This is a genomic window from Planomonospora sp. ID91781, assembly GCF_015711595.1.
GTDB classification, from domain to species: Bacteria; Actinomycetota; Actinomycetes; order Streptosporangiales; family Streptosporangiaceae; genus Planomonospora; species Planomonospora parontospora.
Genome location: NZ_JABTEY010000001.1, coordinates 620334 through 1530522, shown reverse-complemented (window position 1 = coordinate 1530522; position 910189 = coordinate 620334). Strand labels below are relative to the sequence as shown.

The 910189-nt window shown below is 72.2% G+C and carries 850 protein-coding genes, 17 tRNA genes, 1 other RNA gene, 5 pseudogenes and 4 riboswitches (1 of these 877 running past the window's edge); of the genes and pseudogenes, 426 read left to right on the top strand and 447 right to left on the bottom strand.

Features of this window, described 5'->3' with window-relative positions; translation table 11 throughout:
* Positions 1-288: the end of a hypothetical protein gene (locus HS048_RS07200; protein ID WP_196466515.1), read on the top strand. Its footprint begins 876 nt before the window's first position; the window shows 288 of its 1164 coding nt (coding positions 877-1164); the start codon falls outside the window, past its left edge; its stop codon occupies positions 286-288.
* Here the strand turns inward: HS048_RS07200 and HS048_RS07195 are convergent.
* From HS048_RS07195 to HS048_RS07155, 10 genes are all read right to left on the bottom strand, one after another.
* Complete coding sequence (locus HS048_RS07195) at positions 278-1603, bottom strand: hypothetical protein (RefSeq protein WP_196466514.1); 1326 nt, start codon at positions 1601-1603, stop codon at positions 278-280. The two genes, HS048_RS07200 and HS048_RS07195, sit on opposite strands and share 11 nt — an antisense overlap.
* 291 nt (positions 1604-1894) lie before the next feature.
* Positions 1895-2194 carry a DUF1416 domain-containing protein gene (locus HS048_RS07190; RefSeq protein ID WP_068896404.1) on the bottom strand — a complete coding sequence of 100 codons (300 nt, stop codon included), beginning with the start codon at positions 2192-2194 and terminating at the stop codon, positions 1895-1897.
* Positions 2191-3030 (bottom strand): sulfurtransferase, encoded by an 840-nt coding sequence (locus HS048_RS07185; protein ID WP_068896402.1) that lies wholly within the window; start codon positions 3028-3030, stop codon positions 2191-2193. Before HS048_RS07185 ends, HS048_RS07190 begins: the two co-directional genes overlap by 4 nt.
* 16 nt (positions 3031-3046) lie before the next feature.
* Positions 3047-3445, bottom strand: a complete 399-nt coding sequence (locus HS048_RS07180) for a DUF4395 domain-containing protein (protein WP_068896399.1) — start codon at positions 3443-3445, stop codon at positions 3047-3049.
* Positions 3446-3506: 61 nt separating this feature from the next.
* Positions 3507-3581 (bottom strand): Ms5788A family Cys-rich leader peptide, encoded by a 75-nt coding sequence (locus HS048_RS39095; RefSeq protein WP_369690507.1) that lies wholly within the window; start codon positions 3579-3581, stop codon positions 3507-3509.
* A gap of 100 nt (positions 3582-3681) precedes the next feature.
* Complete coding sequence (locus HS048_RS07175; protein WP_068896397.1) at positions 3682-4098, bottom strand: thioredoxin family protein; 417 nt, start codon at positions 4096-4098, stop codon at positions 3682-3684.
* Between the two features lie 201 nt (positions 4099-4299).
* Complete coding sequence (locus HS048_RS07170; protein WP_084008183.1) at positions 4300-5196, bottom strand: zf-HC2 domain-containing protein; 897 nt, start codon at positions 5194-5196, stop codon at positions 4300-4302.
* Positions 5193-5705, bottom strand: a complete 513-nt coding sequence (locus HS048_RS07165; RefSeq protein WP_068896393.1) for a sigma-70 family RNA polymerase sigma factor — start codon at positions 5703-5705, stop codon at positions 5193-5195. Before HS048_RS07165 ends, HS048_RS07170 begins: the two co-directional genes overlap by 4 nt.
* A gap of 176 nt (positions 5706-5881) precedes the next feature.
* Positions 5882-6562, bottom strand: coding sequence for a DUF2993 domain-containing protein (locus HS048_RS07160; protein WP_068896391.1), 681 nt, complete (start codon positions 6560-6562; stop codon positions 5882-5884).
* 279 nt (positions 6563-6841) lie between these two features.
* A complete protein-coding gene (locus HS048_RS07155; protein ID WP_068896389.1) occupies positions 6842-7093 on the bottom strand; it encodes a MoaD/ThiS family protein in 252 nt (83 codons plus the stop codon).
* 274 nt (positions 7094-7367) lie between these two features.
* Here HS048_RS07155 and HS048_RS07150 point away from each other — a divergent pair, with 274 nt between their 5' ends.
* A complete protein-coding gene (locus HS048_RS07150) occupies positions 7368-8081 on the top strand; it encodes a response regulator transcription factor (RefSeq protein WP_068896708.1) in 714 nt (237 codons plus the stop codon).
* Positions 8082-8315: 234 nt separating this feature from the next.
* On the opposite strand, the gene HS048_RS07145 is transcribed toward HS048_RS07150, so the two are convergent.
* The gene (locus HS048_RS07145; RefSeq protein ID WP_196466513.1) at positions 8316-10109 is read right to left on the bottom strand and encodes a bifunctional UDP-sugar hydrolase/5'-nucleotidase; all 1794 of its coding nucleotides are present in this window, start codon (positions 10107-10109) and stop codon (positions 8316-8318) included.
* A 131-nt stretch (positions 10110-10240) separates the two neighbouring features.
* On the opposite strand from HS048_RS07145, the gene mshD reads away from it, so the two are divergent.
* Positions 10241-11164 (top strand): mycothiol synthase, encoded by a 924-nt coding sequence (gene mshD, locus HS048_RS07140; protein ID WP_196466512.1) that lies wholly within the window; start codon positions 10241-10243, stop codon positions 11162-11164.
* A gap of 120 nt (positions 11165-11284) precedes the next feature.
* Here mshD and HS048_RS07135 read toward each other — a convergent pair whose 3' ends face one another.
* Both HS048_RS07135 and HS048_RS07130 read right to left on the bottom strand, forming a co-directional pair.
* The gene (locus HS048_RS07135) at positions 11285-12289 is read right to left on the bottom strand and encodes an inorganic phosphate transporter (protein WP_068896383.1); all 1005 of its coding nucleotides are present in this window, start codon (positions 12287-12289) and stop codon (positions 11285-11287) included.
* Positions 12290-12907, bottom strand: coding sequence for a DUF47 domain-containing protein (locus tag HS048_RS07130; protein ID WP_068896381.1), 618 nt, complete (start codon positions 12905-12907; stop codon positions 12290-12292). It abuts the gene before it with no gap.
* A 273-nt stretch (positions 12908-13180) separates the two neighbouring features.
* Here HS048_RS07130 and HS048_RS07125 point away from each other — a divergent pair, with 273 nt between their 5' ends.
* Positions 13181-14542, top strand: coding sequence for an MFS transporter (locus HS048_RS07125; RefSeq protein ID WP_196466511.1), 1362 nt, complete (start codon positions 13181-13183; stop codon positions 14540-14542).
* On the opposite strand, the gene dcd is transcribed toward HS048_RS07125, so the two are convergent.
* A complete protein-coding gene (gene dcd / locus HS048_RS07120; protein ID WP_068896379.1) occupies positions 14427-15002 on the bottom strand; it encodes a dCTP deaminase in 576 nt (191 codons plus the stop codon). The genes HS048_RS07125 and dcd overlap by 116 nt on opposite strands.
* A gap of 112 nt (positions 15003-15114) precedes the next feature.
* On the opposite strand from dcd, the gene HS048_RS07115 reads away from it, so the two are divergent.
* Positions 15115-15188 (top strand) — tRNA-Gly (locus HS048_RS07115).
* A 90-nt stretch (positions 15189-15278) separates the two neighbouring features.
* Here HS048_RS07115 and HS048_RS07110 read toward each other — a convergent pair.
* The 10 genes from HS048_RS07110 to HS048_RS07065 form a co-directional block, all read right to left on the bottom strand.
* A complete protein-coding gene (locus HS048_RS07110) occupies positions 15279-16607 on the bottom strand; it encodes a site-specific integrase (protein WP_196466510.1) in 1329 nt (442 codons plus the stop codon).
* Entirely contained in the window at positions 16607-16813 is a 207-nt protein-coding gene (locus HS048_RS07105; protein WP_196466509.1) for a helix-turn-helix domain-containing protein, read from the bottom strand. Before HS048_RS07105 ends, HS048_RS07110 begins: the two co-directional genes overlap by 1 nt.
* Positions 16814-16825: 12 nt before the next feature.
* On the bottom strand, positions 16826-18487 hold the full coding sequence (locus tag HS048_RS07100) for a replication initiator (RefSeq protein ID WP_196466508.1): 1662 nt from the start codon (positions 18485-18487) through the stop codon (positions 16826-16828).
* Complete coding sequence (locus tag HS048_RS07095; RefSeq protein ID WP_196466507.1) at positions 18484-18633, bottom strand: hypothetical protein; 150 nt, start codon at positions 18631-18633, stop codon at positions 18484-18486. The genes HS048_RS07100 and HS048_RS07095 overlap by 4 nt, the downstream gene beginning before the upstream one ends.
* Complete coding sequence (locus HS048_RS07090; protein ID WP_196466506.1) at positions 18630-20054, bottom strand: FtsK/SpoIIIE domain-containing protein; 1425 nt, start codon at positions 20052-20054, stop codon at positions 18630-18632. The genes HS048_RS07095 and HS048_RS07090 overlap by 4 nt, the downstream gene beginning before the upstream one ends.
* A gap of 82 nt (positions 20055-20136) precedes the next feature.
* Positions 20137-20409: a hypothetical protein gene (locus tag HS048_RS07085; RefSeq protein WP_196466505.1), complete on the bottom strand. Its 273-nt coding sequence runs from the start codon at positions 20407-20409 to the stop codon at positions 20137-20139.
* Positions 20409-20843, bottom strand: coding sequence for a plasmid replication, integration and excision activator (locus HS048_RS07080; protein ID WP_196466504.1), 435 nt, complete (start codon positions 20841-20843; stop codon positions 20409-20411). Before HS048_RS07080 ends, HS048_RS07085 begins: the two co-directional genes overlap by 1 nt.
* Before the next feature lie 113 nt (positions 20844-20956).
* Positions 20957-21412, bottom strand: a complete 456-nt coding sequence (locus HS048_RS07075; RefSeq protein WP_196466503.1) for a hypothetical protein — start codon at positions 21410-21412, stop codon at positions 20957-20959.
* Positions 21413-21460: 48 nt separating this feature from the next.
* The gene (locus HS048_RS07070) at positions 21461-22153 is read right to left on the bottom strand and encodes a GntR family transcriptional regulator (RefSeq protein ID WP_196466502.1); all 693 of its coding nucleotides are present in this window, start codon (positions 22151-22153) and stop codon (positions 21461-21463) included.
* A 303-nt stretch (positions 22154-22456) separates the two neighbouring features.
* Positions 22457-22747 carry a hypothetical protein gene (locus HS048_RS07065; protein ID WP_196466501.1) on the bottom strand — a complete coding sequence of 97 codons (291 nt, stop codon included), beginning with the start codon at positions 22745-22747 and terminating at the stop codon, positions 22457-22459.
* A gap of 346 nt (positions 22748-23093) precedes the next feature.
* Here HS048_RS07065 and HS048_RS07060 point away from each other — a divergent pair, with 346 nt between their 5' ends.
* Entirely contained in the window at positions 23094-24386 is a 1293-nt protein-coding gene (locus tag HS048_RS07060) for a hypothetical protein (protein ID WP_196466500.1), read from the top strand.
* Positions 24387-24499: 113 nt separating this feature from the next.
* Positions 24500-25153 carry a DUF5677 domain-containing protein gene (locus HS048_RS07055; RefSeq protein ID WP_196466499.1) on the top strand — a complete coding sequence of 218 codons (654 nt, stop codon included), beginning with the start codon at positions 24500-24502 and terminating at the stop codon, positions 25151-25153.
* Positions 25154-25239: 86 nt separating this feature from the next.
* Here HS048_RS07055 and HS048_RS07050 read toward each other — a convergent pair whose 3' ends face one another.
* Positions 25240-26259, bottom strand: a complete 1020-nt coding sequence (locus HS048_RS07050) for an IS630 family transposase (protein WP_196466498.1) — start codon at positions 26257-26259, stop codon at positions 25240-25242.
* A 262-nt stretch (positions 26260-26521) separates the two neighbouring features.
* Positions 26522-27169, bottom strand: a complete 648-nt coding sequence (locus HS048_RS07045) for a hypothetical protein (RefSeq protein ID WP_196466497.1) — start codon at positions 27167-27169, stop codon at positions 26522-26524.
* A gap of 296 nt (positions 27170-27465) precedes the next feature.
* On the opposite strand from HS048_RS07045, the gene HS048_RS07040 reads away from it, so the two are divergent.
* The 3 genes from HS048_RS07040 to HS048_RS07030 all read left to right on the top strand — a co-directional run bounded on the left by HS048_RS07040 (position 27466) and on the right by HS048_RS07030 (position 28651).
* Positions 27466-27762: a hypothetical protein gene (locus HS048_RS07040; RefSeq protein WP_196466496.1), complete on the top strand. Its 297-nt coding sequence runs from the start codon at positions 27466-27468 to the stop codon at positions 27760-27762.
* A gap of 310 nt (positions 27763-28072) precedes the next feature.
* Complete coding sequence (locus HS048_RS07035; RefSeq protein WP_196466495.1) at positions 28073-28405, top strand: DUF6247 family protein; 333 nt, start codon at positions 28073-28075, stop codon at positions 28403-28405.
* A complete protein-coding gene (locus HS048_RS07030) occupies positions 28406-28651 on the top strand; it encodes a hypothetical protein (protein ID WP_196466494.1) in 246 nt (81 codons plus the stop codon). It begins immediately after the preceding gene.
* A gap of 141 nt (positions 28652-28792) precedes the next feature.
* Here HS048_RS07030 and HS048_RS07025 read toward each other — a convergent pair whose 3' ends face one another.
* Together HS048_RS07025 and HS048_RS07020 are read right to left on the bottom strand one after the other, a co-directional pair.
* On the bottom strand, positions 28793-29398 hold the full coding sequence (locus HS048_RS07025) for a hypothetical protein (protein WP_196466493.1): 606 nt from the start codon (positions 29396-29398) through the stop codon (positions 28793-28795).
* Between the two features lie 157 nt (positions 29399-29555).
* Complete coding sequence (locus HS048_RS07020) at positions 29556-29930, bottom strand: hypothetical protein (protein WP_196466492.1); 375 nt, start codon at positions 29928-29930, stop codon at positions 29556-29558.
* Positions 29931-30077: 147 nt separating this feature from the next.
* Here HS048_RS07020 and HS048_RS07015 point away from each other — a divergent pair, with 147 nt between their 5' ends.
* Positions 30078-33188: a BTAD domain-containing putative transcriptional regulator gene (locus HS048_RS07015; RefSeq protein ID WP_196466491.1), complete on the top strand. Its 3111-nt coding sequence runs from the start codon at positions 30078-30080 to the stop codon at positions 33186-33188.
* 19 nt (positions 33189-33207) lie between these two features.
* Here the strand turns inward: HS048_RS07015 and HS048_RS07010 are convergent, their stop codons facing one another.
* From HS048_RS07010 to HS048_RS06990, 5 genes are all read right to left on the bottom strand, one after another.
* Complete coding sequence (locus tag HS048_RS07010; protein ID WP_196466490.1) at positions 33208-34086, bottom strand: ABC transporter permease; 879 nt, start codon at positions 34084-34086, stop codon at positions 33208-33210.
* Positions 34083-35126: an ATP-binding cassette domain-containing protein gene (locus HS048_RS07005; RefSeq protein WP_196466489.1), complete on the bottom strand. Its 1044-nt coding sequence runs from the start codon at positions 35124-35126 to the stop codon at positions 34083-34085. Before HS048_RS07005 ends, HS048_RS07010 begins: the two co-directional genes overlap by 4 nt.
* 187 nt (positions 35127-35313) lie before the next feature.
* Positions 35314-36036: a VOC family protein gene (locus tag HS048_RS07000; protein WP_196466488.1), complete on the bottom strand. Its 723-nt coding sequence runs from the start codon at positions 36034-36036 to the stop codon at positions 35314-35316.
* A gap of 171 nt (positions 36037-36207) precedes the next feature.
* The gene (locus HS048_RS06995) at positions 36208-36939 is read right to left on the bottom strand and encodes a phytanoyl-CoA dioxygenase family protein (RefSeq protein WP_196466487.1); all 732 of its coding nucleotides are present in this window, start codon (positions 36937-36939) and stop codon (positions 36208-36210) included.
* Between the two features lie 249 nt (positions 36940-37188).
* On the bottom strand, positions 37189-38028 hold the full coding sequence (locus tag HS048_RS06990; protein ID WP_068896358.1) for an alpha/beta fold hydrolase: 840 nt from the start codon (positions 38026-38028) through the stop codon (positions 37189-37191).
* 169 nt (positions 38029-38197) lie between these two features.
* On the opposite strand from HS048_RS06990, the gene HS048_RS06985 reads away from it, so the two are divergent.
* The 3 genes from HS048_RS06985 (at position 38198) to HS048_RS38040 (ending at position 39793) form a co-directional block, all read left to right on the top strand.
* Positions 38198-38374 (top strand): hypothetical protein, encoded by a 177-nt coding sequence (locus HS048_RS06985; protein WP_157237460.1) that lies wholly within the window; start codon positions 38198-38200, stop codon positions 38372-38374.
* A 151-nt stretch (positions 38375-38525) separates the two neighbouring features.
* Entirely contained in the window at positions 38526-39575 is a 1050-nt protein-coding gene (locus HS048_RS06980) for a LacI family DNA-binding transcriptional regulator (protein ID WP_196466486.1), read from the top strand.
* Positions 39576-39664: 89 nt separating this feature from the next.
* Positions 39665-39793 carry a hypothetical protein gene (locus HS048_RS38040; RefSeq protein ID WP_255529568.1) on the top strand — a complete coding sequence of 43 codons (129 nt, stop codon included), beginning with the start codon at positions 39665-39667 and terminating at the stop codon, positions 39791-39793.
* On the opposite strand, the gene HS048_RS06975 is transcribed toward HS048_RS38040, so the two are convergent.
* On the bottom strand, positions 39766-40857 hold the full coding sequence (locus HS048_RS06975) for a calcium:proton antiporter (RefSeq protein ID WP_196466485.1): 1092 nt from the start codon (positions 40855-40857) through the stop codon (positions 39766-39768). The genes HS048_RS38040 and HS048_RS06975 overlap by 28 nt on opposite strands.
* Positions 40858-41088: 231 nt before the next feature.
* On the opposite strand from HS048_RS06975, the gene HS048_RS06970 reads away from it, so the two are divergent.
* The 4 genes from HS048_RS06970 (at position 41089) to HS048_RS06955 (ending at position 44058) form a co-directional block, all read left to right on the top strand.
* Positions 41089-41772: a hypothetical protein gene (locus HS048_RS06970; protein WP_153054160.1), complete on the top strand. Its 684-nt coding sequence runs from the start codon at positions 41089-41091 to the stop codon at positions 41770-41772.
* On the top strand, positions 41772-42491 hold the full coding sequence (locus tag HS048_RS06965) for a thymidylate synthase (protein ID WP_068896349.1): 720 nt from the start codon (positions 41772-41774) through the stop codon (positions 42489-42491). Before HS048_RS06970 ends, HS048_RS06965 begins: the two co-directional genes overlap by 1 nt.
* Positions 42394-43164, top strand: coding sequence for an HAD-IA family hydrolase (locus tag HS048_RS06960; RefSeq protein WP_196466484.1), 771 nt, complete (start codon positions 42394-42396; stop codon positions 43162-43164). Before HS048_RS06965 ends, HS048_RS06960 begins: the two co-directional genes overlap by 98 nt.
* A 237-nt stretch (positions 43165-43401) precedes the next feature.
* Positions 43402-44058, top strand: a complete 657-nt coding sequence (locus tag HS048_RS06955; RefSeq protein WP_153054158.1) for a Pr6Pr family membrane protein — start codon at positions 43402-43404, stop codon at positions 44056-44058.
* 37 nt (positions 44059-44095) lie between these two features.
* On the opposite strand, the gene HS048_RS06950 is transcribed toward HS048_RS06955, so the two are convergent.
* From HS048_RS06950 to HS048_RS06915, 8 genes are all read right to left on the bottom strand, one after another.
* Positions 44096-44488: a DNA-binding protein gene (locus tag HS048_RS06950; protein ID WP_196467816.1), complete on the bottom strand. Its 393-nt coding sequence runs from the start codon at positions 44486-44488 to the stop codon at positions 44096-44098.
* Positions 44488-44751, bottom strand: a complete 264-nt coding sequence (locus tag HS048_RS06945; RefSeq protein WP_068896341.1) for a hypothetical protein — start codon at positions 44749-44751, stop codon at positions 44488-44490. Before HS048_RS06945 ends, HS048_RS06950 begins: the two co-directional genes overlap by 1 nt.
* Before the next feature lie 159 nt (positions 44752-44910).
* Complete coding sequence (locus HS048_RS06940) at positions 44911-47127, bottom strand: cation-translocating P-type ATPase (protein ID WP_196466483.1); 2217 nt, start codon at positions 47125-47127, stop codon at positions 44911-44913.
* A 118-nt stretch (positions 47128-47245) separates the two neighbouring features.
* Positions 47246-48334: a hypothetical protein gene (locus HS048_RS06935; protein WP_196466482.1), complete on the bottom strand. Its 1089-nt coding sequence runs from the start codon at positions 48332-48334 to the stop codon at positions 47246-47248.
* 105 nt (positions 48335-48439) lie between these two features.
* Positions 48440-50236 (bottom strand): PH domain-containing protein, encoded by a 1797-nt coding sequence (locus HS048_RS06930; protein ID WP_196466481.1) that lies wholly within the window; start codon positions 50234-50236, stop codon positions 48440-48442.
* Positions 50233-50688 carry a PH domain-containing protein gene (locus HS048_RS06925; RefSeq protein WP_068896706.1) on the bottom strand — a complete coding sequence of 152 codons (456 nt, stop codon included), beginning with the start codon at positions 50686-50688 and terminating at the stop codon, positions 50233-50235. The genes HS048_RS06930 and HS048_RS06925 overlap by 4 nt, the downstream gene beginning before the upstream one ends.
* A 176-nt stretch (positions 50689-50864) precedes the next feature.
* On the bottom strand, positions 50865-51491 hold the full coding sequence (locus HS048_RS06920; RefSeq protein ID WP_191893811.1) for a TetR/AcrR family transcriptional regulator: 627 nt from the start codon (positions 51489-51491) through the stop codon (positions 50865-50867).
* A gap of 51 nt (positions 51492-51542) precedes the next feature.
* The gene (locus HS048_RS06915; protein WP_196466479.1) at positions 51543-54062 is read right to left on the bottom strand and encodes an FAD-dependent oxidoreductase; all 2520 of its coding nucleotides are present in this window, start codon (positions 54060-54062) and stop codon (positions 51543-51545) included.
* 85 nt (positions 54063-54147) lie between these two features.
* On the opposite strand from HS048_RS06915, the gene HS048_RS06910 reads away from it, so the two are divergent.
* Together HS048_RS06910 and HS048_RS06905 are read left to right on the top strand one after the other, a co-directional pair.
* Positions 54148-55098, top strand: coding sequence for a phosphotransferase (locus tag HS048_RS06910; RefSeq protein ID WP_068896331.1), 951 nt, complete (start codon positions 54148-54150; stop codon positions 55096-55098).
* The gene (locus HS048_RS06905) at positions 55095-56639 is read left to right on the top strand and encodes an amino acid permease (protein WP_196466478.1); all 1545 of its coding nucleotides are present in this window, start codon (positions 55095-55097) and stop codon (positions 56637-56639) included. The genes HS048_RS06910 and HS048_RS06905 overlap by 4 nt, the downstream gene beginning before the upstream one ends.
* Before the next feature lie 82 nt (positions 56640-56721).
* Here the strand turns inward: HS048_RS06905 and lipB are convergent, their stop codons facing one another.
* The 3 genes from lipB to HS048_RS06890 form a co-directional block, all read right to left on the bottom strand.
* Entirely contained in the window at positions 56722-57357 is a 636-nt protein-coding gene (gene lipB / locus HS048_RS06900; protein ID WP_068896327.1) for a lipoyl(octanoyl) transferase LipB, read from the bottom strand.
* Between the two features lie 13 nt (positions 57358-57370).
* Positions 57371-57562, bottom strand: coding sequence for a PspC domain-containing protein (locus tag HS048_RS06895; RefSeq protein ID WP_068896325.1), 192 nt, complete (start codon positions 57560-57562; stop codon positions 57371-57373).
* 197 nt (positions 57563-57759) lie between these two features.
* Entirely contained in the window at positions 57760-59073 is a 1314-nt protein-coding gene (locus HS048_RS06890) for a transposase (protein WP_307832382.1), read from the bottom strand.
* A gap of 478 nt (positions 59074-59551) precedes the next feature.
* Here HS048_RS06890 and HS048_RS06885 point away from each other — a divergent pair, with 478 nt between their 5' ends.
* The gene (locus HS048_RS06885; protein ID WP_230880757.1) at positions 59552-61087 is read left to right on the top strand and encodes a M28 family peptidase; all 1536 of its coding nucleotides are present in this window, start codon (positions 59552-59554) and stop codon (positions 61085-61087) included.
* 213 nt (positions 61088-61300) lie between these two features.
* Positions 61301-62827, top strand: a complete 1527-nt coding sequence (locus HS048_RS06880) for a M28 family peptidase (protein WP_084008177.1) — start codon at positions 61301-61303, stop codon at positions 62825-62827.
* Between the two features lie 101 nt (positions 62828-62928).
* Here HS048_RS06880 and HS048_RS06875 read toward each other — a convergent pair whose 3' ends face one another.
* The gene (locus tag HS048_RS06875) at positions 62929-63081 is read right to left on the bottom strand and encodes a hypothetical protein (RefSeq protein WP_196466475.1); all 153 of its coding nucleotides are present in this window, start codon (positions 63079-63081) and stop codon (positions 62929-62931) included.
* 204 nt (positions 63082-63285) lie between these two features.
* Here HS048_RS06875 and HS048_RS06870 point away from each other — a divergent pair, with 204 nt between their 5' ends.
* From HS048_RS06870 to HS048_RS36885, 6 genes are all read left to right on the top strand, one after another.
* Positions 63286-63483 carry a hypothetical protein gene (locus HS048_RS06870; protein WP_068896321.1) on the top strand — a complete coding sequence of 66 codons (198 nt, stop codon included), beginning with the start codon at positions 63286-63288 and terminating at the stop codon, positions 63481-63483.
* 119 nt (positions 63484-63602) lie between these two features.
* Positions 63603-64019 (top strand): CBS domain-containing protein, encoded by a 417-nt coding sequence (locus HS048_RS06865; protein WP_068896319.1) that lies wholly within the window; start codon positions 63603-63605, stop codon positions 64017-64019.
* Between the two features lie 194 nt (positions 64020-64213).
* Positions 64214-64672, top strand: coding sequence for a DUF6098 family protein (locus tag HS048_RS06860; RefSeq protein WP_068896704.1), 459 nt, complete (start codon positions 64214-64216; stop codon positions 64670-64672).
* Between the two features lie 348 nt (positions 64673-65020).
* Positions 65021-65860, top strand: coding sequence for an undecaprenyl-diphosphate phosphatase (locus HS048_RS06855; protein WP_196466474.1), 840 nt, complete (start codon positions 65021-65023; stop codon positions 65858-65860).
* A gap of 109 nt (positions 65861-65969) precedes the next feature.
* Positions 65970-67439 (top strand): serine/threonine-protein kinase, encoded by a 1470-nt coding sequence (locus HS048_RS06850; protein ID WP_196466473.1) that lies wholly within the window; start codon positions 65970-65972, stop codon positions 67437-67439.
* A gap of 229 nt (positions 67440-67668) precedes the next feature.
* Positions 67669-70467 carry an ATP-dependent RNA helicase gene (locus tag HS048_RS36885; RefSeq protein ID WP_230881238.1) on the top strand — a complete coding sequence of 933 codons (2799 nt, stop codon included), beginning with the start codon at positions 67669-67671 and terminating at the stop codon, positions 70465-70467.
* A gap of 70 nt (positions 70468-70537) precedes the next feature.
* Here HS048_RS36885 and HS048_RS06835 read toward each other — a convergent pair whose 3' ends face one another.
* Entirely contained in the window at positions 70538-71239 is a 702-nt protein-coding gene (locus tag HS048_RS06835; RefSeq protein WP_196466472.1) for a hypothetical protein, read from the bottom strand.
* Between the two features lie 229 nt (positions 71240-71468).
* Here HS048_RS06835 and HS048_RS06830 point away from each other — a divergent pair, with 229 nt between their 5' ends.
* The 3 genes from HS048_RS06830 to HS048_RS06820 all read left to right on the top strand — a co-directional run bounded on the left by HS048_RS06830 (position 71469) and on the right by HS048_RS06820 (position 73972).
* Positions 71469-72332: an SPFH domain-containing protein gene (locus HS048_RS06830; RefSeq protein WP_068896305.1), complete on the top strand. Its 864-nt coding sequence runs from the start codon at positions 71469-71471 to the stop codon at positions 72330-72332.
* A gap of 2 nt (positions 72333-72334) precedes the next feature.
* On the top strand, positions 72335-72517 hold the full coding sequence (locus tag HS048_RS06825) for a hypothetical protein (RefSeq protein ID WP_068896303.1): 183 nt from the start codon (positions 72335-72337) through the stop codon (positions 72515-72517).
* Positions 72518-72607: 90 nt separating this feature from the next.
* The gene (locus HS048_RS06820; RefSeq protein ID WP_307832381.1) at positions 72608-73972 is read left to right on the top strand and encodes an amidase family protein; all 1365 of its coding nucleotides are present in this window, start codon (positions 72608-72610) and stop codon (positions 73970-73972) included.
* A gap of 25 nt (positions 73973-73997) precedes the next feature.
* Here the strand turns inward: HS048_RS06820 and HS048_RS06815 are convergent, their stop codons facing one another.
* The 3 genes from HS048_RS06815 to deoC form a co-directional block, all read right to left on the bottom strand.
* Entirely contained in the window at positions 73998-74837 is an 840-nt protein-coding gene (locus HS048_RS06815; RefSeq protein ID WP_196467815.1) for an aldehyde dehydrogenase family protein, read from the bottom strand.
* Between the two features lie 419 nt (positions 74838-75256).
* Positions 75257-76681, bottom strand: a complete 1425-nt coding sequence (locus HS048_RS06810; protein ID WP_068896300.1) for an aldehyde dehydrogenase family protein — start codon at positions 76679-76681, stop codon at positions 75257-75259.
* Between the two features lie 4 nt (positions 76682-76685).
* Entirely contained in the window at positions 76686-77642 is a 957-nt protein-coding gene (gene deoC, locus HS048_RS06805; RefSeq protein ID WP_068896298.1) for a deoxyribose-phosphate aldolase, read from the bottom strand.
* A 337-nt stretch (positions 77643-77979) separates the two neighbouring features.
* On the opposite strand from deoC, the gene HS048_RS06800 reads away from it, so the two are divergent.
* Complete coding sequence (locus tag HS048_RS06800; RefSeq protein ID WP_157237458.1) at positions 77980-78147, top strand: hypothetical protein; 168 nt, start codon at positions 77980-77982, stop codon at positions 78145-78147.
* A gap of 162 nt (positions 78148-78309) precedes the next feature.
* Positions 78310-81192 carry a helix-turn-helix transcriptional regulator gene (locus HS048_RS06795; protein ID WP_196466470.1) on the top strand — a complete coding sequence of 961 codons (2883 nt, stop codon included), beginning with the start codon at positions 78310-78312 and terminating at the stop codon, positions 81190-81192.
* A gap of 318 nt (positions 81193-81510) precedes the next feature.
* On the opposite strand, the gene HS048_RS06790 is transcribed toward HS048_RS06795, so the two are convergent.
* Complete coding sequence (locus HS048_RS06790; RefSeq protein WP_196466469.1) at positions 81511-83139, bottom strand: ABC-F family ATP-binding cassette domain-containing protein; 1629 nt, start codon at positions 83137-83139, stop codon at positions 81511-81513.
* A 104-nt stretch (positions 83140-83243) separates the two neighbouring features.
* Between HS048_RS06790 and HS048_RS06785 the strand changes: the two genes are divergently transcribed.
* Positions 83244-83981, top strand: coding sequence for a TetR/AcrR family transcriptional regulator (locus HS048_RS06785; RefSeq protein ID WP_196466468.1), 738 nt, complete (start codon positions 83244-83246; stop codon positions 83979-83981).
* 292 nt (positions 83982-84273) lie between these two features.
* On the opposite strand, the gene HS048_RS06780 is transcribed toward HS048_RS06785, so the two are convergent.
* Positions 84274-84765, bottom strand: coding sequence for a MarR family winged helix-turn-helix transcriptional regulator (locus tag HS048_RS06780; protein ID WP_196466467.1), 492 nt, complete (start codon positions 84763-84765; stop codon positions 84274-84276).
* A 90-nt stretch (positions 84766-84855) separates the two neighbouring features.
* Between HS048_RS06780 and HS048_RS06775 the strand changes: the two genes are divergently transcribed.
* The gene (locus HS048_RS06775) at positions 84856-85206 is read left to right on the top strand and encodes an HGxxPAAW family protein (RefSeq protein ID WP_196466466.1); all 351 of its coding nucleotides are present in this window, start codon (positions 84856-84858) and stop codon (positions 85204-85206) included.
* Here HS048_RS06775 and HS048_RS06770 read toward each other — a convergent pair.
* The 8 genes from HS048_RS06770 to HS048_RS06735 form a co-directional block, all read right to left on the bottom strand.
* Complete coding sequence (locus tag HS048_RS06770) at positions 85199-85768, bottom strand: TMEM165/GDT1 family protein (RefSeq protein WP_068896290.1); 570 nt, start codon at positions 85766-85768, stop codon at positions 85199-85201. The two genes, HS048_RS06775 and HS048_RS06770, sit on opposite strands and share 8 nt — an antisense overlap.
* A gap of 245 nt (positions 85769-86013) precedes the next feature.
* Positions 86014-87237, bottom strand: a complete 1224-nt coding sequence (locus HS048_RS06765; protein WP_196466465.1) for a UDP-N-acetylmuramate dehydrogenase — start codon at positions 87235-87237, stop codon at positions 86014-86016.
* 86 nt (positions 87238-87323) lie between these two features.
* Entirely contained in the window at positions 87324-87695 is a 372-nt protein-coding gene (locus HS048_RS06760; RefSeq protein WP_196466464.1) for a hypothetical protein, read from the bottom strand.
* A gap of 74 nt (positions 87696-87769) precedes the next feature.
* Positions 87770-88198 carry a MaoC family dehydratase gene (locus tag HS048_RS06755; protein WP_068896284.1) on the bottom strand — a complete coding sequence of 143 codons (429 nt, stop codon included), beginning with the start codon at positions 88196-88198 and terminating at the stop codon, positions 87770-87772.
* Positions 88198-88644, bottom strand: a complete 447-nt coding sequence (locus HS048_RS06750; RefSeq protein ID WP_068896282.1) for a MaoC family dehydratase N-terminal domain-containing protein — start codon at positions 88642-88644, stop codon at positions 88198-88200. Before HS048_RS06750 ends, HS048_RS06755 begins: the two co-directional genes overlap by 1 nt.
* A gap of 276 nt (positions 88645-88920) precedes the next feature.
* Positions 88921-89085, bottom strand: a complete 165-nt coding sequence (rpmG, locus tag HS048_RS06745) for a 50S ribosomal protein L33 (RefSeq protein ID WP_030921771.1) — start codon at positions 89083-89085, stop codon at positions 88921-88923.
* Between the two features lie 79 nt (positions 89086-89164).
* Positions 89165-89238 (bottom strand) — tRNA-Met (locus HS048_RS06740).
* A gap of 201 nt (positions 89239-89439) precedes the next feature.
* A tRNA-Thr gene (locus HS048_RS06735) sits at positions 89440-89515 on the bottom strand.
* A 145-nt stretch (positions 89516-89660) separates the two neighbouring features.
* Between HS048_RS06735 and HS048_RS06730 the strand changes: the two genes are divergently transcribed.
* From HS048_RS06730 to HS048_RS06720, 3 genes are all read left to right on the top strand, one after another.
* On the top strand, positions 89661-90077 hold the full coding sequence (locus tag HS048_RS06730) for a RidA family protein (RefSeq protein WP_068896281.1): 417 nt from the start codon (positions 89661-89663) through the stop codon (positions 90075-90077).
* 71 nt (positions 90078-90148) lie between these two features.
* Positions 90149-90457, top strand: a complete 309-nt coding sequence (locus HS048_RS06725) for a hypothetical protein (RefSeq protein WP_196466463.1) — start codon at positions 90149-90151, stop codon at positions 90455-90457.
* Positions 90458-90516: 59 nt separating this feature from the next.
* On the top strand, positions 90517-90936 hold the full coding sequence (locus tag HS048_RS06720; RefSeq protein ID WP_196466462.1) for an SgcJ/EcaC family oxidoreductase: 420 nt from the start codon (positions 90517-90519) through the stop codon (positions 90934-90936).
* Between the two features lie 117 nt (positions 90937-91053).
* Here the strand turns inward: HS048_RS06720 and HS048_RS06715 are convergent.
* Positions 91054-91138: transfer RNA gene (locus tag HS048_RS06715), tRNA-Tyr, on the bottom strand.
* A gap of 413 nt (positions 91139-91551) precedes the next feature.
* Here HS048_RS06715 and HS048_RS06710 point away from each other — a divergent pair.
* On the top strand, positions 91552-92046 hold the full coding sequence (locus HS048_RS06710; RefSeq protein WP_068896276.1) for a YajQ family cyclic di-GMP-binding protein: 495 nt from the start codon (positions 91552-91554) through the stop codon (positions 92044-92046).
* A 230-nt stretch (positions 92047-92276) separates the two neighbouring features.
* Here HS048_RS06710 and HS048_RS06705 read toward each other — a convergent pair whose 3' ends face one another.
* Positions 92277-92822 (bottom strand): helix-turn-helix domain-containing protein, encoded by a 546-nt coding sequence (locus tag HS048_RS06705; RefSeq protein WP_196466461.1) that lies wholly within the window; start codon positions 92820-92822, stop codon positions 92277-92279.
* Between the two features lie 43 nt (positions 92823-92865).
* Here HS048_RS06705 and HS048_RS06700 point away from each other — a divergent pair, with 43 nt between their 5' ends.
* Positions 92866-93276 (top strand): nuclear transport factor 2 family protein, encoded by a 411-nt coding sequence (locus HS048_RS06700; protein ID WP_196466460.1) that lies wholly within the window; start codon positions 92866-92868, stop codon positions 93274-93276.
* A gap of 176 nt (positions 93277-93452) precedes the next feature.
* Here HS048_RS06700 and HS048_RS06695 read toward each other — a convergent pair whose 3' ends face one another.
* A complete protein-coding gene (locus tag HS048_RS06695) occupies positions 93453-94055 on the bottom strand; it encodes a TetR/AcrR family transcriptional regulator (RefSeq protein WP_196466459.1) in 603 nt (200 codons plus the stop codon).
* A gap of 71 nt (positions 94056-94126) precedes the next feature.
* Between HS048_RS06695 and HS048_RS06690 the strand changes: the two genes are divergently transcribed.
* Positions 94127-94960, top strand: coding sequence for a class I SAM-dependent methyltransferase (locus tag HS048_RS06690; protein WP_196466458.1), 834 nt, complete (start codon positions 94127-94129; stop codon positions 94958-94960).
* Positions 94961-94997: 37 nt separating this feature from the next.
* The gene (locus HS048_RS06685; RefSeq protein ID WP_196466457.1) at positions 94998-95234 is read left to right on the top strand and encodes a hypothetical protein; all 237 of its coding nucleotides are present in this window, start codon (positions 94998-95000) and stop codon (positions 95232-95234) included.
* A gap of 7 nt (positions 95235-95241) precedes the next feature.
* Here the strand turns inward: HS048_RS06685 and HS048_RS06680 are convergent, their stop codons facing one another.
* Positions 95242-95595 carry a hypothetical protein gene (locus HS048_RS06680; RefSeq protein WP_196466456.1) on the bottom strand — a complete coding sequence of 118 codons (354 nt, stop codon included), beginning with the start codon at positions 95593-95595 and terminating at the stop codon, positions 95242-95244.
* A 200-nt stretch (positions 95596-95795) separates the two neighbouring features.
* On the bottom strand, positions 95796-97016 hold the full coding sequence (locus HS048_RS06675; protein WP_068896265.1) for a YncE family protein: 1221 nt from the start codon (positions 97014-97016) through the stop codon (positions 95796-95798).
* 244 nt (positions 97017-97260) lie between these two features.
* Here HS048_RS06675 and HS048_RS06670 point away from each other — a divergent pair, with 244 nt between their 5' ends.
* Together HS048_RS06670 and HS048_RS06665 are read left to right on the top strand one after the other, a co-directional pair.
* Complete coding sequence (locus HS048_RS06670) at positions 97261-98340, top strand: hypothetical protein (protein WP_196466455.1); 1080 nt, start codon at positions 97261-97263, stop codon at positions 98338-98340.
* A 20-nt stretch (positions 98341-98360) separates the two neighbouring features.
* The gene (locus tag HS048_RS06665; protein WP_068896261.1) at positions 98361-98936 is read left to right on the top strand and encodes a pyridoxamine 5'-phosphate oxidase family protein; all 576 of its coding nucleotides are present in this window, start codon (positions 98361-98363) and stop codon (positions 98934-98936) included.
* A gap of 101 nt (positions 98937-99037) precedes the next feature.
* Here HS048_RS06665 and htpX read toward each other — a convergent pair whose 3' ends face one another.
* The 7 genes and pseudogenes from htpX to HS048_RS38465 form a co-directional block, all read right to left on the bottom strand.
* Positions 99038-99889 carry a zinc metalloprotease HtpX gene (htpX, locus tag HS048_RS06660; protein ID WP_068896259.1) on the bottom strand — a complete coding sequence of 284 codons (852 nt, stop codon included), beginning with the start codon at positions 99887-99889 and terminating at the stop codon, positions 99038-99040.
* Positions 99890-99986: 97 nt separating this feature from the next.
* Positions 99987-101765, bottom strand: coding sequence for an NADH-quinone oxidoreductase subunit N (locus HS048_RS06655; protein WP_196466454.1), 1779 nt, complete (start codon positions 101763-101765; stop codon positions 99987-99989).
* Complete coding sequence (locus HS048_RS06650) at positions 101762-103501, bottom strand: NuoM family protein (protein ID WP_196466453.1); 1740 nt, start codon at positions 103499-103501, stop codon at positions 101762-101764. Before HS048_RS06650 ends, HS048_RS06655 begins: the two co-directional genes overlap by 4 nt.
* 91 nt (positions 103502-103592) lie before the next feature.
* Positions 103593-105554 (bottom strand): NADH-quinone oxidoreductase subunit L, encoded by a 1962-nt coding sequence (locus HS048_RS06645; protein WP_196466452.1) that lies wholly within the window; start codon positions 105552-105554, stop codon positions 103593-103595.
* A 197-nt stretch (positions 105555-105751) separates the two neighbouring features.
* Positions 105752-106048: pseudogene (nuoK, locus tag HS048_RS36880) on the bottom strand (NADH-quinone oxidoreductase subunit NuoK); the annotation flags it as partial.
* Position 106049: 1 nt separating this feature from the next.
* Entirely contained in the window at positions 106050-106589 is a 540-nt protein-coding gene (locus HS048_RS06635; protein WP_068896251.1) for an NADH-quinone oxidoreductase subunit J, read from the bottom strand.
* Positions 106586-107440 carry an NADH-quinone oxidoreductase subunit I gene (locus HS048_RS38465; protein ID WP_269435832.1) on the bottom strand — a complete coding sequence of 285 codons (855 nt, stop codon included), beginning with the start codon at positions 107438-107440 and terminating at the stop codon, positions 106586-106588. Before HS048_RS38465 ends, HS048_RS06635 begins: the two co-directional genes overlap by 4 nt.
* Positions 107441-107711: 271 nt before the next feature.
* Here HS048_RS38465 and HS048_RS06625 point away from each other — a divergent pair, with 271 nt between their 5' ends.
* Entirely contained in the window at positions 107712-109097 is a 1386-nt protein-coding gene (locus HS048_RS06625) for a serine/threonine-protein kinase (protein ID WP_196466450.1), read from the top strand.
* Positions 109098-109218: 121 nt separating this feature from the next.
* Here HS048_RS06625 and nuoH (HS048_RS06620) read toward each other — a convergent pair whose 3' ends face one another.
* The 4 genes from nuoH (HS048_RS06620) to HS048_RS06605 all read right to left on the bottom strand — a co-directional run bounded on the left by nuoH (HS048_RS06620) (position 109219) and on the right by HS048_RS06605 (position 111674).
* Positions 109219-110175 carry an NADH-quinone oxidoreductase subunit NuoH gene (gene nuoH, locus HS048_RS06620; RefSeq protein WP_068896247.1) on the bottom strand — a complete coding sequence of 319 codons (957 nt, stop codon included), beginning with the start codon at positions 110173-110175 and terminating at the stop codon, positions 109219-109221.
* On the bottom strand, positions 110175-110756 hold the full coding sequence (locus tag HS048_RS06615; RefSeq protein WP_196466449.1) for an NADH-quinone oxidoreductase subunit C: 582 nt from the start codon (positions 110754-110756) through the stop codon (positions 110175-110177). The genes nuoH (HS048_RS06620) and HS048_RS06615 overlap by 1 nt, the downstream gene beginning before the upstream one ends.
* Positions 110753-111211, bottom strand: coding sequence for an NADH-quinone oxidoreductase subunit B (locus HS048_RS06610; RefSeq protein ID WP_255529625.1), 459 nt, complete (start codon positions 111209-111211; stop codon positions 110753-110755). The genes HS048_RS06615 and HS048_RS06610 overlap by 4 nt, the downstream gene beginning before the upstream one ends.
* 91 nt (positions 111212-111302) lie before the next feature.
* Positions 111303-111674 carry an NADH-quinone oxidoreductase subunit A gene (locus HS048_RS06605; protein ID WP_196466448.1) on the bottom strand — a complete coding sequence of 124 codons (372 nt, stop codon included), beginning with the start codon at positions 111672-111674 and terminating at the stop codon, positions 111303-111305.
* 170 nt (positions 111675-111844) lie between these two features.
* On the opposite strand from HS048_RS06605, the gene HS048_RS06600 reads away from it, so the two are divergent.
* The 4 genes from HS048_RS06600 to HS048_RS06590 all read left to right on the top strand — a co-directional run bounded on the left by HS048_RS06600 (position 111845) and on the right by HS048_RS06590 (position 116643).
* Entirely contained in the window at positions 111845-113368 is a 1524-nt protein-coding gene (locus tag HS048_RS06600) for a polysaccharide deacetylase family protein (protein ID WP_196466447.1), read from the top strand.
* Between the two features lie 69 nt (positions 113369-113437).
* Positions 113438-113527 carry a putative leader peptide gene (locus HS048_RS39090; RefSeq protein WP_369690506.1) on the top strand — a complete coding sequence of 30 codons (90 nt, stop codon included), beginning with the start codon at positions 113438-113440 and terminating at the stop codon, positions 113525-113527.
* A 205-nt stretch (positions 113528-113732) separates the two neighbouring features.
* Positions 113733-115589, top strand: coding sequence for a 2-oxoacid:acceptor oxidoreductase subunit alpha (locus HS048_RS06595; RefSeq protein ID WP_068896237.1), 1857 nt, complete (start codon positions 113733-113735; stop codon positions 115587-115589).
* Entirely contained in the window at positions 115582-116643 is a 1062-nt protein-coding gene (locus tag HS048_RS06590; protein WP_196466446.1) for a 2-oxoacid:ferredoxin oxidoreductase subunit beta, read from the top strand. The genes HS048_RS06595 and HS048_RS06590 overlap by 8 nt, the downstream gene beginning before the upstream one ends.
* A 127-nt stretch (positions 116644-116770) precedes the next feature.
* On the opposite strand, the gene HS048_RS06585 is transcribed toward HS048_RS06590, so the two are convergent.
* Together HS048_RS06585 and HS048_RS38730 are read right to left on the bottom strand one after the other, a co-directional pair.
* A complete protein-coding gene (locus tag HS048_RS06585; protein ID WP_196466445.1) occupies positions 116771-119752 on the bottom strand; it encodes a PKD domain-containing protein in 2982 nt (993 codons plus the stop codon).
* Positions 119753-120026: 274 nt separating this feature from the next.
* Positions 120027-123077: a PKD domain-containing protein gene (locus HS048_RS38730; RefSeq protein WP_196466444.1), complete on the bottom strand. Its 3051-nt coding sequence runs from the start codon at positions 123075-123077 to the stop codon at positions 120027-120029.
* A 244-nt stretch (positions 123078-123321) separates the two neighbouring features.
* Between HS048_RS38730 and HS048_RS06575 the strand changes: the two genes are divergently transcribed.
* From HS048_RS06575 to HS048_RS06555, 5 genes are read left to right on the top strand one after another with little or no spacing between them, the layout of a single operon-like run.
* Positions 123322-124713 (top strand): hypothetical protein, encoded by a 1392-nt coding sequence (locus HS048_RS06575; protein ID WP_230880755.1) that lies wholly within the window; start codon positions 123322-123324, stop codon positions 124711-124713.
* Positions 124710-125912, top strand: coding sequence for a hypothetical protein (locus tag HS048_RS06570; protein WP_196466443.1), 1203 nt, complete (start codon positions 124710-124712; stop codon positions 125910-125912). Before HS048_RS06575 ends, HS048_RS06570 begins: the two co-directional genes overlap by 4 nt.
* Positions 125913-125923: 11 nt before the next feature.
* Complete coding sequence (locus HS048_RS06565) at positions 125924-126787, top strand: sulfotransferase domain-containing protein (RefSeq protein WP_068898302.1); 864 nt, start codon at positions 125924-125926, stop codon at positions 126785-126787.
* Positions 126784-127614 carry a Wzz/FepE/Etk N-terminal domain-containing protein gene (locus HS048_RS06560; RefSeq protein ID WP_196466442.1) on the top strand — a complete coding sequence of 277 codons (831 nt, stop codon included), beginning with the start codon at positions 126784-126786 and terminating at the stop codon, positions 127612-127614. Before HS048_RS06565 ends, HS048_RS06560 begins: the two co-directional genes overlap by 4 nt.
* Positions 127611-128540 (top strand): glycosyltransferase family A protein, encoded by a 930-nt coding sequence (locus HS048_RS06555; protein WP_068898298.1) that lies wholly within the window; start codon positions 127611-127613, stop codon positions 128538-128540. Before HS048_RS06560 ends, HS048_RS06555 begins: the two co-directional genes overlap by 4 nt.
* A 29-nt stretch (positions 128541-128569) precedes the next feature.
* Here HS048_RS06555 and HS048_RS06550 read toward each other — a convergent pair whose 3' ends face one another.
* Both HS048_RS06550 and pssD read right to left on the bottom strand, forming a co-directional pair.
* On the bottom strand, positions 128570-129118 hold the full coding sequence (locus tag HS048_RS06550; protein ID WP_068898297.1) for a glycosyltransferase: 549 nt from the start codon (positions 129116-129118) through the stop codon (positions 128570-128572).
* Complete coding sequence (pssD, locus tag HS048_RS06545; RefSeq protein ID WP_231647431.1) at positions 129115-129549, bottom strand: PssD/Cps14F family polysaccharide biosynthesis glycosyltransferase; 435 nt, start codon at positions 129547-129549, stop codon at positions 129115-129117. Before pssD ends, HS048_RS06550 begins: the two co-directional genes overlap by 4 nt.
* A gap of 191 nt (positions 129550-129740) precedes the next feature.
* Here pssD and HS048_RS06540 point away from each other — a divergent pair, with 191 nt between their 5' ends.
* The 5 genes from HS048_RS06540 to HS048_RS06520 are packed head-to-tail and all read left to right on the top strand — an operon-like array spanning position 129741 to position 136990.
* On the top strand, positions 129741-131528 hold the full coding sequence (locus tag HS048_RS06540; RefSeq protein WP_196466441.1) for a Wzz/FepE/Etk N-terminal domain-containing protein: 1788 nt from the start codon (positions 129741-129743) through the stop codon (positions 131526-131528).
* Entirely contained in the window at positions 131525-133066 is a 1542-nt protein-coding gene (locus HS048_RS06535) for a lipopolysaccharide biosynthesis protein (RefSeq protein WP_196466440.1), read from the top strand. Before HS048_RS06540 ends, HS048_RS06535 begins: the two co-directional genes overlap by 4 nt.
* Positions 133066-134367 (top strand): ParB N-terminal domain-containing protein, encoded by a 1302-nt coding sequence (locus HS048_RS06530; protein ID WP_196466439.1) that lies wholly within the window; start codon positions 133066-133068, stop codon positions 134365-134367. The genes HS048_RS06535 and HS048_RS06530 overlap by 1 nt, the downstream gene beginning before the upstream one ends.
* Entirely contained in the window at positions 134364-135677 is a 1314-nt protein-coding gene (locus HS048_RS06525) for a chromosome condensation regulator RCC1 (protein ID WP_196466438.1), read from the top strand. Before HS048_RS06530 ends, HS048_RS06525 begins: the two co-directional genes overlap by 4 nt.
* A gap of 14 nt (positions 135678-135691) precedes the next feature.
* A complete protein-coding gene (locus tag HS048_RS06520) occupies positions 135692-136990 on the top strand; it encodes a glycosyl hydrolase (protein ID WP_196466437.1) in 1299 nt (432 codons plus the stop codon).
* A 39-nt stretch (positions 136991-137029) separates the two neighbouring features.
* Here the strand turns inward: HS048_RS06520 and HS048_RS06515 are convergent, their stop codons facing one another.
* The 4 genes from HS048_RS06515 to HS048_RS06500 all read right to left on the bottom strand — a co-directional run bounded on the left by HS048_RS06515 (position 137030) and on the right by HS048_RS06500 (position 141060).
* Entirely contained in the window at positions 137030-138415 is a 1386-nt protein-coding gene (locus HS048_RS06515; protein ID WP_374058754.1) for a sugar transferase, read from the bottom strand.
* A 571-nt stretch (positions 138416-138986) separates the two neighbouring features.
* Positions 138987-139337 carry a hypothetical protein gene (locus HS048_RS06510; RefSeq protein WP_068898282.1) on the bottom strand — a complete coding sequence of 117 codons (351 nt, stop codon included), beginning with the start codon at positions 139335-139337 and terminating at the stop codon, positions 138987-138989.
* Between the two features lie 76 nt (positions 139338-139413).
* Entirely contained in the window at positions 139414-140046 is a 633-nt protein-coding gene (locus HS048_RS06505) for a GntR family transcriptional regulator (protein WP_068898280.1), read from the bottom strand.
* 9 nt (positions 140047-140055) lie between these two features.
* A complete protein-coding gene (locus HS048_RS06500; protein WP_196466435.1) occupies positions 140056-141060 on the bottom strand; it encodes a DMT family transporter in 1005 nt (334 codons plus the stop codon).
* A gap of 110 nt (positions 141061-141170) precedes the next feature.
* Here HS048_RS06500 and HS048_RS06495 point away from each other — a divergent pair, with 110 nt between their 5' ends.
* Positions 141171-141626, top strand: coding sequence for a barstar family protein (locus tag HS048_RS06495; protein ID WP_307832379.1), 456 nt, complete (start codon positions 141171-141173; stop codon positions 141624-141626).
* On the opposite strand, the gene HS048_RS06490 is transcribed toward HS048_RS06495, so the two are convergent.
* A complete protein-coding gene (locus HS048_RS06490) occupies positions 141536-141877 on the bottom strand; it encodes a hypothetical protein (RefSeq protein WP_196466434.1) in 342 nt (113 codons plus the stop codon). The two genes, HS048_RS06495 and HS048_RS06490, sit on opposite strands and share 91 nt — an antisense overlap.
* Before the next feature lie 174 nt (positions 141878-142051).
* On the opposite strand from HS048_RS06490, the gene HS048_RS06485 reads away from it, so the two are divergent.
* On the top strand, positions 142052-144259 hold the full coding sequence (locus HS048_RS06485) for a nitrate- and nitrite sensing domain-containing protein (RefSeq protein WP_196466433.1): 2208 nt from the start codon (positions 142052-142054) through the stop codon (positions 144257-144259).
* Positions 144256-144609, top strand: a complete 354-nt coding sequence (locus HS048_RS06480; RefSeq protein WP_196466432.1) for a DUF742 domain-containing protein — start codon at positions 144256-144258, stop codon at positions 144607-144609. The genes HS048_RS06485 and HS048_RS06480 overlap by 4 nt, the downstream gene beginning before the upstream one ends.
* Positions 144610-144711: 102 nt before the next feature.
* Here HS048_RS06480 and HS048_RS06475 read toward each other — a convergent pair whose 3' ends face one another.
* Entirely contained in the window at positions 144712-145203 is a 492-nt protein-coding gene (locus HS048_RS06475) for a GNAT family N-acetyltransferase (RefSeq protein WP_068898270.1), read from the bottom strand.
* 104 nt (positions 145204-145307) lie between these two features.
* Here HS048_RS06475 and HS048_RS06470 point away from each other — a divergent pair, with 104 nt between their 5' ends.
* On the top strand, positions 145308-145940 hold the full coding sequence (locus HS048_RS06470) for a GNAT family N-acetyltransferase (RefSeq protein ID WP_196466431.1): 633 nt from the start codon (positions 145308-145310) through the stop codon (positions 145938-145940).
* On the opposite strand, the gene HS048_RS06465 is transcribed toward HS048_RS06470, so the two are convergent.
* The 5 genes from HS048_RS06465 to HS048_RS06445 all read right to left on the bottom strand — a co-directional run bounded on the left by HS048_RS06465 (position 145885) and on the right by HS048_RS06445 (position 150337).
* Positions 145885-146559 (bottom strand): NUDIX domain-containing protein, encoded by a 675-nt coding sequence (locus HS048_RS06465; protein ID WP_196466430.1) that lies wholly within the window; start codon positions 146557-146559, stop codon positions 145885-145887. The two genes, HS048_RS06470 and HS048_RS06465, sit on opposite strands and share 56 nt — an antisense overlap.
* A 170-nt stretch (positions 146560-146729) precedes the next feature.
* Positions 146730-147302: a putative glycolipid-binding domain-containing protein gene (locus HS048_RS06460; protein ID WP_068898264.1), complete on the bottom strand. Its 573-nt coding sequence runs from the start codon at positions 147300-147302 to the stop codon at positions 146730-146732.
* A 94-nt stretch (positions 147303-147396) separates the two neighbouring features.
* A complete protein-coding gene (locus HS048_RS06455) occupies positions 147397-148269 on the bottom strand; it encodes a CPBP family intramembrane glutamic endopeptidase (RefSeq protein ID WP_196466429.1) in 873 nt (290 codons plus the stop codon).
* 140 nt (positions 148270-148409) lie between these two features.
* Complete coding sequence (locus HS048_RS38460) at positions 148410-149435, bottom strand: family 16 glycosylhydrolase (RefSeq protein WP_196466428.1); 1026 nt, start codon at positions 149433-149435, stop codon at positions 148410-148412.
* A gap of 332 nt (positions 149436-149767) precedes the next feature.
* On the bottom strand, positions 149768-150337 hold the full coding sequence (locus HS048_RS06445) for a PadR family transcriptional regulator (protein WP_230880754.1): 570 nt from the start codon (positions 150335-150337) through the stop codon (positions 149768-149770).
* A 52-nt stretch (positions 150338-150389) separates the two neighbouring features.
* On the opposite strand from HS048_RS06445, the gene HS048_RS06440 reads away from it, so the two are divergent.
* The gene (locus HS048_RS06440; protein WP_196466427.1) at positions 150390-151571 is read left to right on the top strand and encodes an NAD(P)/FAD-dependent oxidoreductase; all 1182 of its coding nucleotides are present in this window, start codon (positions 150390-150392) and stop codon (positions 151569-151571) included.
* 59 nt (positions 151572-151630) lie between these two features.
* Here HS048_RS06440 and HS048_RS06435 read toward each other — a convergent pair whose 3' ends face one another.
* A complete protein-coding gene (locus tag HS048_RS06435) occupies positions 151631-152479 on the bottom strand; it encodes a pentapeptide repeat-containing protein (RefSeq protein WP_196466426.1) in 849 nt (282 codons plus the stop codon).
* A gap of 374 nt (positions 152480-152853) precedes the next feature.
* Between HS048_RS06435 and HS048_RS06430 the strand changes: the two genes are divergently transcribed.
* From HS048_RS06430 to HS048_RS06420, 3 genes are all read left to right on the top strand, one after another.
* Complete coding sequence (locus HS048_RS06430; protein ID WP_196466425.1) at positions 152854-153186, top strand: SH3 domain-containing protein; 333 nt, start codon at positions 152854-152856, stop codon at positions 153184-153186.
* Between the two features lie 556 nt (positions 153187-153742).
* Positions 153743-154891 carry a sensor histidine kinase gene (locus tag HS048_RS06425; protein WP_307832378.1) on the top strand — a complete coding sequence of 383 codons (1149 nt, stop codon included), beginning with the start codon at positions 153743-153745 and terminating at the stop codon, positions 154889-154891.
* Complete coding sequence (locus tag HS048_RS06420) at positions 154888-155544, top strand: response regulator transcription factor (protein ID WP_196466424.1); 657 nt, start codon at positions 154888-154890, stop codon at positions 155542-155544. The genes HS048_RS06425 and HS048_RS06420 overlap by 4 nt, the downstream gene beginning before the upstream one ends.
* Before the next feature lie 47 nt (positions 155545-155591).
* Here HS048_RS06420 and HS048_RS06415 read toward each other — a convergent pair whose 3' ends face one another.
* On the bottom strand, positions 155592-156242 hold the full coding sequence (locus tag HS048_RS06415) for a DUF2306 domain-containing protein (protein ID WP_084008532.1): 651 nt from the start codon (positions 156240-156242) through the stop codon (positions 155592-155594).
* Between the two features lie 193 nt (positions 156243-156435).
* On the opposite strand from HS048_RS06415, the gene HS048_RS06410 reads away from it, so the two are divergent.
* A complete protein-coding gene (locus HS048_RS06410) occupies positions 156436-157422 on the top strand; it encodes an NAD(P)-dependent alcohol dehydrogenase (RefSeq protein WP_196466423.1) in 987 nt (328 codons plus the stop codon).
* An 88-nt stretch (positions 157423-157510) separates the two neighbouring features.
* On the opposite strand, the gene HS048_RS06405 is transcribed toward HS048_RS06410, so the two are convergent.
* Both HS048_RS06405 and HS048_RS06400 read right to left on the bottom strand, forming a co-directional pair.
* The gene (locus tag HS048_RS06405; RefSeq protein ID WP_068898246.1) at positions 157511-158389 is read right to left on the bottom strand and encodes an SDR family NAD(P)-dependent oxidoreductase; all 879 of its coding nucleotides are present in this window, start codon (positions 158387-158389) and stop codon (positions 157511-157513) included.
* Positions 158390-158698: 309 nt separating this feature from the next.
* The gene (locus HS048_RS06400) at positions 158699-159283 is read right to left on the bottom strand and encodes a TetR/AcrR family transcriptional regulator (RefSeq protein WP_068898400.1); all 585 of its coding nucleotides are present in this window, start codon (positions 159281-159283) and stop codon (positions 158699-158701) included.
* A 355-nt stretch (positions 159284-159638) separates the two neighbouring features.
* On the opposite strand from HS048_RS06400, the gene HS048_RS06395 reads away from it, so the two are divergent.
* From HS048_RS06395 to HS048_RS06385, 3 genes are all read left to right on the top strand, one after another.
* Positions 159639-159956: a hypothetical protein gene (locus HS048_RS06395; RefSeq protein WP_196466422.1), complete on the top strand. Its 318-nt coding sequence runs from the start codon at positions 159639-159641 to the stop codon at positions 159954-159956.
* An 85-nt stretch (positions 159957-160041) separates the two neighbouring features.
* A complete protein-coding gene (locus tag HS048_RS06390) occupies positions 160042-160959 on the top strand; it encodes a hypothetical protein (protein ID WP_196466421.1) in 918 nt (305 codons plus the stop codon).
* Positions 160960-161083: 124 nt separating this feature from the next.
* Complete coding sequence (locus HS048_RS06385; RefSeq protein WP_196466420.1) at positions 161084-161251, top strand: hypothetical protein; 168 nt, start codon at positions 161084-161086, stop codon at positions 161249-161251.
* Between the two features lie 20 nt (positions 161252-161271).
* Here the strand turns inward: HS048_RS06385 and HS048_RS06380 are convergent, their stop codons facing one another.
* Both HS048_RS06380 and HS048_RS38725 read right to left on the bottom strand, forming a co-directional pair.
* Positions 161272-161952 carry a response regulator transcription factor gene (locus HS048_RS06380; protein WP_196466419.1) on the bottom strand — a complete coding sequence of 227 codons (681 nt, stop codon included), beginning with the start codon at positions 161950-161952 and terminating at the stop codon, positions 161272-161274.
* Entirely contained in the window at positions 161949-163331 is a 1383-nt protein-coding gene (locus HS048_RS38725; RefSeq protein ID WP_307832377.1) for a histidine kinase, read from the bottom strand. Before HS048_RS38725 ends, HS048_RS06380 begins: the two co-directional genes overlap by 4 nt.
* A 239-nt stretch (positions 163332-163570) precedes the next feature.
* Here HS048_RS38725 and HS048_RS06370 point away from each other — a divergent pair, with 239 nt between their 5' ends.
* Together HS048_RS06370 and HS048_RS06365 are read left to right on the top strand one after the other, a co-directional pair.
* Positions 163571-164992 (top strand): alpha/beta hydrolase, encoded by a 1422-nt coding sequence (locus tag HS048_RS06370; protein WP_196466418.1) that lies wholly within the window; start codon positions 163571-163573, stop codon positions 164990-164992.
* 104 nt (positions 164993-165096) lie between these two features.
* The gene (locus tag HS048_RS06365; protein WP_196466417.1) at positions 165097-165888 is read left to right on the top strand and encodes a hypothetical protein; all 792 of its coding nucleotides are present in this window, start codon (positions 165097-165099) and stop codon (positions 165886-165888) included.
* 112 nt (positions 165889-166000) lie between these two features.
* Here HS048_RS06365 and HS048_RS06360 read toward each other — a convergent pair whose 3' ends face one another.
* The 4 genes from HS048_RS06360 to HS048_RS06345 form a co-directional block, all read right to left on the bottom strand.
* Positions 166001-166582, bottom strand: coding sequence for a dihydrofolate reductase family protein (locus tag HS048_RS06360; protein WP_196466416.1), 582 nt, complete (start codon positions 166580-166582; stop codon positions 166001-166003).
* A 65-nt stretch (positions 166583-166647) separates the two neighbouring features.
* Positions 166648-167487 carry a helix-turn-helix domain-containing protein gene (locus tag HS048_RS38720; protein WP_196466415.1) on the bottom strand — a complete coding sequence of 280 codons (840 nt, stop codon included), beginning with the start codon at positions 167485-167487 and terminating at the stop codon, positions 166648-166650.
* A gap of 446 nt (positions 167488-167933) precedes the next feature.
* The gene (locus HS048_RS06350) at positions 167934-168113 is read right to left on the bottom strand and encodes a hypothetical protein (RefSeq protein WP_196466414.1); all 180 of its coding nucleotides are present in this window, start codon (positions 168111-168113) and stop codon (positions 167934-167936) included.
* A gap of 152 nt (positions 168114-168265) precedes the next feature.
* Positions 168266-168496, bottom strand: a complete 231-nt coding sequence (locus HS048_RS06345) for a hypothetical protein (RefSeq protein ID WP_196466413.1) — start codon at positions 168494-168496, stop codon at positions 168266-168268.
* 87 nt (positions 168497-168583) lie between these two features.
* Between HS048_RS06345 and HS048_RS06340 the strand changes: the two genes are divergently transcribed.
* Positions 168584-168835, top strand: a complete 252-nt coding sequence (locus tag HS048_RS06340; protein WP_196466412.1) for a GntR family transcriptional regulator — start codon at positions 168584-168586, stop codon at positions 168833-168835.
* 176 nt (positions 168836-169011) lie between these two features.
* Here HS048_RS06340 and HS048_RS06335 read toward each other — a convergent pair whose 3' ends face one another.
* The gene (locus tag HS048_RS06335; RefSeq protein ID WP_196466411.1) at positions 169012-170088 is read right to left on the bottom strand and encodes a hypothetical protein; all 1077 of its coding nucleotides are present in this window, start codon (positions 170086-170088) and stop codon (positions 169012-169014) included.
* Positions 170089-170199: 111 nt separating this feature from the next.
* Entirely contained in the window at positions 170200-170886 is a 687-nt protein-coding gene (gene msrA, locus HS048_RS06330; RefSeq protein WP_196466410.1) for a peptide-methionine (S)-S-oxide reductase MsrA, read from the bottom strand.
* A 136-nt stretch (positions 170887-171022) separates the two neighbouring features.
* Between msrA and rarD the strand changes: the two genes are divergently transcribed.
* A complete protein-coding gene (rarD, locus tag HS048_RS06325) occupies positions 171023-171943 on the top strand; it encodes an EamA family transporter RarD (RefSeq protein ID WP_068898225.1) in 921 nt (306 codons plus the stop codon).
* 45 nt (positions 171944-171988) lie between these two features.
* Here rarD and HS048_RS06320 read toward each other — a convergent pair whose 3' ends face one another.
* From HS048_RS06320 to HS048_RS06235, 18 genes are all read right to left on the bottom strand, one after another.
* Positions 171989-172408, bottom strand: coding sequence for a MarR family winged helix-turn-helix transcriptional regulator (locus HS048_RS06320; protein ID WP_196466409.1), 420 nt, complete (start codon positions 172406-172408; stop codon positions 171989-171991).
* A 110-nt stretch (positions 172409-172518) separates the two neighbouring features.
* Positions 172519-173514 (bottom strand): polyprenyl synthetase family protein, encoded by a 996-nt coding sequence (locus HS048_RS06315; RefSeq protein ID WP_196466408.1) that lies wholly within the window; start codon positions 173512-173514, stop codon positions 172519-172521.
* A 15-nt stretch (positions 173515-173529) separates the two neighbouring features.
* Entirely contained in the window at positions 173530-175086 is a 1557-nt protein-coding gene (nuoN, locus tag HS048_RS06310) for an NADH-quinone oxidoreductase subunit NuoN (RefSeq protein WP_068898220.1), read from the bottom strand.
* Positions 175083-176636 (bottom strand): NADH-quinone oxidoreductase subunit M, encoded by a 1554-nt coding sequence (locus HS048_RS06305; RefSeq protein ID WP_196466407.1) that lies wholly within the window; start codon positions 176634-176636, stop codon positions 175083-175085. The genes nuoN and HS048_RS06305 overlap by 4 nt, the downstream gene beginning before the upstream one ends.
* The gene (gene nuoL / locus HS048_RS06300) at positions 176636-178486 is read right to left on the bottom strand and encodes an NADH-quinone oxidoreductase subunit L (RefSeq protein ID WP_068898388.1); all 1851 of its coding nucleotides are present in this window, start codon (positions 178484-178486) and stop codon (positions 176636-176638) included. Before nuoL ends, HS048_RS06305 begins: the two co-directional genes overlap by 1 nt.
* Before the next feature lie 70 nt (positions 178487-178556).
* Positions 178557-178853, bottom strand: a complete 297-nt coding sequence (gene nuoK, locus HS048_RS06295) for an NADH-quinone oxidoreductase subunit NuoK (protein WP_068898216.1) — start codon at positions 178851-178853, stop codon at positions 178557-178559.
* Positions 178850-179686, bottom strand: coding sequence for an NADH-quinone oxidoreductase subunit J (locus tag HS048_RS06290; RefSeq protein WP_196466406.1), 837 nt, complete (start codon positions 179684-179686; stop codon positions 178850-178852). The genes nuoK (HS048_RS06295) and HS048_RS06290 overlap by 4 nt, the downstream gene beginning before the upstream one ends.
* On the bottom strand, positions 179679-180194 hold the full coding sequence (nuoI, locus tag HS048_RS06285) for an NADH-quinone oxidoreductase subunit NuoI (RefSeq protein WP_084008490.1): 516 nt from the start codon (positions 180192-180194) through the stop codon (positions 179679-179681). Before nuoI ends, HS048_RS06290 begins: the two co-directional genes overlap by 8 nt.
* Positions 180181-181578 (bottom strand): NADH-quinone oxidoreductase subunit NuoH, encoded by a 1398-nt coding sequence (nuoH, locus tag HS048_RS06280; RefSeq protein WP_196466405.1) that lies wholly within the window; start codon positions 181576-181578, stop codon positions 180181-180183. The genes nuoI and nuoH (HS048_RS06280) overlap by 14 nt, the downstream gene beginning before the upstream one ends.
* 84 nt (positions 181579-181662) lie before the next feature.
* Positions 181663-184095: an NADH-quinone oxidoreductase subunit G gene (locus tag HS048_RS06275; protein ID WP_196466404.1), complete on the bottom strand. Its 2433-nt coding sequence runs from the start codon at positions 184093-184095 to the stop codon at positions 181663-181665.
* Between the two features lie 52 nt (positions 184096-184147).
* Positions 184148-185437 carry an NADH-quinone oxidoreductase subunit NuoF gene (gene nuoF / locus HS048_RS06270; protein WP_068898209.1) on the bottom strand — a complete coding sequence of 430 codons (1290 nt, stop codon included), beginning with the start codon at positions 185435-185437 and terminating at the stop codon, positions 184148-184150.
* Positions 185434-186090, bottom strand: a complete 657-nt coding sequence (gene nuoE / locus HS048_RS06265; RefSeq protein WP_068898207.1) for an NADH-quinone oxidoreductase subunit NuoE — start codon at positions 186088-186090, stop codon at positions 185434-185436. The genes nuoF and nuoE overlap by 4 nt, the downstream gene beginning before the upstream one ends.
* Entirely contained in the window at positions 186087-187412 is a 1326-nt protein-coding gene (locus HS048_RS06260; RefSeq protein ID WP_196466403.1) for an NADH-quinone oxidoreductase subunit D, read from the bottom strand. Before HS048_RS06260 ends, nuoE begins: the two co-directional genes overlap by 4 nt.
* A 55-nt stretch (positions 187413-187467) precedes the next feature.
* On the bottom strand, positions 187468-188145 hold the full coding sequence (locus HS048_RS06255) for an NADH-quinone oxidoreductase subunit C (RefSeq protein ID WP_068898205.1): 678 nt from the start codon (positions 188143-188145) through the stop codon (positions 187468-187470).
* Between the two features lie 83 nt (positions 188146-188228).
* Complete coding sequence (locus tag HS048_RS06250; protein WP_068898203.1) at positions 188229-188780, bottom strand: NADH-quinone oxidoreductase subunit B family protein; 552 nt, start codon at positions 188778-188780, stop codon at positions 188229-188231.
* A gap of 4 nt (positions 188781-188784) precedes the next feature.
* Entirely contained in the window at positions 188785-189144 is a 360-nt protein-coding gene (locus HS048_RS06245; protein WP_068898202.1) for an NADH-quinone oxidoreductase subunit A, read from the bottom strand.
* Between the two features lie 118 nt (positions 189145-189262).
* The gene (locus tag HS048_RS06240) at positions 189263-190540 is read right to left on the bottom strand and encodes a geranylgeranyl reductase family protein (protein WP_196466402.1); all 1278 of its coding nucleotides are present in this window, start codon (positions 190538-190540) and stop codon (positions 189263-189265) included.
* A 117-nt stretch (positions 190541-190657) separates the two neighbouring features.
* The gene (locus tag HS048_RS06235) at positions 190658-191416 is read right to left on the bottom strand and encodes a demethylmenaquinone methyltransferase (protein ID WP_196466401.1); all 759 of its coding nucleotides are present in this window, start codon (positions 191414-191416) and stop codon (positions 190658-190660) included.
* Positions 191417-191494: 78 nt separating this feature from the next.
* Here HS048_RS06235 and HS048_RS06230 point away from each other — a divergent pair, with 78 nt between their 5' ends.
* Positions 191495-192787 carry a delta-60 repeat domain-containing protein gene (locus HS048_RS06230; RefSeq protein WP_196466400.1) on the top strand — a complete coding sequence of 431 codons (1293 nt, stop codon included), beginning with the start codon at positions 191495-191497 and terminating at the stop codon, positions 192785-192787.
* Between the two features lie 12 nt (positions 192788-192799).
* On the opposite strand, the gene HS048_RS06225 is transcribed toward HS048_RS06230, so the two are convergent.
* Positions 192800-192994 carry a DUF4229 domain-containing protein gene (locus HS048_RS06225; RefSeq protein WP_068898196.1) on the bottom strand — a complete coding sequence of 65 codons (195 nt, stop codon included), beginning with the start codon at positions 192992-192994 and terminating at the stop codon, positions 192800-192802.
* A 303-nt stretch (positions 192995-193297) separates the two neighbouring features.
* Between HS048_RS06225 and HS048_RS06220 the strand changes: the two genes are divergently transcribed.
* Complete coding sequence (locus tag HS048_RS06220; protein WP_012887349.1) at positions 193298-193537, top strand: BldC family transcriptional regulator; 240 nt, start codon at positions 193298-193300, stop codon at positions 193535-193537.
* 105 nt (positions 193538-193642) lie between these two features.
* On the opposite strand, the gene HS048_RS06215 is transcribed toward HS048_RS06220, so the two are convergent.
* Both HS048_RS06215 and HS048_RS06210 read right to left on the bottom strand, forming a co-directional pair.
* Entirely contained in the window at positions 193643-193882 is a 240-nt protein-coding gene (locus tag HS048_RS06215; protein WP_068898194.1) for a hypothetical protein, read from the bottom strand.
* A 10-nt stretch (positions 193883-193892) separates the two neighbouring features.
* Complete coding sequence (locus HS048_RS06210; protein ID WP_196466399.1) at positions 193893-194720, bottom strand: hypothetical protein; 828 nt, start codon at positions 194718-194720, stop codon at positions 193893-193895.
* A 185-nt stretch (positions 194721-194905) separates the two neighbouring features.
* On the opposite strand from HS048_RS06210, the gene HS048_RS06205 reads away from it, so the two are divergent.
* Complete coding sequence (locus tag HS048_RS06205) at positions 194906-195214, top strand: PLDc N-terminal domain-containing protein (protein WP_230880753.1); 309 nt, start codon at positions 194906-194908, stop codon at positions 195212-195214.
* Between the two features lie 111 nt (positions 195215-195325).
* Here HS048_RS06205 and ccsA read toward each other — a convergent pair whose 3' ends face one another.
* The 6 genes from ccsA to HS048_RS06175 form a co-directional block, all read right to left on the bottom strand.
* Positions 195326-196417, bottom strand: coding sequence for a cytochrome c biogenesis protein CcsA (gene ccsA / locus HS048_RS06200; RefSeq protein WP_196466398.1), 1092 nt, complete (start codon positions 196415-196417; stop codon positions 195326-195328).
* Positions 196407-197972 carry a cytochrome c biogenesis protein ResB gene (locus tag HS048_RS06195; RefSeq protein WP_196466397.1) on the bottom strand — a complete coding sequence of 522 codons (1566 nt, stop codon included), beginning with the start codon at positions 197970-197972 and terminating at the stop codon, positions 196407-196409. Before HS048_RS06195 ends, ccsA begins: the two co-directional genes overlap by 11 nt.
* Positions 197972-198706, bottom strand: a complete 735-nt coding sequence (locus HS048_RS06190) for a cytochrome c biogenesis CcdA family protein (protein WP_068898184.1) — start codon at positions 198704-198706, stop codon at positions 197972-197974. The genes HS048_RS06195 and HS048_RS06190 overlap by 1 nt, the downstream gene beginning before the upstream one ends.
* 15 nt (positions 198707-198721) lie before the next feature.
* Entirely contained in the window at positions 198722-199294 is a 573-nt protein-coding gene (locus HS048_RS06185; protein WP_068898182.1) for a TlpA disulfide reductase family protein, read from the bottom strand.
* Between the two features lie 58 nt (positions 199295-199352).
* Positions 199353-199991, bottom strand: coding sequence for a histidine phosphatase family protein (locus tag HS048_RS06180; RefSeq protein WP_068898180.1), 639 nt, complete (start codon positions 199989-199991; stop codon positions 199353-199355).
* Positions 199992-200203: 212 nt separating this feature from the next.
* Positions 200204-201115 (bottom strand): LysR family transcriptional regulator, encoded by a 912-nt coding sequence (locus HS048_RS06175; protein ID WP_068898178.1) that lies wholly within the window; start codon positions 201113-201115, stop codon positions 200204-200206.
* A gap of 323 nt (positions 201116-201438) precedes the next feature.
* On the opposite strand from HS048_RS06175, the gene HS048_RS06170 reads away from it, so the two are divergent.
* Both HS048_RS06170 and HS048_RS06165 read left to right on the top strand, forming a co-directional pair.
* Complete coding sequence (locus HS048_RS06170) at positions 201439-203361, top strand: S8 family serine peptidase (protein ID WP_196466396.1); 1923 nt, start codon at positions 201439-201441, stop codon at positions 203359-203361.
* Between the two features lie 105 nt (positions 203362-203466).
* Entirely contained in the window at positions 203467-204072 is a 606-nt protein-coding gene (locus HS048_RS06165) for a Uma2 family endonuclease (RefSeq protein ID WP_231647426.1), read from the top strand.
* 22 nt (positions 204073-204094) lie between these two features.
* On the opposite strand, the gene hemL is transcribed toward HS048_RS06165, so the two are convergent.
* The 7 genes from hemL to HS048_RS06130 form a co-directional block, all read right to left on the bottom strand.
* Entirely contained in the window at positions 204095-205390 is a 1296-nt protein-coding gene (hemL, locus tag HS048_RS06160; protein ID WP_196466395.1) for a glutamate-1-semialdehyde 2,1-aminomutase, read from the bottom strand.
* A 163-nt stretch (positions 205391-205553) separates the two neighbouring features.
* Entirely contained in the window at positions 205554-206198 is a 645-nt protein-coding gene (locus HS048_RS06155) for a bifunctional DNA primase/polymerase (RefSeq protein ID WP_068898175.1), read from the bottom strand.
* A 215-nt stretch (positions 206199-206413) separates the two neighbouring features.
* The gene (gene hemB, locus HS048_RS06150; protein WP_068898173.1) at positions 206414-207400 is read right to left on the bottom strand and encodes a porphobilinogen synthase; all 987 of its coding nucleotides are present in this window, start codon (positions 207398-207400) and stop codon (positions 206414-206416) included.
* A gap of 168 nt (positions 207401-207568) precedes the next feature.
* Complete coding sequence (locus tag HS048_RS06145; RefSeq protein ID WP_068898171.1) at positions 207569-209146, bottom strand: uroporphyrinogen-III synthase; 1578 nt, start codon at positions 209144-209146, stop codon at positions 207569-207571.
* Entirely contained in the window at positions 209143-210054 is a 912-nt protein-coding gene (gene hemC, locus HS048_RS06140) for a hydroxymethylbilane synthase (protein ID WP_068898169.1), read from the bottom strand. Before hemC ends, HS048_RS06145 begins: the two co-directional genes overlap by 4 nt.
* Positions 210051-211355 carry a glutamyl-tRNA reductase gene (locus tag HS048_RS06135; protein ID WP_068898167.1) on the bottom strand — a complete coding sequence of 435 codons (1305 nt, stop codon included), beginning with the start codon at positions 211353-211355 and terminating at the stop codon, positions 210051-210053. The genes hemC and HS048_RS06135 overlap by 4 nt, the downstream gene beginning before the upstream one ends.
* Positions 211356-211455: 100 nt before the next feature.
* The gene (locus tag HS048_RS06130; RefSeq protein WP_068898165.1) at positions 211456-212163 is read right to left on the bottom strand and encodes a redox-sensing transcriptional repressor Rex; all 708 of its coding nucleotides are present in this window, start codon (positions 212161-212163) and stop codon (positions 211456-211458) included.
* Between the two features lie 194 nt (positions 212164-212357).
* On the opposite strand from HS048_RS06130, the gene HS048_RS06125 reads away from it, so the two are divergent.
* Entirely contained in the window at positions 212358-212606 is a 249-nt protein-coding gene (locus tag HS048_RS06125; RefSeq protein ID WP_068898163.1) for a glutaredoxin family protein, read from the top strand.
* Here HS048_RS06125 and HS048_RS06120 read toward each other — a convergent pair.
* Entirely contained in the window at positions 212596-214314 is a 1719-nt protein-coding gene (locus HS048_RS06120) for an antibiotic biosynthesis monooxygenase (RefSeq protein WP_196466394.1), read from the bottom strand. The two genes, HS048_RS06125 and HS048_RS06120, sit on opposite strands and share 11 nt — an antisense overlap.
* 254 nt (positions 214315-214568) lie before the next feature.
* Here HS048_RS06120 and HS048_RS06115 point away from each other — a divergent pair, with 254 nt between their 5' ends.
* The 3 genes from HS048_RS06115 (at position 214569) to HS048_RS06105 (ending at position 216911) form a co-directional block, all read left to right on the top strand.
* Positions 214569-215165, top strand: a complete 597-nt coding sequence (locus HS048_RS06115) for a sigma-70 family RNA polymerase sigma factor (protein ID WP_229798462.1) — start codon at positions 214569-214571, stop codon at positions 215163-215165.
* Positions 215166-215285: 120 nt separating this feature from the next.
* Positions 215286-215969, top strand: coding sequence for a DUF5667 domain-containing protein (locus HS048_RS06110; RefSeq protein WP_153054315.1), 684 nt, complete (start codon positions 215286-215288; stop codon positions 215967-215969).
* A 75-nt stretch (positions 215970-216044) separates the two neighbouring features.
* Positions 216045-216911 carry an HAD family phosphatase gene (locus tag HS048_RS06105; protein WP_068898155.1) on the top strand — a complete coding sequence of 289 codons (867 nt, stop codon included), beginning with the start codon at positions 216045-216047 and terminating at the stop codon, positions 216909-216911.
* 115 nt (positions 216912-217026) lie between these two features.
* Here the strand turns inward: HS048_RS06105 and HS048_RS06100 are convergent, their stop codons facing one another.
* From HS048_RS06100 to HS048_RS06070, 7 genes are all read right to left on the bottom strand, one after another.
* Positions 217027-218079 carry an alpha/beta fold hydrolase gene (locus tag HS048_RS06100; protein ID WP_068898153.1) on the bottom strand — a complete coding sequence of 351 codons (1053 nt, stop codon included), beginning with the start codon at positions 218077-218079 and terminating at the stop codon, positions 217027-217029.
* Positions 218080-218239: 160 nt separating this feature from the next.
* Positions 218240-219337, bottom strand: coding sequence for a lysophospholipid acyltransferase family protein (locus HS048_RS06095; RefSeq protein ID WP_230880752.1), 1098 nt, complete (start codon positions 219335-219337; stop codon positions 218240-218242).
* Positions 219334-220359: an NAD-dependent epimerase/dehydratase family protein gene (locus HS048_RS06090; protein WP_068898151.1), complete on the bottom strand. Its 1026-nt coding sequence runs from the start codon at positions 220357-220359 to the stop codon at positions 219334-219336. Before HS048_RS06090 ends, HS048_RS06095 begins: the two co-directional genes overlap by 4 nt.
* Positions 220360-220382: 23 nt before the next feature.
* A complete protein-coding gene (locus tag HS048_RS06085; protein ID WP_018654693.1) occupies positions 220383-220481 on the bottom strand; it encodes a 30S ribosomal protein bS22 in 99 nt (32 codons plus the stop codon).
* 287 nt (positions 220482-220768) lie between these two features.
* Positions 220769-220972 carry a helix-turn-helix domain-containing protein gene (locus HS048_RS06080; RefSeq protein WP_012887307.1) on the bottom strand — a complete coding sequence of 68 codons (204 nt, stop codon included), beginning with the start codon at positions 220970-220972 and terminating at the stop codon, positions 220769-220771.
* 323 nt (positions 220973-221295) lie between these two features.
* Positions 221296-222108, bottom strand: coding sequence for a phosphatase (locus HS048_RS06075; RefSeq protein WP_068898149.1), 813 nt, complete (start codon positions 222106-222108; stop codon positions 221296-221298).
* Positions 222105-223268: an acetoin utilization protein AcuC gene (locus HS048_RS06070; RefSeq protein ID WP_196466393.1), complete on the bottom strand. Its 1164-nt coding sequence runs from the start codon at positions 223266-223268 to the stop codon at positions 222105-222107. Before HS048_RS06070 ends, HS048_RS06075 begins: the two co-directional genes overlap by 4 nt.
* Positions 223269-223558: 290 nt before the next feature.
* Between HS048_RS06070 and HS048_RS06065 the strand changes: the two genes are divergently transcribed.
* The 4 genes from HS048_RS06065 to HS048_RS06050 all read left to right on the top strand — a co-directional run bounded on the left by HS048_RS06065 (position 223559) and on the right by HS048_RS06050 (position 227237).
* Positions 223559-224755, top strand: coding sequence for a sensor histidine kinase (locus HS048_RS06065; protein ID WP_196466392.1), 1197 nt, complete (start codon positions 223559-223561; stop codon positions 224753-224755).
* Entirely contained in the window at positions 224752-225417 is a 666-nt protein-coding gene (locus HS048_RS06060; protein WP_196466391.1) for a response regulator transcription factor, read from the top strand. The genes HS048_RS06065 and HS048_RS06060 overlap by 4 nt, the downstream gene beginning before the upstream one ends.
* A 102-nt stretch (positions 225418-225519) precedes the next feature.
* On the top strand, positions 225520-226494 hold the full coding sequence (locus HS048_RS06055; protein ID WP_196466390.1) for an ABC transporter ATP-binding protein: 975 nt from the start codon (positions 225520-225522) through the stop codon (positions 226492-226494).
* Complete coding sequence (locus HS048_RS06050; protein WP_196466389.1) at positions 226491-227237, top strand: ABC transporter permease; 747 nt, start codon at positions 226491-226493, stop codon at positions 227235-227237. Before HS048_RS06055 ends, HS048_RS06050 begins: the two co-directional genes overlap by 4 nt.
* Before the next feature lie 41 nt (positions 227238-227278).
* On the opposite strand, the gene proC is transcribed toward HS048_RS06050, so the two are convergent.
* Both proC and HS048_RS06040 read right to left on the bottom strand, forming a co-directional pair.
* Positions 227279-228073 (bottom strand): pyrroline-5-carboxylate reductase, encoded by a 795-nt coding sequence (gene proC / locus HS048_RS06045; protein ID WP_189238373.1) that lies wholly within the window; start codon positions 228071-228073, stop codon positions 227279-227281.
* Between the two features lie 250 nt (positions 228074-228323).
* Positions 228324-230396 (bottom strand): neutral/alkaline ceramidase, encoded by a 2073-nt coding sequence (locus HS048_RS06040; protein ID WP_196466388.1) that lies wholly within the window; start codon positions 230394-230396, stop codon positions 228324-228326.
* A 199-nt stretch (positions 230397-230595) separates the two neighbouring features.
* On the opposite strand from HS048_RS06040, the gene HS048_RS06035 reads away from it, so the two are divergent.
* The 7 genes and pseudogenes from HS048_RS06035 (at position 230596) to HS048_RS06005 (ending at position 239306) form a co-directional block, all read left to right on the top strand.
* On the top strand, positions 230596-231099 hold the full coding sequence (locus tag HS048_RS06035) for a hypothetical protein (protein WP_068898140.1): 504 nt from the start codon (positions 230596-230598) through the stop codon (positions 231097-231099).
* Between the two features lie 321 nt (positions 231100-231420).
* Positions 231421-233304, top strand: coding sequence for a molecular chaperone DnaK (gene dnaK / locus HS048_RS06030; protein WP_196466387.1), 1884 nt, complete (start codon positions 231421-231423; stop codon positions 233302-233304).
* A gap of 28 nt (positions 233305-233332) precedes the next feature.
* A complete protein-coding gene (gene grpE, locus HS048_RS06025; RefSeq protein WP_191896427.1) occupies positions 233333-233947 on the top strand; it encodes a nucleotide exchange factor GrpE in 615 nt (204 codons plus the stop codon).
* Between the two features lie 33 nt (positions 233948-233980).
* On the top strand, positions 233981-235165 hold the full coding sequence (gene dnaJ, locus HS048_RS06020) for a molecular chaperone DnaJ (protein WP_068898136.1): 1185 nt from the start codon (positions 233981-233983) through the stop codon (positions 235163-235165).
* 3 nt (positions 235166-235168) lie between these two features.
* Positions 235169-235421, top strand: a pseudogene (locus HS048_RS06015) (heat shock protein transcriptional repressor HspR); the annotation flags it as partial.
* 198 nt (positions 235422-235619) lie between these two features.
* The gene (clpB, locus tag HS048_RS06010; RefSeq protein ID WP_196466386.1) at positions 235620-238211 is read left to right on the top strand and encodes an ATP-dependent chaperone ClpB; all 2592 of its coding nucleotides are present in this window, start codon (positions 235620-235622) and stop codon (positions 238209-238211) included.
* 114 nt (positions 238212-238325) lie between these two features.
* The gene (locus tag HS048_RS06005) at positions 238326-239306 is read left to right on the top strand and encodes a hypothetical protein (RefSeq protein ID WP_196466385.1); all 981 of its coding nucleotides are present in this window, start codon (positions 238326-238328) and stop codon (positions 239304-239306) included.
* Positions 239307-239390: 84 nt separating this feature from the next.
* Here the strand turns inward: HS048_RS06005 and HS048_RS06000 are convergent, their stop codons facing one another.
* Entirely contained in the window at positions 239391-239927 is a 537-nt protein-coding gene (locus HS048_RS06000) for a hypothetical protein (protein WP_196466384.1), read from the bottom strand.
* A 169-nt stretch (positions 239928-240096) separates the two neighbouring features.
* Between HS048_RS06000 and HS048_RS05995 the strand changes: the two genes are divergently transcribed.
* The gene (locus tag HS048_RS05995; RefSeq protein ID WP_196466383.1) at positions 240097-240705 is read left to right on the top strand and encodes a hypothetical protein; all 609 of its coding nucleotides are present in this window, start codon (positions 240097-240099) and stop codon (positions 240703-240705) included.
* Positions 240706-240853: 148 nt separating this feature from the next.
* On the opposite strand, the gene HS048_RS05990 is transcribed toward HS048_RS05995, so the two are convergent.
* The 4 genes from HS048_RS05990 to HS048_RS38715 form a co-directional block, all read right to left on the bottom strand.
* Complete coding sequence (locus HS048_RS05990; RefSeq protein ID WP_068898127.1) at positions 240854-241507, bottom strand: TetR family transcriptional regulator; 654 nt, start codon at positions 241505-241507, stop codon at positions 240854-240856.
* Between the two features lie 46 nt (positions 241508-241553).
* Positions 241554-242666: a CapA family protein gene (locus HS048_RS05985; RefSeq protein WP_068898125.1), complete on the bottom strand. Its 1113-nt coding sequence runs from the start codon at positions 242664-242666 to the stop codon at positions 241554-241556.
* 132 nt (positions 242667-242798) lie between these two features.
* Positions 242799-243005: a DUF397 domain-containing protein gene (locus HS048_RS05980; protein WP_068898123.1), complete on the bottom strand. Its 207-nt coding sequence runs from the start codon at positions 243003-243005 to the stop codon at positions 242799-242801.
* Between the two features lie 71 nt (positions 243006-243076).
* Positions 243077-243937, bottom strand: coding sequence for a helix-turn-helix transcriptional regulator (locus HS048_RS38715; protein ID WP_068898121.1), 861 nt, complete (start codon positions 243935-243937; stop codon positions 243077-243079).
* Positions 243938-244569: 632 nt separating this feature from the next.
* Between HS048_RS38715 and HS048_RS05970 the strand changes: the two genes are divergently transcribed.
* The 5 genes from HS048_RS05970 (at position 244570) to HS048_RS05950 (ending at position 249320) form a co-directional block, all read left to right on the top strand.
* Complete coding sequence (locus HS048_RS05970) at positions 244570-244803, top strand: hypothetical protein (protein ID WP_068898118.1); 234 nt, start codon at positions 244570-244572, stop codon at positions 244801-244803.
* On the top strand, positions 244790-245443 hold the full coding sequence (locus HS048_RS05965) for a hypothetical protein (RefSeq protein ID WP_196466382.1): 654 nt from the start codon (positions 244790-244792) through the stop codon (positions 245441-245443). Before HS048_RS05970 ends, HS048_RS05965 begins: the two co-directional genes overlap by 14 nt.
* A 100-nt stretch (positions 245444-245543) precedes the next feature.
* Positions 245544-247709 carry a molybdopterin-dependent oxidoreductase gene (locus tag HS048_RS05960; RefSeq protein ID WP_196466381.1) on the top strand — a complete coding sequence of 722 codons (2166 nt, stop codon included), beginning with the start codon at positions 245544-245546 and terminating at the stop codon, positions 247707-247709.
* A gap of 101 nt (positions 247710-247810) precedes the next feature.
* Complete coding sequence (locus HS048_RS05955) at positions 247811-248365, top strand: HD family hydrolase (RefSeq protein ID WP_229798494.1); 555 nt, start codon at positions 247811-247813, stop codon at positions 248363-248365.
* Between the two features lie 43 nt (positions 248366-248408).
* Entirely contained in the window at positions 248409-249320 is a 912-nt protein-coding gene (locus HS048_RS05950; RefSeq protein ID WP_084008484.1) for a Rieske 2Fe-2S domain-containing protein, read from the top strand.
* An 85-nt stretch (positions 249321-249405) separates the two neighbouring features.
* Here HS048_RS05950 and HS048_RS05945 read toward each other — a convergent pair whose 3' ends face one another.
* The 4 genes from HS048_RS05945 to HS048_RS05930 all read right to left on the bottom strand — a co-directional run bounded on the left by HS048_RS05945 (position 249406) and on the right by HS048_RS05930 (position 252548).
* Positions 249406-249645 carry a hypothetical protein gene (locus tag HS048_RS05945; RefSeq protein ID WP_191896435.1) on the bottom strand — a complete coding sequence of 80 codons (240 nt, stop codon included), beginning with the start codon at positions 249643-249645 and terminating at the stop codon, positions 249406-249408.
* A gap of 29 nt (positions 249646-249674) precedes the next feature.
* Positions 249675-250430 (bottom strand): sulfite exporter TauE/SafE family protein, encoded by a 756-nt coding sequence (locus HS048_RS05940; RefSeq protein WP_068898108.1) that lies wholly within the window; start codon positions 250428-250430, stop codon positions 249675-249677.
* Between the two features lie 78 nt (positions 250431-250508).
* A complete protein-coding gene (locus HS048_RS05935) occupies positions 250509-251660 on the bottom strand; it encodes an SPFH domain-containing protein (RefSeq protein WP_230880751.1) in 1152 nt (383 codons plus the stop codon).
* 93 nt (positions 251661-251753) lie between these two features.
* Positions 251754-252548: an ABC transporter ATP-binding protein gene (locus HS048_RS05930; protein ID WP_068898106.1), complete on the bottom strand. Its 795-nt coding sequence runs from the start codon at positions 252546-252548 to the stop codon at positions 251754-251756.
* Between the two features lie 67 nt (positions 252549-252615).
* Here HS048_RS05930 and HS048_RS05925 point away from each other — a divergent pair, with 67 nt between their 5' ends.
* Positions 252616-253335 carry a hypothetical protein gene (locus tag HS048_RS05925; RefSeq protein ID WP_196466380.1) on the top strand — a complete coding sequence of 240 codons (720 nt, stop codon included), beginning with the start codon at positions 252616-252618 and terminating at the stop codon, positions 253333-253335.
* 77 nt (positions 253336-253412) lie between these two features.
* Here the strand turns inward: HS048_RS05925 and HS048_RS05920 are convergent, their stop codons facing one another.
* On the bottom strand, positions 253413-254054 hold the full coding sequence (locus HS048_RS05920; protein ID WP_230880750.1) for a winged helix-turn-helix transcriptional regulator: 642 nt from the start codon (positions 254052-254054) through the stop codon (positions 253413-253415).
* A gap of 146 nt (positions 254055-254200) precedes the next feature.
* Here HS048_RS05920 and HS048_RS05915 point away from each other — a divergent pair, with 146 nt between their 5' ends.
* The gene (locus tag HS048_RS05915) at positions 254201-254764 is read left to right on the top strand and encodes a dihydrofolate reductase family protein (RefSeq protein WP_191896439.1); all 564 of its coding nucleotides are present in this window, start codon (positions 254201-254203) and stop codon (positions 254762-254764) included.
* Between the two features lie 136 nt (positions 254765-254900).
* Here the strand turns inward: HS048_RS05915 and HS048_RS05910 are convergent, their stop codons facing one another.
* The gene (locus HS048_RS05910; protein WP_068898100.1) at positions 254901-255572 is read right to left on the bottom strand and encodes a response regulator transcription factor; all 672 of its coding nucleotides are present in this window, start codon (positions 255570-255572) and stop codon (positions 254901-254903) included.
* 97 nt (positions 255573-255669) lie between these two features.
* Positions 255670-256809 carry a GAF domain-containing sensor histidine kinase gene (locus HS048_RS05905; RefSeq protein ID WP_068898098.1) on the bottom strand — a complete coding sequence of 380 codons (1140 nt, stop codon included), beginning with the start codon at positions 256807-256809 and terminating at the stop codon, positions 255670-255672.
* A 176-nt stretch (positions 256810-256985) separates the two neighbouring features.
* Between HS048_RS05905 and HS048_RS05900 the strand changes: the two genes are divergently transcribed.
* The 3 genes from HS048_RS05900 to serB all read left to right on the top strand — a co-directional run bounded on the left by HS048_RS05900 (position 256986) and on the right by serB (position 259908).
* A complete protein-coding gene (locus tag HS048_RS05900; RefSeq protein WP_196466379.1) occupies positions 256986-257534 on the top strand; it encodes a hypothetical protein in 549 nt (182 codons plus the stop codon).
* A 228-nt stretch (positions 257535-257762) separates the two neighbouring features.
* Positions 257763-258461 carry a response regulator transcription factor gene (locus HS048_RS05895; RefSeq protein ID WP_068898093.1) on the top strand — a complete coding sequence of 233 codons (699 nt, stop codon included), beginning with the start codon at positions 257763-257765 and terminating at the stop codon, positions 258459-258461.
* A 223-nt stretch (positions 258462-258684) separates the two neighbouring features.
* Positions 258685-259908: a phosphoserine phosphatase SerB gene (serB, locus tag HS048_RS05890; RefSeq protein ID WP_196466378.1), complete on the top strand. Its 1224-nt coding sequence runs from the start codon at positions 258685-258687 to the stop codon at positions 259906-259908.
* Between the two features lie 85 nt (positions 259909-259993).
* Here the strand turns inward: serB and HS048_RS05885 are convergent, their stop codons facing one another.
* From HS048_RS05885 to HS048_RS05870, 4 genes are all read right to left on the bottom strand, one after another.
* Positions 259994-260467, bottom strand: a complete 474-nt coding sequence (locus HS048_RS05885) for a histidine phosphatase family protein (RefSeq protein ID WP_230880749.1) — start codon at positions 260465-260467, stop codon at positions 259994-259996.
* Positions 260468-260858: 391 nt separating this feature from the next.
* A complete protein-coding gene (locus tag HS048_RS05880) occupies positions 260859-263198 on the bottom strand; it encodes a sodium-translocating pyrophosphatase (protein WP_196466377.1) in 2340 nt (779 codons plus the stop codon).
* A gap of 665 nt (positions 263199-263863) precedes the next feature.
* On the bottom strand, positions 263864-264313 hold the full coding sequence (locus HS048_RS05875) for an ATP-binding protein (protein ID WP_068898087.1): 450 nt from the start codon (positions 264311-264313) through the stop codon (positions 263864-263866).
* Between the two features lie 2 nt (positions 264314-264315).
* A complete protein-coding gene (locus HS048_RS05870; protein WP_012887265.1) occupies positions 264316-264666 on the bottom strand; it encodes an STAS domain-containing protein in 351 nt (116 codons plus the stop codon).
* A gap of 213 nt (positions 264667-264879) precedes the next feature.
* Between HS048_RS05870 and HS048_RS05865 the strand changes: the two genes are divergently transcribed.
* Positions 264880-267204 (top strand): DEAD/DEAH box helicase, encoded by a 2325-nt coding sequence (locus tag HS048_RS05865; protein ID WP_230881201.1) that lies wholly within the window; start codon positions 264880-264882, stop codon positions 267202-267204.
* A gap of 224 nt (positions 267205-267428) precedes the next feature.
* Here HS048_RS05865 and HS048_RS05860 read toward each other — a convergent pair whose 3' ends face one another.
* On the bottom strand, positions 267429-267782 hold the full coding sequence (locus HS048_RS05860) for a hypothetical protein (RefSeq protein ID WP_196466375.1): 354 nt from the start codon (positions 267780-267782) through the stop codon (positions 267429-267431).
* A 1093-nt stretch (positions 267783-268875) separates the two neighbouring features.
* Between HS048_RS05860 and HS048_RS38030 the strand changes: the two genes are divergently transcribed.
* Complete coding sequence (locus tag HS048_RS38030) at positions 268876-269004, top strand: hypothetical protein (protein WP_255529566.1); 129 nt, start codon at positions 268876-268878, stop codon at positions 269002-269004.
* 619 nt (positions 269005-269623) lie between these two features.
* Here the strand turns inward: HS048_RS38030 and HS048_RS05855 are convergent.
* From HS048_RS05855 to HS048_RS05820, 8 genes are all read right to left on the bottom strand, one after another.
* Positions 269624-270016 carry an Rv3654c family TadE-like protein gene (locus tag HS048_RS05855; RefSeq protein ID WP_196466374.1) on the bottom strand — a complete coding sequence of 131 codons (393 nt, stop codon included), beginning with the start codon at positions 270014-270016 and terminating at the stop codon, positions 269624-269626.
* Complete coding sequence (locus HS048_RS05850) at positions 270016-270531, bottom strand: TadE family type IV pilus minor pilin (protein ID WP_196466373.1); 516 nt, start codon at positions 270529-270531, stop codon at positions 270016-270018. Before HS048_RS05850 ends, HS048_RS05855 begins: the two co-directional genes overlap by 1 nt.
* An 88-nt stretch (positions 270532-270619) precedes the next feature.
* Positions 270620-270868 carry a DUF4244 domain-containing protein gene (locus HS048_RS38710; RefSeq protein ID WP_068898081.1) on the bottom strand — a complete coding sequence of 83 codons (249 nt, stop codon included), beginning with the start codon at positions 270866-270868 and terminating at the stop codon, positions 270620-270622.
* A 141-nt stretch (positions 270869-271009) separates the two neighbouring features.
* Complete coding sequence (locus tag HS048_RS05840; protein WP_196466372.1) at positions 271010-271591, bottom strand: type II secretion system F family protein; 582 nt, start codon at positions 271589-271591, stop codon at positions 271010-271012.
* Positions 271592-271862: 271 nt separating this feature from the next.
* Entirely contained in the window at positions 271863-272597 is a 735-nt protein-coding gene (locus tag HS048_RS05835) for a type II secretion system F family protein (RefSeq protein ID WP_230880747.1), read from the bottom strand.
* Between the two features lie 8 nt (positions 272598-272605).
* Positions 272606-273796, bottom strand: a complete 1191-nt coding sequence (locus HS048_RS05830) for a TadA family conjugal transfer-associated ATPase (RefSeq protein ID WP_068898079.1) — start codon at positions 273794-273796, stop codon at positions 272606-272608.
* Entirely contained in the window at positions 273793-274863 is a 1071-nt protein-coding gene (gene ssd / locus HS048_RS05825) for a septum site-determining protein Ssd (protein ID WP_191896447.1), read from the bottom strand. Before ssd ends, HS048_RS05830 begins: the two co-directional genes overlap by 4 nt.
* A gap of 961 nt (positions 274864-275824) precedes the next feature.
* Positions 275825-276598 (bottom strand): Fic family protein, encoded by a 774-nt coding sequence (locus HS048_RS05820; RefSeq protein ID WP_196466371.1) that lies wholly within the window; start codon positions 276596-276598, stop codon positions 275825-275827.
* Between the two features lie 327 nt (positions 276599-276925).
* Here HS048_RS05820 and acs point away from each other — a divergent pair, with 327 nt between their 5' ends.
* The 4 genes from acs (at position 276926) to HS048_RS05800 (ending at position 281711) form a co-directional block, all read left to right on the top strand.
* The gene (gene acs / locus HS048_RS05815) at positions 276926-278911 is read left to right on the top strand and encodes an acetate--CoA ligase (RefSeq protein ID WP_068898074.1); all 1986 of its coding nucleotides are present in this window, start codon (positions 276926-276928) and stop codon (positions 278909-278911) included.
* 792 nt (positions 278912-279703) lie between these two features.
* Positions 279704-280198, top strand: coding sequence for a phage holin family protein (locus tag HS048_RS05810; protein WP_068898071.1), 495 nt, complete (start codon positions 279704-279706; stop codon positions 280196-280198).
* Complete coding sequence (locus tag HS048_RS05805; RefSeq protein WP_068898069.1) at positions 280195-281118, top strand: alpha/beta fold hydrolase; 924 nt, start codon at positions 280195-280197, stop codon at positions 281116-281118. The genes HS048_RS05810 and HS048_RS05805 overlap by 4 nt, the downstream gene beginning before the upstream one ends.
* Positions 281115-281711 (top strand): DUF309 domain-containing protein, encoded by a 597-nt coding sequence (locus HS048_RS05800; protein ID WP_307832376.1) that lies wholly within the window; start codon positions 281115-281117, stop codon positions 281709-281711. Before HS048_RS05805 ends, HS048_RS05800 begins: the two co-directional genes overlap by 4 nt.
* Positions 281712-281846: 135 nt before the next feature.
* On the opposite strand, the gene HS048_RS05795 is transcribed toward HS048_RS05800, so the two are convergent.
* Complete coding sequence (locus HS048_RS05795; RefSeq protein ID WP_068898067.1) at positions 281847-283046, bottom strand: MarP family serine protease; 1200 nt, start codon at positions 283044-283046, stop codon at positions 281847-281849.
* Positions 283047-283119: 73 nt separating this feature from the next.
* On the opposite strand from HS048_RS05795, the gene HS048_RS05790 reads away from it, so the two are divergent.
* Positions 283120-283638, top strand: coding sequence for a HEAT repeat domain-containing protein (locus HS048_RS05790; RefSeq protein WP_068898065.1), 519 nt, complete (start codon positions 283120-283122; stop codon positions 283636-283638).
* A gap of 160 nt (positions 283639-283798) precedes the next feature.
* On the opposite strand, the gene HS048_RS05785 is transcribed toward HS048_RS05790, so the two are convergent.
* Complete coding sequence (locus HS048_RS05785) at positions 283799-284443, bottom strand: CoA pyrophosphatase (protein ID WP_068898357.1); 645 nt, start codon at positions 284441-284443, stop codon at positions 283799-283801.
* An 88-nt stretch (positions 284444-284531) separates the two neighbouring features.
* The gene (gene nth, locus HS048_RS05780; RefSeq protein ID WP_068898062.1) at positions 284532-285251 is read right to left on the bottom strand and encodes an endonuclease III; all 720 of its coding nucleotides are present in this window, start codon (positions 285249-285251) and stop codon (positions 284532-284534) included.
* A 244-nt stretch (positions 285252-285495) separates the two neighbouring features.
* Here nth and HS048_RS05775 point away from each other — a divergent pair, with 244 nt between their 5' ends.
* Positions 285496-286176, top strand: a complete 681-nt coding sequence (locus HS048_RS05775) for a Crp/Fnr family transcriptional regulator (protein ID WP_068898060.1) — start codon at positions 285496-285498, stop codon at positions 286174-286176.
* A 92-nt stretch (positions 286177-286268) separates the two neighbouring features.
* Here the strand turns inward: HS048_RS05775 and HS048_RS05770 are convergent, their stop codons facing one another.
* From HS048_RS05770 to HS048_RS05755, 4 genes are all read right to left on the bottom strand, one after another.
* Positions 286269-287060, bottom strand: coding sequence for an MBL fold metallo-hydrolase (locus tag HS048_RS05770; RefSeq protein WP_196466370.1), 792 nt, complete (start codon positions 287058-287060; stop codon positions 286269-286271).
* Between the two features lie 106 nt (positions 287061-287166).
* Positions 287167-287994 (bottom strand): NUDIX hydrolase, encoded by an 828-nt coding sequence (locus HS048_RS05765; protein WP_196466369.1) that lies wholly within the window; start codon positions 287992-287994, stop codon positions 287167-287169.
* Between the two features lie 186 nt (positions 287995-288180).
* Positions 288181-288639 (bottom strand): RidA family protein, encoded by a 459-nt coding sequence (locus tag HS048_RS05760; RefSeq protein WP_196466368.1) that lies wholly within the window; start codon positions 288637-288639, stop codon positions 288181-288183.
* A gap of 5 nt (positions 288640-288644) precedes the next feature.
* A complete protein-coding gene (locus HS048_RS05755) occupies positions 288645-288800 on the bottom strand; it encodes a DUF4177 domain-containing protein (protein ID WP_141703503.1) in 156 nt (51 codons plus the stop codon).
* A gap of 141 nt (positions 288801-288941) precedes the next feature.
* Between HS048_RS05755 and HS048_RS05750 the strand changes: the two genes are divergently transcribed.
* Both HS048_RS05750 and HS048_RS05745 read left to right on the top strand, forming a co-directional pair.
* Positions 288942-289943, top strand: a complete 1002-nt coding sequence (locus HS048_RS05750) for an ArsA-related P-loop ATPase (protein ID WP_068898054.1) — start codon at positions 288942-288944, stop codon at positions 289941-289943.
* Complete coding sequence (locus tag HS048_RS05745; protein WP_068898051.1) at positions 289940-291103, top strand: ArsA family ATPase; 1164 nt, start codon at positions 289940-289942, stop codon at positions 291101-291103. Before HS048_RS05750 ends, HS048_RS05745 begins: the two co-directional genes overlap by 4 nt.
* Positions 291104-291184: 81 nt before the next feature.
* Here the strand turns inward: HS048_RS05745 and HS048_RS05740 are convergent, their stop codons facing one another.
* Positions 291185-291481: a WhiB family transcriptional regulator gene (locus HS048_RS05740; RefSeq protein ID WP_068898049.1), complete on the bottom strand. Its 297-nt coding sequence runs from the start codon at positions 291479-291481 to the stop codon at positions 291185-291187.
* A 299-nt stretch (positions 291482-291780) separates the two neighbouring features.
* On the opposite strand from HS048_RS05740, the gene HS048_RS05735 reads away from it, so the two are divergent.
* Positions 291781-293973 (top strand): transglycosylase domain-containing protein, encoded by a 2193-nt coding sequence (locus tag HS048_RS05735; RefSeq protein WP_307832375.1) that lies wholly within the window; start codon positions 291781-291783, stop codon positions 293971-293973.
* A gap of 109 nt (positions 293974-294082) precedes the next feature.
* Here the strand turns inward: HS048_RS05735 and HS048_RS05730 are convergent, their stop codons facing one another.
* A complete protein-coding gene (locus HS048_RS05730; protein ID WP_068898353.1) occupies positions 294083-294538 on the bottom strand; it encodes a GatB/YqeY domain-containing protein in 456 nt (151 codons plus the stop codon).
* Positions 294539-294630: 92 nt separating this feature from the next.
* On the opposite strand from HS048_RS05730, the gene HS048_RS05725 reads away from it, so the two are divergent.
* Positions 294631-295554, top strand: a complete 924-nt coding sequence (locus tag HS048_RS05725; RefSeq protein WP_068898045.1) for a metallophosphoesterase — start codon at positions 294631-294633, stop codon at positions 295552-295554.
* Positions 295555-295586: 32 nt separating this feature from the next.
* Positions 295587-295660, top strand: a tRNA-Pro gene (locus tag HS048_RS05720).
* A gap of 105 nt (positions 295661-295765) precedes the next feature.
* Here the strand turns inward: HS048_RS05720 and HS048_RS05715 are convergent.
* Together HS048_RS05715 and HS048_RS05710 are read right to left on the bottom strand one after the other, a co-directional pair.
* Positions 295766-297220, bottom strand: a complete 1455-nt coding sequence (locus tag HS048_RS05715) for an MBL fold metallo-hydrolase (RefSeq protein ID WP_196466367.1) — start codon at positions 297218-297220, stop codon at positions 295766-295768.
* A 51-nt stretch (positions 297221-297271) separates the two neighbouring features.
* On the bottom strand, positions 297272-297796 hold the full coding sequence (locus tag HS048_RS05710) for a DUF6789 family protein (protein WP_196466366.1): 525 nt from the start codon (positions 297794-297796) through the stop codon (positions 297272-297274).
* A 238-nt stretch (positions 297797-298034) separates the two neighbouring features.
* Between HS048_RS05710 and HS048_RS05705 the strand changes: the two genes are divergently transcribed.
* Positions 298035-299234 (top strand): cytochrome P450, encoded by a 1200-nt coding sequence (locus tag HS048_RS05705; protein WP_196466365.1) that lies wholly within the window; start codon positions 298035-298037, stop codon positions 299232-299234.
* 155 nt (positions 299235-299389) lie between these two features.
* On the opposite strand, the gene HS048_RS05700 is transcribed toward HS048_RS05705, so the two are convergent.
* The 6 genes from HS048_RS05700 to HS048_RS05675 form a co-directional block, all read right to left on the bottom strand.
* The gene (locus HS048_RS05700) at positions 299390-300100 is read right to left on the bottom strand and encodes a VOC family protein (protein ID WP_068898039.1); all 711 of its coding nucleotides are present in this window, start codon (positions 300098-300100) and stop codon (positions 299390-299392) included.
* Positions 300101-300232: 132 nt separating this feature from the next.
* The gene (locus HS048_RS05695; protein WP_068898037.1) at positions 300233-300691 is read right to left on the bottom strand and encodes a carboxymuconolactone decarboxylase family protein; all 459 of its coding nucleotides are present in this window, start codon (positions 300689-300691) and stop codon (positions 300233-300235) included.
* Positions 300688-301557, bottom strand: coding sequence for an RNA polymerase sigma factor SigJ (gene sigJ, locus HS048_RS05690; RefSeq protein ID WP_307832374.1), 870 nt, complete (start codon positions 301555-301557; stop codon positions 300688-300690). Before sigJ ends, HS048_RS05695 begins: the two co-directional genes overlap by 4 nt.
* 195 nt (positions 301558-301752) lie before the next feature.
* Positions 301753-302982 (bottom strand): helix-turn-helix domain-containing protein, encoded by a 1230-nt coding sequence (locus HS048_RS05685; RefSeq protein WP_307832373.1) that lies wholly within the window; start codon positions 302980-302982, stop codon positions 301753-301755.
* A gap of 120 nt (positions 302983-303102) precedes the next feature.
* Positions 303103-303948: a hypothetical protein gene (locus HS048_RS05680; RefSeq protein ID WP_196466363.1), complete on the bottom strand. Its 846-nt coding sequence runs from the start codon at positions 303946-303948 to the stop codon at positions 303103-303105.
* A gap of 132 nt (positions 303949-304080) precedes the next feature.
* Positions 304081-305346 (bottom strand): aminotransferase class I/II-fold pyridoxal phosphate-dependent enzyme, encoded by a 1266-nt coding sequence (locus tag HS048_RS05675; protein ID WP_230881189.1) that lies wholly within the window; start codon positions 305344-305346, stop codon positions 304081-304083.
* 194 nt (positions 305347-305540) lie between these two features.
* Here HS048_RS05675 and HS048_RS05670 point away from each other — a divergent pair, with 194 nt between their 5' ends.
* Positions 305541-306470 carry a DUF4429 domain-containing protein gene (locus HS048_RS05670; protein ID WP_068898028.1) on the top strand — a complete coding sequence of 310 codons (930 nt, stop codon included), beginning with the start codon at positions 305541-305543 and terminating at the stop codon, positions 306468-306470.
* Positions 306471-306585: 115 nt separating this feature from the next.
* Here HS048_RS05670 and HS048_RS05665 read toward each other — a convergent pair whose 3' ends face one another.
* From HS048_RS05665 to HS048_RS05655, 3 genes are all read right to left on the bottom strand, one after another.
* The gene (locus tag HS048_RS05665; RefSeq protein WP_196466362.1) at positions 306586-307317 is read right to left on the bottom strand and encodes an HNH endonuclease family protein; all 732 of its coding nucleotides are present in this window, start codon (positions 307315-307317) and stop codon (positions 306586-306588) included.
* Positions 307318-307592: 275 nt separating this feature from the next.
* Positions 307593-308561, bottom strand: a complete 969-nt coding sequence (locus tag HS048_RS05660) for a magnesium transporter CorA family protein (protein ID WP_153054310.1) — start codon at positions 308559-308561, stop codon at positions 307593-307595.
* A 70-nt stretch (positions 308562-308631) separates the two neighbouring features.
* A complete protein-coding gene (locus HS048_RS05655; protein WP_196466361.1) occupies positions 308632-309684 on the bottom strand; it encodes an NAD(P)-binding domain-containing protein in 1053 nt (350 codons plus the stop codon).
* Positions 309685-309775: 91 nt separating this feature from the next.
* Between HS048_RS05655 and HS048_RS05650 the strand changes: the two genes are divergently transcribed.
* Together HS048_RS05650 and HS048_RS05645 are read left to right on the top strand one after the other, a co-directional pair.
* The gene (locus HS048_RS05650; RefSeq protein WP_153054309.1) at positions 309776-310291 is read left to right on the top strand and encodes a hypothetical protein; all 516 of its coding nucleotides are present in this window, start codon (positions 309776-309778) and stop codon (positions 310289-310291) included.
* A gap of 405 nt (positions 310292-310696) precedes the next feature.
* Complete coding sequence (locus HS048_RS05645; protein WP_196466360.1) at positions 310697-313054, top strand: MMPL family transporter; 2358 nt, start codon at positions 310697-310699, stop codon at positions 313052-313054.
* On the opposite strand, the gene HS048_RS05640 is transcribed toward HS048_RS05645, so the two are convergent.
* Positions 313041-314261 carry a benzoate/H(+) symporter BenE family transporter gene (locus tag HS048_RS05640; protein WP_196466359.1) on the bottom strand — a complete coding sequence of 407 codons (1221 nt, stop codon included), beginning with the start codon at positions 314259-314261 and terminating at the stop codon, positions 313041-313043. The two genes, HS048_RS05645 and HS048_RS05640, sit on opposite strands and share 14 nt — an antisense overlap.
* Before the next feature lie 121 nt (positions 314262-314382).
* On the opposite strand from HS048_RS05640, the gene HS048_RS05635 reads away from it, so the two are divergent.
* Positions 314383-314943, top strand: coding sequence for a helix-turn-helix domain-containing protein (locus tag HS048_RS05635; protein ID WP_230880745.1), 561 nt, complete (start codon positions 314383-314385; stop codon positions 314941-314943).
* A 104-nt stretch (positions 314944-315047) separates the two neighbouring features.
* On the opposite strand, the gene HS048_RS05630 is transcribed toward HS048_RS05635, so the two are convergent.
* The gene (locus HS048_RS05630) at positions 315048-315884 is read right to left on the bottom strand and encodes a hypothetical protein (RefSeq protein WP_196466357.1); all 837 of its coding nucleotides are present in this window, start codon (positions 315882-315884) and stop codon (positions 315048-315050) included.
* Between the two features lie 243 nt (positions 315885-316127).
* Here HS048_RS05630 and HS048_RS05625 point away from each other — a divergent pair, with 243 nt between their 5' ends.
* Positions 316128-317345, top strand: a complete 1218-nt coding sequence (locus tag HS048_RS05625) for a nitrate/nitrite transporter (protein WP_068898014.1) — start codon at positions 316128-316130, stop codon at positions 317343-317345.
* Between the two features lie 149 nt (positions 317346-317494).
* On the opposite strand, the gene HS048_RS05620 is transcribed toward HS048_RS05625, so the two are convergent.
* The 3 genes from HS048_RS05620 to HS048_RS05610 all read right to left on the bottom strand — a co-directional run bounded on the left by HS048_RS05620 (position 317495) and on the right by HS048_RS05610 (position 320164).
* Positions 317495-318592, bottom strand: a complete 1098-nt coding sequence (locus HS048_RS05620) for a winged helix DNA-binding domain-containing protein (protein ID WP_196467803.1) — start codon at positions 318590-318592, stop codon at positions 317495-317497.
* A 216-nt stretch (positions 318593-318808) separates the two neighbouring features.
* Positions 318809-319552 carry an MBL fold metallo-hydrolase gene (locus HS048_RS05615; protein WP_068898011.1) on the bottom strand — a complete coding sequence of 248 codons (744 nt, stop codon included), beginning with the start codon at positions 319550-319552 and terminating at the stop codon, positions 318809-318811.
* A gap of 159 nt (positions 319553-319711) precedes the next feature.
* Positions 319712-320164 carry a hypothetical protein gene (locus HS048_RS05610; RefSeq protein ID WP_196466356.1) on the bottom strand — a complete coding sequence of 151 codons (453 nt, stop codon included), beginning with the start codon at positions 320162-320164 and terminating at the stop codon, positions 319712-319714.
* Between the two features lie 140 nt (positions 320165-320304).
* Here HS048_RS05610 and HS048_RS05605 point away from each other — a divergent pair, with 140 nt between their 5' ends.
* Positions 320305-321231 (top strand): putative RNA methyltransferase, encoded by a 927-nt coding sequence (locus HS048_RS05605; protein ID WP_196466355.1) that lies wholly within the window; start codon positions 320305-320307, stop codon positions 321229-321231.
* Positions 321232-321508: 277 nt separating this feature from the next.
* Here HS048_RS05605 and HS048_RS05600 read toward each other — a convergent pair whose 3' ends face one another.
* On the bottom strand, positions 321509-322615 hold the full coding sequence (locus tag HS048_RS05600; protein ID WP_196466354.1) for an RNA-guided endonuclease TnpB family protein: 1107 nt from the start codon (positions 322613-322615) through the stop codon (positions 321509-321511).
* Between the two features lie 148 nt (positions 322616-322763).
* Between HS048_RS05600 and HS048_RS05595 the strand changes: the two genes are divergently transcribed.
* Positions 322764-324530, top strand: a complete 1767-nt coding sequence (locus HS048_RS05595; RefSeq protein WP_196466353.1) for a prolyl oligopeptidase family serine peptidase — start codon at positions 322764-322766, stop codon at positions 324528-324530.
* A gap of 129 nt (positions 324531-324659) precedes the next feature.
* Here the strand turns inward: HS048_RS05595 and HS048_RS05590 are convergent, their stop codons facing one another.
* Positions 324660-326201, bottom strand: a complete 1542-nt coding sequence (locus HS048_RS05590) for a PP2C family protein-serine/threonine phosphatase (protein ID WP_230880744.1) — start codon at positions 326199-326201, stop codon at positions 324660-324662.
* Between the two features lie 121 nt (positions 326202-326322).
* Here HS048_RS05590 and HS048_RS05585 point away from each other — a divergent pair, with 121 nt between their 5' ends.
* The 3 genes from HS048_RS05585 to HS048_RS05575 all read left to right on the top strand — a co-directional run bounded on the left by HS048_RS05585 (position 326323) and on the right by HS048_RS05575 (position 333081).
* Positions 326323-330504: a HAMP domain-containing protein gene (locus HS048_RS05585; protein WP_196466352.1), complete on the top strand. Its 4182-nt coding sequence runs from the start codon at positions 326323-326325 to the stop codon at positions 330502-330504.
* Between the two features lie 3 nt (positions 330505-330507).
* The gene (locus HS048_RS05580; RefSeq protein WP_196466351.1) at positions 330508-331140 is read left to right on the top strand and encodes a two-component system response regulator; all 633 of its coding nucleotides are present in this window, start codon (positions 330508-330510) and stop codon (positions 331138-331140) included.
* Between the two features lie 249 nt (positions 331141-331389).
* Positions 331390-333081: an ABC-F family ATP-binding cassette domain-containing protein gene (locus HS048_RS05575; RefSeq protein WP_196466350.1), complete on the top strand. Its 1692-nt coding sequence runs from the start codon at positions 331390-331392 to the stop codon at positions 333079-333081.
* A 117-nt stretch (positions 333082-333198) separates the two neighbouring features.
* Here the strand turns inward: HS048_RS05575 and HS048_RS05570 are convergent, their stop codons facing one another.
* Both HS048_RS05570 and HS048_RS05565 read right to left on the bottom strand, forming a co-directional pair.
* On the bottom strand, positions 333199-334815 hold the full coding sequence (locus tag HS048_RS05570) for an NYN domain-containing protein (RefSeq protein WP_196466349.1): 1617 nt from the start codon (positions 334813-334815) through the stop codon (positions 333199-333201).
* 205 nt (positions 334816-335020) lie between these two features.
* Positions 335021-337591: a sigma-70 family RNA polymerase sigma factor gene (locus HS048_RS05565; RefSeq protein WP_196466348.1), complete on the bottom strand. Its 2571-nt coding sequence runs from the start codon at positions 337589-337591 to the stop codon at positions 335021-335023.
* A 131-nt stretch (positions 337592-337722) separates the two neighbouring features.
* On the opposite strand from HS048_RS05565, the gene pyrE reads away from it, so the two are divergent.
* The gene (pyrE, locus tag HS048_RS05560; RefSeq protein ID WP_068897986.1) at positions 337723-338259 is read left to right on the top strand and encodes an orotate phosphoribosyltransferase; all 537 of its coding nucleotides are present in this window, start codon (positions 337723-337725) and stop codon (positions 338257-338259) included.
* A gap of 110 nt (positions 338260-338369) precedes the next feature.
* Here pyrE and HS048_RS05555 read toward each other — a convergent pair whose 3' ends face one another.
* Positions 338370-338804, bottom strand: coding sequence for a hypothetical protein (locus HS048_RS05555; protein WP_196466347.1), 435 nt, complete (start codon positions 338802-338804; stop codon positions 338370-338372).
* A gap of 273 nt (positions 338805-339077) precedes the next feature.
* On the opposite strand from HS048_RS05555, the gene fbaA reads away from it, so the two are divergent.
* The 4 genes from fbaA (at position 339078) to HS048_RS05535 (ending at position 343371) form a co-directional block, all read left to right on the top strand.
* Positions 339078-340100, top strand: coding sequence for a class II fructose-bisphosphate aldolase (gene fbaA, locus HS048_RS05550; protein WP_196466346.1), 1023 nt, complete (start codon positions 339078-339080; stop codon positions 340098-340100).
* A gap of 140 nt (positions 340101-340240) precedes the next feature.
* The gene (locus HS048_RS05545; RefSeq protein ID WP_068897981.1) at positions 340241-340660 is read left to right on the top strand and encodes a DUF3151 domain-containing protein; all 420 of its coding nucleotides are present in this window, start codon (positions 340241-340243) and stop codon (positions 340658-340660) included.
* Positions 340661-340925: 265 nt separating this feature from the next.
* On the top strand, positions 340926-342209 hold the full coding sequence (locus HS048_RS05540) for an adenylosuccinate synthase (protein ID WP_068897979.1): 1284 nt from the start codon (positions 340926-340928) through the stop codon (positions 342207-342209).
* A gap of 202 nt (positions 342210-342411) precedes the next feature.
* Complete coding sequence (locus tag HS048_RS05535) at positions 342412-343371, top strand: glycerophosphodiester phosphodiesterase family protein (protein ID WP_196466345.1); 960 nt, start codon at positions 342412-342414, stop codon at positions 343369-343371.
* Between the two features lie 44 nt (positions 343372-343415).
* On the opposite strand, the gene corA is transcribed toward HS048_RS05535, so the two are convergent.
* Complete coding sequence (gene corA / locus HS048_RS05530; protein WP_068897975.1) at positions 343416-344534, bottom strand: magnesium/cobalt transporter CorA; 1119 nt, start codon at positions 344532-344534, stop codon at positions 343416-343418.
* 355 nt (positions 344535-344889) lie between these two features.
* Here corA and purD point away from each other — a divergent pair, with 355 nt between their 5' ends.
* The 6 genes from purD (at position 344890) to HS048_RS05500 (ending at position 352979) form a co-directional block, all read left to right on the top strand.
* Positions 344890-346125: a phosphoribosylamine--glycine ligase gene (gene purD, locus HS048_RS05525; protein WP_196466344.1), complete on the top strand. Its 1236-nt coding sequence runs from the start codon at positions 344890-344892 to the stop codon at positions 346123-346125.
* A 293-nt stretch (positions 346126-346418) separates the two neighbouring features.
* Positions 346419-348038, top strand: coding sequence for a DUF262 domain-containing protein (locus HS048_RS05520; RefSeq protein WP_196466343.1), 1620 nt, complete (start codon positions 346419-346421; stop codon positions 348036-348038).
* Positions 348035-349222: a type II toxin-antitoxin system HipA family toxin gene (locus HS048_RS05515; protein WP_196466342.1), complete on the top strand. Its 1188-nt coding sequence runs from the start codon at positions 348035-348037 to the stop codon at positions 349220-349222. Before HS048_RS05520 ends, HS048_RS05515 begins: the two co-directional genes overlap by 4 nt.
* 22 nt (positions 349223-349244) lie before the next feature.
* Complete coding sequence (locus HS048_RS05510) at positions 349245-350081, top strand: phosphoribosylaminoimidazolesuccinocarboxamide synthase (protein WP_068897971.1); 837 nt, start codon at positions 349245-349247, stop codon at positions 350079-350081.
* Between the two features lie 116 nt (positions 350082-350197).
* A complete protein-coding gene (murA, locus tag HS048_RS05505; protein ID WP_191896498.1) occupies positions 350198-351466 on the top strand; it encodes a UDP-N-acetylglucosamine 1-carboxyvinyltransferase in 1269 nt (422 codons plus the stop codon).
* A gap of 283 nt (positions 351467-351749) precedes the next feature.
* Positions 351750-352979, top strand: a complete 1230-nt coding sequence (locus HS048_RS05500; protein WP_068898347.1) for a GTP cyclohydrolase IIa — start codon at positions 351750-351752, stop codon at positions 352977-352979.
* 29 nt (positions 352980-353008) lie between these two features.
* On the opposite strand, the gene HS048_RS38705 is transcribed toward HS048_RS05500, so the two are convergent.
* Both HS048_RS38705 and HS048_RS05490 read right to left on the bottom strand, forming a co-directional pair.
* Entirely contained in the window at positions 353009-354982 is a 1974-nt protein-coding gene (locus HS048_RS38705) for a sigma-70 family RNA polymerase sigma factor (RefSeq protein ID WP_307832372.1), read from the bottom strand.
* A gap of 60 nt (positions 354983-355042) precedes the next feature.
* Complete coding sequence (locus HS048_RS05490) at positions 355043-355366, bottom strand: YciI family protein (RefSeq protein WP_068897964.1); 324 nt, start codon at positions 355364-355366, stop codon at positions 355043-355045.
* A gap of 134 nt (positions 355367-355500) precedes the next feature.
* Here HS048_RS05490 and HS048_RS05485 point away from each other — a divergent pair, with 134 nt between their 5' ends.
* Both HS048_RS05485 and HS048_RS05480 read left to right on the top strand, forming a co-directional pair.
* A complete protein-coding gene (locus HS048_RS05485; RefSeq protein ID WP_196466341.1) occupies positions 355501-356175 on the top strand; it encodes a DUF998 domain-containing protein in 675 nt (224 codons plus the stop codon).
* Between the two features lie 55 nt (positions 356176-356230).
* Positions 356231-357181, top strand: a complete 951-nt coding sequence (locus HS048_RS05480; RefSeq protein WP_068897959.1) for an EamA family transporter — start codon at positions 356231-356233, stop codon at positions 357179-357181.
* A gap of 176 nt (positions 357182-357357) precedes the next feature.
* Here the strand turns inward: HS048_RS05480 and hisC are convergent, their stop codons facing one another.
* The gene (gene hisC / locus HS048_RS05475; RefSeq protein WP_196466340.1) at positions 357358-358419 is read right to left on the bottom strand and encodes a histidinol-phosphate transaminase; all 1062 of its coding nucleotides are present in this window, start codon (positions 358417-358419) and stop codon (positions 357358-357360) included.
* Positions 358420-358501: 82 nt separating this feature from the next.
* On the opposite strand from hisC, the gene HS048_RS05470 reads away from it, so the two are divergent.
* The gene (locus tag HS048_RS05470) at positions 358502-358702 is read left to right on the top strand and encodes a hypothetical protein (protein WP_374058753.1); all 201 of its coding nucleotides are present in this window, start codon (positions 358502-358504) and stop codon (positions 358700-358702) included.
* Positions 358703-358755: 53 nt separating this feature from the next.
* Here HS048_RS05470 and HS048_RS05465 read toward each other — a convergent pair whose 3' ends face one another.
* The 5 genes from HS048_RS05465 to HS048_RS05445 all read right to left on the bottom strand — a co-directional run bounded on the left by HS048_RS05465 (position 358756) and on the right by HS048_RS05445 (position 365391).
* Complete coding sequence (locus HS048_RS05465; RefSeq protein WP_068898346.1) at positions 358756-359421, bottom strand: NUDIX domain-containing protein; 666 nt, start codon at positions 359419-359421, stop codon at positions 358756-358758.
* Between the two features lie 22 nt (positions 359422-359443).
* On the bottom strand, positions 359444-361312 hold the full coding sequence (locus HS048_RS05460; RefSeq protein ID WP_196466338.1) for a DUF4434 domain-containing protein: 1869 nt from the start codon (positions 361310-361312) through the stop codon (positions 359444-359446).
* 54 nt (positions 361313-361366) lie between these two features.
* The gene (locus HS048_RS05455) at positions 361367-362455 is read right to left on the bottom strand and encodes a glycosyltransferase (protein WP_084008468.1); all 1089 of its coding nucleotides are present in this window, start codon (positions 362453-362455) and stop codon (positions 361367-361369) included.
* A gap of 20 nt (positions 362456-362475) precedes the next feature.
* Positions 362476-363738: a nucleotide sugar dehydrogenase gene (locus tag HS048_RS05450; protein WP_068897951.1), complete on the bottom strand. Its 1263-nt coding sequence runs from the start codon at positions 363736-363738 to the stop codon at positions 362476-362478.
* 129 nt (positions 363739-363867) lie between these two features.
* Positions 363868-365391 carry a glycosyltransferase family 4 protein gene (locus HS048_RS05445; protein ID WP_231647419.1) on the bottom strand — a complete coding sequence of 508 codons (1524 nt, stop codon included), beginning with the start codon at positions 365389-365391 and terminating at the stop codon, positions 363868-363870.
* A 210-nt stretch (positions 365392-365601) separates the two neighbouring features.
* On the opposite strand from HS048_RS05445, the gene wecB reads away from it, so the two are divergent.
* The 3 genes from wecB (at position 365602) to HS048_RS38700 (ending at position 369268) form a co-directional block, all read left to right on the top strand.
* Positions 365602-366807 carry a non-hydrolyzing UDP-N-acetylglucosamine 2-epimerase gene (wecB, locus tag HS048_RS05440; protein ID WP_374058752.1) on the top strand — a complete coding sequence of 402 codons (1206 nt, stop codon included), beginning with the start codon at positions 365602-365604 and terminating at the stop codon, positions 366805-366807.
* A 62-nt stretch (positions 366808-366869) separates the two neighbouring features.
* Complete coding sequence (locus HS048_RS05435) at positions 366870-368945, top strand: glycosyltransferase (RefSeq protein ID WP_230880743.1); 2076 nt, start codon at positions 366870-366872, stop codon at positions 368943-368945.
* The gene (locus HS048_RS38700) at positions 368834-369268 is read left to right on the top strand and encodes a DUF559 domain-containing protein (protein ID WP_196467799.1); all 435 of its coding nucleotides are present in this window, start codon (positions 368834-368836) and stop codon (positions 369266-369268) included. The genes HS048_RS05435 and HS048_RS38700 overlap by 112 nt, the downstream gene beginning before the upstream one ends.
* A 256-nt stretch (positions 369269-369524) precedes the next feature.
* Here the strand turns inward: HS048_RS38700 and HS048_RS05425 are convergent, their stop codons facing one another.
* The gene (locus tag HS048_RS05425; protein ID WP_196466337.1) at positions 369525-370331 is read right to left on the bottom strand and encodes an SDR family NAD(P)-dependent oxidoreductase; all 807 of its coding nucleotides are present in this window, start codon (positions 370329-370331) and stop codon (positions 369525-369527) included.
* Between the two features lie 217 nt (positions 370332-370548).
* Between HS048_RS05425 and HS048_RS05420 the strand changes: the two genes are divergently transcribed.
* The gene (locus HS048_RS05420) at positions 370549-371448 is read left to right on the top strand and encodes a TIGR02452 family protein (protein ID WP_230880742.1); all 900 of its coding nucleotides are present in this window, start codon (positions 370549-370551) and stop codon (positions 371446-371448) included.
* A gap of 65 nt (positions 371449-371513) precedes the next feature.
* Here HS048_RS05420 and HS048_RS05415 read toward each other — a convergent pair whose 3' ends face one another.
* From HS048_RS05415 to HS048_RS05405, 3 genes are all read right to left on the bottom strand, one after another.
* Positions 371514-373019 carry a flotillin family protein gene (locus HS048_RS05415; RefSeq protein ID WP_068897943.1) on the bottom strand — a complete coding sequence of 502 codons (1506 nt, stop codon included), beginning with the start codon at positions 373017-373019 and terminating at the stop codon, positions 371514-371516.
* 53 nt (positions 373020-373072) lie between these two features.
* Entirely contained in the window at positions 373073-373273 is a 201-nt protein-coding gene (locus HS048_RS05410; protein ID WP_068897941.1) for a hypothetical protein, read from the bottom strand.
* A gap of 320 nt (positions 373274-373593) precedes the next feature.
* The gene (locus HS048_RS05405; protein ID WP_068897939.1) at positions 373594-374622 is read right to left on the bottom strand and encodes an acyltransferase family protein; all 1029 of its coding nucleotides are present in this window, start codon (positions 374620-374622) and stop codon (positions 373594-373596) included.
* A gap of 325 nt (positions 374623-374947) precedes the next feature.
* Here HS048_RS05405 and HS048_RS05400 point away from each other — a divergent pair, with 325 nt between their 5' ends.
* The 4 genes from HS048_RS05400 (at position 374948) to HS048_RS05385 (ending at position 378836) form a co-directional block, all read left to right on the top strand.
* Positions 374948-377464: a nitrate- and nitrite sensing domain-containing protein gene (locus HS048_RS05400; RefSeq protein WP_196466336.1), complete on the top strand. Its 2517-nt coding sequence runs from the start codon at positions 374948-374950 to the stop codon at positions 377462-377464.
* Between the two features lie 64 nt (positions 377465-377528).
* Positions 377529-377936, top strand: a complete 408-nt coding sequence (locus tag HS048_RS05395; RefSeq protein WP_068897935.1) for a roadblock/LC7 domain-containing protein — start codon at positions 377529-377531, stop codon at positions 377934-377936.
* Positions 377933-378280 (top strand): DUF742 domain-containing protein, encoded by a 348-nt coding sequence (locus HS048_RS05390; RefSeq protein ID WP_068897933.1) that lies wholly within the window; start codon positions 377933-377935, stop codon positions 378278-378280. The genes HS048_RS05395 and HS048_RS05390 overlap by 4 nt, the downstream gene beginning before the upstream one ends.
* Positions 378261-378836, top strand: a complete 576-nt coding sequence (locus tag HS048_RS05385) for an ATP/GTP-binding protein (RefSeq protein WP_068897931.1) — start codon at positions 378261-378263, stop codon at positions 378834-378836. Before HS048_RS05390 ends, HS048_RS05385 begins: the two co-directional genes overlap by 20 nt.
* A 202-nt stretch (positions 378837-379038) precedes the next feature.
* Here the strand turns inward: HS048_RS05385 and HS048_RS05380 are convergent, their stop codons facing one another.
* The 6 genes from HS048_RS05380 to xylA all read right to left on the bottom strand — a co-directional run bounded on the left by HS048_RS05380 (position 379039) and on the right by xylA (position 385751).
* The gene (locus HS048_RS05380; RefSeq protein ID WP_231647417.1) at positions 379039-379431 is read right to left on the bottom strand and encodes a DUF742 domain-containing protein; all 393 of its coding nucleotides are present in this window, start codon (positions 379429-379431) and stop codon (positions 379039-379041) included.
* Positions 379428-379817 carry a roadblock/LC7 domain-containing protein gene (locus HS048_RS05375; protein ID WP_153054328.1) on the bottom strand — a complete coding sequence of 130 codons (390 nt, stop codon included), beginning with the start codon at positions 379815-379817 and terminating at the stop codon, positions 379428-379430. The genes HS048_RS05380 and HS048_RS05375 overlap by 4 nt, the downstream gene beginning before the upstream one ends.
* 4 nt (positions 379818-379821) lie before the next feature.
* Positions 379822-382224, bottom strand: a complete 2403-nt coding sequence (locus tag HS048_RS05370) for a nitrate- and nitrite sensing domain-containing protein (RefSeq protein ID WP_196466335.1) — start codon at positions 382222-382224, stop codon at positions 379822-379824.
* A gap of 183 nt (positions 382225-382407) precedes the next feature.
* Complete coding sequence (locus tag HS048_RS05365) at positions 382408-383061, bottom strand: DUF998 domain-containing protein (protein ID WP_196466334.1); 654 nt, start codon at positions 383059-383061, stop codon at positions 382408-382410.
* A gap of 123 nt (positions 383062-383184) precedes the next feature.
* Entirely contained in the window at positions 383185-384603 is a 1419-nt protein-coding gene (gene xylB / locus HS048_RS05360; protein ID WP_068897926.1) for a xylulokinase, read from the bottom strand.
* Entirely contained in the window at positions 384600-385751 is a 1152-nt protein-coding gene (xylA, locus tag HS048_RS05355; RefSeq protein WP_068897925.1) for a xylose isomerase, read from the bottom strand. The genes xylB and xylA overlap by 4 nt, the downstream gene beginning before the upstream one ends.
* Before the next feature lie 79 nt (positions 385752-385830).
* Between xylA and HS048_RS05350 the strand changes: the two genes are divergently transcribed.
* Positions 385831-387057, top strand: a complete 1227-nt coding sequence (locus HS048_RS05350) for an ROK family transcriptional regulator (RefSeq protein ID WP_196466333.1) — start codon at positions 385831-385833, stop codon at positions 387055-387057.
* A 117-nt stretch (positions 387058-387174) separates the two neighbouring features.
* Here the strand turns inward: HS048_RS05350 and HS048_RS05345 are convergent, their stop codons facing one another.
* Positions 387175-387624: a MarR family winged helix-turn-helix transcriptional regulator gene (locus HS048_RS05345; protein WP_068897923.1), complete on the bottom strand. Its 450-nt coding sequence runs from the start codon at positions 387622-387624 to the stop codon at positions 387175-387177.
* A gap of 81 nt (positions 387625-387705) precedes the next feature.
* Here HS048_RS05345 and HS048_RS05340 point away from each other — a divergent pair, with 81 nt between their 5' ends.
* Positions 387706-388215 (top strand): VOC family protein, encoded by a 510-nt coding sequence (locus HS048_RS05340; RefSeq protein ID WP_068897922.1) that lies wholly within the window; start codon positions 387706-387708, stop codon positions 388213-388215.
* A 286-nt stretch (positions 388216-388501) separates the two neighbouring features.
* A complete protein-coding gene (locus tag HS048_RS05335; RefSeq protein WP_196466332.1) occupies positions 388502-388915 on the top strand; it encodes an STAS domain-containing protein in 414 nt (137 codons plus the stop codon).
* A 50-nt stretch (positions 388916-388965) separates the two neighbouring features.
* On the opposite strand, the gene HS048_RS05330 is transcribed toward HS048_RS05335, so the two are convergent.
* A complete protein-coding gene (locus HS048_RS05330) occupies positions 388966-389322 on the bottom strand; it encodes an STAS domain-containing protein (protein WP_239320792.1) in 357 nt (118 codons plus the stop codon).
* The gene (locus tag HS048_RS05325; RefSeq protein ID WP_196466331.1) at positions 389301-389603 is read right to left on the bottom strand and encodes a SpoIIE family protein phosphatase; all 303 of its coding nucleotides are present in this window, start codon (positions 389601-389603) and stop codon (positions 389301-389303) included. The genes HS048_RS05330 and HS048_RS05325 overlap by 22 nt, the downstream gene beginning before the upstream one ends.
* A gap of 257 nt (positions 389604-389860) precedes the next feature.
* Here HS048_RS05325 and HS048_RS05320 point away from each other — a divergent pair, with 257 nt between their 5' ends.
* Together HS048_RS05320 and HS048_RS05315 are read left to right on the top strand one after the other, a co-directional pair.
* Positions 389861-394039, top strand: a complete 4179-nt coding sequence (locus HS048_RS05320) for a SpoIIE family protein phosphatase (RefSeq protein ID WP_196466330.1) — start codon at positions 389861-389863, stop codon at positions 394037-394039.
* The gene (locus HS048_RS05315; RefSeq protein ID WP_196466329.1) at positions 394036-394365 is read left to right on the top strand and encodes an STAS domain-containing protein; all 330 of its coding nucleotides are present in this window, start codon (positions 394036-394038) and stop codon (positions 394363-394365) included. The genes HS048_RS05320 and HS048_RS05315 overlap by 4 nt, the downstream gene beginning before the upstream one ends.
* 617 nt (positions 394366-394982) lie before the next feature.
* On the opposite strand, the gene HS048_RS05310 is transcribed toward HS048_RS05315, so the two are convergent.
* Both HS048_RS05310 and HS048_RS05305 read right to left on the bottom strand, forming a co-directional pair.
* Positions 394983-395726, bottom strand: a complete 744-nt coding sequence (locus HS048_RS05310; RefSeq protein WP_230880741.1) for a response regulator transcription factor — start codon at positions 395724-395726, stop codon at positions 394983-394985.
* Position 395727: 1 nt separating this feature from the next.
* The gene (locus HS048_RS05305; RefSeq protein WP_196466328.1) at positions 395728-397014 is read right to left on the bottom strand and encodes a sensor histidine kinase; all 1287 of its coding nucleotides are present in this window, start codon (positions 397012-397014) and stop codon (positions 395728-395730) included.
* Between the two features lie 175 nt (positions 397015-397189).
* Between HS048_RS05305 and HS048_RS05300 the strand changes: the two genes are divergently transcribed.
* The 3 genes from HS048_RS05300 to HS048_RS05290 all read left to right on the top strand — a co-directional run bounded on the left by HS048_RS05300 (position 397190) and on the right by HS048_RS05290 (position 400350).
* Complete coding sequence (locus HS048_RS05300) at positions 397190-398104, top strand: ABC transporter ATP-binding protein (RefSeq protein WP_196466327.1); 915 nt, start codon at positions 397190-397192, stop codon at positions 398102-398104.
* Entirely contained in the window at positions 398101-398883 is a 783-nt protein-coding gene (locus HS048_RS05295; RefSeq protein WP_196466326.1) for an ABC transporter permease, read from the top strand. The genes HS048_RS05300 and HS048_RS05295 overlap by 4 nt, the downstream gene beginning before the upstream one ends.
* 438 nt (positions 398884-399321) lie before the next feature.
* Positions 399322-400350, top strand: coding sequence for a glycoside hydrolase family 11 protein (locus HS048_RS05290; protein WP_196466325.1), 1029 nt, complete (start codon positions 399322-399324; stop codon positions 400348-400350).
* A 174-nt stretch (positions 400351-400524) separates the two neighbouring features.
* Here HS048_RS05290 and HS048_RS05285 read toward each other — a convergent pair whose 3' ends face one another.
* From HS048_RS05285 to HS048_RS05270, 4 genes are all read right to left on the bottom strand, one after another.
* Positions 400525-401424: a LysR family transcriptional regulator gene (locus HS048_RS05285; protein WP_196466324.1), complete on the bottom strand. Its 900-nt coding sequence runs from the start codon at positions 401422-401424 to the stop codon at positions 400525-400527.
* A gap of 48 nt (positions 401425-401472) precedes the next feature.
* Positions 401473-402477 (bottom strand): sigma-70 family RNA polymerase sigma factor, encoded by a 1005-nt coding sequence (locus tag HS048_RS05280; protein WP_196466323.1) that lies wholly within the window; start codon positions 402475-402477, stop codon positions 401473-401475.
* Positions 402474-403481 (bottom strand): haloalkane dehalogenase, encoded by a 1008-nt coding sequence (locus tag HS048_RS05275; RefSeq protein WP_196466322.1) that lies wholly within the window; start codon positions 403479-403481, stop codon positions 402474-402476. The genes HS048_RS05280 and HS048_RS05275 overlap by 4 nt, the downstream gene beginning before the upstream one ends.
* A gap of 186 nt (positions 403482-403667) precedes the next feature.
* The gene (locus HS048_RS05270; protein WP_196466321.1) at positions 403668-404618 is read right to left on the bottom strand and encodes a DMT family transporter; all 951 of its coding nucleotides are present in this window, start codon (positions 404616-404618) and stop codon (positions 403668-403670) included.
* Between the two features lie 300 nt (positions 404619-404918).
* Here HS048_RS05270 and HS048_RS05265 point away from each other — a divergent pair, with 300 nt between their 5' ends.
* Complete coding sequence (locus HS048_RS05265) at positions 404919-405647, top strand: glyoxalase (RefSeq protein WP_196466320.1); 729 nt, start codon at positions 404919-404921, stop codon at positions 405645-405647.
* 46 nt (positions 405648-405693) lie between these two features.
* Here the strand turns inward: HS048_RS05265 and HS048_RS05260 are convergent, their stop codons facing one another.
* Both HS048_RS05260 and HS048_RS05255 read right to left on the bottom strand, forming a co-directional pair.
* The gene (locus HS048_RS05260; RefSeq protein ID WP_068897909.1) at positions 405694-406008 is read right to left on the bottom strand and encodes a hypothetical protein; all 315 of its coding nucleotides are present in this window, start codon (positions 406006-406008) and stop codon (positions 405694-405696) included.
* 272 nt (positions 406009-406280) lie between these two features.
* Complete coding sequence (locus tag HS048_RS05255) at positions 406281-406526, bottom strand: hypothetical protein (protein ID WP_068897908.1); 246 nt, start codon at positions 406524-406526, stop codon at positions 406281-406283.
* Positions 406527-406919: 393 nt separating this feature from the next.
* Between HS048_RS05255 and metE the strand changes: the two genes are divergently transcribed.
* The gene (gene metE / locus HS048_RS05250) at positions 406920-409214 is read left to right on the top strand and encodes a 5-methyltetrahydropteroyltriglutamate--homocysteine S-methyltransferase (protein WP_196466319.1); all 2295 of its coding nucleotides are present in this window, start codon (positions 406920-406922) and stop codon (positions 409212-409214) included.
* Between the two features lie 46 nt (positions 409215-409260).
* Here metE and HS048_RS05245 read toward each other — a convergent pair whose 3' ends face one another.
* Positions 409261-409767 (bottom strand): MarR family winged helix-turn-helix transcriptional regulator, encoded by a 507-nt coding sequence (locus HS048_RS05245; protein WP_196466318.1) that lies wholly within the window; start codon positions 409765-409767, stop codon positions 409261-409263.
* Between the two features lie 43 nt (positions 409768-409810).
* On the opposite strand from HS048_RS05245, the gene HS048_RS05240 reads away from it, so the two are divergent.
* Positions 409811-410809: an NADP-dependent oxidoreductase gene (locus HS048_RS05240; RefSeq protein WP_068897905.1), complete on the top strand. Its 999-nt coding sequence runs from the start codon at positions 409811-409813 to the stop codon at positions 410807-410809.
* A gap of 90 nt (positions 410810-410899) precedes the next feature.
* Here HS048_RS05240 and HS048_RS05235 read toward each other — a convergent pair whose 3' ends face one another.
* Entirely contained in the window at positions 410900-411496 is a 597-nt protein-coding gene (locus HS048_RS05235) for a TetR/AcrR family transcriptional regulator (protein ID WP_068897904.1), read from the bottom strand.
* 80 nt (positions 411497-411576) lie between these two features.
* On the opposite strand from HS048_RS05235, the gene HS048_RS05230 reads away from it, so the two are divergent.
* On the top strand, positions 411577-411999 hold the full coding sequence (locus tag HS048_RS05230) for a VOC family protein (RefSeq protein WP_068897903.1): 423 nt from the start codon (positions 411577-411579) through the stop codon (positions 411997-411999).
* A 130-nt stretch (positions 412000-412129) separates the two neighbouring features.
* Here HS048_RS05230 and HS048_RS05225 read toward each other — a convergent pair whose 3' ends face one another.
* Positions 412130-412471: a helix-turn-helix domain-containing protein gene (locus tag HS048_RS05225; protein WP_307832371.1), complete on the bottom strand. Its 342-nt coding sequence runs from the start codon at positions 412469-412471 to the stop codon at positions 412130-412132.
* A gap of 155 nt (positions 412472-412626) precedes the next feature.
* Here HS048_RS05225 and HS048_RS05220 point away from each other — a divergent pair, with 155 nt between their 5' ends.
* Together HS048_RS05220 and HS048_RS05215 are read left to right on the top strand one after the other, a co-directional pair.
* On the top strand, positions 412627-413505 hold the full coding sequence (locus HS048_RS05220) for an NAD(P)-dependent oxidoreductase (RefSeq protein WP_068897902.1): 879 nt from the start codon (positions 412627-412629) through the stop codon (positions 413503-413505).
* Between the two features lie 122 nt (positions 413506-413627).
* Positions 413628-414515 carry an NAD(P)-dependent oxidoreductase gene (locus HS048_RS05215; protein ID WP_196466316.1) on the top strand — a complete coding sequence of 296 codons (888 nt, stop codon included), beginning with the start codon at positions 413628-413630 and terminating at the stop codon, positions 414513-414515.
* 21 nt (positions 414516-414536) lie between these two features.
* Here HS048_RS05215 and HS048_RS36820 read toward each other — a convergent pair whose 3' ends face one another.
* A complete protein-coding gene (locus HS048_RS36820; protein WP_230880739.1) occupies positions 414537-415298 on the bottom strand; it encodes a DUF305 domain-containing protein in 762 nt (253 codons plus the stop codon).
* 126 nt (positions 415299-415424) lie between these two features.
* Positions 415425-416897, bottom strand: a complete 1473-nt coding sequence (locus HS048_RS36815; protein ID WP_230880738.1) for a DUF1996 domain-containing protein — start codon at positions 416895-416897, stop codon at positions 415425-415427.
* A 218-nt stretch (positions 416898-417115) separates the two neighbouring features.
* Here HS048_RS36815 and HS048_RS05195 point away from each other — a divergent pair, with 218 nt between their 5' ends.
* The gene (locus HS048_RS05195) at positions 417116-419011 is read left to right on the top strand and encodes a sigma-70 family RNA polymerase sigma factor (RefSeq protein WP_196466315.1); all 1896 of its coding nucleotides are present in this window, start codon (positions 417116-417118) and stop codon (positions 419009-419011) included.
* A gap of 81 nt (positions 419012-419092) precedes the next feature.
* Here the strand turns inward: HS048_RS05195 and HS048_RS05190 are convergent, their stop codons facing one another.
* The 3 genes from HS048_RS05190 to HS048_RS05180 form a co-directional block, all read right to left on the bottom strand.
* On the bottom strand, positions 419093-420289 hold the full coding sequence (locus HS048_RS05190; RefSeq protein WP_196466314.1) for an acyltransferase: 1197 nt from the start codon (positions 420287-420289) through the stop codon (positions 419093-419095).
* Between the two features lie 177 nt (positions 420290-420466).
* The gene (locus tag HS048_RS05185) at positions 420467-421093 is read right to left on the bottom strand and encodes a TetR/AcrR family transcriptional regulator (protein WP_084008457.1); all 627 of its coding nucleotides are present in this window, start codon (positions 421091-421093) and stop codon (positions 420467-420469) included.
* 137 nt (positions 421094-421230) lie between these two features.
* Entirely contained in the window at positions 421231-422172 is a 942-nt protein-coding gene (locus HS048_RS05180; protein WP_196466313.1) for an oxidoreductase, read from the bottom strand.
* A 233-nt stretch (positions 422173-422405) separates the two neighbouring features.
* Between HS048_RS05180 and HS048_RS05175 the strand changes: the two genes are divergently transcribed.
* From HS048_RS05175 to HS048_RS05130, 10 genes are all read left to right on the top strand, one after another.
* Positions 422406-422876 carry a hypothetical protein gene (locus HS048_RS05175; RefSeq protein ID WP_196466312.1) on the top strand — a complete coding sequence of 157 codons (471 nt, stop codon included), beginning with the start codon at positions 422406-422408 and terminating at the stop codon, positions 422874-422876.
* Positions 422869-423093: a helix-turn-helix transcriptional regulator gene (locus tag HS048_RS05170; protein ID WP_068897897.1), complete on the top strand. Its 225-nt coding sequence runs from the start codon at positions 422869-422871 to the stop codon at positions 423091-423093. Before HS048_RS05175 ends, HS048_RS05170 begins: the two co-directional genes overlap by 8 nt.
* A gap of 87 nt (positions 423094-423180) precedes the next feature.
* A complete protein-coding gene (locus HS048_RS05165; protein ID WP_196466311.1) occupies positions 423181-423948 on the top strand; it encodes a DUF4386 domain-containing protein in 768 nt (255 codons plus the stop codon).
* A 221-nt stretch (positions 423949-424169) separates the two neighbouring features.
* Complete coding sequence (locus tag HS048_RS05160; protein ID WP_196466310.1) at positions 424170-424382, top strand: hypothetical protein; 213 nt, start codon at positions 424170-424172, stop codon at positions 424380-424382.
* A gap of 48 nt (positions 424383-424430) precedes the next feature.
* Entirely contained in the window at positions 424431-424919 is a 489-nt protein-coding gene (locus tag HS048_RS05155) for a MarR family winged helix-turn-helix transcriptional regulator (protein WP_196466309.1), read from the top strand.
* An 85-nt stretch (positions 424920-425004) separates the two neighbouring features.
* Positions 425005-426495, top strand: a complete 1491-nt coding sequence (locus HS048_RS05150) for an MFS transporter (RefSeq protein WP_196466308.1) — start codon at positions 425005-425007, stop codon at positions 426493-426495.
* A gap of 46 nt (positions 426496-426541) precedes the next feature.
* Entirely contained in the window at positions 426542-428512 is a 1971-nt protein-coding gene (locus HS048_RS05145; RefSeq protein WP_230880737.1) for a cellulase family glycosylhydrolase, read from the top strand.
* A 226-nt stretch (positions 428513-428738) separates the two neighbouring features.
* Positions 428739-429557 (top strand): MerR family transcriptional regulator, encoded by an 819-nt coding sequence (locus tag HS048_RS05140; protein ID WP_196466307.1) that lies wholly within the window; start codon positions 428739-428741, stop codon positions 429555-429557.
* A gap of 236 nt (positions 429558-429793) precedes the next feature.
* Positions 429794-429982: a hypothetical protein gene (locus HS048_RS05135; RefSeq protein ID WP_196466306.1), complete on the top strand. Its 189-nt coding sequence runs from the start codon at positions 429794-429796 to the stop codon at positions 429980-429982.
* Between the two features lie 177 nt (positions 429983-430159).
* Positions 430160-430690: an SMI1/KNR4 family protein gene (locus HS048_RS05130; protein WP_196466305.1), complete on the top strand. Its 531-nt coding sequence runs from the start codon at positions 430160-430162 to the stop codon at positions 430688-430690.
* A gap of 408 nt (positions 430691-431098) precedes the next feature.
* Here the strand turns inward: HS048_RS05130 and HS048_RS05125 are convergent, their stop codons facing one another.
* On the bottom strand, positions 431099-431485 hold the full coding sequence (locus tag HS048_RS05125) for a hypothetical protein (RefSeq protein WP_196466304.1): 387 nt from the start codon (positions 431483-431485) through the stop codon (positions 431099-431101).
* Between the two features lie 426 nt (positions 431486-431911).
* Positions 431912-433018 (bottom strand): bifunctional NAD(P)H-dependent oxidoreductase/GNAT family N-acetyltransferase, encoded by a 1107-nt coding sequence (locus HS048_RS05120; RefSeq protein WP_196466303.1) that lies wholly within the window; start codon positions 433016-433018, stop codon positions 431912-431914.
* A gap of 30 nt (positions 433019-433048) precedes the next feature.
* On the opposite strand from HS048_RS05120, the gene HS048_RS05115 reads away from it, so the two are divergent.
* Complete coding sequence (locus HS048_RS05115) at positions 433049-433513, top strand: MarR family winged helix-turn-helix transcriptional regulator (RefSeq protein WP_230880736.1); 465 nt, start codon at positions 433049-433051, stop codon at positions 433511-433513.
* Positions 433514-433875: 362 nt separating this feature from the next.
* Here HS048_RS05115 and HS048_RS05110 read toward each other — a convergent pair whose 3' ends face one another.
* The 4 genes from HS048_RS05110 to HS048_RS05095 all read right to left on the bottom strand — a co-directional run bounded on the left by HS048_RS05110 (position 433876) and on the right by HS048_RS05095 (position 436577).
* The gene (locus tag HS048_RS05110; protein WP_196466302.1) at positions 433876-434136 is read right to left on the bottom strand and encodes a hypothetical protein; all 261 of its coding nucleotides are present in this window, start codon (positions 434134-434136) and stop codon (positions 433876-433878) included.
* 477 nt (positions 434137-434613) lie between these two features.
* The gene (locus tag HS048_RS05105; RefSeq protein WP_196466301.1) at positions 434614-435201 is read right to left on the bottom strand and encodes a M48 family metalloprotease; all 588 of its coding nucleotides are present in this window, start codon (positions 435199-435201) and stop codon (positions 434614-434616) included.
* Between the two features lie 525 nt (positions 435202-435726).
* Positions 435727-435799: transfer RNA gene (locus HS048_RS05100), tRNA-Arg, on the bottom strand.
* A gap of 145 nt (positions 435800-435944) precedes the next feature.
* The gene (locus HS048_RS05095; protein ID WP_196466300.1) at positions 435945-436577 is read right to left on the bottom strand and encodes a hypothetical protein; all 633 of its coding nucleotides are present in this window, start codon (positions 436575-436577) and stop codon (positions 435945-435947) included.
* A 133-nt stretch (positions 436578-436710) separates the two neighbouring features.
* Between HS048_RS05095 and HS048_RS05090 the strand changes: the two genes are divergently transcribed.
* On the top strand, positions 436711-436977 hold the full coding sequence (locus HS048_RS05090) for a hypothetical protein (protein ID WP_068897875.1): 267 nt from the start codon (positions 436711-436713) through the stop codon (positions 436975-436977).
* A 127-nt stretch (positions 436978-437104) separates the two neighbouring features.
* On the opposite strand, the gene HS048_RS05085 is transcribed toward HS048_RS05090, so the two are convergent.
* A complete protein-coding gene (locus HS048_RS05085; protein WP_068897874.1) occupies positions 437105-437653 on the bottom strand; it encodes a hypothetical protein in 549 nt (182 codons plus the stop codon).
* A gap of 131 nt (positions 437654-437784) precedes the next feature.
* Here HS048_RS05085 and HS048_RS05080 point away from each other — a divergent pair, with 131 nt between their 5' ends.
* Together HS048_RS05080 and HS048_RS05075 are read left to right on the top strand one after the other, a co-directional pair.
* A complete protein-coding gene (locus HS048_RS05080; protein WP_230880735.1) occupies positions 437785-438978 on the top strand; it encodes a sensor histidine kinase in 1194 nt (397 codons plus the stop codon).
* Positions 438975-439610, top strand: coding sequence for a response regulator transcription factor (locus HS048_RS05075; protein ID WP_068897873.1), 636 nt, complete (start codon positions 438975-438977; stop codon positions 439608-439610). Before HS048_RS05080 ends, HS048_RS05075 begins: the two co-directional genes overlap by 4 nt.
* A gap of 31 nt (positions 439611-439641) precedes the next feature.
* On the opposite strand, the gene HS048_RS05070 is transcribed toward HS048_RS05075, so the two are convergent.
* Positions 439642-440118, bottom strand: coding sequence for a MaoC family dehydratase (locus HS048_RS05070; RefSeq protein WP_196466299.1), 477 nt, complete (start codon positions 440116-440118; stop codon positions 439642-439644).
* Positions 440119-440460: 342 nt separating this feature from the next.
* Here HS048_RS05070 and HS048_RS05065 point away from each other — a divergent pair, with 342 nt between their 5' ends.
* Positions 440461-441699 (top strand): esterase-like activity of phytase family protein, encoded by a 1239-nt coding sequence (locus HS048_RS05065; RefSeq protein ID WP_196466298.1) that lies wholly within the window; start codon positions 440461-440463, stop codon positions 441697-441699.
* Between the two features lie 302 nt (positions 441700-442001).
* Here the strand turns inward: HS048_RS05065 and HS048_RS05060 are convergent, their stop codons facing one another.
* Positions 442002-442259 (bottom strand): hypothetical protein, encoded by a 258-nt coding sequence (locus HS048_RS05060; protein WP_196466297.1) that lies wholly within the window; start codon positions 442257-442259, stop codon positions 442002-442004.
* 111 nt (positions 442260-442370) lie between these two features.
* On the opposite strand from HS048_RS05060, the gene HS048_RS05055 reads away from it, so the two are divergent.
* From HS048_RS05055 to HS048_RS05040, 4 genes are all read left to right on the top strand, one after another.
* Positions 442371-443021, top strand: a complete 651-nt coding sequence (locus HS048_RS05055; protein WP_068897871.1) for a hypothetical protein — start codon at positions 442371-442373, stop codon at positions 443019-443021.
* A 40-nt stretch (positions 443022-443061) separates the two neighbouring features.
* Positions 443062-443478 (top strand): MarR family winged helix-turn-helix transcriptional regulator, encoded by a 417-nt coding sequence (locus HS048_RS05050; protein WP_196466296.1) that lies wholly within the window; start codon positions 443062-443064, stop codon positions 443476-443478.
* A gap of 59 nt (positions 443479-443537) precedes the next feature.
* Complete coding sequence (locus HS048_RS05045; RefSeq protein WP_196466295.1) at positions 443538-444287, top strand: SDR family NAD(P)-dependent oxidoreductase; 750 nt, start codon at positions 443538-443540, stop codon at positions 444285-444287.
* A 125-nt stretch (positions 444288-444412) separates the two neighbouring features.
* Positions 444413-444850 (top strand): GNAT family N-acetyltransferase, encoded by a 438-nt coding sequence (locus HS048_RS05040; protein ID WP_196466294.1) that lies wholly within the window; start codon positions 444413-444415, stop codon positions 444848-444850.
* Positions 444851-444962: 112 nt separating this feature from the next.
* Here HS048_RS05040 and HS048_RS05035 read toward each other — a convergent pair whose 3' ends face one another.
* On the bottom strand, positions 444963-445817 hold the full coding sequence (locus HS048_RS05035; RefSeq protein WP_230880734.1) for a helix-turn-helix transcriptional regulator: 855 nt from the start codon (positions 445815-445817) through the stop codon (positions 444963-444965).
* 198 nt (positions 445818-446015) lie between these two features.
* On the opposite strand from HS048_RS05035, the gene HS048_RS05030 reads away from it, so the two are divergent.
* From HS048_RS05030 to HS048_RS05020, 3 genes are all read left to right on the top strand, one after another.
* On the top strand, positions 446016-446885 hold the full coding sequence (locus HS048_RS05030) for an alpha/beta fold hydrolase (protein ID WP_196466293.1): 870 nt from the start codon (positions 446016-446018) through the stop codon (positions 446883-446885).
* A gap of 133 nt (positions 446886-447018) precedes the next feature.
* Positions 447019-447357 carry a MazG nucleotide pyrophosphohydrolase domain-containing protein gene (locus HS048_RS05025; protein WP_068897866.1) on the top strand — a complete coding sequence of 113 codons (339 nt, stop codon included), beginning with the start codon at positions 447019-447021 and terminating at the stop codon, positions 447355-447357.
* A 70-nt stretch (positions 447358-447427) separates the two neighbouring features.
* Positions 447428-448006, top strand: coding sequence for a nucleosidase (locus HS048_RS05020; protein ID WP_068897865.1), 579 nt, complete (start codon positions 447428-447430; stop codon positions 448004-448006).
* 144 nt (positions 448007-448150) lie between these two features.
* Here HS048_RS05020 and HS048_RS05015 read toward each other — a convergent pair whose 3' ends face one another.
* A complete protein-coding gene (locus HS048_RS05015; protein ID WP_196466292.1) occupies positions 448151-449380 on the bottom strand; it encodes a serine hydrolase in 1230 nt (409 codons plus the stop codon).
* A gap of 314 nt (positions 449381-449694) precedes the next feature.
* On the opposite strand from HS048_RS05015, the gene HS048_RS05010 reads away from it, so the two are divergent.
* Positions 449695-450240 (top strand): SMI1/KNR4 family protein, encoded by a 546-nt coding sequence (locus tag HS048_RS05010; protein ID WP_196466291.1) that lies wholly within the window; start codon positions 449695-449697, stop codon positions 450238-450240.
* A 1949-nt stretch (positions 450241-452189) separates the two neighbouring features.
* Here the strand turns inward: HS048_RS05010 and HS048_RS05005 are convergent.
* On the bottom strand, positions 452190-452894 hold the full coding sequence (locus tag HS048_RS05005; RefSeq protein WP_196466290.1) for an MAE_28990/MAE_18760 family HEPN-like nuclease: 705 nt from the start codon (positions 452892-452894) through the stop codon (positions 452190-452192).
* The gene (locus HS048_RS05000) at positions 452894-453994 is read right to left on the bottom strand and encodes a DUF262 domain-containing protein (RefSeq protein WP_196466289.1); all 1101 of its coding nucleotides are present in this window, start codon (positions 453992-453994) and stop codon (positions 452894-452896) included. Before HS048_RS05000 ends, HS048_RS05005 begins: the two co-directional genes overlap by 1 nt.
* Before the next feature lie 529 nt (positions 453995-454523).
* Between HS048_RS05000 and HS048_RS04995 the strand changes: the two genes are divergently transcribed.
* The 5 genes from HS048_RS04995 (at position 454524) to HS048_RS04975 (ending at position 457974) form a co-directional block, all read left to right on the top strand.
* A complete protein-coding gene (locus HS048_RS04995) occupies positions 454524-455366 on the top strand; it encodes a helix-turn-helix transcriptional regulator (protein WP_196466288.1) in 843 nt (280 codons plus the stop codon).
* A gap of 108 nt (positions 455367-455474) precedes the next feature.
* A complete protein-coding gene (locus HS048_RS04990; protein WP_196466287.1) occupies positions 455475-455879 on the top strand; it encodes an ATP-binding protein in 405 nt (134 codons plus the stop codon).
* 89 nt (positions 455880-455968) lie between these two features.
* The gene (locus HS048_RS04985) at positions 455969-456151 is read left to right on the top strand and encodes a hypothetical protein (RefSeq protein WP_196466286.1); all 183 of its coding nucleotides are present in this window, start codon (positions 455969-455971) and stop codon (positions 456149-456151) included.
* Between the two features lie 156 nt (positions 456152-456307).
* Positions 456308-457147, top strand: a complete 840-nt coding sequence (locus tag HS048_RS04980; RefSeq protein ID WP_196466285.1) for a sigma-70 family RNA polymerase sigma factor — start codon at positions 456308-456310, stop codon at positions 457145-457147.
* Positions 457148-457152: 5 nt separating this feature from the next.
* Positions 457153-457974 (top strand): protein phosphatase 2C domain-containing protein, encoded by an 822-nt coding sequence (locus HS048_RS04975; protein ID WP_196466284.1) that lies wholly within the window; start codon positions 457153-457155, stop codon positions 457972-457974.
* Positions 457975-458435: 461 nt separating this feature from the next.
* Here the strand turns inward: HS048_RS04975 and HS048_RS04970 are convergent.
* Both HS048_RS04970 and HS048_RS04965 read right to left on the bottom strand, forming a co-directional pair.
* Positions 458436-458525: transfer RNA gene (locus HS048_RS04970), tRNA-Ser, on the bottom strand.
* Positions 458526-458806: 281 nt separating this feature from the next.
* Positions 458807-459370 carry a YceI family protein gene (locus HS048_RS04965; RefSeq protein ID WP_196466283.1) on the bottom strand — a complete coding sequence of 188 codons (564 nt, stop codon included), beginning with the start codon at positions 459368-459370 and terminating at the stop codon, positions 458807-458809.
* Positions 459371-459471: 101 nt separating this feature from the next.
* On the opposite strand from HS048_RS04965, the gene HS048_RS04960 reads away from it, so the two are divergent.
* Complete coding sequence (locus tag HS048_RS04960; protein WP_307832370.1) at positions 459472-460020, top strand: MarR family winged helix-turn-helix transcriptional regulator; 549 nt, start codon at positions 459472-459474, stop codon at positions 460018-460020.
* Between the two features lie 37 nt (positions 460021-460057).
* Here HS048_RS04960 and HS048_RS04955 read toward each other — a convergent pair whose 3' ends face one another.
* Positions 460058-460588 carry a SigE family RNA polymerase sigma factor gene (locus HS048_RS04955; protein ID WP_230880733.1) on the bottom strand — a complete coding sequence of 177 codons (531 nt, stop codon included), beginning with the start codon at positions 460586-460588 and terminating at the stop codon, positions 460058-460060.
* A gap of 283 nt (positions 460589-460871) precedes the next feature.
* Here HS048_RS04955 and HS048_RS04950 point away from each other — a divergent pair, with 283 nt between their 5' ends.
* On the top strand, positions 460872-461822 hold the full coding sequence (locus HS048_RS04950; protein ID WP_196466281.1) for a hypothetical protein: 951 nt from the start codon (positions 460872-460874) through the stop codon (positions 461820-461822).
* A gap of 17 nt (positions 461823-461839) precedes the next feature.
* Entirely contained in the window at positions 461840-462727 is an 888-nt protein-coding gene (locus tag HS048_RS04945; RefSeq protein WP_196466280.1) for a MauE/DoxX family redox-associated membrane protein, read from the top strand.
* Positions 462728-462808: 81 nt separating this feature from the next.
* Here HS048_RS04945 and HS048_RS04940 read toward each other — a convergent pair whose 3' ends face one another.
* The 5 genes from HS048_RS04940 to HS048_RS04920 all read right to left on the bottom strand — a co-directional run bounded on the left by HS048_RS04940 (position 462809) and on the right by HS048_RS04920 (position 467810).
* The gene (locus HS048_RS04940; RefSeq protein ID WP_196466279.1) at positions 462809-463990 is read right to left on the bottom strand and encodes an ATP-binding protein; all 1182 of its coding nucleotides are present in this window, start codon (positions 463988-463990) and stop codon (positions 462809-462811) included.
* 505 nt (positions 463991-464495) lie between these two features.
* A complete protein-coding gene (locus tag HS048_RS36810) occupies positions 464496-464906 on the bottom strand; it encodes a hypothetical protein (RefSeq protein ID WP_230880732.1) in 411 nt (136 codons plus the stop codon).
* On the bottom strand, positions 464903-466504 hold the full coding sequence (locus HS048_RS04930) for a radical SAM protein (protein ID WP_307832369.1): 1602 nt from the start codon (positions 466502-466504) through the stop codon (positions 464903-464905). The genes HS048_RS36810 and HS048_RS04930 overlap by 4 nt, the downstream gene beginning before the upstream one ends.
* The gene (locus tag HS048_RS04925) at positions 466501-466773 is read right to left on the bottom strand and encodes a hypothetical protein (RefSeq protein ID WP_157237479.1); all 273 of its coding nucleotides are present in this window, start codon (positions 466771-466773) and stop codon (positions 466501-466503) included. Before HS048_RS04925 ends, HS048_RS04930 begins: the two co-directional genes overlap by 4 nt.
* Positions 466774-467024: 251 nt before the next feature.
* Entirely contained in the window at positions 467025-467810 is a 786-nt protein-coding gene (locus tag HS048_RS04920) for a prolipoprotein diacylglyceryl transferase (RefSeq protein ID WP_196466278.1), read from the bottom strand.
* Between the two features lie 255 nt (positions 467811-468065).
* On the opposite strand from HS048_RS04920, the gene HS048_RS04915 reads away from it, so the two are divergent.
* A complete protein-coding gene (locus HS048_RS04915; RefSeq protein ID WP_230880731.1) occupies positions 468066-468935 on the top strand; it encodes a M15 family metallopeptidase in 870 nt (289 codons plus the stop codon).
* Positions 468936-469536: 601 nt separating this feature from the next.
* Here HS048_RS04915 and HS048_RS04910 read toward each other — a convergent pair.
* Entirely contained in the window at positions 469537-470085 is a 549-nt protein-coding gene (locus HS048_RS04910) for a GNAT family N-acetyltransferase (RefSeq protein ID WP_068897853.1), read from the bottom strand.
* 298 nt (positions 470086-470383) lie between these two features.
* On the opposite strand from HS048_RS04910, the gene HS048_RS04905 reads away from it, so the two are divergent.
* A complete protein-coding gene (locus HS048_RS04905; RefSeq protein ID WP_196466277.1) occupies positions 470384-471247 on the top strand; it encodes an NUDIX hydrolase in 864 nt (287 codons plus the stop codon).
* A gap of 128 nt (positions 471248-471375) precedes the next feature.
* Here HS048_RS04905 and HS048_RS04900 read toward each other — a convergent pair whose 3' ends face one another.
* Together HS048_RS04900 and HS048_RS04895 are read right to left on the bottom strand one after the other, a co-directional pair.
* Positions 471376-472062, bottom strand: a complete 687-nt coding sequence (locus HS048_RS04900; RefSeq protein ID WP_196466276.1) for a response regulator transcription factor — start codon at positions 472060-472062, stop codon at positions 471376-471378.
* Positions 472059-473360: a sensor histidine kinase gene (locus HS048_RS04895; protein WP_196466275.1), complete on the bottom strand. Its 1302-nt coding sequence runs from the start codon at positions 473358-473360 to the stop codon at positions 472059-472061. Before HS048_RS04895 ends, HS048_RS04900 begins: the two co-directional genes overlap by 4 nt.
* Before the next feature lie 246 nt (positions 473361-473606).
* Here HS048_RS04895 and HS048_RS04890 point away from each other — a divergent pair, with 246 nt between their 5' ends.
* The 7 genes from HS048_RS04890 to HS048_RS04860 all read left to right on the top strand — a co-directional run bounded on the left by HS048_RS04890 (position 473607) and on the right by HS048_RS04860 (position 478985).
* Positions 473607-474209 (top strand): hypothetical protein, encoded by a 603-nt coding sequence (locus HS048_RS04890; RefSeq protein ID WP_196466274.1) that lies wholly within the window; start codon positions 473607-473609, stop codon positions 474207-474209.
* A 61-nt stretch (positions 474210-474270) separates the two neighbouring features.
* A complete protein-coding gene (locus tag HS048_RS04885; protein ID WP_196466273.1) occupies positions 474271-475302 on the top strand; it encodes a permease in 1032 nt (343 codons plus the stop codon).
* A gap of 118 nt (positions 475303-475420) precedes the next feature.
* Positions 475421-476290 (top strand): TIGR03943 family protein, encoded by an 870-nt coding sequence (locus tag HS048_RS04880; protein ID WP_196466272.1) that lies wholly within the window; start codon positions 475421-475423, stop codon positions 476288-476290.
* A 15-nt stretch (positions 476291-476305) separates the two neighbouring features.
* Entirely contained in the window at positions 476306-477208 is a 903-nt protein-coding gene (locus HS048_RS04875) for a TIGR03619 family F420-dependent LLM class oxidoreductase (RefSeq protein WP_196466271.1), read from the top strand.
* Between the two features lie 187 nt (positions 477209-477395).
* On the top strand, positions 477396-478067 hold the full coding sequence (locus tag HS048_RS04870) for a hypothetical protein (protein ID WP_196466270.1): 672 nt from the start codon (positions 477396-477398) through the stop codon (positions 478065-478067).
* A gap of 121 nt (positions 478068-478188) precedes the next feature.
* On the top strand, positions 478189-478596 hold the full coding sequence (locus HS048_RS04865) for a hypothetical protein (RefSeq protein WP_068897844.1): 408 nt from the start codon (positions 478189-478191) through the stop codon (positions 478594-478596).
* A 2-nt stretch (positions 478597-478598) separates the two neighbouring features.
* Entirely contained in the window at positions 478599-478985 is a 387-nt protein-coding gene (locus tag HS048_RS04860) for a hypothetical protein (protein WP_196466269.1), read from the top strand.
* 214 nt (positions 478986-479199) lie between these two features.
* Here the strand turns inward: HS048_RS04860 and HS048_RS04855 are convergent, their stop codons facing one another.
* Entirely contained in the window at positions 479200-479814 is a 615-nt protein-coding gene (locus HS048_RS04855; RefSeq protein ID WP_196466268.1) for a cadmium resistance transporter, read from the bottom strand.
* Positions 479815-479961: 147 nt separating this feature from the next.
* Entirely contained in the window at positions 479962-480840 is an 879-nt protein-coding gene (locus HS048_RS04850) for a hypothetical protein (RefSeq protein ID WP_196466267.1), read from the bottom strand.
* 268 nt (positions 480841-481108) lie between these two features.
* Here HS048_RS04850 and HS048_RS04845 point away from each other — a divergent pair, with 268 nt between their 5' ends.
* The 3 genes from HS048_RS04845 (at position 481109) to HS048_RS04835 (ending at position 484321) form a co-directional block, all read left to right on the top strand.
* Entirely contained in the window at positions 481109-481669 is a 561-nt protein-coding gene (locus tag HS048_RS04845; RefSeq protein ID WP_196466266.1) for a hypothetical protein, read from the top strand.
* 254 nt (positions 481670-481923) lie between these two features.
* A complete protein-coding gene (locus HS048_RS04840) occupies positions 481924-482586 on the top strand; it encodes a TetR family transcriptional regulator (RefSeq protein ID WP_196466265.1) in 663 nt (220 codons plus the stop codon).
* A 148-nt stretch (positions 482587-482734) separates the two neighbouring features.
* Positions 482735-484321 (top strand): MDR family MFS transporter, encoded by a 1587-nt coding sequence (locus HS048_RS04835; protein ID WP_196466264.1) that lies wholly within the window; start codon positions 482735-482737, stop codon positions 484319-484321.
* A 163-nt stretch (positions 484322-484484) separates the two neighbouring features.
* Here HS048_RS04835 and HS048_RS04830 read toward each other — a convergent pair whose 3' ends face one another.
* A complete protein-coding gene (locus HS048_RS04830; protein ID WP_196466263.1) occupies positions 484485-486923 on the bottom strand; it encodes a DUF4132 domain-containing protein in 2439 nt (812 codons plus the stop codon).
* Positions 486923-487315, bottom strand: a complete 393-nt coding sequence (locus tag HS048_RS04825) for a hypothetical protein (protein WP_068897835.1) — start codon at positions 487313-487315, stop codon at positions 486923-486925. Before HS048_RS04825 ends, HS048_RS04830 begins: the two co-directional genes overlap by 1 nt.
* 259 nt (positions 487316-487574) lie before the next feature.
* Here HS048_RS04825 and HS048_RS04820 point away from each other — a divergent pair, with 259 nt between their 5' ends.
* On the top strand, positions 487575-488279 hold the full coding sequence (locus HS048_RS04820) for a trans-aconitate 2-methyltransferase (RefSeq protein ID WP_068897834.1): 705 nt from the start codon (positions 487575-487577) through the stop codon (positions 488277-488279).
* Between the two features lie 104 nt (positions 488280-488383).
* Here HS048_RS04820 and HS048_RS04815 read toward each other — a convergent pair whose 3' ends face one another.
* The gene (locus HS048_RS04815) at positions 488384-488773 is read right to left on the bottom strand and encodes a hypothetical protein (RefSeq protein ID WP_068897833.1); all 390 of its coding nucleotides are present in this window, start codon (positions 488771-488773) and stop codon (positions 488384-488386) included.
* Between the two features lie 224 nt (positions 488774-488997).
* On the opposite strand from HS048_RS04815, the pseudogene HS048_RS38695 reads away from it, so the two are divergent.
* Positions 488998-490191 (top strand): annotated as a pseudogene (locus HS048_RS38695) (serine hydrolase domain-containing protein); the annotation flags it as partial.
* 453 nt (positions 490192-490644) lie between these two features.
* Here the strand turns inward: HS048_RS38695 and HS048_RS04810 are convergent.
* Positions 490645-491529: an AraC family transcriptional regulator gene (locus HS048_RS04810; protein ID WP_196466262.1), complete on the bottom strand. Its 885-nt coding sequence runs from the start codon at positions 491527-491529 to the stop codon at positions 490645-490647.
* A gap of 82 nt (positions 491530-491611) precedes the next feature.
* Between HS048_RS04810 and HS048_RS04805 the strand changes: the two genes are divergently transcribed.
* Positions 491612-492514: a zinc-binding dehydrogenase gene (locus HS048_RS04805; RefSeq protein ID WP_196466261.1), complete on the top strand. Its 903-nt coding sequence runs from the start codon at positions 491612-491614 to the stop codon at positions 492512-492514.
* 127 nt (positions 492515-492641) lie between these two features.
* Here HS048_RS04805 and HS048_RS04800 read toward each other — a convergent pair whose 3' ends face one another.
* The 3 genes from HS048_RS04800 to HS048_RS04790 are packed head-to-tail and all read right to left on the bottom strand — an operon-like array spanning position 492642 to position 494176.
* Positions 492642-493202, bottom strand: a complete 561-nt coding sequence (locus tag HS048_RS04800; protein WP_196466260.1) for a suppressor of fused domain protein — start codon at positions 493200-493202, stop codon at positions 492642-492644.
* A gap of 39 nt (positions 493203-493241) precedes the next feature.
* Positions 493242-493448 carry a hypothetical protein gene (locus tag HS048_RS04795; protein ID WP_196466259.1) on the bottom strand — a complete coding sequence of 69 codons (207 nt, stop codon included), beginning with the start codon at positions 493446-493448 and terminating at the stop codon, positions 493242-493244.
* A complete protein-coding gene (locus HS048_RS04790; protein ID WP_196466258.1) occupies positions 493445-494176 on the bottom strand; it encodes a hypothetical protein in 732 nt (243 codons plus the stop codon). Before HS048_RS04790 ends, HS048_RS04795 begins: the two co-directional genes overlap by 4 nt.
* Before the next feature lie 198 nt (positions 494177-494374).
* Here HS048_RS04790 and HS048_RS04785 point away from each other — a divergent pair, with 198 nt between their 5' ends.
* Positions 494375-495190, top strand: coding sequence for a GntR family transcriptional regulator (locus HS048_RS04785; protein WP_196466257.1), 816 nt, complete (start codon positions 494375-494377; stop codon positions 495188-495190).
* 86 nt (positions 495191-495276) lie between these two features.
* Here the strand turns inward: HS048_RS04785 and HS048_RS04780 are convergent, their stop codons facing one another.
* Positions 495277-495546 carry a hypothetical protein gene (locus HS048_RS04780; protein WP_196466256.1) on the bottom strand — a complete coding sequence of 90 codons (270 nt, stop codon included), beginning with the start codon at positions 495544-495546 and terminating at the stop codon, positions 495277-495279.
* A gap of 113 nt (positions 495547-495659) precedes the next feature.
* Between HS048_RS04780 and HS048_RS04775 the strand changes: the two genes are divergently transcribed.
* Complete coding sequence (locus HS048_RS04775) at positions 495660-496112, top strand: hypothetical protein (protein ID WP_196466255.1); 453 nt, start codon at positions 495660-495662, stop codon at positions 496110-496112.
* Here HS048_RS04775 and HS048_RS04770 read toward each other — a convergent pair.
* The 3 genes from HS048_RS04770 to HS048_RS04760 form a co-directional block, all read right to left on the bottom strand.
* A complete protein-coding gene (locus tag HS048_RS04770; RefSeq protein ID WP_196466254.1) occupies positions 496099-498138 on the bottom strand; it encodes a hypothetical protein in 2040 nt (679 codons plus the stop codon). The two genes, HS048_RS04775 and HS048_RS04770, sit on opposite strands and share 14 nt — an antisense overlap.
* A gap of 51 nt (positions 498139-498189) precedes the next feature.
* Positions 498190-498960 carry a methyltransferase domain-containing protein gene (locus tag HS048_RS04765; protein WP_196466253.1) on the bottom strand — a complete coding sequence of 257 codons (771 nt, stop codon included), beginning with the start codon at positions 498958-498960 and terminating at the stop codon, positions 498190-498192.
* Positions 498961-499097: 137 nt separating this feature from the next.
* A complete protein-coding gene (locus tag HS048_RS04760; protein ID WP_196466252.1) occupies positions 499098-500033 on the bottom strand; it encodes a LysR family transcriptional regulator in 936 nt (311 codons plus the stop codon).
* A gap of 136 nt (positions 500034-500169) precedes the next feature.
* On the opposite strand from HS048_RS04760, the gene HS048_RS04755 reads away from it, so the two are divergent.
* On the top strand, positions 500170-501438 hold the full coding sequence (locus tag HS048_RS04755) for an MFS transporter (RefSeq protein ID WP_196466251.1): 1269 nt from the start codon (positions 500170-500172) through the stop codon (positions 501436-501438).
* Here the strand turns inward: HS048_RS04755 and HS048_RS04750 are convergent.
* Positions 501435-501968 (bottom strand): helix-turn-helix domain-containing protein, encoded by a 534-nt coding sequence (locus tag HS048_RS04750; protein ID WP_196466250.1) that lies wholly within the window; start codon positions 501966-501968, stop codon positions 501435-501437. The two genes, HS048_RS04755 and HS048_RS04750, sit on opposite strands and share 4 nt — an antisense overlap.
* 132 nt (positions 501969-502100) lie before the next feature.
* Here HS048_RS04750 and HS048_RS04745 point away from each other — a divergent pair, with 132 nt between their 5' ends.
* The 5 genes from HS048_RS04745 to HS048_RS04725 all read left to right on the top strand — a co-directional run bounded on the left by HS048_RS04745 (position 502101) and on the right by HS048_RS04725 (position 506068).
* Positions 502101-502976, top strand: a complete 876-nt coding sequence (locus HS048_RS04745) for an aldo/keto reductase family oxidoreductase (protein WP_196466249.1) — start codon at positions 502101-502103, stop codon at positions 502974-502976.
* Between the two features lie 320 nt (positions 502977-503296).
* Complete coding sequence (locus tag HS048_RS04740) at positions 503297-503674, top strand: hypothetical protein (protein ID WP_196466248.1); 378 nt, start codon at positions 503297-503299, stop codon at positions 503672-503674.
* 588 nt (positions 503675-504262) lie between these two features.
* Positions 504263-505450, top strand: a complete 1188-nt coding sequence (locus tag HS048_RS04735; protein WP_307832368.1) for an IS701 family transposase — start codon at positions 504263-504265, stop codon at positions 505448-505450.
* A 150-nt stretch (positions 505451-505600) separates the two neighbouring features.
* Positions 505601-505819, top strand: a complete 219-nt coding sequence (locus HS048_RS04730) for a hypothetical protein (protein ID WP_196466247.1) — start codon at positions 505601-505603, stop codon at positions 505817-505819.
* Positions 505820-505825: 6 nt separating this feature from the next.
* The gene (locus HS048_RS04725; RefSeq protein ID WP_196466246.1) at positions 505826-506068 is read left to right on the top strand and encodes a hypothetical protein; all 243 of its coding nucleotides are present in this window, start codon (positions 505826-505828) and stop codon (positions 506066-506068) included.
* Between the two features lie 152 nt (positions 506069-506220).
* On the opposite strand, the gene HS048_RS04720 is transcribed toward HS048_RS04725, so the two are convergent.
* Positions 506221-506309, bottom strand: a tRNA-Ser gene (locus HS048_RS04720).
* Between the two features lie 138 nt (positions 506310-506447).
* Entirely contained in the window at positions 506448-508961 is a 2514-nt protein-coding gene (locus HS048_RS38690) for a MinD/ParA family protein (RefSeq protein WP_307832367.1), read from the bottom strand.
* Between the two features lie 114 nt (positions 508962-509075).
* Between HS048_RS38690 and HS048_RS04710 the strand changes: the two genes are divergently transcribed.
* Both HS048_RS04710 and HS048_RS04705 read left to right on the top strand, forming a co-directional pair.
* Positions 509076-510032, top strand: coding sequence for an NAD(P)H-quinone oxidoreductase (locus tag HS048_RS04710; protein WP_068900084.1), 957 nt, complete (start codon positions 509076-509078; stop codon positions 510030-510032).
* A 4-nt stretch (positions 510033-510036) separates the two neighbouring features.
* Positions 510037-510549, top strand: a complete 513-nt coding sequence (locus tag HS048_RS04705) for a bacterial proteasome activator family protein (protein WP_068900086.1) — start codon at positions 510037-510039, stop codon at positions 510547-510549.
* 106 nt (positions 510550-510655) lie between these two features.
* Here HS048_RS04705 and HS048_RS04700 read toward each other — a convergent pair whose 3' ends face one another.
* A complete protein-coding gene (locus tag HS048_RS04700) occupies positions 510656-511453 on the bottom strand; it encodes an HAD family hydrolase (protein ID WP_196466245.1) in 798 nt (265 codons plus the stop codon).
* A gap of 245 nt (positions 511454-511698) precedes the next feature.
* Here HS048_RS04700 and HS048_RS04695 point away from each other — a divergent pair, with 245 nt between their 5' ends.
* A complete protein-coding gene (locus HS048_RS04695) occupies positions 511699-511902 on the top strand; it encodes a cold-shock protein (RefSeq protein WP_043619750.1) in 204 nt (67 codons plus the stop codon).
* Positions 511903-512301: 399 nt separating this feature from the next.
* On the opposite strand, the gene serS is transcribed toward HS048_RS04695, so the two are convergent.
* The 3 genes from serS to HS048_RS04680 all read right to left on the bottom strand — a co-directional run bounded on the left by serS (position 512302) and on the right by HS048_RS04680 (position 515940).
* Positions 512302-513564 carry a serine--tRNA ligase gene (gene serS, locus HS048_RS04690; protein WP_068900093.1) on the bottom strand — a complete coding sequence of 421 codons (1263 nt, stop codon included), beginning with the start codon at positions 513562-513564 and terminating at the stop codon, positions 512302-512304.
* A 120-nt stretch (positions 513565-513684) separates the two neighbouring features.
* Positions 513685-514605 carry a prephenate dehydratase gene (gene pheA, locus HS048_RS04685; RefSeq protein ID WP_196466244.1) on the bottom strand — a complete coding sequence of 307 codons (921 nt, stop codon included), beginning with the start codon at positions 514603-514605 and terminating at the stop codon, positions 513685-513687.
* A 9-nt stretch (positions 514606-514614) separates the two neighbouring features.
* Positions 514615-515940, bottom strand: a complete 1326-nt coding sequence (locus HS048_RS04680; protein ID WP_307832366.1) for a glycosyltransferase 87 family protein — start codon at positions 515938-515940, stop codon at positions 514615-514617.
* A 65-nt stretch (positions 515941-516005) separates the two neighbouring features.
* On the opposite strand from HS048_RS04680, the gene HS048_RS04675 reads away from it, so the two are divergent.
* On the top strand, positions 516006-518528 hold the full coding sequence (locus HS048_RS04675) for a hypothetical protein (protein WP_196466243.1): 2523 nt from the start codon (positions 516006-516008) through the stop codon (positions 518526-518528).
* Here the strand turns inward: HS048_RS04675 and HS048_RS04670 are convergent.
* From HS048_RS04670 to HS048_RS04660, 3 genes are all read right to left on the bottom strand, one after another.
* Positions 518428-520035, bottom strand: coding sequence for a hypothetical protein (locus tag HS048_RS04670; RefSeq protein ID WP_196466242.1), 1608 nt, complete (start codon positions 520033-520035; stop codon positions 518428-518430). The genes HS048_RS04675 and HS048_RS04670 overlap by 101 nt on opposite strands.
* Positions 520036-520077: 42 nt before the next feature.
* Complete coding sequence (locus HS048_RS04665; protein WP_068900103.1) at positions 520078-520779, bottom strand: glycosyltransferase; 702 nt, start codon at positions 520777-520779, stop codon at positions 520078-520080.
* 79 nt (positions 520780-520858) lie between these two features.
* Positions 520859-521212, bottom strand: coding sequence for an STAS domain-containing protein (locus HS048_RS04660; RefSeq protein ID WP_191894560.1), 354 nt, complete (start codon positions 521210-521212; stop codon positions 520859-520861).
* 258 nt (positions 521213-521470) lie between these two features.
* Between HS048_RS04660 and HS048_RS04655 the strand changes: the two genes are divergently transcribed.
* Positions 521471-521998, top strand: coding sequence for a hypothetical protein (locus tag HS048_RS04655; protein ID WP_230880729.1), 528 nt, complete (start codon positions 521471-521473; stop codon positions 521996-521998).
* An 11-nt stretch (positions 521999-522009) separates the two neighbouring features.
* Here HS048_RS04655 and HS048_RS04650 read toward each other — a convergent pair whose 3' ends face one another.
* Both HS048_RS04650 and HS048_RS04645 read right to left on the bottom strand, forming a co-directional pair.
* A complete protein-coding gene (locus HS048_RS04650; RefSeq protein ID WP_196466241.1) occupies positions 522010-523137 on the bottom strand; it encodes a sensor histidine kinase KdpD in 1128 nt (375 codons plus the stop codon).
* Positions 523134-523829 (bottom strand): response regulator transcription factor, encoded by a 696-nt coding sequence (locus tag HS048_RS04645; RefSeq protein ID WP_196466240.1) that lies wholly within the window; start codon positions 523827-523829, stop codon positions 523134-523136. The genes HS048_RS04650 and HS048_RS04645 overlap by 4 nt, the downstream gene beginning before the upstream one ends.
* Positions 523830-523965: 136 nt before the next feature.
* On the opposite strand from HS048_RS04645, the gene HS048_RS04640 reads away from it, so the two are divergent.
* The 3 genes from HS048_RS04640 (at position 523966) to HS048_RS04630 (ending at position 525214) form a co-directional block, all read left to right on the top strand.
* Complete coding sequence (locus HS048_RS04640; RefSeq protein WP_157237496.1) at positions 523966-524130, top strand: hypothetical protein; 165 nt, start codon at positions 523966-523968, stop codon at positions 524128-524130.
* Positions 524131-524155: 25 nt separating this feature from the next.
* Complete coding sequence (locus HS048_RS04635; protein WP_068900112.1) at positions 524156-524419, top strand: DUF6412 domain-containing protein; 264 nt, start codon at positions 524156-524158, stop codon at positions 524417-524419.
* A gap of 90 nt (positions 524420-524509) precedes the next feature.
* Positions 524510-525214, top strand: coding sequence for a membrane protein insertase YidC (locus HS048_RS04630; protein WP_196466239.1), 705 nt, complete (start codon positions 524510-524512; stop codon positions 525212-525214).
* A gap of 1 nt (position 525215) precedes the next feature.
* On the opposite strand, the gene HS048_RS04625 is transcribed toward HS048_RS04630, so the two are convergent.
* Entirely contained in the window at positions 525216-525641 is a 426-nt protein-coding gene (locus tag HS048_RS04625) for an ATP-binding protein (protein WP_230880728.1), read from the bottom strand.
* Between the two features lie 289 nt (positions 525642-525930).
* Here HS048_RS04625 and HS048_RS04620 point away from each other — a divergent pair, with 289 nt between their 5' ends.
* Entirely contained in the window at positions 525931-526509 is a 579-nt protein-coding gene (locus tag HS048_RS04620; protein ID WP_196466238.1) for a methylated-DNA--[protein]-cysteine S-methyltransferase, read from the top strand.
* Between the two features lie 39 nt (positions 526510-526548).
* Here the strand turns inward: HS048_RS04620 and HS048_RS04615 are convergent, their stop codons facing one another.
* The 4 genes from HS048_RS04615 to HS048_RS04600 all read right to left on the bottom strand — a co-directional run bounded on the left by HS048_RS04615 (position 526549) and on the right by HS048_RS04600 (position 529980).
* Entirely contained in the window at positions 526549-527919 is a 1371-nt protein-coding gene (locus tag HS048_RS04615; RefSeq protein WP_196466237.1) for a cytosine permease, read from the bottom strand.
* A riboswitch (TPP riboswitch) is annotated at positions 527910-528050 on the bottom strand. It overlaps the preceding gene by 10 nt.
* Positions 528051-528239: 189 nt before the next feature.
* Entirely contained in the window at positions 528240-528563 is a 324-nt protein-coding gene (locus tag HS048_RS04610) for a rhodanese-like domain-containing protein (RefSeq protein ID WP_068900122.1), read from the bottom strand.
* A 63-nt stretch (positions 528564-528626) separates the two neighbouring features.
* Positions 528627-529232, bottom strand: a complete 606-nt coding sequence (locus HS048_RS04605; RefSeq protein ID WP_196466236.1) for a TenA family protein — start codon at positions 529230-529232, stop codon at positions 528627-528629.
* A gap of 172 nt (positions 529233-529404) precedes the next feature.
* The gene (locus HS048_RS04600) at positions 529405-529980 is read right to left on the bottom strand and encodes a DM13 domain-containing protein (protein WP_196466235.1); all 576 of its coding nucleotides are present in this window, start codon (positions 529978-529980) and stop codon (positions 529405-529407) included.
* A 180-nt stretch (positions 529981-530160) separates the two neighbouring features.
* On the opposite strand from HS048_RS04600, the gene HS048_RS04595 reads away from it, so the two are divergent.
* Entirely contained in the window at positions 530161-530802 is a 642-nt protein-coding gene (locus tag HS048_RS04595; RefSeq protein ID WP_230880727.1) for a GPP34 family phosphoprotein, read from the top strand.
* A gap of 147 nt (positions 530803-530949) precedes the next feature.
* On the opposite strand, the gene HS048_RS04590 is transcribed toward HS048_RS04595, so the two are convergent.
* Positions 530950-532197 (bottom strand): LCP family protein, encoded by a 1248-nt coding sequence (locus HS048_RS04590; protein ID WP_307832365.1) that lies wholly within the window; start codon positions 532195-532197, stop codon positions 530950-530952.
* Positions 532198-532526: 329 nt separating this feature from the next.
* Here HS048_RS04590 and HS048_RS04585 point away from each other — a divergent pair, with 329 nt between their 5' ends.
* Both HS048_RS04585 and HS048_RS04580 read left to right on the top strand, forming a co-directional pair.
* On the top strand, positions 532527-534035 hold the full coding sequence (locus HS048_RS04585; RefSeq protein ID WP_196466234.1) for a hemolysin family protein: 1509 nt from the start codon (positions 532527-532529) through the stop codon (positions 534033-534035).
* Positions 534032-535063, top strand: coding sequence for a hemolysin family protein (locus HS048_RS04580; RefSeq protein ID WP_068900130.1), 1032 nt, complete (start codon positions 534032-534034; stop codon positions 535061-535063). The genes HS048_RS04585 and HS048_RS04580 overlap by 4 nt, the downstream gene beginning before the upstream one ends.
* A gap of 454 nt (positions 535064-535517) precedes the next feature.
* Here the strand turns inward: HS048_RS04580 and HS048_RS04575 are convergent.
* Positions 535518-535600, bottom strand: a tRNA-Leu gene (locus HS048_RS04575).
* Between the two features lie 94 nt (positions 535601-535694).
* Between HS048_RS04575 and HS048_RS04570 the strand changes: the two genes are divergently transcribed.
* The 7 genes from HS048_RS04570 (at position 535695) to pknB (ending at position 544509) form a co-directional block, all read left to right on the top strand.
* The gene (locus tag HS048_RS04570; RefSeq protein ID WP_068900132.1) at positions 535695-536435 is read left to right on the top strand and encodes a DUF3662 and FHA domain-containing protein; all 741 of its coding nucleotides are present in this window, start codon (positions 535695-535697) and stop codon (positions 536433-536435) included.
* A gap of 17 nt (positions 536436-536452) precedes the next feature.
* The gene (locus HS048_RS04565) at positions 536453-536920 is read left to right on the top strand and encodes an FHA domain-containing protein (RefSeq protein WP_068900135.1); all 468 of its coding nucleotides are present in this window, start codon (positions 536453-536455) and stop codon (positions 536918-536920) included.
* A complete protein-coding gene (locus tag HS048_RS04560; protein ID WP_196466233.1) occupies positions 536917-538287 on the top strand; it encodes a Stp1/IreP family PP2C-type Ser/Thr phosphatase in 1371 nt (456 codons plus the stop codon). The genes HS048_RS04565 and HS048_RS04560 overlap by 4 nt, the downstream gene beginning before the upstream one ends.
* A 4-nt stretch (positions 538288-538291) precedes the next feature.
* Positions 538292-539674: an FtsW/RodA/SpoVE family cell cycle protein gene (locus HS048_RS04555; protein WP_068900139.1), complete on the top strand. Its 1383-nt coding sequence runs from the start codon at positions 538292-538294 to the stop codon at positions 539672-539674.
* Complete coding sequence (locus HS048_RS04550; RefSeq protein ID WP_196466232.1) at positions 539671-541128, top strand: penicillin-binding protein 2; 1458 nt, start codon at positions 539671-539673, stop codon at positions 541126-541128. The genes HS048_RS04555 and HS048_RS04550 overlap by 4 nt, the downstream gene beginning before the upstream one ends.
* Positions 541125-542552 carry a serine/threonine-protein kinase gene (locus tag HS048_RS04545; RefSeq protein ID WP_196466231.1) on the top strand — a complete coding sequence of 476 codons (1428 nt, stop codon included), beginning with the start codon at positions 541125-541127 and terminating at the stop codon, positions 542550-542552. Before HS048_RS04550 ends, HS048_RS04545 begins: the two co-directional genes overlap by 4 nt.
* A gap of 82 nt (positions 542553-542634) precedes the next feature.
* Positions 542635-544509, top strand: coding sequence for a Stk1 family PASTA domain-containing Ser/Thr kinase (gene pknB, locus HS048_RS04540; protein WP_196466230.1), 1875 nt, complete (start codon positions 542635-542637; stop codon positions 544507-544509).
* 245 nt (positions 544510-544754) lie between these two features.
* Here pknB and HS048_RS04535 read toward each other — a convergent pair whose 3' ends face one another.
* A complete protein-coding gene (locus HS048_RS04535; RefSeq protein WP_196466229.1) occupies positions 544755-545327 on the bottom strand; it encodes a gamma-glutamyl-gamma-aminobutyrate hydrolase family protein in 573 nt (190 codons plus the stop codon).
* 227 nt (positions 545328-545554) lie between these two features.
* On the opposite strand from HS048_RS04535, the gene HS048_RS04530 reads away from it, so the two are divergent.
* Positions 545555-545800 (top strand): cell division protein CrgA, encoded by a 246-nt coding sequence (locus HS048_RS04530; protein WP_068900149.1) that lies wholly within the window; start codon positions 545555-545557, stop codon positions 545798-545800.
* Positions 545801-545850: 50 nt separating this feature from the next.
* Here HS048_RS04530 and HS048_RS04525 read toward each other — a convergent pair whose 3' ends face one another.
* Together HS048_RS04525 and HS048_RS04520 are read right to left on the bottom strand one after the other, a co-directional pair.
* The gene (locus tag HS048_RS04525; protein WP_196466228.1) at positions 545851-546732 is read right to left on the bottom strand and encodes a rhomboid family intramembrane serine protease; all 882 of its coding nucleotides are present in this window, start codon (positions 546730-546732) and stop codon (positions 545851-545853) included.
* A 247-nt stretch (positions 546733-546979) separates the two neighbouring features.
* On the bottom strand, positions 546980-547516 hold the full coding sequence (locus HS048_RS04520; RefSeq protein WP_068900153.1) for a peptidylprolyl isomerase: 537 nt from the start codon (positions 547514-547516) through the stop codon (positions 546980-546982).
* Positions 547517-547695: 179 nt separating this feature from the next.
* Here HS048_RS04520 and HS048_RS04515 point away from each other — a divergent pair, with 179 nt between their 5' ends.
* Positions 547696-548319, top strand: a complete 624-nt coding sequence (locus HS048_RS04515) for a hypothetical protein (protein ID WP_196466227.1) — start codon at positions 547696-547698, stop codon at positions 548317-548319.
* A gap of 205 nt (positions 548320-548524) precedes the next feature.
* On the opposite strand, the gene HS048_RS04510 is transcribed toward HS048_RS04515, so the two are convergent.
* Positions 548525-549160 (bottom strand): hypothetical protein, encoded by a 636-nt coding sequence (locus tag HS048_RS04510; RefSeq protein WP_196466226.1) that lies wholly within the window; start codon positions 549158-549160, stop codon positions 548525-548527.
* 263 nt (positions 549161-549423) lie between these two features.
* Between HS048_RS04510 and HS048_RS04505 the strand changes: the two genes are divergently transcribed.
* Together HS048_RS04505 and HS048_RS04500 are read left to right on the top strand one after the other, a co-directional pair.
* Positions 549424-550092: a response regulator transcription factor gene (locus HS048_RS04505; RefSeq protein ID WP_068900160.1), complete on the top strand. Its 669-nt coding sequence runs from the start codon at positions 549424-549426 to the stop codon at positions 550090-550092.
* A 1-nt stretch (position 550093) separates the two neighbouring features.
* On the top strand, positions 550094-551416 hold the full coding sequence (locus HS048_RS04500) for a cell wall metabolism sensor histidine kinase WalK (RefSeq protein ID WP_068900162.1): 1323 nt from the start codon (positions 550094-550096) through the stop codon (positions 551414-551416).
* A 221-nt stretch (positions 551417-551637) separates the two neighbouring features.
* Here HS048_RS04500 and HS048_RS04495 read toward each other — a convergent pair whose 3' ends face one another.
* Positions 551638-552393: an MBL fold metallo-hydrolase gene (locus tag HS048_RS04495; protein ID WP_196466225.1), complete on the bottom strand. Its 756-nt coding sequence runs from the start codon at positions 552391-552393 to the stop codon at positions 551638-551640.
* Between the two features lie 70 nt (positions 552394-552463).
* Positions 552464-553636 (bottom strand): GH25 family lysozyme, encoded by a 1173-nt coding sequence (locus HS048_RS04490; RefSeq protein ID WP_307832364.1) that lies wholly within the window; start codon positions 553634-553636, stop codon positions 552464-552466.
* A 330-nt stretch (positions 553637-553966) separates the two neighbouring features.
* Here HS048_RS04490 and HS048_RS38685 point away from each other — a divergent pair, with 330 nt between their 5' ends.
* From HS048_RS38685 to HS048_RS04470, 4 genes are all read left to right on the top strand, one after another.
* Complete coding sequence (locus HS048_RS38685) at positions 553967-554836, top strand: GNAT family N-acetyltransferase (RefSeq protein ID WP_084008690.1); 870 nt, start codon at positions 553967-553969, stop codon at positions 554834-554836.
* A 172-nt stretch (positions 554837-555008) separates the two neighbouring features.
* The gene (locus tag HS048_RS04480; protein ID WP_068900167.1) at positions 555009-555521 is read left to right on the top strand and encodes a SigE family RNA polymerase sigma factor; all 513 of its coding nucleotides are present in this window, start codon (positions 555009-555011) and stop codon (positions 555519-555521) included.
* Complete coding sequence (mltG, locus tag HS048_RS04475; RefSeq protein WP_196466224.1) at positions 555518-556468, top strand: endolytic transglycosylase MltG; 951 nt, start codon at positions 555518-555520, stop codon at positions 556466-556468. Before HS048_RS04480 ends, mltG begins: the two co-directional genes overlap by 4 nt.
* Positions 556469-556542: 74 nt before the next feature.
* Positions 556543-557178, top strand: a complete 636-nt coding sequence (locus HS048_RS04470) for a LysE family translocator (protein ID WP_068900173.1) — start codon at positions 556543-556545, stop codon at positions 557176-557178.
* Positions 557179-557303: 125 nt separating this feature from the next.
* On the opposite strand, the gene HS048_RS04465 is transcribed toward HS048_RS04470, so the two are convergent.
* The 5 genes from HS048_RS04465 to HS048_RS38680 form a co-directional block, all read right to left on the bottom strand.
* Positions 557304-557870, bottom strand: a complete 567-nt coding sequence (locus HS048_RS04465; protein WP_068900175.1) for a DUF4291 domain-containing protein — start codon at positions 557868-557870, stop codon at positions 557304-557306.
* Positions 557871-557949: 79 nt separating this feature from the next.
* Entirely contained in the window at positions 557950-558801 is an 852-nt protein-coding gene (locus HS048_RS04460) for a DUF72 domain-containing protein (protein WP_230880725.1), read from the bottom strand.
* A 146-nt stretch (positions 558802-558947) separates the two neighbouring features.
* Positions 558948-559841, bottom strand: coding sequence for a 3-methyladenine DNA glycosylase (locus HS048_RS04455; RefSeq protein WP_307832363.1), 894 nt, complete (start codon positions 559839-559841; stop codon positions 558948-558950).
* 86 nt (positions 559842-559927) lie between these two features.
* Positions 559928-560644 carry a response regulator transcription factor gene (locus HS048_RS04450; protein WP_196466222.1) on the bottom strand — a complete coding sequence of 239 codons (717 nt, stop codon included), beginning with the start codon at positions 560642-560644 and terminating at the stop codon, positions 559928-559930.
* A complete protein-coding gene (locus tag HS048_RS38680; protein ID WP_196466221.1) occupies positions 560641-561810 on the bottom strand; it encodes a sensor histidine kinase in 1170 nt (389 codons plus the stop codon). Before HS048_RS38680 ends, HS048_RS04450 begins: the two co-directional genes overlap by 4 nt.
* Positions 561811-561944: 134 nt before the next feature.
* On the opposite strand from HS048_RS38680, the gene HS048_RS04440 reads away from it, so the two are divergent.
* Together HS048_RS04440 and HS048_RS04435 are read left to right on the top strand one after the other, a co-directional pair.
* Positions 561945-563168, top strand: a complete 1224-nt coding sequence (locus HS048_RS04440; protein WP_196466220.1) for a serine hydrolase — start codon at positions 561945-561947, stop codon at positions 563166-563168.
* A 295-nt stretch (positions 563169-563463) separates the two neighbouring features.
* Positions 563464-564414, top strand: coding sequence for a WD40 repeat domain-containing protein (locus HS048_RS04435; RefSeq protein WP_196466219.1), 951 nt, complete (start codon positions 563464-563466; stop codon positions 564412-564414).
* Here the strand turns inward: HS048_RS04435 and HS048_RS04430 are convergent.
* Positions 564411-564677 (bottom strand): hypothetical protein, encoded by a 267-nt coding sequence (locus tag HS048_RS04430; protein WP_196466218.1) that lies wholly within the window; start codon positions 564675-564677, stop codon positions 564411-564413. The two genes, HS048_RS04435 and HS048_RS04430, sit on opposite strands and share 4 nt — an antisense overlap.
* A gap of 246 nt (positions 564678-564923) precedes the next feature.
* On the opposite strand from HS048_RS04430, the pseudogene HS048_RS04425 reads away from it, so the two are divergent.
* The 4 genes and pseudogenes from HS048_RS04425 to HS048_RS04410 form a co-directional block, all read left to right on the top strand.
* Positions 564924-565162, top strand: a pseudogene (locus tag HS048_RS04425) (transposase); the annotation flags it as partial.
* Positions 565163-565516: 354 nt separating this feature from the next.
* Entirely contained in the window at positions 565517-565945 is a 429-nt protein-coding gene (locus HS048_RS04420; protein WP_196466217.1) for a hypothetical protein, read from the top strand.
* Between the two features lie 627 nt (positions 565946-566572).
* Positions 566573-566809 (top strand): hypothetical protein, encoded by a 237-nt coding sequence (locus HS048_RS04415; protein WP_196466216.1) that lies wholly within the window; start codon positions 566573-566575, stop codon positions 566807-566809.
* Between the two features lie 385 nt (positions 566810-567194).
* Positions 567195-568175, top strand: coding sequence for a PLP-dependent cysteine synthase family protein (locus HS048_RS04410; protein WP_196466215.1), 981 nt, complete (start codon positions 567195-567197; stop codon positions 568173-568175).
* A 426-nt stretch (positions 568176-568601) separates the two neighbouring features.
* On the opposite strand, the pseudogene HS048_RS39085 reads toward HS048_RS04410, so the two are convergent.
* Positions 568602-568919, bottom strand: a pseudogene (locus HS048_RS39085) (hypothetical protein); the annotation flags it as partial.
* A 131-nt stretch (positions 568920-569050) separates the two neighbouring features.
* Here HS048_RS39085 and HS048_RS04400 point away from each other — a divergent pair.
* The 4 genes from HS048_RS04400 to HS048_RS04385 all read left to right on the top strand — a co-directional run bounded on the left by HS048_RS04400 (position 569051) and on the right by HS048_RS04385 (position 572858).
* Positions 569051-569446 (top strand): MerR family transcriptional regulator, encoded by a 396-nt coding sequence (locus HS048_RS04400; protein ID WP_068900197.1) that lies wholly within the window; start codon positions 569051-569053, stop codon positions 569444-569446.
* Positions 569447-569552: 106 nt separating this feature from the next.
* Positions 569553-570476: an NADP-dependent oxidoreductase gene (locus tag HS048_RS04395; protein ID WP_196466214.1), complete on the top strand. Its 924-nt coding sequence runs from the start codon at positions 569553-569555 to the stop codon at positions 570474-570476.
* Between the two features lie 1027 nt (positions 570477-571503).
* On the top strand, positions 571504-572121 hold the full coding sequence (locus HS048_RS04390; protein WP_196466213.1) for a superoxide dismutase: 618 nt from the start codon (positions 571504-571506) through the stop codon (positions 572119-572121).
* Positions 572122-572285: 164 nt separating this feature from the next.
* On the top strand, positions 572286-572858 hold the full coding sequence (locus tag HS048_RS04385) for a GNAT family N-acetyltransferase (RefSeq protein ID WP_196466212.1): 573 nt from the start codon (positions 572286-572288) through the stop codon (positions 572856-572858).
* Positions 572859-573150: 292 nt separating this feature from the next.
* On the opposite strand, the gene HS048_RS04380 is transcribed toward HS048_RS04385, so the two are convergent.
* The 3 genes from HS048_RS04380 to HS048_RS04370 all read right to left on the bottom strand — a co-directional run bounded on the left by HS048_RS04380 (position 573151) and on the right by HS048_RS04370 (position 575397).
* On the bottom strand, positions 573151-573567 hold the full coding sequence (locus tag HS048_RS04380; protein WP_196466211.1) for a hypothetical protein: 417 nt from the start codon (positions 573565-573567) through the stop codon (positions 573151-573153).
* Between the two features lie 99 nt (positions 573568-573666).
* A complete protein-coding gene (locus HS048_RS04375; protein WP_230880723.1) occupies positions 573667-574140 on the bottom strand; it encodes an NUDIX hydrolase in 474 nt (157 codons plus the stop codon).
* Positions 574141-574182: 42 nt separating this feature from the next.
* Positions 574183-575397: a helix-turn-helix domain-containing protein gene (locus HS048_RS04370; protein ID WP_255529565.1), complete on the bottom strand. Its 1215-nt coding sequence runs from the start codon at positions 575395-575397 to the stop codon at positions 574183-574185.
* 308 nt (positions 575398-575705) lie between these two features.
* On the opposite strand from HS048_RS04370, the gene HS048_RS04365 reads away from it, so the two are divergent.
* The 9 genes from HS048_RS04365 (at position 575706) to HS048_RS04325 (ending at position 582685) form a co-directional block, all read left to right on the top strand.
* Positions 575706-576119 carry a hypothetical protein gene (locus tag HS048_RS04365; RefSeq protein WP_196466209.1) on the top strand — a complete coding sequence of 138 codons (414 nt, stop codon included), beginning with the start codon at positions 575706-575708 and terminating at the stop codon, positions 576117-576119.
* 5 nt (positions 576120-576124) lie between these two features.
* Positions 576125-576403, top strand: coding sequence for a hypothetical protein (locus tag HS048_RS04360; protein ID WP_196466208.1), 279 nt, complete (start codon positions 576125-576127; stop codon positions 576401-576403).
* Positions 576404-576586: 183 nt separating this feature from the next.
* Positions 576587-577321: a GntR family transcriptional regulator gene (locus HS048_RS04355; RefSeq protein ID WP_191894509.1), complete on the top strand. Its 735-nt coding sequence runs from the start codon at positions 576587-576589 to the stop codon at positions 577319-577321.
* Between the two features lie 126 nt (positions 577322-577447).
* Positions 577448-577873: a plasmid replication, integration and excision activator gene (locus HS048_RS04350; protein ID WP_196466207.1), complete on the top strand. Its 426-nt coding sequence runs from the start codon at positions 577448-577450 to the stop codon at positions 577871-577873.
* Between the two features lie 82 nt (positions 577874-577955).
* Positions 577956-579368, top strand: coding sequence for an FtsK/SpoIIIE domain-containing protein (locus HS048_RS04345; RefSeq protein WP_196466206.1), 1413 nt, complete (start codon positions 577956-577958; stop codon positions 579366-579368).
* Entirely contained in the window at positions 579365-579568 is a 204-nt protein-coding gene (locus HS048_RS04340; RefSeq protein WP_196466205.1) for a hypothetical protein, read from the top strand. Before HS048_RS04345 ends, HS048_RS04340 begins: the two co-directional genes overlap by 4 nt.
* A complete protein-coding gene (locus tag HS048_RS04335; RefSeq protein ID WP_196466204.1) occupies positions 579565-581235 on the top strand; it encodes a replication initiator in 1671 nt (556 codons plus the stop codon). The genes HS048_RS04340 and HS048_RS04335 overlap by 4 nt, the downstream gene beginning before the upstream one ends.
* The gene (locus HS048_RS04330; RefSeq protein WP_196466203.1) at positions 581232-581477 is read left to right on the top strand and encodes an excisionase family DNA-binding protein; all 246 of its coding nucleotides are present in this window, start codon (positions 581232-581234) and stop codon (positions 581475-581477) included. Before HS048_RS04335 ends, HS048_RS04330 begins: the two co-directional genes overlap by 4 nt.
* Entirely contained in the window at positions 581477-582685 is a 1209-nt protein-coding gene (locus HS048_RS04325; RefSeq protein ID WP_196466202.1) for a site-specific integrase, read from the top strand. Before HS048_RS04330 ends, HS048_RS04325 begins: the two co-directional genes overlap by 1 nt.
* 58 nt (positions 582686-582743) lie before the next feature.
* Here HS048_RS04325 and HS048_RS04320 read toward each other — a convergent pair.
* The 4 genes from HS048_RS04320 to HS048_RS04310 form a co-directional block, all read right to left on the bottom strand.
* Positions 582744-582819: transfer RNA gene (locus HS048_RS04320), tRNA-Ala, on the bottom strand.
* Positions 582820-583158: 339 nt separating this feature from the next.
* Complete coding sequence (locus HS048_RS04315; protein ID WP_196466201.1) at positions 583159-583881, bottom strand: HAD-IA family hydrolase; 723 nt, start codon at positions 583879-583881, stop codon at positions 583159-583161.
* 54 nt (positions 583882-583935) lie between these two features.
* Entirely contained in the window at positions 583936-584055 is a 120-nt protein-coding gene (locus tag HS048_RS36785; protein WP_218061633.1) for a DLW-39 family protein, read from the bottom strand.
* Positions 584056-584427: 372 nt separating this feature from the next.
* The gene (locus tag HS048_RS04310) at positions 584428-584712 is read right to left on the bottom strand and encodes a GNAT family N-acetyltransferase (protein ID WP_068900216.1); all 285 of its coding nucleotides are present in this window, start codon (positions 584710-584712) and stop codon (positions 584428-584430) included.
* A 219-nt stretch (positions 584713-584931) separates the two neighbouring features.
* Here HS048_RS04310 and HS048_RS04305 point away from each other — a divergent pair, with 219 nt between their 5' ends.
* Positions 584932-585807, top strand: a complete 876-nt coding sequence (locus tag HS048_RS04305; RefSeq protein WP_191894501.1) for an NAD(+)/NADH kinase — start codon at positions 584932-584934, stop codon at positions 585805-585807.
* Between the two features lie 664 nt (positions 585808-586471).
* On the opposite strand, the gene HS048_RS04300 is transcribed toward HS048_RS04305, so the two are convergent.
* From HS048_RS04300 to HS048_RS04290, 3 genes are all read right to left on the bottom strand, one after another.
* Complete coding sequence (locus HS048_RS04300) at positions 586472-589585, bottom strand: PAS domain S-box protein (protein ID WP_196466200.1); 3114 nt, start codon at positions 589583-589585, stop codon at positions 586472-586474.
* 146 nt (positions 589586-589731) lie between these two features.
* Positions 589732-591057: an MFS transporter gene (locus tag HS048_RS04295; RefSeq protein WP_196466199.1), complete on the bottom strand. Its 1326-nt coding sequence runs from the start codon at positions 591055-591057 to the stop codon at positions 589732-589734.
* A gap of 546 nt (positions 591058-591603) precedes the next feature.
* Positions 591604-594528, bottom strand: coding sequence for an EAL domain-containing protein (locus HS048_RS04290; RefSeq protein ID WP_196466198.1), 2925 nt, complete (start codon positions 594526-594528; stop codon positions 591604-591606).
* 287 nt (positions 594529-594815) lie between these two features.
* Between HS048_RS04290 and HS048_RS04285 the strand changes: the two genes are divergently transcribed.
* On the top strand, positions 594816-595484 hold the full coding sequence (locus HS048_RS04285; RefSeq protein WP_068900223.1) for a lytic polysaccharide monooxygenase: 669 nt from the start codon (positions 594816-594818) through the stop codon (positions 595482-595484).
* A 90-nt stretch (positions 595485-595574) separates the two neighbouring features.
* Here the strand turns inward: HS048_RS04285 and HS048_RS04280 are convergent, their stop codons facing one another.
* Entirely contained in the window at positions 595575-597902 is a 2328-nt protein-coding gene (locus HS048_RS04280; RefSeq protein ID WP_196466197.1) for a M28 family peptidase, read from the bottom strand.
* A 209-nt stretch (positions 597903-598111) separates the two neighbouring features.
* On the opposite strand from HS048_RS04280, the gene HS048_RS04275 reads away from it, so the two are divergent.
* Positions 598112-598702: a CGNR zinc finger domain-containing protein gene (locus HS048_RS04275; protein WP_196466196.1), complete on the top strand. Its 591-nt coding sequence runs from the start codon at positions 598112-598114 to the stop codon at positions 598700-598702.
* Between the two features lie 87 nt (positions 598703-598789).
* Complete coding sequence (locus HS048_RS04270; protein WP_196466195.1) at positions 598790-599290, top strand: protein-tyrosine phosphatase family protein; 501 nt, start codon at positions 598790-598792, stop codon at positions 599288-599290.
* Here the strand turns inward: HS048_RS04270 and HS048_RS04265 are convergent.
* Positions 599279-600466, bottom strand: coding sequence for a sensor histidine kinase (locus tag HS048_RS04265; RefSeq protein ID WP_230880721.1), 1188 nt, complete (start codon positions 600464-600466; stop codon positions 599279-599281). The two genes, HS048_RS04270 and HS048_RS04265, sit on opposite strands and share 12 nt — an antisense overlap.
* A 433-nt stretch (positions 600467-600899) precedes the next feature.
* Between HS048_RS04265 and HS048_RS04260 the strand changes: the two genes are divergently transcribed.
* Positions 600900-600970: transfer RNA gene (locus tag HS048_RS04260), tRNA-Ala, on the top strand.
* 122 nt (positions 600971-601092) lie between these two features.
* A tRNA-Leu gene (locus tag HS048_RS04255) sits at positions 601093-601166 on the top strand.
* Between the two features lie 59 nt (positions 601167-601225).
* Here HS048_RS04255 and HS048_RS04250 read toward each other — a convergent pair.
* From HS048_RS04250 to HS048_RS39080, 6 genes are all read right to left on the bottom strand, one after another.
* The gene (locus tag HS048_RS04250) at positions 601226-601465 is read right to left on the bottom strand and encodes a hypothetical protein (RefSeq protein WP_196466194.1); all 240 of its coding nucleotides are present in this window, start codon (positions 601463-601465) and stop codon (positions 601226-601228) included.
* A gap of 223 nt (positions 601466-601688) precedes the next feature.
* The gene (locus tag HS048_RS04245) at positions 601689-602669 is read right to left on the bottom strand and encodes a threonine/serine dehydratase (RefSeq protein ID WP_230880720.1); all 981 of its coding nucleotides are present in this window, start codon (positions 602667-602669) and stop codon (positions 601689-601691) included.
* Positions 602666-611113, bottom strand: a complete 8448-nt coding sequence (locus tag HS048_RS04240; RefSeq protein ID WP_196466193.1) for a non-ribosomal peptide synthetase/MFS transporter — start codon at positions 611111-611113, stop codon at positions 602666-602668. Before HS048_RS04240 ends, HS048_RS04245 begins: the two co-directional genes overlap by 4 nt.
* On the bottom strand, positions 611110-615903 hold the full coding sequence (locus tag HS048_RS04235) for a non-ribosomal peptide synthetase (protein ID WP_196466192.1): 4794 nt from the start codon (positions 615901-615903) through the stop codon (positions 611110-611112). Before HS048_RS04235 ends, HS048_RS04240 begins: the two co-directional genes overlap by 4 nt.
* A 719-nt stretch (positions 615904-616622) precedes the next feature.
* Positions 616623-616952, bottom strand: coding sequence for a hypothetical protein (locus HS048_RS04230; protein WP_068900240.1), 330 nt, complete (start codon positions 616950-616952; stop codon positions 616623-616625).
* A gap of 83 nt (positions 616953-617035) precedes the next feature.
* Entirely contained in the window at positions 617036-617770 is a 735-nt protein-coding gene (locus HS048_RS39080; RefSeq protein ID WP_196466191.1) for a helix-turn-helix domain-containing protein, read from the bottom strand.
* A 256-nt stretch (positions 617771-618026) separates the two neighbouring features.
* On the opposite strand from HS048_RS39080, the gene HS048_RS04220 reads away from it, so the two are divergent.
* Together HS048_RS04220 and HS048_RS04215 are read left to right on the top strand one after the other, a co-directional pair.
* The gene (locus HS048_RS04220) at positions 618027-618698 is read left to right on the top strand and encodes a DUF4097 family beta strand repeat-containing protein (RefSeq protein ID WP_068900243.1); all 672 of its coding nucleotides are present in this window, start codon (positions 618027-618029) and stop codon (positions 618696-618698) included.
* 101 nt (positions 618699-618799) lie between these two features.
* A complete protein-coding gene (locus tag HS048_RS04215; protein WP_196466190.1) occupies positions 618800-619930 on the top strand; it encodes a serine hydrolase in 1131 nt (376 codons plus the stop codon).
* 80 nt (positions 619931-620010) lie between these two features.
* Here the strand turns inward: HS048_RS04215 and HS048_RS04210 are convergent.
* The 9 genes from HS048_RS04210 to dnaA all read right to left on the bottom strand — a co-directional run bounded on the left by HS048_RS04210 (position 620011) and on the right by dnaA (position 633088).
* A tRNA-Ile gene (locus HS048_RS04210) sits at positions 620011-620084 on the bottom strand.
* Between the two features lie 134 nt (positions 620085-620218).
* The gene (locus HS048_RS36760; RefSeq protein WP_307832362.1) at positions 620219-621067 is read right to left on the bottom strand and encodes a DUF3566 domain-containing protein; all 849 of its coding nucleotides are present in this window, start codon (positions 621065-621067) and stop codon (positions 620219-620221) included.
* A gap of 66 nt (positions 621068-621133) precedes the next feature.
* Positions 621134-623644, bottom strand: coding sequence for a DNA gyrase subunit A (gene gyrA, locus HS048_RS04200; protein ID WP_068900254.1), 2511 nt, complete (start codon positions 623642-623644; stop codon positions 621134-621136).
* 48 nt (positions 623645-623692) lie between these two features.
* Entirely contained in the window at positions 623693-625639 is a 1947-nt protein-coding gene (gene gyrB, locus HS048_RS04195) for a DNA topoisomerase (ATP-hydrolyzing) subunit B (RefSeq protein WP_084008697.1), read from the bottom strand.
* Between the two features lie 511 nt (positions 625640-626150).
* On the bottom strand, positions 626151-626675 hold the full coding sequence (locus HS048_RS04190; RefSeq protein WP_231647496.1) for a DUF721 domain-containing protein: 525 nt from the start codon (positions 626673-626675) through the stop codon (positions 626151-626153).
* 61 nt (positions 626676-626736) lie between these two features.
* Positions 626737-628041: a DNA replication/repair protein RecF gene (recF, locus tag HS048_RS04185; RefSeq protein ID WP_068900261.1), complete on the bottom strand. Its 1305-nt coding sequence runs from the start codon at positions 628039-628041 to the stop codon at positions 626737-626739.
* Between the two features lie 211 nt (positions 628042-628252).
* Positions 628253-629197, bottom strand: coding sequence for a phosphogluconate dehydrogenase (NAD(+)-dependent, decarboxylating) (gene gnd / locus HS048_RS04180; RefSeq protein WP_068900263.1), 945 nt, complete (start codon positions 629195-629197; stop codon positions 628253-628255).
* A 351-nt stretch (positions 629198-629548) separates the two neighbouring features.
* Entirely contained in the window at positions 629549-630688 is a 1140-nt protein-coding gene (dnaN, locus tag HS048_RS04175; protein ID WP_068900265.1) for a DNA polymerase III subunit beta, read from the bottom strand.
* A 585-nt stretch (positions 630689-631273) separates the two neighbouring features.
* Complete coding sequence (gene dnaA / locus HS048_RS04170) at positions 631274-633088, bottom strand: chromosomal replication initiator protein DnaA (RefSeq protein WP_068900267.1); 1815 nt, start codon at positions 633086-633088, stop codon at positions 631274-631276.
* Between the two features lie 546 nt (positions 633089-633634).
* Here dnaA and rpmH point away from each other — a divergent pair.
* The 8 genes from rpmH (at position 633635) to HS048_RS04130 (ending at position 639194) form a co-directional block, all read left to right on the top strand.
* Positions 633635-633772, top strand: a complete 138-nt coding sequence (gene rpmH, locus HS048_RS04165; RefSeq protein WP_010849920.1) for a 50S ribosomal protein L34 — start codon at positions 633635-633637, stop codon at positions 633770-633772.
* A 114-nt stretch (positions 633773-633886) separates the two neighbouring features.
* A complete protein-coding gene (gene rnpA / locus HS048_RS04160; RefSeq protein ID WP_068900270.1) occupies positions 633887-634267 on the top strand; it encodes a ribonuclease P protein component in 381 nt (126 codons plus the stop codon).
* A gap of 2 nt (positions 634268-634269) precedes the next feature.
* A complete protein-coding gene (yidD, locus tag HS048_RS04155; protein ID WP_084008698.1) occupies positions 634270-634548 on the top strand; it encodes a membrane protein insertion efficiency factor YidD in 279 nt (92 codons plus the stop codon).
* Positions 634549-634552: 4 nt separating this feature from the next.
* Positions 634553-635500, top strand: coding sequence for a membrane protein insertase YidC (yidC, locus tag HS048_RS04150; protein ID WP_196466189.1), 948 nt, complete (start codon positions 634553-634555; stop codon positions 635498-635500).
* 82 nt (positions 635501-635582) lie between these two features.
* Positions 635583-636083, top strand: coding sequence for a R3H domain-containing nucleic acid-binding protein (locus HS048_RS04145; protein WP_068900275.1), 501 nt, complete (start codon positions 635583-635585; stop codon positions 636081-636083).
* A gap of 187 nt (positions 636084-636270) precedes the next feature.
* Complete coding sequence (rsmG, locus tag HS048_RS04140) at positions 636271-636981, top strand: 16S rRNA (guanine(527)-N(7))-methyltransferase RsmG (protein WP_084008700.1); 711 nt, start codon at positions 636271-636273, stop codon at positions 636979-636981.
* 391 nt (positions 636982-637372) lie between these two features.
* Positions 637373-638140, top strand: a complete 768-nt coding sequence (locus HS048_RS04135; RefSeq protein ID WP_068900548.1) for a ParA family protein — start codon at positions 637373-637375, stop codon at positions 638138-638140.
* 73 nt (positions 638141-638213) lie between these two features.
* Positions 638214-639194: a ParB/RepB/Spo0J family partition protein gene (locus HS048_RS04130; RefSeq protein ID WP_196466188.1), complete on the top strand. Its 981-nt coding sequence runs from the start codon at positions 638214-638216 to the stop codon at positions 639192-639194.
* A gap of 841 nt (positions 639195-640035) precedes the next feature.
* Here HS048_RS04130 and istB read toward each other — a convergent pair.
* Together istB and istA are read right to left on the bottom strand one after the other, a co-directional pair.
* A complete protein-coding gene (gene istB, locus HS048_RS04125) occupies positions 640036-640815 on the bottom strand; it encodes an IS21-like element helper ATPase IstB (RefSeq protein ID WP_196466187.1) in 780 nt (259 codons plus the stop codon).
* Between the two features lie 71 nt (positions 640816-640886).
* The gene (gene istA / locus HS048_RS04120; RefSeq protein WP_196467781.1) at positions 640887-642422 is read right to left on the bottom strand and encodes an IS21 family transposase; all 1536 of its coding nucleotides are present in this window, start codon (positions 642420-642422) and stop codon (positions 640887-640889) included.
* Between the two features lie 390 nt (positions 642423-642812).
* Between istA and HS048_RS04115 the strand changes: the two genes are divergently transcribed.
* Entirely contained in the window at positions 642813-643799 is a 987-nt protein-coding gene (locus HS048_RS04115) for a WD40 repeat domain-containing protein (protein ID WP_196466186.1), read from the top strand.
* 1016 nt (positions 643800-644815) lie between these two features.
* On the opposite strand, the gene HS048_RS04110 is transcribed toward HS048_RS04115, so the two are convergent.
* The 3 genes from HS048_RS04110 to HS048_RS04100 all read right to left on the bottom strand — a co-directional run bounded on the left by HS048_RS04110 (position 644816) and on the right by HS048_RS04100 (position 648348).
* Positions 644816-645868, bottom strand: a complete 1053-nt coding sequence (locus HS048_RS04110) for a low specificity L-threonine aldolase (protein ID WP_196466185.1) — start codon at positions 645866-645868, stop codon at positions 644816-644818.
* A 99-nt stretch (positions 645869-645967) separates the two neighbouring features.
* On the bottom strand, positions 645968-646924 hold the full coding sequence (locus tag HS048_RS04105; protein ID WP_068900289.1) for a D-alanine--D-alanine ligase: 957 nt from the start codon (positions 646922-646924) through the stop codon (positions 645968-645970).
* A gap of 191 nt (positions 646925-647115) precedes the next feature.
* Positions 647116-648348 (bottom strand): PLP-dependent aminotransferase family protein, encoded by a 1233-nt coding sequence (locus tag HS048_RS04100; RefSeq protein WP_230881095.1) that lies wholly within the window; start codon positions 648346-648348, stop codon positions 647116-647118.
* A 307-nt stretch (positions 648349-648655) separates the two neighbouring features.
* On the opposite strand from HS048_RS04100, the gene HS048_RS04095 reads away from it, so the two are divergent.
* The gene (locus tag HS048_RS04095; protein ID WP_068900294.1) at positions 648656-649276 is read left to right on the top strand and encodes a GCN5 family acetyltransferase; all 621 of its coding nucleotides are present in this window, start codon (positions 648656-648658) and stop codon (positions 649274-649276) included.
* A 177-nt stretch (positions 649277-649453) separates the two neighbouring features.
* On the opposite strand, the gene trxA (HS048_RS04090) is transcribed toward HS048_RS04095, so the two are convergent.
* The 8 genes from trxA (HS048_RS04090) to HS048_RS04055 form a co-directional block, all read right to left on the bottom strand.
* Positions 649454-649777, bottom strand: a complete 324-nt coding sequence (gene trxA / locus HS048_RS04090) for a thioredoxin (protein WP_068900295.1) — start codon at positions 649775-649777, stop codon at positions 649454-649456.
* 50 nt (positions 649778-649827) lie between these two features.
* On the bottom strand, positions 649828-650763 hold the full coding sequence (trxB, locus tag HS048_RS04085; protein ID WP_068900297.1) for a thioredoxin-disulfide reductase: 936 nt from the start codon (positions 650761-650763) through the stop codon (positions 649828-649830).
* Between the two features lie 125 nt (positions 650764-650888).
* Positions 650889-651800, bottom strand: coding sequence for an anti-sigma factor (locus HS048_RS04080; RefSeq protein WP_068900300.1), 912 nt, complete (start codon positions 651798-651800; stop codon positions 650889-650891).
* Complete coding sequence (gene sigM / locus HS048_RS04075) at positions 651790-652437, bottom strand: RNA polymerase sigma factor SigM (RefSeq protein ID WP_084008702.1); 648 nt, start codon at positions 652435-652437, stop codon at positions 651790-651792. The genes HS048_RS04080 and sigM overlap by 11 nt, the downstream gene beginning before the upstream one ends.
* Positions 652438-652571: 134 nt before the next feature.
* Positions 652572-654110, bottom strand: a complete 1539-nt coding sequence (locus HS048_RS04070) for a protein kinase family protein (protein ID WP_068900305.1) — start codon at positions 654108-654110, stop codon at positions 652572-652574.
* A gap of 194 nt (positions 654111-654304) precedes the next feature.
* On the bottom strand, positions 654305-655912 hold the full coding sequence (murJ, locus tag HS048_RS04065; RefSeq protein WP_196466184.1) for a murein biosynthesis integral membrane protein MurJ: 1608 nt from the start codon (positions 655910-655912) through the stop codon (positions 654305-654307).
* A gap of 73 nt (positions 655913-655985) precedes the next feature.
* Positions 655986-658178 (bottom strand): DUF6049 family protein, encoded by a 2193-nt coding sequence (locus HS048_RS04060; RefSeq protein ID WP_196466183.1) that lies wholly within the window; start codon positions 658176-658178, stop codon positions 655986-655988.
* 46 nt (positions 658179-658224) lie between these two features.
* Complete coding sequence (locus tag HS048_RS04055) at positions 658225-658746, bottom strand: aminoacyl-tRNA deacylase (RefSeq protein ID WP_068900312.1); 522 nt, start codon at positions 658744-658746, stop codon at positions 658225-658227.
* 160 nt (positions 658747-658906) lie between these two features.
* On the opposite strand from HS048_RS04055, the gene HS048_RS04050 reads away from it, so the two are divergent.
* Both HS048_RS04050 and HS048_RS04045 read left to right on the top strand, forming a co-directional pair.
* Positions 658907-660307 (top strand): CCA tRNA nucleotidyltransferase, encoded by a 1401-nt coding sequence (locus HS048_RS04050; protein WP_068900315.1) that lies wholly within the window; start codon positions 658907-658909, stop codon positions 660305-660307.
* A gap of 115 nt (positions 660308-660422) precedes the next feature.
* Entirely contained in the window at positions 660423-661670 is a 1248-nt protein-coding gene (locus tag HS048_RS04045; protein ID WP_307832360.1) for an adenosylmethionine--8-amino-7-oxononanoate transaminase, read from the top strand.
* 6 nt (positions 661671-661676) lie between these two features.
* On the opposite strand, the gene HS048_RS04040 is transcribed toward HS048_RS04045, so the two are convergent.
* A complete protein-coding gene (locus HS048_RS04040) occupies positions 661677-662966 on the bottom strand; it encodes an MFS transporter (RefSeq protein WP_196466182.1) in 1290 nt (429 codons plus the stop codon).
* Between the two features lie 144 nt (positions 662967-663110).
* Here HS048_RS04040 and idi point away from each other — a divergent pair, with 144 nt between their 5' ends.
* Both idi and HS048_RS04030 read left to right on the top strand, forming a co-directional pair.
* On the top strand, positions 663111-663704 hold the full coding sequence (gene idi / locus HS048_RS04035) for an isopentenyl-diphosphate Delta-isomerase (protein WP_374058751.1): 594 nt from the start codon (positions 663111-663113) through the stop codon (positions 663702-663704).
* A gap of 43 nt (positions 663705-663747) precedes the next feature.
* Positions 663748-663814, top strand: a riboswitch (guanidine-III (ykkC-III) riboswitch).
* Between the two features lie 19 nt (positions 663815-663833).
* Entirely contained in the window at positions 663834-664157 is a 324-nt protein-coding gene (locus HS048_RS04030; protein ID WP_068900323.1) for a multidrug efflux SMR transporter, read from the top strand.
* 202 nt (positions 664158-664359) lie between these two features.
* On the opposite strand, the gene HS048_RS04025 is transcribed toward HS048_RS04030, so the two are convergent.
* From HS048_RS04025 to HS048_RS04015, 3 genes are all read right to left on the bottom strand, one after another.
* Positions 664360-664635 (bottom strand): hypothetical protein, encoded by a 276-nt coding sequence (locus HS048_RS04025; RefSeq protein ID WP_196466180.1) that lies wholly within the window; start codon positions 664633-664635, stop codon positions 664360-664362.
* A gap of 170 nt (positions 664636-664805) precedes the next feature.
* Positions 664806-665885: an inositol-3-phosphate synthase gene (locus tag HS048_RS04020; protein WP_189238765.1), complete on the bottom strand. Its 1080-nt coding sequence runs from the start codon at positions 665883-665885 to the stop codon at positions 664806-664808.
* Positions 665886-665913: 28 nt separating this feature from the next.
* Positions 665914-666609, bottom strand: a complete 696-nt coding sequence (locus HS048_RS04015) for a PadR family transcriptional regulator (protein WP_196466179.1) — start codon at positions 666607-666609, stop codon at positions 665914-665916.
* 827 nt (positions 666610-667436) lie between these two features.
* On the opposite strand from HS048_RS04015, the gene HS048_RS04010 reads away from it, so the two are divergent.
* The 3 genes from HS048_RS04010 to HS048_RS04000 are packed head-to-tail and all read left to right on the top strand — an operon-like array spanning position 667437 to position 672606.
* Entirely contained in the window at positions 667437-669983 is a 2547-nt protein-coding gene (locus HS048_RS04010) for a transglycosylase domain-containing protein (RefSeq protein ID WP_196466178.1), read from the top strand.
* On the top strand, positions 669983-671308 hold the full coding sequence (locus tag HS048_RS04005; protein WP_068900341.1) for a glycosyltransferase family 87 protein: 1326 nt from the start codon (positions 669983-669985) through the stop codon (positions 671306-671308). Before HS048_RS04010 ends, HS048_RS04005 begins: the two co-directional genes overlap by 1 nt.
* A gap of 47 nt (positions 671309-671355) precedes the next feature.
* Complete coding sequence (locus tag HS048_RS04000) at positions 671356-672606, top strand: mannosyltransferase family protein (protein WP_307832359.1); 1251 nt, start codon at positions 671356-671358, stop codon at positions 672604-672606.
* Positions 672607-672684: 78 nt separating this feature from the next.
* Here the strand turns inward: HS048_RS04000 and HS048_RS03995 are convergent, their stop codons facing one another.
* Positions 672685-673443 (bottom strand): deoxyribonuclease IV, encoded by a 759-nt coding sequence (locus HS048_RS03995; protein ID WP_068900342.1) that lies wholly within the window; start codon positions 673441-673443, stop codon positions 672685-672687.
* 134 nt (positions 673444-673577) lie between these two features.
* Here HS048_RS03995 and HS048_RS03990 point away from each other — a divergent pair, with 134 nt between their 5' ends.
* The gene (locus HS048_RS03990; RefSeq protein WP_068900344.1) at positions 673578-673766 is read left to right on the top strand and encodes a hypothetical protein; all 189 of its coding nucleotides are present in this window, start codon (positions 673578-673580) and stop codon (positions 673764-673766) included.
* 178 nt (positions 673767-673944) lie between these two features.
* Here the strand turns inward: HS048_RS03990 and HS048_RS03985 are convergent, their stop codons facing one another.
* Entirely contained in the window at positions 673945-674265 is a 321-nt protein-coding gene (locus HS048_RS03985; protein ID WP_068900346.1) for a hypothetical protein, read from the bottom strand.
* Between the two features lie 226 nt (positions 674266-674491).
* On the opposite strand from HS048_RS03985, the gene rpsF reads away from it, so the two are divergent.
* From rpsF to HS048_RS03950, 7 genes are all read left to right on the top strand, one after another.
* Positions 674492-674782, top strand: a complete 291-nt coding sequence (rpsF, locus tag HS048_RS03980; RefSeq protein ID WP_068900348.1) for a 30S ribosomal protein S6 — start codon at positions 674492-674494, stop codon at positions 674780-674782.
* Between the two features lie 78 nt (positions 674783-674860).
* Positions 674861-675436 (top strand): single-stranded DNA-binding protein, encoded by a 576-nt coding sequence (locus tag HS048_RS03975; RefSeq protein WP_068900350.1) that lies wholly within the window; start codon positions 674861-674863, stop codon positions 675434-675436.
* Positions 675437-675546: 110 nt separating this feature from the next.
* On the top strand, positions 675547-675783 hold the full coding sequence (rpsR, locus tag HS048_RS03970; protein WP_012895699.1) for a 30S ribosomal protein S18: 237 nt from the start codon (positions 675547-675549) through the stop codon (positions 675781-675783).
* Between the two features lie 14 nt (positions 675784-675797).
* Positions 675798-676244 (top strand): 50S ribosomal protein L9, encoded by a 447-nt coding sequence (rplI, locus tag HS048_RS03965; protein ID WP_191894459.1) that lies wholly within the window; start codon positions 675798-675800, stop codon positions 676242-676244.
* Between the two features lie 143 nt (positions 676245-676387).
* Positions 676388-677266 (top strand): ABC transporter substrate-binding protein, encoded by an 879-nt coding sequence (locus HS048_RS03960; protein WP_068900353.1) that lies wholly within the window; start codon positions 676388-676390, stop codon positions 677264-677266.
* 85 nt (positions 677267-677351) lie between these two features.
* Positions 677352-678197 carry an amino acid ABC transporter permease gene (locus HS048_RS03955; protein ID WP_068900355.1) on the top strand — a complete coding sequence of 282 codons (846 nt, stop codon included), beginning with the start codon at positions 677352-677354 and terminating at the stop codon, positions 678195-678197.
* Complete coding sequence (locus tag HS048_RS03950; protein WP_068900357.1) at positions 678194-678937, top strand: amino acid ABC transporter ATP-binding protein; 744 nt, start codon at positions 678194-678196, stop codon at positions 678935-678937. The genes HS048_RS03955 and HS048_RS03950 overlap by 4 nt, the downstream gene beginning before the upstream one ends.
* A 155-nt stretch (positions 678938-679092) precedes the next feature.
* On the opposite strand, the gene HS048_RS03945 is transcribed toward HS048_RS03950, so the two are convergent.
* Positions 679093-680622 carry an APC family permease gene (locus HS048_RS03945; RefSeq protein WP_068900359.1) on the bottom strand — a complete coding sequence of 510 codons (1530 nt, stop codon included), beginning with the start codon at positions 680620-680622 and terminating at the stop codon, positions 679093-679095.
* A gap of 260 nt (positions 680623-680882) precedes the next feature.
* Positions 680883-682205 carry an MATE family efflux transporter gene (locus tag HS048_RS03940; RefSeq protein WP_196466177.1) on the bottom strand — a complete coding sequence of 441 codons (1323 nt, stop codon included), beginning with the start codon at positions 682203-682205 and terminating at the stop codon, positions 680883-680885.
* A gap of 331 nt (positions 682206-682536) precedes the next feature.
* Here HS048_RS03940 and dnaB point away from each other — a divergent pair, with 331 nt between their 5' ends.
* The gene (gene dnaB, locus HS048_RS03935; RefSeq protein ID WP_068900364.1) at positions 682537-683892 is read left to right on the top strand and encodes a replicative DNA helicase; all 1356 of its coding nucleotides are present in this window, start codon (positions 682537-682539) and stop codon (positions 683890-683892) included.
* A 116-nt stretch (positions 683893-684008) separates the two neighbouring features.
* On the opposite strand, the gene HS048_RS03930 is transcribed toward dnaB, so the two are convergent.
* The gene (locus HS048_RS03930; RefSeq protein WP_196466176.1) at positions 684009-684818 is read right to left on the bottom strand and encodes a metallophosphoesterase; all 810 of its coding nucleotides are present in this window, start codon (positions 684816-684818) and stop codon (positions 684009-684011) included.
* Positions 684819-684973: 155 nt separating this feature from the next.
* On the opposite strand from HS048_RS03930, the gene HS048_RS03925 reads away from it, so the two are divergent.
* Positions 684974-686293: a DUF5685 family protein gene (locus HS048_RS03925; RefSeq protein ID WP_307832358.1), complete on the top strand. Its 1320-nt coding sequence runs from the start codon at positions 684974-684976 to the stop codon at positions 686291-686293.
* 168 nt (positions 686294-686461) lie between these two features.
* Here the strand turns inward: HS048_RS03925 and HS048_RS03920 are convergent, their stop codons facing one another.
* Together HS048_RS03920 and HS048_RS03915 are read right to left on the bottom strand one after the other, a co-directional pair.
* Positions 686462-687199, bottom strand: a complete 738-nt coding sequence (locus HS048_RS03920) for an ABC transporter permease (RefSeq protein WP_068900370.1) — start codon at positions 687197-687199, stop codon at positions 686462-686464.
* Positions 687196-688107 (bottom strand): ABC transporter ATP-binding protein, encoded by a 912-nt coding sequence (locus HS048_RS03915; RefSeq protein ID WP_068900372.1) that lies wholly within the window; start codon positions 688105-688107, stop codon positions 687196-687198. The genes HS048_RS03920 and HS048_RS03915 overlap by 4 nt, the downstream gene beginning before the upstream one ends.
* A gap of 134 nt (positions 688108-688241) precedes the next feature.
* Between HS048_RS03915 and HS048_RS03910 the strand changes: the two genes are divergently transcribed.
* Together HS048_RS03910 and HS048_RS03905 are read left to right on the top strand one after the other, a co-directional pair.
* On the top strand, positions 688242-689783 hold the full coding sequence (locus HS048_RS03910) for a sensor histidine kinase (protein WP_230880714.1): 1542 nt from the start codon (positions 688242-688244) through the stop codon (positions 689781-689783).
* Between the two features lie 120 nt (positions 689784-689903).
* Positions 689904-690557, top strand: a complete 654-nt coding sequence (locus tag HS048_RS03905; protein WP_068900553.1) for a response regulator transcription factor — start codon at positions 689904-689906, stop codon at positions 690555-690557.
* A gap of 27 nt (positions 690558-690584) precedes the next feature.
* Here HS048_RS03905 and HS048_RS03900 read toward each other — a convergent pair whose 3' ends face one another.
* Positions 690585-692204, bottom strand: a complete 1620-nt coding sequence (locus HS048_RS03900) for a methyl-accepting chemotaxis protein (protein WP_196466175.1) — start codon at positions 692202-692204, stop codon at positions 690585-690587.
* Between the two features lie 220 nt (positions 692205-692424).
* Between HS048_RS03900 and dnaN (HS048_RS03895) the strand changes: the two genes are divergently transcribed.
* Complete coding sequence (gene dnaN / locus HS048_RS03895; protein WP_068900375.1) at positions 692425-693531, top strand: DNA polymerase III subunit beta; 1107 nt, start codon at positions 692425-692427, stop codon at positions 693529-693531.
* Positions 693532-693687: 156 nt separating this feature from the next.
* Here dnaN (HS048_RS03895) and HS048_RS03890 read toward each other — a convergent pair whose 3' ends face one another.
* The 6 genes from HS048_RS03890 to upp all read right to left on the bottom strand — a co-directional run bounded on the left by HS048_RS03890 (position 693688) and on the right by upp (position 697833).
* Complete coding sequence (locus HS048_RS03890) at positions 693688-694377, bottom strand: FadR/GntR family transcriptional regulator (RefSeq protein WP_068900376.1); 690 nt, start codon at positions 694375-694377, stop codon at positions 693688-693690.
* A gap of 108 nt (positions 694378-694485) precedes the next feature.
* Positions 694486-695844 (bottom strand): helix-turn-helix domain-containing protein, encoded by a 1359-nt coding sequence (locus HS048_RS03885; RefSeq protein WP_068900377.1) that lies wholly within the window; start codon positions 695842-695844, stop codon positions 694486-694488.
* A 133-nt stretch (positions 695845-695977) separates the two neighbouring features.
* Entirely contained in the window at positions 695978-696508 is a 531-nt protein-coding gene (locus HS048_RS03880) for a PH domain-containing protein (protein WP_196466174.1), read from the bottom strand.
* Positions 696505-696663, bottom strand: coding sequence for a hypothetical protein (locus tag HS048_RS03875; protein WP_189238786.1), 159 nt, complete (start codon positions 696661-696663; stop codon positions 696505-696507). Before HS048_RS03875 ends, HS048_RS03880 begins: the two co-directional genes overlap by 4 nt.
* A gap of 127 nt (positions 696664-696790) precedes the next feature.
* Positions 696791-697024, bottom strand: coding sequence for a hypothetical protein (locus HS048_RS03870; protein ID WP_068900379.1), 234 nt, complete (start codon positions 697022-697024; stop codon positions 696791-696793).
* A 170-nt stretch (positions 697025-697194) separates the two neighbouring features.
* Positions 697195-697833, bottom strand: a complete 639-nt coding sequence (gene upp, locus HS048_RS03865; RefSeq protein ID WP_068900380.1) for a uracil phosphoribosyltransferase — start codon at positions 697831-697833, stop codon at positions 697195-697197.
* Between the two features lie 162 nt (positions 697834-697995).
* Here upp and HS048_RS03860 point away from each other — a divergent pair, with 162 nt between their 5' ends.
* The 4 genes from HS048_RS03860 to HS048_RS03845 all read left to right on the top strand — a co-directional run bounded on the left by HS048_RS03860 (position 697996) and on the right by HS048_RS03845 (position 699614).
* The gene (locus HS048_RS03860; protein WP_373868848.1) at positions 697996-698505 is read left to right on the top strand and encodes a tRNA adenosine deaminase-associated protein; all 510 of its coding nucleotides are present in this window, start codon (positions 697996-697998) and stop codon (positions 698503-698505) included.
* A 15-nt stretch (positions 698506-698520) separates the two neighbouring features.
* Positions 698521-699012 carry a tRNA adenosine deaminase-associated protein gene (locus HS048_RS03855; protein WP_068900383.1) on the top strand — a complete coding sequence of 164 codons (492 nt, stop codon included), beginning with the start codon at positions 698521-698523 and terminating at the stop codon, positions 699010-699012.
* 44 nt (positions 699013-699056) lie between these two features.
* Positions 699057-699503: a tRNA adenosine(34) deaminase TadA gene (gene tadA / locus HS048_RS03850; protein WP_191894648.1), complete on the top strand. Its 447-nt coding sequence runs from the start codon at positions 699057-699059 to the stop codon at positions 699501-699503.
* A 21-nt stretch (positions 699504-699524) separates the two neighbouring features.
* Positions 699525-699614 (top strand) — tRNA-Ser (locus tag HS048_RS03845).
* Between the two features lie 149 nt (positions 699615-699763).
* Here the strand turns inward: HS048_RS03845 and HS048_RS03840 are convergent.
* Positions 699764-700066 carry a type II toxin-antitoxin system VapB family antitoxin gene (locus HS048_RS03840; protein WP_068900387.1) on the bottom strand — a complete coding sequence of 101 codons (303 nt, stop codon included), beginning with the start codon at positions 700064-700066 and terminating at the stop codon, positions 699764-699766.
* Positions 700067-700167: 101 nt separating this feature from the next.
* Positions 700168-701025, bottom strand: a complete 858-nt coding sequence (locus HS048_RS03835) for a neutral zinc metallopeptidase (RefSeq protein ID WP_196466173.1) — start codon at positions 701023-701025, stop codon at positions 700168-700170.
* Between the two features lie 597 nt (positions 701026-701622).
* Between HS048_RS03835 and HS048_RS03830 the strand changes: the two genes are divergently transcribed.
* On the top strand, positions 701623-702456 hold the full coding sequence (locus tag HS048_RS03830; RefSeq protein ID WP_196466172.1) for a hypothetical protein: 834 nt from the start codon (positions 701623-701625) through the stop codon (positions 702454-702456).
* Positions 702457-702513: 57 nt separating this feature from the next.
* On the opposite strand, the gene HS048_RS03825 is transcribed toward HS048_RS03830, so the two are convergent.
* Positions 702514-703179: a GntR family transcriptional regulator gene (locus HS048_RS03825; RefSeq protein ID WP_196466171.1), complete on the bottom strand. Its 666-nt coding sequence runs from the start codon at positions 703177-703179 to the stop codon at positions 702514-702516.
* A gap of 136 nt (positions 703180-703315) precedes the next feature.
* Between HS048_RS03825 and HS048_RS03820 the strand changes: the two genes are divergently transcribed.
* The 14 genes from HS048_RS03820 to HS048_RS03755 all read left to right on the top strand — a co-directional run bounded on the left by HS048_RS03820 (position 703316) and on the right by HS048_RS03755 (position 714051).
* Complete coding sequence (locus tag HS048_RS03820) at positions 703316-703486, top strand: hypothetical protein (RefSeq protein WP_196466170.1); 171 nt, start codon at positions 703316-703318, stop codon at positions 703484-703486.
* Positions 703487-703574: 88 nt separating this feature from the next.
* Entirely contained in the window at positions 703575-703715 is a 141-nt protein-coding gene (locus tag HS048_RS03815) for a hypothetical protein (protein ID WP_196466169.1), read from the top strand.
* 118 nt (positions 703716-703833) lie between these two features.
* Complete coding sequence (locus HS048_RS38455) at positions 703834-704232, top strand: WhiB family transcriptional regulator (protein ID WP_304609652.1); 399 nt, start codon at positions 703834-703836, stop codon at positions 704230-704232.
* A 322-nt stretch (positions 704233-704554) separates the two neighbouring features.
* Positions 704555-704794, top strand: coding sequence for a hypothetical protein (locus HS048_RS03805; RefSeq protein WP_196466168.1), 240 nt, complete (start codon positions 704555-704557; stop codon positions 704792-704794).
* Positions 704791-705540 (top strand): M48 family metalloprotease, encoded by a 750-nt coding sequence (locus HS048_RS03800; RefSeq protein ID WP_196466167.1) that lies wholly within the window; start codon positions 704791-704793, stop codon positions 705538-705540. The genes HS048_RS03805 and HS048_RS03800 overlap by 4 nt, the downstream gene beginning before the upstream one ends.
* Entirely contained in the window at positions 705537-706505 is a 969-nt protein-coding gene (locus HS048_RS03795; RefSeq protein WP_196466166.1) for a hypothetical protein, read from the top strand. Before HS048_RS03800 ends, HS048_RS03795 begins: the two co-directional genes overlap by 4 nt.
* Complete coding sequence (locus tag HS048_RS03790) at positions 706502-706750, top strand: hypothetical protein (protein WP_196466165.1); 249 nt, start codon at positions 706502-706504, stop codon at positions 706748-706750. The genes HS048_RS03795 and HS048_RS03790 overlap by 4 nt, the downstream gene beginning before the upstream one ends.
* Positions 706743-707132 (top strand): hypothetical protein, encoded by a 390-nt coding sequence (locus HS048_RS03785; protein ID WP_196466164.1) that lies wholly within the window; start codon positions 706743-706745, stop codon positions 707130-707132. Before HS048_RS03790 ends, HS048_RS03785 begins: the two co-directional genes overlap by 8 nt.
* The gene (locus tag HS048_RS03780) at positions 707132-709162 is read left to right on the top strand and encodes a hypothetical protein (protein ID WP_196466163.1); all 2031 of its coding nucleotides are present in this window, start codon (positions 707132-707134) and stop codon (positions 709160-709162) included. Before HS048_RS03785 ends, HS048_RS03780 begins: the two co-directional genes overlap by 1 nt.
* A 264-nt stretch (positions 709163-709426) precedes the next feature.
* Positions 709427-709777 (top strand): hypothetical protein, encoded by a 351-nt coding sequence (locus HS048_RS03775; RefSeq protein ID WP_196466162.1) that lies wholly within the window; start codon positions 709427-709429, stop codon positions 709775-709777.
* A 13-nt stretch (positions 709778-709790) separates the two neighbouring features.
* Entirely contained in the window at positions 709791-710690 is a 900-nt protein-coding gene (locus HS048_RS03770) for a bifunctional DNA primase/polymerase (protein ID WP_196466161.1), read from the top strand.
* Positions 710687-712249, top strand: a complete 1563-nt coding sequence (locus HS048_RS03765; protein ID WP_196466160.1) for a hypothetical protein — start codon at positions 710687-710689, stop codon at positions 712247-712249. Before HS048_RS03770 ends, HS048_RS03765 begins: the two co-directional genes overlap by 4 nt.
* A gap of 318 nt (positions 712250-712567) precedes the next feature.
* Positions 712568-712828, top strand: a complete 261-nt coding sequence (locus tag HS048_RS03760; RefSeq protein WP_196466159.1) for a helix-turn-helix domain-containing protein — start codon at positions 712568-712570, stop codon at positions 712826-712828.
* An 11-nt stretch (positions 712829-712839) separates the two neighbouring features.
* Positions 712840-714051, top strand: coding sequence for a tyrosine-type recombinase/integrase (locus tag HS048_RS03755; RefSeq protein ID WP_196466158.1), 1212 nt, complete (start codon positions 712840-712842; stop codon positions 714049-714051).
* 111 nt (positions 714052-714162) lie between these two features.
* Here HS048_RS03755 and HS048_RS03750 read toward each other — a convergent pair whose 3' ends face one another.
* The 3 genes from HS048_RS03750 to HS048_RS03740 all read right to left on the bottom strand — a co-directional run bounded on the left by HS048_RS03750 (position 714163) and on the right by HS048_RS03740 (position 715452).
* On the bottom strand, positions 714163-714876 hold the full coding sequence (locus HS048_RS03750; RefSeq protein WP_196466157.1) for a hypothetical protein: 714 nt from the start codon (positions 714874-714876) through the stop codon (positions 714163-714165).
* Entirely contained in the window at positions 714846-715157 is a 312-nt protein-coding gene (locus HS048_RS39075; RefSeq protein WP_196466156.1) for a PadR family transcriptional regulator, read from the bottom strand. The genes HS048_RS03750 and HS048_RS39075 overlap by 31 nt, the downstream gene beginning before the upstream one ends.
* 206 nt (positions 715158-715363) lie before the next feature.
* Positions 715364-715452: transfer RNA gene (locus tag HS048_RS03740), tRNA-Ser, on the bottom strand.
* Between the two features lie 93 nt (positions 715453-715545).
* Here HS048_RS03740 and ffs point away from each other — a divergent pair.
* From ffs to HS048_RS03705, 7 genes are all read left to right on the top strand, one after another.
* Positions 715546-715644, top strand: an RNA gene (gene ffs, locus HS048_RS03735) — signal recognition particle sRNA small type.
* Between the two features lie 30 nt (positions 715645-715674).
* Positions 715675-718032, top strand: coding sequence for a DNA polymerase III subunit gamma and tau (locus tag HS048_RS03730; RefSeq protein WP_196466155.1), 2358 nt, complete (start codon positions 715675-715677; stop codon positions 718030-718032).
* 229 nt (positions 718033-718261) lie between these two features.
* Positions 718262-718612 (top strand): YbaB/EbfC family nucleoid-associated protein, encoded by a 351-nt coding sequence (locus tag HS048_RS03725; RefSeq protein WP_068900554.1) that lies wholly within the window; start codon positions 718262-718264, stop codon positions 718610-718612.
* 3 nt (positions 718613-718615) lie between these two features.
* The gene (gene recR, locus HS048_RS03720; protein ID WP_068900394.1) at positions 718616-719215 is read left to right on the top strand and encodes a recombination mediator RecR; all 600 of its coding nucleotides are present in this window, start codon (positions 718616-718618) and stop codon (positions 719213-719215) included.
* The gene (locus tag HS048_RS03715) at positions 719208-719747 is read left to right on the top strand and encodes a DUF5063 domain-containing protein (protein ID WP_068900396.1); all 540 of its coding nucleotides are present in this window, start codon (positions 719208-719210) and stop codon (positions 719745-719747) included. Before recR ends, HS048_RS03715 begins: the two co-directional genes overlap by 8 nt.
* Before the next feature lie 91 nt (positions 719748-719838).
* The gene (locus HS048_RS03710) at positions 719839-721113 is read left to right on the top strand and encodes an aspartate kinase (RefSeq protein WP_068900398.1); all 1275 of its coding nucleotides are present in this window, start codon (positions 719839-719841) and stop codon (positions 721111-721113) included.
* A complete protein-coding gene (locus tag HS048_RS03705; protein ID WP_196466154.1) occupies positions 721110-722180 on the top strand; it encodes an aspartate-semialdehyde dehydrogenase in 1071 nt (356 codons plus the stop codon). Before HS048_RS03710 ends, HS048_RS03705 begins: the two co-directional genes overlap by 4 nt.
* Positions 722181-722337: 157 nt before the next feature.
* Here HS048_RS03705 and HS048_RS03700 read toward each other — a convergent pair whose 3' ends face one another.
* Positions 722338-722772: a hypothetical protein gene (locus tag HS048_RS03700; RefSeq protein ID WP_196466153.1), complete on the bottom strand. Its 435-nt coding sequence runs from the start codon at positions 722770-722772 to the stop codon at positions 722338-722340.
* 321 nt (positions 722773-723093) lie between these two features.
* Here HS048_RS03700 and HS048_RS03695 point away from each other — a divergent pair, with 321 nt between their 5' ends.
* The 3 genes from HS048_RS03695 to HS048_RS03685 all read left to right on the top strand — a co-directional run bounded on the left by HS048_RS03695 (position 723094) and on the right by HS048_RS03685 (position 725585).
* Complete coding sequence (locus tag HS048_RS03695) at positions 723094-723768, top strand: TetR/AcrR family transcriptional regulator (RefSeq protein WP_231647501.1); 675 nt, start codon at positions 723094-723096, stop codon at positions 723766-723768.
* A 208-nt stretch (positions 723769-723976) separates the two neighbouring features.
* Entirely contained in the window at positions 723977-724945 is a 969-nt protein-coding gene (locus HS048_RS03690; protein ID WP_068900555.1) for an LLM class F420-dependent oxidoreductase, read from the top strand.
* Positions 724946-725222: 277 nt separating this feature from the next.
* Positions 725223-725585, top strand: a complete 363-nt coding sequence (locus HS048_RS03685; RefSeq protein ID WP_196466152.1) for a YkvA family protein — start codon at positions 725223-725225, stop codon at positions 725583-725585.
* Here HS048_RS03685 and HS048_RS03680 read toward each other — a convergent pair.
* From HS048_RS03680 to HS048_RS03670, 3 genes are all read right to left on the bottom strand, one after another.
* Complete coding sequence (locus HS048_RS03680) at positions 725582-726778, bottom strand: amidohydrolase family protein (RefSeq protein WP_191894414.1); 1197 nt, start codon at positions 726776-726778, stop codon at positions 725582-725584. The two genes, HS048_RS03685 and HS048_RS03680, sit on opposite strands and share 4 nt — an antisense overlap.
* Before the next feature lie 66 nt (positions 726779-726844).
* Positions 726845-727630, bottom strand: coding sequence for an SURF1 family protein (locus HS048_RS03675; protein WP_196466151.1), 786 nt, complete (start codon positions 727628-727630; stop codon positions 726845-726847).
* A 49-nt stretch (positions 727631-727679) separates the two neighbouring features.
* Complete coding sequence (locus HS048_RS03670) at positions 727680-728327, bottom strand: helix-turn-helix domain-containing protein (RefSeq protein WP_196466150.1); 648 nt, start codon at positions 728325-728327, stop codon at positions 727680-727682.
* A 103-nt stretch (positions 728328-728430) separates the two neighbouring features.
* Here HS048_RS03670 and HS048_RS38010 point away from each other — a divergent pair, with 103 nt between their 5' ends.
* The gene (locus HS048_RS38010; protein WP_307832357.1) at positions 728431-729153 is read left to right on the top strand and encodes a GNAT family N-acetyltransferase; all 723 of its coding nucleotides are present in this window, start codon (positions 728431-728433) and stop codon (positions 729151-729153) included.
* Positions 729154-729335: 182 nt separating this feature from the next.
* A complete protein-coding gene (locus tag HS048_RS03660) occupies positions 729336-729932 on the top strand; it encodes a TetR/AcrR family transcriptional regulator (RefSeq protein WP_068900409.1) in 597 nt (198 codons plus the stop codon).
* A 111-nt stretch (positions 729933-730043) separates the two neighbouring features.
* Here the strand turns inward: HS048_RS03660 and HS048_RS03655 are convergent, their stop codons facing one another.
* Positions 730044-730358, bottom strand: coding sequence for a hypothetical protein (locus HS048_RS03655; RefSeq protein ID WP_230880713.1), 315 nt, complete (start codon positions 730356-730358; stop codon positions 730044-730046).
* Positions 730359-730497: 139 nt separating this feature from the next.
* Between HS048_RS03655 and HS048_RS03650 the strand changes: the two genes are divergently transcribed.
* Positions 730498-731949 carry a methyltransferase gene (locus tag HS048_RS03650; RefSeq protein WP_196466148.1) on the top strand — a complete coding sequence of 484 codons (1452 nt, stop codon included), beginning with the start codon at positions 730498-730500 and terminating at the stop codon, positions 731947-731949.
* Between the two features lie 520 nt (positions 731950-732469).
* Here HS048_RS03650 and HS048_RS03645 read toward each other — a convergent pair.
* From HS048_RS03645 to HS048_RS03635, 3 genes are all read right to left on the bottom strand, one after another.
* Positions 732470-735526 (bottom strand): BTAD domain-containing putative transcriptional regulator, encoded by a 3057-nt coding sequence (locus HS048_RS03645; protein ID WP_196466147.1) that lies wholly within the window; start codon positions 735524-735526, stop codon positions 732470-732472.
* Positions 735527-735965: 439 nt separating this feature from the next.
* Entirely contained in the window at positions 735966-736610 is a 645-nt protein-coding gene (locus HS048_RS03640) for a GNAT family N-acetyltransferase (protein WP_084008709.1), read from the bottom strand.
* A gap of 241 nt (positions 736611-736851) precedes the next feature.
* A complete protein-coding gene (locus HS048_RS03635; RefSeq protein ID WP_196466146.1) occupies positions 736852-738111 on the bottom strand; it encodes a pyridoxal phosphate-dependent aminotransferase in 1260 nt (419 codons plus the stop codon).
* Between the two features lie 96 nt (positions 738112-738207).
* Between HS048_RS03635 and HS048_RS03630 the strand changes: the two genes are divergently transcribed.
* The 5 genes from HS048_RS03630 to HS048_RS03610 all read left to right on the top strand — a co-directional run bounded on the left by HS048_RS03630 (position 738208) and on the right by HS048_RS03610 (position 745842).
* Positions 738208-739143, top strand: a complete 936-nt coding sequence (locus tag HS048_RS03630; protein ID WP_068900419.1) for a LysR family transcriptional regulator — start codon at positions 738208-738210, stop codon at positions 739141-739143.
* 144 nt (positions 739144-739287) lie between these two features.
* The gene (locus HS048_RS03625; protein WP_196466145.1) at positions 739288-740616 is read left to right on the top strand and encodes an SWIM zinc finger family protein; all 1329 of its coding nucleotides are present in this window, start codon (positions 739288-739290) and stop codon (positions 740614-740616) included.
* Complete coding sequence (locus tag HS048_RS03620) at positions 740613-743852, top strand: DUF6493 family protein (protein WP_196466144.1); 3240 nt, start codon at positions 740613-740615, stop codon at positions 743850-743852. Before HS048_RS03625 ends, HS048_RS03620 begins: the two co-directional genes overlap by 4 nt.
* 179 nt (positions 743853-744031) lie before the next feature.
* Positions 744032-744700 (top strand): ribonuclease HII, encoded by a 669-nt coding sequence (locus HS048_RS03615; protein ID WP_068900427.1) that lies wholly within the window; start codon positions 744032-744034, stop codon positions 744698-744700.
* A 26-nt stretch (positions 744701-744726) separates the two neighbouring features.
* Positions 744727-745842 carry an LLM class flavin-dependent oxidoreductase gene (locus HS048_RS03610; RefSeq protein WP_196467774.1) on the top strand — a complete coding sequence of 372 codons (1116 nt, stop codon included), beginning with the start codon at positions 744727-744729 and terminating at the stop codon, positions 745840-745842.
* Positions 745843-746054: 212 nt separating this feature from the next.
* Here the strand turns inward: HS048_RS03610 and HS048_RS03605 are convergent, their stop codons facing one another.
* Together HS048_RS03605 and HS048_RS03600 are read right to left on the bottom strand one after the other, a co-directional pair.
* Positions 746055-746441: an SCO5389 family protein gene (locus tag HS048_RS03605; RefSeq protein WP_068900432.1), complete on the bottom strand. Its 387-nt coding sequence runs from the start codon at positions 746439-746441 to the stop codon at positions 746055-746057.
* 64 nt (positions 746442-746505) lie between these two features.
* Positions 746506-747471, bottom strand: a complete 966-nt coding sequence (locus HS048_RS03600) for an ATP-binding protein (RefSeq protein WP_068900435.1) — start codon at positions 747469-747471, stop codon at positions 746506-746508.
* Between the two features lie 256 nt (positions 747472-747727).
* Between HS048_RS03600 and HS048_RS03595 the strand changes: the two genes are divergently transcribed.
* Positions 747728-748231: a DUF2867 domain-containing protein gene (locus HS048_RS03595; protein ID WP_196466143.1), complete on the top strand. Its 504-nt coding sequence runs from the start codon at positions 747728-747730 to the stop codon at positions 748229-748231.
* A gap of 30 nt (positions 748232-748261) precedes the next feature.
* On the opposite strand, the gene HS048_RS03590 is transcribed toward HS048_RS03595, so the two are convergent.
* The 6 genes from HS048_RS03590 to HS048_RS36745 form a co-directional block, all read right to left on the bottom strand.
* Complete coding sequence (locus HS048_RS03590) at positions 748262-749740, bottom strand: LCP family protein (protein ID WP_196466142.1); 1479 nt, start codon at positions 749738-749740, stop codon at positions 748262-748264.
* 122 nt (positions 749741-749862) lie between these two features.
* Positions 749863-750810, bottom strand: coding sequence for an NAD(P)-dependent oxidoreductase (locus tag HS048_RS03585; protein ID WP_068900442.1), 948 nt, complete (start codon positions 750808-750810; stop codon positions 749863-749865).
* Positions 750811-750895: 85 nt separating this feature from the next.
* A complete protein-coding gene (locus HS048_RS03580) occupies positions 750896-752389 on the bottom strand; it encodes a class I adenylate-forming enzyme family protein (protein WP_196466141.1) in 1494 nt (497 codons plus the stop codon).
* A 91-nt stretch (positions 752390-752480) separates the two neighbouring features.
* The gene (locus tag HS048_RS36750; RefSeq protein ID WP_230881055.1) at positions 752481-753839 is read right to left on the bottom strand and encodes a cytochrome P450; all 1359 of its coding nucleotides are present in this window, start codon (positions 753837-753839) and stop codon (positions 752481-752483) included.
* Between the two features lie 56 nt (positions 753840-753895).
* Positions 753896-754627: a glycosyltransferase family 2 protein gene (locus HS048_RS03560; RefSeq protein ID WP_068900447.1), complete on the bottom strand. Its 732-nt coding sequence runs from the start codon at positions 754625-754627 to the stop codon at positions 753896-753898.
* The gene (locus tag HS048_RS36745) at positions 754627-755781 is read right to left on the bottom strand and encodes a 3-oxoacyl-ACP synthase III family protein (RefSeq protein WP_230880712.1); all 1155 of its coding nucleotides are present in this window, start codon (positions 755779-755781) and stop codon (positions 754627-754629) included. Before HS048_RS36745 ends, HS048_RS03560 begins: the two co-directional genes overlap by 1 nt.
* 107 nt (positions 755782-755888) lie before the next feature.
* Between HS048_RS36745 and HS048_RS03550 the strand changes: the two genes are divergently transcribed.
* Entirely contained in the window at positions 755889-756143 is a 255-nt protein-coding gene (locus HS048_RS03550; protein ID WP_196466140.1) for a hypothetical protein, read from the top strand.
* Between the two features lie 44 nt (positions 756144-756187).
* Positions 756188-756556 (top strand): metalloregulator ArsR/SmtB family transcription factor, encoded by a 369-nt coding sequence (locus HS048_RS03545; RefSeq protein ID WP_068900451.1) that lies wholly within the window; start codon positions 756188-756190, stop codon positions 756554-756556.
* Between the two features lie 18 nt (positions 756557-756574).
* Here HS048_RS03545 and HS048_RS03540 read toward each other — a convergent pair whose 3' ends face one another.
* Positions 756575-757987 carry an LCP family protein gene (locus tag HS048_RS03540; protein WP_196466139.1) on the bottom strand — a complete coding sequence of 471 codons (1413 nt, stop codon included), beginning with the start codon at positions 757985-757987 and terminating at the stop codon, positions 756575-756577.
* Positions 757988-758246: 259 nt separating this feature from the next.
* On the opposite strand from HS048_RS03540, the gene HS048_RS03535 reads away from it, so the two are divergent.
* The gene (locus HS048_RS03535) at positions 758247-758696 is read left to right on the top strand and encodes a GNAT family N-acetyltransferase (RefSeq protein ID WP_307832356.1); all 450 of its coding nucleotides are present in this window, start codon (positions 758247-758249) and stop codon (positions 758694-758696) included.
* Between the two features lie 79 nt (positions 758697-758775).
* Here the strand turns inward: HS048_RS03535 and HS048_RS03530 are convergent, their stop codons facing one another.
* The 7 genes from HS048_RS03530 to HS048_RS03500 form a co-directional block, all read right to left on the bottom strand.
* Positions 758776-759552 (bottom strand): glycoside hydrolase family 16 protein, encoded by a 777-nt coding sequence (locus HS048_RS03530; protein WP_084008711.1) that lies wholly within the window; start codon positions 759550-759552, stop codon positions 758776-758778.
* Positions 759549-760955 carry a hypothetical protein gene (locus tag HS048_RS03525; protein ID WP_196466138.1) on the bottom strand — a complete coding sequence of 469 codons (1407 nt, stop codon included), beginning with the start codon at positions 760953-760955 and terminating at the stop codon, positions 759549-759551. The genes HS048_RS03530 and HS048_RS03525 overlap by 4 nt, the downstream gene beginning before the upstream one ends.
* Positions 760956-761076: 121 nt before the next feature.
* Positions 761077-761832, bottom strand: a complete 756-nt coding sequence (locus tag HS048_RS03520) for a hypothetical protein (RefSeq protein WP_068900458.1) — start codon at positions 761830-761832, stop codon at positions 761077-761079.
* Positions 761832-762824 carry a MinD/ParA family protein gene (locus HS048_RS03515; protein WP_068900460.1) on the bottom strand — a complete coding sequence of 331 codons (993 nt, stop codon included), beginning with the start codon at positions 762822-762824 and terminating at the stop codon, positions 761832-761834. Before HS048_RS03515 ends, HS048_RS03520 begins: the two co-directional genes overlap by 1 nt.
* A gap of 45 nt (positions 762825-762869) precedes the next feature.
* Positions 762870-764555, bottom strand: a complete 1686-nt coding sequence (locus tag HS048_RS03510; RefSeq protein WP_196466137.1) for a hypothetical protein — start codon at positions 764553-764555, stop codon at positions 762870-762872.
* Positions 764552-766552 (bottom strand): hypothetical protein, encoded by a 2001-nt coding sequence (locus HS048_RS03505; RefSeq protein WP_196466136.1) that lies wholly within the window; start codon positions 766550-766552, stop codon positions 764552-764554. The genes HS048_RS03510 and HS048_RS03505 overlap by 4 nt, the downstream gene beginning before the upstream one ends.
* A 28-nt stretch (positions 766553-766580) precedes the next feature.
* A complete protein-coding gene (locus HS048_RS03500) occupies positions 766581-767849 on the bottom strand; it encodes a hypothetical protein (protein WP_196466135.1) in 1269 nt (422 codons plus the stop codon).
* Between the two features lie 571 nt (positions 767850-768420).
* On the opposite strand from HS048_RS03500, the gene HS048_RS03495 reads away from it, so the two are divergent.
* Complete coding sequence (locus HS048_RS03495) at positions 768421-768870, top strand: GNAT family N-acetyltransferase (RefSeq protein ID WP_307832355.1); 450 nt, start codon at positions 768421-768423, stop codon at positions 768868-768870.
* Between the two features lie 51 nt (positions 768871-768921).
* Here HS048_RS03495 and HS048_RS03490 read toward each other — a convergent pair whose 3' ends face one another.
* Together HS048_RS03490 and HS048_RS03485 are read right to left on the bottom strand one after the other, a co-directional pair.
* Complete coding sequence (locus tag HS048_RS03490) at positions 768922-770382, bottom strand: DHA2 family efflux MFS transporter permease subunit (RefSeq protein WP_307832354.1); 1461 nt, start codon at positions 770380-770382, stop codon at positions 768922-768924.
* A 423-nt stretch (positions 770383-770805) separates the two neighbouring features.
* Positions 770806-770893, bottom strand: a tRNA-Leu gene (locus HS048_RS03485).
* Positions 770894-771057: 164 nt separating this feature from the next.
* Here HS048_RS03485 and HS048_RS03480 point away from each other — a divergent pair.
* From HS048_RS03480 to HS048_RS03470, 3 genes are all read left to right on the top strand, one after another.
* Entirely contained in the window at positions 771058-772365 is a 1308-nt protein-coding gene (locus HS048_RS03480) for a M20/M25/M40 family metallo-hydrolase (RefSeq protein WP_196466133.1), read from the top strand.
* 108 nt (positions 772366-772473) lie between these two features.
* Entirely contained in the window at positions 772474-773103 is a 630-nt protein-coding gene (locus HS048_RS03475; protein WP_068900472.1) for a hypothetical protein, read from the top strand.
* Positions 773104-773337: 234 nt separating this feature from the next.
* Complete coding sequence (locus HS048_RS03470) at positions 773338-774717, top strand: chaplin family protein (protein ID WP_196466132.1); 1380 nt, start codon at positions 773338-773340, stop codon at positions 774715-774717.
* A gap of 457 nt (positions 774718-775174) precedes the next feature.
* Here HS048_RS03470 and HS048_RS03465 read toward each other — a convergent pair whose 3' ends face one another.
* Positions 775175-775360 (bottom strand): DUF5703 family protein, encoded by a 186-nt coding sequence (locus HS048_RS03465; protein ID WP_068900476.1) that lies wholly within the window; start codon positions 775358-775360, stop codon positions 775175-775177.
* A 159-nt stretch (positions 775361-775519) separates the two neighbouring features.
* Between HS048_RS03465 and topA the strand changes: the two genes are divergently transcribed.
* The 10 genes from topA to HS048_RS03415 all read left to right on the top strand — a co-directional run bounded on the left by topA (position 775520) and on the right by HS048_RS03415 (position 789462).
* The gene (gene topA / locus HS048_RS03460; RefSeq protein ID WP_196466131.1) at positions 775520-778189 is read left to right on the top strand and encodes a type I DNA topoisomerase; all 2670 of its coding nucleotides are present in this window, start codon (positions 775520-775522) and stop codon (positions 778187-778189) included.
* A gap of 389 nt (positions 778190-778578) precedes the next feature.
* Complete coding sequence (locus HS048_RS03455; protein WP_230880710.1) at positions 778579-780126, top strand: metallophosphoesterase; 1548 nt, start codon at positions 778579-778581, stop codon at positions 780124-780126.
* 278 nt (positions 780127-780404) lie between these two features.
* Positions 780405-782465: a dTMP kinase gene (tmk, locus tag HS048_RS03450; RefSeq protein ID WP_196466129.1), complete on the top strand. Its 2061-nt coding sequence runs from the start codon at positions 780405-780407 to the stop codon at positions 782463-782465.
* Between the two features lie 196 nt (positions 782466-782661).
* Positions 782662-783843, top strand: a complete 1182-nt coding sequence (locus HS048_RS03445) for a DNA polymerase III subunit delta' (protein ID WP_196466128.1) — start codon at positions 782662-782664, stop codon at positions 783841-783843.
* Between the two features lie 246 nt (positions 783844-784089).
* A complete protein-coding gene (locus HS048_RS03440; RefSeq protein ID WP_196466127.1) occupies positions 784090-784836 on the top strand; it encodes a hypothetical protein in 747 nt (248 codons plus the stop codon).
* Positions 784833-785987 (top strand): glycosyltransferase family 4 protein, encoded by a 1155-nt coding sequence (locus HS048_RS03435; protein ID WP_068900485.1) that lies wholly within the window; start codon positions 784833-784835, stop codon positions 785985-785987. The genes HS048_RS03440 and HS048_RS03435 overlap by 4 nt, the downstream gene beginning before the upstream one ends.
* A 44-nt stretch (positions 785988-786031) precedes the next feature.
* Complete coding sequence (locus HS048_RS03430) at positions 786032-786586, top strand: SigE family RNA polymerase sigma factor (protein ID WP_196467772.1); 555 nt, start codon at positions 786032-786034, stop codon at positions 786584-786586.
* 152 nt (positions 786587-786738) lie between these two features.
* Entirely contained in the window at positions 786739-787407 is a 669-nt protein-coding gene (locus HS048_RS03425) for a permease-like cell division protein FtsX (protein WP_196466126.1), read from the top strand.
* Positions 787408-787690: 283 nt separating this feature from the next.
* A complete protein-coding gene (locus tag HS048_RS03420) occupies positions 787691-788542 on the top strand; it encodes a regulatory iron-sulfur-containing complex subunit RicT (RefSeq protein ID WP_068900566.1) in 852 nt (283 codons plus the stop codon).
* Between the two features lie 161 nt (positions 788543-788703).
* Complete coding sequence (locus tag HS048_RS03415; RefSeq protein ID WP_196466125.1) at positions 788704-789462, top strand: metallophosphoesterase; 759 nt, start codon at positions 788704-788706, stop codon at positions 789460-789462.
* Between the two features lie 93 nt (positions 789463-789555).
* On the opposite strand, the gene lepB is transcribed toward HS048_RS03415, so the two are convergent.
* Positions 789556-790092, bottom strand: coding sequence for a signal peptidase I (gene lepB, locus HS048_RS03410; protein WP_196466124.1), 537 nt, complete (start codon positions 790090-790092; stop codon positions 789556-789558).
* Positions 790093-790331: 239 nt separating this feature from the next.
* On the opposite strand from lepB, the gene HS048_RS03405 reads away from it, so the two are divergent.
* Positions 790332-790408, top strand: a tRNA-Thr gene (locus HS048_RS03405).
* 152 nt (positions 790409-790560) lie between these two features.
* Here HS048_RS03405 and HS048_RS03400 read toward each other — a convergent pair.
* A complete protein-coding gene (locus HS048_RS03400; RefSeq protein ID WP_068900492.1) occupies positions 790561-790947 on the bottom strand; it encodes a VOC family protein in 387 nt (128 codons plus the stop codon).
* A 63-nt stretch (positions 790948-791010) separates the two neighbouring features.
* Here HS048_RS03400 and HS048_RS03395 point away from each other — a divergent pair, with 63 nt between their 5' ends.
* Positions 791011-791979, top strand: a complete 969-nt coding sequence (locus HS048_RS03395) for a YafY family protein (protein WP_068900494.1) — start codon at positions 791011-791013, stop codon at positions 791977-791979.
* A 308-nt stretch (positions 791980-792287) separates the two neighbouring features.
* Here the strand turns inward: HS048_RS03395 and HS048_RS03390 are convergent, their stop codons facing one another.
* Positions 792288-792686, bottom strand: a complete 399-nt coding sequence (locus HS048_RS03390; protein ID WP_068900498.1) for a hypothetical protein — start codon at positions 792684-792686, stop codon at positions 792288-792290.
* 159 nt (positions 792687-792845) lie between these two features.
* Positions 792846-794216 (bottom strand): hypothetical protein, encoded by a 1371-nt coding sequence (locus tag HS048_RS03385; RefSeq protein ID WP_196466123.1) that lies wholly within the window; start codon positions 794214-794216, stop codon positions 792846-792848.
* Positions 794217-794414: 198 nt separating this feature from the next.
* On the opposite strand from HS048_RS03385, the gene HS048_RS03380 reads away from it, so the two are divergent.
* Entirely contained in the window at positions 794415-794957 is a 543-nt protein-coding gene (locus HS048_RS03380) for a DUF3995 domain-containing protein (RefSeq protein ID WP_307832353.1), read from the top strand.
* A gap of 10 nt (positions 794958-794967) precedes the next feature.
* Here the strand turns inward: HS048_RS03380 and HS048_RS03375 are convergent, their stop codons facing one another.
* Positions 794968-796005 carry an SMP-30/gluconolactonase/LRE family protein gene (locus HS048_RS03375; RefSeq protein ID WP_196466122.1) on the bottom strand — a complete coding sequence of 346 codons (1038 nt, stop codon included), beginning with the start codon at positions 796003-796005 and terminating at the stop codon, positions 794968-794970.
* A 132-nt stretch (positions 796006-796137) separates the two neighbouring features.
* Here HS048_RS03375 and HS048_RS03370 point away from each other — a divergent pair, with 132 nt between their 5' ends.
* The 8 genes from HS048_RS03370 to HS048_RS03335 all read left to right on the top strand — a co-directional run bounded on the left by HS048_RS03370 (position 796138) and on the right by HS048_RS03335 (position 807253).
* Positions 796138-796596: a MarR family winged helix-turn-helix transcriptional regulator gene (locus HS048_RS03370; RefSeq protein WP_068900502.1), complete on the top strand. Its 459-nt coding sequence runs from the start codon at positions 796138-796140 to the stop codon at positions 796594-796596.
* A 586-nt stretch (positions 796597-797182) separates the two neighbouring features.
* On the top strand, positions 797183-798601 hold the full coding sequence (locus HS048_RS03365) for a SulP family inorganic anion transporter (RefSeq protein ID WP_196467770.1): 1419 nt from the start codon (positions 797183-797185) through the stop codon (positions 798599-798601).
* A 126-nt stretch (positions 798602-798727) separates the two neighbouring features.
* The gene (locus tag HS048_RS03360) at positions 798728-799708 is read left to right on the top strand and encodes an alpha/beta fold hydrolase (RefSeq protein ID WP_230880709.1); all 981 of its coding nucleotides are present in this window, start codon (positions 798728-798730) and stop codon (positions 799706-799708) included.
* 12 nt (positions 799709-799720) lie between these two features.
* A complete protein-coding gene (locus HS048_RS38450; protein WP_196466121.1) occupies positions 799721-801337 on the top strand; it encodes a methyl-accepting chemotaxis protein in 1617 nt (538 codons plus the stop codon).
* An 82-nt stretch (positions 801338-801419) separates the two neighbouring features.
* Positions 801420-803030, top strand: a complete 1611-nt coding sequence (locus HS048_RS03350) for an ABC-F family ATP-binding cassette domain-containing protein (RefSeq protein ID WP_068902472.1) — start codon at positions 801420-801422, stop codon at positions 803028-803030.
* A 202-nt stretch (positions 803031-803232) separates the two neighbouring features.
* Entirely contained in the window at positions 803233-804060 is an 828-nt protein-coding gene (locus tag HS048_RS03345; protein ID WP_230881785.1) for a hypothetical protein, read from the top strand.
* 151 nt (positions 804061-804211) lie between these two features.
* Positions 804212-805729 carry a sigma-70 family RNA polymerase sigma factor gene (locus HS048_RS03340; RefSeq protein ID WP_196466120.1) on the top strand — a complete coding sequence of 506 codons (1518 nt, stop codon included), beginning with the start codon at positions 804212-804214 and terminating at the stop codon, positions 805727-805729.
* 258 nt (positions 805730-805987) lie between these two features.
* Positions 805988-807253 (top strand): C40 family peptidase, encoded by a 1266-nt coding sequence (locus tag HS048_RS03335; protein WP_230880708.1) that lies wholly within the window; start codon positions 805988-805990, stop codon positions 807251-807253.
* Between the two features lie 18 nt (positions 807254-807271).
* Here the strand turns inward: HS048_RS03335 and HS048_RS03330 are convergent, their stop codons facing one another.
* Positions 807272-807778, bottom strand: coding sequence for an inorganic diphosphatase (locus HS048_RS03330; protein ID WP_068902481.1), 507 nt, complete (start codon positions 807776-807778; stop codon positions 807272-807274).
* A gap of 117 nt (positions 807779-807895) precedes the next feature.
* On the opposite strand from HS048_RS03330, the gene dacB reads away from it, so the two are divergent.
* The 11 genes from dacB to HS048_RS03275 all read left to right on the top strand — a co-directional run bounded on the left by dacB (position 807896) and on the right by HS048_RS03275 (position 818106).
* The gene (gene dacB, locus HS048_RS03325; protein ID WP_307832352.1) at positions 807896-809269 is read left to right on the top strand and encodes a D-alanyl-D-alanine carboxypeptidase/D-alanyl-D-alanine-endopeptidase; all 1374 of its coding nucleotides are present in this window, start codon (positions 807896-807898) and stop codon (positions 809267-809269) included.
* 167 nt (positions 809270-809436) lie between these two features.
* Positions 809437-810528, top strand: coding sequence for a zinc-dependent metalloprotease (locus HS048_RS03320; protein WP_196466119.1), 1092 nt, complete (start codon positions 809437-809439; stop codon positions 810526-810528).
* A 229-nt stretch (positions 810529-810757) separates the two neighbouring features.
* Entirely contained in the window at positions 810758-811882 is a 1125-nt protein-coding gene (gene tilS, locus HS048_RS03315) for a tRNA lysidine(34) synthetase TilS (protein WP_196467765.1), read from the top strand.
* Between the two features lie 11 nt (positions 811883-811893).
* Entirely contained in the window at positions 811894-812451 is a 558-nt protein-coding gene (gene hpt / locus HS048_RS03310) for a hypoxanthine phosphoribosyltransferase (protein ID WP_068902488.1), read from the top strand.
* Positions 812452-812741: 290 nt separating this feature from the next.
* Entirely contained in the window at positions 812742-814736 is a 1995-nt protein-coding gene (gene ftsH / locus HS048_RS03305) for an ATP-dependent zinc metalloprotease FtsH (protein WP_196466118.1), read from the top strand.
* Entirely contained in the window at positions 814733-815323 is a 591-nt protein-coding gene (folE, locus tag HS048_RS03300; protein ID WP_191898259.1) for a GTP cyclohydrolase I FolE, read from the top strand. The genes ftsH and folE overlap by 4 nt, the downstream gene beginning before the upstream one ends.
* A 204-nt stretch (positions 815324-815527) precedes the next feature.
* Positions 815528-816328 carry a dihydropteroate synthase gene (gene folP, locus HS048_RS03295; protein ID WP_068902494.1) on the top strand — a complete coding sequence of 267 codons (801 nt, stop codon included), beginning with the start codon at positions 815528-815530 and terminating at the stop codon, positions 816326-816328.
* Complete coding sequence (locus tag HS048_RS03290; protein ID WP_068902496.1) at positions 816325-816768, top strand: nuclear transport factor 2 family protein; 444 nt, start codon at positions 816325-816327, stop codon at positions 816766-816768. Before folP ends, HS048_RS03290 begins: the two co-directional genes overlap by 4 nt.
* Positions 816765-817154, top strand: coding sequence for a dihydroneopterin aldolase (gene folB, locus HS048_RS03285; RefSeq protein ID WP_374058750.1), 390 nt, complete (start codon positions 816765-816767; stop codon positions 817152-817154). Before HS048_RS03290 ends, folB begins: the two co-directional genes overlap by 4 nt.
* Entirely contained in the window at positions 817151-817648 is a 498-nt protein-coding gene (gene folK / locus HS048_RS03280; protein WP_068902498.1) for a 2-amino-4-hydroxy-6-hydroxymethyldihydropteridine diphosphokinase, read from the top strand. Before folB ends, folK begins: the two co-directional genes overlap by 4 nt.
* Positions 817645-818106 carry a DUF3180 domain-containing protein gene (locus HS048_RS03275; RefSeq protein WP_068902499.1) on the top strand — a complete coding sequence of 154 codons (462 nt, stop codon included), beginning with the start codon at positions 817645-817647 and terminating at the stop codon, positions 818104-818106. Before folK ends, HS048_RS03275 begins: the two co-directional genes overlap by 4 nt.
* 27 nt (positions 818107-818133) lie before the next feature.
* Here HS048_RS03275 and HS048_RS03270 read toward each other — a convergent pair whose 3' ends face one another.
* Positions 818134-819321: an NADH-quinone oxidoreductase subunit D gene (locus tag HS048_RS03270; RefSeq protein ID WP_196466117.1), complete on the bottom strand. Its 1188-nt coding sequence runs from the start codon at positions 819319-819321 to the stop codon at positions 818134-818136.
* 18 nt (positions 819322-819339) lie between these two features.
* Positions 819340-820821, bottom strand: coding sequence for an aminotransferase class V-fold PLP-dependent enzyme (locus tag HS048_RS36730; protein WP_374058773.1), 1482 nt, complete (start codon positions 820819-820821; stop codon positions 819340-819342).
* Between the two features lie 147 nt (positions 820822-820968).
* A riboswitch (SAM riboswitch) is annotated at positions 820969-821084 on the bottom strand.
* A 270-nt stretch (positions 821085-821354) separates the two neighbouring features.
* Between HS048_RS36730 and HS048_RS03255 the strand changes: the two genes are divergently transcribed.
* Entirely contained in the window at positions 821355-822128 is a 774-nt protein-coding gene (locus HS048_RS03255; RefSeq protein ID WP_196466116.1) for a TerC family protein, read from the top strand.
* A gap of 70 nt (positions 822129-822198) precedes the next feature.
* Positions 822199-823398 (top strand): cytochrome P450, encoded by a 1200-nt coding sequence (locus tag HS048_RS03250; RefSeq protein WP_196466115.1) that lies wholly within the window; start codon positions 822199-822201, stop codon positions 823396-823398.
* Between the two features lie 144 nt (positions 823399-823542).
* Here the strand turns inward: HS048_RS03250 and HS048_RS03245 are convergent, their stop codons facing one another.
* On the bottom strand, positions 823543-824508 hold the full coding sequence (locus tag HS048_RS03245; protein ID WP_196466114.1) for an SAM-dependent methyltransferase: 966 nt from the start codon (positions 824506-824508) through the stop codon (positions 823543-823545).
* A 468-nt stretch (positions 824509-824976) separates the two neighbouring features.
* Here HS048_RS03245 and HS048_RS03240 point away from each other — a divergent pair, with 468 nt between their 5' ends.
* From HS048_RS03240 to HS048_RS03210, 7 genes are all read left to right on the top strand, one after another.
* A complete protein-coding gene (locus HS048_RS03240; protein WP_239320818.1) occupies positions 824977-825867 on the top strand; it encodes a Rossmann-like and DUF2520 domain-containing protein in 891 nt (296 codons plus the stop codon).
* Positions 825858-826724 carry a pantoate--beta-alanine ligase gene (gene panC, locus HS048_RS03235; protein ID WP_196466112.1) on the top strand — a complete coding sequence of 289 codons (867 nt, stop codon included), beginning with the start codon at positions 825858-825860 and terminating at the stop codon, positions 826722-826724. Before HS048_RS03240 ends, panC begins: the two co-directional genes overlap by 10 nt.
* 76 nt (positions 826725-826800) lie before the next feature.
* Positions 826801-827217 (top strand): aspartate 1-decarboxylase, encoded by a 417-nt coding sequence (gene panD, locus HS048_RS03230; protein ID WP_068902512.1) that lies wholly within the window; start codon positions 826801-826803, stop codon positions 827215-827217.
* 417 nt (positions 827218-827634) lie between these two features.
* A complete protein-coding gene (locus HS048_RS03225; RefSeq protein WP_068902514.1) occupies positions 827635-830148 on the top strand; it encodes an L-aspartate oxidase in 2514 nt (837 codons plus the stop codon).
* Complete coding sequence (locus HS048_RS03220; protein ID WP_068902518.1) at positions 830148-830930, top strand: type III pantothenate kinase; 783 nt, start codon at positions 830148-830150, stop codon at positions 830928-830930. Before HS048_RS03225 ends, HS048_RS03220 begins: the two co-directional genes overlap by 1 nt.
* A 58-nt stretch (positions 830931-830988) precedes the next feature.
* Positions 830989-832494: a bifunctional lysylphosphatidylglycerol synthetase/lysine--tRNA ligase LysX gene (lysX, locus tag HS048_RS03215; RefSeq protein ID WP_196466111.1), complete on the top strand. Its 1506-nt coding sequence runs from the start codon at positions 830989-830991 to the stop codon at positions 832492-832494.
* A gap of 651 nt (positions 832495-833145) precedes the next feature.
* A complete protein-coding gene (locus tag HS048_RS03210) occupies positions 833146-833346 on the top strand; it encodes a LuxR C-terminal-related transcriptional regulator (protein ID WP_307729044.1) in 201 nt (66 codons plus the stop codon).
* A 106-nt stretch (positions 833347-833452) separates the two neighbouring features.
* On the opposite strand, the gene HS048_RS03205 is transcribed toward HS048_RS03210, so the two are convergent.
* Positions 833453-834496: an NlpC/P60 family protein gene (locus HS048_RS03205; RefSeq protein WP_153054576.1), complete on the bottom strand. Its 1044-nt coding sequence runs from the start codon at positions 834494-834496 to the stop codon at positions 833453-833455.
* Between the two features lie 8 nt (positions 834497-834504).
* A riboswitch (cyclic di-AMP (ydaO/yuaA leader) is annotated at positions 834505-834658 on the bottom strand.
* A gap of 478 nt (positions 834659-835136) precedes the next feature.
* Between HS048_RS03205 and HS048_RS03200 the strand changes: the two genes are divergently transcribed.
* From HS048_RS03200 to HS048_RS03175, 6 genes are all read left to right on the top strand, one after another.
* A complete protein-coding gene (locus tag HS048_RS03200) occupies positions 835137-835712 on the top strand; it encodes an amino-acid N-acetyltransferase (RefSeq protein ID WP_196467764.1) in 576 nt (191 codons plus the stop codon).
* Positions 835713-835808: 96 nt separating this feature from the next.
* Positions 835809-837071 carry an RDD family protein gene (locus HS048_RS38675; protein WP_196466110.1) on the top strand — a complete coding sequence of 421 codons (1263 nt, stop codon included), beginning with the start codon at positions 835809-835811 and terminating at the stop codon, positions 837069-837071.
* Positions 837072-837206: 135 nt separating this feature from the next.
* On the top strand, positions 837207-837944 hold the full coding sequence (locus HS048_RS38000; protein ID WP_255529563.1) for an RDD family protein: 738 nt from the start codon (positions 837207-837209) through the stop codon (positions 837942-837944).
* 526 nt (positions 837945-838470) lie between these two features.
* A complete protein-coding gene (locus HS048_RS03185; RefSeq protein WP_191898235.1) occupies positions 838471-838803 on the top strand; it encodes an Lsr2 family protein in 333 nt (110 codons plus the stop codon).
* 370 nt (positions 838804-839173) lie between these two features.
* Positions 839174-841684 (top strand): ATP-dependent Clp protease ATP-binding subunit, encoded by a 2511-nt coding sequence (locus HS048_RS03180; protein ID WP_068902533.1) that lies wholly within the window; start codon positions 839174-839176, stop codon positions 841682-841684.
* 399 nt (positions 841685-842083) lie between these two features.
* Complete coding sequence (locus HS048_RS03175) at positions 842084-843052, top strand: TIM barrel protein (protein ID WP_196466109.1); 969 nt, start codon at positions 842084-842086, stop codon at positions 843050-843052.
* A 109-nt stretch (positions 843053-843161) separates the two neighbouring features.
* Here HS048_RS03175 and HS048_RS03170 read toward each other — a convergent pair whose 3' ends face one another.
* Positions 843162-844067 (bottom strand): A/G-specific adenine glycosylase, encoded by a 906-nt coding sequence (locus HS048_RS03170; protein ID WP_084008922.1) that lies wholly within the window; start codon positions 844065-844067, stop codon positions 843162-843164.
* A gap of 101 nt (positions 844068-844168) precedes the next feature.
* Here HS048_RS03170 and HS048_RS03165 point away from each other — a divergent pair, with 101 nt between their 5' ends.
* The 3 genes from HS048_RS03165 to HS048_RS38670 all read left to right on the top strand — a co-directional run bounded on the left by HS048_RS03165 (position 844169) and on the right by HS048_RS38670 (position 847211).
* Positions 844169-844843 (top strand): hypothetical protein, encoded by a 675-nt coding sequence (locus HS048_RS03165; RefSeq protein WP_196466108.1) that lies wholly within the window; start codon positions 844169-844171, stop codon positions 844841-844843.
* A gap of 644 nt (positions 844844-845487) precedes the next feature.
* Positions 845488-846258 (top strand): lytic polysaccharide monooxygenase, encoded by a 771-nt coding sequence (locus HS048_RS03160; protein ID WP_068902539.1) that lies wholly within the window; start codon positions 845488-845490, stop codon positions 846256-846258.
* A 149-nt stretch (positions 846259-846407) separates the two neighbouring features.
* Positions 846408-847211, top strand: coding sequence for a DUF305 domain-containing protein (locus tag HS048_RS38670; RefSeq protein WP_196466107.1), 804 nt, complete (start codon positions 846408-846410; stop codon positions 847209-847211).
* Between the two features lie 240 nt (positions 847212-847451).
* Here the strand turns inward: HS048_RS38670 and disA are convergent, their stop codons facing one another.
* From disA to HS048_RS03135, 4 genes are all read right to left on the bottom strand, one after another.
* Positions 847452-848537 carry a DNA integrity scanning diadenylate cyclase DisA gene (gene disA / locus HS048_RS03150; RefSeq protein ID WP_068902541.1) on the bottom strand — a complete coding sequence of 362 codons (1086 nt, stop codon included), beginning with the start codon at positions 848535-848537 and terminating at the stop codon, positions 847452-847454.
* Between the two features lie 98 nt (positions 848538-848635).
* The gene (gene radA, locus HS048_RS03145) at positions 848636-850036 is read right to left on the bottom strand and encodes a DNA repair protein RadA (RefSeq protein WP_068902543.1); all 1401 of its coding nucleotides are present in this window, start codon (positions 850034-850036) and stop codon (positions 848636-848638) included.
* A gap of 53 nt (positions 850037-850089) precedes the next feature.
* Complete coding sequence (trxA, locus tag HS048_RS03140) at positions 850090-850404, bottom strand: thioredoxin (protein ID WP_084008923.1); 315 nt, start codon at positions 850402-850404, stop codon at positions 850090-850092.
* Positions 850401-850781: a MerR family transcriptional regulator gene (locus HS048_RS03135; RefSeq protein ID WP_068902547.1), complete on the bottom strand. Its 381-nt coding sequence runs from the start codon at positions 850779-850781 to the stop codon at positions 850401-850403. The genes trxA (HS048_RS03140) and HS048_RS03135 overlap by 4 nt, the downstream gene beginning before the upstream one ends.
* Before the next feature lie 154 nt (positions 850782-850935).
* On the opposite strand from HS048_RS03135, the gene HS048_RS03130 reads away from it, so the two are divergent.
* Positions 850936-851481 carry a phosphatase PAP2 family protein gene (locus HS048_RS03130; protein WP_068902549.1) on the top strand — a complete coding sequence of 182 codons (546 nt, stop codon included), beginning with the start codon at positions 850936-850938 and terminating at the stop codon, positions 851479-851481.
* A gap of 15 nt (positions 851482-851496) precedes the next feature.
* Here the strand turns inward: HS048_RS03130 and HS048_RS03125 are convergent, their stop codons facing one another.
* Entirely contained in the window at positions 851497-852195 is a 699-nt protein-coding gene (locus tag HS048_RS03125) for a class I SAM-dependent methyltransferase (protein ID WP_068902551.1), read from the bottom strand.
* Positions 852196-852372: 177 nt separating this feature from the next.
* Here HS048_RS03125 and HS048_RS03120 point away from each other — a divergent pair, with 177 nt between their 5' ends.
* The 6 genes from HS048_RS03120 to HS048_RS03095 all read left to right on the top strand — a co-directional run bounded on the left by HS048_RS03120 (position 852373) and on the right by HS048_RS03095 (position 858480).
* The gene (locus tag HS048_RS03120; RefSeq protein ID WP_068902887.1) at positions 852373-853185 is read left to right on the top strand and encodes a sugar phosphate isomerase/epimerase; all 813 of its coding nucleotides are present in this window, start codon (positions 852373-852375) and stop codon (positions 853183-853185) included.
* A 2-nt stretch (positions 853186-853187) separates the two neighbouring features.
* Complete coding sequence (locus HS048_RS38445) at positions 853188-853787, top strand: TetR family transcriptional regulator (protein ID WP_196466106.1); 600 nt, start codon at positions 853188-853190, stop codon at positions 853785-853787.
* A 186-nt stretch (positions 853788-853973) separates the two neighbouring features.
* Positions 853974-856091: a (Fe-S)-binding protein gene (locus tag HS048_RS03110; protein ID WP_307832351.1), complete on the top strand. Its 2118-nt coding sequence runs from the start codon at positions 853974-853976 to the stop codon at positions 856089-856091.
* A gap of 182 nt (positions 856092-856273) precedes the next feature.
* Positions 856274-857068: a hypothetical protein gene (locus HS048_RS03105; RefSeq protein ID WP_196466105.1), complete on the top strand. Its 795-nt coding sequence runs from the start codon at positions 856274-856276 to the stop codon at positions 857066-857068.
* Positions 857065-858180, top strand: coding sequence for a glycosyltransferase (locus HS048_RS03100; RefSeq protein WP_196466104.1), 1116 nt, complete (start codon positions 857065-857067; stop codon positions 858178-858180). Before HS048_RS03105 ends, HS048_RS03100 begins: the two co-directional genes overlap by 4 nt.
* Before the next feature lie 18 nt (positions 858181-858198).
* Entirely contained in the window at positions 858199-858480 is a 282-nt protein-coding gene (locus tag HS048_RS03095) for a metal-sensitive transcriptional regulator (protein WP_068902560.1), read from the top strand.
* A 97-nt stretch (positions 858481-858577) separates the two neighbouring features.
* Here the strand turns inward: HS048_RS03095 and HS048_RS03090 are convergent, their stop codons facing one another.
* The 3 genes from HS048_RS03090 to HS048_RS03080 form a co-directional block, all read right to left on the bottom strand.
* A complete protein-coding gene (locus tag HS048_RS03090) occupies positions 858578-858739 on the bottom strand; it encodes a hypothetical protein (RefSeq protein ID WP_189237508.1) in 162 nt (53 codons plus the stop codon).
* 233 nt (positions 858740-858972) lie between these two features.
* On the bottom strand, positions 858973-860340 hold the full coding sequence (locus tag HS048_RS03085; RefSeq protein WP_230880705.1) for a hypothetical protein: 1368 nt from the start codon (positions 860338-860340) through the stop codon (positions 858973-858975).
* 143 nt (positions 860341-860483) lie between these two features.
* The gene (locus HS048_RS03080) at positions 860484-861059 is read right to left on the bottom strand and encodes a gamma carbonic anhydrase family protein (RefSeq protein ID WP_068902562.1); all 576 of its coding nucleotides are present in this window, start codon (positions 861057-861059) and stop codon (positions 860484-860486) included.
* Between the two features lie 136 nt (positions 861060-861195).
* On the opposite strand from HS048_RS03080, the gene HS048_RS03075 reads away from it, so the two are divergent.
* Positions 861196-862404, top strand: a complete 1209-nt coding sequence (locus HS048_RS03075) for a hypothetical protein (RefSeq protein ID WP_196466103.1) — start codon at positions 861196-861198, stop codon at positions 862402-862404.
* 281 nt (positions 862405-862685) lie between these two features.
* Here HS048_RS03075 and HS048_RS03070 read toward each other — a convergent pair whose 3' ends face one another.
* The 4 genes from HS048_RS03070 to HS048_RS03055 form a co-directional block, all read right to left on the bottom strand.
* Complete coding sequence (locus HS048_RS03070; RefSeq protein WP_191898401.1) at positions 862686-862904, bottom strand: hypothetical protein; 219 nt, start codon at positions 862902-862904, stop codon at positions 862686-862688.
* A 123-nt stretch (positions 862905-863027) separates the two neighbouring features.
* Positions 863028-863780 carry a GntR family transcriptional regulator gene (locus HS048_RS03065; RefSeq protein WP_196466102.1) on the bottom strand — a complete coding sequence of 251 codons (753 nt, stop codon included), beginning with the start codon at positions 863778-863780 and terminating at the stop codon, positions 863028-863030.
* A gap of 173 nt (positions 863781-863953) precedes the next feature.
* Positions 863954-864472, bottom strand: a complete 519-nt coding sequence (locus HS048_RS03060; RefSeq protein ID WP_191898399.1) for a VanZ family protein — start codon at positions 864470-864472, stop codon at positions 863954-863956.
* Between the two features lie 41 nt (positions 864473-864513).
* On the bottom strand, positions 864514-865218 hold the full coding sequence (locus HS048_RS03055; RefSeq protein ID WP_196466101.1) for a dienelactone hydrolase family protein: 705 nt from the start codon (positions 865216-865218) through the stop codon (positions 864514-864516).
* Between the two features lie 232 nt (positions 865219-865450).
* On the opposite strand from HS048_RS03055, the gene HS048_RS03050 reads away from it, so the two are divergent.
* The 4 genes from HS048_RS03050 to HS048_RS03035 all read left to right on the top strand — a co-directional run bounded on the left by HS048_RS03050 (position 865451) and on the right by HS048_RS03035 (position 870190).
* Positions 865451-866932, top strand: coding sequence for a DHA2 family efflux MFS transporter permease subunit (locus tag HS048_RS03050; protein WP_196466100.1), 1482 nt, complete (start codon positions 865451-865453; stop codon positions 866930-866932).
* Between the two features lie 37 nt (positions 866933-866969).
* Positions 866970-868205 carry a kynureninase gene (gene kynU / locus HS048_RS03045; protein ID WP_196466099.1) on the top strand — a complete coding sequence of 412 codons (1236 nt, stop codon included), beginning with the start codon at positions 866970-866972 and terminating at the stop codon, positions 868203-868205.
* A 246-nt stretch (positions 868206-868451) separates the two neighbouring features.
* Complete coding sequence (locus HS048_RS03040) at positions 868452-869075, top strand: LysE family translocator (RefSeq protein WP_196466098.1); 624 nt, start codon at positions 868452-868454, stop codon at positions 869073-869075.
* A gap of 191 nt (positions 869076-869266) precedes the next feature.
* Positions 869267-870190 carry a putative protein N(5)-glutamine methyltransferase gene (locus HS048_RS03035; RefSeq protein ID WP_196466097.1) on the top strand — a complete coding sequence of 308 codons (924 nt, stop codon included), beginning with the start codon at positions 869267-869269 and terminating at the stop codon, positions 870188-870190.
* Here HS048_RS03035 and HS048_RS03030 read toward each other — a convergent pair.
* The 3 genes from HS048_RS03030 to HS048_RS03020 all read right to left on the bottom strand — a co-directional run bounded on the left by HS048_RS03030 (position 870165) and on the right by HS048_RS03020 (position 873562).
* Positions 870165-871763, bottom strand: a complete 1599-nt coding sequence (locus HS048_RS03030) for a CocE/NonD family hydrolase (protein ID WP_196466096.1) — start codon at positions 871761-871763, stop codon at positions 870165-870167. The genes HS048_RS03035 and HS048_RS03030 overlap by 26 nt on opposite strands.
* Positions 871764-871819: 56 nt before the next feature.
* A complete protein-coding gene (locus HS048_RS03025; RefSeq protein ID WP_307832350.1) occupies positions 871820-872269 on the bottom strand; it encodes a DUF3237 domain-containing protein in 450 nt (149 codons plus the stop codon).
* A gap of 123 nt (positions 872270-872392) precedes the next feature.
* A complete protein-coding gene (locus HS048_RS03020) occupies positions 872393-873562 on the bottom strand; it encodes a flavin-dependent oxidoreductase (protein ID WP_068902585.1) in 1170 nt (389 codons plus the stop codon).
* Positions 873563-873654: 92 nt separating this feature from the next.
* Here HS048_RS03020 and HS048_RS03015 point away from each other — a divergent pair, with 92 nt between their 5' ends.
* Positions 873655-874227, top strand: coding sequence for a MarR family winged helix-turn-helix transcriptional regulator (locus tag HS048_RS03015; RefSeq protein WP_231647591.1), 573 nt, complete (start codon positions 873655-873657; stop codon positions 874225-874227).
* Positions 874228-874338: 111 nt separating this feature from the next.
* Here HS048_RS03015 and HS048_RS03010 read toward each other — a convergent pair whose 3' ends face one another.
* The 5 genes from HS048_RS03010 to HS048_RS02990 all read right to left on the bottom strand — a co-directional run bounded on the left by HS048_RS03010 (position 874339) and on the right by HS048_RS02990 (position 878441).
* The gene (locus HS048_RS03010) at positions 874339-874713 is read right to left on the bottom strand and encodes an MmcQ/YjbR family DNA-binding protein (RefSeq protein ID WP_196466093.1); all 375 of its coding nucleotides are present in this window, start codon (positions 874711-874713) and stop codon (positions 874339-874341) included.
* A 143-nt stretch (positions 874714-874856) separates the two neighbouring features.
* A complete protein-coding gene (locus HS048_RS03005; RefSeq protein WP_307832349.1) occupies positions 874857-875909 on the bottom strand; it encodes a DUF2293 domain-containing protein in 1053 nt (350 codons plus the stop codon).
* 77 nt (positions 875910-875986) lie between these two features.
* On the bottom strand, positions 875987-876877 hold the full coding sequence (locus HS048_RS03000) for a 1,4-dihydroxy-2-naphthoyl-CoA synthase (protein ID WP_196466092.1): 891 nt from the start codon (positions 876875-876877) through the stop codon (positions 875987-875989).
* Between the two features lie 46 nt (positions 876878-876923).
* The gene (locus tag HS048_RS02995) at positions 876924-877991 is read right to left on the bottom strand and encodes a polysaccharide deacetylase family protein (RefSeq protein ID WP_196466091.1); all 1068 of its coding nucleotides are present in this window, start codon (positions 877989-877991) and stop codon (positions 876924-876926) included.
* A gap of 81 nt (positions 877992-878072) precedes the next feature.
* Entirely contained in the window at positions 878073-878441 is a 369-nt protein-coding gene (locus HS048_RS02990) for an isoamylase early set domain-containing protein (RefSeq protein ID WP_196466090.1), read from the bottom strand.
* Between the two features lie 470 nt (positions 878442-878911).
* Between HS048_RS02990 and HS048_RS02985 the strand changes: the two genes are divergently transcribed.
* A complete protein-coding gene (locus HS048_RS02985) occupies positions 878912-879967 on the top strand; it encodes a phosphotransferase family protein (protein WP_230880704.1) in 1056 nt (351 codons plus the stop codon).
* A gap of 112 nt (positions 879968-880079) precedes the next feature.
* Here the strand turns inward: HS048_RS02985 and HS048_RS02980 are convergent, their stop codons facing one another.
* The 4 genes from HS048_RS02980 to HS048_RS02965 form a co-directional block, all read right to left on the bottom strand.
* Entirely contained in the window at positions 880080-880901 is an 822-nt protein-coding gene (locus tag HS048_RS02980) for a hypothetical protein (protein WP_196466088.1), read from the bottom strand.
* 213 nt (positions 880902-881114) lie between these two features.
* A complete protein-coding gene (locus HS048_RS02975; protein WP_196466087.1) occupies positions 881115-881660 on the bottom strand; it encodes a hypothetical protein in 546 nt (181 codons plus the stop codon).
* Entirely contained in the window at positions 881657-882754 is a 1098-nt protein-coding gene (locus HS048_RS02970; protein WP_196466086.1) for a helix-turn-helix domain-containing protein, read from the bottom strand. The genes HS048_RS02975 and HS048_RS02970 overlap by 4 nt, the downstream gene beginning before the upstream one ends.
* A gap of 181 nt (positions 882755-882935) precedes the next feature.
* Positions 882936-883352, bottom strand: a complete 417-nt coding sequence (locus HS048_RS02965) for a cupin domain-containing protein (protein ID WP_196466085.1) — start codon at positions 883350-883352, stop codon at positions 882936-882938.
* Between the two features lie 60 nt (positions 883353-883412).
* Between HS048_RS02965 and HS048_RS02960 the strand changes: the two genes are divergently transcribed.
* The 3 genes from HS048_RS02960 (at position 883413) to HS048_RS02950 (ending at position 885039) form a co-directional block, all read left to right on the top strand.
* Positions 883413-883883 carry a MarR family winged helix-turn-helix transcriptional regulator gene (locus HS048_RS02960; protein WP_196467760.1) on the top strand — a complete coding sequence of 157 codons (471 nt, stop codon included), beginning with the start codon at positions 883413-883415 and terminating at the stop codon, positions 883881-883883.
* A 275-nt stretch (positions 883884-884158) separates the two neighbouring features.
* Positions 884159-884521, top strand: a complete 363-nt coding sequence (locus tag HS048_RS02955) for a metalloregulator ArsR/SmtB family transcription factor (RefSeq protein WP_196466084.1) — start codon at positions 884159-884161, stop codon at positions 884519-884521.
* On the top strand, positions 884518-885039 hold the full coding sequence (locus tag HS048_RS02950) for an SRPBCC family protein (RefSeq protein WP_196466083.1): 522 nt from the start codon (positions 884518-884520) through the stop codon (positions 885037-885039). The genes HS048_RS02955 and HS048_RS02950 overlap by 4 nt, the downstream gene beginning before the upstream one ends.
* Before the next feature lie 99 nt (positions 885040-885138).
* Here the strand turns inward: HS048_RS02950 and HS048_RS02945 are convergent, their stop codons facing one another.
* From HS048_RS02945 to HS048_RS02930, 4 genes are read right to left on the bottom strand one after another with little or no spacing between them, the layout of a single operon-like run.
* The gene (locus HS048_RS02945; RefSeq protein WP_196466082.1) at positions 885139-886137 is read right to left on the bottom strand and encodes a LacI family DNA-binding transcriptional regulator; all 999 of its coding nucleotides are present in this window, start codon (positions 886135-886137) and stop codon (positions 885139-885141) included.
* Between the two features lie 39 nt (positions 886138-886176).
* Positions 886177-887070, bottom strand: coding sequence for a carbohydrate ABC transporter permease (locus HS048_RS02940; protein WP_196466081.1), 894 nt, complete (start codon positions 887068-887070; stop codon positions 886177-886179).
* Positions 887070-887969 carry a carbohydrate ABC transporter permease gene (locus HS048_RS02935; protein WP_196466080.1) on the bottom strand — a complete coding sequence of 300 codons (900 nt, stop codon included), beginning with the start codon at positions 887967-887969 and terminating at the stop codon, positions 887070-887072. Before HS048_RS02935 ends, HS048_RS02940 begins: the two co-directional genes overlap by 1 nt.
* The gene (locus HS048_RS02930) at positions 887966-889288 is read right to left on the bottom strand and encodes an ABC transporter substrate-binding protein (protein WP_196466079.1); all 1323 of its coding nucleotides are present in this window, start codon (positions 889286-889288) and stop codon (positions 887966-887968) included. The genes HS048_RS02935 and HS048_RS02930 overlap by 4 nt, the downstream gene beginning before the upstream one ends.
* Positions 889289-889499: 211 nt before the next feature.
* Here HS048_RS02930 and HS048_RS02925 point away from each other — a divergent pair, with 211 nt between their 5' ends.
* The gene (locus tag HS048_RS02925; protein WP_307832348.1) at positions 889500-891644 is read left to right on the top strand and encodes a beta-galactosidase; all 2145 of its coding nucleotides are present in this window, start codon (positions 889500-889502) and stop codon (positions 891642-891644) included.
* A 90-nt stretch (positions 891645-891734) separates the two neighbouring features.
* Entirely contained in the window at positions 891735-892910 is a 1176-nt protein-coding gene (locus HS048_RS02920) for an arabinogalactan endo-1,4-beta-galactosidase (protein ID WP_196466078.1), read from the top strand.
* Positions 892911-893060: 150 nt separating this feature from the next.
* Here the strand turns inward: HS048_RS02920 and HS048_RS02915 are convergent, their stop codons facing one another.
* From HS048_RS02915 to HS048_RS02900, 4 genes are all read right to left on the bottom strand, one after another.
* Positions 893061-894149: an epoxide hydrolase family protein gene (locus HS048_RS02915; protein ID WP_196466077.1), complete on the bottom strand. Its 1089-nt coding sequence runs from the start codon at positions 894147-894149 to the stop codon at positions 893061-893063.
* 162 nt (positions 894150-894311) lie between these two features.
* Positions 894312-894767 carry an STAS domain-containing protein gene (locus HS048_RS02910; RefSeq protein WP_196466076.1) on the bottom strand — a complete coding sequence of 152 codons (456 nt, stop codon included), beginning with the start codon at positions 894765-894767 and terminating at the stop codon, positions 894312-894314.
* Positions 894768-895070: 303 nt separating this feature from the next.
* A complete protein-coding gene (locus HS048_RS02905; protein WP_196466075.1) occupies positions 895071-896378 on the bottom strand; it encodes an endo-1,4-beta-xylanase in 1308 nt (435 codons plus the stop codon).
* 226 nt (positions 896379-896604) lie between these two features.
* Positions 896605-896772, bottom strand: a complete 168-nt coding sequence (locus HS048_RS02900; protein ID WP_196466074.1) for an Arc family DNA-binding protein — start codon at positions 896770-896772, stop codon at positions 896605-896607.
* Positions 896773-896822: 50 nt separating this feature from the next.
* Between HS048_RS02900 and HS048_RS02895 the strand changes: the two genes are divergently transcribed.
* On the top strand, positions 896823-898019 hold the full coding sequence (locus tag HS048_RS02895; RefSeq protein WP_196466073.1) for an RNA-guided endonuclease TnpB family protein: 1197 nt from the start codon (positions 896823-896825) through the stop codon (positions 898017-898019).
* Between the two features lie 57 nt (positions 898020-898076).
* Positions 898077-898487, top strand: a complete 411-nt coding sequence (locus tag HS048_RS36705) for a glycosyltransferase (protein WP_307832347.1) — start codon at positions 898077-898079, stop codon at positions 898485-898487.
* Here the strand turns inward: HS048_RS36705 and HS048_RS02885 are convergent.
* Entirely contained in the window at positions 898387-899049 is a 663-nt protein-coding gene (locus tag HS048_RS02885) for a response regulator transcription factor (RefSeq protein ID WP_191898488.1), read from the bottom strand. The two genes, HS048_RS36705 and HS048_RS02885, sit on opposite strands and share 101 nt — an antisense overlap.
* On the bottom strand, positions 899046-900455 hold the full coding sequence (locus tag HS048_RS02880) for a histidine kinase (RefSeq protein ID WP_307832346.1): 1410 nt from the start codon (positions 900453-900455) through the stop codon (positions 899046-899048). The genes HS048_RS02885 and HS048_RS02880 overlap by 4 nt, the downstream gene beginning before the upstream one ends.
* Before the next feature lie 374 nt (positions 900456-900829).
* Here HS048_RS02880 and HS048_RS02875 point away from each other — a divergent pair, with 374 nt between their 5' ends.
* On the top strand, positions 900830-902404 hold the full coding sequence (locus tag HS048_RS02875) for an alpha/beta hydrolase (RefSeq protein ID WP_196466071.1): 1575 nt from the start codon (positions 900830-900832) through the stop codon (positions 902402-902404).
* A 227-nt stretch (positions 902405-902631) separates the two neighbouring features.
* Complete coding sequence (locus tag HS048_RS02870) at positions 902632-903450, top strand: SDR family oxidoreductase (protein WP_196466070.1); 819 nt, start codon at positions 902632-902634, stop codon at positions 903448-903450.
* Positions 903451-903624: 174 nt separating this feature from the next.
* Here the strand turns inward: HS048_RS02870 and HS048_RS02865 are convergent, their stop codons facing one another.
* Positions 903625-904278 (bottom strand): response regulator transcription factor, encoded by a 654-nt coding sequence (locus HS048_RS02865; protein WP_084008928.1) that lies wholly within the window; start codon positions 904276-904278, stop codon positions 903625-903627.
* Complete coding sequence (locus HS048_RS02860; RefSeq protein WP_196466069.1) at positions 904275-905642, bottom strand: sensor histidine kinase; 1368 nt, start codon at positions 905640-905642, stop codon at positions 904275-904277. Before HS048_RS02860 ends, HS048_RS02865 begins: the two co-directional genes overlap by 4 nt.
* Before the next feature lie 260 nt (positions 905643-905902).
* Here HS048_RS02860 and HS048_RS02855 point away from each other — a divergent pair, with 260 nt between their 5' ends.
* The 3 genes from HS048_RS02855 (at position 905903) to HS048_RS02845 (ending at position 910151) form a co-directional block, all read left to right on the top strand.
* Positions 905903-907987, top strand: coding sequence for a serine hydrolase (locus HS048_RS02855; protein ID WP_196466068.1), 2085 nt, complete (start codon positions 905903-905905; stop codon positions 907985-907987).
* Between the two features lie 251 nt (positions 907988-908238).
* Positions 908239-908838 (top strand): hypothetical protein, encoded by a 600-nt coding sequence (locus HS048_RS02850; protein WP_084008929.1) that lies wholly within the window; start codon positions 908239-908241, stop codon positions 908836-908838.
* A 176-nt stretch (positions 908839-909014) separates the two neighbouring features.
* Positions 909015-910151, top strand: a complete 1137-nt coding sequence (locus HS048_RS02845; RefSeq protein ID WP_196466067.1) for a sensor histidine kinase — start codon at positions 909015-909017, stop codon at positions 910149-910151.
* Positions 910152-910189 lie beyond the last annotated feature (38 nt).

The following is a 910189-nucleotide window of genomic DNA, read 5'->3' as shown; positions in this document are numbered from 1 at the left end:
CGCGGCGATCCCACGATCAAGGCCGTGCATCCCGACGGCCGCAGCTGGCAGGTCCTGATCTCCGACAACGACCTCCCCCTGGAGGTCAAGGAGCACAAGATCGGCACCGCCTACCGATACAACGCGGTCAGCGTGGTGCCGCAGGAGGTCGCCGACGAGGTCGAGGTCCACGTCATCCCCAGCACGATCCGCGTCCCGCTGGAGGAGGAGAACGTGGATCAGCTGTTCAAGCGCGCCGGCACGGAGAAGACCGAACCCCAGGACCAGGTGCTGCTGTTCAGGCGGTGAGCGCCTGCCCGGCCTCGCGGCTGCGGGTGGCCGCGATGTCGAACGCGGCCGCCAGCAGGCAGGCCGTCAGCACTCCGGCGACCAGGTCCACGGCGAACTCCACCGGACTGCTGAACAGCGTCCAGAAGAAGGGGAAGTCGCTGCCGACCAGCGCCCGGATGCTCCGGTCCGCGTAGTCGGCGCCCACCTGGAGGGCGACGTAGCACAGACAGAACACACCGAACAGCGGAGCGCCGCCGCGGATGGCGAGCCGGAAGGCGTGGACCGGCGGGACCCAGCGGTCCCGGAACCCGATCGTCGCCCCGCTCATGGTCGTGCGGGTCAGGGCGTGCGTCCGCTCCACCCGGTCGGCGACCGTCTCCAGCCGGGTCCCCCGGACGACCGCGCGCGTGTCCTCGGCGAAGGCGCCGTAGACGAGCGCGGCCACGGCCAGCCAGGCGAGCGGCTCGATCAGCGCGTCCACGAGGAGCGGCCAGAGATCACCGACGCCCTCCCAGAACCCCTTCCACCATGGCAGGGTCTTCTCCAGGTCCTCGAACCAGCCCTTGACCGCGGCCACGGCGGCCCGCTCGTCCAGCCAGTCCGCCCGTGACGCGGCGAGGGCGAACAGCGCGTTGAGGCCGTAGAAGGCGAGGCCCAGCTCGAAGAATGCGGTCAGCACGCCGCCGCCGCGCACCCTGCCGTTCATGTGCAGCCAGGCGAACAGCGTCCTGAGGATGTAGGCCGCCACCGCGATCCCGGCGGAGATCCGCATGTCGAGCCCGAGCAGGATCGTGCCGGCCTCACTCTCGATCCCGGCCAACGATCCCTGGAGGTCCTGGTCGATCCGCTTCATGCTGTCCAGGGAGATGAACTCCTGGGCGTCCTCCCGGTGGAAGCTCCACGCCAGGTAGATCGTGGCGAAGAGCAGCGTGGTCCGGTTGAGCGCACCGAACAGACTCTCGTCCGCGCCCTCGTCCTCCGCCCTGCGCACCCGGATCTCACGGAGCGCGCCGCGCACCAAGTGCAGCATGCCGACCATGACGACGAGCTCGTTCAGCACGATCAGCGTGAAGATCAGCGTCGTGACGACGATCCGCACCTGCCGATAGTCGCCGTGCGCCAGCTCGGTGCCCGCCCACATCAGCGCCGCGCGGACCGCCCGCCCGGCGGAGAACCAGAGCACCAGTGAGAGCGCGCAGGCGCCGAAGACCCTGAAGGTGTGCAGGGGCAGCGAGTACGCCGTGAGCCGGGCGGGCGCCCGTCCGGCGGCCTGCGGCGGTGAGGCCGGCGGGGCGGACGGGGACGATGAGGACGCAGCAGACGTTCCGGGCACCCGACGAATCGTAGCGATCCACCGCCCCACACCACAGCCGAACACCGCTCACACCCGACCCCGCCCTGTGCCGGGGAAAGCGACGCCGACCCCGATCGAGGAGGCGGGGCAGGCGACCGCCGGAAAGGCGAAGGACCGGCGTCCCTCACCGAGGAGGGACGCCGGTCCTTCTCACGCGGAGCGGCCTGGACGGCCGCGCGGCTCAGATCGCTGTGCGGTCAGATCTGCGCGGTCAGGTCTGACCACACAGGTCTGACCGTGCAGATCTGCGCGGTCGGACCGCTGTACGGCTCAGACGGCCACGGCCAGCTGGGTGACCTCGCCCAGACGGGCCTGGGCGGGGACGTCCTTGGTGACGCCGCCGCCCGCGATGATGCGGACGGTCCAGTCACCGGGAGCGGCGAAGAAGCGGAAGACGCCCTCCTCCGAGACGACGACCTCGCCGGTGAACTCGCCGGAGTGGTCCAGCAGGCGGGCGTAGGCGGTGCCCGCACCCGTCACGACGCCCTGGATGACGGCCTGGGTCGACAGGTCGATCCCGGCGGGAAGAGCGGCGGTCTGCTCCGGTGCTGCGCAACCCTGGGTGCTCATCGGGCCTCTCCCAACTCGACCGGCACGCCCACGAGCGAGCCGTACTCGGTCCACGATCCGTCGTAGTTCTTGACGTTGGCCTGCTCGAGCAGCTCGTGCAGCACGAACCAGGTGTGCGCCGAGCGCTCGCCGATGCGGCAGTAGGCGATGGTGTCCTTGCTGAAGTCGACGCCGGCGCCCTCGTAGAGGGCCTTGAGCTCCTCGTCGGACTTGAAGGTGCCGTCGTCGTTCGCAGCCTTGGACCACGGGATGCTGCGGGCGGTCGGCACGTGGCCGGCGCGCTGCGCCTGCTCCTGCGGGAGGTGGGCCGGGGCGAGCAGCTTGCCGGTGAACTCGTCGGGCGAGCGCACGTCGACCAGGTTGAGCTTGCCGATCGCGGCGAGCACGTCGTCGCGGAAGGCGCGCAGGTTCTTGTCCTGCTCCTTGGCCTTGTACTGGGTGGCCGCGCGCTGCGGCACCTCGGTGACCAGCTCGCGGGAGTCGAGCTCCCACTTCTTGCGGCCGCCGTCGAGGAGCTTGACGTTCTCGTGGCCGTAGAGCTTGAAGTACCAGTAGGCGTAGGCGGCGAACCAGTTGTTGTTGCCGCCGTAGAGCACCACGGTGTCGTCGTTGGCGATGCCGCGGGCCGACAGCAGCGCCTCGAAGCCCTCGCGGTCCACGAAGTCGCGGCGGACCGGGTCCTGGAGGTCGTCCCTCCAGTCGATCTTCACGGCGCCACGGATGTGGCCCTTGTCGTAGGCGCTGGTGTCCTCGTCGACCTCGACGAGAACGACACCAGGGGTGTCGAGGTTGGCCTCGACCCAGTCGGCGTCCACCAGGGCGGCGGAACGGCTCATTGGGATTCCTCCGGGATTATCTTGCGGCGGGCAGTAGGCGGCGGATGATCAAATACGTCTCGCAGCCGAGGCAGAAGCCGAATGCGGCGTTGAGAAAGGCGGCGAACAGGGCCGCGGCGGTGGCGCCGAGGGCCAGTGGCGCGATCTGCGTTGCGTGTCCGACCAGGGCCGCCAGGGCGAAGGCGAGTCCGACCAACTGCGCGAAGCGCGGCGGCCGGGCGTCCTCCAGGTCCCTGGGAGGGCTCTTCACAATCCCCTTGAAAACCATCCCGTACGGCGAGGCGCCGACGGCACCCAGCGCGAACACCGCGGTCTGGGCCGCCAGCAGCCACACGCTGTCCGTGACGAGGACGAGCGCGAGGACGGCGGCGGTTACGGTCGCGGCGAAGCGAAGGGCTCTGGGATCAGCCTGCATCGTGCGATGCTCCTGAAGGGTCGTGCAGATCGGGTGCGGCCGGGGCCGCTTGGGATCGCCCTCAGGAAACGCGACAGAGCGCGGTGGCGACGCGGCAGAAGTCGACCGCGCGCCGCTTCGTCAGCAGCTCTGTCATGGGGTGCATGGCGATGACATTACCCCGGCGTCCCGCTATCTGTCACATCCCTGTCCAGTTTCTGAGACAGGGTGATCCGGAAGGCGATAAGGTGCTCCGCTCACTCACCGATGGCGAGGCCCAGCGCCCCGATGACGTCGGCCTTCCGTGGCTGGCCCGAGGCACGCTTCACCACATACCCCGACCGGTCGAGGATAAGCACGGTGGGGGTGCGCAGGATGTTCAGGGAACGGACCAGCTCCAGCCGGGACTCCGCGTCGATCTCCACGTGCGCCGTACCGGGCACCATCTCCGCCACCTCGGCGAGGATCCGGCGGGTGGCCCGGCACGGCTGGCAGAAGGCGCTGGAGAACTGCACCAGCGTGGCCCGCTCGCCCAGCTCCGCACCGAGGTCGTCCGGAGTCATCCGCTGCACGTCGCCCCTCACCTCGCGCGGCACGCCGCCGCGCCGCCGCAGCGCCACGCCCGCGAGCGCGGCCGCGGCGAGCGTCACCAGCAGCACCGTCAGACCGGTCATCGGGCACGACAACGCCCGCCCGCCGCGGGCCATTCCCAGTCCGGCGCAGGCCATTCCCAGTCCGGCGCAGGCCATTCCCAGTCCGGCGCAGGCCATTCCCGGTCCGGTCCGGTCCGGCCCGGACCGGGTCGGGTCCGATTCCGGACCGGGCCGGCCTCCGGTCCGGGGCGCGGGAGCCGGTCCGGGGCGCGGGAGCGCGGGTCAGCGGGCCGGGACGACGAGCAGCACCCGGCCGCCGACGGTGGCCAGCTCGAACCTGTCGACGCCGCCCGGCGGGATGGTGACCGAGCCGCGGAAGGGGCCCGACTCCTCGTAGGCGGCCCGGTCGACGGTCCAGCTCCCGGCCGTCTCGCGGTTCCCGGCGGCGTCGACCGCGTCCAGCCGGAACCGGGTGCCCTCGGCGACCCCGGAGACCACCACCTCGACGGCGGTCGCCCCCGCCCCGGGCACGGCGGTCACCCGGGCCCGGACGGCTCCCTTCTTCTCCTCCCTGACCAGCGGCTCCTGCGGGGCGTCCAGCATGATCTGCGGGCCGGCCGACTCGCTGGGCGCGGCCTGCGCGGCCGACTCGCTGGGTGCGGCCCGGACGGCCGCGTCCGGGGAGGGCCCGCGCTCCTTGCGGGAGACGTCGCCGTCGCGCGGGGCGCTCGCCGCGTCCTCGGAGGCGCCCTCCCCGAAGGCGCCGTACTGCGAAGCGCCGGGAGCGGCCGACGGGGCGGAGGCCCCGGAGTCGGGGGCCGAGGCCGCCGACATCTCCGGCGCGGACCGCTCCGCCGCCATCCAGACGGTCCCCCCGACGCCGGCCAGCACGACCGAGGCCGCCACCGCGAGCAGCGTCCGGGCCGTCCGGCGGCGCCGCCTGGTCCGGGCGTCGAGCAGCCGGTCGAGCACCGCGCGCGGCGGGCTGGCGACCTGGACCACGTCCTCCTGGGATACCCTGCCGAGGAATCCGGCGACCCCGGCCAGTTCCTCCGCTTCCGCCCGGCACTCCTCGCACCCGGCGAGATGCGCCTCCACCGCCGCGTGCTCCTCCGGGTCCAGCGCGCCCAGGGCGTGCACCCCGAGCGACATCCGCACCTCGTCGCAGTTCATCGTCATGGCGCGAGCCCCCGCTCCTCCAGCGCCAGCTTGAGCGCGCGCAGCGCGTAGTACGTGCGCGACTTCACCGTCCCGGCGGGGATGCCGAGCGCCTCGGCCGCCTCCTTGACCGACTTCCCCTGGTAGTAGACCTCGGTGAGCACCTCGCGGTGCTCGGGCCGGAGCGCGGCCAGCGCCTCGGCGACCGCCCAGGACTCCACGGCCCGCTCCAGCTCGTCCTCGGCGGGCACCACGGCCAGCGCCTCGTCGCCCGTCTCCGGCGGGCGGGCCCGGCGCGCCCGGTGCTGGTCGAAGACGAGGTTGCGGGCCACCGTGAACAGCCACGCGCGGATCGAGCGCCCGCCGAGCGCGTCGGGATGGCGCCAGGCCCGCAGCAGGGTCTCCTGCACGACGTCCTCCGCTCTCCCCGGGTCGCCCGTCAGTCTCAGCACGTAGCCGTACAGCGGCCCGCCGTGCTCGTCGAAGAGCGCTCTGACGAGCTGCTCGTCGGCGGTTCCGGCGTGGCTCACACCCTCACGACGTACGGCGGGCCGGATCGGTTCAGCCACGGCCGCCCGCCCCGGTCGGCGGCGGCCCGGCACGATCACCCGCCCCGGTCACCGGGGGCGGCCCGGCCGTCACCGGACATCCGCGACGGCGGTGCCGCCGCGGGCGGGGACGGGGGTCGCGGCCCGGCACGGGCCGCTCAGTCCTGCAGCGGGACGTCCGACGCCTCCGCCGTGATCCGCAGCCCTCCGGCCACGGGCGTCACCTCGGTGAACTTCATGCCGAAGGGCAGGTTGCCGATCGGGACCTCGTAGCGGAGGAACCGCTCGGGGTCGGGCACCGTGATGCCGCCGCCCAGGGTGACCTTCTCCGGGATGAGCCGCAGGCCCTTCTCGGTCAGCTCGATCTTCATCCTGGCCTTCGCGGGCACCTTCCGCCCGAGGAAGGTGATCTCTCCGCCGACGTCGAGGCCGGAGGGGGAGACGTCGACCTGCATCCCCTTGGGCGCCCGCTGGTTCAGCGTCGCCTCCGGGACCACCACGGTGCCCACCACGCGCTCGGCGCGCACCTCCACCTGGTCCGCGCGGAGCACCAGGTCGGACAGGGGGGCGGTCACGCCGTACAGGACGGCGTCCACGCCTGACAGCCGGACGCCCGCGGCGTTCAGCGCGCCGACCTTCACCTCGACCTCGTCGTAACGCCCGGCCACGGCCTGGGTCAGGAACGGCACGCCGTGGACGGTCACCTCCGGCGGGGCCGCCAGGTCGTAGCGCGCGGTGGCCCGCGTGGCGATCTCCTTCTCCACCCCGGCGACCGCGACCCTGTCCAGGATCGCGAGGAGAACGAGCAGCAGGATCAGAAAAGCGAGCAGCTTGCGCATCCGACTTCCCGTCGTTCGTTTCCGTGTCCGTTCCCAGATCCGGCCAGATTGCCACCGCGGCGCGTTCCCCGGCAATCTCACCCGAAACGTGAGCCCGGCTCTGCCACGTTTCCGCGGCAGGGCCGTGTCCCCGGCACGCCGACCGGCACCCCCGGACCGTGCCGGCCGTACATCCGAAACACGCCGGGCCGTACTCCGGGACCGTGCCGGCCGTACGCCCGGAGCGCGCCGGGCCGTGCCGGGCCGTACCCGAAGAGCGCCTGCCGCCCGGGCCGCCCGTCAGCCGCCGGCGAAGGGCGGCAGCACCTCGACCGTCGCGTCGTCCGGGAGCACGATCGTCTCGTGCGCCCGGGCGCCCACCGGGTTGCCGTCCACCAGGAAGGACGACCGGCGCACCACGACGGCCAGCGCCTCCCTCCCCGCTGTGACCTTCGCCACCAGCTCCGCCAGGTCCGCGGCCTCGAAGGACTCCTCCGCGACGCCCGCCGCGTCCTTCGCCGCCGCCCAGTAGCGGATCCTGCCCCTGGCCATCCGACGACCACCCCTTCCGGCATACGCTCGGTCAACACCTGATTACGGCGAATCCACCGGGGAAACACGTGTTCATCAGGTGGACGTCCGCTGGACGCCCGACCCTTCTCGGATATCCTCGCCTACTACGGGACCTGGGCGACGTAGCCCCCGGGTCCCTACGTGTTTTCGTACGGCTACCGCCGGCAAGACGCGGGAAGGAGGCGATCGTGGACGAGCCGGCCGAGCGCGCCCCGCACGAGAGCCTGCCAATGAGCCCGGCGAAGGAGTGCACGTGAGCAACCTCCTGCTTCTTACCAATGCCCTGCAGCCGTCGGCCGAGGTGCTTCCGGCCCTGGGTCTGCTGCTGCACTCGGTCCGGGTCGCGCCCGCCGAGGCGTCCGCGCTGCTCGACGCGGCGCCCGCCGACGCCGTGCTGGTGGACGCGCGCCGCGAGCTGGTCCAGGCCAAGAGCCTGTGCCGGCTGCTGCGCACCACCGGCCTCGACTGCCCCCTCCTGGTGATCGTCACCGAGGGCGGCCTGGCCGCGATGACCGCCGAGTGGGGAGCCGACGACGTCATCCTCGACAGCGCCGGGCCCGCCGAGGTCGAGGCCCGCCTCCGGATGGCCGTGGGCCGGATGAACCTGTCCGCCGCCGAGGAGGTCCCGGACGAGATCCGCAGCGGCGACCTCTCGATCGACGAGGCCACCTACACCGCCCGGCTCCGCGGCCGGGCGCTGGACCTGACCTTCAAGGAGTTCGAGCTCCTGAAGTACCTCGCGCAGCACCCCGGCCGGGTCTTCACCCGGGCACAGCTGCTCCAGGAGGTCTGGGGCTACGACTACTTCGGCGGCACCCGGACCGTGGACGTCCACGTCCGGCGGCTGCGCGCCAAGCTCGGCGCCGAGTACGAATCGCTGATCGGAACGGTCCGCAACGTCGGCTACCGGTTCGTCCCCGAGCGCGGCGGCGAGGCCTCCGAGGAGCGCGAGCCGGCCCACCACTGAGCCGGCGGTCCCTGCCGCGGGCCCCCGCCGCCGAGCCGGTCCCTGCCCCGGGCCTCGACCGTTGAGCCGGTCCCTGCCGCGGGCCCCCGCCGCGGAGTCCGCGAGGCCCGCCGTACCACCCCGGCCGCGCCGTACCACCCGTCCCGCACGACCCGGCCGCCGGAGGCGGACGCGGGAAGGGGCCCGCCGGACGGTCCGGCGGGCCCCTTCTCTCGTTCGGGCCGTCGCGCTCCCCTACGGCAGGACCGTGATGTGGTTCGGGGTCGGCGGCGCGATCACCGGGTTCGCCGCGAAGTAGGCGGCGAACGCGTCGATGTCGAGCGGGCCGCTCCACACGTCGGTGCCCTGTGTGAAGGCGGCGAAGGCGTCACCGCCGCCGACGAGGAAGTTGTTGGCGGCGACCCGGATCGTCTGGGCGTCCGTCACGGCGACCCCGTCGATCTTGATGTCGGAGACCTTCGAGCCCCACGCCGCGCTCGCGCTGTAGGAGTAGGTCAGGTTCGACGACGGCTGCAGGATCTTGGTGAAGGCCTGGTTGTTGGGGCCGCCGGGGAACTGCTGCTCCAGGAGCGTCTTGAGCTGGGCGCCGGTGAGGGTGACCACCTGCAGGAGGTTGTTGAACGGCTGGACCGTGAAGGCCTCTCCGTAGGTCACGACGCCGTCGCCCTCGCCCGCGGGGGAGCTCGGGTAGGTGAGGCTCGCCCGGACGCCGCCCGGGTTCATCAGCGCGATCTGGGCGTTGCCGCCGGTCCTCGCGGCGGCCAGCTGGCCGTCGGCGATGAGGTTGCCCAGCGGGGACTCGCCGGAGGGCGCGGCCGTGTTCGTGATGTCCGCGGTGATCTTGCCGATCGGCTTGTTCGCGACCGTGGCGACGCGGTCCTTCCAGGTCTGGACGAACGTGGCGATGTCATCGTCGGGGGTGATGGTCTGGGTCACGACCTGGTTGTCGGCGACCACGGAGGAGCGGACCACGTCACGGGTGCGGACGTCGACCCGGAAGTCGACCTTGGTGATCACCCGGCCGAACGAGCCGCCCTGGCTGTAGAGGCGCTGGTTGCCCTTCGGGTCGGCGACCGTGCACAGGTACGCCTGGTGCGAGTGGCCGCTGAGGATCATGTCGATCTCGGCGTCCACCTGGGTGGCGATGCGGTTGCCCGCGCCGGGCTGGGCGCTGCACGCGTCGGGCGACTGGCCCGCGGTGACCTGGTCGCCCTCGTGCACCAGCACGACCTGCGCCTTGACTCCGACCAGCTTGAGCAGCCTGGAGGCGACGTTCGCGGCCTTGACCTCGTCGACGAACTCCAGGTCCTTGATGCCCTCGGCGGTGACGATGTTCGGGGTGGTCTTGGTGACCAGGCCGATGAAGCCGATCGGCACGCCGTTCATCCAGCGGATGGAGACGGGGGGCAGCGCCGGGACGCCGTACTGCCGCAGCAGGCTGCGGAGCGAGGAGCTGTTCCCGCCGAGGGCGGCGAGCGCGTCCTTCTCGGCGCCGGCGCCGCTCCGCTTGAGGATCACGTTGGCGCCGATGTAGTCGTACGCAGCGCCCTTCCACTCGCCGGCGGGCGAGCAGCCGTCCACCGGGTGGCAGCCGCCCTTCATGATGCGCCGGAGCTCGGCGTAGCCCTCGTCGAACTCGTGGTTGCCCACGGCCGAGGTGGTGACGCCGATCTTGCCGAGGAACTCGACCGACGGCTCGTCGTGGAAGGCCGCGGAGATCAGCGGGGTGGCGCCGATCAGGTCGCCCTGGGCGACCTTCAGCGTGTTCTTGTCGGTGAGCTGCTCCATGTGGGCCGCGATGTAGGCGGCGCCGCCGGCGTAGACCGTGGCGCCGGTCTCGTCGACCATCCGGCCCGAGGACCCGGTCGGGGGCTCCAGGTGGCCGTGGAAGTCGTTGAGGGACAGGAGGCGGACCGGCACCGTCTTGGCGGGCTTGTTGCCCGCCTCGGCCGGTCCCGTCACGAGCACGAGGCCGGCGGAGGCGAGGACGCCGGCCATGGCCAACCGCTGGAAGGAACGGGACATCATGAAACACGACACTAGAGCCGTTATCTATGCATCGAATGTCCGCAAGGTAACGATTCATCTGGCCGGGAGATGGCGTCTTTTGCCAGTCCCGGGCGATCTCGGGGGCCCTGAGGGGTTCTAGAGTCCAGGACATGGACGTGCGTGTGGAACACCGGGAACGACTCGACGGGCGGGAGGTGGCCGCCGTGCTCGCGCTGGTCGTGGCCGCCACGGAGGCCGACGGGGTGAGCCCCCTCAACGAGCACGCGATGCTGCAGCTGCGCCGCGGCGGCGGCGAGCACGCGGAGGCCGCGCTCCTGTACGCCGGAGAGGACCTCGCGGGCTACGCGCACGTGGACCTGTCGGACCCCGCCGAGGGCCCGAGCGCCGAGCTGGTGGTCCATCCGGCCTTCCGGCGGCGGGGCCACGGCAGCAGCCTGTTCCGGTTCGTACAGGACCGGGACCGGAACAGGAAGGCGGTCCGGGTCTGGGCTCACGGCGGCCACCCGGGGGCCGAGGCGCTGGCGAGGTCGCTGGGCCTGGTGAAGGTCCGGTCGCTGTGGCAGATGCGGCGCCCGCTCTCCGGCCCGCACGCGGCCCCCCTCCCCGGTTTCACGCTCCCCGACGGCGTACGGCTGCGCACCTTCGACCCGGCGTCCGACGGCGAGGCCTGGGTGGCGCTGAACGCCCTGGCGTTCGCCCACCACCCGGAGCAGGGTTCCTGGACGCTGGACGACCTGAGGCTGCGCGAGCAGGAGCCGTGGTTCGACCCGGCGGGCTTCTTCCTCGCGGTGCGCGGCGAGCGGCTGGCCGGCTTCCACTGGACGAAGGTGCACGACACCGGCGGCGGGCGGGGCGACGAGCCGATCGGCGAGGTCTACGTGGTCGGGGTGGACCCGGCCGAGCAGGGCGCCGGGCTGGGCCGGTCGCTGACCCTGGCGGGCCTGGAGCACCTGCGCTCGCGCGGCCTGGCCGAGGTGCTGCTCTACGTCGACGAGGACAACGCCTGGGCGGTCCGCCTCTACCAGGGGCTGGGCTTCACCCGCTGGGACACCGACGTGATGTACCGGAGGTGACCGGCCGCGGAGTGGGCCCGGGAAACGGAGGGGTCGCAGGAAGCGGAGCGGGCCCGGCATGAGAAGGCGCCGGCCGCCCGGGGTCTCCCCCGGGCGGCCGGCGCCCCGCTCACCGGACGGCTACTCGACCATCCAGTGCAGCGCGTAGTACGACAGCGCGGCCACCAGCGCGGCGGCCGGGATCGTGAGGATCCAGGCGGTCACGATGTTGCCCGCCACGCCCCAGCGCACGGCCGACAGGCGCTTGGTCGCGCCCACGCCCATGATGGCGCTGGTGATGGTGTGGGTGGTGGAGATCGGCGCGCCGAAGCCGATCGCCGCGCCGTACAGGACGGTCGAGGCGGCCGCCTCGGCCGCGAACCCCTGCGGGGGGTCCAGGGCGATGATCCGGCGGCCCAGGGTGCGCATGATCCGCCAGCCGCCCGCGTAGGTGCCCAGCGAGATCGCCGTGGCGGCGGCCAGGATGACCCACTGCGGGATCGGGTCGTTCTCCTGGACGTGGCCGCCGACCACGAGCGCCAGGAAGATCACACCCATGGTCTTCTGCGCGTCCTGCAGGCCGTGGCCCAGGGCCATGGCCGCCGCCGAGAGCGTCTGGGCGTGCCGGAAGCCGCGGTTGGCCCTGCCCGGGTGGGCCCGCCGGAAGGCCCACAGGATCCCGATCATGATGGCGCCGGCCAGCGTGAAGCCGACCAGCGGGGAGAGGATCATCGGGATGACGACCTTCTCCACCACGCCGTCCCAGTGGATGACGCTGGTCGAGGCGAGCGCCGAACCGATCAGTCCGCCGATCAGCGCGTGGCTGCTGGAGGAGGGCAACCCGAAGTACCAGGTGACCATGTTCCAGGTGATCGCGCCGATCAGCCCGGCGCACACGATCACCAGGCCGTGCGACCCCTGGGGGGCGTCGATGATGCCCTTGCCGACGGTCGACGCCACCTGGGTGCCGAGGTGGGCGCCCAGGAAGTTCATCGCCGCGGCCATGAACAGTGCGGCCCTCGGGGTCAGCGCGCGGGTCGAGACCGAGGTCGCGATCGCGTTCGCGGCGTCGTGGAAGCCGTTGGTGTAGTCGAAGATCAGCGCCACGACCACCACCCCGATGACCAGGGCGAGCGAGAGGTCCACTTAGCTTTCCTTGACCGCGATCGACTCGATCGTGTTCGCCACGTGCTCGAAGGCGTCGGCGGCGCCCTCCAGCTGGTCGATGACTTCCTTCATCTTCATGACGGTGAGCGCGTCGTACTCACCGCTGAAGAGCTTGGCCAGCAGGCGGCGGTAGACCTGGTCGGCCTGGTTCTCCAGGCGGTTGACCTCGATCCAGTACTCGTTCAGGTTGCGCATCGAGCGCAGCCGCGGCATGGCCTCGGCGGTCAGCTCGGCGGCGCGCTCCAGGACCTCGACCTGCCCGACGACCTCCTTGGGAAGGTGGTCGATCTGGTAGAGGACGATGAGGTCCGCGGCGGCCTCCATGAAGTCCATCACGTCGTCCAGGTTGGCTGCGAGACGGTAGATGTCCTCGCGGTCGAAGGGCGTGATGAAGCTCTCGTTGAGGCGGTTCATGATCGCGTGGGTGCGCTCGTCACCCGCGTGCTCACACGCGCGCATCTTCTCGGCCAGGGCCTCCCTGTCCGATCCTTCACTAATGATCTCTACCAGCAGCCGGGACGCTGTGACGAGGTTGTTCGCCGAGTCGGCGAACAAGTCGTAGTAGCTGTCCTCACTAGGTGTGAGACGCAGGCGCACGTCGATCTCCAGATGTGCGGGGATGGTCCGCAGAGAAGAGTAAGGGTTACCAGCGGAAATGCGAACTTCACCCGCTAGAGGCCCACTCTTCTCCCTGTCGCTACCCCCTGTATGCGCAGCGACACGCGGATCGGTGAGCTTTGGCGGCATCTTTCCGCCGACCGTTTTGCTGGTCTTTGACCATCTTATGGCGAATACTGATAGCACATGGGGGCCCGCGACGTATGGCGAGAGCGCCCGTTTCGTCTGCTCTGGTGGAGTCTGACCGCTTCGGTGGCCTCGGACCACGTCTTCCCCATCGCCGTGGTGACCGCGCTCCTCGCCGGCGACCCGGACGGCTCGGCCGTCGGAGTGGTGCTCGCCGGGCGCCTGGTGGCCCTGGTGGCCTTCGCCGTCTTCGGCGGCGTCTGGGCCGACCGGCTGCCCCGCAAGTCCGTGATGGCGGTCTCCCAGTGCGTCCTGCTGCTGATCGTCGCCGCCGTGGCCCTCTGGCCCTCCCCCGCGCCCGCCGTGCTCGGCGCCGCCGTCTTCCTCGCCGGCGGCACCGAGGCCTTCTTCCGCCCCGCCTTCCAGGCCTGCCTCGCCTCCGTGCTCCCGACGGGCCTGCACCGCACCGGCGTCGGCCTGACCAGCGCGTCCTGGCGGATCGGCGCCGTCACCGGTTCCGTCGTCGGCGCCCTGACGGTCACCGTCCTGGGCCCGCGGGCGGCGCTCTGGTTCGCGGTGGCGGGCTTCGCGGCCAGCGCCCTGCTGCTCCGCCGGGTCCACGAACCCCCCGCCGCCCACGGGCTCCGGCTCCCGGTCTCCGTCGAGATCCGTGAAGGCGTCGCCGAGGTCTCCCGCCGCCCCTGGATGGCCGTCGTGATCTCCGTCACGGCACTGCACCAGACCTTCATCGTGGCCCCCGCCCAGGTGCTGCTCCCGGTCACCACCGCGTCGCCGTACCGGTCCCCGCTGGACGGGATGTACGGCCTCACCCTGGCGGCGCTCTCGCTCGGCGGCCTGATCGGCGCGGTCGCCGCCATGCGCCTGTCGCCCCGGCGCCCCGGCCTCGTCGCCATGGCCGGGCTCCTGCCGTACGGCCTCGTGCCCCTGGCCCTGATGGAGCCGATCGTGCCGGGCTGGGTGTTCGCCTGCTACCTGCTGGCCGGGATCGGCCTGGAGATCTCCGCCATCGAGTGGATCATCGGCATGCTGCGCACCGTCCGGTCCGACCGGCAGGCCCGCGTGGCGTCCCTGGAGTGGATGGCGGCGCTGAGCATGAGCCCGTTCGGTCTGGCGCTGGCGGTGCCGCTCTCGGAGTCGCTGGGCCCCGACCTCTTCCTGACCGCCAGCGCCGCCACCGCCCTCCTGCCGCTCCTCGCCCTGCTCGTCCCGGGGCTGCCCCTCTTCGACGGCGAGCGCGGCTCCGGCGGAGGCCGGTGCGGCCCCGGTGGCGGATCCCGGCGGGCGGTCGGGTCCGCCGGGGACGGTGAACCCGCCCCCGGCGGCGGGCCCGCTCCGGACGGCGAGGCCGGTGTCAGATCCGGGTCCGGTGGAAGTTCAGGTGGGAGCGGCTCGGAGTCGGGCCCCGCTGGCCCTGGTAGCGGGAACCGTACTTCTCGGAACCGTAGGGATGCATCGCCGGCGAGCTGAGCCGGAACATGCACAACTGGCCGATCTTCATCCCCGGCCAGAGCTTGATCGGCAGCGTCGCGACGTTGGACAGCTCCAGCGTCACGTGCCCGCTGAACCCCGGGTCGATGAAACCGGCCGTGGAGTGCGTGAGCAGGCCGAGCCTGCCCAGGGAACTCTTTCCCTCCAGCCGGGAGGCGATGTCGTCCGGCAGGGTGATGACCTCGTAGGTGCTGGCCAGGACGAACTCCCCCGGGTGCAGGATGAACGGTTCGTCCCCCTCGGGCTCGACCATGCGGGTCAGGTCGGACTGCTCCGCCGCGGGGTCGATGTGCGGGTAGCGGTGGTTCTCGAAGACCCTGAAGTAGCGGTCCAGCCGCACGTCGACGCTGGACGGCTGGACCATCTCCGGCTGGAAGGGATCGAGTCCGACCCGTCCGGACTCGATCTCGGCGAGGATGTCACGATCGGAAAGCAGCACGTGAGGCAACCTACCAACGCTCGCCCGGTCCGGATAAGCCGAGAAACTCGGGCCCGTGGAGGGTCCAGAGTGGCCGGAGTTTCCGCTACAGTGGTTGGCGCGGCACGCCGCTGCGGGTGTAGTTCAATGGCAGAACATCAGCTTCCCAAGCTGACAGCGCGGGTTCGATTCCCGTCACCCGCTCCACACACCGAGGCCCAGGTCAGGGAGAGAATCCCGACCCGAGCCTTGATCGTTTCTGGAGCTCTTTGATCTTCTCGGGCCATTGGCGGGCCATTAACCCGCCGGGACCAGCGCACCGGTCGGGCCGTCCTCGTCGTCATCGCGCCGGGTGATCTGGCGATCGATCGCATCGGTGATCGTCCGATCGGCACCCCTTACGGCGTGCTGATAGATCATCGCGGCCCGCACGTTGTCGTGACCCATCCGGGCCATCAGGTCCTTGAGCCCCGCGCCCGACTCGGCGGCGAGCATGTTGCCCGTGTGACGCAGATCATGGAGGTGCAGGCCGGGCAGGCCCATTTCCCGGACCACCTCCACCCAGCGTGTGCGGGTGTTGAAGCCGCTGCGGCGGAGCGGGCCGCCCTTGGCGCCGGGGAAGATGAGCGCGCCGGGGTCGGCCTGAACGTAGGTGTCCAGGTGTTCGCGGAGCGCCGGGACGATCCCCTGCGGGATGCCGACGACGCGCCGCCCGGCCTTGGACTTGGGCGGGCCGAGGACCAGCTCCCCCGTGGAGCGTTCGACGTAGGCCGCCCGGACCCGCACCGTCCCCGCGTCGAGGTCGAGGTCACTGCGGCGCAGCGCGCTCACCTCGCCCCAGCGCAGACTGGCGAAGGTGGCCAGAAGCACCAGGGCGCGGAAGCGCCGGTCATGGGTGCAGTCGGCCCGGCCGTCCATGCCCATCTTCCACAGCACCCGCTCGGCGGCGGCGCGGTTGCCGAAGACCTCGGGGTGGGTGCGCATCTCGCCGTGCCGCTGGAAGCGGAGCCGGTAGGCGTTCTCCTTGAGCTTGCGCACGTTGCCGACCGGTCGGCGGCCCACGAGATCGGCCAGCTCGAAGACCTGGGCCACGGTCAGGACCGGGCGTTCCTGGGCGTGCTCGTCGCCGGCCCCGCGGATCCGGCACGGGTTACGCGCGATGATGTGGTCCTCTTCGGCCGCCGTCATCAGTACGGCCCGCAGCAGGCGGTACGCCTTGGCCGCCACCGAGACCGAGACGCCGTTGCCGAGGAGGTCGGCCCGCCACTGCCGGATCATCGCGGTGGAGAGCTTCCCGATGGCCGCGTTGCCGAGATGCGGGGCGATGTGCTTCTTGAGGAGCCAGCGGTAGAGGTCGACCGTGCGAGGCCGGAGGCCGGGCCGCTGGGAGATCCACGTCTCGGCGTAGTCCTTGAGCTTGACCTTGCCGCGCTCCGGGTCGGTCCACTCACCCCTGATGATCTGCGCCTCGATCAGCGACAGTGCCCGTTCGGCGTCGCTCTTGCGTTCGTACGTCTCGGTGCCGCTGCGCATCTGCCCGTCCGGGCCGGGGTACCGGATCTGGTAGCGACCGGACTCACGCTTGCGGATGTTGCCGAAACGTCGGCGACCGTCTCTGTTGGCCATCAGGCAGCCCTCTCGGTGACGTCGGAAGCCGCCAGGGGTTCGACCGTCCCGGCGGCAATGAAGGCGAGCAGGGCCGATTCCCGGATGCGGACGTGTCGGCCGATCTTCACGAACTCGATCCGGCGTTCCGCGATCAGTCGGCGGACGAAACGCTCGGAGGTGTGGAGCAGTGCGGCGGCCTCATGGGCCTTGAGAAGTTCGTCCAATGGGTTCTCCCGTCAGGCGGCCAGTGGAGTTGCCGAAAGATCTTGCTGTCCCGTCGCTCTCGCCTCCGCCTGCTGCATGGCCCTGCGCCACCGCTGGCGTTCGGAGATCTGTCTGAGCAGGCGGCGGGCACGGGGCAGCAGATCGGGGTCACCGGCCACGACCGGCCGCCAGGCGTAGCGGTCGGCGGGCTGGTCGTCGGTGAGGCCGAGCGCTTCCATCACCCAGGCCCGCCGGTCGGCCTTGTGCTCGCGGAGGGTCTTGCCGGACCACTTGCGGGAGACCAGGACCCGGCGGCCCGCGTAGCCGAGGTGTTCGGGCTTGTGGGCCTTGGACCGGCAGGCACCGGGCCGCATGCCCGCCTTGGCGTTCTTGGGCTGCACGCCGTACCGGAGCCAGTTCGGGCAGGTCGGCGCGCACGGCTCGTAGCGCAGCACGTCGGCCAGGCGCTGCACGTGGCGCCGCTGGGCGTCGGTCTCCGGAGTGTGACACTCGCCGACCGACTTGGTCAGGTACTTGCCGAGGTAGCGGATGCACTGGTCGGCGTCCGGAGTTCCGGCGAGCACGCCCTGAACGTCCACCTGGACGCCGAAGCGCAGCACGTGGAACGGCTCCGCGTCCTCGTCGGCGTCGAGCCGGTCGAGGGCCTGGTCCCAGGTGGGCAGCAGCTCCCCCGTCACCGGGTCGAGGTAGTCGCCGGCCTGCCGGTCCGGGTACGGCTCCGCGCGCTCGGGCCGGTCCACCCAGACGGGCAGGTGGTCGCCCTCGAAGACGACCGTCCCGACGGAAGGCCACCACACCTGGTGGTAGGTCGCGGCGGCGATGGCCTTGACCTCCCTGCGCGGCAGGGTGCCCCGGACCGCCATGTGCAGGTGCGGGGCGAGCCGCCGCTGTGGTTCGACGGAGGAGAAGTACTGCACGTCATAGCCCGCCACGCGCCGGAGGTTCTGCACGAACCGGTCGACGAGCTTGGAGAAGTGCAGCGCGTCGCGGGCCGCCCGGACGTAGTCGTAGGTGTCCGGGTCGACGGGGGTGCCGTCCTGCCGGACCCGGCCGTAGCCGGGCAGGGTGAGCGTGACGAACAGCGACGGCCGGTAGGTCTTCCCGTCCGGAGCCGTGAAGGTCTGCCCCACGGTCCGCGCCTCACGGGTCCGCCTGGGCAGGTCGGGGGCGTCCTGCCGCCGCCGGGTCGAGCGGGTGCGCTTGGGCCTGTCGTCGGGCAGGACCTCACCGCGGACCCCGGCCGCTCTGATCTGGGCGTCCAGGTCGGAGATGACCGCGTCGAGGGCAGCGGTGGAGTCGTCGGCCTCTTCCGCCCGGTCCCGCGCCATCTGGAGATCCGCCCGCTGTTCGACGAGCCGCCGCTGTTCCTCGTCGGGATCGCTCTTGACGACGACCGGTTCATGGTCGAGGTGCCACCCCTCCCGGCACTGGGCCATGCGGAGCTGCCGGTTCCGCTTGGCGCAGGCCGGGCACTTGCCCTCCAGGGTCGCGCCGCACGGCACGTCGAGGATCTCGGCCCTGCCGGTCGCCAGGTCGATCCGCTTGAGCGGCACGGGCCGGATGCAGACACCGTTCTGTACGGCCACCGCCTCCAGGACCTCCAGGGCGGAGGGCAGGACGGTCTTCACCAGCCGGGCCGAGGACTCCGGGAGCGTGGTCTGCGCTTCGGTCATTCGCCCTCTCCGATCTCCGGGAAGGCGAGCGCCCGCTGTCCGCACTCCTGGCACTCGACCAGGCCCCGGACGGGGTCGAGCCAGAGCGCGTTGAGGGTGCCGCAGATCGAGCAGCGCAGGTTGTCGAGGAAGTGGGCCAGGGTCACGCGGCCTCACCCCTGACGAAGTCGCGGGCCATGGCGCGGATGTCGGCGTCGGAGACGTAGGCCGCGCGGACCCGGATCGGGTCGGGACTGGTTTCGAGCCGGACGAACCCGACGCCCGCGCCCTGCTCCGGGATCGGCGAGATGTGATCGGCCAGCGCGCCCCGGTCGCGGGCACCGTCGCCGAGGACCATGTCCACCTGTTCGGACTCGTCGAGCCGGAGCGCGATCTTGTCGGGGAAGAGGTTGCGGATGTTCATGACCTCCTTGCGCGGGTCCTGGAGAGCCGCCAGGACGCCGACGCCGACTGCCCGGCCCTGCGTGGTCAGGGTGGCGAGCGCGGCCGTGATGCGCTGCCGTAGTCCCTTGTCCGACTGGTAGGCGGTGAGGAACGCGACCTCGTCGACGATCACCAGGATGAACGGGTCGTCGACGGTCGGAACGTGGTTGCGCTGGACCCCGGCGAACCGGCTCGCCCGCTCCTGCATGACTGAGACCGCCTCGTCGAGCAGGTCGGCGCACTCCTTGGGAGAGGCCGCGTACCGGTCGCCGAAGACGGCCCGGCCGTAGGACAGCTCCATGAGCTTCGGGTCCAGCGCCCACAGCTCCACCAGCCCGGCCCGGACGGCGGGGAGGAGCCCGCGGACCGCCGACCAGATGACGGAGCCCTTGCCCGCCCCCGTGGCCCCGGCGACCAGGACGTGAGTCCCGTGGACCTTGAGCCGCCACGGCTGCCCGTTCTCCTGCTGGCCGACCTCCACCGGGCCGACTGACGGCGTCTCGGCGATGGGGACGGCCGGGAGCGGTACGGCCAGCGGATCGCACCGGGGGAAGGTGAGCAGCAACCGGCCGGCGCGGGCCACGGTGACCCGGCAGGAGACCGCTCCGAAGCCGTGCGCGAGGTGTTCGGTCCGGTCGGCCCAGTCCTTGACGGCCTGCCCGCTGAGCATCTTCACCGTGACCACGTCGGCCCACGAGGTGCAGGTGACCTTGAGCAGGCGGGGCAGACAGTCGCGGCCCCGGAGGTGACGGCCGAGCCCGGAGATCATCATCACCGGTTGCCAGTGCCGCCGGTAGACCCAGACCAGCCGCCACCAGGCGAGCAGCCGCCAGCCGATCCAGGCGTTGAAGGTCGGCCGGTCGAACAGCGCCCAGGGGACGAGGACGGAGAGGGGGACCGTGACCGCGACCAGGGCGACGCGCCAGCCGTACAGCCAGCCGAGGACGGCGGGGACGGTGAGCACGGCCAGGGCGATCGGGTGACGCCAGGTGAGCCGGACGAGGCCGACCAGAAGCCGCCAGGCGAAGATGACGATGGTGATGATGGCCGGGGTCTGGACGACGGCCGGGCGGAAGACGACGGCGGTGTCAGGGGTGGTGGAGACGAGGGTAGGGGCCTCGTCGCCGGGCAGTTTCTTGAACATTAGACTTCAGCTCTCTCTTGAATCGCATCTGGGGAGACCAGGGGCCGCCGGAAGGACCAGTTCCAGCGGCCCCGTTTCCATGTCAGGCCGCGATGCCCTTGCCGTCGGGCATGCCGTGGAAGGAGCGTTCGACCGAGCGGGCGAACGTCTGGGCCTCACGGGCGAGCTGGCGGGCGAACTCGACGTCAGCGGCGGTCACCCGGTCGCTGGCGGTGGTGGTGACCAGGACCGAGACGGCCCCGAAGTCGAGCGCCAGGACCGGTGTGCGGGCCGGGTAGGGGTGGCTGGTCGCGCGAGCGCCCCGGCCGGTGTTGAGGTTGATGATGCTGACGCGGTGGTTCCTACGACGGGTCATCAGGCGGCGTCCTTCGCGGTGGTGGCGGTGGCGGTGGCGGGCTTGGCGGGAGCGGTACCGGTGCGCGGGGCGCGCATCTCGCGGACCTTGATCGAGTAGGCGAGGCGTCCGGTGCCGTTGACGTACGGGGTGACGGTGACGTGGTCGAACTCGACCGGGGTGAAGGGCAGGCCCGGCATGGGAGCCGGGGGCACGGGCTGGACCGGGGCGAGGATCTTGACGGCGACGGTCTTCTGTCCGGGCTTGACGGCCGGGTCGGCGTCCATGACCGCGACCTGCCACACCAGCTCTCCGGTGGACTTGTCGCGGGCCTGGACGAACCGGCCGTTGGTCGAGGCGTCGAAGTCCTTGACCGCCTCGACCTCCCCGACGACGTAGCAGCCGTGCGGGAAGACCTGGGCGAAGGTGACGGGGATGGGGCCTTGCAGAGCCATGACGATTTCCTCCTGTCGAGTGATAGTCACTTAACCTATCAACTGATCTGAGAGTACGGCAGCTCGACTTGGTAGGTCAAGTGCCTAGGCGGGAAAGATGGAGCTCCAGACAGTCACTTGTCGGAGCACTCCGCATCAGTCCATGTGGCGGTCAGGTCCTTGCACGTCAAGACGATGGTGCCAGGTATCAGAGCGATCTCGTGGCTACAGCCGTCCGGGTGCGGAAGGATCTCGTCCAGGACCAGAACAGACCCCATGACCGCGTTCGCCGACACGGTGGATTCGTAGTGAGTCACACCGCTATAGCGGATCGTCAGGTCCTCCTCATGCTTCCAGCAGTTGTGCCGGAAGCCGAGTTCCATGAGGCCCCCGTCCTCGTCGAAGGCGATCCGTTCGAGAGCGAGATCTTTGACGCATCGCTGGCCATAGAAGTCGTAGTGGGCCGGGTCGGCAGCGAATGCACGAGCACCCGGCGGCAGCTTGGAGGCCAGCTCGGGGAGCACCTCCAGGTATGGCCTGGGGTCCAGCACATTGCCGACAGGACTGGTGCCGACCTTCACATACTCCATGATCCAGAGTGTTGCATTCGACGGCGCTCAAGGGCAGTGGGGAACGAGTCAGGTGATCGGGTAGGCGTCTTCCAGTTCATGCCGGTCGGCCGGAAGCAAGACCTCCGCCACGGCCAGCGCCGTACCCGAGGCGTCCCGGACCGCGCCGTAGACGGCCAGCAGCGGCGTGTTCTTCGGCATGCCGAGTCGCTTGGCCTCGTCGGTCGTGGGCATGCGGGCGGTGATCTGCTCCACCACGTGGTCGAAGCGCACGCCCTTGCGGGACTGGAGGTGTTCGCGGAGGCCCTGGGCCAGCGGTTCGGCACTGGTCAGGTCGGTGCCCTGGGACAGCTCGACCGGCAGCCACAGCGAGACCATCTCGGTCGGCTCACCGTCCCGGCTGACGAGTCGCCGGCGCAGGAACGCCTTGCTCTTCGCGGCGAGGCCGAGCAGGGAGGCGATGCGGTTGGGGGCGGTGATCGCCGCCGCCTCGATGATCTCGCCCTGCGACGCGCTCTCCGGAGCGATCAGGTACGCCTGTCCGGGCCGGGGCTGTTCGGCCGAGGCGAGGGCGGGGCGTCCGCGCACGAAACGGCCCTTGCCCTGCTGGGAGTCGATCCAGCCCTGTTCTCGCAGCATACGCAGGGCGGCGACCACGGTGGGCCGGGAGACGCCGAACTCCTGGATGAACTGGTTCTCGCTCGGGAGGAGCGAGCCGGGAGGATAGGTTCCCGCCTCGATCCGCCGTTGGAGCGTCTGCACGAGCTGTGCATACTTCGGCGGTACGGACTCAAGCGACATCATGACCATCCTGCACCCGACAGGTTGTTTTACCAAGTTTGAGCGTATCCCCACCCGGCCGTCCTGTCACCCCGGACCGGGAGAAGGGCGACCGACATGAGGAAGCCCCGGCAGGCAGCAGAGACGGGGGAAGCACGCACAGGGGGTGGGCTTGTGCGGCGAATGCTCTACTGCCTGCCGGGGAGCGGAGACACGACGGGGCAGGGGTGACGCTCATCGAGCACCCTCCATGCCGATGGGCTCGCTGCCCCGCCGTGCCCGTCTTCAGCGGCCGACGTACTCGGCCAGGACCTGGGCGGCCCCGTTCGGATCCCTCACCGGGTGGCGCTTCTCGGCGGACTGCCAGGAGTAGTAGGCCCCGCCGTACCCGACGAAGACCCACACCGGAAGGCCCGGCTCGGGGCGGTGGACCATGAGTGCGCTGTCGTTGTCGCGCAGTTCGGCGCGGACCTTGAGCTTCAGCAGCTCGTCGCGCAGGCGCATGAGGGCACGCGCGTCGTGCAGGTTGCGTTGGTGGTCGACGAAGGCCGCGGTGGCCTGCATGATCGGGTTCATCTGGCGTTCCCTTCGGCCCGGCCGCTTGCGAGGCAGTCGAGACATTCCTGTTCTCCGTACGTCTCGTGATCTGCGCTGCTCTCGCCGAGGAGAAGGGCACGGCGCGAGGCGCGCAGCTTGGTTCCACGTCCCCGGCACGCAGGGCAAGGGCGTGTCTCGCTGTTCTCGTCTGGCCGGGTCACCGTCGCCATCTCCTTGTTTGAACCGCGCTCCCTGCGGCGGAAGGCGGGCTGACGTACCGTGGTTGCTTGATGGCAAGTCCACCGGCAATTCCCGAATGGCAGGACCCCCGAATAACCCCCCTTCTTTCCCCCTCTTGAGCCCCCAGCCGTGAGGAAGACCCGAGATGCCCGACAACATCCCGAACGTCCAACTCCGAGCATGGCGTAATGAGCACCAGCTCACTCGCGCCGATATGGCCGACCGAATCAACGCCACTCCGGCCGGTATAAAAGAACGCCTGAACTGTGACGAGGAGCGAATCCGGCGGTGGGAGGCGGGTGAAGTCTCCTGGCCGCATACGTCCTACCGGGTCGCCCTCACCCAGTTGACCGGCTTGCAGCCCGAAGCCCTGGGGTTCCGCCAGAACCGGCGCGGTCAGAGCCGCCTGATCGAGGCCACCGTGATGCCTCCTGCGGACGCGCTCCGGGCCGAGGCCGACCTGTACGGCACGATGGAGCTCGCCCAGCAGCTCCAAGCCTCCGACGTCGGGAACGGCACGCTCGAAGCGCTCGCCGAGGCCGTCGACCTGCTGTGTCGCGCCTACCCTGTCGTTCCCGCCGCCACGTTGCGCGACCGGACACAGAAGCGCCTCGCCCAGATCACCCGGCTCCTGTCCGGCCGGGTCACCCTGGACCAGCACCGGGAACTCCTGGTCATCACCGGATGGCTGACCGCACTACTCGGGTGCGTCCATTACGACCTGGGCGAGCGGGAAGAGGCCGAGACCGCCCGCCGGGCCGCCTACGAGATGGGCCGCCAGGTCGGACACGGCGAACTCATGGGCTGGGCCTACGAGATGTCCGCGTGGTTCGCCCTGGTCGAAGGCCGCTACGAGGACGTGGTCACCTCCGCCCGCATGGGCCAGGCCGCCGCCGGCCAATCGAGTGCCATGATCCAACTCACCTTGCAGGAGGCCCGCGGACTGGCCCGCATCGGCGACCGCCGCGAGGCCGACAAGGCCCTCACCCGAGGCGCCGACATCCTGGGCAGGCTCCCGCTTCCGGACAACCCCGACCATCACTTCGTGTTCGACCACGCCAAGTGGGTCTTCTACGCCGCCACCGCCTACACCTGGCTGGAGGACAACGACCGGGCCGAAGAACACGCGCGGGAAACCATCCAGATGCACACCCGCCCGGACGGCACCTCCAACGCCCCCATGCGGGTCGCCGACGCCCATATTGACCTCGGCATTGTCCACGCCCGACGCGGCGACCTCGATGCCGCCGTGGAACAAGGCATGGCCGCATTCGACATCGAGCGCAAGTCCCTTACCGATCTCGTCAACCGTGCCGGAGACCTCGACCGCGTCATACGCCAGCGTTATCGACGTGAAACGCTCGCCAAAGAATTCCACGAACGTTACACCGTCGCCCGTCGCGCATTGAATGATCGCCGCCCCGATCTTTTAGATTAGAAAAATACAAAATCGAAAAATGCGATGTCCGAATTTATTCATATCGCACCCGTCGAGGCGAGTTCAAATGTAAATGCTGCACTTGACAGCATTCATAGCCTACAGGGAGAGCAATGAGTGTGCAGCCCGGACCAATCGGTGATCCCTACTCAACGCTATCAGGAGTGCGTTTTCTAGACGAAAAACTTGCGATTCTCCATGCTCGTATCCTCCAGCTTGGCGAGAGCGTCCGAAACGATGGCGACCTTACACGTCTACAAAAATCTTCACTTCAACTTATCCCCGCATCAAGCAGCATAGCAAAGAGCATAAGACAGCTAATCAAGGAAGGCTATCTTCTGTCAGCGATGGCACTCTTTCGCCCTCTGATAGAGAGAGTTGCGACTCTATCCTATCTAAGCAAGAATAGCGAAGCTGTTGATTTATGGGAAGCCGGCTGGCCGCACGGACAACGCCCCAGCCTACAAAAACGCCTTATCACTTTAATGCCGGGAGCAAGCGAAGAAATCCTTGCAGACTTTACGACCGCAGTCACTAAATATAATAGTCTAGTTCATGGAGATCCCCTCGCCGCCCAGCAAAGCTTGATGCAGACGTCAGAGCATGACGTTGCATATGCACCGGATCGCGACTATGCGACTCCCGGCCGCGCGAGCGGCATAGCCCTGGAGACAGCGATAGCAGTCGTATTCCTACTAGTGATTATCGATACTCTATTCCCAGGAAGCGATCCCCTGAGATCGCTAAACGAATACACGAACGATTAATTATCGAGCAGTGACTCGACACGCTCCGTGAACGTTGCCGAATTATTCTTGTAGGGATCTAACCAGTTCATAGGTTTCCGGACTCTTCAGAGGCATTCTCCGATGTAGGCCAGATGCGGATCGGCGAAGAAGGACCGCACCAGCGCGGGCAGCTTCTGCAAGCGCCGCAGCGCGCCCAGCGCCAGCGTCTTGAGCTCCTCCACGCTGCGCGCCGAGGCACGGGCGATCCGGTCGTGCTTGACGTTCTTCCACACCCACTCGTCCGGGTTCAGCTCAGGCGAGTACGGCGGCAGGAAGAACAGCGACAGCCGGCCCTGGCTGTCCTCGACGAACTGCTTGACCTTCTTGGCCCGGTGGACGCGGGAGTTGTCGACGATCAGGAACACCGGCCGGTCGGCATCGGCGAGCAGGCGCTTGCAGAACCCGATGAACGCATCAGCGTCCAAGCCCTGGTCGAACAGCTGGAAACGCAGCTCGCCGCGCGGGCTGACCGCCGAGATCATCATGACCGAGCGGCGGGCCCCGGTGGTGGCCACCACCGGCGTGCGGCCGATCGGCGCCCAGGTGGTGCCCGCGTGGTGGTCGGTGCGCACCGCGGCCTCATCGGCGAAGAACACCACCGCGCCCAGCCGCTTGGCCTCGGCGGCGATCGCGGGGAAGGTCTGCTGCTTCCATTCGGTCACCGCGGCCGGATTCTGCTGGTAGGCGCGATGCAGCGGGCGCTGCGGGGACATGCCGAGTCTGGCCAGGACGCGGCCGACGCTCACCGGCGACAGTTTCACCTTGAACTCGCGGCGGATCAGCTCGGCCACCATCGCCCGGGTCCACAGCGCGAATCCGAAGCTCAGCTGCCGGGGGTCGGTACCGACGATCAGCGCATGCAGGCGGGTGAGCTGGGTGTCGGTCAGCTTGGCCGCCGGCCCGCGGGTCTTCTTGGTGCGCAGCCCGTCGGGGCCGAGTGTGCGGTACTCGCGCAGCCATTCGAAGACGGTGGCGCGGCCGAAGCCGAGGATCTCGGCGACCAGATCCGGTGACGTGCCGCTTTCGATCAGCTGGCACGCCCGTAGGCGCTCTTCAAAGGTGGCCCGCCGCCCCAACTTCGCCATGCGTCAATCGTGGCATACAACACCGGCAAGAGTCCGGAAACCCATGAACGGATTAGATCAAGGCGGCGGCGCGGCGCGCCGCCGCACGGCCCAGCGTCGCGGACCCCGGCCGCGCATGCGGCCTGGGGGCCGGTCACGGCCGGGGCCGCACTCGGGCCGCGCACCGACCGCCGGCCCCACCGTACCGACCATCAGTCGCCGTACCCGAGCCGCCCCGCCAACCTAAGACGGATCACACGTCCGCTCACTGCCACGGCAGAGCTCAGCCATACAGACCCCAGCGGTTCAGGCCCATATAGACGAACGCGGTCCGGCACACAGGAGCAGACATGCACTCCGCCTCCCCTCTGTAGATCGCCACCAGCGAATCCGGTCCCCTCCACCAGGTATCCGCCAGCCCGGCGACCTCCTGCACCGGCTCATGACCTTCGAGCCGGATCGCTTCGACCTCATCTCCCGTAACCTTCACGATCTTCTTGGCGCACCCGGCCGCGTGATAGGCCAGGGCCACCGATTCCACCCAGCCCTCGACCGTCGCGTGCAGCGGCACCCAGCGGTAACCGTGAACGCCGAACTCACCACCAGGGCCGATCATGAAGGAATAAGGCACCGCGGTCCGCTGCACACCGGCCTCGAACCACCACCCCTCAGCCGGTGAACTTTCCGGGATATCCGGGCACAGGACCCGAGGACCGCCGTCGTAATACGGAGCCGGAGGAAGCACAAGCCCACCCCAGCGAGCCGCATACTCCGCGACCCAATCGATCTCAGATTCCGGGATACCCGAGGACAGCCAACCGTCCCGATACTGATTAACCTTCAGGGAATCCACCCGCAGGCCATGAACCTGGACAAAGCTGCGTGCCCTGCGAGTGAGCCCCGGAGGAACATCGGAGAGGTAGCGATCCACTCGGCGACGTTACAACGCCTCCGGCGGGGGCGCTCCGGCTCCGGGATGACCACCCCGGGCGTGCTCATCGCCGCCGGCCTGTCGGTGGCTGGGGTAGGGGCCTGATCATCCCGTCCGCCGTCGACCCGGGACAAGCCGAGCAGACCACGGGCCGGGGCGCCAGGTCGTTCGTCCAGTTGGGCGCTCCACCTGGCGCCCCGGCCCGCGCCCTGCTTCCCCTGCGGGCGGGTCGACGGCAGACGGGATGATCAGGCGGGTGGGGTGCATGAGGGTGCATTGACGTAGACACTCATCAAATGAGCGATCGTCCAGACGCGACCAGGCCCGTGACCGTCCGCATCCCCGCCTATGTTCCGGGCTCTGGAGTCACCAGGTCATGGCCTATAGATCATCCGTTGAGCGTCAGATCCTACGGGAATGAAGTCGTGATCGAAGGAGACAAGATCGCGCTCCGTGCTCTAGCCGAACTCCTTCTGACGCTTTCCGAACCCGATACACCCCTTAGCTTCCACTTCCACCTAGAGGCATCCCGGGGCGACCTGACGCCAGGCTCCGCGAACCTCGTGCTTGATCACGATGAGTGGGACGAGTGACTTCGGGCCATTGGCGGGCCATTAGCCAGGGTGAAGAGAGGTCAACCACGGTCACTCATGACCCGCCCGAGGCCCAGCTCAGCCGCTCTACGAGGCATGATCGATGCACTTCCCAAGCTGACAGCGCGGGTTCGATTCCCGTCACCCGCTCCACACACCGAGGCCCAGGTCAGGGAGACATTCCCGACCCGGGCCTTGATCGTTTCTGGAGCCTGCGAGCCCTCCCCGGAGATCCACCGCCAGCGCGGTGAATCCGGGAGTCTCTCCGTCTCTCCTCTGTAAGCTCATAGCCAGCGAGAGGAGCCGCCACATGATCGCGCAGCCACAGGACTTCCCCGCTTCCATCCCACCGGCACCGGAGAAGAACCTGCGTGCCATCCGCGCCGCTCTGGTCACGTCTCAAGACCGCGAAGCATTCGACGCCGGGCTCAGAGCCGTACTCGATGAAGTCCGGGTCAGCCTGGATCTCAGCGCGCTGAACGCCTTCGTCCACCGCTGGTGGATCTCCGCGTGCGACTCGGCGAAGGACCCCGAAGGACGCCGCCGGATGCACGCCAGGGCCGAGCAGATCATCGTCGGTGAACCATCCCGCCGGGGCAGATCGTGGCGTGAGGTTCTGACGGAGCGCGGAATCGAGCTGTAGGTGTACCACGTCCTGCTCGACCCGATCGCCGAGGAACAGATCGCCGAACTCCCCGAGGAAGCCCTGCGCCCGCTCGCGGAACTTCTCGCCCTCCTGGAGATCGCGTCGTGGAGCGGGCGACCGTACAATCCCGCCAACCCCAAGGCGAACATGCTCACCCACGCCTTCGGCGAACGGGGTCTCGCGACGTACATCGCGCTGGACGAACAACGCGAGGTCTACCTCATCCGAATCGAATGGCCGTAACGGCTTCACATCCGGGCTCGACCACCCCGCTCCCACCTCACAGGGTGAGCTTGCTCCGAACACCCTTTGCGGGAAATCCGGCGCCTCCGGCGGGGCGCTCGGGCGCCGAGGAGGTCGGCGGGCGAGTGCGTCACCGGACCGTCACGAATGGGGAAGTGACGCCCGCATCCTGTTCATGGCCCGCAACGCCTCGTCACGGTTCTTGGCCGACTTCAACCATTTCGGAAGTCGAGCCAGCATGCTCATCGAACCCGGCACCGCGCGTCGTTCCCTCAACCGGGCCGCGACGTAGGACTCCAGCAGATCAAGGTGCCGAACGTTGTAGGCCCACAGGACATGGCCGCGGCAGTCGGCCTGCAGCCACAGCGGAAGCCGGAAGAAGGGGTCGACCGGCCCGCCCATCAGGGACGCCGAGGTGAACTCGTCCTTGAACGACCCACATGCCCCGCACCGGAGCCGCCGACGGACCTCCAGCGCCCCGGAGCCGCTCTTCGGCGCGTGTTCAGGGTCACCGAGATTCCTCAGCACAACCGCGCAACCATCGCAAGCGGGGCAACGCACCAGGACGTCGTCCGCGAACCGGTCCACCCGGACGAGCGGATCCCGGAACCGGTCGCCGATCCTCACACTGCCGGTACTCACCCGATCATCATGCCGGAACGCCGGAACGCCGGATCGCCGTGCCATCAGCGTGCCGGCGCACAGGGTGACGAGGACCGGCCGAGCGGTCGGAAATCTCGCTTCCACCGGTGTCACCGAGGAGGCGAGCCCGGCCGTGGTCGGCGCCGAGGGTGACGGTGACGGTTTCCGTGGCGCCATGGGGATGCGTCACGGGCCGCGAACAGGGGTTTCCGGGCCGGCGGCTCAGTCGGCCGTTCTCCCCCCGGCCCCCGGCCCGTGCCGGTCACAACACGTCAGGACGGACCGGAAAAACGAAATCCACGCCCGGCGTGTCGCCCAGTGCGCTGCTCAGCTTCTCGACCGCACCGGGATCATCACTTTTGACATAGAGGCTCTCCTGATCAGCCGGGTCGGGACCGAACCCGCACAGCCGATCAGGGCAGTAGGAGGCCCGGACCTTCGTCGCGAAGGCACTGTCCTCGTAATGGATCTTCTCGGCGTCCACCACCTGGAGGATCTTCTCGACGACGGCCTCCCTGTCCTTCGCCGTCGCCACACGGGCTCCCTCCTTCTCCACCTCGAGAAGCGGGGAACCCGGGACGGTCAGCACGATCTGCACGTCCGCCTTGCCCGCCCAGAAGTTGACGGGCGCGCGCACCAGCTCACGTGCGATTCCGGCGGCCCGGACGCCGGTTCCGCCGTGGGCGCGGCTCGACCGCCGGCCGTTCGACGGTGATCGTCCTCGCCATGACGCCGGCATGCTCGCGGGCCGGGCGGACGGCTCGGCGGAGCCTAGACTTGGGCCATGCCGATCGCCCTGAGCCTGCTCGACGGTGTGCGGTGGCGGGGGCGGCCGGTGGTCGGCGACAGGGCTCAGGCGCTGCTCGCCGCCCTCGCCCTCTCCTGCCGGGCCGTGCACGCGGACCGGCTCGTGGCGGAGGTCTGGGGGGACGACGAGCCGGCCAATCCGGCGAAGGCGCTGCAGGTCCTGGTCTCCCGGGCCAGGTCGGTCGCGGGACCGGAGGCGCTGGTCACGGAAGGCGGCGGCTACCGGCTCGGAGTGCCGCCCGACCGGGTCGACGCCGCCCTGCTGCACGGTCTGGCGGGCCGGGCGCGGGCGCTGCTCGCCGAGGATCCGGCCGCGGCGGCCGCGGCGGCGGAGGAGGCGCTCGCGCTGGGCGCCGGAACGCTGCCCCCCGAGGGGGACGGCCCGCTGGCCGAGGTGCGCCGCCGCGCGGAACGCGACCTGGCGTCCGCGCGGGTCGTGCTCGCCCGGGCCCGGAGCCGGGGCGGCGACCACGGTTCCGCCCTGCCCGGACTCGAGGAGGCCGTGCGAGTCCGTCCCGAGGACGAGGGGCTGCTCGCCGACCTCCTGCGCAGCGAGGCGGCGGTGCGCGGGACGGGTGCCGCGCTGGACCGCTTCGAGCGCTACCGGTCGGACCTGCGCGACCGGATCGGCGCCGACGCCGGGCCGGAGCTGCGGCGGATCCACCGCGAGCTGCTGGCGCTCGACAGCCCCGTGCGCGCCGGCGTGCGGTTCGACACGACCCCGCTGCTCGGCCGCGACGACGACCTCCGGCGGGTGCGGGCGCTGCTCGGCGCGTCCCGGGTGGTCTCGATCCTCGGCCCGGGCGGGCTCGGCAAGACCCGCCTCGCCCATGCCGTCGCCCGCGAGGCACCGCAGCCCGTGGTGCACCTCGTCGAGCTGGTCGGCGTGACCGCGCCCGAGGACCTGGTCGGCGAGGTCGGGTCGGCGCTCGGCGTCCGCGACTCGGTGACCGGACGCCGCGCGCTCACCCCGCGGCAGCTCTCCGACGTCCGCGCCCGGATCGCCCGGCAGCTCGACCTGGCCCCCGCCCTGCTGGTGCTCGACAACTGCGAGCACCTGGTGGAGGCGGTCGCCGACCTGGTCGCCTATCTGGCCGCGACCACGCGGGAACTGCGCGTCCTCACCACGACCCGGGCACCGCTGGCGATCGCCGCCGAGCGCGTCTATCCGCTCCCCCAGCTGGGGACCGGTGACGCCGTCGAGCTGTTCGGCGACCGCGCGACCGCGGCCCGGCCCGGCGTGCGCCTCGGCGAGGACGACGTGCGCGCCGTCGTGACGCGCCTGGACGGCCTGCCGCTCGCGATCGAACTGGCCGCCGCGAAGGTGCGGGTGATGTCACCGGCGGAGATCGCCCGCCGGCTGGAGGACAGGTTCGCGCTGCTGCGCGGCGGTGACCGGAGCGCCCCCTCGCGGCACCAGACGCTGCTGGCGGTGATCGACTGGTCCTGGAACCTGCTCGGCGAGCGGGAGCGCCGGGCCCTGCGCCGCCTCTCGGCCTTCCCGGACGGCTTCGCCCTCGACGCGGCGGAGGAGGTGCTCGGCGACGGCGCTCTCGGCGACGTCACCGAGCTCGTGGAGCAGTCCCTGCTCACCGTCGTGGAGACGGCCGACGGCGTCCGGTACCGCATGCTGGAGACGGTGCGCGAGTTCGGCCGGATGCGGCTGGAGGAGGCCGGTGAGGCCGACGGGGCGCGGGCCGCCGTGCGCGCGTGGGCCGTCGGCTACGCCGACCGGCACGGCGTCCGGCTGTACTCGCCGGAGCAGATCGACGCGATGGACCGGCTGCGGGCGGAGGAGACGAACCTCGGCGACGTCCTGCGTGAGGCCCTCGCCGATTCCGATCCGGAAGCGGTGGTGGTGCTGTTCGCCGCACTGGGCGGCTACTGGACGATCCGCGGGGACCATCCGCGCAGCATCGTCCTCACCCCGGCCGTCGCCGCCGCCCTGACCGGCTGGACACCGCCGCCCCGGCTCCTCGACCGGACCCGGGTGGTCCTGAGCATCGCGCTGTTCAACACCGTCGTCTTCTCCTTCGAGGAGGCCGAGACGCTCGCGCGGATGCTGTCCGGGCTGGGCGCCGACTCGGCGAATCCGGCCGTCCGGGCGCTGGTGACGGTGATGCTCACCATGATGGCGGACCCCGGTGCGGGTATCGAAGGGCTGACCTGCGATCCCGACCCTCTGGTCCGCGGGATCGCGCTGCACTTCCTGAGCCACGGCCGGGAGAACGCCGGTGACCCGGCCGGCGCGATCGAAGCGACCCGGGCCGCCCTCGAACTCACCGATGAGGACGGCGGTCCCTGGAGCCGGGCGGCCCTGCACACCCAGCTGGCCGGCCTGCACGCGAACTCCGGCGACTTCGTCCCCGCCGCCCGGCACGCCGCCGAGGCGCTCCCGGTGCTCGAACGCCTCGGCGCGGTGGAGGACGCCGTCCAGATCCGCGCCGCCCTCGCCATGGCGGCGCTCGCCGAGGGCCGCCGCGACGAGGCCGCGCGGATGATCGACGACCTGGAGGCGCTCGCCTCCCGCAGCACCCACGGCGAGGTCCTGTCGGTCGCCGTGGCCAGAGCCCAGCTGGCCCTCGTCGACGGCGACATCACCGAAGGGCTGCGACTGCACCGCGAGGCCGCCGAGCTGCTCCGGGACCTGCGCGTCCCGCACGCCCCGAACGGTTTCACCCCCTGGGCCGTCGTGGGCGAGGCCTTCGCGATCTCGGCGTTCGCGCAGTACGGCGACGGCGACGACGGCGCGGACCTGTTCGAGTCGCTGCGGACCAAGGTCCTGATCGTGCTCGGCCCGGACCACACGTTCAGGGACTACCCGGTGGTGGGGATGGTGCTCGCCGGGCTGGGCGTCTGGGGCCTGCTGAAGGAGGCGGTGCCCGCCGGGGACGCGGTCCGGCTGCTGGTACTCGCCGACCGGTTCGCCTACAACCGGTTCACCCCGACGATGCAGTGGCCGGTGCTGTCCGCGCACGCCGAGCGCCTCGCCCCCGGCGTCATGTCCCGGATCGAGGCCGAGTACGGCGAGCGGCGCGGCCCCGACCTGCTGGCCGAGGCCCGCGCCGTCCTGGAGCGGGTGCTCTGACGCCGTCCGCGGCCCGCGGTCACATCTTGCGGGAGTACGAGCGGACCGCCAGCGGGGCGAAGACCGCGATGACGACCACGCAGCCGATGACCGCCCAGCCGACCTCGGCCGTCACGGCGCCGTCGTTGAACAGGTCGCGCACCGCGGAGACGACGTGCGAGACCGGGTTGACCTTAACGAACGCCTGCAGCCAGCCGGGCAGCGTCTCGGCGGGGACGAAGGCGTTGGACAGGAAGGTGAGCGGGAACATGATCATCATCGAGATGCCCTGGACGCTCTGCGCCGAGCGCGCCACCGTGCCCAGCCAGGTGAAGATCCATGCCAGCGACCAGCCCGCGAACACGGTGAGGGCGACGCCGCCGACGCAGCCGAGCACGCCGCCGCCGGGGCGGTAGCCGATGGCCAGGCCGGTGACGAGGGTCAGCACCGACGCGATGCCGTACCGGATCAGGTCGGCGACCATCGGGCCGGCCAGGGGGGCGATCCGGGCGATCGGCAGGGACTTGAACCGGTCGAAGACCCCCTTGTCCATGTCCTCGCGCAACTGCACGCCCGTCGCCATGCAGACGGTGAGGGCCGTCTGGGCGAGGATGCCGGGGATCAGCACCGGGAGGTAGTCCGCCACGCTGCCGGAGATCGCGCCGCCGAAGATGAACGCGAACATCGCGGTGAACAGCAGGGGCTGGATGAGGACGTCGAAGAACTGCTCGGGCTTGCGGCGCATCTTCTTCAGGGCGCGCCACGCCATCGCCATGGTCTGGACCCAGGTCTCCCGGAACGAGTTGTGGGGCGTGGTGCCGGTGACCGCGGCGGACGGGTCGATGCGCCGGGGGGCGGGGGCGGCCGGGGTCACCGGGCTCACCGGGCTCGTCGGGGTCACAGTGCTCGGGGTGGTCATCGGGCCGCCTCCATCCGGGATTCGTCGTCCGTCCGGGATCCGTCGTCCGTCCCGGGTTCGTCGTCGGCGCCGTGGCCGGTCAGCGCCAGGAAGACCTCGTCCAGCGTCGGCTTGGCCACGCTGACCGAGGAGATGCCGAGGCCCGCCTCCCGCAGGCCGATCAGGACGTCCGCGGCCCGGTCCGGGTCGGGGAGGGGGACGTTCATGCGTCCTGACTCCGGGGTCAGGACCGGGTCCTCGCCCAGCAGCCGCCGGACGACGTCCGCGGCCAGGGCGGTGTCGGAGCCGTCCGCGAGGCGGAGCTGCAGGGTCGAGTCGCCGACCTGGGTCTTCAGGGCGTCGGGGGTGTCCTCGGCGACCTTCCGGCCCCGGTCGATCACGGCCACGCGGTCGGCCAGCTGGTCGGCCTCGTCCAGGTACTGGGTGGTGAGGAGGATGGTGGAGCCGTCGGTGACCAGCTCGCGGATGGTGTCCCACATCTGGCCCCGGGTCCTCGGGTCGAGACCTGTCGTGGGCTCGTCCAGGAAGATCAGGGGTGGGCGGGTGATCAGGCTCGACGCGAGGTCCAGGCGGCGGCGCATGCCGCCGCTGAACTGGGACAGGGGACGGTCGGCCGCCTCCTGCAGGCCGAAGCGTTCGAGCAGGTCGCCGGCGACCGTCCTGGCCCGGGCACCGGCCAGGCCCTGCAGGCGGGCGAACAGCCAGAGGTTCTCCCGGGCGGTCAGGTCCTCGTCCACCGAGGCGTACTGGCCGGTGACGCCCACCAGCTGACGGATGCGGTGGGGGTCCCGCCGGACGTCGACGCCGAAGATCTCCGCGCGGCCGCCGTCGATCGGCAGCAGGGTGGCGAGCATCCGGAGCGTGGTGGTCTTGCCCGCTCCGTTGGGGCCCAGGACCCCGAAGATCTCGCCCTGCCGTACGTGGAGGTCGACTCCGTCCACGGCCCGGACGTCTCCGAAGACCTTGACCAGGCCGTCGGCCCGGACGGCGCTGAGGCCCTTGACCAGGTCGTCGGCCCGGACGGCGCTGGGGTCCGCCATGACGCGTCTCCTCTCTCCGCCGGGTATCTCCCGGCGTCCGAGGAGAGCCTCCACGCCATCGGCTTCGTCACGGCTTCACACCGGTTTCGCCCCCGGGCCCGCCGGTTTCGCCGGCTCCGGTGCCCTGCTCCGCCGCGGCGCCCCGTCCGGATCCGGGACGGGCCGGACGGACCGAGGGTCGTTCCCGCTATCGCGGGGTCAGCACGCAGAACTCGTTGCCGTCGGGATCGGCCATGACCACCCGGTCGGTCCCGCCCCGACCGGTGCCGGCGCGCGTCGCCCCCAGGGCGACGAGACGGTCGACCTCCGTTTCCCGGTCGCCGCCGGCGGGTGGAGCGAGGTCGAAGTGCAGCCGGTTCTTCCCGGTCTTCGGCATCAGCGGCGGACCGCCCCAAGTGATCTTCGGACCGCCGTACGGCGAGCGGATCGCGGTCTCCTGGTCCTGGTCCCAGACCAACGGCCAGCCCAGCGCCTCGCTCCAGAAGTATCCGACCTCCTGCGAACCGTCGCACGCGAGCGCTCCGACGAATCCGCAGTCGGCGAGGAAGGCGTTGCCCGGCCCGATGACGCAGAACTCGTTGCCTTCGGGGTCCGCGAGCACGACGTGCCCCTCCTCCGGACGCTGGCCGATGTCGATGTGCCTGGCGCCGAGCCCGAGCGACCTCGCCACCGTCCGCCGCTGGTCCTCCGGGGACGTGCTCGTCAGGTCGAAGTGCATCCGGTTCTGGCCGGCCTTCCGCTCCCGGGTCGGCAGGAACCGGATCCGGAACCCGGTGTCGTCGACCGGCAGGAGCGCGACGCCGTCCCGGAGGCCGCCCGCCGTCTTCCAGCCCAGGAGACGGGCCCAGAACCGCGCGAGACGGAGTGGATCGTGCGCGTCGACACAGAGTGCGACGAGGTGGCAGGTCATTCCGCTCCGGTCTCCGATCCATCGGTCCAAGGCCACGCGGGACCCCCGCGGAGGAACGGCAGGCGCCCGGCACCCGTCACGCGAGGAGGGGCTGCACCCGGTCATGTCGACCCGCGTCATCCGTACCGCGCACGGAGGCCCGGTTCAGGCACCGTCCGCGACGGCCCGGTTTCAGACATCATCGGAGATGGCCCGGGCCAGTGCGCTGCTCCCCTCCGGGGACACCGGCTCGGCCAGGAAGACGGGCGCCTGGGCCATGAACCTCGGCTCGTCGCCCCGGTGCTCGTCGGCGGCGTGGACGGTGAAGGGATGCACCAGGTACATGTCGCCCGGCCGGCCCGTCGCGTAGGCCGGCGGGCGGTGGGAACTGGCCGCGTCCACCAGCGGCCCGGCCTCGAACGGGTCGAGCACGCGGCTGGCCAGCACCGCGGCCGCGTCCCGGTGCGACCCGACGCGGATGCGGGTCGGCGCGTCGTCGGGACCGACGTCCGACAGCAGGGTCAGCAGCAGCATCGTCTCCGGCCTCCCGCTGCACAGGTAGGTGCCGTCCGGCTGGGCGGCGTTGGCGTCGATGTGCCATCCCCGGTCGTCGGCGGGATCCAGACGCGGGAACCGCACCGGCACCATGCCGAGCGCGCCGCGAGGCCCCCAGCCACCCGGCCCGCAGATCTCGTCCAGTGCCCCGGCGAGCCGCGCACTGCCCATGATCTCCCCGAAAGGCCCTTCGCCGGTGAGGTCCGAGGCCCACACCACCGGCTCTTTCCAGCCGGTGGGGTCGTGCGGCGACAGGCCGATCTGCTGCCACAGCAGCGCCCGGGCGGCGTCGGCGACCTCGCGGGGAGCGGCCGCCTCCAGCTTGACGAACCCGTCGGCGACGAACCGATCGACATCGACGATGGCCATACCCGACACGCTAACGACCGTGTCCACCCGTTTTTCCGCGAAGGCGCCACCCGGACCGGCCGGCCCGAGTCCTCCGATCGGGCGGCCCGAGTCCCCCTATCGGGCGGCCCGAGTCCCCCTATCGGGCGGTCGGGGTCACCCGATGCCACCCGGGCCGGGCAGCCGATGTCACCCATCGGCCGACCGGCGCCGCCCGGACCGGGCAGCCGGGTCACCGATCCCGGCCACCCGCCCGGCGCCGGCGGGCGTTCACCCCAGGAACCTCGCGACCGTCGCCACGAACCGGCCGGCGTCGTCGAGCCACGGGAAGTGGCCCGCCTCCGGTTGCACGACGAACTCGGCGTCCGGGAACAGCCCGGCGAACTCGGCCGCGACCCCTGGAGGCGTGTTCAGGTCGACCTCTCCGGCGAGCAGCAGCACCGGCGCGCCGAACGCGGCGAGCGCCGTGCGTGTGGCGTCCGGGTCGTACGCGCCCTCGGCGCCGAAGACCGCCGCCGCCTCCCTGTTCCGGCGGCCGTCCTGGGCCGCCTGGTGGGCCTGCGCCGCCGCGTCCCACCGCCCGTGGAAGAAGGGATCGATCGCTTTGCGGTCCGCTTCGGTGGCGTCCCCGGCCATGACGGCCTCAAGGGCCGCGAAGGCGGGCCCGAACCAGGGCTCGTCCCCGCGGAGCCGCGCGACCTCGAGCCGCGACTCCCCGGTGGCGGCGATGCCCACGGCGAAGGTGCTCGGAGTGATCAGAGCGAGCCTGCCGACGCGTTCGGGGTGCCGGGCGGCGTAGAGCACCGCGAGGTTCGCGCCGGCGGAGTGCGCGAGCAGGTCCAGCCGGTCGAGGCCGAGGTGCGCGCGCAGGGCCTCGACGTCGCCGACCAGCCGGTCGCATCGGTAGGAGGCGGCGTCCTCCGGCGTCGCGGACAGGCCGGTGCCCCGAGGATCCACCATGATCAGCCGGCGGTGCGCGGACAGGCCGCCGAGCTCGCCGAGGTAGGCGGAGTCCTGCATCGGGCCGCCCGGCAGGCAGACCACCGGGGTGCCCTCTCCGAACACGTGGTAGGCGAGATCGGTTCCGTCATATGCGGAGAAGACAGGCATGGCGAAGATCCTCTCAGCGCCGCGGTTCCACCACAACGAGGCCGGCGACGCCCAGGAGGCGACGGGCGGCCGCAGTGGATTCTGTACCGCTACAGAAAATCTCTTGACCGGTACAGAAGAAGCGCTTACTTTACCGGTATAGAGAAATCGGGAGAAGAGGGGAACCACCGTGGAGATGCCCGCCGCCTTCGTCCTCGCCGTCAACGGCGTCACCCACGAGTACGCCAGCGCCCTTCCCGGTGCGCCGGTCGTCCCGCACGTCGAGCGCCCGCGGCGCGTCCGGAGGGTCCGCAAGGCCCTGGCCGACGGTCTGATCCACGCCGCCCGGGTGATCGCGCCGACCTGACCCGCCTCCCCGCCTGTTAGCCTGGCGATGTCAATGGCCACCGGCGCCCCGCACCGCGGCCGGCGCCGGTCCCGGCCGGCGGTCGCGCTCGCGGCCGCCGGTGGCGAACGGCAACCGATCGGGCTGAATCGGCGGTGACATGGCGCCACGGGTGACGTTGCAGACGATCGCCGACCACCTCGGCGTGAGCCGGATGACGGTGTCGAACGCGTTCTCCAAGCCGGACCAGCTCTCCGCCGTGCTCCGCGAGCGGATCCTCGCCGCCGCGCGGGAACTCGGTTACGTCGGTCCGGACCCGGCGGCGCGGGCCCTGGCCAAGGGCACCACCGGAGCCGTCGGGGTCCTGCTGACCTCGTCGCTGCGCTTCGCCTTCACCGACCTGGTCGCCACCGGCTTCCTCGGCGCGATCGCCGAGGAGCTCGGGCCGACCGGACTGGCCATCACCCTGCTGACCTCGTCCGACCGCGGCGACGTCATCCCGGCTCGGGACGTCGCGATGGACGGCGCGCTGGTCTACTCCTGCGATCCGACGTCGGCGGCGGTCGAATACCTCTTCCGCCGCCGGCTGCCCCTGGTCTACGTCGACCAGGATCCCGTCGACGGCATCTCCAGCGTCAACGTGGACGACCGGTCCGGCGCCCGTGCCGCCGCCCGGCACCTCGTCGACCTGGGACACCGGGAGATCGGGCTGCTGATGTCCGGTCTGCACGGTCCGCACGGGATCGTCACCCCCGAGGACGTCGCGATCGACGGGCATGCGTCGAAGCAGCGGCTGCTCGGCTGGCTCGACGCGCTCGACGCCGCGGGCGTCAGGCCGCTGATCGCCCGGCAGACCGGGATCACCCTGGAGCAGGCGAAGGCGGGCGCCCGGCTGCTGCTGGACCGCCCGGACCGTCCCACCGCGATCCTCTGCTTCTCCGACGCGGTCGCCTACGGCGTCCTCCAGGTCGCCGCCGACCTGGGCATCCGCGTCCCGGAGGAGCTCTCGGTGGCCGGCTTCGACGACAACCCGCTGGCCGTCCAGGTCCGGCCGGCGCTGACCACCGTGCGCCAGGACGTCGAGGCGAAGGGCCGGGCCGCGGCCGCCGCGCTCACCGCGGCGATCGCTGCGGCCCGGACCGGCGAACCCGCCACGCCGCAGCGCGTCCTGCTCCCCACCGAACTGGTCGTGCGGGACAGCACCGCCCCTCCCCCGGCCTGACCACCGCTCGCTCGCGGCCGGTCCGCCGCCCGAAAGGCCGTCACGCGACCGATCGCCTCCGGCCGCACCGGTTGAGTAGCGTTGCGGGCATGGATCTCAAGCTCTCCCACACCTTCGTCCAGGTCCACGACCAGGACCAGGCCCTGGCCTTCTACCGCGACGGCACCGGGCACAGGCCGACGGTGCCGGGTCACGGACTGACGGCGAGGAACAGGTAGCAGGCGAGCAGGGCGAGGTGGACCCCGCCCTGCAGCAGGGTCGCCCGTCCGGGGACCACGGTGAGGGTCCCCACCGCGACCGTGAGGCCCAGCAGGACCATGTGCGTGGCGTCGAGACCGAGCAGCAGCGGCCCGTCGAGCCAGAACGACGCGACGGCGATGGTCGGGATGGTCAGCCCGATGCTGGCCATCGCCGAGCCCAGCGCGAGGTTGAGGCTGATCTGGACCCGGTCCCTGCGGGCGGCCCGCACCGCGGCGATGGTCTCGGGCAGCAGCACCAGCAGCGCGATCACGACGCCCACCACCGCCTGCGGCAACCGCGCGGCCGTGACCGCCGACTCGATCACCGGGGACTCCACCTTCGCCAGCCCGACGACGGCGACGAGGGCGACCATCAGCAGGCCGAGACTCGCCACGGCCTGCCGGGTCGTGGGCGGGGCGGCGTGCTGGTCGTCGGCGATGAGCGAGCCGTCGGCCGCGACCGGCAGGAAGTAGTCGCGGTGCCGGATCGTCTGCGTGACCACGAACAATCCGTACAGCCCGAGCGAGGCCACCGCGGCGAAGCCCAGCTGTGGCGCCGAGAAGACCGGTCCCGGCGTGCTCGTGGTGAACCTCGGCAGCACCAGGCTCAGCGCGGCGAGCGTCGCCACGGTGGCGAGCGCGCCGCCCGTGCCCTCGGCGTTGAACACCGCCACCTTCCGGCGCACCGCCGCGACCAGCAGCGACAGGCCGACGATGCCGTTGCAGGTGATCATCACCGCGGCGAAGACGGTGTCCCGGGCCAGGGAGGACGCCTCCGGGCCGCCGGACGCCATCAGGCTGACGATCAGCGCAACCTCGATCACCGTCACCGCCACCGCCAGGATGAGCGAGCCGAACGGCTCCCCCACCCGGTGCGCGATCACTTCGGCGTGGTGCACGGCCGCCAGCACCCCGCCCGCCAGGAAGACCCCGGTGACCACCGCCCCGAGGACCGACAGACCCCGGCCCCAGGTGAAGGCCAGGGTCACGACGGCGAACAGGGGCACGGCGACGGTCCAGTCGACGGCGGGCAGGCGGATCATGCGCCTTATCCTTCCCGGCCGGATGCGGTCCATGACGGATGCGCCCGTCCGAGAGGCCCCGGCCAGACCGGTTCTCCATAATTCCCGCCGCAAGCCGGTGACCTTGGCAAAGTTATTGGAGATAAATAGGTAAAAGGCGCGCACCCAGCTGACAAGTGCGTCAAAATTTCCTTACCGGGTCTGTTCACTGCGCTTGAAGCCGAGGTCCCGATGCGCAAGATGCTGCCGCGCATGAGCGCGGAATCCCTGCCCCAGAGCCTCGACGAGCTGCCCGTGGACGCCAAGGACTTCCTCCAGCTCGTCTCGGTGGATTTCACCGGGACTTATCACGTCTACCTGGCGGCGAAAGACGAACGCATCAAGATGACCCGGCTCTCCATGAGCCTGCTCTCCGCGCCCTTCGCCGCGGCGGTGGCGCTCGCGAGCGCGAAGGTCGTCAACCCGCTCGCGCTCACCTCCTGGGCCACCGTGCCGTGGTATCTGTTCGCGACCGTCACCGCCTTCGGGCTGCTGAGCGTGGTGCCCTTCCTCCGGCTGATCGAGGCGGTGAACGCCCACATGCGCACCGCACGGGCGATCAACAACTTCCGGCTGCTGTACGTCGTGCAGCTGAAGGACCACTTCTCCGGCCTCGGCTGGTCCCCCAACCTGCCGGTCGACCCGCGCTACCCGGAGACCTACGCCCCCCTGGCCTGGCCGGGCATCAACGTTATGATGCTGGCCCTGGTCAACTCCGCCTACATCGCGGTCGGCGCACTCGGCCTGGCCGGGGCCGAACCCACCCCGACCCTGCTGGTGCTGATCATCATGCTGCTCGCGCTGGTCCACTACCTCGTCTACTACGTGCGCTCCAACGTCTCCCGCCAGCGCCGGCTCCCGCAGAACCCCTTCCATTTCCCCAACGTGGAGACCTGATGGCAGACCTCCTCCGATTCGCGTCTTGTGGGGAGACCTGGCTGTGGCTGATGCGCCACGTATGGAACGAGGGCGGGCCCGCCGAGGACGACCGGGGCCCGATCATCGAAGCACCGGCCGTGCTGTTCGAGATCGCCGAGCTCGGCTGGGACGACCCGGTCCTGAGGTCGCACGGCGACCCCGGGAAGATCACCCTGTACTCCAGCAAGTTCAGCGAGGTCACGGTGGTGCCGCCGTTCAAGTACAGCTACGGCGGCAGGATCCGCGGCCTGCAGGGCGTGGACCAGCTCGGCTGGGTCACCGGGCTGCTGCGCGCGCGGCCGTACAGCAAGAGCGGGTGGATCTCGCTGACCGTGCCGGGCGAGCGGCCGGACGCCGTGCCCTGCCTGACCAGCCTGGCCTTCCGGATCCGGGAGGGGCGGCTGGCGATGACCGCGACGTTCCGGTCGCAGAACGCGCTCACCTGCTACCTGAACTACGTGCCCCTGCGTAGTATCCAGAACGAGGTCGCCGACGACCTCGGGGTGGGTCGTGGGTCAATGAGGGTCTTCGTCGACGTTCCTCACATCTATGTCGCCGACGCGGCGGCGGTCGAGGAGATCCTCGGGCGTTCGGAGCGCGATGGGCTCGGCGAGGGAGAGGCGTTACCAGGTCCTGCTGGTCGATCTGGACGGGACCGTGGTCGACTACGCCCGGACGGAGGACTGCGCACTCCGTGAGGTCCACCGCCGCTTCTTCCGCGGCGGCCCGGCCGATCCGAGCGGCCCGGCCAGTCGGAACGGTCCGCACGACGCGGACGGGCCGTGCAGTTCAGACGGCCCCTCACGTCCGGGCGACCTGCCGGACCTGCGGGACCTGCCGGCGTTCCTGCGTGCCTTCCACGCGGCCAACCAGCCCCTCTGGGCCGCCTACCGCGAGCGCCGGATGGACCTGTCCGAGCTGCGCCTGGAGCGCTGGGCCCGGCTGGGCGCCGGTCCCGGGGTGGCCGCCGCGTTCGAGGAGGCCCTCGGCCGCGGGACCGTGCTGTTCCCGGAGGCGTACGGTGCCCTGCGCCGACTGTCGCGGCGCTTCCGGCTGGCGCTGGTGACCGACGGCATCGCCCGCGTCCAGCGGGTCAAGCTCCGCCGTACCCGGATCGACCGGTTCTTCGAGCACGTGGTGATCGCGCCCGAGGTGGGCCTGCGCAAACCCGACGGCGCGCTGCTGCACCACGCGCTCTCCCTGCTGGAGGCCAAGCCCGACGAGGCTCTGATGGTCGGCGACTCCCCGGTGAGCGACGGCGGCTGCGCGCGGGAGGCGGGGGTGGACTTCTGCTGGGTCGACCGGACCGGCGCCGCACCCGTCCCGGGCGTCCCGGTGCGCCTGACCGTCCCGCACCTCGCCGCCTTGTGAATCTCGCCCCCTCCCGTGCCTCGCCACCCTGCGGACCCCGGCGTCTTCCGGACCCCGCCGCCCTGCGGACCCCGGCGTCTTCCGGACCGTGATACCCGCTGAAACCGCGGGGCCCGTGACATCGCCGGGCCCTCCCGCACGTCCGCCGCGCGGATGCCGGGTGTCCGGTCACGCGAGATAAGGCGGTTGATGCCCTTTCCGTCCAATAAGCCCACTACCTACCAGTATGGTGTGCTGGTGAACGGGACGAAGACCTACCGGATCGTGCTGGTCGCCGCGGGTCTGGCGGGACTGCTCTGCACCTGGCTGGCGGCGTCCGATCCGCTCAACCCGCCGGTCTACTTCACCGTGCAGAGCAACATCATGCTGGTGGCCTACCACGTCTGGCAGCTGTCGGGCCGGGGTGTGCCGTCGGCGTTCCTCAAGGGCGCGGTGACCCTGTTCATCTCCATCACCGGCCTGGTCGCCCACTTCATCCTGACCCACGGCGCGAGCCCCCTGGGGCTGCTCCCCGACGGCCGGGGGAACGACGTCCAGGACATGGGCAACCTGCTGCTGCACTACGTGACACCGATCATGGCCTTCGCCGACTGGCTGCTCTTCGACCGCGCCCTGCGCCCCAGGTGGACCAAGCCGCTCGTGTGGCTGGCCTACCCGGCCGCCTACCTCGTCTTCGCGCTGACCCGCGGCGCCCTGCTCGCGCCGGGCACCGAGCGACGCTACCCGTACCCCTTCCTCGACGTGGACCGGCTCGGCTACGACGGCGTCGCGCTCCAGGCGGTCTTCCTCACGGCCGGCTTCGCCGTCCTGGGCTACGTCCTCGTCGCCCTGCACCGCTTGACCTCCCGTACGGCGACGTCCCGACTCCCCGAGGAGACCGGCGCACTGCCGTGACGCCGCGGCGTCGCCGTGATGCCGCTGCCCGGCCGCCTCAGATCCCTACGACGCGCAGGCGCTTCTGCCCGATGACCGTGATGTCCTCGACGTCGGAGGTCAGCACGGTCACCGGCCCGGGCGACCGGAGCGCGGTGGCGCACACCATCGCGTCAATGGCGTACTTGTGCCCGTGCAGGCCGGCGGAGGCGAGCAGACGGGACGCCTCACGTGCGATCTCCCTGGTGACAGGCTCGACGATCAACCTGGAGACGGTCCATTCGTAGCGAGCGCGGTTCAGCCGGGGGTGCGACACCTCAACGAGGCTGGCGGCGCTGACGATGACACGGACGTCCTTCGTCTTGGCCGCCACCAGCCACTCGGTCATCTCCACGTCCTGAATGATCGCCTTGGACAGGCCCTCGCAGTCGAGGACGAGCGATCCCGGCATCACGCGGCCGAGGTGCGGTCGTCATCCCGCGCACCGGGATCCGTCTGCAGGAGAGCGCCCTTGGCCTCGACTCTGGCGGGATCCACGGGACCGTGCTGGGTTTCGGCCGCGGCGATGAGCTCACTCAGGTCGTCCCGCTCGACCTGCCGCATGAGCGCCTCGGAGACGTAAGCCGAGAAACTGCCCTTGCCGATCCGTTCCTGCACGGTCTCGGCGAGGTGCTCGGGGATCGTGACGCTGAATTTCTTGGTTCCACCACTCATGCTACCGACGGTAGCATCAGCCCTACCGAAAAGGCGATAAAGTCACCTCGATCATCTGGTGACCCGCCTCCGGATCACGGCATCGTCGCCCTGCACCGCCTGGCCTCCCGTACGGCGACGCCCCGGATCCCGTGAAGGATCCGGGGCGCCGGAGCGGGCTCAGCGGAAGCGGCGCAGGCGGAGGCTGTTGCTGACCACGAAGACCGAGGAGAACGCCATCGCGGCACCGGCGATCATCGGGGTGAGCAGGCCGAGCGCGGCCAGCGGCAGCGCGGCCACGTTGTAGGCGAAGGCCCAGAACAGGTTGCCCTTGATCGTGGCCAGGGTCCGGCGCGACAGGCGGATCGCGTCCGCGGCCACCCGCAGGTCGCCCCGGACCAGGGTCAGGTCGGAGGCCTCGATCGCCACGTCGGTGCCGGTGCCCATCGCCATGCCGAGGTCGGCCTGGGCCAGCGCCGCGGCGTCGTTGACGCCGTCGCCGACCATGGCGACCGTGCGGCCCTCGGCCTGGAGCCGCTTGACCACGTCCACCTTGTCGGCGGGGAGCACCTCGGCGATCACCTCGTCGATGCCGACCTCGGCGGCGACCCGGCGGGCCGCCGTCCCGTGGTCGCCGGTGAGCAGGACCGGGCGCAGGCCCAGCCCGCGCAGGGCGGCGACCGCCTCGGCCGAGGTGGGCTTGACCGCGTCGGCGACGGTGAGCACCGCGCGGGCCCGCCCGTCCCAGCCGACCGCGACCGCGGTCTCGCCCCGCTCCTGCGCCTCCTCCATCCGCCGCGCCAGGTCGGCGGGCAGGTGCTGGGACCACTCGGCCAGCAGCTGCGGGCGGCCGACGAGCACGGCGTGGCCGTCCACGACGCCCTGCACGCCCAGGCCCTCGATGTTGGCGAAGTCCTCGACCTTCGCGGTGGACTCCGCGGCGCGGGCGATCGCCTGGGCGATCGGGTGCTCCGAGGCGGACTCCAGGGCGCCGGCCAGCCGCAGGACCTCCTCGCGGCTCTCCCCCTCCGCGGTGAGGACGCCGGACAGGGTCATCTTCCCCGTGGTCACGGTGCCGGTCTTGTCCAGGACGACGGTGTCGATCCGCCGGGTGGACTCCAGCACCTCGGGGCCCTTGATCAGGATGCCGAGCTGGGCGCCCCGGCCGGTGCCGACCATCAGCGCGGTCGGGGTGGCCAGGCCCAGCGCGCACGGGCAGGCGATGATGAGCACCGCGACCGCGGCGGTGAAGGCGGCGGCCGTGCCGGTGCCGGTGCCCAGCCAGAAGCCCAGGGTGGCCAGCGAGAGGGCGATCACGATCGGCACGAAGACCCCGGAGATCCGGTCGGCCAGCCGCTGCACCTGCGCCTTGCCGTTCTGCGCGTCCTCCACCAGCCGCGCCATCCGGGCGAGCTGGGTCTCGGAGCCGACCCGGGTGGCCCGGACCACGAGCCGTCCGCCGGCGTTCACGGTCGCGCCGACCACGGCGTCGCCGGGGCGGACCTCCACCGGCACCGGCTCGCCGGTCAGCATCGAGGCGTCCACCGCCGAGGAGCCCTCCTCGACCACGCCGTCGGTGGCGATCTTCTCGCCGGGCCGTACCAGGAAGAGGTCGCCGACCGCCAGCCGCTCGGCCGGGACTCGCTCGCCCGAGGCGAGCGTGACCTCCTTGGCGCCCATCTCCAGCAGCGCGTGGAGCGCGGCGCCCGCCCGCCGCTTGGAGCGGGCCTCGAAGTAGCGGCCGGCCAGGATGAAGGCGATCACTCCGGCGGCGGCCTCGAAGTAGATGTTGCCCGACCCGTCGCCCCTGGCCAGGGTGAACTCGAAGCCGTGCCGCATGCCCGGCATGCCGGCCGTGCCGAAGAACAGGGCCCAGAGCGACCAGCCGAAGGCGGCGAGCGTGCCGAGGGAGACGAGGGTGTCCATGGTCGCCGTACCGTGGCGCAGGTTGGTCCAGGCCGCCCGGTGGAACGGCCAGCCGCCGTAGAGCACGACGGGTCCGGCCAGCGCCAGCGAGAGCCACTGCCAGTTGTCGAACTGCAGCGCCGGGACCATCGCCGTCGCGACGACCGGGACGGAGAGCACGGCCGAGATGACCAGCCGCTGGCGGAGCGGCGCGAGCTCGTCGCGCTCCCCCTCCCCCGGCTCCTCCCGTACGGCGGGCAGCTCGGCGGTGTAACCGGCCTTCTCCACCTCGGCGACCAGGTCCTCGGGGCTGACGCTCCCGGCGTAGACGACCTTCGCCTTCTCGGTGGCGTAGTTGACCGTGGCGCTCACGCCGTCCAGCTTGTTGAGCTTGCGCTCGATCCGGTTCGCGCAGGAGGCGCACGTCATACCGCCGATGGCGAGCTCGATCTCGCCGCCGCCGGCGGGCGGCCTGGTGGTGGTCGTGGACATGGCTTCTCCTCTTGCTCGTCGATCCATCGTGCGCGGCCCGGAGCCGCAGGCGGTAATCGGGGTGTCCGCCGCCCCTCCCATCCCGGAGAACACTTGACCCCCGGGGGGTGTTCCTCGGTCAGTGGCCGTGTCCGTCGGCGCCGTGCGGCGCCTCGGGCGACGGGGTGGCGTTCCCGCCCTCGTCCCCGCCCCGGCCCTTGCCGCCGTCCTTCGCCTCGCCTTCCTTCGCACCGCCGCCGGACCGGTCGCCGTCGTCTCCGGCCGGCGCCGGCGTGCCCGCGGTGACCGCGGTGAACTCGGCGGTCCGGACCTCGCCGCCGTGCTTGAAGTCGAGGAACAGGCGGTAGGCCCCCGCGCTGGGCACCTCGGCGTGGAAGGTGATGCCGGGCCCGGCCGCGGTCCTCCCGTCGCCGGGCTCGCCCCCGGGGTGGACGTGCAGGTAGGCCAGGTCTCCGTCGCGCAACGCGACGAGGTGGCCGTAGGCTCCCAGGTAGGGCTCCAGGTCGGTGACCGGCTCGCCGTCCCTGCTCACCGAGAGCATCAGCCCGCTCGACCGGCCGGGGACCAGGTCGCCGACGAGGGTGACCGTGTAGCCGTCCACGGTCGCGGTGCGCACGGGCTCACCGAGGGGCTCGGGCCGGTAGTCGCCGGGGGCCGACAGGTCCGTGCCGAGCGTCATGCCCTCCGCGCCCTCGGGGGCGAAGTCGGCGAACGCACGGTATTCCCCCGGTTCGGGGAGGGTCAGCGGGAGCGACCAGGTGCCGTCGGCCTCCCGGACGGGGTGGAGGTGCTGGAAGCCGGTCAGGTCCCGGCGGACCACGATGAAGTGCAGCTCCTTCTCGTGCTGCGGGGTGAACCGGGTCACCGGGCGGCCGTCGGGGCCGGTCACCGAGAAGCGGAAGTCCGTCTTCTCGCCCGGCTCGACCACGTCGGTCCTCGGCACCAGCGTGTATCCGCCCGCCGACACCTGGAGCCCGCCGGGCAGCCCGGCCGCCCCGGCGGTCCCGGTGGATCCGTCCTGCTTCTCCGCTCCCGCGTGCGCGTCGCCCGCGTGGCCCGCGCCGCCGGAGGCTCCGGCCGCCACGTGCCCGGCCGGCGCACCGCCGGTCTCCCCGACCGGCCCGGCGAGCTTTCCGACGCCGAACGCGCCGCCGAAGACGGCGGCCAGCCCGAGCACGTACGCCCCCACCTTGGTCGCGCCGTTCATCTCTCCCCCTCTCCGAATACCCCTATGGGGTATATCAACAGTCCCAGGATGCCATAGGAGATCACGGAAGGCAACCCAGGGGGGGTATATCCGACGTCGGCGGTGTCAGCGGACGAACGGCGCCAGCAGACCGGGGAGGGACTCCTCCGCGAAGGCCAGGCCCTCCGCGACGGAGACGTCCACGACCTTGTACGACCCTCCGCCCGCCGCCGTCGTCGCCGCCAGGGTGATCAGGCCCGCCCGGCGCTGGAAGGGCGACCGGCCGACCGTCCAGCCGATGATCGAGGTACGGCGCAGCGCCACGGTCCTGCGCCGGGCGGTGCCGTACCGCGTGACGAGGTAGGGGCCGTGGAGACCGTGGCCCAGGTTGCGGTAGGCGTCGAGGGCCAGGAGCAGGGCGGCGGGGAGCAGGGCGGGACCGGCCAGCCAGAGGAGGCCGGGGACCCAGCTCAGCCAGGCGGCGAGCCTGCCCAGGACCGCGGCGACGACCATCGGCGGCCAGAGCGCCCGGACGACCCTGCGGCGGAGCGCGGCACGGGGGTGGGCGGCCAGCGGCGCCAGGGTGGGCGACGCCTTCCCGGACACCTCTCCGACCGCCTCCACGGGCGGCTCCGTGGACGCCTTCTCCACAGGTGCCGCTGCGGGCGTCACAGCGGGCATCGCAGCGGGCGTCACAGCGGTGAGCACGGCCGCGGCGACCCGGTGCGCCTCGGCGCGCGGGGCGGGCGGCAGCAGGACGACCGACTCGTCCTCGCCGAGGCCGGTGGCCACGGCCTTCAGCCTGGCTCCGCCACCCCAGCGCAGCGGCAGCGGCTCGGCCAGCTCGACCCCGTACAGCCGGCGCTCCTCCAGCGTCACGGACCGGGTGGTCAGCAGGCCGCGCCGGATCGAGAACGCGCGGTCGGGCTCGCGGGTCAACCGGAAGTTCCACCACGACTCCACGTACAGCAGCAGGGCGCCGGACAGGCCGATGGAGAGCACGATCGCGACTGCGACGGCCGCGACCACGAACGGGTCCGTCGCGGTGACGCGGCTCCAGAGGTCGCCGAGGAAGCCGACCTCGGCCGGATCGACCCCGAAGGCGTCCAGCACCCGGAAGAACACCCCGAACGGGGCCAGGCCGATCAGCAGCGACCAGCTGCTCAGCAGGGCGTAGCGGATCCAGGCGGGACGCAGCTCCGCGATGACGGAGTCCGCCGGATCCGTACGGCCCAGCAGCTCCACCCGGAGCAGGCGGGCGGCGGCGCGGGACACCCCGTCGATGACGAGCCCCTTCCCGTCGTCCGTCCGGCCCGTGCCGATCGTGACCGTGGCCAGGCCGAAGAACCTCCGCAGCGGGTCGGCCTCGAGGTCGACGCTGCGCACCCGGTCGCGCGGGACCGAGCGACGCCTCCGGAAGACGAGCCCGGAGCGGAACTCCACCCGCTCGGCGGTGACCCGGTACCGGGTGGTCGCGTAGCGGACGAGGCCGGCCACCGCGATCGCGGCGAAGACCACGAGGATCACGCCGAGCGTGACGGCCGCCTGGAGGCCGAGCCCGTCACGGGCGAACGGTAGCGTCATCGCGACGGGCGCGGCCGGTCCGAGCGACCTGGCCAGGGTGAACCGGAGCAGCCGCGGGTCGAGCCGCGACCACCGCACCCTGGACCCCTCGTCCCCGGCGTCGGTGCCCCCGCTGTTCTCCGCGCTCTCCGCGCTCTCCGCGCTCTCCGCGCTCTCCGCGCTCTCCGCGGCTACGGCGCGCTCGGCGTGTCCGGCGTGTCCGGCGTGCTCGGCGTGTCCGGCGCTCTCCGCGGCTACGGCGCGCTCGGTGTTCCGGGCGTTCCCGGTGCCGCCGGCGGTCTCGGCGACCCCGGCGGCCGCGGTGGTTCCGGCACCGGCGGCGTACTCGTCCCGGCTCATGCGGCGTCCTCCGGAACGGCCTGTGTGCGGACGGTGAGGCGCTCGGCGAGCTCGGCGGCGAGGGCCCGGTCGATCCCGTTGATCTTGATCGCCCCGGCGGCCGAGGCCGTGGTCACGATCACCCCGGCCAGACCGAAGATCTGCTGGATCGGGCCCCTGACCGTGTCCACGGTCTGGATCCGGGACATCGGGGCGACCCGCCACTTGTGCCAGATCCATCCGGAGGCGGTGTAGACCGCGTCATCCGTGATCTCCCAGCGGTGCACGCGATGGCGCACCCGGGGCATCACCAGCGTGTAGACCAGGCCGGGCACGGCGAGGACCAGGGCCGGGAGCAGGAGCCAGAACCGGGCGGGCGGGATCAGCAGGCCGAGGAGGAGCAGGACCAGCACGGGCGGGGCGACCAGCACCAGCGCCTGGCCGGTCCACCAGCCGATCGCGCGGCCGTCCACCGGGTGGCGCGGAGGACGGAGGCCGGACGGCTCCCCGCCCGCGGGCGGGCCGGGCGGGGAGCCGGGCCCGGAAGCCGCCGGCCAGAAGGCGGGCCCGAGGGCGGGCGAGGAGACGGGCCGGGGGCCGGGCTCGGAGGCCGGCGAGGAGACGGGCCGGGGGCCGGGCTCGGGGGGCGTCATCGTTCCTTCCTGGTCGCGATGTCGAAGGTCGTGACGAGTTCGCGCGCGTAGGCGTCGAAGTCGAGATCGGGATGAGCCGCCAGCTGGATGAACACGCCGTCGACCGCCTGCTTGACCGTGACGGCCATCACCCGGGTGGAGAACTCACGGAACTCCCCCGCGAGCTGCCCGAACCGCAGGATCTCCTCGACGGACGACACCTCCGGCTCGTTGGCGCTCATGTCGAGCCTCGGCCTGCCGTCGGTGTGGCGGAAGGCCGACCAGATGTCCGACAGAGCGATCATGTGAGCCCGGTGGGTCCGGTAGAACTCGACGGTCGACTCGATGTAGGCGCCGAGCATGGCCGCGGCGGTGGTCTGGGCCTCGACCCGCGGGCGGGTGAAGGCGTCGCCGAGGGTGAACGCCTCGTCGACCACCTGCTGGATCAGCTCGTCCTTGCCCTTGAAGTGGTAGGAGATCACCCCCTTGCTGATCCCGGCCCGCTTGGCGATCAGCGCCAGCGACGCCTGCGCGTAACCCACCTCGGCGATCACCTCGATCGCACAGGCGACGATCTGCGCCCGCCGGGCCGTCTCGATGAAGGAACGCCCTTCCTGGCCGACTGGCTCATTTTCTGACCGCATGGCCAAAAAATAGCACATGCAGCCATATCATCCGGCTCGCCCGCGGGCCGGTCAGTCCGGCAGCCGCCTGATCCGCTCGGAGGCGGGGTCGTAGAGCGGCTCGGCGACCACGGACGCGTCCGCCCAGGTCCCGGTGACGCCCACCTGGACCCGGTCCCCCGGGGCCAGGCCGGCGGGCAGGTAGGCGTAGGCGATCGAGCGGTCCACCCGGTGGCCGTACCCGCCGCTCGTCACGCGGGAGGCCGGCTCGCCGCCGATCCGGACCGGCTCCCCGCCCAGGCAGACCTGCCGGGGGTCGTCGAGGACCAGGCAGCGCAGCCGCCGCGCGGGTCCGGCGTCCCGCAGCAGGGCCTCGCGGCCGAGGAAGTCCTTGTCCCGCGCGACCGCGAAGCCCAGACCCGCCTCCAGTGGAGTGGTCTCCGGGGTGATGTCCAGGCCCCAGACCCGGTAGCCCTTCTCCAGGCGCATCGAGTCGATCGCCCGGTACCCGCCGGGACGCAGGCCGTACGGCGCGCCGGCCCGCATCAGCGCGTCCCAGAGGGTGAGGCCGTACTCCGACGGGCAGTACAGCTCCCAGCCGAACTCGCCCACGAACGTGACCCGCTGGGCCAGCACCGGGACGTTCCCCACGCTGATCTCCCGAGCCCGCAGGTAGCCGAAGGCCAGGTCGTCGGGGCAGAGCGCGCCGAGGACGTCCAGCGCGCGCGGACCCCACAGGCAGTAGCAGGCGTGGGCGGAGGTGACGTCGCGCACCTCCAGCCCGTGCCCGCGCAGCCAGGCGGCGTCGTGCACGCCGAAGGCGGTCCCGGTGACCAGGCGGAAGCGGTCGGCGGCCAGGCGGGTGACGGTCAGGTCGGCCTCGATGCCGCCGCGGGCGTTGAGCAGCTGGGTGTAGACGACCGAGCCGACGGGCCGGTCCAGCTCCCCGGCGCAGGCCCGCTGGAGCCGTTCCAGCGCGTCGGACCCGGAGACCTCCAGCTTGGCGAACGACGTCTGGTCGAACAGCCCGGCCGCGTCCCGCGTGGCCAGGCACTCGGCGCGCACGGCCGGCGACCAGATCCGCCCGGCCCACCCCTCCGGCCGGCCGTCGTGCCCGTCCCCGGCGTTCGACTCGAACCAGTTGACCCGCTCCCAGCCCGCCTTCTCGCCGAACGCGGCGCCCAGCTCCGCGTGCCGCACCCAGGCGGGGGAGCGGCGCAGCGGACGGGCGGCGGTGCGCTCCTCGCCCGGGTAGACGATGTCGTAGTACATCGAGTAGGCGTCCAGGGCCCTGGACCGCGCCCAGGCGGCCGACCGGGCGTGGCCGCCGAAGCGGCGCAGGTCCATGCCGAACAGGTCGTACTCAGGCGTGCCGTCCGTGATCCACTCGGCCATGACCTTGCCCACGCCGCCCGCCGCGGCCAGCCCGTGCACGCAGAACCCGGCCGCCGCCCACAGGCCGCGCACCGGGGTCGGGCCGAGCAGGAACTCGCCGTCCGGCGTGAACGCCTCGGGCCCGTGCACCACCTTCACGATCTCCGTACGGCCCAGCGCCGGGACCCTCCGGACCGCCGACTCCCACGACTCCTGGAACTTCGGCAGGTCGGCGGGGAACAGCGTCCGGGGCTCGGCCAGCGGCGCGGGCGTGTCCCAGACCTCGGGGGTGCGGATGTACCCCCCGACGAGGATCCCCCCGGCCTCCTCCCGGAAATACACGATGTTGTCCGGGTCCCGGACCGTGGGAATGGAGGAGGAGACCCCGAAAGGCTCGGTGACGACGTACTGGTGCTTGATCGGCACGACCGGGATGTCCACCCCCGCCAGCCGCCCCAGCCGCCCGCTGGCCGCCCCGGCGGCGATGACGACCGTCCCGGTCCGGACGGACCACTCCTCGGTCCCGGCACCCGCCCCCGGCGCCGCCTCCGCGTCCGCCCCGGCACCGGCGCCGGTCCGCGCACCGGCAGCGGCCCCCGCGCTCACGTCCGTCCCCGCACCCGCGCCCGGCCGCGCGGCCCGGGCCAGCCGCACCCCGGTGACCTCGCCGTTCTCGATGTCGAAACCGGTCACCTCGGTCCCGGTGAGGATGCGCGCGCCCAGCTTCTCCGCCCCGGCGGCCAGTGCCCGGGCCAGCAGCGCCGGGTCGAGCCGGCCGTCGCCCGGCAGCCAGAGCGCGGCCCGCACGTCCGCCGTCTCCAGCAGCGGCAGCCGCTCCCCCGCCTCCGCCCCGGACAGCACCGCGACGTCCAGCCCGTAGGTCTCCGCGGCCCCGGCCAGGCGCAGCGACTCCTCCACCCGCTCCGGCGTGGTCGCCAGCCGGAGCCCGCCCACCCCGCGCCAGCCGGGGTCCAGCCCGGTGAGCTCGGCGAGCTCGGGATAGAGGCCGGCCGAATACATGATCATCTTCGTCTGGGTGACCGTGGAGCGGAGCTGGCCCACGAAACCGGCCGAGTGCCAGGTGGTCCCCTCGGTGAGCCCGTGCCGCTCCACCAGGAGGACCTCGGTCCAGCCGAGCCTCGCCAGGTGGTAGGCCACGCTGCAACCGGCCACGCCGCCGCCGATCACGACGGCCCTCGCGGAGTCGGGATGTCTCATGTCCGGAACCCCCTGTGACTGGCTCTGTAACGACTCGTCCGCAGAATCGGATCAATGGTCTGAAGGTAGGCCAAAGGAGTGCGGCATGCCAGACGCTCTCGCGCGCGTCCGCGAATGGGCGGGACAACCCGTCACCGAGACGCCGCTGGCGGGCGGCCTCAGCCACCGGGTCGCCCGGGTGGACGCCGCCGACGGGCGGCGCTGGCTGCTGCGGGTCCTCGACCCCCGCGTCTCGGCCGCCGGCCTCGGCATCCCGCTCGACGACGAGATCGCCAACACCCTCCGGGCGGCCGAGGCCGGAGTCGGCCCGCGGGTCCTGCACCGCATGCCCGGCGCCCTGCTGCTGGAGTACCTCGACGGCGTCACGCTGGACGCGCGGGCCGTACGGGCCCTGCCCGGGCCGATCGCGGCGGCCTGCCGCCGCCTGCACGCCGGGCCCCCGTTCGTCGGCGGCTTCTCGGTCTTCCGCAAGCTGGAGGAGTTCCTCGCCCTGTGCCGCAGGCACGGCCTGCGCACCCCCGGCGGCTACGAGGACGCGCTCCCGGCCGTCGCCGAGATCGAGCGCGCGCTGGCCGCGCGCCCGCTGCCGGCCGTGCCCTGCCACAACGACCTGCTCCCGGCGAACTTCATCCTCTGCGACGGCGAGGTGCGGATCGTCGACTACCAGCTCTCCGGGAACGGCGACCCGGCCTTCGAACTGGGTGACATCGCGGCCGAGGCGGAGTACGACCCGGACCTCACCCGTCGGCTGGCCCGGGAGTACTTCGGCGAGGACAGCCCGCGGCTCGCCGCCCGGGTCCGGCTCAACCTGATCATGTCGAACATCACCTGGACCCTCTGGTTCTCCGTGCACCACGGGCTGCTGCGCGAGCAGGCCGCCGCCGCCGGCTTCGACTACGAGGCCGAGGCGGCCGGGAAGTTCGCGCGGGCCGTACGGGACCTCGGCGACCCGGGGTTCGGGCGGCTGATCGACGACGTCCGGGGCGCGGGCCCCGGATCCCCCCACCCCCCGCACGAAGCAAGGAGGCCCGAATGACCGAGCCGGCCCCGGTGGACGAGGACGCGAGACGACTCGCCGAACTCGGCTACAAGCAGGAGCTCTCCAGGACCTGGAGCGGTTTCTCCAACTTCGCCATCTCCTTCTCGATCATCTCCATCCTCGCCGGCTGCTTCACCACCTTCGGCCAGGCCTGGAACAACGGCGGCCCGATCGCCATCTCCTGGGGCTGGCCGCTGATCTCGGTCTTCATCCTGATCATCGGCCTGTGCATGTCCGAGCTGGTCTCGGCCTACCCGACCGCCGGCGGCATCTACTGGTGGGCGGCGAAGATGGGCCGGCCGGTGCACGGCTGGTTCACCGGGTGGTTCAACCTCATCGGCCTGATCGCGGTCACCGCCTCGGTCGACTACGGCTGCGCGACGTTCATGAACATCACGGTCAACCGGTTCGCGCCGGGGTTCGAGGTCTCGCTCGGCAACACCTTCATCCTGTTCGCGGTCGTCCTGGTGCTGCACGCGCTGATCAACGTCTACAGCCACCGGCTGATCTCGGTGCTGCAGAACGTCTCGGTGTGGTGGCACGTGTTCGGCGCCGCCGCCGTCGTGCTGATCCTGGTCTTCGGGCCCGACTCGCACCAGTCGATGTCGTTCGTCTTCACCGAGACGATCAACAACTCCGGTTTCTCCGACACGTCCTACTGGTTCTACGTGCTCCCGCTCGGCTTCCTGCTGACCCAGTACACGATCACCGGCTTCGACGCGTGCGCGCACGTGTCGGAGGAGACCCAGGGCGCGTCCACGGCCGCCGCCCGGGGCCTGTGGCAGTCGATCTTCTACTCGGCGATCGGCGGCTGGATCGTGCTGCTCGCCTTCCTGTTCGCGGCCACCGACGTGCAGGCGGTCAACGAGGCGGGCGGCTTCGTGGGCGCCATCTTCGACTCGGCGCTCCCCGGCAACCTGGCCACCGCGATCTTCGCGATCTCCACCGTCGGCCAGTTCTTCTGCGGCATGAGCTGCGTGACCTCGATGTCCCGGATGACCTACGCCTTCTCCCGGGACGGCGCGATCCCCGGCTGGCGGCTCTGGTCGAGGGTCGACGCCAACCGGACCCCGGTCAACGCGATCGTCTTCGGCTGCGTGCTGGCCCTGGTCCTCACCCTGCCCGCGCTCTACGAGGCCCCGAACGGCCTGCCGCTCGCGTTCTACGCGGTCGTCTCGGTCGCGGTCATCGGGCTCTACCTCGCGTTCCTGATCCCGATCTGGCTCCGGCTGCGGATGGGCGACCGCTTCGAGCCCGGCCCGTGGACGCTGGGACGCAGGTACAAGGTGATGTGCTGGATCGCGATCGTCGAGATCGCGGTCGTCTCGGTCTACTTCGTCATGCCGCTGGTCCCGGAGGCGGTGCCGTTCAGCGAGGACTTCACCTGGACCGCGGTGAACTACGCCCCCATCGTGGTGGGCGTCATGGTGCTGAGCGTGGGGCTGTGGTGGGCGCTGTCGGCCCGGCACTGGTTCACCGGGCCGCGCCGTACGGTCGACGACGACGCCGCCACCGGCGAGCCCGAGCCCGTCCCCTGATCCGGCCCGGGCGCTCCGGGCCCGCCGGGTCCCTCCCCCGGCCCGCCGGACCCGGAGCGCCCCGGCCCCTCCCACCGCGGGGTCAGCGCGCCTCGAAGGCCGCCGCCACCGCGTCGCGGACGCCGTCCATGGCGGCCGCGACGCCCTCGTTGGCCAGCGAGGTCATCTCCACCTCCGGCATGCCGCAGGGCACCGCCCAGTTCCACGGGGTCAGGTCGCCGTCGACGTTGAGGGCGAACCCGTGGCTGGTGACGCCCCGGCTCTGGCGCATGCCGATCGAGACGATCTTCCGTCCGGTCGCGCGCGTCCAGACGCCGGTGAGCAGTTCGGAGCCGGGCGGGGTGTCCCGCCGCTCGGCCGGGACTCCCAGGGCGTCCAGCGCGCCGACGAGCCGGAGCTCGACCTCGCGCACGTAGTCGACGATCCCCTCCCCCTCGCCGAGCTTGACGATGAGGTAGCCGACCAGCTGGCCGGGGCCGTGGTAGGTGAGCTGGCCGCCGCGCCCGGTGCTCACGACGGGGATGCCGCGGGACGGGTCGGGCAGGTGCTGCTCCGGTGTGCGCCTGCCGACGGTGTAGACGGGATGGTGGCTGAGCAGCCAGAGCGTGTCCGGCCGCTCGTCGCGCTGCCGCTCGCCGACCAGCTCGGCCATCCGGTCCATGGCCTTCTCGTAGTCGACCAGGTCGTCCTGGATCAGTGACAGGGGGCGTCGCCTCATGCCCCGAGTCTATTCAGCGCCCGTAGACGGTCTCCGGCGCCTTCGGCATGAGGATCCACAGGGCCACGTAGGCGATCCAGAGCGGCCCCGGGATGAGCGAGAGCACCAGCCAGAGCACCCGGACGAGCGTGGGCGGCAGGCCGAGGCTGTCGGCGATCCCGCCGCAGACGCCGGCGATGATCTTGTGCTTTCTCGAACGGTGCATGGTCTCTCCCCGGTTCGTCGGTCTTCATCTGTCAGAACGAGCGACGGAGAGACCCCCGTTCCCCGGACGTCCCTGAGAAAACCCTGACAGGGTCGGCGGTCCCGGCACCGCCGGACATCCATGACACTTCGGCCCCGCGTCGACCGGATTCTTTGACCTGCTTCCCGCCCTGAAGGGGGCGGGGATTCCCGTGCCGCTCACGCGGCAGCGCGCGGCGCGCCGCGCGCTGTGGAACGGGTGCTTGACGCTTCACCGACCCGGGCACCCCCGAGGTCTCCACGTCCTGAGACGACCGGCCCGGCCGCCTGTCCTTTGATTTTGATGCATTTCGCCGCGTTCACATCGGCGTGCTCGACCTGCCCGCAGGCGGTGCAACGGAAGACCGCTTGGCTCTCGCGGCTCTTCGCATCCACCCGCCCGCAGGCCGGAGCCGAGCACGTCTGGGACGTGTACGCGGCCGGAACCTTGTCGATGACGCTGCCGGTGTAGCGCGCCTTGGCGCGCAGCGCGACCTCCAGCCCGTACCAGCCCTTGTCCAATATCGCCCGGTTCAGGCCGGACTTCTGCGCCACCCGCGCACCCGGCGCCGCGGCCGTGCCCGACGCCGACGCGGTCATCCCGCGCACGTTCAGGTCCTCCAGCACGATGTGCGCGTAATCACGGGTCAGCCGGTGCGCGGCCTGAGCGTTGAAGTCCGCCCGCCGCCGCCGGACCCGCCCCATGACCACCCCCAGAGCACGCACCACCCGCCTACGCCGGGCCGAGCCCTTCCGGGCGCGGGCCAGACGGCGTTGCAGGCGCAGATACCGCTCGGCCTCGCCGGGTGACAGGTAGCCCCGATCGGGCGCCCGGTCGGCCGTGCCGGTCTCCGGCGGTTCGAAGGAGGACACGCCGCAGGCGGTGGCGTGGCGGCGGTCGAAGAACTCCCCGTCACTGGTGACGGCGGCCGTCACCACGCCCCGGTCCACCCCGACCGCCGTCTCGGGCCGGGCATGCGCGTCCGGGGTGGACTGCCCGTCCTCGACGAGGAACGCGATGAACCAGTGGGCGCCGTCACGCGAGACGGTAGCCGAGCGCGCCGCCCCGCCCAGCGGCCGCGATAGCCGGAAGCGCACCCAGCCGAATTTCGGCAGGAACACCCGTGCCCACCGGCGGTTGATCGTCTGGACCGGGATCTGCTTGGGGGTGGGGAACCGGAACGACGGCCGCCACCGGGTCCGGGTCTTCCAGCGGACCTTGCAGGTGCCGTGCCGCCGGCACGCCGCGTCCAGGTCCTTGAGCGTCTGCTGCAGCGCCTGCGCCGGGGCCTCGGCCAGCCAGGGGAAGTCCTTTTTGGCCTCGGCGAGTTGCCGACACTGCTCGGCGTAGCCGATGAACGCGCTCCGGCGGCGGTAGGCGCGGCGCTGCTCCAGGGCGGTGTTCCACACCGACCGGCACACGGCGGCGATCCGCTCGGCCGACAGCCTCTGCCCGGCGTCGAACTCCAGCCGGTACCTGCGTCCGGTCAGCACGCGAAACACCTCCCCCATCCCATCGATCACCCTCGCTTGCATGTGCGGACTCGAACACGTTAGCGGCCGGTCCATGATCGGGGAGGGTGAACACCGGCACGGCGGGCACCGGGATTCCCGCGCTGCCCGCTCCTCGGGTCGCGGTAACCGCATAGGGGAGGAACGTCGCCGATGCCGCGAGGCCGTACCGCCCGGCCTGGCGCCTGCAGGTCCCGTGTTTCACGCTCCGGGATGTCCCGCCGGGCGGCGGGTCATCCCCTGACGGGGACCGCATTCATCCCCGGCCTGAAGGCCAGGGCTTTCTGCGGACCTTCGGTAACTATTCGCGCAACTCCGCGTCAGCTCCTCTATGCGTTGGCGATTGATCACGGTACGTTCCGCTCTAGTACGGAATGGGGACCCCCCAAGCAGACTCCCGAGGAGCGTTATGCGCCTGAAATTCCGACGCGGAGCGGCCCGTGGCCTCACAGTGGCCACCATGGCCACGGCCCTCGCCCTTCCCCTCGCCCTCACCACTCCGGCGAGCGCGTCCACGGTCGACGTCCCCGACGTCCTCGCCACCGCCATGACCTACCAGGTCAAGGGCAAGAACGTGCACAAGCACCTGGAGAAGTTCCAGGAGATCGCCACCGCCAACGGCGGCAACCGCGCCGCGGGCAGCCCCGGCTACGACGCCTCCCTCGCCTACGTGCAGGACAAGCTGCGCCGCGCCGGGTACACGACCTCGACCACCGACGTCGAGTTCCCGCTCAGCTGGGAGGAGTTCTCCCCCGCGGTCCTGCAGCAGACCGCCCCCGAGGCCAAGACCTACACGGTCGGCACCGACTTCGTGACCGTGCACTCCTCCGGTGGCGGGGACGTCACGGCGGAGGTCCAGGTGGTCGACGCGGTCATCCCGACCCCGGAGACCCCCAACACCTCCACCGCGGGCTGCGAGGACGCCGACTTCGCCGGGTTCGTCCCCGGCCGGATCGCGCTGCTCCAGCGCGGCACCTGCCCGTTCGTCGACAAGGCCACCAACGCCAAGGAGGCGGGCGCGGCCGGTGTGATCTTCTTCAACGAGGGCCAGCCGGGCCGTACCGACCCGCTGGAGTTCGACATCGTCGAGTGGCGCTTCGGCTTCCCGATCGTGATGGCGAGCACCGCGGTCGGCCTCGACCTGGCCGACAGCCCCGGCACCACCGTGCGCCTGAAGGTCGACGCCGCCACCACGGTGGGCAGGACCAAGAACCTCATCGCCGACTCGCGGTGGGGCAAGAAGGGCGAGATCGTCATGGTCGGCGCCCACCTGGACAGCGTGCCCGAGGGCGCCGGCATCAACGACAACGGCTCCGGTAGCGCCGCCATCCTGGAGACCGCGCTGAAGCTGGCCAAGGTGCCCACCAAGCACAAGCTGCGCTTCGCCTTCTGGGGCGCCGAGGAGCTCGGGCTGCTCGGCTCCGAGCAGTACGTCGCGGGCCTGTCCCAGGCGGAGAAGGACAAGATCCGGCTCTACCTGAACTTCGACATGGTCGCCTCCCCGAACGACGTCACCTTCCTCTACGACGGTGACGACTCCGACGCCGAGGGCGCGGGCGCGGGCCCGGCGGGCTCCGCCGAGATCGAGAAGCTCTTCGAGAAGTACTACGCCAAGCGCAGCCTGGGCTTCGAGGGCACCGACTTCGACGGCCGCTCCGACTACGGCCCGTTCATCGCCGACGGCATCCCCTCCGGCGGCATCTTCACCGGCGCCGAAGGCATCAAGACCGAGGAGCAGGCGGCGAAGTTCGGCGGCACCGCCGGCGCGCCGTACGACCCCTGCTACCACGCGGCCTGCGACGGCATCACCAACATCAACGCCGCCGCGCTGGAGCGCAACTCCAAGGCCATCGCCTACGCGACCACCTTCTACGCCTACGACCTGTCCACCATCCCCGACCGGAACGCCGCCGCCCGGGCGAAGTCGGCCGCCGCTCCCGCCGCCCACGCGCACGCGCACGGCAAGGACGGCAAGCACGCCGAGCCCGCCAAGTAGCCACCCGGTAACCCACTCAGTGGCCCGCCGGAGCGGTCCCCGGCCGGCGCCGGGGCCGTGAACCGGCCCGGGTGACCGGCCGGGGCCGTCGACCGGCCGGGGCGGGACGCACCGCGCCCCGCGAAGCGCACCACCATGCTGTACGGCGCGCACCCCCACCCAGGGGTGCGCGCCGCTCGGGGGAACCCTTCCACCTCCGACCCGAGGAGCACGATGCGCACCCTGCGAACCATCGGCCGATCCATCGGGATGGCGGCGATCCTGGCCGTCCCGCTGGCACTCACCCCCCTGATGATCCCCACCGCGTCGGCGGCCGCCCCGCCCGACATCCCCCTCGCGGCCGTGAAGGCCCACCTGTCCCAGTTCCAGTCCATCGCCACCGCCAACGGCGGCAACCGCGCCCACGGCCGTCCCGGCTACCGGGCCTCGGCCGACTACGTCAAGGGCCTGCTGGACGGCGCCGGATTCACCACCACCCTGCAGTCGTTCACCTACGGCGGCGCGACCGGCTACAACGTCATCGCCGACTGGCCTGGCGGCGACCCGAACGACGTCCTCATGGTCGGCGCGCACCTCGACAGCGTGACCTCGGGCCCCGGCATCAACGACAACGGCTCCGGCAGCGCCGCCATCCTGGAGACCGCCCTGGAGGTGGCCCGCCAGGGCCTCACCCCGGCCAAGCACCTGCGCTTCGCCTGGTGGGGCGCCGAGGAGCTGGGCCTGCGCGGCTCGCAGTACTACGTGAACAACCTCCCGTCCGCCGAGCGCGCGAAGATCAAGGGCTATCTGAACTTCGACATGGTCGGCTCGCCCAACGCCGGCTACTTCGTCTACGACGGCGACAACTCCGACGGCACCGGCTCGGGCCCCGGCCCGGCGGGCTCCGCCCAGCTGGAGCGGACCCTCCAGGACTACTTCACCTCGATCGGCGTGCCGACCCGGGGCACCGACTTCGACGGCCGCTCCGACTACGGCCCGTTCATCGCCGTCGGCATCCCGGCCGGGGGCACGTTCACCGGCGCGGAGGGCACCAAGACCAGCGCCCAGGCCACCCTGTGGGGCGGTACGGCGGGGCGGGCGTTCGACCCGTGCTACCACCGGTCCTGCGACACGACCGCCAACATCAGCGACACCGCGCTGGACCGCAACGCCGACGCGATCGCCTACGCCGTGTGGACGATCGCCACGGCCGTCCCGCCGCAGGCCGTCTGGCAGGACACGTTCGAGACGGCGACCGGCTGGACGGCGAACCCGTCCGGCACCGACACCGCCACCTCCGGCCAGTGGGAGCGCGGTGACCCGGAGGCCACCTCCTCCAGCGGGACCAAGCAGCTCGGCACCACGGTCAGCGGCGCCAACGACCTGGTCACCGGCCGCCTGGCGGGCTCCTCGGCCGGCGCCTACGACATCGACGGCGGCGTCACGAGCATCCGCTCACCGGAGATCGCCCTGCCGGCGGGCGGAGCGCTCAGGCTCCGCTTCTCCTGGTACCTGGCGCACGGCTCCAACTCCTCCAGCGCCGACTACCTGAGGGTGAAGGTCGTCGGCCCGTCCGGGACGACCCAGGTGTTCCAGCAGCTCGGCGCGGCCACCGACCGCGACGGCGCCTGGAGCTCAGCGGAGGCCGACGTCTCGGCCTTCGCCGGGCAGACCGTGCGGATCCTCGTCGAGGCGGCCGACGCCTCGGGGGCCTCCCTGGTGGAGGCCGGGGTGGACGACGTGTCGGTCATCCGGCCGTAGGGGATCCCGCCGGTGTGCGACACCGCCGCCGGGCGGCGGGGCGGAGACCGCCCGCGCCGTCCGGCGGCCGTCGCGCACCGGCGGGCAGCACCGGGCCGCGGTCAGCCGCCGCGGCCCTCGTCGCCGGTCCCGCCGGTCGCAGCCTCCCCGCCGCCGTTCCCGGACCGCTCCTCATCCCGCCCCTCTTCGGCGACGGACTCCAGCAGAGGGTCGTTATCGGCAGTCTTGGGCTGGTTCTCCTCTGGCATCGTCATAATCCCCACATGCCCTAATTGCCGGACATAACACCAAATAGCCCATACGTTAAGGTTCGTCCCTCCCGCTTCCGGGCAGCCTCCAGACGAGGAGGGGCGGGGCCCTCCGGCGACCGGCCGGCGCGCCGGGCGCGGGTCCGCCCCGGCGGGACATCGTCCCCCTCATCGGGAAGACAGACCCTCTCCAACGGCGAGGAGAAGACCATGACCCAGCCACAGCAACCGGAGCTCCGCAGATCCGGCGGGGCACCGACCAACGACGAGAACCTCGACGTCATGCCCGAGACGCCCAGCGGCACCGCGGCCTCCGGAGGCCGTCCGCACGGCACGGACAAGGGCAACAAGGGCGGCGGGGAGGGCGGCGGGGTGCCACCGGACCAGCGGCCGCCGTACCCTGCGTGACCGTGCGCCGCGAGCCGGTGCCCACCTGAGGGATGGGCACCGGCTCGCGCGTTAAATATCCCTGTTTGTCCGTTTCGTGAGGGGTAGGAAATCCGGCAAGCGCGAGCAGAGGAGGACCCATGAGCAAGACGGTGGCCGATGTGATGACGGCCGATCCGGCGACCCTCGACGCGAGCCAGCCCGTATCCGTCGCGGCTCAGCTGATGGTCAGCGAGGACACCGGCGCGGTGATCCTCACCGACGACGGCCATGTCAGCGGGATCGTGACCGACCGCGACATCGCCGTCCGCGTCGTGGCCCAGGACAAGGGCCCCGACACCCCGGTCCGCGAGGCGTGCAGCGAGGAGCTCACGACGGTCGGGCCCGACACCAGCATCGAGCAGGTCGTGCAGCTGATGCGCGACAAGGCGGTGCGGCGGGTGCCCGTAGTCGAGAACGACCACGCCGTCGGCATCGTGAGCATCGGGGACCTGGCGATCGACCGCGACTCCGACTCGGCTCTGGCCGACATCTCCGCGGCGAAGGGGAACCGCTGACGACGCGCCGGCCGGGGCCGCCGCCCGGCGGCCCCGGCCGTGCCGTACCCGGCGGGGTGGGCGTGCCGTACCGGTGAGGTGGGCGCGCCGTGCCGTACCCGGCGGCGTGGATGTGCCGGCCGCCCGCACGATCCGGGCATGAGGCGGGCGTACGGGGGAACCGTCGATCAGCACGGGGAGACGAGGTGAACGCCATGGTGTCGCGACCATCCACCATCACCAGCCTGTCGGAGCTGACGGCACTGCTGGACGAGCGGCGGGGTCTGTTCATCCGGTGGTCCAGGGACCTGGAGAGGGACGAGGCCAGCGGGTGCAGCCGGGACTCCCTCACCGGGGCCGCGCTGCCGGGCCTGTCCGCCAATCCCCTGGACGTCGAGGACTGGTGGGGGAACCGACCGGTCCGGCTGTGGGCGGCCCGCCGCCTGCACGACTACTCCCACCTGCGCCGCGAACGGGGACCCGGGGTCAGGGCGTGGGTCCTGTCCGGCCGGGAGGTGGGCCGGGGGCCCGACAACGAGCCCCTCATCGAGTGCCACGAGGCCGTGGCCACCGTCGACGACGCCGTCATGGAGGAGGCCGAGCAGCTGATCGGCAGCCAGGGCGCCGACGCGTGGGGGCCCCTCGACCGGGAGTCCGGCTCACGCGCCGGTTGACCCCGGCCCCGTTCCCGTTCCGGCCACCGGTCCTGCCCGTCTCACTCCGGCCCCGGTTCCACCCGGCCCCGCTCCCCGATTCCGGCCGAGCGGGACCGAACCGAGCAGGACGGAGCCCTCAGCCTTGTGACTCCTCCGCTCCCTGAAGGGCGCGGCTTCTCGCTTTCCTCTGCTGAGGTAGGCGACGGACAAGCCCTGCCCGTTTCAAGCAAAGAAACTGTAACAGGGAAGCGATTCCCCTGCCGGGTGAACCCGGCAGTTCCCTCGCTAGATGGCCGAGTCACGGCCGCCCCATGCCTCCGCTAACCTCGCCTAGGTCACGCAGGCGCGGCAGGGAAGGCATCCACGTTGATCGGCTGGTTCGAAGCGGTGGTCCTCGGACTCCTTCAGGGACTGACGGAGTTCCTGCCCATCTCCTCCAGCGCCCACATCCGGGTCGTCTCCGCCTTCCTCGGCTGGCCGGATCCGGGCGCCGCCTTCACCGCGGTGATCCAGCTCGGCACCGAGGCCGCGGTGCTCATCTACTTCCGCAAGGAGATCTGGGAGATCATCTCCACCTGGACCCGGGCCCTGTGGACGCCCGCGCTGCGCGCGCACCACGCCGCCCGCATGGGCTGGTACGTGATCGTCGGCACGCTCCCGATCCTCGTCCTGGGCCTGCTGTTCGAGGAGAAGATCGACACGATCTTCCGGGACCTGCGCCTGATCGGCACCACGCTGATCGTCTTCGGCCTGATCCTCTGGCTCGCCGACCGGAAGGCCCGCGACAAGCTCACGCTGGAACGGCATCTCAGCTTCACCCACTCCGTCGTCTACGGCCTCGCCCAGTCCCTCGCCCTGATCCCGGGCGTCTCCCGCTCCGGCGGCACGATCACCGCGGGCCTGCTGCTCGACTACCGCCGCGAGGAGGCCGCGAAGTACTCCTTCCTGCTGGCCATCCCCGCCGTGCTGGGCGCGGGCGTGCTGAAGCTGTTCGACATCGGCGAGGAGCAGGCGCCCGCCTGGGGGCCGACCATCCTGGCGACCGTGATCTCGTTCGCGGTCGGCTACGCGGCGGTCTCCTGGTTCCTGAAGTACATCAGCACCCACCGCTTCACCGGCTTCGTGATCTACCGGGTGGTCCTCGGCGTGGTGATCATCGCCCTGGTGAGCTTCGGCGTCCTGGACCCCTCCGCGGGCCAGGGGTGACCCGGGCGGGACCGGTCCCCGCCCGGAGCCCGTCATGGTCGGTTTCAGTAACGGCACAGTGATCAGAAATGCCTGACATGTCCGGCCGCGCCGGGCAAGATTGCCGGTGATGAACAGGCAGCCGCCTCCGGACCCCGGCGTCCCGCCGCACCGCATCGGGGTCTACACCCCGGTCCGCCGCCTCGGCGAGGGCGGCATGGGCATCGTCCACCTGGCGCGCGACCCCGCGGGCCGGCAGGTGGCGCTCAAGGTCATGCGTCCTCAGCTCGCCGCGCAGGAGGAGTTCCGCCGGCGCTTCCGCAAGGAGGCGGAGGCCGCGCAGAAGGTCGCGCGCTTCTGCACGGCGGCGGTGCTCGACGTGGGCATGGAGGACGGTCGGGCCTATCTCGTCACCGAGTACGTCGAGGGCCCGGACCTCGCGACCGTCATCGAGGAGCAGGGGCCCGTCACCGGGTCCAACCTGGACGCCCTGGCCGTCGGGGTGGCCACGGCCCTGTCGGCCATCCACCGGGCGGGGGTCGTCCACCGGGACCTCAAGCCGTCGAACATCCTGCTCAGCCCGGTCGGGCCGCGCGTCATCGACTTCGGCATCGCCCAGCTCGCGGAGGCGGCGAGCGGGGACACCGGCGTGGTGATCGGCACCCCTTCGTACATGTCCCCCGAGCAGGTCAACGGCGAGCGCGTCACGGCGGCGGCCGACATCTTCGCGTGGGGCTGCGTGGTCGCCTACGCCGCCACCGGCCGCCCCCCGTTCGGCGGCGGGGCCGCTCCGTCGGTCCTCTACCGGGTCGCCCACCACGCACCGCACCTCGACGGGCTCGACGAACGGCTGCGCCCCCTCGTCGAGCGGGCGCTCGACAAGGACCCCGCCCGCCGGCCCACCGCCCAGCAGCTCATCGACCGGCTCCTCGGCCAGGAGGAGGTGGCGGCCGAGGCCGCGACCAAGGCGGTCAGCGACAGCTGGACCCCGGCCCGGCCCCGGGTCCCCACCCGGATCGCGTCCGGCCCCGGCTCGCCGGTCGACGGCTCTTCGATCGCCGGCTCTCCGGCCGACGGCTCCCGGAGCCGGTGGACGGTGCCGGTGCTCGCCGCGGTCACCGCGCTCGCGGTCGCGGCGGCCGTGCTCTCCTTCGTCCTCCGGCCGGACGCAGGCGGGCGGGAGCCGTCCGGGAACGGCCTGCCGGTCGGCCGGGACCTCCGGATCGACGGGATCCCCCTGCACGTCGAGATCGCCTCACTCACCCGCAAGGGGCAGGGGGTGACCCTGCAGTGGTCGGTCCGCAACGCCGGCACCGACGACTGGAACCCGTGGACCGCGTTCGGGTCGCAGTCGGCGACGGCCCCGTTCTACTACAACAGCACCGCGGGCGTGATGCTGGTGGACCCCTCCAGCGGCAGGAAGTACGGTCCCACGACCGACGGGGACACCTGCTCGTGCAGCCCCACCACGGGGACCCTCGCACCGGGGGACACCGAGTCGTACTACTCCGTCTTCACCGGGGTGCCCGAGTCCGCGGAGGAACTGGGCGTCCAGATCCCCAGTGTCGGGCTGTTCGCGAACGTGCCGATCTCCTCGTAGCGCTCCTCGTTCCGGCCGGCCGGATCCGGCGGGTTGAATGGGGGTCGTGACGGCGAACGGACAGGACCACAGCGGACGGCCGCCGGACGGACCGGGCCACGGCGGACGGACCGGGGACAGGCCGGGCCGCAGCAGACGGGCCACGGACGGACCGGGCCACGGTGGACGGACCGCGAACGGACCGGGCCATGGCAGACGGGCCGCCGACGGGCCGGGGAGCACCGGGCGCCTGCGCTCCGAGTGGTCGGGCCTGCCCGTCCGGCACGCCCTGCCCGAGCTGCTCGCCGCCCTGGACGCATGCGGCACCGCCGTGCTCGTCGCGCCTCCCGGCACCGGCAAGACCACCCTCGTCCCGCTCGCCCTCGCCGGGCTCCTCGACGGCTCGGCCCGCGGCAGGGTGGTCGTGGCCGAGCCGCGCCGGATGGCGGTGCGGGCCGCGGCCCGGCGCATGGCCTGGCTGCTGGGCTCGGAGGTCGGCGCCGAGGTGGGCTTCTCGGTCAGGGGCGAGCGCCGGGCCGGACCGGGCACCGTCGTCAAGGTCGTCACCACCGGCGTCCTCCTCCAGCGCCTCCAGCGCGACCCCGAGCTGGACGGCGTGCACACGGTCCTGCTCGACGAGTGCCACGAGCGCCACCTGGACGCCGACACCGCCCTCGCCTTCCTCCTCGACGTCCGCGCGACCCTCCGCCCCGACCTGCGGATCCTCGCCGCCTCGGCCACCGCCGACGCCGGCCCCTGGGCCCGCCTGCTCGCCACCGGAACCCCCGGTGACACCGCCTCCTCCACGGATCGGGAGACCACCGCCGGCCTCTCCTCCGGACCGGGAACCGCCACCGGACCGGGAACCGCGCCCGGACCGGGAACCGCGCCCGGCCCCGGCACGCCGGAGCCCGCGGCGCCGATCGTCAGCGCCTCCGGCGCCATGCACCCCGTCACCCCGGTCTGGGCCCCGCCCACCCGGCCCGTCACCCCGCCGCACGGCCTGCGCGTCGACCCCGCCTTCCTGGCCCACGTCGCCGACGTCGTGCGGCGGGCGCTCGCCGAGCACGACGGGGACGTGCTCTGCTTCCTGCCGGGGGTCGGCGAGATCGGCCGCGTCGCCGGAATGCTCGCCGACCTCGAGCGCTCCGGCGGTCCGGAGGGAGACGGCCGTGCGGGCCGTCTCGGCGAACCGCAGGGCGGCGGCCGCACGGACCGCCCCGGCGAACCGCAGGGCGGGCGCCCGGCCCGCCCCGGCGGGCTGCGGATCCTCCAGGTCCACGGCCAGGCCCCGGCCCGCGTCCAGGACGAGGTCCTCTCCCCCGACCCCGGCGGCGCCCGGCGGGTGGTCCTGGCGACCTCTGTCGCCGAGTCGAGCCTCACCGTGCCCGGCGTCCGGATCGTGGTCGACTCCGGCCTGGCCCGCGAGCCCCGCACCGACCACGCCCGCGGCCTGGGCTCCCTCACCACGGTCCGCGTCTCCCGCGCCTCCGCCGACCAGCGCGCCGGACGGGCGGGGCGGGAGGGCCCCGGCGTCGTCTACCGGTGCTGGTCCCCGGCCGAGCACGACCGGCTTCCCGAACACGGCCGCCCCGAGATCGCCCTCGCCGACCTGACCGGTTTCGCCCTCCAGGCCGCCTGCTGGGGCGACCCGGCCGCGCAGGGCCTGGCCCTGCTCGACCCGCCGCCGCCCGCCGCACTGGAGGCCGCACACCGTACGTTGCGCGCCCTCGGCGCCCTCGTGACCCCGGGCACGGCAGACGGCGCGGACGACGCGGGAGTGGAGGGCGCTCCCGCCCTCTCCAGGGCCCGGGTCACCGGCCGAGGCCGCCGGATGGCCGCGGCCGGCGTCCACCCGCGCCTGGCCAGAGCCCTCGTCGACGCCGGCGGACGGGCCGCCGAGGTCGTCGCGCTGCTGTCGGAGCAGCTCCCCCGTGACGCGGGCGACGATCTGGTCGCGGTCTGGCGTACGGCCCGCCGAGGCGGCGACGGGTTCTCCGCCCGCTGGCGTCAGGAGGCCGGGCGTCTGGCCCGTGCCGTACCGGGGGAGAACGGCCGCGGAAGCGGAGCCGGTGCCGGGGAGCGGAGCGATGACGCGATCGCCGGGCTGGTGGTGGCGCTGGCCTACCCGGAACGGGTGGCCAGGCGGCGGGGCGGAGCCTACCTGATGGCCTCGGGAACCGCCGCGGAGTTGCCCGCGGGCTCCCGGCTCGGCTCCGCGGAATGGCTCGCGGTCGCGGTCGCGGACCGGCCCGCGGGCTCGGCGGCGGCCCGGATCAGGCAGGCCGTCGTGATCGACGAGGAGACCGCGAGATCGGCCGCCGCACCCCTGTACTCCGTCGCGGACGAGGTCGCCTGGCGCGTCCCGCCGGGAGAGCGGCGGGGGGACGTCACGGCCCGCCGGGTCGAGCGCCTCGGCGCCGTCGAACTCTCCTCGGTCCCCCTCAGCGACGCCGACGTCCGGCCCGCCCTGCTGGACGGCCTGCGCGCCGAGGGCCCGTCGATCCTGCGCTGGACCCCCGAGGCCGCCGCCCTGCGCGAGCGCCTGGCGTTCTGCCGGCGCGCGCTCGGCGATCCCTGGCCGGCCGTGGACGACGCCGCCCTGGTCGAGGCCGCCGACCTCTGGCTGGAGCCCGAGCTGTCCCGCGCCCGCCGCCGCGCCGACCTGGAGCGCCTCGACGCGGCCGCGGCCCTGCGCCGGCTGGTCCCGTGGAGCGCCCGCCTGGACGAGACGGCCCCCGAGCGGATCGAGGTGCCGAGCGGGTCACGGATCAGGATCGACTACTCCGGCGAGCGGCCGGTCCTCGCCGCCAAGCTGCAGGAGCTGTTCGGCTGGGACGACGCCCCGCGGATCGCCGGGGTGCCCCTGGTCGTGCACCTGCTCTCCCCGGCGGGCCGCCCGGCCGCGGTCACCTCGGACCTGGCGTCCTTCTGGCGCGAGGGCTACCGCGCGGTCCGCGCCGAGCTGCGGGGCCGCTACCCCCGGCACCCCTGGCCCGAGGACCCCCTGTCCGCCGTCGCCACCCGCCGCGCCAACCCGCGCCGCTGAGCCCGCCCCCGGACCGTCAGGCGCTCCCGGACCGTCAGACGGTCCCAGGCCGTCAGACGGTCCCAGGCCGTCAGACGGGCAGGCGGTCCCGGGTGGGGACGATGTCCTCGAACCGGGTGACGGGCATGTCCCTGGAGCGGATGGTGCCGCCGAGGGCCGCGGCGAGGGCCACGGCGGCCTGGTAGAGGCGTTCCAGCTCCGGGTCGTCCGGGCCGTCGGGGCGGAGCTCCAGGTCGACCAGGTGGTCGGTGCCGTCCGTCCAGCCGGGCTCCGGATGGCTGTAGTGCACCTGGAGGCGCTCGTCCTCGCCGCCGACCCGGCACAGGCCCAGGTCGTGGTCGTGCTCGACGGCCCGCTCGCCGAGGACCGGGCGCACCAGATGGGCCACCTCCTCGCAGTCGAGCGCGGCGCGCCCGCCCAGGTTCACCTCGACGTCCACCTGGTCGTCGTGCTCCTCCGGCGGGTACAGCGCCCCGCCCATCCGGCTGGCCAGGCCGTTCAGCAGGAAGGTCCCCGCGGTCCGGTGCCCGCCGCCGCAGGCGATGATCGCCCCGCGCCGGTCCGCGGGCACGCGCGCCCTGGCGGCGAGGCCCTCGGTGAGCTCGGCCCAGCGGACCCGGGTCCCCCGCACGACGAACCAGTCCCCCGACGACGTCAGGTCGGGGTCGTACTGGCGGAGCAGGCCCTCCAGCCGGGCCGGCTCCGGGGGCCGGTAGGTGAGCAGAGCGGGATGACGTCGTAGCTGGCGTGCCGTGCGATCGAGGAACCACATGCCTCCCAGTGTGCGGGGGCGCACTTGGGACTCACTTGCAGGCCCGTGCCCGGCCGGGGAGGCCGCCCGCCGCACCGCTCGCGCGCCCCGCCCGCCGTACGGCTCACGCACCGCCACCCCTCGTACCGCTCGCCCACCCCGCCCGCCGTACGGCTTGCGCGCACCGCCGCCCCATGGGCTATCGTAGTGATATCACTTCGATAGACCCCCGATAGCAGAGGTGGGATTCATGGAACGACGTGCATTCCGGGTCAACGGCTTCATCGTCCTGATCGGCCTGCTGGTGCTGGGCGCGGCGCTGGCGGCGGTCGTGGTGTCGGCCGGCTGGACCGACTCGGTCGTGGCGCTGCTCGGCACCGTGGGCCCGTGGGGCCTCGCCGCGCTCGTCCTGCTCAGCGGGTTCACCGTGGTCAACCCCAACGAGGCGAAGGTCGTGCAGTTCCTCGGCCGCTACGTCGGCACGGTGAAGGAGACGGGCTTCCAGTGGGTCCTGCCGTTCACCACCAAGCAGCACGTCACCCTGAGGGTGCGCAACTTCGAGACGGCCAAGCTCAAGGTCAACGACGCCGACGGCAACCCGGTCGAGATCGCCGCGGTCGTCGTCTACAAGGTCACCGACACCGCCAAGGCCGCCTTCTCCGTCGACGACTACGAGGAGTACGTCGCGATCCAGTCCGAGGCGGCCGTCCGCCACCTGGCCACCAGCCACCCCTACGACGCCCACGAGGAGGGCCGGACCAGCCTGCGCGACGGCGCCGAGGTCGCCGGGGAGCTCACCGCCGAACTGCGCGAGCGCACCGAGCTCGCCGGTGTCGAGGTCCTGGAGGCGCGGATCACCCATCTCGCCTATGCTCCGGAGATCGCCCAGGCGATGCTGGTCCGCCAGCAGGCCGCCCAGGTCGTCGCGGCCCGCACGCACATCGTGGCCGGCGCCGTGGGCATGGTCCGGCTGGCGCTGGACAGGCTGGCCGAGGAGGGCGTGGTGGATCTGGACGAGGAGCGGAAGGCGCAGATGGTCTCCAACCTCCTGGTCGTCCTGTGCGGCGACCGGGCGACCCAGCCGGTGGTCAACGCCGGCAGTCTCTACTCCTGACCATGCCGGAGCGCAAGAAGCTCCTGCTCCGGCTCGATCCGGCCGTCTACGAGGCGATCGCCAGGTGGGCGGCCGACGACCTGCGCAGCATCAACGCCCAGATCGAGTACGCCCTGCGCCGGGCGCTCAAGGAGGCGGGCCGCGAGCCGCGCAGGTCGCCGGAGGACGACAAGTCACCCGATTGAGACATAGGGCGCTTCCCCTCGGAGTGCCCGCAGGACCACACTCGGTATATGTCGTGGGTGGGGAGATCCGCAGCGGAGATCGCGGAAGCCGTGCGGCAGGGAAAGGCCACGGCTCCGCGGGTCGTCGAAGAGCACCTCGGCGCGATCGCCGAACGCGACGGGCGCATCGGGGCGTTCCGCACGGTCCGCGCCGAGGCCGCGCTCGCCGAGGCGCACGCCGTACAGGAGCGCGAGGACCTCGCGGAGCTGCCGCTCGCCGGGGTGCCCGTGGCGGTCAAGGACAACGTCGCGGTCCGCGGTGAGACGCTCCGCAACGGCTCGGCCGCCACCTCCGGCGCCCCCGAGCCCGAGGACCACCCCGTGGTGGCCAGGCTCCGCGCGGCGGGCGCGGTGGTCGTCGGGATCACCAACGTGCCGGAGCTCTGCCTGGCCGGGTTCTCCGACAGCGTGTACGGCACGGCGCGCAACCCCTGGGACCCCGCCCGCACCCCCGGCGGTTCGTCCGGCGGGAGCGCCGCGGCCGTGGCGGCGGGGATGGTCCCGCTGGCCCACGGCAACGACGGGCTCGGCTCGCTGCGCATCCCGGCCGCCTGCTGCGGCCTCGTCACGATCAAGCCCGGCCACGGGCTGGTCCCGCCGCCGGAGCACGACTGGCACGCCATGTCGGAGAACGGCCCGCTCGCCACGACGGTGACCGACCTGGCCCTCGCCCTCGCCGTGATGGCCGGCGACATGTCCCTGGCCACGCCGGACCGGATCGAGTCCCTGCGGGTGGGGGAGACGATCGACGACTATCCGGGCGGGCTGCTCCCGTCCGAGCCGGTGCGGCTCCGGGTCGCCGTCGCGCCGCTGCCGCTCCCGCCGGGGTTCGCGGTGGACGAGGAGTTCCAGCGGGCGGTGACCGACGCCGCGCGCACCCTCGGCGAGGCCGGGCACACGGTCGTGGAGCACGGCGCCCGGCTGCCCGTCTGGCTCGGCTCCGCCGCGGTGGCCGCCTGGTTCGCGTGCGCCCGCGAGGACGTCGCGGGCCTCGACCGCCGCAGGCTGGAACGGCGGACGAAGGCCCTGGCCCGCGCAGGGAGGCTCCTCGGCCGGTTCGGCCTGGACGGGGCCAGGGGTCGCGACCGCTGGCGGGCCCACGGCGCCGACCAGTGGTTCGGCAACGCCGACGTGCTCGTCACCCCGGCGCTCGCCGCGCTCCCGCCGCCCGCCGCCCGCTGGGGCGAGCGCGGCCTGCTGGCCAACGTCCGCGTCAACCTGGCCTACGCCCCCGCCACCGCCGCCTGGAACCTGGCCGGCTGGCCCGCCATGACCGTCCCGTACGGCAGGCACTCCACCGGCGTGCCCATCGGCGTCCAGCTCGTCGCCGCTCCCGGCGGCGAGGCCCAGCTGCTCACCCTGGCGGCCCGGATCGAGGCCGCCCGCCCCTGGCCCCGCCACGCCCCGCCCCTCTGAACGGGCAGGACGCGGCGGGAAAGGGTCAGACGCCCGTCGGGTGCCAGACCGTCTTGGTCTCCAGGAAGGCCGTCATCCGGCGGACGCCGGGGTCGGCCGACCAGTCCGGGTCGGACGGGCGGAGCACCCGCTTGAGGTTCTCCGCCGCGGCCTGCTCGCACGCCACCGCCAGCTCCGCGTCGGCCACGCCGGTGAGGTCGATCGCGTTGACGTCCATGTGCGCGGCCAGCCACGGGGCGAGCTCCCTCACCGAGCCGGTGAGGACGTTCACCACGCCGCCGGGCAGGTCCGAGGTGGCGAGCACCTCGGCCAGCGTGATCGCCGGGAGCGGCGCCCGCTCACTGGCGACCACCACGCACGTGTTGCCGGTGACGATCACCGGGGCGATCACCGAGACCAGCCCCAGCAGCGGCTCGTCCGGCGCGACCACCGCGACCACGCCGGTCGGCTCCGGCGAGGAGAGGTTGAAGTACGGCCCGGCGACCGGGTTGGCCGCCCCCGCCACCGAGGTGATCTTGTCCGACCACCCGGCGTACCAGACCAGCCGGTCGACCGCCGCGTCCACGGCCTCGCCGGGCCGCCCGGCGCCGGTGTCGGCCAGCTCGGCGGCGAACTGCGCCCGGCGGCCCTCCAGCATCTCGGCGATCCGGTAGAGGATCTGCCCCCGGTTGTAGGCCGTCGCGCCCGACCAGCCGCCGAAGGCCTTGCGGGCCGCGACGACCGCGTCGCGGGCGTCCTTGCGGGAGGCCTTCGAGGCGTTGGCCAGGAACTCGCCTTCAGAGGAGGCCACGGGGTAGGACCTTCCGCTCTCCGACCGCGGGAACGCCCCGCCGATGTACAGCTTGTACGTCTTGCGCACGGCCAGCCGGGCGGACTCCCGCGAGTTCCCGCCCTCGCCGGACGCCGACCCGCTGGACGCCGACTCGCCGGAGTCCGCGACGCCGGGCCTCCCCGCGCCGGACCTCCCGGCGCCCGGCTTCCCCGCCCGGCCCGGCGCGCCGGATCGGCGCCCGTCCGGCGCCTCGTCCGCCCGCGCCCTGCCCGGCTGGTCCCTGCCCGGCAGGTCCTTGCCCGGCTGCTCCGCCTCAGTCATTTCCGCGCCCTCTCCACGTGCTCTGCTGCTGTGCCAGCCGTACCGGCACGAAGACCTGGCCGCAGCGGCTCACCCCGCACCGGTGGGCGAACCAGCCCCGCAGCGCCGGGCGACCGGCGCGGGCGAAACCGTGGCCCCGGGTGCTCTGGGACCGGCGGGCCCTGGAGCCGCCGGGTCCCGACCTCCGGTATTCACACATCGAGATACGCCTCCAGCCCGTGCCGTCCGCCCTCCCGGCCGTAGCCGGACTCCTTGTAGCCGCCGAACGGCGAGGTGGGGTCGAACTTGTTGAAGGTGTTGGCCCACACCACGCCCGCGCGGAGCCGGTCGGCCATCCACAGGATGCGCGAGCCCTTCTCCGTCCAGACGCCGGCCGACAGGCCGTACGGGGTGTTGTTGGCCTTCTCCACGGCCTCGGCCGGGGTGCGGAAGGTCAGCATGGCCAGGACCGGGCCGAAGACCTCGTCGCGGGCGATCCGGTGCGACTGGGCGACCCCGGTGAAGATCGTCGGCGGGAACCAGAAGCCCCGGCCCGGGAGCTCGCACGCCGGGGACCAGCGCTCGGCGCCCTCGGCCTCGCCGATGTCGGACAGTTCGCGGACCCGGGCGAGCTGCTCCGCGGAGTTGATCGCGCCGATGTCGGTGTTCTTGTCCAGCGGGTCGCCGAGCCGGAGCCTGCTCAGACGGCGCTTGAGCGCCTCCAGCAGCTCGTCAGCGACCGACTCCTGGACCAGCAGCCGGGAGCCCGCGCAGCAGACGTGGCCCTGGTTGAAGAAGATGCCGTCGACGATGCCCTCGACGGCCTGGTCGATCGCGGCGTCGTCGAAGACGATGTTGGCGGCCTTGCCGCCCAGCTCCAGGGTGACCTTCTTGCCGGAACCGGCGACGCTGCGCGCGATCAGGCGGCCGACCTCGGTGGAACCGGTGAAGGCGACCTTGTTCACGTCCGGGTGGTTCACCACGGCCGCGCCGGTCTCCCCCGCGCCGGTGACGATGTTCACCACGCCGGGCGGGAGGTCGGCCTGCCGGCAGATCTCCGCGAAGAGCAGTGCGGTCAGCGGCGTCGTCTCGGCGGGCTTGAGCACCACCGTGTTGCCGCAGGCCAGCGCCGGGGCGACCTTCCAGGCCAGCATGAGCAGCGGGAAGTTCCACGGGATGACCTGGCCGGCCACGCCCAGCGGCTTCGGGTCCGGGCCGTAGCCGGCGTGGCCGAGCTTGTCGGCCCAGCCCGCGTAGTAGAAGAAGTGCGCGGCGACCAGCGGCAGGTCCACGTCGCGCGCCTCGCGGATCGGCTTGCCGTTGTCCAGCGTCTCCAGCACCGCCAGCTCGCGCGAGCGCTCCTGGATGATGCGGGCGATCCGGAACAGGTACTTGGCCCGCTCGGAGCCGGGCATCGCCGACCAGGTGCCGAACGCCCTGCGTGCGGCCCGGACGGCGCGGTCCACGTCGGCCTCGGAGGCCGCGGCCACCTCGGCCAGGGTCTCCTCGGTCGCGGGGTTGATCGTCTTGAAGGCGGCGCCCGCCCCGTCGGTGAACTCGCCGTCGATGAACAGGCCGTAGGACGACTTGACGTCGACGACGTCGCGGGACTCGGGTGCCGGTGCGTACTCGAACATCGCCTCAGTCCAGGGTGAAGTAGTCGGGGCCCGCGTACCGGCCGGTCGCCATCTTCTGGCGCTGCATCAGCAGGTCGTTGAGCAGGGTGGAGGCGCCCAGGCGGAACCAGTCGGGGTCCAGCCAGCCCTCGCCGACGGTCTCGTTTACCAGGACGAGCATCTTGATCGCGTCCTTGGTGGTCCGGATGCCGCCCGCGGGCTTCACCCCGACCTTGCGGCCGGTCGCCGCCAGGAAGTCCCGGACCGCCTCCAGCATGATCAGCGTCACCGGGAGCGTCGCGGCGGGCTGGACCTTGCCCGTGGAGGTCTTGATGAAGTCGGCGCCGGCCAGCATCGCCAGCCAGGACGCACGCCGTACGTTGTCGTAGGTCGCGAGCTCGCCGGTCTCCAGGATCACCTTGAGGTGCGCGTCGTGCCCGCCTCCGGGGCGGGCGCAGGCGGCCTTGATCGCGGCGATCTCCTCGAAGACCTTCGAGTAGCCGCCCGACAGGAACGCGCCCCGGTCGATGACCATGTCGATCTCGTCGGCGCCGGCGGCCACCGCGAGCGCGGTGTCGGCGACCTTGACGTCCAGCGACGAGCGCCCGCTCGGGAACGCGGTGGCGACGCTGGCCACCTTCACGCCGGAGCCCGCGAGCGCGTCCACCGCCAGGGCGACCAGGTCGGGATAGACGCAGACCGCGGCCACCTTGGGCACGGACGGGTCGCTCGGATCGGGGTGGACGGCCTTGGCGCACATCGCGCGGACCTTGCCGGGCGTGTCCGCGCCCTCCAGGGTCGTCAGGTCCACCATGCGGATGGCCAGGTCGATCGCCTCCGCCTTGGCGGTCGTCTTGATCGACCGGGTACCGAGCATCGCGGCTCGCTGGTCCGCGCCCACCCGGTCGACACCGGGCAGGCCGTGCAGGAAGGCTCGCAGCGTGGCGTCGGACGAGGCCACGTCAGCGAGCGGAGTAGTCATGGTTGACACCACTCCAGCATGCCGACTCGTGTGTTCAGTTCCAAACTGGACATGGCCGAGACCGGTAACGGGTTTTCGTGAACATTCGCCGAGTTCAGCGACGGAACGGACCGCACACGGTCACGGCGCGCCCTGGACGCCCGCGGGGGCGGCGGGTCCCTCCACTGCTCCCGCCCGGCGGCCCTAGGCCCGTCCTAGGCGTCCGGGCGGACGTCCTAGGCCGTGGGTGAGGTGATCTCCGCCCCTAGATAAGGCATCCGTCCGATGTGGGACCGGGGGCCTTAGGGCGAATCTTGAGTGTGTAAGGAAATCGCACCGCTTCAAGGAGGAGCCCGACATGGGTCCCGAGATTCACTTCCAGGTAATGATCAGCCGCAACGCCGAGCTCCGCGAGGAGGCGGCCGCGCACCGCCGGGCGCGCGAGGTCCAGGCCGCCCGCAAGGTCCGCTCCGAGGGCGGTCTCCGCCGGGGGCTGCGCTTCTTCGGCAAGACCAGCGCCGCATGAGGTCCGTACGAGAGCCCGGCCGCACGCCTCTGCCCGGCCGGGCATCTCTGCCTCCGTAGGGGTTCTTCCGCCGCAGGCCGTTCGCGCCCGCACCTACGGACGCGGTCCTCCGGTCAGAGCGGCCCTCCGATTAAACGGAGGAATCACGACAGAAGACATGACATGCTGGAAAACATGATGGGTCGGGCGGTGAGCCCCGTCTTCGTGGGGCGGGAGTCGGAGCTCGCGGATCTGGCCGAGGCCTTCGAGCAGGCGCGGAAGAAGAACGCCGCCGCGGTGCTGCTCGGCGGCGAGGCGGGGGTCGGCAAGAGCCGCCTGGTCACGTGCTTCGCCGAGCGGTCCGCGCTCGACGGCGCGCGGGTGCTGGCCGGCGGCTGCGTGGAGCTGTCCACCGAGGGCCTCGCCTACGCGCCCTTCACCGCCGCGATCCGCCAGCTGGTCCGCGAGCGGGGAGCCGACGAGGTGGCGGCGCTGCTGCCGGACGGCGCGGCCCGCGACCTGGCCCGGCTGCTGCCCGAGTTCGGCGAGCCCGGCGGCGACACCGAGAGCGAGACCGCGCGGGCCCGGCTCTTCGAGCAGATCCTGACCCTGCTGGAGCGCCTGGCCGAGCAGCGCCCCGTCGTCCTCGTCATAGAGGACATCCACTGGGCCGACCGGTCCAGCCGCGACCTGATCGCCTTCCTCAGCCGCAACCTGCGCACCGCGCCGGTCCTGATGGTCCTCACCTACCGCTCCGACGACCTGCACCGCCAGCATCCGCTCCGGCCGGTGCTCGCCGAGCTCGGCCGGGTGGACGGGGTCCTGCGGATGGACCTGCCCCGGCTCACCCAGGACGAGGTGGCCGCGCAGATGGCGGGCATCCTCGGCACGGTCCCGGAGTTCGCCCGGGTCGGCGAGGTCTACCGGCGCAGCGAGGGCATCCCGCTGTTCGTCGAGGCGCTGACGGAGTGCGGCGACGGCTGCTCCTTCCCCGACTCCCTGCACGACCTGATCATCGGTTCGGTCGAGCGGCTGCCGGACGAGACCCAGCGCGTGCTGCGCGTCGCCGCCGCGGGCGGCATCCGGGTCGGCCACGATCTGCTCGCCGCCGTCAGCGGCCTGTCCGACCTGGAACTGGAGGACGCGATCCGGCCCGCCGTCGCGGCCAACGTCATCCAGGTCGCCGACGGCCGCGCGTACGCCTTCCGGCACGCGCTCATCCGCGAGGCCGTGCACGACGAGCTGCTGCCCGGCGAGCACGTACGGCTGCACGCCCGCTTCGCCGAGGAGATCGAGCGGGACCGCACGCTGGTCCCGCCGGGCCGCGCCGCCATCGAGATCGCCCACCACTGGTACTCCGCCCGCGACGACCTGTGGGCCCTCGTCTCGGCCTGGGAGGCCGCGCAGAAGGCCGCGCGAACCTTCGCCTACAACGAGAAGGTGCAGTTGCTGGAGCGGGTCCTCGCGCTGTGGAGCAAGGTCCCCGACGCCTCGGCACGGATCGGCGCGGACCACACCACGGTCCTGGAGCAGGCTTCGGAGGCCGCCTACGCCTGCGGGGAGCTCGACCGCGGCACGAAGTTCGTCAAGGCCGCCCTGGCCGAGCTGGACGAGAAGACGGAGCCCGAGCGGGTGGCCGAGCTGGTCGTACGGCTCTCGCAGTTCAAGCTGGCCAAGCGGAAGCCTGGAGCGCTCGCCGACCTCCGCTACGCCGAGCGGCTGGTGCCCGAGCCGGGCCTGGCCCGCGCCCACGTGCTGGCCAGGCTCGGCTCCTACCTGATGTTCCGCAGCGAGGTGGACGAGGGGACCGCGCTCACCGAGGAGGCGCTGGCCATCTCCCGCGCCCACGGCGACGAGTGCCTGGAGGCCGACCTGCTGCTCAACCTGGGGGTGGGCCACTCGATCGCGGGCCGGCTCCATCTCCTGGTCGAGGCCAACGAGACCGCCATGGAGATCGGCAGACGCCTCGGCTCGGGCCGGATCGTGCTGCGCGCCCTGGCCAACAGCGTGGACGCGCTCAACAACCTGGGCCGCTCGGCCGAGGCCGTCGAGCTCGCGCTGGAGGGCGAGAGGCTGGCCCGCAAGTACGGCCGCTACCGCGCCCACGGCGCCTTCATCGCCAACAACCGGGCCGAGGTGCTGGAGGCGCTGGGCCGCCTCGACGAGGCGGCCGAGCTGGCCGAGCGGGAGCTCGCCAGGGACCCCTCCACCCGCGACCGGCATCACCTGAACCGGACCCGCGCGGCGGTGGCCGCCGCGCGCGGTGAGACCGAGGTGCTCAGGGCCGTCCTGGCCGAGCTGGCGCTCTCCCCCGAGCAGGCGGAGTTCACCCAGGAGGCGGTGGTCAACGCCTGCCTGGCGATGCGGCTGCACCTGCTGGAGGGCGAGCCGGCGACCGCCCTCGACGTGGCCGAGAAGGTCACACTGGAGGCCCGCATCCTGAGCAAGCCCGAGCTCGGCTGGCGGCTGGTCGCCCAGATCGCCGTGGTGTGCGACGCCGCCGGCCTCATCGCGCCCGAGCGGGCGGCGGCGCTGCGCGACCGGATCGAGGCGACCGCCGCCGCGATGACCGTGGACGGCCCGGTCGCCGAGGCCTACCGGTTCTGCCTCACCGGCGACCACGACGCCGCGGCCTCCGCCTGGGAGCGGCTGGACCGGCCGTTCCTGCGCGCCTCGTCGCTGCTCCAGGCGGCACGCGCCGCCGCCGCGGCGGGTGACCGCGAGGGCGCCGCCGTACGGCTCCGCGCGGCCCATCCGGTCGCGGAGGCGCTGTCGGCCCGGCCGCTGATCGCCGAGATCGAGTCCCTGGCCCGCCGGGTCGGCGCCGCGCTCGCACCGGAGGCCCGGCAGGCGGAGGGGACCGCGGAAGCCGTCTCGCTCACCCCGCGCGAGCAGGAGGTGCTCCGGCTCGTCGCGCAGGGGCGCTCCAACCGGGACATCGCCGCGGAGCTGTTCATCTCGGCCAAGACGGTGAGCGTGCACGTCTCGAACATCCTGGGCAAGCTCGGCGTCTCGACCCGGGGCGAGGCCGCGGCGGCCGCCCACCGCCTGGCCCTGATCGGCTGAGGCGCCCGCGGACGCCGTCCGCGCACGGACGGGCCGGTTGACGAGGTCCTGTCCGTTCGGATCAACGGCGGGATCTCGTGGGTTTCTGGATCGGTGAGGTCACCGGAAAGCTCGTCCGAGCGTGCGCGGCGTTCGCGGAGAAGGGCGCGGACGGTTCCCGGCCACTGTGGCGCCCGGCGACATGATCGGCTCCCCTGCGGCCGGGAATCCGCAGGACCTTCTTGAGATACGGGGCAGCCGGATCCGAACAGCGCCGGAGGGGCGCGGGCAGCACTTCGGTCTTCGGTGATCCCGGCTACCGCCCACCGGCCTGCGCCATCAGCGCGTGCGCTCGACCCGGCCCTCGTGCCAGACCGGCTCGTCGCTGTCGTAGACGGCTCCGTCAGAGGCGAAGACCAGGAAGCGATCGAAGTCGGCGGCGAACCAGCGGTCGTGGGTGACGGCCAGCACGGTGCCGGAGAAGGACGCCAGGCCCTGCTGCAGCGCTTCGGCGCTGGCCAGGTCCAGGTTGTCGGTGGGCTCGTCCAGCAGCAGCAGGGTGGCGCCGGACAGCTCCAGCAGCAGGATCTGCAACCGGGCCTGCTGACCGCCCGACAGGGTCTCGAACCGCTGGCCGCCGGCGGGAGCGAGCTCGTAGCGGGCCAGAGCGGCCATCGCCTCGTTCAAGGTGAGGGCGTGGCCGGTCGTGACCAGCTCGGTCGGCGTGCGGCCGTGCAGGTCCGGGCGGGCGTGGGTCTGCACGAACCGGCCCGGGGCCACCCGCGACCCCAACCGGACCGAACCGCTGTGCGGCACGGTGGGCACCGCGCCGTCGGCGGCCTGCTCCAGCAGATGCAGGAAGGTGGACTTGCCCGACCCGTTGGAGCCGAGGACCCCGACGCGTTCGCCGTACCAGATCTCGGCGTCGAACGGCCGCATCAGACCGGTGAGCTCCAGTTTCTCGCAGACGACGGCGCGTTTGCCGGTGCGACCGCCGCGCAGCCGGATCCGCACGTTCTGCGCCTTGGGCGGGCGCTGGGGCGGGCCGGTCTCCTCGAAGCGGCTCAGCCGGGTGCGCGCCGCCCGGTAGGCCGAGGACAGCGCATCGTTGCCGGCCGAGCCCTGTTGCAGGGTGTGCACCAGCTGCCTGAGCTTGGCGTGTTCGTCGTTCCAGCGGCGGCGGCGCTCCTCCAGGCGGCTGATGCGCTCCTGGCGGGCCTGGGCGTAGGTGGCGAAGCCTCCGCCGTGGATCCAGACCCCGCGGTCTTCCACGGTCACGATCCGGTCGGCGGCCTCCGCCAGGAGCCGGCGGTCGTGGGAGACCAACAGCACGGTCTTGTCCGTGGCCCGCAGCCGGCCCTCCAGCCACTGCTTGGCGGGCACGTCGAGGTAGTTGTCCGGCTCGTCCAGCAGCAAGACCTCGTCCGGACCGCGCAGCAGGGCCTCCAGGACGAGGCGTTTCTGCTCGCCTCCCGACAGCGAGGCCACCGGGCGGTGCCGGACCGCGTCGTAGGGCAGGCCCATGGACTCGGTGGCGCACACGTCCCAGACGACCTCCATGTCGTAACCGCCGGCGTCGGCGTAGTCGGCGACCGCTTGGGCGTAGGCCAGTTGCGTCTCCTCCTCGTCGCGGGCCGCGATCGCCGCCTCCGCCCCCGCCAGGGCCTGGGCCGCGGCGCGGACCCGGTCCGGTGCCACCGACAGCAGCAGGTCGTGCACGCTCCGGTCGTCGCGGATGCCGCCGATGAACTGCCGCATCACTCCCAGTCCTCCGGAGGAGATCACGCGGCCGTCGTCCGGTCGCAGATCCCCGGCGATCAGCCGCAGCAGGGTGGTCTTGCCCGCGCCATTCGGCCCCACCAGGGCGGCCTTGACCCCGTCACCGACGCGGAACGACACCTCGTGCAGGAGCAGCCGCCCGTCCGGCAGCACGTAGGTCAGCCGATCCGCCTCGACATGTCCTGCCACGACACCTCCCTGATGCGGGCTCGGGCTCCTCGTCACTTCCGGATCGGTGTTCCAGTGACTAGACCAACGATCCAGTACTCGATCCCCATACTAGACTCATGTCCATGGACACGGGCAAGGCAGGATCGGGAGCACGCCGCACGGGAGCGGCAGGGGAGGTCTGGCTGCGGCCGTCCGCGCGAAAGGGGCGCGGCGCACCGCCGCTCAGCCGGGACCGGATCGTCGAAGAGGCCGTGGCCCTCCTGGACGCCGAAGGCACCGACCTGCTGACCATGCGGCGCCTGGCCGAACGGCTCGGCACCGGCTCCACCACGCTGTACTGGCATGTGAAGACCAAGGACGACGTCCTCGATCTGGCCCTGGACGCCATCTTCGCCGAGGTCGAGATCCCACCGAAGAGCGACGAAGGGTGGCGGGCCGACATCACCGCGCTGATCAACGGATGGCGCGCGGTCCTGCTGAGGCACCCCTGGTCGGCGGCGCTGCTGAGCCGCCCGATGCTGGGCCCCAACGTGCTGGCCCGCAGCGAGTTCCTGTACGCCACCCTCCTGGACGCCGGAGTGACCGAGCCCCACCTCACCGCCGCAGCGTACGGTCTGTCCAACTACGTCATCGGCTCGGGGCTGATGCAGGCCACCTGGCCGGCCGACGCGGAGCAGGAAGTGCAGCGGGCCGCGCGGGAACACCTCCGGTCCAACCGGGAGCGCTACCCGGCCCTGGCCGCCTACGGACCGCTCGTCGCGGAAGGCGACTGGGACACCGGCTTCGCCCTGGGCCTGGGCTGGCTCCTCGATGGCATCCAGGCCGGTATCACCGACGCCGGTGGCGCGGCGCGAACGTGAAGCGGCCGCACCGCGAGGAAACGATCTCTATCGGCATGACGTCACGCTGACGCCACCCCTCGTCCTCCTTCCAAAGCGGACGGCCGTCGCCCGGCAAGGCATGCAGGTCGCTGTGACTTCTGCACCGGCGGAGAGGAGGGAGGCGAGACGCCCAGGCGGCGCTGTCGGCCCTCATCGACATTTCAGGACCCGCTGATCAGCGACTGCTGTCCGATCGCATCAACATCCGGTGTCCGCTCCCGCCTACGGAACCACACGGATCACGCACGGCCAGGACGAGGTCGGGTCGCGGTCAGGACGCGGTCCGGGAGTCCATCCCGCGGATCTCCTCCAGAGAGAGGCGCATCACGTCGGCGGCACGGGTGAACCAGTCGGCCAGCACGGCGACCTCGTCGGGCGAGTAGTCGGCGAACAACTCGGAGAGCCGGTCGTAGAAGGGCTGGTAGACCACGGCGACCCGGGCCGCGGCGGACGCGTCCGCGACGATCCGCACCCGCCTGCGGTCCGCGGGATCGGCCTGACGGCGGGCATAACCGGCCCGTTCGAGGCGGTTGACGACCCCGGTGATCGCACCGGTGGTCAGGTTGGCCTTCTCCGCCAGGTCGCCCGCGGTCGGGGGCTCGTCTCCGAAGTCCCAGATGTGAGCCAGACACGTGAGATCGGTGACGTTCAGACCCAGCCGCTGGGCGATGTCGTGCTGCCCGACGATGCTCAGCGCGATGAGCCGGTCCATGCCGGCCAGCGCCTGGGCGCTCGACGCCTCAGGCCGGGGCTTGCCTTCCACGACCACTCTCCTTAGCATCTAAGATATTTAGTACGTAAGATAAGCGATCTCCACTCTACGCCGGAGATCGGAGCCTCGCCAAGGAGAGCCATGAGCGGAATGCACGGCGACTACGACCTGGGCCACACGGTCGCGGGCTGGACCGGGTGCGGTGTCGCCCTCGCCGGGGCCGCGACCATCGGGGTGTCCGTGTGCGCGGCTTGGCTCCCCGGCGTCTGGCTGGGGACGGGGACCCTCGCGGCCGCCGGACTGATCACGTGGGCGCTGCACCTGATGGGCTGGGGCAAGCCCAGCGGCCCCCGGCCGGCGGACCAGTGGGACTGGAGGCTGCGGGACCCGATGACGGCCCACGCCGACTGCCTCGCCTGCCGCCTGGCCGGAGGACCGGTGGGGGCCGCCCGCCGGCGCGTCCCCCAGCCGGTGACCATGCCGATCAGGTGAGCACCGGCTCGACCAGCAGGAGCACGCCGAAGACCGCGAAGGCGGCGGCGGCGCCGTACCGGATGACCTTCTCCGGCAGGTTCTTGCCGAGCAGGCGGCCGACCACGATGGCCAGCGCGTCGGCGGCGACCATGCCGACCGTCGAGCCGATCCAGGTGCCGACCCAGTCGTGCTGGGTGGCCAGGGTGATGGTGGCGAGCATGGTCTTGTCGCCGAGTTCGGCCAGGAAGAACGCCACGGTCACCGCGATGATCGCCGACCGGGTGGTCCGCTTGGCCCTGGCCGCCTCCTCCTCGGTCAGTTCGTCGCCCCGGAGCGTCCACAGGGCGAAGCCGAGGAAGGCGATGCCCGCCACGATCGTGATGGCGGTGGTGGGCAGGAAGTCGCCGACCAGCCCGCCGAGGCCGACGCTGACGAGGTGGACCACCGCGGTGGCCAGGGTGATGCCGGCCAGGACCGGCCACGGCTTGAACCGGGTGGCGAAGGTCATCGCCATGAGCTGGCTCTTGTCGCCGAGCTCGGCGACGAAGATCACAGCGAGACTGATCCAGAACGCTTCCAACGGGGTCGCCCTTCACGCGCATGCGACCGGGCCGGAAGGGGGCACCCGGGGAGTCTCGGGCGCGCTTCGGCCCGGCGGCATGAATTTCGGTATGCCTGCCAGGCCGAAGGTCTCGTCCGCCTGTGCCTGCCAGGCCCGCGCGACCGGGCGCCCTGGGGCGCCAGTATGTCGATCACGCGATTGGGACTACTCCCCTTCGGGTGTTTCCACCCGACTTTAACACCCGGCGCCCGGGACTCATTCCGCTACAGGCGTGTGCCGGCCATCACAGGCTCGTTGACGAGCGTCACCCCGAACTTCTCCCGCACGCCGTCACGGACCTCCCTGGCCAGGGCGAGCAGGTCCTCGGTGGTCGCCGCCAGCTCCGGATTGGTCAGGGCGAGGGTGTGCTTGGTGGAGATCGCGGCCGGGCCGCGCCGGTAACCCTTGGGGAAGCCGGCGTTCTCGATCAGCCAGGCCGCGGGGACCTTCACGGCCCCGCCGGGCACGTCCCAGCGGGGGAAGCCGGGCGCGCGCAGCTCCAGCTCGGCCGCCTCGTCCGCGGTCAGCACCGGGTTGGTGAAGAACGAGCCCGCGCTCCGGGTGTCCGGGTCGGTGGGGTCGAGGACCATGCCCTTGCCCGCGCGCAGCGCCAGGACCGCCCGCCGTACCTCCGCCAGCGGCGCCCGCTCGCCGAGGCCGACGCCCAGCCGGGCGGCGAGCTCCTTGTAGGCGATCGGGGCGGACAGGCCGCCGTTCCCGACGTCCCGCGGGAGCGCGTAGGTGACCGCGAGCACGAGGTGCCGTCCGGGCTCCTGCTTGAAAGCGCTGTGCCGGTAGGCGAATCCGCACTCGGCCGCGGTCAGGTCCCGCACCTCGCCCGCCACCCGGTCGTAGACCCGGACCGCGGTTATCGTCTGCGAGACGTCCTGCCCGTAGGCTCCGACGTTCTGGATCGGGGTGGAGCCGACCAGCCCGGGGATGCCCGACAGGCACTCGATCCCCGGTCTCCCCTCGGCCACGGCCCGCTCGACCAGCGCGTCCCAGTCCTCCCCGGCCTGCACGGTGATCCTGTCCCCGCCGTTCCAGCCGACGTCACCGGCACCGGAGCCCCCGCTCCCGCCGTTCCGGCCGTCGCCGCCTGCGCCAGGGTCCTCGCTCCCGCTCCCGCCGTTCCGGCCGGTCTCTGCGGCACCGGAGCCCCCGCTCCCGCCGTTCCGGCCGGTCTCTGCGGCACCGGAGTCCCCGTTCCCGGCGACCTCGATCCCCCGCGACGCGACGCGTACGACCAGACCGTCGAACCCCTCGTCGGCCACGACCAGGTTGCTGCCACCGCCGAGCACGAGCACCGGCTCACCCGCCCGGTCCGCCTCCGCGACCAGCCCGACGAGTTCCTCCGCCGACCTCGCCTCCACGAACGCCCGAGCCGGTCCGCCCAGCCCCAACGTCGTGTACGGCGCCAGCCGTACCCCTGCAACCCGCTCAGCCATGCCCCATCCCCAGCAGACCCGACAAAATTCGCGACCAGCCTATGTGGCCTCGAACGCCCGGGACACAGACGGTCTCGAAGGGGCGGTCAGGTGGCCGCGCCGTCGCGCCGGGACGGCCCGGGAGAACCCGCGGGATCCTCGTCCTGGCCCTGCGGCATGGTCTCGTCCAGCCGCGACACCGACAGGCTCCCGTCCCAGAGGCGCTGCGAGGAGACCGCCCGTTCGGGGTCGCCCTCCAGCTCGTTGCCACCCTCCCGGCCGACGAGCTCGGACCCCTCGGGCACCTGTTCCGGCGCCGCCTCCTCGTCGGCGAGCAGCTTGGCGCCGGGCGGGTCCGCCCTCTCGGGGGAACCGCCCCGCCTCGCGGTCTCGGCGGCCTCCTGCAGGGGCCGGTCATGGACCCTCTCGCCGGCCCGCTCCTCGGCTCGCTCACTGACGTGACGTGGTGTTTCGCTCATGCCCGGACGCCTACCCACGGACCGGGGGAAGATTCTCGCCCCGATCCGCAGCAGCCCCGGCCTCCGGCGATCCGTCAGGAGAGCTGGACGACCGCGCGGGCCTTGGAGAGCACCCGCGAGCCGTCGCACCTGGCGGTCAGGGCGACCACCACGCGCTTGTCCTCGAGCTTCTCCTCGACCACGCCGCTCACCGTGATGACGGCGCCCTTCTCATCGTCCGGGACGACCACCATGGACGAGAACCGCACGCCGTAGTCGACGACCGCGGCCGGGTCCCCCGCCCAGTCGGTGACGAAGCGCCCTCCCTGGGCCATGGTGAACATGCCGTGGGCGATGACGTCGGGCAGCCCCACGGTCTTGGCGAAGCGCTCGTTCCAGTGGATGGGGTTGAAGTCGCCCGAGGCGCCGGCGTACATCACCAGGCTCGCGCGGCGGACCGGATAGTCCGCGGCCGGGATCTCCTGGCCCACCTCGATGTCGTCGTACTTGACCGTCGCGGCCATCAGCCCGCTCCTCCACGCTCGACGATGGTGTTGTAGGTCGTGCAGACGGGCTCGCCCCCGACGGTCGTCACATCGCTTCGCACGGTGATGAACTCGTTGCGGCCGACGCTGCGGATGTCGGTCACGGTCGAGACGCTGACCAGCTCGTCACCGGCGTAGATGGGCCGCTGGTACTGGAAGCGCTGCTCCCCGTGGACGACCATCGCGAAGTTCAGGCCGAGCTCGGGGTCGGCCAGGATCGCCCCTCCGGCCAGGCTGAACACGATGGGGAAGGTCGGCGGGGCCACGACGTCCGGATGACCGGCGGCCCGCGCGGCCTCCCTGTCCCGGTAGATCGGGTTGTTGTCCCCGATCGCCGTCGCGAACTCTTTGATCTTCACGCGACTGACCTCGTAGGGCGAGGAGGGCGCGGACGCCCGCCCGACGAAATCGCGGTTCAGAGCCATCGTGCTCCTTTACGGAATCCGAGCCGGTGAGGCCGACATTAACAGAACAACGTTCGGGAGAGCAGTCTCCCGACGGCCACCAGGAAACCGTAGCCCGGCCGGGGGGCCGTCCGGGTGTGGAGCACGGTCAACACCCGGACGGGAAAGCTGTCCGGAAACGACAAACCGGCGCCCCAGGAGAGGACGCCGGTCGTCGAATGAATATGTGAATGCCGCAGAACTGTAGATCTGCAGAAGCGCTCATCCTCCGCCACGAGGCGGAGGGCCGCGCGGAGACTAACGGGTCTCGCGGTGCGCCTGGTGCGTCTTGCAGTTGGGGCAGTACTTCTTGAGCTCAAGCCGGTCCGGGTCGTTACGCCGGTTCTTCCGCGTGATGTAGTTGCGGTGCTTGCACTCCTGGCAGGCCAGCGTGATCTTGGGCCTAACGTCGGTGGCAGCCACGTGGGAGTGCCTTTCTACGTTCGGGACTGGGACAACCCACGCCAGGGCTCCTTCTAGGGAAGGGAGCCCGGGAGGGTAGTAGCGGAGGCCGGACTTGAACCGGCGACACAACGATTATGAGCCGTTTGCTCTGCCTGACTGAGCTACTCCGCCTTGAGGCCGACGAAATCGACCGGCCTCCGCAAGGATACCCGACTCGCGGAGCGACCGCGTACCTGTGCAGGTCGGAGCCACTATCAGGGACTTGCCCCGATATGCCCGCCCACGCGTCGGGAACCTTGAGCATTTCCAGGTGGCTGCATCGAGTCCACCCAAGCCAAAAGCCCCAACCATAAGGCCAGGGCGTTCAGGCTGTGGAGCCCCCAAACGGAATCGAACCGTTGACCTTCTCCTTACCATGGAGACGCTCTGCCGACTGAGCTATAGGGGCCTGTCCGTTGTCGCTCTCGCGCTGCGGACAGGTGTAACCATACACGCCCGGCGCACGCGATGTGAAATCAGATCGCGCGCCCCGTTCCGGTACGGTCCCGCCTGAGCCGGGCACCGCAAGCCCGGCCGCGCACGAAGGAGGACGCATGACGCACATCGAGTTCGGCACCCCGCCGACGCTGCCCCCGACCAACGGCTACAGCCACGTCGCGAGCGTTGCGCCGGGCAGCCGGCTCGTCTGGACCTCGGGTCAGGTCCCGATCGCCGCGGACGGCACACCCGCCGCCGCCGGTGACTGGGAGGCCCAGACCCGCCTGGTCATGCAGAACGTCGGTGCCGCCCTCGAGGCGGCCGGAGCGGCCTGGGAGCACGTGTTCAAGCTGACGATCTTCGTTGTCGACACCTCGGCGCTGCCCGTCGTGCGGGCCGTACGCGATGAGTTCATCGATCTGGAGCGGCCGCCCACGAGCTCGCTCGTCCAGGTCGCAGGGCTGTTCCGGCCCGACATCCTGATCGAGATCGAGGCGGTCGCCGCGGTCCCGGCCGGTCCCCCGTCTCCCTGATGATGAGGAGAGGAGGCCCGGGCCGGGGCCCGCCCGCTCTCCTACCGATTTCCCGCCGATGAGGAGGACCAGTGCAGGACCAGCGCAGGCAGGCGATCCGGGCCCTCGACGAGAGCGACCGCCCCCACCTTTACTGGCACGGGGTCGACGCCACCGGCCACGTGTGGCTGTTCGAGACGGTCCTCGACGACGGAGGCGAGTACTGGCCGGTCAGGCACGCCGAACTCGGCGCCGACGGCCTCGCCCGCCAGTACTCGTGGCACCGTATGGAGGACGAGCACGGCTTCCTGGCCGAAGGACCGCTCTACCCGGACGACTTCGGGCTGAGCCCGCTGACCGCCGAGGAGTTCGCCACCCTGTGGGCCGCGCTCAGCCGGTGACGGGCGCCACGCGCGCTCCCCTTGACCTCTACTTCGGTCGAGGTACCAGGCTGGTCCCCATGAACACGACAGCGCTCGACGAGCGGACGCGTGAAACCGAGATCGAGGCGATCAAGCAGGTGGTCGCCGCGGTCGAGCACTCCCAGCGGAACGAACTCCCGGACGCGTTCGCCGACCTCTTCCGGCCCGACGCGATCTGGACCACGGGGCACGGCAGGCGCCTGTTCGGCCGCGAGGAGATCGCGGCGTTCACCCGCCGGGTGCTCCCCGGCGCCATGAAGGACATGACGCCCGTCTACGAGGTGGTGCACGTGCTGTTCATCCGCCCCGACGTCGCCGCCGTCAAGGTGCGCCAGCGGTATCTGACCCTCGACGGCCGACCCGTCGGGGACGAGGGGAGCCCGCTGTACGTCATGTCCAAGGAGGACGGCCACTGGCGCCTGACCGCCTGCCAGAACACCCAGGTGCTCGACTCCTGACCGACGACCACGGGGTATCACCCCGGGACGGGGCCGTGGCGTCGGCTGGTCACCCGGGACCGCATGTCCCGGGAAAGCAAAAGAGGCCCCGGAGGGCCTCTGAGCTGCCAGTTCGGCTGGTGGCAGGTGCAGGACTTGAACCTGCGTAGGCTGAGCCGACGGTTTTACAGACCGCTCCCTTTGACCACTCGGGCAACCTGCCGCATCATCCGCTCGAGGCGGCGACATGAAGAAGAATAGCGGACTTCCGGACGTGACGTGACATCGGCGGCGGCTCCCGCCGTCGGCCTGTCGCGCCGGAGTCCGCGGACCCGCCCCCACGGTCCGACCACGACGTCCGCGGACCCGCCCCCACGGTCCGACCACGACGTCCGCGGGCCCGGGACCCACGCTCCTACCACGGCATCCGCAGACCCGGGACCCGGTCGGCGGACCCGTGCCGGGCGGCCTCCTCCACCTGCCCCTGATCCCTTTCCCGCGCATTGCTCCCGCGCCCTACCGCCCGGACCGGCTCGCTGCCGGAAGGGGGCACCATGATGTCGACGATCACCTTCACCATGGGCTGACAGGCAAAGCGCTAGGGTCGTCGAGAGAGCTAGAGAGGACAGTCGACGCATGGCCGACAGCAGTTTCGACATCGTCAGCAAGATCGACCATCAGGAGGCCGACAACGCGCTGAACCAGACGGTCAAGGAGATCGGGCACCGGTTCGACTTCAAGGGCACCGGCGCGAGCATCGCGTGGTCCGGCGGCCAGAAGGCCGTCGAGATCAAGGCCAACAGCGAGGAGCGCGCCAACGCCGTCCTTGACGTGTTCAAGGAGAAGCTGATCAAGCGAGGCCTGTCTCTCAAGATCCTTGACGCGGGCGAGCCCAAGTTGTCCGGCAAGGACTACCGCCTCGTGGTCACCCTCAAGGAGGGCATCGACCAGGAGAACGCCAAGAAGATCTCGAAGATCATCCGGGACGAGGGCCCCAAGGGCGTCAAGGCGCAGATCCAGGGTGACGAACTGCGGGTGAGCTCCAAGAAGCGGGACGAGCTCCAGGAGGTCATCGCCCTCCTCAAGGGCAAGGACCTGGACCTCGCCCTCCAGTTCACGAACTACCGTTAACCAGGCGGGTAATCAACGTCTTGACCTGGGGTTCGTGATCCTCGCCCTTGATCAGGACACATCCAGGGCACACGGCCGGGGCCGGAGATCTCCCGGGCCCCGGCCGCTCCCCGCTCGAAGCAGCCCGGTCGTCCGGCGCCACGAGAACTTCCCCAGAACTACAGAAAGGCCTCGATCTCGTAATCCTGCTCATCCTGCGGAAGCCGGCATCCGGATCCGGTGGACGACGTCTACGCGGCCAGGCCGGCGAAGATGACGGCGAGTGTCCGTTCCTGCAGCTCCAGGTCCCAGCCGCCCTGCAGGGCGCCTTGGCAGACGCTCACCAGCAGCGCCATCACCTCGGGCCGGCCGACATCACCGCGTACCGTGCCCGCGGCCTGCGCCTGGCGCAACAGTTCGCCCACCGCCTCGCCCAGCTGACCCACCGCCCCCGGAACGCTGACACCGGCCAGGTCGACCACCGTGCGCTTGGCCGCCGCCTGCTCGACCAGCCGACGGAAGAAGACGTGCAGGCCGCCCGCCCCGCCGAGCGTGGCCGCGTCCTCCGCCAGCCGCGCCAGCAGGCGTTTCAGGATCTCCGCCAGCAGGTCGTCCTTGGTCGGGAAGTGCCGGAAGACCGTGCCGATCGCCACGCCGGCCAGCCGGGCCACCTCCTCGGTGGACGCCGACGTGCCGCGGTGCGCGAACACCTCCTCGGCCGCGTCGAGGATGCGTTCTCGATTTCGCTGCGCGTCCGCCCGCACGCCGACCCCCTTGGAAAATGAGTCTCGACTCATTATCTTAAGTCGAGTCGCCACTCATCTTATTCCGGAGGCAGGCATGACCCCACGCGAGGTCTTCGACCGCATGCGCGAGCACTGGATCGCCAACGTGACCGTCTTCGACGACGAATCGCTCACCGAGGACGTCGTCCTGGAAATGCCGTTCGCCGCACCCGGACGGCCCAGCCGGGTCGAAGGCCGAGCCGCGGTCCTGGCCTTCATCCGCGCCGGGCACGCCGACCTGCCCTTCCGCTTCGACGACTGCCGCGCGCTGGCCGTACACGACACCACCGACCCCCACACCATCGTCGTCGAGTACGAGCTGACCGCGACGATGACCGCGACGGGAGCGTCCGCCACGGCCCCGTTCGTCGGCGTGCTGACCGTCCGAGAGGGACGGATCGCCCGCTGGCGGGAGTACCAGAATCCACTCGCGGTCGCCTCCGCGCTGCAGACCGCGGCATCCTGAGCGCCGGCGCCCGCGGACGACCGCGGCGGGGCAGCCGCCGCGCTCAGGTCCCGGACCACGGCCTCGCGCCCGGCCTCGGCCTCCAGAACTCAGAAGCCGGACCCCTGAGACCTGTTCTCGGCCTGAATCTTCAGGTGGGCCGAAGGCTTCGGACCGGAAGGTCGCTGCCGAGGAGCTTAGAGCAGTCGTCTTTGCACGACGTCGGCGATGACCGCGGTCACGACCTTGCCGACGGCTCCGGCGTCCGGCGGGCCGCCCTCCCTCTCGGCGAACAGCAGGTGCCCGGCCCCGATCAGCGAGAGCGCGAGCGCGTCGGCGTCGGTGTCGACCGCGATGCGGCCCAGCTCGCACTCGTCGTCGAGGTAAGAGGCGATCATGGCCGCGGCCTCCGCAAGGACCGGGATCCCACGGCCCGGCCGAGTTTGGCGCAGTCGGACGCGCAGCTCGTCTCGGAAGACGACGAGACCGACGATCGCCACCGCGACGAGGTCGAACAGGTCCATCAGCGCGCCGGTGAGGTTGCCGGCGACGGTGCCGGTCCCGGCGGCCTCGCGCAAGGCCGCGGCCTGATCGTCGATCCGGGCGATGCGCTCCTGCACGAGATCGACGAGGAAGGCGTCGAAGTCGGCGAAGTGCCGATGCAGGACGCCCTTGGCGACGCCCGCCTCGGCGGCGACCGCGCGGCTGGTCAACGCGTTCGGCCCGTCCCGGAACAGGATCCGCTCGGCCGCGTCGAACAGATGCCGGCGGGCGTCGCGGATGTGCACCCCGGTCGGCATCGCGCCCTCCTCATGTCCACCGTGAGTCACCGCCCCTTGCCGAGTGGGCGAGCGCCCACTATGGTGGGCGCATGCCCACTATACCGCAGGGGCAATCACGCCCTTCTCGGAACGAGCCCCACCGGGCCAGACAGGTAGCGCAGTCGTTCGGGGTGGACGCCGAACGCTACGACCGGGCCCGCCCCCCTTATCCCGATTCCCTGGTCCAGCGGATCGTCGCGGCCAGCCCTGGACCCGACGTCCTGGACGTCGGCTGCGGTACCGGCATAGAGGCCCGGCAGTTCCAGGCGGCCGGCTGCACGGTGCTGGGCGTCGACCCCGATGAGCGGATGATCGAGTTCGCTCGGCGCAGCGGCGTCGAGTCCGAGGTGGCGACGTTCGAGGAATGGGATCCGGCCGGCCGAACGTTCGACGCGGTCGTCGCAGGTCAGGCCTGGCACTGGGTGGACCCGGTCGCGGGCGCCGTGAAAGCGGCCCGGGTCCTGCGACCCGGCGGCCTGCTGGCGGTGTTCGCGCACGCCTTCGAGCCTCCCCCGGCCATTGCGGAAGCCTTCGCGGCGGTCTACCGGCAGGTGGTGCCCGACTCTCCGTTCAACGGCCGGCCGCCGCAGCAGACCCTGGACCTCTACCGGACGATGTTCACCACGTTCGCCGGCGGAATCCGGGAGACGGGCGAGTTCAGCGACCCGGAGCAGTGGCGGTTCGACTGGGAGCGGTCCTACACCCGCGACGAATGGCTGGATCTGCTGCCCACGACCGGTGGCCTCACCTGGCTCCCGGAGGACAAGCAAGTCGAAGTGCTGGCAGGCGTCGGAGCCGCCGTCGACGCGATCGGAGGCGGCTTCACGATGCCTTACACCACGATGGCGGTCACCGCGGCGCGAACCGGCGCTCTCCGGCGGTGACGTCATGGCCGCCCGCGTGCGAAACGCCCTCACACTCTTGCGGCCGCTTCGAGATGCCGACGGGATCGAGGTCCGGCCACACCGCACGGTGCTCCACAACTCGATCCACCGCGTCGACGATGACCTCATGGTCGACCTGCACGCCTACGGCACCCGAGCCCCCGACGCCCCGGTCATCTACCTGGCCCGCACCGAGGCCGACGACGCCGCGGTGACCTACCTCGGCTGCTTCGAACGTGTCCGGGGTGGCGCCGAACAGCCCGGTCTGCAGTAGGCACCGGTCATGCCGGCAGATCGACAGCGCTGATCACGGAGCAGCCGAAGGTCTCCGAGAGCACCTCGCGCTGATGGTCCGTCAACGGGTTGAGGAAGACGACCGCCTCCGCCCCGGTCCTTTCGCAGGCCGACGCGATCTCTCGCACTTTGCCCCCGCTCACCAGCGTGCGGGACGAGTAGGGGCGGTCCATCGTCCTGACACCGCCGTCGGAGACGCCCCGGCGCTGCACGAAGCGGCCCACCACCCGGGCGCCGAGAGTCTCGACCGCAGCGGCCAGTTCGTCCATGAGCACGGTGTACCGCTTCTGCTTGGCGGAGAAGTATCCGACGAGGAGAGCGTCCTTGCCGGCCAGGACCACGGGCGGGAGACGCGGCGCCCTTCCCGCAGTCCGGGTCTTCCGCGGACGACGGTCCCGTTGCAGACGCCGATGCGGCTTCACGACCGACACGCTACCGAGCAGATGATCGATGTTCGGCCTGTCGAGCCGGGCATCGACCCGGATCGAGGCTCCGATCAAGCCGCTGAGAAGCCCGCCCCGCCTGATCGGTCGATCGGCCGTCAGCCGGTGGCTAGCGAGTCCAGCACGTCCTGGGGTGCGGCGCCGAGGCGCTCCCGCTGGGGGAAGCGCCCCACCGGGATGCGGGCCACCTCTTCGGCGGTGGCGTAGTCGATCACGGAGACGACGTCCTGGTTGCTGAGGGAGACGAAGCAGTGCCGGCCGTCCACGCTGGTGGCGGTCCAGTACGGCAGGCTGTCGGCGGCGTAGTGCCGGTATCCGGCCACGGACAGCGAGGGCCGGTCGACGATAGCCACGTAGTCGTCGATCGTGCCCGCCATGCAGAGCTTCCGTTCGTCCCCGGAGAGCGCCATGCCGTGGTGGGCGGAGTTCTGCGGGTAGGCGTCCGGGGACATGGCCCGGGCCCTGTCGCTGAACGGCATGGTGACCGTGCGGACGGTCCTCCCGGCGTTCAGGTCGTACTCGATGAACCCGTTGAGGTAGGACAGCTGGGCGTACATGTACCTGTTGTCGGCGGTGAACACCGAGGGCCGCACGCCGTAGGCGAACCGGTGGGTCCGCAGGACCCGGTGCGTCCGGGCGTCGACCACCGTCACCCGTTTGTCCCCCTTGAGCACGTTCAACGCCCTGGGCAGCGAGGTGACGCCGATGCTCTGGTTGTACAGCAGCGTCCCGTCCGGGGAGTAGTCGTTGCCGTGCGGATAGGTCCCGGTCGGGAAGGAGGTGACGGGCCGTCCGTCGGCCGTGTCCAGGACCACCGCCTTGGCGGCGGTCAGCGCGGAGACGACGAACCGGGTGCCGTCCGGGGAGAGCGCGGCGTGGTCGGCCTTGAACCCCTCGATCTTGTGGCGCCACAGGATCGTGCGGGCCTTGACGTCGAAGGCGACGACGTCGGCGAGGTTGCCGCGGGAGACGTAGAGCGTCCGGCCGTCCGGCGAGAGCGCCATGTCGTCGACGAACTTCCGGTAGCCCTGCGCGGCGTTGACCGCCTCGTATCCGGCCCTCTCCACCGGGTTCATCGCCGCGAGCCGCTCCTCCAGGTCGGGGATCGCGTCGAGCGAGCCCAGGTTCTGGAAGGTACGGCCGTCGATGAAGCTGACCGTGCCCGCCTGAGCGTTGCCGACCAGCAGCACGTCCCGCAACGGCTCGGTGCGCGCCGCGCCCCAGGCCGCGTTCGTGCCGGCGAGGGTGACGGCGGCGGCGCTCAGCGATACGGCCAGTCGGCGCAGGGTCCTGCGGAGAGCGCTGCGGGAACGAACCATCTCCGATCCTTTCGACGGCCCCCCGACACCCGACATGATCGGCAATTCTGTGTGATGCGCATCACACTTCCTAGGCACTCCGGAGCCAAACTCCGGCCGTCGGGCTGTCATCCCGCGACAAGCCGGACTCCCGTAAGGAGTCCCCGCGCTTTCCCGGAGCCGGGAGAACCGACGCCGTGGCCGACTCGTGACACAACCTTTCGCGGCCCGGCCGCATCTATCCGGGTGACGAAAGGAGTCCTCGATGGGCCCGATCTCCCCCTCACGCGCGCTCGCCGCGCTCACCCTCGCCGCCGCAGCGGCCACGACCACGATCACCGCCCCGGCGCAGGCGAACACGGGAGCCGCCTCCGCCACCCGCTCCGCCCCGGCCTCGACGGCCGCGACGGCCTCCACCGACACCGACGCCGACGCCGACGCCGACGCCGTACGGTACGCCTGGCTGAAGAGCTGCACGAAGAAGAAGGACGTCGCGGTCCCCTGTGGCGCATGGACGCTGAGCCTGCGCAGCGGGAGGACCGTCCGGCTGCCCGACGCCCGGGTCCACCCGGTGTACGCCGGCGGCAAGAGCGACATGAGTGCCGGAGCCCTTTTCACGGTCAGCGGTGACGGCCGCGTCGTGAACTACTTCAAGGGGGACCGGCTCGTGGTCCGGGACGTGTCGAGCGGGAAGGTCCGCCCCCTGCCGGGCAGAGCCGCCTCCCTGCCCAGAGGACTGGACATGAGCGAGGTGGACATCGAGATCTCCCCCGACGGCTCGATCGTCGCGGTCGACTACCTCGACACCGCCGCGAGACTGCCCACCCTGATCGCCGACGTGGAGAGCGGCAGGGTCGCCGAGTTGCCGCCGGACGGCACCGTGCTGGGTTTCAGCCCGGACGGCCGGCACCTGCTCACCAGCCGGTTCACCGACGACAACACCACCGAGTTCACGGTCTTCGACACCGGCGGGCGCAGGACCGCGAGCCAGGTGGTCCCGCAGATCGTCTCCAACAACTCGCCGGTCGCCCTGGCCGACGACGCCACCACGGTGGCGTTGATCGTCACCGGCGCCTCGGGCGGCTCGCGGCTGCGCACCTACGACCTGGCCTCCGACGCCGTCTCCGACGCGGTCGCGCTCGGCATCCCCAAGGGAGAGACCCCGCAGCGGCTCTTCTGGGACCCGGCCGGGGCTCTGACGCTCTGGACCTCGCGCGGGGACGCGGAGGGCGACATCACCTCCGCCGTGCAGCGGACGGTCGGCGCGGCGACCGGCGCCACCCGCAGGCTGGACTCCTTCAAGATCAAGTCCGGTCTCTGGACGTGGTGGTTGCCGGGCGAGTGAGCTCGGTTATCTTCCCTTTCATGGGGAAAATCCACGACAGGATCGACGACCGGCTGCGCGCGTTCATCGGAGCGCAGCCGGTCTACTTCGTCGCGACCGCTCCCGAGCAGGGCGGTCACGTCAACGTCTCCCCCAAGGGATACTCCGACACCTTCACCGTCATCAACGACTCCACGGTGGCCTACCTCGATCTCGACGGCAGCGGCGTGGAGACCATCGCCCACCTCCGCCAGAACGGCCGCATAACGATCATGTTCTGCGCCTTCTCCGGCCCACCCAACATCGTGCGCCTGTACGGCACGGGCCGCGTCGTCGTGCCGGAGGACCCCGGCTTCCCCGAACTGCTCGCGAGGTTCGGCCCGCACCCGGGGGTGAGATCGATCATCGTCGTCGACTGCGACCGCATCGCCGACTCCTGCGGCTTCTCCGTCCCCTTCATGTCCTACGACCAGGACCGCACGCTGCTGGACGAATGGGCCCAGCGCAAGGACTCCAAGGCCAAGCGCGCCTACCGGGCCAAGAACAACCGCGAGAGCATCGACGGCATCCCCGGCCTCTCACCAGGGGAGACCGACCCCGCCGTCCTGCACTCCTAGGACCGCCGGTACGGGTCCCGGTATCGGCCCCGGTACGGGGCCGCCTCAGCCGACTCCCGGTACAGGCGCTCGCGGACTCCCGGTACGGCGCTGTACGGCGCTCAGCGGCGGTAGCCCGCCATGCGCTCCAGACGGGCGACCCGCTCGGCGGTGGGCGGATGGGTGGAGAACATCCGGCCGATCCCGGCGCCCCGGAAGGGATTGGCGATCATGAGGTGCGAGGTCGAGGCGAGGCGGCCGTTCTCCGGGAGCGGGAGCCGCCTCGCACCCATCTCGATCTTCCGCAGCGCCGAGGCGAGGGCCAGCGGGTCACCGGTCAGCCGGGCGCCCGACTCGTCCGCCTGGTACTCCCGGGAGCGGGAGATCGCCATCTGGATCATGCCGGCCGCCACCGGGCCGAGCACCATCATCAGCAGCGCACCGAGGAAGCCCGGTCCCTCGTCGTCGTCTCCGCCGCCGAAGAACATGCCGACGTAGCCGAGATAGGTGATCATCGTGGCGAGCGCTCCGGCCACCGAGGAGATCAGGATGTCCCGGTTGTAGACGTGCGACAGCTCGTGGCCGATGACCCCGCGCAGCTCGCGCTCGTCGAGGAGCTGCGTGATGCCATAGGTCACGCAGACCGCGGCGTTGCGCGGGTTGCGCCCGGTGGCGAAGGCGTTGGGCTGCATGGTCGGGGAGACATAGAGCCTCGGCATGGGCTGGCGGGCCTCGGTGGAGAGCTCGCGCACGATCCGGTAGAGGACCGGCTGCTCGACCTCGCCCACCGGCCGGGCGCGCATCGCGGACAGGGCGATCCGGTCGGAGAGGAAGTAGGAGACACCGTTGCCCAGCAGGGCGATCACGAGCGCGATCTGCACGCCGACGCCGCCTCCCAGCCACGCCCCCACCGTGATGATCACCGCGGACAGCGCACCCAGAAGGATCGCGGTGCGCAGACCGTTGTGCCGCACGACGTCTCCTCCCGGTCGATGCTGGTTCCTGCAGTGGCGTTGACGCTGGTTCTGCAGTGACAACGTCTCCGGCCCGGCCCAGCGTTCCCCGGGACGCTCAGCGCGAGGCGATCAGGAACCCCGGCACCAGGTCGAGCACCGCCTGCGGAGCCGCCGAGAAGGCCACCGCGGCGATGCCGGACAGGGCGATCGCCACGCCCACGGGCAGCCATCCGGCGGCTGAGCCGGGTCCTCCGCGAGCCGCACCGGACGCCGCGCGGGCCGCACCCGGTGCCCCGGTGGCGGCATCCTCGGTGACGACACCCTCGGTGGCGGTATCGGCGGTATCGGCGGTATCGGCGGTCCCGCCGGCGGCCGGTGCGCGTGCCGGGACCGGGGCCGGGGTGAGGATCCGGGCAGCCCAGGTGGCGTAGTAGTAGAGGCCGATCACGGTGTTGACCGCCATCACGGTGACCAGCCACGCCCCGCCACCGTCGACGATCTCCCGGAACACCACGATCTTGGCGAACAACCCGGCCAGCCCCGGCGGCAGACCGGCCAGGCAGATCAGGAAGAACACCAGCGACAGGCCCGCCGCGGGACTGCGGAAGGCCAGCCCCCGGTAGCCGTCGATCCCCTCCTGCCCGTCCCGCCTCGACACGAGCATGACCACGGCGAACGCTCCCAGGTTCATCGCGGCGTAGAACACCAGGTAGGCGATCGAGGCGTTCGCCGCCTCACGGGTCTGGACGCCGAGGGGCGCGAGGATGTAGCCGGACTGGGCCACCGACGACCACGCGAGCAGGCGGACCGCGTGGCGCTGCCGGAGGGCCAGGAGGTTTCCGGCGGTCATGGTCAGCGCCGCCACGATCGCGATGATCGGAACCCAGAGTGCCGCCTGGGCTGGCAGGGCCGCGACCAGGATGAGGATCAGACCCGCGAACCCCGCGGCCTTGGAGACCACCGAGAGCAGCGCGGCGACCGGGACCGGCGCCCCCTGGTAGACGTCCGCGGCCCAGGCGTGGAACGGCACCGCCGCGACCTTGAAGGCGAATCCCGCCAGGACCAGCACCATGGCCACGGTCAGCACGGGCGGCAGGTCGTGGGAGATCTGCAGCGAGGAGGCGTAGGCCTGCGGGCTCTCCGCCGGCGGAACGGGATCCACGCCGGACCACGGTGTGTACTGCCGCAGGGCCTGCGCCAGCCGGTCGAGGTGGACGGTCCCGGTCACGCCGTAGAGCAGGGAGACGCCGAAGAGCATCACCGCCGTGGAGACCACCGAGACGAGGAAGAGCTTGACCGCCGCCTCCGAGGCGCGGCCGTCGTAGCGTCTCAGCGCGGTGAGCGCGAAGACCGGCAGGGACACCAGCTCCAGGGCGACCACCAGCGTGATCAGGTCGCGGGCCGCGGGCAGGACCACCGCGCCGGTCAGCACGCAGAGCAGCAGGAAGTGCCACTCCCCGGCGGGGACGTCGGCTCCGGAGGAGATCTCCGCCATCGACAGCAGCACCACCACGATCCCGGCCGCCAGCGCGAGCCCCGCGAAGACGAGTGTGAAGCCGTCCACCACGAACGAGCACGAGGGGCCCGCCGCGATGGCGGGCAGGTCTCCCGCCGGAGGTCCGCCGCTCATCGCCCCGGACGGGATGAGACCGGGCCGTGAGGACCCCGCCAGGCCTTCGGGCACGCAGAAGGTCCGCAGCGGGGCGCCGGTGCGCAGAGCCTGCGCCACGACCGCGCCCAGTGCTCCAAGCACCCCGGCCAGCGTCACCCCGCCCAGCAGCGGCCGGGAGTACGGTCTGCGGGGCAGGAAGGCGTCCAGGAGCAGCACGAGACCCGCGGCCAGCGCGAGGATCAGCGGCGGCGCGATCGCGTAGAGGTCGATCGACTGGATCACGGGGCCCCCACGAAGGTTCGGACCACCGGGTCGGTGATGAGCAGCAGTGCCTTCGGCCAGAGGCCGAACAGCAGGATCAGCCCGACCAGGGGCGCCCAGGCGGCCACCTCGTAGGCCCTGACGTCCCGGAGTCCTCCCCTGCTTCCAGGTCCGGCCCCTCCGCCTCCGGGTCCGGCCCCTCCGCCGGTGCGCACGCTCGCCGTTCCGGTGTCCACGGCGTCGGCGCTCACCCTGCCGGCGCCTTCCGGCACGGCGTCACCGGGGCCGGTAACGGCTTCCGCCGCGGTGTCACCGGGGCCGACGCCGGCTTTCACGCCGGCGAGCAGCGGGGCGTGGACGGTCTCGGTGGGACGGCCGTGTGTGACGCGGGAGAGCATGACCAGGAAGTAGGCGGCGGTCAGCACGGTGCCGAGGCCACCGACGGCCATGAAGGTCAGGAAGAGCGGGCGGGACAGGCCGGGAGCGGGCTCGAAGGCGCCGAGGAGGGCGAGCATCTCCCCCCAGAAGCCGGCCAGGCCGGGCAGCCCGAGGGAGGCGACGCAGGCGAAGGTCAGCACGGACCCGAGGTGCGGCAGCCGTACCAGCATGCCTCCGCCGAGCGTGGGCATGTCGGCGGTGCCGTACCGCTCCTTGACGGCCCCGGCGACGAAGAACAGCAGGCCGGTGATCAGACCGTGTGCGATGTTGCCGAACAGGGCGGCGTTGACCCCGACCGGGGTGAGCGTGGCGAAGCCGAGCAGCACGAAGCCCATGTGGCCGATCGAGGAGTAGGCGATCATCCGCTTGAGGTCGCGCTGGGCCAGGCACGCGAGCGAGCCGTAGACGATGCCGACCACCGCGAGGGCGCCGAGCCAGGGGGCGACGGCGGCGGCCCCGTCGGGCAGGATCGGGATCGCGATGCGGGCGAAGCCGTAGGTGCCCATCTTGAGCAGCACGCCGGCGAGCAGCACGGAGCCGACCGTGGGCGCCTCGGTGTGGGCGTCCGGCAGCCAGGTGTGCAGCGGCCACATCGGGGTCTTGACCGCCAGCCCGATGCCGATCGCCAGGAAGGCGATGATCTGCACCGCCCGGGGCATCCCGGTGCCCTGCGCCCCCGCGAGGGCGACCATGTCCAGGGTGCCGGTCTGCGCCCAGACGAGCAGCAGGCCGACCAGGAGCGCGACCGAGCCGAGCAGCGTGTAGAGGATGAACTTGGTCGCCGCCGCGCGCCGGGCCCGGCCGCCCCAGACGGCGATCACGAAGTACATCGGGATGAGGACGATCTCGAAGAAGACGAAGAAGAGCAGCAGGTCGAGCGCGAGGAACGCGCCGATCATGCCGACTTCGAGGACCAGCAGGGTGAACACCAGGGCCCGGGGGCGGTTGCCGCCCGGCCGGGGCCGCAGTAGCTGCCCGGGGCCGTCGGAGCGGCCCCAGCACAGGTAGACGAAGCAGAGGAAGGTCAGCAGCGTGGTCAGCACGACCAGCGGGAGCGAGATCCCGTCGACGCCGAGGTGGAACCGGAGGTCCAGTCCGGGGATCCAGGCGAGGTCCGTCGTGAACTGCACCCGTGCGGGGTCTGCGTGGTCGAACCCCGCCGCCAGCACCACCGCCAGCAGGAACGTGATCCCGGAGACGGCCAGCCCGTGCAGTCTCAGCAGCCGTCCCCTGGCCGGCGCGTCCGCCGGGAGCGGCGCCAGCAGCACGGCGGATCCGGCGAGCGGCACCGCGAGAAGCGCGATCGGCAACCAGTTCATCGGCACGTCACCTCCCGGCGGATCGGGGACAGCCCCGCCCGGTGGATCGGGAGCGGGCCCGCCGCGCCCGTCTCCTGTGACAGGAGGGAACTCATCCGAACACCACCGCCCCGACCGCGATGAGCAGCACGCCCGCGAGCAGGCCCGTCAGGTAGAGCTGCAGGTTGCCGTTCTGCGCCGACCGCATCAGGCCGGACAGCCCCAGAGCCGCCCGGCCGGAACCGCGCACCGCGCCGTCCACCGCCCGGTCGTCGGTGCGGACGACCAGCCCGGCGAGGGCGAGGACCGGGGCGACGAACAGCGCCCGGTAGGCGGAGTCGACGTAGAAGGCCCGCTCGCAGAGGAGTCGGAAGGGACCGAGCATGCGGGCGGGGTCGCTCCGCGGGTCGCTCCGCCACACGGCGTAGACCGCTCCGGCGCCCAGCAGCGCCACCGTGACGCTCAGTGCGGCGGTGCCCCAGTGCACGCCGGCGGCACCGGCGAAGCCCAGCAGCAGGGCGGGCACCGCGAGCACCAGGATCGGCCGGCGCATGGCGGCCGGAGCCTCGTGGACGTCGATCACGTGGGCCGTGCCGGGGGCCGGCTCCGGAAGGGCGACCGCGGGACGCTCGCCGAAGAAGGTGCGCAGCCAGGCGCGGGTGGCGTAGGCGCCGGTCACCGCGACCGTGGCCAGGGCGCTGCCGTACAGCAGCAGGGCGGCGGCGTCGGCGAGCGGCCCGTGTGAGACGGCCCGCTCGACGGCGACCAGGACCTCGTCCTTGCTGAAGAACCCGCTGGTCGGCGGGAGGCCCATCAGGGCGGCGAAACCGATCGTCATCGCCGCGAAGGTGACGGGCAGCTCCCGGCGCAGGCCCCCCATCGCGCTCATCAGGTTGGAGCCGACGGCGTGGATGACCGCTCCGGCGCAGAGGAAGAGCAGGGCCTTGAACGCGCCGTGGGTGATCAGGTGGAAGACCGCGGCGCCGTCGGAGCCCGCGGCCAGCGCCGCCGCCATGTAGGCGAGCTGGCTGATCGTGGAGTAGGCCAGGACCCGTTTGAGGTCGTCCTGGGCGAGGGCCGCGAGGGCGGCGCCGAGCATGCCGAGAGCGGCCAGGACGGCGAGGACGTTCAGGGTGAGGTCCGCGAGGACGAAGAGCGTGTGGAGCCGGACGACGACGAAGATCCCGGCGGCGACCATGGTGGCCGCGTGGATGAGCGCGCTGATGGGGGTGGGACCGGCCATCGCGTCGGGAAGCCAGGTGTGCAGCGGGGCCTGGGCGCTCTTGCCCGCCACCCCGGCGAGGATCAGCAGCGTCGCGACGGTCAGCGTGCTGACGGGCATCGACGTTCCTGCGGCCGTCGCGCCGACGGGTGAGATGTTCATGGCCGCGGCGAGGATGTCGTCGATCCTGAAACTGCCGGCGGCCGTGCCGAGCACGAAGACGCCGAACAGGAAGCCGACGTCGCCTATGCGGGTGACCAGGAACGCCTTGACCGCCGCCCGGGAGTTGGCGCGCTCCTCCCACCAGTGGCCGATCAGCAGGTAGGAACAGAGGCCCATGACCTCCCAGCCCACGTAGAGGACGAGGAGGTCGGCGGCGTAGACGACCAGCAGCATCGCGGCGGTGAACAGGCTGATGAACGCGCTGTAGGACGGGTAGCGGCGGTCGCCGCGCAGATAGCCGATCGAGTAGACCTGCACGGCGAGCGCGACGACGGTGACCAGGACCGCGATGGCCGTGGACAGGCCGTCCAGCTGGAGGCCGAGTGAGATCGGCACCGATCCCGTGTCCACGACGGTGAGCGTCCCGGTGACGGAGGGGACGTCGGATGCGTCCGCGAAGGGGAACGGCGCTCCCCCCTCGTCGCCGAACCGCGTCCAGTGGGTGTAGGCCAGCCAGGCCGCGAGGGCGGTGGAGGCGGCGGTGGGGACGACGGCGATCCAGGCGGCCCGGCGGTTCGCGGCCGTGTCGGCGGGTCCGCCTCGGGCGTGCCCCGGCCAGCGCGATCCCAGCAGCGCCACGGCCGCGGACAGGAACGGCAGTGCGACGGCGAGCGCGGCGAGGGCGATCACGGCGTCACCGTCCCGGAAGTCGTGCCGTCGCGGCCCGATGCGCCGGCATCGGCGCCGGGGACGGTGACGGGAGAGGTGTCGGCGGCGAGGAGCTCGGGGCGGGGCGCCCCGGCCGAGGAGGTGTCGGGCGCGGGACCGTCTCCGGAGTCGTCGTCCGGGCCGGAGGCATCACCCGGGCCGGAGGCGCCGGGTTCGGCCAGGGCGCGCAGGCGGTCGAGGTCGACGGTCCGGCGGTTGCGGTAGAGCGCGAGGATGATGGCGAGGCCGAGGCCGACCTCGGCGGCGGCGATCACGATGACGAAGAGCGTGAGGACCTGGCCGCCGTGGAGCCGGTCGCGCAGCCAGACGTCGAAGGCGACCAGGTTGAGGTTGACCGCGTTGAGCATGAGCTCGACGGACATCAGGACGAGGATGGTGTTGCGGCGGGCGAGCACGCCGTACACGCCGATGGAGAACAGCAGCGCCGAGACGACCGCCGGGTAGACGACGTGCACGTCACTCCCTCCCGCGGATGTCGGTGCGGGAGATGACGATGGCGCCGATCAGGGCGGCCAGCAGCAGGACCGAGAGCGCTTCGAAGGGGAGCACCCAGGTGCGGAAGATGCTGGAACCGAGCTCGCCCGCCGAACCGCGGCCCGGCTCCAGGGGGGCGTAGGCCGCATGGAAGCCGTCGACGACCACGGTGACCAGGACGGCGGCCGTCGCGAGGGCGACGACCGCGGCCGCGACCCGGTTGCCGCTGTCGAGGTCGGCGGCCCTCCCGATCGGGGCACGGGTGAGCATGATGCCGAACAGGAGCAGGACGACCACGGCCCCGACGTAGATCAGCACCTGGACCCACGCCACGAACTCGGCCGTCAGGACCAGGTAGCACCCGGCGAGCGCACCGAAGCAGACGACCAGCCAGAGCGCGGCGTGGACGAGCTGCCGGGTGGTCACGACCAGCAGCGCCGAACCGACGGCCAGCACCCCCAGGAGGAGGAAGACGATCTCCTGCCCGGTCGGCGACAGGTAGGACGGCACCGCTTCGGTCATGACTCCTCCTCACCGCCGCCCGGGTCCGTGGTGGAAGCATCCCCCGGTCCGCCCTTCGCCGGAGGCCCGCCGCTCCCGCCTGTGGACGGATCGCCGCCGGACGGACTTCCTGTGGACGAACCCCCCGGAGGTTGCCCCTCGGACGGGCCGTCCTTCTTCGGGAGCGCCCCCGGCGGTCTGATCGCCCGGACGCTGGCATGCCTGGCCGATGCCCTGCGCCTCGGCCGCCCCGTTTCCTCCTGCGCGGGACCGGACGCGGCAGGGGGTTCCGCGGCGGGACCGGGTTCGACGGGGGGTTGGGCAGGGGGTTCCGCTGAGGACTCGGCCGGAGGCCGGGGCCTGGCGGTCGCGGCGGACCGGGCCGGGGCCGCGGGACGGGCGGGGCGGGAGGCCGCCGCGAGCTCCTTGGGCGGGTCGGCGTTGGGCTCGTGGGCGGGGGGCGGGGGGACGGTCTGCACCCAGGCGGCCAGCCGGTCCCGCTCGTGGACGAGGTTGCGGATGTCGCCGTCGGCGTACTCGAACTCCGGGGACCAGAACAGCGCGTCGAAGGGGCAGACCTCGATGCAGATCCCGCAGTACATGCAGAGGGAGAAGTCGATGGCGAAGCGGTCGAGCACGTTGCGGGCGCGCGGGCGCCCGCCCTCGGGCGCGGGCAGGGTCTCCTTGTGGGAGTCGATGTAGATGCACCAGTCGGGGCACTCGCGCGCGCAGAGCATGCACACCGTGCAGTTCTCCTCGACGAGCGCGATCACCCCCCGGCTCCGCGCCGGCAGATCCGGCCTGACCTCGGGGTACTGCTGTGTCACCGACCGGCTCAGCATGTGCCGGAGGGTGACGGACAGCCCCTTCACCAGTCCTACTCCCGGTATTCGCGCCACTTGGACATCATGACGCACCGGGGGTCCCGCGGGAATGCGACGGCCCCGCAGAAGACGCAGAAGACCGCGAAAGACACGGAAGACCGCGGAAGTCTGCGGAAGTCCGCGGAAGACCTCGTCCACAACTCCCACCGGTTATCCACAGCCGTTGTCCACAGACTGTGTGTTCGAGTTATCAGGCCCTGAGGGAGATCAACCGGGAGAGGGACTGCGAGCGCCCCCGGATGTACGTATTGTTCCGGCCATGTCCCAGCAGTACGGCTCCGCCTGGCACCCGTCGCAGAAACCCGCCCCGTCCACCACCGGATTGAGCGTGGTGTGGGCGCTGGTACCCCTGTTCACCTGCGGTCTCGGCACCCCGTTCATCATGGGGTACGCTGCCCGGCGGCTCCGGAGCGTCCCGCTCGTCCTCGCCACCGTCCTCTACGCCCTCGGGATGGGCGTGTTCCTCATCGAGGTGCAGATCTACGAGGACACCGACCTGGCCCCGGCCTGGCTGGACGCCCTGACGACGGTCGGCCTGCTCGGCTCGTGGTTCGGCGGGCTCGGCCACGCGCTGATCATCCGCGGCTCGGTCTTCCGGGAGCGGCCCTCCTTCTCCGGGGCGCCCTACCACCCCCCGGCCGCCCCCGCGCCGCACCCGCACACCGTGGGCCCAGTGGCCCCAGTGGCCCCGCCGTACGACCGGCCCGCCCACCCGCAGCACACCGCGCCGCCGCTCCACCACGGCCCCGGACCCGGACCGTACACGCCGGTCCCGCCGCCCGGCCCTCGGCACGCGCCGCACACGCAGCACACGCTGTACAGCCCGCAGTCCTCGGACGCGAACGTTAACAGGACCTTCGCGCGGTCCGACCGGTCCGCCGAGTGGATCGGGCCGTACCGGGTGATCGACACCCTGGGCCGGGGCGGGCAGGGGACGGTCCACCTCGCGCTCAGCCCGCAGGGGCAGAAGGTGGCGATCAAGGTCCTGCACGAGCGGTTCACCGGCAACCAGGCGGCCCGGGACCGGTTCCTGCGGGAGGTGGAGGCGACGCGCCGGGTGGCGACCTTCTCCACCGCCCGGGTGCTGGACGTGAACATCAACGACGACCAGGCCTACGTCGTCAGCGAGTACGTGGACGGGATGTCGCTGGAGCAGCTCGTCCGCGACCAGGGGCCGCGCGGCGAGGACGGGCTGACCCGGCTCGCCCTGGCCACCGCGGGCGCGCTGGCCGCGATCCACAAGGCGGGCGTGGTGCACCGGGACTTCAAGCCGGCCAACGTGCTGATCGGCGCCGACGGCCCCCGAGTGATCGACTTCGGCATCGCCCGCGCCCTCGACCAGGTCACGGTGACCTCCAGCGTCATGGGCACCCCCGCCTACATGTCCCCCGAGCAGCTCGCCGGCGGGCACGTCGGCCCGGAGACCGACGTCTTCAGCTGGGCGTCCACGATGATCTACGCCGCCTCCGGCCGCACCGCCTTCGGCTCGGACACCATCCCCGCGATCCTCAACCGGGTGATCAACCACCAGCCGGACCTGTCGGTCCTGCCCGCCTCCCTGCGCCCGCTGGCCGCCGCCTGCCTGGAGAAGAACCCCGCCAACCGGCCCACCGCCGCCGACATCATGCTGCGCATCGTGCAGTGACCGTGCAGTGACCGTGCAGTGACCGTCCCGCCCGCGGTCCCCGGGCGGGGCGGTCACCCGGCCGCGACCCCGGCGACGGCGTGGTCCCCTGGCTCCAGCCGTACCCCGACGGACGGGGCGGTCATCCGGCCGCGACCCTGACGACCCCGGTGAGCAGGAGCTGGACCAGCGCCAGCGGCACCAGGCCGGTCCAGGCGAGCCGCTGCAGCTGGTCCTCGCGCAGCCGGGGGTAGCTCACCCGGACCCAGATCACCACGAACACCAGGGCGAACACCTTCAGCAGCATCCACACCGGACCGGGCAGCAGCGGGCCGTGCCAGCCGCCCAGGAAGAGCACGCTCGTGAGCGCCGAGAGCACGATGATCCCGGCGTACTCGGCCAGCATGAACAGGGCGAAGCGGATGCCGGTGTACTCCGTCATCGGGCCCATGATGATCTCCGACTCGGCGATCGGCATGTCGAACGGCGGGCGGCGCAGCTCGGCGAGTCCCGCGACGAAGAACACCACGCCGCCGACCGCCTGCCAGGGCAGCCACCACCACTGCCAGGCCTCCACGATGCCCGGCAGGGAGAGCGTGCCCGCCGCCATCGCGACGCTGGACGCGGCCAGCACCAGCGGCAGCTCGTAGGACATCAGCTGCGCGGCCGAGCGCATCCCGCCCATCAGGGAGTACTTGTTCCCCGACGACCAGCCGGCCATGATCGAGCCGAGCACGCCGATCCCCATCACGGCCAGCACGAAGAACAGCCCCGCGTCCAGGTCCACCCCGACCAGACCGGGCCCGACCGGGATCACGACCATCACCACGAGGTACGGCACCAGCGCCACGGCCGGGGCCACGGCGAAGACCCGGCGGTCGGCGGCGGCCGGGATCACGTCCTCCTTCTGCAGGAACTTCACCCCGTCGGCGATCAGCTGGGCCCAGCCGTGGAAGCCCCCGGCGTACATCGGCCCGAGCCGGGCCTGCATGTGCGCCATGACCTTGTGCTCCATCTGGCCGGCGACCAGCGGCAGCACGAGGAAGACCGCGACGATCGCGACCAGCCGGACGGCGGCGTCGAGCACCTCGGTGAGCATCACGCCTCCGTCTCGGAACGCCCCTCGGCCCCGCCGTCGCGCGCCCAGTCCGCGGGCACGCCGGGCGGGAGGGTCTTGCGGCGGCTCGGGGAGCCGTGATCCGACTCGCCCGGTTCCTTCGCCCCCGGCCAGGCCTTGGCGACCCGGGATGCCAGCACGAAGTCCTTGCGCAGCGGGAAGCCCTCGAAGCCGTCCGGCAGCAGCAGCGGGACGAGGTTCGGGTGTCCCTCGAAGACCACGCCGAACATCTCGAAGGTCTCGCGCTCGTGCCAGTTCGCGCCCCGGAACACGCCGGTCGCGGTGGGCAGCCGGGGGTCCTCGCGCGGCACCCGGGTGCGCAGCAGCAGGCGCGAGCGGGCGTCCGGGTCGTAGACGCAGGCGACGACCGCGAAGCCCTCCGGCGGTTCGTCGACGCCGGTCAGCCAGTCGAGGAACACGTGGCCCCCGTCGCGGGCCGCCTCCAGCAGGCCGGTCCAGTCGCCGGGCTCGACGTCCGCCGTGGTCTCGCCGAACGACTCCGACACCCGGACGCGGGAGCCGTACCGCTCCTCGATCGCGGAGACGTCGGCCCGCCCGCTCATCCGCGCCCGCCCTCGGGGGCGTAGCGGTCGCCCAGGTGCTCGGCGGCGATCTTCTCCTGGAGCTTCATGATGCCGTGCAGCAGCGCCTCCGGCCGGGGCGGGCAGCCGGGGACGTAGACGTCCACCGGGATGATCTGGTCGACGCCCTTGGTCACGCAGTAGGAGTCCCAGTAGGGGCCGCCGGTGTTGGAGCAGGCGCCGAAGGAGATGACGTACTTGGGGTCGGGCATCTGCTCGTACAGCCGCTTGACGGCCGGGGCCATCTTGTCGGTGACGGTGCCGGAGACGATCATCAGGTCGGCCTGCCGGGGGCCGTTGGCGAACGGGATCACCCCGAACCTGATGAAGTCGTGCCGGCTCATCGAGGTGGCGATGAACTCGATCGCGCAGCAGGCGAGACCGAAGTTGAACGCCCAGAGCGAGTAGCGCCTCCCCCAGTTGAGGACGAAGCGCATGGGCTTGGGGGCCAGTCGCGAGACCGGCCCCACCGCCGGCCGTACGGTGGGCATCGGGAGATCCGCCATGGGTCCATTCTCCTCCCGCGGGTCACGTCCAGGCGAGCACCCTCTTGCGCCAGGCGTAGAGGATGCCGAGCGCGATGAAGCCGAGGAAGACGAGCATCTCCACCAGAGTGGTCGTGCCGAAGCCGGGGGCGGCGAAGACCGTCGCCCAGGGGAAGAGGAAGACCGCGTCCACCGCGAACACCACGTACAGGTAGGTGAAGACGTAGTAGCGCACCTGGGACTGGGCCCAGTCCCCGCCGACGGGGTCGACGCCGCACTCGTAGGTGGTCAGCTTCTCGGCCGTCGGCCGGTGCGGGCGGAGCAGCCGGTTGGCCAGGAGCCCCCCGGCGAAGATCGCCACCCCGATCGCGAGCAGCGCGAAGACCACCGCGTAGGAACCGAAGTAGCCGTCCAACGGACCTCCTCTCGGGGACCCGTCCCGCGGAGGTCGCGGGTCCCGGCCGCTAACGGATCCGACATGCATCGTCACCGAGTGGAGCGGTTAAACCTGAATCAGCCAAAGCCTGCTTACCGGTCGTACCAAGAAAAGGTAAACGACGCCATTCCCGCCCTACGGTGACATCCATGCACAGAATGCGATTCGTCGGCGGGGTGGCGCTACTCACAGTAGCCATGATCGGCTGCGGCTCCACCGCGACCTCCCTCGCGGCGGACGGCCTGATCCCCTCCGAACCCACGCTCGTCGAGTACGCGGACCCCTCCCGGGTCGAGGGCCTGACCACGGCCACCATCACCGACGGCGACTCCGGCGAACGCAGAGTGCACATCGTCTACCCGGTCCTGGCCGACGCGCCCGGCCTCACCGAACGGCTCCGCGCCGTGGTGACCGAGCGGCTCGACCGGTTCACCGCGACCGCCGTCCGCCCGGCCGGCCGGGACGGGAGCGCCCGCCCCGAGCTCAACGTGGACTGGCTGCTGCCCGCCGCGACCGAGCAGGTCGTCGGGGTGCGGCTGGGCGTCGGCGAGCTCACCCAGTCCGGCTGGCGCGAGTCCAGGACCACCGTCTGGTACGACCGGGTGGAGAGGCGGGCCGTGGACTCCGCCGGCCTGCTCTCCGGCGGTCCCGCGCTGGCCTCGCTGGCCGGCCTGGTCAGGGCGGAGCTGGCCGGCCGGGGGCCCGGCGTGGACGCCTCGGCCGTCCGGGCGGACGCGCGGCTCTTCGACTCCGTCGGCTTCAACCGGCACGGCGACCTCGTCGTGGAGTTCGACGACTACCAGGTGGCCGCCGGTTCGCTCGGCCGGGTGGCGGTCGCGGTGCCGGCGGGCAGGACCGAGGGCCTGCTCTCCCCCACCGGCCTGCGGGCCCGGGCCGCGGCCGTGCGCGCCGGACGGCTGCCGGTCTCGACGCCCACCGCCGAGTCCATCAAGGCGTCCATCAAGGCGGCGGCCGCCGGCAAGCCCCCGGCGCGGAGCACCCGGGCGGGCACGGTGGACTGCGCGGCGGTCAGGTGCGTCGCGCTGACCTTCGACGACGGGCCCGGCCCGGCCACCGGCGAGCTGCTGGACGCCCTGGCCGCCCGCGGCGCCAGGGCCACCTTCTTCGTCACCGGCTCGAACGCGGTCGCCCGCCCCGACCTGCTCGGCCGGATGAGCCGGGAGGGGCATCTGGTGGCCAACCACACCTGGTCCCACCGCGACCTCGCCTCGCTGCCCCCGGGCAGGGCCGCCCACCAGCTGACCCGGGCCCAGGAGGCGATCGGCCAGGCGATCGGCCAGGCCCCCACCCTGGTGCGCCCGCCGTACGGCTCGGCCGGCGCCGGGGTCGCCGAGGCCGCGCGCGGGCTGGGCCTGGCGGTGGTCGGCTGGGACGTCGACGCGCTGGACGCGCGCGACCGCGACCCGCGGGCCGTCGCGCGCCGGGTCGTCGCCGGAGTGCGGCCGGGGTCGATCGTGCTGATGCACGACGTCCACCGCCCGGCCGTCGAGGCGGTCCCCGAGATCCTGCGGCGGCTGTCGGCGGAGGGCTACGCCTTCGTCACCGTGCCCGAGCTGTTCGGCTCCGCGGGGACGCGCCCGGGCCAGACGTACCGCTCCGGCCCGGCCGCCCCGGCCGCCCCGGGCGGCCCGGCCGCCTCCGCACGGTCATAGCCGGCGGCTATGACCCCATAGCCGGAAGAGATGGGGACCCCGCCCGGGAAGGACATATAGTTGGCGATCGTGACCCCTACTGTCCTCTTCGGCCGCCTGCACGTTGACCTGTGCCGGCTCGCCGCCGGGCTGTGTCGGGACGACCGTTCGCGATCGTGATCCGCGCGGCCTCCCCCCGAGCCGCGGGCGCGACGCCCGAGCCCCCCACGCTCCACCACCGCGGCACGCCGGGGACTGCGACATGCGTCACACTCCCACGCCGTGCGGAACGCGAAAGACTACGCGTGACCCCCGAGGGATCTAGCATGGAAGTAAACATGGTGGCAACAGCAACGGCGCCCTTCGCGTCGAGGAGGACTGAGCTGTGACCAAGCAGGTTCAGCAACTCGACCGCGTGATCATCCGCTTCGCCGGCGACTCCGGCGACGGCATGCAGCTGACGGGTGATCGCTTCACCGCGGGCACGGCGGAGTTCGGCAACGACCTGTCGACGCTCCCCAACTTCCCCGCCGAGATCCGCGCCCCCGCAGGGACCCTGCCCGGCGTTTCGAGCTTCCAGCTGCACTTCGCCGACCACGACATCCTCACCCCGGGTGACGCGCCGAACGTCCTGGTCGCGATGAACCCGGCGGCGCTCAAGGCCAACCTCGGCGACCTGCCGCGCGGGGCCGACATCATCGCCAACACCGACGAGTTCACCAAGCGCAACCTGCAGAAGGTGGGCTACGCCGCCAGCCCGCTGGAGGACGACTCGCTCGCCGAGTGGCGCGTCCACCCGGTGCCGCTGACCTCACTGACGGTCAAGGCCCTGGAGGGCTTCGACCTGTCGAAGAAGGACGCCGAGCGCTCCAAGAACATGTTCGCCCTGGGCCTGCTCAGCTGGCTCTACCACCGGCCGACCGAGGCGACGATCTCGTTTCTGGAGAACAAGTTCGCCAAGAAGCCCGAGATCGCCAAGGCCAACATCGCGGCCTTCCAGGCGGGCTGGAACTACGGCGAGACCACCGAGTCCTTCTCGGTCTCCTACGAGGTCAAGCCGGCCCCGCTGGCCCCCGGCGTCTACCGCAACATCTCCGGCAACCAGGCGCTCGCCTACGGCCTGATCGCCGCTTCCGTCCGGTCGGGGCTCCCGCTCTTCCTCGGGTCCTACCCGATCACGCCGGCCAGCGACATCCTGCACGAGCTCTCCCGGCACAAGCACTTCGGCATCCGCACCTTCCAGGCCGAGGACGAGATCGCGGGCGTCGGCGCGGCGCTCGGCGCGGCCTTCGGCGGCGCGCTGGGCGTCACCACGACCTCCGGTCCGGGCGTGGCGCTGAAGGCCGAGACGGTCGGCCTGGCCGTCATGACCGAGCTGCCGCTGATCGTGGTGGACGTGCAGCGCTCGGGCCCGTCGACCGGCATGCCGACCAAGACCGAGCAGACCGACCTGCTGATGGCGATGTACGGCCGCAACGGCGAGTCGCCGCTGCCGGTCGTCGCGCCGATGTCGCCGAGCGACTGCTTCGACGCGGCCGTCGAGGCCGCCCGCCTCGCGGTGAAGTACCGCACGCCGGTCATGCTGCTCTCCGACGGCTACCTCGCCAACGGCTCGGAGCCGTGGCGGGTGCCGGCCGCGGCCGACCTGCCGGACATCTCCACCGCGTTCGCCGCCGCGCCGGCCGAGGGCGAGGAGTTCCTGCCCTACCTGCGCGACCCCGAGACCCTCGCCCGGCCGTGGGCCGTCCCGGGCACCGCGGGCCTGGAGCACCGGATCGGCGGCATCGAGAAGGCCGACCGCACCGGCAACATCTCCTACGACCCCGACAACCACGACCGCATGGTCCGGATCCGGCAGGCCAAGATCGACGGGATCGCCAAGGACATCCCGCCGCTGGAGGTGGACGACCCCCACGGTCCCGACGGCGGGACCCGGGTGCTGGTGCTGGGCTGGGGCTCCACCTACGGCCCGATCGCCGCGGCCGTACGGCGCATCCGCAAGTCCGGGGGGAAGGTGGCGCAGGCGCACCTGCGGCACCTCAGCCCGCTGCCCGCCAACACCGGCGAGGTGCTGAAGTCCTACGACAAGGTGCTGCTCCCGGAGATCAACCTCGGCCAGCTCGCGATGCTGCTCCGCGCCCGCTTCCTGGTCGACATCATCAGCTACAACCGCGTGCGGGGGCTCCCGTTCAAGGCCGAGGAGCTGGCCGACGTGATCCAGGATGTGATCGACAGTGAGTGAGCTTCTGAGCGGCCCCGGCCTCAACGGCAGGGGCCTGGCGCTGGTCCCCAAGTCCGACGCCAAGCAGTCCATGAAGGAGTACAAGTCCGACCAGGAGGTCCGGTGGTGCCCGGGCTGCGGCGACTACGCCATCCTGGCCGCCGTCCAGTCCTTCGTCCCGGAGCTCGGCCTCAAGCGCGAGAACATGGTGTTCGTCTCGGGCATCGGCTGCTCCTCCCGGTTCCCGTACTACATGAACACCTACGGGTTCCACTCGATCCACGGCCGCGCGCCCGCGATCGCCACCGGTCTGGCCGCCTCCCGGCCCGACCTGAGCGTCTGGGTGATCACCGGTGACGGCGACTCGCTCTCCATCGGCGGCAACCACCTGATCCACGCGCTGCGCCGCAACGTCAACCTCAACATCCTGCTGTTCAACAACAGGATCTACGGTCTGACCAAGGGCCAGTACTCCCCCACCTCCGAGGTCGGCAAGATCACGAAGTCCACCCCGATGGGCTCGCTGGACAAGCCGTTCAACCCGATCTCGCTGGCGATCGGCGCCGAGGCCTCCTTCGTGGCCAGGACCATCGACTCCGACCGCAAGCACCTGCAGTCGGTGCTGCGCGAGGCCGCCGAGCACAAGGGCACCTCGCTGGTGGAGATCTACCAGAACTGCAACATCTTCAACGACGGCGCCTTCGACCAGCTGAAGGACCCGGAGCAGCGCGACGACATCACGCTGCGCCTGGAGCACGGGCAGCCCATCGCCAGCGCCTCCAAGGCCGTACGGCGGGCGGCCGACGGCGGCATCGAGGTCGTGCCCCGGGCAGAGGTGGCCGAGAGCGAGATCCTCGTCCACGACGCCCACCGCGCCGACCCGTCGCTGGCCTTCGCGCTCTCCCGGCTGGACGAGCCGGCCTTCGAGCACGTCCCGATCGGCGTCTTCCGCAGCGTCGACCGCCCCTCCTACGACGAGCTGATGTCCGCGCAGCTGGAGGAGGCCGTCGCGCAGCGCGGTCCCGGCGGCCTGGACGACCTGCTCCTGTCGGGGGACACCTGGCGCATCGGATAGCGCGCCGTACGGCGCGGGACCGAGGCGCCGTACACACCGGAATTGAGAGGGCCCTGCGCGGAGACTCCGCGCAGGGCCCTCTTCTCTCGTCCGGCCGCACGCCCGGCCGTGCCGGGCGTGCGGCGCGTCACCCGGCGGGTGCCAGCACCAGGCTCCACATGGTGGCCCGCACGCTCGCCGAGTCCGCCGTGGCCGTGACCCCGTCCCGGACGCCGGCCGGGACCTGCGCGCCGCCGTCGGTCAGCAGGCTGGTGATCCGGCCGCTACCGGTGCCGGCCTGGGTGGAGCGCACCGTCTGGCCCTGCGGAGCCGTCCACGCCGTGGTCGCCGAGGACTTCTCCCCCCAGTACGACACCACCCAGCCACCGCCGGCCGGCACCTGCACCTCCGGCGTGGTGTGCTCCGCCCGCGTCACCGTCTCCGACGCGCTCGCCTGCGCCGCGACCACCCCGAGATCCACACCCCGGTAGGCCGCCAGCGTCAGATCCGCCTTCGCCTGCCCCGACAGCGTCACCGAGAGCACGTCACCGCCGTCGTCGGGCGCCGCCGACTTCTTCCACACCTTCGTGACCACCCCGCCGTTGTCGCGGGTGCCCACCAGCGCCCAGCCGGTCACCCCGGCCGGATCCGGCACCGTCACGGTCGAGGAGTTGACCGTCATGAACAGCAGCAGCCCGTCACCACCGGCCACCTGCCCCGGCACCGTCACCGAGTGCACGGCCGCGTTGGCGTTGGCGGCCGCGCTCCCCACGAACTCGATCTTCGCCGACTGCGGGGCGACCGTGAACTGCTTGGTGACGCTGTGCTTGCCGCCGCGGTCGTCCGTGACGGTCAGCGTGACCGGGTAGGTGCCCGCCGCGGCGTAGGTGTGCGACGCGGTCACCCCGGTGGCGGTGGCGCCGTCACCGAACTGCCACGCGTAAGCGGTGATCGACCCGTCCTCGTCACCGGACGGGTTGGCGTCGAAGGTGCACTCCAGTTCCGCGCAGCTGGCCGCGAAGTCCGCCACCGGCGGCTGGTTGGCGCCCTGCACCGTCACGTTGGCCGTCGCCGAGGCCGTCGCGCCCCGGTCGTCGGTCACCGTCACCGTCACCGGATACGTGCCTCCGCGCGGGAAGGCGTGCGTCACGGCCGCGCCGGAGGCGCTTCCGCCCCCGCCGAACGACCACGTCGTGGAGACCAGCACCCCGTCCGGGTCGTGCGAGCCGGTGTTGCGGAAGGTGCAGACCAGTTCCTCGCACTCCGACACCAGCTCGGCGACGGGCTTGGCGTTGGGGGTCTGGGAGCCCTCGCCGGAGTAGAGGAACAGGGCGCGCTGGCGCCAGTCGCGGCCGTCGGCGCCGGTGCCGCTCAGGGTCTCCGCGGTGCCCGCCACGGGCTTGCCGCCGGCGAAGCCGATCCGCTTGAGCTGGTTGCCGAGCCGGTCGGTGAAGTAGAGCTTGTCCCCGGACAGGAACATGCCGCCGACCCGGCTGAAGTCGATGCCGGTCACGTTGCCGGACACCGTCGTGCGCATGGCTCCGACGATCTCGCTCTCCGGGTTGAACCCGCGGGAGTAGAGCGAGGACTGACCGCTGCGGGTGAAGTAGAGCCGGTTGCCGTGGAAGAACACGCCGGTCATGTTCTGCATGTCGGCGGCGAAGTCGGTCAGGCCGTTCAGGGGGACCTCGGCGGGCGCCCCGAACGTGGTGCCGTCGAAGGTCCGCCGGTAGAGCTTCCCGTCCGACCACGGGGTGTAGAGCCGCCCGCTGAGCATGAAGGCGCCCCGCGCCCCCGACCAGGCCGTCCCTCCGGCGCCGACGGACTCGTCCGCGCCGAGCGCGGTCCCGTCGTAGGAGCGGCGCTGCACCAGGTTGTTGGCGATCAGGCCGTACCCGAGCCGGTAGACGTCGGCGGGCAGGCTGCCCGCCGAGACGGGCGCCGGAGCGCTCGCCCCCGCGACGGGGAGCATGGCCAGGCGGCCGTGGTACTCCGAGTTGCCGATGCGGTCGGTGTCGCTGCCGACCCACAGCCCCTGCGCGGTCGCGGTCAGGTCGAACACGCCGACCCCGAGCGTCCGGGTCGGGTTCCAGGAGAACGGCACGCCGGTGAGCGGGTCCAGAGCCGCCAGGCCCGGCCGGGAGACCGCTCCCTGGCCCGCCTTGTCCGAGGCGTAGGGGTTGTTGGCCCAGCGGAAGTGGCCGCCGACGTAGACCGCGTGGGAGGTGACGCCGACGGCGTAGGTCGTGTCGCCGCCGGTGTAGTTGACCCAGGTGGGGTCGAGGTTGGAACCGGTCGCCGCGGTCTCCCACCGCGCCTGGGTGTCGCAGAGCTTGGGCGGGCCGCCCGCGTAGGCGCCCGTCGTCGTCACCACGAAGAACCGGCCGTCCGGCGAGTAGTCCACGTCGCGCATGTAGCTGTCGAAGGAGCTGGAGCAGACGGCCTCGTAGCGGGCGGTGTGCCAGTCCGCCGGCTCGGCGCTCTGCCCGGTCAGGTCGAGCTGGACGATCTGCCGGCGGCTCTGCCCGCCGACGGTGGCGAAGTTGCCCACCGCCACCAGGCGCGACTCGTCCGGCGTGACGTCCATCTTCAGCACGGCCGTGGTGCCGCCGTTCTGCGTCCCGGCGAAGGCGAGATCCACGAACGGGTCGCGCGCGCCGGTGTCCGGGTCGACGGTCGCCAGGGCGGCCTGCGGCGTGCCGCTCACCGTCTCGAAGGCGCCGCCGACGTACAGCCGGCCCCCCGCCAGCCGCAGGTCGTTGACCCGGGCGCTCACCGACGGGGTGAAGCCGGGCAGCGCCTGCCCGTCGGTGACGTTCAGCCGGGTGAGTCTCCGGTTGGTGGCCCCGTTGACCTGCCCGAAGGCGCCGCCGACGTAGATCGACTTACCGTCGGGAGCCGGCAGCAGCGCTTTCACCTCGCCTTCGACGTCCGGGGTGAACACGGGGTCGACGGCGCCCGTGGTGGCGTTGAAGGCGAACAGGCTCTTGCGCGGGAGAACGGTCGTGGAGTCGTCCTCCCGGATCTGGGTGAACTCGCCTCCGACATAGATCTTGCCGCCGATCTGCACGACGGCGTTGACCTTCCCGTCCAGGACGTGGGGCGTCCAGTTGACGGGGTTGTCGGACACGACGCGGTCCTGCGGGTGTTGCACAGCGGATGCTGGACCGCTCCAAAGCAGGGCGAGCGCTGTCACCAGCGCTCCGCCCAGAACGGAGACATGTCTGCGTCCCCCCATGGTGACCCCTTTCAAGGGTGGTGGAAAAGACCCCCGGGCCATCAGGCGATGGCGCATCACACGCATCAGACGCCACAGGGATAGAACGGGTTCACACGGCTTTCATTACGAAAAGGCCATGGCGGCCGGGTACGGCCGGCAGCCGCCGGCCGTACCCGGGTCGATCTCATCCGGCGGGTGCCAGTACCAGGCTCCACATGGTGGCCCGCAGGCTCGCCGCGTCCGCGGTCGCGGTCACCCCGGGACTCGTTCCGGCGGGCACCGGTCCGCCGCCGTCGGTCAGCAGGCTGGTGATCCGGCCGCTACCGGTGCCGGCCTGGGTGGAGCGCACCGTCTGGCCCTCCGGAGCCGTCCACGCCGTGGTCGCCGAGGACTTCTCCCCCCAGTACGACACCACCCAGCCACCGCCGGCCGGCACCTGCACCTCCGGCGTGGTGTGCTCCGCCCGCGTCACCGTCTCCGACGCGCTCGCCTGCGCCGCGACCACCCCGAGATCCACACCCCGGTAGGCCGCCAGCGTCAGATCCGCCTTCGCCTGCCCCGACAGCGTCACCGAGAGCACGTCACCGCCGTCGTCGGGCGCCGCCGACTTCTTCCACACCTTCGTGACCACCCCGCCGTTGTCGCGGGTGCCCACCAGCGCCCAGCCGGTCACCCCGGCCGGATCCGGCACCGTCACGGTCGAGGAGTTGACCGTCATGAACAGCAGCAGCCCGTCACCACCGGCCACCTGCCCCGGCACCGTCACCGAGTGCGTCGTCACGTTGGCGTTGGACGCCGCCGATCCGACGAACTCGACCTCGGTGGACGGCTGCACGACCGAGATGTTCTTGGTGACCGAGACGGTCACCCCGCGGTCGTCGGTCACCGAGAGCTTGACCGGGTAGGCGCCCGCGGCGGCGTAGGCGTGCGACGCGGTCACCCCGGTGGCGGTGGCGCCGTCACCGAACTCCCACGCGTACGCGGTGACCGATCCGTCGGGGTCGCTCGACGGGTTGGCGTCGAAGGTGCAGGCCAGCTGGTCGCAGGTAGCCGCGAAGTCCGCCACCGGCGGCTGGTTGGCCCCCTGCACCGTCACGTTGGCCGTCGCCGAGGCCGTCGCGCCCCGGTCGTCGGTCACCGTCACCGTCACCGGATACGTGCCGCTGCCCGGGAACGCGTGCCTCACCACGGCGCCCGACGCACCGCCGCCGCCGCCGAACGTCCAGCTCGTCGCGACCACCGTGCCGTCGGGGTCCCGCGAACCCGTGTTGCGGAAGGTGCAGGTCAGCTCCTCGCACTCCGGCACCAGCTCCGCCACCGGAGCGGCGTTCGGCGCCGCGGTCCCGGCCCCGGCGAACATGAACAGGGCGCGCTGGCGCCAGTCGGCGCCGTCCACGGCCGGGCCGCTGAGGACGGTGGCCGTGCCGGCCACCGGGGCGCCGTTCACGAAGTCGGCCCGGAGCAGGCGGCCGTCGAGGCGGTCGGTGAAGTAGAGCTTGTCCCCGGACAGGAACATGCCGCCCACCCGGCTGAAGTCGACGCCGGCCACGTTGCCGCTCGCGGTGAAGCGCTGGGCCCCGACGATCTCGCTCTCGGCCGTGAAGCCCCGGTAGTAGAGCGAGGACTGGCCGCTGCGGGTGAAGTAGAGCCGGCCGTGGGCGTAGAACACGCCGGTCATGTTCTGCATGTCGGCGGCGAAGTCGGTCAGGCCGTTCAGGGGGACCTCGGCGGGCGCCCCGAACGTGGTGCCGTCGAAGGTCCGCCGGTAGAGCTTCCCGTCCGACCACGGGGTGTAGAGCCGCCCGCTGAGCATGAAGGCGCCCCGCGCCCCCGACCAGGCCGTCCCTCCGGCGCCCACGGGCTGGACGGCGCCGAGCGCGGTCCCGTCGTAGGAGCGGCGCTGGACGGTGTCCGTGGGGGTCGCGCCCGCCCCGAGCTGGTACAGGTCCGCCGGCAGGACGCCGGCGAACGGCGGCTGCACGACCGCGCCGCCCGACAGCGGGAACATGGCCAGTCTGGCGTGGTACTCCCAGTTGCCGATGCGGTCGGTGTCGCTGCCGACCCACAGCCCCTGCGCGGTCGCGGTCAGGTCGAACACGCCGACCCCGAGCGTCCGGGTCGGGTTCCAGGTCAGCGGGACGCCGTTGACCGGGTCGAGGGCCGCGAGGCCCGGCCGGGAGACGGCCCCGGGACCGGCGGCGTCGCCCCGGAACGGGTTGTTGGCCCAGCGGAAGTGGCCGCCGACGTAGACCGCCTGCGGGGTCACGGACACCGCGTAGCTGGTGTCGCCGCCGGTGTAGTTGACCCAGGTCGGGTTGAGGTTCGAGCCCGAGGCGTAGGTCTCCCACCTCGCGTGGGTGTCGCAGAGTCTGGGCGGGCCGCCGGCGTAGGCGCCCGTCGTCGTCACCACGAAGAACCGGCCGTCCGGCGAGTAGTCCACGTCGCGCATGTAGGTGTTGAAGGAGCTGGAGCAGGCCGCCTCGTAGCGGGCGGTGTGCCAGTCCGCCGGCTCGGCGCTCTCGCCGGTCAGGTCGAGCTGGACGATCTGCCGGCGGCTCTGCCCGCCGACGGTGGCGAAGTTGCCCACCGCCACCAGGCGCGACTCGTCCGGCGTGACGTCGAGCTTGAGGATCTGCGTGGTGCCGCCGTTCTGCGTCCCGGCGAAGGCCAGGTCCACGAACGGGTCGCGCGCGCCGGTGTCGGGGTCGAGGGTCGCCAGGGCGGCCTGCGGCGTGCCGCTCACGGTCGCGAAGGCGCCCCCGACGTACAGCCGGCCCCCCGCCAGCCGCATGTCGAGCACCCGCGCGCTGAGCGACGGGGTGAAGCCCGGCAGCACCTGCCCGTTCGCCACGTCGAGCCGGGTCAGCACCCGGTTGGTGGCCCCGTTGACCTGCCCGAAGGCGCCGCCGACGTAGATCGACTCACCGTCGGGAGCCGGCAGCAGCGCCTCGACCTCACCGCTCATGTTCGGCGCGAAGGCCGCGTCCAGGCGGCCCGTCGAGGCGTTGAAGGAGAAGAGCCTGTTGCGGGTCTGCACGGTCTGGTCGTCCCACTCGCGGACCTGGGTGAAGCTGCCGCCCACGAAGATCCGGTCGCCGATCTGGACGACGGCGTTGACCCTGCCGTCCAGGGCGTGCGGCGTGAAGTTCGCCGGGTCCGCGGAGACGACGCGGTCCTGCGGGTGCTGCACGGCCAGCGCTGGACCGCTCCATACGAGAAGTAAGATTGCCGACACCGCGATCCATGCTGCGGAGGCGTGTCTACGTCCCCTCATTGCCCCTCCAGGGTAAAGAACACATAAGCCCCCGACCGTCGGCAGATTATGACATGTCCCATGCCCGTCCACAGCGCCTGAGCCATACTGCTCTCCCAGGTCAGCGGCGAGGCAGGCGGCTGGCACGAAAGCTTCGCATCGGCTTCAATATGGACACGCTCCCGTGAACGGGTTCACCGCCGCGCCTGGAAGGATCTGGTCACGCATGTCAGGCACGGCCGGGTCCTCGTCGTCCTCCGGGGCTCTCGCCGGCCTGTCGCCCCCCTCCCCGTCGGCGGTGGAGGGCCGTCAGCCGCGCAGGCCGGGGCCGGGCTGGCCGCTCAGCGTGATCTTCCTGGGCTTCCCCCTGTGGTGGGTGACCGGTTTCAGCGCGTTCATCTTCCTGATCATGAGCGTGCCGATGGTCCTGGAGCTGTGGCGCCGCGGGACCGTCAGGGTCCCGCGCGGTTTCGCGATGTGGCTGCTCTTCCTGGTGTGGATGCTGCTCGGCGCCCTCATGCTCTTCGTCGACGCGCCGTACGGGGTGCCCGGCGCCGAACCGAACCGGATCCTGGTCTTCGCCTACCGCGCCGCCTGGTACTTCTCGATCACGGTCGTCCTGCTCTACGTCGGCAACCTCACGGAGGAGGAGCTGCCGACCGAGCGGGTCGTCCGGCTGCTGAGCTTCATGTTCGTGGTGACGGTGGGCGGCGGCCTGCTCGGCGTCCTGCTGCCGCACCTCGAGTTCCCCTCCCTGCTGGAACTGGTGCTCCCCAAGTCGCTCTCGCGCAACGACCTGGTGGCCAGCCTCATCCATCCGAAGGCGGCGACCAGCACCACGTTCCTCGGGTACGAGGAGTCCCGTCCCATCGCGCCGTTCGCCTACGCCAACTCCTGGGGGGCCAACCTCGCGCTGTTCCTGCCCTTCTTCCTCCTCGCGCACAGCCGCGGCGGCCGCTGGCGCCGCCTCCTCCTGCCGGCCGTACTGCTCCTGTGCCTGTGGCCGGTGATCTACTCGCTCAACCGGGGTCTGTGGGGCGTGCTGGGGCTGGGTGCCGCGTACATGACCTTCCGCTTCGCCCGGAAGGGCAACAAGTGGGCGCTGCGGCTGGCCGTGGGCGGCGCGGTGGCCCTGCTGCTCGTGTTCGCCGGCTCCCCGCTCAAGGCGCTGTTCGAGCAGCGGCTGGACACGCCGCACAGCAACGAGAGGCGCGGCCAGCTCTACGAGGTGACCGTGGTCAGCACCCTGATCGGATCACCGGTGGTGGGCTTCGGCTCCACCCGCGACCTGCAGGGCAGTTTCGCCTCCGTGGGCGGCGGGGAACGGCCCGGCTGCAAGGGCTGCGGCGTCCCGCCCCTCGGCACCCAGGGCAGCCTCTGGTTTCTGATCTTCTCCCACGGGACGGTCGGGGCGGGGCTGTTCCTGGGGTTCATGGTCCGGCGTTTCGCCGCGCACTGGCGCGATCCCGACCGCGTCGCCATCGCGGGGTGCTGCGTGCTGCTCAGTTTCGCGGTGTTCCTGCTCATCTACGATCTACTCGACGTTCCGCTGTATACCGTCATGATCGCCCTTGCTCTGATGTGGCGACGCGAGCGAATGGAGGTGGCGGGAGGGTGAGCGAATCCGCCTGGATCGAAGCGGTCTCCAGGCTCTGGCCCGAGGCCGAGGTCAGCCGCTCGCCCCGCGGACGGCGACCGGGCCCGGCCACCGCCGGTGACGAGGTGCGGGAGTTCGTCTACCTTCCCGACGCCCGGCGGGCGCGCCTGCTCCTCCCCCTCGGCACGCCCCGCGCCGCCGGTACGGCCCTCCGCCGCTACAGCCACGACCTGGGCGTCAGGGCCCGGCTCGGGCGCGGGCTGCTCTCCGCGGCGGTCCGGACCGGGCTGCCGCAGCGGTTCCTCCCCGACCGCATGCGCGTCCGCGCGTCCCACCCCGCGGGAGAGTCGGTCGAGCACCGGTTGTCGGAGATCCTCGGGCGGCGCGTGGTGGTCAGCGTCAGCATCGGGAACGCGCGCGCCAACCGCAAGCCCGTCCTCCAGGCGATCACCCCGTCCGGCGAGTCCCTCGCGTTCGTGAAGGTGGGCGACACGGACGTGGCCCGCGAGCTGATCAGAGCCGAGGCGGCGGCGCTGGAGGAGCTCGCCGTCCTCCGGCCGCCCGGGATCCGCGTGCCGCGGATGATCCGCCATGAGAGCTGGCGCGGGCTGGAGCTGCTCGTGATGTCGGCGCTGCCCACGGGGGTGCGCCGCCTGCGGCCGTCCGGCGCGGTGCCCGTCGCCGCGATGTCCGGGCTCTCCGCCGTCGCCGCCGAGGTCCGCACGCTCGCCGGGAGCCCCTTCCTGGACCGCCTCCGGCGCGTGCCGGCGGAGATCGGCGACCCCTCCGCCGCCGCGCGGCTGGAGGCTCTGCTCGACCACTTGACGGAGCGCTACGGGGACCTGGAGCTGCGCTTCGGCGCCTGGCACGGCGACTGGACCCCGTGGAACATGGCCTGGCGGCGCGACGCGGTCAACCTGTGGGACTGGGAGCGCTTCGCCCGGGACGTGCCCGCCGGTTTCGACCTGCTGCACTACACCCTCCAGCAGTTCCGGCCCACCACCTCGTGGACGGCCGACCTGGTCTGGTCGGACGGCGTCCTGGCGGCCCTGGAGCCGTTCGGCGTCGGGGAGCGGGCGGCCCGGGCCACTCTCGCCCTCTACCTGACCGAGCTGTACGCCCGGTACGTCATCGCCGGCCAGGGGAGCATCGGCGAGCCGCTGCGGCCCCAGGCCGACGCCCTGCTCGACCTCCTCGACCGCAGCCGCCCCCGGATGTAAGGAAGGACGCCATGCTCTCACGCCAGTCCGCGCCCCCCGTCGTCAAGCAGGCCGGGCGGGCGGTGACCCGCCAGGTGGGACGGCTCACCAGCGGGATGCGCATGCTGCCCGACTTCCTGCTCGTGGGCACGCAGCGAGGCGGCACCACGTCCCTGTGGCGGGCCCTGATCGCGCACCCCTGCATCGTGCCGCCGCTGTTCCACAAGGGCGTGCACTACTTCGACGTCGCCTACCCGCGCGGGATGGGCTGGTACCGCGGGCACTTCCCGATCCGCTCGCTGGCGCACCGCCAGGCCCAGGGCGCGCCCGTCGTCACGGGCGAGTCCGCCGGCTACTACATGCACCACCCGCTGTCCGCCGGGCGGATCGCCGCCGACCTGCCCGGCGTCAAGCTCCTCGCCGTGCTGCGGGACCCGGTGGAGCGCGCCTACTCCGCGCACAGGCACGAGCTCTCGCGCGGTTTCGAGACGGAGCCGTTCGAGCGCGCGATCGAGCTGGAGGAGAGCCGCCTGGAGGGCGAGGTGGCGCGGATCCTGGCGGACCCCGCCTACGTGAGCCACAGCCACCGGCACCACTCCTACGTCGACAGGGGACGGTACGCCGACCAGGTCGACCGGTTGTTCGGGCTGTTCGGCAGGGAGCGCGTCCACATCCTGTTCGCCGAGGACTTCTTCTCCGACCCGGAGACCGAGTACGCCCGCATCCTGGACTTCCTCGGCCTGCCCCGGTGGTCCCCGGAGGCGTTCGAGCGGCACAACGCCCGGCCGCGGTCTCCGATGCCCGAATCCCTCCGCACCGAGCTCGCCGACCGGTTCGCCCCCCACGACGAGCGTCTCGCCGGACTGCTCGGGGTCACCCCACCATGGCGGAGATGAGCGGCCGGCCGGATCCGGTCCTGTCGGACTATTTCAGGTTCGCGCGCCGCAACCTCCTGGTCATCGGGGTCATGACCGTGCTGGGGCTGGCCGCCGGCGTGGTGCAGGCCCTGCTGGCACCCGACACCTACACCGCCTCGGCCCAGGTGTTCGCTCCCGCGACGCCCGTGCATCCGGGGCTCGAGCGCAAATCCGGCCAGCGGCTCCCCCGCGAGGTGACGGTGGACACCGAGACGCAGATCCTGCGCTCCAGCTCCGTGATCGGACGGGTCGCCACCGCCCTCGGCGTCAGCCCGGAGACCGCCGCGGAGCGACTGGTCGTCACCGTGCCGACGAACACCCGCGTGCTGACCGTCTCGGTGAGCGGCTCCACCCCCGACAGGGCCCTCAACGGCGTCGGCGTGGCCACGGACGCCTACCTCGTCCTGCGGGCGCAGATCGTCGCGGGCGTCCGGCAGCGGCACCTGGAGGCGCTGCAGTCGCGCATCGGCGTGCTGGAGTCCAGGCTGGCCTCGACGACGCAGGGTACGGTTGTCCGCAACACCAGGGCCCGCACCCACCGCCAGGCCCTCATCCGTCAGATCAACGAGATGGAGAGGCAGGTCTCCGCGCTGCAGAAGCAGGACACGAGCAGCGGCGAGATCGTCCGGACGGCCGTCCGCCCCCGGCGGCCCGACCGGAACAACAGCGAGGTGCCGCCGGTCTCCTACGCGGCGATCGGCCTGCTCGCCGGCATCGGCCTCGGCGTCCGCCGGGACCGGAGGGCGGGCCGCACCCGGCACGACGCGACACCACCGCAGCCCAGACCCAGGAGAACCCCGGTATGACCGACACCCCCCCGAGCGCGTTGCCGACCGTCTCCGTGGTCGTCGCCACCCGCGACCGCCCGCTGCTGCTCGCCAAGGCGATCGAGTCCATCATGGGCCAGAGCTACGAGGGCGACATCGAGTGCGTGGTCGTCTACGACCAGGTCCCGCCGGACACCTCGATGGAACGTTCTGATCCGCACCGCTCGGTGGTGGTCGTCGGCAACGACCGCTCTCCGGGGCTGGCGGGCGCGCGCAACAGCGGTGCGCTGCGGAGCCGCGGCGAGCTCCTGGCGTTCTGCGACGACGACGACGAGTGGCTGCCCGGCAAGCTCTCCGCCCAGGTCTCCCTCCTGGAGTCCCGCCGTGCGGACGTCGCGGTCTCGGGCATCTACGTGCTCTTCGACGGCAGGTCCACCGCCCGGGTCGCGGACGAGTCCTCGCTCACCGTCCTGCAGCTCGCCCGCCGCCGGGTGATGGAGGCCCACCCGTCCACGGTGCTGGTCCGCCGGGAGGCGTTCTTCGACCGGATCGGGCTGGTCGACGAGGAGATCCCCGGAAGCTACGGCGAGGACTACGACTGGATGCTCCGTGCCGCGGCGGCCGGCCCGATCGCCGCCGTGGAGGAGCCCCTGGTCCGCGTCCTGTGGGGCTCCCAGTCCTTCTTCCAGCGCGACTGGCGCATGGTCGTCGACGGGCTGGAGTATCTCGCCGGCAAGCACGAGATCCTGCGCGCGGACCCGCGCGCCTCGGCCAAGATCACCGGCCGCCAGGCGTTCGCGTTCGCCGCGCTCGGCGACCGGAGGCAGGCCCTCAGACTGGCCTGGCGGACCTTCCGCAGCAACTGGCGGCAGCCCCGCTCCTATCTGGTGCTGATGATGACGGCGGGCCTGCTCCGCCCCGACTTCATGCTCCGCACGGCCCACTCGAGGGGACGCGGGATCTGACCCCGGAGCGGGACGCCGGGGCCCGGCGTTCAGGAGGAGGGCCGGGTCCGGCCGGGCCTGGCCGCCAGCAGTTCGTCGACCAGGGTGCCGAACCGGCGGACGGTCGCGGCGATCGAGTCCGTCGCGGCCTCCGCGCGGAAGGCCCCGGGGTCGTCCAGCGCCCTGTCGATCCGGTCCCTCAGTCCGGCCTCGTCCCGGGCGAGCGCGATGAGGCCGGAGGCGGACAGGCGGGCGCAGAACCGCTCCTGGTGGTCGTCCACGTGCTCGCCCAGGCCCGGTGAGCGCGGGACGACGACGGGGAGCAGCCCGCGGCGGCGGCTCTCCGCGATGGTCGTCGGCCCTCCGTGGCAGACGATCACCGAGGCCCGCGCCATGAGGGAGGTGAGCTCGTCGTGGCCGAGGTAGGCGTGCCCCTCCGCGACGCGGGGAGCGGGCGACCTGCCGTACTGCACGACGCATCTGACGTCGCGACCCCGGGCGTCCGCCGCCCAGGCGTCCGCCCACTCGACCAGCCTGGCGAAGGGGTGGTGGTCGGTCCCCACGGAGACGAAGACGAGCCGGCTCTCCCGGTCGGTCACAGAAGCCCTCCGATGACCGTGGCCCCCGGATAGAACCGGCGCTGTTCCTCCCACTGCACGAGGAAGAGGGTCGTGAAGGGACGGCAGAGCCGGCCCGTCAGCGTCGGGCTGTCAAGCCGGTCGTACACCTCGATGTAGACAGTGGGAATACGTAGGATCTTCGCAAGAACGAAAAAAGGGAATGCGAGCGCGGCTCCGGTCGAAACGATCAGATCGGGGCGCTTCCGCCGGAGCAGTCGCCAGGCGAGGACGAAGTTCTTCAGCAGGTTCGGGACATTGCGGGTCGTGGGATGGTGTCCCCAGGTGATCCGCTCACCGCTGAGCCGCGAAGACGCATCGTCGGTCCGGAAGGTGACCCAGGTCCGGTCCCACTCGCGCCACCACGGCTCGAGCGCGTCCAACTGGGCCAGGTGGCCTCCGCTGGACGCCACCAGCAGGACACTTCTCGCTGCCGTCACCCTGGCCCGATCTACACCGTGAGATTGATGTTCGTTCAAGCAAGAGTAGAACATCAGCCATATTCCGGTAAACTTCGAGCGAGCTTTTGGCTTGAAGGTTCATCTGGGGTCGAACCAGCGTGCGGGGCTCACCCAGCCGGCACAGATCGATTAGGGGGACCCGCGTGGCGGGAGGTCAGGCCACTCCGTTCCGTTCCCAGCTTCTCGTGCAGGCGCTCCGCTACCGCAAGCCTCTGATCACCGTCTGCGTGCTGCTCGGCACCCTCCTCGGCGTGGGAGCGGCCCAGCTGATGCCGCAGAGCTACAAGGCCTCCACGACCGTGCTCATCATCCCGCTCAGCGGCAACCCCTACTCCCCCGAGGGCAGGGGCGACGACCTGATCAACCTCGCGAGCGAGACCCAGCTGGTCACCGCCGACACGGTGATGAACCGGGTGGCGAGCACCCTCGGCGGCAGCGTCGACCGGGCCTCCATCCCCGACCGGGTGACGGTCGAGGTCCCCGCCAACACCCAGACCCTCCTGATCACCTTCACCGCGGGCGACCCCGACACCGCGAGCAAGGGCGCGGCCGCGTTCGCCAACAGCTACCTCACGTATCGCAGGAACCGCTCAGAGTCGATCATCGACGGCAAGATCAAGCAGGTGGAGGAGCAGTCGGCCAAGGTCGACGCCAGCCTCCGGAAGGCCACCAACGACCTGTCCTCCGGCAAGCTCTCCTCGGCCCGGCGCACCTACCTGACGCAGCGGGTGACGCAGTTCACCAACCAGCTCGCCGTCCTCGAGGAGCAGGCCAACGACCTCGCCAGCACCCCGATCTTCCCCGGGCAGGTCATCTCCTCCGCCCCCGCCTCCAGCGGATCGAGCCTGCTCGGCACGCCCGAGCTCGGGGTCGCCGGCCTGCTCGCCGGCCTGCTCGGCGGCCTGGGGCTGGGCATGCTGCGGGAGTACGGCGACGACCGCCTGCGCGACGCCGAGTCCGTGGAGCGGTACGGCGTGCCGGTCCTGGCCGTCAGGAGCATGCCCGTGCAGCCCTACGAGCCGCTGACGACGCCGGACTCGCAGGACGACGAGGAGCTCCGCAAACTCCGGGTGGCGGTGCTGACCAGGATCACCGACATGCCCGCCTCGATGCTCGTCGCAGGCGTCTCCGGAAACGACCACGCCGCGCGGCTGAGCGCCGACCTGGCCCTCGCCCTGGGCGCGGGCGGGACCGAGACGATCCTCATCGACGCCGACCACACCGCGACGCCCAGCGCGTCCGCACTGCTCGGGGCGACCATCCAGCGCGGGCTGACCGACGTCCTGCTCGACCACGACGACCCCCAGGCCCTGCTGCGCGAGGCCGGCCCCCAGACCCAGCTCCTGCCGCAGGGCACGGACCTCAAGAACGCCTCCAGCCACTTCCTCGGCCGCGGGCTCTTCCAGACGGTGAACGTGTTCCGGCACGGCGCCGACCTCGTCATCGTCACCGGCCCTCCGCTCGACGACCCCGACGGCCAGGCGCTGAACATGGTCTCGTACGCCACCCTGCTCGTGATCACCGCCGGCGTCACGCGGCGGCGGGAGGTGCGGGCCGCCTACGCCCAGGCCGAGCAGGCCGAAGCGAAGATCATCGGCGCGGTCGTGCTGACTCCGCCGAGCCGGCGCGAGCTGCGCGCGGCGGCCGCCCGTGAGGCCTCGCGGGCCACCGCCGAACCGATCCTGGTGGAGTCCTCGGTCATGTCCGCGATCAGCGCGGCGGAGCCCCGGGACCGGGCCGACGAGGCCGAGGTCGTCATAGAGGACCCGGAGGTCGTCGACGAGGACGCCGTCGTGGAGGAGCCGGAGATCGTGGTGCTCGACCTGCCCGACCCCGACGACGAGCCCAGGCCGATGACCGACGAGGCTCCGACCATGGCCTTCCCCCGGATCAACAACGACACGCCCGCCAAGACCGGCCGCTCGAAATGAGCCAGCCGGGCAACCTGGCCTCGATGGCCAGAGGCGGCTCAGTCAACCTCGTCGGCGCCGCGGTGACCGGAATATCCCAGTTCGCTCTCGTGCTGCTGGTCGCCACCCTGTACTCCGCGGAGCTCAGCGGCGCGTTCTTCGCCGCCACCTCGGTCTTCCTCATCCTGGGCGCGCTGTGCGAGCTGGGTTGCGACGTGGGGCTGCTGCGCTGGGTGCCCCGCCATCTCGCGCTCGGCCGTACCCGCGACGCGGCCCGCTGCGTCGACGCGGCGCTCATCCCGGTGGCGGGCGTCTCGGTCCTCGTCGCGGCGGGCCTGTTCGCCGCCGCCCCCTTCCTCGCCGCCGTGCTCGACGGCGCCCGGACCGGCCAGACCACGTCCATGCTGCGGGCGCTGGCGGTCTTCCTGCCCGTCATGGCGGCGGCGAACGTGCTGCTGGCGGCCACCCGCGCCCACGGGAAGATGCGGCCCACCGTGCTGATCGACCGGATCGGGCGGCCGGTGGCGCAGATCGGCGGCGTCGCGCTGACCCTCGTCCTCGGTGACGAGCCGGCGCTGCTCACCCTCATGTGGGCCCTGCCGTACCTCCCCGCGCTCGCGGCCGCCGCGTGGTGGTACCGCGGCCTGCGCCGGACGAGCCCGCCCCAGGCCGAGCCCCCGGCGGCGATCCGGACGCTGGCCGCCGAATACTGGCGCTTCACCGCGCTGCGGGCGCTGGCCAGGGTCTGCCAGACCGCGCTCCAGCGGGCCGACATCGTGATGGTCGCCGCTCTCAGCTCGCCCCGCGACGCGGCGGTCTACACGGTCGCCAGCCGCTTCGTGGTCTTCGGCCAGCTCGGCACCCAGGCCGTGCAGCAGGTCATGCAGCCCGTCGTGAGCCGTCAGCTGGCGCTGGACGACCGCGCGGGAGCCCACCAGACGTTCTCCGTGGCCACCGTGTGGACCGTTCTACTGACGTGGCCCGTCTACGTGACGACCGCCACCGCCGCGTCCCTGTACCTCTCGCTCTTCGCCGAGGAGTACCACGCCGCGGGGGTCCTGCCGGTGCTCGTCCTCTCCCTGGCGATGATGTTCGCCACGGCCGCGGGTCCCGTCGACACGATGCTGCTGATGAGCGGCCGGAGCGGCCTGAGCCTGCTGAACACCGCCGCCGCGCTCGTGATCGACGTGGCCCTCGGGCTGGTGCTCATCCCGCGGTTCGGCGTCCTCGGCGCCGCCGTCAACTGGGCGGTCTCCATCGTGGTCCGCAACGTGCTCTCGTTCGTCCAGGTCAGGGCGGCGACGGAGATGACGCCGCTCAGCCGCGGCCTCGCCTGGGCGACCGGCGCGACGGTCCTCTCTTTCGGAGGACCGCTGCTCCTGCTGCGCCTTCTCGGCGCTTCGACACCCGTGCTCTTCGCCGGCTTGGTAGCGTGCGCTGCGATTTATGTAATCCTGCTGTGGAAAATCCGTGAACGCGTCTCCCTCACCGCGCTGTCCGCCCTGCTCCGGCGGCGCACGCGCAGGGTCGCCGCGGCTCCGGTGATCGAGGAGGTCTGATGTCGGCTCTGGCCAACCTTCGTGCGGTGCGGCGGCGCTCACGCGTCGTGCTCCGCCGGCTGACGGGGCCGTCGCCTTCGCACGCGCTCATGTCCGCGGCGAAGTCCCTGCCGATCCCGGCGAAGGTGCGGGTCCAGCTGTCCACGGCCCTCCTCCGCCAGCGCGGCTCGGTCACCGTCCCCATCGACCGGCTGCTGCTCGGCGCGCAGAACGGGTGGACCGCCACCGAGTTCAGCACCGGGACCGGGGACATGCTCTGGGGCTCCACCCCCGTGTCCGAAGGCCCCCACGTCGCACTGCTGCGTCTCGCCGACGGCCGCGAGCCGTCCGACGAGGAGATCCTCGACAGCCCGTACGGCACGCTCGCCCGCCGCGCCGTCGCCACCGGCGGCCGATACTTCTGGGCGACGGACGACGCGGGCATCGTGGAGACGGCCCGGGCCTTCATCGACCGGCACCGCGGAGGCGCGCCGCAGGCGCCCCGGACCTACCAGAGCGGGCCGGACGACCCCATCCTCGTCGCCCCGGTCAAGTGGTCCGGTTACTACCAGGTCCTGGACGGGCACCACCGGCTGGCGAGCGCCGTGCAGCGGGGCGAGCGCAGCGCCGAGGTGACCGTCAAGCGGTTCCCGGTGACGACCCCGCTCCAGGACCACCTGCTCCGGATGAGCTGGCTCGACGGCACGCGGGAGCTGTACCAGCCCATCGACGCCCCCGAGCTGGCCGAGAGCTGGCCGACCGTGCGCAAGTGCACCGACCGGCGCGACAAGATGCGCGAGTTCCTGGGAGACCCGGCGGGCCTGAGCTACCTGGACGTGGCGAGCTGCTACGGCTGGTTCGTCTCCGAGATGGGCAGGCTCGGCATGGACGCCCACGGGGTCGAGCGCGACCCGCTGGCCGTGCCCCTCGGGCAGGCGGTCTACGGCCTGCCCGCCGGGGCGATCGAGACCGGTGACTGCGTGGAGATCCTGGGCACGGCCGACCGTACCTGGGACGTGGTCTCCTGCTTCAGCCTCCTGCACCACTTCGTGCTCGGCCGCGCCTCGGTCGGCCCGGAGGAGCTGCTCAGACTGCTCGACCGGGTCACCGGCCGGGTGCTGTTCCTCGACACCGGCCAGGAGAACGAGGCCTGGTTCAGGACCTCCCTGGCCGGTTGGAACCCCTCCATGATCGCCGACTTCCTCCGGCGCAACACCACCTTCTCGAAGATCGTCGACCTGGGGCCGGACGACGACGCCGTGCCTCCGTACGCCGACAACTACCGGCGCCACCTGTTCGCCTGCGTCCGGGAGGACCGATGACAGCGCGCCGCAGCCTGTTCGGCGGGGCCGCAGCCCTCCTCCTGCTGCTGTCGGCCTCCTGCGCCACCTCCGAGGCCACGCGTCCCGCGTCCTCGGAGAGTTCCGAGACCCCGGCGTCCACGGTGGCGGGCGGTGTCTGGGCCACCGGCTGGAACGCCGACGGACAGCTCGGCCATCCCACCGAGGAGATCGCGACCGCGCTCGGCCAGGTCCGGGGCGTCGACGGCGGGTCCGCGCTCGACCGGGTCACCGCGGTGGCCGCCGGCGGGCGGCACTCCCTCGCGCTCCTCGACGACGGCTCCGTGGTCGCCTGGGGGGCCAACGACTTCGGCCAGCTCGGCGACGGCACCACCACCGACCGCTCGGAGCCGGTGGCCGTACGCGCCCCGGACGGGCGGGACGGCGAGCTGAAGAAGGTCGTCGCGCTCTCCGCCAACAGTGACTTCTCCATGGCGCTGCTCGCCGACGGGAAGGTCGTCACCTGGGGGAAGGGCGACGCGGGGCAGCGCGGCATCGGCAGCGAGACCGCACCGCCCACGCCCACCACCGTGCTCGCCCCGGACGGTTCGGGTCCGCTGACCGGGGTCACCGCGATCGCCGCGGACGGGCGGACCGAGCTGGTGCTGCTCGAAGACGGCTCGCTGCTGTCCTGGGGCGCGAACAAGTACGGCATGGTCGGTGACGGCACCACCGAGGACCGCTCGCTCCCCGTCCCCGTGCGCGGACTGGACGGCGCCGAGCAGCTGACCGGCGTGACGGCCATCACCATCGGCGGGCAGCACGGGCTGGCGCTCCTCCAGGACGGCTCGGTCGCCGCCTGGGGCTACAACGACATGGGCCAGCTCGGCACCGGCGACTACAAGACGCGCATGACCCCGGAGCTGGTCTCCGGCCCCGGCGGCCGCGCCCCGCTGCGGGGGGTCATCGCCGTCTCCTCCGCGGAGAAGCACAACTTCGCCATACTGAGGGACCACACCGTCGTCTCGTGGGGCAACAACACCGCGGGCCAGCTCGGTGACAACACCCTGGAACGCCGCACGACACCCGTCCAGGTCGTCGGCGCCAACGGGGAGGTGCTCCGCGCGGTCCGCAGCGTCTTCGCCGGTGAGGCGTACGGCGCCGCGATCCTCGACGACGACACGGTCCGGACGTGGGGCGCGAACGGCAAGGGCCAGCTCGGCTCCGGGGACCGGAACCCCCGCAGCCGCTCGGGCCCGATCGTCCTGGCCGGCGGGGAGCAGCCGGGCAGGGCCGTCACCGCCGCGGCGGGCGAGCGCCATCTGCTCCTGGTGTTGCAGCAGGCCTACTGACAGAAGGGCTGAGGATGAGACGTACCGGGTTCGTCGCACTGGCCACGATGGTCGCGATCGCATTCTCCGCCTTCCCCTCCGCCGCGGAACCCGTCCCGGGGTGGGAGGCCGTCCCCGAGGCCACGGCGCCCGTTCCGGGGTGGGGACCCGATCCCGAATGGGAATCCGGGGCCGCGGAGCCCGCCGTGGAGCCGGAGGCCGCGGAGCCCGGGACCGCGGAGCCTGAGACCGTGGAACCCACCGCGGAGCCCGGGACCGCGGAGCCCGTTCCGGGACCGGAGTCCTCCCCGGAGACCGCGGGGTCCGCCCCGGAGCCGTTCCGCGTCCAGGGGCGGAAGCTCATGTTCGGCGCGGTCGGGCAGTACCGCGAGGAGATCCTCGGCCGCGAGCAGGAGCTGGGGCAGCCGCTGGAGGCGGTCCGGGTCTTCAAGCGCTGGGACGAGCCCGTCTTCAACGAGCACCAGGTCTGGGCGCGCGACACCGGTCACACGATCTTCGTCTCCGTCAAGTCGCGCCGCAAGGACGGCAGCGACATCCGCTGGCGGGACATCGCCGACGCGCAACCCGGCAGTGAGCTGCACTCGGACATCGTGCGCCAGGCACAAGAGCTGCGGGACTTCGGCGCGGTGGTCTACTTCACCTTCAACCACGAGCCGGAGGCGAAGGGCTCCCGCGCCATGGGCGAGGGGGCGGACTTCGTCGACGCCTGGCGGAAGATCGTCGATGTCCACTGGGCGCAGGGCGTCCGTCTGGCCCGCTATGTCTGGACGGTCACCCCGGTGGCCTTCGACCGTACCGATCACACCTCCGCCGAGCTGTTCTACCCGGGCGACGACTACGTCGACCACATCGCCGCGGACGCCTACAACTTCTACAACTGCAGCAACCCCGAGGGAAAGTGGCTCAGCCTCGCCGAGGTCATCGAGGGCCACCGCCGGTTCGGCCTGCGCCACCCCGACAAGGGACTCATGCTCCTGGAGTGGGGCTCCGTGGAGGACCCGGCGCAGCCCGGCCGGCGGGCCGAGTGGCTCGCCGACGCGACCCGGACGCTGCTGAGCCCCGGCTACGAGCAGTACCGCGCGGTCCTCGCCTGGGACGCGCGCAACCTGGACGAGGAGTGGGCCTGCGACTTCGACTACGCCTCGACCTCCGACGCCCTCGCGGCGTGGCGGGAGATGGGGAGCCACTCCGCCTTCGGTGCCGAGGGCCCGTGCGAGATCGGCGACTGCGTACGCATGACGGACTTCTTCGCTCCCTCCCGCCAGGCCATGCGGAGCCGTCCCGTACGCCGCGGGGGCCGGCGGGCGCGCTGAACGGCGCATCCACCGGCCCCCGCGACGGGAACCGCCCGCTCAGTAGGCTCCGACGCCGCGGGTGACCGCGGACCAGGTCTTCCACAGGATCTGCAGGTCGAGCACGAGGGACCAGTTCTCGACGTACCTGAGGTCCAGCCTCACCGACTCCTCCCAGGTCAGGTCGGAGCGGCCGCTCACCTGCCACAGGCCGGTCATGCCGGGCTTGACGAGCAGGCGCCGGCGCACGTCGTCGCCGTACTGGGCCACCTCCTCCGGAAGCGGCGGACGCGGTCCGACCAGGGACATGTCGCCCCGCAGCACGTTCACCAGCTGCGGCAGCTCGTCGAGCGAGTAGCGGCGCAGCCAGGCGCCCACGGGCGTGACCCTTGGATCGTTCCTAATCTTGAAGAGTACGCCGTCACCCTCGTTGAACGCGGCCAGCCCGATCTTGATCTGCTCGGCCTCCGGGATCATGGTCCGGAACTTCAGCACCGTGAACTCCCGGCCGCCCTTGCCGACCCTGGCCTGCCGGAACAGGACGGGACCGCGGCCGGACACCTTGATGAGGGCCGCCACGACGAGGAGGAGGGGCAGCAGCACCAGCAGCGCCAGCGCCGCGCCGATCCTGTCGAAGCCCCCCTTGACCAGCTGGCGGATGCCGTCGAGGTCGGGGTGGGCGACGTGGAGCAGTGGGAGCCCCGCGACGGGGCGGATGTTGATGCGCGGGCCGGCGACCTCCATGAGCGCGGAGGCGACGTAGAGGTCGGTGCCGTCCTCCTCCAGCCGCCACGCCAGCCGCCGGAGGGCGGTCCCGTCGAACTCGGGGCAGGAGAGGACCGCGACCGTGTCCGCACGGACCTCCCGGACGGTCTCGGGCACCGTGGAGAAGTCTCCGAGCACGGGGAAGCCGTCGAACTGCCGGGGCCGGTCGGAGTCCTTCGAGGGCACGCACGCCGCGACGATCTTCATGCCGTGGTGCGGCTTGCGGCTCAGCTGCGTGTGGAGTTCGAGGACCGGCGTCCAGTGCCCGACCACCACGACCCGGCGCATGCAGGACCCCTCGTAACGGCGGCGGTGCAGCCGCTGGCGCAGGCCGTACCGGAGGAGGGCGTCCAGGAAGCCTGCGAGCGGGATCCCGATCATCACATAGCCGCGGGCGATCGGGGTCTGCGTCGCGTAGGCGATGATGGCCACCGCCGAGGCGACGCCCAGCGCGGCCCGCAGCACCTTGTGGTACTCCTCGGGACCCTCTCCGAGGTAACGCTCGTCGTAGCCGCCCACCGCGGCCATGACCAGAGGCCAGACGACGACGAGCACGCCCGCCAGGACGATCTCCAGGAAGCTGAGATAGCCCAGGAACCACCGCACCACGACGACGCCCGCGAGCGACACGACCACGCAGGCGACGTCGGCGAGCGCCGCCGTCAGCACATACGACCGCACCCACTCCGCAGGACCCGTGCTCGGACGTGAAGCATCGACTTTTTCACCAGCAACAACGCTCATACACCCTCGCCGCGCACTTGATCCACACCATGCACAACAGACGCCGCTGCAGGTGCCGTGGTTCACACCTTACTCAGCCTTGTCATCCATATGCTTAATGATAGGAAGAGCAGGTTTTAAGATGAACTCCACCTGCTTGTCCACATCTGGTCACCCATCTGTGAACATCTCCTGTAGACGGAGGACCACGGACGTTAAGGAGAGGTCGCGCCGTCTCCCGGCGGTCGGCGTGACGTCCCGTGAGACAAGGGGATGCAGTTCCGGGATGTGCGGCTCCTGCGGCTGAGGGCACAGGGCTTCTTGTCAGCTCTTGCCGTTGACGGCCCGCCCCGGGATCGTTCCATACGAGCGCGCCTGCGTTCGCGCTCCGGCGCGAGCGGACGGAACGTGGAGGACGGCGTCAGGTTCCGGCGGAGCCGGTCGCCCGGCCCGGCGGCTCGGACCGGCTCGACTCGACGGCTCGGACCGGCTCGACTCGACGGCTCAGCCCGGTTCGCGGGCACGCGTCTCAGTCGTACTCCAGATCCGGGAGGGCCGACGGCGGCTCGGGACTGCGCCAGACGACGACCGCGGAGTCGTCCGCGGAGTCCACCGCCGCGCTGAGCCGGTCGACGTCGAAGTCCGGAAGGTAGCGGAGCCTCGTGAGGAAGGCGGCGTCCGTCGCCGACCGGGGCACGACGCAGCCCTGGCCGTCCCGGTCGAGCAGGATGTACAGGATCTCCGCGTCGCTCTCGCCGGCGATCCGCACCTCGACGACGTCCTCCCACGCGAGGGCGTCGACGCTGCCGTCCGCGTAGTGGCGGGTCACGCCTTCTTCGGTGACGTAGACGTAGGTATCCGGCACTGAGTTGCCGTGCATGGCCGCGATTGTGACGACTCCGGGGCTCTCCACGCAATAGAGCCGCGCGAGCCGGACGGTCACCGCCGCTTGCGGATCACTCCCCGGGGGGCGCGCCCCAGCCGTGGTCGAGGTGCGCGGCGACCGCCCGCCGGGCGGCCTCCTGCGATCCCGCGCCGATCGCGTCGAGCAGGTCCCGGTGCTCGGCCACCAGCACGTCCCGGTCGGCGTAGGAGTCGCGCAGCCGGACCAGGCCCAGCCGGGTCTCGGCCGCCAGTGCGGCGTAGAGCCGTTCCAGCCGGGGACTGCCCACGGCGACGATCAGGGCCTGGTGCAGCGCCATGTGCTCGGCCACCACGTCGGACCAGGGCGCGTCGCCCGGCAGCGCGGCCATCCGTTCCAGCGCCCCGTCCGCCTCGGCCACCCGCCGTCCGGCCAGCGAGGCGGCCATCAGGTCCTCCAGCGGGCGCCGGACGAACATCAGATCGTCCAGGTCCTCCCCCGTCACCTCGGCCACCTGGGCGCTGCGGTGCCTCTCCCTGCGGAGCAGGCCCTCGTGGACCAGGGCGGCCAGCGCCTCGCGGACGGTCGGCCGGGCCACCCCGTAAGCGGCCGAGAGCTCCTGCTCGGGCAGGGCCGTGCCCGGCGGGATCTCCCCGGAGAGCACCCGGCGGCGCAACTCCTCGGTGAGCGCGGTGACGGCGGAGACGGGGCGCAGGGGGACGGTCACACGGGAAGCCTATTGCCGGGACCCCGGCCCGGCGGTCCGCACGTCGTCGGCGAGCGCGCCGCCGGGAACGGAGGCGACGGCCGCGCCGTCGGAGGCGGGGACGACGGTCGCATCGCCGGAAGCGGAGGCGACGGCCGCACCGCCGGGACGTACCGGCGCGCGCCGTTCGGGGAGGGCCGCGGCGACCAGGCCGGCTCCCAACAGCAGCAGGCCGGCGGCCGAGACCGGGGTGAACCTCTCGCCGAGGACGGCGACACCGAGCAGGGCGGCGACGGCGGGCTCGGCGAGGGCCAGGGTCGCCGCGGTCGCCACCGGGGTGGTGCGCAGGCCTCTGCCGTACAGGACGTAGGCCAGGGCGGTGGTGGCGCAGCCGAGGTAGAGGGCGGCGAGCAGGCCGCGCGGCTCGGCGAGCCAGCCGGCGCCCGTCCAGAGCAGGACCGGGAGCATGACCAGGCCCGCCCCGCCGAAGAGCGCGCCCATGACCGTGTCCGAGGAGACGCCGGAACCGATCACCCGGGCCGCCGCCACCGCGTAGAACGCGTAGAGCAGCCCGCCGAGGAGCGCGAGCAGGACGCCGTCCGCGCGGACCTGCCCTCCCCCGCCGGTGAGTACGGCGCAACCCGCGACCGCCGCCGCGGTCGCCCCGGCCCAGCGCCGGGTGGGGGCGACACGGTCCAGCGCCCAGGAGAGCAGACCGGTGAAGACCGGCCCGCTGCCGATGGCGACCACGGTGCCGACGGCCACACCGGTCCGGCTGATCGCGGCGAAGTAGCAGAGCTGGTAGGCGGCCACCCCCAGCGCGGCTGCCAGGAGCAGGCCCCGGCGAGCCGGCACCCGTACGGCGGGCCCATCCGCGGTGACGGCCGCAGTGGCGACCGCGGTGGCGACCAGCACCAGGCCGCCCACCACCAGGCGGGCGGCCGCCACGGAGATCGGGTCCACCCCGGAGACGAGCAGTCCGGCGGTCCCCGCGGTGCCCCAGAGCACGGCGGCGCCGAGAACGGCGAGCTTCATGGAAGCATTGTCAGACAACCAGACAATCAAAGTCCAATTGTTTGTGACCTGGCCGAAGACGGCCGGTCCACCATCGTTTCCTCCGAGTACGAGCGGGTAGCTTCCCCCGCGTGGGATTCCGGGGCACCGGCGCCGGGGACCACGACGCTCCCGCCGGCGACCTCGTCACCGGTCCTTCGTCATCGACACCCGCGGAGGTGGCCTCGTTGTCCAGGGGAACGTTCGAGGAAGGCGCCGAGGCCGCCTTCCGGCAGAGGATCGGCACCGCCACGCCGCACCGGCTGGACGGCTCGGAGATCACCACCTCGGCCGAGGCCATGACGGCCATCGCCGAGGCGCTGTCGTTCCCCGACACCTTCGGCAACAACCTCGACGCGCTGTACGACTGCCTGACCGACCTGTCCTGGTTGCCGCCCGGCGAGCACGCGCTCGTCTGGACGAAGACCGCGGTCCTCAGGGACGTCGACCGCCCCGCCTACGACGCGATCCGGACCGCGCTCTCGGAGGCCGTGACCGACGACACGCCGGAGAAGGCCTTCCTCTCCGTCTTCCTCCTGACCGACTGAGCCGTCGCCGCACAGTGGGCGCAGAACGCGCCCTCCCGGCCCTCGCGGCACGTGCAGGACCACCGCAGCACCCCGTCGGCCACCTGGAGGTCCACGCACGCGGCGGAGTCGTCCACCTCGGCGATCACCCGCAGCGGGCCGAACCTGACCAGCTGCACGGCCCCCGACTGCTCGAGCTCGTCGCCCCTGGTCAGCACGGCCTGCGCCGCGCGGGCCAGCTCTGCTCCGGCCAGCTCCGCCATCCCTGTCATGGACGCCTCCCCTAATCCTCAGGAAAGACGTGCCCGGAGTGCCCGCGGTTCCGCATTACCTCGGGGACACAGAACTTTTCTCCCCAGGGGCGTCGCGGAAGGGGGTCGCGCGTCCCTGGCCGCGCGTGCTCCGCGTTGCTACAGTTTCGCCACCGTTAACCGCGCATATCCACGATGCGAGGTATTGTGACCCGCCGCACATATTCGATCAAGACCAAGATCTTCACTCTGCTCCTGGTCCCCCTCGTCTCCCTCGTGACGATCTGGGGTTTTGCGGCGGCGATCACCCTGCGGAGCGGCCAGGAGCTTCTCGTCGTCCGCACGGTCCACGAGCACGTGACCGTCCCGACCCGCGCGTTCGCCACCGCCCTGCAGCACGAGCGGCTGCTGTCCCTGACCTTCCTGGGCGACCCGGCGGCCTCCCGTTCCGCGCTGGACGCCCAGCGGTCCAGGACCAACACCGCGCGCGCGGAGCTCGACCGGATGTCCGCGGAGGGCCGGACGGACATCCCCGGCCCCCTGTGGGAGCGGATCGTCCGGCTGCTGACCGCGGCGGACCGGCTCACCGAGGCCCGCAGCGGGGTGGACACCCGCTCCGCCGGGCGGCTGCAGACCCTCGACGCCTACAGCGAGATCGTCCAGCTGGCCTTCGACGTCTACGAGAAGCTCCGGATCTCCGCCGACATCGACCTGATCGACCAGGTCCGGGCAGCCACCGTGGTCGGGCGGAGCCGCGAGATGCTGAGCCGGCAGGCCGCGATCGTCTCCGGGGTCGTCTCCGCCCGTGCCATCGGCGCGCAGGAGCGCGCGCGGTTCGCCGAGCTGACCACCAGCCGCAGGCTGCTCCACTCGATCGGCGTCAAGCAGCTCGACGAGGAGTTCCAGGCGTCCTACGCGCGCCTGGCGACCTCGCCGGCCCACTCCGCCTTCGAACGCGTCGAGAACACCTTCACCACCGCGGCCCGGCCCGAAGCCTCCTGGGCGACGGCCGCCATCGCCCTCTCCGACACCCTAGACCGGCTCGCCGGCGACATCAGCCAGCGCATCGCCGACCGCGCCGAGCCGATGGCCGCCGGAACCCTGATCCAGATCGGCGTCGCCGGCGGGCTCGGCCTGGTCGCGGTCGCAGCCTCGATCTTCGTCTCGGTGCGTTTCGGCCGCCGGATCGGCTCCGAGCTCGTCGGCCTCCAGCAGGCGGCCCTCGACCTGGCGAACCGGCGCCTGCCCGACGTGGTCGCGCGGTTGCGCAGGGGCGAGGACGTCTGCCCGGTCTCGGAGTCCCCCGCGCTGAACCACGGCACCACCGCCGAGATCGTGAGCGTCGGCGAGGCGTTCTCCTCGGTGCAGCGGACGGCCGTCGAGGCCGCCGTCGGCCAGGCCGAGATGCGCAAGGGCGTGGGCAAGGTCTTCGTCAACCTGGCCAGGCGCAGCCAGTCCCTCCTGCACCGGCAGCTCGCCATGCTGGAGACGATGGAGCGGCGGGCCACCGACCCGGAGACCCTGGAGAACCTGTTCGCCCTGGACCACCTGACCACCCGCATGCGGCGGCACTCCGAAGGACTGATCATCCTGTCCGGCTCGGTGCCCGGCCGCGGCTGGCGGACCCCGGTCGCGATCTACGACGTGGTCCGCGCCGCCGTCGAGGAGGTCGAGGACTACCGCCGCGTCACGGTCGAGGTGCCGCACGGCCCGGCGCTCGCCGGCACGGTCGTCACCGACGTCGTCCACCTGGTCGCCGAACTGGTGGAGAATGCCGCGATCTTCTCGCCCCCGAACACCCCGGTGCTCGTGCAGGGCGAGCCCGCCGCCCGGGGGTACGCGATCGAGGTCGAGGACCGCGGCCTCGGGATGAGCCCGGAGGAGATGGCCCAGTTCAACGAACGCCTGGCGCACCCGCCGGAGTTCGACCTGGCCGACAGCGACCGGCTCGGCCTGTTCGTCGTCGGCAGACTCGCCGCCCGCCACGGCATCCGCGTCTCCCTGCGGCCGTCACCGTTCGGCGGCACCACCGCGATCGTGCTCATCCCGGACGAGCTGGTCGCCGAGACACCGGAGCCGCCCGCCGAGCGGCCGGTCCAGGTCGAGCGGGCCGAAGGGACCGAACCGGTCGAACAGGCCGAGCGGCCCGAACCGATCCGGGCCGAACCGATCCGGGCCGAGCCGGTCCGATCCGAGCGGGCCGCCGCCACGGGCGGCGGCCTGCCCAGGCGTGTCCGGCGTACCGTGCCCGGGCAGGCCCCCCCGCGGCAGGCCGTACCCGGCGGCATGCCGCAGCGGTCACGGCACCCGGACGGCGAAGAGCCGCCCCCCGTGCCGAGCCGCGTCCTGGCGTCGTTCCGTGAGGGATGGCGCCGTGCCGAGCAGGAGGGTGATGGGAAATGACGGAGCGCTGGCTCGACCAGGACGCCGGACCGATCATCCGCCCCTACACGGTCACCAGGGGACGGACCCGGCCGACCGGCGCCCGGTTCGACCTGATCGCCACGGTCTCGGCGACCGGGTCCGCGGCCCCCGGCCTCTCGCCGGAGCACCGCAGGGTCCTGGCGGCCTGCCGGCGGCCGATCTCGGTGGCCGAGCTGGCATCCGGCACCGGCTTGGCCGTCGGGGTCGTCGGCGTCCTCCTGGGGGACCTGCGCGACGCCGGGCTGGTGACCGTACGGACGTCATCGGGCGGGGCGGAGCCCCGGGTGGACCTCCTCCGCGACGTCCTGGCCGGGCTGAGGACCCTCTGACCCGCTCCCGCGGCGGCCCGTGACCGCCGGAACCGGCCCCTCGACCCTCAGAACCGGTCGGCCCTCAGAACCGGTGGGCCCCTAGAACCGGCCCTTCGGCTCTCAGTCCGTGGCCAGCCGGGCGTGCCGCTCCACGTCGTGACGTTCGTCCCCGTACTTCAGCTTGGCCCGCTCGATCCCCTCGGCCGTGAACCCCGCCCGCACCGCCACCGCGCACGAGGCGGGATTGTCCAGCCGGTGTCCCAGTTCGAGACGGAACAACCCGCGCTCCCTGAAGGCCCACTCGGCCAGCGCGGCCGCCGCCGCCGTCGCGACACCCCTGCCCCGGGCGTGCGGCGAGGTCCAGTAGGAGACCCACCCCGTGTCGTGGGCGTCGATGTTGCTCACCGCCACGTTCCCGACGACCTCGCCGTTCACCGTGACGGCGAAGGCCTGCGCGTCGTCCCGGAAACCCCAGAAGCCCATCCACTCCAGCGCGGCCTCGGGCGTGTCGATCGGCCCGGCCGCCTGCCGGGCCATGTCCGGCACGGCGAAGGCCGCGAGCACGGCGGGCACGTCACCGGGGTGCCAGCCCCTCAACCTCACCTCGACCACGCGAACACCCTACCGATCGCCGCCGGAGCGGAACGACGCCGGATTCGATCTTCCCGCACCCGCGCCTCTTGTGAGAGCGCTCCCAGAGGGAGCATCATGGCCCCATGACGATCGTCCGGCCGTACCGCGCCACCGACCGCGCCGCGCTCTACGACATCTGCGTGCGCACCGCCCACGAGGGCGGCGACTCCCGGCACATCTACCCCGATCTGGAGTTGATGCCGAGCATTTTCGCAGCTCCCTACGCCGAACTGGAGCCCGACCTGACCTTCGTCCTCGATGACGGGGAGCGTGCCGTCGGCTATGTCCTGGGCACCGCCGACACCCCCGCCTTCGTCGAGGCCTACCGGGCGTCCTGGCTGCCCCGAATGAGAGAGCGCTTCCCCGCTCTGGACGGGCCACCGTCCACGCCGAGCGAGGTGATGATCGATCTCATGTACCGCCCGGAGCGCATGATCGTTCCCGAGCTGGCCGGATACCCCGCGCACCTCCACATCGACCTGCTCCCGGACCACCAGCGCAAGGGCCACGGGCGCGCGCTCATGAACGCCTTCCTCGACGCGCTGCACCGCAAGGGCGTCGAGTACGTCCACCTCGGCATGGTCACCGCCAACACCGCGGCCCGCGCCTTCTACGACCGGCTCGGCTTCCACGAGATCCCCGTCGCCGACGCGGGACCGCTCACCTATCTCGGCCGGAGAACGGACCGGACAGCGCCGCCCACTGCAGAAGCATGATCGTCTTGGCGTCGGAGATCTCCCCGGTGGAGATCATGTCCAGCGCCTTGGCGAAGGGCAGCTCCACCACCTCGATGTCCTCGCCCTCCCCGGCCACCCCGCCGCCGCCGGAGGTCCTGTGCGCGGTGCTGTACGGCGCGGCGAAGAAGTGCACGCGCTCGGTGACGGAGCCGGGGCTCATGTAGACGTCGAAGACGTGCCGGACCTCGCCGATCTCGCAGCCCGTCTCCTCGGCGGCCTCGCGCCGGATCGCGGTCTCCGGGTCGTCGTCGTCGAGCAGTCCCGCGGCGGTCTCCAGCAGCATGCCGTCGGGGTGCCCGTTGACGTAGACCGGGTAGCGGAACTGCCGGGTCAGCAGGACCGTTCCGCGCCCGGCGTCGTAGAGCAGCACGGTGGCGCCGTTGCCCCGGTCGTAGGTCTCGCGCTCCTGGGTGTCCCAGGAGCCGTCCGCCCGCAGGTAGTCGAACGTGGTCCTGCGCAGGACGTACCAGCTCGACGAGAGGAGCTCCACCTCCCGCACCCGGACCCCGGGGTTGCCGGTCAGGTCCAGTCCCTCCCGGTCCAGCCCGGTACGGCCCCGCCGGTCGGGGACGTCGATCCCCGGCACCCCACCCGACACGTTTCTCCCCCTCGGTCCCGCCCCGCCCCGGCCCGGCCTCACCGCGCGGCCGGGTGATTCCGACTCCGCACTGTACATGAGCACAATGCGCCCGAAGCCGGGCGACGGTCAGGCCGGCGGACCGCCGGCGGCAGGTCGGCGGGCCGCGGGCCGGCGAGGCGGAGGACGGGTCAGCGGACCGCCAGCCTCGCCAGGCCCGGGTAGTCGGTGACGATGCCGTCGCCGTCGCAGACGAGGTCGGCGCTGAAGCCCTCGCTCTCGAAGCGCACGGAGTCCGGCCCGAGGTGCGTGTAGCTCTGCGGGTGGTGGACCACGTGCAGGTGGGGCACCTGGACCAGGGCCATCACGAAGCCCATCCGCCCCTGGCTCCGCAGCAGGCCGTGGCGGAGCACCGGCATCGTGTTGGTCAGCGGGGACAGGGCGAGGTCGCAGTCGAGCGCGTCGTTGAGGCCCATCATGTCCCCGCCGGGCTCCGGCCCTTCGAGCCCGCCCTCGCACTTGGTCTCGCACGACCAGATGCCGTCGGTGCCGCGCCGCAGGTCGAGCGCGCGCGCCCAGCCCGCCCCGTGCGCCCGCACGGTCAGCAGCTCGGTCACGTACTCGGCCGAGGTGCGCAGGGAGTACTCCAGGCGGTAGGGCACCGGATCCGTCCCGATCGCCACCCCGACCGCCGTCAGCCCCGACGAGAGGTCCACCTCGGCGTACTCGGCCCCCTCGTCCTTCATCCACACGAGCCCGCGCATCGCGCCCTCCTTCCCGCAGAACCCTCCAGCTCCTCCGTGCCCCGGAGAACCGGGGTGAACCACGCACCGGCGGAAGGCCGCACGGGCCGCCCCGTCACACGGCGGAACCGGCCAGCGGCCGCTCCTCGGCCGCCGGAGCGGCCGGGACGGTCCGGGCGGCCGGGGCCGCGGGCCTCGCCCGCCAGTCGAGGGGTGCACGGCGCTGCCGCCGGCGCAGGGTGAGCACGGCGGCGGCGGTCAGGACCGCGACCAGGCAGATCAGGTTGACGGAGTAGAGACCCTCGCCGGGAGCGATCAGCCGCTCGTTCAGCATGTCGTACCCGGCGTGGAAGCCGACGGCGAGCCAGAGCTCCCCGGTGGCCATCCGGCAGGCGACGAGCACGAACCCGAACGCCGTCGCCTGCGCCACGTAGAGCAGCTTCTCCTGGAGGGAGCCGGCCCCGCTCTGGGAGATGATGTGCAGGGCGCCGAAGAGGACCGAGGTGACGGCCACCGTCACCCACGGCGGCAGCGATTCGCTGAGGTGCCGGAACAGATAGCCCCGGAACCACAGCTCCTCCGGTACGGCCTGCACCAGCAGGGCCGCCGGCACGGTGACCGTGAGCCAGGCCGGGACGCTCGCCAGGGAGGCGTCCGGGGCCCAGTCGGCGGCGCCGAGAGCGACGCACAGGGCGTTCGCCGCGCAGACCGCGGCGGCTCCCGCGGCCGTCCCGAGCAGTGCCCTGGCGGCCGCCCGGCGGGAGACGGCCAGCCCGAGCTCGGTCCAGGGGCGGCCCTCGACGACGCGCTGCACGCACCAGGTCAGGCCGATCGCGCAGGCGGTCACCCCGGCCCCGGCCACCAGGTAGAAGGCGTCCGCCGACATTCCGGGGATCAACGAGACGAACAGGACGGTGAAAATGGACGCGAAGAGGCCCGCCACGGTCAGAGCGGACCGCCAGACGGGTTCGAGACGATCGGAGCGCATGCGCCAAAGCTAGGAACGGCGACCCTCCGGACGCATGAGGCGTGGGCATTCCGCACCGTGGCTTGGACCATGTCTGGCCTCGCCCATACCGTCCCGTGGTCCGCCTTGGCGATCCCCTGACGCGCGGACGGACCGGTCCGTCACCCGCCCACCCGCACGTAGTCCACGGTCATGGTGCTGTCCAGGTCCGCCGCCGGACGGCCCGCCTGCGACCCGACCGCGATGTTCAGGATGACCTCGGCGGGCGAGCCGGACGGCACGCGGTACGGGAGGACCCGCACGAGCCTGCCGTCGATGCGGAACCACACCCGGCCGGACGGGCCCGTGGTCCACCTGACCTCGTACACGTGCCAGCGGGTGGCGTCGACGCCGTACGCCCCTCCGGCGCCGGAACCGGCACCGGAGGTGTGCACGTGGTACTCCGGATCCCAGGCGGCCCCGTTGAGACCGTTCTCCATCAGGTCGATCTCGCCGTAGTGCGGCGTCTTGGCCGCCGGCGTGCCGAGCAGCCAGATCGCCGGCCACGCTCCGGCCTGCCGGCGCGACAGTTTCGCCCGGACCCGGAGGGTCCCGCCCGCCCGGGCGACCCTGGAGACGAGCCGCGCCGAGGTGTACCTCCGCGCCACCCCGTCCGCGCCGACGTACTTCTCCCGCCGGGCGTTGATCACGAGGTGGCCGGCGCCGTCGAGTCGCGCGTTGCGGCCACCGGCGGTGTAGCACTGCTTCTCGGCCCCGCGCCCCCACATGCATCCGGTGAGCTGCTTCCACTTCGACGCCGAGGGCGCGCTCCCGGCGGGGCCGGTGAACTCGTCCCGGAAGGAACGGACCCCCGCAGCCGAGGCGTCCACGTCCCCCGGCGCCTCCGCCCCGGACGGCTGACCCACCGCGTCATCGGGCGCCTCCGCCCCGGGCAGCCCGCCCGCCGCCTCCCCGGGCGTCCCCATCCCGGGCAGCCCACCCGCGATCTCCCCCGCCCCCGGCAAGGGCACCGTGCCGACTCCGGGCGTCCCCGGCAGGGGCACCGTGCCGGTTCCGGGCGTCCCCGGCCAAGGCGGATCGTCCACCCCGGCCCCGGCCTGCACCGGCGTCCCCGCCCCCAGGAGCAGGGCGGCCGCCGCGGTGACCGCGGCCCGCCCACCGGCTCCCCTGAGCCCGCGGACCGTCATCGGACGCGCTCCCGGCGGGGAAGCCGGGGCCGCCTGCAGCCCGGCAGGACATCGGACCACCCCCGTGGCGGGCGGTGCGGACGAAGCCGCGTCCTCTTCTCCGGTCCCCGTTCCTCACCCACGACGTCCCCATCTGCAGCACCGTCACCGACAGCAGCAGTTATGTCGCAGATAGTCATCACACAAACACTAAGAGTGCCCAAGTCAGGACATCCAGGGAGAATGGATAGATCACCCAGAAGGCAGAGGAGCGTCCCAGCCGGTCCGCGAGCCCCACCGGCCCACGAGCCGGGCCGGTCCGCCCCACAACCCGCGAGCCCTACCGGCCCGTCCTACAGCCGGTAGTCCCAGTCGACCCGGCCCTCGCGGAGGTCGGCGACGAGACTCCGGACGTAGTCCAGCTCGGCCCGCACCGCCGCCCGCTGGTATTCGGACTCCACGAGGAAGACCCGGGGCAGGAAGGCCGCCCCTTCGGCCAGGTCGGCGTCCAACGCCGACAGCCGCCCCTCCAGGGAGGTCAGCCGCTCCTCCAGCGCCTCCCTGACCTCGTCGGGCCGGAGCACCGGCAGGAAGGCGAGCGCCGCCGGGAACTCGGGGAACTCTCGGGCGGGAGTGGAGAGCATCGTCCGCATCCAGTGCCGCAGCGTCTCCCGGCCCGCGTCGGTCGGCTCGTAGACGGTCCGCTCCGGGCGGTTCTCCTCGCGCAGGGTCTCCCGGACCGCGATCAGTCCGTCGCGGAGCAGCCGGTCGATGGTCTGGTAGACGCTGTTGCGCTGCGCGACGTTGACCACGTCGCCCTTGCGCCGCTCCTTGATCAGCTGCTGCATCCGGTACGCGTGCATGGGCTCTTCGGCGACCAGGGAGAGCAGCGCCATCGCGAGAGGGGACCGTCGTGAGGACATGGCGCCATCGTAGGGCTGGCCAAATGTTAGTCATATTATGTATAGTCATCTCATGACTAAGAGAGCAATGATCATCGGTGGCGGGATCGCCGGCCCGGTGACGGCGATGGCCCTGCGACAGGCCGGCATCGACAGCGACGTCTACGAGGCGTACGACCGCGGCGCCGACGGCGTCGGCGCCTTCCTCACCCTCGCGGTCAACGGGCTGGAGGCCCTGCGCCTGCTCGGCCTGCACGACCTGGTCTGCGAGCTGGGCGTGGACACCCCGCGGATGGAGATGAGCAACGGACGCGGCAGGCTCCTGGCCTCCTTCCGGCAGCCCGGCCGGACGCTGAAGCGCGCCGACCTCTACCGGGCCCTGCGCGACGAGGCCGTACGGCGCGGCGTGCGCGTCCACTACGGCAAGCGCCTCACCGACGCCGAGACCACCGTGGACGGGGTGCGCGCGGTCTTCACCGACGGGAGCACGGCCGAGGGCGACCTGCTCGTCGGCGCCGACGGGCTGCGCTCGCGCACCCGCACGCTGATCGACCCCGGAGCGCCGCGCGCCCGGCACGTCGGCCTGCTGAACACCGGCGGTTTCGCACGGGGCGTCACGGTGCCGGGCCGGCCCGGGACGAACCACTTCATCTTCGGCCGGAGGTGCTTCTTCGGTTACCTGGTCCACCCCGACGGCGAGGTGTGGTGGTTCGCCAACCCGCCGAGCCGCCGGGAGCCGACCCCGGAGGAACTGGCCGCGATCACCCCGGCGCAGTGGCGCGCCCGGCTGGTGGAGCTGTTCCGGGACGACACCGGGCCGATGCTCGACATCATCGGCGCGACCGAGCACATCCTGCCCGGCTGGAACACCTACGACTTCCCGACCGTGCCCAAGTGGTCCGGCGGGCGCATGGTCATCATCGGCGACGCCGCGCACGCCACCTCGCCCTCCTCCGGCCAGGGCGCGTCCATGGCGATCGAGGACGCGGTGGTGCTGGCCAAGTGCCTGCGCGACGTCCCCGGCACCCGCGACGCGTTCGCCGCCTTCGAGCGGCTGCGGCGCACACGGGTGGAGCGGGTCGTGGCGCAGGGCAGGCGCAACGGGAGCGGCAAGGCCCCCGGTCCCTTCGGCGCCCTCTTCCGCGACCTCACCCTGCCCCTGTTCGTCCGGCAGATGGACAGGAGGAACGCCCTGGCCTGGATGCACGACCACCGGATCTCCTGGGACGACCGGGTGACCGCGGCCTCCGGCTGAACCGGCCGGAGCGGCGGCCCTCCGGCCGGGAGACCCGCGTCACCCGGGCGGGCGTCGTCTCACCAGTGGGCGGGGCGGGTCAGCGACGGCGGGATCCTCGTGGCGGTGTCGCCCCTCGCCGCGTCGAGCTGCGCCTGGACGAGGAAGATGCTCCCGGTGAGGTCGGCGCCCCGCAGGTCGGCGTCCCGGAGGTCGGCCCCGATCAGGTCGGCCGTCCGCAGGTCGGCGCCGCGCAGGTCGGCCCCGATCAGATAGGCCCCCCTCAGGCTGGCGCCCCGCAGATCCGCGCCCTTCAGCTTGGCCCCGATGAGGTCCGCGCCCCGCCGGTCCTTCCTCCGCCCCCCGACCCCGGCCCGCACGAGCTCGCTCGCGCGCAGCAGCAGGGCGTTGACCTGCCGCCACCGCGCCGCCGCGTCCAGCCTCAGCAGGGAGTCCGGGTCCCCCTGGGTCAGGCCCTCGATCTCGTCGAACGCGGCGCGGAGCTCGGCGCGGATCGGGCGGGCCGCCTCCAGCGTCAGCGCCTCGGCGAGGTACCTGAGCAGCTCGTGCAGGTCCCGCATGACCGGGAAGACCTCGAACATCTGCTTCGCGGTCCCCGGGTTCCGCCGCCAGTCCCGCCCCCCGAAGGTGACCTGGGAGACCTTCTGCCCCGCGCCGAAGCAGTCGTAGACGGTGCAGCCCGTGAAACCCTCCGGCCTCAGCCGGTCGTGGATGCCGCAGCGGAAGTCCTGCCGCAGGTTCGGGCAGGCCCGCCCGGCGGGCTTGTCGATCGCGAAGTCCGCCGAGGCCGCGAAGGCGGGCACCACGCAGCACAGTCCGAAGCAGTTACCGCAGTCGGCCCGCAGCGCGGAGCCGTCCCCGCCCGCGATGGGTTCCTGATGGTCGCGCGTCTCGGATGCCGCAGACATCCCGGACATCTCAGAGGACAACGTGCGTGGTCTCCTGTCGCGTCGTGCACCGCCCCGGCCGGAAGGCGGCGTTCTCCGGCCGGCCCCGCCCAGCCGACCGGCTGCGCGCTCCAGTGAAAGGTACCGTCTCCGCGCCCGTGCCCGCGCGGCGCCGGGCGTCCGCAGGCTCCTGCCCGCGCGGAATCGAGAACGCACGCGCGGCCCCATGCCCCGGCCCGTCACCGGCGGGAACGGCGGTGCACCCGGTTCATCGACGGGTCAAAGACAGGCCGGGAAGCACCCATATATGGAGCATGCTGCGAGGCCGCCGTTTTCAACCTGTGAATCCGGACATAAGGGACATGTCGCAATGTCAACGTACCGAGGAGGGACGAATGATATTCAAGCGACTCGCCGGCACTTTCACGGCGGCCGCCATCGCCAGTGGTGGCTTCGTGGCACTCGGCACCGCCGCCGCGACCCCGGCCCACGCCGAAACGGTATGCGCCTACAAGGTGCGCAACGTCCCCAGCGGCAATTACCTCAACGTCCGCCGGAAGCCGAAGAAGACCTCCAAGGTGGTCGATCAGATCGACCCGCGCTACGCGGTCCTGGGCCAGTGCAAGCTCGCCACCGCGAACTGGCGTGCGGTCCAGGGGCACAAGACGATAACCACGGGCTACGTCCACAAGCGCTACCTGAAGAAGGTCCTGAAGATCACCCGCTAGGTCTCCCCTCCGGCAGGTCGTCACGTGTCGTGGGGCCGACCGGTCCCACGACACGGCCGTCCTCCCGGGACGGGCGGCCGGATTCGCAGAGGAAGGCCGACGGAACGCCCGGCTCCGCATCCGCCGGCGCACCTCTCATTTCTCCCGTTCGGCCGGAATTCGTTTCCCCGTTATCGTCCCCGGATGAGGGAAATGAGATCGGACGGATTACCATCCGCCCGTACGGGTTCATCACCGGTTGTTCACGGAGGCCGCGGGCCGGCGCCGCCACCGCGGTCACCGCGTTTTCCGCAACGGATCCGATTCCGCCTTCCATCCCGCCGAGCCGCCCCAACGGCACCCCGGAAGGACCCCATGGCAGGGCCAAGTCCGATCGCGGCGGCCTCGGACCGGCGCCGGTCGCCCCCATCCCGCCGCCTCGCCGGGTGTGTCACCGCCCCCGGCCCCTCCCCGGGAACCGGCGTGGCGGCCGGGTGAATGCACGCCGTACCGGCGGAACGCACATCTCGTACTTCGGGCCGGTCCGCGGCGGCACGGGCTCTCGTACGATGACGAGGTGCTCGCCGCTCTCCGTTCCCTGTGGAACGAGCCCCGTCCCCCCGATCCTCCGCCGTGGACGTGGCGCGACCTGGTGCTCGTGGGGGTGCTCGTCCCGGCCGCCGTGCTCGAGGGGTTCCTGCGTCCGGACCTTCCGTGGCGGGTCGTCTCGGTGGCCGTCGCCGCCGGCCTGGTGCCCACGCTGCTGTGGCGCCGGACCCGGCCGCTGCTCATGATCGTGATCTGCTTCGCCGTCACGGGCCTGGCCCCGCTGCTGATGGGCGAGCCCTCCTCGGAGATGTACACGATGGCGTACCAGCTGATCCTGCCGTACGCGTTGTTCCGGTGGGGATCAGGACGCGAGGCCGCGACCGGACTCGCGATCATGATCGTCTCGGCCTCCCTGTCGGCGGTCACCGGCCGCACCGCCGGCCCCGATGTGATCGGCGCGTTCACAGCCCTGTCCGCGACCGCCGCCCTGGGCGGCGCGTTCCGGTACCGGTCCCGGGCGAGATCGCGCGAGCTCGACCAGGTCAAGCTGCTCGAACGCGAGCAACTGGCCCGCGACCTGCACGACACCGTCGCCCACCACGTCTCGGCGATGGCGGTGCGCGCCCAGGCGGGCCTCGCCACCGCGGAGTCACGGCCGGAGGCCGCGACCGAGGCGCTCCGCGTGATCGAGGCCGAGGCGGCGCGCGCGCTCGACGAGATGCACGCCCTGGTCCGCGTCCTCCGCCGGGACCGGCCGGACGAGCCGGCGGACCTGGCGCCCGGGCGGCGCATCACCGACATCGAGCGGCTCGCGGGCCGGAGCCGCTCCGGCCCGGCCATCGACGTGGAGATCTCGGGTGACCTCGGCGACCTCCCTCCGTCGGTCGAGGCCGCGGTCTACCGCCTCGCCCAGGAGTCCGTCACCAACGCCGTGCGGCACGCGCGCCGCGCCACCCGCGTCGAGGTCCGCGTCACCGCCGACGACACCTCGGTGCGCCTGCGCGTGAGCGACGACGGCGACGGCGGTCTCGTCCGCCCGGCCGCCTCACCCGGATACGGGATCATCGGCATGATCGAGCGCGCCCACCTGCTCCGCGGCACCTGCACGGCCGGACCCGGCCCCGACCGGGGCTGGACCGTGAGCGCCGTGCTGCCCCGGACCGGGGCGGCGACGTGAGCATCCGGGTGGTCGTCGCCGACGACCAGGAGATCGTCCGCACCGGGCTCACGATGATCCTCGACGCCCAGCCGGACATCGAGGTCGTCGGCGAGGCCGCGGACGGGCGGCGGGCCGTCGAGCTGGCGCGGCGGCTCCGGCCCGACGTGTGCCTGTTCGACATCCGCATGCCCGGCCTCGACGGCATCGCGGCCACCCGCGCCCTCGCCGGGCCCGACGTCGCAGACCCCCTCGCCGTCGTCGTCATCACCACGTTCGACCTCGACGAGTACGTCTACGCCGCGCTGCGAGCCGGCGCCCGGGGTTTCCTGCTCAAGAACGCCGGCGCGGCCCTGCTCTCCCAGGCCGTCCACGCCGCCGCCGGGGGCGAGGCGCTCATCGCCCCGAGCGTAACCGCGCGCCTGCTCGGAGCCTTCGCCCGCACTGGGTCCGGATCGGCCCCGGTGCAGCCCATCGAGGCGCTCACCGGTCGCGAGGAGCAGATCCTCGCCGCCGTGGCACGCGGGCGGACCAACGGCGAGATCGCCGACGAGCTCTACATCTCCCTCAGCACCGTCAAGTCCCACATCGCCAGCCTGATGGCCAAGCTCGGCGCCCGCAACCGCGTCGAGATCGCCATCTGGGCCTACGAGACCGGCCGCGTCAGGCACTGAACCGGACGGCCCGGGTCACCGGCCGCCGGACGGCCCCCTCGGCCGTGTCAGGAGCCGAGCCGGACGGCCCGGACCGCCGGCCGCCTGCGGACGGCCCACTCGGCCACGGCCACGTTGATCACCCAGCCGGCGGCCATGAGCAGTGCGGTGGCGACCTCGCCGGGCGCTCCGAAGACCAGGACCCAGGGCAGGTGGGTCAGCACCTGCGTGCCCGCCCCCAGGCCGATCGCGTAACCCCGGATCATCCAGGCGCGGTGCCGTACGACGTCCCGCCGCCGGATCGCGGCGAAGCCGAGGACGATGGCCAGGGCCATGGCCGTGCCGAACACGAGCCGGATACCGGAAAGGAGATCGCTGCCGCCGACGGGATAGGGGTAGAAGACCGTCATCCACAGCCCCGTGAGCGCCGCGACGAGTCCTGACGGGACCAGGACCCGCCCGGCGGCACGGTGCCAGCCGGGCCTCCGGCGGCGGAATCCGGGGGCGAACTGGAAGGCTCCGAGAACGCTGTAGACGCTGACGCTGACGATGTGCAGCACCACGGGCAGCGGCACCGCGAAGAACCGCGCGTTCTCCGGCGTGATCTCCGCGCCACCGGTCAGCTCTGTCAGGCGGACGGCTCCCGCGACCACGGGCACGGCACTGAGCAGGATCAGCATGGCGGGCACGAACCGGCCTGTCGGCCTCTCATCGGTCATGACCCGATCGTGGCCGCCGGCGCGGTGTCGGATCATCACCGGAACGGCCTGGTCCGACCTGGCCGATCGTCCGCCGATCAGGCGTACTTTCGGCTGATGAGTCCTCTGCACAGGATTTCTACGCTGGCCTCCACGGCTCGGGACGTGCCCGTCACCCTGCGGCGCCCGGGCCCGCCGTGGAGGAGGGAATCCCATGAAGGCGTTCGTCCTGCGTTCGTACGGCTCACCCGACGCACTGCAGCTCACCGAGATCGACAAGCCCGTGCCCGCCGCCGACGAGGTGCTGGTCCGGGTGCGCGCCACCTCCGTCCAGCCCTACGACTGGCACCTCATGAGAGGGGAGCCGTACCTCGCACGCCTGATGGGCGGCGGTCCCGGCCTGTTCGGGCCGAAGATCCGCGTCCTGGGCGCCGACATCGCCGGGCAGGTCGAGGCGGTCGGCCGGGACGTGACGGAGTTCCGCCCCGGCGACGAGGTGTACGGCATGCCCAAGCAGGGCGGCTTCGCCGAGTACGCCTGCGTCCGGGCCGGAGAGCTGGTGCCGAAGCCGAAGAACCTGTCGTTCGAGCAGGCGGCGGCGGTACCGATGGCGGCCGGCACCGCCCTGCTGGGCCTGCGCGACGACGGGCGGATCCAGCCGGGGCAGGACGTCCTCGTCAACGGGGCCTCGGGAGGCGTGGGCACGTTCGCCGTACAGCTCGCCAAGGCGTTCGGCGCGCGGGTCACCGCCGTCTGCGGCACCCGGAACGTGGAACTGGTCCGGTCGCTCGGCGCGGACGAGGTCGTCGACTACACCGCGGAGGACTTCACCCGGCGCGGGCGGCGCTACGACCTGCTGCTGGACTGCGCGGGAAGCCACCCGGCCTCGGCGTACCGGCGGGCGCTCACCCCCAAGGGGGCCCACGTCATCGTCGGAGGGCCGGGCGGCCGGTGGCTGCAGCCCATGGGCCGCATCATCTCGGCGCTCGCGGCGTCGCCTTTCGTGTCGCAGCGGACGGCCCTGACGGACGTGGTCCGGTGCACGGAGAACAAACGGAACCTGACGACGCTGGCCGGGCTCATCGAGGACGGGCGCCTCACCCCGGTCATCGACCGGAGCTACCCGTTCGAGGAGATCCCGGCGGCCATCGTCTACCAGGAGCAGGGACACGCCACGGGGAAGGTCGTCGTCACGGTCTGAGACCCGGGACCCCCGCATGCACGACGGACCCGGCCACGTCCCCGTCGGAGGGACCGGCCCGCAGGCGCCGCCTCCCGCCCTCCGGAGATCAGGCGGGGACGAGCGGAGCCGACCGCCGGCTGAGCCGGAGAACGGCCTCGGCCGTCCGGGGATCGGTGGCGGGGCGGAAGGGCATGACGGGGCGGGCATCGGGTCCGATGACCAGGCCGGTCCGCCCGTCCAGGGAGGCGTCGGCCGCGGCGAAGACCGACGACCGCGCGGCCGCCGACGCGGAGCCGGACGTCGCGCGCTCGAAGGTACGGCGGACCAGCGGCCAGAGCAGCCGCAGTCCCGGCGAGACGATCCGGGGCGACCGCATGGTGCCGTCTGTCATCTCGGTCGCCGCACCACCGGGGTCCGCGGCGAAGACCGAGACGCCCGTGCCTCGCAGCCGCTCCGCCAGATCCAGCGTGTAGGCGAGGTTGGCCAGCTTCGCCCGGCCGTACCAGTGGAAGCCGTAGTAGCCGCCCGGCGGCTCGACCGCGTCGAAGGAACGCTTGGCGGTCCGGACCGCGCCCGAGGTGACGTTCACGATCCGGCTCGGCCCTCCGGCCCGGAGCGGTTCCAGCAGCAGTTCCGTCAGCAGGTACGGGGAGAGGTGGTTGACGGCGAACGACGCCTCGATCCCGTCCACCGTCCGTTGCCGGTCCGCGAACATCGCCCCGACGTTGTTGACCAGGATGTCCAGCGGTCCCTCTCCGGCGAGCCGGGCGGCGAGCCCCCGGACCGCGTCGAGCGAGGCGAGGTCGGCCGCGACGAACCTCGCCCGCGGTCCGGTCGCCACCGCGCCGATCCGCTCGACCGCGAGGGCACCCCGCTCGGCGTTCCGGCCGACCACGGTCACCGCATGGCCACGCGCCGCCAGCCCCATCGCGGTCTCCAGTCCGATCCCCCCGGTCCCCGCCGTCACCACAGCCCGTCCGCCCATGATCCACCCCTCGCCGGCCGCCCATTACCGGATAGTCATCCGTTTCGTGATCCACACCGTAACACAAATGGATGGCTATCCGTTTAATGGAGGCGGACGTACGGCGACGGCCCCCGAGCCGTGGGCTCCGAGCTGTGGATTACGGACCGCCGGGTCTGTGGATTCCGGATCGCCGTGTCCGGACACGGGGCAGGACCACCGGGTCTGTGGATTCCGGATCGCCGCGTCCGGACACGGGGCAGGACCGCCGGGTCCGGACACGGCAGGAGCGAACCATCGAGTCCGGACCCGGCGGGGGGCGAACCGCCGTCAGCGCGGGGGGCGCAAGCCCTCCAGCAGGACGTCGAGGTAGGTCTCGGCGTGCGCGGCGTCGTCACCGCCGGAGCGGACCGCGTGCCCGATGCCGCAGAGCAGGCGGCGGACGTCGTCCGCCTCGATGCCGTACCGGATGGCACCCGCACGGCGGGCGCGGTCGAGCAGCTCCGCCAGCGCGCCGTCCAGATCGGCCCTCAGCGCCGAGGTCTGCGCATCGGCGCCGCCGGCGGATTCGAGCACCGCCGCGAACCCGGCGTCGTCGAGCATGCGCCCGAGGGTGAACCGCAGCAGGCGGCGCAGACTCGCGGGAGCGTCCTCCTCGGCACCGGCCGCCGCGGCCCGCGCCTCGTCGACGAGCTGCTGGAAACGTTCCGCCATAAGCGCTTCCAGCAGCGCGTGCCGGTTGGGGAAATGCCGGTAAACGGTCCCGACGCCCACCCCCGCGAGCCGGGCGATGGTGTTCAGCATGAGCGAGTCGTCACCCATGGCCAGCTGCTCACGGGCGACCTGCAGCACCCGTGCGCGGTTGCGCGCGGCGTCCGCACGCAACGCCGTCCCCCGCTCCGCACCGGATGTCACGGGCACAGCCTAACGGCCCGCCGGCCGGGCACCGCGAAACGCCGGGTCCACCCGTCCGCGGGCGCGACGCCGACCGGACAGGCGACGCCGGTCCCGCCGAGACCGCAGCGGCCCGGACCGACCGGTTCCGGCGGACCGGTCGGTTCCGGGGCCCGCCCTCCGGCTGATGGGCAACGGGCGCGGACTGACGACGACAAACAGGCGCAGGCCAGATATGACGGGTGATATAGATTGGTCGCCACGCGGAATGATCACGGCTCGCGCCCGCCCGCCCGGCCCGTTGCGACTCGGTGACGTCAGGTGTCACGTCGGCGGAAGAGAACGGCATGACCATGGAGTTTGGGACCGACTGACGATGAGCCCGGAAGAGGATTTCAAGCAGGTCGGCGCCGAGCTGGCCGACCTGGGTGTGCGGATCTCCACGATGATGGGGAGGCCCGCGCTCAAAGATCAGGCCGGGAAGGTGTTCGCGAGCCTGCAGCGTGACGGCGCGATGGTGTTCAGGCTGGTCAGGGACACCCCCGAACACACAGCCGCACTCCGACTGGCCGGGGCGTCCCTGTTCGACCCCTCGGGGCAGGGCCGGACGGTGAAGGACTGGGTGGTCGTGCCCCACTCCTCTGTCGGAGAATGGACGGATCTGGCCGAGACCGCCCTCAGCCGCCCACGCTGACCGGCAGGCCGCATCGACGGTGCGGCGGGTGCCCGATAGGGCGGACCGAGGACGGATGACCGCGCCCTGTGCCAGGGTGGCCGACATGTTCGCAATCACCGTACGGACCGAGGACGGCCGCCGACATGTCCGGGTGGACGCCGGGGGACTCGCCGGGCTGATCGGCCGGCTCGGCGGCCGGAACGACAGGTTCCTGGTCGTCCAGCGGATTCCCGACCTGCCCGAGGTCTTCGTCCAGGTATGGCACGAGAACGGCGGCGACTATGTGCTGGAACACCGTGACGGAGCTCCCGACCGGCACTTCCAGACGGTGCTCGACGATCCCGGACCGGTGATCGCGGCCATGACCCGCTGGGCGCGGCCGGAGGAAGACTGGGACTCCGGGCTGGACTGGACCTCTCTGGACCTGGGTCCCTCCGAGCCCCCGCCTCCGCTCGAGCTCGACCAGGACGAACGTGAGCGGCTCGACGCGCGCGTCCGCGAAGTGATCGTGGGCGGTTACGCGACGCGGGCGCAACTGGCCGAGCTCGCGCAGGAATACCTCGTTTCAGACGACCGCCACCCGGTCTCCCCCGAACAGGCGCGTCTACTGGCGGACCGGATGTGGCTGGAGCGCGTCGAGGAGCAGGCCTCCTGGCAGGGGGAGACGGACCCGGAACGGCTCAGCCGGGCCTTCGCCGCCCTGGAGGCCTCGGGCATCACCGCGAGGGAGCACTTCGCCTGCTGCCGCTCCTGCGGTCAGGCGGAGATCTGGTCGGCGGGTGCACCGGACGCCCGCGGCTACGTCTACTTCCACAGCCAGTGCACGGACTCGGCCGCGAGGGGGCACGGGCTGGCGCTCCTGTACGGCGGATTCGACGGCTCATCGGCCACCGCGGCGTCCATCGGCCGGGAGGTCGTGGCCGCGCTCGAGAAGACCGGTCTTCCGGTGGAGTGGAACGGTGATCCCTCGCAGAGCATCACCGTCACCCCCCTCGACTGGCGCAAACGCCTCATCGGTTGAGGGAGCGCATCCCTCCGGGAATCGATCACCAAACCGGCGTCACACCTACTTTGTGCATCTTTAACAGGCCATATGGGGAGGTGGTCAGCGGGTCTCGGGTACGTGAGGCAGGACCTGGGGGCGTGTGGTCGGGATCCTCCTCGCCTCCGTCCAGGCGCTCGTCAACTTCGCCTGGCTCCCGGCCTACCCGTTCTGGTCGGTGATCGTCATCGCCTTCGACGTCCTCGTCATCTACGCGCTCGCCGTCCACGGCCGGGAGACGAAGGCCTTCGGCGGAGGCGACATCCTGTAGACCTCGCCCGGCGGGGCCGGTCAACCGGTGGCCGATGGGCCGCCCGGGGAGATCAGTCCGGTTTCGTAGGCGAGCACGACGGCCTGGACGCGGTCGCGGAGGCCGAGTTTGGACAGGATGCGGGCGACGTGGGTCTTCACCGTCGTCGCGCTGAGAGTCAGCCGGTCGGCGAGTTCGGCGTTGCTCAGGCCGGTGGCGAGCAGGCGCAGCACTTCCAGTTCCCGTGGCGTCAGTCCGGACAGATCCCGGTGGAGACCGGCCTTCGCCTCGTCCCGGGGTGCGAAACGCTCGACGAGGCGGCGTGTGATGGTGGGTGAGAGCAGGGCGTCGCCGGAACGCACCAGACGTACCGCGGCCACCAGGTGCTCGGGGCTGACGTCTTTGAGCAGGAAGCCGCTGGCGCCGGCGGTGAGGGCGGCGTAGACGTAGTGGTCGAGATCGTAAGTGGTCAGGATGATGACGCGGGTCTCGTCCGCTCCGCCGCTCATGATCTGGCGGGTGGCTTCGATGCCGTCCATCCGCGGCATCCGGATGTCCATGAGCACGACGTCCGGCCTGGTGCTCCGTACGGCGGCGACCGCTTCGACCCCGTCGGCCGCCTCCGCCGCCACCTCGATGCCGTCGGCGGAGAGGATCATCCGGAACCCGGTACGGACCAGCGCCTGGTCGTCGGCGATGACCGCGCGCACCGGCTCGCTCATGCGGCGGTCCACGGAATACGGGCCATGATCCGATAACCGCCCCCCGCCACGGGCCCGGCGGCCAGGGTGCCGCCGTAGACGGCCAGCCGCTCACGTAAGCCGATCAACCCGCGGCCGTTGCCGGTCCGCGCCTGGGGGCCCGGCGCGCCGCCGGCGTCGGTGACCTCGATCTCCAGCCAGCCGCCGTTGCGGCCGATCGCGACGGACGCCGTCGCGCCGGCCGCGTGCTTCATCGTGTTGGTCAGGCCCTCCTGCACGACGCGGTAAACAGTGAGGCCGACCCCGTCGGGCAAGGGGTCCAGCGGCGAGAGCGCGACATCCACCGGCACCCCCGCGGCGCGTACCCGCTCGACGAGGCCGCCGAGCTGGTCGAGGCCGGGTTGTGGTTCGAGCCCGTCGCCCCGGCCGTCCACGCGGCCGTCCTCCGGTCCTGCGAGCAGGTCCATGACGTTGCGCAGCTCGGCCATGGCGGCTCGGCCGCTGCTTTCGATCGCGAGCAGGGCCTGCTTGGACAGTTCCGGCTCGGCGTCCATCACTTTGCGCGCCGCACCCGCCTGGATCACCATCACACTCACATTGTGGGTCACCACGTCATGCAGCTCGGCGGCGATCCGGGAGCGCTCGGCCTCGACCGCCCTCCGCATGGCGTCCTCCTGCGCCCGCTGGAGTTCGGTGAGCCGGTCCCGGCTCCGCCGCAGGAACCGGACGACGCTCGCCCCGGCCCCGGCGCTCAGCAGGACCACGTAGGGCCCCAGCCAACCGGGGAGACCGGGGAGACCGGACGCGACGTCCCGGTCCACGACGCCGGCGAGCACGGCCGCCAGCAGGAGACCGGCCGCCGCGGGCACCCGGTTGCGGCTGTGGGCGACGGCGCTGTAGCCGGCGATGAAGCAGGCCAGGACGGTGACCCACGTCTCACCGCCGTCCATGGCCAGCACCGCGGACGCCACCACCCAGAAGGTCGCGAGCGGATACCTGCGCCGGGCCGCCAGCGGCAGGGCGGTCAGCGCCACCAGGAGCACGGGCGGCTCGTGCTCCTCGGGGACGGCGCCGGACGGCGGATGGATCCGTTCCGGGGCGGCCGACTGGACGCCGATGCCCCCGTCCGGTAACGCCGGAGGAGACGGAACCGCCGGGAGGGACGGAGCCGCCGGAGGCTGCGGCAGCCGCAGCAACTCGATCAGAGGACGCGGTTGCACGTCGACGCGATGGACCGGACCCTGCAGCCCCTCCGCCGCCATCAGCGCGACGACGGTCAAGAAGATCGCGAGCAGCCCGTCGGCGACGAGAGCCCTTCGAGACGGACGGGCGGTTCGCGGTTCCGGCCGCAGTACGTCCTGCACGTACTGCCGCCAGAGCCGTCGTTCGTCTGCTGCCACCGACATATTTTCGCGTTCGCGCGATGCGCCGCACATCGTCTTCGGTGCCCACGGCGGTGTCCGCCGGGAGTACATCGCGAGGATGACACCGCGGGCGGATCATCCCCCGGAGGTGTCCGATACCGGTACGACGGCCGACGCGCGCGGGCGTCGGCCGCTTCTAGCCTTGTCCCCGCCATCGGCCCCGCAGGACTTCTCCGGCGAGGCGGCCGTTTCAACCGGAAGGACGGGACACGTTCATGGGTCATGTGACGGAGACGGCGGACACGGACGGGCGGTACGGCGGCGCGGGCACACCGGCACGCACCGCAGGGGGAGACGCGGCCGCCACCGGCCGGGGCTCCTCTCGAAGCGGAAGGGGCCGGAGCCTGTGCTTCGGTGTGATCGCCGCCGGGCTGCTCGCATCCGTGGCGACCACGCCGGCCGTGTCCGCCCGGTCCGAGGCCGCCTCGTACACGTCCGCCCGGTCCGAGGCCGCCTCGTACACGTCCGCCCGGTCCGAGGCCGCCTCGTACACGTCCGCCCGGTCCGAGGCCGCCTCGTACGCGTCCGCGCCTGCCACAACCGGCCTTTCACCGGCGTCGAGCAGCACGCTCCGCCTGCCCGAACCGACCGGTGCGCATCCGGTCGGCACCACGTCCCTATACCTGAAAGACACCTCCCGCCCCGACCCCTGGGTTCCCTCGGTGAAGGCCCGGGAGCTCATGGCCACCCTGTGGTACCCCGCCGAGTCACCAGGCCGCGAGCGGGCCCCGTACATGACGCCCAAGGAGTCCGAACTGCTTCTGAAGAGCGGAGGGATCACCGGCGTTCCGGCCGACACACTGAGCAGGACGCGGACCAACGCCTTCACCGACGCCGGCCCGGCAGGCCGCAGGCGCGGTCTGCCCCTCGTCGTGCTCTCCCCCGGCCACACCAAACCCCGGAGCGAACTCACTGCGCTGGCCGAGGATCTGGCCAGCCGAGGCTACGTGGTGGCCGCGATCGACCACACCTACGAGAACGTCGCCACCACCTTCCCCGACGGGCGGGTGGCCACCTGCGTGACCTGTGGGATCGAGAAGGATCCGGCGTGGTGGGGGAAGCTGGCGAAGAGCCGGGCGGCCGACGTCTCCTTCGTGCTCGACCGGCTGACCGGGGCCCAGCCGAGGTGGAAGGGCGCCCGCCTGATCGACCCGTCCAGGATCGCGATGGCGGGTCACTCCGTCGGAGGAGCGAGCACCATCGCGGCCATGCTCGGGGACTCCCGGATACGCGCCGGTGCGGACGTCGACGGCACCACGGAGGTCCGGATCCCGGCCAGGGGGCTGGCACGGCCGTTCCTGTTCCTGGGCAGGTCGGCCGCCTACACCCCGGGCGGGGGAGACGCGGCCGCCACCTGGGAGCGCGACTGGAAGCAGCTGACCGGCTGGAAGCGCTGGCTCCTGGTGACCGGGGCGGAGCACACGTCCTTCACCGACCTGGGCGTGCTGGCCGACCAGCTCGGCATCGACACCGGCGCCGACATACCCGGTGCCCGCGCCATGGACATCACCCGCAGATACGTCGCGACCTTCTTCGACCTGCACCTGCGCAAGAGATCCCAGCCCCTGCTGGACAAGCCGTCACCCCGTTATCCCGAGGTCGAGCACTGCTCTCCCGAGACGAAGGCGTGCCGGTAGGACGCCTTATGGCACCGCGTCGGATCCTGCCACCGCCATGACCTGCCGAGCCGGTCGGCGAACGGGATAAGTTGATCTTCTATACGGAGAAACGGAGACGGTGGATGGGCGCCTGGGGTCCCGCGCTGTTCTCGGACGACCTCGCCTGCGACGTCCGGGACGGCTACCGCGAACTCATCGAGGACGGAACGACCGACGAGGACGCCCAACGCCACGTCCTGGACTCCTACGCCGAAGTGCTGGACGACCCCGACGAGGGCCCCGTGGTCTGGCTGGCGCTCGCCGTCGCCCAATCGAAGATCGGCCGATTGGACACAACGGTACGTGACAGAGCACTGGGCATCATCGAGCGAGGCGAGGGGTTGTCGCGCTGGGCGGAGGAGGGGGCCAAGGCTCTCGCCGGTCGGCAAGCCGTTCTCCAGAAGGTCCAGGTCCGGCTCACCGGCCCGCAGCCGGAACGCAAGCGCCTGCGTCGTCCCTGGCGCCATGTCACCGACCTGACGCCTGGGACAGTGCTGGCATACCGGGTGCTCTCCGGCAAGGTCGTCCTCCTGCGCGTCGCCCGCATCGACGATGACCGGACGGGCTGCGCACCGGTCCTTTCCCTGATGAACCGTCTAGGGGATGGGATTCCCTCCCGGCAGGAACTCGACGGGATAACGAACGCGGTGGACCGCTCCTGCCCGTTAGGCATCCCCGTCGACGCGGCGATGAAGATGACGGTCTTCCGTGTGGCGGTGCGCAGAAGGAAGGATCCTGACTACCGCGCCCTCGGTTTCGAGCCTCTGACGGGCCTGGTCCGGTCACGCCCCCAGGATGAGGTGCTCGATCCTGAGGCGTACACGCACTGGGAAGGGCTCGCCGAAACCATGCAGTGGTTCGCGGGCTGCCGTTGACGGCGATCGTCTTCGGCAGGATCGATACGACCCACCGGAAAGATCTCCCGGCCCGAGCGCTCCCCCAGCGGGACATCACCCCTGACATGAGCAACGATCCCGCTCAGATCGATCACCGGCGCACCCGATAGCGCAGGTGGAGCACCCGGTCGCCCTGGATCACCGCATCAGGGTCCTCCAACAGGTGCTGCGCGTCGACCGGCCCGAAGTAGCGCTTGCCGGACCCGAACACAACGGGTACGACGTCCATGCGCACCTCGTCGACGAGCCCCGCGGCCAGCATCTGGCCACCGACGTCACCGGCGGCGACCTCGACCGTACGGTCGCCCGCGAGCTCCTGCGCCCTGGCCATCGCCGCCTCGACACCGTCGACGAAGTGGAACGGCGCCTCGGGGTCCCAGCCCTCAGGCATCGGCCGGTGCGTCACGACGACCACGTGGTCGATCCCGCCCGGCGGCTTCCCGTCCCAGCCGTCCGTCAGGTCGAAGACGTGGCGGCCGACAATCGTGACCCCGATCCGGTCCCAGTACGCCCGGGTGTAGTCGTAGGAGGTCTGCGACACCTTCAGCTCACCGCTCCCGTCCAACGGGACGTCACCGCCGGACAACCAGTCGAACAGCGGTCCGGGCCGGTCGTTCTCGTCCGCGATGAAGCCGTCCACCGACACCGAGCCGTACATGACCACCTTGCCCACGGGGCTCTCCTCTGCTTCGGGGTGCCCCAAACTAGCGTGGCGTGCGCTGTCGGTCTTGTAAGAAATCAATCGGCCGGCAGCGGCCAGCCGTCCAGCGCGTGGCCCGGGTGTTCGAGCAGGAACCGCCGCCGGACCTCGACGTACCGTGTCGGCGTGAGCCCGGTGAACGCCCGGAACTCGTGGCCGAAGTGGGCCTGGTCGAAGTAGCCTGCGTCACCGGCGAGGTCGCCCCAGTCGACCGGTCCGGCGGGATCGATCGCGAACACGGTGGCGGCGAAGCGGTGGGTGCGGGCCAGCCGCTTCGGCGTGACGCCGATGATCTCCTTGAACCGCTGTGCCAGATGAGTGCTGCTGACACCGGCTGCCGCGCTCAGGTCTCCGATCGCCACCGACCCGCCGGTCGCCGCGATGACGCTGCTCGTACGGCGGACCAGCCCCAGGCCGGCGGTCTCGCGCAACCGCCGCATCAGCTCCTGCTCGAGCAGCGTCAGCATCTCGTGCGGTCCGTCCGCCGTGGCCAGCCGGTCTCGCAGCTCAGCGATGGCGGGCCGGCCCCAGACCTGCTCCACCGTCACCGGCCGGTCGCACAGCTCGGCCGCGGGCATCGGCAGGAACGGCGCCGGCCCCCACGGCTTGAAGTGCACCCCGACGGACCGGGTCCCCGGCGGGTAGCCGAACTCGAAGGCGCGGGTGGGCATGGTGACCACGCAGCCGTCGGCGTACTCGGCCGTCTCGATGTCGGTGCCGGCCCGAATGCGGAACGGCGCCCCGAGGTTGACGATGAGCAACGCCGCCGGCATCGGCGGCAGCGTCAGCCGGGCGTACGGCGGCGCGCCCTCCAGGTAGTAGAGGTCGTCGACCAGCCCGTCCAGCGGCGGTCGCGGCACTCTGGACACGTACTCCACACGTCACAGCATCCCCGATGCCCAGGCGGACCGCCAGGTCGCCGTAGGCCGTCGATCGCAGACGATGTCATACGAGAAGGCTTGTCCGTCAGGCCTCGCCGGAGGTCAGGCCGACCGGGCACGAGACGCCGGTCCGCCGATGCCGCAGTAACCGCCGGGATTCTTGTACAGGTACCGCTGGTGGTGGCGCTCCCCTCAGGCAACAACTCACCCACGTAGGCAACCGGTCTTCGGGGATGCCACGCCGGCAACCGCCTCCGACTGGTTGTTCGGGAAATCTCAGTTTTCCGCCTTCGACGGAGTTAGGATTTTTCCCGAACCCCGAGGGACTGGAGAGCAGCAATGGAGGCCAGGCCGCAACCCGTACGCCGCCGGTCGGCATCTGCCGCCTGAGCAGGAGGACGGACGGTTCACGTCGTGACCGGCTCCCGTTTGCAATCAGGCGTTCATCGGGCAGCGCCGGTGAGGATCTGCATCCACCACACGGAGGCATGCGGCCTACTCCAGCCACCCGTGTAGAGGTGTTCCGGTGGGTCGGACTGGATCACCTTGTGGACTTGGTAGATGCCGCCGATACCGATCAGTTCGTAGTAGACCGCCTGACAGCAGCAGGTGTAGTCGATCACCCGGTACGGCCCTCGCGCCTGTGGGTGCCAGGACAGAGTGGCGCGGTTGGGTAACGCGCGTCCGGGATGGAGAACGGCGATGCCCGGACAGCTCGACTCTGAAAGGTCGGCGACATCACCGCACCAGGCGAGCAGTGCCGGATCCCGCACTGTCATCGTGACGGCGTTGCGATGGCCTGGCGATCGGCCTGCTCGGTGAGGACGCGGCCGAGTGCTTCCAGGGTTGTGGCGGTCACCGTCATGCAGACACCGGCGTCGATCTCGGCCTGGCTGATCCGATAGGCCCGCCGCGTCGCGTACCAGTCGCCGGCCCCGCTGTCGGTCCGACTGCGCCAGATCGCCCAACCGGGGAAGCGGAGTGCCAGTTCCTCGAGCGTCGTCATACGTAAAACGCTACCGGCCCTATATATGCCTGTCTATAGCTAGGAGCTTCTATGGTTAGCCGTACGCGGCTACCTACAGTTGCTCGCATGATCGACTACGACCCGACGCGACCCAAGTGGGTACAGATCTACGAGGTCGTACGCGCGCGCATCGAATCGGGTGAGTACCCGCCCCAGTCCCTCATCTCCGAGGTGAAGCTCGAAGCCGAGTTCAGCGTCGCCCGCGTGACCATCCGCAAGGTGACCGCCAAGCTCCGCGAGGACCGCCTCATCGTCACCACGCCCGGCATGGGATCCTTCGTCGCCCCGAAAACGAACGAGACCCCCGAACAGCCCTGAGGCCGCACGAGGAGGTCTCCTCACCTGCTGTGCCCACTGCTTCGAACTCGTCAGGCCCATCGGACAGGGCGACTCGGAGAGGTCATCCGGCCTGACGTCGGTACCGCCGTGGCCGCCAGAGCTTGCGGCCACCTACGGCTGGTACAGGGGAGCCCTTCGCGTCACGATCAATCGGATCAAGTACATGCGGCCTCTTTCCCGGCGGACGGATCCGGCAGCGCGAACACGGTGTAACGATCGCCGGGAACCTTCCAGTACATGAGGATTCCCGAAGAGTCTTCTCCGTTACGGATCACGTTCGGATATCTACGAGACCGCGCGTCCTGAACCTCCGGTTCCGAAGGTTCTGGAGGTTCTGGAGCGTCGAGCAGCCCGGTCTTCCCCGTGCAGCGGTCGTAGACGACCACCGCGTCTCCCCAGATGCCCCCCGGGTCGATCATCGACTGGTCACGGGCGGCTTCCGGCGCGTCGAACACCCCGTAGCGCTCGCCGACGAAGAGCCCGCCGTACATGATCTTTCCGGGGACGCGCCGACGATCCGAGCCGTCCAGGCGCTGCACCACCACTTCTTGGCTCTCGTACCTGGAATCCTTACTTGCACTGACACACCACTCAGGCCCGCAGCGGACATCGTGACCGTAACCCACCGCCTGCGTGTCACGCTTCTCACCGGTGACCAGGTTGACGACGCCGTCCTCGCCCCGATGCCCCCACGGCCACCGGCTGATGTAGTCGAGTTCCTGGTGGTGGCTGCCCCTGGGCTCACCGCCGGAGAGCGGCACCTCGCGGCTGGTTCCGTTGTATTTCCACCACACGACCTTCCCACCGTCGGCGACCATTCCTGCGACCATCCCGGGTTCGGGGATGCTCGCGGCGAGGAGCCTCGCGGACCCGCCCGCCCGCGGTATCGACCACAGGGCCGAGATCTCCGCGTCTCCCTCCATCAAGACGACCTCGCGGTCCCCGACGACGGCACTCAACACCTCACCGAAGAGCCCATCCGCAGGCGGCTCGGCCGGAATCCGATGCCGCCTGTTCCTGCGGTCGTAGGCCAGCATCGCCGTACGGCTCCGCAGCAGGACCTCGCGAGCGCCGAGCATGGCGACGGGCGTCACGTCACCGAAGCCCTTGATCTCCTGCGGGACCTCGAAGAACGCCCCGGGCCACACCTGCCCGGCGGGCTCAGGGACCGGCAGGGGGTCAGGCTGCGAACACCCGCACAAGCCGCTCACCAGGGCGATGACCACGGCCATTGATCGACGGAACCGCACCTGACCCCCACCTGACCGGAAAACGCTAGGTCGTCCATTTGATCAGGCGAACCGGACGGAAGGAAGATCAGCTCTTACGGCCCGGAGTCGCGCCTACTCATCCGCCGGCATCAGGCCCGTCGGGCAGGACCACTCGGACGGGTCACCCAGCTTGACGTTGGTGCCGCCGATCCCGCAGTAACCGCCGGGGTTCTTGAAAAGGTACTGCTGGTGATATTCCTCCGCGAAGTAGTACTCACCGGACAGGGCGATCTCCGTGGTGATCGGGCCGTGGCCGGCCTCGGCGAGGACCTTCTGGTAGGCGTCGCGGGAGGCGAGGGCGGACTTCTCCTGCTCCGGGGAGTGGAAGTAGACCGCCGAGCGGTACTGCGTGCCGACGTCGTTGCCCTGGCGCATGCCCTGGGTGGGGTCGTGGTTCTCCCAGAATACCCGCAGCAGCTCCTCGTACGACACCTCGGCCGGGTCGAAGACGACCCGGACCACCTCGGTGTGGCCGGTGAGCCCGCTGCAGACCTCCTCGTAGGTCGGGTTGGGGGTGTGGCCGCCCGCGTAGCCCACCGAGGTGGACACGACGCCGGGGGTCTGCCAGAACTTGCGCTCGGCCCCCCAGAAGCAGCCGAGACCGAAGTCGGCGATCTCGACGTCGCCGGGGTACGGCGGGGCCAGCGGGGCGTCGAGGACCATGTGCCGCGCGGGCACCGGCATGCGCTCGTCCCGTCCGGGAAGTGCGTTCTCCGGGGACACCATGGACGTCTTCTCCCTGCCGAAGAGCCAGCCCATCGGAACCTCCTCCTGTCGCCTTACTCCGCTCTGCTCAACCGCGCCGGACCGCCCGATGTTCCCATAAGCAACGCTTAACAATCGAATCAGAACTGCTAATTTGTGTTAAAAATGGTAAGCAGTCAAAATGAGTGACATGCCTGAATCCCGCCGCGGAGTCCTGTACGGCATCGCCGCCTACAGCATGTGGGGCCTGTTCCCGCTCTACTGGCCGCTGCTCAAGCCCTCCAGCGCCCTGGAGATCCTGGCCCACCGCATGGCGTGGTCGCTCGTCGCGGTCGTCGCCATCCTCGCGGTACGACGGCACTGGTCGTGGATCCGGGAGATCGCCCGCACCCCCCGCAAGATCGGCCTCCTGGCCCTCGCCGCGCTGATCATCACGGTCAACTGGGGCGTCTACATCTACGCGGTGAACACCGGGCACGTCGTCGAGAGCGCCCTAGGCTACTTCATCAACCCGCTGGTCAGCGTGCTCTTCGGCGTCTTCCTGCTCAAGGAGCGGCTGCGCCCGCTGCAGTGGGCGGCGGTCGGGCTCGGCGCCGCGGCCGTCGTCGTGCTCACCCTGGACTACGGCCGGCTGCCCTGGATCGCGATGGTCCTGGCCGCCAGCTTCGGCACCTACGGCCTGGTCAAGAAGACCGCCCAGGTCGGCGCGGCGGAGAGCATGGCGGTCGAGACGCTCGTCCTGCTGCTGCCCGCCCTGGGCTACCTGGGCTATCTCACGCAGCAGGGCACCGGCACCTTCGGGAGCGCGGGCGCGGGGCACGCGCTGCTGCTCGCCGGGGCGGGCGTGATCACCGCCGTCCCGCTCATCTGCTTCTCCGCGGCCGCGATCCGCGTCCCGCTCACCACGATCGGCCTGCTGCAGTACATCGCCCCGGTCCTGCAGTTCCTCTGCGGCGTGTTCGTCGCCCACGAGGTGATGCCGCCGAGCCGCTGGGCCGGGTTCGCCATCGTCTGGCTGGCCCTGTCGGTCTTCACCTACGACAGCCTCCGCACCGCCCGCGCCGCCCAGGCGGCCCGCCGCGCCGAGCGGCTGGAGCCCGCGACGGCCTGACCCGCCGAACCACCCGGACATCCGGGCCTGCCGTACCGGCCCGGCCTAGCGCCCGGCTGCGGCCCCGAGGCCCCGGACGGCGGCCACCAGCGGCTGCAGTTCCGGTTCGGTGCCGGCGCGGTCCAGGGCGGTCTCCAGGGAGCGTTCGTAGGTGGGCGAGGCCTCGCCCAGCCGGGCCCGCCCCTCACCCGTGATCACCGAGTAGACGCCGCGGCGGTCGGCCGCGCACAGGTCGCGGCGGGTCAGCCCCGCCTCCTCCAGCCGGGCGATGAGGCGGGTCACCGAGCTCTGGTTCAGCCCGACCGCCTCGGCCAGCTCCTGCATCCGCAGCTCGCCGTCCGGAGCGGCGGCGAGCCGCTTGAGCGCGCGGTACTCCGACAGGCCCAGGCCGTGGCCGCGCTGGAGCGCCTTGGCCAGTTCGGTCTCCACGCGCGCGTACAGCAGGGCGAAACGGTCCCACGTCATTGTGAGCCCTCCTTACCTCTGAGCACCTGGCAGCGAGCCTACCTGCTCATGCAACAGATGCACACGCAAGGAAATGCCGCCGAACAGAGCCGGACGGGGCCGGCCGGATATCAGCCGGAGCGCTCGACGACGTAGTCGCAGAGGGCGAGGTAGGCGGCGCGGGCCGGGATGTCGGGCAGGCCCGCCAGGTCCGCGCGGGCGCGGTCGGCCCAGGCGACCAGCTCGGCGCGGGCCCGGTCCATGGCCGGGTTGGCCCGCAGCAGCGCCAGGGTCTCCTCGACGTCGTCCTCGGCCACCGGTCCGGACAGCAGCTCCCGCAGCCGGGCGTCGGCGGGGTCGTCGCCGGACAGGACGTAGAGCACCGGGAGCGTCCGGATGCCCTCGCGCAGGTCGGTGCCGGGCGTCTTGCCGGACTGGGTGGACTCGGAGGCGACGTCCAGCAGGTCGTCGCTGAGCTGCCAGGCGACGCCGATGGCCTCGCAGGCGCTCGCCAGGCGCTCGACCACGTCGGGCGCGGCGCCGCTCAGCAGGGCGCCGAAGCGGCCGGAGGTGGCGATCAGCGAGCCGGTCTTGTCGGCCAGCACCTCGATGTAGTGCCGGACCGGATCGTCCCCGTCGCGGGGGCCGATGGTCTCGCGGATCTGGCCGCGGACCAGCCGGGAGAAGGTCTGGGCCTGGATGCGGATGATGTCCGGGCCGAGGTCGGCGAGGATCTCCGAGGCCTGGGCGAACAGGTAGTCGCCGGTCAGGATGGCCACGGTGTTGTTCCACCGGGCGTTGGCCGACTCCGAGCCCCGGCGGACCGGGGCCTCGTCCATGACGTCGTCGTGGTAGAGCGTGGCCAGGTGGGTCAGCTCGATGACCACGGCCCCGGGGACCACCCCGGGGGCGTCCTGCGTGCCGAACTGCGCGGCGAGCAGCACGAGCATGGCCCGGAACCGCTTGCCGCCGGCCTCGATGAGGTGCCTGGACGCCTCCGTGACGAAGGCGTCCTCGCTCTCCACCGAGGACCGCAGCAGCTTCTCCACCTCGGCCAGGCCCGCGGCCAGGTCCTGCGCCAGCCGCTCGTCGACGAGCGGGAGATCGACAACCGGTGGCGCAGCCATGGGTTCCTACACTTCCTAGCGAATGAACAGGGCCGAAGCCGCCTCGCCGGCCAGGTCCAGGACCGGCTGCGGGAAGACTCCGAGGACTACGGTAGCCGCTGCCGCGAGGGCGACCACAGCCGAGGTGCCGATGGTGGGCGTCGCGATGGTCGGCCCGTCGGCCGCCGGCTCGCTGAAGAACATCAGCACGATCACGCGGACGTAGAAGAACGCCGCGATGGCCGAGGTCACCACGCCCACGACGACCAGGGGCAGCGCGTCGCCCGCGACCGCGGCGGAGAACACCGCGTACTTCCCGAAGAACCCGCTGGTCAGCGGGATGCCGGCGAAGGCCAGCAGGAAGAACGCGAAGATGCCCGCCAGGATCGGGGCCCGCTTGCCGAGGCCGGCCCACCGGGACAGGTGCCCGGCCTCGCCGCCCGCGTCGCGGACCATCGTCACCACGGCGAAGGCGCCGACCGTGGTGAAGCCGTACGCCGCCAGGTAGAACAGGATCGCCGAGAGCGCGCCCTGGTTCTGCTCGAAGGCGCCCGTCGCGATCACGCCGGTCAGGATGAAGCCCGAGTGCGCGATCGACGAGTAGGCCAGCATGCGCTTGATGTCGGTCTGGGTGATGGCCAGGATCGCACCGACGACCATGGTCAGGATCGCGACGCCCCACATCACCGGGCGCCAGTCCCAGTCCAGGTTGCCCAGGGCGACCCAGAAGACCCGCAGCAGCGCGCCGAAGGCCGACACCAGGACGGTGGAGGCCATCAGGGCGGTGACCGCGGTGGGCGCGCCCTGGTAGACGTCGGGCTTCCAGGCCTGGAACGGCGCCGCGCCGAGCTTGAAGAGCAGGCCGACGCCGAGCATCGCGGTGCCGGCCAGCAGCAGCGTGTTCTGGCCGCTGACCGTGCCCAGCGCGGCGCTGATGGCCTTCAGGTCGAGCGAGCCGGCGTAGCCGTACATCAGGGCCATGCCGTACAGGAAGAAGGCCGAGGAGAACGCGCCGAGCAGGAAGTACTTGACCGAGGCCTCCTGCGAGAGCAGGCGGCGCCGGCGGGCCAGGCCGCAGAGCAGGTACAGCGGCAGGGAGAGCACTTCCAGGGCGACGAACATGATCAGCAGGTCGTTGGAGGCCGGGAAGAGCATCATGCCGCCGACGGAGAACAGCAGCAGCGGGTAGACCTCGGTCTGGGCGTACCCGCTGCGGACCGCCTCCTCCTCGTCGGCGCTGCCCGGTACGGCCGCGGCCTGCGCGACGAACTGGTCCTCGTCGTTGATGAGGAGCGTGCTGACGATCGCCAGGACCAGGATGAGGCCCCAGATGAACAGGGCGGGCCCGTCCACCGCGACCGCGCCCATGGCGGACGGCGTGGTCGGCACGCCCTCCCTGACCACCTGGAGGACCGTCATCAGGAAGGCCCCCGCCAGCGCCAGCAGCGTCAGCGGCACGTGGACCGACTTGCGCAGGTAGCGCGGGAAGAACGCCTCGACCAGCACGCCGACGATCGCCGCGCCGAAGACGATCAGCATCGGCGCGAGCAGGGCGTATTCGATCGTCGGCGCCGGAATGGTGGTGCCGTTCACTGGCCGGCCCCCTTCTTCTCAGCGGCGGTGGAGGCCGGCTGCTTGTCCAGCACCTGGGCGCTGTCCAGCGTCTTGTCCACCGCGGGGTTGATCACGTCGAGCACCGGCTTGGGAAAGAAGCCGAGCGCGATGATCGCCGCGATCAGCGGGGCCACCACCCACTTCTCCCGGCCGTTGAGGTCGGTGAAGCCCTTGACCGAGTCGGCCGTGGGCCCGTTCATCATGCGCTGGTACATCCACAGGATGTAGATGGCCGCCAGGATCACGCCGAGCGCGCCGATGATCGCCGGGACCGCGTAGCGCTCGTAGGTGCCGATGAGGACCATGAACTCGCTGACGAACGAGGACAGGCCCGGCAGGGCGAGACCGGACAGGCCGGCGATCAGGAAGGCGCCCGCGAGCAGCGGGGCGACCTTCTGCACGCCGCCGTAGTCGGCGATCTGGGCCGAGCCGCGGCGGTGGATCAGGAACCCGGCGATCAGGAACAGCGCGCCGGTGGAGAAGCCGTGGTTGACCATGTAGAGCGTGGCGCCGGCCTGCGCGTTCTGCGTCATCGCGAAGACGCCCAGCGCGATGAAGCCGAAGTGCGAGATCGAGGTGTAGGCGATCAGGCGCTTCATGTCGGTCTGGCCGATGGCCACGATGGCGCCGTAGATGATGCCGACCACCGAGAGCACGATCACCAGCGGGGTGAAGAACTTCGACGCGTCGGGGAACAGCTCCAGGCAGAAGCGGAGCATGCCGTACGTGCCCACCTTGTCCAGCACGCCCACCAGCAGCACGGCCGCGCCGGCCGGGGCCTGCGCGGCGGCGTCGGGCAGCCAGGTGTGGAACGGCCAGAGCGGCGCCTTGACCGCGAACGCGATGAAGAAGCCGGCGAACAGCCACTTCTGCGTGGTCGGGTCCTGGACGGCGCCGATCAGCTCGGGGAACATGAAGGTGTTCTTCTCGGCGACCACGTACAGCGCGATCACCGCGACCAGCATGAGCAGGCCGCCGAAGAGCGAGTAGAGCAGGAACTTCACGGCCGCGTAGGACCGCTGCACCCCGCCGTACGACCCGATCATGAAGTACATCGGGATCAGCATGGCCTCGAAGAACACGTAGAACAGGAAGATGTCGGTCGCCGCGAAGACGCCGATCATCATCGCCTCCAGCACCAGCAGCAGCGCGAAGTAGGTCTTCGCGGAGCGCTTGGGCGCCGGGGCGTCGTCCCTGCCGTCGGGCGCGGGCCCGTCGGTGTCGTGCCAGGAGGCCAGGATCACGATCGGCACGAGGACCGCCGACAGGGCGATCAGCACCAGGGCGATGCCGTCCACGCCGAGGCCGTAGTTCACCCCGAAGGCCGGGATCCAGCTGTGGGTCTCGGTGAACTGGAAGCGCTGCCCGTTCGGGCTGAACTGGACCGCCATCGCGACGGTCAGGCCGAGCACCACCAGCGAGACCAGCAGCGCGAGCTGCTTGGCGGGCTTGTGGCTGCCCTTGGGGAGGCACGCCACCCCGACCGCGCCCAGTACGGGCACGGCCATCAGTATCGAGAGCCAGGGCATCACATGTTCCCTACGTAGAGCAGCGCTCCGACGACCACTGCGGCACCGAAGAAGATGGACAACGCGTACGAGCGGACGTAACCGGTCTGCACGCGGCGCAGCCGCCCGGAGGTCCCGCCGATGCCCGCGGCCAGGCCGTTGACCAGGCCGTCGATGCCCCGGTTGTCGAAGAACACCGACAGGCGGGTCAGCCACTGGCCGGGCCGCATGAACAGCGACTCGTTGAGGGCGTCGCCGTACAGGTCGCGGCGGGCGAAGGTGGTGAGGAAGGAGCCGCGCGGGGCGGTGACGGGCACCTCGGCGGCGCCGTACCGCATCCACGCGAAGGCGGCGCCGGCCGCGACCAGCGCGAGCGTGGCCAGGGCCGCGGGGCCGACCCCGAAGACGTGCGGCTCGGGCATCTCCGCCGGCGCGCCGACGGCCGGGGCGAGGAAGGTCGCGAACCGGTTGCCCAGGACCAGGAAGGCGCCCAGGCCGATCGAGCCGATCGACAGGATGATCAGCGGCACGGTCATCACCGCGGGCGACTCGTGCGGGTGCGCGTCGTCGGCCCAGCGCTTCTTGCCGAAGAAGGTCATGAAGACCATCCGCGACATGTAGAAGCCGGTCAGGCCGGCGCCCAGCACGGCGAGCCAGCCGAGGACCGGGTTGTGGTGCATCGCCGTCTCGATGATGCCCTCCTTGGTGTAGTAACCGGAGAGCAGCGGGAAGCCGATGATGGCCAGGTAGCCGATGACGAACGTGACCGCGGTGATCTTCATGACCGGGAACAGCGCGCCGTAGCGGCGCATGTCGACCTCGTCGTTCATGGCGTGCATCACGGAGCCGGCGCCGAGGAACATGTTGGCCTTGAAGAAGCCGTGCGTGATCAGGTGGCCGATCGCGAAGGCGTAGCCGGCCGGGCCGAGGCCCGCGCCGAGCATCATGTAGCCGATCTGCGACATCGTCGAACCGGCCAGGCCCTTCTTGATGTCGTCCTTCGCACAACCGATGATCGCACCGGCGAGCAGCGTGGCGACGCCGACGATGGTGACGACCAGCTGCGCGGTCGGGGCGGCCTCGAAGAAGGCGCCGGAGCGCACGACGAGGTAGACGCCGGCGGTGACCATGGTCGCGGCGTGGATGAGGGCCGAGACCGGGGTCGGGCCCTCCATCGCGTCCAGCAGCCAGGCCTGCAGCGGCAGCTGGGCCGACTTTCCGCAGGCGCCGACGAGCAGCAGCAGGCCGATCGCGGTCAGCGTGCCCTCGGAGGCCTGGGTGGCCACGTCGGCGCCGAGGTCGCGGAAGGCCAGCGAGCCGAACGTCGTCCAGATCGTGAAGATGCCGATCAGCAGGCCGAAGTCGCCGACGCGGTTGATGACGAAGGCCTTCTTGGCCGCGGTGGCCGCGCTGGGCTTGAACTGCCAGAAGCCGATCAGCAGGTAGGAGGCCAGGCCCACGCCCTCCCAGCCGATGAACAGGCCGAGGTAGTTGTCCGACAGCACCAGCAGGAGCATGGCGGCGACGAACAGGTTCAGGTAGGCGAAGAAGCGGCGGCGGTCGTGGTCGTGCGACATGTAGCCGATCGAGTAGATGTGGATCAGCGATCCCACACCGGTGATCAGCAGCGCGAAGCTGATCGACAGCGGGTCGATCAGCACGCCCAGGTCCGCCATGCCGGGGATGAACTCGAACAGCTCGATGCCGCGGCGGCGCTCGCCCGGGTTCAGGGCGAGCAGCTGGACGAAGGAGGCGACGGCCACCGCGAAGGCGCCCAGCGACATCGCGACGCCCAGGAGATGGCCCCACCGGTCGGTACGGCGTCCGCCCAGCAGGAGGATCGCGGCGCCGAGCAGCGGCAGCGCGATCATCAGCCAGGAGTAGCCGATCGCCCCACCGGTGTGCTGGACGATCTCAACAGGAGATTCCACCGGCCACCTCTTAGTACTTCAGCAGGTTGGCGTCGTCCACGGACGCCGACCTGCGGGTTCGGAAGATCATCACAATGATGGCGAGGCCGATCACGACCTCCGCCGCGGCCACCACCATCACGAAGAACGCGATGAGCTGGCCGTCCAGGTTGCCGTGCTGCCGGGCGAAGGTGACGAACGCCAGGTTGCAGGCGTTGAGCATGAGCTCCACGCACATGAACACCACGATCGCGTTGCGCCGCAGCAGCACGCCGACGGCCCCGATCGCGAACAGCAGCGCGGAGAGCACCAGGTAGTGGGTGGTCACTGGCCGTCCTCCTTGATGACCGCGTCCTTGGCCTGGATCGGCTGCTCGGCCTCGACGCCGTGCTCCCGCTCCTCGGCCTCGCCCTTGGCCAGGGCCTCCCTGATCATGGCGGCCTTCTCCGGGTCGGTCGGCCTGAAGTCGTCCTCCAGCTCGTGCCGGGCGAGGACCCGGTTGATCGACTTGGCCGAGACCGAGCCGTCCGGCAGCAGGGCCGGCATGTCGATGGCGTTGTGCAGGGCGTAGGTGCCCGGGCCGGGCAGCGGCGAGGGCTGCGGGCCGGAGAAGCGGGCGCGGGCCAGGTCGCGCTGGGTGGCCTTGGGCCGGACCCGCTCGCGGTGGGCCAGCACCATCGCGCCGAGCGCCGCGGTGATCAGCAGCGCCGAGGTGACCTCGAAGGCGAAGACGTGCCTGGTGAAGATCATCTCTGCCAGGGCGGGGATGTTGCCGCCCTTGGCCTGCGTCACCTGGCCGACGCCTGCCGCCGGGGTGAACACCACGTTGCCGATCGCGAGGGCCAGCAGCGCGGCGAAGCCCAGGCCCGCGACGATCGCCCAGAAGCGCTGGCCCCTGATCGTCTCCACCAGGGAGTCGGAGGAGTCCACGCCGACGAGCATCAGCACGAACAGGAAGAGCATCATGACCGCGCCGGTGTAGACGATGATCTGCACCGCGGCGAGGAAGGGCGCGTCCTGGACGGCGTAGAGCACGGCCAGCGAGAGCATGACCACGCCCAGCATGAGCGCCGAGTAGACCGCCTTGCGGCTGAAGACGAGCCCGAGCGCGGCGGCCACGGAAACGACCGCCAGCACCCAGAACGTGATGGTCTCACCCATTGGTACGTCCCAGCCGGTAGTAGTCCTCTTCGGTCTCGCCGAGGCGCATGGCGTGGGGCGGGGCCTCCATGCCGGGGCCGAGCGGCGCCAGGAGCATCTCCTTGGTGTAGATGAGCCCCTCGCGCGTCGAGTCGGCGAGTTCGTACTCGTTGGTCATCGTCAGGGCGCGCGTCGGGCACGCCTCGATGCACAGACCGCAGAGGATGCACCGCAGGTAGTTGATCTGGTAGGTGCGCCCGTAGCGCTCCCCCGGGGAGAAGCGCTCGGACTCGGTGTTGTCGGCGCCCTCCACGAAGATCGCGTCGGCCGGGCACGCCCAGGCGCACAGCTCGCAGCCGACGCACTTCTCCAGGCCGTCGGGCCAGCGGTTGAGCTGGTGCCGGCCGTGGAAGCGCGGAGCCGTGGGCCGCTTCTCCTCGGGGTAGTTGACCGTCTCGACCTTCTTGAACATCGTGTGGAAGGTCACGCCGAACCCCTTGATGGGGTTCAGCCAATCAGTTGCTCCCACTGGGAACCTCCGCAGTCTTGTCAGCGCGTGTCTCCAGCGCGGCCGCTGCCCCGTGGTAGTGCGGCAGGTCGAGCGGCGGTACGGGGAACCCGCCGGCGTGCGGGTCCTCCTGGAGCTGCCGGTACTCCGCCTCGACCTGGGCCGCCCTGGCCTCCTTGCGCTTCTGCAGGACGTTGTCGAAGCGCAGCCAGATGGCGAAGCCCCCGACGACCACGACCGAGGCGATGATCATGACGACGGTCCGGTCGGTGCCCTGCAGCTGCATGGCGCGGACGGTGGCGACCAGCATGATCCAGCCGAGGTTGATCGGGATGAGGATCTTCCAGCCCAGCGCCATCAGCTGGTCGTAGCGGACCCGCGGCAGCGAGGCGCGGCACCAGATGAAGAAGGCGAACAGCAGCACCATCTTCAGGAAGAACCAGAGCAGCGGCCACCAGCCGGTGTTGGCCTCCGGCCAGAACGTGCTGATCGGGAACGGGGCCCGCCAGCCGCCCATGAACAGGGTGATCGACACGGCCGAGACCACGAAGACGTTGACGTACTCGGCGAGCATGATGACGGCGAACTTCAGCGAGTTGGAGTACTCGGTCTGGAAGCCGCCGACCAGCTCGCCCTCGCCCTCGGGCAGGTCGAAGGGGACCCGGTTGGTCTCGCCCAGCATGGTGACGATGTAGATCAGGAAGGACGGGATGAGCAGGATCATGTACCACGAGGGCATCGGGATCGACAGCCCGCCCAGCGTGACCGTGTTGCCCTCCGCCTGCGCGGCGACGATCTCCGAGGTGGAGAGCGTGCCCGCGTAGAGGAACACGCCGACGAACGACAGGCCCATCGCGATCTCGTAGGAGACCACCTGGGCGCTGGCCCGCAGGCCGCCCAGCATCGCGTACGGCGAGCGGGAGCCCCACCCGGCGAGCACGATGCCGTAGACGCCGATTGAGGCCATGGCCAGCACCAGCAGCACCGCGACCGGCAGGTCGGTCAGCTGCAGCGGAGTGACCGTGCCGAAGATCGAGACCTTCGGGCCCATCGGGATGACCGAGAAGGCGATGAAGGCCGGAGTGGCCAGCACGACCGGGGCGATGAAGTAGATCACCTTGTCCACGGTCCGCGGCATCAGGTCTTCCTTCAGACCCATCTTCAGGCCGTCGGCCACCGACTGGAGCAGGCCGAACTTGCCCGCCCGGTTGGGGCCGTACCGGTTCTGCATGCGGGAGATGAGCTTGCGCTCGAACCACACGCCGAACAGCACGCCCAGCATCAGGACGACGAAGATGACCGCGCCCTTGAGGATCATGATCCCGACCGGGTCCTTGCCGAAGTCGGCGAGGCCCGGCATGTTCGGGTCGGCAGCCGGTGCCGCGAGAAGAAGAGATGTGTTCACAGGTAGCTCACCGCTCCTCGTTCGCTACGCGGGCCGCTCGCACCTCGCGGACCGCTTCGCTCACTGCGTCGGGCCGTATCCCGCTCATGAGGCACTTCCGATCTTGACGATGTCGCCGGCCGCGGCGCGCAGGTCGCGGATCACCGAGCGGCCGCCCGAGTTGGCCGGCAGCCACACCACCCGGTCGGGCAGGCCGGCGATCCGCACCGGCAGGCTCAGCGAGCCCTTGCCGGTGGTGACGGTGATCTTGTCACCGTCGGCGACGCCCGCCTCGGCCGCGGTGGCCGCCGACAGCAGCGCCTCGGCCACCGGAGCGGTACCCGCCAGGAACGGCTCCCCAACCTGGAGGCGGCCGTCGTCGAGCAGCTGGTGCCAGGTGGACAGGACGGCCTCGCCGGCCTGCGGGGCGGCGGTCGTGCCGGCGGGCACGGCCGGGGCCGCGGCCCGCGCGCCCCGCCACGCGCCGAGCGAGGCGAGCTCGCGCCGGGCGGCGGCCGGGTCCGGCAGGCCCAGGTGCACGTCCATGTGGTCGGCGATCGCGGAGATGATCCGCAGGTCGCTCATCACCCCGGGGACCGGCAGGGCCTCGGCGAAGGTCCGGCCGCGGCCCTCCCAGTTGACGAACGTGCCGGACTTCTCGACCACCGTGGCGACCGGCAGCACCACGTCGGCGCGGTCGGTGACCGCGCTGGCGCGCTGCTCCAGGCTCACGATGAACGGGGTGTTCTCCAGGGCCGCCAGGGCGGTCTCCGGGTCGGGCAGGTCGTAGGGGTCGACACCGGCGACGACGAGGGCGTCGAGCTCCTCGCCGAGCGCCGCCGCCAGCATGGCGGAGGTGTCGCGGCCCGGGGTGTCGGGCAGCGAGGCGACGTCCCAGGCCCTGGCCACCTCGGCGCGGGCCTCGGCGTCGTCGGCCGGGCGGCCGATCGGGAGCAGGCCCGGCAGCGCCCCGGCCTCCAGCGCGCCGCGCTCGCCGGCGCGCCGCGGGACCCAGGCCAGCCGGGCGCCGCTCGCCTCGGCGAGATTCAGCAGGGCCGTCAGCGCGCCGGGGACGGTCGCCAGGCGCTCACCGGCCAGGATGACCGCGCCGGGCTTCCGGACCGCCTCGGCGGCCTCGGCGAGCGCCGGGGCGGAGGAGACCAGGTCCGCGAGGACCTTCGCCTCGGTGCCGGGGACGGCCTCCACGAGCGTGCCGCTCATCTTGGCCAGGCCGGGGGTGGCGAACGGCGCGACGGAGAAGACCTTCAGGCCCTTCTTCCGCCAGGCCTTGCGCAGCCGCAGGAAGACGATCGGCGACTCCTCGTCGGGCTCGAAGCCCACCAGGAACACCGCCGGGGCGTTCTCCAGGTCGCGGTAGCGGATCTCGATGCCCTTGCCCGCGACGGCGTGCGCCAGGAAGCGCGCCTCCTCCTCGGAGTGCGGCCGGGCCCGGAAGTCGACGTCGTTGGTGCCGAGGGCGATCCGGGCGAACTTCGCGTAGCCGTACGCCTCCTCGACGGTGACGCGGCCGCCGACCAGCACGCCCGCGCGCCCGCGGGCGGCGGCCAGGCCCTTGGCCGCGGCGGCGAACGCCTCGGGCCAGGAGGCCGGGACCAGGTGGCCCTCCTCGTCACGGACGAGGGGGGTCTTCAGCCGGTCGGGCTGGTTGGTGTAGGCGAAGGCGAAGCGGCCCTTGTCGCAGTTCCACTCCTCGTTGACCTCCGGGTCGTTGCCGGCCAGGCGCCGGGTGACCTTGCCGCGGCGGTGGTCGGTCCGCAGCGAGCAGCCGCTGGCGCAGTGCTCGCACGCGGTGGGGGTGGAGACCAGGTCGAAGGGGCGGGCCTGGAAGCGGTAGGCGGCGCTGGTCAGCGCGCCCACCGGGCAGATCTGGATGGTGTTGCCGGAGAAGGAGGACTGGAACGGCCTGCCGTCGGCCGTGCCGACCTGCTCCTTGGCCCCGCGCTCGAAGAACTCGATGAGCGGGTCGCCGGCGATCTCGTCGGAGAAGCGCAGGCAGCGCGCGCACTGCACGCAGCGCTCGCGGTCCAGCAGCACCTGGGTGGAGAGCGGGACGGGCTTCTCGAACACGCGCTTGTGCTCGTGGAAGCGGGACTCGCCCTGGCCGTTGGACATGGCCTGGTTCTGCAGCGGGCACTCGCCGCCCTTGTCGCAGACCGGGCAGTCCAGCGGGTGGTTCATGAGCAGCAGCTCCATGACACCGCGCTGCGCCTTCTCCGCGACCGGGGAGGTGAGCTGGGTCTGCACGACCATGTTCGGCGCGACCTCGATGGCGCAGGAGGGCTGCGGCTTGGGGAAGCCGCGGCCGTTGCCCGCGTCCGTGATCTCCACCAGGCACTGGCGGCAGTTGGCCGCCGGGTCCAGCAGCGGGTGGTCGCAGAAGCGCGGGATCTGGATGCCGATCAACTCGGCCGCCCGGATGATCATCGTCCCCTTCGGGACGCTCACCTGGAACCCGTCGATCGTCAGGGTCACCAGCTCCGCCGGCTGCTGCGCCGGGGTGGTGGGTTCGACGCTCATGGTGCCTCCTCCGTCGGCCCCATGACCGAAACGGTGCCGCGGCTGCAGTCGCTCACTTGGCCCCCCACACCGTGGACGGGGCGTGGTCGAACGGGCAGCCGCCGATCTCGAAGTGCTTGAGGTACTCGTCGCGGAAGTGCTTCACCGACGAGTGGATGGGGCTGGTCGCGCCGTCCCCCAGGGCGCAGAAGGAGCGGCCCAGGATGTTGTCGGCGATGTCCGTGATCGTGGTCAGGTCCTCCTCGGTGCCCTGACCCTTCTCCAGCCGCTTGAGCACCTGCTTGAGCCAGTAGGTGCCCTCCCGGCAGGGGGTGCACTTGCCGCAGGACTCGTGCGCGTAGAACTCGGTCCACCGCATGACGGCGCGGACCACGCAGGTCGTCTCGTCGAAGATCTGCAGGGCCCGGGTGCCGAGCATGGAGCCCTTGGCGCCGACCGACTCGAAGTCGAGCGGCACGTCCAGGTGTTCGTCGGTGAAGATCGGGGTGCTCGACCCGCCGGGCGTCCAGAACTTCAGCCGGTGCCCCGCGCGGATGCCGCCCGCCATGTCGAGGAGCTCGCGCAGCGTGATGCCGAGCGGCGCCTCGTACTGGCCGGGCCGGGTGACGTGGCCGGACAGCGAGAAGATGCCGAAGCCGGCCGACTTCTCGGTGCCCATGCCGGCGAACCACTCGGCGCCGTTGGCGATGATCGAGGGAACACTCGCGATGGACTCGACGTTGTTGATCACAGTGGGGCAGGCGTACAGGCCCGCCACCGCCGGGAACGGAGGCTTGAGACGGGGTTGGCCGCGATATCCCTCGAGCGAGTCGAGCAGCGCCGTCTCCTCGCCGCAGATGTAGGCGCCCGCGCCGGAGTGCACGACCAGCTCCAGGTCGTAGCCGGAGCCGAGGATGTCCTTGCCGAGGAAGCCGGCCTCGTAGGCCTCGCGCACGGCCGCGTGCAGGCGGCGGATGACGTGCAGGACCTCGCCGCGCACGTAGATGAAGGCCTGGTTGGCGCGGATGGCGTAGGACGCGATGATCACGCCTTCCACCAGCGCGTGCGGGTTGGCCATCATCGTCGGGATGTCCTTGCACGTGCCCGGCTCGGACTCGTCGGCGTTGACCACCAGGTAGTGCGGCTTGCCGTCGCCCTGCGGGATGAAGCCCCACTTCATGCCGGTGGGGAAGCCCGCGCCGCCGCGGCCGCGCAGACCGGAGTCCTTGACCGCCTGGATGACGGCGTCGGGCTCCATGCCCAGCGCCTTCCTGGCCGCCTTGTAGTCCCCGCCGTAGCCGGGCAGGGTGAAGGAGTCGGGCCGGTCCCAGTTCGCGGTGAGGACCGGGGTGAGAGTCGTCATGCCTCGGGGGCCTTCCATCCGTTGGCCTTGGCGACCTTCAGGCCCTCCAGGGAGGGGCCCGCCGCCGAGGGGCCGTCGCCGGCCAGGTCGTCGGGGAGTCCCGACAGGACCCGCGACGCCTCCTTGAAGGTGCAGAGCTTCTTCGGGCCGCGGGTCGGGGAGACGTCCTTGCCGTCCCGCAGGTCGTCGACGAGCTGCTTGGCCGAGCCGGGCGTCTGGTTGTCGAAGAACTCCCAGTTGACCATCATCACCGGGGCGAAGTCGCAGGCGGCGTTGCACTCCAGCCGCTCCAGCGAGATCTTCCCGTCCGGGGTCGCCTCGTCGTGCCCGACGCCGACGTGCTCGGAGAGCTCGTCCCAGATCTGGTCGCCGCCCATGACGGCGCAGAGCGTGTTGACGCACACGCCGACGTGGTAGTCGCCCATCGGCTTGCGCTTGTACATCGTGTAGAACGTGGACACGCCCACGACCTCGGCCTTGCTCAGGCCGAGCATCTCGGCGCAGAACTCGTGGCCGTCGTCGGAGACGTAGCCGTCCACCGACTGCACCAGGTGCAGCAGCGGCAGCAGGGCCGACCGCGTCCTGGGATAGCGGCCGATGATCTCCTTGGCGTCCCGTTCCAGACGCTCGCGGACTTCCGGCGAATACGTCACCGGTCCACACCCCCCATAACCGGGTCGATCGAGGCCACCGCCGAGATGACGTCGGCGACCATGCCGCCCTCGCACGTCGCCGGTACGGCCTGCAGGTTCGTGAACGACGGGTCGCGGAAGTGCACCCGGTAGGGCCGGGTCCCGCCGTCGCTGACCACGTGGGCGCCGAGCTCCCCGCGGGGGCCCTCCACGCTCGCGTAGGCCTGGCCCGCGGGGACCCGGAAGCCCTCGGTCACCAGCTTGAAGTGGTGGATCAGGGCCTCCATCGAGCCGCCCATGATGTGCGCGATGTGATCGGGCGAGTTGCCGTAGCCGTCGGGGCCCAGCGCGAGCTGCGAGGGCCAGCCGATCTTCTTGTCGTCCACCATCACGCGCTGGCCCTTGAGCGGGCCGCCCAGCCGGTCGAGGGCCTGCTCGACGATCTTGAGCGACTCCTCCATCTCGGCCACCCGGACGAGGTAGCGGCCGTAGACGTCGGCGGTCCTCTCCACCGGGACCTCGAAGTCATAGGTCTCGTAGCCGCAGTAGGGCTGCGACTTGCGCAGGTCCCACGGCAGGCCCGCGGCCTTGAGCATCGGGCCGGTGATGCCCAGCGCCATGCAGCCGGTGAGGTCGAGGTAGGCGACGTCCTTGGTCCGCGCGAGGTAGACCGGGTTGGCGTCCAGCAGCTTGCGCAGGTCCTTGATGCGCTTCGGCATGATCTTGAGGAACTCGCCGATCTTGTCCACCGCGCCGGCCGGCAGGTCGACGGAGACGCCGCCCGGCCGGACGTAGGCCATGTTCATCCGCAGGCCCGTGATGTACTCCATCAGGTCGAGCACCATCTCGCGCTCGCGGGTCCCGAAGAGGAACGGCGTGGTCGCGCCCAGCTCCATGCCGAAGGTGCCGATGGCCACCATGTGCGAGGAGATGCGGGTGAGCTCCATCGTCAGCACCCGCAGGGCCTGGGCCCGCTCCGGGATCTGCTCGGTGATGCCCAGCAGCTTCTCGACGGCCATGCAGTACGCCGTCTCGTTGAAGATCGGCGACAGGTAGTCCATCCGGGTGACGAGCGTGACCCCCTGGGTCCACGTCCGGTACTCGGCGGTCTTCTCGATGCCGGTGTGCAGGTAGCCGATGGCCGTGCGGGCCTCGGTGACCGTCTCGCCGTCGAGGTTGAGGATGAGGCGGAGCACGCCGTGCGTGGACGGGTGCTGGGGGCCCATGTTGATGACGAGCTGCTCGTCCTGCTGGCCGCTGAGCGTGCTGACCAGCTCGGTCCAGTCGTTGCCCGAGACCGTGTAGACCTTGCCCTCGGTCGCCTCTTCGTAGGAAGCGCTCACGAGTCCTCCTCCGTCGCGCTCGTCCGCGAACTGCTGCGCTCCATGGCTCGCTCGCTCACTTGTAGGACCTCCTCTGGTCCGGCGGCGGGATCTGCGCACCGCGGTAGTCGACCGGGATGCCGCCGAGCGGGTAGTCCTTCCGCTGGGGGTGGCCGTCCCAGTCGTCGGGCATCATGATGCGGGTCAGCGCCGGGTGCCCGTCGAAGACGATCCCGAAGAAGTCCCAGGTCTCCCGCTCGTGCCAGTCGTGCGTCGGGTAGATCGACACGCTGGACGGGATGTGCGGGTCGGCGTCGGGGCAGGACACCTCGACGCGCAGGCGCCGGTTGTGCGTGATCGAGCACAGGTGGATGACCGCGTGCAGCTCCTCACCCTCCAGGTGGGGGTAGTGCACGCCGGAGACGCCCAGCGAGAGCTCGAAGCGGAGCGCGGGGTCGTCGCGCAGGTGCCGCAGGACGTCCAGCAGCCGCTCGCGCCTGACGTGGAAGGTCAGCTCGCCCCGGTCCACGACCACGCGCTCGACCGCGTCGGCCAGGTCTCCGCCGAGCGCGCGCTCCAGCTCGTCGGCGACCGCGTCGAAGTATCCGCCGTAGGGGCGGGGGGTCGACAGCCGGGGCGCCCGGCGCACGACGAGACCGCCGAAGCCGGAGGTGTCACCGGCGTCCCGGGCCCCGAACATGCCCAGGTGGGCGACCGGCTCCTCCGGCACGCCGGGGAGGTTGTCAGTGCTCATGGTCGCTCACCGCTCCTCGTTCGCGGCGCGGGCCGCTCGTACCTCGCGGACCACGCCGCGGACTCCGGGGCGCTCGCTCCGAGTCATTTGCCCGTCCCCTGGTCGATCAACGGCAGCGTCCGGAGCGCCCGCAGTTCGAGCTCGTCGATCTGCTTGGCGCGGTGGGCGCCGAACTTCGTGTTCTGGATCTTGTCGTGCAGCTTCACGATCGAGTCGATGAGCATCTCCGGCCGCGGCGGGCAGCCGGGCAGGTAGATGTCGACGGGGACGACGTGGTCCACGCCCTGCACGATGGCGTAGTTGTTGAACATGCCCCCGCTGGAGGCGCAGACACCCATGGCGATGACCCACTTGGGCTCGGCCATCTGGTCGTAGATCTGACGCAGGACCGGGGCCATCTTCTGGGACAGCCGGCCCGCGACGATCATCAGGTCGGCCTGGCGGGGAGACGCCGAGGCGCGCTCCATGCCGAAGCGCGCCAGGTCGTGCTTGGGACCGCCGGTCGACATCAGCTCGATCGCGCAGCAGGCCAGGCCGAAGGTGGCCGGCCAGACGGAGTTCTTGCGCGCCCAGCCGGCCACCTGCTCGACCGTGCTCAGCAGGAAGCCGCTGGGGAGTTTCTCTTCAAGTCCCATAGTCCTAATCCCAGTCCAGACCCTTGCGGCGCCACACGTACGCGTAGGCGACGAGCACGGTGACGATGAACAGCAGCATCTCGACCAGTCCGAACAGCCCGAGCTGGTCGAACGCGACCGCCCACGGGTAGAGGAAGATGATCTCGATGTCGAAGACGATGAAGAGCATCGCCGTGATCATGTACTTCAGCGGGAAGCGGCCGCCGCCGACCGGCTGGGGGGTGGGCTCGATGCCGCACTCGTAAGCGTCGAGCTTCGCGCGGTTCCAGCGTTTGGGACCGGTGAAGGGCGCGATCGTCACCGAAAAGATCGCGAAGCCCGCTCCCAGAACGGCGAGCACCAGGATGGGTGCGTACAGCTCCATCGCTACGCCTCCTCTCCCATCTCCACGCGCGCCGGCGCGTAGCTCACGTTGTCATGACGCATAAGTCTAGGCGGGGGCATGATTACCATTCGTCCCGGCTTCCGGATGTTTTGTGAGGTCATGCCGGTGGTGCGACCTTCGACAGGGCATTGATGATCCGGTCGGACGCGTCGCCTCGCCGGTCGGTGAGATTAGCAAGGAGTTTGAGCGCGAAGCGCATCAGGCGGGGGTGCGGGAGCGCGTGCCGGGTCGCGAAGTTCATCACGCCGCGCCGGCTGATCAGCTCGACGAAGCCCCTGCCGAGCGTGAAGTAGCCGCCGTAGGCGTCCTTCAGCACCTGCGGGTAGGCCCGCAGGACCCGCTCGCGCTGGGCGGCGGTGTCACGGCCCAGCGCCTGGACGACGGTCTCGGCCGCGATCCGGCCGGTCTCCATCGCGTACGCGATGCCCTCGCCGTTGAACGGGTTGATCATCCCGCCCGCGTCGCCCACCAGCACCAGGCCCCGCGTGTAGTGCGGCTGGCGGTTGAACGCCATCGGCAGCGCGGCGCCCCTGATCGGGGTGGTCATGTTCTCTTCGGTGTAGCCCCACTCGGGGGGCATGTTCCTGGTCCAACGCCTCAGGAGGTCGCGGTAATCCATGCCCTTGAAGGACTCGCTGGTGTTCAGCAGCCCCAGGCCCACGTTGGAGGTGCCGTCGCCGACCCCGAAGATCCAGCCGTAGCCGGGCAGCAGCTGGTCGCCGTCCCACAGCTCCAGCCACGTCTCCAGGTAGTCGTCGTCGTGGCGGGGGCTGGTGAAGTACGTCCGCACCGCGACGCCCATCGGGCGGTCCTCGCGCTTGTGCAGCCCCATCGCCAGGGAGATGCGGGTCGAGTTGCCGTCGGCCGCGACCACGAGCCGGGAGCGGTACGCGACCTCCTCGCCGTCCTTCTTCGCGGTCACGCCCACGATGTGGCCGCTGCGGTCGTCGAGGATCGGGCCGGTGACGTTGACGCCCTGCAGCAGGCGCGCCCCGCCGCGCACCGCGTTGGCGGCCAGGATCTCGTCGAAGTCCTGCCGGGTGCGGACCAGGCCGAAGTCGGGGTAGCTGGACAGCTCGGGCCAGTCGAGCTCGAAGCGCAGGCCGCCGCCGACGACGCGCAGCCCCTTGTTCCTGACCCAGCCGGGGGCGTCGATGTCGATCCCCATGGCGATGAGCTGCTTGACGGCGCGGGGCGTCAGCCCGTCGCCGCAGACCTTCTCCCGGGGGAACGCGGTCTTCTCCAGCAGCAGGACGTCCAGTCCGGCCTGGGCGAGATGGAATGCGGTTGTCGAACCGGCGGGCCCGGCGCCGACGACGATGACGTCGGCGTCGGCCTCAGCGACACTCCGATGTGGGGCGGCTGGCACGGTCACGGGACCTGTCCTGTCCTACACGCTTAGACGGCCTCGGGGTGAGGGGCCTTTCGTTCCTTTGTGAAGGTCTTCACAAACTTGTCGGGCGGCAGTCTAACGCTTTCCTGGGGAGAAGTGTCAGGCGGGTACGGCGGGCGATTCACCATTTTCCGGACCGGGCTTGTAAGCCCGGTGCAGCGCGACGATGCCGAGCGAGAGGTTGCGCCAGGCGACCCGCTCCCAGCCGGCCCGCCGGATGGTCCGCGCGAACTCCGCCTGGTCCGGCCAGGCCCTGATCGACTCGGCGAGGTACTCGTAGGAATCGGGGTTGGAGCTGACCGCCCTGGCCACGATCGGCAGCATCCGGATGAGGTACTGCGTGTAGACCAGGTCGAAGGACCTGGCCGTCGGCCGGGAGAACTCGCAGACGACCAGGCGGGCGCCGGGCCTGGCCACCCGGAGCATCTCGCGCAGCGCCTGCTCGGTGTCCGCGACGTTGCGGATGGCGAAGGAGATCGTCACCGCGTCGAAGCTGTCGTCGGCGAACGGCAGGCTGAGCGCGTCGCCGGCCACGAACGTCACCCCGCGCACCCCGCCGCCGGAGATGCCGGACCCGCCGCGCCGCGCGACGCCGGTGCGGAGCATGCCGAAGGAGAAGTCGGAGGCGATGGCCCGAGCCCCGAGGGAGGTGAAGGCGTCGGTCGAGGTGCCGGTGCCGGCGCCCAGGTCGAGCACGAGCTCGCCGGGGCCCGCGTCGACCGCGGCCGCGGTGGCCCTGCGCCACAGCCGGTCCTGCCCGAGGGAGAGGACGTCGTTCATCAGGTCGTAGCGCCGGGCCGTGCGATCGAACATCGAGGCGACCTCGTGCGGTTGCTTGTCCAGCGAAGCGCGCGTCATGACAGCAAGCCTAGGGCCGCGCGCACAATCCACGGAAAGTAGCGACATCATGACCAAGGGTCTGTTAGAACTTGGCGAATGCTTGCCAGAACCGCCAGAACCGCCAGAACCGCCTCCCTCCTGACGGCCGCCCTGGCCCTGACCACCGCGGGGGTCAACGGGGGGGTCACCGGGGCGTCCGCCTCCGCCGGCACCGTGGAGCACCGCGGGGTCGTCTCCGCCGACCCCGTGGACACCACCCCGCACGTGCTCGACGGGATCGTCAACGCCATCGCCCTGGTGGGCGGCACGGTGGTGGTCGGCGGCTCGTTCAGCGAGGTGCGCGACGCGGGGGGCACGCGGATCCTGGAACGCGCCAACATCTTCGCCTACGACCTGGCCAGCGGGCGGATCCTGCCGGACTTCGCCCCCGACCTCGACGGCCCGGTCAACGCCCTGGCCGCCGGGACCTCCGGCACCGTCTACGCCGGAGGCGCGTTCGCCGAGACCGGCGACGTCGCCACCCCCAGGCTGGTCCGGCTCCGGCTCGCGGACGGCGCCCCGGTGACGTCCTTCCGCGCCCGGGCCTCCGGCGGCAAGGTCACCAGCCTCCTGCGGCACGGCTCCCGGCTCTACGTGGGCGGGGACTTCACCCACGTCACCGGCGTCCGCCGTACGGCCCTGGCCCGGGTGCACGCCGCCACCGGCGCCGTCGACCCCGCCTTCACGATCACGCCGGGCGCGCCCCGGGGGCCGCGGGTCAAGGTGTACGCCATGGCCCTGGCCAAGGACCGGCTCGCGGTCGACGGCAGCTTCGGCACCCTCGACGGGCTCTCCCGGCCCCAGCTCGGCCTCATCGACGTCGGGGCCTCCCCGGCGAAGGTCGCCCCCTGGCGGACGGACGCCTACGCCGCCGAGTGCAAGCCGACCTTCCCCAGCTACGTCAGGGGACTGGACTTCGCCCCCGACGGCAGCTACTTCGTGGTCGTCACGAGCGGCGGCTGGGGCGGGTCCCGGAAGCTGTGCGACAGCGCCGCCCGCTTCGAGACCCGCGCGCGCGGCGAGACGGACCCGACCTGGGTGAACCACACCGGCGGCGACACGCTCTACTCGGTGGCGGTGACCGGGGCCGCGGTCTACGTGGGCGGCCACCAGCGCTGGCTCGACAACCCGCACGGCCGCGACTCGGCGGGCCCGGGGGCCGTCGCCCGGCCGGGGATCGGGGCGATCCATCCGGTCACGGGCAAGGCGCTGCGCTGGAATCCCACCCGGACCCTCGGAATCGGCGTCAAGGCGTTTCTCGCCCACCGGGGAGGGCTACTCGTCGGTAGTGACACGACCCGGCTCGGCCGCGAGTACCATGCCCGGATCGGCATGTTCCCGCTGCCGTGACATTCTCCGTTTTCAGCGATTCTTGGTGATTCGCGCGCTGAGCGCGTCGCGCTGCTTGGACAGCAGGACGTAGCTGGCCACGCCGCTGACGAGGAATGACGCGACCAGCAGCAGGAAAGGATCGCGAAGCCCGAGAAGGTAGAGCACGCCGGCGGTCACGGCCAGCACTCCGATCCGGGACGCGGTGTAGGCGAAAGCGGGATGCACGGCATCGAGGCTACGTCACTCCTGGCATGCCGGTGCGAGCGGGCGCGCGAACGGCGCGGCAAAGGCCTTCCCGGCCATGTCGCGGGCACGAAGCGAACGCTCTTCGCATCTGACGCGACCACTGCTAGTGTTCCCAACAGATCAGTTACGTAAAGAAACACCCACGAGAGTCCCAAAGAGGCTCTATCATATAACAATCGGGCAGTCAGTCGATAACAACCCGTGATCTTTGTCCGAAAGCACGGATAAATCAGGCTTCGCTCGGCACACTGGTTACCTGTCCGCCCGCTGGCAGGAAGCGGGATGCGAGGGGGAGAGATTGTGGAGAGTAGCAGCGAGCGTCTGCTGACGCCCGGAGAGGTTGCCGCCCTCTTCCGGGTCGACCCAAAGACGGTTACGCGCTGGGCCGCGGCAGGCCGCATCAGCAGCATCCGTACCCCCGGAGGGCACCGGCGGTTCCGCGAGTCGGAAGTGCACGCCCTTCTGCGCGGTGAGGACGTCCTGACGGCCGAACGGCCGGCGGGTGAGTCCCCCCGCGTCTGACGCCGTATGACGTCGCACCATCGGTGATCCTGCGCGCCTTACCCGGAAGCCGCAGGGTCACCGTGGAGTCACTCCGCGGTCACCGGATCGTTCCCCCGCCGGACCTCACCCGTCCTGCTCGGCCTTGAAGGCCAGGAACTCCTTCTCCAGCTCGTCGTTCTCCGCGAGCCACCGTCTCCGCCGCTCCGCCACCTCCTCCTCGGTGAGCGACTCGGGCAGCCAGCGGTCGTACTCCGGATCCCCCGGTGAGAGCTCCACGTACGCGTTGCCGATCAGACGCCCGTCATCGCTGGACAGGCTCTGCGGCACGCGCAGGGTCCCGTCAGCGAGCCGGATGACGTACATCCCAGACCACCTAGATTCCGTAGCGCCGGTTGAAGAACAACATGACATTGAGCGCCATCCGCGTGTCCCCGCCCAGCATGTCCACCAGGGCGGGGCGCTGCCGGGACGCGATGGCGGCGAAGGCGTCGGCGAAGAACTCCCTGCGGCCCAGGGTCCCCGGCTGCAGGTGGAACCCCGAGGCCAGGACCGGGACGCACTGCTCGTAGAGGGCGGCGAACTCGGGGGAGTCCGACACCCAGTCTCCATGGGGCGCGTCCACGTCGTCCAGGGCGTGCCCGATCTCGTGCATCATCACGTCGGGGGTGGGCGAGGGCCTGTCCCCCACCACCACTTTGCGGTCGCCGTACGCGCCGGCGCAGATGTCCCACGTGGCCCTGCCCGACGGCAGCGGCGCGCCCCGCAGGTAGCCCATGTCGTCCAGGTCGGGCACGCCGCCCGCGCCGACGTAGATGCCCTCCAGCCCTTCGGCCAGCTTGGCCTTGAGGCCGTCGGGCAGTCGCGCGAGGCTCTCCACCGCGCCCACGACCTCCGGGGGCGGCGGCCCCTCGCGGATGTCCCACTGCCGGTGCAGCACGCGCTCCAGGGCCCCGCAGTGCCGCAGGCCGTCGCCCATGCCGGGGGTGTCGGGGGTGTTGGGCCGGGCCCGGGGGCGCTCGTCCTCCAGCTCGAAGTCCCGCCAGGTGTACTGCGGGCGGTCGGCGGGGGCCGGCTGCGCGATGCGCGCCTCCGGCTCGCGCGGGACCTCCCTGGGCGCCTCGCGGACGGCGGCCTCACCGCCCCGGCGGGACGTCTCACGCTGCCACCACCGCCGTCGATGACGGCCCCTGTCCGTGTTCACCCTGCCCGCCCGCTTGAATGCGCCACCACGCGCTCCCGTCGGAGAACGGCAACAGGTCCCACCGTACGGCGTGGATCTTCCCGCGTCACCCTGAACCGGCACCCCGTCCCGCCCGGTTCCCGGTCCGTCCCCGTTCCGTTCCCGGCCTGGCCCCACCCGCCTGCGGGATGGCTTACAGTTCGGGCATGTCCGTGCTTCTCGGTCTGGCGCTGCTCGCCTTCTGGCTCTACTGCCTGTTCGACGTCATCACCACGCCGGACGAGGAGGTCAGGAACCTCCCCAAGATCCTGTGGGTGCTCATCGTGGTGCTGCTGGCCCTGGTCGGCGGCCTGTTCTGGCTGCTGCTCGGCCGCCCTCTCGGCCCCCGCCCCCCGCGGATCCTCCTGCCCCCCGAGGGCACGCCCCGCGAGCCCCGCCCGCAGGCCCCCCGCGGCCCGGACGACGACCCCGACTTCCTGCGCGACCTCGACCGGCGCCTGCGCGACGAGGACTGACCGTACGGCCGGCGCCCGCACGGCGGAACCGGCCGCCGCGGCCCGCGTCCGTACGGCGGGCGGCGGCTACGGCGGGTGTCTGCGGAACGGTGTCCGTACGGCGGGCGGCGGCTACGGCACTTCGGCGTAGGAGTGCAGGCCGCCGATGAAGATGTTCACCCCGATGAGGTTGAAGAGCAGGCAGGCGAAGGCGACCAGCTGCACGATCATCGCCGCCCTGCCCTTCCAGCCGGCGGTCGCCCGGGCGTGCAGGTAGCCGGCGTAGACGATCCAGGTGATGAACGCCCAGATCTCCTTGGGGTCCCAGCCCCAGTAGCGGCCCCAGGCCTTGTCCGCCCAGAGCGCGCCGGCGACGACGGCGAAGGTCCAGATCGGGAAGCCGATCACGATGGCCCGGTGCGCGACCCGCTCCAGCTCCTGCCGGGACGGCAGGTGGTCGGCGGCGTCGTGCCGGATCAGGAAGATGACGCCGCAGGCCCCGGCCACGATGAACAGGCCGCTGGCGATGATCGCGGCCGAGACGTGGATGGCGATCCAGTAGGAGTTCAGCGCGACCATCGCGGGAGCGGCGTCCACGTGCAGGGAGTGCACCGCGTAGCCGAGGCCGAGCGCGACGGCGGCCGAGACGAAGGCGCCGAGGAAGCGGACGGGGTGGCGCAGCTGCATCAGCAGGAACGCGCCCATGGCCGCCAGGCACATGGCGACCACGAACTCGTACATGTTGCCCCAGGGCCACCGGCCCGCGGCCAGTCCCCGGGTGAGCAGCGACCCGAGGTTCAGGGCGAAGCCGAGCCAGCTCAACGCGACCGCGGCCGGGCCGGCCCGCAGCACCCAGCCGGACGGGACCCCGTCCGCGCCGCTCGCCGCCCCGGAGCCTGCGGCGGCGTCCCGCGTCGCCGTCCCGGCCGCCGTGCCGTCCCCCGCCGCCGTCGCAGCCGCGGCGCCGTCCCGCACGTCCTCCGGGGCAGCCCCGGAGGCGGCCTCTGAGGCGGCCGCAGCCGCTTCCCCGGCGTCCGCGGGACCGCCGACCGCGGCGAGCGCGGGTTCCGCCTCAGCCCCCGCCTCGGCCGGGGAGGCCTCCGCGGTGCGAGCGAAGGCGAGATCCAGCGCGTAGCCGATCATCGCGACGGCGTAGCACAGCACCGCCACCAGGACGAGCTGATCGCTCAGCGCGGCCAGACCGGGGTGGACCTCAGCGGGCATCCTTCACTCCAGGGGTAGAGCCTTGATTCAGGACGGCGACGATGCCGGCGAACTCCTCGCCGAAGTCACCGCCTTCGGTGCGGGTGAGGCCGCCCGCCTCGGCGGGCCCGCCCCCGGCCCCGGTCCGCACCCACACGCGACGGCGGCGGACGGTCAGGGAGAACACCAGCGCCGCGGTGGCCAGGGCCGCCGAGAGCAGCGCGGGCAGCCGGCCGGGGTCGTGGGTGATCTGGAGGGCGACCCACTCCCTGACGCCGGTGAACTCGATCGTGCCGGCCCCGCCCGGCAGTTCGAGCTTCTCGCCCTTCGCCAGCGGGTCGGCCTTCATGACCAGCGGCTTCATCTTCTTCAGGATCTCCGGCGGGATCTCGTAGACCGACTGGGGACGGCCGTTCCCCATGCCGAGGTCGCCGGCGAAGGCACCGTACACCTGCGCGGTCGGGTTCGCGGCGCCGGGGAAGACCGACACCCACTCGCCGCCCTCGGCCGGGACCGTGGTGGGCAGGAAGGCCACCATGAGGCCGAGCTGCTCGGGCAGTGCGTCGGGCACCTTGATGACGCACTCGGAGGTGAACGTCGCCGGCTGCACGACCAGGCACGGCACCGATCCCTCGAAGGCGACCTGCCCCTGGCCGTCGGTGATCCTGAAGGTGGGCGCGTAGCCGTGGTCGATCAGGTAGGTCAGGGTGCCGTTCACGTCGAGCGGCTCGTTGACCTTCAGCTCGTAGTCCCGCTCCGGCGCCCCCGGCGCGTCGCTCACCGCGAGCCTCGCCGAGTAGTCCAGCGCCTGGCCCCGCTTGGGACCCTGCGCGATGTAGGTGGCCTGGAAGTCCTCCAGCGTGAACGAGAACGGCTCCAGCGACTCGGCGTTCACCTGCTGGCCGGGCATGTAGCGGTCGTAGGCCGCGACGGTGTTGGCGAACCCGTCGCCCTCCACGACCAGCACGTTGCCGCGGTAGCCGTACAGCGCGCCGGCGCCGACCGCGAGCAGCAGGCCGAGCAGCGCGACGTGGAACAGCAGGTTGCCGGTCTCCTTGAGGTAGCCCTTCTCCGCCGCGACCCAGTCGGGCCCGGTGGTCACCCGGAACCGGAGCCTGCGCAGCCGCCGCGCCGCCTCCTCCACGGTCAGGTCGCCGCCGAGTACGGCGTGCTGGGGCAACCGAGCCAGGTTGCGTGGCGCCGCGGGCGGCTTGCGGCGCAGTTCGCGCAGGTGGGCCGCGGTGCGCGGGAGCACGCAGCCGATCAGCGAGACGAACAGCAGCAGGTAGATCGCCGCGAACCACGGCGCCTTGAACACGTCGAAGAGCCAGAGCCGGTCCAGCCACTCGGCCAGCGCGGGGCTGTCGTCGTAGTACTGCGCGACCTTGGCGTCCGAGACGCCGCGCTGCGGCCAGACCGATCCCGGGATCGAGGCCAGCGCGAACAGGAACAGCAGGATCAGCGCGGTCCGCATCGAGGTGAGGGTGCGCCAGAACCAGCGCGCCCAGCCCGCCGCGCCCAGCCCCACGGGGCGGGACTCGGCCTTCTCCTCGGGCCTGCCGTCGGTAAGGGTCATCAGATCACCGGCTGGAATCCGCCGATCCACACCTGCATCGCCGCGACGAGCTCCCCCCAGAGCCCGGTGACGAGCAGCAGGCCGACGGTGACCAGCATGGCCCCGCCCACCCGTGTGATCAGCTGCGAGTGGCGGCGGACCGCCTTGAACGTGTGCAGCGCCCTGCGGTAGGCCAGCCCGGCCGCCACGAACGGCAGGCCGAGGCCGAGCGCGTAGCCGAAGGCGAGGAGCGCGCCGCGCCCCGCGCTGCCCTCGGTCACGCCGAGGGTGAGCACGACCCCGAGCGTGGGGCCGATGCAGGGGGTCCAGCCGAGGCCGAACACCACCCCGAGCAGCGGCGCACCGGCGAGCCCGGCGGCCGGGAGCCGGTGGACGCGGACCTCGCGCTGCAAGCCCGGGACGAATCCCATGAAGGCGAGCCCGAGCACGATCGTCAGGGCCCCGAGCACCCGGGTGATGCCGTCGGCGTTGCCGAACAGCGCCGCTCCCAGGCCGCCGAGGAGCGCGCCCTGCGCCACGAACACGACGGCGAAGCCGAGCACGAACAGCACGATGCCCAGCGTCATCCGGCCCCGCCGTGGGTCGGCGCTCATCCCGGTCACATAGGACAGGTAGCCGGGGACCAGCGGCAGCACGCACGGCGACAGGAAGGACACCAGCCCCGCGGCGACCGCGATCGGCAGGGCCAGCGCGAGGGAGCCGCTCGCCACCGTGCTCGCCAGGTCGGCGTTCACCGGGGACGTCCCGGGTTACTTCTCATCGGCGATCCTGGTGACGGCGGCGAGGAGGTCGCTGTACTTGACCGCGCCCAGGGCCCGGGCGGCGATCCGGCCCTGCCGGTCGATGATCAGCGTCGACGGGATGGCCGCCGGGGGGACCGTGCCCTGGAAGGCGAGCGCGACCCTGCCGGGCTGGTCGAAGATGCTCGGGTAGCCGGGCTGCTCGGTGCGTTCGAAGGCGAGCGCCCTGGCCTTGTCGTCCTTGAAGTCGACGCCGAGGAACTCCACGCCGTCGGTTCTGGTCTTGGCCGCGATGTCCTTGAGCACCGGGGCCTCGGCGCGGCAGGGCGCGCACCAGGAGGCCCAGAAGTTGAGCACCACGACCTTGCCCCGGTGCGCGGCGAGCGAGGCGGTGCCGTCCTGCAGGGTCGTCCCCTCGACCGCGGGGGCCGCCTTGCGGCCGTCCGCCTCGAAGACGGTGACCTTGCCGTCTCCGGCGATGAACCGGGTGTCCCCCGCCTGTGGCTGGGACGCCTGGCTTCCGGCGCATCCGGCCGCCGCGACGGCGAGCAGCAGGGCGGCGGCGAGCGGTCTGGCGCGCATCGAAGGACGGTCTCCCTGTACTACTACAAGCGGTAGAGCAATCACTCTACCGGCGGGGTCACGCGCCCGGCACAGTGGGGCGCCGGACGAGCGCGGCCGCCGGCTCGGCGTATCCCACGCTGGCGAGCCGGTCGCCCTCGAAGCAGAAACTGGTGACGCTGGCGAGCCCGCACTGCCTGCGGCGCGGGTCGTGCGGGAGCGGCCTGCGCTCGGCCGCGAGCCGGATGACCCAGATGGGGAGCTGGTGGCTGACCAGCACCGCCTCGTGGCCCCGCGCCGCCCTGCGGGCGGCCAGGATCGCCTCCCGCATCCGGCCGACCACCTCGCTGTAGCGCTCCCCCCAGGAGGGGCGGAGCGGGTTCCACAGGTGGCGGTAGTAGCGGGGGTTGCGGAAGACGCCGTCGCCGTTGCCGACGGAGACGCCCTCGAAGGCGTTCGCCGCCTCGATCAGCCGGTCGTCGAGCCCGACCTCCAGGCCGAAGGTCTCGGCGAGCGGGACGGCGGTCTCCTGGGCCCGCTCCATCGGAGAGGAGAACAGGGCGACGACGTCGCGCCCGGCCAGCGACTTGGCCGCCGTCTCGGCCATCAGCCTGCCGTTCTCCGACAGGTGGTAGCCCGGCAGCCGGCCGTACAGGACGTTGGCGGGGTTGTGCACCTCGCCGTGGCGCAGGAGGTGGATGACGGTGGTCTCAGCCATGGTGCCGTCAGCCTACCCACTGGTAGGGACGGATGGCACGGACGGGTCCGCCCGCGCCGCCCGGCGCCGGGCGTACGGCCCGCCGTCCGCACCGCCCGGTTCCGGGGCGTACGGCCCGCCACCCGGCCGTCCCGCGGCGGAGCCCCGGCTCACACCGTCGCTCCCAGGACCCCAGGGGGCGCGGCTCACGCCACGGCCTCAGGAGGCGCGGCTCACACCACCGCGCCGAGGCCTTCGGAGGCGGCCCGGAGCGCGTCGACGGCGGCGCGGATGGCCGGACGGCGGGCCGCGTCGCTCCGCCAGACCGCGTAGATCCGGCGGATGGGACGCGGCCGGATCGGGACGGCCCGGACCCCCGGCGGCAGGAGGTCGCGGCCGAGCCGGGGGACGATCGCGCAGCCCTGCCCGACGGCGGTGAGCGCCAGCTGGGTCGGGTACTCGTCGGCCATGCAGGTGATCTCCGGTTCCAGCTCGGCCGCGCGGAGCGTGTAGACCAGCCAGTCGTGGCAGACCGTCCCGGGCGAGCCGCTGATCCACCGCTCCCCGGACAGCTCGGACAGCTCGATCTCGGCACGCCCGGCCAGCGGATGGCCGACGGGCAGGACCACGTCGGCGATGTCGTCGAAGAGCGTGGCCCGCGACAGCCCGTCGGGCACGGCCAGCGGCCGGTTCATCCAGTCCTGGATCACCGCCAGGTCGAGCTCGCCCCGGGACACCTCGCGGACCATCCGCTCGGGCTCGCGCTCGTGCAGCCGGAGCGTGAGGTCGGGGTGGCGCTCGCGCAGGCGGACCAGCGCCTGCGGGAGCAGCCCCCGGGCCGCCGTGGGGAAGGCGCCGATGCCCAGCCGCCCCACGACCTCGCCGCGCAGCGCCTCGAAGTCGGCCTCGGCGGTCTCCACCAGGGCGAGGATGCGCTCGGCGTGGTCGGCCAGGAGCCCGGCCGCGTCGGTGAGCCGCACCCCGCGCCCGCTCCGCTCCAGCAGGGTCGCGCCGGTCTCCCGCTCCAGCTTGGCGAGCTGCTGCGAGACCGCCGACGGGGTCACCATGAGCGCCTCGGCCGCCGCGCCCACCGACCCGTACACGGAGACGGCGTGCAGCGCCTTCAACCGGTTGAGATCCAACATATAAGCAACCCTAAACCATGGATTCCCTTGCGTCTCGCTTTTACTGAATGATCCATTGGTTTGTGCGCGTTCCCCGTCCGCCCGTGGACGTTCCCGCCCGTGAACGTTTTCCCTCCGCCGACGCCCCGTCCCGACCCGGATGCGCGGGCGCGCCGTCACTCCCTCGCCGGGATCCTCCGCCTGCCTGACTGGCGGAATCACCGCCCATCAGAACTTTGCCCGGAAATTTCGCAGGACTTCCGGACCACGGCCGAGGAGGTGTACACGCCCGTCGACCGATCCGGTGTGACCACGCACCGCACCGACGGACCCGGAGGCCCGCCATGCCAGTCACCACCCAGGCCCTGGGCACGATCACCGTGCTCGCCCTGGCCGTCGGCCTCACCACGTCCCCCGTCGCGGCGGACGCCCGGCCGGCCACCGTACCGGCGCCCGCCGCGAGCGCCGTGCCCGTGGACGCCGCACCCGCCGGAAGCGCCGTGCCCGACCCCGAGGACTGGAAGCCGAGCGAGCCCGTCGGCCTGACCGGCCCGGTCTCCGAGGTCCTCGACGACGCGCCCGAACGCGGACCGGTCCGCGTCGTCACCCTGACCGCCGACTCCGCCGGGCGGCCGGAGATCAGCGTCACCGTCGCCGAGAACCGGGGGGACGCCGCCGACGCGGTGGAGGACGCCCGCGCCGTCCCCGACACGCTCGCCGTCGTCGTCGACGCGAAGGTCTCCCTCGCGGACACCCCCCGCCCGGTCACCGCCGGGGATCCGGCGGCCGCCGCCTCGGACGCCGGTCCGGTCTCGGGCACGGCCGCCCTGTCCAACGACGCGTACCGCAGGCTGCAGTGGCCGCTGAACCGGCTGTACGGGGAGAGCGTGTGGGCGTCGGGAACCGGCGCGGGGCAGGTCGTCGCCGTCGTCGACGGCGGTGTGGACGCCTCCCACCCCGACCTGGCCGGGGCGGTCCTGCCCGGCACCGACCTGGTCGCGGGCAGCGGTGACGGGCGCTCCGACCCTGACGGGCACGGCACCCACGTCGCCGGCGTCATCGCCGCGCAGGCGGGCAACGGCCTCGGAATCGCCGGTCTCGCGCACGGTGCGAAGATCCTGCCGGTCCGCGTGCTGGATGCGAACGGGGAGGGCTGGTACTCCGACATCGCCGCCGGCATCGTCTACGCCGCCGACCACGGCGCGACCGTCATCAACCTCTCCCTGGGCGGTACCAGCACCGACCCGGTGATGCAGTCCGCGGTCGACTACGCCCTCGCCAAGGACGTCGCCGTGGTCGCCGCCGCCGGCAACGCCGGTCAGAGCTGCGCGGAGCTGCGTTATCCGAAGCCGGGCCTGAACTGCGGCAACCCGGTGAGCTACCCGGCCGCCTTCCCCGGCGTCGTCGGGGTCGCGGCCACCGACAGCACCGACGTGCGCGCGGCGTTCTCCCAGTACGGGTCCTACGTCGACGTGGCGGCCCCCGGCGTGTCCGTCTACTCCACCTACCCCTCGGGGAGGTACGTCTACATGGACGGCACCTCGATGGCCTCGCCGTACGCCGCCGCCGCCGTGGCGCTGATCCGGGCGAAGTTCCCCGCGATGTCGGGGCCCGAGGCGACCGCCCGGCTCACCGGCACCGCCTACGACCTCGGCGCGGCCGACCGGGACTCCCTCTACGGCGCCGGCCTGGTCCAGCCGCTCGCCGCGGTCTCCGGCAGCGTGCCGCCCCCGGCGGCGAGCACCGTCACCGGGCTGGGCGTCTCCTTCACCGCCGTGACCGCCGGGCAGTCCGTCCTGGCCACCACGACCGTACGGACGTCCTACGGTACGAAGGTCAACGGAACCGCCCGGCTGTGCAGCCGGAGGATCACCGTCCGCGCCTACACGTGCGCGAGCGTGGCCGTCCGCGACGGCGTCGCCGCCAAGGCGCTGCGCGTGGACGCCGGGACCTACGTGTACGCGCAGTTCACCGGAACCGCCGCCGCGAAGGCCGGCACCAGCCGGACGGTGCGGATCTACGCGCGGCCGAGGGTGACGGTGGCGGGCGGGAGCGGGAAGCTGACCTTCCGGGTCTACCAGCCGCGCGGGCAGCGGGTCTCGGTGCAGCTGTACTCCCGCGGCGCGTGGCGGACGGTGAAGACCTCGGCCGCCTCCTCCACGGCCTCCCGCACCGTCAGCGGGCTCTCCCGCGGCACCTACCGGGTCGTGGTGGCCGCCTCCGCCGACCTGCTCACGGTGACCTCCGGGAAGACCGCCGTGCGCTGACCCTCCGGCGTGCGCCCCTTCCCCCACAATGGGCGGAGGAGGAGCATGGAGAAGGCGACGGAAGCGGGCCGAATGAACACACACGGTGACGGAGACGATGTTACGGTGACCGACGTGACCAGCGCGCTCGACTACTGGCCGGCTCCGCCTCCGTGGGGATGGACCGCCGACGACCTCGATCGTCTGCCGCCGGAGGGACCGAACGGCGAGCCCGACTTCTTCAAGCACGTCGAACTGATCGATGGAGCCCTCGTCTTCATGTCCCCCCAGAAGCGCTTCCACCAGCGCATGATCCGCAACCTCACCGAAGCCCTCGGCGACCAGGCTCCTGCGCAGGTGACGGCGGTGGACCAGATGGACGTCAAACTCGGCCACCGGATGCGGCCCTGCCCGGACGTGCTCGTCGTCGACACGGCCGCCGCCGACGACGACGACCGGACGTACTACACGCCCGACGAGGTGCACCTCGTGGTCGAGGTCGTCTCGCCCGAGTCGGAGGAGCGCGACCGCAAGACCAAGCCGGCCCGCTACGCCGAGGCCGGGATCGCCCACCTGTGGCGGGTCGAGAACAACGACGGCAAGCCCGTCGTCTACACCTACGAACTCGACCCGGCCACCCGCGCCTACGCCCTCACCGGCATCCACCACGGCCGGTTGACCGTCCCGGTCCCCTTCCCCGTCGACGTCGACCTGGACGGGCTGCCCCGGTAGGGGACCGCGCGGGTGTTCCCCGTCAGGACGCCTGGGCCGCAGCCTTCGCGGCGACGGGCAGGGCCTCGGCGATGCGGGTGAGGGCCTCGTCGTCGTGGGCGGCCGACAGGAACCACGCCTCGTACGCCGACGGCGGCAGGTAGACGCCCCGGTCGAGCATCGCGTGGAAGAAGGCCCGGTAGGCGGCGGTGTTCTGCCGCTGCGCCCCGGCGAAGTCGGCAACCCGCTCGTCGGTGAAGAAGATCGAGAACAGGCTGCCCGCCCGCTGGAGGCGGTGCGGCACGCCGGCGGCGGCCAGCGCGTCGGCGGCGGCGCGGCCGACGACCAGCGCGGCGGCGTCGACCCGGTCGTAGACGTCGTCGTCGCAGGCCCGCAGTGTGGCCAGGCCCGCGGCGCAGGCAAGCGGGTTACCGGACAGCGTGCCGGCCTGGTAGACCGGGCCCTCCGGGGCGAGATGGGCCATCACGTCGGCGCGGCCGCCGAACGCCGCCGCGGGCAGGCCGCCGCCCATGACCTTGCCGAAGGTCATCAGGTCGGCGTCCACCGGGTCGAGGCCGTACCACCCGGCCCCCGACACGCGGAAGCCGGTGAGCACCTCGTCCACGATGAGCAGCGCGCCGTGCGCGGTGCACAACTCGCGGAGCCGGGCGTTGAACCCGTCCAGCGGCGGGACGACCCCCATGTTCGCCGGGCAGGCCTCGGTGATCACACAGGCGATCTCGTCGCCGAACGCGGCGAACGCCTCGGCCACCGCCTCGGCGGAGTTGTACGGCAGCACCACGGTGTCGGCGGCCGAGGCCCCGGTCACGCCGGGGGTGTCGGGCAGCCCGAAGGTGACCAGGCCGGAACCGGCAGAGGCGAGCAGGGCGTCCACGTGGCCGTGGTAGCAACCGGCGAACTTCACGATCTTGGAGCGGCCGGTGAAGCCGCGCGCCAGCCGTACGGCCGACATCGTGGCCTCGGTGCCCGAACTGACCAGCCGGACCTTCTCCACGGGCGCGATCCGGGCGACGATCTCCTCGGCGAGCTCGACCTCGCCGGGGGTGGCCGTGCCGAACGAGGTGCCGGCCGCGAGGGCCTCCTGCAGGGCCTCGACCACGGCCGGGTGGCGGTGCCCGAGGATCATCGGGCCCCAGGAGCAGACCAGGTCGACGTAGCGGTTGCCGTCGACGTCGGTGATGTACGGCCCCTGGCCGGAGGCCATGAAGCGCGGCGTGCCGCCGACGGCGCCGAAGGCGCGGACCGGGGAGTTGACACCTCCCGGGACGATCTCGCGGGCGCGGGCGAACAGGTCCTCGGAGTTCTCAGTACGGCTCACCGTCCCAGCCTAAGGGCCCGTGGAGCCGGGTCCCGAGCCGAGCCGGGTTCCATGCCGGGTCCCGAGCCGGATACGCAACCGGGTCCCGAACCGGGCCGGTGCCCTCGTCCGGCTTCCACGCCGGGGCGCGGGCGGGACGCCGTTCCCGTTCACCGGGACGCTACTACTCGCAGGCGTCGGCGAGCCGGTCGAGGACGCGGAGCGGGTCGGGCAGCGGTCCGCCGTCCGGGGCGCGCAGCCAGGACGCGCAGCCGCCGGAGGGCAGGGTGGAGGGCGGGGCGACGACGTAGCTGTCGCGGCAGTGCCAGCGCAGGCCGGGCATCTCCTCGATGGTCGAGGGCCCGTAGTCGAGGGGGCAGGACCACCACTCGTCCTCGTCCTCGGAGAGGTTGCGGGTGGCCACATAGAACAGCACCCGGTCGCCGTTCTCGGCGACCGGGCCCGGTACGGATCCTGCGGCGTCCATGGCGGCGAGGGTGGTCAGGCCCGCCTCGCGCGGTACGTCGAACACGTCGAAGACGCGACCCGTGGGCAGGATGATGTTGGCCTCGGGGTCGGCGCTCCACCAGTGGGTCAGCAACGCGGGATCGGTGGTGGCCTGCATCTGCCAGGCGCGCGAGAGCGGGTGGCTACCGGGGTCCGGGCAGCCGATGCGGTCGCAGGAACAGGCACGCGACCCGCCCTGGAGCGGACGGGCGCCCGTACAGCTCGCCCAGCCCAGCGCGGCGTACTCCAGCGCGGATTTGACCATCTGCTGCTTCGGATGACTCCGCCGCTTACCGCGCCGCGCCAGTGATACCCCCACCATGGTGTCCTCCGTTGTCCGCGAGCCCCGCGCCATACCCGGATGCGACGACATATCCACATTCTGGTTTACAAGAAAGGCATTCAGCAGGGTCTACGCCACCTGGGACACATCCGCACCGGTTCTCGAACTCTAACGCACGGTTCTCACCGCTCAGCGGCAAACCCCCAGTTCTGGGCATGTGCGAAGCATCTCAACACAACGCGCAGCGTCACCGTTCAACGCAACCGGCGGGCCGCCTCGGTCGCCCAGTAGGTGAGGATCATGTCGGCCCCGGCCCGGCGGATCGCGACCAGCGACTCCATGATCGCCCGGTCCCGGTCGATCCAGCCGTTCGCCGCCGCGGCCTCGATCATGGCGTACTCACCGCTGATCTGGTAGGCCGCCACCGGGACGTCCACCTCGTCGCGCACCTGGCGCAGGATGTCGAGGTAGAGCAGGGCGGGCTTGACCATCACCGCGTCGGCACCCTCGGCCAGGTCCAGCCGGACCTCCCGCAGCGCCTCGCCGACCGGGCCCGCGGGGTCCTGCTGGTAGGCGTTGCGGTCGCCGAACTGCGGCGCGCACTCGGCCGCCTCCCGGAACGGGCCGTAGAACGCCGAGGCGTACTTCGCGGAGTAGGCCAGGATCGGGACCTGCTCGAAGCCCTCGGCGTCCAGCGCGGCGCGGATGGCGGCGACCTGGCCGTCCATCATCCCGCTCGGCGCGATGACCTGCGAGCCGGCCCGCGCCTGGGCCACCGCGACGGCCGCGTAGCGCTCCAGGGTCGCGTCGTTGTCGACCTCGCCGCCGGCCGTCAGCACGCCGCAGTGCCCGTGGTCGGTGAACTCGTCCAAGCAGGTGTCCGTCATCACGACCATCGCGTCGCCGACCTCGGCGACCAGGTCGGCCACCCCCTGCTGGACGATCCCGTCCGGGTCGTCGCCCGCCGAGCCGCGGGCGTCCTTCACCGCGGGGATGCCGAACAGGATCAGCCCGCCGACCCCCGCCTCGGCCGCCTCGTGGGCGGCCTTGCGCAGCGAGTCGCGGGTGTGCTGGAACACCCCGGGCATCGAGCCGATCGGGTTCGGCTCGTCGATGCCCTCCTTCACGAACATCGGCAGGACCAGCTCGGCCGGGTGCAGCCTGGTCCCGGCCACCATCCGGCGCATCGGCGACGTACGGCGGAGCCTGCGCGGACGCGCGGCGGGGAACTGGGCGGTCATGGTCTCTCCCTCCCCCGGCCGGGGGGTGTCATCGGCCGGAGGACCGTTTCGGGTCTGCTCACTGTTCGGTCGTCCCGCCGGGACGGCGGCCGCGCCGCGGACGCCGCACCTCCGGCGCCCACGGCGTTTCCTTCAGGCTACGCGGTCGGTCCGGGGCTCGCCCGGGACTCACTTGGGACGCCGCCGGGCTCCCCGCCGGGTCTGGGAGGGCCTGCGCGGGACCTCCCCGGCCGCGAGAGCGGCCTGACGGAGCTTCGCACCGTACTCCGCCAGCCCCGACGCCAGGGCCGAGGCCGAAGCCGTGTCGGCCATGACGTCGACCCGGAGACCGAACTCCTCCGCCGTCTTGGCGGTCTGCGGACCGATCGCGGCGATCACCGTGACGTTGTGCGGCTTGCCGGCGATGCCCACCAGGTTGCGCACCGTGCTGGAGGAGGTGAACAGCACCGCGTCGAACCCGCCGCCCTTGATGGCCTCCCGGATCGGGGCGGGCGGCGGCGCCGCCCGCACGGTCCGGTAGGCGGTGACGTCGTCGCACTCCCAGCCCAGCTCGGTCAGGCCCGCGACCAGCGTCTCGGTGGCGATGTCGGCCCGCGGCAGCAGGACCCGGTTGATCGGGTCGAGCATCGAGTCGTACGGCGGCCACTCGTCCACCAGGCCCTCCGAGGACTGCTCGCCGGTCGGCGTCAGGTCGGGCTTCACCCCGAACTCCACCAGGGCCCGCGCGGTGGCCTCGCCCACCGCGGCGACCTTCAGCCCGGCGAAGGCGCGGGCGTCCAGGCCGTACTCCTCGAACTTCTCGCGCACCGCCTTGACCGCGTTCGCGCTGGTGAACGCCACCCACTCGTAACGTCCGGTGACCAGGCCCTTGATCGCCCGGTCCATCTGCTGCGGGGTGCGGGGCGGCTCGACGGAGATCGTGGGCACCTCCTCGGGCACCGCGCCGTAGGAGCGCAGCTGCTCGACCAGGCCGGCGGACTGCTCCTTGGTCCGGGGGACGAGCACCCGCCAGCCGAACAGCGGCTTGGTCTCGAACCACGAGAGCCGGTCGCGCATGCCGACCGCCTCACCGACCACGATCAGCGCGGGCTCGGTCATCCCGGCGTGCTTGAGGTCCGGCCCGATCCGCCCGAGGCTGGTCACCACGGTGTACTGCTCGGTGGTGGTGCCCGCGCTGCTGATCGCGACCGGCGTCGAGTCCGGGCGGCCGGCGGCGATCAGCGCCTTGCCGATCGCCACGGCCTCGGAGATCCCGTTGTAGATCACCAGCGTGCCGGCGCCCGCCGCATGCGCGGCCCAGTCGCCGACCATGGTCGCGTCCACGACGCGGAACTCGGGCACCGACACCGCGGCGGGGATGCCCGCGTAGGCGAGCACCGCCGTCGCCGGGGGGACGCCCGGCACGATCTCGAACTCCACCTCCGCCGCCGCGCAGGCCGCGACCTCGTCGGTGATCGAGGAGAAGAACATCGGGTCGCCCCCGCAGAGCCGGACGACGCCCCGCCCGGCCTTGGCCGCGGCGACGGCCTTGGCGGGCGCGCCTTCCTCGGCGGCGTCGACGACCTCGACGCCCTCCCGGCAGTGGCGCAGGAGCGGGCCGTACGCCTCCTGGTCGAGCACGACGGCGTCGGCCCGGGAGAGCAGGTCCGCCCCGCGCAACGTGAGCAGGCCCTCGTCGCCGGGCCCGGCGCCCACGAAGGCGACGAAACCGGCCGGGTGCTCGAAGGTGGTGCTTCCGGAGCTCACTGCTGCTGCTCCCCCATCAACGTGCCGGCCCCTTCGGCGATCATCTCGGTCGCGAGGGCGCGACCGAGATCCATGGCCGTCGAAGAGGAACCGGCGGTGGACTTGCGGACCGCGCGGCCGCCATCGATGGCGATGACGGCCGCGGTCAGGTTCAGATCCTGCCCGGTGACGACCGAATGCGCACCCACCGGAGCGGCGCACCCCGCCTCCAGGGCGTTCAGCACGGCCCGCTCGGCGGTCACGGCGGCGCGCGTGGCGGCGTCGTCGAGCACGCCCAGCAGCTCGACCAGGTCGGCCCGGTCGGCCCGGGCCTCCACGGCCAGCGCGCCCTGCCCGGGGGCGGGGAGCATCTCGTCGACCTCGAAGATCTGCGCGATCTCGGCCTCCCGGCCCAGCCTGCGGAGTCCCGCCGCGGCCAGCACGACGCCCTGCAGCTCACCGGAGGCGACCTTGCCGATCCGGGTGTCGGCGTTGCCGCGGATCGAGACGTACTCCAGGTCGGGGCGGAGCGCCCGGAGCTGGGCGATCCGGCGCGGCGAGCCGGTCCCGACCTTCGAGCCCGGCGGCAGGTCCGCCAGCTTCGCCCCGGCGACCAGCGCGTCGCGGTGGTCGTCGCGCGGCGGGATCGCGGCCAGGGCGATGCGCGGGTCGGGGGTCGTGGGCAGGTCCTTCAGCGAGTGCACCGCGAAGTCGACCTCGCCGTCGATCAGCTTGTCGCGCAGCGCGCTGACGAAGACCCCGGTCCCGCCCATCTGGGCCAGGTCGCCCTTGGTCACGTCGCCGTAGGTGGTCACGCCGACGAGCTCCACGGCGCGGCCGGTCAACTCGGTCAGCCGTGCGGCCACCAGTCCGGACTGCGTCGTCGCCATGAGGCTCCGACGCGTCCCCAGTCTCAGGGGGCCCGTCATCGGTCCACCTCCATGTCGATCGTCTCGACGCGTCTCACCGCGTCGGGCACCTTCGGGTCCAGGTTGAACAGCTCGCGCAACGCTTCCGCATAATGATCGCCCGCCGACGACGCCGCGAGCTGTTTGACACGCACGGTGGGCTCGTGGAGCAGTTTGTCGACCACGCGCCTGACCGTCTGCGCGACCTCGTCGCGGACCCGGCCCTCGATCTCCGGCACCCGGGAGGCGAGCCGCCCGAGCTCCGCCTCGACCACGTCGGCCGCCTTGCTCCGCAGCGCGACCACGGTCGGGGTCACGCGCGCGGCCCGCTCGGCGCTCAGGTAGGCTGCGACCTCCTCGGCGACGATCGCGCGCACCGCGGCGACCGCCTCGGTCCGGCCGTCGTCGTCGACGCCGGCGATCTCGCCGTTCTGCATGGACTCCAGGTCGACGAGCGTGACACCGGGCAGCCGCCGCACGGCGGGGTCCACGTCGTGCGGGAGCGCGAGGTCCAGCAGGAACATCCGCCGGGGGGTCACCATGTCCGCGGTGACGACCACGTCGGTGGCCCCGGTGCAGGAGACGACCAGGTCGGCCGCGGCGAGCTCGGCGGCCAGGCCGGCGAACTCCGCGGCCCGGCCGCCGACCGTCTGCGCCAGCCGTACGGCGCGCTCGTGGGTCCGGTTGACCACCACGATGTCGGTGACGCCCGCCCGCTGGAGGGTCGCGGCGGACAGGGCGCTCATCGAGCCGGCGCCGACCACCAGGGCGCGCAGGCCCTGGATCGGGCCGAGCGCGCGCTCGGCGAGGCGCAGTCCCACGCCGACGAGGGACGCGCCCGCGCGGTCGATGCCCGTCTCCGCGTGCGACCGCTTGCCCACCCGCAGCGCCTGCTGGACGAGCTCGTTGAGCGTCGGGCCGAGCGTCCCCTCGTCCTGGGCGAGCCTGAGCGCCTGGCGGACCTGGCCGAGGATCTGCCCCTCGCCGACCACCATCGAGTCCAGACCCGCGGCGACCGAGAACAGGTGCTCGACGGCCCGGTCCTCGTAGTGCACGTACAGATGGGGGACGAGCTGCTCCACGGGCACGCCGGAGTGCACGGCCAGCAGCGCGGTGACCTCGCTCACCACCGCGTGGAACCGGTCCACGACGGCGTAGACCTCGACCCGGTTGCAGGTCGAGACAATCATGGCCTCCGCGACGCATTCGCTCCGCTGGACGTCGTGGAGCAGCTTGGCCAGCGCGTCCCCCGAGACGGAGACCCGCTCCAGGAGCGCCACGGGCGCCGTCCGGTGGCTCAGGCCGACGACGAGGATGCTCATGAGCGCCTCCCCCGCGGCGACGGACGGTCCGCGTCCGCGGGCAGGCCGTACCGGCCGGTCAGGTCCCGCCCGCGGCGGCACTCTCTCGTCCTCTGTGAAGTCACAGGTCCACCGCCTCGGGCCATTCGTCGGCCATCGCGGGCCCCCCAGTCATCCGATCCATCTTGCGCTGCTCGTGGAACGCGAGGATCTGCAGTTCGATCGACAGGTCGACCTTACGGATATCGACCCCTTCAGGCACGGAAAGCACGACGGGGGCGAAGTTCAAGATGCTGGTCACCCCCGCGGCGACGACCCTGTCGGCCACCTGCTGGGCCGCCGCGGCAGGCGTCGCGAGCACCACGATCGACACTCCCCGCAGCCTTATCACGGTTTCCAGCTCGTCGATGTGCTCCACATTCAACCCCGCGATGTGGTCGCCCACCACTTCGGGGTCGGCGTCCAGGAGCGCGGCGACCCGGAATCCGCGGGAGACGAAACCCCCGTAGTTGGCGAGCGCCCGGCCGAGGTTGCCGACCCCGACGATGGCGACGGCCCAGTCCTGGGTCAGGCCCAGCTCGCGGGAGATCTGGTAGATGAGGTATTCGACGTCGTAGCCGACCCCGCGCGTGCCGTAGGAGCCCAGGTGCGACAGGTCCTTGCGGAGCTTCGCCGAGTTCACCCCGGCGGCGGCGGCCAGGTCCTCCGAGCTCACGGTCGCCAGTCCCCGCTCGGCCATGCCGTTGAGCGCCCGCAGGTAGAGCGGCAGCCGGGCGACGGTCGCCTCGGGTATGCCACGCTCACGAGGTTGGGACGGACGGCGGATCACGTGCCGGAGCTCCAGGGGACAGGCGGCCGGCGCGGCCCGGACGCGACGGATGACGAGGTGAGGCCACTGTCATCCAGGTTAGTCCCTTTGTGAACCGATGCACAAAGTGAGAGCGTCCGGTGTGGCCAAGCCGACAGTCACATGGCGACGCCGCGCGTCGCGGCTCGGGGGCCGCGATCGGTTAGCGTGATCGCATGGCACCGCAGGATCACCGCATCACGCTGCTCGGCAAGCCCGGATGTCACCTGTGCGACGACGCGCGGGCCGTCATCGAGCGGGTCGCCGGGGAGCTGGGCGTTCCCTGGGAGGAGCGCGACATCACGGCCTCCGCGGAGGACCACGCGAAATACTGGGAGATGATCCCGGTCACCCTGGTCGACGGCGTCCAGCACGATTTCTGGCGCGTCGACGAGGACCGCCTGCGCGCCGCGCTCAGATCCTGAAGGCGGTCGGGAGCGGGATCACCTTCGCGGCGTTCACGTTGAGCTCGATGACGTTGGTGGCGAGCACCATGGCCTGCCGCTCGGCGACGAACCGCTCCACGTGGGGCTGGCTCTGGTGCTCCCGGTAGGCCACCTCGTCGCGGTAGAGCTCGTAGACGATGCGCTGGAGCGGGGCGGACTTCACCGAGTGGCAGGCGTAGATCAGGGTGTCGGGCTCGCTCCCGCGCACGATCTCCACGGTCTCCTCGGCCAGCCGGTCGAACGCCTCGCCGGTGCCGTCGATCAGCGTGAACACGGTGAGCAGGCCGAAGATGCTCGGCGAGACGCGGACGCGGTCGTCCGGGAGCGGGGGCGTCCCCGGAGCCGCGCCCGAGCGGGCCGGGCCGGGCGCGCCGACCGGGGCGGCCGGGGCGCCGAACGCCTCCTCCGCGGACATCGGGCTGCGGGCGCCGAACGCCTCCTCCGCGGGCATCGGGCGCGAGGCCCTGTCCTGCACCCCGTGGGAGGGCGCGTGCCCGCCGAACTCGTTGAGGGGGATGCTGTACTCGCCCGTCGCCGGACCGGCGGCCGGCGGCATGCCGAACTCGCCCGTCGTCGGACCGGTGGCCGGAGGCATGCCGAACTGGCCGGTCCTGGGGGGCGGCTGGGTGTAGTCGTGGTCGGCCGGCGGCTGGCCCGTGAGCGGCATGCCGTACTCGCCGGCCATGAAGGTGCCGGTGGCGGGGCCGCCGAACGGATCGTCGTGGGCCTGGCCGGGCTGGCCGGGCTGACGCATCCGGGCCGCGTAGTCCACGTCCTGCTCGCCCGCGCGGTACTCCGCGACGAGGTCGCCGAGACCCGACCGGCGCGAGGGCTGACCGGACGCGGCGCCGGGAGCGGGAGCGGGAGCGGCGCCGGGCAGCTGGACCGGCGCCGCGCCGGTCGGCTGCCCGGGGGCCGTACGGCGGCCCGCGACCTGGACGTCCCGGGGAGGCGCGAGCCTCGGGCGCCGGTCCTCCCAGTCGTCCTCCTCGAAGTCGTCGTCGTCCTCGTCGTCGTACGGCGCGAGCGGGCGGAGCACGGCGTACCAGACGGCCGCGGCGGCCAGCAGGTGCAGCAGCACGATGAGCGTCCCCGGTGCCCCGAAGGCGCATGCCCCGACGAGGGCCAGCCCGGTGGGGGCGAGGACGCCGAGCGCGTGCATGTTGTCGGTGTCGTAGTCGTCGCCGTTGCGCCAGCGCAGGACCGCGACCACCAGACCGGCCAGCAGGACCACCGCCACGAAGGCCTGGACGGCCATGAGCAGGTAGGAGGGCGGGGGGTTCCAGTGGACGGCCGTGACCGGGAGGGTCTTGGCGAAGTCCTTCTCGTTCCGGACGGGGTCCACCAGCAGGATCACCAGCCCGACGGCGGTGAGCCCGGCTCCCGGCAGCCAGGAGCCGAACTTCGCGGCGGGCTTGCGGGCCAGGAGCTGGATGACGCCGACGGCCAGCCACAGCGGCGCCAGCAGCGACCCCGTCAGCTGGTAGACGCGGAACGTGAGCGCCCCGAACCCCAGGAGGTGGCCTGCGGCCATCACTCCCAGTGACACGCACAGCGCCGCCGTGGCGACGCTCCAGGCGATCAGCCATCCGGCGGGCTCGGTGCGGAGCCGGTTGGCGAGGGCGCCCGTGGCGATGGCGGCGAGCAGGGCTCCGGCGAGCGCGATGACAGCGACGAGGACTTCCATGGTGTCTCCAATGCTGCCGGACATTACCCTTCGACCGGTAGCCGGGCCCGTGCCCGGCTACCTGGACCGGTCCTGCGAGGAAGACCGGCCCCACACCGTATACGGCGATTACCGCCAGTCACGACGGTACGAAGTGGATTGTGGAATTTCCTGATGATTCCTAGAGTGGGCGGGCACGCCGCACCCTTCCTCCCCAGGGATACCGGATGCCAGACACGTGGCCATTAGCCGGGCCCCTCCCGACCGTCACCGGGGTGGCCCAGCCTGTCCGCAACAACGATCCCGCCGTACGCGAGGACGCCTCCGAGGAACTGAGAAGACTCGTCCTGCGCGCCAAGACAGGAGACACGGAGGCGTTCGGCACGCTCTACGACCGCTATCTTGACCTGGTCTACCGCTATATCTATCTCCGGGTCGGATCCCACCCGCTCGCCGAGGATCTCACGAGCGAGACCTTCCTCCGCGCGCTTCGCCGAATCGCCGACTTCACTTGGCAAGGACGTGACTTCGGGGCCTGGCTCGTGACCATCGCCAGAAACCTCGTCACCGATCATTTCAAGTCGGGCCGCTACCGGCTCGAGGTCACCACGGCCGACGTGTTCGAGACCCCGCTCGACGGCCCGCACATCCCGGAGAACGCCGTCGTCACCGCGATGGTCAACGACCGGGTGCTCCGCGCCGTCCGCGCGCTCCGGCCCGAGCAGCAGGAATGCGTGGTCCTGCGGTTCCTGCACGGCATGTCCCTGGCCGAGACCGCCCTGATCATGGGCAAGAAGAGCGGCGCCATCAAGGCCCTGCAGTTCCGTGCGATCCGGGCGCTCGCCCGGGCGCTCCCCGCGGACCTCGGCTGAGGACGCCCGTGACGGCGGACCCGTCGACGCCCGTCCCGGGACGCCGCGTAACCCGCCCCGCCAGGCCGTCGTTAGGCAGATGAGCGATGGGTCATCTTCCGGGGGCGGCAGGGAGCGTTCATGGGTAAGTGGCTGCCCGGGATCTCACGGAGATCCCGGGCGCGCGCCCGGCACCGCGTGTCGGGGCTCGGCACCCGGATTGGGGGCGCCTCCCCCCGGCCGGAGTTCAGGGCCGAGCTCCGCGACCGGCTCGTGCACGCCTCCCCCGGCCGGGATCCCCTCCCCGAGCCGGTCCCGGTACGGCGCGCCCGGCGGGCGCCGCGCGTCCGGCTGCTCCCGCAGCTGCTGAGCGCCGCGCTGGCCGTGGGCATGGTGACCACCGGCCTGACCACCTACGGGTCGGTGCCCGGCGACACGCTCTACCCGCTCAAGCGCGCCGCCGAGAACACCCTCCTCCGGCTGAGCACCGACGACGCCGAACGGGCCGACCGCGGTCTGCAGTCCGCCTCGACCCGCGCCGACGAGGTCGAGGCGCTGCTCGGCTCCGCGGCCCAGGGAGGGGAGAACCTGGTCGGGCAGACCCTCCAGGCGATGGAGGACACCACCCGCTCGGCGGTCACCTCCCTGACCCGGGTACGGCGCCGCGACGCGGAGGACGCCGAGGAGGTCACCGGCGACCTCGAACGCTTCGTCCGCAAGCAGCGCGACCAGATCGAGGGGATGCTCCCCAAGATGGACGAGGAGGACCAGCGCAGGGCCAACGGCTACCTGAACTACATCGAAGGCCTGGCACCGCCCGGGTGACCGGCCGGTGAAACGCCGCCGTCCGGCCCGGCGTAGCCGGGCCGCACCGGTGTGCTGCGGTTAAGCTGAGTTGCTATGAAGCGGCTGATACGACGGCGGAGCGCGGCGGAGACGGCCGGAGAGGTGGCGGCCGCGGCGGCCGTCGCCCTGCCGATGGCCGAGCCGGATCCGACCGCCGCCGCCTTCTTCGACGTCGACAACACCATGATGCGCGGCGCCTCGATCTACCACTTCGCCCGGGGCCTGGCCTCGCGCGGGCTGTTCACGACCAAGGACCTGGTGAGGTTCGCGCTCGGGCAGGCGGTGTTCCGCGTCCGCGGCGACGAGAACCCCGAGCACATCGCCGAGGCCCGGGAGACCGCGCTGGCGTTCGTCGCGGGCAGCAGGGTGGAGGACATCGTCCGCCTCGGCGAGGAGATCTACGACGAGGCGATGGCCGACCGCATCTGGCCCGGCACCCGCGCCCTCGCGCAGAGCCACCTGGACGCCGGCCAGCGCGTCTGGCTGGTGACCGCCACCCCGATCGAGCTCGCCCGGGTCATCGCCCAGCGCCTCGGCCTCACCGGCGCTCTCGGCACCGTCTCCGAGACCGTGGACGGCGTCTACACCGGCCGGCTGGTCGGCGACCTGCTGCACGGTCCCGCCAAGGCGGAGGCCGTACGGGCCCTGGCCCGCAGGGAGGGCCTCGACCTGAGCCGCTGTTTCGCCTACAGCGACTCGGCCAACGACCTGCCGCTGCTCTCCCTGGTCGGCCACGCCGTCGCGATCAACCCCGACGGGGAGCTCCGTGACCACGCCCGGGAGAACGAATGGGACATCAAGGACTTCCGTACCGGGCGTAGGGCCACGATGATCGGCCTGCCCATCGCCGCCGGGGCCGGTGCGGTGGCGGGCGGCGTGGCCGCCGCCATCGCCCTGCGCCGCCACTACCGCTCGTCCTGACGCCCTCCCGCGCTCGCGGAGCGTCGCGTCGGCCCAAGGCCTCAGGACGCATGTCAACCCACAGCCCCGCAGGACTCGCGTCGGCCCGTGACCCCGGAACGCACCGCGCCCGGGGTCAGCCCGTACCCGCCTCGTCCCGGGCCCGGCCCGCCGCGCGGCGCAGGGCCCGGTCGAACAGGCCCGACAGGGCCGCGTTCACGACCTCGGGCCGCTCCAGCCCGATCATGTGGCCGGCGCCGGGGACGATCTGGAGCCGGGCCCCCGGCACGGCCTCGGCGATGCGGTGGCTGTGCACCTTCGGCGTCAGGCGGTCGCGCGCGCCGACCATGACGAGGGTCTCCACCGAGCCGAGCGCGGCCAGCGCCCCGCTCTTGTCGTGGACGAGGAAGTCGTTGAAGAAGCCGACCATGACCTCGGTCGGCGTGGTGGCGACCATCTCGGTGACGAACCGCACGTGGTCGCGGCGCGCACCGGGGCCGAACGCGACGTAGCGGGTCACCGGCAGGTTGGTGCGCGTCCTGAGGGCGACGCTGCGGTCGATGAGCTCCGCGCGGGCGCGCAGGCGGTCGAACACGATCGGGGTGACGACGGGGGCGAGCCGGCCGACCGGGCCGGGCAGCCCGAACGTGCTCTCCCGCAGCCGCCCCGACGAGGTGCTGAGCAGCGCCACCCCCGCCACCCGCGAGGCGAGCAGCCCGGGGTGCCGCTCCGCGAAGGCCATGATCGTCATACCGCCCATGGAGTGCCCGACCAGCACCACCGGCAGCCCCTCGGGGACGGCCCGCTCGATCACCGCGGCCAGGTCGTCGCCGAGCCGGTCGATCGTGCAGGCGCCGGGCGCCCCGGCCGCGGAGCCGCCGTGGCCCCGCTGGTCGTAGAAGACCAGGGTGCCCCGGCCCTTGAAGGCCTCCCGCTGGAAGTGCCAGCAGTGCCGGTTCATGGTCCAGCCGTGCGCGAACACCACGGCGAACTCCGGGGACCCGGCCTCCTCGATGTCGACCGCGAGCTGGACGCCGTCGTCGACGGTGACGGTGACCGGCCGTCCGCGGTGCCCGCCGAGCGCCGCCTCGGACCGTTCCCGGCTCCGGCGCCGCCCGGCCGCGCCCAGCGCCACCCCCACGGCCAGCCCGGCGAGTGCGGCCCTCGTCGCGGTACGGCGTGCGGCCATGGCCCCTCCCAACGTCCAGGGTTCTCTGCTGAGCACACCATATCGGTCGAAAGCACCCGTTGTTAGACGCCATGCCTAATAAAAATCACGGCTCGTTCCGCCCGCGGAGGCGCAGGCGGGGGCCGGACGTCCTCCCCGCCGGAGCGCGCGGGCGGACCGGTCAGAGGAAGGGGGGGAAGGCGTGGCCCCGCCGGAGGCGGAGCTCGTTCAGCTGCTGCTGGACGACCTCGCGCACCTGGTCGGTGAGGTTGAAGACCAGCATCGGGTCGTCGGCGTCGCCGGGGGCGTACTCGTCGGTCCGGATGGGCTCACCGAAGCCGATCAGCCACTTGGACGGGAGCGGGACCAGGCCCAGCGGCCCGAACCAGGGGAACAGCGGGGTGATCGGCAGGTACGGCAGGCCGAGCGCCCTGGCCAGGAAGCGCAGGTCGCCGATCTTCGGATAGATCTCCTCGGCCCCCACGATCGCGCAGGGCACGATCGGGACCCCGGCCCGGATCGCCGAGGCGACGAACCCGCCCCGGCCGAAGCGCTGGAGCCGGTAGCGCTCGGAGAACGGCTTGCCGACGCCCTTGAAGCCCTCCGGGAAGACCCCCACGAGCTCGCCCTTGCGCAGGAGCCGGTCGGCGTCCTCGCGGCAGGCCAGCGTGTGACCGGTCTTGCGAGACAGGTGCCCGAGCAGCGGGAGCCGGTAGACCAGGTCCGCACCGAGCAGGCGGATCGCCCGCCGGTCGGGGTGGTCGTCGTGCAGGGCCACCTGGAGCATGAGCGCGTCGACCGGGATCGTGCCCGAGTGGTTGGCGACCACGAGCGCGCCCGAGTCGCCTGGAACGTTCTCGGCGCCGACCGTCTCGACGCGGAACCAGTGGCGGTAGAGCGGGCGGATCAGCTCCAGCAGCACCTTGTCGGTCAGCTCGGCGTCGAAGCCGAACTCGTCGACCTCGTACTGCCCGGTGAGGCGGCGCCGCAGGAACGCCAGCAGCTCGGCCAGGCGCCGGTCCCCGTCGTCCCCGCCGTCGCCCCACAGGCCGCGGTCGTCACCGGAGGCGTACGGCCCGCCGCCGGGATCCCGCCGCGGCCCGTGATCGGAGCGGTCCCGAGGCGGCTCGCGATCGGGGTGATCCCGAGGCGGCTCGCGATCGGGGTGATCCCGAGGCGGCTCGTGATCGGAGCGGGAGCGGCCCCGGGAGATGGGGATGACCTGCGCCTCGTGCGGCTCGCCGTGCGGTCCGCCGGTCCTGCCCGCCGTCTCGCTCATCTCGCCACCATACGGGAGAGCACGTCCATGGCGGCGGCGGGGAGCCCGCCACCCGGGCGCCGGGTGCGCAGGAAGTCCTCGAAGGCGGCGCCCGTGGAGAACTTGGGCCGCCACCCGAGTGTCGCGGCCAGCCTCGCACCGTCCACCGCGCGGCCGTGGCACATGAGCCGGAGCTGTTCGGGGGAGAAGTTCACCAGCCCCGCGCTCCTGGCGAGGTCGCCGAGCAGGCCGAAGGCCGGGGGCGGGACCGGCACCGAGAGCAGCCCGGCCCGCCGCAGGCACTGCGACAGGAGCAGCACCCCGTCTCCGGCGGCGTTGAACGTGCCGGGGTGGTCCTCCGTCGCCATCCGGCGCAGCACCTCGACCGCGTCGTCCTCGTGGACGAACTGCAGCCGCGGGTCGAAGCCCAGCACGGTCGGCAGCACCGGCTGAGAGAAGTAGCGGGTCAGCGGCGAGTCGACGCCCGGACCCATGAAGTTGGCGAACCTGAGCATCGACACGGTCACGTCCCGGCGCCGCCTGGCGAAGCCGCGGACGTATCCCTCGACCTCGACGGCGTCCTTGGCGTACCCGTGGACGGGCGGCTCGGCCGGCTCGGCGTCCTCGGTGAAGACGGCCGGGTCCCGGGGCGACGAGCCGTACACGGCCGTGGTCGAGCGCACGACGACTCGACGGACCGTCGCGGACCGCTGACAGGCACCGAGCAGTTGCATGGTGCCGATGACGTTGTGCTCCTTCATGAGCGCACGGCCGCCGCTCCTCGGGGGAGAGCTCACCAGGCCCACGTGGACGACGGTGTCGATGTCGGCGGCCGCGATCACCTGGGCGATGTCGGGGCTGCGCAGATCGACGCGGACGAACTCCGTCCGGCCGAGAGGTACGCCGCCATCACGTGAGAGCGAAGGCGGCGGCACCGTGTCTACTCCGATGACCCGGTCGATGTCCGGGTCAGCCGCGAGAACGCTCGCCACTCGGGCGCCGATGTGGCGCGAGACCCCGGTGACAAGCACGGTGTGGGTCATCGACGCCTCGCAGGTCCGCGTTGCTACTTCTTGTTACGCCGCTGGATACGGGTCTTCTTGAGAAGCTTGCGGTGCTTCTTCTTCGCCATGCGCTTACGACGCTTCTTGATGACAGAGCCCACGGGACCCCCAGGTAGCTGGTAGCCGAATTGCAAACCGGCGTGCGGGCGCACACCGGGTCAACAGACTACCGGCGATCGGCGGTGGATCGCCCGCAGGCCCGGGGTCCCGGGCGCCGGAACCCGCGGCGCGGCCCTCGCACCGCCGTGTCACGGCCGTCGCCCCGGGGTCGCGGGACCGGGGATCCCGGCCCCGGCCGGCCTTCCGGACCGCGCCCGGGACGCATCCGGGGAGGCGCGGGCCCGCCCCTCCACCGGGTTCACCCGGGGGGCACGGGCCCACGGTCGCTTCAACCGGCCTCGATGTACGCGTCCCGGAGATAGTCGTGCACCGCCTGCTCCGGCACTCTGAAGGACCGGCCGACCCGGATGGCCGGCAGCTCACCCGAGTGCACGAGCCGGTACACCGTCATCTTGGACACCCTCATGACCGTGGCCACCTCGGCCACCGTCAGGAACTTCACCTCGCTGAGAGGTCTTTCGCCTGCACCCATCGGACGCCTCTTCCGCACGTGTTTCCGGGTTATCCCCACTGGTGCCATCGCTCACGCACGTCTACTGCCGTCAGCGTAAGTCGGGACTCCGAACACGCAAACCCCCTATTTTCCCAACGTTCGCAGTCCCACGTCAGCGGAATGGAGAAACTCGCTGGCCAGCAGCCGGACCCTACCCTCAGATCCGATCTTGGAACGGGCCAGCCGTCTCTCATAAGAGTCGCCCACCGTCGCCGAAAAGTTGGCAAAGGATCGGCGAGCCCCATGGAATGCAGGCGCGAAAAGCCGGTATAAGGACGGCCGGATCCGGCGTCACGCCCGCCTCAGAGGGCGCTCGTGACCCTCGCGACCAGATGCGCGGTCAGCGGAGCGTAGTGCCTCGGCAGCACGTTGTCATCGAGCGGCACGGTGACCGCGATCTTGCCCTCCGCCTCGCCGACGAAGAGCGCCGGGTCGTTGCTGTCGGCGAATCCCACCGTCGGGATCCCCGCCTCCCCCGCGGCACCGGCCCACCCGTGGTCGGCGATCACCAGGTCGGGGAGCTCCTGCCCCATCTCCTCGATCATCGCCTCCATCGGCGCCGGGTCGTGGGTGTGCACGAAGGCCCCCCTGTCGTCCAGCATGGCGACGTCGTCGAGATAGCGGATCTTGCGCCTGCGCCCGAAGCGGGGGCCGGTGTAGGACCAGTCCTCGGCGGGGGTCAGCAGCGTCGCCCCGCACCCCCGCGCCAGCCTGGCCAGCGCCAGGTGGACGGTGAGCAGGCCGGTGGGGTGGCCGGTGGCCACCAGGATCCGCGCCCCGGCGTTCCGGAGCACCCCGGCGATCACGTCGCCCATCGCCTCGACGGCGTCGATCGTGCGGTCCGGGTCGATGGTGTCCAGGCCCTCCCGGTGGGCCGGATCGGCCACGACCCCGGCCGACTTGGCCATCAGGTCCAGGACGTCCCGGTACGACCAGCCCTCGCCCAGGGTGAGCCCGAACATGTGGTGCGGGTCCCGGTTGGCCAGCGACCGGTAGTGGTCGAGGTTGTTCTCCCGGCTGGTCGCCACGTCGCCGGCGATCCGGGTGCGGACGAGGTGCTCGCGGAGGTCGTCCCGCGATCCGGGGTTCGGGGTCGGTTCGGAGTGCAGGGTCACGGGATCGGGTCCAGTCCGTGGAAGGGGAACACGGCGTTCCTGGTCGCCAGGATCGCCCGGTCGACCGGGTCTGCCGGGTCATAACCGGCGGACAGGTCGATGAATTCCGGTTTCCTGCCGTCGGTCATGGACAGCGGCGGCGTCTCGCCGGTCCGCTCCCGCACCAGCTGCCGCCAGCCCTGGGGGGTGGCGGTGGCCGGGTCGAGCGGGTGGCCGGACACCTCGGCCAGCAGGTGGGTCCACGCCCGGGGCACCACCTGGACCAGTTCGTACCCGCCGCCGCCGGTCACGATCCACCGGCCGCCCGCGGTCTCGTGGGCCAGCTCGTGCAGCGCCGCGTAGGCGGTCCGCTGACCGTCCAGGCTGAGTATCAGGTGGGCCAGCGGGTCCAGCGCGTGGCTGTCGCAGCCGTGCTGGGTGACCAGGACCTCCGGGGCGAACTCCCGCAGCAGCGGCGGGACCACCGCGTGGAAGGCGCGCAGCCAGCCGCCGTCGCCGCAGCCGGCCGGCAGCGCCACGTTGACCGCGGTGCCCTCCGCCCCGATCTCGTGCGGGAAGCCCGTGCCCGGGAAGAGGGTCCGGGGGCTCTCGTGCAGGCTGACGGTGAGCACCCTGGGGTCGTCGTGGAACATCGCCTGGACGCCGTCCCCGTGGTGCACGTCCACGTCCACGTAGGCGACCCTGGAGGCGCCCTGGGACAGCAGCCAGCCGATGGCCACCGCCGGGTCGTTGTAGACGCAGAAGCCGCTCGCCGTGCCCGGCATCGCGTGGTGCAGCCCGCCCGCGACGTTCGCCGCGTGCTCGGCCTCCCCCGTCCACACCGCGCGGGCCGCGGCCAGCGTGGCCCCGGCGATGAGCGCGGAGGCCTCGTGCACCCCGGCGAAGGCGGGGTTGTCCTCGGTGCCCAGCCCGGCGGCGCGGTCGGGCCGCCCGGTCGCCGAGACCCGCCGGACCGCCTCGATGTAGTCGCGCCGGTGGACCAGGGCCAGCTCGTCGTCGGTGGCGGGCGCGCAGCCGACCAGCTCGACCGCGTCGAGCACGCCCAGCTCCCGGGCCAGCGCCATGGTCAGCTCGACCCGGACCGGCGCGAGCGGGTGCCCGGGGCCGAAGTCGTAGGCGGTGAGCGCGTCCTCCCAGACGACCCGCACGGACCGGCTCATCCGCATCCTCCTCGGCTCGTTCCCCGGGCGTCGGCGCCGGCTGTGCCGTCGGCGCCGTCGGCGATGGGGGCGACGTTACCGCACGGCCGCCGTCCCGCCGCCCTCGCGGGGCGGGCCGCCTCCGACGCGCTCCCGGTCCTCCCGGGCCGCCCCGATCCTCCCGGGCCGCCCCGATCCTCCTGGCCGTCCCGGTCCTCCTGGCCGTCCCGGTCCTCCTGGCCGTCCCGGTCCTCCTGGCCGTCCCGACCGGGATCATTCGTCCGTATCGTGACATGCCGTACTGTCGTGCCATGCGTTTGCGGGGTGTGCGGGAGGTATGGCGGACCCTGGGACGCTCCCGGATATTCGACGGCCTGCTGGCGGCCGGCGTGTGCGCGGCCGACGTGACCGCGACCCTGGCCCTCTTCCCCGCGGGCGGCCCCGGCCGGGCCCCCGCCCTCGCGATCTCCGTCGTCGGCGCCGCCCTCCTCCTCCTGCGACGCGGCCGCCCGATCGCGGTCGCCCTCGCCACTCTCGCCCTCGACCTGCTCTACGTCCTGCTCGGCCTGGGCGATCCCGCCACCCTGCCCAGCACGATCGGCCTCTACGGCCTGGGCCGCTACGCGGCGGGCAGAGCGGCCTGGGGCATCTCCGCGGCCACCGTGCTCATGTACGCGCTGCTGGCCCTGAAGACGATGCCGGGGCCGCTCTACCACTCCTCCGTCCCGGTGCTCCTGCCCCTGCTGTTCACCGGCACGGGCGCGTTCTTCCGGCTCCGGAGCGAGCTGCGCGAGCGCCGGCAGCAGCAGGTGGCCGAGTCCGCGGTGCGCGCCGAGCGCCGCCGCATCGCCCGGGAGCTGCACGACGTCGTCGCCCACCACATCACCACGATCAACGTGCTGGTCGGCGCCGGCCGCACCACCATGGCCTCCGACCCCGAACGCGCCCAGGAGGTGCTGGTCACGGCCGAGCGCACGGCCCGCGAGGCGATGGCGGAGATGCGGCAGCTCCTGCACGTGCTCCGGGTCGAGGACGACGGCGAGCCGGAGGACCACTCGGGGACCGGCGCCGCCGCGCTGCCCGCCCTGGTCGAACAGGTGCGCACCGCGGGACTGCCGGTCGGCATGGAGGTGGCGGGGGAGGCCGTCCCGCTGCCCACGGCGGTGGACCACGCCGTCTACCGGATCGTGCAGGAGGCCCTCACCAACGCGCGCAAGCACGCGCCCGGCGCCCGTGTCAGCGTCCGGCTCGCCTACCTGCCCGGCGTCGTCGAGGTCGAGGTCCTCGACGACGGCCTCGGCCGGCGCGCCGGCGGGCAGCAGGGCGGCGGCTTCGGGCTGGGCGGCATGGCCGAGCGGGTGGCGCTGTGCGGAGGGCGGCTGCAGACCGGCCCCCGCCCTTCGGGAGGCTTCCAGGTCCACGCCCGCATCCCGGTCCCGGAGTCCCGGGAGCCGGCGGTCCGGGTCTCCGCGCTCTGGAGCCGCGAATCACCGAAGGAGAACCCGTGATCACGATCCTGGTGGCCGACGACCACGCCGTGGTACGCACCGGCTTCCGCATGATTCTCGGTTTCCAGTCCGACATGTCCGTCGTCGGAGAGGCCGCCGACGGGGCGCAGGCCGTACGGCTCAGCCGCGACCTGCGGCCCGAGGTGGTGCTGATGGACGTGCACATGCCCGGGACCGACGGCGTCGCGGCCACCAGGGAGATCACGGAGGCCCTTCCGGGGACGCGCGTGCTGGGGCTGAGCACGTTCGACCTGGACGAGTACGTGGTGGCGATGCTGCGCGCCGGGGCGTCGGGGTTCCTGCCCAAGGACGTCTCGCCGGAGGAGCTGGTCGAGGGCGTGCGGACCGTGCACCGGGGGGAAGCCGCCGTGGCGCCCCGGCTGCTCACCCGCCTGATCGGCACGTTCGTGCGCGCCCCCCGCCCCCGCCCGCTGCCCGCGACCGCGCCCGGCGCGCTCGCCTCGCTCACCGACCGCGAGCGGGAGGTGCTCGTGCTCATCGCCGGCGGGTACGCCAACGGTGAGATCGCCGAACGGCTGGCCGTCTCGCCGTCCACGGTGAAGAACCACGTCACGAGCCTCTTCGCCAAGATCGGCGCGCGGGACCGCGCCCAGGCCGTGATCGCCGCCTACGAGGCGGGCCTGGTCACCCCCGGGCGGTAGGAGCAGGGTCCTACCCGAGAGGGCCGGTCGTACCGCGCTCCCAGTCCGCGGACCGTCCTCCGGCACGATGACCCGGGGCCGGGCGGGCGGGAGGCTGAAGACATGATCAACGTCAGATCGCTCACCAAGCGGTACGGCTCGACCGTCGCCGTGGACGGGCTCTCGTTCAAGGTACGGCGCGGCCGGGTGACCGGCTTCCTCGGGCCCAACGGCGCCGGCAAGTCGACCACCATGCGCATGATCCTCGGCCTGGACCGGCCGAGCGAGGGCACCGCCCTCGTCGACGGCACGCCGTACGGCGAACTGAGGAACCCGCTGCGCAAGGTCGGCGCACTGCTGGACGCCAAGGCGGTCCACGGCGGGCGCAGCGCGCGCGACCACCTGCTCTGCCTGGCGCAGAGCAACGGCATCCCGGCCTCCCGGGTGGCGGAGGCGCTGGCCCTCACCGGTCTGACCGCGGTGGCGCGCCGCCGTGTCGGCGGCTTCTCGCTGGGCATGTCGCAACGGCTGGGCATCGCCGCGGCGCTCCTCGGCGACCCGGAGATCCTGATGTTCGACGAGCCGGTCAACGGGCTCGATCCGGAGGGCATCCTGTGGATCCGCACCCTGATGCGCGACCTCGCCGCCGAGGGCCGCGCGGTGTTCGTCTCCAGCCACCTGATGAGCGAGATGGCGCAGACGGCCGACCACCTGGTCGTCATCGGCAGGGGCCGCCTCATCGCCGACACGGGCGTGCAGGAGTTCATCGGCCGCAGCTCCCAGGCCTACGTCCGGGTGCGCGCGCCGCGCCTGCCGGAGCTCGCACGGGTGCTCGGCGGGGCCGGGGGCGCGACGGATCCGGCGGACGCGGCCAAGCGGGCGGAAGCACCGTATCCGGCGGAAGCGGCGGGACGGGTGGAGGTGGCGCTGCACGGCGACCACCTGCGGGTGACGGGCCTGGGTGCCGAGGCCGTCGGCGAGGCCGCGGCGGGGGCCGGGCTCGCGCTGCACGAGCTGACCCCGGTCTCGCCGTCCCTGGAGGCGGCGTACATGGAACTGACCCAGGAGAGCACCGAGTACGCGGGAGCGCGGGCATGACGGGCGTGTTGCGATCGGAATGGACCAAGCTCCGCTCGGTGCGGTCCACCCTGTGGACCCTGCTGGCGGCCGTGGCGCTGATGGTCGGGTTCGGGGTGCTGCTCACCGCCGTCTCCGGCGACCTGGGCGAGGAGGTCGGGCCCGCCGACGCCCTCATGTTCAGCCTCTCGGGCTCCCCGTTCGCCTCGCTGGCGGTGGCCTCGCTCGGCGTCCTGGTCATCAGCGGCGAGTACCGCACCGGCATGATCCGCACCACCCTGCTCGCCGTGCCCGGCCGCCTGCGGATGCTGACCGCCAAGGTCGCGGTCTTCACGGCGGTGGCCCTCACCGTCTCGCTGGTCGCGTCGTTCGCCGCGTTCCTCGTCGGGCAGGCCGTGCTCGGGGACGCCGGGATCGCGCTCGGCGACCCCGGCGTGCTGCGGGCGGTCACCGGCTCCGCGCTGCTCATCACGGCGAGCGGGATCTTCGGCCTGGCGCTCGGCGCGCTGATCCGGCACACCCCCGGCGCGATCGTCGCGGTGATCGCCCTGGTCTTCGTCCTGCCGCAGATGACCAACATGCTGCCCGGCGGGTGGGGCGCGGCGGTGCGCGACCACTTCACCACCAACGCCGGCGACCAGATCACCCACATCGAGATCATGGACGGGCAGCTCGGTCCCTGGGCCGGCTTCGGGGTCTACTGCGCCTGGGTCGCGGTCGCCCTGGTCGCCGCGGCGGTACTGCTGCGGCGCCGGGACGCCTGAACGACGGGCGGACCGCCCTCGCCGGGCACCCGGCGGCCGGGTCAGCCGGCGGCGAGCTCGCGGCCCCGGTCCCGGGCCGCCTCGATGGCGGCCAGGAAGGCGGCCCGGACGCTGTGGCGCTCCAGCTCGGCGATGGCCGCGATGGTGGTCCCGCCCGGGGAGGTGACGGCCTCGCGCAGGATGACGGGGTGCTCGCCCGAGTCGCGGAGCATGATCGCGGCGCCGACGATCGACTGGGTGACCATGTCGAGCGCGGCGGCCCGGGGCATGCCGAGCAGGATGCCCGCGTCGACCATGGCCTCGACCAGGTAGAAGAAGTAGGCGGGACCGCTGCCGGAGAGCGCGGTCGCGGCGTCCTGCTGGGACTCGGGGATGCGCAGCACCTTGCCGACCGGCCGCAGCAGGTCCTCGGCCCGCCTGAGGTGCTCCTCGGCGGCGTGGGCGCCCCCCGAGATCACGCTCATCGCCTCGTCCACCAGAACCGGCGTGTTGGACATCACCCGGACCACCGGGACCTCCCCGCCGAGCCGGGTCTCCACGAACGCGGTCGTGATGCCCGCCGCCGCCGAGATCACCAGGCGGTCGGCGGGGACGCAGGGTGCGATCTCCGCCAGCAGCGTCCCCATGTCCTGCGGCTTGACCGCCAGGATGAGGGTGTCGGCGTGCTTGGCGGCCTCGGGGTTGGACAGCACCCGCACGCCGTACCGCTCCCGGAGCGCCTCGGCCCGCTCGGCGCGCCGGGCGGTCGCGATCACGTCGCCCGGCTTGAACCCCGCCCGGAGCAGCCCGGACAGCAGCGCCTCGCCCATCTTGCCGGTCCCGAGAATCGCGATCATGCCAGCGCACCTTGCCTAGGGGGTCAGGGACGACCAGCTTACGAGGTACGGCCCGGCCGGAGTGCGGCGAGCCCGGCCCGAACGCACCCCGCCGGGCCCCCGCCCGGGGCGGCGGAGGTACGGGGAACGCGGCCCGCAACCGCCCCTGCCGGGTTCCCGGCCCGGAGGAGGCGCCCCCTGCCGGGTCCCCGCCCGGGGCGGCCGGCGGGGACGCGGAGGGAGGCCGGCAAGGGGCGCGCGGGGGCCGCGGTCAGGACACCGTGAACGCCCGGGAGACGCCGGTGAACGGCGTGACCCTGCCGAGCAGGTTCCGCCGGTCCCCGAAGTGCACGATGCGGTAGGTGCCGGGCGGGGTGTCCGCGGCGACGTCCCAGGTGACGGTGGCCTTGGACGTGCCGGTGACGGCATTGAGGCGGGTCCAGCGGAACTTCGTGTGCCAGTCGCCGTCGTCCAGGTGGCGCCGCCACGTCCCGTCCACCAGGCGCTGCACCTCCAGGTAGGTCCCGTTGCGGTGCAGGTCGTTCTTCGGGTGCCCGGTGACGAACTCGGCCGTCACGGTCTCCCCGCGCCGGTGGGCGGCGGCGGGCTCGGTGAGCACCTGCCCGAACGAGGTGGACGGCGGCGCGCTGTCGAGGACCACGCCCGTCTGGAGGGTGAACTGCGCACCGGACAGGTCGGGCGGAGCCGTGCCCGGATCGACCGGGGCGCCGTCCCGCAGCGCGGCGGCGAGCCGGGCGAACTCCTGCTGGTGGGCGGGCAGGGTGTGCGGGCCGTACAGCGTCGAGCCGCCCTCGTACTGCTGCAGCGCGTACTCCTCCGGCGTGGTCACGTACTGGCTGTAGGCGTTGGCGTAGCCCTGCAGCAGCACGTTCTCCGGCGGCACGCCCAGCTCCGCCGCGACCGACCGCCGGATCCGCAGGCCGGAGACGATCGTGTACTCGGCGGGGCCCGCCACCAGGTACAGCTGCCCGATCCTGAGGATCTGCAGCGGCAGGACGTTCGGCGTCGCCCGCACCGGCTCGGTGATCAGGCCGGTCGGCACCAGGTTCGCCTTGGGCGCCTGGCAGGCCAGCAGCGAGGCCGGCGGAGGGACGTCGAGCGAGGCCAGGATCCGGCCGATGGGGCCCGTCATGCCCTCCCGGAAGCCCGGGATCGCCGGGCCGTCCTCGGTGCTGCCCGCGAGCGTGGACGCGCCGACCATGGCGGTGCAGGTGCGGCCGGGCCTGCCGTCCGGGGTGTATCTCCCGTCGACGGCGACGTTCTCCATGTCGACGAAGCGCATCCGGGAGTCGACCCCGCCGGTGACCGGGGTCGTCGCGCCGTCGTAGATCTGCCGGGCCTTCGCGAACTGGCGCTCGCCGATGATCCGGGTGTTGGCGAACTCGTCCTCGGTCGGCCCCGATCCGGGCCTCAGGTTCAGGTTGGGCGACATGTCGCCGGCGTTGGTGTTGGGGAACGCCGCGACGAAACCCGGCCCCGGGTCCAGGTAGCGCACCCCGGCGTGGTCGTGCTCCCAGCGGTAGGCCGCGTACCCCTTGTTGTCCGGGCTGACCAGGGTGTTGGCGTTGGTCAGGGAGGTGTTGTGGGTGGCGAACCAGCTGATCGCGCCGACGTCGGCGCCTCCCTGCCGGAAGCGCAGGACGGTCATCGCCGGGTCGATGCCGCCGGGGAAGGCCGCCCTGTCCTGCGCGGGGTTGCGGTCGAAGGCGGCGCGGGACCGGTTCACGCTGGCGTCGGTGAGCTCTCCCCTGCCCAGGGTGACGGTGCCCGGCCGCAGGTCGTCGTGCGCCTCCGCGACCGACTCGACGATGCCGTCCACGATCGCCCCGTAGGTGCCCTTCTGGAAGCCCAGGCTCGCCAGGTTGTACGCCAGGTGGTGGGAGAAGCCGCCCGGCCCGGCGTGCGTGTGCGTCGCCGACAGCAGCACGTTCTGCTCGGTGTACAGCGTGCCGTACCGCTGCTTCAGCCTGGCGATCACCTGCTGCCGGACCGCCTCGAAGATCATGGCGAGGTCGGCGTTGACGTACGCGACCCGCCTGCCGGTGGCCCGGTCGACGACGACGAACGCGCGTGAGCGCTGGCGCTGGTGCAGCCCCGAGGCCTTCTGCTCGAAGCTGGAGTAGCCCATCATGCCGACCTCGGCGATCTCTCCGGTGACGTCGGAGATTCCCCGGCCGACCAGGTAGCCGGGCGGCTCTGCGGTCGCGGCGGTCCCCGCCGGGCCGGTGCCCGCCGCGACGGGCGGGGCCGGCGGGACCGCGACGCCGAGCGCCGCGGTCAGCAGCAGGGTCAGTGTTCGGGTTCTCGGACGTGCGAGCCGCATGCGTTTTCTCCCGGGGGTGGGCCGGTCCGCGGGGACCGGTGGGGGTGGGCCGGAACCGTCGTGCGGTGGAGCGGTCGTCGGCGGACCGGTGCCGCTCCGAGAGAACATGAGTTCTGTTCATGTTGATTCGGGCGCGGAAGGCTGTCAAGGGTCCGGTAAGGGTGCTGAACCGCCCGTCCCGCCGGGCCGTCATAGGGGCATGCGTAGGATCACGATCCCGCTCGCGGCGGGAACCCTGCTTCTGTCCATGGGGTGCGGCACCGAGACGGTGACCGGCTCCCCGGCCCCCTCCGCGGCGACCGCCTCCTCGCCCGGAGGCTCCGCGGCGACCGGCACCGCCCCCTCCCAGCCGGTGGCGGGCACCGTCGCCCCCAAGGTCGAGCCCACCCACGGCCCCAGGCCGGTCAAGCCGACGGGCGACGCCGACGACCCCCGCCGGGTCCCCTGGCTGAAGGCCCGGCCGTACAAGAACGGCCGGACACTGCGGGTCGTCTGGTGGTCCGGGGTGGAGCCCTGCAACGTGCTCGACCGGGTGACCGTGAAGGAGACCTCCAAGCGGGTGACCGTCACCCTGTGGGAGGGCCCGAGCAGCAAGGCGCAGAACGTCGCCTGCATCGAGATCGCCATCCAGAAGTCGACCACGGTCAAGCTCAGGAAGCCCCTGGGCAAGCGGAAGGTCGTCGACGGCGCCCGAACCCGCTGAACGCCCCGGGGCCCGGGAGGGTCCCGCACCGCCTCCGGCCCGGAGGGGCCCGCACCGCCTCCGGCCGCGTCTCCTCCGGGCGTCCGGAGGTCCCGCGCCTCCCCTCCGCCCCCTCCCGTGCGGGCCGTACGGTGGACCCCGGGAACGTCGACCCGCCGCCACCCGTCGAAAGGAGAGGAATCACCCGGTTTTTCCCGGGTAACCAGGAATGCCATCACGCTCTTGTAGGTTGAGCCACATAGACTCAAGTCGTTTGACAAACGCGGTGCGTTGCCCGACTATGAGTCAGACCGACTCAACTTTGACTACAAGGACGTACTCATGGCACGTGCGGTAGGTATCGACCTGGGGACGACCAACTCCGTCGTCTCGATCCTCGAGGGCGGCGAGCCGACCGTCATCGCCAACGCGCAGGGGTCGCGGACCACGCCGTCCGTGGTCGCGTTCGCGAAGAACGGCGAGGTCCTGGTGGGTGAGGTCGCCAAGCGGCAGGCCGTCACCAACGTGGACCGGACGATCCGCTCGGTCAAGCGCGAGATGGGCACCGACTGGTCCCAGGAGATCGACGGCAAGAAGTTCTCCCCGCAGCAGATCAGCGCCTTCGTCCTGCAGAAGCTCAAGCAGGACGCCGAGGCCTACCTGGGCGAGAAGATCACCGACGCGGTGATCACCGTCCCGGCGTACTTCAACGACGCCCAGCGGCAGGCCACCAAGGAGGCCGGCACCATCGCGGGCCTCAACGTCCTGCGCATCATCAACGAGCCGACGGCCGCGGCGCTCGCCTACGGCCTCGACAAGGACAAGGACCAGACGATCCTGGTCTTCGACCTCGGCGGCGGCACCTTCGACGTGTCCCTGCTCGACGTCGGCCAGGAGGACGGCCACGGCTTCGTCGAGGTCAAGGCCACCAGCGGCGACAACCACCTCGGCGGCGACGACTGGGACCAGCGCGTCGTCGACGAGCTCGTCAACCGGTTCAAGAACGGCCACGGCGTCGACCTGTCCAAGGACAAGATGGCCCTGCAGCGCCTGCGCGAGGCGGCGGAGAAGGCCAAGATCGAACTGTCCAGCCAGTCCGAGACCAACATCAACCTGCCCTACATCACGGCCTCCGCCGAGGGCCCGCTCCACCTGGACGAGAAGCTCACCCGCGCCGAGTTCCAGCGGCTCACCGCCGACCTGCTCGAGCGCTGCAAGGGCCCGTTCCACCAGGTGATCAAGGACGCCGGGATCAAGGTCTCCGACATCGCGCACGTCGTGCTCGTCGGCGGCTCGACCCGCATGCCCGCCGTCACCGAGCTCGTCAAGGAGCTGACCGGCGGCCAGGAGCCCAACAAGGGCGTGAACCCGGACGAGGTCGTCGCCATCGGCGCCGCCCTGCAGGCCGGTGTGCTCAAGGGCGAGGTCAAGGACGTCCTGCTGCTCGACGTGACCCCGCTCTCGCTGGGCATCGAGACCAAGGGCGGCATCTTCACCAAGATCATCGAGCGCAACACCACGATCCCGACCAAGCGCTCCGAGGTCTTCACCACGGCCGAGGACAACCAGCCGTCGGTGCAGATCCAGGTCTACCAGGGCGAGCGCGAGATCGCGGCCTACAACAAGAAGCTGGCCACCTTCGAGCTGACCGGCATCGCCCCGGCGCCGCGCGGCATCCCGCAGATCGAGGTCACCTTCGACATCGACGCCAACGGCATCGTCAACGTCTCCGCCAAGGACCTGGGCACCGGCAAGGAGCAGACGATGACGATCACCGGCGGCTCCGCGCTGCCGAAGGACGACATCGAGCGCATGATGCGCGAGGCCGAGTCCTACGCCGAGGAGGACAAGCGCCGCCGCGAGGAGGCCGAGACCCGCAACAACGCCGACTCCCTCGTCTACCAGACGGAGAAGTTCCTCAGCGACAACGCCGACAAGGTCCCGGACGACATCAAGTCCGAGGTCGGCGAGGCCGTCTCCGACCTGAAGAAGACGCTGGAGGGCACCGACACGGCCGCCATCCGCGCCGCCGCGGAGAAGCTCGCCACGGTCAGCCAGAAGATGGGCTCGGCGATCTACGCCCAGGCGCAGGGCTCCGAGGCCCCGGCCGGCGCCCCGGGCGCCGAGGGCGCCGGAGGCGCCGCCGGCGAGCAGAAGGCCGACGACGACGTGGTCGAGGCCGAGATCGTGGACGACGAGCCGAAGCGCGAGAACGACGCCAAGTGACGGCCGGTAAGCCGAGGGGAGCACGACCGTGAACACGCGTGAGAACGGTTCCGGGGAGGAGCCGGTGATCCGCGACAACCGGAAGATCGACCCGGAGACCGGGCAGCCGCGCGAGACGGACGGCGAGCGGTCCGGCAAGGCCGAGCAGGCCGAGCCGACCGCCCCGTCCGGGCAGGCCGGCTCCGGGCCCGACCTGGCCTCGACCGAGCTGGCCGTCCAGCTCGCCGAGCGCACGGCGGACCTCCAGCGACTCCAGGCCGAATACTCCAACTACCGCAAGCGGGTCGAGCGGGACCGGATCGCGGTCAAGGAGCAGGCGGTGGCCGGTGCGCTGACCGAGCTGCTCCCGGTCCTCGACGACATCGGCCGGGCCCGTGACCACGGGGAGCTCACCGGCGGTTTCGCGAAGGTGGCCGAGTCGCTGGAGGCGGCCGTCGGGAAGCTGGGGCTGGGCTCCTTCGGCGCCAAGGGCGAGCCCTTCGACCCGACGGTGCACGAGGCGCTGATGCACAGCTACTCGCCCGACGTCACCGAGCCGACCTGCGTGGAGATCCTGCAGCCCGGTTACCGGATCGGCGAGCGCGTGCTGCGCCCCGCGCGCGTCGCGGTCGCCGAGCCCGGCGAATCCGACGCGACCGAATAACCGATCCACCCCATATCTGGAGAAGGAAGACAGATGAGCACCAAGGACTACCTGGAGAAGGACTACTACGCCGTCCTTGGTGTGCCCAAGTCCGCCACCGCCGAAGAGATCAAGAAGGCGTACCGGAAGCTGGCCAGGCAGTACCACCCGGACACCAACCAGGGCAGCACCGAGACCGAGGCGAAGTTCAAGGAGGTCTCGGAGGCCTACGACGTCCTGTCCGACGCCAAGCGCCGCAAGGAGTACGACGAGGCGCGCGCGCTGTTCGGATCGGGCCTCGGCGGTTACGCGGGGGCGGGAGGGGGCACGCGCGCAGGCGGGTTCCCCTTCGACCTGGGCGACCTGTTCGGCGGCACCGCCCAGCAGCCGGGCGCCGGAGAGCGCATCGGCGACATCTTCGGCGGCCTGTTCAACCGGGGCGGCGCCACCCGCCCCGGCGGGACGACCACCAGGGCCCGCCGCGGCCAGGACATCGAGTCGGAGGTCACGCTCTCCTTCACCGAGGCGGTGGAGGGCACCACGGTGTCGCTCCGGCTCACCAGCTCCTCCTCCTGCGCGGCGTGCGCCGGCACCGGCGCCAAGGCCGGGACCACCCCGCGGGTCTGCCCGACCTGCGAGGGCACCGGCGCGGCCAGCCGCAACCTGGGCAACTTCGCCTTCTCCGAGCCGTGCCGCGACTGCAAGGGCCGCGGCCTGCTGGTCGACGACCCGTGCCCGGTGTGCGACGGGAGCGGGCGGGGCAAGAGCACCCGCACCATCCAGGCGCGCATCCCGGCCGGGGTCGGCGACGGCCAGCGCATCAAGCTCAAGGGCAAGGGCGCCCCCGGCGAGAACGGCGGCCCCGCCGGCGACCTGTACGTCCAGATCCACGTCAAGCCGCACGCGGTCTTCGGCCGCTCCGGCGAGAACCTGACGATCACCGTGCCGGTCACCTTCACCGAGGCGGCCCTCGGCGCCGAGATCAAGGTGCCGATCCTCAAGGGCATGCCGGTCACCCTGCGCATCCCCCCGGGCACCCCGAACGGCCGCACCTTCCGGGTGCGCGGCCGGGGTGTGACCCGTAAGGACGGCACCAAGGGCGACCTGCTCGCCACGGTCGAGGTCCTGGTGCCGCAGCAGCTGGACGACAAGGCGCGCGGCGTCCTGGAGGAGTTCCGCGACGCCGTCGCCGCAGGCGACCCGCGCGCCGAGCTGATCCAACAGGCCAGAAGCGAGTAGCCCATGGAAGCCAACTACTTCGATCTGTCGGATGACACTCCCGTCTATGTGATCTCGGTCGCCGCCCAGCTGTCGGGGCTGCACCCGCAGACCCTGCGGCAGTACGACCGCCTCGGCCTGGTCAGCCCGGGCCGTACGGCGGGCCGGGGGCGGCTCTACTCCACCCGCGACATCATGATGCTCCGCGAGGTCCAGCGGCTCTCCCAGGAGGAGGGCATCAACCTCGCGGGCATCAAGCGGATCCTCACCCTCGAGAACGAGGCCATGCGCCTGCGCGACGAGAACCACCGCCTGCGCGCCGAGGTGGCGACGATCCGCGCCCTGATCCAGTACCAACTGCCACCCGCCTGACGACAGCCGCACCACCTGCCCCGGGGGACTTCCCGCGCGGGGGCGCCGCTGTCCGCCGAGGAAGCGCGCAGCCCTCCGCCGCCGAACGAAGTGAGGCATAGCCATGGACTACAAGCTCACGCAGAAGAGCCAGGAGGCGGTCTCCTCCGCCATCCGGCGCGCCGCCGCCGAGGGCAACCCCGAGGTCGCCCCGGTCCACCTGTTCACCTCGCTGCTCGCCCAGACCGGCGGCACCGCCGTACCCCTGCTGGAGGCCGTCGGCGCCGACTGGAAGAAGCTGCGCACCGAGGCCGAGACGCAGCTGGCGGCGCTGCCGAAGGCGCAGGGCTCGACGGTCGGCGCCCCGTCCAGCTCCCGGCAGCTGCTCGCCGTGCTGCACACCGCCGCCGAGCGGGCCCGCCGCCTGGAGGACGAGTACGTCTCGACCGAGCACCTGCTGGTCGGTCTGGCCACCGACGGCGGGCCGGTCGCCGAGCTGCTGAGGTCGAACGGGGCCTCTCCGGACGCGCTGCTGGAGGCCTTCGAGAAGGTGCGCGGGCACGCCAAGGTGACCAGCGCGACCCCCGAGGACACCTACCAGGCGCTGGAGAAGTACGGCGTCGACCTGACCGAGCGGGCCCGGGCGGGCAAGCTGGACCCGGTGATCGGCCGGGACACGGAGATCCGCCGGGTCGTGCAGGTGCTCAGCCGCCGCACCAAGAACAACCCCGTGCTCATCGGCGAGCCCGGCGTGGGCAAGACCGCCGTGGTGGAGGGCCTGGCCCAGCGGATCGTCGCCGGCGACGTGCCCTCCAGCCTCCGGGACAAGCGCCTGATCGCGCTGGACCTGAGCGCGATGGTCGCGGGCGCCAAGTTCCGCGGCGAGTTCGAGGAGCGGCTCAAGGCCGTGCTCAACGAGATCAAGCAGAGCGAGGGGCAGGTCGTCACCTTCATCGACGAGCTGCACACCATGGTCGGCGCGGGCGCCGGCGAGGGCGCCATGGACGCGGGCAACATGCTCAAGCCCATGCTGGCCCGCGGCGAGCTGCGGATGATCGGCGCGACCACGCTCGACGAGTACCGCGAGCGCATCGAGAAGGACCCCGCGCTGGAGCGCCGCTTCCAGCAGGTCTACGTGGGCGAGCCCTCGGTCGAGGACACCATCGCGATCCTGCGCGGCCTCAAGGGCCGCTACGAGGCCCACCACCAGGTGCAGATCTCCGACGGCGCGCTGGTGGCAGCCGCCGCGCTCTCCGACCGCTACATCACCTCCCGGTTCCTGCCGGACAAGGCGATCGACCTCATCGACGAGGCCGCGTCCCGGCTCCGCATGGAGATCGACTCCCGCCCCGTGGAGATCGACCAGCTCCAGCGGAACGTCGACCGGATGATGATGGAGGAGCTCGCGCTGGCCAAGGAGACCGACGAGAGCAGCCGGCAGCGGCTGGAGCGGCTCCGCGCCGAGCTCGCCGACCGCAAGGAGGAGCTCAGCGGCCTGGTGGCCCGCTGGGAGCGGGAGAAGGCCGGGCTCAACCGGGTCGGCGACCTGAAGAAGCAGCTCGACGAGGCCCGCGGCGCCGCCGAGCGCGCCCAGCGCGACGGCGACTTCGAGGCCGCCTCCCGGTTGATGTACGGCGAGGTGCCCCGGCTGGAGGCCGAGCTCGCCGAGGCCAGCACCGCCGCCCAGCCGGAGCACGCCATGGTCAAGGAGGAGGTCGGCCCCGACGACATCGCCGAGGTCATCGCCTCGTGGACCGGCATCCCGGCGGGCCGCCTGCTGGAGGGCGAGACCGCCAAGCTGCTGCGCATGGAGGAGGAGATCGGCGCCCGGCTGATCGGCCAGCGCGACGCCGTCCGGGCCGTCTCCGACGCCGTCCGGCGCGCCCGCGCGGGCATCGCCGACCCCGACCGGCCGACCGGCGGCTTCCTGTTCCTCGGCCCCACCGGCGTCGGCAAGACCGAGCTGGCCAAGGCGCTGGCGGACTTCCTGTTCGACGACGAGCGGGCCATGGTCCGCATCGACATGAGCGAATACTCGGAGAAGCACAGCGTCGCCCGCCTCGTCGGCGCCCCGCCCGGCTACGTGGGCTACGAGGAGGGCGGCCAGCTCACCGAGGCCGTGCGGCGCAGGCCGTACACCGTGGTGCTGCTGGACGAGGTCGAGAAGGCCCACCCGGAGGTCTTCGACATCCTGCTCCAGGTCCTCGACGACGGACGGCTCACCGACGGGCAGGGCCGCACGGTCGACTTCCGCAACACGATCCTGATCCTCACCTCCAACCTCGGCTCGCAGTTCCTGGTCGATCCGACGATGGAGAACGGCGCCAAGCGCGAGGCCGTGATGAACACGGTCAGGGGCAGGTTCAAGCCGGAGTTCCTGAACCGGCTCGACGACGTGATCCTGTTCGACGCGCTCGGCAGCGAGGAGCTGTCCAGGATCGTCGACCTGCAGGTGGCGCACCTCGCCAGGCGGCTGGCCGACCGGCGGCTCACGCTCACCGTCTGCCCCGCCGCCCGCGACTGGCTGGCCCTGACCGGCTACGACCCCATGTACGGCGCGCGCCCGCTGCGCCGGCTGGTCCAGTCGGCCATCGGTGACACGCTGGCCCGCAAGGTGCTCTCCGGCGAGATCCAGGACGGTGACGAGGTGCTCGTGGACCTCGACGCCGACCGCGACTCCCTCACGGTCGACGTGGCGGTCCCGGAGCCCTCCTGACCCGGTAAGGGATTGGTCGGCATTCGGTCAAGCCCGCTCCCCGGAAGATCCCCGCTGGGTACGTTCGGCATTCGTCGGACCACGGAGCACGGCGGGAACCGCAGGGGGGCGGGCGTGTCGAACGCATCACGGAACGCTCGGGCGGTCCTGGCCGCGGTGCTCACGGCGGCCTGCGCGGGATGGACGGCGGCGGCCCCGGCACCGGCCTCCGCCGCGCCCTGCGAGGAGCGGCGCACGGCCGGATCCCAGGGGGACGCCTGCGCCCGGGGGAACGGGCCGGCCCGCCGGACCTGGACGCCGGCCGACCCCGCCCGCTCCCGGGACTCAGCCGATCCCGCGCGTTCCCGGAATGCGTCCGGTCCCGCCCGCCCCCGGGACCCGGCCGGCCGTACGGCTCCGCCCCGCGACCCCGAACGGCCGCACCGCCCCGCGGCCCGCGCCTCCGGAGCGCCGGGCCGCACGGCCGCGTCCGGCGGCACCGCCCCGCCGTACCGGCCCGCGGCCCGTGTGCCGGGGCCGCCCGTGTCCCTGCCCGCCCTGGAGCTGCTCGCCCGGAACGCCGGTCTGCCCGGGCTCTCCCGCGCCTCCGCGATCCTCAGCGTCGCCGATGCGGGCGGTGTCGCCGCCGGGGTCGGTTTCCCCGGGCTCCCCTTCGGCATGCCCGGGTACGCCGGTCTGGTCTGGGTGGAGTTCCTGTCGCCCACCCCGGACCTGCCCGGCCTGCCGAGCGCGCCGTCGGCCGTCGCCGGTCCGCCTCCGGCGGTGCCCTCGGTGCCGTCGTTCGCGAACGCCGCCGGTGTGCTGTCGGGCGGTACCGCGCTGGCCCTGCCGGCCCCGATGCCGCTGCCCCGCCGGGCCGGCGGGAAGATCGTCACGGGCAGGCCGCCCGCCACGGCCGCGCGGGAGGCCGAGGTCGTGCCGACCGGCCCGCGCACCGGCGGTGCACCGCCCCGGGCCGGGGACGGGGCCGGAGGCGGTCGCGGTGGCGGTGAGGCCCGGCGGCTGCCGATCCTGGACGGATTCCTGTCGGACCTGCCGCTGAGCCGGAGCGGACGCCGCAGCGAGCACCAGGGCGCGGTGCCCGGGCTCCGGTGATCCGGCGACGTACGCCGGATCACCGTCCGGAAGCCTGAGGTCCCGGGGCCTGAGCCGGAGCGCGCCCCGGGTCCCGGGGCGCGCTCAGTGCGAGGTGTCGAGCAGCGCGTCCAGCTCGTCCTCCGGCAGCCCGAGATCCACCCGGATGCGGTAGCGGACGCGCAGGAGCGCGGCGTGTTCCGCCCCGCCCGGAACCGCGTCGCCGAGGCCCCAGGTGGCCCAGGCGTGGGCCTCCTGCGGTTCGCCGTACGCGGCGAGGGTCTCCGCGACCGTCAGCGCGGTCGCCGGGGAGACGCCGCCGGTCCGGATCTCCTCGATCACCTTCCGCGCCTCGTCCGGCTGTTCGAGCTCGAAGAGGGTGTCGGCGATCCCCGCCCTCGGATCGGCCCCCGCGTCGCCGCCCTCGTCCACGGCCAGTTGGAAGCAGCGGAGGGCGCGGACGGGCTTGCCCGCCTGCCGCCACTCCTCCGCGGCGAGCACGAGGACCGCCGCCCGCGATATGTCGCCGGACACGTACGCCTCCGCCAGCTCTTCGAGCCGCCGGGCGAGGTTTTCGTGATCATCGGCCATAAGTGCCTGCTCAAGCAGCCTGTCCAGCTGCCCACGTGTCACATGCGCCACACCGCGAGCGTACCGAGCGCGGCTCTGTTCCGTCCGCTCAATGCCAGGTATGGGTTGTGCAACTACATGCACCCAATTGCTCACGCTGAGCTTTTTTCCGTAGGAAGCGGGCATATGACGGACGCCTCCTGCTCCAGGAGCGGTGCCTTTCGAAGGAGGTGCGATGGGCATGTCCAGGCAGCTGACCCTCACCCTGACGTGCGCGGCGCTTCTCTCCGTGGTCGTTCCCGGATGCGCCGGATACCTCTCGGCGAAGCTCGACGCCGTCGACGAGGCGCGCCGCAGGCTCGCCTCCGCGGAGGACAGATGGCGAGAGTCGCGCCTGGCCACCCAGGCGGTCGCGACGCCCGCCCGCCCGCTCTGCTCCGCCTCGGGCCGTTCCCCGGCCAGGCGGCGCGAGGCCTCCGTGCCAGCCGCCTTCGCCCCCGTGCCGGCGGACGTCCGGGAGAGCCGGAGCAGGGCGGCGGAGCGCGGGGACCGGCGGGACCGGCGGGACTGGCGGGAGCGGGCGGGATCCGGCTCCGCGGGAGCCGACGCACCACCCGCCGTCTCGCGGGGCCCTGCGGCCGATCACCCCAGGCCGCGGTCCGGCGGCCGGGAGAGGGACTCCCGGGAGACCTGGCGGCCCGACGAGGTGAGGGAGGCGGGTATGTGGCCTCCGGACTTCCTTCCGGCCGAGGACCCCTGGCTGCCCACCGTCCCCCACATCGGCAAGGTCCGGCCCTTCGGCGACCAGCCGGTCCTCCCCCGCCACGCGCGGGGACCCGGACACGGCTGACCGCGCCGCGCACGGCGGCCCGGTCACCGCGGCCCCGCCGCGCACGGCGGCCCGGTCACCGCGGCCCGGTCACCGCGGCCCGCGCACCCGTACGGGAGACCGTCCCGCGAGGCGGCCCGCGCCGCGCACGGCGGACGGCGGGCACCTCCTAGGACGCCGACGCCCTGGCGAACTGACGGTTCAGGTAGCCCCGGATCAACCGCTTGGCCTCGGCGATGACCGCCGGGTCGCCGTCGGCGTCGCGCCGGAAGGCGAGCTTCAGCACCGCGTCACCCGCCTCGACCGCGATGAGGATGGCCAGGTCGAACTCCTCGCTGTCGGCCAGGCCGTACTCCTGCAGGAGCAGCCCGCGCAGCCGCCCGGCGATGACCGTGTTGTTGTCGGCCACCGGGTCGAGCATGTTGAGGTCGACCACGTCGCCGAAGTGCAGGGAGCGGAAGCCCGGGACGGTCCGGTTCATCTCGACGTACTCGTCGATGATCGCGTCGACCGCGTCCCACCAGCCGCCGTAGTCCTCGGCGAGGAAGCGCGCCCCGATCCGGGAGACGAAGCCCTCCACGTGGCGGCGGGTCACCGCCTGGGCGACGGCCCGCTTGTCCGGGAAGAACTGGTAGACGGAACCGATCGCGACCCCGGCCCGCTCGGCGATCCGGGTGGTGGACAGCGCCTCGTAACCGATCTCGTCCAGCAGTTCGGCGCACGCGTCGAGCATCCTCTCGACGCGCCGTGCGCTCCGTCGCTGGGTGGGCTGGCGCCGCAGCGGAGTCTCACCGCACTCCTCGGCGGGCAGGATGGTCGACATCCCTCCATCTTGCCCGTCGGATCCCGTCAGGTCAGGTGCTATCGGGTCAATCGCTGGATTGTCCGGGTCTGGCCGCCAGGCCCGTGCACCCGCGCAGCGCCTTCCAGCTCGTCAGGGCCTGCCGCCGGGCGGACCCGGTGAGCGGGACCGGCACGCCGCCCTGGATCACGGCCGGGGTCCACTGGTCCTTGAGGACCCTGCGGCCGTCGATCGTCAGCGTGAGCACCCCGGTCCGGCCGGTCTCCGGCCCCCAGTTGTAGAAGACGAAGTTGCCCATGCCGTAGTTGACGTAGGCGTTCCGCAGGTAGCCGCCGCCGAGCAGGATGTGCGCGTGGCCGCCGACCACCACGTCGGCCCCGGCCGCGACCAGCTTGGGGGCCAGGCCCCGCTGCGCCTCGTTCGGGCATTTCTGCAGCTCGGTGCCCCAGTGCAGGTGGACGATGACGGTGTCGGAGTTTCTGCGCGCCCGGCGCACCTCCTGGATGAGCCGCGCCTCGTTCTTGGCGGAGGCGAGCCCGCCCTTGCTCCCCTTCGCCGTCCAGGCGGTGATGAACTCCGAGTCCAGCACCTGGGTCGCACCGATGATCGCCACCCGGTTGCCGTTGACGGTCGTCCGCCACGGGCGGTACGCCTGGGCCTCGTTCGCACCCACCCCGACCATGGGGAACTTCGCGCGCCTGACCGCGGCCAGCGAGTCGGCCAGCCCGCTCTCCATGTAGTCCATGCCGTGGTTGTTGGCCATGGACGCCACGTCCACTCCGGCCGCCTTCAGCGCGGTCAGCGCGCTGGCCGGGGCCCGGAAGGTGTACTGCTTGCCGGGGGCCGGGGTGCCGCCGGTGGTGATCGCGGTCTCCAGGTTCACCATGGCCAGGTCCGCCTTGCGGAGCACCTTGGCGATCGGCCCCAGCGCGGTGCGCGGGTTCGCGTTCAGCCGGGTCCGCAGGACCCCCTCGAAGTGCACGTCTCCCCCGAAGGAGATCGTGTACGGCCGGCGTTCGGGGGTGGGCGTGGCCTCGGCCGGCTCGGCGGGCCTGTCGGCGGGCTTGCCGGCGGCCGAGTCCGGGGCGGCGGACTCCGCGGCGGTGCAGGCCGCGGCGAGCAGGGTGGACACGACTGCGGCGGCGGCCACACCGAGGCGGCGGCGGGTATAGGTGTTCATCGCCCTCCGAGCATGCCATCCCGGCCGCGGTGAGCGGAACGACTCGCCCTTCGGATGCCTCTTCCTGACCTTTCTCCCACCGGGTACGGCCTGTGCCCCGCCTGCGGGATTGCAGGCCGTACCCGTCCGCGTCTACAGGTCGAACTCGCCGTCCTTGACGCCCCCGACGAACGCGTCCCACTCACCCGGGGTGAAGACGAGGACCGGGCCCTGCCGGTTCTTGCTGTCGCGGACGCCGACGCGCCCGCCCGGCAGCTGGGCGACCTCCACGCAGTTGCCGTTGGCCGCGCTGCGGACGCTCTTCCTCCAGGCCGCGCCCGAAAGGTCGGCTTCGTACATGTGCATATCTCCTTTACGGGAAACGCCCTCGGTTCCCGCTGGGGCAGCTGCTCAGGACCTGAGGAGACTGCCTATCTCCAACGCTCCTCGATGATCTTCTCGATGAGTTCCCGAGAGCCGTCGACTCCATATGCCTCCGACTGCAGGTGGCCGAAGGCGATCTCATAGCCGTACACCATCTCCTCGTCCTCCACGAAGCGTGCGCTGTAGAGCGACTCCAGGTACACGACGTCGTGGAATTCGGGGAACTTGAGGTGGAAGAAGGAGCCGGTGTTCACCGGGTGCTCCCCGCCCAGGGGCAGGATCTGCACCCGCACGTTCGGCAGCCGCGAGATCTCGACCAGGCGCTCGAGCTGCCCGCGCATCACCGCCGCGCCTCCGAAGCGGCGCAGCAGCACCGACTCGTCCAGGACCACCCAGAGCCGGAGCGGGTCGGTGCTCCGGGTGACGAGGTCCTGCCGGGCCATGCGGGCGTTGACCCGGCTGCGGAACTCTCCCGGCGGAATCCGAGTGATCGGCTGCGTGGCGCGAATGACCTCGCGCGCGTAGTCCTCGGTCTGCAGCAGGCCCGGCACCAGCTGGGGTTCCCAGTTCAGCGCCGAGACGGCCTCCGCCTCCAGCCCCAGCAGAGTGGTGAGCTCCTGGGGCAGGGAGTCCGAATAGTTCTCCCACCAGCCCTTGCGGGCCGCGTCCCGATGGAGGTCGAGCAGCTCGCGCCGCCGATCCCCATCCACTTCATACAGCTCGGTGAGGGCCTCGACGTCGCTCCGGCGCGGCATGGTCTTGGCGTTCTCGATGCGGCTGACCTTCGAAGCCGACCAGGTCAGCCTCGTGGCGACGTCCTCACCGCTCAGACCGCAGCCCTCCCGCAACCGGCGGAGCTCCTGGCCGAGCCTGCGCCGGCGAACGGTTGGACTGCCGCGCTCGGCCACCGTCCGACCCCCCCATCGATATGAAGGTGTATCGCTACTGGACTGTTTAAGGCCCCAAGATTCAGGGCCTCGCGCTCATCGTACACTGCAATTTGCACGTAGGCCTGCGAGCCTTCTCTCCATATTCCCGCCATGAGAGCTTGCCGCAACCCTTCCTCCGGCAACGGGTTGCCTATAGGGGTTTCCTTCGTCCATGGCGGCGGATGGCAATGATTTTCGGAGAATCCGACCCTCTCCGGTCACACGGGGCCCGTCCCGCCCCCGGCGTTTCCGACCCATTCCCGGTCACCTCTCCTCGTGCAACTTGCACGGAGAGATGCAGCGGAGATTCCATGAAAATTTCTCGATATTTCTGGCACCAGAGTATTGCAGCATTTGACACCCGGGGGGAGCATCTGGTTACGGGGAGGATCCGCCCGCTCGGAGGACCGGCGGCGGCGCCGCCTCGGACGCGCCGCCGACGGTTTCCAGGGAGGCAGACGGGCCACGGGAACGAGAGGGACGAGCAGGCGACGGCTCACGGTCGCACGCATCAGAGAAAGCCTTGAAAGGCGAAAATGCATCAGGCCGGCGGCCACCGGCCTGGATGCCGTTCACAAGAGCTCCGCATCACGCCACGAAAGGAGCCTCCCATGTACGTCCAAAGTATCAACGGGATCTCCGGAATCAAGACCCGGCTCGCCCGGTTGATCGACCGCGCCGACGACGAACTCTGCATGGACCAGGACGAGTGGGCCTACCGCCTCGGCTGGACCGTGGAGCGGACCGGCTTCGGCGCCCGGCGCTACCGCAACCCCCTGTTCGATCTGCAGAAGGCCGAGCGCATCTACGCCGGCGGGGACGTGGGCGAGAATGTCGCCGCGTAACGCGCGCAACGACCGCCACCGCCCGCCGGAGGCCCCGTGGCCGCCCCGCCGGGCGCCGCTCCCCGTCCGGCTCTGGCGATGGCGGACGGAGATCGTGCTGGCGGCCGTCGTCGCCACCGTCGCGGCGCTGGCGGCCGCCGGTCTGCGCGAGGACCGGTGGTGGCCGTTCCTCGCCCTCACCAGCGCCGTCTGGTTCCCCGCCGCGACCCGTTCCGGCCGCGAGTGGGCCCTGTCCCGGCTGCACTGCCTGACCACCCGGCACCGCCTCCACCGGGTGTGCACGGAGACCCCGCTGCACACCAGGTCGGGCCGGCTGCCCCTGATCATGCGGATCACCCCCACCGCCGTCGGCGAGCGGGTCGTGGTCATGACCAGAGCCGGGATCTGCGCGGCGGACTTCCGGGCGCACGCCGAAGAGATCGCGGCGGCCTGCTTCGCCCGCCGGGTCGTCGTCACCCGGCACCCCCGCCGGTCCAACCTGGTCGTCCTGGAGGTCGTCCGCCGGGAGGCGCACACCCCCGACGGGCTCTCCCCGGGGTTCGAGCGCGTCTACGGCGAGACCGGATGGGCTCCCGGCAGGCCCCCCGGACGCGGATCCGGCGGGCCGCCCGAGCCGGACCGCCTGCCACGGGCCGCCTGAGCACTCGCGGAGCGGCGGCCGTGCGCGGAACCCCGGTTCCGGGGCTTTCCCTCGCGGCGGCGGGCAATGATGGGTTCGTTCATCGAACCCAGGAGTGCCGATGCGAACCGCCCACCGGACCTGTCCCCTCTGCGAGGCCGTCTGCGGCCTGCGGCTCACGCTCGACGACGCCGGGCACGTCACCTCCGTGAAGGGCGATCCGGACGACCCGTTCTCCCGGGGCTTCATCTGCCCCAAGGGCGCGAGCCTCGGCCGCCTCGACTCCGACCCCGACCGGTTGCGCACCCCGATGATCCGCACCGGTGGCGAGTGGCGCGAGGCCACCTGGCCGGAGGCCTTCCGCGCCGTCGAACGGGGCCTGACCGGCGTGGCCGGGGCCCGCGGGCGCCAGGCCCTGGCCGTCTACCTCGGCAACCCGAACGCCCACACCATGGCCGGAGCCCTGTACGGCGGGCCGCTGATCCGCGCGCTCGGCACCCGCAACGTCTTCTCCGCCAGTACCGCCGACCAGATGCCCAAGCACGTCTCCTGCGGCCTGATGTTCGGCGACCCGATGGCCGTCCCGGTGCCCGACCTGGACCGCACCGACCACCTGCTGATGCTCGGCGCCAACCCGCTGGAGTCCAACGGCTCGCTCTGCACCGCCCCCGACTTCCCCGGCCGGCTGAAGGCGCTGCGCGCGCGGGGCGGCCGGCTCGTGGTCGTCGACCCGCGCCGCACCCGGACCGCCGCCCTCGCCGACGAGCACCTGTTCGTCCGGCCCGGCACCGACGCCCACCTGCTGTTCGGCATCGTCCACACGCTCTTCGCCGAGGACCTCACCTCGGTGGGCGTCGAGGTCGAGGGCCTGGCGGAGCTGCGCGCCCTGGCCGAGGGCTTCTCCCCCAAGGCCGTGGCGGAGACCTGCGGCGTGCCCGCCGACGTCATCACCCGGCTCGCCCGCGAGCTGGCCGCGGCCCCCACCGCCGCCGTCTACGCCCGCATCGGCACGTGCACCGCCGAGTTCGGCACCCTCGCGCAGTGGCTGGTCGACGCGGTCAACGTGCTGACCGGCAACCTCGACCGCCCCGGCGGGGTCATGTTCGCCACCCCCGCCACGGAGACCGGGCGCAGGAGCAAGCCGTACGCCACGGGCCGCTGGCGCAGCCGCGTCCGGGGCCTGCCGGAGGCGAACGGCGAGCTGCCGGTGGCCACGCTCGCCGACGAGATCGAGACCCCCGGCGAGGGGCAGGTCAGGGCGCTGGTCGTGGTGGCGGGCAACCCGGTGCTCTCCGCGCCGGACGGGCCCCGGCTGGAGGAGGCGCTGCGCGGCCTGGAGTTCATGGTCTGCGTCGACCCCTACCTGAACGAGACGACCCGGCACGCGGACGTCGTCCTCCCGCCGCCCCCGGTGCTGCACTCGCCGCACTACGACTTCTCCCTGCTGGCGTTCGCGGTGCGCGACTACGCCAGGTTCTCCCCTCCGGTGCTGCCGCCGGAGCCGGGGCGGCCATCCGAAGCGGAGATCCTCGCCCGGCTGACGCTGATCGCCTCCGGGCAGGGGGCGGACGCCGACCCGGCCCTGCTCGACGAGCTGATCCTGGAGCGGCTGCTGCGCCGGGCCGTCGAGACGCCCGGTTCGCCGGTCGAGGGACGGGACCCGGCCGAGCTGCGCGCCGGGCTCGAAGGCGGGACCGGGGCGGAGCTGCGGCTGGACGCCATGCTCAAGCTCGGTCCGCACGGGCTGTCCCTGGCCGAACTGCGGGCCAACCCGCACGGGATCGACCTCGGCCCGCTGCGGCCCCGGCTGGGCGAGGTGCTGCGCACGGCCTCGGGGAAGGTGGAGCTGGCCCCGGCCGAGCTGGTGGCGGACGTCGCGCGGCTGCGTGAACGGGCGTCCGCGCCGCCGCCGGAGATGGTCCTGATCGGGCGGCGGCACCTGCGCTCCAACAACAGCTGGCTGCACAACGTGGAGCCCCTGGTCGGCGGGAGCAACCGCTGCACGCTGCAGATCAACCCGGACGACGTGCGCCGGCTCGGCCTGGACGGGCACGCCGTCGTGCGCAGCGCCGTCGGAGAGCTGACCGTGCCGCTGGAGCCGACCGACTCGATCATGCCCGGGGTGGTGAGCCTGCCGCACGGCTGGGGTCACCGGGGGACCTCGCAGCGGGTCGCGGCCGAGCACGCGGGGGTCAGCGCGAACGTGCTGACGGACTCCTCCGCGCTCGACGTCCCCTCGGGGAACGCCGTGTTCAACGGGGTTCCGGTGACCGTCAGCCGCGCGTGAGCCCGTGGGCGGGCGGGAGAGGACCTCACGCGCGCACTAGGCTTGCGCGCGTGACCACCCCTCCAGCACAGGATCGTCTGCACGCCCAGCTCGCCTTCGCCATGGAGATCGACAAGCTCCGGCGCGTCGTCCGCCGCAACACCCTGATGGACGGGTCGCGGCGGGAGAACGACGCCGAGCACTCGTGGTACGTGGGGATGCTGGCCATGGTCATGGCCGAGCACGCGCCTCCGGGGACCGACATGGACAGGGTCGTCGCGATGCTGCTCGTCCACGACATCGTCGAGATCGACGCCGGTGACACCTTCATCTACGACTCCCCGGCGGTGGAGGCCCAGCTCGGCATCGAGCGCAAGGCGGCCGACCGCATCTTCGGGCTGCTCCCGGAGGACCAGGCGGTACGGCTGCGCGAGCTCTGGGACGAGTTCGAGGAGCGCAGGACCCCCGAGGCCAGGTTCGCCAAGGCCCTGGACCGCATCGCGCCCATCATGGCCAACCACCACAACGAGGGCGGGACCTGGTCGCTCTACAAGGTGACGGCGGAGCAGGTGCTGGAGAAAGTGAAGATCATCGAGGAGGGCTCGCCGACCCTCGGCGCCTACGCCACCGAGATCATCGAACTCTCCGTCCGCCGGGGACATCTGGCGCGTGCATAACGCGGTTCCCGGGTAGGTCCCTAATGGTCGAGAGGGGGCGGGAGTGAAGGAATCAGTCCAGACCGGGCGTCGGAGCCTCAAGGATCTGGCATCGACGATCAACATCGTCGGCCCGATCGAGCGGTCGTCGAGGTTGGACCGGCCGATCCGCGGCCTGGCCAAGGCGGTGCGCCGCAGGATCGGGCCGGGGCGCCTGCGCGACCTGCTCCACGGCGTCCCCACCGGCAAGCCCCTGCACCCGCCGCTGGCCACCTTCGTCGTGGGCGCCTGGGCGGCGACCTCGGTGATCGACCTGACCGGGACCGGCTCCCGGGCCGCGCGGACGGTGCTCACCGCCGGGCTCGGCGCCGCGCTCCCCACGGTGGCCGCCGGCGTCACGGACTGGTCGGTCATCCACCGCGAGCAGCAGCGGGTCGGGTTCGTGCACGCGGTCACCAACCTGACCGCCTTCGGCCTGTACGCGGCCTCGCTGGCACTGCGGGTCGGCGGGCGCGAGCGGGCCGGCCGCATGGTGGGGTACGCCGGGCTGGGCGCGGCGAGCCTGGGCGGCTTCCTCGGCGGCCACCTGGCCTACCGGCAGGCCGTCGGGGCCAACCACGCCGACTCCGTCACCCATCTGGTCCCGCTCGGCTGGTACGACCTGTGCTCCCTCAACGACCTGCCGGACGGCCGGCCGGTGGCCCGGCGGCTGGGCTACATCGACCTGTTCGTCCTGCGGGTCGACGGCGAGGTCACCGTGCTCGCCGACCACTGCTCGCACCTGGCCGGTCCGCTGCACCAGGGGAGGCTGGTCGCCGAGGGCGGAGCCGCCTGCGTGGTCTGCCCCTGGCACGGGAGCACGTTCCGGCTCTCGGACGGGGCCGTCGTGCACGGCCCGGGGACCGCGCCCCAGCCGTCGTTCGAGACCCGGATCCGCCGCGACGGCGTCATCCAGGTCCGCCCGGCGCAGAACTGACGGTCCCGCCCACTCCGCCCGGCGCGGAACCGGCGGCCCCGCCTACGACCCGCCCGCGGGCGGGTCCGGCGGCCCCGCCGCGGCCTCAGTCGTCGGGGCCGCCGTCGGCACCGTCGGCCGGGTGCTCCACCAGGGCGAGGACCCGGCTGGACATGAACCTGGCGGTGCGCACCGCCGTACCGCTCCGGGTGACCTCGCTCACCTCGACGACGCCGCCGCGGCGGTTGGAGATCTCCACGCGGCGGCCCGCCCGCGTCGCGGCGACCTCGTAGGTCCGTGAGGTGTCTCCGGCATCGATGACGATCTCTACTCTGTCGCCCTTCATGTCGGATTCATACCCATACTGGGTAGGTTTTATCCGTACACCAGTTTGACTATCGCGGCGACGCCGACGCAGACGATGAAGACCCGCAGCACCGGGGCGGGCAGTTTCCGGCCCACCTTCGCGCCCAGGAACCCGCCGATCGCCGCGCCCGCCGCCACCAGCGCCACGGCCCGCCAGTCCACCTCCGCCACCAGCACGAACAGCACCGCCGCGGTCGTGTTGACCAGCAGGGAGAGCACGTTCTTGGCGGCGTTCACCCGCTGCAGGCCGTCGTCGAGGAAGATGCCGAGCAGGCCGATGAGCAGCACCCCCTGGGCCGCCCCGAAGTAGCCGCCGTAGACCCCCGCCGCGAGGACGCCGAACCAGAGCCAGGGACCGCCGTGCGGATGGGCGCGCTCGCGCCGGGCGTTCAGCCACGTGCTGAGCCTCGGCTGGACCATCACCAGCACGCACGCCAGGCCGATCAGGATCGGCACCACCACGTCGAAGGTGCTCGCCGGGAGGTAGAGCAGCAGCACCCCGCCGATGAGCGAACCCGCCACCGAGCCGGCGCCCAGCCGCACCAGCCGGTCGCGCTGCCCCTTCAGCTCCGGGCGGTAGCCGAGCGCCCCGGTCAGCGACCCGGGCACCAGCCCGATGTTGTTGGAGACGTTGGCCACGATCGGCGGCAGGCCCACCGCCACCATCGTGGGGAACGTGATCAGCGATCCGGAGCCGACGACGGCGTTGACGCCCCCGGCCCCGATCCCGGCCGCGAAGATCGCGACCGCCTCCCACGGCGTCATGAACGCCCTCCTCACTCGTACGGCTCGCGCCCGCAGACGGTGCACGGCACTCACCGCACCCTAGGAGGAGCCCGGACGTCATCCGGGAGCGGGGGTGCCCTTCCGCGTCCCGCCCGGTCCGGGCGGGGTCCCCTCCCCGGCCGGAGCCGGGGGTCCCGCCGCGGGTCCCGCCCCCGGGCCGGGCTCCACGGCGCCGGGCCCCGCGGCCGCGGCGTTCGCACCCGCGGCCTCGGCGCCCCACCCGCCCGCTCCCCCGGCGCCCGCGCCCGGTCCTCCGGCGTCCCACCCGCCCGCTCCCCCGACACCTGCGCCCGGTCCTCCGGCGCCCGCGGCGTTCGCGAACAGGCCGCCCAGCCCTTCCAGGGCCCGGCCCATCTCCGAGGGCACGATCCACACCTTGTTGGCGTCGCCCCGGGCGATCTGCGGGAGCGTCTGCAGGTACTGGTAGGCCAGGAGCGCCTGGTCGGGCTTTCCCTCGTGGATGGCCCGGAACACCATCGCGATCGCGTCGGCCTCGCCCTTGGCCCGCATCGCCTTCGCCTCCGCGTCGGCCTGGGCCCGCAGCACCACGGCCTCCGCCTCGCCCCGCGCCTTGAGGACCGCCGCCTGCTTCTGCCCCTCGGCCGTGAGGATGGCGGCCTGCTTCTGCCCTTCGGCCGTGAGCACGGCGGCACGCTTGTCGCGGTCGGCGCGCATCTGCTTCTCCATCGAGTCCTGGATGGAGGCCGGCGGGTCGATCGCCTTGAGCTCGACCCGGTTGACCCGGATGCCCCACTTCCCGGTGGCGTCGTCGAGGACGCCGCGCAGCTCGCTGTTGATCTCCTCGCGGGAGGTGAGCGCGCGCTCCAGGTCCATGCCGCCGACCACGTTGCGCAGCGTGGTCACGGTGAGCTGCTCGACACCGACCAGGAAGTTGGCGATCTCGTAGGTGGCCGCCCGGGGGTCGACCACCTGGAAGTAGATCACCGTGTCGATGGAGACCACGAGGTTGTCGGAGGTGATGACCGGCTGCGGGGGGAACGAGACGACCTGCTCGCGCAGGTCGATCGTCTCCTTGATCCGGTCGAGGAAGGGGACCACCAGGTTGAGCCCCGGCAGGAGGGTGCGGTGGTATCTCCCGAGCCGCTCCACGATCCCGGCGGTGGCCTGGGGCACGATCCGGACCGTCCGGACCAGCGCGAACCCTGCGACGGCCACCACGATGAGGGCGGCGATGAACGACGGTCCCATTGGCCACTCCGGGCGGTCGAGTCAAATGGAGCTCTCGTCCCCGAAATGATATTTCGTTTTACTTTTTCTCAGTGGCGTAAGTCACACATGGAATCAGAACTGTTGCGCTCGGGCGTACCAGCGCCCGTCGAGGCCGCGCTCCAGGGTGAGGGGGAGGCCGAAGGTGCGCGAGAGGTTGTCGGCGTTCATCACGTGGTCGATCGGACCCTCCTCGACCACCGCCCCGTGCCGAAGCAGCAGCGCGTGGGTGAACCCGCTGGGGATCTCCTCCACATGGTGGGTGACCAGGACCATGGTGGGGGCCTTGGGGTCGTGCGCCAGGGCCGAGAGCCTGCGGACCAGGTCCTCCCTGCCGCCCAGGTCCAGCCCGGCGGCGGGCTCGTCCAGCAGGAGCAGCTCCGGGTCCGGCATCAGCGCCCGGGCGATCTGCACCCGCTTGCGCTCGCCCTCCGACAGCGTGCCGAACCGGCGGCGGATCAGGTGGGCGCAGCCCATCTGATCGATCAGCTCGACCGCCCGGGTGACGTCCGCGGAGTCGTACTCCTCCTTCCAGCGGCCGAGGATCGCGTACGAGCCGGTGAGCACCAGGTCGATGACCTTCTCGTCCGCCGGCACCCGCTCCGCCAGCGCCGCGCTCGCCAGCCCGATGCGCGGGCGCAGGTCGAACACGTTGGTCTGGCCCATCCGCTCGCCCAGGACCTCCACGACGCCCTCGGTCGGGAAGAGCATGGCCCCGGCGGCCTGGAGCAGCGTCGTCTTGCCCGCGCCGTTGGGACCGATCACGACCCACCGCTCGTCCTCGTGGACGGTCCATTCGATGTTCCGCAACAGGACCGCGCCGTCCCTGCGGACGGTGACGTCCTGCAACCGAAGCACCTGACCGCCCATGCGCCACGCCTCCTCATCAATCGCTCGGATCAAAACCTATTGCAGGGCGAGCGCATATCGTGGACCGGTGCACCCTGATTCACCGATCTCGGCCACGCTGGTCTGCTGGGGCAACGCCTGGCTCGCCGGGCAGACGGGGCTGGACCAGGCCGCCGACCGGGTGGAGCGGCAGGCCGGGCCCCAGCTCGTCGCCACCGCCTCCGGCGACGTCCCGCTCCGGAACGTCCTCGCCGACCTGCGGGGCGACGGCCTGGCGGCGCTGCGCCTGGCCCTTCCCGCGGCGGGCGACCCGCTCGGCCTCACCGGTCCGCCCGCCTTCACCTCCGCCGCCGTCGACGCCGGGCAGGCGGTCACCGCCGTGCTCCCCGGCAGGTGCCTCGGGCTGGTCCCGGCGCCGGACCGCCGCGGGTCGTCGTACTCCGGAGTCCGCTGGAGCGTGTTCGAGGCCTCCGCCGCGGTCCCGGACGTGCCCTCCCTGGCCGAGGCCGAGCACGCCCTCACTCTCGCGATGCGCGCGGCCACCGACGCCCTGCTCGGCGTGGAGGGCCCGGCCCAGGGCCACCGCCGGGCGCAGCCCCCGGACGAGGGCCTGGCCCCCGGCTATCCCGCCCGCGCCCACCGGGTCGCGGCCCTGGCCGCCCGCCTCGCCGCGGCGCTCCGCATCGCCGACGACCGCGGGCTCACCTCGGGCCAGATCGCCACCCGCGCCCAGGCCCTGCGCGACCTCGACCGCGCGGTGCGGCGCGCGCGCGTGGCCGCCCACCACGCCATCACCGAGCTGGTCTGACCCGCCGGCCCGGTTCCGGCGGAGGACCGGCCAGGATCGGGCCGGGACCAAGCCGGGGACGGCGGACGGACCGCCGGTCAGATGGCGAAGACCTCGGCGAAGCGCTCCAGCAGCGCGGGGTCGCCCTTGATGCGCACGGCGCCGGTGGCGACGGCCTCGTCCGGGGTGATCTCCTTCGCCATCAGGGCCTTGATCGCCATTCCGGTCTCGATGACGAGGTCGGCGTCCGGCAGCGGGCCCTCGCCGGCGCTCAGCGCGCCGTCGGCGAGGCGCAGGTGGAAGACGGTCTCGCCCATGCGCACCTCGTAGCGGACGGTCAGGCCGGCGGCCGCCCCGGGGCGGAAGGTGTTGCGCATCGCCAGGACCATCGAGGCCGGGGTGACGATCTCGCCGGGGCGGGGCTCGCCCAGCGACCTGGCGCCCCACCGGCTCAGATGCATGACCGCCTCCTCCAGGTCGCGGCCGTACTCGGTCAGCTCGTAGACCACCGAGCCGTCGGGGCGGGGCAGGACACGGCGGTGCACCACGCCGGCGGCCTCCATCTCCTTGAGCCGGGCCGACAGGATGTTGGTCGGGATCTTCGGCAGCCCCTTGCGCAGGTCGGTGTAACGCCGGGGACCGACCAGGAGATCACGGATGATGAGCAACGCCCAGCGCTCGCCGACGATCTCCACCGCGCGGGCGAGCCCGCAGTACTGTCCGAACTCACGCTTCGCCATGCTTCAGATTTTATGCCACACACCCGTTGACATAGCTAGCTTGTTTTTAGCAAGCTTGCTTCAGCAAGACGGCGGGACACTCCGGCCGGACCCTGAGAACGCAGGACGCGACAGCGCGTCCGACGACCCCTCGGAAGGACGCCCTCATGCGCAAGCTCAAGCTCCAGGTCCAGACCACCGCCGACGGCTACATGGGCGGCCCGAACGGCGAGATGGACTGGATGCACTTCCCCTGGTCCGACGACCTCAACGCCTACCTCGACGCGCTGACCAAGCCGGTCGACACCATCGTGCTGGGCCGTAAGCTCGCCGAGGGCTTCATCCCCTCCTGGGAGGCCCGTCCCGAAGGCGAGTCCCAGGAGACCATCGACTGGATGAACGACACCCCCAAGGTCGTCGTCTCCGGCTCGCTCACCGAGTCTCCCTGGAAGAACGCCACCGTCGTCGGCGGCGACCTCGCCGAGGCGATCGGCGAGCTCAAGGCCCGGCCCGGCGGCGACATCATCACCTACGGCGGCTCCACCCTCGCGCAGAGCCTCATCGCCGCCGGTCTGGTCGACGAGCTCCACCTGATCGTCAACCCGACCGCGATCGGCACCGGCCTGCCCGTCTTCCCCACCACCGGCGCCGTCCAGCGCTTCCAGCGCGTCGACGTCCAGCCGTTCGAGTGCGGCATCACCGCGCTCTGCTACGCCCCGGCCCGCTCCTGACACCGCCCGCCGGGGCGGGTGCGAGGGGATCGACACGGCCCGTCCGAGGCCGGCGGGGTCCACGCCGGCCTCGGGCGTCGTGTGCCCGTCCATGCGCCCGCGCGGTGGACCTGGACCGCCACCCGGCCGCCGGGCCTCAGGCCAGGCCGTGCCGTACGGCGTAGAGCGCGGCCTGGGTCCTGTCCTGCACGCCCAGCTTCATCAGCACGTTGGAGACGTGGGTCTTGACCGTCTTCTCCGCCACCGCCAGCTCCCGGGCGATCTCCCGGTTGGAGCGGCCCGAGGCGATCAGCGCGAGCACCTCGCGCTCCCGGTCGGTCAGCGGGACCACCGGTCCCGCCGGAGCCGCGTTCCCGGACGCGGGCGGGAGGGCGGCCCCGGCCAGCATCGCCTCGGCGGCCTCGGGGGCCAGCAGCACCTGCCCGCCGTGGACCGCGCGGATGGCCTGGACCAGCGCCGCGGGCTCGACGTCCTTGTAGAGGAAGCCAGCCGCCCCGGCCCGCATGGCCGGGGCCACGTCGCCGCGGTCGGAGACCGAGGTCAGCACCAGCACGCGCGGCGTCAGCCCGAGTTCCGCGAGCCGGGCCAGCGCGCCGGGACCGTCGAGGACCGGCATCCTCAGGTCGAGCAGGAGCACGTCCGGCGCGAGCGACCCGGTCAGCTCCACCGCCTCGGCGCCGTCCCGCGCCTCCCCCACCACCTCCAGGTCGTCCTGCAGGTCCAGGAACGTGCGCAGGCCCTGCCGGACCACCGGGTGGTCGTCCGCGATCAGCACCCGGATCGTCCGGCCCCGTTCACCGCCGCTCACCCGCGCGCCACCGTCCTCCCGCCTCCGTCCACCGCACGCCGTACCCGTCCCGCCCGCCGTACCCGTCCCGCCCGCCGTCCCGGTGCCGTGCGGGCGCTCACCGGGGCACCTCCATCCGCACCAGCGTGCCGCCGCCCGGCTCCGAGGACACCCGCACGCTCCCGCCCAGGGCCTGCGCCCGGTCGCCCATCGACGCGATGCCCAGCCCGCGGCCGGAGGCCGCAGCCGCGTCGAACCCGGCCCCGTCGTCGCGCACCTCCAGCACCACCCGGCCCCCCTCGCAGCCCAGCCGTACGGTGACCGCCTCCGCGGCGGCGTGCCGGGCGGCGTTGTGCAGGGCCTCCTGGGCGACCCGCAGGACGGCCGCCTCCGTCTCCGGCGCCAGCCCGCACAGCGCCTCCCCTTCGCCCCCGTCCCCCAGCCGGAACGTGAACGACGCCGGATGGAGCCGGTCCAGCAGCCGGACGTGCTTGCGGAGCGTCTCGGCCAGGCCGTGGCGGTCGAGCTCGGCCGGGCGCAGCTCCACGATCACCGCACGGAGCTCGGCCAGCGCCTCCCCGGCCAGCCGCTCCACCCGCTCCAGCTCGCGCACCGCCCGGTCGGGGTCACGGGTGACCAGCGAGGCCGCCGCCTGGGCGGTGAGCCGGAGCGAGAACAGCTTCTGGGTCACCGCGTCGTGCAGCTCGCGGGCCATCCGGGTGCGCTCCTCCACCAGCGCCAGCTCCCGGCCGCGCTCGTAGAGGCGGGCGTTGGTGAGGGCGATCGCGGCGTGCGCGGCGAACATCGTCAGCAGCCGCTGGTCGTCCTCGGTGAACCCGCCGGGGGCCCGCTTGTTGGACAGGAAGACGATGCCGAGCACCTGCTCGCCGTCGCGGATCGGCACCCCGAGGAAGTCCTTCAGCACCGGATGCGCGCGCGGCCAGGAGTCGAACCGCGGGTCCCGGCGGACGTCCGGCAGCCGGACCGGGGCGCCCTCGCGCAGCATCGCGCCGAGCAGCCCGTGCTGGCGGGGCGTCGGGCCGATGGACGCCCACTCCTCGTCGGAGATGCCCTCGGCGACGAACTCGGCGAACGCCCCCTCGTCGTCGGGCACGCCCAGCGCCGCGTAACGGGCGTCCAGCAGCCGCTGCGCCGAGCGGACGATCACCTGGAGCACCTCGCGGACCGACAGATGCCTGGTCACCGCGAGCACGGCGGAACTCACCGCGTGCAGGACGGCGTCCCGGTCTCCGTTCACGCGGAGAACTCTAGGCGCACACCCCGGATGCCACGGCTCCGCAGCCGGGCTCCGCCTCGGCGGAGCGGACGGCATGCCGGGTCCGGCCGTCGCCTGCCCGGCCAGTCAGCCGCAAGAGGATTCCAAGTCGATCTCCGCATGCTGGTCGCAACGATCGCCTCCCCATTGGAGTGACCATGCGCCGGCCCCTGACCGCCCTCGCCGCCATCACCGTGGCGGGTGGCATGCTGCTCGTCCCCCAGACCGCGAACGCCCAGACCTTCCAGCACCGGGCCGCGAACGCTCCGGTGACGGCACAGCAGGCTCCCCCGCTGTCACCGCTGAAGCTGACCGCCTACTACCCCCGCAGGGCGTACGCGGGCCGCACGATCACCTACACGCTCAAGACCAAGAACGTCGGGGACTGGTACACCGACATCGCCTACATCGGTGGCTACGTCCCCAAGCAGGCCTACAAGGTCCGGATCACCGGCCCCTCCGGCTCGTACTGCGAGGCCGACGGGCGCGAGGTCGGCTGCCTGCTCGACCGGCTGAACCCCGGCAGGACCGCCACCGTCAAGGTCAAGGTCTGGCTCCGGGGCAGTGCCCAGGGCACCGCGGCCGCCGAGTTCGCCACGGCCTCGATCGACGTCCCCGCGGGCGGCCTCGACACCCTCGACATCCACGGTCTCGACACCGGCGTGGACCTGAAGTACGTGAAGGTCAGGACCCGGATCCTCCGCTAGCCGTACCCCGTCCGCGCACCGGAGCCCCGCCCCGTCCCCGCTGCGGGGGGCGGGGCCGGGGTCGCCGCACCGGACGTGCGGTCCGCGTGTACGGCGCGCCGTACGGTCCGGGTGAGGACCCGGGCGTGCGGCGTGTGCCGTAGGTCCGGGTGGGGGCCCGGGCGTGCGGCGCGTACCGTGCGGACAGCCTCATATGCGACCGGGCCGCCCAGCGGGCATGATCTCCCCATGACCACTCCGGCTACGCTCAGGGTCGTCCTGGCCGAGGACCACTACCTGGTGCGCGAGGGCACCCGCCGGCTCCTGGAGTCCACCGGGGAGATCTCCGTGGTGGCCGCCGTGGGCACCGCCGGTGAGCTGCTCGACGCCGCCCGGCGGCTCCGGCCCGACGTGGTCGTAACCGACATCCGGATGCCGAGCCCCGCCGACCCGGTACGCCCGGGCATGGAGGGCGTCGACGCCGCCCACCGCATCCGGGCGGCCGCGCGGGACCTCGGGGTCATCGGCGTCGTGGTGCTCTCCCAGTTCTCCGACGCGGTGTTCGCCCTCGACCTGTTCCGGGACGGCACCGAGGGACGGGCCTACCTGCTGAAGGACCGGGTCGGGGACATCGACGAGCTGCTCGGCGCGATCCGGTCGGTGGCCGCGGGCGGGTCGGTGATCGACCCCAAGGTGGTGGAGGGCCTGCTGGCCAAGCGCGGCGTGCGCGGCGGCCCGCCGCCGACCGACCTCACCCCCCGGGAACTGGACGTGCTGCGCGAGATGGCGCACGGCCTGTCCAACGGCGGCATCGCCCGGGCCCTGCACCTGTCGGTCTCCGCGATCGAGAAGCACGTGAACTCGATCTTCATGAAGCTGGCGCTGGAGAACAGCCCCGACACCCACCGCCGGGTGGCCGCCGTCATCGCCTATCTCGGCTCGGGCTAGGCCACCGCCCGAGCCGAAGCCCGAGCCGGAACCGAAGCCGGGGCCCGAGCCGAAGCCTGGGGCGGAACCGAAGCCGGGGGCGGAACCGAAGCCGGAACCGGGCGGGACGGGACCCGGGCCGGGAACCGCGGAGACGCCGGAACCGGGCGGGCCGCGAACACCGGGCGTCCGGATGATGAACCACTTACCCGGGTGTTTCCCGGGGCAAGTAGCGTAGGCATCGATGAACCAGCGCACGCTCCTGATCACGTTGACCGGTCCCGACCGTCCGGGCGTCACGTCCCGGCTCTTCGCCGTCCTGGCCGGTTTCCCCGTCGCCGTCGCCGACGTCGAGCAGGTCGTCATCCGCGGCCGGCTCACCCTCGGCGTCCTCGTCGCCTACACCGGCGACACGCCGACCGGAACCGGCGGCACCCTCGGCGCGCTGTGGACCGCCGTCGAGCGCACCGCGGAGGACCTGGGCCTGGAGGTGGAGCTGTCCACCGGCTCCGACACCAAGGAGAAGCGCAGACGCGGCCGACTGCACGTCACCGTGCTCGGCGCGCCCCTGCATCCCGCCGCGATGGCGGGCATCTCGGGGCGGATCGCCGCCTCCGGGGCCAACATCGACCGGATCGAGCGGCTGTCGAGCTATCCGGTGACCTGCATCGAGCTCGCCGTCTCCGGCGCCGACCCGGACGCGCTCCGGGCCGAGCTGGCCGTCGAGGCGCACGCCCAGCAGGTGGACGTGGCCGTGCAGCGGACCGGTCTGTACCGCAGGGCCAAGCGGCTGATCGTGATGGACGTGGACTCCACGCTCATCCAGGCCGAGGTGATCGAGCTGCTGGCCGCGCACGCCGGTTGCCTGGACGAGGTCGCCCGGGTCACCGAGGAGGCGATGCGCGGCGAGCTCGACTTCGCCGAGTCCCTCCGCCGCCGCGTGGCACTACTCGAAGGCCTCCCGGAGGAGATCTTCGAGAAGGTCCGCAAGGAGATCGTGCTCACTCCCGGCGCCCGCACGCTGGTGCGGACGCTCAAGCGGCTCGACTACCGGTTCGCGATCGTCAGCGGCGGCTTCACCCAGCTGACCGACGGCCTCGTGCACGACCTCGGGATCGACTACTCCGCCGCCAACACCCTGGAGGTGGTGGACGGCGTGCTCACCGGACGGGTGATCGGTGAGATCGTGGACCGGGCCGGGAAGGCGCGGGCCCTGGAGCGCTTCGCCCGTGAGGCGGGCATCCCGCTCAGCCAGACCGTGGCGATCGGCGACGGCGCCAACGACCTGGACATGATCGCCACCGCGGGTCTGGGCATCGCGTTCAACGCCAAGCCGGTGGTCCGCCAGGCCGCCGACGCCGCGGTCAGCGTGCCGTACCTCGACTCGATCCTCTACCTGCTCGGCATCTCCCGGGCCGAGGTGGAGGCCGCCGACGCCGAGGACGGGCTGCCCGCCGCGGACCGCTGAGCCGGAAGCGGCCTGCCCGCCACGGGCCCCGGAGCGTACGGCCCGCCCGTCCGCGGCCGGACGCGAGAGGCCGGACCGGCCGGGGTCAGCGGTCCTTCGGGCTCCACCGGGTGACCGCGCGTCCGCTCTCCAGCTCCGCCCACGCGTCGGCGGTCTCGATGACGGCGAACGCACCGGGCGGGAACCCGGGATCGCCGTCACGCGTGGTGAGCTCCATGACCAGTTCGTGGACTCCGGGGTTGTGCCCCACCAGCAGCAGCGTGCCCACGTCGGGGCCGGTCCGCCGGAGCAGCGCGAGCAGGTCGTCGGCGTAGGCCTCGTAGACGTCCCGCTCGAACTCGACGGACGCGCCGGGCAGTGCCAGTTCGGCGGTCCGCCGGGTCCGCGCGGCCGGAGAGCAGAGCACCAGGTCCGGCCGGAGCCCCAGCTCGGCGAGGACCTCGCCGACCCTGCGGGCGTCGTGCTCGCCCCTCTCGGTGAGAGGACGCTCCCAGTCGGCGAGACCGGGCCGGTGGGCGGCCTTGGCGTGCCGCAGCACGATCAGCGTGCGCATCGTCATCTCGCCGCCCACATGGCGATCCCGGCGAGCACCGCGAACACCGCGGCCATCGCCAGCAGGATCATGATGAGCGTCTTTCCCCCGGAAGGCTGCTGTTCCATCGGGTTCCCGGCACTCCCGGCTGGGGCGTGCCGTCCCTCCTCTTGAGATGTCGTCGTGTCGTCCCGGCGGCCGGGACCCGGCCGCCTCCGGCCGCCCCGGCGGAGGGAGACGGGATCCGCCTCCCCGGGGAGCGGAGGAGTCACCGCTCAGTTTCCCACCGGGACCGCCCGCCCACGCGGAAGGGGTGCGCGGTCGCCCGCGCACCCCTTCGACGGTGCCCCCGCGGTGCCCTCGTTGTACGGTGCCCTCGTTGTACGGGCCCCGTACAGGGGATCGACCGTACGGGGACTCAGCCGGCGATCGGCTCGGGCTCCGGCTCACGGTCGGGGCTGTTGTTCCCGGCCGCCGAGTCGTCGTCCGCCGAGCGGCGCTTGGAGACGACCACCGCGGCGATCACCACGATCACGGCGACCGCCGCGATGCCGACCCGCAGCGCCACGTTGTCGGCGTAGACCACGACGGCCGGGGCGATCAGCAGCGCCACCAGGTTCATCACCTTGATGAGCGGGTTGATGGCCGGTCCCGCGGTGTCCTTGAACGGGTCGCCGACCGTGTCGCCGATGACCGTCGCGGCGTGGGCCTCGGAGCCCTTGCCGCCGTGGTGCCCGTCCTCGACCAGCTTCTTGGCGTTGTCCCAGGCGCCGCCCGAGTTGGCCAGGAACACCGCCATGAGCGTGCCGCAGGCGATGGCGCCGGCCAGGAAGGCGCCGAGCGGCGCGTATCCGAGCGCGAAGCCCACGGCGATCGGCGTCATCACCGCGAGCAGGCCGGGCGTGGCCAGCTCACGGAGCGAGTCGCGGGTGCAGATGTCCACGACCCGGCCGTACTCCGGCAGTTCGGTGCCGGCCATGATGCCCGGCTTGGTACGGAACTGCTCGCGCACCTCGAAGACGACGCGCATGGCCGCCCGGCCGACCGCCATGATCGCCAGGCCGGAGAACATGAACACGACCGCGGCCCCGATGACCAGTCCGACGAGCACGTTCGGTGAGTCGACGCCGAGGCTGAACGTGGCGAAGGACCCCAGCGCGTCCTTCACCCCCTGCGTGGCCCCGGTCAGCTCGGTCTCCACCGCCGTCCGGAAGGCGCCGAACAGCGCCGTCGCGGCGAGCACGGCCGTGGCGATCGCGATGCCCTTGGTGATGGCCTTGGTGGTGTTGCCGACGGCGTCCAGCGAGGTGAGCACCGCGGCGCCCTCGCCCTCGACGTCGCCGGACATCTCGGCGATGCCCTGCGCGTTGTCGGAGACCGGGCCGAAGGTGTCCATGGACACGATCACGCCCACCGTGGTCAGCAGGCCGGTGCCGGCCAGCGCCACGGCGAACAGGGCGACGGTGACGTTGCCGAAGCCGAGCAGGAACGCACCGTAGACCGCGCCGCCGATGAGCAGCGCCGAGTAGACCGCCGACTCCAGGCCGACGCTGATGCCCGCCAGGATGACCGTGGCGGGCCCGGTGACGGAGCTCTCCCCGATCTCCCGTACGGGGCGCCGGTTGGTCTCGGTGAAGTAGCCGGTGAGGATCTGGATGGCGCTGGCCAGGATCAGGCCGATCAGCACCGCGCCGATCGCGATGAGCCTGGGGTCGGAGTCGACGGCCGCGATCGCCTGGCTCACCCCGTTCAGCTCGGCGAAGCTGGCCGGCAGGTAGAGGAAGGCGGCCGCCGCGACCAGCACCGCGGAGATCGCCGCGGAGATGAAGAAGCCGCGGTTGATGGCCGCCATGCCGTTGCGGTCACCGCTGCGCGGAGAGGTGACGAAGATGCCGATGATCGCGGTGAGCACGCCCACCATCGGCACGATCAGCGGGAACACCAGACCCTCGGTGCCGAAGGCGACCTTGCCCAGGATGAGGCTGGCGACCAGCATGACCGCGTACGACTCGAACAGGTCGGCCGCCATGCCCGCGCAGTCGCCGACGTTGTCGCCCACGTTGTCGGCGATGGTGGCGGCGTTGCGCGGGTCGTCCTCGGGGATGCCCTGCTCGACCTTGCCGACCAGGTCGGCGCCGACGTCGGCCGCCTTGGTGAAGATGCCGCCGCCGACCCTCATGAACATCGCGAGCAGGGCGGCGCCGAAGCCGAAGCCCTCCAGTACGGCGGGGGCGTCGCCCTTGTAGACGAACACCACGATGGCTGCGCCGAGCAGGCCCAGGCCGACGGTGAACATGCCCGCCACACCGCCGGTGCGGAAGGCGATGCGCATCGCCGTCTTCTCCCCGGCGGTGCGGGCGGCGGCGGCGACGCGGACGTTTCCCCGGACCGCCAGCCACATTCCCATGAATCCGGTCAGTGCGGAGAAAACCGCGCCGATCACGAAAAATACTGAACGGCCGATCCTCACTTCCGTCGAAACCGCCGGAAGCAGATACAGCAGGAAGGGAATGGCGATGACGAATACGGCGAGCGTGCGGAACTGCCGCCCCAGATAGGCGGCGGCTCCTTCCTGCACGGCCCTTGAGATGTTCTGCATGCGCTCGGTGCCCTGATCGGCGGCGAGCACCTCGCGGACGAGGCCGCCGGCGACGGCGAGCGCGAGCAGGGCTACGGCGGCGACCACGACCACGATGGTCAGGTGGGAGCCGCTCAGGGATACCGCTGTCTCATCGACGGCGGCGAGATGGACAGACATCCGACTCTCCTCGGCAAGACGGGAACACGTCCTGCCCGGAGTGCGTCGCGATGAGTGGAGCGGTGGGTCGGCGGCGCACGTCCGGGCGATTGGCAGTGCCGCTTCCGGTTGCGTCCACAGACCTTCTTTCGGCGCGGAACCCGACAAGAGTCCCGTCCGAAGGACAAACCTTGGCCGGTGCGGGGAGTCTACGCAGCAAGGACGCGGATATGAAGCCTCTGCACACCGTCAATCGGCGACGTGTCCAACAGTGCCCGCGAACCCGTGCGCCCATACCACCGTTTACGCTGCTAGACGCCTTTTATGCCAATGTTTTCGCGACATTTCGGCCTACACATTTAACCGGTTAAAGAAGACCGAAAATCTGCGGAGCTCACGGGCGGAGACACCGGCTCCAGGGGAGGACAGGGCACCGGGCCCGGGGAGGACCGGGACACCGATTCCAGGGGAGGACGGATCCGGCGGCCCTCGGGACAGGGCAAGGACACCGGCCCATGGGATGGAGGGACACCCGGCCCGAGGCGTGGAGAGACACCGGGCCCGGGAGGACGGATCCGGCGGGCCCGGGCTTCCGGGCCCGGGCATGATGACGACCGGGCGTGCCCGTGTGGGCGCGCCCGGTCGCGGGAGAAGCGGTCGCCCGGAGGCCGCGGGCCGGCCCCGGGTCAGACCGGGGACAGGCCGTTCGGCGCGGCGGGCCAGCTCATGCGGATGCGCATGCCCTTCGGACTCGGGAAGACCTCGACGTCGTCGGCCAGTCCCGCGATGACCGCGATGCCGAATCCGGACATCAGCGTGTCGGGGATCTTCCCGAGGAAGTCTTCGAGAGAGGGCGTGGTGCGCTCCTGCCGTTCCAGCTCATCACTCGGGGCCGCGTCGGTGACGATCACCTCGAACCGCCCCGAGTCGTCGCACAGCTCGATGCGGATCGGCTCCCCCGGGCAGTGGAGGCGGTGCGCCTCGACCGCCCGGGAGCAGGCCTCACCGACGGCGAGCCGTACCTCGTCCAGCAGTGACTCCTCCACCCCGGTACGGCGCGCGATCGCGGTGGCGACCAGACGTGCCGTACGCACGTGGGCGGGAAGGGCGCTGAACGTCAGCTCGACGGTGGCCATGGCTACTTGTCTCGGCCGTGGGCTTCCTTGGCCTCCTCGACCGAGGCGTAGATGCCGAAGACCTTGGTCAGGCCGGTGATCCGGAAGATCTTCAAGATGCGCTCCTGGGTGCAGACGAGCTCCAGGGAGCCGTCGTGCGCCCGAACGCGCTTGAGCCCGCCGACCAGGACGCCGAGACCCGTGGAGTCGAGGAAGTCGACCTTCTCCATGTTGACCAGGAGGTGGAAGTTCCCCTTGTTGACCAGGTCGATGAGGAGCTCACGCAATCTGGGCGCGGTGTAGACATCGATCTCACCCTCGACCTCGACGATAGTGAGACGGTCCTCGGAATGGTGGTCCAACTTCAGATCCACAGATCCTCCAGCGCCTTGCCTGCGAAAATACGATTCAGGCGTGACTTCTGGGACCTGGAGGTCCCTAGACGACAAGCCCCGACGCGCGGCATTCAACCATGCGTACGCTCAGTGTCTATACGAAATCACGATTCCCGGCGACTCTGCCCACAGATGCGAGACTGAAAACCAGTGAGCCCGTCTTCTTCCTCACCGTCGCGAGCAGACCCTCTCCTGTCCCGTCTGCTCGGCGTTCCCGCACGTCGGGGGCGCGTCACCCATGTGGAGCATGTTCCAGCACGTCAGGCGGGTCAAGCCCGATGGCCGGATTGGGTCAGCGAGACGCTGGTTACGCGCTGGGCGAACCAGGGTATTTTCGGTCTTTGGCCACATCAGGCGGAGGCCGCCGAGCTCGCCCACCGTGGCCGAAACGTGATCATCGCCACCGGCACCGCCTCGGGCAAGTCCCTCGCCTACCAGGTCCCCGCGCTCAGCTCCGTGCTGGACGGGGGCACCGCCCTCTATCTGACGCCCACCAAGGCCCTGGCCGCCGACCAACTCCGCGCCCTGGAGGCACTCGACGTGCCCGGCCTGCGCGCCGCCGCCTACGACGGCGACACGCCTTACGAGGAACGGGCCTGGATCCGGCGGCACGCCAACTACGTGCTCACCAACCCGGACATGCTTCACCGCGGCCTGCTGCCGGGCCACGCCCGGTGGTCGGGCTTCTGGCGGCGGCTGCGGACGGTGGTGGTGGACGAGTGCCACGGCTACCGGGGCGTCTTCGGCTCCCACGTGGCGCAGATCCTGCGCCGCCTGCGCCGGGTCTGCACCCGGTACGGCTCGTCCCCGGTCTTCGTCCTCGCCTCCGCCACGGCCAGCGACCCCGGGGCCTTCGCGACGCGCCTGACGGGCCTCCAGACGGCCGAGGTGACCACGGACGCCTCTCCCCGGGGTTCGATCACCTTCGCCCTCTGGGAGCCGCCCCTGACCGATCTGCGGGGCGAGGGCGGCGCACCGGTCCGGCGGCCCGCCGCCGCGGAGACCGCCGATCTCCTCGCCGACCTCGTCCTCGACGGGACCCGCACCCTCGCCTTCGTCCGCTCGCGGCGCGCCGCCGAGTCCGTGGCCCTGTCCGCCCGGGCCAGGCTCTCCGACCTGGCCTCGGGCATGATCTCCCGGCCTTCTCCCGGCATGGCCGCCCCGGCATCCCTCACGAGCCTCGCGGACCTGCCCGGCAGGATCGCCGCCTACCGGGCCGGATACCTCGCGGAGGAGCGCCGGGGCCTGGAGCGGGCGCTGCGGTCGGGGGACCTCCTCGGGCTGGCCACGACCAACGCCCTGGAACTCGGTGTCGACGTGTCGGGGCTGGACGCCGTCCTCATCGCGGGATGGCCGGGCACCCGGGCGTCGCTGTGGCAGCAGGCCGGACGGGCGGGCCGCGCGGGCCAGGACGCGCTGGCCGTGCTGATCGCCAGGGACGACCCGCTCGACACCTACCTGGTCCACCATCCGGAGGCCCTGTTCGGGCGGCCGGTGGAGGCGATCGTGCTCGATCCCGGCAACCCCTACGTCCTGGGCCCGCACCTGTGCGCGGCGGCCGCGGAGATCCCCCTCACCGAGGATGACCTGGAGATCTTCGGTCCGACCTCGAAGGAGGTGCTCGCCTCGCTGGTCGGTGACGGCCTGCTCCGGCGGCGGTCGTCGGGGTGGTTCTGGACCAGGCGGGAACGGGCGACCGACCTCGCCGACATCCGGGGCTCCGGCGGGGCGCCCGTCCAGGTCGTGGAGCTGTCCACCGGATGCCTCCTGGGGACCGTGGACGAGTCGTCGGCCCACACGACCGTGCACACCGGAGCCGTCTACGTGCACCAGGGCGAGACGTTCCTCGTCACCGAGCTCGACCTGGAGGCGGGCGTCGCACTGGTCGAGGCGGGAACCCCCGACTACACGACCTTCGCCAGAGACGTCACCGAGATCTCCGTCCTGGAGTCGTTCCGCTCCCATCCGCTCGGTCCGGGGGAACTGCACTTCGGCTCGGTGGAGGTCACCCGCCAGGTCGTCTCCTACCTCAAGCGCCGTCTGCAGAGCGGCGAGCCCCTCGGTGACGAGGCGCTCGACCTGCCTCCGCGAACGCTGCGCACCCGCGCGGTCTGGTGGACGCTGCCCGCCTCGGCGATCTCACCCCTGGCCGAGGCCGGGCTGGATCTGGGAGGAGCGGCGCACGCCGCCGAACACGCCTCCATCGGCATGCTCCCGCTCTTCGCGACCTGCGACCGGTGGGACATCGGCGGCGTCTCCACCGAGCTCCACGCCGACACCGGCATGCTCACCGTCTTCGTCTACGACGGCCATGAGGGCGGCGCGGGCTTCGCCGAACGGGGGTTCTCCCGCGCCCTCGAATGGCTCACCGCGACCAGGGAGGCCATCGCCTCCTGCGAGTGCGAGCGCGGCTGCCCCTCCTGCATCCAGTCCCCCAAATGCGGAAACGGCAACGAGCCCCTGGACAAGGCCGGCGCCCTGCGTCTCCTGGCCGTCCTCCTCTCGATGAACGGATGACGGGGGCGGCTCAGGACCCGGCCCGCAGGGTGAGTCCGCGGCGGCCCCACGGGGATCCGGCGGGGATCCACTGGAGGGGTCCCCGAGACGGATCCCCGGATTCGGAACCGGGGTCCCGGTGCCGTCCCGGGACGGCCACACGGCGGCGCCGTTCAAGACCGCGCTCCGCCACCGTCAGGGCCGAGGCCCGTGGCCGTCCCGGGACGGCCACACGGCGGCGCCGTTCAGGACCGCGCTCCGCCTCTGGAGCGGAGCCTGCCGGAACGGGACCCGCCGGGCGCACCTGAGTCGTGCTCGTCCTCCTCCCGGTCCTCCGCCCAGAAGTCCTTCGCTCCGGGTTGGGGCCGTTCCCAGAACCCGCTGTCCTCGATCGACCGGGGTGCGGGCGGCAGGTAGCCGTCCCACCGGCCTCCGCCGCTCCGGACCGCCACAGCGGTGACGCTGCCGATCTCGGGAGCCGGCGCCGCCGCGGGCAGGGTGGAGCCCGTCGATTCGAAACGGGAGTGCGGGGTCTCCGCCGCCGTGCCGCTCTCCTCCGGCCGGGCCGCATGTCCGGTCCGGCCGGCTTCAGCGGACATCGCCTGCCCGGCTTCCACGGGCACGCCCGGCCGCACCCCGGAGGAACCGTCCTCGCCCGGCCGCACTCCGAAGGAACCGTCATCACCGGGTGATGCCGTATCCGGTGTCCTACCGCCTTCTCCCGTGAAGGACCGGGTCACGGGGCATGCGGCTGCGGGGCTCCCGGCCGGTCGCCGGGAGTAAGGCATCCGGACCACCGCGAGGATGACCGCGGGGCGACGGGGTGGTCCCGGCGCCTTTCCGGCGGCCGGGCGCCGAGCCTCCCCGGCGCCGTCGCTGCGGAGGGCGGCACCGCCGCGCGTGTCGGTGCTCCCCCAAACGGATCCGCCCCGCGAGGTGTCGCCTCCATCCGGCACGGTGCCACCACGCGAAGCGGCACCACCGGTGGCACCACGCGAAACGCCGTCCCGGCCCGGAACGGCACCTGCGTTCAGGACCGTGGAGGTCATGCCTTCCCCGGATCCACCGGTCGCACGTCCACCGGCCCGGCCGGTCAGCCACCTGCGGCGAACCCACGCACCGCCGTGTGCGCCGAGGAGTAGCAGGAGCATTCCGCCGGCGATGAGAAGCCCCAGGCCGGCCGTTCCGCCCGTCGTCGGCTCGGGCCGACCGGTGACGTCCGCGCTGCCGCCGGACGTGGTCTCCGCCGCCTCCGAACCGGCCCTTCCCGTCCCGCCCCCTTCTCCCTCCTTCCCCGCTGTGCCGGGGCCGGCCGCTCCGGAACCGGCCGCCTCGGAGGCCGTGTCCGACCCCGTACCGCTCCCTGCCCCACCGTCACCGGCGCCCGGCCCCGTGTCGTCCCCGCCCTCCTGGGACCCGGATCCCCCGCCGGGGACGGCCTCCGCAGGCCGGGCCCGGCTCGTCGGCGTGTCCTTCTGCGGCAGCCGGGGAAGGCTCTCGACACCGGACCGGAGATCGTCATCTCCGCGGTTCCGGCCCTCCTGCCGGGCGCCCGCGTCATGCGGGTGCCCTTCGTCTCCTGCGGAGCGGGCGCGTTCCCGGGCCCTGGGGACGGGGACGCGCACCGCCGCGACGGCCGACCGGCCCGAGACGAGGGTGCCGCCTCTGCCGTCACTCCGGATCGCCCGCACCGTGAACCCGATCCGCTTGCCCGCGGCCTTGGCGGGAAGCACCAGGGTCACCCTGCACGAGCCCCCGCGGCACGCACCGCTCGCCCCCACGGCGCCGACCCTGCCGGTCCGGCTGCTGAAGATCTCGTAGCCTCGGAGATCGGGCTCGACCCCCCGACTCCAGGTGAGCACGGCCCGGTCGCCCCGCAGCCGGACGCCCACCCCGCCGGGTGAGCGCGGAGGAACGGACTGGGTCAGCGTCCGGGACGTCTCGTCCCATCTCCCGCCCAACAGCTTGCCTCGTTCGACGAGCCTGATGGCGTAGCGGCCGTTCGGGCGCCTGCGGGGATCCCAGGCGTAGGAGACACGCCGGTCTCCCTTCGCGACCTGCCTGCCGTTGACGTAGAGCACGGCGTCGAAGACCAGGTCGACCCGGCCCGAGATCGTCACCTTCCGGTCCGAGGTGACCCGTGACGGCATGTCCAGGCTCGCCTTGGCATGGGCGGGGCCCGCCGTGGCGAGCATCGCGGAGACGGACACGATCGGAGCGATCACCGCCGCGGTGACCAGGCTGCGAACCGTCGTCACGACGTTTCCCTTCGTCGGGGGCCGTACCGCGGCCGCCCTTTGCGGAGCTGGACGCGAGACGGCATGGACGTGAGGTAAGTAGAACGTTACGTGAGCTTTCCGGCTTTTGGACGATGAGTCCAAGAAGTTGTGATTCGATCGCGACTTCACCGAGCCCCGGACCTGCGTTTCAGCGTCAGGCCTCACCCGGCCTGGTCGGTGATGTGCACGGGGCCGGCGCGCGCTCTGGCCGAGGCCTTCCGGCCTCCTGCAACCGGAAGCGAGAACCCCACCGCGACCTGGACGTCCGCGATGCCGTCGGCGCGGGTGGAGCACCGCAGGAGCCTGGCCCCGTTCGCCGCCGCCAGGGAAGCCGCCTCAGCACACCCCCGGCCGGGCTCGGTGAAGGCGAACCGCGCGGCGGCGAGCGCTCCGAGATCGGCCGCGGTCTGCGCACGGTGCCGCGCCACCCTGGCCGTCCCGATGAGCACCACCGTCACCGCCAGCGTGAAGATCACCGCCATGACCGCGACGGTCCAGACCGTCGCCGAACCGCGCTCCCGTGGATCCGCCGCCCGCGGCACGGCCCTCCCCATCAACCGCCTCCGATGCCGCGGCTCCGGTTTCCGGGCGGGAAGGCATCCGGCCCGTCTCCCGCAGGCGGCCCCGGCCATCCCGCGGATGGACCCCGTCCCGCGAACGGGTCAGCCCGTCCCGTCCCGGACTCGGCGGTGGAGGCCTCGGTCCCCGCCCCCGGCTCGGTCGCGGAGACCGCGATCGCGCGAACGGTCACCTCCGGCAGAGAGAGCCCCCACCGGGGCCTCACACCGGCCCGCACCTCCACTCGCACGCGCTCGGCGTCGCGGGTCACCTCCGCCCGCGCCCCGTCCGGGGCGGCCGACAGAACGCCGCTCCGCACCTGCTCGATCGTTTCGCCCCTGGAGGCGGCCCGTGCCCCCGCCCGGGCCGCGTCCACGCACTCCAACTGGGCTCCGATCACGGCGATCGCCCACAGCCCTGCGGCGAGGACCACCATCAGGGCCGGCAGCGCCGCCGCGGTCTCCGCCGTCACCGACCCCCGCGAGGAACGCAGGGCACCTGGGCGGCCCACCGGGATCACCGGTCGCCTCCGGCGCGGAGACCCGGACCCTCGGACCGGAGCCTTCGCCCGGTCGCCTCCGATCCGGATGATCCGGCCCTCAAGCCTGAGCCCCCTGTCCCGTGGTGTTCAGCGCCCGGTCGATGAGGGCCCTGATCATCTCCTGCACCTCCGGACTCGTCACGACCTTGAAGAGAAGGGCTGCGAACGCGCAGGCGGCGATGGTGCCGACGGCGTATTCGGCGGTGGACATGCCGCGCTCCCCGCCCGGGCCGGTGATCAGCGAGGAGCGGCGCTCCCACCACCTCACCAACGCGTGCCGGAGACCATCGGTGCTCGATCCGGTCATCGTTTCCTCCTGAGGATGTGAAGCCGTGCCTTCCATCGCGGCATCGGTCACCCCAGGTTCCGCGATATTCACATCACCCTGTGGACAAGAGCGGAGTTCTGTGGAAAAGCACTCCGCGAGCACGTCATCCCTGTGGATAACTCAGGGGATGACGATCTCGCCGGCGAGACCGGCGACGACCGGGACGATGCCGAGAAGCACGAAGGCGGGCAGGAAGCAGAGGCCCAGCGGCGCGACCACCTGGATCCCCACCCGACGCGCGGCGGCCGACGACGCCGCCCGGGCCGCGTGTCTGGAGTCGTCGGCGGCCCGCGTCAGCACGTCGGCCACCGGGGCGCCGCTGAGCGCCGCCCGGCTTATGGTCCGGGCGAGTGGAGCGAGCGCGCGATCGGCCGCCAGGGCGAGCCAGGCATGCTCCGGTGCGGCTCCCAGCCTCAGCCGGCCGCTCACCCGTGCCAGACGGTCCCCGAGCGGCCCGCCGACCGCCTGCACGGTCACATCGAGAGCACCGGTGATGGGCTGGCCCGCACGCAGGCAGGCCACCATGAGATCGGCCGCGAACGGCAGGTCGGCCGTGATCCGGTCCCGCTCCCGGCACTGCGCCGGCCCCTCCCGTCTCCGCAGGACCAGCAGCACGGCCACGGCACCCGCACCTCCCGCCACGGCCCCCGGCACGCCCCCCAAAACCAGGAAGACCACCAACGCGACGGCGACCGCGATCACGGTCTCACCTCGGCTCGACGGCTTCCCTCCGGTGCTCTCCGCCGCTGCCCCGGACCGCCCGGCACCCCCGGGTCCGTCCCCGGGAAGACGGAGCACGCCCCCGGGGGCGTGCTCCGGGAGCGAGGGGCCCGGACGTGCCCGCCGGAGCCGGCGGACCGGATCAGCGGGCGACGTCCACATCCAGACCGCGGCTCCGGTGAGCACGGCGGTCAGCATCCCCACCGGCAGAGCGTTCATGTGTTCCCCTCCCTTTCCTGCCCGCAGCGGAGGCTCAGGCGCGTTCGGCGCGGGTGACGAGACGGCGGGTCCACCACAGACCGCAGCCGTCGAGAGCGATGCCGACCACCAGGCAGGCCGCTCCCGCCGGACCGCCGAACAGGAAGTCGAGAGGACGCATGCCCAGACCCGCCGCCATCGACAGGCCCAGGACCGGGAGTCCGGCGAGCAGCCGGGCCGTCGCCCGCGGACCGGCGAGCTGGGCCGCGACGTCCTGGCGATGGGCTTCGGCCTCTCTCAGGGAGACCGCCACCCGGTCGACGAGGACGACGAGCCCTCCGCCGACGTCCACCCCCGCCCGCCAGCAGGCGGCCAGTCTCCTGAGCCCTTCGCCTCCCCGCTCCGGCGCGGCGGCCAGCAGGGCCTCCGGAACGTCACCGCCGTCCCGCGCCGCCGCGATCAGGGAGCGGAGCGCCATCGGATCGGGGAACTCCACGGCCGCCCCCGCCCGGATCAGCGCTTCGTGCGCGGTTCGGCCGGCGGCGAGTTCGGCGGCCAGTCCCTGGCAGAGTTCCAGAGACGCCGCCCGCCAGGCCGCCGCTCTCCGGGACGGCCGGGAGCGGCGGGCCGGCCACCTCGGGGACGAGCCGGGCCCGGCCGGGCCGTACCGCCGTGGGCCCGGTGGACACCGTAGACGCCGTAACCGGGCGGCCGCCGGATCCGGACCCGTCCACAACCAGGCGGCCGCCCCTGCGAGGAGCAGAGCGGCGGCGGTCAGGACGGCCGTCATGTCCGCGCTCACCGCCGGAGGAGGACGCCGGGGACACGGGCCGTCAGGGCGGACAGCCCCGGACCGTGGACCACCCGGCCGCCGGGAGTGAAGGTGAGCGCCGGTTCGGCCTGGACCAGGCCCGACGGATGACGCGTCATCATGCATATCTCCGCCACCCGGCGGCGGCCGCCGGCACGGTCGCGGACAAGGTGGACGACGGCGTCCAGCGCCGCGGCGATCTGGCTGTGGACCGCCTCTCTGCTGAGACCCGCCGCGCAGGCGAGGGCCTCCAGCCGGGAGGGCACGTCGGCCGCCGTGTTGGCGTGCAGCGTGCCGCAGCCTCCTTCGTGACCGGTGTTCAGCGCGGCCAGGAGGTCGACGACCTCCGCCCCGCGCACCTCGCCGACGACGAGGCGGTCGGGGCGCATCCGCAGCGCCTGGCGGACCAGGTCACGCAGGCCGACGCCCCCGGCGCCCTCGATGTTGGGCGGACGCGACTCCAGGCGCACGACGTGGGGGTGCGCGGGCCGCAGCTCCGCGGAGTCCTCGACCAGGAGCAGGCGGTCACCGTGGTCCGCCAGGGAGAGCAGCGCGGACAGCAAGGTCGTCTTCCCCGTGCCCGTGCCGCCCGAGACCAGGAAGGCGAGCCGGGACTCGATCATCGCGGTGAGCACCGGGACCGCATCGGGCCCGATCGTCCCGGCCTCGAGGAGGTCGGAGAGGGTGAACGTGCGTCGCGGCGGGAGCCTCAGGGACAGGCAGGTGCCGCCTGGGGCCACCGGAGGCAGCACGGCGTGGAGCCGGACTCCGCCGGCCAGCCTGGCGTCCGCGTAGGGGCAGGCGTCGTCGAGGCGGCGGCCCGCGGCCGACGCCAGCCGTTGCGCGAGCCTGCGGACCGCCTCCTCGTCGGGGAAGGCGACCTGGGTCCGGCGCAGGCCGCCGCCGTCGTCGATCCACACCTCGCGCGGGCCGTTCACCAGCACGTCGGTCACCTCCGGCTCGGCCAGCAGCGGCTCCAGCGGACCGGCTCCGATCAGGTCCGCGCAGAGGGCCCTGGCCACCGCCAGGATCTCGGCGTCGCCCAGTGTCGCCCGTTCGGCCCGGAGCGCGGCGGTGACGTGCGCGGCGCTGGGCTCGACACCGGTCCGGGCCAGGCGTATCCGGACCGCCTCGACCAGTTCGGGTGAGGCGGCGGTGGTGAGCGGGGCCCGGCTCACGTCCCGGCTCCGGCCGTACGGGCCCCGGCCAGGGCGTCCAGCGAGTCCAGGAACGTCCGGCAGAACCGGCCGAGGGCGGTCCGCCGGCCGATCGGCGGGGTGTCCCCCCGGTTCAGCGCGGTCATGAGCCGGGGCTGGTCCGGCAGGCTCCCGGCGCACGGCGTGCCGAGGGAGGTGGTGACCACCTCGTCCTCCAGGACCCCGCTCCGGACGACCGCCCGGATCTCCCCGGTGTGCCCGCGGATCCCCGAGAGCACCTGGGCCGCGGCGAGGACGCCGCGCACGTCCGCGGTGACGACCAGCAGCGCGGTGACCGCCCGGCTCAGGGCCTCCACTGCGGCCGGATCGGGGGCGCGCGGGAGATCGACGACCACGAGGTCGAATCCGCGCTGACCCGCGTCGAGGACCGAGCGCATCGCCTCGGCCGGGATGGGCTCGGCCTCGCCCCGATGGAAGGAGAGCAGGGTCAGATCGGAGAAGGTGGGCAGGGCCGCCTGGAGGGCGGTGAAGCTGACCCTGCCCTCTCTGGCGACCAGGTCGGACCAGCGGGCGCCCTCGGCCTCCTCCTGTCCGAGCAGGAGGTCGAGCCCGCCGCCGAGGGGGTCGGCGTCGACGAGGAGGGTCCGTCGGCGCCTGCGGGCCGAGGTCAGGGCGAGTCCGGCGGCGAGCACGCTGGCTCCGGCCCCGCCGCGCCCGCCGATGACGCAGACGACCTGCCCGGCTCTCGTGGCGGGCTCCGCGACGTCGGCGAACTCGTCGGCCAGCCGCCGCTCGGCCGCGGGGAGTTCCAGCACGGCCTGGGCGCCCACCGCGACGCACTTGCGCCAGGTGTCGGGATCTCCGGGATCGCGCGTGACCAGCATGACCCGGTGCCGGGACGGCGGCCCGGTCGCCGCCATGGCGTCGGCCACGTCGCTGCCGACGACGACCATCGGGGCGCGGCTCCAGTAGGGCCGGGCGTGCGCGGGCACGTGCGCGACGTCGAGCTCCGCTCCGGCGGCCGCGGCGACGCGCAGCAGGTCGTCGAGCAGGTCGTGGTCCTCGGTGATGACCAGCGGGCGGTCCAAGATGCCTCCCTGGAAGGTGGGAGACCCACCTTCCAGGGGAACCCGCTCCTCCCGAGCTCCCGGACCCCGCTCTGTGGACGACGGTCCGGCACCCGTCATCGCCTGTGGAGAACGCCCCGGAACCGTGGAGAACGCGCCGGAAAAGGGGCGACCCCCGCCGGGGGGATGGCGGGGGTCGCCGAGCGGTCCGGCTCTGGGGGGGTAGAGCCGGTCCCGTTTCGGGGGAAAGCTTTCAGCAGCCGACCTGTCCTGGCAAGGGCGCCGCAGAGCCGATCACACGTATCGCTCCGGCCCAGAGGGAGACAACCGTATCGTGCCCCATGCCCTCCGGCCCCGTCGAGGAGAAAACTTCGGTTTTCTCCGACCGCCCCCGCATGGACGACCCGAGGGCGAGGCCGGAAGCGATGGAGCCCTTCCTCGCCGACCACTCGGCGGCCGTTCGGTGATCACGGAGAGTGATCATCAGTGGAGCGCCGATCCTCTTTCAGGGCAGGGCCCCTCCCCCGCCCCGCGCTCCTCCGAAGTATTCAGGATGGTTCGTCCCGGACATTCCAGAATCCGTAAAGGTCTTGGTCCCAGGGGTTCCCATCAGCCGGAATTCGTCATACAAAGGTTTCACGGACCCAGTGTCCGCGCACGGCCACCAGGTACCCACGCGCGACCAGCCGCGGGAGGCGCGTCGACCCGGGCTTGCCCCGTTTCGACGAATACAGGTGCACGCTTGGTAACCAGGTGAGACGTGCCGGCGACGGCGCCCCCGCAAAGGGGCGCCGTCCGCTTTTCACCGCTCATGTCCGCGATCTCGGCGACCGGGCCTCTCCGCACCGCTCGCCCGCACCGATCCGCAGCCCGTCCACCGCGTCGGCCCCGCGGCGGATCCGGCACCCGTCCCGCCGCGTCGGCACCGTGTCAGTCCCGCGGCGGATCCGGCACCCGTTCCACCGCGCCGGGCCCGTCCGGATCAGCCCCGCTGCATGGCCTCGCAGATCGCCGTGGCCTCGCGCACCCCGAGCGTGACCGCCGCGGCGCAGTGCCGTACCCAGGCCGTGATCCCTTCGGGGGTGCCGGTCAGGTAGGCCCGCAGGCCCTCCCCGTAGGCGGGCCCGAGTTCCAGGTGGCCCAGCTCCACCGCCGCCAGCGACTTGGGGTCCAGCCCGAACTCCACCAGCGTCAGCCGCTCCGCCGCCCGCGCGACGATCCCGTCCGCCGTGCCGAACGGCCGCAGCACGGCCAGCTCCGCGTGCACGATGGCGGCCAGCACCAGGGCCGGCGCCTTGGAGTCGGCGGTCACCAGGCCGACCAGCCCGTCCACCCGGGCCACCGTCGCCTCGGCCCCCGGCGCGGCGCCCACCCCGAGCGGGTCCGGCGCGGCCTCGGCGGTCCTGGGCCGGCCGAGGTCCTCGGTGAGGCCTGCCGCGGCCAGGGTGTGCAGCCTGGCCAGCACCTGCCGCGGCGCCGTGCGCCAGGTACGGCCGAGCCCGCCGAGCTCGGCCGAGACGCGCAGCGCGCCCTGGACGACGGGGTCGGTCGTCTCCGGGATCGCCTCCAGGGGGATGTCCGCCCCCTCCAGCGCGGCGGACGCGCGGGCTCCGCGCAAGGCCGACCGGGCCGACACCTCCGGGCTCTTGCGCCGCAGCACGCGGTGCCCGTAGAGCCGGTCCACGGCCTTGCGCACGTCGGCCACGGCCTCGGACACTCCCGGCAGCTCGGCGATGACAGCCAATGGGTCGCTCACGGTTCCCGACCCTACCGGCCGGTCAACAAGCCGCCGACCCCGCCATGCGCCCGCCGCCGGGAAGCGGTGCCGGACCGTTCACCGAACATATGGCGCCATCCGGCGCAGCACCCCGGCGGAGCCCGTGGAACGCCGCGCCCTCCGTTCCTAGGGTCGGGATCGACCGCTTCCACGGACCCTCTTATCCACCCCTGAGCCCATATGAACCAGGATGGCCCCTGCATCCGCTTGGTACAGACCTGTCTAGACCTCTTGTGGCGGATGGCTCCACCCTGGTGAAGTGGGACACACCCGAAGCCGATGAGCAGTACGAGTAAGGAGTGCGTAGTGGCCCCGGAGACCCCTGGTTCCGAACCGCGTGAGCCCCAGGAGACGCTGTCGAACCTGCTGAGCGAGACCCGGCGGTTCGCTCCTCCCGCCGGACTGGCCGCGGCCGCGAACGTGACCGAGCAGGCCTACACCGAGGCGGAGGCCGACCGGCTGGCGTTCTGGGAGAAGCAGGCCGAGCGGCTGAGCTGGTCCAAGCGCTGGGACACCGCCCTGGAGTGGAACCCGCCCTTCGCCAAGTGGTTCGTCGGCGGTGAGCTGAACGTCGCCTACAACTGCGTCGACCGCCACGTCGAGGCGGGGCGCGGCGACAAGATCGCCTACCACTGGGAGGGCGAGCCCGAGGGCGACACCCGCACGATCACTTACGCCGACCTCCAGCGGGAGGTCGGCAAGGCGGCGAACGCCCTGACCGAGCTGGGCGTCGGCAAGGGCGACCGGGTCGCGATCTACATGCCGATGATCCCCGAGCTGCCGATCACGATGCTCGCCTGCGCCCGCATCGGCGCGATCCACTCCGTCGTCTTCGGCGGCTTCTCCGCCACCGCGCTCAGCGGCCGGATCAAGGACGCCGACGCCAAGGTCGTGGTCACCGCCGACGGCGGCTACCGCCGCGGCGCGCCCAGCGCACTCAAGCCGACCGTGGACGAGGCGGTCAAGGAGTGCCCCGGCATCGAGCACGTGCTCGTGGTCCGCCGGACCGGCCAGGAGGTGGACTGGACCGGCAAGGACGTCTGGTGGCACGACCTGGTGGAGCGCCAGAGCACCGAGCACGCCCCGGTCCCGCACGACTCCGAGCACCCGCTCTACATCCTCTACACCAGCGGCACGACCGGCCGGCCGAAGGGCATCCTGCACACCACCGGCGGCTACCTGACCCAGACCGCCTACACCCACCACGCGGTCTTCGACCTCAAGCCCGAGACCGACGTCTACTGGTGCACCGCCGACATCGGCTGGGTGACCGGGCACTCCTACATCGTGTACGGACCGCTCGCCAACGGTGCCACCAGCGTCATCTACGAGGGCACCCCGGACACCCCGCACCGCGGCCGCTTCTGGGAGATCGTGCAGAAGTACGGGGTCACGATCCTCTACACCGCCCCGACCGCGATCCGCACGTTCATGAAGTGGGGCGACGACATCCCCGCCAAGTACGACATGTCGTCCCTGCGGATCCTGGGCAGCGTCGGCGAGCCGATCAACCCCGAGGCCTACGTCTGGTACCGCGAGCACATCGGCGGCAACCGCACCCCGGTCGTGGACACCTGGTGGCAGACCGAGACCGGCGCCATCATGATCAGTCCGCTGCCCGGCGTGACCAGCGGCAAGCCCGGCGCCGCCATGCGCCCGCTGCCCGGCATCACCGCCGAGGTGGTCGACGACCAGGGCAACGGCGTCGGCAACGGCGGCGGCGGATACCTCGCCATCCGCGACCCGTGGCCGTCGATGCTCCGCACCATCTGGGGCGACGACCAGCGCTACATCGACACCTACTGGTCCCGCTTCGAGGGCGTGTACTTCGCGGGCGACGGCGCCAAGAAGGACGAGGACGGCGACATCTGGCTGCTGGGCCGCGTCGACGACGTCATGCTCGTCTCGGGCCACAACATCTCCACCACCGAGGTGGAGTCGGCCCTGGTCTCCCACCCGAAGGTCGCCGAGGCGGCCGTGGTGGGCGCGACCGACCCGGTGACCGGCCAGGCCATCGTCTCGTTCGTGATCCTGCGCGGCGGCGCCGAGGAGGGCGAGGACATCGCGGCCGAGCTCCGCGCCCACGTGGCCAGGACCCTCGGCCCGATCGCCAAGCCCCGGCAGATCCTGGTCGTCCCCGAGCTGCCGAAGACCCGCTCGGGCAAGATCATGCGGCGCCTGCTCCGCGACGTGGCGGAGAACCGCAGCGTGGGCGACGTCACCACCCTGGCCGACAGCACGGTGATGAACCTCATCTCCGAGAAGCTGCCCAGCGCCAAGAGCGAGGACTGACCCGGCCGGGACGGGTCCCCGCCGCGCCGGGGACCCGTCCCGGCCCGGCGGGCGCGGGCCTCCGGGACCCCGCTCGCCGCGCCATACCCGATTGTCACTAAATATCCGGTTAATCGACTCCGTATAGGCTGGTGTCCAGGAGTGCCGGGAAGTCTGGTCGGCCGGGGAGGGAACAGGCCCTCCGCGAACACGCTTCCCGAAAGACTTATGTGCCGCACCGCCGAGATCCCGCCGCTCCGGCCCGCCGTCCACCGCGCCCGGCGCGCCCGGTGCACCCGCCGGCCGACCGGAGCCCTCGGGGACGAGGCCCTCGGAGCCGGGACCGCCGACGACGCGATCCGCGACGTCCACGCGACCACCGAAGACACGACCTGCGACGTTCACACGACCGCCGCCGGGGTAGCGCGCGATCCGATGACCCGTGTGCACCCCTTACCCGACCGGGACAGCTCCCCCGCCGGACCCGCCGGCCGGCCGCCGGAGGGTTCCTCCGCGTCTTCGGCGGGGCGCGGCCGCCCGTGCGATCCGGATCGCCCGGACCCTCCGACGAGCCGCACCGGCGGGACGGGGCCGCGGCGCCGGCACCGACCGGGATCGGCTTCACCGTGTCGCTGCCCATCGCAGGCCCCGCCTTCGGCGATGATCCGGAGAGGTCGAACACGGTGACCGCGGACGTGCCCGCGACGGATCGCACCGCCGTGCCGCCGACGGCGGCTCTGCCCGAGTCGCGCGTGCGCGCACACCCCAACGCGCAGGATGATGTTGGCATCGGCGCTCGATAGGAGATCGTTCATGACGCACAATCCGGCCGCGGAGCCGCAGGAGGAGTCCCTGGGCTCGCTGGTCGCCGCGGCCAGCAGCCACATCTCCACCCTGGTCCGAGCCGAGATCGAACTGGCCAAGGCCGAGCTGAGGTTCGACGCCAAGCGCGTCGGCCTGGCGGCGGGACTGTTCGCCGCCGCGGCGTTCATGGCCCACCTGTGCCTGATCCTCGCCTCCTTCGCCATCGCCTACGCCCTGGTGGGCGTGTTCGACTGGGCGGAAGGCTGGGCCTTCGCGACCGTCACCCTCTTCTACCTGATCGTGGCGGGCCTGCTGGTCTTCGTCGGTGTCCGGCGGCTCAAGGGCCTGACCGGGATGAAGCGGACACTCCGTTCGCTCAAGACCATCAAGAGCGGCGAGAGCGAGCTCTCCGGCTCCTCCGTCGCCCCCGTCCCCTCTTCCGCCCCCTCCCCCTCCGCCGGGAAGCCCGGCGTTCCACGAGAGTCGGTGAAACCGGACCAGTGAGCCGACCAGACGAGTCCGCGGTCCTCATCGAGGGCCCCTGGACCCATCGCTCCGTGCACGCCCGCGGCACCCGCTTCCACATCGTGGAGGCCGGTGAGGGCCCCCTGGTGCTGCTGCTGCACGGGTTCCCCCAGTTCTGGTGGAGCTGGCGCCACCAGCTCGTCTCCCTGCCCGCGGCGGGCTACCGCGCCGTCGCGGTGGACCTGCGCGGCTACGGCGCCAGCGACAAGCCGCCGCGCGGCTACGACCTGCCGGCCCTGGCCGCCGACGCGACCGGCCTGATCCGCGCGCTGGGCGAGACCGGTGCGATCGTCGTCGGCCACGACTGGGGCGGCCTGGTCGCCTGGACGATGGCCGCGCTCGACCCGAAGACGGTCCGGCGGCTGGTGGCGGTCTCGGCGCCGCACCCGCTGCGGCTCCGCTCCGCGCTGCGCTCCGACCCCTTCGGCCAGTTGCGGGCGAGCGCCCACGCGTTCGGCTTCCAGCTGCCGTTCCTGCCCGAGCGGCGGCTGACCGCCCGCGGCGCGGCCCTGGTGGGCAGGCTGCTGGACGAGTGGTCGGGACCCGCCTGGCCGGAGGAGGAGGCGACCCGGACCTACCGGGAGGCCTTCGGCATCCTCAACGTCGCCCACTGCGCGCTGGAGTACCACCGCTGGTTCGCCCGCTCCCAGCTCCGCCCGGACGGGCTGCGGTACGCCAGGAGCATGCGGACCGGGATCGAGACGCCCACGCTGCAGCTGCACGGCGCGCTCGACCGGCGGATGCTGCCGCGCACCGCCCAGGGCTCCGGCCGCCACGTGGTCGCCCCCTACCGGTGGCGCCTGGTGGAGGGAGCCGGGCACTTCCCGCACGAGGAGCGGCCCGGCGAGTTCGACACCGAGCTGATCGACTGGCTGGCCGACCCGGAGCCCGACCGGTGACCGCCCGCCACCGCGCCCCCGACGCCCCCGGCCCCGATCCCGGCCCCGATCCCGGCCCCGGCCCGGTGGGTCCCCGCGATCCCGAACCTCCGGTTCCCCACGGCGGTTCTGGACCGGAGACCCCCCACGACGGTTCTGGACCGGAGATCCCCCGCGACCGCGACCCGGACGGCCGGGCGCGCAACCAGCGGCCCCGCGACGCGTTCGGCCGCCCGCTGCCGCGCGGGGCCGAAGGCGTGGAGCGCGTCCCCGACGACTACGCGCCGGACGCGGCCGAAGCCCTCGCCGAGGCACGCCGCCTGCTCGCCGAGAACCGGCCCTTCCACGCCCACGAGGTACTGGAGGCCCGCTGGAAGACCGGCCCGGCGGACGAGCGCGAGCTCTGGCAGGGGCTGGCGCAGATCTGCGTCGGCCTCACCCACCTCCAGCGGGGCAACCGGCGCGGGGCCTCGGCGCTGCTCGAACGCGGCGCCGCCCGGGTCTCCGGGTACGGCCCGCCGTACCCGGAGATCGCCCGGGCCGCCCGGAAGCTGGCGGGATCGGCGGAAGCCGACCCGGCGGAGGCGATCGCCGGGATCAGAGCCCTGCTGTGAGGAACCCGGCGGGGATCAGGAGGACCGGGAGGGCTCCCGCTCCGCGGTGAGGCAGGGGCGGGGGACCGCAGGGACCGTCGGCCGCCGGGCCGGGGACCACAGGGACCGGACCGGTCACAGGGCCGGGGCACGGGGTCAGTGGTCGCACTCCTGGGTGTCCACCCGGTTGAGCAGCCGGGAGCCGTCCTCGGCGTCCGGGGCCACCTCGCCGGCGGTCAGGACGTAGCCCGTCTCCTGCTGGTCGAGGGCGGCGGCGAACACGACGCCGTAGACCCGGCCGTCCGGGGTGAGCAGCGGCCCGCCGGAGTTGCCCTGGCGGACCAGGCCGCGGATCGCGTAGACGTCGCGGACGACGCTGTTGCGCTCGTAGATGTCGGTGCCCTTGGCCTTGTGCCGCACCCGGATGCGGGCCTCGTTGGGGGTGAAGCCCTGCCCGTGCGGGAAGCCCGCGATGATCGCGTCGTCGCCCGTCTCGACCTCTCCGGCGTAGAAGCGCAGGATCGGCAGGTCGAGCCCGGGGACGTGCAGGACCGCGATGTCCCTGTCGGGGTTGTAGAGCACGACCCTGGCCGGACGCGAGTCGCCGCGGTGGTCGATGATCTGCAGGTCCTGGTCGACGCCGGCGACCACGTGGGCGTTGGTCATGATCTTGTTCTGGGCGTAGACGAACCCGGTGCCCTCGATGTGCTTGCGGCAGCTCGAGGCGACGCCCTGGACCTTGACGATGCTCCTGCGGGCCCGCTCCAGCCGCGGATTGCCCTTCAGCACGCCCTGGTCGGGCGGGGCCACCTCGACGAGGCGCCCGCCCCCGATGCCGTCGAACACCTTGGGGAAGCCCGACTTGTCGATGAAGTCCTTGATCGGGTCCTGGATGTCCTTGGCCGCCTGCGGCATCGCGTCGTCGACGGTGCCCAGCAGCAGCGACTTGTGCACCTGCTCACTGATCATGGTGAACTGGGACGAGGCGACCAGGCTGCCGATGAACCAGGTGCCGATCAGCACCGCCAGCGCGCTGGCGAACGTGCCGCCGACCGCGTCGACCACCTTGGCGGGCTCCCAGGTGACGTGGCTGCGGATCACCGCACCGATCGTCGACGACGCGAACTGGCCGATGATGGCCGTGAGGAAGACGATCACGATGGCGAGCAGCGCCTGCTCGGTGTCGCCGTCGACCACGGCGCCGGCGATCGGCGGGGCGATGAAGACGCCGAGCAGCAGCCCGCCGACGAACCCCACGAAGCTCATGGCCCCGATGATGAACCCCTGCCGGTATCCCGACACCGCGAAGGCCACCATGAGGGCGATCAGGACAAGGTCGAGGAGATCGCCGTTCACCCCTTTACGGTATCCAGCCGCCGCCCCGCGCGCGTAGCCCTTCTCCGAGCTCCGTTGTGGCTATCGTTGCACTATGGCAACGATCGGGGGGCCGGTGTCCGTCACGTCACTGATCGAGACGGCGCTGGGAGATCCGGACCATGACGGTGCGATCCGCTGGCAGGCGATCGCCCAGCTGCAGGAACGGGGCGATCTGGAGACCTTCACCGCGGCCCGGCGGCTGTGCGGGGGAGCCACCACGGCCGAGCGCATGCTCGGTGTCGACATCCTCGGGCGGCTGGGCTTCACCGACCGGAGCCTGCCGGTCCTGCGCTTCCTCGCCGCCGGCGAGGACGACCCGATGGTGCTCTACTCGGTGCTGATCGCCTTCGGCCACCTGCGCGACCGCCGCGCGCTGCCCTCGGTGATCGAGCTGGCCGGGCACTCCGACGCCGGCGTCCGGTACGGCGCCGCCTACGCCCTGCCGAACATCGTCGGCAGCCCGCCCGACCCCGCCGGGCTCGCCGCGCTGCGCCGCCTGGCCCACGACTCCGACGAGGACGTGGCCGACTGGGCCTGCCTGGGGATGACCCTGGTGGGCGGCGGCGCCTAGGCGGTTCGCGGCCCGACACACGGACGATCGAGGCACGGGCGGCCGGCGCACGGACACGGGCGGGCGCGGACGATCGAGGCACGAACGGCCGACGCACGGGCGGCCGGCGCACGGACACGGGCGGGCGCGGACGGCACCGCCCACCGGACCCGGGAACGCCTCAGCCCCGGGAGGCCAGGGCCAGGACCTCGGGGGGCACGTCCTCGACCCGTGAGCGGTCCCACGGTCGCTCGAAGCCCGAGACGGAGAGCACCCCGTCGAGCACGCCCGCGGTGAACCCCCAGACCAGCAGCCCCCGCACCCGGAACGCCGGGCTGGCGTACCCGCTCGGGTGGCTCAGGACGAGCCGGTTGGCCGGATCGACCAGCTCGGCGACCGGCACCCGCTCCACCGACTCCACCTCGTCGGGCGAGGCCGCGTGCACGGCGCTGGGCGTGTGCCACCAGCCGATCACCGGGGTCACCCGGTTGTCGCTGCGCCAGATGTACAGCTCGGGCATCGTCCCGACCACGTGCACGCCCGACGGGTCCAGGCCGGTCTCCTCCTCGGCCTCGCGCAGCGCGGCGGCGACCGGGCCGCCGTCCTCCGGGTCGACGCCGCCGCCGGGGAAGGCCGGCTGCCCCGCGTGCCGCCGCCCGCGCGAGCTGCGCTGGATCAGCAGCACGTCGGGCCCGAGCGGCCCCTCGCCGAACAGCAGCAGCACCGCGGCCGGGCGCCCTCCCGACCTCGGCGGGCGCAGCGCCGGCGGCACCGGCCTCTCCGCGGCCCGCTCCGCAAGCGTCTCCAACCACTCGGGCACTTCCACCGCCACACCTCCGGTCTTCTGCAACACGTCGCCCCCGCCCGCGCTTCCCCGCCACCGGACCCGGCATTCCCGGCCCGCGGCGGGACCGCTACGAGGAGGGGCCGGGGCGCACCAGTTTCGCGGCCTGCGCAGGGTCCGTGGGGCCGGTGCCGTACGAGGGGCACAGGGCGGTCAGCGGGCACGCGCCGCAGGCGGGCCTGCGGGCGTGGCAGATGCGGCGGCCGTGCCAGATCAGCCGGTGGGAGGCCATCGTCCAGTCGCGCTTCGGCAGGAGCTCCGCGACGACGTGCTCGATCTTGACCGGGTCGGTCTCCGCGGTCCAGCCGAACCGGTGGACGAGCCGCTGGAAGTGGGTGTCGACGGTCAAGCCCGGGACTCCGAAGGCGTTTCCCAGCACCACGTTGGCGGTCTTGCGCCCGACGCCGGGCAGCGCGACCAGATCCTTCAGCCTGCCGGGGACCTCGCCGCCGTGCCGCTCGCACAGGGCCTGGGCCATGCCCATGATGCTGGCGGTCTTGGCCCGGAAGAACCCGGTGGACCGGATGATCTCCTCCAGCTCGGCCCGGTCCGCCCCGGCATAGTCCTCCGCCGTCCGGTATTTGGCGAAAAGCGTTGGGGTGACGAGGTTGACTCTCTTGTCGGTGCACTGGGCGGACAGGATCGTCGCGACCAGCAGCTCCAGCGGATCGGTGAAGTCGAGCTCGCAGTGGGCGTCGGGGTAGGTCTCCGCCAGGATCCGGTCCGTCCGCCGGGCACGGCGGACCAGCGCGAGCCTGGACTCGCCCGCCGGGGGGTCTTCGCGAAGCACCCCGACAGCTTATGCGTCCGGGTCCCCGCCGAGCCCAGTGGTGTGATGAGTCACAATGGCTGTTGCGGACGCCGGGGACCGGTCACGGGCGCCCGCGCCGACGACACCACATCAACGCAGAGCCAAACGCAGAGCCAGAGGACGACGTGCGGACACGAGGACGAGGGACGGGCCGTCCGCCGGCGGCGTCACGCGAGCGCGGCAGGCCCGAGGACGAAGCGTGAAACCTCAACAAGGAGGCACCGTGAACACCGACGACGTGCTGGGCAGGGCCCCCCTGTTCTCCGCGCTCGACCGCGAGGGCGCCGCCGCCCTGCGCACCAGCGTCTCGGAGGTCCAGCTGTCCAAGGGCCAGACCCTCTTCAACGAGAACGAGACGGGTGACCGGCTCTACGTCGTCCTCGAAGGCAAGATCAAGCTGTCCAGGACCGCTCCCGACGGCCGGGAGAACCTGCTCAGCGTGCTCGGCCCGAGCGAGATGTTCGGCGAGCTGTCGCTGTTCGACCCCCGCCCCCGTACGGCCTCCGCCATCGCGCTGACCGACGTCCGCCTGGCCGGGCTCGGCCACGACGACCTGCGTCCCTGGCTGACCGGCCGCCCCGAGGTCGCCCTGCACCTGCTGCGCGCCCTGGCCCAGCGGTTGCGCCGGACCAACGACGTCCTGGCCGACCTGGTCTTCACGGACGTGCCCGGCCGGGTCGCCAAGGCCCTGCTCGACCTCGCCGACCGCTTCGGCCAGAAGGTCGACGACGGGGTCCGGGTCCACCACGACCTCACCCAGGAGGAGCTGGCCCAGCTGGTCGGCGCCTCGCGGGAGACCGTGAACAAGGCCCTGGCCGACTTCGCCCAGCGCGGCTGGCTGCGCATCGAGGCCAAGGCCGTGGTCATCATGGACATCGAGCGCCTGCACAACCGCTCACGCTAGACGCCGCCGCGCGCCCGGCGCCGCCCGAGCGCCGGGACGTCGCCGGGCACGTGGGGGCACCGCCGTACGGCACGGCTAGCCGTACGGCACGGCTAGGCGTCGCCGAGATAGTCCAGCTGGGCCCGGACCGACATCTCGGCCGCGGGCCGGAGCGAACGGTCCACGTCCGCGTAGACGATCGCGACGATCTCCGCGGGCGTGGCCGCGCCGCCCTCCCGCGCGGCCCGGATCTGGTCCAGGCGCCGCCTCCGGTGCGCGATGTAGCCGTCCAGCGCGCCGATCGGGTCCGGCAGCACCGGACCGTGCCCGGGGAGCAGCGCCTCGGCCCCGACCTGCTCGGCGGTGGCGCGCAGCCGGTCCAGGGAGCGGAGATAGTCGGCCAGGTCGCCGTCGGGGGCGATCACGGTCGTCCCCCGGCCGAGCACGGTGTCCCCGGTCAGCACCGCCCGGTCCGCCGGCAGCCAGAAGCAGAGCGAGTCCGCGGAGTGGCCGGGCGTGCCCAGCACGCGCAGCTCCAGGTCGCCCACGCCGACCACGTCGCCGTCCCCGAGCCCTTCGTCGCCCAGCCGGTGCCGGGGGTCCAGCGCCCGCACCGGAGCCCCTGTCAGCTCGGCGAAGGCGCGCGCGCCGCCGCTGTGGTCGTGGTGCCCGTGGGTGAGCAGGATCGCGGTCACCCTGCGGTCCCGCAGGTGCGCCGCCACCCGGGCGAGATGCGCCTCGTCGTCCGGCCCCGGATCGACGACCAGCACCTCCTCCCCCAGGCCGACCACCCAGGTGTTGGTCCCGTCCAGGGTCATGGGGGACGGGTTGGGGGCCAGCAGGTTGAGCGCGTGCTCCGTGCCCGCCCCGTCGGGCCCCTCCAGCGGTATCCGCAGACCGCTCATGCGGTCTCCCCGCCCGGCGACCCGGAACCCGCATGCGCGCACGCCCCGCGCCCTCCGGCCCGCCCGCTCACGCGACCCGCCCGCTCACGCCGCTCGTCCCGCCCGCTCACGCCGCACCGAACCGGTAGCCGTCGTCGAGCACGATCTGCATCTCGCCGTCCACCTCAGCGATCCGCGGCATGAAGGTGACGATCTCCCGCTCGGCCGCGAGCACGTCGGCGACCTTCTCGTAGGCGGTCAGCTCGCTCAGCGTGCGGTGGGTGGGCGGCATCAGGAAGATCTCCCCCCTCGCCCCCTGCCCGATCGCGTCGCCGGGCCGTACCCAGGCGACCTGGTCGGCCTCGCCGCCGACGTCGCGGGTGCGCTGGCCGGGCGGGAGCGCGGCGACGAAGAAGCGGGTGTCGTAACGCCTGCTCTCGACCTCCGGCGTGATCCAGTGCGCCCAGGGGCGGAGCAGGTCGGACCGGAGGACCAGGCCGCGCCTGCCGAGGAAGTCGGCGAAGGACAGGGTCCGGTCGATCAGCGCGAGCCGGTCGGCCTCCCAGTCGTCCCCGGTGGTGTCGTCCACGACGGAGGTCGGCGACGAGCCGGCCAGCAGCACGCCCGACTCCTCGAAGGTCTCCCGGACCGCGGCGCAGACGAGGCCCCGCGCGGTCCCCTCGTCCGCGCGGAAGACCTCGCCCCACGCGGCGGGCGAGGGCCCGGACCAGGCGACCGCCTGGTCGGCGTCGCGCGGGTCCACCGAACCGCCGGGGAAGACGTAGGCCCCGGCGGCGAAGGCCATGCTCGCCTTCCGCCGGAGCAGGTAGACCTCGGGGCCCTCGCGGAGGAGGACCACGGTGGCCGCGTCCCGGGCCGGGACGGGCTCGGCCCGCCCGGCCAGGATGTCGCGCGCGCGCTCGCCCAGCTCCCCGGGAAGCGGAATCCCACCCATGCCTGAACCTTTCACCCGAATCCGCCCGAACATTGCTCGGTTTTCGGGTTCATCATGTGGTACGGCCCGCTCCCGGGCAATCACCGGCCTCCTGGGCGATCACCGGCCTCGTGCACGATCACCGGTCTCCCGGGTGAGCGCCGGCCTCCCGGGTGAGTACCGGCGGACCTCCGTCCCGCGCGATCGTCAGCGGACCTCGGCGATCAGTTCGACCTCGACCGGCGCGTCCAGCGGGAGGACCGTGACGCCGACCGCGCTGCGGGCGTGCACCCCGGCCTCGCCGAAGACCTCGCCGAGCAGCTCGCTGGCGCCGTTGACCACCTGCGGCTGGCCGGTGAAGTCCGGGGCGCTGGCCACGAACCCGACGACCTTCACGATCCGCACCACGTTCGACAGGCCGCCGACCGCCGACGCGACCGCCGCCAGGGCGTTGAGCGCGCAGATCCGGGCCATCTCCCGGCCCTCCTCCGCGCTCACCTCGGCGCCGACCTTGCCGGTCGCCGCCAGCTTGCCGTCCACCATCGGGACCTGGCCCGAGGTGTAGACGTGGTCGCCCGACCTGACGGCCGGGACGTAGGCCGCCAGCGGGGGCACGACCTCGGGCAGCTCCAGGCCGAGTTCGGCCAGCTTCTCCTCAGGGGACACCGCGCCTACTCCTTCGGGCGCTTGAGGTAGGCCACCAGCTGCTCGGGGTTCGGCCCCGGCACGACCTGGACGAGCTCCCAGCCGTCCTGGCCCCAGTTGTCGAGAATCTGCTTGGTCGCGTGGACCAGCAGAGGCACAGTCGAGTACTCCCACTTCGTCATGCGAGACACACTAGCGAGACCTCCCCCCGCCGGACGCCCCGGCGCGGCCCGCACGGCCCGGCCGCCGCGCGAGGGTGTGAATCGCGTCCCAAACAACGGCCCGAGCGAGTCGCCAAGCAACCGTTGGGTAGCCTTCGAACTGTGAAAGCGCGCGACACCGACTGGGATGGGGTACGGCTTCACGTCGTCACCGGCAAGGGCGGCACCGGGAAGACCACGGTCGCCGCCGCGCTCGCCCTCGCGCTCGCCGCGGGCGGACGGAAGGTCCTGCTGGTCGAGGTCGAGGGGCGCCAGGGGATCGCGCAGATCTTCGACCTGCCGCCGCTGCCGTACGAGGAACGGAAGATCGCCGTCGCGCCGGGGGGCGGCGACGTCCACGCGCTGGCCGTCGATCCCGAAGAGGCCATGCTCGACTACCTCGAGATGTTCTACGGCATGCGCCGGGCGGGCCGGGCGCTGAGCAAGCTGGGCATCGTCGACTTCGCCACCACCATCGCCCCCGGCTTCCGCGACGTCCTCGTCACCGGCAAGACGACCGAGGCGGTCCGGCGCAGGAGCAAGGAGGGCCGGCGGGTCTACGACGCGGTGGTGCTGGACGCCCCGCCGACCGGCCGGATCGTCCGCTTCCTGAACGTCACCAACGAGGTCGCGGGACTGGCCAGGATGGGCCCGATCAAGAACCACGCCGACCTGGTGAACGGCGTCGTCGCCTCACCCGAGACCGCGGTGCACTTCGTCACCCTCCTGGAGGAGATGCCCGTCCAGGAGACCCTCGACGGGCTGGCCGAGCTGCGGGCGGCGGGCCTGCCGCCCGGCGGCGTCTTCACCAACATGGTCAGGACCTCGCTGCTGCCCGCGGAGGCCGTCGAGGCGGCCGCGGCCGGCCGCTTCGACCCGGACGAGCTGGCGCTGGGCCTCAAGGCGGCCGGGCTGGCCGACGGGGCCGACGCCGCCGCCGTGGCCTCGGCCCTCACCGAGGAGATCGTCGAGCACGCCCGCCGCACCGAGCTGGAACGCCAGGAGCGGGCCTCGCTCGACGCCGCCGGGCGGCCCCGCTACGAGCTGCCGCTGCTGCCGGACGGCGTGGACCTCGCCGGGCTGTACGAGCTGGCCGAATCGATCCGCACCCAGGGAGCAGCATGAACGAGCGGACCGGAGGGCACCGCACCGCCCCCCTGCTCGACCTCGACGCGATCATCGACGACCGCAACACCCGGATCATCGTCTGCTGCGGCTCCGGGGGCGTGGGCAAGACCACCACCGCGGCCGCCCTGGGGCTGCGCGCCGCCGAGCGCGGGCGCAGCGCCGTGGTCCTCACCGTGGACCCGGCGCGGCGGCTGGCCCAGTCGATGGGCCTGACCGAGCTCGACAACACGCCCCGACCCGTCGCGGGCGTGACGGGCGAGGGCGAGCTGCACGCCATGATGCTCGACATGAAGCGGACCTTCGACGAGATCATCGAGGCGCACGCCGATCCGGAGCGGGCCCGGCAGATCCTGACGAACCCCTTCTACCAGTCCCTGTCGTCCAGCTTCTCCGGCACCCAGGAGTACATGGCGATGGAGAAGCTCGGCCAGCTCCGCCGGTCGGGCGACTGGGACCTGATCATCGTGGACACCCCGCCCTCCCGGTCCGCCCTGGACTTCCTGGACGCGCCGGAACGGCTCGGCCGCTTCCTCGACGGGCGGCTCATCCGCCTGCTGACCGCCCCGGCGAAGGTGGGCGGGCGCAGCGCCTTCAAGCTGTTCAACGCCGGCTTCGGGTTCGTCGCCGGGACCCTGACCAAGCTGCTGGGCGCCCAGGTGCTCAAGGACCTGCAGACGTTCGTGTCCGCCCTGGACGCCGTCTTCGGCGGGTTCCGGGCGCGCGCCGACCAGACCTACCGGCTGCTGCAGGCCCCCGGGACCGCGTTCGTGGTCGTCGCGGCCCCCGAGCGGGACGCGATGCGCGAGGCCTCGTACTTCGTGGAGCGGCTGGCCGAGGAGCGCATGCCGCTGGCCGGGCTCGTGGTCAACCGGGTCCACCGCTCGCCCGTCTCCGGGCTGTCGGCGGCCCGCAGCAGCGCGGCGGCCGAGGACCTGGAGGCGCGGGGTGAGCACGAGCTGACCTCCGCGGTGCTGCGGTTGCACGCCGATCGCATGCAGCTGGCCGCCCGGGAGCACCGCGAGCAGGAGCACTTCGTCTCCGCCCACCCCACGGTGCCGATCGTCCAGGTCGCCGCGATGCCCACGGACGTGCACGACCTGGAGGGTCTGCGCGAGGTGGGAGAGCTCCTGGCCGGGCGGTGGCGCCCGGCGGCCTGACCCGGCTCGGACGACATGGGTACGGCCGGCGGGCGGCGCCGGCCGTACGGGGTCGGAATCATGCCGGGGCGGCTCGCGGGCTCAGCCGGCGATCAGCTCGTTCGTCCGCTCGTACTCTTCCTTGGCCAGTTCCAGCAGGTCCCGCCAGGAGTCGACATCGGGTCGCCGGCGCAGCAGCGCCCGGCGTTCCCGCTCGGTCATCCCGCCCCACACCCCGAACTCGATGCGGTTGTCCAGCGCGTCGGCGAGGCACTCGGTTCGGACCGGGCACCCTCGGCAGATGAGCTTCGCTCGGTTCTGGGCAGCGCCCTGGACGAACAGCGCGTCAGGATCCGCACCCTTGCAGGCCGCGCTGGACGTCCAATCCGTGATCCACATTCGACCCCACTCCCCTTAGGTGGTCAGTCGTGACTTGGAGCCGACGGGCGCGGTCGTCGGGCTTCCGTATTCAGTTGCCGCAGAAAGAGAACGTACGCAATCAGACGTTCGGGCGGACAGACCCCGGCGGGACCAATTTCTTGCATGGTCATGGGCGGCCATGTGGCCGGGAATGACTAGTTACCTGTCCTTGATTCAAGGGAACGCCAAGCGCGAACGGTGTTCCGTTACCGTTCGAGCCGTCCACCCGACGTACTCTTGTTCTCGTGCAAGCTCAAGGCAAAGATCAGAAGTCGGCAGTGGGGAACATCCTGCGGCTCGTCACCGCGGGCGCCGCCGCGGGGGTGTTGGTCGCTGCCATCGCGCTTCCGGCGATGGGTGGTGCGGGCGTGACGGTGAAGTCCGCCATCCAGGAGCTGCACCTGCAGCCGGAGGAGCTCAAGGAGCCCCCGCTGCCCGAGCGGACCGTCCTGCTGGACGCCGACGGCAAGCAGTTCGCCCAGTTCTACTACGAGAACCGCGAGTCGGTGAGACTCGACCAGATCGCCGACGTCATGAAGACCGCGATCGTCGCGATCGAGGACTACCGGTTCTACGAGCACGGGGCGCTCGACCTGGAGGGCACGGCCCGCGCCGCGGTGAAGAACTTCACCGGCGGCGGCGTCGTGCAGGGCGGCTCGTCGATCACCCAGCAGTACGTCAAGCTCGTCCTGGTCAACAGCGCCGAGACCAAGGAGGAGCAGGCCGCCGCCCAGGCGCCCACCCTCGAACGCAAGCTCAACGAGCTGCGCTACGCGCTGGCCATCGAGGAGAAGTACACCAAGTCGGAGATCCTCGAGCGCTACCTCAACATCTCCTACTTCGGCGCGGGCGCGCACGGCATCCAGGCCGCCTCCAAGCGGTTCTTCGGCAAGCCGGCCTCCAAGCTGACCCTGTGGGAGGCCGCCACGCTGGCCGGGGCCGTGCAGAACCCCAGCGTGACCGACCCCAACACCGGCAAGGCCGCCCGCGCCCGGCTGCTGGAGCGGCGCAACACGGTGCTGAACCGGATGGCCGAACTCGGCAAGATCACCAAGGTGGAGGCCGAGGAGGCCAAGGCCAAGAAGCTCGGCTACAAGGACGTCCCGGTCCCCGGCGGCTGCGACGAGAGCCCCTATCCCTACTTCTGCCTCTACGTCCAGCACGAGATCCTCAACAACGAGGACTTCGGCAAGACCGCCGAGGCGCGTGAGAAGTTCCTCCAGCGCGGCGGCCTGACGATCAAGACGACGCTCGACACGCAGGCGCAGAAGGCCTCCGAGAAGGCCATCAAGGCCTACGTCAAGACCACCGACAAGCCGGTCGCCTCGCAGGCCATGGTCGTGCCGGGCACCGGCGCCATCAAGGCGATGGCCGCCAGCCGCAAGTTCGGCCAGAACAAGAAGAAGAACGAGATCAGCTACAACCTCGCCGCCGACGTGCTGCACGGCGGCGGCGCCGGGTTCCAGGCGGGCTCCACCTTCAAGCCCATCACCCTGCTCGCGGCCCTGGAGAAGGGCATGAAGCTGAACGACGGCTTCAGCACCGGTTCCACCTACCACGCGCCGAGCAGCAGCGCCTTCCGCGACTGCAAGGGCAACCGGGTCGGCGAGCCCTCGCATCCGGTCCACAACTCCAGCGAGGGCGGCGGCGGCTTCAAGACGCTGACCACCGGCACCCTCGGCTCGGTGAACACCTTCTTCATGAAGCTGGAGGAGGTCGTCGGGCTCTGCGAGACCGTCAAGACGGCCCAGAAGCTCGGCATCAAGCGCGCCGACGGGCAGCCGCTGAAGGAGTTCGAGACCTTCACGCTCGGCATCAACGAGATGGACCCGGTGACGGTCTCCGCCGCCTACGCGACGATCGGCGCCCGCGGGGCCTACTGCAAGCCGATGGCCATCACCGAGATCCGCGACCGGAACAACAAGGCCACCTCCTACAAGCCGAAGTGCAAGCAGGTCCTGGACGAGGAGGTCGCCGACGCGGCCTCGCACATCATGTCCGGGGTGTTCACCAAGGGCACGATGAGCGGCGTCGGCGGCATCGGCCGCCCCGCGGCGGGCAAGACCGGCACCACCGACGCCTACACCGCGGCCTGGTTCGCCGGCTTCACCCCCGACCTGGCCTCCGCGGTCAGCATCGGCGACCCGCGCGGCGCCTTCCAGCACGACCTGGTCGGCGTGACCATCGGCGGGCGCTACTACTCCTACGTGTACGGCGCCTCGATCGCCGGACCGATCTGGAAGCAGTCGATGATCGGCGCGTTGAAGGGCGTGGAGGCGACGCCGTTCACCCCGGTGAACATGGAGCGCTTCGGCGGCTGCTCGGCCGGCCGGTGCGCCCCACCGCCCAAGAAGCCCGCCAAGGTCGACGGTGACGGCGGCGGCCGTGGCGGCGACGGCGACGGCGGCAACGACGTGGAGTCCCCGGCGGACTGGGGCGGCGTGAACGGCGGCGCCCCGATCATTCCCTGACCGTCCGCGGCGGTGCCGCGAAGACGGGAAGAGAGCCCTCCTCGAGGCCGGTGAACGGCCGGGGAGGGCTCTCTCTTCACGTCGCGGCCCGAAGGCGCCTCCGGGGCGCTCAGCCCGCCAGGCGGGCCCGTACGGCCTGGGCCACCCGGCCGCCCTCGGCGCGCCCGGCGACCTTGGGGTTGAGAACCTTCATGACCTGCCCCATCGCCTGCGGCCCGGCCGCTCCGCTCTCCGCCACGGCCTCCTCCACGAGCGCGGCGAGCTCGGAGTCGGAGAGCTGGGCCGGGAGGTACTCCTCCAGGATGGCCTGCTCGTCCATCTCGGCCTTCGCCTGCTCGGTGCGGCCGGCCCCGCCGAAGGCCTCGGCCGCCTCGCGGCGCTTCTTGGCCTCCTTCGTCAGCACCTTGACGATCTCGTCGTCGGTCAGCTCGCGGGAGGTCTTGCCCGAGACCTCCTCGACGTTCACGGCCGCCAGGGCCATCCGGATCGTCCGGGTGCGGATCTCGTCCCTGCTCTTCATCGAGGCCGTCAGATCGGCCTTCAGCTTGTCCTTCAATGCGCTCATGCGGTCCATCTTGCCGCCTCACCAGCCCGGTTGTATTCCGGGTTTCCGTCCGGCGGGCCGGATCGGCGGCCCGGCTCGGGCATGATGGAGGGGTGAGGAAAGCAGCCGCAGTGCCCCTGTCCCTGCTCGGCGCCGGCCTGGCCGGTCTGGCCTACGCCTCGGTCATCGAGCGCAACGCGTTCCGGCTGCGGCGTTTCGACGTGCCGGTGCTGGAGCCCGGACGGCGTCCGGTGCGCGTCCTCCACCTCTCCGACCTGCACCTCACCCCCGGCCGCCGGCTGCTCATCGAGTGGGTCCGCTCCCTGGGCGACCTCCGGCCCGATCTGGTGGTGAACACCGGCGACTCGATCGCCCACCCCGAGGCGGTCCCCGCCCTGCTGCACGCCCTGGAACCCCTGCTGCGGCGCCCCGGCCTGTTCGTGTACGGCTCCAACGACCTCTACTCCCCGCGCCCCAAGAACCCCGCGCGCTACCTGTGGCGGACCTCCAAGGGCGACAACCGCCGCAACACGCCCGACCTGCCCTGGGAGGAGCTCGGCGCCGGGATGGCGGCCGAGGGCTGGCTCGACATGAACAACACCACCGCCCGGATCAAGGTCGCCGACCTCGACGTGGCCGTGGGCGGCATCCACGACTCCCACATCGACCACGACCGCTACGACCGGATCGCCGGTCCCGCCCCCGCGGACGCCGATCTCCGCCTGGGCGTGATGCACTCTCCCGAGCCCCGCAACATGACCCGCTTCGCCGCCGACGGCTACCAGCTCCTGCTGGCCGGGCACACCCACGGCGGCCAGCTCTGCGTCCCGTTCTACGGCGCGCTCGTCACCAACTGCGGCATCGACCGGGCCCGCGTCAAGGGCCTGAGCCGCCACGACGCCGCCTACCTCCACGTCTCCGCGGGCCTCGGCACCAGCCCGTACTCCCCGGTCCGCTTCGCCTGCTTCCCGGAGGCATCGCTCCTCACGCTCGTGCCGCGCCGCCGGGGTGGCACAAGCATCCACGAAGTCCGCTAGACTTTCCCAAGCACGAGCAAGACGGCGTGCACCGGGGTGTAGCGCAGCTTGGTAGCGCGCTTCGTTCGGGACGAAGAGGTCGCAGGTTCAAATCCTGTCACCCCGACGTTGCAGTGATTTCCCGAGGCCGAGGGCCCGGCCGCCGGAGACGGCGACCGGGCCCTCGGTCGTTTCCCGCGGTGTTTTCCACGGTGCCTCCCTCCGCGGACCGTCAGGCGGCGCGGTGCGCGGCATGGGCGGCGATCACGTCGGGAATCCCGGCGCCGGTCAGCACGACGGGCCGGTGGCCCTCCCCGGCCAGCAGGGTCGCGGCGATGGAGGCCCGGCGGCCCGAACCGCAGGCGACCAGCACGGGACGGTCCCGGTCGAGGGCCGCCGGGACGCCCTCGGTCACCAGGTCCGGCAGGAAGCGTTCCACCGCGCCGTCCAGCCGCGCCGCCTTCCGCTCGGCGGGCATCCGCACGTCGAGCACCTGCGCGCCGGGCAGGGCGAGATGCCGGAGGAAGGCGGGCAGGTCCACGAGCGTGAAGGTCTGCGTGGCCGCCGGGCCGAGGTCGCGGACGACGCCGCGGACCTCGTCCATCCCGATCCGCGCGAGCTGGACGACCTCCTCGGTGACGTCCTGGTCCCGCTCCGCGACCAGCACGATCGGCGTCCGGTACGGCAACAGCCACCCGGCCCAGCTGCCGAAGTCGTCGCCCGGCTCGATCCCGACGGATCCGGGAAGGGCCCCCTGGGCCTGCGCCCTCCGCGGGCGGACGTCGACCACCCGCGCCTCCGCGGGCACGGCGGTGGCGGTGAGCTCGGGAACCCTCGGCAGAGGCATCGGCGGCACGCCGAGGGTGTTGGCTCTGCCCATGTGCCGGTAGAACGCCGGGATCGGCATCGGCTCGGCGAGCAGCGCGTCGGCGAAGGCCTCCGCGGCGTCGGCGGTGTCGGCGGCGCCCGTGGAGACTCCGGACTCCGCGGCGCCCGTGGAGACTCCGGACTCCGCGGCGCCCGTGGAGGCCCCGGGCGCCGTGGAGGCCGTGCCGCCGGTGGCGAGGGCCAGCAGCGGGTTGCCGGTGAGCTCCGCCCCGATGGTGGAGGTGTGCCGACCCGCACCGGAGGACGTGCAGAACGAGCCCTCGCCGTGGGTGGGGAACAGGCCGGTCCGCGGGGGCAGGGCCGCCAGCCGGCGCAGCGAACCGTACTGCAGGCGGGCCAGGGTGCGGGCCCGCTCGGGGCCCAGCAGGTCGGGGCGGCCGGCCGAGGCCACCAGCAGACTGCCGCCGGAGAAGAGCGCCGCCGACTCGCCGTCGGCCAGCACCAGGTAGCTGGTGTGCTCGGGGGTGTGGCCCGGAGTGTGGATCGGGCGGACCAGCAGGCCCCGCCCGCCGGTGAGGTCCTCCAGGTGGAAGGCGGGGGTGTACCGGTAGGCGGCCGCGGCGGCGGCGGGCAGCACCAGTTCGGCCCCGGTGCGCAGGGCGGCCTGCTCTGCGCCCGAGACGTAGTCGTTGTGCAGGTGGGTCTCCAGCACGAACCGCAGTTCCACGTCCCGCTCGGCGACGACCCGCAGGAACCGGTCGACGTCGCGCTGGGGGTCGACCAGCACTCCCACGCCCTCGTGGACCAGCAGGTGGCTCTGGTCGCCCAGGCCCGGGGTGCGGAACGACACGATCTCCATTTCCCCGCCTCCGCTCGGTCGGCGCACGGCCCCGGACGGGGCCCTACGGGTTCATACCCGGGAAAGGCCGGGAGGACCTGCGGAAACGGCGGCCTGCGGGGCCGTTCCGGGCCCGTCGTCCCCGCCCCCGGCACGGTCCCCGCCGTTCATCCGGTTCAGCGCGAGAGCGAGTGCCGCGCCGTACACCGCATGGGCCGTGCCCATCACCAGGGGGCGCCCCGGCCGGTCGCGCGGGATCGAGGGCAGGATCCCCAGGCGGGGCACCCAGCCCGCGTAGCTGCCGACCCAGATCCCCAGGGCGTAGACGACGCCCAGCGGCGGAGCGATCCGCCGCCCGCGGGAGAGCAGGCCGTACACCGCCCCCGCGCCTGCGCCGAACCCGAAGTGGGCGATCGCGCCCAGGACCCCCTCGCCGGGCTTGGGCCGGTGCCGGTGCCCGGGCAGGGCGGCGCGGACGATGCGCTTGGGCGGCTGGTCGCCCATCAGCCCGGCCTTCTCCCCGGCGACCATCACCACGCTCATCACCGCGGTGGCGAGCACTCCTCCTGCGGCTCCTCTGACCAGGTTGCGCATCATGACGGGCGAATGCCCCCGTCCCGGCGGGGGAAACCGGCGCACGCGCGCCGCCCCGGGCCCGGCGGCTCCGTCCGATGACCGATGCCGTCTCGCAACCGGCGGCTCCCCCGGTGACCGATGCCGCCCCGGGGCCGGTGCCGCCGCCTGACCGGGAACCGGCGGATCCGGGGACGGGTCTCGGCCGGGAGGTCCGGGAAGGCTCCTTTCCGGCCGGGGGTTCCGTTGATACGGTCGATTGATGTCGGACGCCGCGCAGTTCCCGTTCGCCCCCGGGCCGCACCAGGGCCCTCCCACCGAGTACGGCCGCCGCCACCGCGAGGAGCCCCTCGGACCGGTCGAGATGCCCAGCGGGGACCGCGCCCTGCTGGCCGTACGGTACGACGACGTCGCCACGGTCCTGAGCGACCCGCGCTTCTCCCGGGAGCTCGACTATCCCGGGGCGCCGCGCTTCCTCCCCGGGTTCGACATCGCCGACGCGCCCGGCAGCATCATCTCCATGGATCCGCCGCGCCACACTCGGCTGCGACGCCTGCTGTCCGGGACCTTCACCCCCCGGCAGATCGCGGCGTGGCGGCCCCGGGTGCGCACGGTCGCGCACCGGCTGGTCGACGGGATGCTGGAGCAGGACGGCCCGGTCGACTTCGTCTCCGGCTTCGCCTTCCCGCTGCCGGTCCAGGTGATCTGCGACGTCATGGGCGTCGAGGACCTCGACGTCGAGCGGGTCCGGGAGTGGTCCGACGCCGCGCTCTCCACCTCGGCGCTCACCCCCGACGAGCAGATCGCCGCGATGATCGAGTTCGGGGCCTACATCGCCGAGCTCATCGCCGCGCACCGCCTCGCCCCCGGCGACGGGCTGCTCACCGCGCTCATCGAGGCCCACGACGAAGGCGACAAGCTCGACGAGGAGGAGCTGATCCGCATCACGCTCGGGCTCTTCCTCGCCGGTCACGAGACGACGGCCTCGGTGCTGTCCCGCGCCCTGCTCCGGCTGCTGGGCCCCGGCGGCGAGTACGCCCGCCTGGTGGACTCCCCCGAGCTGGTCGCGCCCGCCGTCGAGGAGCTGCTCCGCATGGAGGAGCCCGGGGACGTCGGCCTGCTCCGCGTCGCCACCGAGGACGTCGAGCTCTCCTGCGGCCGCGTACGGCGGGGCGAGGCCGTCATGGCCCCGCCCTGCGCGGCCAACCACGACCCCGCGGTCTTCCCCGAGCCCGACCGCTTCGTCATCGGCCGCGACGGTCCGGGGCACCTGGCGTTCGGCCGCGGCGCCCACTACTGCCTCGGCGCGAACCTGGCCCGCCTGGAGCTGGTCGAGGCGCTCGCCGTGCTGACCGAGCGGCTCCCCGGCCTCGCCCTGGCCGAACCGGCGGACGCCGTGCCGTGGACCACCGGGCACATCGTCCGGCGTCCGGAGCGGCTCCCGGTCATCCCGAAGAGGTGACCGTCCGGCCGGACGGCGCCTCCGCCGGACCGGCCGGACCGCAGGATCGGGATCGGGATCGGGCGCATCCCCGCCGACGGGCCGGTACCGGGCGGGTCCCCCGGCGGCCGGGACCGGACCGGGCGGGTTCCCACCGACGGGCCGGGGCCCCGCCCTCAGTCCCTGCCCTGCCAGGTCGTCACGCAGGCCTCGTTGCCCTCCGCGTCCGCCAGCACCCAGAAGGACGGGGCGCGCCCGTCGGACAGGAGCACGCCGCCGGCGGCCAGGGCCGCCTCGATCCGGCGGGGCGCCTCGTCGTGCGGCACGGACACGTCCAGGTGGATGCGGTTGCGCTGCGGGCGGGCCTCGTCCATCTGCTGGAACCAGATCGCCGGGCCGTGGCGGAACGGGTCGACGAGCGGGTCCTCCGGGCCGTCCGCGCCGGCCTCGTCGACGTAGCCCATCACCGCCTTCCAGAAGGGGCGGATCCGGGCGATGTCCAGCGCGTCGATCGCGATCTCGACCAGCTGCACCGAGCGCGGCTCCGGATCGTCGACCCCCGGTGAGAGCCGCAGGCCGAGTCCCCGCACGACCGCGGAGATCCGGCCGGCGAGCTCCACCTCCGCGGAGGTCACCGTCGCCGCGGCGAGCGACTGCAGCGTGAGCACCAGCCGGTCGCCGCGCACGTCCATCCAGAGGCCGCCGTCGGCCCCGTCGCCGGCCGCCTCCGCCACGCGCGCGGCGACGTCGACCGCCCGGCGCAGCGAGGGCACCCGTACCGTCGTCTGCAGGGCGCCCAGCACGTACCGCCACCCCGCCTCGCCGACGGCCTCGGAGATCTCCCGCCTGCTCGGCCTCGCGGCCGTGTTCCCACCGTTCTCCGTCATCCCGGCATGATCGCAGAGATGGTCGCCGTCCGGGAGGCCGTGCGGAGGGGCGACGGGGCGGTCGGTGCGCCGTCCGGGAGGCCGTGCGGAGGGCGGCGGGCCGCCGGTCCACACGGGGTGGTCGGTGCGCCGTCAGCCCTGCCGGTACGAGCCCGCGATCTGCCGGGTGGTCACGCAGATGCGGTTCCACGCGTTGATCGTGGCGATCGCCACGACCAGCGCGGCGAGCGTCTTCTCGTCGTGGTGCCGGGCCGCCTCCTCCCAGACCGCGTCGGGTACGGCCTCGCCGCGGTCGGCCAGCCGGGTGGCCTCCTCGGCCAGCGCGAGCGCCGCCCGCTCGGCGTCGGTGAAGTACGGCGCCTCCCGCCAGGCCGCCACCGAGAAGAGCCTCTCGTCGCTCTCCCCGGCCTTCTTCGCCTCGTGGGCGTGCATGTCCACGCAGAACCCGCAGCCGTTGATCTGGCTGGCGCGCAGCTTCACCAGTTCCAGCGTGGCGTGCGGCAGCGTGCTGGTGCGCAGGAACCCCTCCAGGCCCAGCATCGCCTTGTACGCCTCCGGAGCCAGTTCCCCGACGTTCATCCGTGCCTTCATCGGACTCTCCTCAGTTTCTCGGGATTCATCACGGTGTCGATCTCGGTGATCCGGCCGTCCGCCACGGTCAGCCCCATCACCCCGATGAGGTCCTTCCCCTGGAAGCGGAGCAGACCCGGCCGCCCGTTGACCGTGGACGGCCGCAGGCGGTGGCCCGCGCCGAAACGCTCGGCCACGCCGAGCACGAAGCGGGCCACCCGGTCCGCGCCGAGGATCGGCCGCCGGGCGGCTCTGACCACCCCGCCGCCGTCGCTGCGGAGCACCACGTCCGGGTCGAGCAGCGCCAGCAGGGCGCCGAGGTCCCGGCCCGCCGACGCCGCGGCGAAGGCCTCCACCACCCTGCGGTGCTCGGCGGTGTCCACGTCGAACCTGGGCGCTCGGGCCGAGACGTGCCGCCGCGCGCGGGCCGCCAGCTGGCGGCAGGCCGCGGGCGTGCGCCCGACCGCCTGGCCCACCTCGTCGAACGACAGCCCGAACACGTCGTGCAGCACGAACGCGGTGCGCTCGGCCGGGCTGAGCGACTCCAGCACGACCAGCATCGCCAGGCTCATCGACTCGTCCAGCGTCACCCGCTCGGCCGGGTCGGCCTCCTCCACCACGGGTTCGGGCAGCCACGGCCCCACGTACTCCTCCCGGCGCACGCGCGCCGAGCGGAGCACGTCCAGCGCCAGCCGGGAGACCGTCACCACCAGCCAGCCGGTGACGTCCCGGATCTCCGTCCGGTCGGCCCGGACCAGCCGCAGCCACGCGTCCTGCACCACGTCGTCGGCCTCGTCCACGGTGCCGAGCAGCCCGTAGGCCACCCCCACCAGCCGGGGCCGGATCGCGTGGAACTCCGCCGCGAGCCCGTCGAGATCGTTCTTCACGTCATGAGGACGGGGCAGCCCCCGATCGTGTGACATCCGAAACCCGCCTCCCGATCCCGTGCCGGATCCGATGCTCGCATCCGCGGCGCTCCCGGCGGTCCGGGCGGTCCGGGCGGTCCGGGCGGTCCGGGCGGTCCGGGCGGTCCGGGCGGGAGGGCGACGGGTCCGGACGGGACCGGGCGCGGCCGGAGACAATCAGGTGCGGCCGGGAAGGGGCCTGGCGCGATCACCGCGCTTCCCGGCGCGCAGCGCCCAGGCCCGCAGGACGGCCTCCAGCTCGAACCGGCCGTCCGGGTCCTTGAGCTGGTCGGCGAAGAGTTCCACGGCCTGTCGCAGCCGGTAGCGCACGGTCTGCGGATGGATGTGCAGCCGTACCGCGGCCTCGTTGGCGTTGTAGCCGCTCTGCAGCCAGGCCAGCAGCGTCTCGGCGAGCCGGTCGCGCTGGCCGGGCTTGAGCCCGCGCAGCGGGGCGAGCCGCGTCCGCTCCATCAGCTGGATCAGCGTCTCGTCCCGGAAGATCATGATCGCCGACATGTGGTCGGACACCCTGATCACCGCGTCGGAGGCGAGCACGCCCCGGCGCGCCAGGTCCAGCGCCCGTACGGCCAGCCGCAGCGAGAGCGCGCCCTCGCCCGTCCTGACCGCGGGACCGGCGGCCACGGTCCAGTCGGAGAGCAGGGGACGCAGGAGAGCCTGCCGGCCCGGGCCGTCCGGGTCGGGCACCACCAGGCAGGGGTCGGAACGGTCGAGGTCGGCGAGCACGTCGGGCGGGAGGCCGGGCCTGGCCAGCTCGCCCGGCCTGCGCGGGGCCAGCGCCACACAGGCCAGCGTGCGCGGCGGCGTCCAGCCGACCGACCGGGACAGGTCCTCCACCGCCCGCGCGTCGGGCGGCGGGTCGGCCACCAGCAGGTTGAGCAGCCTGCGGCGGCGCAGTTCGAGCTCGCCCGCCGCCCTCGCCTGCGCCTCCGCGTAGCCCTCGGCCGCCGCCGCGGCGATCTCGTCCAGGTAGACCAGGATCGCCTCCCCGATGTCGCACATGCGCTGCCGGGAGAGGTCCAGCCGCTCGGACTCGGTGGCCAGCCTCCGCCAGGCGACCCGGGCGCAGATGCGCAGCGCGGACTGCAGGGAGTCCAGCGGGCGGCCCTCGCTCGCCTCACCGCCGCCGATCCCCCGGTAGACCTCCAGCAGCCGGGTCCGGCTCACCCTCCGGTCCCCGACCCGGTTCACGAACCCGGCGAGCGCCTCCTCCACGGCCCGCCGCACGATGCGCGCGTAGGCGCCGCTCGGCCGGGAGTACTCCGGCACGCTCGCCCGGATCTCCCCGATCATCTCGTCGGCCAGGTCGTCCAGGTAGGGCCGGAACACCTCGGCGAACTCGCGGGGGATGTCGGCCGGCGGGCGTTCGACGTCATGGACAGCGGACACGGATGCCTCCCGGCTTCGGACGTTACCCCGGAGTCAGGAGGGCGTCTCCTGGCGCCGGCGCACATTCCGCCCGGCGGCATCGCTCACATCCGTGACAACTTCTCCGGCCGGCGGCGTCCCTCAGGCCTGGACGGGCGCGGCGGGATCGGCGGATCCCCCGGGGCCGGGGGATCCGGGAGGCCGGGCGGACCCGGAGGTCCGGGCCGCGCCGTCGAGCGGTGCGCCGGACTGCCAGGCGTGCTCGAACTGCTGGAGCCAGTAGGCGTACCAGCGGGGGCTGTTCTCCCTGGTGAGCTCCAGGTGCATGCGGGAGGCGGTCGAGGTGTCGCGGAACCCGTGCGTCTCGACGATCACCTTTCCGTGCGCGGTGTCCGGGTCCAGCGCGATGAGGCTGAATCCGGGGCTGTAGGGCAGCAGCCGCGCCCCGAAGTCGCCCTTCACCTGCCAGCGGCCCATGGTCCGCAGATGGCCGACGGTGGTCCGCACCGCGTCGGGCAGCCGCTGCACGGGCACGTCGACGGAGTCGTCGAGCTGGGCCGAGGCGATCCCGACCGCCGCGGTCTCGGCGGGATCGAGGACGAGCACCCGCAGCGTGCCGTCCGCTCGGGACAGCACGGTGCTCCGCAGCAGCTCGCAGGTCTGCGGCGAGAGGAGGTTCACCGCCGAGGGTGCGAGGATCCGCACGTCCCGCGCCTGGCGGAAGCGGACGTGCAGCGGGACGTGCTCGTAGGCCGAGCGGTCGCCCAGGAGGTCGTCCTGCCTCTGCGCGGGCTCGGGAGGCACCGCGACCCGGTAGACGAGCAGGCCGATCCCGGCCAGGACGACGGTCCACTTGAGGTCGTCGGGCAGCACGTCGCCGATCGTCGACAGGACCGCGAAGACCACGGTGACGGCGGCCACGGCGTACACGTCCAGATTGCGGCGCGCCTTGATGTCCCCGGCGACTTTGCGGAACCCGACGGCCATAGTCCCGTCCCTCCGGCTCGAACCACCCGTGACCCCTTGATCCAAGGATGTCCCATGGATCACCGCTGCGCCGCGGCGTTCCCGCCTCTCCGTCGGAGCAACCGGTGGAGCAGTCGGCGGAGCGGCCGCGCGTCAGCCGGCCGCCTCCAGCAGCTTCTCGGTGGCGACGAGCCGCACGCACACGGTCAGGCCGGCGATGGCGAGCTCCAGCTCCTCCGGTTCGGGGTAGCTGGGCGCGATGCGGATGGTGCTGTCACGGGGGTCCTTCCCGTACGGGTGGGTCGCCCCGGCGGGCGTCAGGGCGATGCCCGCCTCGGTCGCGCGGCGCACCACCTCGCGCGCGCAGCCCTCCAGCACGTCGAGGCTGACGAAGTAGCCGCCCGCCGGGCGCGACCAGGTGGCCAGGCCCGTGCCGCCCAGCTCCTTGCTCAGGATCGCCTCCACCGCGTCGAACTTCGGCCGCAGCAGCTCGCGGTGGCGCTCCATGTGCGCGAGCACGCCGTCGGCGTCGCGGAGGAACTCCGCGTGGCGGAGCTGGTTGATCTTGTCCGGGCCGATGGTGCCCTTGCCCAGGTTGCCGATCAGCCAGGCCACGTTGTCCGGGGAGGAGCCGAAGAAGGCGACCCCGGCACCGGCGAAGGTGATCTTCGAGGTGGAGCCGAAGACGAAGGCCCGGTCGGGGTTGCCGCTCTCGGCGCAGAGCGCCAGCAGGTCGGCGATCTCCACGCGCTCGTCGGTCAGGTGGTGGACGGCGTAGGCGTTGTCCCAGAAGATCCGGAAGTCCGGGGCCGCGGCCGGCATGGACGCCAGGCGGCGCACGGTCTCGTCGCTGTAGCAGGCGCCGTCGGGGTTGCTGTACTTGGGCACGCACCAGATGCCCTTGATCTGGGCGTCCTCGCGGACCAGGCCCTCCACGACGTCCATGTCGGGACCGTCGGCGGTCATCGGCACCGGGATCAGCTCGATGCCGAACCGCTCGCACAGGGCGAAGTGCCGGTCGTATCCGGGCACCGGGCACAGGAAGGCGATCCTGGGCTCGTCCGCCCACCGGCGCTCGGCGCCCGGCAGGCGGCTGAGCAGCGCGTGCACGACGGAGTCGTGCATCAGCGTGAGGCTGGAGTTGCCCGCCGCCACCAGCTGCGCCGCCGGGACCTGCAGGAGGCCGCTGAAGATCTCCCTGAGCTCCGGCAGGCCCTGCAGACCGCCGTAGTTGCGGGTGTCGGTCCCGTCGGCGGCGCGGTGGCCGCCCGAGGGCAGCGTCAGCAGCGCCTCGGCGAGGTCGAGCTGGCGCGGCGACGGCTTGCCCCGCGTGAGGTCGAGGGAGAGGCCGCGCCGGACCAGCTCCTCGTAGTCGCGCCGGGCGCGGTCGCGCTCGGCGGTCAGCTCCGCGGCGTTCAGAGCCGGGGAGGGGGAAGAGGCCGAGGAGGTCACCGAGGAGGTCACGAGGGTTCCTTCGCCTGCCGGATCGGGAGTGGAATGGAATTGAAAGGATAGAAGACCCGCCGTCGCGCCGGGGTGCCGGGTTCGGCGGCGATCGCCTCCCCGGGCCCGGGCCCGGCCCGAGAAGTCCGCTTCTGCATAAGATCAGGCATATGGCGGAGGTCATGGGGCGGGACGGGACGTGGACGTTCGACGGGGAGATCCTGCGGATCGTGCCTGGCCGCGACCGGGGGGTGCACAAGCTGCGGCAGCTGCTCGGTGAGGTGACCGTGCCGCTGGAGGCGGTGGCCGGCGTCTCCCACGAGCCCGGCAAGAAGGGCGGGCGGCTCCGGCTGCGCCTGCGTGAGGGCGCCGACCCGTTCAACCAGGCCGCGCGCGGCCGCATCCCGGACTCGGCCGACCCCTACCAGTTGGCCGTCGAGCCCGACCGCACCGGCGTCGCCGACTACTTCGTGGACGAGGTGCGCAACGCCCTGGTGATCGACCAGGTGCCGGACGGGCCGGTCTCCCGCTACCTGATGCCCGGCCCGAGCGTGCCGCTGACGGCGTCGGCGGGGGACGGGACCGCGACGTTCGACGGCGAGTCGGTCCGCCTGGAGTGGAGCTGGGCGGTGGAGTCGACCAAGAAGTCCGCCGGTTCGCAGCGGATCGCCCTGTCCGAGCTGACCGGCGTGGAGTGGATCCCGGCCGCCGGCCTGGAGAACGGGCACGTCCGCTTCCACGTCCGGGGCTCTGTGCACCGGCTCGCCCCCAAGTACGACCCGCACTGCCTGGTGCTGTGGGGCATGGACAAGGAGACCCGGACGATCGCGCTGCTCGTCGCGGCCGTGCTCGCCCGGCTGCCGCACCCGTCGGCCCCCGCCGAGCCGCCCGCCGCGGAGCAGGCCGCCCTGACCGCGGGGACCGCCCCCGCCGGAACCGGGGGAGGCCCGGCGGGGGAGGCCGGAAACGAGGGCGAGCGGCCGGACGACCACGACGCGCTCCTGCGGCGGCTGCGCGAGCTGGGCGGCCTCCACCGGGACGGCGTGCTCACCGACGAGGAGTTCGCCCAGGCCAAGCAGGCGATCCTCCGGCGCTTCTGATCCCGCCGACTCCCGGTCCACCGGCCCGGCCCCTCGACTCCCGGTCCACCGGCCCCGGCCCCTCATGCCTCGCCCCGGTCCCCCACGCCTCCTTCGCGGCGCCTCCGCTCCGCGCTCAGCGGCACTGGGCGAGCATGGCGGCCTTGTCGGCCCGCGTCACCGGGAGGCCGTACTTCAGTGCGACCTGGGCGAACCGGACGACGTAGGCGCAGCGGACCGTCCGCCGGGGCGGGAGCCAGGCGGCCGGGCCGGACCCGCCCTTGGCCTCGTTGGCGTCGCCGTACACGGGCATGAGGTTGAGCGGGTCGTTGGCGATCCGTTCCCGCTTGGCCCTGGACCAGCGCGAGGCGCCCATCCGCCACTCGTAGGAGAGCGGGACGACGTGGTCGACCTGGATCTCGTCCGCGCGGCGCTTGCTCCAGCGGATGACTCTGCCGGTGTAGGGGTCGCGCAGGTCCAGCTCGACCACTTCGCACCGCGATCCCCTGCGGTAGCGCACGTTCTCGCCGTCGCGGGCGAGCAGGTCGTCGCGGGTCCGGCAACCGTTGCGCGCGTACGGCACGCCCGCGGCGGTGTCGGCCCAGTTCGCCCCGAACCGGGCCCGCGAGTAACCGGCCTTCGACCCCATCGGCGCGGTCCTCAGCCGCTTGATCAGCCGCACCGCCCTGGCCCTGTCGCCGCCGGTGACCGGCGCCAGACCCGGCCTGACGCCGTCGGGGTTCTGCAGGGGCGCGGCCCGCACCGCACCGCCGGAGGGCGCGGTCGCCGCCCCGGTGTCCTGCCGCGCCACCACCGCGAACATCACCGCGCCGGCCAGGAAGGCGGTGACCACTCCCCGCGTGCTCACCCATGCCCTCCGAAGACCGTACGCCGACCGGCACTTCACCGATTCCCGGATCCGGCGCCGCCGACACGGCGGCGGCCGGGAACTGCCACCGGCACACGGCCCGCCGGAGCCGCCGGGTGCCCTGCGGATCGTACCTCCGGCGCGCCCTGCGGATCATCGGAGCCGCCCGCGTTCCCGGCACGTCCCACGGACCACCGGGGCCGCCCGCGCTCCCGGCACGCCCGGCGGCCGTCCCGCCGGGGCCTGCGGCGCTCCCCGGAGCGCCCCGGCGGCCGTCAGAGCCAGTCGCGTCTTCTGAACGCCCGGTAGAGCAGGGCCGTGCCCGTGACGATCAGGGCCGTCGAGACCCAGAATCCCACCGGTTCGCCCGAGCCGGGGTAGGGCACGTTCTGCCCGTAGAAGCCGGTGATCAGGGTGGGCACCGCGATGATCGCGGCCCAGCTGGTGACCTTCTTCATGATCTCGTTGAGCTTGAAGCCCTGCTGGTTCTGGTGGGCCTCGCGGATGTTGCCCACCAGCTCCCGCAGGGAGTCGGTCCACTCGGCGGCGCGCAGGATGTGGTCGTAGACGTCCTGGTAGTACGGGATCAGCACCGGGTCCACCGTCTCCGGGCCCCGGCGGAGCAGGGTGCCGACGACCTCCCGCATCGGCATCGCCAGCCGCCGGAACTGCACCAGGGTCTTGCGGAGCTCGAACGTCTGGCGGTGGCGGACGCGCAGGTCGCCGTCCACCCCGTCGAAGAGCTCGTCCTCCAGCTCCTCGATCCGGTCGTCCAGCGGCTGCAGCACCTCGAAGTAGCCGTCCACGATGTGGTCGAGCAGACCGTGCAGCAGGTAGGCCACGCCGTACCTGGCCATCGCGGCGTTGGCGTCCCAGCGCCGGAGCACGCCCTCGATGTCGAAGCCGGCCCCGTCCCGCACCGTGACCAGGGCGTTCTCCGTCACGAAGACCGACAGCTCGGTGAGCTCGATCCGCCCCTCCACCAGCCGCGCCGCGTAGACGGTGATGAACAGGTGGCTGTCGTAGGTGTCGAGCTTCGGGCGCTGGCGGTCGTGGAGCGCGTCCTCGACGGCCAGCTCGTGCAGGCCGAGCTCCTCGCTGATCTTCGCCAGGTCCGCGGCCGTGGGCGCGCAGAGGTCGAACCACACGACGGCGCCGGGCTCGGCGACGCACTCCGACACGTCGTCGATCGGGAAGTTCTCCCGCACCAGGACACCGTCGCGGTACAGGCGGGTGCGATCCATCACGCCAGCCTAGCCAGCCGGAAAGTCCCGGATGCCCGGTCGGCCCGACCGGGTCAGGCGGCCCGACCGGTCAGGCGGCCAGCGGTCCGGCGAGGAGCCGGCGGACGTGCCGGGCGACCGTACGGCCGGCACGGTTGGCCCCGATGGTGCTGGCGGACGGGCCGTAGCCGGCGAGCAGGACGCGGGGGTCGCGGACCGCCACGGTGTCCTCGACCCTGATGCCGCCGCCCGGCTCGCGCAGCCCCAGCGGAGCCAGATGACCGATGGCCGGCCGGAAGCCCGTGGCCCAGAGGATCACGTCGGCCCCGGCGGACCGGCCGTCGTCCCAGACGACGCCCTCGGGCACGATCCGGTCGAACATCGGGAGCCGGTCCAGGACCCCGGCCGCCATGGCCGCCCGCACCCGCGGGGTCACCGGGTAGCCGGTCGCCCCCACCACGCTTCCCGGCGGGAGCCCGGCCCGCACCCGGGCGTCCACCCGGGCGACGGCCGTACGGCCCGCCTCCTCGTCGAACGGCCCTTCGCGGAAGACCGGGGGACGGCGGCTGACCCAGGTGGTCCCCGCGGCCACCTCCGCGATCTCCATCAGCAGCTGGACCGCCGAGGCCCCCGCCCCGACCACGACGACCCGCTCGCCCGCGAACTCCTCCGCGCGGGTGTAGCCGACGGTGTGCAGCTGCCGTCCCCGGAACGTCTCCTGCCCGGGGTAGCGGGGCCAGAAGGGCCGGTCCCAGGTGCCGGTGGCGTTGACCAGGGCCCGCGCGGACCAGTCGCCCGCCGCCGTCTCCACCGCCAGCCGCCCGCCCGCGCCCTCGCGGACCGCCCGCACCTCCACCGGCCGCCGCACCGGCAGGCCGAAGGTCCGCTCGTAGGCGGCGAAGTACTCGGAGACGACCTCCGACGACGGCCGGGCCGTGTCGGCGACGCCCAGCGGCAGCCCGGGGAGGTCGTGCACGCGGTGCGCGGCGCCCAGGGTCAGCGACGGCCAGCGGAACTGCCAGGCGCCGCCGGGCCGCGGGGAGCGGTCGAGCACCACGTGGTCGATCCCGGCCCTGGTCAGGAAGTAGGAACTCGACAGACCGGCCTGACCGGCTCCGACCACGACGACGTCGATGTCCACCATGTCCGGGTAAAACGCGGAGGGGCAGGCGAATAATCCGGCGCCCCCCGGGCAGCAGAGATCTCGCAACATCCGCAGCCGAGATGAGGTCACGATGATAGTGCTGGGACTTCTCCTGATCGTGCTCGCGGGTGCGGCCGTGATCGCGGTCTCCTGGGACGAGGCCGCCACATCCACCGCCACCGCGTCGTTCACGGTCTTCGACCGCACGTTCCAGCTCTCGCAGCTGGAGTTCTTCTTCGCCGGGGTCGTCACCGGCGCCGTCCTGCTGCTCGGCATCGCGCTGATGCTGGCCGGCATGCGCCACGCCGCCGCGCGCCGCCGCCGGCTGCGCGACTCCCGGATGGAGGCGCGTGACCGCGTCGCCCGTCTGGAGGAGGAGAAGCGCGAGCTGGAGCGCAAGCTCCAGGAGAGCCCCGACCCCGCCGCCACCGCCCCGGCCACCGCTCGGGCCACCGCGCCCGCGAGCCGGGACCGCGACCGTGACGGCGTGGACGACCGGGACGAGCCCACGGCCCCCCACCCGAGGGTCGACGTCCCCCGCCAGTCCGGCCACTCCACCGACCAGCTGGTCGCCGGCCGCCACGAGCGCACCTCGCACCACCGGTAGGCGCCGGAGGCGAGGGCGCGCCGGTCCACGACCAGCACCCGCCGCAGCGGACGCACCGGTCCGCGGCGGCACCGCCACCGCGGGCGCGTCGATCCGCCCGTCCGCCCGCAGACGACTCCGCCGGTACGGCTCCGCGCCCCGTACCGGCGGAGTCGTCTGCGCGACGCCCCGTACCGGCGGAGTCGTCCGCGAGACCCTGAGGTCCGGCGCCTCCGACCCTGATCTTCCCCCGTCCCCGGGCCGGGGTTGTCCCCTAGCCCCGCGGGTGGACCCGCCCGGCCCTCCTACCCACGGAGGACGACCCCGGAGACGGTCTGCACGGCCGATGCCCGGCCCCCTTCCCGCTCCTAGTTTCGATCTCGGAAGAGAACGAGCAGGGGAGCCGGAATGGCACGCCGTAGGAACATGGCAGCGTCGATAGGCGGATGGAGCGCGCGTCACCGATGGGCCGCGCTGCTGATCTGGGTGGGGTTCGTGGTGACGGCGACCCTGGTGGGCAACGCCGTCGGAACGCAGAAGATGGAGCCCTGGGAGGGCGACAGCGGGGATTCCCGCAAGGCCGCGACGGTGCTGGCGGCGGCCGGGTTCCCGGACGCCGCCGGGGAGAGCGTGCTGATCCAGGCCCGCGGCTCCGCGGTTCCGGCCGACTTCCGTCAGGCGGCCGGGGACGTCCGGGAGGCGGTGCTCGCCACCGGCCGGGTGGAGAATGTGCGCACGCCGTACGACCCCGAGGCCCCCGCGCCGGTCAGCGCCGACGGGCGCTCCGCGCTGGTGACGTTCGACATGAAGGGCGAGCGTGCGACGGCCAAGGACCGGGTGAAACCCGTGATCGACGCCGTGGCGCAGGTCCAGAAGGCCCATCCGGACCTGCGGATCGACCAGGCGGGCGACGCGAGCTCCGGTCTGATGATCGGTGACGCGCTCGCCGACGACCTGGTCCGCGCGGAGCTGCTGTCGGTCCCGCTGACCTTCGGCATCCTGCTCGCCGCCTTCGGCGCGCTGCTGGCCGCCGTCGTGCCGCTGGTCGTGGCGTTCACCGCCTACCTCGGCTCGGTCGGCCTGCTCGCGCTGACCAGCCAGTTCCTGCACGTCGACTCGGCCACCACCAACCTCATGCTGCTGATCGGCCTGGCCGTCGGCGTGGACTACTCGCTGTTCTACATCCGCCGGGAGCGCGAGGAGCGGGCCAAGGGCCGGGGCCGGGAGCGGGCGCTGGAGATCGCCGCCGCGACCTCGGGACGCGCGGTGCTCATCTCCGGCGTCACCGTGATCGTCGCCATGGCGGGCATGTTCCTGACCGGCAACGGCGTCTTCATGGGCTTCGCCCAGGGCACGATCCTGGTGGTCCTGACCGCGATGATCGGCTCGGTCACCGTGCTCCCCGCGATCCTGTCCCTCATCGGCGACAAGATCGAGGCCCGGGTCGTGCACGGCGCGGTCCGCAAGGTCACCGGCCGCACCTGGCGGCGCAGGCTCGGCGGGCGCGAGGGGGGCGGGCGCGTCTGGAACGCGGTCCTCACCGGGGTGCTGCGCCGCCCGGTCGTCTCGGTGCTGCTGGCCGGCGCCGTCCTGGTCGGTCTCTCGGTCCCGGCGTTCGACCTGCGCACCGGCGAGGCGGGCCTGGCGGACCTGCAGGGCGACTACCCGGTCGTCGACACGCTGCGCCGCATCGGCACCGCCTTCCCCGGCGGCCAGGCGCCCGCCGTCGTCGTGCTCAAGGCCCGCGACGTGACCGCGCCCGAGGTGCAGCGGGAGATCCAGCGCTTCAAGGAGCGCGCCTTCGCCACCGGTGAGGCCGTCGAGCCCTTCGGCGTCAACGTCAACCCGGACAGGACGGTGGCCGCGGTCTCCGTCGGCCTGGCGGGTTCCGGCGCGTCCGACGAGGTCTCCGAGCACGCGGTGCGCACGCTGCGGGAGCGGGTCGTGCCCGAGACCGTCGGGCGGGTCGCCGAGGCGTACGTCCACGGCGCCGTGGCCGGGGTGATGGACTTCAACGCCCAGCTCGGCCGTACCGTGCCGCTGGTCTTCACCTTCGTCCTGCTGCTGGCGTTCCTGCTGCTGCTGGCGTCCTTCCGGTCGCTGGTCGCGGCGGTGACGGCCATCGTGCTGAACCTGCTCTCGGTGGCCGCGGCCTACGGCGTGCTGGTCGCCGTCTTCCAGTACGGCTGGGGCGAGGACCTGCTGAACTTCGAGTCCACCGGTTCGATCGTGAGCTGGCTGCCGCTGTTCCTGTTCGTGATCCTCTTCGGGCTCTCGATGGACTACCACGTGTTCATCCTGAGCCGGATCCGCGAGGCGTTCGACCGGGGCATGCCCACCGAGCAGGCGGTGACCCACGGGATCAGGACGACCGCCGGGGTGGTGAGCAGCGCGGCGTTCATCATGGTCGGCGTGTTCGCCATCTTCGGCACGATGTCGATGCTGAGCTTCAAGGAGATGGGCATCGGCCTGGCCGCGGCCATCCTGATCGACGCCACGATCGTCCGGGCGGTGCTGCTGCCCGCGACGATGAAGCTGCTCGGCGACGCGAACTGGTACCTGCCGCGCTGGCTGAACTGGCTGCCCGTGCTGGAGCACGAGCCCGAGGACGGCGACACCGACGGGACCGGCGGAACCGGTGGGCCCGGCCGTCCCGGTCAGGGCGGCGGTTCGGACGGTGACCGGGACGGCGGCCCGGACGGCGGCCCGAACGGTGGCCCGGACGGTGGCCCGGACGAGCCCGACCCCCGCCCCGGGCGGCACCTGCCGGTCACCGTCGGCTGATCTCTTCGGCCGATTCTTCGGACGGCTCCCCGGACGGCTCCTCCGGTACGGCCCCGGGAGCCGTCCGGCGGTGGTGCAGCAGGGTCGTCAGCCCGCCCGCGACCAGACCCCAGAAGGCCGCGCCCACCCCGAGCAGCGTCAGCCCCGACGCGGTGACCACGAAGGTGACCACCGCCGCCTGGACGCGGTCGGGGTCGGCGACGGCCGCGGTGATCGCGGAGGCGAGGGCGCCGAGCAGGGCGAGCCCGGCGACGGCCTCGACGAGCACCGGCGGGGAGAGCAGGACGAGGGCCGTCGCCAGGCCGGCTCCGACGCCCAGGACGACCATCGAGACCCCGGCCGTGACGGAGGCGATCCACCGGCGGCCGGGGTCGGGGCCCGCGTCGGGTCCGGCGGCCAGGGCCGCGGTGATCGCGGCCAGGTTCACCGCGTGGCCGCCGAAGGGGGCGGCCAGGGCGCTCGCCGCACCGGTGCCGGCCAGGACGGTGCGCAGCGGCGGACGGTAGCCGTACCCGGCGAGGACCGCCATGCCCGGCACGTTCTGCGCGGCCATGGTGACCAGGAAGAGCGGGAGCGCGATGCCGACCATCGCCGAGGCGCTCCAGGACGGCGCGGTCAGCTCGACCACCGGGCGCGCGTCCACCGCGCCGAGGCCCGGGCCGGTCAGCGCGATGGCCGCGACGGCGGCCAGCAGGGCCCCCGGCACCGCCCAGATCCGCGCGAACCGGCTGAGCAGCGCCCAGACCAGGACCACGGGACCGGCCACCGCGGGCACCTCGACGAGCGCCCGGACCGGCGCCACGCACAGGTTCAGCAGGACCCCGGCCAGCATCGCGCCGGCGATCGGGGCGGGGATGGACGCGATCGAGCGGCCGAGGGAAGGGAAGAGGCCGGCGACGGTGAGGAGCACCCCGCAGACGGCGAAAGCGCCGACCGCCGCCGGGAAACCGCCCTCGACCGCGCCGGTTGAGACCAGCAGCGCCGCACCCGGCGTGGACCAGGCGACACTGACCGGGATGCGCAGCCGCAGGCCGAACCAGATCGCGGTGGCGCCGGCGGCGACGCAGAGCGCGAGCAGGCCGGAGGCCGCCTGAGTCTGGTCGGCGCCCACCGCCCGGAGCCCGGCCAGGACGACGGCGAAGGAACTGGCGAAGCCGACCAGGGCGGTCACCACCCCGGCCAGCACGGGCTGCAGCAGGCGGTTCATCTGGTCCCCTCACGTCCCCGCGGCGTCCCCGGGGACGCTCCCACGGCGCTTCCGGCGTGTTCCGTCGGCGCCTCCAGATCGTTCCGTAAACGGAACGGCCGTCATGCTGCACGATAGCCCTATGAGGTCCGACGCGCCAAACTCCCAGCCCGGGGCGGACACCCCCACTACCGACATGCCGGACGTCGGGCGGCGGATCCGCGGGCTGCGGGAGGAGCGCGGCCTGTCCCTCTCGGAGCTCGCCCGGCGTGCCGGGATCGGCAAGGCGACGCTCTCCGGCCTGGAGAACGGCACCCGCAACCCGACCCTGGAGACCCTGTGGGCGGTCACCGCCCAGCTGGGCGTCCCCCTGGCCGCCGCCGTCGGCACCGGTCCCGTCGCCCACGGCGCGGCCGTACGGGGCGTGCTGCTGGAGGTCTTCGAGGAGGAGGGCGCCACCTACGAGCTCTACCGGCTCGTCGTGCCGGCGGGCACGTCGCAGACCTCGCCCGCCCACCCGGAGGGCGTCACCGAGCATCTCACCGTCTTCACCGGGACGCTGCGCGCCGGACCGGCCGACGCTCCCCTGCTGGCCGGGCCCGGCGAGCACGTCTCCTGGCGTTCCGACGTCCCGCACACCTACGCCGCCGGGGACCAGGACGTCCACGCGGGCCTCCTGATCCGCTATCCCCGGCGGCCTTGACACCGGCCGCCGAGGAGCCGACCCGACCGCCGGGCCTCATCCGCCGAGGAGCCGCCCCGACCGCCGAGTCCCATCCGCCGAGGACCCGCCCCGGCCGCCGCGCCTCAGCCCTCGAGGACCTGCTTCAGCACGGTCACGCGCTCGCGCCAGAAGGCCTTCATCGCGGCGGCCGACCCGGCGTCGGGGAGCTTGCCGTGCTGGAGGCTGATCTGAGTCCGGTCCGGCCCCTTCGCCACGAGATGCACCGTGACGGCGGCCCGGCCCTCCCAGTCGGCGGTGACGGACCGGCCGGGCCGCGCGGTCCGTACCCGGAAGGGGGCCTCCGGCAGCCATCGGGCCCGCAGGGCCTCGTCGGTGAACGCCGCGGTAACCCGTTCGGCCGGGACGGCGACGGTCTTGCTCGCGCCGACCGAGAAGTCCCCGCCCCGCCGCTGTCCCGGCAGTCTGAGACCCCGCGCCTGCTCGTAGGCGACGGTGACGCTCTGCGCCCACCAGCCGGCCACCCCGTGCTCCTCGACCAGCCACCGGGCGATCTCCCCGTGCGAACGGTTCACCGCGCCCCAGCCGTCCAGCAGCGCGAACCAGTCGCCGCGCGAGCGGCCGGTCGCGGCCGCCATCGCGTCCCCGGAGACCGTCTCCTCGTGGGAGGCGGCCGCGGCCTCCTCCGCGGGCCCCGCCGGGGGGACCGCCGCCGCGGCGGCCTCGCCCGCGAGGTCCGCCGGCACGCCGGCCGCGGGAACAGCGGCCTCGCCTGCGAGCCTCCCCGGCTCCCCGCTCGCGGAAACGGCGGCCGACACGCCGGGATCGGTCTCGGCAGCGGCGGCCGGCACGCCGGGCGCACCGGAGCGGGGGACGAGGTTGCGGCGGGCCGCGGAGTAGCTCTCACCGGTCTTGGCCATGCGGGTGCGGACGCGGCTCTTGAAGGACTTGTTGCTGGTCATCCCATGCTCCCTGGACACGGCGTCGCGCCGGGACCCGCGCTCCCGCCGCCCCGCCGGATCTGGGGCACGTGCAACCGGCGTCCCGAGAACTCCAGGGTCCCCTCTACCCCCGCGAGCCGGCGGCGTGGGCACCGGTGAAGGGGGTCGGGCGCGGGACCGCGCCTCCTCCGAATGTACCCACCGACGCCGCCCGCGGCGACCCCCCGACCGCACCATAAAGTTCGCAAAAGTAATATTCAGGTCATGACGCCACGATCCAAAGCGATGCTCTTCTGGGTCACCGGCGTCATCGCCTACGTCATCGCCGTCTTCCACCGCCAGTCCCTCGGCGTCGCGAGCCTGGAGGCCGCCGCCCGGCTGGGGATCGGCCCGTCCGGGCTCTCCCTGCTCGCCATGCTGCAGCTCCTGTTCTACGCGGGGATGCAGGTGCCCGTCGGCGTCCTGGTCGACCGCCTCGGGTCCAAGCGCATGCTGATCATCGGGGCCGCGGTGATGACCTGCGGCGAGCTCGTCTTCGCCTTCTCGTCCGGTCTGCTCCCGGGCGCCGCCGGACGGGCGCTGATCGGCTGCGGCGACGCGATGACGTTCATCAGCGTGATCCGCCTGGTCAGCCTCCACTTCCCGGCCCGGCGCAACCCGGTGATGGTCCAGCTCACCGGCATCATCGGTCAGCTCGGCGCACTCGCCTCCGCGGTCCCGCTGATCCACTCCCTGAACGCGTACGGCTGGACGCCCACCTTCCTGGGCGCGGCCGGGCTCGGCGTGGCGGCCGTGGTCCTGCTCCTGGCGGTGCTGCGCGACTCCCGCCCCGCCGGAGCGGCCGGGCAGGCACCGGGGCTGCGGGCGGCCTGGGCCGAACCCGGCACCCGCCTGGGCATGTGGACGCACGCGGCCACCCAGTGCTCGGCCGCCGCGTTCCTGCTGCTGTGGGGATATCCGTTCCTGGTCCAGGCACAGGGGCTGGACCCGTCCACGGCGGGCGTGCTGCTGTCCGCGCTGACCCTGTGCGGCATGGCCTGCGGGCCGGTGCTCGGTTACCTCGCCGGGCGGTTCCCGTTCCACCGCTCGTGGCTGGTCCTCACCGTGATCGGCACCACCGCCGGGGCGTGGACCGCGGTGCTGGCCTGGCCGGGACGGGCCCCCCTCTGGCTGCTCGCCGTACTCGTGGTGGCGCTCTCCGCCAACGGCCCCGGCTCGATGATCGGCTTCGACTACGCCAGGACCTTCAACCCCGCCGACCGGATCGGCGCGGCGAGCGGCATCGTGAACGGCGGCGGCTTCGTCGCCTCCATGTCGGTGATCGCCCTCGTCGGCGTCGCACTCGACCTGCACGGCGGGACCGGGCTCGACGCCTTCCGCTGGGCGTTCGCCGTGCAGTATCCGTTCTGGCTGCTCGGCGTGGTGCAGGTGCTGCGCTACCGGACGATCACCCGCCGCCTGCTCGCCGCCCGCGCCTCCTAGACGGGCGAGTCCGGAGTCCGGGCAGAGGCCGGGGGGAGACAAGTGCCCCCACCGGATGGACCGTGCGCTCCGATCGACGCCGTCACCGCAGGCCACGGCCTGTGTCTCCACGCTCCACCTCGGTTCAGTGGACCACCGGTGGCCGGAACTCAGGGAGACGCGTCGATCTGTACACGGTCACCGTCGTCGTCGGACAGGAACGACGCCAGCGACCGTCCTTCCTCGGCGACGGCGGCGTGGTCGGATCGGGAGAGGCGGCGCAGCGGGGTGACGATCACGACGTCCGCCTCGGTGGTCCAGGTGGCGGCGACCCGGCCGTCCACCAGCACCACGCGGGCCCCGGCGACCGACAGGCCGCGGTGGGCGTCGTCGACGATCCGGGTGCGGTCGTGGTAGCCGAGGAGCGCGTTGTCGAACGCCGGCAGGAACCGTACCGGGGCGGGTGTGTCGGGGTCGGGACGCGGCGCGTCGGGAAGGTCCAGCAGCTCGCGGCCGCGCTCGTCCCGGAAGGTGACGAGTTCCCCCCGCATCGCGGACACGGCGGCCGGCAGTCCCGCCAGGCCGCACCAGGCACGCAGGTCCGCCGAGGCCGCGGGGCCGAACGCGGCCAGGTAGCGCCGTACCAGCGCCTGGCCGACCGGGTCGGAACCGTCCGCGGCCGGCGGGTCGATCTCGCGCCCCAGCCAGGACGAGAGCAGGACGTTGCGCACACCCGCCCTCGTACGCCACAGCCCACGCGGCGGCAGCTGCGCCATCGGGAGGAGCGCGGCGACCAGCATCTCCCCCAGCGCCCGCCGTCCCGGTGCCGGCCAGCGATCGGCGAGCGCCCCGGCGAGCTCACCCATCGAGCGGGGCTCGCCGTCGGCCATGACCGCCCGGCCCGCCGCCGCGAGCTCGTCGAGGTCCACCCCGTCGAGCTCGCGGCGGTACGTCCCGAGCACCCGCTGGCGCAGCATGGCGCCGTGGCGGGCCCGCCAGGCGAGCGCGTCCTCTGCGGTGAGGAGGTGGACGGTGCGGCGCATGAGGTGGGTGCGCACCACGCTCCGCCCGACGAGCAGGTCCGAGAGAACCGCCGGGTCGAACGCGCGCAGCCGGGTCCAGAGCCCGACGAACGGCTCCTGCGGTTCCTGCGCCTGCAGCCCGCCGAGGTGCGCGACGGCGTCGTGCACCGGCATGTCGGCGCGATCGAGCAGGAGCTGCCGGGCCAGCGTCGCGCGGTTGAGCGCCCGGGTGCCGAGCACGGTCATCGGTTTCATTCTCGATCCCCTCGGACTCGCCTCACGGTGGCGCCTCTCCTCCTCGGCTCGGCTTCCGGCCCAGGCGTCCACGATGTTCCGGGCCTTCCTGGAGCCGCGGTCATCCGGGGACGACTGTCGCAGGAGTAGCGGCCAGTCATTGTCCGCTACTCCGGGCGGGCGATCGTCAAGACCGTTCAGGACAGAACCGCTCAGGGACGGCGGCGGTCAGGGCAGAGAGGTGAAGGGCTCCGCGAAGTGGGCGGTGGCGATCAGCCCGCCCTCCGCTCTGACCCGGTCCAGCACCTCGGCGCGGGTCCGCGCGGCGAGTTCCGGGTCGTCGTCGTAGAGGTAGGGCACCCCGGGGTCGGCGAGCTGGACGGGATGCAGCACCAGGTCGCCGGTGAGGACCAGGCCGCCCACCCGGACGATCTGGTGGCCGGGGGTGTGCCCCGGCGCGTGGACCACCCGGACGCCGGAGGACAGGTCCGCGTCCCCGTCGACCACCCGGACCTGTTCGCCCAGTGGGCGGACCACGTGGTCGAGGACCGCCTCGGAGGCGGCGGCGATCTCGGCGCGCTGGAGCACGTACCCGGCGTTCGGGAAGACCGGCGCCCCGCCCGCCACCGCCCCGCCGGCGTGGTCGCTGTGCAGGTGCGTGATGACCACGGTGTCCACCTCCTGCGGCGCGGTCCCCACCCGGGCGAGCTCGGCCGCCAGCGCCCCCGGGACCGGGGCCCAGCTCGCCGCCGGCCCGTCCTGCGGCCCGATCCCGGTGTCCACCAGGACGGTCCGGCCCGCCGGGCCGCGCAGCAGGTAGCAGTGGAAGTGCAGGGTCCACTCCCCGTCGTGGTGGCAGCCGCCGGGGAACATCTCCGGCAGCGGCCGCCGGATCGCCTCCCCCATCGGGCCGACGGCGTCGCACAGCGGGATCACCTCGACGCCCGCGACGGTCATGGGCTGGTGCGGCATCCTGTCTCTTCTCCGGAACGGGCCGGCGGTGTCACCGCGGCGGCGGGTGTGACGCACCGCCGGCCGGGCCGCGTGCGGACGATCGGTTCCTTCTACCGCATCGACGCACCGTTCCACCACCTCGGGGCGCGGCGGCCCGGGACCGCGAACGGCGCCCGACTACTGCGGCCAGTTCGCGACGGTGGAGGCCTTGATCACGTCGGTGTGGCAGTTGTGGAGCGTGTTGCGCTTGCGGTTCAGGACGCAGACCCGCACGTCCACCCGGTCGACCTCGCCGTCGGAGGACAGCCTGAAGGTGCCGCCCCGGGAGGAGCAGGTGTAGCGCCCCTGGGCCCAGCCGGTGCCGCCGCTGACGTAGTGGAAGCGGGCGCGGACGTAGCCGCAGTGGCCGCTGTGCCGGTCGCGGTCGTAGAGGGTGCCGGAGACGGTGAACCGCTCGGAGTCGAAGTCGCTCAGCCAGACGTCGGCCTTGGCGTATCCGCCGTGACCGGCCGTGGACTGCACGGGACCCCAGTGGTGGACGGGGGCCGCGGCGGCGTTCGCCGTTCCGGCCGAGCCCCCGGCGAGCACGAGCGCGAACAGACCGGCACCGATGACAGTTCTCTTCTTCATGGGTCACATGTGTACCGGTCGTCGCTTGAAACCCTCTTGCACGCCACTTGTCACTTATCGACCGGACAGTCCATGACGAGGAACCGCTCGGCCGCAGGAGCAGGGACCGGCCGTGCCGCCGGGGGCGGGATGATGGAGGGATGCTGGCCGACATCGTGGAGTTCCTCGTCTGCCCGGTCTGCGCGGACCGGATGGCCCTCGGGGAGCGGGCGCTGCGCTGCCCGGCCGGGCACGCGTTCGACGTCGCCCGGCAGGGATACGTCAGCCTGCTGACCGGCTCGCAGGTCCCCGGGACGGCCGACAGCCCCGCCATGGTGGCGGCCAGGGACGCCTTCCTCGGGGCCGGGCACTTCGACCCGCTCGCCGAGGCGGTCGCGGACGCCTGCCGTACGGCGGTGGCGGGTGCGGGACCGGCGGCCGCGGGCACGACGGCGGAGGCGAGGACGGGAGACGCCTGCGCGGACGCGGGGACGACCGGCGGGGACGCCGCGGGACCGGTGGTCGCGGACGCGGGGGCGGGGACGGGTCACTACCTGGCCCGGGCGCTGGACCGGCTGCCCGGCGCCGCCGGGATCGCGCTGGACGTCTCCAAGCACGCCGTCCGGCGGGCCGCTCGGGCCCATCCCCGGCTGGGCGCGGTGGTGGCCGACGTGTGGCGGCCGCTGCCGGTCGCGAGCGGCGCGGTGGACGTGCTCCTCAACGTCTTCGCGCCGCGCAACGGCGCGGAGTTCGCGCGGATCCTGCGCCCCGGCGGCGTGCTCGTCGTCGTGACCCCCACCGTCCGGCATCTGGAACCGCTGGTGGACCGGCTGGGCCTGCTCTCGGTGGACGAGTCGAAGGAGCGCCGGACGGCCGAGAGCCTCGGCGGCCGGTTCACCTTGAGCGGCCGGAGCGTCCACGAGTTCTCCGTGCGTCTGCGGCACGCCGACGTCGAGGCCGTGGTGGGCATGGGCCCGAGCGCCTGGCACGTCGACGCGGAAGTCCTGCAGAGACAAATCACAGAACTACCGGATACAAGTACGGTGACCGCTTCTTTTCATATTTCTACCTTTAAGTCACACCCATGATCAAGAGCGTTACTTGACAGCCACCTTCGTATCACATGTAACTGAAGTGGCATTTAGTCCGAAATTACACACGTTCATCAAGCAAACTACTGCCGGAGGCTACATACTGGACGGCAACCCGGCGGGCCCGCGCCCATGTCCGCGCGAGCCGATGCCTTGACGGAGGGACACGCCACTTGACTGCTCCCCTCCCTGAAGGGAGGGGATTCCTGCTTCACCGCCGACCGCCCGCCGAGGAGGACTCCTCTTGAGGTCTTACACCGGCTCCACAGGCGTTTCACCTCTCCGCCAGCCCGACGGCGAGGATGTTCTTCGCGGCGTTGACGTCCCGGTCGTGGACCGCCCCGCACGCGCAGGTCCACCCCCGCACGCCCAGCGGCATCGTCTCCTGCAACGCACCGCAGGCCGAGCACAACCTGCTGGAGGGGAACCAGCGGTCGACCACCACCAGGTCCCGCCCGTACCAGGCGGTCTTGTACTCCAGCATCGAGCGCAGTTCCCGCCAGGAGGCATCCGAGATCGCGCGGGCCAGATTGTGGTTCTTGACCAGGTTGCGGACGGTGAGGTCCTCGATCACGACCGTTTGGTTCTCACGGACGAGCCGGGTGGTGAGCTTGTGCAGGAAGTCGCGGCGGCGGTCGGTGATCCGGGCGTGGGCGCGGGCGACCTTGAGTCGCGCCTCGGCCCGGTTGTTACTGCCCTTGGCCTTGCGGGACAGGTTGCGCTGGGCCTTGGCCAGGCGTCGCCGGTCGCGGCGTTCATGCTTCGGGTTGGTGATCTTCTCGCCGGTCGACAGGGTGACCAGGGAGGTGATCCCGGCGTCCACCCCCACCGAGGCGTCCACCGGCTCCAGCGGCCGGATCGTCTCTTCCACGAGGATCGAGACGAACCAGCGCCCGGCCGCGTCGCGCGACACGGTGACCGTGGACGGCTCCGCGCCCTCCGGCAACGGCCGGGACCACACGATGTCCAGCGGCGTGTCCATCTTCGCCAGGGTGAGCGTGCCGTCGCGCCAGCGGAACGCCGAACGGGTGTACTCGGCGGACGCCCGGGACTTCTTGCGGGACTTGAACACCGGGTACTTCGCCCGCTTGGCGAAGAAGTTCGCGAACGCCGCCTGCAGGTGCCGCAGCGCCTGCTGCAGCGGCACGGAGGAGACCTCCGACAGGAACTCCAGCCCTTCGGTGCGTTTCCACGCCGTCAGCGTCGCCGACGTCTCCACGTAGGAGACCTTGCGGCCCTCGATCGTGTAGGCGCGGGAGCGCATCTCCAGGGCCTTGTTGTAGACGTAGCGGACGCAGCCGAACGTCCGGGCGAGCTCGAAAACCTGCTCGGGGGTCGGGTGGAAGCGGTACTTGTAGGCCCGCTTCACGATCTGCGCCACGCCTCACACCGTATCGCGTGTTCGGTTAAGGAGCGCATGGTTGTTCGATATGGCGGTTCGCCTGGCGGCGAATCACCTGCTCCTGCCTGCTCCGCAGGTGTCCGATTCCTCCCCCGCCTGAAGGCGGGGGTTTCCTCGGAGGTATCAGATGAAGGCGGAGGAACGCTGGCAGACCAGGTTCCGGGCGCCACGCGTGACACTGCCCGTCTGGGCGCGGCATGCCCCCGCCCGCGCCGTGTACCGCAGCAACGCCTCCGGCGCCTGGGAGGTCTACGCCTGGGACCGCGCGGAGGGCGTCGTGCGCCAGGTGACCGCGCGCCCCAAGGGCACCTCGCACGGGACCGTCGACCCCACCGGCCAGTGGATCTGGTGGTTCGCCGACACCGACGGCGACGAGTGGGGCGGCTGGATGCGCCAGCCCTTCACCGGCGGCCCCGACGAGCCGGTCGACCTCGGTCCCGGCCACCCCGCCGGGATCGCCCTGGCCGCGACGGGTGACGCGGTGATCGGCCTGGCCCGGCCCGGCCAGGGCTTCACCGTCCACGTCGTACGGCCCGGCTCCCCCGCCCGGGTGGTCTACGAGCACACCGAGGCCGCCTCCGTGGCCGCGGTCTCCCTGGACGGCTCACTGATCGCGATCAACCACAGCGAGCACGGCGACACCAGGCACCCCTCGCTCCGGGTCCTGCGGCAGTCCGGCGAGACCGTGGGCGAGCTGGGCGACGGCCCCGGCAGGGGCGTCGTCGGCCTGCGCTTCGCCCCCGTCTCCGGCGACCGGCGGCTGCTCGCCCTGCACGAGCGCCGGGGCCGCCGGGAGCCGCTGGTCTGGGACCCGGTGAGCGGCGAGCAGCGGGAGATCTGGCTGCCCGACCCCGGCGAGATCACCGCCGACTGGTACGCCGACGGCCGGTCCCTGCTCGTCGTCCGGGCCAACCGCGGCCGCACCCACCTGCACCGCTACGACCTGGCCGGAGGCGTGCTGGCCCCGATCGAGACCAAGCACGGCGTGATCGACGCCGCCGCGCCCCGGCCCGACGGCTCGGTGGAGTACTCCTGGTCCAGCGGCGCCCACCCGCCGGTGATCCGGTCGAGCAACGGCCAGGTGGTGATGAACCACGGCGGGCCGTCCTCGCCGCCCTCCGTCCCGGTCGAGGACGTGGACGTGGACGGGCCCGGCGGACGCGTGCACGCCCTGGTCTCCCGGCCCGAACGCGGCGCCGGGCCGTACCCGACCGTCTTCCTGCTGCACGGCGGGCCCACCTCGCAGGACGACGACTCCTTCCTCCCGCAGGTGGCGGCCTGGGTGGACTTCGGCTTCGCGGTCGTGCGGGTCAACTACCGGGGCTCCACCGGGTACGGCTCCGCCTGGCGGGACGCGCTGGCGGGCGACGTCGGCCACATCGAGCTGGCCGACGTGACCGCCGTGCGCGAGGCGATGGTGGCGCGCGGCCTGGCCGACCCGGAACGCCTGGTGCTGGCCGGGTCGTCCTGGGGCGGCTACCTCACGCTGCTCGGGCTGGGGACGCAGCCCGGGACGTGGGCGGCGGGCGTCGCGACGGTGCCGATCGCCGACCACCTGGCGGCCTACGAGGACGAGCCCGAATCGCTCCGGGCCTACCACCGCGCGCTGCTCGGCGGCTCGCCCGCCGAGCAGCCGGAGCGCTACGCGCACTGCTCGCCCATCACCTACGTCGACCGGGTCGAGGCGCCGGTGCTGATCCTGGCCGGCGAGAACGACCCGCGCTGCCCGATCCGCCAGATCGAGGCCTACGTGTCCCGGCTCGCCGCGCGCGGGCACGAGCACGAGGTCTACCGGTACGGCGCGGGCCACGGCTCGCTGGTCGTCGCCGAGCGCATCGCCCAGATGGCCGCCCAGCTGGACTTCGTCCGCAGGCACGTGAAGACGGACGCCTGACCTCCCGCCCGGCCGCCCGGACGGCCATCCGGGCTCCCGGACACCCGCCGGACCTCCCGGCCGACCGCCCGTCCGGAGCCCGGCCGGACTCCGGACGGACCCCGGGACCGGAGGGCGCGGGCGGCCTGCTCAGCGGGCGCGCAGGACCACGATCGCCATGTCGTCCGCGCTCGGCTCGGTGGTGAACTCCTGCACCGCCCGGCGGATCCGCGCCGCCACGGCCCCCGCGGACAGGCCCACGCACTCGGCGAGCAGCTTGGCCAGGCCCCCGTCGTCGTCGAGCAGCCGCTCGCCCTGGCGCCGCTCGGTCACCCCGTCGGTCACCGCGAGCAGCACGTCGCCGTGGTCGAGGTGGACCAGGTCCGCCTCGAAGTCCACCTCGGGGAAGACCCCCAGCAGCGACTGGGAGGTCACCACCGGCTCCACGACGCCGCTCGGCTTGAGCCGCAGCGCCTCCGGGTGCCCGGCGGAGACGAGCCGCAGCTCCAGACCCGTCGGCACGGGCCGGATCTCCCCGTGGAGCAGGGTGAGGAACCGCGCCCGGTCGCCCTCCTCCAGGATCGCCTGGTTGAGGCGGCCCAGGACGGCGGCGACGCCGTACCCCTCGCGGGCGAGCAGGCGCAGCGTGTGGCGGGCCAGGCCGGTGACCGCGGCGGCCACCGGGCCGGTCCCGCAGACGTCGCCGACCGCGAACCGCCAGGATCCGTCGCCGGCCGCGAACAGGTCGTAGAAGTCGCCGCCGACCTCGTTGGTCTCCCCCGCGGGTTCGTAGACCACCGCGTGGTCGAGTCCGGGGATCTCTCCGGGGTCGTCGGGCGGGAGCAGGCTGCGCTGCAGGGCCCGGTTGGCCGCGGCCTGCTGGGCGTAGAGCAGGGAGTTGTCCAGCGCGAGGGCGGCGCGGCGGCCGATGTCCTCGGCGTACTGCATGACGTCGTCGGCGAAGCGGTCGGGGCGGCCCAGGCACATCGCGCCGAGCGAGCGTCCCCGCGCCAGGAGCGGGACGGTCAGCACGTGGGAGTCGCCGAGCTGCGTCGAACCGCCGTCCTCGGGGACGCGGCTCCCGGCGAGCACCTCGCGCAGCTCGTCGATGCGACCCTCGTCGGCGTGCCACAGGTAGGCCGGGCGCTGCGGCCCGCCGCCGTCGGCCCAGATGAAGACCGCGCACCAGGTGGCCAGCCGGGGCACCGCGATCTGCGCGATGATCGCGGGCACCATGTCCGGGTCGAGCGTCCCGGCCAGCAGGTCGCTGGCGTCGGCCAGGAAGCGCAGCCAGACCGGCCCCCGCCCGGAGTCGTCCTCCTCGGCCCACTCGGTGGTCACCTGGTCGCGGGAGCCGGGCAGCGGCAGCCGGGCCCAGTGGGTGCGGTGCTCCGGGCCGAAGGTGACGCCCCACTCCTCCACCGGCACGACGGGGGCGCCGGGATGCGTCTCCGAGGCGCTCTTCTGCCGCACCTCCACCTGCACCCGGTCGCCGAGGTGGGTCCACACGACCTCGAACGGCACGTCGGCGACCTGCGCGGCCAGCTCTCCGGACAGCTGCTCGGCCATGGCCAGGACGGACGCGGCGGCCCAGGCGGTCATCACCTCTCGGGTGAACCGCCTGACCTCGGAGACGGCGGCGTCTCCCGGGGTGAATGACGCGGCCAGGAGCGCGCGTGGAGCGGTGGTCATTGTTCCCTGATTACCACACTCCATGGTGACGTGGGGTAAAACGAAGGCGGGACCGGGGCTTGCGCATCGTGACAGACTGGGATGACCCGAGGCTGCCCCCCTCGGGATTCAAGGAGGTCTCATGACCACGGCCGACACGATGCCCGACGCCGAGGAGCGCCACTACAGCGAGTCCGACCTGCGACCGCTCCTGGAGACGCTCTTCGCCTGGCGCGACGGCGACTTCCGGCGCCGCGTGCCCTACGCCCCCGACGGGATCCTCAGCGAGATCCGCCTGCTGCTCAACGAGGTCGCCGACCGCCGCGAGCACCTGGCCAACGAGCTGATGCGGGTCCGCCGCGAGGTGGTCAAGGAGGGCCGCTTCGGCGAGCGGCTGACCCCGGGGCCCGGCGTGGGCGCCTGGGCCGAGAGCGTGCACTCGGTCAACGACCTCATCGAGGCCCTGTCCGGTCCGGTCAGCGGGGCGGCCGACGTGATCGACGCCGTGGCCAAGGGCGACCTGTCCCGCCGGATCGACCTGGACCGCGGCGCCCGGGGCGAGGTGCGGCGCCTCGGCAAGGCGATCAACGGCATGGTGGACCAGCTGTCCCTGTTCACCTCCGAGGTCACGCAGGTGGCGCGCGAGGTCGGCACCGAGGGCCGGCTGGGCGGCCAGGCGCAGCTCCGGGGCATGTCGGGCAGCTGGCGCGACCTGACCGAGGCGGTGAACGCCATGTCCACCCGCGTCTCGGCCCAGGTCCGCGACATCGCGCTGGTCACCACCGCGGTGGCCAGGGGCGACCTGAGCCGCAAGGTCACCGTCGACGCGGTCGGCGAGATGCTCGAGCTGAAGAACACCGTGAACACCATGGTCGACCAGCTCTCCGCCTTCGCCGAGGAGGTCACCCGGGTGGCCCGCGAGGTCGGCACCGAGGGCCAGCTCGGCGGCCAGGCGCAGGTCCGGGGCGTCTCCGGCGTCTGGAAGGACCTCACCGACAACGTCAACGTCATGGCGGGCAACCTGACCACCCAGGTGCGGGCCATCGCCGCGGTCTCCACGGCCGTCGCCCAGGGCGACCTGTCGAAGAAGATCACCGCCGACGCGCAGGGCGAGATCCTCCAGCTCAAGGACACCCTGAACACGATGGTCGACCAGCTGTCGATGTTCGCCGACGAGGTCACCCGCGTGGCCCGCGAGGTCGGCACCGAGGGCCAGCTCGGCGGCCAGGCCCGCGTCCGCGGCGTCTCCGGCGTCTGGAAGGACCTCACCGACAACGTCAACTCGATGGCCAACAACCTGACCTACCAGGTGCGCAACATCGCCGAGGTCACCACCGCCGTCGCCAACGGCGACCTGACCCGCAAGATCGACGTCAACGCCCAGGGCGAGATCCTCGCCCTCAAGACCACCATCAACACGATGGTCGACCAGCTGTCGTCCTTCGCCTCCGAGGTCACCCGGGTGGCCCGCGAGGTCGGCTCCGAGGGCCGGCTGGGCGGCCAGGCGCAGGTGCAGGGCGTCTCCGGCACCTGGAAGGACCTCACCGACAACGTCAACGTCATGGCGAACAACCTGACCACCCAGGTCCGCCAGATCGCCGCGGTCTCCACGGCCGTCGCCCAGGGAAACCTGTCGAAGAAGATCACCGCCGACGCGCAGGGCGAGATCCTCCAGCTCAAGGACACCCTGAACACGATGGTCGACCAGCTGTCGATGTTCGCCGACGAGGTCACCCGCGTGGCCCGCGAGGTCGGCACCGAGGGCCAGCTCGGCGGCCAGGCCCGCGTCCGCGGCGTCTCCGGCGTCTGGAAGGACCTCACCGACAACGTCAACTCGATGGCCAACAACCTGACCTACCAGGTGCGCAACATCGCCGAGGTCACCACCGCCGTCGCCCGGGGCAACCTGACCCGCAAGATCGACGTCAACGCCCAGGGCGAGATCCTCGCCCTCAAGACCACCATCAACACGATGGTCGACCAGCTGTCGTCCTTCGCCTCCGAGGTCACCCGGGTGGCCCGCGAGGTCGGCTCCGAGGGCAACCTCGGCGTCCAGGCCCAGGTCGAGGGCGCCGAGGGCATCTGGAAGCGCCTCACCGAGAGCGTGAACGACCTCGCCGGCCGCCTCACCACCCAGGTCCGCGCGATCGCCGAGGTCACCACCGCCGTCGCCCAGGGCGACCTGACGCGTTCGATCACCGTCGACGCCGAGGGCGAGATCGGCGAGCTCAAGGACAACATCAACACGATGGTGTCCGTGCTGCGCTCCACCACGACCGCCAACCAGGAGCAGGACTGGCTCAAGTCCAACCTGGCCCGCATCTCCCGGCTCATGCAGGGCCACCGCGACCTCATGGAGGTCGCCAAGCTGATCATGAGCGAGCTGACCCCGCTGGTCTCCGCCCAGTACGGCGCCTTCTACCTCGCCGAGCCCGCGGGCGACCACGACCTGCACCTCATCGCCGGGTACGGCACCCGCCCGGGCTCCGGCCCGCGGCAGCGCTTCGCCACCGGCGAGGGGATCGTCGGCCAGGCCGCGCTGGAGGGCAAGCGGATCATCCTGCGCGACGTGCCGGACCGCTACCTCACCGTGGGCAGCGGCCTCGGCCGGTCGGCGCCCGCGCAGATCGTGGTGCTCCCGGTCCTGTTCGAGAACCAGGTCCTCGGCGTGCTGGAGCTGGCCTCGCTCTACGAGTTCAGCGAGGTCCACCACGACTTCCTGGTCCAGCTCGTGGAGACCATCGGCGTCACGATGAACACCATCATCGCCAACTCCCGGACCGAGGACCTGCTCACCGAGTCCCAGCGCCTCACCACCGAGCTGCGGGAGCGCTCCGACGAGCTCCAGCGCCAGCAGGAGGAGCTGCGCCGCTCCAACGCCGAACTGGAGGACAAGGCCGCGCTGCTCGCCAAGCAGAACCGCGCCATCGAGATCCAGAACTTCCAGATCGAGCAGGCCCGCCGCACGCTGGAGGAGCGCGCCGAGCAGCTCGCGGTCTCCTCGCGCTACAAGTCCGAGTTCCTCGCCAACATGTCCCACGAGCTGCGCACCCCGCTGAACAGCCTGCTGGTGCTGGCCAAGCTGCTCACCGAGAACGCCGAGGGCAACCTCACGCCCCAGCAGGTGGAGTTCGCCAAGACCATCCACGGGGCCGGGTCCGCGCTGCTCCAGCTCATCAACGACATCCTCGACCTGTCCAAGGTCGAGGCCGGGCGCATGGACATCCACCCGCAGCAGATCTCGCTGCCCAAGCTCGTCGACTACTTCGAGGCCACCTTCACGCCGCTGGCCCAGGACAAGGGCCTGTCGTTCGCGGTCGAGGTCGAGCCGTCGGTCCCGCAGGAGCTCCGCACCGACGAGCAGCGCCTCCAGCAGGTGCTGCGCAACCTGCTCTCCAACGCGATCAAGTTCACCCCCAAGGGCGAGGTACGGCTCCGCGTGCTCTGCGCACCGCACGGCGTCGCCTTCGTGGACGAGACGCTGCGCGGTGTCGACGGCATCCTGGCCTTCGAGGTCGTGGACACCGGCATCGGCATCGCCGCCGACAAGCTGGAGGTCATCTTCGAGGCGTTCCGGCAGGCCGACGGCACCACCAGCCGCAAGTACGGCGGGACCGGCCTGGGCCTGTCCATCTGCCGCGAGATCGCCCGGCTGCTCGGCGGTGAGATCCACGTGATGAGCGAGGTGGGCCGGGGCAGTTCCTTCACCCTGTACCTCCCGCCCGCCTACGCGGGCCCGCTGGCCTCGCGCGACGGCGGGGCGGCGACGCCGAGCGCCGTCCAGCAGCCGCCGATGGTCATCCCCGGCCAGCTGGAGCGCGCTCCCGAGCTGCCGGAGGCCCCGGCCGAGGAGAGCCCGGCCGTCCCGGACTACCCCCCGGCGGACGGGCCGGTGTGGACGGGCGGCGAGGACCCGCTCGCCGGCGCCAAGATCCTCATCGTGGACGACGACATCCGCAACGTCTTCGCGCTGACCAGCGTGCTGGAGCGGTACGGCTCCACGGTGGTCTACGCCGAGAACGGACGGGAGGGCATCGAGCAGCTGGAGCGCAACGAGGACGTCGCCCTGGTCCTGATGGACATCATGATGCCGGAGATGGACGGCTGGGCGACCACGTCGGCGATCCGCCGGATGCCGCAGTTCGCCGATCTGCCGATCATCGCGCTTACCGCTAAGGTCATGCAGGGGGACCGGGAGAAGAGCATCTCGTCCGGTGCCTCCGACTACATCCCCAAGCCCGTCGACGTCGACCGCCTGCTGGAGCGCCTGCGCGGCTGGCTCACCCGCGGGCGGGCGGCCGACGACCTCCGTGAAGGTGCATGATCGATGCCGGACCGCGCCAAGATCCTCCTGGTCGACGACCGGGAGGAGAACCTGATCGCCCTCGAGGCCATCCTCAGCTCACTCGACCTGGTCCCCGTCCGGGCCAAGTCGGGTGAGGAGGCGCTGAAGGCGCTGCTCAGCACGGAGTTCGCGCTGATCCTGCTGGACGTCCGGATGCCCGGCATGGACGGGTTCGAGACCGCCTCCCACATCAAGCGGCGCGAACGCACCCGGAACATCCCGATCATCTTCCTGACCGTGGTCGACAGCGCCCCGGACTACGCCTTCCGCAGCTACGCCGCCGGGGCGGTCGACTACCTCACCAAGCCGTTCGACCCGTGGGTGCTCCGGGCCAAGGTGGCGGTGTTCGTCGAGCTCTACAACATGAACCGCCGCCTGACCGAGCAGGCCTCCATGCTCCGCGAGCGGCTCAGCGACGAGCTCCCGGCGGGCCGGAACGGTGACCAGGCCGCCGTGCTCCCCGAGCTCTCCCGCCGCCTCACCGCCGTCGAGGACGAGCTCATCCGGGTTCGCGAGGCCGCCCGCAAGACCGACGACCCCGCCCTGGCCGGGCCCCTGTCCGACCTGACGGACCGCCTCAAGCACCTGCGCGCGGGCCTCGACGCCCTGTCCTGAGCCTCGGCCGGGTCCCTTCCGGGTGGGGGTCCGGATAAGCGGTCGATTCACGGACGTCGGCTTGTTAGCCTGGGGCCGTGCAATATCTGTTCTTCCTCTGACGGGGACCCGTCCAGCCCGCCCTCCGCGCCCGTAGGCCGAGGCGACGGGCTGTTCGCCGTTTCCATCGGCCGATCGGCCGCCCGTCAGTGACCGAGAGCGTCTCCGTCCACCCGTCCGGGAGACGAGTGCGCCTCCGCAGGAAGAGACATGACCAGCACCGTAACCCTGCCCGCGCGTGCCCACGCGCAGCTCATGGCATCCGAGATCCACATCAGCCGCGGCGGCCGCAAGGTCCTCGAAGGCGTCGACCTGACGGTCTCCCCCGGTTCCCGCTGGGGCGTCGTCGGCGAGAACGGCCGGGGCAAGTCCACACTGCTCCACATCCTCGCCGGGACCCTGCCGCCGGACTCCGGGAGGGTCCATCGGGTCGGCACGCTCGGGACCGCCGAGCAGGAGATGGCCGTCGGCGGCGGCCGTACCGTCGGCGACCTCGTCGACTCCGAGCTCGCCGACGTCCGCGCGGCACTGCGCGCCCTCGACCGCGGCGCTGCGCACCTGGCCGAAGAGCGGCCCGGCGCCGCCGAGGAGTACGCCGTCGCGCTCGCCGCCGCCGAGACGCTCGACGCGTGGGACGCCGACCGCCGGGTCGACGTCGCGCTCGAAGCGCTCGGCGCCGTCACCGACCGCTCCCGGCCGCTCGACGAGATGTCGGTGGGCCAGCGCTACCGGGTACGGCTGGCGTGCCTGCTCGGCGCGGAGCGCGACTTCCTGCTGCTCGACGAGCCGACGAACCACCTCGACCAGGACGGCCTCGAGTACCTCACCGCACGGTTGCGCGGCATGTCCGGCGGGGTCGTGCTGGTCAGTCACGACCGGGCGCTGCTGTCCGACGTCGCCACGGCGGTGCTCGACCTCGATCCGAGCCGTGACGGGCGGCCCCGCGTCTACGGCGGCGGATACGCGGGATACCAGGAGGGCCGGCGGGCCGAGCGGGACAGGTGGGAGGAGGAGTACGAACGGCAGCGGGCCGAGCACTCCCGCCTCACCGAGGACCTGGCCAGGGCGCAGAACCGGCTCGTGACCGGCTGGCGCCCCGACAAGGGCACCGGCAGACACCAGCGCGCCACCCGCGCACCGGGCCTCGTCCGGTCCGTCAACCGGCGCCGCGACGAGCTGGAGGAGCACGCGGTCACGATGCCCGAACCCCCGCTACGGCTGCGGGTGCCCGACCTGCCCGGACGCCCCGGCGCCCCCCTGCTCCAGGCCGCCGGGATCACCGTCGCCGGGCGTCTCGACCGGCCCGCCACGCTCTTCCTCGGCTCAGGGGCGCGGCTGGTCGTCAGCGGGCCCAACGGCTCGGGCAAGTCGACGCTGCTCTCCGTACTGGCCCGCCGGCGGGAACCGTCGACCGGGACGCTGCACGTCGGCCGGGACGTGCGCGTGGAGCTGCTGGCCCAGGAGTCGTCGCCGCCGGCCGGGAGGCGGGCCCGCGATGTCTACGAGGTCCGACTCGGACGGCTCGTCGGCCGGGGAGTCCTGCGGGATGCCGATGCCGTCCCGCTGGAGTCGCTCGGCATCCTCGCCCCGGCGGACCTGGACAGACCCGTGGGGGAGCTCTCGATGGGGCAGCGGCGCCGCCTCGACTTGGCCATGGCGCTCGCCGCCCGCCCGCACGTCCTCCTGCTGGACGAGCCGACCAACCACCTCTCGATCGCGCTCGTCGACGAGTTGACGCAGGCTCTCGAGGCGACGGGTGCCGCGGTCGTGGTCGCGACCCACGACCGACAGCTCCGCCGCGATGTCGCACAATGGCCCGTCCTGGCCCTGGGCGGCGCACCACCGCGGTCCGCCGCCCAGGATCTCCGAGGGGCCCGCTCCAGCGGACCCGGCCCGGCGTAACCCGGTGGACGTCGTCGATATGGCTCTGTCGGGCCCGCACGGCCGTATCGACGACATCGGCCGGAGGTCCGGTGCTCCCGGCAGGACACCCTGCGGCGATCGGCCGCATGGCCGCGGTCAGTGGCGAGCGCGCTCCAGGGCGTCCCAGAAACCGCGGCGCAGGGCGTGCCGGACCTCGTCGTGCAGGAGGAAGTCGATCGGCAGCGAGGAGCCCTGCAGGAGGCGGGCCTCCAGGTCGGAGGGCATGCGGGGTTTGCGGGCCAGGACGGCTTCGAGCCACAGGGCCGGGGCGTCCTTGGCCACGGACTCGCCGAAGTCGTGGCCCTCCTTGTGCGCCGCCTTCACCGCGTCGGCCAGCGTGGTCGTACCGCCGGCCGCCGCGTTGACCGGCACGGGGGCGGCCTGCGGGCCGGTGTAGGGCCCGATGGGCTGCGGTTGCGCCTGCGGCTGGGACTGGGAGGCCGTGGGCTGCGGTCCCGTGTAGGGGGTGGGCAGCTGGTAGCCCGGCGCCCCGCCCGTGCCGCCGGCGTTACCGGAACCGTACGGCGGGACGGCGGGCATCGAACCGGTCGAGCCGTGGTGCGGTCCCGGCTGCGATCCCGAGGAGGCGGCGGAGACGGCCGGAGCCGGAGAGGTGGGCGGGGACTCCTGGGCGTAGCCCGGGTAGGCGGGCTGCGACGGGCTCCCATGGGAAGGCCGGTTCTGCGGCGCGGCGCCGTCCGGGGAGACGCCTCCGGACGGGGTCCCGCCGGCCGGGGGGACCCCGTTGCCCGCGTCATGGCCGGGCCCGCCACCGTGCCCGCCACTGTGCCCACCACCAGACCCGCCACCGTGCCCACCACTGTGCCCGCCGCCATGGCCGGCGCCGTTGCCGGACGGCATGCCCCGGTGCGACGGCACTCCGTTGCTCGGCGTGGCCCCGCCGTAGTTCAGCGGCGCGGAACCGTCCGGCGACGTCCCGTTCCCGGAGGAGACCCCGTTCCCGGAGGAGGCGGCCCCGTTCGCGGCGGCGGACCCGTTGCCCGCCACCGCCTCGTAGCCGGGCCGGACGCCGTTCCCGGTGGACATCCCGTAACCGGAGCCGGGGGAGATCTCATAACCGGCGCGGGATCCGTTGCCCGGGGGGACCGCGTGGCTCAGCACCACGGCGGCGCCCGCGGCGCCCAGGACCCCCTGGGCGGAGGAGGCCTCACCGGCCCCGGAGAGCAGGCTGACGTACGGCCGCAGGTGTCCGCCGCCGATCTCGATCAGGTCGTCGCACTCCTGGCGGAGCGAGCGGGACACGCCCCAGCCCCCGTCGGCGGCGATGTGCACCAGCGTCACCCGGATCCCCAGGTCCTGCGCGTCGCAGACGACCTGGGTGAGGTCCTCGTCCCCGCTGATCACGACCGCGTCGCAGATCGCGTTGTTGCGGGCGAGCGTCATCAGGTCGCGGTGGACCTGCGCGTCGACGCCCTCCCGGCGGCCGGGCCGGATGCGCGAGAGCCGGAGCTTCAGGCCCGGGATGTCGCCCAGGGTGTCGTGCTCGGGGGTGTGGCGGCCCTCGACGGTCGCCTCGTACCAGTAGCAGCGGAGCAGCGGCAGGCCGGTGCGCTCCCGGCACAGCTCGTTGAGCAGCCGGAGCAGGCCGGTGTAGTCCCACGAGACGGCCTCGCGATGCCGGGTCCCGTGCGCGGCCATCGCTCCGTCTGCCAGCAGGTAGCCAGCGTCCACGAACAGCGCGCAGCGATCCACGCGACACCGCCCTTCCTACGTCGCCCGGCCCTACGGCTCGGACACGCTTGAAAACGCCCCGAAAGGCCGGACAGGTGGGCCTTCTCCAGGGTAGTAAAGCAACGGAGCCGCTGAGGGCGAATCCCCACGATTCCACCCGCAACCGACCACCCGCCGGAGCGTTCACGCCGACCGTACCAGTTTGTCCCTTTATAGAGGCCGTTCATCACGAACGGGTCTGCACCGTCACGGCCGCCGCCCCGAACAGGACCGAGTCCCGGCGGGTGCTCAGCCTGAGCACCGGATTCCGCCCCAGGACGGCGTGGAAGCGGTCGACGTCCACCCCCGGCGTGAGGTCGACCCCCACCGACCCCGTGGACGAGCCGTCGAAGGGGTTGTCGGGGTTCCGGTCGCCGCCCTCGGGCCGGAGCGGGCCCGCCCCCGCGCTCACCCGGTCGCCGCGGAGATCGGCGTCGCCCTCCCAGGCCACCACGTCCAGCTGCGCGGGCCCGGCCCCGCGGGCCAGCCCGTCGAGCGGCAGGCGCACCGGCGTGCCCGCCCCGACCAGGACCGCCGTGTCGACGACCACGGCCTGGCCGTACGGCCGGCGCGGGTCGGCCGCGACGACCACCAGACTCCAGCCGGCGTGCCGCGAGACGCCCGCCCGGAGGGGGACGTCGGCCACCCAGTACTTGCCCCGGAGCCTGCGCACCAGCCCGGTCACGTCGGCGAACGCCTGATATGCCCGGCCGGACGGCAGCACCCGCTCGACCACGTTCGTGGCGCTCACCTGCGTGTAGCCGGTGCTCCCCGGGGCCCTGAACTTGACCCGCCCGGCGGCGGGCGCGCTCGCCGACCAGTAGAGCCCGGCCCAGACGACCCTGCCGCGGCCGGGCAGGTCCAGCCGGGCGGCGCTGGAGCTCTTCGTCGACGGGTCCCTGTCCCGGTCGAAGAGCCGCATGGGCGCCTGGTCGTTGTCGCGCTCGTCGCCGTCCCGCGACCGCACCGCCCGGCACATGCGGCCGGTGGGCGCCCGGGTCAGGAGGGTGTTGCCGATCGCGGCGGTGACCACCCTGCCCTCGGCGGCGAAGCGGGCCGGGGCCCCGAAGGCCCGCACCCCGCTCTCCGACTCCGCGCTCACCGGCTCGCCCCCGCCGCCGACCCGGAGCGAGAGCGGCACGTCCAGGGCCGCCGTCGGCGCGGCCTTCACCCGGAGGAAGACCGAGGTCGCCTGACCGGGGGCCAGCGGGCCGCGGGCGCAGCGCACGTGCCGGCCCGTGGGCCGGCAGGACCACCCGTCCACCGTGCCGACGGCACCGCCCGCGGCGGGCCTCGCCCGGCTCCCGCCCGTCAGCATCGTCACCCCGTCCGGCAGGCCGATCCGGGCCACCACTTCGCGGCTCCCACCCAGGCCCGCGTTGCGCAGCCGTACGGCCACCATGCCCGGCTGGGCCCTGACCAGCGCGCCGAGCACCTCGATCCCGGCGACCAGGCGCGGCACGGCCGCCCCGATCCTCCCCCGCTGGTGCGCGGGGCTCGGCGCCTCGCGGGGCGCGACCCGCACCGGCCGGGCGGGCCGGGCGGGTGCCGGAGCCCCGGTCCGCGCGCTCCCGGAGGGCGGCGCGGCCACGGGCGGCCGCGGGCTCCCTGGGTCGCGGGAGGTCGCGGGAGCGCGCGACGGCTCCGCCGGGGGCGCCGTGGAGGGCCGCGGCGGCACCGGCGTGCTCCCCTGCGAGGCCGCCGAGGGCTCCGGCCCGGCGGGGAGGGGCTCGGGCTGCGCGATGATCGGTGGCGGCGGTGTCGGCACCGGGACGGATCCCGGGGCCGGCCGGAGGAGCGCCGGGTCGCCGGAGGTCACCAGCACGAGCGCCGTCGCCGTGCCGAGCGCGATGACGGCCGCGCTCGCCGCGACGGCCTGCTGCCGCCCGCGAGAGGCGCGCCGCGCCCAGCCCGCCGCGCCGCCGAGGGCGCCGAGGCCGGTGACGAGGCCGCACCCGGGCGCGCCGCCCGACTTGCCCAGCGCCGTGAGGTATCCGTCCAGGACCGGTCCGGCGATGAGGGGGCCGACGATGACGCGCAGGCCCCGGTCGACGTCGGTCAGCTCCATGAACACGGCCCGGCAGTCGGTGCAGTCGTCCATGTGCCGGTCGATGAGCCTGGTCTCCCGCTTGACCAGGCCGCCCCGGACGTAGGCGCCCATCTTCGACAAGGACGGGCGACACCCCTTCCGCGGCGTTCCGGACAGGTGCACCTTCAGGCACGCCTGGCGCAGCCCCTCCTTCGCCCTGCCGACGAGCTCGGCCACCTCGTCGGCGGGGAGCCCGATCAGCGGGGCGACGTCGGTGGGCCCGGACTTCTCCACCTCGACGTGCCAGAGCAGCGCCTGCCAGCGCTCGGGCAGCGACAGGAAGGCCCGGGCGACCAGCGAGCGCTCCAGGCCGATCAGCGCCGGGTCGACGAAGGGCACCCCGGGGTCGAACAGCTCCGCCTCCCCCTTGGGCACCTCGCCGCTCGCAGTGCGGCGCCGCTCCCGGTCGTAGACCGTACGGCGGACCGCGGTGAGCAGGTGCACCCGGAAGGCCTCCTTGGGGCCGCCGCCCCGCCGGGTCAGGTCCAGGATCCTGGTGAACGTCTCCGCCACGACGTCCTCGGCCTCGGCCGCGCTCCGGACGAGCTGCCGGGCCAGGGCGCGCGCCGCCGGCGCGTGCCGTTCGTAGAGGCCGCCGTAGGCCGCCGCGTTCCCGTTCCGGGTCGCGGCGAGCAACTCGGCGTCGCCTTGAGACGATTCAACACTCATTGTGACCTCGCGATTACCTACAGTTGTCGCGCCCATACATTCCGCAGTCCGCACGACGGTTAAACCGAAGTCGCGGCTTTACCTGCGACCGGGTCGGAGGCACCGCCGGGGGCGGCCCTAACCTTGGTGCCATGAGCGATCGTGAGAACCTGCTGGCCGAGATCAAGAGCAAGGGCGTCGTGCACGGCCGCGTCGTGCTGTCCTCCGGCAAGGAGGCGGACTTCTACGTGGATCTGCGCCGGGTGACCCTCGACGGGAGGGCGGCTCCGCTGGTCGGCCGGGTCATGCTGGATCTCACCGCCGACCTCGACTACGACGCCGTGGGCGGACTCACCCTGGGCGCGGACCCGGTGGCGACGGCCATGCTGCACGCGGCGGCGGCACGGGGCCGCGCCCTCGACGCGTTCGTGGTCCGCAAGGCGGCCAAGGCGCACGGGATGCAGCGCCGGATCGAGGGACCGGACGTCGCCGGGCGGCGGGTGCTGGCGGTGGAGGACACCTCCACGACCGGCGGGTCGCCGCTGACCGCCGTGGAGGCGCTCCGCGAGGCCGGCGCCGAGGTCGTGGCGGTCGCCACGATCGTGGACCGGGGGGCGGCCTCCGCCATCGCCGGGGCCGGCCTGCCGTACCGCACCGCCTACACGCTGGAGGACCTGGGCCTGTCCTGACCCGCCCCGAGACCTCGGGATCCCAGGGTTCCGTGGTCTCGGGATCGCGGCATCGCGGCATCGCGGCATTCCGAGGTTCCGGGATCGCGGAAGCCGGGAGAGCAGCGCGCCTACTCCCGGACGGCCGTGAACTCCTGCCGCTCCCCGGCCCCGCCCGGGGGGCGCACGACGCCGTTCACCCGGACGCGGACCGTGGACGCGTCGGTCAGCACGACGTCCACCTTGTCGTCGAAGGCCTGCGCCTGCTCGCCGCGGGCCATCTCCCGGTTGAGCAGCACGTCGCCGCCCGCCACCTTCAGGAAGACCGTGGGGCAGCGCTCCTCGACGCACTCGACGAGCACCGTGGGGACCCGGGCGGGCGTGGCGGAGGGGGCTCCGGTCGCGGGGGCGGGCGCGGAGGCCGAGGCGGAGGACGCGGGTTCGGAGCCGAGCGCGCCGATCAGCGACCTGCCGCCCAGCGCGATCAGGAACAGCAGGGCCAGCACCGCGAGCCCGGCGAGGGCGAGGCGGGCGATGCCCATCGGGTCGGACCTGTGGCGTCCCACACAGTGGAGGGTAGCGGCAGGAGCGGCGGTCCCACGAGCGGTCCCACGAGCGGCACCGTCGCCCGGGGGCGCGGACCCCGCCCCGGAGACCGCGGGCCCCGCCGCCGGAGGCGGGCGGCCCGGCGTCCGGGCGGACGGATCCGCCGGGATCAAGGAGTGGCGAAGCTACCGGGGCGGGGCGTAAACAGGAATACTGGCCGTCGGGCCGTGTCCCGCGAGGGTCCCGCCAGGCCCGGCCGATCCGCGCTTGCCGTCTTCCAGGGAGTTGAACCGATGCCTATCGCGACCCCAGATGTCTACGCCGAGATGCTCGACCGCGCCAAGGCCGGCGGTTTCGCCTATCCGGCGATCAACGTGACCTCGTCCCAGACCCTGAACGCCGCGCTCCGCGGTTTCGCCGAGGCCGAGAGCGACGGCATCGTCCAGGTCTCCACGGGCGGCGCCGAGTTCCTGTCCGGCACCACCGTCAAGGACATGGTGACGGGTGCGACGGCGCTGGCGGAGTACGCCCGCGTCGTCGCGGCGAAATACCCCGTGACGATCGCGCTGCACACCGACCACTGTCCCAAGGACAAGCTGGACGGCTTCATGCGGCCGTTGATCGACGTCTCCCTGGAGCGGGTGGCCAGGGGCCAGGACCCCCTCTTCCAGTCCCACATGTGGGACGGCTCCGCCGTACCCCTGGAGGAGAACCTGGAGATCGCCAAGGAGCTCCTCGACAAGTGCCGCCGCGCGAACATCATCATGGAGATGGAGATCGGCGTCGTCGGCGGTGAGGAGGACGGCGTCGTCGGCGAGATCAACGAGAAGCTCTACACCACCGCCGAGGACGCGATCGCGACCGCCGAGGCGGTGGGCGTCGGCGAGCAGGGCCGCTACATGCTCGCCGCGACCTTCGGCAACGTGCACGGCGTCTACAAGCCGGGCCACGTCAAGCTCCGCCCGAGCGTCCTGAAGGACATCCAGGAGGCCGTCGGCGCCAAGTTCGGCAAGGACAAGCCGTTCGACCTGGTCTTCCACGGCGGCTCCGGCTCGCTGCTGGAGGAGATCCACGAGGCGATCTCCTACGGCGTGGTCAAGATGAACATCGACACCGACACGCAGTACGCCTTCACCCGCCCGATCGCCGCGCACATGTTCACCAACTACGACGGCGTGCTCAAGGTGGACGGCGAGGTCGGCAACAAGAAGGCCTACGACCCCCGCGCGTACGGCAAGGCCGCCGAGGCCTCCATGGCGGCGCGCGTCGCCGAGGCCTGCCGGCACCTGAAGTCCGCCGGCACCAAGCTCACCTGATCCACCCCACCCCCTCGGCCCGGCGGCGGGCGGGCGCCCCCCGGCGCCCGCCCGCCGCTCCGGGCTGACGAGACCTCGAAGAGGAGGGACGGCGCGTCCCGCCCCGCTCACCGGGCGGGCCGGACGCGCCGGAGAAACCAATGGAATCCCACGAGAACCTTCTCGCCGGTCCCCCGCCCACCCTGCTGCCGGACCTGCCCGAGGCCCGGGAGGCCCTGGCCTCGGGCGCCAAGGCGTCCGACGTCGCCGCGAGCTTCCCCGCCCATCCGGCGGCCTGGGCCGCCCTGGCCGAGGAGTACTTCGCGTCGGGGCACGCGGTGACCTCCTACGCGTTCGCCCGCACCGGCTACCACCGCGGGCTCGACCAGCTGCGCCGCGCCGGGTGGAAGGGCCACGGCCCGATCCCCTGGGAGCACGAGCCCAACCGCGGGTTCCTGCGCTGCCTGTACGCCCTGGCCCGGGCCGCGCAGAGCATCGGGGAGAAGGACGAGGCCGAGCGCTGCATGACCTTCCTGAAGGACTCCAGCGCCGAGGCGCACGCCGCGCTGACCGGCCGCTGAGGGCCCGGCCTGCTCCTGGTCCGGCCCCGCCCGCTCCGGCGCCCGGCCCGGACCCGGTGCGGCACCCGGCGCGACCTGGTGCGGCGCCCGATCCGAACGGGGTCCGCGCCCGATCCGAACGGGGTCCGCGCCCGGTCCGGACGCGGGGGATCCCCCTCCGGCGGGAGGGGAGATCCCCCTTCCGCGGCCCGTCGGGTATTCTCTCCTCGCAAGAGCCCCTGTCGCGATTGCGCCAGGGGTTTCGTTTTGTGGTGGGAGACTAACGATGCCGGCTGTCGTTCTCTTCGGCGCCCAGTGGGGCGACGAAGGCAAGGGTAAGGCCACCGACCTGCTCGGCGACAAGGTTGACTACGTCGTCAGATATCAGGGCGGGAACAACGCGGGCCACACGGTCGTCATCGGCGACCAGAAGTACGCCCTGCACCTACTGCCGACGGGGGTGCTGTCGCCGAACGTCGTCCCGGTGATCGGCAACGGCGTCGTCATCGACCCGGGCGTGCTGCTGAGCGAGATCGAGGGCCTGGAGGCCCGCGGGGTCTCCTCCGAGCGCCTGCTGATCTCCGCCAACGCGCACCTGATCATGCCCCACCACAAGGCCCTCGACAAGGTCTCCGAGCGCTACCTCGGCAAGGCCCGGATCGGCACGACCGGCCGCGGCATCGGCCCGGCCTACGGCGACAAGATCTACCGGATGGGCATCCGGGTCCAGGACCTGCTCGACCCGGGCATCCTGCAGAAGAAGATCGAGGTCGCCCTCGGCGAGAAGAACCAGATCCTCACCAAGATCTACAACCGCCGGTCGCTCGAACCGGCCAAGGTCCTGGAGGAGTACCTCGGCTACGCCGAGCGCCTCAAGCCGCACATCGCCGACACCTCGCTGATCCTGAGCCGGGCGCTGGACGACGACAAGGTCGTGCTGCTGGAGGGCGGGCAGGGCAACCTGCTCGACATCGACCACGGCACCTACCCGTTCGTCACCTCCTCCTCGCCGACCTCGGGCGGCGCCTGCGCGGGCGCGGGCATCCCGCCGACCCGCATCACCCGGGTGATCGGCATCCTGAAGGCCTACACCACCCGGGTCGGCTCCGGCCCGTTCCCGACCGAGCTCACCGACGAGATGGGCGACTGGCTGCGCACCACCGGCGGCGAGTACGGCGTGACCACCGGCCGCAACCGCCGCTGCGGCTGGTTCGACGCGGTGATCGCCCGCTACGCCACCCGGATCAACGGCGTCACCGACTTCTTCCTCACCAAGCTGGACGTGCTCTCGGGCCTGGAGAAGATCCCGGTCTGCGTGGCCTACGAGGTGGACGGCGTGCGCCACGACGAGATCCCGATGACCCAGACGGACTTCCACCACGCCAAGCCGGTCTACGAGGAGTTCCCCGGCTGGCAGGAGGACATCACGGGCGCCAAGTCCTTCGACGACCTGCCCGCCAACGCCCGGGCCTACGTCAGGGCCCTGGAGGAGATGAGCGGCGCCCCGATCTCCGCCATCGGCGTCGGCCCCGGCCGCACCGAGACCCTCCAGCTCCGCCCGCTGATCTGACCCGTCCCGTACGGCTCCGCCCGCCGATCCGGCCCCGCGCCCCGTACGGCTCCGCCCGCCGGCCCGGACCCGTCCCCGTACGGCTCCGCGCCCCGGGCGGAGCCGTACGGCCGCCGCGGGAGGGGCGGCCGGGGCGGAGCCGCAGGGAAGAACGGACCCCGGCGGGGAGCCATCCGGGCGCCCCGCTCGGTAGGGTCCCGGTGTGCATGCCGAGATCCACGGCCACCGCGGGGCCCGAGGGCTCCGCCCGGAGAACACGCTGCCCGGGCTCGCCCACGCTCTGGAGCTGGGCGTCGACGCGCTGGAGTTCGACGTCGCGCTGACGGCCGACCGGCGGCTGGTGCTCACCCACGACCTCACAGTCTCCCCGGTGACCAGCGCCGACACCGGCCCGGCCCGGGCGGGCGACCCGCTCTTCCCCTACGTGGGCAGGCCCGTCGGCGCGCTGACGCTGGCGCAGCTGCGCACCCTCGAATGCGGCGTACGGCTGCCGCTCCGCCCCGACGACCGCTTCGCCGCGACGCAGGTCCCGGTGCCGCACACCCGGATGCCGACACTGGGGGCGGTGCTCGGCCTGGTGGACGCCTACGGCGCCGACGGGGTGCGGCTGCACGTGGAGCTCAAGTCCGACCCGACCCGGCCGGACCTCACCCCCGATCCGCGTGAGTTCACCGAGCTGGTGGTCGCCGAGCTCGACCGGCACGACAGGCTCGACGGCGCGGCGATCCTCAGCTTCGACTGGCGCATCCTGCGGATCGCGCGGGAGCTGGCCCCGGCGGCGCGGCGCTACGCCCTGATCGAGCTGGACACCCTGGAGAGCGTCTGGCTGGACGGCCTGCTCCTTTCGGACTTCGGCGGCGACGTCCCAGCCGCCGCCGCGGCGGCCGGGGGCACCGCGGTCTCGCCCGAGCACGTGATGGTGGACGAGGAGTTCATGCGGCGGGCGGCCGCCGCCGGACTGCCGGTGGTCCCGTGGACCGTCAACGAGCCGGACCGGGCCGCGGCCCTGCTCGACCTCGGCGCGGCCGGGCTCGTCACCGACTACCCCGACCGGATGCGCGCCCTGTGGGCCGGGCGCGGGCTCCCCCTGCCCGCCCCGGTCACCGCGTGCCGCGCCGTCCGGGAGCCGCGCGGAGGACCGTCCCCGGCCCGGACGGCCTGAAGGCCGTCCGGGCCGGGAGCGGTGCGGCGGGACCCCGCCCGGGACTACATCCAGCCGTTGCGGCGGAAACCCCGGTAGAGCAGCGTGCAGGCGATCACCATGACGCCGAGCACGACCGGGTAGCCGAAGACGGAGTCGAGCTCGGGCATGTGATCGAAGTTCATGCCGTAGATCCCGGCGATCATCGTGGGGACGGCCATGATGGCGACCCAGGCGGAGATCTTGCGCATGTCCTCGTTGGCGAGGGCGTTGGAGCGGGCGAGCGCCGCCTGCAGCACCGAGTTGCAGAGCTCGTTGGACGACTCGACCTGCTCGCAGACCCGGGCGAGGTGGTCGACGACGTCGCGGAAGTACTCGCGCATCTCGGAGGGGATCATCCGGCGCTGGGCCAGCGTGGACATCGGCGACTGGAGCGGGGTGACCGCCCGCTTGAGCTCGATCATCTCGCGCTTGAGGTTGTAGATCCGGCTGATGTCCCGGGCGCTGACGTCGGCGAAGACCATGGCCTCCACCTCCTCCAGCTCGGCCTGCATGTCGTCGGCCACGTGCAGGTAGCGGTCCACGACGTGGTCGGCGATGGCGTGCAGCACACCGGTCGGGCCGCGGCCGAGCAGCTTGGGCTTGGCCTCCAGCCGCTCGCGGACCTCCGCCAGCGGGCAGTAGCGGCCGTGCCGCACGGTCACCACGAAGTCGGGGCCGACGAAGGCCATGATCTCGCCGGTGCCGATGATCTCGCTGGTCGCGGTCAGCTCCGGATGCTCCAGGTAGGCGACGGTCTTGAGCACCACGAAGAGCGAGTCGTCGTAGCGCTCGACCTTGGGCCGCTGGTGAGCCTTGACGGCGTCCTCGACGGCGAGGGGATGGAGGTCGAAGACCTCGGCCAGCCACTCGACCTCGGGGGCGTCGGGCTCGTGCAGCCCGACCCAGACGAAGGCGTCGGCCTTCTCCTGGGCGGCGTTGTGCGCGCGGACGAGCTCCAGGGCGTCCGGGATGCCGAGGGCCTCGATCCGCCGGCCGCCGACGTAGGCGGCGTATTCGACGAGGGAGTCGCTCGGCGGGACGCAGGTGCCGTTCAAGCGGTCACGGACCGGGACGGAGGGAGCGTGGGGCGCACGGACCGTGCGTACGTGCCGAATGCGGGGAAAAAGGAGCGAAGAACGCATGACATGCCTTTCCCGCCCAACCTGACACCATCCACGCGCGAAGCGATGTCACCTCAGTTCAAACGAAATGCGCGCGAGGCAGATCGGGCACCGATTGAAGAAATGGTCGAGATTGCGCACGGCCACGTGCGCGAGCACGTACTGCTGGGATCGCCAGAGGACATCCCGAACCACCTCCAATCGGTAAGAGACATGCAAAGCCGCCCAAATCTACCACAGGACGGGGGAACGACCTCCACCCTACCCCCGCCCTCACGGACGATCAGGCGCGACCCGGGAATCCCCGCCGCCCGCGCCGCTCCGTCCACAGCCTGTGGACGGAGTGACGGGCACCGGGGCCGATAGGCTCTCGCGCGTGCGCGTTCTTGTGATTGGATCCGGCGGGCGTGAGCATGCCCTGTGCCGGTCGTTGACAGCAGACCCCCAGGTCGCCGAGGTCCACTGTGCTCCCGGAAACGCGGGCATCGCGCAGGTCGCGACCCTGCACCCGGTGGCGCCGGCCGACCCGGCCGCCGTCGCCGGGCTGGCGGTGGAACTGGGGGCGGACCTGGTCGTGGTCGGCCCCGAGGCCCCGCTGGTCGCCGGCGTCGCCGACGCTGTACGGCAGGCGGGCATCCCCTGCTTCGGCCCGTCGGCGCAGGCCGCGCGGATCGAGGGCTCCAAGGCCTTCGCCAAGGAGGTCATGGCCGCCGCGGGCGTGCCCACCGCCCGCTCCCGCACCTGCACGACCCCCGAGGAGGCCGCCGCGGCCCTCGCGGAGTTCGGCGCGCCGTACGTGGTCAAGGACGACGGGCTGGCCGCCGGCAAGGGCGTGGTGGTCACCGGCGACCTCGACGAGGCGCTCCGGCACGCCGCCGCCTGCGGGCGGGTCGTCATCGAGGAGTTCCTCGACGGCCCCGAGGTCTCGCTCTTCGCGCTCTGCGACGGAGCCACGGCCGTGCCGCTGATGCCCGCCCAGGACCACAAGCGGGCCTACGACGGCGACGCCGGTCCCAACACCGGCGGCATGGGCGCCTACACGCCGCTGCCGTGGGCCCCGCAGGACCTGGCCGAGCGGGTCATGGCCGAGACGGTCATCCCGACGGTGACCGAGCTGGCCCGGCGCGGCACGCCGTACACCGGGGTGCTCTTCGTCGGCCTGGCGCTGACCGCCGGCGGCCCGAAGGTGATCGAGTTCAACGCGCGGTTCGGCGATCCGGAGACCCAGGTCGTGCTGGACCGGCTGGAGACGCCGCTCGCCGGGCTGCTGCTCGCCTGCGCGACCGGCACGCTGGAGGCGTTCGGCCCCCTGTCCTACCGCGGCGGCGCGGCGGTGACCGTGGTGGTCGCAGCGGAGGGCTACCCGGCCGACCCGGTCAAGGGCGACGTGATCGAGGGCCTCGACGAGAAGGTCGGGGGCGCCTACGTGCTGCACGCCGGCACGGCCGCCGGCGCCGGGGGCCGGACCGTCTCGTCCGGCGGGCGCGTGCTCAGCGTGGTCGGCACCGGCCCCGACGTCGCCGCGGCCCGCGCCGCCGCCTACGAGCTGGTCGGCCGCATCCGGCTGCGCGGCTCCCACCACCGCACCGACATCGCCGCCCAGGCCCTCTGAACGGCCCTGTGACGCTCCGCAGCGACCGCTCAGGGCGCTGCGGGGCCGGGGTGCGGCCGGGGGCCACGCCTCACTAGCGCACCGGCTCCCGTCCACGGCTCCGGCGGACCGGCGACAGTGATCCGGGGTTCATCTGCCCCCTCGGCGATCGGAGTGCACAACGGCTCCTTGAGGCCGAACCCACCGCTCCGGCTCCTGTCCTCAGCGTCCCGTTCATCACTCTCATCGTCGCGAAGGCCGGATAGGCGCGCGTTTCCGGCCTAGCATTGACCAGATCAGCGGGAGGTGCGGACATGGCCGTAGTCATGCGGGCCGGGTCGTGGGAGATGACTCCACGCGAGCTCTCCCACCGGGTCCTGCACGGCGACATCCGCCTCCCCTCGTTCCCGCGTTCCTATCGCTGGGAGCGCCGTGACGTGGAGGAGCTCTTCGACAGCGTCCTGCGGGGCTACCCCATCGGCAGCCTGCTCATGTGGCGGCGACCCGCCGGAGCCGGAACCGTCACCGTGGGACCGCTGACCGCCGATGTGGACGCCACCCCGGACGCGCTCTGGGTGATCGACGGCATTCAACGCGTCACCAGCCTGGTCGGGGCGCTGAACGCCGCAGAGGAGACGGTCGATCCACGGTTCCGGATCTTCTACGACCCCCGGCTGGACGAGTTCGTCTCCGCCGACCGCCGCGACCACGTACCCGAGCACTGGTTTCCGATGTCATCGGCTTCGGACACCGCCCGCCTGTTGCACTGGCAGCGAAAAGCCCGGCTCGACGACGCTCAGCTCGAGCGGTGCCACAACGTCGTACGGGCCGTGGACAACTACCGCCTTGCCGTACAGGTCGTGGACTCCGGTGACGAGGCGGAACTTCAGGAGGTCTTCCGGCGGATCAGCAGGCCCGGCCGTCTCGTCCGGCCCGATGAGGTGTTCGGCGCCATCCGGACGACGTCTGGCCGGGTGGAATCCGTCGACCTCCCCGTACTGGCCTCCCGTGTCGCGAGATGGGGCTTCGGCGAGATCCCCGAGACTGCACTCGCGCGTTCGGTTCTCGCCACGAGAGAGGACCAGCTCGACCGGGAGTTCATCGACGAACTCGGAAGCGATGCGGAGCGGCGCGAAGCCTTCTCCCTTGCTGAACGGGCGCTGGGAGCGACGGTCGACTTTCTCCGGCACGATGTGGGCATTCCGCACGCCCGCTTAGTTCCCTACATGCTTGCCTTTCCGGTTCTCACACGATTCACCGTCCTCTTCGGCCCCCCTGAGGGACGAGCCGCCGAACTTCTACGGCGCTGGATCTGGCGCGGCGCGGCGCTCGGCATGACACCGCGCGGCGAGGCCAGGGCACTGCGCGAATACGGCCGGGCCGTCGAGGGCGATCCCGTATCCAGCGCAGACCGGCTGCTCAAGCTGCTTCCGCCGTATGAAGCATGGGAACCTGACCTGAACGCCGTCCACCTCGACCAGGTGCAGGCAAAGGTCAATCTCCTCGGCCTGCTCTCCCTCCGTCCTCGGATCATTGGCCGTACCAGCGAGTTCGATGACCGGGCCGGCACGGTGACGGATCCGAACGGACTCATGGAACGGGAGCGGGACCCGCTGGTCAGGATCACGTCCATCCCCAGGGAGTTTCCCCGTGGCTTCCTGGCCAACCGGGTGATCCATCCCCGGACGGTGTCCGGCGAGGACATCCGCGGGGCGCTGCTTCGGGGAGAACCCGATCCCGACGTCCTGGAGAGCCACCTCATCGACGCCGAGGGCCTGGGCCTGCTGCGGGCGGGCATGGACCACGAGTTCGTCGCGCACCGAGCCGGGCTCGTCCGTGCGGCCATCGCCGAGCATGTGCAGGAGAACGCCCTGTTCGGCTTCCCCGACGGTCCCGACCTCACGAGCCTGATCACCCCTGGAGACGCCGGATGAGCGGCCGGACGAGCGCCCAGGTCCTGATCGGTGACCGGGTCGTCGGCGTGCTGGAGCAGCGGGCCGGAAAGGTCTCCTTCCGTTACCTGGACCGCGCGCCGGACCGGCCCGTGCTGGGTCTGCACTACGAGTACAACCCGCGGAAGGTCGAGAACCCTCCGGGCGGTCAGCTGCCGTCGTGGTTCTCCAACCTCCTGCCAGAGCGGGAATCCGGGCTGCGCCGACTGGTCACGGCCCAGCTCGGGCTCAAGTCCGTCAGCGACTTCGCCCTGCTCGTCCACCTCGGACAGGACCTGCCCGGGGCCGTCCGGGTGATCGGTGAGGACGTCGATCCCGAAGGTCCGGCGGAGGACGCGGCAGCGCGTTCCGGCGCGCAGAAGATGAGCTTCTCCCTGGCCGGCATGCAGGTGAAGCTCTCAATGGCCCGGACGCCCGCGGGGTTCCGGTACGTCGGGGTCGGCGGTGACTGGATCGTGAAGTTCCCGAGCCGGAGCCACGACCTCCTCCCCGAGAACGAGCACGCCATGATGACCTGGGCCGCGCTCGCCGGGATCGAGGTGCCCGACCACCTCCTGGTCCCGGTCGGCGACCTGGAGAACATCCCCCCCGAGCTGACGACCGTCGGCGGGACGGCCTTCGCCATCCGGCGCTTCGACCGGTCCGGTGGCGGGCGCGTCCATCAGGAGGACTTCGCCCAAGTCTTCGGCCTGCTGCCGTACCAGAAGGATCGCGGCCAGGCCGAGGACGTGGGCCGGGTCATCCACCGCGAGTGCCCGAGCGACCTCGACCAGTATGTCCGACGCCTGGCCGCCTGCATGGTGATGGGGAACACCGACGAGCACCTCAAGAACTGGTCACTGCAGTATCCCGGCGGACGGGTCCGACGGCTCTCCCCGGCCTACGATTTCGTCTCCGTCATGTCATACGAGGGCTTCCGGCGGGACATCCTGACGCTTCCCCTGGCAGGCCAGCCCGACACCCGGTACATCACGCTGGAGCACTTCCGGGGCTTCGCAGGAACCGTCGGTGCAGACCCGGACGCGGTGGCAGCCGCCGTACAGGATGTCGTCGGCGCGATGGCCGACTCATGGCCAGCGGTCAGGGAACGCTGTCCCGTACCGGATTTCGTCGCCGCTCACATCGAGGAACGGCTGCGAAGCCTTCCCCTCGTCAAGGAGGCTTGAGCCCTCCTGGCAGACTTGGGCCGTGAAGCACCTGCACTCCGGCAAGGTCCGCGACCTCTACCAGACCGAAGAGGGTCTGCTGCTGATGGTCGCCTCGGACCGCATCTCGGCCTTCGACCACGTCCTGACCCCCGACATCCCGGACAAGGGCACGATCCTCACCCGGATGTCGCTGTGGTGGTTCGAGCAACTCGCCGACGTCGTGCCGAACCACGTCGTCGCCCCCGGCCCCGACGGGCGGAGCGTGCTGTGCCGGCCGCTGCGCATGGTGCCGGTGGAGTGCGTCGCGCGGGGCTACCTGACCGGCTCGGGCCTGATCGACTACCGGCGCGACGGCGAGGTCTCCGGGATCCGGCTGGAGCCCGGCCTGGTGGACGGGTCCCGGCTCCCCGAGCCGATCTTCACCCCCTCCACCAAGGCGCCCGTCGGCGAGCACGACGAGCCGATCAGCTTCGAGCGGGTCGTCGCCGAGGTCGGCGCGGACGTGGCCGCCGAACTGCGCCGGATCACGCTGGAGGTCTACCGGCGCGGCGCGGAGATCGCCCTGGAGCGCGGCATCATCCTGGCCGACACGAAGATCGAGCTCGGCTGGGACGCCGACGGCGTGCTGACCCTCGGCGACGAGGTCCTGACCCCCGACTCCTCCCGCTTCTGGCCCCTCGACCAGTGGGAGCCCGGCCGCTCGCAGCCGTCCTTCGACAAGCAGTACGTCCGCGACTGGCTCACCTCCCCGGCCTCCGGCTGGGACCGCGCCTCCGGCGAGGCCCCGCCGCCGCTCCCGGAGGAGGTGGTCGAGCGGACCCGTGCCCGTTACGTGGAGGCTTACGAGAAACTGACTGGCCGACCTTTCACGGGGTAGTGCCTCGGCGAAGTGACCGGGCAAGGAGTGGCCACCGGCTACTGTTGGGCCGACACTCCGGCTGCCGTCCCCCCGGCGCACGAGTCACACCTCCCCACCTGCAAGGAGCAAGACGCATGGTCCGTTACCGTGTGCGCGGTGGCAACGCGCTGCGTGGAACCGCATTCATCCAGGGCGCGAAGAACGCCGTTCTGCCGATGATCGGCGCGGCACTGCTCGCGGCCAAGGGCCGCACGGTGCTGCGCAACGTCCCCATCATCGAAGACGTCCGCCGGGCGGTGGAGCTGGCCGAGGCCATCGGCGCCAAGGTCGAGCTGCACGAGGCCGAGCGCACGCTGGTGATCGACGCCTCCCGGCTGACCAGCCCGGTGCTGCCCGCGGAGATCGCCCGGCGCTTCCGCGGCTCGGTGCTGTTCGTCCCCGCGCTGCTGCACCGCCTCGGCGAGGCGGTCATCGAGGGCGTGGGCGGCTGCAACCTGGGCAGCCGCAACCTCGACTTCCACTACCTGGGCTACAAGCGCCTGGGTGCGGCCGTGGAGGAGGAGGACACCGTCATCCGCGTCAAGAGCGGCGGGTTCACCGGCGCCAAGCTGTATCTCGACACCCCCTCGCACACCGGCACCGAGAACCTCATCATGGCGGCCGCCCTCGGGCGCGGCACCACCGTGATCGAGAACGCCGCGCTGGAGCCCGAGGTCCTCGACGTCATCGAGATGCTGACCCGGATGGGCGCGAAGATCAGCGGCGGCGGCACCGGTTTCATCACCGTGGAGGGCGTGGAGGAGCTCCAGGCCGTCGAGCACACCGTGATGCCCGACCGGCTCGACGCGGGCGTGTTCGCCATGGCCGCGGCCATCACCGGCGGCGAGGTCAACCTCGTCGGCGCCGACCTGGACCACCTCGGCGTGGTCCGCTACAAGCTGGAGCAGATGGGGGTGGAGTTCGCCGACCACGGTGCGGTGCTCCACGTGCGCCGGGACCGCCCGCTGCGCCCGATCAACGTGATCACCGACACCTACCCCGGGTTCGCCACCGACCTGCAGTCGCCGATCATGACGGTCGCCTGCCTCGCCGACGGCGCCAGCTACATCCACGAGCGCATCTTCGACGGCCGGTTCGCGCTGGCCAGCGAGCTCAACAAGATGGGCGCGGACATCGAGGTGACGGAGAACCGCGCCGTCGTGCACGGCGCCACCCCGCTGAAGGGCACGCAGGTGACCGCGCACGACCTCCGCTCGGGAATCGCGCTCGTTCTCGCCGGTCTCGCCGCCGAGGGGGAAACGGTCATCGAGTCCGGCTATCTCATCGACCGCGGCCACTCATATCTGGCCGAGCGCATGCAGGCCCTGGGCGCGGATGTGGTGCAGGAGATTTCACCGTCATAATCGGCGGGTTTCAACCGCTCTATAACCATCTTGACCTGTACGAATAGGACGAGTTAAGGCTTTAGCACCACGGGTTGTCCTCAGGCGGACACTAAATCGGGCGTGACATTACGGTCCCGACGAGCGATCGTTCCAAAAGAGAGCCGAAAACAAACGGACGGCATGATGGGAACGAACATTGGTCGAGCGGGCCGAAGAAGCTCCACGAGTGTCACGCACGGGTGCCCTGACACCGGATCTCACCATCGGTGTGGTGGGCCCCCACGACCTCGTCGAACGAGTGATGTTGATGGGCCACGCGGCGGCTCCCCTGCCCTGCCGCCTCGTGGCCGCCGCCTACCGGGACGAGCAGGAGGCGCCTGACAAGGTCACCCGTCTGGGGGCCGGGGTGGACGCCTGCCTGTTCGCCAGCCCGATCCCCTACGACCTGGCCCGGCGGTCGGGAGCGCTGACGATGCCGGCGACGTACGTCCAGCTCGGCGGGGCCGCGCTGATCGCCGCGCTGGGCCGGGCCGTGATGGACGAGCGGATCGACCCGCGCCGGATCAGCGTGGACGTGCTGAGCCGGGCGGACGTCGAGGAGGCCTACGCCGATCTGGGCCTGCCCAGCGGCGGGGTGCAGAGCCGCGACGAGCCGGGCGCCACGGGCACGATCGCGGCCTTCCACGAGCGCCTGGCGCGACAGGGGAGCACCACCGGGGCGCTGACCTGCCTGCCGGCCGTCGCCGAGCGCCTGCAGGCGGCGGACGTCCCGGTGGTCCGGGTCCGCCCGACCTCCGCCGCCGTCCGGACGGCGCTGCACACCGCGGCGCTGCTCGGCGCCCACCACCGGCTGGAGGAGTCGCAGCTGACCGTGGTCCTGGTCGAGGTCCCCACCCTCCGCGAGCCGGTACGGCGGGCCGCGCCCCGCCACTGGCGCGACGAACTGCGCCTGTCGCTCCACCGGCTGCTGGTGCAGGAGGCCAACCGGATCAACGCGACGGTGACGGCGATCGACGACCACAGCTACATGGTCACCGCGACCCGCGGTTCGGTGTCCGCCGCCACCGAGGGCTTCCGGGTGCTCCCGTTCGCCGCGCGGGTCCGCGACGAGCTCGGGCTGGCCGTGGAGGTCGGCGTCGGCATGGGCCGTACGACCCACGACGCCGAGGCCCACGCCCGGGCGGCGCTGGCCCGCACCCAGACGGGCAAGCAGGTCCAGGGCTTCGCGGTGGACCGCGAGGGCCGGGCGCTGGTCCCCGCCCCCAGGACGCCCCTGCACGGCGGCACGGCCAAACCCAAGGGCGTGGAGGTGCTGGCCCGGCTGGCCGCCAAGCTGGAGAACGGGGACACGGTGGTGGACGCCGAGGGCGCGGGCAAGATGCTCGGCGTCACCTCGCGTACGGCACGGCGGTTGCTGCGCACGCTGGTGGACGAGGGACTCGCGTGGCCGCTCCCGCCGAACCGCACCCCGCAGCCGGGACGGCCCCGCCAGCTCTACCGCCTGATCGTGGAGAAGCTCGGCGCCCGTTAGGAGACCCCCGGGCGACGGCTCCCTGCGGATCAGGTGGGATACCTGAGCCGCCGGAGGGTGTAGCCGTCGCCCGCCGGGTCCAGAGACCTGGTGGCCTGCTTGAAGAGATACTCGGCCCGCTCGTAGGACAGGCGGCGGCGGCCCGTCTCCGGGCACAGGTCGGCCTGCGCCGGCACCCGGGACGGCCCGGGCCGCCGGTCGGTGAGGAAGAGGGGGCCCCGGGTCCGGCCCGCCACCAGATCGGGGAGGAGCCGGGCGGTCCCGGACCGCCAGCTCACCCAGGAGCCGCCCGCGCGGGCCCGGCGGTCGTCCAGGTCCAGGTCTTCGACGTTCAGGGACAGAACGGCCGTCACCCCGGCCGCGGACTCGTGCAGGAGCCGCCACAGGGTCCGTTCGCGCAGCGGCAGATCGGGGCGGTTCCAGAGCGCTTCCAGCTGTGCCGGGCCGATGCCCCGCGTCCGGGGGCGGGTCTCGGCACGCCGGTCGAGGCCAGCGGCGAGATGCTCCATGGACGCCCAGGCGCCGAACGACCGGACCGCCGACCGGTGCCGGTTCCACGTCGCGGCCGCCGCCTCGCCCCAGGCCGCGGTGAACGCCCGCGCCACGTGGTCGGCGGTCAGGGAGGCCAGGGGCGTCCGGTCGCCCACGGCCAGGCGGAGGCGCCGCAGCGTCTGCCCGTACGAGCGGACCGTCCCGGCGTCCAGCCCACCGCGTTCCAGGAACTCCCGGGCGGCCTGCCCGAGAGTGGGCCCGGGGGCGGCGGGAACGGGGATCTCCGCCGCCCGGCGGTGCAGGAAGGCGTGCTCGGCGACGTTCCCGGCGAGGGACGCGGCCCGCTCGAACTCCAGTCTCGCCTCCTCGAGCCGCCCCAGCCGGGCCAGGAGGTCGCCCCGGACGCTCGGCAGCAGGTGGTAGTCCCGCAGCGCGGGATCACCGGTCAGGGAGTCGACCAGGGCGAGCCCCGCCGCCGGCCCGTGCGCCATCCCGAGCGCCACGGCCCGGTTGAGCTGCACGACCGGCGTCGGCAGCAGCCGCGCCAGCGCTCCGTACAGAGCCGCGATCCGCGCCCAGTCGGTCTCCTCGGCGCTCCGCGCCTGCGCGTGGCACACGGCGATCGCCGCCTGCAGCACGTACGGACCTGGCGGGCCGCCGATCTCCCGCGCGCGCAGCATCGCGGTGAAGCCGCGGCGGATGAGCAGCCGGTCCCAGCGCCCCCGGTTCTGCTCGTGGAGCAGGACGGGTTCGCCCGAGGGTCCGGTCCGCGCGGCGGAGCGGGACGCCTGGAGCTCCATGAGCGCGACCAGCCCGTGCACCTCCGCCTCGTGCGGCGCCAGCCCCGCCAGCAGCCGGCCCAGCCTCAGCGCCTCCAGGCAGAGCTCCGGCCGGGTCAGATCGTCCCCGGACGTCGCCGAGTATCCCTCGTTGAAGATGAGGTAGACGACCTCGAGCACCGACGACAGGCGCGCGGCCAGTTCCGGGCCGCCGGGCAGCTCGAACGGCACCCGCTCCTCGGCCAGCGTCCGCTTCGCCGCGGCGATGCGCCGGGCGATCTGCGACTCTCCGACGAGGAACGCCCGGGCGATCTCCCCGGTCGTCAGGCCGCCGAGGAGCCTGAGCGTCAGCGCGACCCGTGCCTCGGTCGGCAGGACCGGGTGGCAGGAGACGAACATCAGCCGCAGGACGTCGTCCTGCTCGGTGTCCCCTCCGGAGCCGTGCTCCCGGTCCTGCCGTTCCAGCTCGTGGGCGAGCCGCCCCTGCCCGTGCTCGAGCCGCCGGGAGCGCCGGATGTGGTCGACGGCGCGGCGTTTGGCGACGGCCGTCAGCCAGGCGCCGGGGTTGTCCGGAACACCCGACGCGGGCCACTGCTCGAGAGCGGAGACGAGCGCGTCCTGGGCCAGTTCCTCGGCGAGGCCGACATCGTGCACCATCCGCGTGAGCCCGGCGATGATCCTGGCCGCCTGGAGCTTCCAGACCGCGTCGATCGTGCGATGGACGTCCGTCACGGCACGATGACAGCACCGCCCCGGTCCCGTCCGCAAGCCGGGGCCGCGCGGTCCGGCCGGTCAGGAGCCGAAGACCTGCTGGATCACGCTCTCCCCGTCGCCGACGATCCTGCGGAAGCGGCGGGCCACCTCGATCGCCTCCTCCCTGGAGCGGACCTCGACCAGCGCGAAGCCCGCCACGGCCTCCTTGGCCTCGGCGAACGGCCCGTCGGTCACGGTGATCCCGTCGCCGGAGGACGTCACGCGGATGCCGCCCGGCTCCAGGCCGCCGGTGGCCAGCAGGACGCCCGCCGTGGTCAGTTCCTCGACGAACTCGGCCATCGCGGCGTACAGCTTCTCGTCGGGAGCGGTGTCGGACGCCTTGGTGGTCATCAGATAGCGCATGGCTCTTCCTTCTCTTCCGTTGCCGTGCCCATGCGTCGATCTCGCGATGTGACACGGAACGGATGCATTCCCTGTCACATCGCGAGATCGACGCATGGTCGAGAACCGAAGAAGGATCCCGGAAAGGCACGACCATGACCACCGTCCAGTTCCCGGCCGCCCCGGCCGCCACCGCCTCCGCCACCTCTGCCGCCACCCGCTCCCTGCTCGCCTGCGCGATCGCCGCCGCTCCCCTGTGGACGGTCGTCTCCCTGGCCCAGGCCGCCACCCGCGAGGGCTTCGACCTGACCCGCCACCCGCTGAGCGCGCTGAGCAACGGCTCCCTGGGCTGGTTGCAGATCCTCAACTTCCTGGTCGCCGGCGCACTGACCGTCGCCGGGGCGAGCGGCCTGCGCCGGGCCATGCGCGGCGCCCCCGGAGGCACGTGGGCGCCGCGGCTGGTCCGGATCAACGGATTCGGCATGATCGCAGCGGGGATCTTCGTCATGGACCCGGGTGGCGGCTTCCCCGCCGGCGCCCCCCACGGGATGCCCGCGACGCTCACCTGGCACGGCTACGGCCACCTGGCCGCCGGCTCGGTCGCCTTCACCGCCCTGATCGCCGCCTGCTACGTCCTGGGCCGCCACTTCGGCCGTGCCGGGCACCGCGGCCACGCCGTCGCCTCCCGCATCGCCGGCACCGCCCTGCTGGTCGGCAACGGCTGGTCGATGAGCGGCGGCACGGCCGGGTCCCTGACCCTGGCCGTCGGAGCCGTCACCGCGATGCTCTGGGTCTCCGCGGTCGCCGCCCGGTACCGCCGCGTCCTCTGATCCCGTCCGGCCGCCACGAGCGTTCTGTCGCCCGCTACCGGTATCGTCATGTGCCATGAGTCCCGACGCTGCTGACAAGCGCACATCACTTCTCGTCTGGGGCGCGCTGGCGATCGTCTACGTCGTCTGGGGCTCCACCTACCTGGCCATCATGATCGTCATCGAGACGATCCCCCCGCTGCTCAGCGGCGCCATGCGGTTCACCGTGGCCGCGCTGGTCCTGGCCACCGCGATCCTGGCCCTGCGCGGCCGGGAGGCCTTCCGGATGACCGCCCGCGAGGCGGGCGGCGCGGCGCTCGTCGGGTTCCTCCTGCTGACCGGCGGGAACGGCATGGTGGCGCTGGCCGAGCAGCACATCTCCAGCGGGCTGGCGGCCCTGCTGGTGGCCTCGGTCCCGCTCTGGCTGGTGGTCCTGCGGATCATCGCCCGGGACCGGCCGCGGGTGCTCACGCTGACCGGCGTGCTCATCGGGTTCGGCGGGGTCGCCGGGCTCTCCCTGGCCGGCGGGGACGCCGCCTCGGACGGCGCGGGCATCGTGATCATCCTGCTCGCGTCCGTCTCGTGGTCGGTCGGGTCGTTCCTGTCCGCCCGGATCCCGATGCCCGCCAACCCCTTCTCCGCGAGCGCGGTCGAGATGGCGGCGGGCGGCGCCGGGCTGCTGCTGACCGGCCTGACGCTGGGCGAGCGCCTGGACCCGGCCGCCGTCTCCGGACGGTCCTGGACCGCGCTGGCCTACCTGGTCGTGATGGGGTCGCTGGTCGCCTTCACGTCGTACGTGTGGCTGCTGGGCAACGCGCCCATCTCCCTGGTCTCCACCTACGCCTACGTCAACCCGGTCGTGGCGGTCGCCCTGGGCGCGCTGGTGCTGAGCGAGCCGGTGACCGGTTCGATGGTCGCCGCCGGCCTGGTGATCGTCGTCGGCGTCGCGCTGGTCGTCTCCACCGAGCGGCGCGGCAGGCGGGCCGTCCCGGAGCAGGAGGCCGAGCCGGAGCCCGCGACCGCGTAGGCCTTCGGGCGGACGGATCCGAGGGGCGGACGGGTCCTGGTCACGGCGCGAAGCCGGTCCGAGGCCACCCGCCCCGGTCACGGCGGGAAGCCGGTCCGGGAACGGCCCCTCCCGGCCAGGTCGGGCGCCGGGCCCGGAGGCGGCGGCGTCGCCGCCGCGCCGGGCCCGGGACGCCGTCAGGCGTTCCTGAAGGCCGCGGCGGCGGCCAGGAAGGTGTCGTTGGCCTCGGGCGTGCCGATGGAGATCCGCGCCCCCTCACCCGCGAAGGGACGCACGGCCACCCCCTCGGCCGCGCACGCCTGCGCGAAGTCGAGCGTGCGCTCGCCCAGCCGGAGCCAGACGAAGTTGGCCTCGGTGACGGGCACCGTCCAGCCCTGCGCGAGGAGCTCCTCGCGGACGCGGGTGCGCTCCTTCACCACCGCGTCGACCCGCTCCAGCAGCTCGTCCTCGGCCGCGAGGGACGCGACGGCGGCGGCCTGGGCGAGGTGGTTGACCGCGAAGGGCACCATCGTCTTGCGCACGGCCGCCGCCACCGGCTCGTTCGCGATCAGGTAGCCCACCCGCAGGCCCGCCAGGCCGTACGCCTTGGAGAAGGTGCGCAGCACGGCCACGTTGGGCCGCTCGCGGTAGACCGTGAGGCCGTCGGTCACGTCGGCGTCCCTGACGTACTCCCGGTAGGCCTCGTCCAGCACGACCAGCACGTCCTCCGGCACCCGGTCCAGGAACGCCGCCAGCTCGCCCGAGCGCACGACCGTGCCGGTGGGGTTGTTCGGGTTGCAGACGAAGACCATGCGGGTGGCGGGGGTGATCGCCTCGGCCATCGCCTCCAGGTGGTGGGTCTCATCGGCCAGCGGGACCCGGACCGAGGTCGCCCCGGCCAGGTCGGCCAGGAGCGGGTAGGCCTCGAACGAGCGCCAGGCGTAGACCACCTCGGCGCCCGGCTCGCTCACCGTCTCGAAGAGCTGCTGGGCCACGGTGACCGAGCCCGCGCCGAGCGCGACGTGCTCGGGCGGCACGCCGTACCGCTCGGCGAGCGCCTCGGTGAGGGCGGTCGCCGCGGGGTCGGGATAGCGGTGGATCTCCGCCGCGGCCCGTGCGACCGCCTCGACCACCGAGGGCAGCGGGTCGTAGGGGGATTCGTTGGACGAGAGCTTGAAGGACCGGCCGTCGGGGGAGACCACGGCCTTGCCCGGCTTGTAGGCGGGCATCGTGTCCAGGATCGCGCGGAAACGAGGCATGGCCTTACCTTATGAGGAGCGGACGGATGGGGCATCACCCTGGGAGACTGGAGGCACGAGCATGCCCGGCCGGGAGGACGACATGAGCGCCGCACCGCTGTCCGAGACCGAGCTCCGCCCGGAGCCGTCGGTGTGGGACCCGCTGCCCGACTGGGTCCTCCCGCCGCGGGGCGGCTTCACCGCCGACGACCTGGACCGGCTTCCCGGGATCCCCCCGCACACCGAGCTCATCGACGGCACTCTCGTCATCGACGTCGACCTGACGGAGATCGACCGGTTCTGACCCCGGCGGCGTCCGGGTGCGGCCACGGAAGCCGCCCGCCCTCGGGCCCCGGGTCAGTCCTTGAGCGAGCGGAGCATCGGCGGGTGGAGGTTCTCCGCCGGGCCCCGGCGGTAGAGCTTGGCGGGGCGTCCGCCGTCGCGGGTGGTGGTCCGGCCGGTGGGGATCAGGAAGCCCTCGGCCTTGGTGACCTTGCGGTGGAAGTTGCGCGGGTCCAGCGGCCGGCCCCAGACGATCTCGTAGACCCGGCGCAGGTCCGCGACCGTGAACTCCGGCGGGCAGAAGGCCGCCCCCAGCGAGCTGTACTCCAGCTTGGCGCGGGCCCGCTCGACGCCGTCGACCATGATGCGCCGGTGGTCGAAGGCCATCGAGGTCAGCGCGGCGACCGGCTGCCAGCTCATGTGCGCCTCGGTGGAGGCGGGCAGGTCGGGGGCGAGCCCGAGGTAGGCGACGCTCAGCACCCGCTGGCGGGGGTCGCGGTCGGGGTAGCCGTAGGTCTGCAGCTGCTCCAGGTGGACCGGGGCGCCCGGCAGGCCGGCCCGTTCGGCGAGGACGCGGGCCGCGGCGGCGGGCAGGTCCTCGTCGAGCTGGATGAAGCCGCCCGACAGCGCCCAGTGTCCCTCGTACGGCGGCCGGTCCCGCCGCCAGACGAGCGCGCTCAGCGCCTGGCAGCGCACCGTGAGCACGACCAGGTCCACGCTGACGGGAATGCGGGGCACCACCACGGCAGGCACGTTACACCGCTCAGACGTCGATGCGGACGTGCAGCGGCTCGGCCGCCGTGCGCCCGTCGGGAGCGGCCACCTCGATCCGCACCCACGTGCCGGCGGGCACCTGCGTCCAGTCGAAGGGGACCCAGGCGGTCATCAGCCTGTCGGGGGTGTCGGGGGGCGGCTCCGCCAGGTTCACCCCGGCGACCTCGGCGGTCCTGGGCGCTTCCTGCCCCTCCCAGGTGATCGTCACCTTGCCGCCCAGCTGCAGATCGTAGCCGCGGAGCTCGATGCCGTCGCGGATGTCGTGCCCCGCGCGCACGGCCTCCACCGGGATCGGCCGGCCCGCGTCACCGGCCATCTCCTCCGACAGCGACGGGGAGCCGCAGGTGAAGAAGTCGCTCCACATGTAGGAGACGACCTTGGACACGTAGCGGCCGACCTGCGTGACGGCCTGGTCCAGGCGGTCCTTGTCGGTGCGTCCCCGGTTGCCGGTCCTGGTGCCGCACGCCTCGGTCCCGGACGGCTCGAACGCCTCCACGTTGGCCCAGAGCTGCACGTCGTGGCCCTGTTCGACCATCCGCGTCCGCGCCGCGGCCATCTCCCGGTAGTAGTCGCGGGTCGAGCCGTGGTAGGCCTCTCCGTTGGTCGTCTCGCCGACCACCGGGCGGAGCCGCTCGTCCACCGGTTCGTCCCGCTCGTCCGGCCAGAACAGCCCGACCTTGCCGGTCCCCCGGCTGTCCTGCGGCGCGATGATCCCGACGCCGGTCCTGGCCATGGCCTCGAAGCCCGCCGCCACCTCCTTGGGCGTGGCGCTGAACCCCTTCTCCTTGCGCGCCTCCAGGTAGGGGCTGACCAGGACGGGCTTGTCCGGCATCACCTGCTCCACGATCCGGTGCTGGGAGGCGTAGACCCTGAGCGTCGGGTGGTCCTTCTCCGCCTGCTCCGTGCCCTCCGGCGCACCCGTGTAGACCATGTCCCTCATCTGGAGCTCGAACGGCTGGTAGAAGCCGCCGAGCGAGGCCCGGCCGGCGAAGCGGTCACCGTAGTCCAGCAGGATGCGCCGGGTCAGCGTGGTGAGCGTGTCGATGCCCCGCTCCGAGGCCCGGGTGGCCTGCGCCGGGTCCCGGGGGGCGAGCGGCAGCGCGGGGAAGACCTTCACGCCGAACCGGTCCCCCAGGTCGAGCAGTTCGGCGAGGCTGTCCTGGCGCGCCGCGGCGACCAGGATCACGTGGTAACCGCGTCCCCGGGCGGAGAGGTTCGTGCAGTCGCCGTCGTCGCTGCCGTCCTCGGGCGCGACGATCCGGTAGAAGACCCGCCCGTCCACCTCGATCTTCTTCTCGACCTCGGGGCAGCGGAACAGCTTCGGCCCGAACGCCTCGTCGGTCCGGTAGACGAACGTCCAGCTCACCCGGTTGCCCGGGTTCAGCGCCTGCAGGTCGCGCTCGGCCGCGGCCACGCACGACAGCCCGTCCTCCCGGCACCGCTCGTAGCGGGGATCGGCCGCCTCCCCCCCGGAGTCCAGGATCCGGCCGTCCTCGTCGGTCGCGCGGGCCTGCAGGCCCCAGCCGATCCGGATCACGGTGTCGCCGCCGACCCCGTGGATGGCGGCGAGCTGGCTGCGCCAGGTGCAGTGGTCGGCCGTCGGGATGAGCCAGTACCCGGTCACCGCGTACGGCGCGCGCATCGCGGTGTCGAACGTTCCACACGGGTCGGTGAAGGGGAGGGAGGAGGGAGTCGGGGAGGCGGACGGCACGGACGGCGCGGCCGCGGACGACGTCGCCGAGGCGGCCTGCGATCGGTCTGCGGCCGGGCCGCCGGGGTCGCCGGAACGCAGGACGATCACGACCGCCGCCACCGCCGCGAGGATCGCCACGCCGAGGAGAGCCGTGAGCCAGCGCACGTTCAGGACACTACCGTTCTCGTGATCAAGCGGGCATAAACGGCGCCGGAGATCTCAGTCCTTGACTCCCGCCCAGGCTTCCAGCTGGGCGACGAAACGGCGGGCCGAGTTCGGCCAGTGGTGGTTCGCACGGGCCGCCGCATACCCCCGGGCGCCCTGGGCATGCCGCTCGGCGACGTCGTCCCGGAGCATGAGGACCGCCTGCGCCACCGCCTTGGGGTCCTGCCAGGGCACGACCATGCCGCTGTTGTAGCGTTCTACCAGCTCCACCGCGCGCGGCGACGGAGTCGTGATCACCGGGATCCCGTGGGCCATGTACTCCACGATCTTCGTGGGCATGGAGTGCCGGTAGTTGGGCTCGTCCCGCAGCAGCGAGAGGCCGGCCAGCGCGCCGTCGAGCCGCTTGAGCGCCTCGTCGTTCGGCATGAAGTCGCGCCACTCCAGCAGGCCCTCGGTCACGGCCTGGTTCAGCACCGGCCGCGACTGCGGGTCGGCGTAGCCGATCAGCTCGACCGCCACCCGGTACGGCTGGAGCAGCCGGGCCACCTCGACGGCCTCCTTCACGCCCCGCGCCTCCGACAGCCAGCCGAGGTAGACGATCCGGTCGTCGCCCGGCGGGGTCACGTCGTCCGGCACCCACGTCTCGTTCGGCACCACCAGGTGGGCCCGGCTGAACCGCCCGGCGTAGGCCGACTCGGCGAGGAGCAGGTGCAGGTGGCGCTCGGCCGTGCCCTCCAGGAGGCGGGCCAGGAAGCGCACCGGCGGCCGCAGGAACGCCGGCAGCCAGGGCTTGAGCGACAGGGTCGCCGGGGTGTCCTCGTGGACGTCCCAGACCACCGGCGGGCGCCCGCGGACCCCCGCGACCGCGAGCAGCAGCTCGGGGTCGTGGATGACGGCCAGGTCGACCTGGCCGCGCATGCGCTTGAACACCTTGCGGGCGGCGCGCACCGCGGACAGCCGCCGGCGCTCCGCCGCCCGGGGGAGGTCGACGCCGTTCACCCAGGACCGGGCCATGACCCCGCGGGCGGTGTACGGCGCGGCATACGTGACCTCATGACCGGCGTCCACGAGCGCCCGGATCTGCCGGTGCAGGATCCGGGCGTCCTCGGGGTGATGTACCACCGTCATGACGAGCACGTGCACTGCGCGCAGCCCCTTCGTGCCTAGAGCCGCTCGACGCGTTCACCCTCGGCGAGCACGCCTCGGGTGTCGAGCACGAGCTTGCCGTGGTCCTCGACGATCGCCAGGTCGAAGGCGCCGTGCTGCTGCAGCAGCAGCGTCACGTCGGCTTCGGCGACCGCCTTCGCGAGGTTCTCCTCGCGGGGCACCGCAGTGCCGTCGACCTGCCACTGCTTGACGTGCGGGTCGACGAAGACCAGCTCGGCGCCCAGTTCCAGCAGGCCGCGCGCGACCGGCAGGGCCGGGGTCTCGCGCTCGTCGGCGATGTCGGGCTTGTAGGTGACGCCGAGCAGCGCGACCCTGGAGCCGTTCACCGCCTTCTTGTGGCGGTTGAGCAGCCGCTGCACGCGGGTGACCACGTAGGACGGCATCCGCTCGTTGATCTCCTGGGCCAGCTCCACGAACCGGAACGGGTAGCCCAGCTTGCGCACGGTGTAGGACAGGTAGGACGGGTCCACCGGGATGCAGTGGCCGCCGACGCCCGGTCCGGGCAGGAACTTCTGGAAGCCGAACGGCTTGGTCGCCGCCGCCTCGATGGACTCCCAGAGGTTGATGCCGAGCTCGTCGCAGAAGATCGCCATCTCGTTGACGAGGGCGATGTTGACGTGCCGGTAGGTGTTCTCCAGGAGCTTGGCCATCTCGGCCTCGCGGGTGCCGCTGACCGGCACCACCTGCTCGATGAACTGCGCGTAGAACGCGGCCGCCACGTCGCGGCAGGCGTCGGTGTAGCCGCCGACGACCTTCGGCGTGTTGCGCAGGCCGAACTTGGGGTTGCCCGGGTCGATGCGCTCGGGCGAGAAGGCGAGGTGGAAGTCGCGGCCCGCGACGAGCCCGGAGGACTCCAGCAGGGGGCGGGCCACCTCGTCGGTCGTGCCGGGCCACGTGGTGGACTCCAGCACCACCAGGGAGCCGGCGGTGAGGTTCTTGGCGACCGTCGCGGTGGCGCCCTCCACCGCGGACAGGTCGGGACGGTGGTCGTCGTCCAGGGGAGTGGGGACGCAGATGACGATGGTGCGGCTCTGGGCCAGCACGCTCTCGTCCAGCGTCGCTCGGAAGCCGCCGGCCAGCATGTGCTCGAGGTCGGCGTCGGTCAGGTCGTCGATGTAGGACCGCCCGCCGTTGAGGGCGTCCACCTTGCGGGGGTCGACCTCGTAACCGACGACGCGCAGCCCTGCTGCCGTGGCCTCCTTGGCCAGCGGCATGCCGACGTAACCCAGACCGATCACGGCCAGGTCGTAGCCGGTCACTGGGAGACCCTGGGGAGCCGGAAACAACACTTCATGGTCGCAAAGGTTATCTCAACTCCGCACACCCCACGCCTGATGCGATTAAACGCATCACAAATGCGGTGGCCACGGGTTATCTCCATCGGATCATCAACCGCTGATCGTCCGGTAGAGGTCGCGGTAGGTCTCCGCGACCCGGCTCCAGGTGCGCTTCGCCGCCACCTCGGCCCGTCCGGCCTCGCCCATCAGGGCCCGCCGCGCCGGGTCTTCGCGCAGTCCGGCGACGGCGTCGGCGAACGCCTCGGGGTCGCCCGGGGGGACCAGGAGACCGGCGCCCTCCGAGCCCACGAGCTCCGACAGGGCGGGCAGATCGCTGAGCACGACGGGCTTGCCGAGGGCCATCGCCTCGACGGGTTTCAATGGCGTAACAAGTCGGCAAACCCGCAGGTCCTCACGGGGGCAGGCGAAGATGTCGATGGCCGCCTGGGCCTGCAGCGCCTCGTCCGGGCCGACCCGGCCGGGCAGGATCGCGAGGTCTCCGAGACCGAGCTCCTCGACCTGCTCCAGCAGCGCGGGGCGCTCGGCTCCGTCGCCCACGAGCAGCACCCTGACCGGGGTCCCCCGGTCGCGCAGCAGCGCCGCGGCGCTGATCATGGTCCGGAAGCCCTCGTAGGCCACGATGCTGGAGACCGATCCCATGACGATCTCGTCGTCGGCGATGCCGTGGGCCGCGCGGAAGGCCGCCCCGTCGTACTCGGCGGTCAGCAGCGAGTCGTCCACCGCGTTGGGCGCCAGGTAGATCTTCTCCCGGGGCACCCCTCGCTCGACGATCTCGGCGGCCATGGTCTCGGCGAGGGTCACCACGGCGTCGGCCGAGCGCATGATGAACGCCTCGCGGTCGCGCTGGAGCACGTGCCGCTGGCTGCCGATCCGCTTGGGGTCGCGCGAGGCCCAGGTCTCCTCCAGGAACCCCCGGACCTCGTAGACCATCGGCGTGCCGGTCCGCTCCCGCACGGCCAGCGCGACCGACCCGTTGCGGTGGTCGGTGGCGGCGTGGAGCACCTGCGGCCGGAGCGTCCTGACCAGCTCGGTCACCTCGCCGGCCCCGCGGATCATCCGCCCGCGGCTCTCGAACGGCACCTCGCCGCTCGGCAGCAGCCGGTGGTAGGGGATGCCGTCGATCTCCTCGTACGGCGTCGCGTCGGCGTGGCCCTGCATCATCGGCCAGCCCCAGCTGGTGACGACGTGCGGGTCGAGGCCCGCCTCCTTCTGCGCCGTGACGATCCGGTGCGTGCGCACGGTGTAGCCGGCCTGGGTGTACGGCAGGGCGTTGGTGACGCAGTGCAGCACCCGGCCCGCGACCCGCTCGCCCACGATCACCTTGGACTTGGGCGGGATGGGGTTCGGCTGGATGGCGGCCAGCTCGCCGGCGTAGTAGGCGGCCCTGCGCTTGATGAAGGGGTACTTCGCGTGGCCCTCCAGCACCGCGACGGCCTCGGTCATCCGGCCCGCGTCGAAGTGCTCCTTCGCCTCGTTCCAGGGTCCCCGGACCACGCGCATGCCGAACTTGCGCACGGCGACCCGGGCGCGCCGGGCCAGCGGCCAGGCGACCCGGCCCACGACGGGGCGCAGGCTCGGCGGGAGGGTCTCCGCGGCGGCCTGGGCGACGCGCACGGGGTCACTCTTGACCTTGGTCGCGACGACTCGGGAAACGATGATCGGATGCTGGGCGAAACCCTTGAGAAGTCCGCGCAGGCCGGCACGCGCCGACTTCGCGGAAACCGTCGAGGGCGCCGAGGACTCCGGCCGACTGGCGTCAGGTACCACGGTCGTGACCGTACCATAGGCAACGTTTGCCCCACTCCCACATGAAAGGCGAGGTCAATGAGGGACTCCGCCCCTTCGCCGGCGGCTCCGGCCGGCGAGCAGGCCCCCGGGAAGGCCTCCGAGAAGGCTCCCGGCGACCCCCTCGTCCTGCACGTGCTGGGCGCCCGCCCCAACTTCGTGAAGGCCGCCCCCGTCGTGCGCGCGCTGGACGCGCTGGGAGTGCGCCAGGGCATCGTCCACACCGGTCAGCACTACGACGCGCTGATGTCCGACGTGTTCTTCGCCGACCTGGGGCTGCCCGAGCCGGTCGCGAACCTGGGCGTCGGATCCGGCTCGCACGCCCGCCAGACGGCGGCCCTGCTCACCGGTCTGGAGGAGGTCGTGCTGGAGCACGGCCCCGCGCTGGTCGTCGTCTACGGCGACGTGAACTCCACGCTGGCCGCGATCCTGGTCTGCGCCAAGCTGCAGATCCCGACCGCGCACGTCGAGGCGGGCCTGCGCTCCTTCGACCGCGGCATGCCCGAGGAGGTCAACCGGGTCGTCACCGACGCCCTGTCCGACATCCTCTTCGCCACCTCGCCGGACGCGCTGTCGCACCTGTCGAACGAGGGCGTGGACCCGTCCCGCGTCCACCTCGTCGGCAACCCGATGATCGACAGCCTCTTCTCCGCGCTGGACCGCCTCGACCCGGCGCCGGTCCGCACGCGGCTCGGCCTGCCCGAGCGGTACGGCGTGGCCACCCTGCACCGGCCCGCCAACGTCGACGACCCGGCCGCCGCCAAGGAGCTGGTCGACGCCGTCCTGCAGGTGAGCGAGCGGCTGCCGATCGTGGTCCCGATCCACCCGCGCGGGCGCGAGCGCCTGGCCGCGGCGGGGCTGGTGACCGGCGGGAACCTGCTGATCGTCGACCCGCTGGGCTACGTGGACTTCCTCTCCCTGGTCCGGGGCGCGTCCCTGGTCGTCACCGACTCGGGCGGCGTGCAGGAGGAGACGACCATGCTCGGCGTGCCCTGCCTGACCGTCCGGCCCAACACCGAGCGGCCGGTCACCGTCACCCACGGCACCAACCGCCTGGTCACCCCGGACCTGCTCCCCGCCGCCGCCGACAAGGCCCTGGCCGACGGCGCGGCGACGCCCTCGGGCGAGCTGCCCCCGCTCTGGGACGGCAAGGCTGGCCCCCGCATCGCCCGGGTGATCGTCTCCTGGCTGAAGGGGGAGAACCTCTCCCCGGCCTCGCAGGCCGTACCGCCCAAATCCCTCTAAAAGCACCGTTCCGGTACGGCGAAAGCCGTACTCTGGCACGACCCCGGACGAAGGCGACTCCCATGAGCTCCACCTCCCCCCTGAGTGACGAGACCCCCGAAGAGCCGAGGTTCCAGCGGCTGGGACCGGTCAACTGGCTGCCCGAGGAGCGCAAGGTCGTCGAGCGCTTCGAGGAGCGGGTGCGGGACCTGGAGCGGCGCCTGGCCATCGCGGAGGCGCGCGCGGACTACGCCCAGTGGAAGCTGGAGTCGACCCGGGTCCAGCGGCCGTACCGGGTGGCCGAGGCGCTCACCGGGGCCAAGGGGCCGGGGGTGGTACGGCTGCCGGGCAAGCTCCGCATGGCGCTCAAGCCGCGCAAGGGGCCCACCGCGCCGCGCCCGGTGGCCGAGGTGGTCGCCGAGCTGGACGAGCGCGGGCCGTCGGTGGACGTGCCGGTGGTGAAGTGGCCCGCCGGGCCGGTCGTCCGGCCGGACCTGAGGGTCGCGGTCATCCTGGACGACTTCTCCCGGATGGCGTTCAAATACGAGTGGGACCAGATCGAGTTCGGGCTGCGCGACTGGCCGGAGGTCTTCGCCGGGAAGCGGCCCGAGATCCTGTTCGTGGAGTCGGCCTGGCACGGCAACCAGGGGCGCTGGCGCTACCAGATGACCGGGACGAACGCCCCCAAGCCGGAGCTGCGCGCGCTGATCGACTGGTGCCGTGAGGAAGGGATCCCGACGGTCTTCTGGAACAAGGAGGACCCGCCGAACTTCGACTTCTTCATCGACACGGCCAAGCTGTTCGACTACGTGTTCACCTGCGACGGCGACATGGTGCCGAAATATCGCGAGATCCTGGGACACGACCGGGTGGACGTGCTGCAGTTCGCGGCGCAGCCCCGGGTGCACAACCCGATCCAGGAGAAGCAGGGCCGCGTCCACGACGTCGTCTTCGCCGGCATGTACTTCCGGGACAAGCACCCCGAGCGCCGCGAGCAGATGGAGACCGTGCTCGACCCGATCCGCGAGCTGGGCCTGCACATCTTCGCCCGGAACGGGACCGTGGACGAGAAGTACGCCTGGCCGGAGAAGTACGTCCCGCACATCGTGGGCGAGCTGCCGTACGACCGGATGCTGGCCGCGTACAAGATGTACAAGGTCTTCCTCAACGTGAACTCGGTGCTCGACTCGCCGACCATGTGCGCCCGCCGGGTCTTCGAGCTGTCCGCCTGCTCCACGCCGGTGGTGACCGGCTGGTCCCGGGCGATCGAGGAGACGTTCGGCTCCCTGGTGCCGATCGCCCGCGACCAGCTGGAGTCCTACAACACGGTCCTGCACCTGCTCAACAGCCCGGAGCTGCGCGCCCGCCAGGGCCACCTGGCCATGCGCGAGGTCTTCGACAAGCACCTGTTCTCGCACCGCGTGGACCAGATCCTGGGCTTCCTCGGCCGGCCCGTCGAGCCCCGGACCCGCTCGGTCTCCGTGGTGCTGCCGACCAACCGCGCCGCCCAGATCGAGCACGCCATCTCCTCGGTGGCCAAGCAGGTCCACCGCCCGCTCCAGCTGGTGATGGTCCTGCACGGCCTGGACATCGACCCGGTGGTCGTCGCCGACAAGGCCAGGATGGCCGGGATCACCGACGTCGTGGTGCTGGCCGCCGACCCGTCGATGTCGCTGGGCGCCTGCATGAACACGGGCATCGCCGCGGCCGAGGGCGAGCTGGTCGCCAAGATGGACGACGACAACCTGTACGGCGAGCACTACCTGTCGGACCTGGTCCGCGCCTTCGACTACTCCGACGCCGAACTGGTCGGCAAGGGCGCGCACTACGCCTACTTCGAGTCCACCAACACCACGATGCTCCGCATGCCGGGTCTGGAGCACCGCTACGCCTGGCTGGTGCAGGGCGGCACCTTCCTCGGCAAGACCGACATGTTCCGCCACTACGCCTTCGAGGACGTCACCCGGGGCGAGGACACCCGGCTGGTCAAGCGGCTGCGCGAGGACCGGGTCAAGATCTACTCCGCCGACCGGTTCAACTTCGTCTACTGGCGCAGCGGCGACCCGGCCATGCACACCTGGCAGCCCGACGACCACAAGCTCACCCGCGGCGCCCAGTTCTCCTTCGTCGGCCGCCCCGACGACCACGTCATGATCTGACCTCTCCGCCCGGCCGGGTCCCGTGGTCGTGCGGGTCCCGTTCACGCGCGGGCCTGCCCCGGCCCGTCTCCCAGTTCGAGATCTGCGAGGAGGCCGGCCTGCGCCTGGCCCGCGTCGACCTGGCCTACCCCGACGCGAAACTCGCCATCGAGTACGACGGCGACAACCACAACGGGCGGTGGATGAAGGACGTCCTGCGCCAGAACCAGATCTTCAGCGAGGGCTGGCGGTTGCGCCGCTACACCAAGCAGGCGATGTACGGCGCACCCGAACTGATCGTCCAGGAGGTCGCCCGTCTTCTGGCGGATCCCCGTTCCCCCTGACCCCGGCATCCCGTCGTCCGCTCCGGTCCGCCTCCTGGCACGGCCGCTCCGGCGAAGCCGGCCGGTTTCCCGAATCCCGCGCGGAGGTCACTCGGCGGTGACGGGCCGACCCAGTGGTGACGGGCCGGCAGAGCATGTCCGACGGAGTTCCGACGGCGGGCCGTCGAGACCCCGCCGCGGGAATCGGCCCGGGACTCATACGACGGAGTTCCGACGGCGGACCGCCGAGACCCCGTCGCGGGAATCGGCCCGGGACTCAGACCGCCTTGAGGAAGCCGCCGTCGACGGCGAACTCCGTGCCGGTGGTGCTGCCCGACCTCGGGGAGGCCAGCAGGGCGACCACGTCGGCGACCTCCTGCGGGTCCACCAGGCGCCCGGTGGTCAGGTCCATCATCTGCGGCGCCACGGTCGTGATCACACTCTCGCGGTCGGTGCCCGCCTGGCCGGCGATGATGTCGGCGGCGCCGCCCTCCTCGGTCCACCACGCGGTGAGGACGGGCCCCGGCGAGACCGTGTTCACCCGGATGCACTGCGGGCCGTACTCCTCCGACAGCGCCTTGGTGAGGGTGTTCAGCCCGGCCTTGGCCGCGTTGTAGTCGACGTTCATCGGGGCGGGCTGCCGGGCGAGCACCGAGGAGACGTTGACGATCGCCCCGCCGCCGCGCCCGAGCATCACCGGGACGGCCGCCCGGATCGCGCGGACGGCGGAGAAGAGGTTGAACTCGAACATCTCCCGCCAGTCGGCGTCGGTGGGGGTCAGGAACCCGAAGCGCGGCAGCTTCGCGCCGGGGGGCGGGCCTCCGGCGTTGTTCACCAGGACGTCCAGCCCGCCGAACTCCTCCACCGCGCGCGCCACGACCTGACCGGGGGCCTCGGGGTCCGTCAGGTCGACCGGGACGTGCACCAGGTCCGCTCCGGCCAGTGCGTCCAGCTCGGCGCTGCTCTTGCGGGAGGCCGCCACCACGCGCGCGCCCTCCTCCAGGAAGGTGCGCACGACGGCCAGCCCGATGCCCTTGGACGCCCCCGTGACGACGGCGACACGACCGGAAAGTTGCAGATCCATGAGGTTCTCCTCCGCTCGACTCCTGGCCCCGGCGGGGGCCACGGCCATGAAGGTAGTTCGATCACCGGACCGGCCACCGGCGGCGATCGGACGTGCAACTCCAGCGGAATCCGGACATCACAGCAGGTCAGCCACGATCCCGTTTTTATCTGATTGAGAATGTCTCTCTATGAGATTAACCTCCCGGCGAGAAAGCGACGACGACGCCGGAGAGACGATGATGAGAAGAGACGAGCGCCGGGCCCTGGCCGCGGAGACCGTGGAGATCCTGGAACGCGGCTGGTACGCCGACGGCTCCGGGCGGCGGGTCTCCGTCGCCGGTGAGCTCGCCGCCGCCGTCGCCGGCACGCGCCTGTGGACACCCGACGAGCTGACCGGGTTGCTGACGGCCCATGGGGAGCGGTCCGGCGGCCGGACTCCGGGGGCGGCGGACCCCGTCCCCTCCGGTCGGGTGGAGGTCGTCAACGAGACGTCCCTGTCCGCCGCCCACCGGTTGACGGACACGGGCGATCCCGTGGGTGACCCGCTGGGCGACCCCGTGGGCTGCCTCAACTTCGCCTCGGCGAAGAACCCCGGAGGCGGGTTCCTGAACGGTTCCGAGGCACAGGAGGAGAGCCTGGCCCGCTCCTCCGGGCTGTACCGCTGCCTGGTCGGGGTGCAGGACTTCTACGGCTTCCACCGGGGTCAGGGCGACCTGCTCTACAGCCACCGCGCGATCTTCTCCCCCGCCGTCCCGGTGTTCCGGGACGACCGGGGCGGGCTGCTCGCGCAGCCGTACCCCGTCTCCTTCGTGACCGCCGCCGCGCCGAACGCGGGGGCCATGCGCGGGGACGGCCCGCGGCTGGAACGCGTCCCGGAGGTCCTGTCCGAGCGGGCGGCGCGGGTCCTCGCGCTCTTCGCCGCGTCGGGGGTGCGCAGGATCGTGCTGGGCGCCTGGGGCTGCGGCGTGTTCCGCAACCCGCCGGAGCTGGTGGCGTCCGTCTTCGCCGGGCACCTCGGCCCCGGGGGCGCCTTCCACGGGACGTTCGACCGGGTGGTCTTCGCCGTGCTCGACCGCGCTCCCGGCACGCCCACCCATGACGCCTTCGCCCGGGCGTTCCGGTCCCAGGCCGGATAGCCCTCATCCCGCCGAGGAGGGACCCGGCCGGGCCGCCGCGCGGGGGCCCGGCCTGGTGCTCGGGGTCAGGGGACGGGGTCGGGGTCCTTCGGGGGGACGGGGGTGCCGTTCGCGGCGGGGACGACCCCGTTGGGGGCGGGAGCACCGCCGGCCAGCAGGGTGCGGGCGAGGCCGAGGCCGGTGCCGCCGAGGGTCAGCGCCTTGGCGAGCATCTCCTCGATGCCCTGGGCGCCGTTCAGCACGACCATGTGGTCGACGTTGCCGAAGGCCTTGGCGCCGGACTCGACGATCTTCGGCCAGTTCTCGGCGAGCTGCTGGGCGATGACCGCCTCCTGGTTCTCGGCGAGGGCCTCGGACCGGGCGCGGATCGCCTCGGCCTCGGCCAGGCCCTTGGCCCTGGCCGCCTCGGCCTCCGCGAGGCCCTGTGCCTTCGCCGCCTCCGCGGCGGCCAGACCGCGGGCCTTGGCGGCCTCCGCCTCACCGAGACCGGTGGCCTTGGTCGCCGCGGCGGCGGCCTCACCGCGCAGCCGTACGGACTCCGCCTCGGCCGCGGCGGCCTGCTTGACCTGCGAGGCCTGCGCCGCGGCGCGGAGCTCGGTCTCGCGGGCCTCGGCCTCGGCCTGGGCGATGCGGGCGTCGCGCTCGGCCTGGGAGAGCTTCACCGTCTCGTAGGCCTTCGCGTCGGCGGGCTTGCGGACCTGCGCCTGGAGCCGCTGCTCGGCCAGGGCCGCCTCCAGCTCGGCGGCCCTGGTCTCCTGGACCACGACCTCCTGGCGGGCCGAGGCCTCCGAGAGGGGACCGGCCTGGCGGGAGCGGGCCTGGGCCTCGTCGATCTCCGCCTGGTAGGAGGCCTGCTTGATCTGCGCGTCGCGCCAGGCGGCGGCCTTGTTCGCGGCGGCGATCTGCTCGGCCTCGGTGGCCTCCTGGTCGCGCTGGGCCTCGGCGATGCGCGCGGAGGCGGCGATCTTGGCGGCGTGCGGCTTGCCGAGGTTGGTGATGTAGCCGGTCTCGTCGTCGATCTCCTGGATCTGCAGGGAGTCGACGATCAGGCCCAGCTTGATCATCTCGTCGGCGGCCGAGGCGCGGGTCTCGCCGGTCAGCCGCTCGCGGTTGAGGATGAGGTCCTCGACGGTCAGGTTGCCGATGATCGAGCGCAGGTGACCGGTGAACAGCTCGTGGATCGCGCCGTTCATGGAGTCCTGCTGGTCGAGGAAGCGGCGGGCGGCGTTGGCTATGGAGTGCAGGTCGTCGCCGACCTTGTAGATCACCACGCCCCGCACCACGACCGGGATGCCCTGCTGGGTGACGCAGGAGACCTGGAGGTTGGCGGCGCGGCTGTCCAGGCGGAGCCGCCGGGCCGTCTGGAAGCCGGGGAACACCGCGGTGCCCTTGCCGGTGACGATCTTGAATCCGAGGCTGTCGGCGAGTTCGGAGTTCCCGCGCGCCCCGAGACCGGAGATGATCAGCGCCTCGTTGGGCTCGGCCACCCGCCAGACGGCCTTGAACAGCAGGATGAGGATGAGGAGGGCGGCGAGGGCCGCGCCTCCGATGATGAGGTATTGCGTCGGCATCCGGACCTCCGCGGTGGGGGAGTTGGGAGGGAGGGGAGAAGGAAAGGAGAGGGTCAGACGAGCGCGCGGGCGACGTAGACCGTGCGCGGTGGGAAGTACTCGACGACGACGACGATCGAACCGACGGAGATCTCCTCGTCGGGCACGGTGGGGTGCGCGTAGAACGCCTCGACGCCTCCGCGGACCGCCACCAGGACCTCCCCGACCAGGCCGGGGCCGATCCTGCCGGTGACCCTGCCCTGCTTGCCGATCACACGCGGCTCCCCGTCACGTCATGGAACAGTCATGGAACGAAAACCCCGGATCCGGACGCTACTCCGGCACGGCCGTCTCCACCACTCGCCGCGGGACGACAGGGGTGTTCTCGGCCGTGCCGAGGAGTGCCGCCGATCCGTGTTCTCCGTCCCCGTCCTGGCAACGAGCGGGGCTCCCGCGGCGTTCCGGATCCCGCGGGTGCTCAAGACCCGCGGGTGCTCAGGATCCGCGGGCTCCTCGCGCGTTCGGCAGGTGCCCAGGATCCGCGGGCTCCTCGCGCGTTCGGCGGGCGCTCAGGAACCGGCGCCGCGGCTTGCCGTCAGGCCGGGCGCCGCAGCCGGGTGAAGGCCCAGCTCATCCGCGGCTCGACCGCCCAGCGGGCCGCCCTGCGCACCGGCGGGGTGCACAGCAGCGCGGCCAGGCCGGCGCCGCAGAGCGCCACCGCCGCCACCCCGGGCACCGTGGCGGCCCAGTCGCCGTAGTACCGCTCCGCGGCCTTCACCACGAACCCGTGGAGCAGGTAGGCGTACATGGTCGCCGCGCCGAGCCCGGAGTACCAGGTCCGCCCGGACGGGGTGACCGCCAGGAAGGCGGCGACCAGCAGCGCCCCGGCGGCCAGCAGGCCCAGCCGGACGAGGCTCCCGGTGAGGTCGTCCACCCCGATCGCCTCGTTGGCGTGCCGCCAGCGGATCCACTCCGTCCGCACCTCCGTGTGCAGGACCAGCGCCGCCGCGGCTCCCGCCGCCAGCACGGCCGCCCCCGCGATCCGCATCCCGCGCCGCCGGAGCAGCGCGAAGTGCTCGGGGCGGAGCATCAGGCCGAGCACGTAGAACGGCAGGAGCGCGAGCGTGCGGTTCATCGAGAGCTCGTCGGGCAGGGAACTCGTCCCCGAGAGCAGCGAGAGGCCCACCGCGACCGCCAGCGGCCACCTGAGCTGCTGCCAGACCGGGGTGGACAGCCGCCACAGGAACAGCGACATCAGGAACCAGGTCAGGTAGTACGGGTCGAGGAGGCTGATCTCCAGCTTGCCGTACATGACCAGCCGCGGGAGCGAGTAGGCCAGTTCGAAGAGCACGTACGGCACGGCGAGCGTGCTGATCAGTTTGCGCGCCTTGCCGGAGGAGAAGGTGAAGTTCCGCGACAGGTAACCGCTGAGCACGATGAACAGCGGCATGTGGAAGACGTACACGTAGAAATAGGCCGCGTGCGCGACCGCCACGTCCCGGAGGTCCTCGATCAGATGGCCGGAGACCACCAGTGCGATCGCCAGGAACTTGGCGTTGTCGAAGAACGGGTCACGACCGGTCTCGCCTGGGGGGTCCGTCCGGACGGGGGTTGCGACGCTCACAGCCTCCGGACCCTAACGAGGCGGCCCCGGGTCCTCGCCCAACACCGGGTGAAGGCCCGGAGAACTCTCCCGCCGGGCGTCTCCGGCGCTCCGATCTCGCACTTCGGGGCGCGGATCCCGTTCTCCGGGACGGGAAGGCCCCCGCACGATCGCCCCCACAGAAAATCATTACAATTCCAACATTTACCCCATTAATCACGCTAATCAGCAGGCCCTCCACTGCGCCCGAACCGTATCGGTGCTAGTCTCCTGTCCGATCTTTCGGAGGCGCATTCACCCCCAAACCGCCGCAAGCCTCCGCGCACTGAGGTTGGGACGAGTGGGCATGGGCTCTGGAAACCGCTCGATTCGGTTCAAGATCTTCTTGCTGCTGCTCCTGCCCCTGCTCTCGCTCAGCGCCCTGTGGGGCTTCGTGCTCAACCTGACCGTCGGCGAAGGGGCCGCGCTGCTCCGGGCGGACAGGCTCTACGAGACGGTCGGCGTGACCTCCACCGAGCTGGGACGGCAGCTCCAGTCCGAGCGCACCCGCACCTCCACCGCGATCAGCTCGCGGGAGCTCACCAGCGGCTTCGGCGAGCAGCGCGCCCGCACCGACCGGGCGCTCGCCGAGTTCCTCAGCGCCGAGCGGACCATCGGCCCGGACGACCCCGAGCTGCGCGCCTCCCTGAACGGGCTCACCGACCGCCTCGCGAAGCTGCCGGACATCCGCTCGGCGATCGACGGCGGCCGGTACACCCGCCTCGAGGCGCTGTCGCACTACAACGAGATCCTGGACGCGGTCTTCCTCCTGTACGACCAGCTCGTCTCGGTCCCCGACCTGTCGATCTTCCAGCAGGCCACGGCCATGCAGGCGATGGGCAACGCCCGCGAGATGCTCGCCAGGGAGGACGCGCTGATCAGCGGCGCGCTGATCGACGGCCGGTTCTCCGACGACGAGCGCGCCGCCTTCGCCGAGCACGCCGCCGCCCGCCGGTTCCTGCACGCCCGCGGCCTGTCCGGGCTGGACGCCACGCTCAGCAGGCCGTACCGGGAGGTCTTCACCTCCCCCGCCTTCGAGAGGTTCCTCGTCGCCGAGACGGCCGTCGTCTCCGGTGAGGGCGTCGCGCCGCCCGCCGAGGCCCGGCTCTGGAGGGAGATGGTCGCCCCCCTCGCCGACCGGCTCGACCGGCTCGGCGCCGCCTCCTCCGACGCCCTGGCCGAGCAGTCCCGGTCGCTGTCCTTCGGCGTGGTGACCCGCATCGCCCTGGCGGGCGGGGTCGGCATGGCCGCCGTGGTCGTCTCGATCGTCATCTCGGTCCGCTTCGGCCGCCGTCTCGCCGGCGAGCTGGCCGGGCTCCGCGCCGCCGCGCTCGACCTGGCGGACGTGCGCCTCCCCCGCCTCGTGGCGCGCCTGCGGCGCGGCGAGGACGTCGACGCGGCGGCCGAGGCCCCGCCGATCGAGGCGCGCGCCGCGGGCGGTTCGGCGGAGGTCATCGACGTGGCGCACGCCTTCGGCTCGGTGCAGCGCACCGCGGTGGAGGCCGCCGTCGGCCAGGCCGATCTGCGCCGCGGCGTCAGCCAGGTCTTCGTCAACCTGGCCCGCCGCAAGCAGGCCCTGCTGCACCGGCAGCTCTCCCTGCTCGACAGCATGCAGCGCCGGGCGACCGACCCCGACGGCCTCGACGACCTGTTCCGGCTGGACCACCTCACCACGCGCATGCGCCGCCACGCCGAGAGCCTGATCATCCTGTCCGGCGCGGCCCCCGGGCGCGCCTGGCGCAACCCGGTGCCGGTGGTCGACGTCGTCAGGGCGGCGATCGCCGAGGTCGAGGACTACAAGCGCGTCACCGTGTCGCCGCTTCCCGACGCCCTGTTCGACGGGGCCGCGGTCGCCGACATCACCCACCTGATCGCCGAGCTCATCGAGAACGCCACGATCTACTCGCCGCCGCAGACCACGGTCACCGTGCGCGGCGACGTGGTGGCCAACGGGTTCGCCGTCGAGGTGGAGGACCGGGGCCTGGGCCTGGGCGCCCTGGAGTACGAGGAGATCAACGCCCGGCTCGCCGACCCGCCGGAGTTCGACCTGGCCGACAGCGACCGGCTGGGCCTGTTCGTGGTGGGCCAGCTCGCCGCCCGGCACGGCATCCAGGTCGTGCTGCGCGCCTCGCCGTTCGGCGGCACCACGGCCATCGTGCTGATCCCGCGCGCGGTGCTCGCCGAGCTCCCCTCCCCGCTCTCCGTCACCGCCGAGCGGATCCCGAGACGGCCCGCCGGGCCCCGGCTCGCGGACGATGCCGGGAACGCGGCCCGGATCACGGACGGCGCCGGGAACGCGGCCCGGATCACGGACGGCGCCGGGAACGCGACCGCGGTCGGCGGCTCCGCTCCGGCCGCGCTGGGACCGGCCCCCGCCCGGAGCGGCACGACGTCGTCCTCCCCGCGCGGCGCGGGACTGCCGCGCCGTACGCGCACGGTCCCTCCCGCCTCCCCGGCGCGCGACGCCTCCGGCCGGCCCCTGGCCGCGCCGACGCTCACCGTGGTGAACGGCCTGCCGGACGGTGGGGCGAAGGGCCCCGGCGGCCCGCCCGCCCGGGAGACCACGGGCCCCGGTAGCCTGCCCAGGCGTGTACGGCAGGCGAACCTCGCCCCGCAGCTGCGCCAGGACGCCCCGGAGCAGGAGGAGCGGGCGCCGGAGTCCCCGGCCGCCGGGCGCTCGCCGGAGGAGGCCCGGGCGCTGTTCTCCGCCTTCCAGGCGGGCGCGCGGCGCGGGCGCGAGGAGCAGGAGGACGACGCCGGCGGGCGGGAAGACCGCGCCGGTGATCTCGCACACCAGAAGACAGGCGAAAAGGAGGACAAGTGACCGAGCACAGCGAGGGTGCCGGCCGGCGGGAAGCCGTGGTCATGCGTCCGACGGAGGAGGTCACATGGCCGGAAAACTGAGCGGCACCGGCGAACTGAACTGGCTCCTCGACGACCTGACCAGCCGGGTGGCCGCGGTGCGGCAGGCGGTGATCCTGTCCACGGACGGACTCGCCGTCGGTTTCTCCAAGGGGCTCAGCCGCGAGGACGCCGAGCACCTGTCCGCCGTCGCGGCCGGCTTCCAGAGCCTGGCACGCGGGGCCGGACGCCACTTCGGCGGCGGCGAGGTCCGCCAGACCATCGTGGAGATGGAGTCGGCGTTCCTGTTCGTCACGGCCGCCGGGCAGGGGACCTGCCTGGCCGTGCTGAGCAGCTCGGACGCCGACGTCGGCCACGTCGCCTACGAGATGGCGATGCTGGTCAAGCGGGTCGGCCAGCACATCTCCGCGAATCCGCGCCAAGGCCTGTCATGACCCGCTGGATGGATGAGGAGGCCGGGCCCGTGGTCCGGCCGTACGCCCTCATCGGAGGCCGCACCAGGTCCTCCGGTGACGCGCTGGACCTGGTCGCCATGGTCACCGCGACCGGCGGCGCCCCCTCCGGCGGGTTCGTGCCCGGCCCGGAGCAGGAGCGCATCCTCACCCTGGTCACCACCGCGACCTCGGTCGCCGACATCGCCTCGGAGCTCGACCTGCCCCTGGGCGTGGTCCGGGTCCTCCTCGGCGACCTGCAGGACCACGGTCTCATCTCGATCGGACGCGCCTCGGCGAGTGAGCGCATTCTCAAGGAAGTGATCAATGGACTTCGAGCCCTCTGACGAGCCGGTCGCGCTCAAGATCCTCATTGCGGGCGGCTTCGGCGTGGGCAAGACCACGCTCGTCGGCGCGATCAGTGAGATCCGCCCCCTCCGCACGGAGGAGGTGCTCTCCGACCGGGGCATCGGCATCGACGACACCGACGGCGTGGAGGGCAAGACCACCACGACCGTCGCCATGGACTTCGGCCGCATCACGATCCGCGAAGGGCTGGTCGTCTACCTGTTCGGCACGCCCGGCCAGGAGCGGTTCTGGTTCATGTGGGACGAGCTGTCCTACGGCGCGCTGGGCGCGGTCGTGCTGGCCGACACCCGGCGGCTCACCGACTGCTTCCCCTCGATCGACTACTTCGAGCAGCGCGGCACGCCGTTCATCGTGGCGGTCAACTGCTTCGACGACGCCGACCAGTACGACGTCGAGGAGGTCAGGTCGGCCCTCGACCTGGACCCGGACGTCCCGGTGCTGATGTGCGACGTACGGCGCCGCGCCTCGGCCAAGACCGTGCTGGTCACCCTGGTGGAGCACTCCCTGCGGGTGCTGACCGCGAGCCAGGCCTGACCCTCCCGCACCGCGGACCGGCCGCCTCGCGCTTCCCTCTTCGCCGAGGGAGCCGCGGGGCGGCCGGTCCGTTCTCCGGCGGCCTGCGCGCCCGCCCGTGCCTTCCCGCGCTCTGCGCGCCCGCCCGTGCCTTCCGGCGGCCTGCGCGCCCTGCCCGTGTCCTCCTCGCGCCGCTTCCCGGTCCGTCTGCGGGACGGCCGGGTCAGAGCGCCCGGATGCCGTTGATCACTTCCAGGAGCAGGCTCTGCGCGGGCGACGTGGCCGCGGGGATCGGCTGGCGGACGAGGATCAGCCCGTGGTCCAGCAGGTCGCCCAGCAGCACCTTGACTACGCCCAGCGGCAGCCCCGCGTCCGAGGCCACCTCGACGATCGGGCGGGCCCGCCCGACCAGGCCGAGCAGCCGCCGGTGCTCCGAGCTCAGGTGCGCCCGCGGCGAGGGCGTCGCGCCCGTCGCCACCACCATCGACATCAGGTCGAAGGCCGTGGAGGACGGGATGGTCCGCCCGCCGGTCATGGCGTAGGGGCGGACGACCGGGCCGGCCTCCTCGTCGATCCATTCCATGTCGTTCACCCTGTCGTTCACCTGGTCGCTCACTGGCCCGCCGTCCTCGGGCCGGTGGCCAGGTGCTGGCCGACGCGGGCGACCAGCCGCGCCATCTCGTAGGCGATGAGGCCGACGTCCGCGGCCCCCGTCGTCATGACGCACAGGCAGCTGCCCTGGCCCGCGGAGGTGACGAACAGGAAGGCGGAGTCCATCTCCACCATGGTCTGGCGCACGGACCCGCCGCCGAACTGCAGGCTCGTCCCCTTGGCCAGGCTCTGGAAGCCGGAGGCCACGGCCGACAGGTGGTCGGCGTCCTCCTTGCTCAGGTCCCGCGACGAGGCCATCATCAGCCCGTCGTTGGACAGGATCAGCGCGTGCGAGACGTCCGCCACACTCGTGACGAAATCATCCAGAAGCCAATAAAGCTCACCCGGCACGTGGTCAAGCCCCTTCCCCACCGTTGTGTTCGCTCTCCGACCGCCCGCGCCGCCACCCCGCCTGGAGCGAGTTCAGCAACGCCCTCGCCTCCTCCGGCGACCTCTCCTCCACTTCGGCGACCCTGGTCTCGGCCTCTGGGACCGCTTCCGTCTCCTGGCGCAGCTGCGGCGTCAGATTCGCCTGACGTACCCGGCGGGGCAGCCCGCCACTCCGCCGCTGCGGCGTCCTGCGCGCGTCCATCACCGGATGCGCCCGTGCGGCCGGAACCCGCACCGCCTCTCCGGCAGGGCCGAGGGGGCCCGACTCTCCGGCTCCGGCGGACGCGGGGATGCCCGCGAGTCCGGCGGGCTCGCCGTACCCGGCGGGCGCCGCGGTCTCGGCGGCCTCGGCGGTCTCCGCGGCCCCGACGAGCCGGACCCGATCGGTCCCCGAGGCCGTCGGGGTCGCTGAGGACACCTGGTGCGCCGAGGACGCCTGGGACGCCGGGTGCGCCGCCGTGGCGGGCTCCGACGGTCCGGGGTCCGGCTCGGGCGCGCCCAGCAGGTTCGCGGGGATCAGCACCGTCACCGCGGTCCCGCCGTACGGCGAGGGCCGCAGCGTCACGTCGACCCCGTACCGGGCCGCCAGCAGGCCGACCACCGCGAAGCCCAGCCGGTCGGTCTCCGCCGGGTCGAACTCCGGCGGACTGGCCAGCCGCGCGTTGATCGCGTCGCGCCGCTCCTTCGTCAGGCCCAGGCCCCGGTCCTCGATCTCGACCGCGAAGCCGCGGGGGACGAGCGCCCCCCGGATCGAGACCTCGCCCCCGGGCGGGGAGAAGACCGTCGCGTTCTCGATGATCTCGGCGAACAGGTGCATCATGTCCGCCACCGCGTCACCGGGCAGCGTACCGCCCGGCATCGGGTAGATCCGCACCCGCGCGTAGTCCTCGACCTGGGCGGCCGCGCCGCGCAGCACGTCCTCCATGGGCACGGCCGACCGCCACCTGCGGCCCGCCGCCCCACCGGACAGGATCACCAGTCCCTCGGCGTGGCGGCGCATGCGGGTGGTCAGGTGGTCGAGGGTGAAGAGCTTCTCCAGCGTCTCGGCGTCCTCGGCCTGCCGCTGCATCCCGTCGAGCAGCTTGAGTTGCCGTTGGAGCAGGCCCTGCTTGCGCCGGGCGAGGTTGCGGAAGGCGTGCGCCACGCCCTCGCGCAGCCTGGCCTGCTCCACGGCCGCGTCCAGGGCGCGGTGCTGGACGCTGTCGAAGGCGGCGGCGACGGCGTGGACCTCGGAGGTGCTGCCCGGCGCCTCCAGCGGCGGCGCCTCCGCCACCGCGTCCACCCGTTCGCCCCGCCGCAGTCTCTCCATGACGTCGGGGAGCCGCACCTCGGCCAGTTCCACGGCGGCCCGCCGCAGGCCCGCCAGCTCGCGGGTGAGCCCGCGGCCCACCCGGTAGGAGACGACCAGGGAGACGATGACCGCGACGAGCCCGAGCGCTCCGGCGACCCCGGCCCTGACGTACGTCGCGGTGACCGCCGGGCCCGCCTTGTCGGCCAGGGCGGCGGAGGACCTGGTGACGGCGATCTGGAAGGCGGCGTCCAGCTGGTCGGTGACGGACCGCCAGTCGACGCCCGAGACGGTGGCGCCGTCGAGCAGCCGTTTCTCCATCGCGCTGAAGCGGTCGTGCAGCGGGGAGGACGCCACCTCGGCGACGGAGCCGCGCAGCTCCGGTCCCAGCTCCGCCAGCCCCTGCTCCAGCAGGAAGACGCGCTTGGCGGACAGCTGGGTGAACAGGATCAGCTCCCCGCTCGACAGCGGGCGCTCCAGCGCCAGCGCCCCGGTGCCGAGCGCCCGCTCGCGGCTGAGGAAGTCCTTGGCCTGGTCGATCGCGGCCAGCGCACGGGCCTGCTGGTAGACCTCGGGGTCGTCGCCGGAGCCGAGGCTGTTGCCGAAACGCCGCACCGCGTCGGGCACCAGCCCGAACTCGCGGGAGAGGGCGATGAAGCCGATCCGGCCCTGGTCGATCCGGACGCGCAGCTCGTCGATCCGCCCGGCGCGGAGCATCAGCTCGTCGTAGTGGGCCTTCGTGCGCGGGCTCATGATCGACTGGGCGGCGTCCACGGCGGACTCCGCGCGGAGCCGGGCGCGGGCCTGGTCGGTGATCATCCGCTGGGCGTCGAGCCCGCCGCGGTCGGCAGGTGAGCGGGTCACCATGTACTCGGTCGAGAGCAGGTGTTCGCGCTGCAGGGCGAGGACCAGGTCGTCGGCGGGCTCGGCGACGGTCTCCTGGAGGGTGCCGGCGTCGAGCAGGCCCACCGAGTCGCCCACGGTCACGACGGCGCCGAAGCCCCACAGGGCCACCAGCGAGGCGAGGGGGGTCACCAGCAGCACCGAGAGCTTGAACCGGATGGACCTGCTCGATGCCATGTCACCTCGACGGTTCAGCCTGGGCGCACCGGCGGGGAGGACCCCGCAGGGCGATCACTGGATCGGCGACGAGGATAGCACTGTCAGTTCCCGCTATCTGTGTCCTATTTGTGATAAGTCAGGAAATAGTCATGGAGTGTGACAAGTCGCACCAGTGTGATGAGTTACTACAAGAGCGGCATGTCATCCCAGAACGGCCCGTGAGGCGTGGGTGCTCGTGCTCCGGATCCAGGTCAGCTGGAGCAGCCGCACCGCCAGCACCGCGACCAGCGCGACCTCGGCGCCGAGCAGCACCCGCTCGACCAGGCCGATCAGCACCCGGTCCCCCGGAAGCGCCACGTAGGTGATCGCCAGGAGGCCGAACCCCCCGGCCAGCGAGAGCCACTCCACCGGCCTGGCCGCCGCCCGCCACCGCTCGTCCTCCGACAGGCTCGTCACCATGAGCATCCCCGCCACCGGCATCGCGGCGAACGCGCCGACCGAGACGTAGCGGTGCACCTGGGCGCCGAGGTCCAGCACCGCCCCCGGCGCGACGGTCGGCACCACCGCGATGAGCACCAGCGCCGCGCTCCACACCAGCATCAGCCGCTCGGCCGCCGTCCCCACCGGCGCCCGCACCGCCCGCAACCCGGCGACCAGCGCGAACGACGCCACCCCCAGCGACATCATGGCGAACTCGGTCGCCCCGCCCCGGTCCAGCACGGCGTACTCGCTGATCGTCAGGTTGAGCGGGTCCAGGTACGGATCAGGGTCGATCTGCCCGACCACGGCCGCGACGGCCGCGATCAGGATCCCCGCGCAGGCGATCAGCGGATAGAGCATCTTCAACCGGAGCATGATGCCCAGACTGCCCTCCGGGCGTACCGGCGGACATCGGGATCGACCCCTGATCCGACCCTGACCCGCCCCTGAGACGCGGCCCCCGATCTCCGGGAGGCGGCGTCCCGGGGACACGGAAGGTCAGCCGAGCGGACGGGCCTCGGCGTAGCGGGCCCGGATCTCCGGGAACGGGTCGGCCTCGTAGCGGGCCGACGCGCCGCCCTCCCAGACCGGGGGTTCGTCGGTGCCTCCCAGCAGCCAGGCGGCCTGCCGCGCCGCGCCGTCGGCGACGTACTCTCCCGGCTCGGGCACGACCACCGGCCGTCCGAAGACCGCCGGGGCGATCCGCCGTACGGCCTCCGACCGGGCTCCGCCGCCGACGAGCAGCACCCGGGCCGGGTCCAGCCCGAGGGCGTCGAAGGCGTCGGCCAGGTGGCAGAGCATGCCCTCGACCGCCGCCCTGGCCAGGTGGCCGGGGGTGGAGGTCTCCAGGGTCAGCCCGTGCAGCGACCCGGTCGCGTCCGGCAGGTTCGGGGTCCGCTCCCCTTCGAGGTACGGCACGCAGACCAGCCCGCCGGCCCCCGGGGGAGCCGCCAGGGCCAGCTCGCCCAGCCGGTCGAGGCCGACCCCGAGCATCCGGGCGGCCGCGTCGAGGACCCGCGCCGCGTTGAGCGTGCACACCAGCGGCAGGAACCGGCCGGTCGCGTCGGCGAACCCGGCCACGGCCCCGCTCGGGTCCGCGCTCGGCGCCTCGGCCACCGCGAACGCCGTCCCCGACGTGCCGATGGACACCACCACGTCGCCCGGCCGCGCGCCCACCCCGAGGGCGGCGGCCATGTTGTCCCCGGTCCCGGGGGCGAGCAGCGCCCCGTCCTGCACCGGGGCGCTCCCCCACGCCCGCGCGCGGGGATCGCGGGCGAGGCGGACCTCGCCCGCGCCGTCCCGGGGGCCCAGCACCCGGGGGAGCTGCGGGACGGAGCCGAGGGCCGCCTTGAGCAGGTCGGTGCGGTAGGACCCGGTCGCGGGCGACCAGTAACCGGTCCCGGAGGCGTCACCGCGGTCGGTGACGGGCGCCCCCGACCTCCCGGCCAGCCGCCAGGTCAGCCAGTCGTGCGGCAGGCAGACCGAGGCCGTGCGGCGGGCGCTGTCCGGCTCGTGCTCGGCCAGCCAGCGCAGCTTGCTCACGGTGAACGACGCGACCGGCACGCTGCCGACCGCCGCCGCCCACGCCGCCGGTCCGCCCAGCTCCGCGACCAGGTCGGCCGCGGCCTGCGCCGAACGGGTGTCGTTCCACAGCAGGGCGTCGCGCACGACCTGCCCGGACTCGTCCAGGCAGACCATGCCGTGCTGCTGCGCCGCCACGCCGACGGCCGCGACGTCGTCCAGCCCGCCCGCCTGGTCAACGGCCTCGCCCAGGGCCGTCCACCAGGCCTCGGGGTCGACCTCGGTCCCGTCGGGGTGGGCGGCCCGGCCCTGGCGGACCAGGGCGCCGGTCTCGGCGTCCCTGATCACCACCTTGCAGCTCTGGGTGGAGGAGTCCACCCCGGCCACGAGGGTCATCCGCGCACTCCGAGAAGGTGCTCCAGCGCGAGCTGGTTGAGCCGGGTGAAGTGGAAGCCGCGCTCGGCGGCGGCGTCCAGGTCGAAGTCGTCGCGGGCCAGGTCGTCGAGGGTCTCGCCGGGGGCCAGCGTGGGCTGCGACAGCTCGCCGACCCGGCTGGCGGCCAGCGCCTCCTGCACCTCGGGGTCGGCGCGGAAGGCCGCGGACTTCTCCTTGAGGATCAGGTAGGTGCGCATGTTGGCGGCGGCCGACTCCCACACGTCGGAGGCGTCGTCGGTGCGCAGCGGCTTGTAGTCGAAGTGGCGGGGGCCCTCGTAGCCCTCGTTCTCCAGCAGGTCGACCAGGAAGAACGCGCTCTTCACGTCGCCGTGGCCGAAGATCAGGTCCTGGTCGTACTTGGGACCGTGCTGGCCGTTCAGGTCGATGTGGAAGAGCTTGCCGTGCCAGAGCGCCTGGGCGATGCCGTGCACGAAGTTCAGCCCGGCCATCTGCTCGTGGCCGACCTCGGGGTTGAGGCCCACCCGCTCGGAGTGCTCCAGCTCGTTGATGAAGGCCAGCGCGTGGCCGATCGTCGGGAGCAGGATGTCGCCGCGCGGCTCGTTCGGCTTGGGCTCGAGGGCGAACCGGATGTCGTAGCCCTTGTCGATCACGTAGGAGGTCAGCAGGTCGAGCCCCTCCTTGTAGCGGCTGAGCGCGGCCTTGACGTCCTTGGCGGCGTCGGACTCGGCGCCCTCGCGGCCGCCCCACAGGACGTAGGTGGTCGCGCCCAGCTCGGCGGCCAGGTCGATGTTGCGGATGACCTTGCGCAGGGCGTAGCGCCGGACGTCGCGGTCGTTGCTGGTGAACCCGCCGTCCTTGAAGACCGGGTGGGTGAACAGGTTGGTGGTGGCCATCGGGACCTTCAGGCCGGTCTCGGCCAGGGCGCCCTTGAAGCGCTCGATCGCCTTGTCCCGGTCGGGCTCGACGGCGAGCAGGTCGTCGTCGTGGAAGGTCACGCCGTAGGCGCCGAGCTCGCTGAGCCGGTGCACGGTCTCCACCGGGTCGAGAGCCGCCCGGGTGGCGTCGCCGAACGGGTCGCGCGCCGACCATCCGACCGTCCACAGGCCGAAGGTGAAGCGGTCCTGCGGGGTGGGCGTATAGGCGTTCATGGGCCGGTCCTCCGATTTAGTCCACTTAATGGATTTAATATGCGTCCTGGAAGTGGGATCGTCAAGAGGTGGGTGTTCCATGACGCAGGCCGTACGCCACGACTCGATGCGCGCCCGCAACCTGGGGGTGGTCCTGGGCGAGGTCCGGCGGAGCGGGCCGGTCACCCGGGCCGCGCTGGCCGAGATGACCGGGCTGACCAAGACCACCGTCTCCAAGATGGTCTCCGACCTGCTCGCCGCGGGCATGGTCACCGAGACCGGGGTCCCGTCCCGGGGCGAGCGCGGCCGGCCCGGCACCGCGGTCGCGCTCAGCGGCGGACGGGTCGCGGCGCTCGGCCTGGAGATCAACGTCGACTACCTCTCCGCCTGCGTCGTGGACCTGGCCCTGGAGGTACGGCTGCGCCGTGCACGGGCTGTGGACAACCGGGCCGCCTCGCCTGTTGAAACCCTGAGCCACCTGCGAGAACTCGCCCGGGAGGCGGTGGAGGAAGCCCGCTCGCTGGGTCTGGTGGTCGCCGGATCGACCCTGGCCGTCCCCGGCCCCGTGGACGACGGCCTGGTGCACAGCGCCCCCAACCTCGGCTGGCGGGACGTGCACGTCGGCGAGCTCCTGGACGGCCTCCTGGCCCCGTCGGACGCCCGGCTCCCCCCGGCCGCCCCGGTTCCGCTGCCGACCGTGGACAACGAAGCCAACCTGGCCGCCCTGGGCGAGCTCTGGTTCGGTTCCGGCCACCGCGACTTCCTCCACGTCTCCGGGGAGATCGGCATCGGCGCCGGCCTCGTCGTCGGCGGCGCGCTCTTCCGGGGCTCCCGCGGGCTCGCCGGCGAGCTCGGCCACGTGGTCGTCTTCCCCGACGGCCCGCCCTGCCGCTGCGGCGGCCGGGGCTGCCTGGAGCAGTACGCCGGGCAGGAGGCGCTGCTCCGCGCCGCCGGGGCCGGTACCGTCGAGGAGCTGGCCGGCCGCCTCCGCGACGGGGACGCGGCGGCGTTGACCGCCTGCGAGCGCGCCGGGCACGCGCTCGGCCTGGCGCTGACCTCCGCCGTCCACCTGTTCGACCCCGGCACGATCGTGCTGGGCGGCGTCTTCGCCCCGCTCTTCCCGTGGATCTCCGGCGCCGTGCGCGAGACCACGGCCGCCCGGCTGTCGGCGATCCGCGACGCCGTACCCGACCTGGCCGTCTCCCGCCTCGGCGGTGACGCGGCGACCCTGGGCGCGGCGGGGCAGGTGATCCACCGGATCATCGCCGACCCGGTGGCCTACGTGACCGCGTCGCGGACCGCCCCGGCGGGCTCCAAGCCACGCTGACCGCCACCGCTCCGGACCATGCTGACCGCCACCGCTCGGGGGCGCCGCCCGCTCCGCTCGGGGACGACGGCGCCACCGGCTTCCCGGCCACGCCGACCGCTCAGGGGCGTCGGCCGCTCAGGGGCGCCGCTCGCCCAGCACCGCCGCGCAGATCGCGGCGAGCTGCCCGGTCTGCTCGGGGGTGAGCCGGTCGAACAGGCAGCGCCGTACGGCCTCGACATGTCCGGGCGCGGCGGCGGCGAGCACATCGTGGCCGGCGTCGGTGAGCGCCGCCCAGCTCACCCGCCGGTCCGCCGGGCAGGGCAGGCGGCGCACCCAGCCGCGCTCCTCCAGCCTCGCGACCGCGTGGGAGAGCCTGCTCTGCGATGAGTTGACCCCGGCGGCCAGCTCGCTCATCCGCATCCGGCGCTCCGGCGCCTCCGACAGCCGCACCAGCACCGCGTAGTAGGCGTGCGGCATGCCGGAGTCCCGCTGCAACTGGCGGTCCAGCTCCTCCTGGATCGCCTGGGAGGCCGCCAGGAAGGACCGCCACGCGTGCTGCTCGTCGTCGTCCAGCCATCTCGTCACGGAGCCAGTTTATTTGAACTCTCAAGTTTTTGGGGTTAAAGTACTTGAGAGTTCAACTTTTCAGGCATCCAGGGGGTCACCATGCCGGTCCAGCGGCTCAACCACGCGGTCCTGTACGTGCGCGACGTCGAGCGCAGCGTCGCCTTCTACCAGGAGGCCCTCGGCTTCCGGGTCGTCATGGGCATGCCGGGCGCGGCGTTCCTCCAGGCCGAGGGGTCCGGCAACGACCACGACCTCGGTCTCTTCCAGATCGGCGCCCAGGCGGGCCCCTCGGGCGCCGGGCGCTCCACCGTCGGCCTCTACCACCTGGCCTGGGAGGTGGACACCCTGGCGGAGCTGGAGCGGATCGCCGTCAGGCTGAGCGGGCTCGACGCCCTGGTCGGCGCCTCCGACCACTCCACCACCAAGGCGCTGTACGCCAAGGACCCCGACGGCCTGGAGTTCGAGGTCTCCTGGCTGCTCCCGGCCGACCTGGTCACCGAGGAGGTCCTGGCGGGCCGGTCCCGGATCCGGCCGCTGGACATCGCCCGCGAGAAGGAGCGGTACGGCGCGCACACCCGCGGCGGCGTCGGCGTCTCGATCCCCGCCTGATCAGGAGGGGCCCGTCCCGGCGCCCCCTCCGGATCCGCGCGACGACGCGCCGTGCCCTCAGCCGCACCCTCAGCCGCACCCTCAGCCGCACGGACCGGCGGACGGACCGGCGCGGATCGACGCACGGACCGGCGGATGGACCGACGCGCGGACCGACGGGCAGCTCGACGGCCGCCCCGGCCGGTCGGCGTGCCCCCGGTCGCGGACGGGCCTTAGACTGAACACCGTTCGGAAAGCTGGACCGTGTCAGGGATCGCTGTCGACCCCGGATGAGGGAAGTGACGTCGTGACCCGTGGTCCGGAGGCCGTGCTGGAGGTACAGGGCTGGCGCATAGGCCCCACGCGGGTCCTGCGCCTGGTGGGCGAGCTGGACGCCTACACCGCGCCCGTCGTCCGGGCGCGCCTGGACGCCGCGCTGCTCGACTCCGGCGCGCCGTCACTGATCGTCGACCTCACGCCGCTGAGGTTCATGGCGACGGCGGGGATCTCCCTCATGCTGAAGCTGCGCGCCGAGATCACCGCCCGCCAGGGCGGCCTGATGCTGGTCCTCCCTGCCGAGAGCCTGCCGCGGCGCCTGTTCGAGGTGACCGGCCTGGCGCACCGCTTCGCCATCTGCGAGACCCTCGAAGAGGGCGTGGCGGCCTTCCGCCGGGAACCGCCCGACCGCGATCCGGGCGCGATGGCCGACGGGCCGCCATAGGCGTTCGGGGCCGAGGGACCCGGTCCGCGCCCCGTCGTCCCCCGCGGGGCTCACTGCAGCGCGGCCACGGCCTTCTCCCTGCTCTCGTAGGAGGAGAACAACCGGTCCAGGCCCATGATCCGGAAGACGTTGGCGATGTCGGGGTCGAGACCGGCCAGAGCCGGCGCGGCGCCGGCGTCCTGCGCGCGCTGGTGCGCGGCGACCAGCAGGGAGATGCCGGTGGAGTCGCAGAACGTCAGCCCCGACAGATCGATCACCAGCCCGGCTCCGGAGGCGAGCGTGAGCTCGTCCAGGGCCGCGCGCAGGCGGGGAGCGGTGTGGTGGTCCAGATCGCCGGCCACGACCAGCACCTGGAGGCGCGGCGAATGCGGCTGGAGGGTGACGGTCAGACCGTGGTCATGCTGCACCAGGGCTCCTGAGAGGGGACGGCCGCCGGGCGGCCGGGGACGGACAGGGCGAGCACCGCGGTGTCGTCGGACACACCGCCGCCCAGGTCATCGATGAGTTTACGCACGGCGGCCGGCAGACCGTCGGCGCCGGAGGGGGAGACGGCGGCGAGATAGGCGGTCAGGCCCTCCTCGTCCAGCATGGAGCCGGTCTCGGTGCGGGCCTCGGTCAGGCCGTCGGCGCCCTTGCCGCAGACGTCGCCGAGGAAGGCGTGGCGGCGCACGGCCTCCAGGCGGCGCACCCCGTCGGCGGTGCTGACGTCGGTCTCCTCTCCCGCCGGGCTCCTCGCGGTGTGCGGGGCGCGCGTGGGGCCCCGGAGCGATTTGCCCTATCCTACGTAACCGTTGGGCTGATCCTTGCGTACCCATCGGGCCGAGCCGGCGAAGCCGCCGACCAGCGCGTACGGCGAGGCCCGCGGCGGAGGCGGGCGGGGCGGCGAGCGGCACGGTGACGGATCCGGCGTGGGGCGGGTGCTCGGCGTGAGCGAAAGGATGTCCGATGACGCGCTGCGACGACGCTGAGCGTGGATCACCCGGAGCGGCCGGAGCCGCGGTGTTCGCCGCCGACGAGGAGGTCGGCCGGGACCTGGCCGGAGTGGACTGGCGGAAGACCCCGCTCGGGCCGCCGGACGGGTGGCCGCAGAGCCTGCGGACCGCGGTGAGCATCCTGCTGTCGTCCCGCTTCCCCATGTGGATGGCGTGGGGGCCGGAGCTGACGTTCTTCTGCAACGCCGCCTACCGCCGCGACACCCTGGGGCAGAAGTACCCCTGGGCGCTGGGCCGGCCGGCCGACGAGGTGTGGGCGGAGATCTGGGACGACATCGGTCCGCGGATCGGCACCGTGCTTACCACGGGGGTGGCGACCTGGGACGAGGCGCTGCTGCTGTTCCTGGAGCGGTCCGGCTACCCGGAGGAGACCTACCACACGTTCTCCTACAGTCCCCTCCGCGACGACGACGGCGCCGTGGTCGGCATGCTGTGCGTCGTCAGCGAGGACACCGAGCGGGTCATCGGCGAGCGGCGGATGGCGACGCTGCGGGATCTCGGCTCCGATCCCAGCGTGGTCCGCACCGAGCAGGAGATGCTCGCCTTCGCCTGCCGCCAGCTCGGCCGCAACCGGCACGACCTCCCGTTCACGCTGACCTACCTGTTCGACGACGACGGCCGCGCGCGGCTGGCCGGGACGACGGGGATCCCCACCGGGCATCCGGCCGCCCCCGCCGTCCTCGCGCCCGGCGACCCGGACGGGGTGTGGCCCGCGGCGGCGCTGGCCCGGGGGGAGTCGGTGCTCGTGCCGCTCGACGGCGCCCGGTTCACCGGGCTGCCGTCCGGCGACTGGCCGGAGCCGCCCGTGCAGGCGGCGGTGGTGCCGCTGCTGCAGCAGGGCAGCGCGCCGTACGGGTTCCTGGTGGCCGCGCTCAACCGCTACCGGCCCCTGGACCAGGGATACCGGGGGTTCATCGAGCTGGCCGCGGGGCACGTCGCGGCGGGGGTCGCGAGCGCCCGCAGCTACCAGGCCCAGCAGCGGCGGGCGGAGGAGCTGGCCGAGCTGGACCGCGCCAAGACCGTCTTCTTCTCCAACATCAGCCACGAGTTCCGCACCCCCCTGACCCTGATCATGGGACCGGTGCAGGAGCTGCGCAGCCGCCTGCGGGACGCCGACGCGCAGGTGCGCGAGGAGCTGGAGATCGTCCACCGCAACGGGCTGCGCCTGGGCAAGCTGGTCAACACCCTGCTCGACTTCTCCCGCATCGAAGCGGGCCGCATGCAGGCCCGCTACGAGCCGGTGGACCTGGCCGCCGTGACCGCCGAGCTGGCCAGCGTCTTCCGCTCCGCGGTCGACAAGGCCGGCCTGGCCTTCGAGGTGGACTGCCCGCCGCTGGCCGAACCGGTCTACATCGACCGGGGCATGTGGGAGAAGGTGGTGCTCAACCTGCTGAGCAACGCCCTGAAGTTCACCTTCCACGGCTCCATCGGCGTCCGCCTGCGCCACCGTGACGGCCACGCCGTCGTCACGGTCGCCGACACCGGCATCGGGGTGCCCGCCGACGAGCTGCCGCGCCTGTTCGAGCGCTTCCACCGCATCGAGAGCGCCCGCTCCCGCTCCAACGAGGGCAGCGGCATCGGACTGGCGCTGGTGAAGGAGCTGGTCGGCCTGCACGGCGGCACCATCACCGCCGACAGCGTCGAGGGCGAGGGCACGACCTTCACCATCCGGCTGCCCCTGGGGCCCGGTCATCTGCCGGCCGACGCCCTGGTCCCGGCCGGAGCCGCGGAGCCGGGCCCGGCCACCGCCGATCCGTTCGTCGAGGAAGCCCTGCGTTGGCTCCCCGCGGACGGCACGGCGCCTCGGGAGGCGGCCGCCCTCGGCGTCTCCGCCGCCGCGCCCTCCCCGGCGCCGGACGGCGGCGCCCCGGCGCGGGTGCTGATCGCCGACGACAACGCCGACATGCGTGACTACCTGGCGCGGCTGCTGCGACAGTCCTACCAGGTCACCCTGGTGAACGACGGCCGGGCCGCGCTGGAGGCGGTGCGCGCCGACCCGCCGGACCTGCTCGTCAGCGACGTGATGATGCCGCGTCTGGACGGCCTGCAGCTGGTGGCCGCGCTCCGTGCCGACCCGCGTACCGCCGGGGTGCCGGTCCTGCTCCTGTCGGCCCGCGCCGGGCAGGAGGCCTCCATCGAAGGCCTGGAGGCGGGCGCGGACGACTACCTGGTCAAGCCGTTCTCCGCCGCCGAGCTGCTGGCCCGGGTGCGGGCGAACGTCGAGCTGGCGCGGATGCGCAACCACCACGCCCGGTGGCGCAGCGCCATGATCGAATCACTGCAGGAGGCGTTCTTCGTCGCCGACGAGAGCGGCGCCGTCGTCGAGATCAACGCGGCGTTCGCCGACATCCTCGGCTACGGACCCGAAGGACTGCCCTACACCCCGCTGCACCCGTGGTGGCCGGACGAGGCCGAGGACCCCCAGGCCCACGCGATGGTGGGCGAGGCCTTCGCCCAGCTGGTCAGCGAGGGCAGGGGCAGCTGCGTCATCCCCGTCACCCACCGCGACGGCCACCAGGTCTGGGTCGCGGTCACCTTCAACGACGTCACCGATCCCGACACCGGCCGCCGCCGGATCGTGGGCACCATGCGCGACGTCACCGCCGAGCACTACCTGGTGCAGCGCGAGAGCGCGCTGGCCGCGCTGAGCATGCGCATCTCCCAGGCCGGCAGCCTGTCCGACACCCTGTCCGGGGCGCTGGAGGAACTGCGGGACGTCTGGCACGCCCGGCGGGTCCTGGCCGCACTGTGGCAGGAGGACGCCGACCGGCCGGTGCTGACGGTCCCCGGCTCGGCCGGCCTCCGCTGGCAGGACCTGCCGGAGGACCTCCGCGAGAGGATCACGGAGCTGCGCGGTCATCCGCCGCTGCGTCCGCTCGCCGACGAGGCCGGTGGCGCCGGCATCACCCTGGAGCACCCCGGCGGGCTGCTGGCCGTCTGGATCGACCTGGACCAGATGCGGCCCTTCACCGCCGAGGACCAGACCCTGCTGGCGCTGCTGACCGGCCGCCTCGGCCAGGGCCTGCACCGGGCCCACCAGCTCGACCAGCAGCGCGAGGCCGCCGTCGCCCTCCAGCGCGCCATCCTCGGCCCGTCCCGGCTGCCCGACGGCTTCGCCGTCCGCTACGAGCCGGCCACCCGCCCGCTGGAGGTCGGCGGCGACTGGTACGACATCGTGCCGTTGTCCGGCGACCGCATCGCCGTCGTGGTCGGCGACTGCGTGGGACGGGGCCTGGAGGCCGCGGCCGTCATGGGACAGCTGCGCAGCGCCTGCCGCGCGCTGCTGCTGCAGGACGCCGGTCCCGCCCAGGTGCTCGGCGCCCTCGACCGGTTCGCCGCCCTCGTCCCGGGCGCCAAGTGCACCACCGTGTTCTGCGGTGTCCTGGACACCGCCACCGGTGAGCTCGTCTACTCCAGCGCCGGGCATCCCCCCGGCATCCTGGCCCACCCCGACGGCACCACGCTGCTGCTGGAGGGCGGCCGCTCCACCCCGCTGGCCGTACGCCCCGGCCATCCCCGGCCCGAGGCCGGGTGCACCATGCCGGCCCGCTCCACCCTGCTGCTGTACACCGACGGCCTGGTCGAGCGCCGCCGGCGTCCGCTGACCGCCGGGATCGACCAGGCCGGCGCCGCCGTCCAGGACGGCCGGTCCACCCCCATCGAGGACCTGGCGACCCACGTCATGACCCGCCTGGCACCGGACAGCGGCTTCAACGACGACGTCGCCCTGGTGCTGTACCGCCAGCCCGCGCCGCTGGAGGTGGCCTTCCCCGCCGAGTCCAGCCAGCTCGCGCCGGTGCGCACCGCCCTGCGCGACTGGCTGAGCCGCTGCGAGCTCAACCCGTCGATGATCCAGAACGTTCTCGTCGCGGCCGGGGAAGCCTGCGCCAACGCCATCGAGCACGGCCACCGGCACGCCCCCGGCCACATGATCCGCTTGCGGGCGGTGGCCACCGCCCGCGACCTGCACCTGACCGTCGCCGACACCGGCCGCTGGAAGCCCCCGCAACCCGAGGCCAATCCCCATCGCGGCCGGGGCGTCGCGCTGATGCGCGCCCTGATGCACCACGTCACCATCGAACCCGGTGCCGCCGGGACCACCGTCGACATGCATGCGAGGATCACCAGATGAACACCCCGCTGACCCTGGTCACCTCGGAGCGGTCCGACGGTCGCCCGGTCCTCGCCGTCACCGGTGAGATCGACATGAGCAACGCGGGCACCCTGGACGCCGCCCTGGCCCGGTCCGCCGACGACAGCACTCTGGTCGTCGACCTCAGCGCGGTCGACTATCTCGACAGCGCCGGTCTGACCGTCCTGTTCGCCCACGCGCCGCGTATCCGGCTCATCGCCAACCCGCTGCTCGTCCCCGTCCTGACGATCTCCGGACTCACCGACGTCACCGTGGTCGAGGAGATCCCGGGTGACGGGAGGACCGGAGGAGAGGCCGTCTCGTGACGCGACGCGCCCGGGCGGCCGCCGCGGCCCCGTCCGGCGCGGACGACGAGGTGCTCGCCGGCGCGTAGGGCGGCCTCACCGAAGACGTGGCGGAGGCCCGGGTCCCGCGGGCTCCGGCCGGCCGGGCCTATCGCCCTCCGGGCGGCGCTTCCAGCGCTCCCGGCGCTCCCGGCGCTCCCGGGGCTCCCGGCGATCGCGTGCTCGCCGTCGACACCGCCGGGGTCGCCGGGCCCGCCGCGGCCGGGTCCGGGCGGGTCGCAGCAGATGACGGTGATCCGGACGTCCGCCGCGACCGCGGCCCGGGCGGCGAGCGGGACGAGTGCCATCGGGGCGGCGAGAACGGCGGAGATGAAGACGCGTCTACGCAAGGGAGCGCTCCAGACATGAGGGGATCGTCACCGTTGGACGTCACACAGTCACAGAGGGTTGTCAGAAAGGGCGACTCCGTCGGGACTCCAGAGGCTGCCGCCTGCTCGACCCGGTCAAGGTGGCGGTCGCCCGCCCACGCGCCGAGGCAGCCACGGGCCGCTGGACCGGGGCATCCCCGCCCGCGTCGTGGCCGCCTACCCGGAACGGCGCGGCATCATCCAGGGTGCCCACCGCGACGGTGACGGGCGCTACCGGGTGGAGGTCCTCAAGGAGGGGTGAGATCCCTGATCCGTGGTCCCCGGTCCGCCGGGAGGGAGGCCGGCATCACGGGCGAGCAGGGCGGCCTGGACCCGGTTGGCACAGCGGAGCCTGGTCAGGACGCGGCTCACGTAGGTCTTGACGGTCGCCTCGCTCATGTTCAGCCGCAGGCCGATCGCGGCGTTGGACAGGCCTTCGGCGACCAGGCCCAGGACCTCCGCCTCACGGGGCGCCAGCGTCGCCAGCCGTTCGGCCGCCTCCCTGCGGCGCCGGGCCTCCACCGGTGTGACCATGCCCAGCACCATCCGGGTCACCGCCGGGGAGAGGTAGGCGTCACCGCGGTGCGCCGCGCGGACCGCGTGGATCAGCTCCTCCGGGGTGCAGTTCTTCAGCACGAACCCCGACGTGCCGTGCTGCAGCGCGCGCAGCACGTTCGGCTCGGCGCCGAAGGCGGTGAGCACCACGGTCCGAAGTCCGGGCAGTCTCCTGCGCAGTTCGCCGACCGCGCTCAGCCCGTCCAGCACCGGCATGTCGATGTCCACCAGCGCCACGTCGACGCGGTGCCTGAGCGCCTCCTCCACGGCCGCCCTGCCGTCGCCCGCCTGCGCGACGACCTCGATGCCGCCCGCCGACTCCAGCACGGTGCGGATCCCGGCCGTGATCAGCGGTTCGTCGTCGGCGACCAGCACCCTGATCACCCCGCCGGTCCCCCCGCCCACCGCTCCTCCGGTCATCTCAGCCCACTCCCAGCAGCATGATCGCGGGCAGCAGCACGAACATCAGGACCGCGGTGGCCGCCCCGGCGGCGACCGTGCGGACGCGGCCGGGCGGTCCCCCGCCCTCCTCGGTGCCCTCCGGCACGGTCCCGGCCTCCCCTGCGGCGTCGGTGCCCAGCACGGGCAGCATCGCGAAGAGCCGGAACCCTCCGCCGGGACGGGGCCCGTGGTCCAGGAACCCCCCGGCCGACCGTGCCCGCTCGTCCAGCCCGGTCAGGCCGTATCCGGCGCCGGAGGCCGGGAGCCCTGAGGGCCCCGGGAGATTCAGCAGGTCCGGGGCGTCGTGCCGGTCCGGGGGTCCAGGGAGGGCGTCGACGACGGTGAGCAGCAGCGCGTCCGGTTCCCATTCGACGCTCACCGTGACCGGCCGCCCCGGGGCGTGCTTGGCCGCGTTGGTCAGCCCCTCCTCGACCACCCGGTACGCCGCCTCCCCGGCCGCCGGGGAGAGCGGCCGGGGCTCCCCGCGCCGTCGCAGCTCCACCGCCGCCCCGGCCGCCCGGAACTCCGCCACCACCGCGCCGATCCCCTCCACTCCGGGCGAGGAACGCCCGTGCGCCTCGTCCTCCGTGCGCAGTTCCCCGACCAGTCCGTGGAGCTCGTCCATGGCGCCGCGTGCCGCCTCCGCCAGTCGCAGCACGGCCCGGCGCTGCTCCGGCGGGAGCGGTGAGACCTCCAGCGCCGCCGCCTGGACCGAGACCAGGCTGAGCCGGCGGCCGAGGGAGTCGTGCATCTCCCGGGCGATCCGCAGCCGCTCGCGCAGCCGCTCCCGCTGCGCGAGCAGTTCCCGGTTGCCCCGGAGCTCGCGGTTGTGCCGGTCGAGCGCCGACAGCAACCGCTCGTGCTGGGCGAGGTACCGCCCGGCCAGCAGCGGCAGCGCCACGAACACGAGGCAGGTGGCGGCGAGGTGGGGGAGCATCCGGGGGTCCGACTGCCGGGCCGCGAACTGCACGCCGAAGCCGCCGAAGCCGGCGCCGACGGCCACGGCCGTGCCCCACCGGGAGAGCATCGCGCGCCCGGCCTGGTAGGAGGCCCACAGCAGCAGGGCGTACCCTCCTCCGGACAGGGTGGCGAGCACCGTCGCGGCCACGAGGGCGGCGAGCGGGGACCGGCGGCGGAGCACGGTCACCAGGGCCGCGGCCGAGGCGTACACCGGCACCGCCCACAGGAGCGGGTCGCCTCTGTGGACGGCCGTCAGCAGCACGGTGTCGGTCATGACCACGGCGGCGGCGAGGAGATGTCGGCCCATGGGGAGCAGGGTACGTTCCCGGCACTCTCCGCGCGGGTGGCGATCGCCGGGCTCCGGCCGGTGGAGCGGTTCCCATCGGCGGAGCGGTTCCCGTCGGCGGAAGACGACTTTCGAGGACGGGACCGGCGACTTTCGGAGACTGCCCGGAGCCGGCCCCGTCCGTAGCGTCGGCCGGGTGATCGAAGTACGCAACCTCAGCAAGAGATACGGCGGCACGGTCGCGGTCGACGAGCTGTCCTTCGCGGTACGGCCCGGCCGGGTGACCGGCTTCCTCGGGCCGAACGGCGCCGGCAAGTCCACCACGATGCGGATGATGCTGGACCTCGACCGCCCCACCGCGGGCCACGTCCTCATCGGCGGGCGGCGCTACCGGGACCTGCCCGAACCGCTGCGCCACGTCGGGGCGCTGCTGGACGCCGGAGCCGTGCACGGCGGCCGCAGCGCCCGCCACCATCTGCTCTGGCTGGCGCGGAGCAACCGGATCCCGGCGGCCCGGGTGCGGGAGGTCCTGGAGCTGACGGGCCTGGAGGGCGTGGCCGGGAGACGTGCCGGGGGTTTCTCCCTGGGCATGTCCCAGCGGCTCGGCATCGCCGCGGCGCTGCTCGGCGACCCCCCGGTGCTGCTGTTCGACGAGCCGGTCAACGGGCTGGACCCCGAGGGCGTCCTGTGGATCCGGCGGCTCATGAGGGGAATGGCCGCCGAGGGCCGCACGGTGTTCGTCTCCAGCCACCTGATGGGTGAGACGGCCCTCGCGGCGGACCACCTGATCGTGATCGGCCGCGGACGGCTGCTCGCCGACACCACTGTGCCCGAGTTCATCGAGGCGAACTCCCGCTCGTACGTCCGGATTCGCACGCCGCAGCCGGAGCGCATGCGCGACGTGCTGGCCGAGGCCGGGATCCCGGTACGGCAGGCGGCGGACGGCGCGCTGGAAGCCCACGGGACCGAGGCCGCGAAGGTCGGCGAGCTGGCCGCGGCCGGCGGTCTGACAGTGCACGAGGTCGGCACGCGGACGGCCTCCCTGGAGGAGGCGTTCATGCGGCTCACCGGTGAGTCCGTGGAGTACCGGGCGGGGGGTGCGGACCGGTGAGCACACCGGCGGCCGCCGTGCGGGCGGCCATCGCCGCCGAATGGGTCAAGCTGCGGACCGTACGGTCGACCTTCTGGCTCCTTCTCCTGGCCTTCGCCCTCAGCGTCGGCCTCGCCCACCTGATCGGCTTGACCTTCGCCGACATGAAGCCCGACCCGGAGAGGCCCTTCGATCCGCTCTTCGCCGCCTTCTACAGCCTGACCCTCGGCCAGCTCCCCCTGGTGGCCTTCGGGGTGCTCGCGATGGGCGGGGAGTACTCCTCCGGGACGATCCGCTCCTCCCTGGCGGCGGTGCCCCGGCGCGGCCTGTTCTACGGCGGCAAGCTGCTCGCCGAGGTACCGCTGCTCCTAGGCTTCTCGCTGGTCACCGTACCGGCCGCGTTCCTGGTGTCCCAGGCGGCGCTCGGGCCGCAGGGCGTCTCCGTCGGCGCGGACGGGGCGGTGGAGGCCATGATCGGCGCGAGCCTCTACCTGACGCTCATCACCCTGTTCGCGACGGGAGTGGCGACGATGCTGCGCGGTTCCGCGCTCTCGCTGGGAGTCCTGCTCCCGCTGCTCTTCCTCGGTTCGCAGGGGCTCGGCAACATCCCGAAGGTGAAGACCGTCACGCAGTTCCTGCCGGACCAGCTCGGAACGGTGGTCATGCACCTCACCGGCCCGCCGGGGGATCCCCGGTTCGGTCGTCCCTACGGCCCGTGGACCGGGATGGCCCTCCTGGCGCTCTGGACCGCCGCCGCGCTCCTCGGCGGCCATCTGGCACTCCGCCGCCGGGACGCCTGATCGGCCACTCGACCTGCAGCCCGGCCTGCCGCCCGACCGGGAACGTCCTTCTCTCCCGCCACACCTCGCGCAGCATAATCAAGGAGATGTCTGAAATTTTCATCACCGATATTCAGCTCTGATCGGTTCCTTGGTGCGGAACCACAGGTAGAGCACTCCTCTCGAAGGCCCTTGACTGGGATCATGACTCCGAAAATTTCGGAGTTAATTGACAACTTTCAGAACCGGGGCGAACACTGTCGCCATCGGCAGCCCCGGCCCCTGCCGATCCCGGCCACCGGCCGTGGCCCGGCCCCCGGTCGCCGACCGCACGACGACCGGCCGACCTCCGCCGAGCCGTACGACGCCGGCGCGCGGCGGCCGTCACCCCGGCCGCCCGCACCGGGTCGTATCCCACCGGCAGTCCCCCGCGGGCCTTCACGAGGAGGAAACGCCCCCATGAACGACGCCCCCGCCCACCCGAAGAGCCGCAGAGCCGGCCGCGCCAGGCTGTTCGCCCGCGGCGTCTGCGCCGTGGCGCTGGCCGCGGCCACCGCGATGCTGCCCGGCAGCGCCAGCGCGGCCGCGCCCATATCCTCGAACCAGACCGGCAACAACAACGGTTACTTCTACTCGTTCTGGACCGACAGCCCCGGAACGGTCTCCATGGACCTGGGATCCGGCGGCAACTACAGCACGTCGTGGCGCAACACCGGGAACTTCGTCGCCGGCAAGGGCTGGAGCACCGGCGGCCGCCGGACCGTGTCCTACTCGGGCACCTTCAACCCGTCCGGCAACGCGTACCTGACGCTCTACGGGTGGACGAGGAACCCGCTCGTGGAGTACTACATCGTCGACAACTGGGGCACCTACCGGCCCACGGGGACGTACAAGGGCACGGTCACCAGCGACGGCGGCACGTACGACATCTACGAGACGACGCGGACCAACGCCCCCTCCATCGAGGGCACCCGGACCTTCAAGCAGTTCTGGAGCGTCCGGCAGTCGAAGAAGACGGGCGGCACCATCACCTCCGGCAACCACTTCGACGCGTGGGCCCGTCACGGGATGAACCTGGGCAGCCACGACTACATGATCATGGCGACGGAGGGCTACCAGAGCAGCGGGAGCTCCAACATCACGCTGGGCACTTCCTCCGGCGGAGGCAACAACGGCGGGGGCGGCAACAACGGCGGCGGGGGCAACAACGGCGGCGGCGGTGGCGGCTGCACCGCGTCGCTCTCCGCGGGTCAGCAGTGGAGCGACCGGTACAACCTCAACGTCTCGGTCAGCGGTTCGAGCAACTGGACCGTGACGATGAACGTCCCGTCCCCCGCCAAGGTCCTCGGCACCTGGAACATCAGCGCGAGCTACCCCAGCTCCCAGGTGCTGACCGCCCGGCCCAACGGCAGCGGCAACAGCTTCGGCGTGACGATCCAGCACAACGGCAACTGGACCTGGCCGACGGTATCCTGCAGCGCGGGCTGACCCCGGACACCTGGAACACCACACCTGCGGCGCGGCGGCCCACGGCCGTCGCGCCGCAGCGCTGTCGACCGATCACCACGGCCGAACAGTTACCGCCGCGGCCGAACGGTCACCACGGTCGAACGGGCTCGGAAGCGCGGAAGCAGCCCTCCGGCCGGCGGTGCGCACCGGCCCCTACCGGGTCCACAGCGTCTCCTGCACGGCCTGGACCAGGGCCATCAGCTCGGGTGAGACGCGCTCGGGCGACCACGCCAGGCCGTACGTCATCCGCAGGTCCGCACCGTCCAGCGGGACGAAGCGCACGTCGTCGCGGCGGACCGTCCGCACCAGCGGGTCGGGCGCGGCCAGCAGGCCGTTCCCCGCCGCGACCAGGTCCAGCGCGGCCGCGAAGTCGTCGATGCCGCCGGGCACGACGTGGTGCCGGTGCGGCCCGGGGAGCAGGGCGGCGAGCCGCGCCCACACGCCACCGGGCGGCCGGTCGCGCGGCAGGATGACCCGGTGCCGTCCGAGCCGGTCCAGCCGGACCTCCGGCAGGCGCGCCAGCGGGTCGTCCGCGGGCACGGCCAGGTGGCCGACCGCCACATGGAACCGGGCCGCCGTCGCCAGCCCGCGCGGGAACGGCGCGCCGATGACGGCCGCGGTCACCTCGCCCGCCGCCAGCGCCGTCGTCGCGGCCCTCCACCCGGCCTGCCGGAGTTCGACGCCGACCGGCGGCCTGCGCCGGGCCAGCCTGCGGGCGGTCCGCGCGGCCAGCGTCCCGGCGAGCGGCGCGTAGGCCAGGCGCACCACGGGCTCGCCGGGTGCGGCCAGCCGCGCCGCCTCCTCGGCGAAGGCGGCGGCCGACTCCAGCATCGCCTCGGCGTACGGCAGCAGCGCCTTGCCCACCGTGGAGAGCCCGACCTCGCGGCTGTTCCGGTCGAACAGCCGGACGCCCAGGGAACGTTCGAGGCGGCCGACCGCCTGACTCACCGCGGGCTGGGACATGCGCAGCTCCGCCGCGGCACGCGAGAAGCCGAGATGGCGGGCGACGAGCACGAAGCAGCGCACGTCCCGCAGCGGCGGTCCGGGTTCCACACGCCAGTATGGCCATCCCGGACCCGGCCACCGCCACCTCCCCGCCGGTCAGCCGCCGGACCCGGCCGACAGGAGGGGATAGCGGCCGGAGCGCAGGAGCGAGAGCACCGCCTCGGACCGGGCGCGCGGGGCGGCATAGGAGGGGTGGCTCCGCATGACCGTGGCGGCGTCGTGCAGGCGGCGCATCTGCCGGGCTCCGTCGGCGACGGCGGCCGCTCCGGGCCGGCCCGCGACCGCGTCGGCGGGAACCCGGACGGCACGCGTGCCCGTGGCGGGGCGATCGGAGCCGGGGCGATCGGAGCCGGGGCGATCGGAGCCGGGACGGCCGGCGCCGAGACGGCCGGAGTCGGGACGGTCGAAGCCGGGACGGGGGCCCGTGGTGGCGTGACCGGCGAACACCGGTCTGCGCGGGTCGACGCGGCCGTGGGCGATCGCGCTCTCCACCCGCCGGGCGCACCGGCAGGCCGCGTCCCGGCTGACGAGCCCGCAGGTGGCCGACATGAACGCGCGGATGCGCTTGCGGGCCCGCTCCAGCCGCTTGCGGTAGGCGGCGGGACTGATCTCCAGGATCCATCCCGCCTGCTCACCGGGGAGCTCGAAGATCTCACCGAGCACGTAGGCGACGCGTTCGGACCGGTCGAGGCACTGCAGCATCGCCTGTGTGCAGCCGAGCCGTACCTCCTCGGCGAGCAGTTCGGCCTCGGGGCCCCGGTGGTCGGCGGCGGCCAGCCCCTCGGCCAGGTTCTCGCCGAGGACCTCGAAGGTGATGCCGCGGTGCTCGTAGGCCGTCCGGCGCAGGTTCAGGAGGTGATTCACCGCTATCCGGTACGCCCAGGTGACCAGCGAGGCCTCCGCCCGCCAGGAGGACAACCGGGTGACCACGCGGATCAGGATCTCCTGGGCGGCGTCCTCGGCGTCGGCGGGCCGTCCGGCCATGCGCAGGGCGAGGCGGTAGACGGGGTCCTGGACGCGGCGGACGACCTCTTCCAGTGCCTCCGCGTCCCCGCCGACCGCCCGGCCGACGAGCGCTGTCTCGTCCTCGGGTGCGCTCACCGGGCCGCCTCGCGCACACCGGCCTGCGGAGCGGCGGCCTCGCCCGCACCGGCCCTCAAGGCGGCGGCCTCTGAAGCAGCGGCCTCTGAAGCAGCGGCCTCTGGAGCGGCGGCCTCCGAAGCGGCGATCCCGCGCACACCGGCCTCCGGAGCGGCGGTCAGCCGATGCCGGGCCAGCCAGCGAGCGACCGCCCGGCCGATCTCGTCCGGCCGGTCCTCGGGAGCGTGGTGCCCGGCCGGGCCGATGCCCTCGACCTCGAGCCCCGCCACGTTCGCGCGGCACCAGGCCACGATCTCCGGGGAGATCAGGCTGCCCGGTTCGACGGTGAGCAGGAGCTTCGGCACGTCCGGGGTGTCGGCCATCCATCCACCGTAGGCGAGGAAACGGTCCCGCACGTCGGCCGGTTCGCCGTCCAGCGGGATCTCACGGGGCCACTGCAGCAGCGGGCGCCGGGAGGCGGGATCCGGGTAAGGGGTCCGGTAGACGGCCAGGTCGGCGTCGGAGATGCCGGGGTTGGTGGCGCGCAGGGCGGTCTCGATGAACCAGTTCTCCTCCAGCGCCATCCGCTCGCCCTCCCCCGGGGTGCGCAGCGCCTGGAAGAGCGGGACCGCCTGGGCCGGATACTCCGCCCAGGTCATGGGCCGCACGAACGCCTCCAGCAGCGCCACGCCCCGGACCCGCCCGGGATGGCGGGCCGCCAGGTCCAGGGCGAGCGAGCCGCCCCAGTCGTAGCCGACCAGCACGGCCCGGTCCAGCCGGAGGGCGTCGAACCACGCGTCCAGGTAGCGGGCGTGGTCGGCGAAGCGGTAGGCGATGTCCGGCTTGCCGGAGGAGCCCATGCCGATCAGGTCGGGGGCCAGGCAGCGCGCCCGGTCCGCGACGTGCGGGACCACGTTCCGCCAGATGTGCGAGGAGGTGGGGTTGCCGTGCAGGAACACCACCGCCTCGCCCTCGCCGGTCTCGGTGTAGGCCAGGTGGGAGTCGAGGACCTCGACGGTATTCATGATCACTGTGTCCTTCCGCAGGGGAACGCTTCTCACCCTGGTTGGACACATCCGCCCGTGCCGTTGTGACAGGACAGACAGATGAAATCCGGCGAATCCTCCGGAGGGCCTCCGGGAACCGTACGGACCAGTGCTCAGGAACGTCAGGAGCACGGAACGTCAGAGCACGGGGCGCCGAGGGCGACGTCAGGAGCGCGGAGCCGCCGCCTCCGCCGGAGCGTCCCGTCCCCGGAGCCGCCGGACCGCCGCTCCCGCCCCTCCCCGGGAGACGGCCACCCCGGCCAGGCAGAGCGCGCCGCCCGCCGCGGTCAGCCACCCGGGCACCTCGTCGAGGACGAGCCACGACATCAGCACCACCAGGGCCGGGACGATGTAGGTCGTCGCGCCCATCTTCCCCGCCGTCGTCCGGGCCAGCGCGTACGCCCAGGTGGTGAAGGCGAGCGCCGTCGGGAACACGCCGAGGTAGACCATGTTCAGGGTGGCGGAGAGGGGGGCCTCCGGGAGCTCGGCGGCGAGCGGCCCCGCGAACGGCAGGCACGCCACCGTCCCGACGACACACCCGAACGTGGTCACCTGGAGCGCCGAACCGTGGCGCAGCGCGGGCTTCTGGCAGACCACCCCCGCGGCGTACAGCACGGCCGCCGCCAGGCAGAGCAGCACACCGAGCACGGAGGACTCCCCGCCGCCGGACATCGAGACGCCCACCACGACCGCTCCGGCGAACGACACGGCCATGCCGGCCAGCAGCCGGGACGGGAACCCCTCACCGAGCAGCAGCCCGCCGAGCAGGGCGATGAGGATCGGGCCGATGTTGACGATCATGGCCGCCGTGCCGGCGTCCACCTCCCGCTCGCCCCAGTTGAGCGCGACCATGTAGAGGCCGAACCAGAGGATGCCGGAGCCGGCGATGCCCGGCCAGGCGGCGCGCGCCGGCCATCCCTCGCGCCGCACCGCCAGGATGGCGCCGAGCACCAGGGAGCCCACCAGCAACCGCCCCAGCGCCAGCGCGCCCGGTGAGTAGTGCTCACCCGCGCTGCGGATCGAGACGAAGGCCGAGGCCCACAGGATGACGGTGGCGCCCGCCGCGGCGAGGGCCAGGCGGGCGGTCCGCTGCTCGCCGGTGATGGTCCGGTTCATACCGGGACCTTATGCCTTGGGTGCTTCTCATTTCATCGCGGTTTTCGGACCTGACAGCGGTTTTCGGACCTGACGGCGGCGAACACCGTCGTCCGGCACCTCGGACGGGTGCCCGGTGAAGCGGGGAGACCGGGCCGGGCCGCCACCGGCCGGGTTCCACGCCGATCACCCGCCAGGCGACCGAGCGGCGCAGGCCGGGCCGTACCGATGTGGAACGATCCATATGCGAGGTCCGCTGCGGGGTGCGAGCATCGCCGGACGACCCGGAAGATCGCCGGACGATCCGGAAGGTGGAACGACATGACTGAGCCCGCGGTTCGGCCGAACGAGACGACGGTGCCGCTGATGCCGTGCGCGTCGGTGGAGGAGACCCTGGCGTTCTATGAGTCGCTGGGGTTCGAGGCGGTCTACAGGCAGAGCAGGCCCTATGTCTATCTCATGCTGCGGTGGAGCGGCTTCCAGCTGGACTTCGGCCCGGCGCCCAAAGGGCTGGACCCGGCCCGGGAGGAGTCGGGAGGCTGCCTGGTCATGGTCGACGCCGTGGCCCCGTACCACGCGGCGTTCGCCGCGGCGATGCGCCGCGTCCACGGGAAGGTGCTGAGCTCCGGCCTGCCGCGGATCACCCGCTACCGGCCGGGCGCGTCCCGGTTCACGCTGGTCGACCCGTCCGGGAACTCCATCACCTTCATCCAGCGCGACGAGCCGGTCGAGCTGGAGTACGGCGGTTCGAAGCGGCTGACGGGCCTGGCCAAGACGCTCGACAACGCCCGGATCCTGCGCGAGTTCAAGAACGACGACCTGCAGGCCTTCCGCGCGCTCAAGTCCGGGGTGCGCAGGCACGGCGCGGACGCCCCGGCGGCCGAACGGGCCATCGCCCTGTGCCACCTCGTCGATCTCGCCACGGTCCTCGGCGAGCCCACCGAGCCGTGGGCCGCCGAGCTGCGGGGTCTGGATCTCACCGCCGACGACAGGCGGCGCGTCGAGTCGGAACTCGGCCACCTCGCCGGGCTGCAGGAGTGGCTGCCCTGAAGCGGGCGCCGCGCGGAATTCACGATCTCTGCGGATCGAGGCCCGCTCAGGCGCGGAAGGGTCCCTCGGTGTAGTCGGCGACGCCGTCGCCGTCCAGGTCGACCAGCGTCTCGTCGACGTAGCCGTCGCCGTCGAGGTCGTTGTAGGTGACGTCGGTGCGGCCGTCGCCGTTGGTGTCGTAGTTCTCCTGGTCGGCGACGCCGTCGCTGTTGGTGTCGATCCACTCGACGTCGGAGGCGCCGTCGCCGTTCGTGTCGTAGTTCTCCACGTCGCTGTAGCCGTCGCCGTTGACGTCCGCCCACTGGGCGTCGGTGGCGCCGTCGCCGTTGACGTCGAAGAAAGCAGCGGTGAAGTCGCTCATTTTGTCCTTCTTTCGTGGTGTTCGTTAGATGAGAGTGGCGAACGCGGGATTTTGTTACGGTGGATTACAAGATTTTTCTGGACCCGGCGCAGGCGCGGCGTGGGCGCCGCGGTCCTGAAGCGCCGCGGTCCTGAGGCGCCGCGGTCCTGAGGCGCCGCGGTCCTGGCCGTCTGTCGACGGCGAAGAATCCCAGCCTCCGGCGGGGACGCTCCCCCCTGTGCGATCAGGCGGACCCGTGCCGGATCCGGTGATCAGACGGAGGGATCCGCTGGTCAGACGGAGAAGGGGCCGGCGGTCTCGGCGTAGTCGGCCACCCCGTCGCCGTCCAGGTCGACCAGCGCCTCGTCGGCGTAGCCGTCGCCGTTGTAGTCGTTGTAGGTGACGTCGGTGTAGCCGTCGCCGTTGAGGTCGTAGTTCTCCTGGTCGGCGTAACCGTCACCGGTGACGTCCACCCACTCGGTGTCGACGAAACCGTTGCCGTCGGCGTCGATGAAGGCGGTGGTGGCGAAGTCACTCATTTTCGTTCCTCTCGTTGCGGTCAACAGATGAGAGTCGCGAACCCGGTGATTTGTTACGGCGAGTTCCAGGATTTTTTCCCGACCCGCGGACGGACCCTCCCCACTCCCTCCTCCTCCCCGGTCCTGACCGCACCGGGAAGCGGGTACGGCCGCACCCACGCCCGCGCCTGCGCCCGGGCCTGCGCCTGCGCCCGGGCAGCGGACGCCCGGCAAGCGTCGATAAGCAGAGTCGATGATCGCCCTTCGGCGGGAAGACCTCGGGCTCGGATGTCGCGGCGGACGACGGCCGGGTCCCGGCTCCACCCATAAGCGGGATCAATGGATCCCGCCGGGACGGTCCGGGTGCAGGCAGGATTCCCGGCATCCGGCACGCTTCGACCATCGGGAGACCGCATGACCGCCGCACGACCGCAGCCGTTCCCCGCCGCCACGATCCTCGGCTACCCACGGATCGGACCCGGCCGGGAGCTGAAACGTGCGCTGGAGTCCTACTGGGACGGCCGCTCCACCCTGGACGAGCTGCGCCGCACCGGGGCCGGGCTGCGCGAGCGCGCCTGGCGGCGCCTGGCCGGCCTCGGCCTGCAGGCCCTGCCGTCCAACACCTTCTCCCTGTACGACCAGGTGCTCGACACCGCGCTCCTGCTCGGCGCGGTGCCCGAGAGGTACCGCTCCACCACCGACGAGGACACCTGCTTCGCCATGGCCCGCGGCACCGACGGCGTCGCGCCCCTGCGCATGACCAAGTGGTTCGACACCAACTACCACTACATCGTCCCGGAGATCGGCCCGGACACCGCCTTCGGGCTCTCCGCCGCCAAGCCCGTCTCGGAGGTACGGCAGGCGCGCGACCTGGGCCTGGAGACGCGGCCCGTGGTGATCGGCCCGGTGACGTTCCTGCTGCTGGCGGAGGTGGCTCCCGGCGCTCCCGCCGGGTTCGCCCCGCTGGACCGGCTGGCCGACGTGCTCTGTGTGTACGAGCGGCTGCTCGCGACACTCGCCGCCGAGGGCGTCGGCTGGGTGCAGCTGGACGAACCCGCGCTCGTGACCGACCTCGGCGCGGCGGAGCTCGCCGCCGTCCGGACCGCCTACGAGCGGCTCGGATCCCTGGCCGACCGGCCCTCCCTGCTGGTCGCCTCGTACTTCGGAGGGCTCGGCGAGGCGCTGCCGGTCCTCGCGGACACCCCGGTCGAGGCGGTCGGCGTGGACCTGGTGCACGGGGACCCCGCCGGCCTCGGCGCCCTCGCCGGGAAGACCGTCGTCGCGGGGGTGGTGTCCGGGCGCGACGTGTGGCGCACCGACCGGGAGCGGGCGCTGGGCGCGCTGCTGGCCGTACGGGAGCACGCCGGGCGGGTGGTGGTGAGCACCTCGTGCTCGCTGCTGCACGTCCCGTACGACCTGGACGCGGAGACGGGGCTCGACCCCGCGCTGCGGCGGCGCCTGGCCTTCGCGGACCAGAAGGTGGCCGAGGTCGTGGAACTGGCGGACCTGCTGGCCTCGGCCTCCGCTCCGGGTTCCCCGGCGGTTCCGGTCTCCGCCCCTGCCCCGGTCGCCGTTCCCGCTCCGGCTTCGGCTTCGGCTTCGGTCGCCGTTCCCGCTCCGGCCCCGGCTCCGATGGGAGAGCGGACGGGCCGGAGCCCGTACCCGGTGCGGGCGGCGGCGCAGGCCGCGCATCTGCGGCTGCCGCCCCTCCCGGTCACCACGATCGGTTCGTTCCCGCAGACCGGGGAGCTGCGGGCGGCCCGCGCGGCGCTGGCCGCGGGGGAACTGGACGAGGCGGCGTACGAGGAGCGGGTCCGGGCCGAGATCAGAGAGGTCGTCGCCCTGCAGGAGCGGCTCGGGCTGGACGTGCTCGTGCACGGTGAGCCGGAGCGCAACGACATGGTGCAGTACTTCACCGAGCACCTCGACGGCTTCGCGGTGACCAGCCACGGTTGGGTTCAGTCGTACGGCTCGCGCTGCACCCGCCCGCCGATCCTGCACGGCGACGTCCGCCGGCCGGAGCCGATCACGGTGCGGTGGGCCTCCTACGCGCAGTCGCTGACCGCGAGGCCGGTCAAGGGCATGCTCACCGGGCCGGTCACCATCGTCGCGTGGTCGTTCGTCCGCGACGACCTGCCCCTGCGCGACGTCGTGTTCCAGGTCGCCGACGCCGTCCGGGCCGAGGTGCGCGACCTGGAGGCCGCCGGGCTGTCCGTCGTGCAGGTGGACGAGCCCGCGCTGCGCGAGCTGCTGCCGCTGCGCCGAGCCGGGCAGGACGCCTATCTGGAGTGGGCCGTGGCCGCCTACCGGTGGGCCACCTCCGGAGCGGGCGACCGTACCCAGATCCACACCCACCTGTGCTACTCGGACGCCGATCAGATCCTCGCCGCGGTCGACGCGCTCGACGCCGACGTGACGAGCGTGGAATCGGCCCGGTCGGGGGCGCGGCTCCTCGGCGAACCTGCGGTGAAGGGGTTCGGGCGAGGGCTCGGTCCGGGCGTCTACGACATCCACTCCCCGCGCGTGCCCACGGCGGACGAGGTCGGGGAGCTGCTGGAGGCGGCGCTGCGGATGCTGCCCGCCGACCGGGTGTGGGTCAACCCCGACTGCGGGCTGAAGACCCGGACCTACGGGCAGGTCGAGGCGGCGCTCACCAACCTGGTCGAGGCGGCGCGACGCCTGCGGGGCGCCGTCGAGTCCCGGCCCTGACCTGCCCTGGCCAGGCCAGTTCAGGTCGGATCAGGCCCTCGGCGGCCTACCCGGTCCGTCCCGCCGCTTCCGTGTCGGTCGCGTCGGCCATGCCGGCCGTATCAGCCGTGTCGGCCACGTAGGTCGTGTCGGTCGTGTCGGTCGTGTCGGCGGCCAGCATGCGCTTGAGGAGGTCTCTCAGCTGGGTGCGCTCCGGAGCGGTCAGCGCACCCAGCGGAGCGGCCGCGAACCCGAGGGAGCCGCGGAGCTCCTCCACGATCCGGCGGCCCTCCTCGGTCAGCGCGATGTGCCTCACCCTCCGGTCGGTGGGGACCGGGTCGCGGCGGACGAGGCCGCGCTTCTCCAGGCGGTCCACGATGCCGGTGATGTTGGACGGGTCACAGTTGAACAGGCCCGCGATCCGCCGCATGGGCAGCGGCTCCGCGGCGACCAGCATGAGCGCCTTGGCCTGGAGGGCCGTCAGCCGGTGCCGGACCGCGGCCTCCTCGTATCTCCGGTTGTAGCGGAGCGCGATCTCGCCCATCAGGGACACCACTTCGCTGGTCACGTTCACGGGTGCAAGTATAGTTGATGAACATCAACCTTCTAGGGGGTTCATCTTGTCTCGTCAGATCAATCTCGCCTCACGTCCGTCGGGCTGGCCCACCCCGGACGACTTCGACCTGGTGGAGGTGGATCTGCCCGCCATCCAGGAGGGACAGGTCCTGGTCCGCAACAGGTTCATGTCCGTCGACCCGTACATGCGGGGCAGGATGAACGACGTCGAGTCCTATGTACCGCCGTTCCGCCTCGGCGAACCCCTGGAGGGCGGGGCGGTCGGCGAGGTGGTCGAGTCCCGCGCGCCCGGCCTGGAGGCCGGCGACCTCGTCCTGCACGGCTTCGGCTGGCGCGAGCAGGTCGTCACCGAGGCCGCCCGGGTTCGCAGGGTCGACCCGATCGAGGGCGTCTCCCCCTCCGCCTACCTCGGCGTGCTGGGCATGCCCGGCCTCACGGCCTACGTGGGCCTGCTCGACATCGCCTCCTTCAAGGAGGGCGACGCCGTCTTCGTCTCGGGCGCCGCCGGCGCGGTGGGCGCGCTCGTCGGCCAGATCGCCAGGCTCAAGGGGGCGTCCCGGGTCGTCGGCAGCGCGGGTTCCGACGCGAAGGTCGCCCGCCTGCGCGAGCTCGGTTTCGACGCCGCCTTCAACTACCGCAACGGTACGGTCGCCGAGCGGCTCCGCGAGGCGGCCCCGGACGGCATCGACGTCTACTTCGACAACGTCGGCGCCGACCACCTCGAAGCCGCGATCGAGCGGCTCAACAACGGTGGTCGGATCGCCATGTGCGGGTCGATCTCGGCCTACAACGCCACCGAGCCCCCGTGCGCCCCGCGCAACCTCTTCCTGGCCGTCGGCAAGCGGCTCACCATGCGCGGCTTCATCGTCGGCGACCACTCCTCCCGGATGCGCGACATGATCGCGGAGGTCGGCGGCTGGCTGCGGGAGGGCCGGATCACGGCCGACGAGACCGTGGTCGACGGACTGGAGAACGCCCCGGCCGCGTTCATCGGCCTGCTCCGGGGCGAGAACACGGGAAAGATGATCGTCCGCCTCTGACACGCCCGCGGCGCTGGACGGCCCCGCCTCCCCGCCCGCCGGAAACCGCGGGAACCACAGAAATCACAGGAACCACAGGAACCGTGCAGGTCAGCCGGTGCGGAGCACTTCCAGCAGCCGCCCCAGCGCGGCCCTGGTGGAGGCCAGGTCGTCAGGGTCCGACGAAGCGGACGCCAGCCAGAGCGCCGCTTCGTTCATCGCCCCCGACAGCAGGTGGACCAGCGGCGCGACCGGTTGCGGGGCGATGACTCCCGCGTCGACGAGGGCGGTCAGCGCGTCGGCGAGGTGGCGGGTCGAGTTGGCCTCGTCCATCGCCCGCCACTGGCTCCACCCCAGTACGGCGGGACCCTCCACGAGCATGATCCGCTGGATCTCCGGGTCGGCCGTCGCGGTAAGGAACTCCTGGCAACCGGCGGTCAGCCGGGTCCAGGGATCACCGTGGGCGTCGGCGGCCGCGGCCACGCGCCGGCCCACCTCCTGCTGCGACTCCTCCAGAACGGCGCGGAACAGCTCGGCCTTGCCGGTGAAGTGGTGGTAGAGCGCACCCTTGGTCACCCCGGCCGCCTGGACGATCTCAGCCAGGCCCACCTCACCGTAACCGCGCTCCGCGAACAGCCGTCTGCCCTCCCGCAGCAGCGCCTGCCGGGTCCGCTCCCGCCGCTGCGCGCGGACGCCGTCCTCCCGCATCACATCTCCTCCCATTGACATACCGATGGTACGCGAATACGTTTTTCGCATACCGATGGTACGCGAAAGGGAGTCCAGATATGAGGCTGACCGGCTTCTACCCGGTGATCTGCACGACGAGGCTGCAGGAGTCCCGTGACTTCTACACCCGGTTGCTGGGGTTCGAGACGACGTTCGAGGCGGAGTGGTACGTCAGCCTGCGACGATCGGAGGCCCCCGGATACGAGCTCGCCCTCCTCGACCCCGCCCACCCGACGGTTCCGGAGGGCTACGGCGTCCCCGCCCGGGGACTGCTGCTCAACTTCGAGGTGGAGGACGTGGACGCGGAGTGGGACCGGCTCGTCGCCGGTGAGGGGCTGCGCCCGGTCCTCGGACTGCGCAGCGAGGACTTCGGGCAGCGGCACTTCATCGTGGCCGATCCCGGCGGCGTCCTGATCGACGTCATCACCCCCATCGCCCCCACCGCGGAGTACGCCGGGCAGTACGTCGATCAACCGGCCTGACCGCCGAGTCCGGAAGGACCCGTCCGGCGCGGGCCCGTCCGGCCGAGCCCGGCGCCGGGGCGTGCCGTCGAAACGTCGTGGCGCCGTCGGCGGCGTCGCCGGCGGGGCCATGCCGCTCCGGCGGCGCACCCTAGTCGCGGGGGATGGCCTCGATGGTCTCCATGTGCTTCTCACCCCAGTCGCCCAGGGGGATGAGCGCGGTGTTGAGCGACTGGCCGAACTCGGTCAGGGAGTATTCCACCTTCGGCGGGACCTGGTGGTAGACCTCCCGGCGCACCAGGCCGTAGGCCTCCATCTCCCTGAGCTGCTGGATGAGCATCTTCTCGCTGATGCCCGACACCGACCGCCTCAGCTCGCCGAACCGGAGGGCCTCCCGGTGCAGCGCCCACAGGATCAGCGCCTTCCACTTGCCGCCCACGACGTCGACGGCGGCGTCGAGCCCGCAGTTGTAGGTCCGCTTCTTCACCGTCACGTCCTCCATGCTTACGAAAAGGTGAGTACCTGAAAAAATAGTAGGTACTTGAGGAAAAATCACCAGGGGACCAGCATCGGAGGTGCCCGGCCGGAGCCGCCAGCGGATCCCGGCCGGGGCGCTCACCTGCCGACGCCGACGAACTGGAGAACGACATGACCGGCGACCAGCGGACCCCCGTGACGGTCATCGGCCTGGGGGACATGGGCAGGGCCCTGGCCGGAGCCTTCCTGGACGGCGGCCACCCCACGACCGTGTGGAACCGTACGGCCTCCCGGGCCGAGGCGCTCGCCGCCCGGGGCGCGACCACGGCCGCGACCGCCGCCGAGGCCGTCGCCGCGAGCCCGCTCACCGTGGTCTGCCTGCTGGACCACGACGCCGTACGGGAGGTCCTCGGCCCCGTGGCCGGAGACCTGCGGGGCCGGACCCTGGTGAACCTCACCAACGGCACGCCCCGCCAGGCCCGGGAGAACGCCGGGTGGGCGGCGGAGCACGGCGCGGACTACGTGGACGGCGGCATCATGGCGGTGCCGCCGATGATCGGGCGGCCCGAGGCGCTCGTCCTCTACAGCGGGTCGCCCACTGCCTTCGCCGCGCACGAGCGGACCCTCGGCGCACTGGGCACCGCCACGCACCTGGGCACGGACCCCGGCCTGGCCGCGCTGTACGACCTGGCGCTGCTCAGCGCGATGTACGGCATGTTCGGTGGATTCTTCCACGCCCTCGCCCTGACCCGTTCCGAGAAGATCCCGGCGGCCGAGTTCACCCCGTTGGTGGTCTCGTGGCTCGGGGCCATGATGACGAGCCTGCCGGAGATGGCCCGGGCGGTCGACTCGGGCGACCACCCGGCCACCGGCTCGAACCTGGGGATGCAGGCGGCCGCCTACGTCAACCTGCTGGACGCCAGCCGGGAGCAGGGTGTCGCCACCGGGCTGGTGGAGCCCATGCGGGCCCTCCTCCACCGGGGCGTCGCCGCGGGACACGGCGGCGACGACCTCTCCCGCCTGGTCGAACTGCTGCGCACGAACCCGTGACAGGACCCGTCCCGCACACCGACACCGCAGAGCCGGCCCGCACCCGAACCCGTGACGAGAACCACCCCGCACACCGCGACACCGCAGAGCCGGCCCGGCCGGCTCCGGACAGGAGAACGAAGATGACCGACGACCGCTCACCGGTGACCGTCCTGGGCCTGGGCCCGATGGGAAGGGCCCTCGCAGCGGCGTTCCTGGACCGCGGCCACCCCACGACCGTGTGGAACCGTACGGCCTCCCGGGCCGAGGCGCTCGCCGCCCGGGGCGCGACCGCGGCCATGACCGCCGCCGAGGCCGCCGCCGCGAGCCCGCTCACCGTGGTCTGCGTGCTCGACTACGACGCCGTGGAGGCGATCACCGGTCCCGCGGCCGGTGAGCTGAAGGGCCGGACCCTGGTGAACCTCACCGCCGACACGCCGGAACGCGCCCGCCGTACGGCCTCCTGGGCCGCCGCGCACGGCATCGACTACCTCGACGGCGCGATCATGACCCCGACGGCGACCATCGGCGGGCCCGAGGCGGTCGTCCTGTACAGCGGCCCTGAGGAGGTCTACCGGGCCCACCTGCCGACGCTGTCGGGCCTGGGCGGCACGGCCGCGTACCTGGGCGCGGATCCCGGCCGGGCGGCGGCGCACGACGTGGCGCTGCTCGACCTCTTCTGGACGTCCATGAGCGGGCTCGTCCACGCCTTCGCCCTGGCCTCGGCCGAGGGGGTCCGGGCCGCGGACCTGGCTCCGTTCGCCAAGGGGATCGGCGCCCTGCTGCCCGGGATCGTCGACGAGTTCGCGGGTCACGTCGACAGCGGCCGCCACCCGGGTGACGAGTCCACCATCCTGTCCGCGGCGGCGAGCATGGAGCACATCGTCCACACCGCCCGGGTGCGCGGCCTGGACACCGGCGTGCTGGACGCCGCGCTGGCCGTCGCACGGCGGGCCGTCGACGCGGGGCACGGCTCCGACTCCTTCTCCCGCCTGGCCGAGGTGCTCGGGACGCAGGCTCCGGCCCGGTGACGGCTCCCCGCCGGGGAGCTTTCAGCCGCTCGCCCCGCCGAGTCCGGTGAGCCGGATGAGCTCACCGGCTCGGGTCCGCTCCACGGCCGCGGCGAACGCCCTGGTCTCCCGGTCGGCTCCCGATCCCTGCTCTCCCCGCGCCACCTGGACGGACTGCCGGAGGTACTCGCCGACGTGCTCGGTGAAGAGCCGGTCGAACGCGGCGCCCTCCACCCGGTTCACCTCTGCGAGCTCGGTGGCGGTGACCATGCCGGGCATGTCGTGCCCCTCGTGCACGTTGACCGGGGGTGTCCCGGACCTCTTCAGCAGGCCGCGCAGCGTCCGCAGCTGGGCACGGTGACCGGCGTCCAGCTCTGCGGCGAGCCGTGCGACCTCCGGGTCCGCCGCCCGCTGCGGAGCCGAGACCAGCAGATCCAGCGCCTGCTCCGTCATCGGGATCATCAGTTGCAGCCAGGCGACGTCGGTGGCGTTGAAGGCGCCCGGCACCGTACCGGCCGAGACGGCCTCCGGAGCCGGAGCGGACCCGGATCCGGATCCCAGAGCCGGAGCGGACCCCGGAGCCGGAGCGGACCCGGACCCCGGCCCGGACGCCGGAGCCGGGACGGGGTCCGCCGCCGACCCCGGGTCCGCCACGGCCGGATGCGCCGCCGACCCCGAGCCCGCCGCGACCGGGTACCCCGCCGGATGCGCGGCCGGATGCGGCGGGTCCGCGGTGGCACACCTCGCGACCAGCAGCAAGGCGACCACCGCGAGCACCGGCGCACCGACGGCGCTCGCTCTCATCTCCATCCCTCTCCTCCGGGTCGTTCCAGGTGGCGGCGGGGTCCGGTGCGCACCGGACCCCGCCTCGGCTCCGAGTGCGGTACGGCGGCCGCCCCGTGGCGGCCGCCGTACCGCCTCGGGGACGCCTCAGGGAGTCCCGTCGGCGCCGCACTTGACGATCGGGCGGATGCAGTCGCGCACGCGCCGCTCCATCTCCTCCTCCGGCCAGGCGTTGAAGAAGTCCCCGTGCATCGTGAAACCGGGGCCGGACGCCAGGCGGAACCTCGCCGGGTCGCCGTTGACCGGGTAGCGCAGGACCTGGCGGAGCTTCGGCACGATCACCGGGTGCGACGCGGGGCAGGCCCCCGCCACCGGGTAGGACATGTGGCTCTTGTGGTCGGGCGAGTCGAGGTCCTTGCCGTTCCAGCAGTGCGGGAAGTCCAGGTACGACTCCAGCATCGTGCCCGCGGGGCAGTTCACGAAGTTCTTCGACGACCCGACGTGCCCGGCGTGCAGGCACGACCAGCGCGCGTTGCTGGTCTCGTCGGGCTGCGTCGCCCTGGCGTTGCCCGCCACGATCCTCAGCCCCAGGGGGAGCGGACGCGTCTGGTCCATCAGTTCGTCCCGCACCCCCTCGCCCAGGTAGTAGAACGTGGTCCCGGTGGGCTCCACGGGGGTGTCGCCGTCGTACAGGGTCGGCACCCAGTAGGACGACAGATCGGTCTTCGGGCTGCAGGTGGTCCCGCCCTTCCGCAGGCTGCCGAGGTCGGAGTGGGCGTCGGTGGAGGTGTTGCCGAAGAAGCTGTGCATGTGCGACCCGCCCGGGAGACCGGGGAACACGATCGGGTCGTCGGGCCGCCGGTGCGTGAACGGGCACTCGGCGACGAACTCCGCCACCCGCACGGCGCCGGGCGGGACCGGCCCCTTGGGCAGCCTGGCCGGGGTCGTGCCGGAGGACGGCTTCGGCGCGGCGCTCGAAGACGGCTTCGGCGCAGCACTCGAAGACGGCCTCGAGGTGGAGCCCGCCGTCGGCCTCGGCGTGGGCGTGGGCGCGGCCGGGGTCGCACCCGGGACCGGGGCCGCGGACCCGTCTCCGTAGACCTGGAACTCCCAGAGCGAGACCCCGTACCGGGAGGAGCGCTTGGTGGTGTCGAGGCGGACGTAGCGGGCGGTGCCCGTCACGTTCACAGTCTGCCTGCCGCCGGTGCCCGCGGTCGTGGTGTGGACCGTCGTCCACCGGCCGCCGCCGTTGGAGACCTTGATCGTGAAGGCGGTGGCGTACGCGTGCTCCCAGTCCAGCACGACCTTGCCGATCCGCCTGGGCGCGCCCAGGTCCACCTGGAGCCACTGCCGGTCGCTGAAGGCGCTGGCCCAGCGGGTGCCGCCCTTGCCGTCGACGGCGGCCGCGGCCGACAGATCACCCCGCTCCGTCGAGGAGGCGATGGCCGGGCGGCCCTGGGACAGCGGGATCTCGGCCGCTCCGGCCGGGCCGGCGGTGCTCACCAGGCAGGCGCCCAGGACGGCCGTGAGGGCGCTCGCGAGCGCGAGGCGACGGGTCCGCCGGGTTCGCCGGGTCGTACCGCGGTCCGCGGCGGTGTCGCGCGGCATGGTCTCACTCATGCAGACGGTGTCCTTTCGTCGCGTCCGGTGCCGGACGCATTCGCTTCTGTACCGGAGACCGGCGGGCGGATACCGGACAACAGAAATCTGGAAAAATCCACCGCGGATTTCTCGTTGGCCGCCGGACCCCGACGGCGTCTCCCCTTCGAAGGGACGGGAAGCCGGACGGACGGGAAGCCGGACGGACGGAGAGCCGGACGGACGGAGAACGGAGTGCGATGCGCGGAACCGGTAGGAGCGGACCGGACACGGCGCTGGTCTCCGCCGCGTGCGACGGAGACCGGCGGGCGCTGGACGCGCTGGTGGCCGATTCCCTCCCGCTCGTCTACAACATCGTCGGGCGGGCCCTGAACGGGCATCCCGACGTCGACGACGTGGTCCAGGAGACGCTGTTCCGGGTGGTCCGGGGCCTGCCCGGCCTGCGCGACCCGGAGGCGTACCGATCCTGGCTGGTGGCCATCGCCGTCCGCCAGGTCCGCGACCACGAGCAGGACCGCCGGGCGGCGCAGCACCGCAGGACGGACCTCGACACCGCCGAGGAGGTGCCGGATCCCGCCTCCGACTTCGCCGCCGTGACCATCCTCCGGCTCGGCCTCACCGACCAGCGCCGCGAGGTCGCCGAGGCCACCCGCTGGCTGGACCGGGACGATCGGGCGCTGCTGGCCCTGTGGTGGCTGGAGGAGACGGGCGAGCTGAGCCGCGCCGAGCTCGCCGCCGCCCTCGGCCTGTCCGCCCGCCACGCCTCCGTGCGCGTGCAGCGCATGAAGGAGCAGGTCCAGACCGCGCACACCATCGTGCGGGCGCTGCGGGCGGAACCCGGCTGCGCCGAGTTGCGCGCCCTCACCTGGAACTGGGACGGCGTGCCCGGCCCGCTCTGGCGCAAGCGTCTCGCCCGGCACATCCGCGGCTGCGACGCCTGCGAGCGGCGTGCCGCCGGTGCCCTGCCCCTCGACCGCCTGCTCGGCGGCCTGCCGCTGCTGCCCCTCCCCCTGGGCTTCACCCTGGACCGGCTCTCCGCCCCGCCTCTCGCCGAGGCCGGGCACACCACCGCCCACCTCTCCGTGGACCCCTCCCCGGATCTCCTTCCGACGCCGCCGCGCGGCCTTCTCTCCTCTCTGCCGAACGGCGCGGGCGCCGTCGCCGCGGCCGTCGCCACCGCGGTGGCCGTCCTGGCCGGTGTCCTGATGACCGGACGGCCCGCCGCCCTGCCCCCTGTCCCGTCGTCCGCACCGGCGGCCGCGCTCGGCACGGCGGCCCGTACGGTCTCCGCGACGCCCCCGCCGGAGCCGCCCGCGTCCGAGCGGTCCCCGACCCCGACCCGCCGCAGCGCCTCCCGCACGCCCGAACCGGCCCGAAGCCCCCGGATCCCCCCGACGGCCTCCGCGAAGAAGGGCGTGGGCGTGTGGCGGGCGCCGGGCGTCGGCACGGCGCTGGCCAGGTCCGGCGCGAGCTGGTACTACACCTGGGCCACCCACCACGACGGCATCACGGCCCCCGTCTCGGCCCGCTTCGTCCCCATGGTGCGCGCGGCCTCCGACGTCAACGCCACGGCCCTCGCCCAGGCTGAGGCCGCCGGGCCGTACCTGCTCGGATTCAACGAGCCGGACCTGGCCGAGCAGGCGAACATGAGCGTGGAGGAAGCCCTGGCGCTGTGGCCGAGGCTCATGGCCGCCGGCCGGATCCTCGGCAGCCCCGCCGTCGCCTACGGCGGCGACACCCCCGGCGGCTGGCTGGACCGCTTCATGACCGGCGCGGCCGAGCGCGGCTACCGCGTCGACTTCGTCGCGCTGCACTGGTACGGCGGCGACTTCCGCACCGAGGCCGCGGTCGCCGGGCTCAAGTCCTACCTGCAGGCCGTTCACAGGCGCTACCGCAAGCCGATCTGGCTCACCGAGTACGCCTTGATCGACTTCTCCCGGGGCACGCGCTTCCCCAGCGACGGGCAGCAGGCGGCGTTCGTCACCGCCGCCAACCGGATGCTCGCCTCCCTGCCCTACGTGCAGCGCCACGCCTGGTTCGGGCTGCCCGCCACCGAGAACGGTCCCGGCAGCGGGCTGTTCCGCGCCGACGGCACCCCCACCCTGGCCGGCCGCGCCTTCCAGAAGGCCCGCTGACCGGCCGCACGTTCCAGGCGGTCCACCGACCGTCCGGACGGTCCGCACCGTGTTCCGGGCTCGCGCGGCCGATTCATCCGGTCACGGACGTCCCCCCGCGCCCTCACCGTGGAGCGCGCCGGCGGTGCTCTCCACGGGATCGCCGCGCCGCACGTCCTCCGGTTCCGCCGGACGGGCGCTCCACCGCCTGCCGAGGCGCTGGGCCGGGGCCTCGACCAGGCGGTGGGTCAGGTACGCGAGCGGCACCAGGATGAGGAAGTACAGCGGGAGGTTCGGACTCATCCGCAGCAGGAGCGGATGGAGCAGGTAGAGGGAGAAGCTGATCACGCCGAGGTGGGTGAGCCAGCGGGGGAACCACCGGTTCCGCAGCGCGAACGCGCCCCCGAAGAACGCGGCGGCCAGCACGATCGCCGGCGCCCAGCCGGGGTCGTCCTTGGCGAAGGCCCCGCAGGCCAGGACCGCCGCCACCGCGGCGACGGCGGTCCGCCACCGGATCACGCCCCGTTCCGCGCGGTGCACGGCCGTACCCGCGAACATCGCGGCCAGGACGGTCAGCCCCTGCCACGCGCCGATCCGGCTGCCCAGGACCACCAGCGCCAGGCCGAGGAGGCCGCCCGTCACCGCGGCGGCCGTGCGCACCCGGCCGCCCGCCCGCGCCGACACGGCGACCGCCGTGAGCACCGCGACGCCGAGGAGCGCGGCGGCCAGGTCGGCGCGGCCCCTGACCACCGGCCCCGGCAGCAGGAGCCCGAGGGGCACGGCCGACGCCGCCAGGCCGATCGCGACCGCGGCCGACCGGTGCGCCTGCCGTACGGTGAACAGCCCGGCGGCGATCAGGTAGAACGCCATCTCGTAGGAGAGCGTCCACATCACGCCGATGACGGCGGGAACGCCGAGCAGTTCCTGCAGCATCGTCACGTTGCCGAGGACGACGAGGGGCAGGGGCCGGTGTCCCAGGCCCGGATGGAGGGCGAACGCCCCGCCGTACGCGAGCAGGAGCGCCAGGCCGAGCGCGACCAGCAGCAGGGGAAGGAGGCGGAAGGCCCGGCCGGCCCAGAAGGCCCGCAGGTCGCCGCGCCGTTCCAGGGAGGCGGGGATGATGTAGCCGCTGACCATGAAGAACACGAAGACGCCCCAGGTGCCGACGTCGATCCTGCGGTCCACCTCGGCCCAGGCCTCCGGGATGAAGGTCCAGGCGGCGTGGTGCAGCGCGACGGCCAGCGCGGCGGGGCCCCGGAGGGCGTCCAACCAGGCCAGCCGGGGAGGAGTGGGGGCCATTCGCCCGACTTTAGTAACGAATGTCAGCGATCGTGCCGACATACGGCCGACCGCACCCCGGCGATCACGACACCCGAGCGGTCGAGCCGAACGGTCACGTCACCCGAGCGGTCATGCCCGGCGACCGGCCGCACCCCGACGGTCACGTCACCCGAGCGGTCGAGCCGAACGGTCGCGTCACCCCGGCGGCCGCGTCACCCCGGCCTGGAGCAGGGGCAGCAGGACCTCGTCCACCGTGCGGGCGACGAAATCCTCGTCGAGGGGCTCACCGGTCAGCAGCAGCCGGTGCCAGAGCAGGGCCTTGGTGACCTCGACGAGCGTCGTCACGCGCGCCTCGGGCCCGACCTCCCCCCGCGCCCGGGCGCGGTCCAGCAACTCGGCCGCCTCGTCCGCGCCGGACCGCAGCATGTGCCCGTGGAGCAGCCGCCCGAGCTCCGGGTCGTCGCGGATCGCCGGGAGCAGGCCGAGCACGATGGCGTGCTTGCGCTCGTAGATCCGACAGAACACCGGCAGCCCGGCGGCCAGGTCTCCGCGCAGGGTCCCGGTGTCGGGCAGCGGCCGGTGCTCCACCGTCAGCCCGTGCATGGCCGCGGCGACCATCTCGGCCTTCCCCGACCAACGGCGGTAGATGGTCGCCTTGCTGGCCCTGGCCCGGCGGGCCACCTGGTCGATGGACATGCGGTCGTAGCCGACCTCCGACAGCAGCTCCAGGACGGCGTCCAGGATCGCCCGCTCCCGCTCGGGGTTGAGATTGCGCACGGCGCCCCGGCCGTCCGGCGCCCGGTCCGGTTCCCGTGCCGTCATCCCTGGGTCCCCCTCGCTTGATCCGCCCGCCCACGGCCCACCCGCGTCCGATCCGTCCCGGCCCTACCGGGACGCGGATCCCGTACGGACCGGTGCGCTGATCCCGTACGGCCCCGCGGACGGAGCCGTGGGCGGGGTCACGGACGGACCCCGTCCCGGTCGAACGCCGAGAAGCGTACTCCGGTCAGCTCCTCGGACGCCTCCCAGAGCCGGCGGGCCGCGTCCCGGTCGAGCGCCCGGGCTGCCGGACGCACCTTGGTGGGGTGCCCGCGCCGCTCGGCGAACCCGTCCGGGCCGAAGAAGTCCCCACCGCCGACGCCGGGGGCGGCCGCGGCGTACAACTGCGGCAGCGCACCGGCGGCGGCCGGCTGCGCCGGCAGCTTGGCGAGGGTGACCAGCAGTCCCCGCAGGGGGTCACCGGTGCGGGCCAGGTTGGTGCGGGCGACCCCGGGGTGGGCGATGGCGCTGACCAGGTCCGTGCCCGCGGCCGTGGCGCGCCGGTGGAGCTCCAGGGCGAAGAGCACGTTCGCCAGCTTCGACTGCGTGTACGCGCTGAACTTCCCGTAGCGGCGCTCGCCCATCAGGTCGTCGAAGTCCATCCGCCCCGAGCGGTGCAGCCCGCTGGTCACGGTCACCACCCGCGCCCCGGGCCGGGCGAGCAGCTCCGGCAGCAGCAGCCCGGTGAGCGCGAAGTGCCCCAGGTGGTTGACGCCGAACTGCCGCTCGAACCCGTCGGCGGTCGTCTGCCGGGGCAGCGCCATCACCCCGGCGTTGTTGACGAGCAGGTCGAGCCTTTCAGGCCCGCCGCGCGCGGCGGTGAGACCCGCCGCGAACCGGTCGATCGAGGCGAGGTCGCCCAGGTCGAGCGCGAGCCACTCGGCGGCGCCCCCACCGGTCTCGGCGCGGATCCGCGCCGCCGCGGCCTCGCCCCTGCCGCGGTCCCGGCTCGCGAGCACCACGCGGGCGCCGTGCCTGGCCAGTTCGAGCGCGGTGTGGAAACCCACCCCCTCACTGGCCCCGGTGACCACCGCGTTCCGGCCGGTCAGATCAGGAATGTCCGCAGCGGTCCATCGCGCCATGCCCCACCTCCACATCAGGTGTACGAAACCGTTTCGTACACCTGATGACGATAACGACGTACGGCCACCCCGGCAAGCCTCGTCGTCCCATCGAAAATGTAAATAAAACTAGACATGAAGTCAGACATGACATACATTGGCTGATGTCAATGATTCTTTACATCGTCTCCCCGGTCCCGGTTCGCCCCCCGGCCGCGCCGCTAAGATCGCGCCTACCGCGAAAGGATTCCGACATGGACCGCCACCCCGCACCCGAGGCCGGAGACGACCGCGTCCCGATGACCTTCGAGGAGCGCAACACGTGGTTGTACGCGATCCTCGTGCCCGTCACGTCGCTCGCGTACTTCGGTGTGGTCGTCCCGCGCCTGTTCGAGCGGCCCGCCTCGGAGGTCTCGTGGGCGGTGCCGATGCTGTGGGCGGTCGGCGCGACCGTCGTCGGCACCGTCGTCGGCTCGATCGTGCTGGCCGTCGCCGCCCGAGACGCCGAGGCCGCGTCGGACGTCCGCGACAAGGAGATCGAACGCCACGGCGACCGCATCGCCCAGGCGATCACCGCCTTCGGCGCCGCGGCGGTGCTCGCGCTCGCGATGCTCGAGGTGGACCACTTCTGGATCGGCAACGCGCTGTTCCTCATCGGCGCCGTCGGAGCGACCTGGGGATCGGTCGCGAAGATCCGCGCCTACCGCGGGGCCTTCCATGGGTAAGCCCACCCGCGTCACCAACCGGATCCGCGCCCTGCGGTTCGCGCACGGCGAGATGACCCAGGCGGAGCTGGCCAGGCGCATCGGCGTCACCCGCCAGACCGTCATCGCCATCGAGCAGGGCCGCTACTCCCCGTCCCTGGAGATGGCGTTCCAGATCGCGCGGGCGTTCGAGGTCCCGCTCGACGACGTCTTCCAGTACCCCGAAGACCAGGACTAGCCGACCGCATCACCACCCGGTCCGCGTGCCGACGGCACGCGGCCTCCGTCCGGCATGCCCGGAGACCGGCCGTCACGAGGAGAGAACATGACCAGCCCCAAGACGCTCGCGCGGATCGCGGGCCTGCTGTACCTGGTGCTCGCCGTACTCGGTGGGTGGGCGGAACTGTACGTGCGCGGCACCGTGCACGTCCGGGGCGACGCCGCCGCCACGGCCGCGAACGTCTCCGACCACGAGACGCTCTTCCGCCTGGGCCTGGCCGCCGACATCCTCATGGCGACGGTCTTCGTCCTCCTCGGACTCGTCCTGCACCGCCTGCTGCACCACGTCCATGCGCGGGCCGCGGTGACGCTCATGGTGTTCGTGGTGGTCGGCGCGGGCTTCATCCTGCTGAACCTCGTCTTCCACGCGGGCGCGCTGCTCGCCGCCACCGATCCCTCCTACACCGCGGCCCCCGGCACCGGCGGCGCGCTCACGCTGCTGATGCTCGACCTGCACGACCTCGGCTACATCCTCGGCGGCGTCTTCTTCGGGCTGTGGCTGCTGCCCATGGGCTACCTCGCCTACCGCTCCAGCATGTTCCCCACGGTTCTCGGCGTGCTGCTCGTCATCGGCGGCTTCACGTGGATCGCCGACCCGCTGATCCTCTTCGCCCTGCCCGACGCCCCCGGCGCCGTCCGGGACGTCGTCGCCGTCCCCACCTCGGTCGCGGAGTTCGGGCTGATCCTGTACCTGCTCGTCGTCGGCGTACGCCTCCGCGGAACACCGGCGGCCGAGCCGGTCGCGGAGAACACCGGGAACACCGGGAACACCGGAAGCGCGGAGGGCGCGGGAAAGGCCACCGGGCGCGCGTAGCCGTGTTCGCGAACGGCCGCTCCGGAAGGTCGTCGGCACGGAGCGGCCGGGGGTTGGGTCGGGTGCGCGATGAGCCTTGAACCGAGGCCGCACCGTACGGTCGCCGAGAGCATGGTCGCGATCCCCCCCCCCCCCCCCCCCGGGAAGATCCTCCTGCGGGACGAGGGCACGAGCACCGGCTGAAGGCCGAGGTCGGGGCCTTCCGGCTGGCGCCGTACCCCGTGACGCGCGAGCTGTACCGCGCCGTCCTGGGCGAGGCGCCCGCGAACCCGGCCGGGCCGCGGACGCCGGTGACCGACGTCTCCTGGCTGGAGGCCGTCCGGTTCTGCGACCTGCTCTCGCGGGAGGCGGGACTCGACCCCTGCTACTCGGCGGGCGACGACCCCGACGGGCAGGACGTGGTCTGCGACCCGGAGGCCGGCGGCTACCGATAGGGCCCTTTGCCGATCATCCGGAACGGGACCGGTTGCTACGGTGGGGACATGACCGCCATGGCACCCGCCCGCACCGAGCCGGACCTGTCGTTCCTGCTGGACCATGCCGGCCACGTCCTGAGGACCCGGATGGCCGCCGCGCTGGCCGAGATCGGGCTGACCGCGCGCATGCACTGCGTGCTGGTCCACGCGCTGCAGGAGGAGCGCACCCAGATCCAGCTCGCCGAGCTCGGCGACATGGACAAGACCACGATGGTGGTCACCGTCGACGCCCTGGAGAAGGCGGGGCTCGCCGAGCGCCGCCCGTCCAGCACGGACCGGCGGGCCCGGATCATCGTGGTGACCGAGAAGGGCGCGGAGGTCGCCAGGCGGAGTCAGGAGATCGTCGACGGCGTGCACCGGGACGCCCTGGCCGCCCTGCCCGAGGACGAGGCCGAGGCGCTCGTGCGGGCCATGAACCGCCTGGTGACAGGGCATCTGGCCGTCCCCGCCGAAGTGCCGCAGGCGGTCCGGCGGGCCCGGCAGAACACGAAGTGAGCCCACGAAAAGATCCCTAGAGGATCGTCTACAACAAAACATTCTGTTACGGTCTCTTCTGTTCCCTCGGACAGGAGAGACCGCCATGCCGCACACCGCACCTTCCCCTCGGCCGGACCGCACCGCCGCACCCCGATCACGCCGGGCGGCGCTCGCGGTGCTGTCCACCGCGATGCTGATGACGATCCTGGACGGCAGCATCGTGACCGTGGCGATGCCCGCCATCCAGCGCGACCTGGGCTTCTCGCCCACCGGACTCAGCTGGACCGTCAACGCGTACCTGATCGCCTTCGGCGGGCTGCTGCTCCTGGCCGGCCGGCTGGGCGACCTCATCGGCCGCAAGGCCATGTTCCTGGCGGGCACCGCGGTCTTCACCGCCGCGTCACTGCTGGCCGGGGCCGCCACCGGGCCCGCCATGCTGATCGCCGCCCGGTTCGGCCAGGGCGTCGGCAGCGCCATGTCCTCCGCGGTCGTGCTGGGCATCCTGGTGACGCTGTTCACCGAACCCGCGGAGCGCGCGAAGGCCTTCGGCGTCCTCAGCTTCGCCAGCGCCGCCGGAGCCTCGATCGGCCAGGTCCTGGGCGGGGTCCTCACCGACGCGTTCAGCTGGAACTGGATCTTCCTGATCAACCTGCCGATCGGGCTGGCCACGATCGCGCTGGCGCTCCGGGCGCTGCCGGGCGAGCGCGGGGCCGGGCTCGCCGCCGGCGCCGACGTCCTCGGCGCCGTGCTGGTCACCGCCGGGCTGATGCTGGGCATCTACACCGTGGTCGGGATCGAGCGGTACGGCTGGCTCTCCGCGCACACCCTCGGCCTCGGCGCGGTCTCGCTCGCCCTGCTGGCCGCCTTCACCGTCCGCCAGGCGACCGCCGCGACCCCGCTGATGCCGCTGCGGATCCTCCGCTCCCGCAACGTCGCCGGCGCCAACCTGGTCCAGATGCTGACGCTGTCGGCCATGTTCGCCTTCCAGATCATCGTCGCGCTCTACATGCAGCAGGTCCTCGGGTACGGCGCGCTCGCCACCGGCCTGGCGATGCTCCCCGCCGCGGTGTCCATCGGCGGCGTGTCCCTGTTCGTCTCCGCCCGGCTCAGCACCCGCTTCGGGGAGCGGTCCGTCCTGCTGGCGGGCCTGCTGCTCCTGCTCGGCGCGATGGGCTGGCTGACCCGCGTCCCGGTGGACGCCGACTACGCCACCGACCTGCTCCCGGTGATGCTGCTCATCGCCGGTGGCGGCCTGGTCCTCCCGGCGCTGACCGCGCTCGGCATGTCCGGCGCCCGCGCCGACGACGCGGGCCTGGCCTCCGGGCTGTTCAACACCACCCAGCAGATCGGCATGGCGGTCGGCGTCGCGGTGCTGTCCACGCTGGCCGCCTCACGCACCGAAGGACTGCGGTCCGCGGGCGCCGGCGAGGCCGCCGCGCTCGCCGGCGGCTACCACCTGGCCTTCGGCGCCGCCGCCGCTCTGCTCGTGGCCGCCTTCGCCGTCGCGCTCGCCGTACTGCGGCAGCCCGCACCGGACCCGGCCGCCCGCAGCGGTGTCCTGTACGCGGCGGACAAGAACGGAACGCGGTTCTAGTCTCTCGTGCAGGGACAAGACATGAGCAGGGCTCTATCGTCCGTTCATGGGAGCAGTATCGTTCCGCGTGACGCGACGGGCCGCCTCCGCTCTGGCCGTCGTGCTGGCGTCCACCCTGACCGCCGGGAACACCGGCGGTCCCGCGGCCGCGACCTCCACCACGGGCCCGTCCGCGACCTCCGGGGCCTCCGCGGCCTCCGCCACGGTCCGGTCCACGACCCCGTCCACGGCCCGGACCTCGCTGGCCGTCGCGACCAAGCGGCAGAGCCGGGTCTTCCGCGACGGCGACGGCCGGGAGGTGACGCTGCGCGGGTTCAACGTGTCCGGCAGCACCAAGCTGTACGAGAACTCGCTGCTGCCGTTCCGCAGCACCGCCGACGCCGCGCGCTCGGCCCAGGCCATGCGCGACCTCACCGGCGCGAACGTGATCCGCTTCCTCATCAGCTGGGAGGGCGTGCAGCCGTCCCCCTCCACCATCGACCACGCCTACCTCGACAGGGCGGTCGAACAGATCCGCGCGTTCACCGGCAGAGGGATCCGCGTCCTGGTCGACTACCACCAGGACCTCTACTCCTCCCAGCTGTTCGACCAGGGCAGCTGGTACACCGGCGACGGCGCGCCGGAATGGGTGGTGAAGGCCGGCGGCTACCCCAAGGAGTCCTGCGGCGTCTGCTTCCTGTGGGGGCAGAACATGCAGACCAACGAGGCCGTCCGCCGGGCCGCCCGGGACTTCTGGCGGGACCGGCGGATCAGCACGCCCGAGGGCGAGGTCGGCGTCCAGGAGGCCTTCCTGCGGCAGGCGACGGCCGCGATGACCCACATCAGGCAGCGGCTGCCGGAGCAGGACTTCGCCGCCGTCATCGGGTTCGACCCCTTCAACGAGCCCTACGACGGCGGCCTTGAGGGCGAGAGCGGCCTGGAGTGGGAGAAGACCTACCTCATGCCCTTCTACCAGCGGTTCCGCGCCGCCATGGACGCCGCCGGGTGGGCGGGCAAACCCGCCTTCGTCGAACCCCTGGTCTTCTGGAACACCGGTTTCTTCGAGGAGGGCGGGTTCACCGCGGTCGGCGCCCTCGGCACCCGGTACGTCTTCAACAGCCACTTCTACGACGGCGCCCGCATGACGATAGACCCGTCGCCGGCCTCCGACGGGGTGTACGGCGCGGCGATGAACGAGATCCGTGACCGGGCCCGCGCCCTGGCCACCGCCCCCTTCGTCTCGGAGTTCGGCCACAAGCTGTCGGGCAACGGCAGCGACCGCACGCCGTGGATGGTCCGGGCCATGTACCAGGCCATGGACTCCGGGGTCCCCGGGAAGAACTGGTGGCGGACCCCCGCCGCCGGAGGGGACGTGCTCTCCTCGACCCAGTGGCACTGGGACCTCTACAGCGGCCGGCACCGCGAGGTGATGAACCGCAACCCCGCCAAGGTGCGGACCGAGGGCGACGCCTGGAACGACGAGGACTTCTCCGTGGTCGCCGCGGACGCGTCGGGCACCCTGGCGACCCGGCTGGACCGGGCGGTGCTGGACCGCCTCTACCCCTCCGCGGTCGCCGGCGACGTGCTGGCCTTCGCCTACGAGGACCTCGCCCGGTCCGGGTACGGCGGCGCCGGGCAGCAGCGGGCCTGGCTGGCCGTACCGTCCTCCATGCCGAACATCGCCGCGCTGGTCAGGGACCGGCGGTTCGGCGTCCTGGTCTGGCGCGAGCCCGCCGCGGCTCCCGTTGCCCCGACCGAGCTGCACCTGCCCGCCTCCTTCACCGCCGCGACCACCGTCGTGGTCGGCGACGTGGCCACCCGCGCGGGCCTGCCCGCCTCCGGACCGGCGGCGATCGCGACCGAGACCGGCTCGTCCACCGCCCACCGCCTGCTGCTGAGCCCGTCCGGCGCGGCACCGGGCACCGTGCACGCCGCCCTGGTGGTCGGCGCGGCCACCGGCCCCGCCGTCACCCCCGCCCAGCTGGCGGCTGCGGCCGCCGAACTGGCCGCGTGGAAGGAGCAGCGCTTCCCCACCTGATCGCGGACGGCGCGCCCGCTCCGGACGACCCGGCTCGTCCCTGCCCGCGGACGGCGCGCCCGCTCCGGACGAGCCGGTTCATCCCTGCCCGCGGACGCCTCCGCTCCGGACGAGCCGGTTCATCCGCCGACGGTTGTGCGGCCCGCATCCCGGTCTCCGCTCATGAGCCGGTCGCTTCCCACATGGTTGACCCTGACACTGTGTGAGGCCGTAGACCGGAGGCATCATGTTCAGCATCGGAGATTTCGCCCGTCTCGGCCGGGTGTCCGTACGCATGCTGCGGCACTACGACGCGTCCGGACTGCTCCGGCCCGCCCGGATCGACCAGGCCACCGGCTACCGCTACTACGAGGCACGGCAGCTGTCCCGGCTCAACCGGCTGATCGCGCTCAAGGATCTCGGCTTCAGCCTCCAGCAGGTGGGGCGGATCCTCGACGAGAAGATCGGCCTGGAGGAGTTGCACGGCATGCTGCGGCTCCGCCTGGCGGAGCTGGAGGCGCGGGTGGCCGAGGACACGGCGCGGCTGGCCAGAGTGGAGGCGAGGCTCCGGATGATCGAAGAGGAGGGCGACGTACCCATGGACGTCGTGGTCAAGAGTGTTCCCGTGATCCGCCTCGCCGAGCTGAGCGGTATCGCGGACAGCTACGAGCCGGACAGCATCGGCCCGGTGATCCAGCCGCTGTACGAGGAGCTGTGCACACGGCTCGCCGAGGCCGGCCTCGCCGTCACCGGCCCCATGGTCGCGTACTACGAACAGGTCCCGGAAGGCGTGCGGGTGCACGCCGGAGCCCCGGTGAACGCGGAGCAGGACGGAACCTACGACTTCGACGTCGTCGACCTGCCCGCGATCGAGCAGGTGGCCGCGGTCGTCCACCACGGCCCCATGGACGGCGTGGACGGCACGCTCCAGCGGCTCGCCCGGTGGATCGAGGACAACGGCCACCACAGCTCCGGCCTCGCCCGCGAGGTGTACATCAAGTACGGCGACGGCGACCCCGCGACCTGGGTGACCGAACTGCAGGAAGCCATCACGCGGCACCCGTGAGACCTCCGGCCCGGCCTGCGCGGGTCCGGGCCCTGCGCCTGGCACCGGTGGCGTGGCACCGCGGGACTGTCCCTGCGGCGACACGGCTGGGATCATGGAGGGACGGCGGGCCGTTGTGCGTCTGCTGCGTGAGATCGGAGACAGGGATGAGCCGTGCTCCCCAAAGGATCCGCCGTTCCGTCCCGCGTCCCGGGAACGTCCGTGGACGGCCGCGGAACCCGGCCTCCGGGCTTCGGGTGTTCCTGACGCCGCGCGGGCTGCTCGCGCTGGGAGGAACAGCCCTCTGGGTCGTCGCCGTCATGATCGTGACTCCGCTGCTGCTGCCCGACCCGCTCTGGCCTGGAGGCCTCCGTCGGAGCGGGGTGGAGACGGCTCTGTGCCTGGTCTTCGGCATGTCGGTGGCCGCCAGGATTTCGCGCACCTGACGGTGACGCGCCGTCCCCGGCTGCCAGGAGAGATCCCGTGGCGCTCGACGGACCGGAACGGCCTGGCTCCGCGTCAGGTGAGGTCAGGCGAGATCCGCCCCGTCGCCCGGGTTGCCGTCCTCGTGTCCGGAGCCCGCTGTTGACATCGCGAGCCGTGGGCGGCCAGGCTCAGGCCGCATGCACGAGCTGTCGATGACCGGTGTCCCCGCGCTCGGCGCGGTCGCGCAGGACCTGCTGGCCGGGCATCGCTTCGCCGACGGTGAGGGGTTCCCGGCCTCCTACCGCGAGTACGTCTCCCGGGCCGGGTTCTCACGTCTGTTCGGCCTCTGGCTCGTCTACCCGCCGGCGTCGGACGGTTTCGCGGACGGCTGGCAGCGTCGGGCCTCCCGGCTGACCGAATCGTTCCGGCAGACCTACGCCGAGGCGCGCACCGAGGAGTTCGACTGGAAGATCGAGCCGGACGGCGACTGGTCGATGATCGACGGCCTCGTCGTGTTCGCGTTCAGCGAGAACGGTGACGCCCTGCTGTGGGACACCCGGCACCGGGCCGCCGGCGAGTTCGACGTCTACTGCAGCCTCCGGCTCGACTCGCTCCACCGGCTCGGCGCCTCCCTCGGTGAGGCCCTTCCCCGGCTGCGCAAACTGAGCCGGCCGTTCGCCGATCGCGCGGCAGCGGACATCGAGTGCCTGACTCCTGCCCGGTTGTGACGACGCGGCCGCACAGCGCTCGCCGGATCCCGGCTCCCGATGACGGAGGCGATGACGGCGATGCGCGCCGCGGTACAGCCGCGGGACGTACAAGAGGCGGTCGGCCGGCAGGGGCAGGGGACCGGTCGCGTCCCCGGGCTCCTTGACACCCGGCGCACCCGCACCTCGCTCCTGGCCACGTTCGGCGTTCGGCGTTCGGCCTAGTGCCGCGATGCGCGTCCCGTGGCGTTCGCAGACTCCGATGATCACGGATGTCCACGTGCAGCTCCCGGCCCGGAGATCCGTCCTGCCCTCGACCGGCTCGCTCAACGCCCGGACGGAATGATCTCCTCCTTCAACTGCATCGACACCTCGAAGGCCTCCTCACGCCCCGAGGGGACCTTCAACCCCAACCTGCATGTAGCCGGGTCAGCGCTCGAACCAGGATCTCATCGAGGGAAGAAGGAGCAGCAGGAGCGCGGCTCCCGGCAGAAGCAGGTTCGGGTTGAGCAGGGTTCGAACACTGAGATCAGAGTCGATGATGAGAATCAGAAGGTATCCGAGCGTCAGGAAGCCCTCGGCCGCGAGCGCAGCGATCCACACCTTCCGCCGACGGTGACGCCACCGGCTCGCCAGCCAGCCGACCAGGAGCGCAACCGCGATACCGGATCCGTGGAGGAGATACAGGGTCCACGCCGTATCCCGCGGCTCGATGGTCGCCCCGACGAGGAGGGCGGTGGACAGCAGACCCCCGATGAGCCCGAAAGCCGCCTGGATCATCATGATGACTTGGACGCTTCTCGTCGCGGGCGACATGTTATGGATCCTCCGACTCAGCCACGGGACATCTTGGGGACCACCGGAAGCCCGACGAACGTCCGCGCCGACCGATCACATGCGCGGAGACGAACTACAGAAGCGATCAAGGGTTCATTGTGAGAAACCATACGAATCCCGTCGAAGTTCCGCAAAGCAGACCCTGATCGTCGACCATGCGGGGCGACCTACCGGGGAGCCCGAGCCGCCCGATGAACCCCATCGGACGCTCGTGCCGTGCGCAGCGGCCACTGCGGCTCCTTCGACCAGGGGCGTGGGCTTTGGCGGCCTGGTCGGTTGCGCGCGGGCTTTCCAGGCGATGGGCGGCGACCGGGTCGCGTCCTTCCTGATCTGCCGGGTGGCGGTCAGGCGCTCGCGATGGTCGTGCCCGGCCGTAAGAGCGGCGGGTGCGGGCGCGCGGTCTCGTCATCTCGCCCCTGCAGGTTCTCCGCCAGGAACCTGGACGGCGCCATCCGCGGGCACGGGCTTGGTGAGGGAGGTCGTCGCACCGCCGGACGACTCCGTGCGGTAACCCTGGGCGTGGTAGAGGCGGATGTTTCCCTGGCTCCGGGCGCCGGTGGACAGCACGATGCGGCGGCAGCCGGCGTCGACCGCGGCTTCGGCCTGGCCCAGCAGCCAGCGCCCCACGCCCCGGCCGCGCAGGTCGGGGACGACGCCGAGGCGGCCCACATGCCAGTCGTCGTCCACGCGGAGCGTGCGCACCATGCCCAGGAGCCGGCCGTCCCGCCACAGGCCCGTGGTCTGCCAGGTGGCCAGCCATGCACGTACCTGCTCCAGCGACTCCTCCAGGGCGGGGATGGCCAGGGTGTCATTGGCCAGCGCCTCTTCCACCCAGCAGCAACGCTGGAGCACCAGAACCTCCGCGGCGTCGTCCGGGGTCAGCGGCCTGACGTACGCCCCCGGCACCGGCACCTCCCCGGAACCGGAGCGGGCCCGCTCGCGCATCGGCCGCAGAGCGTGGGCGAGGCGAACGAGCTCGTCCAGGACCCCGACGGCGGCCTGCTCGCGGGCGGCGTCCGGGCGGAGCCGCCCGTGATCGACCGTGTCGGCGATGCGCAGGGCGACCGTGGCGCCCAGCGGTACCAGCCGCAGCGTGGTCACCACCTGCTTGGCGTGCTGGACCGACCGAGTGCCCGCCGAGGTGTTGCCGTAGCTGACGAAACCCATCGGCTTCCACGCCCATTCCCGGCCCAGGTAGTCGAGGGCGTTCTTGAAGGCCGCGGGCATGCCGTAGTTGTACTCGGGGGTGACCGCGATGAAGCCGTCCGCCGCGTCCACCATCGCGCTCCACCGCTTGGTGTGCTCGTGCCGGTAGACACCGGAAGCCGGCTCTTCCTCCTCGTCGAGGAAGGGCAGGGCGAGGTCGCCGAGGGTCACCGGCAGGAGTTCCACCCCCAGTTCCGTGGCCCGCGGAGCGATCGTGTCGATCAGCCACCGGCCCACCGCAGGGCCGAGGGCACCGGGACGGGTGCTGCACACGAGGACGAGGACGCGAACGGGTTTCGTTGACATGGAAATGAACATAGCTGGTAACTTGTTTACATGTCAAAGAGATGGTCTCCCGAGACGGTGCGCTGGCTCGACGCGGACGAGGAGCGCGCCTGGCGCGCCCTGCGCCGCATGATGATCGCGATCCAGTCGCGCACGGCGCACGACCTGGCCGCGGTCGGCCTGTCCGAACCCGACTACGAGGTGCTCAGCACGCTTTCCGAGCGTCCGGGCCGCGCCAGCACATTGGGCGAGCAGGCCGCCAAGATGGGCTGGTCGCGCAGCCGCCTGTCGCGGCACGCCACCCGCATGGAGACCCGCGGTCTCGTGCGCCGCGAGCCCGACCCCGACGACGGGCGAGGCTGCTATCTCGTCCTCACCGAGCACGGCCTGCGAACGCTCGAGGACGCCGCCCCCGCCCACCTCGAATCGGTCCGCCGCCACGTCATAGACCGGCTCTCGTCCGCAGACCTGTCCGCCCTGGAAAGGATCGCCCGCAAACTGGAGGAACCCACATGAACTGAACCGCACCGGGTTTCATGGAGCTGTGTGGTCTGCCCCGGGTCCTGTGGAGTCGCTGACGTATCCCGGTTGCGCCTCGCCGCGCGCTGGCACTGGGCGATACAGATCATCACGGCCATCACCCGCCTGCAGATCCTGTCTGCGCCGACCTGACCAGCGGAAAATCGGTGTCCGCCACGAGCAGGAAGGATCCGACGGGTCAGTGGAACCCCGCCCACCCGGCGCGACAGCCGGGTGATTGCGCTGTCCAGGTCGCGGAAACACGCCGTAGCCGAACACTTCAGCCGACCACACGAAGATCGTGAAAGACCGAGGCTAATGGCACGCCAATGGCACGGCGGCCAGAACCGAACTCCAGGTCAGGCGTCGTGATTCGGGTAGTCGAAGTACACGGTGATGCTCGGCAAGTGGCCGTCCTCGGTTATCTCGTTGTGCAGGATCAGATCGTAGATTTCGACGTCGCCCAGTTCCTCGATGGCGTCTGCGATGCTGCGAAGGAGCGCCGGCACGTCTCCTTGTTCCGGCCCTTTCGGGTTGGCTTGAGAGAAGTGGCGCATGGTCCAAGTGCTTCGATCGGACATCTCCAGCCTTTCTCTGATCGCGGCGCTGTACCGCAGCATAGAGAGCACGCGGCTTCGCGCCGCGCACTCCGCCCGCCTGATCATCCCGGAGCCGGAGCGCCCTCGCCGGAGACTGGCAGGGGTTCGTCAATGACGCTGCACATTGGTTAGCCCGTGGGTATCGGCGGCTGGACACCCTGCTGGGAGGTGATGCCGAACCCGGGTGGAGTCAGATCTTCGCCGCGCGGCGCTGAGGTCGGCGCGTTGGTCAGCTACGGCGGGTGCGCGGTACGGCGACGGCCCGGGGCGCCGCAGGCCGGGACCGGCCCCCAGGCCGCACGCCCGGACGACGGGCGGCGGAGGGCCGGGGTACGGCGGCGCGCTGCGTTGCCGCCTCGATCTCTGTAAGAACGATTCGGCAATGGTCTGTGATGACTGTTCGCGAGTGATGGATACCGTTGCGCTTCGCGTCAAGGAGGGGATTCGCTTGCGGCACGCTTGGGAGCGGTTCTGCGAATCCCTTTTTTAATCGTCTGCTTATGCACGGCTTCGAACCGGCCGGGCGCGGAGGCGTTGCTCATACGTAGGGTGGGTGTTCGACGCCATGTGCCGGATGATCACCCCTTGTACGCCTCCGGCCGCATCAAGGAGTTGCAGCATGGAGCGCACAGGGGCTGACCCAACCAGATCGACCGCGAACCGGTCCGCCGCGTACACCCTTCGGCGCAGCACCCACGACACGAACCGCTCTCCTAGGAACAAGCCGATTGCAACCATCAGCATCACGAACTGGGAGGTCAGAGCCCCCCGCGCGGCCACTACCGCGGCTGCCCCGGGGAGAACGAGCCTGGCGGCATGCAGAATGAACCCGTCGTGGATGTACCCGAGCGCGACATAGCCGAGCTGATGGGCGACCAGACCGGCGAGCGCGTCCTCTGGCCACTGCTCGGCGATCTCTTCGTGAACGATGAGAGTCGTCGGGGAGCGGCGCCATACCCCTTTTACATCGAATGCCGCGGCCCATCTCACGGCATCCACAGTGATGGACAAGTCCAGGTTGAGGCCCGCCCGTGCAGTCAGCGCATCCACCACGACGCGCAGCCGATCGATCTTGTACGACTCCACTGGCTCCGCCTCGGGTGAGTGGGCATACGACAAGCGGGCCTATCCACATGGTGTCTCGTGCCGCTGCTTAGAAACCCACCCAGATCTAACCCAAAGGGCATCTTAAGGAGCAAATGCACCAGTAGGCACATTCGATGTCAGTCCGTGAAGCATCAAACGGACGAACATCCACGATGGCTCTCTGCCCGTGACCGTGTACGCCGACGACCTCGGCCGGTAACTTCACGGGGTCACTACCAACGAAGAGCAGCCGCGATCGATCGTGCACGGGGAACGGCTGGTCTACGACAACCGGTGGATCCGGTTGGGCCTGATGGACGTGGAGATCCCCGATGGGGGGCGGTTCGATCTCCACGCTACGAGGAAGCCCACCGGTGCCCCCCTCAGCAATGCCCCGCTTCCCACTCTTCGGCATGCATTCGGCACGATCAACCAGTCGTCAACGGACGACAGCCGGACACCGGCAACTGATCCAGGACGCAAGAAAGCCCAGGTCATCGACTGATGATCTGGGCTTTCGTTCTGCGCGGCCGAGAGGACTCGAACCCCTAACCTTCTGATCCGTAGTCAGATGCTCTATCCATTGAGCTACGGCCGCTTGCCTGCCCGTCCACCCGAGGTGGTCGGCGACAGAGAGAACTCTACCAGACCCCATGGAGGTGCTTGAGCCAATAATTGATCACCCGCTGCGGGTGCACGGCGCCCGGATCGCCGTCCCGTTCGGACCCTCGCCCCGCGGCTCCTCAGTCCGGCTTGCGCAGGGATTCGGCGATCTCCTGCCGGAGGGCGCGGTAGCCCTCCAGCATCCGCTGCTTCACCTCGTCGGGGAGGTCGGGGTCGCCCTCGAGTTCTTCGACCACGGGATCGGGGCGGCGCGGCGTGAGGGCGAGCTCCAGGGGGGAGACGTATCCGCCCTCGACGAGCATGTCCCCGAGGGTCCGGCCGGTACGGCGGCCGGCCTCACTGAGGGCGCCGAGCTGGGAACGGAGCACCGCGGCGTCGATGCCGGCCCCGGACGCTCCGGATGCTCCCGACGCCGCGTTGCGGGGAGCGGAGGGCGAGCCGGCCGCCGGGTCGGCCGGGGGCGCCGGAGGCGCCGGGGACACGGCCGCGCGCGCAGCCGTCTCCTCCTCCAGAGCGACGGGCGCGCCGCCTTCGAGGATCCGGTCCACGCTGCCCCGTGCCCACCGAAGCGCCGCCTCGATGCCGCGTTTGGTGGGAGGGCGCATCGTGCCGGCACCGCCTCTGACCGACCTCAGTCCCTCCTTGGTGAGCCCCGCCCGCTCCGCGACGTCGTTCCAGTAGAGGCCGAGCTCGTCCCGCCGCTCGGTCATCAGGCGCGCCAGACGCCGCCGAGGCGTCTCGCGCTCATCCATGGATGGCACCTCTTCTTTATACAAGACAGGTAATGGCAGGTCAAAGGAAACAATACAGAGAAAACCCGTAACAGAAGGCAACTAGCGGCAGATAATCCATTGTAACTGTCCCGACCTGCCCCAAGGAGTCCCGATGCGCGCCGACCACCTCGGTTCCATAATGATCGGAGTTCGTGAGGTCTACGACGAGCTCAAGTCCCTCGGCGGGAAGGTCCACCGCCAGACCGCGAAGATCGACCACGTCGACGCGAAGATGGCGTCGGTGGCCGAGGACGTCAACGACCACGAGCTCCGCATCCGGGCGCTGGAGCGGGCCCGCTGGCCGCTTCCCTCGCTCGCCGCGCTGATCTCCCTGGCCGGCCTGGTGTTCGCGATCCTGGCGTACGCACGGGGGAACTGAGCGGTGGGCACCCGCACCCGAACCCCCGGCAGGACCGGGAGGCCGCGCACACGATGGAAACGGGGAGAGCTCCGGGACCCCGTGCCCGCGACGCACGCGGCGGGCACGGGGTCCGGCGTCCCGGAGGTCACACCTGGGAGCCGTCCGGCACCTTCTTCGGGAACAGCGTGTAGCTCAGCGGCCAGAGCAGGGCGATCAGCGGCACCTTCGACGCCCCGATCATGAACTCGTTCAAGGCGGCCGTCCGGGAGGGGTCGCCGACCATCAGGATCAGTCCGTACAGCACGGCGCAGCCGAGGCCGTAGGCGACGGCGATCCTGATCCACATGACCCACTCGTAGCGCATCCGGGCCGTTCCGCCCGCCGGAGGCCGCTCCGGCTCCGGGCCTCCCGCGAAGCGGTGCGCGAACCTCGCGTCGGCCCACTTCAGCGTCCGGTGGCCGAAGACGACGGAGTAGGCGAGATAGGCCGCGGCCAGGCCGTGATGCCAGCTCCCCTGTGCCCCGCCGCGCATGTCGATCACGGCGGTGACCAGCAGGACCACATCGAGCAGCGGCACGCACAGGAGCAGGACCGCGCTCAGCCGCCGCATGCCCCACAGATAGCGGAAGGCCAGCCCCAGGGCGAGAAGGACCCAGAAGCCGACCTCACACGCGATGATCACTGCCAGAACCATGTTTCCAGCATCACCCGGCCGGTCGGCCGGGTCATCGTCGCCGCTGACGAATCCGCCTACATCCTTGTGTGTACGGCCGGTCGTACCGGAGCCGGACGGAGCAGCCGCTCCGGAGTGATGGGATGGAGCACATGAGACGGGACGACGTGCTGGGGGCCGTGCTGTGCCTCGCGGTCGGCCTCGTCCTGCTCGCCGCGGGATCCTACGTGGACCGCGGGATCCCGGTGCAGTGGTTCGTCGGACCGCTCCTGGTCACCTGCCTCGGCGTCGCCGTACGGCGGACCCGGCCGCTGCTCGCGCTCGGGCTCGGGGTGGTGGCGTTCGTCGCGGACGTCGCCATGGGACCGTCCCTGGGCACCGTGCTGATCGTCACGGACAACCTCTACGCCGCGGTCCGGTACGGCCCGCGGCCGCTGGGCCGGTGGATGCTCGGCATCACCTCGGTCATCGCCGTCGTCGGCGGCGCGGCGGCCGGGTTCATCGCCCGGGACCTGGCGCTCTTCGCCGTCGCGCTGGTCCAGGCCGGCCTCGTCGGGGTCACCCCCGTCATCACCGCGCTGGTCATCAGGCAGCACGAGGACCAGGCGGCGTCCGAGCGGATCCGGGCCGAGCAGGTCGCACGCCTGGCCGAGCTGGACCGGAAGACGGCGGTGCAGGCCGAGCGGGCCCGGATGGCGCGGGAGCTGCACGACATGATCGCCAACCACTTCAGCGCGATCGCCATCCAGTCCACGGCGGTGCTCTCGCGCAGGGATCTGGACCCGGCGGTCGTACGGCAGGTGCTGGAGTCCGTACGGGAGAACAGCGTCCAGGGGATGACCGAGATGCGTTCCATGATCGGGCTGCTCCGGCAGGAGGGCGAGGAGACCGAGGCCGTCCGGCTCCGGGTGGCCGAGGCCGACCGGCTGGCGGAGCGGGCACGCGAGGCGGGGCTGGACGTACGGCTGCGCGTGGACGGCGAAGCCCGTGAACTGCCCGCCGCGGTGGACCTCGCCGGTTACCGGATCGTCCAGGAGTCGCTGACCAACGCGCTCAAGCACGGCGGCAGAACGGCCGAGGCGGTGATCGGCTACCGGCCGGAGGAGGTCGTGCTGACCGTGGACAACCCGGTCGACGGGACCGGGCCCGGCCTGCCCGGCGCCGGAGCGGGCCTCATCGGCATGCGGGAGCGCGCCGCGCTCGTCGGCGGCCGGGTGGACGCCGGCCCGCACGGCGACGGCTGGCGGGTGCGGGCCGTGCTCCCCACCCTGACCGCGCCTCCCGGCCCCGCCGTTCCACCGTCCGTGGACGCGACCGCCTCCCCTTCCCGCGAGGAGCATCCATGACCATCCGCGTCCTGGTCGCCGACGATCACGCGGCGGTGCGCACCGGGATCGTCCTCATCCTCGGCGGCCACGGCGACATCGAGGTCGTCGGCGAGGCCGCGGACGGTGAGCAGGCCGTGGCCATGGCCACGGCGCTCAGGCCGGACGTCGTGCTGATGGACGTCCGGATGCCGAAGCTGGACGGGATCTCTGCCACGCGCGAGCTGAGCGGGATCGCCGACGTGCTGATCCTGACCACCTTCGACGTCGACGAGTACGTCTTCGGGGCGCTGCGCGCGGGGGCCGCCGGCTTCCTGCTCAAGAACACCGACGCCGACGCCCTGGTGGAGGCCGTCCGGGTGGTGGCCCGGGGCGACGGGCTCATCTCGCCCTCGGTCACCCGGCGGCTGATCTCGGAGTTCCGGTCGTCCGCCCCCCGGCGGGGCCCCCGGGAGGTCGAGAGCCTGACCCCGCGCGAGCGCGAGGTGCTGGCGTGCATCGGGCGGGGTCTGTCGAACGCGGAGATCGCCCGGGAGCTGGACATGGCGGAGGCGACCACGAAGACCCACGTCAGCCGGTTGCTGAACAAGCTGGGCCTCCGCAGCCGCGTCCAGGCCGCGATCCTCGCCCAGGAGCTCGCGGAGGAGTCCTGAATCGCCGGATGCACGCCGGAGCGCCCGCCCCTCAGGCGTCCCCAGTCGCCTCCTCGGCGGGCACGTACAGGGAGAGCGTCTCGGCGACGCAGGCGGGCCTGGGCCGGTCCTCGACCTCGACCGTCATCTTGATCTTCGACAGGTAGCCCGAGGGCGTGCCCTTGAGGTCGACGAGCTCCGCGCCGCACCGCACCCGCGCGCCCACCGGGACCGGCGAGGGGAAGCGGACCTTGTCGAGGCCGTAGTTGATGCCCATGGCCAGACCGTCCACCCGGAACAGCTCCATCATGAACGACGGCAGCAGCGACAGGCTCAGGTAGCCGTGGGCGATGGTCCCGCCGAACGGGCCCTTGGCCGCGGCCTCGACGTCGACGTGGATCCACTGGTGGTCACCGGTGGCGTCGGCGAACAGGTTCACCTGCTCCTGGGTCACCGTCCGCCACTCCGTGTGGCCGAGGTGCTCGCCGACGGCGGCCTTGAGTTCCTGGATGTTCGAGAAGATCCTCATGTCCGGAACTTTATTCGGTCTTCGGCACCGCGAGAAGGTTCAGGACCGTGAGCGTCTTGCCGCCGCCCTTCTGGGTCGTCGAGCAGAACACCCCTGCCTCCGGATGCGCCGACGCCCCCGCCGGGCCCTCGGGCCGATCCGTACGGCACGTCCGCACGCTCTCGCCGCCCTCTGCGCACCGTGCCCCGGGAGATGCCGAGCAGTGCGGCGACGAAATCTGCGAACTCCACAGAACCAGGGACGTGCCGGAGCCGCGTTCTGTTGCACGACATTCGGGTACGGCTTGCGAACGGACATCCGGCGTTGTCCGGCGCTTCATCCCCGGCTCCTAGCGTTCCCGCCATGAAACGACGTTTTGCCACCGCGCTCGGCGCAGCCGCGCTCTCCCTCGCCCTCACCGCCCCGGCGTCGGCCGACCCCGGTGCCGACGCGGCGGCGCACGGGCACGAGCACGGCGGACACGGCGGTTCCGGCGGGCACGGCGGGTTCGGCCGCGCCACCCTGACCGGTTTCGCCGTGCTGCCCGCGCTGACGTTCGTGCCGGGCAGCGAGGCGTCCGGCGCCCGGCTCGGCACCGCACCGGTCAACGGCGTCACCCCGCCGTTCACCGGGCAGCCGGTGCAGGGCTTCAGCGGCATCGTGCGGCGGCACGACGGCACCTTCGACGCGCTGTCCGACAACGGCTACGGCTCCCAGGCCAACAGCGCCGACTTCCTGCTGCGCGTGCACCGCATCAAGCCGGACTTCCGGCGGGGCACGGTCCGGGTGCTGGGCGGGTTCGACCTGAGCGACCCGGACGGCCACGTGACCTGGCCGCTGACCCGGGCGGACCGGAAACTGACCGGCGCCGACTTCGACGTGGAGTCGATCGTGCGGACCTCCGACGGCACCTACTGGATCGGCGACGAGTTCGGCCCGTTCCTGCTGCACGTCTCGTCCTCCGGCCGGCTGCTGGAGGCGCCGGTCCCGCTGCCCGGCGTCAAGGCGCCGGAGAACCCGTCCCTGGAGGGCGCGGAGCCCGACCTGGGCCGGAGCAAGGGCTTCGAGGGCATGGCCCGCTCGGTCGACGGGCGCACGCTCTACCCCCTGCTGGAGGGTACGGTGGCCGGCGACCCGGCCGGGACCCTGCGGATCAACGAGTTCGACCTGCGCAGACGGGCCTACACCGGTAAGCGCTGGACCTACACCCTGGACGGCGCCGACCACGCCATCGGCGACATGATCGCGGTGGACCGGCACCGGTTCCTGGTCATCGAGCGGGACAACCTCCAGGGTGACGCGGCGAAGACCAAGAAGATCTATCTGATCGACCTGCGGAAGCACGGCCTGGGCAAGACCCTCGTCGCGGACCTGCTCGACCTGGCGAACCCGCGCCGCCTGGGCGGCTTCGGGGAGACCTTCCGGTTCCCGTTCCAGACGATCGAGGACGTGGTGATCCTCGACGACCGGACCCTGGGCATCCTGGACGACAACAACTTCCCGTTCTCCTCGGGCCGCACCCCGGGCAGGCCCGACGACAACGAGTTCATCACCGTACGGCTGTCGCGCTCCCTCGACGCCGACCCGCGCGTCCACCGCTGAGGCACCCCACCGGCGGGCGCGGTCCTCCCCGTGCCGGGACGCCGCCCGCCGGTCCACCCTCCCGCCGCTGCCGTTCTCCCGTCGTTCCGGCGGGAGAACGGCAGCGGCGGGAGAACGGCAGCGGCGGGAACGGGAACGGCGGGAGCAGGCACGGGGCCTTCCGTCCCGGTGACCGGGTGGTGGAGTCCGCCAGGCGAGACCCGTTGTTCCCCTATCGGGACCATCCTGAAGCCGGAGGCGCTTATCCTTCGGGGAAGCACCGGAAACCGACAAAGGGAACGCTGACGCTCATGTGGCCTCCATCATCTCCCCAGGACCCGCACGGCCAGCAGCCCCCTGCCGGGTCCGGACAGTCTCCCGCGGACCCCTGGCAGCAGCCCCCGTACGGCGGACCCCAGGGACAGCAACCGCCGTACGCGCCCCACGACCAGCAGCCCTCCCACGGCCAGGGACAGCAACCGCCGTACGCGCCCCAGGGACAGCAGCCCCCCTACAGTCCCCACGACCAGCAGCCCTCCTACGGCCAGGGACAGCAACCGCCGTACGCGCCCCAGGGGCAACAGCCCTTCTACGGCCAGCAGGCTCCTGCCTACGGGCAGCAGGCGGTTCCCGGCGGCTGGCCTCCGCCGCCGGCCGGGCCGCCCAGGCGCAAGGCGCTCTGGCCCTGGACCGTGGGCGGGGCCGTCGTGGTCCTCGTCGTCCTGGCGGTGGTGTTCGCCCTGCTCCCCGACGACCCGGCCGCCACCCGGACCGCCTCGGGCGCGACGTCCAGCGCCCCTTCGTCCGCGCCGTCCGCCACGGCCACACCGCAGGCGGACCCGACCGAGGAGCCCTCGCAGACTTCGTCCCCGGACGAACCGACCGTTCCGGCCTCCGGCGGGCGGCTCGTCAAGGCCACCGACGGCAAAAGTGAGATCACCGTCCCGAACGACTGGAAGAAGCTGGCGCTCCTGGACAGCGCCGGGATCCAGCAGGGCAACACGGTCAAAGAGCAGTACCTGATGGTGATCAGCGAAGACCAGTCCGCCTTCGACTTCGATCTGGGCGGTTACGCCGAGGCCGTCACCGCCAAGATGCAGGAGAGCCTGACCGACCCCGTCCTGGGCGAGTCCCGGTCGCTCTTCGTCAACGGCGCCCCGGCCCGTCAGTACGAGCTGCGCGGCAAGACCCAGGGCCTCGACATCGTCTACTGGGTGACGTTCGTGGAGGGCGAGCAGAACTTCCACCAGGTCGTCGCCTGGACCCTGGCGAGCCGGAGCGACGTCCACGGTCCGCTGCTCCGCCAGGTCTCGGCGACCTTCAAGGAAACCGGAGGGGCGTAACCGGACGGGCTTGACGATCTTTAAACACTTAACTAAATTCATGCGGGACATGGAGAACGGCTACTCGCTGCTGGACAGCACGATGTACGCGCTGATCGTGCGGCTCGGCTCCCACAAGCGCCAGATCGCCGCAGGCCTGGAGAGACTGGGCCTGCGGCTGGGCCAGGAGGTCTACCTCGCCCAGCTCTGGCGCCGGGACGGACTGTGCCAGGGCGAGCTGGCCGAGCGCACGAAGGTGACGGCGGCCAACATCACGCAGGTGCTGCGGGGCCTGGAGAAGCAGGGCCTGGTGGTACGGAGCCGCGATGACGGGGACGCCCGGATCCAGCGGGTCTGGCTGACCGACGCCGGGCGCGCGCTGGAGCGGCCGGTGACGGAGGTCTGGCACGACGCGGAGGCCGCCTGGCTCGCGAGCCTGACGCCGACCCAGCGCAAGGCCATCGCGCGCCTGCTCTGACCCTTCTCCCTCCTCCATGGCAGGTCATGCTCATTTAGTTAAGTGATTAAGGAGTTTCGATGGATCTGGGACTGAAGGACCGCACCGTCGTCGTGACCGGCGCCTCCGGTGGCATCGGGCGGGAGATCGCCCGCGGCTATGCGGCCGAGGGAGCCCGTGTGGTCCTCACCTACCGGAGCACCCCCGACGAGGCGGAGACGCTCGCCCGGGAGATCAACGGGATCGCGCTGCCGTACGACCTCGGCGACCCCGGCTCGGCGGAGGCACTGGTCGCCGGGGCGCTGGAGCGGACGGGCGGGATCGACGTGCTGGTCAACAACGCCGTCCGCTGGGGGGACCGCCCGCCGGGACCGGACGCCTCCTTCGAGGACGTGCCCGACGCCGAGTGGGTGGAGGTGCTCAGGGACAACGTCGAGGGAGCCCTGCGGCTCAGCCGCCTGGTCGCCCCCGGTATGCGGGAACGCGGCTTCGGCCGGTTCGTCCACGTCTCCTCGGGCGTCGTCAACGAGGGCATGATCGGCGGCGAGTACTACGCGGCGGCCAAGGGCGCACTGCACGGCTTCAGCCGTTCGGCCGCCTTCAGCCTCGGCCGCGACGGCGACATCCTGTCCAACGTCGTCATGCCGGGCTTCACCCGGACCGCCCGCAACGAGGCGATGGCCGCGGCCGTCGGCCACCACTACAGCGCCCGCGCCCCGATCGGCCGTCTGCTGGACGCCGCCGAGGTCGCCAACGCCGTCGTCTATCTGGGCTCGGCCGCCAACACCGGCATCACCGGCCAGGTCATCGCGGTGACCGGAGGCGTATGACCGCACGACGCCGGATGGCGTGTCACCGCACAACGCAGGATGGCGTGTGACCCGCACAACGCAGGATGCCCGCCGAGCCGCGAAACCGCTTTGCCCGGCCCGTGGAACGCTGCGAGGATGCGCGCATGATCCGCTACACCGACGCCGTCGGCACCGTCCGCGCCGAGCAGCTGCGGGGCTTCTTCGTCGGCTGGCCCAGGGCCGCCTCCCCCGAGCAGCATCTGGCGGTCCTCCGCGGCAGCCACCGCGCCGTCGTCGCGGTCGACGACGGCACGGACCGCGTCGTCGGTTTCGTCAACATGATCAGCGACGGGGTCCTGACCGCCTACATCCCCTGGCTGGAGGTGCTGCCCGAGTACCAGGGCCGGGGGATCGGCACGGAGCTGATGCGGCGGATCCTCGAGGCGGCCGACCACCTCTACTCGGTCGACCTGCTCTGCGAGGCCCCGCTCCAGCCGTACTACGAGCGGTTCGGCATGCTCCCCGTCCCCGGGATGAGCCGCCTGCGCCGCTCCGCCCTGGACGGCCTGCCCGCTTCCGATGGCGGCTCCGCCTCCGACTGACCGACCTCTGCCCGGCGGCCTCTATTCGATCGGCCTCTACTGGACCGGCCTCTACTCGGTCCGCCTCTACTGCAGTGCGAGGCATGCGGCACGGGGCGTGCGGCACGGCGCGTCATCCGTCCGCGGATGCGAACTGCTCCCCGCCGACGACCCGGAGCAGGTCGAGCCGGGCGGCGTCCGCGCTCCCGGGCGGCGGGGTGAACACCACCAGGCGCTGGTCCTCCTCCGGGGCGAGCAGGACCTCGCAGTCCAGTTCGACCGGCCCGACCAGCGGGTGGAGGAGCCGCATGCGGCTGCGGCGGCGGACGGCGACCTCGTGCAGCTCCCACAGCGCGCGGAACTCCTCGCTGGCCTCGCCGAGCCGCCGGACCAGGCGGGCCGCGGCGGGGTCGCCCGGCCGGCGGGCGACGGCCGCGCGCAGGTCCGCGACGTGCACCCGGCCGTAGTGATCGTGCTCGTCGGCCGGGTACGGCGTGCGCGCCCCGGGGTCGGTGAACCAGCGCCAGACCAGGTTGCGGCCGTGCTCCGAGACCGTGCACACCCCGCCGAGCAGGGCCCGGGCCATCGCGTTCTGGGCGAGCACGTCACCCAGGTCCCCGATCACCTGCGCCGGGGTGTCGGTGAGCCGGTCGAGCAGGCGGAGGAGGCCCGGCCGGACGTGCTCGCCCGCATGCCGACCGGCCGGCGGGCGATGCCCCGCCAGCAGGTAGAGGTGGTCCCTCCCGTCGGCGTCCAGCCGGAGCGCGCGGGTGAGCGCGGCCAGCGTCTGCACCGACGGCTGCGGGCTGCGGCTCTGCTCCATGCGGACGTAGTAGTCGACCGACATCCCGGCCAGCTGCGCCACCTCCTCGCGCCGCAGGCCGGGCGTGCGTCGTCTGGGGCCGCCGGGAAGACCGGCCTCCTCCGGTCGCAGCCTCTCGCGGGAGCGGCGCAGGAACCCGGCGAGCTCCCGGCGGTTCATGGACATACCGAGATCATCCCAAACCGATCGGATCTCAGCCAGGGATCGCCGATCCCCCGGAAAGGGGGTCCTCTTCTCAGCCCGTCACGCCGGCGGCAGTGTCTACGGCGTCCCCGGTGCTCCGGGTGCGGAGCGGCCCTCTACCGTCTCCGCACCGCGAGCACCGAACCGAGCACCGAACCGAGCACGAAGGAGCCGATCACCATGCCCGTCGTCACCGTCGGAAACGCCCAGGTCCACTACACCCGTACCGGCACCGGCCCGGCCCTCGTCCTGGTGCACGGCACCGGATCCGCGGGCGCCGAGCTGACGTGGGGCGGGATCGCCCACCGGTTCGCCGACCGGCACACGGTGATCATGCCCGACCTGTCCGGAACCGACCGGACCTCCGACGACGGGGCGCCGCTCACCGTCGAGGGCCTGGCCGAGCAGGTCGCGGCCGTCATCGAAGACGCCGTCGGCACCACGGACGGCGCAGGCACCGCGGGCACCATGGGCAGCACGGGCGCCGCGGGCACCGGCGCGGGCCCGGCGGCCGACGTCCTCGGTTTCTCGATGGGCGCGCCGGTGGCCGCCGCGCTCGCGGCCTCCCGTCCCGACCTGGTGCGGCGGCTGGTCATGGTCGCCGGCTGGGTGCGTACGGACGCCGACGAGTACGTCCGGAATCTGTTCACCCTGTGGCGGCGGCTGGGGACGGTGGACGCCGAGGCGTTCGGCCGGAGCGTCACGATGACCGGTTTCAGCCGGGACTTCCTCAACGCGATCGGCAGGGACGAGGTCGAGAAGCTGGTGCCCAACATGCCGCCGACTCTCGGCACCCTGCGCCACGTCGACCTGGACTCGCGCGTCGACATCCGCCGGCTGCTGCCCCTCGTCCGGGCGGAGACCCTGGTCGTCGGCTGCTCCCAGGACGCCACCGTCCCGGTGGGCAACAGCCGCGACCTGCACACGGCGATACCGGGCAGCGCCTACGCCGAGATCGACGCGGGGCACGTCGTCTTCTTCGAGAAGCCGGACGAGTTCGTCGGACTCGTCCGCGACTTCCTCGTCCGGGACTTCGTCCCGGCCCCGTGACCTCTCCCTGGCCTCCGCCCCGGCCCCGTTACCTCCCCGTGACCTCCGTCCCGGCCGCGCGGCCTTTCCCCCGGTCCCGTGACCTGTCCGCAGACCGCCGCCCCGTCCACCGGATGTCCCTAGACTCCCGGCCATGGACTTGCGGCAGCTCACGGACGAGGTCGAGGCGGTCTCCGATGCCTACGCACTCAGGCACGGCATCACCCGGGACGCCACCTGGTTCCTGTTGAAGCTCCAGGAGGAGGTCGGCGAGCTGACGCAGGTGTTCCTCATGCGCGCCGGTCAGGCGCGGGACAAGGGACACTCCCGGGAGGAGTTGGAGTCCGGCTTCCGCTCCGAGCTCGCCGACGTCCTCTCCCACGTCCTGCTGATGGCCCGGCACCACGGCGTCGACCTGGAGGCGGAGGTCGCCCGGAAGTGGTTGTCACGGCACCCGGACCGGCTCTCCCCGCAGGGCGGAGGCGAGGAGTGACGCCGGCCGGGCGGCTCGGCGGCCGCCGCGGAACTTGACGACCTCCGCGGAACGTGAAGACTGTGTCGCCATGGAACTCGTCGGGAAGATCACCGCGGACCGCCCGTTGCTCGTGGTCGCGGTCAAGGAAGAGGCGCAGTTCCTCGACACGGACCTGCCGGTGCTGCTCACCGGCATAGGCAAGGTCGAAGCCGCCGTCGCGCTGGCCACCGTACTCGCCGGTGGTCCCCGCCCCTCCCACGTCGTCAACCTGGGTACGGCGGGGGCCCTGCGCCCGGGGTGGACCGGCACCCACGTCGTCGGCACCGTGATCCAGCACGACCTGGACACCGAGCTGCTGCGCGCCCTCACCGGCGAGACCTACGGGGCCGCCTTGACGTTGAGCGTGGACGGCGGCCCGATCCTGGCGACCGGTGACGCCTTCATCGCGGACGAGGCCGCCCGCGAGCGCCTCGCGGCGCGGGCCCATCTGGTCGACATGGAGGGCTACGCCCTGGCCTCGGCGGCGGCCCGGGCCGGTGTGCCGATCCGCATCGTCAAGCACGTCAGCGACGACGCGGGCGACGGCGCCGCGAAGAGCTGGCGCGAGTCGGTGGCCGACTGCGCCCGCTCCCTGGCCGACTGGACCGCCCGGCACCTGGACCGGTGACCCTCCCGGTTCACCCCCTCCCGGTCCACCCCCTCCTGATTCACCCTCTTGATTCAGCGGGTCGTCCGTCGGGGTTCGTCGGACGGGCGTCCGGAGGCGGGCGCGATGTCAGGCGCGGTGTCGGTCGTTGTTCCAGCCGCGCTGTCAGTCGTCGATCGCCTGGTAGAGCGTGGTCCAGAAGTCGTGGATCAGCCGCGCCGGGTCCGGGACGGACATCCCGACCTGGGTGAGCAGGATCCCGACGAGCCGGTTTTCCGGGTCGGCGTAGGTCGTGGTGCCGCTTCCGCCGTCCCAGCCGAACTGGCCGACGGGCGCGTAGTCGGCCTGGTAGGTGCGCACCGCCATCCCCATGCCCCAGCCGCCGTGCTGCCCCTGGCCGTACGAGATGTGGACGTTGTCGGTGGCCATGGCGATCCGGGCGGCCGTCTGCTCGGACGTGAGACGGTTGGTGGTCATCAGCCGTACGGCGGGCCGCGACAGGATCCGCCTGCCCCGGTGCGTTCCGCCGTTGAGCAGCATCCGGAAGTAGGCGTGGTAGTCGTCGACGGTGGAGACCAGCCCGCCGCCGCTGCCCTGGAACGCCGGAGGACGGCTCCACCGCCCCCCTTCGGCCGCATCCCACACGTGGAACTCGCCGGTCTGCGGATCGGGGGCGTACAGGTCCGGCAGCCGGTCGATCTTGTCGGCGGGCACGTGGAAGCCGGTGTCGGTCATGCCCAGCGGATCGAGGATGCGCTCACGCAGGAACTCCTCGAACGACCGGCCCGTGACCCTGGCCACCAGCACGCTGAGCACGTCGTGGCTGATCTGGTACTGCCAGCGCTCTCCGGGCTGGTGCATCAGCGGCAGCGTGCCCAGGCGGCGGATCCACTCGTCCGGCTCGGGCATCGGCTCCGGCAGGTCGGGCGTGAGCCCCTGCTCGAAGATCGCGCCCATGATCGGGGAACCCAGCGCCGTCATGTCCATGCCGAGACCGAACGTCGAGGTCAGCAGGTCCCGCACGGTGATCGGCCGCCGCGCCGGCAAGGTGTCGTCCAGGGGGCCGTCGATCCGCTTCAGCACCCGCCGGTCGGCCAGTTCGGGCAGCCACGGATCCACCGGGTCGTCCAGCCGCAGGCGGCACTCGTCCAGCAGGACCATCGCCGCCGCCATCGCGACCGGCTTGGACGTGGACGCCATCCGGAAGATCGTGTCCCGGCGCATCGGCGCGCCGCCGTCGTGGCGCATCGTCCCGATCGCCTCGACGTGCGTGTGGTCGCCCCGGCCGACCAGGGCGACGAGCCCGGGGATCTTCTTGGACTCGACATGCCGCGCCAGCACCTCGCGCAGTCTGCGCAGCCCGGTCGCGGAGAAGCCGCCGCTCTTTTCCATCATGAATCTCCTTGCTCACAGTGTTCGGCGGATCGCCGAACCGTTCATGGCATCCACCGTCGCCGACCGCTCTGATACCGGGGCGTCACCGCGCTGACGCGGCCGCTGACACCACGGCACCGCGCGGTCGGCGCTCAGCCGACGCCGGGATGGCCGCCGGGTGCGATCCATTCGGTCAGTTCGACGACGATGCCGTTGGGGTCGGTGAGACTGGGATGCCCGAACCACGCCGGGCACCCGTTGCGACCAGGACTGCAACCAGGAGCGGCCGCGACGGTACGGCCTCTCCGTCGTGAGCGGGTGGCAGGATCATCGCCGTGACAGACATCGATGATCTCCTTCGGCGGGTGTCCGCCAAGGCGAGCGCGACCATGGAGCACCTGCCTCCCCCCGCGACGGCGGAGGAGGTGACACAGGCGGAGCGCATCCTGGGCTTCCGGCTTCCTGACGTGCTCGTACGGCTCTACCGCGAGGTGGCCAACGGCGGCTTCGGCCCCGACTACCGGCTCCTGCCGCTGCTGGGCGAGGGACGGACCGCCGTGCGCGACTACCAGGAGGAGCGGGACGGTTCGGAGTCCGGCGGTGACGCGCACTGGCCGGCGGACGTGCTGCCCATCCTGGACTGGGGGTGCGGCATGTACGCCGCCGTGGACTGCCGCAGTCCCCAGGGGACCGTACTGCTCTTCGAGCCGAACGGGGTCAGCGGCGACTGGCACCGCGCATGGCACGTCGACGCGGAGAGCCTGGCCGACTGGCTGGAGACCTGGATCTCCGGAACGGGCTGGTACGAGGAAGACGCCGACGAAGACGGTGAGATGCGGCCGTGGGAGTCAGCCCGGCAGCGGCTGGCAGAGGGAAGGTGACCGCCCCGAAGCAGCGGATTAGAAATGGGTCGCCGTTTCCCGGCCTGGTCTCATGCTGACCTGCTGGTGCTTCGGGTAACCATCTGGGGAGAGAGCGGGTGGGACCCTACCCCGGCCACCGACAAACCGGCGGCGATGAGGGCGCCCGTGGTGGTCATCCCGGAGCCGGAACGCTCCTGCCGGGGGCATAACACGTCTGGTCGCAGGTCAACGGTGGATCGTCTTGCAGAGAACGATGTTCCGTACTCTGGGCTCTTCAGGCCGGGGCGGCACTACGGATGCGGAAGTGTCATCGGCGTAGCGCCGGTTTCCTTCCGCGCCGCGTTCGGCTTCGTACGGGTGGCAGGCGGCTTCGTACTCCGCTTCCGACACCCAGGAGTCGAGGGGGGCGGATGCGCCGATGACCATCAAGGTCAGCAGAGCTGCGGGAGCAGCGAGGACGCGCACAGCCCATCTGGTCATGCGGGTTCAGCCTTCCGGAGGTTCAGCCATCTGATCATGGCGGAGCGGTTGCGCGGTACGTCGGGCGGCGGCGTGCCCGTGGTCGGCGCGGTGGTGCGGCGCGGCGGGTGCGCGGTGCGGCAACGGCAACCTGCTGGTCTTCACCGGCATCCACCCGCACGGCACCCTCGGCGTGGTCGGCCTCCTCGACCAGCACGGCTCCACCGAACCGATCCGCCAGGTCCGCGAAGCCGAGCACTCCGACCTGCACGGCGAACGCTGACCTCGGGGAAGGTCTTCGACGATGCGACCGCGGCTTGGTGCGATCTCCGTTAGGAGAACTTCTTGATGGCGTCCTCGATGATGCTGCGGAGCGCTCGGGGGCATGCCGCGACGCGCCCGTTCGGTGGGTAGTGAACGCTTGCGATGGGCGGCTCCGCGCACTCTTCTCTGCCGTGTTGGGTGCAGCGTTGTTCCAGGGCCGCCAGGCTCTTGGGGTCATGGAAGTCAGGGTCGAACGGAAGAATAATCCGGATCTCCATTGACGAATCATAGAAGCCGGTCGGCTCACCGTCCCGAACTCTTTGAGCCGGAGAATTCCTGAGGCGACTTACCGTCGGTCTCCCTGGACAGCCGCTGAAGACCGACTTGGAGTTCCTCGCACAGCCCCCTGGACGATTCGCAGGATGGACCGGCCGCCGCTGTCCGAGGGGGTGAAGCAGGAGCTGAGGAACGATGGCACTGCCAGGATCCATCCCCGTCAGCCCCGAGCCGCTGTTCCCGTACGGCTGCCACGTCGTGGGCGGGATCAGCAAGACCAAGGACTTCGACGCCAAGGGCGACGCCCAGGCACACGCGAGTCACGACCACCGAGCGGTACACCCATGCGGCCGGAGCCCAGATGCAGTGCGCGAGCGAGCACATGGCCTCGGCCCTCTGGGGCGACGGGTGACGGGCGGTGGGCGGCGAACGGGCGGCAGCTGCAACCCGAACTGCAACCCGGAGCCCTTCAGAGATCGAAAAAGGCCCTCTCCCCGGATCTGGGAGAGGGCCTCTGACTTGCGGAGGCTCGGGGATTTGAACCCCGGATGGGCGGTAAACCCAAACCGCATTAGCAGCTCGGATCCGGCCCGTCCCGATCGGTTCAACCTGGACCAACGGGCGCGGCCGGTCCGCCTTGAACGGCATGGGACGACGCTGGATTGCAACTAGAACTGCAACTAAAGAGTAGTCACGGGCGGCATCCGCTCGGTGAGCGCATGATCCCGCCGAGTGTCAACACCACGCATAGCAACTGCATCATCTGGATTGGAGTGCTACTCACACCCGGAGATCAATGGATCAAAGGCCGTCGCTCCTCCGGGTTCCTTCTTGGAGGTGTGCCAATAAATGATCTGCGTAGGAACAGCCATCCAGGGAATACTGAAGTGTACGGGCGTTCGTCTTTCATGTACGCCAAGAACGGTTCGACCCGGCGACCATCATCGATGATCTCAATTCACTTCCATTTAAACCAGTCGGTTACGCTCAGCCGTACCATCCAAAGAAGATTGAAGCTGATACCGATATCCCTGCGTCCGCACATTAGACATAATGATGTCTCTGAGCCTCTCCATCATCTCAAGGACTTCAGCATGGAGTTCCTCAAAAGAACCGGGATCAGGGAAATAGTCACGCCCATGTGCAACAGAGTTCCTGCCATCACACAAGGTCTTGTCGATCAATTGATTTTTAGTTACAAAGTCGTCGACAGGGAAACCGATCCCGTCGAGGATCTCCGAAAGTACGGAGAATCGCAAATTCGACTTTGTGTCAACGATTGTCTTCTTGGGGATTAGGGCGCGAGAAATTTCAGGTTTTCTAATTGCATTGAGAATCTCTCGGAGTCCCGCCTCATCTCCCGAGAGAGCTCGACGCCCCAACCCAATAAGGACAGTACTCAAAAGTCCATCATTTAACTCCGCGAACTTCAGTCGACGCTTCGCGACAAAGTCAACATACGATTGACATGCATCCTTAACAAACCCTTCCCAGTGAGCATAAAGCATTGTTACGCCACTACGAGAGAGGGCACGAGAAAGAGGGGAGTTTGGAGATTTCCTTTCGGCACTTAAAATTTCCGCCTTAAGCGCCTGAAGCTCTATACGCCTCCAGGAAAGCGAGTTATCTAAAGCATCTTCGATATCATTGGGGGTATTTAGTGCCACACCCATCAGCCCATAAAGAAGTTACGTGCCCTAGTTATAAGTCGAGGAACTCGTCGGCGAGGACTTACGCCAGTACCCGCACTGTTGCGGAATTCGGGAGAAGACCATGCGCTACGCACGCGATCCGCCAACGTAGCGGCATGCTGTGTCTCCCAGTAATCGATGTTTGCCGCTACCCCCGAAGTGACAAACTCGAAGCATGATATGGAGAAGGGGCCGAGATGACGTGCGCCATCCCACTTTCTAAACGCATCTTCGCCGAGTGCCTCTTTCAAGAGGGAGAACGATCTATGGAACACTTCGGCCTTTATTTTGTTTTCGTCCGACTTATAAACCTTCGCGGCTTCCCGCATCCAGTTGGTAACATAATCGCCGAACTCTTCTCGGAGTTCTGCATCGGGCCCCGAATAATCGAGCTGAAGAAAGAATCTGAGAACAAGCTCTTGATAGTAGGCAGCGTTCTCTTTAGCTTCCGTTATGAGGCAAACCCCCCGGAAGTCATCACTTTCAGACAGATTAGTTATTTCTGCGAACATCTCCCGGTTGAGCATAACGAGGAGACAGTTGCGAGCCTCTTGCTGTGATAGATGGGTGCCCGCATTAAGCCTTTGAAACATGTCATATTTTGCATTTTCGTCGGACTCTTTGCGGATAATTCTAAATTCCAGTTTAGCCCTTTTAACGTCTCGGCGAAGCGCGTCAGAGAATACCTTGCGGCCCTCTCCGACAATTTCCCATCTATAACCTTGGAGATCAGGGAGGTACTCCGTGGCTTGCAGAGTAAGTGGATCGGTGACTAAATCATTTTCATCTCTATATATTCCTACAAATTGGAATATCGTCGAGAGTCTTTGAACACCGTCGATAACATCCCAAACACCATCCGAGCGCTGAGAAACAAAGATTGGAGGGATGGGTATCCCTAGAAGAATGGATTCAATTAGCCTTGATTTTTGCTCATCACTCCACCGGAAAATGCGCTGGAACTCGGGATGAATCTCAATATCTTTGTCTTTATAAAGTGAAATAACTTCACCTACAGACATAGAATATCCATCGGTGTGGATCTCTTTGGACTTCTCGGCTATCTGGTCGATCAGATCCATAATCACTCCAAGTTCGGTACAGCAACGCTACAGACTGCAGGGCATGCGACCTACTTATCATGCACCTTGTACTTTCCGTGCGTCTAGCAGACGCACAACACGACGCATCCGGGTTGCCAAGTTCAGAGGTTGGCTCATCTCTTGAGGGAACCCTGGTACTGCGATCAGGGTTGGTGGTTGCTGCGGCCACTCGGTGGGATGGGGCTGAGGTACGAAGTCCCATCCCGTCGATCGCCTCCGAGCATGAACGAAGACCAGCCGTCATCAGGCGATCGTGAGGGTGGCAGCTGTGCGGCGGCGTGTTGCTGGGGTCGGCGGGCGCGATAGGTGCGGTGGTCGCGCGGTGCGGTGATGGCCCGGGGCGCCGCCGACCGGGACCGGCGCCCACGCCGCACGCCTGGCCGGCGAGCGGCAGAGGGCCGGTACGGCGGCGCGGCGCGCCGCCGCTTGATCACCTATAAGAACAATTCGGCAGTGATCCGGGTAGAGCCCGCGTCGGTGCATCGTGGCTGGTGGTAGAACGCTCGGTGTGGACGATCGACAGGACCGGTTGCGGGAGCTGGGCGAACTGCTTCGGCGGTTGCGCAAGGGTGCAGGGCTGACAGGCAAGGAGCTGGCACAGCGGGCCGGGGTGGCGCAGCCGACGATCTCGCGGATCGAGACGGGGCAGCTCCTGCCGACTCCTGAGACCGTCGATCGGGTTTCGGCAGCGCTTGAGCTGGATGAGGCAGACCGCGGAGCACTGGACGCGCTGCTCATCCGGCTGCGTGATGAGGTCTCCCGTCTCAAGGGTGGGTTGGCCGGCCGGGAGGCGGCGAACGCGGCGCGGGTGCGGTCGGCCGGGTGGATGGCCGTGTTCTCTTCGGCAATGGTGCCGCCGCTGTTGCAGACGGCGGAATATGCCCGGCTGGCCCTGACGATCGGCAGGGAGGTGGACGAGGAGGACGCGGCCAGGGCGGCGGCCGTACGGGTCGAGGCACAGGCCGTGTTGTTCGAGGCGGGGCGGAAGTTCGCCTTCGTGTTGACCGAAGGAGCAGTGCGGACCTGGCCGGGGTCGCCGTCGTTGATGCTGGCGCAGCTCGACCGGCTCGCCCAGGTGGCGACGCTGCCGCATGTCCGGCTCGGCGTCGTGCCGTGGAGGACGGAGGCGCCAGCCTTCCCTCTACATGGGTTCACGATCTTCGATGGTTCGGTGAGCGTGGTCGAGAGCCTCACGGGTGACCTCACGCTGACGGAGACGGGTGACCTGGAAGCGCACGAGGAGGTCTTCGAGGCGTTCGCCGGAGCGGCGCTCTACGGGGATGATCTCCGTGCCTTGCTCGGCGAGATCGGGGCGGACTACCGAGCGCTGGGGAACCACTCAACGAACTGACGCATTTATGCGTCGAATACCTTGAGTGACTTCTACTCTTAGTCATACGCTTTCGACATGGATGTATAGCCCCCTATACAACGGAGTACGCCCATGTCAGGTTGGCGCTTGTCCCGTCACTTCCTCGGCTCCACGGCCTCGGTCTGCGAAGCCCGCCGGTTCGTCACCGCGTTCCTGAACGGCTGGCCCATCGTGGAAGCGGCCGAACTGATCGTGAGCGAGCTGGCCACCAACGCGGTACGGCACTCGGCCAGCGGCCGGTTCGGCGGCCGGTTCCTCGTCACCATCCACGTCGGCCGGGACCGGCTGTGGCTCGCCGTGCTCGACGAGGGCGGCCCCCGCACACCCGAAGTACTGCTCGACGGCCAAGAGGACGAGGGTGGACGGGGCCTGCTGCTGGTCTCGACGCTCGCCGACTCCTGGGGAGTCGACGGCGACGAGCAGGGCCGTACCGTGTGGGCGCTGCTCAGCACCGAACCGGCTGCGGCCGTGCAGGCGGCGTCATGCCGGTGACCGGCTGCCTGAGTCCGCATCTTCCGCTTCCGCAGTCCGAGTGTGAACGCCTGGACTGGCATCCGCCCCGGCTCGGGGAACGGATCCGGGTGATCGCCTGGACCTGCAAATGCCGGGTTCCGCTCTACGAGCTGTGCGAGGCCGGCGGGCAGGCGTTCATCCGCCGCACCGTCTACGAGGGCGGCAGGTGGAAGGTCCGGGAGGCCTCCCGGCGGCGATCGGCCGAGGCGCACGCGATGTGGACGGCGCTGCTGTCCGGTCTGGCTCGGTGAAGGATGAGTCCGCGCGGCGTCCCGAACCGGCGCTCTGCGATCCGGGCGGTGGACCTGAAAACCGGCGAACCGCTCAAAACAGTACCGTCAAGGGGGATAGACGGCATTTCGTCTAGGGGCCTAGACTCGGTGGAGCACCACCGAAAGGGAACCACCGTGCCATCGAGCGACCTCGACCGTATCGCCGCGATCGACGATCCGTATCTGCTGCTGCGGGCCGCGACCGAACGCCTCAACGCCGCACAGCAGGAGGTCACCGAACTGGCTCGGCTCCGCCGCCGCGTCATCCAGGAACTCCACGCCCAGGGCATGTCGTATGCCCAGATCGCCGGGAAGGCCGGCCTGTCACGCGGGCGCATCCACCAGATCAAGCACACCGGCCCGGCCCCCGAAGGCGCGTTCCTCGGCACCGGCACCATCACCCTGGCCACGCCCCTCAAGCGCGAGGCCGGCAACGCCCGGCCCGTCGTCGCCATGGAGGACGTCACCGCCGCCAAGCGGCTGGAAGACCTCGCCCGCGGCTTCGACCTGGCGGTGAACCTCGAACACGTCCCCCTCGGCGGCGACATCGACCTGAACCGGCCCAACCTCATCGTCATCTGCGGGCCGAAGCTCTCCCCCGTCATGGGTGCGCTGTACGAGTCCGATCCGGTGCTCGAATGGGTCAAGGACGGTGCGTGGACCCTGCGCGACCGCCGCACCGGGCAGCGCTACCGCTCCGGCGAGGACTCCGAACCGGCCCGCCCGGTGGACTACGCCTACCTCGGCCGGCTGGCCCGCCCCGACGGCAACGGCAACCTGCTGGTCTTCACCGGCATCCACCCGCACGGCACCCTCGGCGTGGTCGACCTGCTCACCTCCGAGACCGCCACCCTGTGGGGACAGGTCGGCGAGAACCGCTTCTCCTGCGTGGTCGGCGTCGAATACGACCCGGCGACCGGGGAACCCGTCAGAGCGGAACTCGCCAGCCCCCTCTACCGGCACGAGGAGCCCTGACCCCCATGCGCGTCACCTTCGCCACCGAAGCAGCCCCCGGCCGCCCCAACGAGGACTTCGTCGCCGCGACCCCGGACGCGGTCGTCCTCCTCGACGGCGCCGGCACCCCGGCCGGTTCGGAGTCGGGCTGCACCCACGGTGTCGCCTGGTACAGCCGCGCCCTGGGCTCCACCTTGCTCACCACCATGACGCAGACTTCCAGCCCGCTGATCGAGATCCTCGCTGAAGGCATCAAGACCGTGGCGTCCATGCACGACTTCACCTGCGACCTGACCCACGCGGGCTCGCCCTCGGCCACCGTGGTCATGCTGCGCCACAGCGCCGACACCCTGGACTGGCTGATCCTGGCCGACTCCGTCCTCGTCCTGGACACGGCCGACACGGCAGAGCCCATGGTCATCTGCGACGACCGGGAAGCCCTCGTCGGCGCGGCCCACCGCACGACCATGGACGCCCTGCCCTCCGGAAGCCCCGAACACGTCGCGGCCCACCGGGCGTACGTGGAGACCCTGCGCGGCCACCGCAACCGCGACGGCGGCTTCTGGGTCGCCTCCGCCGACCCCCTCGCCGCCGACCAGGCCCTCACCGGCACGGTCCCCGCCCACCAGGTCCGCGCCGCCGCCCTGCTCAGCGACGGCGCCTCCCGCCTGGTCGACCGCTTCGCCCTGACCACCTGGCGGCAGACCCTCGACCTCCTCGACGAGCACGGTCCCGCCGAACTGATCCGCCGGGTCCGCGCAGCCGAGCACTCCGACCCGCACGGCGAACGCTGGCCGCGCGGCAAGGCCCTCGACGACGCCACAGCGGCTTGGTGCGATCTCCGTTAGGAGAACTTCTCGATGGCGTCCTCGATGATGCCGCGAAGCGCTCGGGGGGCATGCCGCGACGCGCCCGTTCGGTGGGTAGTGAACGCTTGCGATGGGCGGCCCCGCGCACTCTTCTCCGCCGTGCTGGGTGCAGCGTCGTTCCAGGGCCGCCAGGCTCTTGGGGTCATGGAAGTCAGGGTCGAACGGAAGAACAATCCGGATCTCCATTGACGAATCATAGAAGCCGGTCGGCTCACCGTCCCGAACTCTTCGAGCCGGAGAATTCCTGAGGCGACTTACCGTCAATCTCCCTGGACAGCTGCTGAAGACCGACCTGGAATCCCTCGCACAGCCCTCTGGGGCGACGGGTGACGAGCGGTGGACGGCGAACGGGCGGCAGCTGCAACCCGAACTGCAGCCCAGAGACCTCCGGAGATCGAAAAAGGCCCTCTCCCCGGATCTGGGAGAGGGCCTCTGATCTGCGGAGGCTCGGGGATTTGAACCCCGGATGGGCGGTAAACCCAAACCGCATTAGCAGTGCGGCGCCATAGACCTGACTAGGCGAAGCCTCCTGGTAGCCGTGTGGCTCAGCACAGAGTACCGGCGATCGGGCAAGGCGGCAAAGCGATTGCCCAGCGCGTCGGCCACGCCCTTCCGGGAGGTTTATCCACCACCTGTGGATAACTTCGTCCACACCTGTGGACAGAGCCGTGGACAGGCAGGTGAAGCTCAGGGTAAACCTGTGGATTCTCTACGAGTGAGATAAGAAATCTCACCTGTCGAGCGCGCGAAGGCTCCTCGCCCACCCGGGGAGGAGCCTTGCGCCGATCCCGGAGGTCAGGGATCCCGGAGATCAGGCGGCCGGGTTGGCCTCGCCCTCGATCTCGATCTTGATCTTCTTGCCGACGAGCACGCCACCGGTCTCCAGCGCCTGGTTCCAGGTCAGGCCGAACTCCTCACGGTCGATCTCGGTGGTGATGGAGAAGCCCCAGACCTCCTGGCCCCACGGGTTGGTGCCGGCGCCGCCGTACTCGACGGCGAGCTCGACCGGCTTGGTGACGTCGCGGATCGTCAGGTCGCCCGCCAGGGTGAACTCGTCCCCGGAGTGGCCGACGACGCGCGTGCTGCGGAAGGTCAGCTCGGGGAACTTATCGACGGCGAGGAAGTCGTCGCCGCGCAGGTGGCCGTCGCGGTCGGCCACGCCGGTGTTGATGCTCTCGGTCCTGATCGTGAGCTCGGCGGAGGACTCCAGGGGGTTCTCGGCGATCGTCACGGTGCCCGCGAAGTCGCCGAAGCTGCCGCGGACCTTGCTCACCATCATGTGCTTGACGACGAAGCCGATGCTGGTGTGGGCGGCGTCGAGCGCGTAGGTGCCGGCGGCGGGGATCTGGAGGTTCTCCCAGGTGCGAGTGCTCATCGTGTTCTCCCGAGGGGTGCTTGCTGCGTGGACGTTTGCGTCAACATATTTCTACAGGAGGAATATTCCTCTCGTCAACTATCGTCCGATACAGTGTGAACGTGCTCCCTCTAGACGACCCCCGGCTGACCGCGATGGGCCTCCTCTCCGAGGTCTCCACCGGGCTGTCGGACAAGACGCTCCCCACCCTCGCGGCGGCGGGGCTCTCCGAGATCGACTTCGAGACCCTGATCCGCCTGGCGCGCTCTCCGGGGCAGCGCCTGCGGATGAGCGACCTGGCCGCGCAGACCACCCTGTCCACCAGCGGTGTGACCAGGGTCGTGGACCGGCTGGAACGCGAGGGCCTGGTCACGAGGGAAGCATGCGCCACGGACCGCCGGACGTCGTACGCGGTGATCACGGAGACGGGCCTGGCCCGTCTCGGCGACGTGCTGCCGCAGCACCTGGCGGACATCGAGGCCTGGCTCACCGGGCTGCTCTCCCCGGACAGGCTCTCGGCCTTCCTCGACGCCCTCAGGACCATCCGCGACGCCGTACGGCCCTGCGCCACGGCGGGCGCCCAGGCCCCGCCCTCCGGAGAGGCCGGATCCTGCGAGCACCCTCCCGGGCGGCCGCCCTCCCGGCGGTCCCCCGAGGACCGCGGCCGATGACCCGGGACGCCCCGGGGCGGATCCCGGGGACGGAGGGTCACGACTGGGGCTCGAGCCGCCGCTCCTGGACCTCGAGGGCGCAGCGGAGCTTGGCCATGCCGCGCGAGACCGTGCTCTTGACCGTGCCGACGCTGACGCCCAGGGCCTTGGCGATCTCCGGCTCGGTCATGTCCTCGTAGTAACGCAGCACGATCGCGGCCCGCATCCGGGCGGGCAGCCCGTCGAGCGCCTGCTCCACCCGCTCGGGCAGCTGCCGCTGGACGCTGGGGGCGACCGGCTCGGGCACCTCTCCCGAGGGATACTCCTCCAGCCTGCGCCGCCGCCACCACGAGATGTTGATGTTGACCATCGCCCGGCGCACGTAACCGTCCAGGGCCGCGCGGTCCTCGATGCGCTCCCAGGCCAGGTACGTCTTGGCCAGCGCCGCCTGGAGCAGGTCCTCGGCGTCGTTCGGGTTCCCGGTGACCCGGCGGGCGGCGCGCAGCAGCGCCGGTCCGCGAGCAATGACGTACTCGCGGAACTCGTCGTGGGTCCCCCCGGTCACCGCGATCACCCGCCCCGTGGTCAAGGTGTCTCCCGTGGCCAGAATCGCAGCCGGAGCGTCTGATCCGGCTGAACCGGAATCCAGGTTTCATCCCCTCGGCCGTAAAGATCGCACCAACCGCCCCACCGGCTGACGAAAGACCGTTAGGCGCTGTTTTGCCCAGTCATGGGGGAGAGGCGTTCCACTGGGGAGGGAAATCCTGATACCTGGTCGGATACCTGACGGAATTATCAGGGGAAGCCGACAGCGGGACATCTCCCAGCATGTGACGCTGGCTGGACGTCCCGCCGAGAACAGGAGAACCACGATGCCCCAGCGGAGCGTCGACCGCCGCCGGGCGCTGGCCTCGGCCGCGCTCGGCCGCCCCCTCACCGGCTCCGGCCCCGTTCCCGGTGACGGCGAGCTCCTGCACGCCGTCACCGGCACAGTCCTGGACGCCAGCCCGCACCTGATCGTCATCGAGACCTCGGACGGCGAGGAGGAGCGGCTCGTCATCGCCCCCTGGGCGACCGCCTGGCGCGGGGACACCGTGGCCCCGGCCGACCTGCCTCCCGGCGCCAACGTGGTCATCAGGGCGTTGAAGGCCGGCCGGGTCGTCGACCGGATCTGGGCCGACACCACCCGGATCACCGGCGTGATCCAGGAGGTCGGTCCCGGCGCCCGGGACCGCACGGTCGAGCTCTACTGCGGGCCGCACCGGGGCATGCGGACCGTCGTCGTCCCCTATGCGGTCTCGGGGCGGCTGCGGGTCCGGCATCCGAAGTTCGAACCCGGCTACCTGTTCGACGCCGTCGGCGTCGTCGAGGACGGCGTGGCCCACGTCCGGCTGCCCACGACCTCGCAGCCGCCCTACCGGTGGACGTCCGTACCCGAGCCGCCCCTCGCCTACGGCGGCGCGCAGCCGCACGTCTCGGGCACCGCGACCTGGTCCGACGGCTTCGACTTCGGCGAGCGGGGGGCCGCCTACCCGATGCTGGAGTCCTCCGACGCCGAGTGCGACGAGGTGGGGAGGTCCTGTGCGAGACTGCCGTACCTCGCCCTGGGGTCGGCGCTCGAGGTGCGCAACGTGTGCGCCGGCCGCACCTCGGTCGTACCGGTCGTGACGTGCGGCTGCCTCGCCGGCCGGTTCTGCGACCGGTGCCTGGAGTGCGGCACCTCCCCGCGCGGCCGGATCGCCGAACTGTCCCCCGCCTCCTTCGTGGAGCTCGGCGGGGAGCTGACCAAGGGTTGCTTCAACGCCCGGATCACTTTGGGATGACGTAGGTGACGACGCAGATGACAGAGATGCTGAGGACGATCGCCGCCGCCCAGCTCCCGGTGCTGAGCGTGCTGCTGACCCTCGGTACGGTGGCCAAGATCCGGACCGCCCGGGGCGACAGGGGCCTGGGCGGGATGAGCGGACTGGGGCCGGCCGTGCTGGTGCCCGAGCACTGGCGGGCGCCCGTGATGCTCGGTTGCGCGGCCGGGGAGGCGATCCTGGTGGGCGGGCTGATGGCCACCGGGCATCCCGCCTTCCGGTGGGGGACGACCGCGTTCTTCGCGGTGGCCACCTACGTCCTGTGGGAGTTGCGCCGCCGCCGCCCCGACGTGGGGTGCGGCTGCTTCGGCGAGGTCAGCGCGGTCCCGGTGGGCTTCCGCTCGTTCACCCGCACCGTGGTGCTGACGGCCATGGCGGTCGGAGCCGTGTGGGCCGGACCGGTGCCGGGGTGGTCCGTGCTGGCCGGGATCTCCTGGACCGGAGCGCTGGCGGTGGCCGGAGGGCTGCTGCTGGTCGCCGCGTTCTCCCCGGAGATCGAGGAGACCACCGCCCGGCTCCGGCACCGCGCACCCTGCGAGGAGCGTCCGGCGGACGCCGCGACGGCCGCCGCCCGGCTCCGCTCCAGTACGGCCTGGCGGGCCTACGAGGGGTCGCTGACCAGCGCGGAGCCGGTCGACAGCTGGCGGGAGCTCTGCTGGCGGTTCTTCGTCCATCCGGGCCGGGGCCCGGACGGGGAACCGGTGGACGTGGTCTTCGCCGTCTACCTGAGCGGCCGCAAGCCCGCGGTCAGGGTGGCGCTGGTCGGATCGGACGGGCGGGCGGTCGGGACCGTCCCGCCGCCGGAGCCGGTGACGGCCGCTGACGGGGCCGACGGCTCCCCCGCCCTCGCGGCACACGACCATTGAACTGTATACGGCTGTCTAGGATGAAGGCTAGAGAACCGTAGAGAAGGCTAGGCCGACGCAACCGGGATCGGGGGCCGGGACTCAGACGGGCTGGGAGCGCAGGAACCTGCCGAAGTGCGGGACGGTGAAAGCGATCAGCCCGCGTTCCGCGCTGTAGATCAGTCCCTTCTTGATGAGGCTGTCGCGGGCCGGGGAGAGACTGGAGGGCTTGCGGCCGAGGATCTCCGCCACCTCGGCGGTCGCCACCGGCTCGTCCCCCATCGAGGCGATGGCGTGCATGTAGTCGCGCTCGGCCGGGGTGGCCCGTTCGTACCGGCTGCCGAAGAACCCGACGGCGAGCTCCTCCTCGGCCTCCGGCGCCGAGACCCTGACGTCCTCGGCGGTGATGGGGCTGCGCAGCGCCAGGTCCCAGGCGACCTTGCCGTAGGCCTGCACGAAGTAGGGGTAGCCGTCGGCCGCCTCGTAGAGCGCGTCCAGGGCCTCCCGGGTGAACTCCACCCCCTCGCTCTCGGCCGGGGCGATCAGGGCCAGATCGGCCGCCTCCCGGTCGAGCCGGTCGATCCTGGCGTAGCGGAAGAGCCGCTCGGAGTAGCTCTTGCTGGCCGACAGCACACCGGGCAGGTGCGGCAGCCCTGCGCCGACCACGATCAGCGGCCCGCCGCTCTGGGACAGCTCGTGGCAGGCGGCGCAGAGCGCCGAGACGTCCGCGACCTGGACGTCCTGCATCTCGTCGATGAACAGGGCGATGCCGACACCCAGGTCCGTCGCGACCGCGGCGGCGTCGACGAACAGCTCGGTGAGGTCGATCTCCAGGTCGCCGGAGTCGGCCCGGCCGCGCGCCGCGGGCACGTCGATCGCGGGCGACCAGTGCGAGGTGCCCTTGGCCGCGGACGCGTCGCGCATGGCGAAGGCCTTGAGCACGCCGAGGAACTCCTCGATGCGCTCGGGCGCCCGGTGCCGGGGGGCCAGCTCGCGGACCGCCATGTGCAGGGCGGCGGCCACCGGACGGCGGATCGACCTGTCGGGCCGGGCCTCGATCTTCCCGGTGCCCCACAGCCGCTGCATGGCGATCGACTTGAAGGTGTTGAGCAGGACGGTCTTGCCGACGCCGCGCAGCCCGGTGACGACCATGCTGCGCTCGGGACGGCCGCGGGCCACCCGCTCCAGCACGATCTCGAACTGCCGCAGCTCACGGTCGCGCCCGGCGAGCTCCGGCGGGCGCTGGCCCGCACCGGGGGCGTAGGGGTTGCGCACGGGGTCCACGGTGTCGGACTCTATGACGGGATATAGGGGCCGTCCTAGACTTCGATAGAAAGTGCTACGGCGTCTCGCCCGCGATGGAGCGGGCCCCCTGGGGGCCGGGACGCACACCGCCTGCGGCGGGGCGGGGGGGTCGAGGGTCGCGGACGCCCCTGGGAGCTCCGGCGTCGCGGGCACCACGGCACACCCCCTGCCTGCACGGACGGCGCTCCGGGACGGCACCCGGCGGACATCTCGGACCAGCGACCGAACCCGTGTTCGATCCAATGCCCCAGACTGTAGCGCGCCGTCGAACACAGTGACGAGATTTCCCGGGAAAAGCCCGCCCCAAAGCTCGGCCACCGGTTCCCGCACCCCGCCGGTTCTGCACCCCGCCGGTTCCGTACGCGCCGGACGCCCCCGGACCCTCCCCGCCCTGGCCTTCCCTCGCGAAGGCCGGGCAGTGGATCTCCGGGCATGGCTCTCCAGGCGGGGAGGTCCGGGCCGTGGACCTCTGGACGGGGGAAGGTCAGCCGGTGAGACCCCGCACCAGTGCGACGAGCGCCGCAGCACCGATCAACGCGAGGTAGCCGAGCACCAGCCGGGTGTCCCGGAGCAGGCACCTGCTCCGGGTCAGTCCGGCGCGGCGCGCCCGCAGGTAGCCGGTGAATCCGAGCACCGCGAAGCCGAGCACCACCCATGCCCCGCCGAGCCAGGCCAGCAGTGCCACGGTCGCGTACACGCACAGCCGGAGCGGATCGTACGGCTGCGCGCCGCCCGGTCCCGTCCCCGGCCCCGCCCCGGTCGTGGAACCCGTCCCCGGCCCTGCCCCGCCCGGTTCCGTCCCCGGCCCCGCCCCGGTCATGGAGTCCGTCCCCCGGCCCGGCGGTCGCCCGCCCGTCGCGGGATCCCCGCCGGCGGGAGCCGTGCGCCCCGTCATGTGAGCTCCACCAGCGGGAGCCGTACGCCCGGGTCGGCCGCCGCCACCGCGGAGAGCCGCTGGCGGGAGAGCGCGGGCCAGGCCTGAACGGCGCAGAACGGGGCGCACTGGTCCTGGTCCGCGCGGGTGCCGACGTGGACGCAGCACTGGACCAGCCGCTCCTCCAGCATCGTCGACATGTCCATGAACGGCTTCACGGTGATCCGGACCACCCGCTCGCCGAGCATCCGGCGGAGCCTCCTGCGCCGGCCGGGCAGCGCCGAGGAGGCCAGCGCCAGCAGCGTGGACACGCCCAGGTCGCAGTTCTCGCAGATGTCCCGCCACAGGTCGCCGATCTGCGGGTGCGAGAGCGACGACTGCTCCGACAGCAGCCCGAGCAGCGACTCCTGTACGGCCCGGCGCAGCTCGCGCGGGATCTCCCGGTCGGCGATCCGGTTGGCCACCAGACCGAGATGCTCCTTGAGCCGGTCGTGGCCGATCAGGGCGGTCAGCGACCGCCACGCACCGGCGTCGTCGCGGATCAGGTAGCCGACCGAGCAGCAGTGCGGATGCGAGCACGGCAGCGCGGTCAGGTCTCGCCAGGTGACGGTGCCGCCGGTCTGCAGGCCGAGGCGGGCGAGCACCCCGGTGTGGGTCAGCCGGTCGAGCGGGTCGATCGCCGCCGACCGGCCGGAGCCGAACTGCGGCTGCAGGGAGACGCCGCCCACGTAGGGGGTGTCGAGCGCGAGTCGTACCACGTCGCCGATCTCGCCATCGTTGACGCCGAGGGCCGCGGTCATGACCAGGGTCGTGAAGATCTCCCGCTCCGACAGCCGCCGTACGGCCTCCGCCTTCAGGGCGCGCAGGTCCCCGCCCCGATGGTGGCGCGAGGCCGCGGCGGAGGTCCCGTCGTACTGCAGGTAGACCTCCACCCGCTCGCGGTGCCCGGTGAGCAGGTCGAGCAGCGCGTCGTCGCGGGCGACGGCGATGCCGTTGGTGTTGACCAGGATCCGCGTGACGGGCCGGGCGGTGAGCTCGGCCAGGAGCGTCCCCAGCTCCGGATGGAGGGTGGGCTCGCCGCCGCTCAGCATGAGCACGTCCAGGCGGCCGTTCTCCCGGGCCAGGCGCTGGTCGACGTTGGCCAGGACGTCGGCGACCGGGACCACCCCGCGCAGGTCGGGCGAGGAGCCGGCGAAGCAGGTCGGGCAGCGCAGGTTGCAGGTCTCGGCGATGTCCTCCAGCAGGATGCAGGTGTGCTGGGTCTGCATCTCCGGGAGCCCCCGCAGGTACGCCGCGGGAACGGGGTCGAAGTTCCCGGGGGTGTCGGGGACGTGGGCCTTGGTGGGGGCGGTCCACTCCTCCAGGTAGGCGAGGATCTCCGGGTCCTCGTCGTAGAGGGTGCGTATCAGGCCGTGGACGCGGCAGCCGCGCTCCAGGAAGACCCGGCCGTCGCGGACGGCGAGGTAGCCGGTCAGCCGCGGCACGTCGTGCAGCGGGCGTTCGGGGTCCTCGTCGTGGCAGCGCGGGCAGAAGGCGTTGACGTAGCGGAGGATGCGGTCGCCCCGCAGCCCCATCCCGCCCGTCCCGGCGGTCCCGGCGATCCCGGCGATCCCGGTCACAGGTAGACCCCCGGGTTTATGCCCGTGCAGAATCCCGCGCTGACGATCGAGACCAGCGCCCAGCCGGCCATGAGGCCGATCCCCAGCCCCTTGGACCAGGGTTCGCCCTTCCGGACCAGCAGGATCCCGCCGCCGAAGGTACCCAGCGCCAGGACCACCGCCGCCACCCCGATGCCCACGGGCGATTGGGTGGAGAACGCGAGGAGCGCCATCAGCACGTTGGCCGCGATGAAGACGAGGACGCCGACGAACGCCAGTGCCACGATCACCCCCGTGGAGTCGCCGGACGGGGGCCGCCCCTCCCACCCCGGCGGAGGGCCCGCCGGACCGGACGGAGGGCCCGCCGGACCGGACGGAGGGCCGGGCGGACCGGACGGAGGGCCGGGTTGTCCCGGCGGCCCGTACGGATCCTGCGGACCCTGGGGCGGTTCCCGGGGCAGACCGGGTGGCTCCTCCGGCGGACCGGACGGTCCCCGGGGCGGCTCCTCCGGCGGACCGGGCGGTTCCTGGGGCGGCGTGGTCATGCGCGGGCCTCCTGTCTGCGGATGAGCGCGTCGTAGAAGCCCCGGCGGTAGCCGTACCGGAGCCTGAGGACGACCAGCAGCAGGCCCGGCGCGAGGAACCACTGCGGGCGGGTGAGGTCCAGCCAGACCGTCTCGTTCGCCCGGGTGAACTCCACGAGGAACCGGAAGACGGCGTAGGCCGCGACGTAGAGGGTGAACAGCTCGCCCGGCCGGGTGATCCGGCTCCGCAGCCACCAGAGCGCGCCGAAGGCCGCCAGCTGGAAGGCGGCCTCGTACAGGAACGACGGATGCATGGCCTGCCCGGCCAGGCAGCCGGGGCAGGCGGGTGTGGAGGCGGGGGCGTGCACGCCCCACGGCAGGTCCGTGGGGCGGCCGGGGGCCTCGGTGAGGTGGCAGCCGATCCGACCGACCGCCATGCCGAGCGCGACCGCGGGCGCGAACAGGTCACCGGTCCGCTCCCGGTAGCCGATCAGCCGCTTGGCGACGAGCACTCCCGCGTAGGCGCCGGTCAGCCCGCCCAGAATGCTCCGGGAGCCGAACATCCAGGCTTCCAGCAGGCTCGGGTTGAGCGCCGGGTCGAGGTGCTCGGCCCAGCCGGACAGCCGCATGCCGACCGCCCCGCCGACCAGCGCCCCGGTGACCGCCACCAGCGACTGCTCGGCCGGCGCGCCCCGGCGGCGGGCCTCGGCGACGAAGACCACCGCGGCGGCCAGCACCCCCAGGACGACGAAGAGGCCGTGCACGGGCACGGACCGTCCCGCGATCCCGATCACCGGCTCCATCCCGCCACAGTAGATGCGAGAACGCCTCCGGACCACCACCTCCGCCGAGCCGGAGACCGTGCCCGGGCGCGCCCGGACTCGCGCTCGGACGTGCCCGGGTTCGACGGGACCGCATGCGGTGGAACCGTATGTCGCGGGACCGCGTGCGGCGGGACCGGAAGAGCGCACCGGCACCCGCCGCGACCGGTCGACTACGCTGATGAGTCGTCGTGCCGGTCCGTTGTGAGGGGGCAGCAGGTGGGAAGGTCTCCGTCCATGACGCGCGTCCGGACCGCCCTCGCCATGACCGCCGCCTACCTCGCGGTGAGCGCCTGCGGCGGTTCCGAACCCGTCACCGCGCCCACGACACCGCCCCCGCCGCCCAGCCCGCGCCCCTCGTCGCCGTCCCCCTCGCCCTTACCCTCGCCGACGGATTCGCCGACCGCGACCCCGTCGGCGACCCCGTCCCCCCCGCCCGGCGGAACGGACGGGCCGGCCGGAACGCCCTCCCCGCAGGCGTCGCCGTCCGCCGGGGCCGCCTCACCGCCCCCGTCGCAGACGCAGCCCCCGGCCGCGCCCCCGGAGTTCGCCGCGAAGGTCTCCCGCGTCAACCGCGAGCGCCTGCCGTACTCCTGGCGCAAGGGCTGCCCCGTCCCGGTCAGGGACCTGCGGCTGATCACGATGACCTACTGGGGCTTCGACGACCGGCCGCACACCGGCGAGCTGGTCGTGCACGAGGACGTCGCCGACGACGTCGTCACCGTCTTCGGCCGGCTGTACGACTGGCGCTGGCCGATCTACCGGATGGTGCTCGTCGACGTCTACAAGGGCGACGACTTCGACTCGATCGACGCCGACAACACCTCGGCCTTCAACTGCCGCCCGGCGACCGGCTCCAGCAGCTGGTCGCGGCACGCGTACGGCAAGGCCATCGACATCAACCCCCGCGAGAACCCCTACGTCTCCGCGGACGGTTCGGTCGCCCACCGGAACGCCCGCAGGTTCGCCAAGCGCCCGGTGAAGGCCCCCGGTGTGATCAACCCCGGCGACAAGGTCGTCCGCGCCTTCGAGAGGCTCGGCTGGGAGTGGGGCGGCTCGTGGTCCGGGATTAAGGACTACCAGCACTTCAGCAAGGGCGGCGGCTGAGACCCGGGTCGGCTCTACGGCTTCGTGCGAGAACAGGACACGGCGTGCCGACCCGGTCCGGAGTCACCGGAGTCACAGGAAGCGGCGCGGTTCGGCCGGCGAACTCGAGACGCCGGTCGGCCGGCGAACTCGAGACGCCGGTCGGCCGGCGGGCAGGGGAAGTGGCAGGAGCAGGGGAAGTGGAAGTGGCGGGGCCCGCCGATATGCGGGCCCTGCCCCTTCGCTCAGTCTTCGCCGTGCCAGGTGCGCAGTTCGCAGCGCGCCTGGTGCCGGCTGCGGCGACGCTCCTGACGCCGGAGGTGGTATCCCTCGCGCCCCCCGCCGACACCACCGCAGTCGAACACATAGTAGGCGGTGGCGCGCCAGTGACAGCCGCTCGTGCGGTGGTTCAGGGACGCGCTGTCGGCGGTGATCTCGTGGCGTCGTCTCCACACCCGTGTACTGTCCGGCGGGCCTCCGCCGGTTCCCCGCGTCCGGGACATCTCGTCCACGGCGCGGCGGTGGACGCGGGTCCGTGACCGGTGATCGCGCAGGACGGCGTCGCCGTACGGCGGCACCGCCGGGCGCGTCGGCCTCGGGGTCACTCCCGCCGGATCTCGGTTCACCCCCGGCGGATCTCCCAGACCACGTCGACGCCGGTCTCCGCGGGCGCCACCGGTTCCCGGGGCACCCGGCCGACCTCGCGGTAGCCCAGGCGCCGGGGCACGGCGCCGCTCACGTGGTTCGCCGCATCGTGTTTGATCACGATCCGCTCGATCCCCGGCAGGGCGAGCCCCTCGGCGGTGAGCGCCCCGGCCGCGGCCGTCATGTGCCCGCGGCCGGTGTGGCCGCCGTGCAGCCAGTAGCCGATCTCCAGGGCGCCGGGGCCGACGCGGGCCATCAGACTGATGGATCCGACGACCGGGCCGCCGTCGGCGGGCCGGAGGACGTAGGCGAACTCGGTGCCCCCGGCCCAGCCCTCCTCCGCGCGCCGGATCCAGCCGAGGGCGTCCTCGACGGAGTGCCCGTCGTGGGCCCAGGGCATCCACGGCTGCAGGTGCGCGATGGACTCGCTGATCGCCGCCGCGACGCCTTCTGCGTCGGCCTCCCGCACCCGGTGGAGCACGACGGATCCGGCGACGATCTTTTCGGCAGGGGATACCTGTTCCATCGGAACATACTGGTAGAAGCACCCTCACCGGTGCAATCGAGATATCGGCGGACACGAGCCCTCGGCACGGCCGGGGCCGCACGTCCCGCCGCCGGGACGTGCGACGACGTGCCCGCATGGACTCCGGACGCGGCCGGACCGCGCGTCCCGCCGTCACCCGCAGGGCACGCGTTCCGGGCCGGACCCCGCCGGGCAGTACCTCCACCAGGGGGCCGCCGGTGTCCCCAGGCCGGATGGTCGCACACGGTGACCGCTCCGACCCCTGGTAAAAGATCCGAGCTGAGGCATCATGGACGCTATGACGGTGGGGGACGGTGACGGCTGGGCCCGGTGCGACCGAGGCCACCGGCACTGGGGCGTGTACGGCGCGTCCGGATTGCTCGCCGTCCACCACGACTCCGCGGGCACCCCTCACGTCCTCATGCAGAAGCGCTCCCTGTGGAGCCACCACGGCGGCACCTGGGGCCTGCCCGGCGGCGCCCGCGACAGCCACGAGGACGCGATCACCGGCGCCCTGCGCGAGGCCCGCGAGGAGGCCGCCCTGCACGGCGACGGCCTCCGCGTGCAGGGCGTCTACCTGGACGACCACGGGGGCTGGTCCTTCGAGACGGTGATCGCCGAGGCCGACGGCCTGCTGCCCGCGGTCCCGGCCAGCAGCGAGAGCGCCGACCTGCGCTGGCTGCCCGCCGAGGAGATCGCCGCCAGGAGGCTCCACCCCGGCTTCGCGGAGACCTGGCCCGCGCTCAGGCCCGCCCTCGGCCCCCTGGTGCTCGTCCTCGACGCCGCCAACATCGTCGGCGCGCGCGCCGAGCACGGCTGGTGGAAGGACCGCGCCGGGGCGACCGCCAAGCTGCTCTCCGAGGTCGCGGCCCTCGCCGAGGGCGGCCTGCACGCCGTACCCGGACACGTGCCGCCCCTGGCCCGCTGGTTCCCCCGGATCGTCACGGTCGTCGAGGGCGCCGCCCGGGAGGTGACCGCGCCACCCGGCCTCACCGTCCTGGCCGCGCCGGGCAGCGGAGACGACATGATCGTGCGGGCCGTACGGGAGACCTCCGCCTGGGAGCGCGTCCTCGTCGTCACCGCCGACCGCGCCCTGCGCGACCGCGTCACCGAACTCGGCGCCGAGGTCACCGGGCCGAGGTGGCTGCTGTCGCAATTGTGAACGTTCTCCTGGTGTGGTCGCCTTCCTAACCTGGTCGTTCTCCCGGTGTGAACGGTTTCCGGTGTGGTCGTCCTCCTGGCGTGACGGTTTCCGGGGGGAGTGGTTCCGGGCGTGAGCGGGCCGCCGGGTCAGCGGGTGCCGGGCTGGAGGAGTCCCGACTCATAGGCGGCGATGACCGCCTGCACCCGGTCGCGCAGGCCCAGCTTCATCAGGACGTTGCTCACGTGCGTCTTGACCGTGTGCTCGCTGACCACCAGCTCGGCGGCGATCTCCGCGTTGGACAGCCCCCTGCCCAGCAGGACCAGCGTCTCGCGTTCGCGCTGGGTCAGCCCGCCCAGCCCGCCCGGTCTGCCCGGCCCGGACGGCCCGGACGGGACCGGAGCCGGGCGCGGGCGCCTGCTCACCATGTCGTCGATCAGCCGCCTGGTCACGGACGGGGCCAGCAGCGAGTCCCCGGCCGCCACGACGCGGACCGCGTGGACCAGGTCGTCCCGGCGCACGTCCTTGAGCAGGAAGCCGCTCGCCCCGGCGTGCAACGCGTCGTAGACGTAGTCGTCCTGGTCGAAGGTGGTGAGCATGAGGACCCGGGTGGCGGTCTCCGCGCACACCGTGCGGGCGGCCTCGATGCCGTCCATGCGGGGCATCCGGATGTCGAGGAGCAGCACGTCCGGCCGGTGCCCGCGGACGGCCGCGATCGCCTCGATCCCGTCACCGGCCTCCCCGGCGACCGTGATGTCCGGCTGCGCGTCCAGGATCATCGCGAAGCCGCTGCGCACCAGTTCCTGATCGTCGGCGATCACCACGCTGATCGTCACCGGGTCACCGCCGCGGCCCCGTGGAAGGGGAGCCGTACGGACACCCGGAACCCGGTCCCGTCCGGGGCGGGGCCGAACGCGGCGGTGCCCCCGCAGGCCGCGGCCCGCTCGCGGATGCCGATCAGCCCCTCACCGCCCCGCTCACGGATGCCGGTCCGCTCGTCGCCATCCCGTCCGCCGGTCCGCTCGCCGCCGCCCCGTCCGCCGTTCCGTTCACCGCCGGTCCGCTCGCCGCCACCCCGTCCATCGCCGCCCCGTCCACCGCTCCCCCTGCCGTCGTCGGTGACAGTGATCATGAGTGCGTCGTCCTTCCAGTCGAGGCGGACCTCCGCCGTGGCGGCGCCGGCGTGCCTGACGATATTGGTGAGCGACTCCTGGACGATCCGGTAGGCCGCCACCTCGACGTCGGCGGGCGGTTCCGCCGGGGTGCCGGCGGTGGCCAGGGACACCCGGAGGCCGCCCGACACGACCCGGCCGACCAGGTCGGGGATCCGGTCCAGGGTGGGCTGCGGGTCCCTCGGCCCCGCGGACTCCTTCAGCAGGCCGAGCATCCGCCGGAGCTGCGCCATCGCCTCCCGGCCCGCGCCGGCGATCGTCTCGAAGGCGGCCTCCGCCCGTTCCGGGTTCGACCGTACGGCGAGCGGCCCGGCCTCGGCCTGGACGACCATGACGCTCACCGCGTGGGCGAGGATGTCGTGCATGTCCCGGGCGATCCTGGCGCGCTCGCGTTCCGCCGCGCGCTCCGCCTCGATCTCGCGCTCGCGCTCCAGCCGTACGGCCCGCTCCTCCAGCCCGGCGGTGTAGGCGCGGTGCATCGCCACGGCCCTGCCGAGCGCGTAGGCGGCGGCCCAGGTCACCATCCCCCGCACGAACGTGGGCACGGAGCCCACCGAGAGCAGGGAGCCGCAGAGGACGATCGCGGCCCCGGCGAAACGCCGCCCGCGGGGACAGCGTTCGGCCACGGTGTAGGTGGCGACCAGCCAGCCGTACCAGATGGGCTGGGCCGGGTTGTCTGGGTCGTTGAGGGAGTACAGGCCCGAGGCGGCGAGGGTGAGGACCAGCACCGCGAACGGGTACCGGCGGCGCGCGAGCAGCGGCAGCGCGGAGGCGAGGACGGGGAGGTAATGGGCCACCGTCCACGGCCCCTCGGCGAGGCGGCGCGTCTCGTACAGGAACGGCACCGACTGGGCGGCGAGCACCAGGACGGTCAGCGCCACGTCCGGCACGACGGGCGGAAGCGCTCGCACCCGCCCGGCCAGGGAGCCGGTCAATCCGTCGACCAGAGGGGAGATGGACATGGCACCGGAGTATCCAGGACGGCCCGGGGCCGCCGACTCCCCCGTGCAGGGGATCTCCGCGACCCGCCGGGGCCCGGCGTCGCCCGTGCGGGGGATGTCCGCGACCCGCCGAGGCCCGGCGTCACCGGTGCGGGGGAGGTGCTCCCCCGCACGGGGGAGCCGGGGAACCGCTCCCACCGGCGATCTTTTCCGAGCCCGTGGAGGCCAGGCTCGGAAACGCACACCGACCCGTTGGGAGCCCCCGCAATGAACGTCCGCACCGCCTTCGTCGCCGCACCCCTGCTCGTCTTCGCCTACGGGGTGATCCGGATCCTCGACGGCCTCGACGGCAGCCGGGGCCCCGGCCTCGCCTGGACCGCCGGCCACCTCGCCTTCCTCGCGGCCCTGGCCCTGTTCGTGCCGATCTTCTGGGAGATGCGCCGGATGGCGGGCCGGAAAGCCGTCGCCACCGTGAGCGCCGCCCTCGGGACCGCCGGGCTGCTCGCCCTCACCGCGCAGTTCGCCATCGACATCGTGATCGGGTTCATGTCCGCCGACCACGACGCCATGGGCGTGCTGTTCGACCGGGTGCAGGCCGTTCCGGGCGTCTCGTTCGTGGTCTACGACGGCGTCCCCCTGCTGTTCTTCGCCGCCCAGTTCGCCCTCGTCCTGCAGCTCGCCGTCGCCGGCCGGGTCAGGGCCTGGACGCCCGTCCTGGTCATGGCCGACCTGCTGCTCCCGTTCTTCGAGAAGGACCTGATCCCGCTGGGCGCGCTGTTCCTGCTCGTCTCCTTCGCCCCGCTCGCCCGCAGGTCCGTCGCGGCCGTATCCACGGCCCCCACCACCCCCGCCGCCGCCGTGTCCAGGTGAATGTTCCACGTGGAACATCGGGGCGCCCGGCGCGCAGGGAACGTCTGGCACGATGGGGACCATGTCTCATCTCCACACCGATCCGCCGCGGGCGTGGACGGATGAGGACGGACCGGTCCCGCCGGACTCCTGGGGCCGCGAGCTCTCCCCGGGGCGCGCCCTCCCCTGGGGCTTCATGCTCGTCATCGTCCTGCTGGTCGTGGGACGGTTCGCACTCGCCCCCCACCTGACCTCGGCGGCTCTGCGGACCTGGGCCACGATCTTCGTGGCCATCTGCGTGCAGGCCCTGCCGTTCCTGGTCTTCGGGGTCGCCCTGTCCGCCGCGATCACCGCTTTCGTCCCGGCCTCGTTCTGGACCAGGGCGCTGCCCGGACGCCCCTCGGTGGCCGTGCCCGTCGCCGGGATGGCGGGCGCGGTGCTCCCGGGCTGCGAGTGCGCGTCGGTCCCGGTCGCCTCGGGGCTGATGGCCCGGGGGGTCACCCCGGCCGCCGCGCTCGCCTTCCTGCTCGCCTCACCCGCGATCAACCCGATCGTGCTGGTCGCGACCGCCGTCGCCTTCCCCGGCCAGCCGCTGATGGTCGCCGCCAGGTTCGGCGCCTCGCTGACCGTGGCGGTGCTCGTCGGCTGGCTCTGGCTGCGGTTCGGCCGGAGCGAGTGGCTGCGGATCCCGTCCCGCCCGCACGACGGGGGCTCGAAGCTCGTCGCGTTCGGCGAGGCCATGCGGCACGACCTGCTGCACGCCGGCGGGTTCCTCATCGTCGGCGGCCTGGCCGCCGCCACGCTCAACGTGCTCGTCCCCCGCGAGTGGCTGACCGCCGTGGCCGCGATCCCCTGGCTGGCGGTGCTGGTCATGGCCCTGCTCGCCGTGCTGCTGTCGATCTGCTCGGAGGCCGACGCGTTCGTGGCCGCCTCGATGACCGCGTTCTCCCCCACCGCGAAGCTCGCCTTCCTGGTGGTCGGGCCGATGGTCGACCTCAAGTTGATCGCGTTGCAGGCCGGCACGTTCGGCCGCGCGTTCGCGGTCAGGTTCGTCCCGTTGACCTTCGCGCTCGCCGTGCTGGTGAGCGCCCTGTGCGGATGGTTGCTGCTTTGACGTCCTCCCCCTTCCCGGCGTCCCCGTACGGCTCGCGCTCCCTGTCCGGCTCGCGGTCCCCGTACGGCTTTCGGTCCCCGTGCGGCCCGGAGGGTGGGGTCCGCGCCCGGGAGGTCCGGTGAACCGCCTGTCCCAGAGCCTGGTCCTGGCTCTCCTGGGGGGTGCCGTGCTGCGGATCTCGGCTTTCTCCACGACCTACCTGAACTACGTGAAGCCCGGTTTCCGGCCGTTCCTGATCGGTGCGGGGGCGGTGCTGCTGATCCTCGGCGCCACCGGACTGGTCCAGGCGTGGCGGGCCAAGGAGGGGCACCGGAACGGGCCCGTGCACGACCGCCGGAACGAGGACGGCGCCGGGGACGGATCCGTGCACGACCAAGGGGACGGAGCCGGGGACGGAGCCGGGGACGGCGCCGGCCACGCAGACCGCCATGGGCATGAGCATGAGCACGGGCACGGGCACGGGCATGGGCATGAGCACGGGCACGAAGGGCCGCGGGTCGCCTGGCTGATGTGCCTGCCGGTGTTCGCCATCTTCCTGATCGCGCCGCCCGCCCTGGGCTCGTTCGCCGCCGCCCGCTCCGATGACACGCCCCGGCCCCGGTCGCAGGCTCTCAGCGCCTTCACCCCGCTGACCGGCGACGGTCCGGTGGACATGAAGATCGGCGAGTTCATCGGCCGGGCCTGGGACGACGAGAAGAAATCCCTGACCGGCCGCCAGGTCCGGCTGACCGGCTTCGCCGTACCGTCCAGGAAGCAGGGCCAGTGGTACCTCACCCGCATGCAGCTGGCCTGCTGCGCCGCGGACGCCTTCCCGCTGAAGGTCGTGGTCAAGGGGGTCCCCGCACCGGCCGCCGACACCTGGGTCGAGGTGACCGGCACCTGGATCCCCCCGAAGTTCGAGAAGATGCCCAACGGGGTAGTCCATCCGGAGCTGTCCGCCACGGGTCTGGTGAAGATCGACGCCCCCGTCGAGCCGTACGAGGACTAGGAACGGGAGGGACCCGTGGATCTCGGCCTGGCCCTGGCCCAGTACGGCCCGTTCGCCTCCCTCGGCAGCGTGACGGCAGTCGCCCGGGCGGCGGAGGAGCTCGGATACGACAGCGTCTGGGTCGGTGACCGGTTGCTGACGCCGCTGGCTCCACAGGATCCGTATCCCGGCGGCGGCACCGTCCCGCCGCGGCACCGGACGTTCCTGGACCCGTTCGCCGTGCTGTCGGTCGCGGCGGCCGTGACCGGCCGGGTCCGGCTGGGGTCCAGCACGCTCAACGCCTGCTGGTACCCGCCCGCGGTGCTGGCCCGCTCCCTGGCCACGCTCGACCGGCTCAGCGGCGGGCGCGCGGTCGCCGGATTCGGACTGGGCTGGTCCCGCGACGAGTACGCCGCCGTCGGCGTGCCGTGGCGGGGACGCGGGGCCCGGCTGGAGGCGGCCCTGGACGCGCTGGAGGCGATCTGGTCGTCCGATCCCGTGGCGTACGACTCGGACCTCTGGTCGATCGCGCCGAGCGTCATCGGCCCGAAACCGGCCCGACTCCCCGTCTACCTGGCCGGATTCGCACCCGCCGCGTTGGACCGGGTCGGCCGTCGGGCCGACGGCTGGCTCACCGCCGCGCTGCCCGTCCCCGTGCTGACCGGCATGTGGTCGCGCGTCCGGCGGGCCGCGGAGCGGGCGGGCCGCGACCCCGACCGGCTGCGCATGGTCCTGCGGATCAACCCGCACGTCACCGAGGTCCCCGCGGCGGCGGAGGCGCTGCCGCACACCGGGACCGTCGCGCAGATCGCGGGCTACCTGGCCGCCGCGGTCGAGGCCGGGGCCCACGAGCTCCTCGTCGACCTCCAGCTGACCGCCGCCGACGACGACCACCTGCTCGCACTCGCCACCGCCTTCCGGGACGCCCTGAGACGCTGACACCTGCGCCTCGAGGACCCGAGGTCCCGTGAAGCCCTGAGACCCTGAAGCCCTGAAATCCGGTGAAATCCCAAGATCCGGAGGCCTGAGGCCCCGAGGTCCGGATGGACCGGTGCTCTCCATCGCCGCTCGGGGACGAGCGGCGTTACGATCACCGCATCCGTTCCCACCGGCCCCGGAGACCGAAGTGGGCTACCCGCCGCAGTACGGCCCGCCGCTCAGGGGCGAGACGGGCCGCGGCCTGACCGTGATCGTCCTCATGGTCGCCGGCCTGATCATCGGGACGGTCATCGCCGTGCTCACGGTGCTGGACCCGTCCGCGGCGCAGGACTCCCCGCCGACCTCCGCGGGCACCTCGGACGCTCCGGGCGACGCCCGCACGGAGGAGGCGGTACGGCAGGCCGCCCAGGCCGCGTTCGACGCCTACGCGGACGGGCGGTCCGGTGACTTCTGGGACCTGTGGAGCACCCGGGCCCGGTCGTCGATCACACGTGAGGAGTACGTGCGGCTGTTCCAGCTCTGCCCCCAGCTCGTCGCCGGTGCGGCGTTCACCGTCGCCGACGTCTACGTCACCGGTGACACCGCCCTGGTGTCGGCGAGCCGTACCGGGGACCCGACGCCCTACGACTACGACTTCGTCCGGGAGGACGGCTCGTGGCGGCACGTCCCGCCACCGGAGGAGCAGGAGGAGTACCGGGCCAAGGGCGTCGACCGGATCGTCGCGGAACGCCGGACCGCCGGCACCTGCGGCACCCCCGCTCCCACCACCCCCTCCGATCCCGCTTCCTCAACTCCCTCCGATCCCGCCTCCTCCGCCCCCTCCGATCCCGCCACCTCCTTCACTCTCCCGACCGGCTGAACCCGGGGCCACCGGATCCTCCGCCCACTCCGCCTCCCCGCCCTCCCCGGCCGGTCGGACCCCGGGGTCACCGCGCCGGAAAGGGCTGCCATGACGGGGATTCGGGGCTACTGTCGATGGCATGGCCTTCCCCCTGCCGTCACGGCGTGATGACGACAAGCCGGGCGAGTCCCGGTCCGGCGGGAGCACCGGCGCGGACACGCCGGGGATCCCGATGTGGCTGGCCCACCTGCAGCCCCGCGACGCCTCCGACGGCGAGGGCTCCGCCACCTCCGTCACCATCGAGCTGGACCGGGCCGACTACGAGGCGCTGACCCGCAAGGCGAGGTCGGACGGGAAGCGGGTCGCCGACGTCGTGCGCGCGGCCGTACAGCGGGAGATCGGCAACAAGCCGCACGTCATCGCTCTGATCCGCCGCTGGGATCTGAACCGCGAGGACCTCGACTCCGCCGCCGACGCGCTCGGTGTCGACCGCCTCTCCGACGAGGAGTGGAGCCAGATCAGCACGCGCCGGAGCCGGAGGATCTGACCATGCTCCCCGGTCGGGTCCTCGATGTCAGCGCGTTGATCGACATCGCCGTCGCCAAGACCAAGTACGCGCGGGCCGTCACCGCCACCTGCCTGAGCAGCGGCGGCGGCATCTGCGTGCCCGCCACCGCCCTGGCGGCCGTCTACTCCATCGCCCCGCTCTCCACCCAGGTGGAGCTGTTCGAGCTGGTCTCGACGCCCGGCGTGAAGGTCGACGACTTCACCTCCGGCAAGGTGGGCGACATCGCGGAGATCCTGGACGGCTCGCGGGACGTCACCGCCGGTCACGTCATCTGGTGCGCCCGGAACACCCGGTGGCCGATCCTGACCGACCGGGGCGAGCAACTGGCCGTCTACGACCCCCACGTCATGATCGACTCCCTGCCGTAGTCCCGACCGGAGTACGGCAGGCGCACGGGCGGCGGACGGCCGCCGGACCCGGCAGGATCTTCGCTCACTCCCGGGCCAGTCGAAGGCCTCGGGCCGATCAAAGGCCCCGAGCAGGTCGGAGCGCCGGTCGAAGGCCTCATGTCGAAGGTCTCGGGCCGATCGAAGGTCCCAGGCAGGTCGGAGCGCCGGTCGAAGGCCTCGGACGGGTCAGAGGTCAGCCGAAGGCGAGCAGCCGGCCGAGGACGCCGGATTCGAGGACGATGACCGCGCCGATCACGATGAAGACGGCGGGGACGAGCCAGTGCCCGGACCGCTCGACCGCGGCGGCGACCTTCCGGTGGGAGCCGAGCCACGCCCCGGCCGCGCACCAGAGCGCGGTCAGCACGGCGAAGACCACCATGGTGACCAGCCCCGAGGTGACGCCGATGGTCCGGAACACCGGGGTGTACACCGAGATGTTGTCCGCGCCGTTGGCGACGGTGACCCCCGCCACCGACAGCAGGCCGCTCGCGACCGCGGGAGCGGTCTCCTGCCCCGAGCGGGCGGCGCGGAGGGCTCCGGCCAGGCTCCACAGGCCGAGTCCCAGCGGGACCAGGCCGAGGAGTCCCGCCCACTCGTCGGGGACGACGGTGAGACCGAGCGCCGCCACGGCCGAGACGGCGACCAGCACGGCGATGCCGGCGTACTGACCGGCGACGATCTGCCAGGGCCGGGGCCGGCCTCCGGCACGGGAGGACAGGAACAGCACGGTCAGGACGATGACGTCGTCGATGTTGGTTCCGGCGAAGACGGCCGCGGCCGTACCGATCGTCCCGAGAAGACCGTCCATGGCCGATCAGCGTAGGCGGCACACGAAACGGCGGGTCCCCGCGGTCCGTCCGCGGGGACCCACCGTCCACCGGTTCCCGGTTCCCACCCGTCCAGGTGGGAACCGGGAACCGTCTCAGGCCCGTCCAGGTGGGAACCGGGCACCGTCTCAGCGGCGCCGCTTCACCGTCTTGGTGGCGGTGATCTTCTTGGCGGACTCGACGCCGTTGGTCACGGTGCCGCTGACCTGGACCTGGGCGCCGGCCGGAAGGGCGGCCAGCGTGGAGGCGACCCGGTTCAGGGTGATGACCGCACCGTCGGCGACGGGGATCGTGGTCTGCGCGAGGCGGCCCCTGACCAGGTGGGTCACGGTGACGGTCGCGGCGTCGGCGTCCACCGAGGCGACCACACCGTCCTGACGGAAGTTCCACGTGGTGGTCACCGCCAGAGCCGTGGCGGAACCCACGCTGTTGGTCACGATGCCGGTCACCTTCACCCGGGCACCGGCCGGCACCTCGGCCAGCGTCGCGACGACACCGTCGATGACCACGGTCGCGTCCTCGGCCACCGGAATCACACTCTCCGCACCGTTGGCCGCCGTCACGGTGACGGTCGCGGCGTCGGCGTCCACCGAGGCGACCACACCGTCCTGACGGAAACTCCAGGTGGTGGTCACCGCCAGCCTGGTGGCGGTGCGGGTGCCGCTGATGCCGCTCCCGGTGACCTTGATGCGGGAGCCGACGGGTACCTCGGCCAGCGTCGCGGCGACACCGTCGACGGTCACGGCGGCGGTGGCGGCGACGGTGAGGGTGGCCTGGGAGGCGGTGCCGCCGACGGCCGGGACGGTGACCTTGAGGATCGCGGCGTCGGCGTCCACCGAGGCGACGACGCCGTCGGTCCGGAACGTCACCGACTTGACCGGCGCGGGGCGCCCCTTCGAGGCCGTCACCACGGCGGGAGCCGCCACCGCGAGCGCGGGCTGTACGGCCAGACCGCTGAGGGTCAGGCCGGCGGCGACGGAGAAGGCGAGCAGGTGGTGCTTGCGCATGAAGACGGGCTCCTCGGCTGGTGCGGTCGGACCACGACGATGCGCTCCGAACATGACCCGTTACGGTGCGAATCGGTTGCCCTACGGTTGCCGACGGTTTCTCACCTCAGATCCGCCGGTCGGTACGGCGGACGCTTCCTTCCTCAGGTCCGTCACCCGGTACGGCGGACGGTTCCTCATCGGATTCTCAGGCTCCCGCCATGGGCGTCTCATCCGGTCCGTCGACCATCGATGCAGGTCAACGAAGCGAAACCGAACAAGGAGTGTCATGAACCGCACCAAGCGCCTGGCCGTCATCGCCGGTCTCGGCACCGCCCTCGCCGGAGGGCTGGTCGTTCCGGTGGCGGCCTGGGCCGCCGAGCCGACCCCTGCCTCCTCATCGACGGCCGGCACCGCGACCGACACCACGACCGGCGACGGGCACCGCGGCGAGCACGGCGGACGGGGCGGTCACGGCCGGCGGGCCGCCGAGCTCGCCAAGCTCCTCGGCGTCGACGAGGCCAAGGTCACCGCCGCGATGGAGGCCATCCGCGGAGACCGCGGCACCGGCGGGGAAGCCCGGCCGGACGACCGTACCGCGATGGCCGAGACCCTGGCCGCCGAGCTCGGCGTGAGCGCCGACAAGGTGACCGCGGCGCTGGACACGTTGCGGCAGCAGCGCACCGCCGCGGCCGAGACCGCCCTGGCCGAGCGGCTCAAGACCGCCGTCACCGCGGGCACCCTCACCCGGGCCGAGGCCGACGCCGTACTCAAGGCGCACCGCGCCGGCCTGCTGGGCGGCGGCCCCCGGGGCGGGGGAAAGGCGGCTGACGGCACCACCACCGAGTAGGGCTCCGGTCGGCAGGCCTGACCAGAGAACACCGGCCGGGGCGTGAACCGCCCCGGCCGGTTTCGTGTTCTCATCCGGGCCCACCGCCTCACGAGGCGACCGGCCTCACTTCGATGAGACGCCTGCTGGACCGGCTCGGGCGAGGACCGGACGGTCGGCCGGTACGGCGCGCGCCCTCGTCGTCCGGCGCGTTTCATAATCTAAAACATTGCAGGATCTGAAATTTTCTGACCATCCCGCTCGTTCTGCCCATCGTGGACAGCAGCGAAGAGCTCGGCCGGAGAGACCGGAAGAAGCTCGAAACCCGTGCGGCGCTGGAGCGTGCCGCCCTCAGACTGGTCGCCGAACGCGGTCTCGCCGACGTCACCGTCGAGGACATCGCCGGAGCGGTGGACGTCTCCTCCCGCACGTTCTTCAACTACTTCCCCACCAAGGAGGACGCCCTCATCGGCGGGGATCCGGCGGCCGCGGCCGACCTGCGCCGGAAGCTGGTGGCCGTGCTCTCCGCCGTACCCACGCTTGAGGCGTTGCGCCTGGTGCTGCGGGATGCGGCCGTGAACATCCAGGAGCAGCGTGAGCAGTGGCTGCTCCGGCTCGGGGTGTTCGAACAGAACCCCTCGCTGCTGCCCCGCCTCGTCGCCGGCGGAGCCGAGACCGAGCGCTCCCTGACGGCCGCCGTCGCCGAGCGGTCCGGTGCCGGGTCGGCTGCCGACGGCCATGCCGAGCTCGTCACCGCCGTGGCCCTGACGGCCTTCCGGGTGGCGATGATGCGGTGGAGCGCCGCACGCGGCGAACCTCTCCTGGCCGACCTGCTGGACGACGTCTTCTCCCGGTTGTCCGCCGGGCTGCCCGACCCCCGGCCCCCGGCCCCCTCCGCCGGACTGTCCGGCCCTCGGCCCTCTGACCGTCCTCTCTGAACGCCTTCTCCAGACCCGCTCTCCCGAACACCCTCCCCGAACCTCTCCCGGACACCCCTCTCCTGAACCGCCCCGGCACTCCGCCGGGGATCGCGGACGTCCCCGACGCCGTACCGACCCCGACCCCTCTCTGAAAGATCGAGGAAGCATGACCGCCACCAGCGCGCAGCCCGAATCCGCGGCCGCGCCCCCCGGACCCACCTCTCGCCGGAAGGTCCTGCAAGCACTGTCCGGGCTGATGGTGGGCATGTTCGTGTCCATCCTGGCCTCGACCGTCGTGGCCAACGCCCTGCCGCGCATCATCACCGACCTGCAGGGTTCGCAGACCGTCTACACCTGGATCGTCACCTCGGAACTGCTGGCCATGACGGCCACCGTGCCGCTCTGGGGCAAGCTGGCCGACCTCTACAGCAAGAAGCTGCTGATCCAGCTCTCGCTGGGCCTGTTCGTGGTGGGCTCGCTGATCGCGGGTCTCACCCCGAACGTGGAGATCCTCATCGTCAGCCGCGTCGTGCAGGGCCTCGGCGCGGGCGGCATGACCGCGCTGGCCATGATCGTGATGGCGGCCATGATCCCGCCGCGCGAGCTCGGCCGCTACGCCGGCGTCTTCGGCGCCGTGTTCGGCGTCGGCACCGTCGCCGGACCGCTCATCGGCGGCATGCTCGTCGACACCTCGTGGCTCGGCTGGCGCTGGTGCTTCCTGATCGGCGTGCCGTTCACCATCCTGGCCATCGTCCTGCTGCAGCGCACGCTCGATCTGCCGGTGGTGCGCAAGGAGGTCAAGGTCGACTACCTGGGCGCCTTCCTGATCACGCTGGGCGTCTGCACCCTGCTGGTGTGGTCGTCGCTGGCGGGCAACCAGTTCGAGTGGGCCTCCTGGTGGACCGCGGGCCTGGTGGGCGGCGGCCTGGCCGTCCTGGCGCTGGCGCTCTGGGTGGAGTCGCGCGCGGCCGAGCCGATCATCCCGCTCTCGCTGTTCAGGAACCGCACGGTCACCCTGGCCACCGTGGCCAGCGTGCTGGTGGGCGTGGCGATGTTCGGCGGCACGGTGTTCCTGTCGCAGTACTTCCAGATCGCGCTCGGCAAGTCCCCGACGGTCGCGGGCCTGATGAGCCTGCCGATGGTGTTCGGCCTGCTGGTCTCCTCCACCGTCGCCGGCCAGCTCATCACCAAGTGGGGCCGGTGGAAGGGCTTCCTGGTGGCCGGCGGCGTCGTCATGCTCGCCGGCATGGGCCTGCTGTCCACCATCGACGGGCAGACGAGCACGCTGCTGCTCTCGGTCTACATGGCGGTGCTCGGCATCGGCGTCGGCATGCTCATGCAGAACCTGGTGCTGGCGGCGCAGAACGACGTCCCCGCGCACGACCTGGGCGTCACCACCTCGACGCTGACCTTCTTCCGCAGCATGGGCGGCGCGGTCGGCGTCAGCGCCCTGGGCGCGGTGCTCGCCAACCGGATCACCACGCTGATGACGGAGAAGCTCGGCCCGCTGGCCGCGGGCGGCTCCGGCGGGGAGAGCCACGCCGTACCGGACGTCTCCAAGCTGCCCGCGCCCGTGGTCCGCATCGTCCAGGACGTGTACGCCACGGCCACCGCCGACCTGTTCCTCATCGGCGTGCCGCTGACCGCGCTCGCGCTGGTGGCGGTGCTGTTCATCAAGGAGAAGCCGCTCAACACGCTGTCCGGCACGGAGCGGCTGGCCCAGGAGGAGGCGGTGCAGATTCCGGCTCACTGACCCGGGCGCCGGGGGGCGGAGCCCTGCTCCGCCCCCCGGCTCACCCGCCCCGTTCCCCAGCACACCCGTACGGCCTGCTGACCGCCCCGTCAGCCGCCACCCTCATGGACCGGTGCGGCCGATGCGGCCCGCCCGCAGGACCGGCCGCCTGTCGGGGACGTGGTCACCGACGGATCTGGTGGGTGATGGTCGGGTCGGTGATCGCGGTGTCCCCGGCCAGGAGCACGGCCTTGCTGAGGATGACCGCCAGCACCCGGTCGCCCTCGAACGGCAGGAACACCTGGCCGTCGTCCGTCTCGGCGGCCCGCCCGGGGACGATGCACAGGTACCGGTCGTCGGGAGTCATCAGGATGTTGCCCGACCCGAGATGGATCTTGTAGGTCCGCAGGTCTCCGCGGACGTGCAGGAACCGGCCCTCGACCGTGCAGCGGTCGGCGATCGCCAGTCGCGGCACCAGCCGGGTCAGCAGGTCGCGGCGGGTCTGCGCGGTGCCCGACAGCTCACCGAAGCTGTAGGAGGTCCAGTAGTCGCGGAAGCGTCCGTCCGGCCCGCCGTCCTGCCATGTCGGGTCGTTGCCGACGCTCGCCACCCCGACGAACAGGTCGATGTCGCGCATGACCTCGCTGAGCACCAGTGGCGGCACCTCGTCCAGTGGGACCGGCCCGACGGCGGCGCCACCGCGTGTCCCCTGCTCGTACGCGCAACCGTCGGCGGCGTGCGCGTGGTTGTCCGGTGCGGTGATCGGATAGAAGCGCACCTGGTCGGTGGTGAGCCGCAGATAGGCCCCCGAGTCCGTGGTGTCGACGCCGTAGTCGTCGCCGACGCCCCCGATCCAGAACTCGGCGCGCAGCCCCCACCGCGGCAGTTCCCGGACCGCGGGCGGATGGGAGTCGTCGGCCATGATCCGCAGTCTGTTGCGCCAGCCGCGCAGCGCGGCCAGCGCGTGGAACTGATGCTGGCGCAGGACGTGCGCGGCGTACCGGTTGGAGTAGACGCGGGTGTTCTCCTCCGCGGCGGTCAGCAGGTAGATCTCGCGGTGGGCCTGCTTGAACGGCTGGGTGATCCGGTGGCGTTCCAGCCAGTCGCGCCAGGCGAGCACCTCGGCCGTGTCCCGGCCGATCGGGTGCCAGAGCCGTACGGTCGCGTCCGCGGCCGGCGCGACCGGCGCGTCGTCCACGTCGCGCAGGGCTCCGTCGGCGTAGCCGTACGGCACGCCGTCGACCAGCCAGATCAGCCGCCTGCCGAGCGTGCCGACCAGCGGGTGGTCCAGGTAGCGCTCGCGCCAGACCCCGTACGGCCAGGACCGCTCCGCCAGGAACTGCTGGTCGAGCCGTTCAGCCTGGGCCGCGAGCATCTTGCCGATGTCCTTGGCCGAGGCCTTCAGCTCGGCCAGTTCCCCGGCGTGGTCCCGCCGTACGCCCGCAGGAGGCGACTTGACCGGCCGCCCGGCGGCGTTCCGCCAGGTGAGGGCGGTCCGGGTACCGGTGACGGTCAGCTCGGCGACGGCCTCGCCGAGTCTCTCGACCCTCCGGCCCACCTCGGTGAGGCCGTAGACGGGTACGGCGAGCTCCTCGACCTCCTCGCGGGAGAGCCCGAGAGCGGCGGCGCGCGTGTCGAGCGCCGTGTTCAGGACCTTCAGCGTGCCCTTGTACGTCACCCGGGCGGACAACCGGGCCAGTTGGGCGAGCGCGTCCCCGCCGTCCGTCAGGGAGAGCGCGTGCACGGCCGCGTTGGCGACCAGCGGGCTGCGCGGTCCGAGCCCGGGGACCTTGCGCAGGGCCGTCTCCACCAGCGTGCCGAGGGTCCGGGCCGAGTCCGGGTGTCCGGGCAGGAAGGCCAGCATCCAGGCCAGCCCGCGGACGCCGAACGCGTTGTGCGGGTCGAACTCCGCGTCGTCCATGTGACGGACGGGAATGCTCCTCGGCCGTCCCACCAGGGCGAGCCATCGGACGATCGCCGCCCGCGCGGGCTCGGGTCCCACCGCGTCGAGCAGCCGCCGTGCCCGCCGCTCCCAGGCTTCCGACGGCCTGGCGGAGGTGGCGGTCACCGCGTGCGCCGCCAGCGCCCGCCATTCGTCCCCCAGCACGGCCAGGTCGGCGAGCACCCGGTCGGCCCAGGGCTCACCGGAGCTGAGGGCCGGGTGACCGGGAGGGTCGACCAGGTCCTGGAGGGGCACTCTGCCGTATGCGGCGCGCGCCGTACGCCGGATCACGCCCAGCACCGGCCCCGGAAGCTCCCGGCCGGCTTCCAGCCACACGGTGGCGAGGCGGGTGAGGAAGTCGTGGGCGTAGTGCGTCTTGAACCCGGCGGCCCTGGAGAGGAGTGCCTCCACCGCGTCGAGGTGCTCCCCGAGCGGGACGTCCCGCAGGACGACCTCCGCGAGGGTGTCGGACATGTAACCGTCGCCGAGGTCCAGCCCGGCGAGGGCGATCTCGATCCGGAACTCGTCCGGACAGGTGGCGAGGGCGTCGGCCAGAAGAGTCCAGCCCCGCCCCCACATACCGTTGGGACCCTCGCGCACCACTTCGGTCACCAGCCTCACGGCGTCCCCGCCGTCCACGAGCGCGCGGATCCGCGTGGAGTCGAGCGTCCTGCGGGACATCAGCCACCGACCAGGGGGACGAGCTTGAGGAAGGTGATCTCGGTGCCCATCCGGAGGTCGAGCTCGGCGTCCAGCTCCTCCACCTGCCGGTCGTCGACCAGGACCAGGAACCCGTTGCGGCCGAACGCCTCCACCGCCTCGGCGAACTGCCGCTCGGCGTCCACCCGGCGCCGGGCCCGGGTGCGGTCGCCGTTCAGCGCCCGCTCGGTCTCGCCCGGCTGGACCAGCCCTCGGAAGGCCTCCGGCGAGGCCGCGTTGTACTCGGCGACCTCCTGGAAGACCCGGCGCCGGATCACTTCGCGCAGCGTGATCCGCTCCTCGAAGATCTCCAGATGCCAGGCCTCGCGCCGCTCACCCGAGGTCGTCTCGTCGACGAAGCTCACTCTCACCATGCCTGCGCAGCGTAGAGAACCCGTCCGACATTCACCGCAATCCCAAACAGGACCGGACTTTCACCCGACACCCGGTTCCTCCCGGACGGGTTCTCCTCTTCCTCCCGGACGGGTTCTCCTCCGACGGGTCCTCCTCCGGCCGGTTCCTCCCGGACGGGCTCTCCTCCGGCCGGTTCCTCTCCGGCGATCGAGGCGGACTCATCCCTCCGTCCCGGTTTCGCCCCGCCCTGCACCTCGCCCTGAAGTACCGTTGCCCGCCATGACCGACTTCATCTCCTTCCCCTTCTACGACCTGTTCCACGAGAACGGGCACATCCCGAGGGTCCGCGAGCAGCTTCCCCCGCTCCTCGCCGGGGTACGGCGGAGCATCCTGGAGATCGGCGCGGGAAGCGGCCTGGTCACCACGTCGCTGGCCGACTGGACCCCGGCGGAGATCTTCGCGCTGGAGCCCTCGGACGGCATGCGCGCGCTGCTGCTGTCCCGGCTGGTCTCACGGCCGGAGCTGCTGGAGCGGGTGACCGTGCTCTCCTGCGACGCGCTGAGCGTGGACCTGGACGAGCCGGTCGAGGCCATCGTGATGATCAACGTGATGTACGCCCTGGAGCCGGACTACCGCAGGCGGCTCTGGCCGGTGCTGGCGGACCGGCTGGAGCCCGGCGGCCTGCTGGTCTTCACCTGGCGCGCCGGCGGCCCCCCGGAGCCGCGCCCCCTCCAGGAGCTGGAATCGCGCCGGGTGGGCCGGCACACCTACTCCGTCCTGTCGGAGGTCCTCGGGTCGGACGGGGAGGCGTTCGAGGCCCGTTACCTCTACCGGATCACCGAGGGCGACAGGGTCATCAGCGAGGAGGAGATCACCGGACACGCCTACCGCCCCGGATGGGACGTGATCGAGGGGGAGCTGACCGGCGCGGGTTTCGTCCAGGCCGACGCGCCCGAAGGTTTCCTCGCCTGGCGGCTCGCCTGAGGGTCTCCTCGCCCGGCGGCCCGCCAGAGCGCTTCCTCAGCGCTTCCTCACCTGGCGGGCCCGCAGAGCGCTTCCTCACCCGACGGGTCCACCCGAGGCCGAGCTCACCCCTGCTGCGGCCTGGTCCGGGAGGACCGCAGTTCGAGCACCTCACCCAGCAGGTGCCGCAGTTCGGGACCCTCGATCACGGCTGAGCGCGGCAGCCGGCCGGGCCAGAGGTTGGTGAGCACCCAGAGTTCCTTGACGCCCACCTCCGCCCTGACCTGATCGTCGAACTCCTCGGGGACGTCGTCCGGCTCCTCGGCGCGGTACGCCACGAAGACGGGGAAACGCATCCCGCTCCCCTCCGGGGAGAAACGCTCGGCGAACTCCACGCTCAGGGGGCGTCCCGAGACGCCCCCCAGCGAGATGGCACAACCCAGGAAGACATCGATGACCCCGTCCGGGTCATCGGTGACGGCGAAGCCCCCGCCGGTCGGGTGAACTGAGCGCATGACCGACCTGGATACCACAGGCTCGGCACCTGCCCCTCACCCGCTGCCGACCGGTGGACACCGTGGCCCGCCGGAGGCCCCGGCCGCCTCCGGCCCCCGGAAGGGCCGTGATCCCGGACCCCTGACGAAAGTCAGGGTCGGGTCCGCCCGATCGTCCGCTGTGCGCCCGCCCCGCCGACTTCTAGCGTTCATCGACGTGGACGAACGTCCGGGAGGAGAACGCGATGAGGATGTGGAAGGCCGCGGCGATCGCCGGTCTGGCCGGAGCGCTGCTCGGAACCGGCACGACGGCGGCGAACGCCCTGCCGAAGGCGGCGGAGACGGTCGGAGTCGCTGAGGACGCTGAGGCCACCGAGGTCACCAAGACCGCTGAGACCGTTGAGACCACCGAAGTCGCCAAGACCACCGAGGTCGCCAGGACCGCTGAGGCCACCGAGACCGCCGGACCGAGCACGACCACCGGACTGAACACGACCACCGGACTGAACACGAGCACCGGGATGAGCGCGGCCGCGATCGACCGCTACGTGCGCGGCTACCTCGAGCGGACCCGGCTGCCGGGCGCCCTGGTCGCGGTCACCAAGGACGACCAGGTCGTGCACGCCGCGGGCTACGGCCGCACGGCCACCGGCGAGGCGGTCACCGCGGACACGCCGATGCCGCTCGCCTCGCTGTCGAAGTCGTTCACCGCCCTGGCGGTGCTGAGCCTCGCCGACCAGGGCAGGATCGGCCTGGACGACCCCGTCCGGAAGCACCTGCCCGAGTTCGCCATGGCCGACCCCCGCGCCGGGAGGATCACCGTACGGGAGCTGCTCCAGCAGACCTCGGGCATGAGCGACCGGACCTTCCCGGAACTGACGCTCCCCGCACCGGACACCCTGGAGGACGCCGTCGCGATGCTGCGGGACGCTCCGCTCGCCGCCGAGCCCGGCACCAGGATGATCTATCACAACCCCAACTACGCCGTCGCGGCACGGCTGGCCGAGGTGGTGGCCGGGGTGCCGTTCGCCGACCACCTGGCCGCCGCGGTGTTCCGTCCGCTGGGCATGACGTCCACCACGACGGTGGACGTCACCACGGACCTGCCCCACGCGGGCGAGGGACACGTCCGCGCCTACGGCCAGGTCGTCAGGCGCTCCCATCCCAAGTGGTTCGTCAACGGCTCGTACGGCGTCGTCAGCACCGCCCGTGACATGGCCAGGTGGCTGATCGCGCAGAACGGCGCCGGCGGCGTCCTGCCCGAGGAGACGCTCAGGACCGCCCAGCGCGCGTCCGGCGTGGGCGGCAGCCACTACGGCATGGGCTGGGAGACGGGGAAGACCCCCGGAGGGGCGCCCGCGCTCCGGCACACCGGCTGGCTGCTCACCCACAACTCCGCGCAGACGCTCCTGCCCGAGAGCGGGTACGGCATCGCCGTCGTCACCAACACCGGGATGATCTCCGGTGACGACGCGGTCATCCTCACCGACGGACTGATCGACATCATCGAAGGGCGGACGGACGCGGGCGCCGTACCCTTCACCACGACCGCGGACCCCTGGCTGGGCGGCCTGACGCTGCTCAGTCTCGGGGCCGGCCTCGCCGGGGTGTGCCGTGCGCGCCGATGGGCCCGCCGCCGTTCGGGACAGGCCGTGTGGCGCCCGGCCGTACGGCTGGTCCCCTGGGCGCTGCCGATCGCGTTCTTCCTCGGCCTCGCCGACCTGGTCGGCTTCCTGATGCGCCGCGTGGGCACACTGGATCAGATCTCCTACGTCTGGCCCGCGCTGTACGTCTGGGCGGGCGCGGGCGCCCTGGCCTCCGCCGCCGTCATCGTCTCCCGCCTCGTCCACCTCGCCCTCGCCCGCCGTCCGGCCGCCCCCGCCGGAGGCCGTTCATCCGCTGAAGGCGCGTTCCCGGTGCCGGAACCGGCCCGGCGGCGTCCCGAACCGGCGCCGGAAAGCGCTGGCGAAGGCGAACTCCGAGCTGTAACCGACCTGGTGGGCGATCGACGCCAGCGGCGCGTCGGTCTCGCGAAGTAGCCGCGCGCCGCAGTCGAGCCGCCAGTTGGTCAGGTACGTCACCGGCGGGAGCCCGACGAGCGAGGTGAAGCGGCGGGCGAAGGCGGTGCGGGACATGCCGACCGCGGCACCGAGCTCCTCCACCGTCCACTTGTGCCGGGGGTCGCGGTGAATCCGGTGCAGAGCGGCCGCGACGGCGGGGTCGCCCAGCGCCGCGGGCGGCCCGGCGTCGTCGTGCCAGGCGCGCAGCAGGTAGACCAGGAGCAGATCGATGAGGGCCGGTACGGCGGCGCCCGCCCCCACCCCGGATTCCGGGCCGTCGGCCAGCAGGTCGACCACCGTGCGCATGGCGGAGTGCCGGTCGGAACGCATGTGGATCACATCGGGCAGGCCCTGCAGGAAGGGGTGGGCCTGCCCCTTGTCCGATCGGTAGGCACCGCACACCACATCCGCGTACGACGTGGCACCGTCCTCGGGCGGGAACGCGTCCGGCACCGCGGGCAACTCGGCGAAGGGGCGGTCCGGGGTCCCGCTCAGCCCGTGCGCCGCGCCGTACGGGACGAACACCACGTCACCGGCGTCGAGCCGCACCGGAGGCGCGGACGGCGTGACGAGCCAGCCACCGCCGTCCAGCACCACGTGGAAACCCGTTCCGGAGAACGGCTCGAGCCGCCTGCCCCACCGGCCGGTGCCCCGGGTGCGGCAGAACGATTTCCGCCCGCCCCGCATGCCGCCGATCACGTCGCTGAAGAGGTCCACGCCGTCCGTTCCGCACGATCTCGTATGGATCGGGTCCTTTCGCGCATTCTCCCATACATCCGATGATCCCTACGGTGAAGGCATGAAGGCGATCACTGTGCATTCGTTCGACGACGGGGGCGCCCTGCACCTCGTCGATCTCCCCGATCCCGTTCCCGGGCCGGGGCAGACGCTGATCGAGGTCGAGGCCGCGGGCGTCGGGTACGTCGATGTGATGTCCCGCCGCGGGCAGTACCCCGGGTTCCCCGAGCCGGGGTTCGTCCCGGGCCTGGAGGTCGCGGGCGTCGTCAAGGGGGCCGGCGAGCGGGTCTACGCCATGCTCGGCGGCGGAGGCGGCTACGCCGAACTGGCGGTGGCCGGCGACGTCGTGGTGGAACTGCCGCCCGAGGTCTCCCCGGCCCAGGCCGTGGCGCTCGGCGCCAACGCGCTGACGGCGTCGCTGCTCCTCGACCGGGCCGGCGTGGCCCCCGGAGAGAGCGTCCTGGTCCGCGGCGCCAGCGGCGGCGTGGGCTTGATGGCCGCCCAGGTGGCGGCGCACCTCGGGGCCGAGGTGACCGCGAGCACCCGCTCGGCGGCGCATGCCGGGCGTCTGAACGGGCTCGGATTCTCCACCCGGGACGACGAGGACGCCTCGTACGACGTCGTCGTCGACCCCGTGGCCGGTGCCGACCTCGGCCGCCATCTCGGACGGCTGCGGCCCGACGGCCGTTACGTCGTCTGCGGCGCGGCCGGCGGACTGCCCGCCCCGGACTTCGCCGCCGGTCTCGTGGGACTCTTCCCGCACTCTCCGTCGCTGCTCATGTTCAGCCTCAGCTCGGTCGCTCCCGAGCGGCTGCGGTCGGGGCTGAAGACCGTCTTCGACCTCGCCGCCCGCGGCGTGCTGCGGGGCGTCGCCGACGCGGCCGTCCCGCTCGCGCAGGCGTCGCTCGCGCACGAGCGGCTCGAATCGGGCACGGTCTTCGGCAAGGTGGTTCTGCTCCCGTAGTACGGCGGACCGTGTCGATCCGGCGGGTCGCGGGAACGGGCGTGCTTCCCGGCCGCACCCGTCTCCGCCGACGTGGCGGTGACACAGCGGGGAGGCCCCATAGGAGCACGGTATAGGCGTACGGTGATCAGGCGACCGCGGCACGGGTCACGTCGCACGGGTCCCAGTCGAGGTCCCAGAAGGCCTTGAGCCCGTTCTCCTGGATGAAGCGGCGTTCGCTGGAGTGAATGGGGTAGCAGCCGGTGATGCTGACGGGAAGGTCGTCACCGACGTCGATGCCCAGGAAGTCCTCCCGGTCCAGCCCGATGGGCGCGGAGAGCACGAAGGCGTCCATGTCACTCTCCCCGGAGACGCGCTCCCCGAAGCCGAAGGTGTCCCCGTAGGCGAAATGGCAGTCGCCGCCGCGGAGCCGCTCGGCGAGGTAGGCGACCGCCCAGGCCCAGGCGTCGTCGGCGGAGCGCACGCTGATGCACAACTCCGGCGTGCTGCGCGTCCAGGCGGGATGTCCGGACAGGGACAGCCCGTAGGTCAGCCCGGTGACGAATCCGGGCTCCGGGAGATCGCGGTAGACGATCGCGGTGACGTCGCGCATCCCCGGCCTGGTCGAACGGAAGGGGGTGAACTTCGGCTCCCGTCCGCCGGAGAGGCGGTCCAGATGCGCCAGGTAACGCTCAACGCGGGTCTGCATGTGCCGATTCTGCCGTGAGATCACCGTTCGGATGATCGCTCATCCTCTCCGCCCTCGGGCCTCCTCCTCGCGCAACCGTTCGCACAGCCGGATCAAGCCCGGGGCGTGCAGCGTCCGCCCGCAGCGGCAGCCCGGGACCGTGCACGGGCCGGTGGCATACCAGGTGCGGCCCGCACTCCAGATCGTCCAGCCGGGCCAGGCGTGCCGCAGCAACTCGGCGAGCGCGGCCTGCTCCTGCCGCGTCATGCACTCACCCCCGCGGACCCGTACGGCGGCCGCCACCCGGCGGGTCCGGACGGGTCCGGTAACCGGGAGGCCGCGTGGTGCGCGGCGGGCTCACCGGGCCGCAGCCGGCCCGCACCGCGAGGCGGCGGCCCTCCGGGAGCCGGACGTCCGGCGTCGAGGGCCGGGTGAGGCGGCCGGGACCGGGCGGTCGCCGCCCGCGCTCGGGCCCGTTGCAGGGCGGCCGGGACGCGTGCCCGCGCCAGCCGTACCGCACGCGCCTCCCGCGGCTCGACCGGACGCCACACCGGCTCCACCGGAACGGGCGGCCGGGGTACGGCCTGCGATTCGACCGAGGCGAGCGGCCGGGGTGCCGCCTGCGGCTCGACCGCGATGGGCGGCCGGGGCGCCGCCTGCGGGGCGGGCTCGGCCGTACGGGGCACGGGCACGGCCGGCGCCTCCTCGACCGGCGTCTCCTCGGCGGCCACCGGCACGCACATGCTCGGCCGCACCCACGCGGTCGCGGGCATGCCCTGCTCGTCCAGCCGGGCGGCGCGGATCAGGCCCTGGCGGGCACGTATCTGCGCACCGGAGGGCGCCTGGTAGTCGTGCACGTCGACGCGCAGGCACCCGTGGTCGTACGGCGGGTGCCCGCAGACCGCGCACCCCATCGGCAGCGGCGGCCGGGTGGTGGAGAAGCAGGGCCCGTCGACGGGCTCTCCCTCGGCGTCCGGAGGGTTAAGGTGTCGCATGGATCAGGACCTCGATTCCTGATCAAGGGCCCGGTACGGCGTTGCGAGCGCCTGCCGGGCCCGGCTTATGTGGGGGTTCGGGCCGGTGGGTCGGCGAGAAGTCATGGTGCGGCTCTCACAAGCCCCCGAAAGGGATGCGGACAGTTCACGGCCACCGTTCAGGGAGGCCCAAACTGTCATGACAGATTAGTTGCTGTCATGACAGCTTGCCTCTGTTGTGCGCGAGTGGTCAAGCTGTTCGGGCAGATCGGGGAGCGAGCTCTGGGGCGTGGGATGGCGTATCTGTACGTTCAGGTCGCCGATGACCTACGACGACGCATCCAGTCCGGAGAGTTTCCAGCCGGCTCCCAGATCCCGACCCGGGAGCAGATCAACAAGCAGTACAAGGTGTCGGCCGCTGTCGCGATCAAGGCACTGAGCGTCCTCGTCGCCGAGGGCCTGGTGGAATCCCGCCCGGGAGCCGGAGCGTATGTACTGCCACCCCGCGAGCGGCTGCAGCTGTCGCGGGAACGGCATCGCGAGGTGCGCGGCGGCTCGCCGTTCGCCGGTGACATGGAGACCCAGGGCAAGACGCCGAGATGGCGGGCTCACAGCCGATCCGATGCCGCAACGGCCGAGGTGGCGCGACGTCTCGGCATCGCTGAAGGCGATCCGGTCATGCGGACCGTGTACGTCTACACCGCCGATGACGAGCCGGTGCAGCGCGCCGTCTCCTGGGAGCCGTACGAACTGACCAGGGGAACACCGATCACCTTCCCGGAGGACGGTCTCCATGGCGGCCGCGGGGTCAGGGACCGGATGGCCGTGATCGGCGTGACCGTGACGCACCGCCGCGAGGCGCTGTCCTCCCGAGGGGCGACGGTGGAGGAGGCCCGGGATCTCGGCATCGCGACCGGCGCGGTCGTGACCGTGTTGCGCCGGACGTACTTCGCCGACGACCGGCCGGTGGAGACGGCCGACATCGTCGCCGCCGGGGACCGCACCGAGTTCGTCTACGTTCTACCCATCAGCTGAGCCTCGCCTATCACGTCCGTGCCGCGGATGCGCCTATCGCCGGGCAGCGAGCGGCGTGGCGGCACGGTGAGCGTGTTCGGTGGGCCTCACCGCGCGGCCGGAGATCGGGCCTCCTTCTCGGGAGTGGCCCGCAGCTCGTCCTCCAACTCCTCGACGATCCGCTGGGTGAGCCTCCGCAGCCGTGCCCGGTGCCCGGCCAGCTCCTCGGCGAAGCCCCGCGCCGTCGGGCCCGTCCAGACCGCCTTGCCGGTGAACGCCGAATGCGCGGGGTCCAGGGCCGCTTCCAGCCGCGCCGCGTGCATGCGCACCTTCGTCAGCGCCCGCAGCAATTCCTCCCTGCGGGGATCGGTTGCCATATCCGATGGTTCGGGAGCCAAACGCTTCCCCTTTCTCCTTCGAACGGCTTGCGCGCTCTCCCGGACGATGTGAGATGGTGCGCTCAGACGGCCAGCTCTTTGGAGGATATCCAATGCCCCGTTCCCACCGAGGCCTTCCCGTACGGCTCGGCGCGACACTCCTGGCGTCCGCTCTGGCCGTGGCGGGCTGCGGCGAGAAGAAACCGACGGCGGCCGAGGCTGGCGCGGCCCTCAAGACGCACATCATGAAGCTTCTCAACGAGGTGAGCGCCCAGAACGTCCAGGTCATTGACCCCGGCGGCAAGGACATCCCCTGCGGCGACGGCAAGGCCAAACGCACCTTCGCCGCCACCGGCTTGGACATCGCTGGACAGACGAAGCCCAGAATGCTCAACACCCAACTGCTCGGCGCATTAAGCGGTTTCGCCGATTACAAAATGACCGGACCGGGCGGTGAAAAATTCAGTGTTACCAGTGAAGCAACGAGGACCTCGCTTCACATGGACTCATCGGCGGACGGGCAGTACATGGTCCGGGGGGAGACGGAATGCCTCAATCGGTCATGAGCTTGTCCGTATAGAGACGGGCTCTCTCGAAGGCAGGCTGCTTCGCGCCCTCGAAGTATTGCGTCTCACGACGACTCAACTGCCCGAACGAGAACTTATCCCCTCTGCCCATGCCGTTGTCGACAAACCACTGATCAAGAGCTTGCAGACCTGCTTTCCCCTGCTTGGCGATCTCGTTGAAAGGACGGAGCGCACCGTCCGGGCCGACGATAGAGCCCGACGGGTCCACCTTGGGAGTGAACCCCTGCGCCATGAGAAGCCGAGCTGCTTCGTACGGGCGAGCCAAGGTTTCCGCCCCGTCCAGCTTCTGGATCTCCTCTACTTGCATCTTCGGGTCGCGCCCATAGGTGTAGTACGCGGAGACTCCGGTGGAGAGCGCAGTCCAAGCCCTGGGGATGGTGGAGAAGGGATTGATCAGTCCAAGAACTCCCAGGGTGCCACCCGCGAGGAAGCTCTCGGCGTCTTCGGCGTCCTCGACGCCATCATCGTTGGGCTTGAGAACTCTCACGGCAGCAGCCAACTCGAAGCCCCGCACATTGCCCAAGGCCGCGAACAGGTTGTCCAGCGCGGTGACATCCCCACTACTTCTCGCCATCTCAGAAGCGTGCGGAAGCATGCGATGGAGAAGCTTGTCCATGCCATCGTCGAAGGGACTGCGGGTCTCAGGGGTCCCAGCGAAGGTGGTCATGAAGCGGAAGGTGTCCTCCGGGCTCAGCCGGAAGGCCCCGCGCAACCCGGGAGGCGGCGTCCACTCGAACAGGCCGGGAGTCGTCTGCATGGCGCTGCCCTTGGCCACGTCAGAGTCACCGAGATCTGCGCCCAGGGTGATCTCCGTGGCGTACGAGCCCGCGATCTCCGCCAGGTGGATCCGGGTCGCGTCGTTCAGCCGCCACCCGTCCGCCGTCGTCATCACGGTGTAGGCGAAGAACCCCGCCTCCTGACTGTGCCTGCCGTCCTGCTCGTCGTAGGCGCCGGAGGCCGCGGCCAGGAGCCGCCCGAAGGCGCCCGCCGTCTCCGGGATCCCCATCGTCCGCTCGTTGAGGTCCTTCAGGAACGCGGCCAGCTCCGGCCGGTCGTCCCACTTCTCCGGGGATCCCGGAAGCCGCCCGAAGGGCAGGGCGACGGTCGGCGGAGCCGGGTCGGCTCCGAACCGGGCCGCCGAGCCGATCGCCAGGCGGGCCGCGGCGGGATTGTTCCCCAGCGCATTGAGCACTCCCGCCAGGGCGGAGCCGCCGATCCGGCTGCCGGATCGCAGCGCGGGCGCGGCGAGCCCGGCCAGCCACGCATCCGGGTAGTCCCCGTGGCTCAGCAGCGCCGCGACCGCCTCCACATCCTCGGTATCCCCGGCGCTCCCGGTCATCGCCTTCTCCGCGGCCTTCATCACCGCGGCGAACCCGGGCGTCTTCGCCCCGCCGCCGACCGCGGTGGCGAAGGCCGTACCGGCCGTGCGGAGCGCGTCGGGCCGCCCGTCGTCGGGCAACCGGCGCAGCGCGGCATTCACCCGGCGGATCCCGGCCGGGCCGAGCGCGGCGAAGAACGCGGCGGTGAAGCCGGCGTCGTGCCGGTGCGCCTTCAGCTCCTCGAACACCGCGGCGATCCTCTCGGAGGCGTACGGCCCAGCGAACCGGAACTCGTCCGGGTCGATGGCGGCGAACCGCTCGCCCAGCTCGGTGCCCTGGCGCCGCGCCTCGGCGGGGGAGAGCAGCGACGCCTCCTGGTAAGGCCGCAGGCCCGTGCCGATCATCCCGGGGATCTCGGGTCCGGGGGCCGTGATGGTCGCCACCCGCTGGCGGAGCCTGGGCACCTGCTGCTCGGCCCAGCCGCCGATCTCCCGGATAGGAGCGAGCCCGGCGGCGGGCAGGTCGACGGCGGCCAGTTCCCGGCGGATGTTCTCGGCCTGCTCGGCGATCACCTGCCCGGCCCGCTCCAGCTCGGTGATGAAGCCGTTCATCAACGCCGGGTCGATCCCGGAGAACTCCGGCGCGAGCGGCCCGGTCCCCGGTGGCACAGAGGGCGTCTCCGTCATGCCGTCCATCATCGGCGACGGGGGATCGGGAAGCGAGGGCTCATGAGCAGGTCATCGGCCGGTGGCCGTTCGGGCGCGACGGAGCTCGGCTTCGATGAGGAACCGGTGGTGCCGGACGGTGAAAGCGCCCTCGGACCGGATGCGCTCATGAAGAGCGCGTAACGGCTTCTCATAGCGGTCGTGATCGAAATCAGGCACCTGCCACGAGACGGCGCGCAGGTGGAAGACCACGGCGCCGATGTCCTGGAAAGCGCAGTCGATCATCTCTTCCCGGGCGTCCAGGACATGCAGCCCGCATTCACGGAACCGCTCCTCCGCGACGGCCAAGGTCCAGCTCTTCGGATCCGTGGAGGGTGGTGCTCCCAGTGCGAGATTCAGCTCCAGATCATTGCGGCTGCCCACCTGCTGCGTGAGCAATCGGCCGCCTTCGGTCAGAACGCGCGCCGCTTCGGCCGCGTCGAGCGCACCGTGCCTGTTGAGTACGAGGTCGAAGGCGCCTTCGCGTGCCGGGATGCGATCCGCCGTACCTGCCAGCACAGGGACGTTCATCGATCTGAGCCGCTCGGCGGCGACGGCCACGTTGGGCTGCCAGCCCTCCATGGCGACGGTACGGCGGGGCAGTGGAGCCAGAGAGGCCAGGACCTCTCCCCCTCCGGTGTCCATGTCGAGCAGCCGCCTCGTCGCCGGAAGCAGCGCGGAGGCTCGCCCGGTGTAGGACCAGGACGGTTTCCCGCCGATCGTTCTGCCGCTCAACCAGCTGAAATCCCAGCCGCGGACGGATGCTCGAACGGCTTGATCTACAAGATCGTTGTAGCTGATCACTCGGTCACGCTAATGAGGTTCATGGCCGACGGCCACTGGATTGCCGACGCGACCGGCTTTCCTGAACCGCGCGGTTCCCCGCACGAGACCGGCCCTCAGATCCCCGCACGAGACCGGCCCTCGGACCGAGGTGCCGTTCACCGCGGCATCACCCAGTCCGGCGCCCAGGTCCCGGGAGTGCCGTGGCCGGCCGCCGTGGCGGCGAGGTGGGCGCGGAGGACGGCCAGCGCGGGGTGGGGGTCGTCGCGACGCCACAGCAGTGAGTGCGGGTATACGGGCGTGGGGTCGGTCACCGGGATGCGGCGCAGGCCGTGGCCGGCGGGCCAGACGAGGCGGGTCTGCCCGCCCATGAAGGTGGCCAGGGCCGGGGTGTCGGCGATGGTGTCGAGGAGCGCGTCGGAGCCGAAGTTGGGGCCGGTCGCCTCGATGGTGAGGCCGAACTCGGCGGCCAGATCGTCGTAGTAGGCGGTCCACTCGGTTCCGGGGGCGAGGCCGGGCATCCAGATCCGGTGCCCGGCGAGCTGGGCGACGGTCACCGACCGGGCGCCCGCCAGCGCGTGGGCGGGGCCGACGAGGAGCTGGAGCGGCTCGTCGAGCACCCGGACCGACTCGATGCCCTCGGGAAGGGGCCGGCCGGGCACGGCGACGGCGCGGAAGGACGCGTCGATCGCACCGGACCGGATGGCGGCGACGGCGGTCTCGATGTCGAACAGCATCACCACGTCGAGGTCGATCTCGGGGTGCGCGCGGTGGAAGCCGCGCATCAGGCCCGAGGCCGCGCTGCGCGAGGTGATCATGTCGACACGCAGCGGACGGTGGCCGATGCGCACGGAGGCGACCGCGCGCTCGGCGGCCCGGAGCAGCTCCCGGGCGTGGGGCAGGAACGCCTGCCCGTCGATGGTGAGCTCGGCGCCGCGCGGCGTACGGGTGAACAGCCGCACGCCGAGGCTGCGTTCCAGCGCGGCGATCCGCTTGGAGACGGCCTGCTGGGTGACCGCCAGCTCGGCGGCGACCTCCTGGAACCGCCCCGCGTCGGCGGCGGCGATGAAGGTCCGGACGGCTTCGAGGTCCATACGGACACACCCTAGGGATACAACCATCGGTTGTGGATGGGCGGCCTGATGGTTGTTTGATCCCTGAGCGTGGCGCGCGCTTCGATGCTTCCGATCGCGGATCGGTTGTGCGGGTGAGCGGCGAGGAGCGTCAGGCATGCGGAGCGGGCACCGGTTGGGGCGGCGGTTCGGGTGGCTCTGGGGGGCGTACGGGACCAGCGCGCTCGGCACGTGGCTCGCCTTCGGCGCGTTCCCGCTGATCGCCGTCCAGGTGTTGCACGCCGGGCCCGCGCAGGTCGCAGCGCTGTCCTCGGTGGGAGCCTTGGCGGGCGCGGCCGTGGCGGTGCCGCTGGGCCCGTGGGTGGAGTTCCGCCGCAAGCGGCCGGTGCTGATCGGGACGGACCTGGTGCGGTTCGCGGCACTGCTGACGATTCCCGCCGCGTTCGCGCTCGGCGTGCTCTCCTTCGTCCAGCTCCTGCTGGTCTCGGTCGTCGTCGCGGCGGCCGACATCACCTTCCGCGCCGCCTCCGGCGCCTACCTGAAGACGCTGCTGCCGGCCGAGCACCTGCTCGTCGCCAACGCCCGCTTCGAGTCGACGGCCTGGACGACCACGGTCGTCGGACCGCCACTGGGCGGCGCCGCGATCGGGCTGCTCGGTCCGGTGGCGACGGTGGCGGCCGACGCGGCCAGCCACCTGCTCTCGGCCCTGGGCATCGGCGCGATGGGCGGCCGGGAGCCGCGGCCCGAGCGCCGACGGGCCGCGCGCATGCGGGCCGGCGACCTGCTCGACGGTTGGCGGTACATCCTCGCCGACGCGACGCTGCGCCCGCTGTTCTTCAACACCGCCGCCTTCAACGGCCTGGTGATGGCCACCGACGCGCTGCTGGCCGTCCTGATGCTCGGCCGGCTCGGGTTCACACCGTGGCAGTACGGCCTCGCCTTCGCCGTACCCGCGATCGGCGGGCTGATCGGGTCGCGGCTGGCCCGGCCGCTCGTCACCCGGTTCGGGCGGCACCGGGTCCTGGTCGCGGCCGGGACGCTGCGCGCGATCTGGCCCGTCGGGCTGGCCTTCCTGGGACCGGGGACCGGCGGGCTGCTGCTGGTGATGGGCGTCGAGCTCGGGCTCATCTTCTGCTGCGGGGTCTTCAACCCCGTCTACGCCACCTACCGCCTCGAACGCACCGCGCCCGACCGGGTCACCCGCACGCTGTCCGCCTGGACGGTGACGACCAAAGCCTCGACCGCGCTCCTGACGGCCGTCTGGGGCGTGCTGGGCAGCCTGCTCGGCCCGCACACGGCCATCGGCCTGGCCGGAGTGCTCCTGCTGGCGACTCCGTTGCTGCTCCCTCGACGCGCCGCAGCGCCCCTCCCCGTATCCGGCGCCGGGTTCCCGAGAGGCGGCCGGGGCCTCGGCGGACACCTCTAGGCGGTGCGGGCATCGTGCGTTGCACGGTTGGCGAGGACTTCGTCCATGTGCGTCTCGGCCCAGCCCCTGAGTCCGCTCATCAGGTGATGCAGTGACAGGCCGAGTTCGGTGAGCTCGTAGGAGACCGTGACCGGGACGGTGGGCGTCGCGGTGCGGGTGATGAGACCGTCGCGCTCCAGGGAACGCAGCGTCTGGGTGAGCATCTTCTGGCTGACGCCTGTGATCAGCCGGGACAGCTCCGAGAAGCGCATCGCCCGAGGCCCGCCCGGGCGGTCCGCGTCGGGGCGGTCCGCGTCGGAGCGGTCCGCGTCGGAGCGGTCCGCGTCGTCCTGAGGCAGACCGCCGTCGAGCCCCGCGGGGCGGCTCCCCTCACTCTGTGAGGCCCCGCCGCCGCCGAGTGCACACAGGATCAGGGCGACCCATTTGTCGGAGATCCGGTCGAGCAGCTTCCGGCTCGGGCAGACGGCCAGGAACGCGTTGTACTCGATCTTGGCCAGGGCTCTCTTCTCGGCCGCCGTGGTCGTGCTCATCGTCCGCTCCTGTCACCTGCGGGTCACCAAGGCACCTTGAAGTGCCTACTTCCCATTGGAGAGTTACCTAACCAGTATGAAGTGAGGCGCCACAAGGCGTCATCGTCGAGATCGATACGAAAGACAAGAGATATGAGCGCGCTCTCCCCTTCCCTCCCCGGCGGCACCTGGGCTCTGGGCGATCTGACCGTAACCCGCTTCGGCTACGGCGCGATGCAGCTCGCGGGCCCCTGGGTCATGGGGCCGCCCGCCGACCGGGACGGTGCGATCGCCGTCCTGCGCGAGGCCGTCGACCTCGGGATCACCCACATCGACACCAGTGACGCCTACGGGCCGCGCATCACCAACCGGTTGATCCGCGAAGCGCTGCACCCCTACCCGGAGTCGTTGCACATCGTGACGAAGGTCGGCGCGCGGCGGGACGAGCAGGGCGGATGGCCGACGGCGCGGCAGCCGGACCAGCTGCGCCGCCAGGTCGAGGAGAACCTCGAATCCCTCGGGCTCGAGGTGTTGGATCTGGTGAACCTCCGACTCGGCGACGCCGAGGGGCCTAAGGCGGGATCGATCGCCGAAGCGTTCGAGACCCTTGTCGAGCTCCAGAGGGAGGGGGTCATCCGTCACCTCGGTGTGAGCAACGCCACCGCCGAGCAGGTCGCCGAAGCCCAGGGCATCGCGCCGATCGTGTGCGTGCAGAACATGTACAACCTCGCCCACCGCCACGACGACGAGCTGATCGACCGGCTCGCCGCCGAACGCATCGCCTACGTGCCGTTCTTCCCGCTCGGCGGGTTCAGCCCCCTCCAGTCCGCCACGCTCTCCGCGGTCACCGCCCGGCTGGAGGCCACCCCCATGTCGGTCGCCCTGGCCTGGCTGCTGCACAGGTCGCCGAACATCCTGCTGATCCCCGGCACCTCCTCGGTCGCGCACCTGCGCGAGAACATCGCCGGCGCCCGGCTCTCGCTGTCCGACGAAGACCTCGCCGAACTGGACAAGATCGGACGCGAGTGACCCTCTCCAGGGTCCACCGCACCCGGCCGGTGCCCGGTGAACGGGTCGAGGGCGGGCATCGGGCGAGCCCTCGGTCCACCGGCGGAGAGAAATCGTTCCGAGTGCGCCTCCGACCATGATTTAGAAGTCGGTCATGCCCTTCCGTCCGTGGCAGCTCTCCCGCTTCGGCTCTTGACCCAACCCCTCCGCCGTCCGAGACCATGTCGGCCATGTGGTTCTTCCGCTTCCTCGCTATCGGGCTCCTCAGCGGGATCCTGATGATCCCGCTCCTGCACTCCCCGCGGGGCGACGGATTCGAGCACCTGCGCTTGGATGCGATCATGAGCCTGGAGGTCGGCTGGTTCCTGTTGGTCCCGATCTCACTGGTGGTCGGAGCCGGGAAGACCTTCTCTGCCAGCGAGCGCCCCCGGCCGACGCCTCCGGGCTTCGTCCTGGGAGGGGTCACCTTCGCGTTCGGCGCTCTGGTTCTGCACCAGGCGATGGCGGCGTCACGATGGCTCAACGGCTCGCCGTCCGGAGTCGGCGATCCGGACGGTGAGTACGTCATGGCGGCGTTCGCCGAACTCTCGGGTGTGGTGATCATGCTCGTCGGCATGGTGATCCTGATCGGTCGGGTGGTCGCCGTCATCGATTCCCGGAAGGCGAACATCCCGGCACCCATGAGCCGTCGATCAGAGATGGGAAAGCCGAGCTCCTGACATCCTGCTTGCAAAGACGCATACTGATCTTGCTTCACCAGGGAAGACGCAGCTCAGTATGCGGGTGGCATGCCCATGAATCCACACCATTGCCCTCACTTCCCGGCCTCATCGGGCACGCCAACCACATCGTCCGGTGGGCCGGGGCTGAGGAACGAAGCCCTGGACCTTCGATCGCCCCCAGCCGGCTACGGCGGCCAGCCACCGACAGTCGATCGTGAGGGCCGTCCCCGTACGACGCGCTTTGCGACCAAATCGCGTTGGCAGGCAGCCCGGATCACAGCCGTCCAGTACGTTCCCCACCCAGGCTTCAGGGAGCCACAGCCTTCGGACCAGAGTGCGGCGATGCCGAACGGATTCCCCTATAGGGCTAAGGCAGGACGAGGACCGCTGATCGGATCTAACGTTCCCGCTTCAGCCGAGCGAAGCGCTCGTCTGGCCAGAAAGTGTCCCCCAGCATCAATTGATCGAAGCGGACGCAGACGGCGCCGGTACTACATTCGTAGATCTTGATTCGTTTGACTGCGTCACGGAATGTGGTTGGTCCATCGTCAGTACGTGACGTGCGCTCTGACCTACGATCTCATCGTGTCCTGGGATGCGGAACTGACCGCGCTGACCACGCGCATCGCCGGCCCCCTGTTCACCCGGCCCGAACCCCGCCAGGCCTTCGCCGACCTGGTGCGCGCCCTGCTGGCCGACGTACCCCGCAAGAACTCCTGGCAGCTGGCCGACCACATCGGCCACCCCACCGCCCACCGCTTCGAGCACCTGCTGGACCGCGCGAAATGGGACGTCGACGCCTTGCGCGACGAGGTCCGCTCTCACGCGATCGCGCATCTGGGCCGCGCCGACGGCGTGCTGATCGCCGACGACACGGCCGCGATCAAGAAGGGCGAAATGTCCGTCGGCGTGACCGGCCAGTACTGCGGCCTGACCGGCCAGGCGGAGAACTGCCAGGTCATGCCCATGCTCACCTACGCCTCCGCCGCCGGGCACGCCTTCGTCAACCGGCGCCTGTACCTCCCCGAGTCCTGGACCGGTGATCCGCAGCGGCGGGCACGGGCCGGGGTGCCCGAGCACGTCGCCTTCCGCACCAAACCCCAACTGGTGATCGACATGCTCACCGAGGAACTCGCGGCCGGCACCCCGTTCCGCTACCTATGCGCCGACTCCGACTCCGGCTACGGCCGCGACCCGCACCTGCGCGCCTTCTGCCACGAACGGGCGATCTCCTACGTGATGGCGGTCCCCACCGACCTGCCCCTGGTCGCCGTCCGAGGTGGCGTCGAGCCGGTCGGGCACGTGCTGGACCGCATCCTGGCCCTCGGCCGGGCCGGGATCTGGGAGCGCCGCTCGTGCGGGACCGGCACCAAGGGCCTGCGCGTCTACGACTGGACCGCGGTGTCCGCCGCCGTGGCCGGGCAGGCGCCCGCGCCCGGCCACGCGCACACGCTGCTGATCCGCCGCTCCGTCAGCGCCCCGACGGAGGTGGAGTTCTTCCTGGCCCACGCCCCGACCGGCACCCCGGTCACCGAGCTGATCGACGCGGCCGGGATGCGCTGGAAGATCGAGGAGAACAACGAGCACGGCAAGGACCTGCTCGGCCTGACCTCCTACCAGGTCCGCAAGTGGACCCCGTGGCACCGGCACGTCACCATCGCCATGCTCGCGCTGGCATTCCTGGCCGTCACGCGCGCCGCCCTGCCCGCCGACGCCGACAAGACCGCCGGCAAGGGAAAAGACCACCTGCTCCTGGAGGCGCCGGCGGGCTGAGGCTCGTACGGCTCTCACTCGCCGAGATCCGCCGCGTCCTGGCCCGGCTGCTCATCCCGGCGGCCAACGCCGTCGATCACGTCCTGGCCTGGTCACACTTCCGACGGCTCCACCAGACACGCGCTCTGATCAGCCATTACCGGCGACGCGGTGACCCACTCCCACCGGACCTACGAATGTAGTACCGGGATCGAGTTCCTGTTCTTCCTCGCTCCGCTGATCAGCGGAGTCGTCATGTTCGTGACGATCTACCTGGCCGTATGGGCCGCGCTGGCCACCCACGACCGCCGCAAGGCACGCCGACTCCGGCAGATGCCTTCACCGGACGGAGGGATTCGTCACCACTGCACCTGCTGCGGCCCGGCCTGAGACCCCGTGTCCGAAACCGAGAAGCGGGGCGGGCAACGCAGCAGGAGGATCGGCTTCGAGACCGGGATGTGGGTGTTCGTCTTCGGGCCGTTCTTCGTCACCCATGGCGCTCACGACGTGATCACCCATGACGGCTGGATGGAGTACGTCTTCGGCCCCGTCTTCCTCATCTTCGGGGCCACCTCCTGGTGGAGACACGCGAAGATCGCCTGGAGGCACGTGAAAAACTCCAGTCACCGCCCGGTCTGACCTGTCCGAACGCGGCCGGTTCCATCCCACGGATATCCCACGACCAGCGACATGCGGCGGCTCAGAGCGACACACGACTGCACACCCCGGAAACGATCAACGGCGCCCGACCCAAGGGAAGTCCCTGGTCAGGCGCCGTTTCTCAAGGTCAGCGGAGAGCGTGGGATTCGAACCCACGAGGACCGTCACCGGCCCTAGCGGTTTTCAAGACCGCCGCCATCGTCCACTAGGCGAGCTCTCCTCACCGGCCCGTCCGACGGACGCGCCGAATTGCACCTTAGTCTCTCACGGCCCCGCCCCGCTGGCGTCTCGTCCGGATCACCGTACGAGACGCCGGCGGGTGAGACGCCGCCGGAGCGGATCGCACGACCAGCAGGCCTCAGGACTGCGGGGCGGCGAAGCCGTCGCCCACCGAGGCCGCCAGGCGGAGGTAGGCGTCACGGGTGGCGGGCTGGAGCCTTTCGAGGTCGATCTCGGCGCCCTCTTCGAGGTGGGGGTCGTAGGGGACCCGGATGACCGCGCGGCAGCGGGCGGCGAAGTGGGCTTCCAGGCGGTCGAGGTCGACGGTGGACTTCGACCGCGGCCGGACGCTGCACAGCACCACCGTGGCGGAGCGGACGAGGTCCTCGTAGTGGTGGGCCTCCAGCCAGTCGAGGGTGGCCGAGGCCGCCCTGGCGCCGTCCACGGACGGGGAGCTGACCAGGACGAGCTGGTCGGCCAGGCCGAGGACGCCGGACATCGCCGAGTGGAGCAGACCGGTGCCGCAGTCGGTGATGCAGATCGAGTAGAAGTTCTCCAGGACCTGAGCCACCGCCTGGTAGTCGGACGCGCTGAAGGCCTCCGACACCGACGGGTCGCGGTCGGAGGCGAGGATCTCCAGGCGCGACGGGGCCTGCGAGGTGAAGGCCCGGATGTCGACGTAACGCTTGATCTGGCCGCGTTCGTTCAGCAGGTCGCGGACGGTGGCCGCCGTCTCCAGCTCCAGCTTGTCCGACAGGGTGCCGCGGTCCGGGTTGGCGTCGACCGCGATCACCCGGTCGCCGCGGGCCTGGGCGAGGGTGGCGCCGAGGCCGACCGTGGTCGTCGTCTTGCCGACACCGCCCTTCAGGCTGAGTACGGCGACGCGGTGGTGGCCGGTGGCGACGGGGGTCCGGGCACGGGTGATCAGCTCACGGCGGCGGCGGACCTCCGGGGACTCACCCGGCCTGATCAGCCCCGCCGACGCCTTGAAGACCAGCTTCCGCCATCCCCCGGAGGGCCCGTTGCGACGCCCCCGGAGCAGGGACTCCGGGTCCAGGCTGTCGGCCGACGGCCTGGCACCCCCCGCACCCTGCTGCCGGGCCGGGGAACTGAACGCGGGCGGCGGGCTCGGCTGACGACGGCGCGGCTGGTACGGCTCGCGCACCGGCTCGGCCGCCTCCCGGTCGGAGGCGAACCCCCGGTCGGAGGAGGTGAAGGCCGCCGCCTCCCGGTCCGGGGTGAACGCGGTGTCCCCCGCGGCTCTGAACGGCGTGTCCTGAGTGGACGCGGAGGCCCTGTCCCGGTCGGAGGCCCTGTCCCGGTCGGGGGCGAAGGGCGTCCCGCGGCCGGAGACGAACGCGGTGTCGTCGTCGGGTCCCAGGTCCTCCCCGGTCCGGCCGAAGGCCGCGGCGCCGGAGAGTTCGGAGGCGAATCCGCCGGACCCGAAGGGGCGTTCCTGGGTGTCCGGGGCCGTGGAGTCGGAACGGTCGGCGCCGAAGGAACCGGGAGCCTGCAGGGAACCGGAGGAATCGGAAGCCTGGAAGGGGCCGGAATGCTCGGCGGGGAAGGACCCGGAGGACTCGGGCCTGAACGGCTTCATGGGGGTGAGCGGTTCTTCGGCCGGCGTGCCGGGACGGCCGTGGCCCGGGTCGGTGTCCCCCCGGGTGAACCGGTCGCCTTCCGTGTCGGCGCCGCCGAAGGTGAACCGGTCGGAGTCGGAGCCCTCACCGTCGGAATCGAGGCGCCGGGTCTCGGACTCGCCGCCGTCGAAGGCCGGCCGGTCGGATTCGTCGTCTCCGCTGAAATCGAGACGACCGCTCTCGGACGACCCGCCGCCGAACCCGAAACGCCCGGTCTCGGACGACCCGCCACCGCCGCCGAAGCCCTCACTCCCGGACGACCCGCCGCCGAACCCGAAACGGCCCGTGTCCGGCTCACCACTGTGGAAACCGAAACGCCCGGTCTCGGACGATCCGCCACCGCCGAAGCCCCCGGTCTCGGACGGCCCACCGCCGAACCCGAAACGACCCGTGTCCGGCTCACCACTGTGGAAACCGAAACGCCCGGTCTCGGATGCGGGCGTCTCCACGGACGCCGTCGAAGAGGACTCGGCCGGCTCGTCGGGGCGCCGGGGCTCCTCGAAGAGACCCCGGGACGGCTCCCGCTCCGGATCGCCGAAGGCACCCGGCGCGTACGTGTCCCCGGGGCCGGAGCCGAGGACCGGGTCGGACTCGGGACGGGGCAGCGGCTTCAGCGGGGCCAGGAAGCCGTCGTTGTCCTCGGGGGAGGGCGCGGGGGGCAGCGTGAAGGAGCCCGCCGCCTCGGCCGCCTCGGTCCACTCCGCGGCGTCCGCCTCCTCGGCCGACCGGCCCGCCGGGGCGTCCCCGGCCTTCGACGCCGTGTCGGCGGCAGAGGAGGCCGAGGGAGCGTGGTCCGGATCGGCGGCGGTGCGGAACAGCGGCGACGAGACCGCGTCGGTCTCCGCGGGCACCAGGCTCCACGGGTCCTGCGGGTACGGCGAAATGACGGCGTCGTCCATCGTGGCGGTGACCTGCGCGGTCACCACGACGGGCGGCGCCTCCTCCTGCTCCTTGATCGCATCGAGCCAGGCGAGCTGTTCCTCGAGAGATTCCTCACGATCGTGTCTTGCCACCGTGTTCCCCCTCGGGATGGGCTAAAGGGGCAGCAAACACATTGAAGATTAACGCCCCGTGTTCTCTCCGATGCAGGCAACCACCGAGTTGGCTCTCCCGGTAGCGTGAGTTACATGCACGCCATCGTGATCGACAAACCTGGTGGACCGGAAGTCCTCGCCTGGCGGCAGGTTCCGGACCCCCGACCGGAACGGGGCGATGTCATCATCGACGTGGCCGCCTCCGCGGTCAACCGCGCTGACGTCCTGCAACGGCAGGGACTCTACTCCCCTCCTCCCGGCGCCTCGCCGTATCCCGGGCTGGAGTGCTCCGGAGTCGTCGCCGAGGTCGGACCGGACGTCGAGGCGTTCAGGCCGGGCGATCGGGTGTGCGCGCTGCTGACCGGCGGCGGATACGCCGAGCGGGTGGCGGTTCCGTGGCAGCAGGTCATGCGCGTCCCGGAAGGGGTCGACCTGGTCGAGGCGGCCGGGCTGCCCGAGGTGGCGTGCACGGTCTGGTCCAACGTCTTCATGACCGCGCGCCTCCGCAAGGGCGAGACGCTCCTCGTCCACGGCGGCGCCAGCGGGATCGGCACGCTCGCCGTACAGCTCGCGAAGGCGTTCGGCTCGCACGTCGTCGTCACCGCCGGTTCGGCGGAGAAGATCGCCCGCTGCCTGGAGCTCGGCGCGGACGAGGGGATCGACTACCGCGAGGAGGACTTCTCGGAGAAGGTCCGGGCCGACGTGATCCTCGACATCATCGGCGGCGGATATCTCGCGGGGAACGTCAGGGCCCTCAAGACCGGCGGCCGGCTCGTGGTGATCGGGATGCAGGGCGGGACCCGGGGCGAGCTCGACCTGGGAGCGCTGCTCACCAAGCGGGCCTCGGTGCACGGCACCACGCTGCGGGCCCGGCCGGTCGACGAGAAGGGCGTCATCGTGCGCGGCGTCGTGGACAACGTCTGGCCGTTGCTCGACGCCGGCGCGATCCGCCCGGTGGTGCACGCCCGGGTGCCGATGAGCGACGCCGCCGAGGCCCACCGGCTCCTGGAGTCCGGAGAGCACGTCGGGAAAATCCTGCTAGTAGGTTGAGACTATGAACGCTGAGGAGAGCACTCCGCACGTGGTCGTCGTGGGTTCCCAGGGCCTCCAGCCCAAGGAGGACGGCAACGACGAGCGGTCGATCACCGATCTGGTCGAGCAGCCTGCCAAGGTGATGCGCATCGGCAGCATGATCCGCCAGCTCCTCGAGGAGGTCCGCGCGGCTCCTCTGGACGAGGCGAGCCGCAAGCGGCTCAAGGAGATCCACCAGAGCTCCATCAAGGAGCTCGAGGACGGCCTGGCCCCGGAGCTGGTCGAGGAGCTCGAACGGCTGTCGCTTCCGTTCACCGAGGAGAACGGCGCCCCGCCGAGCGACGCGGAGCTCAGGGTCGCCCACGCGCAGCTGGTCGGCTGGCTGGAAGGCCTGTTCCACGGGATCCAGACCACGCTGTTCGCGCAGCAGATGGCCGCCCGCGCCCAGCTGGAGAACATGCGCCGGGCGCTGCCCGGTGGCGCCGGGCTCCACCAGGACGGTCCCCACCAGGCCAGTTCCGGCCCCTACCTGTGACCACCGCTCCGATCTGATCCCCGCACGGCACGCGGTCCGCCCGGCGTACCGGGAGCAGGCCGCGCGCCGTGCGGGACCACCGGAAGCGCGACCACCGGAAGCGGGGCTACCGGAAGATGTCCTCCAGGACTCGCGCGACCCCGTCCTCGTCGTTGGCGGACGCCACGTGGTCGACCGCGGCCAGGACCGTGGGATGGGCGTTGGCGACGGCGTAGGAGGTCCCGGCCCACCGCAGCATCGGCAGGTCGTTGGGCATGTCCCCGAAGGCGACCACCTCCGCGGGCCCGATGCCCTGCGTCTCCGCCAGCTCGGCGAGCGCCGAGGCCTTCGTCACCCCGTGCGCGCTCATCTCGATCAGGGCCCGGCCGCTGGAGTGGGTGGGCGTGACCCGGTCGCCGACCAGCCCGCAGACCGCCTCGTGGAGGAGGTCCGGGTCCATCCCGGGGTGCAGGGCCAGGAGTTTGGCGCACGGCCGCGAGGTGAGGGTGTCCGCGGCGACGGACAGCCCGCCGACCGCCTTCCGGTCCCACCCGCCGAGACGGAAGTCCGACTCGTGGGCGAACCCACCCTCGTATTCCACGGAGAACGACAGGTCAGGCACCTTTTCCCGGAGCCGCCCGACGACCTCTTCCAGCACGTCTGGCTGGATTAGGCGTGATTTTACGATTTCCTCGGTGTGGAGGTCGTAGACCAGGGCACCGTTCGCACATATGGCCAGGCCTCTGTGTCGTACGGCCCCCGCCACGGTGTGCATCCAGCGTGGCGGGCGGCCGGTCACGAAGACCAGGGTGGCGCCCGCCTCCTCCACCAGGGCGAACGCTGCGGCGGTGCGGGGCGAGACGGTGCCGTCGGAGCGGAGGGCGGTGCCGTCGAGGTCGGTGGCGACGAGCCGGGGTCTTCCCATAACAGATCCCAGTCTGCACGGTGCGCCCCGGCGCGCCAGCGCCGGGACCGTCCGGGAGAGGAATCTTCCTGATCGCGGGAACACCCACAGGCGGGATGGTGTTAGATATGATGGCGTTGTATTAGCTGATCCCGTAGTGCATAACCAGAACTTGCAAGTCTGAGCCACCCGGGGCCCCGCTGTACGACACACTGGGGTTCACGAGGTGTGAATCCCAAAGTTTCAAATCCTGAGGGAGAGCTTTAATGGCTCAGGGAACCGTCAAGTGGTTCAACGCTGAAAAGGGCTTCGGCTTCATCGCACCGGACGGCGGTGCGCCGGACGTGTTCGTTCACTTCTCCGAGATCGTCGGCAACGGCTACCGGAGCCTCGAGGACGGCCAGCGGGTCGAGTTCGAGATCACGCAGGGTCAGAAGGGCCCGCAGGCCTCCCAGGTCCGCGCCATCTGACTCGGCAGGCCGTCTGAACCACACAATCAGACCTAGACAGCACTAGATCCCGCTCCGGGGTCCCGTCTCATTCCAGTGGCGGGTTCCCCGGAGCGGGAGGTGGAGGCGAGGCTCGCCCTGGGCGGGCCTCGCCTTCGTGCTTCCCGGGCCCTCCCCCCGCGCCCTCGGACCTCCCCGCGTCGCACACGTCCTCAGGCCTCCCGCCCTCGGACACGTCTCCCGACGCCGAACACGCCCTCGGACACGGCGGGACGCTGCACCGGGCACGCCGTACGGCAAGCCCGCCCGGAAGGGAGGGGACCGGTCCCGGAAAGGAGGTGAGGACCCGGCGGAGCCGGGTCCTCACCGGTGAGGACCCGGCGGAGCCGGATCCTCACCGGTGAGGCCTCGCCGGCGGACCTACTTGGCCGGCTCCAGGACGTCGAGGCCGACGTGGGGGCGCAGCGCCTCGGGGATCACGACCGAGCCGTCGGCCTGCTGGTGGTTCTCCAGGATGGCGACGATCCAGCGGGTGGTGGCCAGGGTGCCGTTCAGGGTCGCGGCGTGCTGTGGCCTGCCCCCGGAGTCGCGGAAGCGCACCCCCAGGCGGCGGGCCTGGAAGTCGGTGCAGTTGGAGGTCGAGGTCAGCTCTCGGTAGCGGCCCTGGGTGGGGATCCAGGCCTCGCAGTCGAACTTGCGGGCGGCCGAGGTGCCGAGGTCGCCCGCGGCCGTGTCGATGACGCGGTAGGGCACCTCGATCTTGGCGAGCATCTCCTTCTCCCAGGCGAGCAGGCGCAGGTGCTCCTCCCGCGCCTCCTCCGGGCGGCAGTAGGAGAACATCTCGACCTTGTCGAACTGGTGGACGCGGATGATGCCCCGGGTGTCCTTGCCGTAGGAGCCGGCCTCCCGGCGGAAGCACGACGACCAGCCGGCGTAGCGCAGCGGCAGCTCGCCCGCGTCGAGGATCTCGTCGGCGTGGTAGGCCGCCAGCGGCACCTCCGACGTGCCGACCAGGTAGAGGTCGTCGTCGGGCAGGCGGTAGATCTCCTTGTCGTGGGCCACGTGGAAGCCGGTGCCCTGCATCGCCTCGGGCTTCACCAGGACGGGCGTGATCATCGGGACGAACCCGGCCTCGACCGCCTGCTGCATGGCCATGTTGAGCAGCCCCAGCTGGAGGCGGGCGCCGACGCCCTTGAGGAAGAAGAACCGCGAGCCCGAGACCTTGGCGCCGCGCTCCATGTCGATGGCGCCGAGCAGCTCGCCCAGCTCCAGGTGGTCTCTGGGCTCGAAGTCGAACGTGCGCCGCTCGCCGACCTCCTCCAGCACGACGTAGTCGTCCTCGCCGCCGTGCGGGGCGTCCTGGTCGACGATGTTCGGCACCGTCTGCAGGACCGCGTCGAGCTCGCCTGCCAGCTTCTCGGCCTCGGCCTCCAGGGACTTGACCTGCGCGGCGAGGTCCTTGGCGCGGCTCAGCAGCTCCGCCTTCTCCTCGCCGGAGGCCTTGGACACCAGCTTGCCCATGTTCTTCTGCTCGGCGCGCAGCGACTCGAACGACGCCAGCGCGGAGCGGCGGCGCCCGTCGAGGTCGAGCAGCGTGTCGACGACAGAGTCGTCCTCACCGCGGGCACGCTGCGACGCCCGTAGCCGGTCGGGATCCTCACGAAGGGTACGCAGGTCAATCACAGACCCAGGCTACAGATGAGCGGTTCGGGCCCGCACACGGATAAGGAGTGTCCAGCGGGTCTTTCGACACAGGGAAGGCCCCCGGAAGGCCCGGGAAGGCCCCCGGAGGGCGCGGGCCCGCTAGACCTGCCCGCCCCTGATCCTGGACAGCCAGCCCGACGCCTCGTCGAAGTCGGCGTCGGCCGTACCGCGCCTGATCTGCGGTGCGAGGCCGTCGGCGCGCGGGTAGCTGCCGAGGAAGCGCACGCCTTCGCAGACCCGGTGGAGGCCGGAGACCGCCTCGCCGACCCGGGCGTCGGCGATGTGGCCCTCGAAGTCGAAGTGGAAGAAGTAGCGGCCGATGCCGTCGCCGGTGGGCCGCGACTCGATCCGGGTCAGGTTGACCCCGCGCACGGAGAACTCCGTCAGCATCTCCAGCAGCGCGCCCGGGTGGTCGTCGGAGAGGAAGGCCACCAGGGAGGTGCGGTCGGAGCCGGTGGGGGCGGGCGGCGGGGCGGGCCGGGAGAGCCGGACGAACCGGGTCACGGTGTCGGAGCGGTCGCCGATCCCCCCGGCGAGCTCGACCAGGCCGTAGTGCTCCCCGGCGATGCGCGCGGCGATGGCCGCGTCGTACGGCGAGCCGGGCAGCGCGACCTCCTGGGCCGCGCCGGCGGTGGACGGGGCGGAGACGGCCACTGCGTCGGGCAGCTCGCGGGCGATGTAGCCGCGGCACTGGGTGAGGGCCGCCGGATGGGAGATGACCCGCTTGATGTCGCCGATCTCCTTGCCGGGCCTGGCCAGGAGGGAGAACTCGACGGGCAGCAGCAGCTCGGCGGTGATGAGCAGCGGCTCGCTCCGGGCGAGCTCGTCCAGGGTGGTCGCGATGCCGCCCTCGATGGAGTTCTCCAGCGGGACGACGGCGCCGTCCGCCTCGCCCCGCCGGGCGGCGTCGAGCGCCGCGCTGACGTTGGCGCTCGGCAGGCGCTCGGCTTCCGGCGCCAGGATCCGCAGGGCCTCCTCGGCGAAGGTGCCCTCGGGGCCCAGGTAGGCGAGTTTCAGCATGCCTCCAGGCTATCCGGCGGCCGTCCGGAACCGTGCGGAGAATTCCACATCCGACGCCTGAAAAGTACGGAAAGTCACGCGCCGCCCCGGCAGCCAGGACCCCAGCAGCCAGACCAGGACCAGCGCGCCGAGCCCGAAGGCGTTCTGCACCAGCTTGCCCAGCACCGGGCTGAGCACCGGGATCTCCGCCGCCTTCAGCGCCACCCCCCACCAGGGGATCGGCACCACGTAGTAGAGCCAGACCCCTGCCGCCGCCCGGACCCGGACCGGGTCCCGCCCGTCGCCGGCGATCGCGCCGAGCACCACGACGACCCAGGCCAGGTGGTGGATCCAGGCCACCGGCGAGAGCAGCACGGCCATCAGGCCGGTCAGGGCGACGGCGGTCATCGCGTCGCCGTCCAGCAGCGCCGCACGCGCCCGGCGGAAGCCGTACCAGCCGACCGCCGCCACGAGCGCCAGCCAGAGCAGGCTCGTCAGCGCGTCGGGCAGGTAGAGCCGGATGAGCATGCCGCGCATCGACTGGTTGGTGGTCGCCGCGTTGGAGCCGAGCCGCTCGGGGTCGAGCAGCGCGCGGAACCAGAAGTCGGCGGCGTCGGCCGGGATCACCGCGAACGGCAGCAGGGTCAGCAGCCCGGCGGTGAACGCGGCCATGAAGAGGGCCCGGCGCTGCTCGGGACGGGCCCCCGGGCCGAAGCCGGTGACCAGCAGGTAGATCAGGAAGACGCCGGGGGTGAGCTTGACCGCGGTGGCCAGGCCGATGAGCATGCCGCGCGGCCAGGCCGGCCGCCGCGCCGCGCAGTCGGCCAGGCAGAGCGCGACCAGCAGGATGTCCACCTGGCCGAACCGGACCTGGTCCCTGATCGGCATCAGGTAGGTGCAGGCGACCGTCAGGAACGCGAACGCCAGCGGCGTCCAGAGCGACCGCGGCGGCGTCCACCGGGCCCCGGCGGGAGGCCGGGCGCGGTCGAGACGCTCCCAGACGGCGCGGAAGCCGTACCGGACGGCGACCATGAGCGTGGCGAAGATCCCGGCCGTCCAGCCCCACTGCGCCGCCGTCCACGACATCGCCGCCAGCGGCGTGGCCAGCAGCGCCGCGATCGGCGGGTAGGTGAACGGGAGCAGCTGCGGCGCGGGCGTGGCGAAGTCGTAGACCGGCCGTCCGGCCAGCACCATCTCCCCGCCGGTACGGTAAACGTCCAGATCGACCAGACGCTGGTCGTCGACGTTGCCCAGCCAGTGGAGCACCAGCGGGGCCGCCGCCAGCGCGATGAGCGCCGGCACCGGCAGCCACGCCCGGATGGGCCGCCTGATCTCGGTCGCCTCGTCGGTCCTCACGACCAGGCAGGCTACCGTGACGCGGGAACCGGCCGTCGACGGACGGGAACTGAGGGGGAGACCGGATGGGCCCAGCACGCGGACGCCGCACACCGCACCGGAACGCTCCGGAGCACGCCCGCCGGACCCCGGCGCCGGGCGCCCTCGGCGCCGCCGCGGTCCGGGCGGCCCGCCTGGCGCTCCTGCTCGTCACCGCCGCGCTCCTCGCCCTGCCGGGAACCGCTACGGCCGCCACCCCCGCCGCCCCGCCGGGAGCGGGGACGGCCGGCGCCCCCGCCGCCCCGCCGGGAACCGCTACGGCCGCCGGCCTGCCCCCCCTCCCGGGAGCGGGGACGGCCGGCGCCTCCGCCGGGGACGGACGGCCCGCCCGGGTCGTGGTCGTCGGGGTGCCGGGGCTGCTCTGGAGCGATCTGGACCCGGTGCGGACGCCGAACCTGTGGCGGCTGACCGGCTCCGGCGGGGCGGCTTCGCTGTCCACCCGGGCCAACCCGCCCAAGGGACGGGGCTTCATCTGCCCGGTGGAGGGCTGGCTGACGGCCTCGGCGGGGCAGCGGGCTGGCACGTCCGCCCCGGGCTGCTCCCCGCCTCCGGTCCCGCAGGTCTCCGGCGAGGGCGCCGGCGTGCCGGGCTGGGCGCAACTGGTCGCCTTCAACGCGGACACCTCCTACAAGCCGGTGCTCGGTCAGCTCGGGCAGCTCGTCACCGATGCCGGAGGGAGGGTGGCGGCGGCCGGACCGGGGGCCGCTCTCGGGGCCGCTGACAAATCCGGAAAAGTAGCCAAATACGCGGAGACGGTGGAGCGGCTGGGTGAGCTGACCCCGTACCGGCTCGTCGTCGTCGAGGCCGGAGACCTCACCCGCGCCTGGCTCGAGGACGGCAGCGGCAGCGGCAGCGGCAGCGGGACCGCCACCGGGACGGACGGCGGGACCGGCGCGGCCGGTGACGCCGCCGGCACCGGCGACGGCACCGATCGCGACGTGCCCGCCGCGCCGCCGGACGAGGTCAGGCGCGAGGCCGTGGCCGGGATCGACCGCCAGGTCGGCGCCGTCCTCGACCGCCTCCCCCCGGACTCCACGCTCCTGCTCGGCGGCCTGTCCGACGCCTCCGACGTGGCCCACCTGCACGTGGCGATCGCCTCCGGCCCGTCGCCGGACGGCTCGCCGTACCCCCGCGGCTACCTCACCGCCGCCTCCACCCGCCAGAACGGCCTGGTCACCACCACCGACCTGACCGCCACCGCGATCGCCCTGCTGGGGCTGGAGACGCCGAAGACGGTCGTCGGCCGCCCCTGGACCGGCGGGGACCCCGCCCCGGGCGCCGGAGCCTCCGGAGGCGCCGCAGACACCCCAGGAGACGCCCCGGGGGACGCCACCGCGGCCGTCGTGGCGGACCTGGCCCGCGAGAACCTGGCCAGCCGGGTGGTGAACCGGGTCCGCGGCCCGTTCTTCGGCGGCTTCGTGGCCGTGCAGATCCTCTTCTACCTGCTGGCCGCCGCCGCGATCCGCCGGGGCTGGGGCGGCGCGCGGGCGCTGACCGCGGTCCGGGCCGTCGCCGCGGTCAGCGGGTCGATCGCGGTCGCCACCTTCCTCGCCCAGCTGGTGCCCTGGTGGGCCTTCCCGGTCCCGATGGCCGGGGTGGTGCTGACCATCCTCGGCATCGCCTGCGCCGTCGCCGCGCTCGCGTTCGCCGGGCCCTGGCGGTCGCACGTGCTGGGCCCGCTCGCCGTGGTCGCCGGGATCACCTCGCTCACCCTGCTGGCCGACGTGATGACCGGCTCGACGCTCCAGGTCAACGCCGTCACCGGGTACGAGCCGGTGGCCGGCGGGCGCTTCTACGGGTTCGGCAACATCGCCTTCGCCGTCTACTCCGCCGGGACGATCCTGGCCCTGGCCGGAATCGCCCAGTGGCTGACGTCCCGGGGACGTCGCGGGCTCACCCTGGCGGTCTGCGCGCTGTACGGCGGGCTGGCGGTCTTCGCGGACGGCTGGCCGGGCTGGGGGGCCGACTTCGGCGGGGTCCCGGCGTTCCTGACCGGGCTGGCCGTCTTCCTGATCCTGCTCTCCGGCCGCCGGGTCTCGGCCGTCCGGCTCGGCCTGGTCGGACTGGCCGGGATCGGCCTGATCACCGCGATCGCGGTCGCCGACCGGCTCCGCCCCGCCGGGCAGCGCACCCACCTCGGCGCGTTCGTCCAGCAGGTGCTGGACGGCGAGGCCGGGACGGTGATCGCCCGCAAGTTCACCGCGATGGTCGGGGTCACGGTCGGCAACTGGTCGCTGACCCTGCTCACGCTGGTCGCGCTGGCCTTCCTCTTCCTGGTGCTGGACCGCCCCTCCCGCTGGGGCGCCCCCGCGCTGGGACGGGCCTACGCCCTCGCCCCGGCGCTGCGGGCCGGGCTGATCGGCGCGCTGACGTGCGCGCTCATCGGGTTCCTGATGAACGACTCCGGCATCGCCATCCCGGCCATGGCCCTCACGGTCGCGGTGCCGCTCACGCTGGCCGCCTGCGTGCGCGCGCTCCGGCTCGCGCCGCCCACCACAGCAGAGCGGCCGTCAGAGCAAGCAGGGACCACGGCACCACCTGCTGCCTGACGACGGTCTTCAGCCAGAGCAGGTCGTCGGGGCGGAGCGCCTCCCGGGCCGGGAGGTAGCCGAGCGAGAGGATCGCCGTCCTGGCCACCACGAACCCCTCCAGGGCCGGCCAGGCGGGCGCCGCGGCCAGCAGCGCGAAGGCCAGGCCGTCGTACCAGGGCAGCGCGTACGGCGCGGCGAACAGCCAGGCCACGACGATCACCGCCGCCACCAGCGGGGCCGGGGCCTCCGGCGGAACCGGCCGCCGGACCGGCGCCGAGGTCGACGGCGGGACCGGAGGGGTCGAGGTCGACGGCGACGGCGGGACCGGAGGGGTCGGGGGAAGAAGCCGGCCGCCCGCAGGGACCGCGCCGCCCGGGCCGATCGGGCCGCCCGGCACGGCCCGGAACACCAGCCAGGCCAGGGCCGCCAGCAGGAGCACCGACCCGGCCTGGATCCAGACCGCGTACGCGCCCGGCCCGAACAGCGACTGGAGGGCGAGCTTCACCGGCTGCCACGGGGTGCCGAGGGAGACCTTCCGGCTGGCCGCGCCCACCTGGTCGAGCACGTGCGGCCCGGCGATCCCGTAGACCGCCGCCACCGTGGCCGTCGCCGTACCGGCGACCAGGACGAGCCTGCCGGGCCGGCGGCGCAGCTCCCAGGCGGGCCCGAGCGCGACCAGCCCGGCGTTGAGCTTGACCCCGATCCCCAGCCCCAGCAGTACCCCCGACGTCGCGCCCCCGGCCGCGCCCCGCAGGGACGAGAAGGCGAACAGGGCGGCGGCCATGCAGGCCACGGCCATGGTGTCGACGTGCATCCCGGCGGACAGGTGGTAGATCATCAGCGGGTTGGCCGTCCAGAGCAGCGCCGCCCGCCGCTGGAGGTCCGCGTCGGCGGCGGTCAGGCGGTGCAGCAGCAGCCCGGTCCCGACGAAGGCCGCGGCGTTGAACAGCGCCATCCCGAAGACGGTCAGCCGGACCGAGTCGCCCCCGGCCAGGCTCGCCAGCGCCTGCACCGCCGTCGCGACCGGGCCGTAGACGCTCGTCACCCCGGCCCACTCCTCGACGGCCCCCGCCACCGGGTCACCGGGGAACGCGGCGGGCGCGACGGCGTACGGATCACGGCCCAGCGCGGCCAGCCGTCCGTAGGCGGCGTAGTTCAGGTGGTCGGCCGAGCCCGACGGCGGCAGGAGGGCCAGCAGTGCGGCCACGGCGGATCCGGCCCAGAGCAGCAGCCGCGGATCCGGCCGCCACCGCGACCGCAGGGCCGCGGCCAGGCCGGTCCCGCCCAGCGCGATCGCCGCGGCGGCCAGGGCGATCACCAGGTGGCCGCCCGGCCCGGCGTTCAGGGAGTACGGCGGGTGCCAGGAGGGGCCGGGCAGGCCCGGCGCCATGGCCGAGGGCCCCAGCAGGCCGATCAGGACGGTCAGCCCGGCCGAGAGCCCGATCGCCACCGGGGCGAACACGCCCAGAGCGTCACGCGCGCCGTGCCGTACGGGTCCGCCGGCCACCGCCGTGTCCTGAGTCACCCGCAAATTCCAGCACACCCGCCGCGGTGCCCGCGGCGGGGCTCAGACGTGCAGCGCCCTGCGGGCCAGGAGGGCGCGGGCGACGTCGCGGAACTGCCGGGTCCGGTGGAGCTGGGCCCGCCAGTCGGTGCCGGTGGCGCGGTGGGACATCTCCACCTCGACCTCGCGGACCCGGAAGCCCCGGCGGAGCAGGTCGATCGTGAGGCCCGTCTCCACGCCGAAACCGCGCGCCAGCGGCCGGGCCGCCTCGAAGGCGGCCCGGGTCAGGCAGCGCTGGCCGTTGAGCGGCTGGGTGGGCGTCCAGCCGGTGGCGCGCTCGATGCCGTCACGCGCGAGCCGGACCACGAACCCGTGGCCCCCCAGCTTGACCCGGGTGACGAAGACGGCGATGGTCATGTCCGCCTCACCCGCCGCGACCGGCTCGATCAGGGGCACGGCCGTGTGCGCGGTCTCCCCCAGGTCGGCGTCCAGGAACAGCAGGTGCCGCGGAGGCCCGCCCCGCTCCTCGTCGAACAGCCGCACGACCTCCGCGCCGCTCTCCATCGCGGCGGCCTTGCCCCGGTTGCGGCTGTGCCGTACGACGCGGGCTCCGGCGGCCCTGGCCACCCTGCCGGTCCGGTCGGCCGAGCCGTCGTCCACGACGACGACCAGGTCCACCCCGGGCAGCGCCCGGGCGGCGGCCACGGTGGCACCGATCCGGTCGGCCTCGTCCTTGGCCGGGATGATCACTGCTGTGCCGGTCATGCCGCCCTCTTCCGCAGGTCGCCTCGTCCGCCGGTCGCCGCGTGCGCGCGGCCCTCCGTCCCGGGCCCCGCGAGGCGGCTCACGCCTTGGGCTCGGCCGCCAGCAGTTCCTCGGGCACCGCCTCGTGGACGGTGAACACCGAATCGAGACCGGTGACCTGAAGAATCTTACGGACGGCGGGGCGCGGCCCGGCCATCTCCAGGACCCCTCCCTGCTCGCGCAGCCGTTTGAGCGCGGACAACAGGACGTTCATGCCGGTGGAGTCGCAGAACTCCACGCCGGACATGTCGACGACCATGAAGGCGGCGGCGCTCTCGTCCAGCAGCCGATCGAGCTCGGACTGCAGGCGAGGCGCGGTATATAGGTCGATTTCTCCGACAATGGTCACAATTGTGTGGCCACCATGAGATCGAGTTGAGACTTTTAGCTCCACAGCGGGCACACTAGCGGCGCCGGAGCCCCGGGTCACGTTCTACGGCCCAAGGGGGTGTCCTGTTCAAGGTTTTGCCTGCCGGGGCTATCGGTCCCGGCCCTTTGTCGCCCGTTCTCCCCTCACGCGAACCCTCGGTGCGCGAAGCTTGACAGCGTGCAACACCGGCTCGGCCGGAAAGGGGGGAGGCCCGGAACCTCCCGACCGTCGCTGCACCAAGTCGACGACGGACGACGAGTAGAAACGGGCCCAGTAGCTTCGATGAACAACGATCTTCCTGAGGATCCCCAGCGCCAACTGCTCCGCACGCGCCTGGAGTCCACCATCACGCGCGCCACCAGGTCCACCTCGTGGCAGGACGCGACCCACTCCCTCCGCGGTCTGGTGAACCGCGAGGGCTTCGTCCCCATCCGGACCCGCCTCACGAGCGACGACCTCGACTTCCTGGAGGGAGCACGCCAGGAACTGCTCGACTTCGCCGAACTCGGGATCCGGCTCCTGGACCTGCACCAGCCCCGGGACGCGGGCGGCATCACCAGCGACGCGGCGCATCCGATCCTGCGCTGCCGGAGCTGCATGTGGCGCTGGCCGTGCCCGACCTTCCGGGCGATGTCGGAGAGCTTCGGCGCACTGCGGGACCCCCTCTCCCGCGAGCCCGCCGAACCGGCTCCCGACGGCGCCTCCCTCTCCGACGAGGTCCAGGTGACCCTCATGGTCCCGGCCCAGTCGGAGGGCCAGGCCGCCCTGTCGGCGGTGCCCCGGAGAGTCGTCGGAGACATACCGGTCTGACCGCGGCGGTCTCACTTCGACAGGGGGAGGCGGATCTCGAAGCGGCAGCCGGGCCCGGCGTTGACGACGCCGATGGCACCCTCGTGGGCCTCCACGATGCCTCTGGCGATCGCCAGGCCGAGCCCGGCGCCCGCGCCGTCCCCCCGCGGGCTCCGGGCCGCCTCCCCGCGGAAGGCCACGTCGAAGACCCGGGGCAGGTCCTCCGCCGGGATCCCGCCGCAGCGGTCGGTCACCGACAGGCGGGCCAGCCCGCCCTCCGCAGTCGCGCGGACCGAGACCGTGCCGCCGGCCGGGGTGTGCCGGATCGCGTTGGCCACCAGGTTGCACAGGGCCCGGGAGAGCTCCCCCGCGTCCGCCTGGACGGGCACCACCGGGTCCACGGAGCCCGCCAGCCGCACCCCCTTGGCCCGGGCCAGCGGCTCCACCCCGGCCAGCGCGTCGGCGACCAGGTCACCGAGGCCGATCCGGCGGCGGGACAGGCGCAGCGCGCCCGCATGGATCCTGGACAGCTCGAACAGGTCGTCGACCATCCCGGAGAGGCGGTCCGCCTCCAGCCGGATCCGGGCGTGGTAGCGGTTCACCGTCTCCGGGTCGGAGACCACGCCGTCCTCCAGCGCCTCGGCCATGGCGCGCATCCCGGCCAGCGGGGTGCGCAGATCGTGACTGACCCAGGCGACGAGCTCACGGCGGGCGCCCTCCAGCGCGCGCTCGCGCTCGCGGCCGAGACGGATCCGCCGGTAGGCCTCGTCGAGGGCGGCGGCGATCGTGCCGAGCTCGGCCGGGAGACCGCGGGGCGGGGTGAACTCCCCCGAGTCGGGCACGTCGTGCACGGCGGCGACGAGCCTGCGGCTGGCGGCCACGACGCGTCGGCCGAGCACCGCCGCCACGCCCAGGCCGGCCAGGCCCCCGATGACGACCACGCTGAGCACGATGTCCCGGGAGCCGCCCTCGATGATCATCCTCATGGTGATCGCCGCGACGCCCGCCACCGTCACCACGACGGGGACCGCGGCGAGCACCGCGAGCATCGTCCCGATCGACCGCTCACGGAGCAGGTGCATGGCGCCCAGCCCGGCGAGCGCGACCGGCAGGCCGAGGCCGGCGGTGACCGCGGCGATCTCCACGATCTCGGGGATCACGCCGGCTCCGCGGGCTCGTAGCGGTAGCCCACGCCCCAGACGGTGACGATGCGGCTGGGCACGGTCGGGTCCGGCTCGATCTTCTCGCGGAGGCGGCGGACGTGGACGGTCACCGTGGAGGAGTCGCCGAACGACCAGCCCCAGACCTGGTCGAGCAGGGTGGACCGGCTGAACGCCTGGCGGGGGTTGCGCATCAGGTGGGCCAGGAGATCGAACTCGCGGGCGGTCAGCGTGACCTGCTCGCCGCCGAGCCGTACCTCGTGCGCGCCCACGTCGACCACCAGGTCGCCGTCCCGCAGCACGCCCGTGCCCGTCGGCATCGACGCGCCGCGCGCCCGCCGCAGCACCGACTGGACGCGCAACGCCAGCTCGCGGGGGCTGAACGGCTTGGTGACGTAGTCGTCGGCGCCGGTCTCCAGGCCGGCGACCCGGTCGATCTCCTCGCCCAGCGCGGTCAGCATGATCACCGGGACCGGCCGGCGCTCCCTGAGCTTCCTGCAGACCGTCAGGCCGTCCAGCTTGGGCAGCATCAGGTCGAGCACGAGCAGGTCGGGCGGGTCCGCCAGCGCCCGCCTGAGCGCCTCGGCACCGTCTCCGACGCACTCGACGCGATGCCCGTCGCGTTCGAGGTAGCGGGCCACGACCTCGGCCACCGTCGGGTCGTCCTCGACCACCAGAATGCGCGCGCTCATGGCCCCACGGTAGGCCCGCGCGTCCTCCTCCGGAGGAAACCGTCACCGGCCCGTAAGACCCCGGCGCGCCCGCGTTATGCGCCATCGTTATGCGGCCCGCCCCGCACCGGGCCGATCTCCGGCGTACGGTGGACCCATGGGTCGTATCGTGATGGCAGTCCTGGGCGTCCTCCTCGCGCTCTACGTGGTGTTCGGGCTCGTGCTGCCCGCCCTGTTCGGGCTGTTCAAGCTCCTGCTGGTGCTGGCCTTCGTGGCCTTCGTGGTCGTCGCCCTGGTCACGGTCGTCGGCCGGTCCAAGTGACCCGGTCCACCCGGGCGGCCCTGCGGTGAACCCCCTGCTCGTCCTCCAGACGCTGTTCGTCTGGCTGCCCGACGGCGGCGCCCTGACGGTGACCGCCGTGGCCGGGCTGGGCGTGCTCCTCCTCGCGTGGGCGCTGCGCACGGCGCCCTCCGCCGCCGCGTCCCGGCCGGGCCTCCGTCCGCCGGGGCGGGGCCGCGCCGCACCACCGGTCTTCGTACGGCAGTGCGATCCCGGCGCGCCCGGACGCTCCCGTCCGCGAGCGCCCTCCGCGGGCCCGGCGCCCGCGTGACCCCCTGAGAGAGCACCCTCCCCCGATCCGGGGGAGGGCGATCGCGGGTGCCTTCTGCGCCGACTCCACTCCGTTCAGAAGGGCTCCTCAGTGTTCGATCCCGTCCTCGGCTTCACCGCCGACCTCATCGCCGCGCTCGCCGGCCCGCTGGGCTCCACCGCGCCGGCGATCGTCCTGTTCACCGTCGCCGTCCGGCTCCTGCTGCTCCCGCTCAGCGTCATGCAGGCCAGGGGCGAGCGGGTGCGCAGACGGCTCGCTCCCCGGATCAGGAAGCTGCAGGACCGCCACGGCCGCGACCCCGAGCGGCTCCGGCGGGAAATGGCCGCCCTCTACGCCGCGGAGAACGCCTCACCTCTGGCGGGCTGCCTGCCGGGCCTGGCCCAGTTGCCGTTCTTCGCGGTCATGTACCAGGTCTTCGTCTCGTCGACCATCGCCGGGCAGGCAAACGCGCTGCTCACCCACGGGCTGTTCGGTGTGCCGCTGGGGCAGCAGTTCGCGGGCACGGTGGCCGGGTTCGGACTGATCAGCGGCCCGTCCCTGGTGTTCGCCGGGCTCTTCCTGCTCCTGCTGGCCGTGGCGGTGATCACGTCGCGGCGGATCCGGCGCACGATGGCCGAAGGGGACCAGGAGGTCCAGCCTGCGGCCCTGCGCGGGCTGATGCCGCTGCTCCCGTTCGGGACGCTCCTGGCGGCGGCCGTGCTGCCGCTCGCGGCGGGGATCTACCTGCTCGTCACGACGGCCTGGACGGCGGGGGAGAGGGCGGTGCTGTACCGGGCTTCTCCCTCCCCCGCCTGATTCAGATGCACTCCCGGACGGCGGGTGAGGGAACGGCGGCATGACCGTTGCTCACCGTGTCGGCGGTCGCGACGGCCGCCCACACGGTGGTGACGTCCCCTTCGTGTCTGACCCCCCAGTTCTCGGCCAGGTATTCGACGATGCCGAGCCCCCGGCCCCCCAGCGAGGAGAGCGCGGCTCTCCCCGCGCGGGGTTCGGTGGCCGAACCGCCGTCACTCACAGCTACCTCGACATATCCGTCAGTGCACTGCCATGCCACTTTGATCTGCCCGGACGGCAGGGGGTGCGCATGCCGGAGCGCGTTACTCAGCAGCTCGCTCACCACCAGCACGGCGTCATCTATCACGGTCTCGTAGACGCCCCATTCCTGCAGGTCAGAGCTGAGGTACTGACGTGCGACGGCGACGCTGGACGGTGCATACGGCAACAAGACGACGCTCGACGGACCCACCTCCCCCTATCCCTGTTCCCCCCTGAGGAGCACACCCCAGTACGACCGAAATGCCCCGTTAGATAGTCATAGAAACCGCAGACCGGTTACAGCTTGTGCACGCTCGACAATAGATCGGCGCTTCCATTGCCGCCTCGTTACCGCCCCGGCGTGTCCCTGCCGGTAACGGGAGCCGGGCGTGTCGGAGCCCGCCGGGGCGGACCCGGCCTGGCGAGCCGTCCGATACGCTGCCGTGACCACGCGCCTGGACGGGAGAGGGTGGGACATGTCATCCGGGTCATCCGGCGATCTCGACGCACTGCTGCGGGTGACCTCGCCCACCTACGTGGGGGACCGGCATCCCGACGTCGCGTTCGGCGTCCACGAGGGCCCGGTGGGGCGGCTGATCCTCGCCGTGTCCGGCCGGGGCGTGGCGGCCTGCAGCTACGAGGACGAGAACGTCGTCTTCGAGCGCGTCGCCCGGGGCGTCAGCTCGTTCATCGGGCCCGACCCGCGGCGGCTCGACCCCGTCCGCCGGGAGCTGGACGCCTACTTCTCCGGCCGGCTGCGCGCCTTCACCACCACGGTCGACCTCCAGCTCGCCACGCCGTTCGCCAGGACCGTGCTGCAGATGATGCTCGCCGTGCCGTACGGGACGGTGACCACCTACCGGGAGATCGCCGGGCGGATCGGCCGGCCGCGGGCGCTGCGCGCGGTCGGCAACGCGCTCGGCGCCAACCCGGTGTGCGTGATCGTGCCCTGCCACCGGGTGGTCGAGAGCGAGGACGTGCTGGGCGGCTACGCCGGCGGCACGACCGCCAAGGAGCGGCTGCTCCGCATCGAGGGACGCCACCGCCCCCGGTAGCCCTCCGGAGATCCCGCGCCGTCCTCCAGCGGCGGTCCGTCAGCGGCGGTCCGTCAGCCGGCCGCGGAGGGCGCCGACGGCCAGGGTCACCAGGACGGGGACGATGAACGCGGCGAGGGAGGCGCTCATCCACGGCTGCGGGACGAGCCCGACCAGGTCCCGCGCGCCCGTCCAGAACGCCTTCCACCAGGCCAGTTCCGGTGCCGTCGGCAGCGCCGCCAGCATCCACCAGGCCGCGAAGCCGAGCACCCACGGCAGGACCATGAGCCAGCGCGAGGGCGCGGTCTCCGAGGTGTCCCAGCGGTCCCTGCCGCCGAGCAGGAAGTAGTCCACCGCGAGGACGGCGAACATCGGGACGAAGACCGCTCCGATCAGGCCCAGGAAGGCGGTGTAGGTGTCGGCGCTGACGAAGATCGCGAGCAGGGTGACCAGCGCGCCGGTGCCCGCCGAGATGATCCGGCGGTCCAGCCGGGGCAGCAGGTTCTGCAGGGACATCGCGGTGGAGTAGACGTTCACGAACGACTGGTCGGTCTCGCGCAGCACCAGGATGCCGAAGAAGAGCCAGCCGAGCGGGGCCGCCACGAACGGGTCCCAGACCTTGTCCGGGTCGTTGCCCACCAGTGCCAGAGCGGCCACGCCCAGGGTCAGGCAGGCCACCTGGGCGACGGTGTAGCCGCCCACCACGCCGGTGAAGGCGGCCCTGCCGGAGCGGGAGAAGCGGGCGAAGTCCGCGGCGACCGGGACCCACGAGACCGAGAGCGCGATCACGTAGTCGACGGAGGGGGCGAACGCCTCCCAGGTACCCGCACCGATCGCCGGATCCCTGCTGAAGAGCGCGTAGGCGAACCAGACCGTCGAGACGACCACGCCGGCGGTGACGAAGCGGCGCAGCAGGCGGACCGCGCCCAGCGGCCGGATGGTCAGCGCGGTGGTGATCACCCCGCCGAGGACCACCCAGACGGCGTAGGGCACCTCGGCACCGAACGATCCGGCGATGGCCTGGGCGCCCTGGGCGATGACCCAGAGCTCGAAGGCCCCCCAGCCGAGCATCTGGACGATGTTCAGCACGGTCGGCACGTAAGACAGCCGCGCACCGAACAGGCCCCGCAGCAGCACCATGGCCGGGGCGCCGGTCTGCTGGCCCGGGATGGCGGCCAGCGCCACCATCGCGGTGCCGATGAGGCTGCCGACGACCGCGGCCGCCACGGCCGCCAGGAAGCTCAGCGGCCGGTCGCCGAGCGGATCGATCAGCGCGATCGCACCGGAGAACCCGAGCAGGCTGACGCCCAGGTTGGCCCAGAGCGCACCCTGGTCGAGCACTCCCAGGGCCCTGGGCGGGGCCTCGTCGAGGGTGAGAGGGGCCTCCGCGTGCTTCGCGGCCACCCCGGAACCGGCGACGTCGGACGTCATCACGCGCTCCCTACGCCGGCATTACCCGGACAGGTTCATGCGGTCGGCGGCGCGTGGGAGGGCCTTCTCCGGCCCTCCGCGTGGTCCCGCCCTCTCAGCCCGGCTCCGCCCGAGCTCCCGCGGTAGATATTCCGTCCCGGATTATGCCATCCGCACCGTTCAGCGCAAGAGCCCGGGTCCGGCGGCCCGGCCCAGCCCGTTCCCGCCCGACTCGACCTCACCCGCTCCCGCCCGGCCTCACCCGCCCGGTCCCCGCTCACCCGGTCCCATCCGCTCCCGCGCCCTTCAAGCCGCGGACGGGTCCCGACCGTCCCGCCCCTTCAGGCCACGAACGGGTTCTGGCCGGTCTCGCTCACCATCGGACGGCCCGCGAAGGCCCAGGACTGCATGCCGCCCCCGACGTTGACCGCGTCCCGGCCCAGGTGGTTGAGCCAGGCCGCGGCGTGCGCGGAGCGCCCGCCCACCCGGCAGACCACGTAGACGGGGACGTCGCCGGGGACCTCCTCCACGCGCGCCTGCAGCTCCCCCAGCGGGATGTGCACGGCCGTGGGCGCGTGCCCCGCCCGCCACTCGTCGTGCTCGCGCACGTCCAGCAGGAACGCCTCATCGGGTACGGCCTGCACTTCGACCTCAGGAACATTCATGGCCCCATGATGCCCGCTCGGCGGACCACCCCGTCCGCCTCCGGCCGGAATCCCCGCCGCAGGTCAGGGCACGTCCCAGAAGGCGAGCTCGTGGGCCATCCCCGCGGTGAACAGCTCCCTGGCCCGCCGCGGGTCGGGCGCCGCCTCGTCGATCATCACGGCGATGCGCCCGGTCAGCTCCGCGAAGCCGGGGTGGGCGTAGGTGTCGACCCAGGCGCGGTAGCGCGGCTCGGCGGGCGGGTTCTCGGCCAGGATCCGGCCCAGCGTCGAGTAGCCCCACATGCAGGGGTAGAGCGCCGCCAGCCCTTCGGCGTAGGAGGCGGCCGACTCCAGCAGGAACGCGGTGTAGGCCGCGCACGCCGGCCCCTTGCGCGCCCCTTCCAGGTCGGCCCCGAACTCCGCGGACAGGGAGCGGTGCAGGTCCAGCTCCTCGTGGAAGGTGGCGTGGGCCAGGTCCACCAGGTCGCCGAGGTGCCCGTCCGGGGCCTGCCAGGCCAGCCGGGAGAACACCCGGACGTAGTCCAGCAGGAAGAGGTAGTCCTGCTCCAGCCACGACCGGAACACCGGCTCGGCCAGGTCGCCCCGGGCGATCCCGGTCACCGTCGGATGGGCGAGCTGCGCGTCGAGCAGGGGGCGGCCGATGGCGTGGAGTTCCTCAGAGATGCTCATAGGCCGGGGATTGTCGCAGAGACCGCCTTCCCTCCAGGACCGGGGTACGGCGCACGACACCGGGCCGGGGTACCGCGCACGACACCGGGCCGGGGCGCGGTGTCCTCCGCCCGGACGGCCCCGGTAACCGCCGGCCGCGGCCCCATCCGTGGCGCAGCCTCCTTCGGCCGGGTCAGGCCAGCGCGGCGGCGCCGAAGGAGACGCTGAAGCGCCTGCACCAGATGGTGACGGTCCGCAGATCCTCCAGGTCGGCCCCGGCGGGGATGGCGTAGTTGGCGTCGCCCTTGTTGCCCTTCAACCCGCCCAGCTCCAGGTGCTCGCCGTCGTCGAGGTTGAACCACCCCGCCCGGCCCTCCTTGACCGGCTGGTCGCTCAGCCAGACCCGCAGGTCCGGCCCGTCGGAGGTGTCCAGGTCCTCGATCCTCAGCACCCGGCGGCCGTCGGCCAGCTCCAGCACCTTTGCCGTGCCCGTCGTGTCGTGCTCGTGGGAGACGAACACGCCGGTCGCCACGGTCCTCGGCCCGGAGACCGGTTCGGCGGGCGCGTCCGGGGCGCCCTCCGCCTCCGCTCCCGGCGCGGAGGAGGCGGGCACGGAAGAGGCGGCCGCGGACGGCGGTGCCTCGTTCACCTCGACCGTGGTGAACAGCCGCCACGGCTGGAACAGGTACAGCGCGACGGCGAGCCCGGCCGCGCCGAGTGCCAGGACCACCCGGACGGCGGGGTGGCGGAGCGGTCTCTTCGTTCTCACGGGTCCTCCCGGCGCGCTGTCGGCTTCGCCCCGAAGGTACGCCCGCCATCCCGGCCCGGCTCTTACGTGGTGCTTACGTCCCGGTCGCGGCTCGGCGCCCGGCGGGGACGGCACTGCGAGGACGCAGGGATGCCCGGTGCGGGGATGCCCGGTGCGGGGATGCCGCAATAGGGTCGGATCATGACCACCATCGCCGAAGAAGTCCTTCTCCTCGCCCACGAGGAGACCGAGGGCAAGCCACTGGTCGGGGCGACGCAGCTGGACTCCGCGCTCGGCGGCGCGCTGCTGGCGGAGCTCGCCGTGAACGGCCGCATCGACCTGGACGGGAAGAAGGTCACGGTCAGGGACGCGACCCCGCTGGGGGACGAGGAGCTGGACGCGACGCTCGCCCGGATCGCAGGGGAGGCCAAAGAGCGCAAACCCGACTGGTGGGTCTACCGGCTCTCCTCCGCCAAGCTCCGCAAGCGCCTGCTCACCGGGCTGGCCGAGCGCGGTGTGCTGAACGAGGAGCACCGGAAGATCCTCGGGATCTTCCCCGTCGCCCGCTATCCGGAGCGCGACCCGCGGGTGGAGCGGGAGATCCGCGAGCGGGTGCGGAGCGTGCTGGACGGGGCGGACCCGGACGAGCGGGTGGCCGTGCTGATCGCCGTCCTGCACGCGGCCAAGATCGACCGCAAGGCGTTCCCCGGCGTGCGCAAGGAGCGCGTCAAGGAGATCGTCGAGAGCGAGTGGGTGGGCAGGGCCGTGGCCAAGACCATCGACTCGATCAACGCCGCCATCGTGGCCGGGGCCGTGGCCGCCGCGGCGGCCGCCGGAGCCTGACGGGTCCCGGGACGCGGGCCGGGGCCGGGCTCCCGTCCGGCCCCGTACGGCGCGGGCCGCGCCGTACGGGGCTCCCTCCGGAGCCCGGTCCGTGTCCGGCGGGGACACCAGGGCCGCCGGGGCCGCCGCCCGGCGAGGCCGGAGACACTACTTGGCGAGGACGTCCTTGGGGACGGGCTTGTCCTCGGCCAGGGCCCTGAACATGCGCAGGGCCTTCTCCCGGTCCCACTTGACGACCGACTGGCCGTTGATGGTGGGCAGGGAACCGATCGGCACGACCGTGGTGACGGGGTTGTCCCCCATCGCCAGGGCGAGGGAGAGCAGGTCGAACGAGCCGGTCTCCGTCCCGACGGCCACCGAGTCGGTGGCGCTGAACGCCAGCGGGACGGAGGTGAAGGGGTTGAGCAGGACGCCCGGGCTCGCGGCCTTCTTCACCACGGCGGAGAAGAACTGGCGCTGGCGCTGGGTCCGGTCGAAATCGGGGACGGCCCCGGTCGCGCGGGTGCGGACGTAGCCGAGGGCCGTGCCGCCGTCGAGCGTCTGCACGCCCTTCTTCAGGTTGATCCCGGCCTTGGGGTCCTTGATGTTCTGCTTGACGTCGATCTCGACGCCGCCGATGGCGTCCACGATGCCCACGAAGCCGCCGAAGCCGATCTCCATGTAATTGTCGATCCGCAGCCCGCTGACCTGCTCCACCGTCTTGGCCAGCAGCTTCGGCCCGCCGTCGGAGTAGGCGTAGGCCGCGTTGAGCTTGTCGCTGCCGTGGCCGTCGATGGGGACGTAGGAGTCGCGGGGCAGGCTGACCAGGGTCGGGCGGCCGTCGCCGTCGGGGATGTGCAGCAGCATCATCGTGTCGGTGCGGCGGCCCACGGAGCTGCCGGTGGCGAGCTTGCGGCGCTGGGCCTTGGTCAGGCCCTCCCGGCTGTCGGAGCCGACCAGCAGCCAGTTCGTGCCGGGGGTGTCGGCGGGCCGCCCCTCGTAGTCGCCGAGCGCCTCGATCCGCTTCAGCCGCGAGTCGATCGTGAAGTATCCGCCGACGGCGAGCACCAGCAGCAGGACGAGCAGGCCCGCGAGGATCCGCAGGAACCACCGGCCCGGCCGCCTCGGCCCCCCGCCGCCTTTCGGCCGCAGACTCACGTTCGGCATCCGGAAACCGCCCTTCCCGCCGGAGGAGGGGGCTCCGGGCGGAGTGCCGGGAGGAGTCCCCGCGGAGCCCGCGGGCCCGGCGGGGGATCCGGGCGAACCCGGAAGGGGCCGGACGGGGGCGCTGCCCTGCCGTGCCTTGCCGTACACCCGGGAGACCGCCCGGGGCGTGGTCTCGTCCCGCGCCACGGGTGTGGGCACGGGCGACCGCAGCGCACGGGTGCGGTCGTCGTCTTCCTGCCAGTCACCCACGTCGAATCTCCGCCACTTCTCGAAGCCGCTTCCAGCCCTGCGTTTCCAACCGGCGGCGGGAACGAGGGAATCATCACCATCGACGCTACTTCGTGGCTCTCACCCGCGTAGAGGCGTCGTCAAGGTTTCCCTGTGGAAAAGTACTCAGAAGGGTACTGGACGGTCGAGAACCCGATCGTTGAGCCATCCGGAAACATCGATCACCGTCCCGATCGTTACCGTAGAGGACGACAACCACTCGAAAGGATGATCGTGTCCACTCCGGACTCGTGGAGTACCTGCCCGTGCGCGTGCACGGGCCCCACTGACCTGATCGGGAGAGCCGCCCGGTGACCACGGCTCTCGGCCTGCTGGCCGTACTGCTCCTCACCGCCGCCACCGGCTACTTCGTCGCCCAGGAGTTCGCCTTCGTCGCCGCCGACCGCGGCGTGCTGCGCGAACAGGCCGACGCCGGTGACGCCGCCGCCCGGCGCGCGCTGGAGGTGACGGGGCGCCTGTCCTTCATGCTCTCGGGCGCCCAGCTCGGCATCACCGTCACGGCCCTGCTGGTCGGCTTCATCGCCGAGCCCGCCATCGCCACCGTGATCCGCCCCGGCCTGGAGGCCGCCGGGCTGCCCGCGGGCGCGGTGCCCGGCGTGGCGATCGCGCTGGCCGTCGCGGTGGCGACCGTCGTCCAGATGGTCCTCGGCGAGCTCGCCCCCAAGAACCTCGGCATCGCCCGGCCCGAGCAGGTGGCCAAGTTCCTGGCCCGCTCGACCCTGGTCTACCTCAAGGTCGCCGGGCCGGTCATCCGGCTGTTCGACTCCGCCGCCACCGGCCTGCTCCGCAGGATCGGCGTCGAACCGGTCGAGGAGGTCGAGCACGGCGCGAGCCCGGAGGAGCTTTCCCGGATCATCGCCGAGTCGGGCGCGACCGGCGACCTGCCGCCGCGACTGTCCGAGCTGCTGGAGCGCGCGCTGGAGTTCGGCGACCGCACGGCCGAGGACGTCATGGTCCCGCGCCCCCGCGTGGTGCTGCTCCGCGACGACCGCCCGATCTCCGACCTGCTCGACGCGGTCCGCGAGCACGGCCACTCCCGCTACCCGGTGCTCTGCCGGCGCACCGGCGAGGACGTGGTCGGCGTCACCGGCGTGCGCGAGCTGCTCCGCTCGGACCTGACCGACGACGACCCGCTGGAGCTGATCACCCGCCCGGCCCTGCTGGTCCCCGACTCCCTGCCGCTCCCGGTCGTGCTGGAGCGCATGCGCGCCGCCCGCGACGACCTCGCCTGCGTCATCGACGAGTACGGCGGGCTGGCCGGCGTGGTCACCGTCGAGGACCTCGCCGAGGAGCTCGTCGGCGAGCTGGTCGACGAGAACGACCCCGAGCCCGCCGGCGTCGTGGCGGGCGGCGACGGCACCTGGGACGTGCCCGGCACGCTCCGCCTCGACGAGGTCGAGCGGGCGACCGGCCTGTCCCTCCCCGAGAGCGACGGCTACGACACCATCGCCGGGCTGGTCCTGTCCGTGCTCGGCCGCATGGCGGAGCCCGGCGACGCGGTGCCCGTCACCCTGACCGTGGAGGGCGACCCGCTGGAGGCGGACGGGCCGGACGAGGCCGAGGCGGTCCTGACGGTCCTCTCGGTGCACCGCAGGGTCCCCGAGTGGGTACGGCTCGCCCCGGCCGGTCACGCCGGTCGCGACCTCCCCGAGGCGGAGCCGGCCGGGCGCGCGGCGGAGCCGGGGGTCCCGGAGGACGGGGCTTCCGGTGGGGACTCCCGTGAGGACTCCCACGAGAGCTCCCGCGAGCGGGCCCACCAGGGCTCCATGGCCCGGAGCGGGCGGGTGAGCGGCCGATGAGCACCACCGGAGCGCTGCTGCTCGGCGTCGCCCTGCTGATCGGGAACGCCTTCTTCGTCGCCGCCGAGTTCGCGGTCATCTCGGCCCGCAGGCACCGCCTGGAGGAGCTCGCGGGCAAGGGCGGCCGGCTGACCCGGCTGGCCGCCCGCGCCGCCGTACGCGGCGGCAGGGAGCTCTCCCTGATGCTGGCCGGCGCCCAGCTCGGCATCACCCTGTGCTCGCTCGGCCTGGGCATGGTGACCGAGCCGGCCATCGAGCACCTCCTGGAGCCGGTCTTCGGCGCGATCGGGGTCCCCGAGTCGTTCCGGGTCCCCGTCTCCCTGGTGATCGCGCTGGCCCTGGTGACCTTCCTGCACATGGTGGTCGGCGAGATGGCGCCCAAGTCGTGGGCGCTGACCCACCCGGAGATCGCGGCGATGGGCCTGGCCCTGCCGTTCCGCGGCTTCACCCGGGTGGTCCGACCGGTGCTGGCCTCCCTCAACGGCCTCACCAACGCCGCACTGCGGCTGTTCGGCGTGCACGCCAGGGACGAGCTGGCCACCACCAGGACCCCGGTCCAGCTGGCCATGCTGGTCGGCGAGTCGGGCCGGATGGGACTGCTGGACCGCGACGAGCACGACCTGCTGACCCGGGCCCTGCGGGTCCACCAGCAGCCGATCGAGCGGTTGATGCTGCCCATCGCCGAGGCCGTCCGGGTGGCCGCCGACGCCACCGCCGCCCAGGTGCGGCGGACCGCCGGCGACAGCGGTCACCTGCGCCTGCTGGTGGGCTCCGGCGACCCCCGCGACATCCTGGGGGTCCTGCACGTCCGGGACGTCCTGATCCGGCCGGAGGCGAGCCCCGCGGAGCTGGCCCGCCCCGTTCCCCGGCTGGAGAGGTCCACGACCGTCTCGGAGGCCGTCGCCACCCTGCAGGAGGCCCACGCGCACGTGGGCCTCGTCAGGGACGCGGACGAGGTGGTCGGCATGGTGAGCCTCACCGACCTGCTCGGCGAACTGCTGGACGTCCGGGTGCCCGTCGCGCACTGAGCCGGATTTACGGACGGGCCGGAGAAGTCACCTTCTCCGGCCCGTTTTTCTCTGTCAGCGTAAAACCGCAGCCCGCAAAGCCTGTGCAAGCCGTCCGAAAGCCACCGACAAGCGACCGCGCCTAGAAAGGACCCGGGGCGCCGTCCGACACGGCCCCCGGAGGCCCGCACCGGCCCTCCCCGCCCCCGACACCGGCCCTCCCGGCCCACGGAGACCCATGCCCGCCCTCCGGACCCGAAGTGCTCCCGGAGAACCGGGAAGCCGCCCCACCCCGAGCCCGAGAACCCGTGACCCACACCCCGGCAGGAAACCCGTCCCAAGGGAGGCGCAGCCAGGGGCGTGGGGGCGGAGCCCCCACATCGGGGGTTCCAGGGGGTCGCCCCCCTGGAGGGAACAACGAAAAGGCCCCGGGGAAGCGGACTTTCGTCCGCGACCAGCCGGGGCCGACTTAGAGTGGGCGAGGAGGGATTTGAACCCTCACGTCCTTTCGGACACACGGACCTGAACCGTGCGCGTCTGCCGTTCCGCCACCCGCCCTTGTTTGGGTGCGCTCGAAACATTAGCACGGATCAGCCGGTACCCACGAACCCGGATACGATCCTTCTAGATGACGGAGGAAGGGAGGTACCCGGTGGGAGTCCTTCAGCGCTTCGAGCGGAGGCTCGAAGGCTTGGTTGAGGGGGCCTTTGCGCGTGCGTTCAAGTCCGACCTTCAGCCGGTCGAGGTCGCCAGCGCGGTGCAGCGGGAGATGGACGAGCGGGCCGCGATCGTCGCCCAGGGGCGGACGCTCGTCCCGAACGACTTCGTGGTCGAGCTGTCCACGACCGACAGCGAGCGCCTGCAGGTGTACGCCGACAGCATCAGCCACGAGCTGGCCAACCTCGCCCGCGAGTACGCCAAGGAGCAGGGCTACTCGTTCGTGGGACCCGTCCGGGTGCGTTTCGAGACGGCGGACGACCTCGCGGTCGGCCTGTTCCGGATCCGCTCCGGAGTGATCCGCGGAGCCACGGTCGAGCAGGACGAGATCCGCAAGCCCGTGACCGACGTGCCCGCCGGCCGCTCGCACGCGTTCGAGGGCAGGCCCCGGCTGCTGGTCTCCACCCAGGATGACCCGCAGGGCCAGCGGTCCTACGATCTGACCACACCGGTGACCCTGCTCGGCAGGGGCACCGACTGCGATCTCCGGCTCGTGGATCCGGGCGTGTCCCGGCACCACGCCGAGCTGCGAGTGGAGGGCCCGCAGGTCATGCTCGTCGACCTCGGCTCCACGAACGGCACTTTCGTCAACGGCCAGCCGGTTCGCCGGATCGAGCTCCAGAACGGCACTCGCGTGACGCTCGGGCGCACGACCCTGGTTTTCCGGCGCGATTAAAGGTAAACAGACGGTCCATGTCCGAGCTCACGCTGCTGTTGATCCGCCTCGCGTTCCTCGCGGTGCTGTGGTTCTTCGTGATTGCCGCGGTCGGTGTGATCCGGACAGACTTGTTCGGATCCCGCACGCCCGCCACCGCTCCCGCGCGCAAGGCTCCCAAACCGGCCAAACCCGCGGCCAAGTCCAAGAAGGGGGAGCCACGGCAGATGGTCGTCACCGGCGGCCCCCTCCAGGGCACCACCATCACCCTCTCGGAGACGCCCATCACCATCGGCCGGGCGAACGACGCCACCCTGGTAGTCAGCGACGACTACGCCTCCAGCCGGCACGCCCGGCTCTTCCCCCAGGACGGTCAGTGGATCGTGGAAGATCTCGGATCGACCAACGGCACCTACCTCGACCGCTCCAAAGTCACCCGTCCGACTCCGGTGCCGCTCGGCGTTCCGATCCGCATCGGTAAGACCGTCATCGAATTGCGCAAATGACCATCGCACTCCGTTACGCCGCCCGCTCGGACGTCGGTCTCCTCCGCGAAGGCAACGAGGACTCGGCGTACGCCAGCGGCCGCCTGCTCGCCGTCGCGGACGGCATGGGCGGACACGCACACGGTGAGGTGGCCAGCTCGGTCGCCATCGCCGCCATGTCGTCCCTCGAAGAGGACGCACTCGGGGGTGACCTGCTCAGCGCCATCGAGGCGGCCGTCCGCGACGCCAACCGCCGTCTCCACGAGATGGTGGGGCGGGACCCCAGCCTCAAGGGCATGGGCACCACCCTGACCGCCATGCTCTGGTCGGGCACCAGGGTCGCGCTGGTCCACGTCGGCGACTCGCGCGCCTACCTGCTGCGCACCGGGGAGCTCTACCAGATCACGCACGACCACACCCTCGTGCAGTCGCTGGTGGACGACGGCCGGATCACCCAGGAGGAGGCCGCCACCCACCCGCAGCGCTCGATCCTGCTGCGCGCGCTGGACGGCAGCGGCGAGGTCGACCCCGACCTGTCGCTCCGCGAGGCCCAGGTCGGCGACCGCTACCTGCTCTGCTCCGACGGACTGTCCGGGGTCGTGAGCGCCGAGACGCTGCACCACACGCTCTCCACGATCGACGACCCCGAGACGGTGGTCCGCACCCTGATCGACCTGGCCAACCGCGGCGGCGGTCCCGACAACATCACCTGCGTGGTCGCCGACGTGCTGGAACTGGACGAGGGGTTCTCCTCCCCGTCCACCGAGGCGGCCGTGGTGGGCGCCGCGGGCTCCACCCTGAGCCTCTCGCAGTCGTCACCGGCGGCGCCGGGCACGGCCGGGGCCGGCGGCGGGGCGATCACCATGCCCCAGCCCGTCGTCACGGACGACGACCTCGACGGGCCCGCCCCCAGGGGGCAGGCGGCGGCCCGCCGCCCGGCCAGACGCCGGCGCGTGTGGCCGATCCTGGCCTCGCTGGGAGGCGTCGTCCTCGTCGGCGGCGGCCTAGGCTGGTACTTCGGGAGCCAGTGGCTCGACGACCAGTACTTCGTGGGAGTGCGGGGTGACGAGATCGTGGTCTACCGCGGGGTGAACACCACTCTCGGCCCCGTCGAGCTCTTCGACCCCGTCCGCGGCACCAAGGTGGCGGTCTCGACCCTCGGTGCGTTCCAGCAGGGCCAGGTGCGCGACGGCATCCCGGTCGCGAACGTCGACGCGGGCCTGAAGAAGGTGGCCGAACTGAAGGCCTCCGCCGAGCAGACCCCCGACACCGCAGACACCGGCGACAAGGCCCCCGACGACGGCACGACCAGCACCGATCCGCCCGCCGCCACCGCCAGCCCGCCGCAGAAGGGCTCCCCCACCCCGAAACCCACAAGGTCACAATAGAGACATGAGCACCCCTAGCGTCGAACCCGTCCCCCTGCCGGCCAAACGGCGGTTGGCGCAGCTGGCGATGCTCGCCTTCGCGGTCGCGATCACGTTGGGCGCGTACGCCAACGTGGGCCTGGCGATCGACGGGCAGATCCCCTCCGGCATGCTCACCTACGGCCTCAGCCTGGGCGGCTTCATGCTGGCCGCCTATCTGGTGCTGGCGAGGTTCGCGCCCTGGGCCGACCCGCTGATCCTGCCGCTGGTGACACTGATCAACGGCCTCGGCCTGGTGATGATCTACCGGTTGGAGGAGGCCGACGCGTTCGGCGCCTCGGCCAACACGCAGCTGCTGTGGACCGCGGTCGGGGTCGTGCTGTTCACCGTGACGCTGATCGTGCTCCGCGACCACCGGGCGCTGCAGCGGCTCACCTACACCGCCGGAGCCCTCGGCCTGTTCCTGCTGGTCTCGCCGCTGATCCCGGGCCTCGGCCAGGAGGTCAACGGCGCCCGCATCTGGATCGGCATCCCCGGTCTGGGCCAGCTCCAGCCGGCCGAGTTCGCCAAGCTCGCCCTGATCGTCTTCTTCGCCGGCTACCTGGTCGCCAAGCGCGACGTGCTGGCGCTGGCCGGGCGGCGGCTGCTCTTCATCGACCTGCCCCGCGCCCGCGACCTCGGCCCGATCCTCATCACCTGGGGGCTCAGCCTCGGCGTGCTGATCCTGCAGAAGGACCTCGGCTCCTCGCTGCTCATCTTCGGCACGTTCATCGCGATGCTCTACATCGCCACCCAGCGCACCTCCTGGGTGCTGATCGGCATCCTGCTCTTCATCGGCGGCGCACTGCTCGCCGGTCTGATCTTCGACCACGTGCAGGCCCGGTGGGAGATCTTCCTCGACCCCGGGGACCCCGAGCTCTACAACCGTGAGCTCGGCGGCAGCTGGCAGCTCATGCAGGGCCTGTTCGCCATGGGCGAGGGCGGCGTCCTCGGCACCGGGCTCGGCCAGGGCCACCCCAAGGAGATCCCCCTGGCCATCTCCGACTTCATCTTCGCCGCCGTCGGCGAGGAGCTGGGCCTGACCGGGCTGATGGCTCTGCTGATGGTCTACGCGCTGCTGGTCGAGCGCGGCCTGCGGACCTCGATCGCGGCTCGCGACCCGTTCACCAAGCTGCTGGCGGGCGGCCTGTCGTTCCTGCTGGCCTGGCAGGTCTTCATCATCGTCGGCGGCGTCACCAACCTGATCCCGCTCACCGGCCTGGTCACCCCGTTCATGTCGCAGGGCGGCTCGGCGCTGCTGTCCAACTGGATCCTCATCGCGCTGCTGGTGCGGATGTCGGACGCGGCGCGCAGGCCGGCGCCCCAGGCCATCCAGGACGAAGGAATGACGCAGGTGTTCCAGCGATGAACAGTCCCCTCAAGCGCGTCGCCCTGGCCTGCATCCTGATGTTCGGCCTGCTCATGCTCAACGTGAACTATCTGCAGGCCGTACGGGCGGACGGTCTGCGGGAGGACTCCCGCAACACCCGCAACTTCTTCGCCCGCTACGAGGTCGAGCGCGGCCGGATCACCGCGGGGAACAAGGTGCTCGCCGAGTCGGTCGAGACCGACGACAACACCTACAAGTACTCCCGCCGCTACCCCGAGGGCAAGGTCTACGCGCCCATCACCGGCTTCTTCGCGCCGGAGAGCGAGCGCGACATCGAGCGGGCCAAGAACGACCTGCTCGACGGGTCCAGCGCCGACCTGCTCATCCGGCGCAGCATCGACCTGTTCAGCGGCGCCCAGACCAAGGGCGCCAACGTCGACCTGACGATCAACCCCAAGGCGCAGGAGGCGGCCTACAAGGCGCTGAGCGAGAGCGGCAAGAAGGGCGCGCTGGTCGCGATCGAGCCGAAGACCGGCGCGATCCTGGCCATGGTCTCCGTCCCCACCTACGACCCGAACCCGCTCTCCAAGGCGGACAAGGCCGCGGTGAACAAGGCCTACGAGAAACTGGCCGAGGACGAGGACCAGCCGCTGCTGAACCGGGCGATCGAGCGGACCTACCCGCCGGGCTCGACCTTCAAGGTCGTCACCATGACGGCCTATCTGGAGAGCGACGACACCCTCGGCCCGCAGAGCCAGATCGACGCCCCGACCCGGCTCGACCTGCCGAACACCACCGCCGACCTGCCCAACCACGGCAACTCCGCCTGCGGCAACGGGCGCGTGACGCTCTCGTACGCGCTGGAGAAGTCCTGCAACACGCCGTTCGGCAAGATCGGCATGGACCTCGGCTACGACGCGATGAAGGAGCAGGCCGCCAAGTTCGGCATCGGCGGGGAGCAGCTGGAGATCCCGATGCCGGTCTCGGCCAGCAGCATCGGCGAGGAGGAGGACCAGGCCGCGCTCGCCCAGGCCTCGATCGGCCAGCGCAACAACCAGATGACGCCGCTGCAGATGGCCATGGTCGCGGCGGGCGTCGCCAACAACGGCGTGGTCATGAAGCCGTACCTCGTCAACAAGGTCGCCGACGCCGAGGGCGGCGAGGTCGAGACCGCCGACCCCGAGGAGCTCTCCACCGCGATGAGCGAGGAGACCGCGGCCAAGCTCAAGGAGATGATGGTCAACGTCGTCAACCTGGGCACGGCGAGCGCGGCGCAGATCCCGGGCGTCGCCGTCGCCGGCAAGACCGGCACCGCCGAGACCTCCGGCAACCGTGCCCCGCACGCCTGGTTCGTCTCCTTCGCACCCGCCGAGGACCCCAAGGTCGCCGTCGCGCTCATCGTCGAGTCGGGCAGCGCCGGCGACGACGCCTCCGGCGGCCAGACCGCGGCCCCCATCGCCAGGAGCGTGATGGAAGCGGTGCTCGGTAGATGACGCCGTTCCTCGGGGACCGCTACCGCCTGCTGGAGCGCATCGCGGCGGGCGGCATGGGCGAGGTCTGGCGGGCGGGGGACGAACTGCTCGGCCGCGAGGTCGCCGTGAAGCTGCTCCGGCGGCACCTCGCGGACGACCCCGCCTTCCGCGGGCGGTTCCGCACCGAGGCGAGGATCGCCGCCGGGCTGGCCGACCCCGGGATCGCCCAGGTCTTCGACTACGGTGAGGCCGACGACGTCGCCTACCTCGTCATGGAGCTGGTCCCCGGGGAGTCCCTGGCCGCCATCCTGGCCCGCAACGGCGTGCTGAGCCCCGAGGTCGCCCTCGACGTGGTGCACCAGACCGCCAGAGGGCTGCACGCCGCGCACGCGGCCGGGATCATCCACCGGGACGTCAAGCCCGGCAACCTGCTGGTCACCGGGGCCGGTGTGATCAAGATCACCGATTTCGGCATCGCCAGGGCGCTGGAGTCCGCGCCCGTCACCCAGACCGGGACCATCCTCGGCACCGCCCAGTACGTCAGCCCCGAGCAGGCGTCCGGCATCACGCTGACCCCCGCCACCGACCTCTACTCACTGGGCGTCGTGGCCTACGAGTGCCTGACCGGCCGTCCGCCGTTCACCGCCGCGAACCAGGTGGCGATCGCGCTGATGCACCTCAACGACCCGCCGCCGCCGCTGCCCGCGAGCGTCCCCGGCCCGGTGCGCGACCTGGTCGCGGCCTGCCTCGCCAAGGATCCCGCGCAGCGCCCGGCGAGCGCCAGGGAGCTGTCGGACCGGGCTTATGTGCTGCGCGAGTCGCTCGCCACCGCGGGCGCCGCGGGCCTGGTCCTGCTCACCGATCCCACCGGCTACCGGGGCCTCCCCGCGGCGGAGGCCGTACCGGACCCGGCGGGCGCCATACCAGACACGGCGGGCGCCATACCAGACACGGCGGGCGCCGTACCGGACCCGGCGGGCGCCGTACCGGACCCGGCGGGCGCCGGGCGGGCCGCGCCGCGCCGCAGCGGGCTGCGCCGGGCGGGCGCGATCACCGCGGCGGCCGCGGGCTGCGCCGCCGCCGTCGGGCTGGGCGCGCTGATGTTCCAGGATCTGGCCGGCCCGGACGACAGGCACGAGTCGGTGAAGCCGTTCACCCCCGAGCCGCGGGCCTCCACGTCGCCGTCCGCCACCCCCGGCAGGAGCAGACCTGCGACGACCCGGCCGGCCGCTCCTCCGACCAAGTCGCCCCGACCTTCGCCGTCGCCGTCGGCTACGGTAAGTACGTCGGCCACGCCCACCACGGGGCCGACGAAGTCACCGACCCCGAGCCCCACACCGACCACTCCGACCCCGACTCCCCCGCCCCCGACGACGACCCCGGAACCCACGCCGAGCGTCACCACCGAGCCCGGCGAGACGGTCCCACCGAATGGGGAGACGTGATGCGGGAAGGGGCCGATGATGGACACCGGTGGCCTGAGAGCTCACCGGCACCCAAGATGAACGGTAAGGGACAGTGCAGGAAATGACTCAGCCTCGACGCCTAGGCGACCGCTACGAGCTTGACGGCGTCGTCGGGCGTGGCGGCATGGCCGAGGTCTATCGCGCCCGAGACATCCGGCTGGACCGGATCGTCGCGATCAAGACCCTCCGTGCGGACCTGGCCAGGGACCACACGTTCCAGGCGCGTTTCCGCCGCGAGGCGCAGTCCGCCGCGTCGCTGAACCACCCGTCCATCGTGGCGGTCTACGACACCGGTGAGGACACCTCCGAGGGTGCGCCCGTGCCGTACATCGTGATGGAGTACGTCGACGGCAGCACGCTGCGCGACATCCTGCGGGCCGACCGGCGGCTGCTGCCCGAGCGGGCGGCCGAGCTGGTCGACGGGATCCTGCGGGCGCTGGACTACAGCCACCGCGGCGGCATCGTGCACCGGGACATCAAGCCGGCGAACATCATGATCACCCGCAACGGCGACGTCAAGGTCATGGACTTCGGCATCGCCCGCGCGATGGCCGACTCGGCCGCGACCATGACGCAGACCGCCCAGGTGATCGGCACCGCGCAGTACCTCTCGCCGGAGCAGGCCAGGGGCGAGCGGGTCGACGCCCGCAGCGACATCTACTCCACCGGTTGCGTGCTGTACGAGCTGCTGACCGGGCAGCCGCCGTTCACCGGCGACTCGCCGGTGGCGATCGCCTACCAGCACGTCCGCGAGGACCCGATCCCGCCGTCGCAGATCGACCCGGAGATCCCCGCGTGGGCCGACGCCATCGTGCTCAAGGCGATGGCGAAGGACCCGGCGCACCGCTACCAGAGCGCCGGTGAGATGCGGGCCGACATCCAGCGGGCCCTGCAGGGCATGCCGATGGACGCCCAGACGATGGCGCTGGCCAACAACTACGGTGCGGCCACCCGGACCATGCAGCAGCAGCCCGGTCCAGGCGGGCCCGTCACCCAGCGCACCACCGCCGTCCCGGCGTACGAGTACGGCACCGAAGACGGCGCCGGCCGGGGCGAGCGCGGACGCCGGCGCGCCCAGGGAGGCGGCAACACCGCGCTCAAGACCGCCGCGTGGATCCTGATCCCGCTCCTGATCATCGGCGCCTTCATCGGCGTGGGCTACACCTTCCTCAGTGCTCCGGGCACGCCCACGGGCGACGGCAAGGTCGAGATCCCGGCGCTGGCCTCCCAGACGGTCGAGGCCGCGACCAAGCAGCTCACCGATCTCGGGCTGAAGGTCAAGACGACCGAGGAGTTCAGCGAGGAGCAGCCGAGGGGCGCGGTCATCGAGACCGACCCGGCGGCCGGCGCCAAGGTGGACAAGAACACCGAGGTGAAGGTCGTCGTCTCCAAGGGCGTGGAGCGGGTCACGGTGCCCGACGTGGTCGGCAAGACCGTCGAGGAGGCCACCGCCGAGCTCGAGGGCAAGGGCTTCGAGGTGACCGTGGTGACCAAGGCGTCCTCCCGCCCGCAGGGCGTCGTCCTGGAGAGCGACCCGGCGGCCGGGAAGAAGGCGGCCAAGGGCGGGACCGTCCGCATCTACATCCCCAAGGAGGCCGTCGAGGTCCCGGACGTCACCGGTTACACGGTGGGTGACGCGACCAAGGCGCTCAAGGACGCGGGCTTCAAGGTCAAGACCGTCGAGCAGCCGAGCGACCAGGCGGAGGGCACCGTCCTCAGCCAGAGCCCCGGAAGCGGTGCGAAGATCCAGCCGGGCACCACGATCACGCTCACCGTCTCCAGCGGCCAGCCTCCGATGCCGACGGAGGAGCCGACCCCGCCGACCGACGATCCCAGTCTCCCGAGCGACGAGCCGACCGACGACCAGCCGGACGTCCCGAGCGACGAGCCGACCGACGACCCGTTCTTCAACAGTCCCGACGGCGAGCACGGCTGACCGGCCGCCCGGCCTGAGAGGGCCCCCGCCCGTGGCGGGGGCCCTCTCGCGTACGCCGACCGAGACTCCTTCGTGCGACCCGCAACCCTCGCGTGCGCCGGGGCCCTTCGCACGGTCCTCCCCGGACGCCTGAGTCCTCTCCCGCCGGACACGGCGCCTTCCGGCGGGCACGCGAAGAGCCCCTCCGCCACTCGGGGGCAATGGCGGAAGGGCTCACTGGTTAGTCGTACGGCGCGCGGGCGGCGTTACACGATCCGCGCGAGCCAGTTCCCGAGCAGCCGGTGCCCGTACTCGGAGATCACCGACTCGGGGTGGAACTGCACCCCCTCGACCGGCGCCGTACGGTGGCGGAGCCCCATGATCACGCCGTCGTCCGTGGTCGCGCTGACCTCCAGGACCTCCGGCACCGTGCCGGGCAGCACGGCCAGCGAGTGGTAGCGCGTCATGGTGACCGGGGAGGGCAGCCCGGCGAAGACCCCGCGCCCGTCGTGGGAGATCGCGCTCGTACGGCCGTGCATCAGCTCCGGGGCCCGCGTCACGACGGCGCCGTGGGCGACCGCGATGGCCTGGTGGCCCAGGCAGACGCCGAGCAGCGGCAGGTCGCGGGCCTCGCAGTGGCGGACCAGCGGGAGGCTCACCCCGGCGTCCTCGGGAGCGCCGGGACCGGGGCTGATCAGGACCCCGTCGAAGCCCGCCGTGTCCTCGACCGTCACGTGGTCGCGGGGGCGCACGTCGCAGACGGCGCCGAGCTCGCGGAGGTACTGGACGATGGTGTGCACGAAGCTGTCGTGGTTGTCCACGACGAGGACGCGGGTCACCGTGCCACGACCGGACGGCCGGGGAGGATCTGCGATTCACAGCGGGAGAACACGACACATCAGACTATGTCCACCCGCCGACCGGCCCGTCCCGGGTGGAGAAAGCCCGCGCCCGCGGGATCGCCATGTCCCATCTGCGCCGACTATCCTTGCTCACCAGCGACTACGCTAGCCGACAGAGCCTGCGCACGATCCGGATCGCGCAGGGTTGACGCAGGAGAACCCCAGTGCCCAAGCCCAAGACTCGCAAGAAGGCGGTCTACACCCCGCCGAAGACGACCCAGCAGGTCAAGATGAGCCCGCGCTGGCTGGCGCCGGTCATGGTGGCCTCCTGGATCATCGGCATCCTGTGGATCGCCGTCTACTACGTGGCGCCGGACGCGCCGCTGCTCGGGACGCTCGCGAACTGGAACCTGCTCATCGGGTTCGGTTTCATCATCTTCGGTGTGATCCTCTCCACCCGCTGGCGTTAGAACTTTCCACAGGGCTGTCCACACCCTGGGGACGCGCGTCAGGGTGTGGATCAGCCGAAGATGCCGTTGCGCAGAGCGGTGTCGAAGGCGTACGGCGGCAGCAGCGCGACCACGGCGACCAGGATCAGCAGGACGGCGGCGCAGCCGGCGAGCTGGACCGTGGTGCGGTTCCTGGCCGGGGCGTGGACGAGGGCCGCCGCGACCACGACACCGGTGACCAGGCCGCCGAGGTGGCCCTGCCAGCTGATGTTGGGGACCATGAACGTGATCACCACGTTGATGCCGATCAGCCAGAGCACTCCGCGGACGTCGTAGCCGAGCTTCCTGGAGACCACGAACAACGCGCCGAACATGCCGTAGATCGCGCCCGACGCGCCCACCGCGGCGATGCCGAAGAGATAGACCGCGACGGAGCCGCCGAGCGCGGAGAGCAGGTAGAGCGCCAGGAACCGCGTCGAGCCGAGACGGCGCTCCAGTTCGGGGCCGATGGCGTAGAGCGCCCACATGTTGAAGAGGATGTGGGTGAGCGCGAAGCTTCCCGCGTCGAGCGGGGAGTGCAGGAAGGCACCGGTGATCAGACGCCACCACTCGCCTCCGTAGGCGACGGCTCCCGATGACATGGCCAAGCCGTTGAGAACCTGGTCGGAGACGTTCTCCGCGATGTAGGCCAGCACGTTGAGGATCAGCAGTCCCCAGGTGACGTAGGGCGTGGTGACCGCCCCTCCGCCGAACACCGCCTGCACCTGCCGTACGCCCTTGTTGCCCTCGGCCACGCACTCGGGGCACTGGAAGCCGACCGCCGCGTCGCGCATGCAGTCGGGGCAGATGGGCCGCTCGCAGCGCTGGCAGCGCACATAGGTCTCGCGGTCCGGGTGGCGGTAGCAGGTGGGAACGGCCTGGGTCCCGGACTCGCCGGGGGGCTGGGTGGTCATGACGCGTCGGCGACCCTTTCGACCGTGCTCGGATCCTCACCCAACCCTATGCAGATTTCCGGGCACCGTGCGCCCGGACCCTGTGCGCCCGGACCCTGTGCGCCAAGGCTCCGTGCGGCCGGGGCACCGCGTGCCCGTCACCGCGGCCCGTGCGATCCGGGCGTCCGTGCGCGGCAGCCGCCGCAGGGCCTGTGCACCCCCGGCGCCCGTGCGCGGCGGCCGTCACCGCGGCCGCCGCACGGGAGGTTCAGCCCTGGACGCGGTCGATCGTGACGCTCTCCAGCACGACCGGGTCGACGGGGCGGTCGCCGGGGCCCGTCGGGGTCTTGGCGATGGCGTCGACGACTTCCTGGCCCTCGACGACCTCACCGAAGATGGTGTGCCGGCCGTTCAGGTGCGGCGTGGGCACCACGGTGATGAAGAACTGCGAGCCGTTGGTGCCGCGGCCCATCTGGATGCCGGCGTTGGCCATGGCGAGCAGGTAGGGGCGGTTGAAGTAGAGGTCGGGGTGGATCTCGTCGTCGAACTTGTAGCCGGGGCCGCCGATGCCCTGGCCCAGGGGGTCGCCGCCCTGGATCATGAAGCCGTCGATGACCCGGTGGAAGACGGTGCCGTCGTAGAGCCTGTCGGTGGTCTTCTGGCCGGTCTCGGGGTGCGTCCACTCCCGGGCTCCCTCGGCCAGCTCCACGAAGTTGCGCACGGTCTTGGGCGCGTGGTCCGGGAAGAGCTGCACCTTCACGGTGCCGCGGTTCGTGTTCAGGGTAGCGATCAACTTCTCAGCCACGGTCGGGCTGCCCCCTTCAGGTAATCACGCAAAGCCTGCCTCAGGCGCTGCATTTGTGCTGTTGTGTCAACTATGGCCGTCACCGGCCCGTCAACATCCTCCCACGACTGGTCATGATTGAGCCGCTTTCGAGCGGGAAGGGGTCGCTGCGGGGCCCCAACGACAGGGGAGGAGTTGCCGTGCCTCTTGCAACACTGTTTGGAAAGCGCAACACCAGCATGGTTCCGGAGACCCGGATGCGACTGGCCAAGCACCAGGCCATGGTGGCCAGAGACCAGGCCATGCTGCAGATCGCCCGCGCCGCCGAACGGGTCGGCCCGATGGCCGCACAGGCCCGTGAGGCCGCCCTCAGCGCCGCGGACGAGAAGATCAGCGAAGCCCGCAGGTGGGCCGCGCCGCAGCTGGACGCCGCCGCGCACACCGTCGAGCAGCAGCTGGGACCCAAGCTGAGCTCGATGCTGTCCCAGGCGGCGACCAGGCTGGATCCCTCACCCCCGGCCAAGGTCAGATCCCGCAACTGGCCGATGCTCCTGCTGCTCACCGGCCTCGCGGCCGGAGCCGCGGGTTTCGCGATGTACCGCAAGAACTCCAGCCAGTGGACCGACACGATGAAGGGCAGCGCGAGTGACGCGTCCCACTGGATGAGCGACAAGGCGAAGACCGCGGCCGACAAGGTCTCCGGCGTGGCCGGGGGCGTGAAGTCGAAGGCCGAGGAGTTCAGCCACAAGGCGGACCCCACGGCCGGTGTGACCGGTCAGGGCACCGACGCCGACCGGAGCCAGGTCACCAGGAACATGACCTGACCTGATCCGTGACCGCCGCGTACGGCCCGCGCCCCCTCGGGTGCGGGCCGTACGCGCGTGCGAGGAGCCGCCGGGCGGTCTGCGGGCTGGCGGTCCGCCCCGTCCGGACGGCGGGACCTCCTCGGATCCGCTCCGTCCTACCGAGCGGCTCCCGGTGCGCGTGCCGTACCGGTCTCCACCCGGTACGGCACGGCGCCCGGGGTCGTTATCGCCGCTTGGAGACGCAGACCACGGCCGGCTTGCCGGGCAGCTTGCGCACGCGGACGGCCTCCTCCGGACCGGAGGAGTGGAAGGAGCCGGAGGGGCCGGAGGAGCCGTGGCGCGGGACGGGAACCGGCCGCCCCTTGACGACCTCGCAGGACCCCTTGCCGGGGAACGCCTTCACGCAGTGCGGCTTCCCGTGGGGCTTCTTACCGCGGACCGCCTCACCGGGCACCCGGACCTCGTCCCACCCTTCCGGGTGGACGGTCTCGCCCCGCTCCGCCACCCGGACCTCGGACAGGCCGTCGGCGGGGAGGGCGGGCACCGCGGGCGCCACCTCCACGCCCCCCGCCCGTCTGCGCCCCTCGGTACGGATCCTCTCCCGCTCCGCCTCGGTGAGCGCGCGGGTGACGAACCCCTTCCCGCCCCTGCAGGCGATGGTGACGGCGCCCTCCGGCGGGGTCGCCGGGACCGCCGGGACCGCGAGCCCGGAGGTCCCGGAGGACGCGAGTTCGGAGGCTCCGGAGGATTCGAAGGATTCGGCGGGGGAGAGGGTTCCGGAGGCGCTGGCCGCGCCGGTCAGGACGGTCATCAGGGCTCCGGTGGTCACCGCGGCGGCGGCGAGGAAGCGGATGCGCATGGTCGGTTCTCCTCGTTGGGTCGAAGTCCGGCCGGCGTCCGGCCGGCGCCCTTCGGACCGAGGTCCTGTCGGCGCCGGGCGGACGTCCGGCCGGCGGCCGGTGCCCGCTGGGGCATCGGCCGCGTCCGGTTGGAAGGTGCGGCCACACCGTCCCTCCCGGAACCTGAAGCCGTCCTGAACGCCGCCGAAGCCGGCTTCAGGTTCCTCCTCGCCGTCCCGCCTTCTTCAGGGTGGCTTTAGGTCGCGTCCGGCACGCTGGCGTCATGCGCGTGCTGCTGGTGGAGGACGAGAAGCGCCTGGCCGACCTGCTGAAGGGCGGGCTGGCCGGTGAGGGGTTCGCGGTGGACGTCGCCCACGACGGCCGGGAGGGGCTCTGGATGGCCGGGGAGAATCCCTACGACGTGATCGTGCTCGACGTCATGCTGCCCCGGATGAACGGCTACACCGTCTGCTCGCGGCTCCGCGACGCGGAGAACTGGACGCCGATCCTGATGCTCACCGCCAAGGACGGGGAGCACGACGAGGCCGAGGCGCTGGACACCGGCGCCGACGACTTCCTGTCCAAGCCGTTCTCCTACGTCGTCCTGTCAGCCCGGCTGCGCGCCCTCGTCCGCCGGGGCGGCCGGGCCCGGCCGGCTTCGATCAGGGTCGGCGACCTGGTCGTCGACCCGGCGGGGCTGCGCTGCCACCGGGGCGGGGTGGAGGTCTCCCTCACCCCGAAGGAGTTCGCGGTCCTGCACGGCCTGGCCCGCAGGCAGGGCGAGGTGGTCTCCAAGGGCGAGCTGCTCGCCCAGGCGTGGGACTTCGCCTACGACGGGGACCCGAACATCGTCGAGGTCTACGTCAGCGCGCTCCGCCGGAAGATCGACGCCCCGTTCGGCCGGTCGTCCCTGGTGACCGTGCGCGGCGCCGGGTACCGGCTGGAGGCCTGAGATGCCGCGCCTGTCGGTCCGGGTCCGGGCGACCCTCGCGGCCACCGCGATCGTGGCGGTCGCGCTGGCCGCCGCCTCCGCCCTGCTGGTCGGCGTGCTCAGCGAGCGCCTGATGGCGAGCGCCTCCGACGAGGCCTTCCGGCGCGCCGGGGTCGTCGCCGAACGGATCTCCGGCGAGGCGCTTCCCGTACCGGACCGCTCGGCCGGGCGTGCCCCCGGGGCCGCCGACCCGGACGTCCAGATCCTCACCGAGGCGGCACACCCCCTCGCCGGGGCGGAGTTCTCCGTGCACGCCGCTCCCGCCCTGCCCGCCGAGCGGTGGGCACCGGAGGACGCCTTCGTCACGGCCACGGCGCCGGTCGGCACCGCCGGGGGGACGGTGGTCGTGCGGGCCCGCGCCTCCCTGGAGCCCGCCCAGGCCGCACTGCAGACCCTGAGGACCGTCCTGCTGCCCGGCATCCCCGCGCTGCTCCTGCTGGTCGCGGCCCTCACCTGGCTGGCGGTCGGCCGGGCGCTCGCGCCGGTCTCCGCGATCCGGGCGGAGCTGGCCGACATCACCGCCAGCGACCTGCACCGGCGGGTCCCCGTACCGAGATCCCGCGACGAGATCGCCCGGCTGGCCGAGACCACGAACCGCACGCTCGACCGCCTGGAGCTGGCCGTCGGCCGCCACCGGCGCTTCGTCGCCGACGCCGCCCACGAGCTGCGCAGCCCGCTGGCCGTCCTGCGGGCCCGCCTGGAACTCGCACCGCCCCAGCGGCTGACCGCCGAGGCTCTGGCGGACGTGGAGCGGATCCAGGCGCTCACCTCCGACCTGCTGCTGCTGGCCCGGCTGGACGCCGACGAGCCGGTCCGTCATGACGAGGTGGACCTGGGCCAGGTCGCCGCCGAGGAGGGCACCCGGGTCCGGCCGCGGCCGGAGGTGCGGGTCGCCCTGGAGATCGCCGCCGACGTGCTGGTCCGCGGCTCGGCCGAGCAGCTGCGCCGCCTGGTGGCCAACCTCGTGGACAACGCCGTACGGCATGCGGAGTCGGCGGTCACCGTCCGGCTGGCGGCGGAGGGGGACGAGGCCGTGCTGGAGGTGCGCGACGACGGACCGGGCATCCCCGCCGAGCACCACGAGGCCGTCTTCGACCGCTTCACCCGGCTGGACGAGGCCAGGGACCGGGACGCGGGCGGCGCCGGGCTCGGGCTGGCGATCGCCCGGGACGTCGCGGTACGGCACGGCGGCGGCCTGGCCGTCGCGTCCGGCCCGCCGGGAGCCTGCCTGCGCGCCCGCCTCCCCCTCGCGCCTCCGGCCGGGACCGCGCCGCCACCCGCCTGAGCGGTGCTCGCTCGTAGGGTGGTGGCGGCGGTCGGCGACCGGGGGGCGGCGCCCGGGAGACACCGACCCGGCAGACGGTGGACGGCGCCCGGGAGGCGGACGACGCTCCCCTGGACCGGACCCGGTCCGGTCCGAGCCAGGGAGCGCGGGCGTGATCGCGCGGTCCTCGACGGTGAAACCGGCGCGGGTGCAGGCGCCGAATGCACCCGGTCGGGTCCGCCCTACCGGCCGCGGAGCCGGGAGGCGATCTCTGCCATGGTGTCCCCGGGGAACGGGGACCGGGCGGGGTCACCGCCGGTCGTCAGGATCTCGACGGCCGTGACGAGGTCCGCGCGCTGGCGCCGTACGAAGTCGCGGTCGACGACGGCGCCGTGGCCCGGGACGACCGCCTCGCCCGGCAGGTCCAGCAGGCGGGCGAGCGTGTCCGGCCAGTCCAGCGGGAACGCGTCCCCGAACTGCGGCGGCGCGCCCTCCTCCACCAGGTCCCCGGCGAAGACCACCCCGGCGTCGGGGACCTCGGCCACGACGTCGTTGTCGGTGTGGCCGCGGCCCAGGTGCCGCAGGTGGACCGGGCGGCCGCCGAGGTCGAGGGTGACGGAATCGGTGAACGTACGGCCCGGCGGGACGATCTCCACCTCGGCCAGTTCCTCCGGACCCTCGTGGAGCCAGTTCCGCCGCTGCGCCTCGCCGGTGGCCTCGGCCGCCTCCGCGCAGCGGACGTGGCCCCAGATGTCGGCGGGGAGGAAGACCGCGTTGCCGAAGAAGTGGTCGAAGTGCGCGTGGGTGTTGAGCACCGTCCACGGCAGCGCGGTGATCTCCCGGACGGCGTCGGCCAGCTCCCGGCCCTGGCGGTGGGACATGCGCGTGTCGACGACCAGGCAGCCCTCACCGCCGACGACGAGGCCGGCGTTCAGGTCGAACGACTCGTGCCGCCTGACGTAGACGCGGTCACCGACTTCCCGCCACTGTTCGATCATCCTCCGAGGATGTCAGAACCGGGAACGACCGCGGACCTCCCACCGCGATCCCGCGGACCGGGATCGGAGGTCACCGGGCGGCGGGCAGGGTCAAGGTCACCGGGCCGGCCGCGATCCTCAGCCCCCGCTTCGGGCCGCCGGGCCCGGCGGGCGTGACCGTGAAGGTCAGCCTGGCCGTCGTCTTCGGGCCCAGCCTGGTGATCGTGCAGCGCACCGCCGTACCGCTGAACCGGCAGCCCCTGCCGGCCTTGGTGAACTTCTGGCCGCCGAACGTGCGGCCGGCGAGCTTGAGCGCCGTGACCGGCTCGGTGCCGGTGTTGGCGACCGTCACCGTGTAGGTGTCCCCGCGTGCCGCACCCGTCAGCCGGATCTTCGACGGCGCCCGGGTGAGCGCCTTGAGCCGGGACGGCGTGCCGTTGAAGGAGTTCTGGCCGCCGGGCAGGGAACCGCTCCTGTCCGCCGACTGCCAGAAGGTGTGGCGCTTCCAGCCCGCCGGGAGCTCCCCCGGCTCCGTGCCCCACCGGGCCAGCCAGAGCGGGTTGCGGCCGAAGGCGCGCGAGTCGCCGGTGCAGGTCCGCCACCAGCTCGTGGTGGTGTAGATGATCGCGTCCTTGCCGGTCCGCTGCCGGTAGCGCCGGGTGAAGTCGCCCACCCAGGCGACCGCCTGCTCCGGGGTGAGCCCGTAGCAGTTGTCGAGGCGGTTCTTCTTGCCGTACGGATTGTCCTCCAGGTCCAGGACGCCCGGCAGCGTCCGGCCGTCGGAGGTCCAGCGGCCGCCGTTCCGCACGAAGAAGTCGGCCTGCTCCGCACCGCCGGACTCGTGCGGCTGGGCGAAGTGGTAGGCCCCGCGCAGCAGGCCCGCCTCGGCGGCGCCGCCGTACTGCGCGGCGAACCGGGGGCTGACGTAGTCCACGCCCTCGGAGGCGTGCACGAACGCGAACGCCGCGCCGGCCCCGGCGGCGGCCTCCCAGTCGATGTCCCCCGTCCAGTTGCTGACGTCGGTCCCGACCACTCCCGGCGCCCGGCGCGATCCGAGGCCGGAGAAGCCCGCGGGGGCGGGGGCGGAGGCGTCCGGAAGGACGGACCCGCCGGCGAGGACGGGGGCGCTCGCGGAGAAGGGGACGCTTGCGAGGGAGGACGGGTGCGTGGGGGCTGAGCCGGAGGGCAGCGCGGACGCCTGCCCGGTCTCCAGGGCCAGCACCCCCGCCGCCATGACGGCGATCACGGCGATCCGATGTTTCACGTGAATCATCCCTTCACCGGCGGAAGAGATGATCATGACGGGTCCCGTCCGCCGGTCGCAAGCCCCTCGGCGAGTCCGGGCCCGTCCGAAGGCGGTCCCTCCGGCGTCATCACCGCGTCCGGATCAGAGGCATGATGCTCGTATGGAACGCGATCTCGTGGAGCCGTGCGTCCACGCCTGAGACCTGACCTGCTCCGGGGCCCACCTCTGAGCACCGGGGACCGGCCAGGACCGGGACCGGTCCTCGTCTCCGCCCGACGAAGAGTCCGAAGAAGATCCGATGAGGGGTCCGAGGAAGGCCCGGCAGCGACCCGAGGAGGAGCCGAGCAGGTGTCCGACATCACCATGCGGCCGTACGAAGGCGCCGAGGACCTGCGCAGGATGCAGGAGCTCGCCCAGGCGGTCTGGGGGCGGGGCGGCCGGTGCCATGTGGGGGAGCTCGCCTGGGACCGCTTCCAGCACGGGGGCCGGGAGGCGGAGTGGCCGACGATGCTGTGGGAGCGCGAGGGCCGCACGATCGCGTGGGCCTGGGTGCGCCTCCCCGGCGGCCTGCAGTTCGTCGCGCCCGACGACCTCGCCGACGAGGTGCTCGACTGGTTCCACGAGGTCACCGCGGGCGACCGGCTGGCCACCACGATCCTGGACACCGAGACGGGCCTGGCGGGGGTCCTGACGCGCCGCGGCTACCGGCGGGCGCAGGACGCGTCCTTCCTGCTGCGCATGTCGCGCGGCCTGGAAGGACTCCCCGAGGTGGAGACGCCGCCCGGGTTCACCGTGCGCTCCCTGCGCGGGGACGAGGACGTCCCCGGCCGGGTGGCCGCGCACCGGTCGGCCTTCCACCCGTCCAGGGTCACCGAGGAGAGCTACCGCCGGGTGATGCGGGCGTGGCCGTACCGGCGTGAGCTGGACTGCGTGGTGGAGGCGCCGGACGGGCGGCTGGTCTCCTACTGCCTGGCCTGGCTGGACCCGGACAACCGCGTCGGGCAGTTCGAGCCGGTCGGCACCTCCCGGGAGTTCCAGCGGCTCGGCCTGGCGCGGGCCGCGTGCCTGTACGCGATGCACCGCCTGCGGGCCGAGGGGGCGGAGGAGGCGATGGTCTACGCCCGGGGGGACGAGGCCCATCCCGTCCCGGCGAAGCTGTACGGCTCGCTGGGATTCCGCGCCGGGGCCCGGACCGTGACGTACACACGCTCCCGCTGAGTCCCGTATTCCCGAGACCGGCGTCCTCCCGCCACACCGGCCTCCCACCTGCCCCTCCTCCCGCCGCGCCGTCCTCCCGCCCGGCTCTCCGCTCCCTTCCGGCTTTCCGCCGTACCGGCATAGATCGGCGCCCCGCCCGCGTCCTTGCTTGGTGACACCGCGAGGAGGACAGGTGGATCCAGGTTTCGAGGCGGGCTTCCGGGAGTTCGTCGTCGCCCGGTCGGGGGCGCTGTTCCGCACCGCGTACCTGCTGACCGGCGACCGGCACGCCGCCGAGGACCTGGTGCAGTCGGCACTGGCGAAGACGGCCGCCAGATGGCGCGGTCTCCGCGACCCCGCGGCCGTCGAGGGCTACGTCCGCCGTGCCATGTACCACGAGCAGGTGAGCTGGTGGCGGCGCCGCTCCCGGATCACGGAGGTGTCCACGGAGCAGCCCCCCGACCGGGTCCGCGACGGGCACGCCGAGACCGCGGACCTCCGCCTGGTGATGCGTACGGCTCTCGCCCGCCTGACGCCCCGGCAGCGGACCGTGCTGGTGCTGCGTTACTTCGAGGACCTGTCCGAGACCGAGATCGCCCGGCTGCTCGGCATCGGGGTGGGATCGGTCCGCAGCCAGATCCACCGGTCGCTGGAACGGCTGCGGAAGGCCGCTCCCGAGTTGGACGGCGTGAGGGAGATGCGATGAACATCGAGGATCTGCTGCGGGAGACCCTTTCGGACATGGCCCACGAGGAGCAGCCACCTCCGCCCGGCCGGTTCCTCCGACCCCGTCGGCCTTCCCGGCGCGGCCCTGCCCCGGCGGCGGCCGCCGTCGCCGTGCTGGCGGCCGGAGCGGCGCTCGTGGCCGGAGCGCTGCCCGCACCGGTGACGGATCGGCCCGGCGTCACGGGCCGGGGCCCGGACGAGACGCGTGCGGAGACCCCGCGGAAGCCGATCGTCCTGACCGTGCGGGCGGGGATGCGGCTCTCCCAGGTCCTGCGGCTGCTGTCGGACGCCACCGGCAGGCCGGTGGCGGAGTTCGAGCGGGCCGCGGAGGACGGCGGGGCGCTCGGTCTCCCCGCCTACGCCAAGGGGGCGCTGGAGGGATTCGTCTTCCCCGCGGCCTACGAGTTCCCGGCCGGGTCGAGCCCCCGCGAGATCCTCGCCGCGACGGTGGCCCGGTTCGACCGCGCCGCCGGGGACGCCGGGCTGGTGGAGGGCGCCGGGCGGATCGGCCGTACGCCGCTGGAGGTCCTGACCGTCGCCAGCATCGTCCAGGCCGAGGCTGTTCGCGCTGAGGACATGCCGAAGATCGCGCGGGTCGTCTACAACCGGCTGGACCACACGCCCCCGAGGAAACTGGAGCTGGACAGCACGGTGATGTACGGCCTGGGCAAGACCGGTTCCACCGCCTCGGTCGAGGATCTCAGGAGCCGGTCCCGCTACAACACCTATGCGCGCCCCGGCCTGCCGCCCGGCCCCATCGGCAACCCGGGCGCCGCCGCCATCGAGGCCGCGCTGCGTCCGGCCCCCGGTCCCTGGCTGTTCTTCGTGACGACGGATCCCGGCAGGCGCGTCATGAAGTTCGCCGACTCCGAGGCCGGGTTCATCAAGCTGGTGGAGGAGTTCCACAGGAACCGGAGGACCGGGTGACGGAGCGGCGCGCCGGGTGAGGCGTCCCGGGGCGGCCGTCGTGCCCGCACCGCGCTGGGCTACGGTGAGAGCCCATGGACGTCTACGGCTCGATCGCCTCGTTCGCCGTCGTCGTGGGATTCCTCACGCTCACGCCCGGCCTGGACACGGCGCTGATCCTGCGCACCTCGCTGCTGGCCGGCAGGAGACCCGCCTGGGCCGTGGTCCTCGGCATCCAGGCCGGAACGCTCGTGTGGGGCGTCGTCACCGCCGCCGGCCTGTCCGCCCTCCTCTCCACATCCCGGCTCGCCTACGAGGTGCTGCGCTGGGCGGGTGTCGCCTACCTGGTGTGGATGGGCGGCCGGATGCTCTGGCACAGCCGCCGGAGCGGCGCGGGCGGGACGGCGGCGTCCGAACCGTCCGGGAGGGACGGTTCGTGGCCCGCGTTCCGCCGGGGACTGCTGACCAACCTGCTCAACCCGAAGATGGGCGTCTTCTACATCGCGATGCTCCCCCAGTTCATCCCGGACGACGCACCGCACGTCGCGATGGGCGTCCTGCTGGCGGGCGTGCACGTCTGCGAGGGGCTGCTCTGGAGCGCCCTGCTCATCGGGTTCACCGGGCTGGTGCGCGGCTGGCTGGGCAGGCCGTCGGTCAAGCGCGGCCTGGACCGGCTGACGGGCCTCGTCGTGATCGGGTTCGGGCTGCGGCTGGCGACGCAGCCCTCCTGAACCTCCGGGCACGGTGGGCGCCCCAGACCCGGCGCGCCCGGCTCACGCGCGGGCGTCGCGAGCTTGCGCCTGCCCGCGCTCACGGTCGTGCTCCTGCACGAACCTGCGCCTGCCCGCGTCCACGGTCATGAGCCGACGAGAAGCCGCCGGGCGATCTCCGGGGGTACCGGGTACTCACGCTCCGGGGGCAGCAGCCGCTGCGCCTTCGACGCCTGTCCGGTCTGCACCAGCCCGGCGATCCTTCTCACCGTGGGCGTGACGTCGGTGAGGCCGACGACCCACTCGTCCGCGAACCTGCGGATCAAGGTCCGGCCGATCCCGACCTGGATGCTGTAGTGGTTGAGCGCCGCCCCGCGCAACGAGCGCTCGGGGTCCCACTGGACGTGAACCGCCGCCCGGTCGACGGCCTCGGGTCCGGCCGTCGTCAGCACGGCCCGGGAGAGCGCCTCGTGCCATCCCTCCCGGGTGATCCGCACCGCCAGGACGCGCTCCTGCCCCGGCTTCCGCGCCCAGTTGCTGCGGTGCATGAGCCAGAGGAACGAAGGCTTGATCCACGTCATGCGGGTGAACGAGAAGGGCGGCACGAACCGCTCGGCGCTGAGGGCGGGGTCGGCCACGGCGGGCGGGTACGCCTGGTAGACCACGATCGTCTCAGCGTCGTAGTCCGCTCTCACCTGGTGCTGAACCGGCATGCGAGTACCCTGCCGCCCCGTCCCGCCCCGGCACAAAGCGTTTTCTCCCCCGTACGGCCTCCCCCGTACGGCCTCGCTGTCAGAACAGGGTCAGCGGCTCGACCGGCACGGGCTCGGGCAGCGGCTCGACCCCGGGCAGCACGGCTCGCACCTCGTCGTGGAAGCGGCGGGCGAGCACCGGCGCGTCGGCGTTGTCGGGGGTGTGCACGAACACGGTCGGCGACCGGCCCTCGCGCAGCCACCCGGCGACCGTGGCGACCCACTCCTGCCAGCCCTCGACCGTGCGGGCCGTGTCGTCCCGGCCGAGGTAGCGGACGATCGGGCGGTCGGTGAGAGCGGGCGCCCGGCGCGGCACACGCGGTTTCTTCAGCCACGCGTCCCGTTCGGCGTCGCTGGTCGGCGGGCTCCGGAAGAAGGCCGTGGTGTCGAACGGGACCCACTCGGCCCCGGCTCCGGACAGGACCCCTTCGAGAAGCCGCGCGGACCGCTCGTCGTCGAAGAACGCGCGGTGACGGACCTCGACGGCGTACCGGTACGAGCGGGGGAGCCCGCGGAGGAAACCCGCCAGCACGTCGAGGTCGGCCGGTCCGAACGACGCCGGCAGCTGGACCCAGAGGGCGTGGGCCCGCGGCCCGAGCGGTTCGATCGCCTCCAGGAACGCCCGGAGCTCCTCGTCGGCGCCGGTGAGGCGGCGCTCGTGCGTGATCGGCTTGGGCAGCTTGACCACGAAGCGGAAACCGGGGCCGACCTGCCCCGCCCACGACTCCACCGTGCTCCTCGCCGGCGTCGCGTAGAACGTGGTGTTGCCCTCCACCGCGTTGCACCAGGTCGCATAGGCCCTCAACCGCTCCTCCGGGGGGAGCGGGTGGGGCAGGAGACGCCCCTGCCACGCCTTGTGCGTCCACATCGCGCATCCCACATGAAGCCGCATGGCTCCGACGCTATCCGAGACCGGCGGCGTCCGGGCCTGCAGCATGGCCCTCGCGACGTGGCCGGCACCGTACGGCTTCGGCACCGTACGGCTTCGGCACCGTACGGCTCGACACCGTTGCCGGCAGAGCCTCCGGCCGGTGACGGCTAACCGGTTCCCACAGGCCGCACTTCGGACCGCGGGTTCTCAGGGGCGGCGGCGAGGAGCCGTTCGCAGGCGTCGAGCAGGAGCTGCCGGTACGGCCGCGCCCGCTCGGCGAACCCCCGCTGCTCGGCGGCGTACTCGGCCCGCCCCTCGGGCGTCTCGATCCGGATCGGCCGGTGGCCGAGGGCGCTCAGGTCGTACGGGCTGGCCCGCATGTCCACCTCGCGGATGTCGCGGGCCAGCGCGAAGCAGTCGGCGACCAGCTCGCTGCCCACCAGCGGCGACAGCTTGTACGCCCACTTGTACAGGTCCATGTTGGCGTGCAGGCAGCCCGGCTGCTCCAGCTCGCGCTGCCGCTCGCGCGTCGGCTGCAGCACGTTGAGCGGGCGCGCCTCAGGGGTGAAGAAGCGGAACGCGTCGAAATGACCGCACCGCACGCCCCGCTGCTCCACGACCTCCGCGATCTCCTCGTCGCCGAGCCGGAGCGGCCAGGCGCCATGCCGTACCTCCGCGGCCCGGTAGACCATCGCCCACTCGTGCAGGCCGAAGCAGCCGAGATAGGCCGGCCGCGACGCGGTGGCGGCCAGCAGCCGCGCGATCCACTCGACGGAGGACCCGCGCCTGTCCATCAGCGCCGCGGTGTCGAGCACGGCGCCCTCGGGGGTGTCGAGGTAGAAGCGGCCGAAACCGCTCGCCCCCTTCAGCACCACCCCGGCGCCCGGATGCCACCGCCGCAGCCAGGCGGGCCGGTGGTCGTAGTAGACGAACAGGAAGTCCTCGACGGGATGGCTCTCCCGCCGCGCCTTGCGCGCCAGGTAGGGCGCCGTCCACTCCTCGACCCGCCGCCGGTGCTCCTCCGCCCGGGCCCGCCACACCTCCGGCTCCAAAACCTCCACCGCCGAATGGTACGCGCGGACCGGCGGTGCACGCATGAGCCGATCTCAGGCCCGCCCCGGACCCAGGACGCTACGACTCCGGGACGCTACGACTCCGGCCGGGAAGCGGCACGGGCGGCTCCGCCGGCAGGGCCGGTGTCCGCGGATGAGGGCACGACCAGGCCGGTCTCGTACGCCACCACCACGGCCTGGGCCCGGCTGCTGAGGCCGAGCTTGTTCATCGTCCGTTTGACGTGGGTCTTGACCGTCGCCTCGCTGAGCACCAGGCGCTCGGCGATCTCGGCGTTGCTCAGACCGGTGCCGACCAGGCGCAGCACCTCCGTCTCGCGCGGGGTCAGCTCGCCCAGCCTCCCGCGGGCGCCCGTCGCCCGGTGCAGTCTGGCGTACGCCTCGATGAGCCGGTGCGTGATCCGCGGCGCGATGAGGATGTCACCGGCCGCGACGGTGTTCACGGCCGCGATGATCCGCTGCGGCGGCGTGTCCTTGAGCAGGAAGCCGGAGGCTCCGGCGCCCAGCGCGGTGTACACGTACTCGTCGAGGTCGAAGGTGGTGAGAACGACGACGCGGGGGTGGTGTCCGCCGTCGTCGGCGAGGATGCGGCGGGTGGCCGCGATGCCGTCCATCACGGGCATCCGGATGTCCATCAGCACGACGTCCGGCCTGGTCTCCGCGGCGAGGGCCACGGCCTCCGCGCCGTCACCGGCCTCCCCGGCGACCTCGATCCCGGGGGCGGCCCGCAGCAGGGCGACGAGGCCGGCCCGGATCAGTGCCTGGTCGTCGGCGACGAGAACGCGGACGGTCATCGTGCCTCGCCCAGCGGCAGCTGCAGGGTCACGGTGAAACCGCCCTCCTTCGCGGGTCCGGCGCTGAACACGCCACCGTAGAGTTCGGCGCGCTCACGCATGCCCCGGATGCCGTGCGACGTCGGCGACGCGTGGACGCGGTCGCCTCCGTTGCCGTCGTCGCTGATCCGGACAGTGAGGGTGTGCGGGCCGTAGTCGACCCCGACCCGCGCCGAGGCCGGACCGGCGTGTTTGAGGACGTTGGTCAGCGACTCCTGCACGATCCGGTAGGCGCACAGGTCCACCCCCGGCGGAAGCGGGAACGGGCGGCCGGTCACCGACAGCTCGACCTCGACGCCGGCGTTGCGCGTACGGTTCACCAGTTCCTCCAGTTGGGCGAGTCCCGGCTGCGGACGGTATCCGGAACCCGCGACGGGCTCGGCGCCGGCCGCGACGTCCGGCTCGTCGCCGGATTCGTCGCCGGGCTCGATCCGCAACACGTCGAGCAGGCGGCGCATGTCCAGCAGCGCCTCCCGGCTGGCCTCTCCGGCGGTGGCGATCGCCGTCCGCGCCGTGTCCGGGTCGCTGTCCAGCACGTACTCCGCCAGTCCCGACTGCAGTGAGACGACCGACATGTGGTGCGAGACGATGTCGTGCAGTTCCCGGGCGATGCTCACGCGTTCGTCGGCGGCCGCGCGCGCCGCCTGCGCCGCCAGCCGCTCGGCCCGCAGCGCCCAGTTCTTCGTGCTGTAGCCCAGCGCCCAGACGCCCGCCATGATGAGGCTCGTCTGGGCGATCTCCGACCAGGCGGCGGCGCCGGTCGACGCGCCGCCGGTGAAGTAGGCGACCACCGTCATGGCGATCGTCGCCAGGAACATGACGGCCGCGACGCCGGGCCCGCGCAGCATGGCGACGGTGAACAAGCCGACCAGGATGCCGACACCGCCGTTGGGGAAGTCGCCGTAACCGAGCAGCGCGTACGCGGTGAGCGCGCCGACGATCACCGCCGTGGTGAGCACGGGTGCCCGCTGCCGCACCGCGATCGGCATGACGGTGAGTACGGCGACGGCGCCCTGGGCCCACGGAATCCGGCCGCCGTGCTGTTCGCCGAGGGTCACCATGGTCAATCCGGTGAACACGACGGCCAGCAGCACGTCCACCGGAACGGATCGCAGCGTTGTCCGCACCGGCCCCACGGTATCCACTGATCGCCGGCGCGTAACCGGCCGGTCGGGGTAGTCGCGGTTACCCCCGGAGGGGTAGCCGAAGTTGCCGTCGTCGGGTGACGACCCGCGCCGATGCGATCCGTAGGTTCGACGGCGTGACGAAACGACGAATCAGAGCAACCGCGTGCACCGCCGTCGTCCTGGCGGGCGGGATGGCACTCGGGATCGCCGCCGCCGGCGCCGCCGGTGCCGACGCGAGCCCCCGCCGCGACCTCCGGTCCACCCTGCAGCACGACGCCGACGAACTGCTGAAGTACGGCACGCCGGGCGTGCTGGTCGGCCTCGACCGGGCCCGCGGCGACGTCACGGTGCGCAGCGGGTTCGGCGACCTGGCCGGGCGGACGCCGGTGCCGTGGGACGCGAAGTTCCGCATCGGCAGCTTCACGAAGACGTACGTCGCGGCGACCGTGCTGCAGTTGGCCGGCGAACGCCGGCTGTCGCTGGACGACAGCGTGCACCGGTGGCTTCCCGGACTGCTGACCGGCAAGGGCATCGACGCCCGGACCATCACCGTGCGGCAGCTGCTGCAGCACACCACCCCGCTGCCCGACTACACGCGCAAGCTGACGATGATCATGAGCGAGAAGGAGTTCCAGAAGAACCGGTACAAGACTCTGACGGACGAGCAACTCGTCCGGATGGCGATGAGCCTCCCCGCGCGGGACCTGTCCAAGGGGCGCTGGGAATACTCGAACACCAACTACACCCTGCTCGGTATGATCATCAAGCGGGCCACCGGCAACCCCTGGCAGGAAGAGGTGCGCGACCGCATCCTCCGGCCGCTGGGCCTGCGCAACACCTTCATACCGAAGACGGACCCGGCCGTCCCCCGGCCGCACGCCATCGGGTACGAGCGCTTCCCGGGAGAAGGCGCCTCGCAGGAAGACCCCAAGTACGGCGAGTTCATCGACGCGACCAGGATCAACCCGTCCCTCGCCGGCGCGGCCGGCGCCATGATCAGCACCACGGACGACTCGAACCGGTTCCTGCGGGCGCTGCTGGGCGGCCGGGTGCTGAAGCCCGCCCAGCTGGCCGAGATGAAGAAGACCGTGCCCACCAGCGCGGCCTTCCAGGGTTTCCTCCCGGGCGCCCGCTACGGGCTGGGCATCATGTACATCTCGAACTCCTGCGGCGGCCACTGGTCCCACGGCGGCGACATCTTCGGCTACATGACCCGCAACGGCGTCACCCCGGACGGTTCCCGCAGCGTGGTGGTGTCGCTCAACACCGATTCGCTGAAGCCCGAGCCGGGCGTCCCGAATCCCACGAAGGACATCACCCTGGAGCTGATCGACCACGCCCTGTGCGGCGGCCGGTAACCCGACCACCGACTGGTGCGAGCCGTTCCCCTGCCGAGCCGTTCCCCCGCCGCGGGGCTCACCGGTTCCCGGCGGGCCGTACGGCCCCGCGGAACCCTCCGGCGGGGCAGACGGGGTCCCCGCACGGGTCCGGGGCCGTAGGAGGTCGCGCTGCCCGTCTTCCCCGGGCAGCGCGGCCGTCACCGGTCGGCGCGCCGCTCATTTCCGGAAGTGGCACGCCGCGCCGCCACGCGGTGTTCGGGGAGGTCTGTCCCACACGGAGGTCCGGTGGGGACGGGGCTATCCTCCGATCGATATGACCCTTCCTTTTCGGGACATCCAGATCGGACGCTGTACCCCGGCGGATGTCGCCTTCCATCCCGGCGGTGGCTGTTTCGCCGTCGCCGGAGAGGATGGGACGGTGCGGTTGTGGGACACCGCCACCGGCCACGCCGTCGGCCGGTCCCCGGCCGACCCTGCCGAACAGGCCTGGGCGGTGGCCTTCCACCCCCGCGGCCGTCTGGTCGCCACCGGCTGGTCGGACGGCGCGATCCGGGTGTTCCGCACCGACGCCTTCCAGCCCGCCGGTGAACCGCCGGACGGCCGCACCGACGCCTTCCAACTCACCGGTGAACCGCCGGACGGCCACACCGAGGGCGTCACCGCGCTGGCCTTCCATCCTCGGGGGCATCTACTGGCCAGCGCGGGCCAGGACGGGACCGTACGGCTGTGGCACACCGGCACCCTGCAGCCCGCCGGTGAACCGCTGGGCGGCATCGGCGATCCCGCCCACGCGGTGGCCTTCTCCCCCGACGGGAGGCTGCTGGCCGGCACCGCAGGCCGTACCGTGCGGCTGTGGGACGGCGAGACCGGACGGTCCGTCGGCCACTTGCCGGGTGATCACAGCGGATCCGTCCACGCGGTGGCCTTCCACCCCGGCGGGCGCCTGCTGGCCGCGGCCGGATACGACCGCAACCAGGTGAAACTGTGGGACGTCACGACCGGCTGCCCCGTCGGCGAACCGGTGCGCGGCCATCGCGGGGATCACATCTGGGCGGTGGCCTTCCACCCCGGCGGCCGGTTCTTCGCGACCGCCGGCGACGACCTCGCGGTGCGGCTGTGGGACACCGCGACCGTCCGGCCCGCCGGTGAACCGCTGAACGGTCGCACCGGGCATGTCTCCTCACTCGCCTTCCACCCCCGGGGGCACCTGCTGGCCGCCCCCGATGCGGGCGGCACGGTGCGGCTGTGGAGCACGGCCTCCTAGCGGCCCGGCGACACAGGGCCGGCCTGCGAGGCCGCCGTCCGCCACCGACGCGCGAAGAGGCGGCCGCCCCACCGCAGCCCCTGGAAGAAGAACCGGACCAACCCGAAGAGGAACGCGACCTCGAACAGCAGTGAACACATGAACAGGACCTCGCTGAGCGACTCCCCGCCGCTCTCGCGTGCCCACTCGGCGAGTACGGACGCGGCCACCATGCCCAGTACGTAGCCGAGCAGCGCCAAAGCCTCGTTGTACCCGGTCCGCATGAGTTGATCCTAGATCCGCCCCAGGCCCAGGAACCTACGGATCCGACCAGGAACCACTGTGACCTCCGCTGGGAGGACGCCCCTCCGGCGCAGCTCTGCCGGTTGCGTCCATGGAAGTGGTGTAAGAGTTTCCCCAGCACACAGGCGTGCCGCCGAACATGAAGACGGCCATCGTGTGATCCTTCGTGATTGCGAAACCAAGATCGAAGGAAGAAAGCGATGGCCGTGAACAACAGTGTGGACCCGATGGCGTGGCTGGCGGAGCAGATTCAGACCAACGACCCGGATCTGTTGCGCTCCATGGTGAAGACCATGGCCGAGGCGTTGATGTCCGCCGAAGCCGACAGCCGGGCGGCGCCGCCTACGGCGAGCACAGCAGCGAGCGGGCCAACCGGCGCAACGGCTACCGGCCCCGGGACTGGGACACCCGCGCCGGCACCGTCGAGCTCGCCATTCCGAAACTGCGTTCGGGCACCTATTTCCCGGTGGGATGGCGGACGACCCTTGCCCTGTCGAGCTGCTCGAATTCGGTCAGGATCCGGGCCTTGCGGGCGGCGGTGCAACGGCGGGCGGTGAGCCGCTCGCGTACCTCGGAGCGGGAACCTCGGGCTTCCGATTTTCATGCCCCCACGAAGGATGGACCCTTCTTGCCCTCAATTCATAGTTTTGTACTTCTTTGACACCTATGCCTAGTTTGGCAGGCAGAAGCCGAATGTAATCACTTGACTCAGGAATGCGTAAATTTATTGCTCAGGCTTGTCCGGATGTGGCGACTAGGCCAAGATTAGTAAAGTCTTCAACTACTTAGTTGGAGAGCCACTGCACGGATGAGGAGAAGCATGAAGCGCACCGTCTCCGTTTTCATCGCCGGCATCCTCGGCGCCACGCTCACCGGCGTCAGCCCCGCCTCCGCGGCCACCTCCCCGATCGACTGCTCCTCAGGGGAGTACACCCGGATCCGGGAGAGCTTCGTCCCCACCAATGTCGAGAGGCCTGCGGTGGACGGTTTCGCCTACCGCTTCGGCGGTCCGTCACCGACCACGTACGAGGTCTGCCTTGACGTCCCGGACGGCTCGACATTCACGATCGAGGTACGGAGCTGGTCCAACGGTTCACCGGATGAGACGTTCGTGGACGACCGGCCCGGGGACAAGGTCTTCCGCTACTCGCTTGGCGCCAACGGCTTCTGGCAGATCTACGGCACGTTGACCGGGCCCGACAGCACCTTCCTCTACTACACCTGGCACGAGAAGAAGATCGCGGCCTGACGCCGAACGGGCTGACCGCCTCACTCGGCGATGCGGCCGGCCCTACCGCTCCAAGCGACCCCGAAGCCTGCTCCATCCCGAGTTCAAAGCCCGCATACTCCCGATCTCTCAGACGGCTCGGCGAGCAACCGGCTCTGTCGCCGTAAGTGAATTTCGCTGCTGCACGAGATCGAAGGCCACTCCCCGATCATGGGAGGTGGTCTTCGATGTGCGGTGGAGTGTTCACGAGCGACCCTGACCTGCGGACGAGTCAGGGAATCGTTGATCGCTTCCCTGGATGAAGATGATCCTTTCCCAGCCAGCCCTGCATTCAAGGCATGAGTGGCTGCCAGGAGGGGGCGCTGATGCGCGAGTGCCGCGCTTGGAACCAGTCGGTGGCGATGTCGGTTTCGGTGATCCGTCCGATCAACGCCAAGGCGGAACTGACGCTGCGGTTGCACCGAGCCCAGCAACGTCGCCGCCGGAGGACATGCGTGCCCGTTCCGGTTCCGCTGCGTAGGCTGCGGCCACCTCCGCACCGACGTCTCCTACCTGCCCGACCTGGAAACCTACCTGGCCGACCTGCTACGCAGCCGGGAAAAGCTGCCGGCCACCGTCGAGGTCGACGACTGGACACGAGCTGAAGCGATGCCCTCCGACGAGCAGATCTCCCACGTCCGCCGGCTGATCTCCCGCATCAAAGCCGACGTCGACGACCTTGCCGAGGAGGAAAAAGCACAGATCATGGAAGTCGTCACCATCGTCCGCCGGCACCGCCAAGGCATCGTCACTCTCGTCCGCCGGCACCGCCAAGGCATCGTCACCCTCGGCATGTCCGCCGTCCGCCAACCGCTGCCCGACGTCCGACCGGACCGCTCCGCATGAGCGGCGGCAGTGCGATGGCGGCGGGGCGCCGGGCGGACTCCGCCCGACGCCGCCAGTGCGTTCTCGCCGTTGTGAAGCAGGCTCGGCAGACCGGTGAGGACCTCAGCGTCTCCGCCATCGCCCGCCGAGCCGACGTCGATCGCACCTTCCTCCACCGTCACCGTGACCTGCTCGAACAGATTCATCTCGCCGCATCGCAACCGGCGGCCGCCAAGACCACCCTCCATCGGTCAGCCGCGCCTCGCTGCAGGCCGACCCGGCTTATCTGCACCTGGGTTGATCGGGCGACCGCGACAGTCTTTTCAGGGGAGAGCGCGCGGATCCCCTGACCCGCTCGCTGGTAGCGAATGGGCGCAGTCCTCCGAGCCGCGCCTGACATGGTGGGATGGTGAATTGGAACACGCGAGCGTTCGACGTGCTGGCGGTGGGTGAGCCCACCCCGCTGATTGACTTCCCGGTATCGGCGCCCGGGATCAGGCTGCTGCTGAAGGACGAGTCCGCGCAACCGACGGGGAGCCTGCGGCACCGGCACGCCAGGGCGCTGTTCCGCCGGGCCGTGCTCGACGGGTCGGTCACCGAGGGCGTGACCGTGGTGGAGGCGACCGGCGGCAACGCGGCCGTGGCCCAGGCGTGGTTCGCGCGGCGGCTCGGGCTGCCGTACATCGTGGTCATGCCGGGCGAGCGCACCCAGGCGCGGGCGCGGCCGGTGGAGGAACTGGGCGGGGAATGCCGATTCGTGACGCCGCCGCTGGCGATCTACAAGGCCGCTCGCGAGATCGACGGGCACTTCCTGGACCAGTTCGGGCGGGCCGCGCCGCACGACCTGGCGGAGGAGCTGTTCGGGCAGGTGCGGCCGGACTGGGTGGTGACGGGTGCGAGCACCGGAGCGACCTCGGCCACCCTCGGCCGGTGGATCCGGGCCCACGGTGAGGACTGCCGGGTCGCGGTGGCGGATCCCGAGAATTCGGCCTACTTTCCAGGATGGACACTCGACGTGCCCGACTACGGCACCGGGATGCCCTCGCGGATCGAGGGCATCGGACGCCCGCGCATCGAGCCCGGCTTCCGGCCCGACCTCGTGGACCTGGTCGTCCCCGTGCCCGACGCGGCCAGTCTGGCGGCGGCCCGGCACATCCGCGAGGTGACCGGGCTGCCGGTTGGCGCCTCCTCGGGCACCGCGTTGTGGGCGGCGCTGGAGCTGGTGGAGCGCATGCGGGCCAGGGGCGAGACCGGCACGGTGGTGTCGCTGATCGGCGACGCGGCCGATCGGCATCTGGCGACCTGTCACGACGACGGGTGGGCGGCCGAGAAAGGGCTGGATGTCGGACGGCACACGGGCACCCTGAGGCAGCGCACCAGCTTGTGACCTGCATCGGCGTGCGGCTTGTGGTAGGCGGACAAGCAGGGGTTGACGGCCTGTGTACCCACGGTTTCGGCGCGTTCGCGACGGGCGAGGAGATCGGTCTCGATCTCGTTGATCCGGTCGAGCATCTTGGGGTTCACGTTCAGCATCGGGCAGCGGATGCAGGCGTGCCCGTGCTGGCATGGGGTGCCGTAGGGCCGGCCGCATGAGCCCAGCTCGACCTTGCGCTTGTCGAAGTGTTCCTCGAACTCTTGCCGTTCCTCGGTGCTGGCCTGGCGGTATTCGGGTGCTGGCCTGGCGGTATTCGTCGCCGGGGCGCAAGGTACGGCGGTTGGTGAAGTAAGCGGTGTGGTGGCGAACGTCGTCCTCGTCGAAGACGGCGACGTAGCCGCGGGTGGTCTGGATGTTGAGGTGCTCCGACAAGGCGGCGCCGATGTGGATCGGCAGGCCGCTGTTGACCAGCTCGGTGGTGAAAATCCGGCGGAAGTCGTGCGGGGTGAAGCGCACGGTCCGGAACTGCGTGTGGTGCTCGGCGAGTTCCTCGCATCGCCGCCTGAGCTGATGCAACACGGTGGCGGGAGAGATCATCCGCCGGGTGGAGCCGTGCCGGCGCTGGAGCAGGAACGGCAGCGGTGCGCTCCAGACCTTGTCGTGGTAGTCGAAGCGCTTGATCAGCTCGATCGTCCGGCCCCTGCGCGTGCGCCGCCGGATGATCGAGGCGATGACGTGGAACAGCTCGGCGCTCATGGGGATCACGCGTTGGCTGCGTCGGCGGTGTCGGTCGTGGGCGGTGGTGACGCGCAGGTAGGTGCGTCCGTTGGTTGCGTCCATGACTCGTCGGCGGTCTGAACGTGGAGCACGCGCGTAGACTCTCGGGGATGCGGATCGGCGAGCTGTCCAAGCGCACGGGCGTGAGTCCGCGCTCACTGCGGTACTACGAAGAGCAGGGCCTGTTGACCAGCTCACGCTCCGACGCCGGGCAACGTCACTATTCCGATGCCGCGGTCCAGCGCGTGTCGCTCATCCGACAGCTGTTCGACGCGGGTATGTCCAGCCGGATGATCACGACTGTGCTGCCGTGTGTGGACGTCCCAGGTGACCTGGGCGTCGCCGAGGAGACGTTCACGGCGATGATGCGCGAGCGCGACCGGATCGACACCGACATCGCGCACTTGATCGAAGCCCGGGATGCACTCGACGTGCTGATCAAGGCCAACAGCCGGCACCGGGCGGAGCTGTCCACGACCGCGGAACCGGTGGCACGTTCGGCCTGATGCTGTGACCTGCGTCTCACTCGGTTGCCCCTTACATCAATGTCAGGGGTGAGGATGGCTGCAGAGCCCGGAATCGCCGGGTCGGTCATACGGGAGGCGGCAGAGAATGGGACAAGCGTGGGGTTTCGGCAAGCATGGCGGGCCCGAGGTGCAGGAGTTCTTCGATCGTCCCGATCCCGACCCCGGTCGCGGCGAGGTGCTGATCCGGGTCCACGTCGCCGGCGTGAACCCCCTCGACCACGCCCTGCGCTCGGGTTCGGTCCCCGGGCTCGACGGCGGACGTCCGTTCCCCCGTGTGCTGGGCATGGAGGCAGCGGGAACCGTTCTCGCCCGGGGCGAGGACGTTGACGGGCTCGAGGTGGGTGACGCGGTCTTCGGCTTCGCACTCACCGGTGGCGGCACCTACGCCGAGACGACGGTGCTGTCCGCGCCGAACACCGCGCGTATTCCGGCGGGCCTGTCCGCGACCGTGGCGGCAACGCTGCCAGTGGCCGGGACGACCGCGGTGGATGCGCTCGACCAGCTCGGCCTCCCGGTCGGCGCCACGGTCCTGGTCAACGGGGTCGGGGGCGGGGTCGGCCTCGCCGTCGCCCGGCTGGCCATCGGGCGCGAGCTGCGTGTGATCGGAACCGGGAGCACCGCCAAGCGCGAGCACGCCGAAGCCATCGGGGTGCGGTTCATCGACTACACCGCCGAGGACGTCGTCGCCGCAGCACGTGAGCTGGCTCCGGACGGCTTCGACGGGATCGTCGACCTGGTCGGAGGCACCTCGCTGCGGACGGTCGCTCCGCTGGCCCGGGATCCCCGCACCGTCATCGCCGTGGGTGACATGTCTGTGCCCGATGTCGGTGGGCGTTTCATCGAGCGTCGCCTCGACCGCGAGAACCTGGAACGGTCCGCCCGGCTGGCCCTCGACGGAGTCCTCGCACCCGTGATCACCGCGGTCCACCCGCTCTCCGACGCCCCGGCCGCCCTCGCCACCGTCGAGAACGGTCACGCCTCAGGAAAAGTCGTCATCAAGGTGGCATGAGAAGTGCCCTGCCGACCGATGCCGTCGACCGTCCATTGCGGACCGACGAGAGCCCGTGGTCAGCGCATCATCAACTGAGCACGTTCACCTGTACGGGTTGAGCACGTTCAGGCGTACGCCGACACCAGCGCGTGCTCCAAGCAGGCGACGGTCGCCGCACCAGGACATGACCGGCCACAAGGGTCTGTGCGGGTGGCACAACACCGGCCCTCAGCGCGGTGCGTGCGGCAACAAGCCTTACGCCAGCGTCAAGCTCCAGTACAAGGACTATGCCCCGGTGCAGTCAGCCTGTGCCGAGCTCTCCGAGAGATCTCCAGTCTGTACGGCTTTCCGATCCCTCAGGAGTAGTCGGCCTGACGGCATGGACGCCCTCGCGCTGCTCAAGGTCGGGGCCGTTGCTGTATTTCGCTGCTGTATAAGATCGAAAAGGCCACTTCCCGATCATGGGAGGTGGCCTTCGAGCTGGGGTGGAGCCTAGGAGATTCGAACTCCTGACATCCTGCTTGCAAAGACGCATGCCGATCATGGGCCACCAGCGAAGACGCAGATCACGGCACTGATCGCGTTCCCCGTGACTTCCCGCTGTTCCCCCTCGTTTCCCGTCCCATCGGGCACGCGACGGGCACGGCGCCGAACCGTCGACGGTTTTACAGGGCGTGACCGTTCCCGACGGCGCACTGTGCCTGACCTGCGGCAGAGCAGCTCTCCGCATCGGCAACGGCCTTGATCATTGCACGTATATTGCACGCCTCCCCATCGCCCTGAACGGCGGCCAACCACGCCTTCGGTGGGCTGGGGCTGAGGAACGAAGCCCCAGACCGTCGATCGCCCCCGACCCCGCGCGGAGGTCAGCCACCATCAGGCGATCGTGAGGGCTGTCGCTGATTGACCTGGACCCGATCGGGGTTCGCCAGCGCGGACAAGTTGCATGGAGGACCGGAGTGGTCTCCCCGAGATCAAGAATTGTTGCTTAGATACTGCTATTGCAAGTAAGTTGCATCTACGACGATCACGAAGGAGCGCACCGATGGGGAACTACACCCTGCCGGACATGCCCTATGACTACGCCGCCCTGGAGCCGGCGATCACCGGGGAGATCCTGGAGCTGCACCACGCCAAGCACCACGCCGCCTACGTCAAGGGCGCCAACGACACCCTGGAGCGCCTGGCCGAGGCCCGCGACAAGGGCGAGTTCGGCAACCTCGTTGGGCTGGAGAAGACCTACGCCTTCAACCTGTCCGGCCACGTCCTGCACTCGATCTTCTGGCAGAACCTGTCCCCGGACGGCGGCGACCGCCCCGACGGCGAGCTCGGCGACGCCATCACCGAGCACTTCGGCTCCTTCGAGGCGTTCCAGAAGCAGCTGACCACCGCTACCGCGACCGTGCAGGGCTCCGGCTGGGGCGTGCTCGCCTGGGAGCCGCTCGGGCGGCGCCTGGTCGTCGAGCAGGTCTACGACCACCACGGCAACGTCGGCATGAACACCACGCCGCTGCTGGTCTTCGACGCCTGGGAGCACGCCTACTACCTGCAGTACCGCAACGTGCGCCCCGACTACGTCGAAAAACTCTGGGGCCTGATCAACTGGAACGACGTCATCGCCCGCTACACCGCCGCCAAGAACGCCACCGGCACCGCTTCCTGACGGCACCGCCCGGATCCCGGGCTCCGTGAACCCGGTGCCCGCCCGCCGGCCTTCCTTGTGTGATGGTCCAACCGGCGGGCGGGTACCGAACCCTATCCCCCGCCCGGCCGGTTTCTCGGTGCGGCCGAGACGTGAACCGGCCGGACCCGGCAGCAAGGACGCTGATGTCCCACTCGTGCCACCGTCACGACGCCGCTGACACCTCACGATTATCGGCCGACATCATCGCACTGTACGAACGCTGCTATGGCGTCCCGCCCTGGTCGGAGACCCCCGAGCAACTGCGCGCCTATCCCGCCCGACTCGCCCAGTCGCTCACTCGACCCGGCTTCACCGCCTGGACCACCCGAGACAACGACCGGCTGACCGGCGCGTGCTACGGCTGGCCCACCCCGGCAGATCTGACGGGCAACCACCTGTACGAGGCGATCATCGGCACGCTTGGCCCAAATGCCGCCTGCCTCCTGATGCGCGATGCGTTCGAGGTGGCTGAGTTGTTCGTCCACCCCGATGCCCGGGGCCGCGGTCTCGGGCGGGCCCTGTTGAGTGCAGCGACCGCTGGCCGACCTGCCACGTGGCTGATCACTTCCCCTGATGTCCCAGCCGCCCGGCTCTACCAACGCCTGGGCTGGCGACAGATCGCCCTGTTGCCGGCGGGCCTCTATCCCCAACTGCCTCTAGCCGTCTTCAGCCGCGCCGGGACCACCCGCCACGGCGATCACTGCGTCCCCGTCTGAACCGAACCGCGACGTCGGATTACCGACGGAGCCGAATCCGCCGATGGATCGGCGCCTCTGCGACTCGCCGTAAGCGCGAGAGCGCAGGGCCCTCCCGGCGGGGCGGCCTGTCTGCGGTGCGTTCGGTAGGTGCGACGTGGATGCGGTGCGGCGGGCGGCCCGAGTGCGGCCCCGGCCGTGACCGGCCCCCAGGCCGCAGCGCGGCCGGGGTCCGCGACGCTGGGCCGTGCGGCGGCGCGGCGCGCCGCCGCCTTGATACCTATAAGAACAATTCGGCAATGCAACGGCCCCGTCAGGACCGCGTCAGTCTCACAGCGAACACGGGGAACGGCAGTCTGGTCTCCTCGTCCGAGTCTGCGTTCTCCTCTGCGGTGACCTCCGTCAGATCTTCCCAGGGCACCACTCCGGGCTGCGCGTCAGCAGCCATCAAGGCGAGGACAGGCGCAGGACTCCCCACGAGCTGAAACCGGCCCCCGAACGGCAGATCATCCGGCTCGACAGAGGCCACCGAGCAACGCAGCTGGCCCGCCTGCTCGTCGTACCAGGCGTAAAAGGTCATCGGCCTGGGGATTGCGATGAGCTGCGCACGAAGGTGTGCACCAACTGTGACAAGGGCTTGCGCCACGGACGGCAGATCGAAGTCTTCCGGCTCGAAGTCAATCATCATCAGGTTGCCGCGCGCCTCGGCGTTCACGTCCTCCGGGTTCACGACCAACTCCTCATCCGTGAAGGACAACACGAGTTGTGCGAGAGCATCTGACATCGTTACCCCGATCAAGGCCGCTTCTTCTGATCAATCCCAAGGAGATTAGTTCGGCAACTGCTGGCCGTGCTCCAGGTACAGCGGGCGGCCGAGGCTGCGGGCGGTGACGGCGGCCGTGACACGGTGGGCGAGGCGTTCGATCAGGAGGCCGGGCAGTTCCTCGACGGGGTGGAAGTCGTAGCCGGCCAGTTCGTCGGCGCCGAGGCGGATGCTGTCGCGCATGCTCGGGCTGAGGATCCCTCCGTCGAAGAGGAACAGGACCTTGTCGCCTTCCTGCGGATGGGGCGCCCAGTCGACCACGAGCAGGTCGCCGATCGGCGGTTGGATGCCTAGTTCTTCGTGGACTTCGCGCACGCACGCCTGGAACGGGGTCTCGCCGGGTTCGATGTAGCCGCCCGGAAGGTCGCGGTAGTCCTTGTAGTGGGGGCGGACCAGGAGCAGGCGGCCGTGCTCGTCGAAGAAGAGTGCCCCGGCTGCGGCTCGGGGGGTGGCCATGGGCGGGGTCTCTTGTCCGGTCATGATCCCTACGGTACGGGAAGTCCGCCCCGTGCGGAGGGTGGCTCAGGTGACGCGCAGGCGGCGGGCCAGGTCGCTGAGCCGGTGGCTGGGCTTGCCCTTCTGCCGGCGGATCCAGCTCAGGACGAGTTGGCGGCTGAGGTAGTGGTGGCGGATCTGCTCGGGGGCCAGGTGCTCGGCCTGAAGGAGTGCCTCCAACGCCTCGTCGGTGCGGTTCCACAGGCTGAACGCCTGCGCGACGGCAATCCCGTGACGGGCGCGGCGCTCGATCGGCAGAGCGCTGGTGTCCAGGCCGGGACCGAGGTCGATGGCTACCTGGACGTCTCCTAACTCGATGGCGGTCGCCACCTGGTGGATGGCCACGTTGGTCGGGCCGAACGCGGTCCACACGTGGTTGGCGTCACCACCCAGGCGACGGGCGGACTCCGCGGCCTCCTTCAGGAAGGCTTGGGTGGTGGTGCGATCCTCGGCGCGGGCGGACGCCATCGATCCGGCGAGGAAGAGCGTGCCGTACACCGACAGCAGTTCCGGGCTGGCCTGGGACAAATCTGACTGGAGGAGTCCGGCGGCGTCGTTGGTCAGTTGGGAGGCGGCGTCGTAGCGGCCGTTGGAGAGCAGGGCGTGGGTGACCGAGCGCAGGAGTGAGGCGACCACGATCTGATCGCCGGAGTTCTGGGCGTAGGTCAGACCGCGTTCGGCGGCGATCCACGCGAGGTCGGTCTCCCCGACCTTGACGAGGATGGTGGCGGCTGCGTGGTAGGTCTGGCCCAGCAGGCTGAGCGCCTGAGTGTGCCGGTCTCCCTGGTAGGCGCCGGCGGCGTGGTGGGCCTCGGCGAGCAGGGCCGGAAGGCGGCGGACCACGAGGCCGTACCGGGATGCCTGGTAGGCGTGCCAGACGTCGGCGATCTCGCTGCGCAGCTCGGTGAGGCTGGGCGGCTCGTGCGCCTGGGCGAGAGCGGCGAGCGGGGTGAGCTGGCGGTAATCGGTGATCGCCGCCCGCAGAGCCGGGACGGTGCGGTCCCCGCTGTCGGGGCTCCAGTCGAGCAGGGACGGCTCGGCGAGAAGGTCGCCGAGGGCGACGTCCAGGGCGACCGCCAGAGATTTGATGACCGACAGCCGGTCGAGATCAATCCGGTCGTTCTCGACCTTGCTGAGCCAATCGACCGTGCGGCCGACAAGGCCGGCCAGGACTTCCTGTGACATTCCGCGCCGTCGGCGGTACCACGCCACGCGTTCCCCGATGGTCAGGTGATCCGTCATGCCTCGCATACCGGTCAGCCTCGCATGGATAACTCGGGGACCCCGGAATTCTTTTCCGGGGCGGAGCGGCCACTGCTTCCTAGTGTCTCGGCATACCGAGAAAACGTCCATGACGACGGAGGAAAAGGAGTGGACACGACGGGCACACGCGAGACCGGCCAGGAGGGCTGCTGCTCGGCCTGCCGGGGCAAGGGGTGGCGATATGCGCAGGTGAGCGCGGCCTACGGCGTGCAGGTCATCGATGGTCGACGTGCGCGGAGAACGCGCAGTGATTGCTTCGACTGCTCCGGAACCGGACGGCAGGGAACATGACAGACACACTTGTTTGGTGGCGACCGGCTGAGTCCGCGACTGGCGATCCTTCATATGCCGCCGCGCGCCTCGCTGAGGAACTGCGCAATCTGGGAATGCCCGCTGATATTCACTGCGGTGCCGGGGTCGCATTGGTTTCGGTCTGGATCGACCTGGTCGTCTGGACGAACGGGGTCTCCTATCACTGGTGGTCGGGGAACACCTCGGCGCGCGGGCGTCGGCTTTATGCCTACAGTCCGGTGAGTGATCCGCTGACGGCCGCTCGCCGGGTCGCCGTCCGGTATGCGGAGCTGCGTGGCGCTCACCCGTCGTCGAAGCTGGTCGAAGAGGTCCAATGCGTGCTCCCGGACGATCGGCGACCGGTCGACCTGCGCGGGCAGCATCTCGCCGCGCCTGCGCAGCCGAGGTGATCGGCGTGACCGTCAACGAGCTGAACGCCGTCTACGGCAGGCGGTGGAGGATCTCGGCGGCTTTGGGAGGCGGGTGGTACGCGGTGCGCCGAGACGACCTGTCCCAGGAGAGCATGCGCCGCGGGCTGTCCTACGTGCGGTGCGGCCGGACCCTGGAGGAGTTGGCCGGCCGTCTGGCGGCCGAGAAGCGCATCGAAGAGCAGTGCCGGACGGTCAGTGTGCCGGGTGAGGTGCTCGATCTGGTCACCGACGATCCGCCGGAGCAGGCGCGGCAGCGAGGTTGACCGCTGCGGGCGTGCGTCCGACGCCCCGGTGTGTCCTTCGCCTCCGCGTCCCTGGCCCGGTAAGCCTGCCCTCCCACACCCAGGCTTGCCGGGCCTTCCATGTTCATGCGAGGGGTGGAAGATCCGGACCCTGATGCTACGCTCAACCTGATAGAACATGTTAAAGCTGGTAAGGCGGTTGTAATGGCAGCTCCACGCGGGGACGGCCTCAAGTACGAGCGGGTGCTGAACGCTTTGCGGTCACGCATCGCGGACGGGACCTATCCGCCGGGGATGATGCTGCCCTCCCAAAGCCAGCTTGTCGCCGAGTTCGACGTGTCGCGGCCCACGGTGATCGAGGCGCTGCGGCTGCTCCGCCAAGAGGGCCTGATCGAGTCCCAGACGGGGCGCGGTTCGTTCGTGCGCGGGAAGGTGCCCGCGCTGAACCTGGAGCGCGCATACCCGGGTCAGCGTCTTCTCGATCTGGCCGAATCGGAGTCCTCGGCCGAACTGCTGCAAGCCGGCATCATCGTTGCCCCTGTCCGGGTCACCACCCTGCTTGAGCTGCCCGCCGGGTCCAAGGCTTTCCTGCGGCAGTACGTCCTGAGCGATGAGGACGGCCCCATAGAGCTGGTGTCGGCGTGGTTCCCCATCGACCTGGTCACCGGGACCAAGCTGACCTCGCCCGAACCGATGGACGAGGGAATCCGGCGCCATCTGTACGGCCGTAAGCGGCTGCGGCTGGACTACGCCATGGAGCGCACCCTCGCGCGTTCGGCCACGGCGGAGGAGGCGCACGCCCTGAAGATGCCGGCCGGTGCGCCTGTGCTGAACCTCGTGGTGACCGGACATGACGCCGACGGCAAGGCGCTCCAGCTCGTCGACGCGGTCCTTCCGGGGGATCGTCACGAACTGCGTGACGCCTACCCCCTGACCTGACATCACCTGACCGATCTCCTCTGTAACTCAACTTGACATGACAGGTTGGGCGACCTATCTTTGTGGAGCAACCTGATAGGTCAGGTTGAAAAACAAGCGCCTTCTGTAAAGCTAGGAGTACATGTCATGGCCCTTCAGGGACCCATCCCCGTCAGCTTCGACCAGGTCTTCCCGCACGGCTGCTACCTCGTCGGCGAGGTCGAGCAGGTCAAGGACTTCGACGCCTCGACCAACGGCCGGACCGTCTACGCCAAGGACAAGACCACCGGCGAACTCGTCTGGCAGATCGCCGTCATGGACGCCGACCCGGCCGTCAAGATCAGCCAGAAGACGGTGGCGGTCAAGATCCTCGCCCCGGTCCAGCCGGTTCCCCCGCCCCCGGTGCCCGGCCTGCCGATCACCCCGGTCGAGTTCGACGGCATGACCGTCACCCCGTACGTCAACCAGTCCACCGGCCGCCTGGCCTACTCCATCCGGGCCACGTCCATGCGGGCTCCCCGCACCGCCGGACCGGCCAAGCACGCCCCGGCCGGCAAGGACATCGCGGCCTGACAACGAAAGCGGGGCCGCTGGAACTGGCATTCCGGCGGCCCCTGGTCTCCCCAGATGCGATTCAAGAGAGGACTGAAGTCTAATGTTCAAGAAGATGCCCGGTGACGAGGCACAGCACCTCGTCTCCACCACCCCTGATACCGCCGTGGTGTTCCGCCCCGCTGTGGTGCGGACCCCGGCGTTCGTCACGCTCGTCATCTTCACGGCTCGGCTGCTCGCCGGTCTGGTCCGACTGCTGTGGCGGCACCCGATCGCCTCGGCCGTCGTCGCCATCCCGTGCGCGGTGGCCTGGCTGTACGGCTGGCGGACGGGCCTGGTCCTGATCGCGGCGGCCGTGACCACGCTGGCGCTGTGGTGCTCGGTGCACCGGCCCTCGTTCCTGCGGCTGGTCGGCTGGCCACTGCTGGCCTTCTGGCGCTTCGTGTGGATCTACCGGCGGCACTGGCAGGCCGTGATGGTCGTCTCCGGGCTCGGGCGACACCTGCGCGGCCGGGACTACCTCCCCCACCTGGTGCGGGTGCATTGCACCTCCTGGGCCGACGTCGTGACGGTCAAGATGCTGCACGGTCAGGCGGTCAAGGACTGGGCCGACCGCACCGACCACCTGGCGCACGGCTTCGGCGCGCGCTCCTGCCGGGTCTCGATCGCGCGGGCGGGCCGCCTGGTGCTCGTCTTCCCCCGGCATGATCCCCTGATCACACCGCTTCCGGCGATGCCGATCCCGGAAGAGGTATCCGTGGGGCCGGTGCGAGTCGGCACCCGCGAGGACGGCTCCCCGTGGCTGCTCAAGGTCCACGGCACCCATGTCCTCGTCGCCGGGGCCACCGGAGCGGGCAAGGGCTCGGTCATCTGGTCGACCATCCGCGGTCTGCTTCCCGCCGTCCGTGCGGGCCTGGTGCAGATCTGGGCGCTCGATCCCAAGCGCATGGAGCTGTCCTTCGGCCGTGCCCTGTTCGGCGAGCGCTACGCGGCGACCCCGGAGCAGTGCGCCGACCTGCTGGACGCGGCCGTGGCGGTGATGCAGGAGCGGGCCGACCGGTTCGCCGGCCAACAGCGCTCCCACACCCCGACACCGGAGGACCCGTTCGTCCTGGTGGTCGTCGACGAGGTGGCGTTCCTGACCGCCTACCAGTCCGACCGGGCCTTGAAGCAGCGCATCTCCGCCGCGCTGGCCACGCTCACCACGCAAGGGCGGGCGGTCGGGGTCGGGGTGATGGCGGCGCTCCAGGACCCGCGCAAGGACGTGCTCACCATCCGGAACCTGTTCCCCGACAAGATCGCTATCCGGCTCGATGAGTCCGAACAGGTGGACATGGTGCTCGGCGACGGCGCCCGGGACCGGGGCGCGCTGGCCGACCACATCTCCCCGATCCCGCAGCAGGGCGCGGGCGTCGGCTACGTCCGCCTGGAAGCCTCCCCGGATCCGATCCGGGTGCGCGCGGCCTACGTCTCCGACGCCGACATCCGCGCCATGGCCGAGGCGGTGGCGGCATGAGGGTCTGCTTCTACGGCACCGACGAGGAGATCACCCGCATCTGCGAGCGGCCCGTCCTGGCGCTGCTGGGGCCTCGCCGTACGCAGAGGGTGGTGGCCTTCGAACTGTCCAACCCCTCCATCAGCACCGACCCGTACGGGGCCGTCTATCGGCTGGCGGCGGACCTGGCCGAGATCCACCGTGAGGAGGTGAACGAATGACCGCCCCGACGACCGACCGTTCCATCTCCCGGGCGCAGCGGCAGCGGATGCCGGTCGCGCTGGACGTGGCGGTGGAGATCGCCAAGCACAACGGCGTGTGCATCCGGCCGATCGTGCTGCGGCGGCTCGACGTGCGTACCGGGCAGAGCGAGGACGTCAACGTCCCGTGCGGGGCCACCCGGGAGACCGTGTGCCCGCCGTGCGCCAAGCGCAACCGCTACCTGCGCATGGCCCAGTGCCGGGAGGGCTGGCACCTGGACGCCGAACCGGCCAGCACGCCGGACGAGGCAGACGAGCAGCAGCGGTGGCTGATCGAGTTCCGTGCCGACGTGCAGGCCAAGCGGGACGCGGCGGAACGTGACGGTACACCCGAGGAGGTCGCCGACTGGGACGAGGCGATCACCGGGATCGATGAGGAGATCCGCGCGGCCGGGATACGCGGCAGCCTGTCCGGCCGCAACGCGGGCAAGCGCTCCCGGTCGACCCGGCGGCGGCAGGACGCCCCGGACCTGCCCAAGCGGGCCATGCAGCACACCACGCTCGGGCGGACCTTCACCGGCACGGACGGAAAGGTCTACCGGCCGTCGATGTTCATCACCCTCACCCTGCCGTCCTACGGCCGGATCCGGGCCGGCCAGGGCGTGCCGGTCGACCCGGCCACCTACGACTACCGGCGGGCGGCTCGGGACGCGCTGCACTTCTCCAAGCTGGTCGACCGGTTCGTGCAGAACCTCCGCCGCGTCGCCGGATACGACGTGCAGTACTTCGCATCCGTGGAGCCTCAGAAGCGGCTCGCCCCGCATCTGCACATGGCGGTGCGCGGAACCCTGCCCCGCGCGGAGATCAAGCAGATCGCCGCCGCGACCTATCACCAGGTGTGGTGGCCAACCGTCGATGAGATCCGCTTCGAGGGCGACCACCTGCCGGTGTGGACGCCACGGGCTGATCTCCCCGAGGGCGGCACCTACCCGGACGGGCAGAACGGCGACTACATCGACCCCGCAACGGGAGAGCTGCTGCCGACCTGGAATGAGGCCCTCGACCGGCTCGACGCCGACGAGGACGCCGAACCCCTGCACGTGCTGCGCTTCGGCGACCAGGTCGACGTCCAAGGCGTCTTGGCCGGCACCCCGGACGCCGACCAGTGCATCCGCTACCTGTCGAAGTACCTGACCAAGTCCCTCGGCGAGAGCCTCGATACCGACGACGCTGCCCGGCGGGACCACGCGGCCCGGCTGGTCGAAGCGCTCCGGTACGAACCGTGCTCACCGGCCTGCCCGAACTGGCTGCGCTACGGCGTGCAGCCCAAGGGCGCCAAGCCGGGCATGGCGCCGGGTCGGTGCCGGGGCAAGGCCCACAAGCCCGAACACCTCGGCTACGCCGGACGCCGGGTCCTGGTCTCCCGGAAGTGGTCGAACAAGACCCTGGCCGAGCACAAGCGCGACCGGCGTACTTGGGTCCTGGAGGCCCTCGGCCTGACCGATGAACCGATCGACCCGCACCGCTACCTCTGGAAGCCCGTCCCGGCCGGAGACGGAGACGTGCCTTCACTCGCCCTGCGGCTGCTGCGCATGGTCGCCGAACGCCAGCGGTGGCGCGCAACCCTCCTCGCCCTGCAAGAGAAAGCAGCCGGACAAGTCCCTTCGATGATGAGAGAGGCGGCATGACGAAAAACGAGCCTGCCTCTCCGCTTCCCGAGTTGGCCCGGGGCCGGCTGTTGACCGTCGAGGAAGCCGCCGAACGGCTGAACACCACGGTCCGTTTCCCGCGTCGCCTGATCGAGGAACGCCGGATCGCCTTCGTCCACATCGGGCGCAACGTCCGCATCCCCGAAGCGGCGCTTGAGGCGTTCATCGCGGCGGGGTTTGTCGAGCCGATCACCACCACGCGACGCAGGAGGGCTGCGTAATGGCCAAGACCGCACTCACCGCGCCCGATGAAGAGCCCCGGCGGCCGCGCAAGAGGAAGCCCGCCAAGCGGCGCTTCGGCCGCGTTCGGCAACTGCCCTCGGGCCGGTGGCAGGCTCGCTACTCCGGCCCTGACGGGGTGGACCGCCCGGCCCCGGAGACCTTCGCGACGAAGAAGGACGCCGAGGTCTGGCTGACCAGGAAAGAGACGGAGATCCTCGACGGTGAGTGGATCGACCCGGACGCGGGGAAGATCACGCTCGGCGAGTACGGCCGCGCCTGGATCGAGGAGCGGCCGAACCTCCGTCCCCGGACGGTCGAGCTGTACGGCTACCTCCTCCGGGCTCACCTCGTCCCCACCTTCGGGGAGAAGGCGCTGAACGAGATCAAGGACCCGCAGGTCCGGCGGTGGCGGAAGAAGCTGCTCGACGCGAAGGTCAGTGAGGTGACCGTCGCCAAGGCGTACCGGCTGCTGAAGGCGATTCTGTCCACAGCTGTGGATGACCAGCTCATCAAGCGGAACCCGTGCCGGATCAAGGGCGCCGGTCAGGAGAAGTCACCGGAACGCCCGGTGCTCACGATCGCCGAGGTCTACAAGCTCGCCGACGCGATTGAACCGCGTTACCGGGCGCTGGTGCTCCTGGCGACCTTCGGCAGTCTGCGGTGGGGCGAGCTGGCCGGCCTCCAGCGCCGAGACCTCGATCTGGACGCCGGAACCGTGCGGGTGGAACGCCAGTTGATGCAGATCACCGGCAAGGGCCTCGTCTTCACCGAACCCAAGTCCGCGGCAGGCAGGCGAACGGTGGTGATCCCCGAACTGATCATCAAGGACCTGCGGGAGCACGTGAAGGACTTCACCCAGGACGGGGACAAGGGTCTGATCTTCGCGGGTCCGGATGACGGACCGCTCCGCAACACCAACTTCAACCGCCGTGTCTGGAGTCAGGCGCTCAAGGACACGGGCCTTCCGAAGATCCACTTTCACGACCTGCGGCACACCGGCAACACCCTCACCGCGAGCGCCGGGGCGTCGATCCGGGAACTGATGGAGCGCATGGGCCACTCCAGCACGCGCGCCGCGATGATCTATCAACACTCGACGGACGAGCGGCAACGGGAAGTCGCCCGCAAGCTCGACGGCCTCGCCCGTGGGGCACTCGGGGAGCGATCGGGCACGCAACGGGCACGGGAGCCGGACGAGACCGAATGAAGATCAAAGCCCAGGTGAGGCAACCGTGCCTGACCTGGGCTTTTTCGTGTCGTGGAGGTGGTGGAGCCTAGGAGATTCGAACTCCTGACATCCTGCTTGCAAAGCAGGCGCTCTGCCAACTGAGCTAAGGCCCCTCTGCGGGTGACGTGACCCGAGGAAACACCGTGAACGGCGAGTCCGTGCTCATCGCACACCGCCAGGACAGCATATAACGCTCCCGTCGGCACGGACGCCGATCCACGATCCGCTCTGTGGCCCCGGGGGCGACACCGGCCCCGGGGCAGCAGGTCGTACGGGACCGAGCACCTGGTCGTCCCAGGCAGGACCGGCAGGTCGTGGCCGGCCGTTCCGATCGGAGGCTTCGTCCGACGGCTTCGGCCGAACGCTGCGAGGTGCGATACGTCCCGCTCACGGAGTGGCGCTGCGCGCACGCCGTACGGCCTTCCGGTCGGCCGGCGCCAGCGCCGGGGACGTCAGCGGACGGAGGAGGCGGGAGTGCGGTGCGCGGTCAGGTCGTCGCCGAGGACGAGGCCGGGGAAGTCGGCGATGGAGTCCAGGACGTGGGTGGCGCCGCCCTTGACGAGCCGCTCCCGGCTGTGGCTCCCGGTCAGGACGCCGGCGATCACCGAAGCGCCCGCCCGGCGGCCGCAGAGCATGTCGCTCTCCGAGTCGCCCGCGACCGCGACCTCGCGGACGTCCTCGACGCCGAGGCGCAGCAGCGCGGTGAGCACCATGTCGGGCCTCGGACGGCCCCGGCCGCCCGTGTCCTCCGGGCTCAGCGCCAGGTCGATCCGGTCGGACCAGCTCAGCGCGGCCAGCACGTGGTCGAGGGTCGACCGGCTGAATCCGGTGATGAGGCAGACCTTGACGCCGGAGCCCTGGAGCTTCTCCAGCGCCTCCACGGTGCCCGGGACGGGAAGGAGTCCCGAACGGTCGATCGCGCCCTGGTAGGAACGTTCGAAGGTCAGGTTGGCCGCCTGCGCCTGGGCCTCGTTGTCGGGGAAGATGCCCCGGAAAACGTCGATCTTGGGGCAGCCCCGGGACCGGTGCACATGCACCATGGCACGTGCGTACGCGCCGGTCCCGGGCACGATGCCCTGCGTGGCGATCGCCTCGGCGAACGCCCGTTCGACCATGGCGACATCACCGATCGTGGTGCCTGCCAGATCCAGACAGGCAAGCTTGATGGGTGCCATTCCCCCAACCTTGCTTCAGGACCGTGGGCACACCTTGATCGGCAGCCGCTTCGGTCAGTTATCGCTGCCGGTCGCCTCGGTCCACAGATCGAGCTCGGCGCGGTCAGCCTGCACCTTACGCCAGACCAGCAGCCCCCCAAGGGCGACGAGCGCCAGAACGAGCAGCTTCTTCACGGTGTGACCCCACTTCTCGACGGTCTCACCTGCCGGGGTGAGACAACGCCCGGTTCCAAACGGTTCCTTGCAGCCTAGCAAGGAACGGCAGCCCGGCCAGGAAGGCGCTTGATCCCAGAGCGGCGAATCTGCGCGCACTGCGTGATTTTCATCACGATTCCACACCCTGGGCGTTCACGGCATCACGATCCGCCACGGGCCCGCCGCGTGGCCGTCCTCGCCGTCCTCGTTCTCCGGGCTGCCCGTGCGAACGCCAGGTGGTCTGGTCCCGGCCCGCACCGGTCGTGGCTTCGTACGGCCCCGCGGTGGCGTGCCTGACCGGGCCCGGTCTCGGCCCGCACCGGTCGTGGGCGGACGCGCCCGGCCGGGTAGTCAGGCCTCCTCGACCAGCCCGGCGTAGGTGGGGTGCCGGTCGATCCAGTTCTTCACGAACGAGCAGCGGGGCCGTACCCGCGCCCCCTCGGCGCGCGCCGCGTCCAGCGCCGCGCGGGCGAGCGCGCTGCCCACACCCCGGCCCTCGAACGCGGGATCCACCTCGGTGTGGGTGTAGACGATCACGCCGTCCCGCCGGGTGAACTCCAGTTGTCCCGCGTGCTCGCCGTCCACCTTGGCCTCGAAGAGGTCCTTCTCGGGCACGAACGCGATGCTGACGGTCATCACAGTCTCCTCGGTCTCTCCTGCTGCCACGATCAGCCGGTTCCGTCCGGCTTTCATTCCCCGGCCGCGCGGGCCCGGGCCGCCCTCCCCCTGCCACCGCGCTCCCGGATCATGTACGGCGCGGCGGGTCGTCCCGCCTCCGCGCCGCCTCCGCGCCACGTCCGGCTCCGGTCCGGGAGGACCGCCCTGCGATCATCCGGGCGGCCGTACGGTGTCCCCATGGGCATGGTTGAGACAGTGGGACTCGTACTGCACCCGCGGCGCGACTCGAAGACGGCCATCGACACGATCATCGAGTGGGCCCGCTCCCGGAACGTCACGGTGCTCGGGTCGCCCGAGGAGGTGGGGCGCATCGACTGCAGTGCGATCGCGGTCGACGGCGCCACCCTGGTCGATCGCGCCGACCTGCTCGTCAGCCTGGGTGGCGACGGGACGATGCTGCGCACCATGCGGCTCATCGCCGGGCGGCCGACCCCCGTGCTCGGCGTGAACCTCGGACGGCTCGGCTTCCTCGCCGAGATCGACGTGGACGAGCTGTCGGCCGCGCTGTCGGCCATCGACGGCAACCAGTACGCCGTCGAGCCCCGCATGGCCGTGCGGACGACCCTGCCGGAAGGGGCGACGGTGACCGCGTTCAACGACATCGCCCTGGTGCGCACCCCCGGTCACGGGCTGTCCGAGGTCGCGGTCTCGGTGCAGGGACACCCCTTCGTCCGCTACGCCTCCGACGCCGTCATCGTGGCGACCTCCACGGGGTCGACGGCCTACAGCTTCTCCGCCGGCGGTCCCATCGTCTCCCCGACCGTCGAGGGGTTCCTCGTGGTTCCCGCCGCGGCCCACTCGACGTTCAACAGGGCCATCGTGCTCTCCGCGGACGAGGAGGTCGCCCTCGACGTCCTGCCCACGAGCGGGCGGCTGGCCGTGGAGGTGGACGGCGCGGTCGTCGGGCACCTGCCGCCGGGGCACCGGCTCACCGTCACCGCGATGCGCGCCGCCGCCCGCGTCGTCCGGCTGGGGACGACGACCTTCTACGAGCGCGCCCGCCGCAAGCTCCGCGTCAGCGGCAGCGCCGAGGTCGACTGGGAAGTGCCCTGATCCGGGCCGCCCCCGCTCTCCCCGGGTCCTCCCGATAGGGCACGGTCGCGACACCGCCGAATGCGCCGAACACCAAGAAAGATCTACGTCAGCCGATGTGGACATCTTTTATCGGCGTGATTAGCGTTTATTGTGCACAGGGGAAAAATAGCCTATGCGGCAGATGTCGATGACCCTTGTGAGATGACCGTCGGCCGTGCGGGATCCGCCGCCGACGCGTCGGGCGGCCCACGTGCCGCCTGCGAGAACGCAGTGGTACCGGCGACACGGAAAGGAGGGTCGGACACCATCGGGAGCACCCGCGGAACGGCTTCCGCCGTGCGGGTGTAACGGTTCCGGATGAACGGGAGGTGGTTTCCGGTCACGCCTACGCGATTCCCGCGCCCCGCCCCTCTCGATGAGGCGGCCGTGCGGATGAGGAATCCGACACGACAGTCGGAACAACGGTGTTGAACTCTTGGGCCCCGGCGCTTCCATGCACCGGGGCCCTGTCGTGCGATCCGGTCGGATCCCGGCGGCCCGGATCCTCACGGCCCTGTGCCACGAGCACGGCCCGGATCCTCACCGACCGGCAGGACCGACGGGCCGGATCCTCACCGACCGGCAACCGACGGGCCGGATCCCGAGGCCGAGACGGGCCAGGACGCCTTCCGGGCGTTTCCCTTCAGGGCGTTTCCCCTCTGGGCGGTCCGGCGGAGGGCAGGCGGAGGGTGAAGACCGTTCCTCCGCCCTCCCTCGGGGAGGCGGTGATGGTGCCGCCGTGCGCCTCGACGATCGCCCGGGTGATCGCCAGCCCCAGGCCGGTGCCCTTGATCCCGGACTCCACCGCGGTCGACGCGCGGAAGAACCGGCCGAACAACCGCGGGTACTGCTCGGCGGGGATCCCGATGCCGGTGTCCGCGACCGTGACCGTGACCGTGCCGCCCCGGCCGTCTTCACTCCCGCTCCCGTTTCCGCCGTCGCTCCCGCTTCCGTTTCCGCTGTTGCTCCCGCTTCCGTCTCCGCTGTTCCCGCCGTTCCCGTTCTCGCTTCCGTCGTCGTCCCCGCCGCCGCCGTCACCGATCCCGTCACCCGGCCGGGCGATGACGATGACCTCGCCCCCGTCCGGCGTGTACTTGACCGCGTTGGAGAGCAGGTTGTCCAGCACCTGGCGCAGCCTCACCGGGTCGGCCCGCACCCACAACCCTGCGGCCGCCTCCGCCCGCACCGCCAGCCGCTTGGCGGTCGCCGCCGGCCGGTGGTCGTCGACCGCCTGGCGCACCAGTCCGTCCAGCGCCACCGGCCGCGGCTCGAGCGCGATCCGTCCGGCGTCCAACCGCGCCAGATCCAGCAGGTCGTCGACCAGCCGCTGCAGGTGCGCGCTCTTGCGGTCGATCACGTCCGTGAAGGCGCGCTGCTCGGTGCTCAGCTCCGGATCGTCCAGCAGGAGGGAGGCGTAACCACGGATGGCGCCGATCGGCGAGCGCAGCTCGTGGCTGACCAGTGCCACCAGCTCGTCCTTCATCCGGTCCAGCTCCCGCAGCCGGCGCACCTGCTCCTGCCGGCGGGCCAGCAGGAGCTCGCGTTGCTCGGCCAGGCGGCGGCGCTCGGTCACGTCGCTGGTGATGCCGTCGACCAGCAGCCGGTCGCCCTCACGGCGCGGCCGGGCCCGGATCCACACCCACCGGGTCACCCCGTCCAGCCCGATGATCCGGCACTCCAGCCGGGCGGGTCTGGCATCGGCGATGGCGGCGTGGAAGGCGGCGAAGGACTCCCGGTCGTCGGGGTGGACCAGTTCGGCCATGACCGCGCCGGCGTCGGCGCCTGCAGGCAGCCTGCCGCCGAACACGACGCTGCTGTCGGAGTCCAGATAGACCGGGTGGACCGTGCCGTCGGCGGTCACCTCGACCGTCCACACGTAGTCGTCGATCTGGGTGACGATGCGGTCCAGGTGGCGGCGTTCGGCATCCAGGGCCACGGCGAGCTCGTGGGAGCGGCGGTGTTCCAGGTAGCGGCCCATGTGGGCGCAGACGCCGTCCAGCATGGCCGCCAGGTCGTCGTCGGCCTCCTGGACGGTGTCGGCGAAGAAGGTCAGCACTCCCAGCACGCGCCGGCCGCTGCTCACCGGCAGGCCCATCGCGGCACGCAGCCCGACGCGCAGCACGGCCGGTTTCCGGGTGAAGTCGAGCGGGTCGGCGGCCAGGTCGGGTATCCAGGCCCGGCGGGCGCTCACCCACACCGTTCCGGCCAGACCGCCCCCGCGCGGGAACACGTCGGGTTCGTCGCGGACCAGCGCGTCAAGGTCCCGTCCGGGCCGGACCCACAGGCCCAGCCGCCGGATGACGGTCTCGTCGGGGTCGACCTGCCAGTATTCGCCGCAGGTCCAGCCGAGCGTGCCGGCGACCGCGGCGGTGACGCCGGCGGCGACCTGCCCGCTGGAGGCGGCCTCGGCCAGCACCCGGGCCACCGCCTCCTGCGCGGTGCGCAGCAACTCGGCCCGGTGCCGCTCGGTGATGTCGTGGATGGCGGTCACCGCGCCCAGGCAGCGCCCGTCGGCGGCCTCGATCGGCCGGGCGTTGACCAGATAACGGCGCAGATCCGTCCCGGTCCCGGTCACGCGGGCCGTCACCTCGCAGCCGTCGACCCGCTCCCCGCGCAGCGCCCGTGCCAGCGGCACCTCCTCCGGCCGCAGCGGGGTCCGCCCGTCGGAGTCGTACAGCTCGTAGAGGGCGTTCCAGTCGCCCTTCCTCAGCTCCTCCGGGGAGGGCGAACCGGCGCCCGATCGCGAAGCCGGTTCGATCTCCCGCAGCGTCTGGTTGACCAGCACCACCGTGCCGTCGCTGTCGCAGGCGACCACCCCGGCGTCCAGGCTGTCCATCAGCGCCGTCAGGAACCGCCGCTCCTGCTCCAGCCTCCGCCGCGTCGCCACCCGGTGGCCGATGTCGCGCACGAACGCGTGCAGGACCGGTTCGCCCTGCTCGGTGCGGACCCGTAGCGCCATCTCCACCGGCCGCTCCCGCCCGGTCCGATCGACCGCGGTCAGCTCGATCCGGCGTCCGGACGGGTACGGCGGGCCGGCTCGCCGTACCCGGTCCAGTTCGTCACGGAGCCGCGGCCGGAACCGGCGCGGGACGATCAGCTCGTCCACCGGCCGTCCCACGGCCTCGTCCGCCGAGTGGCCGAACAGCCGCTCGGCGGCGGGGTTCCACGCCGTCACGGTCCCGGCGGCGTCGATGGACACGAACGCGTCGAGCGACCGTTCCAGGACCGTGCCCAGCCGTGCCGCCGCCAGTCGTGCCCGCCCCTCGTCCAACCGCGCCGCGAGCTGCTCCTCCGCCGAACGCGCCACCTCTCCCGCCAGGTGCAGCCCGCGCGGGTCCCACCCCCGGGGCCGTACGTCCAGCACGCACAGCACGCCCAGCACCTCGCCGTCGGGTGCGCGCAGCGGGAAGGCGGCGCAGGCACGCGGCTCCAGCCCGTCGACGGCGGGCATGCCGCCCAGCCGGGCGTCGGCCCGCACGTCGGTCACGGCCAGCGGTGCGTCCGCGGCCAGGATCCACCGGAACGGCGGGTGCGGGGCGAGGTCCCGTCCCGTCCAGCGCCCGGCCGGTCCCGTCGCGCCGAGGCACACCAGCCGGTCGCCGTCGGCCAGCGCCACCAGGGCGGCGGGCGCCCTGAGCAACCGGGCCGCCAGCCGGGCGGGCGCGTCCAGCGCGGACGCGCCGGGCGTGTCGGGCGCGTCGAACAGACCGGTGACCCGCAGCGCCTGCGACCACCGCGACTCCCGAACCGTATCCACCGTCCTGGTCACGCCATGCCCCCGGATTCACCCTTACCCGGTGGGTCCGGACCGTCACCATGCCGGGCACCCCGTGGAAAGCGGCGTCCGCCCGCCGCGCGGTGCGGCCCGGGCGGCGGCACCGGCCGTCATCCGGGCGGCCCGGATCAGTGCGACGGGACCTTGTCCGTGTCGGTGTCCGTGTCGGTGCCCGTGTCGGTGCCCGTGTCGGTGTCCGTGTCGGTGCCCGTGACGGCGACGGGCTCCGGCTCCGGGGCGCGCAGCCCGCGCACGCCGGGGGAGAGCAGCGCCGCGACGGCGGACAGCGTGACGATCGCGGCGCAGCCGAGCAGCGCGGGCTCCGGACCGATCAGGGCGGCGACCGGCCCGGCCACCAGCAGGCCGATCGGACCGAACATCAGTGATCCCAGGGCGTCGTAGGAGCTGACCCGGGACAGGGACTCGGCCGGGATCTCGCGCTGCATGGTGGTGCTCCACAGCACGCCGAAGACGTCGAAGCAGACGCCCATCACGACCGCGCCGACGACGATCGTCCACAGCGGGGCGCCCGATCCGAGCAGGAGGTACGGCAGGCCCGTGGGCGCGGTCAGCAGCGTCGCCACCAGGATGGGACGGCGGGGCCGCAGCCGCATCGCGATGAAGACGCCACCGATCATGCCGACCGCCTCGCCCGCCAGGATCATCGACCAGGCGAACGCCCCGCCGAGGCGTTCGGTGGCCACCAGCGGGCCGAGCACGCCGTGCGCGGCCTGCACGGCCATGACCAGCACGGAGAACTGTGCGACGACCACCCAGAGCCACTGCCGGGAGACGAACTCGCGCCAGCCGTCGCGCAGGTCGGCGAGGACCGAGTGCCCCTCGCCCGCCGTGCGCTCCGCAGGGGTGAGGCGCAGCGCCGCGATCAGGACCGCCGCCGTGGCGAACATCGCGGCGCTGACCGCCAGCGCCCAGCCGCCGCCGATCAGGACCACCGTGGCGCCGCTCAGCACGAGGCCGGCGACGCGTGAGCTGTTGGCGCCCAGTCCGAGCAGGGCGTTGGCGGTCTGCAGCCGGTCGGCCGGGACGACGTCGGGGATGATGCCGGTCAGCGCCGGGAAGAGGACCGCCATGGCGATGCCGCTGCACGCCGACGCCGTCACCAGCGCGGGAAGCGGGGTCCAGCCGGTGAGCAGCATCGCGGCGAGGCAGGCGAACGCCGCCGCGTTGAGCGCCTCGCCGGCCATCATCACCCGGTGCCTGGGGAAGCGGTCCGCGATCACCCCGCCGACGAGCATGAACGCCACCATCGGCAGCGCCTCGGCGGTGAGGACCACCGACAGCGTCGTGGCCGTCGCACCGGGCAGTTCGAGGACGCCGAAGGCGAGTGCGACGGGGGCGAACGAACTGCCCAGGACGGAGATGGTCCGCGCCGCGAGCAGCAGGCTGAAACGCCGATCGCGAAGCATGTCGATGTCGCGACGGTAGGTGGTCACGGCCGGCTCCTCACAGAATCCACAAGAGGAACCATCCTGCCGTCTTCCTATCGCGATGTCGCATCAATAAATCCGCACCGCCGGGACCACCGCGACTGCGATTCGCGGCCGTCCTTCCACAGGTCCGCCGGGACACCGGCCGTGGCCGCGGCGAGAAGGAAAGCCTCAATTCTGGACGTACGGCCCCATCTCCCGGACGGAGCAGGAACGAGAGAGCGTGTTCACACCCCGTGTTCGCACATTCACCTGATGTGATCGACCGACTACTGGTAGATACATCTGGTGCGGGTGAGGTTATCGAAGGGGGAAGCCACGCTCGCGTCGGGGGAGGGCGCCTTTGGTCACCGGGGCACGATGACCAGGGGCGCCCACACCCCCTCGGAGGAGCCGCACCCCACTTTCGAAGCAGTGGGACGTCTTCCTTCGCGCCCACTCACAGGACGGCCGATGACTCCGCCCGGTTTACCGGGCTCCTGATTTCTTCGCCGGATTCACCGGACGGGCCGGTTCAACCGACGGACAGGTGCACCGGACGGGCCGGCCGGACTAGCCGGCCAGGGCGGGCGGGTCGAGCCGGTCACAGCCGAGGCCCGCCGCGCGGACGGCCAGCAGGCGGCCGACCTCCTCCTCGGGCAGCGGCGGCGCGAAGTGGAAACCCTGAGCCAGGCGGTAACCGAGCTGGTACAGCCTCCTGGCCTGCGCCTCGGTCTCCACGCCCTCGGCCACGGCCCGCAGCCGCAGCGCATGGGCGATCTGCACCAGCGAGGTGGCGATCACCGAGTTCTCCACGGTGCCCGTCACCCCGTCGACGAACAGCTTGTCCACCTTGAGCACGTCGACGGGACAGGTGCGCAGCAGCCCCAGCGAGGAGTGCCCGGTGCCGAAATCGTCCAGGGCGAGCTTGACCCCGAGCGCGTGCAGGGCCCGCACCGTCTCCAGCGCCGGTCCGCCGTCGAAGACGGCCGTCTCGGTGATCTCCAGCAGGAGGTCCTCCGGCCGGAGCCCGGTCTCGCGCAGCACGTCCGTGACGGCCTGCACGAACGACGGCTCCCGGAGCTGCCGGGGCGAGACGTTCACGCCCATCCGCACAGGCCCGGCGGCACCGTACCGCCGCCGCCACTCGGCCAGCTGGCGGCATGCCTCCCGGAGCACCCAGGCACCGATCTGAACGATCATCCCGTTGCGCTCCGCGACCGGGATGAACTCCGCCGGGGAGACCAGCCCGCGCTCCGGATGGCGCCAGCGCACCAGTGCCTCCACGCTGGAGAGTTCGCCCTCGGGCAGGACCACCACGGGCTGGTACAGCAGGAACAGCTCCCCGGAGACGAGGGCGTGCTGCAGCTCGGCGCCCAGCCGGGCGTGCTCGACGGTCCGGGCGTCCAGTTCCGCCGTGTACCGGACGTAACGGCTCTTGCCCTGCTCCTTGGCCGCGTACATGGCCACGTCGGCCCGGCGCAGCAGCTCGCTGGCGTCCGTGTCCGGCCCGCCGGCCACCAGGCCGATGCTGGCCTGCACCAGCAGGTCGTGGTCGGCGGCCCTGGCCGGAGTGCCGAGCGCCACGACGACGCGTTCGGCGATGCGGTCGGCCTCCTCCGCGGAGACGTCCCGCAGCAGGACGGCGAACTCGTCACCGCCCAGCCGCGCGACCGTGTCATCGGGTCCGACGCATTCACGGAGCCGGTCGGCGACGACCTTCAGAAGCGCGTCGCCCACCGCGTGCCCGAGCCGGTCGTTGATCGTCTTGAAGTCGTCGAGGTCGACCAGGGCGAGCACGACCTCGCGGGCGCCGACACCGGGACCCGCACCGGTTCCGGCGTCGTCCCCCGTCCCGCTCCCGGTCCCGGTGTCGGTCGCGGTTGCGGTCCCTGTGTTGGTGTCGGTCGCGGTGCGGGCGAGTGCGAGGGCGCTCGTCGTCCGCTCGGTGAACAGGGCCCGGTTGGCGAGGCCGGTCAGCGCGTCGTGGGTGGCCTGGTGCGCCAGCTGGTCCTGGACGCGCCTGGTCTCGGTGATGTCGCGGGCGTTGCTCACGATGCCGCGGATCGCGGGGTCGTCCATCCGGTTCGCGCCGACGAGCTCCAGCCACCGCCAGTCCCCGTCCGCGTGCCGCATGCGGACCTGGCAGGTGGCGGTGGCGCCGGGGTCCCGCATGAGCCGCCTGCCCATCCTCCCGAGGAGCCGCACGTCGTCCGGGTGGGTGCAGTGGGCCACGGGCCGGCCGAGCCAGCGGTCGGCCGGTACGCCGAGGATGCGCTCGACACTCGAACTGACGTAGGAGAGCGTCCCGTCGGCGGCGGTGACGGCGATGATGTCGGAGGAGTTCTGCACGAGCGAGCGCGCCCGTCGCTCGTGCCGGCGCAGTTCCAGCATGCTGGCGTCGAGCCGGGCCAGCAGGTCGGCGTTGTCGTAGAAGGCCAGGATCTGGCGCCCCACCACCAGGCAGGTGATGACGGTCGCGCCCGCCGCGATCACCTGGGTCTCCAGGCCCGCCGTACGTGTCGAGACCAGCAGGAGGCCGCCGGTCGCCGCGATCGCGGCGTACGGCAGCAGGCTGAAGGGCCTGCCCCGTCCCGGAGCCCGGGTGGTCTCCCTCCTCTCCTCCCGCTGCCGTTCGGCCGCGATCGCGAGGAGGAGGAAGGTGATCGGGACCGCGACGTGGGCGACGTTGAGGTCCGGCCTGGACTGGATCAGTGGCATGAGCGCCCCGCCCGTCGCCCCGACCAGGGCCGCCGCCCCCAGGGCGGACAGCGACTCCCGGTTCAGCGGCCCGGCACCGGCCAGCGCCAGCTTGACGGCGGTGAGCATCGCGACGAACCCCAGCATGATGGTGACCAGCCCCGGCAGGGACGAGCCTGTGGTCGCGGCCAGTTCCGGCGAGCCGCGTACCGCGAAGGCCCAGGCGAACAGGCCGGCGGCCAGCATGACGATGCCCGTGTCGAGCCACAGGGTGAGCCGCTCCCTGCGCGAGCGGCGCGCGACGGGCAGTCGCAGCAGCGCCCAGAGGGCGGACAGCACACCGCCGAGGTACAGCACCGTGGTCAGCGGCCCGGGCTGCTGCGTCGGCGCGCCGGGCCCGGCGACCGCTTCGTACGCGTTGCAGGCCACGCCGAGCCCGATGATGAACGCCGCCGTGCCCAGCCACCGCCAGAACAGCCGCGCCGCGGCGTCCAGGGAGGCGAGACCCGCCGTGCGCATGCACGCGTGCGCGCTGAGGAACGTGCTGAGGACCACCGGCACCCAGGCCACGACGGACATGTCCATGGGATGCGCGAGGTTGAGGACGAACCACCCCGCGCTGAACACGGCGAGGACGCCGAGGCCGGCCGTCGGCGACGGGGACGAGGACAGGGGCGGGGACGGCGCCCGGTCCGGAGCAGCGCCCCGCAGCGGCAGCGGACGGGCCGGGAAGCGGGTCAGGAGACGGGTCAGGGCCGCACCGAGAGGCACGGTGCGCTCGCGCCGACCTGTTCGCATGCCCTGGCCTCCTTGCGACGTTTCCGGTTTCCCTTACGGAGGCCCATCGGCGGAACGGGGCCGGTCTTGAGGGTTTCCCCACCGCCGCAGGCGCGACGCCTGTCAAGGTGTCCGCCCGGTCACCGTCGCGGGGGAAGGCGTTTCCGCTGCGGAAACCGATGATCGGATGAAACTTTCAACTTTTCGAAGTCAGATGTCACCACTGACTCTTGTCAGGTAATATCTCCATCGAATGGGAGCGCTCCCACCAACCGGAAACCCCCCGACCGGAAGACGGAGACCGCACGATGCACCGTGACGACCACGCCGGAAGACCCCGCCGGACGCTTCGCTCCATGGCCCTGCTGTCCGCGGCGGCACTCTTCCTGATCCCCCTGGCCGAGAGCGCATCCGCCCACGGGTCGATCGTCGACCCGGCGTCCCGCAACTACGGCTGCTGGCAGCGCTGGGGCAACGACCACCTGAACCCCTCCATGCAGCAGCAGGACCCCATGTGCTGGCAGGCGTGGCAGGCCAACCCCAACGCCATGTGGAACTGGAACGGCCTGTACCGCAACGGCGTCGGCGGCAACCACCAGGCGGCGATCCCGGACGGGCAGCTGTGCAGCGGCGGCCGGACCGAGGGCGGCCGCTACAACGCGCTCGACGCCGTGGGCGCCTGGAAGACGACCGACATCCGCAACAACTTCACCGTCAAGCTCTACGACCAGGCCAGCCACGGCGCGGACTACTTCCGGGTCTACGTCACCCGCCAGGGCTACGACGCCACCACCCAGCCGCTGCGCTGGAGCAACCTGGAGCTGGTCCACCAGACCGGCCGGTACGCCCCCAGCCAGAACATCTCGTTCAACGTCAGCGCCCCCGGGCGCACCGGCCGCCACGTCGTCTTCACGATCTGGCAGGCCTCGCACATGGACCAGGCGTACTACCTGTGCAGCGACGTGAACTTCAGCTGACCCGCCGAGTCCACCGGCCCCGCCCGGCGCTGCCGCGCCCGGCGGGGTCCGCCGTGCCGTCCCCGGTCGCGCGGGCGCCCATGACGGGATTCAGGAGTCCCCGGTCAGGGTGTAACCGCGCGTGACCGCGGTGAGGTCACCGTCCTCCCTGGTGGCGGCGACCAGTCCAGGAGGTCTGGGGACGAAGCCCGGCACGGCGGTCAGCCCGTCGGTCTCGGCGATCACGGTGAGGCGGATCCGGTCCTGCTCCGGTATGCGCAGGGTGATCCGGACTCCCCGGGCGGGGATGCCGCGGAAGCGGATCTCCGCGGGCCAGGTACCGGTTCGTGTGCCGGTGACGGGCACGCTCACCGACCCGAACCGGCCGGCCGACGCGGTGGCGCGGGTGATCGGCCGGTCGAGCCGCAGCGTCACCGAGCGCGCCCCCTTCCCGGCGGCCACGTGCAGTTCCAGCGTGTCCCCGCTGCGGGCCAGGACGTCGGCTCGCGGGCCCTCGGCGGCGATCGCCGGTGCGGGTCCGGTCCGGAGCGTGCCGCGTGCGTACCCGGGGGGCAGCGCGGAGGCGTCGTGGCCGGACACGTACCGCTCGGTCCACCGCGCCGGGTCCGCGTCGGCGCTGACCCAGTGGGCGGTACGGGTGGCGGCGTCCATGACGTACGCCAGATGCGTGCGCCGCGGCCGGTCGGCGTCGAAGTCGTCCGCCACGAGCCCGATGGCGACCAGCCCCGCCGCGAGGAGCAGGGCCGTCAGGGGCACCGCGAGAACGACGGCCCGCTTCGGCCGGGTGGCGGGATCGGGCAGGAACAGCTCCGCGATCGGCACCGCGATCAGCCCGGACAAGGCCAGCACCGACGCGCTCACTCCGCCGAGTGCCAGACCCATCCCGTCGAAGACGTCCCCGGCCAGGGACGGCAGCAGCATCGCGGCCGTGACCGGACCGAACATCGCCACGACCGTCCGCGCCCGGGCAGGCGTGCGGAGCAGGACCGCGGCCAGCCAGCCGAGCGCGCCCGTCAGCGCCGGCAGGGCGAACAGGAAGGACGCCCCGGGAGCGGCCTGGGCGCACAGCACGCCCAGCCCGGCGAACCAGGCCAGCGCGCCGACCGCCAGCGCCGCCGGGCCCAGCCTGCGGCGCAGCGCCAGGTACCAGCCGAGGACCGCCAGCGCGCACAGGACCGCGATCGCCGCCTGGTACGGCCGCGGCCGGTGCAGCAGGCCGCCCATCAGGTCGTAGGCGGGCCGCCAGGACACCAGCAGTTCCCACAGCCCCTGCGCCAGGGCGGCCGACACCGCCAGAGGCACCACGGCCGAGGCCGTCGCCGCGATCAGCCGGGGCAGGCTCAGCAGCCGCCTGACGCGGGCCGCCAGCGCCAGACCGGCCACCGCGACGACGGCCAGCACCGCCAGCGGCCAGACGAGCCGATCCGGATAAGTGATCATGGTGCCGAGCGCACGGAAGTAGGTGGCGTCGTGATCGGAGGCCAGCGTCCGCAGGTCCGTGCCGCCGAGGGCGCGCGCCAGCGCCAGCATGTTGCCGCCGTGGTGCTGAAGGCTGCCCGGGTCGAGGTTGGCGATGGAGTCACCCGCGGTGTGGTACAGCGAGGAACCCTGGATGTAGGCGAAGTTCATGCCGGTGAAGCCCGCCTTGGTCAGCGGGGTGAAGTCCGTGTTGTTGGGCAGCAGCCGATACAGCTCCACCATGGCGGAGTGGCCGCGCGGCGCGGGGACGGCGCCTGCGAACGTCTCGACCAGGCGGGCGTTGTCCGCGGAGGTCTCGAACATCAGCGAGGGGCCGCTGACCCCGCGCGCCTCCCAGTTCAGCAGCACGCCGCCGGTCCTGCCCAGGGGATGCTCCCGGACGAAGGCCTCGGCGCCGAGCACGCCGTCCTCCTCACCGTCCGACATGAGCAGCACGATGTCGTTACGCAGGCCGGAGCCGCCGCGGAGCGCCCGGACGGTCTCGAGCATCGCGGCCACCGCGGCGCCGTCGTCGGAGGCGCCCGGCCCCATGGCTGCGGAGTCGTAGTGCGCGGCGATGAGCACGGTGCCGGTCGAGTCCGTTCCCCGCAGCCGGCCCACGATGTTGTCGACCTGGCCGAACGTCGCCAGCCCCGCCGCGGAGCGGGCACCGACCGAGCGTTGGATCTCGACCTCCAGCCCTGCCGCGCGCAGCCGTCCGGCCAGGTAGTCCCGGGCCCGGTCGCCGGCCCGGCTGCCGACGGGCCGTGGTTCGGCGGCGAACTCCTTCAGGTGGACCAGCGCGCGCCCCGCGCTGAACCGGTCGTCCGGGGCGGTGGCCGGAAGGGGTTGCATGGTGCTGTCCGCCATGGTCGTCAGGATGATCACCATGGCCAGGACGAGCAGGGCCGCCGACCCGGCCCGCACCCGCCGTGGCGCATCGAACAACTTTCCGATCATGGTCGGGAACGGTAGGCCGGGCCGCCCGCCCGGCGGAATGAGGCGCCCGTCCGCCTGAACCTGCGGTTTTCCGTACCCCCGGTACGGCCATGCGCCTCATTCCCGCCGCTCGGCCGGACCCACGTCGCCCCGGCCGCGTCCGGTCATCCCCATGTGATCGATGTAATGGGTATAGTTCAATTTATTCGATTACCGAGACGGGGTGCGGAGTGCGGATCTCCATCACCGACTACACGGCCGGGGCCGCTCTGGCCGGCGATCTGGCCAACACCTCGCCCACCGTGCAGGCCGCGGCGGGCGATGCCCTGCCGACCCCGGACGCGCTGATGGGATTCCTGGCAGGACACGGGCTGCGGCTCGACGCCGTGGCGGGCGGACGGCCGCCGACCGCCGACGATCTCCGCGAGGTCCACCTGCTGCGCCGGGAGGCACGCGGCGTCGTGGAGACCGAGACGGAGGACCAGGCCGTCGCGGGCGGCGCCGTGCTGGCCGGGCGGGCAGGGCTCAGGCCGGTACTGGAGCGCGATCCCGGCGGGCGGTGGCAGTGGTACGTCCCGACCAGACCGGGCGCGCCGCTGGCCGAGGAACTGGCCACGCTCATCGGCATCGGGCTGCTCGGCGCCGTCCGGGCGCTCGGGCACGGCCGGTTCCGTGCCTGTGCCGCCCCGGGCTGCCGCGGGGTGTTCGTCGACGTCAGCCGCGGGGGCCGTCGCGTCTACTGCAGGCCCGACGTGTGCGGTAACCGGATCAATGTCGCGAATCACCGCGAACGGCGGCGGCTTGACAGCCCCGCTCACTGAAGAAGCCCGAAGACGACTCGACGGCCCCGCTCGCTGAAGAAGTCCGAAGAAGACGGCTCCGCTCCCCCCGAGACCAGGAGGGCTCCCATGAACGACTCCGTGGACGGCACGACAGCCCGTCCGGCGGACGGACCGCCGCTCGCAGGCGCTTTCCGGCTCCCCGACGGCACCTGGATCCGCGGCCGAGGCCTCCGCCGTCCGCCACCGGAGGGGCCCGTGCCCGATTTCGGCCTCTACCTGGGTTCCGACGGGCTCCGCCGCCGCCACGAGAGCGGGCTGCGGTGGCCGCACGAGTGGATCCGGTGGCCCGACTTCCTGCTGCCCCGCGACCGCGACGCGGCCGTGCGGCAGATCCGTGCGCTGTACGAGCGAGCGCGGGCGGGCACCGCGGTGGAGGTCGCCTGCGACGGCGGCGTCGGCCGCACCGGCACGGTCGTCGCCTGCCTGGCCGTCCTGGCCGGTCTCGACCCGGCCGACGCCGTCGCCTGGACACGCGAGCACCACCATCATCGGGCCGTCGAAACCCCGTGGCAGCGTCGCTGGGTGCTGCGCTTCCCGCCGTCCCTCAACCCGGATTCACGCGACTGAGGGACGGGATGCGCACGGCAGCTCCGCTTCGATCGCGGTCGGCCCGCCGGGCGGGCTGGTCACGGCGAACCGGCCGTCGAGCGCGGCCACCCGCTGCGCCAGCCCGGTCAGCCCGCCGCCGGCGGCGTCGGCTCCGCCCGTGCCGTCGTCTTCCACTCGCACGATCACCGTGGCGCCTTCCTGACGCACCTCGATGGTGACCAGGGTGGCCCCCGAGTGTTTCACGGCGTTCGTCACCGCCTCGCCGGCCACGAAGTAGGCGGCGGCCTCCACCGCCGCCGGAGGCCGCTCCGGCAACTCGCACGTCACCTTGACCGCGACCGAGGCCCGCTCGGCCACCCCGGCCAGCGCCTCGGCCAGCCCGTGCGCGTCCAGCCCCGACGGGTAGACCCGCCAGGCCACCTCGCGCAGCTCCACCAGCGCCTGCTGGGCCTGCTCGTGCAGCTGTTCCAGCAGCTCGGGCCGGCCCCGGCGGGCGCGTCCGGCGAGCATGGACAGCGCCACCAGCCGCTGCTGCACCCCGTCGTGGAGGTCGCGTTCGATCCGCCGCCGTTCGGCGTCGACCGCCGCGACCACCCCGGCGCGGCTCACGGTCAGCTCGTCGATCCGCCGTCGCAGCGCCTCCGTCGGGTCGGGAGCGAGCAGCCGTACGGCCAGCCGCCGCTCCAGCGCCTCCACCCCCACCAGACCGCACACGTCCAGGAACAGCAGCACGAAGCCCGACAGGCCTATGTAGGCCACCAGCGGCGGGGTGGGCAGCATGCCGTCGAACGCCTCCCCGCGCCCCCACGACGACGCCAGCGTGACCGCCAGGCCGACGCCGATCACGAGCAGCAGCACCACGATGCCGCCCAGCAGGCCCACCGGTGTCCGGGCGGCCAGGTAACGCAGCTCGCCCTCCGCGTCCCTGCCGGGAAGCTCCAGGCGCAGCCGCCGCAGCTCCAGCCCGGTCAGCCGGGCGGCCGCCGCGCGCACGGCGGGACGGTCCGCGAACGGCGTCGCCACCAGCACGAACAGCAACCCCGCGAGAGCGGTCACCGCGCCGGCCGCCACCGCACCGACGAGCCTCAGCCCTCTGGCCGCCGCCCCGACGAGCCTCGCCCCTCCGGCCGCCGACCGCATGCCGGCTCGCGGCGCACCGGGTGTTCCCATCACGTCGATCAGCCGTTCCGTCATGCGTCTCACACTAGGAACGACCGGGGTACGGCCGCCATGGGGCACATGGTCGTCCAGGGGTGCGGGAAACCACAGCCGCCGTGGCCCGCCTGGCCGACCCCCCGGCCCGCGCGGGGCCGCGGAGAAAACAACTTGGCATTCCGTATGCGAAAACCTAATCTTCGAACACAGGAGCCGGACGAACAAGAGAGGGGACGGACTCCGGAGCCGGAGCGCATACCGCACCGATTCACCCGCGCGGATCCGATCCGCGACCGGAACCGATTACCGGGGAAACACGCCTGACAACTCCACAGTGGAATGCATTTCCTTTGGACCGCCTTTTCCGCCGTTTCCGCCGCCTGCGCGGCGGGCGTCCGCGGTGCCGACCGCGAGGGCGCGGCGGGGCCCGCGGGCCGCGCTCCCCCCGGAGCGTCCGCGGCGGGCGGTTCCCGGGCCGATGGTGAAGCGGGATCACACCTGCCTTGCAAGCAGGAGTCCAGGGTTCGATTCCCTGCCGGTCCACGAGTGCCCTGAAAGGAGAGGGCACCGGGCCGGGACTCGGCGGCGGGATTGGCGACCCCCGCCCGGTCCACGGTCCACCCGCGTCCGCCCGGGCCACGCCACCCGGACCGGACGCGCGGCTCGCCGCCCTGGCCCAAACGGCAGAGGCGCCGCGCTCAGGTCGCGGAGGATCCGGGTTCGAATCCCGGGGGCGGCACGACGGCCCGGCGGGGCACGGCCCCCGGCCCTGTGGTCAGGGCCGGGGACCGCCGCGTGTCAGTAGTAGAGGTAGAGGTCGAAACGCGAACCGGAGAGCGTGCACCGGAAGTCCAGGGCGGCACCGTTGACGAGCGCCCGGAAACCGGTGTTGACGCATTCGCTGCGCAATTTGTAGTGGCCCATGAGGTGCCAGCCCTCGGCGGCCTGGGCGGAGGCTGCCGCGGCCGGGACCGCGGCGGTGCCGAATGCCAGCCCACCGGCCATCAGCGCCGCTGCGGCCAGACGACGAGCTCTCATTTCTCCCTGCCTTTCGTGAAGAAGCGGACTCTGCATGAACGGTGATTCGAGTGGGAATCAACCGTCGGACATCCGGTGTCCTGGAAAAGAGAGTGAACCGGCGCGCTTGGATACCGCTTGCGGATCAGTGGGACGCCTGCGGGGAGATATCCGCGACCCCGGTGAATTCGCGTCCACGAGGTCCACGAGGTCCACCGGGTCCGCGACCGGCACGGGATACGTGTCACGGGCCTCCGATGAGGGAGCGTTCCCTGACGTTCCCGGCATCGGGGCGGACCATCACGTTGCCGCCGGAGAGGACGGCCACCACGGGCCCGCCGGGCAGCGCGGCCCGGTGGGCGAAGTAGGCCGCGGCGGCCACCGCGCCGCTGGGTTCGGCGCGTTCCCCCAGCTCCCGCCAGAGGACGTCGGCGGCGGCCTCGATGCCGTCTTCGCTCACGGTCACCATGTCGTCCACGTACCGGTTGATGTGCTCCCAGGCCAGCGCCCCCAGGACCGGAGCGCGCAGGCCGTCGGCCCGGGTGCGGTAGGTCTGCTGCACCGGCCACGCGGTGCGCCGGCCCGCGCGGAAGCTGGCCGCGCCGTCGGCGGCCAGCTCGGGTTCGACACCGATCACCCTGACCGCCGGGTCGACGGCCTTGGCCGCGACCGCGATCCCGGCCAGCAGCCCGCCGTTGCAGACCGGTACCAGGATCGCGCCGGCGCCGGACAGGTCCAGGCCGATCTCGGTCCCGGCGCTGCCGTGTCCGGCGATGACGTCGAAATCGTCGGAGCGGACCACCGTCGCCGCGAGCCGGTCGGCCAGCGCCAGGCAGGTCACCTCCCGAAGCGCCGGCGGCACGATCACCACCTCGGCGCCGAGCCTGCGGGCGGCCGCCACCTTCAGCTCCGGCGCGGTGTCGGGCAGGACCACCGTCGCCCGCAGGCCGTACCTGCCGGCGGCGTACGCGACGGCCTGGGCGTGGTTCCCGGAGGACTGGGCGATGACGTGCCCGATCCCCCGCTCCGCCAGCCGGCCCACGGCGTTCACCGCGCCCCGCACCTTGAACGAGCGGGTGGGCTGCCGGTTCTCGGGTTTGATCCAGAGCCGTCCGCCCGGCAGGCGCAGCAGCGGCGTGCGCCGTACGAACGGCGCGATCCGGACCGCGGCGGCGGCCACGTCGGCCGCCGCCACCAGGTTCGCCTCTTCGGCCATCAGGCTCATCTGCCCAGCACCTCGGCCTGGATGGCGTCCAGGTCGGCCGCGGCCTCGGGCGGCGGCGCGGCGTCCGGGACGAGGTCCTCCAGGTGGTGCAGTTTGCGGTAACGCAGTCCGAGCAGCCCCCAGACCACCAGGAACACGCCGCTGACCAGGAGCACCGCCGCCGCGCCCCGGCCCGGCCCGGAAGTGTGCCTCTGGGCCCAGTCGGCCAGCGGGCCCGCGGCCAGGAAGCCCAGCGGCTGCATGGCCGTGGCCAGCATGACGTTGACGGCCAGGACCCGGCCCTGCAGTTCCGGCCCCACCTTCACCTGGATGATGGACAGCCAGTGCGCGTTGCCGATGCTCATGCAGGCCAGCCGGAGGAACAGGCCGGCCGCGATCAGCCACACCGCCGGCCACGCGCCCATCAGCACCACCCCGACGCCGGACCCGACCACGAAACCGACCATGCCGGTGGCGCGGCGCCGGGTCCCGCCCCAGATCAGCACCACCCCGGTGCCCACGGCCGCGCCGAGGCCGCCGACCGCGGTCACCGTGCCCAGGGCCGCCGGGGAGCCGATGGCCAGCACGACCGGAGTGATCAGCACCCACATCAGCGCGGTGCAGAAGTTGACCACGGCGAAGTAGAACGCCATCACCAGCAGCGGCCGGCGCCGGTTCAGGAACCTCCAGCCGCCGGTCAGCGCCGCGCCGAACGTCTCCTCCTGCCGGTGGAACAGCCGGTCGGGGAAGCGGACCGCCAGCAGCGTCACCACACCCACCCCGAACGAGACCACGTCGATGGCCACCACGGCCGACAGCCCGAACACGCCGATCAGTGCGCCGCCGGCGAGCGGGGCCACCACGTTGCCGACGCCGAAGCCCAGGTTGGCCAGGGCGTTGGCCTGCGGCAGGTACGGCTTGGGCACCAGCTGCGCGACCGCGGCCAGGTAGGCGGGTTGCTGGAACGCGGTGACCATCGAGGTGACGCCGACGATGGCGCACACGCTCCACAACTCCAGCCGGCCGGTGACCAGCAGCAGCACCAGCGCCGCCGTGGCCAGGCCGGAGACCGCGTCGCAGGCCAGCATCACCCGCCGCCGGTCCACCCGGTCGGCCAGCGCGCCGCCCAGCGGGGTGAGGATCACCGCCGGGATCTGGGAGAGCATCACGACCAGGGCCAGGTCCAGGATCCGGCCGCTGAGCTGGTAGGCCCAGACGCCGAGCGCGAACGAGCTCAGCGCCGTGCCCACCGCCGAGACGAACTGCCCGCCCGCGACGGTGTAGAAGGGGCGCAGGCCGGTCCGCTCCGGTGGGCGCACCGGGTCGGGCAGTTTCCCGGACGCCCAGCGCCGCAGGTGCTCGACCACCAGGGCGGCCAGCGGTTCGGCCTGGTGCCGCAGGAAGTAGTGGCCGGCGCGGGGCAGCACGGCCGGCTCCACCCTGGGCGCGAAGACCGCCCACTCGGCGTACCGCTCCTCGTGCAGCTCGGTGGCCCGGTCCCGTTCCCCCACCACGCACAGGATCGGGGCGCGCAGCGGCGCTCCTCCCGCCTCCAGCTCGCGGCCGAACCACTCCCGCGCCTCGGTCGCGTCGTGGCGCATCGCCCGCACCGCGGCCCGCACCGCGGCCTCGTCCATGTCGTCCTGCAGCCCGCCCGTGGCCCGCAGCGCGTCCCGGAACATCCGGTCGGAGACCCAGCGGTCCCCGCGGAAGAACCGCCGGGTCAGGCCGGGCAGCTGCTGGGCGGCGGGGAAGCTGCCGCCCGTGATCACGCCCAGCACGGGGACCCCGTCCGCCTCCAGCCGGCGGGCCAGGGCCACCGCGAGCGCCGAGCCCACGCAGTGGCCGTAGACCGCGATCGGGCCGGATGCCGTCCCGGTCGCCTCTGCGGCCAGGATCTCCACCAGCTCCTCCAGCGGCAGCGGCGCCTCGTCCGGCCGCGCCGGGTCGTGGCCGGGCAGTTCCGCCGCGAGCACCTCCACCCCTTCGCCCAGCGCCCAGGCCAGCGGCTGGTACACCGCCGCCGACCCGCCGCCGTACGGCACGCACACCAGCGTGAACTCGCTGGTGCGGCCGCCGCTCAGGCGGTGCAGGAGCCCGCCGCCGTCCTTGTCTCCGAGGAAGGCGGCCAGCTCGGCGACCGTGGGACGGGTGAACAGGTCGATCACCCGCAGGCCGCCGCCGATCTCCTTGACCGCGCGCACCGCGGCGAAGGAGTCCCCGCCCAGGGCGAAGAAGTCGTCGTTCGCCCCGACCTCGGGTACGCCGAGGACCTGCGCCCACACCCGGGCGACCAGCTCCTCGGCGGCCGTGGACGGCGGCACGAACTCGGCGGTCTCCGGCTGCGGTTCGGGCAGGGCGGCCCGGTCGATCTTCCCGTTCGGGTTGAGCGGGAGCCGGTCGAGCACGACGAACTGGGTGGGGACCATGTAGTCGGGCAGCCGGTCCCGCAACGCGGACCGGACCGCCGCCGTGTCCACGGTGCTCCCGGCGTTCCCGGCGTTCCCGGTGCTCCCGGTGTTCCCGCGGGCGCCTCCGGTGCTCCCGGCGTCCTCGCGGGTGCCTCCGGCGCTCCCCGCCGACGGGGTCACCCAGGCGGCGAGCTGCCGGGCCTTGCCCTCGCCCACCGGCAGCACGACGGCCTCGGCGATCTGGGGCAGGGCCCGCAGGGCGGCGACGACCTCTCCCAGCTCGACCCGGTAACCGCGCACCTTGACCTGGTCGTCCACCCGGCCGCGGAACTCCACCCGCCCGTCGGCCGTGACCCGCAGCAGGTCGCCGCTGCGGTAGCAGCGCCCCCGCCCGGTCAGCGGGTCGGGCACGAACCGCTCCGCGGTCAGCTCGGGCAGGCCGATGTAGCCGCGGGTGACCCCCGGACCGCCGACCACCAGCTCACCCGGCACGCCGACCGGCACCGGCCGCAGCTCCGCGTCCACCAGGTGCCCGTACACCCCCGGCAGGGGCCGGCCCAGCGGGACGATCCCGGTCCGGTGCTCGGCCTCGACCTCCTCGGTCTCGCAGACCAGGCAGATCATCGTGGACTCGGTGTGCCCGTAGTGGCTCTGGATCCGCAGCCCGGGCCGCGCGGCCCGGGCCCGCTCCACCAGGTCCCACGGGCAGGCCTCACCGGCCAGGATCAGCAGTTTCTCCGGCAGCACCGCGGCCAGGTCGCCGCCGGAGGCCAGCAGCTCCAGGTGGCTGGGCACGCACTTGACCACGTCGACGCGGTGCGCGCTCAGGTAGCCGGCGAACGCCTCGGGGTCCATGGCGGTCTCCCTCGGCACCAGGTGCACCGTCCCGCCCGTGGTCAGGGCGCCGAACACGCAGGTGAGCCCGAAGTCGGCGGCGGGGGTGGACACCACGGCGTACGACCCGCCGGGCACGCCGATCCGCGGCAGCATGCCGTTCAGGTAGCCCGTCACGCTGCGGTGCTCGACGGCCACGGCCTTGGGCGTGCCGGTGGACCCGGAAGTGAAGATCACATGGTGCAGGTGCTCGGGCCGCACGCCGGTCTCCGGCCGGGTCCGCGGCAGGGACGGCAGGCGGTCCAGCGCCAGCACCCGGCGGTCCGGCCCGATCAGGCCGGCGAACTCGGCCGTGGTGATCACGGCCCGCACCCCGGCGGCGTCGAGCATGGCGGCGATCCTCGCGGCCGGATAGGCCGGGTCCATGGGCAGGTAGCCGCCGCCCGACTTCTGGATCCCGAACAGGGCGCAGGCCAGGCCGGCCCCCGGCTCCAGCAGCACGCCGACCGGCTCGTCGGCGCCCGTCCCGCCCTCCAGCAGCCAGTGGGCGATCCGGTTGGCCTCCGACTCCAGCTCCGCGTAGGTCAGGCTGCGGTCCGCGCCCACCACGGCCGGTGCGTCGGGGGAGGCGTCCACCCAGCGCTCGATCAGCCGGTGCACCGGGACGTCCGCCGCGACCGGCGACGGGTCCCCGGCCGGGACCCGGCCGGCCGCCGCCTCCACCGGGAGGTCCCCGACCGGGACCCGGTCGGTCACCGCCTCCGCCAGGGGGCCGCCGGGCGGGACCTGACCGGCTCCCGCCTCCGGCAGGAGCTCACCGGCCAGGATCGGGCCGGTCACCGGCTCCAGCGGCTGCGCGCCCACCGGCGCGTCCAGATCGGCCAGCATCCCGTCCAGCAGGGCCAGGTACCACCGGGTGAACCGGGCCGCGGTGGCCTCCCCGAACAGGTCGGTGCGGTAGCCGAGCCCGCCGCGCAGCGGCCGTCCCGGCCCGTCGTCGACCACGTACCAGTTCAGGTCGAACTTCGCCGTCCGCTCGGGCGGCTCGATCCCGGCCGCCTCCAGCCCGGGCAGCTCCGGCCGGCCCGTGCCGGGGACGTAGTTCAGCATCACCTGGAACAGCGGCGTCGCCGACAGGTTCCGCTCCGGCCGCAGCCGGTCCACCACCCGGTCGAACGGCGCGCTCGCGTGGGCGAACGCGCCCAGCGACGACTCCCGGACCCGGGCCAGCAGCTCGCGGCCGGTCGGGTCGCCGCCCACGTCGGTCCGGACCACCACCGTGTTGAGGAAGCAGCCCACCACGCCCTCGGTGTCGGGGTGGTCCCGGCCGGCGACCGGTACGCCGACCGCGATGTCGGTGCCGGCCGACAGCCGCGCCAGCAGGGCCTGGAGGGCGGCCAGCAGCACGATGAACGGCGTCGCCCGGTAGGCGGCGGCCACCGCCCGGACCCGCTCGCTCAGCTCCGCCGGCAGCTCCAGGTCCACCGAGGCGCCGCCCGGGTCGGCCACGGCGGGGCGCGGCCGGTCGGCGGGCAGGTCCAGCACCGGCGGCAGACCCCGCAGCCGCTCGGCCCACCAGTCCAGTTCGGCCAGGTCGGGGACCGGCGCCACCTCGGCGTACTGGGCCGGCGGCGGCTCCGGCGGCGGGCGCAGCCCGAGCCGGGCGGCGTACAGCGCGGCCAGCTCGGACAGCAGCAGCCCGCGGGTCCACGCGTCGGTGGCGATGTGGTGGAAGGTGAGCGAGAGCACGTGCTCGGTCTCGCCGACCGCGAGCAGCACCGCCCTCATCGGGGGTTCCCGGTCCAGCGCGAACGGCGTGGCCAGGTGCGCGGCCACCGCGTCCTCGACCTCCGCCGGACCGATCTCCGCCGTGGACACCGGCACGTCCTCGGCCGGCCGTACCACCAGGACCGGTTCGGCGCCGGAGTCGTCGATCACGCTGCGCAGCACGTGGTGCCGCTCGGCCAGGTCCCGCACCGCGCCCAGCAGCGCCTCCGCCCGGAGCGGCCCGCGCAGCCGCAGCGCCAGCGGCACGTTGTAGGCCGTGCTCTCCGGCTCCAGCTGCGCCAGGAACCAGAGCCTGGCCTGTACTCCGGACAGCGGGACCGGACCGTCCGCCCGTGCCCGCCGTACGGCCGGCGCGGCGGCCGGGCGGGGCAGGGCGGCGGCCAGGTCGGCGAGCACCGGGTGCTCGAACAGCAGCCGCACCGCCACCGGCGCGCCCAGGCGCTCCCGCAGCCGGCCGACCACCCGGGTCGCGGCGAAGGAGTGCCCGCCCAGGGCGAAGAAGTCGTCGTCCGCCCAGACCTGCGGCAGGTCCAGCACCTCGGCCCAGACCTCGGCGACCAGGTGCTCCTGCGGCGTGCCCAGCGGCACCCGCGCCACCGGACCGGCCTCGGGGACCGGCAGCGCCGCCCGGTCCACCTTGCCGTTCGGGGTGAGCGGCAGCGCCTCCAGCACGCCGATCGCGGACGGCACCATGTAGTCGGGCAGCCGCTCCCGCAGCGCGGCCCGGATCGCCGCGACGTCCACGGCGCCTTCACGGGAGGGCGTCACCCAGGCCGCCAGGCGGCGCTGCGCCCCGGTGCCGACCGGCTGCACGAACGCCTCGGCCACCTGCGGCAGGGCCCGCAGCGCGGCGGTGACCTCACCGAGCTCCACCCGGAACCCGCGCACCTTCACCTGGTCGTCGATCCGGCCCAGGAACTCCACCAGCCCGGCCGGGTTCACCCGCACCCGGTCCCCGGTGCGGTACCAGCCGTCCGTGAACCGCTGCGCGGTCAGGTCGGGCCGGCCCAGGTAACCGCGGGCCACGCCGGGCCCGCCGATCCACAGCTCCCCCGGCACGCCGTGCGGCAGCGGCCGCCCGGCGGAGTCCACCACCCGGCACCGCACGCCGGGCAGCGGACGGCCCAGCGGCACCGCGCCGGACGCCGTCTCGGCGCCGTCGCAGGCCAGCGCCGACACCGTGGTCTCGGTGGGACCGTAGTGGATCTGCACGTCCAGGGACGGCCGCGCCGCCCGCACCCGCTCCACCAGATCCCGCGGCACGGCCTCGCCCGCCAGGATCAGCAGCTTCCGGGGCAGGGCGTCCACGCCCAGCAGCTCCAGCTGGCTGGGCACCATCTTGACGACGTCCACCGGGTGCGCGGCCAGGTGGGCGGCGTACGCGGCCGGGTCCGTGGCCGTCTCGTGGTCGACGAGGTGCAGGGTCGCGCCCGAGGTCAGCGCGCACAGCACGTTGGTCAGCCCCAGGTCGGCCGCGGCGGTGGACACCAGGGCGAAGGAGCCGGCCCCCTCGGGGAGGCGTCCGTTCACCGCGCCCAGGTAGTGGGTGATCTGCCGGTGCTCGACCGCGACCCCCTTGGGCTCCCCGGTGGAGCCGGAGGTGTAGATCACGTAGGCCAGGTGGTCCGGCGGCACGGCCACGTCCGGGCGGTGCGCGGGCCGGTCCGCGGCGTCGGCGACCTCGGCCTCGGTGAGCACGATCCGGGCGCCGGCGGCGGCCAGGACGGCCTCGGTCCGCCGCGCCGGGTAGACCGGGTCCAGCGGCAGGTAGGCCGCACCGGCCTTGAGGATCCCCAGCAGGGCGACCGCCAGCTCCGGCCGCCGCTCCATCAGCACCCCGACCGGCTCCTGCGGCCGCACCCCGCGCTCCAGCAGCCAGTGCGCCACCTGGTTGGCCCGCCGCTCCAGCTCCGCGTAGCCGAGCGGCGCGCGGCCGGGCGACACCACCGCGACCACGTCGGGGAAGGCCTCGGCCGCCCGCTCGACCAGCGCGTGCAGCGGCGCGTCCGCCGGCGGGGCCCCGGCCGGGCCGTGCAGGTCGGGGCCGGCGGGCAGCAGGACCGGCGCGTCCGGGTCCGTGAGCATCCCGTCCAGCAGCGCCAGGTACCAGTCCACCAGCCGCCGGACGACGGTCTCCTCGAACAGGTCGGTCCGGTAGCGCAGCTCGCCGGAGAACCGCTCCCCGTCGTCGCCGACCGTCAGGTTCAGGTCGAACTTGGCCGTCGGCACGGGCAGCGGCTCCGGCCGGACCTCCACCCCCGGCAGGCTCACCGGCGCGCCCGTGTCGTACACGTTGAGCATCACCTGGAACAGCGGGGTGACCGACAGGTTCCGCTCCGGCTGCAGCCGCTCCACGATCCGCTCGAACGGCGTGCGGGCCTGCGCGAACGCGTCCAGCGCCGCCGTACGGGCCCTGGCCAGCAGTTCGGCGCCGGTGGGGTCGCCGGAGGTGTCGGTGCGGATCACCAGGGTGTTGATGAAGCAGCCCACCACGCCCTCGGTGTCCGGGTGGTGCCGGCCTGCGTCCGGCACCCCGACCGCGATGTCGTCGCCGCCGGACAGGCGGGACAGCAGCGTCTGCAGACCGGCCAGGAAGACCATGAACGGCGTCGTGCCCGCCACCGCGCGCACCTTGGCGGCCAGGTCCGCGGGCACCTCGAACGCGACCGCGGCCCCCTCCCAGGTGGGGACGTCCGGCCGGGGCCGCGCGACGGGCAGGTCCAGCACCGGCGGCAGGCCGGCCAGGCGCCGCGTCCACCAGTCCAGGTCGTCCTCGGCGCACCCGTCCTCCGAGCGCCCGGCCTCCCACGCGGCCACGTCGGCGTACTGCAGGGCCGGGGGCTCCGGCTGCGGCGCCAGGCCGAGGCGGGCGGCGTACAGCGCCGCGAGGTCCTGCAGCAGCAGCCGCTCCGACCAGGCGTCGGTGGCGATGTGGTGCAGGATCAGCGCGAGCACGTACTCGTCCCCGCCGGCCCGGAACAGCGCGGCCCGCATGGGCGGCTCGGCGTCCAGCCGGAACGGGCGCCAGGCGTGCTCGGCCAGTTCCCGCTCCAGCTCCGCGGGCTCCACGTCGACCACGGGGACGGGCACGCCGCCGGCCGGCCGTACCCTCGTCCCGTCGACGACGCCGCGCAGGATCCAGTGCCGCTCGGCCAGCTCGGCCACCGCGGCGGTGAGCGCGGCGACGTCCACCGGCCCGCTCAGCCGCAGCGCCAGCGGCACGTTGTAGGCGGGGGTGTCCGGCTCCAGCTGGGCCAGGAACCACAGCCTCTCCTGAGCCGGGGACAGCGGCATGTCCGCCGCCGACAGCGCCGGGATTCCCGCGGCCCCGGGGGCGTCCGCAGCGGCGCCGGGGGCTTCCGCCGCGGCGCGGGCGGCGGCGAACCGGGACCGGACCAACTCGGCGATCCGGTCCTGGGTGACCTCGGTCATGCGTCGCTCCCGTTCATCAGTTCGGTGAGGATCAGTTCTTCCAGCCCGGCGGCGAAGTCGGCGAGCACCGGCCGCTCGAACAGCAGCCGCACCGGAACGGGCACCATCAACGTCTCGCGGAGCCGGCCGACCACCCGGGTCGCGGCGAAGGAGTGGCCGCCCAGGGCGAAGAAGTCGTCGTCGGCCCAGATCGGGGACCGCTCCAGCACGGCGCTCCACACGGCGGCCACCAGGCGTTCGGGGTCGGTGCCGGGTGCGACGCGCCCGGCCGCGGGATCGTCGACCGGCTCGGGCAGGGCCCGCCGGTCCACCTTGCCGCTGGGCAGGGTGGGCAGGGCGGGCAGCACGACCCACCGCCGGGGCACCATGTGGCCGGGCAGCCGCGACCGCAGATGCCGCTCGGCCGCGGCGGGGTCGGCCGTCTCCGGTACGACGTAGCCGACCAGGTGCGCCTGCGCGCCCGAACCGGCCACGGCCACCGCCCCGTCCGCCACCTCGCGCAGCACCGCCTCGATCTCGCCCGGTTCGATCCGGTATCCGCGCACCTTCACCTGGTGGTCCCTGCGGCCGTGGAACTCCAGCGTCCCGTCCGGCCGCCACCGCACCAGGTCACCGGTCCGGTAGCACCGGCCGCCGGGGACGAACGGGTCGTCGACGAACGCGGCCGCGGTCAGCTCGGGCCGGCCCCGGTAGCCCCGGGTCACCCCGGCGCCGCCCAGCAGCAGCTCGCCCACCGCGCCCGGCGCCGCCAGCCGCAGTTCGGAGTCGACCACGTAGGCCCGTTCCCCCGGCATCGGCAGCCCGATCGGCACCGGCCCCGGCTCGTGCGGGCGCACCCGGTGCTGGATCGAGGCGACGGTGGCCTCGGTGGGGCCGTAGGTGTTCCACAGCTCCCGGACCCGGGGCAGGATCTGCCCGGCCAGGGCCGCGTCGAGGGTCTCCCCGCCCGCGATGGCCAGCAGCCCCGGGTCCCCGGCCCAGTCCGCGGCCAGCAGCATCCGGTAGGTGGTGGGCACCAGGTCGACCACCGTCGCCCCGCTGTCCGCGATCCGCGCGGCCAGCGCGTGCCCGTCCACGGCCGTGGCCCGGTCCACCACCACGCAGGTGCCGCCGACGCTCAGCATGCTCCACAGTTCGGAGGCGGAGGTGTCGAAGGTCAGCGGCGCCACGACCGGCTGCACGTCCCGGGGGCCCAGGCCCAGCTCGGACACCAGCCCGGCCACGTAGGCGGCCAGGTTGCCATGGGTGACCTCCACGCCCTTGGGCGTCCCGGTGGAGCCGGAGGTGTGCAGCACGTAGGCCAGGTCCACGCCCCGCACCTCCGGCAGCTCCACCGGCCCGCCGGGAGCGGCGGGGGCGGCGGCCAGGTCGTCGGCGTCCAGGACGGTGACGCCGGGGACGGCGGCAGCCCCGCCGCGGGTGAGCACCACGCGCGCGCCGGCGTCCTCGGCCAGCCGGCGCAGCCGCTCGGCCGGGTGCTCCGGGTCCAGCGGCAGGTACGCCGCCCCGGCCCGCCACACCGCCAGCAGGGCCGCCGGCATCAGGTGGTCGCGGGGCAGGCAGACCCCGACCACCTCGCCCGGCGCCACACCGTGCTCCAGCAGCGCCGCGGCCACCCGGCCCGACCAGTCGTGCAGTTCCGGATAGCCGATCGAGGCGCCGTCCGGGCCGACCACGGCCGTCCCGCCGGTGTGGGCCGCCAGCGCGTGCGGCACCGTCTCGGGGAACTCCGGAACCGCCGGTCCGGCCGCGGCGGCCAGCAGGGCGGCGCGTTCGTCCGGCATGACGATCTCGAAGGCCGACAGCGGCCGGTCCGGGTCGGCCAGCGCGCACCGCAGCAGCCACATCAGCCGGTCCAGGTACGCCTCGGCCCGAACCGGGTCGATCCGGGCGACGCCGTACTCCAGCTGCAGCTCGGCGCCGTCCGCGGTCCGGTTGACCAGAACGCCGAACTCGTGACCCGTGGCGCCCGAGCCCAGGTCGGTGAGGAGCTCCAGCGCGCCCAGGCGCACCGGCACCTCGGCGTGCTGCATGGCCAGCAGTACCGGGGCGCGAGGCAGGTCGCCGGCGGGGACCTCCTGGTGGACCAGGGCCCGCGTGGCCGCGTCGGCCGCCTCCCGGACCAGATCCCGGAAGGTCAGCGCGCCGGTCGGCCGCAGCCGCACCGGCACCGTGTCCACCAGCGGGCCGATGACCCCGGTCAGCTCCGGCCGGGCCCGCCGCGCCGCGACCACGCCGACCAGCGTGTCGGGCTCGCCGGAGGCCAGGGCCAGGGCGGCCAGGTAGACCGCGAACGGGGTCGCGCGGCAGTCCCGGGCCAGCGCGCCCACGCCCGCCTCGAACTCCTCGGGCAGCGGCCGGATCACCCGCCCGGCCGTCAGGTCCGCGGGCACCGGGTCCGCCACCGGCGCCCCGGCCAGCTCGTCCCGCCAGAACTCCCGCAGCGGCGCCGGATCCGGCCGCTCCCGCTCCTGCACGGCCACGTCGCCGAACTGGACCGCGGGCCCGGGGACCGGCTCGCCGGCCAGCTCGGCGGCCAACTCCTCCATCAGCACCGCGACCGAGCCGCCGTCGAAGGCGATGTGGTCCACCACGACCACCAGCTCGGCCTCCGCCTCACCGATCCAGCACAGCTCGGCCCGGAGCAGCGGCACCTCTCCCGTCAGGTCGAACACGTGCGCGGCCGCCGCCCTGGCCACCTTCTCCGGGTCCTCGCCCACGGGATGCTCGACCAGGGGCACGGCCACCGGCGGGTGCACCACGGCGTACGGCACGCCGTCCGCATCGACGGCGACCGTGCTGCGCAGCACCTCGTGCCGGCGGACGACCGCGTCCAGGGCCGACCTCAGCGGCGTGGCCTCCCGCAGGCCGCGCACGCGCAGCCGGATCCCCAGCGTGGTGACCGGGCTGTGCGGATGGAGCCGGCTCAGGGTCCAGAACTGGCGCTGCATGTCGGTGAGCGGGTACCGGGACCGGCCGCTGCGCCGTACCGCCGCCGGCCCGGCCCGGTCCAGCCCGGCGGCCAGGCCCGCCGCGGTGGGGGAGGCCAGGAAGGCCGCCAGCGGCACGGTGCGCCCCAGCCGGCGGGACAGCTCGGTGACCACCCGGGCCGCGGCCAGCGAGTGCCCGCCCAGGTCGGCGAAGCGATCGTGCACGCCCACCTGCGGCAGGCCCAGCACCCCCGCGATCACCTCCGCCACCAGGCGCTCGTCCTCGGTGCGCGGCGCGACCGGTGCCGCGCCGGACGGCCGGGCGGCGCCGAGCACGGGCAGGGCCGACCGGTCCACCTTGCCGTTGGGGGCGAGCGGGAGCTCCTCGGCCACGCCGATCCGGGTCGGCACCAGGTGATCGGGCAGCCGGGCGCGCAGCCAGTCCCGCAGCTCCGGCTCGCCCACGCCGGAGGCCGCCACATGACCGGCCAGGTAGGCGGTCCCGTCGTCGTCCGCGACGGCCAGCACGACGGCCCGGCGGACCGCGGGATGGCGGCCCAGCACCGCCTCCACCTCGGCCGGCTCCACCCGGTAACCGCGGATCTTGACCTGGTCGTCGGCCCGGCCGGCGTAGCGCAGCACGCCGTCCACCCGGCGGACGAGGTCCCCGCTGCGGTAGACGCGGCCTCCGTCCGGCTCGGTGCGGAACGCGGGCGACTCACGGCCCAGGTAGCCGCGGGTCACCCCCGGCCCGCCGATCCACAGCTCGCCCAGCTCGCCGTCCGGGACGGGGTCGCCGTCCGCGTCGCGCACCGAGAGCAGCGCACCGGCCATCGGCGCGCCTAGCGGCGGCTCGCCCTCGTCGTCCCGGCCCACCTCGGCGAAGGTGCAGGAGGTGGTGCACTCGGTCGGGCCGTACAGGTTCAGCACCCGGCGCACCCCCGGGTTGGCGTAGATCCGCCGGACCAGGGCGCCGGTCAGCTGCTCGCCGCCGGAGAACACGGCGCGCACCCCGCCCGGCAGCGGCTCGCGCAGCAGCACCGCCAGTGCGGAGGGGACCCCGTAGACCGTGGTCACCTCGTCCCGGGCCGGCAGGGTCGGCAGCGCCAGCACGTTCTCGGCCAGGATGACCGTCCCGCCGGTGATCAGGGGCAGGAAGAGCTGGGTGATCGACGCGTCGAAGCAGATGGAGGCGCCGGCCAGCATGCCGCTCAGCTCCTCGGCGGTGTACGCCGACGCCTCCCAGGTCAGCAGGTTCATGGTGTTGCGGTGCTCCACCACCACGCCCTTGGGCGTCCCGGTGGAACCGGAGGTGTAGATGACGTACGCCGCGTCACCCGGGTCCCCGGCCACCCGCAGGATCCCGTCGCCCGGTTCTCCCGCCACCCGCAGGGCCCCGTCGCCCGGTTCCACGTCGTCGACGAGTACGGCCCCGGCCCCGGTCAGGGCCGCGGTCTCGCGCAGCGCGGCCGAGGTGACCACCGCGGCCACCGCGGCGTCCTCGGCCATGAACCGCAACCGCTCGGCCGGGTAGGCGGGGTCCAGCGGCACGTACGCCGCTCCCGACTTCCACACCCCCAGCAGCGCGGGGACCAGCCACTCGCCGCGTTCCAGGCAGATCCCGACCAGGTCGCCCCGCCCGACGCCGCGTCCGGCCAGGGTGCGTGCGACACCGTCGGCCCTGCGGTCCAGCTCGGCGTAACTGAGGCGGCCGGTGCCCGCCACGACGGCGGTGCGCTCCGGAGTACGCCGGCACTGGGCCTCTATCGCCTCGTGGACGCGCCCCGGCGTACCGGGCCCGTCTGCCGTCGCCGGGACACGGCGGCCCGCCGCATCGATGCGTTCCACATCAACGGTCACTTCGTCCTCTTCTCCAGCTGAAATCACACCCGGTGACGAGAAATCCTGGAAATCGTCCGACCGATCGGCGCTTATGATCGAGATCTTGATTCAGGCGACTTGCGAGCGTCTTGCGACCGGCTTGGGATTCCGCCCGCGAATACGGGCGTTCGCGTTCTCCCAGATGAGCGCGCCGATGACCGCGTGGACGGCCGCGCCGGACGGCCGCGCCGGACGGCGCCCGCGGCACGAGATCCGCGCTCCGAAGCGTCCCCCGGCGCTTCCCCCCGTCGGCGGGGGGACGGACTCGCGCAGGGGACGGGTGCCGGCGCGGCCGGGTGCCCGTCCCCGGACCCCCGTACCCGCCGGGCTTCCCGACGCGTGCGGGGTTCCGTTCGGCGGACCGGGTGAGGCCGGTGCCGGTGCTCGCGCGACGCCCGGATCCGCGGCCGCCCCGGCGGTCCCCCTGCCCGGTGATCACCCGGACGGGGAGCCGGTATCCGGATTCCGAATTCTGTACTCCATCGCGATGCCGATCGCATCCGGCACGGTGGAAATGACGGTCGGGCGTATTCGGCGTCTTCACCGATGACAGCGGGATAAGGATCGCCTACCGCAGCGGAGAATCCACCGCGGGCAATTCCGACGGCATCCGCCGGATCGTGAACGGGAGGGCGGACGGCCCGCCCGGAGAGCGTCCAGGCCGCACGCTCGGCACGGCCGGCGTGCCTATCGCGAGGTCACCGCACCCGGCTCTCGTCGAACGGCTCCTCACTCCAGCGGAACCATGCCTCGCCCTTCTCGACGTGCAGGAGGAACTCCGCGACGGGACCGGACGGCGCCACCATGCGGACGGCCTTCCGAATCTCTTCGTACACCTCCTCCCATTCGTCCCACCGCTGCTCCTCCATCAGTTCGAGATCACGGTCGAACAGCGGCTTCACCCCGGCGAACGCCGGACCGGGGGCGAAGCGCCCGCGCAGCCAGGGGAAGTCGGCGTCTTCGACGATGATCTCCCCGACGAGTTCCTGCCCCCGCAGCACCCGCCAGGTCCCGCCCACGAATCCCATGTCCACTCTCCATTTCAGCGATCGGGCCGTCGCGGCAGCCGCCCCGCCGGTCCCGCGCCCATCCTCACCGGTCCGGATGTCGTTCAGGCAGAACCGTCCGAGGTCGTTCCGGGTTTCGTGTGGAGGATCTCGCGGGCCTGGTCCGCGGCACGGGCGATGCTCTCGGAGACGAAGTCGACGAAACGGGCGATGTTCTCCAGCCGGGCGGCGGCCGGGGTGCCGGGGCCGAGGACGCCCACGCCCTGACGGGCGATCTCGCCGAGGTGGGCGGTGGACCGGGCGCTGGCCATCGTGGACTGGTACATGACGTCGTCGTCGACGACGTAGCGTTCGCGGCGGCGTTCGTCGCGTTCACGGCGGATGAGGCCCTGGCTGTCGAGGAACGCGACCGCTTTGGAGACGGACGCCGGGCTGACCTGAAGGCGTCCGGCGAGTTCGGCGGCGGTGAGGCTGCCGGTGTCGGTGGTGTAGAGGCTCGCCAGCACCCGGGCCGTCATCGTGGGCAGGCCCGATTGCACGAAGACGGTGGTGAACGTCTCCTCGTACTCGCGTACGGCTTCGGCGTCGCGCCCGTGGGCCTGCGGGGGCGTACCGGGAGTCCGGGGCGCGGCCTTCCTGTGGCGGTGGGCGCGGCGTTCGGTGGCGCGGTGGGCGAGGTCGGCACGGTAGGCGGCAGGACCGCCGTTGCGCATCACCTCGCGCGTGACCGTCGAAGTCGGACGGTCGAGGCGCCTGGCGATCTCCGCGTAGGCGAGGCTGTCGGCCAGGCCCAGCGCGATCTGCTGGCGTTCCTGCTGGGTGAGTCTGCCGCCTGGCATCGGGAGTCTCCTTCGTGGTCTTCTTCGTGGTCCGCGCTGTCTGCACCATAGCGTTCACTCTCCATCTATTGCAACGAAAGCTCTTAAGATCATTGCGTTAACCTCAGAACCGTTGCAATGATTTCCGGGCATCTACCTGCGTAAACCAATGTCCCATGCAACACTTATGTTGCTGAAATAGTGAAGGCAACGTAGCTTTTCCCTTGTCGGAAACAAGACGCCGACGGAGAGCACGACACGGACGAAGGAGAGCACCATGCAGAAGTTCGCCACCCCCGCCCCGGTCTCGGCGGTCCTGGACATCCCCGCGGGATGCATCCGCCTCATCGCCGCCGACCGGACCGACACCACGGTCGAGATCCTGCCCGCCAACGCCTCCAAGAGCCGCGACGTCAAGGCGGCGCGGCAGACCACGGTCACCTACGACGACGGTGTCCTGCGCATCTGCACCCCCGAACCCGGAAACCAGCTCTTCGGCCCCTCCGGATCCGTCGAGGTGACCGTCCAGCTGCCCGCCGGCTCACGCATCGAGGCCAAGGCCGCCAGCGCCGAACTGCGGGGCGTCGGACGGCTCGGCGACGTCTCCTTCACCGGCGCACACGGCACCGTCAAGCTCGACGAGACCGCAAGCGCCCACCTGACCCTCCAGTCCGGCGACGTCTCGGTCGGCCGCCTGGGCGGCCCCGCCCGGATCAGCACCCAGAAGGGCGACCTGCGCGTCGCCGAGGCCGTGCACGGCACGGTCACGCTCCGCACCGAGCACGGCGACATCTCGGTCGGCGCCGCACGCGGAGCCTCCGCGTCCCTGGACGCCGGCACCGCCTACGGCCGCATCCACAACGCCCTGGCCAACACCGACGGCGCCGCCGCCGGCCTGACCATCCACGCGACCACCGCCTACGGCGACGTCACCGCCCGCAGCCTGTAAGGGCCCAGGACTCCTACAGACGCAGCGATCCACCTGCTCGGTCGACCCCCGCAACCGCGATAGGCCCTCTCAGCTCTCAGCCCTCGAAGGAGCGCACCACCATGTCCACCACCCACCCCGGCCAGACCCGCCCGCAGCTGCACAAGACCATCGAACAGATGATCGACTCCGGTTTCCTCGGCGTGACGATGCGCCTGCACGACGAACACGGCGAATGGACCGCCGGCGTCGGAGTGAGCGAACTCGGCGGGGCCGAGAAGCCGCCGGTCGACGGGCACGTCCGGATCGGCAGCAACACCAAGACCTTCACCGCGACCCTGGTGCTGCAACTGGTGGCCGAGGGCAGGATCGGGCTGGACGACCCGGTGGTCGACCACCTGCCCGGGTTCGGGCTGGACGAGCGGATCACGGTGCGGATGCTGCTGCAGCACACCAGCGGGATCTTCAACTTCACCGGCGACTATGACCCCGACGGCACATTCGTGCCGGGGACCCCCGCCACCACCTCGGGCAAGGAGTGGGCGGAGGGCAGGTTCACGGCCTACCGGCCGGAGGAGCTGGTCCGGCTGGCACTGTCGAAGCCGGCGCGGTTCGAGCCCGGCACCGGCTGGAGTTACTCCAACACCAACTACGTGCTGGCCCGGCTGCTGATCGAGAAGGTCACCGGCCGCCCGGTCGCCGAGGAGATGCAGCGGCTGATCCTGGGACCGCTCGGCCTGTCGGGCACCATCCAGCCGACCAGCCAGACGGACATCCCCGAGCCGCACGCCCGCGCCTACTACCGCTACCAGGACGCCGGCGAGCAGAAGACGGTCGACGTCACCCGGCACGACCCCTCCTGGATCTCCAGCGGCGGCGACATGATCTCCACCACCCGCGACCTGCACACGTTCATCTCCGCGCTGCTGGGCGGCAGGCTCCTGCCGGCCGAGCTGCTCGCCGAGATGTGCACCCCGCACCCGACGGGCATCCCGAACATGGACTACGGCCTGGGCGTGTTCGTGCTGACCACCGACGGCGGCGCCACCGTCATCACCCACAACGGCGGCATCGCGGGCCACGCGGCGCTGATGTACAGCACGCCCGACGGCAGCAGAACCCTGACCGCCGCGCTGAACTACGTCGACGACGCCGAGCTGTCGATGGGAGCGGCCTTCCAGCAGGCGGCCCAGCGCCTGGTCGCCGACGTGTTCGACGCCGGACAGGCCGGGCCGGCAGCAAGCACCACCTGATCACCGAAGAATGACCAACGAACGCCCAAAAGGCCGGATCCCTAAGCTTGGGATCCGGCCTGTGGATTTGCGAAACCGTGTGGGGCTACCAGGACTTGAACCTGGGACCTCTTCCTTATCAGGGAAGCGCTCTAACCGTCTGAGCTATAGCCCCTCGTCGTGCGGAAACCGTATCGCATCCCCGGGAGGAAGGCGAATCCGGCCGCTCGAACAGGGAAAAGCCTACCGTGTTCCGGGACCTGTTCGCGCCACGTCCCCGGACCGGATCCGGGGACGCGGCGCGAGCGGTCACTCGGCTTCGCTGAAGGTCACCTCGACGCCGCCCACCAGGTCGGAGGCGACGTTGTAGATGACCGCGCCCAGGGTGGACAGTGCGGTGATGAGCACCACGTTCACCGCGCCGATCAGGGCGGTGTAGCCGAGGATCCGGACCGGCTCGAACCAGGGGGAGATGTCGAAGCTGGTGTCGGAGGCCTTGCCGTCCGGGACGGTGAACTGGTTGACGATCTGGATGATCGAGTCGAAGACGCCGAGCGCGTTCAGCACCATGTACAGCACCGCGACCGCGACGAACAGCACCACGAAGCAGACCAGGGAGACCACGAAGCTGAACTTCATGGCCGACCACGGCTCGATCCTGCGCAGGACCAGGTGCGCCTTGCGGGGCGTCCTGGGGCCGGACGAGTCCGAGGACTTCCTGTTGTCCATCCGCAGCGGGGAGGACGAGCCCGGGGCCTTCCCGTCGACCGCGGTCGCCGTGTTCAGCGAGGACGAGGCGCCGCCCGGCCGAGGAGCCGCACCCGGGCCGGGAACGGTGCTCGGGCCGGGAACCGTACCGGCCGGAGAGGACCCACCGGCCGCCGGACCGTTGGAGACCGGAGCGGCAGGGGTGCGCGGCGGAGCCGACTGGGCTCCGGGAGACCAGGACGGGCCGGCCTCGGCGGAGGCCGGGCGGATCCGCACCGTGGAGTCGGCCGGCTTCTCGTCGTCGTTCGCCTTCTTCATGCCGGACCCGCCCTTGGTGGTCTCGTCGGTCGCCGAGCCGTCGGTCTCCGGCGCGGAGGCACCGCCGTCGGCCGGTGACTCGACCACCTCCACGACATCCGCTTCAGTGGCCTTGTCCATCTTCTCCGTCACCTGATCGCGTTTCGGTCGGGAAGGCGAGGACGGCCGCGGACCCGAACTGGCCTGAGCGCTCACCGGCTACTCCCCTTCCCCGTTTTCCTCGGTCTCCAACGCCTCGGCGCTCTCCAGCGCCTCGGCGTTGCGGGCGAGAGCCACGACGCTGTCCCCCTCGCTGAGGTTCATCAGCCGCACCCCCATGGTCTGGCGGCCCGACTGCTTGATCTCCCCGGCGCTGGTACGGATGACCCCGCCGGCCGAAGTGATCGCGAAGACCTCGTCCTCGGCCCGCACCATCACCGCGCCGACAAGCCTGCCACGAGCGCTGACGATCTTCGCGGTCAGCACGCCCTTGCCGCCACGTCCCTGCACAGGGTACTGATCCGCCGGAGTGCGCTTGGCATAGCCGCCCTCGGTGGCGACCAGGACGTCGTCGCCGTCGGCCATCCGGTTCATCGCGAGGAGCTCGTCGCCGTCGAGGAAACGCATGCCGATCACGCCGCTGGTCGCCCGCCCCATCGGCCTCAGCGCCTCGTCGGAGGCGGTGAAGCGGATGGACTGGGCGTTGCGGGAGACCAGCAAGAGGTCGTCCTCCTCCGACACCAGCCGCGCTGCGATCACCTCGTCATCTTCGCGCAGATTGATGGCGATGAGGCCACCCGTGCGCGGCGAGTCGTATTCGGCCAGGCGTGTCTTCTTCACCAGACCGCTCCGGGTGGCCAGCACGAGGTACGGCGCGACGTTGTAGTCGCGCATCGCCAGGACCTCCATGACGACCTCGTCCGGCTGCATGGCCAGGAGGTTCGCCAGGTGCTGGCCGCGGGCGTCCCGGCCGGCGTCGGGCAGTTCGTACGCCTTGACCCGGTAGACGCGGCCCTTGTTCGTGAAGAACAGCAGCCAGTGGTGCGTCGTGGTGACGAAGAAGTGGTCGACGATGTCGTCCTGGCGGAGCTGCGCGCCGCGCACGCCCTTGCCACCGCGCTTCTGCGCCCGGTACAGGTCGGTGTTGGTGCGCTTGGCGTACCCGCCCCGGGTGATCGTGACGACCATGTCCTCCTCGGCGAGGAGGTCCTCGATCGACATGTCCGCCTCGTAGGCGATGATCTCCGTCTTGCGCTCGTCGCCGTACTTCGCGGTGATCTCGGAGATCTCGTCGAAGACGATGGTGCGCTGCCGCTCGGGCGAGGCGAGGATGGCCTGGTAGTCGGTGATCTGCGCCATCAGCGAGTCGTACTCGTCGATGATCTGCTGCCGCTCCAGGGCGGCCAGCTTGCGCAGCTGCATGTCGAGGATGGCCTGCGCCTGGACCTGGTCGATCTCCAGCAGGGCCATCAGGCCGCCCTGCGCCTCGGCCGCCGAGGGCGACCGGCGGATCAGCGCGATGACCTCGTCCATCCGGTCGAGCGCCTTGAGCAGCGCGCTCAGGATGTGGGCCCGCTCCTCGGCCTTGCGCAGCAGGTAGCGCGTCCGGCGGACGACGACCTCGATCTGGTGGTCGATGTAGTGGCGGACGAACTGGTCGAGCCTGAGCGTGCGCGGCACCCCGTCCACCAGGGCCAGCATGTTGGCGCCGAAGGTGGTCTGCAGCTGGGTGTGCTTGTAGAGGTTGTTCAGCACGACCTTGGCGACCGCGTCGCGCTTGAGCACGATCACCAGGCGCTGCCCGACCCGGGAGGAGCTCTCGTCGCGGACGTCGGCGATGCCGCTGATCCGGCCGTCCTTCACCGACTCGGCGATCGACAGCGCCAGGTTGTCCGGGTTGACCATGTAGGGCAGCTCGGTGATGACCAGGCACTGCCGGCCCTTGGCGTCCTCCTCGACCTCGACGATCGCCCGCATGGTGATCGAACCGCGGCCGGTCCGGTAGGCGTCGTCGATGCCGCGGCGGCCGACGATGAGCGCGCCGGTCGGGAAGTCGGGTCCCTTGACCCGCTCGATCAGCGCCTCGAGCAGCTCCTCGTCATCCGCCTCGGGGTGCTGCAGGGCCCACTTGACGCCCTCGGCCACCTCGCGCAGGTTGTGCGGCGGGATGTTGGTCGCCATGCCGACCGCGATGCCGGCCGACCCGTTGACCAGCAGGTTCGGGAACCGCGACGGCAGGACCAGCGGCTCCTGCGAGCGCCCGTCGTAGTTGGGCTGGAAGTCGACGGTGTCCTTGTCGATGTCACGGATCATCTCCATGGCGATCGGCGCGAGCTTGCACTCGGTGTACCGCATGGCGGCCGGCATGTCGTTGCCCGGCGATCCGAAGTTGCCCTGGCCGTCGACCAGGGTGTAGCGCAGCGCCCAGGGCTGCGCCAGCCGCACGACGGTCCCGTAGATCGACGAGTCGCCGTGCGGGTGGTAGGAGCCCATCACGTCGCCGACGACACGGGAGCACTTGAAGTAGCCGCGGTCGGGCCGGTAGCCGCCGTCGTACATCGCGTAGAGCACGCGGCGGTGGACCGGCTTCAGGCCGTCGCGGACGTCGGGCAGCGCGCGGGACACGATGACGGACATCGCGTAGTCCATGTAGCTGCGCTGCATCTCCGACTGGATGTCGACCGGCTCGATGCGTTCGGCGGGCGCGGGCGGGATGTTCACATCCGTCACGGGTGATGGATCCTTTTCGGGAGTCGGAGAGGGTCGGTACGGCTGCCGCTACACATCGAGGAAACGCACGTCCCGCGCGTTCCTGATGATGAAGGAGCGGCGGGCCTCGACGTCCTCTCCCATGAGGACGCTGAACAGCTCGTCGGCCTGGGCCGCGTCGTCCAGGGTGACCTGGCGCAGGAGCCGCGTCTCGGGGTTCATCGTGGTCTCCCAGAGCTGGGCGGCGTTCATCTCGCCCAGGCCCTTGAAGCGCTGGATGCCGTCGTGCGCGCGCGGGTCGCGCTTGCCGCGGGCGATGCCGTCGCTGATGATCGCGTCCCGCTCCTGGTCGGAGTAGGCGTAGGAGGCGTCCTCGCCCCGGCGGTCCCACTTGATCTTGTAGAGCGGCGGCTGGGAGAGGTAGACGTGGCCGGCCTCGATCAGCGGCCGCATGAAGCGGAACAGCAGCGTGAGCAGGAGCGTGTTGATGTGCTGGCCGTCGACGTCGGCGTCGGCCATCAGGATGAGCTTGTGGTAGCGGAGCTTGGCGATGTCGAACTCGTCGTGCACGCCGGTGCCCATCGCGGTGATCAGCGCCTGGACCTCGGTGTTCTTGAGCACCTTGTCGATGCGGGCCTTCTCCACGTTCAGGATCTTGCCGCGGATGGGCAGGATGGCCTGGAACTTGGAGTCGCGGCCGCCCTTGGCGGATCCGCCCGCCGAGTCGCCCTCGACGATGAACAGCTCACACTTCTCCGGGTCGCTCCACTGGCAGTCGGCCAGCTTGCCGGGCAGGCCGGAGCCGGACTCCAGCAGCGACTTGCGCCGGGTGAGGTCGCGGGCCTGGCGGGCCGCGATGCGGGCGCGCGCGGCCTGCAGGGACTTGTTGATGACGTCCTTGGCCTCGCCGGGGTTGCGCTCGAACCAGTCGCGCAGGTGGTCGTTGCAGGCCTTCTGGACGAACGACTTGGCCTCGGTGTTGCCCAGCTTGGTCTTGGTCTGGCCCTCGAACTGCGGGTCGGCCAGCTTCACCGAGATGATCGCGGTGAGCCCCTCGCGGATGTCCTCACCGGACAGGTTGTCGTCCTTGCCCTCCTTGAGGAACTTCTGCTCGCGCGCGTAGCGGTTGACGATCGACGTCAGCGCGGCGCGGAAGCCCTCCTCGTGGGTGCCGCCCTCGGCCGTGTTGATCGTGTTGGCGAAGGTGTAGACCGACTCGCTGTAGGAGTTGTTCCACTGCATGGCGATCTCGACCGAGATGCCGTCGCCGTGCTCCTCGAAGTCGATCACCGAGACGTGGGCGGGCTCCTTCTTGGCGTTGAGGTGCCTGACGAAGTCGGACAGGCCGCCCTCGTAGAAGTAGACGACCTCGGTGGGCTCGTCCTCGATCATGTGGTCGGGCCGCTCGTCCCGCAGGGAGATCGTCAGGCCCTTGTTCAGGAAGGCCATCTCCTGGAAGCGGCGCGAGAGCGTCTCGAAGTTCCACGTGGTGGTCTCGAAGATGGTCTCGTCGGCCCAGAAGGTGATGGAGGTGCCGGTCTCGCCCGTCTCCTCGCCCTTGACGAGCGGGCCGGTGGGCCGGGTGTCGGCGTAGCTCTGCCGCCAGTAGTGGCCGTCGCGGCGGATCTCCACCTCCAGTCGGGTGGACAGGGCGTTCACCACGGAGACGCCCACGCCGTGCAGGCCGCCGGAGACCGCGTAGGACTTGCTGTCGAACTTGCCGCCCGCGTGCAGGACGGTCAGCACGACCTCGACCGCGGGCCGCTTCTCGACGGGGTGCAGACCGACGGGGATGCCGCGGCCGTTGTCGACGACCCTGACGCCGTTGTCGGCCAGGAGCGTGACCTCGATCCGGTCGGCGTGCCCGGCCAGGGCCTCGTCGACGGAGTTGTCCACCACCTCGTAGACGAGGTGGTGGAGACCGCGCTCGCCGGTCGATCCGATGTACATGCCCGGGCGTTTGCGGACGGCCTCGAGCCCTTCGAGAACGGTGATTGAGCTAGCGTCGTAGGACAAGTGTGAAATCCTCCTGCCGAGGACACGCGGCGCGGGCGCATTCAGCCCCACCGTGCCCGTCACCGTCGTGAATGCCCCGATGCGCTCACCCGAGGGAGTCGGCTTTCATGCCGGGGTGACACGCAAACGGACGTGTCCGGAATCCTGTTTCATTCTAGCGGCTCGGAACACATCGTGCGGCATTGACGGGCCCTGAAAGCCTCCCAGACGAGTCGATCATCGTTTCAAGGATCCCCCTACCGGGGCGGAAGTCGTCGCCCCAGAGGGGCGCTGATCCGTTTGAGCCCGGCCGAGCAGGGGATGGAGGCCTGATCCGGGTCTCCGTCCGGCGCCCGCGCGGCACCGGCCGCGGCGACGGCCGGAAGATCGGCCCGCCGTGAGAATCCCGGCCGGACCCGCCGACGGGCACCGTGTCGGCGGACACCCGCCGCCGGACACCCCGTCGGCGGTCGGCCGGCGGGCGGCCGGTGGGCGGTCGGCCGGTGGGCGTTCGGTGGACACCCGCCGGCCGTCACCCGTAGGTGTCGCCCGGACCCCGGCTCCCGGTCACCCGCAGGCCCCCGCTGCGCGGCGGGCCGTTCTGCGGCCCCTGCACGTTGATCCGCTGTACGGTCCCGTCCCCGAGCTCCTCGTTCAGCCGCCTGACCACCTGACCGGCCAGCCACCGCACCTGGGAGGCCCAGGCGGTGGAGTCGGCGACCACCAGGACCTCGCCGTCGGCGAAGCTCTGCGGCGTGGTGTGCGCGGCCATCTCCGGGCCGACGATCTCGTGCCAGCGCCCGAAGACGCCGCCGACCGCCACCGGCTCGCGCCAGCCCCGGTCGGCGAGCAGGTCGGTGATGGCCCGTCCGAAGAGCTGCGGGTCCCCCGACTCCCGGCGCGGTCCCGCGGCCTTCTTCCGGGGCTCGCGCGGCAGCTGCCCGCGCTTGGCCGCGTCGGCCTTCGCCTGGGCCAGCTTCTCCCTGGCCAGCGCCGCGCCCCTGGCGGCCGCGTTCTTGGCGGCGCCCCCGGTGGGACCGGGTACGGCCCCCGGCACCGGGGCTCCCGCACCTGCGGCGGGTCCCGGCCCTGTCCCTGTCCCCGGCTCCGGCGTCTGCTCAGCGGACACGGGCCACGCTCCCCTCCGCCACGTCGAACCGGGCCCCGGCCAGCTCCGCGGGTACGTCGTCGGGGACCGCGGCGGTGATCAGCACCTGCTCGGCGGGCGCGACGAGCTCGGCCAGCCGGCGGCGGCGCTGCGCGTCCAGCTCGGCGAAGACGTCGTCGAGGATCAGCACCGGGTCGCCGCCGTCGGCCCGGAGCAGGTCGTAGGCGGCCAGCCGGAGGGCCAGGGCGAAGGACCAGGACTCGCCGTGGCTGGCGTAGCCGCGCGCGGGCAGCTCCCCCAGGCCGAGGAACACGTCGTCGCGGTGTGGCCCGACGAGGGTGACCCCGCGCTCCAGCTCGGCGGTGCGGACCTCCAGCAGACCGGCCCGGAGCGCCTCCTCCAGCGCGGTCCGGTCGGGAGCGTCCGCGCCCGACCGGGCCACGGCACCCGCGGCGCCGTCGGTGTCCACAGACGCCGCAGACCCTGGGGACGCCGCGGCGCCCGCAGTGCCTGCGGCGTCCCCAGACCCCGCAGGCCCTGTGGATCCTGTGGACAGGCTGCTGCGGTACGCCAGGTCCACCGGCGCGGAACCGGGCGCCAGGGAGGCGTAGGAGGCGGTCACCAGCGGGCGCAGCGCCTCGACCAGCTCCAGCCGGGCCGCCAGCAGCTCGGCGCCGTGCCTGGCCAGGTGGGCGTCCCAGACCTCCAGCGTGCTCAGCACGTCGCCGGCGCCGGCCGCCGCGAACGCGGCCTCGCTCTCGGCCCGGCGGCCGCTCCGCGCGGAGCTCCGGCCGCCGCGCCTGGCCTGGGCCGCGGTGCGCAGCAGGGCCCCGCGCTGCTTGAGCACCCGGTCGTAATCGGCGCGGACCCCGGCGAACCTGGGGGTCCTGGCCACCAGCAGGTCGTCCAGGAACCGGCGGCGCTCCGCGGGGTCGCCCTTGACCAGGGCCAGGTCCTCCGGGGCGAACAGCACCGTGCGCAGCAGGCCGATGACGTCGCGCGGGCGGGACACGGGGGAGCGGTTCAGCCTGGCCCGGTTGGCCCTCCCGGGGTTGATCTCCAGCTCGACCAGCGCCCGCCGGTCGTCGCGCACGACCACCGAGCGGACGACGGCCCGCGCCGCCCCCTGCCGGACCAGCGGCCCGTCGGTGGCGACCCGGTGGCTCGACTGCGTGGCCACATAGCCCAGCGCTTCGACCAGGTTGGTCTTGCCCTGCCCGTTCGGCCCCACGAAGGCCGCGGCGCCCGGTTCGAGGGCGAGTTCCACGGCGTCGTAGGACCGGAAGTCGGTCAGCGAGAGGTGGGCTACGTGCACGCCGTTACGTTAGTGCCTTCCCGTTCCTGCGGTGGCTGCAGGAGCCGGGCCGTACCGAAGGGGCATGGGCGGCCCGGGCGGCGGAACGGCGGGCGGGCGGTCGCGGCGCTCGAGGTCCACAGCCTGCGGCTCGAGGTCCACAGCCTGTGGACGGCCGCGGGACGGGCACGCCGCCGCGCCGCACCCGTCCACAGGCTGTGGACCGTGGGGCCTATCCCTGGGCCTCGACCGGGGGGACGACGTCGGCGCCGGGGGCGTCGGCGCCCTTGGCGACCTCGCCCTCCTTGGCGGTGACGGCGTGCCCGCCGAACTGGTTGCGCAGCGCCGCGACCATCTTCATGGCGGGGGAGTCGTCCTGGCGCGAGGCGAACCGCGCGTACAGCGCGGCGGTGATGACGGGCAGCGGTACCGCGTGGTCCACCGCCGCCTGGACCGTCCACCGGCCCTCGCCGGAGTCCTGGGCGTAACCGCGCAGGCCCGACAGGTCGGAGTCCTCGTCCAGCGCGCGGACCAGCAGGTCGAGCAGCCACGAGCGGATGACCGTGCCCTGCCGCCAGCTCTTGAAGGCGCCCGGCACGTCCGTCACGATGTCGGCGGCCTCCAGCAGCTCCCAGCCCTCGGCGAAGGCCTGCATCATGCCGTACTCGATGCCGTTGTGGACCATCTTGGCGAAGTGCCCGGCGCCGATCTCGCCCGCGTGGACGAAACCGTCCTCGCCCTCGGGCTTGAGGGTCTCGAAGACCGGCCGGAGCCGCTGGATGTCCGCCCCGGCGCCGCCGACCATCAGCGCGTAGCCGTTCTCCAGGCCCCACACGCCGCCGCTCACGCCGCAGTCGACGAAGCCGATCCCGCGGGCCGCCAGCTCGGCGCCGTGCTTCTGGTCGTCCACATAGTGCGAGTTGCCCCCGTCGACGACGACGTCCCCGGCCGACAGCAGCTTGCCGAGCTCCTCGATCGTCGCCTGGGTCGGCGCCCCCGCCGGGACCATGACCCACACCGCGCGCGGCGCCTGCAGCCGGTCCACCAGTTCCTGCAGGCTCCCGACGTCGCTGACGCCGGGGTCCCGGTCGTAACCGACGACCTCGTGACCGCCGCGGCGCAGCCGCTCGGCCATGTTGCCGCCCATCTTGCCCAGTCCGATCATGCCGATCTGCATGTGCCGTCCCCTTCAGGATCGCCCAAACCGTCCGTACCGCTGTGCCCTACGAGCATCCCCTTCCCGGGATCCCATCATCCACCCGGGTCCGGACGGGCTCACGCGGGCCGTACCGGATCCGCGGCCGCCGCGGCGGCACGGGCGGGCCGTACCGGCGCTCGCGGCGCTGAGCGGCTCTCCGCCCGGCCGACCGCCCGCCGGCCGCCTCCGGCCCGCCCCAGGGACCCCACGGGCCTCAGCGGCGGTCTGGGCGGCCTCCCGGGGTGTCGGAGCGCTCCGCCCGGAGGGGCCCGTGCGGGCGCGCGGCCGCCGGGACCGCGGGCCCGCACGGGTGCGGCGGACCGCGCCCCGTCAGCTGGAAAGGCGGATCGGCATGATCAGGTAGCGGTAGGCGGTGGCGCCGTCGTCGTCCACAGGCTTGCCCGGGGTGAGGATGGCGGGCTTGGTGGAAGTGGTCATCTGCAGCCGGGCCACGTCGGAGTCGATCGCGTGCAGGCCCTCCAGCAGGAACTGGTGGTTGAAGGCGATGTTGATGTCGTCCCCCTCGAAGTCCACCGGCAGGACCTCCACCGCCTGCGCCTCGTCGCCGCTGCCCGCCTCCAGCACGACCTCTCCGCCGCGGAAGGCCATCCGGACGGGGGTGTTGCGCTCGGCGACCAGCGCCACACGCTTGACCGCCTCGACGAACGAGGCCGTGGACAGGTCCGCGCGGGCGGAGAACTCGGTCGGCAGCAGCGAGCGGTACTTGGGGAACTCCGGGTCGAGCAGGCGGGTGGTGGTGCGGCGCCCGGCGCTGGAGAAGCCGATCATGCCCTCCCCGGTGCCGCCGGCGGAGCTCATCGCGATCTCGACCTGGGCGCCGGTCGACCCCAGGGCCTTGGCGGTGTCGGCGAGGGTCTTGCCGGGGATCATCGCGATCGCCGAGATGTCGGCCTGCTCCGGCTGCCACTTCAGCTCGCGCACGGCCAGGCGGTAGCGGTCGGTGGCGGCGAGGGTGACGGTGTCGCCCTCGATCTCCACCCGCACGCCGGTCAGCATCGGCAGGGTGTCGTCCTTGCCCGCCGCCACCGCGACCTGGGCGACGGCGGAGGCGAACACGTCACTGCCGACGCGCCCGGCGGCCGGGGGCATGGCCGGCAGGGAGGGGTAGTCCTCCACAGGCATGGTGAGGAGTGTGAACCGGGCGCTGCCGCAGGTGACGACGGCCTTGGCCCCCTCCACCACGAAATCCACAGGCTGTGCGGGGAGCGCGCGGGTGATCTCGGCGAGGAGCCTGCCGGAGACGAGGACCACTCCGGCCTCGCCCGTCTGCAGTTCGAGGGTCACCTCGGCGGAGACCTCGTAGTCGAAGCCGGAGAGCTTCAGCTGACCGCCCTCCGTGACCTCGAGGCGCATGCCGGCCAGCACCGGCACGGAGGGACGCGCCGGAAGGCTGCGTGCCGTCCATGCGACCGCCTCTGCGAGCACGTCTCGGTCGACCCGGAACATCACGTGGATCTGCCTCCTGTGTATCGAGCGCTGTCCGCTCGGTGCCTTGGGGTTCAAGTGTTCACTGTCGCGCGCCTGCGCTGCTCCGGAACCCCTCTATGGGTCTTGAGTTTCTTCTTGAGAGATAAGTGGGGTCATCACAGTAGGGGGTGTGGAAACTGTGGACGGACCTCGTTTTCGCAGCTCACACCCTGTTTTTTCATCCACCGGGGGTGTGGGCGGAGCCTGTGGGAAACCGGCGCGCCTGTGGACGGCCGAACTCTACCCACAGGCCATCCCCAGGTGAGGGGCTCCCCATCCACCGGTAAACGATGGTTATCCACGAGGTTTCCCCAGGTTTTCCACGGGGTAGGAGACCGATTTGTCCCTGGGGAAAACTCTGCGCACAGGGCGTCCACATGTTGTCCACGGGTTGTCAACAAGTTGTCCCCAGGTTCTCCCCAGAGTTGTCCCCAGGCGGGTAATAAGGCGAGAGCGGCTCATCATCGGCTCAGCCGCCCGAAATTTTCTGATTGCCCAGGTCGTCCCTGGCCTCGGTGCTGATCCACAAGGTTTTCCACAGGCTGTGCATCATCTGTGGGGAATCGCTCACCCATTGCGCGACTGCTGCTTGATCCTCGTGGTGAGCTCGTTGACCTGGTTGTAGATCGAGCGCCGCTCCGCCATGAGCGAGCGGATCTTCCGGTCGGCGTGCATGACCGTCGTGTGGTCGCGACCGCCGAACTGCTGGCCGATCTTCGGCAGCGACATGTCGGTGAGCTCCCGGCACAGATACATCGCGATCTGCCGGGCGGTCACCAGGACCCGCGAGCGCGAGCCGCCGCACAGGTCGTCGATCGACAGGCCGAAGTAGGTGGCGGTCGAGGCCATGATCGTGGCGATCGTGATCTCGGAGTCGGCGTCCTCGGTGATCAGGTCCTTGAGCACGACCTCGGTGAGCTGCAGGTCCACCGACTGCCGGTTGAGGCTGGCGAACGCGGTCACCCGGATCAGCGCGCCCTCCAGCTCGCGGATGTTGGTGGAGATGCGGCTGGCGATGTACTCGAGCACCTCGGGCGGGGCGGCCAGCCCTTCCTGGATCGCCTTCTTGCGCAGGATCGCGATGCGGGTCTCCAGCTCGGGCGGCTGCACGTCGGTGATCAGGCCCCACTCGAACCGGTTGCGGAGCCGGTCCTCCAGGGTGATCAGCTGCTTGGGCGCCCGGTCGCTGGAGATGACGATCTGCTTGTTGGCGTTGTGCAGGGTGTTGAAGGTGTGGAAGAACTCCTCCTGCGTCTGCTCCTTGCCCTCCAGGAACTGGATGTCGTCCACCAGCAGGATGTCCACGGCCCGGTAGCGGCCGCGGAAGTTGTCGGCCTTGTGGTCGCGGATGGAGTTGATGAAGTCGTTGGTGAACTCCTCCGAGCTGACGTATCTCACCCGCGCGCCGTCGTAGAGGCTCTGCGCGTAGTGGCCGATCGCGTGCAGCAGGTGGGTCTTGCCCAGGCCGGAGTCGCCGTAGATGAACAGCGGGTTGTACGCCTTGGCCGGGGCCTCGGCCACCGCGACCGCGGCGGCGTGCGCGAAACGGTTGCTGGAGCCGATGACGAAGGTCTCGAAGGTGTACTTCGGGTTCAGCCGCGCGGGCTCCCCCGGAGTGCGGCCGCCGCGGGAGTCCCACCTGTTCTGGGCGGGGGCAGGCACGGGCGCCGGACGCTCGAAGGCGCCGGGCTCGGCGCGGGGCGGCGCCGGCTGCGGGGGATAACCCCGCCCGCCGTACCCCTGGCCCTGGTCCTGCTCCGCCGGGGGAGGCGCGGGCGCGGGCGGAGCGGGGCGGTACGGCTGCGCGTTCTCCTCCCGCTGGGGATAGTCGCCCTCGCCCTGCGGATAGGGGAAGGAGAAGCCCTGACCCTGTGGCCGGGGCTGTGGATAGTCGGTGGACGGCGGCGCGGCCGGGCGCGCCGCGGGATAGGGGTGCTGCTGGCCGGCACCCCCGTGGTGCTGGGCGTTTCCACCCTGTGCATAACCCGGCTGCGGCCCGTTGCCCTGGGGATAACCCGTCCCGGAGTCCTGGGGATAGGCCTCCCGGGGCCGGGAGGTGCCGCTCCCGGGGCGCCCGGCGTTCCCGGGGCCGCCGGCCCCGGGGCCCGGGCCGGCGTTCGCGCTCGCGGCGGGGTCCACCATGACCGCGAAACGCATCGGGCGGCCCATCTCCTGGGAGAGCGCCTGGGTGACCAGGGGGCGGAGCTTGTTCTCCAGCACGTCCCGGGCGAAATCGGTGGGAGCGGCGAGCACCACGGTGTCGTTCATGAGACCGAAGGGCACGGTCTGCCCGAGCCACGCGCGGTGGATGGGCGGGACGTCCTCATGGAGGGAACTCGCCAGCACCCGTGCCCACACCGCGCCGAGTTCCATCTCGTCCATGGCCCGGCTCCCCTCCTTCGACGCGGCCCCCCGCGAGCACACCGCGAATCCGCTCTTCGTCCACACCGATGGCCGCCGAGCGCCTCGGATCTCCCGTTGTCCACAAGCTGTCCACACGTCGGCGGCTGTGCGGCCGGTCGTGGTCCCGTCTCGAAATCCACATGGAATCCACAGCGGATCCACAAGCCGTGCACAACCCCGCACAGACGGCAAGGCCGTGTTCTACAGCGGGAAGAAGGTCCGGAGGGGCCGACAGTAGTCCGTGTCCACAGGGTGTTCAAGACGTTGTCCACAGCCTAGTGGCTGTGCAGGGGAGGCTGGGTGCACATCCTGTGGATAAAGAAACGCCGGTGGAAGAGAAGCCTGGGGGACTGTGGACGACCGGCTCGGCGGAGGCGTCCGGTTTGACCTGGGACGCATCCGACCCGTAACGTACGACGGTCGGCTTGCCACGCGGCGGCTATTTCGCATGCCCCGCATCCGGCAGGCCAGCCATGTCGAACATCCCCATGTGCTGGGGATGCGCCTCAAGCCTGGAGCCCACTCGTGAGCAAGCGTACTTTCCAGCCGAACAACCGCCGTCGCGCGAAGACCCACGGCTTCCGGCTGCGCATGCGCACCCGTGCCGGTCGCGCGATCCTGGCCGCCCGTCGCCGCAAGGGCCGCGCCGAGCTCTCCGCCTGACGCGCGTCCGCCGTGCCCGGTTCGCCGGGCCGGGCAGTGAGCGTCCTGTCGCCCGCCGACCGTGAGGTCCGGCGGGCGACAGCCGTACCTGCCCAGGGTTGAGAAGGTCCTCTCGTGCTGCCGTCCAGGTCCCGCATGCGCCGGGGCGAGGAGTTCAACAGCGCGGTCAGGAAGGGCGGCCGCTCGGGCCGCCCCACGCTGGTCGCGCACCTCGGCATGCGCGCTCCAGATCTGCGGGCCGGTGAGCCGCCCCTGGTGGGGTTCGTGGTGAGCCGCGCCGTCGGCGGTGCGGTCGTCCGCAACCGGGTCAAGCGCCGGCTGAGACACCTCATGCGCGACCGGCTCGACCGCCTTCCGCGAGGTAGCCTGCTGGTTGTACGCGCCAATCCACCGGCCGCGTCCGCGCGGAGCGAGCGCCTAGCCGCCGAACTCGACGTCGCGCTCGATCGTTTGCTCAGGCGGCGAGAGTCCTCCACGACTCGCATGGAGGGATGACGATGACGGCGCAGCAGACCGCCGGGGCCTCCCCGGCCGCCCGGACCCTGATGGCTCCGATCCGGTTCTACCGGGCCTTCGTGAGCCCGCTGCTGGGTCCCCGCTGCCGTTTCCATCCCTCGTGCAGCGCCTACGGCCTCGAGGCGATAGCCGTTCACGGCGCGTTGCGCGGCACATGGTTGACGATCCGGAGGATCGGGCGTTGCCACCCATTCCATCCCGGAGGTTTAGACCCGGTGCCCCCACGCCCGGTCCGGTCCCACGAAACGCAAGGGAGCTAGCTCGGTGGAGCTGTCCTGGCTCAACTGGCTGTACACAGCCGTCGCCCAAGTCATCACCTGGATTCACCAGGGCTACAGCACCTTCATCCCGAAGGACAGCGGGCTCAACTGGGCGCTGACCATCATCACGCTGACCGTGCTGATGCGGCTGCTGATCTTCCCGCTCTTCCTCAAGCAGATGCGCTCGTCGAAGAAGATGCAGGAGCTCGCGCCGAAGGTGCAGGAGCTGCGCAAGCGCTACAAGAACGACAAGCAGCGCATGAACCAGGAGGTCATGGCGCTGTACCAGGGAGCGGGGGCCAACCCGCTCGGCGGCTGCCTGCCGATCCTGGCGCAGTTCCCGATCTTCATCTCGATGTTCACCGTGTTGCAGGCCATGGCGGCCGGCCAGCCGAAGTTCGGCATGACGCAGGAACTGGTGAACGACGCCCGGGCGGCGCACATCTTCGGCGCCCCGCTCCCGACCACCTTCTTCTGGGACGCCAAGGAGGTCACCGCCCTCGGCGCCGACCCGGTCGTCGCCAAGGTGGTGCTCGCGATCTTCGTGGCGATCAGCTCGCTGACCACCTTCCTCACCGTTCGGCAGAGCGTGACCCGCTCGATCGCGCAGATGCCGGACAACCCCATGGCGCAGCAGCAGAAGATCCTGATGTACATCTCGCCGCTGTTCGCGATCTTCTCCCTGAACTTCCCCCTCGGCCTGATCCTCTACTGGGTCACCACCAACCTGTGGACGCTCGGCCAGCAGCACTGGTACTACAGCCGGCACCCCATGCCGGTGCTCGACGCCAAGGGGAACATCGTGACGCCCGCCCCCAAGCCGGGACTGATGAGCAAGGTGCGCAAGACCGCACCCGAGCCCGAGGCCCCGCCCGCGCCGCCGGCCCCCAAGGTCACCCGCCAGCAGCCGACCCGCCAGCCCCGCAGCAAGCGGACGGGCGGTAAGAAGTAGTTCCGGCAGATGGCGTGGATCCCGCAGGCAGGATCCACGGCGCTCCCCGACCCATCCCGACAGCACGAAGGAGTGGCTGGACGTGACTGAGGCCCAGCAGGAGACCGCGGCCAAGGCGGCTCCCGATCTCGCAGCCCTGGAGCAGGAGGGCGAGATCGCGGCCGACTATCTCGAAGGGCTGCTCGACATCGCCGACATCGACGGTGACATCGACATGGACGTCGAGGGCGACCGCGCCGTCGTCTCCGTGGTGGACGTCAAGGGCGGCGACCTGGTGGGTCCCAACGGCGAGGTCCTGGAGGCGCTCCAGGAGCTCACCCGGCTGGCGGTCCACCGGCAGACGGGGGAGCGCTCGCGGCTGATGCTCGACATCGGCGGTTACCGCGACCGCCGCAGGGCCGAGCTCCGCGAGCTCGGCACCAAGGTCGCCGGGGACGTCAAGCGCTCCGGTGAGCCGAAGTCCCTCCAGCCGATGACGCCGTTCGAGCGCAAGATCGTGCACGACGCCGTGGCCGCCGCGGGCCTGCGCAGCGAGTCCGAGGGCGAGGAGCCCCGCCGCTTCGTGGTGGTGCTCCCCGCCTGACCGCTCCGGCGGGCGGACGACCGGCCGCCGTCCCTGGCACGCCAGGGACGGCGGCCTTTTTCGTCCCTCTTGCCGGCACGGCGGATCCCTCCGGACGTCGGCTAACGTTGGTTCGCATAGCGCATGTCGGCAACGGCTCACACCCCCGGGGGTGGCCCGCTGATTCTGAGGAGAGAGTGATCATCCAGTGAGCGACCAGTTGCCCGAACCGCCCGAGGTGGCACGTGAGGTGTTCACCGGTGAGGCCTGGTCCCGAGCGGAGGCGTTCGCGGAGTTGCTCGCCGGTCCAGGAGTGGTGCGCGGACTGCTCGGCCCCCGCGAGGTGCCCAGGATCTGGGACCGCCACCTGCTCAACTGCGCGGTGGTCGCCGAGGCCGTCCCCGAGGACGTTCGGCTGGTGGACATCGGCTCGGGTGCGGGCCTGCCCGGCCTCGTGCTCGCCATCGTCCGGCCCGACATCTCGGTCACGCTCCTCGAACCACTCCTGCGCCGGACGGTCTTCCTCCAGGAGTGCGTCGATTCACTGAAACTGGAGAATGTCGAGGTGCTGCGCGGCCGGGCCGAGGAGTTCGCCGGCAAGCGCGAGTTCGACGTGGCCTCCGCGCGGGCGGTGGCGCCGCTCGACCGGTTGCTGTCCTGGGCGCTGCCGTTGCTCCGCGAGGGGGGAGAGCTGCTCGCGATGAAGGGGGAGCGTGCGGCTGAGGAACTGGCCGAGGCCGAGGCGCAATTGCGGTCCAGCGGAGTGCTGACCGCCGAGCTTGTATCCGTCGGGCACGGTAAGGTCGAGCCGCATGCAACTCTCATCCGGGTGGTCGCCGGTCGGGCCCCCGAGAGAGCCCGGCAGGCCTCTCGCCGAAAGGATCGTGCTCCGCGCCCGAAACGGGCGCGAGGCCAGTAGACGGACCGAAAAGCGAGTGCAAGGCCAAGGAGATCCGGTGAGTCGAACGCTCCCCGGCGCGAGCGCCGGGCTCTCCACGCTGGACGATCGCGGACGTGTGATCACCAGCGCGGCGGGTGGTCTCGGCTGGCCGGCGACCCCCCTCCTTTCTCCGCCCGGCAGTCCCTCAGGCCTGGGATGGCCGGCCTCGGCTCCTCCCGTCGCGGCCCAGCCGGTGGAAAGGAAGACGACCGTGACCCCCAATCCCCTTAACCCCGGCGAATCGCCGCTGGTACGAGAGGCACTCAGCTCAGTGGTTTCACGTGAAACATCGCCCCAGAACACCACGGTCGCTTCCGGTAACTCCTCGGCGACCCGGGACGGCGACTGGCCCCGGCCACCCAAGACCCGGATCTTCACCGTCGCCAACCAGAAGGGCGGCGTGGGAAAGACCACGACGTCGGTCAACCTGGCGGCGGCACTCTCCATGCACGGTCAGCGCGTCCTGGTGGTGGACCTCGACCCGCAGGGCAACGCCTCGACGGCCCTGGCCATCGAGCATCGCGGCGACGTGCCGGACATGTACAAGGTCCTGGTGGAGGACATGCCGCTCATCGAGGTGGTGAAGGAGGTCCCGGACATGCCCGGCCTCTACTGCGCCCCCGCCACCATCGACCTCGCGGGCGCGGAGATCGAGCTGGTCTCCATGGTGGCCCGCGAGGCCCGGTTGCAGCGGGCGCTGGCCGCCTACGACGCCATCGAGTTCGACTACATCCTCATCGACTGCCCGCCCTCGCTCGGCCTGCTGACCGTCAACGCGCTGATGGCCGCGAACGAGCTGCTGATCCCGATCCAGTGTGAGTACTACGCGCTGGAGGGCCTGGGCCAGCTGCTCCGGAACGTGGAGCTGGTCCGCGCCCACCTGAACCCCACCCTCGACCTGTCCACCATCCTCATGACGATGTACGACGGCCGTACCCGGCTCGCCTCGCAGGTCGCGGAGGAGGTACGGTCCCATTTCGGTGACACGGTGCTGAGCACGCTCATCCCGCGGAGCGTGCGTGTCTCCGAGGCGCCCAGCTACGGGCAGTCGGTCATGACCTACGACCCGGGCTCCAGCGGTGCGATGGCCTACATGGACGCCGCCCGTGAGATCGCCTACCGCGGCGCGGCCGTGTGAGCGGCGGGGAGGGCCTCGGCGGTGCCGCCGCGGACACTACTGAGGGCGAGACGTCGAGCCTTGGGGAGGGGCAGTGAGTAAGCAGCCGAGAGGACTGGGCAAAGGGCTGGGGGCACTGATCCCCACGGCTCCCCCGCCTGCGGAGCCCACCGCACCCGTCGGGTCCGGCGCGACCGCGACCATGGTGGCTCCGGAGCCGGCTCCTCGGGAGCAGAGCCTCAAGCCGGTCGCCGGCGCCTACTTCCTCGAGGTCCCGGTCGGGGACATCGTGCCGAACCCCCGGCAGCCCCGGGAGATCTTCGATGACGAGGCGCTCAAGGAACTGGCCGCCTCGATCAAGGAGGTCGGTCTTCTCCAGCCCATCGTGGTCCGGAGGGCGGGGGACGACCGGTACGAACTCATCATGGGGGAGCGCCGCTGGCGGGCCTCCACGATGGCCGGGCTGGAGCTGATTCCGGCGATCGTGCGGGACACCCAGGAGGACAAGCTCCTCCTGGACGCCCTGATCGAGAACCTCCAGCGCGAGCAGCTCAACGCGCTGGAAGAGGCGGCCGCCTACCGTCAGCTCCTGGACGATTTCGGCGCCACCCACGAACAGCTCGCCGCCCGCATCGGCCGTTCCCGCTCGCACGTGACGAACACCATCCGGCTCCTCAACCTCCCGCCCCGGGTTCAGAACCGGGTGGCGGCGGGCACGATCAGCGCGGGCCACGCCCGGGCCCTGCTGAGCCTGGATGATCCAGCCGCACAGGAACGCCTCGCAGACCGGATCGTGGCCGAGCTCCTGTCGGTCCGCGCCGTCGAGGAGATCGTGGCGATGGGGGACGCTTCGGCGGCTTCCGCCCCGGCGCCTCGCGCTCCGCGGGCCAAGCCGGAGGAGGACCCCTCGCTCCGCCGCCTGGCGGACAGACTCTCAGACCACTTCGAAACCCGGGTGAAGGTGGACTTCGGCCGCCGCAAGGGACGCATCGTGGTGGAGTTCGCGACCATCGACGATCTGGAGCGCATCATCGCGACGATGGCTCCAGGATCGGTGGAACCACCGGAGGAGTAGCCCTCTTCCTCACTAGGGTCCCGCTGTGTTTCACGTGAAACACAGCGCGACCTTTCCTTTGGTCCGGTCCGTTCGTGTGGTGGTTTCCCGGCACATGCCGGGGGCCGGCGCCGTGCGGTGAGCGAGTGCGACTCCGTTCGTGTGGTGGTTTCCCGGCACATGCCGGGGGCCGGCGCCGTGCGGTGAGCGAGTGCGACTCCGTTCGTGTGGTGGTTTCTCACCGCGTGTCACTGGGCCGAGTCCGGTTCTGGTCGGGTCCGGTTCGGGGCGGTGGTCGGTGTGGGGGCGCACGGGGGCGGGCCGGTGGTCCTGGCGGCCGTCGCAGCTGGACTCTGGTGGGTTCCGGCCTCCGGCCTGGACTCGGGCGCGCGGGGTTCGGGCCTTTATACGCCGCCAGGACCACCGGCCCGCCCCCGTGCCCGGCTGCTGCGCCGTACCGATGCGGGCCGTAGCGTCTCGCTCTCCGGCCGCCCAGCGGTCCCGCCGACGCTGAAGCGACCGGTACGGGTCCGGCTTACGGCGGCTCGCCGTAGCTGAAGCCATCGTGGCGGGAAGGAGCGCAGGGCTGAGCACCGCAGTTTCATGATCTGCCGACGGTCCTGCGATGCCCCTTTGTCGACTCGGATACGCTGCCGCACATGTCTGGCCAGTGGTCGTGCTCTGATCCGGAGACAGCGAGCGAGCTGTCGACCGATATGCATTTTCTCATTACGGCAGCACCCGAGCAGGCCGAGGCGGTGTGTGGACGGTCAGGAGCCTCTCCAGGTAGGCGGCCAGCCTGATCCAGGCTGGCGGCCATGAAATCTCCAGGTAGACGGACATGTAACGTCCAGATGGACGGTCAGGTGAGAGGGACGACGCCCTTTCCGGCGAGTGCTTCGGCCAGGCGATGGGACTCACCGCTGGTCTCGACCATGTGAGCGTGGTGCATGAGGCGGTCGACGGTGGCGGTGGCCATGGTCTTGGGCATGATCGTGTCGAAGCCGGAGGGATGGATGTTGCTGGTGACGGCGAGACTGCGGCGTTCGTAGGCGGCGTCCACCAGGCGGTAGAAGGCTTCGGCGGTCTCGTGGCTGACCGGGAGCAGGCCGATGTCGTCGACCACGATGATGTCGGAGCGGCAGATCCTGGCGATGGTCCGGGCGACGCTGCTGTCGACTTTGGCGCGGCCGATGGTGACGGCCAGGGTCTCCAGAGTGAACCAGGACACGCGCAGATCGGCGTCGATGGCCTCGTGGCAGAGGGCTTCCATGAAGTGGGTCTTGCCGGTGCCGGACGGGCCGGAGATCACGCAGTTCTCGCGGCGGCTGACCCATTCCAGGGTGCGCAGGGCGTTCTGGGTGGCCTGCGGGATGGATGACAGCTCGCTCTTCCAGGACTCGAAGGTCTTGCCGTTGGGCAGGTTGGCGCTCTTGCGCCGGCTGCGGCGGGTGGCGTTGTCGCGGCCGACGACCTCCTCGGCGAGCAGGACCCGCACCACTTCGGCGGGGTCCCAGCGCTGAGCGCGGGCGGTGGCCAGCACGTCGGGTGCGGCTTTGCGGGCGTAGGGAAAGCGCATCCGGGTGAACAGCGCTTCCAGTTCGGCCGGGATGGGTGGCGCCTTGGGCAGCGAAACGCTCATGTGTAGTCTCCGAGTGGTGTGAAGTGGTCAGGCCGCCGAGGTCGGCATGGTGGTTGATGTCGGCGGTCTGGTCAGTCCCCGTTCCCGCGGCGTTCCCGGGGTGTCCCGCGGACGGCGGCCCAGGAGGCGGTGCCGGGCTGGGCGGAGTGCTTTTCATCGGCCATGGAGGTCGGACCGGCAGCTGAGCTGCGGGCCAGGTGGTCGCAGATGGACGCCAGATCACTCTCGCCGAAGCGGCCGTGGATGGCGGCCAGGCCGAGTGCGGCGTCGACGCGCTCGGCACCCACCAGCGAGGCGAGTTCGATCGCGCGGGCCATCTTGGCGCGGATGCGGGCGACGCCGGTGGCCGCGGCTTCGATCAGCCAGGCCTCGGCTCCCGGTCCGATGGCCAGGAAGCGCTCTTCGGCTTTGGTCTGCGGCCGTGGCCGGGGCTGGCGGGGGCCGTTGCCGCCGGGGTGGTCCGGGTAGTGGGCCTCGACGATGCGGGGCCGGCCCGGGGTCGACAGTTGGTGGCGCCAGAGTTCGGCCAGGCCGGCGCCGCCGGTCTGCTGCCGACCCGGCCCGTCGTGTGCTCGCCGGCCGACGATGACCAGTTCGTCGCCGTGGACGCGGCACCAGACCTTCCGGCCTTCGTGGCCGGGCGGCACCGAGTAGCGGACATCGCCCCAGCGGACGGTGCGGTCCTCGCCGACCATGCGTTCCTCGCCGAGCGCGAGTGCGTAGGGTTCGGCGGGCAGTGCGTGCAGGTGAGCGCGTTCTTCTTCGAGCATGTGGGCGGGCAGGCGGTGGGTGGCCCGGTGCGTGCGGTGGTTGACCTGCTCGCTCCAGCGGGCGCAGGCGTCCTCCAGTTCGGTGAAGCTGCCGTAGCTGGAGCGCAGGTTCGTGGTGGTGGGCACCAGATCGGCTTTGGCGATCTTCACGGTGTTCTCCACGCCGCCCTTGGACTCGGGATCGAACGGCTCGCAGGTGTGCACCACGCATCCGTAGTGGCGGCCGAGTTCGACCATCTGCGGGTGCCGGACCGGGATCTTGGCGATGTGTTCGACGGTGACCGTGCGCGGGTTGTCGGTCAGCAGATAGGTGGGCGCTGCGCCGATGGTCCGCAGCGCCGCGTCCAGGCAGGCGGTCAGCGAGCCGAGCGTCTGGTCCCAAGCGGGCAGCACCACGCGGAACTTCGACCAGGCCAGCCAGGCACAGAACAGCTGGGTGCGGCGTCCGGCGATGCGCGGTCCTTCGCCCCAGTCCCACTGCAGCCACATGCCCGGCTCGGGGATCCAGGGCCGGTAGACGCGCCGCCGGCCTGCCCGCCACGACTCCTTGATCGCCGCCACGGCACGCCGGGTGGTCCGTTCCGAGCCGCGAAAGCCCATCGCCACCAGGTCTTTGTGCACCACATCGGCCCGGACCTTGCCGCCTGAGCGCTCGACCTTCTCCTCGATCTTGGCCAGGAACGGATCGATCGACCTGGTCCGCGATGCTCGCTTCGACGGGACGCCGCCCGCTTCGCGCATCGCGACGTAGCGCTGCACCGTCTTGGGATCGCATCCGGCCAGTTGCGCCGCTGACCAGGCGCATCCGGTCAGGTCGTAGGCGCTGAAGATCTCCATCAACTCCGCGTCGGACTTGGTCACAAGGCTCCTCCCGGTCGAAACGGCTGGTTACCTCGTCCGCCACTCAAACCGGGTGAAGCGTCGCCATGCGCCTGGGACACACGAGCAAGATCGAGAGATTACGTGGCCATCGACCAGGATTTCCGATGTCCGTCTACCGGGATCCTTCTGGCCATCTACCTGGAGTCACCTGCCCGCCCACCTGGATTTTTAGATGGCCGCATACAGCGGTGCTGGATGCGCAGGCACGTCTGGCGGCGGTGTACCGGACCTCTGTTCACTTCCACCGCGGAGCATCCGACACCGTCCGGCGGCAGGTGCCGGCACTGGACGCGGCACGGTTGGGTGACCCCGAGCTGGCCGCCCGGATCACCGCGACACGGCTGGATGATCACCCCCGCGCATTGGAGTCCGGCCTGGGCCACCGGGTCGGGTTTGGTCGATGCGCTTCCGCATGCCCGTACGAGCCATGACGCCGAGGTACGCGCAGTCGCTGTGACGGGAGACGGCCGATATCTCGTCTCCGCCGATGACGGAGGCGAGGTACGGCTGCACGATCTGGCGACCGGAGCGCGGATCGGAAGACCTGTCCGCGACGGCGGTGGTGTCGGCCAGGTGACCGTGGCGGTCATCGGTGACAGCCCGCTGTTGATCACCGGTAGCGGCGGTGAGGGAGCCATACGGGTGTGGGATCCCGTCACCGGCCGGCGAACCGGCGAGGTGCTCACCGACGCGGGTCACGCCCCGGTTCTGACCGCCGCGACACTCGACGGACGCCTGGTGGTGATCTCAGGCTGCCTGGACGACACGGTGCGGTTGTGGGATCCGGCCACCGGTCAGGCGCTCGGATCACCGCTCGTCGAGGAGTGCCGCCTGCTGTCGGCGGCCACGGCGTCCTTTCGTGATAGGGCGATGGCAGTCACCGTGACCGACCTCGATGGGGACAACGGCTATGGGACGGTGCACGTCTGGGAGCTGGGCACCGGGCGACGGATCGGGGTGCCGTTCGGTGACGGCTGCGAGGTGTCCTTGGCCGCGGTGGCGTCAGTCGAGGAGCGTCTGATGGTCGTCACTAAGGGCTGGGACCACACGGTGCGCATCTGGGATCCTCTGACCGGCCGGGAGACCGCATCCGTGGCCGATGACGTCAGAGCTCATACGTTGATCACCTCGACCCTGCAGGGGAGGCCCGTCGCCGTCAGCGGGGAATGGTGGGACGGGCACGGGAGAGCACGAGTGTGGGATCTGGCCACAGGTCGGCAGGCGGGTCCGGCACTGGTGTTCCCGGCCCGGGTCGCGGCATTGGCCGCCACGCCGTCAAGCTCCCTGGCGGTCGGTTTCGGTTCCGACATCGCGGTTCTGGATCCGCGCTGAGGTCACCGATTCACAGACAGCGCCGTACCTGGCTCCTTCGCCCCACGACGATCAGGAAAGCAACGGACATGAGTCGTCCGGCAACGGCTTCCATCGACCGATGTCCTCTGTTCGCGGTCCGCACCGAGGATGGAGACTGTGAACGGACAGGATGATCTGTTGGTGGGTGGTCACCGCAGTTCGGTCTCGCGGTCAGCAGAAATGCCGGTAGATGGTCGTGAAGGGGGACGGGAGACGGTCACGGCCATGAGCACCGGCTGAGATCATCAGCTGAGTCCCCGGATGCGGAGGCTGGCCCTCTCTCCGAATGACACCCTGCGGTGCTCAGCCCTGCGCTCCTTTCCGCCACGATGGCTTCAGCTACGGCGAGCCGCCGTAAGCCGGACCCGTACCGGTCTCCGAATGACACCCTGCGGTGCTCAGCCCTGCGCTCCTTTCCGCCACGATGGCTTCAGCTACGGCGAGCCGCCGTAAGCCGGACCCGTACCGGTCGCTTCAGCGTCGGCGGGACCGCTGGGCGGCCGGAGAGCGAGACGCTACGGCCCGCATCGGTACGGCGCAGCAGCCGGGCACGGGGGCGGGCCGGTGGTCCTGGCGGCGTATAAAGGCCCGAACCCCGCGCGCCCGAGTCCAGGCCGGAGGCCGGAACCCACCAGAGTCCAGCTGCGACGGCCGCCAGGACCACCGGCCCGCCCCCGTGCGCCCCCACACCGACCACCGCCCCGAACCGGACCCGACCAGAACCGGACTCGGCCCAGCGACACGCGGTGAGAAACCACCACACGAAACGGAGCCGGAACCACCGGCCACCGCACGGGACTCGACCCTGCGGGATGTGCCGGGAAACCACCACATGACCGGAGCCCGACCCGGCCGAACCATCGGCCACCGCACGGAGCCGGCTAGAACAGTCGGCTGCAGTGTTTCACGTGAAACGTACGGCCTGGTGGACGCTGTCCCGGGCGGGATGCCCGAGAGACGGCCGGTGTTTCACGTGAAACACGCGGGCCGGTGCTTCAGGATCCCGCCTGTACGACGGCGCGGATGTCCTTGACGAAGGTGTCGATGTGCTCGGGCGTGGTGTCGAAGGCGGCCATCCAGCGGACCACGTTCTCCGAAGCGTCCCACGTGTGGAAGAGATAGCGCTGTTGCAGCTCGGCGATCGCCTTCTCCGGAAGGGCGGGGAAGACGGCGTTGGACTGAACCGGGTAGCGGAGGGAGACGCCGGGGAGATCGGTGACGCCGTCGGCGAGCCGATGGGCCATCGCGTTGGCGTGGGCGGCGTTCTCCCGCCAGAGGTCGTCGGTGAGGAGCGCGGTCAGCTGGGCGGAGACGAAGCGCATCTTCGAGGCGAGCTGCATCCCCTGCTTGCGGAGGAACAGCGCCGGTGCGTCCAGCTCGGGGCGGAGGACGACGAGGGCCTCGGCGCCCAGGGCCCCGTTCTTGGTACCGCCGAAGCTGAGCAGGTCCACTCCCGCGTCAGTGGTCAGGGCGCGCAGCGGACAGCCGAGCTCGGCGGCGGCGTTGGCCAGGCGGGCGCCGTCCATGTGCAGGAAGAGGCCGTTGGAGTGGGCGAACTCCGCTAGCTCGGAGATCTCGTCGGCGGTGTAGACCGTGCCGCACTCGGTCACCTGGGAGATGGAGATGATGCGCGGCTGGGCGTACTGGGTGTTCCCGACGACGGAGAGGTGCTCGCGGACGTCGTCGGCGGTGATCTTGCCGTCGTCCGCCGGGAGGGGGATGAGCTTGGCGCCGAGGATCCGCTCGGCGGCGCCGCACTCATGGGTGTTGATGTGCGCCGTGGCCGGGCAGAGCACGGAGTCGTAGGGGCGCAGCGCCAGGCCCAGCCCCACGACGTTGGCCCCGGTGCCGTTGAACATCGCGTACGCCCGCGCCCGCGCACCGAACTGGCTGCGGAAGGCGTCTTCCATCGCCTGGGTCCAGGGGTCGGCGCCGTAGGCGGGAGCGTCTCCGGCGTTGGCTTCCGCGACGGCCGCGAGCACCTTGGGATGCACGCCGGCGTGGTTGTCGCTGGCGAAGCTCTTGGGAAAGAGAGTGGAGGTCAGCACAGTGCCAGCGTATGGGAGCCGCCCTCCCCGCCGATCAGGCGGTGCGCCGGTCCGCCCGGAGGCGGGAGGGCTTCACCCGGGGGCGGGGAGGCGCGGGATTCAGGCCGCGCCGCGGGCGGCGGCCTGCTCCAGCAGCGAGCGGCAGAGGGAGCCGAGGTCGTGGTCGGCGGCCTCGACGGCCATGGGGAAGAGGGAGGTCTCGGTCATGCCGGGAGCGACGTTGACCTCCAGGAAGTGCGGCAGGCCGTCCCCGTCGACGATCAGATCGGTCCGGGAGATGTCACGCAGGCCCAGGGCGGCGTGTGCGGTCACGGCCATCTCGGCGCAGGCGGCCGCGACCTCGGGGGACAGGCGGGCCGGAGCGAAGAACTCCGTACGGCCCGCGGTGTAGCGGGCCGCGTAGTCGTAGACGCCGTCATCGGGGACGATCTCCACCGGCGGCAGGGCGACGGGTCCCTCACCGAGGTCCACCACGGAGACGGCCACCTCGACGCCCTCGACGCAGCGCTCGATCAGAGCGGTGTCCCCGTAGGCGAAGCAGCCCACCATGGCGGAGGGCAGCTCCTCGGCCGTGCGCACGATCGAGGCGCCGAGGGCGGATCCGCCCCGGGAGGGCTTGACGAACAGCGGGAGCCCCAGCCGCTCGACGATCCGGGCCAGCACGGCGGAGGCGCCGAGGTCGTGGAACGTCTCCTTGGGGAGCGTCACCGACTCGGGGGTGCGCACACCGGCGGAGCGGACGACCGTCTTGGCGGTGGGCTTGTCGAAGGCGACCCGGCACGCCTCGGACCTGGCGCCCACGTAGGGGACGGAGAGGAGCTCCAGCACCGAGCGGATGGCGCCGTCCTCGCCGGCTCCGCCGTGCAGCGTCACGAAGACGGCGCTGGGCGGGTCGGCCAGCACCCGGGGGACGAGGGAGGCGTCGATGTCGCGTGCCTCGACGGAGACGCCCGCCGCACGCAGCACCTCGCTCACCCGCCGCCCCGAGCGCAGCGAGACCTCCCGCTCGTAGGACAGGCCGCCTGCCAGGACGAGCACATGGCCGAGATCACTCATCCGCACACCTTCTCCTTCAGGCCCGCACCGAGCCCGTCGAACCGCTCTTCTCGTCGTCGGGCCGGGCGCCGGACGACAGCGTTCACCGTACGGCACCGCCCCGCGGCCGGCCCACGCGGCGGCCCGTCACGGGGGAAACCGGCTCCGGAAGGGGCCGGAGCCGGTGGGACCGCGCTACGCGGGAGCCGGCGTCACGCGAGGTCGGGTCCCGGGGTGTCCACCCCGATGTGGTCGGGGAAGGCGCCGGCGCCGAACGTGTCGCGCAGCTGCAGCTCCTGCTCGACCACCCCGGCCAGCCGGCGCACGCCCTCGCGGATGCGCTCGGGCTCCGGGTAGCAGTAGGACAGCCGCATGTTCCGGGCGCCGCTCCCGTCGGCGAAGAAACCGGTGCCCGGGACGAACGCCACCCGCTCGGCGACCGCCCGGGGCAGGAGCGCCTTGGAGTCCAGCCCCTCGGGAAGGGTGGCCCAGACGAAGAACCCGCCGCTCGGCCGCGTCCAGGAGCACTCGGCGGGCATCAGGGACTCCAGCGAGGAGAGCATGGTGTCCCGGCGCTCGCGGTAGAGCTCCCGGAAGGTCTTGATCTGCTCGCGCCAGGGCTGGGTGGCGAGGTATTCGCCCACGGCGAGCTGGGTGAAGGCGGAGTGCGACAGCACGGCCGACTCCATCGCCAGCACCAGCTTGTCGCGGATGGCGTGCGGTGCGAGCGCCCAGCCCACCCGGAAGCCGGGAGCGAGCGTCTTGGAGAACGACCCCAGGTAGACCACGCCGTCGGGGTTGTCGGCGCGCAGCGCCCGCATGGGCTCGCCGTCGAAGCCGAGCAGGCCGTACGGATTGTCCTCGACGATGAGCACGCCCGCGCGCTGGCAGATGTCCAGCACCTGCGCCCTGCGCGCGGCGTTGAGCGTCACCCCCGCCGGGTTCTGGAAGGTGGGGATCGTGTAGAGGAACTTGATGCGGCTGCCCGCGGTCTGCAGCGCGTAGACGGTCTGCGCCAGCGACTCGGGGATGATGCCCTCGTCGTCCATCGCGATGTGCACGACCTTCGCCTGGTAGGCGGAGAAGGTGCCCAGCGCGCCCACGTAGGAGGGGCCCTCGGCCAGGATGACGTCGCCGGGGTCGATGAAGATGCGGGTGATGAGGTCGAGGGCCTGCTGCGAGCCGACGGTCACCACGACGTCGTCGGCGTGCCCCTCGATCCCCTCCAGGCGCATGACGTCGCAGATCTGCTCGCGCAGGTGCGGGTCACCCTGGCCCGAGCCGTACTGGAGCGCGACCGGGCCGCGGCGGGCCACGAGGTCGGCGACGAGCTCTCCCACGACGTCCAGGGGCAGGGCCGTGACGTACGGCATGCCGCCGGCCAGCGAGACCACCTCGGGCCTCGACGCGACGGCGAAGAGAGCTCGAACCTCGGAGGCGACCATCCCGGTAGCCCGTGCGGCGTACCGATCGACGTAGGCATCGATGCGCGACCCGTGGGCCGCGACGGTCCGACCGTGATCCGAGTCCTGGGGTGCCACGGTCCACCTCCTCGTCGTAGGAGCACAACGTGCTCAAGCTAGATAAACCAGGGTACGTCAGTGGCACCTCTACTCCCCGTGGGGGATCGGAGCCCTGAAACGATGACCTCCGCTGGGCTACGATGCCAGCTGGGGAAGCGGTTCTCGCGGGTTTCCCCACCGTGGCCAGGAAGGCCTGGGCACTCGTCTCGCACGCGATTGGGGCCAACAGGTGTCGCGTCGGTTGGTGAACGTCACTCTCGACAACCTCGACGACCTGCCGCGCCGCTGCCGCCGGTGCGTCTTCTGGGAGCTCGATCCGGTCAGCGGGGACCGGGCCCTGGAGGCCGGCGACCCGGGGCTGGAGAAGGAGGCGTGGATCTCCTCCACCCTGCTGGAGTGGGGCAGCTGCGGCAAGATCGCCTATGTGGACGGTGCGGCGGCCGGCTTCGTGCTCTACGCGCCCCCGCTCTACGTGCCCCGTTCGGCGGCCTTCCCGACCTCGCCGGTCAGCGCCGACGCCGTGCTGCTGATGACCGCGCACATCGTCCCGGAGTTCTCCGGCGGCGGTCTGGGCCGGATGCTGGTCCAGGGCGTGGCCAAGGACCTGACCCGGCGCGGGGTGCGGGCCATCGAGGCGTTCGGCGACCTGAAGTGGGAGCAGCCGGGGGCGTGCGTCATGCCCGCCGACTATCTCCTGGCGGTCGGCTTCAAGACGGTCCGGCCGCACCTGCGCTTCCCCCGGCTCCGCCTGGAGCTCAAGAGCGCCGTCTCGTGGCGTGAGGACGTCGAGGTGGCACTGGAGAGGCTCCTGGGGTCGATGAGCCCGGAGAGGGCTCTGCGGCCCGTCTGAGCCGCCCTGGAGGCCGCCGCGCTCCCGGCAGGCCTTCGGACGCGCAAGAGCCCCCTCGGGGGGAGGGGGCTCTCACTTGGGTGGGTGTGCCGCTCGGAAGCGGGTGGTACGGCCCGGCGTCGCCGTGGGGAGCGACCGGCCGCAGGGGGCCCTCCAGGGGCCCCGCGCGGAGGCCGCCTAGATGATGCCCTCGAGCTCGCGAAGCAGCATGGCCTTCGGCTTGGCGCCGATGATCTGCTTCACGACCTCTCCGTTCTTATAGACGTTCATCGTCGGGATCTGGAGTACGCCGTACTGCTGGGCGATCGCCTGATTCTCGTCGACGTTGAGCTTGACGATGGTCAGCTTCTCGGCCTGCTCCCCGGCGATCTCCTCCAGGATCGGCGCGACCTGGCGGCACGGGCCGCACCACTCGGCCCAGAAGTCGACGAGGACGGGCTTGTCGCTCTTGAGCACGTCGGCCTCGAAGCTGGCCTCGGTCACGTTCTTGATGGCGCCCACTGCTTGCTCCCTTGTATCCGGGTTCCTGCGACTGCTCTCGGTTCTGGGGGTCACTTCTCGTCGTGCTCGGCCAGCCAGCGCTCGGCGTCCAGCGACGCTGCGCAGCCGGTGCCCGCGGCGGTGATCGCCTGGCGGTAGGTGTGGTCCACCACGTCGCCCGCGGCGAAGACGCCGTCCAGGTTGGTGCGGGTCGAGGGGGAGGCGACCTTGACGTAGCCCTCGTCGTCGAGCTCCACCTGGCCCTTGACCAGCTCGGTGCGGGGGTCGTGGCCGATCGCGATGAACAGGCCGGTGACGGCGAGCTCGCTCTCCTCGCCGGTCTTGAGGTTGCGCAGCCGTACGCCGGAGACCTTCTCCTCGCCCAGGACGTCGACGACCTCGCTGTCCCAGACGAAACGGATCTTGTCGTTGGCGAACGCGCGGTCCTGCATGATCTTGCTGGCGCGCAGTTCGTCCCGGCGGTGCACGACGGTCACCGAGGCGGCGAACCGGGTGAGGAAGGTTGCCTCCTCCATGGCGGTGTCGCCGCCGCCGACGACCACGATGTCCTGGCCGCGGAAGAAGAAGCCGTCACAGGTGGCGCACCAGGAGACGCCGCGGCCGGACAGCCGCTTCTCGTTGGGCACGCCCAGCTCGCGGTAGCCCGAGCCGGTGGCCAGGATGACGGCCTTGGCGTGGAAGGTGCCGGTGGCGGTCTTGACGACCTTGGGGGTGACGGTCAGGTCGACCTCGACCACGTCGTCCGCGACGAGCTCGGCGCCGAACCGCTCGGCCTGCTTGCGCAGACCGTCCATCAGGTCGGGGCCCATGATGCCGTCGGGGAAACCGGGGAAGTTCTCCACCTCGGTGGTGTTCATCAGCGCGCCGCCGGCGGTGACCGACCCCTCGAACACCAGGGGGTTGAGGTCGGCGCGTGCGGAGTACACAGCCGATGTGTAACCGGCGGGACCCGATCCGATGATGATCACATTGCGGACGTCCATCACGCGTTGCGCCTTTCCCTCTGCCGTTGCCAGTCGCGTCAACAGATCCTAGGCGTCGGTGATTCCCGGTGACGCCGAAGCCCGGCACGGAGGGTTCCGTGCCGGGCTCCTGAGCGGTCCGGGCGGGGTCAGCGCCAGCTGGCGAGCGCGGGCTTGCGCACGTTCTCGCAGGACGGGCCGACCACGTGCACGCGCACGCGGTTGTCGGCCTTGTCGTGCCAGAACAGCACGATGTTGGCCTCCTGCCCGTTGTAGAAGCCCCGGTCGACGGCGAACGGCTGCCTGCCGACCTTCGCGGAGACCTGCTGCACGCAGCGGGTCAGCTCGGAGGTGGCCGCCGTGCCCAGTACGGGCGCCGGGCTGATGTACTCCATCAGCGAGCCGCGGAGCTCCTTGTCGGTGTAGTTCCAGTTGCTGTCGGTCAGCTGGTACTTCGTAGCCGCACTCGGCAGGGGCTGGGCGATCTGCAGCTTCGGCTCCGGACCGGTCGCCGACAGCATGCCGGTCGCCATCACGGTCGCGCCGGCGACCGCCGCCGCCACTCCCGCCACCGCGGCGACCGACGCCCAGCGGCGCCGTCCCGCGGTCCTGCGCCGCCTCGCCGGGGTCACCGGGACCACGGTGCCGTCGTCGCCGACGACCCCCAGCACCGGCACCGGCTCGGGCCGGGTCTCGCGCTCGGGCTCCGGCTCAGGTGCGGTGAGCTCGGGCTCCGGCGCCGGGGGAGGCGTGGCCTCCCAGGGCGCGTCGCGCATCATGTCGTCCCAGGCCGGTGCTTCCACCAGCCCGATTCCACCTCCACGGAAGTTCTCGGCCTCGGCGGCCAGCGCCCGGTCGATGCGGAGCGCGACCCCCATCGGCATCGCCGGGGTGGGCGTCGCCGCCAGAAGCTCACGGACCGCTGCGAGGTCGGCGAGGCTCTCACCACAGGGATCGCAGATCGCGAGATGCTCGCGAACCCGCATGGCCGTGGCGGCGTCGAGGAGGCCCTCGGCCAGTTCGGCCAGGACCTCCAGGTCGTAGTGCGTATCACCCGTCACGAAGTTCTGCTCCCTTCGCCGATGAGACGCGAGACAGGTCGGATCGGTTCCGCAGATGCGAAAGAATGGGGACAAGTTTCGCGCGACCACGTGCGCACCGGCTCTTCACGGTGCCGCTCGGCACCTGCAGGACCTGGGCCGCGTCCTCGACCGAATAGCCCATCATGTCGACGAGCACCAGGGCCGCCCGCTGGTCGGCGGGGAGCAGCTTGAGCGCGGACGAGACCTCCATGGAGACCTCGCGCTCGGCCGTCTGGTCGGGCACCGGGGTCTCGCGCTCGGCGGCCTCGATCAGCTCGTCGTCGGCGACGGGCCGTACGGACTTGCGGCGCATGCGGTCCAGGCAGGCGTTCACCACGATGCGGTGCAGCCACGTGGTGACGGCCGCCTCGCCGCGGAAGCTGTCCGCCTTGCGGTAGGCGGAGACGAACGCGTCCTGCACGGCGTCGGCCGCCTCGTCGGGGTCGCCCAGCGTGCGCAGGGCGACCGCCCACATGCGGTCTCGGTGGCGCTTGACTATCTCACTGAAAGCGTGCGGATCCCCGGCGATGTGCCGGGTCAGCAGATCGGCGTCGGACATGGCCGTCCGCGCCTCCTGCTGATCCGCCGTCGGCGGGGTATCGGGTGGGGAATTCACAAGGAAAGTCCTGCTGTGCCGATCCGGGAGAACACCTCTACGGAATAGATGGTGCCACGAAATCTCTCATGATCGGCAAGAAGAGCGGTAAACCAGATCAAATCACACCGCTTTCGTCTCGCCGCCCCCACCGGTCACTTCACCGCGCGGACCTTTACCTCGTTCACCTGGGCGCGGTACTTGCCCTGGTAGGAGGGGCCCTCGGTGAACCAGAGCAGGACGTAACGCCCCTTCTTCGGGGACTTGGCGGTGAGGGTCTCCTTGCCGCCCAGCCCGGAGGCCTTCGCCACCGCGCCCAGGTCGTCGAGGTCCTTGGAGTCACCCACCCGGAGCTCCACGGTGCCGCCGGAGACGGGCCCGAAGTCGGCCGTCACCTCCTTGACGGCCACGCTCTCCTTCAGGTCGATCAGCAGGCCGACGCCCTTCTTCAACCGGCCGAAGTCGGCGGAGGGGTACGACTCGGAGTGCCAGTCGGTGGAGGGCTTGCCGTCCAGGGCCAGGGACGCGAGCTCGCTCCGCTCGTCGCCGTCGCCCAGCGGGTCGAAGCCTTGGGCGGAGTCGGGCTTCACCTCGCGGGTCGCTGTGGTCCCCGTCGTGGGCGTGGGCGAGGAGCTGCCGCCGGCCTCCGGGGCGTCGCCGGCGTTGCCGATGCTGCGGCCGAGCGTCCAGGCGCCCAGGCCGACCGCGGCCATGACCAGCAGGACGACCAGCCCCACGGCCACCTTGCCGAGCGCCCCGCCGCCCCCGGAGGGGTGCGGCTGCTGGACCGGCCGGTACGGCGGGGGCGGAGGCGGGGTGTGGCGCTGCGGGGACGCGGCGGTGTCCAGGCCCTCGGAGCGGGAGGCCGTCACCGGAGGGGCGGGCGGCGGCGCGGGCATGGGCATGGGGGCGGGCCGGGGCACCGAGCTGAGCGCCTCGGCGACCTCCGCGGGGCTGGCCAGCGGGGTCTGGCCGCGCTTGCTCTCCGGCAGCAGCGCCCGGCAGACGATGGTGTCGAGGTAACCGGGGACGCCGGCGGTGACCTGGCGCGGCGTGCAGTAGTGCCCGTTGTCCGTCGGCGCGACGGGCAGCCCGCCGGGGGCCTCCTCGCCCGGCCAGTGGCCGGTCAGCCCGGCGTACAGCAGGCGGCCGAGGCCCTCGGCGTCGCCGCGGGCGGCGTCCTCGACCCGCATGTTGTCGTGCACCACGTCGGCGAGGACCGCGTCGACCCCGAGGCCGAGCAGCTTGACCGTGCCGCCCGCCGTCCACACCAGGTGCTCGGGGGTCAGGCAGAGGTGCGGGACGCCGGCCTCGTGGGCGTGGGCCAGCGCCTCGGCGACCTCCGCGACCAGTGCGGCGGCGCGCTCGGGCTCCATCGGCCCGGCGGCGACCAGGTCGGCCAGGTTGTCCCCGGTCACCCACTCGCTGACGACGTAGGAGCAGCCGTCGTCCTCGGTGGCGTCGAAGACCTGGGTCAGCCGCGGGTCGGTGAGGCGGCTGGCCGTACGGGCGGCCGAGACCACCTCGTTGAGGCGGGGGAAGTCGGGATCGAAGGTGTGGACGGCGACGGGCCGGGCGAGCACCTCGTCGATGGCCTTCCAGAGCGTGGCCCCGTTGGACTCGTGGACGCGGTCTTCGAGCCGGAACCGTTCGGCCAGCTTCGTGCCGGGCTCGATCGCCGAGGAGGTGCTCATGAACTCTCCGAAACTGGGAACGCGTCAGCGTCGCGCCCTGCGGGCACGTCAGGCCTCATCACACGATGCCGGGTGGATCCGCCCACGCCCTCCTGCTTCCACTCACCGCGCGTCGTCACACGCGTCGCACCATGGTAGTGCCGCACCGTTCCACCCGTGTTCTCCCTACCGGACGGGCGGGGAAAACATCGGAGTCACCGGCGTCCTCGTCCTGTGACCATTCCAACGATCGAACTCACCTCGGGGATGCGCATGCGGTGCGCGACGACCAGGTAGAGCGCCAGGCCGGCCCCGCCGCCCACCGCGAGCATGACGGCCGCGCTGAGCGGGGTCAGACCGGCCAGCTCACGGGTGAGCCAGAGCACACCGAGAGCCGCCAGCGTACCCGGAAGGGCGGCGGTGTACATCCGGGACAGCCCCGAGGCCACCACGCGCCCGTTCAGCCCCCGCGTACGGCGCGAGGCGAGCATCCAGGCGACCACGGTGCCCGTCGCGTAGGCGGCGGTGAGCGCGCACGCCAGTCCCATCACGACGTAGCGCGGCGGCAGGACGGCGGCGGACAGGAGGCTGAGGCCGATGCTCACCGCGGTGTTGCCCGCTCCGATGAAGACCGGGGTGCGGGTGTCGCCGAAGGCGTAGAAGACCCGCAGCAGGAGCTGGAAGAGCGAGAACGGCACCAGCGCCAGGCCGAAGACCTGGAGCACGTTGCCGATGTAGACGGCGTTGTCCAGGGTGTTGTTTCCCCAGGAGTAGATCAGCACGGTGACCGCCGGCCCCAGCACCATCAGCAGCAGTCCGGCCGGGACCAGCAGGACCGCGACCAGGCGAACGCCGGAGGCGAACTCGTCGCGGACCGTGCCGAGGTCCCCCTCGGCGGCCGACCGGCTCATCCGGGGCAGCATCGCGGTGATCACCGAGACCGCGATGATCCCGTAGGGGAGCTGGAAGAGCTGGAACGCCTGGGCGTAGGCGGTGTTCCCCGCGCCCTCCGCCTCCCCGCCCGCGCCGGAGGCGATCATGGTGGTGACCCAGAAGCCGACCTGGGTGATGAGCACGTAGACGATGCCCCAGCCGGCGGTCCGGCCCATCTCGCCCAGGCCTGCGCCGCGCAGGCCGAACCGGGGCCGGAAGCGGAAGCCGGCCCGGTGCAGCGAGACCATCAGCACCAGGCACTGGGCCACGATCCCGGCGGTGGTGCCGAGGCCGAGCAGGGCGAGGTCGGCGTCGCTCACCGCCTCGACGTCCGCACCCGAGCGGCCCGCCGTCACCAGGTAGAGGACCAGGACGCCGATCATCACGACGTTGTTGAGCACCGGAGCCCACATCGGCGCGGCGAAGCGGTCGCGGGTGTTGAGGATCGCCCCGGCGAGCGCCCCGACGCCGACGAAGGCGATCTGCGGCAGCACGTACCGGGCCAGCATGACCGCGACCTCGGTCTGCCGGTCGCTCCAGCCGTCGTCGGTGTACAGGCCGATCAGCGGCCCGGCGAGCAGCACCGCCGCCGCGGTGAGCAGGATCAGCGCGACGGTGCCGATCGTCAGCAGCCGCTGCTCGTAGGACCGGCCGCCGTCCGGGTCGCTCTTCTGCCGCCGCACGATCGACGGGACCACGACGCTGCTCAGGATCCCGCCGATGAGGAAGTCGAACAGGATGAACGGGATCGCGTTGGCGACGGTGTAGGCGTCGCCCATGTGCGCGCTGCCGAGCGCGGCCACGAGCACCGCGGCTTTGACGAAGCCCGTGACGCGGGAGACCATCGTGCCCGCGGCCATGATCGCGCTCGCACGCAGGACCCTGCTCATGCTTCTTCCTCCGCTTGGTGAACGCCTGCCGGCTGGGGGGTGTGGGGCCGGGGCCTCGTCGGGGACCCGGGCTTCAGGACTCGGTGCCGGCCGGCACGCTCGCCCGCCGGGGCGGGGTGGCGGTCGCGGCCCGGCGGGCCCCCCGGCGGCGCAGGACGCGCAGGCCCACCGCGGCCAGCATCACCAGCAGGGCCGCCCCCGCGATCACCAGCGCGATCCCGGTGTAGCCGGTGCTCCGCACGGTGAGCTTGACCCGCTGGCCGTACGCGCGGCCGTCGTCGGTGGTGAGCTGGACCGTCACCGAGGTCTGCCCGCCGGAGGCGCCCGTGATGGTCATCGGGATCCGCACGGTCTGGGTCTGCCCGCCGGAGATGACCATCCGGTCCTCGTACGGCTCGATCCTCAGCCGGCCGGGCTTCTGCGAGGTCACCCTGACCCGGACCGCGACCGTGCTGCCGCTCCCCCTGCGCTCGTTGCGGACGCTGATCGGCACCTCGCCGTCCTCCCCGGCCAGGGTGCGGATCTGCTCGGCCTGCTCGCCGCCGACGATCCTCACCTGGTCGATCCGGCCGTCGACGGTGCTCCGCAGCTGCTCGACGTACGGCTCCGCGGCCCTGGCCCTGTCCCGCCAGGCGGAGGAGGCGAGCCGGAGGAGCGCCAGGTCGAACCTGCCGGAGTCGTCCCCGGGGGCGTCCGGGGTGACGTGGGTGACGGAGGTGGCCAGGTTCGCGCGCTCGCCCACCCGCCGGACGCCCGTCAGATACTTCTTGCCGAGCTCCCGGCTCCGGTCCTGCGGGGTGTAGGTGAGGCCGGCGCGCGGCGTGACGACCTTGCCGGGCTTGACCGCGTCGAGCGTGGCGGGGGAGAGCCAGGGCAGGGACCCGGCCGTCTCGACCAGACCGGTGACGTAGGCCGGGTCGGGCGACCAGCGGCGCGGCGGGGCGGCCACCACGGTCCTGCGGCCGGTGACGGGCTCCGCACTGATCATCGCGGTCTCGGCGATGAAGCGCCGGCGGTTCAGCAGGGCCCAGTCGGGGCTGGAGGCCGTCGCGCCGACGATGTCACTCAGCACCGGGTCCGCCACCAGCGCCTGGACCGGGCCGCTCACGCTCTGCAGGGTGGCGACGGCGTCCGGGGTGGTCGCGGGGGGCTGGGCGACGGCGCCCGGGACCGTGGCGGTCGGGGCGGCGGGCGGCAGGTTGGCCTCGCTCAGCAGCACGCTGCGGACCCCGGCGACGGCCAGGACGTCCAGGCCGTCGTGGTCGATCACCCCGCCGACCGGCCAGTTGACGTCGGTGGCGACGTCGCGGCCGAGGATCTCCCGGCCGGTCCGCGCGGCCGCCGCGACGCCCTTGCGGGTGGTGCCGTCGAGGCCGTTGTGGGCCAGGGCTGCCACGTCCGGGTCGGCGTAGGGGGTGGCCACGACCGGGGAGTCGGCCAGGGCCGTGCGCAGGGCGCCGAGCCACCGGGTCGCCGCGGCGTCGGCGGGACGGCTCACCGTCTCGGCGCCCGCCTTCACCCGGTGCGCCCTGCCCAGCGTCCGCACGTCGTCGAGGAGGGCGGGGTCGACCACCCAGGTGACCCCCTTGGCGGAGGAGACGCCCTGGGCGGTCTTCAGCAGGTCGTCGAGGCGCTTGCCCTCCGCCAGGCCGGCGGTCAGGTCCTCGTCGAGGAGGGCGCCGTCGTCGGCGCGGTGCGGCTGGTCGATGACCGGCAGGACCACGGCGAGGCGGGTGCGCGAGGCCCGCGGGATCTTGGTCCCCTTCGGCAGGTAGGTCAGGAAGGTGCGCTGCACGGCGAGCTTCTGCTCGGCGGCGTCGACCACCTCGACCGTCAGCGGGTAGACGCCGAACCGGTACAGGCCCAGCTGCTGGGGGGTGAAGACGAACTCCCACGGCAGCTTGGCCGAGGCCGCCAGCGGCTGCTGGAGCCAGCTCTCGTCACGCAGGCCGCCCGGCTGGACGTGCTCCTGGCCGCTCAGGTAGGCGGTCATGTCGGCCCGGCGGGCGAAGGGCTGGGCCGAGTAGCGCAGCCGGTAGCGCAGGCCGGTCAGGGCCTCGGTGCCGGTGTTCGCCAGCGTGCCGGAGACCCTGATCTCGGTGGCGGGCTCCTTCGGCAGGTCCGGGGTGATCGACGCGATCACGAGCTGCAGGGTCTGGCGGGCCGCCGTCGTCGTTCCTGCGGTCGCCGTGCCGCCAGTGGCCACGGCCGCGAGGGAGAGCAGCGTGGCGAGCAGGACGACGAGCGGCACGTGCTTGCGGATCACGTGCCGGCCAAGGGTGAAATACGGCGCACGCCCGCAATGCTATGGCCTATCCGACGAGCCGGGCGGTCATCGGCTCTCCTCGGGGCCGGGGAACGGACAGGTCGACGATCTTCCCGGGGACGAGGGAGAGCAGGTCGCCGGCGTCGATCCGGAGCGCCGTGTGGCGTTCGCCCGCGGGGGTGTGGACGGGGCCGTCGATCCTGGTGAGCCGCTCGTCCACCAGCACGGTCAGGCCGTCGGGGAGCAGCAGCGGGCAGACCAGCCCGGCGGCGTAGTCGGTGGCGGAGTTCACGGTGAAGGCGGAGGCCGGGCGGACCCGGCGCACGTCCAGGACGCCGCCGACGGTGCCGGGCCGGGGCGGGGCGCCGACGGGGGCGACGGTCGCGACGACCTCGGGACCGATCCGGGTGGTGACCTCGAACACGGAGACGCCCACGCAGGTGGCGGGACTCGCGGAGAGGACCTCGGGCAGCTCGTCGGCACTCGTCAACACGCGGGGAAGGCGTACGATCTCATGATGGATCTGGAGTGCGAGGAGCCAGCGGTGGATCGCGAGGGCGTCCTTCATACAGATCCTCCTTGCCTCGGCGCTCGGCTCCGCCCGGACCGCGGCTGAACGTAGCCTGGTGATCGCTGTACGGCGTCTCCCCAGTGGGGAACGTGTTCCCTGACCGAAGGACCTACCCGGTTTGTCCCTTTCAAATCTGTCTGAGAGCCAGCGGCACGGCATGAGCGAGCTGTTCCGCAAGATCGCGCCGGTCGCCGACGAGCTCGGCGAGCTGTTCGCCGCGCGGGGATACGAGATCGCCCTGGTGGGCGGCTCGGTCCGCGACGTCTTCCTCGGCCGGATCGGCAACGACCTCGACCTGACGACGGACGCGCGGCCCGAGACGGTCCTGGAGCTCATCCGCGACTGGGCCGACTCGATCTGGACGATCGGCATCGACTTCGGCACGGTCGGCGCGCGCAAGGGCAACTGGCTGCTGGAGATCACCACCTACCGCAGCGAGTCGTACGACCCGAAGTCGCGCAAGCCCGAGGTGGTCTACGGCGACACGCTGGAGGGCGACCTGGCCCGGCGCGACTTCGCGGTCAACGCGATGGCGCTGCGGCTGCCCGGCCGGGAGTTCGAGGACCCGCACGGCGGCCTGGACGACCTGCACGCCAGGGTCCTGCGCACCCCCGGCCCCCCGGAGCGGTCCTTCGACGACGACCCGCTGCGGATGCTGCGCGCGGCCCGGTTCGCCAGCCAGCTCGGCTTCGCCGTGGACCGGGCGGCGCTGGACGCGATGACCGCGATGGCCGGGCGGATCGAGATCGTCTCCGCCGAGCGCATCCGCGACGAGCTGGACAAGCTGATCTGCGGGGACAACCCGCGCGAGGGGCTGCGCATCCTGGTCGAGTCGGGCCTGGCCGCGTACGTCCTGCCGGAGCTGCCCAGGCTCCGCCTGGAGATCGACGAGCACCACCGGCACAAGGACGTCTACGAGCACACGCTGATCGTGCTGGAGCAGGCGATCGACCTGGAGGAGGGCGGCCCCGACCGCATCCTGCGCTGGTCCGCGCTCCTGCACGACGTGGGCAAGCCCAAGACCCGCCGGCACGAGCCCGGCGGCCGGGTCTCCTTCCACCACCACGAGGTGGTGGGCGCCCAGCTGGCCAAGAAGCGCCTGACGGAGCTGAAGTTCCCCAAGGACGTGGTGGCCGACGTCGCCCGCCTGGTCGAGCTCCACCTGCGCTTCCACGGCTACGGCACGGGCGAGTGGACCGACTCGGCGGTCCGCCGCTACGTCCGGGACGCCGGGCACCTGCTGGAGCGGCTGCACAAGCTGACCCGCGCCGATTGCACCACCCGCAACCGGCGCAAGGCCCAGACGCTGTCGCGCACCTACGACCAGCTCGAGGAGCGCATCGCCAGGCTCGCCGAGGAGGAGGAGCTCGGCAAGATCCGTCCCGAGCTGGACGGCAACGAGATCCAGGAGATCCTCGGCGTCCCGCCCGGTCCGGTGGTCGGGCGCGCCTACAAGTTCCTCCTCGACATGCGCATGGACGAGGGCGTCGTCGGCAAGGAGGCCGCGGCCGAGGCCCTGCGCGAGTGGGCTGCGGCCAACGGCGTGCTGCCCGGCTGATCCGGCCCGCGGCCGGCGCGGCGTGCCGGCCGGCTGTCCGCGGCCGGGGCGGCCGGACCGCGAGCGGCGGTGTGCCGCCCGCCTGACGGCCGGCGCACCGGGTTAGGGTGGCGCGGTGGACGCGATCGATGTGGACGTGCCGGCGCTCGACCGCGCGCACGTGTGGCACCCGTACGCCTCCGTCCCCCCGCAGGTGCCGGTCCACCAGGTGGTGCGGGCCTCCGGGGTGCGGCTGACGCTCGCCGACGGGCGCGAGCTGGTCGACGGGATGTCGTCGTGGTGGGCGGCGATCCACGGCTACGGCCACCCGCGCCTCGACGGCGCGCTGACCGCGCAGCTCGCCGACATGGCGCACGTCATGTTCGGCGGGCTCACCCACGGGCCCGCCGTACGGCTGGCGCGCACGCTGGCGGAGATGACCGGGCTGCCGAAGGTCTTCCTCGCCGACTCCGGCTCGGTCGCCGTCGAGGTCGCGATCAAGATGGCCTTCCAGTTCACCGGGCGGCACCGTCTGCTGACGGTCAGGGGCGGCTACCACGGCGACACCTTCGGAGCGATGGCCGTCTGCGACCCGGTGAACGGCATGCACCACCTGTTCTCCGGCGCGCTCCCGCAGCACGTGTTCGCCCCCCGGCCCCCCGCGGACCACGACGAGGCCTACCTCGCCGAGCTGGCGGAGACGGTCGCCCGGCACGCCTCCGAGTTGGCGGCGATCATCGTCGAGCCGGTCGTCCAGGGCGCCGGCGGCATGCACTTCTACCACCCGGCCCATCTGCGCCGGCTCCGCGAGCTGGCCGACGAGCACGGCCTGCTGCTGATCGCCGACGAGATCGCCACCGGCTTCGGCCGGACCGGCGAGCTGTTCGGCTGCGACCACGCGGGGATCCGGCCCGACATCATGTGCCTGGGCAAGGCGCTGACCGGCGGCTACCTGTCCCTGGCGGCGACGCTGTGCACCGAGCGGGTGGCGGCGGGCATCGGCACGCTGATGCACGGGCCGACCTTCATGGGCAACCCGCTGGCCGCGGCCGTCGCCAACGCCTCCCTCGGCCTGCTGGCCGAGCGCCCCTGGCGGGAGGAGGTCGCCCGGATCGAGCGGGGGCTGAGGGCGGGCCTGGCCGGGGCGGCGCACGCCCCCGGGGTGAAGGACGTGCGCGTGCTCGGCGCGATCGGCGTGGTCGAGACGCTGGAGCCGGTCGACGTCGGGCGCGTCCAGGACACCGTCATGCGGCACGGCGTCTGGCTCCGGCCGTTCGGCCGGCTGATCTACACGATGCCGCCGTACGCCACGGACGACGACGACCTGGCGCGGATCACGGCCGCGATGACGGCTGCGGTCGCGGATATCGGCCGGGACGCCTGACGCGGATCACGGCTGCGGCTGCGGATATCGGCCGGGACGCCTGACGACCCGGTAGAGCACGGCGCCGCCGACGTATCCGGCGGTGATCAGGACCAGCACGGTCAGCGACCTGCCGTCGGCCGGGAGCAGCGCCGCCGCGCAGGCCGCGGCCAGCACGTAGCTGCCGTTGAAGAGCATGTCGTAGATGGAGAAGGCCCGGCCGAGGTAGGCGTCGTCGACGTCCCGCTGGACGGCCGTGTCCGCGCAGATCTTGACGCTCTGCCCGGCGATGCCCAGCACGAAGCCGGCCGCGGCGAACCCCCACTGCTGGAACGTCGCGCACAGCCCCAGCGTGAGCACCCCGGCGGTGACGAGCATGGCCGGGACCCAGCGGTGCAGCCCGAACCGCTCGGTGGCCCACGGGGTGACCAGCACGGCCAGGAAGTAGCCGACTCCGGAGGTGGCGACCACGACGGTGACCGCGTCCAGGGCGTCTTCGGCGCTCTCGGCGAAGTAGTAGCGCGAGAGCATGACGAGCATCGCCGTGCACATGCCGTACATGAAGCGGTGGGTGGCCATCGCGCCCATCGCGGCGGCGGCGGCGCGGTGGCCTGCGATGTGCCGCGCGCCGTCGACGAGGCCGCTGACGACGTGCCGTACGGCCTCGCGGGCCTGCGGCCGCTCCGGGTCGTAGGCCGGGCCGAGCAGCGCCCGGTCCATGGTCCGGGCGATCAGCGCGCTGAGCCCGAAGATCAGGCCGGAGACGAGCAGGAGCACGGCGACGCCCTGGTCATCGCTGCCGAGGACCTTCCTGAGCAGGATGCCCGCGCCCACGCCCACGAAGGTCAGCACGGTGCCGGAGGTGGGGGTGACCGCGTTGGCCACCATCAGCCGGTCAGCCGGGACGACGTGCGGGAGCGAGGCTCCGAGAGCGGCGAGGAAGAACCGGTTCACCCCGAGCACGCAGAGCGCGGCGGCGTAGAAGACGGCGTCGGGGGCGCCGCCGGCCAGCAGCGCCGCGGTGGCCACCAGCAGCGTGCCCCGGACCAGCGGTGCGACGACCAGGATCCGCTGCCGGGACCAGCGGTCGATGAACACGCCGACGAAGGGCCCCAGCACGGAGTACGGCAGGAGCAGCACGGCCAGGCCCGCGGCGATCTGGACGGCGCTGGTGCTCTGCTCCGGGCTGAAGAACGCGAATCCGGCCACCGCGAACTGGAAGATCCCGTCGGAGAACTGGGAGACCAGGCGGGTGCCGTACAGCCGCCGGAAGTCCCGACCTTCCAGGACGACGCGTAGATCGGATACGAATGACACGGGCTCAGCCTACGTGCGGGACGGGCTTGGGGGATCGGGGATGTCCCTGAGACCACCGAACGGCAACCATGTGACATATATGGACTTTCCGCCCGTGTTGCAGAGTGGGCGTGATGAGCAGACATGATCACGTACTCTCGATCCGTGACACCTGATGAACACGTCGTGCTCGTCGACGTCGACGGGAACGCGGTCGGCACGGCCCCCAAGGCGGCGGTGCACGGCCCCGACACCCCCCTCCACCTCGCCTTCTCCAGCTACGTGTTCGACACCGACGGCAGGGTGCTCCTCACCCGGCGGGCGTCGCACAAGATCACCTGGCCGGACGTGTGGACCAACAGCTGCTGCGGCCACCCCCTGCCGGGCGAGCCGACGCACGACGCGGTGGTCCGGCGGCTGGACTACGAGCTCGGGCTCACGGTCGTCGCGGCGGACCTGCTGCTGCCGCGCTTCTCCTACCGGGCGGTCATGGACAACGGCGTCGTCGAGCGCGAGCTCTGCCCGGTCTACCGGGTCGTCGTCGACGCCGGGGCCGCCACCGCGGCCGCGCCGAACCCCGACGAGGTCGGGGAGGTGCGGTGGACGCCGTGGCAGGAGTTCGCCCGGGGCGTGCTCGACGGGAGCCTGGCGATCTCCCCGTGGTGCCGGGAGCAGGTCCCCCACCTCGACGGTCTCGGCGCCGATCCCCTGCGCTGGCCCGTCGCCGACCCCGCCGCCCTCCCGCCGGCCGCGCGCTGATCCCGGGAGGGAATCTCCGGGAGACCGCCGCCGTTGTCGTCGACGCGGTCCCGCTTCCGGGAACCGCCCGGACGAGACGCGCCGTACCCGGCCTGCAAAGACGACGCTCCTGCATCGGAGGGAGCCGTCATGGCCTGGATAATGATCGTCGTCGCCGGCCTGTTCGAGGTCGCCATGGCCTATTCGCTGAAGCTGAGCGACGGGTTCTCCGCGCCGCTGCCGAGCATCGGCTTCGCCGTCTCGGCCGTCCTCAGCTTCGGACTCCTCGCGCTCGCCCTCAAGAGCCTCGACGTCGGTACGGCCTACGCCGTCTGGACGGGCATCGGCGCGGTCGGCACCGCCACGCTGGGCATGATCGCGCTGGGCGAGGACGCGTCCCCCGTCAAGATCGCCTCGATCGCCCTCATCCTCTGCGGCGTCGTCGGCCTCAACCTGGCGGGCGGCGGCCACTGACCCCGTCCGAAGCACCGGGCCTCACCTGCCCGCCGAACCATGCGGACCATCCGGCGAACCCCGTCAGTAGAGGTCGGCCAGTGTCACCAGGACGACGTCGCCGCGACGCCGGGCCTCGGCCGTCAGCAGGTGGCGACGGGACGGACGGTGCGCGGAGTTGGATACGGATACCCCTTTTGCCGGGAGAAGCGGCGGTTGAAGATCATCTTTCCTGCCTCCGTGCTCGAACGGCCATGACCGTGCAGAACACGGCCCCCACCAGAGACGTCACCAGAATCGGATTGACATAGGCCGGCACCAGGTCCGTCGTCGTCCCGTCCTCCCAATGGCAGAGATGCCGGATCGGGAACCAGGTCCAGGAGACATATGGGGAACCCAACGGCCTGCTCGTGCAGTATTCGTCGAGCGGGAGCAGCGTCGCGAATTCTCCACTCCATAGGGCGTGCACGTAGATGGCGGCCGCCGTGATCAGCGCCATGCACGACATCGCGACCCAGCGGAGGGAACTCATGGTTCGTGTCCCATCGCTGCTCCTCATGGATCGGATTCGTGCACCCTCTTCGTTCACTCTGGCGTAGTTCACCTGCAACCGGCCTGGAGAAGAGCCCTCCGCCCCAGGAGGGGCGGAGGGCTCTCAGGGCGAGGAGGTCAGCGCTCGACCTCGCCGCGGATGAACTTCTCGACGTACTCGTGGGCCTCCTCGTCGGAGTACTGCTCCGGCGGGGACTTCATGAAGTAGGAGGAGGCGGAGAGGATCGGGCCGGCGATGCCCCGGTCGAGGGCGATCTTGGCGGCGCGGACGGCGTCGATGATGACGCCGGCGGAGTTGGGGGAGTCCCACACCTCCAGCTTGTACTCCAGGTTCAGCGGGGTGTCGCCGAAGGAGCGGCCCTCCAGGCGGACGTAGGCCCACTTGCGGTCGTCCAGCCACGGCACGTGGTCCGACGGGCCGATGTGCACGTCGGCCTTGGCCATCTCGTGCGGGATCTGCGAGGTGACCGACTGGGTCTTGGAGATCTTCTTGGACTGCAGGCGCTTGCGCTCCAGCATGTTCATGAAGTCCATGTTGCCGCCGAAGTTCAGCTGGTAGGTGCGGAGCAGCTCCACCCCGCGGTCCTCGAACAGCTTGGCCATGACCCGGTGCGTGATGGTCGCGCCGACCTGGGACTTGATGTCGTCGCCGACGATCGGCACGCCCGCGTCGGTGAACTTCTGCGCCCACTCGGGGTCGGAGGCGATGAACACCGGCAGCGCGTTGACGAAGGCGACCTTGGCGTCGATGGCGCACTGGGCGTAGAAGCGGTCCGCCTCCTCCGAGCCCACCGGCAGGTAGGAGACCAGCACGTCCACGCGGGCGTCCTTGAGCGCCTGCACGACGTCGACCGGGGCGTCGTCGGACTCCTCGACCATCTCGCGGTAGTACTCGCCGAGGCCGTCGAAGGTGTGGCCGCGCTGCACGGTCACGCCGGTCGGCGGCACGTCGCAGATCTTGATGGTGTTGTTCTCCGAGGCCACGATCGCCTCGGACAGGTCGCGGCCGACCTTCTTGGCGTCGACGTCGAACGCGGCGACGAACTCGACGTCGCCGACGTGGTAGTCGCCGAACTTCACGTGCATCAGGCCCGGCACCCGGGTGCCCGGGTCGGCATCCCTGTAGTAGTGCACGCCCTGCACGAGCGACGCGGCACAGTTGCCCACACCGACAATGGCTACGCGCACCGAACCCATGGCACTCGCTCCCCTTAGTCCTTTTTGATCAGTTGTCCTCCGGAGCGGCGAGCCGCTCCGGACCATCGGTTCCGGGCGAGGGCGCCCGGGACGTCTCTTCGTGCGCCGGTCGCGGTTCCCCGCCCGCGGCGGAGCTCCGGTCCCCGGCGTCCGGCGCCGCGCTCGCCGCGGATCCCCGCCGCTCGGTCTCGATCAGCTCGTTGAGCCACCGCACCTCGCGCTCGACCGACTCCAGGCCGTGGCGCTGGAGCTCCAGGGTGTAGCTGTCCAGCCGCTCGCGCGTGCGGGCCAGGGCCGTGCGCACGGCGTCGAGCCTCTCCTCCAGGCGGCTGCGGCGTCCCTCGAGGATGCGCAGGCGCACCTCGGCCTCGGTGTGCCGGAAGAAGGCGAAGTGGATGCCGAAGCTCTCGTCCTCCCAGGCGGACGGGCCGGCCTGGGTGAGGAGCTCCTGCAGCCGCTCCTTGCCCTCGGCGGTCAGCCGGTAGACGATCTTCGACCGGCGGCCGGTGAGAGGGACGGCGCTCTCGGCGGCGGGCTCCTCCTCGATGATGAGCCCGTCCGTCAGCAGCTGGCGCAGGCACGGGTAGAGCGAGCCGTAGGAGAAGGCGCGGAACATGCCGAGCAGGGCGTTGAGCCGTTTGCGCAGTTCGTAGCCGTGCAGCGGGGTCTCGTGCAGCGACCCGAGCACGGCGAGCTCCAGCACGCCGCCTCGTGAACCGGCCACTGGAACCACCACCTCTCGCGCCGATGTATCGAGCCGATACATCAGGAGGATACGTCGACGCGACATACTCGGCAACGGGCGACTTTCCCAAGGGGTTGGGAGCAAACGCAAAAAAGCCGTAGTCTGGCCGTTATGTGGTCACAGCGAGCGGTGGTGGGCTCAGGCCCGCGCGCGCTCCGGACCGCCGATGGGCACGGGGAATTTCACGTCTGCGCAGGAGAGGCCCGTCGCGGTTGCTCCCGGAGCCGCCCGGAGGGCGTATTCGTCCCCGGGAACGGAGATCCCCCCGAAGAGGTCGGCTACTAGTGAGCCAAGGTGCTGAGATGCCCCCTGCCTAAGAGGTAATCTCACCCGCGCCTGCACGCCGTCGTAGACCCCGATGACCGAACGAGGACGCGTTGAGTTACAGCAGCAGCCATGACCCGGAGCCGAGCGGGCCTCAACAGCGCCCGGACGGATCGGCTCGTCAGGGGCGGCGCCGTCGCTCGAACCCGGGAGCCGCCGCTCCCCGTACCGTCCCCCCGGGCCCGCCGTCCCAAACCGGCGACCCGAACCGGGGTCTGCCCCCGTCGCAGCCGTACGCGCCGCAGGGGAGGCCGCAGGGACAGCCGCAGGGACAGGGCCCCGACCCGAGGTACGGCGCGCCCGCGCAGGGCCGCGGAGCCGATCCCCGGTACGGCACGGCTCCGCAGGGCCGCGGCCCGGACTCCCGTCCCCCGGCGGGCCCCGACCCGAGGCAGGGCCCTGTCATGGGCGGCCCGGGTGGCCCGGGTGGGCCGGCGGGACCCGCCGGACCGGGTCCGGGCCGGGCGGGCGGTCCGGGCGGCGTGCGCCGGCAGGACACCGATCCGCGGGGCCGCCGACCCGAGGCGGCCTTCGAGGACACCCAGTCCATGATGGCGGCGCAGGCCGCCGGGGCCGGAGGCGGCCGCCCGCCGGGTGACGGCGGCGGGCGGGGCAGGCGGGGCCGGGGCGGACGCGGCGGTTCAGGTGGACCGGGCGGTCCGGACGGTCCGGGCGGTCCGGGCGGACCCGAGGATCCCACGGCGGAGGACGAGCCGGGCCGCAGGGGCTGGAAGCGCTTCATCCCGAGCTGGAAGATCGTGCTCGCGGGCTTCACGATCCTCACCGCGGGCGTCTTCGGCATGATCGCCGTGGCCTACGCCAACACCCCCATCCCCGAGCTGCCCAAGGACGACGTGAACGACCGGGGCAGCGTCATCTACTACCGGGACGGCAAGACCAAGCTCGCCACGATCGGTGTCAAGCGCGTCCCGGTGGAGTACAAGCAGATCCCCCGGCACGTCCAGGACGCGGTGATCGCCGTGGAGAACCGCAGCTTCCGCGAGGACAGCGGCATCGACTTCACCGGTATGGCCCGGGCGGTCTGGAGCACCGTCAGCGGCACCCAGATCCAGGGCGCGTCGACCATCACCCAGCAGTACGTCCGCGGTTACTACGAGGGCATCAGCAAGGACATCTCCCCCAAGCGGAAGATCACCGAGATCTTCGTCGCGGTCAAGGTCAACAAGCAGTTGTCCAAGGAGGAGATCCTCACCCGGTACCTCAACACCATCTACTTCGGCCGCGGCGCCAACGGCATCGAGGCGGCCGCGAAGGCGTTCTTCGGCAAGCACGTCTGGGAGCTGAGCGTGCCCGAGGCGGCCTACCTCGCGGGCCGCATCCAGAACCCGAGCCGGTTCGACACCCTGGAGCAGAGCGGCAACTTCGCCGCGACCAAGGAGCGCTACGAGTACGCACTCAGCGGTATGAACCTGATGAACCCGGGGGCGTACGGCAAGTACGCCAAGGCGCCGTTCGAGAAGCTGAAGTTCGAGGAGGTCAAGCACTCCGAGGTCAACAAGGGCCTCAAGGGCTACATGCTCGACATCGTGCGCCGCGAGCTCAAGGCGCGCGGCTTCGACGAGGAGCGGCTGGAGACCGGCGGACTCCGGATCGTCACGACCTTCGACAAGGACATGATGATCGACGCCAAGAAGACGGTGAACGCCAGGACGAAGGGTCTCGACTCCACCATCCACGCCTCGGTGGCCTCGGTGGATCCCAGGAACGGCCGGGTGCTCGCCTTCTACAGCGGTGACGACTACACCCAGGACTTCAACAACCGCGCGTTCGACTCCCTCAAGCAGGCCGCCTCGGCGTTCAAGCCGTACGTGCTCGCCGCCTGGCTGGAGGCGGGTTACTCGCTGGACAGCTACGTCGACGGCAAGAGCACCATCGAGATGCCCGGGACCAAGCCGATCAGCAACTCGGGCAAGCAGAACTTCGGCCCGATCAACATGGTCAAGGCCATGGCCAGCTCGGTGAACACGGTCTTCGTGCAGATGGGCGAGAAGGTCACCCTGCCGAAGGTGGCCGAGGTCGCCAAGGCGGCCGGCGTCGGCGAGCGGGCGAAGACGCACCCCTCCTACGGCGGGAAGAACTCGGTCGACTGGGCGGTGGACAACCACAAGTACGCCGTGACCATCGGCAGCGCCGCGGTCACCGCGGTCGAGCAGGCCGCCGGTTACTCGATCTTCGCCAACGAGGGCAAGCACGTGAAGTGGCACACCGTCAAGGAGGTGAAGGGCCCGGACGGGACCCTGCTGGCGGCGGAGCAGAAGCGGCCCGAGCAGGTGATCAGCCCGGAGTCGGCGGCCGACGCGACCTTCGCCATGCAGGCCGTGGTCAAGGGCGGCACCGGTACCGCCGCGAACCTGGGCGTGCGGCCGGTGGCCGGCAAGACCGGCACCAACAACGAGTACAAGGACGCCTGGTTCGTCGGCTTCACCCCGCAGCTCGTCACCGCGGTCGGCATGTCCAAGGACGTGCCCTACGACAGGCCGCGCGGCGAGCCGGGGCGCAAGCGGATCAAGGTCAACAAGTTCGGCCAGGTCGCCGACCCCGCGAAGTACGACGGCAAGACGATCTACTGGGACGAGGAGCCGATGCCCTCCTTCATCGGCGGCGGCGGCACCCCCACCCAGATCTGGCACGACTACATGGCCGCCGTGACCGCCAAGGACGAGGTCAAGCAGTTCCCGCCGAAGGCCGGGGCCGGTGACGTGAACAACCTGGCCACCCCGAAGCCCTCGCCCACCCCGACGCCCACCATGGACGGCGACGGCGACGGCTGGCCGGGCGACGGCATGCCGGAGACGCCCGACGGGATGCGGTGCGCGCCGGGTGACTGGGCGTGCGAGACCGGGGCCGACGGCGGCCCCCCGGACATCGGCGACGGCGGCGTCGGCGACGGCGGCATCGGTGACGGCGGTGACGGCGGTGGTGACGGCGGCTTCAACACGAACGTCGGCGGCACCCCGCCGGCGGTCACGCCCAAGCCGACGCCGTCACCGAGCGGTCGGCGGTCCTGATGGGCGTCCGGACGACCGAGGACCCGCTGCCGGAGTCGCTGACGAACTTCGGCGTTCGGGCGGTGCCGTACCTGCCCCTGGCCCTGTTCGCGGGGCTGGGGGCGGTCCTGGCCTACGTGTGGAAGTGGCCGTGCCGCTTCGGCGGGGCCTGGAACCACGGCACGCTCCAGTTCACGAACTTCTGCTACACCGACATCTATCCGCTGTGGTGGAACGAGAAGCTCAACGAGGGCATGGTCCCCTACGTCGACTTCCCGGTGGAGTACCCCGTGGGCATCGGGGCCATCATGGAGTTCTTCCGCCGGATCATCCCCGGCGACGCGAACACCACGGCGGCCGGGACGGTGTTCTACGACCTGACCGTGATCCTGATGGCGATCTGCCTGGTCGTCGGCGTGCTGCTGATGGCCGCGCTGGCCGGTCCGTCTCGCCGCTGGGACGCGCTCTGGTACGCCCTGGCGCCCGCCCTGATCCTCACCGCGTACATCAACTGGGACCTGGCGGCCAACGCCCTCGCGCTCGGCGCGCTGCTCGCCTGGGCCAAGCGGCGGCAGTGGCTCGCGGGCGTCCTGCTGGGCCTGGCCATCGCCACGAAGTTCTACCCGCTGATGTTCCTCGGCCCGCTCTTCCTGCTGGCCTGGCGGACGGGCCGGTGGAAGCCGTTCCTGCAGACGGCCGCCGGTACGGCGGGCGCCTGGCTGGCCGTCAACGTCCCGGTGATGGTCTTCGCGTTCGACGGCTGGAAGCGGTTCTACGTCTTCAGCGAGGAGCGGCCGGCCGACTGGGGCTCGCTCTGGTACTTCTTCAACCAGAAGCAGTGGCCGATCGTCGGCGACGCCGACCGGCTCGACACTCTGGGCGTGCTGTCGCTCGTCGCGTTCTGCGCGGCCATCGCGGTGCTGACGCTGACCGCCCGGGAACGGCCCCGGCTGATGCAGCTCTGCTTCCTCACCCTGGCCGCCTTCATGCTCACCAACAAGGTCTGGTCGCCGCAGTACGTCCTGTGGCTGATCCCCTTCGCGGTGCTGGCCCGTCCGAACTGGAAGCCGATCGCGCTCTGGATGGCCGCCGAGTGCTGGTACTTCTTCGCGATCTGGCTGTACCTCGTCGGGATCCAGGAGGGCAACGAGCACCTGGGCATCGCCGGTGACACCTACTTCACCGCCGTCTGGGGACGCGCGATCACCATCCTGATCATGATGGCCTTCGTGGTGCGGGACGTCCTCCGGCCGGACGGGGACGCGGTCCGGCGGGACGGGAGCGACGACGTCTCGGGCGGCGTCTTCGACGGCGCCCCCGACCGGTTCCGGGTCGCCCTCACCTGACGCAGCAGCGCACAGCGCCGACACCGCGAAGGAGGCCGGGGAGACCCGTGGACGAGACCGACGAGACCGATGAGGTCGCCCGGACCGGCGGGACCGGCGGTGCCGTGAAGGGGGCCGCCGGGTCCGGGGACCAGGCCGCCGGGACCGGCGGTGCCGTGCGGGCCGCCGGGGACGAGGCCGCCCGGCGGCCCGCACGGACCCCGCGGGCCGTCGGAGCGGAGGCGCTGACGCTCTGGGTCGCCTCCCGCCTGGGGATCGTCGTCCTCGCCGCCGCGTCCGCCCAGGCCCTGCTGGCAGAAGGAGGGACCGTTGCGCCGTTCCCGGAGCGCTGGAAGCACTGGGACGCCGGCCTGCTCGCCGTCGTCGCCGAGCACGGTTACGGCGGCGACCCGTCGCGCGAGCCGGACGAGGGGCTGCCCGCCTTCTTCCCGGGCATGCCGCTGGCGCTGCGCGCGGTGAGCCTGATCACGGGCGACTGGTGGCTCGCCGGGCTGCTGATCTCCTTCGTGGCCGGGGCCGTCGCGGTGGTCGCGCTGGCCCGGCTCGCCGAGTTCGAGGGGCCGCCCGGCGCGGGGTGGCGGGCGGTGCTGGCGCTGCTGCTCTGGCCGATGTCGGTGTTCCTGTTCGCGGGCTACAGCGAGTCGCTGTTCCTGGCCTTCGCGATCCCCGCCTGGCTGGCCGCCCGGCGGGGCCGCTGGCCGCTGGCCGTACTGCTCGCCGCCGGGGCGTCCTGCGTGCGCATCACCGGCCTGTTCCTGGCGCTCGCCCTGATCGTCGAGTTCGCCGTGCAGCGCCGGCCGCTGCGGGAGGCGCCCTGGCTGGCGGTGCCGTTCCTGCCACTGGCCGCCTACTCCGCCTACCAGTACGGGCGCACCGGCGACTGGATGGCGTGGAAGACCGCCCAGGAGGCCGGATGGGGCCGGACGATGGTCTGGCCCTGGGAGTCGCTGTCGGCGACGTGGGACTCGGCCATGGGCGAGGGGCAGTTCGCCTGGGCGTTCCGGATGGAGCTCGCCGGGGCGGCCGTCGGGGTCGCGCTCGTGGCGGTCCTGCTCCTGCTGCGCCGGTGGAGCGAGTTCGTCTACGTGGGGCTGCAGGTGGGGGCGCTGATCTGCTCCGCCTACTATCTGTCGATCCCGCGTTCGGCGCTGCTGTGGTGGCCGCTCTTCCTGCTCGTCGCCCGGGCCTCCACCGGCTCGCGCCGGCGGACGGGGGTCATCGCCGGCTACGCGCTGGTGCTGGGTCCGCTGGCGGTCTTCCACACGATGAGCTTCATGGAGGGCGCCTGGGTGGGGTGACCACCCTTACCCCTTTCCCGGGGAAAGTAATCCAGGGAAGTTATCCACAGGCTGGGGACAACTCCCCGCGGATGCGGATCAGAGGTTCTCCCTGAGGAAGGCGATGTCCTCGGCCTGGCCGGCGGCCGGGGTCTCCAGCACGATCGGCGCGTCCGCCCGCCGGCACACGTCGAGGATGAGCCCGGGGTCGATGGTGCCCGCGCCGAGGTTCGCGTGCCGGTCGGCGCCGGAGCCGAAGGCGTCGCGCGAGTCGTTGCAGTGGACCAGGTCGATCCGGCCGGTGATCGCCATGATCCGGTCGACCACCTCGGACAGTTCCTCGCCCGCCGCGTGCGCGTGGCAGGTGTCCAGGCAGAAGCCGACGTCGAAACCGTCCAGCGCGTCCCACAGCCGGGCGATCCGCTCCAGCTTCCGGGCCATCGCGTTGCCGCCGCCCGCGGTGTTCTCGATGAGCACCGGCACGGGGCGCTCCTCCATGCGCTCGAACACCTTGCGCCAGTTCTCGAAGCCCTTGGCCGGGTCGTCGCCCGCCCCCACGTGCCCGCCGTGCACGACCAGGCCCTTGGCACCCAGCTCGGCCGCGGCGGCCAGGTGCGCGGCCAGCAGCTTGCGGCTGGGGATGCGGACCCGGTTGTTGGCGGTGGCCACGTTGATCACGTAGGGCGCGTGGACGTAGACGTCCACGTCGGAACCGGCGATCTCGCGGGTCCGCTCACCGACGACCGGGCCCTTCCAGCCCTGCGGGTCGCCGAGGAAGAACTGCGCGACCTCGGCGCCGCGCGCCCTGGCGCAGGCGAGGGGGTCGTCCGAGTCGACGTGGGCTCCGATGCGAGGCATGCGCCGAGCCTAGCCGTTCCTCACCGCCGGGCCAGGGCTGCGGAACCGGCCGTTTCGCCGGGCCCTCCGGGGGAAGCCGCGAGGGTGCTTCCCCCGCCGCCCTCCCCCCGGCGGCCCGGCCCGAGGAGTCGAGAATGTCCCCCTACCGCTACCGCCGCGGCATCAGCCTCGTCGGCCTCATCTACATCCTGATCGGCCTCTACGTCGCCTGGGTCCACGAGTACATCACCCCGGCACTGCTGAGGGACATCGCCGAGGCGCTGCTGGCGGTCCTGCTCTGGTTCCTCGTCCTGCTCGGCGTGGACCTGCACCTGGGCGGGTAGCCGCCCGGCCGGCCGCCGCACGGCGCCGCGGCCGGGACCGTCCGGGGGCGTCGCCCCGGGCGCCGTACGGCGCCGCGGCCCGGCCCCGTGCCGGTCGTCGCACCGGCCGCGTACGGCGGGGCGGTCCCGTGCCGGCCGCCGCGCCGTACGCGTACGACGCGGCGGCCCCCGCGCGGCGTCACGGGATGAAACCGCCGTGGTAGATGCCCAGGGCCACCCCCACGAACGAGGCCACGATGCCGACGATGTTGAGCGCCCGCTCCGGCGTCGTGGCCGAGACGTACTGCGAGTAGAAGCCTCCCCAGAAGCCGATCAGGCCCAGCCAGGACGCGGCCACGTGCGCGGCGGTGAAGATCCCGCACACGAAGGCCAGCAGTCCGACCGCGAACGTGGCGAGGCTCAGGCCGTTCTCCAGCGGATGGGGCTCGCCGTCGCCGCCGAGCGGGAGCCTGGCGAACCTCGGTGCCCGTCTGCGGGTGGGACGAGTCGCTTGCGACATGAATAAATCACCCCTTTCCCCCTGGTACGGGGGTTCCCGGGGAACGTCCGCCCAACCCTTGACAGGCTGGTAGGCTGGCTCGGCTGCGTTGTATGGGGGCGTGTGCTGTGAGCCGCCCCTCCCCGTGCCGGACGCCGAAATGGGTGCCCGGGACGAAGACGTCAGCGTCCTCCTGTCACGGCACGGTGTCGTGACCGCAAGAGTCCAGAGGAGGTTGGAAGTCAGCATGCGTCGTTACGAGATGATGGTCATCCTCGACCCTTCGCTCGATGAGCGCACGGTGGCCCCTTCCCTCGACCAGTTCCTCACGGTGGTCCGCAACGACGGCGGCACCGTGGAGAAGGTCGACGTGTGGGGCCGTCGTCGGCTGTCCTACGACATCGCCAAGAAGCCCGAGGGCATCTACGCCGTCATCGACATGACCGCGGAGCCCGCCACGGTCAAGGAGCTCGACCGGCAGATGAACCTCAACGAGGGCATCCTCCGCACCAAGGTTCTCCGCCCGGACGTGCACTGACCCCGGCTTTTTTGTCGGGCGGCAGCCGTACTCTGAGCCGATAACCAGCCGAGGCCGCAGGAAGGGCAGACGCTAGCCATGGCAGCAGGCGACACTCAGATCACCATCGTCGGCAACCTCGTCGACGACCCGGAGCTGCGCTTCACCCCCGCGGGGCAAGCGGTGGCCCGGTTCCGCATCGCGTCCACTCCGAGGTTCCTGGACAAGCAGACCAACGAGTGGAAAGACGGCGAAGGTCTCTTTCTGACCTGCAACATCTGGCGGCAGGCGGCGGAGAACGTCGCCGAGAGCCTCCAGCGCGGCATGCGGGTCATCGTCCAGGGGCGGCTGCGCCAGAGGACCTACGAGACCAAGGAAGGCGAGAAGCGCACGGTCTACGAGGTCGAGGTCGACGAGGTCGGCCCGTCTCTGCGCAACGCCACCGCGAAGGTCAACAAGACCGCCCGTCAGGGCGGTGGCGGCGGCTTCGGCGGCGGCCCGGCCGGTGACCCGTGGGCCTCCGCCGCACCCGCCCCCCAGCAGGGCGGCGGTTACGGCGGCGGAAACAACTACGGGGGCGGCGGCCCGCAGGGCGGCGGCGGCTTCGGCGGCGGCCCCCAGCAGGGTGGCGGCGGCTTCGGCGGCGGCGACTTCAGCGACGAACCGCCTTTCTAAAGGGGACGGTCCGCGGCGGCCCTCCCTGCCGCCGCGATCGCGCCCACCCAGTCCCAGTATCCGCAGCGACCATTCCCGCCTGACGGCGGGGCTCTGAAAGGAGCACCACGATGGCCAAGCCGGCACTGCGCAAGCCGAAGAAGAAGGTTTGCCTGTTCTGCCACGACAAGATCTCCTACGTCGACTACAAGGACACGGCGCTGCTTCGGAAGTTCATCTCCGACCGCGGCAAGATCCGTGCCCGCCGGGTGACGGGCAACTGCACCCAGCACCAGCGTGACGTGGCGACCGCTATCAAGAACGCTCGTGAGATGGCGCTCCTGCCGTACATGAGCACCGCGCGCTAAGGAGGTCCGGACCAATGAAGCTCATTCTCACCAGTGAGGTCACCGGCCTCGGTGCCCCCGGCGACATCGTCGAGGTCAAGAACGGCTACGGCCGTAACTACCTGCTCCCCCGCGGCTTCGCGATCCTGTGGACGCGCGGCGGCGAGAAGCAGATCACCTCGATCAAGAAGGCGCGTGACGCCCGCGAGATCCGTGACCTGGGCACCGCCCAGGAGGTCGCGGGCCGGCTCAAGTCCCTGAAGGTGACCCTGAAGACCAAGGCCGGCGAGTCCGGCCGCCTCTTCGGCTCCGTCACCACGGGCGACATCGCCGAGGCCGTCAAGGCCGCCGGCGGCCCCGAGCTGGACCGCCGCCGCATCGAGATCCCCTCGGGGATCAAGAGCCTCGGCTCCCACCGGGTCAACGTCAAGCTGCACCCGGAGGTCTCCGCGGCCCTCGACATCGAGGTCGTCGCGGCCTGACCGCAGGCGTGAACGAGGGCCTCTCCCCGGTCTTCCGGGGAGGGGCCCTCTTCTCGTGTGCCGGGTGCGGGGGAGGCCGTTTCTCCCCTGGTCGGCGGCCGTACGTAGAATTCGGAGGTCATCGCTCTCCCCGGAGGTTTGTCATGGTCCGTCCCTCTACGCTGCTCGCGCTCGGTGCCCTCGCGGCGACCGCGGTGGCCTGCGCGCCGGTCTCGGACACGGCGGGCCAGGCGAGCACCTCCGCTCCCGCCGGCTCCCCGGCCGCGGACGCCTGCGCCAAGGACGCGCTCGCGCTGAAGACGCCGGGCAAGCTGACCGTCGGCACCGACAAGCCCGCCTACGAGCCCTGGTTCAAGAACGACGACCCGTCGAACGGCGAGGGCTTCGAGAGTGCCGTGGCCTACGCGATCGCCGGAAAGCTCGGCTTCGCCCCCGGCGAGGTCGTCTGGGAGACGGTGCCGTTCGACGCCGCGTTCGCGCCCGGCGCCAAGAAGTTCGACTTCGACGTCAACCAGGTCTCCATCACCCCCGACCGGGCCAAGGTCGTCGACTTCAGCAAGGGCTACTACACCGTCAAGCAGGCCGTCGTCGCGGTCGAGGGCTCGAAGTTCGCCTCCGCGAAGGATCTGGCGTCGCTGAAGGAGGCCCGGATCGGAGTGCAGGTCGGCACCACCAGCCTTCAGGCGGTCAAGGACGTCATCCGGCCCGCCACCGACCCCAAGGTCTACAGCCAGCAGGTCGACGCGGTGAACGCGCTGAAGAACAAGCAGGTGGACGCGATCGTGGTGGACCTGCCGACGGCGTTCTACGTCACCGCCGCTCAGGTGGAGGACTCCGCGATCGTCGGCCAGTTCGACGCCGCCGGCGGCGCCCCCGAGCAGTTCGGCCTGGTCTTCGAGAAGGGCAGCGCGCTGGTCTCCTGCGTCGACGAGGCCATCGGGGAGCTCTCGTCCTCCGGCGAACTGGAGAAGATCGAGAGCACCTGGCTCGGCTCGGCCGCGGGCGCCCCGGAGCTGAAGTGACCCGTCGAAGGGCCTGCGGGCCCGCCCGGACCGTCCTCACCGCCCGGGTCCGGTGCGGTGTTCCCGTCCCGGTCCGGCTCGGCGCATGAGCGAGCGCACCTGGGTCAAGAGCGAGCGGCAGGTCCAGCGGGAGAGGGTCCGCCGGAACCGGGCGGTCCGGTCGGGCACGGTCGCCACGGTCTCCACGATCGCCTTCCTCGGCGTGCTGGCGGCGGTGGTCACCGGCTCGCCGGGCTGGCCGCGGGTCCGGGAGACCTTCTTCGACGCCGAGGCCTTCGCCAGGGCGTGGCCGGACGTGCTCGCCGGGTTCTGGACGAACGTCCAGATCTTCCTGATCGCCGAGCCGATCATCCTGGTCCTCGGCCTGCTCGTCGCCCTGGCGCGGAACCTGCGGGCTCCGGCCTTCTTCCCGCTCCGCGCCCTGGCGGTGGCCTACACCGACGTGTTCCGCGGAGTGCCGACCATCCTGGTGATCCTGCTGGTCGGGTTCGGCATCCCGGCGCTCGGGCTGCAGGGCGCGCCCACGGACGAGATCACCCTCGGGGTCGTCGCCCTCACCCTCTCCTACGGCGCGTACGTCGCCGAGGTGTTCCGGGCGGGCATCGACTCGGTCCATCCGAGCCAGCGGGCCGCCGCGCGGTCCCTGGGGTTGAGTCACGGCCAGACGATGCGCCACGTGGTGCTGCCGCAGGCCTGGCGCCGGGTCGTCCCGCCGCTGCTCAACGACTTCGTCTCGCTGCAGAAGGACACCGCCCTGGTCTCGACGATCGGTGTGGTCGAGGCGCTGCGCCAGGCGCAGATCTACGCCGCGAGCACGTTCAACTACACCCCCACCCTGGTGGCGGCGCTGCTGTTCATCGCGCTCACCATCCCCATGGCCCGCCTCACCGACCACCTGGCGGCCCGTTCGCAGAGGCGGCGCGGAGCATGAGTCTGCTGACCATCGAGGGCGTCTGGAAGAACTACCACGGTCACAGCGTGCTGCGCGGGATCGACCTGTCCGTCGAGGCGCACGAGGTGGTCTGCCTGATCGGCGCCTCGGGCTCGGGCAAGTCCACGCTGCTGCGCTGCGTGAACCTGCTGGAGACCGTCGACGACGGCGTGATCCGCCTCGACGGCGCCGACATCACCGACGTCAGGACCGACGCCGACGAGGTGCGCAAGAGCGTGGGCATCGTGTTCCAGGCCTTCAACCTGTTCCCGCACATGACCGTGCTGGACAACATCACGCTGGCCCCCCGCCGGGTGCACGGGGTCAGCCGGGCCCGGGCCGAGGAGGAGGCCCGGGACCTGCTGGCCAGGTTCGGCCTGGCGGACAAGGCGGGCGCCTATCCCGACCGGCTCTCCGGCGGCCAGCAGCAGCGGGTGGCCGTCATCCGGGCGCTGGCCACCCGGCCCCGCCTGATGCTGCTCGACGAGGTCACCTCGGCGCTGGACCCGGCGCTGGTCGCGGAGGTCCTGGAGATCATCAGAGAGCTCAAGGCGGGCGGGATGACGATGATCCTGACCACCCACGAGATGGGCTTCTGCCGGGAGATCGCGGACACCGTCTGCTTCCTCGACGACGGGGTGCTGCTGGAGCGCGGCACCCCCGAGCAGATCTTCACCGATCCCCGGGAACCCCGGACCCGGGAGTTCCTGCGGACGGTGCTCGACGCCCGCCGCCTGTGAGTTCCCGCCGCCTGTGAGCTCCTCCCGGCGGACCGGACCGGCCGGGCTCCTGCGCCGCGGGAGCCGGCCCGGCGCGGTCGGCGGAGGCGCCGCCCGCGGGAGCCGGCCCGGCGCGGTCGGCGGAGGCGCCGCCCGCGGGAGCCGGCCCGGCGCGGTCAGCGGCGGTGCCGCCCGCGGGACTCGAAGGCGGGGTCGGCGGGCGGCCGGCCCCCGGCCAGCACGCTGTTGCGCCTGCCGTACAGCAGGTAGACCAGCACGCCGAAGGCCATCCAGGCGGCGAAGTACAGCCAGGTGACGACCTGGAGGTTCACCATCAGCCAGAGGCTCGCGAGGATCGACGCGACGGGCACGTACGGCGAGAGCGGGGTGCGGAAGCCCCGGGGCAGATCGGGCATCGTCCGGCGCATCCGCATCACGCCGGCCGCCGCCGCGACGAACACGCACAGGGTGCCGATCACGACCAGTGGCTCCAGCGTGAGCACCGGCACGAACTCGGCGAGCAGGATCGCCACCCCGCCGATGACCAGGGTGGCCCTGGTCGGGCTGTGGTAGGCGCGGTTGATCTTGGCGAGCGGCCGGGGGAACAGCCCGTCGCGGGCCATGGAGAAGATCACCCGGGTCAGGCCCACCAGCAGCACCAGGACGACCGTGGTGAGGCCGAGCACCGCGCCGATGTTGATGACGTGGACCATGAAGCCGTTGCCCGTACGGCGGAAGGCGCTGGCGAGCGGGGCACCCGGGTCGATCCTGTCATAGGAGGTCATGCCGACCATGACCACCGCGACCGCGATGTAGATCACCGTGGTCGCCACCAGGCTGCGGATGATGCCCCGGGGGATGGACCGGGGGGCGTCCTCGGCCTCCTCGGCGGCCGTGGCCACGACGTCGAAGCCGATGTAGGCGAAGGTGATGGTGGCCGAGGCGGCGAAGATGCCGAACCAGCCGAACGCGGTCGTCTGGCCGAAGACCATGCCGAGGAGCGGGGAGTGCAGGGTGTCCGCGGCCGTCTCGACCGGCGCGGACGGCACCGGGATGGCGGCCAGGTTGCGCTGGTCGAAGTGGGCCGCGCCGACCACGATCACCGCTCCGACGGCCAGCAGCTTGGCGATCACGATGATCCACAGGGCGCGCAGGCCGATCCGGGCGCCGAGCGCCACCACCCCGGTCAGCAGCACCAGGATGAAGAGGGTGAACAGGTCGAATCCCTCGGCCTGGCCGATGACCCCGGAGAGCGGCCCGGGGATGGGAACGCCGAGGTCGGCCAGCATCTGGGCGGCGTAGAGCGACCAGACGCGGGCCACCACCGCCGCGGCCAGGAGCAGTTCCATCACCAGGGCCCAGCCGACGATCCAGGCCCAGACCTCGCCGAAGATGACGTAGGTGAAGGTGTAGGCGCTGCCGGAGGCCGGCATGGCGGACGACAGCTCCGCGATGCAGAAGGCCACGAGCAGGCTCGTGATACCGGCGATCATGAAGGAGAGGACCACGCCCGGTCCGGCCATGGTGGCCGCCTGGCGGCCGGCGAGGCTGAAGATGCCCGAACCGATCATGACACCGATGCCGAGCACGATGAGGTCGGCCTGCCCGTAGGTCTTGGCCAGGCCGTGGCGTGCGCCGGTCCAGCGGTCCACGGCTTCGCTCGGCGGGAGGCGGCGGGTGATCGACGGGGAGCGGTCCTCGGGCACGGGGCGACCAATCAGTTCGGAGCAACGTCCTTGTTGCCGGACTTGTTCACAGTGCCGCAGGGGGTCATCCGGTACAAGAGGCGGGCGATCACGTGGTGGACACCTCCCGATCACACATCGGCCAACCCGCGTGCTCCAGGGGCGCGCGGATCGCGCCGGGCCGTACCGGCCGCTCCGGGCTCCGCGCCGGTCGGGTGCGGCTCGCGCCGGGCCGTACCCGAAGGGAGGGGTCACGCGCGAGCCGTACCGGAGGGGAGGGGTCACGCACGGCCCGGGCCGGACCCCGCTCCCGTCACCAGCCAGCCGTCGCCGCGTGCGCGCAGGCCCAGCGTCACCAGCCGGGCCGCCATCCACAGCCCGAGCGCCGCCCAGAGCGCGACCAGACCCCCGCCGGAGACGACGACCAGCAGCGCGGCGGGCAGATAGGCCAGCGTCGTCCACAGTCCCGCCCAGGCCAGATAGGCCTGGTCGCCGGCCCCGATCAGCACGCCGTCCAGCACGAAGACGACCCCGGCGACCGGCTGCAGGAGCGCGACCACCCAGAGCAGGGGGAGCAGTTCCCCGGTCACCGCCGGCCCGGTGTCGAACAGCACGGGCATGAGCGGCGCGGCCGCGAGCACGGACAAGCCCAGCACGACCCCGGAGCCGACACCCCACGCCACCATCCTCCGGGTCGCGGCCCGGGTCCCCGCCACGTCCCCGGCGCCCAGGGTGTGACCGGTGATGGCCTGACCGGCGATGGCGATCGCGTCCAGGGCGAAGGCCAGCAGGATCCAGACCCGGAAGACGATCGTGTGGGCCTCCAGCCGCTCGTCCCCCATCCGGGTGGCCACCGCCGTCGCGATGACCAGCACCGCCTGCAGGCAGAGCGTGCGGACGACCAGTGCGACCCCGGCCGACCCCGCCGCCCTGATCCCGGAGAGGTCGGGCCGGAACGGCGCCCGGTGGCGGCCGAACATCATGGCCAGGTAGACCGCGGCGGCCACGGTCTGAGCCGTCACGGTGCCCCAGGCCGACCCGGCCAGGCCCCAGTCCAGGACCAGGACGAACACGCCGTTGAGCACCGCGTTGAGCGCGAAGGACCCGACGGAGACCAGCAGCGGCGTCGCGGTGTCCTGCATGCCGCGCAGCACGCCGGTGCCGGCCAGCACCAGCAGCATCGACGGCACGCCGAGCAGGCTGATCCGCAGGTAGGTCACCGCCTGCCGGGCGAGCTCCCCCTCCGCGCCGAGCAGGTGGACGAGGTACGGCGCGAGCGGCCACACCACCGCGATGACCGCCACCCCGACCCCGGCGGCGAGCCAGAGGCCGTCCACCCCCTGCCGGAGCGCCCGCCGCAGGTCTCCCGCGCCCAGCTGGCGGGCCACCGACGCCGTCGTGCCGTACGCCAGGAAGACGCACAGGCCCACCACGGCGCTCAGCACGGTGCCCGCGACGCCCAGCGCGCCGAGCGCGGGCGCGGGCAGGCGGCCGACGATGACGGTGTCGGTGAGCAGGAACAGCGGCTCGGCGACCAGCGCGCCGAAGGCGGGGACGGCCAGCCGGAGGATCCGCCGGTCGTCCGCGTGGAGGGTAAGAGGCACGTGTTCATTGTGCCTCTTACCTCCGACAGGATCCCGTGCGGGCGGAAGCCGGTGGCGGCGGCCGCCCGGTCCGGGCGCGCTGTCACAACTTTCTTTCCTCCACAGGCGGTGGATTAAGTCTTCCCAGCTCAGGGCGGTCTTCCATCCTGTGGAAAACAGTTATCCACAGGATTGTCCCCAGGGTGCCCACACTCCTGAGGGAGAACTGCACACGTTATCCACAGGTCTGTCGACAGGTCGCGTTGCCGCCCGGTCCGCGGAGCGGCGAGACTGTCAGACCGGTCGGCTAAAACTAGGGGTGGCGCGACCGCCAGGAAAGAGGGGGTGCGCGGTGAGCATCGCAGATCCACCGGTCTTCGAGCCGGGATTCGAGCGCACGCCGCCGAACAACATCGAGGCCGAGCAGTCCGTGCTGGGCGGCATGCTCCTGTCCAAGGACGCCATCGCCGACGTCGTCGAGATCCTGCGGTCCGACGACTTCTACCGCCCGGCCCACCAGCTCATCTACGACATCATCACCGCCCTCTACGGCCGGGGCGACCCGGCCGACGCCGTCACGGTCTTCGACGAGCTGCAGAAGCGCGGCGAGGTCGCCCGGGTCGGCGGCGGAGCCTACCTCCACACGCTCACCGCCGTCGTGCCCACCGCCGCCAACGCGGGCTACTACGCGCGGATCGTCCGCGAGCAGGCCATCCTCCGCCGCCTCATCGAGGCCGGCACCCGCATCGTCTCCTTCGGGTACGGCGGGCAGGACGAGGAGGTCGACGACCTCGTCGACCGCGCCCAGGCCGAGATCTACAAGGTCACCGAGCGTCGCACCTCCGAGGACTACGCACCGCTGGCCGACATCATGCCCGGCGCGCTCGACGAGCTGGAGGCCATCGGCGGCCGGAGCGGCCAGATGGTCGGCGTCCCCACCGGCTTCCAGGACCTCGACGCCCTCACCAACGGCCTCCACCCCGGTCAGATGATCGTCGTGGCCGCCCGACCCGCCATCGGCAAGTCGACTTTGGGGCTGGATTTCGCAAGATCTGCCGCTATCAAGCACGGTATGACCACTGTCGTGTTCTCGCTGGAAATGTCCAGAAACGAGATCACGATGCGTCTGCTCTCGGCCGAGGCGCGGGTGGCGCTGCACTCCATGCGGTCGGGCTCGATGACGGACGAGGACTGGGCCCGGCTGGCGCGGCGGATGGGCGAGGTGGCCGAGGCCCCGCTCTACATCGACGACTCGCCCAACATGTCGATGATGGAGATCCGGGCCAAGTGCCGCCGGCTGAAGCAACGGCACGACCTGCGCTTCGTCGTCATCGACTACCTCCAGCTGATGTCCTCGCCGAAGAAGACCGAGAGTCGGCAGAACGAGGTCTCGGAGATCTCCCGTGCGATCAAGCTGCTCGCGAAGGAGCTGGAGGTCCCGGTCATCGCGATCTCGCAGCTGAACCGCGGTCCGGAGCAGCGAACGGACAAGAGGCCCATGGTCAGCGACCTTCGCGAATCCGGATCGATCGAGCAGGATGCGGACATGGTCATCCTTCTCCACCGGGAGGACGCATACGAACGCGAGTCCCCTCGGGCCGGCGAAGCGGACCTGATCGTGGCCAAGCACCGTAACGGCCCGACCGCCACGGTCACCGTGGCCTTCCAGGGCCACTACAGCCGCTTCGTCGACATGGCGCCTCACTAGGGCGTGCCAGGACTCCGGTCCGGACGCCCGCCGGTGGAGCCGTCCTCTCTCCGGCGGACGCCGGCCGCCGCCGTCCGGGGTGCTTCCGGCAGTGCGCGGCGGCCCGCCGTACGGGGTCAGATCACCGTGCGGACGTGGGTGGTGAGGCGGCGGCCGTCGAAGACGTGCAGGGCGAACTGGGGCGGCAGGTCCCGGTCGATCGGGATCCGCTCGGCGGTCTCCGCCGGGGTCAGGGCGGTGCTGACCACGCCGGGGGCGACCAGCAGGGGCAGGCCCGCGAACACGGTGCTCGCCGGGGTGTGGGCGTGCCCGGCGAGCACGGCGACGACCTGGGGGTGCCGGCGGAGCACCTCCTCCAGCCGTTCGGGGGAGCGCAGCCCGATCCCGTCCACGTAGGGGATGCCCAGCGCGGCGGCCGGATGGTGCATGCCCACCAGGGCCGGGGTGCCGGGAGACCCGGTGAGCACGGCGTCCAGCCAGGCGATCGTCTCGTCCTCCAGGAACCCCTCCGGCCGCCCGGGGACGCTGGAGTCGCACAGGGCGACGGTGAGGCCGTCGAGCCGCAGGACCCGGTTGACCGGACGGGCCCCGCCGCCGTTCCCACCGTCGGCTCCGTTCCCGTCGCCGTTCCCACCGTCGGCTCCGTTCCCGGCTCCGCCGCTCTCCTCACCGAGGAGGACCCTGCGGAAGGCCGTACGGTCGTCGTGGTTGCCCGGGCACACCGCCGTGGGGAAGCGGGACGCCAGCAGGTCGCGCGCGGTCCCGTACTCCTCGGCCAGGCCGTGGTCGGCGATGTCACCGGTCACCAGGACGGCGTCCAGCGGCCCGGGAAGGCTCTCCAGGTACCGCATGACGGCCCGGGTCCGGTCGGCGCTGCGCGGGTCGTCGTCGATGTGGATGTCGCTCAGGTGGGCCAGTGTCAGCATGGCAAGAGCCTGGCACGCGGCCCGGTACGGCGGGCGGGCCACATCGCCCCCGATCCCGCGGGAGGGAGAGGTCCACTGCCCCGCAGGGGGAGACCGGCCAGGGCATACGGACTTTCAAGTCATCCTTAAGTCGCCTGTGTCATGGTTTGCGCCAGATGTACAACGACTGCGGGGTGGAGATGTTCGGGATCGTTCGGCCATGTCGTCATGGAATGTGCCGGGGGCTGTTCGCGTCGTGGATGGCGCACCTGTGCGGGCTCTGCCTGGCGCTGCGCGACGAGCACGGGCACGCGGCGCGGCTGGTGACCAACTACGACGGGCTGATCGTCTCGGTCCTGGCCGAGGCGCAGGCCCCGGCGCTCTCCTCGCGCCGCCGGGCCGCCCCGTGCGCGCTGCGCGGGTTCTCCGGCGCCGAGGTGGTCGGCGCCCGGGCCGAGGGGGTGCGGCTGGCGGCGGCGACCTCGCTGATCCTGGCCTCGGGCAAGGTCAGGGACCACATCGCCGACGGCGACGGGATGTACGCCCGGCGCCCGGTCGCCGCCGCGGCGGGCCGGGTGGCCGCGCGCTGGGAGGCCGCCGGGACCCGGACGGCCACCGCCGTCGGGTTCGACGCGGGGGTGCTGGTGGACGCGGTGGCCCGGCAGGCGCGGCTGGAGGCCGAGCCGGGACTCGCGCTGCTCGAGCTGACCGCCCCGACCGAGGACGCGGTCGCGGCGGCGTTCGCGCACACGGCGGAGCTGGCCGGCAAACCGCACAACGCCGTCTCGCTGGCCGAGGCGGGACGTTGCTTCGGACGGCTCGCCCATCTGGTGGACGCGGTGGAGGACCTGGAGGAGGACCGGGCGGCGGGCGCCTACAACCCGCTGCTCGCCACCGGGACCGATCTCGTCGAGGCCCGGCGCCTCTGCGACGACGCGCTGCTGGGCCTGCGGCTGGCGGTGGCCGACCTGGACCTAGAGGAGCGGGGCCTGGTGAGGGCGCTGCTGGTGAAGGAGGTCGGCCGCTCGGTGGACCGGGTCTTCGCGCAGGGCTCCCCGGCGGCCGGTGACGCCTGCGTCCGGGAGGCCGCGGAGACCCGGCGGGCACCGGGCGGGGGCGCTTCGGCGGGGGCCCGGGAGACATCGGATCGGGAGACATCGGAAAGGGGCGTTCCGGCGGGGTCCCAGGGGATACCGGAGAGGGATGCTCCGGCGGGGTCCCGGCGGAAGGGCGGCCCCGGGACGGCCCCGCCGCGCGACCCGAGGCTGCAGCCGGAACCCGGCTGCGGGCCCCGGCTCTGCTTCGCGCTCAGTTTCATGGCCTGCTCCTGCGGGCTCTACCGGCCGCCGTGGGACGAGGACCGGTACAAGTCCTGCGGCGAGCGCCTCGACTGCGGCGGCTGCGACGCCTGCGGGCAGTGCTGCAACGCGTGTTCGGGATGCTGCGAGGGGTGCTCGTGCTGCGGCGACGGCTGCGGCTGTGACTGCAACTGCTGATCGGGCTCCCATGCGGCGATCGGCTCCGTCGTCGGGAGACCACCGCCGAGGTGGTGGGCCGGTTCCCGGAGCGGCCTGCCGCGTCCGCACGTGACCGGGAGGTACGGCCCGCGGGCCGTACCTCCCGGTCACGCCGCCAGGAAGCGGGACCACCGCCGCCGGACGGGGTCACTGCCAGCGGAAGAGCCGGGCCGCCAGCCCGCCGAAGAGCAGCAGGGTCGCGGCCATCACCGCCAGGTTCAGCGTCTGCGGGGCGCCGCCCGCCCAGGTGTCCCGCAGCGCCTGGCCGAACGGGGCCAGGGGCAGGAAGTCCCCGATCCGCTGGAGCAGGTCGGGCATGAACTCCCGGGGGAACCACATGCCGGCCACGAACATCAGCGGGAACATCAGCAGCGAGCCGATGGCCGGCGCGGACTTGGCGTTGGGGGCGACCGCGGCGATCAGCAGACCGATCGCGAACAGCGAGGCGGTGCCGAGGAGGAAGACCCCGACGAAGGGCAGCGGGTTCTTGGGCACGGGCACGTCGAGGAAGAGGTTGCCCAGGACGACCAGCAGGGTCGTGGCGATCACCGCGACGGCGAGGTTGTTCACCAGCTGGGCGACCAGCACCCGGATCGGGCTGACCGGCGTGGTGGACATCCGGCGCAGCACTCCCGTCTCGCGGTAGGCCGCCAGCGTGCCGGGCAGCACGGTCAGCGCCATCGTCACCACGGACAGGATCGTCATCATCGCGGGGAAGTAGTTGTCGATCCCCCGCTGGCCGCCCATGTCCGGGTTCGCCTCCCGGAGGCCGGGGATGACGTTGCCCAGGCCGATCAGGAGCACCAGCGGGAGCAGGATCGCGAAGATCAGCCCACCGGGCTCGCGGAGGAACAGCTTGGCCTCGGTCGTGATCATCTTGCTCATCGGGCGTCTCCATTGGTGATCTTCTTGCCGGTGAGGGCGAGGAACGCGTCGTCGAGGGTGGCCTGCTCGACGCGGAGGTCGGCGGGGACGACCCCGGCCGCGGCCAGGGCGGTGGTGACCGCCAGCAGCAGGTTGCCGGAGCCGGTGACCTCGACCCTCCCGCCGCCGCCGTGCACGCCGGTCACCTCGGGCAGCGCCTTCAGCACGGCGTCGTCGAACGGCCCCGAGGGCCGGAACCTGACGGTCTGCCGCCGGTCGACCCGGGAGATCAGCCCGGCGGGGCTGTCGACGGCGACCACCCGCCCGGAGTCGATCAGCGCGATCCGGTCGCAGAGCCGCTCGGCCTCCTCCATGAAGTGGGTGACCAGCACGATCGTCACGCCGTCCGCCCGGACCTGCTCGATGAGGTCCCAGGTGTCCCGGCGGGCCTGCGGGTCCAGCCCGGTGGTCAGCTCGTCCAGGATCGCCACCTCGGGGTCGCCGACCAGCGCCAGCGCGATCGAGAGCCGCTGCTGCTGGCCGCCGGAGAGCTTGCCGTACCGGGCGTCGCGCTTGTCGGCGAGCCCGACGCGCTCCAGCAGCGCGTTCCAGTCGGCGGGCCTGGAGTAGAAGGACGCGTACAGGTCCAGCGCCTCCCAGACCTTGATCTTCTCGGGGAGCGCGGAGCTCTGCAGCTGCACGCCGAGCTTCTCCTTGAGCGCGTCGCGGTGCAGGCCGCCGAGCACCCTCACCGTGCCGGAGTCGGGGGTGCGCAGGCCGGCGACGCACTCGACGGTGGTCGTCTTGCCGGCGCCGTTGGGGCCGAGAACGCCGAAGATCTCGCCCTCCTCGACGGTGAACGACACGTCGTCCACCGCGAGCCGGTCGCGGTACCGCTTGCGGAGGCTGTCAACCTCGATCACCTTCATGACCACGACGCTACGGACGGCGCCGCGGCGGGAGAATCGGCCTGGGCACCCGGCGGGGGTGGGGTTACCTCCACTCCCGGACGGCACCCGGCCCCACTGGGCGGAACCGGGGCCGATGACGGAGACTGCAGGGCATGAAGGTCATGCGGCGATACGCGGAGGCCCCGATCCGGGCGGCGTTCCTGGGCCTGCTGGCCGTGGCGGACGTGTTCCTGGCGGCGGGGGTCCTGATGACGGCCCTGTTCGCGTTCGCGCTGGGGATGATCTTCCTCTTCCCCTCGGCGGTCAGGGCGGTGCGGCGCCGTACGGGGCTGGCGCGGCGGCTGAACGGCAGGTGGCTCGGCGAGGAGATCGCACCGTCGTACCTGCCGCCCCCGCCGCCGGTCCGGCCGCAGCCCGACGGCTGGTACCGGCACGACCGCCAGCTCTACCGGACCCCGCGCTGGCCGGACTGGCACAACCGCTGGCAGTGGATGTTCGGCGACCCGGCCACCTGGCGGGACACGGTCTGGCTGCTGCTCAACCCGCTGGCCGGCGGCCTGTTGCTGCTCCTGCCGCTCGCCGTCGCGGTCTTCGGCCTGTCCCTGCCGTGGACGTGGCACCCGCTCGGGGGGGTGCCGGTGGGGCTGGCGCTGGTCGCCGCGGCGGCGGCCGCGCTCCCGTGGCTGCTGCGCCTGTACGGCTGGTGGAACGAGCTGTTCCTCGGCCCCACGGCCAAGTCCCTGCTGGCGAGCCGGATCCACGAGCTCAACCAGGAGCGGGTGGAGACGGTGGACTCGCAGGCGGCCGAGCTGCGCCGGATCGAGCGCGACCTGCACGACGGGGCGCAGGCCCGGCTGGTGGCCATCGGGATGACGCTCGGCGCCGCCGAGACCCTGGTGCAGTCCGACCCCGCGGCGGCCAGGGCGCTGCTGGCGAAGGCACGTGAGGCGTCCTCCACCGCCCTCACCGAGCTGCGCGGCCTGGTCCGGGGCATCCACCCGCCGGTCCTGGCCGAGCGCGGCCTCGGCGACGCCGTACGCGCCCTCGCCCTGGACAGCCCGCTCAAGGCCGAGGTCACCGTCGAGCTGCCGGTGCGGCCCGAGCCGCCGGTGGAGTCGGCGGCCTACTTCGCGGTCAGCGAGCTGCTGGCCAACGCGGCGCGCCACGGGGGCGCGGACCGCGTCTGGATCGACGTCGGCAGCCGGGGCGGGGCGGTGCGGATCACCGTCACCGACGACGGCTCCGGCGGCGCCGACCCGGCGCGGGGCAGCGGTCTGCGCGGCATCGAGCGGCGGCTGGCCGCCTTCGACGGAGTGCTCGCGCTCAGCAGCCCGCCGGGCGGGCCGACCACCGCGGTGATCGAGCTCCCGCACGCGCGGGGCGTCCGCGAGCAGCGGAACACGGAGAAGATGCCCTGGTGGAAGTGGCTCATCGTGGGGACCGGCTGGGGCCTGGCCTGGCTGCCGCTCTTCCCGCAGGGGCTGGTCACCCTGGTGATGAAGCTGGTCGCTCCGGAGGAGCGGAGCTGGCTGCTCCCGCTCTACCTGCCCGATCCGTGGTCGTGGATGATGATCGTCTTCGACATCGCCCTGGGCACCGCCATGTACGCCGCGGCCGTCCTGCTCCCGATCCAGCACTCCCGCCGGCGGTGGATGGCCGAGGCCGCTCCGCACCGCCTATGTTCGGACCGATGAACCCGCACACCTCTCCCCAGCGCTCCCAGGCTCCGCACCTCCCGCAGGGGGGCCGATGAACCCGCACACCCCGCCCCGCCGTTCCCGGGTCCCGCACCCTCCGCAGGGGGACCGGTGAACCTGCGCGCCGTCGTCGCCGAGGACCTCTACCTGCTCCGGGAGGGCCTGGTCCACCTGCTCCAGGCCCACGGCTTCGAGGTCGTGGCCGCCGTCGAGTCCGGCCCCGAGCTGCTGCGGGCGCTGACCGGCGAGCGGCCCGACGTGGCGGTGGTGGACGTACGGCTCCCGCCCACCTTCACGGACGAGGGCCTGCAGGCCGCGCTGGCCGCCCGCCGGGCGGTCCCCGGCCTGCCGGTCCTGGTGCTCTCCCAGCACGTCGAGCAGCTCTACGCCCGCGAGCTGCTCGCCGACGGCTCCGGCGGCATCGGCTACCTGCTGAAGGACCGGGTGTTCAACGCCGACCAGTTCGTCGACGCCGTGCGCCGGGTCGCGGCCGGGGGGACCGCGATGGACCCCGAGGTGATCGCCAAGCTGCTGGCCAGCACCGCCCGGCACGAGCCGCTCGCCGCGCTGACCCCGCGCGAGCGCGAAGTGCTGGAGCTGATGGCCGAGGGCCGGTCCAACGCGGCGATCTCCCAGCGGCTGTTCCTCAGCGAGAGCGCGGTCGGCAAGCACACCGCGAGCATCTTCATCAAGCTCGGCCTCGCCCCGTCCGACGACGACAACCGCCGAGTCCTGGCCGTCCTGACCTATCTCAACGCGGCCCGCTCCTGACCCGGCCCGCCCGGTCCCGGAAGCGCCTCAGCGCTCCCGGGTCCTGAACCTGCCGGTGACCTCACGCAGCCGGTCGGCCGTGGCCGTGAGCTGCTGCACCGAGGCGGTGACCGCCTGCGTGGCGCCGGCCATGCGCTCGGTGGAGGCCATGTTGGCCTCTGCGAAGGAGCCGACCTCGTCGAGGGCCTCCTGCAGCGTCGAGGTGCCGCCGGCGATCCGCTCGAAGGCTCCTCTGGCGTGCTCGTCGACGACCGTGACCGCCTCGCCGCTGCTCTCCTGGATCTCGGCCACGACCTCGGCGATGGACTGGGCGGCTCTGCTGCTCTCCTCGGCGAGCGTGCGGACCTCTCCGGCGACCACGGCGAAACCGGAGCCGTGCACTCCGGCGCGGGCGGCCTCGATGGAGGCGTTGAGCGCCAGCAGGTTGGTCTGCCCGGCGATGCGGGCGATGCTGCCGACGATGCCGCTGATCCGGGCGGACTTCTCCTCGAGCTCCCCCATCACCTGCGCCAGCCGCTGCACGGTGCCGATGCCCTCGTCGACCAGGCCGGAGGTCTTCCGGGCGGCGCGCTGGGCCTGGCCGACCAGGTCCACCTGGCGCTCGGCGTTGCCGACCACCTCGTCCACGGTGGCGCGCACGCCGCCCGCGACGCCGGACAGCTCCCGCGACGCGGCGTCGAGCGCACCCGCCGAGTGACTCACCTGCCCGACGGAGTCGTTGAAGTTGCGGACCATGGAGGTGAACGCCCGCCCGAGGCGGTCATCGTCGGACTTGGGCACGGCCTCGACGGTCAGGTCACCGCCGGCCATGCGCTGGGACACCCGGGCCATCGCGTTGAGATACTCCACCATGCGGTCGAACGAGGCCGCGACCTCGGCGATCTCGTCGTCGGCGGTCACCTCGACGCGCTGGTCGAGATCGCCCCGGGCGATGCTGTCCGCGGCGGCGGACAGGGTGTGCAGTCCGGTGGAGATGCGCCGGGTCAGCGCGCGCCGGATGGTCAGGGAGACGCCGACCGCGACCGAGAGCAGCACGCCGAGCACGGTGAAGCCGATGACGACGTCGAGACGGGCCGCGTCACGGCTCTCGGCGGCGGCCCGGACGTCCAGTTCCCGCAGAGTCTTGAGATTCTCCTTGAGGGCGTCCCACTGCTCGTCTCCCGCACCGGAGTCGAAGGTCGCCCGGGCGGCCGCGGCGTCCCCGGCGTCGGCCAGCCGGACCAGGGGCGCCGTCACCCGGACGTACTCCGACCAGGCCTGCTCGTAGGCGGTCAGCGCGGCGAGTGGGGCCTCATCGAGGGAGAGCCGGTGGAAGCCGGCGAGCAGCGCCTTCATCTCGGCGTCCTCCTCGGCCATGGCCTCGGCCGTCTTGGCCAGTTCCTCGTCACCCTCGGGGAGGGCGAGGTACTCCCACTGCTCCTTGCGGTATTTGTTCATCAGGCCGTCGATCTCACCGGTGAGCTGCGCGCCCGGCATGCCGGTCTCGGCGAGGCGGCTCACCTCCGACGACGTCTGCCACAGGTACCACGCGGACGTGGCGGCGGGCAGCAGCAGCAGCCCGATCACCACGGTGAAGCCGAAACGCAACGCCTTGCCGATGGTCATCCGCGCGAGCACGTCGCGGGCCCTGCTCATCCCACTGTTCACGACCGCACGATCGGCAGGCGGACCGCGCGCCTGAGGATCCGCCGGGGTCCCATTCGTCACTCCACCCGCCGCCGGGACCCGCCGTACGGATGACTCCCGTACGGCGGACGCGGAGATCCGGGAGGGCGAGGGAGACGGCCTCGTCGGCGGGGGCGAATGTCGGTGGCAGCGGATAACGTCTGTCCGAGTACGGGCATCCGCACTCAGAAGGGATTCCGACGTGAAATTCCGGGTTGACCGTGACGTCCTGGCCGAAGCGGTGGCCTGGGCGGCCCGGGTGCTGCCGGCCCGTCCGGCGATCCCCGTCCTGTCCGGTCTGCTCCTGGAGGCCCGGCCGGAGCAGGAGGACCTCGTGCTCTCGGCCTTCGACTACGACGTCTCCGCCCGGGCCTCCGTGGAGGCCGAGGTGGCCGAGCCCGGCCGGGTGCTGATCCCGGGCCGGGTCCTGGCGGAGATCACGCGGAGCCTGCCGGGGAAGGCGGTCGAGGTCGTCGCCGACGGGTCGGAGGCGACGCTGACCTGCGGCAGCGCGGAGTTCAACCTGCGCACCATGCCGGTGGAGGACTTCCCGACGCTGCCCGCGATGCCGCCGGTGATCGGCGCGATCGGCGGCGGGGTCTTCGCGAGCGCGGTCGGCCAGGTCGCCCCCGCGGCCAGCCGCGACGAGACCCTGCCCATGCTGACCGGCGTCCGGGTCGACATCTCCGGCGAGCACGTGGCGATGGCCGCCACCGACCGCTACCGCATCGCGGCCAGGGAGTTCGACTGGCGGCCGGAGCGGCCCGACGCCGCGGCCGCGGCCGTGGTCCCCGCCCGGGTGCTCGTCGAGGTGGCCAGGTCGCTGCGCGGCGGCGAGGTGGCGGTGGCGCTGGGTGACGGCATCGCCGGGTTCGAGAGCGTCGGGCGGAGCACCACGGTCCGGTTGCTCGACGAGCAGTTCATCGACTACCGCGCCCGGCTGGCCGGTGACTGGTCCATCCGGGCGGACGTCCGGGTGGCACCGTTCGTCGAGGCCATCAAACGGATCCGGCTGGTCGCCGAACCCACCACCGCGATCCGCCTCTCCTTCGGACAGGGGCAGGTTACCATCCAGGCCGGCGGAGGCGAGGTCGGCCGGGGGACGGAGGTCCTCGACGCGGAGCTGTCCGGCGGGGACATCCAGATCGCCTTCCAGTCGCAGTTCCTGCTGGACGGCCTCTCCGGAGTCGAGAGCGAGTTCGTCCGCCTCAACATGGAGTCACCGACGCGCCCGGCCCTCATCACCGAGGTCCCCGGCGACGCGGTGCCCGCCTTCCGCTACCTCGTCATGTCCCTGCGCCAGGCGTGAGCCTGCCCTCGCGGCAGGTGTGAACGCATCTCCCCGGACCGGGGCGTGGGAGACCCCACGGGGACGAGGAGGCCTCCACGGGGAAGGGCCCGCCCCGGCGGGGGCGGGCCCTTCCCCGTGAGGGCTCCCCGCATCGGCGGGGAACGCTCCGGAAGGTCAGGCGGAGACTTCCTGGGAGTCGGTGAGCGCGATCAGGATGTGCTCCATGCACGCGTGTCCCGCGCGCTCGGCGGCGGTCACGTCACCGGCGGCGATGGCGCGGGCGATCGCGTCGTGCGGGATGTAACTGCTGTCGATCGACGTTCCCGCGGCCTTGATGCTGGCGCGCAGGGCGGCCGAGAAGTCCTCGTAGAGGTCGACCAGGACGCGGTTGTGCGTGGCGTGGACGACGGCCATGTGGAAGGCGAGGTCGGCCTCGACGAATCCGTCGGGCTCGCCGATCTCCCAGGCCCGCTCCCGCGCGGCCAGGGCCTCCTCGATGAGGGCGATGTCCTCGTCGGTGCGCCGGGTGGCGGCCAGCCGGGCGGCCTCGACCTCCAGGGCTCGCCGTACCTCCAGGATCTCCAGCTGCTCGGCGGCGCGCAGCCGCCGGAGCATGGCACCGGAGAGCTCGCTCGTGGCGCGCACGTAGGTGCCGTCGCCCTGACGGCACTCCAGCAGGCCCGCGTGGGTGAGCGCCCGTACGGCTTCCCGCACGGTGTTGCGTCCGACCCCGAGCTGCTCGGCGAGCACCGTCTCAGTGGGGATCTTCGCGTTCATCTGCCAGGAGTTCGACGTGATCTGCTCCTTGAGCTGGTCGATCACCTGGTCGACGAGCGACGCTCGGTGCGCCGTACGCAGACTCACAGTCCGCCTCCTATGGGGAACCAATCATCCTATGAGTCAATGACTGATCGACCCTAATTATTCCGGAGGCATAAATCCAAATCTGGAGCCCCGGGGGCGAGAGAAGTCTTACCGCACCAGGGCGGAGTCGACCGTCATGCCCACCAGCGCGCCACGCACGCCGACTGCCTCGAGTGCCTTACGATACGCGGCGGTCTGCGCGTCCTGTGCACCGGCCTGGCCGTACAGGTCGCCGAGCCGGCGCCAGACCCGGGCGGTCTCCCGGTCGGAGCCGGCGGACGCCGGGCCGAGGCCGTCGAGCAGGGCCTGCGCGTTCCGCAGACTGGTGAGGGCGTCCCCCGCGCCGTGTGCGAGCGCGATCTCGGCGAGCAGCAGGTGCGCGGTGGCGCCGATGCCGTCCGGGCGCTCTCCGAGGACGTCGAGGGCCGAACCGGCCAGGCGGACCGCGCCGGCGGAGTCGCCGGTCCGCAGCTGCACGTGGGCGAGCACGATCAGGCTCTTGGCGCGTTCGCCGACGAGGGAGGGGAAGGAGGCGAAGACCTCGCCGGCCGCGCTCGCGAGCTCGGGGATCCCGCTCATGGGCTCGTCGTCGCGGGACGCCGCCAGGCGGGACCACTCCATCGCGATGAGGGCGAGCCTGAGCGCCATCCGGGACGGCCGGCCGGTCGCGATCGCGTCGTCGGCGAGGCGGACGGCCAGCGCCGAGTCCTCTCCTTCGGCCGCGGTCGCGCTCGCCTGCCACAGGGAGTGGACCTCCGCCTCGCGGTTGACCGCGGAGGGCACCCCGTTGTCCATGATGACCTGCCGGACGTAGGCCAGGCCCGGGGAGTCGGTCCCCCGCGAGGCGTCGGTCTCCATCAGGGCGGCGGCCAGGTCGACCGCGATCTCGCCCTGCGTCAGGGCCAGCCGGTTCACCTGGACCAGGGCGTCGTGCGCCAGGTCGTGGGCGCGCAGGGTGTCACCGGCGCGCAGGTAGCACCTGCTCAGGGCGACGGTCAGCGGCAGGTCCGCCAGGCGCTCGGGATGGGCGGCGGCCTCGCGGCGGAGCCGCTCGAAGGCCTCGACGGCGGGACCGACCCGGCCCTGCGACTCCAGGGCGCGGGCGCGGCCGAACCGGGCGAGGGCGGAGATGACGGCGTTCTCCTCGCCCGCGGCCTTGACGATCTCACCGAAGCGGTCCACCGCCAGGGCCGGATCGCCGTGGTGGAGCTCCAGCTCCGCGTGGCGCAGGCCGAGCTCGGTGTCGATGCGCTGACGCGGCTCGACGCCGTGCAGGAGGAACTCGGTGGTGCATCCCAGGCGTTCGGCGAGCAGGCGTGCGACCACGGGGGTCGGCGTGCGCTTGCCCGACTCGATGAGGGACACGTAGCTGTCGGACAAGTCCGGCCCGGCGAGCTGGGCCTGGGACATGCGCCTGCTCAGCCGCAGTCCGCGGACACGGTCACCGATGGTTCCCTGACTCGGCATCTGATCTCTCAGGGCGGGGGATGGTCAATGTTGCAGCCATGATTGCACGAAGCAGTCGAATCGGGTAACCCCCGCGCAGAATCCCTGGTCGAACTCGTTCCAATTCCACTACGTCACAGTGGACATACGGGGATTAATCATCCGAGTCGTTACCGCCGGGGAAGAGCATCTGACAGACCTCGAGGTAGAGGGTCTCGGGATAGGGGATGTAGGGGATCGTCGAGAGCGCCTGGTCCTGACCGGCCGACTCGAGGATGAACTCGCCGTAGCCCAGCATGCGCCCGAGCAGGGAGCGCTGGAAGCTCATGTCCGTCACCTTGCCGAGCGGCATCATGTCGACCCGGCGCGTGATCAGCCCCGTGGTGAGCAGCATGCGCTTGGAGGTCACGACGAAGTAGTCGACCGACCACTCCGCTACCTTCCACACGAAGCGGATGAGCAGCAGGAGCCATGCCCACCAGACGACGACGAGCCCGCCCCCGGCGCCCTGGTCGCCGAGCCACTTGCTGAGCAGGCCGGCGATGATCAGGCCGCCGAAGACCTCGGCGACGGGACGGAGCAGCACGGCCGGGTGACGCCGCACCATGATGACCTGGTGTTCGTGGGGGAGCAGGTAGCGGTTGACCGACGAGGGAGCGGAGTCCCCGTGAGTCACCAGCCTCATGAGAGATGGGAGACGAACTGGGCCAGGGAATCGGCCGCGGTGTACATCGAGTCGATGGCTCCCCTGACCGTGTGCGCCGCATCATCCGGCCGGGTGAACAGGAAGAACACCACGAAGATGATGGCGCTCCATTTCAGAACCTTCTTGCCCTGCACTTAGGCCTCCACTTACCACTCACCCACTGCACCCGACGTATACATTACCCACGCATTACGTGGGGTAAAGCGTGTGAGCCGATTCGGTCTTCCGCCGTCGGCGGACCTCACCGGCCCGGGGCGGGTCTCATCGGTCGCGCCCGCTCGCGGCCAGCGCCAGCACCTGCAGGTGTTTGCGGGCGATCCGCTCCACCAGCCAGGGATGGGCGTGGCCTGTGATCTCCAGCGCGCCGTAGCGGGCCGCGTCCACGCAGCGGGTCACGGTGGCCGCCGGATGGATCGCGGAGAACTCCTCCCGCAGCGCGGCGCTCAGGTCCGCGTAGGGGTCCGGTTCGGCGGCGGGGATGATGCCCTCGTTCACTGTTCTCCCTGTGTGCGTCCGCGATCGCCGGGCCGGGCGTGCCGAAGAGATGCCTTGTTGAAACTCTCCGTACCCATGTAATCACGGAAGGTAACGGAAGGTGTCGGCGACACCCTCCGTTCGGCGGGAACAGATCTCAGGAGCCGGCGGAAGCAGGACCCGGGAGGTCGTCAGACCACGCCGTAGAGGCGGTCCCCCGCGTCCCCCAGGCCGGGGACGATGTAGCCGTGCTCGTTGAGCCGCTCGTCGAGGGCGGCGGTGACCAGGCGGATCGGCCTCCCGCTGCCGGCGAAGGCCGCGTCCATGTAGGCGATGCCCTCCGGGGCGGCCAGCAGGCAGATCGCGGTCACGTCGTCGGCCCCGCGCTCGAAGAGGAACTCGATCGCCGCGGCCAGGGTGCCGCCGGTGGCCAGCATCGGGTCGACCACGTAGACCTGGCGGCCCGACAGGTCGTCGGGGAGCCGGGTGGCGTAGGTCTCGGCCTGGAGCGTCGACTCGTTGCGGATCATCCCGAGGAAGCCGACCTCGGCCGTCGGCAGGAGCCTGGTCATCCCGTCCAGCATGCCGAGACCGGCGCGCAGGATCGGGACCACCAGAGGGTGCGGGTGGGCCAGGCGCACGCCCTTCGCCGGGGCGACGGGGGTGTCCACGGTGACCTCGCTGACCCGGACGTGCCGGGTCGCCTCGTACGCGAGCAGCGTGACGAGCTCGTCGGCGAGGCGCCGGAAGGTGGGCGAGTCCGTGTCGGCGTCCCGTAGGACGGTCAGCTTGTGGGCCACGAGCGGGTGGTCGACGACCAGGGTCTCCATGGACGTCAACGGTAGCCGGGACGACAGGCGGGTGGATAACGGACGATGTGTGACACGAGTTTTGGGAGGGGATTTTGATCACGATTTGGCCGGAGTGGCATACGGTGGTGCTCCACTTCTGAAAGCATTGACATCCGTACAGGTCGCTCGGTGGGGATGACGATGACAGACGAAGATGCGCTCGACTTCGCCATCGTGGTCTATCGCGAGGATGACCGCTGGGAGGCGGAGATGCTTCCCGTGGCGCTCACCTCCGACCTCCACGGGCTGATCCACGCCCTGCGCCAGCAGCCGAGCCTGAGCGGCGCGATTGGCCTGGTCGCCGTGGGGGATGAGTTCTTCGTGGCGCTACGGGTGTTCGGCGAGCGGGCGGAGGTGTTCCTCTCGGACATCGCCGCGTCGCTGGACTTCCCGCTCGCGGAGCAGGTGCTGGACTATCTCGACGTCCCGGTGCCCGACGAGGACGAGCTCGACGCGATCCTGCAGGACGAGGAGACGGCGCTCCCCGCGGGCGACCTGTCCATCTTCGCCGACCTGGGGCTCGACGAGATGGAGCTCGGCATCCTCTCCGGCGACATCGACCTGCTCCCCGAGGACGTGCTGTCCAGCATCGCCGCGCGGCTCGGCTTCTCCGAGCCGTTCGAACGCGCCATCGACTCGATGTTCGGCTGAGCTCAGGAGATCGCCATGGCCTCCAGACCGTCCGGCAGCAGGCTCTTCTCGGCGGCCTTCGTGCGCACCGCGAACGGCTGGCGGGGGGCCGAGGCCGACCTCGGCGAAGCCGAGATCGTCGACGATCTCGGCGACGTCGTCCAGGAGAGCCTCGGCCTCGACGGCGAGGAGCTGGCCCTGCTCTGCGTCGAGGCCGAGGACGAGTGGTTCGCGATCGTCCGCTACCGGGGCGACACCGAGCCCCGCGCCTTCCTGTCCGACGCGCAGGCCGCGCGCGCCGACACGCTCGGCGAGCTCTTCGGCGAACTGGCCGGGGTCGCCCCGGAGGGCGACACGCCCGAGCTGGGCGTACGACCGGCGGGCGACTTCGAGCTCCTGAGCGACCTGGGCATGAGCCCGGACGAGCTCATCGAGCTCAGCATGGAGGAGGGCGCCCTCCCGGCGGACACGCTCTCGGTGATCGCCGAGCGGCTGGCCTTCGCGGACGAGCTCGACCGCCTGCGGTGAGGGCCGCCGCGGCGGGCCCCCCGGAGGCCGGCCACACCCCCGCGATGCGGCTGGCCCTGGCGCAGGCCGTACGGGCGGGTGAGCGCGGTGAGGTGCCGGTCGGCGCGGTCGTCCTCGGCCCCGGCGGCGAGGTGCTGTCGCAGGCGGGCAACGACCGCGAGTCCCTGGCGGACCCGACCGCGCACGCCGAGGTGCTGGCCCTGCGGGAGGCGGCGCGCGGGCGGGGCGGGTGGCGGCTGACCGGCTGCACGCTCGTGGTCACGCTCGAACCCTGCACGATGTGCGCGGGAGCCGCGGTGCTGGCGCGGGTGGACCGTGTCGTCTACGGCGCGGTGGACGCCAAGGGCGGTGCGGCGGGCTCGCTCTGGGACGTGCTCAGGGACCGCCGGCTCAACCACCGGCCGGAGGTCGTCATGGGCGTGCTGGCCGACGAGTGCGCCGGGGTGCTCGCCGGTTTCTTCGCCGCGCGCAGGCCGAGCGAGCAACGATGATTATCCGGTAAGCTGCTCGGCGGTGGTGTCGCCTAGTGGCCGAGGGCGCACGCCTCGAAAGCGTGTGATGGGGCAACTCATCCGTGGGTTCAAATCCCACCACCACCGCCACGGACGAGGGCCTCCCACCTGGAGACAGGTGGGAGGCCCTCGTCGTTTCGGGGCTGCGTCGTTCCAAGGCTGCGTCGTTTCGGGTCCTCGTCGCTTCACGCCCCCGTCTTTCGGACCGTGCGGGCGCGGCCCCGGGACGGAGACCGGGGTCAGGCGTCCGGCGGCAGGTCGAGGACCCTGGCGTGCAGGACCGGGCGCTGGTGCAGGGCCGAGCGCAGGGCGCGGTGCAGGCCGTCCTCCAGATAGAGCTCACCGCGCCACTGGACCACGTGCGGGAACAGGTCGCCGTAGAAGGTGGAGTCCTTGGCGAGCAGGGAGTGCAGGTCGAGCACCGCTTTCGTGGTGATCAGAGTGTCGAGCCGGACCTGCCGCGGCGGTATCTGCGCCCACTCGCGGTTCGAGAGGCCGTGTTCGGGGTAGGGCCGTCCATCGCCGACCAGCTTGAAGATCACCCCATGTAGTTTAAGAGACAATCCGGTCGTTTGCCCGGCGGTCGGGTCACGGTGCCGGTCAGGGCCCGCCCCGGCCGCGGCCGGGCCCGCCCGGGATCCGTTCAGATGGCGCCGGAGAAGGTGTCGCAGCGCTTGGGGTCGCCGGTCTCGTAACCGGTGCTGAACCACTTGACCCGCTGCGCCGAGGTGCCGTGGGTGAAGCCCTCCGGGTCGACCCGGCCCTGGGTGCGCTCCTGGATGCTGTCGTCCCCCACCGCGGAGGCGGCGCTCAGCGCCTCCTCGATGTCGGTCCGCGTGAACGGCTGGGCGAACAGCCCGGTCTCGTAGGCGTTCTTCGCCCAGGCGCCCGCGTAGCAGTCCGCCTGGAGCTCCACCCGGACCGCCCCGCTCTCCGGTCCCTGCCGGTCGTTCTGCGAACGGCTCAGGACCCCGGTCAGGTTCTGCACGTGGTGGCCGTACTCGTGCCCGATCACGTACGCCTGGGCGAACGGCCCGCCCTTGGCGCCGAAGCGGCTCTGCAACTGGTCGAAGAAGCTCAGGTCGAGGTAGACCCGCCGGTCGGCGGGGCAGTAGAACGGCCCGACGGAGGAGTCGGCGGCGCCGCACCCGGTGTCCACCGCGCCGGAGAAGAGCACGGTCTTGGCCTCTTCGTACCCGCCCATGGCGGTGGGCCAGTACTCCTGGATGCTGTTGACCACGCCGATCACCCGGCACTCCTCGTTCTGGTCGGCGTCCTGGCCGGTCCTGCACTGCGCCGCGAGGTTCGAGCCGGAGTCGACCGGTGCGGGGGCCGCCCCGCCGCCGGTGAGGCCCCCGAGGTCCACGCCGAACACCAGCGCGGCGATGAGCGCGATGATCCCGGCGACGCCTCCGCCCACCGCGAGTCCGCCGCCGGGGACGCGGCGGCCGCCGCTCTCGACCTGCGAGCTGTCCAGCTGGACATCGTCCTTGAAATCCATCGCCGACGTCCCTTCGATCCGTTCGGGACGCCTCCACTGCCCGCGGAGCGGCCGGGGAAACGGCCGGGGCCGGTGTCGGTGGCGGGCCGGTGGCGGGCCGGTGGGGAAACGGAAACCGGGGTGGGAACGCCGGAGGGGCCGGACCGCGTGTGCGGTCCGGCCCCTCTGAGTGGCGGAGGATAGGAGATTCGAACTCCTGAGGGGTTGCCCCCAACACGATTTCCAAGTCCGTGGATCTCTGTTCAGCGGGGTTCACGGAGGTATCGGGAGCGAGGTCAGGGGCAGGGCTGTACTCCGCTGAACGACCCTGTACGGCGGTGAACTGAGACGGAAACTGAGACGACGCTCGGCAGCCTTGAGCGCCCACTGAAGGAAGCGGAGCCGGTGCCCTGGCCCTTGGAGGTTCCCTGGCCCAGCGGGAAGGCGCTACGGCCCTTCTAGCGTCCTCCGAGAGGGCTGATAGCCGGGGAGGTGGGTAACGGTCGGGCATGACAGCAGGCGAGCCCGTAGGCCAGCCCGGCCCTGGCCACGTCCGGCCAGTTTCGGATGTGCTGAGAAGCATGGCATAGGCGAGGTCAGTACGAGAAACTCGTCTACATGGCTCAGCTCACTATGACATCGGCGCGATGGGATGAACTCACTGCGCTGCTCAACGATGAACAGCGACTTCAGGCCGAGTATCCCAAGGTGGCCGAGTACTTGGATATGGCGACAAAGCTGCCCGGGACTGGCGATGCCAAAGCGGATGCGGCGTTCGACTTGCGGTTCGTGCACTTCATGACCGGCGGGAGTGCTGTGAGCTCCAACCCCTACTGGGACATCGTTGAGCCGTTCGTGTTCGAGCATGAGGGCCGGCGCGTGGTGAACGGTGGTCGTGCGGAAGGAAGCGCGAGACTCGCCTTCGCACAGATGGTCTTGCAGGCGACGTACGCCTACGCGATACCTTCCCCGCAGACCATCGAATGGATGTCCCGTTTCTGTGCAGATACTCCGATTGTGGAATTGGGGGCAGGTCGGGGCTACTGGGCAGCACAACTGTCTCGTTCAGGGCTGGTCGTCGAGGCGTACGACGTGGAGCCGCCGGACAAGGCCAAGAACGCCTCCTTCCCCGGAGCGGCTGGGCAGACGGACGTATGGCACCCCATTAACGATCTTTCGGGCTTCACAACTCGTGCCCAAGCAGCCGATCACGTGCTGTTTCTTTGTTGGCCGCCCGGTTGGGGGGACGAGATGTCATCTGAGGCGTTGACCTCGTTCGAGGAAGCTGGGGGCAAAAGACTCATCTACATCGGGGAGCCGAAGGGCGGAAAGACCGGAAACAATGCCTTCTTTGATGCCCTGTCGGCCCGTTGGAGGCTGGACTCCGTAGATGAGCACTTCGTTTCGTGGTGGACGGAAGCGGACGTCGCGCAGGGCTGGGTGCGGAGCTGAGGACGCAATAGAAAGGGGGGTGCCGACCTGGTCGGCACCCCCCTTTTCTTTTCTCTTCTATTTGAGAGCCATGCGGAAGACGAATGCGTCGTATCGGTCTCGCGGGTACGAGATATTTGAAATCATGATGATCCGCCCATTGGCGGAGAGAAACCGCTGCTGAACCGTCTTGACGAGATCGCCGGGGGTTGTGCGCAACCACTCGGCATGCAGCGGTGCCGGTAGCTGGTCCGAGACAGTCTCTTCCAGGAAGTCGGCCCCCGATACATCGGTGACATCCATCGGGTGGTAGGTGTCTGAGATCGAGATTGGCCGGCCATCCTCGGTGGCTCGGGTGATGACGTGGGTGATTAGTTCGCTTTCCGCGAGACCCAAGGCCTCCGCCAGTTCGCTGGTGGCGGGGATCTGCTCGGTCTCGCGTTCTACCTGGATGTCTCGATCGGTTTCGTTCTGGAACGTGCGCTCGGCGGACTCCATCTGACGCTCGGGAGAAACGCGAACGAGGTTGGGTCGGTCGGCGACGAAGATGCCCCGCCGCCGTACGGATCGAACGAGCCCCTGACTCTGGAGCAGTTCGAGGGCCTTCCGAACCACGATGTCCGACACGCCGTTCTGCTGGGCGATCTCGGTGTAGCTCGGTAGCTGCACGCCGGGCGGAAGCTCCCCGGCGCGAATGCGCCGGGCGTACTCGCCTGCGATGCGGACGTAGGCCGGTTCTGGCACTTGGTGATCAGCCCCTTCGACTGCTCTTCGGTGACACCTCCAACGTATACGCATCATCGTATACCAAGGGCTTGTACGTATACGTAGCTACGTATACGCTGATGCCTGTGACGCACTCCCCATGAAGGGAAACCCCATGTACTCCGAACACCGGCTCCGCCGCTTCGTGTTCATGCTGCTCGGCGCTCTCGCCCTGTTCTTCGTGATCCGAGAGCCCAACAAGGCCGCGGTCCTGGCCACGCACGCCTTCAACGGGCTGATGGCCGCCGCCGACGCCCTCGTGGTCTTCGCCGCCAACTTCGGCTGACCACCCACCCCCGTACACGACAACGGGGCGACCCCCATCCGCCAAGACCAGGGCCGCCCCAACTCCCACGTAAAGGAGCCGCACCATCATGACCCGCCCGACCAGCCGCGCCAAGTCCGACCGATGCCCCTCGGACTGCCGCAACGGCCAGATCTGGAACCCCGGCAGCGGTCCCTACCCCTGCCCCTTCTGCCAGAGCACCACCGCCGCGAACGGCACCACGCGATGAGCGCCCGCGCGCCGAAGCCCTCGTCGGCCTGGCTGCCGCCCGGCACCGCCTCCACCTGGATCTGCCGGTGCGGCGGCATCAATCCCCGGACCTCCACGACCTGTCAGAGGTGCACGCGATGATCCGCCTCCCCTTCCGCACCATCCCCCGCTTCCCCGCAGCCGCCGCCGACGCGGCCCGTCCGGAGGAGTTCCACTTCGCCCGGCTGCTGGCCGGACCGCGCGAGGTCATGCGGTTGCGTGACGCGCTGACCGCCGCCGGTCAGGCGTGCGACAGCGCCGACGCGGAGCTGTTCACCGACCCCGACGCCTTCACCACCGAGCCCGAGCCCGACCGGCTCGCGCGGGAGGAGCAGGCCAAGGCCGTGTGCGCCGGCTGCCCGGCCCGTCCCGAGTGCCTGGCCTACGCGCTGGCCGTGCGCCCGGAGACGGGCGTGTGGGCCGGTCTGACCGCCTCCGAGATCCGCGCCCGGTCCCTGCGGTCCGCGCCCGTCCCCGGTGGGGAGGAGGCCGCGTGAGTCGCTACCAGTGCCCGCTGTGCCAGGCCATCCACCGCGGCGAGGACTTGCCGCGCTGCCCCCGTCACTCCGCGAGCTACGACCCCGCCTGTGGCACCTGCCGCGCCGCGGTCGTGCAGACGCCGTGCGGAGGTGGCCGCTGATGGCCCGCTTCTCCTGCCCCGACTGCGGCACCCGCTCCCACCACGCGCTCGGCTGCCGCCGCTGCGGCACCGGCCGTCAGATCCAGCGCTGCCCCGCCCACGGCGCCCGCTGCACGGCCGCCTGCCGGATATGCCGCGCCCTCGTCCGTTCCACGTCCTTTTGACCCGGAGGGGATCACATGACCACCCCCGTCACCATGGAATTCCTCGTCGTCCTGACCCTGGCCAAGTCGCTGGGGAACGGCATGCGCCAGTCCACGCTCATCCGGACCGTCACCGCCAGCGCGGGCTCAACCCGGCAGGGCCTGCTGTCCTGGGCGCTCAACGAGGCCGGCCCGGACATGGCCGGTTCCAACATCATGTTCTTCAGCGCCGAGCCCAACGCCCTGCCCTTCCCGGAGCAGGAGGTGGCGCGATGAGCATCCCGTCTTCCTCTGCTTCGATCGCCGATACTGCGGTCTTCGACCGCCCCGCCGGTCTGCCGGGCCTGGCCGAGCTGGTGTGCGCGCTGCGCCACTGCGCCCAGCTTCCCGGCCTGCTCATCCGGGTCGAGCCCGACCTGGGCGGCAACGCCGGAGCGTTCGGCACCCGCTGCGACCGCACCCCCCGCATCGAGCTGGGCGCCGACCTGCTGCACGACGCCGACTCGCTGCCGCTGTACGGCGTGCTGGCCCACGAGATCGCCCACCACGCCCTCGGTCACGACGCCGAGCGCCCCCTCTGGCAGAGCCCGGCCTGGTGGTCCAAGGCCGCGCTGCTGGCCGCTCTCGTGCTCGAGGCGCCGCTGCCGGTCCTGCTGGTGCTGGCCGTCGTCGCGCTGGCCGCGGCCCTGGCCACGGCGCGGCGGGAGCGGCTGGCCGAGTACGACGCCGACGCGCACGCGGTGCGGCTGCTGGACGCCGCCGGTCTGCCCGGTCGCCGCCTGGTGGCCGCCGCGCTGGCCGATCTGGTCGACGGGCCCGCCTGGTACCGGCTGACCGTCGCCCTGTTCGACTCCCACCCCAGCGCGCGAGCGCGCCGGCGGGTGCTGGCCTCCGACCGCCCGGCGCCGCGGCTGGCTTGGGCGCTGCTGTGGCAGCGCATCCCCGCCCCGGGCGTCGCTGCGGGGTTCTCCTGCCCGGACTGCGGGCTGAACGGCGCACACGAAACGGAGGCACCGGCATGAGCACCACCTCCCCCACCCCGATGCCGGACCCCGACGAGGTCGCCCGCGGGATCGCCGAGCTGGAGCGCTACGGCAACGCCCACGCCCCGGACCTGCCCACCTCGCCCGCTCCGGCGCCCGAGGTGATCGAGGAGCAGGAGGGCGAGACGCAGCGGGTCCGCCGCCTGCGCGCCGAGGTCGCCGAAGCCCACCGCCTGGTCGAACTCCAGGCCGACGACGCGCCGCTTCTGCTGGACACACCCAAGGTCCGCAAGCGCCGCCGCGCCGCGCACGAGGCCGCACGCCTGCACGAGCTGGCCACCGATCCGGCCATGCGCGCCTACCAGGCGGCGCGGGTGCGGCGGCTGCTGGTGACCGGTGCCATGGTCTGCCTGACGCTCGCGCTCGGCTGGTCCACGGCCGGCGTGCAGGCGTTCGCCGCCGACGGCGCCCCCGTCTGGTCGCCCGGCTGGGTGTTCGCCTGGTTCGTCGAGCCCTTCGTATCCCTGGCCCTGCTCGTGGTCGTCGGCGCCCGCGCCTACCTCGCCATCCAGGGCCGGCCGCTGACGCACCCGACCCTCATCCGCATCGAGTACTTGTTCCTGAGTCTGTCGCTCGGCATGAACGCCTGGCCGTACCTGCCTTGGTCGCTACCGGACGGCGCGAGCTTCAGCATCTCCGATCTGGTGATCCATCTGATCGGCCCGATCGTGGCGGTCACGATCGTGATGGCCCTGCCGATCATCCTCGCTGGGTTCACCGCCCTGGACCACGGCCGTCCTACCGGTCCTACGTACAGGGCCAACACCGCCCCCGGCGGGACCGACATCACGGCCCTGACCGACCGGGCACGCACCCTGATCGCCTCCGGCGCCCTACCCGCCCGGCCGAGTGCGACGCGCCTTCAGCGCACCCTGCGGTGCGGCATGGATGCCGCCCGTGCCGTGCGCGACGCCCTCGCCGACGAGCAGGAGGAGCGGGCGTGAGGACCGTCTACGTCATCACCGACGCCCCTCGCCGCCCCTGGCGCCGGCGCGCCCGCGCCCTGGCCTCCGCCGTCGTCGCCGCCGTGCTGCTGGCCCTGGCCGTCCTCGGTACCGCCCTGGTCCTGCTGATCGGTGCGCTGGACGCGCTGATCGCCGCGGCGCTCGGTACCCGCCGCCTGGCCTACATCTGCCGCCTGCTCCGCCAGGCGATCCGCCCCGACCGCAAGGAGGACTTTCGTGACTGACCTCAAGCCCGGACGCAACCGCATCCCCGAACTGTCGGCCATTCCCTGGGAAGGACCGATCGCCATCACCCAGTACGCCAAGGTCGGCCGCGACCTGGCCCGCGACCTGGGCGAGGAGTTCGCCCTCGGCTCCGATGAGCTGTATGAGGTGCTGATCCGCTCCTTCAAGGGCCACCCCGTCCTGAGCGTGTTCGGCGCCCCCGACGTGCGCGCCCGCGCCCGCCGCGTGGTCAAGCGCCTCAAGCGCGCCGCCGAGCTGGAGCGCGCGGCCGGCGTGGAGCTGGTGAAGTTCCACGCCCAGTTCCGCAAGGAGTTCGTGGAAGTTCTCCCGCAGGCCAAGCCGGAGAAGCGCCGTTCTGCGTTCGATTGGAGCAACGACTGATGGCCCCCCGCGCGCACACCCTTCCCGCGCCGTCGCCGGAGGTCTCCTCCTGGGAGCAGGTCGCCGCCCGCGAGGTGTCCAAGGCGGTGCTCTACCTGCCGCCGTGGATCATCGTGATCCTGGCCTTCGGACTCGGCACGGCCTTCCATGTCCTGCTGGACTCCGACGACCCGCAGACCATCGCCTGGACGGTCGTGGGCATCACCGCGTGCGTGATGTGCCTGACCGGCCTGACCTGGTGGCAGTCCCACGCCCGCAGCACCGGGGGGCGCCTGCATTCGACACTGACCACGTTCGCCGCGGGCATGTGGGTGTGCGCAGCCACCATCAACGGCCCCACCACGACCGTGACCGGCCGCCTCATCGTGATCGGCGGGGTCACGCTCGCGGCCAGCTTCAACATCCGCACCGTCATCCGGCAAAAGAACATCGACGTCTCCGGGGCGATGGCCGACCCGCTGCGGTTCCTGTTCGGCCAAGGCGCCGAGCGCGCCGGGCTGCCCGCGGTGCAGGCGCGCACCCTGGCCGCGACCGCCCACAAGGTGGAGGGCGCGGTGCAGCTGGAGCCCGGCCGGCAGACCGCCGACGACCTGACCAAGAAGGTCCCCTACATCGAATCCGGCATCGGCCTGCCGCCCGGCTCCGTCGTCACCAGCCTCGACCCCGACGATGCGTCCAAGGCGAAGGTCACCATCTCCGACCCGCGCACCATGAAGAACCCGATCCCCTGGCCCGGTGCCTCCCGGCCCGGTGCGTCGATCGCGGAGGCGCTGCGGCCCGGCCTGTGGCAGGACCTGGACGAGGTCGCCCACGTCATCGTCGGTCACCATGTGCAGTTCATGGGCATGACCGGCGCGGGCAAGTCGATCGGCGGGGCGTGGAACTACCTGGCCGAGATCGTCAGCCGTCACGACGTGGCGGTGTTCGCGATCGACATCACCAAGGGCGAGCAGACCTTGGGGCCGCTCAAGGCCGCGCTGCACCGGCTGGAGACCACCAAGGCCGGCGCCAAGGCCCTGCTGGGCGAGATCCAGTCCAAGGTCAAGGAACGCACCGACCAGTTGTCGGCGAAGGGCCTGCAGAAGTGGAAGGCCGGATGCGGGCTGACGTACTGGGTGCTGTGGATCGAGGAGTTCCCCGACGTCTATGACGCCCTGACTGACAAGGAACAAGAGCAGTTCCTGTCCCTGCTCAAGGCCATCCGGTCGGCGGGCGGCACCGTGGTGATGAGCTTGCAGCGCTCGGACTACACGCAGATGCCGACCCTGGCCCGCGGGCAGCTCGCCAAGATGTGCTTCGGCGTGGAGTCCGGCACCGATGCCTCCTTCGGCCTGTCCGAGGCCCAGCAGGACGCCGGCGCCCGCCCCGAGCTGTGGAGCAACAAGCAGCCCGGCATGGCCTACCTCGACGCCCCATCCATCCCGGACGCGCGGATCGCGATGCCGCTGCGCACCTACGCCTGGGGTATCAGCGGCGGGGTGTTCGATGACGAGCGCGCCAACGCGCAGATGCGCGCCCACGCCGCCGCCTACCCGGCCGCCTACAAGCCGGTCGACGCCGGTACCGCGGCCATCTCCCGGCTGGATGCCTCCGCCCTGGCCGCCCCGGTGGCGGTGCCGGAGCGGCCCGACGCCGATCCCGACGAGGAATCCGCGATGGACGATGAGGATGTGCGCGGCGTGGTCGCCGAGTACCTCACCGATGACGACCCCGACCCGGCGATCCAAGTCGGCCTGGACGACGAGATCCCCGACATCGCCGAGGGCGAGCCGCCGATGCGGTTCGCGCCGGCCGACCGGAAGATGACCGCCGAAGAGCGCGGCGCGGCCCTGATGGAGCGCCTGCACGAGCTGTGGGACGACGGTGCCCGCGATTTCTCCTCTGGCGATCTCAAGCCGCTGTGGACCTCCACCGACATCTCCCGCGCCTGGGTCCAGAAGCAGCTCAAGCGCCTGGTTGAGGCCGGGATCCTGGGCGGCTACGACGACGAGGCCCAGCGCTACCTGATGGCCGAGCGCCCCGAGGTCTAACAAGATCCCGTGGCCCCCGCTCGGGTGCCACGGGCGGGGGCTCGGGGGGAGGGTTACAGGTCAGACGGGGTGCCACGCTCCGTGGCACCCCGCGTGGCCCCCTGCGTGGCAGCCGTGTGGCACCCCCGTGGCAGGGGCGCGTGGCACCCCTCCCCTGCCTCCGTGGCACCCATGAAATCAAGATCAAAAACTTTCGCGCGTGCCTCCCACGCGCAGCCGCGCGTGAGTGCGCGTCCCTTCCACCCACCGACAGGGGAGTTCGCCATGTCTATGGACACCACCCGTCGCCCTGACCACGCAAGCAAGACCGGCGGCATGAGCGGCGACCGCTACGCCGATCTCATCGCCCGCGCGGCCGGCGTCTGCCAGTGCCGCGCCGGCACGGCTGCCGCCTGCGGGCGGCCCCACAAGCCGACCGGCGGCGCCTGCCCTGTCACTCACAGCCCGGACAGGCCGCTGCACGTCGTGCCGCGCGCCAACATGCGCCCCGAGACCGCCGCGGCCCTTCCGGTGGAGGCGTTCACAGCCATCTGTGACGCCTGCCACGCCGCCCTGCTGGCCGCCCGCCGGCGCTCTCGTGCCCGTGCGGTGCCCGTCCCCGAGGCCCTGTTCTGAAAGGAGATCCCATATGAGCGTTCCGCAGCTTCGCTACGCCCTGGCCGCCGCTGCCCGCGGCTGGCACGTCTTCCCCGTCACCCCCGGCGACAAGGTCCCCCTGAAAGGTATGAGCTGGAAGCGGCAGGCCACCGCCGACCCGGACGTGATCCGCCGCATCTGGGCGCGCACCCCGTTCAATATCGGCATCGCCTGCGGCCCGTCCCGCCTCGTCGTGATCGACCTGGACGTGCCCAAGCCCGGCGAGCAGCCGCCCGCCCGCTGGGACCTGCCCGGCGTCAGTGACGGCGCCGACGTGTTCGCCCTCCTGTGCGAGCAGGCCGGCCAGCCGGTGCCGTGGGAGACGTTCTCCGTGCGCACCCGCCGCGGCGGCCTGCACCTGTACTTCACCGCCCCCGACGGCATCGCCCTGGGCAACACCTCCGGCGAGCAAGGCAACGGGCTCGGATGGAAAATCGACACCCGCGGCGACGGCGGATACGTCGTCGGCCCCGGCAGCCACGTCGCCCTGTCGGACGGCGCCGGCACCTACGAGGTCCTGCACGCCCCGGCCCCGGCGCCGCTCCCGGGCTGGCTGGCCGAACGACTCCGCCCCGCGCCTGCGCCACCCCAGAGGCCGGTCACGATCCCGCTGGCCGCCCTCGACCGGCGCGGCGCCTACCTGCGCGCGGCCGTGGCCGCGGAGCTAGATCGGGTGACCGGCTCCCCGCCGGACGGCCACAACACCGCCCTGTACCTCGCCTCCGTCGCGCTCGGCCAGCTGGTGGCCGGCGGCGCCCTGGCCGAGGCCGAGGTGACCGCCTGGCTGACCGACGCCGCCGCACGCATCGGCCAACGGCCCGACGAGATCCGCCGCACCATCGCCTCCGGTCTGCGAGCCGGGGCCAAGCGGCCCCGGAGCGTGGCGGCATGAGCGACGCCCCGCGCATCGAGGTGGGGTCCGGCCCGGAGACCATCCGCGTCCTGAAGGCCGCGCTCGCCGATCGGCTGCTGCCCGACACCTACGTGGCTGGCGGCGCCCTGGTGCACATGGAGACCGTCTCCGGCGGACAGGCCAGCCCCGCCGCCGACGAGGACTCACCACTTCCCGTCATGGCCAGTCCGATCACGCCGGCCACGCTGGCCGGTCTGCTGGCCGAACACGCCTACGTCTACCGGGAACGCTCGCGCCGTACCGATGGCGGAGTGGAGATGTATGAAGAGGAGGTCACCCCGCCGCGGGAGATCCTGGCCTCCGTGCTGGCCGGTAAGACCTGGCGCGGCGTGGCGACCCTGCGCGGGGTGATCGGGGCGCCGGTCCTGCGTCGCGATGGCACCCTGTTGCAGAAGCCTGGCTACGACCCGGCCACCGGCCTGTATCTGGCCGCGAAAGTCGTCCTGCCGCCCGTGCCCGACCAGCCGAGTCCGGAGCAGGTGCACACTGCACGGGACTTCCTGCTGAATCGGTTCCTGCGGGACTTCCCCTGGTCCAGCCCGGCGGACCGCGCCAACTACATTGCCCTGCTGGCCACGCCGATCCTGCGGCATTTCACCCGCTCTCTGACGCCGTTTGCGCTGATCGATGCGACCATGCCCGCCTCCGGCAAGTCCATCCTGACCGGCGGCCCCGGCATGCTCTACGGCCAGCGCGTCATGCCCTGGGCTTACGCCGAAGAGGAACTGCGTAAGAGCATCACCGCCGTGCTGGCCGAGCAGGTCGGCGTGGTGGTGTGGGACAACCTCGCCGAAGGCACCGTCATCGACTCGCCCACCCTGGCCCTGCTGGTCACCGCGGGCGTGTGGTCGGATCGGCAGCTCGGCGCCTCGCGCAACATCGCCATCATCAACGACCGACTGTGGATGGCCACCGGCAACAACCTCCAAGTCGGCGGCGACATGGCCTCACGCACCGTGCGCGTCCACCTGGACCCGAACATGCCCCGCCCCGAGCAACGCGACCAATCCCGCTTCGGCATCCCACACCTGGACCAATGGATCACCGTCCCAGCGAATCAGCTCACCGTGCTGTGGCACCTGCTCATCCTGGTCCTGGACTGGACGAACCAGGGCGCGCCGCGCGCGGCCGGGCTGTCGATGCGGCAGTTCACCCCCTGGGCGCAATCCCTGGGCGGGTTCCTCGCTCACCACAGCATCGACGGGTTCCTGGCCAACGCCGCCGACGTGCGCGACATCGACGAGGACGAAACCCGCTGGCGGGCGTTCCTGTCCTGCTGGCACACCCTGCACGGCCCGGCGCCGATGACTGCCGCCGAACTGCGCCGCTCCGGCGAGCCCGACCGCATCGGCTTCGAGGAACACGACCGGTGGGACGGCCAGTTCATCACCACCCATAGCGGCCGGCTGCCCAACGCCCTGGCCCTGGGACGGCTGCTGACCGGGCAGGTCGGCCGGTGGCGCGGCGACTACGTGATCCGCTCGGCCAAGAACGACCGGGGCGACCGAAACGTGTTTTGGGTCGAGCGCCATGCCTGAGCCGACCGGAGAAGCGCTGGAACATCTCCGCATCTCCGCAACGCCGCACACCGGCCCTCTACCTGCGGAAACGGTTGCGGAGATGAGAGCCGTTGTCGAGCTGTTATCTCCGCATCTCCGCAGATTCTGCGGAGATGACCCCCGGTTTGCGGAGATGGAGCCACACCAGAACTTTCTATCTCCGCAAGCATCACCCCAGCTCAGGACCCATCTTGCGGAGTTGCGGAGTTGCGGAGATGTTTCAGCCCTCCCCAGCGACGCCGCACCCACCCACCATTCCGGCCCTGCCCATATCCCTCATGGAAGGACACGCACGCCATGACCACCGCGGCACCGAACACTGTCCGGCTGACCACCGCTCCCGACGAGGGCTCGGAGGGAGAGTCCCTGCTGCTCACGGTTGAGGAGGCCGCCAGGAGACTCCGGATCGGCCGGACGCGGATGTATCGCCTCCTTAAGGCGGGAGAGGTGGAGTCCACTCTCATCGGCAGGTCCCGCCGGGTGCCGGTCGAGTGCTTGCACAAGTACGTGACCAATCTGCTGGCCAATGGTGGTCGGTGCGAGAAGATCTCGGCCTGAAGGAGCGCTGAATGGGACGCAAGCCGAACGGTGCTTCGACTGTCTACCTCGGTAAGGACGGCTACTGGCACGGACGGGTGATCGTAGGCGTTAAGGACGACGGGCGGTCGGACCGCCGTCACGTGCAGGCCAAGACCGAAGCGGAGGTCATCCGGAAGGTTCGCGAGTTGGAGCGGGCGCGCGACGATGGGAACGTCCGCAAGGCGGGCCAGCGATGGACGGTTGCGAAGTGGCTCACGCACTGGATCGAGCACATCGCGATTCCGCCGGCCATCAGGGAGAACTCTCACGCAAGCTACCGCGTGGACGTGGAGACTCATCTTATCCCTGGCATCGGAGCACACCGCCTCGACAGGCTGACCCCAGAGCACCTGGAAAAGCTCTACGCCAAGATGCAGCGCGAGGGAAAGTCCGCGGGGACTGCCCATCATGTGCACCGGACCATTCGGGCCGCACTCAATGTGGCCGTACGGCGAGGCCACCTCACCCGCAACCCGGCCATGCTCGCGAAGGCACCCACCGTCGTGGAGGAGGAGGTGGAGCCGTACGAGGTTGACGAGGTGAAGCGCCTCATGAAGGCCGCCGAAGCGCTCCCGCGCAACAGCACCCGATGGGCTGTCGCCCTGGCTCTGGGGCTTCGTCAGAGTGAAGCCCTGGGCCTGAAGTGGAAAGACATCGATCTCGACAAAGGCACCCTGCGCGTACGGCGGGGCCGCCAGCGCCCCAAGTACGAGCACGGATGCGGGGAGACCTGCGGACGCAAGGCGGGCTACTGCCCCCAGCGCAAGCAGGTCCGGGCGGACACGGCGGAGACGAAATCGCTGGCCGGCCGCCGCACCATCGGATTGCCCGGCCAGCTCGTCACCCTGCTCCGCAGGCATCGGGAGGAGCAAGACGCGGACCGGGCGAACGCCTGGAACCTCTGGCAGGAAGGGGGATGGGTCTTCGCCACCGCGACGGGCGGCCCCCTCAACCCGAACACCGACTACCACCAGTGGAAGGACCTGCTGAAGGCCGCTGGACTCCGAGACGCCCGGCTGCACGACGCGAGGCACACCGCCGCGACGGTTCTCCTAATCCTGGGAGTCCCCGAGCGGACCGTGATGGCCATCATGGGATGGTCGAGCACTGGCATGACTCGAAGGTATCAACATGTAACTGACACCATCCGGCACAGCGTGGCTAAGCAAGTAGATGGCCTGCTGTGGGATACGGAGCACTAGCCATCAATGCGGTGAATAATTATAAGCCAACAGGAAGGAGGGTGATCTATTAATTAATTTGCGCCCGGATGAAAATGCCAATCCGGGCGCCGCTTTTAATCTCCACAGACTCTAGCTGTCGGAATTTTTCCTGGAGCTCTCGGCAAAGAGGTGGAGGCTCATGTATGAAAGGGACTGAAAAACTAATGGGGGGATTCGCCTTAAGGAGTGTTCGTTTTGTAGTGCGTCGGCGATAACGAAGGAAGAGATGACACTCTTGATGATCATCATGTGAGCTGATTGGTAGATTCGAGTCCCATTCTTGGGGAAGGTTAGCTGTATGGGTGTACCTGCTTTGCTCCAGATTTTTTCGAGGATTTCCTCGCCGTCCTCGCCTGCGGTGATAGCAAAAGTTAATGCCGCTTTTATTAGCGATAGCGTATATATACTTTTTGGACTTCTTCCCTCTTCGCTCCTGGATCCGCTCCGGTTTACATGCAGTGAGCTTTTGTGGGTTATCCATAGATTCGATAGTAGTGATCGTATGGTTATAAAACCGTACTCTTGAGCTGTCTTGCTGCTACCCATCCAAATGCTGATTGCTTTGAAGAGCTTGACTAGCTTCAGGCCGTCGAAAGTAGCTAACTCGGCCAGCCACTCTTCTTCATAGCGAGAGCGAAGGTCGGCGTCTGAGAAGCGAGCGGCCGCTTTTCGTATGATCCGGGGGGCAAGCCATGCGCTGACGTCCAGTAGTTCGGCTGTGATGCCGCCGAAGAGTGCGCCGCCGAAGATGCCGATCCAAAATTCCGGGCCCATCATCCGAGTGCCCCTCTGGCTGGAAGCCATGATCGGGGGGTAGTGCGGCGAAGGGTGGCTTCAAGCGCGGAACGCGCTTGGCAGGCCCCATCGTCGGTGAGTCGGTAGTAGCGACGGCGTGGTCGCCCTAACTCGGTCGATTCCTGATCTTCCCAGAAGGACTCCACCCAGCCGGCCTGCTCTAGGCGAGCGAGGATGGGGTACAGCGACCCTGTCGCCAACCCGGCTTCCCTGGCGATGTCGAAGCCGTACCGCGAAGCGCTCAGATCTTCCAAGAACACCTTGAGTACAGCTTGAGTCGCGAGGGTCATACGTAGACCACGAGACATGTCGGAACTCTACATAGGGGTATGGGGGGCTGCAAGCCGATCTGCATGATCGCTTGAGGGGGGCTTCGACTCGTGCTCACTGCTGCAAGACGGCTCTGCGGCGCCTGGGACGGCACCCAACTGAGACTGGAACTGAGACGGCAACGCCAGAGGGGCCGGACCGCGTGTGCGGTCCGGCCCCTCTGAGCTGGCGGAGGATAGGAGATTCGAACTCCTGAGGGGTTGCCCCCAACACGATTTCCAATCGTGCGCCCTAGGCCAACTAGGCGAATCCTCCGCCGGAAAGCTTAGCGGACTTTCGGGCGTGGGGTGACCGTGCGCCCGTACGACATTCGCGGACCCGAGCACTGCCGCAGGGGGATAGACTGTGTCCGGACCCCTCGCGCGGCGTCATCCTGTGAACCTCCCCAGGGCCGGAAGGCAGCAAGGATAAGCGGGCTCTGGCGGGTGTGCGAGGGGTTCCTTCGTTGCAGGACCCCTCGCAGGCGGGAGCTCCTTGATGAGTCTGGCGCTCTACCGCAAGTACCGGCCCGGGACCTTCGCCGAGGTCAAGGGTCAGGAACACGTCACAGAGCCGCTCCGGCAGGCGCTGCGGAGCGGCCGGATCAACCACGCCTACCTTTTCAGCGGTCCCCGCGGGTGCGGCAAGACCTCCAGCGCCCGGATCCTGGCCCGCTCGCTGAACTGCGAGAAGGGGCCGACCCCCGATCCGTGCGGCGAGTGCGAGTCCTGCGTGGCGCTCGCCCCCACCGGCCCCGGCCACCTCGACGTCATCGAGATCGACGCGGCCTCGCACGGCGGCGTGGACGACGCCCGCGACCTGAGGGAACGGGCCTTCTTCGCACCGGTGTCGGCGCGGTTCAAGATCTACATCATCGACGAGGCGCACATGGTGACCCGGGAGGGGTTCAACGCGCTGCTCAAGCTCGTCGAGGAGCCCCCGCCCCACCTGAAGTTCGTCTTCGCGACCACCGAGCCGGAGAAGGTCATCGGGACGATCAAGTCCCGGACCCACCACTATCCCTTCCGGCTGATCCCGCCCGCCGCGCTGCGCGCGCTCATGGAGGAGATCCTGACCTCCGAGGACGTCCCGTTCGAGCCCGCCGCGCTGCCGCTGGTCGTGCGGGCGGGCGCCGGCTCGGCCCGCGACTCCCTGTCGATCCTCGACCAGCTGTTCGCCGGGTCGGACGAGGCGGGCATCACCTACGCCCGGGCGGTCTCCCTGCTGGGTTACACCGACGGGGGCCTGCTCGACGACATGGTCGCGGCGTTCGCGGCGCGGGACGGCGCGCGGGTCTTCCAGGCGGTGAACCAGGTGATCGAGGGCGGTCACGACCCCCGCCGGTTCGCCATGGACCTGCTGGAGCGCTTCCGCGACCTCGTGGTCCTGGCCAACGTGCCCGAGGCGGCCGGCAGCGGCCTGCTCGACCGCCCCGACGACGAGCTGGAGCGGCTCCGGGAGCAGGCCGCGTCGATGGGGCCCGCCGACCTGACCCGGGCGGCGGAGGTCTTCAACGCCGGGCTGGTCGAGATGCGCGGGGCGGCCTCGCCCCGGTTGCTGCTGGAGCTGATGTGCGCCAGGGTGCTGCTTCCCGGCGCGGCCCAGGACGAGGCCGCGCTGCTGACCCGGCTGGAGCGGCTGGAGCGGGGCGTCGGCTCCGCCGGGGCGCACGCGTTCACCGTCCCCGGGCCCGCGGCCGGATACGCGCCTCCCGCCGCCGGACACGTCCCGGCCGCCGGGTACGCGCCCCCCGCCGCGACCGCGCCGTACACCCCGCCCACCGTCGCGCCGCAGACCGTCACGGCCCCCGCCGTCGCACCGCAGCACGCCGTCGCGTCCGGTCCTGCCGCGGCTCCGCAGGCCGGTACGGCCTCCGCTCCGCAGGCCGCTGCCCAGGACTCCGCTCCGGAGTCCGCCGACGACTGGCCGGTCACGGTCAAGCCCGGTTCCCCCGCCGTCCCGGCCGGGCCGCCGTCTCCGCAGGAGCGGACGCCCTCCGTGCCCGCGCAGCCCTCCGCGGCCTCGGCGCCCCTCGCGGGTCCCGCCGCCGGTTCCGAGGTGGCGGCCGTGCAGCAGGCGTGGCCGCAGGTGCTCGGCGCGCTGAAGCAGCGCAGCATCGTCGTCTGGGCGAACGTCAACACCAACGCCCAGGTCGTCGGCGTCGAGGGGAAGGTCCTCACCCTGGGCTTCACCCAGGTCGGCGCGATGAAGAACTTCGTCGGCGGCGGGAAGGACACGGTCGTCGCGGCGGCCCTGCAGGACGTGCTGGGCGGCGCCTGGAAGGTCGAGGCCGTCGTGGGCGGCGCCGGCGGGGCCGCCCCGTTCGGCGGCAACCACCCGCCGGCCGCCCCGCCGCAGCCCCCCGCGCCGCGTCCGGCGCCGGAGGCCCCCGGCGCCGGAGGCCCGGACCGGAACGCCCGGACGGATCAGGGCGGACCGGCCGGCCCGGGCGGTTCTGCCGGGACCGCCCAGGCCGTCGCCGTCGCCCCCGCCCGCCGGGAGACGGCCGCCACGGACGAGTCGTGGCCCGACGCGCCCCTGCCGGAGGACCCCGGTTCGCCGCCCGCCCCGGGCCCCGGCCTCGCCGCCGCCCGTTCGGCCGCCAGGGCCGCCGCCCAGAGCGGCGTCAGGGCGGGGGGCCAGGCCGGTGCCCGCACGCCCGCCCAGCCGGGTTCGCGCCCGGCCGGCGGCTCGTCCGGCTGGCCGGACGCGGTCCCGGGCCGCACGCCCGGCTTCGAGTCCGACGACGTCGACCCGCTGAACGACGCGGACGCCGACGTCGACGCGCTCACCGGCATGGCGCTCATCCAGCGCGAACTCGGCGGGCAGATCATCGAGGAGATCGACCACAGCTGACCGGCGGCGCGCCGTACCGGTCCCGGCGGGGATCCGGCCACGGTCGGCCGACCGCGCGCCGTACCGGTCCCGGTGGAGGTCCGGCCACGGCCGGTGGCGGTGCGCCGTACCGGTTCCGGCGGAGGTTTAGCGTGCGCACTCGGGGAACACGTGCGACCGCCAGTGCACTACCTGGCTCCGACCCCGTAGGCTCGTGACGACTGACGTCATGGACGAGGAGCGCACGACGGTGAACCCAGGGGATGTCAACCTCCAGCAGCTGCTGGAGCAGGCACAGCTCATGCAGCAGCAGCTGGTGAGCGCCCAGCAGGAGCTGAACGACGCGGAGATCGAGGGCTCGGCGGGCGGCGGCCTGGTCGTGGCCACGGTCAACGGCGGCGGTGAGCTGCTGGAACTGAAGATCAGCCCCGAGGCGGTGGATCCCGGTGACCCCCAGGAGACCGCCGACACCATCGCCGACCTGGTGATCGCGGCGATCCGGGACGCGGTCCGCGCGGCCAACGACCTGCAGCAGGAGAAGCTCGGCCCGCTCGCCCAGGGGCTGGGCGGCGGCGGTCTCGGCCAGCTGCCCGGGTTCTAGGCCATGTACGAAGGGGTCGTCCAGAACCTGATCGACGAGCTGGGCATGCTGCCCGGCGTCGGTCCGAAGAGCGCGCAGCGGATCGCGTTCCACCTGCTGGCCGCCGAGCCGGCCGACGTGAAACGGCTCGCGCACGCGCTGCTGGAGGTCAAGGAGAAGGTCCGCTTCTGCCGGGTCTGCGGGAACGTGGCGGCGGAGGAGGAGTGCCGGATCTGCCGTGACGCCCGGCGCGACCCCCATGTGATCTGCGTCGTCGAGGAGTCCAAGGACGTCGTGGCGATCGAGAAGACCCGGGAGTTCCGCGGCCGCTACCACGTGCTCGGCGGGGCGATCAGCCCGATCGACGGGGTCGGCCCCGACGACCTGCGCATCCGGGAGCTGATGACGCGCCTGGCCGACGGTCGGGTGACGGAGCTGATCATCGCCACCGACCCCAACCTGGAGGGGGAGGCGACGGCGACCTACCTCGCCCGGCTGGTGAAGCCGATGGGCCTGAAAGTGACACGACTGGCCAGCGGTCTGCCTGTGGGCGGTGACCTCGAGTACGCCGACGAGGTCACCCTGGGCCGCGCGTTCGAAGGACGGAGGCTGCTGGATGTCTGAGATCTCCAATGAGTGGAGTGCGTTCGCGGACCGGATCGCGGTGCACGCGCAGAACTACCTCGACGGCCTGACCCGGCTGGCGGGCGGTGAGGGCGGGGACGCCGTCCTGCCGCTGCTGCTGGTCGAGGTCGCCCAGGTCAGTTCGGCCGGCGCGCAGCTCGGCGCGAGCCAGGACGTGATCCTGTCGGAGAACTGGGAGCCGCACCTGAGCGCGGACCCCGACGTCGACCCCCTGCGCACCGCGCTCGCCGAGCGGCTGGGCCCGGTGGACGACTACGCCGAGGTCTTCGACCCCTACAAGGACACCGCGGTCACGCCGTACCGCCTCTCGGACGACCTGACGGCGGTGGCGGCCGACCTCATCCACGGGCTGCGGCACTACCGGGCGGGGCGTCCGCTGGAGGCGCTGTGGTGGTGGCAGTACTCCTACTTCAACACCTGGGGCAACCACGCGGGAGCGGCGATGCGGGCGCTCCAGGCGCTCGTCGCGCACACCCGTCTCGACGTGGCCGAAGAGCGCACAACCGTGTGATCGTCCACATAGTGGTCTAAACCAGAAGAAGCCTGGTGCCGCGCCAGTAGACTGAGAGCTCCACAGCCCTAGATTGCTTCGGAGACATCTCGTGGCGCTCGTTGTTCAGAAGTACGGTGGTTCGTCCGTCGCCGACGCGTCCTGCATCAAGCGGGTCGCGCAGCGGATCGTCGCGACGAAAAAAGCCGGCAACGACGTCGTGGTGGTCGTCTCCGCGATGGGCGACACGACCGACGAGCTGCTCGACCTCGCGCAGCAGGTCTCGCCGCTGCCGCCGGGCCGCGAGCTCGACATGCTGCTGACCTCCGGTGAGCGCATCTCGATGGCCCTGCTGGCGATGGCGATCGCCAACCTGGGCCACGAGGCGCGCTCGTTCACCGGCTCCCAGGCCGGGGTCATCACGGACTCGACCCACGGCAAGGCGCGGATCATCGACGTGACGCCCAGCCGGATCCGGGAGGCCCTCGACGAGGGCCAGATCGCGATCGTGGCGGGCTTCCAGGGCGTCTCGCAGAACACCAAGGACATCACCACGCTGGGCCGGGGCGGCTCCGACACGACCGCGGTCGCGCTGGCCGCCGCCCTGGACGCCGACGTGTGTGAGATCTACACCGACGTGGACGGCGTCTTCACCGCCGACCCCCGCATCGTGCCGGCCGCCCGCAAGATCCCCAGGATCTCCTACGAGGAGATGATGGAGATGGCGGCCTGCGGGGCGAAGATCCTGCACCTGCGCTGCGTCGAGTACGCCCGCAGGTTCAGCCTGCCGATCCACGTCAGAAGCTCGTTCAGCACCAAGGAAGGCACGTGGGTCGTCTCCGACCCCGACAGCGAAGGAAACGAGATGGAGCAGCCGATCATCTCCGGCGTCGCGCACGACCGGAGCGAGGCCAAGATCACCGTTGTCGGGGTGCCCGACAAGGTCGGCGAGGCTGCCACGATCTTCAAAACGCTGGCGGACGCCGAGATCAACATCGACATGATCGTGCAGAACGTGTCGGCGGCGGCGACGGGCCGGACGGACATCTCCTTCACGCTGCCCACGACCGACGGCTCCGCGGCGCTGACCGCGCTGAAGAAGGTCCAGGAGCGGATCGGCTTCGAGTCGCTGCAGTTCGACGACCAGATCGGGAAGGTCTCGCTGATCGGGGCGGGCATGCGCTCGCACCCGGGCGTCACCGCGACGTTCTTCGCCGCCCTCGCCGACGCGGGGGTGAACATCGAGATGATCTCCACCTCGGAGATCCGCATCTCGGTGATCGTCGGGCAGGACGAGGTGGACGCGGCGGTCGCCGCCGCGCACCGCGCGTTCGACCTCGACGCCGACCAGGTTGAAGCAGTGATCTACGGAGGTACCGGACGATGAGCCGCAAGCCCACCCTCGCCCTGATCGGCGCGACCGGTGCCGTCGGCACCGTGATGCGCGACATCATCTCCTCCCGCGAGGACGTCTACGGCGAGATCAGGCTCGTCGCCTCCGCCCGCTCCGCGGGCAAGGTCCTGCAGGTCCGCGGTGAGAACGTGGTCGTCCAGGCGCTGGCCCCCGAGGTCTTCGACGGCGTGGACATCGCGATCTTCGACGTCCCCGACGAGGTCTCCGCCGAGTGGGTGCCGATCGCGGCCGGCCGCGGCGCGGTCGTCATCGACAAGTCCGGCACCTTCCGGATGGATCCCGATGTCCCGCTGGTGGTGCCCGAGGTCAACCCGGAGGCCGCGCGCAACCGGCCGCGGAACATCATCTCCACCCCGAACTGCACCACGCTGTCGATGATGGCCGCGATGGGCGCGCTGCACGAGCAGTACGGCCTGCGCGAGCTGGTGGTCGCCTCCTACCAGGCGGTCTCCGGCGCGGGCGTGGCCGGTTCGGCGCGGCTCTACGACGAGGTCGAGGCCCTGGCCGGCGACCGCACGGTGGGCCAGACCGCGGGTGACGTGCGCAAGGCCCTGCAGAACAAGCTGGGCGACGGCGAGTCGCCGTTCCCGGCGCCGGTGGCGTTCAACGTCGTGCCGTGGGCGGGCTCGCTCAAGGACGGCGGCTGGGCCTCCGAGGAGCTCAAGCTCCGCAACGAGTCCCGCAAGATCCTCGGCATCGACGACCTGAAGGTCTCGGCGACCTGCGTCCGCGTCCCGGTGGTCACCACGCACTCGCTGGCCGTGCACGCGACCTTCGAGCGCGAGATCACCGTCGCCGACGCCCACCGGATCCTGGAGGCCGCCCCCACGGTGGTCGTCATGGACGACCCGGCCAACGGCGTCTACCCGACCCCGGCCGACGTCGTCGGCACCGACCCCACCTACGTGGGCCGGATCCGCCAGGCGCTGGACTTCCCGAACACGCTCGACCTGTTCGTCTGCGGCGACAACCTCCGCAAGGGCGCGGCCCTGAACGCGGCGGAGATCGCCGAGCTGGTCGCGGCCGAGTTCACCGGCTGACGCCTTCCGCACGGCCCGTGACGGGCCCCTTCCGCCGCGGGGCGGAAGGGGCCCGTTCGCTTGCGGGCCCGTGCGCTTGCGGGCCCGCTCCCGTGTGCCGCCGCGCGGAGCGGGGTCCGTGCGGGGCCCGGAGCGAGCGGAGCCGGCCGCCCGCGGGTCAGCGGAAGAGGATGTCCCAGTGCGACGGCGTGCGGGCGTAGAGGGACTCCGGGGAGCCGTAGAGGAGCGCCCCGTCGGAGCGCAGGCCGCGGAACGGCTGGGTGCGGGTGATGTGCCGGTCGACGCAGGCGTTGGGGGCCACGTCCAGCTTGTAGCCGTTCCCGTGGCTGTAGCGGCCGACGACGTGGCCGATCTCGGTGCCGCCGGTGAGGGTGACCGGGCAGCCGCTGCGGCGCTTGAGCCGGATCGCCCCCCTCAGCGTCCTGGTCCTGATCGCCTCCAGTGAGGTGCACTGCCGCATCCGGCGGTCGGTGCACCCGCCGGACGAGTACAGCCCCAGACCGGCCCGCTGCACCCGCCTGGCCGCCTGCGTGTGGCCGAGCCACACCGGCCGCACCCGGCGGGGCCGGGAGGCCGGGGCCGCCAGGCGCATCGGAACCCCCGGCGCGGCTGCGGACACCGGTGCGCCCGGCGCCGGGACCGGGCCACCGGCAGGGACGGCGGTGACGCCGGCCGCTGCGATGAACGTTGTCTGTACGGCGAACAGGGCGCCGGCGGCAAGCCGGACAGCCCTCCGTTCGCAGGGACGTGTCCCCATACACCTTTTCCTTGTCGCGGATTCGCCCTTCCGCCGAGAAGATCAGTCCCACGCCCGGAACCGGATGACGCCCGGGACGCTCCGATCTTTGCCCTGTGATGTCGATCACCGTGAGGCGCCATGACTCACAGGGGATCGGGCCGTACAGTGACGAGCGTGGCCGAGCCGACCCGGAGGACCAGGGGATCCGACAGGACCCGCGAAGCGATCGTGGAGACGGCCCTGCGGCTGTTCCGCGAGCGGGGCTACGAGGCGACCACCATGCGGGCCATCGCGGCCGAGGCCGGGGTCTCCGTGGGGAACGCCTACTACTACTTCTCGTCCAAGGAGGCGCTGGTCCAGGCCTACTACGACCGGGCGCAGGCCGAGCACGAGGCGGCGTGCGAGCGGGTGCTGGCCACCGAGCGGTCCCTGGCCGGGCGCCTGGACGGGGTGCTCCGCGAGTGGGTGCGGGTCTCCGAGCCGTACCACGAGTTCGCGGTGAAGTTCTTCAAGCACGCGGCCGAGCCGAGCAACCCGCTCAGCCCGTTCAGCGCCGACTCCTCGCCCGCGCGGGAGGCGTCGATCGCGATCTACCGCCGGGTCGTCGAGGGCTCGGCCGACCGGATGGACGCCGAGATCAGGGCGGAGCTGCCGGAGCTGCTCTGGCTGCTGTCCATGGGCGTGGTGCTGTTCTGGGTGCACGACGACTCGGAGGGCTGCCGGCGGACCCACCGGTTCATCGACCTGACCGTGCCGCTGGTCGACCGGCTGGTCGGCCTGTCCTACCTGCCGGGCCTGCGGGGCGTGGCGAAGGACTTCATCGCCGGGGTGCACGAACTGCGCTCCTGACGGCCCGTTCCCGTAACATACCGTCCGGTTGGTACGGTCAGATCGTTGACATCCCCCGGGTCCCGTACGGCAAGCTGGAACAGAATTTCGTTCTAGGCGGTGACACCGGCCGCCACGGCGGCGGTCGCGCCGCCGGGCGGCGGCGGGGGCGGGGACCGCGGCACGGGCCGCGGGACGGAGTCCGGGCAGGGAGCATGGGAGGCACATGATGGCGACGGGCGCACGCTGGGGGATGACGGTCCCCTTCTACGACCGCTCACTGGCGGGCTCGAAGGAACTGGTGGCCGAGCTCCCCGGACTCGGCTACACCGACATGTGGTCGGCCGAGGTCAACGGCGTCGACGGCTTCACCCCGCTCGCGCTGGCCAACGAGTGGGCCCCGGGCCTGCGCCTCGGCAGCGCGATCGTCCCCGTCTCCACCCGGGGTCCCGGCCTGCTGGCCATGTCCGCCGCCACGCTCGCCGACCTCGCCCCGGACCGGTTCGTGCTGGGCATCGGGGCCTCCTCCCCGGCCATCGTCGAGCGCTGGAACGCCGGGGAGTTCACCAGGCCCTTCTCCAGGACCCGCGACACGCTGCGCTTCCTGAAGAAGGCCCTGGCGGGCGAGAAGGTCACCGAGAAGTACGAGACGTTCGAGGTCAAGGGCTTCAAGCTGGAGCGCGCGCCCAAGGTGGCCCCGAAGATCGTGCTGGCCGCGCTGCGGCCCCGGATGCTCCACCTGGCCGCCGAGGAGGCCGACGGCGCGATCACCAACTGGCTCTCGCCGGAGGACGTCCGGAAGGTCCGCGCGGAGATCGGCCCGGAGACCGAGCTGGTCGCCCGGTTGTTCGTGTGCGTCAGCGAGGACGCCGACAAGGTGCGGGAGCTCGGCCGGTGGATGCTCGCCAGCTACCTGACCGTCCCGGTCTACGCGGCCTTCCACGACTGGCTGGGCCGCGGCGACGTGCTGCGGCCGATGCACGAGGCCTGGGCCGCGGGGGACCGGCAGGCGGCGCTCAAGGCCATCCCCGACGAGGTCGTGGACGCGCTCATCGTGCACGGCGACGCGGCCACCTGCCGGGCCAGGATCCGCCGGTACGTCGAGAACGGCCTCGACACGCCGGTGCTCGCGCCCATTCCCGGCGGCGAGGTGCCGATCGCGCAGGCCGTACGGGATCTGGCGCCGAACGCGGAGTGAGCGCGGGGCCGTGCGGACGACCCGGCGCCGGGCGGAACCGGAGCGGCGCGGGGCCACTGCCGGAACCGGACGCGGGGCCGTCGTGCGGGACGGGACCACTGCGGGGAGCGGGCGCGGGGCCGTCGTGCGGGACGGGACCACTGCGGGGAGCGGGCGCGGGGCCGTCGTGCGGGACGGGCACGGGGCCTCGGGAACCGGAGGCCGGGATCACGCGTTATATCGCAAGACCGCGGGGTAGTCCGGGGTCCGGCGGACGTGTCCTGCGAGGAGGTTCCCCATGGCGAAGGCAGCACGGGCGGCACAGGCGTGGCGGGTGTACCGGGACGTGTCGAAGCCCGGGTCGCCCGGGCTCGGCGCGCGGCTGCGGGCGATGCCGCGGCTCGTCGGCTCGGTCATGCGCGGACGGTACCCCGGCATGAGCCGGGGGAGGCTGACCATGATGGGCCTCGGAGTGCTCTACATGGTCTCGCCCATCGACCTCGTCCCGGACTTCCTGGCGCTGGTCGGGGTGGCCGACGACTTCGGCGTCTTCCTCTGGCTGATGGGCTCGCTGCTCGGGGAGAGCGGACGCTACGTCGAGTGGGAGCGCCGCTATCTCACCGGCCCTCCCGCCGGCGGGCCCGCCGGGTCCGTGCGCTAGATCTGCTCCATCCTGAGCCACGCCCGGGACGGGAGCGGGTGCCCGAACAGGCGGGCGGCGTTGCCGTAGGCCACCCGGGCGATGTCGGCGGGCGGGAGGCTGCCCAGGTTGCGGGCGAGCGCCTGCTGGGTGTCGGGCCAGGTCGAGTCGGAGTGCGGATAGCCGCTCTCCAGCAGGACGTGCTCCAGGCCGACCGCCAGGCGCACGCCCGACAGCGCGTGGTCGTCGAGCGTGCCGAAGAAGAAGTTGCGGCGCAGGACCTCGCTGGGCTTCAGCCCGCCCTCCCAGGCCGCCTCCCCGGCGACCGGGTGGTCCAGCGCGTAGTCGGCCCGCTCGGCGAGCATCGGCAGCCAGCCCACGCCCCCCTCCACGATCAGGATCCGCAGCGCGGGGAAGCGCAGCGGCACACCCGACCAGAGCCAGTCGGCGCAGGCGAACATGGCGCTGGCCGGCATGAGCGTGGTGATCGCCTCGACGGGGGTGTCGGGCGAGGGCACCGGGGTCCAGGAGCCCGCACCGGTGTGCAGGCAGACCACGGTGCCGGTCTCCTCGCAGGCGCGGAAGAACGGGTCCCAGTGCTCGCCGTGGATCGACGGCAGGCGCAGCCGGGTGGGGAACTCGGGGAACAGCACGGCCTTGAAGCCGCGCGAGGCGTTGTCCCGGACCTCCTTGGCCGCGAGCTCGGGGTCGGTCAGCCAGGGCAGCTGCAGGGCGATGATCCGCTCGGGGTAGGCGCCGGCCCAGACGTCGACGTGCCAGTCGTTCCAGGCCCGCAGGACCGCCAGGCCCAGCTCCTGGTCGCGGGTGCGGGAGAAGACCATGCCCGACTGGCCGGCGAGCATGCCGGGGAAGCAGAGCGCCGCCCAGATGCCCGCGCGGTCCATGTCCTCGATCCGGGCCTCGATGTCGTGGCAGCCCGGGCGCATGTGCTCGAACCGGACCGGGTCGAGCGTCCGCTGCTCGCGCGGCAGGCCCGCGCCGACGTCGAGGCCGGCGCACGGGTAGGTGGCCCCGCCGTACCGCCAGACCTGGTGGCCCGACTCGGTCTCCACGACCTTGGGCGCGACCTCGGCGTATTTCTCCGGGAGCCGGCCCTCGAACATGTCGGGCGGCTCGATCAGGTGGTCGTCGACCGAAATGATCACATGGTCCCGCCGCCTGGGCTCGGGGTCGGGCAGTAGCGGCGCAGTCACGCGGTCAACGGTACGGCGTTGGCGTCACGCTGGACAAGCGATGGGGTCTCGTGTTGATCCCGAAGGTCAAGCGTTTACCTTTTCTGTGCTTTTCTGGTCGGCCTGGGCCTTCAGGTCGGCGGCCTCGCGGCGGATCAGCAGGACCCAGCCGCCGATGGCGACTCCGATGAACAGCCACCACTGCACGCCGTACGCCAGGTTGAGACCGCCCCCCTCGCCGACCTCCGGCTCGGGCACCGGCGCGGGCGCGGCGGCGGCCTCCGGGGACTGCCGGACCAGCTCCACGAAGCCGCCGAGAAGGCGGTACGGCAGGCCCTCGCCGATCACGGCTGGGTCGATCAGCATCACCTGCCCGGCGGGGAGCCCCCGCAGGTCGCGGATGCCGGAGGACTCCTCGGTCTCGGCGGGGCGGAGCCGCCCGGTGACGGTGACCGGGCCGGAGGAGGGGGCGGGCACCTCGGGGAGGGCGTCGGCGGTGGCGCCGGCCCGGACCCATCCCCGGTTCACCAGCACCGCCTCGCCGTCGCCGGTGACCAGCGGGGTGATCACGTAGAAGCCGACGGCCCCGTCCTGGACGCGGCGGCGGGCCAGCAGCTGGTGGGCGGGGTCGAACGTGCCGGTCGCCGTCACGGTGCGGTACTTGTCCTGCTCGCGCACGGCGCCGCCCGCGGTGGTGAGCGTCGCGACGGGGACCGGGGGAGCCTCCAGGTTGGCCGCGGTCCGGTCACTGCCGGCGGACCGCTCCTCGTAGCGCCCGAACTGCCACTGGCCCAGGAGGACGAAGGCGGGGATGACCAGCAGCACCACGATGTGGAGCGCGATCCACCGGCGGGTCAGAAGGAAGCGGTACACGCCACCAAGGGTAGGCACCGCATCGACCGCCCCGTCCGCCGAGTGGCCCTCAGGGGGTGTCGCCGCCGCGCGGAGGGGCTCCGGCGGCCCCCGCGTCCGGCGTCGCGGGTCCGGTGGCCCTCGTGCCCGATGTCGCGGGTCCGGCGCTCCCCGTGTCCGATGTCGCGGGTCCGGCGCTCCCCGTGTCCGACGTCGCGCGGGCCGCAGCGACGGCCGGTGCGACGTTCAGCGCACCGGGGCCCGGCAGCGGGGTGACCTCCCGGGGCCCGGCGACCTCGTGGCCCTCGGCGCACCGGAAGCGCTGCTCGACGAGGGCGCCGCAGCCGCGGTGGGTGAGGAGCACCGGCGGGCCGCCGGAACCCGACCGGTAGCGGTCGCCCCAGTGCATCAGCGCGACCATGATCGGATAGAGGTCGCGGCCCATCTCGGTCAGGCGGTACTCGTCGCGCTGGCGCTGGCCGGGCTCGCGGTAGGGGACCTTGCGGAGCAGCCCCTCCTCCACCAGCCGGGCGAGGCGGGCGCTCAGCACCTGTCGGGGAGCCCCGGTGGCGGCCTGCATGTCGGCGAAGCGGCGCACCCCGCTGAAGGCCTCGCGGAGCACCAGGAAGGTCCATTTCTCGCCCACGATGGCCAGGGTTCGTTCGATCGAGCAGTTGTCCACCCGGAAGGGCGCGTCGCCGAAGGTCGGCTCACTCATACGAGAAGCGTAAGCGGCCACGGAACCACCTCCAACGAGGCTAAGTCTAGTTGACAGACTCAGCGGATCCCGGAATTCTGAGTCCATGATTCAAACTCAGCTTGTGCGCCCGCGCCGCGATCCGGTGCCGGCCGTACGGCCCGCCGTGCAGGCCGCCGCGCAGCCGGGCGTGCAGCGCGTCGCACAGCCCGTCGCGCAGAGGGAAGGCGCGGGGAGCGGGGGGCCCGGGTCCGGGGTGTCCGGAGCGGCCGCCGGAATCCGGTGGCCGGGGGTGGGGGTCGAGGTCCGGTGGCCCGGTACGGAGGCCGAGGTCCGGGCGCCGGGGGCGGAAGCCGGGATCCGGCCGGCTCGGGTGGACGACGAGGAGCGGATCCGCCGGTTCCTCTCCGGGCTGTCGCTGCACACGCAGACCCTGCGGTTCTTCACCGGCCTCGGCCGCCCGGCCGCGAGCCTGGTCCGCGCCCTGCTGGCGGTGGACGAGCGGCGCGACGTGCTGCTGGCGGTCCACCGGGACGACGTGGTGGGGCACGCGATGAGCTTCGGCGACGGCGCCGCCGCGGTGGAGATCGCCGTGGTGGTGGCCGACGACTGGCAGGGCCTCGGGCTCGGCTCCCGGCTCGTCCGCGGGCTGCTGCACCGGGCCGAGGCGAAGGGCGCACGGACGGTGGGGATGGACGTCATGGGGGAGAACCGCAGGGTGCTCGCCATGATCGGCAGGGAGTGGCCGGACGCGGTCATGCGGGCCTCCTCCGGGACGGTGGAGGTGACGGTGGCGCTGCGCCGGGAGGCGGACCGGAGTCCGTCGGTGCTCGAACCGGTGTCGTGAGGGCCGCTGTCGTGAGGGCCGTCGGTGCTCGGGCCGGTGGCGTGAAGGGGCTGTACCGTGCAAGGGAGAGGCGGGATCGGGCCGGGACGCCGGGGCTGCGCCGGGTGCGGTAAGATCGCCGGGGTCCGGAGTGACGGGCGGGCATTTGCGGAACAAGGTTCTGTTGCCGCACCATTGACCTCGTGAAGAATGCCAAGAACGGCCGTGACGGCCGCACCCGGATCGTCGAGGGAGCCCTGCGGCGGTTCAGCCAGGACGGTGTCTCGGCGACCACGCTGGCCAGTCTCCGTCAGGAGAGCGGCGTCAGCGTCGGCAGCTTCTACCACCACTTCGCGAGCAAGGAACACGTCTTCGGCATGCTCTACGCCGAGACCCTGAACATGTACCAGGACGCCTTCCTCGCCGAGCTGCGCAGCCACGAAGGGGCACGCGAGGGTGTCGAGGCCATCGTGGCGCTGCACATGTCCTGGTGCGGCGAACACCGTGAGCGGGCCAACCTGCTGATCAGCGAGCGTCCGCCGAAGCGGGACGAGCCGGGCGGGCCGGAGGTCGCCGAGTCGCGCCGGGCCTTCTTCCGCAACGTCGCCGACTGGTGGCGGCCGCACATGAAGGCGGGCGTGCTCCAGCCGGTCCCTCCCACCATGTGCTACGTGCTCTGGCTCGGTCCGGCGGTGGAGATGTGCCGCCTGTGGTTCGCGGGGGCGCACCGGCCCACGGAGGAGGAGATCGCCGCCATGTGCGGGGCCGCCTGGCAGAGTCTGCGCAAGCATCCCTCCTGACGGTCGCGCCCGGCCGTGGGGAGCGTGCCGCGCGACCGGGAGAACGGGCCGGGAACGGGCGGGACAGGACGGCACGGGGCCGGAGGGGCGGCGCGGGGCCGGAGGAGCCGTTTAGCGGGCGCCCACCAGGCCGCGCCGTCCGGTGGGGACCCGCCAGACCTTCTCGTCCAGCGAGATGTCCAGGCGCAGGTCCTGGCGGCGCCGCTGGAGACCGGGAACGCGGACGCGGTCGCTCACGTCGAACCTGCCGCGCCGGGGGTAACCGAACCCGAGCTCTCCGGGAAGGACGCGTAGCTCGTCCTGGTTCCCGCAGCGCGGGCAGGTCCAGGCGACCATGTCCCGCCCGCGGTTGTAGTCGTGGCAGGCGCGGAAGTACTCGTCAGGGCGGAAACGGGACTCACAGGCCATGCAGGGGATCAGCATCATGGATCCTTCTGGAGGTCGTGTGTGCGGGTCTCAAGGATTACCGCCAAGTGCTTGAGGCCCGCTTACAGATCGCTTACCACTTTGCGTAACGATTTGATCACTCTGAGTTCCATATGGTGAGTGATGGGACGATGGAACCGTGAAAGATCCGCTCGACCGGTTCCGCGAACTGCTGCTCGCGACCGGCTACACCATCGACGGCGTGCGCGAACGTCTCGGCGACGTCGCAGCCACCGCCCTCGCCCGCGAGGAGCTCGTCCCCGCCCTCCGCGCCACCCGCGACGGCGACCCGCTCGGCACGCTGATCCGGCTGTGGTGGCTCGGCGTCCCGGTGGAGGCCGCCGGCCTGCCCGCGGGCCTGCCCCTGGCCGAGCTGGCGGCCGAGGGCCTGCTGGCCGCGGACGGTCCCCGGATCGTGCCGCGCGTCCACCTGCAGCCGTGGGAGACCGGCGGCTACCTGGTCTCCGACCGGAAGGTCAGGCCCGGGGACCCCGCGCTCCGCCCCGACCACGTCGTCGGGGCCGGCGGGGCCTCGGCGAACCTCGCCCAGCTGGTCTCGCGCCGCCCGGTGGAGCGCGCCCTCGACCTGGGCACCGGGTGCGGCGTCCAGGTGCTGCACCTGGCCGGCCGGGCCGAGCGGATCACGGCCACCGACGTCAACCCGCGCGCGCTGGAACTGGCCCGGCTGAGCTGGGCGCTGTCCGGGATCGAGGGCGTGGACGCCCGGGAGGGCTCGCTCTTCGATCCGGTGGAGGGCGAGCGGTTCGACCTGGTCGTCTCGAACCCGCCCTTCGTGGTCTCCCCCGGCGGACGGTTCACCTACCGCGAGTCCGGCTTCGAGGCCGACGGCTTCTGCCGCGACCTGGTACGGCGGGCGCCCCGCTTCCTCGCCCCCGGCGGCACCTGCCAGCTCCTGGCCAACTGGCTGCACGTCGAGGGAGAGGACTGGCGCGACCGCGTCGGCGGCTGGCTGGCCGGGACGGGGTGCGACGGCTGGGCGGTCCAGCGGGACGTCCAGGACCCGGCCGAGTACGTCGAGCTGTGGCTGCGCGACGCCGCAGAGCAGGGCACCACCCGCTACCGCGAGCTCTACGACGACTGGCTCGGCTGGTTCGAGGCGATGCGCGTCACGGGCGTCGGCTTCGGCTGGATCACCCTGCACGACTCCGGCAGCCTCGACCCGGTGGTCCGGGTGGAGGAGTACGGCCACCGGGTGGAGCTCCCGGTGGGCGGTTACCTGGAGGAGGTGCTCGACTCGATCACCGCGGCGCACCGGACGACGGACGCGGAGCTGCTCGCGGCCCGCCTGGTGGTGGACGCGGGGGTGCTGGAGGAGCGGGCCGGGGCTCCCGGGGCGGAGGACCCCGCCACGATCGTGCTCCGGCAGACGCGGGGACTGCGGCGCAGCGCACGGGTGGGGACGGTGGAGGCGGCCCTCGCCGGAGTCTGCGACGGTGACTATCCACTGGCCCCCCTCCTCGCCGCGATCGCGGACCTGACCGGGGACGACTCCGGTGACCTGCCGGGGGAGACCCTGGAGAGGATCCGGTCCCTGATCGCTGAAGGGTTTTTCCACATATCCACAGGGTGACGATCCACAGGCTGTGGATATCCCGCGATCGATCGTTGATCGGACGTTGAACGGGGCGGGGGAGGCTCTGGACGCGGGCACGGATCCGGGGGATGAAGGACCCGTGTCCGCGTCCGGCCGGTCGTCGTGAGAGGCGGCCGGTCACCGTTCGGCGCACCGGTTGATCCCGGACCCCTGCGCGCCGAACGGCGACCTGACGGCCGGCCGGACCACGACCCCGTCGACGTCGCCCTGGCCGCGAGGGGACTCCGTCGTCTGGACCGAGGAGCGAAGGAGCCCGCGAGGGGGCTCCGGCGTCTGGACCGAGGAGCGAAGGAGCGCAGCGGATGAGCGACGAGGGAAGACGGCGGTTACCGGCCCCCGAGCCGCGACGCGCAGCGTCGCAATCAGCACAGCGGATGAGCGACGAGGGAAGACGGCGGTTACCGGCCCCCGAGCCGCGACGCGCAGCGTCGCAATCAGCACAGGGCGGAGCCCGTCCGTGATCAATCATGTGTGGATGACGCGTCTCGACGACGCCCTATACGACGGGCTCGGTCCCGTCGTCGACCCGGTCGCGGTCGAGCAGGGTGCGCAGGTCCCCGGCCTCGGGGGCGCCCAGACGGGAGAAGAGGTCGTGGGCGCGGACGAGGCAGGCGCGGCTGCGCCGGGCCTCGCCGAGTCCGGAGAGCGCCCGGCCCAGCACCCATAGGGCCTGGGCCTCGCCGTAGGGGTGGCCGATCTCGCGGCTGACGGCGAGGGCCTGCTCGGCGTGGCGGGTCGCGTCGGCGAAGCGCCCGGCGGCGATGAGCGTCTCGGCCAGCCGCGAGCAGACCCGCTGCTCCCACACCCGCTGGTTGCCCGCCCGGAAGAAGGCCAGGCACTCGGCGTGGTGGTGGACCGCCTCGTTGAGGCGCCCGACCCGGGACAGCACGATGCCCAGGTGGTAGCGGGCCCGCGCGGTGCCGGCGGCGGAACCGATCTCGCTGAAGACCGCCAGCCCCTGCTCGGCGGCGGCGATCGCCTCCTCGGGCTGGCCGAGGAACAGGTGGTCGCGGGCGGAGTAGCTGAGCGTCAGGGCCTCGCCGCCCGGGGCGTCGTTCTCCCGGAACTCCTTGCGGGCCGCGTCGAACCAGGACAGGGCCTCGGTGTGGCGGCGCTGCCGCCCGACCACCACGGCCAGCGCGTTGAGCGCCTCCCCGGTGACGATCCGGTCGCCGCCCGCCGACAGCTCCAGCACGGCCCGGAACTCCTGCTCGGCCTCCGCCAACCGGTTCGCGCCGAACAGCAGCCTGCCGCGCACGTAGCGGCAGCGCAGCTCCGCGGAGGGCGCGTCCAGGCGCCGGGCGGCGGCGAGCACCTCGCGGATCCGCAGGCCGAACTCGCGCACGTGGCTGCCGGACTCCAGCAGCGGTTCCATGGCGAGCAGCAGGTCGGCGGCGGGCAGCAGACCGGCGGCGTCCCGCGTGTCCGCGGCGGCCTGGGAGATGGACGCGAACAGGCCCTCGGCCTCGACCGAGAGCCAGGTCACGGCCTCGTCGGCGGAGGTGAACGCGTGCCCGCTCCCGGAGACGGCCAGCCGGTCGGCCACCGTGCTGCCCTCGTAGGCGAGCCGGTGCGCCGACCGTGCGGAGGCCAGGTAGAAGCCGAGCAGCCGGCGCAGAGCCTCAGGACCTGACCCGGCATCCGGCCGGGCGGCGGAGCCGGAGGCGCGCTCGGCGGCCCGCCGGGCGAAGAGCTTGAGCAGGTCGTGGAAGCGGTAGCGGCCGGGGGCGGGGGCCTCCAGCAGGCTGGCGTCCACCAGGGACTCCAGCAGGTCCTCGGCGTCCATCGGGTCCAGGTCCAGCACGGCCGAGGCGGCGGAGACCGAGATGTCCGGCCCACCGGGCAGGGAGAGCAGCCGGAACGCCCTGGCCTGGGCGGAGGTGAGCTGGCCGTACCCGAGGGCGAAGGTCGACTCCACCGCGAGGTCGCCCACCCGCATCTCGTCCAGGCGGCGGCGCTCGTCGGCCAGCCGGGGGACCAGGGAGGCGACCGTCCAGGTGGGGCGGGCGGCCAGCCGGGCCGCCACGATCCGCACGGCCAGCGGGAGGAAGCCGCACGCGGCGACCACGTCCATCGCGGCGGCCCGCTCGGAGTCCACCCGCTCGGTCCCGGCGACCGCGCGCAGCAGCCCCAGCGCCTCCTCCGGTTCCATCACGTCCAGGTCGACCAGGCGCGCCGCGGGCAGGTCGGCGAGCTTGTGGCGGCTGGTCACGATCGCCGCGCAGCCGGAGGACCCCGGGAGCAGGTGGCCGACCTGGGCGGCGTCGCGGGCGTTGTCGAGCAGGACCAGCATCCGGCGGTCGGCCAGCAGCGAGCGGAACAGCGCCGAGCGCTCCGCCAGGCCGTCCGGGATGACGTCGGCGGGCAGTCCCAGGCCGCGCAGGAAGGCGGCCAGCGCGGACTCCGGCGCGGTCGGCTCGTCGCCGTACCCGCGCAGGTCGGCGTAGAGCTGCCCGTCGGGGAAGCGGTCGTGCATGGCGTGGGCGACGTGCACCGCCAGGGCGGTCTTGCCCACGCCGCCGATGCCCGAGATGGCCGCGACCGGGACCCCCTCCGAGCCGTCCGCGCCGTCCTGCGTGGAGAGCAGGACCCGGAGCCGGTCGATGATCTGGCGGCGGCCGGTGAAGTCGCTCACCGCAGCGGGCAACTGCGCCGGGCGGGGCAGCTCCGGGGGCTCGTACCCCTCTCCCGGCACGGGCACGGGCACGGGCGTGGAGGGCCGTTGCGGGGCGGCGGAAGAGGCGGCACGAGGGGCGGCGGGAGGGGCGGCGAGGGCCGGGTCGCCGGAGAGGATGCGCCGGTGCAGGGCGGTCAGCTCGGGCCCGGGATCGATGCCCAGCTCGTCGACGAGCGCCCGGCGGGTGTCGGTGAAGACCGCCAGCGCGTCCGCCTGCCGCCCGCACCGGTAGTAGGCGAGCATGAGCTGGGCGCGCAGCCGTTCGCGGAGCGGGTGGTCGCCGGTGAGCGCGATCAGGTCGGAGACGACCTCGGCGTGCCGGCCGAGCTCCAGGTCGAGGTCCATCAGGGTTTCCAGTGCGCTCATCCGGCACTCCACCAGCCGGTCGCGCTGGTGCTCGACGTAGGGGCCGACGGCTCCGGCCAGCGGTTCGCCGGTGCACAGCGCCAGCGCCGCGCGCAGGATCTCGGCCGCCCCGCCGGGGTCCCCGGCGCGGCGGGTCGCCTCCGCCTCCTGGATCCCGGCCTCGAAGCGGTTCAGGTCGAACCAGGCCCCGGCCAGTCGCAGCGCGTAGCCCCGGCCGACCGAGGTGAGCAGCGTCGGCGGGGTGCGGGGGGAGCGGTCCGGTTCGAGCACGGCGCGCAGCCGGGAGACGTAGGTGCGCAGCGCGCCGAGGGCGCGGGGAGGGGCCTCCTCCCCCCAGACGCCGTCGATCATCTCGGCCGGTGTCACGGCCCGCCCCTCGCGGATCAGCAGCATCGCCAGAATGGAACGTTGCAACGGGGTGCCCAGGTCCAGCTCGGCGCCGTCGCGCCAGGCCTGGACGGGGCCGAGTACGGCGAAGCGCAGGCCGTTTTCGCCGTCCTGTGCAGCCATGTCCGGTATCTCCGCCCTAATGGGAAGTTTTATGTCCAAATAATAGATCCTTTGTTCCCCGCCCCATAGCTCGCCTGGACGACCGGCCAGTCGGAGCGTTGATCGGCCGTTGATCGGGCGTTGAACCCCGGGCGGGATGCTGGTGCCGCAACCGAGCACGGCCCCTACGGGGGCGGCCGTGCCCGGTTGACGGGGGTGGCGGCGGCAGGGGGTGCCGCCGACGGAAAAGGCCCGCTCGGAATGAATTCCGAGCGGGCCTTTCTCCATCAGATCCAGCGAGGGGACTGCCGGTTTCACCCGGCAGGGGAGTCGCTTCCCTGTTACGGTTTCTTTGCTTGAAACGGGCAGGGCTTGTCCGTCGCCCACCTCGGCAGAGGAAAGCGAGAAGCCGCTCCCTTCAGGGAGCGGAGGAGTCACTATTTCGAAGTTGCGGTGACGTTCACGCGGCCTCGACGAGTCCGAGCCGCTCGTGCAGGCGTTCTCGCACGAGCGGCCATTCGGAACTCAGGATCGAGTAGAACGCGGTATCTCGGACCGTGTCGTCGGCGCCTCGGCTCTCCGCCCGCCGCACACCGTCGAGGTGCGCGCCGAGGGCTTCGATGGCGGCCCGGGAGCGTGCGTTCCGCACGTCCGCCTTGAGGGTGACGCGGTGGACCTGCCAGGTCTCGAAGGCGAGCGAGAGCATCAGGTACTTGCTCTCCCGGTTGACGCCGGTCCCCTGGGCCGAGGCGGCCAGCCAGGTGTAACCGATGTCCGCCACGGACGGGACCTCGCCCACCGCTCCACGCGCGCCCGGCGGCCAGGGCATGGGGCCCTGCCAGTACTCCAGGTTCATGAGACGGGTGGCACCGACGATTCGGTCGGTGTGCAGCCACCGGATGGCGAAGGGCATCGTGCGGCCCTCCGCCTGCTCAGCCAGAGCGGCCTCCACGTAGGAGGCCATCTCGTCCCGGCCATGGGGGACGCGGGTGAACCCGTACGTCGTACGGTCTTCACCCGCCGCGGCGACGAGGTCGTCGATGGCCGCGAGGCTGAGCGGCTCCAGGCGCACGAAGCGCCCGGACAGGGTGACAAAAGCGGGCATGAGCACATGATGGGGGCTCTCTGCGACGCTCAATGCCAAATGGCGCGGTACATCTTCGTGAGCGTCCGGGAAAGCACCCGACCGATCGCGAGGGATGGATGAAACCGCAGCTCAGAAGGGTATCCTCCGGCACGCGGTCCGCGCACTCCGGCGGGCCTTCTCCAAACTGAGACGTACGGCCCGGCGGCAGGCCTCCTCAGCGGTCGGAGCACCGGACGACGCGGTCCGGCGGCGGTCCTCCTCAGCGGGCGGAGCGCGGGGCGACCAGGCCGTCGAGGGCCTCGCCGAGGTGGTCGAGGGAGGCCGCGATCCAGGGCAGAGCGAGGGGGTCCGGGGCGCTCAGCGCGGCCAGCCGCTGCTCGGTGGTCCCGCCGTACAGGAGGCTGGTCGCCATCCGGACCCGGAGCGCCGCCGGATCGTCGCCGAAGGCGTGCCCCGGGAGCACGCCGACACCGTACGCGTCGAGCAGGAGCGCGGCCAGCCCGGCGGAGGTGGAGACGTCCCGGCCTGCCCTGGAGGGGTCCAGGCGGCCGGTGAAGTCCGGATAGAGGTAGAAGCCCCCCTGCGGGGCGGCGGTCCGCAGGCCCGCCGCGGTGAGCCGGGCGTGCACCGCCCGCGCGACCGCGGCGTGCAGCCGCCTGCTGCGGCCGATCCGCTCGACGAGCTCGGGGGGCTCGGTGTAGGCGTAGGCCGCGGCCTGCTGGACGGGGGCGGCCGGGCTGGACCAGATCTCACTGGCCACCGCGAGCAGCCGGTCGCGCAGCCGGGCGGAGGGCAGCCGGGCCACGCCGATCCGCCAGCCGCCCAGGGCCAGGCTCTTGCTGAGCCCGCTGGTGACGACGGTGCGTTCGGGAGCCGCCTCGGCGGGGCTGAGGAAGCCGGCGTCCGGGTCGTGGACGAGGTCGCGGTAGATCTCATCGGAGACGATCACCAGGTCGAGCTCGCGGGCGACCTCGGCGAGCTGCTTGACCGTGTCCGCCCCCGCGAGCGTCCCGCTGGGGTTGTCGGGGAGCGTGACCAGCAGCGAGCGCACGTCCCGGCCCGCGGCGCGGGCCCGCAGGACGGCGGGGACCACCCGCTCCGGGTCCGGCGCGCCGCCCCCGCCGGGAAGCGCCGGGACGGGCAGGGAGCGCGCCCCGGCCAGCTCGGCCTGGGCGGCGTAGCTGACCCAGCTCGGCACGGGCAGCACGATGTCGCCGCCGATCGCGAGCAGCAGGCCGTACAGCAGGGGCTTGCTGCCGGGGCCGCAGACGACGAGCCCGGGGTCGGTGGGCAGGCGCCGGCGGGTCCAGTATCCGGCCGCCGCCTCGCGCAGCGCGGCGGCTCCCGCGACCGGTCCGTACCCGTTCTGCCCGGCCGCGGCGGAGAGCCGCTCCTGCAGTGCGGGGTGGACCGGCAGGCCCGCCTCGCCGAAGGCGAGGTTCAGCACGCGGTGGCCCGCGCGCCGTCGCCGGTCGATTTCCTCATTTGCCGCCAAAGTGGCGGAAACGGTGATGTTCATGATGATTCCCCCCTGTGGTGCGGAACGTTCCCAGCGTGGTGGGATGGAGGCATCACGACAAGCTTCGATTCATGTGGGTGGGCGTAAGGAGATCCGATGCTCGACCTGCGCCGCCTGGCCTTGATCTGCGAGTTCGCCCGGAAGGGGAGCATCGCCGCGACCGCCGCCTCCCTCGGGTACAGCCCGTCGGCGGTCTCCCAGCAACTGGCCGCGCTGGAGCGCGAGTCCGGCGCCACGCTGATCGACCGGACCGCCCGCAGCGCCGAGCTGACCGACGCGGGCCGCCGCCTCGTCGAGCACGCCGAGCGCATCCTGGCCATGGTGGAGGCCGCCGAGTCCGATCTGTCCGCCCAGGCGGGCACCCCGTCGGGCCGGGTCACCGTCACCGCCTTCCCCACCGCAGCCGTGGCCTTCGCGCCCGCCCTGGCCCGGCTGCTGCGCCGCCACACCGCGCTGACCCTCCGGATGGTGCAGGGCCGCTCGGGGCGGGGCGCCCGCGAGGTCCAGTCGGGCACGGCCGACATCGCCGTGGTGGACGACTGGTACGGCCGGATGCGCGAGTCGGAGACCATGCGGGTCTTCCCGCTGCTGCGCGACCCGCTGGTGCTCGTGGTGCCGCGCACGCACCGCCTCGCCTCACCGGACGAGCCGGTCGACCTGGCGGAGCTGCGCGACGAGCCGTGGATGGCCACCCCGGACGGCGAGCCCTCCCGGATGGCCGTCGACCGCATGATGGCCGAGGTCGGCGGAGCCGGGCCGGTGCCGTGGGAGTTCGAGGGGCTGAGCACCGTCCTCAGCCTGGTCGCCAAGGGCGTCGGCATCGCCGCGGTGCCCGCCCTGGCCCTGGCGGCGGGCGTGCGCGGCATCGCCGTCCGGGAGATCCCGGGGACCCCGGCCGGTCGCGACGTGCACGCGGTCGTCCGCGCCTCCAGCGTGCACCGTCCCGCGGTCGCGGTGACCCTCCGGGCCGTCCACACCGCCGCCCGCTACCTCGCGGCGGACCTCACCGCCCTCGAACCCGCGGTGAGGTGACCGCGGACCCGAGGACGGCGAGGCCGGGTCCGTGACCGCGGACCCGAGGGCGGGCGTGGCCGGGTCCGTGACCGCGGACCCGAGGACGGACGAGGCCGGATCCGCCGCGCCGGTTTGTCGGTGGGGCGATCTAACGTCCCGGCCATGACTTCAGCGACGCAGGCGTACACGTACGCCGCGCCCTCCTCCCTCGTCGACGGCCGCCTCGGGCTGGCGACCTCCGGCGGGCGGGCCCTGTCCGGCCCGGCATTGGCCCCCCGGTTCTTCAGCGGCGTGGTGACCCAGGCGGCCCCCGCCGCGGCGGCGCTGCTCGGCGTCGCCGACGTGGCGCTGGCCCGCTACCACCAGCCGCAGGCGCGGCCCGGCTGGGTGCGCGACCCGGTGGTGACGTGCAACGGGGACCGGTTGCGGTTCGAGTCGTTCTCGGCCTGCGGCGGCGTGTACGCCCGGCTCGATCTGCTGAGCGGCGCGCTCGACGGCGAGGTGTTCGACCGGGGCACCACCAACGTCGACGTGAACGCGCCGCTCCGGGAGGCGCTGGCGCGCATCGGCCCGCGTGACCCGCTGCACCTGGGGGTCGGGCTCGACGAGCTGGTCGTGACCACGGCGGACGGCGCGGTGGTGGAGAAGAAGGTGCCGCTGCCCGAGCGCTGGTTGCGCGGCTTCGCCGAGGTCCAGGTCATCGCCTCGGGCATGGACCAGCGCGGTGAGCTGACCGGCATGGCGGCGGTCCGGTTCCTGCGCGGGCTGCCCAGGAAGGGCACGGTGTGGGTGGCGCAGGCGGGGCGGGACCTGAAGGTCTCCGACCGCCAGGTCCCGGGCTCGGTCCGGCTCGCCGGCCCCAACCGGCTCGGCACCCTCCTGCCGCTGCTGCGCTTCGCGAAGTCCCTCCGGGTGTACGGCCCGGCCGACGACGCCTCCAGCGCCTGGGAGCTGGAGCTGCCGGGCATGCGCTACACGCTCACCCTCTCACCCGAGCGCTGGCGGGGCTTCTCCGGCGAGGGCGCGGTGCTCGACGACCTGGCCACCGACGAGGCCGAGGACGACGCCGACGTGGTGGGCATGCTGCTCAACTTCGAGCCCGAGGTCGAGATCGGCCTGCTGGCCGACCGCGCGGGCATCCCCGCCGACCGGGTGCGGGCCGCGCTGACGCGGCTCGGCGTCGCCGGCCGGGTCGGCTACGACCTGTCGGAGGCCGCCCACTTCCACCGCGAACTGCCCTATGACAAGGACAACGTGATCCTGCTCAACCCGCGGCTGGCCAAGGCGCGCAAGCTCGTCGACGCGGGCGCCGTGCACCTCGAGGGCGAGCAGGCCACCGTCCGCACCCCGGGCGGCGCGCGCCGGGTCTCGCTGACCGACGGTTCCTGCACCTGCGAGTGGTGGTGGGACCACCGCGGCTCCCGCGGGCCGTGCAAGCACGTGCTGGCCGCCCGGATCGTCGCCCGCGCCGCCGTGGAGGCGTCCCGATGACCCTCTGGACGGAGATCTGCGACCTGGTCACCCGCAACCAGGTCACCCGCCTGGCCGACCGGCTGGTCACGCTCACCGAGGAGGAGCGCGCCGAGCTGGCCGGGCGGTTGCCCGGCCTCGTGAAGGAACTGCGCCGCGCCCGCACCGAGCAGGTGCGCGCCGAACATCCCGACGACTTCGAGGAGATGGCCTCCTGGGAGGTCGGCGACCTGCTCGACGAACTGGCCGGCGCGCTGCTGCTGACCGGTGTCGGCGTCATCACCGGCCCGGCGGCCGCGGTGACCTGGATGACCGGCCGCGACGTCAACCGCCGCTGGGCCGAGGACCCCGACGTCGCCCGGGTGTGCCGGGTGGCCGCCGCCCGCCCCCGGGAATGGCGCCGTGACGTCGCGGTACGGCTGGCCCGGCGGGTGCGCCGTCCCGCCGACCGCATCGCGCCGCTGGCCGTGGCGCTGCTGCGTGAGTCCGGCGCCGTGCCGCCCGACCACGACCCGCTGGTGGCCGCCTGGCTGGCCGCGCCGAGCGTGCCCGGCGACCCGCTGACCCCCGTGCTGCTGCCCCGTGTCTTCGACGCCGACGGCGCGGGCCGCGTCCTCCGCGACGAGCGGCTGGATCCCCTGCCGACCCGCTGGCTGGCCGCCGCCGCCCGCGAGCTGCCCAGGGAGCAGGCGCTCGACGGCTGCGTGAGCCGTTTCCTGCGCGGCGGTGAGGCACAGGACCTGCGGTTCTTCGTCCGGCTGCACACGCTCCTCGACCCCACGCCCGCGGAGTCCGCCCCCCGGCTGCGCGACTACCTGCGGTTGCTGCCGTCGGCTCCGGGCACGGTCGCCGAGCTGGCCGCCGGGCAGGTGCGCGAGGCGATGCCGCTCGACCATGCCGACCTGGTCGAGGCGGTCGACGCTCTCACCTTCCGGGACGAGGCCAAGCTCGCCGCCACGGGCCTGCGCTGGCTCGACCAGGCGATCCGGGCCGCACCCGAGACGGCCGTCGATTTCACGACCGCGCTGACCACGGCGTACGCGCACAAGTCCTTCGACGTGCGCAACCGCGCGGCCGAGCTGACCCTGAAACACGCCGACCTGTTCGCCGACCAGGCCGAGACGATCCTCGACGGCGTCAGCCATCTCCCTCCCGATCTGGGCGCGAGGCTGGCCGAGCGGTTCGGCGGGGAGACCCTGGTCGAGGACCTGCCGGCGCAGAAGGAGTTCCCACCGCTGCCCGAGCCGCCGGAGGCGCAGCGGTTCCCCGAGCCGTCGGTCTCCGCCGACCACCACGAGCGCTGGATCGGCCAGGAGCTCTGGCTGGCGGCCTTCGTCGCCGGGATCACCGACGACCGGGCGGGACTGCGCCGCAGGCTCACGCCCCGCGTCGAGCAGGACCCGGGCCACTGGCGCTCCAGAGAAGTGCGTCTGGACCCCGCCGACTGGCAGGCGGCGCTGGCCGCCGAGCTGGTCACCCCCGGGAGCGTGCCGGAGCTGCCGCCGATCGGGCCGGAGAAGTTCTGGGACAGCGCGAACCACTCCGTGGGAGTGCGCACCCTCACCCGTGGCGAGGAGCCCGATCCGGAACCGGGACCCCGGCGGATCACGGTGAGCGGCTTCTGGCGGCCCGGCCGCTACCTCGACGACGACGCCCCGCTGCGCGCCTTCTTCATCACCTGGACCAGCGACGACGGCCCGGACGGGGCGGTGGCCCACGAGGGCGACCGGCGGATCCCCTTCGCCGGGGGCCGGATCCACCTGTACGGCCCGCCCACCGACGACGAGCAGCGGTGGCGTCCCGGTGCCGACGACGAGGAGGACGAGGAGCTCTACGACGAGGAGCTCTACGACGACGGGCTGCCGGATCACCCCCATCCGGTGCGGACGAGACCCGGCGTCCTGTACGACGACTCCGTGGAGGCCATGCCGTTCCACGTCCTCGACCGCGCCTACGAGCGCATGGCCGAGCTCGGCGTGGACCCCGCCCGGATCATGGCGATGCGGGCCGGGAAGCCGGTGCCCCCGCCGGGCCCGGACGAGCCGCTCGTGGAGGTGACCGTCGTCTTCGTCCCGCCCCGGCTGCGCTCCTTCCTGCGCGAGGCGCTGCCCGAGCACGACGAGTGGCGGCGGCGCAACCGGCTGCCCCACCCCAACCGTGTGCCCCCGCCCCACGACTTCCTGCTGCACCGCTACGCGGAGCTCGCCGAAGCCCTCCGCAACGGCACCCTGCCGCCCGTGCTGCTGGCCACGCCGACCTGGACGAGCGGCCACCTCGACCCCGACGTGCTGGTCGACCGGCTGGAGGCCTGCGCCGCCGCCGGGGTGGAACCGCTCCCGGCCGACCTGGCGCAGGCGCTGCTGCGGCTGCCCCGGGGCGGCCACCCGGCCGCGGCCGACCGGGCCGCCGAGGTCGACTCGGAGGCGGCGCGCTCGGCCGCCCGCTGGCTCGCCGGTGACGGCATGGCCGACCCCGAGTGCGGCCACGTGTGGCGGCACATGGTGGACGCGTCCATGGTCGAGTTCGGCGACGGCGAACCGGAGCACTTCACCCAGGTCAGGCTGCAGCCGGTGCTGCGGGTGGCGGCCCCGACCGGCCACCGGCTGATCGACGAGGTGCTGCTGCGCGAGCCGTCCGACTGGGCGATCGACGAGTTCAGCGGCACGCTCCGGGCGTGGCCCGCCATGCTGCCCTCGCACCGCGAGGTCGTGGCCGTCAACTTCCTGCCCTACCTGCTGCGCGGCGGCTGGGGCACGCGGGTGACGCCCTCGGAGATCACCGGGCTGGAGACCGCCCAGGGCCCGATGGGCGAGTCCACGGCGGTGATCCTCGCCTTTCTCCTGGCCGGCGGCGTGCCCGGCATGATCCCGCTGGTCCTGGGCATGGCCGCCGGAGGGGAACTGCCCGCCGAGGCGATCGGCCGCCAGCTCGCGCTGGTGCTGCGCCGCACCTGGCAGGAGACCCGCCCCGCCCTCGCGGCCCTGGCCGAGCTGGCCGACGCCGGCGGCCACCACGAGGTGTGGCGCATCCTGCGCGCTCTGCTGCCCGGGATGCTGCCCGGGACGCCGCCGGGCGAGGGGCGGCGCATCACCGCGACCCACGCCGAGCTCGTCGCCTTCGCCGCAGACGTGGCGGGCTGGACCGGCGCGCGCGGGGAGATCCCGGTGATCGCCGAGCTCGCACGCGGGCGCCGGACGACCCGCTTCGCCCACGAGTGCAGGCGCCTTCACGCCCAGCTCACCGGAGCCGCGTCATGACCTCTGGCGACCTCCGTGCCGAGGTCGGGACTCCCGCGCCCGGCCACGACGCTTGGCGGGGGAGACCGCCGCCCGGGCCGCGGCCGATGAGTCCGATCATCCCGGTTCGGGCGCTCTCCGCGTTCGGACGGCCGAGCCAGGCCGTCCCCGCGGCGAGAACGCGAGGTTAGGCTTCTCCTGTGCCTCCCTCCTACGCGCTCGAGAGCCTGCTGTCGGACGGCGGGTCGAAGCTGGTGGCCGGGATCGACGAGGTCGGCCGGGGGGCGTGGGCCGGGCCGGTGGCGGTCTGCGCGGTGGTCACGGACCTGTCCGAGCCGCCCGCCGGGCTCACCGACTCCAAGCTGCTCAGCCGGGCCCGCCGCGAGGCGATGGTCGCCGAGATCACCGGCTGGGCCGCCGGGATCGGGTACGGCGAGGCGTCCCACGAGGAGATCGACGCCCTCGGCATGACCGAGGCGCTGCGCCGGGCCGCCCGCCGCGCCCTCGCCGAGCTGCCGGTCCGGCCCGACGCGGTGATCCTGGACGGCAAGCACGACTACCTGGGCCCGCCCTGGCAGGTCCGGTGCGAGATCAAGGGCGACCTGTCCTGTGTCTCCGTCGCCGCCGCCTCGGTGATCGCCAAGGTCCGCCGCGACGCCTACATGGCCTCCCTCGGCCTCGACGCGTACGGCTTCGCGAGCAACGCCGGCTACCCCTCCCCGGTCCACCAGAAGGCCCTCGCCGAGCACGGCCCGACCGAGCACCACCGGCTGTCCTGGTCCTACCTCGACAAGCTGCCCCGCTGGCGCCACCTCAGGAGGCACCGCGACGCCGCGGCGGGCGCGGGCCAGCTCGGGCTCTTCGGGTAGCCGGGGCGATGGGGACGGCCGGGGCGATGCGGATCGGCGTCTTCCTGGTCGCGGCGGGCTTCCCCGGCCGCCCGCCGGGCGAGGTGCTGCGGGACACGGTCGAGGCGGTCGTCGCCGCCGAGGAGGCCGGGTTCGACGACGCGTGGATCGCCGAGCACCACTTCATGTCGTACGGCGTGTGCCCGTCGGCGGCGACGCTGGCCGGGGTGGCGCTGGGCCGTACGACCCGGATCCGGGTGGGGACGGCGGTGAGCGTGCTGTCCACCCGGCACCCCGTCGACCTGGCCGAGCAGGCGGCCGTCCTCGACCAGGTCTCGGGCGGGCGCTTCCTGCTGGGCGTGGGCCGGGGCGGGCCGTGGGTGGACCTGGAGGTGTTCGGCACCGGGCTGGACCGGTTCGAGCGTGGCTTCGCCGAGTCGCTCGACCTGCTCTGCGCGGCGCTGGAGCGGGGCGAGGTCGCGGCCGACGGGGAGTTCTTCAAGTTTCGCCGGGTGCCGGTGGTCCCGGCGGCGCGGCTGCGGCCGGTGGTGGCCTGCACCTCACCGGGGACCGCGGCGCTGGCCGCCGCGCGAGGGCTGCCGATGCTGCTCGGCATGCACGTCGGCGACGAGGAGAAGGCGGCCATGATCCGGGCCTACGACGCCGCGGACCCGGGACGGGCGGACGCACCGACACCAGGACCGGCGGGGCGGCGCCGGGCGGGACCCGGTCCGGTGGGACAGGGCCGGACCGGGTCCGGTCAGGTGGGGCCCGGTCAGGAGGCCGCCCCGGTGCGCGGTCAGGAGGGGCGACGGGACCCCGGGCACGTCGCCGCCGCCGTGGGGTACGTGGCCGACTCGACGGCGCAGGCCGTACGGGAGCTGAGGGAGAGCATGCCGCGTTGGCTGGGGCCGGGGCTGGCGGGATACGTACCGGTGGACGGGCGGCCCCGGCCTCGTCGGGACGTCCCGGCCTACGTGGACTTCCTGTGCGCGACGCATCCGGTCGGCTCGGCGGACCACTGCGTCGCGTCGATCCGGCGGACCGCCGCCGTGACGGGCCTGCGGCACCTGATCCTGATGGTCGAGGGCGCGGGCGAGCACGCCCGGACGCTGGAGAACATCAGACGCCTCGGCACCGAGGTCCTGCCCCGGATCCGCTGACCGGTTCGGGCCGCTTCGCCGGTGCCGCCGGCGGCCTCGCCGATGCCCACGGGTTCCCGCTGCGCCGCGTGCTGCGATTGCTCGTCATCCGGCCGCCGAGACTCTTCGGCGCCGCTCAGGAGGCTCGCGATTCCATGGTGTCGTGCGAATTCACGGCGTCCTGGGAACGGGAAAGGGCGCGGACGGTGGTCCGCGCCCTGGGCGGGGCCCGGTCAGCAGTCGACGAGCTCGGGGGACTGGTTGAGGATCTGGGAGCGGGCGGTGGTGAACTCGGCGTGGGCCGCGGTGGCGGACGGGTCGAAGACCGCGACCCGGTGGCAGTTCTGGAAGGCCAGCTTCACTCCGAAGTGGCGCTCCAGGGCGCCGCGCATGGCGTCGCTGGCCAGGCAGCGCAGGAGCTGGCCGCGGGCCTCCTCGCTGGGCGGGGGGACGGTGTTGTCGGTGAACTCGGCGCCGGTGCGCGCCCGCTCCCGGACCAGGTCGTCGATCAGGGACCAGGCGTAGGGCAGGGAGTCGCGGACGCAGGCGACGAACGCCGCGTCGTCCACCTCGCCGGCCTGGGCCTGGTCGAGAAGGTCCTTGGAAACGGTCAGCGACATGCTGCGTTCTCCTCTCGGGAAGGGGATCTTTCAGACACTAGATCGGGTCCGGCCGCCGCTCCACCTAGCGCTGGAGCGACACTCGTGTGGGCCCGAAGACGAAGTCCGGGTCGACCTGGGCGGCGAGGTCCTCGCCGACGGCCCGGTTCGCCCAGGCCCGGGCGTTGCGCAGATGGAACTCGACGGTCTGGCGGCCGAACCGCTCCCAGTCCTTCTCCTGGGAGTCGACGTGCTTCAGCAGCGCGCCGAGGGCGTCGGCGTTGGCGGGCTCCAGGTCCTCGAGGGTGAACGGGCGGCCCTGCTCCATGGCCCGCACCGCGGCCGAGTGCTCCAGGCAGACGAGCAGGTCGTCGCCGACGTGCTCGCGCAGGAAGGCGACGTCGCCGGGGTCCTGGACCTTGTTGCCGACGACGGCGAGGGGCACGTCGTAGGCGGCGGCGTACTCGCGGTACTGCCGGTAGACGCCGACGCCCTGCCGGGTCGGCTCGGCGACCAGGAAGGTCATGTCGAAGCGGGTGAACAGGCCGGAGGCGAAGGAGTCCGCTCCGGCGGTCATGTCCACCACGACGTGCTCGCCGTGGCCGTCGACGAGGTGGTTGAGGTAGAGCTCGACCGCGCCGACCTTGGAGTGGTAGCAGGCGACGCCGAGGTCCTCCTCGCTGAACGGGCCGGTGACCATCAGGCGGAGGCCCTCCGGTGTCACGGCCGAGAAGCGGGCGTGGACCGGGTCGTCGGCCGGGTCCAGGCCCAGCAGCCGGGAGCCGCGGCCGGGCGGGGTGGTCTTGACCATGGCGGCGGCCGAGGTGATGCGGGGGTTGTCGCCGCGCAGCCATTCCTTGATCTCGGCCAGGTGGGAGCCCATGGGGCGGGGCAGCCCGTCCTCCTCCACGCCCAGCACCATGCCCAGGTGCTGGTTGATGTCGGCGTCGACGGCGACGACCGGGCCGCCCTGACGCGCCGTGTATCTCGCGAACAGCGCCGACAGAGTCGTCTTGCCGCTGCCGCCCTTGCCGACGAATGCCACCCTCACGATGACGATCCAATCTGATTATGAAAACCATTGCAACCTCTGTGAGTGGCCATCATGCCACGGCGGGTGAGCTCCGGGTGGGGGTTGGCGGAAAAAGGAGCGTGCCGTGACCTCCGTCCGGGGGCCCCGGATGCGAACCGTACGGTGCCGTATGGAATCGTCTCGAGTGGCGACCCGGCGGGGCCGGCCGGGCCGGAGCCCTTCGGAGGGCCCGGATCCGGCCGCCCCGCCCCCTACTCTCCGATCGGGAGCGACCATGCCGCACGCCGTCGAATGGCCGGAGCTCCGCGCCCTCACCCAGGACGCGGACCACGTGGACGTCAAGACAGTCGAGGGGGGCGTCACCCTCAGGGAGTTCCTGGCCGGGCTCATCTCCTACGAGCCGGGCTGGATGCGCTTCCTCTACCGCGTCCGGGCGGGGTTCGTGCGCCTGCTCGGCATGCGCCAGGGCGAGCTGCCCTCGGCCGCGGGCACGCGTCCGCAGGACGTCCCGTTCACTCCCGGAGAGAAGCTGGCCTTCTTCACCGTCACCGAGGCCGAGGAGGGGCGCTACTTCGTGGCGGGCACCACGGAGTCGCACCTGAGCGCGTGGATCGCGGTGGTGGCCGAGCCCGGCCGCTTCCACGTCGTGACCGTCGTGAAGTACCACCGCTGGACCGGGCCGGTCTACTTCAACGTCATCCGCCCCTTCCACCACCTGGTGGTCGCGGGCATGGCCAGGGCGGGGGTCGCAGCGGGGGCCGGGACGGCGCACCCGTAGCCGCGAGGCCGTCCGAGGATCCGCCGGGCGTCAGGGGCAGGTCTCGTCGAGGACGACGGTCTCCTGCGGCGTGGGTGTGGGCGTCGGTGAGGGCGTCGCCGTCGCCGTCGAGCCGGGTTCCGGCGCCGGGCCCGGCCCGGATTCCGGGTCCGCCGGTGTCGCCGGTGTGCGCGCCGGCGGAGCGGGGGCGGGGGCCTGCCGCGGCGCGGGGCGGGGTGCGGCGGTGGCGGCCGGGGACAGGGCCGCGGCGGCCTTCCGCCTGATCAGGGCGTAGTCGGGTGCGACGGGGTCGATCACCGGCGGGACGAATTGCAGGCTCCTGATCCGGGTCCCCTTCACCTTCTCGGCCAGGTCGACCAGGTGGGGCAGGAGCGCCCGGGGGATGTCGGTGGACACCGTGTCCAGCGCGGCGTCCGCGATCTCCTCGAAGCCGCCGATGACCGTCACCGGGTCGGCCTGCTTGGCCACGGCGTTCAGCAGGCACTTCTGCCGGCTCATCCGGACGTAGTCGCTGGTGTGGGTGCGGGAGCGGCCGTACCAGAGCGCCTCCTCGCCGGACAGGACGCGGGTGCCCGGCTGGACGACGCCCTCGTTCCGCCTGCCGTACACGATGGGCTCGGGCACGGTGAGCCGCACACCACCCATCGCGTCGATCATCTTGGCGAAGCCCCGCATGTCGACCATCGCGTAGTAGGGCAGGTCCAGGCCGAGGACGTCGCCGACCGCCCGCTTCAGCAGGGTGGGACCGCGCTCGCCGTCGGGGGTGCCGGGGACCGTCTCGGGGTGGTCCTCGGCGTACTGCCAGATCTCGTTCAGGATCCCCGGCGTGTGCGGCGGTTCGCCCGCGAAGCCGTGCGGGAAACGGTCGCGGGCCGGGCCGGCCGGCATGGGGACGTGCCCCAGGTTGCGGGGCAGGCCGAGCAGGACCGTGTCGCCGGTGCGGGTGTCGACGCTCGCCACGGTCACGCTGTCGGTGCGCACGCCGTACCGGCCGGTGGCGGCGTCCGCGCCGACCAGCAGGACGTTGAGCCGCTCCCGGCCCTGCCACGGGTCGGCCGGCACGGGGGTGGGACCGGCCGCGAACAGCGTGGTCATCACGTGCTGGGAGACGTGCGCGAGCCGGGCGGCGTACATCGCGGGGAGCATCACCAGCACGCACAGCAGGCCCACGGCGAAGGCGGACAGGCGGCGGCCGGCACGGCCGAGGCCCTCCGGCCGGAGGAGCCGGTAGGACCGGATGACCACGGCCACGGTGACGGTCCCCAGCAGCAGCGCCACCGCCCCGAAGGCCTGCAGCCAGCCGGGGCGCACGGCCAGGGTCAGCAGGAAGGACTCGGCGGTGAGGAACGCGGTCGCGGCCGCGGTGATCACGGTCAGGGAGGAGACCATGAGCAGGACGCCCGTCCTGCGCCGTCCGGCCCGCAGGTGGGCCAGGCCCCACAGCACCGCCGAGCCGAGCGTGAACGCCAGGCTCGATCCGATGCCGGGACGGCGCCTGTGACCTGCCATCTCTTCACTATTCCCCGTGCGTCTCCGAGGCTGCCGCAGGTTAGTGCCGGATATCGGCTTATTAGCCCATGTATTGGGTCATGTCACGATCGATCCGGCTGGGGATACCGCCCCCGCCGGGCTCACCAGTCCGCGGCGCCCGCGAACGACGTGGGCGCCGGACGGTAGCCGAGCACCTCGCGGGCGGCGGTGATGTCCAGCGTGCGTTCGACGGCCAGATGGCCGACGGCGTACCGGGTCAGGCGGGGCGGCCTCGTCCGCCCGAGCAACCGGGCGGCCGTCTCGGCGACGGCGGCGACGGGCTCGGCGAGCCGGAGCGGCAGGTAGTACGGCTCCGCGGCGACGCCCCGCTCCCGCAGGATCGCGCGCAGCGCGTCGTCCAGGACGACCGGCTCGGCGTCGGTGACGTTGAGGACACCGCAGGTGCCGCGCCGTACGGCCTCGGCCGCGAGCAGGCAGGCCCGGGCCAGGTTCCCCACCGAGGTGAGGCTGACCCGCTGCCGCCCGTCGCCCACGGCGACCAGCCGCCGGCCCCGGACCGCGCCGAGCACGCGGGGGAGCAGCGTCGTGTCCCCGGGACCGTAGACGGCGTGCGGGCGCAGGACGATCGTCCGGCCCGGGGCCGCCTCCGCCGCGACCCGCTCCGCGGCGGCCTTGGACGCGCCGTAGGCGTTGACGTACCGTGCGACCGGAGCCTCGTCCTCGCGCGCCATCACGGTCGGCCGGAACGGGTCGTAGACGCTCGCCGTGCTCACGTGCACGAACCCGGCCCGGGGGAACGCCTCCGCCGCGCTCCGCGTCCCGGCCACGTTGGCCGCCCAGATCTCCGCCGGCGGCCCCCAGTCCGTGACGCCGCCCGCGCAGTGGACCACCGCGTCCACCTCCGGCAGCGCGGGCCGCGGTCCCCGCCCGCCGAGCAGGTCCCACGCCAGGTACGGCGCGCCGCCCACGTGGGCGGGCTGCACCGCGGGCCGCCGCCCGAAGGCGTGCACCTCCCAGCCCTCGGCTCGGGCCGCCCGGCACACCGCGCCGCCCGCGAACCCCGACGCGCCCGTCACCGCGATCCTCATCGCCGGACCCCGTCCCTTCCGGCCGCCGATGCCTGCCCCGCCGGGCCGTTCACCCGGCCGCTCGTCCGGCCGCCGACCGCGGCGCTCACCGGGCCACCAGGGCGCGGAGCGCGGCGCGGTCGAGCTTGTCGGCGCGGCCGGAGCGGGGGAAGGCGCCGAGTGCGACGATCCGGTCGGGGAGGGCGCCGGCGTCCACCAGGTCCGGCAGGGCCCCGCGCAGCCGCGCCTCGTCGTAGCCGGACGCGGGGACGACGGCGAGCACGACCTCCTCGTCACCGGTCTCCGGGTCGGCCAGGCCGACGATGGCGGCCTCGGCGACGCCGGGCAGCGCCGTGATCGCGGGCTCGTAGAGGCCGGGGTAGATGTTGAACCCGTCGCGCAGGATCATGTCCTTCTTCCGGCCGAGCAGGATCAGGCGGCCGCCGGAGATCCGGACCAGGTCACCGGTGGCGACCTCGCGCAGCGGCTCCCCGCCCAGGTAGCGGCCGGCCAGGTGCGGCCCGGAGACCAGCAGCTCGCCGTCCTCGGCCAGACGTGCCCCCACCCCCGGCAGGGGAGCTCCGAGCAGGTCGCCCTCGGCGCCCGACCCGGTGTGGGCGAGCTTCTCCTCCGCCGAGGCGATCGAGACGGGCAGGGCCTCGGTCATCGCGTAGACCGACAGCACCTCCGGACCGGCGGCGACCGCCCGGCGGAGCACCCCGGCCGGCGCGGGGGCGGAGCCGAGCAGCAGGTGGCGGAGCGTCTTCGGCAGCCGGGGCGTCTCGCGGAGCAGCCGGCCCAGGCGGACCGGGACGGCGAAGGCGTGGGTGGCCCTCCGCTCCGCCAGCTCCGCCGCGAGGGGTCCCCTGCCCGGCAGCGACCAGGTGGCCCCGGCCATCAGCGCGGGCAGCCCCAGCATCAGCTGGTCGGTGTGCACGACGTCGCCCGGCCCGAGCGGGAAGGCGCCGCGGAACATCTCCAGCCCCGCCGCGAGCGACCCCCGCGTGTGCACCACCCCGCGCGGGCTGGCCGTGGTCCCCGAAGTGAAGATCACCGCGGCGGGCTGCTCCGCCCGGGACGGCCGCGGTCCGGGACTCCCGGGACCCTCCGGCGGCTCCGGCAGGCGGCTCAGCCGCAGCGCGCCGCGCGGCACCCCGGGCAGCCAGGGCCCGGCGTACAGGTGGCGGACCGGATGGCCGGGAAGGGGGTCGCGCAGGTCGGGCAGGAGCAGGCCGCGGCGGCGGGCCAGGGACCTGAGCGGCCCGCTCAGGGTGTGCAGCAGCGACTCGGTCACCACCCACCTGGGCCGGGTGGCGGCCATCCGGGCGGCCAGCACCCCGGGGGCCAGGCCCGGATCGGCCAGTACGAGCGTCCCGCCCGCCGCCACCGCGCCCAGCGCCGTCACCACCGCGTCCACGCCGGGCCGTACCGCGAACAGCACCCCGTCCCCCGGCTCCAGCCCGTCCATGGCGGCCCGGACCGTGTCCACCCGGCGGGCCAGCGCGCCGTAGGCGATCTCCCGGCCGCGGCCGTCGACGAGCGCGGTCCGGTACGGCTCCCGCCCGGCGGCGGCCATGATCCCGGTGACGATGTCGTTCATGCGGCGGCGGTCCAGGGGGTGGAAGGGATCCCGGCGGTGCCCGCGGGACGGCGGTCCGGCGGGTTCGGGCGGTCCGGAGAGGTGGGGGCGTTCATGCGGCGGTGATCCACAGGTGCTCGTAGGTGGGGATGAGGACCCCTCTGGCGGCGCGCCGCCCGGTGACGCGGACGCCGCGGGACAGCACCGTCGAGGCCACCGCGCGGATCTCGGCCAGGGCCAGCGGGTAGCCGATGCAGAAGTGCGGGCCCGCGCCGAACCAGAGGCGGCGCAGCTCGGGAGGGTGCGGGCGGGACGGGTCGAAGGGGCCGTGGGCGCGGGCGCAGTTGTGGGTGACGATCAGAACCCGGTCGCCGGGCCGTACCGCGACCCCGCCGACCCGCGCGGGCTCGGAGACCGAGCGGAGCATCAGCGGGGTGGGGGTGGTGACCCGCATGGCCTCGTCGATCACCCGGTCCAGGTCCTCCAGACCGTTCACGGCCGCGCCGGTTCCGGGACCGGTCCCGGTGCTGAAGCCGGAACCGGAACCGGTCGCGGGAGCGATGTCGGCTCCGGTCCCGGAACCGGGGCGCGCACCGGTCCGGAGGGCGGGGCCGAGGTCGAGGCCGTGGTCGGAGACCAGCGCGACCAGGCGGGGCACGAAGGTGGCGACGGTCTCGGTCCCGGTCAGGAAGAACGCCCCGGCCGCGCCTCGTGCTTCGGCCGCGGACAGTCCCGACTCCCGCATCCGGCCCATCACCGTGGACGGGTCCCCCGCCTCGTAGGCGATCTGGGCGATGTCCCCGATCCGGTCCAGGACCTGCCGGGCGACCGCGACCTGCCGGTCCGACAACCGCCGGGAGCGCAGCGAGACCATCGAGACGACCCGCTCCCCCTCGGTGAACAGCTCCCTGGCCCGTGCCTCGACGACCGCGGCCGAGCCGGGACGTGAGCCGGGGTCCGAGCCGAGGCCTGTTCCGGGGGCCGAGCCGAGGCCTGTTCCGGGGGCCGGGCCGGGACGTGAACCGGGACCCGGGCCGAGGTCCAGGCCGATGATCCGGCAGATGACGGCTCCGGCCATCACCCGCATGGCGTCCACCAGGTCGACGGTCTCGCCGCGCGCCAGGCGCGCGTCCAGCGCCGCGAGCGGCTCGCGCAGCACGTCGTCCACCAGGCCCGCGACGTAGGCCGGGGTGAACAGCGGCATCAGCTTCCTGCGCAGCGCCAGGTGGTCCGGGCCCTCCATGTTGAGCAGCACGGACGGCCCCAGCACCGGCGTCCACAGGTCCCCCGGCGAACCGGGGCCGTCCTTGCGGAAGCGCTCGTCGGTCAGCACGGCGCGCGCCACGGAGGCGTCGTTGACCACCACGCCCAGCCCCGGCACCCGGACCACCGGGCCGAGCCGGGCCAGCAGGCGCATCAGGGGGTAGGCGAACGGGTGAGCGGCCAGGTAGAGGCGCGTCTCGTGGTCCATCAGCCGGTCCGTCAGCCGGTTCACGCTCCGGTCCGTCAGCCGGTTCACGCTCCGGATCACCGGATGTCGACCACGTCGGGCCGGTAGCGGTGGTCGGCGTACCAGGCCAGCGTGCCGGCCAGGCCGTAGGCCCGCAGCCGCCGGACCGAGCCGTACACCACGACGTCGCGGCGGGAGCCGTACGCGGCGGTGACCTTGCGGACCCGGTTGACCAGGGCGCGGTCCTCGTGGACCTCCTCGATCGCGGTCCGCGGGAAGCCGCCCGCACGCTCGTAGAGATCGGCGGTGATCGCGAGGTTGCAGCCGGGCATCATCACGTACGGCCCCTTGTGCAGCGGGTCCCGGTTGCCCGGCCGGAACCGGCCGAACGCCGCCGCCACGTCGATCACGAACGGGATGAGCCGCCGCTCCCAGAACCTCAGCGGGAACTCGTCGGTCCGGGGCACGAGCCGCCCGCCGACCATCTCCAGGCCGTCGCCGAACGCGCGGCGGATGTTCCGTACCCAGTCGGCACGGGGCAGGCAGTCGGCGTCGGTGCGGGCGACGTGGGTCGCCCCGTGCGCGACGGCGTACCGCACGCCGGTGTCGGAGGCCGCGCCGGTGCCCTTCCGGGGTTCGTGGATCACCTGGACGCCGTGCCGCCGGACGACCTCGGCGGTGCCGTCGGTGCTCGCGTTGTCCACCACGAGCAGCGTGAAGCCGCGGTCGTCCTGCGCCGCCAGCGCGCGCAGCGTCGCCTCGATGCCGGCGGCCTCGTTGTACGCCGGGACTATCACCCACAGGTCCATCACATCTCCGCCAGCATCACGCCCATGCTGATCCCGCCGCCCAGGCCCAGCAGCGCCACCCGGTCACCGGGCTCCCAGGAGCCCAGCGCGAGCTGGAGCGGGAGCGTGGCAGAGGCGCAGTTGCCGTGGTCGGGCAGGCTGACGACCAGCCGGTCCTCGGGGATGTCCAGCACCTCGGCCAGGAAGCGCAGGTACGGCATCGCGACCTGGTGGACCGCCACGACGGCGAAGTCGTCCCAGGTCAGGCCGGTCCGCTTGAGCGCGTTGAGGAAGATGTCGGGACCGATGCGCTCGAAGGCCTCCTTCAGCCGCCGCCCGTCGCCCTGGAAGTAGGAGTACTCGGGGTCGCGGGGGTGGACCGAACCGCCGCCGGGCAGGGTGCCGACCGCCCACGCGGCGGAGTCGGCGGAGAAGTCGCGGTGGAAGATGCCGCGTTCGGGGTCCGCCTCGACGAGCACGGCCGCCCCGCTGTCGGAGAGCGTGTACCCGGCGAAGGAGTCCACGAACTGCGCCCGGTCCCGGACCCGCCACCGGATCGCCCGCGACGGGGTCTCGCCGGAGCAGACCAGGACCTTGCGGTGCGCCCCGGACAGGATCAGCGCCTCGGCCACCTGGATGCCGTTGAGCATGCTGTTGCAGGCGTTCTTGACGTCGAACACCGGGCACGACAGGCCCAGCTTGGCCGCCACGATGTGCGCGGTGGCGGGCTCGACCATGTCCTGCGAGGCGGAAGCGAAGATCATCAGATCGGCGTCGGCGTAGACGGCACGACCCCTCCCGGCGGCCTCGGCGGCCCCGGCTGCTCCGGCCGGCCGGAAGGACCCGCTCACCCCGGCCCCGGCTGCTCCGGCCGGCCGGAAGGACCCGCTCACCCCGGCTCCGGCGGCTCCGGCGGACCGGAAGGATCCGTCCGCCCCGGCTCCGGCGGGCTGGAAGGACCCGCCCGCTCCGGGCGGGGCGAGTCCGCGTACGGCCTCCACCGCCAGGTCGGACGCCTGCTGGTCCTCGCGGGCCACGTGCCGCAGCCGGATCCCCGTCATGCGCTCGACGATCCCCCGGTGGGGGGCGTATCCCTCGATCCGGCGCTCCACGTCCGAGCTGCTCAGCGTCCGTTCGGGCAGATACGTCGCGACGCCCGTGATACGGGCCTTCATCGCGCCCCCTAATCGGTCAGGTCTCCCGGTGCCTGCGCAATGTATAACCCGAAATGGCATTTCTCCTAGTCAGGGGGAGTGACGGGGCCAGGCGTGAGGAAGGTCTCATGGCCGGGGAGGAGGGGAACCGGCCTGCGGTTGAAGCTCCCTCGACCCGGGAATGCGGCGTCGCCGGTCCGCTGGTCTTCGCCGGCCTGGTGGAGAGCGGCAGGCCCGGGGACACCGCGCCGGCCTTCTCCACCGGTGCGGTCCTGATGATCGCGGCCGGGCTGGTGGAGGCGTTCCTCGGGGTCAAGGCCGAGCGCAAGGGCTTGGAGGACATCGCCGAACCGCTCAGCGCGGCTCCGCGGACGGGGGGTTGATACGATACCGATTATCATTTGAGCAGCTGTTCAGGAGTCCGCCCATGGAAGCCGTCGCCGGACTGGACGCGTGCACGACAGTGGAGCCGGACGAGGCCAGGGTCGCGGCGACCCGGGACCGGCTGGTCACCGCGGAGGAGGCCGTACGGCTGGCAGAGCTGTTCCGGTTGCTCGGCGACCCGACCAGGGCGCAGCTCCTCTACGCGCTCCTGGAGGCCGGCGAACTGTGCGTCTGCGACCTCACCGAGACCGTCGAGGTCAGCGACACGGCCGTCTCCCACGCCCTGCGGCTGCTGCGCACCGCGGGCATCGTGGTCGGCCGCCGATCCGGCCGGATGATCTACTACCGCCTCGCCGACGCCCACGTGCGCATGCTCCTCGACCTCAGCCGCGAGCACCTGCGCCACGGCTGACCCCGCCCGCCGTCCCCGTCAGGCGCTCGCGCAGGAGTCGTGCGTGGCGTCGAAGCCCTTGATGCCGTCGACGCCGTCCGGGCGCAGCTCCCTGACCCCCCGCCAGTCGTCGCCGATCACCAGGACCAGCCTGCCCGTCGTCCCGGCGGGGACGAGCCGTCCGGCGGAGACCAGCAGGTCGCGGCTGAGGACCGGCGCCTTCGTCGCACTCCGCGGCGAGTAGACGACCGTGGTCCGGGGGCGCGGCTTGCGCGCTGTGTCCCCGATCCGGGAGACGTGGTAACCCCGCTCCTCCAGCCGGGCCGCGACCAGCGTGCCCAGACCGGAGCGCCAGGTCCCGTTGCGCACCTCGACGTCGATCTGCTCGCGCGGCACCCTGGTCTGCCCTCCCCTGACCCCCGATCCGGTGAGCGGCCGATCGTGCGCGACGATACGGAACAGCTTTGTGCTCAGCGGCTCGACCCACTCCACCTTTCCCGGGTGGACGAGCGAGTAGCGCCACGGCGTCGTGACGAAGCGGATCCGCCCCGCGGCCAGGCCCCTGGCGCTGAGCGCGAGGTCCTTCATCACGGCGGGGGTGAGGCCGGGGTCGGTGGTGACCGACCGGGTGGCCGCGTCGAGGAAACCGAAGAGCCGGGCGGGGTCGGTGAGCGTCTCGCCGCTCATCACCTTCTTCAGCATCGAGGCGATGAACATCTGCTGCCGCTGGATGCGCCCGATGTCCGAGCCGTCGCCCAGGCTGTAGCGGGCGCGGACGTAGCCGAGGGCCTGCTCGCCCCGGAGCGTCTGCCGTCCGGCGTCGAGGGTGAGCAGGGCCTTGGTGTCGTTGACCGGCTCGGGCACGCAGACCTCGACCCCGCCGACCGCGTCGACCATGTCCTTGAACCCGGTGAAGTCGACCTTCACGAAGTGGTCGACGCGGATGCCGGTGAGCGTCTCGACCGTCTTCCAGGTGCAGGCGATGCCGCCGTAGTTGAACGACTCGTTGATCATCCCCACGTGGGGGTGCTGGCCGGGCAGCCCGTGCCGGGCCCGGCAGGCGGGGAGCGGGACCATCGAGTCGCGCGGGAAGCTGACGATCACCGCGTTGTCCCGCTTCGGCGAGATGTGCGCGAGCATGATCGTGTCGGTCCGCTCCCCGGGGAACCGCCCGTACTTCGCGTTCCTGCCGTCGCGCTGGTCGGAACCGACGATCAGGACGTTCACCGCCTTGGTCGCGGCCTTCACCGGGCGCGGCCCGAGGTCCTCCGTGCCGACCTCGACGTGCCGGACGTTCCCCGACAGCCTCACGTACGCGCCGACCACCGTCGCGCTCACACCGACCGTGACGGTCGTCACCGACGCCACCAGCCACCACACCCACCGGCGCCGCCGCCGGGGCTTCACCGGGTCCGCGGGCCTCGGAGGCGCGTCGGTCGATCCACTGCTCACCAGTTGTCTCCAGCGTGGAGGAACCGGCCCGCGGGCCGGATTCCTGACGTGACTCCGGAAGGGGACGGACCGGGGGCGTACGCCCCCGGCGGAGGAGCCGTGCTCCGGCTGCCGCCGAGTCTACTGAGCGCTCCGCGGAGTTCCGGGAAACTCCGGTGCGCCTCGCTGACGTGGCGTGATGGCGGAACGCGGCTCCTGTTACGATCCGCCGATGGTTATCCGAGATGGTGGCCCCGATGACGTTCGGGCCGTTCTGGGGATGTTCGACAGCGCGGTGGCGTGGCTGACGGCGCAGGGCCGTACCGGTCAGTGGGGCAGCGAGCCGTTCTCCACCGATCCCGCCCGCGTGGCGCGGGTGGAGGAGTGGGCGGCGGCCGGCGGGATGCGCATCGCCGAGGTCGACGGCGAGCCGGCCGGCTGCCTCGTCGTCGGACCGGCGATGCCCTACGTCACGCCCGCCCCCGAACCCGAGGTCTACGTCCGGGTCCTGGTCGTCGACCGGCGCTTCCCCGGCCGGGGGATCGGCGCGGCGCTGCTGGAGCGGGCCCGCGCCGAGGCGGCCGAGCAGGGGATCTCGCTGGTCCGGGTGGACTGCTACGCCGGTGACGACGGCCGCCTGGTGAAGTACTACGAGAGCCAGGGCTTCACCAGGACGGAACCGTTCACCGTGGGAGAGTGGCCGGGCCAGCTCCTGGAGATGCGGCTCTGACGGCCGCCCCGTCCCCGGAGCGGCCCGGACGGGCGGCGAGCCCGCCGTACCGCCCCGGCCGGCCGGTCCGGTACGGCCGTCAGCCGTCGGCCTTCATCGGGTAGATGCGCACCCAGTCGACCTCCATCCAGGCCTCCCCGTTGCTGCCCTCGCCGGGGAACCAGTCGAGCTGCAGGCAGAGGGACATCGGGCTGCGGGTGGAGTGGGACGAGCGGAACCACTCGCGCCCGTCGAGGTAGCCGACGACCCCGGCGGGGCTGTTCTCCACGGCGTAGGTGTGCCAGGTGGTCATGTCCACGTCGGCGTAGCCCAGCTCGTGGCCGCCCTTGGGGGTCTCCAGGAAGAAGTCCGCCCGCTGCCGGTGGGGGTCGTTGTAGACCCCCATGAAGTCGATCTCCTCGCGGGTGGCGCTGTACTCGCCCCCGCCCCCGCCGTTCGGCCAGAGCAGGGCCATCGGCCGGTAGGCGCCCGCGCCACGGTACAGGCGGATGCGGGTCTCCCACCGGCCGTACGACTGGGCGTGGCGGGCGCCGAGGCCCGCCGTGGTCCCGTCCGCCAGGCCGTGCAGGTAGAGCGCGCCGTTGCCCAGGTAGAGCTCCTTGGAGGTGCGGCGGCCCTTGCCCGCGTGCCCGGGGGTGTCGTAGAAGACCCAGTCGGACGAGTCCAGGTACTCGTCCTCGAACTCGGCGCACCAGACCGGCGCCCCCCAGCCGCGCGCCTTGGCGGCGCTGGAACCGTCGGGGGCGGCGGGGCAGGCGGACGAGGCCTCGGCGGGCGCGGCGCCGAGGGCGGTGCCCAGGGCCAGCATCGTCACCATGCTGAGAACGGCTGTCCGGGCGCGGGAACGGAGGATCATGGATTGCTCTCCTGGAATCTGGCGCAGAGCGTGGGTGGGCTGAAGGCCCAGCAACCAACCTGAGCGGGGGCCGAACGGCCCTTGGCAGACGGGTCCGCCGTCGAGGCCGCGGGGAGTGCGAAGACCCACCGAGGCGTCGCCGACGTCTGCTGCCCATCATGCTCCGCCGCAGGTGAGCTGTCAGGAGAATCGGTGGTACGGCCGTGCCAGGGAGCGAGATTCCAGCAGGTGGCGGCGGTGCCGGAGGGCGGGCAGAGCTCCTGGAACGATGGCAGGGGAAGCGGTACGACGTCCGGTGCGGCCGGGGGTCCGGACGGCTGCGGCAGCGGGGAGCGGACCGGGAGCGGCTCCTCCGACGAGACCTCGGCGGCCTCCGGAGCGGGCGGGACGGTTCTCCGCGAAGGGGCCGGGTCCGGCGCGGGCCGCCGCGTGGCGGCGGGCCTCGGGGTGGTCGTCCGTGGTCTCTCCGAGGAGCCGGGGTGCGGAGCGGGCCGTCGTGTGCCGTCGGGTGAGGGCTTGGCGATGGTCGCGTCCGGTACGGGCTCCTGCGTCCCCTTCTGCGGTTCCTTGGCCGGTTGCTCGTCGGGGTTCTTCTGCGGGCCCTCGTCCGGTTGTTTGCCCGGTTCCTTGGCCGGTTGCTCGTCGGGGTTCTTCTGCGGACCTTCGTCCGGTTGTTTGCCCGGTTCCTTGGCCGACTGCTTGCTCGGCTGCCCGTCGGGGTTCTGCTGCGCGCCGCCCGACCGCTCGTCCGGCTTCTCAGGGGCGTCGCCGGGGGGTGCGGTGCGCTGCGGGTCCGGCGTGCCGGTGGGACCGGAGGATTTCGCCGGGGGCGGAGTGTCGTCCGCCGGTTTCCGGGCCGGGCTCCGGGAGGGCTCGGCCCTCTGCTGCTTCAGGTTCTCCGGCATCGCCGTCCTGCCTCGGGCGGCGCCGGGGCCGCGCTTCGCGGCCGAGGGCGCGTCGGCGGTGGGGGCGGGCGCCGGATCATCCTCGTCCGGAACGGGATCGTCCTCGGCCTCCTGCTCGGACGGCGGCACGCTCTCGCGCTCCGGAGCCTGTTCCCGATCGGGCTGCGAGCTCTGCTCGGGCCGTTCCCCGGGAGCGGGACCGTCCTCTTCCGGCGCGGATTCCTCTTCGGGAGCGGATTCCTCTTCCGGAGCGGGTCCGTCCTCTTCCGGAGCGGGTCCGTCCTCTTCGGGAACGGGTCCGTCCTCGGACTCCGGAGCCGCCGGAGGCTCGGGGTCCACCGGGATCGGCTGCGGGTCGTCCTGGGCGGTCGGCGCCGGCCCGGGGGCCGCCGCGGCGACCCAGGGCTGGGCGGTGAGGGCGCCGGCCGCCGCGGACACTCCCGCGAGGAGGAGTCCGGAGACGAGGGTGAGGCGCCGGGAGGAGCTACGTGGGGACATGAGGGCTCTTCCTCGATCTGTCGCGGTATATGAGTCGGACCGGTCACGGGGCCGGGCCGGTTACGAGATGGGACCGGTGGGGGCGGGGCCCTGTCACCGGGGCCCTGTCACCGGGGCCCGGTCAACGGGTGGGGGCGGTGACGGCCTTCCAGCCGGCCGCGGTGAACTCGGAGGTGCCGGGGAGGGCGACCTGGGGCACGACCGTGGGCAGCGGATCGGGTGTGTTGACCCAGTCCCCCGCCCCGGCGCGGACGGTGGGATGCCAGACCATGAGCACGCTCATGGCGACGGGGCTGGAGTACGCCGGTCCGTCGTCCTCGGCGCCCTTGGTGGCGGTCACCCGCACCAGGAGGGAGACCTGCACCTGGTCCTCCGCCCGCTTGTGCCACTGCACGCCGATCGTCTCCGTCCGCAGGGCCGCCCCCTCGGGCAGCTTCCCGTCCGCGGGCAGCCCGATGGTCTCCCGCCAGCCGCGGGCGGTGGCCGCCGCGGCCTTGCGCGCCTCGTCCTGCTGCTCCGGCGGGGCGTACAGGACCGCGGCCTGCTCGGCCTGGGCGGAGTCCAGCGTCCAGGCGGTCTCCAGCGCGGCCGCCGCCGCGGAGGCCGCGCCCAGTTCGGTGCGGGGGAACCCGACGGGATAGCCGGCGTCGCCCTGGTAGGCGGAGGGCGAGGCGAGGGTGACCGCGGCCGGGGCGGTGGCGGAGGGCGAGGCGGCGGCCGGCGGCGGAGCCGTACCGGACCGCAGGAGACGCCACCCCACGACCGCCGCCACGATCAGCCCGACGACTGCGAGGACCACGATGACCCTCCGCCGGGACGCGCGTCCCGGCGGGCCGAGGTCGACGTCGAGCACGGAGTCCTCGACGGCCGGCGGCACTAGTGGCTCCGGTCGGGGTGCAGGCTGAACGCCTGACCCGCCGCCGCGGCCAGCCGCAGGTAGGCGCCCCGGGTGGTGGGCCGCAGGCGGGCCAGGTCCACCTCCGCGCCCTCCTTGAGGTGAGGGTCGTAGGGGATGCGGATCACGGTGCGGCACCGGGTGTTGAAGTGGCGTTCCAGCAGGTCGAGGTCGACGTCGGTCTTCGGCTCCACCGCGTTCAGCACCACGATGGCGTTCCGTGCCAGGTCCGCGTGGCCGTGGGCGTTGAGCCAGTCCAGGGTCGCGGCGGCCGAGTTGGCCCCGTCCACCGCGACCAGGCTGACCAGCACGATCTGGTCGGCGAGGTCCAGGGTCGCGCCCATGGCCCCGTGGAGCAGTCCGGTCCCGCAGTCGGTGATGCAGATCGAGTAGTAGCGCTCGATCAGCCCGGCGACCGTGCGGTAGTCCTCGGCGTTGAACGCCTCGCTGACGGCCGGGTCGGTGTCGGAGGCGAGGACCTCCAGCCGCGCGGGGGACTGCGAGGTGAAGGCCCGGGCGTCGGCGTAGCGGAGGATGTGCGGCGCCTCGGCGAGCAGGGTGCGGATGGTCGCGGCGGTCTCCGACTTGACCTTGAGGCCGAGCGTGCCCCGGTCGGGGTTGGCGTCGATCGCGATCACCCGGTCGCCCCGCAGGGAAGCGAGGGTGTTGCCCAGGGCCGCGGTCGTCGTGGTCTTGCCGACCCCGCCCTTGAGGCTCATGACCGCGATCCGGTGGTGCCCCCGCGCGACCGGCGTCTGGGCCTGGGCGATCAGTGTGCGCCGCTCGATCTCCGCCGCGGACTCGGCTGGGATGATCTTCTTCGCGGAGAGCAGCCAGACGAGCCGCCGCCAGCCGCCGGAGGGCTCCGGCCGCCGGTTGGTGAGCAGGTGCTCCGCGGTGAGCGGGACCGACTCCAGCTGCGCGTCGGACGGGGTGGACGGGGTGGAATGGATCTGGGGGGAGGTCTCTGTCATCGTCGGGGGTCCTTTCGTGCGGAACGGCGCGCCGGCGCGGGGCCGTCAGCAGGTACGCCAGCGCACCGTCGTGGAGATCGAGTCGTCGGGTCCGTGGAGGGTCAGCGGGACGGTGACGAAGGGGGCGGGACCGCACCAGTGGCGCACCCGCAGGGCGCGCAGCGTGATCACACTCTTGTCCCCCCGCTCCAGGGTCCCGGCGGACGGGCTCACCACCAGGCCGGGAGCCGCCGCGCGCCAGGCCAGCGGGTCTCCCGAGGTGACGGTCAGGGTCATGCTGCCCCGCCCGTACTCGTCCAGCGTCACCTCGACGGGCAGGGGCACCCGGGCGGCCAGCGTGCCCTCTGCGGCGAGCGCGCTCTCCTCGGGGAAGGCCGCGGGCGGGGAGGGCGCGACGGTCACGGCGGCCTGGGGCCTGGAGGACGGCAGGGTCCCGGCCGGGCGCTCAGCGCCGACGGGACCCAGGAGGTTCATTCCCGTCAGGGTTCCCGCGGTGCCGGCGACGACGATGACGATGATCTTCAGCGTCGTCGTCCGGAACCTGTCCCCCGCCCACGTGAGCGCCTCGGCGAAGCGCGCTCTCGGTCCGTCGTGGGGGTGTCCGGGGTCGCGGGCCGTACCGGGGGGCCCGGTGGAGGAGGGGATGGAGAGAGGGACGTCGAGGTTCGCCCGCCCGGCGCGGGACGCGATCTGGGAGAGCAGCGCGTCGTAGAGCGGGGTGTCGTGCTCCGGACGCGCCGGGGGCGCGGGCGCCGCCGGGGGTACGGGGGCGGCGAGGGGAACGGTCCTCTCCCCCCGGGGAGGGGCCGCCGCGGAGGGCTGCGAGGGCGCAGGCCGTGCCGACGGCGCGGCCCGTGACGGGTACGGCTTCGCGGCCCGTGACGGGTACGGCTTCGCGTACGGCGCGGTACCGCGACGGGGTGCGGGCAGGCCCGCACGTGGCGGCTCCGCGGCCGCAGGCGGGGCGGAGACCTCGGGCACGGCGTCCAGGATGCGGGTCCCGGCCTCGGGGGTGAGCGGGGGGAGCGGAGGATGGGAGATCATCTGCGGGACCGTGTAGCGGATGTTGATCGGCCGCGTGCAGGCCGGGCACCTGACGATGTGCGCGAGCAGCTCCTCCCGCGCGTGACCGGGTCCGCCAGAGGGTCCGGGGCGGTCGCCGGGGAACGCGGAAGCGGCCAGCGCGCGCAGCTCGGGACAGGTCGGACGCCCGTGGGCGAGGCCGTCCAGGGCGCTCACGAGCGTCTCGATGATGTCCTGGGTCCTGGTCGCCAGCCTGTCGACCTCCTCCACGGGGAGGGCCAGCACGTACGCGAGGTCCTCCGAGGTCAGCTCGTGACGGAACATCAGCCGCAGCGCCTCGGTGCCCAGCGGGTCGGCGAGTCCCCACCCCTGCTCGATCAGCAGGACGTCCGGCATGCCCGGCCCGCCGCCCGGCACGTATCCGTCCCGGTGGCCGGGCCGGGTGAAGCAGTCCCGCCGCAGGACCGCCAGCAGCCGGGCCCGGACCGAGACGTTCCCCGAGACGTTCTCCGTGGTGTTCCCCGGAGCGTTCACCGGCGCGGAGCGCACGCCGCACGCGGCGACGGCGGCGGCCACCGCCGCCGTCGCCTGCTCCGGCCCGAGGTGGTAGACGGCGTAGTCCAGTAGGTGCGCGCCGTGCTCGTGCACCCATGCCCTCCACTGGCCGGGGCCGAGCACGGCGTTCCCGGTTCCGGTGGATGAGTTCACGGGCCTGAGTATCCGGCCGGGTCCGGAGCGGGCCCGCCGCGGCCCGAGTCACCGTAACCGCCCGGGTCGCCGTAACCGCCGGGGGCACCGTAGCCGCCCGGGTCGCCGTAACCGGGCTGGTCGGACGGCACGGAACCGAGCCCACCGGGGTCGGGCTGCCCGGGCAGAGCGGGCTGTTCCTGTCCGCCGGACCCGGCAGGCCGATCCTCGGGCCGCGCGGGCTGGACGAACGGGTCGGTCTGCCCGTTCCGGCCGTCTTGTTCGTTCTGGCCGTTCTGGCCGTTCTGGCCGCCCTGACCGTTCTGCGGGGCGCCGGACCGAGCGGGGGACGGGTCCGTCACCACGAGTTCCAGGCTCCGCTCGGAGAGGCCGGTGAACTTGGTCCAGTTGCTGACCTCACCGGGGGCCGGGTCGGCGAAGAGCCAACGGAGGAAGGCGGGCCACTGGCACGAGTCGCGGGGGACGGCGTTCTCGGGAAGGGCCGTGCCGTCCTGGGCGGAGCGCAGCTCCGCCAGCTCGGCGGCCGAGTAGTTCCGGCAGGGAGGGGTGCCCGGCGGGGCGATGTTGAGGTCCCACACGCCGTTGGCGTCGGTGTACCGCATGTTCCGGTCCAGCCCGAGGGCCTGCTGCGCGCGCCGGAGGAGCTCGGGGTCCCGGAAGACCGGGAGCGAGACGCCACCGTCGGGGGAGCGCTGCTCGGCGGGGAGGTCGGCGGAGCGCGGAGCGTCCCCCTTCTGGTTCCCGGACCCGTTGGGATCCCGGGTGTCCGGGGCCTGCGCGGGCGGATCCTGAGCGTCCGGGGCCTGGGCATCGGGGGCCTGGGCGGGCGGTGCCTGGGTCTCCCCCGGAGCAGCCGGTGCCCGGTTCTCCGGGTTCCTCTCACCGCCCTCAGGTGCGGGCGCGTGCTCGTCCTGCGGCGCGGGCGGGTCTCCGGCGTTCCTGCGGTCCTGCGGGGCCTGGTCTCCCCGGGAGGGCAGTGCCGGCTTGAGCGTCCTCACGGAGGGCGGCGCGTGCTCGCCTCTCTCCACGGGGGGCTCGGGGTTCGCGGTCCGCGCGGACCGCTTCGCCGGGTGCGTGGGCCTCCCCGTTCCCGCAGGCCGGTCCGTGGGCTTCCCGGTCTCCGCCGGTGTGTTCTTCTGCCTCTCCGCGTGGTTCTCCGTACGACGGTCTGTGCGGCTGTCCGTGTGGCCGTCTGTGCGGCTGTCCGTACGGCCCGGCGGGGTGGACCGGCGGTCGTCCGTGGATGCTCCCCCGCCGTCGCGGTCACCGGTGCCGCTGGGGCGCGTGGTATCACGCGGGGAAGAGGAGGTGTTGCGGGGCGTCTCCTTCGCAGGCATGTTGACGCTCTGCTTGCTGGGAGGGGAGTCCACGATCTTGCTGCCCTCCCCCAGGTTGTTGCTGATCTGCTTCGTCGGTTTCGGCGCGGGAGCGGGGTTGGGGTTGGAGTTGTTCGACTGGTTCCCCGGGTTCTGCACGGGCGGGGCGGGATACTGCTGCTTCGGGGCCGCCTGCCGGGAGCCCGAGTTGCCACCGGAGTTGCCGCTGGAGCCGGAGTCGCGAGGTTTCGAGTCGGACGACTTCGGCGGGTCGGCGGGCTTCTCCGGCGGAGCCGGGGCGCCGCTGGGATCACTGGGCCGTTGCGCGGAGGCGAGGGCGACGCCGACCGAGGAGAGCGTGGTGCAGCCCTCCCCGCCGCCGCTCACCACGCGGCCGTCAGGGGTGAGGGAGAGGCAGACCCGCGTGCCGGCGGCGCTCGCCGCCCCCGGGTCTCCCGCGGCGACCGGCGCACCCTCCCGCTCCGGGGACAGGGCCGCCCACGTGCCCGTCCGCGCGTCGAGGAGGTAGGTGCCGGTGCTGAGTTGCACCGTCTCGACCTCGGCGGGCGGGGAGAGCGCGGAGACGGCGGCTCCGAGGCCGGTGCCGGCCGCGAAGACCCCGATCGCGATGCTCGCAGTGACCACCGTCGCGCGCGAGGGCTTACGTGATGGTGTCGTCATCAATGTTCCTCTTCTTCCGGTGGGAACGTCAGGTGCCGTGGCTCTCCAGAACTTCGGACCACTCGCCGAGCACACGGACCCGTTCGTTGGAACCGGCGGGCGGGATGTAGGCCGCGTACATGCGGCCGTACGTCACGCTCGCCGAGCGTGAGAACGCCTTGTTGCCGGTGCGGACCGCGGCCGCACCCTTCAGCGTGACCAGCGCGCCCGCCCGGCGGGCGGTGCGCAGGTCGGTGGAGCGGGCGGCGTACCAGACCAGGGCGCCCCCGTCACTGGTCATGAGCGAGCGCACCGCGCCCTCCGGCCGGTAGGACAGCGAGAGCCGCCAGCCGGCCCGCTCCAGCTGGGCGCGCTCCTGCCGCCAGAACAGCGCGGCCTCGCTGGTCCACGGGCCGTCGGCGAACCGCGCGTCCGGCCGGGTGCTCTGCAGGCTCGCCAGATGGGCCCGGGCGACCTGGCGCGGGGTCGCGCTCAGGCCCGTGGCGTTCTCCGGCAGGCTCGTGGCGTAACCCTCGGAGTCGGTGGCGATCTCGGGCAGCGGCGCGGGGACGGGACGGACGTCGGCGGTGGAGCCCACCAGCCGCCAGCCGGCCGGGGTGGAGGCCATCACGTCCATGATCCGGGCGACCTTCTGCCGGTGGGCGACCGCGACGAACCAGTCGGTGGTCCCCGTGGAGTCGCGGGGCACCCAGAGTCTCGGACGGGGCCACATGCCCGCCCCCACCTGCGTGCCCTCCATGCGGGCGGTCTCGAAGGCCGCCCGAGACATCTCCAGGGCGAGGCCGTGCTCCAGCTTCCCCATCGCCTTGGCGTCCATCTTCGACTGGGCGATGGACAGCTCCCGGGCGTAGCGGCCGTGGATGCGGCGCGCGTCCTTGGCGGTGACCCGCGTCGGCAGGGTGTCCACGGGGGACTCGGCCGTGGTCGCGGAGGGTTGTTCGGCGGCCGGATCCGCGGGGGGCTCCGCGGCGGCGGTCGGATCCACCGGGGTGGCCGGAGCGATCACCCCTCGTCCGGCCTTCTCGGTGGTGCCGGACGAGGAGTGGGCGCCGGAGGGGGACGCGTCGACGGACGGGGGCGGGACCGCCGCCTCCCACGAGGTCCCGCCCGGGGCGGGCGTGGTGTGGGCGAGCAGGGTCCGGGGACCGGAGGAGCCGGACAGGACGATCCAGATGCCCACTCCGGTGAAGACGGTGGCGGCCGTCCCGAACACGGCGACCTTCCGCCACCTGAACGTGGACAGTCGTTCGGGCTCCCAGAGACCGTCGTCGAAGTCCTGTGCGGCAGGGGCATCCATGCGCTGGGAGAGCCAGACTCGCCTGCCCGGGGAATCTGATGCATGCCGCGACATAGATCCCGATATTAGACTGACAATGATCCCGGGGGAAGGTAAAGGGACGGGGTTATTAGCGCTTAAAGCTTCTGTCATATAAATGGCATAAGGGTCGTAATCCGGACTATCCGAAACTCGGGATTCGGCGAATGTCTGGAAGGTCTAGATCGTCCCCACCAGGACATCTCTAGAGATTCGCTCTGGTGTCGAACCCCAGCGAGGCGGCTCGAGAGGGCTCCTGTCACCGCCTCCGGGGACCCGCCCGGAAATTCATGATCATTACAAGCCGTATGACATGAATGCCATTCGCATGTCCATGTCACCTGGTTGGGTCGTCCATATATGCCGCTTATATGCCAACCATTACACCGTTCCCGGCTCCCGGGGACCGGCTCCGAAGATCCCCGGAGAATCACCGTGGCGGCATTCCCGGTCCGCCGTTCACCGCGAGTCCATCCGCCGATGGTCCACCCGCCGGATGCCGCTCACCGGAGGCGGGTCTGCGGGTGCGGGTGGACCTGTCACCCCTCTCTCCGTGGCCGACGCCGACGAGATGGTGGGAGTGCTGGCGGGGGACGAGCTCTACGCCTTCACCGGCGGATCCCCGCCCGCGCTGGACGAACTGCGCGCCCGCTACGCCAGGCAGGTCGTCGGCCGCTCCCCGGACGGGAGCGAGGAGTGGCACAACTGGATCATCCGCGGGCAGGCGGACGGCTACGTCCAGGCGACGGTCACGGACGAGGGGCGGCGGGCCGAGATCGCCTGGGTGGTCGGCCTGCACCGGCAAGGACAAGGGTACGCGTCCGAGGCCACGCGGGCCGCGGCCGGCCGGCTCCGCGCGCGCGGTGTCGTCTTCGTCCAAGCGCACATCCACCCCGAGCACGCCGCCTCCGCCGCCGTGGCCCGCCGGGTGGGTCTGCTTCCCACCGATCGCTTCGACGACGGAGAGCGGCTCTGGCTGTCGCGGCCCGGGAAAGGTCCGTGACGAGGGTCCGTACGGCCGGGACGGCCGTCCGCGCGGCCGGGACGAGCGCCGTCAGAAGTGGCCGGCTCCCCCGGTCCCGTCGGCCTTGTCCGCCCGGGCCGGGAGGAGCAGGGCGGTGACGACCACGACCACGGACAGCGCCGCGCCGATGATGAAGGCCAGCCGCATGCCGTCGAGGGCGGCGAGATCCCCGGCGACTCCCGCGGACTTCAGGACGTCTGCTCGCGCGCTCATCACGGTGATCACGAGCGCGGTGCCGATGGCCGCGAAGACCTGCTGCAGCGTGCTCAGGATCGAACTGCCGTGGGAGTAGAGGTGCGGGGGGAGCGCTCCGAGCCCGAGGGTGAACACCGGGGTGAAGGTCGCGGCCAGACCCACCATGAGCAGCGCGTGCAGGCCGAGGAGCAGCCAGTACGGCGTGGTCATCGTGATCTGGGTGAAACCGGCCAGTGCGAGCGTGATCCCGATCGCCCCCGGGATGACCAGGACCCGGCCGCCGAACCGGTCGAACAGGCGGCCGACGACCGGGCCGAGCAGTCCCATCGCGAGGCCGCCCGGCATCACGAGGAGCCCCGCCTGCAGTTCGTCGAGTCCGCGGAGGTTCTGCAGGTAGATCGGGAGCAGGATCATCGAACCCAGCATCGCCATGAAGGCCACCGCCATCAGGACCAGCGCGACCGTGTAGGTGCGGTGACGCAGGGTGCGCAGGTCCATCAGCGGCGTGCCCCGCTTCTGCAGCGACAGCTGGCGGAGGACGAAGACGGCGATGGTGACCAGGCCGGCCACCACGATCGCGGCAGCGACGCGGACGTCACCGCTCTCGAACCGGCTGAGCCCGTAGACCAGGCCGCCGAAGCCGGCGGCGGCCGTCACCACGCTGAACCAGTCGATGGTGCTCGCCTGGGGCTCGCCGATGTTCTCGAGCTGCTTCAGGCCGCGCCACGCGATCACGGCGGCGATGGGGAGCACTACGGCGAACAGCAGGCGCCAGGACCCGAGTTGGAGGATCACCCCCGAGACGGCCGGGCCCATCGCGGGCGCGACCGAGATGGCCAGCGTGACGTTGCCCATCACCCGGCCCCGGTCCGCCTCGGGCACCACCTGCATCAGCGTGGTCATCAGCAGCGGCATCATCACGGCGGTCCCGGATGCCTGGATGATGCGCGCGCTCAGCAGCACCTCGAACGACGGCGCGGCGGCGGCCAGCGCCGTGCCGAGCAGGAACAGGCTCATCGCGGTGGCGTACGCGCCGCGGGTGGAGACCCGCTGCAGGAACCACCCGGTGATGGGGATGACCGCGGCCATGGTCAGCATGAAGGCCGTCGAGAGCCACTGCGCGGTCTGTACGGTGATGTGCAGCGCATCCGTCAACCGCGGGATCGCGTTGATCAGGATCGTCTCGTTGAGGATGACCACGAACGTGGCGAGCACCAGCAGCCGGATCACGGGCGGCGTGCGACCTGGGACGGGGGCCGCGGGCTTGGCGGGTGAGTCGAGCAGTCGGCTGGACACGGTACCTCGATCGGGGTCGTCGGAGATGGCGTGGCCGCGGCCGGCATGCCGGCCTTCGGTCCCACGGGACGTGGCCATGTAAGAGTGACGGACGCCACCGACAAAACTCACCGACCGCGCTCAAGCCTCCGGTACATGATCCGAAATGTCATCTGGTTTTCACCGGTTCGGCGGTGCCCCGGCCGGGGAGGCCCGGCCGGGGCGCGCGAGGTCGAGACGCGGGACCGGTGGCCGGCGCAGCACGACACGGAGAAGGCCGAAGAAGTGCGGAGACCCGGCGCGGGCCCGGTGAGGACCCTGCGGGAGTCAGGCTCCGCCGACGAGGCGGGGATCCGCGTCCGCATCGGAACGAGACCGACCTACCGGCCCCGGAAACGCCAGTGGAGGCTCAGGTTGTACCTGGCCTCCACATGTGCAAAGGGTTGGTGTCCGAGGGGGGACTTGAACCCCCACGCCCCGCAAAGGGCACTAGCACCTCAAGCTAGCGCGTCTGCCATTCCGCCACCCGGACTTGGTGCCTGCACGCGAGACCGTCATCCCTCGTCGGCGGACCTAGGTTAGCAAACCTTTGAGCGCACGTCATATCGGTTACCGGCGAGGTCCCCGGGGATGCCGACGGGGTTCCGGCGACGGCAGGATGGGAGGCGCAAGCCGTACCGAACCGAAGGAGTCGACATGACCGCGCTCAATGGTGAGGACGAGGTCGTCGGACTGTGCCGCGACCTGATCCGGATCGACTCGACCAACGCGGGCGACAACACGGGGCCGGGCGAGCGGGCCGCCGCCGAGTACGTCGCGGAGAAGCTGGCCGAGGTCGGCCTGGAGCCGCGGATCCTGGAGTCGGACAGCCGCCGGGCGAACGTGGTCGCCCGCATCGGCGGGGAGGACCCCTCGCGTGACGCGCTGCTGCTCCACGGGCACCTCGACGTCGTCCCCTTCAACGCCGACGACTGGACCCACCACCCGCTCAGCGGGGAGATCGCCGACGGTTGCGTCTGGGGGCGCGGCGCGGTCGACATGAAGGACATGGACGCGATGATCCTCGCGGTCGTCCGGCAGCGGCTCAGCGAGGGCCGCCGCCCGCCGCGGGACGTGGTGCTGGCCTTCACCGCCGACGAGGAGGCCGGCGGTTCGTACGGCGCGCAGTGGCTGACCGACAACCACGCCGACCTCTTCGAGGGCTGCACCGAGGCGATCGGCGAGGTCGGCGGGTTCAGCGTCTCCCTGGACGAGGCCCGCAGGCTCTACCTCATCGAGACGGCCGAGAAGGGCATCGCCTGGATGCGCCTGACGGCCCGCGGCCGGGCCGGGCACGGCTCCATGCTCAACCACGAGAACGCCGTCACCGAGCTGGCCGAGGCGGTCGGCAGGATCGGCCGCTACGAGTGGCCGGTACGGCTGACGCAGACCGTGAAGACCTTCCTGGCCGAGGTCTCCGAGGCCCTGGAACTGGAGCTCGACGCCGACGACGCCGAGGCGACCGTGGCCAAGCTCGGCCCGCTGGCCCGGATGATCGGCGCCACGCTCCGCAACACCGCCAACCCCACCATGCTGGCGGGCGGCTACAAGGCCAACGTCATCCCGCAGACCGCCACCGCACACGTGGACGGACGGTTCCTGCCCGGTTACGAGGACGAGTTCTTCGAGACGGTCGACCGGCTGCTCGGGCCCAACGTGACCAGGGAGTTCGTCTACCACGACATCGCGATCGAGACGGGCTTCGACGGGCCTCTGGTGCGCGCGATGGCCGACGCGCTCGTCGCGGAGGACCCGGGGGCGCTGGCGGTGCCGTACACGCTGTCGGGGGGCACCGACCTGAAGGCCTTCAGCCGGCTGGGCATGCGCGGATTCGGGTTCGCGCCGCTGCGGCTCCCCGCGGACCTGGACTTCTCCGGGATGTTCCACGGGGTGGACGAGAGGGTTCCGACGGATTCGCTCCGGTTCGGGGTGCGCGTTCTTGACCGCTTCCTGGACGGCTGCTGAGACGTTCCCGGAAAAACCATTGCACTGACTCGACGTAGTGCTAGCGTAACTCTCCGTCGAAGGGAGGGCCGCTTTCACGCGGCCCCCGCCAGGAGCTGGGGAGGTCGCGTGGCACGCACGCCGGAAGGGCAGCGGGGGATCCTCCCGCCCGCCGTCCCGTGCGTGCCCGTGCTCCTCTCCGCCGGTGCGCCCGCCGTCCGGGAGATCCGGACCACGCGGTTCACGACGGGCGCCCGGCGGGTCGTCAGGCGAGTTCTCGCGGTCGGCGGCCTGTTCGCCGCCGGATGGCTCCTCGCCGTCGTCTTCGGGCTCCTCTGCGCCGCTCCGGCGGCCGCGGGCACCACCGCGGAGGCAGAGGCGGCGCCTGCGGCGGTGGGTTCCGGCCCTCTCGACACGGCCGCTTCCGGACCGGTCTCCGAGGTCGGTGACTTCCCCACGGAAAGCGGCGACCTTCCGGCGGAAGGAAACGCCGAAGCGATGGCCGGGCGAGGCGTCGACGGGCTCACCAGCCAGTCGACTCCGGGATTCCCGGCACCCTCCACCGCCGACCACAACGCCGGGGCGAACGGGTTCGTGCCCCAGCCGAGCGGTGGATCCGGCTCCTTCGGGCCGGGTGTGGGAGACATCGCGCGGTTCGACTACGACCCGCGCCTCAGGGCGCAGCGCGCCCCGCTCGCGGGGGTGCTCCCGCCCGTCGTCCGCACAGCGGCGGACGACCCATCCTTCTCTCCCGACTGATCCCGTCCCATGGACCGGCCGCGTTTCTCCAGACGAAAGCGCCGGTCGAGCGGAACGTGCCTTGGTCCTCCTGACGGAGGAGCCGTTCCGCACCACGGGTGATGAGCGATTCCAGGTCTCGTGACGGCTGCCGGGCGTCCGCTGTGCGGTCTCCCGCCGGGATCCCGCCTGCCCGCGCACCTCGCGCACGAGATGTCAGGTACCCCCATGAATGAACCACAAGGAGCTTCAAGCATGCGTACGTGGGTTAAGAGCACGACCCCCGCGGCCCTTCTCGCACTGGGCGTCATGTCCCTCGGCACCGGTACGGCCTTCGCCGACACCTCGGGCGACGGTTCGATCGGCGGCGGCAACCAGGTCAACCTCCCGATCACCCTGCCGATCGACATCAGCGGCAACTCCGTCGCCGCCATCGGCGAGTCGGAGGCCGGTTCCGTCGGGGGCGCCTCCGTCGAGCAGTCGGGCAAGGGCTCCGGCGCCGGCGGCAACCGGACCAGCGGCGACCACAGCATCCTCGGCGGCAACCAGATCGTCGCGCCGATCACCGCTCCGATCAACGCCTGCGGCAACGCCGTCGCCGTCATCGGCCGCTCCGCCGCCGGCTGCAAGGGCGGCGCCTCGGTCAAGAACTCCGGCAAGGGCTCCGGCGCGGGTGACAACCGGACCAGCGGCCGTGGCAGCATCCTGGGCGGCAACCAGGTGGTCGCGCCGATCACCGCTCCGATCAACGTCTGCGGCAACGCCGTCGCCGTCGTCGGCCAGGCGTTCGCGGGCTGCAAGGGCGGCGCCTCGGTCACCGGCGGCAAGCCCGGCCACGGTTACCACAACGGACACGGCAAGGGCTCCGGCGCGGGTGACAACCGGACCAGCGGCCGTGGCAGCATCCTGGGTGGCAACCAGGTGGTCGCGCCGATCACCGCGCCGGTCAACGTCTGCGGCAACTCCGTCGGGGCGCTCTTCGGCCAGGCGTTCGCGGGCTGCAAGGGCGGCGCCTCGGTCAAGAACTCCGGCAAGGGCGCCGGCGGCAACCGGACCAGCGGCGACCACAGCATCCTGGGCGGCAACCAGGTGGTCGCGCCGATCACCGCACCGGTCAACGTCTGCGGCAACGCGGTGGCCGTTCTGGCCGACGCCGCCGCGGGCTGCCTCGGCGGCGCGCACGTCGGCAAGTCCGGCCACGGGTACGACGGCCACGGCTACGACAAGTGGGGCAAGCGCCCCGGCAAGCACACCTCCGGCCTCCTCCCGGCGCTGCCGGTCGTCCCGGCACTGAGCGGAGCCCAGGACGCCGGTGCCGCTCAGGCGATGCGGGGCGCCTCCTCGTCCGCGCTGCCCGCGGTCGACGGGGTGCCCGGCCTGGCCGAGCTGCCGAACCTGTCCGGCTCGAAGGCCGGGGACCGCAGCGCCCGGCACGCCTCCTCCCCGGCGGACGGCCTGAACGACGCCGTCCCGGCCCTCGGCGGGATCGGCCTGATGAGCGCCGCCCAGCCCGCGGGCGTGACCGGGATGACCTCCGGCTCGCTGCTGGCCCTGGTGGTCGGGGCGATGGCGGCGGCCTCCGCCACCCTCTTCGCGACCACCCGCCGGGTCCGCTTCGGCAAGCACAAGGCCTAGCTCCGGCAGGCTCGAGGCCTGGCTCCGGCGGCAGGCTCGAGGCCTGGCTCCGGCGGCAGGCTCGAGGCCTGGCTCCGGCAGGCTCAGCAGAGCACCGGCGAGACGAGGGCCGGGGAGGCGGAGACCCGCCGAACCGGCCCCACCGAGACCGGCCCCCGCCGGGCGGGGCGAGCGGCAGCCGGCCGCTCGCCGTACCGCCCGGCGCGGGGCGCCCCCGGACCCACCGGGGGAGCACAGACGCTTTGCCCGTTCCGGGGGCGTGGCCCGGGACGGGCAAAGCCATGTCCGGGGACGGGCGGTCGGCGCACGGTTACGTCCGGCACCCGGTTCCGTCCGGCGGCGGTCCGTTCACCGGCGGAAGAGGCCGTCCGTGGACATGGCTTCGCCCGCCCGTGGGCGGCGACCGCCCGTCCGCGGACGACGGTCGATGTCCGGTTCCGGACGGACCCCGCAGGGGTCACATCGTCCGGGTCGCACGTATGATCTTCCGGCGCAGTCGGACGTCCCGGCGGCCGTCGGGATACAGTCGCAGACGGTCGAGCTCCCAGCCGCCGTATTCTGCGTGTTCGGTGAGGATCTGCCGGGCGGCGTTCCTGGAGGTGCCGCGCGGGAGATGAAGAACCAAGTAGGAGTAGTCGAGCACAGCGGTTAGTCTCCGAGAGGTGGGCTGGGGGACGTCGGCACTCATCGGGCTTTATTCTGCGTCCTTGCGGCTTTCCTCGGGAGTGCCCCCGACCAGGATCGGGTAGCCCGAGAGGGAAGTTAACGGGGAACGAATGCGAACAGCGAGGTAGGAAGCAGCGTGCCAGCCAAGAACGGCAACGCCGGCGGAACCCGCCTGGTGATCGTCGAGTCGCCTTCCAAGGCGAAGACCATCGCCGGGTACCTCGGCCGCGGCTATGTCGTGGAGTCCAGCATCGGCCATATCCGCGACCTCCCGCAGGGCGCCGACGACATCCCCGAGAAGGACAAGGGCAAGCCCTGGGCCCGTCTGGGCGTCAACGTCGACCATGAGTTCGAGCCGCTCTACGTCGTCAACGCCGACAAGAAGGCCCAGGTCAACAAGCTCAAGCAGCTGCTCAAGGACGCCGACGAACTCTACCTCGCCACCGACGAGGACCGCGAGGGCGAGGCGATCGCCTGGCACCTCCGCGAGGTGCTCAAGCCCAAGGTCCCGGTCCACCGGATGGTGTTCCACGAGATCACGCCGCGCGCGATCCAGGAGGCGGTGGCCAACCCGCGCGAGCTGAACCTGCGGCTGGTCGACGCCCAGGAGACCCGGCGCATCCTCGACCGCCTCTACGGCTACGAGGTCAGCCCCGTCCTGTGGAAGAAGGTCAAGCCCCGTCTGTCCGCCGGCCGCGTGCAGTCGGTGGCGACCCGGCTGGTCGTGGAGCGCGAGCGCGAGCGGCTGGCGTTCACCAGCGCGAGCTACTGGGACCTGCAGGCGCTGTTCGACACCGGCCGCGACGAGGTCCCGCGCGAGTTCACCGCCACGCTGACCGGGGTGGACGGCAGGCGCGTCGCCCAGGGCCGCGACTTCGCGAGCACCGGCGCCCTGAAGAACCCCGGCGTGCTCCACCTGGACGAGGAGGCCGCCCGGGCCCTCGCCGGTCGGCTCGCGGGCACCTCCTACACGGTCGGCTCCGTCGAGCGCCGGCCGTACACCCGCAAGCCGTACGCCCCGTTCCGGACGACCACGCTGCAGCAGGAGGCCAGCCGGAAGCTGGGCTTCTCCGCGAAGCTGACCATGCAGATCGCCCAGCGGCTCTACGAGAACGGCTTCATCACCTACATGCGGACCGACAGCATCACGCTGTCGGAGACCGCCGTCGCCGCCGCCCGCAGCCAGGCCATCAAGCTGTACGGCGCGGCGTACGTCCCGGACCGGCCGCGCGTCTACGCCAGCAAGGTGAAGAACGCCCAGGAGGCGCACGAGGCGATCCGCCCCTCGGGCGAGGAGTTCCGCACGCCGGGCGAGACCGGCCTGACCGGTGACATGTTCCGGCTGTACGAGCTGATCTGGCAGCGGACCGTGGCCTCCCAGATGAAGGACGCGGTCGGCGAGTCCGTCACGGTCAAGGTGGGCGGTGCGTCCAGCTCCGGAGAGCGGGTCGAGTTCAGCGCCTCGGGCCGGACGATCACCTTCCACGGCTTCCTCAAAGCCTACGTCGAGGGCGCGGACGACCCGTCCACCGACCGCGACGACTCCGAGAAGCGCCTGCCGAACCTGACCGAGGGCGACCGGCTCACCGCGCGCGAGCTCGCCACGCTGGGGCACGCCACCAAGCCGCCCGCGCGCTACACCGAGGCCTCGCTCATCAAGGAGCTGGAGGACCGGGAGATCGGCCGCCCGTCGACCTACGCGTCGATCATCGGGACGATCCTCGACCGGGGCTACGTCTTCAAGAAGGGCACCGCCCTGGTGCCGTCCTTCCTGGCGTTCGCCGTGGTCAACCTGCTGGAGCGGCACTTCGGCCACCTCGTCGACTACGACTTCACCGCCGAGATGGAGAAGGTCCTCGACGACATCGCCAACGACCGGGCGGAGCGGGTGCCCGAGCTGCGCCGGTTCTACTACGGCACCGGGAGCGCGGCGGGCGCCGAGGGCGACGAGGGTCTGAAGGAGCTGGTCAGCGACCTCGGCGAGATCGACGCCAAGGAGATCAGCTCGTTCCCGATCCGGGGCACCGACATCGTGATCCGGGTGGGCCGCTACGGCCCCTACCTCGACCGCGACGGCGCCCGGGTGAACATCCCGGAGGACATGGCGCCCGACGAGCTCACCGCCGAGGTGGCCGAGGAGCTGTTCTCCCGCCCGACCGGCGACCGCGAGCTGGGCAGGGACCCGGTGACCGGCAACATGATCGTGGCCAAGGACGGCCGCTACGGGCCGTACGTCACGGAGATCCTGCCCGAGGAGCCGCCGCCGGCCGAGGGGGCGAAGAAGCGGAAGAAGGCCGACGCCCCCAAGCCGCGGACCGGTTCGCTGCTGAAGTCGATGTCCCTGGAGACCGTCACGCTCGAGGACGCCATGCGGCTGCTCTCGCTGCCCCGGGTCCTGGGGGAGATCGACGGGCAGGAGGTCACGGCGCAGAACGGCAGGTTCGGCCCCTACCTGAAGAAGGGCACCGACTCGCGGTCGCTGGCCTCCGAGGAGGAGATGTTCACGGTCACGCTGGACCAGGCCAAGGAGATCTTCGCCCAGCCCAAGACCCGCGGCCGCCGGGCCGCCGCGGCGCCGCCGCTGCGCGAGCTGGGTGAGGACCCGGTCTCCAAGAAGCCGATCGTGGTCAAGGAGGGCCGTTTCGGTCCGTACGTGACCGACGGCGAGACCAACGCCTCGCTGCGCAAGGACGACGACGTCGAGCAGATCACCACCGAGCGCGCGGCCGAGCTCCTGGCCGACCGCCGTGCCCGCGGCCCGGCGCCCAAGCGCCCCACCCGCGCGAAGGCGAAGGCCAAGACCTGAGCCGCGCCGGGCCGGGACCCGGGTCGGTCTGAGACCCGGGACCGGGGCCTGGATCCCGGCCGGGCGAGAGCCTTTTCCCGTGGCGGGCGGCGCTCCCGTGTGGGAGCCGTTTCCCGTGGCGGGCGGCGCTCCCGTGTGGGAGCCGTTTCCCGTGGCGGGCGGCGCTCCCGTGTGGGAGCCGTTTCCCGCGGCGACCTGACCCGACCGGCCCGCGACCTGACCTGACCGGCTCGCGGATTGACCTGACCGGCCCGCGGACCCGAGGAGACCTCCGGTCCGCGGGCCTGAGAATCCTCTCAGACCTGCGGGAACGCATCCGCCGTTCCGGGCGTTCTGGCCAGAGCGCGCCGAGTGCGGCGGGCGGGCGCGAGAGGCGAGTGGTGGCGGTCATGGGTTTCGTGGTGCTGGTCTTCGGGGTGGTGGCTCTGGTCCACTACTACCTCTGGCGCCGTCTGGTGAAGGCGACCACGACTCCCGGCCGGACCCGCCGGGTGCTCACCCGGGTCCTGCTGGGCCTGGGCGTGCTCGTCCCCGTGACGCTCGTCGGCTCCCGCGCCGGGTGGGGCCACTTCCTGGCCTGGCCGGGGTTCTTCTGGATCGCGGTGATGTTCTACCTCCTGGTGTTCCTGGCGGTCCTGGAGATCCCCCGGGCGCTGGCCCTGTTCGCGCTGGAGCGCCGGAGCCGCCGCAGGTCCGAGGCGGCGCTCGCCCGGCGCATGGCGGACCGGCGCCGCGCCCGCGCGGCCGAGCCGGCCCTGACCGGTGAGCCGGTCCCCGTCCGGACGGGGGCGCACCCGGAGACGGCTCCCGCCGCGGGGTCCCCGGATCCGGAGTCCCGGGCACGGTCGGTGTCCGGCCTGGAGTCCCCGGCCGCGGAGCACCCGGTGTCCGGACCAGAGTCTCTGGCCGCGGAGCACCCGGTGCCGGAGCAGGAGGAAACGGCCGGGGAGTCCGCCGCGTCGCGCGAGGCGGGGGACGGCTCCTCCGGCCGGACGGAGTCCCCCGCACGCGGCGGGGAGCCGGCACGCGGCGGGGAGCCGGAGGCGATCGGCCGCAGGCTCTTCATCGCGCGCACGGCCGCCGCCGTCGCGGGCGTGGGCGCGCTGGCCACGGTCGGGTACGGCGTGCGGACGGCGCTCGGAGACCCGGTGATCGAGTCCGTCAAGGTGACGCTGCCCCGGCTGGACCCCCGCCTGTCCGGGCTGCGGTTCGCGGTGGTCAGCGACATCCACCTCGGCCCGCTCACCGGGACGGGGCACTCCGAGCGCATCGTCCGGATGATCAACTCGCTCCAGGCCGACGTGGTCGCGGTCGTCGGCGACCTGGTCGACGGCACGGTGGCCGAGCTGGGCCGGCTCGCCCGCCCGCTGGCGAACCTGGAGTCCCGCTACGGCTCCTACTTCGTCACCGGCAACCACGAGTACTACACCGCGAACGGCCCGGACGAGTGGGTCGAGGAGCTCGGCGGCCTGGGCATCCGCACACTGCGCAACGAGCGCGTCGAGATCGCCCACGGAGGAGCGGTCCTCGACCTCGCCGGCGTGGACGACGTCACCGGCACCGGCGGAACGGGCACCGGCGGAACAGGCACCGGTGGAACAGGCACCGGCGGAACGGGAACCGCCCCCCAGGGGCCGGACTTCGAGCGGGCGCTCGGCGGGCGGGACCGCTCGCGGTCCGTCGTCCTCCTCGCCCACCAGCCGGTGCAGGCCGTACAGGCGGCGGAGCACGGCGTGGACCTCCAGCTGTCCGGGCACACGCACGGCGGCCAGATGGTCCCCTTCAACCTGGTCGTGCCGGTGCAGCAGCCGGTGGTCGCGGGACTCGGCGAGGTCGGCGGCACGCAGGTCTACGTCACCCGCGGGGCGGGGTTCTGGGGCCCGCCCGTCAGGGTCGGCGCACCCCCGGAGATCACCCTGCTCGAACTGCGGGCCTGAGACCTCGGAGGCACCGAAGGCATCGGAGGCGCAAGCCTTCGGAGGCCCCGGGGAGGCCGGAGACCTCGGAGGCGCAAGCCTTCGGAGGCACCGGAGGGGGCGTGGGCTCCGAAGGCACCGGAGGGAGCGTGGGCTCCGGCGCGGTTCGCGGGACGCCTCACCGGAGGAGAGGCCGTGCGCAGCCGGGCGGGTGGAGCGGCCTGATGCGACGCGCGGACCGGTATATCAGTCCGGCTCATGTTTCCCCTGCCCGGCGGGCACCCGGATACCCTGGCGTCATGACCTCCCCTGGCCGGGGCACCGCGCGCCGCAAGCCCCCCCACGTGCTGGCCAACGCCCCGTTCCGCAGGCTGTGGACCGCCATGTCGGTGTGCAGCCTCGGCGACTGGCTGAACCTGCTGGCGCTCACCGCGTTGGCGGGCAACCTCACCGCCGGGGACTACCGGACGCAGAGCCTGGCCATCGGCGGCGTCTTCGTCGTGAAGATGCTCCCGGCCATCGTGCTGGGGCCGCTCGCGGGCGCGTTCGCCGACCGGTTCGACCGGCGGCTGACGATGTTCGCCGCGGACCTGGCGCGGTTCGCCCTGGTCCTCTCGATCCCCCTGACGGACGCCGGCTACCAGTGGCTGCTCGTCGCCACCTTCCTGGTCGAGTGCGTCAACCTCTTCTGGGTGCCGGCCAAGGACGCCACGGTGCCCAACCTGGTGCCCAAGGAGCGGCTGGAGGAGGCCAACCAGCTCAACCTGCTGGTCACGTACGGCACCGCCCCGGTCGCCGCGCTGCTCTTCGCGGTGCTGTCGGTCGCGGGCGACGCGCTGGGCGCCCTCGTGCCGTACCTCGACGGGCGCGACACCCACCTGGCGCTGCTGGTGAACGCCCTGGCGTACCTCGCCTCGGCGTTCCTCATCTTCACGCTCCGGGACATCCCCAGGAGGAACGTCACCGCGGTCACCACGCCGTCGGTGCTCCGGCAGATCATCGAGGGCTGGCGGTTCGTCGGCGGCGACCGGCTGGTCCGCGGGCTGGTCATCGGCATGATCGGCGCGTTCGCCGCCGGCGGCGCGGTGGTCGGCGTGGCCAAGATCTACGTGGGGGCGCTGGGCGGCGGGGACGCGGCCTACGGCGTGGTGTTCGGAGCGGTCTTCGCCGGCATGGCGTCGGGCATGTTCTTCGGCCCCCGGCTGCTGCGCGGGCTCTCCCGGCGCCGGTTGTTCGGGCTCTCGATCGTCGCGGCCGGGCTGGTCCTGGCCGCGATCGCGCTCATCCACAACCTGGTCATCGTGGTCCTGCTGGCCGTGCTGCTCGGCGCGTGCGCGGGGATCGCCTGGATCATCGGCTACACGATGATCGGCCTGGAGGTGGAGGACCACCTGCGGGGCCGTACGTTCTCCTTCCTGCAGTCGCTCGCCCGGGTCACCCTGCTCCTGGTCGTCACGGTCGCGCCGGCGCTGGCCGGTCTGTACGGCGAGCACGAGGTCTCGGTCGGCGGCGAGCCGGTCTACCGGCTCGACGGCTCCAACCTGGTGCTCCTGGTGGGCGCGCTGGTCGCGGCCGGGGTGGGCCTGCTCGCCCTGCGGCAGATGGACGACCGCCGGGGCGTCCCGATCGCCGCGGACCTGTTCGCGGCGGTGCGCGGCAGGAGGCTCGCGCCGGAGGGCGCCGAGGAGCCGCGGGGGATGTTCATCGCGTTCGAGGGCGGTGAGGGTTCGGGGAAGACCACGCAGTCGCGGCTGCTGGCGATCTGGCTGCGCGACCAGGGCTTCGACGTGGTGCAGACGCGGGAGCCGGGGTCGACCAAGGTCGGCATGCGGTTGCGGGCGATCCTGCTGGACGCCGTGCACCAGGGACTGTCGGCCCGCTCGGAGGCGCTGCTGTACGCGGCCGACCGGGCGGAGCACGTGGAGAAGGTGATCCGGCCGGCGCTGCACCGGGGCGCGATGGTGGTCTCCGATCGCTACGTGGACTCGTCGCTGGCCTACCAGGGGGCGGGCCGGGCGCTGGACCCGGAGGACGTGGCGCGGGTCAACGACTGGGCCACCGGCGGTCTCGTGCCCGACCTGACCGTGCTCATCGACACCCCGCCCTCGGTCGGCCTGACCCGGCTGGGCGGGGCCGCCGACCGGATCGAGTCCGAGCCGCTGGAGTTCCACGAGCGGGTCCGCCGGGAGTTCCGCGCCCTGGCCGCCGCCGACGCGGGCCGCTACCTGGTGGTCGACGGGACGCTGGCGCAGGACGAGATCTCCCGGCTCATCCAGGACCGGGTGCGCGAGGTGCTGCCCGACCCGGTGCCCAGGGAGGCCGAGGACGTCACCGGGACCATGCCGGCCATCCGCGACTGACCCCGTTCGCCCGTCCGGGACCGTACGGCCCGGCCCTCCGCTCCGGCCCGTACGGCCGCGCACCCGCTCCGGTTCGCACGTCCCGGTTCGCACGGTCCGATTCGCATGGCCGTGCACCCGCTCCGGTTCGCACGGCCCGGTTCGCGCGGTCCGATCCCCGGTGGATCCCCGTGCCGCCGGCGGTAGGTTTGACGGCGTGGGAGTCTTCGATGACCTTGTGGGCCAGGAGCGGGCGGCCGGGACGCTCCGCCGGGCCGCCGCGGCCGGCGCCGAGCTCCTGGCGGGGGGCCGCGGATCGGGGATGACCCACGCGTGGCTGTTCACCGGGCCGCCCGGATCCGGCCGGGAGGAGGCCGCGCGGGCCTTCGCGGCCGCGCTGTTCTGCCCGGACCAGGGCTGCGGTCACTGCGACGTGTGCCACCAGGTGGCGATCGGCTCCCACCCCGACCTGGAGGTCGTCCGCCCGCAGGGCCTCTCCTACGGCGTCAAGGACACCCGGCGGCTCATCCTCCGCGCGGCCGGGGCCCCCACGCTGGGCGGCTGGCGCGTCGTGCTGTTCGAGGACGCCGACCGGGCCACCGAGGGCGCCTCCAACGCCCTGCTCAAGGCGATCGAGGAGCCGCCGCCGAGGACGGTCTGGCTGCTCTGCGCGCCCTCCCCGGACGACATGATGATCACCATCAGGTCCCGGTGCCGGGTGGTCACGCTCGTCACCCCGCCCACTGCCGCCGTCGCCCACGTGCTGGCCACCCGGGAGAACGTGCCGCCGGAGACGGCGGCCTTCGCCGCGAGGGCCGCGCAGGGGCATCTCGACCGGGCCCGCAGGCTGGCCCTGGACGCCGAGGCCCGCAGGCGGCGCGAGGACGTGCTGTCCATCCCGGCGTCGCTGACCGGGGTGGGCGAGTGCGTGGCGGCGGCCGAGCGGCTGGTGAAGACCGCCGACGAGGAGGCCGCCGCGGTCACCTCCGTCCTCAACGAGGCGGAGACCGCCGAGCTGCGCAAGGTCTACGGCGAGGGCTCCACCGGCAAGGGGCTCAACAAGGGGCTCGTCCGGGGCGGCGCCGGGGCGCTGAAGGATCTGGAGGACCGGCAGAAGTCACGGGCCACCCGGACCAAGCGCGATGTCATCGACGCGGCCCTGCTCGACCTGGTGGCGCTCTACCGCGACGTGCTGGCGGTGCAGTTCGGCGCGCCCGTGGAACTGGCGAACGACGACCGCCGGGCCGAGCTGGACGCGCTGGCCCGCTCCTCCTCCCCGGAGGACACCCTGCGCAGGATCGACGCGATCATGCTGTGCCGGCGGCGGCTGGCCGCGAACGTCAACCCGCAGATGGCCGTCGAGGCGATGACGCTCTCCCTGCGGAGTCCGCGCCTCTGAGCGTCTCCGGGCCCGCCCGCAGGGCTCTCATCTGCTGAATACCCATCAGGAAAGGGACCGTCCGTTACCGGACGGTCCCTTTTCGTGTTTTTCCGGTAAATGGAACCAATTCGGGTTAAGCACCCTCAAAGATCAGGAAGAGATCGTTAGAATCCCAGCAAAACTAAACGGATTCGTTATAAATCATCCAAAGCGTGTCCTGCTCTACGGGGATGAGCGGAGAGGGCCAGGGGGCTGTTGGTCGGCATGGGAGCGCGTCGCGAGGTGGTTCCGTCCGGGGTGGGGCGGGCGGTCACGAGCCGGGTGGACGACGAGGACAGGTTGAGGATCGAGTGGCCGGAACCGGACGACGGGGAGATCGTCCTGCGGCACGCGGAGACCGGGGAGGAACGGTCCGGCACCGATCTGACCGGGCTCGCCGCGGGGATGTGGACGGTGTCGAAGCACGGCGCGCCCGTCGCCACCGACGACCCGGGGTTCTCGCTCGACGGGATGGTCGCGTACGCCGCGAGGCCGCGGGACAGGGAGATCCGGGCGTTCCGGACCCCCGTGGGGACCCTGGCGCTGATGGTGCGCGAGGTCCGACCGTACGTCGAGGTGACCCGGGTCGACCCGGGGGACGGGACGATCGAGGTCGAGGGGGTCCTCGCCTACGGTGAGCCGCCCGCCGGCCCGGTCCGGCTCGTGGCCGCGGCCAGGAAGGGCCCGGAGACGGACGGCGGCGCCGCGTTCTCCGGGCGGCGCTTCACCGGCATCCTCCGGATCGGGCCGATGGTCGCGGGACAGACCAAGCGGAGGGTCTTCTGGGACCTGTTCGCGCAGGTCGGAGAGGTGCGGCTGGTGCTGGCCGCCCGGCTCGACGACGTCCCGGGCAAGAAGGAGAAGGTGCGCTTCCCCGCGCAGCACGTGGACCGGGTGCGGGTCCGGCCGTACTTCACCGACACCGACGCCCTGGCTGTCGCCTGCACGGTCGAGGAGGGGGAGGGCGAGTGAAGGTCTCGTTCCTGATCCTCAACGCCTACGGCATGGGCGGCACGATCCGCGCCACCTTCGACCTGGCCACCGAGCTGTCCGCCCGGCACGACGTCGAGGTGATCAGCGTCTTCCGGCACGCCGACGAGCCGTTCCTCCCGCTGGGGCCGGAGGTCCGGCTCCGCGCGCTGGTGGACCTGCGGGAGGGGGCCAGGGTCCGCTGGCCGTACGCGAAGAGGGCGGAGCGGCTGAGCGGGGAACCCAGCACGCTGGTCCACCCGGAGGAGCGCGCCTACGCATCCTTCAGCGCCTGGAGCGACGAGGTGCTCCGGCGGGAGCTGCGCCGGCTCCGCACCGACGTGCTGGTGACCACGCGGGCCGGGCTCAACATCATGGCCGCCCGCTTCGCGCGCCGCCGGGTCGTCAAGATCGCCCAGGAGCACCTGCACTTCGAGGCCCACAAGCCCGGTCTGTTCGAGGAGATCCGGCGGTGGTACCCGGAGCTGGACGCGGTCGTCACCCTCACCGAGGCCGACGAGCGGGACTACCGGGCCATGCTCGGCGGGTCGCGGACCGGGGTGTTCACCATCGGCAACGGGCTGGCCGGCGGGCCGCGCCCGCGCTCCCGGCAGGAGAACCGGATCGTGCTGGCCGCCGGGCGGTTGGTGCCGGTCAAGGGCTACGACCGGCTGCTGAAGGCGTTCGCCAGAGTCGTCGAGGTCCGGCCGGACTGGCGGCTGCGGATCTACGGTGAGGGCCGGGTCTCCGACAAGCTGGTCAGGCTGGCCGTGAAGCTGCGCCTGCACAACAACGTCACCTTCATGGGCCCGACCGGCGACATCGAGGGGGAACTGGCCAAGGCCTCGATCCACGCGGTCAGCTCCCGCTTCGAGGGCTTCGGCATGACCATCATCGAGGCGTTCGCGTGCGGGGTCCCGGTGGTCAGCTTCGACTGTCCCCGGGGACCGAGGGAGATCATCACCTCCGGCCGCGACGGGCTGCTCGTCCCGGCCGACGACGTCGACGCCCTCGCCGACGGGCTGCTGGCGATGATCGAGGACGAGGAGGGGCGCCGCCGGATGGCCGCCAACGCCCTGGAGACGGCCCGCGGCTACGACATCACCATGATCGCGGACCGCTGGGAGGAGACCTTCGCGGAGCTGGCGGGCTGAGCGGAGCAGCAGACGGGCCGGCCCGGCGTCTCTGTGACGTGACCATGTCATTGTCGGGGACGACCCCGGAACCCGAGATAGAGCTGCTCTCCCATGGGGAGCCGCTGGCCAGGGACCGCGTCGACGTCGCGGGGCTGTTCGCCGAGCACCACCTCGGGCTGGTACGGCTGGCGCTGCTCATGGTGGGCGACCAGGCCACGGCCGAGGACGTCGTCCAGGAGGCCTTCGCCCGGACCCATGCCGGGTGGCGCCGCCTGCGAGACCCGGACAGGGCGCTGACCTACATCCGCTCGGCCGTGCTGAACGGGGCCCGCTCCGTGCTGCGCCGCCGGGCGGTCGCGTTCCGGCGGGCCGTGCCGTACGAGCCGCCGGTCTGGTCCGCCGAGCACGCCGCGCTGCTCGGCGAGGAGCGCCGGGAGGTGCTCGTCGCCCTGCGCGACCTGCCGGGGAGGCAGCGGGAGGCGCTGGTGCTCCGCTACTACCTCGACCTGTCGGACCTGGAGATCGCCGAGACCATGGGGATCGGTGCGAGCACCGTCCGGTCCACCCTCGCCCGCGGCCTGGCCGCGCTCGCCCGCAAGCTCGGGGAGGAATCATGACCGCCACCGGAGACCGCCCGTCCGAGTGGGGCCCGGCGTCCGCCGCCGGAAACCGTGCCTTCGAGCAGGATCCGGCGGCCGTCATCGGAGATCACCCGTTAGGGGAGGGCTCGACGTCCGTCACCGGAGACCGCACATCCGAGGAGGGTTCGATGTCCGCCGTGGAGGAGCGCCTGCGCGACGCCCTGGCAGGGGCCGCTGTGACCGCCTCCCAGGTCCGCCCGCTACCCGCCGTCCCGATCCGTCGCCGGACTCGGATCCCGTTGCCACTCGCGATCCCGGTCCGTCGCCGGGCCGGTATCCCGGTGCTACTCGCCGCGGTCGCGACGGCCGCCGCGGTGGCCGTCGCGGCCTTCACGGCCGCACGGGTGGCGCTGCCGGGCCCGACCGGCCCCGAGCTGACGAAGGAGCACATCATCGCCATGGCCATGGCCGGGGCCGCTCCCGAACGGACCGGCATGGCGCATATCTCCGTCTTCCTCTGCAAGGCCCATGATCCCTTCCCGCAGTGTGCGGGCGACGGGGTGACGGAGACCGGCAAGGAGGAGATCCGGCGGACGCTCGACGCGCTCCCGGAGGTGGAGGCCGTCGTCTCCGAGGACAGACGCACGGCCTACGCGAACTTCAGGGCGCAGAACCGGGAGAACACGGCGCTGCTCAACGCGATTCGGATGGAGGACCTGCCGGAGTCCTTCCGGGTGTGGATCGTGGATCCCACTGACCGCCGGATGTCGGAGAAGGTGAGGGGGGCCGTGGCAGGGCTCCCCGGCATCTCCAACGTCGTCGACTCGTTCTGCCTGCTCCGCAGTGGAGATTGCTGACCCGGGATGGTTGTCCACAGGGTGTGGACGACCATCCCTGCCAATTGGCGGGCATCGCGGGGGTGATGATGCCGAGGGCGGGTGACGGATCCCGACCGGTGCTGGAAGAGGGCATCTCCGAGCCCCTCGCCGCAGGTGGTGCCCGACCGCGAGCCCTCCTCGCCGACCGGGAGGCGGTTCGCTGTGGACCGTCCCGGATTGCGTGTTATCCCACCGGGACGGCGGGGGCGCGTAGGGTGGGCGGTAGCCGTACTCCGAGCGTGGATCCGGGAGTCGCATGAGCATGATCATGGCCGTGAGCTTCACCCGTTACGGTCGGCTGTACTACCTCGATCCCGGCGGGCACAGCCCCAAGGTCGGCGACAAGGTGCTCGTGCCCACCGAGGCCGGGCCGGAGGTGGCCGAGTGCGTGTGGGCGCCGCAGTGGACGAGTGAGGACGTCGGCGGCCTGCCGGTCTGCGAGGGGATCGCGACCGAGGAGCACCTCGCCCGCGACGAGGCCAACAAGCGCCGCCGCGCCGAGGCTCGGAGCGTCTCCAAGCGTCTGATCAAGCGGCACGAGCTGCCGATGAAGGTCGTCGGCGTCGACTACCTCGACTCGACCGGCGTCTACACGGTCTACTTCTCCGCCCCGCACCGCGTCGATTTCCGCGCGCTCGTCCGCGACCTGGCCCGCAACCTCCGCGCCCGGGTGGAGCTCCGCCAGATCGGGCCCCGCGACGAGGCCCGGCTCCAGGGCGGCATCGGCCCCTGCGGGCGCGACCTGTGCTGCGCGACCTTCCTGAAGGACTTCGAGCCGGTCTCCGTCCGGATGGCCAAGGACCAGGACCTCCCGGTCAACCCGCTGCGCATCGCGGGGGCCTGCGGACGGCTGATGTGCTGCCTGAAGTACGAGCACCCGCTCTACGCCGAGGCGCACACCAGGATGCCCCGGCTCGGTCTGAAGGTCGACACGCCGGAGGGCTCGGGGACCGTGGTGGGGCGCAACGTCCCCTCCGACTCGGTCGTCGTCCGCCTGGACGACGGCGGCCGCCGCTGCGCCTGCCCCTCCGCCTCGGTCTGCTCGCCGCGCAAGCAGCACGACACGATGTACGGCGGAGCGGTCGCGGTCGCGGAGGCCGATCCGGAAAGCTGACGCCGATTCCGATCATGCACTTGTCGTTGGATCCGGGACGCTGAAACCGCGTTTCGAGCAATCTCGATGAGAGTGCGGAGCGGCGGATCGCAGGAGGACCGGCGCCATGCGGAGATAAATCCGGTTGCTCCCCGGAACAGTGTCTCGTCATGCTTCGGCCCATGAGATTCGCGGTCATCGGAGACATCCACGCCGACTTCACCCTGGCCGACGCGATGATCCGGCGGCACGCGGGTCCCGTGGACGCCGTCTTCAGCGTCGGGGACGCCGAGCCGAACCGCGACGAGGCCGAGAGCCTGGGCGTGGCCGGTCCCGCCAAGTACCGCAAGGTCGGGGACTTCCCCCGGTTCGCCGCCGGCCTGCAGACGATGAGCGCCCCGCTGTACTTCATCGGCGGCAACCACGAGCCCTGGCCGGCGCTCGACGAGCACGGCCCCGGCGAGTGGGCGCCCGGCTTCCACTTCCTGGGGCGCTCCGGCATGGCGGAGATCGCCGGGCTCCGGGTCGCGTTCCTGTCCGGGATCTACTCGAGGCACTTCAGCGAGCCCGCGGAGCCGCCCGCGATCACCCCGGAACGGCTGAAGGAGTACGGCTACTTCACCCGGCCGCACGTCGACCACCTGCTCCGCCAGACGCGCGGCCGGCGGATCGACCTGCTGATCACTCACGACTGGCCCGCAGGCCTGGCCTACCGGCACCATGGCAAGGCGGCCGTGGGCTGCGACCGCATCCGCATGCTGACCGACGCGCTCAACCCGCAGGTGCACGTCTGCGGCCACATGCACGTGCCGTACCGGGAGCGGATCGGCGCGACGGACGTGGTCTGCCTGTCCCAGGTGCGGCACGGCACCGCCCCGGCGGACACGGTGGCGGTCCTCGAACTAACGCCGGACGGGGTGCTGCGGGAGGCGGCGGGGTGAGCGAGAACGGCCGGGGTTCACGCGAGCGGGGAAGGAGGGCGTCCGCCGGATCGTCCGAGCAGGAGGGAACGTCGAACGCAGGAACGGGCGTCGTTACTTCTGCTGGGAACCATCGAGCTCGACGACCCCGATGACGTCGGACACCGCGATGGTGCCACCGCTGGGGTCTCCCATGTGCGCTCTCGAATCCAGGGCGGTCTCACGGTTGTCTCCCTGAACCCAAAGCCGTCCGGGGGGGACCACCACTTCGAAAAGCCCCCTTCCGGGAGAGCCGGCAAGATAGTCCTCCTCTGCGGGCACGCCGTCCACCACTTGTCTGCCTTTCGCATCGCAGCATTCCACGGTGCTTCCCGGAACGCCGGTGACGCGGTGGACGAAGGAGCCGTCGAGACCCCAGGAGCGCGCGTCGAAGACGACGATGTCGCCTGCCGCCGGAACGTAGTCACCGTCGACCATCCTGACGGCCACCCGGTCGTCCTTCTCGATCGTGGGCGCCATGGCGTCGCCAGCCATGATGTAGGCGTGCCTCTCGGGAGCCGAGGGGATGACACGATCGAGTACCACCCCGCAGCCGCAGGTCGTCGCTACGAGGAGAAGAGCGGTCGGAATAATCTTCCCATAAAGGTTCATTAACCTATTATTGACATGAAGCGGACATGGCGAGCGCGTGGAACCTTGCGGTGGACGGTGACCTATTAGTCCGCCGGGTGGCCGTGTCTCGGTCATGCCGACGGCATCCCCGGTCGCGTACATCGAGCGGTCCTCGTCGGCTGCGGTGCCTCGCACTCCCCGGGCCGGACGATCCGACGGCGCGCGGACCCTCCGGAACCATGTAGACTTCCCTCAGCCATGCGGCACACGCGTGGCACGCCGCCTTAGCTCAGTCGGCCAGAGCACTTCACTCGTAATGAAGGGGTCTGGGGTTCGATTCCCCAAGGCGGCTCCAGGTCAGAGACCCCCACCGGTTCCCGGTGGGGGTCTCTGCGTTTCCGACTGGGTGACTGTCTCCGGGTGTCCGGCTGCGTGACCACGGCCTCAGCATCGGGAACCGAAGAGCCTTGGACGCGGGGACGGGCCGTGGCCGTCGGCCGGTGACGTTCAGCTCTGCGTGGAGATGCAGAACGGGTGGCCGGCGGGGTCCAGCAGGACCCTCCGCTCCTCGGGGTGCGGTTGGACGGGGGGCTCCGCGGCACCCAGGGCCAGCATCCTCGCCTGAGCCGCCTCCAGGTCGTCGACGCCCAGTTCCATGTGCGCCTGCTTCCCCTGGGAAGGGTCCGGCCAGGTCGGACGCCGGTAGTCGGCGACCCGGATGAAACCCAGTCCCGGCGCACCCTCCCGGCCGAGCAGGACGAAGTCGTCGCTGGAGTAGACGACGGGCAGGCCGAGGGCCTCGCCGTAGAAACGGGACAGCTCGGCGGGGTCCGGGCAGTCGAAGTCGATGGACAGCAAGCGGATCGCCGGTGCGGTCGTGGTTCCGGTACTCATGGGAGGGACACTAGGACGAGACCAGGACAGGTTCGGTCCTGGTCATGGGGAACACTGTGGGATGTGATCAGCACTTCCGCCCGCCTGCTGCGCCTGGTCTCGCTGCTGTCCGCACGGCCGGCCTGGACCTGCCACGAACTGGCCGAGCGGATGGCGGTCACCGGACGCACGGTGCGGCGGGACGTCGCCCGGCTGCGGGACCTCGGCTACTGCATCGAGTCCGACCCCGGGCCCTGGGGCGGTTACCGCCTCGGCGGCGGTAACCGGGTGCCGCCGCTGGTCCTCGACGACGAGGAGGCGCTCGCCGTGGCCGTCGCACTGCGCGAGGCCGCGCTCAGCGGCGTCCTCGGCAGCGACCAGGCGGCGGTGTCGGCGCTGCTGAAACTGCGGCAGGTCCTGCCGCCCCGGATCGCGGACCGGCTGGGTGAGATGGACGCCACCTTCGTCCACACCCCCCGGCCCGAGGGGCGTCAGATCTCCCCCGGCGTGCTGCTGGAGCTGGCCGCCGCCTGCCGCGGTGGCGAGCGCACCCGTCTGTCGTACCGCGACCACGCGGGCAAGGGCAGTGTCCGGGACGTCGACCCCTACCGCCTGGTGCGCACGGGCCTCCGCTGGTATTTCGTCGCCCGGGACGTGGCCCGGGACGAGTGGCGGACGTTCCGGGCCGACCGGGTGGTGCGTGTGCAGCCGACCGGGCAGCCGGTCGAACTCGCCGACCCGCCCGACCCGGCTCTCCTCGTCTCCCGGGGCATCGCGAGCGTCGTGTACCCCCTCTACGGGAGGGTCCGGCTCCCGCACCCCATGGACCAGGCCCTGCGGCTGGTCCCGCCGACGATCGGCACCCACCACCCGGACGGGCCCGACGCCACCATCGTCGAAATCGGCGCCAACGACGCCGACGAGCTCGTCCGGTACCTCCTCGGCCTCGGCACCCCGTTACGGGTCCTCTCCCCGGACGACGTCCGGGAGGCTCTGCTGCGCCGTACCCGGGAACTGCTCGAGGACAACGGGGGCGGCCGGTCCTCGCAGTAGGCGCTGTAAAGGCCCCCATCGGATCCCGGTGGGGGCCTTTCGCTCACTTCATCCAGGCAGGCTTCTTCATGAGGTCCGCTTCGGTCGGTATGGGACTGAAATCCTGTCGGCCCTTGATCACGGATGTGTCTCGTGGCGCCGGGTCCGCGGACTGATCCAGGGAGCCGCTGCGAGCTGAGGAGTTCGGGGTCCGCGTGTCCACGGGCGACGGATGGCGGCCATGCGGTTTCCCGCCCGCACGGGAAGGCCCCGGCGGGCGAACCGGGAGTCCGCCCGCCGGGGCCTGGGAACCGCACCGGGCCGGGGCGTCACCTGCGGCGCAGCCCCATGTGGTGGAGCTCGGCGAAACCGGCGACCGCGATGGCCTGGGCCACGACGAAGGCGACGCCGAGCGGGTTCGGGTCGACCCAGCCGGTGAACAGCAGCGCGATGCTGTCGACGGTCCACAGCACGTTGATCGCGATCACCGTCTGGACGCCCCGCACGGGGGGAGCCGGACGGGTCGCCAGGTAGGCGAGGAACGCGGTGATCGGCAGCAGGACGATCCCGGCCCAGCGGAGCAGCGGCTCGGGGAGGCCGAGCAGGCCGGCCAGCGGGGTCGCGGCGGCGGCCAGGATGATCCCGAACCCTCCGGTGAGGACGGTGTCGGCCTGCAGCGCCCGGGTCAGGAAGGGGGTGTGGCGGGTGGGAACGGCGGTCGCGGTCATCGGTCTCTCCTTCGGTGCGCGGCCTTCGCGGACACGTCTGCGGACGCGTCCGTGAACGCGTCCGTGAACGCCTCTGCGAGTGCCTCGTGAGTGCGTCGGCTTCGGACGCCCTCAGCACACCGCCTCACCCGCTGCCAACTGCAGACACGGCACTGCCATTCACTGCCGATTTCCCGTACGGAGGTCGTCGGCGACGAGTTTGGCCGCCGCGTTCTGCCAGTTGTAGAGCGTGCGTTCGGGGACTTCGCGGAGGAACCAGTCGAACGCCCTCCGTTCCTCCGGGGTGAGCCCGTCGCGCACCGCCCCGCGCCGGTAGGGCCGCAGCCCCCGGACGTAGGGGAAGTAGAGCACGTTGTAGAACCGCCACTCCTCGCTGGTGCCGAACTCGCCGTCCCGGGGCTTGAGCCGCTGGATGCTCTCCAGCAGCAGGCGCCGCAACTCGGCCGCCCGCTCCAGGGGGCTGTCCCCGGTGATCCGCTCGTCGATCACCGGCAGGTTGGCGAGCGGGCTGGCGGCGAGCTTGCCCAGATCGCCGTAGCCCGCCAGGGCACGCCGCGTCAGGCGGGTGAACTCCGCCTCGTCCAGCGGCGGCGGGCCCTGCTCGCGGCGGGGCAGCGCCTCGGAGGAGTCCCGCAGCTCGGCCCGCTCACGCCGGATCTCCGGGTCCGCGGGGAAGGCGATCCGGTCCAGGGCCCGGTGCACCGGCCCGGCCAGCGTCTGCGCGGCCACGGCCACCGCGACCACCCCGAAGAGCAGCACCGCCAGGGCGGGCGTGGACCCGCCGAGCACGATGGCCAGGGCCACCTGCCCGCCCGTCGCGCCCGCCGCGACCGCCGCCCCGAGCAGGGAGCGCAGCATGTCGCGCCAGAGCGCCTCGCCCGCCTGGAACGCGCTGGACATCGCGATGGCCACGCCCAGCAGGGCCATGTCCACGTCGATGGCCAGTACGGCGAGCAGCCCGGCCGGCCCGGACAGCGGGAACACCAGCAGCGCCGCGCCCAGCCCGAAGAACAGGGTGGCGACCGTCACCAGCGGACCGACCCGGGGCGGCCTGGCCCGCACCAGCAGCACCAGCACCCCGGCCAGCGGCGCCAGCAGCAGCACGCCGGCCACCGCCCGCACCGCGACGTCCGCCTCCGCACCCCGGCCGGAGAGCGCCAGCCAGGCGAGCGCGACGAGCGTGACCGGGACGACCCCTCTCGACCAGGCCCGGTCCAGCCGTTCGCTCCCGGGGACCAGCGTCAGCACGGCTCCGGTCCACAGCAGCACCGGCAGGTGGATCATCACCCCCTGGGTTCCGGCCAGCACCCCGGTCAGGGGCCCGGCCTGCGCCTCGGCGAGAACTCCGCCCGGTGCTCCGGTCCCGGCGTCCTCCAGGGCGGTGCGTACCTGGCCGACCGCCAGCGCGAGGCCGTAGGCCAGCAGTCCCAGCCCCGCCCGCCGTGGCCCGCGTTCCCCGGAGTCCCGCACGATCACGTAGAACCCGAGCCACCAGGTCAGCCCGGCCGCGGCCGCGACGGCGAGAAGCATGGACGCCCCCTTTCCCGCCGTGAGCGTACCGATCACAGGCACGGGCGTCCCACGGCGACCGGGGAGGGTACGGAACCGTTCACCCCGCGCCGGGAGGGCACTGATCGTCTCGCACGTGCGTTGATCCGGCATGGCGATGATGGCGATGGCTGCACGGAAGGCCTGGTCGGGGTCATCCCGCCGGACGGGAGCGGGGCGGTGACGCCCGGCGGGCAGGTCCGCCGGGAACCGCTCGCGTACGCCGCGTACGGGACCTGCGTGTGCACCGCGGCCTACGGTCTGATGAAGCTGGCCCAGGCGCTGGGCGCGAACGCGTTGGCGGACAAGGACCCGTTACCGCCCGACCTGCGGCAGCGGCTGCTGGCGCGTGATCCGCTGTTCGTGACCGCCCACTGGATCATGTTCGCCGTCGCGGTCGTCGGCGTTCTCGTCGCGCTCGCCACCGTGCGCCCGTGGGGCGAGCGGGTCCCACGCCGGATCCTGCTCGCCGTCACCTGGACGGTCGGGGGCTTCATGGTCCTGCGGGCCTTCGGCCCGGTCGGCTACGGATTCGTCGGCGACACGCTGGTGCTCACCGGTCTGCAGCCACCGCCGGGCGGTCACACCGAACTGGCCCACGAGCTGGCCCGCTGGGATCTGCTGCTCTGGTCGCCGTTCTTCCTCGTCTGGGGCCTGCTGTGGACGGCGACGGCATGGCGCCTCACCCGCACGAGACGAGGCCGGGGACGGCGGTCCGCCTGACCTCCGGTGCTCAGAGGCCGCGCACCGAGGCGATGGTGAAGGGCCGCCGCGGGGTGCCCTCGCCCAGCGGGCCGCCCTTGTCGAACTGCGAGCGGACCACGTGGAGCGTCCCGCGGACCCGCACCAGCGTGGTCGGGAGCTGCAGCGCCTCGTCGGACACCCGCCGCTCCATCCGGGCGGCGGTGCCGTCCGCGGTGACCCGCCACCGGCTGACGGCGTTGTCGGTGTTGTGCACGGCCCAGAGCCTGCCGCCCTGCAGCTCCAGCCCGTCGGCGTGCAGCATGTCGCCGCCGCGCAGGGCGACCCTGGCGACCGCGCCGGAGGCGGGGTCGAGGCGGTAGAGGTCGCCGCCGACCATGTCCACGGTCAGCAGGTGGCGCCCGGAGGGGTCGGCGACGATCCCGTTGAGGCTGAACGCGCCGGGTTCGCGCGGATCGAGGACACCGGTCAGGTCGAAGCGGGGGGTGAGCGTCGCCGTACGGCCGGCCGCCCGGGACAGCTGGGCCGGGGTGACGCGGTAGACCACGGCGCGCACGCTGTCGGTCAGGTAGGCGCTCCCGTCCGGGGTTAGGGCGAGGTCGTTGACGAACCTCGGCTCCTGCCCGGGGACCTCGAAGCGGGCCAGCAGGCGGCGGCTGCGGGTGTCGTACACCGACACCCCGGTGGTGGAGTCGGTCACCCAGAGCCGCCCGGCCCGGTCCACCTTCAGCCCGTTGGCGGTGTCGCGCCCGTCGGCGCCCGCGGGCAGGAAGACCTGGGCGGTCCGCCGGCCCGGGGTCATCCTGAAGACCGTGCCGTCGGTGAAGGACCCGGCGTAGAGGTCTCCGGTGCGCGGGTCGGCGGCGATGCCCTCGGGGTAGACCCGGTCACCGGGCAGCTCGTGGGCGGTGGAGATCCGGACACGCGACTCGGAGGCCGTCGCGGCCGGTGCGGTCACGACGGTCCGGGGGGCCGGGGCGGTCTGGGCGGCCTGGGCGGCGGGGACCAGGGAGAGCGCCGCGGCGAGGGCCGCGGCCGTGACGGCGATGGGCTGGTGAACTCGGGACATGCTGCCTCTCCGTTCGGCCGTTACCGGCTTCATGAGAACACTGTGATCAATACGAGTCGGTACAGTAATTAGAACTCTAATGCTCGTCAACAGGCGAACGTTCTGGGCCGTTAGCATGCGGGGGTGACGTCGATGCCGGTTCCCGAGCGTCTGGGCTCCCATCTCAAGCGCGCCGAACAAGCGCTCACCGCGGCCAAGCACGCCGCGTTGAAACCGGCCGGGCTGACGGTGCCGCAGTACGCGGCCCTGCTGCACCTCGCGCAGAACCCCGGCATCTCGGCCGCCGCGCTGGCCAGGGCGTGCGCGGTCACCCCGCCGACGATGAACACCGTGCTCAAGAACCTCCAGGAGAGCGGCCTCATCGAGCGCACCCCGCACGAGTGGCACCGGAACATCCTGGAGACCCGCCTCACCGCGAAGGGCGAGGAGGTGCTGGCCGACGGGGACGCCCGCGCGGTGCGGGTCGAGCGGGGCCTGGCCGCCGAGTTCACCCAGGAGGAGCGGGAGACGCTGATCGCCCTCCTGGGCCGCTGCACCGGCTTCCTCCAGTCGGAGCGTCCGAGCTGGCATCCGGGCCGGAGGAGGCCGTGAGGCGATCCCGCCCGCTCCGGCGCCGGGTCCCCTGAGCCGAAGCGCCGCGGAGCGGCAGGGTAAAGTTGCGGGCGATCGGGAAGACCTCTGCGGGTTTCCCCGTTGGAGCCAGGGGCGCTGCCCGGGCTCTCCGCCGAGGTGGACGCGCCGGCGCGTCTCCGTGGACCACGATCTTCCGAGGAGAAGGACGCGCGCGTGCCCGTACCGCCTGCCGCCTGCTGTCCGCCGTGATCCGCTGAGCCGGTGACCCGGGCTCCGGCCCGTCGCCCGCCGTTCTCCCGCCGTCCTGCGCCCGTGAACGTCCGCGGGCCCATCGTCCTGCGCCCGTGAACGCCCGCCGTTCTCCCACCGTCCTGCGCCCGCGGATTCCCGCGGGAGCCCACCGTTCCCACGCCCGCGAACGTGCGCGGGCGGTCCCGGTACGGCCCGCCGGGCCCGCCGGGTGTGCTCTGCCGCGCGTTCCGGTCCGCCGGGAGGCGCCCGGAACCCCTGAGGTCGACTGTTGCAGACTCCATCGACGCCGCCGGTCCCCCGGCCGCGCCTTCCCCGCCCGGCCTGGCTCTCGCCGAAGGTCGCCCGCACCGAGATGCTCGCCGGCCTGGTGGTCGCGCTCGCGCTGATCCCCGAGGCGATCTCCTTCTCCATCATCGCCGGGGTCGACCCGAGCGTCGGACTGTTCGCCTCCTTCACCATGGCCGTGGTGATCGCCGTCGCAGGCGGCAGGCCCGCGATGATCTCCGCGGCGACCGGCGCGATCGCCCTGGTGGTCGCGCCGCTCGCCCGTGAGTACGGCCTCGGTCACCTGATCGCCACCGTCATCCTCGGCGGGGTGATCCAGATCGTGCTCGGCGCGCTCGGCGTGGCGAAGCTGATGCGGTTCGTGCCGCGCAGCGTCATGGTGGGCTTCGTCAACTCCCTGGCCATCCTGATCTTCATGGCGCAGGTGCCCGAGCTGCGCGACGTGCCGTGGGCGGTCTACCCGCTGGTGGGCGGAGCGCTGGCCCTCATGGTGCTCTTCCCGCGCCTCACCAGGGCGGTCCCGGCGCCGCTGGTCTCCATCGCCGCGCTGACCGCCCTGACCGTCGGCGCCGCGATCGCCGTGCCGACCGTGGGCGACCGGGGCGCCCTGCCCTCCTCGCTGCCGGTCCCCGGCCTGCCGGACGTGCCGTTCACCCTGGACACCCTCACCCTGCTCGCGCCGTACGCGCTGGCGTTCGCGCTGGTCGGGCTGATGGAGTCGCTGATGACGGCCAAGCTCGTCGACGACATCACCGACACCCGCTCCAGCAAGACGCGCGAGGCCGTCGGCCAGGGCGTCGCCAACATCGTGACCGGGTTCTTCGGCGGCATGGGCGGCTGCGCGATGATCGGCCAGACGATGATCAACGTCAAGACCAGCGGTGCCCGGACCCGGCTCTCGACGTTCACCGCCGGGGTCTTCCTGATGGTCCTGTGCGTGGTGTTCGGCCCCTGGGTCTCGCAGATCCCGATGGCCGCCCTGGTCGCGGTGATGATCATGGTCTCCGTGGGCACCTTCGACTGGCACTCGGTCGCCCCGGCCACGCTCTGGCGCATGCCGTACGGCGAGACCGTCGTGATGGCGACCACGGTCGCGGTCGTGGTGGCCACCCACAACCTGGCCGTCGGCGTGGTCGTCGGCTCCGTCACCGCCATGGTGATCTTCGCGCGGCGGGTCGCCCGGCTGGCCGATGTCACCGCGGTCACCGACCCCGAGGGCGGTCACGCGATCTACGCCGTCACCGGGGAGCTCTTCTTCGCCTCCAGCAACGACCTGGTCCACCGGTTCGACTACGCCGGGGACCCGGACCACGTGGTCATCGACCTGTCCGGCGCGCACATCTGGGACGCCTCCTCGGTGGCCGCGCTGGACGCGATCGAGACGAAGTACGCCGCCCGGGGCAAGACCGTGGAGATCACCGGCCTGAACCGGCCCAGTGCGAAGATCCACGGCATGCTGAGCGGGGAGCTCTCCGGGGAGCACTGACGGGCACCGGTTCCGGCGGCCGGCGGGAGTCTCGCGGTTCTAACGGATAAATAGCTATTGACCCGTTAGAAGATCGCTCGCTATAACGGAGGGGTCGTCGAACGAGAGGCACCCGAGATGCCCGAGATGAAGGCACCCGAGATGGACGTGGCGAGGATCTCCCACCGGTTCGCGGACGTGGACGGGGTGCGCGTCTTCTACCGGGAGGCCGGCCCCCGGGACGCGCCCACGCTCCTGCTGCTGCACGGCTTCCCGTCCGCGTCGCACCAGTTCACCCGGTTGATCGACGCGCTCGGGACCCGCTACCACCTGGTCGCGCCCGACTACCCCGGCTTCGGGCACACCGAGGTCCCGGCCGGGTTCGACCACTCCTTCGACCGGCTCGCCGACGTGGTCGAGGGCTTCGTGGACCGGCTGGGGCTGGACCGGTTCGCGCTCTACATGTTCGACTTCGGGGCGCCGGTCGGCTTCCGCCTGGCCGTACGGCACCCGGAGCGGATCACGGGCCTGGTAGTGCAGAACGGCAACGCCTACGAGGAGGGGCTCAGCGCGGTGGCGCGGGACTTCATCGCGCTCCGGCCCGGACAGGAGAAGCGGATCCTCGCACTGCTGACCCTGGAGGGCACCCGGGGGCAGTACGAGACCGGCGTGCGCGACCTCGCGTCGATCGACCCCGGCGGCTGGACCCTCGACCAGCACTTCCTCGACCTGCCCGGCCGCAAGGAGGCGCAGATCGCGCTGGCGCTCGACTACCGGGGCAACGTCGCCCGCTATCCCGAGTGGCAGGCGTGGCTGCGCGACCACCGGCCGCCGACCCTGGTCACCTGGGGCCGGAACGACCCCTTCTTCACCGAGGCGGGGGCCCGGGCCTACCTGAGGGACGTGCCGGAGGCCGAGCTGCACCTGTTCGACACGGGGCACTTCGCCCTGGAGGAGGAGCTCGGCCGGATCGCCCCGCTCGTCGCGGACTTCCTCGACCGCCTCGGCGGTGCCCCCTCCCACGGGTGGCGGCGGAGGGGCGGCCGGGGAAGAACGGAGACCCCGGGCCCTCAGTTTCCGCGTTCCGCGGCCGATCCGACTGACGAGCACCGGTATCTCCAACGTTAGGAAGAACACCTCATGTCGCGCGTCGAGGACCTCGGAGTGGGCAGACGGCTGGGCCTCGCCTTCCTGCTGGTATCCCTGCTGATCGGGGCCGCCGTCGGCGCGGGCCAGTGGGGGATGGACTGCCAGGCGGAGATCAACGCGCGGATGGACCGGCTGGAGCGGGTCGAGGACGACATCCAGACCTTCGCCTACCACGTCGCCGACGCCACGAGCTGGCAGGGACTGGTGGTGGCCGACGCCGGGGCCTACGGGGGCGAGCAGGCCACCGCACCCGACTCCTACAACCGCGCGGGCCTGATGGAGACGGAGAAGGCGCTCTTCGCCACCCTGGACAACGCCCACGTGCAGTACCTGACCCCGGCCGAGCGGGCGCGGTTCGACGAGCTGAAGCCCGCCTGGGAGAAGTTCTTCGTCGAGGACGACAAGATCGTCGAACTGCTCCGGCAGGACACGCGCGAGGGCCGTGCCGCGGCGATGGACAGCATCAACGAGGGCGCGGGCGGAGAGGCGTGGGAGGTGGGCGTCGAGATCACCCAGAGCCTGCAGAAGTCGCTCGGCGACCGCATCGCCCTGCTGGAGAAGGAGGTCGGGCAGGTGGAGGACACGGGCCGGCGGGTGCTGTGGGGCACGCTGGCGGCCGCGCTGCTGCTGGCCGCGGTGCTCAGCGTCCGGGTGACCCGCTCGGTGGTACGCCCGCTGACCGTCGTGATGGACGCCCTGGCCCGGGTGGCCCGCGGCGACCTGACCGTCCGCCTGGGCATGACCCGCCGCGACGAGCTCGGCCGCCTCGGCCGCGCGCTGGACGACACCACCGAGTCCCTGCGCACCACCGTCTCCACCGTCATCGCCCACAGCGACGCACTGGCCGACTCCTCCGCACACCTGTCCCAGGTCTCCGAACGCATCGCCGCCTCCGCCGAAGAGGCCAGCGCCCAGTCCGGCCTCGTCGCCGCCGCCGCAGCCGACGTCTCCCACAACGTCCGCATCGTCGCCGCCGGCGGCGAGGAGATGGGCGCCGCCATCCGCGACATCTCCACCAGCACCTCCCAAGCCGCCTCCGTCACCACCGAAGCCGTCACCGCCGCCACCACCACCAACACCCTCATGACCCGCCTGGGCGCCTCCAGCACCGAGATCGGCAACGTCGTCAAGACCATCACCTCCATCGCCGAGCAGACCAACCTGCTCGCCCTCAACGCCACCATCGAGGCCGCCCGCGCCGGCGAATCCGGCAAGGGCTTCGCCGTCGTCGCCGGCGAGGTCAAAGACCTCGCCCAGGAGACCGCCAAGGCCACCGAGGACATCGCCCGCCGCATCACCGCCATCCAGGCCGACGTCACCGGCGCGATCCAGGCCATCGACCGCATCAGCGCCATCACCGGCCGCATCGACGACCACCAGAGCGCCATCGCCGCCGCCGTCGAGGAACAGACCGCCACCACCGGCGAGATGAACCGCAACGTCGCCGACGCCGCCGCCTCCAGCGACGAGATCGCCGCCAACATCGCCGGCGTCGCCCAGGCCACCGCCGTCACCACCGAAGGCGTCGCCGAATCCCGCCACGCCGCCGCCGAACTCGCCGGCATGAGCCGCTCCCTGCGCGACCTGGTCGGCGGCTTCACCGTCTGACCTCCGGCGGCCGGAAATCCGGGTGCCCGAGGGCGAAACCGGCATGTACCCTGCGCGAGGACTTGAGAGTGGGGGAAGTGCTGTGGCACACGTCGAGGTCGCGCATCTGACATACGTCCTGCCGGACGGCAGGCCGCTGCTGGACGACGTGTCCTTCCGGGTCGGCGACGGCGTGAAGGCGGCGCTCGTCGGGCCGAACGGCGCCGGGAAGACGACGCTGATGCGGCTCATCGCCGGGGACCTCCAGCCGGTGGAGGGGAGCGTCGTCAGCTCCGGCGGACTGGGGATCATGCGGCAGTTCATCGGCGGCATCCGCGACGGCCGGAGCGTGTACGACCTGCTGGTGAGCGTCGCCCCCGAGCGCGTACGGCAGGCGGCCGAGCGGCTGGAGGCCGCCGAGCTCGTGATGATGGAGCGCGAGGACGAGAAGGCCCAGATGCGCTACGCGCAGGCCATCACGGACTACACCGACGCGGGCGGCTACGACATCGAGGTGCTCTGGGACGCCTGCACCATGGCGGCCCTCGGCATGCCGTACGACCGGTGCAAGTACCGCGAGGTGAACACGCTGTCGGGCGGTGAGCAGAAGCGGCTGGTGCTGGAGGCGCTGCTGCGCGGGCCGGACCAGACGCTGCTGCTGGACGAGCCGGACAACTACCTGGACGTGCCGGGGAAGATCTGGCTGGAGCAGGCGCTGCGCGAGACGCCCAAGACCGTGCTGCTGGTCAGCCACGACCGGGAGCTGCTGGCCAACGCCGCCGACCGGATCGTCACCGTCGAGTCGGGGAACGTCTGGGTGCACGGCGGCGGCTTCCGGAGCTACGCCCAGGCGCGCAGGGAGCGCAACGAGCGCCTGGAGGAGCTGAAGAAGCGCTGGGACGAGGAGCACGCCAAGCTCAAGCGGCTGGTGAACATGCTCAAGCAGAAGGCGAAGTACAACGACGGCATGGCCGCGGCCTACCACGCGGCGCAGACGCGGCTGCGGAGGTTCGAGGAGGCGGGGCCGCCGGAGGCCGCGCCGAGGGACCAGCTCATCAGCATGCGGCTCAAGGGCGGCCGGACCGCGAAGCGGGCGGTGATCTGCGAGCGGCTGGAGCTCACCGGCCTGATGAAGCCGTTCGACCTGGAGATCTGGTACGGCGAGCGGGTCGCGGTGCTGGGCTCCAACGGCTCCGGCAAGTCGCACTTCCTGCGGCTGCTCGCCGGGGAGGACGTCCGGCACACGGGTACGGCCAGGCTCGGCGCGCGGGTCGTCCCCGGGCACTTCGCGCAGACCCACGCCCGGCCGGAGCTCCTCGGCCGGACCCCGTGCGAGATCGTCATGACCGAGCACGCGCGGCTGAAGAACGAGGCGATGAAGGCGCTGGCCCGCTACGAGCTGGCCGGGACCATCGCCGAGCAGCGGTTCGAGACCCTGTCGGGAGGTCAGCAGGCACGGCTGCAGATCCTGCTGCTGGAGCTGTCCGGGACCACGATGCTGCTGCTGGACGAGCCGACCGACAACCTGGACCTGGCCAGTGCCGAGGCGCTGCAGCAGGGCCTGGACGCCTTCGACGGGACCGTGGTCGCGGTCACCCACGACCGGTGGTTCGCCGAGGACTTCGACCGCTACCTGGTCTTCGGCTCCGACGGGAGGGTGTACGAGGCACCGGAGCCGGTCTGGGACGAGAGCCGGGTCGTCAGGAAGCGCTGAGCCGGTGCCGGGGCCGGGGCAGGGGCCGGCGTCCCGGCGGGCGGGGGCCGGCGTCTCCGGTCTCCGGTCCCGCGGTCGGAGGCTCCGGCGGGTCCGCCGGAGCCGGGCCGATCGGCAAGGTCTGCGGCAGCGGGGCTAAAGAGTTCGCTTGAACCCCGCGTGTCCGGGGAGGACGCGCGCGGCCGGGGACTATGACGGCTGGGTGGCCTACATCACCCGAACCGCCGGCGTCCTCGGCGCCCTCACCCTGATCCTCCTCACCGGCTGCGCGAGCGAGCGCAGGCAGGACGACGACGCCCCCGGGCTCCGGGCGCTCACGGTCGCGGAGGAGGTCTCCTCGGTCGTCCGGAGCGAGGACCGCCACGACGGGTACGTGGTGAACTGGGCCGGGGTGCTGGCCAACCCCAACCCCTGGCACTTCGGCGAGCACGTGGTCGTCACGGTGGTGGGGCTGGACGCCCGGGGCAAGGAGGTCGTCCGGATGGAGCAGCCGCTCGACGCGGTGCCCCCGGCGGGGTCACTCGCCTTCACCGGGCAGGCGCTCGCGGTGAAGAAGCCCGCGAAGGTGACCATCGGCTACCGCCCGGCCGAGTGGCGCAGGGCGGGCCGCATCGTCTCGGCCTTCAAGCCGTTCCCCGTCTCCGGGGTGCGGACCGGACGGCCGAAGGACGGCGGTTACCTGGTCACCGGGTACGTCGGCACGCCGTACCGGCTCCCCGCGGGGACTCTGGCGGTGACCGCGCTGCTGCGCGATTCGGCGGGCCGGCTGCTCGGCGGGGGGACGACGTTCGTGGACGACGTCCGGGAGAACCGCAGGCGCCGCTTCCTGCTGGACATCGAGAGCGTCGCCGACCCCGGCAAGGTGGCCGGGGCCGAGGTGGTCGCGCGGACGTGGGGGTCGAGCAGCCGGCCGTACGAGGAGCTGGCGCTGGGCGGCGCGGTCCCGGTGCACACCGTCAAGCCGACGACCTCTCCGTTCGAGGAGGACCGGGGGCGGCGGGCCCTGCCGGGTGAGACCGCCACCCCGTGACCGTTAATTCCGGAAAATGACTATTAACTAAGATTTAAGAATGTGCGAAATGCGGCATTTTTTGCAGGGGTTGTTAACATTCTGAATACGGTTGCCGTGTCTTCCGGGAATCGGTGGAACTTGTAGTTACAGCGCTATTACCGTCTGCTACATGAACGACAGCGTCCTGGTCGAAGCCCTGCGCGCCCGTGATGCGGGCGCCCTCGCCGCGCTCTACGACTCCTACGCCGAGGGTGTCTACCGTTACTGCCGGTCCCTGCTGGGTGATTCGGACGGTGCCCAGGTGGCCCTCCGGGACACCCTGATCACCGCCGAGGACCGCGTCCACGTGCTCGCCGACGCCGGGCGGCTGAAGGCGTGGCTGTACGCCCTCGCCCGCGAGCAGTGCCTGCGGCTGCGCGCGGCCGCGGAGGGCCGGGAGGGGGAGGCGGCGACCGAGGAGCTGCCCGTCCCGCGCGGCGGCGACGCCGACCTGGGGGTGGTGGCCTGGAACGCCGTCCGGGGCCTGTCGGAGGAGGACCGCGAGATCCTCGAGCTGGTCGCCCGGCACGGCCTGGACGTCGCCGACGCCGCCGCGGTGATGCGGATCCCGGACCGGGACGCCGAGCGCCTGCTCGAATCCGCCAAGGACCGGTTGCGCGACGCGGTGACCGCGGAGTTCCTCGCCCGCAAGGGGCCCTACGACTGCGTGGAGCGGGCGGAGATCCTGGGCGGGTTCTCCGGTGAGCTCACGCCGGAGACGCGCGAGCGGATGGTCGCCCACGTCAACCGGTGCGACACCTGCACGCCGCACCGGTCCCGGCAGATCTCCGCGGTCAAGGTCTTCGACCTGCTGCCCGGGGTGACCCTGCCGGACACCGTACGCGTGCGGGTGATGAGCTGCTTCACCGACCCCGAGCTCGTCCCCTACCGACGTTACGCCGCCGGGCGGATCGGCGTCCTCGACGCCGCCGGGTTTCCCCCCGCGAGGGCTCGCCGGGACCCTGGCCGGGTTCGTGCGCTGGCCGGTGCGGCGGCTGCGGTCGCGGCTGCGGCCGCAATCGCCATGATCTTCGTCAACTTCGGCGGGGGGCCCGGTGGGGAGCCCTCGGGCATCGCCTCCGGGGTCCTCCCCGCGGCGGGCGGGGCTCCGGGCGTACGCCTGCCGTGGAGCGCCGAGGCCGGAGAGCGCCCGATGGCCCTGGAGTCCGCTCCTCCGGAGCTGGTCGCCCACGCCCTCGGGCCCACGGGGCCGTCAGGCGCCGGGCAGCAGACGGGAACCGGGCAGCAGGCGGGCGCGGCCGGGCCGGAGGCGCTGCCGGGCCGGTTCTTCCCGGGGGTGAGGCCCGACCGCCCCGACCGCCCCGACCGGCCCGGCCCCGTAGGGCCCTCGTGGCGGCCCGCCCCTCCGGCCCCGGACGGCCCGCCGGCGGGGAGGCCGACCGCTCCGGCGCAGCCGCCCCGCGACCACCAGGGAGGACGGCCGGGCCCCAAGCCCTGCCCGACCCCCAAGCCGGCCCCTTCGCCGTCCACCTCCGCACCGAAGCCGCCGTCGACACCGCCGGCGACGTCGGCGACGACACCGCCCGCCCCGGTGACCCCGCCGCCGACCCCGGACACGTCGGCCACGCCGACCGCGTCGGAGACGCCCGCGCAGTCGGCCGCCCCCTCCGGGACGGCGAACCCGTGAGACCGCTCCGGTCCGGAGACGCCCGCGCGGTCGGCCGCCCCCTTCGGGACGGCGAACCCGTGGGACCGGCTCCGGCGCGGCGATGCCCGTCTTCGCGGGTCTCCGTCCCGGACAGGTGAATACAACGTCTTCTCTGTCCTTGCTGATTACCTGGGTTGATTACAGCGCGCCTGTCGTGCTTGTTCGGAGAGTGACGGAGCGTGATCCTGGCTGGCGCCGTACGCCGCGGAGGCGTGCGGCGGTCCAGGAGGGTGATGCATGCAGTCCGTCGAGAAGCGGCGCCGCGGCGCCACCGTGGTGGCCGGTCTGGTCTGCGCCCTGCTCGTGGTGGCGGGCCTCCCGGCCGACGCCGCGCCCGGCAGCCCCGGCCCGTCCGCCGACGAGGTGGCCCGCGCGAGCGCCGAGGCCCGCGAACAGGACAGGCGGCTCGGCACGGCCACGGCCCTGCTTGCCGAGGCCGAGGCCGAACTCGAGGGGCTGACGGCCAGGGCGGAGAAGCTGATCGAGGCCTACAACGGCGAGCTGGTACGGCTGGCCGAGGCGGAGGAGCGCCAGCGGCGGGCGGACGAGCAGGTCCGTGCGGCCGGCGCCCAGGTGGAGGACTCCCGCCGGGCGGTGGCCGCGCTCGCCGCCCAGAGCTACGGCGGGATGGACCCGATGATGGGCCTGATGGCCGACGTGGGCGGCGGTGGCGCGGACGCGGGCTACCTGCAGCGGATGAGCGTCATGGCCCACGTGGGCGGCGGGCAGGCCGCGCGGCTCAGGGAGCTGCGCGACGCCCGGGAGGTGCTCGTCGTCTTCCAGGAGCAGGCGGCGGAGGCCTACGCCGAGCGGCGGGCGGCGGCGGAGCGCGCGGACGCGGCGAAGTCGGCGGCGGAACGCGCGGTGGCCGAGCAGGTCGCGCAGACCCGCCGGCTGGCGGTGGAGCGGGCGGTGCTGGAGCGGCGGGCGGACGCGGCGCGCAGTACCGCCGACCGGCTGGCCAGAGAACGGGCGGAGGCGCTGGAACGGGCCCGGATCGCCCGCGAGCGCGCGGCCCAGGAGCGGGCGCGGCGCGCGGCGCTCCGGCGGGAGCGGGCCCGCAACGGGATCCGCAACGGGGACGGCGGAGGAGGCGGAGGAGACGGTTCCGGCTGGGCGTCCGGCCCGGGCTCCTCGGCCCGGGGCGACATCGCCGCGGACTGGGCGCTCACCCAGCTCGGCAAGCCGTACGTCTGGGCGGCGGACGGGCCGGGCAGCTACGACTGCTCGGGGCTGACCATGCGGGCGTGGGAGCGGGTCGGCGTCCGGCTCGACCACTGGACGGGCACGCAGTGGACCTCGGGCCCGCACGTGCCGCTCGACCGGCTCCGCCGGGGCGACCTGGTGTTCTTCGGCCGGATCACCCGCAATCCGGGCGACATCCACCACGTGGGCATGTACATCGGCGGCGGCATGATGGTCCACGCCCCGCGCACCGGGGACGTCGTGCGGATCGCGCCGATCTGGCGCAGCGACCTCGTCGGCGCGACCCGTCCCACCTGACCCGTGCGGACGCCGGGCTCAGTGCTCCCCGTGCCCGCCGTTCTCGTCGTCCTTGGCGCGCTGGATGGAGCGGACGATCTCCTCCTCGGCCTCCACCCGGCCGACCCAGTTGGCGCCCTCGACGGACTTGCCGGGCTCCAGGTCCTTGTAGACCTCGAAGAAGTGCTGGATCTCCAGGCGGTCGAACTCGGGCACGTGGTGGATGTCGCGGATGTGCTCCATCCGGGGGTCGGTGGCGGGGACGCACAGGACCTTGTCGTCGCCGCCCTTCTCGTCGGTCATCCGGAACATGCCCACCGCGCGGCACTGGATCAGGCAGCCGGGGAAGGTCGGCTCCTGGAGCAGCACCAGGGCGTCCAGGGGGTCGCCGTCCTCGCCGAGCGTGCCCTCGATGAAGCCGTAGTCGGCGGGGTACTGCGTGGAGGTGAAGAGCATCCGGTCCAGCCGCATCCGGCCGGTCTTGTGGTCCACCTCGTACTTGTTCCGTTGTCCCTTGGGAATCTCAACGAGAACGTCGAACTCCACCGCGGTTCCTCCGCTCAAGCCCCCGGGCAGTCCCGGTCGGGCGTTAATGTCTCGTAGGCGTAATTGGTTACTGAGGATCGATGAGAGGCCGGCGACATGATGCGGCGTGATCGGTGGGTGGCGTTGGTCACTCTCGTCATGCTGCAGCTGTTCGCCGTCGCGGCCGGCGCCCACCTGCTCGCCAGCGACGCGCTGGTGGAGAAGGAGGCACGGCCGGTCGCCTCGCCCGAGCCGGTGGCCGTCCCCGTCGTCACCGCGGGTCCGGTCCTGGCCGCGGGCGGGAACGGACCTCTCCCGGCCAAGACTACTTTGGCAGAACGGCTCACCAGGGCGTTGGGGGACCCCGCACTGGGCGAGAACGCGGGAGCCGCGGTGGTCGACGTGCGGAGCGGCGAGACGCTGTTCGCCAGCGCCGGGGACCGGGGCATCACCCCCGCCTCCACCACGAAGATCGTCACGGGGATCGCCGCACTCGCCTCGCTGGGACCGGACGCCAGGCTGAGCACCCGCGTGGTCCGCGGCTCCTCGCCGACCTCGATCATCCTGGTCGGCGGGGGCGACCCGACCCTGACGGCAGGGAAGATCGACCCCTCGGTCTACCCCCGGCCCGCGTCGCTGGCCTCCCTCGCCTCGCGTACGGCCGAGGCACTCAAGGCCGGGGGCGTCACCAAGGTGACCGTGGCCTACGACGACGGCCTCTACACCGGCCGCCGCACCGCCGCCAGCTGGAAGCCCGGCTACCTGCCCGAGGGGCAGGCCGCCCCGGTGACGGCGCTCATGGTCGACGAGGGCAGGGTCGCCCGCGGCAGCAGGCAGCGGGTCTCCGACCCCTCCAGGACCGCGCACGCGGCGTTCGTCTCGCTGCTGGAGAAGCACGGGGTCAAGGCCGCCGACCGGACGGCCAGGCGGGCCAGGGCCGGCGCGGGCGCCGAGGAGATCGCCCGGGTCGACTCCGCGCCCGTCCACGCCCTGGTCGAGCGGGCGCTGACGCTCAGCGACAACGACCTGTCGGAGGCGCTGGCCCGGCAGGTGGCGATCAAGGAGGGTGAGCCCGCCTCGTTCGACGGCGGCGCGGCCGCCGTGCACAAGGTGCTGGCCAGGCTGGGCGCGGCCGAGGGGATCCGGGTGTACGACGGCAGCGGCCTGTCGCCGAAGAACCGCATCGCGCCGGCGGCGCTGGCCCGCCTGCTCGCGCTGGCGGTCTCCCCCGCGAACCCGCGGCTGCACCCGATCGTCAGCGGCATGCCCGTCGCCGGGTTCACCGGGACGCTGGGCCACCGGTTCGGCGAGAGCGACTCCGCCTACGGCCTGGTCCGCGCGAAGACGGGCACCCTCGACGGGGTCAGCACGCTGGCCGGGCTGACCACCACGAAGGGCGGCCGGCTGGTGGCGTTCGCCTTCCTGGCCGACGAGGTCCCGCCCGGCTGGGGCAAGGCCGAGGCGGCCCTCGACCGGCTGGCCGCCACCGTGGCGGCCTCCGCGGCGGACTGAACCGCACGCCCCGGGCAGGCGGACCGGAACCGTACGCCGCGGGCGGGCGGAGTGAACCGCACGCCGCGGGCAGGCGGAGTGAACCGCACGCCGCGGGCAGGCGGGCCGGAACCGTACGTGGCGGGTAATCCGCGCGGTCCGGGAGAGCAGCACGTACGGTGGACGGTATGCAGGTGATCGACTGGGACTTGGCCGTAGCGACCGGAACGCGCCTGGTGCGCCCCGGGCCGCAGGTGAGCCGGGAGGAGGCGCGGGAGGCGGTCGCCGAGCTGCGGCGGCTGTCCCGGGTGGCCGAGGGCCACGTCCGGGAGTTCACCAGGATCGACACCGAGACCGCGCCGCAGCCCGCCACGATCGTCGACCGGCCGGGCTGGATCAAGGCCAACGTCGAGGGCTTCCGGGTGGTGCTGGAGCCGCTGACCGAGCGGATGGCCGCCCGCAAGGGGCAGACCCCGGCGGTCGTGACCGCGGTGGGCTCCCGCATCACCGGCGTCGAGGTCGGCGCGGTGCTGGCCTTCCTCGCCTCGCGGGTCCTGGGGCAGTACGAGCTCTTCCTCCCGCCCGACCCCTCCGGCCGGGCGCCGGTCGGCCGCCTCACCCTGGTCGCGCCCAACATCGTCCACGCCGAGCGCGAGCTGGGCGTCGACCCCGGCGACTTCCGCCTCTGGGTCTGCCTGCACGAGGAGACCCACCGGGTCCAGTTCACCGGCGTCCCCTGGCTGCGGGCGTACGTCCGGGACCAGATGACCGAGTTCCTGCTCGCCTCCGACCTGGACCTCCCCACGCTCCTCGACCGGCTCCGCTCGGCCGCGGACGCGGTCGCCGACGCGGTCCGGGGCGGTGAGGGCAACCTCATCGACGCGATCCAGACGCCCGAGCAGAAGGAGATCCTCGACCGCCTCACCGCGGTGATGACCCTGGTCGAGGGGCACGGCGACTACGTGATGGACGCCGTCGGACCCGGCGTGGTCCCCTCGGTCGCCGACATCCGGGCCAAGTTCCACCACCGCCGCGAGGGCGGCTCCCGCCTCGACCGCACGGTCCGCAAGCTGCTCGGCATCGACCTCAAGATGAAGCAGTACGCCGAGGGCTCCGCCTTCGTCCGCGCCGTCGTCGACCGCGCCGGGATGGACGGCTTCAACAAGGTCTGGACCTCCCCGACCACCCTCCCGAGCCAGGACGAGATCTCCCATCCCGAGCGCTGGATCGCCCGCGTCCTCGACGCCCCCGCCCTCCCCGCCGCCGAGATCACCGACTGATTCGCGAGGGGGCTCCGGCGTCTGGACCGAGGAGCGAAGGAGCCCGCGAGGGGGCTCCGGCGTCTGGACTGAGGAGCGAAGGAGCGCAGCGGATGAGTGACGAGGGAAGACGGCGGTTACCGGCCCCCGAGCCGCGACGCGCAGCGTCGCAATCAGCACAGCGGATGAGCGACGAGGGAAGACGGCGGTTACCGGCCCCCGAGCCGCGACGCGCAGCGTCGCCATGTAACTGATGGGTCCGCATCCCGCCGTCGCCGATGTCCGCCGCGCCGTACGGCTCTCGCTGGCCGATCTGGAGCCCGGCGACCTCGTACTGGCGGCGTGCAGCGGCGGTGCCGACTCGCTGGCGCTGGCCGCCGGGCTCGCGTTCGCCGCGCCCCGGGCGGGGCTGCGGGCCGGGCTGCTGACCGTCGACCACGGGCTGCAGAGCGGTTCGGCGCGGCAGGCGGCCGAGGTGGCGGGGCTCCCGCTCGGCCTCGATCCGGTCGAGGTCCTGACGGTCACGGTGGGGACGTCCGGCGGGCCGGAGAACGCCGCGCGCGAGGCGCGGTACGCGGCGCTGTCGGAGGCGGCCGGGCGGCTCGGGGCGGCGGCCGTGCTGCTCGGGCACACCAGGGACGACCAGGCCGAGACCGTGCTGCTCCGGCTCGCGCGGGGGAGCGGGACGCGTTCGCTGGCGGGGATGCCGGCGCGGACGGGGATCTACCGGCGGCCGCTGCTGGAGCTCGGGCGCGGCACGACCGTCGCGGCCTGCGCGGCGCTCGGGCTCGTCCCCTGGGAGGACCCGCACAACCTCGACGGCCGCTACGCCCGGGTCCGGGTCCGGACGCGGCTCCTCCCGGCGCTGGAGGACGAGCTCGGTCCCGGCGTCGCGGAGGCGCTCGCCCGCACCGCGGGCCTGTGCCGGGACGACGCGGACGCCCTGGACGCGTGGGCGGAGGAGGCCTACGGGCGGGCGGTCGCCGGCGAGCGTGATCCGGCCGCCGGTGAGCGCGACCCGGCTGCCGGTGAGCGTGACCCGGCCGCCGGCGACCGCGGCCCGGCCGCCGGTGATTGCGCTCTCAGCGATATCCCGAAGGGGGTGGCGCTGGCCGTACCGGTGCTGGAGGGGCTGCCGGCGGCGGTCCGGCGGCGGGTGCTGCGGCGGGCCGCGATCACCGCGGGGGCGCCGCCCGGCGCGCTCTCGGCCTGGCACATCCTCCAGGTGGAGCGTCTGGTCACGGCCTGGCGGGGGCAGCGGTCGGTGGGGGTACCCGGGGGGATCGGCGCGGTCCGGCGGTGTGGCACCCTGATATTCGTCGCAGATCCCCCACGAGGGGACGACGGCGACCCGGACAGCAGGCCACTCCCGTAAGGAAGACCCAGGTGGACGCAGCCGACATGGGCAAGGACCTCTCGAAGGTCCTCATCCCCGAGGACGAGCTCCAAGCCAAGATCAAGGAGCTCGCGGCCCGGATCGACGAGGACTACGAGGGCAGGGACCTGCTGATCGTGGGCGTGCTCAAGGGCGCGGTCATGGCGATGGCCGACCTGGCCAGGGCGCTGCACGTGCCGGTGCAGATGGACTGGATGGCCGTGTCGTCCTACGGTGCGGGCACCAAGTCCTCGGGCGTGGTCCGCGTCCTGAAGGACCTGGACACCGACATCGCGGGCCGCCACGTGCTGGTCGTCGAGGACATCATCGACTCCGGCCTCACCCTGTCGTGGCTGATGCAGAACCTCAAGTCGCGCAACCCGGCCTCCGTCGAGATCTGCACGGTGCTGCGCAAGCCCGATGCGATCAAGGTGCCGATTGATGTCCGTTATGTCGGCTTTGATATCCCGAACGAGTTCGTGATCGGCTATGGCCTGGACTATGCGGAGAAATATCGCAATCTACCCTTTATTGGGACTCTTGCGCCGCACGTCTACGGAGCAAGCTGAAAATACGCCGTGGGCGAAGCGCGCTAGCACGAAATCGGCTGGAAAGCCACATTGTTCGGAGCTTCGGGGAACACGGACCCGCCTGACGTACGTTGGTAAGGCAGAGCCGGTGTCGTGCGGGCGGTTACCCCGCGCGCCGCGCCGGTGTACCTTCGGACGACCGAGAGGTGGTTTCACGCCGTCTCTGGGTAGTCAGGGGGAGCGGTTAGGGATACCGCGAACCCCGGGTTCCGCCCGGGGTTGCCAGGCCTTGGTCAGGAAGGGACGGGCCCGCCGGGGTTCCGCATCGGATGGATCTCAAGCGATTTACACGTGGGCCACTGCTGTGGATCCTGGGCATCGTCGTGCTGCTCGTGCTCGTCAGCACGATGTGGAGCGGTGACGGCAACTACACGAAGGCCGACACCTCCCTGCTGATGGAGCAGATCCAGGCGGGGAACGTCAAGAGCGCCCGGGTCGTCGACAAGGAGCAGCGAGCGGAGCTGACGCTCGTCAATCCGGTGAGGGTCGCGGGCAAGGACACGAACCGCATCCAGTCGCCCTGGGTCGACGGCCAGGGGACTCAGATCATGAACCTCCTGGCGGAGAAGAAGAAGGCCGGCAGCGTCAAGCAGGGTTACACCGCTGACGTGCCGCAGGAGAACTTCCTGCTCGGCCTGCTGGTCAGCTTCCTGCCGATCGTCTTCATCGTGCTGCTCTTCCTGTTCATCATGAACCAGATGCAGGGCGGCGGCTCGCGGGTGATGAACTTCGGCAAGTCGAAGGCCAAACTCATCACCAAGGACACCCCTAAGACCACCTTCGCCGACGTCGCGGGCGCCGACGAGGCCATCGAGGAGCTCCAGGAGATCAAGGAGTTCCTCCAGGCCCCGGCCAAGTTCCAGGCGATCGGGGCGAAGATCCCCAAGGGCGTCCTGCTGTACGGCCCGCCCGGCACCGGCAAGACCCTGCTCGCCAGGGCCGTCGCCGGTGAGGCCGGCGTGCCGTTCTACTCGATCTCCGGCTCGGACTTCGTCGAGATGTTCGTCGGCGTCGGCGCCTCCCGCGTCCGCGACCTGTTCGAGCAGGCCAAGGCGAACGCCCCGGCGATCATCTTCATCGACGAGATCGACGCGGTGGGCCGCCACCGCGGCGCCGGTCTCGGCGGCGGTCACGACGAGCGCGAGCAGACGCTGAACCAGCTCCTCGTCGAGATGGACGGCTTCGACGTCAAGGGCGGCGTGATCCTCATCGCCGCGACCAACCGGCCCGACATCCTCGACCCGGCGCTGCTGCGCCCGGGCCGCTTCGACCGCCAGGTCACCGTGGACCGCCCCGACCTGGAGGGCCGCAAGGGCATCCTCAAGGTCCACGGCCGCGGCAAGCCGTTCGCCGAGGGCGTCGACCTCGACATCATCGCCCGCCGGACGCCCGGGTTCACCGGCGCCGACCTGGCGAACGTGATCAACGAGGCCGCGCTGCTCACCGCGCGCGCCGACCAGAAGCTGATCACGATGGAGCTCCTGGAGGAGTCCATCGACCGCGTGATGGCGGGCCCGGAGCGCAAGACCCGCGTCATGTCGGACCAGGAGAAGAAGATCATCGCGTACCACGAGGGCGGTCACGCCCTGGTCGCGCACGCGCTGCCCAACTCCGACCCGGTCCACAAGATCACGATCCTGTCCCGCGGCCGCGCCCTCGGTTACACGATGACGCTGCCGATGGAGGACAAGTTCCTCGCGACCCGCTCGGAGATGATGGACCAGCTCGCGATGCTGCTGGGTGGCCGCACCGCGGAGGAGCTCGTGTTCCACGAGCCCACCACGGGCGCCTCCAACGACATCGAGAAGGCCACCTCCATCGCCCGCCGCATGGTCACCGAGTACGGCATGAGCGAGCAGCTCGGCGCCCGCAAGTTCGGCACCGGCAACGGCGAGGTCTTCCTCGGCCGCGAGATGGGCCACGAGCGCGACTACTCCGAGAAGATCGCCTCCACGATCGACGAGGAGGTGCGCAGGCTGATCGAGTCCGCGCACGACCAGGCCTGGGAGATCCTCGTCGAATACCGCGACGTGCTCGACAACCTGGTGCTGGAGCTGATGGAGAAGGAGACCCTCTCCCGCGAGCAGGTCCTCCAGATCTTCGCCCCGGTCGTGGTCAAGGAGCACCGCCCGTCCTACTCCGGGTACGGCAAGCGGCTGCCCTCCAACCGCCCGCCGATCCTGACCCCGAAGGAGCAGTCCGGCAACGGCGCGCTCCCCGCGGGCGCCGGCCACCCCGACACCGCGGCCAGGGACGGGAACTGAGCGTGGAACCCCCCCTGCCCCTCCAGGTCGACCACGCCCGGATCGAGCGGGCCGTCCGCGAGATCCTGATCGCGATCGGCGAGGATCCCGACCGCGACGGCCTGCTGGAGACCCCGGCCCGGGTGGCCCGCGCCTACGCGGAGCAGTTCGCCGGGCTGGGCCAGACCCCGGAGGACGTGCTGACCAAGGTCTTCGACGTCGACCACGACGAGATGATCCTGGTGCGCGACATCGAGGTCTACTCGACCTGCGAGCACCACCTGGTCCCGTTCCACGGCGTCGCCCACGTGGGCTACATCCCGAACGACAAGGGCCAGGTGACCGGCCTGTCCAAGCTCGCCCGCCTCGTCGACGTCTACGCCCGGCGCCCCCAGGTGCAGGAGCGGATGACCTCGCAGATCGCCGACGCGCTCATGCGCGTGCTGGAGCCCCGCGGGGTCATCGTGGTGATCGAGTGCGAGCATCTCTGCATGACCATGCGGGGCGTGCGCAAGCCCGGCGCCAAGACCACCACCTCGGCGGTCCGGGGGAGCTTCCGCGACAGCGAGAAGACCCGGGCCGAGGCGATGGCCCTGATCCTCCGCTGATCGGGTGGGTCTGCTGATTCGTTATCGGAGAGGTGGACCCACGCCCCGGCCGGGCGTGCGCGAGCACCTAGGCTTGGCCGCATGACCACACCGCACGGGACAGCACCACCGGACCCGCGGGAAGGCGGCGGTCACCGGCCCCCCGGCGGCGACGCGCGGCGCCGTGCCCTCCCGGGACTGCCGGACGAGGGGCGCTGCCTGGTGATGGGCGTGGTCAACGTGACCCCCGACTCCTTCTCCGACGGCGGCCGCTGGTTCGACCGGTCGGCCGCCGTCCGGCACGGCCTGGAGCTCGTCGAGCAGGGCGCCGACATCGTGGACGTGGGCGGTGAGTCCACCCGTCCCGGGGCGGCGCGGGTGTCGCTGGAGGAGGAGCTGGCGCGGGTCGAGCCGGTCATCCGGGAGCTGAGCCGCCAGGGCGTCACGGTCAGCGTCGACACCATGCGGGCGGAGGTCGCCAGGGCCGCCGTGGACGCGGGCGCGAGGCTGGTCAACGACGTCAGCGGAGGCCTGGCCGACCCCGAGATGCCGAGGGTCGTGGCGGCCTCCGGCGTGGCCTACGTGGTCATGCACTGGCGGGGCCACAGCCACACGATGCAGAGCCGGGCCGTCTACGGCGACGTGGTGACCGAGGTCTGCGACGAGCTCGCCAAGCGGGTGGCCTCCGTGCTGGCCGAGGGGGTCGCGGAGGAGCAGATCGTCCTGGACCCGGGGCTCGGCTTCTCCAAGAACCCGGAGCACAACTGGGCGCTGGTCGCCGCGACGGAGCGGCTCGCCGGCCTGGGCCGCCCGCTGCTGATCGGGGCCTCCCGCAAGCGCTTCCTGGGCCGCCTGCTGGCCGGGCCGGACGGCGCCCCGCGCCCCTTCGGGGACAGCGACGCCGCCACGCTCGCCGTCACCGCCCTCGCCGCGCGGGCGGGAGCATGGTGTGTGCGGGTGCACGACGTACGCCCGAACGCGGACGCCGTCCGCGTGGTCGCAGCAGTCGAGGGAGCGAGAGCATGAGCGTCGACACCGCCGCCATCGAGGCGGTCAACCAGGCGTTCTACACCGCGATCGAGAACGCCGACCTCGACCGGATGACCGAGATCTGGGCCGAGGAGACCGGCGCCGAGCAGGTGGGCTGCGTGCACCCGGGATGGCCGATCGTGACCGGCCGGGCCGAGGTGCTGCGCTCCTGGGCGCTCATCATGGCCAACACCCCCTACATCCAGTTCGTGCTGACGGACGTGAACGTCATGGTCCACGGCGACGTCGCCGTGCTCACCTGCGAGGAGAACATCCTCACCGCGGGCGACGAAGGTGATTCCAGTTTCGCCGCGGGCAAGGTGGTGGCGAGCAACACCTTCGTCAAGACGCCGGAGGGGTGGCGGCTCTGGCTGCACCACGGTTCACCGGTGCTGCAGACCGAGGACGACGAGGACGGGGAAGAGGGCGTGTCGTGACCGGAGCCGCAGACGGGGCCGTGGCCGGGGACCGGATCAGCCTGCGGGGCCTGCGGGCCCGGGGGCGGCACGGGGTGCTGCCGGCGGAGCGGGAGCTCGGCCAGGAGTTCGTCCTCGACGTCACCCTCTTCCTGGACACCTCGCCCGCCGCGGCGGCGGACGACCTCACCAAGACCGTGCACTACGGCGAGCTCGCCGAGGACCTGGTGAAGGTCGTGGAGGGCGAGCCCGTCGACCTGATCGAGACCCTCGCCCAGCGGCTGGCCGACGTGTGCCTGGCCCGCGAACGGGTCACCGCGGCGGAGGTGAGCGTGCACAAGCCCGCCGCCCCGATCCCGCTCCCGTTCGACGACGTGGTCGTGACGATCACCCGGAGCCGGGCATGAGGGCCGTGCTGGCGCTCGGCGGCAACCTCGGCGACCGGCTCGCCACGCTGCAGGGCGGGCTCGACGCGCTCGCCGCCACGCCGGGCCTCGACCTCGTCGCCGTCTCCCCGGTCTACGAGACCGACCCGGTCGGCGGCCCCGAGCAGGGCCCGTACCTCAACGCCGTCGCGGTCGCCGAGACCTCGCTCACGCCCCGGGAGCTCCTCGCCCGCGCGCAGGAGACGGAGAACGCCTTCGGCCGGGTGCGGACCGAGCGCTGGGGGGCGCGCACCCTGGACGTCGACCTGATCAGCGTGGGCGAGGTCGTCTCCGGCGACCCGGAGCTCACCCTGCCCCATCCCCGTGCGCACGAGCGCGCGTTCGTGCTGGTCCCGTGGTTGCAGGCCGACCCCGACGCGACGATCGGCGGCACGCCGGTCGCCGAGCTGCTGGCCGGGCTCGACAAGACCGGGGTACGGCTCCGCGCCGACCTGACCCTGCGGGGGCCCGCGTGACGCCGAGCCGTCCCGGCGTGCTCGCCGGGCTCACCGTCGTCTTCGCGATCCTGACCTGGGCGCTGCTCCAGCGGGTCTACCAGTTCATCCCGGCCGTGCCCTGGACGGCGATCCCGACGGTCCTGCTGCTCGCGCTCGGCGAGGCCCACACCGGCTGGATGACCAGGGCCAGGATCCGCCGCAAGCCGGGCACCAAGCCGGTCGAGCCGCTGGCCGTGGCCCGCCTCGTCGCCCTCGCGAAGGCCTCGGCGTACGGCGGCGCCGTCTTCGCGGGCGTCTTCGCCGGGTTCGCGTTCTACGCGGCCGGACTGCTCGACCAGGACACGCCGCGCCGAGACTTCTTCATCGCGGGCGGCTCGTTCCTCGGCTGCGTGGCGCTGGTCTGCGCCGCGCTCTACCTGGAGCACTGCTGCCGGGTGCCGGAGGACCCCGACGCCGCCCCCGACCGCCGGGGATGATCCGGGGGTGCGCCGGACGCCCGGCCGCTATTTGTCGACGTCCCCGACCACGAAGAACATCGAGCCGAGGATCGCCACCATGTCGGCCACCAGGTGACCGGGGAGCATCTCGCGCAGCACCTGGACGTTGTTGAAGGAGGCCGAGCGGAGCTTCAGCCGCCACGGGGTCTTCTCGCCGCGTGAGACCAGGTAGTAGCCGTTGATGCCGAGAGGGTTCTCCGTCCAGGCGTAGGTGTGGCCCTCGGGCACCTTGAGCACCTTGGGCAGGCGCTGGTTGACCGGTCCGGGGGGCAGCTCGCGGAGCCGCTCCAGGCAGGCGTCGGCCAGGTCCAGGGAGACCTTGACCTGCTCCAGCAGCACCTCGAACCGGGCGTGGCAGTCGCCGGCCGAGCGGGTGACGACCTTCACCGGCAGCTCGCCGTAGGCCAGGTAGGGGTCGTCGCGCCGCAGGTCGACGTCCACCCCGGAGGCGCGGGCGATCGGACCGCTCACGCCGTACTGCATGATCTGCTCCCGGGAGAGCACGCCGACGCCGCGCGTGCGGGCCGTGAAGATCTCGTTCCCCACGACCAGGTCCTCGATGTCGGGCAGCCGCCGCCGCACGTCCTCGACCGCCCCGGAGGCGCGGCCGAGCCAGCCCTCGGGGATCTCCTCCTTCAGCCCGCCCACCCGGTTGAACATGTAGTGCATGCGCCCGCCGGAGATCTCCTCCATCACGGCCTGGAGCGTCTCGCGCTCCCGGAACGCGTAGAAGACCGGGGTGATCGCGCCGAGCTCCAGCGGGTAGGAGCCGAGGAACATCAGGTGGCTGAGGACCCGGTTGAGCTCGGCCATCAGGGTCCTGGCCCAGACGGCCCTGACCGGGACCTCCATGCCCAGCATGCGCTCCACGGCCAGGACCACGCCCAGCTCGTTGGCGAAGGCGGAGAGCCAGTCGTGCCGGTTGGCCAGCATGATGATCTGCCGGTAGTCCCTGACCTCGAACAGTTTCTCCGCGCCGCGGTGCATGTAGCCCACGATCGGCTCGGCCGCGCTGATCCGCTCGCCGTCCAGCGTGAGCCGCAGGCGCAGCACCCCGTGCGTGGACGGGTGCTGCGGGCCGATGTTGAGGACCATGTCCTCGGTCGCGAGCTCCTTGCCGCCACCGGCGCCGACACCGGCACCGCCACCGACCCCGGCGGCTCCGGCCCCGATTCCCACGACCCGTTCCGTCATAGGGGCCATGCTGCCACGTCAGCCGCGGGAGACAAGCTCCCGGAGGGCGCCGACGAGGCGGTCGACGTGCTCGGCGGTGGTGCCGATGCCGATCGAGGCGCGCACCGCCGAGGCGGCGGTGGCCCCGTCGTCGGCGCAGCCGCCGCTGTTCTCGATGCCGCCCAGCAGGTGGCGGACGAACGGGTGGGCGCAGAACTTCCCGTCCCGCACGCCGATGCCGTACTCGTTGGAGAGCGCCTCGGCGACCTCGCGGGCGGTGCGGCCGTCCACCACGAAGGAGACGATGCCGACCCGGGGGTGGTCCGGGCCCCACAGGGAGAGCTCGTGCACGCCCTCGATCCCGGCGAGCCCCGCGCGCAGGCGGGCGAGCAGCCGCTCCTCCTCACGCATCAGCGCGGTCCAGCCGGTGGCGGTGAGGGCGTCGCAGGCGGCGGCCAGGGCGACGGCGCCCAGCACGTTGGGGGTGCCCGCCTCGTGCCGGGCCTCGGGGTCGTCGTGCCACTCGACCTCCGCCGTGCCCGTGCCCGTTCCCGCCGTGCCCGTTCCCGCCGTGCCCGTTCCCGCCGTGCCCGTGCCCGTGGTCGCTGCGCCCGTCGTGTCCGCGGTCGTCGGACCCGCGGTCGTCGGACCCGCGGTCGTCGGGCCCGCGGTGCCCGCGCCGCCGTGCACGGCCCGCACCGCCCCGCCGCCCCGCAGGTACGGCGGAGCCTCCGCGAGCCAGTCGGGGCGGCCGACGAGCACGCCCGTGCCGAAGGGCGCGTAGAGCTTGTGGCCGGAGAAGACCACGTAGTCCAGGTCGAGCGCGGTCAGGTTGAGCGGGCGGTGCGGGACGAGTTGGGCGGCGTCGACGAGGATGCGGGCGCCGTGACGGTGGGCGATGTGCGCCAGGGCGGCGATCGGCCAGAGCTCGCCGGTGACGTTGGAGGCGGCGGTCACCACGAGCAGCTTCGGGCCGTCGCGGTCCGCCAGGGCCGCCAGCGCCTCGTCGGCCGCGCGGACGGCCTCGCCGGGGAAGGCGGGGGGCGCGAGCCGTACGGCGCCGGCCCAGGGCAGCAGCGAGGCGTGGTGCTCGGTGTCGAAGACCACGACGGTGGTCCCCTCGGGCAGGGCGCGGGCCAGCAGGTTGGTGGCGTCCGTGGTGTTGCGGGTGAAGACCACCGCGTCACCGGGGCGGGCGCCGACGAAGGCGCGGACCGTGTGCCGGGCCTGCTCGTAGCGGGCCGTGGTGAGCTGGGAGGCGTAGCCGGCGCCCCGGTGGACGCTGGAGTAGGCCGGGAGCGCGGCGGCGACCGCGGCGCTCACCGGCTCCAGACACGGCGCGCTGGCGGCGTAGTCGAGGTTGGCGTAGGGGACCAGTCTGCCGCCCCGGACGGGGACCTCCAGGTCGGCGCCGAGCACCGCGGGGATCGGCCGCCCCCCCGGAGCCGCCGGGACCGCCTGCCCGGGGAGCGGGGCCGCCGGAGCCGCGGCCGGGGCGGCGGCGGTCCGGTCGGCGGGCACGGGGCGGGCTCCGGCGGAGGCTCCGGTGCCGGTACCGGTACCGGTACCGGTGCCGGCGGGGGCGGGGGTGAAGATTCCGAGGACGGACACGCCAGGACTCCTTCGAGGTCATCGGACCCCAAGCCCTCGGGTGGCGTTGGTGCGTGGAGCCCGCGCTTGCCCGGCACACCTCGTGCCGGACCAGGTCCTCACCCGGGGCACCCCGCCGCGGACGCGAGGGTTGCCGGCCAGCGAGCCGGGGCTTGTCACTGGCACTCATGACCTACAGGCGAACTATAACCATCACCGGGCGCGGTTCCGCAAGTCGGCCGTCCCACCGGCCGGTCGCTCCGCGGCCCGCCGGGTTCTGCGACCTGCCGGGTTCTGCGACCTGCCGGGCTCCGTGACCTGCCGGGCTCCGTGACCTGCCCGGCTCGGCGACTCGTCCGGCGCCGGGATCATCCCGGCGATCGTGGGCAGGAACTACCGGCGTCCGCCGATCGTCTACGCGGCGTGACCCCACGGAACGGCACGACCCCGCGAAGGAGACGGCGATGGACTGGGTGACCGACCCGCAGATCTGGATAGGGTTCCTCACCCTCGTCGGCCTGGAGATCGTCCTCGGCATCGACAACATCATCTTCATCTCGATCCTGGCGGGCAAGCTCCCGCCCGAGCAGCGGGACCGGGCCCGCAAGCTGGGCCTGCTCGCCGCGCTGCTCAGCCGCCTGGCGCTGCTGCTGGCGCTGTCGTGGGTCATCCGGCTCACCCAGCCGCTCTTCGAGGTCCTCGGGCAGGAGATCTCGGGCCGGGACCTGATCCTGATCCTGGGCGGACTGTTCCTGATCGGCAAGAGCGTCTTCGAGGTCCACGACAACCTGGAGGGCAAGTCCGGCCACGCCGGGGGCAGGGTGGCCGCCTCCTTCGGCGCGGTGATCCTCCAGATCATGATCCTGGACATCGTCTTCTCGCTCGACTCGGTGATCACCGCGGTCGGCATGGTGGACGAGATCGGCGTGATGGTCGCGGCCGTCGTCGTCTCGGTCCTGGTGATGCTGTTCGCCTCCGGGCCGATCAGCCGCTTCGTGGACAGGCACCCGAGCATCAAGATGCTCGCCTTGTCCTTCCTGATCCTGATCGGCGTCGTGCTCCTGGCCGAGGGCTTCGAGCAGCACATCCCCAAGGGCTACGTCTACTTCGCGATGGCCTTCTCGCTGCTGGTGGAACTGCTCAACATCCGCGTGCGGAGCAAGGCCGGGGCCGAGGAGCCGGTCGAGCTGCACCACCGCTACGAGGAGGGCGGGACGGACAGGCCCACCGGCGCCTGACCGGGATACCGCTGCGAAGAGGACGGGACGGACAGGCCCACCGGGGCCTGACTGGGATTACGATGCCGATGTGAAGTTTGATCCTTGGAGTCCGGAATTCGTCGCCCACCCGTACGACGTCTACGCCGAGCTGCGGCGGGAGCGGCCGGTCGGCTTCTTCGAACCGACCGGCCAGTGGCTGGTCGCCCGGCACGCCGACGTCAACGCGCTGCTCCGCGACCGCAGGCTCGGCAGGTCCTACCTGCACGTGGCCACCCACGCGGAGTTCGGCAGGCCCGACGACCCCGGCTTCCAGGACCCGTTCTGGCGGGTGATCCGGGCCGGGATGCTCGACGTCGAGCCGCCGGTGCACACGCGGCTGCGGCGGCTGGTGTCCAAGGCGTTCACCCCGCGCATGGTCGAGGCCCTGCGCCCCAAGGTCGCCGAGCTCGCCACCGGGCTCGTCGACCGGTTCGCCGAGAGCGGCGGGGGCGACCTCATCGCCGAGGTGGCCGAGCCGCTCCCGGTGACCGTGATCGCCGAGATGCTCGGCGTGCCCGAGGCCGACCGGCACCTGCTCCGGCCCTGGTCCGCCGACATCTGCGGGATGTACGAGCTCAACCCCTCGATCGAGGCCCAGCGCACCGCCGTGCGCGCCGCCTCGGAGTTCTCCGACTACCTCGTGGGGCTGGCCCGCCACCGGCGGGAGCATCCCGGCGACGACCTGATCAGCGCGCTGGCGCAGGTCGCCGACGGGGGCGACGCGCTCACCGAGGAAGAACTGGTCGGCACCTGCGTCCTGCTGCTCAACGCCGGGCACGAGGCGACGGTCAACGTCACCGGCAACGGCTGGTGGTCCCTCTTCCGCAACCCCGCCGAACTGGAGCGGCTCCGCGCCGACCACGGCCTGCTGCCGACCGCGATCGAGGAGCTGATGCGGTGGGACACCCCGCTGCAGATGTTCGAGCGCTGGGTGCTGGAGGACATCACCGTCGGCGGGGTGGACATCCCGCGCGGCAGCGAGGTGGCCCTGCTGTTCGGCTCGGCCAACCGCGACCCCGAGGTGTTCGACGACCCCGACCGCCTGGACGTCGGCCGGGCGGACAACCCGCACATCTCCTTCGGCGCCGGCATCCACTTCTGCCTGGGCGCGCCGCTGGCCCGGATCGAGCTCGCCGAGTCGTTCGGCGCCCTGTTGCGCCGGGCCCCGGCGATGGAGCTCGCCGCCGAGCCCGTCTGGGGCCCCGGCTACGTCATCCGCGGCCTGGAGTCCCTCCAGGTCCGCGTCTGAACCCGGGTCCCGGCCGAACGGCGTCCGCATCCGGGACGCGTCCGAGGCCGTGTCCGAGGCGCGCACGGCCGCGGACACCGGCTCCGCGGGTCCCGGCTCTGCGGGCCCCGGTCCGGCCGTGAGGCGGCCGGACGGGCCGGGCGCTCAGCGGCGCTCCTGGACGAGCCAGCCGAAGCCGCCCAGCCCGCCGGGGTCGAGCAGCTCCGCCTCCTCCGATGCCCGCACCAGGGCGCGGAGATAGCCGTGCGGATCGGTGCGGGCGAGGTCGGCCGGGGGCCGGGTCCCGGTTAGGCCGAGGGCGCGCAGGGCCTCGCGCTGCGTGGTCAGCGCGGCGGTGGCGGCCCCGGCCCGCTCCCCGGCCGCCGCGCAGGCGTCCAGGGCGACGTGCGCGGTGATGTCGCAGGATCCGTCGGGCACGGGCGGGACGGCCGCGCCGTCGCGGTAGCCCGCCAGCGTGCCGTACGGCGGGCGGCCGCCCGAGGCGTGCGCGTAGTCGACGGCAATGGCACGCCCCTGCGCCAGCCGTGCGACGACCCGCGCCCAGGCGTCGTCACGGGGCGCGCCGATCTCCGCCCGCTCGCCCGCCGCCCGCATCGGCCACCAGCGGTCCAGCCAGGCCAGGTCGGCCGCCGCGGGCCGGTCGCCGAGCCGCTCCTCGCCGGTCGAGGGATCGACCAGCACCAGCCGCGGCCCGTCCGGGGTCTGCTCGGCGACGTCCACCGGCACGTTGTCCAGCCACTCGTTGGCGATCGCCAGGCCGCGGATCCGGTCCGGCGGGACGGGCGACCAGACGATCTCCACGGGCAGGCCGGGCGGCCGGGGGGCCAGGTCCACCGCGGTCGGCCGGAGCCTGGCCCGCAGGTCCGCCGGGGCGAGCGCCGCGACCCGCGCGGCCAGGGTGCCCTCGCCGGCACCGAGGTCCACCAGATCGACCTCGGGCGGCCGCCCGAGCGCGTCGTCCACCGCCAGGAGCTCGCGCAGCACGGCCTCGGCGAACACGGCGGAGGCGCCGACCGAGGTCCGGAAGTGCCGGGAAGGGCGCTCGCGCAGGTAGAAGCCGTTCTCGCCGTAGAGCGCCCACTCGGTCGCGACACGCCAGCTGAGCCACATGATCGGAGACGCTACCCGGCTCTCCGAGGGATTCGCATGGGACGGAGATGACACGCCGGGTGAACGGGTTACCGCTCCCTGTAATCACTTTGCGTTAACGTTGCTCACGCCGGTGGCGATCGGTGCCCGGCCCGCTCCCCCAGCGGGCGCGGTCCCGGTGCCCTCCGGCAGCGCTGATCACTCGTGTCGGCACCATCGGGCGCCGGGCCCTGGGGAACGGTCCGGCGCCCGCCGCCGTCTCCGGGCGGTCCCTCCGGTCCGGAGGCCTCCTGACGCCGCGGTCGGCGGTTCCCGGCGCTCCGGGCGACCACGCCTCCCGGCGCCACGTCTCCCGAGGTCAGGTCTCCGGGCGACCGCGTCTCCCGGCGCCACGCCTCCGGGCGGGTGCCGTGACACCACCGTCGGGGTTCGGCCCGTTACGCTGGACGACTGGGCATGCAGCCCCATGTTGGCGAAGGACGGGACATCGTGGACACAGGTGATCGCCCGGCGCGGCTGGCAGTCGGGGTGCTCGGAGCCGGACGGGTCGGCTCGGCGCTCGGCGCCGCCCTGGCGAGGGCGGGTCACCGGCTCGTGGCCGTCAGCGGCGTCTCCGACGCCTCCAGGCGCAGGGCGGCCGACCGGCTGGGTCTGGCCCCCAGCGGTCCGGAGGACGTGGTGGCCCGCGCGGACCTCGTCCTGCTCACGGTCCCCGACGACGTGCTGCCCGGCCTGGTCGCGGGCCTGGCAGAGACGGGCGCCGACCTGCGCGGCAAGCTGCTGGTCCACACCAGCGGCGCGTACGGCCTGGCGGTGCTGAACCCGGCGGTCGAGCGCGGGGCGCTCCCGCTGGCGCTGCACCCGGTGATGACCTTCACCGGCAGGGACGACGACCTGAGCCGGCTGACCGGCATCACGTTCGGCGTCACCGCGCCCGAGCCGCTCCGCCCGGTGGCCGAGGCGCTGGTCATCGAGATGGAGGGCGAGCCGGTCTGGATCGAGGAGCGGGACCGGGCGCTCTACCACGCGGCCCTGGCGAACGCGGCCAACCACATGGTCACGCTCATCGCGGAGTCGTCGGAGCTGCTGCGGAAGATCGGCGTGGACGAGCCGGGCCGGATGCTCGGCCCGCTGCTCGGCGCCGCCCTGGACAACGTGCTCCGGCTCGGCCTGGCCGGGCTGACCGGTCCCGTGGTGCGGGGCGACGCGGGCACGGTCCGCAAGCACGTGGACGCGCTCATCCTCGCCGCCCCCGAGGCCGCGGACGCCTACGTGGCCCTCGCTAGGCTCACGGCGGACCGGGCGCTCGCGGCCGGGCTGCTCAAGCCCGAGGCCGCCGAGCGCCTCCTGGACGCCCTGGGAGGGAACATATGGACCTGATCGTGGCGGGTGACCGCACCGAGCTGGCCGAGGCCCGCCGGACGCTGCGCGTCGGCCGCGAGGTCTCCGACGGCAGGGTCGGCCTGGCGCTGGTGCCGACCATGGGGGCCCTGCACGAGGGTCACCGCTCGCTCGTGCGGCTGGCCCGGGAGCGGGCCGACCGCGTCGCGGTGAGCATCTTCGTCAACCCGCTGCAGTTCGGCCCGGGGGAGGACTACTCCCGCTACCCGCGGACGTTCGACGCCGACCTGGAGGTGTGCGCGGCCGAGGGCGTGGACGTCGTCTTCGCCCCCGCCGCGGAGGACCTGTACCTGCCGGACCGGCAGGTCGGCGTGACGGCGGGCACGATGGGCACGATCGTCGAGGGCGCCTCCCGGCCGGGGCACTTCGACGGCATGCTGACCGTGGTGCTCAAGCTGTTCAACCTGGTCCGGCCGGACGCGGCGGTGTTCGGCCGCAAGGACGCCCAGCAACTCGCACTGATCCGCCGGATGGTCCTCGACCTCGACCTGCCGATCGAGATCGTGGGCGCCCCCACGGTCCGGGAGGCGGACGGCCTGGCGCTGTCCAGCCGCAACCGCTACCTGTCGGCGGAGGAGCGGCGCTCCGCGCTGGCCCTGTCCAGGGCGCTGTTCGCGGGGGCGGAGCAGCCGACCCCGGCGGAGGTCCGCCGGGCGGCGCGCGCGGTGCTGGACGCCGAGCCGGGAGTGGCCCTCGACTACCTGGTCCTGGTGGACCCGGCGACCTTCACCGAGGTGCCCGACGACCACGCGGGGGAGGCGGTCCTCGCCGTCGCCGCGAAGGCGGGGACTACCCGGCTGATCGACAACGTTGTTCTGACGCTGGGCCGACCGTAGTCTGGTACCGCTCTGCAATCCCCTGTCCGGCGTGCACGCCCGTGAGGCGGCGCGACCTTCGAAAGGTGAACGGCGCATGCTCCGAACCATGCTCACCTCCAAGATCCACCGTGCCACCGTCACCCAGGCCGACCTGCACTACGTGGGATCGGTCACCATCGACGAGGACCTGCTGGACGCGGCCGGACTGCTGCCCGGGGAGCAGGTCCACATCGTGGACATCGACAACGGCGCGCGCCTGGTCACCTACACCATCGCCGGGCCCAGGGGCTCGGGCGTCATCGGCATCAACGGCGCCGCCGCGCGGCTCGTCCACGAGGGCGACCTGGTGATCATCATCGCGTACGGCCAGATGGAGGACGCCGAGGCCAGGACCTTCCGGCCCCGGGTCGTGCACGTCGACCGCGGCAACCGCGTCATCGACCTCGGCGACGACCCGGCCGAGCCGGTCCCCGGCTCCGCCGGCCTGCGCGGGGACCTCGTCTCCGGCTGACCTTCCGGCCGGGTCGGTTCCCGGCTCGTCGCGCTCTGCCGGGACCCGGTCTCCGGCCGGGCTCGGTTCCCGACTCCGCCGTGCTCCGGGGGGACCCGGTCTTTCGGCTGGCCTTCCGGCCGAGCCGGTCTCCGGTCGGGCTCTCGGCGGGCTCGGTTCCCGGCTCCGCCGTGCTCCGGGGGACCCGGCCTCCGGCCTGCCGTCCGGTCGGTTCCGAGCCCTTCCCCGGCCTCCCCCGGACCCCGCCGACCCGGGGAGGAGATCTCCTGCCGACCCGGGGAAGCCCCGGCCTCCGCGGGGCGTTATCGTCATGGTGACGAAATCCGTGGACCCCCAGACCTCCACGGGCCCGCTCGGAGGCTCCGGTCACGGCCTCCGGGCCGCGACGCACGGCGTCGCAACAGACAGGAGGCGACCATGAGCATCCCGATCCCCCGGAAACTGACCGCGCCCGAGCCGGGATGGACGGTCGAGGCGGACGTGGTCGTGGTCGGCTCCGGGATCGCGGGCCTGACCCTGGCACTCCGCCTGGCGGCCCTCGACCCCGGGGCGAAGGTCCTGGTCGTCACCAAGGACGTGCTCTCGGCGGGCTCCACCCGCTGGGCGCAGGGCGGCATCGCCGCCGTGCTCGACCCCGCCGACACCGCCGAGGAGCACCTGCACGACACGCTCGTCGCGGGGGTCGGCCTCTGCGACACCGAGGCGGTCCGGGTCCTGGTGACCGAGGGGCCGGACGCACTGCGCGGGCTGATCGCCGCGGGCGCCCGGTTCGACACCGACGCCGAGGGCGGGCTCCAGCTCACCCGCGAGGGCGGCCACCGGCGCAACCGCATCGTGCACGCGGGCGGCGACGCCACCGGGGCCGAGGTGCAGCGCGCGCTCGTCGCCGCGGTCCGGGCGTCGGAGATCGAGGTGATCGAGCACGCGCTCGTCCTGGACCTGCTGAAAGACGCGCACGGCCGCGCGGCCGGGGTGACCCTGCACGTGATGGGCGAGGGCTCGCGCGACGGCGTGGGCGCCGTGCGGTCCCGCGCCGTGGTGCTCGCCACCGGCGGGATGGGCCAGGTCTACGCCGCCACGACCAACCCGGCGGTCTCCACCGGGGACGGCGTCGCGCTCGCGCTGCGGGCCGGGGCCGTCGTGCGCGACCTGGAGTTCGTCCAGTTCCACCCGACCGTGCTCTGGCTGGGCGAGGACTCCACCGGCCAGCAGCCGCTGATCTCCGAGGCGGTCCGCGGCGAGGGCGCGGTGCTGGTCGACGCCGACGGCGTGCGGTTCATGAAGGACGTGCACGAGCTCGCCGACCTGGCGCCCCGGGACGTGGTGGCCAAGGCGATCATGCGGCGGATGCGGGAGACCGGCGCCGAGCACATGTACCTCGACGGACGCCACTTCGGCGAGGAGAAGTGGCGCACCCGCTTCCCGACGATCCACGCGGTCTGCCTGGAGCACGGGATCGACCCGGTCACGCAACCGATCCCGGTCGCCCCGGCCGCCCACTACGCCAGCGGCGGCGTCCGCACCGACCTGCACGGCCGTACCAGCGTGCCGGGCCTGTACGCCTGCGGAGAGGTGGCCTGCACCGGCGTGCACGGCGCCAACCGGCTGGCGTCCAACTCCCTGCTGGAGGGCCTGGTCTTCGCCGAGCGGATCGCCGCCGACGTGCACGCCGTACGGCCGGCGCCCGGCGAGCCGGTGACCGACGACAGGACCGCGGGGCTGGTCGACCCGCGGGCCCGGCCGCGGATCCAGGCGCACATGAGCCGGGGCGCGAGCGTGCTGCGCAGCGAGAGGAGCCTGGGCGAGGTGAGCCGCGCCCTGGTGAACTCCCGCTGGACGCCGGTGGCGGTCGAGCCCTGCACCGAGTCGTGGGAGGCCACCAACCTGCTCACCGTCGCCTCCGCCCTGGTGGAGGCCGCCCGAGCCCGCGAGGAGACCCGTGGGTCACACTGGCGGGAGGACTTCCCCGACCGCGACGACCACCGGTGGCTGAGCCACATCGACGTGACCCTGACAGGGGAGGGAATGATCATGAACCATCGTCCGCACGGGGGCGCGGTGCCCGCGCACCTGGCCGAGGAGCTGACCGCGGCGGGGCTGGACCCGGCCGAGGTGGGCGCCGTGATCGAGGCCGCGCTCCGGGAGGACCTCCAGGAGGCCGGCGACGTGACGAGCATCGCCACGATCCCCGCCGGGCAGACCGCCACCGCCGACGTGGTGGCCAGGGCCGACGGGGTGGTCGCGGGACTCGCGGTCGCGGAGGCGGTGTTCGCCCGGCTCGGCGCGGGCCGTACCGAGCGGCACGTCAAGGACGGCGAGCGGGTGGAGCGGGGGGACGTGCTGATGACCGTCACCGGCACCACCCGGGACCTGCTGACGGCCGAGCGGACCGCGTTGAACCTGCTCACCCACCTGTCCGGTGTCGCCTCGCTCACCGCCCGGTGGGTCCGGGCGGTCGAGGGGACCGGGGCCCGGATCCGCGACAGCCGCAAGACCCTGCCGGGCCTGCGCGCGCTGGAGAAGTACGCCGTCCGGGCGGGCGGCGGGGTCAACCACCGCATGTCGTTGTCGGACGCGGCACTGATCAAGGACAATCACGTGGTGGCCGCGGGCGGGGTGGCCGAGGCGTTCCGTGCGGTCCGCGACGCCCACCCCGGCCTGCCGATCGAGGTCGAGGTCGACCGGATCGACCAGATCGAGCCGGTGCTGGCGGAGGGAGCGGAGGAGATCCTGCTGGACAACTTCACCGTTCCGCGGCTCCGCGAGGCCGTGCGCCTGGTCGGCGGGCGGGCGCGGCTGGAGTCCAGCGGGGGGTTGACCTTGGAATCGGCCCGTGACGTGGCCGAAACCGGTGTTGACTACCTTGCGGTGGGCGCGCTCACGCACTCGGCGCCGGCCCTGGACATCGCCTTGGACCTTCGGGGGAACTGATGCTGCTCGCCATCGACGTAGGCAACACTCACACCGTTCTCGGCCTGTTCGAGGGCGAGGAGGTCATCGAGCACTGGCGGATCGCCACCGACGCCCGGCGCACGGCCGACGAGGTCGCGGTCGTGCTGCAGGGGCTGCTGGCGCAGTCGCCGCTGCTCAAGGGGGCCGACGTCGACGGCATCGCGCTCTGCTCCACGGTGCCGTCGGTGCTCAACGAGATGCGCGAGATGTGCCGCCGCTACTACGGCGACGTGACCGCGGTGATCGTGGAGCCCGGCGTGCGCACCGGGGTGCCGGTCCGGATGGACAACCCGAAGGAGGTCGGCAGTGACCGCATCGTCAACGCGCTGGCGGCCATCCAGCTGTACGGCGGGCCGTGCATCATCGTCGACTTCGGGACCGCGACCTCCTTCGACGCCGTCTCCGCCAAGGGGGAGTACGTCGGGGCGGTCACCGCGCCCGGCATCGAGATCTCGGTGGACGCGCTGGCGGCGGCCGGGGCGCAGCTGCACAAGGTGGAGCTGATCCGGCCCCGGTCGGTGATCGCGAAGAACACGGTCGAGGCGCTCCAGTCCGGCATCATCTACGGCTTCGCCGGCCAGGTGGACGGGATCGTGGAGCGGATGGCGGCCGAGCTGGCCGAGGACCCGGACGACGTCACGGTGGTCGCGACCGGCAGCGCGGCGCCGCTCGTGGTCAGCGAGTCCGCCTCGATCGACGTGCACGAGCCGTGGCTGACGCTGATCGGACTCCGGCTCATCTACCACCGCAACACCATGTAGCCGCGTGCGGTCCGGGCGCGGATCGGAGATACGTGCGGACATCGGTAACCTTGACCGCGTGACCGACCATGTGACTGCAGCCGAGGATCTGCCCGAGCAGATGCGCGTGCGCCGGGAGAAGCTCGACCGCCTCCGTTCCGAGGGCGTCGACCCCTACCCGGTGAACTTCCCGCGCACCGCGACCAACGCCGAGATCCGCGACAAATACGCCGGTCTCGCCGCTGACACCGCGACCGGCGACAGGGTGGGCGTCACGGGCCGCGTCATGCTGTCGCGGACCGGCGGCAAGCTCTGCTTCGCCACCATCCGGGACGGCTCCGGCGACCTGCAGGTCATGATCTCGCTGGACCGGGTGGGCGAGGAGTCCCTCGCCGCCTGGAAGCGCGACGTCGACCTGGGCGACCACATCGGCATCGAGGGCGAGGTCATCACCTCGCGCCGCGGCGAGCTGTCCATCCTGGCCGACCGGTGGGCGATCACCTCCAAGTGCCTGCGCCCGCTGCCGGAGAAGCACGCCGGGCTCACCGACCCCGAGGCGCGGGTACGGCAGCGCTACGTGGACCTCATCGTCAACGACGAGGCCCGCAAGATGGCCTACACCCGCAGCGCCGTCGTCCGCGCGATCCGCGACTTCTGGCACGGCGAGGGCTATCTCGAGGTCGAGACGCCGATGCTCCAGCCGATCCACGGCGGTGCGGCGGCCCGGCCGTTCAAGACCCACATCAACGCCTACGACATGGAGCTCTACCTCCGCATCGCGATCGAGCTCTACCTCAAGCGGCTCGTGGTCGGCGGCATCGAGAAGGTCTTCGAGATCAACCGCAACTTCCGCAACGAGGGCGCGGACTCCACCCACAACCCCGAGTTCACCATGCTCGAGGCGTACGGGACGTACCTCGACTACCACGACATGGCCGACCTGACCCAGCGGATGATCCAGAGCGCGGCCGCGGCCGCGCTGGGCCGCTCCGTGGTGGAGCACGACGGGGTGGAGGTCGACCTCGGGCTGGCCGAGTGGCCGCGGATCACGCTGTACGGCTCCGTCTCGGAGGCGCTCGGCGAGGAGGTCACCACCGAGACCTCCCTGGAGCAGGTCCGCAAGCTGGCCGACGCGCGGGAGATCCACTGGGACCCCAAGTGGGGCCAGGGCAAGCTCGTCCAGGAGATCTTCGAGGCGCTGGTCGAGCACACGCTGATCCAGCCCACGTTCGTCATGGACTACCCGCTGGAGACCTCCCCGCTGGCCCGCCAGCACCGCGACAACCCGCTGCTCACCGAGAAGTGGGACCTGATCGGCTTCGGCACCGAGCTGGGCACCGCCTTCTCCGAGCTGGTGGACCCGGTCGAGCAGCGCCGCCGCCTCACCGAGCAGTCCCTGCTCGCCGCGGGCGGTGACCCGGAGGCCATGCAGCTTGACGAGGACTTCCTCGCCGCCCTGGAATACGCGATGCCGCCGACGGGCGGGATGGGGCTGGGCGTCGACCGCCTCGTCATGGCCTTCACCGGCAAGAACATCCGCGAGACCATCCTGTTCCCGCTGGTCAAGCCGACCGGCGGCGCCTGACGGGCGGTCACGGCCGGGGGCGGCGCCCCCGGCCGTGACGCGGTGCGTCCCGCGTGCCCGGGCGCGCCTTTCAACGCACGGATCAGAAACTCCGTTTCGGCCGTGCCCTATATCGTCGGAAGATCAATCATCCCGGCGGTTATTAACGAATGCAGAGAAATGAGCCTCGCGTCCGGCAGCCGGACGGAGGCTCCTTCTGTTTCGGCCGTGGTGCTCCAGTGACCGGCGTGACAAAAGTCTCACGCCTCCTGCGCAGCGCGGGACGGGCGGCCCCGCGGGCGCGGCGGCGGGACGGTCCCGGTGGGGGCGTCCCGCTCCGGGGCCGTTCGTCCGTGCCTGCAGGCCCTTCGTCCATGCTCGCAGGTCGTTCGCCGGACGGTCGCCGAGCCGTTCGCGCCCGGCCGCCGGCCGGCCTCGGCTTATTCGCAAAACCCCGACATATCGTCAGTACTTCACGTAATAGCCACTAAGTCAATGTAGGTCCCCGGATCTATGGAGAGCAGAACTTGACGACCTTTGAAGAAGACGTTTACCGTTCCTGACGGGCGGCATTGGTTCCGATCACACTCACGGCTGGATGCCGGTGCGGGGGAGGACCTCTAGATGGCATATCCAGAAGTCGTAGTGGATGCCCGTCGCGGCCTTCTGGCCGTGAGCGAGGTGGATCTGAGCGACGAGGATCTCGTCCTCCTGGCGGAGCTCGCCAAGGGGGTCACGGTGGACCGCGTGGGACGGCGTCTCGACATCAGCGGGCGCACCGTCCGGCGGAGGCTGCGCGGCATCTGCGACCGCATCGGCGTGGCCACGGCCATCGAGGCCGTGGCATGGGCCGCCCGCCGCCGCCTGATCTGACCCGCGTCCGGCCCGGAGCGCACCGGTCCGGATCCGTGCCCGGCCGGGCGGTCCGGAACCGCGTCCGGCCGGACTCCGCCTCAGTCCGCGGGCCGTACGGCGCGTCTCAGTCCGCGATCCGTACGGCGCCGGCGAACGGACGGCCCGCGATCGGGGCGATGCGGACGACGTCGCCGGTCCGCGGCGCGTGGACCATCAGGCCCCCGCCGATGTAGATCCCGACGTGGTGCAGGTCCCGGTGGAAGAAGATCAGGTCTCCGGGGCGCATCTGCTCCTTGGGGATCTGCGTGCCCGCGGTCCACTGGTTGCCGGTGTAGTGCGGCAGGCTGATCCCGACCTTCTGGTAGGCCCACATGACCAGGCCCGAGCAGTCATAGCTGTTGGGACCCTCGGCGCCCCACACGTAGGGCTTGAGCTGCTGGCTGAGCGCCCAGCGGGCGGCCTCGGCGGCCTTCCCGCCGCCCACGATCGGCATGTCGACCTTCACGGCCCGGCCCCCGCCGCCGGCGCGCTCGCGCACCTCCCGGAACAGGTTGCTCTCGACCCGGGCGACCAGCCGCTCGATCTTGGTGCGCTTGGTGCCGAGCTTGTCGAGGAGGGCGGTGACCTCGGCGGTCCGCGCCTTCGCGCTGGCCTTCGCCCGCTCGGCGGCCTGGATCGCCCGGCTGACCTGGGCGACCTCCTCGCTCTGCCGCTGCTGGAGGGCGTAGGCGGCGGCCGCCTGGTCGAGGAAGGCGTCGGGGTCGCCGGAGGAGGTGAAGGCGAGACCGCCGCCCAGGCCGCCCGTCATGTAGCTGCTCTGCGCGAGCAGGCTGGCCTTGTGCCGCCGGGACTCCAGCTGGGACTCGCTGGTGGCGAGGGTCTTCTTGGCGGCGGCGGCGGCCCGCTCGGCCTGCTTGAGCTTGACCCGCTCCCCGTTGTACTGCTCGGTGAGCTGGGCGATCTCCGTGTGCAGCTTGTCGGCCTGCTTGGCGAGCTGCTGGAGGCTCGGCTGGGGGTCGGCGGTGGCGACCAGGGGGGTCCCGAGGGTCAGGGACGCGAAGACGGCTGCGACGACGGTGATCCGGAGCGGGAATCCGTGCGGGGTGCGTTCTCGATAGCGGGCGTGCTTGCCCGCATGCTCTCTCCCGCGTTCGCGCGTGCGCTTCACCAACAGGCTCCTCTTCCTCGCACCGCCTACCGGGTTAGCTGACGGGTTCGGGCCGGAGGCAGCCCTACCGAGAGCGCTGACGGCGTCTCGGATTCACCCCGGGGGACTTCAGGGAGGTGGGTCCCCGGTTCTCCGGGCTCGGAGATTCGGCGGGCCGGCTCTCGGGGTGAGCCGACATCGAGCCTGGACACTAGTGCAATGGGAGTTCAAGCTCAACCAGAACTCCAAACTTGGTAAGGGTTCTCAAACGAGGAAATCACGGACAGGTCACGCGGAATCATGATCCACATGTCATTGCGCCGCGCGTTCCCGGCTCCCGGCCGCAGGGTGAGATCTTCGCAGGTCCGCGCTGCCGCATCCGGGAAGACCGGCGGCCGGAGGAAGGCGGCGGGTGTGGTGCGGCTCACGACGGGTGACGCATGATGCTTTTGGGGGGTGAGTTAAGGACGAGCCGTAACTGCAGACGGCAGAGGACGTACTCTGATCGGTTGTGACTCCTCCGCTCCCTGCGGGAGCGGCTTCGCGCCTCCCTCGGAGCGAGGTAGGCGACGGCCAGGCCCTGACCGTTTCGAACACGGGAACCATGACGGAGGCATTCCTCCCGCCGGGTGGATCCGGTGGTTCCCCCGCTAGGAGAATGATGGAGCAGGTTGCGGAGCACTTCCCCCCGCGGGCCGTACTCGAGGCGGAGACGATCACCGTGCGCCGGGCGCGGACCCCGGACGTGCGGTCCATCAGGCGGCTCGTCGACACCTACGCCGGGGCGGGCCCGCGCCTGCTGGAGAAGGCCACCGTCACGCTGTACGAGGACGTGCAGGAGTTCTGGGTGGCCGAGCGGGCCGGCCGGGTCGTCGGCTGCGGCGCGCTCCACGTGCTCTGGGAGGACCTGGCCGAGATCCGCACGGTCGCCGTCGACCCCTCCTGCCGGAAGATGGGCATCGGGCACCTGATCGTCTCCCAGCTCATCCGCGCCGCCCGCGAACTCGGCCTGCGCCGGGTCTTCTGCCTGACGTTCGAGGTCGATTTCTTCGCCCGGCACGGATTCCGCGAGATCCAGGGGACGCCGGTCTCCCCGGAGGTCTACGCGGAGCTTCTCGCCTCCTACGACGAGGGCGTCGCGGAGTTTCTCGATCTCGAACACGTCAAGCCGAACACCTTGGGGAACACCAGGATGCTGCTGCACCTCGGCGGGAATGACGCCGGGGCTGACTCCTAGGAAAGGTGACTGTTCTTACCTATGTCGATACCTTGTGCAGCAGCAAGCATGCATGTCTGACATAAGACACATGCCCAGTCGAAGTGAGGTGACGCGGTGAGCACCGGACAGCCGCCGTATCCGCAGGATGATCCCGACCGCGATCGCACACCGTCGGGGCAGCCGGAATACGGACAGCAGAACGCGTACGGTCAGCACGCCCAGGGCGGGCACGACCCCGACGTGACGATCGTGGGATACCGGGGCGAGGGCACGGGCCCGCAGACCCCGCCCGCCTACGGCCAGCAGCCCGGCTACGGGCAGCAGGGCACGGGTTCGTACGGCCAGCAGCAGGGGTACGGCCAGCAGGCCGCTCAGCCCGGCTACGGCCAGGCGGCCTCCCACGAGCAGGGCTACGGCCAGCAGCAGGGGTACGGCCAGCAGGCGGCCCAGCCCGGCTACGGCCAGGCGGCCTCCCACGAGCAGGGCTACGGCCAGCAGGGCTACGGCCAGCAGGCCGCCCAGCCCGGCTACGGCCAGCAGCCCGGCTACGGGCAGCAGGGCACGGGTTCGTACGGCCAGCAGCAGGGCTACGGCCAGCAGGCGGCCCAGCCCGGCTACGGCCAGGCGGCCTCCCACGAGCAGGGCTACGGCCAGCAGGGCTACGGCCAGCAGGCCGCCCAGCCCGGTTACGGCCAGCAGGCGGCCCAGCCGGGCTACGGCCAGCAGGGTTACGGCCAGCAGCCCGGCTACGGGCAGCAGGGCTACGGCCAGCAGGCGGCCCAGCCCGGTTACGGCCAGCCCCAGGGGTACGGCCAGCAGGGCTACGGCCAGGGCTACGCCCCGCAGGGCGTGACGCCCCCCGGCGTCCCCGCTCCGCTCGCGGAGTGGTGGCAGCGCCTGGTGGCCCGCCTCATCGACGGTGTGCTCGTCATCGGCATCCCGGTCGGGATCCTGAGCGCGGTGCTGACCGCCATGCTGGTGACCGCCCCGTCGTTCAACACCGAGACCGGTGCGCTGGAACTGGGCGGCGGCTACGTCCTCGCCAGCCTGCTCACCTACGTGCTCACCGGCGTGATCATCTTCGCCTACGAGTTCCTGATGCTCAAGCAGAACGGCCAGACCGTCGGCAAGATGGTCATGGGCATCAAGGTGGTCGCGATCGGGAGTGCCTCGACCGCCGGCGGTGTGCCCGGCGACTCCGCCCTGAGGCGGGCGGGCGTGTACGCCGGTCCGACGGCCCTGAGCGGAATCCCGGTCATCGGGTGGTTCTTCAACATCTTCACCCTGGTGAACGTGCTCTGGCAGCTCTGGGACAAGCCCTTCCAGCAGTGTCTGCATGACAAGGCGGCCTCGACGGCGGTCGTGAAGATCAAGTAGTTCCGTGATCGACGGGGCCGGCGGGGGAACCGCCGGCCCCGCTTTCATGCCCGGGCGGGAAAACGGTGTCGGAAGGTCTTCCCGGGGCAGACTGCGGGGGACTGCAAAACCATTCGCGCCGGCGGAAGGAACGCCATGGCCGCCTCTCCGCGTCCCGGAGACAATCACCTCGGGCCGGCTTCTTCCCCGTCCGCGGGCTCCTATACGGCCGCGCCGGTTCCGCGACTCCCGGATGGGACGGGCTTCTCCCTTTCCCGGACCGCGAGGACCGGAGGGGCGGGCGGAGGCCGAGCGAGGACTCCCGCTCCTTCGGGAGGCGCGGGAACGCCATCCGGTAAGGGAGCCTTCCGCCGGACGGATCCGCCGCTTCCGTCGCCGTGTCCGGCGCTCCCGGACGCTCCGCCGCCCGCCGAATGGTGGGAACGATTGGCGGCGCGCATCATCGACGCCGCCGGCTTCGTGGCGCTCTACTGGATTCTCTCGCTGTCGTTCTACTCCCTCCTCGCGCCGGCGGGTGAAGGCCGTACCGCCGATCCCCGGGCACTGCCGGGGTTGTTCGCCGGTCTGATCGCCTTTGGCGGTTATACGTTCTACGACTATGTCCTGCACGTCCGGGACGGCCGTACGATCGGCAAGAAACTCATGGGGATCAGGCTGGCCCCGTACGGCGGCGCGGGCCCGGACCGGGCCGGTCTGGCGAGGAGGGCGGCCCTCTACCCGGGCGTTCTCCTGACCGCGGGCATTCCCGCGGTGAGCCTCCTGGCCGCGGTCCTCGGCTTCGCGGGGGCGCTGTTCATCCTCATGGACAAACCCCTTCAGCGGGGACCGCACGACAGGCTGGCCGGGACCGTGGTGGTCAAGGACCTGCGGTGATGCGGCCCGCCACCGAAAGCGATCGATCTGTGATCACTCTGTCACTCTTTTCCCCGGCGCTTTACGGAGTGCAACCGGTAAGACGCCTGGAGAGAAGCATTAAGGTGGTGGATGAGCGTCATGGGCGTCCTGGGACGCACATCGCTCCTGGAAGCCGCTATGGTCATGTGTGAGCTGATCCGACCGCCCGGTCGTGCCCCCGGACCGCGATGTCGCCACGGAAAGTCCCATGACCCGGAATGTCGCCCCGCTGCGGAGTGAGGACCAATGTACGAGGTAATGTCCGCGTTGATACCCCCCGCGGTCGTCGGCGGGGTCTTCGTGTATGGAGTTTTCAAGCTTCTTCGCAGTGAGGCAGCCGGTCGTCGCCCCGCGAAACGGGCCGATCAGGGCGAGTCGCAGAAGGGCTGATCGCCTCTTCCCGGCTCTCGCGGGAGAATCACCGGGCTCCGGAATTGCTGCGCTCTCACCGTGGGTATATGTTTGGCTAGCGAATGAAACAATACTCCGCGAAAGGATTGCGTAGATGGCCAAGCAGATCCAGGAGATTCTCATCGACGACCTCGATGGGGGCGAGGCCAATGAGACTGTCTCCTTCGCGATTGACGGCACCAGCTATGAGATTGACCTGAGTGACGTAAACGCGAAGAAGCTCCGCGACTCCCTCTCGCCTTTCGTGGCGAGCGCCCGTCGCGCCGGGGCCCTGCCCTCCCGTCGCCGCCGTGCCGGTGGGACGAGGGCGCTGACCCGGGAGAAGAGCGCGGAGATCCGGGCATGGGCCAAGGCCCAGGGCCGCAACGTCAGCGAGCGCGGCCGGATCGCCTCCAAGATCGTCGAAGAGTACGAGGCGACGCACTGACCGGTGGTCGGCGAGAGCGGTTCGCCGACCGGTGAATCATGCGGTTATGGCGGTCACGGTGGGGTCCGGTGGCGGCCATGACCGCATGATGCGTTCCGGGGCCCGCTCCGCGCTTCCGCCCGGACCCGCGGTCCGGACGGCCTCTCCGGCGCACCCGGGTCGCGAATGCGGTCTCAGTGGTCGATAAACGTCGTTCGCTTGCGGCGTATCGGGAACATCGCACCCCCGATAGGTAGTTGGATAGAGCGTGAACGCCCTGCTCTCGGGGAACGTCTTCTACGTAGAGCGGTTGCCGGGTCGGGGCTACCATGCGGGAGGACAGGGCCCGGATATCCCGGACCTGCCTGACCGCTCTGTGAGGAGCGACGAGATGTTCGAGAGGTTCACCGACCGCGCACGGCGGGTTGTCGTCCTGGCCCAAGAAGAGGCCCGGATGCTCAACCACAACTACATCGGTACGGAGCACATTCTTCTTGGTCTGATCCATGAAGGTGAAGGCGTTGCCGCCAAGGCTCTGGAGAGCCTCGGCATCAGTCTTGAGGGTGTGCGTCAGCAGGTCGAGGAGATCATCGGCCAGGGGCAGTCCGCGCCGTCGGGGCACATTCCGTTCACCCCGCGCGCCAAGAAGGTCCTTGAGCTGTCGCTCCGCGAGGCCTTGCAGCTGGGTCACAACTACATCGGCACCGAGCACATCCTGCTCGGCCTCATCCGTGAGGGCGAGGGCGTCGCCGCCCAGGTGCTGGTGAAGCTGGGCGCCGATCTCAACCGGGTGCGTCAGCAGGTCATCCAGTTGCTCCACGGCTACCAGGGCAAGGAGCCGGCCGCCTCGGGCGGGCCGCAGGAGGCCGCGCCGTCGACCTCCCTCGTGCTCGACCAGTTCGGCCGCAACCTGACCCAGGCCGCCCGCGAGGGCAAGCTCGACCCGGTGATCGGCCGCGACAAGGAGATCGAGCGGGTCATGCAGGTCCTCTCCCGGAGGACCAAGAACAACCCGGTCCTGGTGGGCGAGCCCGGCGTGGGCAAGACCGCCGTCGTCGAGGGCCTGTCCCAGAAGATCGTCAAGGGCGAGGTGCCCGAGACGCTCAAGGACAAGCAGCTCTACACCCTGGACCTCGGCGCGCTGGTGGCCGGTTCGCGCTACCGCGGTGACTTCGAGGAGCGCCTGAAGAAGGTCCTCAAGGAGATCCGCACCCGCGGCGACATCATCCTGTTCATCGACGAGCTGCACACGCTCGTCGGCGCGGGCGCCGCGGAGGGCGCGATCGACGCCGCCAGCATCCTCAAGCCGATGCTGGCCCGCGGCGAGCTGCAGACCATCGGCGCCACCACGCTCGACGAGTACCGCAAGCACCTGGAGAAGGACGCGGCGCTGGAGCGTCGCTTCCAGCCGATCCAGGTGGCCGAGCCCAGCCTCAGCCACACGATCGAGATCCTCAAGGGCCTGCGCGACCGCTACGAGGCGCACCACCGGGTCTCCATCACCGACGGCGCCCTGGTGGCCGCCGCGCAGCTGGCCGACCGCTACATCAGCGACCGGTTCCTGCCGGACAAGGCGATCGACCTCATCGACGAGGCCGGCTCGCGCATGCGCATCCGCCGCATGACCGCGCCGCCGGACCTCCGCGAGTACGACGAGAAGATCGCCAACGTGCGGCGCGAGAAGGAGTCCGCGATCGACGCGCAGGACTTCGAGAAGGCCGCGGCCCTGCGCGACCAGGAGAAGCAGCTCCAGCTCAAGCGCGAGCGCCGGGAGAAGGAGTGGAAGGCCGGCGACATGGACGTCGTGGCCGAGGTCACCGAGGAGCTCATCGCCGAGGTCCTCGCCACCGCCACCGGCATCCCGGTCTTCAAGCTCACCGAGGAGGAGTCCCAGCGGCTGCTCCGCATGGAGGACGAGCTGCACAAGCGGATCATCGGCCAGGACGACGCGATCAAGGGTCTGTCCCGCTCGATCCGCCGGACGCGCGCCGGTCTGAAGGACCCGCGCCGCCCGGGTGGCTCGTTCATCTTCGCCGGCCCGTCCGGTGTCGGTAAGACCGAGCTGTCCAAGACGCTCGCCGAGTTCCTGTTCGGGGACGAGGAAGCGCTGATCATGCTCGACATGTCCGAGTTCATGGAGAAGCACACCGTCTCCAGGCTGTTCGGCTCCCCGCCCGGCTACGTCGGATACGAGGAGGGCGGCCAGCTCACCGAGAAGGTGCGGCGCAAGCCGTTCTCCGTGGTCCTCTTCGACGAGATCGAGAAGGCCCACCCGGACATCTTCAACTCGCTGCTGCAGATCCTGGAGGACGGTCGCCTGACCGACGCCCAGGGCCGGGTGGTGGACTTCAAGAACACCGTCATCATCATGACGACCAACCTCGGCACCCGGGACATCTCCAAGGGCATCGGGGTGGGCTTCGCGAAGTCCAACGACACCGAGTCCAACTACGACCGGATGAAGGCGAAGGTCCAGGAGGAGCTCAAGCAGCACTTCCGGCCCGAGTTCCTCAACCGCGTCGACGACATCGTGGTCTTCCACCAGCTGACCCCGAAGGAGATCATCCAGATCGTGGACCTGATGCTCGCCCAGGTGGCCGAGCGCCTGAAGGACCGCGACATGGGCCTGGAGGTCTCGCAGGAGGCCAAGCAGCTGCTGGCCGACCGCGGTTACGACCCGGTGATGGGCGCCCGCCCGCTCCGCCGGACGATCCAGCGCGAGCTGGAGGACACGCTGTCGGAGAAGATCCTCTACGGCGAGCTCCGCCCCGGTCAGATCGTCAAGATCGCGATCGAGGGCGAGGGCGAGGAGGCCAAGTTCACCTTCGCCGGTGAGAACGCGCCGGGAGGCAACCGGGTCCCCGACTCGGCCGCCTCCATCGTGGAGCCGATCCAGCACTGACGCAGCGCTGACGGACCCCGGCCGCGAACGGCCGGACAGGCAAAGGCGGACCCCGCCGTGAGCACCTCACGGCGGGGTCCGCCTATTTGTTACCCAAGGGTGCTTCTCGCCACCAAATGTAGTACTACACTCTGTAGAGCGAACTGGACCACGTCCCGTCGGCTGCCCGGACACCATTCCGTCCCGGCGGGGACCGGTCCCAGAGATCAGCCCAGCGATGTACGGGCGTGTCAGCTCCGGGAGTGACGCGCGGATCGGCGCCGGTGGGAGATGCTCGACGGACCGGGTCGAGTTCCCGGCAGACAAGGGACGCGACGGCCCACGAGGCCGGGCCCGCGGGCGCAGGGCGGCCGCGGACGACCGGAGTCTCTTACACGGAACACGCCTGGGAGGCACCCGATGCGCTTGCGGCACGAGGACGGGACGCTCGTCCACCTGGCCTACAACGCGGGCGTGCATCCCGCCGAGGACCTGGAGAACCTGATCGCGCACCTGACCCGCTACGCGGTCCCGGTGCGCAGGCGCCTCGGCGTGGAGCGGATGGGCGTGGGCCTCTGGCTCTCGCCGGCCGTCGCCGACCACCTCACCGCCGACCGGATCGAGCTGGTACGGCTCCGCCGCTCCCTGGAGGAGCGCGGCCTGGAGGTGGTCAGCCTCAACGGCACCGGCGGCCGCAACCAGGAGGCCCCCGGACCTGACTGGGCCAAGCCCGAGCGCTACCGCTACACGATGGCGCTGGCCAGGATCCTGGCCTTCCTGCTCCCGGAGGACGTGCGGTTCGGCAGCATCTCCACCATCCCCATCGGCTGGCGCCGCGACTGGCCCGCCGACCTGCACGCGATCGCCGCCCGCCGCCTCGAACGCCTCTCCCGCGAGCTGAGGGGCCTGTACGGCGTGACCGGCAAGACCATCAGGGTCGGCTTCGAGCCCTGGCCCGGCTGCGTGCTGGAGACCACCGAGCAGGCCCTCGAGCGGGTCTGCGGCATCGACTCCGAGCACCTCGGGGTCTGCCTGGACGCCTGCCACCTGGCCGGGGGCACGGCGGGCGCCGGGATCACGGAGGAGGCCGGGACGGCGCTGCGCGGCCTGGCCGCGGCGGGCACGCCCGTGGTCAAGCTCGGGCACGTCCACAACCACGCGGGCGACTCCTGCCGGGAGCTGCCGAGCACCCGCCCGGTGCTGGAGGACACGCTCACCGCGATGCTCTCCGGGGCGGTGAGCGGCACCGCCCACATCGAGGTCGAGATCCACGACCTGGCCGTGCCGCTGCGGACGAAGGGTCCCGGCGCGCTGGTCAGCGCGCTGGCCGAGGAGCTCGACTGGGCCCGCAGCAACCTCACCGCCCTGGGCCTGCGGCTCGCCGCCTGAGCGGCCCGTCGCCCGTCACCGCCCGCCTGAGCCGCCGACCACCGCCCACCCGCCTGGCGCTCCCGCCGTCCGAACGGTCCTGTGCCGCCCCGCTGCGCCGTCCGAGGGCTCATCCCATGGCGGGAGGACGAGCGGGCGGGCCGCCCGGCAGACGGTAGGTGCCGTCGTCGAGGACCTCCGCCAGGCCGTCGGCGACGAGGCCGTCGAGGGCGCGCTCACGCTGGACGGGCTCGTCCCAGACGGAGTCGAGGGCCGCCTTGGGGACGGGTCCGTGGGCCTCGCGCAGGACGGCCAGGAGACGGCCGCGGCACTGGCGGTCGGTGCCCGTGTAGGTCTGCCCCCTGCGGGCGGGGCCCTCGTAGGGGGGCTTGCCCGCCAGGCGCCAGGCGCACCGGTCGCGGATCGGGCAGTCGGCGCAGCGGGGGGCGCGTGCCGTACAGACCAGGGCGCCCAGCTCCATCACGGCGACGGCCCAGACGGGCGCGTCCTCCGGCCCGGGGAGCAGGGACTCGGCGAGCACGCGCTCGGCGGCGGTGGTGGCCTTGGGGGGGTATTCCTCCCCCCGTACGGCACGCGCCAGCACCCGGCGGACGTTGGTGTCGAGCACGGCGTGGCGTCCGCCGAAGGCGAAGCTGGCGACCGCGGCCGCGGTGTACTCGCCGACGCCGGGGAGGGTGAGCAGCGTGGCGTGGTCGGCGGGGACCCGTCCGCCGTGCAGTTCGGTGACCGCTCGGGCGCAGGCGTGCAGGTTGAGGGCGCGGCGCGGGTAGCCGAGGCGGCCCCAGTGGCGTACGGCCTCGCCGGGAGGCTCGGCGGCCAGGGCGGCGGGGGTCGGCCAGCGCTCCATCCACTCGGTCCAGACGGGGAGCACCCGGACCACCGGCGTCTGCTGGAGCATGATCTCGCTGACCAGGATCGACCAGGGGGTGGCGCCGGGCTCGCGCCACGGCAGCTCGCGGGCGCACCTGGCATACCACTCGAGAACGGGAGTCAGCAGGAGATTGCGCTTGGCCACGCCTCGACGATAGTGCCGCCCGCCGACATGTTTACCCAAGGAACCGTAGGGGAACGGCGGGTCGCCGCCGGGGTTCCCCAAGGGCTCCCCATACTGTGCGCATGGATCCGGACACGTTCCGCAGTGACATGGGGGTCGACGTCTACTGGAGGCGCCGGCTGATCGCGCTCGTCGCCGTCCTCGTGGTGGTCGCGATCGTGGCCTGGGCCTGCTCGGCGGCGGGCGGGCCGGAGAGCGCCTCGAAGGCCCAGGCGGCTCCGACGAGCCGGTCGCCCGCCCCGGACCCGCTCCTGGCCACCCTGCCGGTGGCCGCCATCACCCCGACTCCGACGGCTCCGACCCCCTCCCCGAGGCCGGCCAAGCCGGTCCCCCGGCCCAAGCGGCCGGGGGACGCCTGCGACGCCGCCGACCTGGTGCTGAGCCTCATGGGCGAGGGGGAGGTCTACGGCGCGGACGAGCGCCCGCGGTTCATCCTCACGCTGGTCAACACCGGCAAGGTGATGTGCACGGCCGACGTGGGGCCGCGGACGACGGAGGTCCGCATCACCTCGGGTGACGACCGCGTCTGGTCGTCGGCCGACTGCCTCAGCGGCGAGACCGATGACATCCGCAAGCTGGAGCGCGGCATCCCGTACGTCCGGCAGATCCAGTGGGACCGCCGCAGGTCGGGATCCGACTGCAGGGCGAAGCGGGCCGAGGCCCGTCCGGGGACCTACGTGGCCATGGTCCGGGCCCCCCGGCTGAAGAGCGACAAGGTGGTCTTCCACCTGCGCTGACGGCGGTGCGGAGGCGGCGGCCGGCGCGATCCGGCCCCCGGCCGGGCCGCGGGGCCGTCTCCGATCGGTCTGTTGCGATGCCTCCGGCCGGCCTGTGGGGTGGTCTCTCCGGCCGGGCCGTCGTGATGCCTCCGGGCGATCTCTCCGGCCGGAGTTCTCCCGAGCGCCGTTATGGTGGCGCTGAAGGCGATTTAAGCCTCCCATAAGATGGGCGATTCATCTTCCGTGCTATAAAAATAACCAGTTTCACGGAGTATGAAGGAGACGCCCTCTCGTGAGAATTCCCCGCCGTTTCTCCGCGCCGCCGGACGAGGTGAGCCGCCGCCTCGGCGGGAAGGCCGCGCCCGGGTGGCCCGGTGGGGGTCGCGCGGGACGGAGGCCACCCGGTGGCCCGGATCCCGAACGACGTTAATAACCTCTGACCTGCGGGGATGATGTCCCCTCGGGTGGTGATCACGGAGACGGCCGACGGCCTGCCGGCAGGCCGTCCCGGACTGGAGGGCCCGCTCCGTGATCCGGCGCGATCCGGCCCCTGAATGACCGCGCCCTTTCTACGGCGGTCCGGGAAAAGGGCCGGGCGTTCGTCCGCCGTAAGGGAAGGCATTGTCATCCGCCTTCCGCAGACCCCGAGCAAGGAATGGTAAATGCGTAGAACGGCCACGCTCCTCACCATGGCAGCGGTCAGCTTCGGTGCCACGGTTTTCGCCGCCTCCCCCGCCCTGGCCCACGGTTACGTGTCATCGCCGCCGAGCCGCCAGGCCATGTGCGCCCAGGGGCGCGTCGCGAACTGCGGCGCGATCGTCTACGAGCCGCAGAGCGTCGAGGGCCCCAAGGGGCAGATGAACTGCCACGGCGGGGTCGGCCGGTTCTCCGTGCTCAGCGACGAGAGCAGGGCCTGGCCGGCCACACCCGTCGGCAACAGCGTGACCTTCAACTGGGTGCTGACCGCTCGCCACTCCACCAGCCACTGGGACTACTACATCGGCAACAAGAAGATCGCCACCTTCAACGACGGGGGCAGGCAGCCCGGCGCGACGGTCTCGCACGTGGTGAACCTGTCGGGCTACAGCGGGCGGCAGAAGGTCCTCGCCGTCTGGAACATCGCCGACACGGTCAACGCCTTCTACTCGTGCATCGACCTGCAGGTCGGCGGCGGCAGCGGTGGCGGGAGCACCCCGCCCCCGGCCCCCACCCCGACTCCGACCAGGCCGTCCACGCCCGCGCCGACCCCGGCTCCGACCAAGCCGTCCACCCCGCCCCCGGCCACTCCGGGAGGGACGTGGAAGGCGGGGACCTGGTACGCGGTCGGCGCCAAGGTCACGTACGGCGGTGCCGCCTACCGGTGCATCCAGGCGCACACCGCCCTGGGTGGGTGGGAGCCGCCGAACGTCCCGGCTCTCTGGCAGCGGGTCTGACCGGTCCGCGGGCGCCGCGCCGCCCCGGTGCGGCGCCCGCGCGGCGGGAACCCGGTTCCGACCAGGAGATGTGACGTGAATGAGACGACACGAATGAGATGAAATGGACGAGACGCCACCGATGGGGCGACGCGGATGAGACGGTGCCCGTGAGCGCCCGCGGGACGGCCTCCGCCGGGCGCCTCGCCCTCGCTCTCACCGTCACGGGCGTGCTGGCGCTCTCCGGGTGCGGGACGGCGGCCGACTCGCACGGCCGCCATGCCGGTCACGGCGCCGGTCACGGTGCCGGCCCTCATGCCGGTCACGCCGCCCGGGTGCCCGCCGCGGAACAGAACCCCGCCACCGCGACTCCCGCCACCGCCCCAGCCTCTGGGAACCCGGCCTCCGGGAACCCGGCCTCCGGGACCCCCGCGGCCACGGTGCCCGCCGAGGACGGCCTCACCGGGACCGGCAGGGCCGCGGCCGGCCGGGAGGACGGTCCGGCCGGGGCCGGCTCCTTCAACGACGCCGACGTGATGTTCCTGCAGATGATGATCCCCCACAACCGGCAGGGGGCGGAGCTGGCGGGCCTGGCCGGCTCCCGGTCCGCCCGGGGCACGGTGAAGGCGCTGGCGGCGGCGATCGCGGCCACCCAGGACCAGGAGGCCGAGGCCATGGCCGGTCGGCTGGAACGCTGGCGGCGCCCCCTGGAGGCCGAGGCGCACGCCCACGACGCGCACGGCGGCCTGCACGTCACCGGCCCCGAGGAGGCCGTGGCGCTCAGGAGGGCGACCGGAGCCGCGTTCGACGTCAGGTTCCTCAACGTGATGGTCGCCCACCAGCACAACGCCGTCGAGATGGCCCGCGCCGAGATCCGGGACGGGCGGCATCCCGAGGTGGTCGAGCTGGCCCGGCGGATCGACCTGTCGCGCTCCGCGCAGATCAAGGCGATGCTCGGCGAACTGGGCTCCTGAGCTCTCCGGGACCGGCATCGAGGAGGCCTGCATCGAGGAGCCCTGCAGGGAGCCGTCACGGGGGAGATCGGCAGAGGATCGGCATCGAGGGGGCCGGCAGGGGATGGCCACGGAGGAGGTCGGCAGGGGACCGGCTTCCGAGGGGACCGCTGTTCCGGGCGGAGCTGTGCGTCCCCGGGAAGGGCGCGTCCCCTCCGGACGGGTTCCGGCCGGGAGGGGCCTTCTTCCGGGTCGCGTCCGTCAGACGTAGCGCTCCAGGATGGACGACTCGGCGAGGCGGGACAGACCCTCGCGGATGTGGCGGGCGCGGGTCTCGCTGACGCCGCCCGCCTCCTGCAGGTCCTCGGTGCTGGCGGCCAGGAGTTTCTGCAGGCTGCCGAACTGGTCAGCCAGGCGGTCGACGACCGCGGCGGGGAGCCGCGGGACCTTGGCCAGCAGGCGGTGGCCGCGCGGGCTCGCCGGGGAGTCCAGGGCGTCGGCGCCCGTGTGGCCGAGGATGCCGGCCACCGAGACCAGGTCGAGCAGGGCGGTGGAGGAGAGGCCGTCCAGTTCGTGCAGGGCTCCGGCGACCGTACGGGCCCGGCGGCCCGTCACGGGCAGGTAGTCGCGCACGATGAGCTCGCGGTCGCTCTCCGTCCCGGCGACCAGCTCGTCCAGCTGCAGGGAGAGCAGCCGGCCGTCCGTGCCGAGCTCGACGACGTAGTCCGCGATCTCGTCGGAGATCCGGCGGACCATCTCGAGCCGCTGCAGGACCACCGCGATGTCGCGGACCGTCACCAGGTCCTCGATCTCCAGCGCCGACAGCGTGCCGGAGACCTCGTCCAGCCGGAACTTGTACCGCTCGAGGGTGGCGAGGGCCTGGTTGGCCCGGGACAGGATCGCCGCCGACTCCTCCAGCACGTAGCGGACGCCGTCCAGGTAGAGGGCGATGATCCGCATGGACTTGCTGAGGGAGACGACGGGGAAGAAGGTCTGCACCGAGACCCGCTGGGCGGTCCGGTGCCTGGTGCCGGACTCGTCCGTGGGGATGGAGGGGTCGGGCACCAGGTGCACGGCCGCGCGCACGATCCGGTGGCCGTCGCAGCTCAGCACGATGGCGCCGTCCATCTTGGCCAGCTCGCGCAGCCGCGTGGCGGAGAACTCGACGTCCAGCTCGAACCCGCCGCTGCAGATCTCCTCGACCACGCGGTCGTATCCCAGCACGATCAGGCCGCCGGTGTGCCCGCGCAGGATGCGCTCCAGGCCGTCGCGCAACGCGGTGCCCGGCGCGACCGAGGCCAGGACGGCTCTGCGGCGCTCGTCGAGGCCCTTGTCGGTTGCTGCCACATGACCCCCGTGGTCCGTGTCGAGAGCCCGGCGGGTCCGAAAGCCGTCACCGGGGTCCGGCGCCCAGCTTACCGAAGGCCCGCGGCGGGCCCCGGCCTTCAGGACGTGACGTGGTTGAGGGCGTCCCAGACGTTCTCCGCCTCGACGACGTCGAAGCCCGGCGCGAAGCTGGAGCGGCCGTCGGCCCGGACGAGGGAGCTCTCGCCGCGCCTGCCCCGGCCGGCGTCGAGGGAGCCCGCCGGGACCAGCGCGCGGGTGAAGCCGAGTCGCGCCGCCTCCGACAGGCGGCGCCGTACGTCGCGCACCTGGCGGAGCTCTCCGGCCAGGCCCACCTCGCCCAGCACCACGAGCCCGGACGGGAGCGCCCGGTCGCCGGCCGCGCTGGCCACCGCGAGCATCACCGACAGGTCGATCGCCGGGTCGGCGAGTTTGATCCCGCCCACGGTCGCGGTGAACACGTCGCAGCCGCCGAGCTTGGCGTTGAGCCGCCGCTCCAGCACGGCCAGCACCATGGTCACCCGGTAGGGGTCGAGACCGGAGGAGGAGCGGCGCGGCTGCTGGGCCTCGGTCCGCGCGACCAGCGCCTGGACCTCGGCGGGCAGCGGCCGGGTGCCCTCCATGGTGACCGTGACGCACGTGCCGGGGACGGGCTCGGCGCGGTGGGAGACGAACAGCCCGCTGGCGTCGGTGATGCCCTCGATGCCGCCCTCGTGCAGGTCGAAGCAGCCGACCTCGTCGACGGGGCCGTAGCGGTTCTTGATCGCGCGGACCATGCGGAGCCGGGAGTGGCGGTCGCCCTCGAAGTGGAGCACGACGTCGACGAGGTGCTCCAGCGTCCGGGGGCCGGCGATCGAGCCCTCCTTGGTGACGTGGCCGACCAGGACCGTGGACATGCCGCGCTCCTTGGCCAGCCTGACCAGGTTGCCGGCCACCTCCCTGACCTGGGTCACCCCGCCGGGCACGCCGGTCGCCTGCGCCGAGCCGATCGTCTGCACGGAGTCGACCACGAGCAGGCCCGGCTGGACCTTCTCGACGTGGGAGACAAGCGCGCCCAGATCGGTCTCCGCCGCGAGGTAGAGGTCGTCGTGGATCGCGCCGATCCGGTCGGCCCTGACCCGGACCTGGGCGGCGGACTCCTCTCCCGTGACGTAGAGCACGGTCTGCCCGCGGGCGATCTTGGAGGCCGCCTCCAGGAGGAGGGTGGACTTGCCGATGCCGGGCTCCCCGGCCAGCAGCACGACCGCTCCGGGCACCAGGCCGCCGCCGAGGACCCGGTCGAGCTCGGGCACGCCCGTGCTGCGCGCGTGCGCGACCTCCGCCTTGACCTGGCCGATCGGGACGGCCGGGGCCGACACCGCACCGGGGGAGGCCACGTGCGCGCCGCCGCGGGCGGTCTCCTCCTCGACCGTGCCCCAGGCCTGGCACTCGCCGCAGCGCCCCACCCACTTGGCGGTCTGCCAACCGCACTCACCACAGCGATAGCCGACCTTCTTTGCCATGGCCGCACGCTACCGGCCCGGGCCGACAACTTTCACCCGGAGACCCGGCCCGGTCAGATGTGGCCTTCGAGGTCGGCCAGGAGCATGCGCTTGGGCTTGGCGCCCCGGATCTGACGGACGACCTCGCCGCCGACGTAGAGGTTGAGCGTCGGCAGGCCGAGCACGCCGTACCTGGTGGAGATCTCGGGGTGGTCGTCGGCGTTGAGCTTGGCGATGGTGAGGCGGTCGCCGTACTCGGCCTCGATCTCCTCCAGCACCGGCGCGATCATCTTGCACGGCCCGCACCACTCGGCCCAGAAGTCCACCAGGACCGGCTTGTCGCTGCGCAGCACCTGCTCGTCGAAGTTCTCCGCGGTCAAAGTGATCATTTCTCTCCCTGCTTCCCTGTCGGACATCCCGGGCAGGAGCCGGCCAGCTGCGCGGCCACCTCGGCCCGCCGGACCAGCAGCGTGCGGATCTCCTCGTCGATCTCGGCCAGTTTCCGCCGGTAGACGGCCACGGACTCGGGACACGAGCCGCCCGTGGCGTTCCCGGCCCGCAGGCACGCCACGAACGGCTCGGCGTCCGCGAGCGTGAACCCCACGGTGAGCAGCGCGCGGATCTCGGCGACGAGCCGGAGGTCGTCCTCGTCGTACTCCCGGTACCCGTTGGCCGACCGCCGCGCGGTGATCAGGCCCTGCTGCTCGTAGTAGCGCAGCGCCCTGGTGCTGACCCCCGCCCGGCGGGCGAGCTCTCCGATCCGCATCCGGCCCTCCTCCTCCGCGACCGTAATCCCTGACGCCGGTGTCAAGGTCAAGCGGCGGCGTTCTGTTCCGCGGGGGAACGGGCCCGCGGGCGCCGGAGGGCCGCCTAAGATCGTTCGTTCACCCCGTGTTCACCATCCCCTCAGGAGGACGGCCGTGTACCGCGACATCGTCGAGTTCGCCCAGGGCACCCCCGCGTGGGTGCACGCCCTCGCCGAGACGGGCACGGACGCGGGGCTGCTCGTCTTCGTGCTGCTGTTCGCCCTGGCCTGGTGGCGGGCGCGGCGGAGGGAGCCGCGGGACATGGCGCTGGTCCTGCTGGGCCCGGTGGCCGTGGTGGCCGTCTACCTGCTCAGCGAGGTCGTCAAGGTGCTCGTCCGGGAGGAGCGGCCGTGCCGGGGGCTGGCGGCGACCATCGCGGCCTGTCCCGAGACGGGGGACTGGTCGTTCCCGAGCAACCACGCGGTGATCGCCGCGGCGGCGGCGGGCACGCTGGTCCTCGCCTGGCGCGGGCTGGCCGCCCTGGTGCTGCCGCTGGCGGTGCTGATGGCCTTCTCCCGGGTGTTCGTCGGCGTGCACTACCCGCACGACGTCGCGGCCGGGTTCCTGCTGGGGGCGGTGGCGGCACCGCTGCTCGTCCTGCTGCTGACGGGGGCGGTCACGCCGCTGGTGCGCCGGTGGAACCTCGTGCGGGCGGCGTGACGGGAACGCGCCCGGTCAGAAGTGCTTCCAGCGCAGCACGTTGGGGTAGGCGATCTCCAGGCCGGGGGTCTCGGCGGCGGCCTGCGCGGCGACCTCGGGGGTGAACTCGATGCGCAGGACGGCCTCGAGGTCGGCCCGGCGCTCGAAGGCCATGCGCAGGTCGAGGGGCTGCGCCTGCCAGCCCTGGCGGTCCCAGAAGTCCGCCACGGCCTGCGGCGAGTAGGACGGGATCGACCGGCGGAACCAGCGGCCGAAGTCGCCGCGGGAGGCGTCGACGTCGATCACGAAGGCGGTGCCGCCGCGCCGCAGGACCCGGGAGAGCTCGGCCAGGCCGGGCTCGCAGCCGGGGCCGAAGAAGTAGGCCCAGCGGGCGACGGCGACGTCCACCGAGGCGTCCGGGAGCGGCAGGGCCTGCGCGGTGCCGGCGCGGACCTCCACGCCGGGCAGGGCCCGGCAGCGCCGCCGGGCGAGTTCGACGAGGTCGGCGTGCGGCTCGACGCCGACGACGCGCGCGGCTTCGGCGGACAGCGCCGGAAGGTGGTAGCCGGTGCCGCAGCCGACGTCGAGGACGGTCGCTCCGGCGAGCGGGCGGAGGGCGGACATCGCGGCCCCGGCCCGGCCCTCGGGGTCGACCGCGCGGTTCTCCAGCTCGTAGACGTGCGGGGTGTTCCAGATGTTGGGGCTGGGGATGGCCCCCTTGACGAACCGCGGCATCCCCACACCGTATCCGGGTGATCGATCGGTGTGATCCGGGCCGCACAGGGGTGGCTGGACGCCATTCGGCCCCGGGCGCGCTTAGTCTGGCATTGTGGACGAGCGGGGCGACCGGCGTCGCGGCGTCCGCGCGACATGGACGACATGGACTCCGACCCCGAAGGCGAGAAGGCTCCGATGAGCGTCATCCGAGTGCCCAGCGCCAAGATCGCGCTGTCCACGGCGTCGGTGTATCCGGAGCGCACACCGGACGCCTTCGAGCTGGCCGCGCGCCTGGGATACGACGGCGTGGAGATCATGGTGGGCGCCGACCCCGTGAGCCAGGACATCGACGTCCTGGAGCGGCTGTCGGACCACTACCAGCTGCCCATCCTCGCGATCCACGCGCCCTGCCTGCTGGTCACCCAGCGGGTGTGGGGCAAGGACCCGTGGGCCAAGCTCAAGCGCGCCCAGCGGGCCGCGGAGCGGGTGGGGGCGCAGACGGTCGTGGTGCACCCGCCGTTCCGCTGGCAGCGCGACTACGCGCGCGACTTCGAGACCGGCCTGGCCCGGATGCGCGAGGAGACCGACGTGGTCTTCGCGGTGGAGAACATGTTCCCGCTGAAGGCGCGCGGCAACAAGGTCGTCCCGTACTCCCCGGACTGGAACCCCGTCGACTACGACTTCCCGCAGGTCACCCTGGACCTTTCGCACACGGCGGTGTCGGGCTCCGACGCCTGGGAGATGTTCACCAAGCTCGGCGACCGGCTGGCCCACCTGCACCTGGCCGACGGGGTCGGCATCCCCAACAAGGACGAGCACCTGGTCCCCGGGCGGGGCAACCAGCCGTGCGCGCCGATCCTGGAGCGGCTGGCGGCGAACGGCTTCGGCGGCCTGGTGGTGCTGGAGGTCAACACGCGCAAGGCGGCCAGCCGTACCGAGCGCGTCGACGACCTCGCGGAGGCGCTCGCCTTCGCCCGGCTGCACCTCGCGGCCTCGGCCAACGCGTGACGGTGACGGACGGGCAGCGCCCGGGGCGCCGGCCGGGGCGCAGGCCCGGGTCGGCGGACACGCGGGGGGAGATCCTCGCGGCGGCGCGCAGGACGTTCGCGGAGAAGGGGTTCGACAAGGCCACGGTCCGGGGCATCGCCCGTGCGGCGGGGGTGGACCCGGCGCTGGTCCACCACTACTTCACCAGCAAGGAGGGCGTGTTCGTCGCGGCCATGGAGCTGCCCATCGTCCCGGACGAGGTGATCCCGCAGGTCCTCACCGGGCCGCGCGAGGAGATGGGCGAGCGGCTGGTCCGCTTCATCCTCACGGTGACCTCGGACGCCGAGGCGCGCCAGCCGCTGCTGGCGCTGGTGCGCACGGCGATGACCAACGAGAGGGCCGCCGGGATGATCCGGGAGTTCATGACGCACGCCCTGCTGCTGCGGGTCGCCGAGGCGCTGGACATCCCGCCGATCCGGATGGAGGCCGCGTTCGCGCAGTTGTTCGGCGTGGTCCTGGCCCGGTACGTGCTCGAGCTCGAGCCGCTGGCCTCGGCCGGCGTCGAGGAGCTGGTGGCGCTGCTGGCCCCGGCGGTCCAGCGCTACCTGGACGGGTCCCGCTGACCGGGGGGCGCCCGCAGGAGTATAGAGCATTGTTCTAGAATGGGAATTGACCATATGGTGACCACGTTCACCGCGTTTCCCATTCCGGGTGGAAGTTACCCATGGGTAGGATTCGGGGCGACCTGTGGTCACTGTGGATGACCGGCGGTCATTCGCTGGCAGCCAACGCCGTCTGTGGGAGGACCCGTGCTCTGGGTAGCCATCATCGGGCTCGTCATGACAGTCGCCGCGCTCGCGCTCGCCGCGCGCCGCGTCCTGTTCCTGTACAAGCTCGCCGTCGTCGGGCCGCCCGCGCCCGAGCGGATCGAATACGCCAGGAACAACGTGGGCGCGGAGGTCAAGGCCCAGCTGGTCGAGGTCCTCGGGCAGAAGAAGCTGCTGAAGTGGACGCCGTCGGGCGTCGCGCACTTCTTCGTCATGTGGGCCTTCTTCATCCTGCTGACCGTCTACATCGAGGCGTACGGCGCGATCATCCAGGGTGCGATCACGGGGCGGGCGAACTTCCACATCCCGATCATCGGCACCTGGCCGGTCCTCGGTTTCCTGCAGGACTTCATCGCGGTGGCCTGCCTCCTCGGCCTGGTCGCCTTCACGGTCATCCGGATCAAGAACTCCCCGAAGCGGCTCGGCCGCGGCTCCCGCTTCTCCGGCTCCCACCTGGGCGGCGCCTGGCTCGTCCTGTTCATGATCTTCAACATCATCTGGACGCTCTTCCTCGCCCGCGCCGCCGCGGTGAACACCGGGAACTTCCCCTACGCCTCGGGCGCGTTCGCCTCCGAGGCGGTCGCCTCGGTCCTGCCCGCCAGCCACCTGCTGGAGGAGATCGCGCTGCTCCTGCACATCGGCTTCATGCTGGTGTTCCTGGTCATCGTGGTGAACTCCAAGCACCTGCACATCTTCACCGCGCCGCTGAACGTGATGTTCTCCCGCCGGCCCGACGCCATGGGCGCGGCTCCGGAGATGCGCATCGACGGCAAGGTCGTCGACTTCGAGGACGAGGACCTCGACGGCGACCGGCTCGGCCGCGGCAAGATCGAGGACACCACCTGGAAGGGCTTCCTCGACTTCTACACCTGCACCGAGTGCGGCCGCTGCCAGTCCCAGTGCCCGGCGTGGAACACCGACAAGCCGCTCTCCCCGAAGATGCTCATCCTGGACCAGCGCGACCATGCCTTCGCGGTCGCGCCGTACCTGATGATGAGCGAGGAGCAGCGGGCGCACCAGGGCCAGGACGTGCTGGCGCTGCTGGAGAAGCCGCTGGTCGGCGAGGACGGCGTCATCCACCCGGACGTGCTGTGGTCCTGCACCAACTGCGGCGCCTGCGTCGAGCAGTGCCCGGTGGACATCGAGCACATCGACCACATCCTCGACATGCGCCGCTACCAGGTGATGGTGGAGTCGAACTTCCCGTCCGAGGCCGGCGTCATGGTCAAGAACCTGGAGAACAAGGGCAACCCGTGGGGCATGTCCGAGATGAAGCGGGCGGACTGGATCGAGGAGCTGGACTTCGAGGTCCAGCTCGTGGACGAAAAGCTGGGCGAAGATATCGAATATTTGTTCTGGGTGGGGTGCGCCGGCGCGCTGGAGGACCGGGCCAAGAAGACCACCAAGGCGGTCGCCGAGCTGCTGCACATCGCCGGCGTGAAGTTCGCGGTGCTCGGCCCGATGGAGGCCTGCACCGGTGACCCGGCCCGCCGCCTGGGCATGGAGTTCCTCTTCAACATGCTGGCCCAGCAGAACATCGAGACGCTGAACGAGGCGGGCGTCAAGAAGATCGTGGCCACCTGCCCGCACTGCTTCAACACCCTGGCCAACGAGTATCCCCAGCTGGGCGGGACCTACGAGGTCGTGCACCACACCCAGCTGCTGGCCAAGCTGGTCGACGAGGGAAAGCTGGTCCCGGTCACCCCGATCGAGGAGAAGATCACCTACCACGACCCGTGCTTCCTCGGCCGCCACAACAAGGTCTACTCCCAGCCGCGCGACATCATGGCCAAGGTGCCCGGCGTCAAGACGCAGGAGATGCACCGCCACAAGGACCGCGGCTTCTGCTGCGGCGCCGGCGGCGCGCGGATGTGGATGGAGGAGCGGCTCGGCAAGCGCATCAACACCGAGCGCGTGGACGAGGCGCTGACCACCGACCCGGACACCATCTCCACCGCCTGCCCCTTCTGCCTCGTCATGCTGGGCGACTCGATCAACGAGAAGAAGAACTCCGGTGAGGCCAAGGAGACGCTGGAGGTCGTGGACGTCTCGCAGCTGCTGATCAAGTCCGTCAAGGGCGAGCCGGTCGAGGCCTCCTGATCGTCTTTCCGCTCACAGGCCAGGCGCGGTCCGCTTTTTTGCGGGCCGCGCCTGACTCGTTGTAATGCCTGTTTGAAAAGGACAGTCGGTCCGAAACTTCTCCGTCTGGGGCTGTCCACATAACGGGAAAATCACGGTAACCTCAACGTCGCGTAGCTCATTCGACGGGGAGGGGGCCGGCGGTGCGTGCCGTCGTCACGGATGCCGAAGTCACCTTGGCCGACGTGCTCTCCCTCCGCCTGGCGATCGACGAGCCCCTCGCCGACGGCGCCGAGCTGGTCCTGCGCCACCGGGCCACCACCACCGAGCGCCGGGTCCCGCTGGGCGCCTCGGCCACGAAGGCGCGGGACGCGACCCTCGCCGTCTCCCTCGCCCCGCTGACGCTCACCCCCGGCCGCTGGGACGCCTACCTCGCCCAGGACGGCCCCCGGGCGCGGCTGCGCAGCGTCGACCCCGGGTTCTCCCTCGACCACCTCGACACCTACGCGCTGAGCCGCCGCTCGCTGGCCTACCGGGCCTACCGGACCCAGGGCGGCTTCCTCGCCCTGAAGATCGACAAAGTGGAGCCGCTCGCCGAGGTCCGCGCGGTCTGGTTCCGGGAGGGCCGCTTCGAGGTCACCGGGCTGCTGGCCTTCACCGGGCTCGACGACGACGAGTCCCGGCACGAGGCGCGGCTGGCGCTGCGCCGCAGCGAGCCCGAGGCCGAGCTCTCCGTCGCCGCCACGGTCCAGGGCGTGCGCTTCCACGCCGCGCTCTCCCTGTGCGACGTGGTCGACGCCGCGCCCGAGCGGCCGGGCGTCTGGGAGCCCGTGCTGGAGGTCGACGGCCTGCCCGGCCCGCTCCGCCTGGGCTCGCGCCTCGACGACGTGGACGGCAAGCGCCGCCGCCTGCACTACCCGGCCGCCCGGATCGACGGGGTGCCGATCAGGCCCTGCTACACCGCCGACGACGAGTTGAGGATCGAGGTGGGTGGGTGAGGATCTGCCTGCTCGTCCCCTCGGTGTACGGCATGCGCGGCGACGTCCGCTCCGTCGTCAACCTCGCGGGCGAGCTGGCGGAGCGGCACGACGTGGAGATCGTCAGCGTCCGCCGCCACAAGGACCGGCCCTTCTTCCCGGTCGGGTCCAAGGTGCGGCTCTCCTGGCTGGTCGACGCCAGGCCCGGGGTGCGCCACCTGCTCCCGGCCGGGCAGATGCGCACCGAGATGGCTCTGTGGCGGCGGCTGCGCGGGCTCCGGACCGACGTGCTGATCACCACCCGGCCGGGACTGGGCGTGCAGGCGGCCCGGCACGCCCCGCGCGAGATCGTGCGGATCGCCCGGGAGTGGGGCCGCCCGCCGGTGCCGGGGCCGATCAGGAGGTTCTACCCCCGCCTGGACGCGGTCGTCGCCGCCACCGAGACCGGCCGCCAGGAGTGGGACCGCCTGCTGGGCGGCGGAGGCGGGGGCACGGGGGGCGCCGGGACCGCCGGAGGCGCGGCGGCGGTCCGGATGATCCCGGACGCGCTGCCCGCGGGACCCTGGCCGCGCTCCCGGATGGACAACCGCATCGTCGCCGCCGGCGGGCGCCTGGTGCCGGTCAAGGCCTACGACCGGCTGATCCGCGCGTTCGCCCTCATCGCGGGCAGGCGCCCCGACTGGCGGCTGCGGCTGTACGGCGGGGGCCCCGAGGAGCGGCGGCTGCGGGCCCTGGTCGCCGAGCTGGACCTGCACAACCACGTCTACTTCATGGGCACCACCCCCGACCTCGGGGGAGAGTTCGCCAAGGCGTCGATCGTGGCGGTGACGTCCCGGGCCGAGGTGCTCGGGATGACCGTGATCGAGGCGATGGCCAGCGGGGTCCCGGTGATCGGCTTCGACAGCGCGCGGGGGCCGGGGGAGTTCGTGGCGGACGGGCGCAGCGGGGTCCTGGTCCGCGAGGGGGAGGGCGAGATCGAGGCGTACGCCGCGGCGCTGCTCGGGCTCATCGACGACGAGCGCAGGCGCCGGGAGCTCGCCGCGGGCGCGCTCGACGCCGCGGCCGTCCACGGGGCGCCCGTCGTGGCCGAGCGGTGGGAGAAACTGATCGCCGAGACCTCCGGCCGCTCCTGACCCGGGTACCGTTGGGTCATGCATGGGTACAGCGGAGACAAGCAGGCCTATCTCACCCGGTTGCGGCGCATCGAGGGACAGATCAGGGGTCTGCAGCGGATGGTCGAGGAGGACTCCTACTGCATCGACGTGCTGACGCAGGTCTCGGCCGCGACCCGGGCGCTGCAGGCCGTGGCGCTGGGGCTGCTGGAGGACCACATCGGCCACTGCGTCGCGGAGGCCATCAGCACGGGGGGCCCGGAGGCGGAGGAGAAGGTCAAGGAGGCCTCCGCGGCGATCGCCCGGCTGGTGCGCTCCTGACTAGTCATCGGACCGTCCTTTCGGACCACGTCCCGGACCCCCTGCGGAGGGGGCCCGGGACCGGTGTCGGACGGGTCCACCGTGTCCTGCCCTGGCTTCAGCAGATCGCCGAAGCGCTCAATCCGAGCGCGTTGTCGAGCTCGGCCAAGGTGAGAGGCCGTTCGCTGTCAGCGACGGCGGTAAGCACCTCGGCATAGAGCGCGATCTCGTCCAACGCGACACGGTCGTGGACCCTGAGGTCCAGGTCGTCGTGCCCCACCGCGTCGTCCTTCCTTCCGCAGCCCACACCCACTCCGAGGGTACGGCGGGCGGTCTTTCGTGCCCATGGCCCATCGGGGCCATTCCCTCCGGTACCGGTCCGTACCCCGAAGGATCATTTCCCGATTGCGAGATCACGATTCAGCTAATTGTGGGACGTAGCAGGAGCGAGAAGGGTATAGGGGAAGTAAGGATGAAATAACCGGATTAGTAGTTTAAATCCACTGAGATGCGTCAAAAGTGGCGCAGGTGTGGATATGGCCCTGAAGCGCCGGGGAGCGGATCGTCCCGCTCGTGCGTCAGCCGGTGCACCACCGCCGCGGCCGTCGCGAACCCCCGTTCCGGCACGTCGGTCCCCGACAGCCGGCACCAGGCGAGCCCGGTGGCGTAGGCCGAGCCCAGCAGCGCCGCGGCCGAGGCGCGGTCCGGCGGGTGCAGCGCCGAGGGCAGCGCGGAGGCCGACGGGAAGTCCGGGACGCCGCCCGTGCGCGGCCAGCAGCCCCGCAGCGGGTGCGCCGGGTCGGTGAGCACGACGTGCAGGGTGTGGCGGAGCTCGGGGTCCAGCCACGGGTAGAGCCGGTCGGCGGCCCGGGGCGCGTGGGCCGACAGGTCCGCGGCGAGCAGCGAGGCCGCCACCGCCCGGGGGTCGGCCCCCTTGCGGGCGATGAAGCCCAGGGTCCGCACCAGGTCGTAGACGGCGTGCTGGAAGTGGTCGCCGGGCGACGACTCGGACAGCGCCACGTGGGACGGGCACCGCGACAGCCACATGTGCCGTACCGCGTCGTCGCCGTGGTGGGCCGCGGCGGCGTCCTGACCGGTCCGGTGCAGGACCGGGGAGACCATCGCCAGCAGCGCGGAGGCCCGGGGGCGGAAGCGGGGGTCGGTCCGGACGGCCTCGGCGGTGGCGGCCATCAGCGCCACCAGCCGGCGGCCCGCCTCGGGGTGGCCCGCCCGGACGCGCTCGCCGTACAGGGCGACCAGGTCGCCGAGTGAGGCGGGCGGCAGCCAGCGGACCCACTCGTCGCCGGGGAGCGGGCGGGCCAGGAACTCCCCGAACATCGACAGCAGCACCTCGTTGCCGTCGAAGGCCGGGGCGTAGGCGCACCACATGAGCGTGCCCCAGACCGCGGCCACCGGGCTGGCCACCTCGGCCGCGAACAGCCCGGCGAACGGGCCGTGCAGCGGGAAGTCCTCCGGGCGCCTGCCCCGCTGGGCGGCCAGCAGGTCGCGGACCCGCTCGGTGATCTCGAACGGCACGTCGGGGCCGACGAAGCCCTGCACCGAACCCCGGTCGGCGGTGAAGTCCGGGCCGGACGGGACCAGCTGGGGCGGGACCGCCGAGGCGACCTGGACGACCCGGGCCCCGGCCCGCATCAGCGGGTCGGCGGGCGGGTGCGACAGGTGCCAGCGGCCGTCCACCGGATCCTGCCGGTACCACCGCGCGTGCGCGCCGAACCGCCACAGGCCGTCGTCCGGCGTGGCCAGGGTGCGCAGCGCGATCGCCTGGGCGCGCGCGGGGAACGGGAGCGCCGGCCACCGGGGGTCGGTGACCATGGTGCGCACGTCGCCCTCGATGGCGTCGAAACCGTCCCACTGCCGCACGGCGTCATGCTACCGAGGTCGCCGCCGGCCGGCCGGGCGCCGGGGGGCGGAGCCGCTACGGGTACGGCCCCGCGACCGGAGCGGGTTCGGGCGGGCGGCTTTGGATGGGCGGGTTCGACCGGAGCGGCCTCGGGCGGGCGGGTTCAGACGGGCGGAGGGACCGGCAGGACGGTGGCGGCGCGGTGGCGCGCGGCCTTGGCCGTGTAGTTGTCGGGGGTGCGGGCGAAGGAGGCGCGGTCGTCGTCGGTGAGCTCCCGGACGATCCTGCCCGGCACCCCCGCCACCAGGACGCCGGCCGGGATCTTCTTGCCGGGGCCGACGAGGGCGCCCGCCGCCACCAGCGAGCCCGCGCCGATCCGCGCCCCGCCCAGCACGATCGCGCCGATCCCGACGAGCGCCCCGGTCTCGACGTACGCGCCGTGGACCACGGCCTTGTGCCCGAGGCTCACCCTGGGCTCCAGCACGGCCGGCTCGCCCGGGTCGGCGTGCAGGCAGCACAGGTCCTGGACGTTGCACTCCTCGCCGACCTCGACGGCCTCGTCGTCCCCGCGCAGGACGGAGCCGTACCAGACGCTGGCCGCGCGGCCGAGCCGTACCCGGCCGACGACCACCGCGCCGGGGGCGACGTAGGCGTCCGGGTGGACCTGCGGGACGGCGTTCCCGTCGAGGGCCGCGATGTGAGGGACACTGCGAGGGACACTGTGGGAGACGCGGTTCATGAGGACGATGGTACGAGGGGCGCGCTGTCCGATATTTCGCAAGCATGTCCCCGTTCCGGTTGCGATTGCGGATGGTTGGCAGCAGAGTCGTCTCTGACTTCTCCTTTTCCGCCCCACGACCTCCACGGGTAGCGCCATGACGAACCAGCACGAGAGCTTTCCCGACCTGATGCATGAGGACTCGTTCGAGGTCGTCATGCGTGGTTACAGCCGCCGCCAGGTGCACGACTACATGATCCGGACGCGCAACCAGATCCGCGATCTGGAGGAGCGGGTCGCGCGGGCGATCGACCAGGCGGAGCAGAGCAGGCTGGAGCTGGCGGACGCCCGGCGCAGGCTCTCCGACGCGCCCCAGGACTACGACGAGCTCGGGCAGCGGCTCAGCCAGATCCTGAAGCTGGGCGAGGAGGAGGCGGCGGCCAAGCGCGAGGTCGCCGACGCCGAGGCGAACCGCCTCCGCGACGAGGCGGCGGCCGAGGCCGAGCGGCTGGTCGGCTCCGCCCGCGAGCGGGCCGAGGGCATCCTCACCGCCGCGCAGCAGGAGGCCGAGCGCCGGGTCGCCGAGGCCACCGCCACCGCCGAGCAGCTGCTCGCCCAGGCGGGCGGCGACGCCGAGGAGACGCTGGGCGCGGCACGGGCGGAGGCGGAGGAGACCCTGACCCGGGCCCGCAGCGAGGCGGAGCGCATGATCGGCTCCGCCCGCCACGAGGCCGAGCGCACGCTGGAGAGCGCCCGCGCGGAGGCGGAGGAGACCCTGACCCGGGCCCGCAGCGAGGCGGAGTCGACGGTGTCCTCGGCCAACGCCGAGGCCCACTCCACACTGAGCTCCGCCCAGCAGCGCGCCGCGGTCCTGGACGAGAGCACGGGCCGCCGGGTCGCCTACCTCACCGACACGCACCGCGAGGTCATGCGCCGCCTCAACGAGATGGGCACGGTCCTCGGCGACCTGCTCCACCGGGAGAGCAGCGCCGGCCCGCTCATCGACGAGGCGGCGGTGCTCCCTCCGGCGGCCGCCGCGCAGCCCCTGCCGGTTCCCGGCGTGCTCGTCGCCTCCGGCGCCCCGTCACGGCACGGGCGTGGGGACGAGGCGCCGGGCACCGGTCCCGAGACCGGCGCGGGGGCCGGCTCCGAGGCCGAGGCCGGGGCCGGTTCGGGCACTGATCCGGGCACCGGTTCCGGCTCCGAGCCCGAGATCGACGTCGAGGCCGTCCGGGTGATCGTCCAGGACGAGGACGAGGACGAGCAGGGTCCCGCCGGGGGGCGCCGCGTCGTGGTCTCCGACGACACCGTCCTCGGCATCGGGCCGGCACGCGGCGGCGACGGGGAGCTCGCCGCCCGCAAGTGAGGTCGCCTCCCGCTGACGGGAGTGCGTCGGCGGGACGGCACCGTCCCGCCCGTGGATGCGGAACGGCCCGGGTGGTCCGGACGGCCCGGATGGTCCAAGCGGTTCAGGAGGTCCGGACGGCCCGGATGGTCCGAGCGGTTCAGGAGGCCCGGCCGGTTCGGGTGGTCCGAGCGGAAGCCCCCGCCCCCGATAGGGTCGGGGGCTTCCGCGATCTTGGGGCCCGGCGCCGGAGCCGCGAGCGCTCCGCCGACCGCGGCACCGGGCGGCTCTCCGCCGGCGTTTCACCGGAGTGTCCCGCCGGAACGCTCCTCCTGGTCGCGCAGGCGCCGGCGCAGTCCTTCGGCGTCGTCCGCGTCGACGGTCATCGCGCAGCCCGCCTCACGCTGGGCGGAGCTCAGCGGGTGGTGGCGGGTGGCCCACCACCGGCCCGCGTCGCTCCGCCAGATCGTCCAGTCGGGAAACTCCCGGGCTATCTCCGCCAGATGCCGGTCGAAAGACATCCATGCACCTTCCCCGCGCCCAGGACCGCTGTGACGTTCCATCTCCGACGGTGCGACACCTCTCTAGAGAAATCAATGATCGCAGGGGTCAGGTCAACCTACCGGTTGACGGACGGCCTTGATCTATGCGTCGAAGTCGTACTGAAGTACATATGAGGCGGAGTCCAGGACCATCTCGTTGACCTCGACGGGCACGCCGGCCGAGGTGTAGGCGGTCCGCATGATCGCGATGACCGGGGTGCCCGCCGGGAGGTCCAGCTGGACGGTCTCGTGCGGGTGCGGCATCCGGGCCCGCACCTCCTCGGTGAAGTGGGCCGGGGCGTGGCCGAGGTCGCCCAGGCGCGCGTAGACGCCGCCGGGGCCGGTGTCCTCCTGGACGATCGCGGTGCCCTCCACCAGGCCGGCGGGGAAGTAGGAGACCGAGAGCTGGACCGGCCGCCCGTCCACCGAGTAGCGCCGCCGCCGCACCCAGACCTCGGGCCCGCCCAGCACGCGGGTGACGTCCTCCTCGGCGGTCTCCCTGTCGAGCTGCACCTCGTCCACGGTGTACGGCCGGCCCCTGGTGTCGGACTCCCAGATGGCCTGCCCCTGGCCCCAGTGCTCACGGGAGAGCCGCCGGGAACCGTGCCGCCTGATGGGCCGGAACCGCCGGACGTAGACCCCCGAACCGCGCTTGGGCACGGCCAGCCCTTCGTTGATGAGCACCGACAGCGCCTGCCTGGCGGTCGCACGGGCGATGCCGTACTGCGCCATGAGGGCGTTCTCGCCCGGAAGCCGGTCCCCGTCACGGAGCTCGCCGGACAGGATCGCTTCGCGGAGCCCGTCGGCGATGCGCCGATAGATCGGGGTCTCGGGAGGTACCGGGGACTGCTGCACGTTTGATCACCCTCTGTCACCAACCGGGTTTGGCGTCTCCAGAGAACTTGCCCCGCCTTGTCCACGATCGCACAGATACAGAGGTTGGTACCGGGATTCTTTTGAGTGGATCGTGCCCGTGTGGTGATCCACGGGGGTTTTCTTGGTCCGTTTCGGTGGAACGGTCCTGACCGCTATCGCCGTGCCCACCACCGGCGGGTGACGAGCGCGGCGAGTACGGCTCCCGCGGTGTTGAGGAGCACGTCGTCCACGGAGCTGACCCGGCCGAGGCGCAGGCCGTACTGGAGGAGTTCCACGGCGGACGAGGCCGCGGCGGCCACGCCCGCGACCGCGGGGAGCGACGCCAGCCGCGCCGAGCGGACCGGGAGCAGCGCGCCGAGCGCGGCGAGGACCAGGAGGTTGCCGCCGACCTGCACGAACGCCGCTCCCGGCGGCATCTGCCCGACCTGCCGGGCCAGGTCGACCAGGGGGACGAGGTTCACCCCCTGCGCGGTCCCGGGGGTCAGGATCATCCAGATCCACGGAGCGGTCCCGGCCAGGGCGCCCACGTCGGCGGCGGCCGTCCGCCACGGGGCGGGGTGCCCGGCGCGCCCGCGGCGGCGGGCCAGCAGGAACGCGGCGAGCACGGCCGCCGGGACGGCCGAAACGGCCGCGATGACGACATATCCCCATGTGTGCCATGCCTGCTCCACGGGGTGATGATGCCAGCCCGGCCGTCCCGCCGCGCGGTCCGTCAGGTCAGGGGAAGGTGGCTCCGGAGGAAGGCCGTGGCGTGCGCCCAGGCGGTCCGGGCGGCCTCGGGGTGGTGGAACTGCGGCGCCTCGTGGTTGTGGAAGGCGTGACCGGCCTCCTCCGCGACGTACATCTCGACGTTGGGGCGCCCGGCGGCGGCCTTCTCCACCTTGGCGACCTGGTCGCGCGGGATGTAGGGGTCGGAACCGCCGAAGACGAGCAGCGCCGGGCAGGAGATCTTCTCCATCAGGCCGACCGCGTCCGGCACGCCGGAGCCGTAGAACGAGAGCAGCGCGTCCATCTCCACCGAGGCGGCCAGGACGTAGGCGATCGAACCGCCCAGGCAGAACCCGAGCGCCCCGCTGCGGCCGGTGGACTCCGGCAGCGCCCGCAGGTGCGCCAGGGCCATGGCCGCGTCGGAGACGGCGTGGGTGAAGTCGAGGCGGGAGGCCACCTCCATGGACGCCATCGTCCCGGCCTCGGTGTGCTCGGCCTCCCAGTGCGGCTCGATCCGCCAGAACAGGTCGGGAGCCCCGACGACGTAGCCCAGTGCGGCCAGGTCCTCGGCGACCCTGCGGATGTACGGCCCGACCCCGAAGATCTCCTGGACCAGCAGGACGGCCGGGCCGCCACCGCTCGCCGGGAGCCATAGGTGCAGGTCGAACGAGCCGTCGGCGACGGTGACCGTCTCGGTCCGAGCTTCCACGGAGCCCTCCTGGATCTTCGTTCTCCTGACGACCAGCCTAGGACAGCGGAACGGCCGTCCCCGGCATCCGTTCCCCGTCACCGGGTGATACGCGTGGGACGCGGGTAAATGTGAGGATTCATCTCGCGCGAACCGCGTTCCACGCGTAGCACCCGGCGACGGTCCGCCGACGATCTCCCGTCGGCGGCGTCCCGCCGACGGTGTTCCACCGACGACCTTCCGGAGTGCCCCGATGGCCGACCTCACCCACCGGCGGCGCATGGGCGTGCTGGCGATCTGCTGCATGAGCCTGCTGCTGGTGAGCCTCGACACCACCATCCTCAACGTCGCCCTGCCTGCCATCCGCCGGGAGTTCGACGCGTCGGTCTCCGGGCTGCAGTGGACGATCGACGCCTACGTGCTGGTCCTGGCCTCGCTGCTGATGCTCGCCGGCTCCACCGCCGACCGGATCGGCCGGCGCCGGGTCTTCCAGGCCGGGCTCGTGCTGTTCACCGCCGGGTCGGTGCTGTGCAGCCTCGCGCCGGGCCTGGGGTGGCTGGTGGCCTTCCGCACGGTGCAGGCGGTCGGCGGGTCGATGCTCAACCCGGTCGCGATGTCGATCATCACCAATACCTTCACCGACCCCCGGGAGAGGGCCCGCGCGATCGGCTTCTGGGGCGGCGTGATCGGCATAAGCATGGCCGCCGGACCGCTGATCGGCGGCCTGCTCGTGGAAACGGCCGGCTGGCGGCTGGTCTTCCTGATCAACCTGCCGGTGGGGCTGGCCGCCCTGGTCCTCACCGCGATGTTCGTCCCGGAGTCCAGGGCCGCCCGGGCGCGCCGGATCGACCCCGTCGGGCAGCTCCTGGTGATCCTGGTGCTCGGGCCGCTCACGTTCGGGATCATCGAGGCACCGGTCCTGGGCTGGACCTCGCCGGTGATCGTCGCCTGCCTCGCGACGGCGCTCTGCGCGCTGGCCGTGCTCCCGGCCTACGAGCGGCGCCGGGACGACCCGCTGATCGACCCGCGGTTCTTCCGGAGCGCGCCGTTCGCCGGGGCGGCGGCCATCGCGGTGTGCGGGTTCGCCGCGCTCGGCGGCTTCCTGTTCGTCAGCACCCTCTACCTGCAGGACGTACGGGGCATGACCGCCCTGCACGCCGGGCTGTACCTGCTGCCGATGGCGGCGACGATGCTCCTGTTCGCCCCGCTCTCGGGGCGGCTGGTGGCCGCCCGAGGGCCGCGACCGCCGCTGCTGGCGGCGGGGACGGCGATGACGCTGAGCGGGGGGCTGCCGGCGGTGGGCGGCCTCGGTTCCCCCGGCTCCTCCGACGCCCTGCTGATCGTCTCCTTCGTCCTGTTCGGCGTCGGCATGGGCCTGCTCAACGCCCCCGTCACGAACACGGCCGTCTCCGGGATGCCGGTCTCGCAGGCCGGGGTGGCGGCGGGGATCGCCTCCACCAGCCGTCAGGTCGGCCAGGTCCTGGGCGTCGCGGTCGTCGGCTCGGTGATCGCCGCCGGGGTGGGCGGTGAGGCCGTCGCCGCGGGAGCCGGCTTCACCGGGGCCGCCCGTACGGCCTGGTGGATCATCACCGGCTGCGGGGCCGCCGTGCTCGTCCTCGGCGCCGCCACCACGGGCCCCTGGGCCCGGGGTACGGCGGAGCGCGCGGCGGTCCTGATCGGGGCCGAGGGGGGAGCGGCACCGCCCGGTGGCCGCACGGGTTCCCGTACTGGATGATGGAAGGACTGGTAAGGACCCAACCGGGAGATGATTCATGGCCATCAGCCGCGCGGACTGCGCCGCCCTCGACGCCGCCGATCCCCTCCGGCACCTCAGGGACGAGTTCGTCCTGCCCGACGGGACGGTCTACCTGGTCGGCAACTCGCTCGGCGCCCCGCCGAAGCGCGCCTCGGCGGCGGTCACCCGGGTCGTGGAGGAGGAGTGGGGCGGCCGCCTGGTCGGCGCCTGGAACGCCGACGGCTGGTTCGACCTGCCGACCTCCACCGGCGACCGGCTGGCCCCCCTGATCGGGGCGGGCCCCGGGCAGGTCGTGGTGGGCGACACCACCTCGATCGCGATCGTCAAGGCCGTCTCGGCCGCGCTCCGCCTGCGCCCGGGGCGCCGGGTGATCGTCTCTGACCTGGACAACTTCCCGACCGACCGCTACATGGTCCAGGGGCTCGCGGGGGCGCTGGGCGGCTACGAGATCCGCGACGTGCGCGGCACGGAGGGCCTCGACGAGGCGCTGGCCGGCGGGGACGTGGCGTGCGTGCTGCTGTCGGAGGTGGACTACCGGACGGGGAACCGGCACGACACCGCCGAGGTGACGGCGCGGGTCCAGGCGGCCGGCGCGCTGATGGTCTGGGACCTGTGCCACAGCGCGGGCGCCTACCAGGTGGATGTGTCCCCGGCGGACTTCGCGGTCGGCTGCACCTACAAGTACCTCAACGGCGGCCCCGGTTCCCCGGCGTTCGTCTACGTGCACCCGCGCCACCAGGCCGACGCCGAGCACATCCTGACCGGCTGGCACGGCCACGCCGCGCCGTTCGCGTTCGAGCCCGGCTACCGCCCGGCCGAGGGGGTGCGGCGCTTCGCCGTGAGCACTCCGCACGTGCTCTCCTTCGCCTCGCTCAACGCCTCGCTGGACGTCTGGGAGCGGGCGGACCTGGCCGAGGTGCGGGCCAAGAGCGTGGCGCTCACCTCCCTCTTCATCGACCTGGTCGAGGAGCTGTGCGCGCCGTACGGGCTCGGGCTGGCCACCTCGCGCGACTCGGAGCGCCGGGGCAGCCAGGTGAGCTTCACCCATCCGGAGGGTTACCCGGTCATGCGGGCGCTGATCGACCGGGGTGTGCACGGGGACTTCCGCGCCCCGGACATCCTCCGGTTCGGGTTCGCCCCGCTGTACATCCGCCACGTGGACGTCCACGACGCGGCGGTCACCCTGGCGGAGGTGCTGGAGAAGGAGCACTGGCGCGACGAGCGGTACCGGCGGCGGCTCGCCGTCACCTGATCCCCCGCCGCGGCCCGCGGCCCGCGGTCCGCGGGCCACGGTCCCACGGGCCCGGGCCGCCCTGACCCGCCCACCGGACCTGCTCGCCGGTCCGTCAGCGGCCGTCACCGGACCTGCCCACCGGTCTGCTCGGGACCCGCCCACCGGCTCGCCGCCGCCCGGTGGGCTCCGGGTTTCTCTGGATAAATAGGATTGGCGCGCCCACAAGGCGTTTTTCCACCACATGTCCAGGGAGACCCCCGTTCCATGTTGACGACCTTCGCGGTCACGGCGCTCGTAATGATCATGATTCCCGGGCCCGACCAGGCCCTGATCACACGCAACGCCCTCGCCTTCGGCCGTACCGCCGGCCTGCTGACCATGACCGGCGGCCTGTTCGGGCTCGCCGTCCACGCCACCTCCGCCGCGATCGGGCTCTCGGCCCTGTTGCTGGCCTCGGCCACCGCCTTCACCGTGCTGAAGGTCGCGGGCGTGGTCTATCTGCTCTGGCTGGGCGTCCAGGCGCTGCGCTCCAGCCGCCGGACGGCCGCCGCCACCGCCGTCGTCACGGAAGTCCCGGCCGACGGGGGCCCGCCCCTCCGGCACGTCCGCAACGGCTTCCTGTCGAACGTGCTCAACCCGAAGGTCGCCCTCTTCTTCGTGACCTTCCTGCCCCAGTTCCTGCCCGCCCACGGCAACACGCTGGGCCGGGCCCTCCTGCTCTCGGCGATCTTCGCCGGGCTGTACCTGCTCTGGTTCGGCTTCTACAACGTGGTGGTGGACCGGATCGGCGCGCTGCTGCGGGCTCCCCGGGTCCGGGCCAGGGTCGAGCAGGCCACCGGTCTGCTGCTGGTCGGCTTCGCGATCCGCCTGGCCGTGCAGCAGCCCTGACGACGGCCGGCGCCGGCATGTTTGCGCGGCGGGACCCGGCTGGGTAGCGTTGCCGTCCCCAGCAGTGGACGTACCTGAGGAGGTGAGAACCATCAACGCCAGATCAGGCCGGGTGCTCTCCTCCCACGGCCGTGCGGTCCACCCGGCCTAGGTGACCGAGAGAGCACCCATCGGGATTCCGAAGGGCTCTCATGCCGGTTCAGCCGTCACCGCACATCCGATCCACCTCTCCGCCGACCGCCGCCCCGTCCGCCGTCGTCGCCACGCTCCGGGCCGCCGGCTGCGTCTTCGCCGAGGACGAGGCCGAGTTGCTCGCCGCCACGGCGCGGACGCCCGCCGAACTCACCGCCATGGTGGACCGGCGGGCCGCCGGGCTCCCCCTCGAACACGTCCTGGGCTGGGCGGAGTTCTGCGGCCTGAGGGTGGCCGTGGACCCCGGGGTCTTCGTGCCCCGCCGCCGCACCGAGTTCCTCGTCCACCGGGCCGCCGCCCTCGCCCGTCCGGGGTCCGTCGTCGTCGACCTGTGCTGCGGCTCGGGCGCGCTGGGCGCGGCCCTGGACGAGGCTCTGGGCGGGGTGGAGCTGCACGCCGCCGACATCGACCCCGCCGCGGTGGCCTGCGCCCGCCGCAACCTCGCCGCCCTGGGCGGCCGGGTGTACCGGGGCGACCTCTACGAACCGCTGCCCGCAGCGCTGCGGGGGCGCGTCGACGTCCTGCTCGCCAACGTGCCCTACGTGCCCACCGGTGACATCACGCTCCTGCCCCCGGAGGCCCGCCTCCACGAGGCGCGGGTGGCGCTGGACGGCGGCGCGGACGGGCTCGCCGTCCTGCGGCGGGTGGCCGCCGGGGCGCCGCTGTGGCTGGCGCCGGGCGGCCGCCTGCTGTTCGAGACGAGCGGGCGGCAGGTGCCGTCGGCCGTCGGGATCGTCACCGGGGCGGGACTGGTGCCGGAGGTGGCCGTCTGCGAGGAACTGGACGCCACCGTGGTCGTCGCGACCCGTCCACCCGGCCGCCCCTCGGTCCGGGCGGATCGGGTGGACCGGGCGGATCGGGTGGGCCGGGTTCCGCCGTACGGGGCGGGCGGGGCCGCTAGCGGGGGACGACCGGGAGGGTGATGTAGGAGTCCGGGAAGACCTTCTGGTGCTGGAGGACCAGATCGGTCCCGGTGGCCTCGGCGGCGGGGCGGCCGGTGCCGGGGTTGCGGTCGAACCGGGGGAAGTTGGAGCTGGAGACCTCCACCCGGATGCGGTGGCCGGCCTTGAAGACCTGGCTGGTGGCGACCAGGTCGATGGTGAACGTCCCGGCGGGTTCGGCGGTGCGGACGATGCCGTCGGTCACGCTCATCGCCCGCCCGTCGGGGTGGACGTCCACCAGCTTGGCCGTCCAGTCGGTGGCGGCCGCCGAGGTCTCGGCGTGCAGGGTCACCGAGACCGGCCCGGTCACCTCGACGTCGGCGGCCAGCACCTCGGTGGTGTAGCAGAGCACGTCCGGGCGGAGCTCCACGTCGCGCTGGTCCTGCGGGCCGACGTTGGTGACGTCGGGCAGCAGGAGCGGGCCGCCGACCGTGGGGACCGGATCGCGCGGGTCGAAGGTGAACGTGGCCGGTTCCGCGGCGGCCGGGGGAGCGGTGCACAGCGACCCGTCGGAGTGCAGGTGGTAGCGGGTGGCGACGGCGCGGGCCAGGGGCCAGGCCTCCTCGTCCCGCCAGACGTCGTCGCCCATCACGAAGATCTGCACGGCGGGACCGGTGTCCTCGCCCTTCAGGAAGGCCAGCTGCCGCTGCTCCAGCCGGATCGCCTGAGCGGAGGCGGAGAAGCCGAAGTCCAGGCGGCCGGTGCCGGTCGCGCCCAGCGCCGTGTGGGACCAGGGGCCGACGATCAGCGGCCCGCCCAGGCGGCGGTGGTTCTCCAGCGTCCCGGACAGGAACAGGTCGAACCAGCCCGCGACGTGCATGACCGGCACCTCGATCCGGTCGTGCCGCAGGGTCTCGGCCAGGTCCTGCCAGTATTCGTCCCGCTCCGGGTGACCGGTCCAGTCCCGCCACCACGGGATGCCCGGGACGTCGCGCACCGGGAGGGTCCGGGCCGCGGCGGCCTGGTCGCCCAGGACCGGCAGCAACTCGCCGAACCCGGCGCCGGCGTCCTCGCCCGCCTCCATGCCGTGCACCAGCCCGAGCATCGCCTGCATCGCGCCCCAGCCCAGGGCGGAGCCCAGCGCGAACGCCCCGCCGTGGTACTTCAGGCCGTCGTGGAAGTCGTGCGGCGTCACCGCGGCGACCACCGCCCTCAGCCCCGGCGGGCGCGTCGCGGCGGCCTGCAGCGCGCACCCGGCCAGGTAGGACATGCCGCTCATCACGACCTCGCCGTCCGACCACGGCTGCGCGGTGATCCAGGCGATCGTGTCGTGGCCGTCGGCGCCCTCGTCCAGCCACGGCCGGAACTCGCCGTCGCTGCTCCCGCGCCCCCGGCAGTGCTGCAGCACCACCGCGAACCCGGCCTGCAGCGCGGACCGCACCGGCACCGACCGGAACGTGCCCTCGCCGTACGGCGTGCGGACCAGCAGCGCGGGGAACGGCCCGCCCTCGGACCGCCGGTGGACGTCGCCGCGCAGGATCGTGCCGTCGCGCATCGGCATGGGCACGTCGTGTTCGGCGGTGATCGCCAGCGGGGTGCGGTCGAGCTTCGGCATGGGGGCTCCTCGGGGAAGAAGTGGGGCGGGAGCGGGGTCGGGCCGCCGGGCCGTCGTCAGGTCAGGACATAGGCGTCGTAGCGGACGGCGCCGGGGGCGCGGGCACCGGAGGCCACGGCCAGCGTGCGGTTGAGCCACAGATAGCGCTCGTCGCCGGTCTCGAAGCGGCAGAACAGCCGGAAGTAGTACGCCGACGGGTCCACCTCCTCACCCCGGGCCAGGCGGCCGAGGACCTCCGGCGGGCCGTGCCGCACGCCGCTGGTGGAGATGTACAGGTGCGCGCCGTCGTGGGTGCGCAGCGTGTAGCGGGTGTCGATGCTGGCCATGCCGTCGGCGTGCACGACCTGCCAGTCGGCCCCGCCGGGCAGCACGGTCCCCGACAGGCGGGGGCCGTCGAACGACCCGCCGACGATGTTGATCACCCGGCGGCGGCCCCACTGCGAGTCGCCGAGGTCGAGGATCGGGTCGAGTTCCACGTGGAACGCGGCGAGCGGTTCGAGGTTCACGGGCGGCGCTCCAGGGGCTTGCGGGGAGGTCCGGGGCATCGGGGGCTTGCGGTGGGTGGTCCGGCGGTCCGGGGGTGTCGTGGCCCGGCGGTGTGGTGATTCGGTGGCCCGGTGCCCGGTGGTTCACCGGGTGGCGTTCCAGGAAGGGCGTTCGTTGAGCGAGGCCGGGTCGAAACCGGCGGTGCGCTTGTATGCGGCGGCGATCCCGGCCCGCTCCGCGTAGGGGATGACCTGCTCGATGTCGTCGAACCCGCCGGGCGCCCGCTCGTGGGCGAGCTTCATGACGACCTCGGGGCCCATCTCGCGGTTGGACAGCTGCAGGGCGGTCGTGGCGGGGCGGCGCAGCGCCTCGTAGGCGGCCAGGTCGCCGCGGGCCAGCGAGTGCGCCAGCACCCGGGCATCGATGATCGCCTGGGAGGCGCCGTTGGAGCCGATCGGGTACATCGCGTGGGCGGCGTCACCCAGTAGCGTGACGCCGTCAAAGGTCCAGCGGGGCAGCGGGTCGCGGTCCACCATCGGGTACTCGTAGGCGGCCTCGGCCCCGGCGATGACGCCCGGCACGTCCAGCCAGTCGAAGCGCCAGTCCGCGAAGTGCCGGCCGATCCCGGCCAGGTCCGCAGGGCGGTTCCAGTTCCCCCGGTCCGGGGCCTCGCCGTCCAGCGGCCGCTCGGCGATCCAGTTGATCAGGGTGCGCCCGCCGGTCTCGATCGGGTAGGCCACGAACTTCTGGGTGCCGTCCCCGGCCATGATCATGGATCGGCCGGTCAGGAACGGCTCGCCGTACGTGGTGCCGCGCCACAGCACCAGGCCGTTCCACGGGGGCGGGCCCTCACCGGGGAACAGGTGGGCGCGGACCGCCGAGTGGATGCCGTCCGCGCCGATCAGCAGGTCCTCGTCACCGGGGCCGGTGATCCTGCTGCCGGTCCGTACGGCTCGCGGGCCCAGCCGTTCGGCGACCGCCTCCAGCAGGAGCAGCTGCAGCCGCCCGCGGTGCACGGAGTACTGCGGCCAGGCGTAGCCCGCGTCCAGTCCCCGGGGCTCGGACCAGATCGCCGTGCCGTACCGGTTGAAGTAGGCCAGCTCGGCGGTGGCGACGCCGATCTCCGCGAGCCGGTCGCCGAGGCCGAGCTCGGTCAGCTCCCGCACGGCGTGCGGCAGGAGGTTGATGCCCACGCCCAGCGGCCGGATCTCGGGCACGGCCTCGTGGACGGTCACGTCCTCGAACCCGGCGGCGTGCAGGCTGAGCGCGGCGGCCAGCCCGCCGATGCCGGCTCCGGCGATGACGATGCGCACGGGCTCCTCCGGGGACGCCGCCGCTGCGACGACGGATTGTTATGGCCATAACAATATTCACGCCGGGTGGCCCGTTGCGCAAGACTTGGCCGGTGGACGGAGTCGGTACGGATCCCCGGTACGGCGCCGGTCCGCAGGACGACCTGTGGGCGGGTCCCCCGGACGTCCCGGCGGACCTGCGGTACGCCGCCTACGCGCGCGAGCGCCTGGCCGCCATGCCGCCGCCGGCCGACGCCGAGGCGTTCGGGCTGGCCTACAACCTGCTCCAGCTGGCCTACCTGCTCGTCAACGACCTGGAGACCAGGATCCACCGCCCGCGCGGCTGGACGCTCCCCGGCTTCCGGCTGATGTTCAAGCTCTGGCTGCTCGGCCCCACCCGGCCCGCCCGGCTCGCCGAGATCTCGGCCATGTCCCGTTCGGCGGTGACCAACGCGGTCAACACCCTGGAGCGGGACGGGCTGGTGGAACGCCGCCCGCTACCGGAGGACGGGCGGGCGGTGGTGGTCGCGCTGACCGCCGAGGGCGAGACGGCCGTCCGCGCGGCATTCGCCGAGCAGACCCGCAGGGAGCGGGAGTGGTTCGCCCCGCTGGACGCCGCAGAGCGGGAACGCCTGACCGGCCTGCTCGCCCGCATCCTCGAATCCCGCCCGCCCGGCGCCCTCTGAGCAGCCCGCCCCATCCTCGCGCCCGCCCGGTGCCCTCCGAGCCGCCCGCCCGGTGCCCTCCGAGCCGCCCGCCGGAGCCGGGACCCGGCTACGGGGGTCAGGCTGCGGGGGTCAGGCGTCCTGGGCGTCGAGCGCGGCGACGAGCTTCTTGGGGGCCACGGCCCGGTAGCTCTCCTCGACCCAGTCGAGCAGCAGCTCGGTCTCGGGAAGCGTCCCCGTCAGCGGGATCGTCACCCACCCGGACCTGCCGAGCCCGTAGCCCGAGGGCCGGACGCCGTCGAGGGCCAGGGCGTGGCCGTGCGACTCGGGCAGCTTCACCCCGGCGCTCGGGCTCCACTTGTCGGTCGGCTCCTCCACGCCGAGGAAGAGGAAGATCTTCTTGTTGACCTTGACGACGGTCTCGCCCCAGGGGTGGTCCTCGTAGGCCTCCGGGAACCGGAGGGCGAACTCACGCAGCGTCTCGCGGACCTCACGCCATTTCTCCATGCCCGCCATTGTGGACGCCGGGTCCGACGTTTTCCCGGCGCCGGGCGGGCCTCGCCCCCTCCGTGCGGTCCGCCGGGCGGGCCTCGCCCCCTCCGTGCGGTCCGCCGGGCAGACCTCGTCCCGTACGTGCGGCCCGCCCGGCGTCACCCGGTCCTGCCTCCGCCCGGCGGACGCCATCCGGCGAGCACCCGGTCGATGTCCGCCCGGATCCGGTCGCGGGCCTCGGCGCGCGGCACCCCCGCCATCAGCAGCCGGTCGTAGTCCGTGTCGAGGTGCCGCACCGAGGCGATCACGGCCAGCGTGACGGCGTTCGCGTCGAGGACCTTGGCGGCGGCCGTGCGCCCCACCCGGCCGCTGCCCCGCTCCGCCGCGTGCCGGGCGATCTCCGCGGCCCGCTCCGGCGGGCAGCCGGGGAACAGCCGGACGATCTCCTCGGCCATCCCGGCCTGGAAACGCAGGTCCTCGTCCGTCCGGCGCTCACGGTCGCGCTCGCGGCGGCGGAGCCGTACCTCCTCGTCGGCCAGGCACTGCTCCTCGGCCCGCGCCAGCGCGGCCTCCTCGACGAGGACGCCGAGCCGCTCGTACCGCTTGCGCCGGGCGTTGAAGCGGACCACGACGGCGGCCAGCCCGCTCTCCTTCTTGGCCCGGCGGCTGAGCGCGGCGTTCCCCGCCGGGAGGAGGACCAGGTGGTCCAGGTCCGCGCAGGTCAGGCAGTGGGGCTCGGCGTTCTCCATGATCAGGTACGGCCCGGTGCCGCGGCAGTCGGCGCACTCCCACGGCCTCGCCGCCTCGACCACCGTCAGGTCGGGCGCCTCGGCCTGCCGCTCGGCGAGCCGCCTGCGCCGGGCCTCGCTCATGTCCGGTGAGACCCAGTGGACCCGGAACGGGCCGTCGTCGCCGGAGGCGGTGAACCGGAGCTCGGCGCGGTCGCGGGCGGCCGACAGGTAGGGGGCCTCGCCGGGGGTGAGGCCCCGCTCCCCGGCCCACCGGGCCAGGACCGCCACCGCGTCGGCCATCCTCGCGCCGTCCACGGCCGCGAGCTCCTCCAGCGACCCCGCCCGGCCCTGCCGCCAGACGTCCACGTGCCGGGCGTGCAGCCAGCCCGCCCCGGTGAGCACGTCGATCGCCGTCACGTACTTGCGCTGCGCGAGGGCGGCCTCCGCCGCCGCCACGACCCGCCGTTCGTACTTCGCCACGCCCCCAGCCTGCCGTACGGCGCGGCCCCACCGCTCCGGCACGGCGGGCCTGGAGGCGCCGGAGCCGAGGGGACGGGTCAGAAGTACCAGGGGAAGGGGCTCCAGTCGGGGTCGCGCTTCTCCAGGAAGGAGTCGCGGCCCTCGACCGCCTCCTCGGTCATGTAGGCCAGCCGGGTGGCCTCGCCGGCGAAGAGCTGCTGGCCGACCATGCCGTCGTCGGCCAGGTTGAAGGCGTACTTCAGCATGCGCTGGGCCATCGGGCTCTTGCCGTTGACCTTCCGGGCCCACTCCAGCGCGGTCCGCTCCAGCTCCGCGTGCGGCACGACGGCGTTGACCATGCCCATCCGGTGGGCGTCCTCGGCGGTGTAGGCGTCACCGAGGAAGAAGATCTCACGGGCGAACTTCTGGCCCACCTGGCGGGCCAGGTAGGCCGAGCCGTACCCGCCGTCGAAGCTGGCCACGTCGGCGTCGGTCTGCTTGAACCGGGCGTGCTCCCGGCTGGCGAGGGTCAGGTCCGAGACGACGTGCAGGCTGTGCCCGCCGCCGGCGGCCCAGCCCGGCACCACGCAGATGACGACCTTGGGCATGAAGCGGATCAGCCGCTGGACCTCCAGGATGTGCAGGCGGCCGGCCCGCGCCGGGTCGACCTGCCCGCCCTCGGCGTACTTGTAGCCGTCGCGCCCGCGGATGCGCTGGTCGCCGCCCGAGCAGAACGCCCACCCGCCGTCCTTCGGCGAGGGCCCGTTCCCGGTGAGCAGCACGCAGCCGACGTCGGCGCTCATCCGGGCGTGGTCGAAGGCGCGGTAGAGCTCGTCCACCGTCTGCGGGCGGAACGCGTTGCGCACCTCGGGCCGGTCGAAGGCGATCCGCACCGTCCCCTGGTCCACGGCCCGGTGGTAGGTGATGTCGGTGAAGTCGAAGCCCTCGACCTTCCGCCACGCCTGCGGGTCGAACAACTCGGAGACCATGCTCGTCACCTCTCCCGGCCCGGTGCGCCGGCGGTTGGGGAACCGGTTAGTAGGGAAGAGCGTAGGGCGTGAAGCCCGAGGCCATGAAAGGCGCCTTGAACTTCGCATAGGCGACCGTCGCGACGTCCCCGTCGGAGGTGTACCGCTCGCTGGGGTTGGCCTTCAGCCAGTCCAGCCAGGCGGTGGAGCAGAAGCGGGCGCAGTCGTCCTTCTTGATCTTGTCCATGGAGCGGATGCGCGGCAGGTTCACCGGGTCGAAGTCCTTGCTGAAGGGCGAGGGCCCGGGGGTGTACCCGGCGCGGAAGACGCCGCCGTAGTCGTAGGAGACGTTCCCCGCGCGGCCCTTGAGGGCCCACGACTTGGTGCTCGGCTGGTTGCCGTACGGCAGCGCCAGCGTCACCGGGTCGGTGCCGGTCAGCTTGGTGATCAGCTCGTGACCTCTGGCGATCTCGGCCATCGCCTCCTTCTTCGGCTTGCCGAGGAGGTTGCGGTGGCCGTAGGTGTGGTTGCCGATGTCGAAGCCGTTCTCCCGGAGCCAGGTGAGCATCTGCGTCTGCTCCTCCGGAGTGGTCTTGCCGAACAGGTCGCGCGTCACGTAGAAGGTGGCCACCGGCCGGAACCCCGGGTGCTTCCTGGCGACCTCCTGCAGGATGGCGACGGCGGTGTTCGGCATCGGCGTGCCCGTCCCGTCCAGGGTGAGCTGCTCCGGGGACGCGTCGTCGAAGGTGAGGACGACCGGGTGCTTGCCGGGGGGGACGCCGATGCGCCCGCGGACGTACTCGGCGGCGGTGATCGGGACGTAGCCCTCGACGGCCAGCCGTTCCAGCTCCTTGCGGAACTGCTCGGGGGTGCGGTCGTCGGGGGCCGTGGGCTTGTCCACCACCCGGTGGTACATCAGGACGGGGATCTGGCCCAGTTCATTGGCCTTGACCTTGGCGGCCCTGGCCGCCTTCTCCTTGCGGACGGCGCTCTGGTCGGTCTTGCCGCCCTGCCGTCCGGCGGCGGCGCCGATCTTCTTCTGCTCCGGCTCGTCCTCCCACGGCATGCACCCGGTCAGCGCGGCACATGCCAGCGCGGCGGCCAGGCCGGCCGCGCCTACCCTACGACAGCTCATCAGATCTCCCCGGAAAGGTGGAACAGGTGCGATGGGGGGTGGCCGGCCGCCCTTGCTGGGCAAGGGCGGCGGCGCCCGGCACTACCGCGCGCCGGCGGCGAGCGGCTGCTCGTCCCGGTTCTTCAGGACGGGCGCGCCGGTGACCTCGATCCGACGGGCGTTCGGGTCGATCGGGTCGAGGTGGCCGCCGTGCTGGTCGTGGCGGTCGGCGTCGGGGTCGTCGAACCAGACGCCGCCCTCGGCCAGGTAGCGGAAGGAGATGCCCCGGTGCGCGGGGACGGTGACGGTCACCTGGTAGGTCCCGTCGTCGCCGCGGCGCATCGGGTGGGCGTACGGGTTCCAGTCGTTGAAGTCCCCGACGAGGGAGACCTCACCGCGGACCTGGTCGGCCGGCAGGGTGAAGATGAGCTTGACCTGCCCGTTCTTGGCGGGCTTACCACGCTTGATCACTGATGTCCTCCTGAACTCGTTGCCTCATGGCCGCCGCCGCGGTGAGGGGCGCGCGGGGCGCCCCGTCCGCACGTGCACCCGTCCATGCGGGTCGCATGCGGGGTGCACTGTCCACGCGGATCGCGGTGGAGGCGTCGCGGTGGAAGCGGAGGTCCGTCCGGCTGACTGGTACAGACCATGAGAATCTCTACTTCTGGTCCCCATGGGGTGATACGGACACACTGCGTGTTGTGCAGGATTTACACCCACATGCCGCTATCCCGACGGTGAGCACGGGAATCCGGCCGGAAGGCGGGGTGATCCCGTCCGGGGGATTCCGTCACGCTCCGTCAACGGCTCCGGCCCCGGCTGCTGGTCCGGGTCACCGGTCCCGGCCGCCGGGCCCGGTCGCTGGCCCCGGCACATACCGACCGTTTAGTATGTTGGTTCCGTGCCGGCGGGGTGCCGGTGTGTGGGTGAAGGAGTTCGCGTTGGATGCCGGAGAGGTCCGCGAGGAGGACGCGTTCGACGTCGCCGCGCTGCACGCCTGGCTGGCCGGGCGGGTGGAGGGCCTGGACGGGCCTCCGGAGGTGCGGCAGTTCAGGGGCGGCGTGTCGAACCTGACGTACCTGCTCCGGTACGACGGCCTGAACCTGGTCATGCGCCGTCCGCCGCGCGGGCACAAGGCCGCCTCCGCGCACGACATGCGGCGCGAGTTCACGGTGCAGCGGCGGCTGCGGCCCCACTTCGGCGCCGTCCCCGAGATGCTCGCCTTCTGCGAGGACCCGGCGGTGCTGGGCGGCGAGTTCTACGTGATGCAGCACCTGGAGGGGACGGTGCTGCGCCGTGAGCTCCCCGCCGGGATGACGCTGGGCGAGGACGAGGCCAGGGCGCTCGGCCACACCGTGGTCGACACCCTGGCGGACCTGCACGCGGTGGACCCGGAGGCGGCCGGGCTCGGCGAGCTGGGCCGGGGGCCGGGCTACGTGCGGCGGCAGGTCGAGGGCTGGTCGCGGCGCTACCGCGGCGCGCTGACCGACGACGTGCCCGACGGCGAGGCCGTGATGGCCTGGCTGGCCGAGCATCAGCCCGCCGACACCGCCCTGCGGCTGATCCACAACGACTGGAAGCTCGACAACCTGATCCTGGACGTGGACGGGCCGCTGCGGGTCGTGGGCGTCCTGGACTGGGAGATGGCGACGGTCGGCGACCCGCTGATGGAGCTGGGCTCGGCCATGGCCTACTGGATCACCGCGGACGACGACGAGCTCTTCGCCCTCCTGCGCCGCCAGCCCACGCACCTGCCCGGCATGCCCACCCGCGAGCAGGTCGTGGAGCGCTACCTGTCGCGGACGGGCCTGCCGATGGGACGCTGGGACTTCTACGAGGTCTTCGGCCTGTTCCGGCTGGCGGTGATCACCCAGCAGATCTGGTTCCGCTACCGCGCGGGCCAGACCACCAACCCGGCGTTCGCGCCGTTCGGCGACGCGGTGCGGATCCTTATCGCCCGCGCCTCGGACCTGGCCGGGGTACGGCCGGCCGGCTGAACCCGCCGGGACGTCCCGCGGAGGAGCAGGACGGCCCTCCGCGAGACGTCCCCGGGCTCGAACGGGCGGGGCCGCACGGTGACGTCCGCGGCGCCGCCGTACGGCCCCGGACTCACCTCCCCTGTGGGGAAGCCTCGACCGGCTCCTTCTCCTCCACGAGCAGTCCGGGCTCCTGGGGAAGGTCCTCGGCCTCGATGACCGACTCCTCCGGCGGCGCCTCGATGGTCACCCGGGAGCCCCAGCCGGTGAAGCGCAGGTCAGAACCGAGTCCCAGCACGTAGCCGTCGTTCGTCCGCCGGAAGACCCTGGTGGTCAGGCGGGTGACCCTGCCCCTGTCGTCGAACCGGAGCGCCCAGGCGACCTTCTCGCCTTTCTCGCCGCGGGTCATCGGCGTGCCGAAGGGCCGGCCGGGGATCTTGGAGGAGTAGATGGTGCCCTTGGCGCTGCGCGGGCCGGTGGAGGAGGCGGTGGCGAGCAGCGCCTTCAGGGCGCCCGGCTCGAAGAGATCGACCGTGCTGTCCATGGGGCTGGACTCGAACCAGCGGCTGCGCACCCATTTCTTGCCCAGCGGCAGCTCGGGGATCAGGCTGCCGCCCGAGGTGTAGTTCGCGTCCTTGAGCCTGATGAGCAGCGTCGGGAAGAGGAAGTCGGGAAAGTCCTCTCCCAGGAGCTCGGCGGCGGCCGGAAAGTGAACCGTGGTGCTCTCGTCCGTTTCCACCGATCCGCCCTTGCGGAATCCGGTGACCCGCTCGGTCCGGACGGTGCCGAGGTGCCTACCGTCGGCCGACATCCGGGTGACCATGGAGACGGTGACGCCCCTGCCGGGCACGACCTGGGCGCGGAGCACCTGGACCGGGTCGGGGGCGGCGGCGTGGGCGGGCAGCGGAGTGAGCAGGACGAGACTCACGACGAGACCGGCGGTGGCCCTTTTCATGTGATTTCCTTCGGAACCTGGAGGGGAAGGAAATCCTGTCAATCCAAGATCACGATGCCGTCTCGGATCCGGGCACGACCCGCGGAGACCGGCCGGGCCTTCGCGGGCCCGGCCGGAGGGGGCGCCTCAGGCGATCCAGGGCGGGGTGATCCGCTCGGCGTCCTTGGGGCCGTCGGCACGTGCAACCGGAGACCATCCGGCCAGACGGCGGAATCACCCCCTGATGTTGCGGCGGGTATAGGATCCGAAAGTCGATCCGGAACACGGCAATCGCATTCCCGTCGCTCTCAGGGCGTCCACGATGTTGCCGGCGGCTACCTCGTTGAGTTTTCCGTCGCAGCACGCGCGGGCGAGAAGCCATACGGTTCCATGGACTTCCAGACCATGTGCCCTGCCTACCGCCACGGCTTCCCGGTCGTCGGTGACGGCGATTCCGTGAGATAGTTCGGCTGCGGAGAACACGCTGGCTTCCCCCAGATTGCGCTCCGAAGAGCCGATACGCTGCACCCATTTCGCGAAGCACCTGATCTCATCCAGTGAGTCGAGCTTCGCCAGACCGAGCCAATCCGCTTCCAGCACGGCCCGAAGGACCGGATGCGCCTGCATCCCGGCACGTATCTCCTCCCGGACCACGTGAGTGGTCAGGCAGGTGGTGCCCATCAGGAGATCGCGCAGCACATCCAGGCGTTCCGCGCGGGCGAAATGGTTGAGGCACATCGCGTCGAACACCAGCGCGGGGGTGAGTCCGGTGTCGCTCAAAGCTCGAGGTCCGCGTCATCGTGGAGTGGCAGGTCGGCTGCCACGATCTGGCCCCGCATGAGCTCGACGGCGCGAGAGGCCGTTATGAGCGACTTCTTGAAGGATTCGACCACCGCATGCGCGTATCCCGGAGGCACTCGGACCGTTTCCAGATCAGGCTGCGGCGCCCATCCGACCGCTTCCATCAATTCCGCACGGGTCGGGTTCCTCCGGCGCATTTCTTTTGCGACGTTCCTGTCGACGGCTTCGGCTTCGACGGCTTGGCGAACGGTCAACGACCATGAGGTCCTGAAACGTGCAGCGAGGACCAGTAGATCCTCTCGCCCTGCCGGGCCGTCCGAGCGGGTCACACTCCGGAATGCTCCGGCCGGAAGGAGAAGCTCCGCAGCGAAGGCGTCGATGACGGCTTCTCTTCCATCACGGGAGACGTGAACGCCTATGTCGGTGGAATACTCGTCACCGACGATCAGATGACCCAGCTCATGAGCCGCGGTCGCGCGGCGGCGCCCAGGGTCGCCCTGCCTGCTGATGACCGCCACGGCGAGGTCGTCCTCGACCAACGAAGCGCCTTCGCCTGGTGCGTCGACCACCGCGACCAGTTGTCCCAGCCGTTCGCACACACTCATGAGTGAATCGATGGGATCAAATCCCAGACCAAGCCGGTTCCTGACCCAGAGGGCCGCATGACGGGCGCTGGACGCGTCCTGAACCGCACCCGGGTATCGATCGATCTCTGGAGGCGAGAATTCACCGATCTCCATGAGCTGCCGGATGTCGGTCAGCCATGCGGAAAGGGCCGCTTCCAGCCGGTAGGACTGCCGGGTCGCATCGGTCACCGTGTCATCGGCCAGTTCCGTGCGACGGGACACGACCAGCGGTGGCGGGCTGAGGAAGTGACTAAGGGGAACCTTGAGCACTGATGCCAGTTTGGCGAGTTCGAGCGCGTCGACTCGGCGGACGCCCCGCTCGATCTTGGCGATCATCGTCCGGTCGAGTCGCAGGGCCGATGCGAGCTGCTCCTGTGACATGCCGGCTGCCACACGAGACTCGCGCACCCGCTCGCCTACGTCTGCCCACCCCTCAGGCTCCTTCATGGTGCGATAATCGCACACCTGTGGTGGCCGGGTAAGGTCCTCCGGCCGATCCTGGACGATCGTTTGGCGAACTCCTGATCAGGCATGTTCATGCGACCATCGTGCTTTGTGAAGCGGTGAGGGCCGGTGATTCGGGATCCGGACCGGCCGGGCCTTCGCGGGCCCGGCCGGAGGGGGCGCCTCAGGCGATCCAGGGCGGGGTGATCCGCTCGGCGTCCTTGGGGGCCAGCTCGCACACGCCCTCGGGCGAGATGCCGCCGGGGTTGTACACCCGGCCCCCCACCGGGGCGGTGACGATCGCGATGAAGCCGCTCCGGGCGTCGGCGAAGACCTGCCGGGGCAGGTCGGCGGGCATGACGACGGTGTCGCCGGCGGCCAGGTCGATCTTCTCCCCGGCCAGGTCGACGGTGGCCCCGCCCTCCAGCAGGGTCCAGATCTGCTCGGCCTCGAAGGCGTGGAGCGGGCCCTCCTTGCCGGGTGCCATGTCCACCCGCCAGAGGATCTGCCCGGCGCCGCCCAGGGTGGGGGAGGCGAAGGTGGTCATGACGGCGTTGGGCGTGGCGCTGCGGCGGGCTTCGGCGGCACGGATGACAGGCATCGCTGCGGTCTCCTAAGATGGTCAACGTTGTTGTCCATATAGTCAATCAGGTTGTCTATCGTGTCAAGCGACCCGCCCGGCTTCGAGCTCCCCCTCCGGCTGTTCCTCGGCTTCCGCGTCCTCATCGACGAGCTCCACGCCGAGCTCGCCCGGCAGGGCCATCCCGACATGCGCCCCATGCACGGCTTCGCGCTCCAGGCGATCATGCGCGGCGGCGACACCGCCGTGGAGCTCGGCCGTACGATGGGCGTCTCCAAGCAGGCGGCGGGCAAGACGATCGAGACGCTGGAACGCCTCGGCTACGTCGAGCGCACCGTCGACCCCCGTGACACGCGGCGCAAGATCGTACGGCTCACCGCGCGCGGCGCCGACTCGCTGGAGCGCTCGGCCCGCATCTTCGACGACCTGCGCCGCCACTGGGCCGACGAGATCGGGGAGGAGCGGCTCCGTGACCTGGAGGCCGACCTGCGCAAGGTGACGCCGCCCGACGTCTTCCGCCTCGACGTGCCGGGCTGGTTCGGCGGCCAGTGAGGCCCCGGCGCGCGCTCTCCGGGGCGGGTGCCGTCAACCGGGCCGGGGGCGGCCGCGGGACGGCCGTCCGCGCCCGGTCTTCGAGGATGGGACGGATCGCCGGGCCTCCCCGGCGGCCGTCGAAGACGTGGGCGTGCATGTCCGCATCCGGGCGGTTCCCGCCGGAGGGACCACCGGTCCACGGAGCCCCGACAGGCCGAACGGGCATGGTGTCCGCGGTGTGCCCGCTTCGTGGAGCATTGCCTAACGCGTAACCTGTAGGTTACGCTTTTGGTGTGGATCAGGTGGCAGGGGCGATCGCGGACCCCGTACGGCGCGAGATCCTGATGATGCTGCGTGAGGGGCGGCTCTCCGCCGGAGAGATCGCCGGGCGGTTCCCGATCAGCAGGCCGGCGGTCAGCCGCCACCTGCGGGTGCTCAGGGACAGCGGGCTGGTCCGCGACGAGCTCGTGGGCAGGCGGCGGTTCTACGCGCTCGACACCGGGCCGCTCGCGGGCCTCGCCGAGTGGATGTCCCTGCTCGCCCGGCCCTCCGGCTGGGAGCACCGTCTCGACGCCCTGGAGACGGAGATCCATCGGACCCGCCGCGAGCGCCGCGTGCACGGCACGACCGACCAGGCGAAGGAGAACACCGCGTGAGCCCCATCCCCACCGGCCGGCTGTTCCGCACCGGCACCGGAAGCGATCTCGTCCTCAGCCGCACGTTCCGCGCCTCCGCCGAGGACGTGTGGGCGAGCCTCACCGAGCCCGAACGCACGGCCCGCTGGTTCGGGCCGTGGGAGGGCGACGCCGCCCCCGGCCGGACGGTCCGGGTGCAGATGGCGTTCGAGGAGGGGACGCCGTGGTGCGACCTGCGCATCGAGGCGTGCGACCCGCCGCGGCGGTTGGCCCTGTCGATGATCGACGAGTCCGGGGCCTGGCACCTGGAGCTGCTGCTGGCCGAGGCGGACGGCTCGACGGAGCTGCGGCTCGTGCAGCACCTGACCACCGAGGACGGCCTCGGCGAGACCGGCTCCGGCTGGGAGTACTATCTCGACCTGCTCGTGGCCTCGCGCGAGGGCGGGCCCCGGCCGGACTTCGACGACTACCACCCCGCGATGAAGGCCTACTTCGAGGAGCTGCCGGCCCAGGCGGAGACCCCCGGTCACGTCCGCTGAGGCGGCCCGCCCGCCGGGGCCGCCGGCCGTCTCCTCCGGACCCGGGCCCCGCGCTGCGCCGCCCGCCGGACCGCCGTCCGGGGTACGGGTCCGGCGCGGTCAGGCCGAGTCGCGGACCACGAGGGTGGTGGGCAGTATGACCGGGTTCTCCGGCCGCTCGCCGTCGATGAGGGCGAGCAGGAGCCGTACGGTCTCCTCCGCCACCCGGGCCAGCGGCTGCCGGACCGTGGTGAGCGGGGGGTGGGTGGTGGCGGCCACCGAGGAGTCGTCGAAGCCGCCCACCGCCACGTCCTCGGGGACCCGGCGCCCGGCCGCCCGGAGCGTGGACAGGGCTCCGGCGGCCATCAGGTCGGAGGCGACGAAGACGGCGTCGAGGTCGGGCACGCGCTCCAGGAGCCGGGCCATGGCGCTCTCCCCGCTCAGCTGGGTCCAGTCGCCGTGCTCGATCAGCTTCTTCGAGGCCTTGCGGCCCAGGACGTCGGCGAAGCCCTCCAGCCGCTGGATGCCGCCGGGCGTGTCCATCGGCCCGGTGATGGTGGCGATCCTCCTGCGCCCCTGCTCGACCAGGTGGCGGGTCATCTGCCGGGCGCCCTCGCGGTCGTCGGCCGCCGCGTAGGGGATCACGTTCTCCAGGCCGACGACCGCGCCCTGCGCGACGGCCGGGACCGCGGTGTCGACCAGTGCCTCGACCATCCGGTCGCCCGCGTGGGTGGAGAGCAGGAACACGCCGTCGGCGTGGCCGCCCCGCACGTAGCGGATCACCCGGTCGCGGTCACCGTCGTCCCCGGCCACCATCATGACCAGCGACATGTCCCGCTCGGCCAGCAGCCGCACGGCGGTGCGGATCGCCACGCTGTAGTTGGGGTCCTCGAACAGCTTCTCGTGCGGCTCGGAGAGCACCATCACGACCGAGCCCGTGCGCTGGGTGACCAGGCTGCGGGCGTTGCGGTTGACGACGTAGCCGGTCTCGGCGATGGCCCGCTCGATCGCCACCCGGGCGGTGGTGCTGACGTACCGGTCGCCGTTGAGCAACCGGGACACCGTCCCCCGGGACACTCCCGCCGCCGCCGCGACGTCGTGGATGGTCGGGCGCTTCATGCCACCATTGTTCCGCCCCGCGGGCCGTTCCCGTCCCACCTACTTCACGGCCCCGTCGGACAGGTCCGTGCGCCAGTAGCGCTGCATGGTCAGGAACAGCGCGATCAGCGGGACGAGTGAGACCAGCGTCCCGGTGAGGATCAGGTTGAACAGCGAGGGCTGGTTGGCCCCGGCGGCGAGCATCGTGTAGAGCCCGACGGTCAGCGGGAACTTCTGGTCATCGCCGAGCATGATGAAGGGCAGCAGGAAGTTGTTCCAGATGGCGACGAACTGGAACAGGAAGATGGTCACCATGCCGGGCAGCATGAGCGGCAGGGCCACCTTGCGCAGCAGCAGGAAGTGGCCCGCCCCGTCGATGCGCCCGGCCTCCAGCAGCGCGTCCGGGACGGCGGCGGTGGCGTAGACGCGCGCCAGGTAGATGCCGTAGGGGTGCAGGATCTGCGGGAGCAGGACCGACCAGTAGGTGTCCGCCAGGCCGATCTGCGAGAAGAGCAGGTACTGCGGCATGGCCAGTACGACGGAGGGCACCAGGATGCCGCCGATCAGCACGTTGAAGATCAGGTTCCGGCCGGCGAAGCGGTACTTCGCCAGCGCGTAGCCGGACACCGCCGAGACCGCGGTCGACAGCAGCGCGCCGCCGCCCGCGTACAGCAGCGTGTTCAGCCCCCACAGCCAGAAGACGCCGTCCCGGTAGGCGGCCAGGTCCGCCAGGTTGGACAGCAGCCCGGTCCCGGGGGCGAAGGCCGCGGTGGAGAAGAGCTCCGCCTTGGACTTGGTGGCGGCCACCGCCACCCAGCCCACCGGGAGCAGGGAGTAGATCGCGCCGAACACCAGGATCGCGGTCGGGGCGGCGCCGTACGGCCTGCGCCGGCGTGCCCGGCGGTGACCCGCGGGGGAGGCCGCGGGTGCGGTGGGCAGGGTCGCGGTGGACATCAGCCCTCCCCGAAGGCGCGGTCGCGGACGACGCGCAGGAAGCCGAACGACAGCACGAGGGAGATCCCGGCGATGACGATCGAGGTGGCGGCGGCGGAGTAGATGTCGCCGGTGACGAACGCGTCGCGGTAGACCTTCATCAGCGGGCTCCAGGTCGAGCTGATCGTGTTGGTGAGCGGCCGGAGAGTGGTGGGCTCGGTGAAGACCTGGACGGTGGCGATGATGGAGAACACCGTGGTCAGGATGATCGCGGGCAGCAGGATCGGGACCTTGATGCGGAGCGCGATCTGCAGCTCGCTCGCGCCGTCGAGGCGCGCGGCCTCGTAGTAGGTGCGCGGGACGGCCCGCAGGGTGGTGTAGAGCACCAGCATGTTGAAGCCGACGCCGCCCCAGACGGCCACGTTGGCCATGGAGAAGGTGATGGTGCCCGCGCCGAGCAGGTCGACGTCGAGGACCTGGCGGATCGGGCTGAGGCTGGGCAGGTAGAGGAAGCCCCACAGCAGGGTGGCGGCCACCCCCGGCACCGCGAACGGCAGGAAGATCGAGATCCGGGAGAACCGGGCGAGCCGCACGTGGGCCGAGTCCAGCAGCAGCGCGAAGAGCAGGGCGAGCCCGAGCATGACGGCCAGCACCATCAGGCCGTAGCCGAGGACCCGCAGCCAGCCGGCCCACAGCTCTCCGTCGCCGAGCGCGGCGGTGTAGTTGTCGAGGCCGGTGAAGACCTCGGTGCGCGACCCCTTGCCCAGGCCCAGGCCGGAGACCTTTGTCCGGCGCAGGCTGAGGTAGACCGTGTAGCAGATGGGGACGGCCATGAAGACGGTGAACAGCACCAGGGCCGGCAGGAGGAAGAGGTAGGGGGCGGCGCCCGAGGGGGCGCCGCCGCTGCGGCGGGTTCTCATCGCGCGAGCTGGAATCCGGACTTCTGCATGTCGGCGACCGTGGCGTCCTGCATCCGCTGCACGGCACCGGAGAAGGCCGACCTTTCCTGGACCGCCTTGTCGAAGGCGTTCTTGAAGGCGTCGTAGGTCACGTTGACGTTGGGCCCGAAGGTGAAGCCCCGCGCGGTGGCGGAGATCGCCGCTGCCTGCTGCCAGAAGTCGGTCTGGTTGGAGAAGTACTCGGGGGCCTCGGTGAGCAGTTCGCCGCCCCTGGTGGCGGCGGGGTAGATCGCGGCCTCCTCGATCAGCAGGCCGAGCGCCTGCGGGTCGGTGTTCAGCCAGGTCGCGAACTTCACGGCGGCGGCCTTGTTCGGGGTCTTGGCGGAGACCGCGGTGGAGGAGCCGCCCCAGAAGCCGCTGAAGTTCTCCCCGGCGCTCCACTGCGGCAGTGGGGCGATCGCCCACTTGCCCTTGCCCTTGGGCGCGTTGCTGGACAGCACGCCCGGTCCCCAGACCGCCGAGGGCCAGGTCAGCAGGGTGCCGTCGTTGAGGGCCTTGTTCCACTCGGGGGTGAAGTACGGCTGGTCGTCGATGACGCCCTCCTTCACCAGGCCGCCCCAGTAGTCGGCGACCTTCACGGTCGCGGCGTCGTTGACGGCGACCTTCCAGGCGTCGCCGCTGATCGACCACCACTGGGCGCCGGCCTGCTGGGAGAGGCCGGCGAAGGAGCCGGGGTCCTTGCTGGAGAACGTGCCGAGGAAGACCTTCGGGTCCTTCTCGCGCACGGTGCGGGCGGTCTCGGCGTACTCGTCCCAGGTCTTGGGCACCTCGATGCCGTACTTCTCGAACAGGTCCTGGCGGTAGTAGAGCATCATCGGCCCGCTGTCCTGCGGGATGGCGTAGACGCCGTCGGTGCCCAGGGTGACCTGGCCCCAGGTGCCCTCGCTGAAGGCGGCCTTGGCCTGCCCGGCCTCGGCGGACAGGTCGGCCACCGCGTCGGCCGCGACGAAGGACGGGAGCATCTGGTATTCGGCCTGGACCAGGTCCGGCGGGTTGCCCGCCTTGGCCGCGGTGAGGTACTTGGCGGCGGCGTCGTCCCCTCCGGCCTGCTTGCTCACCGTGACCTGGATGTCGGGGTGCGCCTCGTTCCAGACCTTGACGATCTTGTCCATGTTGGGGGCCCAGGTCCAGTAGGTGAGCTTGACCGGTCCCGCGGGGGCCGAACTCTGCGCCGCGGCGGCGTCCGGTTCCTGGAAGGCGCCGGTGCCCGTGGAGCATCCGGCGGCCAGGGCGGTGGCCAGGGCCGCGGCGGCCGCCGCGGCCAGGCGGTGTGTGCGCATACGTTCCTCCGGGGCGGGGGGTGGGAGGCCGGTTGGGTCTGAATATGCCTCTGTGAACGTTCACAGAGTCAGAGCTAGGAATCGCCGCTGTCAATGCCCGTTACGTTCTTGTTAGCCATCGCTCTGGCCTGTGTTCCTTTCAGTGACGCTTCCGGCCGACCCGGGAGATGGATTACTGTGCACGTTCACAGAGTTGATCCGAGGGGGAAGCGTGCCTGGATATCCCGCCCTGCCCGAGGGCATCGCGTACGGCGGGGACTACAACCCCGAGCAGTGGCCGGAGGAGGTCTGGCACGAGGACGTCCGGCTGATGCGCGAGGCCGGGGTGAACCTGGTCAGCCTCGGCATCTTCAACTGGGCGCTGATCGAGCCCGCCGAGGGCGTCTACGACTTCGGCCGGCTGGACCGGATCGTCGGCCTGCTGCACTCGGCCGGGATCATGATCGGCCTGGCGACGCCCACCTCCTCGCCCCCGGCCTGGTTCCGCGGCCGGTACCCGGGCAGCCGCCTCGTCGACTCCGGCGGGCACGTCGTCGCGGGCGGCTCCCGGCACGGCTTCTGCCCCAGTTCCCCGGAGTACGCCGCCGCCTCGGCGCGGATCGCCGGGCAACTGGCCGCCCGGTACGGCGACCACCCGGCGGTGGCGATGTGGCACGTGCACAACGAGTACGGCTGGGCCAACGCCGAGTGCCACTGCGCCACCTCGGCCCAGGCGTTCCGGCTCTGGCTGCGGGAGCGGTACGGCGACGTGGACGCGCTGAACGCCGCCTGGGGGACCACCTTCTGGGGACTGACCTACGGCTCCTTCGAGGAGGTCGAGGCGCCCGGTGTCGCCCCGCCCGGCCAGCTCACCGCCCTGCGGCTGGACTACGCGCGCTTCTCCGTCGACGCGCACATCGCCTGCTTCCGCCGCGAGCGCGAGGCGATCCGCCGGCACAGCGACCGGCCGGTCACCACCAACTTCATGATCCCCAACTGCAAGCCCATGGACTACTGGCGCTGGGCCGGGGAGGTGGACGTGGTCTCCAACGACCACTACCTCGACGCGGCCAGGCCGGACAACCACATCGAGCTGGCGATGGCGGCCGACCTCACCCGCTCGGTGGCGGGCGGCAGGCCGTGGATGCTCATGGAGCACTCCACCGGCGCGGTCAACTGGCAACCGCGCAACCTGGCCAAACGACCCGGCGAGATGCGGCGCAACAGCCTCGCGCACGTCGCCCGGGGCTCGGACTCGGTGCTGTTCTTCCAGTGGAGGGCCTCTCGGTACGGAGCCGAGAAGTTCCACTCGGCGATGGTTCCGCACGCCGGGACCGACTCCGGGCTCTGGCGCGACGTGGTGGACCTGGGCGGCGAGCTCGCCAGGCTGCGGGGCATCCGGGGTTCGCGGGTCGAGGCCGAGGTGGCGCTGGTGTGGGACTGGGAGTCCTACTGGGCGCTGGAGCTGGAGTGGCGGCCCTCGGCGGACCTGCGGTTCCGGGAGCGGGTGGAGGCGTTCTACGAGGCGCTCTGGCGCGACCACGTCACGGTCGATTTCGTTCACCCCTCGGCCGACCTGTCCCGTTACCGGCTGGTCGTGGCGCCGAGTTCCTACCTGCTGTCGGAGGAGGCCGGCAAGAACCTGCACCGCTACGTGGAGGCGGGCGGCCACCTGGTCGTCTCCTACTTCTCCGGCATCGTCGACGCCTGCGACGCCGTCCACCCGGGCCCGTACCCTGGTGCGCTGCGGGACGTGCTGGGGCTGTGGGTCGAGGAGTTCCACCCGCTGCCCGAGCACGGGACCGTCGCCCTCGACGACCCGGCCGCCGCGGTCCCGGCCTCCGGCGGTCCGGTGCCGGGTGGTGCCGCGCCCGGTGGCCCGGCTCCGGGCGGAGCCGTTCTCGACGGCCCGGTCCCGGGCAGTCCGGTCCCCGGCGGTCCGGCGGCGACCGGCCGCATCTGGTCGGAGCGGGTCCGCCTCGCCGGGGCGCGGGCCGTACGGAACTTCGCGGACGGCCCCGACGCCGGGCATCCCGCGGTGACCTGCCACGAACTGGGCGCGGGCACGGCCTGGTACGTCGCGACGGCCCTCGACCCGGCTCCGGACGGCGCCGGGCGGGCCGGCGGCGACCTGCGGGCGCTCCTGGCGCCGGTGCTCGACCGCGCGGGGGTCTCCCGGCCGGCGGGTGTGCCCGACACCCTCGAACTCGTCAGGAGGGGGGACCGGCTCTTCCTGCTCAACCACGGCGACGCGCCGGTCACGGTGGACGGGGTCGAGGGCACCGAACTGCTCGGCGGGACCGCCTGCGCCGGGACGGTGACCGTACCGGCGGGCGGGGCGGCGGTCGTCGAGACCGGCAGGCCGGCCGGGGCGTGACCCCTCGCGGGCGGCGTGGACCCGCGCCGCCCGCGAGGTCTCGGGGGATCGGGGATGTCCGACACCAGTCCTCTTCCGAACGGAGAGACCATGCGAAGAATCCTGGCGGTCCTGTCGGCGGCACTGCCGCTGGCCCTGTCCACGGCGATGGCGGCCGCACCGGCGACGGCGCGGGCGGCGCACACCGCCACGGCCCCCGGCGCGGACCACGCCGACGGGCACGACAAGGGGCGCGGAGGCCCGCTCCTCATCCGGGGCGCGGACGTCTCCAGCCTGGCGAAGTCCGAGGCGCTCGGCGGCGTCTACCGCCACGCCGGCGGGCGGCGCGGGGACGCGCTGGCCATCCTGCGCGACGGCGGCCTCAACTACGTCCGGCTGAAGGTCTGGGTGGACCCGGCCGACGGCTACAACACCAAGGCCCAGGTCCTGCGCACGGCCGAGCGGGCCAAGGCCCGGGGCATGAAGGTGCTGGTCGACTTCCACTACTCCGACTCCTGGGCCGACCCGGGCAAGCAGAACAAGCCCGCCGCCTGGGCCTCCCTGCCGTTCGAGGAGCTCAAGAAGGCGGTCGCAGACCACACCCGCGACGTGCTGGGCGCGCTGAAGGCCCAGGGCACCTCGGCCGACATGGTGCAGATCGGAAACGAGCTCAACGGCGGCCTGCTCTGGCCCGACGGGGACTGGAACAACTGGCCCGGCATGGCGGCGCTGCTCAACGCCGGCCACGACGCGGCCAAGGAGGTCACCCCCCGGGTCAAGGTCATGCTCCACCTGGCGAACGGCGCCGACAACGGCTTGTACCGCTGGTGGTTCGACAACGCCGCCGCCTACGGCATCCGCCACGACGTGATCGGCCTGTCCTACTACCCCTACTGGCACGGCACGGTGGAGGCGTTCCAGGCCAACCTCAACGACGTGGCGGCCCGGTACGGCAAGCCGGTCGTCCTGGTGGAGACCGCCTATCCCTTCACCGTCGCCGACGACGACGGCTGGGAGAACATCATCACCTCCGCCGAGCCGTACCCCGGCTACCCGGCGACCCCCGAGGGCCAGGCCGCGATGATGCGCAGGCTCACCGACGTGATCAAAGCCGTCCCCGGCGGACTCGGACTGGGCGTCTTCTACTGGGAGGCCACCTGGACGGGCGTGCCCGGCAACGGGTGGGACCCGGCCGACCCCGCATCCGGGAACGGCTGGGAGAACCAGGCGCTCTTCGACTACGACGGCCGCGCGCTGCCCGCGTTGAGGGCGCTGACCCGCCGCTGAGCCGGATCTCCGGCCCCGCCCGCTCCCCCGGCCGGCCCGTCCTCCGGTTCGTCCGCAGGACAGGCCCCGGCGGAGGCGCGGCTCTGGGGCGGTCGCGTGCACCGCTGGAGCCCGGCGGGGCCGTAGGCCCGGGAGGCGTCGCCTACGTCCTCACCGCCGGGCCAGGCCGGTGAAGAACCGGCGGATGTCGGCGGCGAGCACTCCGGGCGCCTGGTGCGCGGCGTAGTGGCCGCCGGAGTCGTAGGTGTTCCAGGAGACGATGTTCTCGTGGTCGCGCTCGGCGAAGCGGCGCACCGACCGGAAGTCGTCGGCGAAGCCGGCCAGCGCGATCGGCACGGTGGTCGGCCCGGTGGGCTGCTCGGCCCGCTTGTCCTCGTAGTAGAAGCGGATCGACGAGCCCGCCGTGCCGCAGAACCAGTGGATCGCGATGTTGGCCAGCACGAAGTCGTCGTCGAGCCCCTCACCCAGGAGCTGGGCCATCCAGCCGAGCAGCCCGGCCGGGGAGTCGGCGAGCGCGTGCGCGAGCGTCTGCGGGGACTGGGCCTGGAGCAGGTTGAAGGCGCCCATGTTCTCCCAGAACCACTGCAGGTGGGCCACGGCCGCCTGCTCCTCCTCGGTCAGGCCCTCGAACTCGGCCGGGTCGCCGGAGGGGAAGGAGAAGATCTGCGTGACGTGCACGCCGACCACGTGCTCGGCGTCGGACCTGCCGATCTCGGGTGAGATCAGCGAACCGCCGTCGTTGCCGACCGCGCCGTAGCGTTCGTAGCCGAGCCGGCCCATCAGCTCGGCCCACGCCCTGGCCACGCGGTTGCGGTCCCAGCCCTTGTCCCGGGTGGGCCCGGAGAAGCCGAAACCGGGGATCGACGGGATGACCAGGTGGAAGTCCTCCGACAGCGGCTCGACGACGTCGAGGTACTCCATGACCGTGCCGGGCCAGCCGTGCGTGAGGATCAGCGGCAGGGCCTCCGGGTTCGCGGAGCGGACGTGGAGGAAGTGCACGTCCTGCCCGTCGATCTCGGTGATGAACTGCGGATGGGCGTTGAGCCGGGCCTCCACGGCGCGCCAGTCGAAGCCGGTGCGCCAGTACTCGACCATCCGCTTGACGTAGTCGAGCCGGACCCCGTACGCGCCGTCCGAGCCGGGCGGTTCGTCGGTGAAGCGGGTCAGCGCCAGCCGGGCGCGCAGGTCGTCGAGGTCGGCCTGGGGGACGTCGACGTGGAAGGGGCGGATCTCGGTCATGGCTTCCTCTTCACCTCAAGGGGAACGAACCGTTCCGCTCCAGGCTATCAGAACGGAATGATTTGTTCCACTATTGTGGCGGTGAGAAAGCACGGCCGTCCGGAGACCGGCGGCGAGGCGTGATCGCCCGCTACCCCCGGGACCCTCGGAGGGTCATCCGGGTCATCCGGGTCGCCTGGCGCTCCGGCGCCGCCTGCCGAGAACGCCGTCGGCGCTCCGCTCGGAGCTCCGGCCCGCGCTCTGCCCGGGCTTGCGGGAGATGAGCGCGCTGGACAGCGTGGGATGGACGGCGAAGGCGTGGTCCAGGCCGGTGACGTGCAGCAGCCTGGCCACGGGCGGCCGGGGTGCGGCGAGGCGGACCGTGATGCCGGACGCCGTGGCGCGCTGCCGGACGTCGATCAGCACGGTCAGCCCGGAGGCGTCGCAGAACGACACCGCGGACAGGTCCAGCACCAAGAGGTCCGTGCTGTGCTGGAGCGCGTTGAGCAGGCGCCTGCGCAGCGCCGGGGCGGTGGCGACGTCGATCTCGCCGTGCAGCGCGACGACGGTGTGCGGGGGGCGGCAGGCGGCCAGCAGGCGCGCACGGGTACAGGCGTCGGCCTGGGTGGTGGTGATCATGCAGTCTCCGATCGAGAGGTTGGGCGTGCGGATTCCGGATGGGCGGCGGAACACCGCCCGTGCGCGGGTCTCCCGCTGGGAGGAGGGCGGGAACGCCGCGTCCGGCGTGCTGAGAGAAGTGGTCCGGCCGTCGTGATCGGCCCGGTCCGAATCGGTCTCGTAAGGGATCGCGGCGATTCGCCGCGGGTGCCGCCGACCGTGTCACCGGCGCGGGGAAAGCCCTTCAGTGATCACAGTCTACCTCCCGGCGGGACCGGGCGGGGGCCGGCGGCACCCGGAACGCGGAGACGCGGGTGCGGCGGGTTACAGGGTCGCGCCGACCGCCGCCTCGCCCGCCTCGTCGAGCCTGAACGTCGCGGTCCGGCCGGCGGCCGACACCTCGTACTCGCCGAGGAAGCCGTTGAAGCGGACCGTGCCCTTCTCGTCGGTGACCATCGTGGTGGGCGCCAGCCACCACTCGTCCTTGACCAGCGAGCGCAGCGCGTCGTAGGAGGGCTTCGGCGTGCCGTCGACGCGGACGAAGCCGCCCGGCGCGCCGAGCCAGCCGCCGTCCGAGATGCCCCAGTACGTCGTCGCCTCCACCGAAGGGTGGGAGAGCAGCGTCCGGTAGTGCCGGACGATCTCGTCGGCCTGGCGGGCCTCGCCTTCGGGCGTCGTCGGCCACTCCGGGATCTGGTAGTCGTTCAGGTCCTCGATCTCGGCCGGCATGATGTGGCCGGAGAGGATGGTCGTCTCGGTGAAGTGGATGGGCAGCCCGTAGCGGGCGAAGCGATCGATGATCCCGAGGGTCTTCTCCTCGCCCCAGTAGCCCTGGTGCATGTGGCTCTGCAGCCCCAGCGCGTCGATCTTCACGCCCGCCTCCAGCACGCCCTCGATCAGGCACTCGTAGGCCGAGGACATGTCGAAGTCGTTGAGCAGCAGCGTGGCGTGCGGATCGGCCTCGCGCGCCGCGTCGAAGACCATCTTGATCATGGGGATGCGCCCGATGTCGCGGCAGAGCCGGGAGATCCCGTTCTCGTACTTGTCGAAGATCGGCATGATCACGACCTCGTTGATGACGTCCCACATGCCGACCACGCCGGCGAAGTCGGTCATCTCCCGGCGGATCCGCTCCACCTGCACGCGGGCGATCTCCTCGTTCGCCAGGTCGTTCAGCCACTCTGCGCCGACGGTGTGCCAGGCCAGCGGGTGCCCCTTGACCGCGCAGCCCCGGTCGGCGAACCACTTCGCCGTCCTGAGCAGCCGCTCGGTGTCCGGCCGGCCGCGCACGGGCTCGAAACGGCCCCAGTAGAACGGGAGCGTGGCGAAGTTGAAGAGGTCGAACCAGAGGTCGGCCAGACGCTCGTCGTGGACGGCGGGCGACTCGCCCATCGATCCCGGCACCTCTCCCGGTACGGCCTGCGCCCCCTCCAGCGGCTCGCCGTTGGCGAGCGGGATGAAGTCGAAGCCGATGCAACCAAAGAGGAACTTGTGGTTCCGCTGGCGGACCACCACCTCCTGCCCGGCCAGCGGCACGCCGTCGAGGGTGACGGTGAGCGCGGTGTCCGCCGTGCGGTGCCTCCTGATCAGCGGATCGGAGACGGAAACGGGGCGATCAGGACGTGACGTCATAGGAGGTCCTCCAGTGATGCTTGAGGCAGAAATGCTATGAGAACGGACTCATCAGCCGTAAGCCCTTTCCCGCGGGTAACAACCCGGTCGGACGTTCCCGACCGGTGAGGGGCCGCCGTCTTCACCGGCCACCTCTCCAACAGGCCTCTCCAGGTGTCCCCCGGTCGCCCCTTCGGGCGGGAATGTCGCAGTTGATCACCTCAGTCCGCCCAGGATGCCTCGGCCTTCAGGCCGGGGAGGAATGGGCGTCCCGCCCGGGACGGTCCGGCGGAGCCGGGACGGCCTGCTGCACGATGTGCAGCACCTGCGCGTGCAGGGATCGGTGCTCATGTTCGGCCAACTCCTTGAGCCGTGCGTGAAGGTCGTCGGGAAGCCGCAACGTGATCTGTTTCATGTCGGCAGAATACCTGCCGGACCCCATCTCGCTGATGGTAAATTGATGGCATGTCCCGGTATCGGCTCTCCCCTACCCCCGCCCAGGAGGCGGCGCTGGCGGAGCACTGCGCGCACGCGAGGTTCGTATGGAACCTCGCCGTCGAGCAGCACGCGCACTGGAAGCCGGGCCGAAAAAGCGCGCCGGGGTTCGCCGAGCAGTGCCGCCAGCTCACCGAAGCCCGAGCGGCCTTCGGCTGGCTGGCCGCCGGGTCGATCGTCGTCCAGCAGCAGGCGCTGAAGGATTTCGCCCAGGCCATGGCGAACTTCTTCGGCGGCACCCACCGCAAGCCGACCTGGCGCAGACGCGGCCGGAGTGAGGGGTTCCGGATCGTCGCCGTCAAAGCCGACCAGGTGCGGCGCCTGTCGCGCAACACCGGCGAGGTGAAGATCCCGAAGGTCGGCTGGGTGCGGTTCCGCTGGTCGCGCGCCGTGCCCGGCGGGGTGAAGTCCTACCGGATCACCCGGGATGCGGCCGGGCGCTGGCACGTCGCGTTCGCCGCCGTCCCGAAGCCGGTGCCCGCGCCCGCAACGGGTGAGGCCGTCGGCGTGGACCGGGGCGTGGCCGCCTCGGCGGCGCTGTCGACCGGCCAACTGCTGACCGCTCCCGGACTGCGCGAGCCCGAGGCCAGGCGGCTGCTGCGGCTGCAGCGCAGGCTCGCCCGCGCCCGCCGCGGCTCCCACCGGCGGGCGAAGGTCAAGGCCGCCATCGCCCGGCTGAAAGCCCGCCAGAGCGACCGGCGCAAGGACTGGGTGGAGAAGACCTCCACCGAGCTGGCCCGCCGGTTCGACGTCATCGCCGTCGAAGACCTGAAGATCCGGAACATGACCCGGTCGGCGAAGGGCACCGTCGAGCAGCCGGGAACGAACGTCCGCCAGAAAGCAGGACTGAACCGGGCCATCCTCGCCGCCGGATGGGGGCGGCTCGTGACCCGCCTGGAGGACAAGGCTCCCGGCCGCGTCGTCAAGATCAACCCCGCGTACACGTCGCAGACCTGCAACGCCTGCGGGCACCGCGCCCCGGACAACCGCGAGAGCCAAGCGGTGTTCCGGTGCGTCGCCTGCGGGCACCGGGCCGACGCCGACGTGAACGCGGCCTGCAACCTCCGGGACACCGCCGTGGGGCGCACGGTGGCTGCGCGGGGAGGCTCGCCGTCGGGCGGGCCGGTGAACCGCGAACCTCAACGCGACCTCCTCCTTGTGGGGTAGTTGCCGTTGGAATCCCCCGTCTTCAGACGGGGGAGGACGTCAATACGCTCTCCGCACGTGAACGACAGGCAGACTCTCCCCGGCGCAGCCGTGTTCGTCGACCGGACCGGCAGGCGCAGGCGGCTTCTCAAGGCCGCCGCGCTCAACACCGGCATCGCCCACGCCTCCCACGACATCCTGATCATGGTGGACGGTGACACCATGTTCGAGCCCGCCACGATCGGGAACCTGGTCCGGCCGCTCGCCGGTCCCACCGTGGGCGCGGTCAGCGGCAACACCAAAGTGGGAAACCGAGGCGGCATGATCGCCCGCTGGCAGCACATTGAGTACGTCGGCCCGGTTCCTGCGCCGGTTTCTGCGTCGGTTCCTACGCCGGATGCACGAGCCGGTTCTCGTAGGCGAAGACCACGGCCTGCACCCGGTCGCGCAGTTCCAGTTTCGCCAGGATCCGGCCCAGATGCGTCTTGACGGTGGCCTCCGCGAGGTGCAGCTCGGCGGCGATCTCGGTGTTGGACAGGCCGCGGGCCACCTCGACGAGCACCTCCCGCTCACGGGGGGTGAGCAGCTCCAGCCGCCCGCCGTCCGGCGGGGCGCCGCCGGTGGGAAGCCCATGGGCGAAGTTCTCCAGCAGGCGCCGGGTGATCCGCGGGGAGACGACCGCGTCACCCGAGGCGATGCTCCGGATCGCCGTCAGCAGTTCCTCGGGCAGGGCGTTCTTGAGCAGGAAGCCGGACGCCCCGGCCTTCAGCCCGGCGAAGGCGTACTCGTCGAGGTCGAAGGTGGTGAGGATGAGGACCCGGGTCTGCCGGCGGTTCCGGACGATCCGGCCGGTCGCCTCGATCCCGTCGGTGCCGGGCATGCGCACGTCCATCAGGACGACGTCGGGACGGAGCCGCCGGGCGAGCCGTACGGCCTCGGCGCCGTCCCCGGCCTCGCCCACCACCTCCATGTCCGGCTGGGCGTCCAGGACCATGGTGAACGCCATGCGGAGCAGCGGCTCGTCGTCGGCGAGCAGGACGCGGATCGTCATGCGGCACCGCCTTCGACGGGGACGGGGCCGGTGCCGGGACCGGCACGGGAGGCGAGGACCGGATCGGGGCCCGCCCCTGCCCCCGTCCCGGGGGCGGGATCGGGACCTGGGACGGGATCCGAGGCGGGGCCAGGACCTGGGACGAGGTCGGCGCCGGGACCGAGGGCGAGGGTGGCGGAGACCCGCCATCCGCCGCCCGGGAGCGGGCCGGCGCCCAGGCTCCCGCCGTACGCGGCGACGCGTTCGCGCATGCCGGGGATGCCGTGTCCGGAGGACGGCCCGGAGAACGACGGCCCGGAGAACGACGGGCCGGGGAGCGGCGGGCTGGAGAGCGGCGGGCCGGGGGCGTGCCCGGCCCGGCCGTCGTCGGTGACGTCGAGGGCGACGGCCGCGGGCGAGCAATGGACCCGGACCTCGGCCCGGGTGCCGGGCGGGGCGTGCTTGAGGGTGTTGGTCAGGGCCTCCTGCACCAGGCGGTAGGCGGTGAGCTGTGCGGCGGCGGGGACGGGGGCGTGGTCGCCCGACACCCGGAGGCGGGTCGGCAGCCCGGCCGCGCGCATCCGGCCGACGAGGGCGTCCAGCTGGGCGATGCCGGGCACCGGATGGCGCAGCGCGTCCGGCTCGTCGGCCCGCAGGACGCCCAGAGAACGCCGCATGTCGGTGAGGGCCTGCCGTCCGGTGCCGGAGATCTGCCGCATGGCGGCGGTCGCGCGGTCGGGGGAGCGGTGCTGCGCGAAGACCGCGCCGTCGGCGAGCGCGACCATGACGGACAGGTTGTGGGTGACGATGTCGTGCATCTCGCGGGCGATCCGGGCGCGCTCGTCCGCCGCGGCGAGCCGGGCCCGCTGGTCGCGCTCGCGTTCCAGGCGGACCGCGCGGTCCTCCAGGGACGCGAGGTAGGCACGCCTGGTCCGCGTGTTCGTCCCGGTGGCGGCGACGGCGGCGGCCACCGCGCTCAGGAAGACGACCGAGCGGAGGAACCCGCCGTCGGGCGCGGCCCAGCGGGCGGAGGCCAGCACGATGCCGAGCTCGAGCACGGCCCAGGCCACGAGTGCGCGGAGCCGGGAGGATCGTGTGGCCACCGTGTACAGGGCGACCAGCAGCGCCACGTCGGTCAGCAGCCGGACGTCGGCGAGCCACTGCGCGAAGGCGGCGGCGGCCACCGCGCAGAACACCGTCATGGGTGCGCGCCGCCGCCACACCAGGGGGAGCGCCAGCGCCGCGTGGAGGACCAGGGGGCCGGGTGGGCCCTGGTAGACCTCACTGGTGAGTCCGGCGCTGCCGAGCAGGACCGCGGCGGCCAGCAGCACGTCGAACGCGATCGGCGGGAACCGGGCGCCTGCCCGGAGGAGGGCCCGTACCGGCCGGGCCGCGTACGGGCGGAGAACGGTGAGCCCCCACTGCACGGCCCCAACATAACCGCTCCCGCCCGGCGGTCCGAGGCCGGCCGGACCGGTCCCGGACCGGCCCGGGTCAGCCCGGAGTCGTACGCGGGCCTGCCGGGCGAGGCCCCCGGCGTGGCCCGGTCCCGCGCAGAACCGCAGGTCGGACGCGTGCCGCCCGGAGACGCGGCGGAGCGGCCCGCGGGACCGGGACGGGTCCGGGGCGGGGCCGGGAAACCCGACCGGAGGCTGACGCGCCGGACCGGCCGCACGTCCTAGCTTCATACCCCGTGGCGTACGGCCTGCGATCCGCGCAGGCCGTCCCCGGGCCGGAAGGTCGCCTGTGCGCCCTGGTCGTGCCGGGCCCGGGACGGTGGACAGTGCAGAAGGAGGAACCGATGCGTGGACGGAGAGCGGTGGCGGCCGGGGCCGCGATGGCGGCGATGCTGGCGGGCACCGTCGCGGCCGGTGCGGCGCCGGCCGCCGGAGCGGCCCGGGAGGCCGCCGGGGACCGCGCCGAGCGGGACGGCCCGGACCGGTTCCGGGGGCAGGGGATCGACTGGCACCGCTGCCGGACCGGCCCGGACGACGTGGAGGGCGGGCTGCTGGACGAGGCGAAGGCCCAGTGCGCCGAGGTCACCGTGCCGCTGGACCACCGCCACCCGGAGGGGCGGACGATCAAGGTCGCGATGTCCCGGCTGAAGGCCGCCGACCCGGCCCGCCGGAGGGGCGTCCTGTTCTACAACCCCGGCGGCCCGGGAGTGCCCGCGATGTCCCTCATCCTGCAGGTCAGGAAGGCGGCCCCCGAGGTCGCGGCCCGCTACGACCTGATCGGGATGGACCCCCGGTTCGTCGGGCGCAGCACCCCCTTCGACTGCGGTTGGCCCGTTCCCGCCGTCGGCTCCGCCGGGCCGGACCGGCGCGGCTTCGAGCGGACCGCGGCCCTGGCGAAGGACCTGGCGTCCCGCTGCGCCGTCCACCGGGACGTGCTGCCGCACGCCTCCACCCGCAACACCGCCCGGGACATGGACGTGATCCGGGCCGCCCTCGGCGAGCCCAAGCTGTCCTACCTCGGCTCGTCGTACGGCACCCAGCTCGGCATGGTCTACCTGCAGCTGTTCCCCCGCCGAGCCGACCGGGTCGTCCTCGACAGCGCGATGAACCCCGACCTGTTCGGCCCCGACCTGACCCGCACCCAGGGCCCGGCCGTGGCCGCGATGACGGAGGACTGGGCGGCCTGGGCGGCCCGCCGCCACGACCGCTACCGGCTGGGCTCCACCCCGGCCGGGGTCATGGCCACCTTGCGCCGGATCGACCGGGCCGCGGCCCGATCGCCGCTGAAGGTCGGCCGCCACCGGGTCGACTCCCGGATGCTGCCCATGATCCTGTTCAACGTCACCGCCGGGGACGGTCCGGAGGCGTACGGCTCCTTCGCCGCCGACGTCCGGGTCCTCAACGCGGCCGCCCGCGGGGCCGAGGCGGCCCCGACCCCGGTCCTGGAGGAGGTTCTGACCGGTCTGTCCTCGCCGGACGCGGGCGGGACCGCGAGCGTGCAGACCGCGATCCTCTGCGCGGACCGGGCCGCGTCCCGCGACCCCGAGACCTACTACCGCGACATCCGGGCGCACCGCGCCGCCGAACCGCTGTTCGGCGCGCTGACCCGCAACCTCACCCCCTGCTCGTTCTGGCCGACGGCCCCCGCCGAGCCCCCCACCCGGGTCCGCAACGACGTCCCGGTCCTGATGGTGGGCGCCACCGGCGATCCGGGCGCCGTCCACGCGGGCCAGCGGGCCGCGCACCGGGCCCTGGCAGGTTCCCGCCTGGTCACCCTGCGCGGCGTCTTCCGCCACACCGTGTACGGAGGACTCTTCGCCCCCCGGAACGCCTGCGTCGACGCCGCCGTCGAGCGATACCTGGTCCGGGGCGTCATGCCCGCCCGGGACGCCGTCTGCTCCGAGGCCCGGCCCCGCTGACCACCCGGGGTCGTCCGCCGCCGCGCTGCCACGCCGCCGGGCCGTCCGGTGCCGGACGACCGGTCATCCGGCACCGTGCCGACCGGTCATCCGGCACCGTGCCGACCGGTCATCCGGTGGCGGCACGCACCGGGTCGCCGGGTGGGCCGTTACGACCGGTTCCGCGGGGGCACGGTCCCTCATGCGACACCGGTTGAAGGCACCTCATGAGAAGGACGGGAAACGCCATGGACACTCCGACCCGGCCGCTGGCCGTCGTGACCGGCGCCTCCAGCGGCATCGGCTACGAGCTCGCCCGGCAGTTCGCCCGGCACGGCTTCGACCTCGTCGTCGCCGCCGAGGACGAAGGACTCATCCCGGCCGCCCGCTCCCTGGAGGAGCTGGGGGCGGCGGTCTCCAGCGTGCGCGTCGACCTCGCGCACCACGACGGCGTCGAGGAGCTCCACACCCGGATCACCGCGCCCGGCCGCCCGGTGGACGCGATCGCGATCAACGCCGGTGTCGGGGTGGGCGGAGACTTCGCCCGGGAGACCGACCTGGACGCGGAGCTGAAGCTGATCAAGCTGAACGTGATCTCGTCGGTGCACCTGGCCAAGCGGGTGCTGCCGGACATGGTCAAGCGTGGCGAGGGGCGGGTGCTGTTCACCTCCTCCATCGCCGGGACCATGCCGGGGCCGTTCCACGCGGTGTACGCCGCCTCCAAGGCCTTCCTGTACTCCTTCTCCGAGGCGATCCGGGAGGAGCTCAAGGACACCGGCGTCACCGTCACCGCCCTGCTGCCCGGCCCCACCGACACCGACTTCTTCCGCCGCGCCGGCATGGAGGACACCAAGGTGGCCACCGGCAAGAAGGACGACCCGGCCGAGGTGGCGCGACAGGGCTTCGAGGCGCTGATGTCGGGCGACGACCACGTCGTGGCCGGGTCGAAGAAGAACGTGCTGCAGAGCGTCGCGGGCAAGCTCGCGCCCGAGGCCGCCCAGGCGAAGATGGCCCGCCCGATGGCCGAGCCCGGTGGGGGGCGGGACGGGGACTCCGAGGAGCGGTAGGCGGCCACCCGGATCCACCGCCCGCGTCCCCACTCGCCGTTCGCTGCCCGTCGCCGGGATGTCCCCTTTCCGGGATATTCCCTTCCCCGGGAGGGCGGACGGGGCCGCACGGCGGGTCCGAAGGCCGCAGGACTACTCGACGATGCCGCACGGCGGGTCCGGAGAGCCGCAGGACTACTCGACGATGCCGGCCCGGAACGCGGCGATGGCCAGCTGCACGCGGTTGGTGGCGGAGAGCTTGTCGAACAGGCGGGTGACGTGGCTCTTGACCGTCGCCTCGCTCATGTGCAGCCGGGCGGCGATCTCGGCGTTGGCGTGGCCGAGACCGATCTCGACCAGTACCTGCCGTTCCCGTTCGGTCAGGTCGCGGAGCCGGGCGAGCGCGTCCCGGCGGCGGCGCGTGCGGTCCTCGGCGGTGAGGCGGTCGATGAGCTGCCGGGTGACGCCGGGGGAGAGCATCGAGTCGCCCGCGGCGGCGAGCCGTACGGCGCGCAGGAGGTCGTGCGGCGGGGTGTCCTTGAGCAGGAAGCCCGTCGCCCCCGCCTCCAGGGCGCGGAAGACGGTGTCGTCGGCGTCGAAGGTGGTCAGCACGATCACCGCCGGCGGGCGAGGGCGGGCGCGGATCGCCGCGGTCGCGGCCAGCCCGTCGAGGCCGGGCATGCGGACGTCCATGAGGACCACGTCCGGCCGGTCGCGGGCGACCGCGTCGACCGCGGCCCGCCCGTCGGCGGCGTCTCCGATCACGGTCATGTCGTCGGCCGTTTCGAGGATCATGCGCAGGCCGACCCGGACGAGGGCCTCGTCGTCCACGAGCAGGACGGAGATCACGACGCGTACCTCCCCGTCGTCCCGCTCGCGTCCGTCATCCCGGTCATCTCCGTCGCCCCGCCGGCCGGGACCCCTTCGCGGACCCCGTGGTCGAGGTGGGGGAGTACGGCGCGCAGCCGCCAGCCGCCGCCCTCCTCGAGTCCGACCGGGCCGCCGTGCAGGGTCCCGCCCACCAGCCGGACCCGTTCGGCCAGTCCGACCAGTCCGGAGCCCGACCCGGGCAGGTCGGCCGGTGCGCCGCTCGCCGGAGGGTTGTCCACGGCGACGGTCACGGCGCCGACGCCGTCGCGGTCCACCGAGACGGTGACCGGCGCGTCCGGCGCGTGCTTGTGGGCGTTGGTCAGTCCTTCCTGGACGACGCGGTAGACGACCCGGGCCGTGACCGGCGGCAGCGGTCCCGCCCGGTCGTGCAGCTCGACCCGCTGCCCGGCCCGCTCCGAAGCCCGGACCAGCGATGACAGGTCGGCGAACGGCTCGCCGTCGTATCCGTCGTATCCGTCGTATCCGGCGTGTTCGCCGTATTCACCGTGTCCTTCATGTCCTTCATGTCCCTCGTACCCACCGGAGGCGCCCGCGTCCGGCGGGTGCGCCGCGTGCCGCGTGCCGGGCGGGACCGGTCGGTGCGGGGCGTCCGGCAGGCCCGGCTCGGCCCGGAGCACGCCGAGCACGTAGCGCAGCTCCTGAAGCGCCTCACGGGCGGTGACGCGGATGAGCGCCGCCCCCTCCTCGATCCGGGGGGAGCCCCCGCCCGCGGCTAGTTCCAGCGCACCCGCGTGCAGGGCGATGAGCGACACCTTGTGGGCCAGCACGTCGTGCATCTCCCGCGCGATCCGGGTGCGTTCGGCGGAGCGGGCCTGTTCGTCACGGAGCCGCCGCTCGGCCTCGGCGCTCTCGGCCCGTTCGCGCCAGGACTCGGCCAGCGCCCGCCGGGTGGCGACGTGCAGGCCCAGGGCCGTCACCAGCGCGGCCGCGGCGGCCGCCTGGACCACACCGTCCACCGTCAACCGGCCCTCGTCGATCCACGACCAACCGGCGAAGCCCGCCCAGCCGGCGACCGCGAGCGCCCAGACCTGCCGGCGGGGGGCGTACGCGGCCCCGGAGTACAGGCCGACGATCAGGGGCGCAGGGTTGCCCGACAGCGCGTACGCCGCCGCTCCCGCCACGGTCGCCGCCTGCGGCCACCGCCTGCGCCACCACTGCGCCAGGCTGCCCGGCACGCCCGCCCCCACGATCACCGGCCACGGCAGCGCCGACCAGTGCGCCTTCGCCGCGAGGCCGGTGAGGGCCAGGCACACCAGCACCACGGCCGCGTCCACGACCCGCCGCCCGGCGAACCGGTCCCGCCACCGAACCGTCAGTCCCATGGCCCGAAGCCTAGGCGCCGGACCGCGGCTCCCCCATCCCCCCGCCGTCGCCGCGTCCGGCCGTCCCGCTCCGACTTTCGTCGCCGGGTCCGGACCCCCGGCTCCGACTTTCGTCGGAGGACGGTCCCGCTCGCGGGGCGATGCGGACCGCGTCCCCGCGGCGCGACGCTGTACGGCATCCCCGGCGGGACCGCTGTCCGAGGTCCGGGCCGGACCATCGTCCGGCATCCCCGGCCGGACCACCACCACGAGGAGTCCCCATGCGCATCCGGTCGTCCCGTCCGACCCGCAGAGCAGCGGCAGGCGTGCTCGCGGGCTGCGTCGCCGTACCGTTCCTCGGCCTGGCGGCGGGCCCGGCCCGGTCCGCCTCCGCCGACACCGCCCCTCCCGTCGGCGGCCCCCTCTCCACCGCCGCCAGCACCGGTGGTCCCCCCTCCACCACCGCCGCCGCCACCGGCACCGCCACCGGCGACACCGCCACCGGCGACACCGCCACCGGCGACACCGCCACCACGGCCTCCGCCGGTTCCGGCGCCTGTGCGGCTCCCGACCGGGCGGCGCTGGCGGGCTTCTTCGACCGGGCGGTGCCGGACCGCCTCACCCGCGACCGGGTGCCCGGCGCGGTGGTGTCGGTGGTGGCCGGTGACAGGGCCGTCTTCACCGGGGGGTACGGCCTGGCCGACACCCGGCGGGGCGTCGCGTTCGACCCCGCCCGCTCCCTGGTCCGGATCGGCTCGATCACCAAGCTGTTCACCTGGACGGCCGTGATGCAGCAGGTCGAGGCCGGCCGCCTCGACCTGGACGCCGACGTGAACCGCTACCTGGAGGCGTTCAAGGTGCCGTCCACCTACCCGGAGCCGGTGACCCTGCGGACCCTGATGGACCACACCGCGGGCTTCGAGGAGCGCGTGGTCGGCATCGGGGCGCGCACCGCCGCCGACGTGCCGCCGCTCGGGGAGGAGCTCGCGGAGCACCTGCCGGCCCGGATCCGGCCGCCGGGCGAGATCTCCGCCTACTCCAACCACGGCGCCGCGCTCGCCGGTCACCTGGTCGCCGAGGTCACCGGGGAGCCCTACGACGCCTACGTGCAGCGCCACCTGCTGGCACCGCTCGGCATGACGCGCAGCACCGCGGCCGAGCCGGTGCCCGGTCACCTCGCGGCCGACCTCGCCCGCGGCCACGACTCCGACACCGACCCCCTGGAGGCCGTCCCCTTCACCTTCGACCGGCTGCCCCCCGACGGGTCGATCAGCGCCACGGCCGGCGACATGGCCAACTTCATGATCGCCCAGTTGAACGGCGGGCGCTTCCGCGGCGCGGCCGTCCTCGGCCCGGAGACCGCGGAGCGGATGCACCGGCGCTCCTTCGCCGCGGACCCCCGCCTGGGCGGCTACGCGCACGGGTTCATGGACCGGACCTTCAACGGCCACCGGGTGCTGATGCACGACGGCAGCTGGGAGGGCTTCCAGAGCGCCCTGGTCCTGGTTCCGGGGTGTGACCTCGGGCTGTTCCTGTCGGCCAACGGCACCGGCGGCACCGAGACGCTGGGCGAGCTGACCCTGGCGTTCCTCGACCGGTTCGCCCCGCCCGGGGCGGCCGCCGAGCCCGCGCAGGAGGCGGATGCGGCGGCCCCGGCGCCCCCGCTGTCCAGGACCGCCCCGCAGGCGGGCTTCTACACGCCGACCCGGCACAACGAGTCGACGATCGAGAAGATCCTGGTCCTGCTCGGCCCCTCCCGGCTGACCGTGGACGGCGACGGCACCGTCCGCTTCAAGGGCGCCGAGTGGAAGCCCCGGGGCGACGGCCTGTACATCCGGGCGGACGGTAGGGACCGCCTGGTGTTCCTCCAAGGCCGGGACGGACGGCGCTACGCGGCCACCGACGGCCCCGCCCACCAGCTGATGACCGCCGCGCAGGGCCCGATCCTCAACCTGGTCGTCCTGCTCGCCTTCGCGGTCGCGGCGGTCAGCGCGCTCGCCGTGCCCGTGGCGGCGCTGTGGCGGCGGGTGCGCCGCCGGCCCGCCGCCGCCACGGCCGCCTGGCGGGCGGCACGCGCGCTGGCCGCCGGTGCGGCCGGGGCGGGCCTCGCGTTCCTGGCGCTGCTGGCGGTCCAGCTCTTCGGGGACACGGGGGACTTCCTGTACGGCCCGACGACCGGCATGCAGGTCCTGCTCGCCGTACCCCTCATGGTGCTCGCCATGACGGCCGTGGCCGGGGTGTGCACCGTGAAGGGGTGGCGGGGGGCGGGCGTGGCCGCGCGCGTCCACCAGGTGGTCCTGTTCGCGGGCCTGGCGGCGCTGGTGTGGTTCCTCTGGCAGTGGAACCTCATCGGCTGGCGGTTCTGAGCGGGGACGGAGCACGGACGGTCCCGGACGCGGGCGGGGGCGCACCGGCGGGGGCGGGTCGCGGCCCCGCCGGGACCCGTCCGGCAGGGATCCGCTCGCCCGGGACCCGTCAGGTCTGGGCCCGTCCGGCCGGACGGCACGTGTCCTCCGGCCCCGCACGTCGTGCCGTCACCGTGACCTCCGGTACTTATCCGGCCGGGTCCCCCGCTCCTACCGTCGGACCGTTCCCAGTCCTCACGGAAGGAGTTCCCGTGTCACTCTCCTGGATGTCGCGCTTCGGCATGGTGTGCGGCGTCGTCCTGGCGCTGTCCGTCGGCCTGCCCGGGGCGGTCGAGGCGTTCACCGGCGAGACCGCCGCGACCAGTATCGTCCTCGGTCTCGGAATCGCCTTCGGCCCGCCCGCGCTGACCGCCTTCCACCTGCGTCAGAGCTCCGCCTCAGGCCGTTTCGGCGCCATCGCGTACGCCGTGAACATGATCGGGCTCAGTCTCTTCGCGGGTGTCGTCTTCGCGCTCAACCTCGTCGTCTTCTTCCTCGACCCGGCGGTGGTGAAGGCGCTGCTCGCCGGGCCCACCAGGATCGCGTTGCTCGGGGGCATGGTGCTCTTCGTCGTCGGGACCGCGCTGTTCTCCGTGTCGATGTTGCGCACCGGGGTCTTCCCGCGCGTCCCCGCCGTGGGCTACGGCGTCACCCTGGTGCTGCTGGCACTGCTCGCGCCGCTGCCGGACACCCCGCTGAACAGCGTCGTCCACGTGCTGGTCGCCGCATCGCTGATCTGGCTGTCGCTGTCGCTGCGGCAGGGCGAGGCGTCGCCCCGGCGGGCGGCCGTGCCGTACCGGACCGCGGGATAGCCGGGTGGAGCGGCGTACCGGAGCATGGGACGGCCGGATGGAGCGGCGTACCGGACCGGGACGGCGTATCGGACCGCGGGACGGCCGGACGGAGCGGCGTACCGGACCGCGACGGTGTACCGGATGGCGGGACGGGCGGGTGGAGCGGCGTGCGGTCCGGCCGTAGTCTGGCGGGCATGTCCCTCTCCCGCCCCGTGCCGTGGGTGTCGCCCGTGCTCTACGGCGCGGTGCTGGCGGCGGGCGTGTACGCCTGGCTGGCCGGGTTCGGCGACACCCGGCCGGCGCTGTTCGCCGGCGGCCTGGCCGCGCTGGCCGGGCTCGACCTGCTGGAGGCGCGCCGCCACCCGGAGGGCACGCCCCGGCGGCAGGCGGCCGTGCTGCTCGGCGCGCGGATCGCGCTGTTCGCGGCCGTCGCGGCCGCCGACGGGTCCGGACTGTCGCGGGCGCTGTTCGTCCTGGTGCCGTTCACCGCGTACTTCGCCTTCGGCCGCACGGCCGCGGTCGTGCTGGCCGTGGCCTGCGCCCTGTCCCTGGCGGTGGCGGGCGCGGTGGCCGACCCGCGCTGGTACGCCGATCCCGAGCAGGTGTCCGACCTGCTGATGTTCTCCGTGGGGCTGGTCCTGGCCGTCGCCATGGCCGCGGTGGCGGTGGAGGAACGGCGGGCCAGGACCGAACTGGCCGCCTCCGCCGCCAGGGTCGCCGAGCTCTCCGCCGCGGCCGAGCGCAACCGGGTGGCCCGGGACATCCACGACGACCTCGGGCACCACCTGACGGCGGTCGTCGTGCTGCTGGAGAAGGCCGCGGCCTTCCGGGAGCTGGACGCCGCCACGGCGGACCGGGCGATCGCGGACGCGCACGGTTCGGCGCGGCGCGCGCTGGGCGACGTCCGGCGGTCGGTCCGCACGCTGCGCGAGGAGGGCGGCGGCTCCTTCAACCTGGCGGACGCCCTGGCCGAGCTGGTGGAGGGACAGGCGGACGACGGCGTGGCCGTGGCCCTGGAACTCGCCGGTGATGAGCGCGGACACGATCCGGCGGCGCTCCGGGCCGTCTACCGGGCGGCCCAGGAGGGCATCACCAACGCCAGGCGGCACGCGCGCGCCACCCGCGTCACCGTGGCCGCGACCCTGGGCGCGGCGGGTGCCGAGCTGGTGGTCAGCGACGACGGCCGCGGGTTCGCGCCGGAGAGGGAGGGGTACGGCCTGCTCGGCATGCGGGAACGCGTGCACCTGGCCGGGGGGCGGGTCGACATCGGCGCCGCCCCCGGCGGCGGGACCCGGCTGACCGTCACGATCCCCCGGCGGACCGCCCCGTGACCCCCGCGAGCCCCGCGAGCCCCGCGACCTCCGAGACT

Excerpts from the sequence above, each read along its gene's own strand:
- HS048_RS05835 (WP_230880747.1), bottom strand. The coding sequence starts at position 272,597 with ATGACGGCCGTCCTGACCGCCGCCGCTCTGCTCCTCGCAGGGGCGGCC.
- HS048_RS04775 (WP_196466255.1), top strand. The coding sequence starts at position 495,660 with ATGCCCCGTTCCCACCGAGGCCTTCCCGTACGGCTCGGCGCGACACTC.
- HS048_RS05435 (WP_230880743.1), top strand. The coding sequence starts at position 366,870 with ATGAGCTCCACCTCCCCCCTGAGTGACGAGACCCCCGAAGAGCCGAGG.
- HS048_RS04595 (WP_230880727.1), top strand. The coding sequence starts at position 530,161 with ATGACCACCATCGCCGAAGAAGTCCTTCTCCTCGCCCACGAGGAGACC.
- HS048_RS07145 (WP_196466513.1), bottom strand. The coding sequence starts at position 10,109 with ATGATGTCCCGTTCCTTCCAGCGGTTGGCCATGGCCGGCGTCCTCGCC.
- HS048_RS04975 (WP_196466284.1), top strand. The coding sequence starts at position 457,153 with ATGCGCGTCACCTTCGCCACCGAAGCAGCCCCCGGCCGCCCCAACGAG.
- HS048_RS04070 (WP_068900305.1), bottom strand. The coding sequence starts at position 654,110 with ATGAGCACCTCCTCGGCGATCGAGCCCGGCACGAAGCTGGCCGAACGG.
- HS048_RS03855 (WP_068900383.1), top strand. The coding sequence starts at position 698,521 with ATGGCCTCCAGACCGTCCGGCAGCAGGCTCTTCTCGGCGGCCTTCGTG.
- HS048_RS06395 (WP_196466422.1), top strand. The coding sequence starts at position 159,639 with ATGAGCCCGGAAGAGGATTTCAAGCAGGTCGGCGCCGAGCTGGCCGAC.
- HS048_RS04245 (WP_230880720.1), bottom strand. The coding sequence starts at position 602,669 with ATGAGCCTGATGGCCGAAGAGGCGAACCTGGTGGCGGCGGCCGACGTG.
- HS048_RS05110 (WP_196466302.1), bottom strand. The coding sequence starts at position 434,136 with ATGCTGCGGTACAGCGCCGCGATCAGAGAAAGGCTGGAGATGTCCGAT.
- HS048_RS02930 (WP_196466079.1), bottom strand. The coding sequence starts at position 889,288 with ATGCGCACACACCGCCTGGCCGCGGCGGCCGCCGCGGCCCTGGCCACC.
- HS048_RS07035 (WP_196466495.1), top strand. The coding sequence starts at position 28,073 with ATGATCGCGCAGCCACAGGACTTCCCCGCTTCCATCCCACCGGCACCG.
- HS048_RS05290 (WP_196466325.1), top strand. The coding sequence starts at position 399,322 with ATGAACGACGCCCCCGCCCACCCGAAGAGCCGCAGAGCCGGCCGCGCC.
- HS048_RS03535 (WP_307832356.1), top strand. The coding sequence starts at position 758,247 with ATGTTCGACAGCGCGGTGGCGTGGCTGACGGCGCAGGGCCGTACCGGT.
- HS048_RS04555 (WP_068900139.1), top strand. The coding sequence starts at position 538,292 with ATGAGCACCCCTAGCGTCGAACCCGTCCCCCTGCCGGCCAAACGGCGG.
- HS048_RS05370 (WP_196466335.1), bottom strand. The coding sequence starts at position 382,224 with ATGGCATCGAGCAGGTCCATCCGGTTCAAGCTCTCGGTGCTGCTGGTG.
- HS048_RS06865 (WP_068896319.1), top strand. The coding sequence starts at position 63,603 with ATGAGCAAGACGGTGGCCGATGTGATGACGGCCGATCCGGCGACCCTC.
- HS048_RS04795 (WP_196466259.1), bottom strand. The coding sequence starts at position 493,448 with ATGACGCGGCAGGAGCAGGCCGCGCTCGCCGAGTTGCTGCGGCACGCC.
- HS048_RS03670 (WP_196466150.1), bottom strand. The coding sequence starts at position 728,327 with ATGAGTGAGCCGACCTTCGGCGACGCGCCCTTCCGGGTGGACAACTGC.
- lepB (WP_196466124.1), bottom strand. The coding sequence starts at position 790,092 with ATGAACCTTTATGGGAAGATTATTCCGACCGCTCTTCTCCTCGTAGCG.
- HS048_RS06510 (WP_068898282.1), bottom strand. The coding sequence starts at position 139,337 with ATGCACGGCAACTCAGTGCCGGATACCTACGTCTACGTCACCGAAGAA.
- HS048_RS06175 (WP_068898178.1), bottom strand. The coding sequence starts at position 201,115 with ATGTTGGATCTCAACCGGTTGAAGGCGCTGCACGCCGTCTCCGTGTAC.
- HS048_RS03640 (WP_084008709.1), bottom strand. The coding sequence starts at position 736,610 with ATGCCCGCTTTTGTCACCCTGTCCGGGCGCTTCGTGCGCCTGGAGCCG.
- HS048_RS05595 (WP_196466353.1), top strand. The coding sequence starts at position 322,764 with ATGAAGGCGGAGGAACGCTGGCAGACCAGGTTCCGGGCGCCACGCGTG.
- HS048_RS04430 (WP_196466218.1), bottom strand. The coding sequence starts at position 564,677 with ATGCGGACCGGGTACAACGAGGCTTTGGCGCTGCTCGGCTACGTACTG.
- HS048_RS04030 (WP_068900323.1), top strand. The coding sequence starts at position 663,834 with ATGGCCTGGATAATGATCGTCGTCGCCGGCCTGTTCGAGGTCGCCATG.
- HS048_RS05400 (WP_196466336.1), top strand. The coding sequence starts at position 374,948 with ATGGGCTCTGGAAACCGCTCGATTCGGTTCAAGATCTTCTTGCTGCTG.
- HS048_RS06765 (WP_196466465.1), bottom strand. The coding sequence starts at position 87,237 with ATGGCTGAGCGGGTTGCAGGGGTACGGCTGGCGCCGTACACGACGTTG.
- HS048_RS03225 (WP_068902514.1), top strand. The coding sequence starts at position 827,635 with ATGAGCATCCCGATCCCCCGGAAACTGACCGCGCCCGAGCCGGGATGG.
- HS048_RS05985 (WP_068898125.1), bottom strand. The coding sequence starts at position 242,666 with ATGAACACCTATACCCGCCGCCGCCTCGGTGTGGCCGCCGCCGCAGTC.
- HS048_RS04560 (WP_196466233.1), top strand. The coding sequence starts at position 536,917 with ATGACCATCGCACTCCGTTACGCCGCCCGCTCGGACGTCGGTCTCCTC.
- HS048_RS03360 (WP_230880709.1), top strand. The coding sequence starts at position 798,728 with ATGAAGGCACCCGAGATGGACGTGGCGAGGATCTCCCACCGGTTCGCG.
- HS048_RS06365 (WP_196466417.1), top strand. The coding sequence starts at position 165,097 with ATGGGCGCCTGGGGTCCCGCGCTGTTCTCGGACGACCTCGCCTGCGAC.
- HS048_RS03860 (WP_373868848.1), top strand. The coding sequence starts at position 697,996 with ATGACAGACGAAGATGCGCTCGACTTCGCCATCGTGGTCTATCGCGAG.
- HS048_RS06785 (WP_196466468.1), top strand. The coding sequence starts at position 83,244 with ATGGACACGGGCAAGGCAGGATCGGGAGCACGCCGCACGGGAGCGGCA.
- HS048_RS05695 (WP_068898037.1), bottom strand. The coding sequence starts at position 300,691 with ATGAAGGCACGGATGAACGTCGGGGAACTGGCTCCGGAGGCGTACAAG.
- HS048_RS03560 (WP_068900447.1), bottom strand. The coding sequence starts at position 754,627 with ATGGACCTGTGGGTGATAGTCCCGGCGTACAACGAGGCCGCCGGCATC.
- HS048_RS04420 (WP_196466217.1), top strand. The coding sequence starts at position 565,517 with ATGAAGCGCACCGTCTCCGTTTTCATCGCCGGCATCCTCGGCGCCACG.
- HS048_RS03365 (WP_196467770.1), top strand. The coding sequence starts at position 797,183 with ATGCTCGCCGGCCTGGTGGTCGCGCTCGCGCTGATCCCCGAGGCGATC.
- HS048_RS06930 (WP_196466481.1), bottom strand. The coding sequence starts at position 50,236 with ATGAGCCGGGACGAGTACGCCGCCGGTGCCGGAACCACCGCGGCCGCC.
- HS048_RS03995 (WP_068900342.1), bottom strand. The coding sequence starts at position 673,443 with ATGCCTCGCATCGGAGCCCACGTCGACTCGGACGACCCCCTCGCCTGC.
- HS048_RS03220 (WP_068902518.1), top strand. The coding sequence starts at position 830,148 with ATGCTGCTCGCCATCGACGTAGGCAACACTCACACCGTTCTCGGCCTG.
- HS048_RS06565 (WP_068898302.1), top strand. The coding sequence starts at position 125,924 with ATGCTCTCACGCCAGTCCGCGCCCCCCGTCGTCAAGCAGGCCGGGCGG.
- HS048_RS06090 (WP_068898151.1), bottom strand. The coding sequence starts at position 220,359 with ATGACCCACACCGTGCTTGTCACCGGGGTCTCGCGCCACATCGGCGCC.
- HS048_RS03245 (WP_196466114.1), bottom strand. The coding sequence starts at position 824,508 with ATGTGGCTCAGCTGGCGTGTCGCGACCGAGTGGGCGCTCTACGGCGAG.
- HS048_RS03750 (WP_196466157.1), bottom strand. The coding sequence starts at position 714,876 with ATGGCTTCCAGCCAGAGGGGCACTCGGATGATGGGCCCGGAATTTTGG.
- HS048_RS38040 (WP_255529568.1), top strand. The coding sequence starts at position 39,665 with ATGGATCTCAAGCTCTCCCACACCTTCGTCCAGGTCCACGACCAGGAC.
- HS048_RS04965 (WP_196466283.1), bottom strand. The coding sequence starts at position 459,370 with ATGAGCACTCGCACCTGGGAGAACCTCCAGATCCCCGCCGCCGGCACC.
- HS048_RS03770 (WP_196466161.1), top strand. The coding sequence starts at position 709,791 with ATGAGCGTTCCGCAGCTTCGCTACGCCCTGGCCGCCGCTGCCCGCGGC.
- HS048_RS05005 (WP_196466290.1), bottom strand. The coding sequence starts at position 452,894 with ATGGGTGTGGCACTAAATACCCCCAATGATATCGAAGATGCTTTAGAT.
- HS048_RS05470 (WP_374058753.1), top strand. The coding sequence starts at position 358,502 with ATGAGCGCCGCACCGCTGTCCGAGACCGAGCTCCGCCCGGAGCCGTCG.
- HS048_RS05610 (WP_196466356.1), bottom strand. The coding sequence starts at position 320,164 with ATGAAGAAGAGAACTGTCATCGGTGCCGGTCTGTTCGCGCTCGTGCTC.
- HS048_RS03175 (WP_196466109.1), top strand. The coding sequence starts at position 842,084 with ATGCGCTTGCGGCACGAGGACGGGACGCTCGTCCACCTGGCCTACAAC.
- HS048_RS07185 (WP_068896402.1), bottom strand. The coding sequence starts at position 3,030 with ATGAGCCGTTCCGCCGCCCTGGTGGACGCCGACTGGGTCGAGGCCAAC.
- HS048_RS03095 (WP_068902560.1), top strand. The coding sequence starts at position 858,199 with ATGCATGGGTACAGCGGAGACAAGCAGGCCTATCTCACCCGGTTGCGG.
- HS048_RS03470 (WP_196466132.1), top strand. The coding sequence starts at position 773,338 with ATGCGTACGTGGGTTAAGAGCACGACCCCCGCGGCCCTTCTCGCACTG.
- HS048_RS06750 (WP_068896282.1), bottom strand. The coding sequence starts at position 88,644 with ATGGCTCTGAACCGCGATTTCGTCGGGCGGGCGTCCGCGCCCTCCTCG.
- HS048_RS07090 (WP_196466506.1), bottom strand. The coding sequence starts at position 20,054 with ATGTTCAAGAAACTGCCCGGCGACGAGGCCCCTACCCTCGTCTCCACC.
- HS048_RS06615 (WP_196466449.1), bottom strand. The coding sequence starts at position 110,756 with ATGAGCGGGCGGGCCGACGTCTCCGCGATCGAGGAGCGGTACGGCTCC.
- HS048_RS04290 (WP_196466198.1), bottom strand. The coding sequence starts at position 594,528 with ATGCGAACAGGTCGGCGCGAGCGCACCGTGCCTCTCGGTGCGGCCCTG.
- HS048_RS06415 (WP_084008532.1), bottom strand. The coding sequence starts at position 156,242 with ATGACCGATGAGAGGCCGACAGGCCGGTTCGTGCCCGCCATGCTGATC.
- HS048_RS06095 (WP_230880752.1), bottom strand. The coding sequence starts at position 219,337 with ATGAGCGAGACGGCGGGCAGGACCGGCGGACCGCACGGCGAGCCGCAC.
- HS048_RS04265 (WP_230880721.1), bottom strand. The coding sequence starts at position 600,466 with ATGACGGAACGGCTGATCGACGTGATGGGAACACCCGGTGCGCCGCGA.
- HS048_RS06835 (WP_196466472.1), bottom strand. The coding sequence starts at position 71,239 with ATGTGGTTCCTCGATCGCACGGCACGCCAGCTACGACGTCATCCCGCT.
- HS048_RS03505 (WP_196466136.1), bottom strand. The coding sequence starts at position 766,552 with ATGACGACACCATCACGTAAGCCCTCGCGCGCGACGGTGGTCACTGCG.
- HS048_RS05140 (WP_196466307.1), top strand. The coding sequence starts at position 428,739 with ATGTTCAGCATCGGAGATTTCGCCCGTCTCGGCCGGGTGTCCGTACGC.
- HS048_RS05930 (WP_068898106.1), bottom strand. The coding sequence starts at position 252,548 with ATGGGCGGTCAGGTGCTTCGGTTGCAGGACGTCACCGTCCGCAGGGAC.
- HS048_RS04270 (WP_196466195.1), top strand. The coding sequence starts at position 598,790 with ATGAACGACTCCGTGGACGGCACGACAGCCCGTCCGGCGGACGGACCG.
- HS048_RS07085 (WP_196466505.1), bottom strand. The coding sequence starts at position 20,409 with ATGACCCGTCGTAGGAACCACCGCGTCAGCATCATCAACCTCAACACC.
- HS048_RS04315 (WP_196466201.1), bottom strand. The coding sequence starts at position 583,881 with ATGGCACCCATCAAGCTTGCCTGTCTGGATCTGGCAGGCACCACGATC.
- HS048_RS03370 (WP_068900502.1), top strand. The coding sequence starts at position 796,138 with ATGCCGGTTCCCGAGCGTCTGGGCTCCCATCTCAAGCGCGCCGAACAA.
- HS048_RS38460 (WP_196466428.1), bottom strand. The coding sequence starts at position 149,435 with ATGACGGTCCGCGGGCTCAGGGGAGCCGGTGGGCGGGCCGCGGTCACC.
- HS048_RS05115 (WP_230880736.1), top strand. The coding sequence starts at position 433,049 with ATGTCAAAGAGATGGTCTCCCGAGACGGTGCGCTGGCTCGACGCGGAC.
- HS048_RS03800 (WP_196466167.1), top strand. The coding sequence starts at position 704,791 with ATGAGCATCCCGTCTTCCTCTGCTTCGATCGCCGATACTGCGGTCTTC.
- tmk (WP_196466129.1), top strand. The coding sequence starts at position 780,405 with ATGACCTCCCCTGGCCGGGGCACCGCGCGCCGCAAGCCCCCCCACGTG.
- HS048_RS06625 (WP_196466450.1), top strand. The coding sequence starts at position 107,712 with ATGTCCCAGCAGTACGGCTCCGCCTGGCACCCGTCGCAGAAACCCGCC.
- HS048_RS06560 (WP_196466442.1), top strand. The coding sequence starts at position 126,784 with ATGAGCGGCCGGCCGGATCCGGTCCTGTCGGACTATTTCAGGTTCGCG.
- HS048_RS03585 (WP_068900442.1), bottom strand. The coding sequence starts at position 750,810 with ATGAGGATCGCGGTGACGGGCGCGTCGGGGTTCGCGGGCGGCGCGGTG.
- HS048_RS07155 (WP_068896389.1), bottom strand. The coding sequence starts at position 7,093 with ATGGCCAGGGGCAGGATCCGCTACTGGGCGGCGGCGAAGGACGCGGCG.
- upp (WP_068900380.1), bottom strand. The coding sequence starts at position 697,833 with ATGGAGACCCTGGTCGTCGACCACCCGCTCGTGGCCCACAAGCTGACC.
- HS048_RS03635 (WP_196466146.1), bottom strand. The coding sequence starts at position 738,111 with ATGAACATCACCGTTTCCGCCACTTTGGCGGCAAATGAGGAAATCGAC.
- HS048_RS04695 (WP_043619750.1), top strand. The coding sequence starts at position 511,699 with ATGGCTCAGGGAACCGTCAAGTGGTTCAACGCTGAAAAGGGCTTCGGC.
- HS048_RS03420 (WP_068900566.1), top strand. The coding sequence starts at position 787,691 with ATGATCATGGCCGTGAGCTTCACCCGTTACGGTCGGCTGTACTACCTC.
- HS048_RS04240 (WP_196466193.1), bottom strand. The coding sequence starts at position 611,113 with ATGACCGAGGTCACCCAGGACCGGATCGCCGAGTTGGTCCGGTCCCGG.
- HS048_RS04355 (WP_191894509.1), top strand. The coding sequence starts at position 576,587 with ATGGCAGCTCCACGCGGGGACGGCCTCAAGTACGAGCGGGTGCTGAAC.
- HS048_RS02915 (WP_196466077.1), bottom strand. The coding sequence starts at position 894,149 with ATGACCGAGATCCGCCCCTTCCACGTCGACGTCCCCCAGGCCGACCTC.
- HS048_RS04745 (WP_196466249.1), top strand. The coding sequence starts at position 502,101 with ATGAGCGCGCTCTCCCCTTCCCTCCCCGGCGGCACCTGGGCTCTGGGC.
- HS048_RS04330 (WP_196466203.1), top strand. The coding sequence starts at position 581,232 with ATGACGAAAAACGAGCCTGCCTCTCCGCTTCCCGAGTTGGCCCGGGGC.
- HS048_RS02855 (WP_196466068.1), top strand. The coding sequence starts at position 905,903 with ATGCGCATCCGGTCGTCCCGTCCGACCCGCAGAGCAGCGGCAGGCGTG.
- HS048_RS07175 (WP_068896397.1), bottom strand. The coding sequence starts at position 4,098 with ATGACCGGTCTGACGGTGCTGCTGGTGACGCTCGCCGCGGCCGCGCTC.
- HS048_RS06895 (WP_068896325.1), bottom strand. The coding sequence starts at position 57,562 with ATGCACCGTTCGAGAAAGCACAAGATCATCGCCGGCGTCTGCGGCGGG.
- HS048_RS03955 (WP_068900355.1), top strand. The coding sequence starts at position 677,352 with ATGAGCGAGCGCACCTGGGTCAAGAGCGAGCGGCAGGTCCAGCGGGAG.
- HS048_RS05630 (WP_196466357.1), bottom strand. The coding sequence starts at position 315,884 with ATGACCAGCAACAAGTCCTTCAAGAGCCGCGTCCGCACCCGCATGGCC.
- HS048_RS05740 (WP_068898049.1), bottom strand. The coding sequence starts at position 291,481 with ATGTGGATCACGGATTGGACGTCCAGCGCGGCCTGCAAGGGTGCGGAT.
- HS048_RS02910 (WP_196466076.1), bottom strand. The coding sequence starts at position 894,767 with ATGATCACCACCACCCAGGCCGACGCCTGTACCCGTGCGCGCCTGCTG.
- HS048_RS05065 (WP_196466298.1), top strand. The coding sequence starts at position 440,461 with ATGAAACGACGTTTTGCCACCGCGCTCGGCGCAGCCGCGCTCTCCCTC.
- HS048_RS05120 (WP_196466303.1), bottom strand. The coding sequence starts at position 433,018 with ATGTCAACGAAACCCGTTCGCGTCCTCGTCCTCGTGTGCAGCACCCGT.
- HS048_RS04215 (WP_196466190.1), top strand. The coding sequence starts at position 618,800 with ATGTCCACCACCCACCCCGGCCAGACCCGCCCGCAGCTGCACAAGACC.
- HS048_RS07075 (WP_196466503.1), bottom strand. The coding sequence starts at position 21,412 with ATGGAGTATGTGAAGGTCGGCACCAGTCCTGTCGGCAATGTGCTGGAC.
- HS048_RS06830 (WP_068896305.1), top strand. The coding sequence starts at position 71,469 with ATGGAACGACGTGCATTCCGGGTCAACGGCTTCATCGTCCTGATCGGC.
- HS048_RS04115 (WP_196466186.1), top strand. The coding sequence starts at position 642,813 with ATGATCACCCCCGCGCATTGGAGTCCGGCCTGGGCCACCGGGTCGGGT.
- HS048_RS05515 (WP_196466342.1), top strand. The coding sequence starts at position 348,035 with ATGAGCGGCCGGACGAGCGCCCAGGTCCTGATCGGTGACCGGGTCGTC.
- dnaA (WP_068900267.1), bottom strand. The coding sequence starts at position 633,088 with ATGGACGAGATGGAACTCGGCGCGGTGTGGGCACGGGTGCTGGCGAGT.
- HS048_RS04620 (WP_196466238.1), top strand. The coding sequence starts at position 525,931 with ATGTCATCCGGGTCATCCGGCGATCTCGACGCACTGCTGCGGGTGACC.
- HS048_RS38000 (WP_255529563.1), top strand. The coding sequence starts at position 837,207 with ATGGCCGCCTCTCCGCGTCCCGGAGACAATCACCTCGGGCCGGCTTCT.
- HS048_RS03975 (WP_068900350.1), top strand. The coding sequence starts at position 674,861 with ATGGCAGCAGGCGACACTCAGATCACCATCGTCGGCAACCTCGTCGAC.
- HS048_RS05190 (WP_196466314.1), bottom strand. The coding sequence starts at position 420,289 with ATGGCCCCCACTCCTCCCCGGCTGGCCTGGTTGGACGCCCTCCGGGGC.
- HS048_RS04500 (WP_068900162.1), top strand. The coding sequence starts at position 550,094 with ATGCCGCGCCTGTCGGTCCGGGTCCGGGCGACCCTCGCGGCCACCGCG.
- yidD (WP_084008698.1), top strand. The coding sequence starts at position 634,270 with ATGACGGCGCAGCAGACCGCCGGGGCCTCCCCGGCCGCCCGGACCCTG.
- HS048_RS03700 (WP_196466153.1), bottom strand. The coding sequence starts at position 722,772 with ATGCGCCTGGCGGCCCCGGCCTCCCGGCCCCGCCGGGTGCGGCCGGTG.
- HS048_RS07190 (WP_068896404.1), bottom strand. The coding sequence starts at position 2,194 with ATGAGCACCCAGGGTTGCGCAGCACCGGAGCAGACCGCCGCTCTTCCC.
- HS048_RS06110 (WP_153054315.1), top strand. The coding sequence starts at position 215,286 with ATGGGTAAGTGGCTGCCCGGGATCTCACGGAGATCCCGGGCGCGCGCC.
- HS048_RS04640 (WP_157237496.1), top strand. The coding sequence starts at position 523,966 with ATGGGTCGTATCGTGATGGCAGTCCTGGGCGTCCTCCTCGCGCTCTAC.
- HS048_RS05125 (WP_196466304.1), bottom strand. The coding sequence starts at position 431,485 with ATGTCGCCCGCGACGAGAAGCGTCCAAGTCATCATGATGATCCAGGCG.
- HS048_RS05040 (WP_196466294.1), top strand. The coding sequence starts at position 444,413 with ATGATCCGCTACACCGACGCCGTCGGCACCGTCCGCGCCGAGCAGCTG.
- HS048_RS05315 (WP_196466329.1), top strand. The coding sequence starts at position 394,036 with ATGAACACCCCGCTGACCCTGGTCACCTCGGAGCGGTCCGACGGTCGC.
- HS048_RS05655 (WP_196466361.1), bottom strand. The coding sequence starts at position 309,684 with ATGGTGGACATCGACGTCGTCGTGGTCGGAGCCGGTCAGGCCGGTCTG.
- HS048_RS04915 (WP_230880731.1), top strand. The coding sequence starts at position 468,066 with ATGACGCGCGTCCGGACCGCCCTCGCCATGACCGCCGCCTACCTCGCG.
- HS048_RS03160 (WP_068902539.1), top strand. The coding sequence starts at position 845,488 with ATGCGTAGAACGGCCACGCTCCTCACCATGGCAGCGGTCAGCTTCGGT.
- HS048_RS05970 (WP_068898118.1), top strand. The coding sequence starts at position 244,570 with ATGTACGTCCAAAGTATCAACGGGATCTCCGGAATCAAGACCCGGCTC.
- HS048_RS05320 (WP_196466330.1), top strand. The coding sequence starts at position 389,861 with ATGACGCGCTGCGACGACGCTGAGCGTGGATCACCCGGAGCGGCCGGA.
- HS048_RS05310 (WP_230880741.1), bottom strand. The coding sequence starts at position 395,726 with ATGACCGGAGGAGCGGTGGGCGGGGGGACCGGCGGGGTGATCAGGGTG.
- HS048_RS06100 (WP_068898153.1), bottom strand. The coding sequence starts at position 218,079 with ATGGCCGCACGCCGTACCGCGACGAGGGCCGCACTCGCCGGGCTGGCC.
- HS048_RS05130 (WP_196466305.1), top strand. The coding sequence starts at position 430,160 with ATGCACGAGCTGTCGATGACCGGTGTCCCCGCGCTCGGCGCGGTCGCG.
- HS048_RS05255 (WP_068897908.1), bottom strand. The coding sequence starts at position 406,526 with ATGAGTGACTTCGCCACCACCGCCTTCATCGACGCCGACGGCAACGGT.
- HS048_RS06610 (WP_255529625.1), bottom strand. The coding sequence starts at position 111,211 with ATGCGCTTCGTCCTCAACTGGGGGAGGCGCTACTCGCTCTGGGCGTTC.
- HS048_RS06055 (WP_196466390.1), top strand. The coding sequence starts at position 225,520 with ATGATCAACGTCAGATCGCTCACCAAGCGGTACGGCTCGACCGTCGCC.
- HS048_RS02965 (WP_196466085.1), bottom strand. The coding sequence starts at position 883,352 with ATGCCTGTCATCCGTGCCGCCGAAGCCCGCCGCAGCGCCACGCCCAAC.
- HS048_RS05175 (WP_196466312.1), top strand. The coding sequence starts at position 422,406 with ATGGACCGCCACCCCGCACCCGAGGCCGGAGACGACCGCGTCCCGATG.
- HS048_RS06490 (WP_196466434.1), bottom strand. The coding sequence starts at position 141,877 with ATGACAGGGATGGCGGAGCTGGCCGGAGCAGAGCTGGCCCGCGCGGCG.
- HS048_RS06050 (WP_196466389.1), top strand. The coding sequence starts at position 226,491 with ATGACGGGCGTGTTGCGATCGGAATGGACCAAGCTCCGCTCGGTGCGG.
- HS048_RS03430 (WP_196467772.1), top strand. The coding sequence starts at position 786,032 with ATGTCATTGTCGGGGACGACCCCGGAACCCGAGATAGAGCTGCTCTCC.
- HS048_RS04435 (WP_196466219.1), top strand. The coding sequence starts at position 563,464 with ATGACCCTTCCTTTTCGGGACATCCAGATCGGACGCTGTACCCCGGCG.
- HS048_RS04100 (WP_230881095.1), bottom strand. The coding sequence starts at position 648,348 with ATGGTCGCCTCCGAGGTTCGAGCTCTCTTCGCCGTCGCGTCGAGGCCC.
- HS048_RS05420 (WP_230880742.1), top strand. The coding sequence starts at position 370,549 with ATGATGAGAAGAGACGAGCGCCGGGCCCTGGCCGCGGAGACCGTGGAG.
- HS048_RS05585 (WP_196466352.1), top strand. The coding sequence starts at position 326,323 with ATGACCACGGCCGACACGATGCCCGACGCCGAGGAGCGCCACTACAGC.
- HS048_RS04550 (WP_196466232.1), top strand. The coding sequence starts at position 539,671 with ATGAACAGTCCCCTCAAGCGCGTCGCCCTGGCCTGCATCCTGATGTTC.
- clpB (WP_196466386.1), top strand. The coding sequence starts at position 235,620 with ATGGACTACAAGCTCACGCAGAAGAGCCAGGAGGCGGTCTCCTCCGCC.
- HS048_RS03125 (WP_068902551.1), bottom strand. The coding sequence starts at position 852,195 with ATGCCGCGGTTCGTCAAGGGGGCCATCCCCAGCCCCAACATCTGGAAC.
- HS048_RS04390 (WP_196466213.1), top strand. The coding sequence starts at position 571,504 with ATGGGGAACTACACCCTGCCGGACATGCCCTATGACTACGCCGCCCTG.
- hemB (WP_068898173.1), bottom strand. The coding sequence starts at position 207,400 with ATGACCGCCCAGTTCCCCGCCGCGCGTCCGCGCAGGCTCCGCCGTACG.
- HS048_RS06600 (WP_196466447.1), top strand. The coding sequence starts at position 111,845 with ATGCACAGAATGCGATTCGTCGGCGGGGTGGCGCTACTCACAGTAGCC.
- HS048_RS05940 (WP_068898108.1), bottom strand. The coding sequence starts at position 250,430 with ATGACGCCGTGGGAGGCGGTCGCGATCTTCGCGGCCGGGATCGGGGCC.
- HS048_RS04220 (WP_068900243.1), top strand. The coding sequence starts at position 618,027 with ATGCAGAAGTTCGCCACCCCCGCCCCGGTCTCGGCGGTCCTGGACATC.
- HS048_RS04700 (WP_196466245.1), bottom strand. The coding sequence starts at position 511,453 with ATGGGAAGACCCCGGCTCGTCGCCACCGACCTCGACGGCACCGCCCTC.
- HS048_RS04860 (WP_196466269.1), top strand. The coding sequence starts at position 478,599 with ATGCTCCCCGGTCGGGTCCTCGATGTCAGCGCGTTGATCGACATCGCC.
- HS048_RS03440 (WP_196466127.1), top strand. The coding sequence starts at position 784,090 with ATGGGAGCGCGTCGCGAGGTGGTTCCGTCCGGGGTGGGGCGGGCGGTC.
- HS048_RS06120 (WP_196466394.1), bottom strand. The coding sequence starts at position 214,314 with ATGGAAGTCCTCGTCGCTGTCATCGCGCTCGCCGGAGCCCTGCTCGCC.
- HS048_RS04785 (WP_196466257.1), top strand. The coding sequence starts at position 494,375 with ATGACAGCTTGCCTCTGTTGTGCGCGAGTGGTCAAGCTGTTCGGGCAG.
- HS048_RS06670 (WP_196466455.1), top strand. The coding sequence starts at position 97,261 with ATGGGCCCGATCTCCCCCTCACGCGCGCTCGCCGCGCTCACCCTCGCC.
- HS048_RS05000 (WP_196466289.1), bottom strand. The coding sequence starts at position 453,994 with ATGGATCTGATCGACCAGATAGCCGAGAAGTCCAAAGAGATCCACACC.
- fbaA (WP_196466346.1), top strand. The coding sequence starts at position 339,078 with ATGCCTATCGCGACCCCAGATGTCTACGCCGAGATGCTCGACCGCGCC.
- HS048_RS04025 (WP_196466180.1), bottom strand. The coding sequence starts at position 664,635 with ATGGCGCTGATCACGGCGGCCGCCATCTACGTGCACGCCCTATGGAGT.
- HS048_RS06850 (WP_196466473.1), top strand. The coding sequence starts at position 65,970 with ATGAACAGGCAGCCGCCTCCGGACCCCGGCGTCCCGCCGCACCGCATC.
- mshD (WP_196466512.1), top strand. The coding sequence starts at position 10,241 with ATGGACGTGCGTGTGGAACACCGGGAACGACTCGACGGGCGGGAGGTG.
- serB (WP_196466378.1), top strand. The coding sequence starts at position 258,685 with ATGAACCAGCGCACGCTCCTGATCACGTTGACCGGTCCCGACCGTCCG.
- HS048_RS04385 (WP_196466212.1), top strand. The coding sequence starts at position 572,286 with ATGTCCCACTCGTGCCACCGTCACGACGCCGCTGACACCTCACGATTA.
- HS048_RS04865 (WP_068897844.1), top strand. The coding sequence starts at position 478,189 with ATGGCCTTCCCCCTGCCGTCACGGCGTGATGACGACAAGCCGGGCGAG.
- HS048_RS05095 (WP_196466300.1), bottom strand. The coding sequence starts at position 436,577 with ATGGATGAGCGCGAGACGCCTCGGCGGCGTCTGGCGCGCCTGATGACC.
- HS048_RS04020 (WP_189238765.1), bottom strand. The coding sequence starts at position 665,885 with ATGGGTTCGGTGCGCGTAGCCATTGTCGGTGTGGGCAACTGTGCCGCG.
- lipB (WP_068896327.1), bottom strand. The coding sequence starts at position 57,357 with ATGAGGCGACGCCCCCTGTCACTGATCCAGGACGACCTGGTCGACTAC.
- HS048_RS05955 (WP_229798494.1), top strand. The coding sequence starts at position 247,811 with ATGGAGATCGACAAGCTCCGGCGCGTCGTCCGCCGCAACACCCTGATG.
- HS048_RS03930 (WP_196466176.1), bottom strand. The coding sequence starts at position 684,818 with ATGCTGACACTGGCCCACCTGAGCGACATCCACATCGACGACGACCCG.
- HS048_RS04895 (WP_196466275.1), bottom strand. The coding sequence starts at position 473,360 with ATGTCCATCTCCCCTCTGGTCGACGGATTGACCGGCTCCCTGGCCGGG.
- HS048_RS02995 (WP_196466091.1), bottom strand. The coding sequence starts at position 877,991 with ATGAGCTGTCGTAGGGTAGGCGCGGCCGGCCTGGCCGCCGCGCTGGCA.
- HS048_RS06880 (WP_084008177.1), top strand. The coding sequence starts at position 61,301 with ATGCGCACCCTGCGAACCATCGGCCGATCCATCGGGATGGCGGCGATC.
- HS048_RS06345 (WP_196466413.1), bottom strand. The coding sequence starts at position 168,496 with ATGACGACGCTCGAGGAACTGGCACTCCGCTTCCCCGGTTGGGCGATC.
- HS048_RS05790 (WP_068898065.1), top strand. The coding sequence starts at position 283,120 with ATGGCAACGATCGGGGGGCCGGTGTCCGTCACGTCACTGATCGAGACG.
- HS048_RS02875 (WP_196466071.1), top strand. The coding sequence starts at position 900,830 with ATGCGTGGACGGAGAGCGGTGGCGGCCGGGGCCGCGATGGCGGCGATG.
- HS048_RS05520 (WP_196466343.1), top strand. The coding sequence starts at position 346,419 with ATGGCCGTAGTCATGCGGGCCGGGTCGTGGGAGATGACTCCACGCGAG.
- HS048_RS06040 (WP_196466388.1), bottom strand. The coding sequence starts at position 230,396 with ATGCGGCTCGCACGTCCGAGAACCCGAACACTGACCCTGCTGCTGACC.
- HS048_RS03500 (WP_196466135.1), bottom strand. The coding sequence starts at position 767,849 with ATGGATGCCCCTGCCGCACAGGACTTCGACGACGGTCTCTGGGAGCCC.
- HS048_RS39075 (WP_196466156.1), bottom strand. The coding sequence starts at position 715,157 with ATGACCCTCGCGACTCAAGCTGTACTCAAGGTGTTCTTGGAAGATCTG.
- HS048_RS02845 (WP_196466067.1), top strand. The coding sequence starts at position 909,015 with ATGTCCCTCTCCCGCCCCGTGCCGTGGGTGTCGCCCGTGCTCTACGGC.
- folK (WP_068902498.1), top strand. The coding sequence starts at position 817,151 with ATGAGGGCCGTGCTGGCGCTCGGCGGCAACCTCGGCGACCGGCTCGCC.
- HS048_RS03960 (WP_068900353.1), top strand. The coding sequence starts at position 676,388 with ATGGTCCGTCCCTCTACGCTGCTCGCGCTCGGTGCCCTCGCGGCGACC.
- HS048_RS04905 (WP_196466277.1), top strand. The coding sequence starts at position 470,384 with ATGACGGTGGGGGACGGTGACGGCTGGGCCCGGTGCGACCGAGGCCAC.
- HS048_RS05620 (WP_196467803.1), bottom strand. The coding sequence starts at position 318,592 with ATGACCGTGCTCGGCACCCGGGCGCTCAACCGCGCGACGCTGGCCCGG.
- HS048_RS05165 (WP_196466311.1), top strand. The coding sequence starts at position 423,181 with ATGACCAGCCCCAAGACGCTCGCGCGGATCGCGGGCCTGCTGTACCTG.
- HS048_RS06335 (WP_196466411.1), bottom strand. The coding sequence starts at position 170,088 with ATGGCCGTGGTCATCGCCCTGGTGAGCGGCTTGTGCGGGTGTTCGCAG.
- HS048_RS03595 (WP_196466143.1), top strand. The coding sequence starts at position 747,728 with ATGCCGCACGCCGTCGAATGGCCGGAGCTCCGCGCCCTCACCCAGGAC.
- HS048_RS05275 (WP_196466322.1), bottom strand. The coding sequence starts at position 403,481 with ATGAATACCGTCGAGGTCCTCGACTCCCACCTGGCCTACACCGAGACC.
- HS048_RS05700 (WP_068898039.1), bottom strand. The coding sequence starts at position 300,100 with ATGACGGAGAACGGTGGGAACACGGCCGCGAGGCCGAGCAGGCGGGAG.
- HS048_RS07005 (WP_196466489.1), bottom strand. The coding sequence starts at position 35,126 with ATGGCGGACCCCAGCGCCGTCCGGGCCGACGACCTGGTCAAGGGCCTC.
- HS048_RS05230 (WP_068897903.1), top strand. The coding sequence starts at position 411,577 with ATGAGGCTGACCGGCTTCTACCCGGTGATCTGCACGACGAGGCTGCAG.
- HS048_RS05755 (WP_141703503.1), bottom strand. The coding sequence starts at position 288,800 with ATGACGAAGTGGGAGTACTCGACTGTGCCTCTGCTGGTCCACGCGACC.
- HS048_RS05015 (WP_196466292.1), bottom strand. The coding sequence starts at position 449,380 with ATGATGGAAAAGAGCGGCGGCTTCTCCGCGACCGGGCTGCGCAGACTG.
- HS048_RS06905 (WP_196466478.1), top strand. The coding sequence starts at position 55,095 with ATGACCGAGCCGGCCCCGGTGGACGAGGACGCGAGACGACTCGCCGAA.
- trxA (WP_084008923.1), bottom strand. The coding sequence starts at position 850,404 with ATGATCACTTTGACCGCGGAGAACTTCGACGAGCAGGTGCTGCGCAGC.
- HS048_RS04815 (WP_068897833.1), bottom strand. The coding sequence starts at position 488,773 with ATGCGCTCAGTTCACCCGACCGGCGGGGGCTTCGCCGTCACCGATGAC.
- HS048_RS05025 (WP_068897866.1), top strand. The coding sequence starts at position 447,019 with ATGGACTTGCGGCAGCTCACGGACGAGGTCGAGGCGGTCTCCGATGCC.
- HS048_RS05170 (WP_068897897.1), top strand. The coding sequence starts at position 422,869 with ATGGGTAAGCCCACCCGCGTCACCAACCGGATCCGCGCCCTGCGGTTC.
- HS048_RS06950 (WP_196467816.1), bottom strand. The coding sequence starts at position 44,488 with ATGCCGGGATCGCTCGTCCTCGACTGCGAGGGCCTGTCCAAGGCGATC.
- HS048_RS05365 (WP_196466334.1), bottom strand. The coding sequence starts at position 383,061 with ATGCTCCGGTTGAAGATGCTCTATCCGCTGATCGCCTGCGCGGGGATC.
- HS048_RS04665 (WP_068900103.1), bottom strand. The coding sequence starts at position 520,779 with ATGACCGGCACAGCAGTGATCATCCCGGCCAAGGACGAGGCCGACCGG.
- HS048_RS06405 (WP_068898246.1), bottom strand. The coding sequence starts at position 158,389 with ATGGGCGGACGGGCTGTGGTGACGGCGGGGACCGGGGGGATCGGACTG.
- HS048_RS05935 (WP_230880751.1), bottom strand. The coding sequence starts at position 251,660 with ATGGGACCGTCGTTCATCGCCGCCCTCATCGTGGTGGCCGTCGCAGGG.
- HS048_RS05180 (WP_196466313.1), bottom strand. The coding sequence starts at position 422,172 with ATGGCGCGATGGACCGCTGCGGACATTCCTGATCTGACCGGCCGGAAC.
- HS048_RS04495 (WP_196466225.1), bottom strand. The coding sequence starts at position 552,393 with ATGATCGAACAGTGGCGGGAAGTCGGTGACCGCGTCTACGTCAGGCGG.
- HS048_RS04580 (WP_068900130.1), top strand. The coding sequence starts at position 534,032 with ATGAGCACCACCGGAGCGCTGCTGCTCGGCGTCGCCCTGCTGATCGGG.
- gnd (WP_068900263.1), bottom strand. The coding sequence starts at position 629,197 with ATGCAGATCGGCATGATCGGACTGGGCAAGATGGGCGGCAACATGGCC.
- pyrE (WP_068897986.1), top strand. The coding sequence starts at position 337,723 with ATGAGCGATCGTGAGAACCTGCTGGCCGAGATCAAGAGCAAGGGCGTC.
- HS048_RS05415 (WP_068897943.1), bottom strand. The coding sequence starts at position 373,019 with ATGCCGACGCAATACCTCATCATCGGAGGCGCGGCCCTCGCCGCCCTC.
- HS048_RS04615 (WP_196466237.1), bottom strand. The coding sequence starts at position 527,919 with ATGACGTCCGACGTCGCCGGTTCCGGGGTGGCCGCGAAGCACGCGGAG.
- HS048_RS03200 (WP_196467764.1), top strand. The coding sequence starts at position 835,137 with ATGGAGCAGGTTGCGGAGCACTTCCCCCCGCGGGCCGTACTCGAGGCG.
- HS048_RS06860 (WP_068896704.1), top strand. The coding sequence starts at position 64,214 with ATGGTGTCGCGACCATCCACCATCACCAGCCTGTCGGAGCTGACGGCA.
- HS048_RS05215 (WP_196466316.1), top strand. The coding sequence starts at position 413,628 with ATGACCGACGACCGCTCACCGGTGACCGTCCTGGGCCTGGGCCCGATG.
- HS048_RS05650 (WP_153054309.1), top strand. The coding sequence starts at position 309,776 with ATGATAGTGCTGGGACTTCTCCTGATCGTGCTCGCGGGTGCGGCCGTG.
- HS048_RS05765 (WP_196466369.1), bottom strand. The coding sequence starts at position 287,994 with ATGGGTGGGATTCCGCTTCCCGGGGAGCTGGGCGAGCGCGCGCGCGAC.
- HS048_RS07040 (WP_196466496.1), top strand. The coding sequence starts at position 27,466 with ATGAGCGATCGTCCAGACGCGACCAGGCCCGTGACCGTCCGCATCCCC.
- HS048_RS06185 (WP_068898182.1), bottom strand. The coding sequence starts at position 199,294 with ATGCGCGCCAGACCGCTCGCCGCCGCCCTGCTGCTCGCCGTCGCGGCG.
- HS048_RS03515 (WP_068900460.1), bottom strand. The coding sequence starts at position 762,824 with ATGACAGAGACCTCCCCCCAGATCCATTCCACCCCGTCCACCCCGTCC.
- corA (WP_068897975.1), bottom strand. The coding sequence starts at position 344,534 with ATGCGTTCTTCGCTCCTTTTTCCCCGCATTCGGCACGTACGCACGGTC.
- HS048_RS04050 (WP_068900315.1), top strand. The coding sequence starts at position 658,907 with ATGAGCGAGCTGTTCCGCAAGATCGCGCCGGTCGCCGACGAGCTCGGC.
- HS048_RS06935 (WP_196466482.1), bottom strand. The coding sequence starts at position 48,334 with ATGAACGGCGCGACCAAGGTGGGGGCGTACGTGCTCGGGCTGGCCGCC.
- proC (WP_189238373.1), bottom strand. The coding sequence starts at position 228,073 with ATGATCGCGATTCTCGGGACCGGCAAGATGGGCGAGGCGCTGCTGTCC.
- nuoL (WP_068898388.1), bottom strand. The coding sequence starts at position 178,486 with ATGATCGCGCTGCCGCTGCTCGGCGCCGCGATCCTCCTGCTGGGCGGA.
- HS048_RS05545 (WP_068897981.1), top strand. The coding sequence starts at position 340,241 with ATGGAATCCCACGAGAACCTTCTCGCCGGTCCCCCGCCCACCCTGCTG.
- HS048_RS04410 (WP_196466215.1), top strand. The coding sequence starts at position 567,195 with ATGGTGAATTGGAACACGCGAGCGTTCGACGTGCTGGCGGTGGGTGAG.
- HS048_RS02905 (WP_196466075.1), bottom strand. The coding sequence starts at position 896,378 with ATGACGTCACGTCCTGATCGCCCCGTTTCCGTCTCCGATCCGCTGATC.
- HS048_RS04885 (WP_196466273.1), top strand. The coding sequence starts at position 474,271 with ATGTCTCATCTCCACACCGATCCGCCGCGGGCGTGGACGGATGAGGAC.
- HS048_RS36750 (WP_230881055.1), bottom strand. The coding sequence starts at position 753,839 with ATGGACCACGAGACGCGCCTCTACCTGGCCGCTCACCCGTTCGCCTAC.
- HS048_RS05305 (WP_196466328.1), bottom strand. The coding sequence starts at position 397,014 with ATGGGCCGACATCTCCTCGCCGCCGCCGTGGTCATGACCGACACCGTG.
- HS048_RS04950 (WP_196466281.1), top strand. The coding sequence starts at position 460,872 with ATGCCCCAGCGGAGCGTCGACCGCCGCCGGGCGCTGGCCTCGGCCGCG.
- HS048_RS06430 (WP_196466425.1), top strand. The coding sequence starts at position 152,854 with ATGATATTCAAGCGACTCGCCGGCACTTTCACGGCGGCCGCCATCGCC.
- HS048_RS06535 (WP_196466440.1), top strand. The coding sequence starts at position 131,525 with ATGAGCCAGCCGGGCAACCTGGCCTCGATGGCCAGAGGCGGCTCAGTC.
- HS048_RS06105 (WP_068898155.1), top strand. The coding sequence starts at position 216,045 with ATGAAGCGGCTGATACGACGGCGGAGCGCGGCGGAGACGGCCGGAGAG.
- HS048_RS05590 (WP_230880744.1), bottom strand. The coding sequence starts at position 326,201 with ATGACCACCGCTCCACGCGCGCTCCTGGCCGCGTCATTCACCCCGGGA.
- HS048_RS06755 (WP_068896284.1), bottom strand. The coding sequence starts at position 88,198 with ATGGCCGCGACGGTCAAGTACGACGACATCGAGGTGGGCCAGGAGATC.
- HS048_RS04645 (WP_196466240.1), bottom strand. The coding sequence starts at position 523,829 with ATGAGCGCGCGCATTCTGGTGGTCGAGGACGACCCGACGGTGGCCGAG.
- HS048_RS02940 (WP_196466081.1), bottom strand. The coding sequence starts at position 887,070 with ATGTCCACCGCGACCCTGCCCACCGCACCCGCGGCCTCCCCCGCGGGT.
- HS048_RS06440 (WP_196466427.1), top strand. The coding sequence starts at position 150,390 with ATGACTAAGAGAGCAATGATCATCGGTGGCGGGATCGCCGGCCCGGTG.
- HS048_RS04770 (WP_196466254.1), bottom strand. The coding sequence starts at position 498,138 with ATGACGGAGACGCCCTCTGTGCCACCGGGGACCGGGCCGCTCGCGCCG.
- HS048_RS06315 (WP_196466408.1), bottom strand. The coding sequence starts at position 173,514 with ATGGCTGCGCCACCGGTTGTCGATCTCCCGCTCGTCGACGAGCGGCTG.
- HS048_RS05945 (WP_191896435.1), bottom strand. The coding sequence starts at position 249,645 with ATGAAGGGCGACAGAGTAGAGATCGTCATCGATGCCGGAGACACCTCA.
- HS048_RS06760 (WP_196466464.1), bottom strand. The coding sequence starts at position 87,695 with ATGAGCGAAACACCACGTCACGTCAGTGAGCGAGCCGAGGAGCGGGCC.
- HS048_RS03795 (WP_196466166.1), top strand. The coding sequence starts at position 705,537 with ATGAGCACCACCTCCCCCACCCCGATGCCGGACCCCGACGAGGTCGCC.
- HS048_RS03925 (WP_307832358.1), top strand. The coding sequence starts at position 684,974 with ATGTACAACGACTGCGGGGTGGAGATGTTCGGGATCGTTCGGCCATGT.
- ccsA (WP_196466398.1), bottom strand. The coding sequence starts at position 196,417 with ATGCCCGCTGAGGTCCACCCCGGTCTGGCCGCGCTGAGCGATCAGCTC.
- HS048_RS05705 (WP_196466365.1), top strand. The coding sequence starts at position 298,035 with ATGTCGGACGCCGCGCAGTTCCCGTTCGCCCCCGGGCCGCACCAGGGC.
- HS048_RS06155 (WP_068898175.1), bottom strand. The coding sequence starts at position 206,198 with ATGGTGGGGGTATCACTGGCGCGGCGCGGTAAGCGGCGGAGTCATCCG.
- HS048_RS05605 (WP_196466355.1), top strand. The coding sequence starts at position 320,305 with ATGCTGGCCGACATCGTGGAGTTCCTCGTCTGCCCGGTCTGCGCGGAC.
- HS048_RS04825 (WP_068897835.1), bottom strand. The coding sequence starts at position 487,315 with ATGGTGAGAGTGAGCTTCGTCGACGAGACGACCTCGGGTGAGCGGCGC.
- HS048_RS04545 (WP_196466231.1), top strand. The coding sequence starts at position 541,125 with ATGACGCCGTTCCTCGGGGACCGCTACCGCCTGCTGGAGCGCATCGCG.
- HS048_RS05615 (WP_068898011.1), bottom strand. The coding sequence starts at position 319,552 with ATGCCGCACCAGCCCATGACCGTCGCGGGCGTCGAGGTGATCCCGCTG.
- panC (WP_196466112.1), top strand. The coding sequence starts at position 825,858 with ATGGACCTGATCGTGGCGGGTGACCGCACCGAGCTGGCCGAGGCCCGC.
- HS048_RS06825 (WP_068896303.1), top strand. The coding sequence starts at position 72,335 with ATGCCGGAGCGCAAGAAGCTCCTGCTCCGGCTCGATCCGGCCGTCTAC.
- HS048_RS03705 (WP_196466154.1), top strand. The coding sequence starts at position 721,110 with ATGAGCCGCAAGCCCACCCTCGCCCTGATCGGCGCGACCGGTGCCGTC.
- HS048_RS06290 (WP_196466406.1), bottom strand. The coding sequence starts at position 179,686 with ATGGGTGAGACCATCACGTTCTGGGTGCTGGCGGTCGTTTCCGTGGCC.
- HS048_RS03120 (WP_068902887.1), top strand. The coding sequence starts at position 852,373 with ATGAGCGTCATCCGAGTGCCCAGCGCCAAGATCGCGCTGTCCACGGCG.
- HS048_RS04835 (WP_196466264.1), top strand. The coding sequence starts at position 482,735 with ATGACCGCCACCAGCGCGCAGCCCGAATCCGCGGCCGCGCCCCCCGGA.
- HS048_RS07180 (WP_068896399.1), bottom strand. The coding sequence starts at position 3,445 with ATGCAGGCTGATCCCAGAGCCCTTCGCTTCGCCGCGACCGTAACCGCC.
- HS048_RS06215 (WP_068898194.1), bottom strand. The coding sequence starts at position 193,882 with ATGTACGTCATCCGGCTCGCTGACGGGACCCTGCGCGTGCCGCAGAGC.
- HS048_RS03030 (WP_196466096.1), bottom strand. The coding sequence starts at position 871,763 with ATGCCGAAGCTCGACCGCACCCCGCTGGCGATCACCGCCGAACACGAC.
- HS048_RS07010 (WP_196466490.1), bottom strand. The coding sequence starts at position 34,086 with ATGACCACCCCGAGCACTGTGACCCCGACGAGCCCGGTGAGCCCGGTG.
- HS048_RS06885 (WP_230880757.1), top strand. The coding sequence starts at position 59,552 with ATGGCCACGGCCCTCGCCCTTCCCCTCGCCCTCACCACTCCGGCGAGC.
- HS048_RS05150 (WP_196466308.1), top strand. The coding sequence starts at position 425,005 with ATGCCGCACACCGCACCTTCCCCTCGGCCGGACCGCACCGCCGCACCC.
- HS048_RS05035 (WP_230880734.1), bottom strand. The coding sequence starts at position 445,817 with ATGTCCATGAACCGCCGGGAGCTCGCCGGGTTCCTGCGCCGCTCCCGC.
- msrA (WP_196466410.1), bottom strand. The coding sequence starts at position 170,886 with ATGGGCTGGCTCTTCGGCAGGGAGAAGACGTCCATGGTGTCCCCGGAG.
- HS048_RS03775 (WP_196466162.1), top strand. The coding sequence starts at position 709,427 with ATGTCTATGGACACCACCCGTCGCCCTGACCACGCAAGCAAGACCGGC.
- HS048_RS05710 (WP_196466366.1), bottom strand. The coding sequence starts at position 297,796 with ATGATGCGCAACCTGGTCAGAGGAGCCGCAGGAGGAGTGCTCGCCACC.
- HS048_RS06455 (WP_196466429.1), bottom strand. The coding sequence starts at position 148,269 with ATGCGCTCCGATCGTCTCGAACCCGTCTGGCGGTCCGCTCTGACCGTG.
- HS048_RS05390 (WP_068897933.1), top strand. The coding sequence starts at position 377,933 with ATGACCCGCTGGATGGATGAGGAGGCCGGGCCCGTGGTCCGGCCGTAC.
- HS048_RS03545 (WP_068900451.1), top strand. The coding sequence starts at position 756,188 with ATGGAAGCCGTCGCCGGACTGGACGCGTGCACGACAGTGGAGCCGGAC.
- HS048_RS06390 (WP_196466421.1), top strand. The coding sequence starts at position 160,042 with ATGTTCGCAATCACCGTACGGACCGAGGACGGCCGCCGACATGTCCGG.
- HS048_RS03655 (WP_230880713.1), bottom strand. The coding sequence starts at position 730,358 with ATGATGCTGATCCCCTGCATGGCCTGTGAGTCCCGTTTCCGCCCTGAC.
- HS048_RS05260 (WP_068897909.1), bottom strand. The coding sequence starts at position 406,008 with ATGAGCGACTTCACCGCTGCTTTCTTCGACGTCAACGGCGACGGCGCC.
- HS048_RS06250 (WP_068898203.1), bottom strand. The coding sequence starts at position 188,780 with ATGGGACTTGAAGAGAAACTCCCCAGCGGCTTCCTGCTGAGCACGGTC.
- HS048_RS02980 (WP_196466088.1), bottom strand. The coding sequence starts at position 880,901 with ATGAAAAGGGCCACCGCCGGTCTCGTCGTGAGTCTCGTCCTGCTCACT.
- HS048_RS06915 (WP_196466479.1), bottom strand. The coding sequence starts at position 54,062 with ATGAGACATCCCGACTCCGCGAGGGCCGTCGTGATCGGCGGCGGCGTG.
- HS048_RS05625 (WP_068898014.1), top strand. The coding sequence starts at position 316,128 with ATGACGCCACGATCCAAAGCGATGCTCTTCTGGGTCACCGGCGTCATC.
- HS048_RS04845 (WP_196466266.1), top strand. The coding sequence starts at position 481,109 with ATGAACCGCACCAAGCGCCTGGCCGTCATCGCCGGTCTCGGCACCGCC.
- HS048_RS04755 (WP_196466251.1), top strand. The coding sequence starts at position 500,170 with ATGCGGAGCGGGCACCGGTTGGGGCGGCGGTTCGGGTGGCTCTGGGGG.
- HS048_RS07160 (WP_068896391.1), bottom strand. The coding sequence starts at position 6,562 with ATGCGCAAGCTGCTCGCTTTTCTGATCCTGCTGCTCGTTCTCCTCGCG.
- HS048_RS04675 (WP_196466243.1), top strand. The coding sequence starts at position 516,006 with ATGGGCCCAGCACGCGGACGCCGCACACCGCACCGGAACGCTCCGGAG.
- HS048_RS02945 (WP_196466082.1), bottom strand. The coding sequence starts at position 886,137 with ATGAAGCGCCCGACCATCCACGACGTCGCGGCGGCGGCGGGAGTGTCC.
- HS048_RS04250 (WP_196466194.1), bottom strand. The coding sequence starts at position 601,465 with ATGAGAGCTCGTCGTCTGGCCGCAGCGGCGCTGATGGCCGGTGGGCTG.
- HS048_RS06710 (WP_068896276.1), top strand. The coding sequence starts at position 91,552 with ATGGCCGACAGCAGTTTCGACATCGTCAGCAAGATCGACCATCAGGAG.
- HS048_RS07015 (WP_196466491.1), top strand. The coding sequence starts at position 30,078 with ATGCCGATCGCCCTGAGCCTGCTCGACGGTGTGCGGTGGCGGGGGCGG.
- HS048_RS03610 (WP_196467774.1), top strand. The coding sequence starts at position 744,727 with ATGCGGATCGGCGTCTTCCTGGTCGCGGCGGGCTTCCCCGGCCGCCCG.
- HS048_RS05500 (WP_068898347.1), top strand. The coding sequence starts at position 351,750 with ATGTTGATGGGCCACGCGGCGGCTCCCCTGCCCTGCCGCCTCGTGGCC.
- HS048_RS06945 (WP_068896341.1), bottom strand. The coding sequence starts at position 44,751 with ATGAGTGGTGGAACCAAGAAATTCAGCGTCACGATCCCCGAGCACCTC.
- HS048_RS06080 (WP_012887307.1), bottom strand. The coding sequence starts at position 220,972 with ATGGGTGCAGGCGAAAGACCTCTCAGCGAGGTGAAGTTCCTGACGGTG.
- HS048_RS02970 (WP_196466086.1), bottom strand. The coding sequence starts at position 882,754 with ATGAAGGAGCCTGAGGGGTGGGCAGACGTAGGCGAGCGGGTGCGCGAG.
- HS048_RS07060 (WP_196466500.1), top strand. The coding sequence starts at position 23,094 with ATGCCCGACAACATCCCGAACGTCCAACTCCGAGCATGGCGTAATGAG.
- HS048_RS04470 (WP_068900173.1), top strand. The coding sequence starts at position 556,543 with ATGGACGTCTACGGCTCGATCGCCTCGTTCGCCGTCGTCGTGGGATTC.
- HS048_RS05860 (WP_196466375.1), bottom strand. The coding sequence starts at position 267,782 with ATGTCCGCTGAAGCCGGCCGGACCGGACATGCGGCCCGGCCGGAGGAG.
- HS048_RS05730 (WP_068898353.1), bottom strand. The coding sequence starts at position 294,538 with ATGAGCGCATTGAAGGACAAGCTGAAGGCCGATCTGACGGCCTCGATG.
- HS048_RS02860 (WP_196466069.1), bottom strand. The coding sequence starts at position 905,642 with ATGGGACTGACGGTTCGGTGGCGGGACCGGTTCGCCGGGCGGCGGGTC.
- HS048_RS03070 (WP_191898401.1), bottom strand. The coding sequence starts at position 862,904 with ATGTCTTTCGACCGGCATCTGGCGGAGATAGCCCGGGAGTTTCCCGAC.
- HS048_RS04710 (WP_068900084.1), top strand. The coding sequence starts at position 509,076 with ATGCACGCCATCGTGATCGACAAACCTGGTGGACCGGAAGTCCTCGCC.
- HS048_RS03880 (WP_196466174.1), bottom strand. The coding sequence starts at position 696,508 with ATGAGGCTGGTGACTCACGGGGACTCCGCTCCCTCGTCGGTCAACCGC.
- HS048_RS05340 (WP_068897922.1), top strand. The coding sequence starts at position 387,706 with ATGCCGGTCCAGCGGCTCAACCACGCGGTCCTGTACGTGCGCGACGTC.
- HS048_RS04465 (WP_068900175.1), bottom strand. The coding sequence starts at position 557,870 with ATGCCGGTTCAGCACCAGGTGAGAGCGGACTACGACGCTGAGACGATC.
- panD (WP_068902512.1), top strand. The coding sequence starts at position 826,801 with ATGCTCCGAACCATGCTCACCTCCAAGATCCACCGTGCCACCGTCACC.
- HS048_RS05070 (WP_196466299.1), bottom strand. The coding sequence starts at position 440,118 with ATGAGGATCTTCTCGAACATCCAGGAACTCAAGGCCGCCGTCGGCGAG.
- HS048_RS07000 (WP_196466488.1), bottom strand. The coding sequence starts at position 36,036 with ATGACCTGCCACCTCGTCGCACTCTGTGTCGACGCGCACGATCCACTC.
- HS048_RS07065 (WP_196466501.1), bottom strand. The coding sequence starts at position 22,747 with ATGAACCCGATCATGCAGGCCACCGCGGCCTTCGTCGACCACCAACGC.
- HS048_RS05745 (WP_068898051.1), top strand. The coding sequence starts at position 289,940 with ATGAACGAGCGGACCGGAGGGCACCGCACCGCCCCCCTGCTCGACCTC.
- folP (WP_068902494.1), top strand. The coding sequence starts at position 815,528 with ATGGGCGTGGTCAACGTGACCCCCGACTCCTTCTCCGACGGCGGCCGC.
- HS048_RS06635 (WP_068896251.1), bottom strand. The coding sequence starts at position 106,589 with ATGACCGAAGCGGTGCCGTCCTACCTGTCGCCGACCGGGCAGGAGATC.
- HS048_RS05195 (WP_196466315.1), top strand. The coding sequence starts at position 417,116 with ATGCGCGGAACCGGTAGGAGCGGACCGGACACGGCGCTGGTCTCCGCC.
- HS048_RS06135 (WP_068898167.1), bottom strand. The coding sequence starts at position 211,355 with ATGAGCATCCTCGTCGTCGGCCTGAGCCACCGGACGGCGCCCGTGGCG.
- metE (WP_196466319.1), top strand. The coding sequence starts at position 406,920 with ATGACCGCCGCACGACCGCAGCCGTTCCCCGCCGCCACGATCCTCGGC.
- hisC (WP_196466340.1), bottom strand. The coding sequence starts at position 358,419 with ATGCCTCGTTTCCGCGCGATCCTGGACACGATGCCCGCCTACAAGCCG.
- HS048_RS03820 (WP_196466170.1), top strand. The coding sequence starts at position 703,316 with ATGTACTCCGAACACCGGCTCCGCCGCTTCGTGTTCATGCTGCTCGGC.
- HS048_RS06470 (WP_196466431.1), top strand. The coding sequence starts at position 145,308 with ATGACGATCGTCCGGCCGTACCGCGCCACCGACCGCGCCGCGCTCTAC.
- HS048_RS06525 (WP_196466438.1), top strand. The coding sequence starts at position 134,364 with ATGACAGCGCGCCGCAGCCTGTTCGGCGGGGCCGCAGCCCTCCTCCTG.
- HS048_RS04365 (WP_196466209.1), top strand. The coding sequence starts at position 575,706 with ATGACAGACACACTTGTTTGGTGGCGACCGGCTGAGTCCGCGACTGGC.
- HS048_RS36820 (WP_230880739.1), bottom strand. The coding sequence starts at position 415,298 with ATGAGAGCGAGCGCCGTCGGTGCGCCGGTGCTCGCGGTGGTCGCCTTG.
- HS048_RS04055 (WP_068900312.1), bottom strand. The coding sequence starts at position 658,746 with ATGAAGGACGCCCTCGCGATCCACCGCTGGCTCCTCGCACTCCAGATC.
- HS048_RS06960 (WP_196466484.1), top strand. The coding sequence starts at position 42,394 with ATGGGCTCGGCGAGGGAGAGGCGTTACCAGGTCCTGCTGGTCGATCTG.
- HS048_RS06530 (WP_196466439.1), top strand. The coding sequence starts at position 133,066 with ATGTCGGCTCTGGCCAACCTTCGTGCGGTGCGGCGGCGCTCACGCGTC.
- HS048_RS03165 (WP_196466108.1), top strand. The coding sequence starts at position 844,169 with ATGGATCCGGACACGTTCCGCAGTGACATGGGGGTCGACGTCTACTGG.
- HS048_RS04305 (WP_191894501.1), top strand. The coding sequence starts at position 584,932 with ATGGGCATGGTTGAGACAGTGGGACTCGTACTGCACCCGCGGCGCGAC.
- HS048_RS06970 (WP_153054160.1), top strand. The coding sequence starts at position 41,089 with ATGAGCGCGGAATCCCTGCCCCAGAGCCTCGACGAGCTGCCCGTGGAC.
- HS048_RS03335 (WP_230880708.1), top strand. The coding sequence starts at position 805,988 with ATGCAGTCCGTCGAGAAGCGGCGCCGCGGCGCCACCGTGGTGGCCGGT.
- HS048_RS03630 (WP_068900419.1), top strand. The coding sequence starts at position 738,208 with ATGCTCGACCTGCGCCGCCTGGCCTTGATCTGCGAGTTCGCCCGGAAG.
- HS048_RS03550 (WP_196466140.1), top strand. The coding sequence starts at position 755,889 with ATGGCCGGGGAGGAGGGGAACCGGCCTGCGGTTGAAGCTCCCTCGACC.
- HS048_RS05235 (WP_068897904.1), bottom strand. The coding sequence starts at position 411,496 with ATGCGGGAGGACGGCGTCCGCGCGCAGCGGCGGGAGCGGACCCGGCAG.
- murJ (WP_196466184.1), bottom strand. The coding sequence starts at position 655,912 with ATGAGCAGGGTCCTGCGTGCGAGCGCGATCATGGCCGCGGGCACGATG.
- HS048_RS04370 (WP_255529565.1), bottom strand. The coding sequence starts at position 575,397 with ATGACGGATCACCTGACCATCGGGGAACGCGTGGCGTGGTACCGCCGA.
- HS048_RS05715 (WP_196466367.1), bottom strand. The coding sequence starts at position 297,220 with ATGGAGATCGTGTCGTTCCGCACCCCGGGCCTGGGCGACCAGAGCCAC.
- HS048_RS38450 (WP_196466121.1), top strand. The coding sequence starts at position 799,721 with ATGTCGCGCGTCGAGGACCTCGGAGTGGGCAGACGGCTGGGCCTCGCC.
- HS048_RS05350 (WP_196466333.1), top strand. The coding sequence starts at position 385,831 with ATGACGCAGGCCGTACGCCACGACTCGATGCGCGCCCGCAACCTGGGG.
- HS048_RS03690 (WP_068900555.1), top strand. The coding sequence starts at position 723,977 with ATGGCGACGGGCGCACGCTGGGGGATGACGGTCCCCTTCTACGACCGC.
- HS048_RS05085 (WP_068897874.1), bottom strand. The coding sequence starts at position 437,653 with ATGGTTCTGGCAGTGATCATCGCGTGTGAGGTCGGCTTCTGGGTCCTT.
- HS048_RS06730 (WP_068896281.1), top strand. The coding sequence starts at position 89,661 with ATGACGCACATCGAGTTCGGCACCCCGCCGACGCTGCCCCCGACCAAC.
- HS048_RS05885 (WP_230880749.1), bottom strand. The coding sequence starts at position 260,467 with ATGACGATGCGCACGCTGATCGTGCTGCGGCACGCCAAGGCCGCCCAC.
- HS048_RS06500 (WP_196466435.1), bottom strand. The coding sequence starts at position 141,060 with ATGAAGCTCGCCGTTCTCGGCGCCGCCGTGCTCTGGGGCACCGCGGGG.
- HS048_RS03685 (WP_196466152.1), top strand. The coding sequence starts at position 725,223 with ATGGCGAAGGCAGCACGGGCGGCACAGGCGTGGCGGGTGTACCGGGAC.
- HS048_RS04565 (WP_068900135.1), top strand. The coding sequence starts at position 536,453 with ATGTCCGAGCTCACGCTGCTGTTGATCCGCCTCGCGTTCCTCGCGGTG.
- HS048_RS02920 (WP_196466078.1), top strand. The coding sequence starts at position 891,735 with ATGCGAAGAATCCTGGCGGTCCTGTCGGCGGCACTGCCGCTGGCCCTG.
- HS048_RS03990 (WP_068900344.1), top strand. The coding sequence starts at position 673,578 with ATGTCCCCCTACCGCTACCGCCGCGGCATCAGCCTCGTCGGCCTCATC.
- HS048_RS04910 (WP_068897853.1), bottom strand. The coding sequence starts at position 470,085 with ATGGAACAGGTATCCCCTGCCGAAAAGATCGTCGCCGGATCCGTCGTG.
- HS048_RS03255 (WP_196466116.1), top strand. The coding sequence starts at position 821,355 with ATGGACTGGGTGACCGACCCGCAGATCTGGATAGGGTTCCTCACCCTC.
- HS048_RS05145 (WP_230880737.1), top strand. The coding sequence starts at position 426,542 with ATGGGAGCAGTATCGTTCCGCGTGACGCGACGGGCCGCCTCCGCTCTG.
- HS048_RS03620 (WP_196466144.1), top strand. The coding sequence starts at position 740,613 with ATGACCCTCTGGACGGAGATCTGCGACCTGGTCACCCGCAACCAGGTC.
- HS048_RS06460 (WP_068898264.1), bottom strand. The coding sequence starts at position 147,302 with ATGCGCGGGCTCGTGTGGATGAAGGACGAGGGGGCCGAGTACGCCGAG.
- HS048_RS05990 (WP_068898127.1), bottom strand. The coding sequence starts at position 241,507 with ATGTCGACCATCCTGCCCGCCGAGGAGTGCGGTGAGACTCCGCTGCGG.
- HS048_RS06695 (WP_196466459.1), bottom strand. The coding sequence starts at position 94,055 with ATGCCGACCGGGGTGCACATCCGCGACGCCCGCCGGCATCTGTTCGAC.
- HS048_RS04510 (WP_196466226.1), bottom strand. The coding sequence starts at position 549,160 with ATGCGCATCCGCTTCCTCGCCGCCGCCGCGGTGACCACCGGAGCCCTG.
- HS048_RS05855 (WP_196466374.1), bottom strand. The coding sequence starts at position 270,016 with ATGGGGAGGGCCGTGCCGCGGGCGGCGGATCCACGGGAGCGCGGTTCG.
- HS048_RS03985 (WP_068900346.1), bottom strand. The coding sequence starts at position 674,265 with ATGTCGCAAGCGACTCGTCCCACCCGCAGACGGGCACCGAGGTTCGCC.
- HS048_RS06435 (WP_196466426.1), bottom strand. The coding sequence starts at position 152,479 with ATGTCTGCGGCATCCGAGACGCGCGACCATCAGGAACCCATCGCGGGC.
- HS048_RS03530 (WP_084008711.1), bottom strand. The coding sequence starts at position 759,552 with ATGATCCTCCGTTCCCGCGCCCGGACAGCCGTTCTCAGCATGGTGACG.
- HS048_RS03000 (WP_196466092.1), bottom strand. The coding sequence starts at position 876,877 with ATGGTCTCCGAGTTGTTCGACCCGCAGGCGTGGCGGAAGGTCGAGGGC.
- HS048_RS04850 (WP_196466267.1), bottom strand. The coding sequence starts at position 480,840 with ATGCGCAAGCACCACCTGCTCGCCTTCTCCGTCGCCGCCGGCCTGACC.
- HS048_RS04800 (WP_196466260.1), bottom strand. The coding sequence starts at position 493,202 with ATGCAGACCCGCGTTGAGCGTTACCTGGCGCATCTGGACCGCCTCTCC.
- HS048_RS05580 (WP_196466351.1), top strand. The coding sequence starts at position 330,508 with ATGCCGGACCGCGCCAAGATCCTCCTGGTCGACGACCGGGAGGAGAAC.
- HS048_RS06245 (WP_068898202.1), bottom strand. The coding sequence starts at position 189,144 with ATGGAGCTGTACGCACCCATCCTGGTGCTCGCCGTTCTGGGAGCGGGC.
- HS048_RS03715 (WP_068900396.1), top strand. The coding sequence starts at position 719,208 with ATGTCTGAGATCTCCAATGAGTGGAGTGCGTTCGCGGACCGGATCGCG.
- HS048_RS04820 (WP_068897834.1), top strand. The coding sequence starts at position 487,575 with ATGACCGACTTCATCTCCTTCCCCTTCTACGACCTGTTCCACGAGAAC.
- HS048_RS04280 (WP_196466197.1), bottom strand. The coding sequence starts at position 597,902 with ATGATCGGAAAGTTGTTCGATGCGCCACGGCGGGTGCGGGCCGGGTCG.
- HS048_RS06445 (WP_230880754.1), bottom strand. The coding sequence starts at position 150,337 with ATGTCCTCACGACGGTCCCCTCTCGCGATGGCGCTGCTCTCCCTGGTC.
- HS048_RS05640 (WP_196466359.1), bottom strand. The coding sequence starts at position 314,261 with ATGAACCGCCTGCTGCAGCCCGTGCTGGCCGGGGTGGTGACCGCCCTG.
- HS048_RS03580 (WP_196466141.1), bottom strand. The coding sequence starts at position 752,389 with ATGAACGACATCGTCACCGGGATCATGGCCGCCGCCGGGCGGGAGCCG.
- HS048_RS07050 (WP_196466498.1), bottom strand. The coding sequence starts at position 26,259 with ATGGCGAAGTTGGGGCGGCGGGCCACCTTTGAAGAGCGCCTACGGGCG.
- HS048_RS06480 (WP_196466432.1), top strand. The coding sequence starts at position 144,256 with ATGACGGAGCGCTGGCTCGACCAGGACGCCGGACCGATCATCCGCCCC.
- HS048_RS03885 (WP_068900377.1), bottom strand. The coding sequence starts at position 695,844 with ATGCCGAGTCAGGGAACCATCGGTGACCGTGTCCGCGGACTGCGGCTG.
- HS048_RS04610 (WP_068900122.1), bottom strand. The coding sequence starts at position 528,563 with ATGAATGTTCCTGAGGTCGAAGTGCAGGCCGTACCCGATGAGGCGTTC.
- HS048_RS03760 (WP_196466159.1), top strand. The coding sequence starts at position 712,568 with ATGACCACCGCGGCACCGAACACTGTCCGGCTGACCACCGCTCCCGAC.
- HS048_RS06650 (WP_196466453.1), bottom strand. The coding sequence starts at position 103,501 with ATGAACTGGTTGCCGATCGCGCTTCTCGCGGTGCCGCTCGCCGGATCC.
- HS048_RS03910 (WP_230880714.1), top strand. The coding sequence starts at position 688,242 with ATGAAGGTCATGCGGCGATACGCGGAGGCCCCGATCCGGGCGGCGTTC.
- HS048_RS07080 (WP_196466504.1), bottom strand. The coding sequence starts at position 20,843 with ATGGCTCTGCAAGGCCCCATCCCCGTCACCTTCGCCCAGGTCTTCCCG.
- HS048_RS06125 (WP_068898163.1), top strand. The coding sequence starts at position 212,358 with ATGGCACCGCAGGATCACCGCATCACGCTGCTCGGCAAGCCCGGATGT.
- HS048_RS05075 (WP_068897873.1), top strand. The coding sequence starts at position 438,975 with ATGACCATCCGCGTCCTGGTCGCCGACGATCACGCGGCGGTGCGCACC.
- HS048_RS03415 (WP_196466125.1), top strand. The coding sequence starts at position 788,704 with ATGAGATTCGCGGTCATCGGAGACATCCACGCCGACTTCACCCTGGCC.
- HS048_RS05670 (WP_068898028.1), top strand. The coding sequence starts at position 305,541 with ATGGCGGAGGTCATGGGGCGGGACGGGACGTGGACGTTCGACGGGGAG.
- HS048_RS06340 (WP_196466412.1), top strand. The coding sequence starts at position 168,584 with ATGATCGACTACGACCCGACGCGACCCAAGTGGGTACAGATCTACGAG.
- HS048_RS05575 (WP_196466350.1), top strand. The coding sequence starts at position 331,390 with ATGACCAGCACCGTAACCCTGCCCGCGCGTGCCCACGCGCAGCTCATG.
- HS048_RS39080 (WP_196466191.1), bottom strand. The coding sequence starts at position 617,770 with ATGCCAGGCGGCAGACTCACCCAGCAGGAACGCCAGCAGATCGCGCTG.
- HS048_RS05480 (WP_068897959.1), top strand. The coding sequence starts at position 356,231 with ATGAGTCCCGACGCTGCTGACAAGCGCACATCACTTCTCGTCTGGGGC.
- HS048_RS04760 (WP_196466252.1), bottom strand. The coding sequence starts at position 500,033 with ATGGACCTCGAAGCCGTCCGGACCTTCATCGCCGCCGCCGACGCGGGG.
- HS048_RS06920 (WP_191893811.1), bottom strand. The coding sequence starts at position 51,491 with ATGCGGTCAGAAAATGAGCCAGTCGGCCAGGAAGGGCGTTCCTTCATC.
- HS048_RS03425 (WP_196466126.1), top strand. The coding sequence starts at position 786,739 with ATGTCCGCCGTGGAGGAGCGCCTGCGCGACGCCCTGGCAGGGGCCGCT.
- HS048_RS06995 (WP_196466487.1), bottom strand. The coding sequence starts at position 36,939 with ATGGCCATCGTCGATGTCGATCGGTTCGTCGCCGACGGGTTCGTCAAG.
- HS048_RS07110 (WP_196466510.1), bottom strand. The coding sequence starts at position 16,607 with ATGGCCAACAGAGACGGTCGCCGACGTTTCGGCAACATCCGCAAGCGT.
- HS048_RS03605 (WP_068900432.1), bottom strand. The coding sequence starts at position 746,441 with ATGTCGCTGACCGTTTCCAAGGACCTTCTCGACCAGGCCCAGGCCGGC.
- HS048_RS03815 (WP_196466169.1), top strand. The coding sequence starts at position 703,575 with ATGACCCGCCCGACCAGCCGCGCCAAGTCCGACCGATGCCCCTCGGAC.
- HS048_RS03010 (WP_196466093.1), bottom strand. The coding sequence starts at position 874,713 with ATGGAGAAATGGCGTGAGGTCCGCGAGACGCTGCGTGAGTTCGCCCTC.
- HS048_RS04005 (WP_068900341.1), top strand. The coding sequence starts at position 669,983 with ATGGGCGTCCGGACGACCGAGGACCCGCTGCCGGAGTCGCTGACGAAC.
- HS048_RS05030 (WP_196466293.1), top strand. The coding sequence starts at position 446,016 with ATGCCCGTCGTCACCGTCGGAAACGCCCAGGTCCACTACACCCGTACC.
- HS048_RS04855 (WP_196466268.1), bottom strand. The coding sequence starts at position 479,814 with ATGGACGGTCTTCTCGGGACGATCGGTACGGCCGCGGCCGTCTTCGCC.
- dnaK (WP_196466387.1), top strand. The coding sequence starts at position 231,421 with ATGGCACGTGCGGTAGGTATCGACCTGGGGACGACCAACTCCGTCGTC.
- HS048_RS06875 (WP_196466475.1), bottom strand. The coding sequence starts at position 63,081 with ATGACGATGCCAGAGGAGAACCAGCCCAAGACTGCCGATAACGACCCT.
- HS048_RS06520 (WP_196466437.1), top strand. The coding sequence starts at position 135,692 with ATGAGACGTACCGGGTTCGTCGCACTGGCCACGATGGTCGCGATCGCA.
- HS048_RS03180 (WP_068902533.1), top strand. The coding sequence starts at position 839,174 with ATGTTCGAGAGGTTCACCGACCGCGCACGGCGGGTTGTCGTCCTGGCC.
- HS048_RS36815 (WP_230880738.1), bottom strand. The coding sequence starts at position 416,897 with ATGAGTGAGACCATGCCGCGCGACACCGCCGCGGACCGCGGTACGACC.
- HS048_RS06370 (WP_196466418.1), top strand. The coding sequence starts at position 163,571 with ATGGGTCATGTGACGGAGACGGCGGACACGGACGGGCGGTACGGCGGC.
- HS048_RS04335 (WP_196466204.1), top strand. The coding sequence starts at position 579,565 with ATGACCGCCCCGACGACCGACCGTTCCATCTCCCGGGCGCAGCGGCAG.
- HS048_RS04395 (WP_196466214.1), top strand. The coding sequence starts at position 569,553 with ATGGGACAAGCGTGGGGTTTCGGCAAGCATGGCGGGCCCGAGGTGCAG.
- HS048_RS04350 (WP_196466207.1), top strand. The coding sequence starts at position 577,448 with ATGGCCCTTCAGGGACCCATCCCCGTCAGCTTCGACCAGGTCTTCCCG.
- HS048_RS05265 (WP_196466320.1), top strand. The coding sequence starts at position 404,919 with ATGACTGAGCCCGCGGTTCGGCCGAACGAGACGACGGTGCCGCTGATG.
- pheA (WP_196466244.1), bottom strand. The coding sequence starts at position 514,605 with ATGCTGAAACTCGCCTACCTGGGCCCCGAGGGCACCTTCGCCGAGGAG.
- hemC (WP_068898169.1), bottom strand. The coding sequence starts at position 210,054 with ATGACGGGCCCCCTGAGACTGGGGACGCGTCGGAGCCTCATGGCGACG.
- HS048_RS03480 (WP_196466133.1), top strand. The coding sequence starts at position 771,058 with ATGACCGCGCTCAATGGTGAGGACGAGGTCGTCGGACTGTGCCGCGAC.
- HS048_RS02895 (WP_196466073.1), top strand. The coding sequence starts at position 896,823 with ATGTCCCGGTATCGGCTCTCCCCTACCCCCGCCCAGGAGGCGGCGCTG.
- nuoH (WP_068896247.1), bottom strand. The coding sequence starts at position 110,175 with ATGCTCACCGAGGTGCTCGACGCCGCCGTCCGGCTGGTCGCGATCGTC.
- HS048_RS05395 (WP_068897935.1), top strand. The coding sequence starts at position 377,529 with ATGGCCGGAAAACTGAGCGGCACCGGCGAACTGAACTGGCTCCTCGAC.
- HS048_RS04375 (WP_230880723.1), bottom strand. The coding sequence starts at position 574,140 with ATGACCGGACAAGAGACCCCGCCCATGGCCACCCCCCGAGCCGCAGCC.
- HS048_RS06700 (WP_196466460.1), top strand. The coding sequence starts at position 92,866 with ATGACCCCACGCGAGGTCTTCGACCGCATGCGCGAGCACTGGATCGCC.
- HS048_RS05045 (WP_196466295.1), top strand. The coding sequence starts at position 443,538 with ATGGATCTGGGACTGAAGGACCGCACCGTCGTCGTGACCGGCGCCTCC.
- HS048_RS04105 (WP_068900289.1), bottom strand. The coding sequence starts at position 646,924 with ATGAGTGATCTCGGCCATGTGCTCGTCCTGGCAGGCGGCCTGTCCTAC.
- HS048_RS03290 (WP_068902496.1), top strand. The coding sequence starts at position 816,325 with ATGAGCGTCGACACCGCCGCCATCGAGGCGGTCAACCAGGCGTTCTAC.
- HS048_RS03080 (WP_068902562.1), bottom strand. The coding sequence starts at position 861,059 with ATGAACCGCGTCTCCCACAGTGTCCCTCGCAGTGTCCCTCACATCGCG.
- HS048_RS06800 (WP_157237458.1), top strand. The coding sequence starts at position 77,980 with ATGGGTCCCGAGATTCACTTCCAGGTAATGATCAGCCGCAACGCCGAG.
- HS048_RS03385 (WP_196466123.1), bottom strand. The coding sequence starts at position 794,216 with ATGCTTCTCGCCGTCGCGGCCGCGGCCGGGCTGACCTGGTGGCTCGGG.
- HS048_RS03185 (WP_191898235.1), top strand. The coding sequence starts at position 838,471 with ATGGCCAAGCAGATCCAGGAGATTCTCATCGACGACCTCGATGGGGGC.
- deoC (WP_068896298.1), bottom strand. The coding sequence starts at position 77,642 with ATGACTACTCCGCTCGCTGACGTGGCCTCGTCCGACGCCACGCTGCGA.
- HS048_RS03320 (WP_196466119.1), top strand. The coding sequence starts at position 809,437 with ATGCAGGTGATCGACTGGGACTTGGCCGTAGCGACCGGAACGCGCCTG.
- HS048_RS03780 (WP_196466163.1), top strand. The coding sequence starts at position 707,132 with ATGGCCCCCCGCGCGCACACCCTTCCCGCGCCGTCGCCGGAGGTCTCC.
- HS048_RS03950 (WP_068900357.1), top strand. The coding sequence starts at position 678,194 with ATGAGTCTGCTGACCATCGAGGGCGTCTGGAAGAACTACCACGGTCAC.
- HS048_RS03765 (WP_196466160.1), top strand. The coding sequence starts at position 710,687 with ATGAGCGACGCCCCGCGCATCGAGGTGGGGTCCGGCCCGGAGACCATC.
- HS048_RS05900 (WP_196466379.1), top strand. The coding sequence starts at position 256,986 with ATGCGCCGGCCCCTGACCGCCCTCGCCGCCATCACCGTGGCGGGTGGC.
- dnaJ (WP_068898136.1), top strand. The coding sequence starts at position 233,981 with ATGAGCACCAAGGACTACCTGGAGAAGGACTACTACGCCGTCCTTGGT.
- HS048_RS02900 (WP_196466074.1), bottom strand. The coding sequence starts at position 896,772 with ATGAAACAGATCACGTTGCGGCTTCCCGACGACCTTCACGCACGGCTC.
- HS048_RS06035 (WP_068898140.1), top strand. The coding sequence starts at position 230,596 with ATGCGTAGGATCACGATCCCGCTCGCGGCGGGAACCCTGCTTCTGTCC.
- murA (WP_191896498.1), top strand. The coding sequence starts at position 350,198 with ATGGTCCGTTACCGTGTGCGCGGTGGCAACGCGCTGCGTGGAACCGCA.
- HS048_RS05050 (WP_196466296.1), top strand. The coding sequence starts at position 443,062 with ATGCGGGACATGGAGAACGGCTACTCGCTGCTGGACAGCACGATGTAC.
- HS048_RS04740 (WP_196466248.1), top strand. The coding sequence starts at position 503,297 with ATGAGCCTGGAGGTCGGCTGGTTCCTGTTGGTCCCGATCTCACTGGTG.
- mltG (WP_196466224.1), top strand. The coding sequence starts at position 555,518 with ATGAACATCGAGGATCTGCTGCGGGAGACCCTTTCGGACATGGCCCAC.
- HS048_RS06320 (WP_196466409.1), bottom strand. The coding sequence starts at position 172,408 with ATGACGTGGGACCGTTTCGCCCTGCTGTACGCGCGCGTGGAGACCGAA.
- HS048_RS02885 (WP_191898488.1), bottom strand. The coding sequence starts at position 899,049 with ATGACGATCCGCGTCCTGCTCGCCGACGACGAGCCGCTGCTCCGCATG.
- HS048_RS06380 (WP_196466419.1), bottom strand. The coding sequence starts at position 161,952 with ATGAGCGAGCCGGTGCGCGCGGTCATCGCCGACGACCAGGCGCTGGTC.
- HS048_RS04340 (WP_196466205.1), top strand. The coding sequence starts at position 579,365 with ATGAGGGTCTGCTTCTACGGCACCGACGAGGAGATCACCCGCATCTGC.
- HS048_RS05020 (WP_068897865.1), top strand. The coding sequence starts at position 447,428 with ATGGAACTCGTCGGGAAGATCACCGCGGACCGCCCGTTGCTCGTGGTC.
- HS048_RS03390 (WP_068900498.1), bottom strand. The coding sequence starts at position 792,686 with ATGACCGCGACCGCCGTTCCCACCCGCCACACCCCCTTCCTGACCCGG.
- HS048_RS38710 (WP_068898081.1), bottom strand. The coding sequence starts at position 270,868 with ATGACCGGATCGAGCACCGATGGTCTCCGGCACGCGTTGGTGAGGTGG.
- HS048_RS06220 (WP_012887349.1), top strand. The coding sequence starts at position 193,298 with ATGCGAGGGGGAGAGATTGTGGAGAGTAGCAGCGAGCGTCTGCTGACG.
- HS048_RS04460 (WP_230880725.1), bottom strand. The coding sequence starts at position 558,801 with ATGCGGCTTCATGTGGGATGCGCGATGTGGACGCACAAGGCGTGGCAG.
- HS048_RS06575 (WP_230880755.1), top strand. The coding sequence starts at position 123,322 with ATGTCAGGCACGGCCGGGTCCTCGTCGTCCTCCGGGGCTCTCGCCGGC.
- HS048_RS03625 (WP_196466145.1), top strand. The coding sequence starts at position 739,288 with ATGACTTCAGCGACGCAGGCGTACACGTACGCCGCGCCCTCCTCCCTC.
- HS048_RS04750 (WP_196466250.1), bottom strand. The coding sequence starts at position 501,968 with ATGAGCACGACCACGGCGGCCGAGAAGAGAGCCCTGGCCAAGATCGAG.
- HS048_RS07100 (WP_196466508.1), bottom strand. The coding sequence starts at position 18,487 with ATGACCGAAGCGCAGACCACGCTCCCGGAGTCCTCGGCCCGGCTGGTG.
- HS048_RS04230 (WP_068900240.1), bottom strand. The coding sequence starts at position 616,952 with ATGGGATTCGTGGGCGGGACCTGGCGGGTGCTGCGGGGGCAGGAACTC.
- HS048_RS03920 (WP_068900370.1), bottom strand. The coding sequence starts at position 687,199 with ATGAGCAAGATGATCACGACCGAGGCCAAGCTGTTCCTCCGCGAGCCC.
- HS048_RS04920 (WP_196466278.1), bottom strand. The coding sequence starts at position 467,810 with ATGGAGCCGGTGATCGGGATCGCGGGACGGTCCGTGCCCGTGCACGGC.
- radA (WP_068902543.1), bottom strand. The coding sequence starts at position 850,036 with ATGGCAAAGAAGGTCGGCTATCGCTGTGGTGAGTGCGGTTGGCAGACC.
- HS048_RS06705 (WP_196466461.1), bottom strand. The coding sequence starts at position 92,822 with ATGAGTCGAGACTCATTTTCCAAGGGGGTCGGCGTGCGGGCGGACGCG.
- HS048_RS38455 (WP_304609652.1), top strand. The coding sequence starts at position 703,834 with ATGATCCGCCTCCCCTTCCGCACCATCCCCCGCTTCCCCGCAGCCGCC.
- HS048_RS02870 (WP_196466070.1), top strand. The coding sequence starts at position 902,632 with ATGGACACTCCGACCCGGCCGCTGGCCGTCGTGACCGGCGCCTCCAGC.
- HS048_RS06305 (WP_196466407.1), bottom strand. The coding sequence starts at position 176,636 with ATGCCCTGGCTCTCGATACTGATGGCCGTGCCCGTACTGGGCGCGGTC.
- HS048_RS06990 (WP_068896358.1), bottom strand. The coding sequence starts at position 38,028 with ATGCCTGTCTTCTCCGCATATGACGGAACCGATCTCGCCTACCACGTG.
- HS048_RS04780 (WP_196466256.1), bottom strand. The coding sequence starts at position 495,546 with ATGGCAACCGATCCCCGCAGGGAGGAATTGCTGCGGGCGCTGACGAAG.
- HS048_RS03755 (WP_196466158.1), top strand. The coding sequence starts at position 712,840 with ATGGGACGCAAGCCGAACGGTGCTTCGACTGTCTACCTCGGTAAGGAC.
- HS048_RS03915 (WP_068900372.1), bottom strand. The coding sequence starts at position 688,107 with ATGAAGGTGATCGAGGTTGACAGCCTCCGCAAGCGGTACCGCGACCGG.
- HS048_RS03400 (WP_068900492.1), bottom strand. The coding sequence starts at position 790,947 with ATGAGTACCGGAACCACGACCGCACCGGCGATCCGCTTGCTGTCCATC.
- HS048_RS04415 (WP_196466216.1), top strand. The coding sequence starts at position 566,573 with ATGCCCTCCGACGAGCAGATCTCCCACGTCCGCCGGCTGATCTCCCGC.
- recR (WP_068900394.1), top strand. The coding sequence starts at position 718,616 with ATGTACGAAGGGGTCGTCCAGAACCTGATCGACGAGCTGGGCATGCTG.
- HS048_RS03730 (WP_196466155.1), top strand. The coding sequence starts at position 715,675 with ATGAGTCTGGCGCTCTACCGCAAGTACCGGCCCGGGACCTTCGCCGAG.
- HS048_RS07170 (WP_084008183.1), bottom strand. The coding sequence starts at position 5,196 with ATGACGATGAACTGCGACGAGGTGCGGATGTCGCTCGGGGTGCACGCC.
- HS048_RS04890 (WP_196466274.1), top strand. The coding sequence starts at position 473,607 with ATGAACGTCCGCACCGCCTTCGTCGCCGCACCCCTGCTCGTCTTCGCC.
- HS048_RS05680 (WP_196466363.1), bottom strand. The coding sequence starts at position 303,948 with ATGGCCGTCGGGTTCCGCAAAGTCGCCGGGGACATCAAGGCGCGCCGC.
- HS048_RS05425 (WP_196466337.1), bottom strand. The coding sequence starts at position 370,331 with ATGGATCTGCAACTTTCCGGTCGTGTCGCCGTCGTCACGGGGGCGTCC.
- HS048_RS06235 (WP_196466401.1), bottom strand. The coding sequence starts at position 191,416 with ATGACGCGCGCTTCGCTGGACAAGCAACCGCACGAGGTCGCCTCGATG.
- wecB (WP_374058752.1), top strand. The coding sequence starts at position 365,602 with ATGAGGGACTCCGCCCCTTCGCCGGCGGCTCCGGCCGGCGAGCAGGCC.
- HS048_RS05895 (WP_068898093.1), top strand. The coding sequence starts at position 257,763 with ATGACCACTCCGGCTACGCTCAGGGTCGTCCTGGCCGAGGACCACTAC.
- HS048_RS04345 (WP_196466206.1), top strand. The coding sequence starts at position 577,956 with ATGTTCAAGAAGATGCCCGGTGACGAGGCACAGCACCTCGTCTCCACC.
- HS048_RS03035 (WP_196466097.1), top strand. The coding sequence starts at position 869,267 with ATGCCGGTTCAGCCGTCACCGCACATCCGATCCACCTCTCCGCCGACC.
- HS048_RS04805 (WP_196466261.1), top strand. The coding sequence starts at position 491,612 with ATGAAGGCGATCACTGTGCATTCGTTCGACGACGGGGGCGCCCTGCAC.
- HS048_RS05155 (WP_196466309.1), top strand. The coding sequence starts at position 424,431 with ATGACCGCCATGGCACCCGCCCGCACCGAGCCGGACCTGTCGTTCCTG.
- rplI (WP_191894459.1), top strand. The coding sequence starts at position 675,798 with ATGAAGCTCATTCTCACCAGTGAGGTCACCGGCCTCGGTGCCCCCGGC.
- HS048_RS05980 (WP_068898123.1), bottom strand. The coding sequence starts at position 243,005 with ATGTACGAAGCCGACCTTTCGGGCGCGGCCTGGAGGAAGAGCGTCCGC.
- HS048_RS05880 (WP_196466377.1), bottom strand. The coding sequence starts at position 263,198 with ATGTCTGTCCATCTCGCCGCCGTCGATGAGACAGCGGTATCCCTGAGC.
- HS048_RS36810 (WP_230880732.1), bottom strand. The coding sequence starts at position 464,906 with ATGACGGGGCGCACGGCTCCCGCCGGCGGGGATCCCGCGACGGGCGGG.
- HS048_RS05660 (WP_153054310.1), bottom strand. The coding sequence starts at position 308,561 with ATGGATCGCACCCGCCTGTACCGCGACGGTGTCCTGGTGCGGGAGAAC.
- HS048_RS06485 (WP_196466433.1), top strand. The coding sequence starts at position 142,052 with ATGCGAGGTATTGTGACCCGCCGCACATATTCGATCAAGACCAAGATC.
- istB (WP_196466187.1), bottom strand. The coding sequence starts at position 640,815 with ATGAGCGTTTCGCTGCCCAAGGCGCCACCCATCCCGGCCGAACTGGAA.
- HS048_RS06795 (WP_196466470.1), top strand. The coding sequence starts at position 78,310 with ATGCTGGAAAACATGATGGGTCGGGCGGTGAGCCCCGTCTTCGTGGGG.
- HS048_RS05635 (WP_230880745.1), top strand. The coding sequence starts at position 314,383 with ATGAGGTCCGACGCGCCAAACTCCCAGCCCGGGGCGGACACCCCCACT.
- HS048_RS04450 (WP_196466222.1), bottom strand. The coding sequence starts at position 560,644 with ATGACCGTCCGCGTTCTCGTCGCCGACGACCAGGCACTGATCCGGGCC.
- HS048_RS04285 (WP_068900223.1), top strand. The coding sequence starts at position 594,816 with ATGCACCGTGACGACCACGCCGGAAGACCCCGCCGGACGCTTCGCTCC.
- HS048_RS03270 (WP_196466117.1), bottom strand. The coding sequence starts at position 819,321 with ATGACGGAACGGGTCGTGGGAATCGGGGCCGGAGCCGCCGGGGTCGGT.
- HS048_RS05770 (WP_196466370.1), bottom strand. The coding sequence starts at position 287,060 with ATGAGCGGTCTGCGGATACCGCTGGAGGGGCCCGACGGGGCGGGCACG.
- HS048_RS03525 (WP_196466138.1), bottom strand. The coding sequence starts at position 760,955 with ATGTCCCCACGTAGCTCCTCCCGGCGCCTCACCCTCGTCTCCGGACTC.
- HS048_RS06775 (WP_196466466.1), top strand. The coding sequence starts at position 84,856 with ATGAGCGGAATGCACGGCGACTACGACCTGGGCCACACGGTCGCGGGC.
- HS048_RS05965 (WP_196466382.1), top strand. The coding sequence starts at position 244,790 with ATGTCGCCGCGTAACGCGCGCAACGACCGCCACCGCCCGCCGGAGGCC.
- kynU (WP_196466099.1), top strand. The coding sequence starts at position 866,970 with ATGGCCATCAGCCGCGCGGACTGCGCCGCCCTCGACGCCGCCGATCCC.
- HS048_RS06555 (WP_068898298.1), top strand. The coding sequence starts at position 127,611 with ATGACCGACACCCCCCCGAGCGCGTTGCCGACCGTCTCCGTGGTCGTC.
- rpsR (WP_012895699.1), top strand. The coding sequence starts at position 675,547 with ATGGCCAAGCCGGCACTGCGCAAGCCGAAGAAGAAGGTTTGCCTGTTC.
- HS048_RS05995 (WP_196466383.1), top strand. The coding sequence starts at position 240,097 with ATGTCCAGGCAGCTGACCCTCACCCTGACGTGCGCGGCGCTTCTCTCC.
- HS048_RS06070 (WP_196466393.1), bottom strand. The coding sequence starts at position 223,268 with ATGAGCCGGTCCGTGCGGGTCGTCTGGGAGGACGCGCTCACCGCCTAC.
- HS048_RS06965 (WP_068896349.1), top strand. The coding sequence starts at position 41,772 with ATGGCAGACCTCCTCCGATTCGCGTCTTGTGGGGAGACCTGGCTGTGG.
- HS048_RS07055 (WP_196466499.1), top strand. The coding sequence starts at position 24,500 with ATGAGTGTGCAGCCCGGACCAATCGGTGATCCCTACTCAACGCTATCA.
- HS048_RS05915 (WP_191896439.1), top strand. The coding sequence starts at position 254,201 with ATGCGCAAGCTCAAGCTCCAGGTCCAGACCACCGCCGACGGCTACATG.
- HS048_RS06255 (WP_068898205.1), bottom strand. The coding sequence starts at position 188,145 with ATGAGCACTGACAACCTCCCCGGCGTGCCGGAGGAGCCGGTCGCCCAC.
- HS048_RS06720 (WP_196466462.1), top strand. The coding sequence starts at position 90,517 with ATGAACACGACAGCGCTCGACGAGCGGACGCGTGAAACCGAGATCGAG.
- HS048_RS05875 (WP_068898087.1), bottom strand. The coding sequence starts at position 264,313 with ATGGCCACCGTCGAGCTGACGTTCAGCGCCCTTCCCGCCCACGTGCGT.
- HS048_RS06195 (WP_196466397.1), bottom strand. The coding sequence starts at position 197,972 with ATGACCCTTACCGACGGCAGGCCCGAGGAGAAGGCCGAGTCCCGCCCC.
- HS048_RS05645 (WP_196466360.1), top strand. The coding sequence starts at position 310,697 with ATGGCAGCGTCGATAGGCGGATGGAGCGCGCGTCACCGATGGGCCGCG.
- HS048_RS05080 (WP_230880735.1), top strand. The coding sequence starts at position 437,785 with ATGAGACGGGACGACGTGCTGGGGGCCGTGCTGTGCCTCGCGGTCGGC.
- HS048_RS03805 (WP_196466168.1), top strand. The coding sequence starts at position 704,555 with ATGACCACCCCCGTCACCATGGAATTCCTCGTCGTCCTGACCCTGGCC.
- HS048_RS06665 (WP_068896261.1), top strand. The coding sequence starts at position 98,361 with ATGGGGAAAATCCACGACAGGATCGACGACCGGCTGCGCGCGTTCATC.
- HS048_RS04505 (WP_068900160.1), top strand. The coding sequence starts at position 549,424 with ATGCGCGTGCTGCTGGTGGAGGACGAGAAGCGCCTGGCCGACCTGCTG.
- HS048_RS05485 (WP_196466341.1), top strand. The coding sequence starts at position 355,501 with ATGACCACCGTCCAGTTCCCGGCCGCCCCGGCCGCCACCGCCTCCGCC.
- HS048_RS06690 (WP_196466458.1), top strand. The coding sequence starts at position 94,127 with ATGCCCACTATACCGCAGGGGCAATCACGCCCTTCTCGGAACGAGCCC.
- HS048_RS04945 (WP_196466280.1), top strand. The coding sequence starts at position 461,840 with ATGACAGAGATGCTGAGGACGATCGCCGCCGCCCAGCTCCCGGTGCTG.
- pknB (WP_196466230.1), top strand. The coding sequence starts at position 542,635 with ATGACTCAGCCTCGACGCCTAGGCGACCGCTACGAGCTTGACGGCGTC.
- HS048_RS06870 (WP_068896321.1), top strand. The coding sequence starts at position 63,286 with ATGACCCAGCCACAGCAACCGGAGCTCCGCAGATCCGGCGGGGCACCG.
- HS048_RS36745 (WP_230880712.1), bottom strand. The coding sequence starts at position 755,781 with ATGAAGGCCCGTATCACGGGCGTCGCGACGTATCTGCCCGAACGGACG.
- HS048_RS02935 (WP_196466080.1), bottom strand. The coding sequence starts at position 887,969 with ATGAGAACCCGCCGCAGCGGCGGCGCCCCCTCGGGCGCCGCCCCCTAC.
- HS048_RS06910 (WP_068896331.1), top strand. The coding sequence starts at position 54,148 with ATGCCAGACGCTCTCGCGCGCGTCCGCGAATGGGCGGGACAACCCGTC.
- HS048_RS05385 (WP_068897931.1), top strand. The coding sequence starts at position 378,261 with ATGGACTTCGAGCCCTCTGACGAGCCGGTCGCGCTCAAGATCCTCATT.
- HS048_RS04310 (WP_068900216.1), bottom strand. The coding sequence starts at position 584,712 with ATGACCGTCAGCATCGCGTTCGTGCCCGAGAAGGACCTCTTCGAGGCC.
- HS048_RS04325 (WP_196466202.1), top strand. The coding sequence starts at position 581,477 with ATGGCCAAGACCGCACTCACCGCGCCCGATGAAGAGCCCCGGCGGCCG.
- HS048_RS04790 (WP_196466258.1), bottom strand. The coding sequence starts at position 494,176 with ATGCGACACCTTAACCCTCCGGACGCCGAGGGAGAGCCCGTCGACGGG.
- HS048_RS05270 (WP_196466321.1), bottom strand. The coding sequence starts at position 404,618 with ATGAACCGGACCATCACCGGCGAGCAGCGGACCGCCCGCCTGGCCCTC.
- HS048_RS06275 (WP_196466404.1), bottom strand. The coding sequence starts at position 184,095 with ATGAGCGTCGAACCCACCACCCCGGCGCAGCAGCCGGCGGAGCTGGTG.
- istA (WP_196467781.1), bottom strand. The coding sequence starts at position 642,422 with ATGGAGATCTTCAGCGCCTACGACCTGACCGGATGCGCCTGGTCAGCG.
- tadA (WP_191894648.1), top strand. The coding sequence starts at position 699,057 with ATGCGGCTGGCCCTGGCGCAGGCCGTACGGGCGGGTGAGCGCGGTGAG.
- HS048_RS04655 (WP_230880729.1), top strand. The coding sequence starts at position 521,471 with ATGAACAACGATCTTCCTGAGGATCCCCAGCGCCAACTGCTCCGCACG.
- HS048_RS03830 (WP_196466172.1), top strand. The coding sequence starts at position 701,623 with ATGGCTCAGCTCACTATGACATCGGCGCGATGGGATGAACTCACTGCG.
- HS048_RS05960 (WP_196466381.1), top strand. The coding sequence starts at position 245,544 with ATGCGAACCGCCCACCGGACCTGTCCCCTCTGCGAGGCCGTCTGCGGC.
- HS048_RS04400 (WP_068900197.1), top strand. The coding sequence starts at position 569,051 with ATGCGGATCGGCGAGCTGTCCAAGCGCACGGGCGTGAGTCCGCGCTCA.
- HS048_RS04525 (WP_196466228.1), bottom strand. The coding sequence starts at position 546,732 with ATGACCACCCAGCCCCCCGGCGAGTCCGGGACCCAGGCCGTTCCCACC.
- HS048_RS05220 (WP_068897902.1), top strand. The coding sequence starts at position 412,627 with ATGACCGGCGACCAGCGGACCCCCGTGACGGTCATCGGCCTGGGGGAC.
- HS048_RS06230 (WP_196466400.1), top strand. The coding sequence starts at position 191,495 with ATGCTTGCCAGAACCGCCAGAACCGCCAGAACCGCCTCCCTCCTGACG.
- HS048_RS05090 (WP_068897875.1), top strand. The coding sequence starts at position 436,711 with ATGCGCGCCGACCACCTCGGTTCCATAATGATCGGAGTTCGTGAGGTC.
- HS048_RS06180 (WP_068898180.1), bottom strand. The coding sequence starts at position 199,991 with ATGGCTGAGACCACCGTCATCCACCTCCTGCGCCACGGCGAGGTGCAC.
- xylA (WP_068897925.1), bottom strand. The coding sequence starts at position 385,751 with ATGAACGCCTATACGCCCACCCCGCAGGACCGCTTCACCTTCGGCCTG.
- HS048_RS05920 (WP_230880750.1), bottom strand. The coding sequence starts at position 254,054 with ATGGCGAAGCGTGAGTTCGGACAGTACTGCGGGCTCGCCCGCGCGGTG.
- HS048_RS05540 (WP_068897979.1), top strand. The coding sequence starts at position 340,926 with ATGCCGGCTGTCGTTCTCTTCGGCGCCCAGTGGGGCGACGAAGGCAAG.
- nuoF (WP_068898209.1), bottom strand. The coding sequence starts at position 185,437 with ATGACGACTCTCACCCCGGTCCTCACCGCGAACTGGGACCGGCCCGAC.
- rarD (WP_068898225.1), top strand. The coding sequence starts at position 171,023 with ATGCCTGAATCCCGCCGCGGAGTCCTGTACGGCATCGCCGCCTACAGC.
- HS048_RS06065 (WP_196466392.1), top strand. The coding sequence starts at position 223,559 with ATGCGTTTGCGGGGTGTGCGGGAGGTATGGCGGACCCTGGGACGCTCC.
- HS048_RS03590 (WP_196466142.1), bottom strand. The coding sequence starts at position 749,740 with ATGGCAGGTCACAGGCGCCGTCCCGGCATCGGATCGAGCCTGGCGTTC.
- rpsF (WP_068900348.1), top strand. The coding sequence starts at position 674,492 with ATGCGTCGTTACGAGATGATGGTCATCCTCGACCCTTCGCTCGATGAG.
- HS048_RS06205 (WP_230880753.1), top strand. The coding sequence starts at position 194,906 with ATGTCCGTGCTTCTCGGTCTGGCGCTGCTCGCCTTCTGGCTCTACTGC.
- HS048_RS03040 (WP_196466098.1), top strand. The coding sequence starts at position 868,452 with ATGTTGACGACCTTCGCGGTCACGGCGCTCGTAATGATCATGATTCCC.
- HS048_RS06170 (WP_196466396.1), top strand. The coding sequence starts at position 201,439 with ATGCCAGTCACCACCCAGGCCCTGGGCACGATCACCGTGCTCGCCCTG.
- HS048_RS05565 (WP_196466348.1), bottom strand. The coding sequence starts at position 337,591 with ATGAGTGTTGAATCGTCTCAAGGCGACGCCGAGTTGCTCGCCGCGACC.
- HS048_RS03455 (WP_230880710.1), top strand. The coding sequence starts at position 778,579 with ATGGGTTTCGTGGTGCTGGTCTTCGGGGTGGTGGCTCTGGTCCACTAC.
- HS048_RS03050 (WP_196466100.1), top strand. The coding sequence starts at position 865,451 with ATGGCCGACCTCACCCACCGGCGGCGCATGGGCGTGCTGGCGATCTGC.
- HS048_RS06410 (WP_196466423.1), top strand. The coding sequence starts at position 156,436 with ATGAAGGCGTTCGTCCTGCGTTCGTACGGCTCACCCGACGCACTGCAG.
- HS048_RS03835 (WP_196466173.1), bottom strand. The coding sequence starts at position 701,025 with ATGGATTTCAAGGACGATGTCCAGCTGGACAGCTCGCAGGTCGAGAGC.
- HS048_RS05185 (WP_084008457.1), bottom strand. The coding sequence starts at position 421,093 with ATGACGGCACGGGAACCGGACCGGGCGCCGGACGGCCGGGGCGCCGTG.
- HS048_RS03135 (WP_068902547.1), bottom strand. The coding sequence starts at position 850,781 with ATGCGGATCGGAGAGCTCGCCCGCCGGGCGGGGGTCAGCACCAGGGCG.
- ftsH (WP_196466118.1), top strand. The coding sequence starts at position 812,742 with ATGGATCTCAAGCGATTTACACGTGGGCCACTGCTGTGGATCCTGGGC.
- HS048_RS04605 (WP_196466236.1), bottom strand. The coding sequence starts at position 529,232 with ATGAGCATCTCTGAGGAACTCCACGCCATCGGCCGCCCCCTGCTCGAC.
- HS048_RS04705 (WP_068900086.1), top strand. The coding sequence starts at position 510,037 with ATGAACGCTGAGGAGAGCACTCCGCACGTGGTCGTCGTGGGTTCCCAG.
- HS048_RS03375 (WP_196466122.1), bottom strand. The coding sequence starts at position 796,005 with ATGTCCCGAGTTCACCAGCCCATCGCCGTCACGGCCGCGGCCCTCGCC.
- xylB (WP_068897926.1), bottom strand. The coding sequence starts at position 384,603 with ATGACCCTCGTGGCCGGGGTGGACTCCTCCACCCAGAGCTGCAAGGTG.
- HS048_RS05810 (WP_068898071.1), top strand. The coding sequence starts at position 279,704 with ATGACGCACAATCCGGCCGCGGAGCCGCAGGAGGAGTCCCTGGGCTCG.
- HS048_RS06940 (WP_196466483.1), bottom strand. The coding sequence starts at position 47,127 with ATGTCCACGACCACCACCAGGCCGCCCGCCGGCGGCGGCGAGATCGAG.
- HS048_RS06675 (WP_068896265.1), bottom strand. The coding sequence starts at position 97,016 with ATGGTTCGTTCCCGCAGCGCTCTCCGCAGGACCCTGCGCCGACTGGCC.
- HS048_RS04830 (WP_196466263.1), bottom strand. The coding sequence starts at position 486,923 with ATGTCCCGCAGGACGCTCGACTCCACGCGGATCCGCGCGCTCGTGGAC.
- HS048_RS06975 (WP_196466485.1), bottom strand. The coding sequence starts at position 40,857 with ATGATCCGCCTGCCCGCCGTCGACTGGACCGTCGCCGTGCCCCTGTTC.
- HS048_RS03075 (WP_196466103.1), top strand. The coding sequence starts at position 861,196 with ATGACGAACCAGCACGAGAGCTTTCCCGACCTGATGCATGAGGACTCG.
- HS048_RS03645 (WP_196466147.1), bottom strand. The coding sequence starts at position 735,526 with ATGGCTGCACAGGACGGCGAAAACGGCCTGCGCTTCGCCGTACTCGGC.
- HS048_RS05490 (WP_068897964.1), bottom strand. The coding sequence starts at position 355,366 with ATGCGCTATCTGATGACCACCAAGGCGTCCGACACCGCTCCCGACGAG.
- HS048_RS06810 (WP_068896300.1), bottom strand. The coding sequence starts at position 76,681 with ATGTTCGAGTACGCACCGGCACCCGAGTCCCGCGACGTCGTCGACGTC.
- HS048_RS03340 (WP_196466120.1), top strand. The coding sequence starts at position 804,212 with ATGAACGACAGCGTCCTGGTCGAAGCCCTGCGCGCCCGTGATGCGGGC.